Here is a 922746-nt window from a genome sequence, read left to right as displayed (position 1 = left end):
GGCCAGTTCGCCCAAATGGTTCCTCAACACGAATTGGGGATTGTTTTTTTGCATCAATTCGGTACTATGCGCATATGGGTGTTGCGCGTGCAGCTCTGAAAACTGTAGCAACCATGCGTCAATAGATGCACTGTCCAAAAACAAGTCCCGCACGCGGTGGTCTTTAGGGTCGTGTGCAGTGCTCCACTGGGTCAAGCGGCTCCAAAATATGGTGTAGTCCACACGCTGCGCCGCCATTGCCGTCAACAAGTCTTGGGTCAGGGTACCGGTAGCCGCCGTGGGACGTTCAAAGCCTAACTTGGCGGCCATGCGCTGCGCAAACGCCTTGGGGTAAGCTTCCTTGTAGGTTTCCAACGCGGACATAGCCCATGCCTGATCCTCGATCAAGGGCATGAGTGCCTGGCCTAGGCAAAATAGGTTCCAGTAAGCCACGTTAGGTTGCTTGCCAAATGCATAGCGACCTTGGTGATCAGAATGGTTGCAAATATGCGCCGGATCGTAGGCATCCAGAAACTGGAAAGGCCCGTAGTCCAACGTGAGGCCCAAGATGCTCATGTTGTCCGTGTTCATCACCCCGTGGCAAAAACCGACTGCCTGCCATTGCGCCAATAGTTCTGCCGTGCGCAAGGTCACACACTGCAGAAGAGCGGCATACGGGTTGCCGCCCAAGTTGGCGCTGAAAGCGTCTGCATGTCGGCATTGGGGATAAAAGCGGTCAATCACATAATCAGCCAAGGTGCGCAACTGGTCATGCAGGCCGTGGTGGCAAAAGTGTTCAAAGTGGCCGAATCGCACCATGCTGGGCGAAAGCCGAGTGACAACGGCCGCTGTTTCAATCGCTTCTCGGCGCACGGGCGCGTCGGAGCCCGTTACGCACAGCGCACGGGTGGTCGGTATGCCTAAGGCATGCATAGCCTCGCTGCATAAAAACTCGCGAATACTGCTGCGCAGCACAGCACGGCCATCGCCCATGCGCGAGTAAGGCGTAGGTCCAGCTCCCTTGAGCTGAAACTCGTAGCCAGCCGCCTCTCCCAGCGTGATAGCACGGCCATCGCCCAGCTGCCCGGCCCATTGGCCAAATTGGTGCCCACTGTAGACGGCGCTATAGGCGCTGGTGTTATCTAGGTTGCGGTTGCCCGTAAACGCATGGAGCCACTCGTTGTCGCTGGTCCATGTGTCTGGCAAACCCAGCGCTTGGCCTAAGGGCAGGTTCTTTCCGACCCAGTAGGGTGCTGGCAGAGGCGTGGGCGCAAGAGGGCTTACAAAGTCGGCGCCTAAGGCGCTGTAGCCAGGGACCCATGGGAGGGAAGTTTCAAAAACTTCAGGGGCATGTGGAGGGAGATGCATGGGCCGAATTGTCCCGCATATGACTAAGGCCAGTGTGGGGCAGGGTAATGCTGGATGTACCATGGACACGCTCGCGACACCCGTTGCCGCAGAGCGCATGTCCACTTTTTCGGAGTTTGTCCTATGTTGGGGTTAATGCAAGGCCAAGAGCTGCTAATTTCGTCTCTTATTGAGTTTGCGCAGCGTCACCATGGAGAAGGTGAAATTGTGTCGCGCCGGGTAGAAGGCGACGTTCACCGCACCACGTACAAAGATGTCGCCCTGCGGTCGCGCAAGGTGGCCAACGCGTTAGATGCGTTGCAATTGGCGTTCAGCGATAGGGTGGCCACGCTCGCGTGGAATGGCTATCGGCACCTAGAGTTGTACTTTGGTGTGAGCGGCTCGGGGCGGGTGCTGCACACGCTCAATCCGCGCTTGCACCCCGACCAAATTGTGTGGATTGCCAACCATGCGGAGGACCAGGTGCTGTGTTTTGACCTGTCGTTTTTACCCATCGTCAAGGCTGTGCACAGCCGCTGCACCACGATCAAGCACTTCATTGCCCTGTGCGACGCTGACAAGTTGCCAGCAGACAGCGGTGTTCCGGGCTTGCAAAGCTACGAGGCTTGGATAGGCGGTCAATCTGACGCATACACCTGGCCGACCTTTGATGAGAACTCGGCGTCCAGCATGTGCTACACCAGCGGCACCACAGGCAACCCCAAGGCCGCGCTGTACAGCCACCGGTCCACCATGTTGCACGCTTTGGCAGGCGCACTGCCAGACGCTTTAAGCATGAGCGCCCGGGACTGCGTGCTGCCCGTGGTCCCCATGTTCCATGTGAACGCATGGGGCTTGCCATATTCCGCCGCCATGACCGGGGCCAAGCTGGTGTTTCCTGGTCCGGCCATGGACGGAAAGTCCATCTATGAGTTGATTGAGTCTGAACAGGTGTCCTTTGCAGCCGGTGTGCCCACGGTGTGGCAAATGCTGCTGGCTCATATGCAAACCAACCAACTGCGGTTTAGCACCCTGAAACGCACTGTCATCGGTGGCTCTGCCTGCCCACCCGCCATGATTACGGCGTTTAACGATGTGTACGGCGTCGAGGTCTTGCATGCTTGGGGCATGACCGAAATGTCGCCCTTGGGCACTGTTTGCACGCTCAAAAACAAGCACTTGCCATTGAGCTCCGACGACAAAATGAAGGTGCGCCTCAAGCAGGGCCGAGGCGTCTTTGGCGTGGACATGAAAATCGTAGACGAGGCAGGCAAAGACCTGCCGTGGGACGGCAAAGCCTACGGGGACTTGCTGGTGAAAGGCCCTTGGGTCATTAGCGATTACTTCAAAGCCGAGGCCCCCGCACCTTTGGTTGATGGCTGGTTCCCGACCGGCGATGTGGCGACGATTGACGCTGATGGCTATATGCAGATCACCGACCGTAGCAAAGATGTGATTAAGTCGGGCGGTGAGTGGATCAGCTCCATTGATGTAGAAAACGTAGCGATGGCACACCCCGCGGTGGCCATGGCCGCCTGCATCGGCATGAAGCACCCCAAGTGGGACGAGCGTCCCATCATTGCCGTGGTGAAGAAGCCTGACCACACCGTCACACGGGAAGAGTTGCTTGCGTTTTACGAAGGCAAAACCGCCAAGTGGCAAGTTCCGGACGATGTGGTGTTCGTAGAGTCCATCCCCCTAGGCGGCACTGGAAAAATGCAAAAGTCCAAGTTGCGTGAGTTGCTCAGGGACTACCAGTTCCCACAATAACGGGGACCTGACCTAGCGCCCGGGGCCACGTTTGAAGGGGGCTGCCCTGGGTGGCAAGCCCTTGTCCCAGTCGTGACAAACCCTTAGCCAAGCGGTCATAAAAAGCTCCTACAATTAAAAAAGAACGACCGTTCTATTTTTACATTCGAGGAATGCAATCATGACCGCGCACTATGAAGTCCAAGGCGACATCGCCATCATTACGCTGAACAACCCACCGGTCAACGGCTTGGGTCTGTCCACCCGCCAAGGCATTGCAGACGGCATGGCACAAGCCAATGCCAACCCAGCAGTGGCGGCTATTGTGATCACCGGCGCAGGCAAAGCGTTCTCGGGTGGCGCAGATATCAAAGAATTCGGCTCCCCCAAAGCCATGCAAGAACCCAACCTCAATAGCGTGATTGGGGTGTTGGAAAACTCCAGCAAACCCGTCATCGCTGCCATCCACACCGTGGTCATGGGCGGTGGCTTGGAACTGGCCTTAGGTGCCCACTACCGTGTGGTGGCTCCCGGCACCAGCGTGGCCTTGCCTGAAGTGAAACTGGGGCTGCTGCCCGGCGCCGGTGGCACACAGCGTTTGCCCCGCGTGCTGGGTGTGGAACCCGCGCTGAACATGATTGTGAGTGGCGAGCCCATCAAAGCAGAAATGCTGGCCATGTTGCCCGGTCAAAAGCTGTTTGACAAAGTGGCTGCCTCTGCCGAAAGCTTGGCAGAAGAGGCCTTGGCGTTCGCGCGCAGCGTGGCCAGCGTGCGCCCGTTGCCCTTGGTGCGTGACCTCAAATGCAAGCACCCACAAGGCGACGCCTACTTCCAGTTCGCACGCAACATGGTCAAGGGCATGAGCAAGCATTTCCCTGCGCCTGCCAAATGCGTAGACGCCGTGGAAGCCGCCACCAAGAAGAAGTTTGACGAAGGCATGGCGGTGGAGCGCGAGATCTTCATCAACCTGATGTGGACAGCCGAGAGCAAATCGCTGCGCCACCTGTTCCTGGCCGAGCGCGCTGCCTCAAAAATAGCCGATGTGCCCTCGGATACAGCGCTGCGCGCTATCAACTCCGTAGCGGTCATTGGTGCTGGCACCATGGGTGGCGGCATTGCCATGAACTTCTTGAACGCAGGCATCCCCGTCAAGATGCTGGAAATGAAGCAAGAAGCGCTGGATCGCGGCATTGCAACCATCCGCAAGAATTACGAAGCCCAAGTCAAAAAAGGCAAGCTCAAACAAGACAAGTACGACCAGCGCATGGGCTTGCTCAGCACGACCCTGAGCTATGACGAGCTGACTGGCACCGACATGGTGATTGAAGCCGTGTTCGAAGAAATTGGCGTCAAAGAAGCGGTGTTCAAAGAGCTGGACCGCGTGATGAAGCCGGGTGCCATCTTGGCGTCCAACACGTCCACCTTGGATGTCAACAAAATCGCCAGCTTCACCAAGCGCCCCGAAGATGTGGTCGGTCTGCATTTCTTCAGCCCCGCCAACGTGATGAAGTTGCTGGAAGTGGTGCGCGGCGAAAAGACCGCCATCGATGTCATGGCCACTGTCATGTCTGTGGCCAAGAAGATCCGCAAAACCGCCGTGGTGTCTGGCGTGTGCGACGGTTTTATTGGCAACCGCATGATTGAGCAGTACGGTCGCCAAGGCGGCTTCTTGCTCGACGAAGGCTGCACACCGGCACAAGTGGACCGCGCCATTGAGAAATTTGGCTTTGCTATGGGGCCGTTCCGCATGGGTGACTTGGCGGGCAACGACATTGGCTGGGCCATCCGCAAGCGCCGCTACACCGAGCAGCCCGACATGAAGTACAGCAAAACCGCCGACTTGCTGTGCGAAAAAGGTCGCTTCGGCCAAAAAACCGGTGCGGGCTGGTACGACTATGTGCCCGGCAAACGTGACGCCATCCCCAACGCAGAGGTAGAGGCCATGATTGCCGCGCACCGTGAGTCCTTGGGCATCACAGCGCGCAAGATCTCGGACGAAGAAATTGTGCAACGCCTGGTGTTTAGCTTGGTCAACGAAGCCGCCCACATTTTGGAAGAGGGCATTGCGGCCAAAGCCAGCGATATCGACATCGTCTACATCTTTGGCTATGGCTTCCCCGCACACCGCGGTGGGCCCATGAACTATGCCGACCAGGTTGGCCTGTTCAACGTGGTGCAAGCCATGCACCGCTTCGCCCAAAACCCCTTGGACGACGCCAAGTTCTGGCAGCCCGCGCCCCTGTTGGCCCGTTTGGCAGCTGAAGGCAAGACCTTCAACTAAGCGCCCCGTTCATATCCAGATCAAGGACTTACCATGACTTCAGCTGTAATCGTTTCTACCGCCCGTACCCCCCTGGCCAAGAGCTGGAAGGGTTCTTTCAACATGACCCACGGGGCCACACTGGGCGGCCATGCGGTGGAACATGCCATCGCACGCGCCGGCATTGAGGCTGGTGAGGTGGACGACGTCATCATGGGTTGCGCCACCCCCGAGGGCGCAACCGGTGCCAACATCGCCCGCCAAATCGCCTTGCGCGCTGGCTGCCCCGTCACCGTGTCGGGCATGACCATCAACCGTTTTTGCTCCTCTGGTTTGCAAACCATTGCCACCGCGGCGCAGCGCATCATCGCCAATGAGGGCGACATCTATGTGGCAGGCGGCGTAGAAGCCATTTCTTGTGTGCAACAAGAAATGAACCAACACATGCTGTCCGACCCTTGGCTGGTGAAGAACAAGCCAGAGATCTACTGGAACATGCTGCAAACCGCTGAAAACGTGGCCAAGCGCTACAACATCAGCCGCGAGGTGATGGACGAGTACGGCGCAGCCAGCCAACAAAAGGCGACCGCCGCCTTGGAGGCTGGTTTGTTCAAAGCCGAAATCGCCCCCATCACCGTCACCATGGGTGTGGCCGACAAGGTCATGGGCCTGATGACCAAGCAAGTGACCGTGAGCGATGACGAAGGCATTCGCGCTGGCACCACGTATGACGGCATCAAAGGCTTGCGCTCTGCTGTGCCCGGCGGCTTGGTCACAGCGGGCAACGCCAGCCAGTTCTCAGACGGTGGCGGCGCAGTGGTGGTCATGCATGAAAAGCTGGCCGAGCAAAAGGGCTTGAAACCCCTGGGCCGTTTCTTGGGCTTTGCGGTGGCAGGCTGCGAACCCGATGAAATGGGCATTGGCCCTGTCTATGCGATTCCTAAGGTGCTCAAGCGTTTGGGTCTCTCGGTGAGCGACATCGACCTGTGGGAACTGAACGAAGCCTTTGCCGTGCAAGTGATTTACTGCCGCGACAAGCTGGGCATTCCGGCTGATCGCTTGAATGTTAACGGCGGTGCTATTGCGGTGGGCCACCCTTACGGTGTGTCTGGCCAACGCCTGACCGGCCACGCGCTGATCGAAGGCAAGCGCCGTGGAGCCAAGCGCGTCTGCGTCACCATGTGTATCGGTGGTGGCATGGGCGCTGCCGGCGTGTTTGAGGTGTTGTAAAGCTCTAGGGCTTCTGCCACCGCTACCTTGATTTGAAAGGGATACGCCCATGACCATTGATTTGCCTACTTTGCGTCGTTTTTTCCAGAGTGCGCCCTTCATGGCGGACCTGGGCGTAGAACCCGTAGCGGTGTCAGACGGCAAGGTCAGCACAGAGCTCGTGCTGCAGACCAAGCACCTGCAACACACCGGCGTCGTGCATGCCGGTGTGTTGGCATCCTTGGCCGACCACTCCATGGGTGCTGCGGCACAAACCATGGCACCGGATGGCCATTGGGTGCTCACGGCAGAGTTCAAAGTCAATCTCTTGCGTGCGGCCAAACGTGACAAGCTGGTGTGCGAAGCCTGGGTGCTCAAGCCCGGCCGTCACATCATGTTCACCGAGGCAGAGGTCTACGCCGTCAACGCCAGTTGGTCGTCAAAACCTCGGGCACGATGGCGGTCACCAAAGCCTAGACCTTGGGCCGCTTGCGCTCACGCTGTTGCGACCTTGTTGCCCTGTTAGACACTTAGGCCAAGGCCTGCGGGTCTTTGCACTAGCTAATTTCTCGGAGTTTTCGGATGACCCTTCGCACCACCCTCGATTTCTTGCTGCACGACTGGCTGGACACGCTGTCGCTCACCAGCCGCGAGCGTTTTACTGATCACAACCGCGAAACGTTTGACGCGGTGCTGGACACTTGCGAGCGCATTGCCCGTGAGAAGTACGCCCCGTTCAACCGCTTGATTGATGTGCAAGAGCCGCACTTTGACGGTGATAAAGTGGTCTTGCCGCAAGCCACGCAAGACGCGCATGACGCGTTTGTGGCCTCGGGCATGCTTAGCGCCGCGCAAGACTACGCGCTAGGCGGCATGCAACTGCCGTACACCGTGGAGTTGGCGGCCAATGCATTTTTCTCCTGCGCCTCGGTGGGCATTAGCGCGGCATTGCTCACAGGGGGCAATGCCAATTTGCTCATGGCCCATGGCACTGAGCTGCAAAAAGAAGTCTTTGCCAAAAACGAATTTGCTGGCCGCTGGGCGGGCACCATGTGCTTGTCTGAGCCCCAAGCGGGCTCCAGCCTGTCTGACATTACCACCCGCGCGGTGCCCGACACGGGTAGCAGCACGCCGTGGGAGCAAGACCCCTTGGGTGCGCGCTACCGCCTCAAGGGCAACAAGATGTGGATCTCGGCTGGCGACCATGAGCTGACGGAGAACATCGTGCATTTGGTCTTGGCCAAAATCCCGGACGCTGACGGTAAGCTCGTGCCCGGCACCAAAGGCATTTCACTCTTCATCGTGCCCAAGAAACTGGTGGACACGCAAGGCCAACTCACGGGTGTGCGCAACGATGTGGCCTTGGCTGGCCTCAACCACAAGCTGGGCTGGCGCGGCACTACCAACTGCTTGCTCAATTTTGGTGAAGGCAAGTTCTCGGTGGATGCGCAAGCTGGCGGCCCTTGGGGTGGCGGGGCAGGGGCCATTGGCTACCTGGTAGGCCAACCTGGCAAGGGCTTGCAGTGCATGTTCCACATGATGAACGAGGCCCGCATTGGCGTGGGCATGGCGGCCACCATGCTGGGCATGGCAGGCTACTACGCTGCCTTGGACTACGCCCAAAACCGCCCTCAAGGTCGGCCTATCACGGGCAACGGCAAAGACCCTGCGCAGCCTCAAACCCGCATCATTGAACACGCCGATGTCAAGCGCATGCTGCTGGCGCAAAAGGCCTACTGCGAGGGCGCCTTGGCGCTAGAGCTGTACTGCGCCCGCTTGGTGGACGAGCAACACACTGGCAACCCGGCGGAAGTGGCAGACGCGCGCCTCCTGCTCGAAGTGCTGCTGCCCATTGCCAAAAGCTGGCCTAGCGAATGGTGTTTGGAGGCCAACTCACTGGCCATTCAAGTGCATGGCGGCTATGGCTACACGCGCGATTTTCCGGTGGAGCAATACTGGCGCGACAACCGCCTGAACATGATCCATGAAGGCACCCACGGCATCCAAGCCATGGATCTGCTAGGCCGCAAAGTGTTGATGGACGAAGGCAAGGGTCTCAAACTGCTGTCTCACCGCATCATGGCCACCGTACACCGTGCCAGTGGCATACCCGCCTTGGCATTGCACGCCAAAGCCTTGGGCCGCACGCTGCAAGACGTGGGCGAGGCCACCCAACAAGCCTGGTCTACCGGCGTGCCCACGGACGCTCTGGCCAATGCGGTGCCTTATATGCAGGCCTTTGGCCACACGGTGCTGGCCTGGATTTGGCTGGACGTTGCCGCGTGTGCGCTGGACAACGACCCTGCGCAAAGCGAGGTGTCTACCCAAGGCCATGTGGGTTGCGCGCGCTACTTTTTCCATTACGAACTTCCCAAGACAAAAGCCTGGCTGGCTGTGGTGCAATCACGGGATATGACCTGTGCCACATTCCCTAGCGAGGCTTTTTAAATGGGCTTTTTCAAGAAATACAACGGCAGCACCAACAAGCGTTTGGTGCGTATGGAGCGCCTCACCTGGGTGCTGATTTATGGCGGCTTGATGCTGATGGTGCTGGGCAACTTTGCCGAGCGCACCCAAGCCTCTGACGCCACCGAGTTTTACCTGGGCGGCGGCGCTGCCGTGGTGGCGGGTGTGATGCTGATTTTGATTCGCTCCCGCCTGCGCGACGACACATAAACACCGGCCTGGTCTGAGTGGCAAGGCGCAAACACACAACACAACTATTTGAGGAACACCATGACTGCACGCACTATTCAACAACTGTTTGACCTCACCGGCAAAACCGCCTTGGTCACTGGCGGCTCACGCGGCCTAGGCCTGCAAATTGCCCACGCCTTGGGCGAGGCGGGGGCCAAAGTGATGATCAGTTCGCGCAAGGCCGAAGACCTGGAAGTAGCGGTGGCTGAGCTGCAAGGCGCTGGCATTGATGCACGCTGGGTTGCCGCTGACTGCGCCAAAGACACGGAAATCACCCGCCTGGCCGACGAGACCTTGCAGCGCATGGGCGATGTCGATATTTTGGTCAACAACGCAGGTGCCGCCTGGGGTGCGCCCGCTGAAGACCACAGCGCCGAGGCCTGGGACAAGGTGATGAACCTCAACGTGCGGGGCTACTTTTTGCTCAGCCAAGCCATCGCCAAGAAAAGCATGATTGGCCGCAAGAGTGGGCGCATCATCAACGTGGCGTCCATTGCCGGCCTGAACGGCAACCCCGAAGGCATGAACACCATTGCCTACAACACCTCCAAAGGCGCGGTGCTCAACTTCACCCGCGCCTTGGCCGCCGAATGGGGCAAGTACAACATCAATGTCAACGCCATTTGCCCCGGCTTCTTCCCCAGCAAGATGACCATGGGCACCCTCAAAGCCATGGGCGAAGAGCGCTTGGCCGCAGGCGCACCGCTCAAGCGCTTGGGCGATGACGAAGACCTCAAAGGCTTGGCTGTGTTGTACGCCTCTGCCGCTGGCAAGCACATCACCGGCCAATGGCTGGCGGTGGACGGTGGCGTGAGCGTCGTCACTGGCGGCTAGGCATGGCGGATCAGGGCATGAAAGCGCAAGCGGATGTAGCCAGCGTGGATGTCACGGGCGCAGTCCCGGGCTTGGGCGTAGGCACACCTTTTGTGCAGCACCTGGGCATTCGCTTTGTGAGCCACGAGGGCGGCCACTCCGAGCTGGCGTTTGCACCCGGTCCTGAACATTTGAATTCGTATGAAGTGGCCCATGGCGGCGCTGTCATGACCTTGCTAGACGTCACCATGGCCACCGCAGCCCGCACGCTGCAGCCCACGATGGGCGTGGTCACGGTCGAGATGAAAACCAGCTTCATGCGCGGCGCTGTGGGGCCGCTCACGGCCAAGGGCAGCGTGCTGCACCAAACCGCCACGCTGGCCTTCACCCAGGCCACCGTGTTTGATGCCAAAGGCAAAGCCTGCGCGCATGCCACTGGCACCTTCAAGTTTGTGCGCGCGCTGTTGCCACGTCCACGCAAAGCACAAAATATGGAAGAAAACACGGCTTAGCGCGCATCTGTATTGCGCGGACAGCTATTGTTTGTATAGCGTTTGAGTTTCAGCCAGACCAAGAGGGTGCCTAAGCACCCCAAGCCTTGCAACCGATTGAGGAGACACACCATGCACAGCCAGCCCTTGCCAACGCAGCCCGCCCCACGCCTGAGCGCACCCACCGGCCCGCACAGCACGCACGAGGTCACCAACCAGGCCGAGACCTTGGTGGACTACAACCTTTTTGCCCACAACCAAGCGCTGCAAGCCGCGCTGGCCTTCAACGCTCCGAGCTTGGATGTGCAAGCCTTGCATACCCTGGGCGCGCAGTGGGGCAGTGCGGCCATGCAAGAGCACGCCCGCTTGGCCAATGTGCACACCCCGCAGCTACGCGCCCACGACCGCACCGGCAGGCGCATTGACCAGGTGGAGTTTCACCCCAGCTACCACGCGCTCATGGCGGCCGCTACAGCGGCGGGCTTGCACGCCAGCCCATGGGCACCCGGCCAAGCCTTTAGCCACACACGCCGCGCTGCCGCCTTCATGCTGTTTACCGAGGCCGAGCCTTCCATCCTGTGCCCCATTTCCATGACCTATGCGGTCATGCCCGCACTCAAGGCCAATGCCGCCATTTACGCAGCGTGGTCGCCAGGCCTCTTGGCCCCCAACTACGACCCACAGCTCAGCTTGTATTCGCGCAAGTCTGGCCTCACCATGGGCATGGGCATGACCGAAAAGCAGGGCGGCTCAGACGTGCGCGCCAACACCACGCAAGCTACGCTGCAAGGCTCCGACGCTTGGGGCCAGCGCTACAGCTTGGTGGGGCACAAATGGTTTTTCTCGGCCCCCATGTGCGATGCTTTTTTGGTGCTGGCACAAACCCCGGCAGGCCTGAGCTGCTTTTTCATCCCCCGCGTACTGCCCGACTTTGCCGACCCCGGCAGCGCGGGCACGCTCAACGCCATCCGCATCCAGCGGCTCAAAGACAAGCTGGGTAACAAAGCCAACGCCAGCTCTGAGGTTGAGTTCTTGGGGGCCACCGCGTGGCTGGTGGGCGAAGAAGGGCGTGGCGTGGCCCAGATTTTGGAAATGGGCACCATGACCCGGCTGGACTGTGCCTTGGGCACCAGCGGCCTGATGCGCCAAGCGCTCAGCATCGCGCTGCACCACACGGCCCAGCGCAACGCCTTTGGCAAACGCCTGATCGAGCAGCCGCTGATGCGCAATGTGCTTGCCGACCTTGCTATTGAAAGTGAAGCTGCATGCGCACTATCTATGCGCCTTGCACGCTCTTTTGACCATGCTGACGATGCGCATGAGCGCCTGATGGGCCGCTTGCTCACGCCCATTGCCAAGTACTGGATCTGCAAGCGCGGCAGCGCCTTTGCCCAAGAAGCCATGGAATGCCTGGGCGGCAACGGCTATGTGGAAGAGGGCGGCGAGGGCACCATGGCCCGCATCTACCGCGAGATGCCGCTCAACTCCATTTGGGAGGGCGCAGGCAACATCATGGCGCTGGACCTGCTGCGCGCTTTGCGCAAGGGCGATGTGGCCCACGCGCTCGCGCGCGAGCTGGCACCGGCACGCGGTGCGCACCCCGCGCTTGACCGTTTGGCCGCCGCCTTGCCCGCGCGTGTTGAACTCATGGCCCATGAAACCGAGGCCCGCCGCTTGGCCCAAGACGTCGCGCTGGCCGTGCAGGCCGCGCTGCTGTACCAAAGCGCACCTGCCGCTGTGTTCCAAGCCTTTTGCGACTCGCGCTTGGGGGGCAACTGGGGTTACACCTTTGGCACGCTGGGCGACGGCGTGGACTTTGACACCATCTTGGCCCGTGCCATGCCCACTGCCACACGCACGCACGCCTAAGCAAACTACCTACCAGAGAAGACACGCATGGCCGAACTCATTCTTCACCACTACCCACAGTCCCCCTTTGCCGAAAAAGTGCGCCTCGTGCTGGGCTACAAGCAGCTGGCGTGGAAGTCCGTGTTCATCCCCGTGGTGATGCCCAAGCCCGACCTGGTGGCGCTCACCGGTGGCTACCGCAAGACCCCCGTGCTGCAAATCGGCTGCGATGTGTATTGCGACACGGCCTTGATTTGCGATGTGCTGGAGCATGTGCAGCCCACGCCCACCCTGTACCCCGAAGGGCACAAAGGCATGGCCCGTGTGTTTGCCCAGTGGGCTGACACCACCTTGTTTTGGACAGCCATGCCCTACAACCTGCAGCCCCAGGGAGTGGCCGCCATGTTTGCCGGTGCCCCGCCAGAAGCTGCACAAGCCTTCGCGGGCGACCGTGCGGCTATGAGCACCGGCATGAACCGCATTCGCCCCGCAGATGCCACCGCCGCCTACAAGTCGTATTTGCGCCGCATGGCCAGCATGCTGGAAGACAGCCCATTTTTGATGGGCAGTGCGCCGTGCATTGCCGACTTCTCGGCCTACCACGCGCTCTGGTTTACCCGCCATGCGGTAGGTGCTTTGCGCGCCATTCTGGACGCAACACCCTCCGTGTTGGCGTGGATGGACCGTATGGCGGCTATCGGCCATGGGCAGGCTGGGCGCATGAGTGCTACAGAAGCCATAGCAGTATGCGCTCAGTCCATGGGTGCTAGCACTGAAAAAGCTTCAGTTTTTCAGGATGAGCACGGCATCGCATTGGGTAGCCAGGTCACGGTGCAGGCAGAATCGTTTGGGTCTGAGCTCACCGAGGGCGAGTTGGTGGCCGCCACCCGCACCCGGTACACGCTGCGTCGCACCGACGCGCGCGCCGGTGTGGTGCATGTGCACTTCCCTCGGGTGGGCTATGTTTTAAAGAAAGCCAAACCTGTATGACCAAAGAACCCCAACTCCACTGGAAGCTCAGTGCCTTTGACAGCCTGAACGTGCACGAGCTGTACGACTTTTTGCAACTGCGCAGCGAAGTCTTTGGCCTGGAGCAAAACTGCCTATTCCAAGACGTAGACGGCTACGACCAAATTGCCCACCACCTCATGGGCTATGTGGGCCCGCAACTGGTGGCCTACGCCCGTTGCTTTGCCGCGCATGGCAAGTACGCTGAAGCCAGCATTGGCCGCGTGGTGACGCGCCCCTCGGCGCGCGGCACGGGCCTTGGCCACTTGCTTATTGAGCAAGCCAAGCTATCTGTCAGCACCCTGTGGGGCCCGCAGCCTGTGCGCATAGGCGCGCAAGCTCGCCTAGAAAAGTTTTACACCGACCACGGCTTTGTGAATGACAACAAGCCGTACATGGAAGACGGCATCCCCCACCTAGAGATGGTGTGGACGCCTTAATTCGCCTGCCTAGAAATCAAGCAATAACCACACTCCCGGAGACAAACCACCATGCCACATCCATTTACCAACACCACTGCGGTACTCACCGGCGCAGGCTCGGGCTTCGGCCTGGAGTGCGCACGCCTAGGCGCCAAGCTGGGCATGAACCTCGTGCTGGCCGATGTGCAGCAAGACGCGCTAGATAAGGCTGCCGCCGAGGTCAGCGCTTTGGGTGCTCCCACACTGGCGATGCGGGTAGACGTGTCCAAAGCAGCCGATGTAGAGGCGCTGGGTGCCGCCACCTTGGCCCGGTTTGGCGCACCGCATTTGGTGTTTAACAACGCAGGGGTGGGTACCGCTGGTCTGATCTGGGAGCACAGCGTCAAAGACTGGGAGTGGGTGCTGGGCGTGAACGTCATGGGTGTGGCCCATGGTGTGCGCGTGTTCACCCCCATGATGCTGGCCGCCGCAGCCAAAGACCCTGCTTACCGTGGCCACATTGTGAACACCGCCAGCATGGCCGGCATGGTCAACATGCCCAATATGGGCGTGTACAACGTGAGCAAGCACGCGGTGGTGTCTCTGAGCGAGACGCTGTACCAAGACCTCTCTTTGGTGACCGACCAAATCAGCGCCAGCGTGCTGTGCCCCTTCTTTGTGCCCACGGGCATCAACCAAAGCCATCGCAACCGCCCGGCAGACGCCGCTGACGCGCCCTTGACCCAGAGCCAGCGCATTGGCCAAGCCATGAGCGACAAGGCCGTAGGCAGCGGCAAAGTGAGCGCCGCCGAAGTGGCGCAGATGGTGTTTGACGCCGTAGCCGCCCGCCAGTTCTATATCTACAGCCACCCCAAGACCATTGGTTCGGTGCAAACGCGCTTGGAAGACATCATGCAAATCCGCAATCCGTCGGACCCCTTTGCGCACAAGCCTGAGCTGGGGGCAGAGCTGCGCAAGGCTTTGCGCTAGCCCTGCGCGCCTTCATAAATGATTCTCCAGGTGTCGGCGCGCTTTTGCCAGTATTGGCGCACGGTTTTGCCGGTACGCGCGCCTTGCTTTAGCTCACCAAAGGTGGCGACCATGATTTCAGCCTCGTCGCTCCAGCGGATCAGCGACACGTCGTTGAGCTCAATGGGTTTGCCCTTGTCTTTGCCCAAAGCCGCTTGCATGGCGCGCGCAAACGCCACACGGTCTTTGCCGGCGGCATTGAAGTCAGCGGCGTAATAGTTCAGCACTTCGTTCAAGCGCCCCGTGCTCTTGGCGCTGGCCCATTGGCGCAAGGTCTCTTCCCACTGCTGGCGCTCGCGCTGCACTTGTGCGGGCGTTGTCCAAGTGAAGTTTTTGCCAATCAGCACTGGCGTCGTGCGAATCTCTACGGTTTGGATGATGCGGTCTAAGTCAGGGTTGGCGATGGCAACGCAGCCATCGGTCGCCAGCGGCGCTCTTGAAAACTGAGCCGACGGCGTCCCGTGCAGCCAAATGCCACTGCCCGTTTTGCCGCGCCGCAGGTCTAACACATTGGGGTAGTTGATAGGCAGGGCACCTGTGCCGTACAGGTCTTGCAGGCTTTTGGGATCGAGGTTACTGGTAATAAAGTACACGCCCAGGGGCGTGCGCTGGTCACCTTCTACATTTTTTCCCACACCGGCTTTACCGACGGAGATGTAGTAGTCGGCAATGAGCTTGGTGCCACGGTTCGTGTTCTCAAACAGATACAGCCGGGCTTTTGCGGTGTCCACAGCAATCGCGTGTTTGTTGCGTTTGGACAAGCCAATGAACTGGGCTGGCAAGGCATCGGCAGGTGGGCGCTGCTGCAAAGCAGCGATGCGCAACTGCGACTCTTGCCTCAGAGCCTGAAGGTTGGCTGCTCCGGCCTGTTCAAGTTCAGCCGACACATCGCCCAAGCGTTGTACGGGCCGCACCTGAGTGGCCAACAAGTCGCCGTACACCAGTTGGGCCAGTTGAAAGTGGGGGTACGCCTCCACCAGTGCTTGCGCTTGGCGAAGGGCGTCACGGTGTCGGCCTGCGCCAATCAAGCGGTAGATCTGAATCAGCTGCGCTTCTGCTCGGCCGTCTTGGCTGCTGGCAGGGGCAGGGCTTTCTGGCACGGTGCGAGGGCGCGCTTGCGCCCACTCTGGCAAGCCCATGCTGACACCCACCATCACCGCCAAAACACAAAGTGTGAGAACACGTGGCATACGGCTTCGCCTTAACGCTTGACCTTGGCCAACTCTTGGGAGACCAAGGCTTGCAGCTCTTCGGCGCCAAAGCTTGGGAGCGCGCGACCGTTGACAAAGAAAGTCGGGGTCTTGGTGACCTTAAGGGCGACGATGTCCTCCATGTCTTGCGCCAACAGTGCTTGGATCGCTGGCGCCTTGGCATCTTCTAGCGCTTTGGGAACATCGAGGCCCGCTTGTGCAGCCGCTTGGTAGGCCAGTTCGATCTTAGGTTGATGGTGCTCGGCCCACAGAGGTTGCGCGGCCAAAACCATCTCTAGCACCGGTACATACTTGTCTTGCAGTTTGGCGGCTTCGAGCAGCTTCACCACGTGGTCTGAGCCTTGGTGAAATGGGGCATACCGCATCACCAGCCGAATGTCGGCAGGGTGTTTACGCATCAAATCTTTGACTAAGGGGTAGAAGGCCCGGCAGGTTTCACATGCGGGGTCAAAAAACTCAACGATGGTGACCGGCGCATTCATTGGGCCCAGCACGGTGGAGCTTGGACGCACCAGGCGACTGGCTTCTTGCGTAAGGGTGTCTGCCACGGCACTCTGGTTGCGTTGCTGGTAGGTGTAGACACCCAGCGCAAAAAAGGCAATGACAGCCCCCAAGAAGACCGCGACAGTTAGTTTTTGGGATTGCATAGAGACGTTTTTTTGAGATAACAGACAAGCAAAACAGTGATGAGGCCAAACGCCGCGAAGGACAGCCATGGGATCTGGACTCCGCCAAACAGTTCCAGCGATTGCTTGGCACACGACACGCCAGCACCGCACGGAACCCAAGCGCTAGGCACCCAGCCTGCCAGTAACAGCGTGTGATAGCCCGCAAACACAAGGCCTATGCAGGCAAAGGGCAGGGCATATACAGCACCTGAGCGGTGGTTGCTGTAGCAGGCCATGCCCAAAATCAGCACCATGGGAAACATCGCAATGCGCTGGTACCAGCACAGCGTGCAGGGCGTCATCAGCATGACTTCCCCAAGAAACAGCGCGCCTGCGGTAGCCATAGTGGCGATAGCCCAAGCGGCCAAGAGCAGCATCCAGCCTGACTTCATGGGCGCACCTTAGCGGCGTTGGGCTGCGCAGTGAACGACAGTGCCATCCACAGCAACAAGCAGCCGACGATGTAGACATCGGCCAAATTGAACGCGGGCCAGTGCCATGTATTCCAGTGGAAGTCCAAGAAGTCCACCACTGCGCCCGTCCGTACACGGTCTATCAAGTTGCCCGCGCCACCGGCCACCACACCGGCACCCAGCCAGTGCTCGGCGGGCTCGGTACGCAGCAACAAACACCAAACAGCGATGGGCAGTAGCACCACCACACTGAGGGCGATAAAGAACCAACGCTGCCAGCCACCGGCATCGGCCAAAAAGGAGAACGCTGCCCCAGGGTTCAGCACATGGACAAGGTTGAACCACGCGGTAACTTCAACCGCTGTGTTCAACGCAATGGTCGATGAAAAGTGCGCCTTGGTGACTTGGTCAGCAGCCAGTAGGCCTAGGACCAACGCAAGCCATAGCGCACGCGGGTACGTCTTGAAAAAAGAAGGAAGAACCAAAACAAGCTCCAACGGTTTGCATCAAAACCGGCGTAGCGCCGGATGAAAAATCCAGGGGATGCATGGCGACCGGTCTCCAACCCGTCAAGCAAACGAGTGGGCGTCGTGACTACATGCCCCGGCTAGGCCAGGGCGGCCCATTGCGGGCGATCAGGTAAGTCTAGGTAGTGCGATGTTGGAAACAACAGATCACTGTGTATCCGGATGCCGGATGCATCCAGGTGGGCCATTGCCAGTGGTGCAAGCAGCGCCAGAGTGCAATTGGCGTGGCACACGCCACAGTCGTCGTCAAGCGCTAAGGTCTGGCCGCCAGGAGGACATTCATGGTCGGCATGTGTGCTGGAATGTGCGTGAGAAATCGTGGCTGCCGCATTGTCCAAAGCCGTGTTGTCTCCACGATCTACATGCTGGCAATGCCCATTTGCTGCAGCCCAGGTGAGCTGCAACGGAACGAAAATCAACAAGAAAACGAGCAGCCATCGACGCATCCGGCCGAGTTTAGCGCAAGCATCTGTGCCCCCAAGGCTTGCGCGGTCAAGCCGTTACGCAGAGGCTACCTGGGGCGTTAGCGCAGCATGGGCTTCGTCAAAAACTGCTCTGCTTGGCCAAAACCCAATGGGTGGCCCGCTCGGTGGCCACATGCTGAACGCACGTATAGCCTAGCGCAGGCAGGTTTATCCCCTCAAACAGGCGCTCGCCAGCACCCAGTAGCACGGGCCACGCACTAGAGCGGTGTGAAGCGGAGAAATGGAGATGTGGTGTGCATGAATCAGGTCCCCATTCAGCAGCCACTGGATGCGATATCTTGTGCATTAAGAGGCAAGGTCTTGCCCAAACATGATGCGATGCCCGTCTGGCGTGGTAACCATCAACTCTCGCATACCCCAGGGCTTGCTCTCTGGTACAGAAAGGGACGCCAATCCTGATGCCAGAAACTCGCCATACAGTTGGTCGATGTCGTCGACCTCGATGTATGCGAAGTAGGAATGATCGCCAATCTCACCAGCGGGGGGCCTGGTCAGGGCAGTGCCCCAACATCAGCTGAACTCCGTCTCTGGAAAGAAAGCTCCAGCCGTCAAACTCGAAGTCGGTCGAAAAGCCCAGGTTGTCGCGGTAGAAGGCAACGGAAGCTTGAAGGTCCTGCACGGCCAATACGCTTCGCACATTCCTTAGCGTTGGCATGCTTCCTCCTTGCTACGTCCTCGTGTGGCCGAACTTGATCGATGTGTGAAACCTGTCTTGTGAACAAGGTCGATGCAGGCCATAGTTTCGCTCCCTGTGTGCGTTGGTCCCTGATTTATAACTGAGCAAACCAATGCTCCACAAAAGACTTTGTTCATTGACTTGCACCTGTATGAAGCGTGGGCTGATGCACATAAATGGGACCCCAAAGTCGTCTCGCTTCTAGAGCACGCGAGAGTCAATAGCATTGAATTCGCGTAACGCGCGGCGTCACCCGGGCGAAAGTGTGTGCGTGTGGTGCTTGGCCCTCACAAGCCCGCGTTCCCAATACTCCAGTGCTATCCGGTAGGTGTTGAGCTGCACTTGCACTGTGCGCTCTATCTGCATGCCGTATCCACCGCCCATCACAAACACTACAGGGATGTTGCGGCTGTGGCACCAGTCGAATACGCGGCGGTCGCGGGTTTGCATGCCGTCGTCGGTGAGTTTGAGGCGGCCTAGGCGGTCGCCTTCGTGCGGGTCGGCGCCAGCGAGGTAAATCACAAAACCAGGGTCGAATTGATCGCCCAGTGTTTGCAGAGCACTATCTAGGGCTTCTAGGTAAGGGGCATCGGTGCAGCCGTCGGGCAGGGGTACGTCGAGGTCGCTGGCTTCTTTGCGAAACGGGAAGTTTTTATCGCCATGCAGGGAGAGGGTGAACACGCTGCTGTCGTTGCGAAACAGGTGGGCCGTGCCGTTGCCTTGGTGTACGTCTAGGTCAATCACTGCCACCTGCAAAGGCGCGCGGCGCCCGGCTGGGGTGCGGCCCCATTCGGCTTGCATGACGCGTGCTGCCACGGCGATGTCGTTAAACACGCAAAAGCCACCGCCTTTGTCGGCGTAGGCGTGGTGCGTGCCACCGGCCAAATTCGCTGCATAACCTTCAAGCAGTGCAGCGCGTGCTGCGGCTACGGTGGCGCCTACTGAGCGGCGGGCCCGCTCTGCCATGGCTTCGCTCCATGGAAAGCCGATTTCGCGGGTGATTTTGGGATCTACCGTGCCGTGGGTGATGCCATCTATGTAGTCCGGGGTGTGGGCAAAGGCTAGCTCGCCATCGCTAGCACGGGGGGCTTCCATCAAGCGCACTGCGGGCAGTTGCTGCGCCAAAGCATCGCGCAGCATGCGGTACTTGGCCATGGGAAAGCGGTGCCCTTCAGGCAGGGGCAAAACAAAGTGGTCGCTGTAAAAAGCTTGCATACATGCGCAGGGCCCAAGGGCCGTGCTGAGTGGCGATTGAGGGCGGCTAACAGAATAATGGGTGCGCCATTGTCGCGTTGAATGGGCGGGATTTTGCCCAAGCCATGTGCCCACGGCGATATGGACCTGCTTTTAGGCAGTGAGGCGCTGAGTTTGTCCCGCCCGCCACTCCACACTAACGCTGCGGCATGTCTTTCGCGGTGTAGGCCAAGCTCACGGTGGCGTCCGCAGGCACAGGTGGCATGGTGGCATCCCACGCTTCCCACTGCGCACGCATTTGTAGGAGCCGCTCGGGCTGTTGCTGCGCCAGGTTGGCACGCTCACGCTCGTCACTGGGGATGTGAAAGAGGTAGTCGTGCCCGTCCACGCGCAGGTATTTCCAGGGGCCGTCGCGCAGTGCGCGTTGGCCACGGTGGTTCATGCGCCAGTGCATGGTGCGGTCAAACTGGGCATGGGGGTTACGCAACACCGCCACCAGGCTTTGGCCGTCTAGCGGGTATTGCGGTGCGGCAGTGGCTCCGCCAAGGTCTAGCATGGTGGCGGTCCAGTCCATGGTGAGGCAGTGTTGCGCGCTAGTGCCCCCAGGTGCAATGCCTGCTGGCCAATAGGCAATCCACGGCACGCGGATGCCGCCTTCGGTCAGGTCCATCTTGCCGCCCACCAGGGGCCAGTTGTCTGAGAAGCGCTCGCCGCCGTTGTCGCTGGTAAAAACGATGAGGGTGTTGTGCAACTGCCCCGTGGCATCCAATGTGGCTACCAGTTTGCCAATGCCTTCGTCCATGTGGTGGATCATGCGCTGGTAGGTGTGGATGTTGCCGCCATCCAGGTGCACGATTTTTCCTGCAAGGCTAGGCGCCAGCGCTGCATCATCACGCGTTTCCCATGGCCAGTGTGGGGCGGTGTAGTGCAAGCTCAAAAAAAACGGTGTGCCTGCCGCAGCACCGGGTGCCATGCGCTGCACATAGTCCACCGCGCGCTCAGACAGCAGGTCGGTTAAATAGCCTTCGGTGGCTTGCTCTGCTTCGCCAGCCCACAGGTCGTGCGCGCCTGTAGAGGCGCAGTGCGTGAAGTAGTCCACCCCGCCTGCCATGGGGCCAAAAAACTCGTCGTAGCCTGAGCGCAAGGGGCCAAACGCCGGTGGGTAGCCCAGGTGCCACTTGCCGACCAAGGCAGTGCGGTAGCCGCTGTCACGCAGCAGCGAGGGCAGCGTGGGGTGCTCAGGTGGCAAACCCAGCGCGGTGCTGTAGCGGCTTTTGCTGTTGATGGGCTCTTCGGCTGCGCCACGCAAGCGGTATTGGTAGCGCCCGGTCATCAAGGCGAAGCGCGTGGGTGAGCACACGGGCGAGTTGGAATATCCCTGCGTAAACCGCAAGCCGCCTGCAGCCAAGCGGTCTAGCACGGGGGAAACCGGGCCAAATTGCGCGTTGCGGCCACCGTAGCAGCCTAAGTCTGCATAGCCGAGGTCGTCCGCAACGATGAAGATGATGTTGGGGCGCTGGGCCCGGGTGGCCGTCAAGGTTGAAAGCCCGAGCTTTGAACGGTGGGGGCCCACTGCGCTTTGAAGGCGGTGAGCATGGCTTGGGTTTGGGCTTGCGTGCTTACCACGGGTGTGAGTTTGGCATCATTGAACTTGCGCTGGGTGTCGGGGTCTTTCATGACCTCGGTAATGGCTTTGCTGAGCATTTCTACCTTGGCCTTGGGCATGCTGCTGGGGGCGAAAAAGGTATTCCAGCCCACGCCGCTGAGGTTAAGGCCCGCTTCTTTGAAGGTGGGAATGCCGGGGGCAAGCGCCGAACGCTTGTCGCCAGATACGGCCAATATCCGCAGCTTGCCCGACTCATGCTGGGGCAGCACGCTGTCGAGTGTGTCAAAGGCTACCGGCACTTGCCCGCCTATGAGGTCGGTGAGCAAAGGGGCCGAGCCTTTGTAGCCCACGATTTGGGCTTGCACCTTGGCCTTGTCGCCCATCATCAAGCCAAAGAAATGCGGTAGGCTGCCGGTGGCGGGTACCCCAAAGTTGGCTTTCTCTGGGTTAGCGCGCAACCATGCTACCAAGTGACTCAGCTCGCGCACGGGCACGGCCGCACCCACCGCCAAGGCAAACTCGTAGCTGTTGACGTATGACACAGGCACAAAGTCGCGCTCTGCGTCGTAGCCGTTGTCTTTGAACACCAGGGGTGCCACCACCATGACGGCGGGGTTGGCAATCATCAGGGTGAGCTGGTTGCTGGGAGTCGCTTTGACCTGTTGGGCGGCCAAGCGCCCACCCGCGCCGGGCTTGTTATCTACTACGACTGGAGTGGCGAGCTTGGCTTGGAGCTTATCGGCCACGATGCGCGCCACACGGTCGGTAGAGCCGCCGGGTGGGTAGCCCACCACGATGTGCAAGGGGCCGTCAGCCTGGGCTTGCGCCATGCTGGAACCAAGGCTTGCAAGGGCAATGGCGCTGGCTAGCCATGCGCGTTTAGTAAAGTGGGCCATGGTTTTCTCCTAAGTGGGGTGTTAGCCGCATGGGCTGCCGAGTTCGGGCCACTGTATTGCGCCCACAATGGATTGATCAAATCAACTACTCCTCGTAAAAACCCTTGCTATGTCTCTTGCGCTTACCAACCCTCAGACTCTGGATGATTTGTTGTTGTTCCGTTTGAGCCGCCTCTTGGCCACGGCAGGCAGCCACATCATTCGCTTGTGTGAAGGCGAATTGGGCATCACGTGGCGTGAGTGGCGTTTGATCGCCTCGCTGGCACCGCAGCAGCCCATGCAACCCTCGGCTTTGGCTGCGCGCACCCAGCTGGACCGGGCACGTACCTCGCGCAGCATTACATCTTTGGTAGCCAAGGGCTTGGTGTTACGAAACTCGGTGCAAGGGGACCAACGCTTGGCTTTGGTGCATTTATCGGCACAGGGCATGCAGCTGTATGAACGCTTCTTCCCGGTGGTAACCCAGTTAAATGCCCAGCTTTTGCAAGCGCTAACAGCAGAACAATGCGCTAGCCTCGACCAAGCCCTCACTCTGGCGCAAACACAGGCCGAAAAATTGCTTGCGCAAGGCGGCCAGCCTAAGGCCAACCGGCGCGCGGGTGCGCGGACACGAAGGCCATCAGCTGGAGCGCAAAGTCCGCCCGTTTGGCCAGAGAAATAGGCGTGCGGTGTACCATGCTCGCCAATCATTGGGGCTTGTTTAAAGGGTGTGACAGATGGATACAGGTTTTCTTTTGGCTGCGGTTTCTAGCCTGTTAGGAGCGGGGGGGATGTACGTCATCTTGGAGTACAAAAACCACGACGACCGGCAAGTAGCCCATACCAAGCTCAGCAAGTTGCAGGCGGAAGGCTCTAACGCCAAGCGGGAGCTTCAAGCCTATGTGAAGTATGTGGACTATGTGGCCGGAGCTAAGCAAGTGGTGGTGGACCAAGCCAAGACCCTCACCGCAAAGGTCACGCGTGAGTATGTGCACGTAGAGCACATCCCCAAAGACCCGATCAAACTCAAACCACCCGGCCTCGTGATCGTGAAGTATGCGGTGGAGTTCACGTTAGGGGTCGACCTGAAAGCCGATGGTTTTGACATATCTGCCAGACCCTCCGGGCTAGACATCAAGATAGGGCGGCCGTCCTTGATTGGCACACCTTCAGTCAAAGAGATTTCTCACGAGTTCCCCATTGAAGGGGTGGTCGCGGATGAAAAGCACACCTTGGACGAAATAAAAAAGGCCATGCCCGCAGGTTTGGCCTTGAAGTTTGCTGGTGCCTTGGCTTCTGATGCCAGTGCTCAGGCACTCATTGAGCGCAACATCATTGAATGCGTGCTATCACACCTGGCCAAACAACCAGGCGTGGTGCACCTGCCTTCGATCACCATTTCGGCAAAGTAGGGTGAGCTGTAGCAGCCGCTACTTGATGTACTTAGCCATGTAGTCTTTGATAATTTGGTCAGCATTGATTTTGGCCAGGCCGCTGTTCAATATGGCAGCGGCTTTTTTGTTGCTAAAGCTGCCGTTCACTGCGAGCACCAAATCTTTGGTGTCAATCACCTTTTTGTTCGCCTGCACCTTAGACGCAAGGTCTTTGGCATCGTTTTTCAAAAAGTAGTCGAGGTTAGCCAGGTCAATAAAGGCGGCATCAATCCGTTCGCCAGCGACTTTTTTGACGTTGGTGAGGTCATCGCTCACGATTTCTGTTTTGATGACGCCGTCTTTGATGAGCTTCATGAACTCTGGCGTGTTGCCATAGTCTTGCACTGTGCCAATCTTTTTACCTTTGAGGTCTTCCAGCTTGGTCCAAGTGAGTGGCTTGGACTTGGGCTCCACCAAGCCAACGGGGGACTTGAACACCACGGCTGAGGCTGAAAATCCGGCGGGCACATCTTCTGGCCATGCGGGGTAGAAGCCCGCATACGTTGCGTCTTTTGCAGTTTCAATAGCACGGGTCCACGGGTAGAACTGGACTTCTAGTTCAATGCCTTCCGCCTTGAGGGCGGCCCGCAGTACGGCAATGCCAGCGCCACCCTCGGGCAATGCTTTGCCGGAGAAGGGCTGCCAGTCTAAGGAAGTTACTTTCCATTTTTCAGCCGCAAAACCGGTGGTGGCAGCCAACATGGCAGTGACAAGCAAGAGGCGTTTGAACATGCGTAGTCTCCAGTAAAACAAGTGAAACACGCCAGGCGCTGAACTTGCGCTCGGCATTCTTGGTAGCTATCGGCAACAAGTGCGTACAACTGAAGCAAGCATGCGCTTGGGCGGCGCGTCCTGTCAATGATTTTTAAGGGTTAACGCCAATACGTGCTAGCGCCATTACGCAGAATGGCTCTAGGGCAGGAAACCGGGCAACAATGGGGTATGGACCAACTCCGTTCTTTGCGTGTTTTTGTACAAGTGATTGCCGACGGCAGCTTTGCCAGCGCCGCACGCGCGCTAGATATGGCCCCCGCTGTAGTAACCCGTGCCGTGGCTGATTTAGAAGAGCACTTGGGCGCGCGACTGCTCAACCGCACCACCCGCAGCTTGGCCCTGACTGAGGTGGGTGAGGCGTACTTTGAGCGTGCGCGTCAGGTATTGGCTGACCTGAATGAGGCTGACCAACTTGCTGCGTCTGTATCAAGCCAGCTGACGGGCAAGCTGAAGGTCTTGTGCCCACCCGCGTTTGCGACACACCAGCTAGTTAGGCACTTGCCGCGCTTTTGCCAGCAGTACCCGGGCGTTAGCCTGGAGCTAGGCACAAAAGGGCCCGTGGAAAGTGCCGATGAGGGCTTTGACGTATCCATAGTCTCCCTTGGAGCGCAACCCTTACAGGGGGAGTTTGTAGCGCGTCCACTGGCCCACTCAAACTTCGTTGTGTGCGCTGCCCCGAGCTATTTGGCGCAATGTGGTGTGCCGCTGGAACCGCTCGACTTGATGCATCACAAGGGCGTTTTGTTGGCGGTTTCGGCCATGCGCAAAGATGTGGCACTGGTGCGGCAAGTGGCAGACACCTCGCCACAGGCAAGCCATCGGGTATTGGTGCAATTGCATGAGCCAGTGCTTGCGAGTAGCCATATAGACACCGTCTATGCGGCAACGCTTGCCGGATTAGGTATTGCAGGCTTGCCCACTTTTGTGGCTGAAGCTGCACTCAAAGATGGCAGACTGCAGCGGGTGTTGCCCGAATGGCAAGGCGCGCTGCCTCTGCGCTTGTATGCCGCAACTCCCACCCGCAAGCACATGCCGCAGCGCACCAAAGCGTTCGTAGAGTTCTTGGTGCAGACGTTTGGTGGCTCAGAGCGGGATCCATGGCTTTGAACTTGCCTTTGAACGCATGAGCCTATGCGAACTCTTGCTAAAATCGGAGCAGTTACCGTATCTAGCCGCCCAAGAGACTTCCGACTTGAGGGACCGAATAGGCCCGATGGCCTAGTACGGGGCTCACATTTTTAAACCTACAAGGAACTCACATGGGCAACCAAATCGTTACAGAAGCAGACCGTAAAGCCACTCCAGCACCTAAGCCACTGCCTGGCATGGCAGCGCGCACTGGTGGCCGCGGCCAACGCGTGAGCTTGGAGCGTGGTACGGCTACTCGTAGCAAAAAGAACGCTGGCAAGCGCTCCAAAAAAGGCGGCTAAGCTTCCTGAGCTTCCCCCACAAAAAAGCCCTCGAATCGAGGGCTTTTTTGCTTTCTGGGGCCGTCTTAATCAATAGGTGCCGATGTAGTCTTTCTTGCCCACTTCCACACCGTTGTGGCGAAGGATGGCATAGGCCGTGGTGGTGTGGAAGAAGAAGTGGGGCAGGCCGTAGTTCAACAAATACGATTGGCCGGTAAATCGCTTTTCTTTAGGGGTGCCCGCTTGGGTGATGATCTCGCGGGTTGCAGCTTCCGTAAACAGCGCCGCATCCAACCCGCCAATAAAAGCCAACACGGTGTCAATACGGGCTTGAAGGTCCGCAAAGCTCTGCTCTTTGTCGTCTAGCTTAGGCACTTCTACGCCGGCCAAACGGGCGGAAACACTCTTGGCAAAGTCTGAGGCCACTTGGACTTGACGCAGCATGGCGAACATATCCGGGTACAGACGCGCTTGCAACAATGCATTGGGGTCGATGTTTTTTGCAGCGGCATGTGCCTCGGCCTTGCGCAACACTTCTTTGAGCCCTCCCAACATTTGGGTGAAAACTGGCACAGATGAGGTGTAAATGGAATTAGACATGGGTACTTATAAGCAGGGTTGAAAACAGGGTTGCATTCTCGCCACTTCAGGGGGGACGTGCTGTTCGCGGGTTATTGCACGGGAAATACTGCCGTGGCACCTAGGCGCCATAGAGAACTAACTTCGGCAGCGCGGGTCTTCGGTCTAAAGCAGAGTTTGGCATCGGCTACAGGTTGTAGTCCATGGTCCGAGACCATAGCATCTGTGCCTTTTAGGTACCGGCCACCAGGCTCTAGGCCCGATTAGTCAATGACGTCTGGCACCCGGTACTGGGTTTTGTGCATTTCCAACACGTCGTGGCGGCGTTCGCGCTGGCGGCGGGGAGAGCACATGGGGTAGACCGCCACATGGCCACCGGCATGGGTGAAGAACCAGTGGTTAGTAAACACCGAGTCAGGCGTGTCACGCGAGCCATCGTCGTCAAAAAGGTGCACGGTGACGCGGTTGTACGCCGCAGTTTGTGGCGTGGGGCTGAAGGTGTGGGGGCACCCCAATGTGGTCACCTTGTACACGACGAATGGGCGTTGGGACCTGATGCTCAACGCCATACGGAGGGTTGAGGGCATCGCCACAACGCAGACGTGCATCCTCTTGTCGACCCACAAGGCCTAGCAAGCCGAAACCAAGCCGAACAAGCCCCAAGGCGGGCTGTGGCAAACTTCCGTCCTTGTTTCCTTCAAGACGTGGTGCTTGTACTGGCCGGCCACGCATTTACTGCTCGTATTTTTCGACATGCAAAAAATCATCGCGCAAATTGCGCAAGAAATTAAGGTTCGCCCCGACCAGGTAGAGGCTGCTGTAGGGTTGTTGGACGAAGGCGCGACCGTGCCCTTTATCGCGCGCTACCGCAAGGAGGTGACGGGCGGCTTGGACGATATCCAGCTGCGTGAGTTGGAGGCCCGTTTGTCCTACCTGCGTGAACTGCGCGACCGCCGAGAAACCGTTATGAAGGCGATTGACGAGCAAGGCAAGCTCACGCCCGCGCTGATTGCCGCGATAGCTCAGGTTGCCACCAAGCAAGAACTCGAAGACTTGTACTTGCCCTTCAAGCTCAAGCGCCGCACCAAAGGCCAATTGGCGCGCGAGGCGGGTTTGGAGCCGCTGGCGGATGCCTTGTTCAGCAACCCTACGCTCGTGCCTACCGAGGCGGCGCTGCCCTACGTGATTCCTATGCGCCCGGTGGTGGAGGGCGAGGACAAGCAACCCGACTTCTCCACCGTTCAAGCGGTGCTAGACGGCGTGCGCGACTTGCTCAGCGAGCGCTGGGCCGAAGACCCCGCCTTGGTGCAAGACCTGCGCGAGTGGCTATGGAACGAAGGCCTGCTGCAATCCAAGCGCATGGAAGGCAAGGACGAAGCCAATGCCGATGTGGCCAAGTTCCGCGACTATTTTGACTACGACGAGCCGATTGGCCGTGTGCCATCGCACCGTGCTTTGGCGGTGTTTCGCGGTCGCGCCTTAGATATTTTGGACGCCAAACTGGTGCTTCCAGAGCCAAATGTGCCACTAGCGCCCGTCAGTACTGCGCAAGCAGCTATTAAATCGAGAGCAGCGCCTGTGGTGTCGCTCGCAGAGGGCCGCATTGCCCTGCGCTTGGGCTGGAGCCACCAAGGCCGCGCTGCTGATGACTTGATTCGCAAGGCGGTGGCGTGGACATGGCGAGTGAAGCTCAGCCTGTCAACCGAGCGTGACTTGTTTGCCCGCTTGCGTGAGGACTCTGAAAAAGTGGCGATCAAGGTGTTTGCTGACAACTTGCGCGACTTGCTGTTGGCTGCACCCGCTGGCCCGCGTGTGGTGATGGGTTTAGACCCAGGCATTCGCACAGGCGTGAAAGTGGCGGTGGTAGATGCTACGGGCAAGCTGGTGGAAACTGCTACCGTCTATCCCCATGAGCCGCGCAAAGACTGGGATGGCTCCTTGCACACGCTGGGCGCCTTGTGCATGCGCCATGGGGTGAACCTGATTGCGATTGGCAATGGAACCGCCAGCCGTGAGACCGACAAGCTAGCGGCGGACTTGATCAAACTGATGGCAAAAGGCAATGCGCCCGCCATCGACAAAGTCGTGGTGAGCGAAGCGGGTGCTTCTGTCTACAGCGCCAGCGAGTTTGCCAGCCAAGAAATGCCGGATGTGGACGTGAGCCTGCGTGGCGCAGCCAGTATTGCGCGCCGCTTGCAAGATCCCTTGGCCGAGTTGGTGAAGATTGACCCCAAGTCCATTGGTGTAGGCCAGTACCAGCATGACGTGAACCAAAACGAGCTGGCCAAGACCTTGGAAGCGGTGGTGGAAGACTGCGTGAACTCGGTGGGCGTGGACCTGAATACGGCCAGCGTGCCCTTGCTCAGCCGGGTGTCAGGCTTGTCAGGCACGGTGGCTAAGGCGGTAGTGCGTTGGCGCGAGGCCAATGGCGCGTTTGCAAGCCGCCAAGACCTGCTCAAGGTGACCGGTTTGGGGGCCAAGACCTTTGAACAAAGCGCCGGTTTCTTGCGCATTCGCGGCGGTCAGAACCCCTTGGACATGACGGGTGTGCACCCTGAAACCTACTCGGTGGTGGAGCAAATCATTACTACCACCGGTAAGCCCGTGGCGGAACTGATGGGGCGCGCCGACATGCTGAAAACACTGCGCCCAGAGCTGTTTGCCAATGAGCGCTTTGGTGTGATTACCGTCAAAGACATTATTGGAGAGTTAGAAAAGCCTGGCCGCGACCCACGCCCAGACTTCAAAGTAGCCCGCTTTAACGATGGTGTGGACGACATCAAAGACCTGAAAGAAGGCATGGTGTTGGAAGGCACGGTGAGCAACGTGGCGGCCTTTGGTGCTTTTGTGGACTTGGGCGTGCACCAAGACGGTTTGGTGCATGTGAGCCAGCTGAGCCATAAGTTTGTGACCGACGCGCGCGAGGTCGTGAAGACCGGTGACATCGTGAAGGTGCAGGTCGTAGAGGTGGATGTGGCCCGTAAGCGCATTGCGCTCACCATGAAGCTAGGCGCGGCCCCCCAACGGCGCGATGGTGCGGACCGCGGTGCGAGCGACAACCGCTATCAAGGCCCAAGCCATGGACAAAGAGGTCGGCATGCAGATACAACGCAGCAAGCCCCTAGCGCCATGGCGTCAGCTTTTGCCAAGCTCAAGCGTTAGGCCAAACGCTGTCCACGCGTGGTGTAGGCTGTTGGCTTAGGCGAAGGTGACGAGCTGCCTTGTTCGTCACATAATGAACTTAAAGCTTCAGCCTTGCCTATGCATGCGACCAATGGACCTCAGGATACTTTGCCATGACACTTAGTGAGTTGTTGGAGAATGAGTTCAACTTGCCCAGTATCCCTCGGGTGGTGGCACTGCTGTTGAGTGAACTGGGCCGCGTGGACGTCGATCTGCACAAGATCACCCAGCTGATCAGTACCGACCCCGCGCTGACGTGTCGCATTCTCTGCATGGCGAATGCGAACTCCTTCCAGCTACAAGGCCGTATCCATAGCGTGTCCGAGGCGCTGGCTTTGCTCAATTTGTCCCATGTGTATGGCATGGCGCAAGAGGCGGCGAGTGGTGCGTCGCTCAAAGCGGTGCCCGGCCTGCAGTTGCAGCATTTTTGGAACTACAGCTTGGACGTGGCCAAAATCGCCCGGGCCTTGGCTGGCCTGGTTCGACAAAACCAGCAAGCCGCGTTTACGTGCGGCTTGGTGCACGCGATAGGTGAAATTGCGATGCACGTCGGCTTGCCCGAGGAGGTGGGCAGGTTGAATCAAACGGTGTCCCCCTTGGATATGCGCAGAGCCAAAGCCGAGCGCCGTGAGCTCGGCTTTTGTTTTGCGTCCGCAGGGGCCGGGTTGGCGCGCAAGTGGCAGTTTCCCGAGTCTATGGTGGATGCCTTGGAGCACCAGTACGCGCCGTTTGAGAATGCGGTCTATGAGCCCTTGGCGGGCGTTATTCACTTGGCCAGTTGGCGCGCTAGGGGTAAAGAAGCGCAGTTAGGTCAACGCGAATTGGCTGTCACCTTTCCGGGCCCCGTAGGTGAAGCGTTGCAACTTGACATCGACATGGTTCTACAGCAAGACCCGTTTGATTGGGGCGTTGACTGGTGACGTTTTCTTTGTGCTTTTCAGGTTCTTGACATGCGTGCTCTTCAAATCTTTGCAGGGCCGCGGGCCCGTGAATCTATTGCCCAATCTGGACTGGCCCCGCAGCACGTACGCACCATGGCTGCAGCTGCGGGTGGACCCAAAGGCCTAATTCTTGGCGCCTTGGATCGGTTCATTTTTGGCGAGTGGCTTAACCAGTCAGAACAGACTGTGGACTTGGTAGGCGCGTCCATCGGTGCTTGGCGCATGGCGACGGCCTGTCTGCCCGACAGTATTCAAGGGTTTAAGCGTTTAGAGCATGACTACGTCCACCAGCACTACGAGACACTGCCAGGCCAAAAAAGGCCGACGGCGCAGTCGGTGAGCGAGTCCTTTGGACGCAACTTAAGGGCGTTTTATGACGGGCAGGTGGCGGAGGTGCTTTCTCACCCGCGTTATCGGCTGAATATTGTGACCACACGGGGCAGACATGTGTTGGCGACTGAACACCGTTTACGCACACCCTTGGGGTACTTTGGCGCCTTTGTAACTAATGCTATGCATCGCAAAGCGATGGGGGCGTGGCTGGAGCGCGTGGTTTTTTCAAGTGGTCCCCCTCAATTGCCTTTGCCATTTGGCACAAGTGATTACCGCACGCGGAGGGTCGCGCTGAGCACGGCTAATTTTTCAATGGCTTTGCAGGCAAGCTGTTCGATCCCTTTTGTATTGCAGGCAGTGCACGGAATCCCGGGCGCACCTCCTGGCGCCTACTGGGATGGTGGCATTACCGACTACCACTTGCACTTGAACTATCCATTCGCGACCCAGAACGAGGAAGTCGTCCCACCTGCCAAAGGCGGGCGAGCTGCAGATTTGGTGTTGTACCCGCATTTTCAGAAGGCTGTGGTGCCAGGTTGGTTAGATAAGGGGCTTCGCTGGCGTCATCGATCCACCCATTTCTTAGACACCATGGTCTTGTTAGCTCCCAATCCAGAGTGGGTTAAGACCTTGCCTAATTCCAAGCTGCCAGACCGAGCGGACTTCACCCATTACAGCAATGACTTGGCTGGCCGCATGAAGGCATGGACTACTGCAATCAGTGCAAGCGCCCAACTGGCCGATGAGTTTGCAGCTTGGACGGCTCAACCTGATGTGCGCTGGATTCATCCGATTTAAGCGTTAGACAACGAAGTTTTTTTGGAATGGGCTGCTTTTGGGCGCATTTGGCAGTTTCTAATTCTTGTAGCTTGCGGTATAACTAATTGGTGGGTCGTTTAGCCCACTGACTCAGAGGGCTAAGCCGCTGCAGGGCACGTTGTTGGACTCATTGGTTGTTCGGTTTGCCGTAACTCAGGAGATGCACATGAAGATGTCCGACCGAATTAGCGTCAGGCTAATCGTCATATTTGTTTCTATCACCACCCTCTTGATTACATTGTTTGGCGCTTACACCTACGCCAGCAACAAGAGCAGTATGGAGCAGCAACTCCATGACGAGATCCAACGGGTCGTGGCTAGATTGCAAACAGGTTTACCCGCACCCATTTGGAACTTTGACGCCAAGCAGTTGGATACTCTTCTGGACGCAGAGATGGGGGCACCATCCGTCTCCGCCATTGTGGTGCGCAATGCCAAGCAGGAGTTCTCCATTGGCCGTATCCGTGACTCAGAAGGCAAGCCGGCGGTGGCCAAGGCCGATGCCTTGCCAACAGGCGACAAGATCGCAGAAGAGTTTAAGTTTGATGACGCAGGCCAACTCAAAACCGTGGGGGTGGTTGAGGTCTACATGTCGCGTGCAGAAATGGAACGCGCCTTGCGCAATGAAATCGTGCGTATCCTCCTGCAGGTGGTGGTGCTGAACATTGCCCTGATTGCGGCTTTGGTTCTAGGCTTGAATGCCGTGGTACTGCGTTCCTTAAACGAAGTGCGCGAGGCCTTGGCGGTTATTTCGAGCGGAGATGCAGATTTGACCCAACGCTTGCGAGTGGCCCGTGCGGATGAAATCGGTGAAGTAGCCCGACTTTTCAACATATTCGTAGCGCGCTTGCAAGACATCATCAAACAAATTGGTGACAGCACGCACTCCCTGTCGCATGCCACCGGAGAAATTGCTAGTGGCAATATGGATCTTTCTTCACGCACAGAAAGGCAGGCCAGCTCTCTGGAGGAAACGGCAGCCTCCATGGAAGAGCTAACAAGCACCGTAAAGCGCAACACGGACAATGCGCGTCAGGCGAATGCCATGGCGACTGCTGCGTCCACTGTTGCAGCCAAAGGTGGCTCTGTGGTGTCTGAGGTGATTACCACCATGGCGTCAATCAACGAGTCGTCCAAAAAAATTGTGGACATCATTGCAGTGATTGACGGCATTGCTTTCCAGACCAATATCTTGGCGCTCAATGCGGCCGTTGAAGCCGCACGCGCAGGCGAGCAGGGCAGGGGCTTTGCGGTAGTTGCCGCCGAGGTGCGTGCGCTGGCTGGGCGGTCAGCTGCTGCGGCAAAAGAGATTAAGACGCTGATTGGTGATTCCGTTGAAAAAGTGGAAATTGGCAGCGCGCTGGTAAACCAAGCTGGCGAGACGATGACCGAAATCGTGGGTAGCGTGAAACGGGTGAACGACATCATGGGCGAGATCATGGCGGCCAGCCAAGAGCAAATGGAAGGTATCGACCAGATTAACGACGCGATCAAGGAGATGGACACGGTGACCCAGCAAAATGCAGCATTGGTGGAAGAGGCCGCCGCTGCCGCAGGCTCTATGCAAGAGCAATCATCCAATCTGGCGCATGTGGTAAGCGTGTTTAAGGTGGACTGAACGCGAAGGGTGTTTGGCGGGCTTGCTGCGTCTCAAGCTGGGGGCGCAGAGTCGCTGATGGGCCGGTGTAGGATAGGCCTCGTTGTTTGAGCCTAGGCGCTATGAGTTCCCACCACTTACACCACCATAACCCAAGGGCGCTGCTGACGCCCGCTATGCACAAGATTCTTGACAGCATGGCGCGGGCCAAGCGCGTCCCCTTGCATGCCCAGACCCCTGAACAAGCCCGAGCCTCCTATGCGGCCGGGGCTGGTGTTTTAGAACTTCCCTGCCAAGCCGTCGAGCGACTCGAAAACTTTACGTTGCCTACGCGAGATGGCTATGCGCTCCCTGTGCGACTCTATGCGCCACACGGTCCGCACTTGCCAGTGCTAGTTTATTTCCATGGGGGTGGATTTACGGTGGGTAGTATTGCGACACATGACGTGTTGTGTCGTCGCTTGAGCCATTTGGCTGGCTGCGCCGTGCTTTCTGTGGACTATCGGCTCGCTCCGGAGCATCGGTTCCCAACGGCATATTTCGACGCTTGGGACGCCGTGCAGTGGGTCGCAAGCATTGGGCGGGAGCGCGGTTTGGATGTGGATCGTATTGCCGTGGGAGGCGACAGTGCTGGTGGAACATTGGCGGCCGCCTGCGCCATTACGGCGCGCGATGCAGGGCTTGCCATTGCGCTGCAATTGCTGTTTTATCCAGGATGCGAAGGGCACCAGAATAGCAACTCCCACAAGTTGTTCAAGCATGGCTTTGTGCTGGAGGAAGAGCACATTAGCTTCTTCTTCAACCAATACATCCGCACGCCAGAAGACCGAAACGACTGGCGCTTTGCGCCATTAGATGGTGTCGACGACTCTGGCTTTGAGCGTGATCTGAGTGGTGTTGCGCCTGCATGGTTTGGCCTCGCGGAGTGCGATCCTTTGGTCGATGAAGGGGTTGCCTATGCAGACCGATTGCGTATGGCGGGAGTTTCTGTGGATCTGGACATCTATCGTGGCGTTGTGCACGAATTCATCAAAATGGGCCGTGCGATTCCACAAGCCATCCAGGCCCACGCCGATGCGACAAGGGCTTTGCGGCGTGCGTTCGGCAATGCTTGAAAAACCAAAGGGAGCCATTGGCTCCCTTTTTGTATGCATCTAGCGAGCCCTGAAAGCTCGTGAAGCTGTCAGAATCCCAGTGACGCTAGTAAATCGTCTACGTCCGACTGTTGCAAAGCGTTGTCGGCTGTCTGAGGACCTTCCAAGACATGAGTATCGACCGTAGCTGCAACCGCAGCTGCTGCCACGCTGGAAGTGGCTGCGGCAGATACTTCGGCAGGAGCACTGTCCAAAAGCAGGTGCACCAGTTGCATTTCAGTCCGGTTAATGATGTCGATTACTTTTTTAATCACCTGGCCGGAAAGGTCTTGAAAATCTTGGGCCATCATGATGTCGCTAAGCACGGTGGCTTGGCCGTCCGCGAACTTGGCGGAGCGCTCTGCAAACTTACCACACACACCCAAAAGCGCTCGGGCACGCTCTACGCTTAAATCTTCAGCTGCAGCCATACGCGCCAAAGACTGCCCGAGCTCAATGCCACGCGTGGCGAGATCGTCACACTCTGGTTTTGCCGTTTCTACCAAAGTCAACACTTTGTTGGCAGCGTCTTCGGTCATTTTGCCTACATAGGCCAAGCGGTCCCGTGCGTCAGGAATCTCCGCCACAATGGTGTGCAGTTGATTGCCACCTAGCGCGGTCAGTGCTTCATGCATCTCCCGTGTGATGGCACCAAGTCGGGAAAATGCTTCTTCTTTACTTAACTGTGTAGTCATTGAGTAAACCAACCCCTTCTAGGCACTGTTTTGTGATTTGCCGTGGCAGTATGTGCACTGTCTCGGTAGAAGTTTACATTCTCTTTAGGGGTTTGGGTACTTAGTTTTCTAAACGTCTTCGAGGAGGGTGTACGGAAGCGGTTGCAGTGCCATTTCTGGCCCCTTGGGACTCGCATAGTGCAAAGTCCCGCTAGACAAAGCGCTGAGCTGAACGCTGATAATCGCATCCCACCCGCCATGCGGTGATGGCGCGCTTTGGACCACAGTGCCAACCGGCTGCGAGTCTTCTTCTGCAGGGTAGATCTCAATTCCTGCTTCTGTTGCGGATGCGGTATGCGCTACGAAGGCGCGGCGCTTTAAGGTTCCACGAAACTGACTTCGTGCAACCACCTCTTGACCCGGATAGCATCCTTTCTTGAAGTTGACCCCGCCGACAGATTCGTAGTTAAGCATTTGCGGCACAAACGCCTCAAACGTTGCTTGCGACACGGTGGCCACGGCACTGCATACTTCACCCCATGCCCACAGAGACGGATCCAGCGGTGGCCCTTTGGGTTCCGGTGAATTGGCGGGAACAAGCCACAACTGGCGTGGAACCCCCCCCGCAGGGTACAAGTCCACTTGATGGACGCCGTGAGACGCGTGTGTGGACCACGGCTTGTGATCACCATCCATTCGCTGAATTACAGCGTCGCCTGCCAGACCAAAAAGCATGTAGTCTGCAGAGGCATCCGTTAGTTTGACCTTAGATCGCATGACAAACATGGCCAGTCGCTTAAGTGTTGCAGCCAGCAAGTCTTTGCTGCAGACCAGCAAAAGCTGGGTTTGCCCCGTCTTAACGCCGATAAAGCTAGCCTGCATGCGCCCTTTAGGGGTGCAAAACGCTGCGAGCCTCGCCTGTGTTGTGTCCAGCAAGAGAAAATCATTGCTTAGCTGCCCGTGGATGAACTTCGCACCGTCCTCGCCATCCACCCGTATGACGCCTAGGTTTTCAATTGTGCTAACACCTTGGAGTGCTGAAAAATCGTACATCTCTGTCACTGTTGACCTCTGTTGCTTGAATGGGACTGAATTATCATTCTTGTGATGTATTCACATAGGGTGTAAGGCCGTGCGCTTCTTTCTATCTATCTTGGTGGCGGTCTGCCTTTTGTCAGGTCTTTCTGCTTATTGGTGGCTCAATCAGCCATTGGCTCTCGCCGCGTCTACCGTTGATCTATCAATTGAGCCTGGTGCCACGGTCAGAGAGATCACGCAAGACGTCGTTGATGCGGGGGCAAATGTTAACCCTAGCGCTATGTATTGGTGGTTTCGCCTGTCTGGGCAAGCCCGCAAGATTAAGGCGGGCAGTTATGAGCTTGACAGCAGCACCACACCCATTAGCCTTCTTCGCAAGTTGGTCGCGGGAGAAGAGTCTTTGCGCAGAGTGACCTTGGTTGAGGGTTGGACCTTTAAGCAAGTGCGCTTGGCTCTCAAAAACGCGGAGGGTCTAAAAGGACAAACCATGGATCTAGCAGATGATGCCTTGATGAGGCAACTTGGCAAACCGGGTGCAAGTCCAGAGGGGCAGTTTTTCCCGGACACCTATGCATTTGCCAAGGGAAGTACCGACTTAGCTGTGCTCCAACGGGCTTCTCGCGCAATGGACAAAAAGCTAGCAGCCGTTTGGGCGCAGCGCGACAAAAATGCCAGCTCGCGCACGCCGATGGACGCTTTGATTTTGGCGAGCATTGTTGAAAAAGAGACAGGGCGTGCCAGCGATCGCGCATTGGTCTCGGCAGTGTTTAACAACCGACTGCGCATAGGCATGCGCTTGCAAACCGACCCTACCGTGATTTTTGGCTTAGGTGATAGCTTTGACGGAAACCTACGCAGGATTGACCTGCAAACGGACACCCCTTGGAACACCTATACACGCAATGGACTGCCACCAACGCCTATCGCGATTCCAGGAAAGGCTGCGCTGCTGGCGGCGGTGCAGCCAGCGAAGTCGAATGCGCTGTACTTTGTCGCCAAGGGCGATGGAAGCAGTTACTTTAGTGCTAGCCTTGATGAGCACAACCGTGCGGTTAACAAATACCAACGTGGCCAGTGAGTCACGACAAGATAATCATGAGTGGTCTCTTTATTAGCTTCGAAGGAATAGATGGCGCGGGCAAATCTACCCACATCAATGCTTTGGTAGAAGCATTCGAGACGATGGGGCGTAATGTTGTACGGACGAGAGAGCCAGGGGGAACGCCATTGGCAGAAACTCTCAGGGAGCTGGTTTTGAACAAGGCCATGGACCCTATGACGGAGGCCTTGCTGGTGTTTGCCGCACGCAGAGACCATATCGTGCAGGTGATTCAACCAGCGCTGAGTCAAGGAGCGGTCGTCCTGTGCGATCGTTTCACCGATTCTAGTTTTGCGTACCAAGGAGGAGGGCGTTCGTTTGACTGGAACGTACTTGAATCCCTGGAGCGCTGGGTTCAGGTCCAAAGTATCGGATCGATACTTCAACCCGATGTCACTATTTGGTTCGACTTACCTTCCAATGTTGCAGCCATTAGGCTGCAAGGTGCACGCGTGCCTGACAAGTTCGAATCCCAATCAGAGCCATTCTTTGACCGCGTTGCTCAGGCTTATGCAAAGCGGATGTCAAGCGCGCCAGATCGTTTTGTGAGAGTGAATTCCAACCAAGCAGCTGCGGATGTGTGGAGCGATATTCACGCAGTCTTGGTGGCTAAGGGAGTGCTGGTGTGAGCGGACTTGCTGTACTTGCGCCTTGGATTGACAAGCAACGCGCACAGTTGCTCTCTCAGAACGGGCACGCTTGGCTATTGCAAGGTCCTTCTGGGCTGGGACAGTACCAATTGGCGCTAGAACTCGCAAGAGCTTGGCTGTGTGAGCGACGCACGGATCGCACAGTTGCTTGTGGCGTCTGTGCTAGTTGCCATGCCATAGAAGTCAGGTCCCACGCCGACCTATGTGTCCTGATGCCAGAGATTGAAATGTTAGAACTGGCTTGGCCGTTAGGTGAAAAGGCACAGGCTGAGATCGACGATAAGAAGCGTAAGCCCAGCAAAGAGATCCGAGTTGAAGCTATGCGCGATGCAGTTGAGTTTTCGCAACGAACAAGTGCCAGAGGGATCGGCAAGGTCGTTCTCGTCTTTCCGGCCGAGCGAATGAACAACATAGCAGCCAATGCACTGCTTAAGACACTCGAAGAGCCGCCCGGAAACGTCAAATTCGTTTTAGCGACTGAGTCAGCGCACCAATTGTTGCCCACCATCAGGAGCCGATGTATCGCGCACTCGATGCAATGGCCGGAAGTAGAACTTAGCCTTAATTGGCTCGTGTCCCTAGGGGTGCCTTCTCAAACAGCATCTTTGCTCCTAAGTGCATCTGGGGGACGCCCACAGAATGCTTTGTCACTGCATGCCTCTGGAGTTAATCCGTTGGCGTGGAATGATTTTCCAAAGGCAATGCAGGCAGGCGACGTAGGTTTCGTAAAAGACTGGTCCCTGGCTAACTTGATCGATGCGTTGCAAAAACTTAGCCACGATTGCATCGCTGTGAAGATGGGGGCAAAACCGCGATTTTTCTCCTCCATTGAAGTAGCAAAGCATGCTCCGGTAGCTTCCCTTACAGAGTGGAGCAAGACGCTGACTCTCGCGATGAGGACCATTGAGCACCCATTTAATGCGGGGCTTGCGTTGGAGGCGTTTGTCCAACAAGCAAAAAGCGCACTAAACTCAAGGCCTTAGCTTAGTTTTATGAGTACCACACCTCCACCAGCTCCGCGGCCTAGTGTCATCCAGTTGTCGATCAAGGAAAAGGCCGCCTTGTATGCAGCTTACATTCCAGTTTTTACAGAGGGTGGGATTTTTATTCCAACGACACGGGAGTACATGCTGGGTGATGATGTCTATGTTCTTCTATCGCTGCCAGAGGATACACAGCGATATCCTGTTGCCGGCAAAGTAGCCTGGGTTACGCCGGCAAAGGCAGCGGGCAATCGCGCACAAGGAGTAGGCATTCTGTTTCCAAAGGACGAAAAGTCCCGGCTCCTGAAGCTGAAAATTGAAGAGATTTTGGGCGCTCATTTAGCGTCCGACCGTACTACACAGACAATTTAACTCTGTACCTTTTTGCTTGGTCAATAAACCAACATTGGTTTTTGGTGGCTTCAATCACGGTGGTTTTTCCATACATGTTTACTGACTCACATTGCCACCTAAACTTTCCAGAATTTACCTCTAGTCTGGGCGAGATTCGTGCGGCTATGGCCTTGGCGCAGGTTGAAAGGGCGCTTTGTATTTGTACGACGTTAGAAGAGTTTCCTGCCGTGCATAAGCTGGCTTTAGACTACGATAACTTCTGGGCCACGGTCGGTGTACACCCAGACAATGAAGATGTTCGAGAGCCCACAGTAGCTGAGTTGGTCTCACTTGGTACGTTGTCTAAAGTTCTTGCGGTTGGTGAAACTGGGCTTGATTACTACCGGCTCAATGGGCGATCGATTCAAGAGATGGAATGGCAGCGCGAACGCTTCCGAAATCATATAAGGGCAGCTCGCAGCCTCCAAAAACCTTTGGTAATCCATACGCGTAGCGCATCCCAAGACACGTTGGATATTTTGCGAGATGAGGGCGAGGATGGGTCTGCTGATTGCGCGGGTGGGGTGTTCCACTGCTTCACTGAAAGCATGGAAGTAGCAAGAGCAGCACTTGATCTTGGCTTTTACATTTCATTCTCAGGAATTTTGACCTTTAAGTCAGCTCAAGACATTCGTGCGGTCGCTGCCTATGTGCCTTTAGATCGCGTGCTTATTGAGACGGATAGTCCATACCTTGCGCCCGTTCCATATAGAGGAAAAACCAACAATCCATCCTATGTTCCATATGTAGCACATCAGTTGGCTGAGTTGAAGCAGTGCGCTGTTGCGGAAGTAGCTTTGGCTACGACCATGAACTTCAATAGGCTTTTCTTAAGCCCTAAAAAATGAAGACCAGTGCGCGGCGGTTTGGTATAGGCATACTGTTCCTTCTCTTTGGAACACCCGCGGTGGCAGGCTCCTATGAAGACTTCTTTGTGGCGGTCCGACAAGACAATCCCGCTGAGGTCATTGCGTTACTCAATAAAGGGTTTGATCCCAACACGGTGAATCCAAACGGTGTTCCCGCTATTTTGGCCGCTCTTCAACTGAACTCTCCGAAAGTGGCAAAAGCTCTCGCATTGAACCCCAATACCCTGGTTGATGTCAGAACAACAAAAGACGAAAGCCCTCTGATGCTTTCGGCGATAAAAGGCTACAACGATGTGTCGTGGATACTCATACAGCGAGACGCTGACATAAACAAGCCTGGATGGACTCCTTTGCACTATGCAGCGACAGGTGGCAACCTTGAAATCGTCAATGAACTACTGGCGAAGCATGCGTATGTTGATGCGGAATCACCAAATGGCACCACTGCCTTGATGATGGCAGCTTTGTATGGCAGTGCAGACGTAGTGCGAGCACTCCTTGCTGCGGAAGCAGACTTGACGGTAAAGAATAGTCTCGGTCTCAGCGCACTGGACTTTGCTCAAAAGTCTGAACGAAAAGAAATTATTGAGTTGATCGCGTCAAAGATGCGCGTTCAACGCTCTAAGTCGGGGTGGTAAAGATGTATGCGGTGTGCAAGTAACTTCATACGATGTATATTATGTTAATAAACAAAGCCGCAACGTACAAAGCAAAAAACCGCTAAGTAAGGATACTTAGCGGTTTTTAACTATTCATTGGTCGGTGTGAAAGGATTCGAACCTTCGACCCCTTGCACCCCATGCAAGTGCGCTACCAGGCTGCGCCACACACCGATCAAGACTTATATTATAGCGGCAAACTACACGCGATTTAAGCGCTCAGACTAGCAAAGTACGAATATGGATCAACTCAGTTCTGATCTGTTGAAGACTCCAACCCAAGGTAGCATCCAAACCGTCGGCAAGCGGTAAGTCTTCAACATGAAGTCCCTCAACCACATCCTCTTTAGGTAACGACGAGTCGTGTCGCTCCTGCAGAAGCTCCTGCATCTTGTTGCGCGCGCCGCTAATGGTGAATCCTTGGTCATACAAAAGATCCCTGATACGACGAATCATCAGTACTTCACTATGCTGATAGTAGCGACGGTTGCCGCGACGCTTCATTGGGCGCAGTTGGGTGAACTCTTGCTCCCAATAGCGCAGTACGTGAGGTTTTACGCCGCACAACTCAGCCACCTCGCCGATAGTGAAGTAGCGTTTTGCGGGAATGGGAGGGAGAATTTTCTCCATTGAAATCAAGACCCTACGATGAAAACCGTAGAGATTACTCTAAGTTTTGACTAGATGCAAAACTGAATTGCCTCAGACGCTACAAATTCTCAAAAAGTCAGCATTAAGGCAGACTATTGCTTGGGCGATCCGTTTGGATTTGTTCCTTGAGCTTGTGGCTTGCGTGAAAGGTGACCACCCGTCTGGCTTCAATGGGAATAGCCTCGCCAGTGCGCGGATTTCGACCAGGTCTCGGCGCTTTGGTGCGGATCTGAAAATTCCCGAAACCTGAAATTTTGACATCCGTCCCGTCCACCAAGCTTATAGCAAGCAAATCAAAAAAAGCGTCGATCATGTCCTTGGACTCGCGCTTGTTAAGACCGATTTGATCAAACAAAAGATCGGCCAGCTGTGCCTTGGTCAGCGCGGGGGTTTCGAGGCTTTCAACAGAGAAGTCCATAGTCACTCATTTCCCAAGCTCGTGAGCGACTTGGTCAAACGCGCTGACGTGCATTGACATCAGACAACAATTGGGCGACCACGGCTTGCACTGCGGCTTCAATTTGATCCTCGGTAAGCGTCGCGTCGTCGCTATTTAGCGTTAAACGCACAGCCAAGCTTCGATCAAGGGCACCAGTTTCGACCTCAACGCCACCCTGAGGTGCTTTGGGGCGATACACATCAAACAGCCGAGCATCTCGCAACAATCCGTTAGTGGGTGCGGCCCAAATGGCGGCCAGAAGCCCAGAGTGTGTGACTTGGTCGCCCACCACCACAGCGATATCTCGCTGTACCGCTTGAAGCTTTGGCACCGTTTCATAACACGGTAGATTCCGAGTCATAACTGCCGCTAGATCTAGCTCAAACAAAATGGGGACTTGCACTAGCTCGTAAGACTGACGCCACTTAGGGTGAAGCTCACCTACATACCCAATACTCTTGTCGCCAACAAACACTTCTGCACAACGACCTGGGTGCATTGCTGGATGTGACGCGACTTTGAACTCTGGTTTCAAAGGAGCTAACAACGCTTCTACGTCGCCTTTGACATCAAAAAAATCAACGCCCTGCTCTTTGCGCCCCCATTGCAGTGCATCAGCACCACCGCAAGCCAACCCAGCGACACGCATGGGCTGATTGAAGCTTTCCACAGTGGCGTGCGAATTCTTAATCGATGCATCACGCAGAAACACACGCCCAACTTCAAATATGCGCACGCGCGAAGCTCTACGGGCTTGGTTGAACTTCAAAACTTGTAGCAAAGAACCCAATAGCGACGAGCGCATAACGTTCATTTGGCTCGCAATTGGGTTCAGCAACCGGATCAGGTCAGTATTGCCGGCAAGCTCTTTTTCCCAGCGCTCTTCAACAAAGCTGAAGTTAATGGTTTCCTGGTAGCCAAGTGCAGCAAGTGAGCGACGAACCGCAAAGGCATTGCGACTAGACTCCGTGCGAACCTTTGCGCTAATGGGCGCCAACGGCGGGGTGTTGGGCAGGTTATTGAAACCCACCATTCGCACCACTTCCTCTATCAAGTCTTCTTCTATTTGAATGTCGAATCGGTAGCTTGGTGGGCTCACGGTGATGACGCCCTCCTCCTCCGTCAACGGCAAGCCAAGACGTTGAAGCGCATCCACGCATTGCGCCTGGGTTAGTGGCATGCCAATAACTTTGGCTGCCCGTGCTACACGTAGTTGGACGGACTTAGGTTGTGGGATGTTGGGCTGTTGGTCGTCGATCGCACCAACCGTAGTTTCGGGTGTGCCGCAGATATCCAACACAAGTTGCGTAATCCGCTCGATATGTTCAACGGTCTGTTTGGGATCAACTCCGCGCTCAAACCGATGACCCGCATCGGTAGAAAAGTTAAACCGGCGTGATCGTCCAGCAATGGTAGCGGGCCACCAAAATGCCGCTTCGATATACACGTTCTGGGTGTCATCCGATACAGCTGTCGCGTCTCCGCCCATGATCCCTGCCAACGATTCCACTTGCACGTCATCCGCAATCACGCCAACTTTCTCGTCAAGCGTCACCGTATTTCCATTGAGAAGCTTTAGCTGCTCTCCGGCCTTTCCCCAGCGAACATCCAAGGCTCCATGGATCTTGTCCAGATCAAAAATGTGTGAGGGGCGACCTAGTTCAAACATCACATAGTTGGAAATATCAACCAAGGCTGTCACGCTACGTTGCCCACTTCTGGCCAAGCGATCGATCATCCATTGTGGGGTCTTTGCCTTGGTATTGATGTGGCGAACCACACGCCCTGAAAAGCGGCCGCATAGATCAGGGGCACTGATCTTGACTCGTACCGAATCCTGATTGGTCACGGCAAGCGCTGGAAATGTTGGCGCATTCAAGGGCGCACCGGTTAACGCCGCAACTTCACGCGCTACGCCAAAGACACTGAGGCAGTGAGCCAAATTGGGGGTCAGCTTTAATGTGAAAAGCGTATCGTCGAGGTTGAGGTAGTCACGTATGTTTTGCCCCAACGGTGCGCCAAGCGGTAACTCCATCAGACCTCCATGGTCTTCAGCCAACTTGAGCTCTCGGGCGGAACACAGCATTCCCTGACTCTCAACACCCCGCAATTTGCCAACTTTGATTAAAAACGGCTTGCCGTCTTCTCCTGGAGGCAGCTCGGCACCAACCAAAGCACAAGGTATGCGAATGCCTATGCGCGCATTGGGTGCACCGCACACAATGTTGAGCAATTCAGCTTGCCCTACATCCACTTTGCAAACTCGTAAACGGTCGGCATTCGGATGTTGTTCAGCTTCCTTAATTTCACCAACAACGATCTTGGTAAATGGCGGGGCAACAGGCTGGAGGTCTTCGACTTCCAGTCCGGCCATGGTCAGGGTGTCGGCCAACTGGGCAGTGGTCAACGAGGGGTTGCAAAAGCTACGCAGCCAGGATTCGGAAAATTGCATGTCAGTTCAGCAGAAGTGCGTGTTAGGGCTTATTGGAATTGCGACAGGAAGCGAACGTCGCCTTCAAAGAAGAGACGCAGGTCGCTCACGCCATAGCGCAGCATGGCCAATCGATCGATACCCGAGCCGAATGCAAAACCGATGTACCGCTCAGGGTCCAAGCCCATATTGCGAATCACTTGAGGATGTACCTGTCCAGAGCCAGAGACCTCAAGCCAACGGCCCTTGAGTGGCCCCGACTCAAACATGATGTCGATCTCTGCACTGGGTTCAGTGAACGGGAAGTAGCTAGGACGAAAGCGCAACTGGAGCGCATCGGTTTCAAAAAAACTTGTGATGAAACTCAAATACACCGACTTGAGATCTTTGAAGCTAATGTTTTCACCAACCCAAAGGCCTTCCACTTGATGGAACATTGGGGAGTGGGTTGCATCACTGTCCACACGAAAGGTGCGACCAGGCGCAATCACTCTAATCTCAGGCATGGCACCTGAGTACAACTTGCCCGCGGCCACATCAAACTCACCGCCATGTTTGCGCACATGCGCTTGCGCATACCGAATTTGCATAGGACTGGTGTGCGGACGGAGGTTGTAATAGACGCCATCGTCACCTTTTGTATCAATGTAAAAGGTGTCCTGCATGGAGCGTGCAGGGTGGTTTGGTGGGTTGTTCAGCGAGGTAAAGCTAAACCAATCGCTTTCAATTTCGGGGCCATCGGCAACATCAAAGCCCATGGATCCGAAGATCGCTTCAATGCGTTCTTGGGCCAACGATACAGGGTGCAGACCGCCCTGCCCGCGCTGGCGACCAGGTAGCGTGACGTCCAGCGCCTCAGCCTGTAGCTGCTTTAATAGCTCAGCGTCAGCCAAAGCTTGGCGACAATCTGTAAGAGCAACCTCGATGGCTTGCTTAGCGACATTGATCGCTGCGCCACGGGTTTTCTTTTCTTCCACGCTCAGGGCTGCCATGCCCTTCATCAATTCTGTAATCCGCCCAGACTTACCCAAGAATTGCGCTTTCGCATTCTCTAAATCAGCAGGAGTTGTGGCCTGTATAAACGCTGCTTTTGCAGCGTCAACGATGGAATTCAAGTCGTTCATGGGCGGTGAGCGTAAATTTAGAAATGAAAAAGGGCTAGTGCTCTTTCAAGCGCTAGCCCTTGTTTCTGGTGCGCTAGTTGCTACAAAATATGAAGCGACTAGCAGCGGACTCAAGCAGCCAGTTTGGCTTTCACTTGTTCCACGATGCCAGCAAAAGCAGCCATGTCATGGATAGCGATATCGGACAAAACCTTACGGTCGATCTCAATGTTCGCTTTCTTCAGACCATTGGCAAACTGGCTGTATGTCAGACCGCATTGACGGGCTGCCGCGTTGATACGGGCAATCCACAACTGACGGAACACACGTTTCTTGGTACGGCGGTCACGGTAGGCATATTGCCCAGCCTTCATTACCGCTTCTTTGGCGATACGGAAGACATTACCGCGGCGACCGCGGAAACCCTTAGCAAGGGCCAGAACTTTTTTATGGCGGGCGCGAGCCGTTACACCACGTTTGACGCGAGGCATGTGATTACTCCTTGTTCGTCGTTAATTAAATACCACGACCGGGGAGCATCTGCGCCATGTGACCCATATTGGTCTCATGAACAGCAGTTGAACCGCGCAAGTGGCGTTTATTTTTAGTGGTCTTCTTGGTCAAGATATGACGTTTGAAGGCTTGACCGCGTTTTACGGTACCACCTGGACGAACGCGGAAGCGTTTCTTCGCCGCGCTTTTGGTCTTCATTTTGGGCATATTCATGCTCCTTTTCAATTGTGCTCGTGAGGCGTCTAGGAAACTACTCCCAGCCTTGTTGGCCCCGAGCCACTTGTGTGGCGCCTTGCAGCTGACCACATATGCGACAACCTGTTTAGGTTGTCGCTGGCAAATCAGCCCTTACACTGACTCGCCGATCTTACCAGTGACCAAACTGGCAAAAAACTAAATGCTTGCTTCGACAGGCGCTTTGGCGGCACCGGGCTTCTTGCGACCCGGCGCAATCATCATCACCATTTGACGGCCTTCAAGCTTGGGGAATTGCTCAACAATGATCAAATCAGCGAGCTCTTCCCTCATGCGCTGAAGCAACGCCAACCCAATCTCTTGGTGGGTAATCTCACGTCCACGGAAACGCAGCGTGATTTTGCACTTATCGCCATCTTCCAAAAATCGCTTGATATTACGAACTTTGATGTTGTAGTCGCCGTCATCAGTACCGGGGCGGAACTTAATCTCCTTCACCTCGATTACCTTTTGCTTGGACTTAGCATCAGCAGCTTTTTTCTGCTCTTGGTATTTGAACTTTCCGTAGTCCATCAAACGACACACAGGAGGTATCGCAGTGGCGGCAATCTCGACCAAGTCAACATCAAGCTCTCCCGCCATGCGAAGAGCCTCCATCAGACTCACAACACCCAATGGCTCGTTTTCAGGTCCGGTTAACCGGACTTCTGGCGCCATAATTTCTCTGTTGAGACGGTGTTTACGTTCTTCGCGCTGACGGCGGTCACGAAATTCAGTAGCGATGGCTCAATCCTTCACAAAATCATCTACAAAATGTAGTAATTACCCGTCGGTACGTTCGCTCTCAACAAGGGACTTGCTTGCAATGTCACTGTGAACCATTGCAGAGAATGCTTCCAGTGTCATAACGCCGAGGTCTTTACCGCCTCGGGCTCGAACTGCGACGGAACCTGCTCCAGCCTCTTTGTCGCCGATAACCAGCAAATACGGAAGCTTTTGCATCGAATGCTCGCGTATTTTATATGTTATTTTCTCATTGCGCAGGTCTAAATTGACTCTAAGCCCTTGATTTCGCAGCGTTTTCGCGACGTTTTCGCAGTATTCAGCTTGTGCGTCGGTGATATTGAGCACAGCCAGTTGCACTGGAGCCAACCATGTAGGCAGCGCGCCAGCACTCTCTTCAATCAAGATACCAATAAAACGTTCCAAACTTCCGACGATGGCGCGGTGCAACATGATGGGCCGGTGACGGGAACCATCCTCACCCACAAATTCAGCATCCAGACGTTCGGGCAGGTTTGGGTCGACTTGGATCGTGCCGCATTGCCAAGGGCGGCCCAGGGCATCTTTGAGCGTGTATTCAATTTTGGGGCCGTAGAACGCACCCTCACCCGGCAGGTACTCAAAATCGCATCCTGAAGCACGCAGGCCCTCAGCAAGCGCATTTTCTGCGCGGTCCCAGCTTTCTTCTGTGCCAATGCGCTTCTCGGGGCGTGTTGAGAGCTTGTAGATGATGTTGGTAAAGCCAAAGTCCTTGTAGACCTTTTGCAGCAAGGTCGTGAAGGCCACCACCTCCGACTGGATCTGGTCTTCGGTACAAAAGATGTGGCCGTCGTCCTGCGTGAAGGCGCGCACACGCATGATGCCGTGTAGGCCGCCGGAAGGCTCATTGCGGTGGCAGGCGCCGAATTCTCCGAAACGTAATGGCAAGTCGCGGTAGCTCTTGATACCGTGCTTGTAGATCAGGATGTGCCCCGGGCAGTTCATCGGCTTGAGCGCGTAGTCGCGCTTTTCCGACTCCGTGATGAACATGTTTTCGCGGTACTTGTCCCAGTGACCTGTCTTCTCCCACAGGCTCTTATCAATGATCTGGGGACCTTTGACTTCCTGATAGCCGTTGTCTTGGTAGACCTTGCGCATGTACTGCTCAACACCCTGCCATAGGGTCCAGCCCTTGGGGTGCCAGAACACGGTCCCCGGCGAGTGCTCGTCGATATGGAACAGATCCAACTCGCGCCCCAGCTTGCGATGGTCACGTTTTTCTGCCTCTTCCAGCATTGTCAAATGCTGCTGCAATTCGTCTTTGGTGGCCCATGCCGTGCCATAAACACGTTGCAGCATTTCATTTTTGTGGTCGCCGCGCCAATAGGCGCCTGCTACCTTCATGAGCTTGAAGTGCTTAAGTTTGCCCGTGCTCGGTACGTGCGGGCCGCGGCACAGATCTTCAAATTTACCCTCGCGGTAAAGCGAAACCTCTTGGTCCGCCGGAATGCTCTCGATGATTTCCGCTTTGTAGTGCTCGCCTAGGACTTTAAAGTAGGCAACTGCCTCATCACGAGGCAGAACGCGCCTGACCACCGGCTCATCCAAAGAAGCCAGTGCCACCATCTTTTTCTCGATTGCAGCCAGGTCTTCCGGCGTGAACGGGCGCTTGTACGAAAAGTCGTAAAAGAAACCATGCTCGATCACGGGTCCGATAGTCACCTGCGCCTCGGGGAATAGCTCTTTTACCGCGTAAGCCAACAAATGCGCTGTGGAGTGACGAATGACTTCCAGGCCGTCCGCATCTTTCCCAGTAATGATGGACAAGGCGCTATCGGCATCGATCAGGTAACTGGTATCCACCACCGTGCCGTTTACTTTGCCTGCCAATGCGGCTTTTGCAAGACCGGAACCAATGGATGCTGCCACTTCGGCTACGGTAACTGGGCCTGGGTATTCGCGTTGAGAACCATCCGGAAGCGTAATTTGGACCATGATGAAGATGAGTTGGGAGTGAATTCAAACAAAAAAAGCGCGGAAGGTTCCGCGCTTTACTATGATTTTTGTAGCTGCCTGCGCTTATGGCGCGCGGACTACGGCCATTAATGCTTATCTGGGCGCTGATGTAGTTCGCGGTGTCATAACCAAAATGCCTTTCTCGCTCTTGTTTCGCTACGGCTTATCCAATTTTAACCACACTCCCACGCACAAATACTTAGAGCCGGCATACCCTGGGGCATACCGGCTCTATAGCAGCCAATTAGCTACTAATGCGAGATGCTTAGTGGAACTGTTCTTCTTCGGTAGAACCCGTCAGTGCGGTCACACTGGACTTACCACCTTGAATCACCGTCGTCACTTCGTCAAAGTATCCTGTCCCAACTTCTTGCTGGTGCGAAACGAAGGTGTAGCCACGGTCACGTGCCGCGAATTCGGGCTCTTGCACTTTTTCCACATAGGCTGACATACCGCGTTCGACGTAGTCTTGCGCCAAGTCGAACATGTTGTACCACATGGAGTGAATACCAGCCAAGGTAATGAACTGGTACTTGTAGCCCATGGCGCCCAACTCGCGTTGGAACTTAGCGATGGTGGCGTCGTCCAAGTTTTTCTTCCAGTTGAACGAAGGTGAGCAGTTGTATGCCAGCATCTTGCCGGGGTGCTTTGCGTGCACCGCATCGGCAAATTTCTTAGCAAACTCGAGATCTGGCGTACCGGTTTCGCACCACACCAAGTCAGCGTATTCGGCGTAAGCGATAGCGCGGGAGATCGCTTGGTCAATACCCTTCTTGGTTTTGTAGAATCCTTCTGCAGTGCGCTCACCGGTCAAGAAGGGTTTGTCGTTTTCGTCATAGTCGCTGGTCAACAAGTCAGCCGCTTCGGCATCAGTACGTGCAATCACCAAAGTAGGCACGCCACAGACATCAGCAGCCATACGTGCGGCGATCAGCTTTTGGCAGGCTTCAGCAGTAGGCACCAGCACTTTTCCACCCATGTGTCCGCATTTTTTGACGGAAGCCAATTGGTCTTCCCAGTGCACGCCAGCAGCACCAGCCTTGATCATGGCCTTCATCAATTCAAACGCGTTCAGTACGCCACCAAAACCAGCTTCAGCATCTGCAACGATAGGTGCGAAGTTATCGATGTAGCCCTTGTCACCTGCGTCAATGCCCTTGGAATGCTGAATTTCGTCGGCACGGCGGAAGGTGTTGTTGATGCGCTCAACGACGGTTGGCACGGAGTCCACTGGGTACAGAGACTGATCTGGGTACATGGACGCGTAGGAATTGTTGTCCGCAGCCACTTGCCAACCCGATAGGTAAATGGCTTTCACGCCTGCCTTCACTTGCTGCATAGCTTGCCCACCGGTCAGCGCGCCCAAGCAGTTAACGTAGGGCTGGGTGTTCACCAAGTTCCAGAGCTTTTCCGCACCGCGTCGTGCCAAGGTGTGCTCGATAGGGAATGAGCCGCGCAAACGGACGACGTCGGCTGCGCTGTAGCCGCGCTTGATGCCCTTCCAACGTGGGTTAGTGGCCCAATCGTGTTCAAGGGCTGCGATTTGCTGTTCACGGGTAGATGTCGTCATAGAAGCACTCCAAGGTTGATGAATCGAAACGGGAGGTGACTTTGTGTCGCCTTGCGGGTTGATTGTAGTCTTATATAAGACATCTTTTCAATCTTATGTCTTATATAAGACATAAATTTTCTCATTTAAAGACAACAACTTAGACACAGGGTTCCACTATTCGAAAAGTTAGCATGACACTGTGAAAAGCGTATGGCATTGACTATTCGATGGTGTTTCGCATTATGGGATTCGTATACAAGCAGCAAAATACGCGCACCAAGCTCGGTACAGGCGTGGTGCGCGTGACCAAAAAGGAAATGCTAAGCCTTAGTACTGGCTTGCATATTGCGCCAACTCCCATGGGCTGATGTGTTGGGCATAGCTGTCCCACTCAGCACGCTTTAACTGTAAGAACTGATCACAGAAAGCCTCACCTAGCTGCTCTCGCAGCCACACGTCCTTAGCCAATGCCTGCAAGGCCACAAATAAATCGCGAGGCAACTGCTCGGGCATGGGCAACCCTTGCGCCAGACGCTCGTACAGATCTTCATCACATGGCGCAGGTACAGGCATGTTGCTCTCAATACCGTGCAACCCAGCGACCAACGCGCCAGCAATCGCTACGTACACATTGCAAGAAGGATCAGGCAATCGCCACTCCAAACGCCCCGCCACTGTGCGCACCACACAGGTACGGTTATTGTCCCCATAAGCTTTCCACACGGGCGACCACGTTGTGCCTGACGCACTGGCACTGGACGCTAAGCGCTTGTAACTGTTCACGGTAGGCGCTGACAAGGCACTTAATGCATCTGCGTGGTGAAGGAGTCCAGCGGCAAAACGGTGCCCAGTGTCGCTCAATCCTAGCGAATCGTTCTCATCGGCAAACACAGGCCTACCGTCTGCATCCGTAATGCTCAAGTGAAAATGCAAACCACTGCCCGGGGCATTGGCAAAAGGCTTGGCCATCGCGCTAAACACAGCGCCATGCTTTTGGGCAATGGCATGCGCTGTCATTTTGAACAACATGTACCGGTCAGCAGCTGCCAGCGCGTCATCAAACTTATAGTTGATTTCGTACTGGCCACATGCGTCTTCATGGTCGATCTGCTGCAGCTCGAAGCCGAGCGAGGTTAACGCCGCACGCATGTCCTCTAAGAACCCAAGGTTGCGATGAATGGACTTAAAGTCGTACGAGGGTTTAGACAAAGCATCTTCAGCATCCGCCGCTTGCCATTGGCCTTTGGCGTCTTTGTTCAGCAAGAAGAACTCCGGCTCTATACCAACCCACAGGGTCCAACCTTTGGCTTTCAAACGCTCCACGTGCTTGCGGAGCAATTGGCGCGAACAGGTGTTGAGGGACTCACCTCCTGCATAACCATCACACACCGCATGCGCTATACCCGGCATGAAGGGTAAAGGCCGTAGGGTCTCTGGTTGTACACGCCCGTAGTACTCGCTGCGGCTCCCGTAGCGTGGCAAGCCCGTGCCCCAAATACTCGGCCCCGCAAAGCCAGCGCCAACATGGACCCATTCGTCTAAGTTTTGCAGCGGCACCAACTTGCCTTTGGCGACACCATGCATATCGGTGAATTGGGTAAACACAGAGTGGATACCTTGGGTTTGTAGTGTTTCAATCCAGCTTTGGGTGGTTTTCATGGTTAAAAGTTCTGCTAGCGCCTATGGATAAAGCGCGACCAGCTATATAAAGTGAAGCAAAAGAAAAGGCGGTACCGCAACGCAATACCGCCTTGGCCAAAACGAAAAATGCAGAGTTAAGCCAGCACGGTATCCAAAATAGCCATGGCTTCTTCGAACACTTCGTCCTCAATGGTCAATGGGAAGAGGAAGCGAATGACATTGCCGTACACGCCACAAGTCAGCAGCAGCAGCCCACGTTGCAGAGCGGCTTGTTGCACCTTCTTCGTGAGATCAGCATCTGGCGCACCGGTGGCAGGGTTCACCATCTCGCAGGCCACCATGGCACCAAGCGCGCGGATGTCGCCGATACAGGTGTTCTTGGCCTTGGCAGCTTCCAGCTTGACCTTCAAGCGGGCACCCAGCACATTGGCCCGGGCGCACAAGCCCTCTTCTTCAATCACATCCAACACGGCATGTGATGCGGCAATCGCCAAGGGGTTGCCTGCGTAAGTACCACCTAAGCCGCCAGGGTTGGGGGCATCCATGATCTCGGTGCGCCCCACTACGGCTGACAGCGTGGTACCACCGGCCAAGCTCTTGGCCATGGTCATGATGTCGGGAGACACCCCATAGTGCTCCATGGCGAACATCTTTCCGGTGCGGGCGAAGCCTGTTTGCACTTCATCCGCAATCAACAAAATGCCGTGCGTGTCGCACAACTCGCGCAACCACTTCACCGCTGCGGCCTGGATAGGATTAAAGCCACCCTCCCCTTGTACCGGTTCAAAAATAATGGCGGCTACGCGGCTTGGCTCGATGTCGCACTTGAAAATTTGTTCGATGGCGTGCTTTACTTCGTCTAAATCAGCACAGTGGCATGGGAAAGGTGCGTGGTAGATCTCTGGCGCAAACGGGCCAAAGCCCGCTTTGTAAGGTTGCACCTTGCCAGTGAGTGCCACAGCAAACAAGCTGCGACCATGGAACGCGCCGCCAAAAGCAATGACACCGCTGCGCTTGGTGTAAGAGCGCGCGATCTTGATGGCGTTTTCAACCGCTTCTGCACCGGTAGAGAAGAACGCAGTTTTCTTTGCGCCGGAAATAGGCGCTATGGTATTGATGCGTTCAGCCAGAGAGACGTACTCGGCGTACGGAACCACTTGGTAGCAACTGTGCGTAAAGCGTTGCAGTTGTGCCGCGATGGCGGCTTGCACCTTGGGGTGTACATGGCCCGTGTTGAGAACTGCGATACCACCTGCGAAGTCAATAAAGCGGCGACCCTCAATGTCCCACAACTCGGAGTTTTTTGCGTGGTCGATAAAGAAATCACCCATCACGGCAACACCACGCGGAGTGGCGGCCAAGCGGCGGGCATGCCATTGGGCATTGGTATTTTCGGCGACGCTTAGGCTCGCAGGTTTTGTATTTGCATTCATGGTTGGAGTCCTCTTAAGTGGTGGTGTGTTGATATCTGGAGTGCGCAGTGCTGCCATCTAAACGGGCGAGTCAATCCGTATCCAAGTCGTCTTAATCTCAGAGTACTTGTCAAAAGCGTGTAGCGATTTGTCGCGCCCTACCCCGCTTTGCTTAAAGCCGCCGAAGGGCACCGTAATGTCGTCTTCGTCATACTGATTGACATGCACAGTACCTGCTTTCAGCGCTCTGGCAATTCCGTGCGCCCTATTGATGTCGCGAGTCCACAAGCCCGCTTGCAGACCATAAACACTGTCATTGGCTTGCTTGACGACATCAGCAGCATCGGTGAACGAAAGTACCGATAGCACGGGCCCAAAAATCTCCTCCCGTGCGATCGTCATGCCTGCGGTGACGCCATCAAAAATAGTTGGCGCAACATAGCAGCCACCAGACTCGGCCATCACTTGCTCTCCCCCAGCAATCAGCGCGGCACCCTGTGACTTGCCACTCTCGATATAGCGCAATACGGTTTCCATTTGCACTTTGTCTACCAGTGCGCCCATAACCGTATCTTTATGCAATGGATTTGCGGGCTTGTATTGCGGAACAAGCTTCAGCGCTTTTTCTAAAAATTGGTCCTTGATACTCGCTTCAACATACAAACGCGAGGGCGCATTGCAGCTTTGGCCTTGGTTGAAAAAGATACTGCCCACGGCTGCCTCGACGGCTTTGTCCAAATTCGGACAATCCGCGAAAACGATATTCGGCGACTTACCGCCAAGCTCCGTCCACGCGCGCTTGAGGTTGCTTTGGCCCGCCATCACATGAATCTGTTTGCCTACTCGGGTTGAACCAGTGAAGGCAATGCAGTCCACATCCATATGCAAGGCCAAGGGCGACCCAGCCTCTGGTCCGAAACCGGGCACCACATTGAAAACCCCCGCAGGGATGCCAGCCTCCAGTGCTAAATCTGCTAATTTCAAAGCGGTCAGCGGTGACTTTTCACTTGGCTTGAGCACCACTGAGTTGCCTGCCGCCAATGCAGGCGCAATCTTCCATGCAGCCATGATCATCGGGTAGTTCCAAGGAACGATGACACCAACAACCCCGACCGGCTCGCGGGTAATAAGTGCAAGAGCTTGTTTGCCCGTTGGTGCGATCTCGTCGTAAACCTTGTCCACGGCTTCGCCATACCAACGCAGGCAGTTGGCTGCACTATTGACATCGACGGCTCGCGCATATTTGACAGGTTTGCCCATGTCTAGCGTCTCTGTCAATGCAAGTGCATCCGCATTTTCCAGAAGCAGATCGGCAAAGCGGATCATGACGCGCTTACGCTGCGCCGGAGCCAACCCACACCAACGCTGGTCCTCAAAAGCGGCACGAGCGGCACGTACTGCACGGTCTATGTCGGCGGAGCCGCAACGGGCAATCGTAGCGATGGTTTTTCCATCGACTGGAGAGATGCAGTCAAATGATTGCCCATCTTGCGCAGCTACGCGCTCTCCGTTGATCAATGCGCGGCCATCAAAACTCATGTCATTCATAGCATCCTTCCGAATCGTTTTCCGTTGTGTCCCATCCAAAAGCCCAATACGCTCAAAGGCGCTTTCAGGTCTGCACCAGCGCTGCGGTTTCAGCCCGCATTGCCGCTGCTATCTCTCGTTCCCGCCTACGTGTTTGGCGGGCAATCCACAGGCTGTAGCTCACAATGACCACGGTCACGGTGACGATTAACAGTGTGGCAGCTGCATAAATAGTGGGGTTGATACCCCGGCGTGCATATCCAAAGATCACTTGTGGGAGCGTGTTAACACCTGGGCCCGACAAGAACTCTGAGATCACGACATCATCAAACGAGAGGGTAAATGTCAACAAGTAGGCTGCCAATATGGAAGGAGCGATACAGGGTAAGGTGATCAAGAAAAACACTTGATGCGGCCGAGCGCCCAAGTCCATGGCTGCCTCTTCAATAGACCTATCCATTTCCATGAGGCGGGATTGCACCACCACCATGGCATAGGCCATGCCAAGGAGGCTATGGCCAAAAATGATCGTTAACATGCCCCGCTGGGGCCAGCCAAACACGTTTTGTGCGCCCACCATGAGTAGCAATAATGAAAGGCCAATCACCACCTCAGGCATAACCAAGGGTGCATTAACCATGCCCGAAAACACGGTCCGCCCAAAAAAGCGTCGATAACGCACCAGAACGAATGCGGCAAACGTTCCCAGAACCGCCGAAAAAAGCCCGGCTGTTGCGGCCACTTTCAATGACAACCAAAACCCTTCCACAATTTTGGTGTCATTCATTAAGGCTTCGTACCAGCGCAGCGAAAACCCTGTGAAGTTTGCGTCTTGTCGTGTGCTGTTGAATGAAAACACGATCATGAACGCCAACGGCACATACAAGAAAACAAACACGGCAGCCATCCACAGCGTGCTGAAGTGTTTCTCCAAAAAACGTTTCATAGTGCGTTCCTTAGTTCTGACGTTCAGCGGCGTTACCGGCGCTGTTGTAGTAGATGGCCAATGGCACAACGATCAAGGCAATCATCACCACGGCTAAAGCACTAGCGCGTGGCCAGTTATTGCTGGTGAACATTTCATCCCACACGACACGCCCAATCATGACGTTCTCTGGGCCACCTAGCAGGGAAGGAATCACAAACTCACCCACCGACGGGATGAAAACCAACATAAATCCGGCCACAATACCGGCCTTGGAAAGTGGCACCGTGACCAGCCAAAATGCTTTGAAGGGTGATGCACCTAGGTCATACGCGGCCTCCAGCAAGCGGAAGTCCATCTTGACCAAGTTGGCATACAGCGGAAGTACCATAAACGGTAAGTACACGTAGGTCATGCCAACCAACATCGACACATCGGTGTACAACATTTGGATGGGCTCTTCAATCACGTGCAGCGCCAAAAGCAGCTTGTTAATGACACCTTGATCGGCAAGTATTCCCTTCCACGCATAGACACGTAGCAAGAAAGAAGTCCAAAAAGGCAACATCACCATCATCAAGAGCGCTGGACGCACAGTCGGCTTAGACCTAGCGATGAAATAGGCAAACGGATAGCCAATAGCTAGGCACAGAATGGCCGTACACAGTGCATACCAAATAGAGCGCACGTAGGCTTCGATGTACAGCGTCTTAAACAAGGCGCCACCTTCCGCCGTGCGAAAAATAGACCAGTAGTTCTCATACTTCAGGCTTAGCAAACCGGTTTCTGAGTCCCAAATGGGCTTGAACGGATTGATGTCATTGCCCATGTCTACAAAACTGATGTAGAGCAATATCAAAAACGGTAAGAAAAAGAAAACGATCAGCCAGGTGTATGGCACACCGATCACAAATCGTTTTCCAGGAATGGAGAGGTTGATGGTTGACATACTATTGCCTCTATCGGTCAGTCGCGCAGCACGATGCCTGCGTCTTCTCCCCACCAGAAGAACACATTGTCGTCCCACGTAATAGCACTTAGCTCGTGACGCGAGATGTTCGACTCTGTGATCTTCACCCGTGTCCCATCGGTCGCAATCACGATGTACATGCTGAAGGAGCCAAAGTACGCAATCTCTTTGACTTTGCCGGTGAACACATTGGGACACCCCTCTGGCCGGGTTTTACCGATCTCAATCTTCTCGGGACGTACCGCTATCGCCATTGGCATATTCAAAGTGCCGCTTACACCGTGGCCCACTTGAATTTCACCGATACCTGTCGTCACCGCACAATGGCCTGGCTCGTCTTTGGTTAAACGGCCTTCAAAGAGAGTGACGTTTCCAATAAAGTCGGCGATGAAGCGGTTTGCCGGGTGTTCATACACTTCCTCTGGCGATCCGACCTGTTGTACTCGCCCTTTGCTCATGACGGCAATGCGACTGGCCATGGTCATGGCCTCTTCTTGGTCATGGGTCACCATGACACAGGTCACTCCCACTTTTTCAATAATGTTCACTAACTCAAACTGCGTTTGCTCGCGCAGTTTCTTATCGAGTGCTCCCAAGGGCTCGTCCAGCAACAAAAGCTGGGGTTTTTTGGCCAAACTGCGGGCTAGAGCGACCCGTTGTTGCTGGCCACCAGACAGTTGGTGGGGTTTGCGTTTTGCGTAGGGCATGAGCTGAACCAAGTCCAGCATTTCACCCACACGCTGCTTGATTTCTGCCTTGGGCAAACCTTCGCGCTTCAAACCGAAAGCAATGTTTTCTGCGATGTCTAGGTGCGGAAACAACGCATAAGACTGAAACATCATGTTGATCGGGCGCTCATATGGAGGCAACTTAGCCACGTCTTCACCCCCCAGCAAAATACGCCCAGATGTGGGCTTCTCAAACCCTGCCAGCATGCGAAGCAGCGTTGATTTACCACAGCCAGAACTGCCCAGCAGTGCGAATATTTCGCCTTGCTTGATCGACAGGGACACATCATCCACGGCTAGCGCTTCGTCAAAACGCTTCACCACCTTCTCTGTAACCAGGTAACCCTCGCCAGAATTTTGCATTTTCAAGTCTCGATGTCAGTTTTTTAGAAACAAAAAGGGCTGCTCATACAACGGGTACGAACAGCCCTGTACTTGCCAAAAGGCTAAGGCTTACTTGCCTTTTTTGAATGCGTTATAGGCGTTGGCCATGGCTTCGCGAGCTTCGTTGCTAAAGCCATTGGGTGGAACCATTTTTGCAAAATACGCGGTATCCAAGAAGATGGTCTTGTTGCCAGAGATCTCGGGCTTAATCTTGTCGATAGCTGCCTTGTTTGCTGTGGGGTAGTTCATGTTGTTAGTCATGAGCGCAGCATTCTCGGCACGCAAATAAAAGTCGATGAACGCATGGGCGTTATTGGGATGCTTTGCGTCCTTGGTCAAGGCCATGGTGTCAAAGAAGATCAGGGCACCAGTACTTGGCAACAAGGCCTCAATCACGTCTTTGGATCCGTTTTCTTTCGCACGACCGGCTGCGATGTTGATGTCACCGGACCAGCCTACTGCCACGCAAGCTTTACCACCAGCGATGTCATCGATCATGGTCGAGCTAAACAAACGCACGTCTTTACGCACTTTGGCAAGCATGGCCGCTGCAAGTTTGTAATCTGCAGGGTCATTGGAATACGCATCCTTACCGATGTAATGCAAAGCCACAGGCACGATTTCAGTTGGGGAGTCCAAGTACGCGATACCACAAGACTTCAGCTTTGCTGAGTACTTGGGGTCAAACACCAAATCCCAAGTGTTCTCGGGGAAGGGCATGCCGGCCAAGGCCTTTTCCACCTTGGTGCGGTTGATCCCCACTGTGGTGAATCCCCAAGCCCAAGGCACCAAATGCTTGTTCTCTGGGTCGGCCTTGGTCAGTGTGGCCATGATGGCGGGCTCAAGATTGGCCAAGTTAGGAATCTTGGACTTATCCAGAGCTTGGAGCAAGCCGCCTTCAATCTGGGGTTTTGCAAATACGCTACCGGGCACCACAATGTCATAGCCAGTATTGCCAGCGACCAGCTTGGCGTGCAAGGCCTCATTTGTCTCAAAAGTGTCGTAGTTGACTTTGATGCCAGTTTCTTTTTCGAAGGCAGGGATCAATCCCTCAGGAAGATAGTCAGGCCAGTTGTAAATATTGAGTACTTTTTCCTCGCTATTGACAGCTACAGCGGCCGGTGCAGAAGCCGCAGGTGCGGGTGCGGCTAAAGGTTCTTCCTTCTTGCCGCAACCGGCCAAGAACAGCGCAGTTAGCGCAGCTATCCAAAGGTAATTCTTCATCGACTAAATCTCCTAATCCGAGGGGTTGAGCTAAGGGTCATCCGTAAGTCTAAAGCAAATATAGGGCCAACTTACCAGAGGGATCAGAGGTCAAACCCTGCCCATTTGCTTCAAATCACGCAACGTAAAGTCCAAAGCCTGTCGAATCAAACGCATCAACTCGTCGATGTCGCTAAGTGTCATGGTCAGAGGCGGGGCAATGATCATCCGATCACCTACAGCGCGCATGATCAAACCATTGTTAAAGCAGTGGGCTCTGCACAGCATGCCAACAGCGTCTTCACTGCTGAAACGTTCTTTGGTGGCCTTGTTCTTGACCAACACCATGCCTGCCACCAAACCACTGGTTTCAGCTAGACCCACTAGAGGGTGCTCATTGAGCTCCGCATATCGCTTGGCAAAGTAGGCTCCCACCTCGCCTCGAACCTTATCGAGCAAAAGCTCTTGCTCCATGATGTCAATATTTGCCAAGGCAACTGCACAAGCCACAGGGTGCCCACTGTAGGTGTAGCCGTGATTGAACTCGCCACCTTTGTCTATCAATACTTGGGCAACCCGGTTCCCCACCATGACCCCGCCCAGTGGGATATAGCCGCTCGTAACGGCCTTGGCAAAAGTCACTAAATCAGGTTTGTAACCAAACTTCTCATAGGCAAACCAATGGCCTAGCCTGCCAAACGCACAAATGACCTCATCACTGATCAGCAAAATGCCGTACTTGTCGACTATTCGCTGAATTTCGGGCCAGTACGTGGCGGGCGGAATGATGACCCCGCCTGCACCTTGAATGGGCTCTGCAATAAATGCCGCCACTTTGTCCGGCCCAACAGCGAGTATTTTTTCCTCTAACCAACGCGCTGCGCGGATTCCAAACTCATCCGAGGTCTCGCCTGGTAAACCGTTCTCAAAGAAATACGGTTGCTCTATGTGGGTAATGTTGGGTATTGGCAGGTCACCTTGTGCGTGCATGCCACTCATTCCCCCCAGCGAAGCACCAGCCATTGTGCTTCCGTGATACGCATTTTGTCGGCTGATGATTACTTTACGTTGGGGTTGCCCAAGTAGATCCCAATACCTGCGCACCATGCGAACGTTCGAGTCATTGCTTTCGCTACCACTGGACGAGTAAAACACATGGTCGAAGCTTCTGTCGCCCACTTTTGGTGCAAGGGCCGACAACCGCGCAGCCAGTTTGACCGCAGGAACATTGGTGGTTTGAAAGAAGCTGTTGTAGAACGGGAGCGTCATCATTTGCTGGTAAGCGGCATCCGCCAGCTCTTTGCGACCGTACCCTACGTTAACGCACCACAAGCCACTCATCGCATCCAACATTTTGGAGCCCTCAGAGTCCCAAACGTAAATGCCGTCAGCCTTGGTAATGACTCGGGCACCACGGGTAGCCAAGTCTTTGTAGTCGGTGAATGGGTGGAGGAAATGTGCACTGTCCAAGTCTTGGATCTCACGCGTGCTCAAATTTTCGGGTTTGGTCAAAGCATTCATACAACGGATTCCGTGTTTAGGTCTAATTCAAATTGGCCCACTATCAAACGTGCAACAAAAGATGTTCGCGTTCCCATGGAGAGATCACTTTCATGAACTCATCAAACTCAAGCTCCTTGATCTCGGAGTAGACCGTGATGAACTCTTTCCCCAAGACTTCGTGCAGATCGGATTCCCGTCGCAACCAGTCCAAAGCCTCACCCAAGCTACGCGGCAAGGCATACGGAGAGAGGTAGGCATCGCCCTTCATTTCAGGCTTGGGTTTGATCTTGTTCTTAATGCCCAGATAACCGCAAGCCAAGGTCATCGCCATGGCCACATACGGGTTGGCGTCTGCGCCGATCACGCGGTTTTCGACGCGGCGCGCCGCTGGTGTGGATATGGGAGACCGGATACCTACCGTGCGGTTGTCGTAGCCCCATTCAATATTGATGGGCGCTGCCGTGTTGCGCGAGAGGCGCCGGTAACTGTTCACATAGGGAGCCACCAAAACCATGGCCGCTGGAATGTAGCGCTGCAAACCGCCGATATAGTGCAAGAAGGTGTCTGACGGGGTACCGTCCTCATTACTGAATACGTTTTTCCCTGTCGCCATGTCCAGCAGGCTTTGGTGCACATGCATTGCGCTACCGGGCTCACCGGCAATGGGCTTGGCCATGAAGGTCGCGTACATCTCATGCCGCAAAGCAGCCTCACGCACAGTACGCTTGAAGAAAAACACCTCGTCAGCCAAGCCAAGTGGTTCGTTATGGAAGAAGTTAATCTCCATTTGCCCGGCACCCACTTCATGGATCAGCGTATCGACGTTGAGCTCCATCTTGTCGCTGAAGTCATAAATTTCTTCAAATAAAGGATCGAACTCGTTCACAGCATCAATGCTGTAGGCCTGACGCGAGGTCTCTGCCCGACCACTTCGCCCAATGGGCGGACGCAGCAATGTGTTGGGATCAGTATTACGCGCGGTAAGGTAAAACTCTAGCTCAGGAGCCACAATCGGCTGGAGGCCTTCTGACTTAAACAAATCACACACCTTGCGCAAGACGGTGCGTGGTGCAAAAGGAACCAACTTGCCCTCATGGTCAAAACAGTCATGAATCACTTGCGCAGTGGGGTCAACCGCCCAAGGGACAATGCGCACCGATGAGGGATCTGGGCGCAATTGCATGTCTTTGTCGGTAGGATCAATGACATCGTAGTAAGGCCCACTTTCGGGAAACTCACCGGTCACGCCCATCGCCACAATGGCTTGAGGCAAACGCATGCCGCGGTCTTCAGTAAATTTGCCACGCGGTAGAATTTTTCCGCGCGCCACCCCAGTCAAATCGGGTACCAAACATTCCACTTCAGTCACACGACGTTCATTGAGCCATTGCTCCAAGTCGTTGAAGTTCATCGATTTTTTTTCAATCATGGTTGCTCCTTGCTGTGATTGCACAGCGTACTTTCATTTGTGTTGTGTAGACCATTGTGGGGCACAATTGGATTGATGTGGGGGCCATTTGCGGCAAGGGCATGGTGCCACTTTGCTTTTTGCGTGAAACGCCTCATTTGTCTAGTGATACCCGAAAAGAAGATTGTTCTATGTTGTCTGAGCTTTTGTTGACCGAGATGGCTGCACTTAGCCAGTCAGACGCAATGCCATTGCACCGTCAGTTGTACGAGGCCCTACGACGTGCGATTTTGGATGGAAAATTGCTGGCAGGAGACCGTTTACCGTCCAGCCGCGAGCTCACGGCAGACTTAGGACTATCCCGCAATACGGTGGTAGCCGCCCTCAACCAGTTGGGCGTGGAGGGCTACCTGGTGAGTCGGGTGGGTAGTGGCACTTATGTCAACGACAAGATTCCCAAGCCAGCGTTCAAACTACACCCCTCTCACTTGGCGGCTTCTCACAAACTATTGTCGAAGCGGGGTGAGACACTGTCCACGACATTTTGTGCAAATCAACTCGAAGTTCAACCGTTTACACCAGGGATTGCTGACTTTAGTGCGTTCCCCGTCGCGCTCTGGCAGCGACTGCAAAACAAGCATTGGCGAACCACTTATCCAGAGATGCTGGATTACAGCTACAGCGGGGGGCACGCGCCGCTGAGGCGTGCGGTAGCCAACTACCTCAAAGTGTTCCGAAGCGTACCGTTGGACGTAGATCAAGTGATCATTACCAGTGGAACCCAGCAATCATTGGAGTTGTGCGCCCAATTGTTAGCCGACCATGGAGATACCGTATGGTTGGAAGACCCTGCTTACTGGGGGGCAGTAAAGGCATTTACTGCGACAGGCTTATCCCTGCACCCTATCTCCGTTGATCAACATGGCATGGCGCCTCACGCAAGGGACGAAAAGCGAGAACCCCGCTTGATTTACACCACTCCTTCGCACCAATACCCTACGGGTGCTGTCATGTCACTCGCTCGCCGCCAGCAGCTATTGGGGCTTGCAGACGCACATGATGCGTGGGTTCTTGAAGACGACTACGACAGTGAATTTCGCTTTAGTGGGCCGCCTTTGTCGTCCTTAGCAGGTTTGGACAAGCACGCTCGGGTGTTGTACTTAGGGTCCTTCTCAAAGGTGCTCTACCCAGGACTCAAGCTAGGTTACTTGGTGGTCCCGAAACGCCTCGTGGCAGCCTTTAAGCAGGCCCACTACGATCTCAATCGTCCTGGGCAAATGCCACTGCAAGCTGCGCTGGCAGAATTCATTGAACTCGGCCATTTCGCCAGTTCACTACGCAGAGCAAGGCAAAGCTATGCCCAACGGCGGCAGTGCTTGCTTCAAGCTTTGCAACCCTGCCTAGGCAACCAGGCTCAGATTACAGGGGCTGAACAAGGATTGCATTTGTGCATGCGACTGCCCAGCAATTTGGATGACAAAGCTTTAGCCCACCAAGTGGCATCGCTCGGCCTTACCGTGCGTGCGCTGTCGGCGTATTGCCTTGAGCGCACGGATGTAAAGGGCTTGGTCATTGGCTATGGCTACGCTCCTTTGGCTGAAATACAGCAGCATGGCCCAAGCTTGGCCAAAGCAATTGCCCATGCACTGGCACGCCTTGCGCGGTAAGGCGCTTAGAGCTTATCCATCAATCGGTGATACAGCATGCCAATCACCAAGCTGGGCGTTCTGAGCAAGCGACCACCCGGGAAGGTACGGTGCTGCAAGTCAGCAAAGACGTCGAACCGTTCTGACTGCCCGGCAATGGTTTGGGCGAGCACTTGGCCCGCTAACCCTGTCAGCGCAACCCCATGCCCACTAAAGCCTTGTAGGTAGTAGAGGTTGCTGTCCAGCCGACCGAAATCTGGTGCACGGTTCATGCTGATGTCTACAAAACCACCCCAAACAAAGTCAACGCGTGTCTGCTTCAGTGCCGGAAACACCGCGGCCAATCGCCTTGCCATCAACGCTTTCAAGTCAGCAGGGGTGCGCGTCGAATAGCTCACGCGCCCGCCAAAAAGCATGCGGTGGTCCGCACTGAAACGGAAGTAATCCAAAATGAAGTTGTTGTCACAAACGGCCGCATTGCTCGGAATGAGTTGTTCGCAAAGGGACGGTGAGATCGGTTCAGTGCCGATGATGTAGGTGCCAACTGGCATGATGCGGGTCGAAATTTCAGGCGAAACCTTGGGGCCATATTCGCTAAGCATGCAATTGCCCGCTAGCACCCCCATAGCCGCCCTCACCCGCCCTTTAGCTGTATGCGCGCAAAGCGTCGCGCCTCGATCAAGTCGAGTCACGGGGGAGTGTTCGTAGATCTTGACGCCCAGGTCCAGCGCCGCGCGCGCCAGTCCCAATCCGTACTTAAGTGGATGCAAGTGCCCTGACTTGCGCTCATATGCTGCTGCTTGGTACAGCGGGCTGTCAATCAGCTTGCGTACATCAGCGCCTACAGACAGATCACAGCTAAACCCAAGCTGGGTCTGCATGTTTTCAACTTCTTCTTGCAATGCTTTGGCTTTGCGCGCCGAGTCGGCAACATATAAATACCCCTGCACTCTGTCGCAGTCGATCCCAAACTGCGCAATACGTTGGTCCACCAAGTCAATGGCATCTAAAGACATATCCCATGCCAAGCGTGCCCGGTCTCGGCCCAGTTGAGCTTCAAATGGTCCCTGCCCACTGGCGTAACCGACAATAGTTTGCCCCCCGTTGCGACCCGAGGCACCACTACAAATGCGATCCGCCTCTAACACCACCACGCGGTAACCGCGCTGTGCCAGCTCAATCGCACTCGATAGCCCGGCAAATCCAGCGCCAATCACGACGACATCGGCCTGGATGTCCTCTTGTAAGGAAGGCGTGGCAGCTGGGCGAACCACTGAGAACTCGTAGTAGCTCTTTTGGTTGAGTTGGGTATCGGATTGAAGCAACATGGAAACAGTATTTGAAGTTAAGGATGGGACTTGGCGACTTGACCACAGAGGTAGGTCCAAACAAATGACGCTGCGGCATTGCTAGTTAACTCCCCGTGGTCATAGGCAGGAGCCACCTCTACACAGTCCATCGCCACCATGTTCAAGGTCGCCAACTCTTCTAGGAAAGTCATCACTTGCGAACTCGTCATGCCGGCAGGCTCTGGTGTACCGGTGCCCGGTGCAAATGCGGGATCTAGGCAGTCAATATCCAAAGTCAAATAGCAGGGCCGGTCTCCGATTCGCGCTTTGATGGCGTCAATGATGGAGCAAAGGCCTGTGCCATCTTTGCCTCGCAGTGCGTGTGCCGTGTAGATCAATCCTCCTTGGTTCTGCACATACTCTCGGGCGGCTTTGTCTCCACCAGAGCGCAATCCAATTTGTACAGTGTGCGGGGCGCTGACCAAGCCCTCTTGTATTGCCTCATAGGTCCACGTGCCGTGGCCAGAGGGTTCTCCGAAATGGTCAACCCAGGTGTCGCAGTGCGCGTCAAAGTGAATCAAGGCCAACTCGCCGAAACGTGCCTTCGCCGCTCTTAGAAGCGGAAGTGTGATGGAGTGGTCGCCACCAATGAATACGCAGTGATGATTCGCGATCAATGCAGTGGCTTGAGCCTCTATGGCAGCGCGCACTTGCTCCAAGCCAGACGCATTAGGCAAACGCATGTCATAGCCATCGCCCAACACTTCCAACGGGGATACATCAAAGTACGGATGCAGGCCATCGCATAGCATTAAGGAAGCGCGTCGCACCTCTTGCGGTCCAAAACGCGCGCCTGGGCGGTTTGTTACTGCGCCATCAAACGGCACACCAATCACTGCATAGGGTTGCGTCTGCAGCTCGCGGGTCGCCAAAAAACGGTTGCTATTGTTTGCGTAAGCAAATTCCCCGATAGACATCGGTGCGCCTTTCAATTCGATTGTGTTGGCACATAGGTTAGCGTATAGCGGGGTTATCCTAGGTACCACTTCCCTCCGAAACGCTTGGACCATCCATGATTTCGGCGTATACAGTTGGCAGGCTGCCTACCTTATGGTGTTGGCAGAAACTCTTGTACTTAGCCTTTCACGAATGAGCCACCCTACCGCACGCCAACGACTCTCTGCCTACACGCTACTGGCGACCAGCATGGGATTGGTGGGTGTGTATATAGCACTGTCCAAACCCTTGGTACTCTCGCTGCCCGTTTTCTTGCTGGCCTGGCTTAGGTTTGGTATCGGCGGACTTGCTACTTGGCCTTGGCTGAAGCGGCCAAAAGACGAAGCTCCCATGAGCCGGAACACAAAGCAACTGCTGTTCATGGAGTCGTTTTTGGGGAATTTCCTGTTTTCAATTTGCATGTTGTTCGGCGTAAGCATGACGAGCGCGGTTGCCGCCGGCGTCATTTTGGCAGCCACACCCGCAGCTATTGCACTCCTGAGTTGGGGGCTTCTAAGAGAGAAAATTGGCACAAGGATATGGCTAGCCCTTGTGTGTGGAGGCGCTGGTATTGCGCTAATGTCGCTGGCCAAATCAGAGCAGACCTTGCTTGGCACCGCAGCACCGCAGGAGGCCGTGAACTATTCAAACGCTTGGCTTGGAAACCTACTCGTGTTTGCTGCGGTTCTGTGCGAAGCAGCCTATGCAGTCATAGGCAAGAAGCTAACCGGTGTATTGGCCCCTATGCGCATCACGGCGCTCATCAACCTATGGGGATTCGTTCTGATGACTCCAATGGGTCTCTACTTTGCGGTGCACTTCGACTTCTCGGCGGTTTCCCTACCGCTATGGGCATTGCTGGTGTTCTATGCTCTTTCCGCGAGCGTTGGAACCGTGTGGCTATGGATGACAGGTCTCAAAACGGTGCCTGCGGGGCAAGCTGGCATATTCGCGGTTATGTTGCCCATTTGCTCTGCGTTGGTGGGTGTGACCGTGCTTGGCGAGACCTTGGGCACAATGCAGTTGATGGCCTTGGCGCTTTCCTTGGGCGGCATCTTGCTTGCGACAGTACCCAGCTCCCCTGTGAAAGCGTTCAAACGCTCCAAGGTTGGGCCATGACCAAGGTCCCATCTTCGTCGGCATAGAGCCAGTCACCGGGGCGAACCCAAACTCCCTGGATTTGTACCGGAACGTTCTGCTCGCCCTGGTTTCGCTTTTCGGTCGGCATCGGCATCGCGGCCAGTGCACGAATCCCTAGATCCAACACACCGAGCTCTAGGCTGTCGCGCACGCATCCGTCAATGACGATTCCACCCCACCCATTGCGTTGAGCCGCTGCACCCAAATTACCGCCCAGCAAAGCTTTTCGTACCGAGCCTCCACCGTCCACCACCAAGACCTTGGGCACACGGCCGTGTGGCGTATCTGTGTAACCGGGGGATTCAACGGCCACTTTGACCAAGGTATTGTCTTCAAAGCATTTCACAGTAACGACCTGCCCAAAGAATTTGCGCGCCTGGCCAAAGTCGCGAAACACAGGCGGTAGCACGCGCACATCTTCACTAGATGGCTGCTTGTTCGCGTCACAAATATCGCAAGTCGTAAACGTCTGGGACATAGCTTGAAGCTCCTTTTGAATGAGATGACGCATTCTCTATTGAAATTTTTACATTTCTCCTCTGAAAAAAGTAGTTTCCCGCTTGGAAACGGTCATTTTTGCCAGTAGCATCCGATCTACCAGTGAAGAAGCTGTTTCTTACTGGTGAACCATACAAACCCCAGAAGGACAATCGACATGGCAACTGCAAAAAAAGCGCCTGCAAAAAAAGCGGCACCAGCAAAGAAAGTAGCACCAGCGGCTAAAGCGGCTCCAGCCAAAAAAGCAGCTGCTCCTGCAAAAAAAGTAGCGGCCAAGGCTGCTACGCCCGCTAAGAAAGCCGCTCCCGCCAAGAAAGTTGCTGCCAAGGCTGCTGCTCCCGCTAAAAAGCGGACCGTAAACGCTGCGTTCATGAAGGCTTTGACCCCAAGTGCAGCGTTGGCTGCAGTGGTAGGTGCTACACCTTTGCCTCGTACAGAAGTGGTCAGCAAGTTGTGGGTCTACATTAAGAAGAACAAGTTGCAAGACGCTGTGAACAAGCGCATGATTAACGCTGACGCTAAGCTCAAAGAGGTGTTTGGCAAAGTCCAAGTGTCCATGTTTGAAATGGCTGGATTGATTGGTAAGCACCTCAAGTAATCCATTGCTTCTGTGTGAAAAAAAGACCGGCAAATGGCCGGTCTTTTTTTTCGCAGAATGAGCACAGGCCCCAAATCGCGTAGGGTTTATCTGGATTAAACAACGCGATATGCACAAAAAACTAGTAGGGACAGCTTGTAGAATTTCGACCCTTGTATGCCCCAAAACTGCATTCACTACAGCGAGTTTCGCAGCATCAGCAACCCTCATAAACTCATCGAGTTTCGCTATAAATAACTATCTATGTTGCGATTTTTACTGACTCGGCTCAGCCTCATCATCCCGACATTTATCGGGATGACGCTGGTCGCCTTCTTGCTCATCCGACTAGTCCCTGGTGACCCCATTGAAACCTTAGCTGGTGAACGTGGCATAGACGCAACCCGTCATGCAGAGCTTCTCAAGGAGTATGGTTTCGATCGTCCTGTGCTCGTGCAATACGCCGTCTATATTGGCCGTGTGCTTAAGGGTGATTTGGGCAAGTCGTTCATCACGCATGAACCGGTTTTCGCCGAATTCCTGGCCTTATTCCCCGCGACTGTTGAGCTATCCCTATGTGCAATCCTTTTTGCTCTTCTTATAGGCTTACCTGCTGGCATTTTGGCAGGGGTCAAGCGCAACTCCATTTTTGACCATGGGGTTATGGGTGTCTCGCTCACAGGTTATTCCATGCCTATCTTTTGGTGGGGTCTGCTACTAATCTTGTTGTTCTCTGTACAACTTGACCTAACGCCTGTTTCGGGTCGGATTGATGTCAAGTACTTTATCGAACCCGTCACAGGCTTTTTACTGATCGACACTTTGATCGTGGGCGACAAAGGGGCCTTCTGGTCAGCGGTTTCCCACTTGATATTGCCGACGATTGTGCTTGGCACTGTGCCGTTGGCCGTGATTGCACGCATGACACGTTCTTCGATGTTAGAAGTGCTGGGCGAGGACTACATTCGCACGGCCCGAGCCAAAGGTCTGTCCAATATGCGCGTGGTTGCCTTGCATGCTTTACGCAATGCCTTGATTCCTGTAGTCACGGTGATCGGTTTGCAGATTGGCGTGCTCTTTACGGGTGCGATCTTGACCGAAACTATTTTTTCATGGCCTGGTGTGGGTAAGTGGTTAATTGACTCCATTGCTAAACGTGACTACTCCGTTTTGCAAGGGGGGATGTTGCTACTTGGCTCTGTGGTGATGATCGTCAACCTACTGGTTGATGTGACCTACGGCATCATCAATCCACGTATTCGCCACTGAACACTATGACATCACCAACACCATCTGCTGCGCTAGGCCCAGCACCTGCCAAGCCCTTTGCTGAATTCTGGAGCTACTTCAGTGCAAACAAAGGCGCATTGGCTGGCCTGATTTTCGTGGCGATCGTTCTATTGATCGCTGTGTTCGCACCCTTTATCGCGCCACACCATCCAGACCTCACAAATCCTGCTGCATTTCTAAAGCCGCCATTTTGGCAAGAAGGTGGCTCCACCAGCTATTTGCTGGGTACTGATGCTATTGGCCGGGACATCCTGTCTCGTCTTGTTTTTGGGGCGCGGCTTTCCTTGGTCATCGGTCTTGCCGTCGTTGGCTTGTCTGTCGTAGTGGGCACCGTTTTGGGGCTAACTGCAGGCTACTTCCGCGGCATGTACGAGACCGCATTGATGCGGTTGATGGACATCATTTTGACCTTGCCCAGCCTATTGTTGGCCATCGTGATTGTGGCCATCTTAGGACCAGGTTTGATGAATGCCATGCTGTCCGTCGCTATTGTGCTGCTCCCACACTATGTTCGCGTTACCCGCGCAGCAGTCATCACAGAAGCATCAAAAGACTATGTCACAGCCGCACGCATGAATGGTGCTGGGCATTTACGGCTGATGTTTAGCGAGATTCTGCCCAACTGCGCTGCACCGTTGATTGTGCAGGCCTCTTTAGGCATATCGACGGCCATCTTGGATGCTGCCGCCTTAGGCTTCTTGGGCCTGGGTGCGCAACCCCCGTCACCAGAGTGGGGCACTATGCTGGCCGATGCCCGCGAGTTTGTTTTGCGCGCTTGGTGGGTGGTGACATTCCCCGGCTTGGCAATCTTGTTCACAGTCCTGGCATTTAACTTGCTGGGAGATGGTTTGCGCGATGCGTTTGACCCCAAGCTAAAACGCTGAAAGCTCACAATATGGCTCTATTAGAAATTGAAAATTTATCCGTTGAGTTTCCGTCAAAAAACAGCGTCATGCGCGCTGTCGATGGCGTAAGCTTAAAAGTGGACACGGGCGACGTGCTGGGCATCGTAGGTGAGTCCGGCTCTGGCAAGAGCGTGACCATGATGGCCTTGATGGGCTTGGTGTCCTACCCTGGCCGAGTCAAGGCGGACAAACTGCGTTTTGATGGTCACGACTTATTGACTATCTCGCCCAAAGACCGCAGCAAACTCATTGGCAAAGACGTTGCCATGATTTTTCAAGACCCCACCACTAGCTTGAACCCTTGCTTCACCGTGGGATTTCAGCTCGCTGAGACATTGAAGCTGCATCTGGGTATGGACAACAAAGCCGCCAAACGCCGTTCTATTGAGCTGCTGGAGCAAGTTGGAATTCCGGCTCCCGAGAGTCGTCTCAAGGTGTACCCTCACCAAATGTCGGGAGGCATGAACCAACGCGTGATGATCGCCATGGCCATTGCTTGCAATCCCAAGCTATTGATTGCAGATGAGCCAACGACCGCATTGGATGTCACGATTCAAGCCCAGATCTTAGATCTGCTGCGCAACCTACAAAAGGAACGCGACATGGCTTTGGTACTCATCACCCACAACATGGGTGTTGTGTCAGAGATGGCCAGTCGCATTGCCGTGATGTATGCGGGTCAAGTCATGGAAGAGCGCAGTGCCAAAACATTGTTCTCTGAACCGCAGCATCCTTACACCGAGGCCCTGCTGTCTGCATTGCCTGAGCGCAGCGATGGCCTGAGTCGCTTGGCAACCATCCCAGGCATGGTTCCTGGTCTTTACGATCGTCCGAGCGGGTGTTTGTTTTCGCCGCGGTGTGCTTACGCCAATGCCCACTGCAAGACGGATCGCCCTATGTTGCGAGCTTGGGAAGATGGACTTGTTACCTGCCATTACGCATTAGGTGACAAAGAACAACAAGCTGCTGCGACAGGAGTGGCAGCATGAACGCAGCAAACCCCATGACCCAAGATAAGACCCCCCCTATCGTGGTGGCCAAAAACCTGCGGCAGGTTTACAAGATTAGCCGTGGCATGCTCACCAAGCCGGACCTTTTACAGGCGGTAGGCGGTGTTTCCTTTACGGTGCAACCCGGCAAAACACTGGCGGTCGTCGGCGAATCAGGCTGCGGTAAATCAACCTTGGCCCGCATGGTGTCATTGATTGAGACTCCAACCGCGGGGGAACTTCGCATCAATGACACCGACGTGGTGACCGCAAGCGCTGACCAGCGGGCAGCGTTACGCAAGGTGGTGCAACTGGTATTTCAAAACCCCTACGGATCGCTCAACCCGCGCAAAAAGATCGGACAGATCTTAGAAGCGCCTTTGGAAATCAATACCTCCCTGAGTGCTGCTGAGCGTGCTGAAAAAGCACGCAGCATGCTAGCGCTGGTGGGTTTGCGTCCGGAACACTACGACCGCTACCCCCACATGTTCTCTGGCGGGCAACGCCAGCGTATTGCGATCGCCCGAGCCTTGATGCTCAAACCAGCGTTAGTGGTCGCAGACGAGCCTGTATCCGCGCTCGACGTGTCCATTCAAGCCCAAGTCTTGAACTTGCTGGCGGACTTGCAACAAGAGCTGGGCTTGGCTTATCTGTTTATCTCCCATGACTTAGGCGTTGTGCGCCACATTGCCCATGACGTCTTGGTCATGTACTTGGGTCATGCGGTCGAGCAAGGCGAAAAGAAAACTATTTTTGAATCGCCGCTACATCCTTACACCAAGGCCTTGCTGGGCTCTACCCCTGGCATTGTCGGAAGTGGCTCCGCTAACACGCGCATCGTGCTGAAGGGCGAACTCCCCTCACCTTTGAATCCCCCTAGCGGTTGCGTGTTCTCTACACGTTGCCCGCATGTGACGGACCGTTGCCGCGCGGAACGCCCTCTATTACGGGACGTTGCAAACCGCCAAGTCGCTTGCCATGAGGCAGAACAGTTTATCCAACCCGCTGCATAGCAGCATTCCACCAGAGGAGTCCAAAAGATGATTCAATCAAAATCCGGCACTGCATCCAAGCGGTCTGCCAAGCGTGCACTTTTGTGCGCTCTTGCAGTCCCTGCGATGCTAGCGCTAACCCCAGTCGCTACATCAGCCAAAACGCTGGTGTACTGCTCTGAGGCGAGTCCGGAGAATTTCGCGCCCAGTATCAACACCACAGGTACTTCGTTTGATGTGATCGCACAGGTCTACAGCAACTTGGTGGATTTTGAACGTGGCGGCACCAAGGTTCAGCCATCGCTGGCAGAAAAGTGGACAATTTCTAAAGACGGCAAAGAATTCACATTCCACTTGCGCAAGGGCGTGAAGTGGCAGTCCAACAAGGCGTTCAAGCCAACCCGTGACTTCAATGCAGACGACGTGATCTTCAATTTTGACCGTCAGATGAAGCCAGATCACCCATACTTCAAAGTGACGAGTGCGAACCACTCCTACTTTAACGACATGAACTGGGACAAGTTGATCAAGTCCGTCGAGAAAGTCGATGACCTGACCGTTAAGTTCACGCTGAATGAACCTGAAGTTCCATTCCTGTCCACGATGGGTATGCAGTTTGCAGCGTTGCAGTCCAAGGAATACGCTGACGCCATGTTGAAGGCTGGCACACCAGAAAAGATCGACCAAGATCCGATCGGCACCGGTCCTTACCAACTCTTGCAGTACCAAAAAGACTCCATCATCCGTTTTAAGGCGTTTGACCAGTACTTCGCTGGCAAAGCCAAGATCGATGATTTGATCTTCTCCATCACACCTGATGCGTCCGTGCGTTGGGCCAAGTTGCAAAAGGGTGAGTGCCATGTGATGAACGGCCCTAACCCAGCTGATTTGCCAGCGATGCGTGCAGACGCCAAGATCAAGTTGCTGCAACAACCCGGTCTGAATGTGGGCTACTTGGCCTACAACACGACCAAGAAGCCGTTTGACGACGTTCGCGTGCGTAAAGCCATCAACATGGCGATCGACAAGAAAGCCATCATTGAAGGCGTGTACTTGTCTACAGGCGTAGCCGCTAAGAACCCTATTCCTCCAGGCATGTGGTCTTACAACAATGCGGTGAAAGACGATCCGTTTGATCCGGCTGCTGCGAAGAAGTTGCTGGCTGAAGCAGGTTTCCCCAACGGCTTCAAGACTGATTTGTGGGCTCTGCCCGTCAGCCGCCCCTACAACCCCAATGGCAAGCGTGTTGCCGAATTGATGCAAGCTGACCTCGCCAAGATTGGCGTGACTGCTGAAATCAAAACTGGCGAATGGGGTGATTACCGCAAGCGTCTGCAGGCGGGTGAACACCAAATGGGTATGTTGGGCTGGACGGGTGACAATGGAGACCCAGACAACTTCTTGCGCGTTCTGTTGAGCTGCGGCTCTGCAGAAGGTGCTGGTTCCAACATTGCCAAGTTCTGCTTTAAGCCTTTCGATACTTTGATCGAAAAAGCCAAAGTTGAACCTAACCAAGCGGAACGCACCAAACTGTACGAGCAAGCGCAGATCATCTTCAAAGAGCAAGCGCCTTGGTTCACCATCGCCCATGCGGTGCAGATCAAGCCTGTGAGCGACAAGGTCATCGACTTCAAGTTGAGCCCTTACGGCCGCCATGAGTTCTACGGCGTAGACATCAAGGAATAATCATTCTTTGAACACAAAAAAGGCCGGTTTATACCGGCCTTTTTTTATGCAAAAGTAGCTGAAGCGCCCGTCTAGACAGCGCAAGTAGCTACTATTTATATAGCGGTTTATTCTTCTCTTCTTTGGCCAGCGCGCCATTCGTGACGGAAGCCAGCGTAGCTCGCGTGCTAATGAGCTCAGGCTCAAGCGCGATCTCGATCAGCGAGCCCTCTGTGCGTGCCAGTGCGGCCAACAATTCGGATTCAAAGTCAGCGCTGCGCGTTATGCGCACAGCGGCATAACCATAGGCTTTAGCCAAGGCGACAAAGTCTGGATTGTGCAAAGCCGTACCGGCCACGCGTTGTGGGTACTCTCGCTCTTGGTGCATACGGATCGTTCCGTACATCCCGTTGTTAAGCAACACGATGATGGTTTTGGCACCGTATTGCACCGCTGTGGCAAGCTCTTGGCCATTCATCAAGAAGTCACCATCCCCTGCGATGGTGAAGGCCAAACGCCCTGTGATGATGGCCGCAGCAATACCAGCAGGAACCCCGTACCCCATCGCACCATTGGTTGGGGCTAGCTGGGTCTTGTGGCCTTTGATGAGCCCGTGGTATTGGAAGTAGCGGTGTACCCAGCTCGCAAAGTTGCCTGCGCCGTTGGTGATGACCGCATCGTGGGGCAAATGCGCTTGCAGGCTGCGGATCACGCTGGGCATATCGACCAAGCCTTGTGCCGTGTCCGCTGGCAGGTCCGCAATGCTGCTTGGCTTCAAGTTCGCCCAATAGTCCGCATTGCAAGCACGCGTCCACGCTTGCCATGCCACGCTGGAGGGGGGTGCGATTTGCTCCAAGGCCAAGGCAGCGGACTGCATAGGTACCTGGATCGCCAAGTCGGCTTGGTAGACACGGTTGAGCTCCTCTGAACCCGCGTGAATGTGAACCAGTGTTTGCCGTGTCTTAGGCACTTCCAGCAAGGTATAGCCGTTGCTCGTCATCTCTCCAAGCCGTGGCCCGATAGCGATGATGAGGTCGCTGTCACGCACGCGCTGCGCAAGTGCTGGATTGATGCCAATACCCACATCACCTGCGTATTGCGGGTGGAAATTATCAAACGTGTCTTGAAACCTGAACGCATTGGCCACCGGCAAGCTCCAGGCTTGCGCAAAGCGTTGCAAGGCTTGCGCAGACGCTGGCGTCCACCCTGCCCCACCTGCAATGACCAAAGGTTGCTTCGCATTCAGTAGCATGCTGCGCAATTGGGACAAGGGCTGGGGGGCGATCCAACCATCCACCGCTTGCACTTTAGGCAAGACTTGCGGGGCTAACTCGATGGGTAGCGCTTGCGTGAGCATGTCTTCTGGTAACACGAGCACGACCGGACCGGGGCGCCCGTTCATGGCTGTGGCAAATGCACGGGCCACGTATTCGGGAATGCGCCTAGCGTCATCAATGCGCTCTACCCGCTTGGCCATGCCTTGGGTGCTAGGCCCAAACAGCACCCGGTAGTCCAACTCTTGAAAGGCTTCGCGGTCGCGGGTGTCACTGGCGACGTCACCAATGAACAGCACCATGGGGGTAGAGTCTTGAAACGCCGTGTGCAATCCAATCGCCGCATTCGTGGCACCCGGCCCCCGCGTTACAAAACACACGCCAGGGCGGCCTGTGAGCTTGCCATGGGCTTCGGCCATGAAGGCCGCGCCGCCCTCTTGCCGATTGACGATGAACTGGATGTGTTCCCGGTACAGATGGAAGCCATCTAGCACCGCCAAATAGCTCTCGCCCGGCACGCCGAATGCGTGGGTGACACCTTGTTGAATCAGGCAATCTACAAGCAGATGCCCCGCGATTTTGGGAGATATTTCAGTAACCATGGCCCGCATTGTGCACGCAGGCCATGGCCCCATCAGCCGCCCTGACGCCTATCCAAATGGTATTTGCCGGTACCACGGTGCAACACACGATCGGCCGGCAACACGTCACCCGGCTGGTACTCAGGGCCACTGTCTAGCCGCGCATAGACAGGGCCAAAATCGATGCTGGCCAGTTCCAAAAGTTCTGCGATGTTTTTCACCACAAAGTAGCTCTCTTGGAAGTCGTCAATGCGGTAGTGCGTGCGCATAACACGTTCCAAATTAAAACCTAAGCGATTCGGAGACAGGTCTTGCACTGAAAACTTGCTTTCGGTGAACGAAGACGCAATGCCTGCGCCGTAAATGCGCAAGCCATTGGCCTGCTCCACCAAACCAAACTCCACGGTGTACCAATAGACCCGTGCCAACTGTGGCAGTTTGCCCAAGCACTGTGCGCGCAAGCCCGCTTGTCCATAGGCTTGGATGTAGTCCGCCATCACCGGGTTCATCAACATTGGCACATGGCCAAACACATCGTGAAACACATCGGGCTCTTCCAGGTAATCGAGCTCGTGGGGCTTGCGAATGAAGTTGCCCGATGGGAAGCGTCGGTTTGCCAAGTGGTCAAAGAACACTTCATCCGGCACCAGTCCTGGCACCGCAACCACCTCCCAGCCTGTGTGCTTGCGCAGCACGTCCGATAGACGCCGGAAATCGGGAATGCCTTCAGCCCCTATAGGCAGCTTGGCCATGCCGTCCAGAAACTCATCGCACGCCAGGGATGGCAGAAGCTTGGTTTGGCGCTCAAACAGCGTCTTCCATACAGCGTGTTCTTGCGCGGTGTAGTTGGCCCAGCCTTGGTCTATCGTCCAGTCTGGGTTCTGTGGCGTGCACTGCTCGCCAGCCGCCAAGCCATGTTTGGAGCTTGCTTCTTGCAACATCTTGCTACCTCGCTTATGCGGCAGCGCCGCGTATCGCTGCAAACGCGTTGTCACACAGCGTGGCCATCTCCACATCGTTGCTGCTCAAGCCTTGAACATCATGGGTGGTCCAGGTGATGCGGACTTTGTTGTACACATTGAACCACTCAGGGTGGTGGTTGCGTTTTTCAGAGGCAATCGCTACCTGCGCCATAAACCCAAAAGCTTGGGCGAAGTCGGCAAACTGGTAGTCGCGGGTGATTGCGCCTTTGTCGGCATCCAGGCGCCACTGCGCCAAAGATGCCAAAGCCTGCGTAATCTCCAAGGAGGTGAGCTTGTGCATGGTGAATGCGGCCTTGCTTACGCCGCTTGCAACACACCGCGGCGCAACTGGTCACGCTCTAGGGACTCAAACAGAGCCTTGAAGTTACCCTCACCAAAGCCATCATCCCCCTTGCGTTGGATGAACTCAAAGAAAACAGGGCCCAACAAGGTTTCGGAGAAAATTTGCAAGAGCAAGCGTCGGTCTTTGCCGTCGCTGGCACCGTCCAACAAAATGGCGCGTGATTGCAAAGCTTGCACGTCTTCTCCGTGCCCAGGCAGACGGTCTTCCAGCATCTCGTAGTAGGTTGCAGGCGGTGCCGTCATGAGTGGGATACCTGCCGCTTTGATTTTGTCCAAGGTCGTGATCAGGTCATCGGTCATCAGTGCAATGTGCTGGATGCCTTCGCCGTTGAACTTCATCAAAAATTCTTCAATTTGGCCTACGGTGTTAGATGCTTCCTCATTCAATGGGATACGGATTTTCCCATCGGGTGCCGTCATCGCCTTGGAAGTCAGGCCGGTGTACTCGCCCTTGATGTCGAAGTAACGAATTTCGCGGAAATTGAACAGGCGTTCGTAGAAGTTTGCCCAGTAGGTCATGCGACCACGGTGTACGTTGTGGGTCAAGTGGTCAATGATTTGCAGGCCATGGCCTACGGGGTGGCGGTCTACACCTTCCAAAAACTCAAAGTCGATGTCGTAAATCGACTGCCCATCTTCAAAACGGTCAATCAGGTACAAAGATGCACCGCCAATGCCTTTGATGGCGGGCAAGCGCAGTTCCATAGGGCCTGTGGCCATTTCAATGGGTTGTGCACCCAACTCCAAGGCGCGGGCATATGCGGTTTTGGAGTTCTTCACACGAAATGCCATGCCGCAGGCACTTGGGCCATGCTCTTTGGCAAAGTAATAGGCTTCGCTACGGGGTTCACGGTTCACGATGAAGTTGATCTGCCCTTGGCGGTACAAATCCACGTCTTTGGAGCGATGCTTAGCCACCAAGGAGAAACCCATTTTTTCAAAAATAGGTTCCAAAACTCCGGGCACAGGAGACGCGAACTCCACAAACTCAAAGCCCATCAGCCCCATCGGGTTGTCAAACAAATCAGCCATTTATCGTCTCCTCAAAGCGGTTTTGTAAAACCAGTATTGTGGTGAACAAGGCATGCACCGTGTGTGCAACATCGTGGTCAAACGGCCTACATCGTACATAATTTGCGCATGAATTCACAAAATATTGATGATTTACTGCTTGATCGCTTTGATATCAGCCTTTTAGTTGCACTTCAGAAGAACTCCAATGCGACCCATCAGCAGCTGGGTGAGCTTATTCATCTGTCAACTTCACAGGTTAGTCGGCGCATTCAGCGATTGCAAGCGTGCGGCATCATCCGCAAGTCAGTGGCCTTACTGGACCCCACTTTGATCGGGCTGGGTGTGCGTGCCGTGACCTACGTCACTTTGACCCGGCATAGTGGCGACGAAGGCATGGCATTTGAGCGCGAAATAGCCGCCTTTCCTGAGGTGTTGGAGTGCTTTTCTGTGACGGGTGAATCCGATTACATTTTGCAAATCATGGCCGCTAGTCTTAGCGATTTGTCAGATTCGGTGCTGCGCAGACTCACCCGCATCAAGGGGGTGAGCAGCATTCGCTCCAACATCGTCTTGCAGAGCATTAAATCGACCACGGAGTTGCCACTAGACCATATTGGCCGCACTGATGCAGGAAGTCGGCGGGTCCGGCTTAGCAAAAGTGCTTGAGCCCGCACATAAAAACCTTCAACAAAATCCCCACAGTCTTAGCCTTGTCATGGAGGTGTGTAAAAATCAGAGGCTCCTCACTAATTTTGCGTGCACGCCCCCTATCGTGTGCAGGCAAGCACTGGACACGCTTGCGCGCAGTGCCGAGCGTGTCGCAGTCAGCCCTGAGGACCTAAAGGAACTTGATGAAACGTGTAGATGATTTCCGCCTGAAGTTCGGCAACAAAGAATATGTACCGATCATGATTGGCGGCATGGGCGTGGACATTTCCACCGCCGAACTGGCTTTGGAAGCCGCGCGCTTGGGCGGCATTGGCCATATTTCCGACGCCATGGTGAATGACGTGTCAGACCGACGTTTTGACACCAGCTTTGTCAAAGACAAAACCAAGTTCTACAAACACAATATCGACAATTCCGACAAGTCCATCATCAAGTTTGACCTGGAGGTACTTGCCGACGCCACACGCCGCCACGTGGCTGCGACCATGCAAGCCAAGCAAGGCGATGGCTTGATCTTTGTGAACTGCATGGAAAAGCTGACCATGAATGGTCCGCGTGAGACCTTGCAGGTGCGCATGGCCTCCGCCCTCGATGCTGGCATTGACGGCATCACCCTAAGCGCCGGCTTGCATTTGGGCTCCTTTGGGTTGATTGCTGACCACCCGCGTTTCAGAGACGCCAAGCTGGGCATCATCGTGTCTTCTGTGCGTGCGCTGCAACTCTTCTTGCGCAAGAACGCACGCCTGAACCGCTTACCCGACTACGTGATTGTGGAAGGCCCCTTGGCTGGCGGGCATTTGGGCTTTGGCATGGACTGGGCCCAGTACGATTTGGCCACCATCTGCGCCGAGGTGGTGGAATACATCAAGACCGAGAAGCTAGACATCCCCGTGATTGCAGCGGGCGGCATCTTCACGGGTACCGATGCGGTCAAGTTCTTGGAAATGGGCTGCGGCGGCGTGCAAGTCGCTACTCGGTTCACAGTGGCCAAAGAATGCGGCTTGCCTGAAAAGGTGCAGCAAGAGTACTTCCGCGCCAGCGAAGAAGACATTGTGGTCAACACCTTGTCGCCCACCGGCTACCCCATGCGCATGCTCAAAAGCACGCCCGCCATTGGTGCAGGGATTCGCCCCAACTGCGAGGCCTACGGCTATTTGCTAGACGGCAACGGCGGCTGTGCCTACATCACGGCCTACAACGCCGAAGTGGCTATTCACCCTGACCTCAAGACTCTATCGGTCAAGGAGAAAACTTGCCTGTGCACGCATATGCGCAACTTCAACTGCTGGACGTGCGGCCATTACACCTACCGCCTGAAAGACACCACGCACAAACTTGCGGATGGCCGCTACCAGTTGCTGACGGCGGAGCACATCTTCAAAGACTACCAATTCAGCACCGACAACCAGGTCGCGCTGCCTGAGATGCAGGAATAAAAAAACGGCCCTAGTGGCCGTTTTTTTTTGGCTCATCGCGTTCGCTTTACACGCGCTTGCGCTGCGTACGTTGCCCAACTCCCAAGGCTGCCACCACGCTCAACAGCAAGACCAAGGCAGCGCCAAGCAGAGTTGCACCATACCAACCCTTGTCCATAAAGACGCCAAACACAATCGGAGAGATGGCGAACCCCGTGTCGAGCCCGGAGTACACCAGCCCATACACACGACCAGTTGCGCCCTTGGGCGTTGCTTTCTTGATCATCATGTCGCGCGAAGGTCCACCAATGCCTACTGCAAAGCCAGTGGCGGCCAAGACCACCATGGTCGCGCTAGCGCCTAGGTAGCCCGTGCCGCACAAAGCCAGTAGCACAGCACCCGCAGCCATGGCCCATGCCACCACGCGGTCGCTGTTCTCTACCCTGGCTGCGACAAAACCTCCAACAAACATACCGACGGCACCGCACAACATATAGGCCGTGAGCATGAGCGTGGCCGACTCAATGGGTACCTTGTACATGGCCTTCAAAATCGAGATGGAAAAGCTCTGGATCACCGCCAAGGTCATGGTGGAGAGCAAAAAGAAGCCAAAGCACCACCACACCACCGGCAGCTTCATAAAGGCCAATTCATGTTCCGCATGCTGATCCGTGTTGCGCGGCGCCACTTGAGTGGCCAAGCGGCTGCGCATCACCAAGAGCAAAACCAACACGCCCACGTACATCACCGCTGCCGCCAGATAGGCTTGACGCCAACCCACAAGGCTTCCCACGCCGGCAAAGAACACTGGGGCAGCCGCCCACCCCAAGTTGCCTGTCAACCCATGCGCGCTAAAGGCGTAGCCCAAACGTGCGGGGGACACCCGTTGGTTCAAAATGGTGAAGTCCACCGGGTGAAAGGTCGCATTGCCAAGTCCGGCTAGCGCCGCTACGCACAACAAACCCACATAGCCGCTGACTGCGGACGCCAACACACACGCGAGCGCAAAGATGCCCAAGGCCAAAAACAACAAAGGTCTTGCGCCCAAGCGGTCCACCACAAACCCTGCGCCCGCTTGGCCAAGGCCTGAGACGACAAAGAATGTCGTCATCAACAAGCCAAGCTGAGAGTAGCTCAGACCAAACTCCTGCATAAACACAGGAAACATCAAGGGCAGCAGCAAGTGGCCGAAGTGAGACGCTGCGTGGGCCAAGCCCACGAGGCCAATCACAATGGCATCGTCTTTCATAGGAACCGAAGGCGCGTGGGTAAGAGTTGCGGTAGTCATGCCCCAATGGTACGAAAGCAGTCGCGTGTTGAATCTCTACACTTAGACAATAATCAGCGAATATCAGACAAAGCCCGTTGTGCAGCAACTGGCACCCTCCTCCCCATGAAACCCGCCAAAAAGCTCAATCCGGTCAGTTTTGACAGCCGCCACGACCGTGCGCCTACCTTGCAAAGGCCCGTCCGCTGCCGAGCCCGGCCCTTGCAAATGGACACGCACGTCACCCCCCACCAGCACCCGTGGGCCCAACTGTCGTGCTGCGGGAACGGGCTGATGCAAGTAAGCGTTAAACAGGGCGCACTAGAGACCACCTACATCGTGCCGCCGACCCGCGCCGTGTGGATACCACCCAACGTGGAGCACACCGTCACGGTGCTGGAAACCGCGGAGATGCGCACGGTTGACTTTCATAGCACCGCCATGCCACCCGGCTGGGAGTCAAGTCGCGTCTTGGTCGTATCGAGTTTGCTGCGTGAGCTTATCCAGGCCCTAGCTGAACCAGAATCCGGCGTACGCGAGCAGGCGTTGATGACGCTGGCAAGCAATGAGCTAGGCCGCGCCCCCGCGCAGGCGCTGGGGGTACCACTCCCCCGAGACAAGCGCTTACGGGCATTGTGCGAGGCCATACTGGCAGCGCCCGCTGAACGCGCCACCCTGTCGGAGTGGGCGGTCGACATAGGCGCTAGCGAGCGCACAGTGGCACGCCTGTTTCGCACCGAATTATCGACCAGCTTTCAGCAGTGGCGACAGCAAGCCGTCTTGGCGCACGCCTTGCCCATGCTGGCCAAAGGCATGTCCATCGGACATGTAGCGGCGGCCACCGGTTACGCCAGTGACAGTGCCTTTAGCGCCATGTTCAAAGCCGCCATGGGTCAGCCGCCTAGCAGTTTCCAAACCAAAGCCAGTGACACGCTGCAAGCGTTCTAGCGTTAGGGCGCTGCGCTAGCTCCGCCATGTAGGGTGTATTTGAGCTGCGTGAGGTCATAGCCTTGGGCCTGGGCGGCTGCCAACGCGTTGGCCAAAAGCTCAGCGGGCAACTGGGGCGTGCGCGACAGAATCCATAGGTACTTGCGGTTGGGATTACCCACCACGGCCCAGCGGTACTGGGGGTCCAAACCCACAATCCAATAGTCCGCTTTGAAGGGCCAAAAGAACGATACCTTCAGGCGGCCATTGCCAAAACCAGGAACGACAGTTGCCCGTCCGGTGGCCTCATTGAATCCGCTCTCTGTGCGGCAGCGGTTGTGCACTTCGATAGCGCCATCTGCCAGGGCGGTGTACTCAGCCGTCGTGTCACCCACACAGTTTCGTTGGAAGAACATCGGAAAACTGGCCAGCTCGAACCACTGACCGCTGTAACGCGCCAAGTCGACCGCCGGTACGCTGCCCACAGGCGCTTGGGCCTGGGCCGTCCACGAAGCAGCAGCAAGGCACAGCATGAGCAGGCGATTGAATGTGTATCTGGAGATTGGGTTCATAACCGCCGGGAAAATAGGTTCGTTGATGATCAGGTCTTGATTGTCGTTAGGAAACCGCGCGTGCCGCTTCGGCGGAAACAATGTCCCCGCCCCACCTTGGCTATAGTGGCGTTGTGCCACCAATACGTCTCCATTGCCTGCCTACTAAAAGGTCTAAAACCACATGAATATCACATCTACCCGCCGCTTTGTCTGTGCGCTGGCCAGCGCACTGTGGCTCACGACGATGGCCGCATCGGTATCCGCGCAGACCGATGATTCTTCCCGGGAAGAGCAGGCCAAGCTGCTCGGCAAGCTTTGGATGGACACCTGCGCCACGCATTTTGGCTCGCCATCTGACATCCAAGGTTTGGCCAAGACCTATGGTTTTCAACACAACCCGCCCTACGCCAGTGCGTTGCTGGCGGGGCAGGTCGGCACGGTCTGGGACGTTAGCCTAGGCCCCATAAGCCAACAAGCCTTGGTGCTGTACGAAGACGGTCGCTGCCAAGTAATGGGGCGACGGGCTGACAGCAAAACCATCAGTGAAACGTTTGACAAGGTCTTGCAAGGGATGAACCAGCCCGGTGTCTCGGTGCAGCGCATTCTGGACAAAGAGGTGGACCAAGGGGGCATTCGGTTCAAGCAAGTCGTGTACTTTGTCTCGAAATCAGAAGCCACCCAAGGTTGGGCCTTTGCAAGCACCACCACCGACGCGGAGGCAGCGGGTATGCAAGCGGTCCTGACGATAGGCCGCACAGCCAAATCTAGCCCCTAGCGCCCATCCCTATTGCGTAGATTGCTCCCAAAAGAGGAGCAATCAAACCCACAGGGCACGCATGGCCGCAAGGTAGTGGTCGGCTGTATCCGTGCTCTGGTTGACAGCCAGCTTGCCCGCCACATAGACCGCGGCAGGACGTGTATCCGGGCTGGAGAATAGGGTTGCGTCAAGCACGTAGTCAACCGGTACCCCTAGCAAGCTTGGCGCATGGCTGTCCAAGACCTGAAAGTCAGCGCGCTGCCCCAGCGCGATGCCAGCCAAAGCTTGCCCGCTGGCCCCAGTTCCACCGCCTAACGCCGCGTCGAACAATGCGCCAGCCGTGCTGAGGCAGTCCGCAGGTGCCGCTTGGGCCGCCACATTGCGCTTGCGTTGGGTGAGGCGCTGAGAGTATTCCAACAGCCGCAACTCTTCGCTCCAACTGCGCGTGACATGGCTGTCAGACCCTATGGACCAGGTGCCTTGGGCCTGTGTGTAACCCAGGTAGTCAAACACACCGTCGCCCAAGTTGGCCTCGGTGCTGGGGCAAATCACAATGCTTGCACCACTGGCTGCCACGCCCTGCAACTCCGCTTGCGTGGTGTGGGTGGCATGCACCAAGTTCCAACGGCTGTTGAGTGCGTGGTGGTTTAGCAGCCATTCAATGGGGCGCTGGCCCGTATGGGCCAGGCAGTCTTGCACTTCTTGGGTTTGCTCGGCAATGTGAATGTGCACAGGCAAGGCCTCTTGGGCGGCATGGGCTGCCACTTCTTGAATGGCATCAGGGCTGGCTGCACGCAGGGAGTGCAGCGCTACCCCCACGTTCACCAGCGGCATCTCTTGCGTATGCACTTGCAGGTCTTGCACCAAACGCAACAAGCTGTCAGGCGTGGAGGCAAAGCGGCGTTGGTCCGCCCGCAAACCCTGCGCGCCAAAGCCAGAGCGCATGTACAAGGTGGGCAACAAGGTCAGCCCCAAGCCCACCTTTTGGGCCGCCCGCACCAAGGCCAAAGACATATCCAAAGGCTGTGCGATGGCACTGGCGTCCACTGGGTTGTGCAGGTAATGGAACTCGCAGACCTGGGTGTAGCCTGCGGCCAGCAACTCGGTGTACAGCTGGGTGGCAATGTGCTCTAGCTGCGTGGGGCTGATGCGCAAGGCGGCCGAGTACATGCGGTCGCGCCAGCTCCAAAAGTCGTCACTGGCGTGCGCGGCACCGGTGCTTTTGCGCTCGGTGAGCCCCGCAATCGCGCGTTGAAACGCATGGCTGTGGGCGTTGACCACACCGGGCAACACCGGCCCAGGCAACACGGTTGCGCCCTGCTCTGCCTGCGCGTTGGGCGTAATCTCGCACCAATGGCCTTGCGCATCGACACGCAGCAGCACCTGTTGGGCCCACGCGCCACCCACCCAGGCTTGTGGCGCATAAAAAGTGTGAACAGCTGCGGTCTGAGGCGTTGAATCAAGCGGCATACAAAGCTCCACAAGCGGCCATGGCGGCACCCAGCATGGCGTGCAGCTGCGGTTGAATGCACGCAGCCAGCGTTGCGTCATAGCCAAACGGCGCGTGCTCTTGCATATAGAGGTTTTGGCACATCTCCAGTTGCACCGCGTGGATGTTTTCGCTGGGGCGGCCGTAGTTGCGGGTGATAAAGCCGCCTTTGAAGCGGCCATTGACCACATGGCTCACGCCACTGGCTCCTAGGCAAATGCGCTCTACCGCAGCCGTGATGCTGGCATGGGCGCTGGCCCCACTGGCGGTGCCAATGTTGAGCGCAGGCAAAGTGCCCTCAAACAGCCAAGGAATGGCGGAGCGAATGCTGTGCGCGTCCCACAGCAACGCGTAGCCGTGCACGCTGCGCAGGCGCTCCAGCTCTTGTTGCAATGCGGCGTGGTAGGGCTGCCAGTACAGCGCTTTGCGGCGCTGCACTTCTTCAGCGCTAGGCTCACAGCCCGCTTGGTACAAGGCGTCACCGGTGAAGAAGCGTGTGGGGCATAGTTCGGTGTTCGATGCGCCGGGGTACATCGGGGTGTCATCGGGCGGGCGGTTCAGGTCGATCACGTAACGTGACACAACAGGCTGGATCACGCTCGCCCCCAAGGATGGGAGCGCGGCATACAGCTGGGCCAAATGCCAATCGGTGTCTTCAACTGCTAAGGCGCGGGGCACATAACTGGCCCGCAAGTCCGCAGGGATATGGGTGCCGATGTGCGGCATGCTGACCAAGAGCGGCGCGCTGCCGCAGTGCAGGGTAAAACTCATCGTGGCTCACCGTTGAAAATGGTTTGGATACAGGGGTTGGCACCCAGCGCATAGCTGAGTTGTGCGGGGCGTTGCACATCCCACAGCGCAAAGTCGGCGCGCATGCCGGGCGCTAGCACGCCACGGTCGCCCAAGCCCAAGGCGCGCGCGGCGTTACGGGTCACACCGGCCAATGCTTCTTCTGGCGTCAGTCTGAACAGCGTGCACGCCATGTTGAGCATCAGCAGCAAAGAGGTGCAGGGTGAACTGCCGGGGTTGCTGTCGGTAGAGATGGCAATCGGTACGCCCTTGTTGCGCAACAGGTCAATAGGCGGTAACTTGGTTTCACGCAGAAAGTAATAGGCTCCCGGCAGCAACACCGCCACCGTGCCCGCCTGTGCCATGGCCTGCGCACCGTCGGGTGAGAGCCATTCCAAATGGTCGCAACTCAGCGCGCCAAAACTCGCGGCCAAAGCTGCACCACCGCTGTCACTCAGCTGCTCGGCATGCAGCTTGACCGGCAAGCCCAGGGCGCGCGCTGCCTCAAACACACGCTGGGTTTGCGCGGGGGAGAAGGCAATGCGCTCGCAAAACGCGTCCACCGCGTCAACCAGCCCTTGGGCGTACAGCTGAACCAACATACGCAGCACCGCGTCGATATAGGCATCCGACTGCCCTGCAAACTCGGGCGGCAAGGCGTGGGCCCCCAAGAAAGTGGTGCGCACGGCCACCGCCTGGGTGTGGCCCAAGCGCCGCGCTACCTCCAGGCATTTGGCCTCTTGGCTCAGCTCTAGCCCATAGCCCGACTTAATTTCCACGGTGGTGACGCCCTCTTGCATCAGGCGCAACAGCCGCTTTTCGCTCTGTGCCAGCAGCTCAGCGCTGGTGGCCGCGCGGGTGGCACGCACCGTAGAGGCTATGCCGCCACCTTGGCGGGCAATGTCTTCATAGCTCGCGCCATTGAGCCGCAGTTCAAACTCGTGGGCCCGGTCACCGCCGTACACCAAGTGCGTGTGGCAATCGATCAGCCCGGGGGTGATCAGGGCACCGCCCGCGTCATGCTGTTGCACGCATTGGGCACGCAGCGTGTCGGGCAGCGCGGCGCGCGTGCCCACCCAATGCACCGTAGCGCCCTGCACCACCAGTGCGGCATCCTCTATCCAGCCATAGGGCTGGCTCGCAAGCGGCCCGTCGGCCTGCATGGTGGCTACGGAACAGTGTTCCCACAGTTGCAGAGTCATACCGCAATCTCCATCCACAAAGCGCTGGCCGCTTCAAGGTGTACTTCAGCTTGGGCGGGCACAGAGCGCCAAGCGAGCCACCCGGCGTCCAAATTCACGCTTTCATTGCTAAAAGTGGCCTTTGCGCCCGTATCTATTGCGTAGACAGCTACAGTTTTGGGAGCATCCAGTTCTACACACACGGTACCCATGAACTTGCGCATGGTGCCGCTGGCCTGGTCTTTGCGCAGCATGAGGTTGAAGTCTTGGGTTGGCCCGTCCATCAGGCTGCATTCCACCGGGGTAGCACCGTCAAAGCTAAACGCGCCACTGTCCATAGTGAGCACCTGGTGCTGCGTTTGCAGCGGCGCGCGTGGGTGCTTAGCCACTTGCAGCTGCAACTCTACGCCGGCCCCGCTGAGCACCGCAAACCAGCGCTGCACGCCGTCAAAGCGAGAAAAAGGCCCACCCTGCGTGACCTCCGCCACTGACATGCGCCACACCCAGTCTTGGGCGTTGGGCCAGGCGACCAACTCACGCGTGGTGCCACCGCCATTGCGCCAGGGGCTGGGGGCCACTTCGGCCAAATTGACACATTGCCACGTCATACCTGTAACTCTCCACTAAAGCTATACAACATTCCGGGGTACACCAAGCGCGCCAAGCTGGCCACATGGATGCCACTGACCGTGCGCCGCGTCATCACCAAGCACGGGGCGCTAGGGGCAATGCCCAAAAGAGCCGCCTCTTCGGGGCGCGGCAAGGCGGCCTCAATGGTGTAACTGGCTTCGGTGAGCGGCGCGTGCGCCAGCAGGTAGTGCGACGGTGTGGTGGCTTGGAAATCCAGGTCCATGTAGTCCGGCGCCGAGGCGGGGTTCACATAGCGGTCCTCCACCTGAATGGCCACGCCGTTCTCAAAGTGCACCAAAACTGAATGAAACACTTGGGCACCGGCCTTAAGACGCAGCGCCTCGGCCACCCGCGCATCGGCCACGGTGGTGATCAATTGCACCACGCGCGTGCTGTGCACATGGCCCCGCGCTTGCACCTCTTCATGGATGTCGCGAATGTCTAGCGTGGTCGAGATGCGGTGCAGCTCAGCCACCACCGTGCCCGAGCCTTGCACGCGAGTGACCAGCCCTTCGGCGGCCAACTCCCGCAAGGCCCGGTTCACGGTCATGCGGCTGATGCCAAACTGCTGCTGCAGCGCAGCCTCGCTGGGCACAGCATCGCCAGGTCGCCAAGCGCCTACGCTGATTTGCACTTTGATAAAGGTCTTCACCCGCTCAAACGCGGGCATCTTGGAGGAAGGCATATCAGGTCTTCAGGTCGCCGTGTTCAAGTTTCTGGAAATGCGGGCGGCACTGACCACCAGCATTTGGATTAATTGCGGCTGCTTGCCTTGGGCGCGCACCGTAGGCGCCATGAGGGTCAAAGCCCCCAAGGCGCGCTTGCCGCTGGTGAGCACCGGCGCGCTGACACCCCAGACGCCCGCGTCTACCTCGCCGTGGCTCACGACATAGCCTGCCTTGCGAATGTTGCCTAGCTCCGCTTGCAGTGCTGGCAAGCCCGGGTCATCCGTCGCAAAGTTGGCATCCAAGGCCGCTTGCAGCGCTGCAGCAGGCAGGTGCGCCAGGAGGCATTTGGAAGACGCCCCTTTTTGCAAGGGCACGCTGCGGCCTTTTTCAAACGAGCAACGCAGCGATTGGGTGCTGTCCACCATGTCAATGCACACGGCCTGCCCATTCACAGCCACCACCAAGCCCACGCTCTCTTGGGACTGCTGGGCCATCGCCACCATTTCGGCGCGGGCGTGCTGGACAAGGTGAGACGCCATGTCAAAGCCCAGAGCCAGCTGCAAGCTCAAGGGGCCAGGCGCATAACGTCCGTCCACCTCCAGCACAAAACCCCAGCGCTTGAGGCTTGCCAACTGGCGGTACAGCGTGCTTTGGCTCAAGGCGGTGGTAGCAATCAGTTCGGCCGCCGTCATGGCACGTCCTTGCGTTGCAAGCGTTGCCAATACCACCAGCGCGCGGTCCACCGCCGATACCGCTGTTGCGGTCGGGAGTTTGGGGGGCGTGTTGTTTTGCGGCATGGGGAAGGTGCTAAGGCAAGGTAGGCGCAAGTATCAAGCGTGCACACGCAAGCGTAAACCCGTCATTATCAACAGATGGGAATAGGCTTGGATTATTTGAATCACGGCAAGCTGGAGATTAGTCCACAACAAATCCTTCCAAACCTTGTTTTCCCCAATGAAAACGTGCCTTTCCGCTTAACACCGTTCACTTCAGAGTGGCGGATAAGTTTAGGGTTTTCCCTTATAAAACCAAGTTGTATAGACAACTAGACTGCCACCCATCCCATCACAAACCAAGGTGTGTAGACCATGACCAACCCAACGCACAGTCCTTTCGCCAATGCCCAGCCGCGCACCGTGCGCGCGCCGCGTGGCAGCCAATTGCATTGCGCCAACTGGCAAATCGAAGCGGCTTACCGCATGCTCCAAAACAACCTCGACCCCGAGGTAGCCGAGAACCCAGACGCCTTGGTGGTGTACGGTGGTATCGGCAAAGCAGCGCGCAACTGGCCTTGCTTCGACGGTATCTTGGACGCACTCACCAAGCTCAAAGCCGACGAAACCCTGCTCGTGCAATCCGGCAAACCTGTGGGCGTGTTTCGCACCCACACCGATGCCCCCCGCGTGCTCTTGGCCAACTCCAACCTCGTGCCCAAGTGGGCCACCTGGGACCACTTCAACCAACTGGACCGCGCAGGCCTCATGATGTACGGCCAGATGACCGCTGGCAGCTGGATCTACATTGGCTCGCAAGGCATCGTGCAAGGCACCTATGAGACTTTTGTGGAAGCAGGCCGCCAGCACTTTGGCGGCAGCTTGGCCGGGCGTTGGGTACTCACCGCTGGCCTTGGCGGCATGGGTGGTGCGCAGCCCTTGGCAGCGACCTTTGCCGGAGCCTGCTCGCTCAACATCGAATGCCAGCAAAGCAGCATCGACTTCCGCTTGCGCACCCGTTATGTAGACGAGCAAGCGACCGACTTGGATGACGCGCTAGCCCGCATTGCCAAATACACCGCAGAGAAAAAAGCCGTGTCCATCGCCCTGTGTGGCAACGCCGCTGACATCGTGCCCGAGTTGGTGCGCCGTGCCAAAGCGGGTGGCATACGCCCCGACATCGTGACCGACCAAACCTCGGCGCATGACATCATCAACGGCTATTTGCCATCGGGTTGGACTGTGGCGCAATGGAAAGCCGCACAACAAGACCCTAGCCAGCACGCCGCACTCACCCAAGCGGCGGGCGAATCCTGTGCCAAGCATGTGCAAGCCATGTTGGACTTTCACGCCATGGGCATTCCCACGGTGGACTATGGCAACAACCTGCGCCAAGTGGCCAAAGACTATGGCGTGGCCAACGCGTTTGACTACCCAGGCTTTGTGCCCGCGTATGTGCGCCCCCTGTTCTGCAAAGGCGTGGGCCCCTTCCGCTGGGTGGCGCTCAGCGGCGACCCCGAGGACATTCGCAAGACCGACGCCAAGATGAAAGAGCTGTTCCCCCACAACGCGCACCTGCACCGCTGGTTGGACATGGCCCAAGAGCGCATTGCTTTCCAAGGCCTGCCCGCGCGCATTTGCTGGATAGGCCTGGGCGAGCGCCATCTGGCGGGCCTGGCCTTCAATGAGATGGTGAAGAACGGCGAACTCAAAGGCCCTATCGTCATTGGCCGCGACCATTTGGACAGCGGCTCAGTCGCCTCCCCCAACCGCGAAACCGAAGCCATGCAAGACGGCAGCGATGCCGTGAGTGACTGGCCCTTGCTCAACGCCTTGCTCAATACGGCGAGCGGCGCGACCTGGGTCAGCTTGCACCACGGTGGTGGTGTGGGCATGGGCTACTCGCAGCACTCAGGCGTGGTCATTGTGGCGGACGGCACACCCGAAGCTGCCAAGCGCTTAGAACGCGTGCTGTGGAACGACCCCGGCACCGGTGTAATGCGCCATGCCGATGCGGGCTACGAGATTGCAGAAACCTGCGCCAAACAACACGGCATGAACATGCCCATGAAAGCCTAAGCCCTATGAAACCCACACTCACTCTTAACCCCGGCAAGCTCACGCTGGAGCAGCTGCAATCCATCCATAACGGTGAAGTGCTGCTGGCACTGCCAGAAGCCAGCCGCGCCGTGATTCGCGCCAGCCAACAAATCGTGCAAAACGCTGCCGATGGCGACGCGCCGGTCTATGGCGTGAACACCGGCTTTGGCAAGCTGGCCAACCAACGCATTAGCAAAGAGCAGTTGGCCACCCTGCAACTCAACCTCATTCGCTCCCACAGCGTGGGCGTAGGTGCGCCTTTGTCTCCCGAGATCATGCGCATCATGGTGGCCATCAAAGCGGCCAGCTTGGCGCGCGGCCACTCCGGTGTGCGCGAAGTGGTGATCGACACACTGCTGGCTGTGTTCAACGCGGGCTTGGTGCCCTATGTGCCTTCACAAGGCTCGGTGGGTGCATCCGGCGACTTGGCGCCCTTGGCCCACATGACGCTTGCCATCATGGGTGAAGGCGACATGCTGGAAGACGGCAAGCGCGTCCCCGCTTTGCAGGCCTTGCAAAAAGCGGGCATCTCCCCGCTGCAACTGGGCCCCAAAGAAGGTTTGGCACTGATCAACGGCACGCAAACCTCCACCGCATTGGCGCTGCATGCGCTCTTCAGCTTTGAGCCTGTGCTGGAAGCAGCGCTGGTCATTGGCGCTCTCACCATCGACGCCGCACGCGGCAGCGACGGGCCGTTTGACCCACGCATCCACATGCTGCGCGGCCAACCTGGCCAGATTGATGTGGCGCAGTACTACCGTGAGTTGCTCAAAGGCAGCGCCATACGCAAGTCCCACGAAGAAGGCGACGACCGCGTGCAAGACCCCTACTGCCTGCGCTGCCAACCCCAAGTGGTGGGCGCCTGCTTGGACCAGGTGCGCCACGGGGCACTGGTGCTGGTGCGCGAAGCCAACGCGGTCACCGACAACCCACTGGTCTTCCCTGAAGACGGCGCCATGCTCTCGGGTGGTAACTTCCATGCAGAGCCCGTTGCTTTGGCAGCCGATGGCATGGCCTTGGCCATTGCTGAAGTGGGTGCCATTGCCGAGCGGCGCGTCGCCATGTTGATTGACAGCAGCGTGTCCCGCCTGCCCCCCTTCTTGACCGCAGACGCTGGGCTGAACAGCGGCTTCATGATTGCGCACGTTACCGCTGCAGCATTGGCCTCTGAAAACAAATCGCTGGCCCACCCCGCCAGCGTAGACAGCCTGCCCACCAGCGCCAACCAAGAAGACCATGTGTCAATGGCCACCTTTGCGGCGCGCCGCCTGCAAGCCATGATCAGCAACACCGCCAACATCTTGGGCATTGAGCTGCTGGCAGCAGCCCAAGGCATCGAGTTTCTGCGCCCGCTCAAGAGCTCTGGAGCCTTGGAAGAAGTCTTGGCACTGTTGCGCAAAGACATTCCCGCCATGCACCAAGACCGCTACTTGGCGCCTGACATGGAGCACGCTACCAACCTAGTGCGAAGCGGTGCCTTAACGAAAATCCTGCGCACTTTGCCAGCCCTGCCGCAACTGTGGGTGCCCGTCTAACGGCCCGTTTGCTGCCGCCAGCCAATGGCGGCATCGCATCTCGCAAGACAAACAAAAAGGCCTCAGCATGCTGAGGCCTTTTTCATGGCGACTGGCGTGCACGCAATGGCTCAATCGTCGTCATCCGCGCCAATGCCGGGAAACAAGATTTCGGTATAGCCAAACTTGGTGAAGTCGCGCACACGCATGGGGTACAACTTGCCCCACAAGTGGTCGCACTCGTGTTGCACCACGCGGGCATGGAAGCCTTCTACTGTGCGGTCTATGGGGTCGCCATACTGGTCAAACCCGGTATAGCGAATCTTGGCCCAGCGCGGCACCTCGCCCCGCAATCCGGGCACCGACAGGCACCCTTCCCAATCCAGCTCTTCCGCATCGCCTAAGGGTGTGATTACGGGGTTGATCAACACAGTGGGTGGCACCACAGGCCGGTCGGGGTAACGCGGGTTGCGGTCGTTGGAGCCAAAAATCACCAGCTGCAAATCTACCCCAATCTGCGGCGCCGCCAAGCCCGCACCGTTGGCCGCACGCATGGTGTCTAGCATGTCCGTGATCAACAGATGCAGTGCATCCGTATCAAAGGCCGTGACCGGCAAGGCTTGCCGCAGCAAGCGCGGGTCACCCATTTTCAGTATTTCTTTAACTGCCATTGAGTAACTCCAACAGTCCAGCCTCGTCCAGCACCGCCACGCCCAACTCCTGCGCTTTATCCAGCTTGCTGCCTGCCTCAGTGCCAGCCACCACGTAGCTGGTTTTCTTGCTCACAGATCCGCTGACTTTGCCACCTGCGGCTTCGATCAGGTCTTTGGCGGCGTCACGGCCTAGCGTGGGCAAGGTGCCAGTGAGCACCAAGGTCTTGCCCGCCAAGGGTTTGGGGCCAGTTGATGCTGGGGTGCCTTCAGGCCAGGTCACGCCACAGGCGCGCAATTGCTCCACCACCTCGCGGTTGTGGGCTTGGGCGAAGAAGGTGTGAATACTGGCCGCGACGATGGGCCCCACGTCGCTTACCTCTAGCAAGGTCTCAAGCGAAGCGTCCATGATCGCGTCCAGCGTGCCGAAGTGACGCGCCAACTCTTTGGCCGTAGATTCACCCACATGGCGAATACCCAGACCAAACAAAAAGCGCGGCAAAGTGGTTTGCTTGGACTTTTCCAGGGCGTCCACGATGTTTTGGGCTGATTTGTCCGCCATGCGCTCTAGGCTTGCCAAGGCACTGAGGCCTAAGCGGTACAGGTCTGGCAGGGTGTGGATGACACCGGCGTCCACAAGCTGCTCCACCAGTTTGTCGCCCAAGCCTTCCACCTCTACCGCACGGCGCTGTGCGAAATGCAAGATCGCTTGCTTGCGCTGCGCGCTGCAAAACAAACCGCCGGTGCAGCGGTAGTCTGCCTCGCCCTCTTCGCGCACGGCTGCGGATTGGCACACGGGGCAAATGTGCGGCATGGTGAACTGCGCGGCCCCGTCTGGGCGCTTGTCTAGCAGCACAGACACCACCTCAGGAATTACATCGCCTGCGCGGCGCACAACCACGGTGTCACCCACTCGTACGTCTTTGCGGCGGGCCTCGTCTTCGTTATGCAGCGTGGCATTGGTCACCGTCACACCGCCCACAAACACAGGGGCTAGCTTGGCAACCGGTGTGAGCTTGCCAGTGCGCCCAACCTGCACGTCAATCGCCAAGACCGTGGTTAGCTGCTCTTGGGCTGGGTATTTGTGGGCCACCGCCCAGCGGGGCTCACGGCTCACAAAGCCTAAGCGCAGTTGCAAGGCAATGCTGTTGACCTTGTAGACCACGCCGTCAATGTCGAACGGTAGTTGGTCGCGCAGCGCACCTATGCGTCCGTGGTACGCTACCAATTCAGTAGCGCCTTGCGCAATATCCACCTGCGCCGCCACCGGAAAACCCCACTTTTTAAGGGTTTGCAGCAATTCCATATGGGTCGCGAACAAGGCGCCTGCAGCTTGGGGCGTAATCTCGCCCACGCCATAGGCAAAAAAGCTCAGGGGGCGCTGCGCGGCGATGTTGGGGTCTAACTGGCGCACCGCACCAGCGGCAGCGTTGCGCGGGTTCACAAAGGTCTTTTCGCCCTTCTCACCGGCGGCAATGCGTTGGCGCTGCCGCTCATTGAGGGCCTCAAAGTCGTCGCGGCGCATATACACCTCACCACGCACTTCCAGTACTTGGGGCACGCCCTCTGGCAGGCGCAACGGTATTTGACCGATGGTGCGGATGTTTTGGGTCACGTCTTCGCCAAACTCGCCGTCGCCTCGGGTGGCTGCTTGCACCAAAACACCCGCTTCGTAGCGCAGGCTCATGGCCAAGCCATCGAACTTGAGCTCGGTGACGTATTCGACCGCTGGCGCGGTGTCAGTCAACTCCAGCTCTCGGCGAATGCGGGCGTCAAAGGCCTCGGCGCCCGTAGACTCGGTATCGGTCTCGGTGCGAATGCTGAGCATGGGCACAGCATGGCGCACGCTGGCGAAGGCGTCCAAGGGTTTGCCGCCCACCCGTTGCGTGGGTGAGTCAGGCGTCAACCACTGGGGATGCTTGGCTTCTAAGGCCTGCAGCTCGCGAAAAAGGCGGTCGTATTCCGCGTCAGGTAGCTCTGGCGCGTCCAGCACGTAATACAGGTGCGCATGGTGGTGTAACTGCTCCCGCAAGTCTTGCATGCGCGCCTGATCGTCTGCCAGCGGCGCGGCAGAAAACAAATCCAAACTGTCCATAGCCTTTGGGGTGAATCAGGAGAACAAACGTCGCGCCAAAGGCGAACCAGCCGCCAAGTCACGCTGCTCCAAGGTGTCGTAGAGGCCTTCTAACTCGCTGCCAATCACATCCATGGTGGCGGGCACCAGGGCTTGGCCGTTGTCATCGGTGACCACGCCGTCCATGGCTTGGGCCAAGCCCATGGCTGCTTCACGCATACGCACAAACGCACGTTCCGCGCGGTCGACCTGAGCGACGTCCAAGTGCAAGGCCACCTCACGAATGGCGGTTTGGGTGGGATCGTCTGCCAGGGCCGCCTGGGAGTCAAACGTCAAAACCAATACAGGTGGCAAACCGTCTGTGCTGGCGGGCATCACCATGCGCCCGGGAATGGCTCCGGCGACAAAGCCCAGACGGGCGGCATTTTGCTGCAAGTAGCCAGGACTCCATGACGCATTGCGAGCCCGAATGGTAAAGCCCAGCTGGGCATCGTGGGCACCCGCAAACAGGTCTAGCTCGCGCGCACGGGCCACCTCTTCCATCATCTCTGGAAACTCTGGCGTTGCATTGATGGCATCGGCAAACGCCTGGGTTTTGACCACAAACTCAGAGTACTCAATTTCATTGAGTGCGCCTGAGCGGTTAGCCAACTGCACCCCCGCCTGAAAGCCACCATAGCGTTGGCCCGCTACCGGTGTCTCCCACACTTGCAAGGCCAAGTTATAGCCCTCAATCGCAAAGGGCTTGCTACCTGCGCGGCGGGTGCTAGGCATGGCAGCCAAAGCCGCATCTCCCGACACCGCCGTGTTGGGAGGGTCCAAGGCAATCGTGGCAATCACATCGATCAGTGAGTCCATCACTGGGCGGCGCGCTACGACCGGCAGCGGGAAGCGCTCAGCATCAAACGTGGAGCTCACCAAAATAGGCTCGGTACCTTCGCCAGCATAGGCCGAACCTGCGTTGGTGTCAGGTTGGGCTTGGCGAGGGGCATTCTTGCGCGATGTCCACGCACTGTGCGCCACTACGCCTGCGAGCAAAACGCCGCCGGCTATTGCCAATCCAATTTGCAAATTACTCATGTTGTTTTACGCTAGTTCCGCCAGCTTCACTGCTGACTCCATATCCACCGCCACAATGCGGGAGACACCTTGCTCTTGCATCGTCACTCCTATCAATTGTTCCGCCATTTCCATGGCAATTTTGTTGTGACTGATAAATAGAAACTGGGTTTCTTTGCTCATGCTGGCCACCAACTTGGCATAGCGCTCCGTGTTAGCGTCGTCCAAGGGCGCATCCACTTCGTCCAGCAAGCAAAAGGGTGCCGGGTTCAGTTGAAAAATTGCAAACACCAAGGCAATGGCCGTCAGTGCTTTTTCACCACCGGACAGCAAGTGGATGGTTTGATTCTTCTTGCCGGGCGGCTGTGCAATGACCTGTACACCAGAATCCAAAATCTCATCGCCTGTGATGACCAAGCGCGCGTTGCCACCACCAAACAACTCGGGGAACATTTTGCCGAAGTGCGTGTTGACCTGGTTAAACGTACCGGAGAGCATCTCGCGGGTTTCTGCGTCGATCTTGCGGATAGCGTCTTCTAGGGTGTTGATGGCCGAGGTCAAGTCCAGGTTTTGGGCATCCAAAAACTGCTTGCGCTCACGGGCTGCGGTGAGCTCATCGAGCGCCGCGAGATTCACCGCACCCAGGGCGGCAATGTCACGATGAATGCGGTCAATCTCACTTTGCAGGCCCAACAATCGCACATTGCCGTCTTGAATGCTCTTTTCCAGAGCCGCCATGTCAGCTTGGGCATCCACCAATTGAGACTCAAACTGCTCAAAACCCAGACGCGCCGCCTGCTCTTTGAGCTGGAACTCGGTGATGCGCTGGCGCAATGGGTCGAGCTCACGTTCCAACTGCATACGCCGCTCGTCACTGGAACGCAGCTTGGCCGTCAGGTCGTCGTATTCGCTGCGCCTTGCGCCCAAGGCCTTCTCTCGCTCTAGCTTGAGCGCCAGAGCATTCTGCAGTCCTGCTTGGGCAGCGGCATCCGTCAAACGCGTCATTTCGTCTTTGGCGCGCTGTTGCTCCGCCAAGATGGAGCTGGTCTGCTGGTCTGCCGTTTCAATCGCGCGCGACAACTCGGCGTTGCGGGCTTGCAAGCTGCGCTGGGCAAAAGTAGCTTCTTGCGCCTGGCGTTCCAAACTACGCTGTTGCTCTCTGCATTGGCCCAGCACGCGCTGGGCATCGATCACGCGCTCTTCCAACTGGGCGTGACGCTCTTGGCTGTCGGCCAACTGCATGTCAAGCTCTTCAAACCGCCCTTCTGCCGTTACGCGACGTTCTTGCAGTTCGTCCAGCTGCGCCTCAACCTCGGCCATGTCAGATTCCAGCTGGGCACTGCGGGCGCGGGTTTGCTCCGCCAGTTGCGTCAAGCGAAGGGTCTCCACTTGCAAGCTGTGGCTGCGGGTTTGCGCCTCAGCGGCCTCGCGGCGCACCAGAACCAAGCGCTGTGCGCTCTCCGCATAGGCAGACTCACACCGCGCTAAGGCGAGCCGCGCTTCGTCGGCAATGAGTGTTTGGGCGCGCAGCTCTTTCTCTAAGTTTTCGATCTCTTGCGCACGGGCCAACAAACCAGCTTGCTCAGAATCTTGGGCATAAAAGCTCACACTGTGGCGAGTCACCACGTGGCCAGACTTGACGAACAAACTGCTGCCCGCATGCAGCTGGTCTCGCTGTGCCAGCGCATCCTCGAAACTAGCGGCGGTGAAACACCCCTGCAACCAGTCCACCAATACGCCGCGCAAACCCGCGTCATTCACCCGTAACAGGTCAGACAAGCGAGGAAAGGCGGCCGCGGTGTCAGGCGCGCTAGCCAAAGGTGGGCTAAAGAATGACAGCTTGGCGGGCGGGGCGTTATGGGCGAAGCCTTTGACCATTTCTAGGCGCGACACCTCTAGGGCGCCCAAGCGCTCCCGCAACGCGCCTTCTAGCGCATTTTCCCAGCCTGGCTCAATGTGGATACGACTCCACAGGCCCTGCAAGCCATCTAAGCCGTGCTTAGCCAACCATGGCTGTAACTTGCCATCTGTCTTCACCTTGTCTTGCAAGGTCTTTAGCGCCTCCATACGGGCCGACAAATCCGCCTTGCGGGAGGACTCTGCGTTAACCAGCTGCTGCTGGGCGCTCCTGGCTTCGTCCAATTGTGGCACCGCGTCTTGCAAATCTTGCAAGCGCGCATGCGCCACCTCGCTGGCCTCTTGCGCTTCTTCCAGCTGCTCTTGCAGAGTGCGCAGGCGCGCCTCATCAGGGGCCGATAAGGCGTTGCGGTCCACGCCGAGGCGCTCGCGCCGCGTGCTGAACTGCCGAGACTGCTCCTCAATACTGCGTTGTTCCGCAGCCAGAACCTGTATTTGCTGCTGGACTTGGGTCACGCTACCGCGCTGTTCATTCGCGGTGCGCTGCGCTAGCGTCAATGCGTCTTCTAAGTCAGGTACCAATTGGGCCTGCTCTTCCACTTGCGCCGCCAACAACTCGGTTTGCTCTTCACCCACCATGGCCAATTCAGCCAGCCGCTCTAGCTCAGCGGCAGCATCTTCTTTGCGCGCGGCCCATTGGCCAATTTGTTCCGCTAGCGTGTGCATGCGCTGCTCCACGCGCTGACGCCCTTCCACCACGAACCGAATCTCTGCCTCTAAGCGGCCCACATCGGTGCTGGCCTCGTACAGCAGACCTTGCGCTTGATTGACTTGGTCACCCGCGCTGTAGTGCGCTTGACGCACAGCCTCTAGGTCCGCCTCGATGCTGCGAAGGTCTGCGGTGCGACTTTCCAGAGCAATGACAGCACTTTGGGCATCAGCCTGCACCTTGGACTGATCGGCCAAGGCCTCTGCGCGCTTCAAGAACCATAGCTGATGCTGCTTAAGCGTAACGCTGGCTTGCAAAGTGTTGTACTTTTGGGCTACTTCAGCCTGCTTCTCAAGTTTTTCCAGATTGGCATTGAGCTCGCGCAGGATGTCTTCCACGCGGGTCAAGTTCTCGCGGGTGTCGTGCAGCCGGTTCTCTGTTTCGCGCCGTCGTTCTTTGTATTTAGAGACACCTGCGGCCTCCTCCAAGAACAAGCGCAGCTCTTCCGGCTTGGATTCAATAATGCGGCTGATCGTGCCTTGGCCAATGATGGCGTAGGCCCTCGGCCCCAAACCCGTGCCCAAAAACACGTCCTGCACATCGCGCCGACGTACAGGTTGGTTGTTTAAAAAATAGCTGGAGGTCCCGTCTCGGGTCAACACCCGGCGTACCGCAATTTCACCAAACTGGTTCCACTGGCCACCCGCGCGATGGTCGGCATTGTCAAAGACGAGTTCTACGCTGGAGCGGCTTGCAGCCTTTCGCGTGGTGGACCCATTGAAGATCACGTCTTGCATGGACTCGCCACGGAGCTCGCTGGCGCGACTCTCCCCCAAGACCCAACGCACGGCATCCATGATGTTGGACTTTCCGCATCCGTTGGGCCCCACCACACCAATCAGTTGCCCAGGCAATAGAAAGTTGGTGGGCTCCGCGAATGACTTGAAGCCAGATAACTTAATGGAATTGAGGCGCACAGACGTTAAACGCTAGAACTAAGCAGATGATTCAATGGGTAATGGACCGCGCAAACACGCGGGCTTGGTCTACCAATGATACCGTGCTAGCCTCGCTTCTCTGGCTCTGGAGACCGCTGCACTTAGAGTGCGTGACTAAGTTCGCAGCGCCTGTTCTATCTTTGCGGCGAGCGAGTTCAGCATAGGTGGCTTCACCAAATAGCCAGATACGCCCAATGGCAGGGCTTCACCTACGGTGGCAACGCTGGAATCGGCGCTTAAAAATATCACCTTGGTATTGCTCAGCTGATTGTTAGGCAAGCCTCTGAGCTGACGGACAAATTCAATGCCTCCGACAGGTTGCATGTGCACATCGGTCAAAACTAGATCGGGTTTGAGCTTGATAACTTCGCGCAAGGCCTCAGCGCCATCCTCAAAGGCATACAGATCAAGAATGCCCAAGCGGCGAAGGCTATTCAAAATAAAGGTGCGCATGATGCTTTCATCATCCACTACCACTATGCGTGCAGACTTGATATCCATTGCTTTATTACCCCATGTAGTGGTCAATATCGGACTGCAGCTTCTCTAGATCGTTGCGCAAAACCGCGTACAAAGGCGTGACATCTTCGGCGCTGGCGGTCTTGCTGAAGGTTTCAACGCGCGTCACGTGGTCACACAAAGCGTCTATACAAAAAATGGGGATAAAGCCCTTCAGGGCGTGCAGCAAGCGATTGGCTGACTTCACATTGCCTTCAGCCAAAAGCGCAGCAATTTTGGGAACATCGCGCTCCAAGGAGTCTTGCAGCATGTCGAGCATCTCATGCAAGGCGGCAACATCACCGACTTGGTCCAACGCGCGCTCTACATCCAGAAAAGTAAAACCTTGCCCATTCTGGGAAGTTGTCGACATTGAATGCTCCTATAGATTGGGTGCGGGGCGATGTTCAATCGTTTGCGGAATTAGTTTACCCCCCACTCAAGGATAATGCCATCTATGAACCCGAATTTAGCTCTTTTGCAGGCTTATCCGTTTGAACGCCTGCGCCAGTTGTTTGCGTCCGTCACCCCCAATCCAGCGTATGCGCCCATTAGCTTGGGTATTGGTGAGCCGCGCCACGCAGCACCACTGTTGGTAAAACAGGCCTACTGCGATGCCATCATGGGTCCGCAAGGTGCCTTGTCAGTTTACCCAGCCACGGGTGGAGACCTCAGCCTCAGAACCGCCATTGCGCAATGGCTCAAGCGCCGCTACGGCCTAGAAGTGGATGTGGCAACACAGGTCTTGCCTATCAATGGATCGCGTGAGGCCTTGTTTGCCTTTGCCCAAACCATTGTCAATGCTGCGCCGGGCAGCCAAGGCTTGGAGGCCCCTTGGATCGTTTGCCCCAATCCTTTCTACCAAATTTACGAAGGTGCAGCACTGCTCTCCGGTGCCAAGCCTTACTTCGTGCCCTCTGACCCCGGTCGAAACTTTGCACAAGACTGGGACAGTGTGCCAGCCGCGGTTTGGCAAAACACCCAATTGCTCTTTGTTTGCTCGCCTGGCAATCCTGCGGGTGCAGTGATGCCACTTGAAGAATGGAAGAAGCTGTTCGACTTAAGTGACCAATACGGATTCGTGATCGCTTCCGATGAGTGCTATAGCGAGATTTACTTCCGTGACGAGCCTCCTTTGGGTGGTCTAGAGGCGGCGGCCAAGTTGGGGCGCGCAGACTTCAAAAACCTCATCTCTTTCACCAGCCTGTCCAAGCGCAGCAATGTTCCCGGCATGCGCAGCGGTTTTTGCGCCGGAGACGCGGCCTTGATCAAACAGTTTTTGCTGTATCGCACTTACCACGGTAGCGCGATGAGCCCAGTGATTCAGGCTGCCAGCGCCGCTGCGTGGGCGGATGAAGCCCATGTCGTTGACAACCGGGCCCAATACCGCGATAAATTTGCCAGAGTCACCCCGATGTTGGCCCAAGTCATGGATGTGGCTTTGCCAGATGCCGGCTTTTACTTGTGGGCCAAAGTAAAAGGCAGCGAGGTTGAATTCGCGCGTGACCTGTACGCTAATTACAATGTCACTGTGTTGCCCGGAAGCTACCTCGCCAGAGAAGCGCAAGGCCACAATCCCGGCGCACACCGAATTCGCATGGCCTTGGTGGCAGAAACCGCAGAATGTGTGGAAGCCGCCCAACGCATCGTCCAGTTTGTCCAATCCCGTAAAACCTGAAGAAGCCAGCATCTCATGAGCCAACAACTGCAATCCGTTATCGAAGCCGCGTGGGAAGACCGCGCCAACATCTCCGTCGCGTCCAGCTCAGCTGAAGTGCGCGATGCCGTAGAGCACGTACTCAATGAACTCGATGCAGGTCGCCTGCGTGTGGCCACCCGTGAAGGCGTGGGCCAATGGACCACCCACCAATGGATCAAAAAAGCGGTGCTGTTGAGCTTCCGATTGAAAGACAACGAAGTAATTCAGTCCGGCGACCTCGGCTTTTACGACAAAGTGCCCACCAAGTTTGCGGGTATGAGCGCTGAGGCGCTCAAAGCCACGGGTGTGCGCGTGGTGCCACCTGCGGTTGCTCGCCGTGGTAGCTTCCAAGGCAAGGGCGTGATCTTGATGCCTTCTTACTGCAACATCGGCTCCTATGTGGACGAAGGCACCATGGTCGACACCTGGGCCACCGTGGGCTCGTGCGCGCAGATTGGCAAGCACGTGCACTTGTCTGGCGGTGTGGGCATTGGCGGCGTGTTGGAGCCTATGCAAGCGGGCCCTACCATCATCGAAGACAACTGCTTTGTGGGCGCACGCTCTGAAGTGGTCGAGGGCGTGATCGTCGAAGAAAACTCGGTGATTTCTATGGGCGTCTACATTGGCCAAAGCACCCCAATTTATGACCGTTCAACCGACACGGTGAGCTACGGCCGCATTCCCGCTGGCTCCGTGGTGGTCAGTGGCAGCCTGCCCAAGGGCGACGGCAAGTACAGCATGTACGCCGCCATCATCGTCAAAAAGGTGGACGCCAAGACCCGTTCGACCACCAGCTTGAACGATTTGCTGCGCGACTAAGGCGCAACTTCGCTACATAAAAGCCCACACCGAACCATGGCCACACCCACTGTATCTGGAACGATGGAGCGGATCTTGCGCTTGATGAGTGAAAAGCGCGCCTCTGACGTCTATTTGTCAGCACACGCCGCCGCACTCATCAAAATCAATGGACAGTGTGTGCCTATCAACAACCAGTCGCTCCCGGCCGACGCGCCAAGGAACTTGCTGGCTGAGATACTCCCTCCCGAGCGTATTGAGCAACTAGAGCGCGAAGGCGAGCTCAACATGGGCATAGGCTTGGCGGGTGTGGGCCGGTTTCGTGTGAGTGCCATGCGCCAGCGTGGCAGCATCGCTGCGGTGATTCGCTACATCTCTGTGGATGTGCCGTCACTGCAAGGATTGTCGCTCCCCAGCATTTTGGGTGACCTCATCATGGAAAAGCGTGGGCTTATTCTGATGGTGGGCGCAACCGGAGCTGGCAAGAGCACCACCTTGGCCTCCATGATTGACCACCGCAATGAGACGGTGTCAGGCCACATTCTCACTATTGAAGATCCGGTGGAATTTTTGTTCAGAAACAAGAAATCCATCATCAACCAGCGTGAAGTTGGCACCGATACGGAAACCCTTCAGATTGCGCTAAAAAATGCACTGCGGCAAGCCCCTGACGTCATCATGATCGGGGAGATTCGTGACCGGGACACTATGTCTTCGGCGCTTGCCTATGCACAGTCGGGGCATTTGTGTTTGGCCACCCTCCACGCCAACAACAGCTACCAAGCGCTCAACCGGATTTTGAGCTTTTTCCCGGTCGAAGTGCGGCCAACCATGCTGGGTGATTTGGCAGCCGCGTTGAAAGCCGTTGTGTCGCAGCGTCTGTTGCGCACCACCAGTGGTTCACGCATCCCAGCTGCCGAAATCCTGTTAAATACCCAGCTCATTGCAGAATTGATTGAAAAAGGTGACTTTTTTGGCGTCAAGGAAGCCATCGAAAAATCGATGGCGGAAGGCTCCCAGTCATTTGAATACGACATCGCGCGCCTCATATCTGAGGGCACCGTAGACCGCAAAGAAGGCTTGGCACATGCTGACTCGCCCACGAACCTGATGTGGCGTTTGCAGAACGACTTCACCAAGTCCAGCCAAGTGGCCGCCGCCCCCGAGGAGGAAGAAGGCGCCTCCTTCACAGAAATTACGTTAGACGTTACCCATTGATGCAGCACACCTTACGCCTCACAGAACAACTGATTGCGCACCCATCCACGACCCCCGACGACGCGGGTTGTCAGGATCTCATTGCCCAGCGCCTGGCGCCTTTAGGGTTTGTCTGTGAAACGATCACTAGCGGCCCCGCACACGCTTCTGTCACTAATTTATGGGCAAAACGGGCTATACCGCACGTAGATATTGCGCATACAGCTACCAATTCAATAGCAATCGCGGCACAAGCCAAAACCTTTGTGTTTGCCGGCCACACCGACGTGGTGCCCACGGGCCCCTTAGAGGCTTGGGCTAGCGATCCCTTTGTCCCCACACACCGCGACGGAAAACTCTATGGCCGTGGCGCCAGCGACATGAAGGCATCGCTTGCTGCGTTTGTCGTCGCTATTGAAGAGTTTTTGGCCGTCTCGCCCGAGCCACAGTTCAACATCGCCCTGTTGTTGACCAGTGACGAAGAAGGCCCTGCGACCGATGGCACGGTGGTCGTGTGCCAAGCGCTACGCGCACGTGGTGAGACCATTGACTACTGTGTGGTGGGCGAACCCACATCCGTGACGCGCACGGGCGACATGATCAAGAACGGCCGGCGCGGCAGCCTCAGCGGCAAGCTCACGGTCAAAGGCTTGCAAGGCCACATTGCCTACCCCCAGTTGGCCAAAAACCCCATCCACCTGGCAGCACCGGCCTTGGCCGATTTGGTGGCGATTGAGTGGGACCAAGGCAACGCCTTCTTCCCCCCTACCAGCTGGCAAATCAGCAACATCCATAGCGGCACGGGTGCCACCAACGTGATTCCTGGCCACATGGTGGTGGACTTCAACTTCAGGTTCTCCACAGAATCCAACCCTGAGGGCTTGAAGCAAGGCGTCACCGCCATCTTGGACAAGCATGGCTTGGCCTATGACATTGCCTGGACATTGGGCGGCTTGCCCTTTCTGACCACACCGGGCCCCTTGGTTGGCGCGGTGCAAGCCGCCATCTTGGCAGAAACAGGGCTAAACACCCAGCTTTCCACCACTGGGGGTACCAGTGATGCACGCTTCATTGCGCAAATCTGCCCGCAGGTCATTGAACTTGGCCCCCCCAACGCCACCATCCACCAAATCGACGAGCACATTGCCGTCGCCGATATAGAACCCTTGAAAAACATCTACCGCCGCCTTCTTGAAAACATCAACGCGCTCGAACAGGCTGCACGCGCATGACGCTGATTGAACAAATCCAACAGGCTGAGCAGCAATTGCTCACGGCTGGCGTGTCCTTCGGGCACGGCACCTCCAATGCACTGGATGAAGCCTGTTGGCTGGTCTTGTGGCGCTTGGGCCTGCCGCTTGATACGCCTTTAGACGGCGACGATTCCAAGGAAAATATGCCACTTGCGCCCGCAGACATTGCGCAGGTTGCTACACTTTTGGAAGCGCGCATTAAAACGCGTAAACCTGCGGCCTATCTCACCAACGAAGCTTGGCTGCAAGGCGTTCCGTTCTATGTAGACGAACGCGTCATCGTTCCGCGCTCTTTGATTGCCGAGCTATTAGTCGACGGCTCATTGGACTACTGGCTCAGTGCATCAACCCACCACGTGCTGGATCTGTGCACTGGTAACGGTAGCTTGGCCGTAATTGCGGCACAGGTGTACCCCGATGTGCAGGTCACTGGCGCAGACTTATCGACTGACGCCTTGGCTGTCGCCCGCATCAACGTAGACAAACACGCGCTGCAAGGTCGTGTGCGTTTGTTGGAGTCAGATGGCTTGAGTGGCCCTGGCCTTGCAGACAACGGTCCGTTTGACCTGATTTTGTGCAACCCACCCTACGTCAACGCCCAAAGCATGGCGGCCTTGCCTGCTGAGTACAAAGCCGAGCCTGTGATGGCGCTAGATGGGAACATGGCGGGTGGCAGCGACGGCATGGACTTTATCCGGACCCTTTTGAAAGACGCCCCTAGGCACATGGCGCCTGGTGCGGTATTGGTCTTGGAAATTGGCAATGAATGCCTCAACTTTGAAGCCGCATTTCCTGAATTGGAAGTGATTTGGCTGGAAACCAGCGCTGGCGACGACCAGGTCTTGCTCCTAACGCGCGACGCGCTCACACAATGATTACTCTGAAAAATGTCACCTTGCGCCGCAGTGCCAAGGTGCTGCTCGACGGCGCGTCCGTCACACTCAATCCCGGTGAAAAAGTAGGTTTGGTAGGCCGTAACGGCGCTGGCAAGTCTTCGCTCTTTGCCTTGCTCAACGGCAACTTGCATGAGGACGCTGGCGAGTTTTTTATCCCAAGCCAATGGCGCATGGGACAGGTCGCCCAAGACATGCCAGAAACCGACCAAAGCGCCACCGATTTTGTGGTGGACGGTGACACGCCTCTTTTGGCTGCACGCCTCGAAGTAGAAGCCGCAGAGGCAACGGACGACTATGAACGCATGGCCAACGCCTACATGGCGCTCCAAGACGCTGGAGCCCATGATGCGCCAGCCCGCGCACAAGCGCTGATTTTGGGTCTAGGGTTTCGGACCACCGAGTTAGACAACCCGGTGAACAGCTTCTCTGGCGGCTGGCGCATGCGCTTGCAACTGGCGCGCGCGCTGATGTGCCCATCTGACTTACTCCTGCTCGATGAGCCCACCAACCATTTGGACTTGGACGCCTTGGTTTGGCTAGAGGCCTGGCTCAAAAAGTATGAAGGCACCATGGTCGTGATCAGCCATGACCGGGAGTTTTTGGACTCTGTGACCAACGTGACCCTACATATCGACTCCGCCAAGCTCGTGCGTTACGGTGGCAACTACAGCAAGTTTGAGGACATGCGTGCGGAGCAAATGGAGCTGCAGCAAAGCGCATTTGCCAAGCAACAAGACAAGATTGCCCACTTGCAAAAGTTCATTGCACGCTTTAAGGCCCAGGCCAGCAAAGCCAAGCAAGCGCAAAGCCGTGTCAAAGCCTTGGACCGCATGGAAAAGATTGCGCCCCTGCTGTCAGAAGCCGACTTTACGTTTGAGTTCAAAGAGCCCGCCAACTTGCCCAACCCCATGCTGTCTATGACAGACGTGAGCTTTGGTTACCCTGCGCCTGAAGGGTCTGCCGAAGGCACGCCACCCACCGTGATCGTGCACAACGTGAGCCGCTCCGTATTGGCTGGTCAGCGCATTGGCATCTTGGGTGCCAACGGGCAAGGTAAGTCCACCTTGGTCAAAACCGTGGCCCGCTCCTTGGCCGCCATTGGCGGAGAGATCACCGAAGGCCGTGGCTTGAACATCGGCTACTTTGCCCAGCAAGAGCTCGACGTTTTGCGCCCGGCGGATACACCGCTAGAGCACATGATTGCCTTAGTTAAAGAGTTGACCGCAGCGGGCAAGATTGCCGGCCAAGCCACACGTGAGCAAGACCTGCGCAGCTTCTTGGGCACCTTCAACTTCAGCGGCGACATGGTCAAGCAGTCCGTCGGCAGCATGAGTGGCGGGGAAAAAGCCCGCTTGGTGCTGTGCATGTTGGTATGGCAGCGCCCCAACCTCTTGCTGCTCGATGAGCCAACCAACCATTTGGACCTGGCCACCCGCGAGGCGCTGAGCATGGCCCTCAACGAGTTTGAGGGCACTGTTATGCTGGTCAGCCACGACCGTGCATTGCTGCGCGCAGTGTGTGACGAATTTTGGATGGTGTCGCGCGGCGGCGTTTCCCCCTTCGACGGTGATTTGGACGACTACCAACGCTACCTGCTGGATGAAGCCAAGCGACAGCGCGAACTCATTAAACAGTCACTGATTGACGCTGCTAAAGCCCGTGCCACTCCAGCAGCACCAGTACCCATCGTGGTCAAAGCAGGCAACCCAGCGAAGTCCAGCAAATTGACCAAAGAGCTGCAAACCGTGGAGGCGCGCATGGAAGCGCTGAACACAGAATGCAACGCGTTGGAAGTACGGCTAGGGAACAACCCGCCTACAGCAGAAATTGCCACCCTAGGCAAGCAGTTAGCGGCCGTCAATGAAGAGCTTAAAGCCCTTGAAGAGAAGTGGCTGGAGCTCACCAGCCAATTAGAAGGCTAAAGCCGTCCCTGTCTCACCATTGCAGCCATCGACACGCTGCAATGGTGACGCAGCCATCCATACGTCGCAAGAGGCGCAGCTCTTGCGATTAACACTTGGCTACTGCGGTGCGCCGAAGAAGTAGCCCTGGGCTGCATCTACCTTGGCCGAGGTCAGCACTGCCACTTGCTCGCTACGCTCGACTTGCTGCGCAATCACCATCACGTCTAAGGAGTGCGCCAACTGCACGAAGGACTGCAACATTTCGCTCACACTCTCAACAGCTTCAAGCTCAGCCATGAGCGCGCCCGTGAGCTTCACATAATCGGGTAACACTTCGCGCAGCAGCTTAAAGGCCTGAGGGTCCAAGCCGAAATGGTCAATACCAAACTGACCGCCATGATTGCGCACCAAGTCGCGCAGGCGCAAGGTAGCCACCATGTTGCGCAAAGCACCAAACTCCGAAACCTCTACTGCCAAGCGCTTGGCATTCACGCCCAAGCCAGACAACTGTTTGGCAAACCAATCAATGAAATCAGCATTGCCTAGGCTTTGCGGTGACAGATTAACGGCAACCAAGCCCACCGCTTCCCCGCGACTCGCAATATGGGCCAAGGCCAAAGTCACCATGGCCTTGTCAACCTCGGGCATCAGGCGATGGCGAGCCGCCATGGGCATAAAGTTAGCGGCTGGTACCAGCTCGCCTTGCGCATCCACCAATCGGGCCATGCATTCCGCTTGCAGCACGGTTTGTGGCGCCGCCAAACTAAGAACTGGTTGACTCAGCATGCGCCAACGGTTTTCCACCAAAGCGGACTGAATGAGTGTGCGCCACGCAAATGAACCCAAGGTAGGGCTGTCTTCTGCACTATCGGGCATGACCACAAAGCCGTTGCGGTCGGACTGGCGCGCAGACTCAACCGCAAAGTCGGCTTTTGCAAACACGTCAGACCGTTGGTCTTTTTGCGTAAAGAACGCAACACCCGTGTTAATGGCCACCATCTGCACAGGCTCAAAACTCTCTAGAGCTGCAAGCAAGCGTTTACGCAAGTCCGTGGCTAACTCCGTGACTTGCGCGTGCGTTAGGTCGGCCAACACGAAGCTAAAACTAAACTCATTGCTGCGCGCCAAGATAGACAGCGGCACTTTGGAGAACGTAGCTTGCGCTTGCTGAGCTAAGGTTCGAACAATGTGCTCACCGGCCGCAAAGCCATGCGCTCGATTCATGAGGCGCATGTCGTCAAGCTCAATAGCGACTACCGCGCCAAGCTCAAACTGGTGCTGACCATGCAACAAGTCTGCTAAGCGCACTTCAAAACCTCGGCGATTGGCTAAGCCTGTGGTTTCATCTAGGTAGGCTTGGGTATGCAGCGCTTCAGCGCGGGCGGTCTCCGCCTCTAGCATCTCGCCGACCCGTTTGGACATTTGGTTCATGGCCGTTACCACCCGTGCCAACTCTGGCGCACGGGGGATCAACGTAATAGCGGCAAACCGCTTGGCCTGCACATCTATTGCTGTCTTTTCAATGGCGCGCAGCGGCATCAGGATGTAATGCAGCACCAGCTGCACAAGGGCCAAAGCCCCCAGCGATATGGCAACTAACCACGCTACAAGCTCAACACAGGTAGACCACAAATGCTGGTAGGCAAACGTAGGCTGGCTTTGCACGACCACCTTGCCCAACTGCTTCCACCCTGAGCCGATGAATGCTTCACCTGGTGGGGTATTGATCGGAAACACGCGTACAAACCACTCGGGTACACCTTCAATTTTTTCGGGCAACACGCTTGTGATCAAAGGCTTCTTGTCCGCACCCAAAACGTCCACGCGCTTAAAGTAACCGCGGTCAAACAAACTTGCAACCTGCGTCTCCGCCAGAACGGTGTCACCTTTGCCAAGCGACAGTCCCAAGGTTACCGACAACGTGGTCGCAGCGTCTTGCGCATGGGAAGACAACTGCTGCTCCAGATAGGCCCGAGTTCCGTTCACGGACACTAACAAAATGGAGGTCAAAACAGCCAAAAAAAGCGCTGAGATAACAACTAACAGTTGGTTGCGCAAGGTCATGGCTACAACTTTCCAGAAGATCTACGGCGGCGTGTTTCTGATGGCAGCTCTTTGGCAATCCATCCCATCGCGAGTATGACCACAATCGTGAGTGCGTTAGACGGAATCTGAAGGTTAAAGTCCACCGTACTGTGGATCAGCAGTGCCACGATAGACATCGCCACCCCAAAGCTAATGCCCCATGGCAAGTTGGAACGCCGTCTTGCCATGTTACGCAGCACTGTGAACAGCGTGCTGGCCACTAATGCACCAAACAGCCCAAGACCTACTAAACCATACTCACTGGCAATCTCTACATAGTCGTTGTGGGTATGGTCAAAATAAACTGAGCCGTACGTGCTACTGCGATACCCCATGAAGATGTTGTAAAAGCTGCCTCCTCCGGTGCCAAACACAGGGAAGTCTTTCACGATAGGAACGGACATTCGGGCTGCCTCGGTGCGCGCTTCAACCGACTCTGACTTGCCCCCTTCAGCAATTGTCATTTCTGTTTCTTGGATGCGGTCAACCACCTTCTCCAGCCCGACCCAAGTACCAATCACCAGCACATCCACAATCACCAAACTAACGATCAAGGCAATGGTGTGCGGCGCAGTTTTGCGCGCCAAGACAACCGCAGCAAGACCCACAATGACCATTGAAGCAAAAAAAGCGGAGTTACCCATGCGAGATCGGGTCAACACCAAGCCAATAACGATGACCACCAAGTACAAGCGCAGGCGCATCTTGGGACTCAGTACAAAGGTCACCGCAGCTACCACGCGCGCTTTCCAGTGGGAATGCTTCTCGGACGTGCTGCCGAGTCGCGCAAGCATGAGTCCTATGCCAATCGACAAGCACATACACAGGTAACCTGCCAAGCTGTTGTGATACTTGAAGGTGCCAATCATCCGCTCATGGGAGACTTGGACGTAGAAAATTCGGTAGTCAGCCTTCAACGAAAACAATATCGCGCCAAAAACAACTTGCGCCACTGCACTAAACACTAGCACTTGGGCCAAGCGATCCAAGCGCTCATGGGTTCTTACCAGCAGCAGACTAGCCAAAAAGACCGACAAATAGGCAAATGACAGCGCCGCTAAAACCCTAGTCTGAAAAACGTCCAAGCTAATCGTCATCCACTCACTAGATCCCTGGGCAATCGCCGCCTTGGGTGAAACGGAAGCAACCCAAGAAGCGGGTAATGGCACGGTTTGCATCCAGATCAGCAGCACAATAGCTGTCAAGCAAGCAATAGGGATGGCAAAGGGGCTAAGCCGGCTCAAAACGGCTGAGATGTCTTGGCGGTGGGCCCATAGGCTTGAAGCCAAAATCGTTACTGCCACCACTATCAAAATACCCATGGCCCATAGCCTGTTACTTGCAATGGGTACGGGCGCCCATACAAGCAAGGCCAGTAGTCCGATAAACGAACGGTTGTCGGCTACTGAGAGACCGCTTTCGACCTCTCGGGGTAAAAGTTTCACCATGACGTCATGTGGGAATTGAAATGGCTTTACCAATCGGTAGAGCTCTAGCTAAAGCAAAATTACTCTAAAGGTCTAAGCATAGGCCAAAAAAAAGGCAGCCATAAGCTGCCTTTTTTCAGTGCCGCAAAAATTAGCTACCAGACACTGCCTTGCCAGTGCTAGTTGTTGTGTTCGTGGAGGAACGAACCACAAACCCTGTGAAAGTAGTGTTTGTTTGGCCCACTACGATTGGAGTTGTTGTACCGCCAGCAGCAGTAGCACCGCTCACCACGGTAGGATCAACACCACCGTTAATCGCACCCGTAATCACTGCATCGGAACGCGCACCCGCTTGGATGGCGGCGTTCATGATGCTCTGAATCGCCGATGCATTTGCTATACCAACAGCCTGCGTACTGCCTTGGATGGTCAGTCCCGCATTGAAGGCTCTGGTAATCATGACACCAACAACCGCTTCAGGGTTTTTTCCACCCTTGATCAAAGCAAACGCGATTTGGTCTGCAGGCAGACCCGCATTGGCCATTTGGGTAGCCATTTCGGCAATGCTCACGCTGTTACCCAGTTTCGCCACTTCAGCGACACGGTCTGCCTCTGACATTCCAGCTGTGAAAGCAGCAAAGGAAGACATGCTGGCCATAAGAATAGTTGCGGTAACCAAAAGTTTTTTCATGATCGCTAACCTCCAAGTTGGAATAAATATGGTTCAAATGTAACAGCTTGCGTACAAAACGACCAGTAGAAAAACACTAACTAGCCGCCAAGTATGGCCAAAAACAACAATCACGTCGCATCCCGCATGCAATGTGTGACAAATTTGGCATTTACACGGTGTAACCGTTGGGGTTTTGGTCTTGCCAGCGCCAAGTATCCGAGCACATTTGTGCCAAATCGTACTCCGCTTGCCAAGCCAAACACGACTGCGCATGCAGCGGAGCTGCATACGACGAGGCAATGTCACCCGCCCGGCGGTTTTGAATTTTGATGGGTATTGGCTTGCCGCTGGCCTGCTCAAAGGCGCGCACCATGTCCAAGACGCTATAGCCCATGCCAGTGCCTAGGTTCACCGCTAGGCACTGACCGCTCGCTTGTGCACTCAGCGCGGCCAAGGCCGCTAGGTGCCCGCGCGCCAAGTCCACCACGTGAATATAATCCCGCACACCGGTGCCGTCAGGCGTGTTGTAGTCATTGCCCCACACGTTGAGGTGCTCACGCTTACCGACTGCCACCTGAGCGACATAGGGCATTAGATTGTTTGGTACGCCCTTTGGGTCTTCGCCCATGAGCCCAGATGTATGTGCGCCAACCGGATTGAAGTAACGCAAGATGCCAAAGCGCCACGCGTTATCAGCCACAAAAGCATCGCGCAGCATGTCTTCCACCATGAGCTTGCTACGCCCATAGGGGTTGGTGGCGGATAAAGGATGCTGCTCGTCCAACGGCAAATACTGCGGGTCACCATATACGGTGGCGGATGAGCTAAACACCAGCGTCTTGACGGCAGTGGCTTGCATGGCCTCTAGCAAGCGCAAGGAGCCAACCACATTGTTGTCAAAGTAGCGCAGCGGATGCTCTACGGACTCCCCCACGGCCTTCAAGCCCGCAAAGTGAATCACGGCACTGGCTCCACTGGTGCGCAATACATCGGTCACCAAGCCCACATCGCGCACGTCCCCAGTGACACGCGCAACAGTTTTTCCAGTGATGTTTTCTACACGGTTTAGCGACTCGGGGTTGCTGTTGCAATAGTTGTCTAGCACCGTCACTTGGTAGCCCGCGTTCAACAGCTCTACGCAGGTGTGGCTGCCAATGTAGCCCGCGCCACCGGTGACCAATATATGTTGTGTCATGCGCGCGCATCGCTCCAGCGCAAGGGGCTGTTGTCATCTCCCCGGTAGACGGTATCACCCGCACGGTCTACGCAGTAGTGTGGCGACACAATCATTTCATGGAAATGCATGCCAAAGCCGATGCGGGTGTACTCAAACAAAACACTCCGCGTCACCTTGGCTCCAGCGCGAATATGGCTGCCATGCCCAATCCAGGCTGGTCCCACGATGGTGGCACCAGACTCAATGCGCGCGCTAGACCCAATGTACACAGGCCCCTCAATCTTTACCGTGTCCCAGTCAATGCTGGTGTTAATGCCCACCCACACGCCGGGCTTGACTTCTCGCCCTGGCATGGTCATCTCAGCCACTTCACCACGCAGCACGCGCTGCAGCACCGACCAGTAGTCGCTCACCCGGCCAATGTCAATCCAGTTAAAGAAGCGGTTCTGCACGAAGAACGGCAGCTTTTTCTCTACTAGCTGTGGGAACAGCTGCGACCCAATGTCAAACACCTTGCCTGAGGGCACCATGCTGAGCACCTCAGGTTCAAAGATATAGATTCCCGTGCTGGCCAAGGTCGACTTGGCCTCGGCTGGGGTGGGCTTTTCTTGGAAAGACTGAATGCGCCCCTCGCCATCCGCCACCACCACACCGTAGCTCTGCACTTGGTCCAATGGCACATCGAGCGCCACCACGCTGGCCAAAGCACCTTTGTGCTTGTGTTCATGCAAGGCAGCGCCAATGTCTAGGTCAATCAGTGCATCGCCGCACAGTACCAAGGTCGTTTCATCAAAAAACCCCGAGAAGTCTTGGATATGGCGCATGCCGCCGGCTGAGCCGCGGGGGCGCGGCAAAATTTCGCCGTGGTCTAGCACGCCTTCGTAAGAGTAGCCAATCTCCACACCCCAGCGGTGCCCGTCACCAAAATACTCTTCAATCTTGCGGTGGTGGTAGGCCACGTTGACCATGATTTGCGTGATGCCATGGCGCGCCATGTGCTCTATCAGGTACTCCATCACTGGTTTGCCCAAAATGGGCACCATCGGCTTCGGCAAGTCTTTGGTCAGTGGTCGCACGCGGGTACCCTGCCCAGCCGCCAAAATCATTCCCTTTGTCATTATTAATTCACTCCCAAGTCACATAAACATCAAAAGACTGATTTCGCCGAGTGTAACAAGGTGTTATTGCATCACATTGACCCAAGACGCTCGCCATCTGACAGGCATCAAGTACGCAAATTCACTAGCCACGTACAAACACCGTTACCAGTGCATCTGGGCCCAATTGGCGGCTCCAGTGGCCGTGCACCCGGGGGTCAAATGTGGCGCCTACTGGCAGCAAATCGGCAGAGTAAAAATGCTCGCCCGGCTTAAATACGCGTGAGACGCCGCCTTGCAGGCCAATCTCCATCTGGCCTTGCAGAATGAAAACCCATTGGGTGTAGGTGGAGCAGTGAAACTGGCTTGTAAAGCCGACCGGGCTGGTGCGCAACTGAAACCCACCCGACGCAAACAACTCTGACAGCCTAGACTGCGGGCTGCCTTGCTCCAAAGGCACTGCCTCTTCCCGAAACTTGGCACGGCCGTCCGTGTCGGTAAAAAGCACTACTTTGGTGAAACTGCTCATGGGCGCTCCGCGAAGTTAAGAATGGCCCGATTATTCCTGATCAAAAGCCACTCTAGATGTGCGCAAGGGCGCAGACGCAAACCGTGTTCAGTTACTTGCGTAGCGCTTTGGTATCCAACGCAAGCTGGGTAATGCGTGCCCAGTCCCCCTGCGCCATGGCATCAGCAGGCACCAACCACGAGCCCCCCACGCACACCACATTGGGCAGGCTCAAAAACTCGGGGGCGTTTTGCAAGCTCACGCCACCCGTGGGGCAAAACTTCACATCAAAAAATGGGCCACTCCAGGCCTTCAGCATGGCGGGCCCGCCAGCCTGCATGGCGGGGAAAAACTTAAGCTCTGTAAACCCGTCTTCCTGCGCCATCATGATCTCCCCGCCCGTTGCCACACCGGGCAAGAGTGCTAAGCCAACATCACGGCAGGCTTGGCCCACGGCGCTGGTGTAGCCTGGGCTCACTGCAAAGCGCGAACCAGCATTGGCGGCTGCCTGGGCATCAGCACGCGAGCGGACCGTGCCCGCACCCACCACCGCCTCAGGCACCTCGCGGGCAATGGCTTCAATACAGGCCAGCGCTTGTGGCGTGCGCAAGGTCACCTCTAGCATGCGGACACCGCCTGCTACTAGGGCACGGGCCATGGGCACGGCGTGTTTGACGTCATTCAAAACAATGACCGGAATCACCGGCGCGTCTTGCATGACCTGCAAGGCTGTGAAAGTGTTGGAAGTGCTCATATTCAATCCAATAAGTGGGTGGGCTTACACACCTAGCCCGTATTTAAACAAATGCGCAATGCAAACCAAACTGCACACGCAGCAAACTATCACAGCCAGCTGCAAGCGCCCTCTTCCGCTGTCAAAGCGCTGCGGCGCATGCCAGCAAACAACTCACGGCCCATGCCAATGCCATTGGCCAGCTTCAAAGCGGCAGGCATTTCGGCCGTAGCGCGGGCGTTCCACTCGGCCTCGGGCACGACTACTTGTAACTCACCCGTTTGCGCGTTCAGGCGGATCAAGTCGCCGTCTAGCACCTTGGCCAATGCTCCACCTGCTGCAGCCTCAGGTGATACATGAATCGCGGCCGGCACCTTACCAGACGCTCCGCTCATGCGCCCGTCGGTTACCAAGGCCACACGGTAGCCCTTGCATTGCAACACCGCCAGCGGTGGCGTCAGCTTGTGCAGCTCAGGCATGCCATTGGCCTGTGGCCCTTGCCAGCGCACCACACACACCACATCTTGGTTCAGCTCATTGGCGTTGAAAGCCGTGTGCAGCGCTTCTTGGGAGTCAAACACCCGGCAAGGCGCTTCAATCACATGGCGGTCTTCTGGAACGGCCGACACTTTGATCACACTACGCCCCAAGTTACCCTGCAAAAGCTTCAAGCCGCCGGTCGCACTGAAGGGTGACGCCGCCGGCCGCACCACCGTGTCGTCTTTGCTGGCACCGGCGTCGGTCCACTGCAACTTGCCTGAGGCATCGGCCGAAGGAATTGCGGTGAAATCACGCAAGCCGCCTTGCCGCACGGTCAGCACGTCGGCATGCATAAACCCGGCGTCCAACAGTTCGCGAATGATGTAGCCGGGCCCCCCTGCGGCTTGGAACTGGTTGACATCTGCGCTGCCATTGGGGTACACGCGGGACAGCAAGGGTACTACGTCGGACAAGGCAGAGAAGTCGTCCCAGTCAATCACAATGCCCGCCGCACGCGCCACCGCAACCCAGTGAATCAAGTGGTTGGTAGACCCGCCAGTAGCCAGCAAGGCCACCATGGCATTCACAATACAGCGCTCGTCCACCACCCTGCCAATCGGTGCAAAACGCTTGGTCTTGGTAATGCCCAATACGGTGCGCACCGACTCGCGAGTGAGCTCCTCACGCACGCTGGCACCGGGGTTGATGAAGGCCGTGCCCGGCACATGCAAGCCCATGGCCTCTAGCAGCATCTGGTTGCTGTTGGCCGTGCCGTAAAACGTGCAGGTGCCAGAACCGTGGTAAGCGGCAGACTCTGCCTCCAGCAGCTCAGCACGCCCCACCAGCCCTTGGGCCGCTTTTTCGCGCACTTTGGCTTTTTCATTGTTGGACAAGCCGGATGTCATGGGACCTGCCGGAACAAACACCGTGGGCAGGTGGCCGAAATGCAGCACACCAATCAGCAAACCCGGCACAATTTTGTCGCACACGCCCAGCATCAAGGCAGCGTCAAACACATCGTGGCTTAACGAAATTGCTGTGGCCATGGCAATGGCATCGCGCGAGAAAAGGCTTAACTCCATGCCCGGCGTGCCCTGGGTTACGCCATCGCACATAGCGGGCACACCACCAGCCACCTGCACCGTAGCGCCGTGCAAACGCGCCTCGGCCTTGATCAGGTCTGGGTAATGTTGCAGCGGCGCGTGGGCCGACAACATGTCGTTGTACGCATTCACAATGCCAATGTGCGCGCCCTTCTCTACCACCACCTTGAACTTATCAATGCCGGTGACCTTCGCCTTGTCAGCCTCTGGCATTGCGGCAAATGCATGCGCCACATTGGCGCACCCCAAACGGTCTGCGCCAGGGCCGCGCTGCGCCATGGCATCCACTTGGGCCAAATAGGCAGCCCGCGACACCGCGCTGCGGGCCTGAATACGGCTGGTAACAGCCTCAACAACGGGGTGAATGGAGACTGGGCCTTGGTTACTACTTGGCATATTGTTTGAACCTTGTGTTGTGTAACTAAATTACATAACAGATGGTAACTCTTTACAAGGACGGTGTGCCCTGCAAAAGTTACTAGCAGGGTACGAACACTAAACTTTTTGAGCGCCGCCGGTCAATGCGTGTACATTCAAATCCGTTTAAAACGTTGCACAGCAGCTATGAAACCGTCACATGCACTAGAGTCGAACCGCATCGCGATACGTAAGGTGGTAGAGCGCCACCGCGCGCGCAACGCTCGTGTTTTCGGCTCAGTCTTGCACGGCGTTGACCATGAAGGCAGCGACTTGGACATCCTGATTGATCCAACGCCTGAAACCACCATGTTTGACATTGGTGCCATTAGGCATGAGTTGTTGCAATTGCTTGGCGTGCCTGTTGACGTGCTCACGCCTAATGCATTGCCAGAAAGGTTTCGAGCGCAGGTAGTCGCAGAGGCGCGGCCGGTATGAGCACTAACCTACAGCGCTTGGCCGAGTATCTGGGCCACATACTGGAAGCCATTGAGCGCATAGAGCATTACGTTGCCGACCTAGACGAACTGGCCTTCCTCAACAGCAAGCTAGTTCAGGACGCTGTGATTCGTAACTTCGAAATCATTGGCGAAGCTAGCAACAACATCGAAAAGCGCTATCCAGATTTTGTCAAAGCACACCCAGAGCTACCGCTAGCTTCAGCATATCAAATGCGCAACGCAATGGCCCACGGCTACTTCAAAGTGGACTACGAGGTGTTTTGGAAAACTATTTGCAATTACTTGCCCAACTTCTACCAATTGGTCAAGGCAGCAGCATCATCGCATTGACTCTGCATGGAACAAGGTTCCTTGCGACCGTCTGAACCAAGCAAACATGACACAAAGCGCCTATGCACTCGCCCAAACGCAAGCCCAAGTGGTGCAGCATCTGCTAACTGCGCTACCGAACTGCATGGCAATCTATGCATTTGGTAGCCAAACACGCGGGGAAGCTACCGCCAGCAGTGACCTTGACCTGGCTGTGTTGGTGGCTGGCTATGTGCCAGCCTTGCAGCTGTGGGAGCTTTCTCACCAAGTGGCAGACTTGGTTCATTGCGATGTAGACCTGCTGGATTTGCGCGCTGCCTCCACCGTCATGCAATACCAGGTGATTACTACAGGGGTACCCCTGTGGAGCAATGGGCTGCAAGCCGCTTTGTTTGAAACCTATGTACTGAGCGAGAATACGCGCGCAACCTTGGCACCTTTGCCACCGACTTCACCCGCCAAGATGCTGCAACCTTGAATGTGCCCATACTGCAAACAGTAGTCATCACCCAGCACCTAGACGAATTTACTCAATTTACCAGCGCTGTTTTGTTGCGCGACAACGCCACACAATGAATCGAGGCAACTTAGACGATCCGCTGGCTATTCACCAGCCAATTAAGCCGCTTTGGCTGGAGTTCGCTAGATGCTCCCACAAGCATAGCAATCGCAAAATAATGCTTAAGCCCCTATTCATTGGAGGCATCTTCGTCCCACTGCAAAACAGACTCGTAGTCTTGCCCACCGAAATAAATTCCAATGACTGAAACCACTTCAGCATCCACTGCAAATGCAATGACTGCCCGTTTTTTGTAGTTGATGACACGCAAACCCGGACGAATGTCATCACGGCGCGTACCTCTTAGTGCAAAGGACTCCAAACCCTCGCAGTAAGCGACGATGGCATCCGTGTAGCGGGCGGCAATGTCTGGTGACGCCGCTTGAGCTACATAGCGATACAAGGCCTCCAATTGCGCCAGTGCTTCAGGCGCAAAGACAACGCGGTAGAGCATCACACCGCGTTTGTTATCAACTTGTGTTGGGCCGCCAACCGCTCACGCACTTGCTCAAGCGAAAGCGCACGGCCTGGGTCTGCCTTCAGTGCATCGTAGGCGGGAGCCACCTCCTGCACCAACCAATTGTCAACCGCTCGGTCGCGTGCAATGAGCGCCCGCAACCCATCGCGGATGACCTCACTCTCAGTAGCGTATTCGCCGCCAGCAACCTTGGTTTTCACTAAATTGGCCATCTCTATGGGCAATGTCACGCTGAATTGTTGGGTGGTCCGCATATGGGGCTCCTTGCCAGAAAGTGGGATTTAATCCTACTAAAAAACCGACCTCCTGTCACCCAACAAACCTTGCAAGCTGCGGCACCACCAAACAAAATATTCAATATCCACAGCCAAATCGGTAGCAGGCTACATACCGCACTGCTTACGCTCACGTCACCAAATATCGGCATGACACAAAGCGCAAGAGCAGTATTTGAACTATTGGCGTAGGCCCAGTGGATATCGCCAGACCTTCAAGCACATGGTTGCCTTCAGAAACATCGCCGTGCACGACTACCAAAGCTTGCTTGTGCCCATCTTGCAAACGGTGATCACCCAGCACCTAGGCGAATTTACGCAGTTTACAAGCGCTGTTTTGTTGCGCGAAAACACAGCAAATTGATGGAATGCACTGCGTCGGATAGACCGACAAAAAAACAGTAGAAGTCAAAGACTGCACCAGGCCATGGATGTGGTCCTGGCCCTAAGAAAAACAGTGGGATTGCCAAAGCTTGTAGTTCTAGCGTGTGTTGGGCACACGGGGTGCATCGATTCCAATGCCAAACAGGGCCTTGCCGCCCACAGATACTGGGCAGGCAGCTATTGAATTGATAGTGACCACCGTGCGGTGACCTACCCAAACACCTGCGCAAACGCCGCACCTTGCGCGTCCTTGGCAGACAGTTTGGGCGACCCCGTCATCTGCGGCCACACGATGCCTACGGTCGGGTCGTTCCAAGCAAGGCAGCGCTCATGCTCTGGGGCGTAGTAGTCGGTGGTTTTGTACAAAAACTCTGCGTGCTCAGACAGCACCACAAAGCCATGGGCCAAGCCTGGTGGCACCCACATCTGGCACTTGTTGCTGGCCGACAGAATTTGCCCCACCCACTTACCAAACGTGGGGGATTGCGGGCGAATGTCGACCGCCACGTCAAACACCTCGCCTGCCGTCACGCGCACCAACTTGCCTTGCGGGTTTTGCACCTGGTAGTGCAGGCCGCGCAGTACCCCGTGGGCAGATTTGGAATGGTTGTCTTGCACAAAGGGCAAGTTCACGCCCGTGGCTTTGGCAAAGTCGCGCTGGTTAAAGCTCTCGTAGAAAAAACCACGCTCATCGCCAAACACGCGCGGCTCAATCACGAGCACATCGGGAATGGCCAATGCTGTCACTTTCATCAATACACCTTGTGTTCTAGGAGGTTGAGCAGGTACTTGCCGTACTGCGATTTGGCCAATGGTTTGGCGAGTGTCTGCAACTGCGCGTCATCAATCCAGCCATTGCGCCACACGATTTCTTCGGGTGCCGCTACTTTGAGGCCTTGGCGGTTTTCAATGGTGTAGATGAACTGGCTGGCTTCCATCATGGATTCGTGGGTGCCGGTGTCTAGCCAGGCATAGCCGCGGCCCATGGTTTGCACATCCAACTGGTCGAGGTCCAGGTACATGCGGTTGAGGTCGGTAATCTCCAACTCGCCACGCGCTGAAGGCTTGACCTGCTTGGCCAACTCCACCACTTTGTCGTCGTAAAAGTACAGGCCGGTAACCGCATAGCGTGACTTGGGCTGCGTGGGTTTTTCTTCCAAGCTGATGGCATGGCCTTTGTCATTGAACTCCACCACGCCGTAGCGCTCGGGGTCGTTCACGGCGTAGGCAAACACGGTGGCACCTTGGGTTTGCGTGGTGGCGCTCTCTAGCAAGCCTGCAAAGTCATGGCCGTAGAAGATGTTGTCACCCAGCACCAAGGCGCTGGGGGCTCCGTCCAAGAATTGCTCGCCAATCAAAAAGGCCTGTGCCAACCCGTCAGGGGACGGCTGCACTGCGTATTCAATGCGCATGCCCCATTGGCTGCCATCGCCCAGCAGCAGCGCAAAGCGCGGCGTGTCTTGGGGGGTGGAGATGACCAAGACCTCTCGGATACCCGCCAAGAGCAGCACGCTCAAGGGGTAGTAAATCATGGGCTTGTCGTACACGGGCAAGAGCTGCTTGCTCACCGCCTGGGTGGCGGGGTACAGCCGGGTGCCCGAGCCCCCAGCCAAGATGATGCCTTTGCGTGGCTTGCCGCCTGAAGAGTTGGAGGTGTTGCTCATACTTACTTCCCTGATATTTCAATCAACATGCGCTTGACCCCGTCTTGCCAGTGCGGCAAGCGCAGTCCAAAGGCGGCTTGCAGCTTGCTGGTGTCCAGGCGTGAGTTCAAAGGCCGCTGGGCCGGCGTGGGGTAGCTGCTGGTGGGGGTTGGGGCCACTTTGTCTGCTGTAGCTTTCAGCGGCAGGCCCAGTGCTGCCGCTTGCTCCAGCACAAACTGGGCGTAGCCATGCCAGGTGGTCTCACCCGTTGCAATGCAGTGGTACAGCCCGGCCAGTTCGGCTTGGGTTTGCAGGCGGCGGATCGCATGGGCGGTGACGTCTGCCAACAGTTCTGCAGAGGTGGGCGCGCCAAACTGGTCGTTGATCACGGTCAGTGCATCCCGTTCGCCGGCTAAGCGCAGCATGGTTTTGGCAAAGTTGCCACCCCGCGTGGCGTACACCCAGCTGGTGCGCAAGATCAAATGCTTAGGGGTCAGGGCGACCGCCTGCTCACCTTCAAGCTTGGTCTGGCCATACACGCTCAAGGGGTCGGTAGGGTCGGCTTCTTTCCACGGGGCGGCGCCGCTGCCGTCGAACACATAGTCGGTGCTGTAGTGCACCAGCCATGCTCCTATTTCAGTAGCTGCTTGTGCAAGCGCAGCGGGCGCAAGGGCATTAATCGTGCGTGCCAGCTCGGGCTCGCTCTGAGCCTTGTCCACTGCCGTGTGTGCGGCGGCGTTGACGATCACATCGGGGCGCACGCTGGCGACTGTACGGGCTAAGCCTTCCAGATCGGTGAAGTCCCCGCACAGCCCCTGTGGGTTGTGGCTAGCATCAAAATCCAGGGCCACCACCTCGCCCAGCACGCTTAGCGAGCGCTGCAACTCCCAGCCCACTTGGCCGCCACGGCCGAATAACAGGATCTTCATACGGCGACCTTGTCGAGGGCCTTGTGTTCGCCGCTGTGCTCGCCATATTGCTTGCCAATCCAGTCACGGTAACCGCCACTTTGCACGTTGCGCACCCACTCGGGGTTGTCCAAATACCACTGCACGGTTTTACGGATGCCAGTCTCAAAAGTCTCTGCGGGCTTCCAGCCCAGCTCTTGTTCTAACTTGCGGGCATCAATCGCATAGCGGCGGTCATGGCCTGGGCGGTCGGTCACGTAGGTGATTTGCTCTTGGTAGGGCTTGCCGTCGGCACGGGGTTTGAGTTCGTCCAGCAGCGCGCACACGGTGTGCACGATCTCGAGGTTGGGTTTTTCATTCCAACCGCCTACGTTGTAGACCTCGCCTACGGTGCCCGCTTGCAAGACCCGGCGAATGGCGCTGCAGTGGTCTTTGACATAGAGCCAGTCGCGGATTTGCTGGCCGTCTCCGTACACTGGTAGGGGCTTGCCCGCTTGGGCGTTGACGATCATCAGCGGGATGAGTTTTTCTGGGAAATGGAAGGGGCCGTAGTTGTTGGAGCAGTTGGTGGTGAGTACCGGCAGGCCGTAGGTATGGTGGTAGGCGCGCACCAAGTGGTCGCTGGCAGCCTTGCTGGCGGAATAAGGACTATTGGGCTCGTAGCGGTGTTGTTCGGTAAAGGCGGGGTCGTCTTTGGCCAAGGAGCCGTAGACCTCGTCGGTGGAGACGTGCAAGAACCTGAAGGCTTCCTTGGCTGTGGCATCCATCGCGCCCCAGTAGCTGCGCACACACTCCAGCAGGTTGAACGTGCCAACGATATTGGTGTGAATGAAGTCCGCTGGGCCGTGGATGGAGCGATCTACATGGCTTTCGGCGGCGAAGTTGACCACGGCACGCGGCTGGTACTGGGCCAGCAGCTGTGCCACCAAGGCGGCATCGCCAAAGTCACCTTGCACAAAGTGGTGGTTCGGGTTGCCTTCTAGCGCGGCCAGGTTTTGCAAATTGCCTGCGTAGGTGAGTTTGTCGAGGTTGACCACGGGCTCCGTCGAGCCCACGAACCAGTCCAGCACGAAGTTGCTGCCAATGAAGCCGGCACCGCCGGTAACTAAGATCATAAAAAGACAACCAATCTACTCAAAAAACCAACCCAACAGACAAACACCAATCAACTCACAATGGAAACAAGGGGCTCACACCCAAACGCTTGGCGTGCCCATCACGTAAAGCAACGCAAATCAATCTCCACCGATCCAAGCGTCTGTAACGGACAGCAAACAAAAAAACGATAGACCAATACATGTAAAAGTTAACCGTCTTCAAGAAACTTTGCGGAAGTATATGTCTTTGAAAGAAAGCAAGATTTCTCATTCTATAGTAAACCCTAAAATCCCCCTCCCCTAGTATAAGAGATGCTATACCACCTGGGTTGGTTCCCGGAGCAGTCACATTCCAAGACTTATCTATATCCTCTACCTCCGCAGAAGTAATCAAAACAATCTTCCCTCCGCCAGACGTTACCCTCCAGGTATACTCAGTATCCTCAATGTACAAGACAAAATTCTCAAGAGGAAACCCAAATCGCCCAATTAATGAACGATGAAAGAAAAGCCCACCCCAAGGTGCGAAATTCAATTCGACTTTGTTGATTTCCACTAGCCCTTTCCTATTCTTAGTAACAGGAAAAATTCTTCGAATAAGCTTTCTCGGTAAATCGACTATATGAAAGCCAATATAACTCGAAGGCCGCGGATTAACGCGGTCTGGAGGGAAACCCATCGCAATCTCAGGATGATGATCTGATCTAAACGCCGTCACGATCAAACCACTTGAGCTCCCCAAGGGCAATGCAGACAACTCAACATCGAACGCTTTACGTAGCTTAATGAGCGCTCCAATTTCAAGACAATTATCATCATCAAGTAACAATACAAAATCAAAGTCGCTTTTCAATGCCTCTTCAAAACCAGCTTTAAAACCACCGGCAGAGCCGATGTTTCGATCAATTTGTATAACAGAACAAAACCCGCCATACAAATCAGAAACAAGCGACAATATATTATCTTCCGAGCCATTATCAATAACGATAACGCCATCACTACCTTCCTGACGAGCCCTTTCGATCGTACGACTCAAAAGATGCCAACGTCGTCCATAAGTAACGGTAACAACAACTACCCTACCGTCCAAAGCGCAACTTACCATACCCCCCCTAACTTCGGCAAAACTAAAATATTGTTACGAAAATGAAATCTAACCAGCAATCCAAGTAAGAACATCTCGCTAGCCAAAAAACATACGGCAGCACCATTTTCAGCATACCAATAAACAGACGGAAATATTACCAACAAATGAAAAGCACCAGTCAACACGACCATATAAGAAAAACTTTTAGAAAAATTTAGTGCATGCAAAGTTTGCACACCCAGCACCGAATTTAAGCCACCTACGAGTGGCACAAACGCCAGGAACATCAATACCGATCGAGCTTCTTCAATATATTTCCCATAGAAGAAATAAACTATGTCACCGGCAAAGAACAACAGAACGGACGAGGAAAGCGCGCAAAAAAAGAAAATAAAGTAAAATATCTTCCTAAGCAGAACAAAGCACTGATTCCGATCAGAACTAGCAAGTGCACTGACACTCGCATAGGTGGCCTGAACAATAGGCCGAGTCATCTCCTGCGTCGCCTTTACGACCTTTTCCGCGGTAGCAAAATAAGCAACGGCCTGTGGGCCAGTCACAAGTCCCAAAACAACAGCGCTACTAGACCTATATACAGAGGAGGCAGCAGACGTCAGAAATACATGCCAAGAATTCAACAACTCGCTTACCAACTCGGATCGACTAGGTTGACGCCAATCTATGTTTCTTCCAAATGACAAAAACAACAACGCTATAATACCTGAAAGTGGAGTCGACACCATCAACAGAACAGCCGCAAGAACTAAATCCTGCTCTCCTTTAATAAAAACAAAAACGCACATCAGCATCAGTAAACGAACACTGATCTGAATTAACGCCGACTCCCGCAATTTCTCTAACCCTTGTAGAAGCCATAGTGGATAAATTGCAGCGCCAATGAGAATTAGGCAGCCCACCTTCAACACACTTGCATATGGTGATAGGCCCGGCATCCATATAATGGCAGTCCAAATAACTCCGATGGAAATAGAACACAAAATAAATCTAATAATTTGTATACGCCAAAACAGTCGCGCAATATACTCCTTATTTGATGCATTGACAGCAATATCACGAACACCAGTCCAATTGAACCCAAAATCAATTAACAGGACAAAGTAGCTACAAAACGCTTGTACAAAAGCAATTTTTCCATATCCAACTGCGCCCAACGTATGCAACAAATATGGAATTGCAACTAGCGGTATCGCATAATCAAAAGCTTGTATTGCCGAGAGAAGCACCACATTGAATCTGACTTTTTTGTAATCAAAAGGCATAGAACTTAATATAAACAAAGATTATAAAAACATTTTCTACTTGACGCCGATATTCGCCTTAAGACTTTCCAAATAACGAAAACTGTCTGCGGATACATTTGAACGCCGAATCTTCTCCACGAGATGCCATTTTGGCGTATCAGTTACAGAAACCAAACCAAATGCATGATTCTCACCAATCACCAGTCCCAACTGATCTAGTGACCCTCGTCCAGTAATTGGCTGATCTCTATATTCGAACCAGTTTATACCAATACAAAATGGATTGATCACAGCTTCGCTTAGCCAGGCAGAATAAAAATCACCAGAATCAGCATCACCCTCTACATCCAAGTTGGAATACATACCAAAACCACGACTCCCACTATAGTGCGCGGGAAAAGAGAATTCACCAACAAGTATTGGCTTATTGGCTTGAAAAATTAATTGTGCAAGCTCTTTATTCACGAAATCAATTGAGTAGCGATCAAAGCCAATGACATCAACGTGCTTGGCAAGGGTTAACCAATCAGATGAGTTTTCCCACCAACCGGGAGTAATCCAAAATCCAAAATACAAATGATTGGCATCAATTTCCTTAATTATTCTATACAAGAATTGATAATAAGCATCAGCATAGAAAAGTCTTAAACTTTCAACATCTGAAGGCGCCACATCAATGGCCGCGCTGTACAGAGCATCGCGAGTCTTTGTAGAAGACTTCCAACTCTTACTCAATTTCTCATAATTACCGTCATACAGATTCACAATCGCGTAGTCAATAAAATTCCTTTTTAATGGAAAATCACGGGGTATCTTCAATGTCTTTACAACTTCATGCTTTTTAATAATCTCTGAATATTCATTTCCAATGGACCAACCAACCACGTTAGAGTCATTTATCCTCGAACCAATTTGTTCCTTGATTCGGTCATAAAAAATACTCCGAACGTGTGGATCGAAAATATCTGGATGCTCTACAACAACAGGAACCCCATCGCGATTTAAAACCGGAAAATAAGGAAAATTCTCTAATTGACCCCACTTCCCGGCACCAGAAAAACCCCAAGCCTTAAGTCTACGCTCTGTATTTTTTTTATTCCGATCCATCCACTTCTCGCCATATTTTCTTTCCAAGTTACTTGCCGTAAATGAAAAATATTTAGTACCGCGCTCTCCCCATGGCGAATCTACGAGCCAGCGATTAGGAAAGCCATCATCCCTAGACAGAGATTCAAACAGATGCTCTCTTCCCGTTACAGGTGTAGATGGCCACTCAGTACCAGGGACACTACTTAGTCCACGATAAAAACTAATGTCACCTGTGGGTGAGACTAACCACCAAAAACTATTATACTTTTCCACTCGATAGTAACCAGTTCCCGTCAATTTTGGTAAATCAGCATCAGCTATTGAGTTAGACGACAACCACGCATCAAGAATAGAATCCTCCTGCTGAATTGTATTTCCAAAATCACTATCGGAAACCACCTTACCTTCATATTCAGAATTAATCAATTGTCCATATGAGTCAACTATGGGCTTCATTTTGCTGAGCTCGACCATTCGTTCAAACTCAAAATTTGTGCGGACACTTTTGAGTGAGACTGGAAATTGACCTCCCCCATTTGTCATTTTTTGCAAAGGTTCACGACCAAATATAGGCCGTCTTAGCCAGCCATTACGTCTTTTACCAAACACTGTAATTGACTGTCCATCACCTGAGCCAAAATCAACTCTTCCTTGGCGAACGTAGTACTGAGCCCTCCAGCTACTCCAGTGAGGCATGCCAAAGCCTGAATACTTTAAGGTGGGTATGGTATCAACACCACTGGAAATAGTGCCGACGTGCATATCATTAATCTTAAGATCAAATCGCTGCGGAGAACGGACATCGACCGTTAACTCGTACGCCTCCCCATAGTTAAGTGGCTTGTTATAAACTAAGTAGCGTAACCGACCTTTATTGCCTGCACTAAAAACAATTTTAGCGTCATTAAGGCTGCACTCTTCTTTTGATCTGCAAGTATTCTCGATTTCAACTTTCAACTGAAATCCTGAGTCTACAGCCGCCCCCTCAAAAAGGGTAAAGCGATAGATGCTTTGCGAAAAACATGATCCAGATAGAAATAGTAACGACAACTGCACCATAAATCTGTAAAAGCCGATCATACTAATCACATTACTCGCAGATTCATAAAAATAATGGGGTGTAGTTACGCTTAGCTCGCTTTAATATGGCATTAATAGCATAAACTGAGAATAGGAAAACTCGGCGTGTTAGGGAAACGCCTTCCAATTGCTTTAGTGTGCGCCATTGCCAAAGCGCAGCATCTAGCTTGTTTGATGACACCGAGTTGTCACGCCGATGAATTGAGACCAACGGTCTATTCAAACAGTGCACCTCCCCTACTCTATTTACGATATCTAACCACAATGCATAGTCCTCTTGCCGCACCTCTGGAAATTTAAAATCGCCGGTTCTGCATCTATCGATGAGAACAGCCGGAACAAGAATTGGGCAAGTCTGAAGTAACATATTCATCGTCAATACTTTCGGAAGCAAGAGTATATTCTTAAGCTCTCCGCGAGAATAGAACTCCGCACCGGAAATCAAAAACGGGCTCTGCTTCACTTTAGCTTCGCCAAACATTGAACTTAGGAAATCAGGTTTCCATGCATCATCCGAATCTAAAAATGCTACATATTGGGAGGATGATATTGATAATGCCAGATTACGAGCCCCAGCAGGCCCAAGATTCTTAATTGATGAGAGCAATATCACTCGATCACCTAGATTGGATCGGACAATTGCTGAAATTAAATCATCGACGCCGTCTCCCATCCCATCATCGACAATAATAATTTCATCGGGCAGAAGCGATTGAAAAGCGATTGACTCCATCAATTGAGTCGAATACTCTCCGGCTTTATAAAACGGGACTATCAGGGAAACTTTATTTTTTACGTAACTCATCTTCTAAAAACTCATTTAGTTTTACAGCCATTTCAGAAGGTGCAGGATACTGAATACAGCCTCTCAACGTTTCATACTCCGAACTTGATGCAAGATACCTTCGCAACTCATCAACCCACAAACCAGCATTTAAATCCAATTTAATCAAACCATTTGTGTATTTCAGAGGAATTCCCTCGTAAGAGATACTAGAAACAATCACTGGGACTTGATTATGAAGGCTTTCAGTAACTTTTATATTTATCCCAGCGCCGTATTGCATCGGAGACAACGAAAAGAAAGCATTATCAAAAACCTCATTGATGTCATCGACATATCCGTTCAGAAAAACGTTACTAGGAGGGTTCAGCGTTGCCGCTTTATTGTCATCAAGACCACCGCCATAAACATGAATTTCAAACTCCCTCGGCAAAACTGGGGCCAACTCGGAAATCAGCCACTTCAACCCCTCCATATTCGGCATCCAAGCTAAATTAGCCAAATAGACGAGCTTTTTGGGTAACGCATTCGCACGCCGCAGTTCGGTTTTAGTCTTTGGCGTATAAGAAAATGTTGGCAGCAACGTCAGCAGCGATACACTCGGATTAAGAGTCGAGAAGTACTCCGAATCTGTTTCTGATATGGAAACTACTGCGTCGACAGAATTAAAAACCCTGCCCTCAAATGCAGAGTACGGAAACATATATTCAGAATACCTATAGAACCGCCCACCACCTGACTTATCCAAGAATATTTTCTGCTCTTGATTGTGGCTTAAATGGACAACACTGTAGTTTCCATCACTATTAAGCTTCCGCAATAAATAGCACAATTCCAGATGATCTAATATTAAACAAAATTTACCGTCCTTCTCAAGCTCAGATATTCTCGACAGCACTTTTCTTTCAAAACTACTACTATAGAAGTATAGAACCGGAAGCGGCATTTTTCTTAGTAGTGAAATCAATAACGCCGCAACCAAACGAACATACTTTGAACGCACAAAAATAAAATCATACAGAGAGAGCACTTCCAAATCATTTTGCCGCAGGATTTCAAGCACTTCACTTGTGTATCGCGCACCACCGGTTTTGGGTGAAAGATAGTCACCAAGGGTTACAAAGAGAATTTTCATGAAATTAGAAAATATTGAACTTTGGCCTTGTGCCAGGGACGCTCACAAACTGAAATAGAAACATTGAAACAATGGTAATTGGTTGCAGCAATGATCCACTAGCCAAAAAAACAAATACAAAAAGTGGGAGTCTGAAATTACTCTCAATTCGTTTAAAAATAAAGACTAAGACATAAACGTGTATTGCTAAAAGAAAAAATACTCCGTACTCTATGGCTGATTTTGTGCTAAACAAATGATTGGCCTCAGTGCTAAAATATACTCTAGAGGAACTTCCAGGTCCAAATCCGAAAGCGATATCTCCCAAAGATGCATTGTCAAATAAATAGGAAACATGGACGAACGGAGCTACGAATCTAATAAACGCAGAGGAGTCTTCAACCCCAAGTTCGGTCGCTCTGCTCGCGTAGAAATCCAAGCTTATGAAGGGCAGAATAAAAATTGACAACATGACAATAGAGACAAAGAATTTAATTTTATTGTCTGTCTTTGCACGAAAGAACTCTTGGACAATTAGTCCAGACACAATCAATATTCCTGTTCCACTTTGTGAAAGCAATAATGCAACAACAAAAATTAATATGAAGTGATAACGTCTTTTGCTATAAAACTCCACCACTAGGCCTAACGCCATAAACTGAGACAGAAAACTTGGCTCCAAAAGAAAAAACCCATTTGGCTTAAAGATACCTGAGCCAAAGGGATATTCGTACAGTGGTGCGTATCCGATAAGCAGAAAGTCATCTGGCAGAAAATCGCCGATATAGTAATAGCCGAAACCAACTTGCTGCAGCAGAAACTGCAGTAATGTGAACGTAGCAACGACGAGCATTAACTGAGAAAAAATCAAAGCAAATCTCTCGCTCTTCAACAATTGCACGTCAAATATAAATGGGAGGTACAAAAGTAAAAAATAGAAAAACGACAGAGAGGATGTATTTTCAGAGCCTATATTTAAAACAAATGAGGATGATGCAAACATTGCACATACAAAATATGAAAGCAGTACTTTACCATTTAGTACAATCTCTTTTCTTGCAGCAAGCCATGTAACCACCCCCAAATATAACGGAAATACAATTGGAATTGTAGGCGCAAAAATGCAAACAGACGCAAGCAAAATATTCACTAAAAATAATATATGAACCCCAATACTAATTTTTGCCATATTACTTTCACCCAAACCTTTTACTTAAAATCCAATCAGAGGGCATCAACAACTATCTTATTAAATAGATCATGATACTTTCCTAACCAAGCCTTTTTATCCTGATATGGGATAGCAGCTTTACTGGCGTGCAAAGACATTGTTTTCAACAGTTCTCTAGAATGCACGAACTTCAACATCTGACGCTTTAAATCTGCTACAGATAATTGATTAAATACGAATCCAGATTCGCCCTGCATAATCATCTCGTGTATTCCACCAGCATCTGAGGCAATAACCGGAATACCATATTGAAAGGCTTCATGAACGATGTTTCCAAGTGGTTCGTGCCATTGAGAAGGTACGATCAATACGTCAATCTGACGGTAGAACTCAGACGAGTCCACTTGACCGATAAAAGTAATATTATGTGCAGCAGAAGTTTTCAGCTTTTCAACAAAATCAACCTCACCAGAACCAGCGACAACCAATTTACAAGACTGAAAATCAATGTCTGCGAAGCAATCTAGAAGCATCGCGACTCCCTTTGCCGGGATTATTTTGCCTATGAAGCCAAAGGTCAATGTTCCATTTGAGAATTCTTTGGTTTTTACGGTTAAATCGTCAGAGTTTGCATGGTTAACATTGTGAATCGCAATTCTAGCGGTTGCATTCTTATAGTAATTTCTATCTATATGCGACTTCAGGACAAAGCGACTAACCCCAACTAAGCCATGAATTTTTTTCGAAAAGAACAGATTAGGCAACCTTGCGACAGCACAAGTCTTGCATATCGATTTACATGCGCTTCCATTCGAAAACATCATGCTATTTGGACACAAATTATAGTAATCATGTAGAACTTGGACAGATGGAATCTTATGTCTAAGCAATACAGCATAAACAGAAGCGGACCACCCTACCAAGTTGTGCATAACTATTAAATCGGGTTGCTCCTTCGATAAAATTCGATGAAAACGCCAGGCCATTACAGGATTAAAAATATCCAATATCGCCCAAGCAAGCCTAAGCACCTTACTCCGTTTTATGAACTTTAGATGCCAATATATGTTAAAAAGTGAAACTCTATATACTTTTACATCATTGATCATGGTCAACGAAGAATTCCCAATTGGTCTAGTAGCGGCCACGACTGTTTGATGTCCAAGTTGTTGCATGCCTTCCACTAGGGTTTTTAGTGTATATTCAGCCCCACCACCCACATCAGGATAATAAAATGCGTTAATAAATAGTATTTTCATGCGGCGAGTTGAGAAATTGATGAGTTATTATCAATCCAATGCAAACAAGTGCTAGATATAACAAAGTCGGAGAAATGCGTTTCATCGAAATTTTTTAAAACTCAGAGGTTATTTATCGATGGAAGGATACTTAGATAAATATCATGTAAAAAGACATAAGTATTCCTTGAATCAACGAAGAGGTGAAGTCAGTCTTTGAGTTGAAAAACACTGAACTCAATCCATACTGAAGCAATACTGCAAATTGAAATTTGACTAACAAGGCAAACTCCGTATGCATGTAGACACGCAAGGCACTTCAGCCTGCCGTGACGAGAAAGTAGGTGCCCCGGCCCGCTTGAAGTCATCTGATCGGGCGCAATATAAATGTACTTGTGTTCTAACGCCCAAGGGTATTGATACGCCGCACGGATGGCACTTTGATGCTGGGTGTCGAGGAGCATATGATACTGAGGGTTCTATTGATTTAGTCCTGTCCAAACAGGTCGCGGCTATAGACTTTGACCGCCACGTCGTCCAGATCAGCGGTCATGCGGTTGGCCACGATGACATCGGCGTCCGCCTTAAACTGCGCCAAATCGTTCACCACGCGGCTGTTGAAGAACTTGTCTTCTGTGAAAGCAGGTTCAAACACGATGACTTCCACGCCTTTACCCTTAAGGCGCTTCATGATGCCTTGGATGCTGCTGCTTCTAAAGTTGTCGCTACCTGCTTTCATGACCAAACGGTGTATTCCCACCACTTTGGGGTTGCGCTTCAATATCTCAGCGGCACAAAAGTCTTTGCGCGTGGTGTTGCTGTCCACTATGGCGCGCATGATGTTTTGCGGCACCGCGTTGTAGTTGGCAAGCAGCTGCTTTGTATCTTTAGGCAGGCAGTAACCGCCGTAGCCAAAGCTGGGGTTGTTGTAGTGCTTGCCAATGCGGGGGTCCAAGCACACGCCTTCAATAACTTGGCGAGTGTCTAAGCCGTGGATGGCTGCGTAGGTGTCCAGCTCATTAAAGTAGGCCACGCGCATGGCCAAGTAGGTGTTGGCAAAGAGTTTGATGGCCTCTGCCTCAGTGCTGCCGCATAGCAGCACGTCGATATTGTCTTTTTTCGCGGCTTGGCGTAGCAACTCTGCAAAGGTGGCGGCCCGCTCAGACTGCTCGCCCACCACAATGCGGCTGGGGTGCAAGTTGTCGTACAGCGCTTTGCCTTCGCGCAAAAACTCGGGGCTGAAGATGATATTGGGGCTGCCAGTGGTTTCTAGCAACTTGGCGGTGTAGCCCACTGGCACCGTGCTTTTGATGACCATCACCGCTTGGGGGTTGATGGCCATTACGTCTTTCACCACCGACTCTATGCTGGCGGTGTTGAAGCAGTTGGTCTCAGGGTCGTAGTCAGTGGGGGTTGCTATGACTACATAGCTGGCGCCTGTGTAAGCCTCAACCTTGTCTAGCGTGGCTTTAAGGTTTAGGGGCGTGTGCGCCAGGTAGTGCTCTAGCTCAGGGTCTTGAATGGGGCTTTGCTTGGCGTTCAGCATAGCCACCTTGCCGGGTACGATGTCAATCGCCACCACTTCATTGTGTTGGGCCAACAGAACGGCGTTAGACAGCCCGACATAGCCGGTGCCTGCAATGGCGATTTTCATCAGAAGCTTCCCTTGTGCGAACAATTGTGGGTTGCCGTTCTATCTTGCTGTGAACTTTATGCACTCCCCTAATGCAGTTTAACTGAAGATGTTGCAAAACCCGCCATTTGCAACATCTTGTAAGTGCGACAAGCCGCACTTTTGCACATTAGCCGGTAGTTCAAGGGCTAACGTCGATGTAACCATTCCGTCTTCGGCAGCATGCGTTTAGATATGCCGTCTAGAAGCCGTCAGCAATAATCTACCGGCGCTTAGTTAACTAGTGGGACTTAACTAAGCACCCGTCCATAGGTGTCTTCTAGGCGGACGATGTCGTCTTCACCCAGATAGGTGCCTGACTGCACTTCAATAATTTCTAGTGGCACTTTCCCCGGGTTGGCCAAGCGGTGCACCTGGCCCAAGGGGATGTAAGTGCTTTGGTTTTCGGAGAGCAGCAAGACCTTGTCACCGTTGGTGACCTCGGCGGTACCACTCACCACAATCCAGTGCTCGGCGCGGTGGTGGTGCATTTGTAGGCTCAAGCTAGCGCCAGGCTTGACCACTATGCGCTTGACCTGAAAACGCTCGCCAGAGTCCACACTGTCATAAGCGCCCCAGGGGCGTGCCACGCGGCGATGGTGCTGGGCTTGAGACACGCCTTGCGCCTCTAGCTGTGCCACTACGGTTTTCACTTGCTCAGCGTGGTCGGCGTCGGCCACCAAGAGTGCGTCTGCCGTGTCTACGATGAGCAGGTTTTTGGTGCCCAGGGCCACCACGGGACGGTGCGGGGCGTGGATGTAGGTGTTGCTGGCGTTGACGGTGTGGCCTTGGCCGTGGATGCGGTTGCCTTGCGCGTCTGGGGCAGACAGTTCGGCCACTGCGTTCCAGCTCCCCACATCGCTCCAAGCGGACACAAACGGGAGCACGGCCACATGACCGGGCGTTTGGGCGGCTTTTTCCATCACCGCGTAATCAATGCTCTCAGAGCGGCATTGCTCAAACGAGGCTTTGTCTAGGCGGCGGAAGTCACCGTCAGGGGTTTGCTCTGCCACTGCCTTGCGGCAGCTGGCCAAGATGTCTGGGGCGTAAGCTTCTAGTGCCGTGATCAGAGTAGCTGCTTCGCACATGAAGATGCCCGCGTTCCAAAAGTGCCCTCCAGCCAAGAGCAGCTCCTGCGCCTTTTGGGCGTTGGGCTTTTCGATAAAGCGCTGCACAGCGCAAGCGCCGCCCTGCCCCACTAAAGATGCACCCTGCTGAATATAGCCATAGGCCGTGCTGGGGTAGGTGGGCTGAATGCCATAGGTAACGATAGAGCCCGCTTGGGCAGAAGCAACACCCGTTTTTATGGTGTTGGCAAAGGCTACCGCATCAGGAATGTGATGGTCTGCGGGCAAAAACACCAAGAGGGCTTTGGACGGGGCGTTGAGCGCAGCAACCGCCATAGCGGCAGCGGTATTGCGCGCTACTGGCTCCAACAAAATAGTGGCAGCCACTTTGGCGGCTTGCACACATTCTTGCGCCAAGAACCTATGGTCTTCACTGGCCACCACCACCGCCTTGGGCCCGAGCAAATTGGCGCGCTCTAATGTGAGTTGCAGCAGGCTTTTGCCATCCACCAAGGGAACAAACTGCTTGGGCAAGGCCTTGCGAGACAAAGGCCACAAGCGGGTGCCACTGCCACCACACATGACCACGGGAACAATCTCGACTGCCGCTACTTGGGCGGTTTGGCTCATATTTCTACTCCTTGATTAGGCTTAAATTATCGCATTGGGCGCTAAGATGCTTGGTGTCCATTTCAGGGAGATTGGTTGATGGCTTTAGGCTTGTCTTGGTTGAAGAAACCGCATGTGCCAGTGGCCTGTCTGCTCCTGTCAGTTGCGCTTGTGGCCCCCGGCTGGGCCGGCTTGTTGGACTTTTCAGACAACTTAGTAAGCTATGTAGAGAAAAGGTGGGGCCGCGAAGCACCACCCCGACTCAAAGTGTGGCAGCGCGTGGTGCGCGACAGCAAAGCCGCCACCGACAAAGGGCAAACCGAGCCCGCCACCATGAAGGTGGTGAATTCCTTTTTCAACCAAGTACCGTACATCTCTGACCTAGAGCACTGGAAAGTATTGGACTACTGGGCCACTCCGGTTGAACTGCTGGGTTCGTTTGGGGGCGATTGTGAAGACTACTCCATCAGCAAATACTTGTCGCTCAAAGACATTGGTGTGCCGGTTGAAAAGCTGCGCATTACCTATGTGCGTGCCTTGCGCCTTGGCGAAGCCCATATGGTGCTCGCGTACTACCCCACCCCAGATGCGGACCCCCTCATTTTGGACAACTTGATTGGTGACATTCGCCCTGCCTCACAGCGTACAGACCTAGAACCTGTGTACGGTTTCAATGACGATGACTTGTGGGTAACAGGGGGAGCCGCCCGCAAAGGGGGCGCCAGTAACGTGCGGCTGTGGCGCGACTTGCTGGAAAAACTCGCCAAAGAGCAGCGGATGTAAGGGCTCTTGCTAATTCAGGTCGACGCGGTTGGCCGTTGCGGTTTCCAGCAGTTTTTTCTTGGCATCAACTTGCGCCGAAGCAACCATGGCTTTGAACGCAACTTTACGATCATCCGTCATGAGCTGCCACTGTGGCATGGCCACTTGCGCCAGTATAAATTGGACACCGGCTTCATTCTTGCCATAAGTGTAGGCCCGATCGTAAGCAGCCCACATGGCATCGTCCACTTGGCCGCTTAGCGTTTTAAGGTAGGCAAAGTAGGCAAATGGGTATGGGAACGTGGGGCGCAATGCCCCGGCAGAGCGGTAGTTGTCAATGGCTTCGTCCAACAATATCTTTTGAAACGTAAACTGCCCATCGTCTGGGCGCAACACACCCATACCTTGTGCTCGCACCGCATGGAGGTAGCCCAAGTCCTCATAAAATTGAGGATTGTTAGGTTCTAGCTTGAGGGCAGCACGCAAATCGTCACGGCTTGCGGCCCAGAGCTCTAGCGTTGCGAGCGGGCCCCTACCATCGCGCCACTCAGCAAGTCGCCAGCGTGTAGGCAATGAAGTTGCATCTGGCCATGCGGCTCTCACACCGTAATACAGCGAAAAACCCGCACCTATGACCAAAGCAAGACCCGCCAGTGAAACCCCTAGCTTTGCACCTAAGCTTGGCTTGTTATCTAGAGCGGCTTCTGACACAGCGCTTAAGCCTCTAAACCAATGATTTTGGCGGCTTTGCCGTACACCATATTGTGAGCAACTTGCTCCCCATAGCGCTGTTGCAGCACGTCTTTAGCTTCTTGCAAACGCGGTGGGCGGTTGTGCAAGTTGTGCGCGTCAGTAGCAGCTAAACAGTTCCAACCCGCGTCGATCAACGCAAAGGCCACTTGCTCGGCTTGCTCGCCAAACCGCCCTGCCAGTGACCCGGCGGTAAGCTGTAACCAGCACCCGGCCTCTGTGAACTCGTTGATCTTTTCTACGTTGGCCATGACCGCTTTATTGCGCTCTGGGTGGGCGATTAAGGGCCTGATGCGCATGCGGGTCAAATGGTTGATAAACCGAATGCTGCCCACAGGAATCATTTGGTGGGGAAACTCAAGCAGCAATATCTTGTAGCCGCCCACTTCCCCGAGAAACGGCACTTGCCCTTCTGCCACCAAATCAATCAGTTCAGGGCAGAGCCGCGCCTCGCCCCCCATACGCACATTCAAAGGGATCGAAGCTTTGGCCAGCTCTTCGGTAAACGATGCCACCGCGCCTTCTAAATTACGCCGCTGGTTAGGGTAACGATCTGGGTGCACATGCGACGTCAACACCGAGTGGGTAATGCCATCAGCCACCGCAGCGCGGGCAAGGTCTAGAGCCTCGTCCAGTGTTTCTGGGCCGTCATCCACCCCGGGCAAAAAGTGACAGTGCAGATCAATCATTGCAGTTTAGATCACACGGTTTTCTTAGCGGCGGGCGCAATATTGCCTGAACCGTAAGTGCCACCGTAGGTAGAACCATAAGTGCCGTAGCCATGTTTGCCGTAACCAGAGTATTCGCCGTAATACTTCTCCGCTTTGTTGAAGTCCAAAGAGTTGAGCACTACGCCCACGATATGGGCGTTGGCCCGACGCAAACGCTGCAAAGATTTGCGCGCCAACGGGTACGGTGTGCTTACGGCTTTGGTAACAAAAATGACGTCGGACGTTATGGCGGCAATGACCATGGCATCACTGACCAACTCCACAGGGGGTGAGTCAATAATGATGATTTCAAAGTTCTGCGCCAACACTTCAAGAGTTTGGGCAAAGCGCGCGGAATGCAGCAACTCCAACGGGTTGGGCGGAATAGCGCCAGACGTCATCACCATGAGGTTAGACCCATCAACCTTGTGAAGGCAGTCGCTCAATTTTGCGGTACCTGCCACCAACTCAGATAAGCCCAAAGACAAAGGATCAATACCGTAAGACTTGGCCACGCTGGGGCGCCGCATGTCGGCGTCAACCAAAAGCGTTTTCTTGGTATGTGCGTGGGCATTCGCCAAGTTGCTGGAGAAGGTGGTTTTGCCCTCCCCAGGTACGCTGGAAGTGACCACCAAGGTGCGTGAAGGCAAATCGACCGAAGACAACAAAACACCGGTTCGGGCGGTTCGAATGGCTTCAGCGTACAAGGAGTTAGGTGCATCCAGCACCATGCGACCACTGATGTTGCGCTCTGTTTCCTTGCTATCTAGCATTGGCAGCACGGTCAACAAAGGTTGCTTGAGGCGATTTTCTACGTCTTCCGTGGTCTTGAGCGTGTTGTCCAGCAGCTCCATGAGCAATGACAACATGATGCCGACTAACAAGCCCATGAAGAGTGCAACCGCCACAATCAACGGCTTGTTGGGCTTGATAGGCTTCAGTGGAACGGGCGCCATGTCTACGATGCGGGCCACGGTAGTCTGCAGGTCACCCGCAACGTTGGTTTCTTTGGCGCGCTTCATGAACATGTCGTACATCTGGCGGTTAGAGTCCGCCTCGCGCTCATACACGCCCAACTCAAACTCTTTGCGGTTGACCGACTGCACCGAACCACGGGCACTGGACAACGCTGCCTCTAGCGTCTTTTCAGTACTGCGAGCACGTTGGTACTCGTTGTTGATACCACCTACCACCAATTCAATCTGGCGGTTTAAGTTGTCACTGGCCGACTTGAACTCTGACTCCGCTTTTACGTACTTGGGGTGCTCTTTACCATAGCGCTGAGAGACTTCTGACAACGCGCGCTGGGTCTCAGACGCTTGGCGTTTGGCATCAGCCACTTGCAGACTCACAAGTACCGCTGGCTGAGAGGCTAAGTCTCCCGCGCTGGCGGCCTCTTGTACGGTCTTGTAGGTGGACTCGACTTCGGCACGGCGAGTGCGTGCCTCGATCAAGCGCATTTGCAGCTGCTCAACCTGCTGCGATGCACCGTTTTGCGCGTTCTCTTGCATCTTGACGATGCCTTGCTTCTCACGGAAACCTTGCAAGATTTGCTCGGACTGGTTCATCTTTTCTTTCAAACCCGTCAGCTGCTCTTGCAGCCAAACGGACGCCGTGCGCGTCATTTGGTAGCGTGCGTCTAAGTCGTTCTCAATATAAGTTTGTGCCAAAGAGTTAGTAATCTTCGCTGCTAGCGCCGCATCGGGCGAAGCAAAACGAATGACGACCAACTGACTCAGACGAATAGGCTCAATCGACAAGTCGCTTGTGAACTTGGCCAAAACCGCTTCTGCGAGCTTTTCTTCCGTCCACTCCTTGGGTGCTTCTTCAGTGGCAAAGCCGATTTGCTTGACGAATGCTGCAAAGCCCTTAGGTGGAACCCGAGGGTCATACACAGGATTATCAAACAGCTTGAGTTTGATAATGGTTTTGAGAGAAACCTCTCGGGACTTGATGATTTCTACTTGGGTTTGAAAGTATTCGCGCGATGCCCCTACGCCGCCGTATACGTCTTCAATTGATAGCACTTTCTGCTTATTGGTTTCAATAAGCAGTGTGGTCTTGGCTTCGTAGATAGGGGTGCTTACAAACGCAATGACACCGGCAACCAAAGTTACCACAAGCGCAAAGGCAAATATGGCCCACTTGTGTTTGCGTAGAGTGCGCCAATACTCAACGAAGTCAAGCTTTGCTTCTTGTTCTTCGGGGTTGTTCAGGAAAAGCGGTTTTACTGCAGTGGCTGCCGTAGTAGCTTGTGTTTCAGACATGAATTTGGTACTCAGATTCAGAAGAAGGACTCTTCAATGAAGATGGTGTCACCCGGATTGATGGGGGTGTTGATCTCAGCCTTCTGAGGTTTGGCCTTGCTGTCCCCCTCACGGATGATGGAGATTTTCGAGAAAGAAGCGCGTTCCTTAAAGCCCCCCGCTAAAGAGCTGGCTTTCAACACTGTGAGGCCAGGCTGAAAGGGATAAGCGCCAGGCTTTTCAACCATGCCATTGATATAAAACGGCCGGTATTCCTCGATGGTGACGGACACACGAGGATTGACCAAGTATTTGCCGCTGAGCCCGTTGGTAACGGTTTTCTCAATTTCACCTATTGTGAGTCCTAAGGCCTTGATCTCACCTAACACTGGGTAGGGGATGGTGCCTGCGTCTGTCAACTTAACTTTTTCACGGCTCAGATCATCTTCACCAAAAACACGGATTGTGATGACATCGCCAGCCGCCAACTGGTAGGTTGAAAGTGAAGCTAGCGCGGGCTTGGCGCTGCCGATAGAGGCAGCTGTTTGGGCCAGCGCAAAGCCCGAGTGCGTAGCGAACCCCAGCATCAAGACAAATGCGACCCATAAAGAAAAAAAGCCACGAAGGCCTAGATTGAAAACATTACGCACGGTGTACCCCATCATCAAACCTCCGATAGCTCAAGCACGCTATGCGCGCCTGAGCAACTCTAGCGCTTAGTGATTACAGCGATGCATTCAATGTGAACATGGTCACATTGCGCTTAAAGCTCGCATTGGCACTGTTGGAAGAGCTGTCGGTACCCGACAAATCAACCCCCAGTTGCAACCAACGCAGCACAGCGTAGTTTAAGGACAACCCATAGCTATTGGCATTGTCTTTGCGTGCAGCAGCGTCGCCCACAAACTCAGTGGACAATGTGCCAACAGATACGCGAGAAGTCAAGGACTGTGTCCACTTGTGGTTCCACACCACGTCATTGCCGGTTGTCAGCAAGAAGTTGCCTACGCCTGATGCATCTGCCGTAGCGCGCGATGTCTGGAAGTCCACCACGCTGTAGGTCAAAGGAGCCCAACGCAAGGTACCTTCCCAGCTTCCGCCGGTGAAGTTGTCACGACCGGCGAGCTTTGTGTCAAAGTCTTTACGCATCTGCCCCACCTTGACGATACCGGTAGTGGCGGCTGTAGCATCCCACGTTAGACCCGCGTAATAGCGATTTTCAGTGTTGCTTGCGGTACTACCAGATTGCACATAGGCGTTTTTGGCATTACGCAATTCAACCAAAGCCAACGAACGGGTTCCCAGCCGGTAGAAAACGCGTCCGGCAAGTGAGGTAATGTTTACGTCAGCCGCTGCAGTGGTTGCGCGATTGCTGTCGTAGACTTTTGCTTGGGAACCGACATCAAACTCCAAACGGCCAGACGCTTCAGGAGCACCATAAATGAATGTGCCATTGGCATTGGTGCTATGCCAATTGTCTGGCTTGGTATTGTTAGCTCTGGCGGTAGAGCCACGAGGATCGCTGCTATTGACATGGCCCAAAGACCAACCCATGCGGGCGCGGCTGCTGAAATAGTTGTCACCCGCCAAGGTCAGTTCACCGTTGGTGGAGTTGTCGTCTGAGCTGCTGTTATAGCTGGTTGAATTGACTGCGGCGAGCACCGTATAACGATCGCCTTTGTTCTTCATTTCGGCAACCAACTGAGGTGCGACGGTCAGGAAGCTTGAGCCCACCGCGTTAGTCTCAGTACGTGCCAAATTATTGTTGTAACCCACACCGGTAAACAAGGAAGGGTACAAATACAAGCCGCTCTCTGTTTTGAAAGGCGCTGCTGAGTAGACCGGAGCGGTCAGTATGGTAGGGGTGAGGCTGCTTGCGCCCGAGATGCTGGTGCCGCTCAACTCATAAGAGGTGGCATTTGCGGGCTGAGCGCTTGGTGCTGGTGCCTTTAAGGTGCTGCTCTTAAGTGTGTAGCCAGCATCGCCGGGTTGATCGGCGGATGGCGCGGGCACTGACTGCGCCAAGGCAGCAGAGACAAAGCCAAAGGGCAGCACTGCCGCCAAACAAACTACCAAAGCATTTCTGCGCATAAAAACTCCCAGGATAAAACGGTACCGCCAACCTGGAAGACCCAGAACAAGGCGACTTGATTGTTGCAAATTATTTTACTTGCTAACACATTCTAGTGTAGCAACCACTGGAAACATCTCTTGCCAAAAAACAAAGAAAGAGTATTAGGCATTTTTCACGAAAATGCCACACACAACATTGGTAACAGCCTTGTGACTCAATAAAATGCGACACTCGTTCGACAAAGCCAACAAGAGCTAAGCGCGATTTTTCAACTTGGATTCAGGTGAGCAAACCCATGAAATACGCTGATGCAGCAAATCCCCCTAGCTACGAAAGAGTGAGCAGGGTCTCAAACGGTGCGCTGATGAATGGAGGCTTCGTGTGAGCTCATTCTCAGTTCGAAAGTCTTCATCGGCCACTGGCTTCATGGTCCAGTTGCTAGATTTTTTGGCGGTTTGCTTGGGTGGGTGGATTTCGTTTCAAATCCGTTTTTCAGGGATTCAAGAGATCCGGCCGAACGAAAAGTTGTTAATTCTTGTAACTGCGCTTTTTGCCGCGCTGCTCTTTGGGAAGCTCTACCGTATGTGGCCAGGCGGCTCCTTGGTGTCTATGGTGGGCCGGGTTACTGTGGGGTGGTTGGCAACGTGGGTTTTGCTCATTGTGTTACTGGCCCTGACGAAGAGTGCTGAAACCTATTCCCGGATCTGGCTTGTTACGTGGCTTGCTGCGGGAACCATGACGCTATGGATCGCGCGTGTCATCTCTTTTTTAGCTATGGCGAGGATGCGCCGTGCTGGATACCAACACAAAACGGTGATTTTGTACGGAGATGCCCATGTTTTAGAGACCGTTAAGCAGAGGATAGAAAACTCCACGTGGAGCGGTTTTGACATTGTGAGGACGGTGCTGCGCGGCGACGGGACCAACCTGAAGAAGCTGGATGAAGAGCTGAAGCCTGACGAAATCTGGATTGGTCTGAGTATCTCCAACCAATCCAACCTAGAAGAAGTCTTGCACTCGCTGCGTCACTCGGTGGCAAACATTCGCTTGCTGCCTGACATCATGATGTACCAGATCCTTAACCACGGTATGAGCATTACCGTAGGCATACCCATGGTGGACATTTCGGTATCTCCCATGTTTGGCGGCAGAACAGTGGCCAAAGCCCTAGTGGACTACACGGTGGCTGCGATTGCGCTGGTGCTACTGAGCCCAGTACTGCTCGTCATTGCGATAGCGGTCAAGGTCAGCTCACCCGGCCCCGTTTTGTTTTCGCAAAAGCGACTGGGGTGGAATGACGAGGAAATTTGGGTTTACAAATTTAGGTCCATGTACTTGCACCAAGATGCGCCAGATACCGTGACCCAAGCCAAGCGTGCGGATGCGCGTATTACCAAAGTGGGTGGATTTTTGCGGCGTACCAGTTTGGACGAATTGCCGCAGTTCATTAACGTTTTGCAAGGCAAAATGTCTGTCGTAGGACCACGCCCGCATGCGCTGCAACACAACCGTGACTACGTGAAGCTCATACCCAAGTACGCTCTGCGACACAAGGTTAAGCCCGGCATCACTGGCTGGGCGCAAATCTGTGGCTATCGGGGCGAGACAGATACGCTTGACAAGATGGAAGGTCGTGTCAAGCACGACATCTATTACCTTGAGCACTGGTCCGTTTGGCTAGACTTGAAGATCATCGCTTTGACCCCATTTGCGACCATCCAAAACAAGAACGTGTACTAAAGTGGGGCAACAACTGCCCCAAATACTTGATATTGAATGACGGACCATTACTCAGCACTTGGATTAGATGCTGGCGCAAGCCTCTCAGACATCAAAAAGGCATTTCGCCAAAAAGCCTCACAATACCACCCTGACAGAAACCCGAGTGCTGACGCCCCTGCGCGCTTTAGAACTGCGCAGGAGGCCTATGACGTGCTGTCTGATGCGGACTCCCGCCAAGCGTATGACGAAAATCGCAAACGCAACTTGTTGGACAGCCCCATTGATACTGCCCGCGAGATTTGGCAGTCTTATTTCTCAACCATTACACAGTCTTCTTGATTTGCAGCGCTGATCTATGAGTATTTCCCCGTTTTTTCGCGCCCTGCGCCCAGCTTATCAAGCGGAAATTGATGATTTGACCTTTGACTCTGAGGGTCGAGATGTATTGAAGCAGCGCTTAGCGCAACGCCGCAAAGAGCTTGGCTTCTTGATTCAAATGATCGAGTTAAGTCCAGAAATGGTTTCGGTTGTGTTTCATCAAGCGTTCAGGTTTCACAATGCCGCGGCTATGGAAGACTTGATTAGCCATGAGTCAGAGGAACTACCGGATTGGGACTCTTTCTCTAACTTGGTGACACTTGCGCCTTGGGCCAAAGAACTGGCGGCCCTAGTGCTGCAGCAGCCCAAAGGTGCGTGGCTTTTGTCGGTGGCAGCTGGCTTGGAGTACATGTATGGCAAGGCAGATGGTGACCATACCGCCAGCGACGACAACGATGACGAATCATCGGACAACGACGGTGAGGACTTTGACGGCGATGATGAGCGCGAAGCGCAAGCCCGAGATGAAGCGGGTGCCGACTGGATGGCGGAGCAAGGCTTCGACCGCAAAGACTAATTCGCTGCAGCAACACGATGAACCATTTAGCCCTGATTACAAAAACCCAAAGTCTGATTGCCGCTGGCGACATTGTTGGAGCAGAGTCCGCCCTCAGTGAGTTGGCAGACACCGAAGGCGACCATGCCTTGATGGTGGTGCTGGAACAACTACCAGCCAAAGATGTGTTGGCAGTCATTCGTGAATACGATGACTCCAAAGAGTCTGTCGTCAACATGCTGGTGTCGCCAGAAATGTTTGCTCGCGCGGTGGTCATTGAAAAACAGTACAAAGACCTGACCCGCACCCACTTGCGCGGCATGATGAACTCTGTGATTTTTCGCGGGGACAAGGAACCTGCGGAGTTTCTCAACGCTATCGGTGATCTAGACGGGGGCAGTGAAGCCCTGGCGGACTACTTCACAGAGAAGTGGAGTCGTATTGAGGCATTTGCGAGAACTGGCAACTTTGACACCATTGAAGACGATGGTGAGATGCTCAGCGAGTCCGCGCTGTATGGAAATGCCTACGCCAGTCCTCGCTTAGAGCAAGAGGAGGTGGCTGACCAAGACTGGATGGAGTTGGCGTGGATACTGCGTTATCAGAACCCTGATTTGTTCATTGAGATGCTCTTGGTGCTGCGGGCAAAAGCGCGTGCCCATGACCTGGGCCTTGGAGAGGAACACGAACTCGAAGAAGAGGACGCTAGGGTGGAAACCGGTGACACTGACCGTGGTCGCGCCACACCTGCATCGCGTGAATCAGACGAAGAGTCGGCCATTTAGCGCACTGCCCTCTTCTATCCTGTCTATGCACAAGCCGTCTCACCAAGACCTTGACTTAGGGGTCGCCATTTATGACCAGCGCACTTTCTTTGAAAAGGCGCTGCAGTTTGGCATGGCCCACGGCATCATCAGCCAAGAAAAACTAGACGCCATTTGCGTGGACGCACCAAAAGGCATGGTGCAGATTGCCCGGTACTTTGGAAACGAAAACCTAAGGCCTGACATTGAGTTGGCGCGGCACCGTATCGTCAATCTGGTGAGTTTGTGCTTAGAGCACAGCTCTGGAGGCAACTTGGCACGCGCCGCCCAGTCTTTGCAAGACCACTCCTTTATGTCGCGCTCCAAGACAGCGTCTGACATGTTGAAGGCGCTTATTGCGATGCCGCAAAACACGCACTTCGGCATGCATGACAGTGCGGGTTTTCAAGATGAACACATTCCGATTTTGGCTAAGTGGTCCTTACGCCCTTTGGCGGATTACCAAGCCGAGCTTCTAGCACGCAGTCAAATTGCCAACACGGTAGGTGCCGCCACATGGTTCGCCCAGGAGTTGGGGCTTGAACAAACCGACTTAGAAGAGGCCGGCACCGATGCAGAGGCCGTGATTCGCACGGGCTTGCTAGCGCTTGCGCTAAGACGTAGCGAGATGCCAGATTGGCCGATGTTTGAGAAGATGGTTGGTGCGCTTCGCAAGTCTTTTGCGAATGAGCCCGACATGGTCTCAGTGCCTTTGCCTAAGGGGCTACCTTCGGAATACAAAGAGGTGGTTGAACGGGTCAAGGATTCGGTACTTGAAGACATGCCGCGGATTCTGGATGCCCAGGTGCTGCCGCGTAAGTTGTTCGACCAAACTGCCGGATTTGTAGGCCGGTACTTTTGGATCGAAGACCTGCAGGCAGAGGTGGAGCATATCGAGCGGCAGATTTCGAAGACCTGGGACAAAGCCGCAGGTGGCCACAGTGACGAGAGCTCCTTGTTGACACTTTTTCTCAGTATTGCAGCGGGAAGCCCCCAGCGCACTCTGCTTACCGAGAAAACGGCGACCACATTGGTTCGCAAATTGCGGAAAAGTGGCCTCAATCATCAGGCTGCGCGCGACTTTATCCAAGAGCACGCCCCTATACACGCATGCGCTGATTACGTGAGTCTTTGGGACAACTTCATTGAAGAGGCGGAAGCGGTATTGCTTAGCGACTTTGACTACCAACTGCATGATGCCTTGGCCTTGCTGCGCAGAGAGTGCAACGTAGCCAGCAAGTAAGCGCGGTGGGCTACTGAGATGCCAAGTCAAAAACGCAAGACATAGGCGTCCACTTGGTGCCAACCGGGGTCCATGGCGTTGGCACTTGGTAGGTCCACATCAAGCGCTCCCACTCCATGATGGTGGGATTTTTCGACGATGCGTGGGCCATGCTCTCGGCGCTGTACACCACCGGGTCAACGTCCATCACCATAAACAGCCGCGTGCCCAAGCGGTAGATTTGCATCTGTAGCACACCGTGTTCTCGCAAGTGATCGCGAACGCCTGGCCATATACGTTCATGGGCTTTCTCATACTCGGCAATGCGCTGCGCGTCATCCACCAAATCCAGCGCTAAGGCATAACGCATCGCGTTCCCCTCCTAAGACAAAGCACGGTCAAGATGGGTGTAGCCGCCATCTACAAAAACCCATTGCCCTGTGGTGTGGGCAGACGCATCTGACAGCAAAAACACGCTCATGCGCGCGATCTCTTCGGAGGTGGTCATGCGGTGCCCCAAGGGGATCTTGGCGGTGATTTCCGCCAGCTTTTCTTGGGGGTTTTCAAAGCTATCAATCCAACGCGCATACAAGGGTGTCATCACCTCTGCGGGAATGACAGCATTCACACGCACCCCATCATTCAGCAAGGCGGCAGCCCATTCGCGGGTAAGTGAAAGCTGGGCACCTTTGGAGGCGCAGTAACCGCTGGTATTGCCCTGCCCTGTTACCGCTGTTTTTGAAGACACATTGACGATGGCGCCCTTGCTCATCTTCAGATGCGGCACGCAGTAGTGCGCCATGGTGTAGTAGTGAATGAGGTTGCGCTCCAAGGAGCCAACAAACGCGTCGCGCCCAGCGTCTAGGCCGATGTTGTCGTTGATGCCAGCATTGTTGACCAAGCCATCTAAGCGGCCAAACTGCGCGAGTACTTGGGCCACAGCGGCCTTACATGCAGACTCATCTGAAAGCTCCACTTGCACAAACCAATGCCTAGGCGCAACTGCCTGCAACTGTGCTGAAAATTCACTTGTCATGGCACTTTTGCCAAACACCACCGGGATAGCGCCTTCTTGCGCCAGCGTGAGCGAGATGGCAGCACCAATGCCGCTGGCACCTCCGGTCACGATGACCACTTTGTCTTGTAAATGCAGATCCATCTTGTTGTCTCGATAAAACGTTGTTCACCCAATCGTGGTGCAACTATGCCGTTAGCCCGTAGCACCGAAGCGCATTGCCGCTCCAAAACGCAGTTTGCTCAGATTCACTCAAGCGTTTGGCAGCCCATTGCGAAGCCAAGTCGTACACTGATTCATAAGGCGCTGCAAGCTGGCACACCGGCCAGTCCGAGCCGAACATGATGCGGTTGGGACCAAATGCGTCCAGCGCGCGATCGAAACACGACCATATGACTTTGGCATCGGCGGGGCGCGCAGCACCGTGGACGGCCCAGTCTGTTTCTGTCACCGCACCAGATAGCTTGCACATCACGTGAGGCAGCGTGCCCAAGATATCCAAGTTGCGACCCCACTCGCGCAATGCATCTGGCGCTCGCGCCCAGTCGCGCACAGCCGGTTTCGCCATATGGTCTAACGCCAGCCAATGCGTGTCATGCGCGGCGCAAAACGCATGCACCAATGGCAGCTGATGGTGATACACCAACACGTCGTACACCAAGTGACGTTGTTGCAAAGTGCGTAAACCGAAATTCACCAGTACGTCATTCACCCAATCGCTTACGTCAGACTCATCTTGCAAAATATGGCGCAAGCCCTTGAATGCGGGATGCGCGCACCAACGGTCCAGCTGCTGCTGCAGGTCACCAGCCCGCAAATCTGCCCACCCAACAACCCCCATCACGCTTGGAACTTGATCTGCTAACTGGAGCAAAAAGTCTGTCTCGGCGGCCACGGAGCGCGCCTGAACCGCTACGGCGCCCGTTACCCCGGCGTTCGCCATGGCGGATTCGACGTCTGTAGGCAAACGGTCGCGTTTGAGCAGGGGCATGGAGTCCGCAATCCACGGAAACTCTTGGGCACGGTAGCGCCAATAGTGCTGATGGGTGTCTATCTTCATGCCGCAATGGCTTTGGGTTTGAAGGTGTACTGCTTGAGTGACTCGGGCTTCATCTCAATCGAAAATCCTGCTGCTTGCGGAGGCATGTAGGCCGCGTTCTCAATGAGACAAGGATCCACAAAATGCTCGTGCAAGTGATCCACAAACTCAATCACACGCCCCTCCCGAGTGCCTGCAATGCACAGGTAGTCGATCATGGACAAGTGCTGCACGTACTCGCACAGGCCCACGCCGCCAGCATGTGGGCAGACTGGCAAGTTGTACTTCGCCGCCATCAGCATCACGGCCAAAATTTCGTTGACGCCCCCTAGGCGGCAGGAGTCAATCTGCACTACATCAATCGCGCCCCGCATGATGAGCTGCTTAAAGATAATGCGGTTTTGGCACATCTCGCCGGTGGCAACCTTGACCGGATGCACGCCCTCGCGGATCACGCGATGGCCCTCAATGTCATCGGGGCTTGTGGGTTCTTCAATGAACCAAGGCTTGGCAAATGCCAACTCGCGCACCCATTCCACGGCCTGATTCACCTCCCACACCTGATTGGCGTCAATCATCAGGTGGCGGTCAGGGCCCAGCACCTCACGCGCTATGCGCAGTCGGCGTATGTCGTCGGCCTTGTCGCGCCCTACCTTCAGCTTGATGTGGTTGAACCCGGCGTCCGTGGCCTCTTTGCATAGGCGGCGCAGTTTGTCATCGTCATAGCCTAGCCAACCAGCCGATGTGGTGTAGCACGGATAGCCCTCGCGCTCCAAGGTAGCCCAGCGTTCCTCTTTGCCCACTGCCTGCTTGCGCAGTAGTGCCAAGGCCTCGTCTGGCGTAATGCAGTCGGTGATGTAGCGGAAGTCAATGAGCTTCACCAGCTCTTCTGGGCTCATGCGGGACACCAGCTTCCACACGGGCACCCCTTCCAACTTGGCCCACAGGTCCCACACTGCATTGACCACCGCGCCGGTGGCCAAGTGCATTGCGCCCTTGTCTGGACCAATCCAGCGCAGTTGGCTGTCGGAGGTGATGTAGCGCCAGAAGCGCCCCATGTCCTGCGCCACCCAGTCCATGTCCAAGCCCACCACCAGATGGCGCATGGCCTCAATGGCGGTGCAGCAAATCTCATTGCCCCGCCCAATCGTGAAGGTCAGCCCATGCCCCTCCACTCCCGCTGTGTCTGTCTCCAGAATGACATAGGCCGCAGAATAGTCCGGGTCCGGGTTCATGGCATCCGAGCCATCGAGATGTTGGGACGTGGGGAAGCGCACGTCCACGACGCGCATATTGGTAACTTTGGTCATGTCAGGCTTGGACGGTCTTTTGGGTTTGGGTCCCCAGGCCATCAATGCCCAGGTGGATGGTTTGGCCAGCGCGCAGGTACACGGGCGGCTTTTGCCCCATGCCCACACCCGGCGGCGTGCCGGTGGAGATCACGTCACCCGGCTGCAGGCTCATGAAGCGACTTAAATAAGAGATCAGAAATTTCACCCCATAGACCATGGTGGATGTGCTGCCGTTTTGATAGCGCTTGCCATCTACGTCGAGCCACATTTTCAGAGCCTGTGGGTCAGGCACTTCATCCGCTGTGACGAGCCAAGGGCCGGTGGGGCCAAAAGTGTCGCAACCTTTGCCCTTGTCCCAGGTGCCGCTGCGATCCAGTTGGTATTCACGCTCGGAGACATCGTTGACCACGCAGTAGCCCGCCACATGGGACAGGGCATCGGCTTCGTCGATATAGCGGCCACCTTTGCCAATCACGACGCCAAGCTCCACCTCCCAATCGGTCTTCACTGAGCCGCGCGGAATCTCCACTGCATCATCTGGCCCCACGATCGCGCTGGTCCATTTGTTAAAGACGACAGGTTCCGGCGGCACCTGCATCCCGCTCTCAGCCGCATGGTCTGAATAGTTCAAGCCTATGCAAATGAACTTACCCACCTTGCCTACGCAGGGTCCCAAGCGCAAGTCCTTTTGCGCAGTCCCCTGCACCACCGGCAGGGTTTCAATCACCACTTTGCGCAAGGCATCTAGGTTGTGCGGCAGCAGGGCTTCGCCCCCCACATCCGCGATCACACCCGAGAGGTCCCGCACACGGCCCTGGGGGTCCAAAACACCCGGTTTTTCTTGGCCCGGCAGTCCATAGCGCACAAGTTTCACAGTCGTATCCTCAAACGGTTACTGGGGAAAAAGGCAAGCCACGCACAGCGCAGCTTGCCGAAGGTTGATATCAATCGTAGAGAACCGCAGCAATCTTGGGATCGCTGATATTGCTCTTGTCGTAGTAATAGAAGCCGGTGTCGATGATCTTGGGCAGCTTTTCGCCCTTGAGCGCTTTCACAGCGGCTTCCACCGTCTTGTATCCAATACCCACAGGGTTTTGGGTGATCGCACCAGCGATAGTGCCGTCGTTGATCATGTCTTTTTGGGCCTTGCCGGAGTCAAAGCCAATAATGACCACGCCGCTCTTCTTGGCTTCCTTCAGGCCTTTGCCTGCACCAATTGCAGAGCCTTCATTGGTACCAAAAATACCCTTGAGCTTGGGGTGGGCCTGCACCAGCGTCTTGGCGATTTCCGCCGACTTCAGATGGTCACCGCCACCGTACTGGATATCTACCACCTTGATCTTGGGGTACTTGGCCTTGATTTGTTCTACAAACCCGTCACGACGACCAGTGCCTGTGGTGCTGGTTTGGTCATGGCCGATCACCGCCACTTCACCTTCGCCACCAATTTTTTCTGCCATCTTGTCAGCGGCCAATGCTGCTGCGGCCTTGCTGTCGGTTTGCGCAGTGGTCAATACGATGTCACTGTCTACACCGGAGTCAAAGGCGATGACCGGTATCTTGGCTGCCTGTGCCTTCTTGAGCAAAGGGATGGCGGCTTTGCTATCGAGTGCCGCAAAGCCAATGGCTGCTGGCTTCTTGGCCAATGCGGCGGACAGCATGTCGATTTGCTTGTCCACTTGTTGCTCGGTCTCAGGACCTTCAAAAGTGACCTTGACCTTGTAGTCTTTGGCGGCTTGGTCAGCGCCTTGTTTCACCGCTTGCCAGAACTGGTGCTGAAAGCCTTTGGAAATCAGCGGAATGTAGATCTCTTGGGCATTGGCGAAAGTGCCAAAACCTGCCAGGGCCAAGCCAGCGGTAAGGGCCAGCAGTTTTCTTCTTGCGTTCATGGGTTGTCTCCTGTTGATAAAGTTATGTTTCACGGAATCACGAAAAATCAGAGCCAATAAGCGTCGATGGGCGGTAGAAAAGGGGCGTTGGTCTATCTCCTTATGACTTGTTGCGGCGAAGGTTGTCGGTGTAAACCGCCAAAATAATGATCAAGCCTGTCAGCACCATTTGCCACTCTTGGGCCACCGACATGATGCGCAGGCCGTTAATCAGCACACTCATGATGAAAGCACCGATGATGGTTCCCAAAATCGTGCCAACACCACCGCTCAGGGATGTACCACCGATGACCACAGCTGCAATGGCGTCGAGCTCGTAGCCCTGCCCCAGAGCAGGCTGCGCAGAGTTGAGGCGAGAAGCAATCAACAAGCCGGAGATGCCGCAAATGCCACCTGCAAACGCATAGATGATGACCTTCCAGCGGTCTACATTGACGCCGCTAAGGCGCACAGCCTCTTCATTGCTGCCCAAGGCAAAGGTGTACCGGCCCAGCACGGTTTTATTCAATACGATCGAACACACCACAGCCACGACAAACAAAATCAGCACGCCATTGGGGATGGGCAAAGCAGGAATCAGGTCACCTATCACAGAGCCTAGGGCGATTTGGTCAAAACCTTCTACATCGCTGAAGTAGATGGGGCGTGTCGATGTGATGATGAGCGAGGTGCCTTTGAGCAGCATCATCATGCCCAAGGTAGCTATGAAGGGCGGCACTTTGAGCTTGGTAATGGCCAAGCCTGAGGCACTGCCACATAGTGCGCCCATGGCAACTGCGCCAAGCAAACCCAAGGGCATAGGCAGGCCCCAACTCACCATGAATACACCAGCCATCACCGCGCAGAAAGTCATGAGCACACCCACCGACAAGTCAATGCCTGAGGTGATGATGATGAAGGTACTCGCAATGGCCAGGACGCCAATCACGGTGGTGGACTGCAAGATGCCGATGATGTTGTCCTGCGTCATAAACGCATCAGGCTTGAGCACGGTAAACACCAAAATCAGCGCGATCAAACTGGCAAACGCCAGCAACTTTTGCTTAGCTTGTCCGCCGGACAAGCGGGACAACCAAGAAGTGGAGGTAGTAGGTAGAGTCATGGCAAAGTTGTTGTGTTTTTCGTTGCTGTTAGTCGCGCTGCGTGGCCAACGCCATCAGGCTTTCTTGGGTTGCGGCCTCGCCGCTCACCTCACCGGTAATGCGGCCCTCGCACATCACCAACACACGGTGGCTGAGCTGCAGCACTTCTGGTAATTCACTGGAAATCACGATAATGGCGCGCCCTTGAGCTGCCAAGTCATTGAGAAGCTTGTAGATTTCGCTCTTAGCGCCCACATCAATACCGCGGGTAGGTTCGTCAAAAATCAGGACTTCACAGTCTTGCACCAGCCATTTGGCGATGACCACTTTTTGTTGATTGCCGCCAGACAGCAACTTGGCCGTCTGTAGCAGAGATGGGGTCTTGATACGCAGCTTATCCACCATCGTCTGCGAGACGACACGGATGGCAGAGCGGTTCAAAAACACACCCCATGTGAGCCAACGCTTGAGGCTTGGCAGCGTGATGTTGGACTCCACATCCATGCCGGTAGCCAGCCCAAAGTGCTTGCGGTCTTCCGACAGGTAGCCAATACCGGCCTGCACGGCATCTTGTGGCGACTCTAGGCGAATCACTTGACCACGCACACGAACTTCGCCGTTGTCAATCCGGTCGGCACCAAACACGGCGCGCGCGACCTCGGTACGCCCAGCGCCCATAAGGCCTGCGAAGCCCAATATCTCGCCGCGTCGTACCGTAAAGCTCACGTCGCGGATCGCGCGGCCACGGTTCAATCCACGCACGTCAAGCAAGACTTCGTTGCTGGATGTGTCAGGAATGGATTTGTGTGCATGCTCCAGCTTGCGCCCCACCATCATGGCAATGACATCCGCCATGGGCGTGCTGGCGGGCCTAGTTGCCACATAGGTGCCGTCACGCATCACGGTGATGCGGTCGGCAATGCGCTGTATTTCGTCCATCTTGTGGGAGATGTACACAATGCCCACGCCTTCGCTCTTGAGCTGGCGAATGATGCGAAACAGCTCATCGATCTCAGCGTTGTTGAGTGCCGCAGTGGGCTCGTCCATGATGAGCACGCGCGACTTGTGTGACAAAGCCTTTGCGATCTCCACCATTTGCTGACGTGCAACCGTGAGCTCACCAATAGGCGTGCTCGGGGGCATGGACAAGTTCAGCCGATCAAACAAGGCCTGGGTGTCGCGATGGATCGCGTCTTCATCCAGCAGGAGTCCACCGCACTTGCGCGGCTCACGGCCCAAGAAGATGTTTTGCGCCGCCGTCAGATGCGCCATGAGATGCAGTTCTTGGTGAATGATGCCAATGGCCAACGCCTGTGCGTGAGCTGGGCCGTCAATCTCCGTAGGCTGACCGTCCAAGCACAGTTCACCACTGTCTTTACGGTACACCCCCGCCAAGATCTTCATGAGCGTGGACTTGCCTGCGCCGTTCTCCCCCATGAGGGCATGCACCTCTCCCGGCATGAGGTCGAACTGCACCTTATCCAAAGCCTTCACACCTGGGAAAGACTTGCTCAGGTTTTTGATAGCAACCAGTGGTGTCACAACAATACTCTCTCGTGGCGAATGCTTAAATACGACTTAAATCGTCACACCGCCGTCGACCAACAGGGTTTGGCCCGTGACAAAGCGTGACTCGTCGCTCGCAAGGTACACCACCATCGGCGTGATGTCATCTACGCTGGCTAGACGTCCCATAGGTTGGCGTGCCACAAAGTCCTTCTGCGCCTGCACTGGGTCAGCAGCGCTTGCGATGCGCCCGCGCAAAGAAGGCGTGTCCACCGTACCTGGGCACAGAGCATTGGCCCGTAAGCCTGCTTTGACGTAGTCTGCCGCCAACGATTTGGTCAGGCCAATCACGGCCGCCTTGGTCGCGCCATAAGCGCAGCGGTTTGCAAAGCCTTTGATGCTAGACGCCATGGACGCCATGTTGATGATGGAGGCGCTACCGTCCGCCCCCGCTTTGGCGAGCATGCCTGGCAAGAATGCACGTGTCATGCGAAACATGCTTTTGACGTTCAAGTCAAAGCTCAAGTCCCAGTCCGCCTCACTGCAATCCAACAGACTGCCATTGGCCACCATGCCCGCGCAGTTAAAAAGCACATCCAGTGCGGGGAGTTCGCCGGCAAGCGCCATCACAGCGTCTCCATTGCGCACATCGAGTTGCGCCACACGAATGCCACTGTGCTCACGCGCCAAGGTGGCGAGGTACTGAGCATCGATGTCCGTGGCGATCACATGCGCGCCTTCTATGGCGCAAGCCAACGCACTGGCACGACCTATGCCCTGCGCTGCTGCGGTGATGAGTACTGTTTTACCTTGCAATCTACCTTGCGCCATACTTCGCCTCTTTAAATTCAAATATGAATATTTAATTCATTTGTGAATCGAATGATAATCGCAGATAGGAAGAGACAAGCTAGTACTTTCCCTAGGCAACCTTCGCTCTGTTATAAAAACCTGCAGAACACGCCTCATCACCTACTAAAGCATTCATGTCAGACACCACGCCTAAGCCACGGGGACGCCGCCCCAAATCCACCGAAAGCGCAGAACCTGCAGCCGCAGACGAACGCTACCGGGCACCTGCTTTAGACAAAGGCCTAGATATCTTGGAGCTTTTGGCCACCCAAGCGCACGGGCTGACACGGGCAGAAATCGTCAAGGAAATGGAGCGCAGCCCCAATGAGATCTACCGCATGTTGGAGCGCTTGGTAGCCCGGCAATACGTCATGCGCAATCCATCGGGCGACCGCTATGCCTTGAGCCTCAAGTTGTTTGCCTTGGCCCATATGCACCCTCCTTTGAGTCGGCTGATTAATCAAGCCTTGCCCATCATGGATGACTTCGCCCGCAAGGCCGAGCAGTCTTGCCACATGGGTGTGTATGACCGGGGCAATGTACTCATCAGCGCCCAAATCAATAGCCCACGTGGTTGGAGCTTTTCGGTGCAGCGCGGTGCCCGCGTGGGCTTGCTCGATACTGCGTCAGGCCATCTGCTACTAGCCTACGCCGATGCTGGCAGCTACCAGCGCATGCTGGCAGAACACACGCCTTTAGATGGAGAGGTGCCCATCACGGAAGAAAAGCTCGCGCTCACCATTGCGGAGATTCGGCAACAAGGTTACCTAGAGCGAGACAGTGCCCAGTCGTTCGGCGTGGTGGACATTTCCTTCCCCATTCTGGGGCCAGACCATACCGCCATAGCCACCCTCACCTGCCCCTACATCCGCCGTATTGACCGGCACATTGGACCAGAATTACCAGAAGTACGGGAGCTGCTGCGCGAAGCAGCCCAAGCCTTATCTTTTACCCAGAGTGCTGGCAAATAGAGCCCACATTGCAAAAAACAAGGCCCTGTGGCGAGCGGAAAACTCCGACGCGCACAGGGCCTTGTGGCACTCGTGCTGTCGAGTGCCCTCACAAGAAATGACTAGGCCGCCACGGCTTTTTTGGCAACAGCTTTCTTTGCAACAGTCTTCTTAGCCACGGGTTTAGCCGCTGCTACCGCCTTCACGGGCGCTGCAAGGACCTTGGCACTGTCTTTGACGTTCACCGACTTGGCAGCGGCCTTCGCAGGCGCAGCTTTCACTGACTTAGCAGGCGCAGCCGTCTTGGTAGCCACCGTTTTCACCGCGGCACTTTGCCCCCCATTCCAGGTCAAGCGCGCCTTCTTGGCCAAACTCACTACCTTGGCAATGTCAGCATCAGAGTACACACCTTTGACACCCGAAATGGCGGACAGTTTCATGCCATGTTTAAGGCCTAGCTTGTAGATCTCTTTAACTTTTTCCCACTCGGTGTCGCGGCCGACTGTAAACACTTCGAAACGGCCTTCCAAGGCCAAGACGATGGTCTCCGCCAAGCAGGCATAAATCACATTCGGTGGCAGACCAATGCTCTTCATGCCCTTGACCTTCGTGGGCAACTCAATCTCGCCGGACTCGATCACCAACACGTCTGGCCGCTTGGCAACTTCTGAGGGTGGTAAATCCAAAGGCCTAGCCACGTCAGTAATCACACATCCGGGCTTGACTTTGGTGATGTCCAGAATCTTTTTGCCAGCACCTGAAGTGCTGGTCACGATCATGTCCATATCCGACAGAAGATTGTCGTAGTCGATAGAGCAAGTTACTTTGGCGTCTGGCGTGTCCAGCAAGATGGACGCTTTAAGTTCTTCGAGCTTGGCTAAATCACGGGCCGCTATAACCACTTCGTCAAAGGCCATGGCCAACAAACGCGCACTGACCGAGCCGATAGAACCGGTAGCTCCAATCACCATGGTCTTGGCAGGTACTTTTTTGGCACCCTTGGTGAGCTTGACCAGACCCATACGGCGCATGGCATCAGCGGCGGCCCACAAGGCACCGCTGGCTGAGTAGCTGTTGCCCGTGGTGATGGGCAAGCTAGAACGGCGAGCCACCGTGATCCCAGCATCGCCCACAACCTTGGTGAAAGCCCCCAGGCCCATAATTTGCGCGCCCATTTTTTCGGCGATGCGTGCCGCATGCAGCAAGCGGCGGTAGGTGAACTCGGGGCTGCGCGACAGCATTTCTTTTGGTGTGCCACCCACGGAAATCAACCACCCCTCGGCCTCTGCGCCAGTCGGCGAGATGATGTTGTCCATCTTGCAGTAGACCATGGGCGGCATGTGCGCAGCCAAAGTCTCTACTTTGTCCATCACAAACTTGGGCGTGGACTTAGGGATGGGAAAGCCCTTGCGAATGAACTCTTGGCTCAAGGGATGAATCACGAATGCAAAGCGACGGATATTGCGGAACTTGCCCGTGGGGTGTAGCAAACGCGGAGCAATGTCCAACTCAGTCAGGATTTCGTCCAAGTCGTCATCCGACACCGTTTCTTGAGGCTTGTGAATGGTGGCCAGAATCATGGCCTCTAGCGTATTGATGCCCACCACATGTTCAAACAACTTCGGCGATACGTCCACCACCAAGTTGACCTTGTGTTTCTTGAAAAACTCCATGCGCTCGTCGTCCACCGCGGAGGTGATGAGCGTCTTGCCGTCCAGATTACCCTCGCGCGCCACACTCTTGATCTCGGCAAACGTGCCCACCACGACATGTGATTTCGCCACGGCGCTAGCGACCCGCTTGATCTTGAAATCACTCAACGCTTGCTCCAGCATCTCGCCACCACGCCCGCTGAGCATGAACTCACTGCCTTTGGCAAAGAGCTCCAGCTGCTCCAGCGAAGTCAGCATGGTGGGCGCGCCGGTTAGAAAGGTTGCATCCGCAAAGCTCAGGTTCTTGGTGTAGTCCGACAAGGCCACAGCCATGTCAAAGTTGCGCATGCCAGACAAGAAGAGCACCAAATTGTTGTTGAAATAGTGCCCCAACTCTTTTTGCACGTAGCGCACCGCACGAACCTGCAACAGCCGGCGCAGGTGGGCGCCTGTGGTCACGGGCACGCGTGTCACCACATTCATAAGACGCTGCGTTTCTTTGTTCACGATGGTGCGCAAGCCCACGTGGTAGTGGTCACTGATCTCGCCCAAGCCAATGGCATCTGCATTGTTTTGCTGCCGGCGCATGAGCTCCCATGCTTTGCCCGTGTCCATATCGGCACCCAAACGCTTTACATGGAACTGCTGCCCAAAGAATTCCGTCTTGAATTCAAAATCCTGCTTGGAAGAACCCAGCGTTACCGTCACCACTTTTTTCATCTCAGAGCTCCTCTTGTTGATTCACAACTGCCAATTTAGTGCAAGTCATCGTCCCTCACCAGTGGGGCTTGCCCACCCCTCGCTGGTGTTGTGCGCAAGGCACCCTGTCAAGCTGCGGCAGCCGCCTTCTTCTTGCGTGTCCCTGCAGCAGGCTTGCTTGCCTTAGCCGCACTGGGAGGAAGGGCTTGGCGAATAATGCCTTCACATACGGTTTGTGACATGTAGCGCGGTACGGGATAACCGGTATGCGCTTCATGGCAGGCCGCTTTGGCTAGTGCCGGGATGTCGCTCTCTTTCAGCGCCTCCAAATAGGTAGGAATCTTCAAATCGCGATTGAGCTGGTCTACGGCATCCAAGAACTTTTGCGCCAGCATTTCAGAGTCTTCGTCCTCCGTACCTACCTTGGCGCGCAAGGCGAGTTGCGCCAGACGTTCGGTAATTGCGGGGCTCGAATACTTGAGCACAATGGGCAACATGATGGCGTTGGCCAAGCCGTGTGGCGTGTGGTATTTGCCGCCAAACTGGTGGGCAATCGCGTGCACGTAACCTACGTTAGCGCGCGTGAATGCGAAGCCAGCGTAAGTAGATGCCAGCGCCATCTTTTCGCGCGCCTCTAGGTTGTCGCCCTGGGTATAGGCCAAGCGCAAATTCTCAAAAATCAAACCCACGGCCGACAGTGCCATACCGTCAGAGTAAGCCGTGGACCAGTTACCTACAAATGCCTCGATGGCGTGGGTCAGTGCGTCAATGCCCGTGGCCGCGGTGATGTGGGGCGGTAGACCCGTCATCAAAGCAGGGTCTAAGGCGGCCATTTTCGGCACCATGCGAGGGTCAACAATCACGAGTTTTGACTGTCGCTCGGGGTCTGAAATCACGGCGGCCACCGTCACCTCGGAACCCGTGCCAGCCGTCGTAGGTACTGCATAGATCTTGACGGGGTTGTGCAGTCCCTTCAGATAGCCCGCGAGTTGACGCAATGGCTTCGGGTTTTTGACCGCTAAAGCTATGGCCTTAGACGCATCCATGGACGAGCCGCCGCCAAAGGCCACAATGGCATCACAACCGTGGGTCTTAAAGAACTCAATCCCTTTTTCGATCAAAGGAATGGGGGCGTCTGGGGTAATGGCATCAAAGACAACGTATTGGGCACCGCCGGCAGTGAGCGCGTCTGTCAGCGGCTTGAGCAAGCCTAGCTTGGCAATGATGCTGTCCGTCACGATCAAAATTTTGCTGTGGCCGAAGCCTGCGACCGCCTGCCCCAGTCGGGCGCTAGAACCAGGGCCCACTAACAAAGTAGGCTGTGGGATGGGTATAAACCGCGTCACCATGCCTACGCCTTTCATCAAAGCGCCCAGGCCAGTGGCCTTTACAGAGTCGTTTAGCAGCGTAGATATCAAGACGTTTCTCCTCTTTTTTATTCAGCAAACCGTCAGCATAGTATGCCTTTGCGTATTCCAGTTGAGGCTTCACCTTAATCGCGAAGATTACCGAAACGATCAGCGCATGTGTTTGAACATTTTGGCCTCGAAACGCTGCGGAATCGACAAGCGTCTGGGTCCAGGCTCTAAGACAAAAGTTTCCCCCGATGCAATGGCCCCGGGCCTGTCGACGGCAAGGTAAAAGCCACAGAAGCCGGTTTGCGCCATACGTTTGACGGCGTGGCTAAAGCCCATGGCCGCGTTGAACTTGTAACAAGGCTCGCGGGGAGCCGTCACCCGCAAGCTGCAGGCGGAGAAGTGCAGCACATCCCCCACCCAAACATCGGTCTCCAAGAGGCCTTGTAGTGTCAGGTTTTCACCCATGGCGCCGAAGGGCAAGTCGTTATCAATGCCATCTAGCCCTGCTTGGTGGCGCTCTTGTTGCCAATAGCTGTAATGCTCGCTCGGGTAGGCATACACCGCCTTGTCCAAACCGCCGTGGACGCTCAAATCGGCCTGCTCGTCGCCCACCAGTCCCAGTGGACGCAGCTCCACAGCTTCGTGCACAGCGGTCTTGTGGATCGCAGTCAGAATGCTGCGCCCGGCGATCTGCACCTTACGCGCTATCGCCCGCTGTACACCCAGCACTCTCAAGTTTGAAGAGTTCAACGTACCGCTCCTGCTTACTTTTACAACTGCCGATGAATCAACTCCCCTTGGCGTGACGCGTACTTCACATGCGCATCGAGCTTTTCTAGCTGCACCACCACCGAGCGTTGGTGGTAGACGTGTTCTTTGAGCCATTCGCATTCGGTCTGCAAAGTACCACCGTCCTTCAAAAAGGTGTGCCAAACTTTCTGCTCGGCATTCCAGCGATACCCTCGCGCCTTGAGCAAGTCTTTGGCATCAAAAGGTGCGTGGTTCGCCTGCAAGCGGTAGCTGGCGTGTGCCGAGGCTTCCACCAGATGGGCAAGGCCACTATGGCCTGGCACGGGTAGTGGCTGCGCCAAGACAGCCAACAAAGCATGGCAATCCATTTCTGCTCGGTGAGCGTCGTAAAACAAGCCAAGGGCTTGGGCTAGGTTTTCCAGCTTGGCCGATGAGCGCCACTGCGCCTTCCAGTCGATATCGGCAAAAGAACATGCCCATGCCAACTCGCGAAATCGGGGAATACGCGCCTCGACAAACGGCCGGTCAAACCCTGCGTTGTGGGCAATCACAAGGTCCACGTCAGCCAGCAATTCGGCAATACGTGCTTCGTCTAATGTCTGACCTGCCACGTCGGCCTGGGTCAACCCGGTAATAGCGACCACATCGGCGGGAATGGGCATGCCAGGGTCTTGCAGCCCGTCGTAGACCTGCACATCCCCCACGGGCAGCCCGGTTGCGCTGTCCAGATCTAGACGCAGCAGCGCCAGTTCCATGATTTTGTCTTTGCCATGGTCGAGACCCGTGGTCTCGGTGTCCAGAATCACCACACGGACAAGACCCTGGGACGCAGCGCCATCCCAATGCAAACGGGGTTTGAGACGACGCAGCAGTCGGTAGTCGGGGTGCGCTTCCAATACCGTTGCCAGAGCCTCAGGGTCTTGCTGGGCCAAGGTAGTCGTTGGGGAGCTAGCCCCCACCAACGATGCCTCACCACGGTGGGCTGGGTTGGAGGGTGCCGTAGTCTCGGTCTTCTTTGATTTGCGGGGGGCTCGTGTCTTGGGCGGCGCTGGGGGCAGCCGAATCTCAGGAAACAGGTCAGAGCTGAGCGGGTCTTGGTTCAAATGGCACCTGGTAGTAGCGTTCGTGCGAAAGTGCAGCAGCCATTATTGCCTCTATCATCTGAGCAAATTTCGAAAATGCTGCGCTGCGCGCCATAAACACGGCGTGCTGGCGCCCTAGACCTTCTGGCCTTCATGCAAATCACTATTCTCATTGGCACCATGCACGGTAACGCGACCCACGTGGCGCAGGCTTTGGAGTTATCGCAAGGTGATCTGGGCATTTCGTTCACCTTGCTGCCTATGGATGGGCTGAACATTGGTGTGTTCGATGCGCCCGGGCCCTTTTTGCTATGTACTTCCACCACGGGCTCCGGTGATGTGCCCGACAACGCGCAGGCGCTCTACCAGTCCTTGGACCACGATGCACGTTATTTGGGTCATGTGCGCTTCGGGTTAATCGCCTTGGGAGACAGCAGCTACCAAGACAGTTTTTGCGGGGGCGGCAAGCGCTTTGATGAGCGTCTGCGAGACTTGGGCGCACAGCGCATAGGACCCGCCTTGGAGCTAGATGCAGGCGGTAGCAACGCACCGGAAGACCAAGCGATAGCCTGGTGCGCCGAATGGGTCAAGCTACTGAGCGCCAGCCCACAACACACCTAAATCCCAGCTCTCGCCCCTATCTATTGCGCAAGCAGATATCTTTTTCATAGCAAACCAAACTCCCTTAAGGCGACACTCAACCTATGGCCCGCGCTACAGCCCCCTCCTCCAAACTGCCTCAGTCTTTGAAAGGCATGCGTGTTTTGAGCTTGGCGCTCAATATCCCGGGCCCCATGGCGTTGATGCGCTGTCGCCAAATGGGCGCACGCTGCACGAAGCTGGAGCCGCCAGCGCACCCCAGCGCACCCAAGGGCACGCCGGGAGACCCCATGGGCCTGTACGACCGGGCCGCTTACGACCAGATGCACCAAGGCGTTACGGTCTTGAACGCTGACCTCAAAACCGAGCAAGGGCAAAAAGTACTGCACAAGTTACTGGCCAAACACGACGCGCTGCTGCTGTCGTTTCGCCCTTCAGCGCTCAAGAAGCTGGGTCTAGACAAAAAATCTTTGCGTGGACAGCACCCCCACCTCAGCATCGTGTCCATTGTCGGCGCGCTGGGTGAGCGGGCTGAAGAGGCCGGACATGACCTCACCTACGTGGCAGAAAACGGACTGGTGCAGGGTTTGGAGCTGCCCGCGAGCCTCTATGCGGACATGGGGGGCTCTCTCATGGCCAGCGAGGCGCTATTGCAAACACGCTTGCAGCAACTGCAAGGAAAAACTGGCACATGGACAGACGTCGCGCTTTCTCAGGCCGCCGCCTACATGGCAACCCCGCGCACTTGGGGCCTGACCCGCCCAGGCGCTGCGCTAGGCGGAGCCCATGCGGGCTACAAGGTATACCCATGCAAAGATGGTCGGGTCGCCTTGGCCGCCTTGGAGCCCCACTTTGCTAAGGCCATCGCCGCAGAAGTGGGCTTGGTCAATGCCAACATCATTGCCATGTTCGCACCTGAAACTGCAAGCGCTATTGCCGCCTATTTCAAAGACAAATCACGCACAGACTTGGATGCACTGGCTGCAAACAAAGACATTCCTCTGTACACGATGGCTTGAGGCGGTGGCTCCTCTAGGCTCTGCGCACATCACTGGCAGGCACAAGGTCACGCTCCCCCTCGAGTTGCACCCACGCTTGCCCTCTACTAAACAAGGCATGCCGGACGCTATCAGGTCTCCCTTTGTAAGAAACCGACTCACCGGGCCTTAATGGAGCCAAGGTGGACGCCAATTTCAAGGTAGACAAATGCCGGGCAGCAATGTCAGCGTCGTCATAGGCTGGGTCGTCAATGCGCGGGTTTTTGAGCACCAGTTGCTGCAATCCTTTGCCCAAGGCTGCTCGAATTTGCTCTGATGTGCAGGGTTTGGGCAGCAAAAATACAGCACCGGCAGCTGTAGATTCATCAATTTGTGCAGGACCCATCTCCGTGCTAAACAACCCCAGCTGGCACAGCGGATTGAGCTTCAGCACTTCTTGGTATAGCGCAAGCCCATTCATAGGGGCTTGGGCAAACCAGTCGGTCAGCAAAAAATCGGGTTTAAGCTTCTTGGCCACGACCAAGGCAGTCTCTGGCTCCTCAGCACTTTTGATGAGTCGTGCATCGAAACTAAAGTCTTCGAACAGTTGGAGCAAATAAGCTTTCAAACTCTTGCTGCTATCCACAATCAAAAAGCGAACCTCTAACATAATCACCCGACCACAAACAAAGATACGAACCTGCGAAACAGTATAGCCAGCGCATGCGAAAGTCAGCGCACAAGCACTCCGCTCCCAACCACAAGCTCTACTGACAATGCCAAGGTTCCTCGCCGCCATCTACACCGTTTTGCTTTTCTGCGGAGCAATGCTTCTGCTAGGGCTAAGCGCTTGCAGCACACCCCAGCGCATAGAAGCGGTGCCGGAGCGGTATGCAGCCCAAGCCAAGTTGCCTGGACTGGATGACCTGCGCTATGTGGTGGGGGATGCCGAAGATATGCAGCGGCTTGCGCAGGACATGATGGACACTTGGCCACGCGAGCGGCGTTGGCTAGAGCAACAGGGCCTTGGAAGCGAGGCGCTGCCTCCCAGCCACATACTGGCTCTGTCGGGCGGTGGAGATAACGGAGCCTTTGGCGCGGGTTTGCTGCGTGGTTGGAGCGTGAAGGGAGATAGGCCTGAGTTTTCGCTGGTCACGGGGATTAGCACCGGGGCTTTAATTGCGCCATTTGCATTCTTGGGCACTGCCTATGATGAAAAGCTGCGCGATCTGTACACCAGAACTTCACCCAAAGACATCATTGAACCTCGCAGTTTCTGGGCAGTCATTACGGATGACGCAATGGCCGACACGATGCCGCTGCGACAACAACTGCGTAAACATATTGACCGCGCTTTTCTGGACCAAATCGCTTTGGAATACGTGAAAGGCCGCGAACTGTGGATATCGACCACCAACCTGGACGCTAGGCAAAGGGTGATCTGGAACATGACCAAGCTGGCGTCCAGCCAGCATCCCAACGCGGTGGCGTTGTTTCACGACATCATGCTGGCGTCCAGCGCGATTCCCGGGGCCTTCCCACCGGTGATGATCAATGTGGAACTCGACGGGAAGCCCCATCAAGAAATGCATGTAGACGGCGGCACGATGGCCCAAGTTTTTGTGTATCCGCCCAACATCAAGCTGGGCGAGCTCGCCCGCGCCAACGGCGGAAGCCGCAAACGCAATCTGTATGTGGTGATGAACTCGCGTTTAGACCCGGAGTGGGCGCAAACCGAGCGGCGGGTCATCAGCATTGCCAGCCGAGCCATCAGCTCCATGATTCACACCCAAGGCGTGGGTGACCTGTATCGGATCTTTTTGACCGCCAAACGCGACGGTATGGACTTTCACTTGGCATTCATCCCAGCAGACTTTAAGTACCTGCATCGGCAAGAGTTTGACACCGCTTTCATGCAGGCTTTGTATGAACGCGGCGAAACCATGGCCCGTGAGGGTTACCCTTGGCAAACCTTACCACCTGGCTTTAACTAAAAAGTGGCCCTTGCGCCCATGGGATAAGCGCACATTGCTACGAATTAAACAGCAGACCTTAGGGGCGCTTAGCGGGAGCTGCGTACCAGTGCTCAGGCGGAACCACTTTGGGGACCGGTGGGTCTTCAAAGTACTGGGGCGACATGATTTGCACGCCATACCCATTGAACACATCTTGGATATTGGCGTGGAGTGCGCTCATAACCTCTGCGCGCGGCCTGGGCTCTGCGGGAATCGCCTGACACACCAGCCGATACTCGGGGTACCAATCTGACAATGCGATCTGGAACACTTGCGGCGCTGGCACTGCGAGCACGCCCGGGGTGCGCAAAGCGGCCTCTTCCAGCATGGCGTGTACTTGCCGCCACGGCGTGTCATACCCAATGGTGAGCGTGGTATCCAAAACAAAACCGGGCCCGTTGACGGTGCGGGAGTAGTTCTTGGTGGTGGTAGCCAAGATGGTGGAATTGGAAAGCGTCAGCTCTTCGCCCAAGCCGGTGCGAATGCGGGTGGCGAACATACCCACTTCGGTCACCGTGCCCTCATGCTCTCCTATGCGAACGAACTCCCCTTTGCGAAACACCCGTCCGTAGGTCAATATCAGGCCACTGGCCGCTTGCCCCACCAAGTTAGAGGCCCCCAAAGAAATCATCAGGCCCACCAACACAGAAAGACCCTTAAAGGCATCAGTATCGGCACCAGGCAAATAGGGGTAGGCCATGGCCAAGCCAAACAGCCAAATCACTACCCGCACAATGCGCCGGGTAGGCACCTCTACATCCGCATCAAGCCAAGAGGTGCGTATTTGGCCGCTCGCCACACGCTCAAACACGCCGTCAGCGGCCTTGGTGAGCGCACGGGCAATAAAAAAGATGAGCAGCGCGGTGACTAGCCCAGGGACGGCATGGGCAATGCCCGTGCCCGTTTGCACCAGCAAATCCCACAAAAAGCCGCTGAGTGTCTCGCCCCAAGCGCGGGTAAAGGGAAACAAGGCCAGCACAAAACTGGCCCATGTGTAGAGCAGCACAAAACTGACTAAGCGCGCGCCCCAAGTGAGTAGCAGCTGCACTGCGCCCCACATGCGATCTGGACGCAGCAGCGCTACACCTGCGAGCTGGAGGCGCTGCACGTGTTTTTCAGTCAACGCCTGCAGCCGCGCTTGCGCCCAGCCCTTGGCCTTGCTAAGCATGACCACAAGCGCCAGCAGTACCGCAGTGGCCGCCACACCTGCCAGCACGGCACGCAGCATGGCGCCCATGTCGCGGCTTTCGCGGGTCTCCTCAATGGCCTGCTGCAAGGCGATCACGGCGAGCTTGGCCGCAACGTCCAAACTCTCTTGCTCCAGTACATCGAGGTCTTGCGGCGTGACGATGAAGGCAGTAGCCCCGTCAATTTGCACCATCACGCCGATGGGGTGGGCCGTTTGCGTCACCAACAAAGGACCCGGCAGGTCCATCAGCTCTTGCAAGCGCAGGTGCGCGCGGCGTGCGCGGTCAGCGGCAGACACACCAAACAAGCTGCCTTTGAATACGAAAACGGGCCGGTTGAAGTAGCTAAGCGTGGCTTGCGCTTGCTGCGCTGCCGGCACGCTTGCAACACCCATGTCCGGCAGTAATGGGTTAGCGGTGCGGCCGCCGGTATCTGGGCTCGCGTGCCCCTTGGCAGTTTGAGACCCATGTTGTGAAGACGTGGCGGGCTGTGCAGTCTTAGTGGGCTCCATGGCAGGCAGGTCTGCGGATGACACTTGTACTGTGCCCACTGGGAGTACTTTGACCCGTGGGCCACCCTCATTGGCCAAGGCAGGCATGCCAAGTGCCAAGAGAAGAAGCAAGGGCAGTGACCACGCACCGGTGGCCTTGCGGGCCATGCTCAACATCCCTGAGCTGTTAGGTGGCGCATACGCTGTCATCGTCCATCTCCGCAAAGGTTCAGGCCGCGTCCTTGGCAGGCCAGAAGAAACTCAAAGGGGCTTCGCGCAAACGGGCCCAAATAGCGCTGTAAATGTGGCCACGCTCGGTACTGCCCACGTTGTGCGCCTGCAGTGCAACCCGAAACGCAAGGTAAAAGCTCACCCCCAGGTTCAAAACACCAATGACGGGAATGGCGGCAACAGCCCACCACAGGTCAGGGCTGCGCAGCACATCCCAGCCCAAGCTTGCGCAGGCTGCTGCCAGCTGCCCCGTGGACAGCGTGACATGGCGCGCATCCAAGGCTGGCCCCAGAAACGCCAAAATGGCAGGCACCAAGCCCAACATAAACCCGAGTGAGATGTTGGACGCAAAACCCGAAATGTGAGTACGCATAAACTGCGCCCAGCGGTCAGTCCGCGCAGGTCCTAAAAAGCGCGTGATCTTGGGGTTGTAGCGCATGGCCGAATCCAGCCTGTGCAACACAAACCAGTTCTCTACCCAACCGGCAATGATGCTGCTGGCAAACAGCAAAACGCCCGTAAACGCCGCAAACAAGGCCGATGGCCCTAGCAACGTCAATGAATGCAGCACATAGTGCGCTTGCGCATCGGTAATGAGGGGTACACCCTGCCACCATTGCATGCCCCAGGAAATCAACAAGACTACGGGGAACACCACCGCCACGTTTCCAATCACAGCAGCCACCTGCGAGCGCACGAGGTGGCTCACCTCTTGCACAAAGTCGTCCATCGCATGCGGCGCATGCATGTCTTTGAGCTTGGCCGCCATAGCGGGTGCCGTCATGGCAGGCTGCTTGGTGGCCAAGGTGTAGTGCAAAAGCTGAATCACCACAAAGCTCATGGCATACAGCAGGCCCGACCAAAACCCATACCAAAATGCTGACAAGCCCAGCGCCATCACGCCAAATTTCAAGGCAGTGGTGACGGCCGTCAAGGCCCCGCCTCCGGCTGCATTGCCGAGCATGCCCATGTATTCCGCGCGGTTGCGGGTAATGTAGTGCTCGCCCGTCTCAGAGCTGCGCTCCGCCACCTTGGCCGCCAACAAGGATGAATTGGCAGACACCAGCGCGCCAATGCTGCGCTGCTCTTGGCCTACGCTGGCCAAATGCGAGAAAAGCAAGGCGGTCTTGCTGGGCGCAGTGTCACTGAGCAAACAGTCCACCAAGGTGTGGATGCGCAGCACTCGCTCGCGCAACTGGCGCAAGCGAAACACCAAGTCCATGGAGATGCCATGTTCATCCAAATGCGGATACACCGACGCGGCTGCATGGCTGCAAGCAGCTAACTGCAGCCTGAAGACACTGGCAGCAGCCAAGACCTCGTCATCCACCCAGCGCTTTTTCATCCATGTGGCACACAAGGCCTCAAAGCTGCTGGCCAGTTGGTGAAAAGGGCTTTCGCTGCGCGCAGCAGGACTCAGGCGCAAGCGTATTTCCGGTGACAAACCGGCTGCGCGAATTTGGCTGGTACTGATGGTGATGGCTTCCAGCAACACCGTTTGCCAATGGGTTAGCGGCTGTTGTCGCTGCGCTGCGTCCAGCGCATTCGCGGGCGCAATCGCTTGCAATGATGCGCTCGCTGTGGCAGATGCCCCCACCGACACCGTGAGAAGTTTGGCCAAGCGATCCACGGTTTCGGGGTCTAGGTCTTGCAACCAGCGGGCATCGAGCGGGCTGGGCATGAGCAAGGCGAAAAGCTCGCAAGCATCTGCCGTGTCAGGCGAGGCAGGCAACAGCTTGCGGTGCAAGCGCTCTACGAGCTCACTGACAAAGGCATTGCGCGAGGCAAAACCATAGTCAGCCAATAACGTAGCGCCGTCCACCGAAGCAATAAACGCTGCCCACCATTGCTGCAGCCGCTCGCGCGTGGCGGGGCGTGCATCCAACAGGTCCAACAACATGTCTACGCGCGCGGCAGCTGACGCAGAGGACGCGTGGTCGCCCCGAATCCAGTCCATGAGGGAAATCAACCACAAATGGCGGTGGACCAAGTCGGCCTGCGGGTCTAAGCCCTCCAGTAACTCGGCTAAATCAGGGGCAGTGCGTTGTGAAAACATGGTGCCTTTGTAAATGGGACAGAGTAACGCTCTCCCGTTTATCGCGTGTGAACCACTTGCTGTGGGTACGGGATTTCAATGTTTTTCAGCCGCATGGACTTCAATATGGCAAGGTTAACGTCCGACCTCAGATTGCCCTGCCCGTTCTCGATGTCGCTGAGCCAGTAGGACAGAGAAAACTCCAAGCCGTGCGCACCAAAGGCGTTGAGCGTCGCATTGGGTGCCGGGTCACGCAGCACACGGCTTTGGTCGAGCGCGGCTTGCACCAACAAGGCAATGACCTCGTCCACATCACTGTCATAGCCCACCGTGATCGTGGTGGACTGGTGCAAGCGGGTATCTGCCAAGGTCATGTTTTCCACGCGGCTGGTAATCAGCATTTCATTGGGGACGATGGACTCACGGCCTGTGGGCGAGCGCACCACGGTGTAGCGCGCATTGATTTCGGTGATGGCACCTTCAAAGTTGTCGACCCGCACGTTGTCGCCAATGCGCATGCTGCGCTCAGCCAAAATGACGAAGCCACTCACATAGTTGGCAGCCAGTTTTTGCAAACCAAAGCCAATACCAACCCCTAGGGCACCGCCAAGGACCGACAAGGCGGTTAGGTCAATACCCACTGCCGACAAAGCCAAAAGCAGACCCAAAAACATGAGCAAGGCCCGAGTGGCGTTGCTCACGGCCTTGCGCAGGGACAACTCCCCCCCTGTGGCGGAACGCAACAATCGCGACTCAATGGCAGAAGAGATCCACAAGGTGATCAATAGCACCAAGCCAGCAGTAAGCAGTCCCTCTAACATGGTGCGGGCTGTGAGGTTGGAGGTGCCGACCTTCCAACTGATCTGGTCCAACTCGTTGAGCATCACGGGCAACAAGCCACTGACCCACAACACCATCCCCAACCATGCGGCCCAGGAAATGGTTTGCTCAAAGACCCTCACCCACGGTGCATTGGCGAACGCTACCTGCAAGACTTTGACACCGACCCGAATCGCCAGCAAGGCAACGAGTACCGGCATGGCCACCTTGAAAACTGCGAGTCCCACGTAATTGCCAAGCACCGTGCGCGCCACAAACCCAAGACAGAGTAGTACCAAAGGAAACAGCACGCCATCGACCAAGCGCTTGCCAAACCATATAGAAGGTGTGTCGCGCATGCCAAACGCTTTGCGCAACACATGCACCAAAGCCCAGGCCAAGCTGGCACACACGGCAATCACCGCGAGCTCGATGAGCACGGTGGGTTCAGTAAAGGCACTGAGCCAGCCTTGGAAATCGTCTATCGGCATCGGAGAGGAAAGGGTTTTAGCTAAAGCCATCGGTCACGGGCCTGAAGGCCAAGTACAAGTTAAGCGCAGGGTTAAGAGGATAGACGGCTCAGATGTCAGCCAAAGCCCTGACATGGGCTTCGACGCTGCGGGCCAATGCATGGAGGTTGTACCCGCCCTCAAGGCAAGAGACGATGCGCCCTTGCGCATGGCGCTGAGCCACCTCTTTGATGCGTTGGGTAATCCAGGTGTAGTCTTTTTCCACCAGTCCCATTTGGCCCAAATCGTCTTCGCGGTGGGCATCAAAACCCGCACTGATAAAAATCATCTCAGGCCGGTAAGCCTCTAAGCGCGGCAACCATTGCGACTCAATCAGGCTGCGCACAGCATCGCCCTTGGTGTAAGCAGGCACCGGTACATTCACCAAGTTGCTGGCCTTAGACAAGGAGCCCCCTTCTGGGTAAAACGGATGCTGGAAAAAACTCAGCATCAAGATACGCTGGTCACCCGCCACGATGTCCTCCGTGCCGTTGCCATGGTGCACATCAAAGTCCACAATCGCAACGCGTCGCAAACTGTGGCGCTCCAAGGCGTATCGCGCGGCCACTGCCACGTTGTTGAAAAAGCAAAAGCCCATGGCCTTGTCATGACAAGCGTGGTGACCCGGGGGACGCACGGCGCAAAAAGCGTTCTCCATTTCGCCCGCCATGACCGCATCGGTTGCCGCAATCGCCGCCCCCGCAGCCCGCAATGCGGCATCCCATGTGTGCACATTGATACAGGTATCGGGGTCCACCTGGGCATGCGTGGGGCCACCCGCGTTGATGTCGTCACGCAAGTTGTCAGACAGTCCCCGCAAGGAGGCAATGTGCATGCGTCCGTGGGCCAACTCTAAGTCGGCCAATGGTGCCTGAGGGGCCTCGCGTCGGTCCAGGGCGTCAGCAACACCGCAAGCCAGCAAATGGTCTTCAATAGCGTCCAAGCGCTCGGGGCACTCGGGGTGACCTACACCCATTTCATGTTTGTGGCAATCTCGGTGGAAAAAGTATCCGGTTGTATTCACCATTGCCCTCACGCTTCAAAATTTTCGGTTAACGTCATGCTATGGATGCACAACACAAGCTTAAATCGTTACTCAATCAGCTTAACACGGTGATTGTCGGAAAACCCTCGCAAGTTCAAGACTGCGTCGCCTGTTTACTGGCTGGTGGGCACCTGCTGATTGATGATGTACCCGGCGTAGGAAAAACCACTTTGGCCCATGCCTTGGCGCGCACTTTTGGCTTGCAGTTTTCGCGGGTGCAGTTCACCTCCGACCTCATGCCCAGCGATCTTTCTGGCGTGTCTATTTACGAGCGAGGCAAAGAAGCGTTTGTGTTTCACGCGGGACCCTTGTTTGCCCAGGTGTTGCTGGCTGACGAAATCAACCGCGCTAGCCCAAAAACACAGAGCGCGCTCTTGGAGGCCATGGAAGAAAAGCAGGTCACCATTGAAGGGGAAACCCGCGCCCTGCCCGAGCCTTTCTTTGTCATTGCCACCCAAAACCCCTTAGACCAACTGGGCACCTACGCACTGCCGGAGTCCCAGCTAGACAGATTCTTGATGCGAATTTCTTTGGGCTACCCTGACAGAGCGGCTGAACGCCAACTCTTGAATGGCAGCGATCGCCGTGCCGCGGTGGACCAGCTGCCCGCGTTGCTAACAGTGGCGGAGTTACACGCGCTTCAGGCCTTGGTTCTCAGTGTGCATGCAGCGGACCCCCTGCTGGACTATGTGCAAGACCTCATTGCGGCCACCCGCAATGGGCAATGGTTTTTACAGGGCTTGAGTCCACGCGCTGGCATCGCCGTGGTTCGGGCAGCCAAGGCCCAGGCCCTGCTCAGTGGTCGCGACTATGTCGCACCCGACGATGTGCAAGCCGTACTCCCGCAAACCGTAGCCCATCGCTTGGTACCCGTGGGAGATGCTGGCAGAGGCGCTAATGAGCAGGTGCGCGCTATGTTGTTGGCTGTGCCCTTGCCATGACCCTGCGTATGCAGGCACGTGAATGGCTGCACCCGGTAGCCGCTATTCGCAAGCGTTTTCAAGCCTGGTGGCAGTCACGCCTGCCCTTGCGAGACACAACCACACTGACCCAGCGCAACGTCTACATCCTGCCCACCCGACCTGGGCTGATGCTAGGCTTAACGGTGATGACCTTGCTGCTTGCCAGCATCAACTACCAACTCAATTTAGGTTACGTGCTGACCTTTTTGCTCATGGGCTGCGCGGTGGTGGGCATCCACGTGTGCCACGGCACATTGCGTGGCTTGACTATGAATTTAATAGCGCCTGACGCATGTTTCGCGGGCGACAACGCAACAATTGGCATCAACTTGGTAAGCCCAAGCCGCAGTATTCGCTATGGTATTGGCTTGGCAGTACTAGGAACTCAGCATTGGAGTTGGGCGGATGTTCCTGCCCAAGGCAGTACCAAAGTGCAAGTGGCGTTTCAACCAGTACAACGGGGACAGTACCGCGTTCCCCCGCTGACCGCAGAGACGCGTTACCCCTTGGGCACTTTCCGCGTCTGGACCGTGTGGCGGCCTGCCGCACAGGTGCTGGTCTACCCCAAGCCCGAAGCGCACCCACCTCCCCTGCCACCGGGCGAACCGCGCGCTGGCGGCGCCGCAAGTCTTCAACGCCAACACACGGGAGAGTTTGATGGCGTGCGCCCCTACCGCCGTGGTGATCCGCTCAAACTGGTCGTCTGGAAAAAGGCCGCCAAGGCGGACGAGCTGGTGAGCAGGGATGCGCAGCAGGTGCCGCGTTTTGAACTCTGGCTCGACCTAGCTCAGGCAGGATCTGGCCATGCTGGTCAACCGGAGCAAAGTCTTTCAAGGTTATGCGCGTGGGTGCTGATGGCAGAACGGCAGGGGCTGCACTACGGCTTGCGCTTACATGGTCTCGAAATTGCACCGGGCTCTGGCGAAGCGCACAAGCGCCATTGCCTGCAAGCACTGGCTCTGTTTTAGGTGCGTACCATGTGGCTCACACTGAAAACACTTCCACGTGATGCACGTGACACTTTGTTCTTGCTCTTGGTTATTGCGTGGACGATTGCCCCGCAAATAGACAACCTGCCGCTGTGGTGCAGCGGCATGACGGCCTCACTCTTGGTCTGGAGAGGCGTCATTGCTTTGCGAGGCAGCCCGATGCCTTCTCGGTGGTGGTTGTTTGCCGCCTTGGCACTTGCCACTGCTGGCACCTATTTCAGCTTTAAGACGCTGCTTGGGCGTGACGCAGGAGTCACGTTTGTCATAGTGCTTTTGGCACTCAAGACCCTTGAGATGCGCGCCCGACGAGACGCTTTTGTGATTTTCTTCTTGGGCTTCTTTGCCCTACTCAGCAACTTTTTCTATTCCCAAAGTCTGCTCACGGCCTTGTCCATGCTGGTGGCTCTTTTGGGCCTACTCACCGCCTTAGTGAATAGCCACATGCCTGTGGGCAAGCCGCCTTTAACCCATGCCGCGCGAACGGCAGCTTGGATGGCCTTGCTGGGTGCTCCGATCATGATCGTGCTGTTCATGCTGTTTCCGCGCATCGCGCCCCTGTGGGGGGTGCCATCTGATGCTATGGCAGGTCGCAGTGGTTTAAGCGGGACTATGCAAGTTGGGACGATTGCGAGCCTTGCGCTGGACAGTAGCGTGGCCATGCGCATCAAGTTTGAAGGTAGGCCCCCGCGCCAAAGCAGCTTGTATTTTCGTGGCCCTGTGTTCAGCGCTTTTGATGGCCGAAACTGGTCTCCAGCGCGCAGAGCAGTGAGCCAAGCCGCGGGGACTAGTGCACCCATTGAAACAAGCGGCGACCCCATACGTTACGAAGTTACGCTCGAAGGCAACAACCGCCCTTGGGTGCTGGTTCTAGATGCTACGCCCGAATCGCCCAGCCTCAAAGGCTATAGCCTTTTTCAAACCCAGACCATGCAATGGTTGGCCGATGCCCCTATCTCAGACATCGTGCGCTACAAGGCAACGAGTTTTACCAACTACACCTTGGCTGGGAACCCAGCGAATCAGTCACTCGGGGAAAACCTGACGCTGCCATCTGGATTTAACCCACGTACCCAGCAACTGGCCGACGAAATGCGCCGTGACCCGCAATACTCGCGGGCGGATGCAGCCACCTGGGTAGAAGCTGGCATGCAGCGGCTGCGCACCCAAGGCTATACCTACACTTTAGAACCTGGTGTGTTTGGGCAGCACTCCGCCGATGAGTTCTGGTTTGATAAACGTGAAGGCTTTTGCGAACACATTGCGTCCTCGTTTGTGGTGTTGATGCGAGCGCTAGACGTCCCAGCCCGAGTGGTAACCGGCTATCAGGGCGGCGAGTTGAATGCGGTCGACGGGTTTTGGACCGTGCGCCAGAGTGATGCCCACGCATGGGCCGAGGTCTGGATGGGCGCTAAAGGCTGGGTGCGCGTAGACCCTACTTCGGCCGTCGCGCCTGGGCGCACCGGTAGTTTGCAAAGGCTTGAAATACCCCAAAGTGCATTGGGGCAAGCGCTCAGCCGGGTGAGCCCCAGCTTTGTGGTGAACTTGCGCGCTTTCTGGGAGGCCACCAACAACCGATGGAACCAGTGGGTGCTGAATTACTCCCAAGCCAAACAACTCAATCTGCTGAAGAACTTAGGCTTCGAGTCTCCGAGCTGGGAAGACTTGAGTTACGTGCTGATTGCATTGCTTGTTTTAGCCAGCAGCGGGGGCGCTCTTTGGACACTGTGGGACCGCCACCGTCAAGACCCTTGGCTTCGCTTGCTGAGCAGGGCCCATCAGCGCTTGACTAAAGCCGGGCTCATACTTCCGCCACAAGCGGCCCCGCGTCAGATCGCCGAGATACTGCAGCGCATGGCCGATCAGCCCCCCCATACACAGCGTGCTCTAAGCACCGAACTTCACGCTGTGTCAGCCTGGCTGCTGAAGCTTGAGCGCTGGCGCTACAGTCCAAGCAAAGATAGGGCCACCACCGCGACACTCGCAACTCTACACAGAGAGTTTCAGCAGCTTCGTTGGCCCAAGCATTTAGCATCCTCTCCATTGCCTCTAGAAAACACTTTTTCGTGAATCCTTTAGCCCGTCTCATCACTGCATTCTTGATAGCAAGCTATGGCTGTTCAGCAATGGCTGCCGAACCAGTCAAGCCGAAACCAGCTACGAAATCCACCACAAAAACCAACAAAAAGAAGCACAAACCGGCCAAAGCCATTGCCCCCTTGGGGCCGCTGTACTCCGAGCGCACTGACGCCATGCAAGCCGCAGATGCACTGGCGCAACGGGCCCAGCTAGACCCAGCTTGGGTGCGTCAAATGGTAGGCCAGGCTCGCTACACCAGCGCCGTGGCCCAAGCGATTACCCCACCATCGGTCGGTGTCCCCAAGAACTGGGCAGCCTACCGCAGCAGATTCATAGAACCCGTTCGCATCAAAGCGGGCGCTAAGTTTTGGCTCGCTAACCGGGAGGCACTAGAACGTGCGGAGCGTGAAACTGGGGTGCCCGCCAGCATTGTGGTGGGCGTCATCGGTGTGGAGACTATCTACGGGCAAAACACAGGTAGTTTCCGCATCATGGACGCGCTTTGCACCTTGGCCTTTGATTTTCCTAGCGCGCACCCTCGCGCCAAAGAGCGTACGGCGTATTTCTTATCTGAACTTGAAGCCTACCTTGCGCTCACACAGCGCACGGGTACCGACCCGCTGGCACTACGGGGTAGCTATGCGGGCGCCCTCGGCATGCCGCAATTCATGCCGTCTAGCTGGACAAAATATGCCATCGACTTTGATGGCGACGGCCGGGCTGATCTGTTCAACAGCAGCGCCGATGTGATTGGCTCCGTAGCCAATTACTTCAAGAACTTCCGCTGGAAGGCGGGCATGCCAACGCATTACCCTGTGCAATTGGACCCGAGCATACTGGACCTTCCTGCACTCATGGCACCCGACATATTGCCAACCTTCAGCGCGTCCGACATGCAGGCCAAAGGTGCACTACTGGACAACCTCGCGCGTCAGCACCAAGGCCCTCTTGCTTTGGTGGAACTACAAAATGGAAGCGAAGCACCTAGCTACGTCGTTGGCACCGAGAATTTCTACGCAATCACCCGGTACAACTGGAGCAGCTACTACGCAATGGCGGTCATTGAGCTGGGCCAGGAAGTAGCAAAAGCTATGCAAAAATAAGCGACGCATTGAGAGCCCTATGCCAGCCGCCACAGATACCATTAGCGCCGACCTTTCCGACCTGGATGCAACCACGTCGCTTTACCGCGCGGCCATTGGTTCTGTAGGCACCGACTATTACTTGCCCGTCTTTGCCCGTTTTGAAGCCTCTGACCGCAGTGGACCAAGTTGGAACTGGGCGGCAGCGTTCCTGACGCTGAATTGGATGGCCTTTAGGCAACTGTGGCCGGCAGCCATGGTCTACGCCGGTGTCGTGACTGGCGTTCCACTTCTTGTCTTTGGCCTAGGCCGATTGCTGCTCAAGTGGCCTCCCGAAGTGGAATTAGGGGTGTTGCTGACTCTGTTAGTCGCGCTGATCACAGTGCCCGGCGTGTATGGCAATGCGCTGTTTCACGCCCATTGCCGCAAACGTATGGCTAGTGCTCTGGAGGCAAACAGCACTTTGCCCGAGGCCTGCGCCATGTTGGAACGTCGTGCAAGCTCTCGCAAGCGGCTTGTTGGGTTGGCATTGGGCAACGCTGCCATCGCAGCCGCCGCACTTTTTGCCTATGCGCAGGCAACGGGCTACAACCCGTTGGCCACGTCCAGTCCAGGCGCTCGCCAAGTCGCCGTAGGACGCACTATAGAGTTACCTACGGATGTGCCCGCTGGGCTAGCCCCGCCGGCAATAAAACCACCTGATGCCGCGGAAACCACGCCTGCAACACCTGCGCCGAGCGCGGTTCCTCAAGCTCCCCCCTCAAGCGGCAACTCAAGCGCACCTCCACGGGCCTCGTCTGGCTTGGAAGCCACCAATACCCTTGCTAGCAACCGAGCCAACCCAATCACCGATGCATCTGCTACGCCTAGCAGTGCACCAGCCACCCCTGCTAAGGCGGAGTCCCAAGCAGCAAAGCCGACATCGGCGACCGACTCACCGCCCCCCTCTGCAACGAAGTCTGCTGAGACCGAATCCAAAAAGCCAGCACCCCCCAAACCCCTAAGCAGTCCTCCCAACAAACCTAGCAAAGAAGTGCTGAGTAGCCCTGCGATTTTGGCATCCGAAGCTGCACAACAAGCCGCCGCAGCGGCCAAGGAACTAAAGAGAACTAACGCGCCAAATCAGAAAAAAGCGGCCAGCGGCGAAGCTGTGCCCAGCGCCTCTAAACCCACGAATGCTAAATCGCAGCCGAACAAAGGGGCTGCCACAAACAGTCCCTCAGCTGAACCGCATTTCTATATCAACGTAGGTCTTTTTGCAGACGAAAACAATGCGCTCAATGCCCATGTCAAGCTCAGCGATGCGGGGCTCCCAGCGTTTAAGCAAACGCTCAACACCAGCAAAGGTAAGCGCACACGGGTGAGAGTAGGTCCCTATGACACAGAAGCGCAGGCCGAAATCAGCGCCAACCGAATTAAGAGTCTTGGCCTAGAAGCTTTGGTATTCGAGTCACCCAACTTGATCGATGCCACCTCTAACTAGGATTCGCTGCGCTGGCATCACCTGCGCCTAGCCCGAGCTTTCAAAGTAGGGCTGCAACTGATCTTGCCACATCTCGACCTCACCACGGGTCACATTGAGATAAGCAAGCGCGTGGGCTCCGTCGGCCTCCCATTCGGGTTGTTCTGGCACACCTTCGTGGGTGGCCACCAAATGCTCGGCGACCAGGGCCATGGCCACCAGAGTACGCACCTCTTTGGGAAGGCGCTGGTCTTGAAGACAGGTTAAATCGTGGTGCAGCCGAATGGCCAAAGTGATATTGGGTGGCAACAGCCAGGTCTTTGCGACCAACGCACCGACTACTGCATGGTCGGTTCTATGGGCCGCATTTTCGATCCCCGTGAAACTGCGGTCATGCTCCGCCATCGCAGTTGCCAAGGTGTCTGCATACCCTTTAAGCCCTTGCATCATCACAGGCATGCCGATGTGACAAAACAAACCGCAAGTTTGCGCGGTCCCCGCATCCACCACGTACAACTGGCGGGCGATGTACTCCATAGCACTGGCACGGCGGGTCGAGGTTTCCCAGAAATGTTCAAGCAATGGGGATTTCACCGGCATGGCCTTGCGTGTGATGAACCCGGCCAAAATGCCAATGCTGTGCGCCAGGCCCAAAATAGCAACCGCCTCCGACACCGTAGACGCTGGCCGTGAGCGGGCAAAGACAGGGCTATTGGCAATCCGCAACAAGGACGCCGCCATAGCGACATCGCTGCCTGCAATGCGTGCAATCACGGCTGGATCAGGATCACCACTTTGAACTTCTCGCATGAGTTCGATCAGGGCCTCTGGGCAGGGTGCAATGATGATGTCGCGCAAGGGCCCTTGGGTCTTGGCGTGGTCTAGTTCTTTCTCTACTTCGGCAACTTTCATGCGTGCTCCTGATTGCATTCCATTATCCAGAAAACCCAGCGTGCCTCCTACCAAAATACACTAATCCGCCGACAAAAAAGGGGCGCTACTGGCATCACCAGGTGGGTTAAGCTGGTGATGCCAGTACTTCTTAGCCACTTCGCGCTGGCACAGTACGTTTTGCGCTTGCCACGACCGCCATGTCATCGCGCCGCAGCGGCTTGATTCAAGCACGGTGACGCCTCTACTCAGGTAACGCAGTTTGACCTCTGCTGCCGGATGCCCAAACCGGTTGCGGTAGCCAGACTGCACCAACGCGTAGGTAGGTTGCACCGCGTCAAGAAACACGTCAGAGCTAGACGTTTTGCTCCCATGGTGGGGCACTAACAACACATCGGCGCGTAGTCCAAGGCCCTCACTCTCCACTAGCCGTGCTTCTTGCAAGTTTTCGATGTCCCCCACCAATAAGGCGGTGCGGCTCCGTTGTTTGTCTGGTGCTGAGCCCGCCGCACGAATGCGCAATACACAGGACATTGCATTGGGTTTAAGGGGCTTGCTGTAGTCACCACTCTGTGGATGCAACACTGTAAATTCCACAGCATCCCACACCCATTGCTGGCCTGCGATACAGGGTGTGGCAGGCCGTTGCAGTTGCAAGGGATGTTCGCGTTCAATCGAACTCATCAAGTCGGCCTGCTTTTGCATAGCAAGCACCGCGGCAGCACCCCCCACATGGTCGGAATCCCGATGGCTTAGCACCACACGGTTCAGCCGCGTACCAAGGGACTGCAACATAGGCACCAAGACTCGGTGCCCTGCATCGCTCTCTAAACTGTAACGAGGCCCGGCGTCAAACAATAAGGCGTGCGTGGCTGTGCGCACCAGCACGGCATTGCCCTGCCCTATATCGGCAGCCAATAGTTCGAATTCACCCAATGGAGGCAGCGCGGGCTGCCAGAGCAACACGGGCGCAAGCAGCGGGAGCCCTAGCAGCCGATGCGTCCAGTGCCACGGAAAGACGAGCATACCGGCCCCGATGGCGCCACCCACGGCAAGCCAAAGCGGAGGACTTGGAAAAGCCAGTGCGGCATTGGGCAAGGCAGCAAAGAACTGGAGAACAAGCTGCAACCCTAGCCCTGCTGCACTCGCCAAAGGAAGAACAGCAGGCACTATGACGCCCACCATGGCCAACGGTGTGATGACCAAGGTGACCCAAGGAATAGCAAAAGCATTGGCAGCAAGACTCACCAGTGACAGCTGTCCAAATAGCAATACGCTCAACGGTGCCAATGCTGTAGTGATCACCCATTGCTCCCGGAGCATGGACCACACTTTAGCTTTAGCGCCCGTGCGCCCTGCACTGTTTGCACCTAAATCAGTAGCAAATAGCACACCCACGGCCACAAAACTTAGCCAAAACCCGGGTTGCAACATGGCCCACGGATCGCAACCTACGACAAGCGCAAACGCACTCAACCACACGACTGGCCAAGGCCACCTCAAACCAAAGGCCTTTAGCGCCGCCACCGCACCCAGCATGACGCAGGTGCGCTGCGCGGGTATACCCCAGCCCGCGAACACAGCGTAGCCAAAGGCAAGCACCACACCCCCCAATAACGCCGCCGTAGACGCAGGCAGCCACGAACACGCACGCATGCTACGTCGCCATAGGTACCCTACAAGAAACGTAGCGCCCCAGGCGAACATGGTGATGTGCAAGCCAGAGATACTGACCAAATGCGCCACACCCGTTGCCCGGTAGACGTCCCACTGGGCTCGGTCAATGGCGGCCTGCTCGCCTACGACCAGCGCCGCTAGCAAGCCTGCACGGTCACGATCAGGAACAGCGTCCATGATGCGCGTACGTACCCATTGCCTCGCCCAAGCGACTGGATAGGTCCAAGTTTGGCCCAAATTGATCGATTCTGGGTCCTGACTACTGGCCCGCACATAGGCATTGGCATGGACACCTTGTTCCCAAGCCCAAAGCTCGTAGTCAAACCCATGGGGATTGCTGCTTCCATGGGGCGCTTTGAGGCGCAGCACCAATTGCCAACGTTCACCAGCCTCTAGGCTGGCGGGTTGGCGCAGCAAGCCTTGTGGCTCTTTCGCATGAGGGTACACACCGGCATACCACCCCACGTCCATGGTACGGGGGACCTTTATCGCTTGGCCTTGCAGCTGTGCGGACTCCACCGACAATCGAAACCGAAGACCTGCGTCGCTGAACTGAGGGAGTTCGCTAACGATGCCAACCACCACCAGGTCGCGCCCTTCTAAATCAGGATCCAAGCGGTGATCTTGGTACCAGCTCGCCCGCAAACCCGTGCTCGCAAAACCCACAGATAGCCACGCAAGCGCCAAGCACCACCCCACGTGGGCAACTGCAACTTTTTTGATAGCACACAGAACAATAAGCACGAGCGCAACAAGCAAAGTGGCCTCATAGATATGACGATCCCACAGTGCGGTTTGCTGCAATTGAAGGGCAACACCTACCACCAACGCCAGCAAAATGGGGGTAAAGGCGTCCGAGGGCCAGCGAGAGGAGTTGGCCAGTTTCGACTCTGAAGGCATATCTGGCCCCCTAGCCCCGCTTAGGCGTCACCCCAAACACCGTCGGGCTTGTTAGCTGCTCCGGCTTCATTCAATTCGCGGATTAACCAGTTCTGCAGTGCACACAATGGGGCCCAGTCGGCTAATTCTGGGGGATACACCAACCAAAAGGTATCGCTGTTTGCGTCTAGGAGGACTTCTGGAAACAATTGAACCAAGCGGCCCTCATGCAAGGCATCACGCACCAACATTTCACGCCCTAAACCGATGCCCAAGCCACGTTCAGCCGCCTGCAACATGATGCCCATATCATTGAAAACCGTGGTCGGAGTCACCCTACAGTCGTGACCAGCCTTTGCAAACCATGCCTCCCAACGCGCACGGGTACCTAGCAAAGGCTCGTGCAGCAAATCCAGTGCATTGCAACCCTTAAGTCGCGTCGCAAAAGATGGTGCACAGACGACGAGTAAGGGGGAGTCGAGCAGCTTGGTGGCAGTTAAGCCGCGCCAAGGACCACGCCCTTGTCGCAACGCAGCGTGGTAGCCGTCCCGTTTGAGGTCCATGGCTTTGAGAGATGTATGGATCTCCATCGTGAGCGTGGGGTGCTCTTGGCGCCACATGTGCATACGTGGCAGTAACCAATGTTGCGCAAAGGATGGCAGCACGGTTAAACGCAGAAGCTGCGCCTCGCCGTGTGCAATAGCGCCCGCCATGCGCACACCCTCGTCGAGCTGCGACAACGCTTGTTCCACGACGCGCAACAGGGCAATACCTGCTTCGTTCAATACCACGCGGCGTCCACGGCGATCAAACACCGGGAATCCGATTTGCTCCTCCAATAAGCGGATCTGTTGGCTAATGGCACTGTGCGTAAGGTGCAACTGCTCACCCGCCGCGCGTAAGCTGGATAGTTGGGCAACGGCCCGAAAGGTTGGCAGTGTTTGCAGTGGCAGGCGCATAGCTCTTAGTGTTCGCAAGGGTGCAAGCCCACAGGCTTAACAGCCTACCAAGCCTAACCCATTTGGCGCCATTTGCTGGTTAGGAATATCGACCACTTACGACAGAAATGATTGATTTTCAAACAGGCCTGGCCTCGTTAGTCTCAAAGCATTGACTTCCAGAACACCGAATGAGCAACACGACCTTCCCACCCCAAACTGCCTCGACCATCCTGCGCTTTTTCAGTTCACTAGTAAGCGCGATATCAGCTCCACGGCAGCTGCTAAGCACATCCTTGCGCGCACTGAGGGGGGCATTCACAAAAGTTCACCTGCGAATACACGCAGTGCACGCACAGAAATTAGCGCACACAACAGAGCTGCTCAACACGCGGTTGTTAAGCGATATCCACGCGCCAATTTCCTTGGTCCACGAGAGAACGCGGGAACAACGCTCACTGGATTACGAGCACTTAAGAGCGCACGCTCAGGCGCGGCGCTTTATGTAGCTCGCAAAATGCATTAGCGTGCTTTGCGCACCAACTTTGGAGCAGGTTTAGCGGCGCCTGTGACCCGTGGCGGCAAGCCTGTATGCTGGGTCAGCATGCGTCCTTTCACCGGCGCCGCAGCTTTGGTTGGCGCAACCGTCGAGTTTTTCTTGCGCGCAGTTTGGTAACCGCCGTCACCCAAGGGCTGAAAGGTTGGGATCAAATGGTGCTTGCCATTGCCAATCAGATCGGCCCGGCCCATGGTTTTAAGTGCCTCACGCAGCAAGGGCCAGTTGTTGGCGTCGTGGTAACGCAAAAAGGCTTTGTGCAAGCGACGGCGTTTCTCGCCGCGCACGATGTCCACGGTTTCCTCATCGCTTTCCACCTGACGCCGGACCTTGCGCAAGGTATTGCGCCCTGAGTGGTACATGGCGGTAGCGGTGGCCATAGGACTGGGATAGAACGTCTGCACTTGGTCCGCACGGAACCCGTTTTTCTTGAGCCAGATGGCCAAGTTCATCATATCTTCGTCGGTGGTCCCGGGATGGGCGGCGATGAAGTACGGTATCAAAAACTGCTTCTTGCCGGCTTCCGCACTGAACTTCTCAAACAAGGTTTTGAACTTGTCGTAGGAGCCAATGCCCGGCTTCATCATTTTCGTGAGAGGCCCCTGTTCGGTGTGTTCAGGCGCAATCTTGAGATAGCCACCCACATGGTGCTGCACCAATTCTTTGACGTACTCAGGGCTTTTGACTGCCAAGTCGTAACGCAGGCCGGAGCCGATCAATATCTTCTTGATACCCTTGAGCGCACGCCCTCGGCGGTACATCTTGATCAACGGGCCGTGGTCCGTGGTCAAATTCTGACAAATGCCGGGGTAGACGCAGCTAGGTTTGCGGCAAGCAGCCTCGATCTCAGGGCTACGGCAGCCTAAGCGGTACATATTGGCTGTCGGGCCGCCCAAATCGGAAATAGTGCCCGTGAACCCTTTGACCTTGTCGCGAATGTCCTCGATTTCTTTGATCACAGAGTCTTCCGAACGGCTTTGAATGATCCGGCCTTCATGTTCGGTAATGGAGCAGAACGTACACCCACCAAAGCACCCTCGCATGATGTTGACACTAAAGCGAATCATCTCCCAAGCGGGAATCTTGGTGCTGTGCTCGTGGCTGCCGTTTTCGTCCGCATAGCTGGGGTGTGGGCTGCGCGCGTAGGGTAGATCAAAGACCAGGTCCATCTCTGACGTGGTCAGCGGAATAGGGGGCGGGTTGATCCAAACATCACGCGCGGTGGCCCCTTCCCCATGTGCTTGCACCAAAGCGCGTGCATTGCCGGGATTGGTTTCCAAGTGCAGAACCCGGTTGGCATGGGCGTACAACACAGGATCACTCTTCACCTGTTCATAACTAGGCAAACGAATCACCGATCGGTCGCGTGGCGGCACACGTAACTTGCCTTTACCGCTGGGCAGCGATGGATTGGCCATGAAGGTGAGTGGCTTGATGGAGGCATTCACTTCGCCAGTGGTACCGGTCTCAAGCTTAAGCGCCGCCAAACCTGCGCGAGCCGCTCCTTCTTTAGTAGCATTTTCAGCCACTTGCTTAGCTTCGTCTTCTTTTGCGCAGGTAGTGCCCTGCTCTGCAGCCTGCTCAGAGGTGGTCATGTAGGGATTGACGTGGGCCTCTACCCTACCCGGTTCATCCACGCTGGTAGAGTCAATCTCAAACCAACCTTTACCCGTCTCGTCATCCGAGCGACGCACAAAAGCGGTGCCTCGCACATCGGTAATGCGTTCAACTGGTTCTTTAGACGCCAAGCGATGCGCGATTTCCACAATAGCCCGCTCTGCATTCCCGTACAACAGCAGGTCACATTTGGCGTCGACCACGACGCTACGGCGGACTTTATCGCTCCAGTAATCGTAATGCGCAATGCGGCGCAGGCTTCCTTCAATGCCCCCTAAGACCACTGGCACATCTTTAAATGCCTCGCGGCAACGTTGGCTGTACACAATTGCTGCACGATCGGGCCGCTTGCCCCCTATGTCCCCCGGCGTGTAAGCGTCATCACTGCGAATCTTGCGGTCCGCCGTGTAACGGTTAATCATGGAGTCCATATTGCCAGCGGTAACACCCCAAAACAGATTCGGCTTACCCAACGCCTTGAAAGCGTCTGCGCTGGTCCAATCGGGTTGTGCAATGATGCCCACGCGAAAGCCTTGCGCCTCTAACATACGCCCAATGACCGACATTCCAAAGCTCGGGTGATCTACGTAGGCGTCGCCAGTCACAATAATGATGTCGCAACTGTCCCATCCCAGTTTGTCCATCTCACTGCGACTCATAGGGAAAAAGGGCGCGTTGCCAAAGCGAGCAGCCCAATACTTTCGGTAACTGGACAGCGGCTTAGCGGCGCGTGGAAAGAAAGAGACGTCAACAAGTGCGTTCATGGGTCTTCTCGGGTTAACCCTCAAGTGTACGTTTTTGCACTAAGCACCGCACCTTAAAGGGTCTTACTGCCTGCCTTTGTACGGACTCATAGCTACTCAACGAGGGTTCTAAGCACAATTTTCACATCGTATGCCCCGTATTGCATCTAGGTTCCACAGTACAAACCCCGATGCACTAGCTTGGGGCGGCATCAAATTTGCTGTGCGTAGAACGTAGAATGATTCTTTTCTATTTTCAACTTGCTGGGGGCTAGCCTCTGGCCCAAATAAGGACTTATCCATGAAAAAGCTTCTGCTGGCACTGGCAGTGACCTCCGTATTGGCCGCATGCGGCAAAAAAGAAGAAGCAGCACCAGCTCCGGCCCCTGCAGCCCCTGCCGCAGCGCCTGCTGCAGCTGCACCCGAACCAGCGGTCATCAAGATCGCCATTGACCCTACCTACGAGCCCTTCACATTTAAGTCTGCAGACGGCAAGCCAACAGGTTTTGACGTAGACATCGCCAACGCTTTGTGCGACCAAATGAAACGCAAGTGTGAGTTCGTGGAGCAAGTCTGGGACAGCATGATCCCTGGCCTCAATGCCAAGAAGTACGACGTCATCATTTCCTCCATGTCCATCACCGATGACCGCATGAAAGAAGTGGACTTCACCGACAAGTACTACAACACGCCTAGCCGCATTGTGTTGAAAAAAGGCACTAAATTCACAGACGCTGCCTCGATCAAGGGCAAGAAGATTGGCGTTTTGAAAGGTTCTACCCAAGAGAAGTACGCCATGGGTGACTTGAAGCCTGCTGGTGTGGTGGTTAACTCCTACGAAGCACAAGACCAAGTGTATTTGGACATCAAGTCTGGCCGCTTGGACGGTACAGTTGCTGACTTCATGGAAGTCACCGGTGGCTTCTTGTCCAAGCCTGAAGGTGCCAAGTTTGAGTTGGTTGGCCCTGACTTGAAAGAGCCAAAGTACTTTGGTTACGGCGCTGGTATTGCATTGCGCAAGGGTGAAGACAAGCTCAAGGCTGACTTCAACGAAGCGATCAAAGCCATTCGCGCCGCTGGTACTTACAAGACCATCAACGACAAGTACTTCAGCAAGTTTGGTATTGACGTTTACGGCGAATAATCGTCCAGGTTAGCCATTAGCGGGGCGCACTGGTTGCGCCCCGTTGTGTTCTTAGATTAAATGACTCCTCCATGAACGCCTACTACCTCGCAATCTTGCAAGGATCCGCATTGACAGTGGGAGTGTCTCTCTGTGCGTTGCTTGTTTCTATCGTATTGGGCTTGTTAGGTGCTGCCGCCAAACTGTCAGGCCGCCCAGTTTTGGTTGCCGCTGCAACCGTGTACACCACCATCATTCGTGGTGTGCCTGATTTGGTGGTCATGCTGCTAGTCTTTTATGGCGGTACCATCGGACTAAACCATCTTTTCGAGTTAGCCGGTAGCAAAACCGTTGTTGACATTAACCCCTTCGTGGCGGGTGTACTTACCATTGGATTCATCTACGGCGCATACATGACCGAAACTTTCCGCGGTGCCATCATCGCGATCCCTAAAGGCCAACTTGAGGCCGCCTGGGCGTTTGGCATGGGCAAGGTGCAAGCATTTTTCCGCATCACTACGCCGCAAATGATTCGCTATGCCCTGCCTGGGTTTACCAATAACTGGCTGGTCCTTATCAAAGCAACGGCCTTGGTAAGTTTGATCGGTCTCAAAGAAATGACCTATATAGCCAAGCAGGCGAGTGCCGCGACCCGTTCACCCTTTGTGTTTTTTCTGTTTACGGCAGCTTTGTTTCTGGTCTACACCACCGTTTCCTTATATGCACTGCGCAAGCTGAATGCGCGCTATAGCTTGGGTACAAAAAGAGGGCAAATGTAATGAAGTGGCATGTCATATTTGAGCCGCAAAACATTGACCTGTACGCCACTGGAATCGTCACCACCTTAGGGTTGTTGTTTTCGTCCCTGGCGATTGGGGCTGTTTTGGCGTTGGTTTTTGCGCTCCTACTCACAGGTCCTTGGGCTCCCATGCGTTGGCTTGTAGGCGGATACACCTACGTTATCAGAGGCACCCCACTGCTCATACAGGTGTACTTGATCTACTACGGTTTGGGGCAATTGGAATGGATTCAGGCCCGTTGGGATGACGTGTGGCCTTGGACGCACTTCAAAGAACCATTTTTCTGTGCCCTGCTTGCGTTCAGTCTCAACACTGCGGGTTACACAGCAGAAATGTTAGCTGGTGCTATTCGCGAAACGAATGCCGGCGAAATTGAGGCAGCTCAGTCCTTTGGCATGAGCCGCTTTCAAGTGATGCTACGTGTGGTGCTTCCCAGCGCAATGCGCAGAACTTTGCCTGCGTACAGCAACGAAGTGGTCATGATGCTGCAAAGCACCAGTTTGGCCAGCGCAGTGCCTTCCATGCTAGACATAACTGCTGCTGCTAGCCGGGTGTATTCCGACTATTACCTTCCATTTGAAGCCTATTTGGCGGCAGCGGCTATTTATTTGGTCGCTACGTTCTGTTTGATCGCGGTATTCAAACTCGCTGAAAACCGTTTCCTTGCTTACCTTGCGCCCCGCAAAAACTAATAGCCATGCAGCGCGTTGACCACCCCCTACTCTCCCAAAGCTTGGGAAGCCAAAAAACCCTGACCAGTTTTCATTATGGAAACGCTGGCGAGGGCAAGAAGATCTATATACAAGCCAGTCTCCATGCCGAAGAGCTGCCGGGCATGTTGGTTGCGCACAAACTGCGCAGCTTACTAGAGGCGGAGGAAACTGCGGGCCGCATACAAGGTGAAATCGTCTTGGTCCCGGTTGCCAATCCCATTGGCTTGTCTCAGCGTTTAGACCATAAACCGATGGGGCGTTTCGAACTAGAGTCTTCCGAGAACTTTAACCGCCATTACCCTGACTTTGCGAAGGCAATTGCACCACAAGTGAAAGAAGCGCTTGGCAATGACCCCGCCCATAACGTTCAGGTCATTCGACAAGCAATGGCGGCTTATCTCCATAACTGGAAGCCCTCCACGGAACTACAAAGCCTACGCCATCGCCTGTTGAATCTAGCCTTTGATGCAGACCAAGTACTCGATCTGCACTGCGACTGTGAAGGCGTTATGCATTTCTATACGGAAGAAAGCTGTTGGCCCACCTTGGAGCCCTTGGCTTATTTTCTCCATAGCGAGGCCATTTTGCTCGCGAAAGGTTCCGGAGGCGGTCCCTTTGACGAGTGTTTATCGGGTGTTTGGTGGCAATTGAGTGAGCAACTTAAGGCACAAGGCTGTAACTCACCGATACCCCAAGGTTGTTGCACCACCACGATTGAACTGCGCGGCGAAGCGGATGTCGGCCACGCTTGGGCCCAAGCCGACGCAGCGGCAATCCTCCATTACTTGCAACACATGGAGGTCTTAGCCAGCTCCACAAAGCCCCTAGTACCACCGGCCAAGTGCAAGGCTACGCCGCTGGCAGGCTCTGAAACCTTGTACGCACCTGCAGCAGGGCTTGTCGTTTTTGCGGCAAAACCTGGGCAATACCTCAAAGTTGGAGATCTATTGGCCGAAGTCATTGATCCGCTCACTCCCACTGTGCACTCCGTGTTAGCTGGCGTTGAGGGTGTGTTGTATGCCCACATACGAGAACGCTACGTACTCGCCGGGGGGGAACTGGCAAAAATTGCTGGAGCTATCCCCTTTAGAACTGGTGAGCTTTTGGGCTTTTAGTTCCTTCATTTGTTGCATTCATCCTCTAACATTGTTCCCATGACGTCCAAGCCCATCAAACTACAAGTTAAAAACATCCACAAGCGATTTGGCGCAAACGAAGTGCTCAAAGGTGTCTCGCTCACCGCGCACGCGGGTGACGTTATTAGCATAATTGGTAGTTCCGGCTCTGGCAAAAGTACATTTCTGCGCTGCATCAACCTGCTGGAAAAGCCGCACAAGGGTCGCATCTTGGTAGCCGGTGAAGAACTCAAGATGGCGCCGAGCTCCAACGGAGAGTTAATGCCGGTGGAAGCCAAACAACTCCAACGCATGCGCACCAAGTTGGCCATGGTGTTCCAACACTTCAACCTGTGGGCACACATGACTGTGTTGCAGAACATTATTGAAGCGCCGGTGCATGTGCTGGGCGTCTCACGCGATGAGGCCATTGCCACAGCCCGCAAGTACTTGGCCCGGGTAGACCTCGCAGGTATGGAAGACCGGTATCCGGCCCACATGAGCGGAGGGCAACAACAACGTGTTGCTATTGCGCGCGCCTTGGCCATTGAGCCGGAAGTTATGCTGTTTGACGAACCCACCAGTGCTCTAGATCCTGAGCTGGTGTCGGAAGTACTCAAGGTGATGAAGAACTTGGCTTTGGAGGGGCGCACGATGGTGGTAGTCACCCATGAAATGGGGTTTGCTCGTGAGGTTTCCAACCATTTGATATTCCTGCACAAAGGCTGCATCGAAGAACAGGGGGCTCCTTCCGAGGTCTTGTCTGCACCCAAGAGTGAACGCTTGGCACAGTTTCTGTCTGGCAGTTTGAAATAGTGTCTAGGCAATAGCTGTGTCGTCCGTTGACCTTTCGACACTGTTTGAGCACCTACCTATAGGTGCCTATCGCATTGCCCCTAATGGAAGTATCTGGCATGTGAATGCCGCCCTGCTTAGGCTCAACGGCTATGCATCCGAAAACGAGATGCGTAGAGACGTGGGCGAGGTTGTTCCTAACCCCTATGCCATACCTGCACGGCGCCAGGAATTCTTGGAACTGTTGTACAGCCGCGGCAGCATTACCAATTTCGAATCTGAAATGGTGCGCTATAAGAGCGGCGAGCACTGGTGGGCACGGGAGCATGCCCACACGGTGCGGGATGAAGATGGGAACCTCCTTTACTACGAAGGCACCATAGAAGATATCACCAGCGAGCGTGCTGCTCAGTTTCGCCTAGACCAAAGGGAGTCGCTGCTGTACAACGTGCTTCAGACCATCCCTGACCATGTATGGCTAAAAGACACCTCAGGTGTCTATGTGACTTGCAACGAGGCGTTTGCCGAACGTCTGAAGATCCAACCAGCGGCCCTCATTGGCACACGCGATGCCGATTGGGTCGGAGAAGAAATTGCGCAGCAATTCCTCACGACAGACCAACTCGTCATGCGCACTGGCACATCGGTGACATTTGAGGAAGGCTACGAGTCCACCATCAACCCCAAAGGCGAACTGCATGAAGTGGTCAAAACCCCCATGCGCGATGGGCTTGGCAACATCATTGGGGTGCTCGGCATGGCGCGCAGCATTCAACAACGCAAGGATGCTGAAGCCCTTTTACGCGACACAACTGAGCAACTCGAACTCGCCATTATGGGAGCCGACCTAGGCCGCTGGAACCATGACCTAACCCATGAGAAAGGCTACTTTCTGGACGAGCGGGCCTGCAAGATGCTGGGGCGTGACCCTCGTGAGAGCGAGAAAGGCCGGGCATGGGGACATCTCATCCACCCCGATGACTTAACTGCAACTTTGCAGGCCATGAGGGCACACTTGTCTGGCCACGCGGATGCCTATGAGGTGGACTATCGCGCTCGCCATACCGATGGCCATTGGATTTGGCTTAGTAGTCGCGGCAAAGTGGTGCAGTTTGACCGTGAAGGCAATCCACAGCGAATGGTTGGCACTCTCATGGATATTTCGGGGCGAAAGCAGGCTGAGGCCGAGCTGCGTGCTACACAGTCCGAGCTTCAGGCCACCCTCAATGCCCTGCCCGATCAACTGTTTGAACTCAGCGCCGATGGACGCTACCGCGCGGTGCATAGTCGGGAAGAAGAAGACACCCTCTATGCATCGAAGTTCATACTGAACAAAGTCGTCACCGAAGTATTGCCTAAAGACGCAGCAGAGGCATTTTTGTCGGCGCTGAATGAAGCGCAGGCCAAAGGTCGATCTACCGGGCATCAATACCGACTAGACCTAGCACCGGGCAAACAATGGTTTGAGTTGACGGTTGTGCGAAAACCCACCGAACCAGGTGAGGAAGAACGCTTCATTGCGATAGCCAGAGATATTACCGAGCGCAAGATTACCGAAGAAGCGATTCAGCATCTGGCGTTTCATGACAGTTTGACAGGGCTGCCCAACAGACGCCTTTTCAACGACCGCTTGCACAGCGCTTTGATTGCCAGCCATCGACAGCAGCAACATGGCGCTCTTATGTTTTTGGATTTGGACAAGTTCAAACAGCTCAACGACACCCACGGCCATGACATCGGCGACCTCATGCTGCAAGAAGTCTCGCGCCGCCTGCTGCAAAACATCAGGGCGGTAGACACCGTGGCACGGCTCGGTGGGGATGAGTTTGTCGTGCTGGTCCAAGCTTTGAGTGCCGATGAAATTGACGCGCGCATGCACGCGTCAACCGTAGGCCACAAGATCCTAGCGAGTATGAATGAACCCTACTGGCTCAACGGTAGACAGCACACCACTACACCGAGCATTGGTATCGCGCTCTTCAGTGGCGAGGTGGCGCCCCCCAACGAAATACTTAAGCAAGCTGACATTGCGATGTACCACGCAAAAGCCCTAGGACGAAACACCCTGTGTTTTTATGATCCCGATATGCCGATCACCCATAGCAAACCTGCGTAAGAAGCTACATCAACGCACAATCCCAACAACGCTAGCCTGGACCATGCTGAATTTCTTGCCCGCCCTTGTGATTTGGATCATCGCCAGCACCCTCATGGTGTGCAATGCGCTCTTTTGGGTGCCGATTTTGTTGGCGTTCGCGCTCATTAAGTTTGTATTGCCGTTCAAGCGCATACGGCTAGTCATTGACCCCATCCTTCTCTTTATTGCCGAATCATGGATAAGCGGCAATAGCGCGTGGATGGCTCTCACACAACGCACACATTGGGATGTTCAAGGCATCGACAACTTGGATGCGCACAGCTGGTACATGGTCAACAGCAACCACCAATCGTGGGTAGACATCTTGGTACTGCAACATCTATTGAATCGGCGAATTCCCTTGCTTAAATTCTTCATCAAGCAAGAACTGATCTGGGTTCCTGTCATGGGCTTGGCGTGGTGGGCGTTGGACTTCCCGTTTATGCGCAGGCACAGCGAAGAGTTCTTGAGAAAGCACCCTGAGCTGCGGGGCAAAGACCAAGAAACCACCCGCAAAGCCTGTGAAAAGTTCGCCCTAATTCCAACTAGTGTCATGAGCTTCATGGAAGGTACGCGCTTTACCCCTGCTAAGCACGCCAAGCAGCAATCACCGTATCGCCACCTTTTGAAGCCCAAGGCGGGCGGCGTTGCCTTGGCACTGAACGCCATGGGTGAGCGGTTCCAAGCCGTTTTGGATGTCACTATTGTGTACCCCGATGGCGCGCCAACCTTTAGCAGTTTTTTGGCAGGCCGTATGCATCGGGTTGTGGTGCGCGTGCGCAGACTACCTGTCCCTCAAGACTTGATGGTCGGTGACTACGGCAAAGATGCTGCATACCGCGAGGCTTTTTCTCAGTGGGTGCAACAGCTTTGGCGAGAGAAAGATACCCAGATTAGCCAAATACTCAGTGCCTTACCCCCAAGCACCAAGCAGTAACCACGCTTTGGAAGCAGCACAGTTCTTCACGCGTCAGCGCAACGTCTTCGCCCTAGCGACCCTTTGCTGCTTGCTCTGGGGTAGCGCCTTTCCAGCGGTTAAGCTGGGCTACACACTATTTGCCATTGCAAAAAATGACCTAGCCTCTCAACTGCTATTCGCAGGCTACCGGTTTCTGTTTGCGGGGCTGATCCTTTTAGGCATCGCTTTTGTCAGCGGGAAGCCCTTGGTGCGCATACCGCCTGGATCTTGGCGCAGATTATGGTTACTGGGATTCACGCAAACCACGTTGCAATACGTTTTCTTTTACACCGGACTGGCCCATGCCTCAGGGGTCAAGAGTGCCATTCTCAATGCAGTGGGTACTTTCTTTAGCGTACTCCTGGCCCATTGGATTTTTCACAATGATCGGCTAACGCTGCGCAAAACACTGGGCTGCAGTCTTGGATTTGTGGGGGTGATGGTCGTCAACCTCGGAGGGGGTGGCCTTGCGGGATGGGGCTTTGACTTCACGCTTCTAGGCGAAGGGTGCATCGTGATGGCAGCCTTCGTGCTGTCATGCGCGTCCATCTACGGGAAGCGCGTGTCCCAAACCATGGACTCGGTAGTCATGACTGGATATCAACTATGTATGGGTGGCCTAATCCTCATGGGCTTAGGACTAGGCGGTGGCGGTGCGTTGGATCAGATCACCTTCGAATCAGGGGCGCTCTTGGCTTATTTGGCAGCACTGTCTGCTGCGGCCTTTTCGGTTTGGAGCATGCTGCTGAAGTACAACCGTGTCAGCACTGTCACCGTGTTCAATTTCCTGATTCCTATTTTTGGCGCAAGTCTGTCTGCGCTGTTTCTGCAAGAAAGCCTGCTGGCTTGGAAGAACTTGCTTGCTTTGGTTTTGGTTTGCCTAGGCATTTGGGCTGTCACCCAAGACAAAGCCCAGCGCACACGCCCTAGGGGTTAGCCTATTCGTAGGCAATCGCCGCATTCCCAGCCTCTGACTGAGCGCGCCATTCCGCCAAGGCTGCATCGCTAGGGTAAAACAAGGCCGACTCACCCAGTTGCAACTCAGCCAAGGCACCAGCACACACTGTATCGCCATGGGGACTTGATCCTCCAGAATGGGAGCCTAACCGGTGCTGAACACACATGCGGACACCGAGCCCCCGCACTAACTCACCTTGCTCCGACATCTCGCGCACGGCGGGAAATTCTCGCAGCAAACGTGCTACGTCCGGAAGCTTGGAACCAGCCGCTGAGTCCACCGTCACCTTCAGGTATTTGCCAAAACGGCAACGCGCCTGCTCCAAGTCCCAAATCTGGGTCACCGTGAGTTGCATCCCTCCGGAGAATCGATCCAACTGCTGCTTACCCATCACCACGATTAACTCGTCGTCCTTGAGCAGATGCTTGTGCGCGTTAATCAGCGCCTCATCCGCCCGAGCCTCAATCACTGCTGACTTGTCGTCCAGCTTAAACAATGCTAACTTGCCCCGCTGGCCATTGATCACACGAAAATCTGTCACGATCCCAGCCAACAATTGAGGTTCACGGGTGTCAATCAAACTGTCAATTTGCCGTTTCGCAAACTTGCGAACCTCAAGCGTCACCTCATCAAACAAGTGCCCGGAAAGGTAGAAACCCACTGCGGTCTTCTCAAACACTAGGCGTTCTTTGATACCCCATGGCAAGACATCAGCCAACGCAGGTTCTTGCGTGCTAGATCCATGCGCGTCATCACCCATGTCAAACAGGCCTACTTGATTGGCGTTAGCCACCGTAGCAGCACCGAATTCAAAGGCTTTGTCTAAACTGGCAATCAGCGCAGCGCGGTTGAGCTGCACCGTATCAAAGGCGCCGCCCTTGATCAACGCTTCGACCGTGCGTTTGTTGATGCGGCTGCGGTCCACACGCACGCAGAAATCAAACAAGCTGGTGAACGGCCCCACTACACCGGCCGATGGCCCGACGCCTCGGCCTTCGCGCGCCGCAACTATTGCCTCAATGGCTTGCTGACCCGTACCTTTGATAGCACCCAGACCGTAGCGAATCATCTTGTCTGAAATGGGCTCGAACCGGTGCACACCTCGGTTGATATTGGGCGGCTCAAACGTCAGGCCCATCTTCACAGCATCTTCAAACAAGACTTTGAGCTTGTCCGTGTCATCCATTTCGACCGTCATATTGGCGCAGAAGAACTCAGCGGTGTAATGCACCTTGAGCCAGCCAGTGTGGTACGCCAACAGGGAGTAAGCGGCTGCATGGGACTTGTTGAAGCCATAGCCTGCAAACTTTTCCATCAAGTCGAATATCTCGTCGGCTTTGGCCTCATTGATATCGTTCTTGGCGGCGCCATCGCGGAAAATTTGGCGGTGCTTGGCCATCTCGTCCGCGTCCTTTTTACCCATGGCGCGACGCAACATGTCCGCACCGCCCAGTGAGTAGCCGCCCAAGATCTGGGCCGTCTGCATCACCTGCTCTTGGTACACCATGATTCCGTAGGTCTCTGAGAGCATCTCGGCCACCATGGGGTGCGGATACTCCACCACTTCGCGCCCGTGCTTACGCGCAACAAAGCTGGGAATCAGATCCATAGGGCCTGGGCGGTACAAGGCGTTCAAGGCGATCAAGTCTTCCAAGCGCGTGGGCTTGGCATCTTTCAACATGCCTTGCATGCCGCGACTTTCAAACTGGAACACTGCCTCCGTTTTACCTTCGGAGAACAAACGGTATACCTTGGCGTCATCCAAAGGCAGATTCTCAAAAGCAAAGTTCTCTTGCCCTTTGTGCCGCTTCATGATGAATTCGCGGGCAATCTCAAGAATGGTGAGCGTGGCCAAGCCCAAGAAGTCGAACTTGACCAAGCCAACCGCTTCCACGTCATTCTTGTCGTACTGACTGACGGCTGAGTCACTGCCGGGCTGCTGGTACAAGGGGCAAAAATCAGTAAGCTTGCCGGGTGCGATCAAAACGCCCCCCGCATGCATACCGATATTGCGGGTCATACCTTCCAGCTTGCGCGCCATCTCCAGAAGCAGCTTGACGTCTTCTTCCTTGGCTTCGCGCTCCGCCAACACGGGCTCCGCCTCACTGGCGTACACCATTTTGTCGTCTTTTTTCTTGTCCGGTGGCGGCAACTGCAAGGTCACGGCTTGGCCGGGCTTGTTGGGAATCAGCTTGCTGATGCCGTCACAAAACGTGTAGCTCATGTCCAGCACACGTCCCACGTCACGGACCACACCGCGCGCAGCCATGGTACCGAAGGTGGCAATCTGGCTCACCGCGTCTTTGCCGTACTTGTCCTTGACGTAGTCAATGACCAAGTTGCGATTGGTTTGGCAAAAGTCGATGTCAAAGTCGGGCATGGAAACCCGCTCAGGATTCAAAAAGCGCTCAAACAGCAAGTTGTAGCGCAGCGGGTCCAAATCCGTGATCTTCATCACATAGGCAACCAAGGAGCCCGCTCCAGAGCCACGTCCTGGCCCCACCGGACAGCCATTGTTTTTCGCCCAGTTGATAAAGTCACCCACGATCAAGAAGTAGCCGGGAAATCCCATCTTCAAAATCGTGACCAGTTCAAACTCAAGCCGCTCCAAGTAGCGTGGCATCTTGGCCTCACGCTCAACGGGATCGGGATACAAGTGCGCCATGCGCTCTTTCAAGCCTTCGTGCGAGGCGTACCGGAAGTACTCCTCAGGCGTCATGCGCTGACCATTCACCAAGGGTGTCGGGAACTCTGGCAACTGCGGCTTGCCCAGCACCAGGGTCAAACTGCAGCGTTTGGCAATCTCTAGGGTATTGGCCACGGCGCTTGGGATGTCGGCAAACAAAGCCTCCATTTGCGCGCTGGACTTGAAATACTGCTCGCGGGTGAACTTGCGCACCCGGCGGGGGTTGCTAAGAATCTCCCCCTCCGCAATGCAAATCCGCGCCTCATGCGCTTCAAAATCTTCGGGCGCAGTGAATTGCACTGGATGGGTTGCTACCACCGGTAAGTTCAGGCGGGAAGCCAATTGCACCGCCGCCACTACATGGGCTTCATCGTCGGCACGCCCAGCCCTTTGCAACTCGATGTAAAAACGGTGCGGAAAAATGCCCGCCAGTTGCAATGCGACGTCTACGGCACGTGCGTCGTCGCCTTGAACCAAGGCTTGCCCCACGGGCCCCGCTTGCGCCCCAGCCAACAAGATGAGTCCATCGTTGAGCTCTTGCAGCCATGCAAGTTTGACACTGGCTTGCACCTTACCGCCATGCTGTGTCCAAGCACGCGCTAGCAACTCCGACAGGTTGAGATAACCCTGCTTGTTCTGCACCAGTAGCACCACGCGCGAGAGGTTTGCGATGTCTTTGCCCAAACCTTCAAGCCATACTTCAACACCTACGATAGGTTTAACGCCTCGCTTACGTCCTTCTTTGTAAAACTTGATGGCCCCAAACAGATTGCTGAGATCTGTGATCGCCAAAGCAGGTTGCCCATCGCTGGCGGAAGCTTTCACCACCTCGTCAATACGGGTGGTACCGTCGACGACGGAAAATTCGGTGTGGAGGCGCAGGTGTACAAACATGCTTAGATTGTAGTTTTCCAAGGCCTCACCCCAACGGTTAGATCCACGACCTGATGCATTCCTAGCGAATTACGCCACAATGCACGCTTTGGCCCATACGTTGACGTATTGGCCCCACCAAAGTCTGCAATCTGAATGTCAAGCTTTCCTTCCAGCGCTCCGTTGCGACGCCACGGTCACGCCGTAGTTGAAATGGTGGACCAGATCATTACCGTGCATATGCGTGGAAATTGGAACTTGGAGATGCGCGAGCACACCGCACTGGAAATGCGAGCAACTGCCAAACAACTAAACGCCGTGGGGCCTTGGGGAATCATCAACCATTTGCACGACACGCTGGCGTACAGCGACGCCTTCTTTACCCACAGCCGCGCGGACTATGCAGCGCGTCCGGCGAGCTCGCAATTGGCTGCCGTAGCGTTCGTGATAGATCCTAATCTTGTGGGCGCAGTTTTACTGACTGAGAAATTCGAAGAACTTTTAGATGGGGTCATTGCCTCCGCAGTGTTCTCTACCCAAGCCGCGGCAACCAGCTGGGTGCAGTTGCAATTGGAGGTCGCCAAAGCCAAGACTTAGGCACAGCCAACGCACCGTAGGCAATTAAAATGCGGCGGTGAACACCATACTCAACATTTCCGCCTACAAGTTTGTCCCACTGCACGACGCACCCGCGCTCAAAGTCGCATTATTGGAGCGTGCTGTAGCCCTGCGGCTCAAAGGCACCATTTTGCTGGCCGAAGAAGGTATTAACCTGTTTTTGGCTGGCCTTGCCCACGACGTGCGGTCTTTTGTCGCGCAGCTGCACACCGATGCTCGGTTTTCGGACATCGCCCCCAAAGAAAGCTGGTCCGACAACCAGCCTTTCAAAAAAATGCTGGTCAAGGTGAAGCGTGAAATCATCCGCATGGACCATCCCACGATCAAGCCCGCCGATGGACGCGCCCCTGCGGTTACCGCCGCGACGGTCAAACGCTGGCTCGATGCGGGGGTGGATGACGCTGGCCGCCGCGTGGTAACCCTGGATACTCGCAATGACTTTGAAGTGGATGCCGGCACCTTTGACGGGGCTATCGACTGGCGGATCACCAAATTTACAGAGTTCCCTAAGGCTTTACGCGACCACAAGGCGGATTTGCAGGATAAAACTGTTGTGAGTTTTTGCACCGGCGGCATTCGCTGCGAAAAAGCCGCCATCCTGATGCGCGAAGAAGGCCTTGAGCATGTGTACCAGCTCGAAGGCGGCATCCTTAAATACTTTGAAGAAGTGGGTGGCGCCCACTACAGCGGTGGCTGCTTCGTATTTGATGAGCGCCGCGCCGTAGACAGTGCGCTGGCCACTATGCCGCTTCCAAAGTAAGCCTGTCGCCGCACCTGCGGTGACACGGCAACAGCGCAACACTTAACGGGCAGGCAATGGAATGCGCTCTGTCTCGCCTGGCACTTGGGCCATTCCAGCGGTCGCGGTTCCTGCCTCCCAGTCAGCGCCGGCCTGTTCAATGCGCTCTTTGCTGGTAGACACAAAGTTCCACCAAATGAATCTGCGCCCCAAGGGGGCACCGCCCAGCACCACAAAGCGCGTGCCTTTGGGGCCCGAAGTCACAGAGAGCGCTTCAGTGTGCAGCACCATGCTGTGCGCCTCCCACGGCTCGCCTGCATGCAGCAAATCTCCCTGCACCGCATAGATAGCCTGCTCTTGCGCCAACATCGGTACGGTCCACTGGCTATTCGGGGGTAAGTCCACGTCTAAATAGAGGGTCGGAGACAGCGTAGCTACTGGCGACTTCGCGCCAAAGGCTTCTCCTACCAAAACCCGCACTTTCGCAGCTCCTTGGCTTAGCTCGGGAATGGCATTGGCAGGCGTGTGCGCAAAAATTGCGGGTACTTCTTGCTGATCCTCAGGCAAGGCCAGCCAGAGCTGCAGTCCGTGATTGGTGTATGTGACATCCTTTTCCTCGGGCGGCCTGCGCTCTGAGTGCACGATGCCACGGCCCGCAGTCATCCAATTGATCGCCCCGGGCTCAATCCGCTGAACGTAGCCTAAGTTGTCTCGGTGCAGGATGACGCCTTCAAACAAATACGTCAAAGTCGCCAAACCAATATGCGGGTGGGGACGCACATCGTGGTTGTCGCTTGGCCGAACAATTACTGGGCCAAAATGGTCAAAAAAGATAAACGGCCCTACTGCTTGGCGCTGTCCTGAGGGTAATAACCTACGCACGACAAAGCCTCCCCCCAAGTCTTTGGCATGCGGCTTCAGTACTTGGATGCTGCTCATGCTGCGCGCTCCACGTGCGTGGTGATTTCCGTTTGCACCACCGTCATGAGCTTGTGCACGGGGCATTTTTCAGCAACGGCTGCCAACTGGTCGAACTCAGCGTCGGAGATGTCGCCGCTGATCATCAGGTTGGCATGTATGCGGTACACCCCAGTGCGCTCTTGGCTCTTGTCACTGTCCACCACGGACTGAACATCAGTCACAGCCATACCTTTTTTCTTGGTGTACCACATCACGGTCAAGGCCTTGCACGCGCCCAGCGCCGCGTCATACAAATCGTGGGGGCTAGGGCCTAAGTCTTCACCGCCTTCAGACACCGACACATCAGAAACTAATGTGTGGCTGCGCAGCCGTAAAGACTGGGCCATGACTGTGCCGGGCTGACGTTGTATTGAAATAGACATTTTTTATTCGTACTACCAAGACAGAGAAGCGCGCATCGTACCGAGGTCTGCAGCGTCTTCTCAATCTTGTATCACTCTGCCCAACGCCCTATGCATCAGCCTAGATGCACAAGCCTTAGGGACTGACCTAGCCGCGGAACTTGCTAGCGACTTCTTGAATACGTGCGCCGAACAAGCGACCGGTTTCCAAATCGCCAGGATTCATTTCAGCCGCACCCGCGTCTCCTGCCACTTGGGCCATGGGGCCAGCACTGGAGGCCAGGTAGTTCACATCGCTGCGTTGCGATGCCTTGGTGTTGTTGTAACTAATGCCCGTACCAGCCCACAGGCCACCGTGTTGCATGGCCAAGGTCATGAAATAGTGCAAGGTGGAATGCTTGTCGCCATTGATATTGGCGCTGTTGGTGAAGCCACCAAAAATTTTGTCTTTCCAAGCTTGGGTGTACCAAGGCTTGCTGGAGGCGTCAGCAAACTTTTTGAACTGCCAACTCACTGTACCCATGTAGGTGGGCGAGCCAAAAATAATGGCATCGGCTGCGGCCAAGGTGTCCCAAGCGCCCTCTGGCACGTTGCCGTCGGCGTCGATGGCAATGAGCTCAGCGTTGGCGCCGTCCGCAACTGACTGCGCAAGGCGCTGGGTGTGTCCATAACCTGAATGAAAAACAACTGCTACTTTTGCCATTTCAATAACTCCTGTGCTATTACAAAAATAAGATGTGCCCCATGCACACCCTCCCAAACCATCCCAACAATTACTCGCCGCGTTTAGCGTCCACACTCCACGCGCCGGGGCCAAACGCTGTCAGCATCAAGAATCCGCCTGCAATGGCTACATTCTTGAAAAACATAATCTGTTGCACCATTACTTGGTCCGCCGGCACGGCCCAGAACTTGTGGAAAAACAAGCCCGTAATCACCGTAAACACGGCCAGGCCCAACGCCACCCAACGGGTCTTAAAGCCCGCGATGATGGCCAGCGCCCCACCCACTTCCACAACGATAGCAATCACCGCGCCCAGCTCTGGAAACGGCAACCCCACTGAACCAATGTACCCCACCGTGCCTGCAAAACCCGTGAGCTTGCTAATGCCCGCGGGCAAGAACAACAAGGCCAACAACACGCGAGCGGCTAGAGCAAACTGGGATTCAAATTTAGACAACATACAAACTCCTTTAACAAACAATGACAAACAAACAACCACCGACCACTAAACAAGACTGAGGGCACTAAGCCGCTAAGTCAAACACCAGTACTTCAGCGTTTTGCGCCTTGGCCAACGTCACCTGACTCTCACCATCTAACAGCGCGGCGTCACCGCCTGACAATGCCACGCCATTGACTTCAAGCGCACCGCGCACCAAATGCACATAGGCCTTGCGGCGCGCATCTAACGCCAAGCTAGCCGACTCTTCACCGTCCAACAAACCGCTGAACATCTTGGCGTCGGCGTGAATCACTACGGAACCTTCTGCGCCGTCGTTGGAGGCCACCAACCGCAACTTGCCTTGTTTTTCTGGGGCACTGAAAGTCTTTTGCTCATAGCTTGGGGGAATTCCCTTCACGTTCGGCTCAATCCAAATTTGGAAAAAGTGCGTGGTGCTTTGCGGCGCGTGATTGAACTCGCTGTGTTGCACACCGCGGCCTGCGCTCATACGCTGTACATCGCCGGGGGGAATGCCTTTGACATTGCCCATGGTGTCCTTGTGCGCTAACTCCCCCTCCAAGACGTAGCTGATGATTTCCATGTCGCGATGACCATGGGTACCAAAGCCTGTGCCAGGTGCAATGCGGTCTTCGTTGATCACACGCAAGTTGCCCCAACCCATGTGCGATGGATCGTAATAGCCTGCAAATGAAAAGCTATGAAAGGACTTGAGCCAGCCATGGTCCGCATAGCCACGATCTTGAGATTTCCTAACTGTTAGCATGATTTGCTCCTTTTGTAAGCCTGTACTTTATGGCTGCTCACGCTGCCTGTGCTGCACAAAATTTGATGGCATCATTCAAACAAACTGAAATTAATGCAAGTACAAATGCAAAACTCCAGAGATGTTTTAACCCCCGATGCATTGGCTATGCTGCAGTCTATTGCGCAAGCAGGTAGCTTTGCCGCCGCAGCGCGTACCCTAGGGGTAGTACCCAGCGCATTGACTTACCGGGTACGCCAAATTGAAGACGCACTTGACGTGCTTTTGTATGACCGCAGCTCGCGCAAAGCCTTGCTCACCGATGCAGGCGCCGAGTTGCTGCGCGAGGGTACGCGGCTACTGGCCGATATTGATGCGGTAGCCAACCGGGTCAAACGCGTGGCCACAGGCTGGGAGTCTCAACTCACCATCGCAGTAGACAGCATCATTGCCAAGGCCATCGTGATGGAACTGTGTGAAGGTTTCTTCGCATTGGCGCCACTTACCCGGATTAAGCTGCGCGACGAAACACTGTCTGGCACCCTGGAGGCACTGACATCGGGTCAAGCTGACCTCGCCCTAGGTGTAGTGGCCACCAGCAACCAAAACGGCATCCTCTCCAAGCCTTTGGGTGACGTGAACTTTGTGTACGCAGTGGCTCCCCACCATCCCCTTGCAAGCCTTACGGGCGTGCTAACTGACGAGCTCATTCAGCAACACCGCGCGGTTGCGGTGGCCGACACCACGCAACGCGGCAATGGCATGACCTTTGGCATTCTGGGGGGCCAAGATGTGTTTACCGTAGCCACCATGAAGGACAAGCTCGATGCCCAGTTGCGTGGCCTAGGGTGCGGATTCGTACCCGAGTGCATGGCCCGCGCCTACATCGAGACCGGTCGCTTGGTGGTGAAAGAAGTGGAGCGCGCTCAGCGTGTCGTGCGCATCAACTATGCGTGGAGAGGCAGCAACAAGGCCGGCCACGGCCGCGCTCTGCAATGGTGGCTAGAGCAACTCTCAAGTCCTGCCACGCGGGCGGCCTTGCTACAACAGCACCGGGGCGTGTAAAGTGCAGATGTACCCCAACAATAGGAGACCGCGTTCATGACCAAATCCAAAGCCAAGTCAAAAGTCAAGTCGGAATCCAAGCCCAAACACATCGCCATCATTGGCGCGGGAATGGCAGGCATTGCCTGCGCACGCACGCTCATGCAAGCGGGCCACCAAGTCACCATCTTCGAGAAAAGCGCTGGAGTCGGTGGCCGCATGTCCACACGAGACAGTGCGTTTGGTACGTTTGACCATGGCGCCCAATACTTCACACAGCGAGATCCACGGTTTATCAAAGCGATCGGAATCGCCCCTGGCGTGTGTAAGCCATGGAGTGCAAACTCTGTCCAGGTTTTGGATGAACGAGGGCGTGTCGCTGCCCAAGCTTTAGGCACTCGCGAATACCACTGGGTCCCGTCCCCGGGCATGAACGCTTTGGTCAAAAACTGGATACAGCCTTTAGTAGCCCAGCAGCGGCTAGAGCTCCACACTCGGGTCACCCACTTGGACCGCGACGTCTTGAAACCTCACCACTGGCAGTTGCGCACAGAAACAGGTGGTGGCGGCCAACATGTGTACTCTGGCTTCAATTGCGTGCTCACGGCCATTCCTGCTGAGCAAGCCCGCCTGTTGCTGCACACTTCACAGGAAGCAGACAAACTGGCGCAGCAAATTGACGTGGTAGAGATGGCGCCGTGCTGGACGCTCATGGTGGCTTTTCCCCAAGCCATGCAACCCGGCATGAGTGCTTTGGGGCCCCAGTGGAACGCTGCGCGCAGCACACATCACCGCATCGCATGGTTGTCGCGGGAGTCCTCTAAACCCGGCCGTGGCAAGATTGAACGTTGGACGGTGCAAGCCAGCGCCCAGTGGTCGCAAGAGCACTTGAATGACGACCCCCGCCGGGTGAAAGACAAGCTTCTCAAAGCATTCTCAGAAGTGACAGGCATTCGCGCTGAACCCTCACATGCTGATGTTCACCTCTGGCGCTATGCCAAAACCACCCAAACATTGGGGCACTCCCACTTATGGGACCGCGACAGTGGCCTCGGCGCTTGTGGCGACTGGTGCCTAGGGCACCGCGTAGAAAACGCTTTTGTGTCTGGACTAGAGTTGGCACTATCGGTCGCATGACGCTGGGGGGAGAGGCTTCTGTCGGATTGAACATGCACCGCGGCTATGTGGGCCGCTTTGCGCCCTCTCCCACCGGTTTGCTTCACGCGGGCTCATTGGTCGCGGCCTTGGCCAGCTACCTAGACGCCAAGGCGCACCAAGGCCGCTGGTTAGTTCGCATCGAAGACGTCGACACGCCACGCTGCGTACCGGGAGCGGCCCAAACCATTCTTGAACAACTGGCCGCCTGCGGCATGCGGGCTGATGCCCCCGCTGTACACCAAAGCCAACGTACCGCGCTGTATCAGGCTGCGCTACAACAGCTTGTGTCGCAAGGAGACGCGTATCCCTGCGCGTGCTCACGCAAAGACATTGAGATGGCGCAACAAGCTCGCGGGCTAGCCAAGTCCCGCCATGGTGAGCTGCTGTACCCTGGAACCTGTCGTGCGGGTCTGCACGGACGCGCCGCAAGAGCCTGGCGCATTGATGTTGAGCCTTCCCTTGAGAAATCAGCCGTAGCGCCCTTAGATACAGCGCACAATGCTCCTATAAATGTAGCAAATTCATCCACCACCATTCATTGGAATGACCGCAGACTGGGCCCACAAACCCAAGACTTACCAGCTCAAGTCGGGGATTTTGTCCTCTTAAGGGCGGACGGATTGTTTGCTTACCAACTAGCCGTCGTTGTGGACGATGCAGCCCAGGGCGTTAGCCATATCGTGCGGGGTGAAGACCTAGCAGATAACACTGCCAGGCAAATTTACTTGCAGCAACGACTGCGGCTGCCTACCCCTAGCTACCTGCATGCCCCTTTAGTGCTAGGCAGAAATGGAGAGAAGCTGTCCAAGCAAAATGGTGCTTTAGCCATAGACACCAGCACGCCTTCGCAAGCGAGAACATGTCTTGATGCAGCCGCAGCGGTGCTGCTGCTCCCTGAGTGCACCGCCAAGGAGACCGGGCAGGCACTGCACGTCTGGGCTGAAGCCTGGAAACAACAGTATTGCGCTCAGGCTAACGCAGTACCACGACGCGCCTAGGGTTTTCCCTAAACAAAACTACAATACGCACTGCGAGCTACCGCAACACGCTCGCAAGCGGGCCCGTACTGTCTTTGCACTTCCGCCACGCCTCGGTAAACGCGAGGCTTTCGGCAACTTCTATTAGCCCCGATGGGCTTACACCTATGAACTGGTTTTACTTGGCTGCGGCCATCGTTTTTGAAGTAATTGCCACCTCTGCGCTGAAGGCGACTGAGGGGTTCACACGCCTATGGCCATCGTCCATGGTGGTTGTCGGCTATGGCCTCGCGTTTTACTTTTTGTCACTCACACTGCGGCAAACCCCGATCGGCGTGGCCTATGCCATTTGGTCGGGTGTAGGTGTGGTGTTGGTTTCAATAGCAGGTTGGGTGCTCTATCAACAGCGACTAGACGCTGCAGCAGTCATAGGTATCGCCTTCATCATCACCGGCGTGCTGGTGCTGAACCTTTTTTCGAAGGTGGTTCACTAGCCAAAGCGTTCCTTGCTTACTACCTACAATGCAGGCCCTACTTCCAAGCAATCGACCATGAATTCCGAAAAAGCCGCCAGCGAGCATACGCCCGTCGAAACAAGCGTCCCCAACGCCGCTCTGGGAACTGAACCCACCGCAGAAGCATTGCTGGAAGGTGCGACACCGGCCAAGCCGTTCATGCGTACGATTAAAAGCTTTGTTAAGCGCGCAGGCAGAACGACCGCGGGACAAGCCAAAGCTTTTGAGGACTTGGGTCCACAGTTTTTGCTCTCCTATCAAAAGAGTTCCAGCGACTTCCAAACCATCTACCCGGGCGCAGCAGACGAGGACTACCGTCCTATAGTGCTTGAAATTGGATTTGGCATGGGAGAGGCAACGGCAAAAATAGCGGCGACCTTGCCTGAAACCAACTTTTTGTGCTGCGAAGTGCATGAGCCCGGTGTTGGCGCCTTGCTCAAGCGCATCGGCGAAAACCAGCTTACGAACATACGCATTTGCGCCCACGATGCCGTGGAAGTCATTGACCACATGCTCCCATTGCAGAGCTTGGACGGGGTCCACATCTTCTTTCCTGACCCTTGGCACAAAACCAAGCATAACAAGCGCCGCCTCATCCAGTCGCCATTGGTGGCAAAGCTTGCCGCACGCTTGAAGCCGGGTGCCTACATCCATTGCGCCACAGACTGGCAACCCTATGCCGAGCAAATCCTAGAGGTGCTCACGGCCGAGCCTTTACTCAAAAATCGCGCCTTGCTGAGCCACCCACAACTGCAGGGCTACGCGCCCAAACCCCATTACCGCCCACTCACCAAGTTTGAGAACCGCGGCATCAAGCTGGGCCACGGGGTGTGGGACTTGGTGTTTGAGCGCATTTAACGGCGCATGGCACGTAGCAGGCCCAATGCGCCGCCCCCTCGGCATGGGGTGAGCGCCGGGTGCGTAGTACTTCCGGCTGGCCCATGGGCCACTGTGTTTGAGTATTTACTGGAACGCTTTTCCAGCGTGCCGCCCGAGACGTGGCGAGTCAGATTGGGCCAGGGCGATGTGATCGACGACCAAGGCATCACCCTGCGTGAAAACACACCCTACCAAGCCCATCAGCGCGTCTACTACTACCGTGCAGTGGAAACAGAACCGGCAATCCCGTTTGAGGAAGCCGTGCTGTGGGAAGACGAGCACTTGGTCGTCGTCGACAAACCCCACTTTTTGCCTGTCATGCCTTCTGGCAAGTACTTGCAAGAAACAGTTCTGGTGCGCCTTAAGAACAGGCTGGGCTTGAGCATGCTCTCCCCCATTCACCGCATTGACCGCGATACCGCAGGCTTGGTTCTGTTTGCCAAGCAAGCCGCTACGCGATCCGCCTACCAAAACCTATTTCGCGACAGGGCTGTGCACAAAACCTACCACGCCATTGCACCGTGGGCCCCCGAGCTGCCGTGGCCCTTGGAACGCCGCAGTCGCATTGTGTGCTCGTCGCACTTCATGCAACAAACCGAGGTAGAGGGCGTTGCTAATTCGCTCACCCATGTTTCCCCCCTTGAAATCGGAGTTCGGTACGCGCGGTATCAACTCTCACCGGTGACTGGCCAGCGGCACCAACTGCGGGTCCATATGGCCGCTTTAGGGCTCCCCTTGGTAGGCGATGGGATATACCCTACTCTGACTGCAGAAGACCAGACGGACTATGCCAACCCACTGCAGTTGCTTGCCTTCTCCATGTCCTTTACCGACCCCATCACCCAGAAAGCCCACTCTTTCGAAAGCAAACGTAGGCTGCGCAGCTTGTCGGAGCTGGAAAACCCCTAGTGAATCAGCCCCAAAGCCGCCTGAATTGCAGTTTTCAGAACATTTAAGAAAAGCACACTCGTACTTTTTAAAGCCCTCCAAGAACAACATAAAGTCTTCAAGTAGCAGTGAGCAGCTAGCACGCATGAAGACTAAGGCCTCAGCTACAAAACTGAGAGCACTAGTCGCCCACTGCGTCGTTCCCTAGCGATGAAAGGCAGCCACTATCCATCAAAAAACCGTCTTTATCCACGCCATTTTGGGTGCTTGCGGGGCTCGAAAGACCCTTTTTCGACTCCGACCGTTTGCATTAAATGCAAGCTTGTAGCCCAATCCACACATTGAGGCGCTCGGACGCATCGACATTCCAAGTAATCCAAATCAGAAACAGATCCCATGGGGTACTTGCAGCGACGTTATGTAAAGCACCTGCTACTGGTTTTATGCTGGTGGTTCGGGCATGCGCTCGCTTGGGCGCAGCCGATCAACGTCGTGGACCTCAAAGAACAACCCCTCGTTCTCAGCAGCCATGTGCAAACCTTGGAAGATGCTGGAAAAGAACTCAGTCTGGCTGATGTTCACTCTGGAAAGGCTGCAGCCCAATTCAAAGGCGACTTGCCGAATCTTCCCGCCATTGGTTTTGGTTACAGCAAATCTGCGCACTGGCTCAAACTCGTCCTAGATAACCCCAGCGAAAAGCGACTGGACCGCTTGCTGGAGCTGGGCAGTCCGTCCATCGAGTACATCCGTTTCTATACCCCAGACGCCAGTGGCACCTATGTGTTCCACGAAACAGGTAGTGTCTTGCCGTTCTCTACCCGCCTGCGTGACACTCGCAGTTTTGTGTTTCCGGTCACGCTAGAGCCTCGTAGCAGCCAAGTCGTTTACTTCCGGCTTCAATCCCTCAACCCCATCACCACCTCACTCAAACTTTGGACGCCGAGTGGTTTCGGCAGTTACGAGCGCACGGACTATTTTGGACACTCGTGGTACTTCGGCATTGCAAGCGCCATGGTGTTCTTCAATTTGCTGCTCTTTGTCTCCCTGCGTGACCTGATTTACTTGCGATACGTCGCTTTTACCGGCTCGATGGCCTTAGCCTTAGCGTGCCAAAGCGGCCTGTTTAAAGAATTCGTTCTCAATGACACGCCGTGGTGGTCAACCTACGGAGTCATGCTCAGCTTTTGCCTCACTTTGGTCTTTGCTTTGGAGTTCATGCGCCACATGCTCAATACCAAGGCAACGGTGCCACGGCTGCACCTTATCTCACACGCCTTGGGCGCAGTCTTGCTAGTGGGAGGTGTTGCACTGCTTTTTAATTTTGGTGCAGTGATTCGTCCACTCACCAGCATGTACGGGGCATCTGCCTTGTTCATTCTGCTAGTAGGCCTGTGTTGTATGTGGAAGGGTCAGCGCAGTGCCTACTTCTTCTCTGCCGCCTTCTTTATGCTGTGCGCTGCGGGAGTATTGAGTACCTTGCGCGCGCTGGGCGTTATGCAGCCTAATTTTTTTACGGAAAACGCGTTACGGATTGGCTCCGCGTTTGAAATGCTACTGCTGGCGTTTGCATTGGCGGACCGGTTCAATGTCATGCGACGTGAGAAAGCACAGGCCCAACGCGATGCCTTTGTCGCACAGAACAAATTGGTTGAAACACTGCAAGCCTCAGAGCGCTTGCTTGAAGAGCGTGTCGTGGAGCGCACTGCAGAGCTCGATCGAAAAAATAATGACCTCAAACTCGCGATGGCGTCTCGCGAAGATGTGGAGCGCATTGCTCGCCATGACATTAAGACCCCATTGGGTGGCTTGGCAGCCGCGCCCGCCATGCTGCGGGCCGGTAGGACCATGAGCGAGCAAGAGGAAACCGTTCTAAAGATGATGGAAAAGGCGGCCAACCGCGCGCTAGACATGGTGAACTTGTCGCTGGATTTGTACCAAATGGAAAACGGCACGTACCGATTCCATGCCCATACAGTGAACTTGGGAGAACTGGTGCAATCCGTTTTGCAAGATTTAACAGTACATGCAAAGTCCAAGTCGGTTCGTACTGCTGTACTAGGCATTGAAGAGCCTGTGTATGTTCGGGGTGACGATGCGCTGTGTTACTCCATCGTAGCAAACCTCACCAAAAATGCGATTGAAGCTGCCCCAGAGCACACGGCGGTGGTCATTACCCTAACGCCAGGCGCCAAAGTGCAGCTCTCCATACAAAACCAGGGCGCAGTTCCAGAGGCATTGCGGGCGACATTCTTTGACAAGTACAGCACCGCAGGCAAAGTGGGTGGAACCGGACTAGGCACCTACTCTTCACAGTTGCTGGCCAAGGTGCAAGGTGGCAGCCTAGCCATGCACACGGGAGATGAGGAGGGCACCACACTGACCCTAGAGCTAAGCCGTGCACCTACCCCCCCAACGCTGGCAAGCATTAGCTCCGGCAATACCTTGGCCATGCAAGCCGCCCTGCCTACGCCGGAATTGCCGGCCATGTCAGTTTTGGTAGTGGACGATGATGAGTTCAATCTGATGGTGATGAGCTCGCATCTCCCTCAGCCCCCATTGCACGTGACTACTGCCGTGAATGGGCGCTTGGCACTAGAAAGTGCCATGCAGCAGCGCCCCGACATCATCATTCTCGACATCGAGATGCCTATCATGGGTGGCCTTGAAGCCATGTCGCGGATTCGCCAATACCAAGAAGACGCACACCAATCCCCGAGTTACTTCGTTGCCTACTCGGGCAGTGACGATGCGCAAAGCACCGCAAAGTTCTTGCAACTTGGCTTTGACAAATGCCTCAAGAAACCCAGTTCCCGATACGCCATATTGGCTATGCTGGCTCAAGTCAAGCTTCGTGCGGAAAATCACCCCACCAATGTCGCCGCTTAACCAAAATTCAGGTCCAATAGCGGGATGACAACTTCCCACACCACTGACGAACGCATCACAGAGTTAGAAATCAAGGCCAGCTTCACCGAAGACCTGCTAGACGAACTCGACAAAGTCATTGTCCGCCAGCAAGACCAAATCGATGCGCTCATACGGGAGTTAGGCTACCTGCGTCAGCAGTATGCGGAGCCTGCACCTCAAGGCGCGCGCAATCTACGCGATGAGCTCCCTCCGCATTTCTGAACTAGCATTACGGGCCTTTGGGGCCTGATAAAAGCGGGAGCTTCCCCCCATTTGATGCCAATAGCCCCGGACTTCTCATGCGCGTCCTACGCCACTTTCGATTCCTTGGAAACTCTTGATTTGACCTCTGCCACGCCCACCACTGCATTCACCGACACGCTGAGCCCACTGGTTTCAGCTCCCGACACCCTGGCTCAGCACGCGTTGGCGGCCTTTGAAGATGTCGTTGGGGCCACTGCAGGCTTTCGGTCTCGTCCGGGGCAGCACGACATGGCGCACCGTATCGCGCAGACGCTCTCTCGCGCAGACTTGGGAGAACATCCAAGTCCACAAAAGGCCATTGCCGTCATACAAGCGGGTACCGGCGTGGGAAAGTCAGCGGCCTACGCCAGCACCGCGATTGCCATGGCTTTGCAGCGAAAAACACGGGTTCTCATTTCCACAGCCACAGTGGCGCTGCAAGAGCAGTTAATGACCAAAGACTTGCCTGCTTTGGCCCAGTCTATGCCCACCCCTTTTGTCTTTGCGCTGGCAAAAGGTCGAGGACGCTATGTTTGCAAACTCAAACTTGAGCGCTGGGTAGGCACGGGCGGTGCGGGTGACGAGTTATTTGAAGAAGAACTTCCTGCGCCTGCCACTAATGCCGTCAGCGCCGCCTCGCAAGAAGCGGATGAAGAACGGCGCACCAAGCTCTATGAAGGCATGGCCAACATGCTTGCACACGCCAGCTGGGACGGTGACCGTGACTCGCTGGCAGAGGCCCCCGACGCCAGAGACTGGTCGGCCATCGCCGCAGAACGCCATACCTGCACCGTGCGGCACTGCCCCCGGTTTCGGGAATGCAGTTACTACAACGCACGCACTAAGCTGGCCGAAGCGAATGTCATAGTTGCCAACCATGATCTGGTATTGGCCTCCTTAGGCATGAAGACCTTACCGGACTTGGACAACTGCCTCGTGGTTTTTGATGAGGGCCACCACCTGCCTGCAGTAGCCCTTGACCAGTTTTCCAGCAGTATGGATCTGTCGAGCCTACGTTGGCTAGACCGTATGCCCAAAATTCTGCAAGAGGTCAGTGCGCGCCTGCATGTCGACTTGAGCCAAGATGTCAGCACACTGAGCAGCCAGCTCAAAGTTGCGCTGGGCCAATTGGCCCGCATGGGCATGGACTTGGTCCACAACAGCACCGATGGCCAAGATGGCATTCTTCGCTTTACCAACGGCCTCTTGCCCGAAACACTCACGGACCCCGTTACCTTGATTCACGGCCATGCGCAAGGCCTGTCGAAGGCCTTGGAAGCGCTTGGACAAGAAGTCAAGCAAGTTGCAAAGGACGACCCTAGCCAAGCCATGCTCTGTGCCCAGCTGTATGCCAAGCTGGGGGCACTGGCTCCGAAAATTGGGAGTGTGGTGTCCACTGCAAGCCTGTTGCTAGAACATGGCGAGCAGCCTTTGGCCAAGTGGTTAGAGCTCAAGAGCCAGAGCCAAATGTTCCTCACCATCACGGCCCATGCCTGTCCGATCGTTCCAGGTGACCTGTTGCGCCAGTTCTTGTGGAGCAAGGTGCGTGGCGCGGTGATTACTTCCGCGTCCCTCACCAGTTGCGGCAGTTTTGACTACTTCTTGCGAGAGGCCGGGCTATCCAACAACCCCGCAGTGACCGCGCTCGAAGTAGCCAGCCCATTTGACTACGCCAAGCAAGGGACCCTCACCGTGGTGCACACCACCGCAGACCCCAAACACGCTGATGCGTACACCAAGGAAATGGTAACGGAGCTCATGAAGGACCTAACCCAGGTGCCCAAGGGTGCTTTGGTGCTCTTTACCTCACGTGTGCAAATGCGTGCAGCAACAGATGCCTTGCTACCCGTGTTGCAAGAAAAAGTACTGGTACAGGGAACCATGTCACGTACCCGCCTCTTGGCCACTCACCAAGCGCGTGTGGAGGCCAGCGTGCCGTCCATCATTTTTGGGCTGCAGTCTTTTGGAGAAGGCTTAGACCTCCCTGGGGAATTGTGCGAGACCGTATTCATTGCGAAGCTACCGTTTGCGCCGCCGTCTGACCCCATCGATGAGGCGCGGGCCGAATGGTTGCGCAGCGTGGGCCGCGACCCGTTTAACGAGCTGGTGATTCCAGCCACCGGGGTCAAGCTCTTGCAATGGACGGGCCGCGCGATCCGCACGGAAGATGACCGTGCCCAAGTCATCTGCTATGACAAGCGCTTGCAGCAAACGGCGTATGGCAAGCGCATGTTGGCGGGCTTACCCGCCTACAAGCTGACCACGCGCATGGCGCGGGCCTGAGGGGCGCGCTTTACTGCTCGACGAAGGCGCGTTCCACCACGTAGTCGCCAGGGGTGGTGGTACTGCCTTCTTTGAAGCCCTTGGCATCCAAAATCTCGCGCATGTCTTTGTTCAAACCGGGGCTACCGCAAATCATGATGCGATCATTGGCAGGGTCTAACGGCAGCAAGCCCAAATCTGCGGGCAGCTTGTTGGTTTCCATCAGCGTGGTGATGCGACCTTGGTGTTCAAACGCCTCACGGGTCACGGTGGGGTAATACAGCATTTGCTTGCTCACCATTTCACCCAAAAACTCGTGCTTGGGCAATTCGTTCTTGAGGTACTCGTGGTAGGCCAGTTCTTTGACCTCACGCACGCCGTGCACCAAGATCACCTTTTCGAATTTTTCAAAGGTATCCGGGTCGCGAATCACGCTCAAGAACGGAGCGAGGCCGGTGCCGCTCCCCAGCAAATACAAGTTCTTGGCAGGCAAGAGATAGTCGATCAGCAAGGTGCCCGTGGGCTTACGGCCCACCACAATCTTGTCGCCCACCTTAATGTGCTGCAGCTTAGAAGTGAGCGGGCCGTCCTGCACTTTGATGCTCAAGAACTCCAAATGCTCTTCGTAATTTGCGCTGACGATGCTGTAGGCACGCAGCAAGGGCTTGCCAGACTCTTGGCGCAGGCCGATCATGGTGAAGTGTCCGTTGGAAAAGCGCAGCGCAGGGTCCCGCGTCGTGGTGAAGCTGAACAGTTTGTCAGTCCAGTGGTGTACGCTTAAGACGGTTTCTTCCAGAAATGCACTCATGGGGGGCCTTGCAAAAATTAGCGAGAGGGGGAAAACCCTCTAGTGTAAACGGGCCTACTTACGACTTAGGCCATAAGCTTATTCCCACCTTTTTCTGAGATCATTGCCGCATGCTTGAAATGCGCCCTACTTCCGACGCCCCTGCCACGCCCCCGAAACTTTTGGTTGCCTGCCTATGCGCTGCATGGTGTGGCGCTTGCCGGGAATACCAACCCCTGTTCGCGCAACTGGCTGCCGAGTTTCCCCAGGTGCAGTTCCGCTGGGTGGATATTGAAGACGAGTCAGATGCGGTGGATCCAGTGGAGGTTGAAAACTTCCCGACCCTGCTGTTGGCCTATCCCGGTGAGGCCCGCTTTTTCGGTACAGTGACACCGCACTTGGACACCTTGCGCCGCTTGGTACAACTGCACAGCGCAGCTTACGCGGAAAGACCGGTGACGCAACTGGCCATGGATGCTCGGGCTTTAGCAGAGCGGCTTCACCCCGCAACGCCGTGCGGCAAAAAATAGGCCAGTTTCGGCTGCAGCACCCATAGATATTGCGCAAGCAGCTATCAAATCCATAGCAATTGGCACTTAACTGACGGCGGACACCAAAGGTAAACGCCGTCAAAGGGATAGGCGTTTTACAGCTTAGGTGTCACCCAGGCTTGCACGCTGGCCAGCGCGGCAGCCAACTTGGCTGGCTCTGTGCCACCGGCCATGGCCATGTCGGCCTTGCCACCGCCCTTGCCGCCCACTTGCGCTGCCAGGTAGTTCACCAGCTCGCCCGCTTTGACCTTGCCCGTGGTGTCGGTGGTGACGCCCACGGCCAGTTGCACCTTGTCGCCCTCAACGGCAGCCAACACGATCACCGCCGTTTTCAGCTTGTCTTTGAGCTTGTCCATGGTGTCGCGCAGGGTCTTGGTGTCTGCACCTTCCAACTTGGCGGCCAAGAGCTTTACGCCGCTGATATCCAAGGCTTGGTTAACGAGCTCATCGCCTTGGGCGGAAGCCAACTTGCCTTTCAGAGCGGCCACTTCTTTTTCCAGCGCCTTCACATGCTCCAGCACAGTGCCCACACGCTCGGTCACTTCGACCACAGGCGTCTTCAAAGCACCCGCCACATGGGCTACCGTGTCTTCGAGGTTTTGTAGGTAGGCCAAAGCGCCCTGCCCCGTGACCGCCTCAATACGGCGCACACCAGAGGCCACACCGCTCTCGGCCACCACTTTGAATAAACCAATGTCGCCCGTGCGCTGCACGTGCGTGCCACCGCACAGCTCGGTGGTTGTGCCGATGTCCAGCACGCGCACGACTTCGCCGTACTTCTCACCAAACAGCATCATGGCGCCGGTTTGCTTGGCAGACTCAATGTCCATCAAACGGGCATGGGTCGCGGCATTGTTCAAAACCTCGGCATTCACCAAGGCTTCGATCTCGCGCACCTGGGCGTCGGTCACTGGGGCGTTATGGGTAAAGTCGAAACGCGTGCGCTCAGCGTTTACCAAGCTGCCCTTTTGCTGCACGTGGGTGCCCAGCACTTCGCGCAAAGCCTTATGCATCAAGTGGGTGGCAGAGTGGTTGCGCATGCTGGCAGCGCGCAAGCCTGCATCGACGTGCGCAGTCACGGTATCACCAAGCTTCAAGGACCCCGTGGACAGCGCACCGTGGTGGGCATACACATCAGACTTGATCTTTTGTGTGTCGCCCACGGCAAACATGGCGGTGTCGTTAAAAATCGAACCTTGGTCCCCGACTTGACCGCCGCTTTCCGCATAAAACGGCGTGGTGCTCAACACCACCACACCGGTTTGGCCAGCATTGAGCGCATTTACGCTTACGCCGTCTGCGTAGAGCGCTACGATTTTTGATTCTTGGGTCAGGTGGTCATAGCCTACGAAGTCGTTGCCTTCGCCGCTGTACTCCAGCGCCTTGTCCATCTTGAACTTGCCAGCAGCGCGGCCCTTGGCTTTTTGCTGCTCCATGGCGGCTTGGAAGCCCGCCTCGTCTACCTCGACACCGTTTTCACGGCACACATCGTTGGTCAAGTCCAAGGGGAAGCCAAAGGTGTCATGCAGCTTAAAGGCGACGTCGCCCGGCAGCACCTTCACACCGCCTTGCAAGGCGTGGTCCAAGATTTCCATGCCGTTTTCCAGCGTTTCGAAGAAGCGTTCTTCTTCTTGGCGCAGCACATCGGTAATGCGGTCTTTTTGGGCCGCTACGTTGGGGTAGGCATCGCCCATTAGCGCTGCCACATCCGCCACCAGCTTATGGAAAAACGGCGTCTTTTTGCCAAGCTTGTAGCCATGGCGAATCGCGCGGCGGATGATGCGGCGTTGTACGTAGCCACGACCTTCGTTGGAGGGTGTCACACCATCGCTGACCAAGAATGCGGTTGCGCGGATGTGGTCCGCAATCACACGCAAGCTCTTGTTGTCCAAATCGGTGCAGCCGGTTTCGCGAGCGGCAGCGCCAATCAGGCCTTGGAAAATGTCGATTTCGTAGTTGCTGTGGACGTGCTGCAAAATGGCCGCCAAGCGCTCTAAGCCCATGCCGGTGTCTACACACGGTGCAGGCAATTTGACCAAGCTGCCATCAGGCTGCATGTCAAATTGCATGAACACGTGGTTCCAGATTTCGATGAACCGGTCACCGTCTTCACCAGGGCTACCGGGAGGGCCGCCAGGAATGTGTTCACCGTGGTCGTAAAAGATTTCAGAGCATGGGCCACAAGGTCCGGTGTCGGCCATCATCCAGAAGTTGTCCGACGCGTACTTCTTACCCTTGTTGTCGCCAATGCGCACGATGCGGTCCGCAGGCAAGCCAATTTCTTTGTGCCAAATGTCGTAGGCTTCTTGGTCGTCGATGTAGACCGTGGCCAAGAGCTTTTCAGGTGGCAGGCCATAGACTTTAGTGAGCAGCTCCCAGCCCCACTTCAGCGAGTCGCGCTTGAAGTAGTCGCCAAAACTCCAGTTGCCCAACATTTCAAAAAACGTGTGGTGGCGCGCGGTGTAGCCCACGTTTTCCAAATCGTTGTGTTTGCCCCCAGCGCGCAGGCAGGCCTGCACAGACGCTGCGCGCACGTAAGAGCGCTTATCAGTTCCCAAGAACACGTCTTTGAACTGCACCATGCCGGAGTTGGTGAACATCAACGTGGGGTCGTTGCCCGGCACCAAGGGGCTGGACGCCACCACGGTATGGCCCTTGGAGGCAAAGAAGTCGAGGAAAGTTTTGCGAATGTCGGCAACACTCATGGCGGACTGGGTCATGTCGGTAGTTCTTTGATCAAGTCAATGGGGAAACGGTGCAACCGGACATTATCGCCGGGCAAGACGCACTGGCGCGGCATAGGCGCCGGTACAGGGAGAATTTACTTCAACAAACGTATTCCAAATGGGGTGCGAAAGCTCTTGCCCTTTGCGGCGGACAAAGCCCCCAACACGCAAAACACAAAACTGCACAGCCCCAGGAGCCAAAAACCCAGCAAGCCAATCAAGATGATGACTAGTACGAGGCAGACAAAACCCAATATCACCGTGGTGATGCCCCAGTTCAAGGCTTCTTTCGCATGCGCCGCTACAAATGCGTCGTCAGACTTCAATAAGTAAAACAAAAGGCCTGACAGCAAAGGGAAAAAGATAGAGCCCACCCACACCAGAACTGCCAAGTTTTTTGAGTCTTGCGAGACCGTGCTGTTGAGTTCCAAATCCATAGTGTTCCTTTAAAAAGAAAGTTAGAGGGCGAAAGCCATTCTAAGCAGGCTATGCGCCAGCCCTAGAACGCAGTAGTCTCTAGCCCGTCGGAGAAAGCAAAAAAACATTTGACATTTTTGATAAATTTGATAAATTTGTCACAAATGAAGGTTTCAGAGGGCAATGCACCATGACCGTCAACTACCATCAACCGTCCGTCAACGCGCTGTTTGACACCATGCCGTCGGCCTTGCTGACATTCGACGTGAATGGGTCGGTCACTTTTGCCAACCGAGTAGCAAAACTTCACCCGGGCAAGCCTGCGGAGGTCATGGCGGGTAAAGATGTCATCAAGTCGCTGGTCAAAGACATCACCTTGAAGAAGGTAAAGCTTCCTTACTCGGCCAATGTAGAGCTTGCTGGCGGCCTGAAAGTAAGTGGCACCTTTGTGCCTGGCCCGTCTGGCCTAGACATCGCCTTCTTGATTAAACAAGATGCCGCGCCACAAGAAGAATCCAAGCGCATGGAGCTTTCCGACATCATTGCCCTGTTGCGCGATGAGCTCAGCCCGCCCTTGAAACAGTTGCAAAGTCAACTTAGCAACCTGCCGGCCGGGCCTGAAACTGAACAGCTTGAAGCTGCTGCTGATGCGTTAAGCCAACGCATGCGCAGGCTTGCAGACTTGATTGCCGTGTTTGGCGAAGACGTGCTCATCACCACAGACCGCATTGACCTGTCTGCAGAAGTGCAGTCTGTGTGCAGCCAACTCGGACCCAAAGCCTTGTCCAAGAAAGTGCACTTTGAGGTGGAGACACCTGCCCAGGTGCTGCCCCCCCTGTATGGCAACCAAACGCTGGTACGGCGCGCGCTGTTTGAATGCATAGACAACGCCGTCAACAATTCACGTAAAGAAGTGAACAGCCAGCAAGACTTAGTCGTCAACGTCAGCTACCGACTGACGGGGGAGCATGTGTTGATTGCAGTGCGCAATCTGGGCGCTATGCCAGAAGAACTCAAAGGAGTGGAAACCCGAGAACTCTTTGAGAAAGCGCCCGCAAACGCTGAAGCCGACAACAAAGGGCGTCTAGGCCTTCCACTCGTGCAACGCATCATTGGGCTGCATGGCGGAAATATGCGTATGACCGCCGTCGGTGACGACGAAGTCAAAGTGCTCCTCGAATTCCCCACTGGCGCGCCACAGCGCGGCAAAGGCCAGCTCGATATTGCCCAAGCCCAGCGATATGCGGCGGATTTGGCTCAGCTTATGTCACGGCGCAAGAAGGAGACAACATGAAACGCAATGCATTGATCGTGGACGACCAGCCCGATATCCGCAAACTCATTTTTATGACCATGGAATGCGAGGACTTTGACTTGCACGAAGCAGACAACGGTGAAGACGCGTGGTCCATCGCCCAAAAGCTTCGCCCCGCTGTGGTGCTTCTGGATGTGATGATGCCGGGCAGCATGGATGGCTACCAAGTCTGCGAAAAGATCAAAGGCGACCCCATCTTGCAAAAGATCACCAAAGTGATCTTGCTGACCGCCAGAGGCCAAAGGACGGACGTAGAGCGCGGCCAAGAAGTCGGCTGCGATGCCTACTTGGTAAAACCATTCAGCCCCTTGGAATTGCTAGACACGGTAGACCGCTTGGTCGCGACATCATGAGCCAAGACTCAAACAATCTCAATGCGCAGCGCAGGCAATGGCTCGCTAGCGCCTTGGTAGGCGCCGGTCAGCTGATCTACAGCGCGAACGCCTTGGCGGCAACGCAAACCAACGCGACCAGCCAAACTGCCAGCAAAACATGGCGGCTGGCCGTGGTTCCCCAACTCACTGCCGTGGAGATGACACGCAACTGGACGCCAATCGTCTCGGCATTGGCCCAAGCCGGACTCAACATGGAACTGGTCATATACCCCAGCATTTCCAAGTTTGAGCCTGAATTCCTAAAAGGTCACGCTGACTTTGTGTTCCTCAACCCTTACCACATGGTGATGGCAAAACGCACGCAACGCTACGAGCCGTTGTTGCGCGACGCGCGGCCACTAGAAGGGTTGTTGGTGGTCAAGGCCGATGGGCCCGTTCAGGCTATAGAGCAGCTCAAAGACCATCGCCTATCGTTTCCCGCGCCCAATGCATTTGCGGCCAGCCTCTACATTCGCTCAATGCTAGAGCGGAAACACCATTTAGCATTCGACGCGCACTACGCAGGCACCCATCGCAATGCCATCCGCCAGGTGCTGGCAGGCGACTCGGCCGCCGCTGGAGTGGTGCGCACGACCCTGGAACAAGAACCACCTGAAGTGCGCCAAGCGGTGCGGGTGATTTACACCACCCCTCCCTTGTCGCCCCACCCACTGGCTGCTCACCCGCGCGTACCGGCCTCAGTGCGCCAACAGGTATCTCAAGTGCTGCTGGCGCTAGCAGACAAGCCAGAGACCACAGCACTCATGGGAGCCATCCAAATGCCAAGCCCCCAAGCAGCCATTTACGCCAAGGACTATGCCCCCTTGGAGCAACTCAAGATTGAGAAATTCGTCGTCGTGGAGTAAAGCCACCATGAACCCCCTACACCATGTGCGCCGTCTTGTGACGCCGCCCTACAGCCTCAACCGCACCATCCTGTTTGCGGCCAGCGCCGTGGTGGTTGTGCTCTTTGCGATTTACAGTGCGGTGGCCTATCAGCGCATGGCACGCGACACAGTGAAGTCCGCCCAAAAATGGTCAGACTCAGTGGCGCTTTTAGCGTCCACCGCAAACACCAGTGCTTTCATCCTGAACGACATCGCAGCCATTGAATCCAATTTACAGCAGCTAGCCGTACTGCCTGGCATTGAAAGCATCGCCATATTCAGACCTGACGGTAGGGTACTCACAGAGGCCCATGCCACCCCCCATGGCGTCGCCTCCAGCGTGGGTGGCATCGAGCGCATTACGGTGCCAGCGCCGAGTGCCAATGCCATGCCCTCGCAAATTCAAGGCCAAGTCTACGAGTCCTGGGCTGCCATGGACACCGGCGCCGGGTCGCCAAGCGCGTGGATCCGTGTCCATTACAGTTTGAAGCAACGCGCTGAAGAACTCACCAGTTTGTGGCACCAAGCCCTGTGGGCAGTTGCAGCCATGGTGGGCCTGTTGTTGCTAGGGCTTCAGTTTGTGGTGGGCTGGGCGGTCAAGCCCGTGCGCAACTTATCTGACTTTGCGAAAACCATGCCCACAGCACTGGGCCAAGAATTCGACCTGAGGAAAGGCTGCATTGAGGTCAATCAACTGGGAGAAGCGCTCAACAGTGCCAGCCGCGGGATCGCGGAGCAGCTAGGGCGCATTCAAGCCATCGTGAATACCGCGACCGAAGCCATTATTGGTTTGGACGCCCAAGGCAATATCAGCACCCTGAACCCGGCCGCCAGCAGCTTTTTTGGCCGCCCTGAAGACGTGCTTCTGGCGCACCCCATTTCCCAATGCGTACCGGGCCTCACAGAGCAAGAGCTCTTTGAAATGTTCGAAAACCAAAGTAGCTACTTCTCTGGCATGAGCCGCATTCTGCGCAAAGACTTTTTTGGCACCCGCGCGGATGGAACTTTGTTTCCAGTCGAGATTTCTTTGGGTCAGGTACAAAACAACAAAGAACTGCGCTATGTGTGCATCGTGCGTGACGTCACGGACGAACGCGCGGCACTGGAATTCACTGAGCTGTATGAACGCGCGCTAGCCTGCAGCCACAACGCTGTCTTCATTACCAAGGCGCAGCTGGCCAACCACCCGATTGTGTATGTCAACGATGCCTTCCAAAAGATCACTGGATTGCGTTTGCATGAAATACTGGGCGGCAGCATGGACACCTTGCTGGGCTTGTCTCCCATCGACCCGGCTTATCACGAACTCAACCGTGCGGTTAACGAGCAGCGCAACACCAATGTCTCTATCAGCACAATGATGCCCGATGGTACGCAGCGCATTGTGGAACTGTCCCTCTCCCCAGTGCGCTCAGACGAAGGTTTGCTCACGCACTTTGTGGGCATCGTGTCGGATGTAAGTGCTCGGGTGCGCGCAGAAGAAGCCATGGCCGAACGGCGGGCTCAGTTGGATGCCATCTTCAGCCTCAGTCCTGACGGCTTTGTATTGTTTGACCGCAATGACCACCTGGTGTTTGCCAACCCCGCGTTTGAGCGCATGACTGGACTTGGCCTGTCTGACCGCGCACAGGCAATCACCTTGGATTCGTTTGAGTCCATCATGACGGAGGTGTGCGACGCCAGCCACCCCTTCCCCAGCTTGCGCGACCAAACCCAAACCGAAGAGCCGTGGCATGCCCGTTTGCAGTTCGCGCGGCCTCAAGTGCGCGTGGTGCAAGCGCAGTCTAGGCGCAACATCGCCGGGCGTAGCGAAACCATTTTGTATTTCCGCGACGTCACCCACGAAGATGCGGTAGACCGCATGAAAAGCGAGTTTTTGGCCGCCGCAGCGCACGAGTTGCGCACTCCCATGGTCAGCATCTTTGGCTTTACAGAACTGCTACTCAAACGCAAGTTCACCGAGGAACGCAAAACCGACATGCTGGAAACCATCCACCGCCAATCGGGCCTTCTGGTCAAGATGATCAATGAACTGCTGGACCTGGCGCGCATTGAGTCTCGCGGCGGACTGGACCTCAAGATTGACGCCTACGCACTGACAGAGCTCGTGCAAACCAGCATCAAAGGGCTGATGCGCGCCGACACTGACCGCCAAGTGGATGTAGCCGCCGTGCCTGATGTGCAGGTGCTTATTGACCCCGAAAAGATGCAACTGGCCATGAACAACTTGCTCAGCAACGCATTCAAGTACTCGCCGCAAGGTGGCTCTGTCACGCTGCAAGCCCGCATTGAAAAGAAAGGGGCTGAACCCTATGCAGTCATTGAAATCCGAGACCAAGGCATTGGCATGACCCCTGAGCAGCTGGGCCGCGCATTCGAGCGCTTCTATCGGGCAGACGCCTCAGGCAATATTCCTGGCACAGGCTTAGGCCTGAGTTTGGTGAAAGAGGTAGCGGAACTGCACAAAGGCCGCATTGAACTGCGCAGCGAACACGGCCAAGGCACGACTGCCTGCTTGTGGATACCGGTTGCCAAGCCAAACGCCAGTAGGCCCGCTCAAAAAGCGCAAGTTGCAGACTCAGTTTCAGCAAGTTAAAGACCCAGACCCCAAGTAGCGTTCACCCACACCGAAAGGAACACATCATGTACGGCCTTGTCAATCGCGCAATTGAACAGTTGGTGGTGTCCCTCAAGGGTGAAAACGGCTGGCGCGGCGTCTGCGCCCATGCCAATATCCCTTCAGACGGCTTTGTGTCTATGCAAGCCTATGACGACGACATTACGTACCGCTTGGTAGGCGCTGTCAGCGCACGCTTGGGGTTGGCTCCAGAAATGGTGCTGGAGGCCTTTGGCGAATACTGGATCACCTACACCGCCGCCGAGGGCTACGGCAGTCTCATGGACGCTGGTGGCAAGCACTTGCGTGAGTTTTTGGACAACCTCAATGACATGCACGGCCGCGTGGAAACAGTGTTCCCCCAGCTGCGCATGCCGCAATTTCGGGTGCAGGAACTCAGTGCCTCCGAATTCCATCTGCACTACACCTCCACCCGCGAAGGCTTGGCACCCATGGTCTTGGGCCTGGTCAAGGGCTTGGCCAAACGCTTTGACCAGCCGATAGAAATTACGCAAACCGTCTTCAAAGCCCATGTGCAGGACGAAGATGTGTTCCTGGTGCGACTACTGGATGAATCAAAGGAGTGACTCCTTGAACAACGCCATCCTCCAGTCGCAAGCCATCCCAAACCAGGAGGTGTTCGCCCGCGCGTTCCCGTTTTTCTTGCAAGTAGACCCTTTGTTGCAAGTGCTGGCCTGCGGCCCGTCCTTACGCAAGGTTTATCCCCAAGTGTTGCCTGGCGTCGCCCTCAATGCCTTGTTCACAGTGAAACGGCCTAAAGGCGTGTTGACGTTTGAACAATGGCAGGGCCACCTCACCGAGCTGTGCACACTGCAGAGCCTAGGCAGCAAAGCGCTTACGCTGCGGGGCAGCGCTGAGCTCAACACTGACGGCACCTTGTTGTTTCTAGCGACACCAGTTGTCACCTCGATGGAAGACCAAGCGCGTCTAGGCCTTACGTTTAACGACTTTGCCAAGCACGACTCGCTGGGTGACTCTTTGGTACTTGCGCAAACCACACACTTATCACGCTTGGACGCCGAGCGGCTTTCGAACCGCCTGCGCGCTCGCACTGCAGAAATGACGTCGATGTTGGAGCTCAGCAAAAACGGCATGGTGTACTTCGACGCAGGCAAAGCGCTATTGCATTTGAACACCGCTTTTCTGGACATGCTGGGCCTAGAGCATGCAACGGCCTTAGACATGGATCTACTTGCCCTAGACCAATGGCTCAACCAGCTCATGGGGCCCGGCCAAATGGCCAATGCCCTGCAGTGGCTCATGGGCCCCGACAACGCAGCAAGCGCAGGCATCACAGTCCGCCTTGAGCGGCCCAAAGCGGCCATGGTCTTCATTGACTATGCCAGCAATGCCGAGGGAGGCACGGTGTTCTACCTGCGTGATGTCACCCGTGAAACCGAGGTGGACCGCATGAAGAGTGAGTTCTTGGCAGCCGCCGCACATGAGCTGCGGACTCCGATGGTCAGCATATTCGGGTTTACCGAACTTCTGCTCAAGCGCAAGTTCAGCGAAGAGCGCCAGGCCGACATGCTGCAGACCATTCACCGGCAATCCGGCTTGCTGGTCAAAATGATCAACGAGTTGCTAGACCTTGCACGCATTGAAGCCCGGGGTGTCAGCGACTTGCAGCTACAAGCCTACAGCCTAGAAGAGTTGGTACACAACAGCGTGAAGGGCCTGATGCGCTTAGACACTGACCGGCAAGTGAACTTGGGCGCTTTGCTGGCCGTAGATGTCTGGATCGATCCGGAAAAAATGCAACTGGCCATGAATAACTTGCTGAGTAATGCATTCAAGTACTCGCCCCAAGGCGGCGAAGTGCGTTTGAGCACCCGGCTCAGTCGCGTAGAAGGCAAGCGATTTGCGGTGATCGACATCCAAGACCACGGCATTGGCCTGTCACCGGCCCAATTGGAGCGCGTGTTTGAACGCTTCTACCGGGCCGATACCTCAGGCAACATCCCGGGCACGGGCTTGGGCTTGAGCTTGGTAAAACAAGTGGCAGAGATGCACCAAGGGCGCATTCAGCTCAGCAGCAAGCTGGGCCTTGGCACCACGGCCAGCCTGTGGATTCCCATAGCCCCTAAAGCCCAGACGCCCAAAACAACTAACTCTCCAGAGCCTTAATCCGATGCTTTAGAGGTCTGCAGGTTCTTCACCATGTTTTCCAAGGTGTCGTACGGAATCGGCTTTTGAAAAAAGGTCACGCCGGGGGGCAGTCCGCCACGGTCATTGATCTCTTCCACACTGAGCACAGACACCACAATGATGTGCAGGGCACCAAACCCAGAGTCGGGCTTGCACAGTGCGCGCAACATCTCAAAACCATCCATTCCCGGCATGTTCAAATCGGTCACCACCATATCGGGCTTAAGCTCCCCAATGCGCAGCAAGCCCTCAAAGCCATTGCTCGCCGTGCTCAAGGCCACGGGTACGCTCCACCCCTCCACCATCAGGCCAAAGAGTTGGCGCAGGTCCGGGTCATCTTCCACCACCAGGAGTTTGAAAGGCTGGGTGCTAGGCACCGTCGCCGCGGATGGGGCCAACCCCGCCGCCACTTGATCCGTAGTCATGGCGCGCTCACTCATGAGCTTATCCACCGCAGCGCGGGCAATGCGCCTGTGGCCACCCGCCGTGCGCCACGCTGGCAGCACGCCTGACTCCACCCATAGTTGTACCGTGCGCACGGCCACACCTAAGGCCTCGCCGACTTCGCGCGTGGTCATCAGCTCATCATTGCTCGCAATTTTCCGCATGCCTGCACTTTAACAAGCTTGACCACGCTTATCGTTGCAATGCCATGTGCTTATTTCAGCTGTGGCATCCTGTTCGCCATCCTGCAGCGCTGAATGTCGCAGGCCGTGGGCAAGCTGGCTCGGTATTCGGGCACGCCACTGGGGGCTTTCCCCCCTCGCACAGAACAGGTTTCGCCTTTGGCATTGCTGTAATAGGAGGTGACATCCACACACCGCCGCGAATGGGCAACCAGACCATACAAATGCCCCATTTCGTGCGACACCACCATTTGCAGAATGGGCAGAGGGTCCAACTGCGGGTTGCGTGCTTTGAGCATCTCAAACGCCTTGGGGCCAAGGGTCAGGCTAGCATCGCCCATGTTGGCCAGGCCAAAATACCCCGGGCCGTAGCGCTCAGACCATCCCACGGCACTGGCACCCAAAGGTGCTTTTGTGCCAGTCTCAACGGCAAGCACCGTTCCACCAATGCCACACTGCGCCCATGCGCGCTGGGCGGCAGTAAGGGCGCCAAGTACTGCGTCCTGGCTCAACCAAGACGGCGCGTCTTGGTGGTTGTACAAAAACACCAGGGGGTTGGCCAGGGCCACACGGTCTTGGCCATCACCCCATGTCTGCACCTCCCCGGGCAGGCACTGGGCGATCTCTTGCTGGCGCAAGAGCGCATCGGCACCCGCCCCTGCACTGAACCAAAGTGCCCCTATCAGCAGCACAGCTCGGCGACCCAGTACCCCCAGCGATTGCATAGTCCAGTCCTTTCAAAACCCTTGGGGCGCTTGCGTGCCCCTCGCCCACCATGCTGCCAGAAAACACCGCACGCAAGGCCCAGAAAAGCCGGGTTGGCGCAAAGGCTGAGGCCGCCATCCCTACGCCCCGATGCATTGGCTGGCCAAGCGCGGCAGTGAAGTGGTATGTTCTGGCCATGAAAACACATATAGACCATCTCGTCGTCGTCGCAGCCAATCTAGAGCAAGGCATACAGTGGTGCGAAGACACCCTGGGCATTACCCCCGGCCCCGGTGGAGAGCATGCCCAGTTTGGCACCCACAACTGCCTTTTCAAAATTGCCACACCGGCCAACCCTATGGCCTACTTTGAGATCATCGCGCTGAACCCGGGTGCCAAAGGCCCCGCCAACCCCAACGCCAAGCGCTGGTTTGACATGGACGACCTGCAAGTGCGTGCCGCTGTGGGCATGACGCCCCGCCTGCTGCATTTCGTGGCCAATACCGACAACATGCAAGCGGCCCGCATTGCGCTCAAAGGGCTGGACATTGACCGCGGCCCCGCCATGCCCGCCAGCCGCCATTCACGCAAAGGCGTGCTGCACTGGCAAATTACCGTGCGCGAAGATGGCCAACGCCTGTTCGACGGAACCTTGCCTACGCTGATTCAGTGGGGCAAGCCTGACGACGCCGACCCCATGCGCCTGCACCCCCGCAACAGCCTGCCGCGCTCTGGAGTCACATTGCAAAGCGTTGCCGTGACGCACCCCACTGCGCCAAAACTGCAAGCCGCGTATGACGCCATTGGCCTGGGCGGCATTGACATCCAGACTGGGCCAGCCAACCTGATTGCCACCCTGAAAACGCCCAAAGGCATAGTGCAGCTGCAGAGTTTGGGGCTCTAACCCGCACTTTTAGCCATCACCCTAAGCGGCGGCGGCTGCCACTTAAAAAGACCAATTGAGGCGCGCGGTCAAACGGTACGGCTCTTGGTTGGTGGTCACCACTTTTTGGGGCGTCGCATAGGTCAGGTTGACCTGGGCCTTGTTGTTCCACGACCAGTCCACACCTGCACCCACCGAACTCAACTCCGTCTTGGCCAAGCCCTTGGTACCTGTGCTACCCGTGTCGTACAGCAAGAAAGCATTGAGTCCCTTCATCACTGGGTAATGCCACTCCACATTGGCGTAATGCCCTTCGTCACCCGTCACTGCACCCAAAGCGTATCCACGCACCGTGCCAGCACCCCCTAAGGACATGCCCATTGCCGAAGGCATCACTGCCTGCGAAGCCTGCTGCACAAAGGCCTTGAAGTAGACATAGTGCCCCGGGCTAAAGCTTTCGAGCCACCCACCAGACACCTGCGAGGAAGATGCCGAACTCGCGGGAAGCGGTTTTCCTGTCACTGTGCCTGAGTTATGGGTCACGCTAGCATTGAGCACGCGGTTGGTGTAGCGCAAGGTGCCATTCAAACCAATAGCCTGCAAGTCCGTCAGGGTGTCACTCAAACCGAATCCAGACACCGTGTTCTGGCTCTTGATTTGGCTCCAATCCGCATTACCAGACAAGTCCCAGTCTTCGGCAGTCACCAGCAGCTGGGTTAGGCCCAATTGATTTGTGGACGAATTACCTTTGACATCAAAATATCTGTATGGCCCGGCCACCACACTAGACGAACTAGAACTAAACGAAGTCCGCAATAAGGTGCCACGCATTCCCAGTGGAATGGCGTAGCCCACGCTGTTGTAAAAGGACCCCTGAGAGCCCGAGGCATAGGCACTCAATTTATCGTTAATCCCTAGCGGTGCGTTGTACACCAAGCTCACTCCCCCTTGGTTTTGCCCCACAGAATCGCTAGCCTCATTGTTTACAAACACGGTGGCCTGAAAGCGCTTGGATTCCTGCACCGCCAACACTATGTCCGTCTCCCCCACATTGGCGCCAGGTACCAAGTTAGCCTCTACCGATGCGACACCCGAGATACGGAAGTTATTGGCACGGTCTTTCAGTACGCCTGAATTGATGAGGTCATTGGTGGCAAATGGCACCACGTCAGCGACGTATTGTTCGCGGGTATAGGTATTGCCAGTGACTTTGACCTTGCTTAAACGGCCCTCGACAATATCAACGAACACAACACCGGCAACGATCTTCTGAGGGCGAACATCCGCGCGGGAAGACAGTATCTGCTTCTTTTGGTACAGGGCATTGACCTCATTGCGAATCTTCAGCAAATCGGCGTACCCCACCTGCGTTCCAATGTACGGCGCAACCACAGCTTGCAACTCTGCCGCACTCAACTGTGCGGAAACGCCAAACCGCACCTCTTTCAGTTCAAAGGTGGCCGCTGGCTTGGCCACGGCTTTGGGTGCGCCTGCATCGCTGTTCAGGTCATATCTACCGGTTTCCTTCTCTTTCTCCTTGAGTTCCTCCAAGAACTTCTGGCGCGCCACATCTGGCCCTTGGCTGGTAGGCCCATCGGGCACGCTCAAAGGCCCTGCCGCCATGGCAGCGTTAGACAACAAGACCGCGATTGCTACACATTGTTTATTCAACACACATCACCCTGACATTCATTAAATTGTTATTTCAGCAAAGGCCCCACGCAGCAGTGCGAGGTGCACTGCTGCGTGGGGCCAATCCGCCCTTGCTACTGCGCTTGAGAGATGTATTGCTCCCACTCCTTAGCCTCTTCTTCCGTCACGCCCGCAGCCGTAGGCGGCAAGGCATTGAAGTCGACCGTGCGCAAGTCAGTAATGCCAGACAAGGTTGCCGCCGTGTAGCGACTACGGATGTCACTCAGTGCATTGCCCGACTGCAACTTGTTCGTGTCGCGCTCCAAACTCACCCCAGTATTCGCGCCAGGCGCTGCATTGAAGTTTGTGTTGGTGCTGACCGCGTAGACGTTCAGTGGGTCAAAGTACGAAACAAATGCGTCCGTCACATAGCTATTGCCCTCTTGCAACAAGGTAAATCGCTTGGTATCTGCAAACAATTGAACGCGTTTGCCCACGACAGATGTGCGGTCCACATTGTTCATCCACAACGCGCCGATGGGTGATTCGTAAGCCAACTGACCTGTGATGTAACCATCACGAATACCATTTTGATTCGTGCTGCTGGCCACTGTTGCCACCTTAGCCCACAGTTTGCGGAAATCCACACCCCTGGCCGAAGTGATCTGCAAGTCCACGTTGTCAGCCACATCCTCATTCTTACCAGACACGCTCACCACCATGGGGGCTTTGCCATCATTGCGCAACTTCGCCTTGGCGGAACGCAGCACAAAGTTGGCACTGTCACCCACCATCGCATCGGTCAGCAACAAAGTGCCAGGCGTGGTCACCGCCAAGCGGTTGGCCTTCAGCACCGTTGCCGCAATACTGGGCGCAGTTGCAGTCACATCGCCTTTGCTGGCCTCAAGCGTCGCATCGCGCACTGCTGTCAGACTGCCAATGAGCACTTGATTTCCCTTCAGCACCGCATCCTGCGAGACTGTGGCCGTGCTCAGCTTAACCACACCAGCGCTGGCCGTCACACCAAAATCAGCCACGCGCTTGGCGTCACCGACCGATACGGAACCAAACGTAGCATCGCCACTTGTCGAGAAGGCAGCATTGCCATGGCTGTTCAAGCTCGTCACTTCGGCAGTTGCTGCAGAGGCCGTGACACTGTCTCCACTCAAAGACTTCACACGCAACGCACCACCCACACTAGCCGCTACTGCACCATTTGCTACCAAATCTGCAGCAATTAAATCGCCTGTAGTCGCTGTCAGCGACAGATTGCGGCCGTTCTTCAGCGTTCCAACGTTAACGTTGGTGCCGGACAAAACAACGTCCCGAGTTACGTCAACACTCGCTACGTCCACCGCGCCTTTGCTCGCGGTTACCGTCAGGTCCGACGCATGCTTAGCATCACCCACAACCACGGTACCCAAGCTTGCAGACCCTTGGGTCTTCAACGTGGCGTGCCCCACACTCGTCAGCGTCGTGATGTCGGCACTCTCTGCTGTGGCGGCCAAACTGCCGGTAGCTAACCTAGCTGCGGTTAGCGCTTTGGTAGCACTCAACTCAGTGCTGCCATCTACATCGGCTTGACCCACGCCGATAGCGTCAGCAGTCATCTGCAGTTGTTTAGCCTTGAGAACATCCACCTGGGCACGCGCCTTGGCGCCCAACACTGCTACCGCTGCAGCCAATTCCTTCGCCAACACATCTTCGTCAGTCGCAGTCAAATCAGCTTTACCGGTTACGGCGGCCTTGCCCAGAGCAACACGTCCCGCTGTTACTTTTAGGTCCGCTGCGTGGTCTTTGTCGCCCACGGTCGCCGCGCCCAGCGTTGCGTTGCGTTGGGCCGTTATGGTGGCATTGCCAGTGCTGGTCAGCGTGGTCATGTTCACGTCGCTGAATGTGGACTTGGCTACCAAGCTACCCGTAGTCAACGTCGTTGCACTTAGCAAGCGTGTGGCCGCCAAGTCGATGGCATCGGTCACCGTGGCTTGGCCCAGCGCAATGGTATCGGCATTTGCCGTCAGTGCCTTGGCCTTCAGCTCTGTAGCGTCAAACCTGCCGAGAGCGCCCGTCCCTATTGCACCTGTAGCTACCAATCTTGTAGCAACTAAATCGCCTCCAGTAGCCGTCAGGGTCATGTTTACTGCGTTGGCTTGCTGCGCCATGTGGACCATTGCGCCCTTCACCACCAGGTCTTTAGACACGGTCGCGGTGGTCACCTTGGCAAGGCCCTCAGTGGCAGTCACCATCAGGTCCGCTGCGTGGTCTTTGTCGCCCACGGTCGCTGTGCCCAGAGTTGCGTTGCCTTGGGCCGTTATGGTGGCATTGCCGGTGCTGGTCAGCGTGGTCATGTTCACGTCGCTGAATGTGGACTTGGCTACCAAGCTACCCGTAGTCAACGTCGTTGCACTTAGCAAGCGTGTGGCCGCCAAGTCGGTGGCATCGGTCACCGTGGCTTGGCCCAGCGCAATGGTATCGGCATTTGCCGTCAGTGCCTTGGCCTTCAGCTCTGTAGCGTCAAACCTGCCGAGAGCGCCCGTCCCTATTGCACCTGTAGCTACCAATCTTGTAGCAACTAAATCGCCTCCAGTAGCCGTCAGGGTCATGTTTACTGCGTTGGCTTGCTGCGCCATGTTGACGCTTTTACCCTTCACCACCAGGTCTTTAGACACGGTCGCGGTGGTCACCTCGGCAAGGCCCTCAATGGCAGTCACCGTCAGGTCTGCGGCGTGGTCTTTGTCGCCCACGGTCGCCGTGCCCAGCGTTGCGCCGCCTTCGGCCGTTATGGTGGCATTGCCGGTGCTGGTCAGCGTGCTCAGGTTGACACTGCCCCCTGTGGACTTGGCTGTCACGGTGCCTGTGGTCAACGTCGTCGCACTCAGCAAGCCTGTGGCCGTCAGGTCGGTGGCATCGGTCACCGTGGCTTGGCCCAGCACAATGGCATTGGCGTTTGCCGTCAGCGCCTTGGCGTTGATCGTTTTGGCATCGAATGTGCCCTTGGCGTCCGTTTTTATTGCCCCAGTAGCTAGCAATGTAGTAGCAACCACACTACCAGCGCTTGCAGTCAGCGTAGCGTCACCGCCGCTAGAGACCTTGGTCAGCGACACACCACCTGTTTTTGCGGCGATTGTTACGTTTTTGTCCACTCCCGTGCTCGTTACCGCGGTGCCCGTCACTCCACCATTCGCGAGCAGAGTCACACCGTCACGGGCAGTCACGCCCTCACCCACCAACTCGACACCTGTGTTCTGTGCCACGGTCATGGTGACTGCACCCTGGCTGGCGCTCGCCTGCAGCTTTTTGGCTTGCACCTCGAAGGCATTGCCTGCAGTGCCCACACCCGCTTTGGCGTTGATAGTGACCGTGCCGTTTTGGGCCTGCGCCACCACAGCATCCGCCACCGCACCGCCATCCAGCACGGCCCCTGCGGTGCTGAGGGTGATGTCGCCAGTCGTTGCCGTCAACTTGCCAGCAATAGCCAAGTCGTCTTGCGAAGTCAGGCCAATCGAGTTTGCAGCAGTCACGCTGTCTACCAAGAAGCGGTTACCGCTCACCCCGGCCAAGTACACACTGCCCTCGTCCGACGTAGCGTTGATTAGGCTTTCCTTGCTACCAACCGCCACATTCAGCGCTTTATCCGTGGCACCGATAGACCTTCCCGCATTAAGCGTCACACCAGTGCCCAACACATTGAGCAAATCGTTGTCCGCCGCACGGGTCATGCTGCCGTCAGCCGCCAGGTAAATGGCGTCACGGGAATAGACCGCATCAACCTGCATGTTGCCGCTGTCGTGCACGGCTACCGCCATGGCGGCACGTGCGGTCAGGGTGGAACCTGCGCCCAGTTGGAGCTCCAGCGGCGCGCGCACACCCGCACCAATGGCCCCATCTGCTGCTTCCAGCACCAGGTTGCCCGTGCGCACCGACGACGCACCCGCATTCACCAATGAACCCCGCACCTTGATACGGGTTTCCCCGCTCACATTAATGGTGCCCAAGTTGCCGTCTTTGAGGGATGCCAGGAATGCCGTGCCGTTGATGGCACTGTCTGCACCCACGCCGCTGGCGTTGAGTTGCGTACTCGCATCAAAGTTCAGCGGCTTGCGCTGCAGCACGGTGAGCATGTTGTCTTTGAAGCCGAAGTCGCTGCGCTCAGCGGCAGCCAAGGCCACCTTTTGGGCTGGCGTGAGCTTACTGGGGTCGAAGTTCTTCAGATCAATGGGTGTGGCCACATAAGTCTCGCCAATGCCCTTGCCCGCTTGCAGGCTGACGGTATTGCCCTGCACGTTGGCCACCTTGACCACCGGGTTGGTATTGGTAATGGTTTTCAACGCGCCGGGACTAATGGCTACGGCCAGTTGCTTGTCCGTCCAGGCCACACCGCGTAGCAGATCGTCCGTTTCCTTCTGGGACATCACATAGTCGAAATGTGCGTTGTACTCGGGTGAATTGCCAACTCCATACACCTTGCCCAGATCGTCTAGCGCTTTTTGCTTGCCCACTACTATTTGGGCGATATCTGCATCGGACGTGCCCTGCGCTTTGAACGACGCTATTTGCTGCTCACTCAATTTAAAGACCAACTTGCCACTTGTGGCATCTTCCTGAGCGTTTTTACGCAATTGCCAGTAGTCTTTGTACTCGGCGTTTTTCGCTTCAACATACGTTTTGAGCATCTTGGTTTGCTTGGCCAAGTTCGCATCGGTGCCTGAGCGCAAGCCCAAGGAGTCCCAATAGTCGATCAGCTCGCCCCAAGTCCGCCTGTCAATGGTCTCATTGGGGTTGTTGTCCACCATGCGGCCAGGTGCCACCAGCTTGACGTCGCCGCCTGAGGATGCCACCGTATTGAGTAGCAAGTTGCCATCGGCGTTGTGCGCCCATGTGTTGGTTTTAATGCCTATGTCTTTAGCCGCCGATGCCGTCAGCCCGTTAAAGCCACGCGTCGTCAAGTCGTCCGAGTAGGCCACGTTCACGGTCAAGGGGGCTGCTGTAGAACCTATGGCTCCGGTTGCAGAGCGCAAGTCCACCTTGTCACCTTGAATAAGGCTTTCGCTGCCTGCGCCAGCCACAATGTCGCCCTGCGCTTTTAGCTCTACAACCCCTACATCGTTGAACACCGCTGCTTGCGTAACTGTTCCGTTCGCATCCGCTTTAGCCGCTACATGGCGCGTGCCACCTGCGGTAATGGTGCCCACCTTGATGGCACCTTGGGTTTGGTCAATGTGAACGTTGCCCTGGGTGGCTGCGGCGTTGAACAGGCCTGGTACAGCCTTATCCACGGTCTCCGTCTTAATTGCCATGCCAGCGGCACCCACGCTTGCCGTGGCCTTGAAATCGAAACTTGCGGCTGACACAAGCGCATCGTCATTGGTGCGCACAATGCTCTTGGCTACGCCACCAGCTTCGATGGTCGTCTTGCCAACCTTGTTGTGAATAGCCCCAGACAACAACACGTTGCTGTTGGACTGCACATTGATCTTGCCTGTATCCGCCCCGATGAACTCAATGCCAATGGGGTTGTCCGCCTTGATGATGGTGGACTGGATGGTTTTGATCGGAGTGACTATGGAGTAGTCAATGTAGTACTGCTGGGTAACGCAGAACCACCAGTCGCACACCGACCATTGGTTGGTCTTGAACTTTCTTGCATCGCCTGCACTGCCTTTGACCTCTTCTGCAGCCTGCGCTCCGTAGCGTGTAAATCCATTGCGCACGGACAAGAACTGAGCCTGCTCCAATTTTGTGTTTTGCAAGTCATAAGGGCCACTGAGTACCGTTGATCCATCCACTGGCGCCCCATCGGTTCTCCAGTCGGTGTTGCCAAGCCACTGGGTTCCTTGCCACCTATAGTCCGTGCGTTTGGATGCATCCGAGCCGGTTTGGAAGGTGTACGCCAAATTTGTCTGGGGGTTGTAGTTGGCGGTGCGCTCAGCGCCCCATGACGTGGACGTAGACTTATCTACGTTCACTACAGCCACTTTGACCTTCCCGTTTTCACGGGTGTAGGTGGTCTTTTTGATAGTTGCTACGCCAGTCGTGTCATTGAACGACTGAATATCACTGATCTCAATCACCCCGGCCACGCCCTTGCCGGTGTCCAGTTTGGTCAGCTCAATGTCCAAGCCCGACGTGTTGGTGATGTTGATCTGTCCATAGCCGTCCAGGGCCTTGAGCTTGCCAGCACCGTTTTGGGCGGTGTTGTACACCTGCCCGTAGATCTGAATGTAGCCGCCCTGCACCGCCGTGCCGTCCACCACCAAACGGTTGCTCTTGACGTCATAGCTGGCGCCGATGTACTGTTTGTCGGATGTGTTTTCGGTGTTTTGGATCAGCGCATAAGCGCTAACGGTTTTGTCTGCTTTGGCGGCGTAGTCGGCCTTCGCGTAGGCGGTTGTGAACTCTAGTCGATCCTTGGCTCTGTTGTAATAAACACCATCCACTTTACCGCGCCCCGCGAACGCGACTAAATCACCATTTAGGGCTGCATCACCGGTACCAAGACTTTTGGCCCAATCCGCGTCGCCTTGCGTAAATCCCATAGCCGCCAAGCTCGCAGTCAGCATGGGCTGGCCACCGATATTGAGCTCATAGTTGGCATAGCCGCTTTGTACCGTGCCGTTGATATTGAGGTAGCGCGCACTTAAGAGCACGCTGCCATTGGCCATGATCAAGGAGCCGTTGGATGCAGTGCCTGGCAACTGGGTTTGGTTGCCACTCGGGTCGGCGGGTACGGCCAACTGGAAGAACTCGTCTTTGTAGCTTTGCACAAAGTCGCCATTGTTGGCCTGAATGTCCACCGTGCCGGCGCGCACCGTGCCCTCGGAGCGAATGGTGCCCGCCTTGCTGTGGACTTTGACCTTGCCGCCCACGTTGTCAATGCGACCCACGAGGTTGATGTCAGGCGCAGACCCTGGCTTGTGGGCTTGTGACGAAGCCAAGCTATCCGGGTTGTAGTTGCTAACAATGTCAACCAAGGGCTTGTCGCCGTTTGCGAGGGTAGTGATCTTGGCAAAAGTGGCCACGTTCCCTACAGCGCTCTTGGCGTTAATGGCGTTGACGTCTACATTGCTGCCCACATCCTTGCCGTTAAACACCACCCGTGCACCATCGCTTGCGCTGTTGATGGAAATGCCGCCAACCGTCAGGTATTTGGATGTGTTGTTGGTAATCGTGACCTTGGCGTCCCCAGGCGCATTCAGTGTGCCGATGCCGCTCAAACTCTCTGCTTTTACCCGGATGCTGCCCAGGTTTATTTTGATGTCGGGCGTTGTCACGAAGTCAGCAACAGGCCCACTCACCGCGACATCAGAGGCTGTTAGCTCCAACTTGGTCAGCGTCTCAATGGAGGTTTTGTAGCCAGCAATTGACGTCTGAGTTTCGGTGATCTTATTGCCGGTTTCGTTGTAGTTCTTGTTCTGCTGATCGAAATTCGTCTGCGCTGCGGCTACCAGTGTTTTACCGGCGGCCGGGGCATCTTTAGCATTGGCCTTCGCGCCGTCAATGAGTGCTTGCGTCGGGGAGGGGGTATCTGCTTTGGGCGCAACTGCTGTGTAGTTGGCCACCTTAACGCCAGAATCGGCGATGGTTTTTTCAGCATCCCCAATCGCGTTTTTGTAGCCTGTAATCTTGCTAGCGTCCGGCGTGTTGTTTTTTGATTCAGTTAGCCAATTATCCAATGCATTGGCTCGGGCGATGAAAGCAGCTTCCGCATTTGCAGCCTTCGTTGGCGCATCCTTCAGAGCAGTTTCAGCAGTGCTTTTAGCGGTCGAATAGTTTCCCTGCAGCGTTGTCAGCTCCTTCACTTTCTTTTCGCCATCCGTCACAAGTACTTGTGACGCCGTAATTTGCTGCTGCACGGCTGCTTTGGGACTGATACCTACGCCACCGCCGGTGCCCATCACGATGTCGTAGCCCCCTTTGCCATTGGCCACTTTGGATGCAAACCCCAGGTCTAATAGCTGCTTCTCCAAGAAGGTGACCTCATTGGCGTAGGCCCCGGCTGAGGCCGTGCCCGCATAGTCCAAGGCCTGCTTACGCTTGGTCTGTAATCGCGCATACAGCGCTTGCGCAACGCCTTGGTTATAGGCAATGCTCACATCACCGAAGCCCTCAGACTTGGTGATTTTGTCTACATAAACGGGTTTTCCGTTTTGGTCTATCACTGGCTTACCATCGGTACCCAGTAGCACAGCATCGTCAATGGTCAGCCATTGCACACGGTGAATACCCGTTTCCACGGTGCCATCGACCACCACTTGAGCAGTGCCTGTTGGTTTGGCGGCATTGCCGGTGACGGTTTGGGTTGGAATGCCGTCTTTGTCCAGAAGGTCGCTCACCGAACCACTTTGCACCTTAGAGTTGCCGTACAAATCACGGGAAATGCCTAGCGCCGTCGCTTTCAAGGTGCCGCGCGTGGCAATCAAATTAACGTCACCGTCCGCTTGGATTTTGCTGAGCCCGTGGGTAGCGAGTTTGGCTTGCGAGTCAATATTTGTGATCGCTTCTGGCGGGTTTTTAATCGGCACCAGCGTTTTATTCCAAATGTTTACCTTGCTGCTGGTTTCTACCGATGACTCAGTGCCCGATGTGCTTCGGCCAGCCGAAAGATTGACGCTGTTGTAGTCCGCCAGCAGCTCAGCGGAGGCGCCCACCGTCACGTTATCGCTGCCGGAGTAGCTTGCCAGCGCGCTACCAAACGGTGAACCCGCCAAACCATAGGTATTGGCCACAGCCTCTGCGCTTAGCTTGGCGTCAGTGCGCGCCCCCACCGCAATCGCCCCTTTATTAGCTTTTACTTTGGCAAGCCCACCAATCGTGGCGTTTGTAGAGGTATTTTTCACAGTCAACAGTGACTTTGCGCTGGCAACGGGAACAAGGCCGCCCGTGTCCACACCCACTTTGTCGTAGATGTCGATACTGTTGATCGCGTCCATCACCAAGGCATTGCTACTAGCTGCCTGTTTACCGTTTAACTGTACGTGTGCCCCGTTACCGATGCGGGCGGTGGTGTCTTGCTTCGTTACTTCCGTGATGGCGGTGCCAACCGGAATATCCACTAGGAGCGCGCCGGACCGTGAGTCGATGTTCCAGTTGATGACCTTGTTGGCATCCCAGTCGACCATCAGCGTGTTGTAGTTGTAGACCGTGTCGCCTTTGTTTTCTTTCTTGGTCGTGCTATTGGCGTTAATCGTCAAACTCTCAGCTTCCACCTGGGCGCTGTCGCCGAGTTCCGCCTTGACTGTGCTGCTCACCAAATGCTTGGCATAGGGCCCGCTGCCCCCGCCAGCCACGTTGAAGTTAAAGCTCTCCACCACGCCGTTGAACAACGCGGTGTGTGTGGCTTCTACCTTCAAAGCGCTTACTTTGAGCATCTTGGCTTTGTTACCGTTAGCAGCTGCGATGCCCTGGCCAATCAGCGCCTCCGTAGTGCTGTTGCTGATGGTCAACGCGTTGGCATCCGCCCCGCCTACAAGCCCACCGCTGCCCGACTTGGCCCGCGAGAAGTTTTGGTCTGCACTGGTCGCCGTTACGGTCAGGTCGCCCGCTTTGTCAAAGCCGCCTTTACCGTCAGCGACGCCATGTAGGTCAACATTCTTGCCAAGCATTGCTTTGGTCTTGGTGGCACTCTGCGCAAGGGCCGTATGGGTTCCCGCACCAATTGCCCCCACTGCAACACCCCAGGCGTCGGCTGTTTGCAAGGAATTGGCTGCAGCATTGACTGTGACCGCGCGGTTGGTCTCTATGCTGCTCTCCTCCCCAATCGCACTGGTGATTTCGCTGGTGTTGTTAGCGATACTTGTCGTCCCGGCGATGCCAACCAAGCCACCACTCGCGCCGCTGGTGAACGCACTAACACGCGCCATAGTCTGTTGCGCGTCTACCTTTACGTCACCCGAACTAGTGACATTGCTCGCATTGCCCAGCAACGCGGATACGCGTTGGTTGACAATGCCCTGCGCTTCAGAAACGCCCACACCCAGTCCGCCTACAGAGAGTCCCCAGTTTTGGGCAACCACATCGGCGGCACTCTTTGCCAAGACACTCATGCCGCCCTTGGCGTTTTGAATTGTTCCGCCCAAGGTTTGCGCGGTCACCCGGGTGCTGTCGTTAATCTGGGTTCCGCCTACACCCGCCGACACCTGCACGGCCACCGCCCCAATGGAGCCAGACATGGTGTAACCCCGCAGCGCGCCACTGTTGTCGGCGCTAACAGACAAACTGCCTCCGGTTGAAATTCCTTCAGCAGCAGCGCCAACCAAGGGCAGGCGATTCACATCCACCGCATCTGCCCCCAACTCAGCAGTCACCTGAGAGGTTTTGCCAAGTATGTTGAACGTTAACCCTTGCGCATAAGCCCCACCACCAGCGCCAAACACACGAGACTTCAGCGAGGTTTTGTCGCTCGCAGCCACCTTGGCCTGACTTTTGGCGGCCACACGGCCACCCAAGTGCGCTAGCACAGTGTTTTTGAGTTTGACTTTGGAGACCGTATTAGCGACACCACCGAGACCAGCAGCGCCAGCATAGGAAGCAGCCGATATGGTCGCCAGGTCTGGTGCTTTGAGCTTGCCAGTGCTTTTGTCTGTCTTGTCGTCGATATCCGTGGCCGTCGCACTCACTTCGACAGAGTTGACGCCCAAATCTCGCACTTCGGTGTACGTGCTGTCGTCCACAAGGGCGGTAACCGTGGCGCGGCTAATCGCCACGGAAGTGCTAGCACCAACACCCAAGCCCCCCCCAACTGCAGCGCCACCAGCCAGGTTGTCAATGGAGGTCTTGTCTATAGCTTTTACAGTAAGCGTACCCACATCCAGCACGGTTTTGCCGCCAATTTGCGCGGTGCTTTCGTTGAGACCCGTTTTCTTGAGAAAAACTTTGTCAAATGTGGTGGTGTCTTTTTGCCCGGTCTTGGCAAGCTCACGGATATTGCCCTGCGCGTCTTGCAGCACTTTGGTCGTGCCTTCCTCAGGCTTGGTGTTGATCGCGTCGGCCTGCTCAACGCCTGACTCTGCACCGACCAATGTGACCACGGTAGCCGCCCCCACACCGGCCCACAAACCGCCGCCGCCGGTGACTACATAGTCTTCCACCGTATTTTGGTTGGTGCTTTGCACTGTCAGTGCATTTTTAACTTTTACGTTACTGTCAAACACAACGCTGCGCGCCGTGTTGCCAATATCATTCACCAGCAGGCTAGCCCCGAGACCGCCGCCTTTCACACCCACCCCAAGTGCACCGGCCACACCAAACACGGCGTTGGAGCTGTTGGCAGTCACATTGAGTGAGCCCGTCTTGTAAACGTCCCCCGCCTTGGTGCCGATGTCGGCGCGCTCTACCCGGGCCTCTGTGGTGTTCAGCAGCGTATTGACCGTCACGGTGCCCGCAATACCCACTGCGCCACTGCCTGCTACCCCCACAGCAAAGTCCCTGATTGTGGTTTTGGAGGTGGCGGCAACCGTGACGCCTTCGGTCGCATCGGCCTTGGCCCGGCGAACTTCTGTCGTCTCACCCTTGTCATTCTTGAGATCTACCCCCGCGATATACGCTTCGGTGATGTTGTTGTCGTTGACATTCACAATGCCCACAGCAGCGGCAGGGCCCCCTGAGCCAGCCAAGGCACCACCAATGGCAAATGCCTGGGTCGTGCTGTCGGCGGTAACCCGCAAAGCGCCGCCTGCGTTCGTTGTCCCGTTTTCAATGTAGGCCCGGGTTTGCCCGTCAAAGTGGGTGATGGACCCAGTGACTCCCATAGCAAAACCTTTGGACGCGCCACCGGCTACGGCTATGGACGATGTCGCCTGGGCGGACCGCGCCCCCACCTCAATGTCTCGTGCGGTGACGGTTGCACCTTTCAAAAATGCCTCGGTTACATGCTTTTGGGCGGCGCCATCAAAGCCCACGCCCATGCCAGCCTTGCCCCCCACGCCCACGGCCCCGGCAAAACCACTGGATACCGACAGATTGCCCGCCAGTACTTTTACATCACCCGACGAGGCGGTGATGTTCTTGGCCTTGTCTTCTTCACGGCCCGCCATGACCTTGGCTTCATTAACATAAGCCTGTGTCTTACCCACAATGGAATTCACCTGGATATTGCCGGCAGCGCCAACGTCTTTGCCGCCAGCAACATTGGCCACGATGCTGCCCACGAACTGTGTGGAAGACGCATTGACTTCCACGCCCTTGATTCCAGGGTTTTTGTACCGCTTAGAGGCTAGATTCGAGTTCTTGTAGTAGTAGTCGATGGTGTCTTTGGAGTCGACGCTACCGTAGTTGTAGAAAGTATTTCCCGCACTGTCGTCCGCACTTGGTGGGGCACTGACCCCGTAAGCATTCACCTCGGTCGTACTGCCATCTATGTGGGCCAAGGTGTCGCTGGTGACGTTGTTGCTAATAACCGATGCGCCAACACCACTGCCCCCCAGGGAAAACGACGCAGAGCCGGCTGCGACTTCAATGTGATCGTCCCCTTTTGCTGTCACGCGCACATTGTTTTGCGCCGTAACTTTGGCCCCGCCGTCGATCTTGGCGTCGGTGGTGTTGTCCACCACATTCACCACCACTGAACCGCTAACAGCAAGTCCACCCTTGCTACCACCCACCCCAATCGCCATGGTCTCAACCGTGCTTGCCGAACTGGAATCTACCTTGACCGTACCCGCGTTGACCACGCCGCCAGTTAAATATGCGTGCGTTTTGTTTTCGACAATGCTGTCGGTGATTGCCGCACCGACAGCTGCGCTACCAGACACCCCTGCGGCGAAAGCGAAAGTTTGCGCGCTAGATTTGTCTTGCGCAGCCACAGCCACCTGTTTGACTTTGCCTGTGCTAACACGGGCTTTGTCGTCTTTGTCTTGCCACTTGACATCCGCCGTGTTCTGCGTCGTCACGTTCACAAAGTTGGCACTGGTCGTGTTGTGTATGCGTGAGTTTGCGGCCACCCCTGCCCCAGAAGTCCCAGAACCCACGGCCGCAGCGAGCGTCACGGTGCGGGCGGTGCTGGTGTTGACGGCATCGACAGCTACGTTCGACTCGCTGTCCACATAGCTATCGGGATCACCTTGCTTCAATTTTTCATCAATGGGTGCAATCGCCTCAATCACCACATCCTTCACCTCGGCCGTGACGGTATTGGCAATGGTCGACGACGCGATAGACACACCCACCGCATTGGATGAGAGGCTGATGGCTAGCCCGCCAATGAAGTTGTCGGTGTTTGACTGGTCCACCGCACTTACGTTGACGGACCCCGCAACCAGTTTGTCGCCATCCTTCGCCTCTTTGCTAGAGTAAACAGACGCGCTGACCGTGTTGCCAATTTCACTGACAGCGATCACCCCGGCACCAGCCATCCCAGAGGAGGACCCCGCTGCACCTGCGCCAACATTCATGATGTAGGCGTCAGACTGCGACTTGACCGAAACTGCTTTAGCGCTTACTGCGGACCTTGCAACTTCGCTCGTGAACGTGTTGTGAATGGTGTTGTAGCCAACAACAAGCCCCGCCGCCTTGCCTGGTGCTGTAGCGGCCCCCACCGAAAGCGCAACGTTGATGATGCGACTGGGTGCTTTATTGAGCTTCGCCATGCCAGCCGCGTCCAGGTTCATGTCGTCCACACTGACGGTATACCCTTGAATTTCTGTGTTGTTCTTGACCTGATTGGCAACATCTGCGCTTACGTCAGCCGAAACACCGTCTGCTGCCAAAACGCGCACGGAGTCCGCTTTGGTGATATCACTGTCTGCAACGCTAGCCGTTATGGTGTTATTGACTTGGTTGAGTGCAATCGAGCCAGCGTACCCGCCGCCTCCGGCTTCAGTGCTTACGGCTGCGCCCACCGTCACTGAGGTAATCTTGCTAGGGGCAATGGCATTGACCGCCACGGCATCAACGGCGGTCACCTTCGAGTTCTTGATGCTGGCCTTTACCGTATCGCGCACCTTGGAATAAGTGACTGCGCCACCAGCAGCATTTTTACCGCCAGCGGCAAGCCCACCAGCGCCGGTGTTGATGATGGTGTTGTCCAATGCAAGCACTTTGAGCGACGATGCCGTCACAATTGGCAATGCAGGGGTTTTGGCGCGCAGCTGTGCTGTTGTTTCATCCTCTTGCAGGTCAACGCCGTCTAGCTCTGCAGTAACCGTGTTTTGTACGCTAGACGCTGCGGCTGAGCCTGCACCAGACTTGGCGTTTGCATCACCCGCTGATGCGTTGACAGCAGCCCCTACTGAAATGGCATATTGCTTACCGTTGGCCAAAGCGTCCACATTGATGTGGCGCATATTGCTGATACTGCTTCTAGTCGCGTTCGCCGCGGTAATGGTTGCTGCTGTCAGGTTTTCAATCGTATTGACGGAAAATGCGCCCGCATATGCAGAACTGCCTGAATCACCGTTGGTCGTTTTAGTGCCCGACAGGCCACCGGAAAAGGCAACCACCAGGGAGTCGTTCACTGCGGAGATATCAAGCCCACGTGAATCGACATAAGGCGTCTGGGGCGCTTTGATGACGCCACCCACCACAGACGCTTTGGTCGTCTGCGCAACACTGTTGAGGCTGACTGCTGCCGACGCTGTAAATCCGGCCGCTGGCCGCTTGCCCGGCTGTATGTTATCCAGAAATTCTGTAACTTTTTTGGAATCGTTAATCTTGCCGTCCTTAAGCAAATCTGGCGGCGTGCCTTTCGATCCATTGCCCTTTGGCGGTTCTTGCGCATCGGATGAGGCCGATGCCGTAACGGTACCGGCCCAAATGGTGCCGGACGTGGCGGCTTTGATGACCACGTTGTTAGCGGTAATACTGCCCACTTTTTCAGTGAATTGTGGGAGCTTGTCTGTACCCACTTTTTGGCTGCCATCTTCATTGAAGTCCGCTGGGTTGGTGTTCACCACACCCGCTTGCGTATCGCTGTCAATAAAGTTCAACGCACCGGATAAACCCACTCCTGTACCCGACGTCAGGCTGATAGCCCCTGCTGCGGTAATGCTCGTAAGGTTTTCCTTGGCGTCCATCGTCACGCCGGTCGCGTCGACGGTGGCGCTGCGGTCAATGTAGGCATGGCTGCTGTTGTTGATGTCGGCAATGGCAAGCATGCCGTTAAGCCCGGTACCGCTACCCTTGCCAGATGCCCAGGTCACCTGCCCCAAACTGACATCGTTCAGTGAACTCACGTTCACGCTTACACCGGTCGGCCGCATTGCCAACTGTTTGACGTTTACCGCGGCTCCAATAACGGCACTGGACTTGTTGCTTTCCGAAAAATAGTTGAGGTTCGGGCCAATGGCTTTGGAGCTCTTTTGCCCTGTGCTACTACCAAGTACAACGGGTGCGATACCGCTGGACAAAATGTTCTGGACCTTGATCTTGGCATCGACATTTAGCGCCGCAGGGTTAACCGAAGCTTTGATGCCTGAAGTGGAAACCCACTCCGCCTTGATGGTGCGAATATTCGCAGCATCTTTCTCATCCCTAAGGCGCTTCAATACATCTTCTAGGCCTTTAGCAGCCTTAGTCTGGTCAGCGTCAGTGCCTGACACAAGATCGCCCGAGTTCGCTTTCACAAAGTCGGCAGCAATTGACGTCAACTTGCTTGCGTCCGTACTCAGATTGGCATCAACAAATTGCTCCCACTTTTTCGCCGGTCCACTACCGAGTGTGATGTTGGCACCTTTCTTGATCTCCGCCTTGCTCGTGTTGTCAAAGGTAAGCCAACTCACCGAGGCCGCAAGTGACTTGCTGTCACCCTCAGCATTTGATGAAGCTGCGGTTGAGCCATTGGCGTTTAGAACGATGCTCACCCCGTCAAGAATCACATCCATAAATCCTTCCGGCTTGCCCCAATTGATGTTGAAGACAGGATTCGTCAGGTCAAGGTTTGTCTTTACATCCACTTGTTCCGCAGTCACGCTGGCCCGTTCTCCCACACTGGCCTCAACAGTATGCTTGTAGTCATTCAACGCCAACGCGACCGACAACCCGTACCCACTCGCCCCATTGGGGGACAAAGTCATAACCTCTGAAGAGGCGGAGGTGCCAGGTTTGGCATCAAGCAGGTTCGCTTTAACGGCGACTGTCTTGGCCGCATCAATTTGGCTGCTTGTGTATTTTTTACCCCCAACTTCAAACTCTTGCGCATCTTGTACTTTTGCTGTAGCGGAGTGGGTGTTGCTCCCCAATGCAAATGCCCCTGCCGCACTAAGGCGCATCTCACCCATCGGGCTGTAGGGGAGTGCAAACTTGGTGATGGCTTTTGGAAAAACTTTGGCAAGGCCTTGCTTTAGAAAATTGGCAGCTATGAAATCAGTATCACCATTGAGTAAATCCTTCATGGTCTCAATCCCATTGAAGGTGGTGCCCTCCTTGGCGGCGGCGCTGAGACTATTGGCCTTGATTTGGTTATCGGCCGTCAGCGCAACCGCGTTATCTGTGGACGTAATGTTGGCGCCGCTGCTCACTGCAGCCTCTGTCGTCAGGTGTGCGAAAGCGACCGCAGCGCCACCTAAACTGGCATCGGTGCCTGGCACCGCCGATCCCCCGTTCACGCCAGGGCGGCCAGCCGTGGCACCCGTAGCCAATGACCTAGCTCCGATTGCCAGCGAGTCTGTAAGGTTGGTCGCGTCAATGGTCACGGCATCGTGGCCCACGATCACACTGCCGGCAGCCAAATCCACTTTGGCATGCACATCTGCCACGCCAACCGCACCAGTCAGCACCGCCATGGTCTGGCTTGACATCGCGCCCGCACTCACGTTGAGGCGGGTATTTGTCTTTGCATCAATATCGACACTACCGGCGGATTCGATACGGGCACCCTTGGCCATCGTCACGGCGCTGTTCGCATTCATTTCACCATAGGCAAACGCTGTGGTGAACTTGTTTTGCAAAACGCTAACAGGGGCCAAAGCGCGTACAGAGAGATCAAGCTTAGAAGTAGCCTCTGCCAACAGTTTCACGTTGCCGTTGGCAGTTTGACCAGACTTCGTGGACAGCATTGCTTGCTTGCCCAAAGTCACCGCAGCTTTGGCATCTACCTTCGCGATACTAAAGTTAACGCCAAGCAGCGTAGTAAACACGTCGCCCAACAAAGACTTGTCGGGACGCACGGCATCAGGCCACCCGCCACCATCCGCGATGTCTTTCGCAATTTTCCAGTGGTCAAGCTCTTCCCGCCAATCAAAGGTATCGGTAGCAGTAGCTTTAGCGCTGATGGCACCCGACGTAATGGTGCCGTCGATGTTGACCAGCGCATCACGCTTTTTGTAGTTCACAAAGTTGGTGAATTTCCAGTCATTGCTGCGCGCGCTATCGGCCGCTAAGGTCACCTTGCCTGCTCCTGTGGCAGCAAGCGTGTTGGGGTCGATCATGTTCGTGTTAACCGCAGCGCCGTTCGTGAGCTCAATACTCGACTTGCCGGCCGCACCTCCGTTCCAAGCGGTGATCTCCACATTGCCCCCGTTGGAGCTTATGGCAGTCTTACTGCCGTCGAGTTTGATTGCCGAATCTCCGTCACTGCCGCCTTGGGCCCAAGCAAACAGCTTGACTGCCCCACTTTTTGTAGCAATGTTGCCTCCGTCGCTGAGTGTGATGGAGGGCCCAGCCGTACCAGAATTGCTAATGGCGGTGATGTCAACCGCGCCACCTTGGCTGTTTTCAATCTTCGCGCCAGCGCCGCTGACGACAATGCTCTGCCCTTTCAGCGCAATATCGCCAGTGGCCATAGCTAGACTGGAGTCCACTAGGTCGAAGAACCCGTCCTTATCGGCAACCAAGCCAGTGATCTCGCCCGTACCCCAAGGGTTCGTAGACTTGGCGTTGACGCCACCATTGAGCGACGTTACGAGTGCAGCCCTGTCAGATGCAACCAAGCTACCAGTGACCGTAATGCTCGCTGCGTCTATTGAAATGCCAGCAGGCGCGTAAACCTTGCCATTGATTTCGACGGTTGCGCCAGAGTTGCGTTTGTAGCTTTTTCCAGGTGTTAGCGCTATTGCGTCATCAATCTGAGTGCTATCCACGTCGACGACTTCCTTTTTTATCTGCTTCCCCTCATCCTGGGTCACCCATTCCGTGTGCACTTGCCGCCCTTTTTCCGCGTAACTTTTCATTAAATCAAACGTTGTCTGGTCTGGCGTGCGCACCGCCAGTGATCCCACGTTCAGAACACCTTCTTTACCCACAACCATGCCGTTAGGGCTTGCAAAAATGACATTTCCGCCAATTTTTCCGCTGCTCAAAATGCTATTGACGGTGCCGTCCACCACAATTCGACTGTCCACCAAGTTCAATAGGCCTTTTGTGGCGGCAGCTGGAATATGCAGGTTGACCGTGGAACCCTGATTCACCTGAAAAGCAGAGAACGCATTGATACCGATGTCATTGCGCACATTGGTGGTAGTGACGTTAAGGCGCTTGCCGTCTTCCAGGACTTTCATGCCGATGCCCGTGGGCGTTACCGTTCCTGAAAACTGGGCCAGCGCCATGCCGCCGCCACCAAACACCCCCACCAAGGCTGTCATGACAGGCTTGAGCTTGAAGGTAAACGCGGCAGCTTTTTTGTTGTGTTGTTGGTCTTGCATGGTGTTTTTTTGCGTTGCGGTGTTCATGGTGCGTCCCCAAATTTCAATTTTTTTGTAACAAACTGTCCGGCCCCAGACGTCAGAAAGGCCACCTTGGTGAAGAGGCAGCCTTTTGAAAGTGGTCTAGGAGTACATGGCTTACTTGCTTTTGCCAGATGGTTTGGCAGGCGGCTTAGGTGGCGCGGCTTTTGGCGGCTCTGCGTTGGCGTGCACGGCATCTACTGGCTGGTCAGCAGCCTGTGCCAGCGCGCGCCGTGCGTCAACCCTCACCGCCAAGCGGTCCACATTGCGCAGCGACACCAGGTGCGCCCGAATAGCGGCCAAATAGCCATTGCGGTGCAGCTCGCCGACTTGCGCGTCGCTGAGTGCGAGCAGTTTGTCTTCATCCACCACCCACAGGCCATTGAGCTGTTGTTGCTCGCCTTGCTGTTCCAGCGTGATGGTTTTAGCGCTCAACAAGCCCAGCTCTGCCAAGCGGGCTGCAAAGGCGTGCGTGCGCTGCATGTCTTCGTGAAAGGCCTCCAAAAAGCCCAACACTTCTTTCAAAAAATCTGACTCTTCGCCTTGCGCGTTGAACAAGGGCAAGCCTGCGGTCTCGCCCAGGCCGTCATAGGTTTCGTCCACACAAACCGTCAATGACTTGCCATTTTCAGCCAGCACAAACGGGTAGCGACGCACGAATGCGGGTACATAAGCATCGGTTTCCCAGGCGCCGTCTGCTTCCACAAACAAGTTTTCTTGGTCGCGCAGGCCGACTAGTGCCGCGGCTGAGTAGGGGCCGCCTTCCGCCCCCACAAAGACCAAGGGGTAGTGGCGGCTGGCTTCGACAAACTCAGACGACGCCACCAACACGGAGTTAGTTTTGGCGGCAAATGAAAATGGTTGGCTCCTTTGCAAAAGCCTTAACTTGCGGTGTTGCTCACGATTGAGCGCTTTAACAGATTGATAAAACAGCATGGTTGTCATTTTTTTCTACTCCCTACAAAACCAATTTATCCATTGGTAGCCAAGTAAACGACTACTCAAACTAAGTACGGTGCGGATCGTATGATCAGGGGCACAGTCCGCCTATAGTCCATTTGGACTGGTGTGGTTTTTTGCGCATTTTTAGCGCGTCTTTACTGATGTAAGCCATCTACATGCAAGCTCATCATTTCCTGCTGATAGACGACCATGCGATGTTTCGCGCAGGGCTTGCATTGGTGCTGGCCGCCGAGTTCCCTGGTGTGCACATCGTGGAGGCGGGTGACCTCGCGCAGGCCATGCAGCTGGAGTTATCTACCCCAGATGTTGTGTTGCTGGATGTGCAACTACAAGGCCTGAGCGGTCTTGAGTGCATTTCAATACTCAAGCGCAAGTGGCCAAACTCTCCCATTGTTATGCTGTCGGGCAACGCATCTAGCGAGGTGGCCCAAACAGCCTTGGCCCGTGGTGCGTCTGCGTTCCTATCCAAAATGGAAAAACCTGCAGCCATGATTTCCGTGATTAGGCAGCAGCTTAGCGGCGAGGCGGTTCTTGAGAAAACACTAACCCAGCCCTCTTCAAACTTTGCACCTTTGGGTGGCTCAAAACTTACGGGGCGTCAGCTAGAGGTGTTAAACCTGCTCGCCCAAGGTCTACCCAACAAGGCGATTGGCAAACAGTTGGAGCTCTCAGAAAACACCGTACGCGGCCATGTGCAAGCCCTCTTGAGCACGCTGCAGGTTGCCAGTCGTACCGAGGCTGTCTTTGCTGCAAAGCGAGGAGGGCTAATTGACTAAGCTGCATGCGTTAGGGCCTGACGCCGCTGCGCCCGAGGTACACGCTGAACTCACGCGACTGCTCTTAACTAATATTGCGCGCTCTCTCTACTCTGGGTTGGCGCTCGTGGTGTTCCTTGGCGTGGTGTTTTCCAACACGCCGCACGGTGCTACCGTTGTCTTTGTCGCAGCGTGCGCGGCAGTTATGCGCTTGGCCTGCCATTGGCATGCACGATTTAGCCTCAGCCACCTAACTGCCAAGGAAGCATTGCAGTCGATCGAGTTGCAGGTAGCGATATTGCACTTTGTCATGGGGGTCGCTTGGGCTTCACTTGTCTGGGTGTGCTTGCAAGAAGGCAGCAACCTACAGACACAGGCGCTGTATTGCGTGATCGCGGGTTTGCCAGCCACCGGGTCAACGATGTTGTCCCCCTCGCCCAAGGCATTTTGGGCATTTGCAACTGGCTACTTGGGTACCTTCCAAATCAAACTGTTTGCTTACAGCCAAGAGCCCGACTATCTTCTGGCCATTGTGTTGGCCATAGGCTTGCTCGCCGTGGCGAGTCACGCACGCAGCAACCGCAATTCACAAGAGCGCAACATCAGGCTCAGGCTAGAAAACAAGGCACTGCTCCTCGCCCTCGAAAACGAGAAAAACAACGCAGTCTTGGCGCAAGAGCAAGCGGAAGAGGCCAATGCCGCAAAGTCTAAGTTCTTGGCCACTGCCAGCCATGATCTGCGCCAACCGGTGCACGCTCTGGGCTTGTTTCTGGATGTGCTGCAGCGCACGAACTTGGATGCCACACAGCGTGGTTTGATCACCAACGCAGTGGCCTCAGCAAACGCCTCCTCCGAGATGCTGAACACCTTGCTAGATTTTTCACGCATAGATGCGGGTGTTGTAGAGCTGCAGGAAAGCAGTTTTGCCCTACAACCGCTGCTCAACAAGATGGAAATCGAGTTTGGTGCCCAAGCCAATGCCAAAGGATTGGTGTACCGCACCCACGAGACGCGCGCCATCGTGCGGTCCGACCCTGTTCTGGTGGAACAGGTGCTTCGCAACTTAGTGAGCAACGCAATACGTTACACCGACCAGGGTGGCATTTTGGTGGGCTGCCGTTATCGCTCGAATCTGGTTGGTATTGAGGTGTGGGATACAGGCATAGGCATCGCACCGGGGATGCAAGCCAAGGTGTTCAAGGAGTTCTTCCAAGTGGGCAACGTGGAGCGTGACAACCGTAAAGGTTTGGGACTGGGCCTTGCTATTGCACAAGGATTGGCGCAGACCCTGAATCACCCCTTGCATTTGAGGTCTCGACTTGGCAAGGGCAGTGTGTTTGGGTTTGATCTACCCACCACAACCGAGGCGCTGGCCACGCGACAGCCCCAGAGGCAGCCATTGATGTGGGAAAAGCTAAACCTTAAGGTCCTGGTAATCGATGACAACGAGGCAGTGCGCAGCGCCATGAAGTCATTGCTCGAAAACTGGGGGTGCGCGTGTGAGGCAGTGGAGTCGGTGGACGAGGCCCTATCCTTGCTGCCAACTTGGAGGCCAGACGGCGTGATCAGTGACTATCGTCTGCGCAATAGTGAAACAGGACTGGATGCCATAGCAGCACTGCGCACTGCAGCTGGGCAGAGCCTACACGCCTTGCTTGTGACGGGTGATACCGGTCCAGATCGTTTACGCCTAGCCAAGGCGAGCGCGATCCCCATGTTGCACAAGCCGGTATCGTCCGTTGAACTGCATAGCCACCTGATGGCTTGGCGCAATTCCACGCAGTCAATCTAATGGCGACTGCACACCTCGCACCCTCCCTCGCACATCAATACCTATGAGCCCCTTCAGCTTCGAAACCACGCCCCGCATTGTGTGTGAGCAAGGTGCGGCACTGCGTTTGCCGGAGTTGCTGCAAAGCTACCAAGCCCGGCGCGTCTTCGTGGTCACCGACGACGGACTCTTGAAGACTGGCGTGTTGGAGCCCGCTTTGGCAGCGCTGCGGCGTGCGGGCTTAGAGCCCGTGGTGCACGGCAAGGTCTTGGCAGACCCGCCGGAAGCTGTGGTGCTAGAGGCCGTGCGCCATGCCGTCGATTGTGGTGCGCAATTGGTCATGGGCATGGGTGGCGGCAGTTCGCTCGATACGGCCAAGCTGGTGGCACTGCTGGCGCGCAGCCCACAGGCACTAGCCGACATCTATGGCATAGGCTTGGCGCGTGGCCCGCGCTTGGGGCTGGTGCAAATCCCCACCACGGCGGGCACGGGCTCTGAGGTCACCCCCATTGCCATCCTCACCACGCCGAGCCAAGAGAAAAAGGGCGTGGTGTCTCCCCTGCTCTACCCCGACATGGCCGTGCTGGACAGCCAACTCACCCTGGGGCTGCCACCCGCCATCACCGCAATGACGGGGGTGGACGCCATGGTGCACGCCATCGAGGCATTCACCAGCCGGCACAAGAAAAACCCCATGTCAGACCTGTACGCCGTCAAGGCGCTGCAGCTGCTGCACGCCAACATTCGCACCGTGGTTTCCGATGACCGCAACGCCGACGCGCGCGAGCACATGCTGCTGGGCTCATTGATGGCGGGCATGGCCTTTGCCAATGCGCCCGTGGGCGCGGTGCACGCACTGGCCTACCCATTGGGCGGGCGCTTTCACCTGCCCCATGGCCTGTCTAACTCACTGATGCTGCTGCCGGTGTTGGAATTCAACCTGAGCCATGCACAAGCGCAGTACGCCGAGCTAGGGCGTGCGGTGCTGGGTGAAACTGGTGATGCACACGATGCCGCACAGGCATTGATTGCCAGCCTGCGCAACATCGTGCAGGCCATGCCTTACGCGCACAACCTGCGGGCGGCTGGCATTGGGGCAGACGACCTCCCAACGCTTGCCAGTGACGCCATGAACGTGCAGCGTTTGCTCACCAACAACCCGCGCGAGGTGCAGTATGCAGACGCCCTCGCCCTGTACCAAGCTGCTTTGTAAGGAGCCTCTATGCGCGACGCCCGCCGTGCCGATTTTCCCCATGTGCTCACGCTGCCCACCCGCTGGTCGGACAACGACATCTACGGCCATGTCAACAACGTCACCTATTACAGCTACTTTGACACCGCGGTTAACAGCTTTTTGATTACGCAAGGCGTGCTAGACATCCATGCAGGCGAGACCGTGGCCTTTGTGGTGGACAGCGGCTGCGCCTACTACCAGCCCTTGGCGTTTCCGGATGTGGTGCATATAGGCCTGCGGGTAGCGCGTTTGGGTGGTTCCAGCGTGCGCTATGAGTTGGGCGTGTTTCGCAATGACGACGCCACCTGCGCCGCCTACGGCCATTTTGTGCATGTGTATGTGCAGCGCAGTTCGGGCTCGTCCACCCCCATCCCGGACGCCACACGCGCTGTGCTGCAAGGCCTGGTGCGGCCGAGCCCTACAACACCCAACTAGCGGCAGCCTAGATCTCTTCGCCCAAAAATCCGCCGCTTTGGTGCTCCCACAGCCGGGCGTACAAGCCGCCTTGGCTTAGCAACTCGGCGTGCGAGCCTTGCTCCACGATGCGCCCTTGGTCCATCACCACCAGCCTATCCATAGCCGCGATGGTCGACAAACGGTGCGCAATGGCCACCACGGTTTTTCCTTCCATCAAACGGTACAAGCTGGCTTGGATGGCCACTTCCACCTCAGAGTCCAGAGCGCTGGTCGCTTCGTCCAAAAGCAAAATGGGCGCGTTTTTGAGCATGACACGCGCAATGGCAATGCGCTGGCGCTGCCCGCCCGAGAGCTTGACGCCACGCTCGCCCACATGCGCGTCCAAGCCCACGCGGCCTTTGAGGTCGGCCAAGGTGCCAATGAACTCATCAGCCTGTGCGCCACGGGCGGCGTCCATGATCTCGGCGTCGCTTGCATCGGGCCGACCATAGGCAATGTTGTCGCGCACGGATCGGTGCAACAAGGAGGTGTCTTGCGTGACCATGCCAATGTGCTGGCGCAAGCTCTCTTGGCTGGCGTGTGCGATGTTCTGCCCGTCAATCAAGATTTGGCCGGACTGGATGTCGTAAAAGCGCAGCAGCAAGTTCACGATGGTGGACTTGCCAGCCCCCGAGCGCCCCACCAAGCCTATCTTTTCGCCGGGGCGAATCGTCAGGTTGAAGTCTTGCACCACGGCCTTGGCACCGCCGTAGCCAAACTGCACCTGCTCAAAACGCACTTCCCCCTTGGGTACCACCAAAGGCTGGGCATTTGGCGCATCCAAGACGGCATTGGCGCGCGACAGGGTGTTGATACCGTCTTGCACCGTGCCCACGTGCTCAAACAAGGTGGTCATTTCCCACATGATCCAGTGCGAAATGCCATTGAGCCGCATGGCCATGGCGGTCGCCGCAGCCACTGCCCCCACGCCCACATCACCGCGCTGCCACAGCCACAAGGTCATGCCGGTGGTGGCACCAATGAGCAAGGCGCTCAAGAGCTGGTTCACGACTTCAAACGCGCTCACCAATCGCATTTGCTGCGAGGCCGGCACCATAAAGTCTTGCATGGCACTGCGGGCGTAGTTGGCCTCGCGGTTGGCATGCGAGAACAGCTTGACCGTTGCAATATTGGTGTACGCATCGGTTATGCGCCCGGTCATCAAAGAGCGCGCATCGGCTTGGCGCTGGGCGGTGTCCCCCAGGCGCGGCACAAAGTACCAAAGCGCCAACAGATAGAGCGTCAGCCACCCCAGAAACGGCAGCAACAAGTAGGCTGCAAAGCCACCCGCCACGGCAATGATGGTGCCGAAGTAGATGACCACGAACACCAAGATGTCCGCCACGATGAACCAGACCTCCCGCGCAGCCAGCGCAGTTTGCATCACCTTGGTGGCCACCCGCCCGGCAAACTCATCTTGGTAAAAGCCCATGCTTTGCCCCAGCATCAGGCGGTGAAAGTCCCAGCGCAGGCGCATCGCAAAGTTCACTGCCAAGGTTTGGTGCTTCACGAGGGTTTGCAGTGCGGTAGCAAACGGACTCGCCACCAAGATGGCCACCAGCCACATGACATCGGTGGACTTGCCTTCCCACAGTTGCGCTGGGCTGATCTGGCTTAAACGGTCCACCACGTCTGACAGCAGCGCAAACAACCAGGCTTCTGCAGCGCCAATAAAGGCCGTACACAGTGTCATAAGCAGTACATACGGCCGCATGTCCCGGCTCGCAGACCACAAGAACGCAAAAAACCCTGTCGGCGGTGTCTTCGACAGATACGACGGAAAAACGTCAATCCGCTTTTCAAACCAGTTAAACACTCGAAACTCCCTTTTTTATGGTCCCCGTGTGCACTAGGCACCGCAGGACTTTAGTCGTGAAAGGTCAGCGCCCATGGACAAGACCTTATTGCCAACTTAACCAGCAATGGCTAGGCACGTCAAGCCAAATTGCTGACCTTGCCACTGGTTAGCCCACTGCGGGCAGCTCTGGCTTACCCCGCCGTTTGGCCACCGCAATGGGCGGGGCCCAGCGGCTTTCGCGTGGCTTTTTGCTGGTCACCAAGGTGATCTCTGAGGGCTCAAACACCTCGAGGTTGTGCGTAATCGGCGTGGTCAGCACGTATTGCGCTTGGGTAGAGCGCAAGAAGTGGCCGACCAGCTGAATGTTGCGCACATCCAAGTGGGCAAACGGCTCGTCAATGAAGACAAATCCGCCGGAGGCACTGTCCTCATCTTTGAGCAGGCCCACCAGCAAGATCAGCGACTTGATGACTTGCTGGCCCCCTGAGGCCTCGCCATCGTTCAGGCCAATCGTGCCTTTGCCATCGAAGTTGAAGTTCACCTTGAGGCCTGCTTGCGCCAAGACGGTGTCGTCGTTCTCCAAGGCGGGCAAGTCGGCAGATACTTCTACCCCTGCCAAGGCACCCAGCTCTTGGATGTTGTTGCGGTAGCGGCGCACGGTGCTGCGTAGCACTTCGATATAGCTCTCGCGGGCATTGAGCACGGCGGTGCCCGCTTGGGCATTTTTGACTTTGTGGTCGTCAAGGTTAAAGCCTTGCTCGCGCACAGTAGCTTCCATGCGGCGGTAGCGTTCTTCCACGGTGGCGTCTTTTTCCCAGGTGTCAAAACCTAGTTCACCCTCAACGGTTTCCAAGCGCAGGCGTGCCTGGGTTTCGTTGGTGTAGCGGGCCACCAAAGCTTGCAAGGCCTGAGCGGTGCGCCAAGCAGGGTTGATCTGCTGGCGGCGTGTTTGCGAGGCATCGACCTCCACGGTGAGCTGCAGGCGGCGCTGGCGCAACTCCTGCGCCAGGCGGTCAGCCTCTTGGTTTTTGTGGCGCAGTTGGTTTTCTAGGCTGCGGTAGTCGGCCTCTAGCTGTTGGTGCTGGCGCTGGGCCTTGCTGTAGTCGTTGTCTAGCTTTTGCCACAGCACGGCAGCGGCGATGCGGGCTTGTTTGGCGGCTGGCAAGGCTTGCTTGGCTTGCGCAAACTCGTCGCTGCGCTGGGCCAGCTCTTGGGCCGCTGTGTGGCCCGCCAGCGCACGCTTGCAATCCTCAATCTGGCGCTTCAAAGCCAAGGCCTCTTGGGTCACCGGGGCTAACTCAGCCTCTAAGCGGCGCAAGTCACGCTCCAACGCGTCACGCTGGGTTTGCAACGCAGCCGCGCCAAACTGATGGTCGCGCGGCTCCACCCACAAACTGCGGGCGCCACGCCCGTCAAAACTATAGGCTTGCGGCGTGATCCAGTTACCCTGGCCTGCACGGCCTTCGGCAGGGCTTTCCACACAACGCAGGTTTTGCAGCTGCGTGATCAACCAACGCGGCACTTTGGCATCAAAGCGCATGTGTGCGAGCAAGCTGCGCGGCTCGCCCGCAGGCACTAGGTCGCCGGGTGCCACGATGTAGTGGCGGTACCGCTCGGTGGATGCTGTGGCATCGGCAGCCGCAAGGTCGTCTTGGTGTTCCAACAGCACCATCCACCGCAGCGGGCGCAGCACGCCTTCAATGGCGGCGCGCCAGTGTTCGTCTTGCACCTCGACCACCTCGGCCACAAAACGGTGCGCGATGCCTTGGCTTTGCAGGCGCTGGCGCATACGCCGCGCCTCTTCGGGCAGTGGCGGGGCCTTTTGACCCTCTAGCGCCGATAGGGACTGCGCAAGCAGCTTCTTTTTTGATAGCAAATCGCTTTGCAACTCACCCACACGGTGGGCTTGGGCCTGCAGCGTCTGCATGTGCGTGTTGAGTTGCTGGGCGTCGCTTTCTTTGTCGACCAAGGCCAAAAGCTCGGCCTCGCGCTTGGCCAAGTCCTCCAGTGGGCGCTCTAGGTCGCGGGCGGCCTCACGCTGCGCGTTGGCGGCGTCGCGCTCGGTCAGCAACCGCGCCTCTAGGTCTTGCACGCCTTGGCGGCTCTCCAGCATGGCCAGTAGCTCGGCGTTTTGGCGCTGACGCTCTGCTTTGGCGCTGCTGCCGATGCGGCGCTGGCGACGGGTTTCACGGCTGCGCTCCAGCAGTTTTTGGCGCTGGCCATGCCATTCCAACACTGGCAGCACCTCGGTCGCCAAGCGCTCACGCTCCTGCACCTTGCTTTGCCAGTTTTTGTAGTTGGTGACCTTGTTTTGCAGCTCTGCGAGTTGGGCCTTGCTGTGGTCTAGCTCTTTCTCGGCCTGCTGCATCTCGCGGCTGAGCTGCTGCTGGTGGTTGCGCGCCGTGTCGTAGTCGTTCAAGACCTCTTGGTCGCCAAACACATCAAACACCAAGCGCAAGAGTTCGCGCGGGCTGTACTCACACAAACGGTCGGTCTGCCCCTGCTCTAACGACAGCACCTTGGCAATGGCAGGCGACAAACCAGCATCAGACAGCACCCGGTTCCAAGCCTCCACGCCCATGGCACGAAGCTCTTTATCGGGGCGCTCGCTCAATTGCTCAATGCTGACATCGCCCTCCACCACCATGTAGCGGCGCACCCAATCGCCGCCGTTGCGGTCGATACGGCAGGCCAGGGTCACTTGGTCGCTATAGATCAGCTGGCGGGCAAAGGGGCGGCTTGAGGTTTGTCGGTTGTGGGGCCGGTTGTCCACCACGGCACGCAGCCAAGCCACTTGGGCCCCTGCGTGGCGGGCATAGGTTTTGTAATCACGTGGCGCAGAGCATTTCAAGCCCAGCAAGGTGCGCATGGCATCCAAGAGCGTGGTCTTGCCCGAACCATTGGGCCCTGCGATGGTGATGATGGACGCATCCAGTGGCAGGCTCACGCGCTGGCAATAGTCCCAGTGCACAAGCTCTAAATTTTGTAGGTGAAACATAGGCCTCAGGCATTCAAGTTTGTAGGGGCAGCCGCATCGTCGGGCTGCGCGGGGGCGGCAGCTTGTGCCGCCTGCTCCAGGGCCAGCACATCGGACAGTGCGCCATCGAGAATGCGCGGCGCCAACACGTCGTAGTCCAGCAGCACGTCCAACAAGGGGCCTTCTTTGATGTCGTCTTGCGAGCGAACAATAAAGCCGTGGCGCTCTAAGAGCTTAAGGTTTGCATCCAGGCGAATACGTTTGCCCAGCTGGTTGCCATAGTCTTCCAGCAAAGCTTTGTATGAGATGGTTGGGCTCACGCTGCGTGCTGAAGGCAAGGGTTTGCTGCCGGCAAACATGTCGTTTTGCGGCGCGTCTGGCTCCACGCGGCTGGCTTGGCGCTCGCGCTTGGGCAAGATAATCAGTGCCCACACCACCACCAAGAGGGCTACGGCATCGCGCGGCAAATCGAGGTTGTTGTTGGCATTTAGCCCTGCCTCCCCAAGGACCGTGGCTAAGGGTGCGGGCAAGAGCGTGAGGCTCACATGGTCGGCATATACGTTGTCAACCCAGCGCAAGCCCACTTGGGCGAGCCGCTGCTCGATAGCGGCAAACAGCTCAGCATCGGACAGTGCCTTTTTCACCCGTGGGTGGCTGCGGGCTAGGTATTTGCGGGATAGGAGTTCAGCGATCAGTGTCGCTGCATCTTCGGCAATGCTACTCATGGTTTTTTTTCTTTACGTAGGGGACTCAGTGGCGCAGGTACCAAGGTACCGCCGCTGATGTGTGAAACCGCTGGGTGCTTGACGGCCTTCAGTGTGTTGTTCCACTGCACGCGCCACGGCTGGCGGGCCAGGTCACCGGTAGCCCCTGGCAACTCTTGGGCCTGTGCATCACCTAACAAGGGAAGCAACTGGGCTTTGTAGGCCACCTGGGCATAGCGCGCATCCGCACCGGCAAGGCCTACCAAAGCCGCATGCACCGCGCGCACTGGCGGCGCTGTTTCGGAGGCACGCTGTTCACGGTCTTCCAGGCTGCTTGCGGGTGCATCGGCTTGCGCCTGCATGTGTTCTTCGTACTGCGCATCTTCTCGCACCCACTGTGCCAACAGCGCTGATAAATCACCTAACTCTGTAGGCAAGGCCACCGCGGTGAGATCGCCCTCTGGTGCGGTTTGGGACTGCGGCAATGCTTCCACTGGCTGGGCTTGGGGGCGGTCACGCTCAAACTCGGCTTCGGCCACGTCCAGCATTTCATGCAGTGCGAATGCTGCCAAACCCACGGGGCTGTGCAAAGCATCGTGCAGCAGACTATCCAGTCGAGGCTGGGTCTGCAGCCAGCGCTTGACGTCGGTGCTGGTAATGCCCGTGGTCCCCAAAGTCACGCGCTGGCGGTCGACCTGCTGTAGCGCCCGGTTGAATTGGCTGGCCATGGCCAAAAGCTTGGACTGGGCTTGCCCCAGCCCGCGTGCCGCTTGCTCCATGGCGCGTTGGCCTTTGGCACTACCGATGATGGTGGTGATGGTGTCAGACGCTTTGTCAATCAGGCGTGAGGCACGGTCATAGCGTTTACGGGCTTCGCGCAAACGGAACTCGGAGCCACTGGCAATGGCGTCTGCAAACTCGTGGTGCAAACGCACCAACTGCGCTTGCAACATATGCACTTGGTTGCCCTCCAAAGTGCCGAGCTGGTCCGCACCCACCACTTGGCTTAGCAAGCCCGCCAGCTCATCTTCATGGTTCTGACCCAAGGCACCCAGCATGCTGGCCACCTGCTGTGCCAATGGGGTCAGTCCGTACTGCCGGGCCGAGTCATCCCAAGTAAGCAAGTTGGCCTCGCGAAAGCGTTTGAGCACACTGTCCACGGCCTCGCTGCGCACGGCATAGAACAAGCGATCGAGCTCTTCTCGGGTCAAAAAGGCTTTGCCTTGGCCCACCAAAGCCAGCAACATCCAAAGTCGCAGGCGCACCAGCCCGCTGGCCCCTTGAAACAACAAACGCATGGCGTCCACCAGCGCGGCATTCGCGTCAAGTTGCCATGCAACGGGCGAATCGAGCACGCTGTCGGGGTCGCGGAAATAATCAGCCAAGGCTGAATCTGGCTCCTGCACAAAAGCAGGGCGAAGCTCTTGCGCGCTCAAAGCTCTAGCACCTTACGCCAAGGGATGCAGCGACACACATTCAAAAAACACATAGGTGGGGAGATCAAATACCGATGAGGCTAGCGCGAGCCGCGCTGGCTGGGTTGAAAGGAGCCAATGTGGCCCATGGCGTGATTTTAACGGTGCCAGCGCTATGCCAATCGCCGAAACTAACTGCCCTCTTAGCGCAACCGTGAGCTCACTCAGGATAAGCCTGTGGCCACACCCTGGGGTAGCGCTGCATCATGCGCCGCAGCTCCCCATTGGCTTTGAGCTTTTGGACCTCCGCATCAAACCATGCGCGCAGCTCCTTGCCACGGGGACTTGGGCTGAACCCAAAGCGCAGCGGGCGTCTGAACACGGCATGCTTGATCTCAATGCCCTGCAACCCAGGATCAGCACTGATCAGGGTTTGCATGTCCACACGGTAGTCCAACACCACATCCAAGCGATCGGCATGCAGCATGTGCAACATGCCACCAAGGCTAGATTTTTCGTCGTAGACCATATGGACTTGGGTGTACTCGTCAAACCTATAGCCTATAAGCGCACCAACGCGTTGCTTGGCTAGCGACTGCTCCCCATTCCACGCGGGGAACTTGGTCGGCAGTACAGCGGCATCTACCACGTCCATATCGATAACCTGCTCGGACAAAAGCATCCGCAGACCGGGTTGCTTGTTCGTGCTGGGAACAATCTCAGCTTGCCCAACAGACACCATAGACTGGGCGCGTTGGAATGGCACGATCTCGATCACTACCTTGAACCGTGGGGGCGGATAAACCTTGAACAACAGGTCTGCGTAGTAGCCTCGGCCTGCTTTGTCAATATAGCCAAGGTATTCGGGCGACACAACACGCACTGTTTCCGCAGCCTGCAAAGCCATGGCACCAGCCCACAAGACTAAACCGACCCAACAGCGTTTCATCCGCCCCCCCTTCGCAAAAGCAATCCTCAGCGATAACGCCCTCTTGCGTAGGGAGCGTGGCTGCAAGCATTTTGGAGCGAATAGGCAGACTTACGCAAGACCGGCACGCTAGCCCAGGGCGTCGTCTCGCAAGTGCGAATGAAGATTCCAAACAATGTAGCCGCCCAGCACCGTGCCCATGGGGACAAGCAGTAACACGACCAAGACAAGCAAGATGCTCACCGGCAAGGCAGCGCTTTCATTGAGCCACGGCAACAGCAGGCCGATGCTTGCAAAAAACCCCCGATGGCCGCCAGCACGGCGGAGGTGCGAATCAAACGCCCCACCGAACGAATGGCGGCAGGGGTGTGTGCAGCGGGTAGCTCAGCAGCGCCTGCGGCGCTACGTGCTCAAGTCGTTGTTACTGCGACGTATAGGTGCAGGACGCTGATCGCGGCGGTCTTGGACAGTGCCCTCTTTGAGTTTGCGCCGCTCTTTGAGAGTATCGCGGCGCTTAATCTCCGCCACCAAATCTGGCAGTTTGACTCTTGAGCCTATGGGCTCTTTCAATTGCACCAGTTTGACCAGGCAAGCTTTGAGTTCTTGTTCACTGGGCTGCAACCTATGCAAGGCTTTGGCCAAGACGGCTATCACTTCGCGCTGCATGAAACCGGCGGTGGAGCTGAAGTGCACTTGGGCAAAGCGCTCCGTCACACGGCCGGCCAACAGCGTGAATGGCTGCATGATTAAGGCTTGGCGGTCTTGGGCGGACAAGGCATGGGGATCCGCACGAATAGCGACCTCTAGGGCCAAGCGGTCTCTGTTGGCCTCTTCAAAGTCGGGAAACGTTTGCTTGACCAGGACTGCAGTCGTGTCAGGGCGCTTGGCAAGCGTCGCGTATCGGTTGGGATCTGCAAGCAAAGTCACTTTACATGCCATGCAGGTGCGGTGGTACTCCACCAAATCACCATCTCCCACGGTGATGTAGTAGATATGCCCAGCCATGCCTATGCGTTGAACCGTGAACTGCCGAACCCTCGCGCACACTGGGCAAAAGTCGGCCACAAAGCCGAGTTCACGGACGACGGTCTTACGCCCCCAAATGATCATTCCCGAATCCCAATGTCTGCCAACGGCCAAGCACTTTGTAGTGCCATGCCAGCCTGTATGTTGCTTCCAACGAAAACGCCGCTTAGCGCGGCGTACCTCAACTAGTTTCGTGATTCAAGGACTTCCATAAGAACACCCTGCACCTACCCACGCTTCGACGCGAATGATGACATAGAGCAGAACGCCCAGAGTGTTTGCATTTGTAACAGGTAAGCCCAAGACCTCACACCGAACTAGCACCTGAGAGACGAGCCCAACCCGCGCGCGCAGGTATGCTTGCCACTCTTCACCTTGACGAGGTTTTTGATGCAGCGCCCACGCTTTCTCCCTGACAATTTCACGCTTGCCCTGTTAGCGGTGGTGGGCCTAGCCTCCCTCTGGCCCTTGCAAGGAGCCGCTGCGCACGCCTTTGATGTACTGACCACTGCGGCCATCGCACTCTTGTTTTTCATGCATGGTGCCAAGCTGTCACGGGCCAATGTGGTGGCGGGCCTCAGTCACTGGCGCTTGCACCTGCTCGTGCTGGCGTTTACTTTTGGGCTGTTTCCCGTGCTGGGCTTGCTTCTCAAGCCCGTGTTTACCTGGTCGTTGAGCCCTGAGCTGGCGGTGGGCATGCTGTTTTTGTGCACCTTGCCAGCCACCGTGCAGTCTGCCATCGCCTTCACCGCCATGGCCCGCGGCAATGTGGCGGCTGCTGTTTGCAGCGCTTCAGCATCCAGCCTGATCGGCGTGTTCATCACGCCCTTGGTGGTGAGTTGGCTGGTGGTGCCCGGTGGAGTGTCTGGCGGCGGAGCGCTAGATGCCGTGATTCACATCATGGAGCAACTGCTACTCCCTTTCGCGGCGGGCCAGCTATTGCAACCTTGGGTGGGGGGCTTTGTGCAGCGCCATGCCAGCACCCTGAAAATGGTGGACCAAAGCTCCATCCTGCTGGTGGTGTACACCGCGTTCAGTGCGGCGGTTGTCGAAGGCCTGTGGAGCAAAGTGCCTGCACCTATGCTGCTGGCCCTGATGGTGGCCTGCTGTGTGTTGCTCGCCATCGTCCTTTTCATCACCACCTGGGGTAGCCGCAAGCTGGGGTTTAGCAAGGAGGACGAAATCACCATCGTGTTTTGCGGCTCCAAGAAAAGCATGGCCAGTGGCGTGCCCATGGCCAAGGTGCTTTTTGCAGCGCCAGCCGTAGGCATGATGATCTTGCCGCTGATGATTTTTCATCAGATCCAGCTCATGGTGTGCGCGGTCATCGCCCAGCGCTATGGGCAGCGCGCGGACTAAGGTCTTAGCGCGCTGCAGGCTCAAAGCAGCTTAATTGCCCCAGCCTTCCAACACCACCTTGCCCCGTGCCGTGCCAGACTCCACGAGGGCGTGGGCGCGCTGCGCATTCGCCGCGTTGATCGTGCCGTAGTGCTCGGCCAAGGTGGTGCGCACCAAGCCCGCGTCCACCATTTGCGCGACTTCGTTGAGCATGTGGTGCTGCGCGATCATGTCGGGCGTGTTGTACAAGGGCCGAGTAAACATCATCTCCCAATGCACCGACAAAGCTTTGCGTTTGAAGGGCATCACGTCTAAGGTGGGCATGTCGTCAATCAAAGCAAACTGCCCTTGGGGCGCCAGCACTTCCAAAATGTCTGCCAAGTGGTCTTCGGTGTGGGTCAGGCTGATCACCATCTCTACTTGCGGCATTCCAATCGCTGCCAAGCCCTTGGTGAGTGGCTGGCTGTGGTCAATTACGTGGTGAGCACCCAACTCTTTCACCCACGCTTGGGTTTCAGGGCGCGATGCGGTACCAATGATGGTCAGCCCAGTTAAGCGTCGCGCCAGTTGCACCAGGATGGAGCCCACTCCACCAGCCGCGCCAATCACCAATAGCGATTTGCCACCAGGCTTTTTACCTGGCACGACGCCCAGGCGGTCAAACAGCAGCTCCCACGCCGTAATGCTGGTCAAAGGCAATGCAGCAGCTTGGGCAAAGCCCAAGCTTTTTGGCATGTGACCCACGATGCGCTCGTCCACAAGGTGCAGTTCGCTGTTGGTGCCGGGGCGCTGAATCGCACCTGCGTAGTACACGCGGTCACCGGGGCGAAACAGAGTTACTTCGGGGCCTACGGCCCGCACCACGCCGCTTGCGTCATAGCCCAGCACTTTGAAGTCCTCGCCCGCAGCGGCTGACGAGCTCGCACGCACTTTGGCATCCACTGGGTTCATAGACACGGCATGCACTTCCACCAGCAGGTCATGCCCGGTGGGCACCGGGTCGGGCAGCGTGATGTCTTGCAGGCCTTGGCTTGCATTTAACAGATGGGCTTGGGTGTAACCAATGGCTTTCATAAGAGCTTCCTGAGCAATAAAGAGGGTTTAAACGGTCGGCACATGCACTGCGAAAGAGGTTCTGTGTCGCTAGGCCGCAATCTTGCGCTTGATTGCTCAAGAGAAAAATAGGCATTGAATTAAATCCACCTTCAAATAGAATTTGAAAATGAAGGCATTGCAAGACCTCGACATCTTTGTGCGCACGGTAGACACCGGCAGCCTGTCTGCCACCGCCCGTGCCTTGGACATGACCCCGGCGGCCGCCAGCGCTGCCTTAAAGCGCCTAGAGCTTGAGCTGGCCACGCCCCTCTTGGTGCGCTCTACCCGTAGCTTGCGTTTAACGCCTGAAGGCGCTGTTTTCTTGGAGCATGCGCGCCTTGCCCTGTCTACACTCGGCGAAGGCATGCAAGCACTGAGCACTGGCAGACACCAAGTGCAAGGCGTCTTGCGTCTTGCTGCCTCGTCGGATTTGGGGCGCAATGTGCTTCTTCCTTGGCTGGACGACTTTCAGGCATTGCATCCCCAGTTGCGCTACCGACTCACCTTGTCTGATCGCATGGCCAATATGTTTAGCGAGCCGGTGGACGCCGCCTTTCGCTACGGCAAGCCGCGGGACTCCAGCCTGGTGGCCCTACCTGTGGCTCCCGATTGCCAACGAGTGCTTGTAGCCTCCGCCAGCTACCTAGAAGCCCACGGGGCACCTAGCGCGCCAGAAGAACTGGCAAAGCACGACTGCTTGTGCTTTATGCTGGGGGAAGAACTTAACGACCGCTGGACGTTTAGCCGTAACGGACAAGCCCTGACCGTGCCCGTGCAAGGCGGCCATGTCGGCAACGACGGCGATGTGGTGCGCCGCTGGGCAGTGGCTGGGCGGGGCATTGCTTACAAGGCGTGGGTAGACGTGGCGCAAGACGTCACCCAAGGACGCTTGCATGTTCTGTGCCCCGGATGGAACACCGAGCCTACCCCGCTCTACATGGTGCTGCCCGACCGCCGCCAGCTCACGCCCGGCCTGCGACTGCTGCGCGAGTTTGTGGCAGCGGCTTGCGCAGCGTTACCGACTCCCCCAACCCACAACAAGCCCTCACAGCGTCCGTTCATCGCTGAGAAAACACCCCGCTCCCGGCATGGGCAATGACTCTCCAAAGTCACCACATCTGATACGGTTTAACCTTTGGAAGAGGCCTTACTGGTGCAGCTGTTACCTAGAATGTCGCCGAGGCATTGCATGCCAGCAAGCGAGTTTAGATTCCTAGACTTTTTCATCATTGCCGCATAGGAGCTGTTCTTGCCTTTGCCCCAACCCGCATCTGATGGTTTGGCCATGCCGACACCTACCCTGCCTGCGCAAGCACTGCCACCACCGCGTGGCATGGCTCTAAAGAATGGGGGCTACAACGGCACTTTGGCCGCTGCACGCGACTTGGGGCGCCACGGAATCCCTTCGGTGTTAATGGAGATGGTGGCGGACACGCCAACAGCCCATTCACGCTACGTCACTGAAAAACTGTTCCCCCCTGGACTCTCCGATTTAAACGCCTATGCGCAGTGGCTCATTCAGTACGGCAAGGAGCACCCTGGCTACGTTTTGTACCCTAGCTCCGACGACTTGTGTTGGGTCATGGACACCCACCGCGATGAGCTGGCCAAGTACTTCTACCTGTACCAGCCCGAAGCGGGTGGCATTTATGAGTTGCTCAACAAGAAGCGCCTGTTCTTGCACTGCCAGAAGCAAAACGTAGACCACCCACCTACTTGGTTCCCCATGCCCGGCGAGGACATGGCGGCATTTGCGCAGAAACTGGAATACCCCGTATTGATAAAGCCGCAAACCCAAGCCGGTTTGCGCGTCCATACCAAGGGTGCCACCTGCTATTCCCCCGAGGAGTTTCTTGCGACTTGGACCAACTCCGAGACTTTTTTCTCCTACAAGCCGGAGGTCATGGCTAAAGACCCCTCGGTTGCACAGCTCATGGTTCAGCGCTTCTACCCAGAGGCGGCCACACAAATCTATTCTTTGGCTGGGTTTATTGATCCTGACCACGACATCTTCTTGGTGAGGGCCTCAGAGAAGCTGCTCCAACAGCCCGTCACGGTGGGCGTTGGGCTTTGCTTTGAAAGCCGCCCGGTATTCGACAAACCAGCGCAACAACTCCGCCGCATGATCGCAGAGCTAGGCTACCGAGGGGCCTTTGAAGTGGAGTTCATACACCTCAAAAGCACTGACAGTTTTCTGCTGATTGACTTCAATTCGCGCTTCTACGGTCAGATGAGTTTTGAAATTGCACGCAACTTGCCGATCCCGCGTCTTTGCTACTACGCGGCTGTCGGTGACCTAAAAAAGCTAAAGGAATTGGCAGCCAAGAGCCAAGAATGGGACCACACCATCTTGTGGAAATGCAGGGTGAAATGGATGCTCAAGCTGTTCATCACCACCCAAACCTTGGGCGGCAACTTCACTTGGGGCGAACGCAGACAATGGTTAGCATGGGCACGCAGTGGCAATACAGTAGACCCCATTTACTCACCGGATGACCTAGGCCCGTTCTACAGCTTTAGGCGAACTGCCCTGTGGAATATGCTGCGTTACCCGCGCTCCAGCTTGCGCAAGTACTTCTTGAAATAGTTCAACATGAAGCGGATCAAAGCATGGCTCAAGGACCAAGGCCGCAAGTACGGTGTACGTAAAGGTGCGGCAAGCGTCGGACTGCCGCCTGAACACTGGGGCTTGACCTACCACCATCAAGCTTTGAGCTACCACACAGTGGCATTGGCCGACGTGCTCAAGCGCTGGGGGTCACCACTGCATGTGGTCTTTCCTGAAAAACTTCTGAGCAACCTAAAGGGGTTTCAGTCGGCAGGCCTTGAGGTTTTCTACTCCTACAAAACGAACCCACTGCCATGGGTGTTTCAGCAACTGCATCACAACGGGGCGGGCGCAGAGGTGATCTCAGCGTATGAGCTTTGGCTAGCACTGAAACTTGGTGTGCCACCGCATCTCATCATCTACAACGGCCCGGCAAAGTCCGCCGACTCTCTACGCGTGGCTATTGAGCGCGGTATCGCCAGCATCAATGTCAATAACCTCGAAGAACTGGAAGTGATATCAGCGCTTGCAACATCTATGCAAACGGTGGCCAATGTTGGCATCCGAGTCACATCAGCCCAAGGCTGGACTGGGCAATTTGGATTTCCTGTAGAAGACGGCTCTGCCTTGCAGGCCTACCAACGTGCGCTGGCCTTGCCCAGTTTGAACGTAGTGGCCTTGCACTGTCACCGCGGCGCACTCATTCGTGATCGCGCAACCTTGCAATCCCATATGCGATTCATGTTGGATTTCGCACAAGAACTCAAAACTAAGTTGCATTGGTGGCCCAGTTTGCTTGACGTGGGAGGCAGCTTAGCTATTCCCAGCGCAAAATACTTGAGCAAACAAGAGGCCCAACTTTCAAGCCGTTTTTTGGTCCCTCCACATGCGCCCAACCCTGCTGACTGCCTTACGCCAGAAGACTATGCCAGGGAGGTCGTCAGGATGGTTACGCAACGGTGTGGCGAGCTAGGCTTGCGCGTTCCACGCTTGGTGAGTGAGGTAGGACGCGCGTTGACCGGTAACTCCCAGATGCTGCTGACCACGGTGCAAAACACACGCAAAGACCAGGCTTTTGACTTTGCGGTCTTAGACGCTGGAGTGAGCGTGGCTAGCATCGTGACGTCGGAATACCATGAGTGCCTCCCCTTGGCGAAAAAACCGGGGCCCAAGCACTGCCATCGCCTCGTCGGCCCTATTTGCCATATGGGGGACACGCTCTACACCGCAAACTACCAGCCCGCGATTGAAGTGGGTGATGCGTTGGCCATCATGGATTCAGGTGCTTACTTTATTGCAGACGCTTCGTCTTTTTCCTTTGGCCAGCCTGGGGTCGTGGCTTTGTATGCCAATGGGGAACAAGTGCTTGTTCGACAGCATGAGACCTTTGAGCACCTCATCAGCCTAGACACCATAGCGCCAACAAAGCAGTAAACCCACGAGTGCCCGCGCAAGTCGGACACGGGTCGAAGGGGGGTGACCCCAACCACCCCACGGCTCACGTCAAATGCGTCCCTCTTCCACTGCGTGGCAAGCGACTCGAATCCCCCCAATAGGCTTCATGACAGGCTTCTCGCTGCTACAGCGTGCGTTGGCATGCGGGCAACGGGGGTGGAAAGCACAGCCTGAGGGGGGATTGAGCGGATTCGGCACCTCGCCCGCGACCGCAGTACGCGCTTTACCCGTGTCATGCATCTTTGGAATAGCATCCAACAGCATGCGGGTATAGGGATGGCGCGGCGTATCAAACAATGTGTGCTTGTCGGCCAACTCCACCAAGCCGCCCAAGTACATCACACCAACTTGATCACTGACGTGCCGCACCACCGCGAGGTTGTGCGAAATGAACAAATACGTCAGCCCGTGCTTGCGCTGCAAATCCTTCATGATGTTGAGTACTTGCGCCTGAACACTCACGTCCAACGCCGAGGTTGGCTCGTCGCAGACCAAGAACTCCGGCTGCGTTGCCAAGGCGCGGGCAATCGAGATGCGCTGTCGCTGGCCACCCGAGAACTGATGGGGAAATTTGATGCGATCTAGCGCAGACAAACCGACAGACTGCAGTAGCTCAGAGACACGCTGCTCTATGGCGGAGTCATCTGACAAGATCTCGTGCTCTCGCAAGGGTTCTGCAATGATGTCGCCCACGGTCCATCGCGGATTCAAGCTCGCATACGGGTCTTGGAACACCATTTGTACGCGCCGGCGTAGCTTGCGGCCTTCCGCCGTCTTGAACGCAGCATGTGCATCCACTCCATCAAAGGAAAAGCCACCACGTGTTGGCTCATACAGCCCCACCAGCAAGCGCGCCACGGTACTTTTCCCGCAGCCCGATTCCCCAACCAGCGCCAAAGTTTTCCCGCGCTCAATATCGAAGCTCACCCCATTGACCGCCTGCAGCAACATGCGTGGCTTGCGCTCTATCACGCGGTTCAACCATGGTGCAGAAACATCGAACGTCTTGGCAAGGTCCGTGGCACGGACCAGTGGCAATGAAACCTCACTCATATGGAGCCTCCCGCATCGTGGAGCCAGCAGGCGGCTTGGGTGTTGCCCGCCACCATCAACTCGGGACGTTTTTGGCCGCACACCGCAATGGCTTTGGGGCATCGCGGATTGAACGCGCAGCCCTGAGGAATGGCATTGAGTCTGGGCATTGCGCCGTCAATCTGATTCAGGTTCTCGCGGTCTTCGCTCATATCTGGAATGCAGGCCATCAAGCCCGCTGTGTAAGGGTGTGAAGGACGGTTGATCACGTCATAAACCGGCCCAATTTCAGCCACGCGCCCTGCATACATCACCGCCACGCGGTCACACGTCTCTGCAATCACGCCCATGTCGTGGGTAATGAGCATCACGGCCGCCCCACGCTCTTTGCAGATCGTCTTCAACAGCGTAATGATCTGCGCTTGAATGGACACGTCCAATGCGGTTGTTGGCTCATCAGCGACGATGAGTTTGGGTTCCGCAGCCAAAGCCAATGCAATCACGACCCGCTGGCGCATACCGCCTGAAAACTGGTGCGGGTAGTGGTCAATGCGTTCCTCAGCAGCGGGGATACCTGTGTCCTTCAGCAGCTGGATGGCACGTTCCCGCGCCTGCGTTGCGTTCAACGGCAAATGCGTGATGATGGTTTCAATCAGCTGACGACCGACGGAATACAGCGGGTTGAGCGATGTCAACGGGTCTTGGAAAATAGCGCCAATCTCTCGCCCCCGAATGACGCGCATTTGCGCCGGAGACAGGTTATCGATACGCGCCCCTTCCAGCAGGATTTCACCACTGCCCACACGGCCAGGCGGCTCTAGCAGGCCAATGATGGCAGCACCCGTCAAAGACTTGCCAGCGCCAGACTCACCGACAACGCCCAAAATTTCACCAGGTGCGATCTCGAATGACACATTGTCAAGTGCGCGCAAGGTGCCTTTGCGTGATGGAAATTCCACCACCAGATTTTTTACTTGTAACAAGCTCATGGGGGTTTAACGCAAACGGGGGTTAAGGGCATCACGCAGCCAGTCACCCAGCAAATTGACACTCAAGGCGATCAGCACCAACACGGCACCGGGGAAGATGGTGATCCACCACTCACCGGAGAACAGGTAGTCGTTGCCAATGCGAATCAGCGTGCCCAAAGAGGGTGAAGTCGGAGGGGCACCTACCCCTAGGAAGGACAGGGTTGCTTCTGTAATGATGGCAGTGGCGACCTGAATAGTGGCAAGCACGAGAACGGGCCCCAACACATTGGGCAACACATGCTTGCGCATGATGCGCAAAGGCGCCACGCCGGTAACACGCGCAGCTTGCACGTATTCTTTATTGCGCTCTACCAAGGTACTGCCACGCACCGTGCGCGCGTACTGCACCCATCCGGTCAAAGAAATGGAAATGATGAGCACGCCAAACGCCAAAGACTCATGGGCATTGGGAAACAATGCACGGCCTACTCCCGCGATCAACAAAGCCACCAGGATGGCGGGGAACGACAACATCACGTCGCACAAGCGCATGAGCAAGCCGTCCACCCAGCCACCCAAGAAACCTGCGAGTAAGCCCAAGCTCACGCCGACCAGCAGCGAAAGCGCCACTGCAGCCAAGCCCACAGCCAGGGAGATTCTTGCACCGTACATCAACGCGGAGAGAATGTCTCGGCCCTGGTCGTCAGTACCTAGCAGAAATTCCATTTTCCCGCCGACGCTCCATGCCGGAGGAAGACGGGCGTTGTCCAGCTGCAAGGTGGTAAGGTCGAAAGGGTTGTGCGGAGCAATCCACGGCGCAAACACAGCGCACGCCAAACACACTAACGCGATAATCGCCGCAAAAATAGCAGTGGGGGATGTGCGGAAGCTGTAGCCCACATCGCCATCCCACCATCGGTGAAACATGGTTTTCAATTCAAAGTTCCTAGTAAGAGAACACGGGTTGCTGTAAAGGCTTAGTGGCCGCCAGATTTACCAACGCGCAGACGAGGGTCCACTGCGAAGTACAGCAGGTCGACGATCAAGTTAATCACCACAAAGATGAGCGCAATCAAGCAGAGGTAGGCAGCCATTACAGGGATATCTGCGAAGGTCACAGCCTGTATAAACAGCAAACCCATGCCAGGCCACTGAAACACGGTCTCTGTAATGATTGCGAAGGCAATCAGCCCACCCAGTTGAAGCCCTGTGATGGTCATCACGGGCACCAACGTGTTTTTCAGCGCATGGCCAAAATGCACTGCTCGGGTCGTTAGTCCACGCGCACGTGCAAACTTGATGTAGTCCGTGCGCAAGACTTCGAGCATCTCGGCGCGAACCAAGCGCATGATCAGCGTGAGCTGGAAGATGGCTAGCGTCACAGCCGGCAAAGCAATGTGGTGCCACCCCTTCGCCGTGAGCAGACCACTCGTCCACCAGCCCATCTGCACGACCTCACCCCGGCCAAAACTTGGAAACCAGCCCAAAGTCACGGCAAAGATCAAAATCAGCAAAATGCCAATCAAAAAAGTAGGCAAGGAAACGCCCAACAGCGACAGCGTCATGAACACTTGGCTCGTAAACGAGCCGCGCTTCAGGGCGGCATAAACACCCATAGGGATTCCCAAAGACAGTGCTAGAACGCCGGCCACCAACGCCAACTCCAAGGTGGCGGGAAATCTCTCCGCAATCAAGGTAGACACCTGAGTACCCTGGCGCAAGCTGAAACCAAACTCACCCTGCGCTGCATTTGACAGAAAGTGCCAAAACTGGACGATGAACGCTTGATCCAAGCCGAGGGCTTGGCGAAGTTCTTTGATCTGTTCTTGGGTCGCATCTTGGCCTAACAAAAACACGACGGGGTCACCTACATACTGAAACAGCATGAAGGAAATGAAGGCGACGGTGATCATCACCACGGCCGCTTGTGCCAAGCGCTGCAGTATGAAAGCAAACATAGATTGAAATAAATGAGGGCCGCGGTTGACTACCGCGACCCTGTTTAGTGGAGAACTGCCGTCTTACTTAACTTTGACGAGGCGCCAGTCCAGACGGTTGTCTGCACGGTGCACCACTTCAACGTTCTTCTTCATTGCCCAAGGGATCACTTGGTTATGCAAAGGGATGTTGGCAACATCATCGTTATGCAACTGCAAGGCCTTGGTCAGCAGCTCGGTACGCAATTTCAAGTCGGTTTCCTTCTTGGTGCGTTCGATCAGAGCGTCCATTTGGGGGTTGCTGTAGCGTCCCACGTTGTAGTTGCCGTCACCCCCTGCGCCCACCGTGCGGACCAAAGATTGCAAGCTGTACAAAGCGTCAAACGTTGGCACACCCCAGCCCAGCATGTAAATGCTGGCTTCATTGCGCTGAATCATGGGGAAGTAGGTCACCAAAGGCAGCGTGCGCAACTTGGCTTTCACGCCAATGCGGGACCACATCGCGGTAACGGCCTGGCAAATTTGCTCATCGTTGATGTAACGGTTGTTGGGGCAAGCAAAGTCCACTTCAAAGCCATCTTTGTAACCTGCATCCGCAAGCAACTTTTGGGCGGCAGCGACGTCAAACGGATAGCGCTTGTGCACGGCTTCAGTCCATCCATTGACTTGAGGCGCCACAATGGCTCCAGTGGGCTGGCCTAGACCGCGCATAGTCACACGGGTAATGGCATCGGCATCAATCGCTTGGTACAGCGCCTTGCGAACGCGCACATCTTTCAAGGGGTTTTTGCCCTTGACGTTGCTTCCGACCAACTCATCACGGAACTGGTCCATACCGAAAAATATGGTGCGGTTTTCGACACCATCCATCACCTTCAAGTCGGCATTGGCACGCACGCGCGGCAAGTCTTGTGGACTTGGGTCTAACACCAAGTCAACTTCGCCAGACAACAGGGCTGCCATACGTGTTGCAACTGCCTTTACCGGGGTGTAGACGATTTCCGTCACATTGGTATCTGCCTTGCCCCACCATGCTTTGTTTTGAGTCAGCACCAACTTTTGGTCTGGCAGCCACTCTTTGAGCATGTAAGGACCCGTGCCATTCGCGTTGCGGTGGGCAAAGTTTTCTTCTTGGGTCTTGATGTCCTTGGGTGCAACGGACTTGTTCTTTTCGGCCCAAGCCTTGCTCATCACGCGCAGCTCAGTCATTTGGTTGAGCAGCACGGGGTTAGGTGTCTTGGAAATCACGTCAAACGTGGTGGCGTTGACCTTCACAACTTTGTCCACCCCTTGAATGTAGGGCGTGAAATTGGAGGTGGGCATCATGGCCCGCTCAATGGAGAATACAGCGTCGTCTGTGGTCAGTGGACTGCCGTCATGAAACTTCACACCCGCGCGCAGAGTGAAGCGCATTTGGGTTGGGCTGATCTCTTTCCACGAAGTTGCCAAAACGGGTTCAATTTTGAAGGTCTTGCTGTTGTAGTACACAAAGCTTTCGTACACCGCCGCATGGATGCCGTTTTGCAATGCATTGTTTTGGGAGTGGATGTCCCAAGTCGCAATGTCGCTAGCGCTGGACCATTTGAATGTTTTGGCTTGCAACGCGCTTGCTCCAAAAGCCATGGCTGCAGCGAGAGCTAGTACCTTGAGTCTCATAGGTGGAGGTCCTTTGAATAAAAGCGGCCGATTATGCATAAACAGTGCACAAAACCACTTTGTCTAAACCCTAGTTCAGCTACGGTTTAATAGCGAACTTCAAAGGCGTTTTGACCTGCCTAAGAGTGCCCCCGATCCCAACGAATCACTGACTCAAATCAGACGGCCAGTCTGCAAACGGAAAGGGGGCGACAGCCCCAATGAGAATGCTCGTCACTTGGTACCCAAACGCGACTACGATCATCTTGATCATTCGCACCCAAGACGCATCGGAACTGTGGTTGTTAGGTGTTGGATCTGACACAAAAAAACTCCTTGATGAAAACGACTCAATCGCTCGGCACCTACCACCGCGCTAGGGCACCGTGGCAGGAGTCAACGCATAGGCCGTAAGGTTTACTTAAGGCCGTGGCACGACGCGCAGCAGACGCCCCTCTGGGTCATCCGTGACAAGATACAAGTACCCATCTGGCCCTTGCCTCACATCACGCACGCGCTGGCCCACCTTGAGCTTCAGCGCGCCCGGATCGCGACCCGGGCTCGCACCTTGGGGCAAAAGCGGTACGCGATACAGATCTGCAAATTTGAGCGAGCCGATGATGAGCGACCCCTTCCAGATTGGGCCATAACGGTCACTGGTGACCAGTGCCACTCCGGAGGGGGCAATCGAGGGTACCCATACATGCGCAGGCTGCGCCATGCCATGCCAAGAGGTAATGCCTGCGCCTATCTTGCCCCCGCCGTAGTTTTCCCCGTAGGTGATGACCGGCCAGCCATAGTTTGTGCTTGGCTCAATCAAGTTGACCTCATCCCCGCCCTGCGGGCCATGCTCATGCTCCCAGAGTTGCCCGTCGGCAGTGGTGATCAAACCTTGCGGATTGCGATGGCCCCAACTCCAGATTTCAGGCAGCGCGCCTTGGGCTTTCGCTTGCGCATTGTTTAGCGGATTGTCTGGGGGAACCGACCCATCCTTCTTGATGCGTATGACCTTGCCCATGTGATTGTTGAGTCGCTGCGCATCGTCCATGCTCTTGTAACGTTCCCCCATTGCCACAAACAGTGTGCCATCCAGTTGGCCTTGAGGACGTCCCCAAGCCATGCGACATCCGTAGTGCAGGTTGCCGCTGGTTTTAGGATGTTGGCGAAAGATGACCGCTACATCGTTTAAGCCTTGCCGGTCGGCAGACAAGGTGGCACGTGCAACTGCGGTACCACTGCGGCCATCAGCAGCGGGCTCAGAAAAACAAAAGAAGAGCGCGCGATTGCGTTCGAAGTCACTATCCAGCAAGACATCCAGCAAACCGCCCTGCCCGCCTGCTGCCACCTTAGGCACACCCGCAATCGCGGGCCGCAGAGTGCCATTGGCCTCTATGACGACAAGTTCCCCCCCTCGCAGCGTGACCAAAAACCGCCCTTCCGGCAAGAAAGCCAAGGACCAAGGATTTCGCAATCCAGACGCGACTGTCTCCAAACTTTGTGCTTTAACACTGCTACCCAAACATAGAGCGAGAGTCCAGAGAAGTGCTCTAGCGTATCTGCTAAGGTTTGCTTGCATAGTGAATCCTTCTCTGAATTCGGCGGCTTGCGCCCCGAGTTTGATCTGCAAAATCTGACTGCTCGTCACCAAAGCATGCCTTTGCATGCGGTGACTGTGCATTTTTCAGAGCAAAGTCCCTGAGAGAGCCAAGGCGATTTCTGCACGCTCAAGGTCCTTAAGCGTATCAATATCAAAGGAGACTCCAGCGTCATTCACTACCAATTCAATAGCAGGGTGCGCCCGTACAACGCCGGCAGCACCCTGATCGCCCTGTAACCCCAACAATTGCTCGCGGCAGCTTGGGGCAAAGCCAACCGGGTGCCCCCGTTGCCCGCGGTACACGGGCACCACCACAGCATGATGGACCAAAGCCGCTGCCACGAAGCGCAGGGTCTCCGCTTGGACCAAGGGCAGATCACCGGGTAGTACAAGCCATCCATGGGCATCACGCGTCGCACGGATCCCTGCGGCGATGGTGTCCCCCATGCCAGGCAACCCGCTTTGTTCAAGAAGCCAAGGAAGACCACTGCCTCTCACCGCTGCCAAGGTTCTATCCAACACCGACACACCGCCCAGACGCGCCTTCAACTTATGAACAGTCCCACCTGAGGCTGCAAATCGGGCACCACGCCCTGACGCCAATACGATGACGGTTGGCATGTTTTCGGTGTGCAGGCCAAGGGGAGGAACTGTGTTCGGCATGTCGTCAAAGTGTAAGGGGGTAATTGACCTTGCCACAATGCATAGGCTAGTATCTGACCATTGGTCATTAAACTAATGCGAGGAGCCCATGGAACTGAACATCAACGGACAAAGTGTGACAACTGAGGTCGATCCCAACATGCCATTACTGTGGGTGCTGCGCGACGAACTCAACATGACCGGTACCAAGTTTGGATGCGGCGTGGCCGCCTGCGGCGCTTGCACGGTACACATCAATGGGCAAGCGGTGCGCTCCTGTGTAATGCCTGTCTCCGCAGTGGCCGGTGCCAAGATTCGCACCATAGAGTCTTTAGGGTCTCCCAACCAGCAGCATGCCTTACAAGCCGCTTGGATTGCTGAGCAAGTGCCGCAATGCGGCTATTGCCAAAGCGGCATGCTCATGGCCGCCGCTGCCTTGCTCGAGCGCAAGCCCAAGCCTACCGATGCGGATATTGATGAGGCCATGACCAATATATGCCGCTGTGGAACCTACCAACGCGTGCGCGCCGCGATTCACCGCGCCGCTGCAACAACAGCAGCCACTTCGGGAGTCACAGCATGAAGCGCCGTACTTGGATCCTGAGCGCCCTGGGCGCGACAGGGGCACTGGTGGTGGGTTGGGGCGTCACCCCTGTCCGTTCGCGCTTGGGTGATGGCGCATTGATGCTTCCGACCGAAGGCGATGTGGCCCTGAACGGCTGGATCAAGGTGGCTAGTGATGGCAGCATCATCCTCGCCATGCACCGAAGTGACATGGGCCAAGGCATTCACACCGCTCTGTCTATGTTGGTCGCCGAAGAGCTGGATGTGCCGTTGGCGCGTGTGCGCTTAGAACAAGCGGGAGCTGACTCTATCTACGGAAACGTGGCCATGTTTGTAGGCAGCCTTCCCTTTCACCCACTGGACGCAGAAGAAGGCAAAAAGACCAGCACCGTGCGCGTGGGTGAGTGGATGGTGGGCAAGATTGCGCGCGAGCTTGGCATCAACGCTACTGGCGGCTCATCCAGCGTGGCGGACGCCTGGCAGCCGCTGCGCCAGGCTGCAGCCACCGCCCGTGCCAGCCTACTAGAGGCTGCAGCGGCACAATGGAAGGTGCCTGCCTCAGAGCTCAAGGTACAAGCAGGTGTACTTAGCCACCGCTCAGGAAAAACGGGCCATTACGGTGAATTTGCTAAAGGCGCCGCGGGTCTGACACCCGCCAGCGTGGTTCTGAAAGACCGCGCGACTTGGACTTTGATTGGAAAGCCTGCACTGCGCCCTGACGTACCGTCCAAAACCAATGGATCGGCCCAGTTTGGAATTGACGTGCGTCAGCCTGGCATGCTGTTCGCATCCGTACGTCAAGCGCCCATGCTAGGCGGCACTGTGCAGTCGCTCGATAGCAAAGCAGCACTGGCCATGCCAGGTGTCGTCAAGTTGGTTGAGTTACCTTCTATTGCGGGGTCAACCGCTGGGTTTGCTGTGGTTGGCAAAACCACTTGGCATGCCAAGCAGGCGGCACTGGCAGTAGAAGTGAAGTGGGCGCAACGTGCACAAGGAGCCTTGGACACAGAAAAAATCAAGGCCGACCTCGCCACGCAGCTCAAAGCAGAATCGGGGTTCACGTTCTACGAAAAAGGCTCTGTAGAAAAAGCGGAGGCCACCGCAAACCGCATCATTGAGGCGAAATACTCCGCACCTTACCTCGCCCATGCCACCATGGAACCCATGAATTGCACTGCGCAAATCAAGGACGGCAAAGTAGAGATTTGGGTACCGACCCAAGTACCTGGCATGGCACGCGCTGTGGCAGCCAAAGTGGCTGGGGTGGACGTGGAGAGTGTCACCTTGCACGTCACACTGCTTGGAGGCGGCTTTGGTCGCCGCTTGGAGGTGGATTTCGTGGGTCAAGCGGTGCAAGTGGCCATGCAATGCGAAGGCAAACCCGTGCAACTCATTTGGTCTAGGGAAGAAGACACCACCCACGACTTCTACCGTCCTATGCACGTCGCCGATATGCGGGCCGCAATGGGAGCGGACGGCAAAGTTGCAAGCTTGCGCATCAAGTCGGCTGGGGACACGATCACCCCGCGATGGATGGAACGCGGCCTGCCCGCGCTGGCTGGCCCCATCGACATGCCGGACAAAACTGCGTCAGAAGGTCTGTTTGACTTACCTTATGGCTTTGCCAATCAACACATGTCCCATGTAGCTACCCGCATGGGTGTTCCCATTGGGTTTTGGCGCTCAGTGGGCCACTCGCATAACGCATTTTTTTCGGAAAGTTTTGTGGACGAGCTCGCTGCGCAAACCAAGCAAGACCCAGTTGCTTTTCGCGCGGCTTTGTTGACTGAAGCACCCCGCTACTTGGCTGTCTTGCAACTCGCTGCTGAAAAAGCGAAATGGGGCAGTCCGCTGCCATCTGGTCACGCGCGCGGAATCGCCCTGCATGAATCATTTGGGTCCATCGTGGCGGAAGTGGCGGAGGTGTCCCTGCAAGATGGCAAGCCACGGGTCCACCGCGTGGTGTGTGCCATCGACTGCGGCACCGTGGTCAACCCCAACACCGTGGCACAACAAATGGAGAGTGGCGTCATCTTCGCACTCAGCGCTGCACTGTACGGCAAGATCGACATCAAGGAAGGGGAGGTACAGCAAAGCAACTTCCCCACCTATCCGGTCGTTATGCTGGCGCATGCTCCGGTCGTGGAAACCTATATCGTGCCCAGTGAACGCTCGCCTGCTGGCGTCGGTGAGCCCGCCGTACCTCCACTGGCACCCGCAGTAGCCAACGCTTTGTTTGCACTCACGGGGCAACGTCAACGCGCCTTACCTTTGGCCGCTTAGCCTTGAGATCGCAACGTCCCACCACGCTCACCCGCACGCGCAGCTTGGTGGGCTTGCGCGCGCGCAGCGAACAAGACAAAGACTTGCGCCGGGGCGACCTCGTGCGGGCTGCGTCTGAGCTCTTTGCAGGGTCTGATTTTGATGGCGTAACCATCGCTCAAGTGGCACAACGAGCGGGCGTAGCCAAGGGCACCGCATATTTGTACTTCAGTTGCAAAGAAGCTTTGTTCTTGGAGTTGGTACAGACAGAACTACTGCTCTGGGAACAAGACTTACACACCTGTCTTGCCCCACTTTCGACAGAATGCGCGACCAACGCATTGGCCGCAACCATAGCCCGTACGCTGGCGAAGCGCCCAACCTTGGGGCGCTTGCTAGTGCTGCTTCACCCAGTAATTGAACCAAGCTTAGCATTGGACACTGCGCGTAGTTTCAAAGAGTTTTTGCTTGCGTTTATTGGACGAATCAGCGCTCTGCTAGCCACCAAAGTGCCTGAACTAGGGGCCACAGCGTCCGTCACTTTTATCTTGCAGGTGCATGCTCTTGTGATCAGCGTTACGCAACTCGCACACCCACCAGCTGTCATCGCAGCGGTCCTGGACCATGACCCACGCTTGCATCCTATGCGTATTTCGTTTGAGCCTTTTATGGCAGAAACCCTGTCCACTTTGCTGCGGGGCACACTGCAAACTCAAAAGCAGACATAAACCATGGAAAGTTTAGATCTACGGGTGTTGGCCGATGCCCTTGCTTGGCATCAAGCGGGACACGCAGTGACCTTGGTCACCGTCGTGGAAACATGGGGCAGTGCCCCACGCCCATCGGGAGCCCTGCTTGCCCTTAGGGACGATGGGCATCTTAGCGGATCGGTATCAGGCGGATGCGTGGAAGACGACCTCATAGCGCGCACGCGCGCCTCGGTTCGCAGTGGAGATACCTCTACGAAGTCCACGCCTAGCATGGTGACCTATGGCGTCTCCAAAGACGAAGCTGCTCGCTTTGGCTTACCCTGTGGCGGCACCCTGCGATTACTGCAAGAACCTTTGATGGATACCGCTTGGCTCAAGGAACTATTAACCCGCACCGCCGCGCACGAATTAGTCACTCGCACCGTGCATCTTCCAACCGGTAGGGTCACCCTCACACCTGGGTTACGCACTAGCAAGGCAAGGTTCACGGAACATGAATGGAGTAGTACTTTTGGCCCCCAATGGCGCTTGCTGCTAGTAGGCGCGGGTCAGTTGTCTCAAGCTGTCGCGCACATCGCCACCTTGCTGGACTTTGCAGTACTAATCTGCGACCCACGCGAGGAATACGCTAGTGCATGGCCCCATCAGAGTGCCAGGGTAAACCACCTGCCCGGTATGCCCGATGACGTGGTGCGCGACATGCAACCCGATGCACATACCGCCATTGTGGCGCTCACCCATGATCCAAAACTGGACGATATGGCGTTGATGGAAGCACTGAAATCCAATGCCTTCTATGTAGGTGCTTTGGGCTCAAGACGGAACCAAACTGCGCGCAAAGCGCGTCTAGGCATGCACTTCGGACTGAGCGAAATTGAACTATCGCGCCTGCATGGCCCTGTGGGGCTTGACATAGGAGCCCAAACACCTGCCGAAATTGCAGTGTCTATCGTTGCCCACATCGTGGAGCACAAGTACTGTGCAGGTGCGACGCTTAGCGCAAATAAGACTATCGCTGAATCGTCAACCCGTTGCTGCCTTTGATGCTGTATTGAAAAAATGAGGCTTGTTTGGCTCTGCTGACCGCCTTGTCGCAACTAGGAATGTACAAGCGAATTCGCACCGCCCCATGCAGATCGGGGTGGCTACAACCGGGGGCTACCCATTCTTGAATGGGTGCTCCACGCGACCATCAAGCGACTACTTTTTCACGCAAAGATATCCGCCACCCGGCAAAGTACTTCCGTCTAAGTCCTGCGCTTTCGAGTGATAACCTACAGCTTGGTACTGCTTGTCAGTGGAGTTCATACTGGAACAAATACGATCGCCGTCGCTTTCCAACGCTATTGGCACAGGGCCAAAAGATGCGCCGTTATTCCACGTTTTTGCGTTGTCACGAATTGCTAGACGTGGCGGCACGTCACCTTCACTGCCCCCAGATACGAGTGCCACGGAACAACCCGATATCACGGCACCCGAAACCACACAGACAGCAATCATTGCAAACAGTTTCATTGTCGTTCTCCATTGGTTAAAAACAGACCGCCATCGAACCGTACCTGGCCCAAAGCTGAGAACAGTGTAGCGGTCCAAAGCCAATTTGGCAGGCAAAAAATAGCACGCTATTTGAATACAACAAGTCCTACTCAAAAGGCCCGGAACCCTGTATATTTATTCGGGATGGGCCGGCACTTGGGCGCTGGTTCAGCATTCACACCAAGGAACCTTATGAAGATCAAACATTTTGCATTGGGCGCTTGCGCATTGTTCGTCCTGATTTCGGGTGCTTCACACGCTGATACCTTTGAGCCCAAGAGCATCAGCATTGGTGTGGACTACCGCATTCACTTTGGTGGCAGTGCCCGGGTAAAGCCTGAAGCACCCACGTTCGGTTTCAACGTGAACCTGGCCCCGGCACAAGATGCTTTTAGCATGATGAGTGTTCGTCCGACTGTTAGCTACAAACCCGTGGAGGCCAACAGCCTTATGGACATCCGTTTTGATTCACGAACCCAAGAGGTTCGCAATATGTATGTGGGCGGAGTCGGTGTGTTGCAAAAAATCACACGTGTAAACGTAGATGGCGCGCCTGGTGTGGTGGACACTGTTATCAGCTGGCCCTTGGTGGCCACGGGATTTGTGACCTTCTACGCGTACGCTGAAAGCCAGAATAAACCTAAACCAGCTCCGCCAGCGCCAGCGCCCTCATGTGCATCTTTTGCTGGACATTCCGACGCCTCGATGGGAATAGCCCCTTGTGTCCTCTTTAGCGATTAACGTTGTGGGCAGCAACCGAAAGCACTGCTGGCTAGGGGCTTTGCTTTCGTTGCGCAGTTATAAAGCCATTTGTGAATTGAGAAGATAGCAGTAACGGCAAAGCCACTTTTCGATAACCACTTACTGGCTAGTCGATGCGAGAACTTGGCGAATCTCTTGACCCCAAAGGGATTGGTGTTTCGCGACATTACCATCATGCTTTTGCCAGACTGGCAGCATATCGAGAAAAGCCTGATCCTAATCAGATTCGGGATTTTTTAAGCAATCGATCAATCCGCTACTTGTCGCGCGGTACTAGAGCAAGGCGCCTGACAGTGTAGGGTCACAGAGCGTGCATCTTGCGCAGGACCCACGGTGTAGAAGCGCCAAGGATTCTGTGGGGTACACCTATCTCTCGCAGCTCGTCTCAACTTGGGTATTGGGTCGATGGAGTAGAAACGCTCCCAGCCCTTGATACTTAGCACCTAAAGTGCTAACAACTTCAATAGCAAACCAAGCAACAATCACACGCTTGGCACAGGTGTTCCAGAATTCACACAAAGCGCCATGTTCAATGCTTTCACGGCTGTCTTGTAGTCCTCGCGTTCGATCACGAACTGCATATTCACTTGCCGTAAAGTCTGTGATACGCAGTTCACGTTGACCCCAACATCCGCCAGCGCCTGCGCTGCTTTGGCCAGCACACCAGGAATCCCGATGTTGGAGCCGATGGTACAAACGATGGCGCTGCGCTTTACCGTCACTACTTGGTAAAGCTCTTCCAATTCAGCCACCAATTCGGCAGTGACTTGGTTGTCCCACACCAAATGTGCGATGGAATTGGCGTTAGTAGCCTTCAGGATGTAGCTGATGTCATGCTTGCAAAAAACCTGCATCAAGTTGGCATCAAAGCCTACAGTGCCCACCATGCTGGGGTCGTGGATCTCAATCAGGGTGACCTTATCGGTGCCAGTCACAATTTCCACGCGGGCGCGCTCGCCCACAAAATCTTTGGTAATCAAGGTGCCGGGGTGGTCGGGCTCAAATGTGTTTTTTAAGCGGATCGGAATACCCGCCAACTCCATAGGCTTAGCAGCCTTAGGGTGAATGGCTTCCATGCCCACATCGGCCAACTGGTCGGCCACGTCATAGTTGGTCGCACCCACAACGATGGCATTTTCCAAGCCAACTAAATTGGGATCTGCCGACGACAGGTGAAACTCTTTGTGGATCACAGCCTCAGCTGGCCGCACTTCGACAGCGATCTTGCTGAAGGTGACCTCGGAGTAGCCACGGTCGAACTCCCGCATGATGCCTTCCGTGCCCTTGGTGTAACCCGTAGCCACAATCACGCTGTTGGCCAGGTCCAGGTCCTTGAAACTGTTAGCAATGCGCTCGTCAATGGTCCAAGCCTCGTTGTCATCAAAACCAGCTAGGTCCATCAGCACGGCCTTTACTCCATTGGCCTTGAGAATTTCGACCGAGTTGAACGCGCTGTGCGACTCACCGATGGAGGCCAGCACTTCGCGGGCGGCCAAGAGCACATCTTTGCGGTTCAGATAGCCGCTGGCCAGCACATGCTGCATGGCACCCAGGTATTCCCGGGATTGGGCAATGCGATGGTCGATAAACGCATCGGCCACCGCCAGCGGCAGGCCGATATCGGCATATCCGGCGTTGAGTTTCTTCAAACTGACGGCCAAATCGGTTAAGGCGTCTTGGTAGCCCTTGCCTTCGGCGAACAAAGCATAGATGCCCCGTTCACCCGTCTTTTTGTGCTCCAGCAACTGGTTGGTCACACCTGAGTAGGCAGACACCACGTAAATGCGGCCGTAAATGCGTTTGGGGTCGTGCAAAACGATGTGACGCAGCACATCGCCAAAAGCGGTCATGGAAGTGCCGCCGATTTTCTCGACAGAGATCTTGGAAGAGTTTACGTCTGACATGGGCTAGCTGATGGAAGCAAAAAAAGTTGGGGAACCGAACGAAAAGCCCTCTATTTTCCACGACTTTGGAATAGACGTTTGCACCCACTCGCTAACCCGCTTCTTTGTACCCAATTTTGCGTGCGTCTGCAGCGAGTTCTGCAGAGGGTTCAACCTGTACAGAAAGACCAAAACTTCTCTGTTGCCTCAAACCCGATTTACTCAGCGCAGACTCAGCAATACCCACCAATATCCTCCACTAACAGATGAATGCGCATCGTTGAATCGCTGAGCCAGAACCTGGCCGACCAAGTCGGCGGAGGTGTTAGGACAGGGCATGCGCTGACCAAACTTCAAGATGACCGGAATTAGTCCTGTCAGGGCACCTGCTAGCGACTTATTGCTTTTGTGATAAAGGCCGAGGCAGAGTAACTCGGCTAACGAGGCGTCGTCCCCGCCGAGCAGGGCACGTATACACAGCCGCTTGATTTCAATGTCTTTGACAGCCATGCGTTGGCACTGGACTTGGCTCGTTCGCGCAGGGTGTAGGCGATAAAACATCAGAGACTCCTCTAGGTTAGCGAAGCGCTTGCCAGGCGGAGCAGCGCGACACCAGAGGGCGTAGTCCTCAGCGCGCGAAAACTCGGCGAGATAGCCACCCGCATCAGTAAAGAGGTTGCGACGCGACATTGCGCTGGGGTGGCCAATGGGGCAGATGCGCAGCAGCTTAGTTTTGATCACGGCGTCCTCGCAGGGATGGCAAAGCACACGGCTGGCGGTGGCTAAATCCTTCACTTCAGAGAAATAGGTGATCGCAGAGTCCACGATGTCGACATAAGGAAGTGATTCCATGAACCAAAGCTGGCTTGCCAGACGTTCATGGTGGCAGATGTCGTCATGATCGAAGATTGCCATGAACGGCGAATCGATCTAAGCTAGGAGACGGTTACGGGCGTCCGAGATCCAAGGTTCCGCTCAGTTTGGATCAGTCGCAAATTCAAACGGTCTTGGTAGCTACGAGCAATCGCAACGGAGTCGTCGGACGACGCGTCGTCTAACAGTACGACCTGAAAAGCGGTAAACGTCTGTGCGACCAGCCCATCTAGTGTCAGTGCAAGTGTGCGCTGTGCGCCGGTAAGGCAACACTGATTGGCACCATGATTAGTTCAACTCCAAATGTCTGTTCTGCAAAGGCCCGAACGCCGCCCTGTGCATCACTAAGCAAGGCTCTCAACTAGGCCGAATTCACTTCTCGATCTATGTCTACTCTAATTAGGGCTGCATCCCGAGTGTTTTGCTGAGGATGCCGACAATCTCTCTCTGCTGCTCAGAAGTGATGCCGAACCATAACGGCAGCCGAATTAGTCGTTCAGACTGTGTGGTGGTCACTTCCATCGAGCCATGTACTCTGCCATAACGTATTCCGGCTGGCGACGAATGCAGTGGGATATAGTGAAATACCGTGGCAATGCTTTGGCGCCTGAACTCGTTTAACACTGCCTGCCGGTCAGTGTCAGGTGACACTAATACATAATACATATGGGCGTTGTGAGTGCACTCAGCGGGAACAATCGGTCGACGAATGGCTCCAGCGACTTCCAAAGGTTCTATCAATTTGTCGTACACCTGCCAACTCACCAACCTTTTGTTGGTAATGGCCTCAGCCTCTTCGAGCTGTGCCCAAAGGAAAGCAGCAATCAACTCGCCAGGCAAAAAGGACGAACCAATTGATTGCCAAGTGTACTTATCAACCTCGCCCCTGAAGAATCGAGTGCGATCAGTGCCCTTCTCTCGAATGATCTCTGACTGAACTGCAAAGTCCTCGCGGTTGACAATCAGTGCGCCACCTTCGCCAGAAATCACGTTCTTTGTCTCGTGAAAGCTATAAGCACCTAAATCGCCAATGCTCCCCAAGGGCCTTCCCTTGTAGCTCGACATGACGCCTTGAGCGGCGTCTTCAACCACGAACAAGCCACGTCTCGCGGCAATATCCATGATTATGTCCATCTCGCAAGAGACGCCAGCGTAGTGAACCACCGCAATGGCTTTGGTGCGGCTTGTAATCGCATCCTCTATCAGGCGCTCATCGATATTGAGCGTGTCTAGACGAATATCAACAAATACAGGTACTGCCCCACGAAGAACGAAGGCGTTTGCCGTGGAGACGAACGTGAACGAAGGCATGATAACTTCGTCGCCAGGCGCAATATCCAGTAACAACGCCGCCATCTCCAACGCAGCAGTACAAGAGTTTGTCAACAGCGCTTTTTTGGCGTTGGTGCGCATCTGCAGCCAGTCGTGACAGGACTTTGTAAAAGGACCATCGCCTGCGAGCATGCCGTTAAAGTGGGCCTGTGCAATGTAATTGAGCTCCTTTCCAGTCATATGCGGGACATTGAAAGGAATCCGAGAATTGTCCTTCTTCATTGGGGTGCCTTAGAACTATTCATGGGGATCGGCAACGCTTGCAAGACGCTAGTTTCTGTATAGCGTGGCCAGCCCAAAACCTGATGCCCCAAAACCGTTCCCGTTGTAGAGCATATAGCGAGTGCCGTTGTGATCAAATACATAGGGATATTCAATCATTTCTGAATCCCAACCAGTTGGCGACACATCCAATCCAACGTTGTCAAGGTCCAACTGCCATTGGTCACCATTGCCGCTGTGCGCGTAGCCGATTTTGTATTTAGTGCCAGATCCGCTGCGATAGGAAAACCACATTTCATAACTCCCATCCAGATTGCGCAAGACCGAAGGCCTAGAAAAGGCTTGGGCTGTCCCGACGGCAAATGGCAAGGCCAGTCCTCGTCGCTCCCAAAAATGCCCGTCGCAAGAAACTGCCGAATTGATGACGTGAATCATTTCGTCATTTCCTGCATTCCAGGTCAGGGTTGAGCCATACCACATGCGGTAGGGATACATTCCACCGCAACCTGTCAATACCCAAGGGTAAGAAAGGCTCATCGGATCGGTTGAATCTACACCCATGAAAACACTTGGACTGTCCAATTGGAGACTGTGATCGGCACCGACGATAAGTCGACCTATATCACCACGCCAGTGGGCATTGTCGGGACGTTGCCACCCCATAAACAACATGTAATGAGTTCCTCCGGCAAAGTAGCAGTTTCCGATGCTCACGCCATGCGAATAGAAAGAACCGGTTGGGCCATGCTCAAACTTTGGAAAAAAGTCTTCGGCGATGACTTTCTTGGCAACTATGTCGATATCTACAGACCCCACGGTGGAGCGGTTCTCTCTGTCCCTGCCGCTGTAGAAGATGCGAAAGATATCGGCCTCAAGATGCACCGCAATGGGATTGGCAGCATGGCTCACTAGTTTGAAATGCCTCTCGCCTGAACCTGGCGCATAAATCAAGCCGTTTTTACACCACCTTTTGATCTGATTCATATTCTTTTCAAACGGGTGCTGGGCAAGCTTGACCGCTCGACCGACTTGCCGATGTAAAGGCCATCAGCTTCGGCATCATTTAAGAGTAGAACCCCAGCACCGATGACGCAGCGATCTCCTACTGCAATGTGGTCCCGAAGAGTGGCATTAACTCCGATAAAACATTGCTCACCGACGGTTACACGGCCCGAAATCACGACATGTGAGGCAATGAAGGTGTGGTCATTGATTGTGGAATGATGACCAATGTGGTTACCACTCCAAAGAGTAACATTGCTGCCTATCTTCGCGAACGGTTGCACTGTATTGTCTTCAAATATGAAACAATTGTCCCCGACTGCTGTTTTGTCATAAACGATGGCCATGGAGCTTATATAGCTGGCAAGCCCGTACCCAGCCGACTTTGCGGCAAAGTATTTTTCTTTTCGTACGGCATTTACTTTTGAATAGCCGAGCGCAACAAACATTTCGTGTGATTCGGGCGGACATCTCGATCCGATCTGAGAAAATGGAATAACGGGAACTCCGCAAAATCTATCTTGCTTAATAAACTCCGCATCAAGAGTGAATGCAACCACTTCATAGTCAGAGTCACTGCTGAAATAAAAGTGAGCCAACTCACCAATGTCATCGGATCCAAAGATAACCAACTTTTTCTTCATGGCGTGCCCTCTGCAAGGAAGTTATCGCAATTAGCCCAGTCAACATAATATATGAGAATTTATCTTTAAAGCTAAGCAACAATTGCCAGCACACAATTTTATTGATGGGCCTTGCTTCAACTAGCCGGCATTCTACTGAGAAGGTAATCTTCGACAGTTCCAGGCTCCTGAAATCGGCATCCAATGATTTCCAGTTCTTCCAAGCTAAAGGCGGCTGCGTCTATGTTTCTAGGCAAATGGATTTGTTGCTTAAAGAATGGGATGGTGTAGACATGATTCACGGCCCGGCGAGCCGCACCAGTGCTGTTAAATCCTCCACGGTGAAAGGTCATGCAATCAAGCAAAATATATTGCCCTGCCTTTGCCAAAATTTGGACGGCATGCCTCTTTATATAGGAATCCGTCGGAAAATTCGAAGTTTTGTGGGAACCTGGCAGAACATAAGTTGCTCCATTGTCAGGTGTAAAGTCGTCTACACAAAAAAGAGCGTTGATGGCCAACGGGGTATTGCTGACGAAGTGCTGATATGGAAGATCTCGATGCCACGCACTTTGATTATAGATTTCCTGCGCAGGATTGATGATGGCATTTTGTTGGTTTAGGATGAACTTGCCAGGGATGATCTCACTTAGAACGCTCAAAAGTCGAGGCTTAAATGGCAATCGTTGAAAAAAAACCGATTTATTCAGAAGCGGGGCACGAATCGTATTGTGTTCGTTAAGCGCAATAAGCCTGTCATGCCCCCAGTGCTTAACATATTGTTCATGTACAGAGTTGAAATCATTTGAGATGCCAGCAAGTTCACTTGAATCCATCCCAGAATCCAAAACGGCATAGCCTAAACGCCGAATCTCCTCGCATACCTCTTGATTTTCATTGCTGAATTGGTCTCTTTGAAGCACGCCATAACTGATTTCAGGCACTTGATGATAGTTCATAGATATGTACGCTGTGTCGCTGTTAAATTTATGTGTCACAAAGCTTGCTGTGATGCTTCATAAACCTTGACGCACAAGGTCCAGTATTGAATAAAAGGTCAATGACTGAGACATGATGAGAGAAGCCAGAAAACTGCTGCTTATACTCCGGATAGCCATCATAATTGAACCATTTCAAAGCGATCCCGTAGTGTTCAAATAAGGACTTATCAATATAACTCTTTGCCGATGGGCCGGAAATATACTCGTTTGCACCCGATTGTCGACATAGGTCGACGAGGCGCTCAGTCTTCCCATTAATCAAAACATAGTCGCATGAGTTAGAAATTCTCGTCTTGATCGCCAATTGCCTGCAAATCAGCTCGATCAGATGTCGATTCAGATCCGTTAGACGCTCGAATCTACCCTCTGAATACACCGGCTCCAACCAAGAGGCGATTTCCTCGAAAAATGGAGCACGTTTATAGTTCTGTAAAATAGTCTTCCAGTGGGCCTTGTACCATTCCCTACCATCAACAACGACCTCTTTGATTTTTTGTTCATACCTTCCTTTGACCTGCACGGGTATGCTGAGCCATTGAACCCCCTGCGCTGTCATGATCTGATTACGATTGCGCCAGTCGCGCCGGGTATACTGCACATCATCATAGATAATCAACTCATCGACTGATGCAATCAAATCAAAATAGCCTTTCCAAGGGATGTAATTTGATTGCAAGATTGCAACTTTCATTAAAATATCCTCAATATTCACTCAGGAACAATATAGCTCGACGATAAATTCGCGTGCATTTCAAGGCTCCGCAGGGAATGCTTTAGCTCAAAACTTGCACGAGCTATTTTTGATTGCTCCTCAAGAATATTTGGCGTGAGATTTTCAAAAAAATAATCTAGTTCATCGATGTTTCTCCATGTCAGACACCCTGGATAGCCGTAGGCTACAGAACTCCGGGTGGGATTCTTAGTATCCTCAAATATTAGTATAGGAATAGCACACCCCTTTGTTTCAACAAGCCCTCTAGGGCTGCAAATAGGATATGAGGAAATACATAATTGAATGTTGCTTTTTTTCAAATATTTCCAAAGTATGGGTACAGAACCAACATATACAAAACGAGAAGGATTGACACCCGCCATGGCGAGTTTATCCTCAATCTTTTGGCGTCTTTCGCTGCATAATTCGCCAATATGAAAGTGCGTACCGGAAAGCATCTGCAGGCGTTTAGCCACGATATCACCATAGTCGAAATCACCATCACTTTCGAACTTGCGGGGAGTGCCGTGTGAACAAGTGTTCAGCCCTTGATATTGGTCCCACTCAAGCCAAGGTCGCGCACCGTGGTCGTAAGATGCCACTGGCCAACAGAACATGGGTCGGCCAGTCATATTCACAACGGCCTTTACCCCAAACTCATTTGTGCCGACAACTGTGTACCAGGGTATATACAACCCCAAGGTCAAAGTATCTGCGTGATGAATGTAAAGGATTTGCGCTGCTGAACGTCTGGTAACTGCGCAATAGGCTACTACATCGTGCTGATGAGTGACAAGTATCAATCGTCTTGGATTTTTCGAATGGATATACTCCCGAAGAATCAGAATCTTCTGGAGCAAAGTTTCTGCTTGCAGTTCGCTTGCCTTTACATTCGAGGGTAATGCCTCATAAAGTTGCGCAGAGAAACTTGAGCTATTTGGCAAACATCCGGTCTTGGTGAGGATCAACTCTCTCTGGGTCGAACAGTCGACCTTGATCAAATCTAGCAACAGCGGTGTGTGGCCTCCGCGGCCAAAAAACAAATCGGTCGCAATGTAGATTGTCAGGTCTTGTTGGCCGCCCGCTTCAGAATATCCGTGTGGAAAATCAGCGGCAATTGCCTCTGCCGCTTGACAGCAAAAATTGTCGAGTTCACTAGACCCATTCAGAATACCCTGACCGCTCGGGTCATAGGCTCGCTCCAGCGAATTCACGCACAGGGCATTTAGAAACGCCTCGTATCGCTTTTCAGAAAGCGAACTTGCCAGCGAACGTAATATGTCACTCATGCCCGTGTTGCCATGTTGATGAAGCATGTTTGGCGTTGGAGTCTCGACTAACACAAGACTTGAAAGCATCAGGAGTTAACTTATGAACGAAGGAGTTTTGCTTCACTGCTTGATCTCTGGCAACAACGGGAAGTGTCAACGTGGAGATCATTGATCTTTGATCTCGCCGGTACTCGACCAACATGCGCGCGTTTTCTCGATCATGCAGGCCGATGTGCATGTGCAGATAGCAGATAGCAGATAGCAGATGGGAAACCTAACCGCATAATTTCAAGTATCCCACGGGGAGGTGAATAGTTAAGGACCGATTTGACATCTTGTTCATGGCTACTTCCTCTCGCCCCTTGGAGCCTTTTCTATTATCTGGGCAGTTCAAGCTAGCGGCCAAGAGACAGTTTGGGCAAGTTCTTTTCTTGGTCATTCGCGTTGTCGCGAACGAGTGAACCGCTGGCCCACGAGCAGCACCGGGAATTGAGGAGACTCCACAGATCGAGAGAATGGAGCCATGAACAAGAAGTCAAACCGATTTATACCTGCGGTGCAAGAGCGTGCGGTACGTTTGGTGCAGGAGCACCTTCAGGACTATGCGTCACTAGGACTTGCGTGCAGTCCATAGCCGCCAAAGTCTGGGCGCATAGCAGAGACGCTCCAAGAGTGGGTTAAACGCACAAAAGTTGATGCCGGCGTGATGCGGCAATACGGCGCAATCCTGAACGGCGAAGCCTGCGTGCCAAACGTGACGCTGTTCTGGTCTTGGATCTACAGCGCGTTTGGCATGCCAACTGGCAAGCATATGGCGCAGACGCGGTCTGGTTGCAAACGAACCGAGAAGGCATACGCGTTGCCCGCTGCGCGGTGGAGCGGCAAATGGGTGGTCTTGGTTTCCAGAGCGCGCGCAGAGTTAAATCGGTACGAACTACGACACCGGACACTTCTGCGCCACGCCCACTAGACCGTGTCAATCGACATCTTCAAAGCCGACAGGCCAAACCAGCTGTGGGTATCAGACTTCACCTACGTAAGCACATGGCAGGGCTGGCTAGGTAATCCTCCCGTAGAACCATCGGAGCCAGAAGTAGGAATTTCTCGGAGAGAATTTCTACATGAAGAAGTCCAAGTTTTCAGACAGCCAGATCATGCAGGCGCACAAGCGCGTGGAAGCGGGTCTGGGCGTACCTGATCTGTGCCGTGAGATCGGCATCAGCACGGCGACTTTTTACAAGTGGCGCGCCAAGTTCGGCGGCATGGATACGTCCCTGATCGCTAGGATGAAAGAGCTCGAAGAGGAGAACCGGCGCCTCAAGAAGATGTACGTCGAAGAAAATCTTAAGGCCGAAATTGCTGCCGAGTACCTGGCAAAAAAGTAGCCCGGCCATCTCGCAGGCGTGAGATGGCCAAAGAAGTCGTAGCCCAACGAGGCGTCACCATCCGGCTGGCCTGTCAGATATTCACAGTGAGCCCATCGTGCTTTCGCTACGTTGCCAAGACCGATGAAGAAAACAGGCGCATTGCCGATTGGCTACTACGTTTGACCGACAACAACCGCAATTGGGGTTTTGGCCTGTGCTTTCTGTACCTGCGCAACATCAAGGGGTTTCCATGGAACCACAAGCGGGTGTACAGGGTCTACCGGGAGCTGGAGCTCAACCTACGCATCAAACCACGCAAACGCATGGTACGCCAGAAGCCTGAAGCGCTGCATGTACCCCAGGCCATCAACATGGTTTGGTCCATGGATTTCATGCACGACCAGCTCGACGACGGCAGGAGCATTCGCCTGCTCAATGTCATTGACGATTTCAACCGCGAAGCGCTGGCCTTTGAGATTGATTTCTCCTTGCCATCCGAGCGCATCATACGGGTCTTGGATCAGGTCATTGCTTGGCGCGGTAAGCCACAGGTGATCCGCAGTGACAACGGGCCGGAATACATCAGTCTGAAGATTCAAGAATGGGCCAAACGTCGAGGAATCCAGTTGCAGTACACGCAACCCGGTAACCCGCAACAAAACGCCTACGTCGAGCGGTTCAATCGGACCCTGCGATACGAGTGGCTCTCACCCTACAGCTGGTCCACATTGGACGACGTTCAGATATATGCCACCCAGTGGATGTGGAAATACAATCACGACCGCCCCCACATGGCCTTGGGTGGCATTACCCCAAAGCAGCGATTGGCCATGGCTGCGTAACCGTTCTACTTCTCGTAGCGGTGGAAATTGGGGGGATTACCGCTATGCGTGGCCTTTGTGATTGATATATTTACCCGCCGCATTGTTGGCTGGCGAGTCAGCCGCGGCATGCAGCCAGACTTTGTGTTGAATGCGTTAGAGCAAGCGCTGTTGGATCGCCCGCCCGCTGCCGATGACTTGATCCATCATGCAAATCGGGGCTCGCAGTACATGAGCATCCGCAACATAGAGCGACTTGATCAAGCTGGCATCAAACCATCTGTGGGCAGCAAGGCTTGGAGTGGCGCCGCAGAGAAAGGTTGCATCGATACCGAAGCTGTTGGCTGCCGCTGGAAAGCCCTACGCCTCCTTGCAATTGACATTGGCAACCAGTGGCGACGACTTGCTTCTCTGTATTCAGAAACCATTGGCAATTCAATCAACCGCAACGAAAAGAGAAAGTGCCATGCGATAACGCGTGGAATACAGATGATTTTGCCAACGACTCGCGCTTTAACCGAGGTGGGTTCAAGCGTACCATGCACGATAAACATGCTAAAGGGGATAAACAGCAATGCAACTAGGTCTGGTCAGCATCCAACGCAACCGCGGACCTTGGCTAGTGGAGTGGTTTGCCTTTCATTATTTGGTGGGCTTTCGCAAGTTCTACTTCTATGCGCACCTCTGCGACGACGATACACATGAGCTGCTGCTCAAGCTAGCGAGCAAATTCGACATTCAGTCATTTGTTATGGCATCTGTTCAGGACAAAGTCCAGCTGGCGGCCTACCAGCATGCTTGCGACCACTTTATGCATGACGTTGACTGGATGTGTTTTTTAGACGGTGATGAATTCATTTTCCCGACTCAACACCTTGACCTAGCAAGCGCTTTAGAAGAATACGAAGCAGTTCCGATTTCGGGCTTAGGCGTCTATAACCGCAATTTCGGTAGCTCCGGGCATATCCAAGAGCCCACAGGACTGATTACCGAGAATTACCGATTTCGAGCGGACCCCAACTTCCTGCCACAGCGCAGAATCAAGAGCTTAGTGAAGGGAAAGCAAACAATATCCATTGGTAGTAACAGCCACTTATTTACTACACCACTGGGTACCGTAGATGAGTTACAAAGACCCATTACATGGGGCTACATGCCAGATTATGAACCTAGCTATGAAAAGTTTCAAATTAATCATTATGTTTGCCAGAGCCGCTCGTATTTCCTTGAGTTCAAAAAAAACAGCGGTCACGCCGATGCCAGTGCAAATGCAGTGCGGGAGGAAATATGGTGGGATAACTTCAACTCAAATGCAGTTGCAGATCATTCATTGACTCGATATTGCCAACCCTTAAGAGACTTTGTTGAAAAAATCAATGCGGAACTCGAATTACCTAATTTACCTCCAGTTCCGTTCACTAGACCTCAAGCTCATCAAAATTAAAATTATACATAACCATGATTGCACCGACCCTGCTTTCCCGAAATATCCTTATGCTATCCCCACCAATGCATAGCATGCTAGGTACAGGGCGAGTCACCACCAATATAAACGACTAGCAGAAAATGTTAAGGGTCTCCGTAGCATTGCCAGTACATAATGCAGCATCCACGATTCGGTCAACACTAGACTCACTGGTGAATCAAACTTTCCGAGACTTCAATGTCGTGATCATAGATGACTGCTCGCAAGACGAAACATCACAAATCGTATCAAGCTACGCCGACAAAATAGACCTAAACATAATTCATAGCTCGACCAACTTAGGAATATCTGGCGCAAGAAATCGACTTTTGAAAGAAATTAATGCGCCTTACATAGCAGTCTTGGACCATGACGATATCTGTCATCCTACGCGCTTGGAAAAACAGTACGATTTCCTTCAGCAACACCCAGAAACTGACATATGCGGGAGTGCAATCGCATATTTCTCTGTCGATACGGAACGACACAACGCGAAAAATATCCTACGACACCCTAGCGAGGACCAAGTTATAAGAACCCGCTTGCTCTACAACACCGCTATGGTTCACCCAAGTACCATGGCTAAGCGTTCATTTTTCAATGACGTAGGAGGATACGAGGCTCAGTTCTCTCCGGCAGAGGATTATGCCTTCTGGTGTCGCGCAGCACTACTTGGCAAACGCTTCGCGAACATCGAAGAACCACTTCTGTACTACCATACTCATCCGAGGCAAACCAGCAAGATTCAGTCACAGATGATGATTCAAAAGGATATTGAGATAAAGCGCTTTTATATCCAAGGATTATTAAATGGAGTACAAGATACATTTCTCGCTGAATTAATGTGCCCTTACTTAGAGCACGAAAGAAAAGACGTGGCTGCCGCGCTATCTAAAATAATGCCGATCATTCTAAATTTATACGACAAGGTGTCGTGTCGCCAAACGTATGAAAGCCTAATCAGCTCCGTACTTGCCAAACACCTCGCGCAAGACTAAGCGGAACACATTCACCCAGCTCCGATCAAGCACAAAGACCCAATGTCAGCAATACTTCAAACTATGCGAGAGGCATTGAGAGATCAAAACTATGAAAGTTTTCTGACCACGCTTTGCCTGCATGCGCTTCAACGCTGCTACGCAGACGCAGGCCAGGGGTGCTTAACCGGATCTAGCGAATTAGATGAACTATGCACGCAAGTTGCCAACTCCATCAACTTAAACTATCCAATAGACACCGATTCTTCCCGGACAGTCAATGATTTAACGATTTATATAGCAACGGAGCTATATTTTGGAAACGCGGCACATACCCCCTGCCCTTAGATTTTATTAAAGTCGACAGATCGAAGAGCAGAGAACTACTACTCACAAACATTAGTGCAACAGAGCATAGCATCGCTTTTTACTGAGTGTTTATCTAAGTCTGTCGACCCAGATGTAAACGTATCCACTTTGAATGCTGCAACCTTCTTGGAAAAATTCTTATCATTCGCACTTACATAAATAAAAAAATCAAAGCGAATCATATTACCCACCCATCAACACGATGTCATCGTCTATTCGACGTCCCCCCAGTTCCAGTAGCACTGGACTTTGTAGTCCGGGATTAATTTACCTAGTTTTTGAATCAATGTTTTTGCATAGGCTGCCGGTGTCAGGCCACCCAGTGATCTCATGGGTGTCTCGTCGTTTTATTCCTTTCTCCACGCTTCCACGATTACGCGGGCATGTTGCAGACTGGTAAACCAGTGTTCGTTCAAGCATTCATCACGAAACCGCCCGTTGAATGATTCGATGTATGCGTTCTGGTTAGGGTTGCCAGGCTCAATCAGGAACAGCTGCACACCGCTTGCATGGGCCCATGTCAGCATGGCGCAGCTACAGAATTCCTTGCCGTTGTCGGTTCTGATCGCTCTGGGCAGGCCTCTGGTGCTGGGAAGTTGCTCCAGGATTCGCACCAGTTGGTTGCCGCCCGACGGGAGTTCCGGCACGATGGCGACTGCTTCATGGGTCGCGTCATCCACCACCGTCAGGCTCTTTATGCTGCGCCCCTCAGCCGTGCGGTCAAACACAAAACCCATGGACCACACCTGGTTGGCTTCCGTTGGGCTCTCCACGGGATGCCTGTCGCTCAGGGGTCTCTTCTTGCGCCTGCGGTTCTTCACTTGCAAGCAGGCTTCGGCATACAGGCGGTCTACCCGCTTGTGGTTGACGATCTCGCCCGCTTGGCGCAGCTTCAGATAGATCATGCCGGAGCCATATCGGCGATGGCGTTGGGCCAAGGTGATGATCTTCCCCTTGAGTGCGCAATTTCGGTCTGACGCGGGTTCGTAACGCAATGCACTGGCACTCATTCCGATAATGCGAAAGGAGCGACGCTCGCTCAGTCCCTTGTCGATCATGTCGCGCACCAGTTCACGTCTTGCCGGTGCGCTCACCACTTTTTTCTCAAGGCTTCTTTCTTCACCTCGTTCTCCAACATGGATTCGGCCAGCAGCCTCTTGAGGCGAGTTTTTTCCGCCTCCAGCTCCTTCAGACGCTTGGCATCCGACACCTTCATGCCGCCAAACTTGCTGCGCCACCGGCAATAGCTGGCCTCCGAGAAGCCGTGCCTGCGGCACAGCTCGGCAACCGCCAGGCCCGCTTCAGCTTCGCGCAGGAAGCCAATGATCTGTTCCTCTATAAATCTCTTCTTCACGTCCAATCTCCTGTGTATGGGATTGGACTCCAAGCTTAGGCGCTACTCAAATCCGGGGGGACGTCGGCCCTTGATGGCCTCGTTCTGCACCTGCAGTGCGCTTGCCACTTCACCTTGATCAGATCCCTCCCCCGCTTCTTGGGCCTGGTGCTGAGCGGCCAAGTTCCCCAAGCTGCGGTGTTGCTCTTGCGCTTGGGACAGGCGCGCAGCGGTTTCGCTCAATGCTTTGACATGGCCTTGGGCGTTGGGCCTGCCTTCGGTAGTGATGAGCAGGCCGTCTTGGGCGCGGAGGACGCCGTGTCCATCCGTGCGCAGCTCAAAGCCTTCGCCCCGATGTTCTTGGCGGCCTGCCCTGCTCTCTATGCGGGTGATGTGGCCTAGTGAGAGTTGGCTGTGCTGGTGGTCGCTTTTAGCTTGCACTTGGATTTGCTCTGCGGTGTCGTCCAAGAGCACATGGTTGCTGCGCCCAGCAGCTGCGTTGCCTTGCCCTGCGGTGAGTTCGCGGCTGCGCATACCACTTAAGGCTTGTTGGCCGGGCAGTTCCCAGGGCGGCTGGTTGTTCTGGTTGTAGACAGCCGCGATCACGATGGGTTTGTCCGGGTCTCCGCCTTCAAAGCTCACCAGCACTTCTTGCCCGATGCGGGGAATGTGGATGGCCCCTAACTGGTTGCCCGCCCAAGGGCTTGCCACCCGCACCCAGCAGCTGCTGCGTTGGTCGCGCGCGTCGTGCCGGTCCCAGGGGAAGTGCACCTTGATGCGGCTGAGGTAGTCGGTGTGGTGGTTGGCCCCTGCGGGGCCGACTACCACGGCGCTCAAGGGGCCAGGGATCAGGGGTTTGCTCTGTGTGCGGTCAGGGCGCAGGGCGATGGTGCTGGGCTGGACCTCGAATTCGGTGTAGACGCGCCACTGGCCTTGGGGGGTGGCGCTGTTGTCTTGGTTGTTGCCTGCGTGCTTACCCGCGTTGCTGCCTGTTTTGTGCTCACTCGGGTTTTCTATATCGAGTGTGGTGTGCAAGACGATGTACTCGGTGTTGGCGCTGGTCTGGGGGTGCTCGGCCAGGGTGAAGCTGCTGCCGGGCACGATGCCGCGAATGTGGCCGGCACCCCGTGCACGCAAGGCCCCTTGGCGCAGGGCTTGCAGGCGCAAGCGAGCCAGGTGTTGGCCTTGGGGTTCGGTGTGGTTGGCTGCACTGTTTGCGCCTGCATTGGGTTGGCTGTAGTCGGTGCTGGCCAGGCTGGTGGATGCGCTGGTGCCCATTCCTTGGTTCTGCCCTCTCCAGAGGTAGATCTGGTGGGCCGGGTGATTGCCTGCATGGTCGCTGCTGGCTTGCACCGCCAGGCTGGCCTGGGGGCGGGTGTAGTCGTAGTCGGCACTGGCGTAGGCGCTGGCAGTCAAGCGCTGCACCGGGCTGAAGCGGTGGATGTACTCGCGGTCGGTCTTGTGCCCCAGCGGGTAGTAGGGGATGGTGTGGTAGGGGTTGAGGCCGGGATCAGCGCTGTTTTGTTGCAGGTCTTCTTGCCGGATTTGGAAGGCGCCGTTGTGGTCGCTCCAGATGAGGCGGTGGGCCTCGCCGCTGTGCTCGAAGTGGTAGTTGATGCCCCACTCTTGCATGAGCCGGGTGATGAATTGCAGGTCGGTTTCGTTGTACTGCACGCAGTAGTCGCGCACGGGGTAGCTCTCTAGGAGCCTTTTGGTACTGGGTTGGGGGTAGTTGGCCAGCACGTGTTCGATCACGTCGACCGGGCTCATGTCTTGGAAGACTTTGCAGTCGGTCTTGAGCCGGGCCTGGGCCAGCCAGGGCTCCAAGGTGAGTTGGTAGACGCGCTGGCGTGCAGATTCTTGCACGAGGGTGGCTGCGGTGATGAGGGCGCTGATTTGGCGCGCTCCGCTGCCTTGGTGGGGGGTGGCGAGTTGGCCCTTGACGACCCCACCGATGCTGCCCGCCTCAAACGTGCCCATGCCTTCGAGCTGGATGTGGCAGCTAATGGCCTGGCCCATGAGGGCTTGGAGGTCCAGCTCTACCAGGCCACCCGGGACCGGGGTGTCCGGGGTTTGCAGGGTGAGTTGGTAGCGAAAGAGTTGGTTGATGCCTTCGTGGCCTTCCAAGCGCACGGCTTGGAGTTGGGCGTGACCCGCTTGGGCCTCTAGGCTGGCGCTGCTAATGGTGAGGATGCGCTCTGCGGGGATGAGGGTGGTGAGGCTGGGGGTGGGCATGGGCGTTGACATGGTGGATGCTCCGTGCGTAGGGTGGGCTTGCGTTCAAGGTCGCGTTCAGGGTCGTATTGGGGGGGTGCTCAGGGCACGTCGCGGTCCCAGGCCTGCAGCAGGTCGGGGGGGATTTGGCTGGCGACTTCGCTAAAGCGTTTGCCCCACATGCGCTGGGCTTGCTTCACTCATCTCCATGCTCCCTGAATAAACGCATCAATGGCTCCAGTCTGACTAGCGACTAGCCGCATCGCTTCAGCCTCCAGGGCTCGCAAATTTCCAGCCTCAACGTTGTCCAGCGAATCGCTAGCCTGTGCCAATTCAGTTTGCAGGCGGAGGTAGTTGCCAGAGTCCGCATATAGCTTGCCCAGTTGATACTCCACCGCATCACTTTGGCCGTCAAACATGGCATTGAAGGTGGGTTTGATGAGGTTGAACATGTTGCAAAACTGCTTGTCGTTGGCACTGTATTTTTCTTGCCGCTCGCCCGAACCGATGCTCAAGATCAGTATGTCGTCTTCAGGCCACAGTTTTTTGGCTTCGGCCCACGCAGACATAGCGGGGTTGTTGGCGAACAGGCCACCGTCTATCAATGTGGCTGGCGGTGATGGGTCAGATGGATCGTCGGTGTTGATGGTCATCGTCATCGGCGGAAAGTAGGTGGGTGCAGCTGAACTGGCACGGGCCACTTGCCATGCCGGCAGATTTTGATGAGCCGGTTTCCAGCTCTTGAAAAAACGTGGCGTGGCCTGCTGGGTGTCGTAGGCGGTACACATCAACAAAGGAGCATTACGGTCTGGGCGTTGGCTTTCGATAGCGGTGGAGCCCAAATGTCCCAAGGTGTAATCGGCCAGTATGTCGCGCAAGACGCGCTCCAGCCCGTCAGGTTTATAGGTGGCACCGTTGTTGCCGACTAGCGGATTGATCCATTTGCCTAGCCAAGATGCTGAAAAAATGCTTTTCGCATGGCGCTGGTACACGCCGACCATCGCTTGTGCACTGTTACCTACGGCCAAGCCCAGCCCTATCAAAGCACCTGATGAGGTACCAACGATCAGGTCAAAGTTGTGAGCAATGCCACCCTCGGCAAGCGAGTTTCGGCTTCGCAGTAGCTGTTCGATGTGCGCCAATACACCGGCAGACAATAGGCCGCGCACACCGCCGCCGTCAATGGACAAGATAGTTCTCGTTGTCACATACCACTCCTGCGCACAGATAACAATTTGTATTTCGTGCCATGCTGCACTCCATCCACCGGGTACCACGCATATCGCACAGCATTCGATTGGTTGCCACCGAGCACCAACACATTTTTCTTGTCTGCATCCAATGTGATGAATATGGCTACATGGCCACCACCACCATTGGCGTTGCTCCGGTCAAACACGGCGATATCTCCCGTTTGGGCGCTAGCGACAGGTATGCTGCTGCGCCAATTGCCCCACGATTTGGCCCATGCGGAATCAGTGCCCACGAGGTCGCATTGCTCTACGCACCAGTTCATGAAGCAACTGCACCACGCTGTTTCGTCTTGCAGTTTGTCTAGATCGCTCAGGTTGTTGACGGTCGACAGGTAAAGCTGAATACGGGGGTGATTGCTGTCAGTGCCTGCGTATTCTTTGATGCCAATCTCCTTGATGGACACAGCCAGCCACGGGGCTATGGGCGCGTCTGGCAGCAGATAGCGGGCGCTGCACCAGCCGGCTTTGCCTTTTGCCCCGCCTTCTTTGACCTGAAGCCAAGTGCCTGTGCTGTCTATGGCTGTGGAAGTGAGCACGGTGCCCCGAATGACGAAACCTATTGAATCAAACCCCGTGCCAGCGCCTTGGCGCATGTGCAGCTGGTCTGGGGTCACTGTGACGGTGAACATGGAGTCTCCTTTGGAATAAAACGCTCAGTGGGTTTGCTTGGCTTGCGTTGTAAGAGAGTCGATTCGGTGGGCAAGTGCACTGATTTAATAAGCTTGACTCACGGGGTTTCTGTCCCGCAGCCGAAACTTGTTGGTGCCCCTAGTTTGTTAATGGCATCAGTAACATCGCCGAGCTTCAAGTCTTTGACGCCCTTATCTGATGCGGCTTTGGCCTTGAGTGCGTCAAGCGTTGCCTTCGTTCTTGCACCAATTTCTGTTTGCGCCTTTTCAATAACGCGCTCTACTTTTGCAACGGCAGCAGCAACTTCGGCGTGCGCCTTGTCTAGCGCAAGTTGCCCGGTAATCCGCGCGTCAGGGTCGGCTTGGGTTAGAGCCATCTTCGCAACTGCAGCCCCCAGTACTGCTGTGGGTTCAACCAAGGTCTGTAGGCAAGCAGTCAAAACGGCAGGTTTGGTGCCATGAAGCTTGGTCAATGGCTCAAGTACGCTGGTGTTCACTGCGGCCTCCAAGGTTTTTCGGACCTCGGACGATTTCAGTTCGCTTCGGCTGCCTTCTTTGGCTTTTTCCTGCAAGGCTTCAAATTCACCCACTACCTGACTACCTTGTTGTGCAATGTAAGCGCCAATACGTTCTGCGGCGCTGTTCGCATTTGCAAGAGCGCGGCTGGGATTCCCATTTAAGTCGGTGCGGGTGGAGGTGACCAACATGGACGGCACGTCGCTCCCCGCCAGCGCCAGCAACTTGTCCAGCGTGCCGTCTGCCACTAGTTTTGACGAGGGGGTGTTTTGGATTTCCTTCAGCGCGTTGGCTCCGGCCATAGCGCGCGCCGCCATGCGCATGCCTGGGCTTTCTACCTCGCGGATCGAATCTTGCGCTTCGATCAAGCCTGACACTGCGGAGCAATTGCCGTCGATCACGATGGCGTCATTGATTGCGGCTTCCATGGAGTATTCGGCAATGCTTTTGCCTTGACGGGCCTCCACCAGTTCTTTCTTCAAACGGTTTTGCCGCAGCTCAATGCCTTGCACGATAACGTGTGCTGCCAAGTTGCTGTAGTAACTTTGGTTGTATTCACTGCGTATGCCGCTGAACAAGCCGGCGGCCCCAGCGAGGCTGCGCGATGCGTCGGCACCGGGTAAAACAGCGCCAAGAACACCGGCGGCTGTGGTGAGTGACCCCAGCGTGAAGTTAACGTCTACCTGTTGGCGACGTAGGTAGGTCTTGAACACATTGCAGCGGGACGTAGAGACCGCAATGATTTTGTCTTGCACGCTGTTGCGACGCAGGCGCTTCCAATCATCCCCATCGGGCTGGCGTCCAAACCAGCTTAGGACTAGGTCGTAGCGCTGGCCGAAGCCAATGTTTCCCTTCACTTCGTCTGTCACCGTTAGTCGCCAGTCCTTGCTATATCCATCCCGCACGGATTGACCTTCAGGGTCGATCAACTCCAACAAGTTGACTTGTTCAAAACTGTCCCGACGCATTGCCGGGTAACTGCTGTGCTGATCAACCCGGCTGATCTGCTCAATGGTCTCCTTGCGATGGCCTTCGTCTCTTGCAGCCTGAAACTGAGCGCAACCGCCAAGTACGGTCAACACACACGATACGCAGACCCAGCGGCCAGACATTGCAAAAGAGGTGCTCACAAGAGTGTTCTCCACAGATAGTTATTTGCTTGGGCGATGTAAGCCTTCTAGAGGCTAGCGAGGGTTTTGCCCACATGCATCACCCGCCGGGGTCATGAGACTCAGTTTTTCGATGTTTCACCATCATCGTGTCTAAAGATTTACAAATGAAAGCAGGGGCGGATGAAGGCAAACGTACATAAACGTGCAGTTTGGTGCAACTCAGGCGCGCGCAGAGCAATGCGCATCTCCAGCGGCTCGACATGGCACTTTGGGGTGTAGGCCACTAACTGATCGGCGCGGTCTTCCCCACCCCGCGCTTTAGCCCCTTTGTAAAGCGCCAGTTGAACGATGCTGGACACCACGCAGTGATCGCGTGCAGGCATTTCCGCCTCTAAAACTGCTCCAGCCCCGGATAGAAAATTCAAGCGCGTGAGGCAAAGTTTGACTCAAACTTTGAGACTCGAAGCGCGTTTTCCCCAAACAGTTTGAGTGTTTGCAGCCATTCAATGGCGAGGGTTTGGGATGCAAGATGGCTTGAGGCCTGGCGCGGGTTGTGCGGCCATGTCCCAGCCAGGCTCGCCTGATGACTGGAGTCAGACCTGAGCGGGTTTACTTTGTCGCACTGACACGCAATACAAAAAAGCCCGAACCGTTGCCAGTTCGGGCTTTTTGCTTTGTGGCTCAAGCCAGCCTATTTCTTCTGCGGCGGCACATCCGTGCAGCTACCATGTGCAATCTCCGCCGCCATGCCGATGCTTTCGCCTAGCGTGGGGTGGGGGTGGATGGTCTTGCCGATGTCCACCGCGTCTGCGCCCATCTCGATGGCCAGCGCGATCTCGCCGATCATGTCGCCGGCGTGCGTGCCGACCATGCCGCCGCCAAGAATCTTGCCGTGGCCATGTGCCTCCGGGGAGTCATCAAACAAAAGTTTGGTAACACCTTCGTCGCGACCATTGGCAATCGCGCGGCCGGATGCAGTCCAGGGGAACAGGCCCTTCTTGACTTTGATGCCTTGCGCCTTGGCCTGGTCTTCGGTGAGACCCACCCATGCCACTTCGGGGTCGGTGTAAGCCACGCTTGGGATCACGCGGGCGTTGAACGCCGCAGCAGCCAATTCTTTGTTGCCTTGCAGTTCACCGGCAATCACTTCGGCTGCTACGTGCGCTTCATGCACCGCCTTGTGCGCCAGCATGGGCTGGCCCACGATGTCACCGATGGCGAAGATGTGTGGCACGTTGGTGCGCATCTGGATGTCGACGTTGATGAAGCCACGGTCGGTCACCGCCACACCCGCCTTCTCGGCGCTGATCTTCTTGCCATTGGGCGTGCGGCCCACGGCTTGCAGTACCAAGTCGTACACCTGCGGTGCGGGGGCCGCAACGCTTGCGTTGCCTCCAGCCTCGCCCTCTTCCATCGCCGCAAACGTCACTTCAATGCCTTCAGGCAAGGCGCGTGCAGACACGGTCTTGGTCTTGAGCATGATGTTGTCGAAGCGCTTGGCGTTCATCTTCTGCCAGATCTTGACCAGGTCGCGGTCGGCGCCCTGCATCAGTCCGTCCATCATTTCCACCACGTCCAGGCGCGCGCCCAGCGTGCTGTAGACGGTGCCCATTTCCAGGCCGATGATGCCGCCGCCCAAAATCAACATGCGCTTGGGCACTTCCTTGAGCGCCAAGGCGCCGGTAGAGTCCACGACGCGTGGGTCGTTGGGCATAAAAGGCAAACGCACGGCTTGCGAGCCGGCTGCGATGATGGCGCGCTTGAAGGCGATGACCTTTTTGCTGCCAGTCTTCTCTTGGGCTGTGCCGCTGGTTTCTTCCACTTCCAGGTGGTTGGCACCCACAAAGTTGCCGTAACCGCGCACGGTAGTGACTTTGCGCATCTTGGCCATGGCAGCCAAGCCACCAGTCAACTTGCCGATGACCTTTTCTTTGTGGCCACGCAGCTTGTCGATGTTGACCACGGGGGCACCGAAGTCCACACCCAGGTCGGCCATGTGGCTGACCTCGTCCATGACGGCTGCCACGTGCAACAAGGCCTTGGAGGGGATGCAACCCACGTTTAAGCACACACCGCCCAGGGTGGCATAACGCTCGACCATGATGACCTTGAGGCCCAAGTCAGCCGCACGGAACGCTGCCGAGTAACCGCCGGGGCCGCCACCGATGACAACCAGGTCGCACTCCAGGTCCGCATTGCCGCCGAAGCTGCTGGCCACAGGGGCCGAAGCAGCGGAAGCCGCTACAGAAACAGGAGCTGCGGGCGCAGATACAGCGGGCGCTGCAGCCAGTTTTTCAGCTGAAGCTGCCGCAGCACCTTCCAACATCAACACTACAGAGCCTTGCTTGACCTTGTCACCTAGCTTGACCTTAAGTTCTTTGACCACCCCCGCTTGGGACGATGGAATTTCCATGGACGCTTTGTCGCTTTCCACGGTGATCAAAGATTGGTCGGCCTTGATGGTGTCGCCGGGCTTGACCATCAACTCAATGACGGTGACTTCGTCGAAGTCACCAATATCAGGAACTTTGATTTCTACGATTGCCATATAGGTTCCTTAGAGCAGCACGCGGCGGAAGTCACCCAGGATCTGGCCCAGGTAGACGTTGAAGCGCGCCGCAGCTGCGCCGTCGATCACGCGGTGGTCCCAGGTCAGCGACAAGGGCAACATCAGGCGTGGCTGGAAGGCCTTGCCGTCCCATACGGGTTCCATCTGGCTCTTGCAGACGCCGAGGATGGCGACTTCAGGCGCGTTGATGATGGGCGTGAAGTAGCGGCCACCGATACCACCCAGTGAAGAGATGGTGAAGGTCGCGCCACTCATGTCGGCGGGGCCGAGCTTGCCATCTCTAGCCTTCTTGGCCAGCTCACCCATCTCGGTGCTGATCTGGAAGATGCCTTTCTTGTCGGCGTCTTTGATCACAGGCACCACCAAGCCGTTAGGCGTGTCGGCCGCAAAACCGATGTGGTAGTACTGCTTGTAGATCAGCGCATCGCCGTCCAGCGAGCTGTTGAACTCGGGGAACTTCTTGAGCGCCGCCACGCAGGCCTTGATCAGGAAGGCCAGCATGGTGACTTTGATACCCGACTTCTCGTTCTCTTTGTTGGTAGAGACGCGGAAGGCTTCGAGGTCGGTGATGTCGGCGTCGTCGTGGTTGGTGACGGCCGGGATCATGACCGCGTTGCGCAGCAAGTTGGCACCGCTGATCTTCTTGATGCGAGACAGTTCCTTGCGCTCGATGGGGCCGAACTTGGCAAAGTCGACCTTCGGCCAAGGGATTAATCCCAAGCCGGCGCCGTCGTTGCTGCCGGACGCCTTGGCTTGCGCCGCAATGGCCAGCGTTTGCACCGCACCGCTCATCACAGAGCGGGTGAAGCCTTGCACGTCCGCCTCGGTGATACGGCCCTTGAGGCCAGAACCCTTGACTTCGTTCAAAGGCACGCCCAGCTCGCGGGCGAACTTGCGCACGGATGGGGATGCATGGGGCAAACCGAGGGTGGTACCACCGGGCGCATGCGCGGGCACAGCCACAGCGGCAGGTGCTGCTGCGGCAGCGGCCACAGAAGCCTGAGCTGCTGCAGGAGTAGCTGGTGCAGCAGCTACCGCTGCGGGAGCGGCCGCAGGCGCTGGTGCGGCACCAGCAACGCCTTCGAGCACCAAGACGAGGTCGCCAACGTTGACCTTATCGCCCACTTTGGCTTTGATTTCTTTCACCACACCAGCCGCGCTGGACGGAATTTCCATAGAGGCTTTGTCGCTCTCCACGGTGAGCAAGCTTTGCTCCAACTTGACGGTGTCTCCCACCTTGACCATGAGTTCGATCACCGCCACGTCTTTAAAGTCGCCGATATCGGGGACGCGCACATCCACTGGGCCGGCCACCGCGATTGGGGCAGCTGCCGCCAGGGGCACAGGCGCTACAGAAGCAGGAGCAACCTGCGCTGCTGCGGCGGGCGCAACAGCCGTTTTTACCTCCGCAGCACCAGCCACTTCCAGCATCAAGACCAGCGAGCCTTGCTTCACCTTATCACCCATCTTGACCTTGATCTCTTTCACCACACCAGCTGCGCTGGAGGGGATCTCCATAGAGGCCTTATCGGACTCCACGGTGATCAAAGACTGGTCCGCCTTGACGGTGTCGCCAACTTTCACCATGAACTCGATCACAGTGACCTCATCAAAGTCGCCGATGTCGGGCACAAAAATTTCAATCATTGCCATGTTGCTTGTCTCCGACTTAAGCGTTAAGGGGGTTGACCTTGTCGGTCTTGATGCCGTACTTGGCAATGGCTTCTACCACTTTGCTCACTGGCACAGTGCCTTCTTCGCTGAGTGCCTTCAATGCGGCTACCACGATGAAATGGCGGTTCACTTCGAAGTGCTCGCGCAACTTGGAGCGGAAGTCGCTGCGGCCAAAGCCGTCGGTGCCCAACACTTTGTAGGTGCGGCCCTTGGGGATGAAGGGGCGAATTTGCTCCGCGTAATTCTTCATGTAGTCGGTAGATGCAATGACGGGACCGGTGTGCTTTTCCAGCTGCTGCGCCACGAAGGAAGTACGCGGTGCGTCAGCGGGGTGCAAGAGGTTGTAACGCTCAGCGTCTTGGCCGTCGCGGGTCAACTCGTTAAAGCTTGGGCAGCTCCAAACGTTGGCGGCAACGCCCCAGTCTTTTTCCAGCAACTCTTGCGCCGCAATGCTCTCGCGCAAAATTGTGCCCGAGCCCAAGAGCTGCACACGTGGGGTGAGCTTGGCACCCTCTTTGCACAAATACATACCCTTGATGATTTGCTCTTCGGTGCCGGGTGTGAGGCCGGGCATGGCGTAGTTTTCGTTCAAGAGCGTGAGGTAGTAATACACATTGTCTTGCTTCTCGACCATGCGCTTCAAACCATGGTGCAAGATGACGCCAACTTCGTGGGCAAACGTAGGGTCGTAGCTCACGCAGTTTGGAATAGTGCCTGCCAAGATGTGGCTGTGGCCGTCTTCGTGTTGCAGGCCTTCGCCGTTAAGCGTGGTACGGCCAGACGTGCCACCCAACAAGAAGCCGCGCGCTTGCATGTCGCCAGCAGCCCATGCCAAGTCGCCAATACGTTGGAAGCCGAACATGGAGTAGTACACGTAGAACGGGATCATGATCCGGTTGTTCGTGCTGTAGCTGGTGGCAGCTGCGATCCAGCTGCTCATGCCGCCGGCTTCATTGATACCTTCTTGCAGGATCTGTCCGGCCTTGTCTTCCTTGTAGTACATGACCTGGTCTTTGTCGACCGGGGTGTACTGCTGACCCGCTGGGTTGTAGATGCCCACTTGGCGGAACAAGCCTTCCATGCCAAAAGTACGCGCCTCGTCTACCAAAATGGGCACCACGCGTGGGCCCAAGGCTTGGTCGCGCAGCAACTGGGTCAAGAAGCGCACATACGCTTGTGTGGTCGAGATTTCACGCCCTTCGGGAGTGGCTTCCATCACAGACTTGAAGCTGTCCAGCGCCGGAACGGTGAAGCTCTCGTCGCTCTTGGTGCGGCGATGTGGCAAGTAGCCGCCCAAGGCCTTGCGGCGCTCGTGCAAATACTTCATTTCAGGCGTGTCTTCAGCAGGCTTGTAGAAAGGCAAGCTGGCGATTTGGCTATCGGGCACCGGAATGTTGAAGCGGTCGCGGAAGGCTTTGATGTCTTCGTCCGTGAGCTTTTTGGTCTGGTGCACATTGTTTTTGCCCTCACCGCTCTTGCCCATGCCAAAACCTTTGACGGTCTTGATAAGCAACACGGTGGGTTGGCCTTTGTGCTTGACGGCAGCAGCGTAAGCGGCATACACCTTTTGGGCGTCGTGACCACCGCGGCGCAGCGCCCAGATGTCGTCGTCGCTCATCTTGGCGACCATCTCGGCGGTGCGTGGATCTTTGCCAAAGAAATGCTTGCGCACGTAAGCGCCGTCGTTGGCCTTCATGGCTTGGTAGTCGCCATCCAGCGTTTCCATCATGACCTTCTTGAGCGCACCGTCTTTGTCGCGGGCCAAGAGAGGGTCCCACTGGCTGCCCCACAAAAGCTTAATCACGTTCCAACCCGCACCGCGAAACTCGCCTTCTAGCTCTTGCACGATCTTGCCATTGCCACGCACAGGTCCGTCCAAGCGCTGCAAGTTGCAGTTCACCACGAAAATGAGGTTGTCCAAGTTTTCACGGGCTGCCAAACCAATGGCGCCCAAGGATTCCACTTCATCCATCTCGCCGTCGCCGCAGAACACCCACACCTTGCGGTTTTCGGTATTGGCAATGCCACGGGCGTGCAGGTATTTCAAGAAGCGCGCCTGATAGATCGCCATCAATGGACCTAAGCCCATGGACACCGTGGGGAACTGCCAGAACTCGGGCATCAACTTGGGATGTGGGTAGCTGGACAGACCCTTGCCGTCGACTTCTTGACGGAAGTGGAGCAACTGCTCTTCGGTCAAGCGGCCTTCTAGGTAGGCACGGGCGTAAACGCCGGGGGACACGTGCCCTTGGATGTAGAGGCAATCGCCACCGTGGTTTTCGCTCTCCGCATGCCAGAAATGGTTAAAGCCAGCACCAAACATATGGGCCAGCGAGGCAAACGAACCGATGTGTCCACCCAAATCACCACCATCTACGGGGTGATGGCGATTGGCCTTGACGACCATGGCCATGGCGTTCCAACGCATGTAGGCGCGCAGACGCCCTTCTAGTTCCAGATTGCCGGGGCAGCGCTCTTCTTGATCAACCTCAATGGTATTGACATAGCCAGTGTTCGCGGAGAACGGCATGTCAATGCTTTGTTGGCGAGCGTGTTCCAACAATTGCTCCAGCAAGTAATGCGCGCGCTCAGGGCCCTCACTTTCGATGACTGCGGACAGCGCGTCCATCCATTCACGGGTTTCCTGGCTATCCGCATCAACGGCGCTAGCTGGGTTCTGGGGAACTGCTGACATTCATGTCTCCTGGTTGTTTTCGAAGGGCCTAAACGAATCTAGTACTGTACCTCTAAGTTTCTCATAGATTTCTCGAAATTTCAACAAGTGCTTTGTCATTTCATAATGTGGATTATTACATTGGTGAGAGTTTGTTTCTATAGCTGGCAAACCAGCGGCAAGCCCTAAACTCAGAACATGCCCTTGCCACAATTGAGCACTTTGCCCAACCAACTCTCTCTCACCACCATCGGACGCGCGCGTGCTTGGTGGAAACGACTCACCCCGGTGCGCCAAGACCGTTTTGCAATGCTTGCACCCTTGGTCGCGGTCATGTTGTTTTTCATCGCCATCGTGGCTGCCCTTGGCTACTTGCGTATCGAGGAAATGGACCGTGAACAAGAAGCGGTACAACGGGACGTGGAGTACAGCCAACAAAGGCTGCGTTTGCGTTTGCTTGAACGCCAAGAACAATTCATGCGTGTGGCTCGCGAATTGGCTAACAGAGAGCTCAGCGTGGCGGAGTTCAAAACCCGCGTGGAGTACATGCTCAACCAATACCCCGAGGTCCAAGGCGTTGCGTGGATCGATGAACGTCGACGCGTCAAAGTCAGCAGTGGGACCGCGATCAACGCCGCCAGCCAGTTAATTACGGCGCAAGAAAACAGCAAGCGCTCAGATACCGAAAGTGGTTTTCTGCAAGCAAGAGACACTGCCTTACCGATCTATATCCAACAAGTTCGCAACGGAGAATTCACTCCATTGCTGCAACTCCATGTTCCCTTGGTAGATAAAGGCCGGTTTGTGGGGGTGCTATTGGTGGAATATTCCGTAGATGGCCTTTACCGCTATGGAGTGCCTTCTGAAATGTCTGCCCGGTACGCTGTTTCACTGCTGGACGGCAAAGGTGCCCTGATTGCAGGCTCCTCCATCCCCACCAAGAAAGTAGTGAGTAAGTTCTTGCCCTGGGCGGCCCCTAGCAACGAGTACACCATGCCCGTATCCCCCGTCGGAGACGGTTTGGTAATGCGGGCCCAAGCGTACCGAGCTTCGATGAGCGTCGTCAGCAGTGGCCTTTTTTGGCTCGTCACCGCACTAAGCGTGATGACAGCTTGGATGTTGATTGCCAACTGGCGCCATAGCCGCCGTCGCTTGCAAGCACAACAAGCCTTGATACAAGAAACCACCTTCCGCCGGGCCATGGAAAACTCCATGCTGACCGGGATGCGAGCGATGGACTTGCAAGGCCGCATCACGTATGTGAATGCGGCGTTTTGCCAGATGACCGGGTGGTCAGAGTCTGACTTGGTGGGCCGAACCGCCCCCTTCCCCTATTGGCCGGAAGGTGACCGCGAACACCTGGCCGCTCGGTTAGAAGAGGAAATGACAGGCAACAATACCGCTGGCGGATTTCAGGTGAGCGTGCAGAGGCGTGACCGCTCCAAGTTTGAAGCACGTTTGTATCTCTCACCCTTGATTGATGCCAACGGCGTACAGACCGGTTGGATGACCTCAATGACCGACATCACTGAGCCCAACCGCGTAAGAGAGCAGCTCACTGCCGCCCACCAGCGCTTCACGACGGTACTGGAGGCATTGGATGCCTCTATCTCAGTTGCTCCGTTGGGGAGTGACGAGCTCCTATTCGCCAACAAGCTCTACCGCCAATGGTTTGGCATCCGCGCTGACGGACATTTGCAGTTGGTGGCCGAAGCCGGCGTGCCAGCCGCACAACCCAATGACGAATCACGCGATGAGGTCGATGCATTTGCAGGCCTCCCTACCACTGCGCTGTCAGAAACAGAAGCGGAGCGCGCCGAGATTTTCATCGCCGCCTTGGGGAAGTGGATGGAAGTGCGTACTCGTTACCTCAGCTGGGTAGACGGACGATTAGCGCAAATGGTGATCGCCACAGACATTACCTCCAGGCGCTTAGCAGAAGAACAAGCAGCCACCCAAGCCGAGCGCGCACAAACTGCCAGTCGCATGATCACCATGGGTGAAATGGCTTCTAGCGTGGCGCATGAACTCAACCAACCACTGACCGCGATCAACAACTACTGCAACGGCATGGTGTCGCGCATCAAAGCCAAGCAAATCACTGAAGAAGAGCTCTTGGGCGCCTTGGAAAAAACCGCCAAGCAGGCGCACCGCGCAGGCCAAATCATTCAACGCATACGCTCCTTTGTGAAACGCAGTGAGCCCAACCGCACCAATGCCGAAGTAGCCACCATGGTGGCAGAAGCAGTGGAACTGGCAGAAATTGAGCTACGCCGCTTCAATGTGCGCCTGAACCACTACGTGGCGGCCCGCCTGCCCCAGCTCTTGGTAGACCCTATATTGATTGAGCAAGTGCTGGTCAACCTACTGCGCAATGCAGCAGAATCGATTGATATGGCCTTGCGGCAAACGGCGCAGCGGGTGGTGGAGTTGCGCGTAGTTCCACGTCGTGTGGATGACAAGCCCGTGATTGAATTCTCCGTACAAGACACCGGAAAAGGCATTGCCCCCGAGGTCATGGCGCGCTTGTATGAAGCCTTTTTCTCCACCAAGGCGGACGGCATGGGCATCGGCCTCTCGCTATGCCGCTCCATCGTTGAATCGCACATGGGAAGAATGACTGCTGAGAACATCTACAATGGCAATGTGGTCACGGGATGCCGGTTTTCTTTCTGGATTCCGCTGTCCGAAGCCAGTCCGGACTCGATAAGAATTCCGCGTATCAGCAAATAATTTCTTGGACTCCATCAATGAGCTTGATTCCTAAAAAAGGCACTGTCTACGTGGTTGATGACGACGAAGCCGTGCGTGATTCGCTGCAATGGCTGCTTGAAGGCAAAGACTACCGTGTGCGCTGTTTTGATTCTGCAGAATCGTTTCTGAGCCGCTACGACGCACGTGAAGTGGCCTGCCTGATTGTGGACATTCGCATGGGCGGCATGACTGGCCTTGAACTGCAGAACCGCCTGATTGAGAGCCGCTCACCGCTGCCTATCGTGTTTATTACCGGCCACGGCGACGTGCCTATGGCAGTGGACACCATGAAAAAAGGCGCGATGGACTTTATCCAAAAGCCTTTCAACGAAGACCAATTGGCCTCGCTGGTCGAGCGCATGTTGGAACAAGCCAAGGGCTCATTCGCTGAGCACCAGCTGTCAGCCAGCCGTGACGCCTTGCTGTCCAAGCTCACCATGCGGGAAGCCCAAGTGCTGGAACGTATTGTGGCGGGCCGCCTCAACAAGCAAATCGCGGATGACTTGGGCATCAGCATCAAAACGGTGGAAGCGCATCGCGCCAACATTATGGAAAAGCTCAGCGCCAATACCGTTGCTGACCTACTGAAGATCGCCTTGGGTCAAAACGCACCGAAAGCCGCCTAAGAAAACGCTACTTTTTAGATAGCAAGCTACGCCCGCCATTCTTCGAATTGTGGGCGTTTTTACTTTAATCGACTATGACAACACCCACTCTCGCCCAAACCATCGACGGCAACGCACTCGCAGCCCAACTCCGTGCCGATGTATTTGCCCGCACCCAGGCCCTTAAAGCAAAGGGCGTCACTCCAGGTTTGGCTGTGGTGTTGGTGGGCGACAACCCAGCGTCTCAGGTGTATGTGCGCAACAAGGTCAAGGCCTGCAGCGACAGCGGCTTGCACTCGGTGCTAGAGCGCTACCCCGCCACCATGACTGAGAGTGAACTGCTAACGCGCATTGATGCACTTAACGCAGACGCCAGCATTCAAGGCATTTTGGTGCAGCTGCCCTTGCCTGCGCACATTGATGCACACAAAGTGATCGAAGCTATTTCTCCCTCCAAAGACGTGGACGGTTTTCACGTGGCCAGCGCAGGCGCGCTTATGGTAGGCCAGCCAGGCTTTTGGCCCTGCACCCCCTATGGCTGCATGAAGATGTTGGAAAGCATTGGCTACGACCTGCGCGGCAAACACGCGGTGGTCATCGGACGCAGCAATATTGTGGGCAAACCCATGGCTTTGATGCTGCTCCAGAAAAACGCCACCGTAACCGTTTGCCACAGCGCCACCACCGACCTGAAAGCCATGACCTTGCAAGCCGATGTGATTGTTGCTGCCGTGGGCAAACGCAATGTGCTGACGGCCGATATGGTCAAGCCAGGTGCCGTGGTGATTGATGTGGGCATGAACCGCAATGATGAAGGCAAGCTTTGCGGCGACGTGGACTTTGAAGGAGTGCGCACCGTCGCCAGTTACATCACCCCCGTGCCCGGCGGCGTGGGTCCTATGACCATTACCATGCTTTTGGTGAACACCTTGCAAGCGGCTGAACTGGCTGCTGCAAGCCGCTGATACGCGCTGTTTTCCCTCTGGCCTGTGCCCATCGCTTGATTCTTTGCTGCCCACCCGCATCTGACCACCTATGACCAATCCCCTGCTCTCCTCTGCCGACCTTCCTCTGTTTGACCAAATCGCGCCGGAACATGTATCTCCGGCACTAGACGAGTTGCTGGCCAAGGCGCAGGTAGCACTGACTGCTGTCACAGAGCCAAGCTTTCCTGCCGAATGGAATGAGATTGCCAAGGTATTGGATGTAGCCACAGAGAAACTGGGCCGCGCTTGGGGCAGCGTGAGCCACCTCAACAGCGTGGCCGATACGCCCGAGCTACGTGCTGCGTACAACGAAGCGCTTCCCAAAGTTACCGAGTTTTGGACCAAGCTTGGGGCCGATGAACGCCTGTACGCCAAGTACAAGGCTATCGACGTCGCCACGCTGAATGCAGAGCAAAAACAGGCCCACAAGAACGCCATGCGCAACTTTGTATTGGGCGGCGCTGAACTCACAGGCGCTGCGCGCGACCGTTTTGCAGCAATTCAAGAACGCCAAGCGGAACTCGGGCAAAAGTTCAGCGAAAACGCACTCGACGCCACAGATGCCTTTAGCTACTACGCCACCGACGAAGAATTAGCCGGTGTGCCCGACGATGTACTACAAACGGCCAAAGCGGCAGCACAAGCTGAAGGGAAAGAAGGCTACAAGCTCACCCTCAAAATGCCGTGCTACCTGCCGGTGATGCAGTTTGCCCACAGCAGCGACTTGCGCGCCAAGCTGTATCGGGCCTACGCCACCCGTGCGTCTGACCAAGCGGATGCCGAAGCCGCCCAACGTGACAACGCACCCATCATTCGCGAAATTCTGGCGCTGCGCCAAGAAGAAGCCCAGTTGCTGGGCTTTGCCAACTTCGGTGCCTTGTCGGTCGAGCCCAAAATGGCCAACTCCACCGATGACGTCATCACCTTTCTGCGCGACCTAGGGCACAAAGCCCGCCCGTTTGCTGAGAAAGACCTGGCTGACCTGCGCACCTTTGCCAAGGACGAGCTGGGCTTGGCTGACCCGCAGGCGTGGGACTGGCCATTTGTCAGCGAAAAACTCAAAGAAGCCCGCTACGCCTTCAGCGAGCAAGAGGTTAAACAGTACTTCACCGCACCCAAAGTGCTGGACGGCTTATTCAAGATTGCCCAAACCCTCTTCGACTTAGAAATCAGTCGCGACACAGCGCCCGTATGGAACGCCGGCGTAGAGTTCTATCGCATCGAGCGGCGCACCGCCACCGGCTTGCAACTGGTAGGCCAGTTCTACCTTGACCCGGCTGCGCGCAGCGGCAAGCGTGGCGGCGCGTGGATGGACGATGTGCGCGCACGCTGGTTGCGGCCCGACAACGGGCAGTTGCAAACCCCGGTTGCCCACCTTGTGTGTAACTTTGCGCAAGGGGTCGACGGCAAGCCCGCCCTGCTCACCCATGACGATGTGACCACCTTATTCCACGAATTTGGCCACGGCTTGCACCACATGCTGACCCAAGTCAACGAACACGATGTGTCCGGCATCAGCGGTGTGGAGTGGGATGCGGTCGAGCTGCCTAGCCAATTCATGGAAAACTTTTGCTGGGAATGGAGTGTGCTCAAGCACATGACAGCCCACGTAGACAGCGGCGAGCCATTGCCCCGCGCGCTGTTTGACAAGATGCTGGCGGCCAAAAACTACCAAAGCGGCATGCAAACTTTGCGGCAAATCGAGTTCGCGCTCTTTGACATGCTGCTGCACACCACGCCGCAAACCGACGGTGACTTTATGCAACTGCTAGACCAGGTACGACAAGAAGTAGCGGTCTTGCAACCCCCTAGCTGGAGCCGCACTCCACATACATTCAGTCACATTTTTGCGGGCGGCTACGCGGCGGGCTATTACAGTTACAAGTGGGCAGAGGTACTCAGTGCCGACGCCTACGCTGCGTTTGAAGAAACCGCAGCGGCAGACGGCACCCCCAACCCCGAGACTGGCAGACAATACCGCCAAGCGATCCTAGAGGCGGGTGGAAGCCGCCCAGCCATGGAATCGTTCAAGGCCTTCCGGGGCCGCGAACCCCGTATAGACGCCTTGCTTCGCCACCAAGGCATGACCCAAGGAGCCCATTAATGACTGTGCAGCTGTTTAAAGCCAAACCCGCCCTCTGGCTCGCCAGCGCCTTGGTTTTGGGTTTTGCCGTGACTGCATCCGCCCAAACGGTGTACCGCATCGTGGGGCCAGACGGCAAAGTATCGTTCTCTGACAAACCTCCAGCCAACCCAGAGCAGGGAAAGATTGCAGCGACCGGCATTGGCGCAGCGGGTGCGGCGTCAGCGTCTAACCTGCCCTTTGAGCTGCGCCAAGTGGTGAGCAAGTTCCCTGTCACGCTGTACAGCTCCGCGAAATGTGGCCCTTGCGACAGTGGCCGCTCTATGCTGACCAACCGAGGCATTCCGTTTACCGAGAAAACCGTCAACACCAATGAAGACTCGGAAGCGCTGCAGCGTTTGACCGGAGACACTTCACTGCCCGTGCTGACCATAGGCAGCCAGCGCCTCAAGGGTATGTCGGACGCCGAGTGGAACCAATACCTAGACGCTGCAGGCTACCCTAAGTCGTCCCAACTGCCCCTTGGCTACCGCTATGCAGCTGCCACGCCCTTGGTGCAAATCGCCAAGCCTGCACCGGTAGCCCCCAAAGAAAAAGCGCCTGAACCCAAAGTGGATCTCACGGCGCCTCCAGCCTTCAACCCCGCCAACCCGGCAGGGATAACGTTCTAAGCCGTCGGCTTTAGAACGTCAGCGTTTTCACGCCTGCAGGCGTGCCCAGCAAGCACACGTGGGCACGCTGCACGGCAAACACCCCCACCGTCACCACGCCCGGCCACTGGCTTACGGTAGCCTCAAACGCCAGTGGATCGGCAATTTGCAAGCCGGTCACATCCACAATACACTGGCCGTTGTCGGTCACCAGCGGTTTGCCATCTTTTTGGCGAATGCTGGCGCTGCCGCCTAGGGCTTGGAACTGGCGCATCACCCGCTGGCTGGCCATGGGAATCACCTCCACAGGCAAGGGGAACTTGCCCAAGGTTTGCACCAGCTTGGACTCATCGGCAATACACACAAACTGTGTGGATTGGGCAGCCACAATTTTCTCCCGGGTGAGCGCCGCGCCACCGCCCTTGACCATATAGCCCTTGCCATCAATTTCGTCCGCACCGTCGATGTACACGGCCAGTTGGGTCACCTCATTGCAGTCAAACACCGGGATGCCCAAGGCCTGCAGGCGCTCGGTGCTGGCCACGGAACTGGATACCGCGCCTTTGATTTGGTCTTTGATGGTGGCCAGGGCGTCAATGAACTTATTGACCGTAGAGCCCGTGCCCACCCCCACAATTTCACCGCGTACCACGTACTGCAAGGCAGCTTGCCCCACCAGTGTTTTGAGTTCGTCTTGGGTGAGCGCCGGGGCGTTGGCGGAGGATGGTGTGGTCATCTGAGAAAATCCCTCAAGCAAATTACAAATCGGTTTGAAATACTGGAGGAATTATCCGATGTCCCTTGTGCCTTACGGTCTCGCCCGTCGCTTTTTATTCAGCCTAGACCCCGAGGCAGCCCATGAGGTCACCATGGCGGGACTTGCTAAGGCCCAAGGCACGCCCTTGCAGTGGGCGTACTGCAATACCCAAGTGGATGACCCCATTGTGTTGGCAGGCCTGCGCTTTCCCAACCGCGTCGGTATGGCCGCAGGCTTGGACAAGAATGCACGCTGCATCGATGGCCTAAGCGCCATGGGCTTTGGCTTTGTTGAAGTAGGCACGGTGACGCCCAAGGCCCAACCCGGCAACCCCAAACCCCGCATGTTCCGCTTGCCCAAGGCTAACGCGCTGATCAACCGCCTAGGCTTTAACAACGAAGGTTTGGATGCGTTTATTGACAATGTGCAGCGCTCCAGCCTGCGCCAAGCCAAGAGCCCGCGCTTGGTCTTGGGCCTGAACATCGGTAAAAACGCCGCAACGCCCATCGAGCAAGCCACCAGCGACTATTTGGCGTGTTTGGATGGCGTGTACGCCCATGCGGACTACATCACCGTCAACATTTCCAGCCCCAACACCAAAAACCTGCGCGCGCTGCAAAGTGACGAAGCGCTGGATGGCTTACTCAGCGCGATTGCCCAGCGCCGTGAAGTACTGGCCACCCACAACGGCACACCGGACGGCAAAGGTGGAGTCACCCCACTGCGCAAACCTATCTTTGTAAAGATTGCCCCTGACTTGGATGAGGCCCAAGTTCAACTCATTGCCGCCACGCTGCTGCGCCAAGGGATGGATGGCGTGATTGCCACCAACACCACTCTAAGCCGCGACGCGGTGCAGGGCATGGACCATGCGCAAGAAGCAGGCGGCTTATCGGGCGCACCGGTGCTTGAAATGAGTAACCGCGTGATTGCGCAACTGCGTGCGGCGCTGGGGCCAAAGTTCCCCATCATTGGCGTGGGCGGCATCATGAGTGCAGCCGACGCAGTGAGCAAAATCAAAGCGGGGGCCGATGTGGTGCAGATTTACACCGGCCTGATCTACCAAGGCCCCCAACTGGTGGCCGATGCGGCCTTGGCGATCAAAAACATGGGCAAATAAGGGCTCTAGCGCCCATGCATATTGCGCGAGTAGCTATATAAACAGTAGCAACCCAAGCAGCCAAAGAAAGCTGGTTTGGACGGCCCCTCGCTAGGGCTCCAGCAGCCCTTGCACGAATGCACCAATGGCCAACGCGCTGGTCAGGCCGGGGGATTCGAGTCCCATCAGGTTCACCAAGCCGGGCACGCCGTGGTCGCGCGGGCCTTGGATGCAGAAATCAGCCGCCGCCTCTTGGGGCCCACTGATTTTGGGCCGCATGCCCGCGTAGGCAGGGCTCAGCGCCCCGTCGGGCAAGGCAGGCCAATACTTGCGCACCTCGGCATAGAACGCATCGCCCCGGGCTGCCTCCACCTGCAGATCGTCGGCCCGCTCTACCCATTGCACATCCGGCCCAAACTTGGCTTGCCCGCCCAAGTCCAGCGTGAGGTGCACGCCCAAACCGGCTTTTTCAGGCACGGGGTAAATCAGACGAGAAAACGGGGCTCGGCCTGCCAAGGCAAAGTAACTGCCTTTGGCAAAGTAGGCGGTGGGCAGCTTAGCTTGGGGAAGGCCTTGCGTATGGCCTGCCAGTGCGACCGCGCCATGGCCCGCTGCGTTGACCACTGTGCGCGCGCGCAGCTGCGTTCCATCCTCCGCTACCACTTCAATAGCATCTTGCGCATAGTGCATGCGCGCCACAGCCGAATTCAGCGCCAAAGTACCGCCTGCATTCTCCAAGTCGGCCAACAAAGACAGCATCAGCGCGTGGCTGTCCACAATGCCAGTGGACGGTGACAGCAAAGCGCCCACGCATTGCAGCGCTGGCTCTAGAGCCTGGGCCTGTGTTGCAGACAAAAGCTGCAAGTCATGCACGCCGTTGGCTTGCGCTTTGTAGATGATGTTCTGCAGCTCGGCCAGTTGCGTGGCGTTGGTAGCCACAATGAGCTTGCCGCAGCGTTGGTGCGCCACGCCACGGCTGGCGCAGTAGTCATACAGCATGGTCTTGCCCTGCACGCATAACCGAGCCTTTAAAGAGCCAGCGGGGTAATAAATGCCCGCATGAATCACCTCGCTATTGCGGGCGCTGGTTTGGGTGCCTATGGCGTTTTCCGCCTCCAGTACCCACACTTCTCTCCCCCCCAAGGCCAAGGCCCGCGCTACGGCCAAGCCGATCACACCCGCACCAACCACCACGCAATCTACAGTTTCCACACCCGAATCCCTTAACGAAGCTCAAAGAAATAACTATCCCCCGTATCCACCAACTGCTTGCCGGGCGGCAGGGTAAGGTACGCACGCGCCTCACGCGTGTTCAAACCAAAGGTGGCGCTCACCGGGCCTTGGGGGGTCTGCCCGTAGGCGTAGCCCCGGGTTGCACTGAGCATGTTAAAGCGCAATTCTGTTTCTACGCCGGCATTGCAACGCAAATCAATCACACCATGCATGGTCGCGCTGTAGCGCAACTGCCCCACACAACTTACGAGGGGCGCAGCTTCAGAAGGCTGTAGTGTTTTGGCTGTGCGCTGGCTGCGCACTGTCATGGTGCCCGTGCGGTCTGGCAAAAGCTGCATATCCCCTTGCAGCAATTGCCCGTCAACCACCAAGGTCGCCGGCAGCAAGGTAGAAAACAGCAGCAAACTGGTCTCAGACACGCGTGCGCAACCTATAAGCAGACCCACAAGCCCCAAGGCCGTGGCAGTACGCCAAGCAAAAAACCGCATAGAGACCTCCATTGTTTGAGCTTCGTGCACCACGGGCATTGGCACTTGTCGTAAAGCCGCCAAAAAAACCATGGTGTAGTCGGTGTACTATCTTAGACAACAGCGGCTTGCGCATGGCTTCTATTTGCCGATCTTTCCTTCGGCATCTTTGAGGCCACAGGCCAAGCATCCAAAGCACTACAGCCATTCATCGCAGGAGAACCGAATGCCCAACTACACCGATGCCGTTGGCACCGCTTTCACGGCACCTCAACTGTGGTTGCGCATCGTGCTTGGGCTACTCGCTACTTTGGGCGTATTGGCAGCGCTGTTTTTTGTGGGGCCCCGCAACGAGTTTGGCCCCAACACACCAACGACCCGGGCGGCACCACCTCAGGCGATTGCGGAACTGGACAACTGGGTCAAAGCCAGTGAGGCTGCGTACACCGACATCAAGCCCAACAACCAAAAAGGCATTGTGTGGGCGACTGAGGCAAAGACACGTACCCCATGGGCTGTGGTGTACCTGCATGGCTTTTCTGCGAGCCGTATAGAAACTGCGCCAGTGGCCGACTTAGTGGCCAAGGAACTGGGCGCAAACTTGTTCTACACCCGGCTCACCGGCCATGGCCGTGCGGGTGCCGCCATGGGTGATGCGAGCGTACAAGACTGGATGGCGGATGCCCAAGAAGCCGTGCGCATTGGTAACACATTGGGCGATAGAGTCTTGGTCATTGCTGTTTCCACAGGGGCAACGCTGGCAACTTGGTTTGCAACGTCTCCTGACAGCAACAAAGTGGCAGCGTATGCCTTCGTATCGCCCAACTTTGGCCCCAAAGATAAGCGTGCTGAATTGATCAACGGCCCTTGGGGCAAGACCATCGCGCTGACTTTAGAAGGCGAAACCCGTGGTTGGACGCCTGCCAATGACCGCGAAGCCAACGGGTGGACCACAAGCTACCCCACCCGCGCCATATTTCCCATGATGGCTTTGGTCAAGAACGTGCGGGAGAGCGACCTCTCTGTATTTCAAACCCCGGTCATCATGCTGTACAGCGAACAGGATGAAACCGTGGACCCCACAGAAACGCAAGCCGCCTTCACCCGCGTAGGTGCCCCACTCAAAGCCCTGGAAGCGGTAACCTATAGCAAAAGCGTAGGGCAACATGTATTGGCGGGGGACATCAAAGACCCTGCTGCAGTGGCCCCTATGGTCACCACCATCACCAAATGGACCAAATCCTTGCCTCAAGCCCAAAACTGAGCCGTGTCAGAGCAAACCACCACCCCTGGGCCTGAACTGGTAGAGCGCTTACCCCTCAAGCTGTTGGGCTTGCGCACTGGCATGGCCTTGCAGACCCGACGCTTGGTTGAGGGGACGACCAAAGCGGAGGCGCAGTTTTACGGAGCTATAGAGTCCAAAGGTGTCATGGTAGGCCCCTTGGGCCCAGAGGGGCAAAGCACGGGCCTTACGGAGGGTGACGTCTGTGTCGTGCGCGGCTTCACAGGCCAGCTAGAGTTTTCTTTCCTGAGCAAAGTGCTTCAAACCTTTGAAAAGCCATTTGCCTACGCCTTGTTGGCCTACCCGGCACAAGTGGACTGCCGCACGGTGCGCAAGTCGCTGCGCACCCAGACCTCATGGCCCTGCCAGCTATGGACGGGCGAGCCCAGCGGCATTGCCGAACTTGCAGCGGTGGAGGGGCAGTTGGTGGATATCAGCATGGCAGGTGCCATGGTGAAAGCATCCAGCCCCGTGGGTCCTATCGGGGGGGCGATTACGCTCACTATTTCCGCAGAAATAGAAGGCGAACCACTACCCATCACGGTGGCTGCACGCATTTGCCACAACAACCCCGCCGGCGAAGATCAGCAGTTTTGCATTGGCATGGCGTTCGGTGCCACCACACAGCAAGCCAAGCTAGCCCTGCACTACCTGACGCAAACACCGCGCAAATGAAGGGCCATCGCCTAGAGCACGGCTGCACTTCGCCCCTATTTCCCTCCCCACCCAACAGCGATTGGGGCTAGACTTATCGACGCAACTTCCGCTGTAGGAGGGTTGCCTTCGTTCGTTGTATCCAGTGCGCTGCCACCCAGGAGCGCAAACCGACCCGAGTTGCACTATGAACCTGAGCACAGTTTTTTTGGTGGTCGACGATATGGAGGGCATGCGCCGCATTCTCACCAATAGCTTGCAACAAATGGGCATGAAGCATGTCATCACGGCCAACAACGGCGCTGATGCGTGGCGCATCTTGCAAAACCAAAAGATTGATGTGGTGATCTCGGACTGGAACATGCCCGTGATGACAGGCTTAGAGCTGCTCAAGACCATTCGCGCCAGCGCCAAATACAGCAATTTGCCAGTTCTCATGATGACGGCAGAGACCGAGCGCCACCAAGTGCAAGTGGCCATTGAGGCAGGCGTGTCCGAGTACATGGTCAAGCCTTTCAACGTGGGCGCGCTGGAGGCCAAAGTTCGCAAAGTGATTGAGCACCCACGGCCCATCAGCCTGCGGTCCAGTCGCCACGTGCCGGTGGTTACGCGCAACGCCCTCCCCGCTGCCAGCCGCATCACCACCCTTGCCGACCCCAATGTGGTGGCCACCAAGCCGGTGCTCTTGGTAGTAGACGACGTGCCGGACAACTTGGATGTATTGGTCGCGCTGCTGGGAGACGACTACCAAGTCAAAGCGGCCAATAGTGGCGAGCGTGCACTCAAAATCTTGGACTCAGGAAAAATACCTGACCTCATTTTGTTGGACGTGATGATGCCCGACATGGATGGTTTTGAGGTGTGCAAGCGCATCAAGGCCAACCCGCTCACAGCCGACATTCCCGTCATTTTCTTAACAGCCATGAGCGACACCACCGACGTCACCAAAGGCTTTGCGCTCGGCGCTGTGGACTTTGTGAGCAAGCCTGCGGAGCCGCCCATCCTCAAAGCGCGCATTGAGACCCACCTCAAATTGCGGCGATCGTTCGCCGAACTCAAACGCAACCGCATTGCGCTCATCGAAAAAAATGCCGTGCTGGAAGACAACATCCGCCTGCGCGACGAGGTGGAGCGCATTGCCCAACACGACCTCAAAAACCCGATTGCAGGGATCATCAGTTTTTCGTCTAGCCTGTTGAGCGACAACCTGATGTCCAACAACCACAAGGAAATCGTCAAGTACATAGAACAAGCGGCCTACAGCGTGCTGGGTATGGTCAATCTGTCGCTGGACCTCTACAAGATGGAACAAGGCACGTATGAGTACCACCCCAGTACCGTAGAGCTTGGCCCCTTGCTGCAGCGTATTGCCAAGGAAATGCGCTCAGAGCTTGGCGCGCGACAGATCACGTTGCAGTTCGCCAACAAGGGCTCCGCTGCGGAGACGCCAGACGCCTACCCCGTGATGGGGGATGAGTTGCTGTGCTACTCCATGTTCAACAACCTACTGAAAAACGCCATGGAGGCGGCACCCACTGGAAGCGCCATCCAAGTAGACCTAGACATTGTCAACGGCAAGGTGCTGGTCAAAATCCACAACCTGGGCGCGGTGCCCAAAGACATACGCGACACGTTTTTTGACAAGTTTTCAACGTCCGGCAAGCAAGATGGCACAGGGCTTGGCACCTTCTCTGCCAAGTTGTTTGCAGTTACGCAACAAGGTGAGATTGCCATGTCCACCAGCGACGACACACCTAGCACCACGCTCACAGTGCAGCTGCCGTATGCCCTCCATAGCGAAGTGAAAGACACGCGCCCCTGACCGCAACCGCAAAGGCCACCCACCATGACCGATCCCGGAACACTTGCCAATGTGTTGCTGCTGATATCCACCTTGGCGTGCTTAGGGTGGTCCACGTTTGGCTTCAGTACCGACAGCACGCGCACGGCCAGTCGGCATTTCTGTGCGGCCAATTTCTTGCTGGTGCTGGGCGACATCGTCCCGTTTTTCAGAGACTCCAACGTGAGTTTTGTCGCGTTCTACCAAACCTTCAATGGGGCAGACCTGCTGTACCTAGGCGGTACCGTCTTATTTCGCTCTGGCATGCGTGAACTGCATGGCCTGCATTGCACCTACCGGCGTGACTTAGCGGTTGCCGCTGGCGCAGGGATTCTGGTGGTGGGCCTTGCCCACGCCGGTGATTTAAGTGCTTTGGGCAGCGTGGGGGTGTACGGGGCCGCCTCGGCCATTGCGTTGATGGCAGTGCAGGAGTGCTATCGCGCCATTCGTCCGCACTACAGCAGGGCCGGTGCTATCGGGTTGTTGTGGCCGGTGGTCGTAGCAGGCGTGGTATTTGGTATGCGGGCCTTGGACGGACTCTATGGTGTGTTTGGCACGCCTACGGTGGAGACTGAAGCCCAACGGCTGCACCACTTCAACCTGTACCTTTGGTCGCAACTGGTCGTGCTGCTCTTGGTCAATGCCTCCTTGATTGCACAAACCGTCGATACCCTGATCCATAGGCTGCACACGCAGGCCAGCCGCTTACAGAACATTTTGGACGTGGCCCCTGTGGGCGTAGCCGTCAGCAGCGAGGGCATTATTCGTTTTGCCAACCCGCGCATCACCGAGCTGATCGATATGAAAGTGGGAGATGCCGCCTCCAATGCCTTGGTGGTGCCCGAGGACCGCAGCCGCATCGTGCAAGAGATTAAGTCGCATGGGGTGGTGAATGACTTGGAGCTGCAGATGTACTGCCCCAACCACACAGTGCGCGACCTGCAAGTCACTTACATGCCGACCGACCATGAGGGCAAGCCTGGCATCTTGGCTTGGATGATTGACATCACCGAGCGCAAGAGAACGGAAAAGCGCATTTTGTTCAACCGCACGGTGGTGGAGAACTCTGAGCCCATGTTTTGGGCGGACCCCCACACGATGACCGTTGCCTACGCCAACCAAGCCGCACTGGCTTTGATTGAAGCGACGCTAGAGCAGGTCATAGGCAGCAAAGTGCCAGCGCCTTTCTTGCACAAGTTCGCTGGCGATGATGGTGCAAGCCTTGTGGACACGCTGAGAGATGCCGCACGCCCCCTGCGGTTTGAAACACGCTATGTGCGAAGCAACAGCGTAGCCATTGATGTCGATGTGTCTTGCTACATCGCAGAGGATGATGAGCGCTCGCTCATCATTGCGTCCATGCGCGACATCACCGACCAAAAGCGCGCAGAGCGGGCACTGCGCCAGGCCAGTGATGAGCAAAGTGCTATTTTTGAGGCGGCCACCATTGGCATCGCGTTCATCAAAGACTCCATCGTCGTGCGGGCCAACCACAAATTAGACGAACTATTTGGCTGGGACCACGGCGAACTCGTCGGCAAGCCCCCCCAAATCTGGCTAGATGAAAGCGTTCGCAACGGTGAAGGTCCCTACACCGACATCAAGGCCCATGGCGTCCACTTCAGCACCCAAGAGCTCTACCGCAAGGATGGAAGCCGCATCTGGTGTCGCCTGAGTGGCAGCGCCATCGACATGAATGATCTCTCGCGCGGAACCGTGTGGATGATGGACGACGTCACTGCGGAGCGCATCGCCGCGCAAACCATGCGCCAAGCCAAGGAACTGGCGGAAGACGCGACCCGCATGAAGTCTGACTTCTTGGCCAATATGAGCCACGAAATTCGTACCCCCATGAATGCCATCATTGGGATGTCGCACTTGGCACTGAAAACCGACCTAGATGCCAAGCAGCGCAACTACATTGAAAAAGTAGACTCCGCCGCCCGCAACCTGCTGGGTATCATCAATGACATTTTGGACTTTTCCAAAATCGAAGCGGGAAAGATGCAGTTTGAAAGCGCGGAGTTTCACCTTGAAGACGTGATGGAAAACTTGGCGGATCTAAGCGTCATCAAAGCGCAGGACAAAGGCTTAGAGCTGCTGTTTGACATTGCTCCTGACGTACCCACAGCTTTAGTGGGTGACTCTCTGCGCTTGGGGCAAGTGCTGTTGAACCTGGTCGGCAACGCCATCAAATTTACCGAGCGTGGCGAAATCACCGTGGCCATTCGCACGCTGCCCGGCGCACCTGCTGACCATATCAAGTTGCAGTTTGACATCAGCGACACAGGCGTTGGCTTAAGCGAGGACCAACGCAACAAGCTCTTCAGCGCGTTCTCCCAAGCCGATGCGTCCACCACGCGCAAATACGGCGGCACTGGCTTAGGCCTCACGATCAGCAAGCGTTTGGTGGAACTGATGCAGGGTGACATCAGCGTTCAAAGCCACCCGGGCCTAGGCAGTACCTTCAGCTTTACCGGCATGTTTGGCCTCCAAATCGAACAACGGCCCAGGTTAGAGATGGACAGCGACGTTGCCGATCTGCGGATTTTGGTCGTAGATGACAACGCCCGTGCCCGCGAGATCATGTTGGCGATTTTGGAATCTCAAAAATTCAAAGCCCATGCGGTTCACAGTGGCACGCAGGCCCTGGCTGCCCTAGAAGAAGCGCAGGCCCATGGGCAACCCTACGGCCTGGTTCTGATGGATTGGATGATGCCGGAGATGGACGGGCTTTCTTCCATCCAGCGCATTCGCGCCGACCCAAGCCTTCACCACACACCGGCGTTTGTCATGGTCACGGCGCACAGCCGCGACGAGCTCTTGGAGCAGGCGCAAGGCACCAAAATTGATGGGCTCCTGCTCAAGCCTGTGGGCCCCTCCGCCCTGTTAGACAGCATCTTGACCGCGCTGGGCAAAGACGTGGTGACCCGTGGGCGCAAGCACCAGCGGCAAGAAGCCAACCAAGAGGCCCTGCAAAAAGTACGTGGTGCCTATTTGCTGCTGGTAGAAGACAACCTAGTCAACCAAGAATTGGCGCTGGAGATCATGCAAGGCGCAGGCATTCGGGTCGATGTGGCTAATAACGGGGCAGAAGCCGTAGCGATGGTGGAGAAAACTGCCTACGACGGCGTGCTGATGGACTGCCAAATGCCGGTGATGGATGGCTTTGAAGCCACGCGCTTGCTGCGCGCAAATGAACGCTTTGCCACCCTCCCCATCCTGGCCATGACCGCCAACGCCATGAGCGGCGACAAAGAGCAATGCCTTGCTGCTGGCATGAACGACCACATTGGCAAGCCGATTGACGTCAACCAGCTGTTCAACAGCCTCGCCAAGTGGGTGGTGCCCAGCGACCCTGCCAACAACACACCTGCCAATGCCGCAAGCGCGCCATCACAAGCGTCTGACAGCTTGCCTGCCATCGCAGGGTTGGACATTGGCAGCGCCATGCGCCGCATGGATGGCAATGTGCAGCTCATGCGCAAACTCATCACCCGTTTTGTGGAAACGCAAAGCGATGCCATGCAGCGCATCCAAGAGGCCCTCCGCCAAGGTGACACTGACACCGCCACCCGAGAAGCCCACACCGTCAAAGGGCTGGCGGGCAACATTGGGGCCAGCCAAGTCATGGCCTTGGCAGGCAACGCTGAATCTGCTTTGCGCAAGCAAGACGCAGCAGCCACCACGGCCGCCCTGCAAGAGCTTGCGCAAGCGCTGGCCGAAACCGTGCTGAACATTCGCAGCGCGCTCACGCTAGGTGCCCATGACGCCTTGGGTGCCGAAGCACCCGATGTGGCAACCGCTCAGGCAGCAGCCCCGCTTGATTTGGAAACCTTGGGCAACAGCATGCGGCAACTGGCCGAACTGCTGGCGGAGGATGATGCGCGGTCCGCCAAACTGGCCGACAGCTTAGCCGCCGACCTGCGCAACGCGGGCCAAGGCGCGGCAAGTAGCCAGCTGCAAAAGCTCATCAGCAAGTACGAGTTTGAAAGCGCCTTGGACAAGCTCCGCGAGATTGCCCAAGCGCTGTCTATCACGCTATAGCCAAGGACTCGCCCATGAGTGCCACGCCCATACCCAAGCACGCGCAGCAAACCGTCCTCATCGTGGACGACACGCCAGAAAACATCGACTTGCTGGCGGAAGTTTTGGCACCACACTACATCACCAAGATCGCCCTCAATGGAGAAAAGGCGCTCAAGATTGCGGCCGGTGACAACAAACCAGACCTGATCTTGTTGGACATCATGATGCCGGGCATCAGTGGCTACGACGTGTGCCAGCGCCTCAAACGCAACCACGACACCAAAGGCATACCCATCATCTTCGTCACGGCCATGAGCGAGCAGGAAGACGAGCGCAAAGGCTTGGAGCTAGGTGCCGTGGACTACATCACCAAGCCCATCAGTCCTGCCATCGTGCTGGCGCGGGTGCGCACCCATCTTGCGCTGTATGACCAGACCCGGGAGCTCGAGCGCATGGTGGCGCTGCGCACGGCAGAGCTAGAAACCACGCGCCGCCAAATCATCTTGCGTTTGGGGCGCGCCGCCGAGTTCAAGGACAACGAAACCGGCAACCACGTGATCCGCATGAGCCACTTCTCGCGCCTGATTGCCCAGGCCCACGGCCTGAACCCTTTGCACGTGGAAACCTTGTTCCAAGCAGCACCTATGCATGATGTGGGCAAAATCGGCATCCCTGACCACATCTTGCTCAAACCCGGCAAGCTCGATGCGGCCGAATGGGACACCATGCGCCAGCACCCTGCCATGGGTGCCAAAATCATTGGCGAGCACAAAGATGATCTCCTGTGCGCTGCGCACAGCGTGGCCTTAACCCACCACGAGAAGTGGGACGGCACGGGCTACCCCAACGGCCTGGTCGGCGAGCAGATTCCACTGTTTGGCCGCATCGTCGCCATTGCCGATGTGTTCGACGCCCTTACCTCTGAGCGCTCCTACAAAAAGGCGTGGACGACCGAGGCAGCGGTGGCATTTATTGAACAAGGTGCAGGCACCCAGTTTGACCCCGCACTGATGGCACCGTTTAGATTAGCGCTACCCGACATCCTTCGCATCAAAGACCAATACAGCGAAGAAAACGGAGCGCTGTCGGACGATGCCTAGTCCACCATCAACTCTCTAACCCAACTGTGCCCAGGCCTTTTCAAGGCGCTTGACGCTCACAGGCTGCGGGGTACGCAGCTCTTGGGCAAAGAAGCTCACGCGCAACTCCTCCAAGAGCCAACGGAACTCGAGCATGCGTTCATCCACCACGCCTTTGCGCTCGGCCACCAAGCGCCAATAGCGCTGCTCCAGCGGGCGCAGCTCGGCCATGCGGGCGGCGTCACGCGCGGGGTCTGCGCGGTATTTGTCCAAACGTGCAGTAATGGCTTTTTGGTAGCGCGCAAAGTGCTGCAAGGGCCCCCAAGGCGTTTGCAGCAAAAAGCGTTTGGAGATCAAGCGCCCTAGCTGCTGGCTGGCGTCGGCAGTAGCGTCTGCCGCATTCTTGGTGTCTTTGATTTTGCGGGCTGCGACCGCGTATTCCGCCAAGATGGTGGCTGCCAAACGCGCCACTTCGGTAGAAATGAGCGTGAGCCGCCCCCGCCCTTCGTCCACCCGCCGCTTGAATGCGAACTCATCCGTGGGCAAAGGGTCTAGCAAAAACGCCCGGTCCAAGGCCACTGCGATGATTTGTTCCCGCAACTCTTCCAGCGTGCCGCCGCCCGAGCCGTTGTCCGCCTTGCCCACTTGCATGAAGGTGACGGCCATTTTTTGCAGGTCGGGGATGTTTTTCTCTAGGTACTTGAGCGCGTCTTTGATTTGCAGAGCAAACAAACGGCGCAAGCCTGCGCGGTGTTTGGCAGCAGCCACATCGGGTTCGTCAAACACTTCAATGCTGACGGACTCACCACCGTCAATCACTGCCGGGTAGCCAATCAGTGTTTGGCCGCCTTTTTGTATCTCTAGCAACTCCGGCAGCTCACCAAAGGTCCAACTGGTGTGCGTTGCACCGGCCTTGGCTGCTGGCGGCGGCGGCGCAGCGCCCGTTTTCTGTGCGCCATTAGCTACATTTTTAGTAGCTAATGACGTAGTATGCATGGGCGCTACTGCCTGTTTTTGCCCCAAATTCGGCTGAATCTCTGCAGTTTTGCTGCCAGCCAACTTCAAGCCCGCCAGTGCTTGGAATGCACCGCGTGCTTGTGCACCCAGCTCGGCCTTGAGCGCGCCTAAGTTGCGGCCATGGCCTAGCTGGCGCCCATGCTCGTCCACCACCCTGAAGTTCATAAAGAAATGGGGCGTGAGCATGTCTACCTTGATGTCGGCGCGCACGATGTCTAGCGAGGTGGCCTCGCGCACCAGTTTGAGCACGGCATCCACCAAGCTGCCCGCCCCAAAGCGCTCGGGCGCGTTCAAGACGGTGGCAAATTTGGTGGCGGTGTCTGGCAGCGGCACCAAGCGGCTGCGTGGGCGCTGGTGCAGGGTCTTGATCAGCGCCTGCACCTTGTCTTTGAGCATGCCGGGCACCAGCCATTCGCAGCGCTCTTCGCTCACTTGGTTGAGCACAAAGATGGGCACGGTCACCGTCAAACCGTCTTTGGCATCGCCTGGCTCATGCAAATAGGTGGCGACACAGTCCACACCGCCCAAGCGCAGCGTCTTGGGAAATGACTGGGTGGTGATGCCGGCCGCCTCATGGCGCATGAGTTCTTCGCGGGTCAGCATCAAGAGCTTGGGCTGGCGCTTGAGCTCTTCGCGGTACCAGCGCTCAAAGCTATAGCCGCTGCACACATCGGCAGGCAGTTGCTGGTCGTAGAACGCGTAGATCAACTCATCATCCACCAGCACGTCTTGGCGGCGGGCTTTGTGCTCCAGGTCTTCCACCTGCTTGATGAGCTTGTGGTTGGCCGCCAGAAACGGCAGCGTGGTTTCCCACTGTTGGCCTACCAGGGCTTCGCGAATAAAAATTTCACGTGCACCGGGCAGATCGACCCGGCTGTAGTTCACCTTGCGCCCGCTGTAGACCACCACGCCATATAGCGTGGCCCGCTCTAGGGCCATGACCTCGGCGGCCTTTTTCTCCCAGTGCGGGTCGACCAGCTGCTTTTTGAGCAAATGGCCACCCACCTGCTCCAGCCACTGCGGGTCTATGCCTGCAATGCCCCGGCCAAATAAGCGCGTGGTTTCCACGAGTTCAGCAGCCACAATCCAGCGGCCCGGCTTCTTGGTCAAATGGGCGCCTGGGTGGGGGTAAAACTTGACCGAGCGCGCACCCAGGTAGTCGCCCGATGCGCCCTCGGTTTCAATCTTGCAGCCAATATTGCCCAAAAGGCCCGACAGCATGGACAGATGCAGCTGCTCGTAGCTAGCGGGCGTGGTGTTGAGGCGCCACTTGTGTTCTGCCACCACGGTGTGTAGCTGGCTGTGGATATCTTTCCACTCGCGCACGCGGCGGATACTGACGAAGTTCTGGCGCAGGAGTTGTTCGTATTGGCGGTTGGTAAGTTTGTGGGTGGGGCTGTGCGCAGATCCTTGTGCGTTCGCTGGGAGCTGGAGTCGGCGTGCGCTCTGCTCCGTGTCCCCCGCCCGCTTTGCGGGCTCCTCCTTGACCTGCGCAGAACGCCCACCGCCCCCAACTCCCGGGGCGGCAGGTGATGCGCCGCCACGTGCGTCGTGTATCCATTTCCACAGCTTCAGGTAGCCGGTGAACTCACTCTTTTCATCGTCAAATTTTTGGTGCGCGGCATCAGCCTGTTGCTGGGCATCCATGGGGCGGTCGCGCACATCTTGCACGCTCAAGGCGCTGGCAATGACCAGCACCTCGTCCAGCGCCTCGCGCGAACGAGCTTCCAAAATCATGCGGCCCACGCGGGGGTCTAGCGGCAACTTGGCCAACTCTTGACCCATGGGCGTGAGTTCGTTGGCGTCATCCACGGCACCTAGCTCATTGAGCAGTTGGTAGCCGTCGGCAATGGCGCGGCCGCTAGGGCGCTCAATGAAAGGAAAGTCTTCCACCACCCCCAGGTGCAATGACTTCATGCGCAGAATGACGCCAGCCAAGGAGCTGCGCAGGATTTCAGGGTCGGTGAACTTGGGGCGGCCGTCGAAGTCTTGCTGGTCGTACAGGCGGATGCAAATGCCGTTGGCCACACGCCCGCAGCGCCCTGCCCGCTGGTTGGCCGAGCTTTGGCTGATGGGCTCCACCAACAGCTGCTCCACCTTGCTTCTAAAACTATAGCGCTTCACGCGCGCTGTACCTGCGTCAATGACGTATCGGGTGCCTGGCACGGTCAACGACGTCTCGGCAACGTTGGTTGCCAACACAATGCGCCTGCCCGTGTGGCCGTCAAAAATACGGTCTTGCTCCGCCGGGCTCAGGCGCGCAAACAGCGGCAGCACTTCGGCACCGCGCATCACCGGTTGGTGGCTCAGGTGCTTGCGCAGGTGGTCCGCCGCCTCGCGAATCTCACGCTCGCCGGGCAGAAACACCAAGATGTCACCTTGGTTGTGGGGATCGCGCCACAGCTCATCCACACCATCGGCAATGGCGTTGTTGAGGTCGTACTCGCGGCTTTCTTCAAACGGCCGGTAGCGCTGCTCCACTGGGAACATGCGGCCGGACACCATGATGACGGGCGCGGGTGTTAAAGGCCCCCACGCTCCACCGCGCTGCGGGTCGCTGCCCCCCACGGGGGCGTCGCCCGGCTTGGGGCGGCCCAGCGCCGGTCGGCTCGCAAAGTGTTCCGCAAAGCGCTGCGCATCAATGGTGGCCGAGGTGACGATGATTTTGAGGTCTGGCCGGCGCGGCAGTATTTGGCGCAGGTAGCCCAGCAAGAAGTCGATGTTGAGCGAACGCTCATGCGCCTCGTCGATGATGATGGTGTCGTAGGCGTTGAGCAGTGGGTCGGTCTGCGTCTCGGCCAGCAAGATGCCGTCAGTCATCAGTTTGACGGAGGCGTCTTTGCTCAAGCGGTCTTGGAAGCGGACCTTAAAGCCCACCACATCACCCAGCGGGGTTTTCAGCTCTTCGGCAATGCGCTTGGCCACGCTGCTGGCGGCTATGCGGCGCGGTTGGGTGTGACCAATCAAGCGCCCACGCTGCCCCACTGGGTAGTTGAGCTTGCCGCGCCCCATGGCAAGGGCAATCTTGGGGAGCTGGGTGGTCTTGCCTGAACCAGTTTCGCCACAGACGATCACCACTTGGTGCGCCGCAATGGCGTCCATGATCTCTTGGCGTTTGCCCGACACGGGCAGGGTTTCAGGAAACTCGATTTGTAAGGGCTGGGCTGTCAAGGCGGTAACTTCGTAGAGAATCACGGATTATCCCAGCCACCACCCTGTTTAACCGCACCTTGCCCGCATGACCTCTGTTTTTAACTTCACCTTTGTGCCTTGGTTTCGCTCTGTGGCGCCCTATATCCACAAGTTTCGCAACCAAACCTTTGTGGTGGGCATTGCAGGCGAGGCCATTGCGGCGGGCAAACTGCCCCATTTGGCCCAGGACTTGGCGATGATCCAGAGCATGGGCGTGCGCATTGTGCTGGTCCACGGCTTTCGCCCACAGGTCAATGAGCAGCTGCGCGCCAAAGGGCACACGCCCAAGTACAGCCACGGCATTCGCATTACCGACGAAGTGGCGCTGGACTGCGCCCAAGAGGCCGCCGGCCAATTGCGCTACGAGATTGAAGCGGCATTTAGCCAAGGCTTGCCCAACACGCCCATGGCGGACTCCACGGTGCGGGTGATTTCGGGCAACTTCATCACCGCGCGGCCGGTGGGCATTGTCGATGGCATTGACTTTCAGCACAGCGGTTTGGTGCGCAAGGTAGACATTGCGGGCATTAGCAAAACCTTGGACATGGGCGCGCTGCTGTTGCTTTCGCCCTTTGGCTTCTCCCCCACCGGCGAGGCGTTCAACCTCACCATGGAAGAAGTGGCAACCTCGGTCGCTACCGAGCTGCAGGCGGACAAGTTGATATTTGTGACCGAAGTGCCCGGCATTCGTATCGACCCGCTGGCTCCTGCCGGAGAAGACAACCCCATAGACACCGAACTCCCCTTGGCTACGGCTGAGAAGCTGCTCGCCACGCTACCTGCCGCCAGCGTGCCCACCGATATTGGCTTTTACTTGCAGCACTGCGTCAAGGCCTGCAAAAACGGGGTGGAGCGCAGCCACATCATCCCGTTTGCGGTGGACGGCTCCATCTTGCTGGAGGTATATGTACACGATGGGATTGGCACCATGGTGGTGGACGAAAAGCTAGAGAGCTTGCGCGAAGCCACCGAAGACGATGTAGGCGGCATCTTGCAACTGATCGAACCGTTTGAAAAAGACGGCACCTTGGTCAAGCGCAGCCGCACCGAGATCGAGCGCGACGCGGGCCTGTACACCGTCATCGAGCATGACGGCGTGATCTTTGCCTGTGCCGCCTTGTACGCCTACCCCGAGGCACGCACCGCCGAAATGGCTGCCCTCACCGTGTCGCCCCAGGTGCAAGGCCAAGGCGACGGCGAGCGTGTGCTCAAGCGTGTGGAGCAACGCGCCAAGGCGGCAGGCCTAGACAGCATTTTTGTGCTGACCACCCGCACCACCCACTGGTTCTTGAAGCGCGGCTTTGTCTTGGTCGACCCAGACTGGCTGCCCGAAGCCCGCAAGCGCAAATACAACTGGGACCGCAAGAGCCAAGTCTTAGTCAAAAAACTGGGCTAAGGCCGGGAAATTGGCCCTAAAAATGGCGCACCTTGACCAGGTGCGCCAATCCGCCCAGCCACGCATTTCCGCAGGATTTGTAAAGAGCATGGGTGATACCTTAGGGGCCTCGCAACTCCTAAGCAAACCCTATGTACAGCCTTGTGCAAGCGCCTGCCCTGACCATTGTTGGCCTCTCGATTCGCACTCAGAACGCGACCGCTTTTAACGACATTCCCCCCGTATGGAGCGCTTTTTTTGAGAAGGCGGTGTTGGACCAGATTCCCAACCGACTGAGCGATGATCTCTATGCGGTGTACACCGACTTTGACCGCATCCCAGAGCGTCCCGAAGAGGTCTACACCTTGGGGTACAGCTTTGTGCTTGGCTGCACGGTCAGCGATGCTTCTAGAGTGCCAGCAGGCTTTGCCAGCACCCAAATACCTGCCGCCAATCGCGCCGTATTCAAGGTGGAGCCAGCACGCCCCGACCAAGTGGGCCCGGCATGGCAACAGATTTGGCAAATGCATGACCTGCCCCGCAAGTTCTTGCCTGACTACGAACACTACAGCGCAGATGGCGCTATTCGCATCATGGTGAGCGTGAAGTAGCTGACTCCCGGTGCAGTGCGCCACAATCACCGCACCATAGACTGGTCATTGCCCTATGTCACGCGCCATCAAACCCCTTAGCGATTACCACGCCCGTTTCCAAAGGGTTAGCGACTACATCCACGACCATTTGGACCAACCGCTGAATATGCTGCAGTTGGCCGAACTGGCGCATTTATCGGCAGAGCACTGGCACCGGATCTACGCCGCTTTTTTTGGCGAGACCATGGCCGCCACAGTCAAACGCCTGCGACTCCAACGCGCTGCGGCGGAACTGGCCCAAACCGGAGCTGCAGTGAGTGCCATTGCCAAGAAGTGGGGCTACCCCAATGTGCAATCGTTCACCCGCACTTTCACTGCGGTGTATGGGCAAGCACCCGCAAGCTTCAGAGAGACGGGGCAGCACATCGCGTTTCACTACACCCGCCCCGACTACCAGGCGGATGCCTTTGCCGTGAAACTGGTAGAGGTCTCAGCGCTCGAGCTAGTGGGCGTGCCCCACCAAGGCTCGTTCATGGAAATCGGTAAAGCCTTTGGCACCTTGTACGGCTGGCTAGGCGCCCAGCGCCTAGAAGTGCGAGCGCTACGCAGCATTGGCGTGTATTGGGATGACCCATTCGCAGTTCAGGAGAAAGACCTGCGCTCCCAAGCGTGTGTGGAGTGGAACCCCGCGCAAATCCCTGAAGCATTGATCACAGCACCACTAGAACACCGGCAACTCGTCGGCGGCCCCTACGCGGTGCTGCAATACCAAGGCCCCTACGCTTCCATGCATGCAGCGTACCGCTGGCTGTTTGGCTATTGGCTGCCGCAATCCGGCAGAGAGGTAGCCGATGCCCCGGTGTTTGAGGAATACCTCAACTCCCCCCTGGACACTGCCCCCACAGCGCTACGCACCGACATTTACATGCCGCTGCGCGCGCTGCGTTGATTATTCCCACTCAATTGTGGCTGGTGGCTTGCTGCTGACGTCGTAGGTTACGCGGTTTATACCGCGCACTTCGTTGATGATGCGGCCAGACACTTTCTTCAAGAGTGCATAGGGCAGCTCGGCCCAGTCGGCGGTCATGAAGTCGCTGGTTTGCACGGCGCGCAGGGCTACCACATAGTCATACGTGCGGCCATCGCCCATGACGCCCACGCTCTTGACGGGCAAGAACACGGTGAAGGCCTGGCTGGTGAGGTCGTACCAGCTCTTGCCAGTTTCTGGGTCAATGAAATTGCGCAATTCTTCAATAAAGATGGCATCGGCACGGCGCAGCAAATCTGCATACACTTTTTTTACCTCGCCCAAGATCCGCACACCCAAGCCTGGCCCTGGGAAGGGGTGGCGATACACCATGTGGTAAGGCAAGCCCAGCGCCACGCCCAGCTCGCGCACTTCGTCCTTGAACAATTCGCGCAATGGCTCCAAGAGCTTCAAGCCAAGCTGCTCAGGCAAGCCGCCCACGTTGTGGTGGCTCTTGATGGTCACGGCCTTTTTGCTCTTCGCTCCGCCAGACTCAATCACGTCAGGGTAAATCGTGCCTTGGGCCAGCCATTTGGCGCCTTTGGCCCCTTCGCCTTTGAGCTTGGCGGCTTCGGCCTTGAACACTTCCACGAACTCACGGCCAATGATTTTGCGCTTGGCTTCCGGGTCAGACACTCCAGCCAAGTGACCCAAGAACTGGTCAGCAGCATCCACGCGAATCACTTTGGCGTGCAACTTGCCCACAAACATGTCCATCACCATGTCGCCTTCATTCAAACGCAACAAGCCGTGGTCGACAAAAACGCAGGTGAGTTGGTCGCCAATGGCACGGTGAATCAATGCGGCCGCCACAGAGGAGTCCACCCCGCCCGACAAGCCCAAGATGACTTCTTCAGAGCCCACTTGCGCGCGGATTTTCTCCACCGCTTCGCTGATGTAGTCGCCCATGATCCAGTCAGCGCGCGTCTCGCAAATCTCCAACACAAAGCGCTCTAAGATCGCTGCGCCGCGCTTGGTGTGGGTCACTTCCGGGTGAAACTGCACCGCATAAAAACGGCGCTCTTCGTCTGCCATGGCGGCAATGGGGCAACTGTCGGTCGAAGCCATAAGCTTGAAGCCGGGTGGCAGCTCGGTGACCTTGTCGCCATGGCTCATCCACACTTGCAACATGCCGTAGCCTTCTGGCGTAGCGTAGTCTTGAATGCCTTCCAGCAAGCGCGTATGGCCATGTGCCCGAACATCTGCGTGACCAAACTCGCGTTTGTGGCCGCCCTGCACCAAACCGCCCAACTGGTGCGCCATGGCTTGCATGCCGTAGCAAATGCCTAAAACAGGCAGACCAAGCTCAAAAATGACTTGTGGAGCCTTGTCTGTGGTCTCTTCGTACACACTGGCATGGCTACCAGACAAGATGATGCCTTTGAGGTTTCCGTCGCGCGCGTAGTCCCGAATCCACTCTTCCGATACATCGCAAGGGTGCACTTCGCAAAACACATGGGCCTCGCGCACGCGGCGTGCGATCAGTTGGGTCACTTGAGAGCCGAAATCAAGAATCAGAATTTTTTGGTGCATGGCAAACGAGGTAAGAGCAAGGGTTAAAAGTAAAAAAGGCGTCTGCTGCCAGACGCCTTAAAAGTCTTTAGTGACTCAATCCGCGCGGTAATTGGGCGCTTCTTTGGTGATTTGCACGTCGTGGACATGGCTTTCACGGATGCCGGCAGTGGTGATTTCCACAAACTCAGCATGGTTTTGCATGTCTTCGATGGTGGCCGCTCCGCAGTAGCCCATGCTCGCACGCACGCCACCGGCCATTTGGTACACGATGGCGACCATGGAGCCTTTGTAAGGCACACGGCCTTCAATGCCTTCTGGCACCAGCTTGTCTGCATTGGGGTTGCCGGTGCTGGACTCTTGGAAGTAACGGTCTGCGCTGCCTTGCTGCATGGCACCAATGCTGCCCATACCACGGTAGCTCTTGTAGCTGCGGCCTTGGAACAAAATGACTTCGCCTGGCGCTTCTTCCGTGCCGGCAAACATGCCACCCATCATCACGGTGCTGGCTCCAGCAGCGATGGCTTTAGAAATGTCACCGCTGTAGCGAATACCGCCGTCGGCAATCAAAGGAACGCCTGTCCCTTTGAGCGCAGTAGCCACGCTATCAATGGCCATGATTTGGGGAACGCCCACACCCGCCACGATACGGGTTGTACAGATGGAGCCTGGGCCAATACCGACCTTCACCGCGTCTGCACCAGCCTCAACCAAGGCTAAAGCGGCAGCGCCCGTGGCGATGTTGCCACCAATGACATCAATGTGGGGGTAGTTTTGTTTGACCCAACGCACACGATCGATCACGCCTTTGCTGTGCCCATGCGCTGTGTCGACCACGATGGCATCCACGCCAGCGCGGGCCAAGGCCTCTACACGCTCTTCAGTGCCGTCACCCACGCCAACGGCCGCACCCACACGCAACTTGCCTTGGGCGTCGCGTGCAGCGTTGGGAAAGCTGGTTTGTTTGGTGATGTCTTTCACCGTGATCAAGCCCTTGAGCTCAAACGCGTCGTTCACCACCAAAAGGCGTTCAATTTTGTGTTGGTTGAGTAAGACCTTGGCTTGGGCCAATGTGGTGCCGTCCGGCACGGTGACCAGCTTATCGCGCTTGGTCATGATGTTGCTCACCGGCAGGTCGTAGCGGGTTTCAAACCGCAAGTCACGACCGGTCACGATTCCGACCACTTTGCCGCCATCCACCACCGGGAAGCCCGAGACGCCCAGCTGATCAGACAAGGCCATGACCTGGCGCACCGTGTGGTTCGGTGTAATGACCACGGGGTCACGCAATACGCCCGATTCATAGCGCTTGACTTTGGAAACTTGCGCCGCCTGCTCCTGCGCCGACATGTTCTTGTGAACAATGCCAATGCCCCCTTCTTGGGCAATGGCAATGGCCAAGCGCGCTTCGGTCACCGTATCCATGGCGGCTGAGACCAAGGGCAGGTTAAGAGCGATGTTGCGGGTAAAACGGGTGGCGAGAGAGGTGTCCTTAGGAAGGACTTGGGAGTACGCTGGCACCAACAAGACGTCGTCGAAGGTGAGCGCTTTGCCGATCAGGCGCATGTTCTTAGCTCCAAATGGCAGATTGTACCCTTGGACGACACGCGGCCTTCACGTGAAGTTCCATCAGGCGGCTACACTTCACGCATGAAACCGACGCACTTACTTTTCATGGTCGCCTTATCCATGGGTAGCTTGACCGTCTACGCCCAGTGGCAATGGGTAGACAAAGATGGCCGCAAAGTGTTCAGTGACCGAGCCCCACCGCCTGACGTGGCGGAGAAGAGCATTCTCAAGCGCCCCTCTGGCGCTGCGGCTACAGCACCCCCACTCAGCGCAGACGCTGCGCCTGCCCCTAGTGAAGCCGCAGCTCAAGGTGCATCTGGAACAGCCGCACCGGTTGCTCCCAAAGATGCAGGCGTAGACAAAGCACTAGAAGCCAAGAAAAAGCAAGCAGCCGACGCAGAAGCCGCCAAACGCAAGGCTGACGAAGAGCGCCTTGCCAAAGCGAAGATTGAAAGCTGCGCCCGAGCCAAACAGGCCAAAGCCACATTGGACTCTGGCATTCGCATTTCCCGCACGGCGGCCAATGGTGAAAGAGAAGTTCTGGATGACGCCGCGCGTGCCACCGAGCTAAAAACCGTGCAGGCAGCCATGGAAGCCAACTGCAAGTAACTGGCGTCAGTAGCCCGCTTTGGCGCCAGCGCGGCGGGTCGCAAACAAACCCGCTGCTTTAGCGCCTTGGCGATTGAATCGCTCGCGACGCGCGACCTTGGGGTCGACCCGCAAGGCGCGGTAAAGCTCCACGCGATCCCCATCTCGCACGATATGTGCAAGGGAACATTTTCTTCCCCATACGCCGACCCGCAATTGCAGTAAATCGTCAGCTGTCATGCCAGTGAGCGAACCACTGGCCGACAAGCACTGCGCCACGGTGCTGCCAGACTTCACCTCAATCAAATGCTCGCGTGCTTGGCGCGCATGCGGCGCGTACACCACGGTGACATGTAGTAAACGATCAAGTTCCATACATCTGTTGCGCACGCTTCACAAACGCATCCACCATGTTTGCGGCGATCTTGTCGAACACGGGGCCAACCAATGCACCCAGCGTAGCGTTATCAAAACCGTAGTTCAGTGAAAGCTCGACTTTGCAAGCGCGCTGGGAACCGTCTCCCAAGGCCATGAAGCGCCATTGCCCATCCAAGCGTGAAAACGGCCCATCGACCAGTTGTAAATTCACAGCACTGGGGGGCACGTGGGTGTTACGAGTGGTAAAAGTTTGTCGAATTCCACCAAATGAAATGCCGACTTCCGCAGTCATACCCGAGGCGTCCTCTTCCACAATTTTGGAATGGTCACACCAAGGCAAAAATTGTGGATATTGCGCAACGTCAGTGACGAGTACGTACATTTCTTGGGGGCTGTACCAGATGAGGACTGACTTGGTTACGGTTTTCATAGAATAGCGGTCTGCGCGGGATTGTAGTCAAGCCTTGTTCGCATCCATTACATCCCTATCTAACGCACATGGCTAAAAAACCTGAAACCGCAACTCGCATCGCTGACAACAAAAAAGCGGCGTTCAATTATTTTTTTGAAGAACGATTTGAAGCCGGGATTGTGCTCGAAGGCTGGGAGGTCAAGTCACTGCGCGAAGGTAAGGTCCAACTCACCGACGGCTACGTGGTGATACGCAATGGTGAGCTGTTCATCCTTGGCCTGCAGATCCATCCCTTGCATACCGCGTCTACCCATGTGAGCCCTGACAAAGTGCGGACCAAGAAACTGCTCATGCACAGGGAAGAAATCAAACGCTTGATCGGCAAGGTAGAGCAGAAAGGCTATACGCTAGTACCGATTAACCTGCACTGGAAGTCTGGCAAAGTGAAATGCGACATCGCACTCGCCAAAGGCAAGGCCGAGCATGACAAGCGCGACACCATCAAAGATCGAGAAGGCAAGCGTGAGGTGGAGCGGGCTATGAAAGACCGAAGCCGCTAAGCTGCCCCCACTCTGCTACATCAACTCGACTTGTTTACACCAAGTCCCGTAAAGGGTGAGCATGCGCAGGCCAAGGGCTTTGAAAGAAGCCCTCGACCATTTCGGTAGTGACATCTTCAATACGCGCCGGACTCCAGCGCGGGCTATGGTCTTTGTCCACCGCGAGAGCACGAATACCCTCCACCGTCTCGCTACTCGGCCCTTGACGCCCCAGATGCTGCGTGGCAAAGCAATGGCGCACCATGCCCCGTTCCATGCGCAAGTCATCAGCAAGCGTCATCGATCGTGCACGGCGCACTTGCTCCAACACTATATGCAGCATGAGCGGCGAGCGCTTGCGCAAGGTGGCGGCAGTGGCTTGTGCCCAGCCACTGGCGTCAAGCTCCAAAGCGCTAAGGATCTCAGACACCGTATCGCGGGAGAAAAATTGATCAATCTGGCCTTCAGCGCCCGTGGAATGTGCGCTTTCAGCTACTGAATATGTAGCAACCCAATTGACAAGTGGATCCTCTTGATTCCAATCCTGTGACGCCAAAGCGTCCCACGCGGTCGCAAGGTTTGCCGGGTCCAGCACGTGGTCAGCCAATCCAAAGGCAAGGGCTTGATCTGCGCCTATCACTTCACCGGTCAACGCCAACCACTCCCCCACTCTGCCTGGGCAACGGCTTAAGAAGTAGCCACCGCCAACGTCTGGGAACAAACCAATATTGGTTTCTGGCATTGCCATCTTGGTCCGTGCGGTCACCAACCGGTGCGAGGCACCTTGGCTGATTCCCATGCCTCCGCCCATGACAATGCCATCCATAAAGGCAATGTAGGGTTTGGGGTAGGTATGGATGAGGTGGTTGAGCGCGTACTCTTCGGTGAAAAAGTCTTCCAACGCGGGATTGCCAGCAAGCGCTGCGGCATGAAAGAAGCGGATGTCGCCACCGGCGCAAAATCCACCAAAAACGCCCTCTTTGTTGCTACCCCGTATGGCGACGGCATGAATAGCTGCAGTGTCTTTCCAGTCGAGCAACACCGCAGACAAACTTCGCACCATGCCCAGACTGAGCGCATTCAAGGCTTTGGGGCGATTCAAGGTGATAAAGCCTACGCCGCCGCGCACTTCGGTTAAGAGCTCTGAATTCTCATGTACGTATGTCATTGACGCTGTCTCCATCCAATCAGTTCGTTGACGACCAATGCACCGATGACCAATGCGCCACCGGACAGCACGGCACTACCAGGCACCTCGTTAGCGCCCCACCACGCCAGAAGAATGCCAAAAATAACTTCCAGCAATTGCAACAAGGATATCTCGGGCGCTTTCAGTACTTGGGCAACCCGCACGCTCAGCACACAAGGCACAGCCAACTGAAACACGCCCAGTAGACCAAGCAAGGCCACGTCGTGCGCGGTGGCCTGGAACGGCAGCGCCAAGGGCAGCGCCACCAGGCACGATATCACTCCGCCCACCCATACGGCAGGCATCAAATCTACATCTTGGCCTTGGCCATGGGCGTGCTGCGTAACCGTCCAGTTGGTAGCTCCCGCTATGGGAACACACAGTGCAACCAAAGTCCCCCACAGCGTGATGCTTCCCACCTGAGAGGCATACATATAGAAGATTCCAGCGCCTGCAACGACCACGGCCACCCAGGTACGCATAGGCACCCTGTGGCCGATGAATACCCGGGCGATCAAAGCCGTCAGCAATGGCCCCATCGACATGGTTACTAGCACATTGCCCACGGAGGTGAGTGTGAGTGCAACCATGAAGGCGGTGAACATGACGCTCCAGCAGACAGCTGACAGCCAAAACGCCGGAGTAGCAAGGCGCAATTTGGCGAACACCTGCCTGCCACTGACAAGCGGCAAGATGGCCGATAGGCTGAGCACGGTGAAAAACGAGCGCCAGAACGTAACCTCAAAACTGCGTGCCGACTCCAAATGGCGAGTCACGACTCCGGCCGTGGACCACATCAAGGCGACCAGCACCATCAGCAAGACAGCGCGGTTATGGGTGAGCTTCATGCCGTAATCAAGAAGTGCGTGCCAAAGGAAATGGCACAGTTAAAACGAAAACGCCGCGGTACCAGCACAGCCGGACCGCGGACGTTGATTCCCCTCTCGGGGCTTCAATGCTCCGGCTAACGCCGGGACAATGAATTAATCGCGGGAAGCACGCTTGCGTTCGTGCTCTTTCAAGAAGCGCTTACGCAGACGCACCGACTTGGGCGTGATTTCTACCAGCTCATCATCGTCAATGAACTCCACGCCGTACTCCAAGGTCAGCTCAATAGGCGGTGTGATCTTGATGGCATCTTCCTTGCCGGAAACACGGAAGTTGGTTAGCTGCTTGGTACGTGTCGCGTTTACGATCAAATCGTTGTCACGGTTGTGGATACCCACAATCATGCCTTCGTACACCGGGTCGTTAGGCTTCACGAACATACGGCCACGTTCATCCAGTTTGCCCAAGGCGTAGGTGAAGATTTCGCCGTCGTCCATGGAGATCAAAACGCCGTTCTTCCGGCTACCGATGTCGCCCTTGTGCGGCTCATAGCAGTCAAAGATGTTGGAGATCAAACCTGAACCACGGGTCAAGTTCAGGAACTCGTTGGAGAAACCGATCAAGCCACGGGCAGGGATACGGTATTCCAAGCGCACACGGCCGCGACCATCCGGTTCCATATTCACCAGCTCACCCTTGCGCTCGCCCATGGCTTGCATCACGCCGCCCTGGTGTTGCTCTTCAATGTCGGCTGTCACCAACTCAATGGGCTCATGCTTCTCGCCATCGATGTCCTTGAACATCACGCGGGGTTTGGAAACGGCCATTTCATAGCCTTCACGGCGCATGTTTTCCAAAAGAATAGTCAAGTGCAATTCACCGCGACCCAGCACTTCAAACACGCCTTCTTCGTCTGTTTCATTGACGCGCAAGGCGACGTTGTGTTGCAGTTCTTTTTGCAGACGGTCCCAGATTTGGCGGCTGGTCACAAACTTGCCTTCGCGGCCAGCCAAGGGGCTGGTGTTCACGCAGAAGTTCATAGTTAGCGTGGGCTCGTCCACCTTCAGCATGGGCAAAGGCTGTGGGTTGGCTGGGTCAGTCACCGTCACGCCGATACCGATTTCTTCAATACCATTGATCAGAACGATGTCGCCAGGTCCAGCCAAAGGACTTTGCACGCGGTCTAGACCCTGGAATGTCAACACCTGGTTGACACGGCCTTTGACAGCTTTGCCGTTCGGACCTTCCATAACCACCACATCCTGCATGGGCTTAACGGTACCTTGGCTGATACGCCCCACGCCGATACGGCCAACGAAGCTCGAGAAGTCCAGTGCAGAAATTTGCAACTGCAAGGGCGCAGCGGGGTCACCAGAGTTCGGTGGCACGTGCTTCAGGATGGTGTTGAACAAGGCCGACATGTCGGGGCCCCATTGCTCACCAGCAGCGCCTTCTTCCAGTGAAGACCAACCATTGATACCAGAGGCATACACCACAGGGAAGTCCAACTGCTCGTCGGTCGCGCCCAGCTTGTCGAACAAATCGAATGCAGCATTGACCACTTTGTCAGGATTCGCACCAGGCTTATCCACCTTGTTCACCACCACGATGGGCTTCAGACCCAAGGCCAAGGCCTTCTTGGTCACAAAGCGGGTTTGGGGCATGGGGCCTTCCTGGGCATCGATCAGCAACAACACGCTGTCCACCATGCTCAATGCGCGCTCCACCTCGCCACCGAAGTCCGCGTGTCCGGGCGTGTCGACGATGTTGATGTGGGTACCTTCCCAAACCACGGCGCAGTTCTTGGCCAAAATCGTGATGCCACGCTCTTTTTCAATCGCGTTGTTATCCATCACGGTGTCGACCACTTTTTCGTGATCGGCAAAAGTGCCGGACTGACGCAGCAACTGGTCAACCATGGTGGTCTTGCCATGGTCAACGTGGGCAATGATGGCGATGTTGCGGATTTGCTTAATGCTCATGATTCACTTTCTCTTAAATCTGGTCAAACTTCTGAATTTGCTCAATCTCGATGGGGCTCAATAAGCGCCCGGGTATCAATTCACCACCCGATGTATGCGCTGTACCCAGCAACGCACGCGGTGTTTCTGAAAACACGGCAACCATTTCGTGATCACTCCAAGCTCCGCGCCGTGAAACACCATTGGAAAACCTGGCTGCATTTTCCTTATTTAACGTGACAGGCACATGATCCGCAAGCAAGGCTTCAACAGGCAGCAAACACGCCAGTCTTTGCGCCTCATCCATCGCTTCCAATGCTTCCAAAGTCACGCACTGTGCAATACCAAAATCACCGGTCTGCACACGGCGCAAGCTGGTCAAATGCGCGCCGCATCCGAGCGCTTCGCCAATGTCCTCACCCAAGGTTCGTATATACGTTCCCTTGCTGCATTTGACATGCAAATTGAGTGAAACAGGCTGCGCGTCTGATGCCTCAAACGCCACATCTAGTTTGTGAATTTGCACCGCACGTGACTCACGCACCACTTCAATACCGGCCCTTGCGTATTCGTACAGGGCTTTTCCTTCTTTTTTCAAGGCGCTGTGCATAGGCGGCACTTGGCTTATCGCGCCGAGAAACTGCGCCTGGACCCGCACCAAGTCCTGCTCATTGACATGCACCGCACGCTCTTCAACAACATCACCCTCTGCGTCCGCGGTACTGGTTTTGACACCCAAGCGCGCCACAGCGTCGTAGCTTTTGTCGGCATTCAAATGCAACTGGCTAAACTTGGTCGCGGCGCCAAAACACAGCGGCAAAACACCTGTAGCGAGAGGGTCCAAAGTGCCAGTGTGGCCCGCCTTTTCGGCCCTCAGCAGCCATTTTACTTTTTGAAGTACATCGTTGCTAGACCACCCCAAGGGCTTGTCTAGCAGCAAGACACCGTGCACGGGCCTACGCACCACACGAACGCGCCCACCCTTAGGGTGCAACGTTTGCGGCAATCCAGCAAGTACGTCCGGCTCCCCCAAGGGAGCCTTCGCACCCTCAGGCGACCCGGCGAATGGCATGGTCAGTCCTCTTTTGCGCGTGATGAAACCGCACGTGCTATCAATGCATTCATGTCAGCAGCTTTCTCGGTCGTACGATCAAACAAGAAATGCAAGGTTGGCACAGTGTGAATGTGCAATCGCTTGAATAGCCCCGATCGCAAGAAGCCGGCAGCTTGGTTCAAGCCTTCAGCTGTAGCGACAGGGTCACCCACCAAGAGACTGAAGAACACTTTGGCATGCGCATAGTCAGGCGTGACCTCCACAGCCTGAATCGTAACCATCCCAACCCGCGGATCTTTAAGTTCCCTAGCAATGAGCTCGGTCAAATCACGCTGAATTTGATCAGCGACCTTAAAGCTGCGGTTTGGGGTACTGGACTTTTTACGCACGATAGATCAGCACCGATTACAAAGTACGCGCAACTTCGCGAATTTCGAAGAACTCGAGCACATCGCCTTCTTCAATCTCGTTGTAGTTCTTGATGTTCAAACCGCATTCGAAGTTCTCGCGAACTTCGCGCACGTCGTCTTTGAAACGCTTCAAGGAATCCAGCTCGCCGGTGTAAATCACCATGTTGTTGCGCAACAAGCGCAAGCGAGCGGAGCGGCGGACCACACCAGCAGTAACCATACAGCCAGCGATAGAACCAATCTTGCTGACCTTGAACACTTGGCGGATCTCCGCAGTACCGATGACTTCTTCCTTCTTGTCGGGCGTCAACATGCCAGACATTGCGAGCTTCAGATCGTCCACCGCATCGTAAATGATGTCGTAGTAGCGAATGTCGACACCATTGCCTTCAGCAAGCTTGCGCGCACCGGCATCTGCACGGGTGTTGAAGCCAAGAATGACTGCCTTAGAAGCAATCGCCAGATTCACGTCCGACTCGCTGATAGCACCCACTGCGGCGTAAACCAACTGCACTTTGATCTCATCATTCGAGAGCTTAAGCAAGGATTGCGACAACGCTTCTTGCGAACCTTGCACATCGGCTTTGACGATGATGGGCAGCATTTTGACTTCGCCAGCAGAGATGTCCGAGAACATATTCTCCAGCTTGGCCGCTTGTTGCTTAGCCAGCTTGGTGTTGCGGAACTTGCCTGCACGGTAGGTGGCAATTTCACGGGCACGGCGTTCATCCGCAAGCACCATGAATTCATCACCTGCTTGAGGCACTTCGGTCAGACCCTGAATTTCAACAGGAATGGAAGGTCCAGCCGTTTTGATTGGCTTGCCGTTTTCATCCAACATGGCACGAACACGGCCATACGTAGAACCCGCCAGCACAATGTCACCCGTCTTCAATGTGCCTGACTGCACCAAGATGGTAGCAACCGGGCCACGGCCCTTGTCCAAGCGCGCTTCAATCACCAAGCCCTTGGCCATGGCGTCCACTGGTGCACGCAGTTCCAAGATCTCGGCTTGCAACAACACTTGTTCCAGCAATTCATCAATGCCTTGACCCGTCTTGGCAGACACTGGCACAAAAGGCGAATCTCCACCGAACTCTTCTGGCACCACCTCTTCAACCACCAGTTCGTTCTTCACGCGCTCAGGGTTGGCATCGGGCTTGTCGATCTTATTGATCGCCACAACCAAAGGAACGCCTGCAGCCTTGGCATGCTTGATGGCCTCTTTGGTTTGCGGCATCACACCGTCGTCAGCAGCAACCACCAAAATCACGATGTCCGTGGCCTTGGCACCACGGGCACGCATAGCGGTAAACGCCTCATGTCCAGGGGTGTCCAAGAAGGACACCATGCCGCGAGGTGTTTCCACATGGTAAGCACCAATGTGCTGGGTAATGCCACCGGCTTCCCCAGATGCTACTTTGGCACGGCGAATGTAATCCAACAATGAAGTCTTACCATGGTCCACGTGGCCCATCACGGTCACAACGGGTGCGCGTGGCAGGGTTTCGGCGTGATGTTCGGACACTTCGTCATCCGTGAATGCCTCAGGATCGTCCAGTGCTGCCACAACTGCTTTATGGCCCATTTCCTCCACCACAATCATGGCGGTATCTTGGTCCAAGGACTGGTTGATCGTCACCATCTGCCCAAGCTTCATCAAATGCTTGATGACTTCAGAACCCTTGACCGCCATTTTGTGCGCCAAGTCAGAAACAGTAATGGTTTCTGGCACATGTACTTCAATAACACGCGCTTCAGCGATAGCGACTTGAGGACGTTGTTCCTCGCGGTCGTTGCTGCCACGTCTGCCTTTGGGGCCAGCGCGCCAGTTGCTCGAACGCCCGGCTCCTGCGCCAGTGTCGCCACGGGTAGGAATTGCCTTTTTCTTTGCGGGGTCACCCGCCCAGCTGCTGGACAGCTTGGCGGACTTGACTTCTTTACCGCTACCACCACCCGCGTTACCTGGACTGCCAGACGCTGGCGTAGCTGGTGCACCTGGCTTAGCAGGTTTTGCGGCTCCTGCTGCACCTGCAGCAGGTTTATGCAATGTGCCTTTGAGACCCGCTTTGGCAGGATCTGGCTTCGCCTCATCCGGTTTTTTGGCCAACATCGGCTTCTTAGCCGGGGCAGACATCATCAAACGAATGGCCGCTGCTTCGGCTTCGGCTTTGCGGCGACGCTCGCCCAAATCAGTGGCACGCGCAGCTTCTTCGGCAGCGCGTGCTTTGGAATCGGCTGCAGCCTTTTCGCTTGCGACAACTCGGGCTTTTACTAAGGCTTCTGCTTTCGCAGCAGCTTCGGCCTCTTTGGCCGCCGTATCGATGGGGGCTGCTACTGCAACCGTTATCTTCGCCTTTTCAGCCAATGCACGTGCCTGCGCCGCTTCTTGCGCTTCTAGCGCTTCTTGCGCTGCTTTGGCGGCTGCTTGCTCAGCCAACTCACGTGCTTTCTGTTCTTGAAGCTCGCGCTCCAAGCGCCGTTGAGCTAGCTCTTCCTCTTGAAGGCGAATCAATTCAGCTTGGCGACTTGCCTCTTCCTCTCGGCGCGCAAGTTCGGCCGTTTGGGCTTCAGTCTCAGCTTGCTGAGCAGCGACTTCCTGCTCTTGAGCATCAGTGACTTGGTCCACTCCGTCATCACGACGAACAAAGGTTCGCTTCTTGCGGACTTCCACTTGGATCGTGCGGGCCTTGCCTGTGGCATCAGCTTGCTTGATTTCGGTAGTCTGACGCTTAACCAGGGTGATCTTCTTCCGCTCGGCGGAAGCCGTTCCATGGCTGTTTTGCAAATAGCTCAACAAGCTGTGCTTATCCGAGTCTGTCAAGACTTCTGAAGCCGAAGACTTAGCGACTCCGGCAGACTTCAATTGCTCAAGCAAAACTTCGGTTGATTTTTTGAGTTCACTGGCAAACTCGGCGACTGTCGTACTGGACATTTATTGTGTAACCTTTCATGACCATTACTCTTCAGAAGCGGCATCATTGGTAAACCAATGTTCGCGCGCTTTCATGATGAGGGCCTTGGCTTCGTCCGCAGACTGGCCGGTGATTTCTGTAAGTTCGTCAACGGCCAAATCGGCCAAGTCATCCCTAGAGTGGACGCCTGCGTCGGCCAGTTTGCCCAGCAACTCAGAAGTGATACCTTCCAAATCCCGCAAATCCAGTGAAACATCTTCCACGCTCTCTTCATGAGCGATTTCCATCGTCAACAAAGCATTCTTTGCACGGGTCCGCAATTCGCTGACCGTTTCCTCGTCAAAGCTCTCAATTTCAAGCATTTCTTCAAGCGGCACATAGGCCACCTGTTCCAAGCTTGTAAACCCTTCCGCGATCAAGAGATCCGCAATCTCTTCATCAACATCCAGTTTCTCCATGAACAGAACTCGCACTGAGTCTGTTTCCGAATGCTGCTTTTGCTCCGACTCAGCCGCATCCATGATGTTGATTTTCCAGCCTGTCAACTCAGAAGCCAAACGCACGTTTTGACCTCCACGCCCGATAGCAATGGCGAGATTTTCTTCGTCGACAACCACATCCATGGCGTGCCGTTCTTCGTCTACGACAATGCTCGAAACGTTGGCTGGAGCTAATGCACCAATCACAAACTGGGCCGGATCTTCACTCCACAAGACAATATCAACGCGCTCACCAGCCAACTCATTGGTAACACCATTCACACGGGTACCACGCACACCTACGCAAGTACCAATAGGGTCGACGCGCTTGTCATGGGACAAGACAGCAATTTTCGCGCGGGACCCCGCATCACGTGCACAAGACTTGATTTCTAACAAGCCCTGCTCAATCTCAGGCACTTCTTGGCGAAACAACTCAACCATGAACTCGGGCGAAGAGCGCGACAACACGATAGGCGCACCACGCAGCGTGAGGTCCACCTCCATGATCATGGCGCGGACGCGATCCCCTGTACGCAGGTTCTCTTTGGGGATCATCTCACCACGGCGTAAACGACCCTCTACGCGCCCGCTTTCAACAATGATGTCCCCCTTGTCCATACGCTTAACCGTACCAACAAAGATCTTTTCACCGCGAGACATGAAGTCATTGAGCAGCATCTCGCGCTCAGCATCGCGAATTTTCTGCAAAATAACTTGCTTGGCTGCCATGGCACCAATGCGCCCAATAGGCACAGACTCTACCGACTCTTCGATGTACTCATCCACCTCTATGTCAGGGATTTGCTCCTTGGCTTCGAACAAAAGAATCTCTTGATCAGGCAACTGCAAGCCAGCCTCGTCAGGCACCACGTGCCAACGACGAAACGTTTCGTAATGACCGCTATCGCGATTCAACGCCACTCGAATATCCACCTCACCGGGGTAGAGTTTTTTAGTTGCTTGCGCCAGTGCAGCTTCGACAGCACCCATTACCACATCCAACTCCACGTTCTTTTCACGTGAGATGGCTTCCACCAGCATCAACAGTTCGCGATTCATGCTATGACTCTCCTGAAGACTCTTTTAATCAATCCACCAATACAAACTCAACACCATTGAAGGCACACGCCTTCAATCAGCACCTTCTATAAAACCTGCAGCACCTCGCCCTTTGAAACTCACAATAGGCGCCAAACGCGCTTCGCGCAACTCATCCAAGGTAAACCCCAGTGCCTGCAATGGCGCAGGAACGCGCTTCTTACTGACACGCTGCCCCGGCTTCACCTCAGGCTCATCACTCCAAACAATCTGCCAAGAAACCTCACCGGTCTGAGCAACCAACCGCTCCAAGGTGCCGCGAAACTTCTTTCGGCTCGCACTCACTTGCCCCGCGGCCGCCACTCCCATAGGCGCCTTGAGAGTCAAATCCACAACCTGACCCACAAATCGCTCAAAATCCTGCGCATGACGAAGTGGTCGATCTATACCAGGGGAAGACACCTCCAACCGACGGTAATCAACCGTCTCCACCTCAAGCGCAAACTGCAATTGACGGGTCACCTTCTCGCAATCTTCAACGTTGACAAACTGCTCCGTTGGCAACTCACCCTCTTTCGGCTGAGTCCAAGGCAAATCGATTGTGATACGCAGCAAACCGCCAGCGGAGCGATTAATCTCCACCAAGTCATAGCCAAGGCCAACAACTGTTTGCTCAACAATATCTTGTAATGCCACGTTGGGTTTATCCGTTCAAAACAGCGCCAAAAACACGTTCAAAAAACAAACGACCAAAAAAAACGGGCGGTAGTTACCCGCCCGTTTGGTCGTGAGCTTTGGATTGTATCCGAAAAACGGTATAAGGCCCTTGATTTTTAAGGATTTATTGCGTAGCCGCAAGCAAAATTTGGGTGTATTCCTGCGTTGGTCGATGAAAAACTTGGTCCGCCGGCCCCTGCTCCAACACGCGTCCATCACGCATAACGATGACATCGTGGGCCATGGCGCGCACCACCGCTACATCATGGGTAATCAACAAGTAGGCGAGCCCCCTTCCATGCTGGAGCCGTTGCAGAAGCCCTAGCACCTGCTGAGCCATAGTCATATCAAGTGCACTGGTCGGCTCGTCGAGCACTAGCAGTTTAGGCGCAACCACCAACGCACGCGCAATGGCAATGCGTTGCCGCTGCCCCCCTGAAAACTGGTGCGGATAACGCTGTAACAACCCAGGAAACTGAGCGTCCGTCATACCCACTTCCGCCAAAGTCTGTAAGACTTCGCTTTGCCTCTGTGCCGCCGAGAGAGATGGAGCGTGAATCAACAACCCTTCCCCGACTATTTCGCCAATAGTGAGGCGTGGAGACAACGAAGAGAAGGGATCTTGAAAAACGACTTGAATATCTTTTCGCAATGCCAAGTCAACGGATTTCGCTTGCCCCCAGCCTCTACCCCACAAGCGCAAGTTACCTTCTGACGGGTGCAAGCCCAAAACGGCCAAAGCCAGACTCGTTTTACCTGAACCAGACTCCCCAACTATCCCAAGTGTTTGACCAGCAGCCAAAGAAAAACTGGCCCCCTCGACCGCGGTAAAGACCGCCTTTGCAAACCAGCCACGTAGACCAGGTGTGGCCACCGGGTAAGAAACCCGCAATCCAGCAGCACTCACCAGCACCGGGGCCGACAATTGAATTGGTTGTATGTCCCGAGAAGGGGCACTCGCCAATAGGCGACGGGTATAGGCATGCTGGGGTTTCGTAAAAACATCCGCAACAACGCCTTGCTCGACGATACGCCCCTGCTCCATCACCGCAACCCGATCCGCGAAGCTGCGCACCAAGTGGAGGTCGTGGGTAATCAGCAGGACTGCCATGTTGTACTTGACTTGCAAACTACCCAAAAGATCCAAAATCTGTCGGCGCACTGTCACGTCTAAGGCTGTTGTTGGTTCATCCGCCAGCAGTAGCTTGGGCCGCGCAGCCAACGCCATAGCAATCATCGCGCGTTGCCGCTGCCCGCCCGAGAGTTGATGGGGATACGCATTAACCCGATGAGAAGGGTTTGCAATGCCCGTGTCTGCAATCAAATCAATAGCAGCCTGCGCAGCTTCCATGGGCGATAAGCCCATTTTTAGCTCTAAAACCTCCGCAATCTGCTCACCAATCGTGAACAGCGGATTCAAGGCAGACATGGGCTCTTGAAACACCATCGCGATGTCCTTGCCGCGAATGGCTTGCATCTTTTGCGGTGGCATCGCCAGCAAGTCTGCTCGACCGCTGTCAGTTTCAAACCACGCATGGCCGCTTACAGATGCACCCTGCGCAAGCCCCAGCAGGCTCATGGCGCACATTGTTTTCCCTGAGCCAGACTCGCCTACCAGTGCCAGTTTTTCACCTGGCTTGATATTAAAGCTGACACCGTTTACGACAGCGTGGCCCGCAAAACTTACACGCAGGTTATCGACAGATAGCAGCATCATTGGTCGGCCTTGCGTGGGTCCAAAGCGTCGCGCAACGCATCACCCATAAGCGTAAGTAGCAGAAGAGTGATGACCAGAACGGCGAATGTCGAGAGAGATATCCACCAAGCGTCAATATTGTTTTTACCTTGCGCCAAGAGCTCCCCCAATGACGGAGTTCCGGGGGGAACACCCAAGCCCAAAAAGTCTAGAGAGGTGAGCGCCAGGATCGCACCGCTCATGCGAAAAGGCAAAAAAGTCACCACCGGTGTCATGCTGTTGGGAAGGATATGGCGCACGATGATTTTCCAATTTGACACGCCCAGCGCTCTAGCTGCCCGAACAAAGTCAAGCTGCCGATTGCGCAGAAACTCGGCACGCACGTAATCGCTGAGCCCCATCCAGCCAAAGAGACTGAGCAACACTAGCAACAAAGTAATGCTAGGGGCAAACACCGCACTAAAAATGATGAGCAAATAGAGCTCTGGCATGGCACTCCACACCTCGATAAAACGCTGAAACAGCAAGTCTGTTTTGCCACCAAAAAAACCTTGGATGGCCCCCGTCAGCAAGCCAAGAAGGACCCCAACGAGCGTCAGTGCCAGTGCAAAAAGCGTACTGACGCGAAACCCATAAATCAATTGCGCCAAGAGGTCGCGACCCTTGTCGTCAGTCCCCAGCCAATTGGCTCGGCTAGGTGCCGACGGATTGGGCTCTTTGGCAAAATAGTTCAGCGTCTTGGGCCCATAGGGATTGATGGCGAACACGGCCCAATTGCCGGGCGCGGCGAGGCGCTGCTGAATGAAAGGGTCCAAGTAGTCCGTCGGCGTTGCGAAATCACCCCCAAACGTGGTTTCGGGATAGTCGCGCACGAGAGGAACGTAGACTTGCCCTTCGTAGCGTACCAAGAGCGGGCGGTCATTGGAAACCAACTCAGCAAACAGACTGACAACTAAGAGCGCCACAAACACCCACAAGCTGAAGTAGCCCATACGGTTGCGTTTGAAGCGCTGCCAGGCGCGCCGAGATGGGCTTTGTGGGACCAGCGAGACAGCGGGCCCAGCCACTGTAACCATGTGTGGATCAGTCGAATTTGACACGCGGGTCCACCCAAACATAACAAAGGTCAGAGATCAGCTTGGTCACCAAACCAATCAGCGTAAACAAATACAAAGTCCCCATGACAACGGGGTAGTCCCGCCGAATCACGCTCTCATAGCTCAGCAGTCCCAAGCCATCCAATGAAAACAGCGTCTCAATCAGCAATGAGCCCGTAAAGAACGCTCCGATAAAGGCCGCCGGAAAACCTGTGATGATGGGAATCAGCGCATTACGCATCACATGTTTCCAAAGGACCCGGTTCTCTGACAGCCCCTTAGCGCGGGCGGTCACCACATACTGCTTTCGTATCTCTTCAAGAAAAGCGTTTTTGGTGAGCATGGCCGTTACTGCAAAACTGCCTAAGACCATGGCAGTGACAGGCAGCACAATGTGCCAAAGGTAATCCACGATGCGAGCGCCCCACGCCATTTGTTCCCAGTTGCTAGAGGTCAAGCCCCGCAAGGGAAACCATTGCAATTGCCCACCAAAGACAACCAACAACGCCACCCCCAGAACAAAACCCGGAATGGCGTACCCAACCAGAACTACCATGGTGGTGATCAAGTCAAACCGAGACCCCGCACGCACCGCCTTTGCAACGCCCAGAGGCACTGCCACCAAATAGCTGATGAAAAAAGTCCAAAGTCCCAAACTCATGGACACCGGCAGCTTCTCCCAGATGAGTTGGGACACATCCCGGTTCTGAAAGAAGCTCTTCCCCAGATCAAAGCGGGCAAACTGCACCAGCATTTGCACAAACCGCTCGTGCGCTGGTTTATCAAAGCCATACAAGGCTTTGGCCATCTCAAGCCGTTTGGGGTCTACACCTTGCGCCCCGCGGTAGCTCAGGCCGCCTTCAGCCCCAACCCCAGCGCCTGCTTTTGCTTCGGCCAAGTACTGCTCAACGGGGCCACCAGGCACAAACTGAATCACCAAGAAAGTGAAGAACAAAACCCCCAACAGGGTGGGCACCATCAGCAGCAGTCGTTTGAATACATAGGTCAGCATTTATTTGGCCCACCAAGTGTCAATAGCCCATGTCTCACCTTGCGCGTAAGGCGGCATTTGCTCTGGGCGGCTAAGACGCCAATCGTTGTAGACCAAGCGGTGCGTGCTTGCTGACCACTGAGGAATTAAATAGTGGCTATGGCTGATCACACGGTCTAAGGCGCGGCAAGCAGGCAGCAACTCAGCCTTGGAGTTGGCTTGGGTCATGCGCGTGACCAATGCGTCAATCGCTGGGCTTTGGACACCACTGAAGTTGCCCGAATCTTCTTGCTTTGCTGCTTTGCTTCCGAACAGATCGGCAAACTCTTGCCCAGGGTTGTGCGTCCCTTGGTAGGCAATGGACGTGATGTCGAACTCGAATTTCTGGAGGCGCTGCTGGTACAAGGCAAAGTCCACAGGGCGAAACGTGAGTTTGACTCCCAACTTCTCAAGATTTCTGGCCCACGGTCCCACGGTGCGCGCGCCGGTTTCCGCGCTGTCCAAATACTCCAACTCAAACACATCGTTCTGGGTATTGCGCAAAGCACCGTCTCGATAGGTCCACCCAGCCTCTTTGAGCAGCTTCTGAGCCAAGCGCAAGTTGCCACGCAAAGAGCCATCACCATCTGTGCGCGGAGCCTGAGCCATAGGGCCAAACACCGCCTGTGGTATGCGGGAGCGCCAAGGCTCAAGCAATGCCAGCTGCGCTGGATCTGGGATACCCGAGGCTTGGCAGTCCGTGTTACCAAACAAGCCCTGCACCCGTTGGTAGGCCCCATAAAACATTTGCCGGCTCATCCATTCGAAGTCAATGGCAAGCCCCAGTGCTTGGCGCACGCGCACGTCTTGTAGCTGGCTGCGACGGGTGTTGAGAACATAGCTTTGAAAACCCGTGGGCAAGCGGTGCTTGAACTCAGCTTTCACCAACTCACCGGAGTCAAATTTGCGCCCATTCACCCGCCGCGCCCAGTCCCCTGCAGAGAAAAATCGCATGAGGTCAAACTCGCCCGCCTTGAGCGCTTCTAAGCGCGCGGTGCTGTCCTTGTAGATCTTGACGGTAATACGGTCAAAGTTAGCGGTGCCTTTGCGGACGTTCAAATTTTTGGCCCAATAGTTGGGGTCACGCACGTAAGTGATGTCTTTGCCAAACACCACAGGGCCAATCTTGTAGGGGCCGCTGCCAATAGGAATATCCATCACCACTTGATCAAAGGGCTTGAGCACCCCGCCCACTTCCCCCCAGCGGTGGCTAAAGATAGGAAATCCCCCTACCGTCAAAGGCAGCTCTCGGTTGGGGCGTTTGAAACGAAAACGCACCGTCAGTGGGTCCACCACATCGACACTGGCCAAGTCTTCCAACGCAGTGCGATAGCCGGGCGACGCAAACTCCCCCATGAGCATGGCGAAACTGTGCTTCACGTCCAAAGCACGCACCGGCTCGCCATTGTGAAAGCGAGCCTCAGGGCGCAGGCGGAAGGTGGCGTTTAATCGGTCGTCAGACACGGTCACGTCCTGGGCCAATAGCCCGTATCCTGCAGAGGTCTCATCGAGTGAGCTGGCCAAGAGTGAGTCAAACATCAGCCCACTGAGATAGGCAGGCGCAGAGCCCTTCACCGTGAACGGGTTATATTTGTCGAAGGTGGAAACGCGCAGGTTGCTTACCAAGCGCAATTCACCGCCCTTAGGCGCAGCAGCATTGACGTAGGCAAACTGCGAAAAACCTGCAGGATATTGCAGGTCACCCCATAAGGCATAGCCGTGGGCTGCGAAGCTGTAACCAGCGTGAACCAAGAGCAGCATCGGCAACAAAATTCGCATGCGACAATTCTGCACTATTCGGAGCATTTTTTAAGAGGACGTTATGGGCTTTTTAGCTGGCAAGAAATTATTGATCACCGGTGTTTTATCCAACCGCTCCATCGCTTACGGCATTGCTAAAGCCTGCCACGCCCAAGGCGCTGAGTTGGCCTTTAGCTACGTGGGTGAGCGGTTCAAAGACCGGATCACAGAGTTTGCAGCCGACTTTGACTCGAAGTTGATTTTCGATTGCGACGTGGGTGACGACGCCCAAATCGACAAGCTGTTTGCCGACCTAGCGACCCACTGGCCCACCTTTGACGGCTTTGTACACAGCATTGGCTTTGCCCCACGCGAAGCGATTGCTGGCAACTTTTTGGACGGACTTTCACGCGAGAACTTCCGCATTGCCCACGACATCAGTGCCTACAGCTTTCCCGCGATGGCCAAGGCAGCATTGCCTTACCTGACCGACAAGGCATCGCTCTTGACTTTGACCTACTTGGGCGGTGTGCGCGTGGTACCTAGCTACAACACCATGGGCTTGGCCAAAGCGTCGTTGGAGTCTTCAGTTCGGTACTTGGCAGAAGCCATTGGCCCGCGCGGCATGCGTGTCAACGGATTGAGCGCTGGTGCCATCAAAACACTGGCTGCAAGTGGCATTAAAGACTTTGGACGTTTGTTGGCCATCTCCGCAAGCGCATCCCCATTGCGCCGCAACGTCACGATTGACGAAGTGGGCAACGTGGCCGCGTTCTTGCTGAGCGACTTGGCCTCTGGAGTAACCGGCCAAATCTCGTATGTGGACTGCGGCGTGAGCCAATCTGCTGTGGCTGTTGTAGAAGGCGCTTAAGCAAAAAAATAGCTGCTTACGCCCATAGAATAAGCGTAATCAGCTATATAAGTAATAGCAAAGGGTCGGTAGCAGTTTCACACTGCTACCGACCCTTTTTTGTGCTTTTAGGCTTTCACGCAATCGGCAAAGTAGCGCTTCTTGCCATCGTCGCCCACTTCTTCCACCAAGCCGTGGATGTCTGTTTCAAAGCCGGGGCACAGCGAGTTGAATTCGCGCGAGAACTTGAGGTAGTCCACAATTTTCTTGTTGAACACTTCACCAGGAATCAACAAAGGAATGCCTGGAGGGTATGGTGTGACCAAGCCCACGGTGATGCGGCCTTCCAACTTATCAATCTCCACACGCTCGGTCTTGCGGTGCGCGATGTGGGCGTAGGCGTCACTGGGCTTCATAGCGGGCTGTAGGTCGCTCAAGTACATTTCTGTCGTCAGGCGTGCAATGTCGTACTTGGCATACAGCTCATGCACGAACTGGCACAAATCCGCCAAGCCCATTTGCTCATACCGTGGGTACTTTTGGCAAAACTCCGGCAGGATGCGCCACATGGGCTGGTTCTTGTCGTAGTCATCTTTGAACTGCTGCAAAGCCGTCAACATGCTGTTCCAGCGGCCTTTGGTAATGCCGATGGTGAACATGATGAAGAAGCTGTACAAACCCGTTTTCTCCACCACCACGCCGTGCTCCGCCAAGAACTTGGTCACGATGCTGGCCGGGATACCCGTCTTGGCAAACTTGCCGCTCAAGTCCATGCCCGGAGTCACGATGGTGGACTTGATGGGGTCCAACATATTGAAGCCGGTCGCCATCTTGCCGAAACCGTGCCAATTGACACCTGCCTTGGCGTTCTTGGCTTCGCCTTTGATGATCCAGTCGTCTGAGCGGCCAATGCCTTCTTCGGCTAACTTGTCCGGGCCCCATACTTTGAACCACCAGTCTTTGCCGTACTCTTCGTCCACCTTGCGCATGGCGCGACGGAAGTCCAGGGCTTCGGCAATGCTCTCTTCCACCAAGGCCGTGCCACCGGGTGGCTCCATCATGGCGGCGGCCACGTCGCAGCTGGCAATGATGCTGTACTGCGGCGAGGTGGAGGTGTGCATCAAATAAGCTTCATTGAACAAGTGTTTGTCCAACTTCACCGTTTGGGAGTCCTGCACCAGCACTTGGCTAGCTTGGCTAATTCCGGCCAGCAGTTTGTGAATGGAGTGCGTCGCATACACCACCGCATGCTTAGGCCGCACGCGCTTCTTGCCCATGGCGTGGTAGCTACCATAGAAGGGGTGGAAAGCAGCATGTGGCAACCAAGCCTCGTCAAAGTGCAGGTTGTCTACATAGCCATCAAGCATGCCCTTAATGGTTTCGGTGTTGTACAACACCCCGTCGTAGGTGGATTGCGTCAATGTCAGCACACGAGGCTTCACCTTTTTCGCATCTACGCCTTTGAGCAACGGGTTGGCTTTGATCTTGGCTTGAATGGCCGCTGGCTCAAACTCTTCTTTGGGAATGGGCCCGATGATGCCAAAGTGGTTGCGCGTGGGCTTCAAAAAGACCGGAATCGCCCCCGTCATGATGATGCTGTGCAAGATGGACTTGTGGCAGTTGCGGTCCACCACCACCACATCGCCCGGCGCCACAGTGTGGTGCCAGACCATTTTGTTAGAGGTGCTGGTGCCATTGGTCACGAAGAAGCAGTGGTCTGCATTGAAAATGCGCGCCGCATTGCGTTCAGAAGCGCCCACCGGGCCGTCATGGTCTAGCAGCTGGCCCAACTCTTCAACGGCGTTGCACACGTCAGCACGCAGCATGTTTTCGCCAAAAAATTGGTGGAACATCTGGCCTACAGGGCTCTTCAAAAAGGCCACGCCGCCTGAGTGCCCGGGGCAATGCCATGAGTAAGAACCGTCTTCAGCGTAATCCAGCAAGGCTTTGAAGAACGGGGGCTGCACGCCCTCCAAATAGCTCTTAGCTTCACGCAGGATGTGGCGCGCCACAAACTCGGGCGTGTCTTCAAACATGTGGATGAAACCGTGGAGCTCACGCAAGATGTCGTTCGGAATGTGGCGTGAAGTTTTGGTCTCGCCGTACACATAGATGGGCACATCCAAGTTTTTGCGACGCACTTCTTCAATAAAGTGGCGCAAGTTCAATACTGCCGGGTCCAAATCGGGCCCAGGCGTGAATTCCTCGTCGTCAATCGACAAAATGAATGCACTGGCGCGGCTTTGTTGCTGGGCAAACTGACTCAAATCGCCGTAGCTGGTCACGCCCAGCACTTCGAAGCCCTCAGTCTCTATGGCCTGAGCCAAAGCGCGAATACCCAACCCGGAGGTGTTTTCAGAGCGAAAATCTTCGTCAATGATGACGATGGGAAAGCGAAACTTCATCAAATTACTCCAGCGAAATACCAAAAACAATTAAGCAGGCGCGAAGTGTAAGTACTAATTGCGCAAGCCATGTGGCACCCCTCGCCTTTTGACCCACAATGTGGCGTTGTCAACACACAGAGAGTTCGATCCAAACTTATATGAGCGAATCAACTATTTGGTGGCTGCTTGCAGGGGGACTTGTGGCGCTAGAGCTAATCACCGGCACTTTTTACCTCCTCATGCTAGCCATCGGGGTCGTTGCTGCAGCCATTGGGGCCCACGCGGGTCTCAGCACCACGTACCAAATTGTCGTCGCCGCAGTGGTGGGGTGCGGAGCAGTAGCATGGTGGCACTTTCGGCCTGCACGCGGCAGAGGCAAACCATCCGCACAAGCGAATCCCGATGTCAATTTGGACATTGGCGAAACCGTCAACGTGAATGCTTGGCAAGCCGACGGCACCGCCCAGGTGCAATACCGCGGCGCGCAGTGGACCGCCATCCACCGCAATGGCATTACCCCCAGTGTCGGTAGCCACCGCATTGCGGAGGTAATTGGCAGCCGCTTATTGGTCGACAAGTCTTAACAAGGAGTCTTTATGGAAATAGCAATCGTCATACTGGTCATTGCCGTCTTATTCGTAACCCGTGCGGTCAAGGTGGTGCCCCAGCAGCATGCATGGGTGGTAGAACGCTTGGGCAAATACCACGAAACACTGACTCCGGGGCTCAACATCCTGCTGCCTTTTATTGATCGTGTGGCCTACAAACACGTGCTCAAAGAAATCCCGCTCGACATCGCAAGTCAAGTCTGTATTACCCGGGACAACACCCAGTTGCAGGTAGACGGCATTTTGTATTTTCAAGTCACTGACGCCATGCGCGCCAGCTACGGCTCGTCGAATTACATCGTGGCCATCTCGCAACTCGCTCAAACGTCTCTGCGCTCGGTCATCGGCAAGCTGGAGTTAGATAAAACGTTTGAAGAGCGCGACATCATCAACGCCCAAGTGGTATCGGCCATCGACGAAGCGGCGCTGAACTGGGGCGTCAAAGTCTTGCGCTACGAAATCAAAGACCTCACACCACCGAAAGAAATCTTGCATGCCATGCAAGCGCAAATCACCGCTGAGCGTGAAAAGCGCGCATTGATTGCGGCATCCGAAGGTCGCCGCCAAGAGCAAATCAACATCGCCACCGGCGAACGCGAAGCTTTCATCGCTAGATCTGAAGGTGAAAAGCAAGCCGCCATCAACAAAGCCCAGGGCGAGGCAGCCAGCATCACCGCTGTGGCCGATGCGACCGCACAAGCCATAGAGCGTGTTGCAGCCGCCATTCGCCTACCTGGTGGTGAACAAGCTGTGCAACTCAAAGTAGCAGAGCGTGCAGTGGACGCCTACGCCCAAGTAGCGGCCGACGCATCCACCACGCTCATCGTGCCCAGCAATATGTCGGAAGTGTCTGCATTGATCGCATCGGCCATGAAGATGGTGAGCTCGATCAAGTAAAGGCTCAGAACAAAGGACAGCTTGCTGCCCCCTAAAAAAAGCCCTGCAATAGCCTTATTGCAGGGCTTTACTTTTTTCTGGCGGGGAAGGCTTGCGCAATCGAGACATCCAACAAATTCCAAACAAGTACAAATACACCAAAAAAATCAATGGCTTACGAGCAACAAGCATCCAATCGCGTTCAACCCAATTGAACCCAATCCAACGACCATTTGTATAGTTGTTTGGATAGTTGATTTGAAACGGATTAGAACTTATGGCACGTTCAATAGGCCGACTCTCCGCACCTCAAGTTACACGTTTGGCAAAGCCTGGGCTCTACGGCGATGGTGGTAGTCTGACCCTACAGATTACCAAAGCTGAAAGGCCAGTCATCTCTGGTGTATGGGCTGCCCTGGTCAGAATGCACCATGACTTCGGCGTCGGGCTTGCATCGCCACACCGCCATGGGCATCGCATTGAAGGCCAGCTCACTGGTCATGCGTTCACTCATTGCCCCTCCCACGACCCAGCGCGAGAACAGTTCCACCACACGGCCAAGTACAACCAGCCTTCATGCATTCGGATGTAGGTGATGCCGGTCACCCTCAGTCAGAAACCTCATGTGTGAGGCATAACCTGTCGCCATGGAACATGAATGCCGAGCAAGATACGCAAGCCCTAGGCAGCGCTGGCGCTGATTGCGCGAGCCCCGTGGCACTGAGCTCAAAGGCCAGACGGCAATTGAAAGAGCGAAACGGTGGACACTAGGTCGCGCGCCTGCGTTTTCAGACCAGTTGCAGCAGCAGCCATTTCTTCAACAAGAGCTGCGTTTTGCTGGGTCGTTTGGTCCATGGAACTGATCGCTTCTCCCACCTGACTCACCCCCTGAGACTGTTCGTTGGACGCAGCGCTTATCTCACCCATGATGTGCGCGACTCGCTGGATGGAGGAGACGATTTCCTGCATCGTAGTACCTGCCTGATCAACGAGGCTGCTGCCATGTTCGACCTTTTCCACGCTGGTATTGATCAGTGACTTAATTTCCTTCGCAGCCTCTGCACTGCGCCCCGCAAGAGCACGTACTTCACTGGCGACCACTGCAAAGCCCCTTCCTTGGTCGCCAGCGCGCGCAGCCTCAACCGCCGCATTGAGCGCCAAAATGTTGGTCTGAAAGGCAATGCCGTCAATCACGCTGATGATGTCGGCAATTTTGCGCGACGATGCATTGATGCCTTTCATGGTCTCAACCACGCGGCCAACAACCTCGCCACCCTGCATGGCTACGCTGGATGCGCTGGTGGCCAGTTCGTTAGCCTGACGAGCGGCATATGCATTTTGGTTGACGGTCCCTCCCAATTCAGACATCGATGCGCTGGTCTCTTCTAGCACCGCTGCTTGCTGCTCGGTGCGGACAGAGAGGTCATTATTGCCTTGGGCAATTTCGGCGCTCGTACTTGCAATTCCCTCCGAACCGCTGCGAACTTCCGTCACCAATATACGAAGCGAATCCACCATGTCACTAAGTCCAGCCATGACACTGCCCTTGGGCGCTTGGTGCAGATCAACTGTCAAATTGCCCATCGAGACCTGTTGGACAATTGTCACCGCCAAAGCGGGCTCACAACCGATTTGGCGCATGACCGATCTCGCAACTACTAGGCCTACGCCGCCCATAAACATCAGGCCCAGAAGGCCATAGGCAAGCTCCTGCCACACTTCGCTGCGTATTTGTTCGTCCAGATCATCGGTATACAAGCCAGAGCCCACCATCCAGTTCCAGCCTTCGACTTTCATAATGAACTGCAGTTTTGGAACTGGTTCTGAACTACCGGGGCGCGGGAACATGGTCGGCACAAATGCAGCTCCGTCAGCACTTGCCTGAAGCCCGGCTATGAGTGCTTGGATAACATCCACTCCGGACCCATCCTTGATTTTTCCGATCATGTTTTGCCCTATCCACTCGGGTTTGATCGGGTGAACAACGCCCACACCATCGGTACGCCAAACATAGAAGTACTCAGTCTTTCCGTTAGCTCCGCCGTACCGCGCCATTCCAATGGAATCGGCAGCAGCATTCTGCGCGTCTTCCTTGCTCATCAGACCTTGATCGGCCTTGGCCTTATAGCCGATTGCCAAGGCATGAACAGACTGCACTGCTGTCACCAACTCAAGCTTCCTCGCATCAGTCAGCGAGCGCCTTGTGTCAAATACTGAAATCACAGAGAAGAGCAGCACCGAACCTACTCCGCAGAGCACGATGGAGGCAATTTTTTGTTTGAAACTCAGTTTGTCTAACATCGTCGCGCCTCCTGCTGTGGCGGAACCACATTCAAGTGTCCCGTCATTTGGGGTCAATGAAAGCTGAACATATTCGTCGCAAAAACTAGCCAAGACAATTGGAAAGTCGGATGCTTTCAATACATCCATGGCTAGATCCAGCAAGCGGATGGTGAGCGTTTGCCAGTTAGAGCAGGCTAGCAGTTGAATCGCTTTGTCGCAACGCATTGCCACCCATTTTGGGCAGATGCAGCAATAGGTTTCGGAAAGCCGGGGGCGATTCACTGGCTGTGCAGAATAACTACAGCAAAGCGTCGCATTCTTTATCTGCGGGGCCAGCTACAGTATTTCCGTTTACATTGTCACGATTGACCCTCGCGGATTTTTTGGGAGAAAACATGTCTGCCTTCAAGGAAGCTCGAAAAATCATTGAAAAAGACCCTGAATCTAGGGACGCTAAGATATTTTCTTATTTGATCGTCGCCCTAGAAATGGGGCATGAGTTCCTTCTCAGTGAACTCTACAAATTGGACTACGACACCTTCAAACTAGCGTTGCGCGTCATCGATGAGTGGCGTAACGACCGGTTTTTCCGCAGCAAAGTTAGGCTCTACGATTTTGCTTGGCAGGTCAAAGAAATGTCAGAACTCAAGTAAGTCGCATTCGCGTAATGGACATGCAGATCTACATTTGTCCGCAAAAGTCACGCCAAGACCTCAGTCAAGGAAAGCGTGCAAATGCTGTCGCTGAACTTCGCGTCTGACACCACAAAATTGCTGAACCTCGGTATAGTCATTCCCCATGTGCAGAGTTGGGCCTAGTTCGGCCGCGAGTTGGTGTGCGGGGCAAAGTTCAACATGCCGAACTGCCAAGGATCTAACCGGAGAACGCTCATGAAGACACGCTATATCCTAGGTTTGGCGGTGCTATCGCTCGCGCCATTGACTCACGCCGACGTCTGGACCATCCGCGCCGACAACTGGTGCCCCTACAACTGCGAACCCAAATCGGCCCAGCCGGGTTACATGATCGAAATTATTCAGGCGGCTGCCAAAACCGCGGGCCATACAGTTGACTACGCCACTACGCCGTGGTCCCGCGCGCTGTCCGAGGCGCGCAATGGACAGATCAACGGAGTGGTAGGCATGGCGACCGGTGACCGGGAAGGCATGCTGGTCACTGACAAGCTGGGGGTGGACACCACCTGCTTTTTTGTCAATGCAGGCGACTCCCTGAAATACAGCAGCCCGGCGGACCTGGCCAAACTGCAATCGGTGGGGACCATCCAGAGCTATGTATATCCGGACGAATTCATGAACTGGCAAAAGTCCAATCCCTCCAAGGTGCAGAGTGCAGCCGGCGATAACGCTCTGGAACTCAACATCAAGAAGCTGACGGGCAAGCGTTTTCAGGCGTTTATCGAAAACGAAACCGTCGTGAACTATTTGCGCAAGTCGCAGCCCGCCCTCAAGGATGTCGTGTCAGCGGGTTGCATGGAATCCACTGATCTTTTCGCCGGTTTTGGTGCGAAGAACCCCAAGAGCGCGGACATCGTCAAGGCAATTAACGCTAAAACAGCGGAGATGAAAAAATCGGGCGAACTCAAGAAGTTACTTGACAAGTACGGCGCGAAGGCCTGGTAACACATGCTTTTTGGAGCGGATTGCGATTTGACAGAGCGTGCAATGAATGAAGTACAGGGATGTACTGCTCTACCTCCCACTATTCCTCTTGTGTCCGCAAAGGTTAAGGACTACCAGCTGTTTCAAGCACACCCTGTCAACTCAACATTGGCGACAACCAACATGAGCGGTACATACCGATTGACAAAGACCACCCCAGTCCAAGTGGCGGACTGTGAGCCATCCGCTGCTTGGAAGAAGTAGTTTGCTACAGCGAGATCCAGCACAGGCCAGACGGTAGGCACCAGCGCGACCAGCACCGAGGCCAAAACGAGTACCGCGAAGTAGTCTTTGCGTTGTTTAAGCATGCGTGTCCTCCGCAGACGGAAGCGTGACGATCACTCGCAGGCCTTGACGCCGTTCCTTGTCCGCATAGGTGAGTTCGAGGCTGGCACTGATGCGTCGTGCAATGGTCTGAACGATCGACAGGCCCAGACCGGAGCCGATGACATCGGTTCCTAGCCCTCTGTAAAAAGGGTCCAACACACGCTCTCGCTCATGCGGTGGGCGACTGCGCGAACGGCGGTCGAGTGAACCACATCCTGACTCACATCCCGGACCCGTGCATAGGTCAGGAGTTGCTCGACTAGCTGGCGCGCTCGCGACAAGCCAGTCATCAAGGTTCGCACACGGGCCTTGGCCGACGGCGGCATCTCTGTGCTCGCCAACTGTTCGGCCTGTAGGGTGAGCGCCGTCAAGGGCGTGCGGAGTTCATGTGCTGCATCAGCGAGGAAGCGACGTTGCTGGTCCATCGCTCCCTGTACCCGGTTGAGAAGGTCGTTGATGGCGGTCACGAAGGGGCGGATTTCATCACGCACACCCGTTCGCTGAGCGGCAAGGAGGAGCGTGCCCGCCATCGTACTGGTGTCGCGCTCTGGTGCCGCCGGGTGCAGGATCTGGATCACGACCACAGAGTCGGCATCGAGGATGTCAGTCTCCACTCCAGCCGGAGCGGGATCAGCGGCCAGACCCTGCCGATGGACCAAATGGACGACCTGACGCAGCACGTCATCCTGCAACTTCCTGGCCTCCTGAAGGGCCGTGAAATAGGACAACACACATGCCACAACAGCCATCAGTGCATGCAAGAGGGCGAACTCCTTGGCTGACAGCAGAGTCCTCGCGCCCTCAACGATTGCTTCCCGTGTCACCGGGTCTAAGGACATATTTCCGTTCGAAAGAAGCGTGCCGGACGCGCCCCCCCCCTTGCGCCGGATCACTGCCCGCATACGAGCAAGCAGTTCGGACATTTCAAAGGGCTTGAGCACGTAGTCTTCCGCGCCGTGGTCTAAACCTTTGATCCGGTCTTCTACCGTATCGCGGGCGGTAGTGACCAGCACTGGCACGGCGTCATCCCGAGCGCGCACGCTGCGCAGAATCTCCATGCCGTCTACCTTGGGGAGGCCCAGGTCCAGCAGCATGAGGCCATGCTTTGGGGTGGACAGGGCGAGCTGTGCCGACTGCCCGTCCTAGACCCAGGCCGGATAGGCGGACGCATGAAGAGAGTTTTGCATGGTGTGTAGCAGACAAGCTTGGTTGTTGAAGACCCGCGAACTTTGCTTGCGCGGACTTAGCACACACTTAGGGGCCTGATGCCTTAGGCCCGCACCCAACCCATGCGGATAAAGCGTCCTAACACCCGTCGGTATAGCGCGTGCGTGGCAGCGAAAAGCGGCGGGTTCAGGTGCGGCGCTGCCCACAGGCTTGCATAGGTCTCACTTAAACACCTGTCCCAAACTCCGGGGCCATTTCATTGCCGCACACCCTCTCAAAAAAACCATTTTTCCACGCGGCTTTTGCGCGAAAGCCAACACATTCCTCCAAATAAATGTGAATTTTGAGAGCCAAGGCTGCTATCTACTTTTTTGTGCGACCTACATGAAATTCAATAAATAATTTATTGCGCATTGCCAGCCAAGTCCCTTTTGCAATGCGTTGGAGCCCTTAGACAGCGCAAAGGTTGCAAAGACAATCCAAGCCAAGGGCGCCATCCCCGGTACGTAAAAGAAAAAAAGTGGAGGTACGTTATGAGCGGAACAGCGATTCCAATACTGCTAAAAAGGGCCCACAAACTGCCCAGCCCAACAGGCGTGGCGTTATCGATCATGCAGCTCTGCGATGACGAGCGCGTCACCATTGGCCAGATTGCAACGCTAGTGCAGTCAGACCCGGCTCTGACAGGCAGGCTCTTGAAGCAAGCCAACAACCTCGCAGAGGGCATGATGTGGCCAGTGGTGTCGGCCGTAGAGGCAGTCAATCGGCTTGGTGTGCAGTCGGTGCGGCTTCTCGCACTTAGCTTCTCCTTGGTGGACCAATACGGGCGTGGCGAATGTGAACACTTCAACTACGCCTTGTTTTGGAGTCACGCACTACTGATGGCGGTTGCCGTCAAAGACTTAGGCGAAATGCTAGAGCTTGGCATGGCCGATGAGCTCTTCTCATGTGGTTTGCTCTCGCGAGTCGGTTGCCTTGCCCTCGCAACCGCCTACCCCATGGAGTACTCCGCCATCTTGGTGCGTGGCTTGGAGCCTAGAAACCTATTGGCTGAAGAACGCAAAGCACTGGACACTGACCACATTGCCATGACTGACCGGCTGCTCAAGCAATGGGGCCTGCCAGAAGTCTTGATTGAGCCGCTCAAGTTTCATGAAGACCCAGAGGCCATCATCTACGCACATGGCACACGGCAGTGGCGCTTGGCCACCTTGGTTCACCTGAGCCTCAGGATTGCCAACTTTGTCTTGCATCCGAGCAAAGATCCGGCATTTCAGCTTTCGGAGTTGCACCTGTTAGCTGGGAAACTGGGCCTAGACGAAAGTGATTTCACCGAGTGCGTCGATGACCTGCTGCAGCAGTGGCGCATGTGGGGAAATAGCTTGAACGTGCAAGTCAACGATGTGTCCTCCTTCGCCGCTATGGTGGAGTCGCACACCCAATGGTTCAAAGTGTTGGTGGCCGGCGAGGATGCGCGATTTGCCGAAGTGATCAGCGATTACCTGCGCGATGAGTGCAAGTACGAGACGCTCACCACCGACAACAGCCAAGACGCCCTCAGCCTGGCTCTCAAGTTCAAGCCCCACGCGGTGCTCACTTTCGGATCCGGGCAGCGCATGAACAGCAAGGGTCTGTGTCAAGCGCTCAAGTCCAATACATGGAGCCAGCATATTTTTGTGATGATGCTGCTCGAAAACGATGACGAACATCGTGTACTTGCCGCCTTTGACGCGGGGGGGGATGACTGCCTGCCGCAGCCCGTCCATTTGCGTTGCTTGCAAGCACGACTGCACACCCAAGCCCGCTACGTGCGCATTAGTGAAGCGTGGGAGCGAGACCACAAGCGCCTGAGAATGGCGGCCGAAGACCTGGCGCAAAGCAACCAGCGCTTACTTCAATCCGCGCTCACTGACCCCTTGACCGCTTTGTCGAATCGGCGTGCGGGCCTGCACACCTTGGCACAGACTTGGTCCAATGCCAGCCGCTACTCGGCCCCCTTCAGCGTCATCAGCATCGACATTGACCACTTTAAATGCATCAACGATTTGCATGGGCATATGGTGGGGGACGATGTACTCAAACTCGTGAGCGAGTGCCTCCAAAAGCAAGCGCGCAAAGAAGACACGGTGTGTCGCTGGGGCGGCGAGGAGTTTTTAATAATTTGCCCCAACCTTGAACTGCGCGAAGGGGCCTACATGGCAGAGCGCATTCGCCAAGCCATTGCATTGAATCCCTACGCTACGGACACCCAAAGCATCTACATCACCGCCAGTTTGGGCATCGCTACCTGGGACAACCAAATCGGCAGTATCGAACAACTCTTGGGCAATGTAGACCAAGCGCTTTACGCAGCCAAGCGCGGAGGGCGCAACTGCGTAGGCGTTCAAGCGAAGCAACAGGTGCGGGTTTTGAAAGTCGCGTAGTCCATGTTCAAAAGTTAACCCATGAGGGTGAACATGCGATCAATTCCTTACTTGCTTTGTTGCGCGAAGCAAAACAGGGGGGGGAACTCACCGATGTCTTGGTATTGAAGTTGAACACGCACTTGGCTGTCAGAAAAAGACTTAGGCTTGGGGACATGGACAAGACCGCCGATCCAGACCGAACTGACGAACTGCTTGCGCCAATGGACGGATACCTGGAAATAGTCCGCAGCCCCGCCTCAGCTGCAGGGCTTTTTTCCGTGCTAGGTTGACTCCATCAGAGGAGCATTGCAATTAGTTGGAATAAACACGATCTTTACACGTCTGCGGGAGCAAAACGTGCCATGTCAGACGCCTTGACAACCGCAAAGCCCCTTCAGCTTCAACAGCCTGAAGTACCCACCGCAATAGCGGATCATCCCCGAACGCTAGGATGGATAGGGACTACCGCTTTGGCAATGGGGGAGCAACCAAAGCCTATTTCTTATTGCTGCACTCTTTGCAGGCTAGGGGAACATTCTTGGTCAGGGTCGTGCAGCCGTTACGTTGCTGGCCTTAGGCCTGTTGCTGAGTTGGGCCGCGGCGCCTGGCTGGACCGAATTGGTTTTGATGTGGCCCAACCGTGTTGGAGGCATTGCGGCAACGTGTAGCGAAGCGTTCCGGCCTTACGCTCCAGTGCTCGCCAATCTTGCCGGTACATGTTAGTGGTGGGGTTGGGTACCTACTTGCGGGCTAACCGCACTATGGTCTGCTTCGGCGATTAAATGCTGGTACCTGCCTCAAGTATCAGTAGAAGCGCTAGCCGTCGGTTTGAAGCTGTTTTTCATGGGCGTGAACTTGCTAGGTGTGAAGTGGGTGTCGCGCATGACAGTGCCGATTGCAGCTGTGTCGGCAATCCTCGCATTCCTGTCTGGCTTTGTACCTATTTGGTTGATCGCTGCAGCTAACTTCACGTACCTCATCGGCATCGCATTGCCAATGCGTAGCTGTATGGCTTCTACGGCGCGACCAACCGGGTCTATTGCGCCCCTACAGAGCGCCGCGCGGGAGCCTTTGGCTTACCAACAGTCCTCTTCGGTCTGGCCTTCGCCTACTCTGTCGCTGTCCTGTATGCCATTCGGAAGTATTCCGACAGACACAAGCTTGGCTTGCCTGGTGTGCCGCACTCTCTTCACATCAAGCTCACTGGTGCAATGCTGTTGGTACTGGTGCTGGACGGCGCCGGATATTTGCTAGCGGGCGAAAGCGTGCCCAAAGGCAATAGTGCATGGATCAGCGCTTTGGAAGACGTTTTCGTAGCGGTCGCCATGCTCACGATCAGTGTGGGGCTTGTTTTGCCGGGGATGATCGCGCACTCTGCGGTTGAAGTGGCCTCCGCAGCACAAAGACTAGCGAGTGGGACGGTGGCGGACTTCACGCGAGCCATGCGCGCTTTAGGTGAAGGTCGTCTTGATGAGGCACATGCACACGTCGATAGCAGGCCAGTGCAAGTGAACAGTCGCGACGAACTTGGCCAAATGGCCCAGAGCTTTAACAACTTACAGGCAGAGATCGGCGGCGCCGCACACAGCATCGACGACGCTCGCGAGGGCATTATTGGCTCACGAAATCAAGTTGAATTGACGCAACGCAGCTTGGAGCAGCCGCTCGCTGATTTGCACGTAGCGCTAGAACAGCGCAAACAGGCAGAAGAGCGTGCTGCAAGTGCCAATCAGGCCAAATCCCAGTTTTGGCGAACATGAGCCATGAAATTCGAACCCCCATGAATGGCATCATGGGTATGACGGATTTGACCCTCGACACGACATTGACCGCAACCCAGCGTAGTTACCTAGAAGCGGTCAAGAGTTCAGCCGCATCGCTTTTGGTGATTCTCAATAGTATTCTGGACTTTTCTAAAATTGAGGCCGGCAAGATCGAACTCGAATCTATTGCATTTGACATAGGGCAGTTGGTACGTGACACCCTTCAAGGCATACAAGTACGGGCCAATCAAAAGCAGCTCGTCTTGCGCTTCGACAGTCCACAGAATTTGCCCCCAATCTGATGGGCGCTCCTGGTCGTCTGCGACAGGTGCTATCGAATTTGAGCGACAACGCCATCAAATTTACTAGCGCGGGGGAAGTAGTTGTGGCGCTGCAGCTGTCTTCTGAGAGCAAAAAAATTATCGAGGCAAGTTTTGCAGTTTCAGACTCTGGCCTTGGTATCCCACCTGAAAAAATGCAGTCAATATGTGAGGCGTTCTCGCAAGCTGATGCATCGACAACGCGAAGCTACGGCGGCACTGGCCTAGGATTGGCAATCTGTGCCAGCCTAGTGGAACTAATGAATGGGCGCATTCGTGTAGAAAGCGTTGTGGCAGAAGGGAGCACTTTCCATTTCACCGTTCGGCTCACCTGCGTGCCTGACTTGCCAGCCAAGACAGCCGTGCAAGCGTCGACAACCCCGATGGCAGAGGTACAGCAGGGCCAATTGGCCAGTCGTCACTTAAAGGTGCTTCTAGTGGAGGATCACCCAATAAATCAGCTGATGCTGTCCACCATTCTGAAGCGCGCTGGTCACTCCGTCACCATCGCGGCCAATGGTGAATTGGCCGTGGAACAGTTTTCAAACTCCACCTGGGATCTGATTCTGATGGACTTACAGATGCCTGTGATGGGCGGTCTGGAAGCAACGCAGCTCATAAGAGCCAAAGAGGCAGCAGGTCAGCGAACTCCGATCATTGGAGTGACGGCCAATGCGCGTGATGAAGACAGAGAGCAGTGCCTGGAAGCTGGCATGGATGCGCATTTGCCAAAGCCCGTTGTCATTGGCGATTTGAAGGCACTGATTGAACGATTTTGTCCAGATTTAGATTAGCCTTAAGGAGGCTAATGGCCAGCTAATTTTGCCAAAGTTGGCGAAGAGACTGCAGCTGGGCCAAAAACAGCCAAACAACCGGCAACCCATTTGATAGTTGATTGGATAATCAAAGCCACAAGGCAAAAAAAAGCCCATGATTGACATGGGCTTTTTTCATTTTCTGGCGGAGAAGGCGGGATTCGAACCCGCGGTGAGTTTTACCCCACGCACGCTTTCCAGGCGTGTGACTTAAACCGCTCATCCACCTCTCCAGAGCTTTCAATTATATGCTGAGGAATCCCGTATTTTTTCAAAAATACGGATACATCCATAAAAAAAGGGTGCCTTATGGGCACCCTTTGAAGTTTGCCCGACGACGTCGGGCTTAAAAACTGAAGCGTTAGCGAATAACAGCCAGTGTTTCCAATTTGCCACCACGCACGGTCTTCAATGTCAAGGCGCCGTTCTTGATGTCGCCTTTTTCATCAAAGGACACAGGACCGGTCACGCCCTTGTAGTCAGCCGTTGCTGCCAATACGGGCAGATACTTTGCGGGGTCAGATGAGTTCGCTTTGACCATGGCAGCTACCATGATTTTCACTGAGTCATAGACGTAAGGCGCATAGACCTGCACATCAGTGCCAAACTTAGCTTTGAACTTGGCTTTGAACTCATCCATTCCAGCCTTGCCTTCGCCTTCAACGCCACCTGCTTCAGCACAGAATACTTGGTCGTCAGCAATCGCGTCACCACCGAGTTTTACTAATTCTGTAGAGCAAATGCCGTCACCACCCATGAACTTGGCCTTGATACCCAAAGACTTCATTTGTTTGAGCATAGGACCGGCAACCGCGTCCATACCGCCAAAGAACACGACGTCAGGCTTTTTGCCTTTGATAGTAGTCAGGATGGAGTTGAAGTCGGTGGCTTTGTCCGTTGTGAACTCTTTGGCGACCACTTTGCCGCCTGCGGCTTCAACTGCTTTGCTAAATTCTTCTGCAACACCTTGGCCGTAAGCCGTGCGATCATCCACCACGGCAATGGATTTACCCTTCAAGGTGCCCACTGCGTACTTGCCCAAAGTGCCACCCAACTGCGCGTCGTCAGCCACCATGCGGAAAGCTGTCTTGAAGCCTTGGCGTGTGTATTTAGGGTTGGTCGCAGAAGGAGAAATTTGCGGAATGTTTGCATCGCTGTACAACTTGGACGCAGGAATGGTTGTGCCAGAGTTCAAGTGACCAATCACACCTGCAACCTTAGCATCCACCAACTTTTGTGCGACGGCGGTGCCTTGTTTTGGATCCGCAGCATCATCTTCAGCCATCAATTCCAAAGTTACTTTTTTACCGTCGATGGTGACGCCTGCAGCATTCAACTCTTCGATGGCCAAACGCGCACCGTTTTCATTGTCTTTACCTAAGTGGGCAATGGCACCACTGGTTGGGCCTACGTGGCCGATCTTGATGACATCACCGGCAGGTGCAGCCGCAGCCGGTGCTGCTGCTGGAGCTGCGGCTTCTTCTTTCTTGCCACAAGCGACCAACAGGGTCGCGGCTGCCAAGACGGTTAATGTACTTTTTACTTTGAATTGCATAAATGGCCTTAAATATTTATTGACGAGAACACCTGCGTGAATTAGCTTTTTCCACCCGCTAGACGATATCGCATTTGTTTACGCACCTATATAGGGATGTTCCCCAGCAAACACAAGCAAAGCCGCCCCAAAACAGGGCCTAGCGCGGCACAGAGGGCTTTGATGCGTTAGCCAGTTCGGCTTCCAAAGCAGTCCTCACGGCACTCTCTAAGTCTTGTTGCAAGCCGGCACGCATGTGCTGTAACTGAGTTCGCATTGCGATTTCAAAATGCGCTTCAAGCCGCGTGTTCAACATGGGCATGAGCCGGTCCATCACACGCGCAATCAAATCGTCTTCGGTTGGCTGTGCCGTGCTAGGCACGGCTGGCTTCACCACCTCGGTCAAAGTAGGCAAGAAACGTGCCGCGGGCCTCTCGCTTGGCATCAGGTCGCACCTTTCAACTGAAGGTCATGGCGAACAATAGTGAAGCCACCTTTGGCATATTGTTTCCAGCGATCCCGGGCCAGCTGACGATCCGACTCTTGGGTGCTGACTATTTCGATCACCCGTTTGAAGCTTTCAAAGCCAGTGGGAATTAGCTGGCCGAGGTTGACAAGTACATCCCGAGCGAGTGCTACGCCGTCCACCGATGGCGCAAGAACGACGGGCGACTTGCGCTGTATGTCTAGGTCTGCGCCTAAGAGACAATGTGGCACAAAGTCGGTGCTTGACACCCCCCAGAGTGCACTGTCCAGGAACTGCAACGTTTCGCTATCAGCAACCAACACAATAGATGCACCCGAGCCAGCGGCCTTGCGCAGCAAGCGACACGCGTAGGCAAGCTTGTCAGGTGCCCCGAAATGAAACGCAACCTCTGTCACTTAGCTGCGGCCTGTGACATCAAGTATTCGACCAACAAGCCCACTGGGCGCCCCGTTGCCCCTTTAGCTGCGCCGCCTTTCCATGCGGTGCCTGCGATGTCCAAATGGGCCCACGGGTACTTTTCGGTAAAGCGCTGCAAGAACTTCGCGGCGGTAACGGCACCGCCAGCACGTCCTGCGACGTTGGCCACGTCTGCAAAGCTGGTCTTCAATCCATCTGCGTAGTCGTCGTCAAGCGGCATTCTCCAGCACAGGTCTTGCGACGCATCACCGGCTGCCAACAGGGCTTGGGCCAATGCTTCGTCGGTCGCAAACAAACCGCTGCGAACGCCCCCGAGGGCCACCACACAGGCGCCGGTCAGTGTTGCAATGTCTACCACAGCAGCTGGCTTAAACCGCTCGGCATAGGTGAGTGCATCACACAGTACAAGGCGGCCTTCTGCATCGGTATTCAAGATCTCGATGGTTTGGCCACTCATACTGGTTACCACGTCGCTGGGCTTGAGCGCACGCCCACTGGGCATGTTTTCGCAAGCGGCGATGAGCCCGACTAGGTTGATTGCGGGCTTGAGGTGCGCAATGGCTCGAAACGCCCCAATGACACTGGCTGCGCCGCCCATGTCATATTTCATTTCATCCATTTCCGCACCGGGCTTTAGTGAAATGCCGCCGCTGTCAAAGGTGATGCCCTTACCAACCAGAACGGTAGGCGCTTTGGTTTTTACCGCACCGTCATAGCGCAGCACGATGAATTGCAAGGGCTGCTCCGAGCCTTGTGCCACGCCTATAAAGGCACCCATGCCCAGCTTGGCAACTTCTTTAGGCCCTAAAACTTCGCAGCTAAATTTAGGAAATGCAGCCAACTCTTGGGCCGCTTTGGCAAGTAACGTAGGTGTTGCGTAATTGGCAGGTCTATTGGCCCACTCTTTAGCCAACTCAACCCCGATTACGGTGGCAACACCGCGGTCAAAGGAAGACTTCACTTCAGAAGCGTTTTCACAGGCAATCAACACTTTTTGCAGCACCCTAGGCTCTGGTTTGGACCTGGTGGTAACGTAGACGTAGCTAGCATCAGCGCTGGCACTGACGGCTGCGCGCACAGATCCCTCTTGCGCCGGAGTGGCAAAGCTCAACACAAGTTTTTTAAGGGAAGGCGTTTTGACCAAGGCTAAGGCGGCATGAACCGCCGTACGGACTTGGCGGGCGCTGCCATCACCAATGCCCGCCAACACAACGCGGTCAGCATTTGCTTGCAAGGGTCGGTACAAACTCAAGGTCTTGCCGGGTTTAGTTTCAAAGTCCGACGCCTTAATCGCTTGGGCAATCAGTTGCGATAAGTCGTCCTTACTGGCTTTGAATGCCTGAGGAACCAATACGATGAGCGCATCACATTTCTCGTTGGCGCAGGCTAACAATCCGAGTGGTTTGAGTTCAAAGTTCATAATTGCGTTTTTCCTTTAGACCAATGTTATTCCATTCCTCCATTCGCAAAGAATTAGCCCGCAGCTTTGGCGCTACATTGGTCGTGCTTGTTACGGTTGTCATGACCATGACACTGATTCGGACACTGGGCGAAGCATCTCGGGGTACGTTTGACCCTGCTGACGTGCTCATCATCATGGGCTATACCGTCCTGTCAGACATGCCCACTATTCTTTCCATGAGCTTGTTTATTGCGGTCCTAAGCGTGCTGACGCGTATGTTTCGCGACAGTGAGATGGTCATTTGGTTTGGAAGTGGGCAAGGATTGGCATCTTTGTTGGTGCCCTTGTATCGGTTTGCGTGGCCAATTTTGGTGGTGATTATGGCTCTGGCCTTCTTTATCCTGCCCTGGGCATTTGGTCGTATTGAGGACTTTAGAGATAAGTACGAAAAGCGCGGAGATATTGCACGCATTGAGCCCGGCAAGTTCCAAGAGTCTGCTAACGGTGACCGTGTTTTCTTTATCGAGAAAGACAGCGTAGCCCAGCAAGTTGGTCATAACGTCTTCATTGCAACGAACGAACAGGGCAAGGAGACTATCACCTCAGCACAGCGGGGCAAGATCGAAGTGGTGGGTGACGACAAATACTTGGTCTTAGAAAACGGCCAACGCTTAGAGAAAAACTTCGCCAAGCGCGACATGGCGGTAAGCACCTTTGAGACATACGGCGCACGCGTCGGACCCAGTGATCAATCCCAGCGAACCAATGAGCCGTCAGCATCATTGAGCACGCTGCGATTGCTACAAATGCCCACACCGAGATACTTGGGCGAGCTGGCGTGGCGTGCAGGCCTAACCTTGGCAGCGTTTAACTTTATTGTGATTGGTCTTGCCACCGCTGGGGTGAACCCGCGGGTGGGGCGCACTGGCAATTTAGGTGTGGCATTTCTTACCTTCATTGTGTACTTCAACCTGCTCATTCTAGGAAAGAACTGGGTAGAAACTTCTCAAGTTTCCATCGGCGTCTTGCTGTTGACTTTGCATGGGGGGACGCTACTGGTCGCGGTGTTGTGGCTAAGTAAGCGCCACAACAACTGGACCTTGCGACTCACGCGTAGACCGCGTCGCGCCAACCCCGAGCAGACCACCGCATGAAGACCCTACGGAGACTTTTTTATGGCGAAGTGATTGTGGCTGTGGCATTGGTGACACTTGGCTTCATCGCATTGTTCTTTTTTTTCGACTTCGTGGATGAGTTGCAAGCCGTTGGACGCCACAGTGCAACGGGTTACAACATTCCCAAAGCGCTTTTGTACGTTGCGCTGATGGCCCCGAGCCACATCTACGAGCTTTTCCCAATTACGGTACTCATAGGCACCATTTTTGTAATGGCAAGGTTTGCACAAAGCTCAGAATTCACAATTCTGAGAACTAGCGGATTAGGCCCTTGGCGGGCGTTGCAAACCTTGCTGACGCTTGGCGTTAGCTTTGTCATCATTACCTTCGCCATAGGCGACTACGTTGCCCCATTGGCGGACAAAACTGCCCAGCTCCTCAAAGCTCAGTTTAGTGGCAACGTAACCGTCGGTAAAACAGGCGCTTGGCTCAAAGAGAAGCAGGCCTATGCCCACTATGCAATCAACGTGGGTTCACTGAGCGCGCAAGCTGATATGAAGGATGTGCGTATCTACGAGTTTGACAACCATGGCTCCATGGTTTCCACCACTCAGGGCAAAGCGGCCAAGTTTGGCGAAGATGACTCGTGGCTGCTAGAGCAAGTCGAACGCACAGAGTTCGCTGCAGGAGATGCCAAGTCTGCGGGCATTGAGCGCACCTTTATGGAGACCTTTCGTTGGCCTACACAGGTTAGCGCGGAGATGGTTGCCGCAGCGGTTCTGCGACCAGAGCGCATGGGTACGATTGACCTGTTCCAATACATGCGGCACTTAAACGCGAATGGCCAGGCGGCCCAGAAGTATGAAATTCAGTTTTGGAAAAAAGTCTTCTATCCACTGAGCTGCTTGGTCATGGTTGTACTTGCCCTGCCGTTTGCATATCTGCACTTTCGCTCAGGCGGCATTGCGAGCTACGTGTTCGGTGGGGTCATGGCCGGGATTAGTTTTGTACTTCTCAATAATGTGCTGGGCGATTTGGGCGCTTTGCAAGGATGGCAACCCTGGCTCACCGCCGCTTTGCCCGGCCTGATTTACTCAGTAGCTTCCCTGTCAGCATTTACTTGGTTGGTGATTCGAAGATGACCCTTACACACAACGAGAACAACAAAAACAACTTAACTAAGGGCATTGTGTTGTTTGCCCATGGCTCACGTGACCCGCTATGGAGTCGACCGTTGCAAGCCGTTGCCCAAAAAATCAGGGATGACGCGGCCAACGCTTTGGTGGATTGCGCCTACTTGGAGTTGTGCTCCCCAAGTCTTTTGGAGTCCGTCACTACGATGGTCTCGGCTGGTATCAAGAGCATCACGGTTGTTCCCATGTTTTTGGGGATGGGCAAGCATGCGCGCGAAGACTTGCCTTTGCTTGTTGCCGAACTCACGACCACCTACCCAAACACAGAGTTTTTGCTTCAACCCGCTGTCGGGGAAGACGAGCGCCTGATACAGACACTGTGCGATATCGCTCTACAGAAATAGTGCGCAGGCAGCGCTATCCAAATAGCGATTGGAGCATAATAAACAACATCTTTAGTTGATATTCGATATGAATCTGCACCAATTTCGCTTTGTTCAGGAAGCGGCCCGCCGAAATTTAAATTTGACAGAAGCGGCCAAAGCGCTGCACACCTCCCAACCTGGGGTCTCCAAGGCCATTATTGAGCTGGAGGAGGAGCTAGGGGTGGACATCTTTGCACGCCACGGCAAGCGGCTCAAGCGCATCACAGAGCCAGGGCAGCACGTGCTCAGAAGCATTGAACTCATCATGCGAGAGGTGGGCAATCTCAAGCGCATTGGCGAGCAGTACAGTGCCCAAGACAACGGCACGCTTTCTATTGCGACTACCCACACGCAAGCCAGGTACGTTCTTCCGACAAGGGTAGCCGCTTTGCGGGCTGCTTACCCCAAGGTCAACATCAGCTTGCACCAAGGTGCACCAGACCAAGTTGCTCGCATGTTGATTGATGAGGTGGCTGAAATAGGCATTGCCACAGAGTCTCTTGCGGCCTATGCGGAACTGGTAACCCTGCCCTGCTACGAATGGCAGCACATGTTGGTGCTTCCTGTGAACCATCCATTGGCAAACAAAGAGCGCATCACCATAGAGGACGTGGCGCTAGAGCCTTTGATTACTTACCACCCCTCTTTCACTGGCCGCACCAAAATCGACCAAGCATTTGCAGCACGTAAGCTTACCCCACGCATTGCGCTAGAGGCTATCGACTCAGACGTGATCAAGACCTATGTTCGACTGGGCCTAGGTATCGGCATTGCGGCTGAGATGGCCGTCACGGACGTACTAGAAGACCAGAGTAAAACAGGAGGCCAAGGGGGACTGATTGCCCGCCCGGCAGGTCATTTATTTGGCCAAAATGTGGCACGGGTTGCATTTAAGCGCAGCGCTTACTTGCGTAACTTTGTATACACTTTTGCCGAGCTACTGAGTGACCGTCTCAGCCGCGCATTGATTGAGAAAGCCATGGAAGGCCATGTCAACGACTATGAACTTTGAATCCCCCGCATTGGTCAGCCGCTTGCCTACAGTTGGCACAACCATCTTTACTGTGATGTCAGCGTTAGCCACGAAACACAAGGCCGTAAACTTGGGCCAAGGCTTCCCCGACTTCGAATGTGATCCTGCCCTTCTCTCACATGTCAGTGACGCTATGCGGTCAGGGCATAACCAGTACCCGCCAATGCCGGGTATTGCGCCCCTGCGAGAGGCCATTGCTTCCAAAATTGCGGCACTCCATGGCCATCAATACAGCGCCAGCGACGAGATCACTATCACGGCGGGCGCTACCCAAGCCATCATCACGTGTATTTTGGCAGTGGTACATCCTGGGGATGAGGTCATCGTGCTTGACCCCTGCTATGACAGCTATGTGCCCAACATCGCCTTAGCAGGGGCCACAGCTGTGCGGGTACCGTTGGTTGCAGGCACATTCAGACCAGACTTTGACAAAATTTCCGCGGCGATAACCCCTAGAACCCGCGCCATCATCATCAACACGCCCCATAACCCTAGCGCGTCGGTGTGGAGCAAAGAAGACATGTTGACGCTGCAAGCAATCTTGGAGCCGACCCAGGTCCTGTTGATCAGTGATGAGGTCTACGAACACATGGTGTTCGATGGCCAAGAACACCAAAGTGCGGCAAGATTCCCAAAGCTAGCCGCCAGAGCGTTTGTCGTGTCGAGTTTTGGCAAAACTTACCATGTCACCGGTTGGAAAATTGGCACGGTAGCAGCACCAGCGAGCTTAATGGCAGAGTTTCGCAAGGTGCATCAGTTCAATGTATTCAGCGTCAACACGCCAATGCAGCATGCTTTGGCACGTTACATGGTCGACCCGGCACCCTACTTGGAACTGCCTGCGTTTTACCAACGCAAGCGGGATCTTTTTAGACGTGGGATGTCTGGCAGTCGATTCAAGCTGCTCCCGTGCGAAGGCACCTACTTTCAGTGCGTAGACATCTCTAGCGTCAGCGACCTGAACGAAACGCAGTTTTGTCAATGGCTGACCACAGAAGTAGGGGTTGCGGCTATTCCACTATCCGCCTTTTATGGAGATAGCTTTGACCAAGGTGTGGTGCGTTTTTGTTTTGCAAAACAAGACAGCACATTGCAGGCTGCCTTAGAGAAGCTCAGTAAGCTATAACTTTTATAGTGAGTCACGCAGTACTGACGTGCGATAGCACCTGTTTTTGTTGAATTTTCAGCTTACGTTTAGGTCTGCTAGGCAAGCCACGACTAAGTTGGAATATCACAGTATCGAGGGGCCAGCATGAACTCATGCATACATTCATGACAGCCGATTGGCATCACCAAAGTTTGATTGTTGGCAACACTTGTATCCTATGGGCGGGTCTGGGGGGTGTCTGCGGCTTGCAAGCTGCCCCCCCCGCAACTAGGACACCTGTCGTTGAGCTTTACACCTCGGAAGCCTGCAGCTCTTGTCCGCATGCGGACTGTTGGCTTAGCTCCCTAAAGGGAAAGGCCACAGTAGCCAAGGATAGGTATATCGCCTACTGGACTGTGACTGAGAATGGCCACCGCTCACGTGTGAAGGCTGGTGAAAGTGCAGGCGAACTTCTAAAACACGACGTCGTGGCCCGCCCATACGTGACAGTTGGGCTCTACCAAGTTCCGGAAACGCTGCGATTGGCGGCAATCCCTGTGAACCTTAGCTATCCGCGCCAAGTCAGAGTAGGTGCCTCCAACTCAAGGACCGGTGAAACCCTGCAACCCTTGAGTTTGCAATGCTGCTAAAGAACTGAAAACGAGACAACTGGTGCGCTAAGGTCGCTAAAAGGGGCTCCCAAAGCGATTTCCCCTTTCCCGTGCAAAACACATTCTTGGCGACGCAAAAACACCGCTGACACGGTATCTCCAGCAAACCGGACCCAACTCCCGTAACTGCTGACATCCGAAAGAACGATGCTTCCATTGCGCCAATCAAGGCGTGTATGGTTGCGAGACACCCTGGGGTCATCTACCCTAAACTCGACGGCGCGCACCCGCCCAATGTAGATCGGCAACTCAAACGACCTATATCGCTTGCACTGCTCCATGCAACGTAGTTCTATCTCGCGACCCAGTACATCGCTGCCACTGCTTGGGAAAGCATCTTCGACTTTACCGTTCACGGTAAGAAAGTCAGAGAACTCTTCTTGCCGCCATTCAATTTGACTAACAGAACAGGGCTCGGCGCGGCCACGAATCCCAATGGCCCCCAAAGGCCTGAACGACACGCCGCTGCTTTCATACAAACTTGTAAGTGAAGCGGAGTTTGCCCAGATCTGGTGCGGTCCGCACAAATCGCATAGACGAGACGCCACGTTGACCGCATCTCCGTAGCAATCATTGTCCACAAGTTCGACCTCGCCACTCGCTAGCCCAACGCGCATGGGTAAGCGCGCATCTGCCGGGGCAGCCATTACCCGCTTGTAGTGCGTCCGTTGCAGCTCAACCACAGCCCGCACCGCACTCTGTGGGTCCATGAACATGGCGAGCACACCATCGCCTAAGGTTTTGACAACGCGACCGCCATGTGACACGCATTGTTGCGATATCCAATGCGTAATGTCTGTGACCGTTTGGGTCGCCCGCACGTTGCCCAGCGACTCATATACGGCCGTGCTGCCATGAAGATCTGTGAAGACCACAGTGACCTGAGTGCCCATTCTGACCGTTACCTTAAGGAGTACCCATTAGTGACCACCTAGAACACGGTCAGGGACTCGCTGCGAAACAGCGGTCACCCAACATGCCCCCAAACCAACATTGCGTCTCGACCATTCACCGCAAGTTCCGCTTTGGCACCTACTGGCAACAGCACTTTGGTCGGTACATGCCCAAAGGGCAAATTTGTCAGAACTGGCACTTTCAAAGTAGCTTGTAGCCAAGCGATGACAGACTGCAACTTAAACCCTCTGTCATGCGAGGTAAGTGTGTAGTCTGTGAATTGCCCAAGCACAACGGCCTTCTGCTGTGCCAATACACCCGCATGCAAGAGCTGCGTCAGCATACGCTCAATGCGATAGGGATGCTCCGCAACATCTTCCAAAAACAAAATGCCCCCTTTAACCATTGGAAAGTAAGGAGTCCCGAGCAACGACACCACGATGGACAAGTTGCCACCCCAAATCTGACCATTCTTGCTCAAGAGGACGTCTGGTTTTTCCAATAAGGCATTAGGCACTGCATTCATTCGCCACCCAGAACCCTCTCCTTGCCCCAGTAGCATGTCATTGAAGCAGTCTTCCATGATGTCGTCTGGTGCCTCCACATTTCCCGGGCCACCGACACCAAAGCCTTCACATAGGGCAGGACCCGCCCACGTAATACGATCGGTCTTGCGTAAGACAGCCAGTTGAAATGCAGTGAAATCACTGAGGCCTACAAACTGCGTCCCACGGTCCACCGCCTTGGCGACGTCCTTGTATTTGATGTCAGCCAGAAGACGTGTGAGTCCGTACCCACCCCGTGATATCAGCGCAACATCGGCACCACTTGCGCATGCCCTATGGATAGACTGCAAACGGGTTGCGTCATCACCAGCAAAACGCATGTGACTGGTCAAGGCATCAGCATCAACCTCAACGTCATGACCCAGCTGCTGCAGGCGCTTAATGCCACGCTTGAACGCAGCTTTGTCACGGACTGCGCCCGATGGGGAATAGATATATATATGCTTTTTCACTCGACGATTATCCTGCAGCAAAGTAAGTGAACAGGCTCATTGCCAACCTGTCATCAATGAGCACAGCAGGAATGGCTGATGTACTACCGCGTTTACGCTGCTGAAGGCCAGCAGTTAGTGTTGGATGTTTTCGCTTAACGATCACGGTCGGGTGCGGCCACTCATCGTGAAAGAATTGCGTTACCTTTTCTATAAACACGCTACCTTGGGAGGTTGCACCTGCAGCCACTTGCGACGCAAATGCCCTAGGGCCAGCGCGATGCCCAGCGTCCGGAAATGGCGCATCTTCAATCGCAAGAGGTAACCCAGCTGCGTCGGTGGGTAAGTCTAAGTGATGGTCTGCCTTTGACACAAAAGCGCCAGCCCAAGAAGGAGGATCCACCATGATCAACCCGCAAAAGCGATCACGGTCTTGCAACAGTAACTGGATACCTAAGTGCAATGCGTCACCCTGCAGCACCAGAACGATGTTGGACAAATTCAAATGATTCACCATTTCCTGCAGTATCTGCACGTGCAGCGTGAGGTCGTGTGCATCTTCCCGTTTTGGCTTGTCACTCTTGCCAAAACCGACTAAATCAGGGGCGATGGCCGTGCCATTACCATGTGCGGATACACCTCTCAGAACCTCTCGAAACGTATAAGCCCATGTGTTTGAGGCATGAAGACAAAGATAGACTGGTGCGCTTCGTACAGGCGCCACAGCATGGAAATAATGCAATCGCCACCCACGGAGGCTTGCAAGTCCGTCCAAATACACTGAAGAAAAAACATCTATTCCCAGAAAGTCAAACCTGCTGTCAGAAGTTCGTAGCGAATCATCGCGCAGGCGACAACTAGACTCTCTTTTTTCGCGTCGCTTGCGAAGGAAGAACTCTCGCAACTGCTGCGCACATTCGTCTTCAAGCACGCCTTGCGCTACCGATGTATGGTGGTTCAACTGAGGCTGGCTAAACAAATCAATCACGGAGCCTGCTGCTCCGGTTTTCGGATCGCTCGCTCCAAACACCACGCGTTTGATACGGGCGTGAAGCATTGCTCCAGCACACATGGCACAGGGCTCCAAGGTGACGTAGAGCTCGCATCCGTCCAGTCTGTAGTTCTTGAAGTGGGCGGCGGCGGCCCTCAGTGCTTTGATCTCTGCATGGGCTGTTGGATCATGCTCACGAACCGGTGAATTGGATCCTGCTGAGATGACTTGCCCATCTTTAACGACAATAGCGCCAACTGGCACCTCGCCAGACTCCCCTGATTGAGAGCACTGCTGCAGTGCCAAGCGCATGAAATATGTATCATCCTGCCCCGCAACTGGGGGGTATTCAGCTACCTGCATGGGTGCGCCCTTTAACCGGGGTTCGCTACCCTCGCTTGATACCACTCTGTGAACTGAGCCGGAAGCAACGGTTTTGCATACAAGTAACCTTGCCCCTCATGGCAGCCTAGTCCGAGCAGACTCTGCGCCTGCCCCTCATCTTCAATGCCTTCGGCGATGACAGTCAGCTTGAGATTGCGCCCCAATTCAATCACCATCGCCGCGATATGCCCCCCCGACACTTGTTGGCTGAGCTCACCCACGAAAGCGCGATCAATCTTCAAACGATCTATCGGCAACTGACGCAATTGACTTAGCGACGAGTAGCCGGTACCAAAATCATCAATGGCAATGGAGATGCCCAACTCTCGCACCATGTGCAAAGTTTCGAGCATGAAATCTGCGTCTTCCATGGCCACCGACTCGGTGATTTCAAGCTCCAAGTACCTAGGGTTGATACCTGTATCTAACAACGCGGCGTTGAGTTTTTCGAGGAAATCAGGATGTCTGAATTGAATCTGTGAAACATTAACCGACATCCGCAGAGTGGGCAATCCCAATGCTTGAAAGCGGACCAGCTCACGGCAGGCCATACGCAGGACCCAGTCGCCGATGGCGACAATCATGCCTGAGGCTTCGGCCAGGGGGATAAACCGATCCGGCGCAACGAAAGACCCATCTTCCTTGCGCCATCGAATAAGGGCCTCCACCCCGACTACGGCTCCAGATGCCAAGTTGACTTGCGGTTGATACACCACAAAGAGCCGCTCGCTTTCGACGGCGCTACGCAAGTTTTGCAGCAGTCGCACCCGTTCGCGAATGTCAGACCCCATTTCAGTCGAATACATCACAAAGCTACCGCGCCGGCTTTTCTTTGCGCGCTTGAGTGCAATGTTCGCATCTTTAATGGCATCACGCCCAGTAACACCACCACCAAGCGCCTTTGTCAGCCCCATTGTGGCTGTGACCACCATAGAGTCTTCGTTGACTAGAAACGGATCTCTAAACAGAGACAAAACCCGGGCGGGCTCTAGTTCGGCAGCAGTTCCCATCAAGCCAAAGGTATCGCCGCCAATTCGGGCCAAAATAACCTCTGACCCTAATTTTTGCTTCAGTCGGTCTGCTACTGCTTGCAACAGCCGATCACCCTGCTGGTGCCCTAGCGCATCGTTAATTTCAGAAAAGTCGTCAATATCCAGAATCGCGATAACCTCAGCGGAATGGCGACCAGATGCCAACCGCTCATCACTCAAATCAAGAAATTTATTTCGATTGGGCAATTGAGACAAACGGTCGTAAAACGCCAACTCGTCAAGCTTGCGAATTTGATCGTAAGCCCGCAGCGCAGCAGTTACCGTGGCGTACAACTTTGTCCGCGTAAGTTCAGACTTGGTTTTGTAGTCATTGATGTCGAAGTCGTGAATAGTCTCAATCTCAGGCGCATAGCCAGGCTGACCGGTACGCAGAATGATTCGCAACTCTGTCAATTTGAAGTCATGGCGTATGGTCTTGACGAGCGCCAAGCCTGCGTCTTCACGCTCCATAACGACATCCAAAAGCACCACTGCAACATCAGGTTCAGTGCGCAACAGCTGCGTAGCTTCAGCCGCAGAATAGGCATGCAAGAATTGCAGCGACCGACCCAGTATTTTGATACCAGCTAACGCAAAAGTTGTTGCCCGATGAACGTCTGGTTCATCGTCGACAACCATCAGCCGCCAAAACAATTCTTTAGCAAACTGGCCTTCACTCTCGTCATCCAGAAAATGAAGGGTATCTGCGTCAGTTGGCATGCTCAACACCTTCTCGTTAATCATCGAAACATTGTGCACCAACAGCAACAAAAAATGTCCGAAATCAAGCCCTTAGTTCAAAAAAATACTTCTGTTAGTTCCAGTACACCTCCTCAATGCCATGCCCATACGCAACCAGGTACCCTAGGGCCATAGGACTACGTTCAATGACCAATGCACACCTAGCCCCACTAAGCGCGTCTGCCTACCAAGACACAACAGGAGCCACTAAACCGAATAAGATTCAGCCCATCAATAATCTTCACTGTTTTAATAAGGCAAGGTATTTATGGCTCGTACTGTTAACTGCATCAAGTTAGGAAAAGAATTGGAAGGGCTAGATTTTCCTCCCTATCCAGGGGAGTTGGGCAAACGCATTTGGGAAGGTGTAAGCAAAGAGGCTTGGGCTGCTTGGCTCAAACACCAGACCATGTTGGTCAATGAAAACCGACTCAACTTAGCAGATGCCCGCGCGCGGCAGTACTTGGCACGGCAAATGGAGAACCACTTCTTTGGTGACGGTGCCGATGCAGCGCAAGGTTACGTACCTCCAAGTGCCTAAGTTTGTCGATCTGTGCCACTCCCTTCGGCAGATGCCCTGGCTGCGTGCGGACTCCCTGCAGCTTGGCACTCAGCACCGGCATGGACCGTACTGGATCTAGTCTTCGGCTCGGGTACTAGCTTCCTGGAAACATGGCGGACGTGGCGCCATGACCCTCATCGGTCAACAGTGCTCCACTATGTAGGGATCTGCGGATGCGTTAGTGATCTCACACTTGCTGCAGATGCTTCGGAGGATGCACAAGATCTTGCGACCGCTCTGAATGCTATTGACTTCAGTGGCCGCTCAACCTTCCATAGGGTTGCACTTTCAGCAGGGCAGCTGTCATTAACCCTTTGTGTTGGCCCTATCAATACCGTCCTCCGCAACTCAACCTTTTCCGCTAACACTATCTATGCGGCCCAAGCCCCGCTGGACCCCTGGAGTTACAAACTGCTGTCTCGACGGAGTCGTAGAGGCACGCGCATATCTATCCACAAGCAGGCTAATCTAGACCTCAAGGCATGGAAGGCAGCGGGCTTCAAACCTGCTCCAAGCGGTGTGGAGTACCAACCCGAGTGGCCTATCGTTAGCTCTCGCAAGGGAGACTCCATGAACGCCCCCACAGTCTCAAGCTGTGCTGTGATTGGAGGCGGCTTAGCAGGTTCCACTATCGCTCACGCCTTAGCCCTGCGGGGTTGGCAAGTTCGTGTTTACGATGAACACAGCCATCCGGCAATGGGCGCATCCGGACTACCGGTTGGCTTGGTGGCACCTCACCACAGCAAGGACGATGATCCTCAGTCACAGCTATCTCGCTCCGGCACGCGTTTGTTGCTTGCGCTAGCTAAGCACTACTTGCAGGAAGGACTCGATTGGCATACCTCTGGAATACTAGAACTCGCGCGTGATCCAGAGCTCAGGCTCATTGCAAAGAACAACCATTGGCACGCAACAGGCGCTTGGATCAAACCCGCCCAACTTGTCAACGCCTTACTCTCACATGAGAACATAACCTTTGTGGGGAACTCACTGATAGTTCGTTTAGAAAAAACAACTGACAGCTGGAACCTAATGGATTCAATTGGAAGCATTATGGGGAACGCCGATCATGTAGTACTAGCCAATGCAGCCGGCTTCGGCCCGTTAGTACAAGCAAGCCTCGCACACGACACGGGTGAAGTATTCCGCCCTGCGTTGCAAACCATTTACGGGACTGTTTCGCATGGCGTCTACCTAGGTTCCGGAACGATGGCTCCGCAGCCCAATCACCCGGTGAACGGGAATGGAAGCTATATACCAAACATACCAACAGGTGATGGACCGCAGTGGTTTACTGGCGCTACATACATCACGGATTCGCTGCAGGCAAACGACATTCAAATGCAGCATTGGGCGAACTATGAGCGGCTTTTTGCTTTGCTACCCACTATTGCTACCTACTTGAAACAGAATTTTGACCAAAAGCAGACGAAACATTGGTCAAATGCGCGCTGTGTCACTCCCGATCGACTCCCCTTGGTGGGTCCCGTAGACCCTGTTCGCTTGCCTGGCATTTGGTGTTCGATTGGCATGGGATCTAGAGGACTTAGCCTTTCCGCTTTGTGTGCAGAACTATTGGTGGCCCGCATTGGGGGGGAACCGTGGCCAGTCGAAACCAGACTGGCCAAAAGCCTTGATGTTGCGCGTGTGACATAGGCCACAAAACCACCCGAATGCCAAGTAAGGTCCATACCGCAACTCACTTGACATTCATCCGCGATTCAGCGCTCTTTTGAGTAAGGCCTGCCCAATGCTTGAGGCGCTACGGCCTTGCCAATAAATCCTGCAAGCAGAACCACCGTCATTACGTAAGGTAAGGCCTGAATCACCTGCACCGGAACCTCACCAAACATGGGCAAATGAACTCCTTGCATTCGGATTGCTGCCGCATCCAAAAAACCAAAAAGCAGACAGGCCCAAAGTGCCCCCTTTGGATTCCAGCGCCCAAAAATCAGTGCGGCCAAGGCCATGAATCCCCGGCCAGCCGTCATGTTGGCTGAAAAATTAGCGCTTTGTGCCAGCACCAAGTAGCTACCTGCTAACCCACACAGCATCCCATTCAATGTCAACGCCGTGTAGCGAAGCCTAGTCACAGAAACGCCAGCTGCATCGACCATTTGCGGATTTTCTCCAACCGCTCGCAACCTCAAGCCAAACCGTGTGCGGTACATGAGCCACCACACAGCAGGAACAAGTGCCAACGCAAGGTAGACGAGCAAGTTGTGGCTCAAAAGTCCGTTACCCAAGATGGCCCCTACATAGGGAATGTCTTTCATACCCTCTACAGCAGACGGGAAGAGCGGCTGAATGCGCACCGAAGTGGCCACTGGCGGCGTCTGCCCGCCTTGCGAAAACCAAGCGATACCTAACACCATGGTCAGCCCGGCTGCGATGATGTTAATAGCCACACCTGAGATCACCTGATCACCTTTATGACTCACGCAGGCCAATCCGTGCATCCAAGACAAAGAAATAGCAATACCCATTGCGCAAAGGACAGCGACATAGGTAGATTGGTAAACGGCACCTGCTGCACCGGCCGCAAAAGCAGCAAACAACATTTTGCCCTCCAACCCGAGGTCAACAACCCCTGAACGCTCGGACAAAAGTCCAGCCAAGGCGCACAAGATAAGGGGTGTGGAAACTCGAAGGGTGGATGCCAACAAGGCACCAATCAATGCATCATCCATGGCTGGCTCCCGTGTTTGCTGCCTTCGCAGAGCCTTTTGGCAAAAGTCGCATGATCATTGATAACACCCACGCCAAGATAGGCGCAATGACATACACCATGGCACCTGAAAACAAAACGATAAACCCTTGCACCATCACTACCATGTCTCGGCTAAAACCGGGCACATCAAAAGCAACCTCTGCCCCGCCTTGAAACAAAGCACCAAACAAAACGCTGGCGAGCACGATGCCCACGGGATGATTTCGCCCCATAAGTGCCACTGCAATGCCAGTAAAGCCTGCCCCACTAACAAATTCCAACAACAGACGCCCGTTAACGCCGGCAATTTCATTCATCCCAACCATGCCGGCCAGTGCACCAGAAATAGCCATTGAAACCATCACCTGCTGCTTGGAACGTATACCGGCATACTCCGCAGCACTTGGACTTGAACCCACGGCGCGCAAGTGATAACCGGCCCGGGTGTGCCACAAGAACAAGTACACCCCCACACATGCAATCAGGGCAAGAACCAAACTAATGTTCAGAGGTGAGTCTGCCCAAGTAACGCCAAACCAGCCCATGGCGTCATGCATGCTTGGAAGTTTTGCCGACTCCGCAAATGCTGCACTTTCCACAGACATCGACCCTGCTGGTCGTAAATGATTAACCAGCAAATACACCAAGAGGCTACTCGCAATGAAGTTGAACATGATGGTGGTAATCACGATGTGACTGCCTCTGTATGCCTGAAGGTATGCTGGTACGGCCGCCCACACCATGCCAAACAAAGCGCCACACAACAGCATCAGTGGCAGCATGAGCCAGGCCGGCAGAACTGGCGAAAGCCATAGAGCAACCAAACCCGTGCCTAAGCCACCCAGTATTGCCTGCCCCTCACCACCGATATTGAACAGGCCGCCATGGTACGCAACCGATACAGCTAAACCGGTAAAGACAAACGTAGTGGCGTAGTACAAGGTATAGCTCAGTCCACGTTGTGAACCAAAAGCACCATGAATCAAGACAGAAATAACTTCCATCGGATTCTGGCCAATCAATGCAACGACCCCCGCAGCTGCTAGCAGCGCCACCCCCAAACAAACTATGGGAAGAAGCACTAGGTCTGCCCACCTAGGCAGTGTGTTCGCGGCATTCATCAGTGCCCCCCTGTCATCAACATACCAATGCCAGTTTCCGTACAGTCGGCAATGGCCAACTCGCCCGCTACCCGCCCTTGATTCATCACAATCACCCTATCTGACAACGCCAAAATTTCATCCAACTCACTAGAAACGACCAGCACGGCACAGCCCCCGTCACGCATTTGCCGGAGCTGCGAATAGATAAACTCAATAGCCCCAATATCGACTCCCCGCGTGGGCTGACCCACTAGCAAGACCTTGGGTTGCTGCCCCAACTCCCGTGCCAACACGAGTTTTTGTTGGTTGCCGCCGGAAAACTTACTGCTGCCCAGTTTTGTATCTCGCGGACGGACGTCAAATTTCTCCATCATGGATGCCGTTGCATTGCGCATGCCGTTGTGATTCATCCAACCAAACATAGCGTAATCACGGCGACCGTCATATCCCAAGACGGCGGACTCCCAAGCCGCGAACTCCATCACAAGCGCACGCGCGTGGCGGTCTTCCGGCACATGGGCTAGACCCAACTCTCGCGCTTGCAATGGATTTAGCCAAGACTGGGCATTGAAACTTTGACCACAAACTTTCAGCGCCCCATCTTTGGGCGTTAGCAAGCCTGACAAGACATCCAACAACTCACTCTGCCCGTTGCCAGAAACACCGGCGATACCTACGATTTCCCCTGCACGTAAAGTCAAATCGATGTTGTCGAGCCGAACTACGCCCAAGTTGTCTCGCACTGTGATGCCCTTGGCGATTAGTAGCTCGGCACCCGGCTGCTTTACATCGCCATCGACTCGGCCCATCTGAACCTTTCGCCCCACCATGGACTCAGCCAGCACTTCAATAGACGCATCTGCGATGGCCAGCTCTTTAACAACACGACCCCCGCGCATCACTGTGACAGAGTCACACAGACGCATCACTTCTTTGAGTTTGTGGGTAATCAACAAAATGGTCGTGCCTTGCTCTCGCAGTACCCGCAACACTCCAAACAAATGTTCGGTTTCCTGGGGTGTTAGCACCGCGGTAGGCTCATCAAGGATCAGAACCTTTGCCCCACGGTAAAGCGCCTTCAAAATCTCAAGACGCTGTCGATCACCAACGGGTAGATCAGCCACCAGAGAATCTAGTTTGACGTGCAAGCCTGTTGCTTGCATGAGAGTTTCGAGCTTGCTTCGAACGGTGCCATCCGCCTTCTGCAAGAGCCAATGTGGCTCAGCTCCAAGCATCACATTCTCTAGCGCAGTTAAGGTATCCACCAGCATGAAGTGCTGATGGACCATGCCTATGCCCAATGCAATCGCATCGTCTGCATTACGAATAAGTACCTGTTTCCCAAACACATCAATCGTGCCGCTGTCACAGGTGTAAAACCCATACAACACCGACATGAGAGTGCTTTTTCCAGCACCGTTTTCGCCAACAATTCCATGAACAGTCCCACTTTGGATGTTCAAATTCACGTCAACGTTGGCAGCAACCGCGCCGAACCGTTTGTTGATACCGACCATGCGCACGGCTAGCGTGGCGTCTTGTTTTGACGTGGTGTTTTCTAAACTCAAAGTCCACCCCTCAATGGTTCACTTTCAAAGAAGCTAAAAACCCGCTGCACATGACGCACAGCGGGCTCAATTGCATGTGAGCTGCCTATTGCTTACACAAGCCTAGACAGCTTTTGGGCAACACTTACCTTAGATTTTGCAAGCGTTGTCAGCCATGAAGTCGGCAACTTTGATTTTGCCGCTAATAATGCCTGCCTTAGCCGCATCAAGCTTCTTCTTCATGTCGGCAGTCACCAGTTTTGCGTTGTTGTCGTCGATAGCATAATCAACACCGCCTTCTTTCAAGCCCAAGACGGACATACCAGGTTTGTGTGCCTTAGCGACGTTGTAAACAGCCACATCCACACGCTTCAGCATAGAGGTCAACATAGTGCCTGGCTGGATGTGGTTTTGATTGCTGTCAACACCAATCGCCAATTTACCATTGTCTTTTGCCGCTTGGTAAACGCCAATACCAGTCCCACCTGCTGCGGCAAACACAACATCCACGCCTTGTGAGAACTGTGCTTTGGCCAACTCACCACCACGTGCTGGGTCGTTCCAAGCTGCACCTGTTGTGCCAGTCATGTTGCCAATCATTTCGGCCTTGGGGTTGATGTACAAAGCACCTTGCTTGTAGCCGCACTCAAACTTGCGAATCAAAGGAATGTCCATTCCGCCCACAAAACCCACTTTGCCGGTTTTGCTGGCCATGGCAGCCATAGCACCTACCAAGAAGCTGCCTTCTTGCTCTTTAAACACCACAGATTGCACATTAGGCAAATCCACCACCATATCGACAATCGCAAAGTTCAGCTTAGGGAACTCTTTTGCGATTTTTTCAATGCTGGAAGCTTGGCCAAAACCAATACCGATGATAGGGCTCGCACCTTTTTCAGCCATACGACGAATCGCTTGCTCACGCTGAGATTCATTGGTGATCTCAAACGACAAATAAGTCTTCCCGGTTTCCTTCTTCCACTTTTCCATACCGGTGAAAGCAGCTTCGTTGAAAGACTTGTCAAATTTACCACCCATGTCAAACACAACCGCTGGCTCAGCCATGGCGTGGAAGCTGGCCATCAAAGCAGCAGCCAAAAGTCCCAAACGCGCTGTGGTCATCATTTTCATAATTTCTCTCTATTCAATAGAAGGTTAAAGACTAACAAATACAAACTATTCACATCGATCTACACTGCATGTGGACACGCCGATATCGATAACGTAGCAGAAGCATACGCTGCCCCGCAAGTGGGTTATATCAGGGCTTATCCGTAGATATAAGCCTTCCCATATAAACCCTATCACCAATCACTGACTTAGCTGTCGCAATTCTGAGGCTATGGCACAAGCGAGTCGCGCATTGTTCAGCACCAACTGAATGTTAGCGGCCAAACTATCTCCCCCCGTCAAATCGCATACCCGTGCAAGCAAAAATGGTGTCGACTCTTTGCCGCCAACGCCTTGTTGCTGTGCTTCAAGCAACGCTTGCTCTATCGCTGAATCAATGACCGCCCGGGGCATTGCAAACTCCTCTGGTATCGGATTAGCAATCACCATGCCACCTTTGAGGTTCATCGCCCATTTGGCGTGCAGGACTTTGGCAATTTCGAGAGAGCTATCTAATCGGTAATCAACAGAGAACGCACTGTCTTGCGTGAAGAAAGCTGGCAACTTGTGGGTGCGGTAGCCCACCACCGGCACGCCGTGGGTTTCTAGGTATTCCAAGGTCAAGCCCAAATCCAAGATCGACTTGGCACCTGCACACACCACTGCGACAGGCGTTTGCGCCAACTCTTGCAAATCTGCCGACACGTCAAAGCTTTGCTGCGCATTGCGGTGCACGCCACCGATACCGCCGGTTGCAAACACTGAAATTCCAGCCATAGCAGCAATCACCATCGTAGACGCTACGGTTGTTGCGCCGGTTGTGCCCGCTGCCACGATGAACGGAATATCACGGCGGCTTACCTTGACCACATCACGGCCGCCGCGCCCCAGCGCTTCAATGTGTTCTGTACTCAGCCCCGCTTTAAGGCGCCCATCCACGATAGCAATGGTTGCGGGAACCGCCCCATGGGCACGCACTTCAGCCTCCACCTGCATTGCGGTGGCTACGTTTTGGGGGTACGGCATGCCATGAGAGATGATGGTTGATTCCAGCGCCACGATGGGCAAGCCATGGTTCAAGGCATGTTGAACTTCCGGCGAAATGTCGAGGTAAGAGGTGTGACTCATGGTGTTTTCCAAAAATACTGTTAATGGTTATTGGGGCGTCAAGCGGCTTTGCACCGCTTGACTAGAAAGTTGCGGGGAGTTGGCCAAGGCGCATTCCAAGGTGAGTTCTGCGCATGCCATACCGTAGTCCACACTGCGTCCTAGGGTGTATTCAAGCAAATAGGACTTCACCAGGCCCGCCATCAAAGCGTCGCCCGCGCCAGACGTGTTCACCACCTCAACGGCATGGGCAGGCCGTTGACCAAGCTGCCCCTGCGCATCGCACCAGCATACGCCCTGCTCGCCCAAGCTAATCACCACGTGGGTGACCCCGCGGACATGCAAGTCAAGGGCAGCCAGCTTCGCGTCATCCAAGGTCTGAATGTCTCGTCCGGTCAAGGCGGCGGCCTCAAGCCCGTTTGCTTTCAAGGTATGCACTTTGTGGAGCCAAGCTTGTGCACGCACGCATTTGGTGACCGATACCGCTTCCAAAAACAAAGGCGCTGCGATGTCACTATTCAACAAACTTGCTAAACAATCCACTGGCAAATTGCAGTCCACCACTACAGCAGCGGCGTGGGCTAACAACTCATGATGCTGACCAAGCCACTCTGGGGTCAAGGCTTCGATGATGCCCATGTCATTCACCGCCACATCCATGTCTCCGCTGGGGCCATGCAGAGACAGATAGGTCGCAGTGCGGTGGCCGGGCAAAACCGACACACTGTCCATGTTGACCCCTGCTTGGCGACTTGCGTCCAGCAAAGTCTTGCCAAACACGTCATCGCCCACCGCACTGAGCAGATGCACAGGTGCAGCCAAACGCGCCAGATTTTCCGCAATATTGCGCCCTACCCCGCCAGGAGCGCAAGAAATTTTGCCAGGGGTAGAGTCGTGCACCGCTACGCTAACAGGGGTGCTGGCAATGATGTCCATATTGGCGCCGCCGACCACCACCACATACGGGGCGGCCTGCGACCCTGACCTGCTTTTCCCAGTTAGATCTAGCTGCTTGGCTTGCGAATGAATAGAAGTTGGCATTTATACAAACAGCGTTATTTTGAAATGCAGAAAAAGCTGCAAAATGGTGGGTTAAACGCAAGAAAGAGGATTCAATGATACTTGTGGCCGGATCTGCCAATTTAGACTTTGTCGTTCGCGCAAACCACATTCCAAGCCCGGGAGAAACCGTGCTGGGCCGCGACTTTAAAACATTTCCGGGTGGCAAAGGTGCCAACCAAGCCGTAGCGAGCGCACGCGCTGGTGACGTTAGCACCCATATGCTGTTGGCCCTGGGTGACGACGCATTTGCGCCGCCCATCGAAGCCTCCCTCGCAGACGCTAATGTCAACCTGCACACCGTGCGCAGCACCAATGAACCCACCGGAACGGCGTTTATCTGCGTGTCCGACGACGCAGAAAATGCAATCACTGTGGCCCCTGGCGCCAACCACAGTTTGCGCGCCGAACATTTGCCCGCCTTGGTAGGCTTCAGCCATATTTTGATGCAACTCGAAACCCCATTGGAGACTGTCGCTGCCTACGCGAAAGCTGCAAAGGCCCAATCTGTAACGGTCGCCCTCAATGCAGCGCCTGCCCAAGCCCTGCCTGCAGAACTCTTGCGCAATGTAGACATCTTGATCTTGAATGAAGGCGAGCTTGCGGCTACTACCCAACACCAAGGCAGCATTGCACAGTGCTTGGAACGCATTGATGCCCCCACCGTAGTGGTCACCCTCGGGCACCGTGGATGCTGCGCGCGCCATCTAGGACAAATCTACTTGCAGCCGGCATTTCCAGTCGACCCCGTAGACACCACCGCAGCGGGTGATACTTTCTGCGGCACGCTGGTCGCAGCGCTGAGCCACGGAGCTGCCATGCCAGACGCGTTGCGCCAAGCCAGTGCAGCTGGTGCATTGGCCTGCACCAAATTAGGGGCTCAATCGAGCATCCCTACAGCCCAAGAAGTGGCAACACTGCTGGCAAGCAGTGCGCCTGCCAGCGCAGAAGCGCTAACCGAACTCAAGACCTACTGCGGACTGTCCTAACCCATTCAAAACAAGGCACCACTATGACAATACAAGCCAAATTCAAAGTAATTTACGACACGGACCCGGGTGTTGACGACGCCATGGCTCTGTATTTCGCCTTGGCGCATCCAGACATCGATGTGGTGGGCATCACCACAACGTTTGGCAACGTCACCGTGGAGCAAGCAGCAACCAATGCGCTGTACCTCACGGCCATCGCCAATCGCGAAGTCCCAGTCACTAAGGGCGTACAAACCCCTTGGTACAAAGCACCCGGCACGCCGCCCGACTTCATCCACGGGGGTGATGGTTTGGGCAACTTGCCAAGCCGCGTTGCCACCAGCAACCAGCTGGACCCACGCAGCTCGGCGCAGTTCATCGTGGACATGGCGCGTGCGAATCCCGGTGAAATCACACTGGTGGCCGTAGGCCCCTTGGGCAACCTGGCAACCGCCTTGAAGCTAGAGCCCAATTTGCCCGAACTGGTGCGCGAAGTCATCATCATGGGCGGCACCGTGATTGAACCAGGCAACGTGTCTCCGGTCGCTGAGGCCAACATTTGGAATGACCCCCACGCCGCAGACTTGGTCTTCACAGCGGGCTGGAAACTGACTATGGTGGGCTTGGATGTCACGCACAAAGTGGTCACCGAGCTGGCCTTCTTCAAGAAACTGGCTGAGCACCACAAGCACATTGCTACCGACACGCTGCACCACGCGGTGGAGTTCTATGCGACGTTCTACAGCGGCTTGCACGCCCACTTAGCGCTCAACCCCGGTTGTTTTGCGCATGACTTGCTGGCCTTCATTTACCTGGTCAACCCTGAGTTGTTCACTATTGAGAATGGCCGCGTGCGCGTGGGCACTGAGGGTTTGTCCCAAGGCCAAACCATGATGAATCGGCGCGACTACATCGCCTACCCGCACCCAGGCTGGGGCGCTGAGATTCCGTCTACCCAAGTGTGTATGCAGGTTGACTCTGCAGGCTGCTTGGCAGTCTTTGAAAAAGCCCTCATGTCCAACTGGTTGAAAGCCTAAGCCATGCACTTGCCGATTGTTGATTTCACTAGCCCTACGGCACCACAAGACTTTTGCAAAAGCTTGCACGAAACAGGCTTTGGCGTTCTGAAAAATCACCCTTTGCCACAAGCATTGGTGGAAAGCATTTACGCCGAATGGCTAGGCTTTTTCAAAACTGATGCCAAAAACAAGTACCCCAGCAACTCCGAAACTCACGACGGCTACTTCTCGCCCAGCGTCTCGGAAACTGCCAAAAACCACAGCAAGAAGGACCTCAAAGAGTTCTATCACATCTACCCGAATGGCCGTTACCCAGCCGAGGTGACTGATGCTGCCCAGCGCTACTACGCGCAAGGTGCGGCATTGGCAGCCACACTCTTGGGTTGGGTGGAAGACAACTCCCCCGCTGAGGTGAAGGCGCGTTACTCCATGCCTTTGCCCAAAATGATCGAAGGCAGCGACCACACCCTTTTGCGGGTGCTGCACTATCCACCCTTGCGCGGCGACGAAGAGCCTGGTGCCGTGCGCGCTGCAGCACATGGTGACATCAACTTGCTCACCATCTTGCCTGCCGCCACCGAGCCCGGTTTGCAAGTGCTGGGCAAAGATGAAGCGTGGCACGACGTGCCTTGCGACTTTGGTCTGCTCATCGTCAACATCGGCGACATGCTGGAAGAGGCTTCGGGCCATTACTACCCCAGCACCATTCACCGCGTGCTGAACCCTACAGGTGATGGCGCCAAGAAGTCGCGCATTTCCTTGCCCCTGTTCCTGCACCCACGCCGTGAAGTGGTGCTGTCGGATCGCTACACCGTGGGCAGCTACTTTGACGAGCGCATGGAAGAGTTGCGCGGCAAGAAGTACTAACAGAGCCCCCACGGACCTACGCAGGCCGTTGCTATGCAAAACATAGCTGCCTGCGCAGTGCGGATGTGGGAATGTGGTACTTTTGGCCACCATTACCGCCTACCTTGGCGCAACGGCTAGCCAGGCTTATTCATAGGCACTATCTGCTGTGCACCGCCCCACGCTGCTCCTCTATATTCCCAAATCGCATACCAACATAGCAAAAATATCGTTTTAGTTCTGAAGACAAGGCTCTACAGTGCACCCCATGCACGATTTAGCGTTCGTTTTCGCGGGTTTGTTTGTTGGTTTAGTAGTTGGTCTGACCGGAGTGGGGGGCGGCTCTTTGATGACCCCTATCCTGATTTTTTTCTTTGGCGTGAAACCCTATCTAGCGGTTGGTACCGACTTGCTTTTTGCCGCTTTCACCAAGATGGGCGGCACCGTTAAACTGGCTCGCTCCGGCCATATTGACTGGCCTGTGGTCCTGAACCTTTCCGCAGGCAGCATTCCGGCCGCACTCATCACGCTGTACGTCTTGCACACACTGGGCACCACCAGCCAGACCGTGCAGCACATCATGACCACCACGCTGGGCTTTGCGTTGCTGCTCACCGCAGCTGCCACGCTGTACAAGGCCCTGCGTGGCAAAGCGGGTCCCAAAACCATTGCAGCCGGCGAAGAAGCAGCGGCGGTTCGCCCACGCCACTGGACCCTGCCATTGTTGTTTGGTGCCTTGATCGGCACCTTGGTCACGCTGACATCGGTGGGCGCAGGCGCAATCGGCGTGACCGTGCTGATGCTGCTCTACCCATTGCTACCGCTACCCCGCATCGTTGCGGCGGACATCGCCTATGCCGTGCCTTTAACGCTAGTGGCAGGCATGGGCCACGCATCGTTAGGTACCGTCGATTGGTCTATGCTGGCCAAGTTGTTGGCGGGTTCTATCCCCGGAATTTGGATAGGCTCCCATTTGATGTTCAAAACCCCAGAGCGCGTCATTCGCTCGCTGCTTTCGCTCCTACTGGCCTACGCCGGTCTGAAATTACTTGCTATCTGAACCACTGAACCATGTACCAGTACACCGAATTTGACCGCCAGTTCATCCGCGCCCGCGCGGCCCAGCATCGCGACCAACTGGAGCGCAACCAAGCCGGCACCCTGAGCGACGATGAGTTCCGCCCTCTGCGCTTGCAAAACGGCTGGTACATCCAGCGCTACGCACCCATGCTGCGCGTGGCCGTGCCCTACGGCGAGCTCTCCAGCGCACAGCTCCGCGTGCTGGCCCGCATTGCCCGCGAATACGACCACCCCAGCAAAGAGGTGTTTGACAAGGCCATCGGCACCCAAGCCACCTGGGGCACCACCCACCTACCCGTGGGCTACGGCCACTTCACCACCCGCCAAAACGTGCAGTTCAACTGGATTCCGCTGGCAAAGAGCGCCGACGTGATGGACCTGCTCGCCACCGTGAACATGCACGGCATCCAGACCAGCGGTAACTGCATCCGCAACATCACCAGTGACGAGCTGGCCGGTGTGGCGGTGGATGAGATTGCCGACCCCCGCCCATTTGCCGAAATCATGCGCCAGTGGAGCACGCTGCACCCTGAGTTCGCCTTTCTGCCCCGCAAGTTCAAGATCGCCATCACCGGCGCTACCGAAGACCGCGCTGCGGTGCGTTGGCACGACGTGGGCCTGCACCTGATTAAGAACGATGCCGGCGAGCTAGGCTTTCGCGTGTTTGTGGGCGGCGGCATGGGCCGCACCCCGGTGATCAGCACCGAGATCCGCGCCTTCCTGCCCTGGAACCAGATCATGAATTACCTAGAGGCGGTAGTGCGCGTGTACAACCGCTGGGGCCGCCGCGACAACCTGTACAAGGCACGTATCAAGATTCTGGTGAAGGCCGAAGGCCAGCGCTACATCGACGAGGTGGAGGCCGAGTACGAGCAAATCATCACCCGCGACGGTGCCCCGCACACCATCAGCCAGGCGGAGTTGGACCGCGTTACAGCATGTTTTGTGCCCCCAGCGCTCACCGAACGTGCGCCGGCAGCTACTAAAACTGTAGCAATCCCTGCTGAGCGTCAAAAGGACTACGACCGTTGGCTGCAGCAGAACGTGGCCCCACACAAGAACCCGGCTCTGCGTGCCGTCACCCTGTCGTACAAGCGTCTGGGTCAAGCCCCGGGAGACGCGGATGCCGACCAGCTCGATACCGCAGCCGCCCTGGCCGACGAGTTCTCTGCCGGTGAAACCCGCGTCACCCACGACCAGAACCTGCTGCTACCTTGGGTGCGGTTTGAGGACCTGCCCGCCCTCTGGGTGGCCGCCAGCCACGCTGGCTTGGCCCGCTCTAATGTGCGCCTGCTGACCGACATGATCGCCTGCCCCGGCGGCGATTTCTGTGCACTGGCCAATGCCCGCTCCATCCCGATTGCCGCCCAGATCACCGAGCGCTACCAGGACATGGACGAGCTGCATGACTTGGGCGAGATCGACCTGCATATCAGCGGTTGCATCAACTCCTGCGGCCACCACCACAGCGGCCACATTGGCATCTTGGGCGTGGATAAAGACGGCAAGGAGTGGTACCAGGTGTCCCTGGGCGGCTCGGACGGCTCGGCACTGAGTGGTGACGCAGTCCCCGGCAAGGTCGTGGGCCCCTCCTTCGGTGCGTTAGAGGTGCCCGGCGTGATTGAGGCCGTGCTCGAGACCTTCCGCCAGCAGCGCGTGGGCAGCGAGACCTTTATCGACTGTTTCAAGCGCGTGGGCATGGACCCCTTCAAGGCGGCTGCCAACAGCGCCCGCCTGGCCGACAAGCACGAAGAATTGCACGCCCTGCCCAAGAAAGATGGCTACGCCAAAGACGCCCAAGAAGCCTGAAGCCCCGCACGCTGAAAGAAAGAAAAAACTATGAAATTGATAGCTGCTTCCGCACATTCCACGGGCGCTGAGGACCAGAAAGTCATTGAACTGGCGAACACCGAAGACCCCCGCGCGCTGGACCTCGCAGGCGTGACCCGCATCGACCTGAGCTTTCCCAAGTTCACCGACGGCCGCGCATACAGCCAGGCCTTTTTGCTGCGCCGCCGCTTGGGCTTCACCGGCGAACTGCGCGCCACCGGCGACGTGCTGATCGACCAACTGGTGCAAATGGAACGCACCGGTTTTGACGTGGCCGTGCTGCGCGCTGACCAGAATATCGACTTTGCACAGCGCCAGTTCGACCGCTACCGCGGCTTCTACCAAGGCGATGCAGTCACCGTCAAGCCGCACTTTGCCCGTGAAGGGGAAGCGGTATGAGTGCGGAAACCTCCTCTTTAGGCAACCGCTTTGCGGTGCAAGTGCAGCCTGCGGGCAGCGCCATGGCCCGTAACGCCGAAGCCAGCGGCGAATACATCATCAAGCTCGCCGAAGCCCAAGGCGTGCTGGCCCAGGCAGCAGCCCAATATGCGGGTGTGGATGGCGAGAACGGCAAAGGAGTGGCCACCGTCACCCAAGCGTCCAGCCTGGGCGCAGAGGACGTGGTGATCAGCCACTTGATCAACAGCCTGAAGCTGGACATCGGCATCTTCGTGCTGGAAACCGGTGCCCTGCACAAGGAAACCTTGGACCTGCTGGAGCGCTTCAAGGCGTCCAGCCGCGCTGCGGTAACCGTGTACCAGCCGGTGAGTGAATCGGTGATCCAATTTGTGGACCGCGAAGGCAAGGACGCGATGTACAAGAGCATCGCCCTGCGCAAAGCCTGCTGCGGCATCCGCAAGATGGAACCGCTGGAGCGCGCCCTCAAGGGCAAAGACGCCTGGATCACCGGCCTGCGCCGCGAGCAGTCGGGCGCGCGCGCCGATGTGCCCTTGGTGGACAGCTCTGAGCCCCGCATCAAGATCAACCCTCTGGCCAACTGGACCTGGGGTGATGTCTGGCACTACATCCAAACCAACAAGCTGGACTACAACCCCCTGCACGACCAGTTCTTCCCCAGCATCGGCTGCGAGCCTTGCACCCGCGCCATCAGCCTGGGTGAGGACTTCCGCTCCGGCCGCTGGTGGTGGGAGGACGAAGCTGCCAAAGAGTGCGGCCTGCACGTAAAACATGAAGAAGCCAAAGCATGAACGCCATGACTGAACCCACCCATTTCGACCGCCTCTCCAACCTGCACCTCGACGCGCTGGAAGAGGAAACCATCTTCATTTTGCGTGAGGTGGCAGCTGCGTTTGAGCGCCCCGCCCTGCTGTTCTCGGGCGGCAAAGACTCGCTGGTGATGCTCAAGTGCGCGGAGAAGGCATTTGGCGTCGGCCGCATCCCCTATCCGCTCTTGATGATCGATACCGGTCACAACTTCCATGAAGTGACCGACTTCCGCGACTTCCGCGCCAAGGAACTGGGCGCCGAGCTCATCGTGCGCAGCGTGGAAGACTCCATGGCCCGCGGCACAGTGCGCCTGGCCCACCCCGGCGAGAGCCGCAATGTGCACCAGTCGGTCACGCTGCTGGAAGCCATCGACGAGTTCCGCTTTGACGCGCTGATTGGCGGCGCCCGCCGCGACGAGGAAAAGGCACGCGCCAAAGAGCGCATTTTTTCTCACCGCGACAGCTTCGGCCAATGGCAGCCCAAAGCCCAGCGCCCTGAGCTATGGACGTTGTTCAACACCCGTCTGCAGCCCGGCGAACACTTCCGCGTGTTCCCCATCAGCAACTGGACTGAGCTGGACGTGTGGCAGTACATCGAGCGCGAAAAGATCGCCCTGCCATCGCTGTACTACACCCACAAGCGCGATGTGGTCGAGCGCAAAGGCTTGCTGGTGCCGGTCACCGACCTGACCCCGGCCAAAGAAGGCGAAACGATTGAGAGCCGCGACGTGCGTTTCCGCACCGTGGGCGACATCACCTGCACCTGCCCGGTGGAAAGCTTGGCAGCCAATGCTGCCGACATCGTGATCGAAACGCTGGCGGCTGACGTGAGCGAGCGTGGCGCCACCCGCATGGACGACAAGACTTCGGAGGCTTCCATGGAGAAGCGAAAAAAGGACGGGTACTTCTAGGCGTAACCCGGATCAGGCAGGCAGGGCACTCTGCTGCGTTCGTGTCCCCCGGCCTGCGGCCTCCTCCTTTACCTCACTGCGCAAAGCGCCCTACCTACCCAATCCTAGCCATTACTGCTAGAAAGTCTTATGACAACTGCTACCAAATCAATAGCTGCTCCCGCATATTCCACGGGCGCCAGCAGCACAAATGACACCTCATCCGCCCTGCGCTTCATCACCTGCGGCAGTGTGGACGATGGCAAGAGCACCCTGATCGGCCGCCTGCTGGTGGACAGCAAGGCGGTGCTGCAAGACCAGTTGGCCAACGTCTCCAAGAGCGGCGAGGCTGACCTAGCACTGTTTACCGACGGTCTGAGCGCCGAACGCGAGCAAGGCATCACCATCGACGTGGCCTACCGCTACTTCGCCACCCCCACCCGCAAGTTCATCATTGGCGATGCGCCCGGCCACGAGCAGTACACCCGCAACATGGTCACTGCCGCCAGCAGCGCCCATGCCGCTGTGGTGCTTGTCGACGCGACCAAACTCAAGTGGAATGTGGACGGCTTGGTGGACCTGCTGCCCCAGACCCGCCGCCACAGCTTGCTGGTCAACCTGCTGCGCGTGCCCGGCATCATCTTTGCCGTGAACAAGCTCGACGCCTTGGGTGATGACGCCACCGCGGCGTTTGCCAAGATCAGCGAAGCGCTGCAAGCCTTTGCCCAGCAAGCGGGCATTACGGTGACGGCCACCATCCCCATGTCTGCCCTCAAGGGCCACAACGTGGTGGAGGCCACACCCGACTGGTGCGGCTACCAAGGCCCGAGCCTGCTGGCACTGCTGGAGACACTGCCTGTCACCGCGGCTGAGACCGATGTGCCCTTCGCCTTCCCGGTGCAATGGGTCGAAAAATTCCACAACTCTGCCGACACCTCGCAGGGCCGCCGCGTGTTCTGGGGCCGCGTTGCTACCGGTACCGTGCAGGTGGGCGACACCATCAGCATCCACCCCAGCGGCCAGACCGCCGTGGTGGCCCAAGTGGTGAACCACGCCCGTGTGCCCGGCAGCATTGCCGCAGGCCATGGCGCTGGCATCACGCTGGACCGCGAAGTGGATGTGTCCCGTGGCGACTGGCTGCTGGCACAAGTGACGCCCGCAGCAGACCCGGACGACGAATTCGCGGATACCCCCAAGCCCCGTGCTTTTGCAGAAGCCACCCGCGAGATCAAGGCTACTGTGGCCTGGATGGACGATGAGCCCCTGATTGCTGGTCGCGTGTACCTGGCTTTGCATGGCCACCGCTGGATCAAGGCCAAGGTCAAGCGCATCGTGCACAGCCTGGACATCAACACCCTGCAAGAGCACGACGCGACCGAGATTGCGCCCAACGCCATTGGCCACATCGAGCTCGCTTTGCAAGAGGCGATTACGGCCGTTCCGTACGCGCAAAGCCGTGTGCTGGGCTCGCTGATTCTGGTGGACACCGCCAGCCACAAGACGTCCGGCGCTCTGCTGCTGGGTTAGTCGAAAAGCCACTGTGCCCAAGCGCAGTGGGCCGATCTTTAGGGTTTGTTGAATGCCAAAAGCTTGCTGCGCCCAAATGCCAATAAAATCAAGGGTTAGCGTCGCAGCGCCCTCCCCCTCAACTTTGTTCGTTTAAGACTAAAAATGACCCATACCGTCACCGAAGCCTGCATCAAGTGCAAGTACACCGATTGCGTCGATGTTTGCCCCGTGGATTGCTTTCGCGAAGGCCCTAACTTTCTGACCATCGACCCCGATGAGTGCATCGACTGTGCGGTATGCATCCCTGAGTGCCCTGTCAACGCAATTTACGCAGAAGAAGACGTTCCCAAAGACCAACAGCACATGACAGCGCTCAATGCAGAGTTGGCAAAGCTCTCAAGCTGGAAGAGCATTACCAAGCGCAAGGCTCCCTTACCCGATGCAGAGGAATGGAAAGACCAAGTCAATAAGCTGCAGCATTTGATTCGCTAAGCAGGCCTTTCTCTCATGGAGTCTTTAACGCACTCCGCAGTCATTTTCGATTCATTGGAGGCAGCAGCTTCTATCCAAGAAATCGATGCGCTGATCATTGGTGCAGGCCCTGTGGGCTTGTTCCAAGTTTTTCAGTTGGGGCTACACGAAATCAAGACCCATGTAGTTGACGCACTCCCCTATGCGGGTGGGCAATGCATGGAGCTCTACCCTGACAAGCCAATTTACGATATACCGGCGCTGACCGTCTGCACTGGCAGAGAGCTGACCGAACGACTGCTGCAACAAATTGCGCCGTTTGCTGCGACCTTTCACCTCAATCAATTAGTCAAAACGGTCAACCGCGCGCCTGACGGCAGGCTCCTAGTGGTCACCGACAAAGGCCAGCAGTTTCTGACCAAGACTTTACTCATCGCCGCTGGCGTGGGGGCATTTGTTCCCAGAAAACTCGTCGTGGAAGGCTTGGATCGCTTCGAGGGCTCACAGGTGTTCTACGAACCCCGAGACCACCTTCAACAACTCGGCCCCCACCCGGTCATCCTGGGCGACAGCGAATCCGCACTTCGAGCCGCCATTGCCATTTGCGACGCACAGGCTGCTAGTCCAAATACACCGGCCGTCACGGTGGTACACCGACGCGATAGCCTGTCTGCCGAGCCTGAGACGGTGGACACGTTTCGACGGCTCTGCCATTCAGGTGCAGCGAGGTTTTTGGCGGGCCAAATCACCGGAATGCAAGACGACGGTCGCCTGCTTTCGAGTCTCACGATCGCCCTACCGGATGGCACTGCATCTGAGCTTATCTGCAGCACGCTTGCAGTTTACCTAGGCCTATCTCCCAAGCTGGGACCCATCGCAGAGTGGGGCCTCGATATGGATCGCCGCCAGGTTACGGTCAACCCGGCCACCTTTGCGACGCGTGAACCCGGCATATTTGCGATCGGAGACGTCAATACCTACCCCGGCAAGCGCAAGCTGATTCTGTGCGGATTCCATGAAGCGACGCTGGCCGCCTTCGAGGTAGCGCAACAGGTGTTCCCTCACAAAACCGTTGCCTTGCAATACACGACGACCAGTAGCAAGCTCCATAAAGTGCTTGGCGTGCTTCCGAGTTGATTGTCCTTAGCGCTTTCTTTGGCGTGCCGAGCTATGCGTTAAGGAACAAATAGTTGAATTTTTTTAGCATCTAGCAAAAAACTCCAAAAACAGACGTTATAATTTAGGTCTTGATTCATTCCTCAATAGCTCAGTTGGTAGAGCGCCGGACTGTTAATCCGTAGGTCCCTGGTTCGAGCCCAGGTTGAGGAGCCAAACAAACCCGCAAGGGTACTTGAAAGCCCGCTACTTAAACATAGCGGGCTTTTTCATTGGTTGGTTGAATAGGGCATAGTGCTTAAGTTGCTGACTCAACAAATGGGCAAAAAGGTGATTAAGGGCCGTACTCTTTCGCGACCTCGACCCCAGACTTCACGAGGACCCACCTCACGTGGATCTCCAAGCCATTCAATGCTTACGCAGACATCAAGTCGCGAACGCGGTGCTCAGGAAATGCAATTGCAAAACGGGAGCCTTTGCCCAATTCGCTACTAATGGTCAGCTCAGCTCCGTGGCGTTGCACCACATGCTTGACAATCGCCAAACCTAGTCCGGTACCACCCGTATCGCGGGAGCGGCTGCGATCAACCCTATAGAACCGTTCTGTTAGACGCGCGATGTGCTCAGGTGCGATACCAAGGCCAGTATCTTCTACGCAAAAAAGAGCACCCCCTTCGGCCCTTCTCTTCCAGGTCACGGTAATGGAGCGATCACCTTGTGTGTACCGAACCGCATTACTGATCAAGTTGGACAAGGCACTGTGCAATTCGGTCGCAGTACCAGAGACCTGGCATCCTTCTTCTACATCGAAACTGATGGTCTGGGGGTCTTTCCACAGCAGGCCCGATAAAGCGCGTGCATCATGCTCGCACTGTTCCAGCAGAGTGGACAACGTGACCCACTCTTGCGTCGGCGGCAACGGGCTGCCTTCAAGCCGAGAAAGTGTCAGCAGGTCAGTGACCAAGGTCTGCATGCGATCCGCCTGCTGGGCCATCAAAGCAAGATACTTCTCTCGCTCTTGTTCATTGAGGGGCAGCGACTGCAAAGTCTCAACAAACCCACCCAAAACAGTCAACGGCGTCCGGATTTCGTGCGACACGTTAGCCACGAAATCGCGGCGCATCGCCTCAGCTTGTTCGAGCGCTGTGATGTCTCGTGAAAGCAAAAGACTGCGTCCTTCGCCATAGGAGTGAATATGCACCGACAGCTTGATAGGGTTAGAAGCCGTGCTGCGGCGCCCAGGCACCACAACATCATGCAAAAAATCATGGGCAGCCAAATAGCTTGCCAATACAGGCTCTCTGACCAAATTGCCCAAGTGTTGCAGCATGTCTCTACGGGCATCAAATCCGAAGTGATCGGCGGCCGTTTGATTGAACCACTCAATTCTCCATTCGGAGTCCAGCAGCACCACGCCATTGGGCGATGCTTGCAAGGCAGCCAAAATATCTTGCAGTCGCCCCTCGCTCTCTATGGCCAGCCGATCACGCGCACGCATCAATCTGCGGATGCGGTCTGAAACATCACCCCAAAACCCTGCTTCAAAGGCGGGGTTGCTGAAGTCATCCTTTCGCAACCAGCGCACCAGCCGTGCCCCGCGCAGAGTGTCAATGAGAAACCAAACATAACTGGCAACCAAGCTTGCACAAACAGCGGTGATCACCTCACTGTGAAAGACAGGAAACAACCAGCCCAGGATGGCGGCCAATACTTGGAATAGAAAGAATACAAACAGACGCCAATACATGCAGTTCAGTCAGTGCAAAGGGTCATGCATGCAGCTTGTCACCGGAAGGGATGCTTGTGATGGGTTTTGCGGTCAGTCGGCAACCCGCACCACGGACGGTTTCAACCATCGGCCCGGCCAATAGCAAGGCCTCACGAAGGCGTTTCACGTGGACATCAACCGTGCGCTCTTCAATGTACACGTGGTCACCCCACACCTTGTCTAGCAGTTGCGCCCGGCTATGTACCCGCTCGGCATGCCCCATCAGGTAATGCAAAAGCTTAAATTCTGTGGGACCTAGCTTCAAAGCTTGCTCGTCGAAAGTCACTCGGTGCGTCGATGGGTCCAAGGTCAAAGACCCAATGGTTATGGCCTCCCCCACCTGCTCAGGCACGCGCCTACGAAGCACGGCCCGCACCCTCGCCAACAACTCTTTGGTAGAGAAAGGCTTAGAAATATAGTCATCTGCCCCTGCATCTAAACCAGCCACCCGATCAGACTCATCACCCCGAGCCGTCAGCATGATCAATGGAATCGCCTTCGTGCGGGGGTGTGCACGCCAACGCTTAGCCAAAACCAAGCCACTCTCGCCGGGCAGCATCCAATCGAGCAAGATCAGGTCTGGCAGTGATGCATCGAGCTCGCGCTGGGCGCTGGCACTGTCCATGGCCCACGTCGGGCGAAAACCGTTGTGCCGCAGATTAACAGCGATGAGCTCGGCAATAGCGGGCTCATCCTCTACGATCAACACTGCGGGCATCGTTCTCATTTGACTAATGACTCAATTTTTTCGATGGAAGTGTGGCGAATGTCTTCGCCTTTCACCACATAGATGATGAACTCAGCGATGTTTTTGGCATGGTCACCAATGCGCTCAATGGCTTTGGCCAAGAACAGCAAGTCCAAACTCGGCGAAATCATGCGCGGGTCTTCCATCATGTAAGTGATGAGTTTGCGCACAAAGCCGTCGAATTCTTTGTCAATCAAGTCATCCTCTTTCAGAATGGCTACCGCTGCGCTCACATCCAGGCGGGCAAACGCGTCTAGCGCTTTGTTTAGCAATCCAGAAGCCAAGTCTGCTGCTACGCGCAACTCAAGAGACGGCAAAGAGCGAGGTGCGCCACTGTCAATGATGGAACGCACCATACGGGCGATCTTTTCAGCTTCGTCGCCCACGCGCTCCAAATTGGCGGTGGTCTTAGAAATGGCAATCAGCAATCGCAGATCGCGGGCTGTTGGTTGGCGGCGCGAAATGATGGAAGACAGATCGCGGTCAATCTCGATCTCCATTGCGTTCACACGCGCTTCACGGGCCGTTACTTCATTGGCGACCTCTACGCTGAATTGCGACAGCGCATAGATCGCTTGGCGAATCTGAGATTCCACCAAACCACCCAACTCCATCACTTGGGAAGAGACTGAGGTAAGTTCGCTATCGAACTGGCTCGATAAGTGTTTATCTGGCATAAAAATCCTTAACCAAAACGGCCGGTGATGTAATCTTCAGTTTCTTTGCGCGTAGGTTTGAAGAACATTTGTTCCGTAGACCCAAACTCAACCAAGTCGCCCAAATACATGTAAGCGGTGTAGTCGCTGCAGCGTGCAGCTTGTTGCATATTGTGTGTAACGATCACAACGGTGTAGTCGTCTTTCAATTCGACGATCAGCTCTTCTACTTTAGCGGTCGAAATCGGATCCAAGGCAGAGCATGGCTCATCTAACAGCAACACCTCAGGCTTGATGGCAATACCGCGCGCAATGCACAGACGTTGCTGTTGACCACCGGACAGACTAGACCCGCTCTGGTGCAGCTTATCCTTCACTTCGGTCCACAACGCAGATTTACGCAAAGCCCACTCCACGCGCTCTTCCATATCGCTGGCATTGAGCGACTCAAATAGCTTCACGCCGAAAGCGATGTTGTCGTAAATGGACATAGGGAACGGCGTGGGCTTTTGGAACACCATGCCAACTTTGGCACGCAACAAAGCGACGTCTTCTTTCGATGTCAACAGGTCTTCACCATCGAGCAATACTTGGCCCACTGCGCGCTGCTCTGGATACAGCTCAAACATGCGGTTGAAGATGCGCAGCAAGGTGGACTTGCCACAACCGGAGGGTCCGATGAACGCGGTGACTTTGTTCTCAGGGATGCTGAGGTTGATGTTCTTCAGCGCGTGGAACTTGCCATAGTAGAAGTTCAAGTCTTTGACTGCCAACTTGGTCTTTTCAGGCGCGGTAGGTGTAGAGATCATGGAGTAACTCTTTGATAAATGTGATGTGCTAATACTTAGAATTTGCCCCGGGTCAACACCCGCGCAAGAATATTCAGACCCAGCACTGCAATAGTGATGATCAAAACGCCGGCCCAAGCCAATTGCTGCCAGTTTTCATACGGGCTCATCGCAAACTTGAAGATCACAACTGGCAGGCTTGCCATAGGCTCGCCCAAGTTGCTGGACCAGAACTGGTTGCTCAGTGCGGTGAACAACAGTGGAGCAGTTTCACCAGAGATACGCGCCACGGCCAGCAAGATGCCTGTAATCACGCCAGTGCGGGCAGCTTTCAAGGTAATGCTAAGAATGACTTTCCACTTTGGCGTGCCCAAGGCATAGGCCGCTTCACGCAAGGCACCTGGGATCAACTGCAGCATGTTCTCTGTCGAACGAATCACCACCGGAATCACGAGTAATGACAGCGCGAGTACCCCGGCAATACCTGAGAAGGTTTTGAATCGGGACACCACTACGGCATACACGAACAAACCAATCACGATACTTGGTGCAGACAAAAGAATGTCATTCACAAACCGGGTCACGGAAGCCAGCCACCCTTTGGAGTCGTATTCTGCCAAGTAGATGCCTGCCATAACGCCGATGGGGGTGCCCACAAAAGCGGCCAGTATCACCATCAAGAACGAACCAAACATGGCATTGGCAAGCCCACCAACTTCGTTAGGTGGTGGCGTCATTTGGGTGAGAGTAGCAACGCTCAACCCTGAAATGCCAAGGCGAAGGGTCTCAAAAAGAATCCAGAACAACCACACCAGACCAAACGCCATGGCTGCCAGCGACAAGCCAGTTGCCACAGTATTGATGATTTTTCTGCGTGCGTACTTGTTGGCACGCGCTTGCAAAGTAGCGCTCATGTTTTAGCTCCTTCGCCTTTTTTCAGTTGCGCAAGCAACAGTTTCGACAGTGTCAAGATGACAAAAGTAATGAAGAACAAGACCAAGCCCAGGTACATCAAGGCGGCTTGATGCAGGCCTTCACCCGCCTCAGCAAACTCATTGGCCAAAGCAGATGTGATGCTGTTTGCAGCTTGAAAGAGGCTCAAAGAGTCCAGCTGGTTAAAGTTACCGATCACAAAGGTAACTGCCATGGTTTCGCCAATGGCACGTCCCAAACCCAGCATGATGCCGCCGATAACACCAGCCTTGGTGTAAGGCAAAACGACTTTCGAGACCACTTCCCAAGTCGTAGAGCCCAAAGCGTAAGCAGACTCTTTCAGTAGGGGTGGCGTAACTTCAAACACATCACGCATCACCGAGGCAATGAACGGAATGATCATGATCGCCAAAATAATGCCTGCGGACAAGATACCGATACCGACGGGTGGACCTGACACAAAAGCACCTAGGTAAGGCACCCCAGCCAACATAGTCTGTAGTGGCACTTGCACATAGGTGGCCAGCAAGGGGCCGAACACCAGGAGGCCCCACATGCCGTAAACAATCGAAGGAATAGCAGCCAGCAGTTCAATGGCTGTCCCCAAAGGACGCTTCAGCCAAGAAGGTGACAACTCTGTCAAAAACAAGGCGATCCCAAAACTCACTGGAACTGCAATCAGCAACGCAATCAGCGAGGTTGCAATCGTTCCGTAAATCATGACCAAGCCACCAAACTCTTCTTTCACAGGATCCCAAGCGGTGCTACCTAGGAAAGAGAAGCCATACTTGCTGATGGCAGGCATCGCACTAAGCGTCAAGGATGCCAAGATAGCCAGCAGTAGGCCTAAAGTTGCGAAAGCCGCTCCCTTGGCTAACCATCCAAAGATCAGGTCAGCCATGGGGCCCGAACGGGCTTTTTGTCGTGTAGGTGGTTGGGTCATTGCGCGCAAAGACGAAGTAGAGGTTGAACTTGACGGGGATGCCCCCTGAGCCAGTATAGATGTCATAGGGGGTTTCTCCGCCAAGGCATTCCTGTGCGTAAAAGCTTACTTAGTCCAAATGGACTTGCCGGACGCGTCTTTCACTTCGCCCCACAGCTTTTCGATCGCTGCGACTACTGGCTTAGGCATAGGCACATATTCCAAGTCGATGGCGGTCTTGTCACCATTTTTGTAAGCCCAGTCGAAGAACTTCAGGGTTTCCAAACCGTTGGCGGGCTTATCTTGCTTGGCGTGCATCAAGATAAATGTCGCACCGGAGATAGGCCAAGAATCCTTACCAGGCATGTTGGTAATGATTTGGTTGAATGACTTAGTCCAATCTGCACCCGCTGCAGCGGCTTTAAACGCAGTGTCGTCGGGCGCAACAAAGCTGCCGGAGGCGTTTTGCATCGTTACGAAGCTCAACTTGCTTTGCTTGACGTAGGTGTATTCCACATAACCAATTGAGTTAGGCAGGCGGCTCACAAAGGCTGCAACGCCTTCGTTACCCTTGCCACCCGCACCCACTGGCCAGTTCACGGCAGCACCCTCGCCCACTTTGGCTTTCCACTCCGCATTCACCTTGCTCAAATAGTTGGTAAACAAGAAGGAAGTTCCCGAACCATCAGCACGGCGCACTTGAGCAATGGCAGCATCCGGCAATGCCAATGTGGGGTTCAGCGCCTTGATGGCTGGGTCATTCCAACGCGCTACCTTGCCCAAATAGATGTCACCCAGCACTTGACCGTTCAAACGCAGTTGACCAGGCTCAATACCTTTAACGTTGATCACCGGCACCACACCCAAGATCACGGTAGGAAATTGGATTTGACCTTTGGCCTTCAGGGCTTCGTCCGTCTGTGGAGCATCAGATGCGCCAAAGTCCACTGTCTTGGAGTCGATCTGCTTGATACCACCACCAGAACCGATGGACTGGTAGTTCACCTTGACACCAGTCGCCTTGTTGTAATCAGAGGCCCACTTTGAGTAGACAGGGGCCGGCGCGCTGGCACCAGCACCCGTCAGTTCCTGGGCACTAACGGCACCCACAAAACCCAATGAAGAAGTGATGGCAATTGCAAGAACTGCGCGTTTGAAAGTAAATGTCATCGGATACCCTTGCTTGGTTGGTTGGTTGATCGAGAAACAGATGGGCTGACTTTAAGAAGAATTTATGACATCTTTGTGACTTGGGCAAACAAGCCCCAAATCACCTAGTCTTTTTTTTGACACTCCATTTTCAACTTAGTGTCATTTTTTTGTCATCAAAAATACTTAAGCTCTCGACTTCTCACTGTTCATCTGGAGCCACTCATGACCAAAGACACTCTATTTGCAGCTTCCGCACGACTCATACTGGCAGCCGCCACGGCACTGGCTTTCGCGGGTTGTGCCACGACTTCAGCGCCGGTGAACGTGGGTGCGACCATAGCAAGTGCCCCTAGCCTGAGCACACTCAGCAAATTGGTAGCGAAAGCGGGACTTGGCGAGACCTTGAAGTCCGGCGGCCCCTTCACCGTCTTTGCCCCTTCGGACGAAGCATTCAAGGCAGTCCCAGCCAAAACCTTGGATGAGCTGAGCCAAAACCCTGACAAGCTCAAAGACTTGCTGACCTACCATGTAGTTGCGGCCAAGCTGCTGGCGGCAGACATCAAAAATAGTGACGTCAAAACCCTGCACGGCGCCAACGTCGCCATCGCCAAAGCGGGCGAATTCGTCACTGTGGAAAATGCAGCCGTCACCAAGGCCGACTTGGTGGCAACCAACGGGGTGGTACACATCATTGACACCGTGATGACAGCTCCGGTCAAGAAGTAAATCGACGCGCGTCACAGCGCAGTCAAATTCCCCCGCAAAAATAGCTGTTTGCGCACACCCAGTGTGCGTATACAGCTATTTTTTTTGTAGCACACATCACCCTGGCAAGTCCACCTACGAAGCGATCACGTTCATGCACCACCAGTACATCCTTAACCGCCGCAAACTTCTTGGAATCACCAGTGGCTTAGCTGCAAGTGCCGCCTTGCCGGCCTGGGCGCAGGCAAGCAGGAGCACGAGTGCAGGACGCATATCGGTGGCGCAAATCGTAGACATGTCAGCGACTCAAATTGACGTGTCCAAAGACTTTCTGGTAGGGGCTCGGGCTGCTTGGAGTGACATCAATGCCAAAGGCGGCTTGCGCGGCAAGACAATCCAACACCAAGTCATAGAAGTGGATGGGACCGCCGCCAACCTCCGTGCGGCGGTGGAGTCGCTGAAAAATCAAACCCAATGTGTCGCATTGTTTGGCACTTCAGGCGACCGTGCGGCAAGCCAAATTGCAGATATTCTGCGCAGAGAGCTACCTGACATCGCGCACATCGCCCCCTGGCTTCAAAACCTTGACCTGATCGGCGGTGATAACACCTTCCCGATTTTTGCGTCTCGCCAAGACCAGATCACACATGCTGTCAAGTCATTGGCCGTGATGGGGGTGACGGAGATGGGTGCTGTGTACGGCTCTCCCGCCGAGTTCGCGAGCTACAAAACAGATGTTGAACTTGCAGCCCAAACCCTTGGCTTGCGACTCAAAAACTACAGCCCCAGCGCAGATCTACAGCAGCTTGGGAAAACACTCACGCCGGACACACCACGGGTATTGGTTTTCATTGGTGGAACCCCCGAGTTATACGAGTTTAGCCGGGGCATTGATAAACAAGCCGCCTTGCGCTACATCGTCGGCATGTCGGATGTCAATCTGCAAACACTGAGTCAAATGGGAAGCTCTCGCCACGCACAAGTGGTGGCAACCCAAGTTGTGCCGCTGGTGAACTCCAATCTACCTATCGTTCGCGCCTACCGAGACACCTTAGGGCGGCTCTATGACGAACCCCCTACCCCCCACAGCTTGGCTGGCTTTATGTCGGCACGCTACACCTACGAGATGCTCCAGTCCATAGACGGCGCAGTGACACGCCAAAGCACACTGCAAGCACTCCAGAAGCGTAGCTCTGTCGAACTGGGTGGTTTTAGACTCAATCTCGACGGAAAAAATCGCAGTGGCACGTATGTAACCCAAAGCATGATTGCACCGGATGGCCGCCTGATCGGCTAGTCTTTTTACCCCCAACCGGTGTTCCGGCTACGGTGCTATGCTCTTAACGAAGATAGCTCCCCCCATCAAAAGTAGAAGTAAAAGCAGATGCAAAACGGAAGTCGGCTCGCCGCCGTGGATTTAGGATCAAACAGTTTTCGCCTCGAGATCGGGCGCGTAGACCATGGTGAATTTCGTCGCACCGAATACCTGAAAGAAACCGTGCGCCAAGGTGGGGGGCTCGACGAGAACCGCAACCTGACCGCAGACGCCATGCAAAGCGGCTGGGACTGCCTGGCACGCTTTGGCGAGCGCCTTGCCGGCTTCAAACCCGGCGAAGTGCGTGCTGTAGCCACCCAAACGCTACGCGAAGCGCGCAATCGCGACGAGTTTCTCAAAACTGCGAACGAAGTACTAGGCTTCCCGATTGATGTGATCTCCGGGCGTGAAGAAGCGCGGCTAATTTACCAAGGTGTGGCGCACATGCTGGAGCGCTCCGAGGAGCGCCGCCTTGTGATCGACATTGGCGGTCGCTCAACCGAGTTGATCTTGGGACAAGGGATGACCCCCAGCGTCATGGAGTCATTTCGCGTGGGCAGCATTGCATGGTCCAAACGTTACTTTGCAGATGGCCAATTCACACGCAAAGCCTTTGAAATAGCGGAAATTGCCGCAAAAGCAGTGCTGGACGAAGCCTTTGACGCCTACCACCCGGACAACTGGGACGTGGCCTATGGTTCAGCGGGTACGGTTGGCGCTATTGGTGACGTATTGGTTGCGGCAGGATGGCCACAAGGCGTGGTCACACAAGACGGCTTGGACTGGCTGCTAGAAAAGCTGGTGGCCGGGCAAAGTGTGGACCGCCTGCGGATGTTGGGCATGCGCGAAGACCGCAAGGCCATCATTGGCGGCGGTGTTAGCGTGATGCGCGCGGTGTTCAGTCTCTTGGGCATTGAATCCATGCAGCATGCCGCCGGTGGACTGCGCCATGGTTTGATTTGCGATTTGCTAGGTACTAGCAACACGGTGGACGATTTGCGCATCAACAGTGTGCAACGTTTGGCGACCAAGTTTGCAATCGACACCGTGCACGGGGCACGGGTTGGCAATGTGGCAACCCAATTGCTTGCACCCATTATTTCGGACCCGTCATGTAGTGAGTTTGCAAAACGTGATCGTTTCTTGCGCAAACTCAATTGGGCTGCCCAATTGCATGAAGTTGGCAGCCACATTTCGCACAGCGACTACCACAAGCATGGCGCCTACATTTTGGACAACGCCGATGCCATGGGTTTTTCGCTGTCAGAGATGCACCGGCTTAGCCTTTTGGTATTAGGGCACCGGGGGAAGTTGCGCAAGCTTGAACCCATGCTTGGCGAAGAAGGCTTAGCCGCCCAACTCATGTCGCTGCGCCTTGCAGTGATTCTTTGCCACGCCAGGCGGGACCCCGACCTTGAGGGTATGACCCTTGAGCGCAGCACGCAAGCGCCCTATTTTGCCTGTCTCACCACACGCATTGGTTGGGCCGCTGCCTATCCACAGTCGGCATACTTGCTGAAAGAAGAAGCTTTGGCATGGCAAAAAACTGCATGGCCTCTAGAGATTCGCGGTCTCTAAGGTTGCAACAAGGGCTGACTACTTGTGGGGTAGTCCTTAAGCTCCGTCGTGGTCCGCGATGTTTGCTCAAAAACGCCAAGACCTGACTGCTTTGCGCCGTGTTTAGCCGCTGCCGCCAAATTCGCCACATGCTCTGGCCGGGTGAAAGCACCCCCGTCAATGACTACAGCGCCCACTGACAAGGTCGTGAATGGAAAAAACCGGTGAATGCCATGCCGATCTTCGGCATGTATGCCACCTACCTGGCGAGCATCGGCATCAAAAAGCGCTCTTGCACCTTGATTGAATTCGGCAACCAAGCGGTCACACCGCAGCCGCCAGTCTGGGCTTTGAAACAGCATGATGAAGTCATCTCCCCCCACATGCCCCAAGAAATCTCGCTGTGCATCGCAGTGTTCCATGCACAACCTAGCCAATAGCAAAATCATCTCATCGCCACGCCAATAGCCATAGTGGTCATTGAAGGGTTTGAAATGGTTGAGATCGGCGTAACAAGCAACAAAGCGCACCTGCTTCTTCAGCAAGCGGTCTATGTGCTGGCTGATCGGAATATTGCCAGGCAAAAAAGTAAGGGGGTTGGCGTGCCGCGCAGCTTCAATACGGGTCTCTGTGACCGAGCGCACCAGTTGGTCACCTGTGCCCAAACCAGCATAGCGACCATTGTCGGTTGCGATAAATCCGTCATACAAATAGCGCTGGTCTTGGGAGGTCAGGATACCTAACAACTCGTCCACGCTGTGCTTTAACTCTATGAGCCTAGGCTCTCGGTTGGCATGGACGATGCAGGACTTGCGCCCCCACACCTCGCGGTAATACAGCTTGGAGTACTCGCTCATGAAACGCGCCCGATTAATGAGCCCAATCGGACGTTCACCTTCCATGACGGCAATGGCATGCAACTCTTTCAACTCCATAAAAATGGCGGCCAAAGCGTCATTGGTGGTGTGCGGTGTGACGGTAGGGGCCTGCACCAATGCGAAGTTGCGCAGTACCCCGCCCGGGGTCACACGCGTGAGCTCCGGGAATACGCTCACTTGGCGCTCTTTGAGCACCCGCGAGCAGTCAACGCCCAAGTATTTTTGAGGTTGACGATCAGGGTGTCCCAGAAAGTACCCCTGACCGTAGGCGATGCCCAAGTCACGCAAAACGCGCAGATCATCAGCGGTCTCAATACCTTCGGCCACAAGGTCCGTGCCAAACACAACCGCAATCTGCTGCAGTGCTTGAATGGTCTTTAGCTTATCTCCATGCGCACTGATGTGCCGTGTGAAGTACTTATCAATCTTGACGATTTCCGGCTTGATTTGCGACCACAAGCGCAAACTAGAGCGTCCATCGCCAAAGTCATCCAAAGCCAGCGTAAGACCCGCAGCGCGCACGCCTTCAGCCACATCGTGCAATTGATCCATATCGTCAATGCGCTCATGCTCCGTAATCTCTAGCACCAGCATGCGAGGGACAACGCCAGAGTCAAGTACCAGACGCATCAACGATTCAGCACTGTGGAGTTGCACCATGCGTGTGAGAGCGCTGGCACTGACGTTGACAAACAAACGCCCAGGAACACCCAATCTGCCCCACGTTTGAATGGCCACGACCACGCAAGCGTACTCAAACTCGTAGCTCAAGCCTTCGGCTGCAGCGGCTCGCAATAGGGCGTCTGGGGTGTGTAGTGGTGTGCCTTGGGGCCCACGCACCAAAGCTTCGTGGGCATACACCTGCGCATCTGCCAGGTGAGCGATAGGCTGAAAAACGGAATAGAGCTGTCCAGCAGCCAATAGCGCTCCAAGCGGGCCCAAAGCACTTGATGTGTCGGCAGCAGGTACTGCACTGCGCAGAGCTTGAAAAGACACAAGGGGCTCCTGTCATTGTCAGGTAGGTAGGTTATTGCACTGCCGTGACACACCTATGACAAGTTCAAAAGACACACCAAGTACAGCAAAGTCAGCTCCCGCTTCACTTGATTTGGCCCCAACCCAATAGGGATTTTGACTTCAACAATAAACGATATAAACTATATACACCGTTAATTTAAGGATCTTGCATGTCTGAAGTCGAAAAAGCCCCCGCCACCCCAGCTCCTGCCACTACGAAACCTGTAGCAAGCCCAGCGCCTAAAGCGGCTCCCAAAGCCGTAGCAAAACCAGCCGCTAAGGCAGAAGCCAAGCCCGTTGCGAAGGTCGAAAGCAAGCCAGCAGTCAAGGCAGCGGCTCCAGCCCCCAAGGCCTCCGCTACAGCCCCGGCAAAGGCCAAGCCAGCGGTAAAGCCTGTTGAAGCCAAAAAAGTTGCAACAAAAGCAAAGCCTGCAGCAAAGGCCCCCGCAGCAAAACCTGCAGCCGCAAAGCCCACCAAGGTCAAGAAGCCCAAAATGGTTCGCGACAGTTTGACGATTCCCAAGCTGGAATACGCAGTCTTGGAAACCCTCAAAGACCGCGCCACTAAGTTAGCGAGCCCAGTCAAGAAAACCGAACTGATTCGTGCAGGCATCAAGGCTATTGCAGCCATGACAGACGCCGCCTTCTTGGCAGCCATCAAGGCGGTTCCTAGCCTGAAAACTGGCCGCCCTGCCAAGGCCACCAAGTAAGCCGACAAGGTGCAAGAGCCCTCAACAGGGCACTTGCTGGGTAGGTGGTTTATTTGCCAGCCGCAGTCACAACAAGTCTGGCGACTGCACGGTAACCACCACCGTTTTGGCAACGCCATCGCGCTCGCGGTGGCGCAGCCACCAGATAGCGCCTTTCTTCACAGCGCACTCGCTCTCCGTTAAGCCCAAAAGCCGCGCCAACACTTGGCCCAGCGTAGGCTGATGTCCCGCGACCAAGATGCACCCTTTGCCGTGCGGCCATTGCACCAACTCTAGCAATTGGTCGACAGTGGCCAGGGGTGCCAAGGCAGGACTCACCTTGAACTTCCGCCCTAAAGCCTTGGCCGTTTGCTCGGCCCTCAGCGCAGGGCTTGACCACACTTTAGCCCCATCGGGCAGTTGGCGGTCCAACCACGCGCCCATACGGGCCGCTTGCCGCTCACCGCGCGGCGTGAGCGTGCGCAGCATATCGTCACCAACCAATTCCAAGTCAATCGCTTCTGCGTGTCTCCACAGTATCAAGTCCATGCAAGATCCCCCTCTCCTTTTTTACATTAGCCCAAGCGTGCGTAGCGCGCCATGAGGGCCGCCTGTGCTGCATGGGCATGGCTATCTGCGCTGGTTTGGCACGGCGTATACACGCCGTCTGCTCCCATGTCCCAGGCGTCCAGCCCGTCATGCATGTAAGCAACCAAACATTCGTCCACCAATCGCTGGCGCTGCGCTTCATCTGTCACAGGCCACGCAAGTTCGACCCGACGCACCATATTGCGATTCATCCAATCGGCGCTGGAGAGGTACAACTCATCCTCCGTGCCTTGCCTAAAGTAGAAAACGCGTGAGTGCTCAAGAAACCGGCCAATGATGGAGCGCACACGGATGTTGTCCGTAACACCCGGCACCTGGGCAGGCAGCATGCAGGCTCCGCGCACAATCAGATCGATCTCCACACCGCGCTGCCCGGCACGCATCAAGCTACGAATCAAAGCCTCATCGGTGAGCGCATTCATTTTGGCCACGATGCGGGTGGATTTCCCACTGGCAGCGGCAAGCCCTAATGCATCAATCTTGCTGATGAGCTTGCGTTGCAAATCAAAAGGCGCCATGAGCAACTTGCTGAGCTTGGGCAGACGGCTTTGACTGGCCAAATGCACAAACACATGTTCCATGTCCGTAGTCAAGGCGACATCGGCGGTAAGGTGACTGACATCGGTGTACAAGCGTGCGGTACGCGGGTTGTAGTTACCGGTTGACAAATGGCCGTAGCGTTTGAGTGTCTTTCCTTCGCGCCGGGTTACCAGCATCATCTTGGCGTGGGTTTTCAAGCCCACCACGCCATACACCACTTGTGCACCAATGGACTCCAACATCTCTGCCCAGTTGATGTTGGCTTCTTCGTCAAAGCGTGCCTTTAGCTCTACAACCGCGGTGACCTCTTTGCCACGCCGCACGGCTTCACGCAGCAGATCCATCAACTCCGATTGCGCACCGGTGCGGTAAATGGTTTGCTTGATGGCCAACACATGAGGGTCTTGCACTGCCTGTCGCAAAAAGGCCAACACCCCATCAAAGCTCTCAAACGGCTGGTGAATCAAAATGTCACCGCGTTGCAACTGCTCAAAGATGGACTGGTTTTGGTTCACTTGCACCGGGTAGGACGCTTGGTAGGGCGTGAAGCCCAACTCGGGCCGATTCACCAAGTCAATGAGCTGTGTCAACCTCACCAAATTAACCGGCCCGTGCACGCGGTACAAAGACTCTGCAGGTAAATCAAATTGCTTAAGCAGGAAACTCGCCAAATGTTCAGAGCACCCCGCCGAAACCTCTAAGCGCACGGCCTGCCCGTAATTCCGATGCACCAGGCCTTGGCGTAGTGCGGTCCGCAGGTTCTGCACGTCGTCTTCGTCTACCGCTAAGTCCGAGTGGCGTGTGACGCGGAACTGAGAAAACTGCCCCACCGTACGGCCCAAGAACAGCTCATCCAAATGGGCGCGAATCACGCTCGACAACGAGACAAAGGCGGCCGCCGTGCCAGCCACTTTCTCAGGCATCCGAATGAAGCGCGGCAGCACGCGAGGAATTTTGACAATGGCAATGTCGTTCTCACGCCCAAAAGCATCTTTACCGCCCAACCGCACAATGAAGTTCAAGGACTTGTTAGCCACCTGCGGGAAGGGGTGCGAAGGGTCTAAGCCCACGGGGATCAACAAGGGGCGCACTTCGCGCAAGAAGTACTGGCGTACCCATTTGCGCTGCACGGCATTGCGCTCCGCATGCGACACGATACGAATACCCTCTCGCTCGAACGCGGGCAAGAGCTTCTCGTTGTACAGCGCATACTGCTGCGCCACCAGCTTGTGTAAGGCGGCACTGAGCTTCTCAAACGAGCTCACAGTAAACGCGCCCTTATGGTCATGCGCTTGACTGGCCGCCAAGTGAGGCTCGGCGCGCACCTCAAAAAATTCGTCCAAATTCGACGAAACAATGCACAAAAACCGCAAGCGCTCTAACAAAGGCACATCTTCTCGAATGGCCCAGCTCAGTACACGCTCGTTAAATGCAATGAGACTGTGATCGCGGTCTAGCAGCTCAAATGCGTCTGTGGACACATTGGAACGGGTGCGTTGTGCGATGGATGACATGAATACCTACCTGACTATGACAACATGGTGACAAATTGTTGACCAGTCACATTACGAAACCATGACACCTAAGCTGCAACTAGCTTGTCAAATGTCTGCCCCCGTTTGCATGGCACCAAAAACCCCGCAAACAACTGCGAAGCATGCGCCCAGCTAAAGGTCAACGCCCGCGCCCGCGCCTCATGGCGTGAAACGGTTAGCGCACGATACCACCCTACCGCCAAATCGTCTTCCAAAACCCCACCCAAAGCTGGGCTACCCATCACCTCCAATGGCCCCTCCACAGGGTAGGCAACCACCGGAGTACCACAGGACATGGCCTCCAGCATGACCAAGCCAAAGGTTTCCGACTGACTCGGCATCACAAACACATCTGCGGCTGCATACACTCGCGCAAGCTCAGGCCTAGGTAAAACGCCCAGCCAGCGCACATGCGGGTAGCGTTCTTTCAGCGACTCCTCCAAAGGCCCCACCCCGCACACCACCTTGGTTCCGGGCACATCAAGTTTCAAGAAAGCCTCAATATTTTTTTCATACGACACCCGGCCCACAAACAGTGAGACAGGGCGCGCTAAAGCGCCCAAGGGGCTGTAGACCTCAGGTAGGCCTTGGTACCCAAACAGCTGGGTGTCCACGCCATGTGTCCAGTTACGCAGGTTCTTAAAGCCCCGCGACTGCAGCATATGCATCACGCTGGGTGTAGGAACCAAGACACCGGAGGACGGGCGGTGAAAGTGCCTGAACAAGGCATAGCCTAGCCACAAAGGCACTTTGAGGGCTGCCTTCAGAATCTCAGGGAAACGCGTGTGAAATGCCGTGGTAAACGCCAGCTTGCGCTTGAGACAGTAGCTACGCGCGGCCCAGCCCAAGGGGCCTTCTGTGGCCAAGTGGATGGCATCTGGATTGGCAGTGCTCAGCAACTCCGAGAGGCGCTTGGCTGGACGCACAGCCAAGTCAATGCCATCGTAGCCTGGACATGGGCGGGTGCGAAACAAGCCTGGGTGGATGACCAGCACCTCATGCCCCTGCAACTCCATTTCACGTACCAACTCCACCAGAGTGGTCACGACGCCGTTGACTTGGGGTTGCCAAGCATCAGTCACAAGAGCTAATTTCATAGGGAAGAATGGGCTAGTTGGCGGGGAGCTGTGGCGGCGGCGTCTGGCTTACCGGGCTCACTGCCCCAATACACCAGCTCTAAGCGGCCATCCATATGTTCAACCAAGGCGCTGCGGCTTTCTACCCAGTCGCCATCGTTGCAATACAAAATTCCGTCAATGGTGCGCATCTCGGCGCGGTGAATGTGGCCGCACACCACGCCCTGGTGGCCTCGCTGACGCGCCTCATTGGCGACAGCCACCTCAAAGTCCGTCACATAGTTCACTGCCGTTTTGACCTTGTTTTTCAAATAGGCAGAGAGTGACCAATACGGTAGCCCCATGCGGGCGCGCAAGGTGTTGAGGTAGCGGTTGATCTTGAGGGTGAACTCATACAAGTTGTCACCCACGTAAGCCAGCCACTTGGCACACTGAATCACGCCATCAAAGTAGTCACCATGGGTGACCCACAAGGCACGCCCATCGGCTGTGGTGTGCACGGTGTCTTCCAACACCTCAACCCCGCCAAAATGGTGGCCCACAAAGGCGCGGGCAAATTCGTCGTGGTTACCCGGAATAAACACGACCTTGCAGCCTTTGCGGGCTTGACGCAGCATTTTTTGCACCACGTCGTTATGGGCTTGGGGCCAAAACCAGCGACGGCGCAGTTGCCAGCCATCCACAATGTCACCCACCAAGTACAGGTAGTCGCTGGAGTGGTGCTTCATGAAATCCAGCAGGGCGGTGGCTTGACAGCCGGCGGTACCTAGGTGGATGTCAGATATAAAAATGGCCCGGTAGCGCAGGGGGCCAGAGTCGTCGTCAACTTCGGTGCTGGCGCTGGCGGTGACGCCCTGCCAGTTTGCACCCAGGGCGTCGAAGCCAGCCAACATTACGCCCCCAGAAAGTGTTTGCGGTAACGGGCAGGCAAATCGGCAATGCGCATGAGCATTGGCAAATCCGCCGAATTGAAGTCTGGGTCCCATGCCGGGGCACCCAGTACTTTGGCACCTAAGCGCAAGTAGCCTTTGATCAATGCCGGTGGCTCCACGTTGAGGGTGGAGTCCAGCTTGTCGATAGGCAAGGGCAAACGCGGGCGCACGTGGTATTCAATAGGTGCCAAGTGGGTTTGCTGCACTTGGCGCCAGATGCTGGCAGCCACGTCACCACTCACAATGCCGTTATGCAACATGGGCACGCTGGCACAACCAATCATGGTATCGAGTTGGTTGCGCACCATGAACTCGGCCAAAGCGCTCCACAGCGCCATGATCACGCCGCCATGGCGGTGGTCGGGGTGCACGCAGCTGCGGCCCAACTCCACCATGCGGTCACGCAAGGTGCGCAAGCGGGTCAAATCAAACTCGGTATCGCTGTAAGTACTGCCCACCCGCTTAGCTTGCACAGGGGTCAACACGCGGTAGGTGCCAATCACGTGTTGGGTGGCTTGGTCGCGCACCAGCAGGTGCTCGCAAAAATTATCAAACAAGTCGATGTCATGGCCCGGCAAAGTCGTGCTGAGGCGGGCTCCCATTTCGGTGGCGAACACGTCATAGCGCAAGCGCTGTGCGGCGCGCACATCGTCCAAATGGCGTGCCCATGAGACTTCGATGTTGCGGGCTGCTGAATTCTGGGTAGTGGCGGGGTTGGCAATGCCAGCGACTGCGCTGGGGCTTGAATCACGCACTTCGATGCGATTGAGGTTCGTCACGGTGCACTCCTATTTTTGCTTTTAGTAAAAACTGCGCTACTTAGAAGCCATCTAGACCTGCCCCCGGTCCTCTACGGTGCTTCTAGACGGAAATTGTGCGCAGCCAAGATGACGCAACCAAGGCATTCCTATGAAACTTCCATGACATAGCCCCACATCGACCAAGCCCACTCCAGTGCCGAAATCATTGGCAAACAATGGTTAATTCAATATTTCAAGTATCATTGAAATATGAATGCATTAATCCCACTCGACCCCGTAGACTGCACGGCAGCCGCCACCGTTTTGGACGAGACCCAAACCCTCAAAGCCCTCACCGCCTTGGCCCAGGCCCAAAGGCTGCGCACCTTCAAAGCTTTGGTGGTCGCGGGGATAGATGGTCTGACGCCCGGTGTGCTGGCCCAGCAGCTGCAGACATCACCCAGCGCCTTGTCATTCCACCTGAAAGAGCTGACGCACTCGGGCTTGGTGGCGGCGCAGCAGCGTGGACGTAACCTCATCTACCGCGCCAACTTCGCCCACATGAACGGCGTGCTGGCCTACCTCACAGAACACTGCTGCCAAGGCCAAGCCTGTGACTTGGAGGTGTCAAACAAAAGCGCCAATATGGCTGGCTGCGGCTGCTGAGCGCGGCTGCTAACGCTCTTGCCAAACCCCGTTTCCCTGACCAAGAAAGACCACCCATGTCCGAAACCTCCCCCATCCGCGTTTTGTTTTTGTGCACCCACAACTCGGCCCGCAGCATCTTGGCCGAAGCCACACTCAACCACATCGGCAAAGGCCGCTTCGTCGGCTACTCGGCTGGCAGCAGCCCACGTGAGAACCAACAACCCAACCCCATAGGCCTGCAAACCCTAGAAACCGCAGGCATCTCAACAGCGGGCTTGCGCAGCAAAAGCTGGGACGAATTCGCCCTACCCGACGCACCGCACATGGACCTCATCATCACCGTGTGCGACAACGCTGCCGGTGAAGTCTGTCCCTTCTGGCCCGGCAAACCCGCCACCGCCCACTGGGGCTACGCCGACCCGTCTGCGGGCGACGGTAGCGATGCTGACAAGGCCCAAGCGTTTCGCCATACCCTGCATGCCATCCACCGCCGACTGGAGTTACTTGTCAACCTACCCACCGACAAGCTAAGCGCCATGGTGATCCAGCAAACCGCGAAGGACTTGGCAAAAGCATGAGCGATCAAACAGAAATTGAATCTGGCTTGAACGCCACGACCGAAGCCGGGGCGGCGGTGCGTTCTGCGCAGGTTAAGGAGGAGCCCGCAGGCGCAAGCCGTAGGGCGGAGGACACGAAGCAGAACGCACTGCCGCCCGGGCGCAGCGCCCCACAAGCCGTCGCACCAAGCCGACTGCCACAACAACTGCTTGCAGAGTTCGCAGGCACCGCCGCCCTGCTCTGCGCCGTCATAGGCTCAGGCATCATGGCCCAGCGCATCAGTGGTGGCAACGATGGCGTGGCGCTCTTGGCCAACACCCTGGCCACTGTATTCGCGCTCTACGTGCTGATCGAAAGCCTGGGACCGGTGAGCGGCGCCCACTTCAACCCGCTGGTCACGCTCGTTATGTGGTCAAAAGGGCAACTTTCGCCCATGAATAGTGCGCGAGTGGCTACGTTTTTTATAGCATCTCAACTCTCCGGTGCCATAGCAGGTGCAGCTCTGGCCAACGCCATGTTCGAGCTGCCTCTGCTGCATTTCAGCCAACACCTGCGCGGCGGCTGGGACGCTGCCGGCCAGTTCACCGGCTGGGGCCAGTGGGTGGCCGAAGCCGTGGCCACCGGCGGGCTGCTGTTCACTATTTTGCGCGCGCCTGAAGGCAAAGCCCCGGCCCTGGTGGCCTGCTACATCGGCGCGGCCTACTGGTTCACCGCCAGCACCTCGTTTGCCAACCCGGCAGCCGTCATGGGCCGCATGTTCAGCGACACCTTTGCGGGCATTGCACCGGCCAGCGCCATCGGCTTTGTGCTGGCGCAAACCGTGGGTGCAGGCCTCGGGGTCGCCTTGGCCCAAGCACTTTCCTCCAAGAAGACCTCTGTATGACCATCACCATTTTTCACAACCCCGCCTGCGGCACCTCGCGCAACACTCTGGCCATGATCCGCAACAGCGGCGTGGAGCCCACGGTCATCGAATACCTAAAAACACCGCCCACCAAGGCCCGCCTGCAAGAGTTGCTGGCTGCCATGGGCACAGGCCCCCGCACCCTGCTGCGCGAAAAAGGCACGCCTTATGCCGAGCTGGATCTGTCGAACGACAAATGGACGGACGACGAGTTGCTGGACTTCATGCTGGCCCACCCCATTCTCATCAACCGCCCGGTGGTGGAAACGCCCCTGGGCACCCGCCTGTGCCGCCCCTCCGAGCTGGTGCTGGACCTCTTGCCCCACGCCCAGCAAGCTGCCTTCACCAAAGAAGATGGCGAAGCAGTGGTGAATGACAAGGGCCAACGTGTCTGATAGCGTGTCTGATGTGCTAAGCACCCTGCCCCAACTGGAGGTCGCGCACTTCCGCCTGGCGGATGCCGCCGCACTGCGCCCAACGCCCTCCACCCATGCGCCGCGCATTGCGCTGCTCTACGGCTCGCTGCGGCCCCGATCCTTTAGCCGCCTGCTCACCGAAGAGGCTGCGCGTTTGCTGCAGGCCATGGGGGCTGAGACCCGCATCTTCAACCCCAGCGGCCTGCCCCTGCCCGACGACGCGCCCGACACCCACCCCAAGGTGCAAGAGTTGCGCGCGCTGACGCAGTGGAGCGAAGGCATGGTCTGGACCTCACCCGAGCGGCACGGCGCCATGACCGGCATCATGAAAGCGCAGATCGACTGGATACCACTCAACAGCGGTGCCGTGCGCCCCACCCAGGGCAAGACACTGGCGGTCATGCAGGTGAGCGGCGGCTCGCAAAGCTTCAACGCCGTGAACCAAATGCGTGTGCTGGGCCGCTGGATGCGCATGGTGACCATCCCTAACCAAAGCTCGGTGGCCAAGGCATTCATGGAGTTCGGCGACGACGACCGCATGAAGCCATCCAGCTACTTTGACCGCGTGGTCGATGTAATGGAAGAGCTGATGAAGTTCACCCTGCTCACCCGCGATGCGTCCGACTATCTGGTGGACCGCTACAGCGAGCGCAAAGAGAGTGCTGAACAACTGATGAAGCGGGTGAATCAGCGTAGCCTGTGAGCCAAACGCCCCACACCATGACACACACATCCCCCGCGCTGGCCGATGCGCTGAACCATCACTGCTATTGCAAGACCTTGGACGTCAACTTGCTGAGCCAAGCCATAGGGCGGGATCCAAGGCTACGCGACATAGCATGCACCTTGGCGCAAACGCACCCGCACTTGTTTTCCAATACGGCGGTGTTTGTGTCGCACGCCACGGTGCAAGCTGTGCAAAACGCGGTGGCAGCCATTGAGCGCACCTTGTCCCTGCCGGGGTGGGCAGCGCAGGTACTCCCGGCAGCCAGTGCCATTGCGCAGGCTGACCACGGCCCGATGGGCGTTTTCATGGGCTACGACTTTCACCTCACGCCCACAGGACCGCAACTCATTGAAATCAACACCAACGCGGGCGGTGCCATGCTCAATGCGGTGCTGCTTCGTGCGCAGGCTGCGTGCTGCGACCTGATGGACACTACGCTGCACGCCTACGGCAACGTCAGCACGCTGGAAGATGATTTTGTGGCCATGTTTCAGGCAGAGTGGGCGCTGTTTTTGCAAGCCCAAGGACAAGCGCCGCGCCCTCTGCGCAGCATTGCTATCGTGGACCAAGCGCCCGACAGCCAGTACTTGGCGCCCGAGTTCTCCTTGTTTGCCCAACTCTTTAAGCGCCACGACATAGAGGCTGTGGTGGTAGATGCAGCCAGTTTGCAATTGCGCGATGGGCAACTCTTCAGTGACACCTTAGCCCTGGACTTGGTTTACAACCGTTTGACCGACTTTGACCTGTCTGCAGCTGACCACACGGCCCTGGCACAGGCCTATGCACGAGGTTTGGCAGCAGTCACACCCCACCCACGCGCCCATGCTTTGCGGGCCAACAAACAGCATTTAGTCACTTTGGGCCAAGCCGCAGCATTGAAAGCCTTGGGGCTTGATGCAGCAGACCAACGCACCCTGCTTGCCGCGGTACCCGCCAGTGAACGGGTAAGCCCGGACCATGCACCTGAGCTCTGGGAACGGCGCAAGCAGCTGTTCTTTAAACCATTAGACGGGTTTGGTGCCCGGGCGGTGTACCGGGGCGACAAGCTCACCAAGAAGGTGTGGGAGCAGATCCAGGCGGGCGACTACATCGCCCAAACGCTGGTGCCGCCGCCGCTGCGCGCCATGCAAATAGACGGAGCCACCACGGAACTTAAGTTCGATGTGCGGGCCTACACCTACGCGGGCCAGGTGCAGCTATTGGCCGCCCGCACCTACAGCGGCCAGACCACCAACTTCCGCACTCCAGGCGGCGGCTTTGCGCCTGTTCTGTTGGCCCCCGAACTGAGCGACTTGGCACAACAAGGCATGCTCCTACCTGACAGCAAGCGATGCGCATAAGCGCCGCAATCGCTATATAAAACATAGCTACCTGCGCTTATTCCATGGTTGCAAGAGGCCATTTATGTTCACATTTCTAGACCACCCTACCCGCCACCTGTTCTTTACCGGCAAAGGCGGCGTGGGCAAAACTTCCCTCTCCACGGCCTGCGCCATCGCGCTGGCCGACAGCGGCAAGCAAGTACTGCTGGTCAGCACCGATGCAGCGAGCAACTTGGACGAGATACTAGGTATCACCCTGGCCAACGCACCGGTACACGTGCCGGGCGTACCAGGCCTATCAGTGCTCAACATCGACCCCGACAGCGCGGCCCAGAGCTACCGAGCCCGTGTGCTAGCGCAAATGGACCCAGCCAGTTCCCAGACCGAGCGCAGCCAGGTGCAAGAGCAGCTGTCCGGCGCTTGCACCACCGAGATTGCCGCGTTTGACGAGTTTGCCAACCTGCTCAGTGGCGACGCTGCGGGCTATGACCATGTGGTTTTTGACACCGCACCCACAGGTCACACGCTACGCCTCTTGAGCCTGCCCAAAGCATGGACCGGTTTTCTAGAAGGCAACGACCGTGGTGCCTCGTGCCTCGGGCCCCACTCAGGACTCAAGATGCAGGAAGCTCGATTCGCTCAAGCCTTGAAAACGCTGAGCGATGCTGCGCAAACCACCGTCGTACTGGTCACCCGCCCCGATGTGGGCGCCATTGCTGAGGCTGCGCGCACTTCGTTGGAGCTGCAGGACTTGGGGCTGCATAACCAGCGCCTGGCCATCAACGGCGTGTTCCATGCCAGTGCGGCGGACGATGCTGTGGCTACTGCCTTTGAAGCATTGGGCACGCAGGCCCTTACGGACATGCCAGCGCATTTGCAGGTGCTGCCGCAAGACCGGATTCCGCTGCGCGCGTTTGACACCGTGGGCTTGGCTGCCCTGCGCGCGTTGCTTTCGAGCGACGACGCGGTGCCAAGCGCGCCAGCACATCCTGCACGCCCGGCCAAGCGCGCGGTGCCCCACGCCAACATGGAGCACACGCTCGCTGCGCTCACCGACGCACTGGCCACAGCAGGCCGTGGACTCATCATGGTCATGGGCAAGGGCGGCGTAGGCAAAACCACCATCGCCTCTGCCATTGCCGCTGGCTTGGTGCAGCGTGGCCATTCGGTGCACCTGAGCACCACCGACCCCGCAGACCACCTGCAAGTGACCGTGGACGGAAATCTGCCCGGCCTGAAGGTGGACCGTATAGACCCCAAGGCAGAGACTGAGAAGTACATCGCCAAGGTGATGGCCGCCAAATCGCCGGGGCTGGACGCAGCGGGTGTTGCATTGCTAAGGGAAGACCTGCAGTCGCCCTGCACCGAAGAGGTAGCGGTATTCCATGCGTTTTCACGCATCGTGTCCGAGGCGCGCAGCGCTTTTGTGGTGCTGGACACCGCGCCCACCGGCCACAGCCTGCTGCTGATGGACGCCACCGGCGCCTACCACCGCCAAATGCTGCGTGAGTACGGCGACGCCAGCCTAGGGCGACTTGTCACGCCGCTGATGCGCCTGCAAGACCCGCAGCACACCAAGATCGTGCTGGTCACACTGCCCGAAATCACCCCCGTATCGCAAGCCGCAGCGCTGCAGGACGACCTGCGCCGCGCGAAAATCGAACCTTTCGCCTGGGTCATCAACAAAAGCATGGTCGCCGCCGGCACGCAGGATACGTTGCTAGCAACCCGACTAACTGGTGAACAACAGCAGATGGACCGGATTGCCCATGGGCTGTCAAAACACAGCTACGTGGTGCCATGGATGGCCGAACGGCCGGTGGGAATTCGTGCTTTGGGCGAGATGACTTCGCTACAAAAATAGTAGCTACTTGCGCTTATCGGATGGGCGGTGGTGGCGATTTTGAAAACCTTTGATTTGCGCCGTAGTTAGCGGATGCAGTAGCCGCAAAATTTCCGCTGGCACCCTGGCATGGATCGCCTGAATCCATCGCAAAACAAGCGGGAATCTGGCAATGTCCATCCGTTGCAATTGAAGGCCGTTCGACTACGCGACTGGGCAAAGCCTCATCGCGCAGCCTCTCACACCCTAAGCCTTCAAGGTATCCGCAATGCGCTGGGCACAAGCGCGGGCTTGGCTTTCATCGCGAGCTTCTACCATCACGCGCACCAAGGGCTCGGTGCCGCTTGCGCGGATGAGCACACGGCCGGTGTCGCCCAACTCTGCCTCTACCGCTTTGGTGGTGGCGTCCAGATTGGGGCTGGCTTTCCAGTCTTGGCCGGGCTGCAAGCGCACATTGATCAAGATTTGAGGGAAGAGCGTGACATCGGCAAGCAATGCCGCCAAGGTGTGACCATGGCGAATACAAGCCTGCAACACCTGCAGGGCTGACACAATGCCATCGCCCGTGGTGTGCTTGTCCAAAGCCAGCAAGTGGCCAGAACCTTCGCCGCCCAGTACCCAACCGCGCGCTTCAAGTTCTTCGAGCACATAGCGGTCACCAACCTTGGCGCGTACCAGGGCCACGCCCTTGTCTTTCAATGCCAACTCCACCGCCATATTGGTCATGAGCGTGCCCACGACGCCAGGGACGGACTCATCTCTACGGCGTCCGGACACTTGCCCACCGCGGGACAGGCGCTCTTTGACCATGAGGTACAAGATTTCATCGCCGTTGAAGAGGCGTCCGTCAGCGTCCACCAATTGCAGTCGGTCGGCATCGCCATCGAGCGCAATGCCATAGTCTGCGCCATGGGCCTTGACAGCAGCAACCAGTGCCTCAGGGTGCGTAGCTCCAACCCCGTGGTTGATGTTGAGGCCATCTGGGGCACAGCCAATCGAGATGACCTCGGCGCCCAGTTCGTGGAACACTTTGGGAGCGACTTGGTAAGCCGCGCCATGCGCGCCGTCGACGACGATCTTGACGCCTTTGAGCGTGAGGTTGTTGGCAAATGTACCTTTGCAAAACTCAATGTAGCGGCCAGCCGCATCGTCCAAACGGCGGGATTTACCCAAATTGGCCGAATCCACCCACTGAGGGGGCAGTTCCAAAGCAGCCTCGACGGACAACTCCCAAGCGTCGGGCAGCTTGGTACCTTGGGCACTGAAAAACTTGATGCCGTTGTCGGCAAACGGGTTATGGCTGGCGCTGATCACCACCCCCAAGGAAGCCCGCAAGGTGCGGGTCAAATAGGCAACGCCTGGCGTGGGCAAGGGTCCGAGCAGCACCACGTCTACCCCCGCAGAGTTAAAGCCACTCTCCAAGGCGCTTTCCAGCATGTAGCCAGAAATACGCGTGTCTTTGCCAATCAATACCGTTGGGCGATTGTCGGTCTGTTTGAGTACACGACCAACCGCATGGGCCAAGCGCAGCACAAAGTCGGGCGTGATAGGTGCAACCCCTACAGCGCCACGGATTCCATCTGTACCAAAATATTTTCGACTCATGCGATCAACCTCTCGTTTGGGGCATGGATGCCCTTTGTTTTAAAAATCTGCAGCGTTGCTATTGGCAGCGGCCAACACCTTGAGGGCTTGCACCGTTTCTCTCACATCGTGCACGCGTACTATGCTTGCGCCGTTTTGCACGGCGAGCACGGCAGCAACTACGCTGGGTACCACCCTGTCACGGGTGTTAAGTGTAGCGGCGCTGCCAAGTGAGTCTTGCGTGACTGCCACAAGAGACGACTTGCGGGACCATCCCGCAAGCACTGGATAACCAAGCGGCAACAAAGCACGCTGCTGCCCCAACAGCGAGAAATTTTGTACGACAGTTTTTCCGAATCCAATGCCGGGGTCTAGGCAAATTCGGCTTGCATTCACCCCCTTAGCCCGCAGCGCGTCAGCGGACTTGCCCAAAAACGATACGACTTGGGCCATCACGTTACCCTCCATAGGTGCTACTTGCATGGTGCTGGGTTCACGGTGCATATGCATTAAACAGACGCCGCAGCTGGGGTGCTGGGCCACAACATCCACCCCAGTCAGACTATCGCCATCAGACTTCCATCGCAAAGCCCAGACGTCGTTAATGATGTCTACCCCCATGTCAAGGGCTGCGCGCATCAGTTGCGGCTTATAGGTGTCTAGCGATACGGGCACACCCAATGTAAGCGCATGCCTCAGAACGGGAAGCACACGCGCCATTTCGTCTTCAAGAGGCAAGGCCAACGCCCCTGGGCGGGTCGACTCGCCGCCTATGTCCAGAATGTGGGCCCCATCCCGCAACAGCTGCTCACACTGCGACATCGCCTCTTGCCCAGTGGCAAAGCGGCCACCGTCAGAGAACGAATCTGGTGTGACATTGACGATCCCCATGACTTTGGGGGTGGATACATCTAAGCTAAAGCGTGAGGTTTGCCAGTACATGCGGCACATTATCCGTCGCCAAACTGGCGAGTTCGGAAGCGAGCGCAAAGGAAGCTAATCAGTGCAGGCATAAAAAAAGGGGCTTTGAAAGCCCCTTTTTGTTATCGCATGTTCGCTTAGGCAGCGTTGGTAGCTGCCCCAGTTGCGACCGCGCCACTCCCTCCGCCACTACCGTCACCACTACCGGTGTTGATCGCACGGGGGCTCCAGTCTTTGGGTGGGCGTGGCTCTTTGCCAGCCATGATGTCATCGAGCTGATCGCTGTCTATGGTTTCCCACTCCAGCAGCGCTTTGGCCATCGCATGCATCTTGTCTTGGTTGTCTTCAATGAGCTTGCGCGCCAAAGAATACTGTTGGTCAATGATGCGACGCACCTCGGAGTCGACCTTTTGCATCGTCTGTTCGCTCATGGTGGTGGTTTTGGTCACGCTGCGGCCCAAAAACACTTCCCCTTCGTTTTCGGCATACACCATAGGGCCCAAGGCGTCTGTCATGCCATAACGGGTCACCATGTCACGTGCAATGGAAGTCGCACGTTCAAAGTCGTTGGAAGCCCCCGTGGTCATTTGCTTCATGAACACTTCTTCAGCAATGCGGCCACCAAACAACATGCTGATTTGGTTGAGCATGAACTCGCTGTCGTAGCTGTACCGGTCTTGCGCGGGCAAACTCATGGTCACCCCCAAAGCACGTCCACGAGGGATGATCGTGACCTTATGCACTGGGTCGCATTTAGGCAGCAACTTGCCGATCAGCGCATGCCCAGACTCATGGTAGGCCGTATTTTTACGTTCTTCCTCAGGCATGACCATGCTTTTGCGCTCAGGGCCCATCAAGATTTTGTCTTTGGCTTTTTCAAAGTCTTGCATATCCACCAAACGGGCATTGCGACGTGCAGCCATCAACGCGGCCTCATTGCACAGGTTAGCCAAGTCGGCACCGCTCATGCCGGGTGTACCACGGGCAATGGTCATCGCACTCACGTCTTGACCCAAAGGAACCTTGCGCATGTGCACGTTCAAAATTTGCTCGCGACCACGAATATCAGGCAGCGTCACATACACCTGACGGTCAAAACGGCCTGGACGCAACAGAGCCGCATCCAAAATGTCGGGGCGGTTGGTAGCAGCCACCACGATGACGCCTACATTGGTTTCAAAACCGTCCATCTCAACCAACATCTGATTGAGGGTTTGCTCTCGCTCATCATTGCCGCCACCCAAGCCAGCACCGCGCTGGCGACCGACGGCGTCAATTTCGTCAATGAAGATGATGCAAGGTGCATTCTTCTTGGCGTTTTCAAACATGTCGCGCACGCGGGAAGCGCCCACGCCAACAAACATTTCTACAAAGTCAGAACCCGAGATGCTGAAAAACGGTACTTTGGCTTCGCCAGCAATGGACTTTGCCAAAAGCGTTTTACCAGTCCCAGGGGGGCCAACTAACAGCAATCCGCGCGGGATACGCCCGCCCAGCTTTTGGAACTTGCTAGGGTCTTTCAGGAAGTCGACAACTTCCTTAACTTCTTCTTTGGCTTCGTCGCAACCTGCAACATCTGCAAAAGTCACGGTGTTGGCGTTTTCATCCAGCAAGCGGGCCTTGCTTTTTCCAAAGCTAAACGCACCACCTTTGCCACCGCCTTGCATCTGGCGCATGAAGTACACCCAAACGCCAATCAAGAGCAGCATAGGGCCCCAGCTCACGAGCAATGTCATGAGCAAGGAGCCTTCTTCGCGAGGCTTGACGTCAAACTTGACACCGTTGTTGCGCAAGTCACCGACCAAGCCTCGGTCGAGGTAGGTTGCGGTCGCGCGGATCTTACGGTCATCCGTTGTGACGGCCAGAATCTCAGAGCCACCAGGGCCTTCTTGAATGACTGCACTCTTGATGCGCTTAGCCGCAACTTCGTCAAGAAATTCAGAATACCCAATCACACTCGCCCCGGCTGAGCCGTGCGAGTCAAACTGCTTAAACACGGTGAATAGCACAAGCGCTATCACCAACCACACTGCAATTTTCGAAAACCACTGATTATTCAAGCGAAGCTCCAATACGGGCGCAATTAGAAAGACATTGCGTACCTGAGTCCTATTTTAGGCCTTTCAAGGTTTAAGGCCCAAATTATTCCGATTCAGCCATAGTTTCCGGATGGAAATGATGGCACCAGTATTCCTTACGAGAAATTACTTCAGACGCAAACCCTGGCCTGACAAAAAGATTTCAGACGAGCGATCACGTGACGCTTTGGGTTTGTGGTTCTTCACCACCAAAAAAGCAGACTTAAAGTGCTGCACAACCGAGTCATAGCTACCACCGTGAAAAGCCTTCACAACCAAGGTTCCCTGTGGCTTCATGTGGTTCTGTGCAAACTCGATCGCAAGCTCGATCAAATACTCCACACGTGAAGCGTCTGCAGATGAAATACCCGACAAGTTAGGAGCCATGTCTGACACCACGACATCGGCTTGACGACCTTCCAAGGCTTGTGTCAACAAGCCAAGCACGTCTGCTTCTCTAAAGTCACCCTGTATAAAGGTCACTCCCTCGATAGGATCCATGGGCAAGATGTCCAGACCAATGATGGTACCGTTCAAATCCCCCACCGCAGCGCCCTTGGGCGACATTTTGCGACGCACATATTGACTCCAGGCACCGGGCGTGCATCCAAGATCCACTACGAGTTGCCCAGGTTTGATGAGACCCAGCGACTCGTCAATTTCCTTGAGTTTGTAGGCGGCACGGGCGCGATAGCCCTCTTTATGCGCCAATTTGACGTAGGGATCGTTAATATGGTCATGCAGCCAGGCCTTGTTGACCTTTTTGCCTTTACTAGGGGTTTTCATTGCACCGATAATACCCCTATGCCCCAAATTCAATTGACACCTGCCCAGCGCAAAGAACATCGCTCCGAAGCCCACCATCTTGACCCCGTGGTCATGATTGGAAATGACGGCCTTACCGCCAATGTAAAAAAAGAAATCGACGCAGCGCTCAGCGCCCACGGTCTGATCAAAGTCAGAGTCTTCTCAGACGACCGGGTTGCCCGAGAGAGTCTGTACCAATCCATTACGGAAGAACTCAACGCGGCTCCCATTCAGCACATCGGCAAGTTGCTGGTCATGTGGCGCCCGAAAGTTGAAAAAGAACGCACAGTTGACGAAGACCGCATGGCTGGCCCGCGCGATTTTAAAGTGCTGAAGTACAGCAAGCGCGCCGGACAACGCCCTGAAGTTAAGACCTTGCGTGTATTGGGAAATCAGCGACTCACAGCAGGTGGCAATGTGAAGCGGGCCAAACCTAAGCCACAAACCAGCATCAAGAAACGCAGCCAAACCTAAGCTGCGCTCTGCTCCTCTTTCGCTAGGCTTGCGCTGGAGTTCCCACCTCACGACGGCTTAGCAAAGCAAACACCACGGCCGAACATAGCCACTGCAGAAAATACATGGCACCTCCCACCCGGTGCCACAGTGTGAGGTTGTCACGCGCCACAATGCGCGGAGCAACGCCATACTCCACAAGCAGAGCGAACAGCAAACCAGCCACTGCAAAACCTATAGCAGCTAGCGCTTTATCCATGGGCGCAGTAGCCATTTTTTGTTTCAAAAGAAGCATCAAACCCACGGCACAAACGCTGGACACATAGGTTTGCGCAGTGAACAGCTTGGCAGCCATATTGCCAGCCATGGCGGGCGTGGCCAAATTGGAAAACAGCATCGGAACGACAAAAAAGCCAAGGGTCGTCAAACTACCCCACCACAACGCCGCCAGCCACACTGGCAGCTGGCTTAGCACCCTAGATATACGAGACAGTGACAATTTCGTAGGCCCGCACGCCACCGGGCGCCTGTACTTCCGCGGTGTCACCTTCAGATTTCCCGATCAAGGCACGTGCAATGGGGCTGCTGATATTGACTAAGCCAAGCTTGATATCGGCCTCGTCTTCACCGACGATTTGGTAAGTCACTGTATTGCCGGTTTCCTCGTCCTCTAGCTTCACAGTGGCTCCGAAGACCACCCTTCCTTCAGCGTCCAACTCGGCGGGATCAATGACTTGGCATGCAGAAAGCTTGCCTTCGACCTCTTGAATACGACCTTCAATAAAGCCTTGACGGTCTTTAGCGACCTCATACTCTGCGTTTTCGCTCAGGTCGCCTTGGGCACGGGCTTCAGAGATGGCGTTAATCACCCAGGGTCGATCTATCGTCTTAAGTTTGTGCAATTCTGCGCGCAACAACTCTGCGCCGCGTTTGGTGATGGGGATGGTAGCCACGTACTGCTCCGGGTTAAAACGGGATGAACAAAAAAGGAAACCGCCGACCGTTGCCGATCGGCGGTATGAATTGCAGCAATTATGCCGCGATTGTGACCAGCCGTTTAGGCGGCAGCTAACTGTGCGTGCATTTCCTGAATGGAAATGACATCGAGATGGTCCAGGTGGGGCATGCCTTGTACGGCAGCCTCAGCGCCTGCAATCGTCGTGAAAGTGGTAACACGTGCCAACAAAGCAGAGGTACGAATCAGACGGGAATCCGCAATGGCATTGCGGCGCTCCTCTACAGTATTGATCACCAATGCAATTTCGTTGTTTTTGATCATGTCCACAATGTTGGGGCGACCTTCCGTGACTTTGTTGACCACTTCACACGCGACCCCAGCTGCGTTAACAGCAGCCGCTGTGCCTTTGGTCGCCGATACCGTAAAACCCATGTGAGCCAAGGCCCGTGCAACTTCAATGGCACGGGGTTTATCGGCACTTTTGACGGATAAGAAGGCGCGCCCTGCACGCGGCAGCTTGGTGCCCGCGCCCAGTTGTGACTTAACGAATGCTTCACCAAAGGTTTTCCCGACGCCCATCACCTCGCCTGTGGACTTCATCTCAGGCCCCAGTATCGTATCTACCCCTGGGAACTTCACGAACGGGAACACCGCTTCCTTCACACTGAAGTAAGGAGGATTCACTTCCGCCGTAATGCCTTGAGAGGCCAAACTTTGTCCCACCATGCAGCGTGCGGCCACTTTAGCCAATTGAATGCCCGTCGCCTTGCTTACAAACGGCACAGTCCGTGACGCGCGGGGATTGACCTCCAGCACATAAATCACGTCTTTGCCATCTACGTTTTGAATCGCGAACTGCACATTCATCAGACCCACCACGTTCAAGGCCTTCGCCATGGCTGCGGTTTGGCGCTTGATCTCCGCCACCGTGTCTGTGCCCAAGCTGTAGGGAGGCAGCGAGCAGGCGGAGTCGCCGCTGTGTACACCGGCTTGCTCAATGTGCTCCATCACGCCACCGATGAACGTAGCGCCCTCAATACCATCAGCACCTGCGTCACGGATACAGTCGACATCACACTCAATCGCGTCGTTCAAGAAACGGTCCAACAACACCGGGGAGTCATGGCTAACCTTAACGGCCTCGCGCATGTAGCGTTCCAAGTCACGCTGCTCATGCACGATTTCCATGGCGCGACCACCTAACACATAGCTAGGACGCACGACCAAGGGGTAACCCAAAGCGGCAGCCTTTTCCAGGGCTTCAGGCTCGGTGCGGGCCGTCGCGTTGGGGGGTTGGCGCAATTTCAGTTCATGCAGCAGTTTTTGGAAACGCTCACGGTCTTCCGCTGCATCAATCATGTCAGGGCTAGTGCCAATAATGGGCACGCCGTTGGCTTCGAGATCCAAGGCCAACTTCAACGGTGTTTGCCCACCGTATTGAACAATGACGCCCACTGGCTTTTCTTTGTCCACAATTTCTAGGACGTCTTCCAGGGTCAACGGTTCGAAGTACAGGCGGTCGGACGTGTCGTAGTCGGTAGACACGGTTTCCGGGTTGCAGTTGACCATGATGGTCTCATAACCATCTTCGCGCATGGCCAAAGCCGCGTGCACGCAGCAGTAGTCAAACTCGATCCCTTGGCCAATGCGGTTGGGGCCACCGCCCAACACCATGATTTTTTTGTTGTTGGTAGGCGCGGCTTCGCACTCTGAGCCGTCGGCTTCATAGGTGGAATACATGTAGGCCGTGTTGGTGCTGAACTCAGCCGCGCAGGTATCTACCCGCTTGTAAACGGGGCGCACACCCAAGGCACGGCGCTTTTCGCGAACCGCCTTGTCCGTGGTTTTGAACTGGCGTGCCAAGCGGCGGTCAGAAAAACCTTTTTGCTTCAGGCTGCGCAAGGTTGCTGCGTCGATGCGGTCAAGAGCAGAGCCGCTGTCTGGCTGGGGCAAGCGTTCAATTTCCAGTTCGATTTTGACGATCTGCTCAATTTGCACCAAGAACCAAGGATCGATTTTGGTAATGGCGTAGACCTCATCCACGCTCATGCCTTGGGCGAAAGCGTCACCTACATACCAAATGCGTTCTGGGCCTGGTGCACCCAATTCTTTTTCCAATACCTCGCGGTCTTGGGTTTTTTCGTTCATCCCATCCACGCCGACTTCTAGACCGCGCAAGGCTTTCTGGAAGGACTCTTGGAAGGTGCGGCCCATTGCCATCACTTCACCCACTGACTTCATTTGCGTAGTGAGGCGGCTATCGGCTGCTGGGAATTTCTCAAAGGCGAAACGTGGGATTTTGGTAACCACATAGTCGATGCTGGGCTCAAAACTCGCTGGCGTTGCGCCTCCCGTGATGTCGTTGCGCAACTCGTCTAAGGTGTAGCCCACTGCTAACTTGGCAGCCACTTTTGCAATCGGAAAGCCAGTTGCCTTGGACGCCAAAGCCGAAGAGCGTGACACGCGCGGGTTCATCTCGATGACAACCATGCGTCCATCTTTGGGATTGATGGAGAACTGCACGTTAGAGCCGCCAGTGTCCACTCCAATTTCACGCAACACCGCCAACGAGGCATTGCGCAGGATTTGGTATTCCTTGTCCGTCAAGGTTTGCGCTGGTGCCACCGTGATGGAGTCACCTGTGTGCACGCCCATAGGGTCCAAGTTTTCGATGGAGCAAACGATGATGCAGTTGTCCGCCTTGTCGCGCACCACTTCCATTTCGTACTCTTTCCAACCCAAGAGAGACTCTTCAATCAAGAGCTCATTGGTAGGCGAGGCTTCAAGACCGCGTTTGCATATAGTTTCAAACTCTTCGGAGTTGTAGGCAATGCCGCCGCCCGTGCCGCCCAGTGTGAAGCTAGGGCGAATGACCGTGGGAAAGCCCAAGGTCTTTTGAACAGCCCAAGCCTCGTCCATGCTGTGGGCAATGCCGGAGCGCGCTGAACCTAGACCGATCTTGGTCATCGCGTCTTTGAATTTCAAGCGGTCTTCCGCCTTGTCTATGGCTTCAGGAGTTGCGCCGATGAGCTCCACCTTGTATTTTTCCAGCACCCCGTGGTGCCACAAATCCAACGCACAGTTCAAGGCCGTTTGACCACCCATGGTAGGCAGAATGGCATCAGGGCGTTCTTTGGCAATGATCTTCTCGACGGTTTGCCAGGTGATCGGCTCAATGTAGGTCACATCAGCCGTGGCGGGGTCGGTCATGATGGTTGCGGGGTTGCTGTTGATCAGCACCACACGGTAGCCCTCTTCACGCAACGCCTTGCATGCCTGCACGCCGGAGTAATCGAACTCACACGCTTGGCCAATAATGATGGGGCCAGCGCCAATGATGAGAATAGTTTTGATATCAGTACGTTTTGGCATATTTCACTACTTCTTATGTGCGTACAGCGCCTAAGGACGCTGCACAAATTTCCGAAACCCGTCCAAGGCGACAGGTACTAACTCAAACTTGCAGACGCTAGCTTCACCCCAAACCACACAAACAAGCCCCCCACCGCGCTGGACAAACCAGCACTGGTGCGGTGGCGCGCACGAAACAACTGGGCCAAGCGCGCGCCCAAGAAGATGATGGTGGACAAGTACACAGCACTGAAGGCCATGACGATGAAGCTCAAAATCAGAAAAGGAACTGCGGGCGTCGCATAGCTGGGGTCAATAAACTGAACAAAGAACGACAGCAAGAACAAAATCGCCTTCGGGTTCAGCAAGCTAATGAGAAGCGCCCGCTTAAACGGGTGGTTCATATTGACTGTGGGGGCAGCGTCAGAAGCGGCATCGATCACTGACGTTCCTGCGCGCAACTTTTTCACTGCTGCCACCAATAAATTGATGCCCACCCACGCCAAATAGGCGGCGCCCACATACTTAACGACGATGAATAGTGCAGGGTAGGTACGCAATAAGCTCGCCGCACCCAAGGCGGTCAGGGCAAGCAAGATGGTGTCTCCGACAAAAACGCCGCCAGCGCCTTTAAACCCTGCACGCACGCCACGTGCCGAAGCAACAGACAACACGTAAAGGGAGTTCGGGCCAGGCAACAAAATGATGCCTAACGCACCGAGGACATACGTCCACAAATCGGTGACACCATAAAAGCTCATGCCTTGGCGCCTCGCACTGTTTCCATTTCACGAATGAAACGATCGAACAGGTAGCCAATGTCTTGCGGTCCTGGTGATGCTTCAGGGTGACCTTGGAAACAGAACGCGGGCTTGTCAGTGCGCTCTAAGCCTTGCAAGGTGTTGTCAAACAGGCTGACATGGGTAGCGCGCAAGTTTGAGGGCAAGGACTTCTCGTCCACAGCAAACCCGTGGTTCTGGCTCGTGATGCTGACACGGCCACTGTCCAGGTCTTTCACCGGATGGTTGGCGCCGTGGTGGCCAAACTTCATCTTGAAGGTCTTGGCGCCCGAGGCCAATGCCATGATTTGGTGACCTAAGCAGATACCAAACGTGGGCGTACCTGAATCAATCAATTCACGGGCAGCGGCAATCGCGTAGTCACAGGGCTCTGGGTCGCCTGGGCCGTTGCTCAAGAAAATGCCGTCGGGTTGGTGTTTCAATACTTCCGCAGCGGGTGTCTGCGCGGGTACCACGGTAACTTTGCAGCCCCGCTGTGCCAGCATGCGCAAGATATTTTTCTTGACACCGAAGTCATACGCGACCACGTGGAATGTGGGGGCAAGTTGCGCACCATAGCCCTCCCCCAAAGTCCACTCGGTTTCGGTCCAGCTATAGCTTGCACTAGAGCTAACCACCTTGGCCAAATCTAAACCCGCCATAGCCGGAGCAGCTTTAGCGGCACTTACGGCTTTTTCAACGACAGCAGCAGTAATCACCTCCCCTGGGGCAAGCGCCAAGATGCAGCCATTTTGGGCACCGTGGGTTCTGAGTTGACGTGTCAACTGGCGTGTGTCAATGTTGGCGATAGCAACGCTGCCTTGCTCTTGCAAGTACTCGCTGAGCGACTGGGTCTGTCGGAAGTTGGATGCAACCAAGGGCAGATTTTTGATGATCAATCCCGCGGCGTAAACCTTGTTGGACTCGACATCTTCAGCATTGACGCCATAGTTGCCGATGTGGGGATAGGTGAGTGTGACGATCTGTTGGCAGTAACTGGGGTCAGTCAAGATTTCCTGATAGCCCGTCATGGAAGTGTTGAATACCACCTCCCCGACAGTAGAGCCTGCGGCTCCTATGGAATTGCCAATATAGACCGTGCCGTCTGCGAGCGCCAAGATGGCGGGTGGGGTAGTTCCCTTTAAAGACAAAAGCACTGGTTTCTCCGGATGGGGTTTTCGGGTACGCCCAAACGCGCTCAAGAATCAACTCTTGGCTTGCTTTTGTGAAGGGAGGTGCTTTTTGAGGCGCTAGACGTACAGGATGCGGTGAAGCGCCCCATTATAGCCGAGGCAAATGAAGCGGCATAAGGAAACCCAGCCGCACCTGAACTACTAAGCCCTCACACTGGGTGCTTGAGATGCACTTGCATGAAGGCAAATAGCAGCGGCGGCTCCCACATTGAGAGACTCTTCCCCCCCTGGTTGAGCGATACGAATATGCACGCGTGCCATCGCTTCCAACTCCGTGCAAACCCCCTGCCCTTCATGCCCAAAGACCCACGCGCATGGATTTGGCAGCTGGTTCGTATACTGAGCCACATGGAGAAACTCCCCTCTGTGTGAGCTCGTAACCACGATGGGCAGGTCCAAGCCATCCAGGTTGGCAAAGGTAAATCCCTCGAACAGCCGCAAACCCCAGTGCGCACCCATACCGGCACGTAAAACCTTGGAACCCCATAGCGCCGCTGTACCCTTTAGCGCTAGCACTTGCTCAACCCCAAACGCTGAAGCGCTGCGCAATATAGACCCAACGTTGCCGGCATCTTGAACCCGGTCAAGAATCACGGTGGCAACACCAGGTTTCAGACCTTGGTCACGAGGTAACGCAAACACATATCCCATGCTCGCTGGCGACTCTAGGCCGCTGATCTCATGAAAAAGTGCATCCGGAACTACTATGTTTTTTGTAGCGGCCTGCACATATTCTGTGCGCGCAGCCGATAGAAACGACTCGGCGAATACAGCTATATCGGGACGCATACCCCTGACCAAGGCCGCGCGACACAAATGGTCTCCCTCTGCCCAATAGCGCTGCTGCTTTCGATACGCCCCATTTTCTTGGGACAAACGCCGCAAGTCCTTGATCAAGGCGTTATCTCTAGAGCTAATACGCAGCATCGAAGGGGCGTTCATACCAACACCTCCGCTACGGGACGGAAAGTCTTTCTATGCTGGGGACAGGCACCGTGAAAACGCAATGCTGCCAAATGCTGCGCAGTGCCATACCCCTTGTGCTTTGCAAAACCATACTCAGGGTAGAGGTGATCGACCTCTTCACACCATCGGTCACGGTGTACCTTAGCCAAGATAGATGCAGCAGAGATCGCTGAAATGAATGCATCCCCTTTGACCACCGCTTCAGCCAACACGCCCAATACTGGGATGCGATTTCCGTCTACCAAGACCTTTGCTGGTTTGAGGCGCAGGCCTTCTACGGCTCTACGCATAGCGAGCATAGTGGCCTGCAAAATGTTGAGTCGCTCTATCTCTTCAACGCTCGCCTCTGCTATGGCGCAGCACAGCGCCTTGGCACGAATTTCGTCAAACAACGCCTCACGCCGTGCGGCGCTTAAGACCTTGGAATCTGCCAAGCCCGCTATAGGATTCATTTCATCCAGGATGACGGCAGCGGCCACCACAGGCCCCGCCAATGGCCCGCGCCCAGCTTCGTCTACCCCGGCAATAAGTCCAGGCGCAGTCCAAACTAGACTGGTTTGGCGCGGAGAATTAAGGCTTGCCATACGTGGTTTAGCTCTGGAGGACTTGCTGAATGGCATGGGCAGCTAACTGAGCGGTATCACGCCGCAGTTCAGTGTGCATTGCAGTAAATTTTTGGTTAAGCGCCCTTAGGCGCTTGGTAGTGGCGGGCTCGGCCTGCAACCACCCAAGAACAGCGCTAGCCAGCGCTTGAGGAGTTGCTGCGTCTTGCAAGTACTCGGGCACTACGAACTCTCCGCACAGGATATTGGGCAAACCCACCCACGGTTGCAGTCGCTTGCGCCGCATGATTTGCCACGACAACCAACTCATGTGGTATGCGATGACCATGGGGCGCTTGAACAACGCGGCCTCTAAGGTTGCCGTGCCGCTTGCAATCAGCGTGACATCGCACGCTGCAAGCACGGTGTGGGACTGACCATCCACCAAAAGCACGTGTTCCAACATCCCGCAGGCTTGGGCGGCCTTTTCAATCTCAATACGCAACAAAGGGGCGACTGGAATTACGAATTTGATAGCAGGCTTCGCACGCAGAACAAGCGCAGCAGCCATAAAGAAGCGCAAAGCTAGGTGCTGCACTTCCGACCTGCGGCTACCAGGCAATAGGGCCACAACACAGTCATCGGCCGAGAATCCTAAGGCGGCGCGCGCCATCGCACGATCTGGCTGCATCGGTATATGGCTAGCAAGCGGGTGGCCAACGTAGGTCGCATGAATGCCGTGCCGCGCCAGTAAGGCTGGCTCAAAAGGGAATATGCACAAAACGTGATCTACGCTGCGCTTAATCTTCTCTAATCGCTTAGGGCGCCACGCCCACACAGACGGGCACACAAAATGGACCGTCTTAATGCCTGCGTTCTTTAGCTCCGCTTCCAAGTCAAGATTGAAGTCAGGCGCATCCACACCGATAAACACTTGGGGCTTGCTCTGAAGCAGACGGGTTTTTAGGCTACTGCGTATCCCGATAATTTCGCGATACCTACGCATTAGCTCCCAGCTAAAGCCGTGAACCGCGAGTTTTTCGTGCGACCACCACGCATCAAACCCTCGGAGTGCCATCTGTGGGCCACCAATGCCGAAAGTATGCAACCGAGGCCATTGCGCCAGCATCCCATCCAAAAGTAACCCAGCAAGAAGGTCACCTGAGGCCTCCCCTGCGACCAAAGCAACACCGAACCGATCAAGTTGGTCTGTCGCTCCAGAGGGCGAGGTATTGCTGAGTCCCATGGCGACAGCTAAACCAAACTAGCGAACAATGCCGCGCTGCGGAGATGTCTGAGCAAGAAACGCCAACATCATCTCGATGTCCGCCTCTGACTCGACGTGAGCGTCTTTCAACTCAGCGATGCGTGCACGTGCCGCCTCCAATGTCAGGTCATCCCGATACAAGGCTTTATGCATAGCTTTTACTGCGCCTACCCGAGGCGCCGAAAACCCGCGACGGCGCAGACCCTCATAGTTCATTGACCGAGCATGGGCCGGCTGGCCTTGGCACATCACATAGGGAGGCACATCGGCAAACAAAAGTGTGCACATCGCGGTCATGCTATGGGCGCCGATTCTCACGAACTGGTGCACAACCGTGAAACCACCAAGAATCGCCCAATCACCTACGTGGACGTGCCCCGCCAGCTGCGAATTGTTGGCAAAAATTGTGTTGTTGCCGACGACACAATCGTGCGCCAAATGCACATATGCCATAAGCCAGTTGTCATTGCCGACTCGGGTGATGCCAGTGTCACCTGGAGAGCCAATATTGAAGGTGCAAAACTCGCGAATCGTGTTTCGATCACCAATAACCAACTCACACGGTTCGCCAGCGTATTTTTTGTCCTGCGGTATTGCACCCAAGGAACTGAACTGGAATATTCTGTTGTCAACCCCGATGGTGGTGTGCCCTTCGATCACACAATGCGGCCCCACTGTAGTACCGGCCCCTATCTTGACGTGGGGACCAATCACAGAGTAAGGCCCGACCGTCACCGTTGAATCGATTTCAGCACTTGCCGATACAACGGCGGTGGCGTGAATGTTGCTCACAACTCGCTCACTAGGCTATAGCGCGCATTGCGCAAGTCAGCTCGGCTTCGACAGCTAACTCACCAGACACGGTTGCCTTAGCCTTGAACTTAAATATACCGGCCTTCATACGAAGCAACTCCACGTCCAAAATCAATTGATCTCCTGGTTCAACAGGACGCTTGAAGCGCGCACCATCAATGCCCGCAAAGTAATAGACCATGTCATCGCTTGGGGAAGTACCCAAGGCGTCAAATGCCAGCAAAGCAGCGGCCTGCGCAAGTGCTTCCAGCATGAGAACACCAGGCATCACTGGGCGGTGAGGAAAATGTCCTTCGAAAAAAGGCTCGTTCATGGTCACGTTTTTCAGTGCCTTGATGGTTTTACCTTTGTCCAACTCCAACACACGATCAACCAACAAAAAGGGATAGCGATGCGGCAGCTGCTTCAAAATTGCGTGAATGTCCATCATTTGTTTTCCATTGTCTTCAGAGTTTCTTCCAACACGCGAATGCGATCTCGCAGACTGTGCAATTGTTTCAGTGACGCAGCATTCTTCTCCCATGCGCTGTTGTCATCGATGGGGAACATGCCAGTGTAAGTGCCGGGCTTACGGATCGAGCGCGTGACCACTGTGGCCGCAGATACGTTGACATGGTCGGCCAAGCTCAGATGCCCCAGAACGATCCCTCCTCCTCCCACCGTGCAATGCGCACCAATGGTGGCGCTGCCAGCAACACCCACACAACCGGCCATGGCCGTGTGTTTGCCAATATGTACGTTGTGACCGATTTGAATCAAGTTATCGAGCTTAACGCCATCCTCAATGACGGTATCACTCAGCGCCCCGCGATCAATGCACGTATTCGCGCCAATTTCTACGTCGTTGCCAATACGAACGCCGCCTAACTGTTCTATTTTTTCCCAAGTCCCATTGGTCAATGCAAAACCAAACCCATCCGCACCGATCACAACACCTGGATGGACCACACAGCGCTGCCCTAAAGAGCATCCTTCACTCACGGTAACACGTGATTTCAGTACAGTGTTTGCGCCAATTGAGGCACCACGCTCAACAACACACAAAGGTCCCACAGAGGCGGACGGGTCCACAAACGCGGTCTCATGAATGACCGCGGTAGGATGAACCTTGGGTCCCGATTCGCAGGGCAAAAGACGCTTCCACCACTGCGTTAACTTGGCGAAATAGAGGTATGGGTCGTCAACCACGATGCAGGCACCGCGTTGGCGGGCTACGGACTCCATCCCGGGAGAAACGATCACGCATGCAGCCATACTTCCCAAGAGCTGCTGCTGGTACTTCGGGTGGCTAAGAAAGCTGATCTCGCTCCCTGACGCGCTTTCGAGGGGTGCCAGCCCTGAGATTCGGGAAGCACTATCACCAAAAAGAGTCCCACCCAATGCAGCCACTACAGAAGCCAAGTCAGGCTCCTGAACCAAGGCGCTCTTCATTCTTGACTACTTTACGTTTGTATTCAGTATCTTAAGTACCCTATCGGTGATGTCGTGCTTGGTGTTGCTGTACACCACCTCTTGAATCACCAAGTCGTACTTTTCAGTGTCTGCTACTTGTTTAACAGCCTTATTGGCTTTGTCCAACACTTGCTGCAATTCCTCGTTGCGGCGGCCATTCAAGTCTTCTTGGAACTCGCGTTGCTTGCGCTGAAGATCCCGGTTTTGATCGGCAAACTCCTTTTGGCGCCCCACTCTTTGCGTTTCGTTCAACGTGGGGGCGTCGCGCTCAAACTTGTCACTCAACGCTTTGAGCGAAGCTTGGAGGTCCACCAAATCCTTCTGACGCTTAGAAAACTCTTGTTCAAGCTTGGCTTGCGCCGTCTTTGCGGGTGCAGACTCTGTGGTGATTCGCTGGGTATTTACGTAGGCTATACGCGAGTCTTGCGCAATTGCAGTCAAACCCGCGGCCGACAAGGCCATCGCAACCAAGCATTTTTTTGCAAAATATGTCATTAAAAGGCCGTCCCAATCTGAAACTGAATACCCTGAAGTTTATCCCCATCAAACTTGCTCAATGGCCGGGCAAACGCTAAACGCAATGGTCCCACGGGAGAGATCCAACTAATGCCTATACCAAAGGAACTACGCAGGTCCCCAAGTTGAACCGTCTCATCAGCACCATAGATTCCGCCAGCGTCCACAAACCCATACATTCTCAGAGTTCGGTCGTTACCCCCACCTGGCAGCGGTGACAACAACTCAGCGTTGAACGTGACTTTTTTAGCGCCACCAGTTGCAGTCAAACCAGCAGCTCGCTGTGCCGCAGTCGTTAAACTGCCTTGCTCGAAACCTCTCACAGACCCCAAACCACCGGAGTAAAAGTTCTTAAAAACAGGGTACGACAAGCCATTTGTACCGGCGCCCAAGGAGAAATCAGAGTTAAAAGCCGCTGTCACCTTCTTCGAAACCGGGTAGTACTGCTGGTACTGCACAGTGCCTCTAGCGTACCGCAACTCACCAGCGACACTCCATTCGCCAGAAGTACGAATGACTTTACCTGTACTCGGAACCAAGGCACTGTCGCGAGAGTCACGCGCCCACCCAACAGTTAAGGGCACCGCATTGGATGTATAGCCAAACTCCGTCGCAAAATCCTTGTACACCGCTGGTAACAAGGTCCCTGGAACGATCGTGGTTCTATCTACACCAACACCCAGATAGACCGTATCTAGATCGGTAATAGGTATGCCGTACCTTACGCTGGTGCCGACAGTTTCGATGGAGTAACTGTCTAGGTCGGTGTAAGGCTTTGTGTTGCGCTGGTAGAGGTCAATGGTTCTGGATACGCCATCGTCAGTGACATAAGGATTTGTAGTGTTGAACACAATAGTTCGATTGACCTTACTTGTGTTGAGCTCCACCCCCAAAGAACTGCCTGAGCCAAACGCATTGTCCTGCTTGAATCCGAACATCAAACCCAAACCATCACTACTAGAAACCCCTGCTCCCAAACTTAAACTGCCCGTGGGTTTCTCAGCCACTGTCACGGTAAGGTCCACCTGATCAGGCGACCCCGGCACTTCCTGCGTATCCAAGGACACCTCTTTAAAGTACCCAAGCCTATCTACACGGTTACGCGATTGCCGTATCTTTTCACCGTCATACCACGCTGCCTCCAATTGACGGAACTCGCGCCGAATCACTTCATCACGCGTTCTATCGTTGCCTGCAACGTTTATTCTTCGTACGTACGCGCGCCTTGACGGCTCAGACTGCAAGGTAATCTCGACACGATTTGTGCCGCGGTCAATTTCTGGAACTGCCTCGGTTCTGGCAAACGCATATCCAAAATTTCCAAAATAATCGGTAAAAGCCTTTGTGGTTTGCGCGACCTGATCAGCGTTGTAAGCGTCTCCCGCCTTGATAGCTATTAGTGCCTGAAACTCCTCCTCCTTTCCCAAGTAGTTTCCCGCCAGCCTAATCTTGGAAACAACAAAACGCTCACCCTCCGTCACGCTGATCGATATGTCAATGTCTTGCTTATTCGGCGAGATGGCGACTTGGGTCGAATCAACCTTAAATTCCAAAAATCCACGCGACAAATAGTAGGAGCGAAGGGTTTCGATGTCTGCGTTTAGCTTTGCTCTTGAGTAGCGATTTGACTTGGTGTACCAACTCAACCAACCGCCAGTGTCTTGATCAAACAGGCCCGTCAAGGTTGACTCGGAGAATGTGCTGTTTCCCACAATCTTGATCGAATTAATTTTTGCCGTTTCTCCCTCAATCACAGCAAAACTCAGGTTGACTCTGTTTCGCTCGATAGGAGTGATGGTCGTAACCACCTCTACAGCGTAAAGACTGCGACTGATGTACTGACGCTTGAGCTCTTGCTCGGCTTTATCCACCAGAGCTTTATCAAACGGTCGGCCCTCACCCAAGCCGATGTCCTTCAACGCCTTCTTCAAAACGTCTTTTTCAAACTCTTTGGTGCCTGAAAAATCCACCTCAGCCACACTAGGGCGCTCTTCAACTAGCACTACGAGAACGCCATCCTTGGCCTCAATTCGAACGTCTTTAAACAAGCCCAACGCGAACAATGACTTTATAGCCGCCGCAGCCTTCTCATCGCTGTAAGTGTCCCCCACGCGTACTGGCATAGAGGCGAAAATTGTTCCTGCCTCCACCCGCTGTAACCCTTCAACACGAATATCCTTGACTGAGAAAGGCTCAAGTGCCTCAGCCACAGGAAGCATCGCCAATGCCGAAATGACAACGGACAAACCCCGAACGAAAGACCTATTCAATTCCATACATTCAACCAAAGTAGGTGAGACTTACCGAACAAGAGCGTTAAAGCCCGACAAGTCGATCAAAAAAAGAGAGGTGCGTTTTCAGCACTCAAAGGGGGCATTTTAGAAACAGCTTGGATCAAGCCACCAAGCGATACAAAACCCACCATCTCTAAACAAAGCTATTCATTGAAGATGATACCTCAGCCAATGCATCAAGCCAGTTTGTTGCGCCTGCGACAGCTGGACAGATTGTTGATACGGAGAGAGAGAGAGAGAGAGTGGTGACGCGGACTTAACGAGGTGCTTCAGTGATCACCAACCACGGAAAAAAACGACCTATTGTGCTAATGCCAGCACGGCCTGTTCTGCATATCGTCTCGCACATGCATCGATTTCCAACAAATCACCCAAGTCAAGAGGTGAAGCAATAACCACATGCTCAAGCGATGCCAAGTTGACATGATGGATCTGGTCAAAGCGAATCCTCGCAGCCAAAAATGCAGCTACCGCTATTTCATTCGATGCGTTCAGCACCGCCGTTGTGCCGGAGGGGCCATCAAGGGTTTGCCAAGCAAGCTTTAGTCCAGGAAACCTCAAGTCATGCTGATTCGAATCCATCGACTCAAAGGTCAATGATGCCATTTTGGAAAAATCAAGTGCAGACGCACCAGAAACAATGCGTTTGGGCCACGATAATCCAAGCGCAATGGGCCCCCGCATATCCGGCGTACCCAACTGCGCCACCACAGAGTTGTCGACATATTGAACCATAGAATGGATCACACTTTGCGGGTGAATGACGACCTCAATTTGGCCAGGCCTAATGCCAAACAGGTACTTGGCCTCAATGACCTCAAGAGCCTTATTCATCATCGTGGCGGAGTCCACTGATATCTTCCGGCCCATTTGCCAATTGGGATGCGCGCAGGCTTCTTCTGGGGTAACTGACGCCAGACTAGCCGGAGTCCTTGAACGAAAAGGGCCGCCGGATGCAGTCAGCACGATCTTGTCGACTTGTGCCAGCCAAACGTTAGGATCATCTGGCAATGACTGAAAAATTGCGGAGTGTTCACTATCAATGGGCAGTAACTGGGCGCCCCCCTCTCGGACTGCGTCTAGAAAAAGTTGCCCCCCAACGACCAACGCCTCTTTATTGGCAAGAAGAATACGTTTACCGGCTCGCGCAGCAGCCATACATGAGGCCAATCCTGCCGCCCCTACGATAGCAGCCATTACATAGTCAGCTTGCTCATGGCTGGCTACCAACTCCAATGCTTCCGCACCCACCAAAACTCTGGTAGGCAAACCTAGGCGACGGCATTCATCAGCAAGTTGACTTGCATGAATCCCACTCACCATTACTGCGAAGGTGGGGCGGAACTTGACACACTGAGCCAACAAGACATCGACACTGGTCGATGCAGCTAAGGCAAACACACTGAACAAATCGGGATTCCGCTCAATGACATCGAGCGTGTTCTTACCGATTGACCCGGTTGAACCCAAGACAACAACGCGCTTCATGTCATTTGTCATATTGAGTACAGCATCATGGCGAGAGGAAGAACGGGTAGTAATGCATCGATACGGTCCAAAACTCCCCCATGCCCCGGTAGCAAACTACTACTGTCCTTGACGCCTGCGCAACGTTTGATCAAAGATTCCACCAAGTCACCAGCGACGCTCATTGCAACTAAAAACATTACTCCAACAGCTAGTACCCATGCGCCCTGTGAGTAAAGACAGCCAAACAAACTCTTTGTGGACAGGCCGACATGCGACTCGAAATAAGTCCACGTTAGCGCAATCACCAGCACACCTAAGACTCCTCCCAAAACGCCTTCCCATGTCTTCCCTGGACTAATACTAGGCGCAAGTTTGCGTCTGAACCAATGGCCACCAAAGCGTCTCCCTGCGAAATAGGCGAACACATCGGCCCCCCAGACGAGAACTAGTACAGAAAGAAGAAAACTCAAGCCAAGCTGTCGCGCTTGGCTAATCGCTAACCAAGCGACGCCCAATGCAATCAAACCTCCGAAAAGGCGAACCCATTTTGATATTGAATTCCAAGTAGTGGCTCCATGCATGAGCAACAAGGCACTGAAGAGAACCCAGCCGCCTCCTGCAAACAACCATACTGATCTGAGCGAATGGAGGTCTGGGGACAGGATCAAAGTAAGAATGCAGCCAGCAAGACACAGTAAACCCACTCCCCAAGCGAGCGCACCACCCACTTGATTTAATCGCGCCCATTCCCATGCGCCCACCGAAACCATCAGTGCGGCCGTTATTGAAAAAATCAAGGGGTTTGGATGAAACACTGCAGGCAGCAAAACCGCAAGCATCAGCAAAGCAGTGATGAGACGTTGTTTTAGCATAGGGATTAAGAATCAAACTTGCGCGTCAGCCAATGGCAACTGGCCGGACGTCATTCCATAACGTCTTTCTCGCCCTGCAAAGTCTTCAATGGCTTGATCCAAGTGAGCCTCATCGAAATCCGGCCAAAGTGCGTCACTAAACACCAGCTCCGAGTAAGCACATTGCCACAACAGGAAGTTGCTAAGCCGCTTTTCCCCGCCGGTCCGAATGAGCAGATCCGGATCTTCGCAATGCGCCAACGCTAGCTTAGAAGATAAGCTTGCGTCGGTAATCAATTCACCCGCTCTAGCCAACGCTGAGGCCGCCTGAACAATGTCCCAACGCCCGCCAAAATTAAAGCATACGTTGAGCATGAGTTTGGTGTTGGCGGACGTCAGTCGCTCTGCGTTTGACAACCCGGCCAAGACACGCTCGGACAACCCAGCACGAGAACCCGGAAAGAATAGTCGGACACCCTCCCGTTCTAGCTGGGTGACATCCTTTGCAAGTGCCCCAACTAGGATATCCATGAGCCCGGAAACTTCGTCTACCGGGCGATTCCAGTTCTCCGAAGAGAAAGCAAAAACCGTTAGCGTTGAGACGCCACGCGCAACGCACGCTTTCACCATCCGCTTCAGGGACTCAACCCCTTGACGGTGCCCGGCGACTCTGGGTAAGAAACGCTTGGATGCCCAACGCCCATTACCGTCCATGACAATGGCTATATGTAAAGGTACTGTCAAAAGGTTGCTCGGTAAGACGGATGATCAATACAAGCGGACACTAAACAGCCATGATGTCTTGCTCTTTAGCTACTACCAGTCGATCAATTTCACTGATATATTTATCCGTAATCTTTTGAATCTCAGCCTCAGAGCGCTTCTGATCGTCTTCCGAGGCCAACTTATCCTTTACCAGCTTTTTCACAGACTCATTGGAATCCCGGCGAATGTTTCGAACCGCAATTTTCGCCCCCTCGCCTTCACTGCGGGCCAATTTTGTGAGCTCTTTTCGCCGCTCTTCCGACATCACCGGCATAGGCACACGAATAAGATCGCCCATGCTCGAAGGATTTAATCCTAAATCGCTGTCGCGGATGGCCTTTTCAATTTTCGCCCCCATACCACGCTCCCAAGGCTGTACGCTAACAGTACGGGAATCCAGCAAAGAAAGGTTAGCCACCTGACTTAACGGGACCATTGAACCGTAATAATCAACTTGTACAGAATCCAAGAGTGCGGGGTTGGCCCGCCCTGTCCGAATTTTTGACAGATTATTCTTAAACGCAGAAATGGATTGATCCATCTTGCTTTCCAGATTTGCTCTAACTTCTACGACCGCCATCGCTCACCTTCAATTCTTAAATGCCCTTGCCGCTATGCAGTTCAGTACTAAACGTGAACTAGCGTGCCCTCGTCCTGACCCAAGACAACTCGCTTCAACGCACCGTGCTTAAAGATCGAGAAAACCTTGATCGGAAGACGCTGATCTCTACACAATGCGAAGGCAGCAGCGTCCATAATGCCTAGGTTTTGTTGCATGGCTTGGTCAAACGTAAGGGAAGCATACCGTGTTGCTGCGGGGTCTTTTTTCGGGTCAGCAGTATAAACACCATCAACCTTGGTTGCCTTCAGGACGATTTCAGCGCCGATTTCTGCACCACGAAGGGCTGCAGCAGTATCGGTAGTAAAGAATGGATTGCCTGTTCCAGCAGCAAAAATTACTACTTTGCCTTCTTCCAAGTACTGAAGCGCCTTTGGCCTCACATATGGCTCTACCACCTGCTCAACACCGATAGCTGACATAACACGAGCCACCAAGCCAGCTTTATTCATCGTGTCACCAAGAGCCAAGGCATTCATAACTGTCGCCAACATACCCATGTAATCGGCTGTCGCACGGTCCATACCCACGGAGCCCCCCGCGACCCCCCTGAATATGTTACCGCCACCAATTACAACAGCAACCTCGACTCCTAACCGGGTTACTTCTGCGACTTCGTCCACCATACGGACAATGGTATCCCGATTAATACCGAATTGATCGTCTCCCATTAAGGCCTCGCCTGACAGCTTAAGCAGAATGCGCTTATACGCAGGTTTCTCTAGACTCATGGACTACTCCGTTTACTTAGCGGTTCGGTATTAATTGGACACGATTGAAAACGATCTACGCGCTTTGCTTAGCGGCCGCCACTTGAGCGGCAACCTCAGCAGCGAAGTCGTCCACTTTCTTCTCAATGCCTTCACCCACCACATAGAGTGTAAATCCATTGACAGTAGTTGCAGCTGCTTTCAACATTTGCTCAACGGTTTGCTTGTCATTTTTCACAAACGCTTGGTTGAACAATGAAACCTCTTTCAGGTATTTTTGGACCCCGCCATCAATTCGCTTTGCAACAATCTCAGCCGACTGAACTGGTTTCCCTGCTGCCAAGGCGACTGCCGCATCTTCAGCCGCTTTGGCTGCAGCGACCGAACGCTCGCGCTCCACCAATTCAGCTGGGACCTGATCGCTAGACAAAGAAACAGGCTTCATCGCGGCAACATGCATTGCCACGTCCTTAGCTGCAACGGCATCCCCAACGAATTCAACCACAACCCCAATGCGAGTTCCGTGCAAATAGGACGCCAAGCTTGCACCCGAGTCGAACCGCTTAAAACGGCGAAACGTCATGTTCTCGCCAATTTTTCCAATCAACCCTTTGCGCACATCTTCCAAGGTTGGACCGAAACCGTCTTGAGAGTATTCCAGAGCAGCTAAGGCAGCGACGTCAGCTGGGTTGTACTTTGCGACCAACATCGCAGCGGCATTGGCCAGCGAGAGAAAGCTATCATTCTTGGTAACAAAGTCAGTTTCGCAATTGACCTCAATCAAACTACCGACATGCCCCTCGGAGTACGCAGCAACAACTCCCTCAGCCGTTACGCGGGCTGCTGCCTTGCCGGCTTTGCTTCCAAGCTTGACACGCAACAGCTCTTCCGCCTTGACCATATCACCCTCTGCCTCTGTCAATGCACGCTTGCATTCCATCATTGGGGCATCGGTTTTCCCACGCAGTTCAGCAACCATTCCAGCAGTAATTGCGGCCATAAAAATCTCCGTATTCAATTAAACAGTCAAATAAAAGCAAAAAAAAGGGGACTTCACGCCCCCTTTTTTGGGAAAAGCCTACTTAAGCAGCGGCTTCGCTCACCTCAACAAATTCTTCTTCGCTACCTGCAACCACAGCACGAACCACATCATCGACCGCACTAGCGCGACCTTCGATGATGGCATCAGCAATACCGCGTGCATACAAGGTCACCGCCTTAGATGAATCATCATTGCCAGGAATTACATAGTCGATTCCTTCAGGGGAGTGATTCGAGTCAACCACACCAACCAAAGGAATACCCAGCTTACGCGCCTCAGCAATCGCGATCTTGTGGTATCCGACATCGATGATGAAAATAGCATCAGGCAAAGCGACCATATCCTGAATGCCGCCAATATCTTTTTCCAACTTCGCCAACTCTCGGGCGAACATCAACTGCTCTTTTTTGCTCAATGCATCCAAGCCAGTTTCTTGTTGCGCCTTCATATCTTTCAAGCGCTTGATAGAAGTTTTGACCGTCTTAAAATTGGTCAACATGCCACCCAACCAGCGCTGATCAACGTAAGAAACACCTGCGCGCTGCGCCTCTGCCGAGACAATCTCGCGGGCCTGGCGCTTTGTGCCTACCATCAATATCGTTCCACGCTTTGCAGACAACTGACGCACAAACTTTGCCGCCTCTTGGAACATCGGCAACGACTTTTCCAAGTTGATAATGTGAATTTTATTGCGGTGACCAAAGATGTACGGAGCCATCTTAGGATTCCAGAAGCGAGTTTGATGTCCAAAATGAACACCAGCCTCGAGCATTTCGCGCATTGTTACAGCCATAATTACTCCAAAGGTTAGGTCTAAAACCCAGTCCGCTAATTGATCGGAAGTCGAAAAAACTTCAACCTACCAAAACAACACCTTGACAGAACTGGGCTTGCGTATTGAATCACCGCATCTACAAAGAAGCTTCAACGGCAAATCTGATCGATTATAGCATTCGTGTGATTCAGAAAATTGCGCCGGTAGATGGAGAATCGTTTCCTCCCTCATTCGGTAGCCAATGCCACCGCCCCATCGGTAGTTTTTTGCCTATGATGCATCACAGTAACGATTGAAACGACCAGCACCATGCAACCCGAATTAGCGCAAAAACTGGCACATGCAGTCGACAGCATGCCCGCTTTTCCAAAGAGCGTACAAAAGGTAATTGAGCTTACCAGGAACGTTGATTGCACTCCCAAGGCATTGGTAGATGTTATCGAGCTGGACCCAGTCATCACCGTAAAAATACTGCGGGTGGCCAACTCAGCCCACTACAACCTCCCGAAACAAGTTACCTCGCTAGGACACGCAATTGTCTATTTGGGGTTCAACACTGTAAAAAATCTATCCTTGAGCATTGCTGCCATTGGCGTGCTCCCGAAGACGAATACCGCTGATTTTGACATTCAAAAGTACCTAATCCACTCCCTCTCTACCGCCACTATCGCAAAGCGCTTAGCTGCACTTAGCAGACAAGCCGACCCTATGGACTGCTTCATTGCAGGCCTCCTGCATGACTTTGGGAAAATTGTGCTGCTTCAGTTCATGCCCATTGAATTCAAAATGGCACTAACCGTATGCAAGACGGACAACATCCCATTTAACGCTGCACTTATCGGAACCGCGGGGGTAGACCATGCACTGGTCGGTGCCATGCTCGCCGAGAAATGGCGATTTTCCGCCGAGCTAGTAACAACCATTCGCCATCAAAGAGTAGACGACCTCCAAGATACTGGCATGACTGCCTGCGTCTTCGCCGCCAATCAAATCTCGAAAAAGCTAGAAATCGGCTTTGGCGGCAACCACTTATTCGATGAATTCCCTCCGAGCGTTAAAGCGAGACTGGGAGGCACTTTAGATGAGAGTGTCGCACTGCTTGGCGATATGGACAGCATCATTGCAGAGTCAACACTTTTGGCACAACTATGAGAGGTGCAGATGAGAGTTACGTTTTGGGGTGTTCGAGGTTCAATTGCGTCACCCGGGCCAGCCACCGTGCGGTACGGCGGAAATACCACCTGCATAGAAATCAGAACTGATAACAATGAGTTGCTAATACTAGATGCCGGAACTGGGCTGTTTCCCTTGTCACAGAGCCTGTTAAGTGAAATGCCCGTCACTGCAAATATCTTGATTACCCATTCGCACTGGGACCACATACAAGGACTTCCGTTCTTCATTCCAAACTTCATCCCGGGAAACACTTTAAGACTCCACGGCGGCTTCGATCCAGTGACAGGCAAGGGCATTGAGCAGGTTATGGCGGTTCAAATGCAATACAGCTTCTTTCCTGTCAGGGAGGAGGAAATGAAAGCGCGCCTTGAATACATCACACTAACGCCAAACATTCCCCATAGGATAGGCAGCGCGACCATCACACCATGCCTACTCAATCACCCTGTTATTGATTTTGGCTATCGAATTGACTGCAACGGAAAGTCGGTCTTCTTTACCGGCGATCATGAGCCTCCCTACAACATATACCCGTGTGATGATCGGGGCTACGGGGAGTATCAAACATTTGTTGATGATCGAAACGCGGCCATTCACGATGCCATGCGCAACGTGGACGTGCTAATCGCTGACTGCTCATACACTACAGCCGAGTATCCGAGCAAGCGAGGATGGGGGCACGGCACCTTTGCCAGCAGCATTGCTTGCGCAAAGGCCGCAAACGCTAAGATATTGTTTTGCACTCATCACGAGCCACTCAGATCGGACGCAGCACTAGAACAAGTATTTCAAGAAGCATTGATAGAGAGTTCTAGTCTTTGCAATGGACTGGATGTTCAGCTCGCACGCGAGGGTCTAACCTATGAGTTTTAGAGGTCGCCTCGCGACATGCGGGTTTTCGACTTATGGTGACGCAGTGCTACTACGGAACCTGACATCAAGGCCCTGCGCCTCACCACCCTGTACATAACTCGAAAGGGATAGCACCAAGCATTCGGCCGTTGGGTGTTTTTAGCCTTATGTTCCCACGACTCTTTCGCGAAATGGGGTTCAGGACTGGCGACGAGGACTCTTTGGGGATGAACGCATGACGCACACACGATAGAGCGACCAGATTAGAACCCACCTCAAAAAGAAACAAAAAAGCCTGCTACAAATAAAGTAGCAGGCCGTCTTTGCGCTATAAGGCTTTTTGGTGGGTCCTGCGTGGCTCGAACACGCGACCTACTGATTAAGAGTCAGCTGCTCTACCAACTGAGCTAAGAACCCACTGAGAAAATGGTGGGACGTGCGGGGGTCGAACCCACGACAAACGGATTAAAAGTCCGCTGCTCTACCAACTGAGCTAACGTCCCAGCTAAGTTAATTTTAACTTTCGCTAAGCTTTGAATTATAGCGTGTTTTTAGACCGATTTTGCTTTCGAGAGCTTTTCAATCATCCAGCCAGCAGAAACTAGGCCAAAAGTTGCGGTTACTGTTACCAAAGATCCATAGCCTTGGCAATTTAAAGAACCATCCCCGCCACCTACTGAGCAAGAGATGTCTGGCTTCTTAACTGGCTCATTACTAAACACACATGTAAGACCGATAGTGGTTCCACCTTTTGGGGCATCGCCAGCTTTGCGCAATTGGTAACGGAGACTCGCCAACAGCGGATCATTTGTGGTTTTGCTCAAATCCGCAACATCCACGCGGTGGGCGTGGGTTTTTCCACCAGCAGCACCTACACAAATAAGCAATTTTCGATTGCGCATAGCCCAAGTAGCCATTGCCATCTTGGCTTGGACCTGATCGCAGGCATCAATGACACCATCGACGTGGTCTGGCACTATGCTTTGCCAGTTTTCCTTGCTGGCAAAATCATCGATGCGATTAACGATGCAATGAGGATTGATGCTAGCGATACGACTTGCCATTGCGTCAACCTTAGCCATACCGATGGTTGACTCTAATGCTTGGATCTGGCGATTGATGTTTGACTCGGAGACGTGATCTAAATCTACTAACGTAATCTGCCCTACGCCGCTTCTGGCTAGGGCTTCAGCAGCCCAAGAACCTACGCCACCAATACCAACCACTGTAACGTGCGCTTTACGTACACGATTCGCTGACGCAACACCGAGCAACCTATCAAGCCCAGAAAAGCGCCGCACCGTGAGATCTGATATGACAGAGTCTTCCATTAAAAACTCAAAGCTCGAAGCTAGCGGATGCGCGCTAATCGCTCTTTGGCGACGCTGGCAGCTTCAGTTCCTGGGAACGAATTTACCAACTCTTCAAGAGTTTTTTTTGCAGCCTTAGAATCCTTCAGCTCTAACTGACTATTTGCAATTGCAAGCAGACCCTCGGGTACTTTTGGGTGATCAGCCCCCAACCCAATAAAAGCCTTAAAGTTGACGATAGACTCTTTATAGTCTTTTGTCGCGAACTGCGCGTTACCCAACCAAAACAACGCTGAAGCCCTATAGCCCGACTGGCTATAACGGCTGAGAAAGTCAGCAAAGCTGAGCTGCGCGGATGAAAAATCTCCTTTGCGGAGAATCGCCAAAGCCACATCGTAATCTCGCTTTTCCTGAGGTTCAACCAAAAACTCTCGTCCGTCCACTGTGATTCGAGAAGGTTCGAATTTCTTAATCCGCTCATCCAGCGACTGCGCCTGATCTTTTTGACGCTTCTGAACATCAGACAGATCTTTGGCAAGCTGTTCATTAACCCCACGCACTTTGGCTAAGTCGGAGCGTAAAGATTCCAATTGGTTCTGCAGTTCGATCAAACTACGTTTTAGCGTCGCTGATTCCTCAAGAGTTTTCTTGCCATCTTCATCCAACTTGCTCTCGGTCGCGCGTTGAAACCTCTCAAGTGACAGTTTCAGATCTGAATGGCTTTGCCTAAGCTCAAGAATTGCACGTCGAGCCTCGTCATCATCAAATAGACCAGCAACACTTGGCTGCACAAACAACCACAGCGCAGCAAAAACAAAGAAGAGTCTTAAGTTCAACTTACCAAAGCCCATGAGAAGACTCATCGATAGCTAACTTCCGCACGCCGATTCTTTTCCATGGCAGCTTCGGAGTCACCTAACACTGCTGGTTTTTCTTTCCCGAAACTCACCGCCTCAACTTGGGAGTCGGCAACACCCAAAAGCGCCAACGCTTTGCGCACAGCTTCTGCACGCTTCTGCCCTAAGGCCAAGTTGTATTCACGCCCACCACGCTCGTCTGTATGCCCCTCGATTGCTACTTTTTTGCTCTTATCAAGCTTTAGCGCACGCGCGTGCGCTTCAATCAGGGCTTGAAACTCTGGGCGAATCTGAAAACTGTCGTAATCAAAATAAACAACCTTCGCAGCGACCTTCAGGGGGTCAACGTCCGACTTTCCAACTTCGACCCGTTTAACCCCGGTATTTGCCGAGTCGTCAGGAGTTGTTGACGCAGTTGAAGCACCAACCGAAGTACCTGATTTATCAACGACTGGCACGTCATCGAGCTTCACCGACGAGCCGCAAGCAACCAAAAATGCGCTTGTTGCCACTATCAACACTATACGTTTCATCCCTAACTCCTAAAAAAATAATACTGTCACTTTTGCAATGGACCCCAGTCGGGCTCACGAATGTCACCGCCTTGACCAGCTAACCTCGCCTTCACTTTTCCATCAATCGTGGAAGTCATTAAGGCCTCGCGCCCTTGCGTTTGCGTTGCATAGATCAGCATCTTGCTGTTAGGCGCGAAACTCGGGCTCTCATCAGCAGCGGTTTCCGTGACGGCGGATACGGACGAATTACTCAACTCCATCACATGGAGCTTAAATGCGCCGGATACGCGGGATATATACGCCAACCAACGGCCGTCAGCACTAAGGGCAGGCGAGATATTGTAGCTACCACTGAAAGTAACCCTTTCGGCTGAACCTCCCGTGGATGGCATTTTGTAAATCTGGGGAGCACCACCTCGGTCACTCACGAAATAAATGGATCTACCGTCAGCCGTGTAAGTGGGCTCTGTATCGATTGAAGGCGACTGCGCTAGTCGCTTAGCTTCCCCGGTTGCAACGTCAAGCGCATAGAGCTGTGACCCACCATCGCGTGTCAAAGTTACCGCAAGTGTCTTGCCGTCAGGAGCCCAAGCTGGCGCGCTATTCGAACCTTTAAAGTTCGCCAAAAGCCGACGTTTGCCTGTCGCAACATCGTGCACAAATATCACTGGTTTCCTAGACTCAAACGATACGTAAGCAAGTTGCAAACCATTTGGTGACCACGCGGGCGAAATAATTGGCTCAGAACTACTCAACGCACTTTGCGCGTTTTCACCGTCAACATCAGAAACCCACAAGTTATAGGTTTGACCAACTTTTGTGACGTACGCCAGCCTAGTGGTAAAGAATCCCCGGTCGCCTGTAAGCTTTTCATAAGCATAATCAGCAATTCGATGCGCCACGAGCCTAAGTTCCGAGCTTGAGGCGATGAAGGTCTGTCCACCAAGATCCTGCCCGTCAGTGCCTCGGACCATGTCCCAAAGCCGAAATCGCACATCGTAGCGACCATCGGCAAGTCGTTGAACGCTGCCATTCAGCAAAGCGTCAGCGCCCTTTTGGCGCCAGCCCGAGGTTGACGGCCGCACCGACTCGTCGAGCACAACACCGTCAGTCTCAACTTTACGAAACTGTCCACTGCGCTCAAGATCGGCAAGCACAATCGCACTGATCTTTTGGGAAACACTCTCTTCACCTCGAAAACCAGACACAGCAATAGGTACTTGGGTTAGCCCAACCCCGCTGACCTCCACACGGAACTGGGCACTTGCCACAGAACTAAGCGTAAAGAAAAACAAACACGCTAAAAAATTTCTCATGAGCGACATTATCCCCATCTTCGAACAACCACACTCGCATCGTTTGCGAGTTGGGCGTAGCCAATGTCCGCGCAGACTTGGCCTGTACCAATGCGCGACCGTACCTTCTCCGCATTGAAAGACTCACTTTGTCTATTTGCCTCGCGATGCCATAAGTGATAAACCTCTGTCGCACAGAACCCATTTTTTCGAATGACATGCGCGTTATGCAGACGCAGGACGAAATCAGCATCCTCATGCCCCCACCCATTGAATGTGGAGTCAAACCCATTCACCAACTCGAAATGGTGGCGCCACACTCCCATATTGCAACTTTTGATGCCCCTCCACCTAAACTGTGCTTGACGTCGCCCGCGACTCAAGGGAAAGCGCAATTGGCCGGTGAGCTTACTGCAGTCACCACAAATTCGTCGCTGTAACCAATAGCCTAAACTACGCCCAGCTAAATTTAAATTCTCTGATATCACTTGGTCAGTAAAAGACGGCGACAGCAAGACTCTGCTGCCATTGACAAAACAGTCCGCTTCTCTGATTGCTCGATGTTGCGCTATAAAATCGACATCAGGAACGCAGTCGCCATCTATAAAGATGATGTAGTTCCCACTGGAGTGAAAGACGCCGCGATTTCGCGCAACCGAAGCGGTGAAACCCACATCAGGATGCCAAACATGCGTAACCTTTAGGTGGCACGCAGCAGCGCTCAAAGCAATGGCCTGCTGATGCTGTGCGTTGGACCCGTCATCAGCGATAACAACTTCGAACTGCCTGTCAGTTTGCACGGCAAGTGCCCGCAGAACCTGCGCCACAGTCTCGCTGCGGTTGTAGGTCGTCACAACGACTGACAACAAACTTTGATCTGACATTTTTTGGAATAGACTAAAAAGCTATGGAGAATACAGACCGTCTCCTCCGTTCCAAGTAATCCTACATCACCAATGCCCACAGTCTCCGTGTACATCATCGCTTACAACGAAATAGACAAAGTACGTGCTGCTATTGAGAGTGTGTCTTGGGCTGATGAAATCATTGTTGCCGACTCCTTCAGCACGGATGGCACGACCGCACTCGCTGCGCAACTAGGAGCCAAAGTCATCCAAGTGGAATTCAATGGGTTTGGTGATCTGCGCAACAAGGCTATTGAAGCTTGTTCCAAGGACTGGATTTTCAGTCTTGATGCGGATGAGCGTTGCACACCTGAGGCTTCGGCGGAGATTAAACAGCTAATCTCCAGCAACGGTGTACACGAGGTCTATCACACGCCTCGACGTAACTTCTTTATGGGGCGGTGGATCCAACATTCAGGTTGGTACCCGAACTACCGACAGCCTCAATTGTTTCGCCGCGGAGCCATGACTTACGACCTTAAGCCAGTGCACGAAGGATATGTATTGCACTCAAAGCTGCCCATCGGCCAAATGAAATCAGCCATTTGGCAATTCCCTTTTAAAAACATGGCAGAGGTCATGCATAAGGCGAATCGGTATTCAAGCTTAGGTGCGGAAAAGATCAAGCACAAGAAGATATCCATTTGGACAGCTTTGCTGCACGCTAAGTGGGCGTTTTGGAAACACTATTTGTTCAAACTGGGCTTTCTGGATGGTGGGGCTGGACTAGTTATCGCTATTGGCAATTTTGAAGGTACGTTTTATCGTTATGTGAAAGCAATGGAAATTCAGCAAGAAGACGCCTGGAAGAATGTGCCTAAAGTCGTCAAATGACTGAACAAGACCGAGCTCACTACATTCGCCTCTTAGGCTTTGTCAAGCCGTATTGGCGAGCTTTCTTGTTAGCTGTGCTTTGCATGGTTTGCACAGCAGCGACTGAACCTGTTTTTCCGGCCATCATGCGGTACTTGCTGGATAGCGGCTTCAAGACAACGGACGCTCGCATGGTGTGGCTGATACCCCTAAGCATTGTGTTGCTTTTCATGGTACGTGGAGTACTTTCATTCTTGACGAACTACTTAATGACCTGGGTCTCAACCCGCTTGGTAGTAGATCTTCGACGAGCCATGTTCGAAAAGTTGGTCGAATCGCCTACGCACATTTTCCAAACGCAGCCGGCATCTCAATGGATTGCCCGCATCCTTTACGACGTAGACAATATCAACCAAGCGGCAACTAATGTATTGGTCACCGCAATAAGGGAATCACTGACTGCACTCGCTTTGCTAAGTTATCTGGTTTACCTAGATTGGAAGCTGACGCTGGTCACACTTACCGTCGGTCCAGTTATTGCCTTACTTATTCAAAGTTTTGGCAAAAGGATTCGCAAGGCCAGCAAAGCTAGCCTTGATGCATTACGAGCTGTAGCTCATACCGTCGAAGAAACCACCGCTGCAAATAAAGTCATCAAGATCTACGGTGGACAGGAACAGCAACGGGATCGGTTCTTTGCTGTAACTGAAGGTTTTAGACGTAGCATGATGAAGGAGGCGGTCCCCGCATCTGCGCTAACGCCAATCACTCACATGGCTGCGTCAATTGCAATCGCCTTCATCATCTTTATGGCATTGAGTCGATCAATGGGCCAGGCTGGCGACTCCGCCGGAAGTTTCGTGTCCTTCATTACCGCAATGTTGTTGTTGATTTCTCCCATCAAGCAACTCACAACCATCAGCCCGATTCTTCAGCGTGGATTAGCCGCCTGCGAAAGTGTCTTTGGCGTATTGGATGCACCCGCTGAAGCCAACCAGGGTCAAGCGACCCTAGAAGACTGCAAAGGAAACATCAATTTCGAGGATGTGTCGTTTCGATACCCCGGCAGCGACAAATTGGCATTAAGCAACATCAATCTCGACATTCGATCTGGGCAGACCGTTGCTTTGGTGGGAGCATCAGGCGGTGGCAAAAGCTCCCTAGCCGCACTCATCCCACGCTTCTTCTCACCCGACACAGGCTCTGTGTCGATTGATGGCGTTGATATTTCCACCTTAACTTTGGCCAATCTGCGCGAACACATTGCATTGGTCAGTCAAGACATTATTCTGCTCAATGACAGTGTCCGAGCAAATATCGCATTTGGACAGGCGCGCAATGTCGACGATTCCTTGATAAAGGATGCAGCCATTGCCGCGCACGCTTGGGAGTTCATTGAAGACTTACCCCAAGGTCTGGATACATTGACAGGAGAAAACGGAGCATCTTTATCTGGGGGGCAGCGTCAACGCATTGCCATAGCGCGAGCGCTGCTTAAAAATGCGCCCATTTTGATTCTTGATGAGGCTACATCGGCCTTGGATACCGAGTCGGAGCGTGCAGTACAGGATGCCTTGGCAACCCTCATGCGTGACCGTACTACCTTGGTGATTGCGCACCGACTCAGTACGATTGAACGTGCGGATCTCATCATCGTGCTGGATCAAGGCCGCATTGTGGAATCAGGAGATCATGCCACCCTCATCCAGCGTAACGGCTATTACGCCAATCTCCAACGATTACAGACATGAAGATACCGATTCTGATGTACCACCAAATCGATGCACCCCCGCCTCGAGGGACAGCGTTACGGGGTTTGGTGGTTGCGCCTTCATCGTTTGCCTGGCAAATGCGCATGCTTCGCCGCCTTGGTTACAAGGGACTTTCCATGCGGGACCTTGAGCCCTATTTGCTTGGCGAAAAGCAAGACAAAGTGGTGGGCATCACGTTTGACGATGGGTATCAGAATAATGTAATTCATGCCTTGCCAATCTTGAAAACCCATGGGTTTACAGCCACGTGCTATGGCGTGAGTAGCATGATCGGCGGAACAAATGCTTGGGATATAGGAAAAGTAGCCCAAAAACCGCTCATGAGTTTGGAGGACTGGCGCGTTTGGAATGAGAGCGGAATGGATGTCGGTTCGCACACTCAAGTGCATGCGAACCTCACGGAGTTGACAAAGGAAGCAGCGCTTCAACAGGTTGTGCAATCAAAGTATGAACTGGAGCAAACGCTAGGGATTGAAGTTCGACACTTCTGCTATCCGTACGGCTGGTTCAAAACTGAGCATGAAGACATGGTACGGTCTGCAGGCTATATCACTGCTACCAGTACCCGTCGGGGACGTGTGCAGATTGGCGAAAACCCCTATGCGCTTAAACGGATTATGGTCGCGCGGGCTACAAACCCTTTGCAGTTTTTCTTGAAAATCCTCACCCCGTACGAAGATCGCCGTGCATGAATTCTTTTGTTCTTTATTGCAAAAGCTATCGTACGGACCTCAACCGCGTCGTACGTTTGACGCATTCGATACGGGAATACAACAGGGACAATATTCCCTTCTACGTTTCGGTCCCTCAGCTCGACCTAGCATTATTTCAGGAGCATCTCCAAGGTCTAAATGTCAATTTGCTGACGGACGAGTCCATCATTACGTGCAACCCAGACATCGACCCCGTCAAGTTAGCCCGTATTCCAGGCAACCTATCTCAGCAGATAGTGAAATCGGAATTCTGGCGAAAAGGTGTGTGCGTCTCATACATGTGCTTGGACTCTGACTGCATATTCATTAGGCCGTTTCATCTACACGAATTCATCACCGCTGATGGAACACCTTACACCATAATGGACGAGGGGCGCGACCTCCTTTATCCTGTTTTGGCAAAGCGGAAAGCAAAAGTCCTCGAAGATTTCCAGCGTGAGTCACTTGGAGTTCAACTGGAGTTTGGGCGTAGAGGTAAACACTACAATTTCGGGCCCAATTGCCCGATCTGGGACAAGCGGGTATGGGAAAGCCTAGCCGCCAATTACGCACACCCTCGGGGATTGTCCTTTCTAGATCTGGTGTTGAAGTCTGCAAACGAACAGCGTTGGTACGGCGAGGCGCTGCTTAAGTACAAATCAATTGAGCTGCTACCATCCCAGCCTTTTTTCAAGATGTACCACTATGCTTGGCAACAGCGCTTCGACAGGCGCTTGGGTATTCAAGAAAAACAACTGGAGCGCCTTTATTGCGGTGTGGTCTACCAGTCTGCATGGGAGCGCGAAATGGACTGGCCCTCAGAGGGCGGTAATTGGCTTTCTCGCGCTGGGCGTCGTTTGCGACGGGTACTCAACAGGATATGACGTACGACAGGCCTCCGGTCTTATTGACTTCTAGCGTGGTTGTTCATGATCTAGGAGTACGTTTGCAAGATCCGCAAGAGCGGGTGCGACTAGCGATGGAGTCGGTGTTGCAATGGAGCGCCATCAGCCCACACACACCACTGGTACTGTGCGACGGCTCTGGCTTCGATTTCCGCCCAATGGTGGCACAACTTCCCAACGCGCATCAGATCGAGTGCCTGACCTTTCAGAATGACAGTGCCGCAGTGCAGCTCCACGGGCGCGGTTATGGGGAAGGAGAAATCGTTAAATATGCTATCGAGAACTCTGAGCAAATCAGGACTGCAGGTGCCTTCGCCAAATGCACGTCCAAACTTTGGGTGGAGAACTTTGCTGGATGCATGCAACAGTGGAATGGGGATTTGCTGCTCAAGGGTGTTTTTTCAAACACATTCTCTCCGTTGACACCCACGACCCTAGCCTATATTGACACACGCTTCTATGCAGCCAATATAGATATCTACCGCAAACTCTTCCTCAACGCACACCTTGCTGTGCGATCTCAGCACGGGCACAGTCTAGAAGAGTGCTTTAAAGATATCTTTTTGACGGCTCAATTGAAGGGCTGCCTTATGGCACCTCCCCCCATTATTTGCGGGGTTGGCGGTGGAACTGGGGTTTACTACACAAATACCCCACTTCGCAAACAGAAAGAACGATTGAAGTACGCGATAGCAAAACGCGACCAAGCATTTACCCCCTGGTTCACCACCGCCAAAAGGAATGTTCTCAATTGAGAATACGAGGTTCACGGAAAGAGTTTCGGGTATTCCGCATGCAAAGCCCATGCAACATAGCGTGAACCGTTTAAGTTAAGGTGATTCCTGTCACGATAAAGCAAGCGGGCTTCACGAGCCATATGACATTCATGCTCGTTGCAGATGTATTTTTCAAGATTGAGATAAAGCACGAGCGGGTTGCTAATGTTGTCTGCTAAGTTCAGGGGTGTATGGGTAACCGACCCCTTAGAGGCTGTGCACATATTTGAAACAAAGAATCTGTCAGCGTAAGCGCATCGCTCCGCGTTGAATGGGAATATGGGAACGTCATCCAGCAGATACACCGCCTTACCTTGACCAGTAAGGTAGTCAAGAGTCGCCCTTAGATCGGCATGAAATCTAATGTGATCAGCATCTTGTAGTTTCGAAGCCCAGTGGGCAGATAGCAGAACGCCTTTTACAGAGTGGTCTGCCGCGATGGCTGAAAAAATCTCACGAAAACCGGGATTAGAAGTGAGAGGAAGACCTTCCCGGGTAGTGTATGCAAGCGCAGTCTTGGGAAATTGTTCCGCCAAGCCTGGAAATAAATGCTCCGCATGACTGTCCCCAAGCAGCACGTAGGCAGGGCTTTCAGAACTACTATGGTTTTGCGCACACCTCGAACTCACACCCTTTTCATTCACAGCAGCCACCCATCCACGCTCGGCACAGGGGTGTGCAGTCGTTCTTAGATAGGTCAGAAATCCCTGCTGTCCGATATCACCACTATTGAGTTGCGAAACTTGAGCAGCAGCCCGCTGCGGCACACCATTGTCAAAATAGACCCACCCTCCAATTATCAAAACAAAAAATAATGGGAGCGACAGTATCGAAGTTGGGTAGTGGCTCCATCGACCGAAACGGACCGGCTGCTCGATGAACCAATACGTGGCAAAAGCCAACAAAAAAGACAAAATCAGCGCAGGATTTCGCACCTCGATGAATGGCTTACTATCCTCAAAAATATGACAAAACGACAGCAAAACCCAATGCCACAGATAAAGCGGAAAACTGATCTTTCCCACTAAAACCATCGGACGGCAAGACAATATGGTGCCATTGATCCATGAAGATTGACCGTATAAAAAAAGCATCGCAGCAATGACGGGAAAGATCGAACGGTAGGATGCAAATTCGACGGGTCCGCGCATTGTATAAAGCGAAAGTATTAAAACCACTACTCCGAAAAACGAAGCAGCATTTTCCAATCTCTTAGATGGCTTGTAGTATTCACGCTGCATAAGGATCAAGACTGATCCACTAAGGATTTGCCAAAACCGAGTATGTGGCAAATAGAAGGCACTCGATGGGTTAACGCTTCCAATCCACATATACAGCGCTAACGAAGTTAGCAGTAGCACCGCAAAAAATATTATTTTAAAATTTTTCCGGATATAAACAAAAATGATTGGGAACGCAATGTAAAACTGTTCCTCCACCCCCAATGACCACAAATGCAGGAGTGGCTTCTTCTCCGCAGCGATGTCAAAGTATCCAACATCATTCCAAAACAGAAAATTTGCAGAAAACAAGGCACCAGCGATTACCTGGCGGCCCAATTGTTCGAAGTCAACACTTAATAGGGTAAACCACCCCAGGGCCATGCAGGAAAACAGCACGGTGATTAAAGCCGGGAAAATTCTCCGGATGCGTCTTGCATAAAACGTGGTGAGGTGAAACCGGTTCTTTGACACATCATCGATGATCAATCCCGTTATCAAATAACCGGATATAACAAAAAATACATCGACACCTATCTGCCCACCATTGAATTCCGATGGGTATCCGTGGTACAAAACCACGAATAAAATTGCGATTGCTCGCAAACCATCAACATCAGCGCGATAATTTTGTTGGCTCATCAAGTTCTTCGTCGCAAGATGTGAGGCACTTGCCGCTAGCGGTCTGTATTGCCATTCCCAGCAAGAATACTGACCAAAAGTCCGGAAACAACCACTACTGAGAATGTGATCATTCCTTTGGAGCTATATATTTCAGTGCTGAAGCTTGCGGCCAGTTGGCACATTAGAAATGCCAAGCCCATAAGCGCTGCGTGGGTGTGTGAGCGTAGACGCGTAAAGAAGAAGTAAACAGGCACCGCAAAGACCCAAAAAACTGCAAAGAGACCCAGTACGCCAAATCTCACAGCTTGTGTAGTCCACTCGCTATGGAACAACGCATGGTAGGCAAAATCCCTGGTGTACGCGGTTGAAAACCTCAATACTTCTGCGGCATCTTTGATCACAAGATACCCCCTGTCGCCCCAACCAAACCAAGGGCTCTCAGAGAAATAATAGACCCCCAGTCGGTAAAAGGTGATACGCATTCCCACTGATGTATCGGAAGCGACTCCACCATGCCAGGGATAACTGGAAACTTCATTCACGAAATCGGCCATGCGCATACGGAACGTGGTGGAGAGCAACGCTATGACGCACAGCGGGAGCACCAGCAAAAGAACTGAATAGATTCGTCCCTTAGTAGATTTCTCAAATTGGACCACGGCGATCAACAGCAGAACAAAAGGAAACGCCGGCCATCCAGTTCGGCTGCCGCTTCGCAACGAAATATAAAGTCCAACCAAGAATCCTACAAGATTCAAAACCGCCAGCTTACTTATACCCCCCCTTCTCAGATCCAAAATCGCCGTAACCAAGCACATCAGCCCCACTGACAAACTCATAAATCCAAATGCCAAAGGATCCATGAATTCAATGGTTGCACGGTCGCCCCACGCATCACTGGGAATGAAAAATGTGCTGCTTATCCACGCAAATATGACTACAAGCGGAGCACACCAGCGCAGCATCAGCGAAAAATCAATCCGAAAATAATATAGAAATGCAAAAAAAGGTATGCCAAGCAGCCACCGCGTTTGGTCCAAATACTCTTTCGACACAAAGACGCCGCGACCCAACTGCGACACAAAAATTGACAAAAAATAAACTAAAAACATGCACAAAAAAGGCAATAGCGCGGCATTTTTATATACAGAAAAATAATTTCTGTAGAATATAGAAGATGCCAATATTAGCAGAATAGATAATATAGATATATTAGTGATCCAGTGAGGGATCGAAAGATAAAAAACAGGGGCTAGTGCAATCAGGGCCATGATGATGCGCTCAAGTGCGGTACTTTCAACAGGCATCCAGCCGTTCCATCGATTTACAATAAACTTCATCTAAACACCCTTTTAATCTTTCGCTGCCACAACCAGCGTTTTACGATACTTCTAGGCGCATCTTCTTCCAGTGCTCGCATGCGCAAATCCTTGCGCAATTGCAAGGACGAGGTCCAGACGCCGAGTTGGCGCAATGTTTCATAACGCTCTAGTGCCGCTAAGTTTCCCAATCGGGTGTGCTCAAAACGAACCAACCGATGTTTAGTTTGTAGCAGTTTCTTATTGCGTTTGATCAAGGCCCGTGCGTCTTTACTACCTTTGAAGGTTGCGCTACCAACATGCAGTATGAATACATCCTCCGTAATCATCTGCTGATAACCTGCAGTCCTAAGCCGCAAACTAAAGTCCACATCTTCATAGTACCCAAGTCCAAATTCAACATCTAAGCCGCCCAGCTGTTCCCAAACTTTGCGGCGAATGGCAATGCAGAAGAAATCACATCGATACGTTGGCATCAATTGCTGTGTGGGATGTGTATGCAGTGTTTCACCAATCTGAAGCCACTCGGCATGTGAGGCTTCTGGTCGCCATAAGCGTTGACCATTGCCCGCTGCGTTAGTTACTGGTCCCAACATTGCCACATCGCTTGGCACTGACAGCACAACGTTCAGCAACGCGTCCAAGGCGCGCCCGGGGAAAACGGTATCGTTATTTACAAGCAATAGCCATTCGCCTTTCGCATGTTTAACACCCCAGTTCATCCCCCCCGCAAAGCCCCGATTCTCTTCACTAATGAAGCAACGCACATTGGGGTGGTTCGAACACCACTGTTGGGTAAGCGACGCTGAATCATCTGGAGAACCATTGTCTATTACCAATACCTCGATATCGGGGTGGTTAAACCAAGGAATCAGGGAATCTAGACAATTCTTGGTGACCGTTTCGAATTGCCGAAAGCCGAGAACTATGACGGAGAGTATCGGCATCATTTTGTCCACATTATCAATTGTGAAACCGCAGAAGCCGTCGTCAAGGCGCTTCCAAGGCCTGTGTCTGCAAGCTTCTGCCGTTGCCAGGAATAGAAAAACCTGTTTAACGAATCAAGAATACCGGTGCTATCCCTCACAACGACGTGGCCTTGCTTTTGCAATAACACTTCCATTTGGGGATTGCCATGGACCGTCGCCAAGATCGGCCGCTGCATCCACAGGTACTCGTAAAGTTTGGACGGAATGTATTCAGCGCAGATCGCCTCCGTACCGTGCAGTAAAAGCAAAACATCCGCACTACGCATACGCCGCAAAATCTGCTCGCGCCCAGATAGCCCTGAGGCTGGATCTGCCTCTATCCTGCCCAGGTGCCTTACCAGATTCCGCACAGGCGACTTTGAGATGGCAGCCTCAGACACTGCATCCAAGGGGCCTCCCGTCAGTTGGAGTTCAACTTTGTCGCGAAGCTCGGGGCGTTGTGCCACTAGCGCTTCCAGTGCTTCAATAATGGGAGTCAGGTTACGTGTTGGAGATAAAGAGCCGAAATGCCCAATCACCATCTTCGGCCCGGGCACATAAGGAGGCATTTCTTTGAACGGCGCATCAATCCCGGGCAACATCATTTTGCCGCGTTCACCCAGTTGGGGATGCCTACGCTTGGCGCTGGCCAGTGCCTGATCAGTAAACCAGACAGCCACATCTGCATGGGTGCAAATAATGCGCTCTACCTCTGCCTGCATCAGCTCTTGCTTGCTTACCGGCTCAGCGCCAGGCATCACCAGCGGGTCGTGCACCTCGGCCAGCCACCGCACTCCCAGCTTTTGCTTCAGGGCATTACCGGCCAAGTGCGCCGCAAAAGCACCACCGGTTGAGTAGATCAAGTCGAACTTTCGGTGGCGCGCCAAGCGTAATCCCTTGAAATAGGCTGATAGCCACCAGGACCAAGAGCTTTCCACGGGGCGCATCAGCTTCTCGACCAACATCAACGGTAGCAAGGGTAGCGACAACAACACCATCACCAGTCTGTAGGCCAGAGGAGAAGTGAAGTACTTGCGCAAAACATGGCGCAGTTCAAATCGGATGCCCGCAGGACCGGCAGGCCACAGTTGGTAGTGTTCGTAGTGGCGATCATGGCTGCCTGAAACACCGCTTAGCACTACCAGTTCTATGCCTGCAGCTTCGAGGTGCGGCAATTTGTCGGTAATGGTTTGGCTGGCAGCACGCCCATCCATGTTGAATGCATGGGAAAGCACCAACCAACGTTGTTGGTACTTGCGAGCCACATCTGAATAGAGCGAGCCATACCTCTGCCCGGCCTGAACCCACGAATTCTCCTGAGCGAATTTCACAGCGCCGGCCCCCAGCGCACTGGCAGCAGCACGGTCACCAAGCAAAATCTCTAGCTTCGAAGCAAGGTCACTCGCGTTAGTCGGCATTGAAAGCAGCAGCGCATTCAAGCCCAAGGTCAAATCCTTGGCAATTCCACTGAAAGGCGCATCGCTCACCACCACCGGCAGACCATGTGCCATAGCTTCCAGAACCACCATACCGTAGGAGTCTTCCACAGTCGGATGCGCCAGCAGGTCCGCAGCGATGTAGGCTGGAGACATATCCTCTAGGCTGCCCAGAAAATGGACCCGTGAGCGGAGCCCCAGCTTCGTCGCTTGTTGCTCATAGTCAGCGGCACGCTCTGAATTGCCGATTACCAGCAGTTGCACCTTGCTATGGAGCGTCGCCTGCGCGTCCAGCAAGGTCGTGAGCCCCTTCTTGCCAAAATCGTTACCCACAAAAAGCATCAACGGGGCATCATCCGGCACCCCGAGTGCACGCCGCGCTTCAGACTTGGCCTGCGGTGTCGCAGGACCAGGCACCGCATCCACTCCCGGCGTAATGACTTCCAGCATCCCACACGAATCAGGGAAAGCGCCTTCCAACACCTCTTTGAGCGTGGTCGATGCGCACACCACCTTCTTTTTGTAGGCAAAAGCAAAACGTCGCTCTTCAAGCCAAAGATAGGCCAGCAAGCGAGGGCTGGTTACCACCTTCAACCAACGCAAGGCCAATGAGAAGCCCTGTTTGCCGGCAAACAGCGTGTGCTTCACTGGCAGCACATGCACCGTGTGCACATTGCCATGCCACGTGTTCTCGTGGGAATGCACGATGTCAAAACCCGAGCGTGTGGCACGCCAAGTCTTCCATGCAAAGTAAAGTTGGTTGATCCAGCGCGGGCGCTCCATCGGCATGGGCACCTGGTGGTACGTCACGCCTGGAAAATCATGCGAAATAGTCTGTGCAAACACATGCACTTCATGCTGTTTGGCGAGTTGCTCCACCACTGAGATGGAGTAGCGCTCTGCCCCGCCGCCGGTCACTGAAAAATTACGGCTCAGAACCGCAATACGCAAACGCTCAGTCACAAGCCACCATCACAACAAAACAATGTCGTATTGTTCCTGCGCCATAGCGGCCTCGCTTTGTAGCGACACCGGCTTGCCGATGAATTCAGAGAGTCCTGCCAAGTGTTGACTTTCTTCATCGAGGAATAACTCAATGACTTTAGGCGACGCTACTACGCGAAATTCTCTGGGGTTGAACTGGCGTGCCTCCCTCAGGATTTCCCGGAAGATGTCGTATGTAACACTACGCGCCGTTTTCACAATACCCTTGCCCTCACATGTGGGGCATGGCTCGCAAAGCATGTGTGCCAAAGACTCGCGGGTGCGCTTACGGGTCATTTCAACCAAACCCAGTTGAGAAAATCCGCCCGCCATGGTCTTCACCCTGTCGCGGGCCAACTGCTTGCGAAACTCGCCAAGAACCGCATCACGGTGGTCTTCTCTCACCATGTCAATGAAGTCCACAATAATGATCCCGCCCAAGTTACGTAAGCGCAACTGTCGGGCAATGGCTTGAGCGGCTTCTAAGTTGGTCTTGAAAATCGTGTCGTCAAAATTACGTGCCCCGACAAAGCCCCCCGTGTTCACGTCCACTGTGGTTAGCGCCTCTGTCTGGTCAACGATTAAATACCCGCCCGACTTTAAATCCACCCTGCGGGCCAGCGCCTTGGCAATTTCCTCATCAATCGAATACAGGTCAAAAATGGGACGCTCACCTTTGTAGTGCTGCAACTTCTCGCTTGCCGCGGGCATAAACTCCGCGCCAAATGTCCGAAGCAATTCATACTGTTCGCGAGAGTCCACACGGATCGTCTGTGTCGACTCACCCACCAAATCACGCAGCACACGCTGCAGCAAGTTCAGGTCTTGGTGCAGTAAGCTCTTTGGGGGCAATCGCAGTGCTGCGTCCTTCACCCGCGCCCAAGCCTTACGCAGATAAGCAATGTCCTCAGCCAACTCAGCGTCATTAGCATCTTCGCCATTGGTACGCAGAATGAAACCACCACCCTGTGCGCCTGCCAAGGTCTGCAGCCGACTGCGCAAGTCATCCCTCTGGGTTGGTGGTATTTTTTGTGAAACACCGATGTGATCATCCTGCGGCAAAAACACAAGAAGACGGCCGGCGATGCTGATCTGCGTGGAGAGGCGGGCGCCTTTGGTGCCAATCGGATCTTTGATCACTTGCACCATCAGCGCTTGCCCTTCAAAGACCTGTTTTTCAATGGGTATTTGGGGTTGGGAAGCGCGCGCGGCGCTCAACGACTCGCCTTCGGCCGGTGGGTGCCAAACGTCTGCCACATGCAAAAAAGCGGCGCGTTCTAAACCAATATCAATAAAGGCTGATTGCATCCCTGGCAATACCCGCGCAACTTTTCCGAGGTACACGTTACCAACAAGACCACGCTCTAAGGTACGCTCAACATGCAGCTCCTGCACAGCCCCATGCTCCACAATCGCGACCCGTGTTTCCTGCGGGGACCAGTTGATGAGAATATCTTGATGCATAGCCCTAGCTTACTGTTTTGAGCAAGCGCGCGGTTTCAAACAAAGGCAAGCCCACGATACCGGTATAGCTACCACTAATGCGCGCTATATATGCCGCGGCTGCTCCTTGCACCGCATAGGCTCCGGCTTTTCCCATAGGTTCGCCCGAAGCCACGTAGGCAAGAATTTCAGCGTGAGACATCTCTGCAAACGTCACAAGTGATTCACTCAAAGTAAGTATTTTTTTTGCGCCCAAGCCTAGCGCGACAGCGGTCATGACGCGATGGGTTTTACCTGAAAGTGCAGTCAACATCCGTACTGCATCGTCTGCATCCACAGGTTTACCCAGTATCTCGCGCCCCAGGGCCACGGTTGTGTCAGCGCAAAGTACTGGGGCCGCAGGCAGATCGCGCTTGATTCTGCGTTCCAGAGCAGCGCCTAACTTCAGCATCGTTACGCGTTGAACGTAAGCCTTAGGTGATTCATTGCCCAGCACGGACTCTAAAGCCTCAGCATCTTCTTGCGCGTCTGCCAGCAAGAGCTGATGGCGAACGCCCAGCTGCGTGAGCAACTGGCTACGGCGCGGGCTTTGTGATGCAAGGTAAATGAAATCAGGCATGCAATCACTCCCGGTGGTAAGGATGGTTGGCGTTGATTGACCAAGCACGGTACAACTGCTCTATCAGCAGAACACGGGCAAATGCATGCGGCAACGTCATGTCAGACAAACGAATCCGCTCATGTGCGAGCTGCCTAAATGCGGGGTCAATACCGTCAGGCCCCCCAATGACCAGCGCCACATCGCCACCAGACATCTGCCAGTCAGTCAGTCGACCCGCCAACGCATTGGTTGTCAGTTGGGTTCCGCGCTCGTCCAAGGCAACGATACGCGCACCCTTGGGAATAGCCGCTTCAATGCGTGCTCGCTCGGCGGCGTACAAAGTCTCAAGGGTCTTCGAACCCCGGGGCTCAGTCTTTACGGCTTTGAGCTCGATCTTGAGCTCATGAGGAAAGCGCTTTGCGTAGTCGTCCCACGCGGTTTGCGCCCAATCCGGTACTTTTTGCCCTACGGCAACAATCACCAAGCGCACTATCGACTTACGCCTTACGAGCCGGCGGCTTCTTCACGGCAGCCTTTTTCGCAGCGACTTTAGCGACTGTTTTCGCTGGTGCATTGACTACGAGCACCTTTTTCGCAACCTTGACAGCTACTTTAGGAGCCACTTTCTTTGCTGCGGGCGACTTGGCTGCCGCAACCTTGGCAGGTGCCGATTTAGCCGCAGCGGTTTTGCGCGCTGCAGGTTTCGCCACTGACACAGGTGCCTCCGGGGCGGGCTTAGCGGCTGATTTCTTTGCAGCCGCTCTTGCTGGCGTAGCTTTTTCGGTCTGTGCTTTTTTCAGCTGCGCTTTCGAAGGAAACGCTTCAGCCACACCTTTCTTCGCTGCACTAGAGCGCTTCAAAGTGCCCTCAGGTTTTATCGACTCAGCAGCCTTGGCTGAAGCAGCAGGCTTGCTTGCCCCCAGCTTCAAGCGCACCGGATGGTCACCCCATAACTCTTCCAAGTTGTAATAGGTGCGAAAACTAGGTTGCATGATGTGCACCACAGCTTGGCCGCAGTCCACAATGATCCACTCGCCGTTGGCCTCCCCTTCCACGCGGGGTTTAGGAAAACCGGCTTCACGCACCGCGTCACGCACACTGGCAGCCAAGGCCTTGGTTTGGCGGTTCGATGTACCAGACGCCACGATCACACGCTCAAACAATGCGGACTGCATCTCTGTGTCAAACACTTGGATGTCTTGCGCCTTCACGTCCTCCAGCCCATCGACGATGGCGCGTTGGAGTTTTTGTATGTCTTTTTTTGCAACGGTTGAAGTGGTCATCGGGCAGTTTGGTAGAGGTGATGTTGATCAATATAACGCGCAACGGGTTCAAAAACCAGAGGGGCAACGTTTTGGCGAGCCGCCACGGCGTGGCGAATTTCGGTGGCGCTCACAGGCACCAAGGGCATTTCGAGGGGCTGGAAGGGTCCATTTGGCTCTTGAATAGAGTCAATCAAGGGGGTTTCGCCCATAAATCCAGCGCGAGCAGCTACACAAATTATAGCAAGTTGCGAAATTTGATCCGCACGCCACCAACTCGCAAAGGCTTGCGCTTGGTCCTGACCCAATATCAAAAAAAGCTGAGCCTCTGGATACCGACGCTTTAGTTCATCCAAAGTGACCAGCGTGTAGCTCGGACCGTGCCTCTCTATTTCTCGCGGGTCCACGACTACGCCAGCCACACCTTCAAAGGCGAGGCGCGCCATCGCCAACCGATGTTTGGCATCCGATAAATCGCGTGTTTTGTGCCATGCCTGCCCTGTGGGCACCACATGCAAGACGTCCAAATGCAGGCCAGACACTGCTGCTTGCGCAAGCGCCACATGCCCCCGATGTGGCGGATCAAAGGCGCCCCCGTAAAGGCCTACGCGCATCACGGGCGCAATACTGGCGCTCAAATCCAGTCCTTACGCACCAAATACTGCTGATAGAGCGCGTCTTCGGCAGTTCCAGGCGCGGGCACGTTTTGGTAAGACCAAGCAGCATGCGGCGGCATAGACAAAAGAATGGACTCCGTGCGCCCGCCAGACTGCAGGCCAAAATGGGTGCCCCGGTCCCACACCAAGTTGAACTCAACATACCGGCCACGCCGGTAGAGCTGAAAGGCACGCTCACGCTCACCGTACTCCGTGTCTTTACGACGCGCAACGATAGGCAAATAGGCTCCCAGAAAAGCATCGCCCACTGACTGCAGCATCTCAAAACTTCGTTTGGGCCCGAGCTCAGAGAAATCATCAAAGAAAACGCCGCCCACCCCTCGGGGTTCATTGCGGTGCTTCAAGAAAAAGTAGTCATCGCACCAAGCTTTAAAGCGCGGATATTTATCATCACCGTAGGCTTGCAAGGCACTCTTGCAGGCTAGGTGAAAGTGCTTCACATCAGCATCAAAGCCGTAAAAAGGGGTCAAATCCATCCCGCCGCCAAACCAACACACATCGTCACCTTGTGGGTTCTTGGCAGCCAGCATGCGCACGTTCATATGCACCGTAGGTACGTAGGGATTGCGCGGGTGGAAAACAAGAGAGACGCCCATGGCCTCAAAAGGCGCACCTGAGAGCTCAGGCCGATGCTGGGTTGCACTGGGTGGTAACCGTGGGCCACGCACATGTGAAAAACCACATCCAGCCCGCTCAAATACGGCACCCTCTTCCAGAATCTTGGTAATACCGTTGCCCTGCAAGGGCTCATGCGAGGCTTTCTCCCAAGGGTCCGACACAAACTCAGCCCCATCCAACGCACTGATCGCTGCACAAATACGGGCCTGCAAGCCCATGAGGTAGTCGCGTACCGCTTGAGGGTCCACCGCGGGGGTATTCAAAATGGTCATGCTTGATTCGCTTAAGTGCCGGCACTTCGTCCAGGCAAAGGTTCTATAGGTGCCGCAAGCTGCGGATGCAAGCCTTTCACATGCGCAAATACGTGGCGAATCCGCGCAAAGTCTGCCGTCTCGTCGCCGCTCAAATCTACGAACTGGCTGGCATCTACGACGCGCTGGCCATAGTCCAGACTTACAAAACCTAGGGGAACTTGGGCCACCACGGCGGTCCGATAAAACCCGCTGCGCCACCCCGCCGTCAACTTGCGGGTCCCCTCAGGCGACAAACCCAGCCAAAACAAACGCTGCTCCGCCCGCGCCTGACTCAGGCTGCCAACGGCCTGCCCCACCACCCCTTGGGGGGCGTTACGAACAACAGGCACGCCACCAATCCAGCGGAGCCAGTAGCCAAACAAAGGAATCTTGAACAAACTGTCTTTGCCCCAAAAACTCACATCCAAACCGACAGCCCATTTGGCCAAGATCAAAACAACAAAGTCCCAATTGCTCGTGTGCGGATAAATGATGATCACGCCCTGCAGAGCAGGTAATCCGTTAAAGCGAACCTGCCACCCAAACAAGCCCAATAGCCAACGGGCAAGCGCACTGCCTTTGCCAGCGGGCTGGTGGGCATTTCCCATCCGCAGTTGCATGCTCAAGCCTTGACGGCGCGGTGTCCGATGTCGGTGCGGTACTGCATACCATCGAAGTGAATATCACTGATAACTTGGTACGCACGCTGCTGCGCTTGGCGCACGCTGTCCGCGAGTACTGTGGCGCACAGTACGCGCCCGCCTGAAGAAAGTACTTGCCCCTCTACCAGCTGAGTGCCTGCATGGAAAACCGCTGCATCATCGCTGTCTTTGGGCAGGCCACGGATCACGCCACCAGTCTTTGGCTGCAAGGGATAGCCGGGGGCTGCCAACACAACGCCCAGGGCCGTGCGCCTATCCCACTGCAACTCCATCTCATCCAGTTTGCCAGCGCCATGCGGCTCCGTGGCCGCCATCAGCACGTCCACCAAATCGGATTTCAGGCGCATCATGATCGGTTGGGTTTCAGGGTCACCCATGCGGCAGTTGAACTCCAGTGTCTTGGGCTGACCGTTGGCATCAATCATCAGCCCGGCGTACAAAAAGCCACTAAAAGGTATGCCGTCTTTTTCCATTCCTTTGATGGTTGGCAGTATCACTTCCCGCATGGCCTTTGCATGCACGCTAGGCGTCACTACGGGCGCTGGTGAGTAAGCCCCCATACCACCCGTGTTAGGGCCTTGATCACCATCTTGCAACCGTTTGTGGTCTTGGCTGGTTGCCAAGGGCAACACATTTTTTCCATCGCACATGACGATAAAGCTCGCTTCCTCGCCTTCCAAGAACTCTTCAATGACCACGCGTGGCACCGCCTTGCCGTCGTCGCCATCGTTGTGCACCACCCCCAAAGCATTGCCCACCAGCATGAATTCAATGGCCTCGTGGGCCTCGGCCAAACTCATGGCCACCACTACGCCCTTGCCGGCAGCCAAGCCATCGGCCTTGACCACGCAGGGTGCGCCCATTTTGTCCACATACGCGTGGGCCGCCACGGGGTCTGAAAACGTGGCGTACTCGGCGGTAGGAATGGAGTGGCGACGCATAAACGCCTTGGAAAACGCTTTGGAGCTTTCCAACTGCGCTGCCGCCTTGGTTGGCCCAAAAATACGCAGGCCATGCGCCCTAAACTCGTCTACAACGCCTGCGGCCAATGGGCCCTCAGGGCCGACCACGGTGAGATCAATTTTGTGGGAGATGGCCCATTCACGAAGCTCTTTGACCCCAGTGATGTTCAGGTTTTTCAAGCGCTGGTCTGTAGCGGTTCCACCATTGCCCGGAGCCACGTACACCATTTGCACTTTGGACGACTGGGCCAGTTTCCAAGCCAATGCGTGTTCACGGCCACCGCCACCGATTACAAGGATGTTCATAAGTAACTTTACAGAGCAGCGTTGTGAAAAATGTCTTGGGTATCGTCCAGATCTTCTAGAACGTCTAGAAGCTTTTGCATGCGTTGCGCGTCTTCGCCACTGAGTTCAATGGTGTTCTCGGCGCGCATGGTCACTCCCGCAATTTCGGCCACTAAGCCCGCGGCCTCCAAAGCGGCCTTCACAGCTTCAAACTCTGCAGGACTGGTCAGCACTTCGATAGCGCCATCGTCATCAACTACAACGTCATCCGCACCCGCCTCCAAGGCCACCTCCATGACTGTGTCTTCGCTGGTGCCTGGTGCGAAAATCAATTGCCCACAGTGCTTGAACTGAAACGCCACAGAGCCCTCTGTGCCCATATTGCCGCCGTTCTTGCTGAAGGCGTGGCGCACTTCGGCCACTGTGCGTACCTTGTTATCGGTCATGGTGTCAATGATGATGGCCGCGCCACCAATGCCATAGCCTTCGTAGCGAATTTCTTCGTAGCTGATGCCGTCTAGCGAACCCGTAGCCTTGTCTACGTTGTATTTCACGCGGTCGGCGGGCATATTGGCGGCCCTAGCCTTGTCAATCGCCAAGCGCAGCCGGGGGTTCGTGGCGGGGTCTCCACCACCAGAGCGGGCCGCCACCGTGATTTCGCGAACGATGCGGGTCCAGATCTTGCCTCGCTTCTCGTCCTGTCGACCTTTACGGTGCTGAATATTGGCCCATTTACTGTGTCCTGCCACTTGATGCCCTTCAAAAATTCGTTACGCTACGTCACAGATTGTACTTTTTGAGAGATTCATGGCTTCCATAACCGATGCGGGTATCTTGATGGCCCAGCGCCACCACCAAGGCACACAGGTGCAGTGTTTTTTGCGCCCAGATAAAGCCAATCGACACGGCTTGATCACCGGTGCCACAGGTACCGGCAAAACCATCACGCTGCAAACGCTGGCCGAAGGCTTCTCCAAGCTGGGCGTGCCTGTGTTCATGGCCGACATCAAAGGCGACCTCACCGGCATCTCGCAAACAGGCAAGTTAGGTGAAAAACTGGCCGCGGTGCTTACAGAACGTGCGCTGGCCGCTCCTGAATTTGAAGCATACCCCGCCACTTTGTGGGATGTGTTTGGCCAGCAAGGTCACCCGGCCCGCGCCACGGTGAGCGACTTGGGCCCCCTGCTCTTGGCCCGCATGTTGAACCTGAATGAGACCCAGGCCGGCGTGCTGCAACTAGTCTTCAAAATCGCAGATGACGATGGGCTCATGCTCTTGGACATGAAAGACCTGCGCGCCATGTGCCAGCACGTGGGCGAACACGCCAGTGAGTACACCACCGAGTACGGCAACATCAGCGCAGCCAGCGTGGGCGCCATTCTGCGCGGACTCATGCAAATCGAATCCCAAGGCGGCGAGCAGTTCTTTGGTGAGCCCATGCTCAACATTGCCGACTTCATGCAAACCGACACCAGCGGCAAAGGCGTGGTCAACATTTTGGCCGCCGACAAGCTGATGAATGCACCCCGGCTGTACGCCACCTTCTTGCTGTGGATGTTGTCGGAGCTGTTTGAAACCCTGCCCGAGGTGGGCGACTTGGACAAGCCCAAGATCGTGTTTTTCTTTGACGAAGCGCATCTGCTGTTTGCTGATGCGCCCAAGGTTTTGATCGAACGCATTGAGCTGGTCGTGCGCTTGGTCCGGTCCAAAGGTGTAGGCGTGTTTTTTGTCACCCAAAACCCGCTGGACATTCCAGACACTGTGCTGGCCCAACTGGGCAACCGGGTGCAACACGCTTTGCGCGCCTTTACGCCGCGTGACCAAAAAGCCGTCAAAAGCGCAGCAGACACCATGCGCAGCAACCCCGGCTTGGACATTGCCACGGCGATTACGGAGCTGGCAGTGGGTGAAGCTTTGGTTAGCTTTTTGGATGAAAAAGGCCGCCCTGCCCCCACCGAGCGCGTGTATGTGCTGCCGCCAGCCAGCCAAATTGGCCCCATCAGCCCCGCGCAGCGGCAAACGCTGCTGGCCGAATCCATCGTGGCGGGTGTGTATGAAAAAGCAGTGGACCGCGCCTCCGCCTATGAGGCCTTGCGCGGCCAAGCAGCAAGCGCGACCGCAGTCACAGGCAACAGCGCCCCCAATGCCAACCCGGCCCCAAGCGGGACAAGCCGCACGCCTATTGGCTCCGCGTCCGAGGCCCCAGCCCCACGTGGACTGCTCGACGGACTGGGCGACCTCCTGAGTGGCGGCCCTAGGCGCACCCGGGCCAGCGTGGGTGAGCAGCTCATCAAAAGTGCAGCCAGCCAAATTGGCCGTGAGGTGGGCCGCCAGCTGATTCGCGGGGTGCTGGGTGGTTTGATGGGCAACTCTAGACGCTAGCAAAACCAAGTCGCCATCGCCGATACTCCAAGCCACTCCCAACGTCACCTGATAAGGAATAAAAACATGGTTACCTTAAACCCAGAAGCCCGCGCCAACGTCACCCTCATCGACCACCCCTTGGTGCAGCACAAGCTCACCCTGATGCGTAAAAAAGAAGCCAGCACCAGCAGCTTCCGCCGCCTGCTCAACGAGCTAGCCGGCCTGATGATTTACGAAGTCTGCCGCGACATGCCGCTGCAAGACCTAGAGATTGAAACCCCACTGGAGAAGACGACCGGCAAAGTCATTGACGGGAAAAAGCTGGTATTCGCCAGCGTACTGCGTGCCGGCAACGGCATTCTGGATGGGGTGCTCAGCGTAGTGCCCGGTGCCCGCGTGGGCCATGTGGGTCTGTACCGCGACCCCAAAACACTGCAAGCCGTGGAGTACTACTTCAAGATGCCCAGCAACATGGAAGAGCGTGATGTGGTGGTCGTGGACCCCATGCTGGCCACCGGCAACTCAGCCGCCGCCGCAGTGACACGCCTGAAAGCCTGCACACCATCAAATTCCTGTGCCTTTGACCTGCCCACTGCATCAACACCCTGTCCAGGAACACCCCTGCGGGTCGCCGCATCGACCGGTGAACGACCACGCATACGCTAGCGATGCGGCGCGCTCGGAAATAAGCCTGCAGCAAATTGGCCTTGGGCGTCGTTGCGCGGCGCTAGGTTTGGTTTCCTCAAATTGCGGGAACCATGCTCGACTGCTCATCCACAACGCGCCTGCCGACGGCGCACCCGGTCGCTTAGGTGCATTGAGACGTTTGGGGGATTCTCCGGGATCATCACCTCCGTGTGGACGCGGAATGCATCCCAAGCATTGTCCGGCGCGGGCGATCAACGTTGCGGAACCGCCAGTCACGACAATCCTCAAAACTTGACCGATCCGTCGCTTTTTGCGCGCCCGGCGGCCTCTTGTTGTTCTATTTCCTGCATCATTTCAACGGCATTACTTTTGGCGCGGACTTCGTCAAGAATGCGAAGTGAGTAGCCGTTGACCAAATTGCCCTGATGGAAAATTGAAACAGATACAAATTTTCCCCCAATTCTTTCTAGGGCTTCAAAGGGAAATGAACTATTACGATAAGAACCAGATGGAGTTTTACTGCCTCCCCACACCAGCGAAGTAAGTTCAGATGCAGGGCTCACGAATGCTGTGTTGGAAGGCGGGCTTGCAGAAATAATCTCGCGAAAAGTGAGTCTGGGACTTCCATAGGACTTTGAGAGCTTGCCCATAAGAGACTCAAGTGATATTGCAGGCATGAAGCTCTGCTCAACATAAACATTATTCAACTGGAGCTGCCTTGAGAAACCGAAGTTCGCTAATATGCAGTTTTTCTGTCGATTGGATGTTGCTGCATAAGCACAAGAATCACGCTGCATACCCTCGTCGTCCCCGGCTTTGACTAGGTAATTGCGATCAATCACATTTATGCGAGGAAACTCACTGGCTATTAGCATTTGAACTTTATCAAGCTCATCCCCAAGAGTAACACCGCGGTAAATCAAAGAGGGATCAGTCGCAAAAGCTGATACTGTAAAAAACAAGCAAGCGATTAGAAGTGTTCGAATAAATTGAGAAAAGAAAATCATAAAGAGAAGTAATTAATTCTCACGTTGAATATGGCAACGCAGCATACTGCACAAGATTCATTGAATCCTCTCGACTAAGAGGCTAATGCAGCCAAATCGGCATTGGGATCGACAGTACTCCAACCTCGATATAGGACTACATTGTCACCTTTTGAGTTTTAAGCCTATTGCTAAATCCTATCGCGTTCCATCGGAATCAGGCGCTCGGGAACGCGTAGCGCTTGACTCGTGTCAACCATACCCGCCTTGCCCCATGACCAACTACTGGCTAATGAAAGCCGAGCCCGCAGAGGCCTCCATTGACGATGTGTTGGCCATGCCCAATGCCACCGTGGGGTGGACCGGTGTTCGCAACTACCAGGCCCGCAACTTCATGCGAGACGGCATGCAGCTGGGCGACGGTGTGCTGTTCTACCACTCCAGCTGCGCGGAGCCGGGCATCGTCGGCATTGCGCGGGTGGCCAGCGGCGTCACAGTGGACCCCACGCAATTTGACCCCGCATCAACCTACTTTGACGCGGCCAGCAAACCCGACGCCCCGCGCTGGCTGCTGGTCGATGTGCAAGTGCTGCACAAAACCCGCAACTTCACCCTGCCCCAAATGCGTGCCGACGCGGCGCTGAGTGACATGCTGGTTTTGAAGAAAGGCAGCCGGCTGTCCATCACGCCCGTGGAGCCACAGCATTGGGCGCACATCCTGCGAACACTTGGCATCAGCGTGTCCTAGGAGCCAGCTATGGGCACAACAGTTAGGCTGCGCGTCTTCGCTTGGGTGCTTGCCTGCTCTTACGTTATAGGTGCATCCGCTGCTGAATTTCCTGAGATCAAGCCTGAGCGCGTTAAAGCGCTGACTCCTTGGCTCGCAGACACCCCTTCAGGCACCGGCCCCACCTGTGCAGACCGCTCGGCGTGGGAGCGTGCCGACGTGCAGGCGCGTTTGCAAGAGATCACAAAAGCAGCGCCCAAGCTTGCCGACCAGCCCGTGCCCGCATGGGACGACGCCGCGTACTTGGAATACTCCCGCAATGGCGTGCGCGGAAACGGCGAGCGCATGATGAATGCACGCAAGGCAGGCCTGCATGTGCTGGTGCTGGCCGAATGCGCCCAATGGCAGGGACGGTTTTTGCCCGCGATCACACGCTTGCTACAAGCGCTCACAAGCCAGCCTACGTGGACCTGGGCGGCGCATGACAAAACCCTGCGCAGCTTTCGCGACCACCACTACGAGGTGGACCTGATGGCTGCTGATACGGCCCACGAACTGGGCCAAGCCTTGTACATGCTGGGCAGCAAGTTAGACGCTACAACGCAGGCTGCGGTGCGCCAAGCCATCGTACAACGTGTGCTGGACCCTGTGCGGCGCAGCTATGTGAAGGGTGGCAAAGACCATTGGTGGTTGCAGGCCGACCACAACTGGAATGCGGTCTGCCTCAAAGGCGTGACCGGTGCAGCCTTGGCTGTGCTGGCAGGCAAGGAAGACCGCGCGGTGTTTGTGGCTGGGGCCGAGCACTACATCCAGCGCTACCTGTCTGGGTTTCCGTCCGATGGCTATGCGCTAGAGGGGCCGGGGTATTGGAACTATGGCTTCTCGCACTTTGTGGAATTGCGCGAGTTGTTAATGCAAGCGACGCAAGGCCAGCTGGATTTGTTTGCCCCCGACAAGGTGCGCGAGATTGCCTTGTATGGCTACCGCTACGAGATGGCGCCCGGCCAGGTGGCCTTGTTTGGCGACGCGGGGCGCAGCACCCGCATGGACGACTTCACCCGCGCTTACGCCAACCAAGCATTGCAACTGGGCCAGCCCCAAACGCTGGCCACTCAGCCCATTGGCGCAAGTGCACCGGCCAACTCCAGCCCCTTGGTGCTGGCCTCTTTGAAGCTTTTTGCCCAGCCCGCGCTGGTGCCATCCACCTCGGCTTTAAGCAGGGAGTCCATGGGGCTGCACACCTTATTCACTTCGGTGGGCGTTTTGGTCTCGCGCCCCGGGCCGGGGGAGTCACTAGGTTTTGCGATCAAAGCAGGGGGCAATGGCAACCACAGCCATAACGACGTGGGGTCCTACTCCATCGCCCTAGGCGCCGAGCAACCGGTGGGCGATGCAGGTGCCACGGTGTATTCGTCCAAAACCTTTAGCAAAGAGCGCTTCACCATTCGCGGCATCAACTCCTGGGGGCACCCCGTGCCCGTTGTCGGTGGGCAGTTACAGCAAGAATCCACCAAGGTACAAGCGCCCATGTTGGCGCAGCACCTGGATGCGCAGGGCAGCATGGTGCGCATTGACATGAAACCCGCCTACACGCTTCCCATGCTACAAAAACTAGAGCGCACTGCGCAACATACACGGGCGCCAGAGGCCAAAATTGCCATTGAGGATGCATTTCGCTTCCAATCCCCGCAAACATTTGAGACAGCCATCATCAGCACGGGCCAAGTCAAGCTGCTTCCCGACAACACCATCGACTTTGGGCAAAAGCGCGAACACCTGATGGCTACCGTCACAGCGTCGCAACCATTTGTTTTGACGAGTGAAACCGTGACCGAAGAGGGCCTGACCTTCACCCGCGTGGCAGTGCGCTTGGTACAGGCGGCGAGCGAGGGCTTTGTGCGCGTGGAGTTCAAACCTGCGACGCCTTGATCCATGCGTCAGGCTTAGGCGCAGTTTGCATGCAGCTTGGCACGCTTTGCGAGTGACTCCAGGGCGGTGACCTCCTACGATTCATCCCATCGCAACATCAACTGCCCTTCAGAAAGATCGCCGCCATGTCCAACACCCGCAAACCCCAAGCCAAGCACCTACTTACGCAAGGCCACGTGGTTTACACCGCAGCCCGGCGGCTAGAGCTCATGCAAGACCTCAAGTCCTTGGGCGCTCACCCGCTCAAAATGGACGTGACTGACGAAGCGCAAATGCAAGCGGCCATTGCCACCATCGCGGCGGCCCACGGCGGTGTAGACGTTTTGGTCAACAACGCTGGCTTTGGCATGTACGGCGCCATGGAAGACACCAGCTTGCAAGATGCCCGCTACCAGTTTGAGGTCAACCTCTTTGGCCTGGCCCGCATGACACAGCTGGTATTGCCCTATATGCGCAGTCAGAAAGCCGGCAAGGTCATCAACATCTCCTCCATGGGCGGCAAGATGTACACGCCTTTGGGCAGCTGGTACCACGCGACCAAACACGCGCTGGAGGGCTGGAGCGATTGCCTGCGCCTAGAGTTGGCCCCGCATGGTATTCAGGTAGTCATCATCGAGCCCGGCGTGATTGCTACCGAGTTTGGTGACGTAGCGGTGGACCCCATGCTCAAGCGCTCTGGCAGCGGCCCCTATGCCAAGCTGGCCCGAAGCATGGCCCAAGCCACGCGTGACGCCTACAGCAAGCCCCATGCATCGTCCCCCGCATCCGTGATTTCGCAAGTGATTTCTCAGGCGATAGCCTCGCCACGGCCCAAGACGCGATATGTGGCAGGCAAAATGGCCAAACCCTTGATGTTCATGCGCAAATGGTTCGGCGATCGCCTGTTTGACATGGCGCTGATGAGCCAAGTCAAATAAGGCCCTGCACCTACCCAAACGGAGTACACCTTGAAACACGCCAGCAAATTCGTCGTCCTGCGCGGCTGGAAGCTGCTGATGGCCGACATGGGTCTGAATTTGGCCGAAGTGTTGGCATGGGCGCAGCTGCCTGCTGACTTGTTTACAAGGCCCGGTGCGACACTAAGCCCCGAAGATTTCTTCAGGCTGTGGACGGGCATGGAGCAAGTGGCTGGGGGGGAAGAGCTGCCTTTGAAGTTTGGGCAGGCCATTTCGGTGGAAGCCTTTGACCCGCCCATTTTCGCCAGCTTGTGCGCCCCCAACCTGGCCACTGCCTTGGTGCGCCTGTCCGACTTCAAGCGGCTCATAGGCCCCATGATTTTGGACGTGCAAAGCACCCCGGCATGCACCAGTGTGGCGCTGGACTGCTATGGCCACACAGGCGCCCTTCCGCGCAGCTTGGCGATCACCGAGATGGTGTTCTTTACCCAGCTAGCACGCTTGGCCACGCGCAAACACATTACACCCTTGCGCGTCGAAATCACGCAGCTACCAAGCAACCTTGTTCCTTTAGAAGCTTTCTTTGGCTGCTCGCCGCAGCCAAGCACGCACAACCGCATCACCTTCAGCGCAGAAGATGCCAAGCACCCATTTTTGACAGAAGACAGTGGCATGTGGGAAAGTTTTGAGCCCACGCTGCGCAAGCGACTCGCCGCTCTGGACGCGCAAGCCACTACCGTGGAGCGGGTGCACAGCGCACTCTTGGAGCTCTTGCCTAGCGGGCGCAGCAGCGTTGAAGAGGTGGCCGACAAACTGTTGACCAGCCGCCGCACGCTGCAGCGCCAACTCAGCGACGAAGGCAGCAGTTTCCAAGAGGTGCTGAGTAACACCCGCCAGCGCTTGGCCGAGCACTACCTGCGCCAAAGCACCATTACCCCGGGCGAGGTGTCATGGCTACTGGGCTTTCAAGACGGCAACTCTTTCATCCGCGCTTTTAGAAACTGGACGGGCACCACGCCCGGGCAGTTCCGCGCTGCGGCATGGGTCTAGGGCTAATGACTCCCGCGCTTGTGGGTCTTGGCGGCAGGTTTGGGCTCCAAACTGGCAATGTGCCGATTCAACTCTGGGATCAGATTTACATTGCGCCCCAACGTCGCCCTAAATCCGAAACTGGCCGCGACCGGCGCGGCGTTGCTGCTGACCAGAACCACCGGAATTTCACTGTTGCGGCAGCGGGCCTCCCGCAAGGCAGCCACGACCGCTAAGGCGTTGAGATCTGGCAGCTCCCGCGAGATGACCAACAAGTCAAAGGGTTCCTGAAGCAAGCGTTGCAGCGCATCCAAGCCACCCTTCAAGACTTTGACTTGGGTTGCAGCGCTTGCCAACTCTTTTTCGTACAAATTGCGCAGCGTCTGAGAGGGCTCCACCAGCAGCACACTGGTGCGCCCCCGCAGACTTTTGACGCGCAGTTGGTCCAAGGCTTGCTCAATCTCAGCCACGGCAGTGGGCTCGCGCCCCTCAGGCGCATGGGTTTTGCGCAAAAGGTCCACGAAAGCCAACGCAGTGCTGGCCGCCGCGTGGTCAAAGTGCTGCTTGCATTCAGCAATAAAGCTCTCTAACTGGTGGCAAACCGTCGTGATGATGGGGATGCCCACACCGCCCCCCGTACCTTTCAAGCTGTGCACTTGCCGAAACAACTCGTCAAATGCTCCCGCTTGCTGCGTTTCCAGAGCAAACACTGCTTGCTCAAGGTCATTGCATCGGCTGGGAAGCTCGTCCAAAAACTCGGCCATTAACTCGGCCAAAAGCAATTCAAAATCAGAATTCATGGAGGTGTTGGGTCTGGTTAGAGCACGCACGCGTACACACAATCACATTTCAGTATCGCATGTTGGCGTCTTTGTGAAAAGCCAAAACAGCGTGAAAAGCGGTGTTCAGGAGTGGGGCTACGCATGCGTTTGAAAAAGCCCAACAAAGCTATGATTCGCCCCCTGTTCGACAGGGCACTCCCATTTATCAACCCGTCACTACTGGCCTCCCCACGGGCGCAGCACCAACAACACCATGACCAAATTACTCGTTTTTGCAGGCAGCACACGCCAACATTCCTTGAACCGCCGCTTGGCCCATGCCAGCGCCGCGATAGCGCAGACCTTGGGTGCAGAGGTCACCGAATTGGAGCTGTCGTCGCTGGACATCCCACTCTACAACGCAGACCTAGAAGCCAGCGGGACACCTGCTGATGTAATTCGCCTCAAGGAAATCATGCACGCGCACCCCGCTTGGATTGTGTGCTCCCCCGAGTACAACGGCAGCTACACCGGCCTCATGAAAAACACATTGGACTGGGCGTCCAGCCCCGTCAAAGGCCACCCCGTCTGGGGCAACAGCCAACTGCCGTTTGCGGGCAAAGTGCTGGGGCTGCTGAGCGCATCACCCGGCGCCTTGGGTGGACTGCGTTCACTCAGCCATTTGAATCCATTGCTTCAAGGCTTGGAATGCTGGGTCTGCCCCAAACAGTATGCGCTGGGTCGGGCTGGCGAGGCTTTCGACGCCAGTGGCAACTTGCAAGTAGAAGCTCAACGCAAGGGTGTGCAAGCCGTGGTGGAACAAGTGCTGTGGGCCTCGCAAAGACTCAGCGCCTAAGGCGCATGCGCCAGCTGGCTATCCACACAACATGGCCTCATGCAAGGTGAGCCCTTTGGCGCCTTAAAAAACACCCCGCAGTGGGCCACACAGATAATCGGCCCATGAAAATCGTAATTCTCATCGGTACGGGTTTGTTAGCGCTTGTGTGGACGGCATTCATCGCACTGTCAGCCGCAGTCGCCGATTGGTTGGCCAGCCAAGGCGGGCAATTGCCAGGTGGGCTATACGCTTTGGGCCAGTGGCCTATGCCACCGTGGGTGGCCTTGTGGATAGACCCGGCCTTGGCAGAAACCTTGCGCGCAAGCGTGGTCTGGGCCCTGGACCTAGCGGCCGCACTGATGCCCTGGATTTTGCCGCTGCTCGCGTGGGTAGCACCTGTGCTGTGGGTCATTTGGGGCTTGGGCCTGGTGGCACTGCTGGTGCTGGCTGGCCTTGGTGTTTTCCTTCTGGGAAGACTGCGCCGACGCTCCCCCAGACCACGCTACGGTTGATGCCCATGTCAAGCACCCAATCCACGTTGAGTGTGTCGTTCCTGCGCGCGTTGGCACGTCGCCGCCGCGCGCGGCTGCAGGGCTACACCCCGGACCCGGTGACCCTCCAGGCGCTTTTGCGTTTGCACGGCGACGCTTCTTTGGTCGTGGTGCTTCTGGTGCTATCGGTGCTCACCGTGGTCCCCGTGGCTGGGGTAGGCACTATCTTGAGCTTTGCCATCTTTGCCATTGCATGGCGCTGGGCCATCGGTGGCCTGCACCGTCCCGGCCTGCCCTTCGAAAAATCACTCAACCATATTGCGCTGAGCCCCCAGTGGAGCGAACGTGTCTTGCGGTTTATGGCTACCCTGTATACGCGGGCGGACCGCTGGCTGCACCCACGCTGGCCTAGCGTGTTTCATTCTCGGTGGGCCATGGGGTGGGCCTTCTGGATAGCCGCCATGGCGGCCATTATTTTTCTACCACTGCCCTTGGGCAATGTTCTACCGAGTCTGAGCTTGGTGTTTCTTTGCTTGGCTTGGATGTTCAAAGACGGTTTGGCATGCTTGGGTTCGCTGATCGTGGGGCTTGCGGCCATCGCCTACACCGCTGCATTTGGCCAACTGGTATGGGCAATGGGCGTGCAAGGCTTCACCTTGGCACGCAGCTGGTTAGGGCTCTAGGGTAGCGACGGTTTGCTTCTGCTGGCAGGGGCCTAAAATACGGCGAATAGGCCCCTTGCGCTCACCAGCAAAGCGATACCAGCTATGCAATTGGTAGCATTGAAGGGATTTTCTACCTACCCATCTGTGTCTTGCATGCCTAACGCCATCTCTCCGACTCCAACGAGACCCTTGTTTGCCTATGTCGGCACCTACACAGACGGAGGCAAGCCGTGGCGCGGAGGCGTCGGCTCTGGCGTGCACCAATTTGCCGTAGACCCAGACACAGGCGCCCTGCAACGATTGCCCAATGCCCCAGTCGCCGCATTGCATGACAACAGCAATGCGCCTGCCTACGCCGACCGCAACCCAGCCACTCTGGCGCGGCACCCCAATACGGCACTTGCAGTGCTGTATGTGGCCAATGAGTTTGACGGGTTGACGGGGCCCAACACCAGTGGTTCTGTCAGCGCTTATGCCATGGGTCCGAATGGCGCTTTGCAGTTTTTGGCCGAGGTGGATTGCGGTGGCAAGAACCCCGCCTATATCAGCGTGCACCCCGAAGGTCGCTACTTGTTCACCGCCAATTACGTGAGCGGCGATGTCAGTGTGATCGCCCTGCGGGCCGATGGTCACTTTGACAGCCATCGCCCCGCTAGGGTGTACCCCAACGCACTCTGTTGTGGCGCGACTCCCTGCGCGCCCGGCGCCAATGTGGTGCCGCAAGCCGCTTTGGACCATGAGGGCTTTGCATTGAGCGACCATGACGGCCCCCACGCCCATATGGTGCAGGCCGACCCTAGCGGCAACTTTGTACTGGTAACCGACCTGGGCTTAGACCGCGTGATCGCCTACCGCTTTGACCGTGACACAGGGGCTTTAAGTGCCCCCACATCCGCCTGCGTGACGGAGAGTTCAGGTGCGCGGCACTTTATTTTTCACGCGAACGGGCGTTGGCTGTACGTCGTGAACGAGGAAGCGTCCACCGTTGCATTTTTCACTTTTGACCCCGGCACTGGGCAGTTGACTTGGGTCAGCGAAACCAGCACCTTGCCAGCTGGCTTTAAGGGGACTAGCTTTGCGTCTAACATTCAAATGCTGCCGAGTGGTTCGCACTTTGTGGTGTTAAACCGCTTGCATGACTCCATCGCCATCTTTGAGCTGGACGCTTCCACAGGAGCACCCAGCTGCTTGGGCGAGGAATGGACGCGGGGCAGCTTTCCCCGCAGCTGCACGCTAGACCCCAGTGGACGCTATTTATACGTGTGCCACAACAAGCAAGGAGACAACGTGACCGTCTTTGCAGTGGATGGCCACCGCCTTCACTTCACTGGTCAGTACATAGCGGTGGGCAGTGCGTCCATGCTTGTGTTTTCACACTAGCCGAAGCTACGAAAGGCCAGCCCTACCGAGCCGCTTGGGCCTGTGCAATGACGCGTTCCAAGTCTTGCTTGATCAACGGCTTGGACAAAGCGCCTAAAAAATGGAAGCAGCGCCACTGCGCAACCATTGATGCGGCACGCACCACTTCCGCCTTTTGGCCCGACACAATCAGCAGGGCGCCCATGTAGCCCAGCTTAGCAACTGTGTCCATGAACTGAAACCCGTCCATGCCCGGCATACACAGGTCTAACACCAAGAGGTTAAACGGTGGACTAGCCGTATTCAGCAGAGTCACTGCGCTCGCACCACTGGACGCGACGGTGACATCGTCAATCTGCAAGCTATGCAGCACATCAGACACCAGTGCTTGCTGAAAGCCATCGTCATCAACCACCAATGCTTTGATATGCGCCGGCAAGCGCACGGGTTCAAGCATGGGAATCGCGTCGTCTTGGATCATGGGTTCATGCAGTGTGTGGTTAGCCGCCGCAGTAGCCGCACAAGCAGCTATCAATAGCGTAGCATTAGAACACCGCTATGATTTCCTGCAAGTAGGCATTGTCCCTAGCCACCACGCCCCCTGTTGCCCTGCACGCAGAAATGCGTCACCCCCATCCTTATGCCCTCCACCTCAGCTTTTTCTATCACGCTCGCGGCCGCCCAAACTGCGTCTGCTCCTGGTGACATCCTTGCCAACTTGGCGACCCATTTGCGCTTTGTCGATGTGGCCCACTCCGCAGGCGTGCAGGTGCTGCTGTTTCCAGAGCTATCTTTGTCGGGCTATGAACCGACCCATGTGGCCACTTGCACAGTCACACCACAAGATGCCCGCTTAGCGCCCTTGCGTGACAAGGTGCGCGCCACGGGCATGGTAGTCATCGTGGGCGCGCCAGTGCCTAACGACACGTTGAAGCCGGCCATTGGAGCCATTACTTTCTTTCCAGACGGAACCCACAGTGTCTACCGCAAGCAGCATCTGCACCCTGGTGAGGACGCTTTTGCGTCCCCTTGCCCCCACGCGCCTACCATCGCCAAGCCGACGCCCAGCCAAACCTTTGCTTACCTGGGTGAGCGCATTGGCCAAGGCGTGTGTGCCGACATTACCCATGCCCAACACCCTGCGCTGGCCGCACAAGCTGGTGCCACGCTGTATTTAGCGGGTGTACTGGAGTCCACCAATGGCTATGCGGCTAATGCGCCTGCCATGCAAAGCTATGCCATACGCCACCGTATGGGCACCCTTATGGCCAACCACGGAGGCAACTCTGGGGGCTATGTCACGGCGGGGCAAAGCGCCTTTTGGGCTCCCACCGGCGAATGCGTTGCCAAAGCCCCTGGCCCAGGTGCTTACCTAGTGATCGCGCGCAAAGCTGCGCCTACCAATGGAGGAAGTTGGTCGGGAGAGGTGCTTGCGGTCTAAGCCGCATTAGCGCCTGCGAGCGCTGCGCACGCCATGCAGCTCACCCACGATGCTCAGTACCTTGGTCAAGCGCCCAGACTCTGAGACTTCCACCGTGAACGTCATCCACGCCGTGCCTTTGACGGATTGGGTTTGGACACCAATGACGTTCATTTTTTCTTTGGCAAACACTTCAGAAATGTCGCGCAGCAGGCCTTGACGGTCTACGGCCTCGACCGCCACATCCACCGGGTAAACCGCAGTGCTGCGGTTGGGCTCGGTCCCCCAGGCCACGTCAATCACCCTATCCCCACTGCGCGTAACCATATTGCGCAGGTTGGAACAGTCCGCGCGGTGCACACTCACGCCCTTGCCCCGGGTGACAAAGCCGCTGATCAGGTCGGGAGGTGCAGGCTTGCAGCAGTTGGCCAGCTGAGTCATGAGCGAGTCCACCCCCACCACCAGCACACCGCCCTTGCCAGAGTTGTGGCTCGCACGCGGCTTTTTCAGCTGCATGACCTCGTCTTGCGTTTGCACGGGCTCGGGCGGGCGCAACACGATTTCGATGTTGCGCAAAGAGAACTCGTCTTTGCCCACCACTTCAAACAAGTCATCGGCTGAGTTAAAGCCCAGCTGGGAGGCCAAGTCTTCTAACTTGACGGAGGTTTTGCCTTCGCGCTGCAACAGCCGTTCTACCGCCTCGCGCCCTTTGGCCACCGTCTCCCCCATGGCCAAGGCGTTGAACCAGGCGCGCACCTTGGCGCGCGCGCGGTGGCTGGCCAAAAATCCCAGCTCGGGGTTCAGCCAGTCTCGCGAGGGGCCGCCTTCTTTGGCTGCTGTCACCTCAACGGTTTGCCCGTTCTTCAAAGGAGTATTCAGGGGCACCATGGCGCCGTCTACCCGCGCACCACGGCAGCGGTGGCCCAAGTTGGTGTGCACACTGTAGGCAAAGTCTACGGCGGTGGCGCCTTGGGGCAACTCCACCACGGCGGCGTCGGGCGTGAGCACGTAAATGCGGTCATCAAACACACCTGCGCCTTGCTCACCACTGAGGTCGCGCTCCCACGCCAGCAACTGGCGCAGCACTGCAATCTTGGCGTCGTAGGCGCCCGTGGCCGAAACCCCACCGCCATACCCCTTAGCGCCCGCCTCCTTGTAGGCCCAGTGGGCGGCAACACCGTGCTCCGCGTGGTCGTGCATGGCCTGCGTGCGCAGCTGGATCTCAATCGGCTTGCCACTGGTGTCGCGCACCACGGTATGCAAAGACTGGTAGCCATTGGCCTTGGGCCGGGCAATGTAGTCGTCAAACTCGTCGGTGACCGGCACAAACTGGCTGTGTACCCAACTCAGCGCGGCGTAGCAATCTGGCACGCTAGGTACCACCACGCGCAGGGCCCGAATGTCGTACACCTGCTCAAAACCGAGTGACTTGCCCCGCATCTTTTTGACAATGCTGTAGATGTGCTTGGGCCGCCCCTGCACTGTGGCATGGATGCCTTGCTTCGCAAGCTCAGCAGCGACCTGTTGGCGCAGGTTTTCCACCGAGGTTTCACGCTCGGTGCGCTTTTCATCCAAGAGCTTGGCCACTTGCTTGTACGTATCGGGCTCCAGAAAGCGGAAGGACAGGTCTTCCATCTCCCACTTGATTTCCCAGATACCCAGGCGATTGGCCAAGGGGGCGAAGACTTGCAAGGCTTCGCTGGCTACGCCTTGGGGCACAGGCAGCTTGGTGTGCGCGTAGTAGCGCAAGGTTTGCAAGCGCGAGGCCAAACGCAGCATGACCACCCGCAGGTCGCGGGAAAAGGCCAAGAGCATCTTGCGCACGCTCTCGGTTTGCGTGGCGGCGGTTTGCGCCATGGGCACGTTCGTGCGGCTGGCGGAGTTCTGCGCAATGCGCGCCATGCGTTGCACGCGCACCAGCTTGGTGGTCTCCAGCGCCAGGTCTGCAAAATTGGCACCAAAGCCCTTCGATATCACCTCGTGTGGCTTGTTCAGATGGTCACAGGCATAGACCAAGTAGCTGGCCGCTTGCATGGCCTCGGAGCCACCGATGGACTTCAAAATGGTGGCAACTGCATCGGCATGGGCCAAGATGTTTTCACCGGTGTCCAAGGACTCACACGCAAGCAGAGGCTCAGCAAAGGCCCGCGCACGGGCCAGCGCACCCGCCTGCTCAGGCAGACTATCAGCGGTGGCAGCGATCACTGGCGGCGTGGCCTGCACAGACTGATCGGCGTATAAACTTTTCATGCACTTCTCACGGGGTGGCGAATGGGGTGGGCGCAGGCTTCTAGGCAGCGCGCCTAGCCTCCTCACTGTCAAGCAAGAAGCCAGCCACTGCAGCCACTTGGTCTGGGGCTACTAGCGTAGGCGCGTGGCCCACACCAGCAAACTCCACCACCTTTGCCTTGGGGCCACGCTGTGCCATGGCGTGCGCGGTCTCCACACTCAGCAGATCCGAATCCGCACCACGCAACAGCAAGGTGGGCATGGTCAAACTATCGTAGATCTGCCACATCAGCGCCTCACCTTGGGCTGCAGCCTCAGGCGTTACGGCGGCAACCGGGATAGCAATGGCGGGGTCGTAATGCAGTTGCAGCATGCCTGCCTGACCGGCCACGGGCTTCACCATGGCGCGCGACAGTTCCAGCCACTGCTCGGGCGTGTGCGGGCCAAAACTCGCAGAACGCAGCAACAAAGCCTGCGCAGCTTCTTCCAATGAACTGTACTGCGCGCCTTTGCCTAGGTAAGCCGCTATGCGGGTAATCGCCGCCCACTGCACGACCGGCCCCACATCGTTGAGTACCAGCTTGTTCACACGTGCGCCTACCGACGCCGCATGCGCCGCCAGCACCAAGCCAATCAAGCCGCCCATGCTAGTGCCCACCCAATCGACCTGCGTGAGCTTGAGCTCTGCCAACAGGGCCAGCATGTCGCCAACATAGGTAGGGATTTGATAGGCCATGGGGTCAGCCAGCCAGTCGCTTTGGCCGCGCCCCACCACGTCTGGGCAAATTACGCGCAATGGCTCGGTGGCTTGACGCAGCAGGCTTTGGGCCAAAACATCAAAGTCACGCGCTTGGCGCGCAAGCCCATGCACACACACCACTACATGCTGGGCTTGCGGGTCGCCCCAGTCCCAATAGGCCATGCGATGCCCTGCGCTGGCGTCGGCGCATTGCAGGTAGTTCAGCTTGGGGTCAGCCATGGTTTTCAGCGTGGTTTGATAATGCACACATCGTAATTGAAACACCCCACCACTTTGAAAGGCTCAGCATGTTAAAAGGCAAGACAGCGTTGGTCACCGGCTCCACCAGCGGCATTGGTTTAGGCATTGCAAAATCGCTCGCAGCACAAGGCGCCAACATCGTGCTCAATGGCTTTGGAGATGTGGAGGGGCCACTGGCTGAGATCAAGGCTTTGGGCGTGCAAGTGAGCTACCACGGCGCCGACATGAGCAAGCCCACCGAGATTGCCGACATGGTGCAACACGCGCACACCACCTTTGGCAGCCTGGACATCTTGGTGAACAACGCGGGCATTCAGCATGTGGCGCGGATTGAGAATTTCCCAGTAGACCGTTGGGACGCGATTTTGGCGATCAACCTCTCCAGTGCGTTCCATGCCACGCGTGCCGCTTTGCCCACCATGCTGGCCAAGAACTGGGGCCGCATCATCAATGTGGCGTCGGTGCATGGCCTGGTTGCCTCGGCCGAAAAATCAGCCTATGTGGCAGCAAAACATGGTGTGGTTGGTCTCACCAAAGTGACCGCGCTGGAAAATGCCACCACCGGTGTGACCTGCAATGCGATCTGCCCCGGCTGGGTGCTGACACCCTTGGTGCAAAAGCAAGTGGACGCGAAAGCGGCCGCCTTGGGCGTGAGCAACGAGCAAGCTACGAAGCTGCTCCTGGGTGAAAAGGAGCCATCACTCCAATTCACCACGCCTGAGGAGTTGGGCGCCCTCGCCGTGTTTTTGTGTTCATCCGCTGCGAACAACGTGCGTGGTGTGGCGTGGAATATGGACGGTGGCTGGACCGCCCAGTAAGCCAAACTGCCACTAACGCTCGTCCCGCCAACATACTACGCTATACAAAATATAGCGTTTTACGAGTAGGAACTAGGCCACAGTGCGCTCGGCGACATAGGCGTCGAACTGGGTGATTTGCAAGGGCTTGCTAAACAAGTAGCCTTGAAAAATGTGGCAACCGTTTTGCATCAAAAACTCACGTTGCCCTTGCGTCTCAACGCCCTCGGCAATCACGGTAAAGCCCATGCTCTTGCCCAATGAAATCACCATGCGTGCAATCGAGGCATCGCTGGGCACGGTGAGCACATCACGCACAAAAGACTGGTCAATTTTGAGTTGGTCTAGCGGGAGCCGTTTGAGGTAGTTGAGTGAGGAATAGCCAGTGCCAAAGTCGTCCAGGGAAAAACCGATGCCAACAGACTTCAGCGCATCCATCTTGTGCACGATGTCGTCCATGTCCTTGACCAAAGCGCTTTCGGTGAGCTCAAGCTTGAGACGTGACGGGTCCACTCCTGTTTCCGATACCAAAATTTTCGTATCTGTCAAAAAACCGGCCTGACGAAACTGCAATGCACTCACATTGACGGAGAGAGTCAGCTTGGCCGTGTGAGGATTTTGGGCCCAAATGGCCAACTGCTCACACGCACGTTCGAGCACCCACATGCCCAAAGGAACAATGACGCCTGTGCGCTCCGCCAACGGAATGAACTCGCCCGGAGGCACTACCCCCAGCTTAGGGTGCAGCCAACGAATCAGGGCTTCAGCACCTATCACCTGCCCACTGGAGGTAACCTGCGGTTGGTAGACCAAGTAAAAATCGTCACGATCCAAACTCTTGCGCAAGTCCGCTTCAAGCGAGGAGATTTCTTCCACATCAGCCATCATGACGTGGATCAGCGCGTAGACGCCCACAGCTGCGCCGATGTTGTTGAACCAAGTGCCACCGACGCGCACACTATCTGGCAACACATAACTGGGCGCTACACCAAACTGCGTGCTCGCCAACATCACAAAAACAGCGAGACATGCACCCGTGGTTGAGAAGCGCAAAACTGCAGGTTCGTCCCGCAAGACCATCAGTGACGCCACCGCCAACACCAAGAGAAAGTTATGCACCGATCTCGGGGCGTCAGGGCTAGGAACATCAAAGACCAAAGCCAAACCTATCAACAAGACCAGCAAGCTAGCAAACATCAAAAAGAAAGCCGCGCGGGTATGTTTGTAGTGCGTCAGAGCAGCACTAGCTAAACCCAGACCCACCATAAAAATGTCTAGGCCTACGATGATCCAGTCATGCTTGAGCGAAAAGTAGACACCCCAAAGTCCCCCCAAGAGCACCAACAGTGCCGAAGAAATCCACAACATGAGGCGGATACGGCGACCGTGCATTTCGGCCAAGGGGGTCTTGGGTTGCATGTCGGGCGCTGGTGAGGGCATGTCAAGAGTCTCCTTGCATTAGCCCAATGTAGCGCACATTGTGGGCAAGGTCTAACAGAACTTGCCCACACTCAAGACCAGCTACTTAAGTTGTATGGTCCCGGAGACGTTCACGACCACAGCCGACTTGCCAGCCTCCATGGGAACCGGCGCATCAGCCGCCGTGGCTTTGAACTCCATGGCTTGCATGCGAGGTGCGGGGGGGTAGCCTTGGTCATTGGCGTTCACCGCAACTTCGCGCAAGGAATAGGCGGCAAATCCAAAGCGTCGCGCGACCTCCGTCGCCTTGGCCTTAAAGCTATCAATGGCTATGTCTTGCGCTTCAGACTCGGCTTTGGCGCGCGATTCGCGACTCAGGCTAAAGCCCAGGTTGCGCACCGTCATTGTCTGAACCTTGCCTGCTGTGCTTGCAATGCGCCCAAAGTCACGGCCTTCCAAGACCAGTTCGGCACTGCCTTGCCAGCCGTTGATCTTGCCGTCGCGGCCATAGCGCGCTTGTAGCCCAAATGCACCCGTACGCACCTCCATGCCGGTGGGCAGCGCTGCCTTTTTGGCCTCCGCCAGGGCAGCGTCTACCGCCTGGCGCAAACTAGCTTGGACCGCATTGGCGTCCACCCCCTCTTTGGTGCTGGACAAGGTCAAGGTGAGCAAGTCTTGCTGAAGCTCCACCGTGGCCATTGCACTGAGCTGCACCACGTTACGCGGCTCTGGGGTTGTTGAATTTTGCGCAAACACAGCGTTAGCGCTCACCAATGCTGCGCAAGCAGCTACCACTTTAATAGCACTTTTCAAACCCAATCTCCCAATAAAAACAACTCACTATGGAATGCACCAGCCACTACAGCCAGCGATCAGCGCAACTTACTCAGCTGCTCGCGCAGGGCACCCTTGGCATGCGCAGACAAGGCTGGCTTGGAAGCAGTCTCTGCCTGCGGCGTTGCACGCAAAGTGCTTTGCGCGGCTTCGCGAACGTCGGCACGCCGTAGTCGCACTGTTGCGCTTTCAACACTGACGTCCAAGGTGTCGGAGTAGCCCTCGGAGTGAAAAGTTCCATCATGATGGGCATGCGCCAGCCCAACGCCACCGCCCAAAAGGAGAAAAATCAAGTGCTTTTTGAACATGTGAATGCAACGTAATGGAGTGAGACGAAGTGCACACAAACACGCGAATTAGAGGCAATTAAGCCTCAGAAACGTGTAACACTTTGTCAAACTCACCATTTCACACAGCTGTTTCTTCCACAGCCTACGAAAATCGCGTTTGTTACAAATTAAAAAGCACTATGCAGAACACCACGCCCCGCACCAACAAGATTCTTGTGGTTGACGATGACACCCGCATCCGTGAACTCTTGAAGCGCTACCTCACCCAAGAAGGATTTGAAGTCCTCTTGGCCGAAGACGGGCGTGCACTCACTCGCACCATGACCCGCGACACCGCCGACCTGATCGTGCTGGACTTGATGATGCCGGGCGAAGATGGCCTGTCTATTTGCCGGCGCTTGCGGGCTGCTAACGACCTCACGCCCATCATCATGCTGACAGCCAAAGGGGAAGATGTAGACCGAATTGTGGGGCTGGAAGTAGGTGCCGACGATTACTTGGCAAAACCGTTTAACCCCCGTGAGCTGCTTGCCCGCATCCATGCTGTGCTGCGCCGCCGCCCGGTATTGGAAGCGCCAGGTGCACCTTCGCCTGACAACGAGGTCGCGCGTTTTGGCCCATTCGTATTCGATTTGGGCGCGCGTACTTTGCATAGGAACGGTGAACAGCTCATGCTCACCAGCGGTGAGTTTGCGATGCTGAAAGTTCTGGTACGCCACCCCCGCGCCGCCTTGTCGCGTGAAAAGCTGGCCCAACTGTCCCGCGGCCGTGAGTTCGAACCCTTTGACCGCAGCTTGGACGTGCAGGTGTCTCGCCTGCGCAAGCTGATAGAAACCGATCCAGCCGCGCCCCGGTTTATTCAAACCGTCTGGGGCGTAGGCTATGTATTCATTCCCGATGAGCCGACTTGATGGCCAGAAAATCTCAGCTGCTGGAGTCGCGATTCACTGAGTTCGAGGGCAGTGCGGTCTCTCCTCTGGAGGTGCCACCAGTCGCATCTGCGAGCCATCGGCTCACGAGCCTCAGTCTGTTTTGGCGCACTTTCTTTTTGCTCGCATTGCTGCTTTTGGGCAGCATAGCGGCTTGGCTGCAAACCTTGCGGGCCTTGGAGTTTGAACCTCGGGCCGTGCAAACCGCGCAGCAGCTGGCTTCCCAGGTGAACCTCAGCCGCGCTGCTTTGGTCTACGCCGACAGCATTGGACGGGTCGCCTTGCTCAAGACCATGAATACAGAAGAAGGTCTGCGCATCATCCCACGCGAGGCCAACGACCAGTATGTCCCGTTCTCTGGAGACACTTTAAGCAAAGAGGTTACCCAAGAGCTCATCAAGCGCTTGGGCAAAAGCACCGTCATCGCCAGCCGCGTCAACCAACAGCCGGGCCTGTGGATTGGTTTTGACATTGCGGGAGATCCGTATTGGCTGTTAACGGACTTGGCGCGCTTTGGCCCAACCACTGGCAAGACTTGGATTATTTGGCTGGCTGTCGCAGGGGCACTGTCGCTGTGTGGCGCGGCACTGATCGCGAGGCTGATTAACCGGCCGCTCAAAAAACTGTCATTTGCAGCCAGCCGCATGCGTGAAGGCGACTTTGGCGCAAGCCGCTTGGACGAAACTGTTCAAACGGCCGAGATCAGGGATGTCAACATTGGCTTTAACCGCATGGCCCAAAGCTTAGCCAAGGTAGAGCACGACCGGGCCCTTATGTTGGCGGGTATATCTCATGATTTACGTACCCCTCTGGCACGGTTGCGACTGGAAACAGAACTCAGTGTGAGTGATCTGACTGCGCGCGCGCACATGGCGGCGGACATTGCGCAACTGGACGCCATCATCGACAAGTTTTTGGACTATGCCCGCCCCGACAGGGTAGAACTGGCGCGCGTATCGCTCATCAGTGTGGTGGACTCCTGCGTCTACTCCTTGCGCAATCAACCCGACGTCAATATCAGCGTCAAGGTAGACCGTAACCTGATGGTCATGGCCGATGAAGTGGAATTGGGCCGCATCATCAGCAACCTTTTGGAAAATGCGCGGCGCTATGGCAAGTCATCCGACTCAGGCATCGCTAACATCGACATCGCTGCAGTCGCCAGCAACAACTGGGTGCTTGTCAAAATCCGTGACCACGGCATTGGCGTGGCGCCAGACCAACTCGCCAACCTCAGCAAACCGTTTTTCCGCGGGGAAACTGCCCGCACGGCAGCCAACGGCGCAGGCCTTGGACTCGCCATTGTGGAGAAGACCCTTCAGCGCATGGGCGGTGGGTTTTCTTTGGCAATTTCCAGCATGGGGGGGCTGTCGGCCAACTTCAAGCTGCAACAAGCCCCCAAGGTCTAGACTACAAGCGCGCTGCGAGCTCAGCGCCTTCGCGAATGGCACGCTTGGCGTCTAGCTCAGCCGCAAGGGCTGCGCCCCCAATGCAATGAAACTGGGGCATACCTGACTTCTTTTTCGGTTTTTTGGCAGGCATTAGTTCAGCCAACGACTCTTGGCCGGCACACAGCACAATGTGGTCCACATGCAGCAGGCGTTCCTCCCCCGCCACCGTGATGTGCAAGCCTGCATCGTCAATCCGGCGGTACTGAACGTCAGACCACATCTTGACGTGGTTACGTTGCAACACTGCACGGTGCACCCAGCCAGATGTTTTGCCAAGCCCAGCGCCCGGACGCCCCGCCTTGCGTTGCAACAAGTGCAATTGGCGATACGGCTCGGCAGGCGGGGTAGCAAGCTCTGGGGGGTACAAGCCACCAGGGTGCTCAGAACGAATATCCACGCCCCAGTCATCACACCAGTGCGAGGTTTCCAAGGGCAGCGGGAACACCGGGTTGTGCAACAAAAACTCAGCCACATCAAAACCAATACCTCCAGCACCAATGATGGCCACGCGCTTGCCCACCTGTACTTTGCGCTGCAGCACATCTAGGTAGGAGACAACCTTGCTATGTTGAACACCTTCGATGTGCGGTGTGCGTGGCGTAATGCCAGTGGCCACGATCACGTGATCAAAGCCTTGGTTGAGCAAGTCCTCGCGTTGCACGCGTTGGTTGAGCTGCACGTTCACTCCAGTGACTTCTAGCCGCTTGGAAAAATAGCGCAGAGTCTGAGCGAACTCTTCTTTGCCAGGCACCTTCATAGCGACCTTGAATTGCCCGCCAATGCTGTCACTCCCGTCGAACAAGGTCACATCATGGCCGCACTCCGCCGCTACCGTGGCAGCGGACAGCCCCGCAGGGCCGGCGCCGACGACGGCAACACGCTTGGTCGCACGCGCCTTGCGGTAAACCAGCTCGGTCTCATGCGCGGCACGCGGATTCACCAAACAGCTAGCCCGCTTGTTCGCAAACGTGTGATCTAAACAGGCTTGGTTGCAAGCGATGCACGTGTTGATTTCATTTGCGCGCCCTTCCTTGACTTTATGGACCCAGTCAGCGTCAGCCAAAAATGGCCGGGCCATAGACACCATGTCAACGTCGCCGTTGGCAATCATGGCCTCCGCTTCATCCGGCATGTTGATGCGATTCGACGCGGCCACAGGCACGGACACGGATTGGCGTAAGCGTGCCGCAACGCTGGCAAACGCAGCCCGAGGCACCGATGTCACGATAGTGGGGACCCGGGCTTCATGCCAGCCGTAGCCTGTGTTAAACAAGGTGACGCCCGCTTTTTCCAGCGCCTGCGCCACCTGCACTACTTCGTCCCAGGTATTGCCACCTTCCACCAAGTCTAGGACGGAATGCCGGTACATGATGATGAAGTTGATGCCTACGGCCTTACGTACTTGGCGAACCACTTCTACGGCCAAGCGCATGCGGTTTTCAATGCTGCCGCCCCACTGGTCTTTGCGCGCATTGGTGCGGGCACATAAAAACTGGTTGAGCAAATAGCCTTCGCTGCCCATGATCTCAACGCCGTCATAGCCCGCTTTTTGCGCAAGTACGGCGCATCGAACGTAGTCTTTAATCGTCGATTGGATACCCCGCTCGCTTAAGGCTCTGGGCTTGAACGGCGAAATGGGTGACTTTTTGGCGGATGCTGAGACTACGAATGGCTGGTAGCCATAACGCCCCGCATGCAAGATCTGCATCACGATCTTGCCACCCTCTTCATGCACCGCACGCGTCACCTTGCGGTGATTGCCTACATCCAGCACAGAGTTCATGGTGCCGCCAAAAGGAAGTAACCAGCCTTGCCGATTGGGCGAAATTCCGCCTGTAACGATCAAGCCGACCCCGCCCTTGGCCCGCTCTCTGAAGTACTGGGCCAACTTGCCATAGTTGTAGAAACGGTCTTCCAAGCCCGTGTGCATAGAACCCATGATCACGCGGTTGCGTAAGGTGGTGAACCCCAGATCCAGGGGCTGCAGTAAGTGGGGGTGCGCCGTAGTCACAGCAGCACCAGAGTGCATGCCGGGTTCAGCAGTGGTGTGGTCGGAGTTTGGGGTCATGGTGGGTTACAGGCTAAAACTAAAAACTCTCAAAGTGACGTACGACGCTCAACGGGAGCACGTCGCGGCATCAATGCAGTAGCACAACGGCACGGGCCTCCATGGCCTGCCCTAGGCCCACAGGACCCATTTTTTCTGCAGTTTTGGCTTTCACGTTAACTTGGTCAAGCTCTACGCCTAGAACTTGGGCAATACGTGCCCGCATCGCGCCAATATGCGGTGCCAGCTTAGGGGCTTGCGCAATGACCGTGCTGTCCACATTGCCAATGTTGTAGCCCTTGGCACGCACTAGTCGGGCCGCCTCGGCCAACAACACGCTCGAATCTGCGCCTTTGAACTGGGCGGCTGTGTCGGGAAAATGGGTACCGATGTCGCCCAGCGCGGCAGCGCCCAAGAGTGCATCGGTAATGGCGTGCAGCAAAGCGTCCGCATCGGAATGGCCTAACAAGCCCTTGCTGTGTGGAATCTCTATGCCACCCAAGATGAGCTTGCGCCCCTCGACCAAAGCGTGCACATCCCAGCCCTCACCAATACGCAGTTTCATGCTTTTCTTCTGTCCTATTTCAATACCAATGGGTTACCAAGCAGCATGGTAGAGGCTTTGGCTAGGGCAAGACGACGCCAGCGCCCACAAATCGCCTAGGGTTTTCCCACGCCAATACGGGAAAATATGCCGCTTTCGCTCATGGATACTGCGCAAGCAGCTATCAATAATGCAGCAAACTCTAGTTGCGCCTGTCTATTAATCTAGACCGAATCGGCTCTAGCTGGTGGCCGACAGTGTGCGGGCTCGCAAAATGGCTTCAGCCAGCGCGAAGTCTTGGCGGTAGGTCACCTTGAAATTTTGGGCACTGCCCTCCACCAGCAAGGGCCGCTGACCCACCCACTCCATGGCGCTGGACTCGTCGGTTACTGCGTCTCCCGCGGCTAGCAATGCGCTTTGCAAGGCACCTAAGCGAAACATTTGTGGCGTTTGGGCCAACCATTTGTCTGCACGGTCTACCGTGCCCGCCACGCGCCCGCCTTCTTCGCGCTTCAAGGTGTCGGGCAGCTTGAGTGCCAAGAGTCCACCCACGGCATCAGGTAAGCACTGGTCGATCAAATGATCAACCTGTTGCTGAGTGAGCAAGCAGCGTGCGGCATCGTGTACCAGTACCCAGTCTTGGGCGTCGGCGCCTTGGTCTAGCAAGGCCTGCAAACCATTAAAAACGCTTGCAGCCCTTGTAGAACCGCCACAAGCCGCTACCAATACAGGAGCATTTACTGATTCAAAAAACGTATCGCCCGCAGACACCACCACCAGCACACCCGCCAAGCGGGGCACATCCGCGAACGCTTGCAAGGTGTGCAACACCATGGGCTTGCCCGCAACGCTTTGGTACTGCTTGGGGCCACTAGCGCCGGAGCGGGAGCCGGTGCCTGCACAAGGAATTAGCGCCCAAAGGCGCGCGGGAGGCGGGGTGTTTTTCAAGGATATGGGAGTTGTGTCAGTCATGGTGCGCGTGCCATTCTAAAATCGAACGCACCAAGCCAACTAAAACCTGCACCCAAGCAACGCCAATGGTTGCTTGCACTGCGCCAAAGCCATCCATGGATTTACCCAAACTACAGCAAAGCAAGCGCTTCACCCTTCCCAAACCCAGTGGCTCTGCAGACGCATTGCTGCTTGCGCGCTTGGGCCAACGTGAAAAGGCAGCGGGCAAACCCATGGCGGTTGTCACGGCCAATGCTCTGGATGCGCAGCGTTTGCTGGATGAAATCGCGTTTTTTGCCCCCGACCTGCGTTGTGCCCTGTTCCCCGACTGGGAGACCCTGCCCTACGACACGTTTTCCCCACACCAAGACCTGATCAGTGAGCGCTTGGCCACCCTGTGGCGCATCAGCCAGCGCGACAAGGAAAATGGAGCAGACGTGGTCATCGTGCCTGCGACCACCGCGCTGTACCGGGTGGCGCCCCCAAGCTTTTTGGCGGGCTACACCTTCCAGTTCAAGGTCAAGCAAAAGCTGGACGAAGCCAAACTCAAAGGCCAACTCACTTTGGCAGGCTACAGCCATGTCACCCAGGTGGTGAGCCCTGGCGAGTATGCGGTGCGCGGGGGGTTGATAGACCTCTTCCCCATGGGGAGCTTGGTACCTTACCGGGTTGATTTGTTTGACGACGAGATCGACAGCATCCGCACCTTTGACCCCGACAGCCAGCGCAGCTTGTACCCAGTGCCCGAAGTGCGGCTGTTACCGGGCCGAGAATTCCCCATGGACGACGATGCCAGGGCCAAGTTCCGCAGCCGCTGGCGCGAACTATTGGATGGAGACCCTACGCGCAGTCGCATCTACAAAGACATGGGCAATGGCGTGGCCACGGCAGGCATTGAGTACTACCTGCCATTGTTCTTTGACGATACAGCCACCGTCTTTGACTATGTGGGTGCAGACGCCACCGTGGTCTTGCATGGGGAGCTGGAGCCTGCCTTCCAGCACTTTTGGCAAGACACCAAAGACCGCTACCGCTTGGTGCAAACGGACCCAGAGCGCCCGGTGCTGCCGCCCGAATCTCTGTTTTTGACCATCGAGCAGTTTTACGGGCGCGCCAACGCGCATGCCCAGCTGGCCATCAAAGCCCAGAGCGAAGATGTGTTCGCCGAGTTCGCTCCCCTGCCAGAACTCACGGTACTGCGCGGCACAGAAGACCCGCTGGCGCGCTTGAAAGCCCACGCGGCCAATACCCAGCACCGTGTGCTGATCCTGGCGGAAAGCGCGGGGCGGCGTGAAAGCCTGTTGGACTTTTTGCGCGCCTCTAACGTGAGCCCGCCAGCGTTTGATTCGCTCGACGAATTCTTGGCCAGCGACGAGAAAACCGGCATTGCCACAGCGGCGCTCACCACTGGCTTTAGCTGGCTGGAAGTTGGCATTGACCTGATTACGGAGACTGAGCTGTTTGCGGCAGGCCCAAGCACCCGCCGTCGCAAAAAACAAGAGCAGGTGAGCGATGTAGAAGCGCTCATCAAAGACCTGAGTGAACTCAACCTGGGTGACCCGGTGGTGCATTCGGCCCACGGCATCGGGCGCTACCGTGGCTTGATCAATCTGGACCTAGGCCAGCGCAACGCACAAGGCGAGCCGGAGCTGCAAGAGTTCTTGCATTTGGAATACGCCGACCAAGCCACACTGTATGTGCCCGTGAGCCAGCTGCAGCTCATCAGCCGCTACACCGGCGTGAGTGCGGACGAAGCCCCCTTGCACAAGCTCGGGTCTGGCCAATGGGAAAAAGCAAAACGCAAAGCCGCTGAGCAGGTGCGCGACAGCGCGGCGGAATTGCTCAACATTTATGCGCGGCGCGCCGCCCGCGAAGGGCACGCTTTCCGCTATTCGCCGTCGGACTACGAAACCTTTGCCAATGACTTTGGTTTTGACGAAACACCAGACCAAGCGGCCGCCATCCACGCCGTCATCCAAGACATGATCAGCCCCCGCCCCATGGACCGGCTGGTCTGCGGTGATGTGGGCTTTGGCAAAACGGAGGTCGCGCTGCGTGCCGCCTTTGTGGCGGTCACCGGTGGCAAGCAAGTGGCGCTGTTGGCGCCCACCACGCTGCTGGCTGAGCAGCACTTCCAAACCCTGTCAGATCGCTTTAGCAAGTGGCCGGTGAAAGTGGCTGAGATGAGCCGCTTTCGCTCAGGCAAAGAAATCACGGCGGCACTCAAGGGTGTGGCCGACGGTACGGTCGATATCGTGGTGGGCACCCACAAACTGTTGAGCGAGTCCACCAAATTCAAGAATTTGGGGCTATTGATCATCGACGAGGAGCACCGCTTTGGCGTGCGCCACAAGGAGCAAATGAAGGCTTTGCGTGCCGAGGTGGATGTGCTCACGCTGACAGCCACCCCTATTCCCCGAACCTTAGGAATGGCCTTGGAAGGCCTGCGCGACTTGAGTGTGATTGCCACCGCACCACAACGCCGTTTGGCCATCAAAACCTTTGTGCGCACCGAAGGTAACGGCGTGATCCGCGAAGCCGTGCTGCGTGAGCTCAAGCGCGGCGGGCAAGTGTATTTCTTGCACAACGAAGTGGAAACCATCGAAAACCGCCGCGCGAAGTTAGAAGAACTGTTGCCTGAAGCGCGCATTGCGGTTGCGCATGGCCAAATGCCGGAGCGCCAACTTGAAGCTGTGATGCGCGACTTCGTGGCACAGCGCAGCAACTTGCTGCTGTGCTCCACCATCATCGAAACCGGGATTGACGTCCCTACCGCCAACACCATTGTGATGAGTCGGGCCGATAAATTTGGCTTGGCACAGTTGCACCAGTTGCGGGGCCGTGTGGGCCGCAGCCACCACCAAGCCTATGCGTACTTGATGGTGCCTGACCTCGAAGGCTTGACCAAACAAGCGACCCAGCGCTTAGACGCTATTCAAGCCATGGAAGAACTGGGCAGCGGCTTTTACCTGGCCATGCACGATCTGGAAATTCGTGGTGCGGGCGAGGTGTTGGGCGAAAGCCAAAGCGGCAACATGCTGGAAGTAGGCTTTCAGCTTTACAACGAAATGCTGAGTGAAGCCGTGCGCTGTCTCAAAGCGGGCATTGAGCCGGATTTGCTAAGTCCCTTGAATGTCACCACCGACATTAATTTGCACGCGCCGGCCCTGCTGCCGGATGACTACTGTGGTGATGTGCACCTGCGCCTGAGCTTCTACAAAAAGCTGGCAACTGCCAAAAACTCCAACCAAATTGACGCGCTGCTGGAAGAAATCGTAGACCGCTTTGGCAAGCTCCCCGCCCAAGCGCAGACACTGATTGATGTGCACCGCTTGCGGGTGATTGCCAAACCCTATGGCGTTGTGAAGGTGGATGCCGCGCCCGGGGTCATCACCATTACGTTTAAGAAGAATCCGCCCGTGGACCCGATGCGCATCATTGAGCTGATTCAGAAAAACAAACACATCAAGCTGGCGGGCAATGAAAAGCTACGCATCGAACGCGAACTCCCCAAAACCACAGACCGTACCCAAATGGTCAGGGATGTTCTCAAGTCCCTTGGGCAACCGAAAGAGGATGCAACGGCGTAATGCTTCAAGTACTGACGCCACCAAAGTGTGCAGACATCCATACCAGGCACGATAGGCTGCGCTTACGGGTCTTTTTTTGCCCCCTTGCGCACTGAAGTTCGGTTACATTGGCCGCTGATTTCCGTGACAAATATCACTGTATGTCTTGATCAGGGGGCGGTGGATGGATTCTGCGGGTAACAAGCCGAGGATATTGGTCGTCGAGGATGAGCCTATCAGCGCGCTTTTTATCAAGCGCCAACTGCTTGACCTAGGTTATGACCACATTGGCCAATCAGCATTGGGCGAAGAGTCTGTAGACCTTGTAGGCACCTTGAAGCCAAACTTGGTTTTGATGGACATCCAACTTGCCGGGGCGATGGACGGCATTGCTGCCGCGGTGGCTATACGGAACCAATTTGCGGTGCCCGTCATTTTCATAACCGCTACGGCGGATGAAGATGTGCTTGCCAGAGCCAAGCTCGCTGAGCCTTTTGGATTCATCGTCAAGCCTTGTGCCAAACAAGAGCTACGCACCGTACTGGAGATGGCGCTGTACAAGCACCAGGCAGAAACCAAGTTGCGTGAGTCCGCATTACATACGCAAGCCATTTTGGACAACATGGTGGACGGACTGATCACCATCAATGCCACCGGTGTCATAGAGTCATTCAACAAAGCGGCCAATCGAATCTTTGGCTACGGCCAAGAGGAAATTGTGGGGCAAAACGTCTCCATTTTGATGTCCCCCCAAGACCTAGCCGAACACGATGCGGCTTTGCTGTCTTACAGTAGCTCAGGCAAAGCCTATGTCTTAGGTCGATCCCGCGAAGTGATTGGAGTGCGTAAAAACAAAGAGCACTTCCCCATGAGTTTGTCCGTGTCAGAAAGCATTCGGGGCGGTCAAACCACTTTCATTGGTGTGGTGCGTGATTTGACAGAGCAGCATGCAGCGCAGAACCAGTTGCGAAAACTCTCTCAGGCTGTTGCCCAAAGCCCCGAAATGATCGTTATCACGGACACGCTTGGGCGCATCGAGTATGTAAACGAGTCCTTTATTCATAACAATGGCTATGCCCTGAACGAGGTCATCGGACAGAATCCAAAGCTACTACAGTCCGGAAACACACCTGCGGAGACCTACATCAGTCTTTGGGAAAGCTTGCGCGACGGAAAAACTTGGCAAGGTCAGTTTCACAACCGTCGCAAAGATGGTTCTGAGTACATCTCATTCGCGATCATTGCTCCCTTACGACAGCCAGACGGTTCGATCAGCCACTATGTAGCTGTCAACGAAGACATCACAGAACGCAAACGACTCGGCGAAGAGCTAGACCGACACCGCCATCACTTGGAAGAAATGGTGGTGCAAAGAACCACAGAACTGATTGCAGCACGTCAGCAAGCTGATGCCGCCAACCTCGCAAAAAGCGAGTTTTTGGCCAACATGAGCCATGAAATCAGAACGCCGATGAATGCAATTTTGGGCTTCTCCAACCTGCTGCGCAGGGAGAGCCCCACCGCACAACAAATTGAACGACTCAACAAAATCAACAGTGCGGGGCAGCATCTACTCTCCATCATCAGCGACGTTTTGGATATATCCAAAATCGAAGCGGGTCGTCTAGAGCTTGAAGACACAGAGTTCTCGATTCAGGCATTGGTAGACAGCGTTGCGACCATCATCACGCCATCCGCCCGCGAAAAGGGCCTCTCCGTCCACACCACAAGCATAGACCTCCCGCCCACCGTGCGTGGGGACCCCACCCGCCTTAGACAAGCGTTGCTGAACTACGCTGGCAACGCAGTCAAGTTCACGGAGCGCGGCCAGGTCAACTTGGCAGCCCGCTTGGTTGACGCACAGGATGGCAATCTCGTGGTTCGGTTTGATGTTTCTGACACGGGCATTGGCATTCAATCCCACGATGTCACCAGACTGTTCCAGGCTTTTGAACAAGCCGACGCGTCCACAACCCGCAAGTACGGTGGCACAGGGCTAGGGTTAGCAATTACCCATAGGCTTGCTCACTTAATGGGAGGTGATGCCGGCGTGCAAAGCGAATTCGGGGTGGGCAGTACGTTTTGGTTCACCGCCCATTTGAGGCAAATCCAAGGCCATAGTACGCCTGCGACAACAGACGCCCAGGAGGACGCTGAATTACTGCTGCAGTGCAAATTTCCGAGCGCCCGCATTCTCGTCGTAGACGATGATCCGTTCAACCGGGAGATCGCGGCAGACTACCTCAAGGAGATCAGCTTTGCAGTGGACACTGCGGCCAATGGGAAAGATGCAGTGGCGCAGGTGATCCAAAGCCACTATGACCTGATTTTGATGGATGTGCAGATGCCTATCATGAACGGGCTGGAAGCGACCAAGCACATACGCCAACTACCGGGCAAAGAACACACGCCAATTTTGGCCTTATCTGCCAATGTTTTTGTAGAAGATCGCAGAGCATGTATCGATGCAGGGATGAATGATTTTGTTTCTAAGCCCGTAGACCCCGGCGAGTTGTACAGCGCTTTGTTGAAATGGCTGAGCTCACCGGTATTCCCAATCTTGTAGAAACTAGGTACTATTGTTTTAAGAGCCCTCCTCGTTGGCCACAGGGGAATGAAAAGGGCCGAAAGTTTTACTCAGAGCGTGCCACGTACACGCGGTGTTGAAATTTTTTAAGGGACCGCCACTTATGTCGCAAATCAACGAGGCCCAAGGCGATCAAAGCAATCGCATGGCCCCGCCCACAGCGCTAACTTGGGTGCTAGTGCTAGTTGCCACTGGATTGGTAACAATCCCTGCACTTGTGGATGACGCCATGTGGCTACGCTGGCTGAGCTTGGTCGGAGTCTTTGTCGTTGTGGTCATCGTCATGTTGCAATGGCAACGCGGATCTACTATCGAGGAAAGATATGCACTAGGCAGCGCATCGTCACAAGACTCTGCCCCACCCTACTCTGCAGATGATCTCAGTGACCTGCTCAAGCAGGTGCTGCCGGCGTGGCAACACCACGTTAGCGCCGTCAAGTCCCAGACGGAGGGAGCAGTGGTGCAACTGACCACCAGCTTTGCCACGGTACTCCAGCAATTTGACCTTGCTGGCATTGGCTCAGGCCCCGGCTTAAGCCCCGACTCTAGCAACAGCACCATTGGCCTGCTAACTCTGTGCGAGCGTCAGCTGCAACCAGTGGTAGGTTCCTTAACCTCGGTCATTGAGGGTAAGGACACTATGATTTCAAACATTCGCCACCTCGCCAATGAAACGAATGAACTTCGGGCCATGGCGGCCGACGTTAGCAGCATCGCCGCCCAAACCAACTTGCTGGCAATTAATGCCGCTATTGAAGCAGCTAGAGCAGGTGAATCAGGGCGAGGTTTTGCCGTGGTAGCCGCAGAAGTAAGAAAGCTATCGCAACGTTCAGCTGAAACCGGCAAGAAAATTGGCACTAGGGTGGATCAGGTAGTGTCCGTCATGGCACAAACCATGGCATCCGCCGAAGAGTCCAACGCGCAAGACCAACATGCCGTCTCTATGTCCGGCTCCATTGTGGAAGATGTCCTTAACCATGTACGAAAGTTGGGCGCCTCCGCAGACTCCATGCGAAGCCATGGGCTTACGGTGCGGCACGAAGTGGAAAACCTGCTGATGGCCATGCAGTTTCAGGATCGTGTGTCGCAAATTCTTAGCGGTGTAGAAGCCGATATGAAGCGGATGCAGGACAACCTAGACGAACCCCTACCAACCGTGGAAGAATGGATGGGAAGTTTGAGCAAGACGTACACCATGGAAGATCAGAACCACGTGCGCACCCGCCGGTGAGCCTAATCACAAATGAACACACTCAACGCAAAGCCAGTTGGCGACCTCCCCAAAACGCGCGAGGCTCTCAGAGTCTTGGTAGTAGACGATGACCCATTTCAGTTGGAAGTTATTGCTGAAGCCCTCAAAGGACTGGGGATACTAGATATCGTTGCAGCAGCTAGTGGGGAGCAAGCGCTGAGCGCTCTGTCCAAGGCAAAGGCAAACGCACCTTTTCACTTGATGTTGAGTGATTTGCACATGCCGGGAATGGATGGGTTTGAGTTCATGGCCGCCGTCGCTAAAGGCGGTTTTGCTGGTGCGTTGATCATTGTTTCTGGCCAAGCAAGTGACGTCATGCACTCGGCGTCACTAGTAGCCCAACTACGTCGCTTTACGTTATTGGGCACTTTATCCAAACCGGTAGATAAAACAGCTCTACTGCAACTTATCAATAAGCTAGCCTAGTGCCCAGCACTCCTAGGACTAACTAGCAAGTCGGAGATCGATTTCCGCTTTGATACCGTCGAACAACGGTCGCAACCCATGTGCAATCCTAAGAGCACTATCGACTTGGTTGGCTTTTGCGCTTTGCTCAAGCAAAAGACATTGTTCAGAGAACTCAGCAGCACCGATGTTCATGGCAGTAGATTTTGCGCGGTGCCCCATAGCGGCCAGAGTCGCCAAGTCGCTTGCAGCGACCGCAGCATCTACCTGCGAAAGCACATCGCCCAAGGAGCTGATAAACAGCATAGCGAACTTGCGAAACTTGGCCGGATCCCCACCCACCAAATCATCTAATACGGATAAGTCCAGCGATTTTGGTTTTGCCTGCGCATAAGGGCGTACAACCTCGAGCAAGCGATCTAAACCACCTTCATTAATCGCGATGTTTGCCCGCTCTCGTACAGCAGGTTTTGCGTGATAAGCGACGGACAGGCAGCCTGTAGACATCATGGGCAAATCGTTTGCGCCATCACCTACGGCAATCACTTGACTGGGAGAAATTCCAAGCTCTCCGCAGGTCCACAGGAGCATTTTCCGTTTCTCTTCACCGTCGCATATGTCTCCCCATGGCTGGTCAATCAAGGCCCCTGTCAACACTCCATCAACCACTCCTAGAACGTTTGAACGCGTGAAGTCAATACCTAGGCGATCGCGAATCCTATCTGTAAAGAAAGAAAAACCACCACTGACCAAAAGAATTTTTAATCCTGCTTCCTTACAAGCAAGAACCAGCTCTACCGCGCCAGGATTAAGCTTTAACCGGGTTTCATACACTTCTTGCATTGAAGCAACAGTAACGCCTTTTAGCAAAGCGACACGTCGGCGAAGGCTGTCCTTGTAATCGGTGATTTCCCCACGCATCGCTGCATCCGTGATGGCAGCAACCTCTGCTTTGCGCCCGACCACGTCCGCAATTTCATCAACACACTCTATGTTGATCAGCGTTGAGTCCATATCAAAAGCTATCAACTTGTAGTCCTTGAGGGAGGACTGTGACAACGTGTTTTGCAACACCAAACCGGGAGATAGTTCTGTAATCTGTGTCATGCCTACCAGTGTAATGCTGGAGCGACAAAAAACGAGCAGCACCAGCTTTCAAAAATACTCTGTGCTTACGTCCTTTGTTGATTTGCATCTAAAACTGACCCACTGGGTCAGGTTTCAGTGCAATTCAACAGCGTGCTATTCAGACGGTAATCCCCCCAATTTCCGCTGAACTAAGAAGCAGAACTGTTATGCAGACCTTTACAGGTGTCTGTTAAAGCGGGTGAAGTCCAGTCAACGAAAACGATGCATTAAGCAACCAACTGGCAGAGCGAGTGGAAGTGCTGACCGTTTCCGACGCTGATCGCGATGCCAACGGCGTGAAAACTAAGCTCAAGCTCAGTGCAGACCGCCACCTCCAGCGCGTTGTCACAGCAGGTGGTTGGGGTGATCACTCCATGTACCTGTTTCACTTCAAGGATGGCGAATCCACCTCTGGGCTTCTCGATGCAGTCGACGAGATGCTTCGTTCCAATACGCCGCAGCTAGCGTTTTCATGACTAGCACGACCTACCATGCCCTAGGCGGTGCTGCGACTCCGGCCTCAGCCAATCTGGAGTCCCAGCTAAAAACCGTCCACGGTGCCATTAGCTCTCGCTACCCAGGTATCGACAGGGTGGCTCTGGCCGCTTACGACCCGCGCACCGATGCACTCAAGACCTTCGTCAGCAGCAACCGCGATGGCATGCACCTGGACCATTACGAGGCCAAGTTGCAAAATGTGCCTTCTTTAAAGGTGCTGGCGGACGGGCGAATGAGTCGGGTAGTGGATGACATTGATACGAGCCTAGCGGCCTCAACTCAACACACCGACTGGCTCAAGCGGCATGCCTACCGCTCCAGCTTGACAGTGCCGATTTTTAAGGGGAATCAGCTGGCAGGTTTTTTGTTTTTTGATTCCAAGCAGCCGCATTTTTTTAGTGCGGACATGACCGAGTTTTTGGAGATGTTTTCGCACCTGATCGCGCAGCTGTATTTGCTGCAGCTGCAGGTAGTCAGCGGCATGGTGGGCACGGTACAAATGGCAAGTGGCCTGTCGCGCATTCGCGATCTTGAAACCGGCCAACATCTGGAGCGCATGGCCGCGTACTCGCATTTGATGGCGCTCAAGCTGGCAGAAAGTCACTCGCTGACTGACGAATTCATTGAGTACGTATTTCTGTTCGCTCCGCTTCATGATGTGGGCAAGGTGGGCATCCCCGACAGGGTTTTGCTCAAACCTGGCAAGCTGGACGGAGATGAGTGGGTGATCATGCGCCGCCATGTAGCGATCGGTGAATCCATTGTTGTGCAGATGGGGTGCGATTTGCAGATGGAGAATGGTTTGGCCTTTGATGTTATGCGCAATATCGTCACCTGCCACCATGAACGTGGTGATGGCTCTGGCTACCCGCATGGGCTGCTGATGGACCAGATTCCGCTGGAGGCCCGTATAGTCGCTGTGGCGGATGTGTATGACGCGCTTTCCAATGTTCGGCCCTATAAGCCAGCCTGGACTGAAGCGCACATTATCCAAGAGTTGGACCAAGAAGTGGCCAGCGGACGGCTCGATGGCGAGTGCGTACGCGTGCTGATGGAGGCAACTGCTGAGCGTGCCCGCATTCAGCTGCAGTTTGCTGATCGCCCATAGATAAATGGCCTATGCCCCTTTGTCTCTGATAGGCACATTTTCGGTCGGTGGCAACAACCAAATTTGGCTTCCAGTTACTGGTTATTCATGAATACCCGCAAGTTGCCCACAGCCGAAGTCTAGCCTCCAGGCACGTCTGCTAACCTCAGCCAATTTGACGTGGGCTTGCTTGCGGCTTAACAAACCCACAGTACCTCAAATTGCTGTCGCATTGGAGCGACCTGTATCCACACCTCATCACCCTCACATTTACCCAGTATGGCCTTGCCCAAAGGGGCTTCGCTGCTGATGACCTGAACGAGCTGAGCGCCGCTGACCAACTTCATACTGCCCCCATCCGGCCCGAGAAAAAGCTGTTGCTGCTTGTCGTCGGAATCGACTAGGCAGACCAGCGCGCCAAGCTGTATCCCTTTGCTGGCGTCGTAGGGGCACGGGCGAAATTGGCGCCAATAAACTATCGACTGGCGGATGCCTTCGGCGCGCCGAGCCTGGCCGGTGGCCAGGTAGGCGGCTTCGAGTCCCAATGTGTCGTATTTGTTTTCGGCAATGTTTTCTTCGTGAGTCGCCGTTTCATGGGCAGCACGCGCTGCCTGTTCGGTTTGCAGCAGATCTTCGGAGAGCCGCTCCAGCACCTGCTGCTGCAGCAAGGATTTATCCATGATCAAAAGTAGGCATCTGGAAAAGCGGGAGGGCAGGTACTGAATAGGAAGTGTTTTACCAGCCTTAGACGCTTCTGTTGGCACAACTAAGCGACTGCGTATCCTTCGGTGCGACAAGTGGAAGCGATTATCTTTCAGAAAGCAATCACTGACCATCTTCCGCAAGTCGCCCAAAGCAGCCAAACAACCGGCACTTCATTTGATAGTTGATTTGATAGTCAAAACAACAAGACAAAAAAAAGCCCATGAAAATCACGGGCTTTTTTTGTTTTCTGGCGGAAACGGAGGGATTCGAACCCTCGATGAGGCTCTACACCCCATACTCCCTTAGCAGGGGAGCACCTTCGGCCACTCGGTCACGTTTCCAGACAGCACGTATTATCGCATGAAAAACAAGCCTTTTAGACTCAAGGTCCGTTCTAGGTTGAACGTCCGGTGCACCGAACCTCCCGCAGACCATAAAGCGCTCAGTGAGTGAGCCATGTCGACATTGACGACATGAAGAGTCAACACAAATCATTCGGATGGTGCCAAGCCAAAACCATACCGTTTCGCATGACGTGGCCATGCCCAACTTTTAGATGGATGTTGTGTCCACGCGTCGTGCAGGCTTGCACAAGTCTTCTCAGCTCATTTAACTGTGCAGTAGTAGGTACAACGCCGTAACGTCTTTTAAGCCAATGCCTTAAGAAATTTGATTGCCGCGCTGGAGACAACTGCTGAATTAGACGTATGGCCGGATCTTGAAAAGCACCACCACAAACAGTCTGGGCATCGATTTCGGCCAGCTCATCTAATAAATCATTGGCTTGCGCCGCGTGCATGGCACTGCGGGCAAAGGTATCTCGAAATTGTGGGAAGACAGTTTCAAGAACGGGTGTCAACGTGCCACGAATGTAATTGCGTGTGAATCTTACGTCGGCATTGCTAGGATCTTCAATATGCTCTACGCCACAGCTGCGTAACCAAGCTCGCACATCAATCGAGGAAACCTGCAACAACGGTCTGAAGAATACGTGCCCGTTTCTCGTCCACTTGGCCGGCATGCCACTTACACCCGCGACCCCAGAGCCACGACTCAGGGCTAAAAGAATTGTTTCAATTTGGTCATCGGCATGCTGTGCAAGCGCGATGGACTTAATCGAATGCGTTATCCTGCCTGACCGAATCACTTCATCAAAAGCAGCATAGCGGGCTCTTCGCGCAGCGTCTTCGGGGCTCTGGCCCGGCCGATGCTTTGCATCTACTTTGCACACAAACAACTCTACAGACAATTCTGCGCACACCAATTGACAGTGCTGCTCAAAAACAGAGGCCATTGCCTGCAATCCATGGTTCACATGAACAGCGACAACCTCCCTAGGCCACTTCCTAGCGCACGCAACCAGCAAAGCAGTCGAGTCGGCTCCGCCACTGAATCCGACAGCTAGCGGCAATTCAGGCTCAAATTGCGCGATGGCCGTCTCAAATGAGACCGTCATACGGCAATCACCTATTCCCTACTTCGTAGCAGTTTTGGTATCTACAAAGCGGCCATAGCTTTGCAGTCGTTCGTAACGCCGGTCTACCAAAGCAGACACGCTCAAATCACTGACTTGACGATAGGCATCGCTTAAGGCGCGTTTCAGGAATGCAGCCATCTGCTTGTGATCGCGATGGGCTCCGCCAACAGGCTCACTCACAATCTTGTCGACCAGCCCAAGTGCTTTCAGCCTATGTGCTGTGATGCCCAAAGCATCTGCGGCGTCTTGCGCCCGCTCTGATGTTTTCCAGAGAATGGATGCACATCCCTCAGGGCTGATGACCGAGTACACCGAGTATTGCAACATCAACACTTGGTCTGCAACGGAGATCGCTAGCGCTCCACCAGAGCCGCCCTCACCAATAATGGTGGTGATGATAGGTACCTCAAGCTGAGCCATTTCAAAAATATTTCGCCCAATGGCTTCTGATTGGCCACGCTCTTCAGCATCAATGCCTGGGTAGGCCCCAGGGGTATCTACAAACGTAAAAACAGGCAGCTTAAACTTCTCCGCGAGCTTCATCAAGCGCAAAGCCTTGCGATATCCCTCAGGCTTGCTCATCCCGAAATTTCGCAGGCCTCGCTCTTTCGTATCTCGGCCTTTTTGCTGGCCTATGACCATACACGGCGTGCCGTTGAATCGTGCCAACCCTCCGACTATGCTGAGGTCATCTGCAAAATGCCGGTCGCCATGTAATTCAACGAAATGGGTGAATAGCTCTCCCACGTAGTCTAAGGTGTAAGGACGCTCTGCGTGCCGAGCGATTTTGGTGATCTGCCACGGCGACAAATCACTGTAGATGTCTTTCGTAAGCTGCAAGCTTTTTTTAGCAAGCTGATCAATCTCGGCAGAAATATCCACAGCGGATTCGTTTTGCACATACCGCAGTTCTTCGATCTTGTTCTCGAGCTCGGCAACTGGCTGCTCAAAATCCAAAAATACTTTCTTTGCCATTGTGTATCTCCATCAAACGATTGCAGAGCCGCTGTTGGGCACGCATGAAAATTAGTACCCGACCGGCTGCGGATCGAGGGAACGCCAAATATACCAAGTTGCAACGCTGCAATAAGGGGCCCACGCAGCCGCAACTTCCCGCGCATCGCTGCGACTCACCTGCTCGCCTGAAAAGTAGTTTTTGCTGATGCCATCAATCAATCCCACATCGTCTAACGGCAAAACATTGGGTCGCATAAAGTGGAAGATCAAGAACATCTCGGCTGTCCAGCGACCTATTCCCCGAATCGATACCAGCTCAGCAATGATTTCCTCATCTGGCATCGCCTCCCAAGCGTTCACATGCAAAGACCCGTTGTCAAAGTGCAAAGCCAAGTCAACCAAGTATTCGACTTTTCTAACACTGAGCCCCGCCGAGCGCATGTCGTCTATTTTAAGCTTTAGAACATTTGCTGGCGTTAGCACCGGCGGCAAGGCAGCGAAACGCTCCCAGACAGTCTGTGCGGCCTTGACCGAAACTTGCTGCCCTACGATGCTGCGGGCCAGGGTTACAAAGGCATCACCACGCGTTTGCAAACAAGCATCACCAAACATGGGAATGAGTCGTTTCATTACGCGGTCTTTTTTTACCAAATGCTTGCAGGCATCGGCCCAATACGATGGCGTAATTGGCTGCGTAACGGCTTTCTTGGGGATGCCCATCACGCAGCAACTTCCCAACTTGTCCCAGCCGCGGTGTCTTTCAGCACAATACCTTTTAGTAAAAGCTCACGCCGGATCGCATCAGCAGCTGCAAAATCCTTTGCCAGTTTGGCGGAATTTCGCATCTCGATCTGAGCTTGAATCACAGATGCATCTACCGCTGCGCCCGTTTGCAAGAATTCGCCAGGATTTCCTTGCAAAAGCCCTAGACAGTTGCCAAGTGATTTGAGTATCCACGACAGGTCAGGCGACTTAGTCTTATTGACTTCAGTAGCCAAATCAAACAACACAGCAATAGCTTCTGGAGTACCGAAATCTTCATCCATCGCAGCGCGAAACTTGGCCGCATAAGGGTTGCTCCACTCAATTGCCTGAGCTTGCTGGCATGGGGGCACCGCATCAAGCGCCGTGTATAGCCGCTTGAGCGCTTGGCGTGCATCATTCAGATGAACATCGCTGTAGTTGAGTGCAGTCCGGTAATGCGTTCTCACAAGAAAGAAACGAACTGTCTCCGCATCGAACTTTGCGAGGACTTCTCGAATAGTGAAGAAATTGCCCAAGCTCTTGGACATTTTTTCATTGTCAACGCGCACAAAACCGTTGTGCAGCCAAAACTGGGCCAAAGGCCTGTCGTTGGCTCCCTCACTCTGCGCTATCTCATTTTCATGATGGGGGAACTGTAAATCTGCGCCTCCGCCATGGATATCAAACGTCTCTCCCAAGGTTTTGCAGCTCATAGCGGAGCATTCAATGTGCCACCCAGGACGCCCAACACCGTAGTCTTGCTCTCCCACTACCCCATTCCACTTGGCATCTGCGGGTTCAGACGTCTTGGCCGACTTCCAAAGCACAAAGTCCAACGGATCCTCTTTCCCATCAGCGACCGCAACGCGCTCTCCTGCGCGCAACTCATCTAGCGATTTGCCAGACAACTTGCCATAACCTGCGAACTTACGCACTGCATAAAGGACATCGCCGCTGTTGGACTTGTAAGCTAGACCCTTTGCTTCGAGCTTCGCGATCAACTCCAGCATAGGCGTTACGTACTCGGTAGCCCTTGGCTCCACGGTTGGAGCAAGAATTCCCAAGCGTCCAATATCCTCGTGCATTGCGGCAATCATTTCGTCTGTCAACGCGCGAATAGTCATTCCACGTTCAACAGCACGTTTGATAATCTTGTCATCAATGTCGGTGATGTTGCGAACATATGTGACACGAAAGCCAGAACTCACCAACCAGCGATGGACGACGTCAAAGGCCATCATCATCCGAGCATGTCCTATATGGCATAGGTCATAGATGGTCATGCCGCAAACATACATTCGGACATGGCCTGGTTCGATCGGAGTAAATGGCTCGGAGGCACGCGAAAGCGTGTTGTATATGTTCAAACTCATGGGTAAATCAAGCGAGTGTTTCAGAAGCCATTGTCCTGAAAAAAACCAACGCCGAAGCAAATTTTGTTAGGGTAAATCTTGGTAGGCAGCTAACCGGGGAGCAAGACCCCCTCAGCTACAATGCGGCACAGTATAAAGCCCAGCTGTCAGGGCACTTCCAATACGCAGAAATCAAAAGGCTTTATGACGTACGCCAGAACCGCTGTTTACTCTTCGCTTCGACTACTCTCTCTCTCGGCCTTGATGCTCATTGCCAACGCCCATGCCGACGAATACACAGACGTTTCGCAACTCATGCGCAATGGCAAGCTGCCCGATGCGATGGCTAAAGCTGACCAGTACTTGGCAACCAAGCCCAAAGATCCGCAGATGAGGTTTTTAAAAGGCGTAATTCAGCGGGACTCTGGAAAGACCGTGGAAGCTATTGCCACATTTACGCGGCTGACTGAGGACTACCCCGAACTACCAGAACCCTACAATAATTTGGCCGTACTGTATGCGAGCCAAAGCCAATTCGACAAGGCTCGCGCGGCTCTAGAAATGGCGATCAGGACCAACCCTAGCTACGCAACAGCACACGAAAACCTTGGTGACGTGTATGCAAAGTTAGCAAGCCAAGCCTACAACAAAGCCCTGCAGCTTGACGCATCAAACCCAGCTGTGGCTCCTAAGCTCGCGCTAATTCGTGAGCTCTTTAGCCCGACAGGTGCAAAATCCCAGCGCCCTAGTTTGCCTGCGCAAGGTCTGAGCTCGGCACCTGCAGCGCCGACATTGCCATCAACAACACAAGCACCTGTTGCGACCATGGCAAGTAAGCCAGCACCGACCCTGCCAGGCCCTGCTCCCAGCAAGCCAGCGCAACCTACCGGCGCACCAGCAGTTACAGCAACGGCAACCTCGCCATTACCACCTACAGTCAACACTCCAACAACCGCCGCAGCACAGTCACCGTCGGCAGCACCACCCACCGCAGCGAAACCTGGGCCTGTGACTGCCAACACCGATGGAAGTAACGCCAAGGAAGCAGAAGCAGCAGTTCGCGCCTGGGCTAGCGCTTGGTCATCAAAAGACGTAAAAGGATATCTTGCTGCCTATAGCCGTGATTTTGATCCGCCCGGATCAATGAAGCGCAGTGACTGGGAAGAAGAGCGACGTGAGCGTATAAGCAGCAAATCGAAGATCAGCGTGAAGCTAGAAAACCTCACAGTGACCGTATCCGGCAGCAAGGCCGTTGCCAAGTTTAGGCAAGATTACAAAGCAAGCGGTTTGGCCGTTTCAAGTCGAAAAACGCTTGAATTAGTCAAAAATGGAGAACACTGGCAAATCGCTAAAGAATCAACAGGCGGCTAAGCAAGCTTCTATTACCCTAGACTAATGATTATTCATTTATGTAACGACTCGGGCACACAACGCTAGTATGAGAGTGCTACGTATGCTGCAAGTCGCATTGGCATTTGTTATTGCCATTCCAATGGCCTCTTTCGCCGCAAATACATCTGGAAACAAGCGTCAAGAGACGGCACGTCAAGAGGTAGCTCATGTGCAGGAAGCGGACGGTATAGCCGAAGCACGCCTAATTGAGGTCTACACGCTCATTGGCCGAGGGCACAGTCGAGAAGCACTGAGCAAAGCGGAGCAACTGGTTACAGACTTACCTAGTTTTCAACTCGCGCAGTTAGTGTATGGCGACTTATTGGCATCAAGGACCCGACCTGTAAAAGCGATCGGAGACATACCCGACGCTCTTTCGCCAGCCGCTGGCCAAAGTTTGAGTGAACTCAGAGAGGAGTCTTTGCGACGCATCAAAGCGCTGAAAGAGCGCCCACCGAGTGGCAGTATTCCATCTCAGTTTCTTGCACTTTCCCAGCGATCGAAGCACGCCATCGCTGTGGATGCATCAAAATCGCGCCTTTACTTGTTTGAAAACACCGCTACTGGCCTAAATTTGGTTGCCGACTACTACATATCAGTTGGCAAGGCAGGTACAGCCAAAAGCATCGAAGGCGACCAAAGAACCCCGCTGGGGGTTTACTACATCACCAGCAATTTAGATAGAAAGTCTCTAAAGGACTTCTACGGATCGGGCGCTTTGCCCATCAACTATCCCAATGTTTTGGATACCAAACGCGGAAAGACAGGCAGTGGTATTTGGTTGCATGGCACGCCACCTAACCAATTTTCCCGCCCTCCTTTGGCATCCGATGGCTGCGTGGTGCTGGCCAACCCGGATCTCGAACGCATTATTCGGACTGTGGAAGTTCGAACAACGCCGGTCGTCATCACAACTCAACTCAACTGGGTGCCCCCCCACAACGCACGGGCAGATGGCAAACCGTTTGAAGACGTGCTGTACGCTTGGCGCAATGCCAAAACAGCTGGTGATTTAGAACAGCTGCTGGCCTTTTACACCACTGATTTCAGTAGCAACGGCAAGAACTTGGCGCAATGGACTCCGGTTCTAAAATCCGAGCTAGCCACTGCACGTGGGCGAACAATACAACTCAAAGACATCTCATATCTGCGATGGACGGATACCTCCGACACCATGGTCGTCACTTTTGGAGAAGTAGCCGAAGGCGTTCGCTATGGCCTTACAAAGCGCCAGTATTGGATGCGCGAAGGTAACAAATGGAAAATTTTCTTTGAAGGAACACTGTAGTGCAGCAATCGAAACGTTCACTTATGGGCCAGTTATTGGCCGTTAGCTTGTTATGCGCACTTGTCTCAACCTCTAGCCAAGCACAGACATACCCCAAAGTTCGGCTACAAACTTCCGCTGGTGATATTGTTGTTGAGCTATACGCGGATAAAGCGCCCAAAACCGTTGAAAATTTTTTGCAGTACGTCAGGGACAAACACTATGACGGTACGGTTTTCCACCGTGTGATCAGCAACTTCATGATCCAAGGAGGCGGCTTTGACTCCAACTATGTCGAGAAAAAAACACGGCCCCCAGTGGTACATGAAGGACGTGAGGCACTGGCAAAAGGCGGACCAAAGAACCTAAGTGGGACTTTAGCAATGGCCAGAACAAACGACCCGCAATCGGCCACTGCCCAGTTTTTCATCAATGTGCAAGACAATGGATTCTTGGATCCCGTGCTGATTCCTGATGGTGACCCAGTTCCTAGGTTTGAATACCAAGGTCAGGTTTACACCAACACACCACGCGAACGCTTGACGACCGCGCCGCAACTTTTTGGCTACACCGTTTTTGGCAAAGTTGTCAGCGGTATGGATGTGGTCGTTAAAATCAAATCCACCCCAACAGGTGCCGGGGGGCCCTTTCCTAGCGATGTGCCCAAAACTCCTGTTGTTATTACCTCTGCCACTTTAGTGAAATAAATTTATGAGCAACCCCCAAGTAGAACTACACGTTAGCAACTATGGCGTCATCACCCTTGAACTTGACCAAGAAAAAGCGCCAAAGTCGGTTGCCAACTTCTTGGAGTACGTTGGCAAAGGCCACTACAACAATACTATTTTTCACCGCGTGATTCCTGGGTTCATGATTCAAGGCGGCGGCCTGGAACCTGGCATGACCCAAAAGGACTGCGCAGCTCCTATTGAAAATGAAGCTTCCAACGGCTTGAAAAACAGTATCTACACGGTCGCTATGGCGCGCACTGGTGAACCGCACTCCGCAACCGCACAGTTTTTCATCAATGTTGCTGACAATGGTTTTCTTAACCACACCAGCAAATCACCCCAAGGCTGGGGCTATGCAGTGTTTGGTAAGGTCGTCTCAGGGGCGGAAGTGGTCGACCAAATCAAAGCCGTGAAGACCGGTCGAAAGGGGTTTCACGATGATGTTCCAAAAGAAGATGTCATCATTGAAAAAGCCATTGCGCTTTAATTGTTGACGACCCCTGCCATGGAGATACATGCGCCAGACCACTGGCGCTGTGTTGAGTTCATATCAGACTTGCACCTCCATGCAAGTGAGCCCAAGACGTTTAGAGCTTGGGAACACTACCTAAACACCACCCAAGCTGACGCCATCTTCATTCTTGGGGATCTCTTCGAGGTGTGGGTGGGCGACGATGTCTTGGACAATGCGTCATCCTTTGAGGCAATGTGCACGCGGCGACTCCGGTCTTGCACACAGAACTCTGTTGTTCACGTCATGCACGGCAATCGGGATTTCCTATTAGGGCAAGGATTCGCTAACGCATCAGGCACGCGGCTAATCAGCGACCCCTGCACTCTCGTCTTTGGCATGCAGCGCTGGGCTTTGAGCCACGGGGACGCTTTGTGCCTTGACGACCACGCGTACATGCAGTTCAGAGCCATGGTTCGTAGTCCTGATTGGCAAACTTCGTTTTTGTCGCAGCCGCTCGATCAACGTATTGAGTTGGCAAGCAATATGCGGGCAAAAAGCGAAGCTCTGAAGCAAAAAGGAACAGTCTACGCGGATGTTGATACCGAAGCCGCCTTAGGCCTCATGGTACAAATGAACACCCCAACGCTGATCCATGGCCATACACACAAACCTGCAACACACCAACTAGATCACGAGCACCAGCGTATTGTCCTGAGTGATTGGGACTTGTCTGTAACTCCTGCACGCGCGCAATTGCTGCGCTTGCAACTAGCCACCTCAACGCCCCACGCCTTAGCTGCGGAGCGTGTCACAGTCACACCATAAAAAGAAGTCGCACTCCAGATAGCGAAATGCGACTTCCAAGTGCTATTTCCCCAAGAGCAGGGAAAAATTATCTTGCATCTATTTCTTTAACAGCACCTTTAAGACCGCCTGAACTCGACGAGCATCTGATGCGTTGTAGTCTGAAGCCAGCACTACTGCAACGTCTTGCCCCCAAGTTTCAGCAGGCGCGGGATCATTGCGGCGCGTAAGCAATTGCAATTGCAATGCTCTACGGGCGCTCAGCAGCTCCGCTGGTGAAGGTGCCTCTGCGGCCATTTCCAAACGCAGCAAGGCTGTTTGAGGATCTACCGCACGCCCATTAGACTTTGCCGGAGTCTTGACCTCAGCCCCTAGTGCCTGTAACCACGCTGCGCGTGTTGGCGCCGATGCCCGCGAGCCCAAATCTTGGGCGCTTGGCACAGCACTTGCGTCGCGCTTCTCCCACGCAGCCATCAACTGCGTCAATGCTTCACCATGGGCTTGCGCCGCCAGCGTGCGCAAAGCTTGCTGTGCTTTGTCCAACGCATCGCGCTGAGCTCTGAATGCGGCATCCCCCAGACGCGGAGCATCCTGCCAATCTCTAGACTGCTCACGTGCGCCACCCTCGTTCCGATCCCCCCTTGCGCCGCGCTCGCTGCCTCGAGCCCCCATGCCAGGTTTGCCGTCGCGCGGGCCACGACCATGGTCTTTGCGGTCACCCCGACCGGGGGCAGCGGGCACTTCCTTTTTCATGCCAGGGCGGTCATCGCCACGCATCGCGATCACCGGCTTTGGGGCCGGCTTTGAGGGAGCTGCAGGCGCATCAATTGCTATATTTTCAATAGCACTCTGCGCAGTATCTATGGGCGCAGAAGCCCCAACCCCATCAGAAATCACATCTGCTGCCGCACCTTGCGCAGCGTTAGCCTGTGCGTCCGCTGCACTCATATCAGCTTGCGCCTGCGCTTGCCCTCGCAGCGCCGCATCCAAAGCGGCCATTGCGGCACGAATCGCTTGTGCGTCACCGCTAGCATTTGCGTTTTCTAGAGTTTTGGCAGCATCAAGAACGATTCGATCGCGCGCACTCAGCGCAACTTGCGCTTTCTCGCGCTCTGCTGTTTTCCGGTTAAATGCTTCGTCGATGGGTTTTCGGAATGCATCCCAGAGCTTTTGCTCTTGCCTACGATCAATTGGTACAGCGTGTGCTTCTGCCTGCCAGCGCTGTTGCAATGCCTTGACCGCATCTATGCGCAGCACAGGAGCGGCCCCCAACGCTTTGGCCTCATCAATCATGGCGTGGCGCAACTTCAAACTTTCCGCTTGCAAGGCTTCTAAGGGAGCGGCGGCGTTGGCAATTGCCGACTTCCACAAGGCCTGCAATTCGGCAAAGGCCTTTTCACCTAAGTGCCCGGCATCGCGCCAACGATCTCCGAACTGATGCAGTATCCGGTTAAAGCCTTTCCAGTCATCATCCAAGGCTGTTCGATTGGCTAAAGCCCAAGCATTGACTTCCTCTATAAGTGCCAATCGTTGCGCCTTATGCTCGGCGGATTCTGCCTTCACTTTATCCAGCCATACCTCTACGACCTTGTAGGCCTCGTTGCACGCCTCATCGAAACGCTTCCACATTGCATGGTTCGGCACGCCACCCTGATCGGTTTGCTTCCACTGGTCACGCAGGGTGCGCAGCGTCTCCTGCATCTTCCGCCCACCAATTGCCTGACCTTCAGGCCGCGCAAGAAGCCCTTCAGCTTTGGCGACAAGCTCCTCACGCAACTGATCTGCACGCCAGCGCTGCCACCCCTCAAGCTCGCCCGCTGCGGCCAATGCGCCATGCACTTGTTTATCCAGCTTGTCGTCAATGAACTTGCCGTGCTCCTTCAGCGCTTGGCGCAGTGCCCCAGCAGCTCCTGCACTCGCTTTGCCATGGCCCTCACCGACTTCTTGCTCGAGCGCAGCCAAAGCATCGCGCACAGCCGCATTTGCCTTTTGCCGCACCTCTGGATCGATCTTGGGCTTGGCTTGCCGCGTCGCAACTTCAGTAGGGACTCCGCGCAGTACGCGTAACTCATCAGCCCACACGGGTACAGGTGGCAAAGGCGCCGCGACATCAGCTGCCGCAGCAACGGCCAACGCGAGGGCGCCTTGAAATGCGTCCCACACTACCAATAGCTGGCCCCTTGATGCATCCAGCAGCGGAGGAAACTTCACGTCAACACTGGCCCAACTGGGGTCAGCTAAGAGTTGTTCAGCCTGAGACTGCCAATGTGTCACGTCCACCTGAAGCGTTTCAACAGAGGCATTGGCGTCTCGCCAAGGCTTTGTAGACAAAACTTCAATGCGCTGAGCCAATAGGACCGCGGCTTCTCGCTGTACTTGTACACGGTGCTGCAAATCTTCAATGACACGGACGCGTTCTGACAGCTGGGTACGTAAGGCAAACAGCGGTTCTTTACTCAGCGGAGCCCCCGCTTTGGCAGCATCTCGCTGCCACGCCATCGCATCAGCGACATTCATCTTGGCCGTCTCCAAAAGTGCCTGTGCTTTTGTCGACCACTCCGCAACCAATAGCTCCTGACCTTTGGTTCGCTTTACCTCATCCAAACGTTCACGAACCAGCTTGGATGCCCCTTTGTCCTTAACTGACAGTTCTTTGAAGACTGCCGTCAGTTGTTCATAGCTAGGGTTGCCTAGTAACCAGTCGCGCACGCGCGCAGAGCGTTCCCCAGATGTGGGTGCAGAAAAAGCTCCGCCAGTCATGCTGTCTAGTTGGGCCATATCGTTGTTTTTAGAGGAAGAAGTCGACGTCACAATAGGTTGGGAGTTAGTTGAGTGAAAAACCACAACCTAGTATTTTCGCCGCTAAACGACCGTTTTTCGCGTGAAGTCGAGCACTCACACGAAAGAAGCCGGTTTTTCGCTCGAAATGCATAGCGTTGCGACCTTTAGTACCAAGGCAATGGGGCACGCACCGCGAGCAAAAGGACTGCTTCGAACTACAGATTGCAACCCTAATCGCTTGATTGAGGCAGAAAATTGGTGAATGGAGGTGATGCATAGTCGACCACACCAAGGATTCCAAGAAACAAGAAAGCCCGGGGCTGGTAGAACAACCAGTACCCGGGCTTGACGGCAGGCCTGAGGCCCAAGCCGTCGGGCTTGGCACTGTGGAGCGTTTCGTCCACCAGTGCACTAGAAGCAATGGATTGCCTCATTAACACCTATCGGGGCCGCTTTATTGCAAATACCATCACGGCAAACAACTGGCTACTGCCGACAGAATACCTATAACAGGTGCTTTCAGTCTAGGTACCCATAAGGCGGTTTTCAACTACTTCTTTCAATCTAAACCGATGAGGAGATTGGAATAATTGTTGACTTGAGGATCTCGATCTAACTGCCTGTCACGGCTCGGATAGAGCAAATTTATTCTTGATTAGACTTAAGAATCAATTCTTTATGGTTGACTCGATATAACAAATGACCATAGAATCCGCCCAACCAAAAATCTAGCGGGTTCACCCGCATCCGCTGCCGAACCCGGCATATTCAAATCGCTGCACATGTCGTATCGACGCCGCAGGATATTGATAGCGTACCAACCCAAACGAGGCGCCATAGCATAAGCACAGCCACCTGTGCTGCGTACATGGCCCACGCAAAAGAAGGAATAGCTATGACAGCGACCGAAAAGTTCACCAAAGGCACTCGCGTATTTCTAAGCGATATCGCCCAAGGTTTTTTTGAAATTACCCACAGTGGTTTTGCTCTGTTGGGTTTAGCCGTAATGTTTGCGGCAATTGCCCTCACTGCCAAGCCAGAGATCCGCCAAGCCGGAGAGACCCAGTTGTTTAGCTGGTTGCAAGATCGCCAACAAGCCGTGACCGGGATAATTAGTGACAACGTGGCCTACGAACGCGCAACAGCCGCCAACCCTCAAAGCCTGCCCAAGCAACAAGCTGCGGTGGCTTACTGGTTGAGCCGAAAATACAGCGTTGCACCGGAGCCCATCAGTGCGTTGGTGTCAGAAGCCTATGAAACCGGTAGCCGGACCAAGCTAGACCCGACGCTGATTCTTGCGGTTATGGCAGTGGAATCAGGGTTCAATCCCTTTGCCCAAAGCGCGGTTGGTGCGCAAGGCTTGATGCAAGTCATGACAAAAGTGCACAGCGACAAGTACGAGGGGTTCGGGGGCAAGTTTGCCGCTTTTGACCCGGTTAGCAACCTGAGGGTGGGCGTCAAAGTACTGCAAGAATGCATTGCCCGCGCCGGCTCTGTCGAAGGTGGCCTCAAATACTACGTAGGCGCGGCCAACATGGAGGACGACGGCGGATATGTGGCGAAGGTCCTAGCTGAGCACGGTCGCTTGCAGCAAGTAGCTTCAGGACGCTCGGTACCTACATTTACACCTCAAATCATCCCCGCTGGCAACAAGTCCCCAGCACCGGCGCCCGCAGAACCAGAAACAATGGCTAGCATCGCCAACTCCTAGGCAAGCTCGGGTAAACTTGCGCTCGCACGCAACTGGCGATAGGCAGCGACCGCACTCAGCGGCACACGCTGCTGAAGTGGGACACCACAAGGAAGCGTGCCACACCGGTTACGTGATTGGTGTGATTTGCCGTTCGCCTGGGTAGTCTTTGACCAGCCGATGCTGGTCAAAGTTCATTGTCAATAGGCACTGCCATGTACCAACGCAATATCCTCGTAGAACACACTGACCCCGAACTCTGGGCCGCAATCCTCCAAGAGAACACGCGCCAAGAACACCATATTGAATTGATTGCTAGCGAAAACTATGCGTCTCCAGCGGTAATGGCGGCGCAAGGCAGTCAGCTCACGAATAAGTATGCCGAAGGCTATCCTGGTCGCCGTTATTACGGTGGTTGCGAACATGTAGACATCGCCGAACAGCTTGCCATTGACCGAGTCAAGCAAATTTTTGGTGCACAAGCCGCCAACGTTCAGCCGCATTGCGGAGCGTCAGCCAACGAAGCTGTTTTCTTGGCGTTTCTCAAGCCCGGCGACACCATTATGGGAATGAGTTTGGCCGAGGGTGGACACCTCACCCACGGTATGGCCCTCAATATGAGTGGCAAGTGGTTCAATGTCGTGAGCTACGGCTTGAACTCCAAAGAAGAAATCGACTACGACGCGATGGAACAAACTGCGCGCGCATCCAAACCCAAACTCATTATCGCGGGCGCCAGCGCCTACTCTCTAGCCATTGATTTTGAACGATTCGCTAAGATAGCCAAAGAAGTCGGTGCGATCTTCATGGTCGACATGGCGCACTACGCGGGATTAATTGCAGCGGGCTTATACCCTAACCCAGTCCCTCATGCGGACGTTGTTACATCAACAACCCACAAGAGCCTGCGTGGTCCACGTGGCGGCATCATCTTGATGAAGGCCGAGCACGAGAAAGCCATCAACAGCGCCATCTTCCCTGGCTTGCAAGGTGGTCCACTGATGCACGTGATTGCAGCTAAAGCAGTTGCATTCAAAGAAGCACTCAGCCCAGAATTCAAGCTGTACCAGCAGCAAGTCATCACCAATGCGCGCATCATGGCCGAAACTCTCACAGAGCGCGGACTGCGGATTGTCAGCGGGCGCACTGAAAGCCATTTGATGTTGGTGGACCTGCGATCCAAGGGCATTACGGGCAAAGAAGCGGAAGCGGTGCTCGGCTCTGCACATATGACCATTAACAAAAATGCCATCCCCAACGACCCTGAGAAACCCATGGTCACCAGCGGAATTCGCGTTGGCACACCTGCCATGACGACTCGTGGCTTCAAAGATGCCGAAGCTCGCGCAACGGCGAACTTGATAGCGGATGTTTTGGACAACCCGCGGGATGCCAACAACATTGAAGCAGTCAGAGCCAAAGTACACGCGTTGACGACCCGCTTCCCTGTCTACGGCTAAGCCTCCCAACAATGAAGTGCCCGTTTTGCAGCCATACAGATACCCAAGTCGTAGAGACGCGTATCTCTGAAGACGGGGACTTCATTCGCCGCAGACGCCAATGCGCGTCCTGCGAAAAGCGATTTACCACCTACGAGCGACCTGACGTCAACTTCCCCGTTATCGTAAAGAAAGATGGGCGACGGATTAACTTCGAGCGCCCCAAACTCTTGGCATCCATGAACCTTGCCTTGCGCAAGCGCCCAGTCAGCATTGAACAAATTGACAGTGCGATCGAACGGATTGAAGAAAAGCTACTTAGCCTTGGCCAAAGGGAACTACAGTCCACAAAGATCGGTGAACTCGTCATGCGCGAGCTCAAGAAACTGGACAAAGTGGCATATGTTCGCTTTGCAAGCGTCTACCGCAGTTTCGAAGACATTGACGAGTTCAAGACGTTGGTAGACGAGGTGAGTCGGTAAGCCAATGGAGCCTATCGGAAATTTTGTGGGTGAGGCATACCATGTCACCAGGGAGCATGTAGACCGAGCAAAACAAGGAAGGGCTTAGCCGCACAGGCGCTGCCAACCATACCCAAAGAACTCATTGACCAGTTTATCAATCGCCCCGTGAGCGCTGAGTTGGTCGTTACCGCTTCGATAGCCGTCAACATGGCACTGATTGTGCGTCCCCTGGGCGCTGAAATCACCCACCAACTGTGGGTTATGCCCCTTCAGAAAAGCGTATACCTCCCCCGCAGCCCCAAAATGGAGCTACTGCCAAGACCTGCCTGACCTAAGACGACATCCTCCGCATCGAAGTCACTCGGGTCCGCGCTGACTGCTTTGAGCCAAACCTTTTCCCGAAACACGAAGTCCGCTACACAGGCTTTGACAACAAGATCGTGCCCATGTACGCACGCGGCATAAGGATACGCGAGATACAAAATTTCCTAGCAGAGTAGTAAGGTAGACAAGGCTCGCCGGAGTTCGTCAGCTCTGTCACGGACGCCATGATGTCCGAGGTGACAATTTAGCAGTCATGCTCCCCTAGAGCCCATCTATCCGCTGCTCTTTTTTGACGCCTTGCAGATGAAGAGTCGCGAGAATGCTGTGGTCCGCAGAAAGGCCGTCTACCTGGCCCTAGGTGTGCTGAGCGACGGCACGCGTGAAATTATGGGCTTATGGATCGTGCGCACCGAGGCAGCCAAGTTCTGAATGAAAGTGCTTAACGATCCCAAAAGGTACCCCCCCCCGACTTCCACTGATCCTAAAAGTAGAACAGTTATACAGCCATGGCCAGATGCTGCTTTGGGATGAAACCGCCCAGGTACATATTCGGGCAGTCGTGATTCTAGGACTACGTCCACTGGATGGCGAAGTCCTGAACCACTTCAATGCTGGACCAGTAACACTGGGATAGCCATTCGTAGCGAACGGTCCTGTTGAACCGTTCGACATAGGCATTTTGTTGGGGCTTGCCAGGCCGAATGTATCCAAACCGTATGCCCCATTCCTTGGCCCAGTTTTGAATCGTTTGGCTGATATTTTTCGGCCCGTTATCGCAGCGAGTTACCGGTGCTTTACCTCGCCGGGAAATGATCTGTTTCAAGGCCCGTATCACGCGTTCCGAGGGCAGTGAGAAGTCCACCTCGATGCGCAATGCCTCGCGGTTGAAGTCATCAATCACGTTGAACAAGCGCAGGTTCAATTCCAGCTCTCGGTGATGCGGTACACGCGCTTATGGTTCCAGCCGAAGCCTTTGACGTTGCGCCGGTACAAGTAGCACGGGCCAAAGCCCCAGCTGCGATGGTTGTCCGTGAGTTGTCCCAGCCAGTCGGCAGTCAGCGCGTTCTCAGCGTTTCGCTTGGATTCATAGCGGTAGCAGGACTCGCTGATCGAGAATACCCCAAAGGCCACCCGTATGGTTAGCCCGCGCTATTGCACAACTTCTTTGGCGATCTCAGCCTTGAGCTTCTCTACGAGGTACATCTTCTTCAGACGTCGGTTATCGTCCTCGAGTTCCTTAATACGCGACATCATGGAGGTGTCCATACCGCCAAACTTCGCACGCCACTTGTAAAACGTGGCACTGCTGATACCCAGTTCCAGACAGATTTCGGGCACTGGCAGGCCTGCTTCTACACGCCTCAATGTAGCCATGATCTGGCTGTCCGTAAACCTCGACTTCTTCACGCAGAACTTCCTTCTCAGAAAATTCTACTTCTCGGCACTTCGGCTTATCGGGGGGATTACCGGCCCTTTTGTTCTTGGTCTAGGCCTGCTGTTTCAGAGTCCTCGGTCTGGGAGATGTGGGCGGCGTTTTTGCTGGATCCTTGATGAGTTCACCTGCTTTGGTCGGGTCCGTCTTTACGAAGCTGGTCTCAAGGGACTGGGTGTCGGTACCTTGGAGTTCGGTTTTGTTGCCGACTCCGATGACGACTTTTCATCGGAGATGAGCTTTGTGCATATGCAGCAACTTGCACTGGCTTGGCTGTCGGTACTGGTTTTGTCTTGCAGCTAAATACCCGCAATCGAGATTTTTTTTGGGTCGTTGTCGTGCTTTGACGGGTGTTTTGTGCCGACGAAAAATCCAAACCGAATATGCGCATTGTAAATTTTCATTTTCAATGGTTGATAAGCGTCCTATGGATTTGCAAACTCACACGGTGCTTATTGCAGATGATGGAATTTTCTCACAAAACCACGTGGCGTGTGTATGTGTGAGTATATTTCAAAATACTACATAGATTTACTGCAAATTAATGTCATCTAGATGTCGAGCATACTTGGAGCATAACGAAATACTTGAATATACGATCTCAGTTTTCCCGGCAATGACACACCTGATTTCATTCAATACCATCGCAATGTACCGTGGACCTGTATACCCGCATCAACACCGCTACAGTTTCAGTGTGGTCACATCTCTACTTGGCGCACACCTGGCAGGCCATCCATACCACCAATGCCCTTGAGAGCGTCAACGCCAGCCTTTGCAAGACCATTAACTCACGGGAGCACTTCTCTTCGGAAGACGCGGCCAGCCAGCTCATATTGCTAGCGCTGCGCAATATCACTGGCGACTGGAGCCGAACCAATAGAGATTGAAAAGAAGCAATGAACCAGTTCGCGATCCTATACCTGGACCGCTTCAACAACAAAGTGAATCAAGATGAAATCTACTTTACCAATATTTTGGGTAAGCAATCCCGCCTCACACATAAGAATTCTGACATGTCCAGCAAGTGCGGCAAGGTAAATGCCAATGTGTCGGCATAACGAAAGGTAGAAAAATTTGTGCCCACTCAACAAGGCCGTACTTCATCATATTGACAAAAAGCACAGTCGACCGCTAGCGAAAAGCGTCCGAAAAATGGCATGCATCGCCACTGATAGTTGAAAAACAACCGCCTGCCAACTTGGCAGTGTTTCCACCTAGCTGAGCCGAAATAAAAGGTTGAACACAACCTTGATAAATATATGTCCAAAGAACGCCCCCGAACAAGTCAGGCCGGAATAACCCTGCTGGAGCTCATGGTTGCGCTGACGGTTTTAAGCATACTTTTGACTATCGCTGTGCCCAGTTTTCGAAGTGCAGCGGCGTCTTCCGCTGTTCGAAGTGCAACGAGCGATTTAGTGACAAGCCTCGCGCAAACACGCTCAACCGCCGCAAAAACTGGTCGACGTGCCACGATGTGTGTGAGTTCAAATGGCATTCAATGCACCACCGCGGGCACATGGGAGCAAGGTTGGATTGTCTTTTCGGACCCCAACCACAGTGGAGTTACTGCCAACATTGATGCAGGTGACACCATAAACTTTCTATTTCCACCCATCCAAAATCAAATCGTAATCATTGGTGCAAATGGACTCACTCGATATATCTCTTACGGCCCCGATGGTCAGGCAAAGACGAATACGGGTGCCGCACTGATGGGCAAAATTCGCGTCTGTAGTAAGTCTACGGCAATAGAAAATAACTCAAGGGCACGTGATCTAACCATCAACTTTGCCGGACGAGTAACAGTTAATACACCGGTAGTAGACGCCACCTGCCCAGCTCCAACATAACAGTGAAAATGAATACTACCCCCGCCATCACTTCGAAATCAAACCGTAGCTGGCTTAAAAATGGCGCGCAAAAAGGTGCGACTCTCATAGAAATACTTGTCGCCGTACTAATACTGAGTGTAGGTACTTTAGGCATGGCTGGATTGCAAGCACGTGCACTCAAAGGTAATGTGAGTAGTTTGCAGAGGTCTCAGGCAGTAATGCTTGCAACGTACATGATGGAAATGTTACGTGTAGACCCAAACAGTGCCAAGGCACTGAATTACAACACTGGAACACTGAATTCAAACGATGAAATAAATGGCTCCATATATAACCCAGACTCAATCACAGGAAATAGTTTATTTGATGCCAATAGAAAACTGTGGCTGACTGCAGTTAAACAGAACATCGGAACAATTAACGACACCACAACCAAAGGTGCAATTTTTTGTGACGCTGTTGGAAATTGTCGCGTTCAAGTGATATGGGACGATAGCCTTGCAGGCGGTCTAGGTGCTCAAAAAGTTGAAATTCGGTCGAGCATATAAGCTCATGTCAACTAAAGAACCAATCCGTATGTGCCGCAGCAACCGAGGTTTTACACTCGTTGAGCTATTGGTTGCCCTTGTACTTGGCTTGATTCTTGTATCAGGAATACTCAGTGTACTAAGCACAAACAAACAAAGTTTCCAAGTAACCGAAAACATAGCTCGTATTCAAGAGAATGCGAGGGTTGCCTTCGATGTCCTATCGCGCGATCTAAAGGAAGCCGGCGAAACGCCGTGTGGTTCAAAGCTCGTAGCCAACCTAGTTAGGCTAAGGCCAAGCCCGAGCACCATACCTTGGTGGAGTGACTGGAATGCAGGAACAGTTCGCGGGTATTCAGGAACCACCAATATAGCCGACATAGTACCTTTTGGAACTAGCAAAAACAATCGCGTACCAAACACTGACGCGATTTTAATCATGCAGTCTGACTCAAATTCAGCCAGCATTCTCTCACATGATGCAACGGCAATGGAGATGGTCTTAAATTCCAGCACTAGCGTTACACAGGACGATGTGGTAATCGCATGCGATCTTCAAAGCGCAGCAATATTCCAAGTCGCGACATTTAGTGATACATCTAAAATACTTAGCTACGACAAGAGTTTTACTGCACTCAACTGCTCGAACAACCTTGGATACCCAACTCCAGTCAACTGTGCAGCGGCACCTACGAAAAATTTTGATATTACTTATGCGCAAATTGCAAACCTAAAAACCTCATTTTGGTATATAGGAATTGGCAGCAATGGAAAAAATTCGCTATACAAAAAACGAATTACCAAAAGAAAGGACTCCAGCGGCATTAAAATTACCACTGATACAGATGAAGTACTAACAAATATAAAGGATATGAAAATTCAGTATCTTACCAAAAACGTTGCCACTAACACCCTAGCTTCCAGTTGGATCAATGCAGACAATAGTGTATTTGATGCTGGAAGCGGCGCTTGGACCGAGTCAAATGACCAGCAAGTAGTTGCTGTTAGGTTTGCAATTACCTTACAAAGCGAAAACTCAATTAGTACAAGTAACACCCTCATTGAAAAGCCTCTTGTGTATGCAGTTGGGCTAAGAAGCAGAGATACACTCTTTCAGGCAACGCCATGAGCTTGAATTTCATTAACAAAAAAATATAATGCGCTACGAAAAAGGTGTAACACTTGTAATTAGTCTGATTATCTTGGCAATTATGACGCTGCTGGGTATTGCGACTATACGTCAGATTACCGCAGAAGAGCGACTGACATCTAACATGTACGATAGAAACCTTGCTTTGCAAGCCACAGAAGCCGCATTAAAGGAAATTGAAACCTTGGTTGAGTCGGAAAAACCAACACCTGCAGCGGGTGCCAATTGCGCGAAGATTGGAAAAATCAATGTTTGTGGAATTACTACAGCAAGCACGAATGCACGCTGGTTAGATACCGCTTTCACTGGCTGGGAAAATGCCAGCACCGTTGGCAGTGGTTCTCTCGCAATTACCCCTAAATACTTTGTGGAGTATTTAGGCAATACTTTTTCTTGTAGACCAGGTGACTCAAGCGATCCATATAACTGCAGACGCTACCGCATCACAGCGCAAACAGATGGTGGCACAGGGCGCGCAACCGTTATGCTGCAGTCTATTTATGCCACCGAGTGACGAAGAACTACTCACGCTTGAATACCTATATGAAAAATATATCAGCAAGGAAACTATTGATACAGGGTCTTGCCATTGCGACCCTATTTTTCTTTAATATTGAGATTCACGCTATTACTATACCTGCAACGCCGCTACTTACTCAGACAACAGCAAAACCAATGGTCATGCTGGTTGCCGGTCGCGACCACAAGTTGTTTTACGAGTCGTACAACGACACAGCAGACATCGATGGCGATGGTTCAATAGATCTCAGATTCAAGCCGAGTATTACATACTACGGGTTATTTGATTCATCTCTCTGCTACAGCCACAACGCCAAATCCGATAAAGATGGCCTATTTACACCTACATCACTCGCAACCGGTGGAAAATGTAAAGATGCCTGGTCAGGAAACTGGCTGAACTATCAGACCACCGCGCGAATAGATGCTCTTCGCAAGGTGCTATATGGCGGGCATAGAGAAATTGATACGGCCGACCAAACCATTCTGCGACGAGCATATATTCCTCAAGACGCCCACTCTTGGGGAAAAGAATACACAAGTAAGTCGATAGATGGCTATTTGATCTCAGACTACACTCCGCTTAAGCAGCCCTCGGAAAACAAACGCCACTTGTTTGGAAACCTAACCCAAAATGCCGGAAAGTCTTGCACAAGACTCGATGACTGCAGTGACCTGCCCCCGCACCTGTCCGTAGTGACAGATACAGCAACCAGAATTTGGAACTGGGCATCGACCGAAAACCCGGTATTAGCTAACAATACACATGGTGGAACACGCAAAGACTATACAGTTCGAGTCGAGGTATGTACTTCTGCTTTCAATTCCGGCTGTAAACAGTACGGAACAAAATACAAGCCCACGGGATTATTGCACGATTATGGTGAAAATGATTCCATGCTATTTGGCCTAATTACGGGAAGTTACGATTCAAACCTATCTGGAGGCATACTCAGGAAAGTGGTCTCAAAGTTTTCGAGTGAAGTAAGCCCTGATACAGGAGTCTTTACACTAACTGCACCAATTGTTGAAACCTTTAACAAATTCAGAATCAGAGACTTTAATAATACTAAGACAGATAATTCCTACAAAGGAGGCTGGGAGAGCGAAAAGGCTATGACGGAGGGAAAATTCCCGGACTGGGGCAACCCAATTGCTGAAATGATGTACGAAGGCGTGAGATATTTTGCAGGCAAGAAAGTTGCCACCAGTAGCTACCAGGTTACCACCTCGGTAATAGATGCCGAAGTAGGACTCAACCGTGCTACATGGGATGACCCTTATTCTACGAGCAGTGCTGCTAAGTCACCTTGGTGCGCCAAGGCGAATTTCTTGACGATTTCAGACATCAACCCATCCTATGACTCAGACCAACTGCCAGGAAGTCAATACAAAGACTCCAAAGGTAAGCCATTTAGTGGGGATGTTTCTGGCTTAGATGTTTCTAAAGAAGCGGATACCATTTCCAGCAACGAATCATCCATCGTAGGCAAGAGATTTATTGGGGAATCAAAGGGTGTGTTCGATTCCGCACCATCCGCAAAAGATGTTGAGTCCCTGAAAAACATTCGCGGCTTGGCACCCGAGGAGCCAACTAAACAAGGGAGTTACTACTCAGCGTCTGTTGCGAGCTTTGCCAAAAGAAATGACATTCGGTCTGACGTAAAGGGCAGTCAATCGATTGATACCTTTAGCGTTGCCTTAGCCTCTCCGCTCCCAAAAATCGAGGTTGCAGTAGATTCCGGGAGGACCATTACTTTAGTGCCTTTTGCCAAATCAGTACTTGAATCATCAAAAAAAGGTGGCTTTCAACCAACAAATCAAATTGTTGATTTTTATGTCACAAACATAGCTAACTCCGGTACTAATGACAAGAATAGCTCCATCAATGAGGGGCGCTATTACGCAAAGTTCCAAATCAATTTCGAGGACGTTGAACAAGGCGCGGACCACGATATGGATGCAATTACCGAGTATGAAATAAAACTCACTAAAGATAAAACGCTTGAAGTCAATGTTAAACCCACCTATCAAGCAGGTGGGGCTATCCAAAACATGGGCTACATTATCTCGGGAACGACTAAGGACGGAGTGTATTTAGTTGTCCAAGATTCACAGAAAAACAAAAAGGATGTCTTTGTTGACATTCCCTACTTCCTCAATGTTCCGTCAGGCAAAGAGCCAGGATTTTGCGACAATGACAAACCAGATGTATCCTGCAATAGGTTGCCGACAATAGGTAGCGCCGGAGACACGCGCACATTTGTCGCTAGCTCTACTCCTGCGGCAACCTTGCTCAAAGATCCTTTATGGTATGCCGCAAAATGGGGTGGTTTTACTGATAAAAATAACAACGGAATGCCTGATCTTCAACCCGAATGGGACTCGGATGCAAACGGCGTTCCAGACACCTATTTTTTGGTACAAAACCCAATAAAACTCAAAGAAACCATTAAGAAAGCATTTGACTCGATCTCCGTAGCAAATTCAAGTGCCAGCAATGTTATTACCAATAGCTCCAAATTGAGCACAAGCGCACGCACCTTTCAAGCGCGCTTTGATGCAAAATATTGGTCGGGAGATTTGGTATCTTATCCAATACCCAACGCTGGGGTTAGTATGAACACCGCGTGGAAAGCTTCAACAAAAATGCCAGCAGCAAGTAGTAGAAAAATTTTTTTAAAAGCGGACACTCCCAATGAATATGGCACCGGAGTTGCCAGAAACTTTACGTGGGAGGCCGTTAGCACCAATAAAATGGTAGCGGAAATTCTAGGTAGCGAACGCGAAATTGTGGACTACTTCCGTGGCGTGAGAACCAACGAAATCAAGAATGGCGGGAGACTGCGAGACCGTAGTGACACTGTTCTAGGCGACATCATTCACTCATCTCCTATTTACCTCAAAGATACTGATACTATTTTTGTAGGATCAAATGCTGGAATGTTGCATGCGTTTAACGCCCAAGACGGAGTAGAGCAATTCGCACATATTCCACAGTCATCACTTGTTAAGCTCAAGAAACTAAGCTCACCTTTTTATACACATGACTACTACGTCGATGGTGAGATCGAAATTACATCACGAGGAGCCAACACTGGCGGAAATAACTATCTGTTCGCCACGCTTGGGCGTGGGGGAAAAGGGCTGTTTGCCTTAGATGTGACTAGCACGGCTGCTTTCGATGCCACTAAACACTTGTGGGAATACACACCGGCGGCCAGCTCCGCCGCATCAACGGACCTTGATTTGGGATTTATGCTTGGTCGACCCGCCTTGGTCAAAATGAATAATGGGAAATCAGCTGTGATCGTTGGAAATGGGTACAACAGCACGTCTGGTCTTGCTGTTCTCTACTTTTTCATGCTGGACGTGAATGGCGCAATTACTGAAGTAAAGAAGATATCAACGAAAGCAGCAAACGATAATGGATTAAGTACTCCCGGGATGGTAGATACCAATGGAGATGGTTTGGTTGACCTAATCTATGCAGGTGATCTAAAAGGCAATCTATGGAAATTTGATGTATCTTCGGAAGACTCTTCTAAATGGACGATCTCCAATGATGGTAAACCCTTATTTATCGCAATACACCCTGACGGACAACCTCAGCCTATTACAGCGAAGGTTAGCTCTGCGGTGAACAATGTAACAACAGACATTAATTTTGGCAAACGATTTGTTTTTTTGGTACAGGTTCATATTTCGCATCAACCGACCCCGCTGACACGCATATCCAATCTTGGTACGGACTCATCGACTCTGGCACGCCTATTGATTCAGATAGGTCTACTCTGAAAGCACGTACTTTGAGCAAAGCGACCTCATTTGAAGGTTATTCGGTCCGTACTTTTTCCGTGCCAGAGAAAGACGATATGAAAAACAAGATGGGCTGGTATATCGATATGGAGGTTTCAAAAGGCGAACGATTCACAACCGAATCTATCGTCTATAAACTAGCATTACCTACCCTAGTGGCAAGCTCAATGATTCCAGCAACGAATGATCCCTGTGTCGCGAGCGGAAATGGTTATATGAATTTTATCTCGCCTTACACAGGTGGCGCTCTTCCCATTGGCATTATTGATGTGGATGGAAAAGATGGTTTCAAAAACGATAAAGTTGGAACCACCTTTATTGGCTCCATCGATTTAGGCGTTGGAATCCCCAGCCAAGCAACAAAAGTGGGCAACCGATTGGCGGTCGGAGGCTCTGGGGGTGAAAAAGGAACCCCAGTTGGCGATGTGTCTCTAAACACAGGCGTCACCCCCATTCGCGGTCGTATTTCTTGGCGAGAAATCATTAGGGATTAGTCATGAAAAAAAGAAACAGGGGATTTAGCTTGATCGAATTGATGATCACTGTCGCGATAATCTCTATCGTGGCGATGATTGCATTGCCCAACTATCAAGAACACATCATCAAAACACGCCGAGTACTGGCAAAAGCTTGCCTGGTAGAATTGGGGCAATTGATGGAGCGACAGTACACTACGACAATGAGCTATGCCGCCGCAGTTCTACCCGGCACCACCTGCACCCAAGACTTGTCGGCTACCTATACATTTGCGTTCGCTAATGCCCCAACAGCGACCACCTTTATCATCAATGCAACACCTAAAGGCGCCCAATCTGGTGATACCCAATGCGGGACGATGGGTTTGAATCAAGTAGGCGCACGATCGGCTTCAGGGTCCAAGACAGTAAAAGAGTGTTGGAAATAGCCCATTGATCCGCTTATTGCAAGGGCAGCCAGCCACCCAAAGAAATTTGTCGACGCTCGGGGTATGCTGGCATACTTTAGGTCGAATCCCTGCGAAAATAGCCCCATGTTTACTGGAATCATCACCGGCATAGGGCGCATCGCCGCCATTAACGACCTCGGCAGTTCTTCAACTTATGGCAAGCGTTTGACGATTGCATGTCCTGCGCAGTATTTGGACGACGTAGGCTTGGGGGACAGCATTGCATTAAACGGTGCTTGCATGACAGTCACTAGTTTCGACACTGTCACTCAGCAATTCACCGTCGATGTTTCTGCAGAGTCACTGAACAAGACCTCAGGGCTTGCCCAGGTGGGGCCCATCAACCTCGAAAAAGCACTGCGCGCACACGACCGCTTAGGTGGGCACATTGTTTCTGGCCATGTTGATGGCATAGGGACCGTGACCTACTTCGCAAAGGTTGGTGAGAGCTGGGAACTTCGCATACTGGCCCCCCGGGAATTGGGTAAGTTCTTGGCCTACAAAGGCTCCATTACCGTCAACGGGGCGAGCTTAACGGTGAACCGCATTGATGACCAAGCTGAGGGATGCGAGGTGAGCATTAACCTCATACCCCACACCATAGACCATACTGCACTGGGCAGCCTAAGCGCCGGCAGTACCGTCAACCTCGAGATAGATTTGATCGCGCGTTATGTGGAGCGCATGCTGTCCTCCGCAAAAGTGGAACACGCGATTCCGTCCTAAGTTGCCGGTGCCCATGCCTGCTTTGGGCAAGAAGACTCTTATGCCTTGCATCACTCACTTACTTACTTGAAAGCTCTGTCCATGAGTGCCATCTCCCCCGTCGCTATTTCACCGGTCGAAGACATCGTTGCGGATATGCGCGCCGGACGCATTGTGATTCTGGTCGACGAAGAAGACCGTGAGAATGAAGGTGATCTGGTCATGGCGGCCGACCACGTCACAGCGGAGGGCATTAACTTCATGGCCCGCTATGGCCGAGGCTTGATTTGCCTGACGCTCACCCGTGAACGCTGCGAGCGACTGCAACTCCCGCCCATGACGGCGCGCAATGGCGACAAAAAAGGCACCGCATTCACTGTTTCTATTGAAGCGGCAGAAGGTGTTACCACCGGCATTTCTGCAGCTGATCGCGCACGCACTATTGAGGCAGCAGTTGCGCACAACGCGATTCCTGACGACTTGGTACAACCTGGACACATCTTCCCGCTACAGGCAGTGGACGGCGGCGTGCTCATGCGCGCTGGCCACACGGAAGCGGGCTGTGATCTAGCCGCTATGGCGGGCTGCTCACCAGCATCTGTCATCTGCGAAATCATGAAGGACGACGGCACGATGGCCCGCCTCCCCGATTTGCAATTGTTCGCCGCAGAGCACGGTTTGAAAATCGGCACGATTGCCGATTTGATTGAGTACCGTAGCCGTGTGGAATCCTTGATCAAGACCCACGGCTCCCGCAACATCCATACCGCGTTCGGCGAGTTCACAGCCCACGCATTTAGCGACACTGCGGGCCACGGCGTGCACCTTGCGTTGGTCAAGGGTACGTGGGAAGCTGGGGACACTGTCGCCGCGCGGGTACATGAGCCTCTTTCTGTCTTGGATGCGTTAGAAATTGGTAGGTCTATGCACTCCTGGAGTTTGGATGCTGCCATGTCGCATATCAACACCGAAGGGAAAGGCGTTGTCGTTTTGCTCAATTGCGGTGAGACTGCACAACAGTTGCTCTCGCAATTTGAAGGTACTGCACAGTCCACCCACGGGCCCAGCAGAGGCCGTATGGATTTGCGCACCTACGGTATCGGTGCACAAATCTTGCGACACTGCGGCGTACACAAGATGCGTTTGCTTGGCAGCCCCCGTCGCATGCCAAGCATGACGGGCTATGGGCTTGAGATCACAGGCTACGTCAGTAAGTAACGACGATTAACACAGGGAAATACTATGTTTGGAGCAGACAAAGGCAATATGGCCGCTAGCGACAACCGACTTAACGGCAAGAAACTCAGCGTAGGTATTGTGCAGGCTAGGTTCAATGCCAGCATTACGGACGCGCTGGCGGTAGCTTGCAAAAGTGAACTCATCAAGCTTGGCGTATCTGAAAAAGACATTGACCATGTCACCGTACCTGGTGCGCTGGAGGTTGCGGTTGCCCTGCAATGCATGGCAGAGAAGTCCAAGTACGATGCATTGATAGCCTTGGGCTGCATCATTCGAGGCGAGACCTACCACTTTGAGTTGGTGGCCAACGAGTCTGGTGCAGGCGTGACCCGCATTTCACTGGACTACCAACTGCCCATTGCCAATGCCATCTTGACGACTGAAGATATGCCGCAGGCCGTTGCCCGCCAAGAAGAAAAGGGGCGTGATGCCGCCCGAGTTGCCGTTGAAATGGCCAATTTGCTGGAGTCAATTTAATGAGCGAAACAAAATCCCCATCCACCTCAAAACGCCCTCCGCGCCAGACACGGACCGGCTTGACAAGCACCGGTGCCCGCAAAGCAGGCAGCAAGTCCGACCGCAGTCGCGCCAGAGAGTTTGCGCTACAAGGTCTCTACCAAAGCTTGGTAGGCGGCAACCCCGCTCCAGATATTGACCTTTTTACCCGGGATTTGGCGGGCTTTAGCAAGGCGGATGCCGTCCACTTTGACTCCCTGCTCCATGGCTGCATAGAAGAAGCTGATAAGTTGGACGCCCTCATCGTGCCCTTGCTGGACAGACCGCTGACTGAGATCTCGCCGGTCGAGCGTGCCGTCATGTGGATTGGTGCCTATGAAATGTCGCATTGCCTTGATGTGCCGTGGCGTGTAGTACTCAACGAGTGCATTGAATTGGCCAAAGAGTTTGGTGGTACCGACGGGCATAAGTACGTCAATGGCGTGCTTAATGGCATAGCGCCAAGCTTGCGTGCCGCCGAAATGGAATCAGACCGCGCCAAAAAGCCCCGCGCTTAAGCGTATCGGGGACTTAGCCCATGCAGTTATCCGACCGTGCACGCAACATTGCCCCCTTTTACGTCATGGAGGTTGCCAAAGCGGCGGCCGCCCTAGGGCAAAAAGTCGCGCACACCGACTCGCCTATGGTGTTTCTGAACATCGGGGAACCAGACTTTACGGCAGCCCCTTTGGTCCAAGAGGCTGCAATGCGGGCGATACACGACGGGAACACCCAGTACACCGCCGCAACGGGACTGCCCATGCTGCGGGAGCGCATTAGCCATTGGTACGCTAGTCGTTTTGGTATACAGGTCGCCCCAAGCCGCATTGTGGTGACGGCAGGTGCATCCGCTGCGCTCCATCTGGCGTGTTTAGCTTTATTTGGGGCCGGTGATGAAGTGCTCATGCCCGACCCTAGCTACCCTTGCAACCGCCAATTTGTTACCGCCGCTGAGGCGACCCCGGTCTTGCTTGCGACCACTGCTGCGGGGCGATTTCAACTCACCGCGGACCAAGTCCAAGCTGCATGGGGTCCACACACGCGGGGAGTGGTCTTGGCATCACCATCCAACCCCACGGGCACCTCGGTATCGCCCCACGAACTCAGGCGCATCCATCAAGTGGTGCAGTCCCGGGGCGGCGTGACCTTGGTCGACGAGATCTACCTCCCCCTTAGCTTTGACGCAGAGTACGGACAGTCCGCGCTGTCGCTGGACGACAGCATCATCAGCATCAATAGCTTTAGCAAATACTTCAACATGACGGGGTGGCGCTTGGGTTGGATGGTGGTCCCAGACACCTTGGTCGAAGTGATTGAACGCCTCGCCCAGAACTTGTTTATTTGCCCCAGCACCATTGCGCAACATGCAGCCTTGGCCTGCTTTGAAGAGGCGAGTTTGTCCCTGTACGAGCAGCGCAGAGCAGAGTTCAAAGCACGGCGTGACTACTTTATCCCCCAGCTAAACGAGCTGGGCTTGCATGTGCCCGTGATGCCAGATGGAGCCTTCTATGCTTGGGCAGACTGCACGCAAGCCTGTGCCAAGCTCGGCCTCAAAGACAGCTGGGAATTTGCTTTTGACATCATGCAACGTGCGCACGTTGCAGTGACGCCCGGTCGTGACTTCGGCTCTGCCCAAACACAGCAGTTTGTGCGTTTTTCTACCGCCAGCTCTATGGAGCAATTGCGCACCGCGGTGACCCGGCTGCGCGCGGTGCTACTGTAATTCGTTCTTCACTTAGATTGCTATGAACCAAGACCTATCGATACTTCACCTGATACTCAACGCAAGTGCTGTGGTGCAAGCGGTCATGCTGCTGCTCATGGGCATTTCGATTGCCAGTTGGGCCGCCATTTTTCGCAAGTTGTTTTCACTAGGCAAGGTCAAAACCCAGAATGATGCCTTTGAGCGGGACTTCTGGTCTGGAACCAGTCTCAACGAGCTTTTTGCCGCAGCCACAAAGAATGTGGCGAACTCTGGGCCTATGGAGCGCATTTTTGCGAGTGGTATGCGTGAATACCAAAAACTGCGTGAACGCCACATTACAGACGCCGGCACGCTCATGGACGGTGCACGCCGCGCCATGCGGGCCAGCTTTCAACGTGAAATGGACGTTGTTGAGAGCAATCTGTCGTTTCTCGCGTCGGTCGGTTCAGTGTCTCCCTACGTAGGGCTATTTGGCACGGTGTGGGGAATCATGCACGCGTTTACAGGCTTGGCTTCTTTGCAGCAAGTCACCCTCGCTACGGTAGCCCCTGGAATTGCTGAAGCGTTGGTCGCTACCGCAATTGGCTTGTTCGCTGCCATTCCGGCGGTTGTGGCTTACAACCGTTTTGCCCGGGACATCGACCGCATCGCCACCCACCAAGAGACCTTTATTGAAGAGTTCTCCAATATCTTGCAGCGCAATGTAAGCGCGCAAACTGCTGCGCAACGCTAATGGGCTTGATTGCTTAGACCTACAAGGAAGCTGTGCTATGCCCTCTCTAGTCAGTCGCGGCCGCGGTAGGCGCACCATTAACGAAATCAACATGGTGCCCTTTATTGACGTCATGTTGGTGCTACTCATCATTTTTATGGTGACCGCGCCGCTGATTACACCCAGCATGATCGACCTGCCAAGTATTGGCAAAGCGGCCAAGCAGCCTGATCAAATCATTCAAGTGATTCTGGGAAAAACAGAAGATATTCTTGAGTTAAAGATCAATGACAAGACGAGCAAATTGCCACTTAAAGAACTGGCAAGTGCAGTGAAGGCAGCGCAAAACAAGCCTGCCGCAGGTGGTGCAGCTGCAAATGCGAGCAATTCGGCCGTGATCATCAGCGCAGACAAATCCGTCAAGTACGAGAGCGTGGTGAAGGTGATGGACACCTTGCAAAGGGCAGGCATTCAACGCGTAGGCCTGTCGGTCCAAATGGTGAACTAACTGCGGCATGGCTACGCTCTACAGTCACAACGAGTTTGCTCCACCACGACCTCCAGGATTTTTGAGGGCAGTGGCGCTCGCCATCATCGCGCACGGTGTCTTGGTGGCGGTGCTAACCATTGGGGTGCAATGGAAGCGAACTTTGCCGCCTGTGACTGCGCAAGCTGAGCTATGGGCCAGTATTCCGCAAACTGCGGCACCTGCGGAGCCTGTCGAGGAACTAACGCAACCAGAACCTGTAAAGCCCGTGGAGACGCCTGCTCCGCCGGTCAAGCAAGTCGCCGATGCAGATATTGCTTTGGCTAAGGAAAAGGCCCGCAAAGAGAAAGAACAAGAGCGCCAGCAAAAGCTCGCTCTGGAAAAGCAAGAACAAGACAAACGTGCCAAAGAGCTAGAAGCCAAAGAAAAGCTGCAAAAAGAGAAAGCTGACAAAGCGGCTAAGGACAAAAAACTTGAAGAGCAGCGCGCCAAAGACGTAAAAGATGCGGCATTGGCCAAAGACAAAGAAGCCAAAGCTAAAGCGGAAGCCAAAGCTCGGGACCTAGAGCACCAAAAGACAGTCCAACGCATGCTGCAGTTGGCCAACGCTGCCTCCACCAGCAGCGACCCGAATGGTTCTGGCAGCGCAGCAAAGAGTGCGGGACCATCGGCAAGCTATGCCGGCCGCATCAAGGCGATTCTCAGGCGCAACACGACGTTTACCGAGTCTTTGGTGGGTAACCCCAGTACCGAGGCCGAGGTGCGCACCCTCTCTGATGGAACCATCATGAGCGTCAAGATCATCAAGAGCAGCGGCGTGAAGTCATGGGACGATGCCGTGATCAACGCGATCAACAAGACAGAGACGCTGCCTCGTGATGTCGACGGCCGGGTTCCCCCGGTGCTCATCATCATTCACACACCTAAAGACTAAGCGCCAAAGCGTAAGCTGCACAGCATTGCGTTTATGAAGTGCGCAGCAAAAAACCCGTTAAATCGTGGCTGCGCGCCTACCACATAAGTCTCTCAGCTAGCGAAAACCCCGCTCCACATGTTTTGTGGATAAGTTTGGGGAGCACCATGGGGGCAACTGAGGAAAGCCAGTAACCATGCGGGTTTCACTGGCTTGCTTAAAGTTTAAGCACCCAACGAGGGCTGGCCTTGGAAACATTTTTTTGCTCTCTAAACCATAGCACCAAACCATTACACGGCCACAATGTAAAGTACTTTTAACAAATATTTAACACTTCACACCAGGCCAAAACCGAAACCACACTGGTTTCGTGCTAGTGCTTATAAAACCTAAATGCGGCGACTTTACGACCTGAATTTGCCCACACTCGGACTCCATATCTGTGGATAACTTTGTGGACTGCTATCGTTTCAGGAAGCAGAAGCCAGTATCCATGCGGGATTGGGGCGATTGCCGCGGCGCATGTGCTTTTTTGCCCAGAGCGCAGATCAGGCCAGCCCAAGTAAGCCGCTGAGTAGCACCCGCTCCATAGCCCCACGCCAGCCCAGCCCGCGTAGACAGAAGCGAGCGTTTCACCGGTTTGGCCATGACGCTCCGCGAGCAGTTCACGTCCGACCCCGAATGTGGATAACCGCAGCCCTAGGCAGAGAGCAATTGCCACATGCCCCCGCTTACATGCCAAGCACTTGCCAATGGGTCAAAATTAAGACGCTGCACTGATGAGGAATCTGAGGCAGCACTATCGCTACTTTTTGTATAGCAACAAGCGCCTACTGATATTCGGCTGCAAGAGTTTCAGAGACTTTTCCCTACCCCAATGCGCCCGACAAAGCCCGCTGGTGCCAAGTCCAAATATGAAGCCATTGGGGTTCTCGCGCCTCAGAGAAAAAGCACGCTGATACTCCTGGAAGCCCACAATTTCTGTGGGTAACTTTGTGGATTTTCAGCGGTACAAGTCGCCAAAGCCCCTATTCATGCGGCTTCCAAGGGGACGCCTTTTTTTTGAGCGCTAGGCCAGTGGCATCAACAAGGCTTGGAGATCCTCTTCACTGAACTTGGTAGCGATGGCGGGGTCCACACCCAGCACACCTTCTGTAAGCGCCTGTTTGCGGCGCTGCAGCTCCAGCATGCGCTCTTCAATGCTGCCGTCAATCACCACGTGGTACACCTGCACCGGCAGGCTTTGGCCGATGCGGTGCGCCCGCGCGGTGGCCTGCTCTTGCACCGCAGGGTTCCACCAAGGGTCTAGATGAACCACCGTGTCCGCCGCGGTAAGGTTCAGGCCCACCCCACCGGCTTTAAGACTTACCAACATGATGGGCACTTGCAGCGCTTGAAACTGATGCACCACCGCAGAGCGCCCCAGGCGCCCTGCCCCTAGGCGCGTTTGCCCGGTCAGGCTCACAAAAGGCAGGTTGAGGGCCACCAGCGCGTCGGCCACAAGGCCCAGCATCTCGGTGAACTGTGAGAACACCAGCACCCGCCGCCCTTCTTCCACCAAAACGGGCAAGGTCTCCCCCAGCCATGCGAGCTTGGCTCGCTCCATAGTCACAGGCGTATTGCGCCCTTTGAGCAGGAATGGGTCGCAGCAAACTTGGCGCAGCTTGAGCAGGGCATCCAGAATGCTGATCTGGGCGCCCGCAAAGCTTTGGCGCTGCAACACCCGGCGCACTTGCACATCGGCGGCGGCGCGCACGGCCTCGTAGAGCTCACGCTGTTGGCCTTGAAGCGCTAGCCGCACGGTGATGTCCGTCTTAGGTGGCAATTCGCTGGCGACCTCCGCTTTGCGCCTCCGCAAGATGAACGGACGCACCCGCTGCGCCAATAGCTGCGCGCGCAAGGTCTCTCCGTTTTCTTCAATGGGCTTGCGCCATATGCGGCCAAAGCTGCGCGCATCACCCAAGAAGCCGGGCATCAAAAAGTCAAACTGCGCCCACAGCTCGCCCAAATGGTTCTCCAGCGGTGTGCCTGTTATGCACAGCATGTGGCGGGCTTGCAGCTGGCGCAATGCCCTAGCGGACCGGCCGGCTGCGTTCTTCACCATTTGCGCTTCATCCAGCACCAACAGGTGAAAGCACTGGCGTGCCAAGGCGTCGATGTCACGCCAGACCAAGGGGTAGGTGGTCAGCACCAGATCGTGCTGCGCCATGCGATCAAACTCTGCATCGCGCTGCGCACCTTGCAGTGCCAGCACCCGCAAGTCTGGGGCCATGCGCTGCGCTTCTTGCCGCCAGTTAAACACCAGCGAACTGGGCACCACTACCAAAGCGGGCAAGGTCAGACGCCCCTCTTGCTTTTCTAGCAGTACATGGGCCAAGACCTGCGCGGTTTTGCCAAGGCCCATGTCGTCGGCCAAGATGCCGCCCAAGTGCTGCGCCCGCAGGTACTGCAGCCAGGCCAAGCCTTGCAGCTGGTAGGGGCGCAGTTGCACGGCCAAGCCCTGCGGCTGCGCCACGGGCTGGGGCACGCCGATGGCCCGCAAGCGCTGGGCTAGGCTGCGCAGCCCCGCCTCGCCCTGCAGCTGCCATGCGCTGGGGCTACCGGGCATCGCGCTTAAGCTGGCCCGCAGTGCGTCCAAGCGCTCTGCATCCCAAGCGCTAAAGCGCATAGGGCCACCGTCCACCGGCGTGCGGCGTGGGTCAGTGAGCAAGTCCACCATGGCGCCCACAATGGCCTTGAGAGGCGCGGCGGGGGCATCAATGCGTCTACCACCCGGAGCGCGCAGCACGATGATGGCCAGGTCGTCGATTTCTGCAATGTGCTGGGCACTCAGCCAGCGCGCATCGCGGCGCAACAGGTCGGCCAGCATGGGGGCTAGGTCTAGCACCTGCCCATCAATCTCAACGCCCAAGCTCAATAGCCACGCACCTTCACGTGCGGGCAAGCCCAATTTCTCCACCGGTGCGATGCGAGGAGCCAAGGGACCGTACAACTCTCGGCCTATGACTTCACCCGTGTCTGGCTCCACCACCAAGCGCCAGGCCTGCACGGGCACGCTTTCATGGGCAAAGCCTGGCTTCACCACCACCGACCAGCCCTTGGCCTGCAGCACAGGCACCTGGTCTGCCCAAAAGTCACCAAAAAAGGCCTCTTGCGCCAAGGTCCACACTTGCGGCAAGTCGGGTGCAGCGTCTGGGTGACGCCACTGAAAGGCCTCCGTCGGAATGGGGTGCAGCCCTAGGTCGCGCAGCACATCAGCAGCGTCGCGCTCTGCGTCAAGGTCACGCTCCAAGGTAAGCAAGGCTCCATCGCCCGCAATCACGTCCAACGCGGCAGCTGGCCGGGTGTTGAGCACTGAGCTAGGCGCGGGGCCTTGCCACACCGTGCGACCGTCTAGCTGGTAGGTCCACTCCACCGCAGCCACCGTCACACGGTCTCCGCGTGGGCCCAGCTTGGCAAATGGTTTCAAGCCCAGCAAACCGTCACCCCGGCTCAAGGTTTGCAAGGTCAGGCGCGGGCGAAACACAAAGCTGCTGGGTGTGGGGCTCAAGCGGGAGGGCATGGCTGCATTATCCAGTCTTGCGCCACCTCACCATTGCTATACAAACGATAGCTACTTGCGCAATACCCATGGGCGCAAAGACCCTATTTCTTCAAAATTTCACCTACAGCGCCGGAACAAGGCACGGTTATGATGCTGCGCTGCCCAACGGCCCACTTTCTGCAACTAGCCAGCCATTAGCCTCCATGTCATTCAATCCCTTTGCCCAACGCTATGTCCAACTGGTTTTGTCGGTCGGTCAGCACGACCGCTCGTATGTGGATGCCTACTATGGCCCGCCCGAGTGGCAAGCGCAGGTGGCGACATTGGCCCTGCCCGATTTACTAGAGCAAGGCGAACGCTTGGCCGCAGAGTTTGCCCAAGCGACAGCCCCCGCCGACCAAGCGCTGCGCGCCACATTCTTGGGCAAGCACATAGACGCTGTGTGTAGCCACATACGCCACCTGATGGGGCAACGCCAAAGCTTTGATGCCGAGTCACAAGCGCTGTATGACGCGGTATCGCCACGCTTGCAAGAGGCAGAGCTAGCCGCCATCGTCTCAGAGTTAGACAGTCTGCTTCCGGGCACTGGCAGCGTGCAAGCACGCATGGTGGCGTTGAACCGGCGGTTTGAGATTCCTGTCGATCGCTTGGATGCGGTGTTCTCTGCCGCCATTGCCGAGTCTCGCCAGCGCAGCAAGCGCTATATCAACTTGCCCGAGCATGAGCGCTTTACCGTGGAGTACGTGCAGAACCAGGTGTGGAGCGCGTACAACTGGTACAAGGGCAATAGCTACAGCCTGATTCAGGTGAACACCGACTTGCCCATGCCCATCAGCCGCGCCATTGACTTAGCCAGCCACGAGGGCTACCCCGGCCACCATGTGTTCCACCTGCTTACCGAGCAGCATTTGGTGCGCGAAAAAGGCTGGCTGGAGTACAGCGTGTTTCCCCTGTATTCGCCCATGGCGTTCTTGTCAGAGGGCAGCGCTAACTACGGCATCAGCGTGGTGTTTCCACATGAAGAGCGCTTGGCGTTTGAACAAAGCACCTTGTTTCCCTTGGCAGGCCTAGACCCACGTACTGCGCAGCACTACTACCAAGTGCAAGGCATAGTGCAAAAGCTCTCCTACGCCGGCAATATGGTGGCACAGCGCTATCTGGACGGCGAAATAGACCGTGCCGGCGCTATCGCTTTGCTCATGCAGTACTCCCTGTACGACGAAAAGCGCGCCACGCAGCGCCTAGCTTTTATTGAGCACAACCGCTCTTACGTCATCAACTACAACCTGGGCCAAGACGTGGTGCAGCGCTACGTGGAAGCCCAAGCAGGTGCTGGCACCGGCCTGAGCAACTCGAACAACAAAGCTGACGCCTTATGGCAGGCGTTTAAAGACCTGCTGCTAGCACCACGCACGGCATCGATGATGGCCGAGGCGGGCTAGCGATTCGCTTTAGTGCACCACGCGCGAGAAGCTGAACTGGCCTGGCGCGTTGATGGGGTCTACATCCACCGGAATGACGTCCTTGGGCGCAAACTTGCCTTCCAACAAGAGCTTGGACAGCGGGTTTTCAATGCGCTGTTGTATGGCACGCTTCAAAGGCCGCGCACCGAACACCGGATCAAAGCCCACCTTTGCCAGCTCAGCCACTGCGGCATCGCTCACTTGCAAGGTCAAGTCCATCTTGGCCAGGCGTGCCATCAGCGTAGCGAGCTGGATCTTGGCGATAGACGCGATGTGCTCAGCGTCCAGTGAATGGAAGACCACCGTTTCGTCAATGCGGTTCAAAAATTCGGGACGGAAGTGGTTCTTCAGCTCGCCCGTCACCGCTTCTTTCACGTCCTCGTAATCCTGCCCCACCATGCTCTGGATGAGCTGGCTGCCGATGTTGCTGGTCATCACAATCACCGTGTTCTTGAAGTCCACCGTGCGGCCTTGGCCGTCGGTCAGGCGGCCATCGTCCAGCACTTGCAGCAGCACGTTGAACACGTCTGGGTGCGCCTTCTCGACTTCGTCCAACAGCAGCACGCTATAGGGCTTACGGCGCACAGCTTCGGTCAGGTAGCCACCCTCTTCGTAGCCCACATAGCCGGGGGGCGCACCGATCAGTCGCGCCACAGAATGCTTCTCCATGAACTCGCTCATATCGATGCGCACCAAGTGCTCTTCACTGTCGAACATAAAGCCCGCCAGCGCCTTGCATAGCTCGGTCTTGCCCACGCCGGTGGGACCCAGGAACAGGAAAGAGCCGGTAGGCCGGTTCGGGTCCGACAGGCCCGAGCGTGAACGGCGAATCGCATTGGCCACGGCCGCAATGGCTTCATCTTGGCCGACCACGCGGTCGTGCAACTTGGCCTCCATTTGCAGCAGCTTGTCGCGCTCACCCTGCAGCATTTTGGACACTGGAATCCCAGTGGCACGACTCACCACCTCGGCAATTTCGTCGGCGCCCACCATGGTCCGCAGCAGCTGGGTGCGCCCACCATCCTTGGCGTCTTTGGCCTTGCCGGCCTCTTGGGCTTGGGCATCTTTCAAGCGTTTTTCCAGCTCAGGCAGCTTGCCGTATTGCAGTTCGCCGGCCTTGTTGAAGTCGCCCTTGTCCGTGAGCTCTTTGATTTGGAAGCGCAGCTTCTCCACCTCTTGCATGATGGTCTTGGAGCCTTGGGCTTGCGCCTTTTCGGCCTTCCACAACTCGTCCAAGTCGGCGATCTCTTTTTGCAGCGTGGTGATCTCTTCGTTGATCAGCTCCAGGCGCTTTTGTGAAGCCTCGTCTTTCTCACGCTTCACCGCTTCGCGCTCGATTTGCAGTTGAATCAGGCGGCGGTCTTTCTTGTCCATGACCTCGGGCTTGGAATCCAGCTCGATCTTGATCTTGCTGGCCGCCTCGTCGATCAGGTCAATGGCCTTGTCCGGCAAAAAGCGGTCGGTGATGTAGCGGTTAGACAGCTCTGCAGCGGCCACGATGGCAGGGTCGGTTATCTGCACGCCGTGGTGGGTTTCATAGCGCTCTTTCAGCCCACGCAAAATGGCGATGGTGGCCTCTACGGTGGGTTCGCCCACCAAGATTTTTTGGAAGCGGCGCTCCAACGCAGCGTCTTTTTCAATGTACTTGCGGTATTCATCCAAGGTAGTGGCACCCACGCAATGCAGCTCGCCACGTGCCAGAGCGGGCTTGAGCATGTTGCCGGCGTCCATGGCACCCTCGCCTTTGCCTGCGCCCACCATGGTGTGCAGCTCGTCGATGAAAACAATGGTTTGCCCCTCGTCTTTGGCCAAGTCTTTGAGCACGTTTTTCAGGCGCTCTTCAAACTCACCACGGAACTTGGCCCCCGCCAAAAGTGCGGCCATGTCCAGGCTGAGCACACGCTTGCCCTTGAGCGAATCAGGCACCGCACCGTCCACAATGCGCTGCGCCAGGCCTTCCACAATCGCGGTCTTGCCCACGCCGGGTTCGCCTATGAGCACAGGGTTGTTTTTGGTACGGCGCTGCAGCACTTGAATGGCGCGCCGAATTTCATCGTCACGGCCAATCACCGGGTCTAGCTTGCCCAAGCGCGCGCGCTCGGTCAGGTCGATGCAGTATTTTTTGAGCGACTCGCGTTGGTCTTCGGCATCAGCACTGTCCACGTTTTGCCCGCCGCGCACTGCGTCAATAGCGCTTTCCAAACTCTTGCGCGTCAAGCCGTTGGCACGCACCAGGTTGCCAATGTCGGCTTTGCTATCGGCCACCGCCAACAAAAAGAGCTCACCTGCCACGAACTGGTCGCCCCGCTTGATGGACTCTTTCTCGGCCGCTTGCAGCAAGCTCACCATGTCACGGCTCACAGTCACTTGCTCGTGGCCTTGCACTTGCGGCAGTTTCTTCATAGCGCCTTCGGCCGCACTCAGCAGGCCGGCAATATTGACCCCGGCGCGCTGCAGCAAGGCCTTAGGGCCATCGTCTTGGCGCAGCATGGCGACCAGCACATGGGCCGCCTCAATATAGGCATGGTCATTGCCCAGCGCCAGTGATTGGGCTTCGCCCAATGCTTCTTGAAATTTGGTGGTGAGTTTTTCGATTCGCATAGCCAATCCTTACAAAGCAATATTGGCTCTCAGCTTGTGACTAAGCGCCGCATTTCAAGACTGTATGCGCCACGCACTAGCGATTAGGTTGATGCAGGTCAAACGCGCGTGTGATACGCACGCATGGCCCCATTTGCAAAAGTAATCGCCCCCGCACTGTGAAAATCAAGTGCGCCAATCACCCCAACGCGCTGCGGCGGCTTCGTCGGCCACGCGCGCATCAACCCACTGCGCGCCTTGGGGGCCATGCTCCTTTTTCCAAAAGGGGGCCTGCGTCTTGAGGTAATCCATCAAGAACTCACACGCTTGAAAACTCTGGCCACGGTGCGCGGAGGTCACCGCCACCAGCACAATTTGGTCCATTGCGTTGAGCACCCCTACGCGGTGCACCACGCGGGCCGCATAGATGTCAAAACGCTGTTGGGCCGCATCTATCATGGCTTCTATGGATGTCTCGGTCATGCCGGGGTAGTGCTCTAGCTCCATGCAATGCACCTGCCCGGCAACTCCGGAGGTCCGCTCGCGGACTGTGCCCACAAAACTGCACACCGCACCGACCCGACCATCATGCAAACGCAAGGCTGCAAGTTCGGCACTGACATCAAAGTCTTGGGTTTGGATCGCGACGCGAGAAGGATTAGACATGGCACACAACACGGCAGGAACAGGCTTTGGATTGTGGCATTGCTTACGCTCAGAAGTCATTCAGCCTCACAACTGCTGCTACCATGCTCCCTATGTTTGCAATCCACACCCACCCACTCCAAGGCCCTACGGCCTTGGATCTGGCCTGCGCGCTTGCAAGCAAGTCTAAAAAACCAAAGCTCATCTGATCGGGGCTGCGGTTCCGTCCTCAGATGAGCGATGGAACTGCCAAGAAACCCCCAACTCTTTCTAGCACCCACCGCGCACCTGACGATGGTTTACCTATCGGTCTTTTGTTTGAAAAGGATATGCGCGTGCAAGTTACTTCCCAATTCAACGGCCTGTGGATCCCACTGGTCACCCCTTTTATCGATGGTGCGGTAGACCACACGGCACTTCGCAAGCTGGTGCAGCATTTGGTGCCCCAAGGCATTGCGGGCATTGTGGTGTGCGGCTCTACGGGTGAGGCCGCATCCCTCAGCAAGGACGAGCAGCTTGCCGTGCTGAATACCGTGCATAGCGCAGCCAATGGCATCCCGCTGGTAATGGGGCTCTCTGGCTACCACTTGGGTGACACCCTGGAGTGGGTGAACACATTGGCGAGTTACCCCTTGGCGGGGCTTTTGGTGCCTGCGCCCCACTACATTCGCCCCTCCCAAGACGGATTGCTGCAGTGGTTCACCGCCATTGCCGACGCAAGCCCCCTGCCCCTCATCGTGTACGACATTCCCAGCCGCACGGGCGTGCAGCTGCAGTTAGCCACCCTGCGCGCACTGGCACAGCATGCCCGCGTCGTGGCGATCAAAGACTGTGGTGGCGACACTGCAAAAACCCAAGCCTTGATTGCCGAGGGCAGTTTGCAAGTGCTGGCGGGGGACGACATCAACGTCTTCAGCACCCTGGCCCTGGGTGGCGCAGGTGCCATTGCCGCTACCGGCCATGTGCACACGCGCCAATGGGTGGAAATGATGCGCTGCATCGACCAAGGCGACCTACGCAAAGCCCAAGCGCTGTGGCGACCCCTGCTGCCTTTGATTGAGGCAACATTCGCAGAACCCAACCCCGCCCCCATCAAAGCGCTGCTAGCGCACCAAGGTTTGCTGACCAACGGCTTGCGCGCGCCTATGGCCCCAGCCAGCCTTGCGCATGCCCAGCGTATGGCGGGGATCAGTGCAGCGATCAGTGCGACGGAGAAATAGCGCACGTCGGCGATGCCGCTGCGGACAAAGCGCCGCAGTGGCCACCGGGGTCACCCCCCTGTGACTGGTGGGAAAAATGCAATCTCGGCGCCGTCTTGGACGGCTGCGGTTTCGGCACACATCACTTGATTTTGGGCAATGCGCACCGGCCGGCCACGTGCAAACGCGGGGGCGCCCGCATGGTCTCTGGCGGCGAGTTCATCGCGCAGAGCAGCCAAAGTGGTGGATTCGGTGAGCCAAACTTCACCTGAAGTGGCCATGGCCTCGCGGATAGATGCGAAATACTTGAGTTGCACCTTCACGCCAACAGCTCCGCAAAAGAGATGTACTGCACCATGTCACCCGCGGCGATGGTCTTGCCTGCGGGGTGGTTCACCAAGCCATCGCCCCATACGGCAGAGGTCAAAACACCAGAACCTTGGTTGGCAAACAGGTCTAGACCGCCTTGCGCATTGCGGCGTACACGCAGGAACTCTTGCCGCTTATCGGCTCTAGGCCAAGCAAAGTCTGCGCGAGCAGCTACCGTTTTCATAGCAACATCTTGCATACCTTGCAGCCGCAATAGAAATGGCCGCACCAACACCAAAAACGTGACATAGCTCGACACCGGGTTACCAGGCAGCCCCACAAAGTGAGCAGCACCGACTTGCCCGTAGGCAAACGGTTTGCCGGGCTTGATTGCGATTTGCCACAGGTCCAAGCGGCCCAAGGCCTGCACGGCGGGCTTGATATGGTCTTCCTCACCCACCGACACCCCGCCGCTGGTCAAAATCAAGTCGCTGGAAGCAGCCGCTTCGCGCAACGCTGCCTCCGTGGCCGCACGGTCGTCAGGCACGATGCCCATATCGCGCACCTCGCATCCTATGCGGGTGAGCAAGGTATTCAAGAAAAACCGGTTGGAGTTGTAGATGGCGCCTGGCGGCATGTCTTCAGGTGCGACTGTGCCGGGCATGACCAACTCATCTCCGGTAGAAAACAAGGCCACCCGCGGCTTGCGAGCCACTAACAAATCGGCGCGCCCAATGCCTGCGGCGAGGCCCAACTCGGCAGGCCCTAAGCGCATGCCGCGCGCAAGCACAGTTTGCCCTCGGGCCACATCCTCCCCCGCCCTGCGAATGGCTTGCCCAAGCTTAGGCAGCACATTCAATTGCACTCGGGCCGCGTCATCACCAATCGCGCCGGGCAGTGCGGTGCATTCTTCCTGCATCACTACGGCGTCAGCGCCAGGCGGAATAGGCGCACCCGTAAAGATACGGGCAGCAGTGCCAACGGCCAACTGCATGCCCACCGCACCAGCGGCAATACGTTGTGACACAGGCAGCACCGTGCCCGCTGCAAGCACATCGGCGCAACGCATCGCATAACCATCCATGGCGCTGTTGTCCATGGGCGGTACATGCAAGGCGGAGACGACATCTTCAGCCAGTACACGGCCATCGGCCTGCAGTGTGGGCACACGCTCTGGGCCATCCAGTGGCATAGCCTGCGCCAACAAGCTCTCTAATGCGGCGTCTAGGGATTGCAAAGCAGGACGTGCTGTAGGTGTCATGGTCTCAGATCAAAAACTCTGCGCTACGAATTCAATAGCTGCTTGCGCAACACACATGCGCGCAGCAGCCCAATTTACCCAAAAAGTACACCTAGGCGTGACACTGACAACCAGCCAACGGTAAGGCTCAGTAGCCGCACTCTGTGGCAATCAGCGCTTTCACCGCAGCCACGTCGGCATCCATCACCAGCACGCGCTTGGGCAAGGCTTCGATGCCATCAAACTTGGCAGGGCGCTCGGGCTCACGCCCCAAGGCCTCTACGATGGTTGCAGCAAACTTGATGGGCAGCGCGGTTTCCAGCACCACCATGGGGATGCTCGGCGTCAAATGCTCTTTGGCAACCTTCAGTCCATCGGCCGTGTGGGTGTCGATCAGTACTTCATGGCGAGCCCAGGTGTCGCGAATCGTGTCCAAGCGGTTGGCGTGGGTGCTCTTGCCGCTGACAAAACCATATTGGGCGGCTGCCTTGGCAAAGGCGGGGTCGGCGCTGAGGTCGAATTTGCCCGTCTTGGACAGCGCTTCACCAAACAAGGCTTTGACCCGCGCGCCATCACGGCCCAGCAAATCGAACACAAAGCGTTCAAAGTTGCTTGCTTTGGAGATGTCCATCGAGGGGCTGGAGGTCTCATGCGTATCCGCGCTACCGCGTACACGGTACACACCGGTACGGAAGAACTCGTCGAGCACATCGTTTTCATTGGTGGCCACCACCAATTTGTCGATGGGCAGTCCCATCATGCGCGCCACATGGCCTGCGCAGACGTTGCCAAAGTTACCGCTCGGTACAGTGAAGCTCACCTTTTGCGCATTGGATAGACCGCCGCCGGGCCGCCCCAAGGCGGTTTGCGCTCCCTCGGGGGGCAGCGAGGACACGCCAGTGCCGAGCGTGGGGGCTTGCTCAGTAGCTTGGATGTAACCCGCAAAGTAGTACACCACCTGGGCCAGCAAGCGCGCCCAGTTGATGGAGTTGACCGTGCCAATTTTGTACTTGCGTTTGAAGTCCAGGTCATTGCTCACGGCCTTGACCAAGTCTTGGCAATCGTCAAACACGCCTTTGATCGCAATGTTGTAGATGTTGGCATCCATCAGGCTGAACATCTGCGCTTGCTGGAACGCACTCATACGTTCATGCGGGCTGGTCATAAAGACGCGCACGCCTTTCTTGCCACGCATGGCGTATTCGGCCGCGCTACCGGTGTCGCCGCTGGTGGCGCCGAAGATGTTGAGCTCTTCGCCCCGGCGTGCCAACTCGTACTCAAACAAGTTGCCCAAGAGCTGCATGGCCATGTCTTTGAACGCCAACGTCGGGCCGTTGGACAAGGCTTCCAAGAACACGGGGGCGTGGCCCGCATGCGCGTCTTCCAAGTGGCGCAAAGGCACGATTTCACCGGTGCCAAACACCTCCGCCGTGTAGGTCTTGGCGCACAGTGCGCGCAGGTCATCGGCCGGGATGTCGTCGATATACAGGCTCAAGACTTCAAACGCCAAAGCGGCGTAGCCCTGCTCGTGGTAGATCTTGCGCCAAGCCGTGAGTGTGCTGTCGCTCACCTGCGGGTAAGTCTCAGGCAAATACAGGCCGCCGTCAGGCGCCAAGCCCTCTAGCAATATTTCACAAAAGCGCTTGCGGTCTGGGTTGCCGCGGGTGGAGAGGTATTTCATCAGGCCAACTCTTCCTTGCGAATACGGGTGATGGATTGCAGCACCGTGGGCAGTGCTTGCATCTGGGCAATGGCAGCGTCCATTTTGGCTTCTGCGCAGTCGTGGGTCAGGATGATGAGATCGGTTTGGGTAGACCCTTCGCCGCCCACCTCATCGGCCTCCCGCTGCAGCACAGCGTCAATGCTGATGCCCGCTTCTGCCAAGATGCCAGTGACCCGTGCGAGCACGCCGGCCTCGTCGGCCACGCGCAAACGCAGGTAGTAGCTGGTCACCACATCGCCCATGGGCAATACAGGGGTGTCGCTCATGGCATCAGGTTGAAACGCCAAATGCGGCACGCGCTGGGCAGCATCTGCCGTGTGCAGGCGGGTGATGTCCACCAAATCAGCAATCACCGCGCTGCCGGTGGGCTCAGAGCCCGCGCCCTTGCCGTAGTACAGGGTGGTGCCCACTGCATCGCCATTGACGACTACGGCGTTCATTGCGCCCTCGACATTGGCAATCAAGCGCTTGGCCGGAATCAAACAGGGGTGCACACGCAGTTCAATGCCTTTCGGTGTGCGCTTGGTTATGCCCAAGAGCTTGATGCGGTAGCCCAGTTGCTCCGCGTACTTGATGTCGACGGAGCTGAGTTTGGTAATCCCTTCGATGTGCGCTTTGTCAAACTGCACGGGCACGCCAAATGCAATGGCCGACATCAAGGTGAGCTTGTGCGCGGCGTCTACACCTTCAATGTCAAAGGTGGGATCGGCTTCTGCGTAACCCAGGCGCTGCGCTTCTTTGAGCACCACCTCAAAGTCCAAGCCCTTGTCGCGCATTTCGGACAAGATGAAGTTGGTGGTGCCATTGATGATGCCGGCAATCCATTGGATGCGATTGGCGGTCAGCCCTTCGCGCAAAGACTTGATGATGGGTATGCCACCCGCCACGGCAGCTTCAAAAGCTACCATCACACCCTTAGCAGACGCAGCGGCAAAAATTTCGGTGCCATGCACGGCCAACAGCGCTTTATTGGCAGTGACCACATGTTTACCCGCGGCAATAGCCTCTAACACCAGCTCTTTGGCGAGGTCGTAGCCACCAATCAGTTCGACCACGATGTCAATGTCGGGGTTGGCGATGATGGCGCGGGCATCTGCCACTACGGTCGCGCGGTCGCCCACCACCTCTTGCGCCAGCGCCGTATTGCGGCGCGAGACCATGCTCACTTCAATGCCACGGCCAGCGCGACGCTTGATTTCTGCTTGGTTGCGTTGCAGCACATTGAACACGCCGGTGCCAACTGTGCCAAAGCCCATCAGGCCAACTTGTATGGGTTTCATAATTTTTCGAGGTCAAATGTCGCTGTCATGCTTATGGATATTGCGCAGACAGCTATAAAAAGAAATAGCAAATCAACAAATACAACGATTACATAAGGGCTTACGCAGAGCGCTTGCGATAGCTTTCCAAAAAGCTCGCAATGCGGCCAATCGCTTCGCGCAAATCATCTTCGTGCGGCAAGAACACAATGCGGAAATGGTCTGGATTGGGCCAGTTAAAGCCCGTGCCTTGCACCAACATCACCCGCGTTTCACGCAGTAGTTCCAAGAAGAACTGGCGGTCGTCCTCAATGGGATACACCTTGGGGTCCAGCTTCGGAAACATGTACAAGGCGGCCTGTGGCTTGACGCAACTCACACCGGGGATAGCGGTAATCAGTTCGTAAGCCAGATCGCGCTGACGGCGCAAGCGCCCGCCTTCGCGGGTCAGGTCGAGAATGCTTTGGTAGCCCCCCAGTGCCGTCTGCACTGCGTATTGGCCAGGTACGTTGGAGCCCAGCTTCAGGTTGGCCAGCATGTTCAGGCCTTCAATAAAGTCCGTGGCAATGTGCTTGGGGCCAGAGAGCACCATCCACCCTGCACGGTAGCCGCAGGAGCGATAAGCTTTGGACAATGAATTGAAGGTAAGCGTGAGCACATCGCTCGACAGGCTGGCCATCGCCGTGTGCTTCACGTCTTCGTACAACACCTTGTCGTACACCTCGTCAGCAAGGATCACCAGTTCGAACTCACGAGCGAGGTCAATGATGCCCTTGAGTACTTCAGTCGTATACAACACACCCGTCGGGTTGTTGGGGTTGATGACCACAATGCCCTTGGTCTTGGGCGTGATCTTGGCACGAATATCGGCCAAGTCGGGCTGCCAACCGTTGCCCTCGTCGCAGTGGTAATGCACAGGCGTTCCACCCGACAGACTGGTGGCCGCCGTCCACAAGGGATAGTCCGGCGAAGGCACTAGCAACTCGTCGCCGTTGTCCAGCAGGGCATTGGCGGCCATCACAATGAGCTCACTGGCACCGTTGCCTAGATAAATGTCATCTAGCGTAACGCCCTTGATGCCCTGCTGCTGTGTGTAGTGCATGACCGCCTTGCGGGCAGAGAAAATACCTTTGCTGTCGCTATAACCTGCCGAATTGGGCAGGTTGCGAATCATGTCCTGCTGAATTTCCTCGGGAGCATCAAAGCCGAACGGCGCTAGGTTGCCAATGTTGAGCTTGATGATTTTCTGGCCCTCATCTTCCATCTTGCGGGCGGCGTCCACAATCGGCCCACGCACGTCGTACAGCACATTGGCCAGCTTGGCAGATTTCTGAATGGTTCTCAAAGTCCCTCCGAGAGTCAGCATGACAGGGTGAAACCTATAATTTGACCACAGTTCCGCGCGCTTCTAGTGCGGTGCAACACCCAACAGCAAAGCCCCGCACCATGAAACTCCAGCCCGATGCCATTCAAGGCCCATCAATTACTGCCTATGGGTCAGGGTGGGTGGCTGTGAACGGTGAGCAGTACCACTCCAGCATCATCATCAGTGCTGCCACTGGTTGCCAAGCATGGGACTGCAACAGCTTTGACGCACTGACCCCACACCATTTTGAACAGCTGGCGATGATGGATGCCGAGATGATTCTGTTTGGGAGCGGCGCAACCATCAGGTTTGCCCGCCCTGTTTGGCTGCAGGCTTTGTACGCCAAGCGCATTGGTGTAGAAACGATGGACACACAGGCAGCGTGCAGGACCTATAACTTTTTAGCGAGTGAAGGGCGAAAGGTGGTTGCTGCCCTGCTTTTGTGAATCGGGCTAACCCCAAGAATGGGCTTGGTCGTTTTCAGAGTAAAATCACGGGTTGTTGTCGAGGGTGGTTGATATCTGTCACTTATCAATACCCTCCTCTTAGATTGACACATCCAGCACACGAGACTGAAACACCCTATGGCGATCGTTGTCAACAAGCCTCTTCCCGAATTCGAAGCAAACGCCACCAATGGCGTCAAAGTAAGCAATACCAATCATGCCGGAAAAGTCATGGTTTTGTATTTTTATCCAAAAGATAACACGCCCGGCTGCACCACGGAGGCTATGCAGTTCCGGGATCGTTACAAAGATTTTGTCAAAGCTGGGGCCACTGTGTACGGTGTCTCTCGTGACAACATGAAGTCTCACGACGAGTTCAAAGCCAAGCTCGAACTCCCGTTTGAGTTGATTGCGGACACTGAAGAAAAAATGTGTCACATGTTTGGTGTTGTAAAGAACAAGATCATGTACGGCAAAAAGGTCAAAGGTATTGAACGCAGTACGTTCTTGATTGGCGCCGATGGCGTCTTGAAAGAAGAGTGGCGCGGACTCAAAGTCCCTGGTCACGTAGACGACGTACTCACGGCCGTTAAGGGGCTCAAAAAAGCGGCCTAAAGCGCCACTGCAATGGCAGTCGGCACAGCGCCAGCTGTCACAAAAGCTCATGCATAATGGGCTACATGCAGGTTAAATACGCAACCGCGTTCCCACACAAAGCCGCCTTGGTTCAAGGCGGCTTTTTTGCTTTTGAAATTAGATTCCTCCCATAATCTTTCTACGAGCCTCTATCAATGCCCTTGCCTACTGCTCCGACCAAACGCGCCGATCAACTCCCCGCAAAAGCCTTTGAAGAGAAAGTCGCAAAGAAGAGTACCCGCCCCGCGAAGAGGCCTGCACTTGCCGACAGTTCTTCAATCGCCCAACACCCACAGACAGTTGGCACAGGGACTCCGGCACGCAAGACGCCGACGGTGCAACGCCAAGCAGTGGAGGCCCCAACGCAAAAAGTGCCTGCGGATGCAAAAATCCTAACAACGCCTTACAAGGCACCCTCTCCTGTCGCTGGGGTGAGTAGCAAAAAGACCAAGCGCAATGGGCCCACAAAGCTCTTTGTACTGGACACCAATGTACTCATGCATGACCCGATGTGTCTATTCCGCTTTGAAGAGCATGACATCTACCTGCCAATGATTGTTTTGGAGGAACTAGACGGCCACAAGAAAGGCATGACAGAGGTGGCACGAAACGCGCGCCAAACCAGTCGAACGCTGGATGCGTTGGCGGGAACCCCTGGCGCTGACATCACGGCCGGATTTGTCCTCAACAGCACTGGCCACAAAGATGCCCGTGGCAAGCTTTTATTCCAGACGCAGCCTCTGGACTATAAGCTGCCAACCAGCCTGCCACAGGGCAAGGCTGACAACCAGATATTGGGGGTAGTAGAAGCACTCAGAGCCAAATTTGCCCCCCGTGAGGTCGTCTTGGTGTCCAAAGACATCAATATGCGCGTCAAAGCGCGTGCTTTAGGTTTAGCGGCAGAAGACTACCAAAACGACAAAACACTGGAAGACGGAGATTTGCTCTACGCTGGGGCCTTGGCCTTGCCTGCTGATTTTTGGAACACCCATGGCCAGTCGATTGAGAGTTGGCAACAGGGCCAAAACACCTTCTACAAAATCACTGGCCCCTTGGTCCCCAGCCTGATGATCAACCAGTTTGTCTATTTTGAAACTCCGGGTGAGCCTAGCCTATACGCCCGTGTTACAGAAATACGCGGCTCCACCGCAGTTCTCAAAACCTTGCGCGACTTCACCCACCTAAAGAATGCGGTTTGGGGCGTCACGACTCGCAACCGTGAGCAGAACTTTGCGATGAACTTGCTGATGGACCCAGAAGTCGACTTTGTCACACTCTCGGGAACCGCAGGCACTGGTAAAACATTGCTGGCATTGGCGTCGGGTCTCACACAGGTGCTGGACGATAGACGCTATACCGAAATCATTGTGACCCGCGCGACGGTCAGTGTGGGTGAAGACATAGGCTTCCTTCCTGGAACTGAGGAAGAGAAAATGGGCCCTTGGATGGGCGCTTTAGACGACAACCTTGAAGTACTTGGGAAAACGGATACCAGTGCAGGCGAATGGGGCCGCGCTGCCACCAATGAACTGATCCGCAGCCGGATCAAGATCAAGAGCATGAACTTCATGCGCGGTCGCACCTTCTTGAACAAATACGTGATCATTGACGAGGCGCAAAACTTGACGCCTAAGCAAATGAAGACACTTATCACGCGCGCAGGCCCTGGAACCAAGATTATTTGCATGGGCAACTTGGCACAGATCGACACCCCCTACCTCACCGAGGGATCTTCGGGACTCACCTACGCAGTGGATCGCTTTAAAGGGTGGCCACATGGCGGCCACATTACTTTGGCACGCGGCGAACGTTCTCGCCTGGCGGATTTTGCCAGCGAAGTGCTATAAAAAAAGTAGCTGCTAACGCAACATACACTTGCGTTAGCGGCACTTTTTAGTAGTCACCACCACCGCCACTGGCCAAGTTTTCGAACTTGGTAAATTGGCGCATGAAAGCCAGTTTGACGGTGCCCGTTGGGCCGTTACGCTGCTTGGCAATAATGACCTCTGCGACACCTGGTTCCTTGCACTGGTCCTTGGTGTAGTACTCGTCCCGGTAAATGAACATGATGATGTCCGCATCCTGCTCGATAGCGCCCGACTCACGCAAGTCGCTCATCATGGGGCGTTTATCGGGGCGTTGCTCCACGCTTCGGTTTAACTGCGACAGGGCGATAACGGGACACTGCAACTCACGGGCCAGCATCTTCAATCCCCGGGAAATTTCGCCCAGTTCGGTCGCGCGATTCTCTCCATCGCCTCCGGTGCCGCTCATCAGTTGCAGGTAGTCGACCACGATCAACCCCAACTTCCCGCACTGCCGCGCAAGGCGACGTGCGTTGGCACGCAGCTCACTCGAAGTTAAGCCCGCACTTTCGTCGATATGCAAAGAAATCACACGCAAACGCTCAATGGCTTCTGACAGACGTGGCCATTCTTCGTCCGACAACTTGCCCGTACGCAAATGGCCTTGGTCAATACGGCCAATGGAACCCACAATACGCACTGCCAACTGCGCGGCCCCCATCTCCATCGAGAAAATCGCCACAGGCAAGCCTTCATTCAATGCCACGTGCTCCGCAATATTGATCGCCAAAGCGGTTTTTCCCATAGAAGGGCGAGCGGCCAATACGATCAGGTCACCGGCCTGCAGGCCAGCCGTCATGCGGTCAAAGTCATAGAAACCGGTCGGCACGCCGGTCACATCGTTGGGGTTGTCCGCCATCTCTTGGACTCGGTCCAACAAATCAACCACCAGCGTATCCAAGCCCTGAAAGCCTTGGCTGTTGCGCTTACCTTGTTCACCAATTTCGAAGATCTTACGTTCTGACTCGTCGACAATGTCTGACACGGGCCGACCCTTGGGGTTGAATGCATTAGTGGCGATCTCATCACTGGCACTGACCAACTTGCGCAACAAAGAACGGTCACGCACGATTTCAGCGTAGCGGCGAATATTGCTCGCACTAGGCACATACTGCGCCAACGCATTGAGATAAGCCAAGCCCCCCACATCCTCAGCCTTGCCTTGGCTTTGCATGTGCTCAAACACGGTAATCACATCGGCGGGTTTTCCCGCGTTCACCAAGATTTTGATACCTGAATAAATCAGCTTGTGCTCGTAGCGGTAGAAATCATCGTCATTCAGGAGATCTCCAACCCTGTCCCAGGCTGAATTGTCCAGCAACAGTCCGCCTAATACGCTGGACTCGCCCTCGATGGAGTGCGGGGGTATGCGCAGCTGTGCGATCTGCCTGTCTTGGCCGAAGTCAGCGGGTAGCGAGAGATCGTCGGTCATACGTTTTCCTTGGAACAAATGAATACCGCTAGGCACTTTGCTTGGGTCAGTGAAACGACGAGCCTGGGGACAACTTTCCATCAAACTGTGGGTAAGCTGTGCAGTTCGCGGTATAAGCCCACGCCAAAAATACAAAAGCCGCTTGGGCCTAGACCTAAGCGGCTTTTGTATTTCAAATCAAGACTGGCGTTCTCACACCAGCCTCACTGAAACACGATGAATTAAGCAGTTTCGCCGTAAACAGATACAGTGATTTCGACCACCACATCAGTATGCAAAGAAACGCTCACAGTGCTGTCGCCAGTCACTTTAATAGCGCCATTAGGCATACGAACTTGGGACTTAGCCACTTTGTAGCCTGTCTTTGTCAGTTCTTCAGCGACGTCAGCATTGGTCACGGAACCGAACAAACGACCATCCACGCCAGCCTTTTGCGTCAACTTGATGGTTGTACCGCCCAGCTTAGCGCCTTGAGCTTGTGCTTCGGCCAGCTTAACCGCTGCAGCTTTTTCCAACTCAGCACGCTTGGCTTCAAAAGCTGCCTTAGCAGCTTCAGTTGCACGACGTGCACGGCCGTAAGGGATCAAAAAGTTGCGGGCGTAACCGTCTTTAACACGAACGATTTCACCGAGGTCGCCAAGGTTCACAACCTTTTCGAGCAGAATAATTTGCATGGTTGTTACTCCTTAGATCTTGTGCTGGTCGCTGTAAGGCAACATCGCCAAGAAGCGAGCGCGCTTGATAGCGGTGTTCAATTGGCGCTGGAAAATTGCGCGTGTGCCGGTCAAACGCGCAGGAATGATCTTGCCGTTTTCAGCGATGAAGTCACGCAATGTGTCGATGTCTTTGTAGTCGATCTCTTCCACACCGGTCACGGTGAAGCGGCAGAAACGCTTGCGCTTGAACAACAGATTTTGCGCTGGGCGCTTTGGGCGCTTGTCTTTGTTGAATTTTTTAAATGTGGCCATGAGGGCCTCCTTAAACTAAATGGGACTGAATTCTTGAATGTGAAACACAACGTGCTTGCCATTTCGAGGGTTAGCAACAAAGCCACTGAACTTCCATTCACTGCCTAAAGCTTGTTGCCCAAGTCTTTCTGCCAGCGATCCAAAAGCAATAGCCTTGATAGATGCCTTTACTTGCCTTGGCTCCCCAAGCTCTTGGGCTTGTGACTCATGATCGAGTCGCAAACTAAGGGCGGGAATGCCAGCTGGCGTGTATCTCAGTGCGTCTCGCTCTTCAACACGCGCTGTCAGCAGCAGCAAATTCGTACCAACTCCCGTAGACAAAACCCGACTTAGGCTTGGTATTCAGCCTGTTGGGTCTTACGTGCATCTTCACGCTCAACCGTCTTCATCATGGAAGATGGGCCTGTTTCAGCCTTCTTCTTCAACACTGTCAAATGGCGCAGCACTGCGTCATTGAATTTGAATGCGTGTTCCAACTCAGACATCACAGCTTGGTCAGCTTCGATGTTGACGCACAAGTAATGGGCTTTAGCCAGCTTGTTGATCATGTACACCAATTGACGGCGTCCCCAGTCTTCAACACGGTGAACCTTACCACCGCCAGCGGTGATCATGCCCTTGTAGCGCTCCAGCATTGCAGGAACTTGTTCGCTCTGATCCGGATGGATCATGAGAATGATTTCGTAGTGACGCATTGATACTCCTTATGGGTAACCCAAACTCGGGTAGGAAAAGCCGCCCTCAGCGTCTAATTGAGGTGCAGCAAGGCGAAGCCCAAGATTATAACCCCAAGCAGGGACTTTACGCAAGAATCCCGTTCGCCCGTTTTCTGCCACTTGCGCAGCTCACCACAATGGTCACAACTGTCCCAAACGCGAACCCAAAAACCCCAGCAGACATCGGCTGAATACCCCACCACAATCCCCGCCCCTCCAAGCCCATGTATGAGCGTAGCGTTGGGTTGTTGATCGCCATGTACAGCACCGTGATGCCGAGGCCACTCAGCATTCCGCTTATCGCACCTGCGTGCGTCGTGCCCTTCCAAAAAATTCCCAAAACCATCACCGGCACCAGTCCCGCGGCTGCCAGCGAGAATGATGCTGTCACCAAATGCAATATCCCAGCAGGTTTTTGCGCAGCGGCGTAAGCCGCCATCAATGCCACTACCAGCAAGGCAAATTTAGACCACATCACGCGACGCATGTCTTGCGCTTTACTGCTGCCTTGAGCCGAAAACGCATCCCTTGCCAAGGCATTGCCAATCGTGAGCAAGAGTCCATCAGCCGTTGACAAAGCGGCCGCAAGTCCCCCTGCAGCCACTAACATGGACACTACATAAGGCAAACCACCAATCTCTGGCGAGGCCAACATCACAAAATCTGCGCCCACTTTGATTTCTGCAAACTGCAAGACGTGGTCCCCGTTGACATCGGCTACGGATAAGAGAGCAGCGTCTTTCGACCACTGTGATATCCAAGCAGGCAAATTGTCAAAGGGCTGCCCCACGAGATGGGCCATTACTTCGTACTTGACCAAAACCGCCAAAGCTGGCGCTGACAAGTACAACAAGGCGATGAACACCAAGGACCAAGCGACAGAGTTCCGCGTCTCAGCCACGGAGGGCGTGGTGTAGTAACGGGTCAACACATGTGGCAAACCTGCAGTGCCGGCCATCAGGCAGAACATAAGCGCTAAGAAGTTCAGACGTGAAGTATCGAACGCCTGCTTGGCTTGCGCATCACCTGTAGGGTCTCCCGCATATGGAAGTGAGTGCAAAGGCAAGCCACCGAGGGGTTGCGCACGCTCTAGGTTGTCCGCGCGCGCGCGCGTCCACAATTCACGCGCAGTAGCAGAGTCTTTGGGCACTGCTGCCAGTTCACGGCGCAAGGCCACCGCATGGGCGTCATCTGCCTTTTGGTCACCCAAAGCCAGCAACTTGGCACGCAGCTCTTGGCGGTGGTTGAGCAAGGCAGCATCCACATCGAGCAATTTCGTCTCGAATTCTTTGGCCCGTCTGGCGTACTCCGCCATCACCGCTTGCTCAGCAGGCGATTTCAAAAGCTGCTGCTCCAACACAGCAATTTTCTCCAACTGCTGGCCGTAGACCAATGGGGCAAAAGGATTCCCAATTTGCTTGTAGGCAAGCCAAGACACCGGAATAAGAAACGCCAAAATGATGATGACGTATTGGGTTACTTGGGTCCATGTCACTGCCCGCATGCCGCCCAAAAATGAGCAAACCAGCACGCCGCCCAAGCCCAACAAAATTCCGATCTCAAAATGCACACCTGTCAAACGCGAGGTGATCAGGCCCACACCGTAAATTTGGGCGACGACGTAAGTAAATGAGCAAAGGATGGCTGCGCCTGCGGCAATCAAGCGGGGCCAGCGACCACCAAACCGCATATCAAAATACTCGGGCACGGTATACAAGCCCATGCCGCGCAGATAGGGGGCAACGAGCAGCGCCACCAAGCAAAAGCCCCCAGTCCACCCTAAAACATAGGCAAGTCCGCCAGGTTGCGCTTCGCTACCAGAAAATCCTTGTAGATAGAGACCGCCCGCAAGACTAATGAACGAGGCTGCGCTCATCCAGTCTGCGGCAGTTGCCATGCCGTTATAGAACGCTGGTATGCGCCGCCCCGCCACGTAGTACTCGGACGCATCAGACGTGCGTCCGTATATCCCAATCAATGCATACAACAGCAGTGTGGAGGTCAGAAAGATGGCCGCGATCCAGTGGCGCGCCAGCCCCAAGCGCTCGGCAAAGGCCAGCGCCAACAAGAAAATCAGCAGTCCAGCCACATAAGCTACAAAGCGACGGTGCAGCTTTTGCTTGCTATGGGTGTAGGTCACGAGGTCAAAGCCAAGAGGGGTTGTATCGCGTCGATTAGCAACCCACGCAAAGGCCACCACAATGCCCACAAATACCAGTACTGCGCCCTGGGCAGTCATCCAAAACGCAAACGGCCAGCCTGCCACTAAAAACTGCAAATCACGTGCGAAGAAAGCCGTGCCAAAGGACACGGCAAACCACACACCCAGCAGGCAAGCGTGTAGCCGCCACGAGGGCGTGACGGCTACGGCACTCATTTAACTGAGAGTTGTTGCCAGGTAGAGATGACCGAGTCCGGGTTCAAGGAAATCGACGAAATCCCTTCATCCTCAAGCCACTTGGCGAAGTCTGGATGGTCGCTAGGGCCCTGTCCGCAAATACCCACGTATTTACCCTGCCGCCTGCAAGCCGCAATGGCTAAGCTGATCAAAGCCTTCACCGCGGGGTCGCGCTCGTCGAAATCCGCTGCCAGCACCTCTAGGCCGGAATCACGGTCCAAGCCCAAGGTCAACTGGGTCAAGTCGTTAGACCCAATGGAGAAACCATCAAAGAACTCCAAGAACTGGTCCGCCAAAATGGCATTGCTCGGAATCTCACACATCATGATCAGTTTGAGTTCGGCATCACCACGGCGCAAGCCGTGGCGAGCCAACAACTCGGTAACCTTTTGGGCTTGGCCTAAGGTGCGCACAAACGGCACCATGACCTGCACATTGGTCAGCCCCATGTCATTGCGCACACGTTTCAGGGCCTCGCACTCCATCGCAAAGGCCTCACCGAAGTCAGCACTGATGTACCGCGCCGCACCGCGAAATCCCAGCATGGGGTTTTCTTCTTCCGGCTCGTAGCGGCTTCCCCCAATCAACTTGCGGTACTCATTGCTCTTGAAGTCAGACAAGCGCACGATCACGGGCTTGGGCCAAAACGCAGCAGCGATGGTGGCTATGCCCTCCGCTACGCGGTCCACATAAAACGCTCTCGGCGATGCATGGCCACGCGCGACAGATTCCACGGCTTTTTTCAGATCAGCGTCCACATTGGGGTAATCCAAAATTGCTTTGGGATGCACGCCAATGTTGTTGTTGATGATGAACTCCAAGCGGGCCAAACCCACACCTTCATTGGGCAACTGGCAGAAGTCAAACGCCAACTGGGGATTGCCCACATTCATCATGATCTTGACGGGGATTTCAGGCATGACACCGCGCTGCACCTCGGACACCTCGGTTTCCAAGAGGCCGTCATAGATAAAGCCCGTGTCACCTTCGGCACAGCTCACGGTAACCAGCATGCCGTCTTTCAGTGCCTCCGTGGCATGGCCGCAGCCAACCACAGCGGGTATGCCCAGTTCGCGCGCAATGATGGCCGCATGGCAGGTGCGTCCACCCCGGTTGGTGACGATGGCAGAAGCGCGCTTCATCACAGGTTCCCAGTTGGGATCTGTCATGTCGGTGACCAAGATGTCGCCTGCCTGCACCGTGTCCATCTCGCTGATGTTGTGCACGATGCGTACCGGCCCTGTGCCGATTTTTTGTCCAATGGCGCGCCCCTCCACCAGTACCGCGCCTTTGCCTTTGAGCTTGTAACGGAACTCGGCGGAGTTGCCTGCTTGGCTTTTCACCGTTTCAGGGCGCGCTTGCAAAATATAAAGTTGCCCGTCTATCCCGTCTTTGCCCCACTCAATATCCATAGGCCGGCCGTAGTGCTGCTCGATCACCAGCGCGTAGTGGGCGAGCTGTTCCACCTCTGCCTCAGTCAAAGAATAACGGTTGCGTAGTTCGGTTGGCACATCTACGGTCTTGACCAACTTACCGCTCGCAGCCTTTTCTTCCGCCGTGGTGAACTGCATTTGGATCAGCTTGGAGCCTAGGTTGCGGCGAATCACCGCCCGCTTGCCGGCCCGCAACATGGGCTTGTGCACATAGAACTCATCGGGATTGACTGCCCCCTGTACCACGGTTTCCCCCAAACCGTAGCTAGAGGTAATGAACACCACATCAGAAAAGCCCGACTCCGTGTCAATGGTAAACAAGACACCAGCGGCGCCCAAGTCCGAGCGCACCATGCGTTGAATGCCGGCGCTCAAGGCCACATGCTCGTGGGCAAAGCCTTGGTGGACCCGGTAGCTAATGGCGCGGTCGTTGTACAAGGAAGCAAAAACCTCGCGAATTTTGTGCAAGATGTCTTCAATTCCGTGCACGTTCAAGAATGTTTCTTGTTGGCCGGCAAAGGACGCGTCAGGCAAGTCTTCCGCCGTTGCAGAGGACCGCACGGCAAACGTAGCATCCGCGTTGTCAGCACTCAGGGTTGCAAACGCTTCGCGAATGCCTTTTTCCAGCGCTGGCGGGAAAGGTTGCACCTCAACCAATGCACGGATCTCTGCGCCTACTTGGGCCAAGGCGCGCACATCTTCGGTATTCAGGCTAGCCAACTTGGCGTTGATCTTGTTGGCCAAGTCCCCATACTTCAGAAACTCGCGAAACGCATGTGCGGTGGTGGCAAAGCCCGTAGGCACTTTGACGCCGTTGGGCAGGTGAGAAATCATCTCCCCCAAACTCGCGTTTTTGCCTCCCACAGATTCGACATCTGTCATTCGCAAAAGCTCGAATGGAACGACAAGGTCCGTAGGGTTGAAAAGATGTGACATAGCAAGACTCCAGAAGTTAAAACTGTTTCACTGCTTGCCGCCCACGGGGCGGACTCTTCTCGCGCCACCACATGGCAGCGCCGGCAAAAAGCACCTCCCCACCACCTAGCTTTTGTTGTTGCTGTTATGAAAACCAAGCGGCGAAGGGAAATGCGCTAAATTTGCGACATTGTAGGGCGCGTGCCGTGGTGGCTTGGCGTCTCATTTGCTTCAGCGCTTGCACAACACTCACAAGGCATACCCACTCCATGCAACAACGCACCATCTTCTTTGTATCTGACGGCACCGGTATCACCGCGGAGACCTTTGGCAACGCCATCTTGGCGCAGTTTGAAGCCCAGTCACGCCACGTGCGCCTCCCCTTCGTCGACACGGTAGACAAGGCCCATCACGCGGTTAGGCAGATCAACCATGCAGGCGTGGTGGACGGCAACCGCCCCATCGTGTTCAGCACCTTGGTCAACATGGATGTGCTCAAAGTCATCCAAGAGGGCTGCCAAGGCATGCTACTGGACATGTTTGGCACCTTTGTGCACCCCCTAGAGCAAGAACTCAAAACCAAGTCCAACCACCGCATTGGCCGGTTTAGCGATGCCAGCAAAAGCAAGGAGTACCAAAACCGCATTGAAGCCATCAACTTCTCACTGGCCCATGATGACGGCCAAAGCAACCGGGACTTGGAGCAAAGCGACGTTATCTTGGTAGGCGTGAGCCGCAGCGGCAAAACCCCCACCTCGCTGTACCTGGCCATGCAGCACGGTCTGAAGGCCTCCAACTACCCCTTGATTCCAGAAGACTTTGAGCGCCGTCACTTACCACCGGCTTTACTCCCGCACAAAGACAAGATTTTTGGATTGACGATTCAGCCCGAGCGCTTGAGTGAAATTCGCAACGAACGCCGCCCCAACTCGAAATACGCATCCCTTGAAAACTGCCGCATGGAAGTGGCCGAGGCGGAGTCCATGATGCGGCGCACAGGCATTCGCTGGCTCTCGACCACCACGAAGTCGATTGAAGAAATCGCCACCACCATCTTGCAAGAGATTCACCCCAAGCACCTGTCCTACTAGGGCCCTGCAAGCGGCGGACTGTTGCTAGCTACTTACCAAAGGTAAAGTTAATCGCCGACGCATTGCCTGCTGGGGTTGCGTTCAAGGCCATGAGTTGGTTGAGCAAGACAAACGTGGACTTGGTGTCCAAATCATCGTCTGCGATGTAAAAAAAGCTGCCCCGGTACGGGACCACCACGCTGGCTTGCCCCGGCACCGGTGGCGTAGCAGAAGACCGCACCCGAAAGACACCTTCCAGCAAGGTTTGCCAATCAAAGTCCCCGACCCCGTCGCGGCGCTGGGTCTTACGCACCCTGCCTGCGTCCAAATCCGCCTGGGGTGCCTGTATACCCTGCGCGATATAGCTCATCGCAGAAATCAAGGGCCGGGTGGAAATGAAAACCACCCCCGGAGTGTGCGTCTCAGACCCTGACAAAATGGGAAAACGGTTGCGAGCCAAGTCCAAGCCCAGCAGGGTTTTGATGCGCTTGACCTCGTCCACGAACTGCGGTTGCGGCACAAACACCAGTTCAATGCCCTCCCCCCCGGGGGTCTTGCCTAGCTCCATGTCAGCATTCGTTTGCAAAAGCCGCATGAGACGCACCACCTCTTTAAACTCTTTAAAGATGGGCTCGACCGCAGGGGTGGGCCCCGCCGCAGATGGGGCGTTGCGCAAGCCATTCATCTCCTGAACCCCGATAGAAAACACACGGTCCATGGACCATCCCGACTTCACCAGCAACAGCAGTAAGTCAGGGTTCATCGGGGTCAGCATTTGGCGCACAAACTTTTCCCCATCAATGGGGGCATAGAACACCGTGGGCTGCTCGTTAAACTCCAAGATGCCGTCGCCCAAGTTCAGGGTACGGCTCAAGGCGTCGGCCGTGGATTGCAAACTCAAGCCGCCCCGCACGCTCCGGTTGAACTCATAGGATGCAGCAATGCGCTCCACATTCGTAAAGTAAGTGGTGTCGCGGTACAAGATACGCACCAAATTGAGCAACATCTCTTGGTCATTGGACATCTGCACTGCTTGGTTATAGGCCGGACGACTCGACGAGATGGTCGACGGCCCCATGACCGAACACGCACTGAGTTGCAGCAGCACCAGCAGCGGAAAAAATACTCTTGTCATTGGAAAACTCAATCTAAACACGCGATCAACAATCAAGACAAGCCGCTAGGCCGCTTAAGGAGCCACATCCAAAGCCTGCACCGACACGTAGGCAAAGTCCATACTTTGGTAGCCATCCATGCGCAAGGTCGTCTGCCAGCCACCCCAATCTACCAGCGTATCGTAGCGACCTGTGCGCTTGCCCGCCTCGTCGACATACTCACTGAGCAATTGCCACTGCTGGCGTGGCTGCCCCAGAGCATCAAACGGGGCCAGGTCTACATAGAGGCGGTTGATGACTTGGCGCGCATTGCTCGGGTTGCGAAAGCTTTGCAGCTTGATGCCCGTCCACGTGTTTTCTTCCAACGCAAAAGCAAATGCCGGCTTGAGGGGCACATAGTCGTAGTCCGGGTGCGCCAACTCTTTGCCAAACCGCGTGACGTGGGGGTTGCTGCTGGGTGCCACCGTCATCATGGTGCACGAGGCGGCGTCCCCATCTTGAGGGTGGTGCCCGCCCCCGCGAATCTTCAACGTAACTTGGGCTATTTTCGGCGTCAGTACCCCGTGCACGCGCACAAACACCGTGAAGTCTTGGTCCCGCACATCGGCAGCACTGCTCAAAAAACCACGTTGGGTCTTCCAATTGAACATTTGGCGTCCGCCGCTGGCATACAAATGCAAGCGGGCGGTGTAGCCCGCGCCACCGCTGCTGTAGGTCAACGGTGTTGCAGGCAGATTCCAAAACCGCACGCCCTGTTCGGTGTGCGACGTAGCCCGCGCCTTGTAGTCAAACCCGAACTGCGGTGAGGTGTTGGGGTCCGAAGCGCCTAAGTGCAAGCTACTTCCACCCGGCTTGGGTGACAACAAGGTTGGGGACTGCGCGAACCCCAATGGGCTTACAAGCACCGAAACCATCGCCACGGCCCAAGCCCAATGGCTGCGCTTTAGATGCCATGGCGTCTTTGAAAAGTGTTGCATGGCGCAATTCTAGGCACACACGCATGCTGTACCCAGGCTTGCGGCGGGCTCGGGTGCCTGCGCCCCCCTCATTGAGTCGGACATGCCGACACTCACGGCTTAGCGAGCGATCCAAGCCTCTTGCCAGTTGCGCCCTGTGCCTGGCTCGAACTGCGGCGCGGCGGGGCTCCACTGTCCGCAGAAGCCAGACTGCGGCCACGGCTTGCATTCGTACACCGCGCCGTTTTTGGGTTGAAGAACGCGGGTGCCCGCCTTGTAGCTCTTGATTCCTTCGGGAAACTTGTATTCAAAGTTCCCAACGGGGCCGCCGCCAAACAAGTTCACTTCATAGGTCTTTTGAATCAGAGCGCCACTGCCCTTGACTGCACCTTTGATCACCAATTGGTAGACCCCGGCTTGGGCTTTTTCGACCACCAAGCGCAAGTTCACGCCACTGTTGTTGAGCACCGTACTGGTCATGCCTTTGGTCTGGCCGTTTTTGTCAAACAAACTCGCGCTGACATCCATATCGCCTACAGCAGTGAGGCTGAAAGTGAGTGCCGCCTGACCGTTGGCAATGGGGTATTGCCCTGCCAGACCGCTTATTAGAAGGTCCACGCCGGGTGGCGTGGGCGCTTTGTCAATCTGAACTTCAATGCGATTGATAGGGCTGTCTTTGCGGACAAAAACCTCGTTTTGACCTCGGGCCGGGGCAATGCTCCCGTCGGTGGCCATTTGACCTGCGCGCACGTTGGGCTGTTCAGCGTTGATGCGCGTCGCCAACAGGAAGGGCCAGGTGTTGCGCTCGCCGTCCGTTGCGTTGCCAATCGTGAGGCGAGTTTGCAACTCGGGGCGCTCGCCGCTGGCGTCAAACACGCGTGTGGCCACCTTGTCACCGGCTTGCAAATCCACCGATGGAAAGAGCATGCCTTTTGCGGACCAGGTTGGAATCGCGGGGGGTGTGCTGCCATCTTGGAATTGCACGTCGGCCACGTTGTAGAAACTGTTGGGGGTGTCCCCAATCTCCCACACCCCTAGGATGATTTGGTAGCCCGTGCGTGGCGGTACAACGCAGGTGTGAGAAACCAGTTTGGGCGGTTGGCGCATTCCCGCATCTGCAACACAGAAAGGCTGATTCTCAAACGCTGCGCGCGTGAGCTTGGCGTTGGCATTCCATCCTTGCTTGGTGATGTAGTAGCGAAAGTTGCGGGCGACGTGGTTGGCGGTCAGCGTCCAGCTGAATGTTTGTGGACCCGCACTGATGGCACGCTTGGTCCAACGGCTGCTGGTTTGCTCATCGAGAGGCGAAAACTGCGCCAAGTTCGCACCGGCAATACTGCCGTCCGCAGGGCCTCGGTCTGGAAACCCTGACGGGGCTTCCAGGCTTTGTGGTTCCCACTGGACTGCACCGCAGTTGCTGTTGCCACCACTGCGGCAAAGCAGCCCACGAGACTCTGGCATGCTCATGTAGCCATGGGCCAAAGCCTGCCCGGCAAGCACCAAGCCGGCGGCGAATGTGAGTGAAGTTCGAGAAAATTGTTTGGAGTCCATCAATATGCAACGAGAGTGATGCAGGAATTGTCAATGCGGATTTTTGCCCATTGCTGTTTTTCTAACAGATCGTAACCAAAGCATGGTCTTTGATGCAATTTGGCATTTTTCATACGCAGCAACGCCGCCGTGCGCTACAGCCCCCGGTGCGCCAGCACTTGCGGCGCACATTTCACGCCCGACTGAAAAGGCCGGTGACACATCGGGCACGCATATACGCCAAGTAGCGCTTCAGTATTGATAGCTAGTTACGCAGTATCTACGGGCGCAAACAGCAGTTTTAACCCTCAAGAAAAGCTATGCGGCGGACACCAGCAGTTGCCCCACCCCATCGGCATGTGCCACGGCTTGGGCTTGCACGCCCCAAACCTCGGCCACCACTGCCGGGGTCAACACTTCGCGCGGCGGTCCCTGGTGTGTGAGGCGGCCCTTTTGAAGCAACAGCACGTGGTCGGCATAGCGAAGCGCAAGGTTCAAGTCGTGCAAGACCAGCACGGCCCCCACCCCTTGGCGCACGGCCCAGTCTTTGGCCAAGGCCAGTACCTGGTGCTGGTGCGCCATATCCAGCGCAGCGGTGGGCTCGTCCATGAGCAAGCACCGAGGCTCGCCGCTGGCAGTGGGCTCCCACAGCTGGGCAAGCACCCGCGCCAGCTGCGCGCGGGCACGCTCGCCACCGCTCAATGCCGTGACCACACGGTGTTGCAAATGCAGCACACCGGTGGCGGCCATCGCGGCTTGCACGATGCCAGCCTCGTGGGCACTGGGCTGCAGCCGATGCGGGTAACGTCCCAGCTCCACCAACTCACGCACCGTGTAGTCAAACGCCACGCTGCTGTCTTGGTGCAACAGCGCTCTCACACGGGCTGTTGCCGCAGGCGACATGTCATCCAACAGCGTGCCGTTGAGCCACACCCGACCCGAACTCGCCCGACGCTGCCCACTGAGCAAGGCCAAGAGCGTGGACTTGCCAGCCCCATTCGGCCCCAAAATGGCAGTCACTTGCCCGGCAGCAATTGCTGCAGTGGTGGCTTCCAAGAGTTTGGCACCACCCACATTGCAGCTGACTTGGTTGAGGCACAGCATGGCATTCATACCCGCCCCCGCATTTGGTAGAGCAAGGCCAGAAATGGGGGAACACCCACAAACGAGGTCAACACGCCCAATGGCAGCTCCGCCGGTTGCACCCAGGTGCGCGCCACGCTGTCGGCCAGCAGCACCAGCACCGCCCCCAGCAAGGCAGAGCCCAGCAAGGTCACCCGGTGCCCGGGGCCTGCCAACATGCGCACACAGTGGGGGGCGACCAGCCCCACAAACCCAATCATTCCGGTACATGCCGTAATGGCACCTACCAGCAACGCACACAGCAGCACCGCGCGGCGCTTGAGCTGCTCCACGTCCACGCCCAACATCACGGCTTGCGCCTCGCCCAACGCCATAGCATCCAAGGGGCGTGCCAAACGCATACCAACGAGCACGCCTAGCACCACCAAGGTAGCCACCAGCCCCACAGCCCCCCAGCGTGCGCCGCCCAAGCTGCCCATCATCCAAAACTGCAGACTGCGCAGCTGCTCATCCGTCGCCACAAAACTCAGGTAACCCAGCGCTGCGCCCGCCAATGCGTTCACAGCAATGCCTGCCAATAGCATCATGCCCACGCGGGTGCCACGCTCAGACTGGGCCAGCAGGTAGATGCACACTGTTACCAGCAAAGCTCCGGCAAACGCGGAAGTGATGAGGTACCAGCTACCTAGCCATTTGGCCGCAAGCGGAAACCACGCAGCGCCCACCACTATGGCCCCTGCTGCGGCCAAGGCCGCGCCCGCGCTCACGCCAATCAAGCCCGGGTCTGCCAAAGGGTTGCGAAACAGCCCTTGCATCAGCGCCCCCGCAAAGCCCAGACCCGCGCCCGCTACCAAGCCCAACACCAAGCGCGGCAGGCGAATATGCAGCAGCACCAGCTCCGCTGGAGACTGCACTTCGCCGCCCTGCAGCCAAGCCTGCAATACGCTGCCCAGGTCAGCCATGCCAATCGCAAAAGCACCCCGGGTGCTCGACCACACCAAGCTCAACAAGACCATCACCGCACCCGCCACGATCACCGTGTTGGCAGGCACACGCGGCGCAGCTCCGAGCGACGCTGTGCTCATGCCACCCCCATGCGCTTGCTCAGGGCCAGCACCGTAGCGGGCATGCGCGGACCAAAGCCCAGCAGCTCCAGCGCATCCATATGCACCAAGGCGCGGCGGCGGTAGGCAGGGGTCAAAGCCAGTTCCGGCCGCTCCCAAAACCGGGCCTCGCCACCCATAGCGTCTAGCCCCTGGGTGCTTGTGAGGATGATCTCAGGAGCCGCAGCCGCCATGGCCTCCGCCGTCATAGGACGGTAGCCACTAAAGCCACGCATCACATTCTCAGCACCTGCAAAGCCCAGCATGGCGTTAGCGGCGGTTTGCATACCTGCCACCTGTGCAGCTCCGCCATGCGCCAAGATGAACAGCGCTCGCGGTCTCTTGCCAGCGAAGGCTGCCACGTGCGCCTGGGCCTTGGCCCACTGGCTATCCAGCTGCGCCAGCAGGGCTTGGGCACGCGGCAATTGCTGGGTGGCTTCGCCCACGGCCAGCAGCTTGCGCTGCACCTCGGCCCAGCTGTGGTCGGCCTCTAGCAGGTCCACCCGCACCCCAGCGGCGCGTATTTGCGCAATCACCGCCGGTGGCCCTGCCTCGCCACTGGCAATCAATGCATCGGGCTTGAGCGATAACAAGCCCTCGGCGGAGAGCTGGCGCATATAGCCCACCTTGGGCGTGTTTTGCGCGGCGCTGGGGTACACGCTGGTCGTGTCGGTGCCCACCAACTGGGCCTGTGCGCCCAGGGCATACACACACTCAGTGATCGCCCCGCCCACTGCCACGATTTTGGGCAAGCCGCTCTTGGCGGAGCGCGATGCGCTGGCTGGGCTTGATTGGGCCCAGCTCAGGCTCGGGAGCACAGCATGGGCAGACAGGCCGCAAAGCAGCCCGATGGAGGCGCGCAGCGCTGCGCGGCGATGCAGGGGTTGGCTCGTGTGGGGCATGGTGCTTGGGCGCGCTGCGCATATCAGGCCAAACGGGGCACACCGGCCACCAGGTCGCGCCATGCTTGCAGCTCAGGCACGCCGGGTTTGCGCACACCAAAGAACATGGCCATGAGCTCGCCCTCGCGGTCAAATACTTCGATCGACGTGACGATGCCGTCTTCCGTGGGCTTCTCCACCGCCCAGGCGCTGGCCACCATGTCTTCACGCAAATGCAAGTTGAAGTCAGCATCCAACACATTGATCCATTGGCTGCTAGGGCTCACCATAGGTTCCACCCGCTTCACGGAGCCGCTGTGAATTTGAATGCATCCGGGGTTGCCTACAAACACCATGATGGGCGTGCCCTCCAAGCTGGCTTCGTACAGCACATGGCGCACGCTGGAGAGTGCCAAACGGCTGGTGAACTGCCCTTCTACCAAGGCCAATGCCTGCTCGCGCTGCACATCAAACTTGCGCAGCAAACCAAAGAACTGGTGCGTGTCGGTCATCGCCCCCCACGCCGCAACCAAGCCTTGGGCGTCAATGTCGGCATCGGGGCGTGCGGGCTTAGGCGCTGGACGGGTGCTGAACACATAGGCCACCTTGTTGGCTGTGTGCTGGTCCATGAGTGCTTGGAAGGCAGCCAGATCAGTCGCATCGCGGGTGAACACCTTGTGCACCGCATCGCCATGCGCGTCATAAAACTGCAGGCTGAGGACCGGTGGGTTCGCCGGGTCGTTCGCCAATTCCGTGACTGCAAAGCCTGCATGCCACTGGGTAAAAAATAGGCGCAGGTCAATGGCTTCGCCCAGAGCCAGGCCCATGCCACCATTGGCGCTCACGTTTTGATAGACACCGGTCTTCTCATGCACGGTGGATTCATTGCGCGTAAGTGCCATCACCGGGCCACAGGCTTCCAGCCCCTTGAGCAGCTCAACCCAAGGACCTTGCAGAGCTTGCACCTTGAGGCGGTAGCCATGCTCGCCCACATGCGCGGCCAGCGCGGCACCTTCACTCACACCCAAACTGTGGGCCGCGTCGCGGGCGCGCTTGCCCGCTGTGCGGGCCGCGTGAAAGCGCTCGCGCACTTGGGTGGGGTCTAGGGTTTCTAACACTGCATTCATTGAAGTTTCTCCGGTGGGGTGTGCCACAGGGCACGGGTTTGAAGGTCGGGAGCCAAGGCCGTGGGTGCGGCGCTTGCGTCGGACTGCGGTTGCAGCCAATGCAGGCGCAGCTTGAACGCCATGGCCTGTAGTCCGGGCGACACCAAAGGGTGTTGCGACAACATGCTCAAGTTGCTAAACACCTTTTGCGCCATAGCCGTGCGTTGCGGTGCATCGGTGCTCGCACCAAACCCTGTCATCAAGGCCATGGTGGCGGCAAACAAAGCCTCCACACAGGGCATCTGGTACTCCTCGCTGTCAGCCGACGAGGCTGCAGCATCGTCCATTGCCAAAGCGCCGGGGGAAGCAACTATTGCCATAGAGTCATCCTTACAAGCAATCCAAACAGGTGAGGCAAGACATGCCGACGCAAGCGGGGCCAAACGGGCTTAGAACTCAGCCACCACGGTCACCTGCGCGTTGCGGCCGCTTTGGGTGTACAGATCGACGAAGCTTGCACTCTTGTCTAGGCCACGCACATCGCTCCACCGCCATACCTTTTGGTCGGTCAGGTTGTTGATGGCGGCGTTCAAACGCAAACCTTTGCGTACGCGCCACTGACCGCTCAGATCCAAAGTCACCGCCTCAGGGGTGACAAATTGATTGGCAGCTACCCCGGGGTCGGTGTTGTCCACATCACTGGCGGACTTGGCCGCGTAGTGGGTGGCGCTTAGACGGGCATCCCATGCAGCGCTGCTGTACTTGAGGCCCAAATTGAGCTTGGCTGGGTCAATGGAGTTGATGGGTGCACCCGTGTCGCTGTTAGTGCCTCGGCTTTGGCCATACGCCCATTGGGTAGACACGATGCCGCTGCCTACTGTGCCCAGCATCCAGTTCCCTTTGATCTCAAAGCCTGAAATCTGGGCGCGGTTGATGTTGACTGACTGAAACACGCGTGGTGTGACGCCCGTGGCACTTACCTGCTTTCTATCTTCAATCAGGTCGGTGTAGCGGCTTTCAAACACGGCAACATCTAAGTCGACATGCCCCAAGCGGCCGCGCAGGCCAAGCTCAAAGTTTTGGCTGCGCTCAGGCTTCAAATCTGGGTTAGGGATGGTCTTATAGCCCTGCAGTGCATTCTCAAAGAAGTTATTGACCTGAAACGCGTTGGGCGCCTTGAAGCCTGCCGCGTAGCTGCCATACATGCTCCAGTCAGCATTGGCCCGGTACAAGGCTCCGAGCTTGGGTGAGACGGCGTTGCCCGACAGCGAAGTGGCTGTCGACTGAAAACCTGCTTGCTCGGCTTTTAAGCTATAGCTGTCAAAGCGTATACCGGGGGTAATCGTCCAATCCCCCACGAGCCACTCATCATGGACATAGACAGCGCTGCTGCTCTCGCGCGTATCAGGAAAACGCTTGACGGGAAGGGAGTCGCCCGGTGCAGGCGTTACCCCAGTCAACATGCTCTCGATTTGCGTGCTTACCCCATCCACACCATAGCTCAGTTTGTGGCTACCGACTCCCACTTGTGGCAATAGCTTTTCAGCACGCAAGCCAAACTGCCATGCTTTTTCTTCGTAGCTAAGGTCTCGAATGCGGTCTGCCGTGGTGTTGCGGTCTTCATAGGAGTAGTCCTGCGACTTGGACGCTTGGTAGCTCAGCGCCCCCTGCACGCTATCCGCAAACGCTGTGTCTACGCGTTCGCGCGACTCAAACGTCAAGCGGTCACGCTGTTGTGTGATGGCAGTCTTCAGCCCAATGACAGTAGACGCCAAGATGGGCGGCTTTGCGCGCGCGGTCATCACGTCAACATCACTGCGCTTAGCTACATGCTCTGCAGTGATGCTGTGTTTGCTGCCGGCTCGAGGCTGAAAAACCAGCTTGCCCATGACAGACTCGGTTTTGTCGGTTTGCGGGTTTGGCACGGTGCGATCGCCATTGGCAACGTCGTTCCTCCCCATATTGGACATGGCAGATGCATTGTTGACATTGGCAGCGACCAGCCATTGCACGGTGTCAGTCGCCTTGCCAGCCAGCGCAACGCCAGCCGTAGTGCCCGCGTCGTCAGAGCTGTAACCTAGGCTAGCCGTGCCACCAAAAGATGCGCCGTCTTTGAGCATGCTTGCTGGTTCACGGGTAATCATGTTGACCACCCCAGCCAAGCCGTCAGAGCCATACAAAGATGCAGCAGGCCCCTTCACCAGTTCTACGCGCTCAACAAGCCCAAGGTCAAAATAGTCCCGACCAAAGGAATTGCCGCCAAAGGTGTAACTCAATGGGGTGCGCATGCCATCCACCAACAGCAAGACGCGGTTGCCATCCAGCCCCCGAACGTTGAAGCCAGCATTGCCGTCACGCCCCTCAGCAACTTGCGCCAAGGTATTGCGCGTAGGACTGCGCTTCACCGACACATTGGGCATGTCACGCGCTACATCGCGGATGTCGCGAATTTGCTCGGCCTCGATGGCTTTGCGGTCTTTCACCTCCATCGTGATGGGCAGCTCGTCTTTGTCTTGCTCGCTGCGTGAGCCGCTAACCACCACTTCTTTTAAGGCTGGCACATGGGCATGCACTGATGCTTTCGCCGCCTGTGCCACCCCTGTTTCTTGCGCAATAGCCGCATGGCCCGCGCACGCCAAACCCAAGACCAGCGCCGCACGACCCGACGCAGAACCACCCGACACCATGACATCCAACATGACCAATTCCCAAAAAGTTAAACACACTGTTTTGGCTGGCTGGGGTTGGCTGGGCACGCTGGTTTGAGTCAAACCGTGCTGGCTGGCCTTAGCTTGCTAATTTATGCCCGTAATTCTATATGATAACGATTCGCATTTAGATAGAAAGTTAAAATTTCGCATGCAATTCATCTCCTCTCGCTTTTGCACCCTTGCGTCAATAGGTCTGCTGTGCAGCCAACTCACGCTGGCGCAAGTGGCGCCCGGCCAGATTTGGGACATCCACGCGCAACAAACCATCAGCCTAGAAGCCGCCATGGCCCGGCTCCAAGCCAGCCGCTATGTGCTCTTAGGTGAAAAGCATGACAACGAAATCCACCACGCCCTGCAACTGCAAGTGCTACAAAGCCTGCACCAAGGCGGGCGCAAGCCCACGCTGCTGATGGAACAGTTCGACACCGAGCACCAGGCCGCACTCCATGCCGCGCAGACCGCCGCAGCGGGTAGCACCAAAGACGCCACCGCCCAAGCTGAGCGCTTGGCCGATGCGGGCCAGCTCAACCGCAAAGGCTGGCGCTGGCCCATGTACCGCGACCTGATTGCGTTCGCCACAGCACAGAGATGGCCAGTTGCCGCAGCCAATCTATCCAGAGCGGAGGCTCGGGACATTTTTAAAGGAAGCAAGACAGTCACACTCCCCACAGCCAGCCCTGCCCTCTTCGCCAAATGGGAGGCCGACATGGTGGCAGGCCACTGCGGCCAAGCCCTGCCGGCCAACATGGTGACGGGCTTGGTCACCGCGCAACGCGCACGCGACGCCACCATGGCCGCCGCGCTAGAAGCCACAGGCCCACAAGGGGCCGTGCTCATCGCAGGCGCAGGCCATGTGCGCCGTGAACGCGCCGCGCCGCTGTACTTTCAACAGGCCTCGTCCAACCCAGCAACCATCACCATAGCGTTCACCGAGGTGGACCCCGGCATCACGCAGACCAAAGACTACGACCAAGAAGGCTTTGATCTGCTGTGGTTCACCCCCGCCCAAACCCGCGAAGACCCTTGCGCGGTCATGCCTTTGCAAGTCCCTGCGAAGCAATAGCCAATAAGAAAGGCAAGCGGTAGTTGCGCGACGCCATTTGCCTAAGCGTCCACCCCAAGGCCGTTACACAGCCTTGCGTCCTATCAAGCCGCCAATGCGGCGCACCAACCATTTGGGTGTGCCGCGCGAGGCAATCATGGCGGCTTGGTTGATGGCACCGGGTACGCAAATGGCGTCGCCGCGCATGGTCGCGGCAAAGGCCAGGTCGGCCACCCGCTGCACATCGCCCACCAAAAAACCTGGCAAGCGGCCGAGCTTGTCGTTGGCCCCGGCCGCTTGCGTCAGCATGTTGGTAGCGGTGATGCCGGGGCACAAGGCGGTGACGGTGACGCCAGTGCCACGCAACTCCTCTGCCAGCGATTCCGACAATGACAACACGTAGGCCTTGCTAGCGGCATAGCTAGCCAACGTGGGCACGGGCTGGAAGGCCGCGACCGAGGCCACATTGAGCACCCGCCCTCGGCCGCGCTGTGCCATGCCGGGGACAAAGGCGCTGAGCATGGCCGTCAGGCCAGAGATGTTCAGGTCAATGATGTTCTGGTGTTTGGCAGCATCCATGGCGGTAAAGGCCCCTTGCTCCAGCACGCCCGCGCAGTTCACCAGCACATCCACAGATTTGTGGGTGCGCGACACCGTGGCAAACAGCTGCGCGGCGGCACCGGGCTCCGCCAAATCCGCAGCCTGCACATGGACGGCCACGCCGTATTTCTCAGCCAGCGTCGCAGCCAAGGCCTTGAGCTTGTCTTCGCTCCGGGCCACCAGCACAAGGTCGTGACCGGCAGCAGCAAAGCAGCCCGCCAGTGCCTCCCCAATGCCTGAGGAAGCGCCCGTGATCAGTGCGCAAGGGTTGCCAGAGGCAGACGTGTTTTTCTTAGCCATGGAGTGGGGTCTTTGTGTGGGGAAGTTTAGAGATCAAACGTGCGCCGGTTCCACCATCAGCGTCATGCCGGCGGCGCGCAGGCGCTGCACCAACACATCGCCCAGCCCGCTAGCAGGCGTGAGCACACCGCCGTGTTGGGGGCCACCGGGTAGCGCGTTGAGTTGCAGCGCCAGTGCCAAGGCCGATTCACACAGCATCTTGGTTGTGGCCCGGTTGCCGGGGTCGCCCTTGTCGGCCACCATGCCGCGCACCATGTTCCCGCTGGCGCTGTGGCCCACCCACAGGGCGCGAAACGATCCGCCGTCCATACTGGCCTCGGAGGGCCCTGCACCGGGCGGTGGTGCCAACTTCTGCGCCAATTTGCGAATGGGGCTCCACTTCAGGGCTGCCTGCGATGTGAACGAACCCAGGCTCAGGCTGCTAGCGGCCAATGCAGCCACAGGGCCTTTGCCCAAGCGCAAATACTCTTGGTAGGCATACCCCTCGGCATAGCCCAAAAGCGCGGCACTGCGCCGCACCACGCGGGTGTTGATGGTGGACATCAGAAAAGGCCCCAGCCAGGCACCAAAGTCCGTGTCGTGGCGCGGGCCCAGGGGGTCGGCATGGGCAGGGCCTAGGGGTGGACGGCTTCCACTGGGGTTCAGCAAAAAGAGATCTTCCATCGCGGCCGACTGCCCCGACGCCAGCATATGGAACAACGAGGCCAGCGTGCCACCGTTGAAGCCACCCCGTATGCTGAAGGCCACCTTGGTCGCCACACAGGCTTCCCCATAGCGCTCTCGCATGGCTTGGTTAGCCAAGTGCGCGCTCAGGTCGGAGGGGATGGAGTCAAACCCACAAAACGGAATGATGCGCGTGCCCTTGCGCTGGGCCGCCACATGGTGCTGATCGATCAGCCCTTTGACCCAAGGCGTCTCCCCCGTAATGTCCACATAGTGGGTGCCGTTGCGCACACACGCTGCCACCAACTCACTGCCATACAGGGCGAAGGGGCCGGCCGTGCTGAGCACCACCTTGGCACTGCGGGCCAAGGCGTCCATGGCAGCGGCGTCATGGGCCTCTGCCACCACAAGGCCCGCCTGCTGCGCACCGGTGGCCTTGCGCACCGCCTCTAGCTTGTCTTTGGAGCGCCCAGCCAAAGCCCATGTCAGGCCCGGTGCATAGCCCGCTGCATGTTTGGCAAAGTAGTCCACCGTCTGGCGGCCTACAAAACCGCTGGCGCCATACAGCACCACGTCGTAGGGTCTAGGGGAAGCGTTGTGGGTGGCCATAGGTAAGTACTCCTGTATCCGGTGGGCTAAGCATAGGCTCAATCAAGCCCCGGGGGTATGGAGACTGTCGCCTAAGCAACGCAAGTCACTCGGGTTCCATGACTACGAACGCCCACATACCCGCTACACAGTTAATAGCATATAGCGCAATACCCATGGGCTCCGCAGCCACATTTACCCCTTAACTCTTGCGCGCAGGCTTCTCTTTCCACGCTGCAGCACCCAAGAGCACCACTTGCAGTTGCTGCACAAAGTTTTCGGTCATCTCGGCTTCTAGCAACGGCTGTTCTGGGGGCAGGTCCAAGATTTCTGGGGCGGCGGCCAGCATGGTGGTGACGATGAGGCCACACACCATTTGCAGGCTGCTGGTGGGCATGTCGGGGTAGACGCCTAGGCGGCGAAAGTCTTGGGCCATCTCGTTGGTGAAATGGCTCACATCGGTGCGAATGGCCATGCGCAGAATGCGGCTGCCGCCCGAGCGCTCGCTGGAGATAAACAAAAACTGCAGCCGGTTTTGTCGCACGTATTCGTAATACACCTGCACCGAGCGGCGCACCATGGACTTGGGCTCTACGCTGGTTTGCCGGGCCTCGCGCAGCAAGCGGCGCAGGGTGATACCCACCTCTTCCACCAAGGCCAGCCCCAGCTCATCGGTATTGCGAAAGTGGCGGTAAAACGCGTTGGGCACCATGTTGGCCTCACGCGCGATCTCGCGAATGCCCAAGCTGGTAAAGCTGCGCCCCTCCCCCATCAACGCCAACGCCGCCTGGATCAGGCTGGCGCGGGTTAAGTCTTTGCGCGCGCTGCGAGTCAGCGGGTCTGCGCGTTTGCTAGCGGACGCGGTGGTGGGCATGAAGTGACCTGGTTTTGTGTACATCCGTATCTTAACAAAGCATATCCACAATGACGAATTCCCTCAGTAAATTGCCATTAATTGGCTTACATCCCTAGATTTTTTGCAAGCCCTATACTTTGAGTGTACAAACGTACACAATACAAGCCATTCACTACCGGGTCGCCCCATGACACTCACTGCAACATCCGACACCCCAGTCGCCCCCAACACCAGGCTGGGCGCCGCCACCCAAGCTGTGGCTGCTTTCTTTCAGCATCCGTGGGTAGCGGGCATTGTTCGCCTGAGTGCGGTGGAGGACAGCTTGCGCTTGCTACACCCCATGCTGTCGCTCACACAGCCACGGGCGCGGGTGGTGCGCATCGTGCATGAAACGGCTGACACCAAAACCTTTGTGCTGCAGCCCAACGCCTTGTGGCATGGCAGGCGCACGGCGCTTGCCGGGCAGTATGTGCAGCTGCAGTTGGAAATCAACGGGCGACAAGTCCAGCGGCTCTACAGCATCTCCAGCACTCCGGGCGCACGGTGTTTTGCTATTACGGTCAAACGGCAACCGGGCGGCTTGGTCTCGCACTACCTGCACGCGCAAGTGAAGGTGGGTGATGTGTGGGCCGTGGGCCAGCCTGAGGGCAGCTTTGTGCTGCCCGCCACCTTGCCGCCCAAGCTGCTCTTGCTCAGCGCTGGCAGCGGCATTACCCCGGTGATGGCCATGCTCAAGGACTTGCAGGCGCGCCGCTACCCAGGCGACGTGGTGTTTTTGCATGTGTGCCGCAACCCGGGTGAGCTGATTTTTGCCAAGCGGCTGCAAGCCATCGCTGCCCAGTACCCCGAGCTTTCGGTGGTCACCCATTTTGATGACATCTCCGGCCGCTTCGGGCCAGAGGCGCTGCAACTGGCCGTGCCTGATGTGGCCGAGCGCAGCACCTATTTGTGTGGCCCCAGTGGCTTGATGGACGCGATTCACCAGCATTGGCAAGCACAGGCGTACACCGCGCCCCTGCACAGCGAACGCTTTGTGGCGTTTCCCTTGCTGCCCAGCAGTGCGCCCGGCACACCAGTCAATGTGTCGCTCGCATCCAGCGGCACGCAGTTTGTGACGCAAGGCAACGCCCCCTTGCTGGTGCAAGCCGAGAACGCGGGTCTCAACCCCAAGCACGGCTGCCGCATTGGCATCTGCCGGTCCTGCCAATGCACCAAGCGCAGCGGCACGGTGGAGAACCTGCAAACCGGCGAGCTGTCCAGCGCGCCCAATGAAGCGATTCGCCTGTGCATCTCGGTGGCGCGCTCTGACGTCACGCTCCTGCTGTAAGCACCCTCGCCTCTCGCCTGCCCCTATCCAACACACCAAGGAAGCACCCATGAGCTTTGCCAAACCCACCCACCTGAGCCGCGACCAAATTGACACGCTAGGCCACGAGCTGGACGCCATCCGCGCCAGCGTGATGAACACCCTGGGCCAAGCCGATGTGGACCACATGCGCCGCATGATTGCTATTTGCCGCGCCAGCGAAGTTGGCGGGCGTGCACTGCTGCACTTTGGGGTGGGCCCCTTGAGCTGGGTGGCGGGCGTACTGGCGCTGGCCAATGCCAAAACTTTGGACAACATGGAAATTGGCCACAACGTGATGCATGGCCAGTACGACTGGACGGGCGACCCCGCGCTGAACTCGCAAACCTTTGAGTGGGACATTGCCTGCGACGGCGAGCAATGGCGTCACTCGCACAACGTCACCCACCACACCTACACCAACATCTTGGGCAAAGACCGTGACCTGGGCTACTCGCTGCTGCGCGTGACCGGCGCGCAGCGCTGGAAGCCACGCCACTGGCTGCAGCCCATCGCCAACCTGCTCTTGGCCATGGGGTTTCAGTACGGCGTGGGCTCGCACGATTTAGAGCTGGGCAAGTACAAGCACGGCGCCATCCCTAAGCCCGTGTTCAAGGAGCGGCTCAACCGCTTTTTAAGCAAAACCGCCAAGCAGTGGTTCAAAGACTACGCGCTGTTTCCGGCATTGGCGCTGTGGAGCGCACCGCGCGTGCTGGCGGGCAACTTCTGCGCCAATTTGATTCGCAACTTGTGGACCTATGTGGTGATTTTTTGCGGCCACTTCACCGAAGGCGTGTCCATTTACCGCGAGGAAGACACCCGCAACGAAACCCGTGGGGACTGGTATTTGCGCCAGTTGCAAGGCTCTAGCAACCTCACAGGTGGCCGCGTGTTTCACATCATGACCGGGCACCTGAGCCACCAAATTGAACACCACCTGTTCCCCGACATGCCCGCCCACCGCTACGTAGAGATAGCGCCGCAAGTACAAGCCCTGTGCGCCAAGTACGGCCTGTTTTACAACACCGGCAGCTTGTGGAAGCAATATGGCACCGTGCTCAAACGCCTGTTCACCCACACCCTGCCGCCCAAACCGCAAACCTTGGGCGCGTAAACGCTAGCGCCCTTCTGCCGCAGGCACGGCGTGCGGCACAGCGCGAATGGGCATTGCTATTTGCGCCAAGCCGCGCTCTAGGGACGAGGCGCTAGGGTTTTCTACAAACACGCACTGTTTGCCCGTGCGCTTGCAAAAGTCTTTGACGCGCCAATAGGCGTTGTGGCTGATGCAGCCGGTTTGGCAGATCACCAAGTCAGCGGCAGCCAAGTTGGCGTCTAAGGCGCTGCTGTTGTCTTCTAGCCCTCCATCGTGGTGGGTAAAGCGGCCGCCCACGCGCTCCACCACGTCGCGGTAGTTGGCAATATTGCCGCTGCGCCCGCCCACGCACAGCACCACTTTTTCTTGCAGATGCAAAGGCGCGTCGCTTGGCTCTGCTTGCGGCTTGGGCAAGGCGCGCTCGGCCTGCGCCGCAGCTTGGTCGGCCTGCTGGTTCACACGCTCAGCGGCGGCCAACTTACGGCGCAGGTCCGCCACCTGCGCTTCAAGCTCAGCTTGGCGGTGCGCCTGTTGCAGCACGCGCTTTTGCAAGCGGCGGTTTTCTTCTAGGCTGGGGGCTGCGGCTTGCAGCGTGGCCAAGTCCTGGGTCAGGTAGGCAATCTGGCTGTCCTTGCCAATCACATCGGCACGGGCGCGCACCACTTCGGCTTGCAGCCTCTCGCACTCAGCAGCCTTGTTTGCAATCAGCCGCGTGCTGCGCTCTTGCACCTTGGCCAGCTCGCGGGCCAGCACAGCGTTTTCATCGGCCAGCGCGTTGAACTTGGCTATCTCTAGGCGCACACCCGCGCCCGCTTGGTGTTGAAACATATGCAAATCGCGGCACATGCCTTCTTGCAAAGCCATGTCGCAACGCGGGTGCGTGAGCGCAGCCCAAAATGCGCCGGACACCTCGCCACACTTCAGGTGCTTCACCCACAGCTCAGCAAGCTCCATGGTGGTCTTGGCAGCCTTAAAAGCCAGCACTTCACGCGCATAGCGTGTCTCCAGATCGGCTTGCATCAGCTCCGACAAACGGGTGCGCCGCCCGCACTCAGACACGGCCCCGGCATGCACCTCGTAGTCACTCACCAAGGCATTGCCACCCACCGCTTTGTTGACTAATTTGCGCAGCACGTCCAGCGGAATGCTCACACCCACCAGCGGGCAATGGGCATGGCTTTCAAGGTCCCACAAGCGCCTGCGCCGTGAGCCGGTGAACAGCGGTGGCGGTGCGTGGTGGTCGCAGCATTTCAGTTCTGGCACGGGTGGCTTGGCTAGCATCAAAAGCTCCTATCACTATATTTTTAATAGCTGCTTGCGCAATATCCATGGGCACAAACGGCATATTTCCCTTGAAACATCGGAAACACAGCATGCCCAAGCTCGGCCCACAGGCGTCTTACGACAAGCGAACCACGCACACTGCAATTTCAACTTGAGTCGCAGTATATGCGAATCATTCGCATTTGCAACACCCTATTTTTCTTGCGGTTTTTTAGGTAAAACGTCAGCCCCTGGTCGGCCAAACTGCAGTGGCACTGGCCATAATCACTCCATCGTTCACCACCTAGGAGCTGCCATGAAAGGCGACGCGCAAGTTATTTCCCACCTCCAAGCCCAGCTGAAAAACGAGCTCACGGCCATCAACCAGTATTTCTTGCACTACCGCATGCTCAAGCACTGGGGTTTTGACAAGCTGGCCAAGAAGGAATACGACGAATCCATTGGCGAAATGAAGCACGCCGACTGGCTCATGGACCGCATCTTCACCCTAGACGGTCTGCCCAATTTGCAAGACCTGGCCAAGCTCAATGTGGGTGAAACCGTGCCCGAAATCTTGGCCTGTGACCTCAAGGCCGAAGTGAGCGCGCAAGCCACCATCAAAGACGGCATCGCCCACTGCGAATCCGTGCGCGACTACGTGTCACGCGACCTGCTGCAAAAGATTTTGGACGACACCGAAGAGCACATCGACTTTTTGGAAACCCAAATCGAACTCATCGACAAAGTGGGCCTGCAAAACTACCAACAAAGCCAAATGGGCGAGCTGAGCTAAGCCCCGCCGGGGTTTAGTTCACATGAGGGCTTCTAGCAGCCCTCAAGCGGAATAGGCTCGCGGGGCATCAACATCACGCTCTGCGGGCTAGCCACTGGACAGCAGGTGGCGTCACTCGCGGCCTACTTTTCAATCCCCTTGTGAATTGCCGTCTGCCCGTGGTTAATAAAGACCTTTTGAACAATGGAATTGATGGTCCACGCTCCATCTGTGCGCGCCACGCCAAAGATGTAAAGGCAGTGGGTGTTGAGCACTTCACCCAGGGCGTTGCGGCGGTAGATGGCCATGGAGGCTTTCACGGTGCCAACGCTGCCCGACCCTTCTATCTCCACATGGCCCGCGAGATGGTGTGTTTGCAGCTCTTGCAGCGCTGAACGTCTTAGCTCCACAAAGCGGCTACTAGACATACGCTCGGGTGGCGTACCGCGCAGGTCCGAGTAATCGGTGTGCAACTCAGGCGCAAGACAGCGCTCCAAGCGGACCCAGTCTTTGAGATCAAAGCTGTTGGCAAACCGCGCCACCAACTGCTGCAGCGCATAGACATCTTCAAGACTCAGCACCTGGTTTCCTTTCTGGTTTGGCATGTCGGGAATGGTGGAGCATTCGCCGTAAATCAATCAACGTAGCGGTTTAGTTCAACGTTGGAATTCAGCCGACCAGCCCGCACAGCTGGCGCAGGTCGGCTGCAATGACCGGTTATTGCGTAGCGCGCAACAGCCGCGACTAGTCTTCATACCAGGTGATCCATTCTGGTTTATCTCCGGCGTTCTCGAAGAAGTACGCCATGGCCTTGTAGCACTGCTCGACGTCAATGCACCACGAAAGCGGAAACTCGTCGCGCTGCCGATTGCTAAGCAAGAAGCTCGCCGTGCCCAGTCGTTCATAGGTGGATCTGGAAGTGAATCCGCTGTCACCTTCTTGCCGAAGATAAAAAAGAAAAGCGGCATCTCTATTGCGGAGCATGCAAAGACATGCGCCGCTGGGCGCCTTAGCCCACAGTTCGAACATCGGGGACCTATCAAACCTATCTATCAAGCAGCCCAGTTCCTCGGTGGAACTCGGTTGCAGCCTTTCGCCGTTGAACTCGAACGCAATCATCTATGCGCCATAACTTGATCCAGAAGTGAAACCTGTCTTATAAACAAGATCAATTCTGGCCATGGTTTCCCCTCCCTAGTTTTGTAAATCCTCGATTTATAACCGAGCCATTCGGGGTGCCTGCTATCACCCTCGGTATACATCGGGGCCAACCCCTGCAACAGCGCAGGATAAAGCGGGCGCTGCTGTTCAACACGGACACCGAAATCTCTGCAGAGCCGCGTACTCATTGGCTTGCAACCTTGTAGTGCATGTGTACACCAAGATAAATGAGAAGCCAAAACTCGCCGCCCTAGGCGTCTTTAGCCCACCTAACCGCCCCCCCAAGCCACCCGCTCTTTGCCCCACATCAAAAAGCAATGAGAAGGATTCGCATTATGATGCGCATCTTCTTTGTTTCAGAAAAAGGGCGTTCCGTGCAAAAAAGTCGACTGTTTCAAACCGTTTTGGTAGCCGCCATGGCCTGGGGGGGCTTGGGTGTGCAGGCGCAGGCTGTGGATGCCACGGCGGTGGCCAAGCACTATGCAGTGCTGGTGCATGCCAATTACACCGACACACTAGCTGGCGCCACTGCCCTGCAGCAGGCTGTGACGGCGTTTACCGCCAGCCCCTCGGCAGACACCTTGGCCGCAGCGCGCAAGGCTTGGTTGGCGGCGCGGGAAACCTATGGGCAGACCGAAGCATTTCGGTTTTATGCCGGGCCTATTGACGACAAAAACGGGCCAGAAGGCCGCTTGAACTCTTGGCCGTTGGACGAGGCGTATATCGACAGCGTTAAGGGCAAGCCTAACGCGGGCATCATCAACAACCCCAAAATTGCCATCACCAAGCAGAGCTTGGCGGCCCTGAACGAACGCGGCGGTGAAGAAAATATTGCTGCTGGCTGGCATGCCATTGAGTTTTTGCTGTGGGGCCAAGACTTCAGCGCCACCGGCCCTGGCGACCGTTCGTTTGAAGACTTTGTGGACGGCAAAGCACCCAACGCCAAGCGCCGCCGCGAGTACCTCACCGTGGTGACCAGCATGTTGGTGAACGACTTAACTAGCTTGGTCAAAGCTTGGACCCCGGACGCCAAAAACTACCGCGCCAACTTTGAAAAAGCCGGGCCCGATGCGCTGCGCCGCATGCTGGTGGGCGTGGGCTCGCTCTCACGGGGTGAACTGGCGGGTGAGCGTATTGAAGTGGCCTTGGCCTCGCAAAACCAAGAAGACGAGCACTCTTGCTTTTCAGACAACACCCACCGCGACATTGTGGCCAACGCACGCGGCATAGAAAACGTGTGGCTGGGCCGCTATGTGCGCCCTGATGGCACAGTTTTGCAAGGTGCGTCCCTGCGCGATTTGGTAGCTGCCAAAGACGCTGCGGTGGCCGAGCGCACCAGCACGCATGTGGCGGCCAGCGTGCAAGCCGCTGAAGCCATTCCTGCGCCGTTTGACCAAGCCATCATCGGCCCAGACACGGCGCCCGGGCGCATCAAGGTGCAAGCGGTGGCGACAGCGCTCAAGCTACAAAGCAAAGACTTTGTAGACGCAGCCCAAGCCATTGGCATTCAGAAACTCACCTTGACAGCGAAGAAGGACTAAAGCCGTGGCATTGCGTTCCCTTTTGAAATGGTCGCTAGCCATGGGCGTAGGCTCGGTGGCCATGGCGGCTTGGTTGGGTGCTTCGGCGGCGGATGCGCCTAGCCCGCCCGAAGAGCGCCCCGGTGGCGATACCACCGTGTTTGAAGTGGGGCGCAATGCGTTTTCTTTTCCGGCGGCCAACTTGGATGAAGCGGGCCGCACCACCTTTGCGGTGGGCAACTCGTTCTTTAGGCGTAACTGGGTGGAAGCGCCCTCGTCGACTACCGCACGCGACGGGCTGGGGCCGCACTTTATTGCGCGCTCTTGCGGAGGCTGCCATGTGCAAGATGGGCGCGGTGCCCCGCACGATGCCAGCCAAGCCAAGTTTGCCCGCATTACCGAGCAGCCGGTGGCGCTGCTGTTTCGCCTGTCGGTGTTGAACGCCCAAGGCCAACCTGAACCCGAGCCCACCTATGGCGAGCAGTTCACCAATGCCAGCGTACAAGGTGTGAAAGCCGAGGGCAAAGTGCGCATTCGCTACACCGAGGTGCCGGGCCAATTTGCCGATGGCACGCGCTACAGCCTGCGCAAGCCGCATTACAGCTTTGCCAACTTGGGCTATGGGCCCATGCACCCCCAAACGCTGGTGAGCCCGCGCATTGCGCCGCAGGTGGCCGGAGTGGGTTTGATTGATGCGATTGCGGCGGAAGACATTTTGCAAAACGCCCGTGACCAAGCCAGCCGCAGCGATGCCATTCGCGGTGTACCCAACCAGGTGGTGGACGCGTTTACCGGCAAGACCGCAGTAGGCCGCTTTGGCTGGAAGGCCAACGCACCGTCACTGGCGCACCAGTCTGCTGCAGCGTTCAACGGTGACATTGGCATCACCTCTACCCATTTCCCCAAAGAAGACTGCCGCCCCAAGCAGCAAGACTGCACTAGCGCACCGCGCGGGTCTGCCGGTGCGAGCCATGAAATTGACGACGACACGCTAGAGAAAGTCATCGCCTACCAAGCCACGCTGGCAGTGCCTGCGCGGCGCGACTTTGGCCGCGCCGATCTGGCCCAAGGCCAAGCCTTGTTTGAGCGCGCCCAATGCGCCGCCTGCCACCGCGCCAGCTACACCACGGGCGAGTCACGCTTTCCGGCGCTGAGCAAGCAAAAAATTTACCCCTACACCGACTTGCTGCTGCACGATATGGGCACGGGCCTGGCCGACAAGCGCCCCGACGGTGTGGCCAACGGCCAGCAATGGCGCACGCCACCGCTGTGGGGCATTGGCTTGATACCCGATGTGAACGGCCACAGCTTTCTGCTGCACGACGGCCGCGCGCGCAACACGCTAGAAGCCATTTTGTGGCACGGCGGTGAGGCGCAGGCTGCCAAACAATCGGTGCTGACCATGAGCAAAGCCGAGCGTGATGCCTTGGTGCGCTTTGTGAATTCCTTATGAACATGTCAATCTTGCAAGCCAACGGCGCACACGCGCCCTGCCCGCAAACCCTCGCCCAGCGCCGCGCCCTGCTGCGCTGGCTAGGTGCAGCGCCCCTGTACGCCGTGGCGATGCCCATGGCGTTTGCAGCAGCCAACGCGCCTGCATCCGCGCTCCCGGCCAAGCCCAAGGCGATCTATTTGACGCATGCCGACTTTGTGCGCAACGCGCTGCAGCGTCACTTTGTGCCTGCTGCGCAAGCGTTTGCACAGTCAAGCCAAGCCCTAACCGCGCTGTGGGCTGAACCCGCTGCCACGGCAACAGCTGCGTGGCTTAAGCAAGCACAACAGGCTTGGCTGCAAACCCTGTGGGACTGGGAGACTTTGTCTGCCGTGTCGGTGGGGCCACTGGTGGAGCGGCGCAGCGCCCGAAAGATTGACTTCTGGCCTACCCGCCCCGCCATGGTTGAGGCGGCCATAGCGGCCATGCCGCAATCAGCCGCCGCATTGGCCCAAACCGGCGCGCCAGCCAAGGGCTTGCCTGCCTTGGAGTGGCTGCTGTGGCAAGCCAACCCCAGCGCGGCGCAGCTGCAGTATGCCCAGCTCTTGGCTGCGGAATGCGCAGCAGAAGCGCAAGCCATAGCCCAAGAGTTTGGGCAGTGGTTCGGCCGCATTCAACACCGTTTTGAAGACGACGAAGCCCTGCCCGTTTTGCAAGAGTGGGTAGGCCAACTGGCGGGCGGCCTCGACCAGCTGCGCTGGAAAAAGATGGATAAGCCTGCCAAGTCGGGCCGCGCAAGCGACTGGCCGCGCGCCACCTCACGCGCCACGCACAGCAGCTGGCTGGCGACCTGGCGCGGGCTAGAGCGATTGCTCATAGGCACCGACCCCTTGGCGCCCCAGCGCACTGCCCCGGAGCAGACCGATGCGATGCGCGCCAGCTTTTTTGGTTTGCTTTTAGGTGGGGAACACCTGGCCGGTGCACATGCCTTGGGCCAGGCGGTACAAGCCACCGCCAAAGCCATGGCTGCAGCCACGCCTAAACAGGCAAGCAGCATGCAGGCCGCACTCACCGCCCTTGGCCGCTGCAAGCAAGCAGTGGACAGCCACGTGGCACAGGCCCTGCACATCGTGGTGGGCTTCTCGGACGCCGATGGTGACTAAGCGGCCTATGCACCACACCACTGCACCACTCACACGCCGCGCATGGCTGCAGCGCAGCATGGTGCTGGCCAGCGCAGGTGCCCTGCTGCCTGAAGCGTGGGCCGCAGTGGACGCACAGCCCACCATACTCACCGCGTGGGACTTTGCGCAGCAGTCGTGGGCTGGCGTATGGCGCCCCGGCTCTGCGCCGCGTGGTGTGGCACTGCCAGCGCGCGCCCACGAGGTGCTGCCCGTGCCGCGCCATTTGCTGCCAGCCAAAGCCGCGCCGCAAGCCATTGCGGTAGCGCGCCGCCCTGGCGAATACCTGCTGCGTTTTGACACGGCCAGCGCCCGCGCACTGCAGTGGCACGCCATGGAAGACGACCGGCTGCTGGTAGGCCACGCCGTGTTTTCTGCCGACGGCCGCACGCTCTACACCACCGAGACCGACACCGAAACCGGCCAAGGCGTGATTGCGCTGCGCGACCCGCTGACCCTGATCAAACGGGCCGAGTTTTCCAGTGCAGGCATTGGGCCGCACGCTGTGCTGCTGGAGGATGCGGGTACGCTACTCGTAGCCAACGGCGGCATCTTGACGCTGCCCGAGACCGGCAGGCGCAAGCTCAATACACCCCGCATGGAACCCAATATTGCCCGGCTCAACGCCAGCACCGGAACGCTGATCGCGCGCTGGCAGCTGGAAGACACTGCCTTGAGCCTGCGGCACATAGCGGTGTCGCCCCAGGGCACAGTGGCGGTTGCCCTGCAGTCTGAACACACGGACGCAGCCGCCCGAGCGCAAGCTCCACTACTGGCCCTGCTCAGTAGCAACACCTTGCGCAGCATTCCCCTGCCCGCTGGCACTGCGCTCGCCGGATACGCGGGCGATGTGGCCTACATGGCCGAAGGCATGAACTGGCAAGGCGCGCCAACCCCCGCTGGCTTTGTGCTCAGCGCTACGCGGGCCAACCAATTGGTGCGCTGGTCAGAGGCTGGTGCATGGCAAGGTGCCATGGACCTGCCCGAAGCGGGTGCACTGCTCACCCACGGCACGCAGTGGATAGCCACCGGCGCACAAGGGCAATACACAGGCTCAAAGGCGGGCGCGACGGGCTCTAGCCCCCGCGTGCGTTGGGATAACCACGCCCGCAGCCTCGGTTAGCAGGAGCTGCCTGTTGCATTCCCGCAATAAAGCTGCGGGAATGGCATTGATTTCACAAATGAGAGAGATTCGCATTTATAATTTGCATATCTTTACATTACCGGAGAGCCTTCATGATTGTTTGCGTATGCCGCCGCGTCTCAGACCACGAGATTGCCCGCCACGCACGCATGGGCATGGGCTTTGATGACATTCAGATGGAACTGGGTGTCGCCACCCAATGCGGCAAGTGCGAAGAATGCGCGCGTGAGGTAATAGCCAACTGTGGCGCAAGCTGCCACAGCACTGGCGCTATGCACCGCACCATTCCCATTTACGCCCAGGCTTAAGGCCCCTGCCCCGAGCCAAGTTTTCACTGAAGTTTTAGTTTCACCAAGACCCATATCCACCCACTACGCTTTTTGATTGCCAGCCACCGATGTGGCTTTTTATTGCACTTGCAATAGAAATGATTCGCATTTGAGTGCGCGTCACCCATTTTTGCCAACCCTAGCCAGCCACACACGCGCCGCAGATTTGCCCGACGTGACATAGCCAGCCACCTCACTTTTCATAAGGTTCACCTGCTGTGTCTTCTCGTCGCAAAAACAAGTCAAATATGCCTCTAGCGCCAATTAATACTGCGCAAGCCACTACAAACTCTGTAGCAAACATGGCCTTGCTACCGCTGGGCGCCATCCTACTGGCGGGGTCCATGGGGGCGCTGGCGCAAGATGCCGGTACCACTGCCGCAAGCGACAGCACCAAAACGCTAAAGCCCGTTGAGGTCCGTGCAACCCGTGACCGCGCAGAGCAAAGCTACCAAAGCGGCATCACCAGTGTGGGCAAGATGCCGGTGGCAGCCAAAGACATTCCCCAATCACTCACCGTGGTGACTGAAAAGCTCATGCACGACCAAGGCAAAGACACGCTGAAAAGCGCCTTGCAAAACGTGCCCGGCATTACCTTTGAAGCCGGTGAAGGTGGCCGCATTGGCGACAACATCCGCTTGCGCGGCTTTACTGTGGCTGGAGACATTTACTTAGACGGCATGCGTGACATTGCCCAGTACAACCGTGACACCTTTAACGTAGAGCGCGTCGAAGTACTGCGCGGTTCTGCGTCCATGTTGTTTGGCCGTGGCTCCACAGGGGGCGTGGTCAACCAAGTTAGCAAAGCCCCTGTGGCACGCAACGAAAACGAAGTCAACACCACCATCGGCACCGACAACTATGTGCGGGTCACGGGTGACTTCAACATCAAAACAGGCGAAGACCAAGCGCTGCACATAGGCGCCATGAAGACAGACAGCGACGGTTTGGCCGGCAAAGCTGGTACCCACCGCAATGGCCTCGCGCTCGACTACAAGCTAGGCATTGGTACGGCCGATGAGCTGACGTTTAGCCTGTACCACTTGGACTACAACGACAAGCCCACTTTGGGTGGCCGTTGGTTAGAAGGCCGCCCCGCCCCCTTGCCCACAGACAAATGGTATGGACTGGACTCGGACTATCAGCGCGACATGGCAGACATTGCCACCGTGAGCCATCTGCACCGCTGGGAAGATGGCAGCAGCCTCAAGACCACGGTGCGCAGCGGTGAGTACAAGCGCGACTTGTGGGCAACCCAACTCGGAGTAGCCGGTGGCACCACCCAAGCAAACTTCGGAAATAGCACTGTACTGACCCGTGGCAATGCGAACCCCCGCGGTGGGCTGGAAAACCATACCTTCGTGCAGACCGATTACCTCACTAAGACAAACTTGTTAGGCCTTAAGAACGACCTTTTAGTGGGTGCGGAATATGCGTTGGAGCGCTCTACCAGCTACCGTTACGTCACTGCCAGCATTCCGGTCAAGCCATCGACCACAGTGGGCAACCCGAGCAACACCGCTGTCCGCGACACCCGAATCCCCTACTGGTTTGGCACATTCCAATCCACCACGATAGGCACCTATGTTCAAGACACCCTATCGCTCAACAACTACTGGAAGCTGGTAGGCGGACTGCGCTGGGACCAATTCAGCGGTGACTATGACCGCGCCACCGGAGGCAGCCTCTCGCGTACTGACAGCGTGTGGAGCAAGCGCTTGGGCGTGATGTACCAACCCACCGACGAGGTGAGCTACTACGCGTCCTATGGCACCTCGTTCAACACCTCAGGCGACCTGTACCAATACGACGCGAGCAGTGCAAAAACCGCACCTGAAAGTAGTCGCAACCTTGAACTGGGCATCAAGTGGGAGCTGATGGAAGGCGATCTCTCGGTGCGCACCGCCTTAGCCCGCAGCGACAAATACAACGAGCGCAACACAGACACCGCACAGGGTTCGGGGGAATACTTGCTCACGGGCCAGCGCCACACCGATGCACTGGAGTTTGAAGTAGCAGGTCGCATTACCCCCAACTGGGAAGTATTTGCCGGCTTGGTGTTTATGAACGCGGTAATTGACCAAGCGGGCTCCAGTGCAGGCGCGCAAGCCACGGTGGGCATGAACCCCGGCCTCACGCCCGCCAAGCAAGGCAACATTTGGACCACCTACCGCATGGATAAGTGGCGCATTGGTGGTGGCCTGACCGCTGTGAGCGAAAACAGTCCTTGGTCTACCACCGCGGCAAATCTCGCCAACAAGGCCCCAGGCTACGTCAAGGCTGACGCCGTGGTGGAGTACCAATGGAACAACGACAACACCGTCAAGGTGAATATCGACAACTTGGGTGACACCACTTACTACAGCTCGCTCTACCAAGGTTGGCCATCGCTGGGCGCAGGCCGCAGCGTGCGCATGACCTGGACCACCAAGTTCTAAACCGCCCCACTGGCAAGTCACAAGGAAACCCATGCTTTTACGGATTGCACACGCCCTGTCGGCGGACGAACTGGCCCAGGTGCGCGAATGCGTGCTGTCTGCCGACTGGGTGGATGGCCGCGTCACCGCGGGCACCCAAAGTGCATCCGTTAAAAACAACCGCCAGTTGCCAGAAGACTTGCCCCAGGCCCAGCGCGCCCGCCACATGGTGTCTAGCGCCTTGGCGCGCAACCCCATGTTTGTGACGGGCGCGCTGCCCAAAACGGTGTACCCACCGCTGTTTAACCGCTACGGTGGCGAGGCTAACGCCTTTGGCAACCACATTGACAACGCGGTGCGCACCCACGCGGCCTCCGCGACCCATGTGCGCACCGACATTTCATGCACCCTGTTTTTGAGTGAACCCGACAGCTACGACGGTGGCGAGCTGGTGGTGCAAGACACCTACGGCGAACAACGCATCAAGTTTGCGGCGGGCGATCTGGTGATGTACCCCGGCACCTCGGTGCACCGGGTCGAACCCGTGACCCGTGGTGAGCGCTTGACCTGCTTTTTCTGGATAGAGAGCATGGTGCGCCACGATGCGCAGCGTCGCCTGCTGTACGACATGGACATGGCCATTTTGGCTCTGCGCCAGAAAGGTGGCGACACCGCTGAAGTGCTGCAACTCACCGGCGTGTACCACAACCTGCTGCGCATGTGGGCCAGCACCTGAATGCACCCCATGCCGCCCAAAACACATCAACCAAGGAACGTACCCTATGCACATGCTGGCAACCCTGTTGGGCAGCTTGGCCGTAGTCCTATCCAGCGCGTGGTGGATTTTTAGACCATGAGCAGCATCACCGCCTCTCCCCCATTCGCGTCCGGCACGCGGGCTGCAGGCGCAGCCCCACGCCTGCAGTTCACGCGCAATACCTCGATTGCATTCACCGTGCTGGTCTCTCACGCGGCGCTGTTGTGGGCCGTGCAATCTGGCTTGCTGCAACAGGTCGTGCACGTCATTGAGCCTGCCATCATCATGGTGGAGCTAAACGCGGGTGCACAAGCCCCCGCCAAGCCAGCCCCACCCCAGCCGCCCAAGCAAGTGCAAAAAACGGCTGTAGCGCCCGTTAAATACGCGCAAGCAGCTACACAATCCATAGCACCCAGCGCACCCTCTGCGCCGCCTGCAGCCACACCTACCAGCGCGCCCGCGCCATTGGCAGTGGCCGATGCTGGCCAAGCCGCGAGCGCCACAGTGAGCAGTGCCTCGGCCGCCCCAGGTGCCAGCACCTCTTCGGCCGCGTCTAGCGCCAAGTCCAGCGGCACGGCGGGCCCTGCCGCACCTGCGGCCCCCAAGGTCGAGCTACCGTCAAGTGACGCGGACTACCTGAACAACCCCAAGCCCGCCTACCCGCCCTTGAGCAAGCGCCTGGGCGAACAAGGCAAGGTGGTAGTGCGCGTACTCATTGGGGCTGACGGTGTGCCGCAAACCCCAGAAATCAAGCAGAGCAGCGGGTTTGACCGCTTGGACCAAGCGGCACTCAACACCGCCCTGCGTTGGCGCTACGTGCCGGGCAAGCGCAATGGCGTGGCCGAGGCCATGTGGTTCAACGTGCCCATCAACTTCGTTTTGGAATAGGCCGCAAGGGCACGGCGCTTAAGGCATTTGGCCCTTTGACCGAGTTTTCAGTTTTAGTTTTTAACAGCAATTTTTTAGTGGAGTCGTTATGGAATCGCAACTCGGATTAATCGCCCTGTGGGCCCAAGGTGACTGGGTTACCAAATCAGTGGCGGTGCTGCTATTGGTCATGTCCTTGGCCACCTGGACGGTGATCCTCATCAAGGCCTTGGACATATTGAAGTTCAAAGGCCTGGGCCAACGCACCGAGTCGTTTTGGCACAGCGAAGACTTTGCCACCGGCGTGGAGCAACTGGGCCAAGCCCAGGGCAACCCCTTTGTGCAACTCGCCCACGCCGGGCGCGAAGCCACCGCCCACCACCGCAACACCAAAACCCAGTTGCACGACACGCTAGACGTGAGCGACTGGATCAGCCGCAGCTTGCGCAACTCGATTGACGACAGCACCGCCCGTTTGCAAGCCGGTTTGGCCGTGCTGGCGTCGGTGGGCTCTACCGCGCCGTTTGTGGGTTTGTTTGGCACCGTGTGGGGCATCTACCATGCGCTCATGGGCATTGGCGCCTCCGGCTCGGCCAGCATTGACAAGGTGGCTGGCCCCATTGGCGAGGCACTCATCATGACGGCGCTGGGCTTGGCGGTGGCCATTCCAGCCGTGCTGGGCTACAACGCTTTGGTGCGGGGCAACAAGTCCATTCTGACCAAGCTCAACCGCTTTGCCCATGACCTGCATGCCTACTTTGTGACCGGTGCCCGTGTGGGCTCAGGCCATGTTGAAGGCAAGGTCATTGCCATGAAAAAAGCCTAAATAGCGCCCCGCGCAAGGACCACCGCCATGGCATTTGGAACCCTAGACCCGTCGGCCGACGCCGACACCGAAGTAATGAGCGAGATCAATATGACGCCCTTGGTGGACGTGATGCTGGTGCTGCTGATCGTGTTTATCGTCACCATTCCTATCCTGAAGCAAGCGGTGAATGTGGAGTTGCCCACCGCCACCAGCCAAGCCCAGGCCACCAAGCCAGAGACCATCACACTCAGTGTGGATGCACAAGGCAGCTACTTTTGGAACCAAACGCAGGTGTCGCCAGAAGCTTTGGGCCCCATGCTCAGCGCTGAAGCGGGCAAGACACCCCAGCCCGAGTTGCACATCTATGGTGACAAAGCGGCACGCTACGAGTTTGTGGCCCAGGCCATGGCCAGCGCGCAGCAAGCGGGCTTGAAAAAAATTGGCTTCGTCACCGAGCCCCAACGCTAAGGCCCGCTATGCAGCACCCCCTCCACACCACCAAAGCCCCGGTCCGCGCCAGCACCCTGACCAGCCCGCCATCACGTGCCCAAGCAAGCACGCCGCCTGTGCTGCAGTCCACCCAGTTGCTAGGCAGCCAACAAGCCGTAGACATTGAGCACCTGGGCCAACGCTACCGTTTGCAAGCGACTAAGGCGGGGAAGCTGATTCTGACGAAGTGAGTCGCAGATTCCTCGTTTTGACCTTGCGCGGCCGCAAAAAAAGCTGCCAGCCCCTGAACCAGGGCCTTAGCAGCTTCATATTTCATAGCACGCTGCGCAAGCAGCATGCGGGCCAATAGGCAATTCTCTTCTAAAGCCTCTTACAAACCAATGGCCGCAATGCCGGCCTTGGCAACTTGCGCATCTTCGCTGGACTTCACGCCGCTAACCCCTACAGCGCCGAGGCACTGGCCGTCTTTAATGATGGGAACGCCGCCTTCCAGCATGGCATCCAGTGCAGGTGCGCTCAAAAATGACACGCGCCCTCCATTGATCATGTCCTCATAGACTTTGCTTTCGCGGCGGCCCATGGCGGCCGTGTGGGCCTTGCCAGGAGCAATATGCGCGGAAATGGGTGCGGCACCGTCCAAACGTTGGAAGTGCAAGAGGTGGCCGCCGTCGTCCACAATCGCAATGCTCACGGCCCAATGGTTGCGCAGGGCTTCTGCTTCTGCTGCAGCCGCAATGGCCTTGACATCGGCAAATTCGAGGGAAAATTTGTTCTTCATAGATGCAACTTTTTGAGATTTCAAGAACCCAAGAGCATACCCCTAGGTGCAGCAGGTCCAAAGCTCTGTTTTGCATAACACCCCTGCAAAAAATCGGGCCAATCCGGGCCTACATTTTGGACCTGCACTTGAATGTACCTAGAATGTCCACAACTACATTACGTAGCATTCAAAGGAGAGTTGACTATGAACGATCGTGTGACCATTCTTGACCAAAGTTATGGCTATGGTCTGTCTGAACAAGAGCGCAACAAGGTGTTGCGCAATACCTACTGGCTATTGGCCTTGAGCTTGGTGCCTACCGTGCTGGGTGCTTGGATTGGCGTTGCCACCGGCATGGGCAAAGTGTTTAGCGGCGGCTTAGGGATGGTGTTGTCTTTGGCGGGCCTGTTTGGCTTTATTTACGCCATCGAAAAGACCAAAAATTCTGCCGCTGGTGTGCCTGTGTTGCTGGGCTTTACCTTCTTCATGGGCTTGATGCTGTCGCGCATGATCAGCATGGTACTTGGCTTTAAGAACGGCTCTGACCTGATCATGACCGCCTTTGCAGGAACCGCCGGCGTGTTTTTTGTCATGGCAAGCCTGGCGAGCGTGATCAAGACCGACCTGTCTGGCATGGGTAAATGGCTGTTTGTTGGAGTGATTGTGTTGTTGGTGGGTGGGGTTATCAACATGTTTGTGGGCTCTACCGCAGGCATGATGGCGCTGTCCATGGCATCCATCGGTATCTTCAGTGCCTATATGTTGTATGACATCAAGCGCATCATTGATGGCGGCGAAACCAACTACATCAGCGCAACGTTGGCTTTGTACTTAGACATCGTCAACGTGTTCCAAAGCTTGCTCGCTTTGCTGGGCATTTTTGGCGGCGAACGCGACTAATTCCGATACAGGTGCGTGTGATGCGCGCTCAAGCGGAAGTAAAGGCCCTTAGGGGCCTTTTTCTTTGCTTTGCCTTGTGACGTATTTATCAATACCGGGCAGAATTTGCCGATAGCTCTATCAAGCCTACCTCACCCCTATGTTTTTACGCCCCTGCCTTCTCGCCGTCTCCCTGCTTTTGAGCGGGTGTGACATTGAGGCGCTCTTGGCAGACCCCAAACAGGTCAAGAAAGAAGCGGATGCAAAAGCCATTGGCGGCGCGTGTCGCTACGGCATGCGCAGCCTGGAAGACTGCTACACACTGAACGACAAAGCGTCCAAATCCGCCATCTTTATCGGCTGGAAGGACATGGACCAGTACATGCGAGAAAACAAGGTAGAAGGTATTGAGGCCAAAATTCCTCGGCCTCCGCCCCCACCGCCGCCGCCCAAACCGGGTGAAGAAACCGTGGTGGAAGAAGAGAAGGCCAGTGCCACTGAAGCCCCGGCCCCGGCCCCAGCCAAGACGCCAGAAAAGGCTGGCGAAAAAGTGGCCGCCACGGGCAAAGAAAAAGCCTCGGACACCAAAGCCAAGCCTTCCGCCAAACCCAAGGCCACCGCTGCGGGTGGCGAGCATTAGCTCGCCAAAGCTAGGTCGGTAAGGGGCAGCTGTTTTGCCCAGGCTTCGGGCAAAACACTTTGCGGGGCTTAGGCGATCAAATCAAACACCGCAATGCTTTCCACATGGGCAGTGTGCGGAAACATGTTCACCACGCCGGCAGCGCTCAAGCGATAGCCGGCTTCATTCACTAACACGCCCGCATCACGCGCTAGCGTTGCTGGGGCACAGCTCACATACACAATGCGCTTAGGTGCTGTCCAGCTTGCTCGCAACTCAGGCGACTGGTGCAGAGCTGCCAAGGCCTGCACCAAGGCAAAAGCGCCTTCGCGAGGTGGATCAATCAACCACTTGTCGGCGCTGCCGTCACCCTTGAGTAACTCTGGTGTCATTTCAAACAGGTCACGCGCTGCAAATTGTGTAGGAGCCAGTGGCTTTCTGGCTTGCCCGTTAGCATCTTTGTCTTGGTTAACGGCCAAGTTGTCGCGCGAACGAGTCACAAGTGCTTCACTGCCCTCTACCCCCAAGACCTCGCGGGCCTGGGTGGCCAACGGCAAGGTAAAGTTGCCCAAGCCGCAGAACCAGTCAATCACCCGCTCGTCCCACTGCACCGCCAACAATCCCAAAGCACGGGACACCAGCACGCGGTTGATGTGCGGATTCACTTGGGTGAAGTCGGTCGGGCGAAACGGCATGGTGATACCAAATTGGGGCAAGGAGTAGGCCAGCTGCCCGGTGGCGTGGCCTTCCAGCTCATCCATGCGCTTCACAGTCTCAGGCCCCTTGGACTGCAGCCACCACTGCACACCGGGGTGGCGTGCCGCAAACTGGCGCAGGCGGTCCATGTCGGCATCAGTGAGCGGTACCAAGTGACGCAGCACCATGGCGGTCACATCGCCTTGGCCAAACACGCTGGTGCTGCCCTGATCGGCCGCGCTAAGTCCAGACGCACCGCCCATGTCGCCCACTGCCAGCTCGATTTGGGCAATGTGGTCGGCAGCATCCATTGAAGCAATCAAGGCGCGCAGAGGCAACAGCATGGCGCTCACATGGGGCGCCAGCACATGGCATTCCTTCATATCGGCCACATAGCGGCTCTTGCGCTCATGAAAGCCAATCAGCACCGCGCCTTTCTTGCGCACATTGCGTACCGACAAACGGGCGCGGTAGCGGTAGCCCCAGGCCGGGCCTTCAATGGGGCGTAGTACGTTCACCGCCTTGACTTTGCCGATGTGCCAGAGGTTGTCTTCCAGCACGCGCTGCTTCACGGCCACTTGGGCGCCGATGTGCAGGTGCTGCATCTTGCAGCCGCCACACGCACCTTCATGCAGTCCAAAATGCGGGCAGCCAGGGCGCACGCGCTGGGAGGACTCCAAATGGATTTCGGTGAGCGTGCCTTTTTCAAAGCTGTTCTTAGAGCGGTGGATCTGCGCACTGACGATTTCAAACGGCAGCGCACCATCAATAAACACCACTTTGCCATCGGGCTTGTGGGCGACGCCTTGGGCTTCAAGGTCCAGCGATTTAACTTTGAGCCAGCCTTCGGGCAGCGGCTTGTCTTGGGGGGTATCGGTCGAAGTGTGGTCAGTCATGCCCCAATTGTCTCAGGCTTGGGGCCGCTGGTCTCTACATCAAGGCATCGCGGCTGATACCACGGCGTGCAATATGGCGTTTGAGCTTAAAAATGGCCTCGTTTTGTACCTGGCGTACCCGCTCACGGGTCAAGCCCAGCCGGACACTGAGGACATCCAAGGTTTCAGGCTCCCGATCATGCAAGCCAAAACGTCCTTCTAAGACTTCGCGCTCGCGGGAGGACAAGGTAGCCACCCATTGCTCAAGAAGTTGGTCCACCTCATGCGCTTGGGTAATGTCCAGTGGGTCCAATGCCAAAGCGTCTACCAGCCCATCACCCAAGGTTTGATCCCCATCCACACTGCTCAAAGCAGCGTCCAGAGAGCGCGGTGCTTCTGCCATGGAGAGCAGATCTTCGACCTCACTGGCGTCACGGCCCAGCAGTGCCGCTATATCGTCTACACGGATGCCATCGGGCCGCTGTGCGACCAGATCACCGTCACCTTCCAGCGTTTTTCGGGCCCGCAAGACCTGCTGCAACTCGCGCACCACGTTGACGGGTAATCGCACCGCCCTGCCTTGGTACATCAGCGCGCGGTCTACTGACTGACGTATCCACCAAGTGGCATATGTGGAAAAGCGAAAACCTCGCTCCGGTTCAAACTTGTCGATGGCGTGCATGAGGCCCAGATTGCCCTCCTCGATCAAGTCAGAAACCGGAACTCCGCGCCCGCCATATCCCTTTGCAATGCTGACCACCAATCGAAGATTGTGCTCAATCATGCTTTGTCGGGCGGCGAAATCACCGGCCCTTGCACGCACGGCCGTATCAAACTCTTCTTGGGGGGTAAACAGCTCGGTCTTGCGCACGCCGCGCAAGTAGACACCTAAGGTATCAGAGGACTCATCACCCGCTTTAGCTACAACTTCAATAGCATCCTGCGCAATATCGACGGGCGGCAAGGCCTCATTCTCATCAGAAACTTCCCCCGTTGGGCCTTGGTTCTCGTTCATGCCGGTTAAACCATTGCCAAAGGGAGTGTTCATGCGTTTAGTCCACTATCTGTTGGGCAGGTATTTACTGGGATCCACAGGTTTGCCTTGCCTGCGTACCTCAAAATGCAGCTTGACCCGGTCTGCATCACTGTTGCCCATTTCGGCAATTTTTTGGCCGCGCTTGACGTTTTGGTCTTCCTTGACCAGCAATGTCTGGTTATGGGCATAGGCGGTAAGGTAGGTGTTGTTGTGCTTGAGAATAATCAGATTCCCATATCCACGCAATCCCGCGCCCGAGTACACCACGCGTCCATCAGCCGCGGCCAGCACGGGGTCACCGGCAGCTCCACCAATATCTAGGCCTTTGTTCTTGACTTCATCAAAGCCAGCAAGCACCGGGCCTTTGCCAGGCCACATCCAATTGGGTTCGTCGTCACCTGCGGCAGCCGCACCAGCAGCAGGCTTGGTATCCGCGGGCTTGGTGTCAGCAGTTTTTGCTTCCGCAGTTTTGGGGTCTGCCGCTTTAGGGTCCGTTGGCTTCGCTTCGCCAGTTTTAGGTTCTGCAGGCTTGCTGTCTGTCGCACTACTCGGTTTGGAAGGCAGGGGCGCAGCGGTCACAGCAGCAGTGCCTACGGGTTTGGCGACTGCACCAGTTTCTGCCGCTATGGGTGGTATGACCCGCAGCACTTGTCCTACCTCAATCTTGTTGGGGTTTTCCAATGCATTCCAACGGGCGATGTCTTTGTAGTTCTGACCGCTGTCTAAGCCAATGCGAATCAGACCATCACCAGGCTTCACGGTGTAATAGCCGGGCTTGCCAGCATTTTCAAAGCCAGGAGGCTGCTTGACGGGGGGCGTGTTGGGGTCCAGTGCTGCCGTTCTAGGGCTTGCGGCGGTTCCACGGTCCTCCACTGGCGCGCGGTTCAGGGGCTTTGATCCACACCCCACCAATCCCATGGAGAGGGACACAACGGTCCATCCCAAAACGCCACGCAATTTACCAAACATAAGCAATATCCTTCAAGCAACGCCTGATTTTAGAGGGACAAAGTGCACCGCCTCTAAAACCGTTTGATGTATTCCATGCGCGGTTTTGTCAATGACCACCAAGGCCTGGGCGCCTTGGGCGCCGCCCGTCGTAGAGACAGGGGCGACCAGTCGCGCGCCCACTGCCAGTTGATCAATCCACGCTTGCGGAATGGCCTCGCCACCTGCCGCAGCGATGATGCCTGCGTAGGGAGCGCCCTTGGCGTAGCCCACCATCCCGTCGCCAAACAGCAGGTGCAAATTGGCCAAACGCATGGTGCGCACGTTCTCGCGGGCCTTGTCGTGTAGGCCGCGCAGCCGTTCGATGGTGTAGACCTCGTCGGCCAGCAGGCTCAACACGGCGGCTTGGTACGCACAGCCAGTACCGATCTCCAAAACACGGCCTAGCTTGCCTTGCGCTCCATTACGCAATAGCTCCAACATGCGGGACACGACGCCGGGCTTGGAGATGGTTTGCCCCAAGCCGATAGGCAAGCTAGTGTCTTCATAGGCTTGGTTCGCCAGTGCGGTATCAACAAAGCGATGGCGCTCAACAGTCCCCATAGCATGCAGTACCAAGGGGTCACGTACCCCCTCCTCTGCCAACTTTTGCACCATACGCATGCGCAAGGCGCTGGACTCGCCAGCCGCACCCCGAGTAGGCGGAACACTGACAATCCCGCCACGCGCCGCTGCCAGCGCTTGTGGTGCAACCCGCAACGTGTGCGAACTGGGCAACACGGCAGATACAGGCTTTGGGAGTGCCGCTTTTACAGGCATTGGCAAAGTTGCCGGGGTTTGCGTTTTGCTTGCTGCAGTCAGGCCAACGGGCTTACCTGAAGGATTGGGCCGTGTTTGGGCCAGTGTTTCATCTAACTGGGCGGGAAAACTGGGGCGCCGCTGGTTCATGCCTACGCCACCGACGCTGGGCCTGCAGACAGGCGAGAGGCAGTTTGCGCCCAATAGCTCAGGCTGTCGTGGTCCGTCAGATCTACCTTCAGTGGCGTGACTGCAATATGGCCTTGGGCGGTCGCGTGAAAGTCGGTTCCATCGGCATCGTCTTTGACCGGGCCCGCAGCACCGATCCAGTACATGGTTTGACCACGAGGGCTTTGCTGAAGAATCACTTTTTCCGCTGCATGGCGCTTACCAAGTCGGCAGAGCTTGACGCTACCGATGGCCTCGTAAGGCAAATTCGGAATGTTCACATTGAGCAACCACGGGGTTGTCGTCACCATGCGCTGCTGTTGCATAGACTGAACGAACTCTCTGGCCTTGCGAGCGGCTGATGCGAGCTCTACCCAGTCTTTTTCCACCTGGGAGAATGCAATGGCGGGCACACCAAACAAAAAGCCTTCCATCGCAGCACCCACAGTGCCTGAATAAATGGTGTCATCACCCATATTGGCGCCATTGTTGATACCAGACACCACTAAGTCAGGACGGTAGTCCAGCAGGCCAGACATGGCAATGTGCACGCAATCTGCCGGTGTGCCATTGACATAGCGAAAGCCGTTGCTCGCGCGTGCCACATACAGGGGCGAATGCAGGGTCAAGGCATTGGACTTGGCGCTGTTGTTTTGCTCAGGGGCGATCACCTCAACATCGGCAATATCCTTGAGTGCGTCATACAAAGCTACTATGCCGGGCGCTTGGTAACCGTCGTCGTTGGAAATTAGGATTTTCATAGTCTGTGGGAGTTCGCAACCATTGTAGGTGCGCTGCGGGTATCAGGTCGCTTGAGAGACATTTTCAACGCAGCCTAGAACCTATCATGCACCACCGATTTATGGAGACAACCTGATGCACGCTTGGCTTTGCGAAAACCCTGTGGGTGTAGATGCCCTGAACTGGCAAGAGCTGCCCATGCCACAGCCCCAAGCGGGCGAAGTGCTGTTGGAAATCAAAGCTGCCAGTCTGAACTTCCCAGATCTTCTGATTGTCCAAAACAAGTACCAGTTCAAGCCACCCTTGCCTTTTGTGCCAGGCTCAGAGTACGCTGGTGTCGTGCAGGCCGTGGGCGAAGGGGTGCGCCACCTTGCGGTGGGCCAGCGGGTCGCGTGTTTAAGTGGCACGGGTGGCTTTGGTACCCACACGATTGCACCAGCCGCACTGTGCATGCCTTTGCCTGAAGGACTAGGTTTTGTAGATGCTGCCGCCTTCATCATGACCTACGGCACCTCGCACCATGCCCTGGTTGACCGCGCCCAACTCAAGGCGGGGGAAACCGTATTGATCTTGGGCGCTGCGGGCGGCGTTGGCACGGCCGCCATTCAGATTGCAAAGGCAATGGGTGCCAGAGTCATCGCCGCAGCCTCTACACAAGACAAATGTGACCTGTGTTTGTCCTTGGGTGCAGATGCCAGCATCAACTACTCGCATGAAAACTTGCGTGAAGCCCTCAAAACCTTAACGCAGGGCAAGGGCCCCGATGTCATCTATGACCCGGTGGGTGGCGACATGGCGGAGCAAGCCTTCAGGTCTATCGCGTGGCGGGGCCGTTACTTGGTTGTAGGATTTGCAGCGGGCCCTATCCCGGCGCTCCCCTTTAACTTGGCCTTGCTCAAGGGTGCGTCCATTGTGGGTGTGTTCTGGGGCGACTTTGCCAAACGCGAGCCTAAGAGCAACGCGGCCATGTTGCAAGCGTTGGCGCACTGGTATGCCAGCGGCAAGATCAAACCCGTCATTGACCGCACGATGCCTATGGCTGAACTCAAGGCCGCTTACGCACACATGTGGTCTCGTGCTGTCAAAGGCAAACTAGTGATGGTGAACGCAGACGCCTAAGCGGCCTCGCGACAGGAAGCCGGGGCCATTAGTGCTAGCCCTATGGCCTAGGCTGCCGTACACTTTTGTAACCCTCTGCAAAAGGTAATTGGTAATGCAAACCCAGTCTTCTGATCTGAGTGTTAAAGCCTTTCACCAGATCCTCCTGTGGCCACTGAGGTTAATGCCCGTGCGTGGGTCTGTTGGACAGCACGCAAAACCTTGGCAACTGTTGGCCGACATGGGCGAAGCCAGCCCGTGGCGTGAAGTTGTCGACGAGTACACCGGTGACAGTGATCGCTTTCATGAGCGTCACTACAACGAGTTTGTGACCTTCCTGCCCTACGTTCAGCGATTTTTGTATGGCGAAGGCCGCAGCCCCAAGGGCGCAGGTGCTGCAGGTTCTCCGATGCGCGTGTTTAGGCGCTCTGATGTGAAATCTGTGCGCGTTACGACCCGCGAAGGCACGGCCGCGTTGACGCTGGACATCGTGCATGTAGATCTGTACTTTTTTCTGGATCTTGATTTGGTGTTGCTCAACGTCGAGGTGTGCGCCAGTGCCCTCACTTTGGCACAGGCGCAAGAGGTGATGTACCGGTTTGGTCGTGGCTACCCAGCAGGCTGGGATGCCCAAGGTCACGCCCAGCACTGCTTGGCCAGCGCGCAATGGTTGGGACATGATGACCGCGTACTGGCTGAATCAGATGCCCACGACAGAGATAGCTTTATGGCGCATGTCAGCAGCCACCGTGCCCCGCGCACGGCTACCCATTGGGCTTGGTTGCTGCAACCTTTGGTGAGCGACCACTCGGACCAAGCCGGCGCTCTGCGTTACCGGCAAATTGAGTACTACCGCATGCCCTTGCTGGCATATCTGGCGCTTGATCGGCCACAAGCCCTTGAGCGCAACGATTTCATTCGACTAGGACTTGTCACTGGAGAAGCACGCCCCGGGGACGATGCTCAGGCACATCAAAAAGAGGTGCACTTTCAGCACTTTGAAAAAGACTATTGCTACGACCGGTTTTGGATTCCGACCGGCGCCGCACCGCATACCCGCTATTTGTGCAGCGGGCGTTCACTCGTGGTGGTGGGAGATGCAAACAGCCCGTTCTTCATGTGCAGAGACAGAGGCGTGCTTGCCCAGTTTAGGCATCAACACTTCTTGCTGTTTTTGATTGCGCACTTCCAAAAAGCAGCTCTGCTGATGTTTTCTGACCGTCTGGCTGAAGCGCTGAAGAATCTCGACATCACCGACGCGGCCAGCGTGCGCAGCTTCAAGCGCACCATTCGCGATAGCTTTGCCAGTTTCTTACGCTTTACCCATCGCTACTGGTTTCACTCAGTGTCAGAGCAAGCGCAAGTGCGTACTTTGTTCAGAATGTGTGCCGGGCATCTTGGCTTAGACCCACTCTATGCAGAGGTCAAAGAACGTATTGCCGAAATGAACCAATATCTGGAGGCAGACAGCATCCGTCGCCAAGCCAACACGGTGGTAAGGCTGACGGTGGTCACTATTTTTGGTTTGATCGGCACGGTCACCACGGGTTTCTTGGGCATGAACCTATTGGCTGAAGCGGATGCACCGATTGAACGCAAACTAGCGGTGTTTGCGGCTGTTTTCCTATTGACCACAGCGCTGACCGTTTACACCATGGCCAAGTCTAAGCGGCTGTCTGACTTTCTGGACGTGTTATCCGACGAGCGCGCCACTTGGTGGCAAAAAACCAAAGCGTTCGTACTCATCTGGAACAAGAACACCGACTGAACGTGCAACGTTCGCCCCGGAAAACAAAAAAGGACTTGCAAATGCTTGCAAGTCCTTTTTGAACCAATTACTTGGTGGGCAGTACAAGTTTCGAACTTGTGACCCCTGCAGTGTGAATGCAGTGCTCTACCCCTGAGCTAACCGCCCTGAATGTGTATCAGGAAAGACGCATATTATATACCAGCTTTAGGCAAGCTTACGCCACATCGTTTTGCCACCACTGGATTTATCCATTTGCGTAAGCACATCGTCATGGGCTGTGAGCTCTTGTGCATTGGCTTCCAAAATGGGCAAAGTAAACCGTGTCAAATCCACATTCACCACTTGGATGCCGGGTTCATCCTGGGTCCCGCTGTCCATCAACAAGGCATCTTGGCCACGGGTCATGTTGATGTAGACGTCCGCCAGTAGCTCTGCATCTAACAAAGCGCCATGCAGTGTTCGACCCGAGTTGTCTACCTCCAAGCGGTCACACAAGGCATTCAAGCTGTTGCGCTTGCCCGGAAACATTTCCTTGGCCATGACCAGCGTATCGACCACGCCAGACACATGCTCGCGCAGAGGCGGCTTGCCCAAGAGCGCCAACTCCATATCCAAAAAGCCGAGGTCGAACGGCGCGTTATGGATGATGATTTCCGCGCCTTGCAGATAGGCTAACAACTCAGCCACCACGTCTTTGAATGGCGGTTTATCCGCCAAAAACTCGGTGGTGATGCCGTGCACCCGCAACGCATCTTCGTGGCTGTCTCGCCCCGCGTTCAAGTAGTAATGGAGATTGTTACCAGTGAGCTTGCGGTTGACCAACTCCACGCAGCCAATTTCAATGACGCGGTCGCCGTCATGGGCGTTCAAACCTGTGGTTTCGGTATCCAGAAAAACTTGACGCATGGCTCAAACCCACTCAGTGATTTTCTTTGGCGTGGTTGATGGTGTATTTGGGGATCTCCACCAGCAGGTCTTTTTGCGCCAAAAATGCTTGGCAACTCAAGCGCGAATTGGGCTCTAAGCCCCACGCGCGATCCAACAAGTCTTCTTCGTTTTCGTCCAAGGCATTAAGCGAGGCCATGCCCTCGCGCACGATGACGTGGCAGGTAGTGCACGCGCAACTCATATCGCAGGCGTGCTCAATGTGGATGTTGTTTTCCAGCAAGGCTTCGCAAATCGAGGTGCCAGCAGGTGCTGATATCTCTGCGCCTTGCGGGCAGTATTCAGCATGGGGAAGTATTTTGATAATGGGCATAGACAAAAGGGCCTAAGCAGCTCACATGGCCGCAATATTTTTACCAGACAAAGCGTGGCTGATGCCACGGTTCATGCGCATAGCCGCAAAGGCTTCCGTTGCCTGCGCAAGGGCTTTGCATTGTGCTTCGATCAATGCGGCATCGTCTTGCACCATCGAACCTAGCACCACCTCTACTGCACTATCGATCAAAACGCGTTCAGCGTCGTTCAGCAGATCACCATCAGCCGCCAAGGCACTGCGCGTGGCCATCACCAAGCGGTCTGCGTCAACACGCGCTTCCACTAGCGCCCGTGCGCGCATGTCTTCTTGCGCGGTGGAAAAGCTGTCTTGCAACATCTTGGCAATTTGATCATCCGCCAAGCCGTAGGAGGGTTTGACATCAATGCGCGCTTCCACACCACTGACTTGTTCATGCGCAGAGACACTCAAAAGGCCATCCGCATCCACTGTAAACGTCACGCGGATGCGCGCAGCACCTGCGGCCATAGGTGGAATGCCACGCAACTCAAACCGAGCCAGGCTGCGGCAGTCCGCCACCAAGTCACGTTCACCCTGTACGACGTGCAATGCCAGCGCGGTCTGACCGTCTTTGTAGGTGGTGAAGTCTTGCGCCATGGCAGTAGGTATGGTTTGGTTGCGCGGAACGATGCGTTCCACCAAACCACCCATGGTTTCCACGCCAAGGGACAAAGGAATTACGTCCAGCAGCAGCAAATCTCCCGCGGCGTTGTTGCCGGCCAGTTGATTGGCTTGAATCGCGGCACCCAGCGCAACGACTTCATCAGGGTTTAAGTTCGTCAGCGGCGCACGGCCAAAAAAGTTTGCAACTGCTTGCTGGATGTGGGGCATGCGGGTGGAGCCACCCACCATTACCACGCCTTGTACGTCTTGCGCAGACAACCGCGCATCGCGCAGCGCCTTGCGCACCGCCAGCATGGTGCGCTGTGTCAATGCAGCTGTAATCTCAACAAACTGCGCACGAGACAGGTCAAATACGATGCTGGCGCCCGTCAAATCGGCACGGAACGCTACAGAATCAGAAGCAGTCAACGCTTCTTTGCAGACACGTGCTGCACGCTTCAACGCCGCCTTGTCTGCGGCACCATCGACCTTGGCACCCGTTTGCAGCAAGACCCAATCAGCAAGCGCTTGGTCATAGTCATCACCTCCCAAAGCGGAATCGCCGCCCGTGGCAATCACTTCAAAAACACCCTGGGTCAAGCGCAGGATGGAAATATCAAACGTGCCACCACCGAGGTCGTAAATGGCATACACGCCCTCGCTTGCGTTATCCAAACCATACGCAATAGCGGCTGCCGTCGGCTCACTGATCAGGCGCAACACGTTGAGCCCTGCCAACTTGGCCGCGTCCTTGGTAGCCTGGCGTTGGGCTTCGTCGAAGTAGGCGGGTACGGTAATCACCGCACCAAACAGATCGTCATTGAACGTATCTTCCGCCACATAACGCAGTGTTGCCAAGATTTCAGCACTGACTTCCACCGGAGACTTCTCGCCCACAATCGTGTCAATGCCCAGCATGCCTGCGTGGTCCACCAAGCGGTAAGGCAGTTTCTCGGCACCCACAATGTCTTTCACACTGCGCCCCATAAAGCGTTTGACCGAGGCAATGGTGTTTTCAGCGTCGCTGGCCAAAGCTTCTTGCGCTGTGAATCCAATCTGCCGCCCACCGCCGGGCAAATAACGCACCACCGAAGGCAAGATGACCCGCCCTTGGGCGTCTGGCAAGCATTCCGCAACGCCATTGCGCACTGCGGCAACCAAAGAATGTGTGGTCCCCAAGTCAATGCCAACGGCAATACGCCGCTCATGCGGATTGGGCGATTGCCCGGGTTCGGAAATTTGTAAGAGCGCCATGGGCTTATTTATTCAAACTGGTCAAAGCTGCGATCCAAATCTTGGCCGAACTTTTCCAAAAACATCAGGGCGCGCACTGGCAAAACTGCCGCCGCGTAGTCAGGCGCTTGATCGAGCTTCTGGGCCAACTCCGCAAACAGAGCACGTTTGGCGGCGTCTACATCGTTGCGCAAGCTATCAAGGGCATCGATGGTAGCAGCCTCGTCCAAAGCTTCACGCCACTCCATTTGCTGCATCAAAAACTGCGCAGGCATGGCAGTATTGCTATGCGCATGGATGGGTGCACCACCCAGCTCGCACAAGTAGGCCGCGCGTTTTAGCGGGTCTTTGAGACGTTGGTACGCCTCATTGATGCGCACAGACCATTGCATGGCAACCCTTTGAGCAGCCGCACCATGCATGGCAAACTTATCAGGGTGAGCCTCACGTTGAAGCTCTTTCCAGCGCGCGTCTACAGCGGCACGGTCTTGGGTGAACTGCGGTGTAAGACCAAACAGTTCAAAATCATTGGACTGAAGGTTCACACCCGGAAAGACTCACCGCAGCCGCACTTGTCGCGCTCGTTCGGGTTGTTGAAACGAAATCCTTCGTTCAATCCTTCGCGCACAAAATCTAACTCGGTGCCGTCGATGTAAGCCAAGCTTTTGGGGTCTACCAGCACTTTGACACCATGGCCTTCAAACACCAAGTCTTCCGGCGCCAATTCGTCCACGTATTCCAGTTGGTACGCCAAGCCGGAGCAGCCGGTGGTCTTAACGCCCAAGCGAACGCCAACGCCCTTGCCCCGTTTCACAAGGTAGCGGTTAACGTGCCGCGCTGCGGCTTCGGTCACGGTGACTGCCATATCAGTTCAGGTGCTTTTTTTTGTAGTCATCCACGGCCGCCTTGATAGCGTCTTCTGCCAAGATGGAACAGTGAATTTTCACAGGTGGCAGAGCCAACTCTTCGGCAATTTCGCTGTTCTTTAGGGCTGCCGCTTGGTCCAAAGTTTTGCCTTTGACCCATTCGGTCACCAATGATGACGACGCAATCGCAGAACCACAGCCGTAGGTCTTAAAACGCGCATCTTCAATCACGCCGGTGACGGGATTGACTTTAATCTGCAACTTCATCACGTCGCCGCAAGCGGGAGCGCCCACCATGCCTGTGCCCACCGTGTCATCGCCCTTGTCAAAGGAACCCACGTTGCGGGGATTTTCGTAGTGATCAACCACTTTGTCTGAGTAAGCCATATCTATGTACCTTGATGAAATGTGTGCGAGTTAGTGGGCGGCCCACTGGATCGTGCTGATGTCAATGCCTTCTTTGTACATGTCCCACAGCGGGCTGAGGTCACGCAGTTTGGCTACGTTGAGCTTGATAGTCTCGACAGCGAAATCAATGTCCGCCTCTGTTGTCCAACGACCAATGGTCATGCGCAAGCTGCTGTGTGCCAACTCATCGCTGCGCCCCAGAGCGCGCAGCACATAGCTAGGCTCCAAGCTGGCAGAGGTGCAAGCGGAGCCACTGGAGACAGCCAAGCCTTTGATCCCCATCATCAAAGACTCACCTTCCACATAGTTGAAACTCATGTTCAAGTTATGGGGTACGCGCTTTTCCAAGTTTCCGTTAATGAACACCTGCTCGACATCTTTGAGCCCTGCCAACATACGGTCATGCAGAGCGCGGATGCGTGCGTTGTCGGTAGCCATTTCGGCTTTGGCAATGCGGTAAGCCTCACCCATACCCACGATTTGGTGCGTAGGCAGCGTGCCGGAGCGCATACCACGCTCATGGCCGCCACCGTGCATTTGGGCCTCTAAGCGCACACGCGGCTTACGGCGAACAAACAGGCCTCCAACCCCTTTGGGGCCATAGGTTTTGTGGGAGGTCAGGCTCATCAAATCGATAGGCAACTGAGACATGTCGATATCCACGCGACCTGTCGCTTGGGCAGCGTCCACATGGAAGATGATGCCTTTCTCACGGCAGATAGTCCCCAAAGCTACTACGTCTTGGATCACGCCGATTTCGTTGTTCACGAACATCACGCTTACCAAAATCGTATCAGGGCGGATTGCCGCTTTGAAAACATCCAAATCAATGAGACCGTCTGCCTGAACGTCCAGGTAGGTCACCTCAAAACCTTGACGCTCCAACTCACGGCAAGTGTCCAGCACCGCCTTGTGCTCGGTCTTCACTGTAATGATGTGCTTGCCCTTGGACTTGTAAAACCCTGCGGCGCCCTTGAGCGCAAGATTGATGGACTCGGTAGCGCCCGAGGTCCACACGATCTCACGAGGATCCGCACCAATCAAGGCTGCGACATGCTCACGCGCCTTCTCAACGGCGGCTTCAGCTTCCCAGCCCCACGCATGGCTGCGCGATGCGGGGTTACCAAAATGCTCACGCAGCCAAGGAACCATCGCATCAACCACCCGCTCATCGCAAGGGGTGGTGGCGCTGTAGTCCATGTAAATGGGAAAGTGGGGAGTGGAATCCATGGCGGGCTCGTTGCTGGCTAAAAAGGAAAAATGAAAATCAGGACTTGGAGAAAGCATTGCCCAGGGCAAAAACAGAATTGGGCGTGTTCACGCGAATCGTCTGCGACACCGGCATGGCAGATATGGCGCGCTTGAGGCTGGGGCCTTCTTCAACTTGCAAGCCCTTCGCCAATTGATCGTCGACTAACTTTTGCAGCGTGACCGACTCCAAAAACTCGACCATGCGCACATTCAAAGAAGCCCACAAGTCATGGGTCATGCAGCGGGCTCCTTCGCCCATGCAATTCTCTTTACCGCTGCATTGCGTGGCATCAATGGGTTCGTCCACCGACAAGATAATGTCCGCAACGCTGATATCACCTGCCTTACGGGCCAACATATACCCGCCGCCCGGGCCGCGCGTGGACTCCACGAGGTCGTGGCGACGAAGCTTACCGAACAGCTGCTCCAAGTAAGACAGTGAAATTTGCTGGCGCTGACTGATGGCGGCCAAGGTCACAGGGCCACTGTTTTGGCGCAAACCTAGGTCGATCATGGCTGTGACCGCAAAACGGCCTTTGGTGGTGAGACGCATCGCATGCTCCTTCAGTCGCATTTGGTTGACTAACTGAGTCAAGTATACCAAAAACCCAGTAAATTTGTCGGGTACCCTGAAGTTTTAAGGGGTAACCCTAGGCCTAGGCCTAGGCCCAAAACAACTGTTTAGAGCAGGCCCACGACGTTGTCATTGCCAGGTGCACCGAACGCCTGCTGTTTGAGAATGCTCAATTGATCTCGCACACGGGCGGCTTTTTCAAACTCCAGATTGCGGGCGTGCTCCATCATGAGTTTTTCAAGTCGTTTGATTTCGCGTGAAATGTCTTTCTCACTCATATCTTCGACTTGTGCGCGTTGCTGTGCATCACGCTCCAGCCGCTCGGCTTCTTTGCCCGCTTTCTCGCTGTAAACCCCATCGATCAGATCGCGCACCTGCTTCACGATACTGCGGGCGGTAATGCCGTGGGCTACGTTGTGCGCCAACTGCTTGGTTCTGCGCCGCTCGGTTTCTCCAATGGCGCGGGCCATGGAGTCCGTGAATTTGTCGGCATACAGAATGGCGCGCCCATTCAAGTTGCGGGCCGCTCGCCCAATTGTCTGAATCAGGGAGCGTTCTGACCTTAAGAACCCTTCTTTGTCCGCATCCAAAATGGCGACCAAAGACACCTCTGGGATGTCGATGCCTTCACGCAAGAGATTGATACCCACCAACACATCAAACGCGCCCAGCCGCAAGTCACGCAAAATCTCTACCCGCTCCACGGTATCCACGTCACTGTGCAAATAGCGGACCTTGACGCCGTTGTCGGTCAAGTAGTCGGTGAGCTGCTCCGCCATCCGCTTGGTCAAGGTGGTAATGAGCACACGCTCGTTCTTTTCAACGCGGATCCTGATTTCTTGGAGCACATCGTCCACTTGGCTTGTTGCGGGACGCACCTCCACCTCAGGGTCTACGAGGCCAGTCGGGCGCACCAGCTGCTCCACCACTTGCCCTGCATGGGCCTTCTCCCAGTCTCCTGGGGTAGCCGACACAAATACCACTTGCCGCATCTTGGTTTGGAACTCTTCAAACTTCAGCGGCCGGTTATCCAGCGCGCTAGGCAAGCGAAAACCATACTCCACCAAGGTCGTTTTGCGCGAGCGGTCGCCGTTGTACATGCCGCCAAACTGGCCGATCAACACATGGCTTTCGTCCAAAAACATCACGGAGTCTTTGGGCAAATAGTCCGTCAAGGTCGCGGGTGGTTCGCCGGGTGCGGCACCACTCAGGTGACGCGTGTAGTTCTCAATGCCCTTGCAATGCCCGACTTCGCTGAGCATTTCCAAATCAAAACGGGTGCGCTGCTCCAAGCGTTGCGCCTCGACCAGTTTGCCCTGCCCCACGAACTCTTTCACCCGGTCAGACAACTCGACCTTGATGGTTTCCACCGCAGCAAGCACACGGTCGCGCGGCGTGACGTAGTGGCTGCTGGGGTACACCGTAAAGCGTGGAATCTTTTGCCGAATACGCCCGGTCAATGGGTCAAAGAGTTGCAGCGACTCAATTTCGTCATCGAACAACTCAATACGCAAAGCCATTTCACTGTGTTCAGCGGGGAACACGTCAATCGTGTCCCCACGCACACGGAAAGCACCCCGTGAAAAATCCATATCGTTGCGCTGGTACTGCATGCGCACCAACTGAGCAATCATGTCGCGCTGCCCCATGGTGTCGCCCGTGCGCAAGGTCATCACCATCTGGTGGTAGGCCTCGGGCTGCCCAATACCGTAGATGGCCGAAACCGTGGCCACAATCACCACATCGCGCCGCTCCAAAATGCTCTTGGTACACGACAAGCGCATTTGCTCAATGTGCTCGTTGATGGCCGAGTCTTTCTCAATGAACAAGTCCCGCTGCGGCACATAGGCCTCGGGCTGGTAGTAGTCGTAGTAGCTGACAAAATATTCCACCGCGTTCTTAGGGAAAAACTCGCGGAACTCGCTGTACAACTGCGCCGCCAAGGTCTTGTTCGGGGCATACACAATGGCAGGACGCCCCAGGCGCGCAATCACATTGGCCATCGTAAAGGTCTTGCCAGAACCGGTGACACCCAACAAGGTCTGGAACACTTCCCCATCGTTGACACCCTCCACTAGCATCTCGATAGCAGTAGGTTGATCACCTGCGGGCGGATACGGCTGGTACAGCTCAAACGGAGAACCCGGATACCGGACAAACGTGCCCGTTTGAATCTCGGGCGTGTCGTCAGAAGATGCGATCGTGAGGGGCGTGGGGGCGGGCATGGGGAATAGGCAAATGGCGTGAGCCAAGCATTATCTGCCTTACACCGTTTCAATGCCCAGAAACACAAAGAGCCACTTGCGTGGCCCTTCCCTTCGTGACGAATGCAGTGTCTCAGTGCGCTTCGGCCATCTTGGCGGCTTCAATCACGCCACGCTGGTCTTCTTTGGCACCGTTGAAAAAGTAGTTCAAGACCACGGCGGCTAAGGTCGTCAGCAAAATGCCCGACTCGATCAAAGGATGGATGTTGTGCGGCATCCATTGCTTGAAGTTGGGTGCCACCAACGGAACCATGCCAATACCAAGGGAGATGCCGACGACCATGCCGTTGTTGCGGTTGTTCTTAAAGTCCACATTGCCCAAAATGCGCACTCCCGTGGCAGCCACCATGCCGAACATCACCAAGCCAGCACCACCTAGCACCACGGTGGGCAGCGACTCCACCAGAGCCGCCATTTTGGGCAAGACCCCAAGGGCAATCAAAATCACACCGCCGGCCACGCAGACAAAGCGACTTTTCACGCCAGTCACCGCCACCAAGCCCACGTTTTGCGAGAAGCTGGTGTAGGGGAAGGTGTTGAAAATACCGCCGATCAAGGTTCCCAAGCCATCTGTGCGCAGGCCACGGGTCAAAGCCTTGCGGTCTACCGGTTTGCCCGTCATCTCCCCCAGCGCCAAGAACATGCCGGTGGACTCCACCATCACGGTCAACATGATGAGCGTCATGGTGAAAATCAAAATCGGATCAAACACCGGCGTGGCAATCTCGAATGGCAGCACCAAGTCAAACCACGCGGCTTTGCTTACCTTGTCAAAGGTCATCGTACCGGTGGCGGCGGTCACTATGCCTCCAATCACAATACCCAAAAGCACGGCGATGTTGGCAATAAAGCCCTTGGCAAACTTCGTAATCAGCAGAATCGAGACGAGGACCAAAGCGGCAACACCCACCCCGCCCAATTCGGCGTATTTGGGGTTGGGAACCGAGGGTGCAAGCGCCAAGCCCGCGGGCACGGGAGGCAACGAGGCACCTGCGGCACTGGCCGCCGCTGTGGCGTCTGCCAACCACTTCGCATGCTCAGGATTCACGATGCTAGGCGCGGTGGGGCCAAACGGGTTGCCAAAAATCCAGTTAATGCCAACCCGCATCAGGCTTATGCCAATCACGGCAATCACGGTTCCGGTCACCACCGGTGGAAAAAAGCGCAGCAGGCTACTGATGAACGGCGCGATGAAGATGGAGATCAGCCCCGCCCCAATGATGGAGCCAAAAATCAGCCCGGCTCCCTCAACGCCAGGGTGTCCGCTTGCAATCGCCAGCATGGGGGCGACCGAGGCAAACGTCACCCCCATCATCACCGGCAACTTGATGCCAAACCACTGCGTGGCACCGAAAGACTGAATCAAAGTCACCAAGCCACAGCAAAACAAATCGGCGGAGATCAGCATAGAGACTTGCTCAGGACTGAGCTTGAGCGCCCGCCCTACGATCAAGGGAACCGCCACAGCACCCGCATACATCACCAGCACATGTTGCAGCCCCAAAGCTGTTAACCGCCCCATTGGCAGGTGTTCATCAACCGCCGCTACTTTCTCCGACATTGCGTTGTCTCCTCGTATTAGTTGGAATGGATACGAGGTCAAACTGTATACACTTTTGGAATACAGGCCACTAGATGCTTACCCTAATGGTGGCTATAAGAAAACGTAGATACCGAAATGAGGTTGGGCGGTCCCCAAAAAAGAAAGGGCCACTGTTGTGGCCCTTCTTGGTTTACTCCAGCACCGAGAAAATGCTGCTGTAGTCGTCCTTCCACAGCTTGAACCCCGGGGGTGCCTCGTAGGCACTCGCATGGGCCAGCGCAGAGCTTTGAAAGAACCCCATGTCGCTGCTGATCAAGGCCCAGCGAGAGCGCAGCACCAGCTTCTCGGGAATGCCCTGGGCATCAACCAAGCGCACGGCTTTGCCAAACTGCTGGGCCGCAGTCTGCACCACGGGGCGCAAGTCCAAGAAGCGGTTGGTGATGTGTACGGCCAACACCCCGTTTGGTTTGAGATGCCTCATGTACTGGGCGAACGCCTCTTGGGTCAACAAATGGATAGGCACGGAGTCGCCAGAAAATGCGTCCACGACCAGCACATCAAATTGCTGGCTTGGTTCTAACTCCAGTTGCAAGCGGGCGTCGCCCAATACGATGTCCGTCTTCGCTTGTGTGCGCGCCAGATAGCTGAAGTTCTTCTGGGCAATCTCTATGACCAGGGGGTCAATTTCGTACAAGCGCATGTAGTCTCCGGTGCGCCCATAGCTAGCCAGCGTGCCGACCCCCAGACCAATGACACCCACACGCAGCGGCCCCTGCGCCGCTTTGATTTGCAGCGCTTTGCCCACCCCACCGTCAGGGCTGTAGTAGGTGGTGGGCACATCCAGCTTATCGGGACTTGTGAACTGTCTCCCGTGGGTGATTTGCCCATGGAACATGCTGCGTGACTGGCGCTCTGCGTTGTGAAATACCTGCAAGGTGCCGTAAAAATTGCGGCGTGTCACCTCCGCGCCATCGGTTTCTTCTTGGTGGTCTTGCACGCGCAAATAGGCAATGCCAAGCAACATGGCGATGCTGCAAGCCCACGCAAGCTGACGCCAACGCGCGTGGAGGCTGGGTATCGAAGGAATCACCGCAAGGGCCGCCACCACGCCTGTAAGCACAATACCAACCGATAGCTCGTAGTTGCTATTAAAACAATATGGCGCAATCACGCCAACAAAAAAACCGCCTAACACGCCACCGACTGACAGCATCAGGTAATAGCCAGTGAGATAGCTGGGGTGCGGCTGCAGACGCGCCAATTCGCCATGGCACACCATGCAGGCCACAAAAAAGGCCGCGAGGTTGACGCCCATAGACACGGCAATAGGCAACTCACTGATGCCCAATGTCGGCAAGTACGCCAGCACCCACAAGCCCAGCACCAGCAGGGGCAAGAACACCTTGCGCTGGTACCAGCCTTGTGTGTCAAAACTCACAATGAATGACAGCAAATACAAAGCCAAAGGTGCCACCCAAATCATAGGAATAGGCGCTATGTTGGTGGTGAGGTAGCTGGTATCGGCCACCATCAAGATCGAAGGGCATGCCGCCAAAGCGGCCCACAATACTTTGTTGCTCCAACGCGGTGCAACACCGTGTAGCTCAGGGCTTGGCGCGGCTATCACCTGCCCACTGCGACCGCGCCACGCTAAGAGCCCGCAGGCCAATACAAAACATGCGAACAAGCCGGACCAAAGATACGACTGCCATTGCGTAGGGAACACAGGCTCAACGGCCAAGGGATACGCCAGCAAGGCCAGCATGGAGCCGAAATTCGACAGCGCAAACAGCCGGTAAGGCACCAAGCCTGCGCGCTCCCTGGCAAACCACGCTTGCAACAAAGGCCCAGTGGTGGAGAGTACAAAATAAGGCAAGCCAATCGACACCGTGAGCAAGCCCAAAATGCGCAAAGTGGGGTTCTCTGCGCCGGTGGGTTTCCAGTCCACGCTAGGCGCAATCGGAATCAGCAACACGCTCAAGAGCAACAAGCCGCCATGCACCAGGCTTTGCCGGTAAGGCGTCAGCTTGCGCACTACCCAGTGCGAGTAAAAGTAACCCAGCAGCAAGACCAACTGGAAGAACAGCATGCAGGTAGTCCACACCGCCGCTGAGCCACCAAACCAGGGAAGAATCATCTTCCCGATCAGCGGTTGCACCTGAAACAGCAGGAATGCACTTAAGAATATGGTCAAGCCATAGTGAATCGTCAGTCGCAGGTTCAAAGGCATGGGTCGGGGCTTAATGGGTAAAACACGTGCGCCACAGCGGCGAGCGCAGTGTAGCGACATGGCGTGTCTTGAGATGCACAGACCATGCCATGGTAGGCAAGGCGCACCGCCTTTACGGACGCCACTTGCTGAGCCAGGCCCCAAAAAACTAAGACGTACAGCGGGCGATGAAGTCACTCACCCAGCCTAGCTGGGTACTCACGTTAAGTGCAGGCGCGTGGCCGCACCCCGGCACCTCGATCACGCTCGTTAGCCCCCGACTCCCAGGGCCGCGCCGCAGCATGGCTTGCACGGTCTCCGGCAAGACCAGGTCAGACTCGGCCCCCCGCAAACACAGCACCGGTATTTGCAGCGCGTCGTAATGCTCCCAAATCAGGTAATCGTTAGGGTGCAAGGTGAACTGTTGCACCATGGCGGGGTCATAGTGCGGCGTCACACGGCCATCTGCCAGGCGTCGGGTGGAGGTCTCCGTCAAACGCCGCCACTGGGCATCGCTCAACCAGCCATACGGCTTGTAGACCTGACGGAAGAACGCCTCCAACTCCAGCACCGTGTCAAACGCTGGCGGCTCCCCCGCGTAGGCACGAATGCGGGCAATGGCAGCGTCCGCCAGTTGGGGCGCATTGTCATTGAGCACCAAGCTTTGAATACGGCCCTGCAAACGCGGCTCGAACAGACCCGACGCGCACACCGTGCCAATGGCCCCGCCCATGGAAGTACCCACCCAGTGTGCCTTGTCTATGTTCAAGTGCTCAAACAAGTCTGCCGCTATACGCGCATAGAAGCGCAAGCAATACTCTTGCGCCGGTGCCGGGCTCCACTGGCTCAAGCCCCGGCCAATCGTGTCCGGGCACACCACGCGGTAACCCAGAGCGCTCAGGTGCGCGGCCAGCTCATCCATGTCGCGCCCCGTGCGGGCCAACCCATGCCAAGCGATGACGGTGCGCTCGTGCTGCGCACCCCACAGCGTGTAGTGAATTTCGCGGCCCGCGCATTGCAGGTAGTGGGAGCTAAATGAACTCATGCCCGTGCCTCCAAGGCCTTGGCGCGCAAACGTCCCACCACGCCAGTCGGAAAGTAGTAGACCGACAACACAAACAACAAACCCAGCCACAAGAGCCAGCGGTCAGGCGACAACAAAGCCGCCAGCAGCGGAACGCTAGCCGTAGCCTCGCTGGCTATCCGCAGTAAGTCCTGCAAATAGCTCTGTGCCACCAAGAACAGCGCTGCGCCAATAGCCGCGCCATACATGGTGCCCATGCCGCCTATCACCACGATGAGCAGCACATCCATCATGATTTCAAACGACAGCGAAGTGTCTGGCCCGTTGTAACGCAGCCAAAGCGCCAGCATGGCCCCAGCCATGCACGCGAACAGCGCCGACAAAATACTGGATGTGGTGCGGTACACCACCACCCGGTAACCAATGGCCTCAGCCCGAAACTCGTTTTCGCGAATGGCTTGCAGCACGCGGCCAAACGGCGAGTTCACGATGCGCAGCAGCACCAGCAGCTGCCCCAGTGCCAGAGCAAAAAGCAGGTAAAAGCACAGCAAACGGCCATCCAGCGTCACGCCCCACAGCGGCTCGTCTGTGAACTCAAAACTCGGAGAGAGCAGCTCGGGCACCTTGAACGACAAACCGTCCTCCCCGCCCGTGATCTCCGACAGCTGCGAGGCCAGCGTCAAAAACGCCGACGCCACGGCCAAGGTAATCATGGCAAAAAAGATGGCCCGCACGCGCAAAGAAAACAGACCAATCACCAATGCCAATACCAGTGATAGCGCCAGCGCCCCCGCCAGCCCCACACCCAAAGCGGCCCATGTTGGCCCCATGCGCGTAGTCGCTACTGCAATGCCATATGCACCAATGCCAAAAAACATGGTGTGGGCAAAACTCACAATGCCGGTGTAGCCCAAGAGCAAATCAAAGCTGGCAACCAGCACCACAAACACCAGCACCTTGGCCGCCACGTTCAGCGCTTTCACGCCCGGAAACAAGAAAGGCGCACCCGCAAGTGCCACCAGCAAAAGCAGCAACACTACAGCCAATATGCGGCTGCGTGGCAGGTCATTGGAAAGAATGCGTTGCAACATACATGCACCTCATCGATTAGTAACTGGGTAGACGCCTTGCGGGCGCCACAGCAAGATGCCCACCATGAGCGCAATGTTGGAAAACAGCGCCAGCTTAGGGACCAAAAACCCGGTGTAATTGGCCATCAGCCCTACCAGCAGGGCACCAATCAAAGCCCCGCCGGTAGACCCCAAGCCGCCAATGATGATGACAATGAAGATGAGCACATTGACCTGTGCGCCCATCTGGGGTGTGACGTTTTGTTGGTACAAGCCCCACATCACGCCGCCCAAGCCTGCCAAGGCGCTGCCCACCACAAACACGCCCACAAACAAGCGATGAATGCGGTAGCCCATGGCCTCAACCATCTCACGGTCTTGCACACCCGCACGAATCAGCAGGCCAATCTTGGTGCGCGACAAGGTCCACGCCAGCGCAGCAAACACGCCCAGCCCCACCACCACGGCCAGTAGACGGTACTTCTCTATCGCGGCATCACCCCAGAGCACAGCACCGCGCAAGGCTTCTGGCAGGGGCATGGCCAACTGTGCGGGGCCCCACACCACCTTGATCAACTCCTCACCAATGATCATGCCGCCCATGGTGATCAGTATTTGCTTCAGGTGCTGTCCATACACCGGGCGCACGATAAAGCGCTCAAACGCCAAGCCCAGTGCGCCCGAGACACCCATGGCCACCAGCATGGCCACAAACACCGCCGCTAGGTTGCGCCACAGGTCTTGCGACCCCGTCCAGTCGCCCATGAGCGCCAGCACACTGGTGGCCACAAACGCGCCCATGGCAATGAACACGCCGTGGCCAAAGTTCAGCACATCCATCAAGCCAAATACCAGCGTCAAGCCCGAGGCGATGATGAACACAATCATGCCCATGGCCAGCCCCGCCACCGTGAGCGTGAGCCAGGTGCTAGGCGCGCCAATCAGCGGCAGCACGGCCAGCGCCAACACGGGCACCAGCAACAGCGGTTTGTAGTCAACGTTCAGCGCTTTCATAGGCTGCGCCCTCCTCTTGCGTCTGGCTTCGCCACGCTACGCTTTACTATATTTTTCATAGCTACCTGCGCAATATCCATGGGCGCCAATGGCACTTTTTGCTTGTTTTTCTTCATATCGCCAGCCCCAAAAGTTGCTGTTGCAGCGCCTCGTCTTGTGCCAGGGCTTGCATGCTGCCCGCGTGCACAACTTGGCCGTTGTCCATCACCGCCACATGGTCGCCCAAGCGTTTGGCAAAGTTGATGTTTTGCTCCACCAGCAAAATAGTGGTGCCCGTTGCCTTGAGCTGCGCAAAGGCTTCGATCATGTTGTTGATCATGGAGGGCGCCAAGCCCTTGCTAGGCTCATCCACGATCAGCAGTTGGCGCGGCTCCACCATGGCGCGGGATACGGCCAGCATTTGCTTTTGCCCGCCTGAGAGCTTGCCTGCGGGGTGGTTCCAAAACTTCTCTACCGCCGGGAACAGCGAAAAAATCCACTGCAGCCGCGTGCTGTCGATCTGGTTCAAACGCTTGGCTTGGCGGGCCGCCAAAAGCATGTTTTCCTTCACACTGAGGTCGGAAAAGATTCCCATGTTCTCTGGCACATACGCCACTTGGCGCGCCGCAATGTCTGGGGTGTTGGCAGCGGTAATGTCGTGTCCGTCAAAACGGACCGTCCCTTGCGAGGCTTTCCACAAGCCCATGATGGTGCGCAGCGTGGTGGTTTTTCCCGCGCCGTTGCGCCCCAGTAGCATGGTGAGCTGGCCGCGCGGCACAGACAGGTCAACCCCATGCAAGATGTGGTACGCGCCGATGTGGGTGTGCACACCCGAGAGTTCAAGGAGCTTGTTACTCATGCCGCCACCCCCAAGTAGGCCTGCTGCACTACGGGCGAGGCAATCACCTCGGCAGGGTCGCCATCGGCCACCAGTTCTCCGTTGTGCAGCACGATGATGCGGTCTGCCAGCTCGCGCACCACATCCATCTTGTGCTCCACCAGCAAAATCGTTTTGCGAGAGTCGGCTTTGAGCTTGCGGATCAAATTCAGAATCACCGGTGCCTCGTCATGGCTCATACCCGCAGTGGGCTCGTCAAACATAAACACGTCGGGCTCCAAGGCCATGAGCATGGCCACCTCTAGCTTGCGCTGGTCCCCATGGGGCAGGCTAGCCACCACGGCGTCTTGCTTGTCTAGCAAGGCCACTTGCTCCAGCACCTCTTGCGCCAAATCGACCAAGGCTCGGTGCTCGCTCCAAATGCTCCACAAGTTCAGACCACGCAAGTGCTTGCCTGCGCGGGCGGATTGCACCGCCAGCCGCACGTTCTCCAACACGCTGAGCTGTGGGAACAAGTTGGTGAGCTGAAATGCCCGGCCCAAGCCTGCCCGGGTGCGTGCAGACACACCCAAGCCCGCCAAACTTTGCCCGTGCAGGCGCACATCGCCCGCAGTGGCTTTGATTTGCCCCGAGATCAGGTTAAAAAATGTGGTCTTGCCAGCGCCATTGGGGCCCACGATAGCCGTGAGCGTGCCTGGGCTAAAGGTGCAGCTCACGGCGTTGACCGCCACGTGCCCACCAAAACGCACGGTCAAGTTTTGGGTTTCCAGCATGCAATGTTTCCAAGAGGCCAAAGACGCCCCGGGCGTAGGCACCGCAGTGCCAGCGCTTGGGGCAACTAGCGCACCGGGCCCTAAGCCAAACGGCGCGCCACACGCATAGGCTTAGCGCTTGTTGCGAATCGGAACATTCATCTCGTCCGCCTTGATTTCACGCACCAGCTCAGGCACGCCCCAAGCGAAAGCGGGGTCTACCTTGATCTTGAAGTGGTACATGCTTTGCAGCGCTTGGTGGTCTTCTTTGCGGAAGGTCATCTTGCCCTTGGGGGTTTCAAAACTCATGCCTTCCATGGTTTTGATCAAGGTGTTGGCAGATGCATCGCCCTTGCTGTTGTTCAGCGCAGTCACCACCGCCATGGCGGCACTAAAACCACCGGCGGTGAAGAAGTCTGGCGGAGCCTTGAACTGGCTGTAGTGGCGTGCCACCATGGCTTCATTCACCGGGTTCTTGGGGATCGAAAAGTAGTAGTAGGTAGCGCCTTCCATGCCGGGCAACTGCTTGTAGGCGGTCATGGCGGGCAAGATGTTGCCACCTGTGGCGATCTCAATGCCATAGCGCTTGAGGTCCATGTCCACAATCTTGAAGGGGTTGCCGCCTGCCCAAATGATGAAGATCACCTTGCGTCCGGGTTGGTCTTTGAGCTTATCAATCAGGCGTTGCGCACCGGCGGTGAAGTCGGTGGTTGCGGGCGGCAGGTATTCTTCATGCACCAGCTTGGCTTTGGTGATGGCTTCTTTGAATGCCTTCACCCCATCGCGCCCAAAGGCCGAGTCTTGTGCCATGGTGGCAATCGTCACGCCAGCTTTGTCCAAAGCGACTGCGTTAGAAATTGCGTCTTGCGAGCTATTGCGCCCCGTGCGGAAAATGTATTTGTTCCACTTGTCACCCGTGATGGAGTCCGCCACCGCTGGCTCCACCAAGAGGATTTTTTTGTACTCTTCGGCCACTGGCAGCATTGCCAAAGCCACGGGAGAGGCGGTGGGGCCCACGGCCAAGTCCACCTTGTCATCCCCGTAGGCGGCAGCCAGCAAGCTCTTGCCCAAATCGGGCTTGCCTTGGTCGTCTTTTTCAATCACCACCAGCTTCTTGCCGGCCACTGTCATGGTGCCATTGGTGGCGTAGTCCAGCCCCATCATGAAGCCGGTCGCCGTTTGGCGGCCATAGGCCTCAAGCGGCCCTGTTTTGCTGTAGATGTGCGCGATCTTGATTTCTTTGCTCTGGGCCCACGCCCCAGCACCCATAACGGCCAAACCGAGGCCCAAAGCAGAAGCAATCACACCTCGGCGTGATGCCCACGCAGCCCATTGAGAAACTTGCATACCGGTCTCCTGTATTTTTTGATGGAACGCACTGTATTTGCACAAAGCGTGCCACGCGCACCATGGGGGTGCGCTACAGGGAAGGCCGCTTTGTTTGGAGCAAATAGCCACCAATTCGTCTAACTTTTAGACATCCATTGACTAATAATTAAACATACGCACAAATTTCAGACAAATTAAACCTGTGTCGCATCAGTCCAAAGTCTGCCGATAGCGCTTAAGAGCCACGGTGCCTGCCACCAGCAAAAACAAGAGCATGGGCCACAGCTCGGGCCAGAGCTGCGTGAAGGTATTGCCCTTGAGCAAGATGCCCCGCACGATGCGCAAAAAATGCGTCAGAGGCAGTATTTGGCCGATGTACTGTGCCCACTGCGGCATGGCCCTGAACGGGAACATAAAGCCCGACAGCAAGATGGAGGGCAGGAAGAAAAAGAAGGTCATTTGCATGGCCTGCAACTGGTTTTTGGCAATGGTGGAAAAGGTAAACCCCACCCCTAAGTTGGCCACGATGAATACGCCAATCAAAGCCAGCAAGAGCGGCATGCTGCCCACCATGGGCACCTCAAACAACACAAAGGCCGCGCCCAAAATCACCCCAAGCTGCACATAGCCCATCACCACATAGGGCAGTATCTTGCCCACCATCACTTCGCTAGGGCGAACGGGGGTAGCCAGCAGGTTTTCCATGGTTCCGCGTTCGCGCTCGCGGGTCATGGCCAATGAGGTGAGCATCACCATGGTCATGGTCAAAATCGTACCCACCAAGCCCGGCACGATGTTGTAGCGCGAGAGCCCCTCAGGGTTGTAGCGTTTGTGCACCCGCACCTCAAACGAAGGTGCAACACCTCCCAAACCGCGCAGCGCGCCCGGCAAATCATGCGCAATGGCTTGGGGCACCAAGGCATTGAGCGCTGCAATCGCGTTGCCCGAGGCACTGGGGTCGGTCGCATCGGCAGACACCAAGAGCGCAGGCTTTTCGCCCCGCATCAAGCGGTGAGAAAAATCGCCAGGGATGACTACCATGAACTGCACCTCTCCGGTCTCTACCAGCGCTTCCGCCTCACGCTCGTTGGTCAGCACATGGTCCACCCGGAAGTAACCGGTGTTTTGCAAAGCGGCCAGCAAGCCACGCGCCATAGGGCCGCTGTCGGTACTCACAATGGCGGTGGGCAAACCTTTAGGGTCGGTGTTGATGGCGTAGCCAAAAAGCACCAACTGCAAAATGGGCACTCCCACCGCCATGCCAAAGGTCAGCCGGTCGCGCATCATTTGTTGAAACTCTTTGATGAACACCGCCAGCATCCGGGCCCAGCTAAAGTGGCTTGACCATGCGGCGCTCATACGAAGTTGTCCTTGGCTTGGTCCACCAAGCGCACAAAGGCATCTTCCAAGTCCGTGGCGCCCGCGGCTTGCACAATAGTGGCAGCCGTGCCCTGCGCCAGTATGGTTCCGTACGCGATGTAGACCAATCCGTGGCAGCGCTCTGCCTCGTCCATGTAGTGGGTCGACACCAACACCGTAATGCCCTGCTCCGCCAGTTGGTGCAGCTGCTCCCAAAACTCGCGCCGCGCCTTGGGGTCCACCCCAGCGGTGGGCTCATCTAACAGCAGCAGGCGTGGCGAGTGGATCAAGCACGCCGCCAGCGCCAGCCGCTGCTTCCAGCCGCCTGACAAAGAGCCCGCCAGCTGCGCGTGGCGCGCACCCAAACCCAAGCGCTGCAGCGCGCCGTCTACCGCCTGCTTGCGATGAGGCAGCTCAAACAAGCGCGCAACAAAGTCCAGGTTTTCTCGAATCGACAAGTCGTCGTACAAACCAAACTTCTGGGTCATGTAGCCCACTTGCCGCTTGATAGCGGCGGCGTCCTTCATGATGTCCAGCCCCAGGCAGGTGCCACTGCCCGCATCCGGGGTAAGCAGCCCGCAAATCATGCGGATGGTGGTGGTTTTGCCACTGCCGTTGGGGCCTAAAAATCCCACAATGCGCCCAGCCTCAACCTGCAGCGCGATGTTGTTGACCACAGCCCGCCCGCCATAGCGTTTGGTCAGGCCGCGCACGTCAATGGCCAAAGAGCGCGCTGTATCGGCAGGCCCATCCGCTCCTAAAAATGTAGCTGCTTGCGCAGTAGCTGTGGGCGCCAACACGCTATTTCGCCTGTACAGGGGGCGCAACATCGGGGCGCACATCCAAGGGCTGGCCGGGTTTTAGCCGCACGGCATCGGCAGCGCTGGGTTGCGCTTCGGCCATGAACACCAGTTTGCTGCGCTGGGCGTTGGAGTAAATCACCGGTGGGGTGAATTCTGGCTGTGTGGCAATGCGGCTGATCTTGGCCGCCATGGGTTTGCCGCAGCCGTCGCACGCCAACCAAACCGCTTGCCCCATCTGAATGCCCCCCAGGTCTGCCTCTGGCACAAAGAAGCGCGCCTTGATGTTGGCTGGCGGCAGCAGCGACACCACCGGTTGCCCCGCCCCTACAAACTCCCCGCGCTGAAAGAACACATCGGCCACCAAGGCATCCGCTGGGGCTGTTTGTTGCTTTTGGCCAGAGCGCCATTGGCTTTGGCTCAAGGCTTCACGCGCCGCTTGGGCATTGGCGCGTTGGGCAAAAATCTCTTCTGTGCGCCCAGGTAGTTGTGCCACCTGCAAGGCGGCTGTCAGCTCGGCCACGCGGGCACGCGCTTGGGCCACGGCCGTGGCGGCATCGTCGGCCCGCGCCTTGCTCACAAAGCCTTGGGCCAACAGCTGTTGTTGGCGTTGCAGGTCGCTGTTGGCTAGCACCTCTGCCGCACGCGCTTGGGCCAGTTGTGCCTGGGTCACCGCCAGCTCTTCGCGCCGCTTGCCGCTGCCCAGGTTGTTGGCCTGCGCCAGCGCCGCTTGCGCCCGGGCCTCGGCCTCTTTTTCTGCCAATTTTTCGCTGGACGCGTCTAGGTTAAACAAGGCAGCGCCTTGGCGCACGCTCTCGCCGGCGCGCACCGCCACACCCTCCACGCGACCGGCAATGGGGGATGACACATACACATAGTCACCCTCCGCATAGCCCGACCAGGCTGCTGGCGGCTTCTGCGTGCATGCGCCAAGCAGGCCCAAGGCTGCAGCGCTGGCGCAGACCAGCTGGGTCAACTTCATCTTCAGGTTCTGCATGGCATCTCACCGTGGGTTAGACAGACCGACACCGCACGAGCATAGGGCACGCACTGCCCCAGAACCTTGCCTTAGGTCAAACGCTGGTACAAAGTTGCCCGTGAAATTCCCAATGCTTTGGCCGCAGCAGCTTTGTTGCCTTGGTGGGCCTGCAGCGCAGCGGCAATGGCGGCTTTTTCCAAGTCGGCATATTGCTGCGCCAAGGGCCGCAGCAGTTGGTCGGGATCGAGCGCTTGCGCAAGGGGGGGCGTGGGCATTGGCACGGGCAGCAAAGCTTCAACACCCGAGTCCCGCAGCACGGCCTGCACGTCAGAGGCATCAATGCGTGGGCCGTCACAGCGCATGGCCACTTGCTCCAGCACATTGCGCAGCTCACGGATATTGCCGCGCCAAGGCTGCGCTTCTAGCAATGCCAGCGCTTGTGGCGTGAGTTCCGGCGGGGCTAAGCCGCTGCGCAGGGCCACGTCTTCGCCCAACACTTCTAGAAGCGCCGCAATGTCGCCACGGCGTTCGCGCAGCGGGGGCACGCGCAGGGGCAACACGTTCAAGCGGTAAAACAAGTCTTCTCGAAACAAACCGTCGCGCACCAGCTTATTCAAGTCGCGCGAGGTAGCGGCAATCACCCGCACATCAATGGGAATCAGTTTGTTCGAGCCCAGCGGCTCAATCTCACTCTCTTGCAGCGCGCGCAGTAGCTTGGACTGCAAGGCCAGTGGCATGTCGCCAATCTCGTCCAAGAACAAAGTGCCTCCGTGGGCCAGCTTGAACTTTCCGTCACGCCCCTTGCGGTCTGCGCCAGTGAACGCACCAGGCGCAAAGCCAAAGAATTCGGCCTCCAGCAAGGTATCGGGCACTGCCGCAATGTTCACGCTAATCAATGGGCCTTTGGCCCGGCCCGAGGCGGCGTGGATGGCGTGGGCCAGTAGCTCTTTGCCGGTTCCCGTTTCACCCAGCAACAGCACCGGGCTGGACGACTGCGCTGCACGGCGCGCTTGGCGCTTCACCTCTACCGCAGCGGGGCTCAGGCCAATAAAGCTGGCAAAGGTGTACTTGGCTTGCCGCAGCCCAGGCGCTTGCAAACGCTGGGAGGCCAGCTCGCGGCGGGCATCATCCAAGTCGCGCTGCAAGACCGTGAATTTTTCTACCAAGGGTTGCAAAGTGGTTTCCGCATGGTCAAACAGCACAATGCCCAAAGCACCTATGACTTGGCCTGCAGCGTCCCGCACCGGGATGCGGCTCACCACAAAGGTACCAGCCCGGTTAGTGAGCAAGTCAATCAAAATAGGCTTGCCTGTTTCCAGCACCTGGTCCATCTGGGTGTTTTGCACCACCTTGGACACGGCGTGGCCCACAAAATCTTCTTCGCGGGCAAAGCCCAGCGCGGGCAAGAAGCGCTTGTACTGGTCGTTAATCCACACCACCCGGGCCTGGCGGTCTACCAGAATCATGCCCTCGCTGGCATTGGCAAACAGCTCAAACATGGAGCGCGCCGCCAGTTCCAAAATGCTTTGGGCGTCGCGTGGGAGTACATCGGGTTTTGGCATGCGCAGAATGTTACATGCGCGTTGCCAAGTCCCAGCCCGTGCGCGCCAGCGCTTAGGGAATAATCGCGCACCATGCGCCGCCTATCCGCTAGCCCACTAGCTTCCTTTGTTCAGTCCACCCCACTGCGCGCCTGTGCCATGGCTTTGGCCGCTGCGCTCACCAGCACGCCACCACATGCTGCTGACCTCGCTACCACGAAGGCCTGCCGGGTCGATGGCATTGCCAATGAAGTGCAGTGCGGCACTATTGCGCGCCCGCTGGACCCCGCCAAGCCCGATGGCACGCGCATTGACATTCACTTCATCGTGGTGCCCGCCTTAGCGCGCAACAAACAGCCAGACGCCGTGCTCATGCTTGCAGGTGGCCCCGGCCAAAGTGCTGTTGGCGTGGCACCGGCCATGCTGCCCGCGCTGGCACGACTCAACTACCGCCGCGACCTGGTGTTTATTGACCAGCGCGGCACTGGCCAGTCCGCCCCGCTGCAATGCCCCGATGACGCCACGCTGCCCTTGGCCGAGCAGCTGGACACTGCCGCACAAGTGCGCAGGCTGGCGCAATGCCGCGAGGCGCTTGGCAAGCTCCCCTATGGCGACCTGCGCATGTTCACCACCACCGTGGCCATGCAAGACTTTGAAGCCGTGCGCCAACACCTGGGCGTGCGCCAGTGGAACTTGGTGGGCGCTTCGTATGGCACCCGCGCCGCGCTCGAATACCAGCGCCAGTTCCCCGCCCAAGTGCGGCGCTCGGTGTTGGACGGCGTCGCCCCGCCCGACATGGTGCTGCCTGCCAGTGCCTCGGCCGACAGCCAAGCCGCGCTCGACGCCATGTTCACCGCCTGCGAGCAAGAACCACGGTGTGCGCGCCAATACCCAGCCCTGCGCAGCCAGTGGGCCGCGCTCCTGCAAAGCCTGCCCAAGCCCGTGGGCGTGCAGCACCCCAGCACCGGCGTGCCAGAGCGCATCCCACTCACCCGCGCTTTGCTGCTGCGCAGCGTGCGCGCACCTTTGTACGTGCCTGCTTTGGCGTCGGCATTGCCAGCGGCTATCGCAGCCGCGAGCCAAGGTCGTTTTGAAGGTTTGCTGGGCTTGGGCAGTGCGCTGGGTGGCAACAAAGCGGGCCGCGTTGCCATGGGCATGCACCTGTCGGTGGTGTGCGCCGAAGACATGCCACGCCTAAGCGCTTCTGCAGACCCACCCGGCGTCAGCTTTGGCCGCGATGAAGCTACCTACTACCAAGCCATGTGCCAAGACTGGCCGCGCGGCAGCGTGCCCGAGGCGTTTTATACCGTGCCCCCCGCCCAGTCCCCCGTGCTCTTGCTCAGTGGCGGAGCCGACCCCGCCACACCCCCACGGCATGGTGCCCGCACGGCACAAGCCTTGGGCGCTGGCAACGCGGCCTTGGTACAGCACCTAGTGGTGCCCAACGCAGGCCACGGCATTGCCACGCTAGGGTGCATGGGCGATGTGGTGTTTAAGTTCATTGACGCCAACACCCATGCCTCCGCCTTGCCGCAAGACGCCAGCTGCGCACTGCGCATTCCGCGCCCCGGCGTATTTCGCCCCAGTGGCGCCGACAGCGCTGCGACCACAGTGGCCACACCATGATTAGCATTGATCAAGTTAGCAAAACATTCTCCGCCCGCAGCGCTGGCGGCTGGTTTGCGCGCGGCCGCAAGCAGCCCGTGCATGCTGTGCAAAACGTGAGCGTGCAAGCCGCCAATGGCTGCATCACGGGGCTGCTGGGTGCCAATGGTGCAGGCAAAACCACCACCTTGCGCATGCTAGGCGGCTTGCTCCTGCCAGACAGTGGCCACATCACCGTAGACGGCATCTCGGTGGCCCAAGCGCCGCGCCAAGCGCTGGCGCGCATGGGCTTGCTGGGTGACGCGCACGGCCTGTACCCCCGGCTCACCGCCCGCGAAAACATTGTCTACTTTGGCCGTCTGCAAGGCATGACGCCTGAGGCCGCCCATGCCCGGGCTGACGAACTCTCGCGCCTGCTCGACATGGCGGGCATTTTGGAGCGCCGCACCGAGGGCTTTAGCCAAGGCGAGCGCATGAAAACCGCGCTGGCACGCGCCTTGGTGCACGACCCCGCCAACATTGTGCTGGACGAACCTACCAACGGGCTCGACGTGCTAGCCACCCGCGCCCTGCGTGAGGCCTTGCGCCATCTGTGCTCGCCCGAGGGGGGCAGCAAGTGCGTTGTGCTGTCCACCCACATCATGCAAGAGGTAGAGCTGCTGTGCGAGCAGGTGGTGGTGGTGTCGCATGGCCGCAGCGTGGCCACAGGCACGGTGCCCGAGTTGCTGGCCCAAGCACAAGCCGCGCGCTTTGAAGACGCGTTTGTCACCCTCGCCTTTCCCCAAGCGCAATCACACGCTGGAGCCGCCGTATGAGCACCGGTACCCCGTCGTTTTTGCGCCACTGCTGGGTGGTCTTTGCCAAAGAAGTGGTGGACGCACTGCGTGACCGGCGCACCCTCTTGCGCCTTTTGGTGCCAGCCGTACTCATGGGGCCGCTGTTGATGCTGGCCTTGTCGGGCTTGGTGGCATCGCTGCAAGAGCGCGCCGAAAAGCGCGAGGTCTTGGTGGTGGGCATGGAGCACGCGCCCACGCTGCGCAACTTTATAGAGCGCCAAACCTTCACCCTCAAAGCCGCCCCAGCGGACTACGAGGCCAAGCTGCGGGCCACCACCTTGCTAGAGCCCGTGCTGGTGATAGGCCCGGACTTTGAAGACGCGCTGCAACGCGGCGAGCGCCCCACGGTGGAGGTGGTGAGCGACAGCGCCAACCAGCGTGCCAGTGCGGGCGTGCCCAGCATTGCGCGCTTGCTGCAAGGCTTTAACCGCGAGCGTGCCACCTTGCACTTGGCCTTGCGTGGCGTGCCTGCCGACATGCTGCAGTCAGTGCAGGTGCAAGAGCGCGACCTGGCCAGCACCCAAGCCCGCGCCGCGCGCATGACCGGCATGATCCCCATGTTCATCATCATGGCCGTGCTGTATGGCGCGCTCACTGCGGCACTGGACAGCACCGCCGGTGAGCGCGAGCGCGGCTCGTTAGAGCCCTTGCTCATGAACCCCGTGCCGCATTTGGCGCTGGTGCTGGGCAAATGGGGCGCAGTGGGCCTCTTGGGCATGGCCGTGGCCTTGCTCTCTAGCCTGAGCTTTATCCCGGCGCAGTGGCTGCTGCAAAACGACAGCCTGCAAGCCATGTTTCAGTTTGGCGGGTGGGAGGTGGTGGCGTTTTTGGCCCTGCAGCTGCCCCTGGCCGCCAGCATGGGCGCTGTGCTCATGGCGCTGGCCATTCGCTCCAAAACCTTCAAAGAGGCCCAGGCCGGTAGTGCCTTGGTCGTCACCTTGGTGGGCCTAGCGCCCATGGTCAGCTTGCTCAACCCCAGTGGCGATGCCGCTTGGTACCTGTGGGTGCCAGGCTTGGCGCAAAACACCCTGATGATGCTGGTGCTCAAGGGCGAGGCCCTCACGGTGGCGCGCGTGCTGCCCGGTGTGCTCACCGGGGTTTTGATCACGCTGGCCTGCCTGCTTTTTGTGGCCCGATCCATGCGCTTGGCCGCTGCGCGCTAATTGACCGACAATCACCCCCTTGACCTTCTGATTTTTCTCATGACAAGTACCACTCCCGACGCCGCTCCCTCAGACCTTGCCGTGCCGGCCACCGCCGCAGACGTGCCCACCGCTCCCGAGGCCACGGACGAGGCTTCCACGGCCCACAACGCCAACGCCAAGCTCAGCCGCACCAAGGTGGCCATGCCTGTCTTGGAAAAGCTGTTTGAGCTCTACCCACACCTCTTTGGCGCTGAGTTTTCGCCGCTCAAGCTGGGCGTGTTCCAAGAGCTGATGGAAAAGCACCCCGCTGAATTTGAGCGCGACGCGCTTAAAACCGCGCTGTCCGTGCACACCCGCTCCACCAAGTATTTGCAAGCTGTTGCCGCGGGCAAGCCCCGCGTTGACCTGCAAGGCGTGGCCGTTGAGCCCGTGGCACCTGAGCATGTGTGCCTCACCATTTTGGAGTTGTACCGCCGCCGCCAAGGCCGCAGCCAAGAAGACCTGCGCCCCAAAGTGCGCCGCCAAATCATGGCCGCCTTTGAAACCTCAGGCCTGAGCGCCCAAGAGTACCAAGCCCGCGTCATGGGCAAAGACGACGACAACAATGCATTGGTTGCCGAAGCCTTTGCCGACTACCATGCCCAAATGGCCAAGCACGAAGCCACCGCCCGGGCCTTCACCGCCAGCGGAAAAACCGTGGCCGAGTTTGCCGATATGTATGGCCTGAACCCGCGCGACGTGGGCCGCTCCCTAGAAACCGTGCGCAAAGCCCACGCCGCGGCCGAGGCACAAACCGCATCTGCAGCGCAAGCAGAAGCCAACGCCAACGCGTAATTGGCCCACGTGGGCTGCGCACCAGCCGCAGCCCACGCCAAGCGGCATGCCAGTAAGCAGGCATGCGAGCAATCCGTACTGGCCGCTTGCGGGAACTACCCAAAGACTCAGGCAAGCATCTCAAACGCACACTAGTGAGCAGTCTCCAAGCGCAGCACCTCTAGCTCGGAGACGGGTGCGGCTTGGTTGCCCCATGCGGTGCGGATGTAGCTGACTACGGCGGCTATGTCCGCATTGGTGAGCACATGGCTGAAGGGTGGCATGCCATAGGGCTGGGGGTTGCCGGGGGTGACGGGGGCAAAGCCACCCGCACGCACGATGGCGATGAGGTTGTCGCTGCGTGCCAGGGTCACGGCCCGGTTGCCTGCCAGCGCGGGGTATGCGCCTGTGGCACCCTGCCCTTGTGGGCCATGGCATTGGGCGCAATGTTTGTCGTACACGGCGGCTCCCTGGACTTGCACCTTGCCGGGCAAAGGCTCAAGCTTGGCAGATGGCTTGGTCTGCACCTGAGGTATAGCCTGCAAATAGGTGCTGAGCGCGAACAAGTCGCTCTCCGTCCAATGCTGGGTGCTGCCGTACACCACTTCCGCCATCGGCCCCTGTACGCTGGCGAGCGCCGTACGCCCCGTTTTGAGGAGTTGCACCACGTCTTCGGTGCGCCAATAGCTAACACCTGCTTCTTGGGCGGAGGCCAGTGAAGGCGCATACCACCCCTGCCCGGACAACCCACCGCCTGTGAGTTCCAAGCTGGTGCTCGTGGCCCCTAGGGCATTGCGCGGGCTGTGGCACTCCACACAATGGCCCAAACCGCGTGCGAGGTAAGCGCCACGGTTCCACTCTGGCGAGCGTGTGTTGTCCAAGGTTGCCGCAGGGTCTGCTGCACGAAAGTACAGGGCCCGCCACACAGCCAAAGCCGCTTGCGTGTTGTAGGGAAAGCGCAGCGCATGGGCTTGCGGCGCTTGCTCCACGGGGGGCAAGCTTTGCAGGTAGGCGTAGATGGCGTTGGCATCTTCCCGGGTGACATGGGTGTAGCTGGCGTAGGGGAAAGCTGGGGTGAGCAAGCGCCCATCTTTGGAGCGGCCGTGGTGCATGGCGCGCCAAAACTCAGCCTCGCTCCAGCGGCCTAAACCGGTGCTGGGGTCAGGTGTGAGGTTGCTGGTGTAGACGGTGCCAAACGGGGTGGCCAAACCACGCCCACCGGCCAAGGGTGCGCCGCCCTGGCGGGTGTGGCAGCCCGCGCAGTTGCCCACCTGCGTGAGATAGCGGCCGCGGGCCACTTGCTCGGTGCTCATGGGAGTGGGGCGTGGCACTGCGGCGTGGGTATCCGCGTCCCGTATTGGGTCTTCGCCGCGCACATTGAGATAGGCCACCGCGGCCACGAGCCCCAACAACAGGCCTGCCAAAACGCCGATGGCTTTGAGCCGCAAGACAATGCGCTTAGTCACATTCACGGTGCAGCCCTCCCACACTCCAGTGGTGGCTTGACACTACCCGCAGGTGCTGCTGTGGTCGACGCAGGCAACGGCTGCGCCGCGAGCCACTCGGACAAGGCGCTTATGTCTTCCACCGCCAAGCGCTGGGCGATGGTGTGCATGCAGTCAGGGGCCAGCGCCTGCCGCTGGCCTGTGCGCCAAGCACCAAGCTGGGCATTGACATAGTCGCGCGGCAGGCCCAAAAGCCCTGGCGTGCCCGGTTGCACGCCGGTAAGCGCACTGCCGTGGCAAGACACGCAGGCAGGAATGTTGCGGCTGGCATCACCCCGGCGCACCAAGGCTTCCGCACGCCCAGCGACGCTTGCGGAAGGAACGCGCACCTGGGGTGGCGGATAGGGCAGGTCTTGCGCCGCAAAGTAGGCCGCAATGGTTTGCAAGTAGTCGTCCGACAGGTTGGCGAGCAGCGGGCTCATGAGCGAGTGGTAACGCCGCCCGTCGCGGAAGTTCAGCAGCTGTTGGTACAAATAGCCTTGGGGCTTGCCCGCGATGCGGGGAAAAAAGCCGGAGTTGGTGGCGCGCCCTTCTTTGCCGTGGCACGCCGTGCAGGCCATGGCGCGCTGCGCCATGGTGTCGGGCACCGTAAAAGGCTGTGACGCCCAGAGGGATGATGCCCCACACACCCCAAGTGCAAACGCTACGCACACTTTCGCCAAGAACCCTGTCCACCTTGCCATTCCAACGCGCTCCCTACAAACAACCAAGCAGCTAGTGTCGCGCCAAATGGGGCTCAAAAACAGGGGCAGATGGCCAGAGTTTTTGCGTATCAGTTGCAAAGGTCAAAAAAACAAAGGGCTAGAGACACATATGCCTCTAGCCCTTATACATACTGCGCCAGCAGCTACAAACTCAATAGCAAACCCTAGGTCAGCTGCGTCACCTGCCGCCGCTTGAGTACGCGCGGTACCACCAACACCGCCAAGACCACCAACAAAATGGTGAGCGACATAGGCCGCTGCAAGAAGACCATGGCGCTGCCCTCACCAATCGACATGGCGTTGCGCAGCTGCGCTTCCGCCAAGGGGCCCAAGATCATGCCCACCACCACAGGCGCGGTGGGGAAGCTAAAGCGGCGCATGACCAAGCCCAGCACGCCAATGGCGTAGAGCAAGAACAAGTCAAACGCGCTTTGACGCATGCCGTAAGCACCAACTGTCGCAAATATCAAAATTCCGGCGTAGAGCTGTGGCTTAGGCACTTTGAGCAGCTTGACCCACAAGCCCACCAAAGGCAGGTTCAATACCAAGAGCATCACGTTGCCGATGTAGAGCGAAGCAATCAAGGCCCACACCAAGGCCGCCGAGCTGCTAAACAGCTGAGGACCAGGCTGGATGCCGTAGTTTTGAAACGCACCCAAAAGCACCGCCGTGGTGTTGGAGACCGGAATGCCCAAGGTCAACAAGGGAATCAATGCAGTGGTCACAGTGGCATTGTTCGCCGCCTCAGGGCCAGCCACGCCTTCAATCGCACCTTTGCCACCAAACTCTGCCCTGTGCTCTGGGCTGGCCAGTTTCTTCTCAGCGGCATAGCTCAGAAACGTAGGGATTTCAGTGCCACCTGCAGGAATGCAGCCAAACGGCGCGCCAATGGCCGTGCCGCGCAACCACGCCGGGATAGAGCGACGCCAGTCGCTCTTGGTCATGGTGATGCGGCTCATCTTGTTCTCAGTCTCGACAACCTTGCCTTCAAAGAGCACCGCATGCAAGGCTTCAGCCACTGCAAACAAGCCCACCGCCACCAGCACGATTTCAATTCCATCCATCAGCTCTGGTGTGCCACCGGTGTAGCGCGCCTGGCCAGTGATTTGGTCCATGCCGATCAAGCCAGCCGCCAGCCCCACGAACAATGCCGTAAGGCCCCGCAAGGTGCTTTGCCCCAGCACGGCACTCACCGTAGTGAGCGCCAATAGCATCAGGCAAAAGTACTCGGGTGGCCCCAGTTTGACGGCGTACTCAGCCACCAAGGGTGCAAACAAGGTCACAAACACCGTGGCAATGGTGCCCGCAAAGAAGGAGCCAATAGCCGCGGTGGCAAGCGCTGCGCCCGCACGCCCGCTCTTGGCCATTTTGTTGCCCTCCATGGCCGTGACCATGCTGGAGGTCTCCCCGGGGGTGTTGAGCAAAATGGAGGTGGTGGAGCCCCCGTACATGGCACCGTAGTAGATGCCCGCAAAGAAGATCATGGAAGCGGTTGCGTCCACCTTGGCGGTGATAGGCAGCAGCATGGCTACAGCCGTTGCGGGGCCAATGCCAGGCAAGACGCCCACAGCCGTACCCAAAGCGCAGCCCACCAAGGCCCACAGCAAGTTGATGGGGGTGCCCGCCGTGGCAAAGCCCTGAAGCAGAGAATTCCAAATATCCATTAGAGCCATCCCGTGCGAGTGAGTCCTGGCAAGTTAATCGCCAGAAACTGCGTAAACATCCAGTACACCGGCGCCGAAATAGCGACGCCTGCCACCGCATCGGACACCCACGGGCGCATGCCCGGCTGGGTGTCGCCTTGGGCGTTACGCAAGCCCCGAGCCGCTAGCACAAAGCACACAGCACAACTCAGAATGAAGCCGATGGTGGTAATCAAGGCGGCATTGACTAAGAGCCCAGCGGACATCCAGACAAAGCCAAACCAGTAGGGTTTGCCGCCGTCGGGCACATCTTCCATGTCACGAAACCCGCCAAAGCGGGCCTCGTACAGCAAAACTAGCCCGCACGCGATCAAGGAGAGTGCCACCAGCCAAGGCAGGAAATTGGGACCCACCCCCGCATAACCTGCCTCTGAAGGAATGCTGATAGCGCCACCGGCTAGGCCTAAGCCCAGCACAATCACGCCACCACTCACCAAGGTTTGGTACAGCTGACTGTGCGTTTGCGACATCAGAGCATCCCAGACAAGTGCATCACGCCGCGCAGGCTAGAGAACTCGTTGTCCACAAAGTCATCGAACGCCTTGCCTGTCATGAGCGCGGGGGTCCAAGCGTTTTTCTCTAGTGCGTCGAGCCATACTTTGGACTTGGTGGCTTTGATGACCATCTCCGTCAACGCAGCGCGCTGGGCTGCCGTGATGTCAGGCGCGCCATACACACCACGCCAGTTACCGAGCACGACCTCGTAGCCCATTTCTTTCATGGTCGGCACGTTGATGCCCGGCAGACGCTTTTCAGACGTGACGCCAATGGCGCGCATCTTGCCGGCCTTGATGTACTCGGCAAACTCGCTGTAGCCACTACCGCCCACGGTGACGTTGCCGCCCAAAATAGCCGCAGTTGCTTCACCGCCGCCACGGAAGGCCACGTAGTTCACTTTCTTGGGATCAACGCCGACTTTGGTAGCCAACATGGACGCACAGATGTGCTCCGTAGACCCACGTGAGCCGCCGCCCCACTTCACGCTGCCGGGGTCTTTTTGCATTTGGGCGACCACGTCTTTCATGGTCTTCAAAGGAGAATCTGCGGGCACCACAAACACGTTGTATTCACTGGTCAAACGGGCAATAGGTGTGGCCTTGTCCATGGACACCGCTGGCTTGCCAGTAATGATGCCACCGACCATGACCGCACCCGTCATCATCATGGCATTAGGGTCACCCTTGGCGCTGTTCACAAACTGCGCCAAACCGATAGCACCAGCCGCGCCGCCTTTGTTGTCGTATTGCACAGCGTCTGCGACCTTGGCATCGATCAATGCGGCCCCAAAGGCACGGCCCGTGCCGTCCCATCCGCCACCGGGATTGGCGGGAATCATCATCTTGATGGTGGCGCCAGCACGGGCGCTCAAAGGCAAAGTGCCAACCATGGCCATAGCAGCCATCGACTTCAAAAAGGTATTGCGACGCATGGGTTACTCCTCGTGTTGAAAACAGACCTATGATGCGGCGCTTGCCTGTCAATTGGCTGTCCCAACTCCTAGGGGAAACCCCGAGCTATTTCATGCACCTGCTATTGGTCGAAGACGATATTGCCCTCCACACAGCCCTGCAACGCAGCTTGGTGCGCGCAGGCTTGCGGGTCGATGTTTGCAGCGATGGTGCACAGGCATTGGCCACCTGGAGCCGCAGCCATCCTGACGTGGTCGTGCTCGATCTCAGTTTGCCAGGAGTCGATGGTCTGACCGTGCTGCAACAAGCGCGCAAGGCCGGCCTGCAAACCCCTGTGCTCATTCTTACAGCGCGGGGCACGGTGGGCGACAAAGTGATGGGCCTGAATGCGGGTGCGGACGACTATTTGCCCAAACCGTTTGACTTGGACGAATTGGAAGCCCGCGTGCGCGCCCTGCACCGCAGACGAAACGGCAGCACCCCCGACACCGATGACTGGGACGCCACCGTGGGCCCGCTGCACTACGACCGCACCAACGGTGCCATCTACCTGCAACAGGAGGTGATGGACCTCACGCCACGCGAGGTTTCTTTGTTAAGCGCCCTGATGGCACGCCCTGGCCATGCGGTGGCCAAAGAGCGGCTGTTTGAGCTGGTATTTCCGGGTGAAGACCAAGTGCAGTACGAAGCCATTGAAGTGGTGGTGTACCGCCTGCGCAAAAAGCTGGTCGGCACTGGGGTGAACCTGATGACTTTGCGCGGCTTGGGCTATTTGCTCAAGTCGGACCGCTGAACCTACTCTCCCGTGCAGTCTGCCAATCGACTCCCCTCTTTGCGCCGCCAGTTATTGATGGGAATACTGGTGCCCATAGCCCTGTTTGTTCTGGTCGATACCTTCAGCTTGTACCGGCAAGCCTTGGAAGCGGTCAACATTGCCTATGACCGCACACTTTTGGCATCGGCCAAGGCCATTGGTGAGCTGCTGAAAGTCGAAGGCGACGACGAGTTTGCTGTCATCAAAGCCAGCATTCCGTATTCCGCCTTGGAGCCCTTTGAAGCAGACAACCGCAGCCGCATGACCTACCGTGTGTCAGACAAGCGCGGCCTATGGATTGACGGCGCACAAGACCTGCCTGCCTGGAGCGGAAAAATACCCAACCAAGGGCCCTACGCCGCCTTAGTGGACTTCTACGACGACACCTTTCGCGGTGACCCCGTGCGGGTGGCCGTGCTGCTGCAACCCGTGGCAACCGGCCGAGGGCGGGCCATGGCCACCGTTCAAGTGGCAGAAACGCTGGAGCTGCGCCGTACGCTGGCGCGCCAAATTTTGATGGACACCCTGCGCCGCCAAGCCCTATTGATTGGCGTAATTGCGATAGCTGTTCTCTTGGTGGTGCACCGAGTGACCCGGCCGGTGCGGCAGCTGAGCAATGTGTTGGACGCACGCAATGAAGACGACCTCACCCCCATCGACGCCAGCGCCCTCCCGCGTGAGATCCAGCCCCTCACGGACGCCACCAATCAGGTGATGCAGCGTTTGCAACATCTGCTGGAAAACCAAAAGCGATTTGTGCGCGATGCAGCCCACCAATTGCGCACGCCCTTGGCGGTGCTCAAGGTACAAGTGCAGTCGGCCCTGCGCGGAGATTGGGTCGCCAAAGAGGCCTTAGAGGATATTCAGCGCACCGTAGACCGGGCCACCCAATTGGCCAACCAAATGCTGGCGCTCGCCAAAGTTGAACAAGTGCGCCAGCAACAAGACTTCCAAGACCAAGACTGGGCGGAGGTAGTGCGTGCCTTGGCCTTGGATGTGTCCCCTTTGATTGCCGAAAAAGACTTGGATTTTGAAATCAGCACAGCACCGTGCTGGGTCCACGCCCATGAATGGATGCTGCGTGAGATGGTGCGCAACCTGCTCCACAACGCGATTCGGCACACCCCGCAGGGCGGCCATCTGGCGGTAAGGCTTGCGCCCCAAGGTGCGATGGCAGTATTGGTGATTGACGATTCAGGCAGTGGCATAACGGATGAGTTGCGCTTACGCCTGTTTCAGCCCTTTGCAACCGGCGACGCCCGCTCAGGCTCTGGTTTGGGTCTCATGATTACCCGAGAAATGGTCACTGCCTTGGGTGGCAGCGTGCAACTGAGCAACCGCATCGCGCATCAGCAGGTGCAGGGCTTGGCTGCAAGCATCAGCCTACCGCTCAGCGCCAGCGCTGCGCACTAACGCCCCCGATCACGCCAAGCTCTATGGAAAAAACCCGCATCGACAAATGGCTCTGGGCCACCCGCTTCTACAAAACCCGCTCACTGGCCAGCCATGAGGTCACCAGTGGGCATGTGCAAGTAGGTGGTCAAGACGTTAAACCATCACGGGAGGTAAAACTTGGCGAAACCATCACCGTACGGCAAGGCAGTGTCACGCGAACCGTGGTCGTCAAAGGCATCAGTGAGCAACGCGGCAGCGCATCCATGGCGCAACTGTTGTACGAAGAAACGCCCGAGAGCGTAGCCAAACGGGAAGCTGCACAGCTGCAACGCCGCTTAGCCCCTGAGCCAGCCTTAACGATCAGCCAAGGCCGACCCACCAAGCGGGACCGCCGAGATATGCAAAAGGTATGGTCGTCAGATTGACCGACAGCGCACGGGATTCGGCGCTTGGCAAGGCTTGCAACTCATCCATCTGCCCCAAGCTACTCGCCTATGATTCCATTTTCAGTCCTTGACCTCAGCCCCATCACCCAGGGCAGCACGGCGGCGCAGTCTTTTCGCAACTCACTGGACTTGGCGCAGCAGGCCGAACAGTGGGGCTTTCAACGCTACTGGCTGGCCGAACACCATGGCATGCCGGGTATTGCCAGCGCAGCGACCGCGGTGCTGATGGGGCATGTGGCCGGAGGCACCTCTCGGATTAGGGTAGGTGCGGGTGGCATCATGCTGCCCAACCATTCACCCTTGGTGATCGCGGAGCAGTTTGGCACGCTGGAGTCCCTCTACCCGGGCCGCATTGATTTGGGGCTTGGGCGTGCGCCGGGCTCTGACCAACTGACCGCACGTGCGCTGCGCCGTAACCTGAGCAGCGATGCTGACGAGTTTCCGCGCGATGTTGTGGAACTGATGGATTACTTTGCAGGTACCCCGAAAAACGCCGTTCGCGCAGTGCCCGGCGCCGGTTTAAACGTGCCCATTTGGATCTTGGGCTCCAGCCTCTTTGGTGCACAACTGGCAGCGGCTTTGGGCCTGCCCTATGCGTTTGCCTCCCACTTTGCGCCGCAGTACATGATGCAAGCGATTGAGCTGTACCGGGCCCACTTCAAGCCTTCAGCCACTTTGAGCAAGCCGTATGTCATGCTGGGCTTTAACGTGTTTGCCGCAGACACCGACGATGAGGCTGCGTTCAGGGCCACATCGATGCAGCAGGCCTTTGTGAACCTGCGCAGCGGACGCCCTGCCCCATTGCCGCCCCCCTTGCTGGACTACCCCAAGCGGGTGGGACCCGCTGAGAAAGCCTTGCTTGACAGCGTGTTGTCCTGTGCCGCCATTGGCGCGCCTGACACCGTGCGCGCGGCACTTGCTGCCTTTGTAGAACGCACGGGGGCCGACGAGCTGATGATCACCTCACAGATCTACGACCATGCAGCGCGCCTGCGCTCCTATGAAATCACTGCGCAGTTGTTTGCGCAGCCGGCTAACTAGAGCGCTTGCCCCAAGCGGGCTACACCTTCTTGGATTTTGGCCAAGTCAGCGGTCGCGAAGCTCAATCGAAAGGTCGATCGGTCCGCGTGGTTGGCAAAGAAGGGGTTGCCGGGTACAAAGGCTACCAGCTTGTCGATGGCCCGTTTTGCGAACTCAGCCGCATCTTTTTCTTTACCACCGGCACCCGTTAGGCTGGCCCAGAAAAACATGCCGCCTTGCGGGGCACTGAAGCTCACCGCATCACCCAGTTCTTTGCGCAAGCAGTCCGCCATCATCTGGGCACGTTCCGCGTAGGTCACGCGCACCTGGGCCAAAGCACCGTCCAGACGGCCCAAAGCCAAGTACTGGGCAGCGATTGCTTGGGTCAGGTTGCTGGTATGCGCGTCACTAAACTGCTTGCACATGACGGCATTGGCCAAGAGTGCCGGTTGCGCAATCATCCAGCCCACACGCAGGCCTGGGCTTAGCACCTTGCTAAACGAGCCACAGTACGCCAACCACTCACGCGAGCCGGGCACTTCAGCAGACAATGCCAACAAAGTGGGTGGAGGCGTAGCACCAAAAAACAATTCACCATACGGGTCGTCTTCCACCACCAGCACTTGGTACTTGGCAGCCAACTCCAGCACCCGCTTGCGGCGCTCCAAACTCAACATAGCGCCACTCGGGTTGCCAAAGGTGGGGATCAGGTACACCAGCTTGGGCTTGTGCTCCACGATGAGCTTCTCAAGGGCATCCACTTGCACGCCATCGGCGTCCACAGGCGCGGTGACCAAGTCTGCGCCATACAACCTAAAGCACTGGATCGTGGCTAAAAAGGTGGGGGCCTCCACAATCACTTTATCGCCAGGATTGATCATGGTTTTGCCAATCAAGTCCAAGGCCTGTTGGCTGCCCGTGGTCGTGATGATTTCGTCGGGCCGGGCCGCAATACCTTTCTTGGCCATGTGCGCGCTCAAGCCTTCTCGCAAGGGGTTCCAACCTTCGGTCGCACCATATTGCAACACCGCACCGGGGTTGTTGGAGAGTACGGCATCGGTCGCTTGGCGAATACCGTCGACATCAAACAATGCGGGATCGGGAAAGCCGCCTGCAAAACTGATGATGCCCGGCTTGCCCAAGAGTTTGAACAACTCACGAATGGCAGAGGTCTCAACGTTTTTCAATCGGTCAGCAAATTGCATGAAAGTGGCTCCTTCGAAAAGTATTTAGAAATAATCGGTTTAGGCATCACGCTGGCACTATTTAAGCGCGGCCAATTGGGGTAAATTGTCACCGATCGTGTGCAACACATAAAAAGGAGAATTCATGCCGACCCTTGATACTTTTTTTGAACGCGTCCAACTCCCCTCGATGTCTGAGGTCGCACACGCCCTGATACGCACACTCAATGATGACAATGCCACCGTAGAAACCGTGCGTGACATCATTGCCAAAGATCCCGCGCTCAGCGCCAAGCTTTTGCGACTGGCCAACAGCGCACAATTTGGTTTGCCCCGTGGTGTGAGCAACTTGGACGACGCTATCAGCATGGTTGGCATGTCAAAAGTGCGCACTCTCTCGCTAGGCACCTGTTTAAACGATTCGTTTCCCGCCATCCCCGGCTTGGACCGCAAAGAGTTCTGGAAAAACAGCATGGCATGCGCGGGCTATGCCCAGTGGCTGGCCGGCAGTTTAGGAGTGGATGCCCAGCAAGCATGGCTCACCGGCATGATGCTGCGCTTAGGTGAGTTGTTGATCGCACAAGCCGACCCTGCGCATTTGCAAGACATAGAAAAGTTGCCCCATTTTCCTGGTGGCCGCTGGGAACGCGAGAAAGAACTGGTGGGTTATACCGAAGGTCAAATCACCGCTGAACTGGCGCGCCGCTGGAACTTCCCCATGCAAATGGTGCAAGCCTTGCAGCGCTCGTCCGACCCCATTACGGACCAAGCTTTTTCGCGCCTAGGAGCCATCTTGAACTTGGCAGGCATCTTGGCCGACTCCGAAGCCCAAGGCCACGAGGTTTTAGACACGCTTCCAGAAGATGTAGTGAAGGTGCTAATGCTAGACAAAGAATGGATGCACAGCCACTTTCCTGCTGCCGACTCCTTTGTTGACATTACTGCTCTGTGACCCCTGCTGCCATCGAAACGTTTTTCGCAACGCTACAGGCTGCGAATCCCCACCCACAAACGGAGCTGGAGTTCAGCTCCGTTTTTGAATTGTTGGCGGCTGTTTTGCTATCGGCACAAGCGACAGATGTTGGCGTGAACAAAGCCACACGGCGCCTGTTTCATACCGCCAACACGCCTCAGAAAATGATGGCACTCGGGCTGCCTGCGTTAGAGGATTCGATCAAGACCATTGGCTTGTACCGCAGCAAAGCGGCACACCTGATGAAGACGTGTGAGATCTTGGTAGAACAGCACGGTGGCGTGGTCCCCCGCACCCGCGAGGCGCTTGAAGCATTGCCCGGAGTAGGACGCAAAACTGCCAATGTGGTGCTCAACGTGGCCTTTGGCGAACCCACCATGGCGGTGGATACACACCTGTTTCGCTTGGGGAACCGCACAGGCTTAGCCCCAGGCAAAACACCGCTGGAAGTCGAGCTGAAGCTGCTTAAACGCATCCCCCAGCGCTACATGGTCGATGCGCACCATTGGTTAATTCTGCATGGACGCTACATTTGCCAAGCCCGCAAGCCCTTGTGCTGGCAATGCGCAGTGCACCATGTATGTGACTATTCGCCTAAGACTTCCGCAGCAAATTAGCCAGCACATGCTTGTTTTCACCGCCACAATATCGCATGGCCTCAATTACAACGTTTCTTCAGTCCATTAAGTTTCCGGTGATGCCGGAAGTGGCTCACGCCTTGATTAGCACACTCAAGGACGACAATGCGGGCGTCCCAGAGGTGCGAAACCTGATAGCCAAAGACCCCGCCCTCACCGCCACATTGCTGCGCATGGCCAACAGTGCTTTGTTTGGTCTGTCTCGCCAAGTCCATACCTTGGACGCGGCCATTGCTGTGGTGGGCATGGGGCAAATCAGGGCACGCGCCCTGTCCATTTGTATGGCGCACTCGTTTGACATGCCCACCAGCCTGAACCGACTGGACTTTTGGCGCAGCAGCATGGTGTGCGCTGGCTATGCACGCTGGCTGGCCATGGCCATCCACATTGATGAAAACGAGGCGTGGCTAACCGGCATGATGTTGCGTTTGGGCGAATTGGTCATTGCCCAACACAATCCGGGCATGATTGCCAGCATTGAACGCCGCCCCTGCCCTCCTGGTGAACGTTGGGAGCGTGAGCGTCAGGTGGCCAAGTTTGACGAGGCAGCCATCATGGCCGAGATCGCACACCGGTGGGATTTCACCGAAACGGTGGTGGAGGGCTTTGCAGCAGCCTCCCAGCCTATGGAGGCACGCCTTTTTTCCAAACTGGGTGCTGTGGTGCATTTGGCTGCTCTACTGGCAGATCAGTCACCCTTCACGCCAGACGTACTGCAACTTTTGCCCGCCGACGTGGTGCAGCGCCTCCAACTTGACATTGTGGCCCTACAGCCCAGCCTGCCTGTCCCAGAAACGTTTGCGGACATCTCCATGATGCCTACCTAAACTCCCACGTTGAAGCATCGCCATTGCCCGAAACCCGGGGCCGCCTTAGGCCAGTCTTGGGCCGTGTGTACCTCGCGCACACCTTGGGCCAAAAGCGTAGCAGCCCGAATCACGCCTGCATGGGTCAACCAGACCACATGGTCCGACCTTGGCGCAGCCAGCATGGCGTCCCACACTTGGGCCACGCGGTGCATGAATTCAGCCACGCACTCTTGTCCGCCAAATCGGTGCTGGGCAAAGTCAGCGGTCCACTGGGCGTAGGCCGCCTCGGGAATGTCGGACCACGCCTGCCCCTCCCAGTCTCCAAAATTCATCTCCGCCAGCCTAGGCTCTGAAACTGAGACCAAATCAGGCCTTAGCCCTTGTAAATGCTGCGCAAGCTGCTCACATCTTTGCAGCGGCGAGTGGAGCATTTGCAGGCGCATCCCTGTATCCAAGCGCGGCAATCGCTCCGCCAATTCGGCGGCGAGGTGGGCGTTCGCCGCGGGGTCTACCGCGAGGTCTGTGGCACCGTAGCACGTGCCCTGTGCGACCAAAGGTAAGGCGTGCCGTACAAGCCAAAGCTTCATAGACTTACAAGCACAAGGCCAAGCCGAGGTAGAACGCCAGCTCACACACTTGCTGTGTGGCACCCAGGCAGTCACCGGTATAGCCCTGCAATCGGATTGCAAACCAACGCCACATCACGCCCCAAGCCAGCAAAGACAAGCCCAGGGCCACCCCGATGGCCACAGCAAAGCCTGACGAGAACGCTACATAATCAATAGCTACCTGCGCACAACTGGCAAGGGCCAACACCCCAAAACACCACAGCAAGGCGACACACAAGCTAGCCACGCTGATCTGTTCGGCCACAGGCTTGGACTTAGAGGCCACGTTGTCGCCAATATGGGGCAGCAAGCGCACAAGAAACAAAGGCCAGGTGCGCGACACCACATGCCCAAGGACCAGAGCGCTCACTAACACGCTGCTGCCGCCTCCGCCATTGGGCGAAGCGAGCACCGCCAGCACCGACACCTTGGCCAGCAAAGCCATGCCTACCCAAATCGCGCCAAATGCACCCACCCGCGAGTCCTTCATGATGCGCAATGCGCGGTCTCGGTCTTGCGCACCCCCTAGGCCATCGGCCACATCGGCCAAGCCATCTTCATGAAATGCCCCGGTAACCAATACCCCCAAGGCCGTGCCCCACGCCGCTGCCACCAAGGGAGAAAACCCACCCGCTGGCAAGCCAGCGAGCAGCCCCGCTGAAAAAGTAGCGACCATGACGCCCACCAAGCAACCCACCCCGGGAAAGTGCCCCAAACTCGCCCGTAGCATTGCGGGGCTAAAGCCCACCCAAGCTGCCAAACGCCCTGTGACTGGCAGCCGGGTAAAAAACTGCAATGCCAGCAGGTAGTGGCGCAAAGCCTTAGCCGGGTACATGGGCCTCGTCGGTTTGGGTAGAGACACCTGCTGACGCAAAACTGGCCATATCGCGCATCACCACACACGCAGCCTCCAACAAAGGCCACGCCAAGGCTGCGCCCGAACCTTCCCCCAAGCGCAAGCCTAAGTCCAGCAGCGCCTGCACGCCCAAGTGCTGCAACATGAATTCATGGCCCCGCTCGCCGGAGCGGTGCGCAAACACGCAGCGCTGCAACACATGCGGCTGCAAGGCATGCGCCACCACGATGGCGCTGGTGGCGATAAAGCCGTCCACCACAATCACCCGCCGCTCACGGGCCGCTTGGAACACGGCACCCACCATGGTCGCGATCTCAAACCCACCAAAGGCCGCCAAAGCATCCAGCGGCGCGGTCGCCTCGGCATGCAGGGCCAGTACCTCGCGCAGCACCTCGGTTTTGCGCTGCACTGCAGGGGCATCCAAGCCGGTTCCCGCCCCGGTGCACACCGCAATGTCCAGCCCGCCCAGGCGCGCCAGCAGCATGGACGCGGCAGATGTGTTGCCGATACCCATTTCACCCAACAAGAGCGCATTGCCGGGCAGTCCCTTCACCAACTCCATCCCATGTTGCAAAGCCTGATCGCGTTGACTTGTGGTCATGGCCGGCTGGGCTGAAGAATCTGCGGTGCCCCGCTCCGCGCCTGACGCCTTGCGCACCTGCAAGCCGGGCCGTGTGGCACCTGCGGGCAAGCCGGCCAGAAAGTCATGGTTCACGCCGCAATCCACCACTGTCAAGGCGATGCCATTCTGTTTGGAGAGCACGCTCACCGCAGCGCCACCCGCCAGAAAGTTCTCCACCATCTGCCAGGTCACGTCACTCGGAAACGCCGAGATGCCCCGGGCCGTGAGCCCGTGGTCACCGGCAAATACCACCATTTGCGGCTGCTCCAGCACCGGTGCGGTGCTGCCCAAAATCTGACCGATCTTGAGCGCCACATCCTCCAGACGCCCGAGCGAGCCCAGCGGTTTGGTTTTGTGGTTGAGCGTGTCTTGCAGTGCTTGCGTCAAGGCCGGATCGGCAATGTCGGCCAAGGTCATGCGACCAGTGGCGAGATTCCAAGCGTCTTGTGTGTCGGTAACTTGGGCGTGCAAGCCCGAGGCGGCGTGCGCCGGCGATGTATTCATGGCATTCCCCTGTGCTGAATCAAAGAAGCACAGCCCGGCCTTGCTGTGCATAAACACCATCAGGCCGGTCTTCTGGCTCGGAATCACCTGGCCCGACGCGCCTTCCCGGCCTTGGCGGCCAGTGGCATAGAGCGCGGGTCATCATCCTTACAGCGTTGGGCACGCGACGGATTCACACCGTCTTCCCGATTCTCCCCAAGCCGTAGCAAGAGGCACCTGAAGCCGTGGATGATAGCAGCGCCGCGTAGCGGAATTACGGGGAGCGAGCCTCCTCAGCGCCCGGCCAGCTTGTCCAACACGCCCGCTTCAAAGTGACTGCCAATGTAGTCAGCAAGCCCGTCAAACACCGTGTCCAGCGTAGGCACATCTCCCTGCAAACGCGCACCAAACAAGGCCTGCAACACCGCTGCATCTTCCAGCATGCCGTGCAGGTACACACCCATGACGTTGCCAGCCGCATTGCACCAGCCCAAGTCGTCCGGCAACACCGCGTGGGCCACATTGCCCGCCGCCGCCATGGCCACATGCTGCGCGGTTTGCCCATGGTGAATCTCATACCCAGAAACTGTTACGCCAGCCAGTGCAGCCCAAGGCGAAACCGCTCCATCATCACCGCTACCCACCAAGCGCGGGGAGGCAAAGTCGGGGGGCGATTTCTGCGCGTTTGGCAGTATGAGCCCCCCGGCTTTGCCTTCCTGCGCGGGCGAACACCAATCCAATGCAAAGTGCGTCGAGGTATGCCGCACCGTCTTGTCCTGCGCAAACACCGTCACCAGCGGCAACAGCCCCAGCCCCGGCGCATTGCCATCAATCCCGTGGGGATCAATCAAGGCCTCGCCCAACATCTGCAAACCACCACACACCCCCAGCACCGCCCCACCCTGCCCCGCATGCCGCGCCACCGCCGCATCGAGACCCTGCGCACGCAACCACGCCAAATCGCCAGTGGTGTGCTTGGAGCCCGGCAAGATGATCCAGTCCGTAGGCTTCAGCCCCGCCAACTCGCTGGGGCTACGCACCCACTGCAGCTTGAGCCCGGGAATATTCTTGAGCGGCTGGAACTCGTCCAAGTTACTCATGCGCGGATAGGCAATCACCGCCACCGTCAGGTCCACCGAACCGCGCACCACGCTGCGGTCGTCAAACACGCCATCTTCTTCAGGCAGCCCGTGCTGCCACCACATGGGCAACACCGCCACGGTGGGCACGCCAGTCAGTTCCTGCAGCCGCTCCGGCGCAGGCGACAAGAGGCTGGCATCGCCCCTGAACTTGTTGAGCACAAAGCCTTTGATCAAATGCCGCTCGTCCTCAGGCAGCAAGGCCCAGGTGCCATACAGGTGGGCAAACGCGCCGCCCTTGTCGATGTCGCTCACCAGCAGGCAGGCCGCATCCGCATGCTTGGCCACCCGCATGTTGACCACATCGCTGCTGGAGAGGTTGATCTCGGCGGGCGAACCGGCGCCTTCAATCACCACCACATCGTTTTCCGCCCGCAACTCGTCCAGCGCGGCGGCAATCTGCGGCCACACCTTCAGGCTGCGGCCGCGCCAGGGCAAGGCGCTCAACTCGGGGCTCACCTGCCCCATGAGCACCACCTGGCTGTGGGTGTCGCGCTCGGGCTTCAAGAGCAAAGGATTCATGCGCACCTCCGGCACGGCTCGCGCCGCCAGTGCCTGAAAGTACTGCGCCGAACCGATCTCACCCTGCCCGCTGGCCGAGGACACGACCCGCGCGTTGTTGCTCATGTTCTGCGCCTTGAAGGGCACCACCTTGAGCCCCTGCCGCGCGTAGTAGCGGCACAGGGCCGTAGTGACCCAGCTTTTTCCAGCACCGCTGGTGGTGCCCAGCACCATGATGCAGGTGGCGGTCATGGCAAGCTTTTCACCCACTCCAACACTTGCGCCGCTGCGACATCAGGAGTTGCCATGTGGTCGGCTTCTACCACCAGGTATTTGCTGGCCGGGTGAGAGGGCACCTTTTCAAACGCATAGGCAGGGCCCGCCGGGTACAAGGGATCTGCCGTGCCAATCACCCACATAAACGGCACGGCCCTTTTGAAGCGAGAGGCACTCAGGGACATATTGCCAAGCCCCACGGGGTCAAAATAGCTCAGCAGCACCTCCGCGCGCATACGCACCGTTCGGGCTTTGCCTTGGTTGTAGTCATCCATTTCCATAAGGTCTGCGCCTTTGCCTTCGGCCACCGATTGGCGCGCTTGGTCCACGGCGGCTTTGCCTATGCCTCGGCTGTAGGTCAATGCGGGGGAATGGCCAGGCGCTAAAGCAATGACACCATCGACATCAGCCTGCGTCACCATATAGGCCATGGCGGCATTGGCTCCAAAACTATGCCCTGCGAGCAGCACGCGGCTAAAACCTTTGGCGCGCAATGCTTGAACCTTTGCAGAGATTTCTGCAATGGCCACCCCATAAGGTTGGTCGTAATTGCGATTGCGTGACCAAGGCATCTCGATCGAATAGGTCTCACACACCGCCTCAAGCGTTCGGCCAAACACTGCCAAGTTGTTGGGGTGGCCCCACTTGCCGTGCATCAACACCATGGCGCAGGTCTTGGGTTGGGCCCACACCGTGGAAGCCATCAACAGGAATACACATAGACCGATAAACCGCACGCACGTGGCGCGAGTGACGGACAAGTTTGGCATGGTCAGCTTTCTCGTTGAAGTTGTAGAACCAACGCTTCGACTGCACCCGGCGACAGCACGCCTAGCCGAAACCACCCGCTCAAACCAAAGGAAGTCGCATCGCGTACCTTGATTCCGTGGGTACGCAAGCTTACACACAAGGCCTGCGCATCGGCAGGCTGCGGGGGCCGCGCGCACACATAGTTGGCCTCGCTAGGCGCTAGCTCCCACCCTTGGCTCAGCAGCGCACTGATTTGCCCCGCTTTCCAGGTGCGCAAGGTCGTCAAACTGCTGGCAAGCCACTGCGCAGTCGCTGGTTGAGCCCACGCGTTAAGCATCGCCACACCATGCACGCCCACTGGCCAAGACGGCGCTAAGGCCTCCAGGCCAGACACTTCGACCTGGGCATGCAGCGGCGCAATGGCGTAGGCCGCACGCACACCCGTCAAGCCCAATGCCTTGTTAGGTGAAAAAAGTTGCCACACCTGCTGCCGCTGCGCAGGGCCCAAACTCGGGAGCCCTTCCAAACGCAAAGGTGCATAGGCACAGTCCAGCACCACTGCGCAGCGTGCCAAATCTTGGGGCCAGTTGCGGTGCGACTGCCCCAGCGGGCTTGACGGCTCACACGCCCACACAAGGTCCGCACTATCTACTCCTTCAGTAGGCTGCAAACCCCAAGCGGCAGCAGCGGCGGCATAGTCACCGTAGGCATGGGGAGGCAAGTGCACCGTGCTTGCACCCTGCAAACGTCGCCATGCCGTCACTCGGAAAATAAACTCACTGGCACTCGCGGCCAACACAATGCGCCAGGCGTCCACCCCGTGAAAAGCAGCCAGCGTGGTTCGCAAAGCCGTGTAGGTGGAGTCCGGGTACCGGGTGGCGTCTGCGGCCTGCACCGCCGCCACAGCGGCAGGACAAGGCCCACAGGCATTGCTGTTGGTGGAGAAATCGTGTTGAACGGTGCCCAAGGCATCGGTGCCACCATGCACACGCGCCAACCCCGGATTCAGATGGGAAGTCATCTCAAACCACCCATCCAAACGCTACCAAAACTATAGCTGTCTGCGCAATCAGAACAAGCGCCAGCACGCTATTTCTCGCATAAACGATGGCCTTTAGGGTATCTTGGCGCAGCGGCGCTCGCCCTTGCGCATTCAGGACATACACGCCCGGCTTTTGCAAACAGACACCCAAACCTAGGGCCATGGCCGCCATGGGCCAACCGCTGTTGGGCGAGGGTGTGCGCCGGGCTTGGGCCTGCAACACCGTCAGGGTTTGCCCGCCAGACACCAGCGCCAAGAGCCAAGCCGTGATGCGGGCGGGCACATAGCTCAACACATCGTCCACACGCGCAGCCCACTTGCCCGCGCAAGCCCAGTTGCGCCCTTTGTAAACCCCAGGGTAGCCCCACATGGCGTCCGCCGTATTGGCAAAGCGGTACATGGCCGCGCCAGGCAAACCAGCCAAGATGAACCAAAACAAGGGCGCAACCACCGAGTCATTGAGGTTTTCGGCCAAAGACTCAATGGCACTCTCACGCACGCCCGACTCACTAAGGGCCGCCACGTCACGGCTCACCAACCAACTCAAGCGTTGGCGGCCAGACTCCAAACAGCCTTGGGGGCCCGAGAGCGCATCTTCCACAGCCAAGACCTCACTGCGCAGCATGGCCCACGCGAGCAAGGGCTTGAGCAGCAGGCCAAGCAAGGCACCACACACAAGCACAGCGCCATACCAAGACAAACTCTGCGCATGCGTATCCGCTGGAACCCACGGCCCTTGCTTGCTGCTGGCAAGGCTTGCAAACAGCAGCGCCGCGCCCGCCTGGGCTAACAGGGCCACCAGCAGCACCAATGCCAAACCCACGCACCAGGCCAAGGCACCCCAAGCAAACGCCCGGAGGTCACGCTGCAAGGGGTCTGCCACGGTACGCGCCTGAACTTTCGCTCCCGCCCATGCCAGATAGTTGCCCATCCACACCACGGGGTGAAGATTCACCGGCGGCTCGCCCCAAAAATGGTCTATGGCCAAAGCCACCAGCACAGCGATGCCGCACACCAACACCGGAAGAAACAGAAACTCCATCATGGCTTGCTGCGTTCGCTCAGCGCTTCTACAGCGCGTATCAACGAGGTGCCAGGCCTCGTAAATCCTTCAACAAGGCTAAAGGCCATGGATGCCTCCACATCGGTGACCACCAGCTCGGGAACCATCGCTTTCCACATGCTCAGTCTCAGGTTCACGCGCGGTGGGCTGCGGCCGGACCCCAGCACACGCCAATGCTGTCAGCTGGCATCGTACGAAGGGCTGAGTTGCACCGTTTCGCCAATGATCAGCAAGCCCGGCTGGGGGCCATAGACGGGAGCGCGCTCCACCAGCTTTTGCAAAGCACAGGCCCACACCGCTTGGCTGGGGCGCGTGCCATCCCGCACGATGGCGGCAGGGGTATTCGGGTCCAACCCATGGTCTATCAGCTGTTGGGCAATCAAGCCCACCCGTTGCACGCCCATGTAAAACACACGCGTTTGGCCGGGTCGGGCCAAGGCAGCCCAGTCGTGCGCCGCCGTATCGTCGGCCAAATGGCCGGGCAAGAACACACAGCTGGCGGCAAAGTCGCGGTGCGTCAAGGGAATGCCCGCCGCTGCCGAGCAACCACTGGCCGCCGTCACACCGGGCACCACTTCAAACGCAATGCCTGCGGCCTGCAGGGCCTGCACTTCTTCACCCCCACGGCCAAACACATAGGGGTCACCACCCTTGAGACGCACTACCCGCTTGCCCTGACGCGCATGTGCCACCAGTAAGTCGTGGATACCTTCTTGCGGGACCGCGTGATCGCCCAGCGCCTTGCCCACATACACACGCTGCGCAGCCGCTGGAATTTGCGCCAAAACCTCGGCACTAATCAGGCGGTCATGCACCACCACATCGGCGTTGCGCAAGCGGTCAAGAGCACGCAGCGTCATCAAGTCCAGCGGGCCAGGGCCTGCGCCCACAATAAAAACAAATCCGGCGGCTGGGGATGACATAGGTTCAGACATGGCTATCACGGTTGACTAGATTCAAAACGCCCACACCCACATCGGGTAGCACTTGGGGCGTGCCATCATACGTGCATTGAATCGCCCAGTTTCTGCCAAGTTGCAGAGCGGTAGGCCTAATCCCCGGAAGTGCGATACTTGAAGGTTACAGATTGGTTCCCAAAAGGACTCCAATTCTCCGAAAACTGCACGCCCTGCACATGCCAACTGCCCACTGCTGCACACCTCCATGCGCCAAGCCATAAACGCCCCCGTCATTCAGGGCTGGTGCCCCGGCGCGCTGCGGCCTATGCCGTCCGGCGACGGGCTGGTGGTGCGGGTCCGGCCGACCTTGGGGCGTCTCACGCCTCTACAAGCGCAAGGGCTGGCCGGCTTGGCCCAGCAATACGCTTCGCCTGTGCTGGAACTCACGAGCCGCGCCAACCTGCAGCTGCGCGGCGTTTGCCCCGACAGTTACCCCGCTTTGATCAACGGCCTGCGCTCTTTAGGTTTGCTCGACGAGCGAGCCGATGTGGAAGCCCGCCGGAATCTGCTGCTCAGCCCTTTTTGGATTGATGCAGACGGCACGCCTGCCATTTGTGAGGCGCTGAACCTCGCCTTAGCCGCGCCCGACGCCCCCACCCTGCCCAGCAAATTCGGCTTCGCCATCGACCTGGGCGCACAGCCGGTGCTGCGTGACGCCTCTGCCGACATCCGGCTGGAGTGCTTGGGCGACCAGGTGCTGGTCTATGCCGATGGCGCTACCACCGGTGCCTGCGTGCCTTTGGCGCAAGCGGCGCACAGCGCCATGGAGTTGGCCCGCTGGTTTGTGGCTTCCGGCGGCGTGGTCAACGGCCGTGGCCGCATGGCCAGCCTACTCCAGCGCCAGGCCTTGCCAGCACCGTTCACCACCTCGCGCATACCCGAGGCCCCTGCACACACCTCCACCGTGGGCCCCTCCGCCACCGGCATGGTGGTCGGCTTGGAATTCGGCCAGTTGCCCGCCGAAACCCTGCACCAGCTCGCAGCCCTGGCCCCGTTGCGCATCACGCCCTGGCGCGGTTTGGTACTCGAAGGCCTGCACACCGCGCCTGCCCTGCCGGAGCTGATCACCCAGCCTGACGATGCGCGCTTGCGCGTGGCGGCTTGCACCGGCGCGCCCGGTTGCACCCAGGCGCTGGGTCCCACCCGCGCGCTGGCCCGTTTTCTTGCCCCCTTGTTGCCCGCCGGCCGCACAGCCCATGTGTCGGGCTGCACCAAGGGCTGCGCCCACCACGGCGCCACCCTCACGCTGGTGGCGAGCGAGGCGGGCTACCACCTGATTGACCACGGCACTGCCCAAAGCACGCCCGACGCCACCGGCCTCGACGCAGCTGGCATTGCCGCCTACCTAGAACAACAACGATTGCATGCGCCATACGTATGAAACCGATGGCGACGCCATCTACCGACAGTCCTTTGCCATCATCCGCGCGGAGGCGGGCCTGGCCCGCTTCAACGCAATCGAAGAGCTGGCCGTGGTCCGCATGATCCACGCCTGCGGCATGGTCGGCCTGGAAGCCCATGTGCGTTTTTCCGAGGGCATGGCCGAGGCCGCCCGCACGGCGCTGGAAGCCGGTGCCCCCATTTTGTGCGACGTGCGCATGGTGAGCGAAGGCATTACCCGCACCCGCCTGCCGGCCGACAACCCAGTGATCTCCACCTTGCAAGACCCGTCGGTGCGCGAGCTCGCCAAGTCCATGGGCACCACCCGCAGTGCTGCGGCGCTGGAGCTGTGGCGCCCGCACTTGGCCGGGGCCGTGGTGGCTATTGGCAATGCGCCGACCGCCCTTTTTCATTTGCTCAATATGTTGCAAGACCCCGACTGCCCGCGCCCTGCGGCCATCATCGGCTGCCCGGTGGGTTTTGTGGGTGCAGCCGAATCCAAGGTCGCGCTCATGGCCGACCTGCCCGCCCCCAGCATGGTGGTGCACGGCCGCCTGGGCGGCAGTGCCATCACCGTGGCGGCAGTGAACGCACTCGCCAGCCGGAGGGAAATCTGATGGGACGCATCCTCTGCGCGGGCCTGGGGCCCGGTGACCCGGATTTGATGAGCGTGCGCTCCGACCGCGCCATCCGCGCGGCCACCCACGTCGCCTATTTCCGAAAAAAAGGCCGCCCCGGCCAGGCGCGCCGCATTGTCGAAGGCATGTTGCTGCCCGGCGCCATCGAGTACCCGATGGAATACCCGGTGACCACTGAGTTGCCGTTTGACAGCCCCGAGTACATCCACTGCCTGGCCACGTTTTACGACGACTGGGCGGACCGCTTGGCCACACTTGCCCAAACGGAAGACGTGCTGGTGCTCTGCGAAGGTGACCCGTTTTTCTACGGCTCCTTCATGCACCTCTACACCCGGCTGCAAGGCCGCACCACGGTGGAGGTGATTCCCGGCATCCCCGGCATGGTGGGCTGCTGGTCGGCCACCGGCGTGCCCATCACCTGGGGCGACGATGTGATGACCGTGCTCATGGGCACCCTGCCTGAGGACGAGCTGGTGCGCCACATGCAAACCGCCGACGCACTGGTCGTCATGAAAACCGGCCGCAACCTGCCCCGCGTGCGCAGCGCGCTGGCAAAAGCCGGCCGCTTAGAGCAGGCCTGGCTGGTAGAGCGCGGCACCATGCCCGGAGAGCGCGTCATGAAGCTGGCGGACGTAGACGGCACCGACTGCCCCTACTTCGCCATCGTGCTGGTGCACGGCAGCGGCCGCCGCCCCGAGGTGCAGGAATGACCACACCGCTGGCGACCGGCACGCTGTGCATCGCCGGCCTGGGGCCGGGCGACGCGCAACTGGTCACGCCCGAAGTAACCGCCGCCATCGAGGCCGCCACCGACATCGTGGGCTACATCCCCTACGTGGCGCGCATTGCGCCGCGCCCCGGCCTGACGCTGCACGCATCCGACAACCGGGTCGAGATGGACCGCGCCCGCGCCGCCCTGCACATGGCCGCCGAGGGCAAGCAGGTGGTGATCGTGTCGTCTGGCGACCCCGGAGTGTTTGCCATGGCGGCGGCGGTGTTTGAAGCGCTGGAAGGCCGGCCCGACTGGCAGGCGCTCGATATTCGCGTGCTGCCCGGCATCACCGCCATGCTGGCTGCGGCAGCCAAAGCGGGTGCGCCCCTGGGCCACGACTTTTGCGCTATCAACCTCAGCGACAACCTCAAACCCGCCGAGCTGATCGAGGCCCGGGTGCGCGCCGCCGCCGGGGCCGACTTTGCGATGGCGTTTTACAACCCCCGCTCCGCCAGCCGCCCACACACCTTTGGCCGCGTGCTGCAAGTGCTGCTGGAAGCCTGCGGCCCGAACCGCCTGATCACCTTTGCCCGCGCCGTGAGCACCCCCGAAGAAACGCTACTCACCGTGCGCCTGGGTGAGGCCACCCCCGAGATGGCGGACATGCGCACCGTGGTCATCGTGGGCAACAGCGCCACCCGCCACGTGGGCCGCTTTGTCTACACCCCGCGCTCGGCGCTATGAATTCAATAGCTACCCGCGCAGTAAAGACGGCGCAAAACCTCATTTACGCTGTGCAACACGGTGCGAGCGGGAATGTAAGGCCGGTCTATCAGGATGACGGGAAGCCCCAACTCGCGGGCCGCAATGAGCTTGGCCTCGGCCCCCGCACCGCCCGAGTTTTTAGAAACAATATGCGTGATGCCATGGGCCTGCAGCAAGGCGCGGTCGCCCTGCAAGGTGAAGGGCCCCCGGTCCAGCACCACATGGCCGCGCGCGGCGGGCAAGTCCAGCACCGGGTCCACCAAGCGCAACAGGTACCAGTGCTGGGCACACGCCAAAAACGGCGCAAGGTTCTGCTTGCCGATGGCCAAAAACACGCGGGCGGGCTGGTCGGGCAAGGCTTGCACCGCGGCGGCCATGTCCGCCACATGCGTCCACATATCGCCACCCTGCGCCTGCCAGGCGGGCCGCTCCAGTGCCAGCAAGGGCACGCTAGCGGCTGCACAGGCCTGCACCGCGTTGCTGCTCATTTGCGCGGCAAAGGGGTGGGTGGCGTCCACCACATGGGTGATGCGCTGGTCCTGCAAAAAGGCTTGCAGCCCCGCCACCCCACCAAAGCCACCCACGCGGGTGGGCAAGGGCTGGGCGATGGGCGCATCGGTACGGCCTGCGTAAGAAAACACCGCGTCCACCCCGGCCTGCGCCAAGGCCTGTGCCAGGCGGCTGGCCTCGGTGGTGCCGCCCAGCAACAACACCCGCAAGGAGCCGCGCGCCATGTCTGAACCGTGGTTGTCAATCATTGGAATCGGTGAAGATGGTTTGCATGGTCTGGGCGATGGTAGCCGCTCGGCACTGGTCCACGCGCAGCATGTATTCGGCGGGCCGCGCCACTTGGCGCTGGCGGACGTAGGCAGCCGGGGCATTGCATGGCCGGTACCTTTTGACGTAGCGCCTGTGCTCGCCCTGCGTGGCCAGCCGGTCGTGGTGCTGGCCTCCGGCGATCCGTTCTGGTTTGGGGCCGGTGGCAGCCTGGCGGCGCATTTACAACCCGGCGAATGGGTGGCCCACCCCGCGCCCTCTACCTTTGCACTGGCCGCCTCGCGCCTGGCGTGGCGGCTGGAGGCGGTGCACTGCTTCGGCCTTCACGCCGCGCCGTTTGAGCGCACCCGAAGCAGCCTGCACCCCGGCGCGCAACTGCTCTGCCTGTTGCGCGATGCGGCAGGGGTGGGCGAGTTTGCCCAGTGGCTCACCGCCCAAGGCTGCGGCGCATCTGCCGTGTGGGTACTGGAAGCATTGGGTGGCCCGCGTGAACGCATCCGCCAGACCACGGCAGCTGGCTGGCAAACCCAAACAAGCCAACACACCGTTCGGGCTGAGCCTGTCGAAGCCCTTCGACAAGCTCAGGGCGAACGGGCCATGGAGTGGACCGACATCCAAACCCCAGTCGCTGTGGCGGTGCAGGTAGTGGGGGCGCCGGGCTTGCCCCGCACCCCCGGCCTGCCGGACGCAGGCTTTGCCAGCGACGGCCAAATCACCAAATCGCCCATACGCGCCTTGACCTTGGCCGCACTCGCACCCCGCCCCGGCGAACACCTGTGGGACCTGGGCGCAGGCTCGGGCTCGGTGTCGGTGGAGTGGTGTTTGGCGGGTGGTACATCCAGCGCGGTGGAGCAACATGCCGAACGCGTGAACAACATCCGCAGCAATGCGGCGAACTTCGGCATAGACCACCGTCTCACCGTGCACCACGGCCACACGCCGGATTTGCTGGCCAGCCTGCCCACACCCAACGCCATTTTTGTAGGCGGCGGCTTTGACCTAGCGCTGTTTGCCCAATTGCAAGCCAATGCACCGCAAGGCACCCGCCTGGTGGTGAACGCGGTAACGCTGGAGACCGAATCTGCCCTGCTGCAGCTGCACGCCCAGCAGGGCGGCGAACTGCTGCGCATTGAGTTGGCGCAAGCCGCGCCCCTAGGCCGTATGCGTGGCTGGCAGCCCAGCCGCCCGGTGGTGCAGTGGAGCGTGACGCTGTGAACCGCGCTCGCTTGGCGGCCCCCTATTTCAATGACTTGCCCGCATGAAGCTGGTGGCAGGCTTGGGCTTTAGAGCCGGGTGCGAGGTGAACTCCCTGTGCAGTGCCTTGCAGGCCGCGCTAGATGCTGCGTCCACCGCGCACGGCCAGCCCATCACCCTCGCCCACTTGGCTGCGCTAGCCACCGCAGCCGACAAAGCCCAGCACCCCGCCCTGCTGCAACTCGCAGCCGAATTGCAACTCCCCATCCACCCCGTCCCCCTGCCCGCGCTGGCCGACCAGCCCGCTGCCCCCAGCGCCCATGTGCCCGAGCGCTACGGCGCCCACAGCGTGGCCGAGGCCGCCGCGCTGGCAGCGGCAGGCCCTGGCGCAAGCCTGATCGGCCAGCGCAGCATCAGCCCCGACCGCATGGCCACTGCGGCACTGGCTTTCACTGAAAATACATCCCCATGACTGTTCACTTTATTGGCGCCGGCCCCGGCGCACCCGACCTTTTGACCCTGCGCGGGCGTGACCTGATTGCCGCCAGCCCTGTCTGCCTGTACGCCGGCTCGCTGGTGCCCAAGGGCGTGTTGGCCCACTGCCCGAGCGGTGCGCGCATCGTCAACACCGCGCCCCTGTCGCTGGAGCAAATTTTTGAGGAAATCAGCACCGCCCACGCCGCCGGGCAGGACGTGGCCCGCCTGCATTCGGGCGACTTGTCGGTGTGGTCGGCCATGGGCGAGCAGCTGCGCGGCTTGCGCGCGCTGGGCATTCCCTACACCGTGACGCCGGGTGTGCCCTCTTTTGCCGCCGCCGCCGCCACGCTGGAGGCCGAGCTGACGCTGCCGGGCCTGAGCCAATCGGTGGTGCTCACCCGTACCTCGGGCCGCGCATCGGCCATGCCCGACACTGAGTCGCTGGCCAACTTTGCGGCCACACAGGCGGTGCTGGCGATTCATCTGTCCATCCATGTGTTGCCGCGCGTGGTGGCCGAGCTGTCGCCCCACTACGGCGCAGATTGCCCAGTGGCCGTGGTCTGGCGCGCCAGTTGGCCGGACGAGCGCGTGGTGCGCGCCACGTTGGCCACCATCGAAGCGGCGATTGGCGAAGGCATGGAGCGCACCGCTTTGATATTGGTGGGCCACACACTCGGCCACAACTTGGGTGAAACAGACTTTGCCCACAGCCGCCTCTACGCCGGCGACTACGACCGCCGCTACCGCCCGCTGGGCACCGCGCCCCGCTTCCCGGCAGGCACTGAATGACTGCGGCCGTGAAAGTTGATTTGTGCCTGGTCGGCATTGGCACCGGCAACCCTGACCACGTCACCCGCCAGGGCGTGAAAGCGCTGAACGCGGCAGACCTCATCCTCGTGCCGCACAAAGGCGAGGGCAAGGCGGACCTGGCCGAGCTGCGGCTACAGCTGTGCCAAGAGCTGGTCACCAACCCCGCCACGCAGGTGGTGCAGTTCGACATGCCGGTGCGCGACGCGCACGACCCGGACTACCCCAGCGCCGTCAACCGCTGGCACGACGCCATTGCCGAGGTGTGGCTGGCAAAAATCCGCGCCCATCTGCCCCAAGGTGGCCGCGTCGCCCTGCTGGTGTGGGGCGACCCGTCTTTGTATGACAGCACCCTGCGCATTGCGAACCGACTGGCGCTGCAACTGCCGCTGACGGTATCGGTGGTGCCCGGCATCACCGCGCTGCAAGCGCTGACCGCTGCCCACGCCATTGCGCTCAACGACATCAACTCACCGGTCACCATCACCACAGGCCGCCAACTGCGCGACCACGGCTGGCCCGAGAGCGCAGACACAGTGGCCGTGATGCTGGACGGCCACTGCGCCTTCCAACACCTGCCGCCCGAAGGCATCACCATCTGGTGGGGCGCCTACCTGGGCATGCCCCAACAACTCTGCATCGCCGGGCCGCTGGCAGAAGTGTGCGAGCGGATTCAGGCAGAGCGTCAAGCTGCGCGCGCGGCGCATGGGTGGGTGATGGATATTTACTTGATGAGGCGGGTGGTCGCCTAACGGGCCCATTTAAGGGTGTATTACGAGATACCGCGGGATACGCAGCCGCCTAGCTGACGTTAACCTGAAGCCAACAGAAGTGTCTATGGTTGGCAAAGCACCTCATATTCAAGACCTGCCCCCCTTTTTCAAGATGCCTACTTTTCATCATGGATAAATTCTTGCTCCAGCAGCAGGTGCTCGAGCGGCTTGCTGAAAGCCTGCTACAAGCCGAACAGGCAGTGCGTGCGGCCCATGAAACGGCGACTCACGAAGAAAACATTGCCGAAAACAAATACGACACATTGGGACTCGAAGCTGCCTACCTGGCTACCGGCCAGGCTCGGCGCGCCGAAGGCATCCGCCAGGCGATGGCCAATTGGCGCCAATTCCGCCCGAACCCCTACGACGCCAGCAAAGGTATACAGCTCGGCGCGCTGGTCTGCCTAGTCGATTCCGACGACAAGCAGCAACAACTCTTTCTCGGGCCGGGTGGGGGCAGCATGAAGTTGGTTTGCGGTGCTCAGGTCGTTCAGGTCATCAGCAGCGAAGCCCCTTTAAGCAGGGCCATGCTGGGTAAATGTGAGGGTGATGAGGTTTGGATACAGGTCGCTCTAATCCGACAGCAATTTGAGGTGCTGCGGGTTTACTAATCCGCAGGCAAGCCCACGTCAATTCAGAGCAACTTCTTCACAAAGAAATTTGCGATGAGCGCATAAAGCTGCGGGAGTACTGCGGCTCGATCAAAGGAGGCAGGGTCACTTAGCAAATGACTTGCGATGCTATCTTGTTCAAACGGTGGCAAGGGTGACAGCATTGCCCCGTGGCTGGCCTCGGGCAAGTTCATGATTACCTCGCAAAGAGGCTGGCATTCATTTAAGACTGCTTCGACATGAAAGGACGGGACTTGGTTTACATCTTTCCCTGCGATGACCAAACCGAGTGCTACTTTCGGCTCGGCCAGAGATTGAGGCACAAAGTCCGCAGCAAACGGCACCATAGCAACAGAGGCCTTGATTCGCGGGTCAATGTAGCTTTGTAGGTTGTTGTCTGAAAATCGCCAAGAAATGATGCGCTTGGCCAGCCAAACTTTGACGGTATCAAACCAGGTACCACGAAGTAGCGTTATGAAACCAACGCACGAAGAAAAATCACGCTCAATGTTTTGCTCGCAGTGATCACGAAATCGACTTGGCGACCATTCGCCACCTGCAAGTGAGAGAGCGGTGTGCCCGCCAGCTGAGCCACCAAATATGCCAACGGCATCAAGTGAGAGAAATCTGGACACGGGTGCGTAAGCAGATACGACGTCTATAGCTTGGCTGACTTCCAGCGGTCGCAATGCCCAACTTGAAGGACCAGGGTTGGAGTTATCCAAGTAGTTGTCGCCTCGATGTTGGGGTATTGCCACCACAAAACCGCGAGTGACCAATACGCGAGCCAAATCGGCGTGCACCCAAGGCGAACCCCCAGATCCGTGAGAGATAACAATCAAGCGGCCATTGCCTTTTGACGCCGTCGCATTGCTAGCCCAAGAAAGCGCAAACGGCCCTTTCTTTACCGGCGATTCTGTGTCAATGGTTGGATAGAAAACTGCAGTGTTGCCTCCATCTGATTGCGGCAGCTCAACAAATCCCAATCTTGCAGTCTGGGCATGAGAGATCGTCATGCTAAGTAGGCCAAATAGCCAAACTAGAGCGTAGGCCACAACGGTCCGGAGCTGAAGCATATTGCGAGGATGACGATGGATCATTTGGTTAAATTCACAACGATTCGGTCTGACTAATGTCCCTGGGGCCATTGAACAGTAATTTGATGACACCTTTAGCGGCATACAGTCCGGCAATCTTGATTGGCTGGCGTGTCGCCCCTGAATGACCGGTATCTGTTAGTGAATGTGAATAGTGCAAGTTCCGCTTTAGATCGTAAAGGGTCTCAGCCCCAAGCCCGCGTGAGCAGCTCATCCAAGGCGTCCGCAATCGCCTGCCCATGCTCCGCCAGGGAGGTGACGTGTTCACCCAACTGGTCCACCGCCACAGACACCATATCCAGCGGGTGCAAGACCAACGACACGCCTTCCACCTCCAACACGGGGTTCATGCGCGAGCCTGCGGTGCTTGCGTTGCCAGGCAAGGCGCTGCGGCGCACCAACGGCACCACCATGCGCCTGCGGTAGCGATCAAAGAGGGACGATTGCACGATCACCACGAAGGGGATGGTGTCCTTCAATGCGCCCCGGTTGCGGTGGACATCGAACTGCGCCATCACAAGGTGCTGTGTTCGTCAGCGAACGAGCCTACCGTCGCGTGAACCGCATTCCAGTCCATGGCGGCCGCATCGGCTTGCTGCTGACGCGTCAGCCGGGCTTGCTGTTGCTTCGCCACGTAGGCGGTCAACAGCTCTTCCATGGTGGCGGACAGGTTGCTGGTGTAGGTCTTGGCCTGCGCGACCAAGCCTTCGTTGAGGGTGAGATTTACAGCGCGTTTGCGAACGCTGGTGCCTGTGGTGCTGAAAGCTGCGGACATGGTGAACTTCAGAAAGTGCAATCGTGCGCATATTATGCGCATAAACCGGCCGCACGTTGTTCCCGATCAAGCGGTAGTCAAAACACAGGCTCTTTAACGATTGGGGAGCACAAGCACCTTGAATTGTTACTGTCAAGACCAGGTGCAAAGTGGCAGCGTTGACGCCCAAGCAGGCGTGAGGCGGCTCACGGGCACGGCGCGGAGCTGTGGAATCCGCCACGCGACTGCCGTTAGAGAAACTTTATTGACAATTTATGAAGACCCCTGTCACAAACACAGCGCCCATTTCGTCTTATAGGTATCACAAGCAACTATGACCTATCGTGAAACAGAACCTTCGTTATTTGGTATGCACTGCACTCTTGCTTAATGGCCTAACCATGCTGGTGGCCCCCGCCTATTGGTTTCAACACGTGCCCGGCGTGCAGGAAACCGGCCCGCTGAATTTTCACTTGGTGCGCGATGTAGGCTGCGCTTACTTGGTAACAGCCATGGGGCTTGGCTGGCGGGCCATCAAGGGCAAACCGGGCGCGTCGGCTGCGACCCTCGGGGCAATTTTTCTACTCATGCATGCAGGGGTGCACCTGTGGGAAGTGGCTGTGGGCATTTGCGGCTGGAGCCGCTTTTTGCAGGATGTGCCGGGGGTGGTTGTGCCAGGGTTTCTGGTGCTGTGGCTTAGCCGTGCCGGTGCCAAGGAGGCCATCCATGCTTAAGCTATTGGCTCCACTGGTGCGCTGGCAAACCTTGAAGTTCGAGCGGCACTACCACTACGACACGCAGTACTTGCGCAAATTGTTTGCACTGAGCCCCTGCGCGTTCATGCGATTTCGCCACGTTTTGGACAACTCCAATTTTGCCCAAGGCGTGCCCGCAGCAGCCCTGTACACGGTGAAGTTTTTGTCAATCGCCCGGGAAGACTGCGGCCCCTGTGCGCAACTGACCCTGGACCAGGCCCGCGAGGCAGGCGTCAGCACCCAAGACCTGCAAGCCTTGGTTGCGCGAGACCCCGACCGGCTCAGCCCCGACGCCTTGCTGGGTTGGACCTATGCCGAGGCGGTGTTGGACCATTCGCCTGAAACCAGCCAGTGGTGCGAGGCCGTGGTGGCCCGTTGGGGCACACCCGCATTGGCCTCGCTTGCCCTAACATTGGTCACTGCGCGCAGCTTTCCGGCCATGAAACAGGCGCTGGGCGTGGCGTCTGCCAGCTGCCAACGTTTGGAGGTCAAGCCGTGAACACCAACCCAACCGATCCCGCACCAAGGGACAGTGCAGCAAGGGCCGATGCCCGCGCCCGCGACTTCGAGCAACAGCATAGTCGCCACCTGCGTGCACTGGCCTACCGCATGTTGGGCTCGCGTGCCGATGCGCAAGACATCGTGCAAGACGCATGGCTTCGCTGGAGCGAAGTCGACCCGAGCACGGTGGACAACGACCGTGCATTTTTGTCCCGCACGGTAACAAACCTGTGCCTGGACCGCATTGGTTCCGCCCAATCGCGCAAAGAACACTATGTGGGCATGTGGTTGCCCGAACCCCTGGTCGACGATGCACAAGACTGGAGCCCCGACCCGCAAGACACCACTGAATTTGCGCAAGACGTTTCGGTGGCTTTCATGCTGACATTGGAGCGACTGGGCCCGGTAGAGCGAGCCGCGTTCTTGCTGCATGACGTCTTTGGCCTGGGATACGAGGAAGTGGCTCGCCACCTACAGCGCAGCGAGCAAGCCTGCCGCCAACTGGTGAGCCGTGCGCGCAGCCGCGTCAAGGGCGAATACGCCCGCTGCCAGGTGGAAGACGAGGAGCGCCAGCGCCTGCTCTACGCTTTTGCACAGGCCTTGGTGGCGGGTGACGTCGAAAAGCTGGCGGGTGTTCTGGCGCACGACGCCATTTTGATCACCGATGGCGGAGGACTTGCCACCGCCATTCCACAAGCAATGCATGGCGGGGACCGCATTGCAAAAGCTTTGGTCGGGTTCAACAAGAGTGTGGATACCGCAACCCTGCGTTACCGCACCGCTGTGGTCAATGGTTTGCCTGGTTATGTGCTCTACACCGCCGAGGGGGCCCCGCTGCAGGCCGTCGCACTGAGCCCTGCTGGCGACGATGCGCCAGGCCGCTTGCAAGCGGTTTACATCATCCGCAACCCCCACAAACTCCAACACCTTGTGGCATCGGCCGGCCAAAGTGTTCCCGTGTCAGCACGATCCGGCTCTTTGTAAGCTCACACCTAGGTCATCACACACATGAAACACAGCAGCTTCGGTGCCGCGGACGGTCGTCTGGTCGTCTATTTCCACGGTGCGCCAGGTGGCATCGGTGAGGCGCAAATTTTGCACACCGACGCCGCCCAAAACGGCCTACGGGTGATCTGTCAGGATCGCTTTTCTATAGACAGCTCTATCGTTGGCGACAGGTATTTTCAAGCGCTGGCCGACGACATTGACCGGGTTGCCCAAGGCGCGCCGGTCGACATCATTGGCTTTTCTATTGGTGCGTTTGTTGCCTTACAGGTGAGTCGCCTGATGCGCCAGCAGGTTCGCAGTCTCCACTTGATCTCACCTGCCGCCCCACTGGAAGGCGGTGACTTCCAGGGTTCAATGGCAGGTGGAAAAGTGTTTTGGCTGGCCCAAAAAATGCCACTGGCCTTCAAACTGCTGTCCTATTGGCAGGGTCTGCTTGCGACTTTCGCTCCCCAACTTTTGTTTGGCATGCTGTTTTCCAGCGCAATGGCTGCTGACAAAGACCTGGCCGCCAATGCTGAGTTCAAACAGTTCATGCACAGTGTCTTGCGGGAGTGCTTTTGCGGCAATGTCCCAGGCTACTTGCGTGATGTACAAGCCTACGTCACACCCTGGCAAGCGTCTTTGCGAAGCACTTTAGCCCAGACCCAGCTATGGCATGGCGACCAAGACAATTGGTCTCCCAAGGAGATGTCTGACTATCTTCAGCAACAACTCCCTCACTGCGCTGAGGTCCATCGCATGCAGGGCTTGTCTCACTACTCCACGCTGTACGCAGCGGCACCACGCATTTGCGAGCTGCTCGGCTAGCTCCCAACTCGCGCACTAAACACCCCATGACACTACAAAAGAACCCTGGCGCCGTAAGCCGCTTTGCCAAACTGATGAAGTTCAGTGCGTGGCTGCAAGCCTTGCCCCATAAACTCACGCCCCCACCCTTTCGCCTGATGCAAATTGGCTCAGCGTTCTGGCAATCACGGGCGCTTGATGTTGCCGTACGGCTGGATATTGCCACCGTGCTGGCAGATCAGGCGCTGGATGCGACGACCATCGCCACGCGCGTATCGGCCAACGCCGATGCCACGGCCAGGCTGCTGCGCATGCTGGCGGCCATGGGCGTTTTTGAGGAAACAGCAGCGGACGTGTACAGCAACAACAAGCTCTCAAGTTATCTGAGAGCCGACAACCCGAAGAACGTACGGGCCATGGTCCTCATGCACAACTCACAGGCTATGGGCCAGCCTTGGTTTGAGCAGCTTGAGCGCGGCGTGCGCGAGGGCGTTGCCCCCTTTCGCCTGTCGCATGGTGAGGACTTGTTTGATTACTTGAATCATCACCCCGACTTTGACCAACTGTTTTCGCAGGCGATGGACAGCGTAGAAGCTCTGACGGGCGATAGTTTTGCCACCGACTTTGACTGGGGGCGGTTCGAGCGAATCATTGACGTGGGCGGCTCACGAGGCGCCAAAGCACTTGCCATCCTGCAACGCCATCCCCAACTGAGCGCCTTGGTGGTAGACCGAGCCCAAGTCGTTGCTGAAGCCCAGACCTATTGGGACAAGCACCCTACACCCGGAGTAGAGCGAATGCGTTTTGAAGCGGGTGACGTGCTTCAGTCCGTGCCCCGCGCGACGAGCGATAAAGATGTATACCTACTCAGTGCCGTGCTGCACGGTCTCGACGATGCGCTGTGCATCCAAGCCCTGACCCAGCTTGCACGGGCCAGCGGCAGCAGCGGCGCGCGCATTGCCATCATGGAAGTGGTGATGCCAGAACAAAAAACGGATCTTGCGAGAGCTTCATTTGACATGCAAATGTTCATGGGAACGCGCGGAAGGGAGCGCACCTTGGTGCAATGGAATGCGCTGTTTGTGCGCAGCGGTGTGGTGCTTCAAGAAGTCGTGGGCCTGCAGTCGTTCGGCAGTATTTTGGTCGTACTGCCCAAAGGTTATGCCAGTGGCATGTAAGCGTCGAGCGGTGGCATTGACTGCAGACTCCATGTCGAGCCGTATGGCGTCAAACCATTGCCTCGCTCAAGACAAAAACAGGCTGTAGCGCACATCCCAATTGCGCAAGCAGCTCCCAATACCATAGCAACTATCCAACCTTACGGTAGTCCGCGCCCCAGCGCGCAGCCCAGTCGGCACAGCGGCCGACCCGGACCTTGGCGTCGTCAAAGTCCACCATCACGACTTGTTCCGCGCCTCGGGGCGCTTGGGGTTGCTCCAGGGTGCGACCGTCGGTCAGCAACCAGAGGACGGTAGACGCCGTGCTGGCGCTGGTACCGCGCACACGGCGGTGTTGGACCATGAGGTTATCAGCCGCCACCATGGCCTGGGCCAAGGGTGTGCCGCCACCGCCGCCGCGCTGTTGCACGCGCACGGCAGCGGCGCGGCGCGCGGGGCCGGGGGGCACCAGCACTTCCACGCCCTGCCCGCCAAAGCACAGCAGCGCCACATGGTCGCCCGCGCGGGCGGCTTGCTCCAGCAACTGGGCGGCGTAGCCTTTGGCCCGCGCTAGGCGGCCGCCTTGGCGCATGGAGCCGGAGGTGTCTAGCAGCAGCAAATGCAAGGTAGACGGCTTGCCCTTGGGCTCGCGCCAGCGCAGGTGCTGCGCGGCCAGGGCATTGCGGCCTTTGGCTTGCAAGGTGGGCAGCCAGGCGATGGCTCCGCGTTGTGTTGCGGGGCCAGATGGCGCGCGCACCGCCACCGCCGGTGCTTGGGCACCAGCTGGTAAGGCCGCTGTGCGCCACCGCCCGCCGCGCGCCGCACTTTGGGGCGCGGGGCCGGGGTGGCTCAGGCTTTTTTTGGCGGGAGCACTCCTGCAACCGCAGGCCGCACGGTGCCCACGGGCACGGGGGGCATGGCGCCCCAATCGCCTTCGGCACTGCCAGCACCGGCCGATTCCGGCTGCGGGCTACTTGTGTCTTGGCCTTGGGTGGGAGGTTGTGGCTTCTGTGAGGCTTTTGGCGCGGGTTGCTGCGCTCCAACCTGCCGGCGGTGGTGCAAGGCCAGCTCGGCCACGGCGTCCACATCGGCCACCGTCACCGCGTCGCGCCCGTCCAGCGCGGCGGATGCGCGGGCGGCGCGCAGCATCACCAAATCGGCACGCACGCCATCCACCCCGGCGGCCAAGGCGAGTGCACCGGCGTGGGCCAGCGCGTCGTCGGGCCACTGCACGCGGGGCAACAGGGCTTGGGCGTCCAGTACGCTGGCGGCCAGGTTTTGCACGGCGTCGGCATGGCTGGCGGCCACCGCAGCCGGATCCGTATCAAACAGCAAGCGGCTGCGCACGATGTGCTGGCGCTGCGCTGCGTCGGTGGGGTTGTGCAGCCACACCGAGAGGCCAAAGCGGTCCAGCAGCTGGGGGCGCAGTTCGCCCTCCTCCGGGTTCATGGTGCCCACCAGCACAAAGCGCGCGGCGTGGCGCTGCGAGATGCCGTCGCGCTCCACGGTGTTGACGCCGCTGGCAGCGACGTCGAGCAAGGCATCGACCAGCGCGTCGGGCAACAAGTTCACCTCGTCCACATACAGCACGCCCTGGTGCGCCCGCGCCACCAAGCCGGGCGAGAGGCGCACCGCGCCGCTTTGCAAGGCGTCTTCAATGCTGAGCGTGCCCACCAGTTGCTCCAGGCTGGCAGCCAGCGGCAGGGTGACAAACGGGGCCTGCGGCAGCAAGGCGGCCAAGGCGCGTGCAGCGGTGGACTTGGCCGTGCCACGCGGCCCGCCAATGAGCACACCACCAATGCCGGGGTCTACCGCCACCAGCAGCAAAGCGCGCTGCAAGGCCTGCTGGCCCACCAGCGCGGTGAAGGGAAAAGGCACGGGCTCGGGCGCGCTGGCGGATGCCGGGGTGCCGGTATGTTTGTATGGGCGAACTTCAGGACGAATTTCAGGATTTAAGGGCATGGTCAGGAAGCTTCTAGTTGGTTTTCGAGCGCCAGCACATGGTCCTGGATGCGTTCGCGGTGGTCGCCGGGCTCGGCCCACAGGCCGCGCTGCATGGCTTCCAGCAGGCGCTCGCCGATGCTGCGCAAAGCGCCGGGGTTGTGTTGTTGCAGAAATGCGCGGGTGTCGTCGTCGTGCACATAGGCGTCGGCCACCAGCGCGTACTGGTGGTCGGCCACCACGCCGGTGGTGGCGTCAAAGGCAAACAAAAAGTCGACGGTGGCCGCCATTTCAAACGCGCCCTTGTAGCCGTGGCGCTTGATGCCGTCTATCCACTTGGGGTTGACGGCGCGCGAGCGCACCACGCGTGCCACTTCTTCGCCCAAGCTGCGGATTTGCGGTGCGCCGGGCACGCTGAAGTCGCCGTGGTACAGGGCGGCCGTCTTGCCGCTCAGGTGCTCCACCGCCGCAGCCATGCCGCCCATGAACTGGTAGTAGTCGCCCGAGTCGAGGATGTCGTGCTCGCGGTTGTCTTGGTTGTGCAGCACCGCATCCAACCCAGCCATGCGCTGGGCAAAGGCTTCGGGGGCGGCAGCGCCGTCGCTGTCCAGGCCGTAGGCAAAGGCACCGGCTCGCAAATAGGCTTCGGCCAAGTCGGAGCGCTCGGTCCAGTTGCCGCTGGCAATGGATGCTTGCAAGCCCGCGCCATAGCCACCCGGCCGGGGGCCGAACACGCGCCAGGTGGAGGCGCGCTCGGCGTCCGCATCGCTGTGGCCGGCGGCCTGGGCCTGCGCGGCCTCGGCCTGCACCCGCACGCGGATGGGGTTGACGTCGTCCGCCTCGTCCTCGATTGAGATGGCAGCCACGGCGCGCACGGCGGTGTCGAACAAGTCAATCACATTGGGGAAGGCATCGCGGAAGAAGCCGGAGACACGCAGTGTCACATCCACGCGCGGACGGCCCAGCACGGTCATGGGCATGACTTCAATGTCCGTCACGCGGTTGCTGCCCGCTGCCCACTTGGGCCGCACGCCCAAGAGCGAGAAGGCCTGGGCCACGTCTTCACCGCCGGTGCGCATGGTGCTGGTGCCCCACACGGAGAGGCCCATGGCCGTGGGGTAAGCGCCATGGTCTTGCAGGTGGCGCTCGACCACGCGGTCTGCGCCCTTGGCGCCCATGGCATAGGCGGTTTGGGTGGGGATGGCGCGCGTGTCCACCGAGTAAAAGTTGCGCCCGGTGGGCAGTACATCGGGCCGACCACGCGAGGGCGCGCCGCTGGGGCCGGGCGGGATAAAGCGGCCATCGAGCCCGCGCAGCAGCTGGGTGATTTCGTTGGGGCCACAGGCATCGAGGCGCGGAGCCAGCACCGTTTGCAGGCGCTGCAGCACTTGGGAGGTGTGGGGCCAACGTTCTGGTTCCTGTGACGGCCCTTCTGTGAGAAACCCTTCCCGTTCGGGCTGAGCCTGTCGAAGCCCTTCGACAAGCTCAGGGCGATCGGAGTTAACTTGCTCGAACAGCATGTCTTGCACCACGCGGGTGGCCAGCAGTTCCACCCGCTCGCGGGTGTGGCCGGCGTGACGCCAAGCGTCATCGCTCAGGGCTTGCAACACGGCGGGGCGCGCGCCGGTCCAGGGGGCAGCCCAGTCGGGGCTCAGGGCGTCAAAGTCTGTCAGGCCCAGGTCTTGCGCCAGCGCCACCGTGAGGCTGGCCTGTGCCGCACCCGAGCCACCGGGGTAGCGGGCCAGCGCCACCAGCGTGTCTACCCGCTGGCGGCCGGCGGGCGACTGGCCGAAGGTGTGCAGGCCGTCGCGGATTTGGGATTCTTTGATCTCGCACAGGTAAGCGTCCAAGCGGCGCAGCAGCGCTTCGCGCTCAGCATCGTCGGCAGGTTTGGTAAAGCCCAGCTCGATGTGCAAGCCATCGGCCAGCACCTGCTCCAGAATGCTGCCGCGCAGCAGCTTGGCGCGGCGCGGGTCGAGCGACAGGGCTTCGTAATACTCGTCCATACGGCCTTCGAGCTGCTGCAGGGGGCCATAGGTTTCGGCCCGCGTCATCGCGGGCATGAGGTGGTCGATGATGACGGCCTGCGTGCGGCGCTTGGCCTGCGCGCCCTCGCCCGGGTCGTTCACGATAAAGGGGTACAGGTGCGGCAGCGGGCCCAGGATGGCGTCGGGCCAGCAGGCCGCGCCCAGCGCCACGCTTTTGCCGGGCAGCCACTCTAGATTGCCGTGCTTGCCCACATGCACCACGGCATCCACCGCGTAGGCGCGGCGCATCCAGAAGTAGAAGGCGAGGTAGTTGTGCGTGGGCACCAAATCGGCATCGTGGTAGGTGGCGACCAGGTCCAAGTCGCGGCCACGGGCGGGCTGGTTGCCCACAAACACGTTGCCGTAGCGCTGACCGGAAATCATGAAGCGGCCATGGCGCACCAGCGGGTCCTGCTCTGGCAGGCCCCACCGCGCGTTGATGGCGGCTTGGCTCTCGGCGGGCAGCGCGTGGAAGTCTTGCAAATAGTCAGCCATGGCGAGGCTCTGCCCCACAGGGCGGGAGTCGTTCGCGTCCAGGTTGTTGGTGATGCCGCGCGTCAGGTCAGCCATCAGGGCGTCGCTGTCCGCCGGCACATCGCCGGTGGCATAACCTGCGGCTTGCAGGGCTTGCAGGATGACCACGGTGGAGGCAGGCGTGTCCAGCCCCACGCCGTTGGCGAGCCGCGAGTCGTCATTCGGGTAGTTGGCCAGCACCAACGCCACGCGCTTTTCACTATTGTTTTTATAGCGCAATGCGCACCATCGGCGGGCGAGAGCGGCCACATAGGCCATGCGCTCGGTCTCAGGCTGGTAGCGCACCACGTCAATCTCGGCGCGCTCGCAGCGCCAGGCCAGGCCTTTGAAGCTGATGGGCCGGGTGCCAATGCGGCCATCCACCTCCGGCAGCACGATTTGCATGGCGAGGTCGCGCGGGGTGAGGCCGTGCGGGTCGTCTTGCCACTGCTCTTGCGAGCAACCGGCGGTGATGAGCTGCAGCACCGGCGCATCCCCCGCCAGCAGCACCGGCTGTACCTCGGCACCGCTGTCGTTGCCATCGATGGAGCCCACGGCAAAGCTGGTGGCGTTGAGCACCACATCGACTTTGTGCTCGCGCGCCATGGTCTGCAGCAGCGCCATGCTCTCTGGGTTTTTGAGCGAGTCCAGCGCCAGCGCCATGGTGTTGAGGCCCTGCTCTGACAGGGCGGCCAGCATGGCATCAAACGCGGCGGTGTTGCCGGCCTGCAAGTGGGCTTTGTAAAACACCAGCAGCGCCACGGGGGCACCTTCTCGCCACGGGGCTACTTGAGTCAAGGGCTCGTAGCGCACCGCACCGGGCAGCACCTGCGCAGGCGCAGGCCGCTCGCCACGGCCAAAGGCGGCATGGGCAATCAGCTGGTAGAAGTTGTTGGCGTTGTCGCGCCCGCCTTCGCGCAGGCAGCGCCACAGGTGGGTGCAGTCGTCTTTGGCGGCGGTGCTGCGCAACAGCAGCTGCGCGTCTTCCACACACTCGCCCGACACCATGACCAGCCACTGGCCGCGCGCTTTCGCCGACTCACACACTTGGTCGACGATGTAGGCCCAGTCGCTGGGGGCACCCAAGTGTTCGATGACGATGGCCTTGGCGTGGCGCAGTACATCGTCCATGTACAAGTCGGTGGACGCGGGCTGGCGCAGCCACATCAGGTTGGCCAGGCGCACGGTCGGAAAATCGGCGGGCAGGTTGCTGGCCACCTCGGCCAAGAGCGACAAGGTAGTGTCCGCCACGGTGAGCACCACGATGTCACCCGGCGTTTGCTCCACGCGCACGATGCCATTGCCATCGTCTTCGACATGGCCGCCGGGGCGGGTGGAGAGTAGGTGCATAGTTGTTTAATTCACGTATTGAGGTTGGTTGTGGCGGGCTGGTGAGGGCGGGGTGAATAGCTCCGCGGATGTCCTCCGCAGCGGCCTAGGGCCGACTGCTCCCCCTTTATTCCGCTGCGCCATCCACCCCACCCTCGCCAGCATCCAACGTAGAGGGTTCTCCACCAATTAGCATGCAAGCCCGCCGCCAGCGCAGGTCGATGGGGTGCTCTGCGCAGCGGCATAAAGGGGGAGCCCGCAGGGCGGAGGACAGCCGCGGAGCAGAGTACCCCGTCGGCCTGCGCCACCCAAAGCGGGAGTCGACCTGTGCCCACCCAAAGCGGGAGTCGGCCTGCGCCCACCAACCCTGTGCGAAAGCAGTGCCCATACAAGCTATGCCAAAGCAGCCTGCACTTCAGCCTGCAACACAGCGGCATCGAGGTGATCCCCAATGAACACCAAACGGGTAGCGCGAGTTTCATCGGCACGCCAAGCGCGATCAAAGTAGCTGTCAAAGCGCTGCCCCACACCCTGCACCACCAAACGCATGGCTGCACCGGGCAAAGACACGAAGCCTTTGACGCGATAAATTTCATGGCGCTGCACCAGCGCGGTGAGGGCCGGAATCAACTTGGCGCGGTCGGTGACTTGAAGGGTTAAGGAAACTGAATCGAAGGCGTCGTGGTCGTGGTCTTCTTCTTCGTCGTGGTGGGTTTTGCGGTCGTCAATCACGTCTTCCACCGCACGCTCCAGCCCCAGCAACACGTCCAGGGGTACATCACCATGCGAAGCACGCACCAGCTTCACGCCAGCTGGGGCCTCATGGCGAATAGTGGCTTCCACGGCCTCTAGCGCTGCGGCGTCCATACCTTCTACCTTGTGCACGATGACCAGGTCGGCCGTGGCCAGCTGGTCTTCAAACAGCTCGTGCAAGGGCGAGTCATGGTCGAGGTTATCGTCCGCGCGGCGCTGGGCATCTACCGCCACCGGGTCGTCCGCAAAGTCACCAGCGGCGACTGCGGGTGCGTCCACCACGGTGATGACCGAGTCCACGGTAAATGTGTTGCGCAGCGAAGGCCACTGGAAGGCTTGCACCAAGGGTTTCGGCAGCGCCAAGCCCGAGGTCTCGATGACCAGGTAGTCGATCTGGTCGCGGCGGGCGGCCAGCTGCTCCATGACCGGGGCAAACTCCTCTTGCACGGTGCAGCACAAGCAGCCGTTGGCCAACTCGTACAGCTGGCCATTTTCTTCACCGTTTTCGTCACAGCCGATGCCGCAGCCGCGCAGCAACTCGCCGTCAATGCCCAGCTCGCCAAACTCGTTGACGATGACGGCAATGCGGCGGCCTTGGGCGTTGGTGAGCAGCTTGCGCAAGAGCGTGGTTTTGCCGCTGCCTAAAAAGCCGGTAACGATGGTGGCGGGGATTTTGCGGGTTTGCATGGGTTCAAGCTTTCAAACAAAAAGAGGTAAAGCAATTCAAAAAAGGGCTGGCCTAGGCTGGGTCAGGCTGGTTGAGCAAGGTGTACATCACAAACAAAGCACCTACGCTGGCGGTGATGATGCCGACCGGCAGCTCCTGGGGCGCAAGCACGGTGCGGCACACCACGTCGCTCAAGAGCAAAAGCAATGCGCCCATCAGCACGGCCAAGACCAACATGCCACGGTGCAAGGCACCTGCGGCTGCACGCGCTAGGTGCGGCACCATGAGCCCCACAAAGCCAATGACGCCCGAGACCGCCACAAAGCAAGCGGTGGCAAAGGCACACACCACAAAGGCCTGGATGCGCAAGCGCTGTGGGTCAATGCCCAGGCTGTGGGCGGTGTTCTCGCCACCCAGCATGGCATCTAGCGCGCCCAGATTGCGCCAGCAAAACACTGCCAATGCAAGCAGCCCAGCCAAGGGCACAAATAGGTTGTCCCAGCGCGCGGAGCCCAGGCCGCCCATGGTCCAAAACAGCACCGATTGCGCAGCCCGTTGGTCACCCAAAAACGTGAAGTAATAGGTCAGCGCCGTGAACAAAAACGAGACCGACAGGCCCGCCAAAATCATGCGCTCTGGCGTGTGGCTGCGGTAGCGACGCAGCAAGAGCAACACCACGCCCACAGATGCCATGCCCCCCACAAAAGCAGCCAATGGCAGGGTCCACAGCCCCAGCACTTCGCCGGTGAGGGTGATGACGGCCACGGCACCCGCTGCCGAGCCCGAGGACAAGCCAAAAAGATAAGGGTCTGATAAGTCGTTGCGCGTGGCTGTTTGCAACAAGGCGCCGACTACGGCCAAGCCCCCGCCGACCACAATGGCCAGCACCATGCGCGGCAGGCGCAGGTCGACCACGATGCGGTCGACCATGGTGTAGCGGCTGTCATCCGCGCCAGACAACAACAGGCCCAAGCTGCGGGCTACTTCTGCCAAGCGCACCGGCGTAGACCCTGACACCACCGAGACCATGCCTACCACGGCCAGCAGCGCCAGCAGCAAGGCCACGTGCAGCGACACGGGGCCCAGCGCTCGCCAACGGTGCACAGCGGTAGACATGGCGGAAGTTGCGATCAACGGGCGGCTGCCTTGGCCATCTTCTCGATCGCGCCAATGTTGGCGGGGCCGGGGGTGAGCTCTTCATAGCGCAGGGCCACAAAGCGCTTGTTCTTCACGGCATCGGTGTGCTGCATGAGCGGGTGCTTTTGCAAGAACTGCAGGAGCTTGTCGGCACCGCCATCGTTTTGGTAGTCCAGCAGCACCAAGAACTCGGGGTTGCGCGCGGCCACGGCTTCCCAGGCCACGGTGCCCCAGCTGGTTTCCACATCGTCCATGATGTTGCGGCCGCCCACGGCCTCCATCATGGCGGTGGGGATGGCGTACTTGCCCGCCGTAAAGGGCTTGTCTTCGCCTGAGTCAAACAAGAACATGCGCGTGGCTTCTTTGCCGCTGGCTTTGGGCAGGCGAGCTAGACGCTGCTTCCACTCCGCGACCTGGGCCTTGGCAGTGGCTTCTTTGCCAAAAATAGTGCCTAGCTTGATGAAGTCGGTGTACAGCAAGTCCATGCTGGCGCGGGGGCGGTTTTTGTCCACATGGATGCAGCTTTCGCTCAAGACCAGGGTGGGGATTTTGTACTTCTGCAAGGTGCTGGGGGTAACGTCACCGCCCACCTTCATACCGTAGTTCCAACCAGCAAAGAAAAAGTCGGGGTTGGCGGCCAGAATGTTTTCCATCGTGGGTTGCTTGGGCGCAATTTCTTTGATGTTGCCCAAGGCCAGCCTGAACTCAGGGCTCATCTTGTACCAGCCGGTGATGCCACTCACACCCACCATGTTTTTTTGCAAGCCCAGCGCCAGCGCCATTTCGGTCATGTTGATGTCATGGACCAATGCGGCCTTGGGTGGAGCAGTAAACGTGAGCTTCTCACCGCAGCTGTCCACGGTGACTGGAAAGGTTTGTGCAAACACGCTGCTGGCGCACAGCGCCAAGGCGGCCACTAACACACGGGGCAAGGCGGGCATTTTTTGATTGGCACAAAAGGGCATACGGTAACTTTTCATTTCAAGGTTCAAAAAAACAAAGATGGGTGAATGGGCTTGCGCCTTACGCCAGCGTTTCGGCCACTGGCTCGCGCACGGTGGCGCGAGGCACACTGTCAGCGCCCTTGGCCGTTTGGGGTGACTCAAACACCGCAATGTCTTGCTCACGGTGGGGCAAGGGTAAGTAAAAAACATCCATGCCAAAGTGGCCGTGCACCAACTCTTGCGTGAGCACTTGGGATGGCTCGCCCTGGGCCACCACACGGCCCTCGCCCAGCACGACCACCCGGTGGGCAAAGCGCTGCACCAAGCTCAACTCATGCAAGGCGGCGATCACCGTCACACCGAGTTCGGTGAGCAAGTCCAGCATGTCGGCGCGGGTGCGCAGGTCCAGGTGGTTGGTGGGCTCGTCGAGCAAAAGAATGCGCGGCTCTTGTGCCAAAGCCCGTGCAATGGCGGCGCGCTGTTGCTCGCCGCCGGAGAGCGTGCGCATGGGCCGGTCAAGCAGCGGCTGCAGGCGGCAGCGCTGCACCGCGCGGCTCACCACTGCGGCGCTCTCGTCGTGGCTGACTTGCGCATGGGGCGTGCGCCCCAAAGCCACATAGTCGCGCACCCGCAGTTGGCCGTGCACCTGCTCATGCTGGTGCACAACCGCTATCTGTTGCGCGCGCTGGTTACCTGACAGACGGGCAAGGTCCACGCCGCCGATCAAGACACGCCCTTGGCTAGGTGCCAGGCGGCCCGCCATGACCTGCAGCAAGGTCGTTTTGCCCGAACCGTTGGGCCCCACCAGCGCTACATGGGCACCAAAGGGCACGGTCAGGCTCACGCTGTTCACCACCCGCTTGCCTTGGCGCAGCAGCGATGCGTTGTCAAGCTGCAGCTCTGGCTGGGCCGGAAGTGGGATGGGGGGCAAGGCGGTAAACATGGCTCGGCAGCGCAATCAGTCTTCAATGCCGCGCTGTGCGGGCACACCGGCTTTGAAGTGGTGCTTGATCATGGTCATCTCGGTCACGGTGTCGGCCAGCTCGATCAGCTCGGCGGGCGCATTGCGGCCGGTCAGCACCACATGCACATGCGGCGGACGCTCGCGCAGGCAGGACAGAATGCTCTCTAGCGGAATCCAGCCGTAGCGCAGGGGGTACATGATTTCATCCAGCACCACCATGAAGTGCTCTCCCGCCATCACCGTGGCCTTGGCTTGCTCCCAGCCTGCTTGGGCCAGCTCGGCGGAGTGGTCCAGGTCTTTGCTCTTCCAAGTGAAGCCATCACCCAAGCCCGTAATGGGAATGCCCAGCTGCTCGAACAGGCGGTGCTCGCCAAAACGCGCCGAGGGCACTTTCATGAACTGGTAGACCTTGACCGCCTTGCCCCGGCCATGGGCGCGCAGGGCCAGCCCAAAGGCGGCCGTGCTTTTGCCTTTGCCAGTGCCGGTGTGCACCAATATCAAACCACGCCGCTCGCCTTGTGGGCGTGGCGTGTCTCGGTCTACAGGGGGGGCGATCAAATCCACAAAACAGTCCTTTAACGAGCTAGATGCTTAAGCAGCGGAGTACACGCGCTGGTTGATCAGCGGGCTGCCTTGCAAGCGACGCAGGGCCTTGGCAGCGGCCAACACACCCAAGTCCACCAGAGGCTCCACCAACACCACGGTCATGTAGGCAGCGCCGAAGGTCGCGATCTGGCCCATGTTTTCCATGCCCACGCCGCGGCCGTAGATGGCCCAAAAAGCCACCCATGCCACGATGCCACCCTGGTAGGCTGCCGACAGCTTGAAGGCTTGTTGGTACGTCAGGTCCACATAGGCCACGTTCTCAGGCACGATGCGGCGCGCCAAAGCGGCGGTAGCGAACAAGGGCACCAGCAAGGTGGTGACATTCATGCCGTACTGGGGCAAGTCTTGCTGCGCGAAAAACAGGCTCTGGATCAGCAAGCCGCCCATGAGGCCAATAGCGGCGGGCGCTACGCCGAAGATCAGCATCAAGGTGGTGCCCAAGATCAAGTGCACTTCAGAGACGCCCACGGGATGGTGCGGCATGAGTTCAAAGAAGCAAAACACCAAGCCCACGCATAGCAAAGCGCGGGCGATCAAGGCCGAGGGGCCGTCTTTCTTAACCGCATCCACCGCCAGCTTGGTGGCGTACAGGGCGGCCGTGGTAGCGGTGGCGTAGCTCAGGAAGATTTTGGTGGTGTCGACCAGTCCGGGTTCGATGTGCATGAGGTTGCTCCTTGGTAAAAAATAACTATCCGATGACTAACAAAATTCGGCAAAGGGGTAATAGCGTTTCTATGTGGCGTTTCAGCGTGTTGTCTCCCTTCGCATTATCGGCAGTGCCACCCACTGTCCCGCCAGGGCATGGATGGCAATGCGGTGCTCAAACACTTCGGCCACTGCGGCATGGGTAGACGCATCATTGCTTGCGCCGTGGTGGGTCACACGCCCCTGCGCCATGACCACCATGCGGTCTGCGTGCAGGGCCATGCTGATTTCATGCAGCACGCTGACCACCGTGCTGCCCTGCGCCACCAGCGCTTGCACTACGGCCAGCCAGTCGGCTTGGTGGGGCGGGTCTAGGTTGGCCAAGGGTTCGTCCATCAGCAACACTTGGGCTTGCACCGCCAAGGCGCGTGCTAGCAGCACACGTTGGCGTTCGCCACCGCTCAAATGGCCTAGGGGGCGGCTGCGCCACTCCCAGGCTTGGGTTGCGCGCAGGGCCTGCTCTACCGCAGCATGGTCAGCACTGCTAGGCGGAGCCAGCCACGCTTGGTGCGGCAGGCGGCCAAGCATGGCCACGTCCCACACGGTCAAGTCATCGGCAGAGGCTTCGTTTTGGCCCAGCCAGGCCAGTTGGCGGGCGCGCTCGCGGTTTGGCAAATTCTGCAGCGGCTGGCCGAACAGCGACACCGTGCCACTGTGCGGCAACACGCCTGCCAAACAGCGCAACAAGGTGGACTTGCCTGCGCCATTGGGGCCTACGATGCTGGTCCACTGCCCGGCGGCAATGTCTAGCGACACACCATGCAGCACCTGCTGCTTAGCAAGGCCATTTCCGAGGTTTGCGCTGATGGAATGGGCGCAGATCGCTATGTTTTTAATAGTGTCTAGCCCAGTCATAGCGCGCCTCCGCCAGACCGGGTGCCACGGTGCATGAGCCACAGCAGATAGCCGCCACCCAACACCGCCGTGAGCACGCCCACGGGCAACTCTTGCGGGGCCAGCAGTCCACGCGCCAAGGTGTCGGCCGCCATCAGGAGCACGCCCCCAACTAGGCTGGAGAGCAGCATCAAATGCGCGTGGGTAGTCTTGATGACAGAGCGCACCAAGTGGGGCGCAGCCAAGCCAACAAAGGCGATCAGCCCCGTCTGGGCAACCGCCGTGCCCGTGGCCAGCGCCAGCACCGCCACCAGCGCCGCGCGCATGGGGGCGACCGGCAGACCCAGGCTCACTGCCGTAGCGTCACCCAGGCTCAGCCCGTCAAGCACGCGCGCCAGCAGCCACGCGGCCAACACGCACACCGCCCACACGCCTGCCATCAGCCAGCATGAGGTCCAGCCCACAAAGGCGGTAGACCCCAACATAAAGGCCTGCATGGCCTGCAACGAGTCAGGCGTGAAGAGCAGCACCAAATGCGTCATGGCGCCCAGCACCACGCCCACCACCACGCCGGCCAAAAGCAGGCGCAAGGTATGGCCCACGCCTTTGGAGAGCAGCAGCGTCAGCAGCACCGCCACCACCGCGCCCAAAAAGGCGGCCCCGGTCAAACCTATGCGCACCCACACGCTGCTGGAAAACACACTCAGTGCCATGCCCCCATTCATCATGCTGCCGGCACTGCTGCCACTCAACATGCCGGCACCGCCGCCCAATGCCGCGAGCGCCAATGCAACCCCTAGGGATGCACCAGACGCACTGCCCAGCAAGTAGGGGTCGGCCAGCGGGTTGCGAAACAAGCCTTGCGCCACCGCCCCAGCGAGCCCTAGCAAAGCACCTGCAGCCCAAGCCCCTGCCGTGCGCGGCAGGCGGATTTGCCAGACGATTTGCTGGGCCATGGCAGTTTGCACGGGGTCTTGCGCCGGGTGCAGCAAGGGGCCGAGCAGGTTCTCAAACCCGGTGCTGCCCACGCACACGCCCACGGCCAGCAGCACCAACGCTGCCAGCACACCGGCCAGTGTCCACACAAGCACCAATGGCTTGTTCACGGCTTGCCCCCAGCGCTTTTGGGCGACTTGCTGGCCAAGCACTGCGCCATGATGCGGGCGGCCTCAGCCATGCGCGGGCCCGGGCGCACCAGTACGTTGGCCTCCTCTAGCGGGAAGATACACACACGGTTTTCACGCACCGCGCGCATGGTTTGCCAACCCGGGCGTGCCATCAAGGCAGCTGCACTGCGTTGGCCGATCAGAATCACATCGGGGTTGGCACGCACGATGAATTCAGGGTTGAGTTTGGGGAACGGGCCCAGTTGGGCGGCAACTATGTTTTTAGCGCCCAAGCGGGTGAGTGTTTCGCCAATGAAGGAGGACTCGCCCGCCGCATAGGGCCCCTCGTTTACCTCAAAGTAGACCCGAGCGCCGCGTGAGGTAGCGGGCAGCGACTGTGCCGCAGCCGACACACCGGCATCAATCGCACGCCAGATACGCTGGGCGTCTGGCGCTTCTAGCAGCTGGCCGATTTTGAGCATCACCCGCTGCACATCGGCATGCGTCTTGGGTTCTAGGGCAACTACCTTGATGCCCAATGCCTCCAGCCGCTCGCCCGCGCGTGAGGACTTGGCCATGAGCACCACATCGGGTTGCAGGGCCACGATCATTTCAATGTTCGGGTCTAAGCCCCCGCCCACTTGCGGCAGCTTTTGCAGGCTCGCGGGGTAGGTGGAGTAGCGGTCCACGCCCACCAGGCGGTTGCAGTAGCCCAGTTCGCACACCGTCTCGGTGAGCGAGGGCAGCAAACTCACAATGCGCTGCGGCGCAGCAGGCAGCGTGATGCTCCCGCCCCGGTCGTCGGTGAGCTGCAGCGCGTGGGCTGAAAGAGGAAGCAGGCACATCATCGTCAGCCCTACCAGCAGGCGATGCATCCATGTGGTTGCTGACGGCATCTGTGGCGCACGCACGTAGAGTGTCCGAGCGCTTTGCTCCGTGTCCCCCGCCCGCTGCGCGGGCTCCTCCTTTACCTGCGCAAATCGCCCAGACACTCTACGTGCATAGGTGCTCATGTGCAGGTGAAGGAAGTTGAAGAACAGCATCAGCCAGCGCTCTTCAAAGCCAGTGGCAGGCCCGCCGCCATCAGCGTCACGCGCTCGCACACCGCCGCCACGTCTTGGTTCAATCGACCCAAAGCGTCTACAAAAGCGCGTACCTCGCGCCCCATGGGGATCACACCCAGCCCAATCTCATTGCCCACCAACACCACGGGGCCAGCAGCCTCTTGAATTGCTATCAAAAGAGAAGCTGTCTGCGCAGCATCCATGTGCGCAGGAGCACTTTTTTGCTCAGATTCCGCGGGCATTAGCCAATTGGTGAGCCACAGCGTCAGGCAGTCCACCACCACCAGGGTGTGGGTATTGCTGTGCTGGCGAATCGCCTCAGCCAGCGCAAGGGGTTCTTCCACCGTGCGCATGCCGGGCACGCGCTCGGCCCGGTCGGCCTGGTGGCGTGCAATGCGCTGGCGCATTTCATCATCCCAGGGCTGGGCGGTGGCAAGCATCACAGCTTGGTGGCCGGGGGCCGCATCCAGCCACTGGCGGGCGAGCAACTCGGCCCGGCGGGACTTGCCGCTTTTTTGGCCACCCAAAATCAGTTCGCTGCAGGCGATGGTGAAGCCGGTCATGCTCGACCTCCTTGTGACGCTACGTCCTTGTCCATCCAGTGCATAAAGATGCGGTGCATCTGCTGCACGCCGTCTGTCAGCGCAGCGGGGCCGGGTTGCAAAATGTCGGCAGACTTGATTTCAAACAGCTGCCCGTCTCTCACCGCGGGTACTTCAGTCCAGCCTTCGCGGGCAGCCACTTTCTCGGGTCTGAATTTCTTGCCGCACCAAGAGCCCAGAATGATGTCGGGTGCGCGCTGCACGATAGTGGCACCATCGGCAATGATGCGCTGCTTGCCCATGGGCTCTTGCGCCAACTCAGGAAAGCAATCGTCACCGCCCGCAATGCCCATCAATTCAGACACCCAGCGGATCGCGCTGATGTGGGGCTCGTCCCACTCTTCAAAAAACACGTTAGGACGGCGTGCGCCGGCGGCCACCTTGGCGGCCACTGTGGCCTGCATGGCACGCAAACTGGCCTGCATTTCGGCAATGCGCTGGGCGCCCTGCTCTGCCTCGCCGACCATAGCGGCCACTTGGTAGAGCATGGAAAAAATGTCGGCCACACTGCGCTGGTTGAAGATGGTGACTTGCACGCCGCGTTTGACCAGATCCGCCGCAATGTCGGCCTGCAAGTCGGAAAAACCGAACACACAGTCGGGCTTGAGCGCCATGATTTTGTCGGTCTTGGCGCTCAAAAAGGCGCTGACCTTGGGCTTTTCGTCCCGCGCGCGCCGGGGGCGCACGGTGTAGCCCGAGATGCCAACGATACGATGCTCTTGACCCAAGAGGTAGAGCCACTCGGTGGTCTCTTCTGTGAGGCAGACGATGCGCTGCGGGCCGGACTCGAAGTGCAAGAGATCAAGCGTCATGCGCGCACCTCTGGGGCAGGTGAAAACAACTCCACCACGGCCTGGGGGCAGGAGGGGAACCAAGCATGGAAGTAGCTGGCCCGCACGGAGCCACGCTGCCACAGGGCCTCACCCGCGTCGGGCATGGGGTCGTGGTCGGGGCGCGCGGTGCGGGCCACTGGCACCAAGGGGCTGCTGCTGGTGGAGTAGTGGAAGGTGTGGCCCCGCAGGGTGCCGGATGTGAGCTTCAGTTGTTGTGGGCCTAGCGCGGACAGGCGTTTGTGCATGGTGACTTCACCGGGCAGCAAACCCCAGAGGCGGTGCTGCGCGCCGTCCGTGGTGGAGATCGAGTCAAACAAAACCATCATGCCGCCGCACTCGGCCCATACAGGCTTGCCAGCCTGTGCATGGGCGGCAAGGCTATCTCGCATGCTTGTATTGGCAGCCAGCGTGGCAGCGTGCAGTTCGGGATAGCCGCCAGGAATCCACACCGCATCGCAAGCAGGCAATGTGTGGTCTGTAAGCGGCGAGAAAAAGACCAGCTCCGCCCCCAGTTCGCGCAAGCAGTCGAGGTTGGCGGTGTAGATGAAGCAGAAGGCGGCGTCTCTGGCTACTGCGATAGTTTTGCCTATCAAGTTCGAGCCGATTTGCAACGATGGTTCTTTCGCAGCAAGACGGTGAGACGACCAAGGGCTTTGCTCCGTGTCCCCCGCCCGCTTTGCGGGCTCCTCCTTTACCTGCGCAAAGCCCTTGGTCGCCTCGCCTTTGGGCGCTTCCGCTGGTGGGTGGAAGTCCACGGACCATTGCTTTAGGTCTATCAAGCCCATTTGGCCTAATGGGGTCTGCGCTATCGCGTCAGCTGCGGCGTCTAGGCGCGCTTGCGCATCGGCTACCTCGCTGGCGACTGTCAGCCCCAGATGGCGCTCAGGCAGCTTCATGGCGGCATTGCGCATCACGGCGCCCAGCCACGGGCTGTCGCTGCGCAGGCTGCGTTGCAGCATGGCCGCGTGGCGTTCGGTGGCGACACGATTGGCTAAAGCGCCGGCCCAGCGCAAGCCGGGACGGAAGGTTTGCAGGCCGTAAGCCAGTGCGCCAAAGGTGCCTGCCATGGAGCCAGAGTCCATCACCGCCATGACCGGAAGACCAAAGCGCTCAGCCAGATCGGCAGCGCAGGGGTCGCCATCAAAAAGCCCCATCACGCCTTCCACCAAAATCAGGTCTGCCTCTTGCGCGGCGCGCCATAGGCGTTGGCGGCAATCGGCCTCGCCGGTCATCCACAGGTCCAGCTGATACACCGGTGCACCGCTGGCCAGCTGGTGCCAGTAGGGGTCCAGAAAATCCGGCCCGCACTTGAACACCCGCACGCGGCGGCCCTGACGGGTGTGCAGGCGTGCCAAAGCAGACGTAACCGTCGTCTTACCCTGTCCAGAAGACGGGGCCGTGATCAGTAACGCAGGGCAAGGCAGCGTTTGGGGGCTCATAAGCGATCATCGACAGCTTGCGCACAGCCCCTCCAGGGATTCATGCACGCAACACCGCAAAGTTCTCTCTGGCCTTCCCGCCAGAACACGAACGACACGAACGGGTGCAGCGCACCTGTCCACCTTGTTGGCCGGTATCCGGGCTGGTGGAACAACCTTCATCGCCTTCCCAAGCATGTGTTCAAAATGCTCAGTGGCTGTGATGAAAGCAGAGTAAAAACAACTCGTCCACTTACCGTTGCGGGGGCAGCGCAGGTTAGGATGGCGTGTAAACGCGTTCCCTCCTGCTTCCCGTTGAACTGCGGTATGCGAACCACACCGCGAGCACCAACGCCTTGGATTTTATGCGAAACCTGATTGCCTAACCCTACAATGCCAAGCTTATGTCGAACCACACCCAAATCGACCAAATTGCAGAACGTGTAGAGCGGCTGTTGCTGCGCCACGCGGAGCTTCAGCGCACCAATGCCTTGCTCGCCAGCCAGGTGGAGGCGCTGACCCAAGAACGCGACATGCTCAAGTCCAGGCTTACTGCCGCACGAGCGCGTGTAGACGCCCTATTGGAAAAACTGCCAGAGGCCATAGCCGCGCACGCGAAGACACCATGAAACAGTTAGAAGTTCAAATTTTGGGGCAAAGTTATTTGCTGGGCTGCCCCGAAGGCGGCGAGGCCCGCCTATTGGAAGCCGTAGAGCGCGTAGATACTGCCATGTGCAAGATTCGCGATGCTGGCAAAGTGCGTGCGCGTGACCGAATCGCGGTGCTGGCAGCGCTGAATCTGGCATTTGACCTGTCAGCCCAAAACGAGGCTGCCGCGCAAGTGCCTAGCTCCATTGCCAGCGGCAAAGCCCCACAGGCTCCAGAACCCAGCACGCCCCACTCTGCCCCTGTAGGCGACTCAGATGTTTTGCTTCACTCCTTGTTGGAGCGCTTGGACGCTGCCTTGGGTGAAGACGGTCGCCTTCTTTAAGCCCTGCGCGGCGGGCGAAAGCCCTACAATAGCCACCGTCTGCGGTGCCGCTGGGCTTTATATTTCTTGAACCAATGCTCATTGAGCCCGGGCTTGAAACATTTCTGACCAGGCGTGACCATCTCGCGTTAGATGGACCCAATGGTCAGCTGATCTCGCCCACCTGAACCCCGGTTCAGGATGCCGGTCCGGTCGCATTCGCAGACACCCATTCAAGCTTCAAGAGCTCACTAAGGCTGTTGGCAAGCGCAAAACCAGCTGCTCAAACTCTGCCGCCGGCAGACCCTTGGAACACAAAAACCCTTGGTACGAGCCGCATTGCAATTCGTGCAGATAGTCACGTTGCTCCTGGGTTTCAACTCCTTCCGCTACCACAGCGAACTTCAAGGCCCGGGCCATGCCAATGGTGGCACTGACGATGGCACGGTCACTCTCATCGCTGGGCAAGCCCATGACAAACGCGCGATCAATCTTGAGCTTGGAAATTGGTAGTTTTTTGAGGTACGCAAGGCTGGAGTAGCCCGTCCCAAAGTCATCAATGGCTAAGCTCAAGCCCAAGGCCGCCAATGCATGCAAACGCGCTAGGCTTTCGTTGGCGTCGCGTATCAGTATGGATTCTGTGAGCTCCAACTCCAACAAAGACGGTGCGAGTTGTGCCCCCTTTAAGCAATTGGCCACACGCTCCACAAAGTCTGACTGCTGAAACTGCAAGGCGGAGACGTTGATGGAGACCACGATGGGCATCCCTTTGTTCTGCCACAGTGTCGCTTGGCGAACCGCTTCTTGCAGCACCCAATTGCCGATCTTGATGATGAAACCCGACTCTTCAGCCAACGGAATAAAGGTAGCGGGAGAGACGTTGCCCAGCTCAGGGTCCACCCAGCGCAGGAGCGCTTCTGCTCCCAATAAATGGCCACTGGCCAATGACACTTGTGGTTGGTAATGCAACGCAAACCGCTGCTGTTCCATGCCTTGGCGCATGGCATGGTCGAGCTTGATGCGCGACAACCAGTCCACATTCATTTGGGGCTGATAGAAGCGGAAGTTGCCCCGGCCTCGCTCCTTGACCCGGTGCATTGCAGTGTTGGCGCATTGGATGAGCTCATCCACCGTGCGCCCGTCTTCTGGGCACATGGCAATCCCGATGCTGCAACCCAGAGAGAAACTGGTGCCATCCACTTCAAAAGGTTGGGCCACCGTTTGCAAGATGCGCCGGGTCACGATCTCAGCCCCCATGGCGGTCGCATCTTGCAAAAAGGCCACAAACTCGTCGGCCGCCAAACGGCACAAGGTATCCACCTCACGCAGGCACAGCTGCATGCGCTGGGACACCTCTACCAATACTCGGTCACCCAGGGCATGCCCCAAGGAGTCGTTGATGTTCTTAAAACGATCGAGATTGATAAACAGCACCGCACAACTACCACCACTGCGCTGCACCATACGAATGGCCAGGTCCACGCGTTGGGTGAGCAGCAGTCGATTGGGCAAGCCTGTCAACACATCGGTATAGGCCAGTGTCTCAATGCGCTTTTGGGCCTCGAGTTTCTCCGTGAGGTCTTGGAATAGACATACGGTGTGGGTCAACTCGCCGGCGTCATCACGCAAAGCAACCCAGTTGACCTCTACCGCACAGGGCTGCTCTCCCGCCATCCGCCACACTTCGCCGGTCCACTTGCCAGTGAAAGCAAGACCCAATTCCACCTGGTCAAAGTAGTCAGGCTGCGCCGGGTCATGAAACAGTTGCCTCGAAGAGCTCCCCAACAACTGCGAGCGCGAAGACCCAGTAAGCCGTTCGCAACGCGGATTGACCTGGAGAATAGAAAACGCTGCGTCTGTAATAAAAATAGCGTCCATGCTGGACTCAAAAACCTTGGCCGCCAGTTGCAGTCGCGACTCCACCATGGCCCGCTGCGTCACATCACGAAACGCAAAAACCCGCCCCATGGTTCTGCCACGACTGCATTGGGCCAGGCTGGTGCGCTCCAAAATTCGCCCACTGTGCAAGTGCACCAAGTCGCAGCCTTCACGCAGCTGTTCATCGGCAAACTGCTGAAGTCGCGCCGTGTAGTCGTCTGCATCTTGCACCTGGCCCAGCATATGGGCCTGTAGAGTTTGGCCTGTTGGAGCATCCAATAACTCGTCCGGCACTTGCCAAAGCAGGGCAAACCGTCGGTTGAAGTGGCGTACGTTGCCCGCCAAGTCCGTGACCAAGATACCGTCAGCACTGGACTCCAGGGTCGCGGCCAACTCGGCAGCGCGGTCTTCCAAGTCTCGCCGGGCTTGCTGCTGTTCGCGCAGGTCACGCGCATTCATCAAGTACATGGGCTCATCGGCGGACAGGCTCACGCGGCTCACCCGCCGCTCCACCGCAACGGCTGCGCCGTCCACGTGCCGCAACAAGCTTTCGCTGTAGATGTTGTCTGCGAGGCCCGCAGCCACGTCTTCCCAGAAATACATGTCTTCTGGCGTAACCGTTAACTCAACAATGGGCTTGCCAATCAGCTCCGCAATGGGCAAGCCTACCAAGTCGACGGCGATCTGATTGGCCGCAACGATGCGCAGGGTTTTGGGATCAATGACCCACGCCGCATCCAAAAGCGCATCAAGAAACGTTCTCCAGATTACAGTGGTCATGGCTTTGCCCCTTGCAAGTACGGGTCGACCAGTGGCTCAAAAAAGTAGCAAATTCTCTGCCGAGGCGCGAGGTACTCTTGCGCCGCAATGGGCAGTGTGGCGGGCCGCACGCTGCGGCGAATGGTGAGGTGACTGGCATGCTCTAGGTCAATCGCCAAGGCCTCATGCTTGGGTACATTGATGTCATGCAGCAAAACTTTGGGTTTCAGGGGCCGTGCTGAGTTGACGGACACCACGCTGGCATAGCGTCCATCAGCGAGTTGAATCACTGAGCCTGGTGGATACACCCCCATCATGCGAATAAAGGCCGCCAGCGCTGTGGCGTCAAACTTGGTTTTTTGCTGGGCAAATATCCACGACAAAGATTCGTGGGGCGTCAACGCATTCGCTACTTTGCTGGGGTTGCACAAGTTATCGTAGCGGTTGACCAATGACAAAATCTTTCCTGCGACCGTCATGCCTTCGCCGGTAGCGCGCATAGGAAAACCCGTGGCATCCACCCATTCGTGGTGTTGTGCCATCGCCAGCAAGGTGTTTTTGGACAACTCCATGGTCTTGCCAATCTGAACACCTAAACCCACATGGGTTTGGTACAGATTGGTCTCCGCGCCAGTGAAACTGTCGTCCGGCCAGCGCACGCGATCCAATAATTTGGTCTTGCCCATGTCATGGAAAAACGCAGCCATGCCCAAGTCGCGCAGTTCATCCTCATCCAGCCCCATGGCTTTGCCAAGCAGCAATGAGATGATGGTGACGTTGACGGCATGCATGGCTGTTTTTTCGCCGGCAGTTTCGCTCAGCAGCGTGATGGCGGACTCACCGTCTAGCATGCTGTGTACCAAATTACGGATGTCGGCTTCACACTGGGCCGCGACCTCTTTTGGGTCGGTGAGGAGCTTGTCCATGGCACTGCGATAGGCACGAAGGGTCTCTGCAAAACGCCGCTCGCACTGCTGCGCGTTGCGTTTTTGGAGGGTCAGCGCGTCTTGGCGGGCTTGGCGCTTCGCGTCAAGTGCAAGCGACTGCGCAGCGGCCTCTTGGGCAGCGGCGGTTAAACGCTCGGTGCTGGCATTGGTACTGGGAAGGAGGTCACTTTTCTCGGGGACATAACGGACATGCGTCAGTCCCAAACCACGTAAGGTGTCGATCTGCTTTTCCGAACTGAGCTTGAAACTCCCAGTCGGAAACGGATGTGCCATCCAGCCCACATCCAGCTCTATGAACAAACCCAAGCGAAGTTGGTCAATGGAAAGAAGGTTGGAATCGTTTTTTTTCATCTACAAGGGTTTAGCAAACACCGTACCCAGACCTCCCATGGCCTCGCTTCTGCTCCATCGTAGTGGCAGCAGCGCAATCCTACAAACTCAAATCGGAAAAACAGTGCAAGGCAACAGGGGCGGTGCCGATTCAAATAGAGTATTGGGGCAAGGTTTGCATACAGAGTACCTCGGCAAATAAACGCTGAACTTGAGGCGGATCGCATAATGAAGTGCCCGCTTGGGCCAAGGCCGCACTGGCACAAGCGACACCCATTTTAAAGGCATGCACCAAATCGTCACTGTGAACAAGTGCAGAGACCATGCCCGCTACAAAACTGTCACCCGCCCCTACCGCGCTGACCACCTTGACTTTCAAGGGCGGAGCAAACCAAGCGCCTTGTGCAGTCACTAAAAGTGCACCCATTTCGCCCATAGACACGGCCAGCACTTGCACACGTCCGAGTGCAATCCATCGCTGGGCACAGTCAACCACAGCGGCCATCGTGGGTAAAGGCTCAGAGGCCAGCATGCGCATTTCACCCAGACTAGGCTTGAGCATAAAGACCCCTTTACGCAACGCCGCAGACAAGGCGAGGCCCGAGCTATCCACCACCAGCTTAGCGCCCATCTGCGCAGCAATGGGGGCAAGTTCAGCGTAGAAACTATCCGGCACACCCGGGGGCAAACTGCCGCTGGCGACCACATACAGGGGCGAAGGGGTCAGGGATCGCAATTGCGATAGGCAGGCTTGTTGCTCCAACTCACCTAATGCAGGACCGGGCAGTACAAAGCGAAACTCTTGCCCACTGTGCTCATCGCGCACGGTAAAACTCTCGCGAATATGCCCTGCGACCTGCACAGGCCAGCACGGTACCCCCTCGGCGTCAAGGAGTTGCGTGAGTAGCTGGCCCGTTGATCCCCCTACAGGGAACAAGGCACCACAATCCACCCCTAGGCGGTGCAGCACGCGCGCAACGTTGATACCGCCACCGCCTGGGTGACGCTGCACCTGTTGGCAACGCAGTTTGCGCGTGTGCTCTACCTTGGCGGTGCTAGCCGATACGTCTAACGCCGGATTCATCGTGATGGTTAAAACATGTGGCATGACAAGTTTTGATCTAAGTGAATGACTGTTGCAATGCAAACCTTGGGCGCAATATGGTAGCCCCCGAAAAGTACCTGCCCTACAAAGAAAAAACCCCGCACATGCGGGGTTTTTGAGAAGCCATCTGCATGGGGTTGCAGATTAGCCCATGTGCAAACCGCCATTGACCGAGAAGTCGGCTCCCGTGGCGTAGCCACCTTCGTTGGATGCCAGCCAAGCAATGATGGACGCAATTTCGCTGGGTTCGCCCAAGCGTTTCACAGGGACCGTGGCCACAATTTTTGCCAACACGTCTTCACGGATCGCCTTCACCATGTCTGTGCCGATGTAACCAGGGCTCACGGTATTGACGGTGACACCTTTGGTGGCCAATTCTTGTGCCAGAGCCATGGAGAAGCCATGCATACCCGCTTTGGCAGCGGAATAGTTGGTTTGACCTGCCTGGCCTTTTTCGCCGTTGACGCTAGAGATATTGATGATGCGGCCCCAGCCTTTTTCCACCATATCAGCGACGACTTGTTTCGTCACGTTGAACATGGAGTTAAGGTTGGTTTCGATCACCATGTCCCAATCTTCGCGGCTCATCTTCAAGAACATACGGTCGCGTGTGATACCGGCATTGTTCACCAGCACGTCGACAGAGCCGTGCTCCGCCTTGGTCTTGGTAAAGGCTTCCACGGTGGACTCCCAGTTACCCACATTGCCGACCGACGCGTAAAAGGTATAGCCCAAGGCCGCTTGCTCAGCAATCCATTTCACGTGGTCACGTGTGGGGCCGCAACCCGCAATGACTTTGAAGCCTTCTTTGTGAAGACGCTGGCAAATTGCGGTCCCGATGCCACCCATACCGCCTGTGACGTATGCAACTTTTTGGCTCATTCTTATCTCCTTTTGATTTATCTATCGCTATAAAAAAACTAGCTGCTTACGCACCAAATACAAGGGCCTAAGCCCTATTTCCTCAAAAACTATCGCTCAATGGTCAAAGCAACACCCATGCCGCCACCAATGCACAACGAAGCAATGCCCTTCTTGGCGTCACGGCGTTGCATTTCATGCAGCAAGGTCACCAAAATACGGCAGCCGGATGCCCCGATGGGGTGGCCAATCGCAATTGCGCCACCATTGACGTTGACTTTGCTGGTGTCCCAGCCCATTTGCTGGTTCACCGCGCAAGCCTGCGCGGCAAACGCTTCGTTGATTTCCAGCAGATCCAAGTCCTGGGCGTTCCAGCCCGCGCGAGCCAAGGCTTTTTGCGACGCCGACACTGGACCCATGCCCATCAAGGCGGGGTCTAGGCCACTGGTCGCGAAACTGGCAATACGGCCCAAAGGGGTCAAGCCCAAAGCAGCGGCTTTTTTGGCAGTCATGACCATCACCGCGGCTGCGCCGTCGTTGATGCCCGAGGCGTTGCCCGCCGTGACACCACCCGCTTTGTCAAATGCAGGGCGTAAACCGGCCAAGGCCTCTGCGTTGGACTTGCGGTTGATGAACTCATCTGCCGCAAACACAATGGGGTCACCCTTCTTTTGCGCGATGCTGAAAGGCACGATTTCATCTACAAACTTACCCGCGTCTTGAGCTGCTGCCGCCTTTTGCTGGCTAGCCAATGCCAAAGCGTCTTGCATTTCTCGGGTAATGCCGTAGGCTTTGGCCACGTTTTCGGCAGTGATGCCCATGTGGTATTGGTTGTAGACGTCCCACAGGCCGTCCACGATCATGGAGTCGATCATCTTCCAGTCACCCATGCGCTGGCCATCGCGGCTGCCCAGCAACACGTGGGGGGACAAGCTCATGTTTTCTTGGCCACCGGCAATCACAATGTCGCTGTCACCATAGGCCACGGACTGCGCAGCCAACATCACGGCTTTCAGGCCTGAGCCACACACTGCGTTGATGGTGAGAGCCGGTGTTTCTTTGGCAATGCCACTCTTGATCAAGGACTGGCGCGCGGGGTTTTGGCCCACGCCTGCGGCCAAAACTTGACCCAAAATGACTTCGCCCACTTGGTCAGCGCCCAGCTTGGTGCGCTCCAGCAGGTTTTTGATGACGGCAGCGCCTAGGTCGGTGGCCGGGGTTTTGGCCAACGTTCCACCAAACTTGCCTACCGCGGTGCGGGCGGCTGCAACGATAACGATGTCTTCCATTTTTCTCTCCTGATTAAATCAAACAGCCAAAGCGCCTAAGCACGCACTTTGACATAGCTTCCGGGGGCTGGCTGCAAGGGTTTGTACTTGCCACGACCATACGTTTTAGGTGCGAGCTTTTCTTTGCCCGCATGGGTTTGGAGCCATTGCGACCAGTCTGTCCACCAACTGCCGGGGTGCTCTTTGGCGCCCTGCAACCATGTGTCCAAAGTCTTGGGCAGCTTGCCATCAGCACGAATCCAATGGCTGCGTTTATTCTTTGCTGGTGGATTAATCACACCCGCAATGTGGCCGGACGCGCCCATTACAAAGCGTTTTTTGCCGGGTAGCACTTGCGTGGATGCGTAGGCACCACCAATGGGCACGATGTGGTCTTCGCGTGATCCATAGATGTAGACCGGAATATCCACCAGCCCCAAGTCCAACGGCTCACCGCACACGGTCGCTTGGCCGGGCTTGATCAAGTTGTTTTCCAAGTAGGTGTTGCGCAGGTACCAAGCGTAGTAGGGGCCAGGCAAATTGGTGGAGTCCGAATTCCAGTACAGCAGGTCAAACGGCGGAGGGGTTTCACCCTTGAGATAGTTGCCGACCACGTAGTTCCACAACAAATCATTGGGGCGCAAAAAGCTAAAGGTGCTGGATAAGTCTTTGCCCTTCATCAAGCCGCCTTGGCCCATCTCTTTTTCGCGGGCGCGCACAGAAGCCTCATCAATGAAGATGTCCATGATGCCGGTGTCGCTAAAGTCCAAAAAGGTGGTCAAAAAGGTCGCACTAGCCACCGGTTTCTCGCCACGCGCGGCCAGCACTGCCAGCGCCGTACCTAGCATGGTTCCGCCTACGCAGAAGCCCAAGGCATTGATGCTAGGGCTGTTGCTAACCTCACAGGTCACGCCAATGGCTTTGATGACGGCATCCTCAATGTAGTTGTCCCAGGTTTTCCCCGACAAGCTGGCATCTGGATTGCGCCAACTCACCATGAAGGTGCGATGGCCTTGTGACACGGCGTAGCGCACCAAGGAGTTCTCGGGCTGCAGGTCTAGGATGTAGTACTTATTGATGCACGGTGGCACCATCAAAAATGGCCGTTCGAACACTTTGGCCGTGGTGGGCTTGTACTCAATGAGCTGGAACAATTCGTTCTCAAACACCACGGCGCCCTCGGTGGTCGCCACGTTTTTCCCCACCTCGAACAGGCTTTCGTCCGTCATGGACACATGGCCTTGCTGCATATCGTGCAACAAGTTTTGCAAGCCCTTGGCAATGCTTTCACCCTGCGTCTCTATGGCTTTCTTCTGGGCTTCTGCATTGAACGCCAAAAAATTACTGGGCGCAGTCGCTGCGGCCCATTGCTCCACGGCAAAGCGAATGCGGTTGCGGGTTTTGGGGTCGGTCTCTACCGCATCCGCCAATCCGGCAAGCGCGCGGCTGTTGACTTGGTAGGCCGCCGCAGCAAAAGCGGCCAGAGGGTTGTCATCCCACGCGGGGTTAGCAAAGCGTTTGTCGCCACTTTGTGTGGGGTGACCAGCACCTTTGCTCCATAGTGCCATCGCCTGTTCAAGGTATTCTTTTTGCAAGGCCTGCAGTTTCTCAGGCTCGATATGCACTTCAGGTGGCTTCTCTGCACCTGCGGCAAAACTGGAAGCCCCCGCTGATTGCACTCCGGCCTGAAAAGGCTGCATGGCCTTGGCCCAATTTTCTGCCATGGTGGTTTGCAGCTTTTGGGCCGCTTCGGTCCAGAACTCAGGGGAAGGTTGCGTCACTGCGATGCCTTTTACTCTTAATTTAGGTGGTTTAGTCTAACGCCCTAGTATCTCAGGCTAATGCTACGATCTCTTGACACAAAGCAAAACGAACCCAGTATGTACCTCGTCCCTATTGCATGGATTTACGTTGCGCTCATGATGAGCGTGGCCGAAGCGACCAATACCAATGGCACCGTGCTAGGGGCAATCTTTACGTTTGTGCTGTATGGGCTCATGCCCGTGGGCTTGGTGGTGTACATCATGGGCACCCCCGGTCGCAAGCGCGCAATCAAGGCGCGCGAGTTGGCGGAGCGCCAAGCAGCCGAGCAAGCTTCGCCGCAGACCGATTCAGTCCAACCAAATGCAAGCGGCCTGGCGCCCACTGACCCGGTCGCGCCGGTGCGAGAAGAACCGCGCTGACTGCTGCACGGTGCACCACGCGTCGGTGCCATCGTTGCCATAGATCGCTGTAATACCCAGGCGGTGCAAGCGTTGGCGTGCCAATGCTTGCAAATCCGCCAGCCACTTGTCAGCACCAGGGGCTGGAGCGTACGGCCTAAAGCATTGGGCGGCTCGGGCATCCGCAGCCACAAAAGCTGCACGCACCTCGGCGCCTACTTCAAACGCTTGCGGGCCAATACACGGGCCCAGCCACGCTATGATTTCAGGAGCATTCTGCGCAGTATCCATGCGCGAATTCGGCAAAAAATGCCTAGAAACAGCTTCTAACACGCCATGCCACGCGCCTGAGCGCTCTTCGCCCAACAGACCACGCCAGCCCGCGTGCACTGCAGCCACGCGCTCACCGCGCGAGTCGCACAACAAAATGGGCAAACAATCCGCCACCATCACACAGCAAGCCAACTGCGGCTGTGTGGTGAAGCAACCATCGGCTTGCAAGCCTTGGGGCGTATCGGCGCTCAATTCCAGTATGGTGTTTCCGTGCACTTGGTCCATAAACACTATCGGTACACCCGTGCTGCTCACCAACTGAGCACGATTGGCGGCCACGCAGGCGGCGTCATCGCCCACATGGGTGCCCAGGTTCAGGGTGTTGTAGGGCGGCGCCGACACGCCACCTTGACGGGTAGTGCACACAGCCCGCACATGGGCGGGTGCAGGCCATTGCGGCACCAACCAGTCCACCGGGCCTGCAGCTGTTTCGAAGGATGAGCGATTCATGGCGCAGAGGATAAACGCAAGGCCTTGCGTCTACCCGCTTGCGATGGGAATTAGCATCCGTTGCCGTTACCATCGCCACACCAGCCACTTCAAAGCGCTCAGGCGCAGCACCCCCATGATTTTGGAACTCGCAGACATTCGTATTCACGCCGGTAAGAACGCCGAATTTGACGAAGCCATTGCTAGGGGCCTACGTGAGGTCATTGCACACGCAAAAGGGTTTCAAGGCTTCAAGGTGAACAAAGGCATCGAGAACCCTGAACGCTACATTTTGCAAGTATTTTGGGATACGCTGGAAGATCACACCGTGGGCTTTAGGCAGTCAGAGGCATTCACCCAGTGGCGCACCATCGTCGGGCCCTTTTTTGCCAGCCCTCCTGTGGTTGAGCACTTTGCGTTGGTGGTGAAGTCTGACTAGGTCCAGCGACAGACGGCCGCCCTTTGCAGCAAGTGATTGCGTAGATTGACTGACCATTGAAAGCCCGCTATGACGACCTTTGTTTTCGCCCCAGCCCCAACACCCGCCGTTCCTGTGGTGGGGCGCAATGAACAGTTTGCCGTGCACCGCATTTATTGCGTGGGCCGCAACTACGAAGACCACGCCAAGGAAATGGGGCACACCGGACGAGAAGCCCCCTTCTTCTTTATGAAGCCTGCCGATGCGGTGTTGAACTGCCCAGCAGACACAACCGCTCGCTTGCCCTACCCCACACTCACTGCCAACCTGCACCACGAGATTGAACTGGTGGTAGCGATTGGCGTAGGCGGAAGCAACATCGCCGCGGCCGATGCCCACCGCCATATCTTCGGCTACGCCGTGGGGCTGGATATGACCCGGCGCGACTTGCAAAACGACATGAAAAAGCAGGGGCGCCCCTGGTGCATTGGCAAGGGTTTTGACCATAGTGCGCCCATTGGCGCCATCACCCCTGCGGCACACGTGCCTGATGTGGCGCAAGCCGACATTGCTTTGACGGTGAATGGGCAAGACCGACAGCGCAGCAACGTAGCCAAGCTTATTTGGAACATTGCAGAAACCATTGAGCAACTCTCTGCCGCGTGGACGCTGCAGCCAGGCGACCTGGTCTTTACCGGCACCCCCGAAGGTGTGGGGGCAGTGATGCGGGGCGACCTCTTGGTGGGTTCTGTCTCGGGTCTACAAAGCATCAGCGTGCGGGTGGAGTAAACCGCCATGCGCAAGCTGCCTGCCGTGTTGGAGCTACTTGCCAAAGTCTGCGCGGTTTTGGGCGGCGCATTACTCACCGTGGTCACGTTGCTAACCTGCGCCAGCGTGCTAGGGCGCAACCTGCTGGACGTCACTGTGGTGGGTGATTTTGAACTCACGGGTGTCGCCAGCGGGCTGGCCGTAGCGCTGTTCATGCCCTGGTGTCAGAGCAAGCGTGGCCATATCTTGGTGGACTTCTTTACCAGCCGAGCAAGTGCCCAAACCAACGCCAAGCTGGACCGGCTGGGTGCTTTGGCTGTGTGCGCTTTGATGGCCATGCTGGCGTGGCGCACCAGCCTAGGTGGGCTCAACGCCTGGGACAACCACTCGGGCAGCATGCTATTGGGTTTTCCAGATTGGGTGGTGTACTTCGGGATGGTGCCGCCGTTACTACTCACGGCCTTGATTGCGCTGCGGCAAAGCATCGCCCCCAACACCTATGCCCAGGCAAGTCCATGAGCCCATTTGCGCATGCACTCGTCATCTTTGGCGCCATGTTGCTGCTGATGGCGCTGCGCACGCCCATCGCCGTGGCTATGTTTGCTGCCGGCGCACTGGGCTACCTTGTGCAAGCGGGTGCGCAGCCTTTGCTGAGCTTTTTGAACAACATGGCATTTGCGCGCTTTGCCAGTTATGACCTCTCCGTGATTCCGCTCTTCTTGTTGATGGGCAACTTTGCGACCCAAGGGGGCATATCCAGAGCCCTGTTTGCGTTTGCCAGCCGTGTCATGTCGCGCTTTCAGGGTGGCTTGGCCATGGCGGCCGTACTGGCCAGTGCCGCGTTTGGGGCCATTTGTGGCTCATCAGTAGCCACAGCGGCCACCATCACTTCAGTGGCTTTGCCAGAGATGCGCAGACATGGCTATTCAGGCCGTTTGGCCACGGGCACCTTAGCGGCTGGCGGCACGCTGGGCATCTTGATTCCACCGTCGGTGCCTTTGGTGATCTATGCCATTTTGGCGGAGCAAAACATTGCCAAACTGTTCGCTGCTGCGATGGTGCCAGGCATCATTGCCACGCTGGGATATATGGTGGCTATTGCGGTCTACGTGCGGCTAGTGCCTGGTCACGCGCCGTCAGTGGACGCTAGCCAAGGTCACCCCCCTCTGCAGATGGGCGACTGGATAGGCATTGCGCCCATCGCAGCCGTGTTTTGCATTGTGTTTGGTGGCATTTATGGTGGTTTTTTTACCCCTACAGAAGGGGCTGCCGTAGGGGCCGCATCTACCTTTGTGGCGGCTTTGCTCAAGCGCGAGCTCACCATGGCCAAACTGGCGCAGTGTTTCTACGCCACGGCCGAAGGGTCTGCCATGGTATTTTTAATTTTCTTGGGTGCCGACCTCATGAACGCGTCTCTAGCGCTCACCCAAGTGCCGAATCAGCTAGCGGGCCTGGTGCATGGCTGGGGTGTTAGCCCCTTGATGGTGGTGACGGGCATTTTGGTTTTCTACGTGGTCTTGGGTTCGGTGATGGACGAGCTTTCTATGCTGCTGCTCACCATTCCCATCTTTTTTCCCATCATCAATGGCTTGGACTTTGGGCTGCCCAAAGAATCTGCTGCCATCTGGTTCGGGATCATGGTCTTGATGACGGTGGGCTTTGGCATGTTGGCGCCACCTGTGGGGCTCAATGTCTATGTAGTCAATGGCATGGCCAAAGATGTGCCGATTGGTGAGAGCTACCGTGGGGTCATGCCTTTTCTGATCAGCGACACCCTGCGCATGGTGTTGCTGCTTTTGTTTCCCGGCATTTCCCTTTATTTGGTGGGCTTTATCCGTTAGCAGGCACTTACACAGGCCTTTTCGGGTTTGACAGCACACACTTCCATCGCTACAAACCCCGCAGGACCGCCCCTATCACTTCTTGATCAAGTGCCACGTCCTTCTTGCCTTTGGAGAATGCGATGAAACTTGTGAAACTAGGTTTAGCAGTGTTAGTGGCGATGGGCATGGCCCACAACGCATCTGCCCAAGAGTTGAGGCTGGGCCTAGGGTTGTCACTGCCGCCGTACATCATCCAAGAAGGTGACACCGGCATTGAAGTTGAAGTGATTCGCGGCGCGCTGCCGGCGGACGCCAAGATCAAGCTGGTGTATCTGCCCTTTGCCCGTGTAAAGGTAAGCCTGAGCAATGGCAGCACGGACGCCATTACCCCCGTCAATGAGGCTGCGGGCATTCAAGATGCCGTGTATTCAGATTCACACATCACCTACCAAAACGTAGCGGTGTCTCTCAAGTCCAAAGGGATCAAAGTAGGCTCTATTGCTGACCTAGGCAAGCTGCGCATCGTGGCATTCCAAGACGCAACCTTGTACCTTGGCAAAGACTATGCCGCCATGGCCAAGGGCAACCCCAACTATGCCGAGTTTCCATCTCAAGAAAACCAAGTCAAGATGCTGTTTTCTGAGCGTGCTGATGTGATCGTGATGGACATCCACATCTACAAATACTTCAAGAGCAAGATCAAAGATGTGGACGTGAGCAAAGAAGTCACCATCGCCGAGATCTTTCCTGCAACCGAATACAAAGTCGCGTTCAAGAGCAAAGAAGCCGCCGCCCAGTTCAACGCCGGCCTCGCCAAACTCAAGAGCTCAGGCAAGTACGCAGCCATCATCAAGAAATACACCAAATAGCGCGCACTGTCCAAGCCAGCTTAGCAGTGTCCTAGGCTGGCGGACTCGCAAGATGACCCCAAGCTAGGGCCCAAGCTAGCCCACCTGCAAAACCAACGGTGTTTCGGTACAGTACAGTAAGGTACTCTGCCCCATTTACACCATGATCCAACGACGCACTCTTCTCAAGTCTGGCGCTGCTGCGGCGCTGGCTGCACCAGCTTTGATCGGCTTTGCCCAGCAAAGCATCACGCTCAAGTTCCACACTTTTATGGCACCGATGTCTGGCGTGTGGCTGACCATGCACAAGCCGTGGATGGACAAGGTGGAGAAAGAATCTGGCGGACGCATCAAGTTTGAAGCCTACCCAGCCATGCAACTAGGGGGTACCCCCGCCCAGTTGTACGACCAAGTGAAAGATGGTGTCGTCGACGTAATTTGGACCTTACCCGGCTACAGCGCCGGGCGTTTCCCCAAAACAGAAGCGTTTGAATTGCCGTTCATGATGAACAATGCAGAAGCAACTTCAAAGGCCTTGTGGGACTATCTGCACACCGTAGCGGCCGACGACTACAAAGACACCCATTTACTGGCAGCCAACGTGCACGGCCCTGGCGTTCTCCACTCGCGCGACAAGCTCGTCAAGTCAGTGACAGACCTGCGGGGCATGAAGGTGCGTGGGCCCTCTCGCCCGATCACGAAGATGCTGGGCTACCTAGGCGCCATCCCAGTGGGTATGCCCTTGCCAGCCATCCCGGATGCGCTGTCCAAAGGCACCATCGACGCGTGTGCCCTGCCCTGGGAAGTGTTGCCCTCCATCAAGGGGCAAGAGCTCACCAAATTTCACAGTGAATTTGACGCTCAAGCGGGGGCTCTCTACACCGCAGGCTTTGTGCTCACCATGAACAAAGCGCGCTATGAGAGTTTGCCCAATGACCTAAAAAAGGTGATTGACAACAACTCTGGCCTTTCCACCTCGGGCTGGTTGGGCAAGCAGCAGCAATCCAATGACCCCGCAGGAAAGAAGTCCGCCACCGACCGCGGCAATACGGTGTACACCATCACTGCTGCCGATGCCCAAGAGTTCAAACGCAAAGCGGCTTTGGTAGAGGTGGAGTGGATAGAAGAAATGAATAAACGTGGCTTTGATGGCAAGTTGCTACGCGACACCGCCCGGGCGCTGATCGAAAAGCACGGCAAAACCCTCAAGGTGTAGCACCCCCATGTTGCGAACTCCCATCAAACATTGCAAAGAGTGCGGCACTGCCGTGGTGTACCGTGTGCCAGATGACGGCGACACCAAACACCGAGCGGTTTGCCCAGCCTGTGTCACGATCCATTACGAAAACCCACTGAATGTGGTGGGCACCGTACCCCATTGGGGCGACCAAGTCTTGCTGTGTAAACGCAATATAGAACCCCGTTTTGGCATGTGGACCCTGCCAGCTGGTTTTATGGAACTCAACGAAACCACCGCCGAAGGCGCAGCACGCGAGACCGACGAAGAGGCGGGCGCCCAGTTTGAAATGCAGGGCCTTTTTTCATTGGTGAATGTGGCGCGTGTGGGGCAAGTGCACATGTTTTACCGGGCGAAGTTGTTGAGCCCTGAGTTCAACCCGGGCACAGAAACACAGGAGGCCCGCTTGTTCCGCGAGGATGAAATTCCTTGGGATGACATTGCTTTCAAAACCGTCAAGGAAACCTTGCAGCGCTACTTTGCGGACTACCACCTCGGGCATTACAGCATTCATGCGATCGACATCATTTAGCCTGCCCGCCCAGTGGGTCTATTGGCGCGCCCTGCCCCGCTCCCAAAAAATGGCAGCCCTCAAGGTATGGGGCCATATGGCAGGCGTTTATGCCGCGATGAACTTGCTGGACGACCCCGTCTGGTTGGCCCTGATTTTCTGTTAATGCGCCATGCTGCCCTGTTATGTCATGTTGGATTTGGAGACCACCGGGGGCAACACTGCCCAGGATCGGATCACTGAAATTGCAGCCGTGCGGGTAGAGCACGGCAAAGAGGTGGCACGTTGGAGCACCTTGGTTAACCCGGGCGTAGAGATTCCAGAGTTCATCCAATCACTCACCGGCATCACGAACGCCATGGTGCGCGAAGCGCCATCGTTTGCCGAGGTAGCGCCACAACTCATGCAAGTCTTGGATGGTGCGGTCTTGGTGGCCCACAACGTGCGCTTTGACCATGGTTTTGTGCAGAGTGAATTGGGCCGCTTGGGCACAACGTTGCAGGCCAAAACCCTGTGCACGGTGCGCTTGTCCCGCAAGCTCTATGCGCAGCACAAGGGGCATGGTCTGGACGCCATAGCCCAACGCCACGGGCTGGTAAACCTTGCGCGCCACCGGGCCATGGGCGACGTAGACGTTGTGCTGGCTTGGCTTGCCATCGCAACACACGAGCTTGGCCTGGAAACGGTGCAGCGCGAGGCCAACGCACTGGTCGCAGGAGGCTCCGTCGTTCCGGAACAACTGGAAACCTCTATGACCGACATTCCCGAGGCACCGGGGGTCTATGTTCTGTGGGCTGATAGCGCTGTTCCCCTGTTTGTTGGAAAAGCTGCAAACATGCGCATGCGGGTGCTTTGGCACTTTCAATCAGCCACCAAGCTTGCGCGTGAGAAGCGCATTACCCAAGCCGTGCGACGGGTGGAATGGCAAGAAACAGCCGGGGACATTGGCTCCGCATTGCTTGAAGCCAAGCAGATTGCCCAACTCAAGCCCACCATGAATCGCAAGGTCAGCAAAAAGGCACAGCAGCAAGCCTTAGATGCGCTGGTACTACCCCCATGGCCGCACCCAGGAAAAATCGGTATCCGCGAACATCACCCGATCAATGGACGCAGCACCATACATCTATTTGACCAATGGTGCTACCTAGGGTCAGCCCAAGACGAGGGGGAGTTAGAAGAGCTGCTGCGCAGCCGACAAACTGCTGCGTTTGATCTGCACTGCTACCAAGCGGTAGGTCATCGCTTGACCCAAGCTGCAGGATCTGGCAGCAAGCTCATCGCGTTTCCGTCGCACCATGACTAAGCCAGAGTCTGCACTATCAGCGTTGCCAGAAGCCATCTTTAGCTTGGTCCTGGCGGTACCCACGAGCCACGAAACCACTGCGGATAACCCGCAAGCACGCGCCCACACCATTGCGCGCGCCGCCGCCCGCAAAGCCAGCATGCTGGCGGGTACTCTATCGTTGCCGCCAGGTCTACTTGGATGGGCGACTGTGCTGCCAGAGCTGATTGGTGTCTGGAAAATTCAAGCGCAAATGGTGGCAGATATTGCCGCCGTTTACGGACAGCCTTCGCAGAACATGGGCCGTGAACAGATGCTGTACTGTCTTTTCAAACACGTGTCTGCGCAGTTGTTCAGGGATGTCGCAGTCCGCATTGGAGAGCGCGTCGTCATTCAGCAGATGTCTGGCAAGGTCTTGCAGGCCATCGCCCAACAGTTGGGAGCCAAACTCACCCAGACTCTAGTGAGCAAAGGGGCAGCACGCTTTGTGCCTATGGTAGGTGCACTTGGAGTGGGCGCCTACGCCTACTTTGACACCATCCAAGTAGCCAAAAATGCCGAGTCTTTGTTTGCTGAACGCATCACAGTCAATGATTGAGCCGATCTGCCCGCTAGCGCGCAACCATTAAGCGCGCAAAGCTATCAATTTAAGAGCAAATTTCTTGTGAACATCCTGCACGATTTAGCATGGGTCTTGCCCTTGCGAAGCCCGGAAGCAACGCAGCTAGCCTTGGCATTCTCGTGGCTTGGGTATACCAGTTTCATCATGTTCTTCGTGGCAATAGGCTACTGGACCAGCAGCAAGACCATCTTCTTGCGGCTACTGGTTCTTGTAGCCGCAAATGCACTGGTCAACGCATTGATCAAGGACATTTTCCAAGATCCACGGCCACCACTAGAGTTGCGTTTAGACGGCATGGTGGGCAACAGCTACGGCCTGCCTAGTGGGCATGCGCAACTGGCAGTCGTGCTATGGATAGGCCTCGCTTTGGAAGTTCGCAAGGTATGGGCATGGATGGTGTTTACGTTGATAGCGCTTGGCGTCATGTTTAGTCGCCTGTATTTGGGCGTGCATGACCTCGAGGACGTTTTGGCCGGAGCAGCCTTAGGCTCCGTCAGCTTACTGGTTTCACAAGCACCATCCGTGCAAAACTGGGTTCAGTCACACAGCATCACTCGCCAAAGCCTCGGTGTAGCCGGTATATCAGGCATTGCCTTGGCGGCGTGGCCCGGGGTGGCGCCTGACTACATTCCCATGTTGGCCGCTTGGCTCATCGCCGCCCTGTGGAGTCTTGAAGCCGACGAACGTTACGTCGGTTTCGCACCACCCACTTTGTGGTGGAAAAAGGTTTTGGCAGCCCTCATAGGTGCAGCTTGCCTCTACCTTGAGCAAAAAGCACTCAAACTAGCAGGAGCGGCCTGGGCCATAACTCCAATGCTCTGGGCGTTAGTGGCGGGAATCACTAGCGGTGTCCTCGTTTCACTCGTGGTACCGTGGCTACTAAGCAAAGCAAGACTAGCGTCAATGTGCCCGCCTCCTGACCGCGGTCAGGAGCACTAAGCACCCCACCAATCCTCTCCATACACACCTATGGCCAAGCTGTATTTCCGTTTCTCAGCAATGAATGCTGGCAAGTCCACTTCATTACTTCAAATCGCCTACAACTATGAAGAACAAGGCCAAAAGGTCATGCTCTTCACCGCGAGCATCGATGACCGCAGTGGAACAGGTTGCATTGCGTCACGCCTAGGTCTAAATCGACAGGCAGGTGTTTTTGATGCGCAAACAGACTTCTACACGCTGCTGGCAAAACACCGAGAACTTGCATGCGTATTGATTGACGAATCTCAATTCTTGAGCATCGCCCAAGTCCGCCAGCTCCACCAGGTAGCGCACCTGCTCAACATTCCAGTCATCTGCTTTGGTCTGCGCTCGGACTTTCAAGGCAATCCGTTTCCGGGAGCTGCGCATCTGCTCACATTGGCCGATGACCTAGAAGAAATAAAGACCATCTGCGCCTGCGGCCGCAAAGCCACTATGAACATCAGGCTCGACGCACAAGGCATTCGCGTCAGGGAGGGCCAACAAGTGGAAATCGGAGGCAACGAACGCTATCAACAAGTCTGCGCGCGATGCTTCTACAAAGATTCGGAAGTTGCGCTGCCAGCAAGCAACTGAAAAGAAAAAAGCCCGCCTTCAGATGAAAGGCGGGCTTTTTATTATCTGGGGTGGCTGATGGGGCTCGAACCCACGACAACAGGAATCACAATCCTGGACTCTACCAACTGAGCTACAGCCACCGTAAGAGCAATATTATAACCTCGGTATTTGTCTATTGGCCGCTTGCTTGCAAATCATTTACGACTGGCGAAGGCCGTGGAACCTTCACTTGGACATTGAACTTTGCCTTTAAGTAGTTGTAGTACGCCTGGTTCTCAGCTGAAGCCAACCATTGTGCGTGCTGGGCATACTCTTGCTTAGCGGTAGCTTCAGGAACGGGATTACGCGGCAACACTTTGTTGATGCGTGCGACTGCGTATCCTTGTGAGCCAAGGTCCACACCAACCCAAGCAGGCAATGTGGCAGTGTCCGCGCGCAACACAGCTTCCAGAAGTGCGCCTTTAATGGGTTGTGCGGGATCGCGAGACAGCATCACAGATGCGGGCAAGTTAGCAGACGCAGGGCTTGTTTTCCATGCAGCCAGCTTGTCTGCGCCTTCTTTTTTGGCCATCTCTGTTGATTTAGCTGCCACAAAGCGCTCTTTGACACTCGCCCGCACATCTGCGAACGGCAGTGTTCTGGCCGGTGAGTATTGGGTTACACGGGCAGAGACCAATTGGTTGACCGCAATTTCCAATGCTTCCGTGTTGTGCTTTTTCTCCAATGCATCTGGATTAAAGAGTGCAGCTAGCAACTTGGGATTAGCCAAGACACCGGTGGCATCAGGGGCAGCGGTTCGCTTAACTCCCGTGGCAGTTTTGATTTCAAGCTTTAAGCGCTCTGCGATCGGTTTCAAGCTATCTGCTTGCTCGTATACGCCGTTGGTAAACAGGTCGGCAAGTTCAGCAAACTTAGCTTGCGCTTGTTTTGCCTTCAATTCAGCCTCCAATCCGGGGCGCAACTCTTCATAGCTTCGTTGCTTAGGTGTTTTGATATCTGTCAGCTTGATGATGTGGAAGCCGAAATCGGATTCCACAACGTCACTGATATCCCCTTTTTTCATCGCAAAGGCAGCGTCTTCAAAAGGCTTCACCATGGCCCCGCGGGCAAAGTAGTCCAAGTCACCGCCAGCAGCTGCGGAGCCTTGGTCTTGTGAATTTTTCTTGGCTTGCTCTGCAAACGTATCAGGCGCTTTGCGCACTGCTGCCAAGATTTCAAGGGCACGCTCTTTGGCTTTTTGCCGGTCTGCTGATGCCATTTCTTTGGGCGCGTTAATGAGGATGTGGCTTGCGCGGCGTTCTTCCTTGGCACTCAGACGTGCTACGTTTTGTTCGTAGTAGGTCTTGAGGTCTGCTTCATTCACGGAGATCGTTTTTTTGATCGCATCCACATCTAAAACCAAATACTCTACGTTGGCTGTTTCTGCGGCTTGGAACAAGCCAGCATTTGCGGTGTAGTAGGCCTCCAGATCGGCATCAGAAGCTACGACTTTGCTCGCAAAGTCGGATGGGGTAAAACGTGCGATCTGCACATCACGGTTTTCAAAGAAAGCATTCAAGGCAATGTCCGCGAGCACGGGTGATGGCAAGGCGGTTCCTACAATGGCGGACTCCACTTGCCGCAACGAGAGGTTTTGGCGCATTTGCGCTTCAAACCCTGCGGGAGTCAACCCTTGGCTGGCTGCCAACTGGCGGTAGCGCTCAATGTCCAAGCTACCGTCCGCCTTGCGCAAGGATGCAATGGCGGGGTTTTGCTGGAGCTCACGTGCCAAGCGTGCGTCAGAGGTATTGAGATGCTCACTCTTAACAGCTTCAGCCAACACACGCTCGCGAATCAACCGTTCCAAGGTGGCATAGCGTGCCTCGGGTGATTCCAAAAGCTTCACATCGATGTTCGGCATGGAAGCAGTGATCCGGCTGATCTCGTTCTTGTGCGCGGCATCCCAGTCCCCTTGGGTAATGCTGGTACTGCCTACCTTTGCGACCGCAGCGCCCCCCCCGTTTAAGCTCTTGAATCCGTCAACACCTACCAGTACAAAGGCGGGGATGATCAGCAAGAACATGAGGAACATCATGACCTTCGTGTGCTTGCGAACAAAATCGAACATGCGCTAAATCTCCAGATAAAACAAAAAAAGGCGAACAAATCTGTTCGCCTTTTATTGAGGGGGTGGTGGGTGATGACGGGCTCGAACCGCCGACCTACGCCGTGTAAAGGCGCCGCTCTACCAACTGAGCTAATCACCCCGCCTGAAATCCTAATACTAGTTCAATGCATCTTTCAATGCTTTTCCTGGGCGGAATTTTGGAACCTTTGCTGCCTTGATCTTAATCGCATCGCCTGTGCGTGGATTACGACCAGTACGCGCAGCCCGCTTACCAACAGCAAATGTACCAAAACCTACCAATGATACCGTACCGCCCTTTTTCAAGGTTGTCTTGACTGCACCAATCGTGGACTCAAGTGCACGTGTGGCGGCTGCTTTGGAAATATCAGCGTGCTTCGCGATGTGCTCAATAAGTTCTGTTTTATTCACAAAGGCCCCTTGTTTGCAATCAAATACTCTAAATGTCTCAAACCGTTGTTTTGCTCAAATCATTTAGCGCTCTGGGCACCTCTGTGACTGGCGAAGCAAACTTCAATTCTTGGCTCATGCAATCAATGAACGATTTAGAAGTAGAAACAATCTTATCTAAAACAGAACCACTGTTACTGCAGCGCGGACCGGAATTCTAGTCGCTTTTTTGCATTGATTTTTGGGAAGGTCTGAAGATTTTTTTGAAACAAGTTTGTTACAGCACCAACGGCTTGCAACAACCGCCATTGCAGAGTTGCCCTACCGTGCTCGCGCTCGAATCTCTGGCAATGCCTTTTGCAAGTAGTACACCATGGACCACACCGTGAGCACGGCGGCACCCCAAATCAACCAGAAGCCCCAAAGATGCGTGTCAATCAAACCGAACAGCATTCCGTCGTACAGCAAAAAGGGAATCGCCACCATTTGCGACACCGTTTTTAACTTGCCAATCATGTGCACGGCAACGCTTTTGGATGCACCGATTTGCGCCATCCACTCTCGCAATGCAGAAATTGCAATTTCGCGCCCAATGATGATCAAGGCGACAAAGGCGTCGGCCCGCTGCAAATGCACTAAAACTAGCACGCATGCGCATACCAAAAATTTATCCGCCACTGGGTCAAGGAACGCACCAAATGACGATGTCTGATTGAGCTTGCGAGCCAAGTATCCGTCCAGCCAATCAGTGGCTGCGAACACCACAAACATGAGTGTTGCAATCAGATTTTTTTCAGCGCCAGATGCCATCGAATCTGGCAAATAGAAAACGCCAACTATCAACGGGATCGCGAAGATGCGCGTCCACGTCATGATGGTAGGTATCGTCATAAACATGGCTGGATTGTGGCACGCCTAATGCAGCGCCCGGTAAATTTCTTCCGCCAAATCGTGTGAGATGCCATCCACTGTTGCAATGTCCGCAGCGCTGGCCAGCGCCACGCCACGCACCCCGCCAAAACGCTGCAGAAGTTTGGCACGACGCTTGGGGCCTATGCCTGGAATTTCTTCTAACTTGCTGCCACCTACTCGCACTTTTGCGCGCTGAGCACGCATGCCAGTGATGGCAAAACGATGGGCCTCATCGCGAATCTGCGCCACCAACATCAGTGCGGCTGAATCAGCCCCCAAGTAGACCTTGTCCCGTCCATCAGCAAACACCAATTCTTCGAGGCCCACTTTGCGGCCCTCGCCTTTTTCCACACCCACGATGAGCGACAAGTCGAGGCCTAGTGTTTCAAAGACTTCACGTGCCATAGACACCTGCCCCTTGCCGCCGTCCACCAGCACCAAGTCGGGCAAACGCCCGGTGCCAATTTGTGGCTGCCCCGTGTGCTTGGCAGTTGCTAGGGCCTCGGCCAGTTTGCCGTAGCGGCGCGTCAACACTTGGCGCATGGCAGCGTAGTCATCACCACCCGTGATGCCATCGATATTGAAGCGGCGGTACTCTGCGTTCTGCATTTTGTGATGATGAAACACCACACATGATGCTTGGGTTGCCTCCCCCGACGTGTGCGAAATGTCAAAGCATTCGATGCGCAACTCTTCCAAGTTATCCATAGCCAAATCCAGTGCATCCGCCAAGGCACGGGTGCGCGCCTGCTGTGAGCCTTCTTCGGCGAGCAAACGGGCCAATTGCAAAGCAGCATTGGTTTGCGCCATATCCAGCCATGCGCGGCGTTGCTCACGTGGCTGATGGACTGCACTCACTTTGACGCCAATGCGATCAGATAGTGCCTGCAACAAGTCTTTGCTCACTGGCTCACTGACCACCAAGACGGAAGGCATGGCAACGTCAATATAGTGTTGCGCCAAGAACGCCTCCAGCACTTGGACTTCGACACTGGTCTTGGGCTGCATATCGTCGCTATCCGCCAAGGCAGACGCGTCTTCCACATGGGCAGGAAAATACGGCCTATCTCCTAAATGGCGACCACCCCGCACCATGGCCAAGTTCACGCAAGCTTTGCCACCCTGCACTTTCACCGCCAAGATGTCTACGTCGCGGTCAGACACGTTGTCTACCGACTGCTGGTGCAACACGTTGGAGAGCGCCGCCACTTGGTTGCGCAACTCCGCCGCTTGCTCAAACTCCAAACGGTCTGAATGCGCCATCATGCGCGCCTCTAGGCCTCGCATCACGTCTTGCGCTTCACCACGCAAGAATCGCTCTGCATTGGCCACATCTTGGGCGTAATCGGCGGGGCTGATATGACCCACACAGGGTGCGGAGCAACGTTTGATTTGGTACAGCAAACAAGGCCGTGTGCGGTTGCTAAACACCGGGTCTTCACAGGTGCGCAGGCGAAACACTTTTTGCATCAGCAAAATAGCTTCTTTCACCGCCCACGCGCTGGGATACGGGCCAAAGTAGCGGTGCTTTTTCTCCACGGCGCCACGGTAATAGGAGACCCGGGCAAACTCTACGGGCAACGGTGTCTTCGCAGTAACAAGTGCCTCGCTAGGCGCCATGTTTTTGGGCGCTGGTGGCGTGCCCGTCATTTTCAAATAGGGGTAACTCTTGTCATCCCTAAACAAAATGTTGTACTTAGGATTCAGCGTCTTGATGAGGTTGTTTTCCAACAGCAGCGCCTCTGCCTCTGAGCGCACCACGGTGGTCTCTAGGCGCACAATTTTGCTCACCATATGGCCGATGCGCGTGCCACCGTGGTTCTTCTGAAAGTAGCTCGATACCCGCTTCTTCAGGTTGATGGCTTTGCCCACATACAACACCTGGCCTTGCGCATCGAAGTAGCGGTACACGCCCGGCAAGGGCGGCAGGGACGCTACGTCATTAAGCAATTGCTCTGGGTGCAAACATGCCTTTTCGCCCTCGGGGGACATTGGCTCTGTATGGGTTGGAATGGGGGGCTCGGGCAATGGGGCTGTCATGGCGCATATTGTGCAGTTTCGCCGGCGGCCCATAAGGGCATCAGGCCATTAGGACGCATCAAACCCTAGCGCCAACTCCTGTGTCAACACCGCCGCAGAAACTGGCTTACAGCCGGAGACGTTTTGGCCAGCCCACAGCGGCGAGAAATCACCTGAACCCAGGCTCTGGGCTTTGGCGCGCAGGGGGGCCACCGCCCCTGTGGCCATTGGGAACGCAGGCGCGGCAGAATTAAGTGGCCCCAACTCTCGCATTAGGCGATTCATGATGCCGCGGGCGGGACGCCCCGTGAATAAGGTGGTGAGCGCCGTGTGGCTCGCAGCTTTGCTTTGCAGCGCAGCGCGGTGCATGGGCGAGGTTGTAGCCTCATCACACAACATATAGGCCGTTCCAACTTGTACGCCCGCAGCGCCCAAGGCCATGGCAGCGCGTATACCCGTGGCGTCTGCAATGCCACCGGCGGCAATCACGGGCACGTTGACTGCACGCACCACTTGCGGCAGCAAGGCAAAGGTACCCATTTGGGTGCTCAACGCGTCCGTCAAAAACATGCCGCGGTGGCCGCCTGCCTCCAAACCCTGCGCAATCACTGCATCCACACCGTGAGCCTGCAGCCAAATGGCCTCTTCTACAGTGGTCGCGCTGGCCAACACCTTGGCACCCCAGCAGCGCACGCGCTCCAGCAAACAGGGGTCTGGCAGGCCGAAGTGAAAGCTGATCACCGGGGGTTTGAACTGCGCAATCAGCTCCGCAGTTTCAGCATTGAAAGGCTTACGCCCAGGGCCAGTGTCTACATTGGCCGGGTCTACCTCCAACTCTTGGTAATACGGTGCCAAGGCTTGCATCCATCGTGCTTGTTGCCCAGCGTCTGGCGCTGGCTCTTGGTGGCAAAAAAAGTTGAGGTTGTAGCTGCGCGTGGTCTGCGCCTGCAAAGCCAGCAACTCCTCATGCAGTGCCTGCGTACTCAGCATCGCGCAAGGCAAAGACCCCAAGGCCCCAGCGTTAGACACCGCAATGGTCATGGCACTGCCCTGCACGCCAGCAAGTGGCGCCTGTACCAGCGGAACATCAATAGTGAGAAGCGACCGCAAATCCATAAAGTACCTGCCTAACAGCAATCAACGACAAAGAGCGATGGCACATTCTGACGCACGACGCTGAGGTCTTGGCCAGTCCTCGCTCCATTGACCTTGTGGCTGACAATACCCATATGTCTATGCCAAGCGCTGCTCACACACCAAGCCCCTACAAGCAACCGATGCAATGGGACATCTTTTGCCGCGTGGTCGACAACTTTGGGGACATTGGCATTTGCTGGCGCTTGAGCCAGCAAATGGCTGCAGCGGGTCATAGCGTTCGACTCTGGGTGGACGATGCAAGCGCGCTGCGCTGGATGGCACCGGGCGCGCTGGAGGGCCATGTTGTCGGCGTCTCTGTGCTGGACTGGGCCTTGTCTGCTGATGCCCCAACCCTGGCCACCTTGACACCTGCCGATGTGTGGATTGAAGCGTTCGGCTGTGAAATTGCTCCCGAATTTGTAGCGACCTACGCAGCCTCCATGGGCGCGAATGGCCAGAATTCACCTCATAAACCTCCAGTCTGGATCAATTTGGAGTACCTGAGTGCCGAGCCCTACGCCGAGCGCTGCCACGGCCTACCCTCCCCTGTCATGCACGGCCCAGCCAAAGCTTGGACCAAGCATTTCTTCTACCCCGGATTCACTGACCGCACTGGCGGACTGTTGCGGGAGCCCGATCTAGACCGACGTCAATCTGGCTTCGACCGCAGCACGTGGTTGGGCCGTCACGGCATCCAGTGGACAGGCGAACGCTTGGTCTCTTTGTTTTGCTACGAGCCGCCTTTGCTCGAAGCATTTTTGGACACGCTGGCCCACGCCGACACGCCCACCCAACTGCTGGTCACCCATGGACGCGCGACGCAAGCCGTTCGACATTTGGAAGAAAAATGGCTGCAGCGCTCACTGGTTAAGCGCGGGCAGCTATCAATTTCATACTTGCCGCCACTCACCCAAAACGATTACGACCATTTGCTCTGGGCCTGCGACTTCAACTGCGTGCGCGGCGAAGACTCCATTGTTCGCGCGCTGTGGGCGGGCAAGCCCTTTGTGTGGAACATCTACCCGCAGGACGACAACGCCCACCACGACAAGCTCAACGCCTTTTTGGATATGCTGGACGCCAGCCCCTCATGGCGTCAATTTCACTCAGCGTGGAATGCCATGCCGCACGCGGCAAACCCGCTGATCACCCTGCTCAAAGACTGGCCGCAGTGGGCACTGCAAGCCGAGGCCGCGCGCCAGCGCCTTTGCGCTCAAGACGACTTGGCAAGCCAGCTTATAGGTTTTGTGCAGAAAAACCGTTAAAATCCAAGGCTTTGCTGAATTTGCCGTGGCATCACACGGGTAAATCATGCCCCGCCGCAGACTGCGGCCTACATACGCCAACAGCGACAACCGCTACTAACCCATGAAAATCGCTCAAGAAATCCGTGCCGGCAACGTCATCATGCACGGTAAAGACCCCATGGTCGTCCTGAAAACCGAATACAGCCGCGGCGGCCGTAACTCTGCAACCGTTCGCATGAAGCTCAAGAGCCTGATTGCTAATTTCGGTACCGAAGTGGTTTTCAAAGCGGACGACAAGTTGGACCAAGTCATCTTGGACAAAAAGGATTGCACTTACTCCTACTTCGCTGACCCTATGTACGTGTGCATGGACGAAGAGTACAACCAGTACGAAGTGGAAGCCGAAAACATGGGCGACGCGCTCAACTACCTCGAAGACGGCATGGCTGTTGAAGTGGTGTTCTACGACGGCAAAGCCATCTCCGTGGAACTGCCCACCAGCGTGGTGCGTGAAATCACTTGGACAGAACCTGCTGTCAAGGGCGACACGTCTGGCAAGGTTCTCAAGCCTGCCAAGATCGCTACCGGTTTCGAAATCGGTGTGCCAATTTTCGTGGCGCAAGGCGACAAGGTCGAAATCGACACACGCACTGGCGAATACCGCAAGCGCGTCTAAGGTTTCCCCGTTTCAAAAAGGCTTCTTCGGAAGCCTTTTTTGTGCCCATCGCATCCCGAGCGCAAGCCCCTCAGATTCGCAAGCGCGTGAGTAAAAACCCACCCTCGGTAAAATAGCGAAGCGCCGCGCAAGCAGCGCCCCGGCTTTTTGGATTCCCCTTTTCACCACCACAGGACCTCCTCCATGTCTTTCTTCTCTGCCGTCGAAATGGCCCCCCGCGACCCAATTTTGGGTTTGAACGAACAATTCAACGCTGACACCAACCCAGCCAAAGTGAATCTGGGCGTGGGCGTGTACTTCGACGCCAACGGCAAACTGCCCCTTCTGCAATGCGTGCAAGCCGCAGAAAAGACCATGAGCCAAGACCCCAAAGCGCGTGGCTACTTGCCGATCGACGGCATCGCCGCCTATGACGCGGGTGTCAAAGCTTTGGTGTTTGGCGAAGGCAGCGAACCCATTACCTCCGGCCGTGTGGCCACCGTGCAAGCCATTGGCGGCACCGGCGGTTTGAAGTTGGGTGCTGACTTTTTGAAAAAGCTCAACCCCAGCGCCAAAGTGCTGATTTCTGACCCCAGCTGGGAAAACCACCGCGCGCTCTTCACCAACGCAGGTTTCACCGTCGAAAGCTACCGCTACTTCAACCAAGCAGCCAATGGCGGCAAAGGTGGTGTGGACTTTGACGGCATGTTGGCCGACCTGAAAGCGGCAGCCCCTGGCACCGTGGCCGTGTTGCACGCCTGCTGCCACAACCCCACCGGCTACGACATCAGCCCTGCGCAATGGGACCAAGTGGTGGCAGTGGTCAAAGCCAAGGGCTTGGTGCCTTTCTTGGACATGGCCTACCAAGGCTTTGGCTACGGCTTGAAGGAAGACGGCGCCGTGATCGCTCAGTTCGTGGCCGCTGGCCTGACCTTCTTTGTGTCCACCTCGTTCAGCAAGAGCTTCAGCCTGTACGGCGAGCGCGTGGGTGCCTTGAGCGTGCTGTGCGAAAGCAAAGAAGAGGCAGACCGCGTGTTGTCGCAATTGAAAATTGTGATCCGCACCAACTACAGCAACCCACCCACCCATGGTGGCGCAGTGGTCGCTGCGGTGCTGAGCAACCCCACGCTGCGTGCGCAGTGGGAGCAAGAGCTAGGCGAGATGCGTGTGCGCATCAAAGCCATGCGCCAAAAGCTGGTGGACGGACTCAAGGCGGCAGGCGTGCAGCAAGACATGAGCTTCATCACCACGCAAATCGGCATGTTCAGCTACTCCGGCCTGTCCAAGGACCAAATGGTGCGTCTGCGCAATGAGTTTGGTGTGTACGGCACCGACACCGGCCGCATGTGCGTGGCTGCTTTGAACGAGAAGAACATCGACTACGTCTGCGCCTCGATCGCCAAGGTCATCTAAGCACGCTTTAAGCCATGGTTAGCGTATGGGGCAGGCCCTTAAGGCCCAGCACCATACGCTATTTTTTTAGTAGCTGCCAGCGCTTATTCCATGGGCGCAATCGGCACTTTTTTCCCAAAATCTCACGCAGATTCCGCCCTACCGGCCACGCACACCGGTGCGGTACTGCCCCGGCCCTTGGCCCTGCCAAGTCTTGAACGCGTGGTGAAACGCCGGCGCGTCTTGAAAGCCCAGCAAGTACCCCACCTGGGCCACGGGCATGGCGGTGTTGGCCAAGTAGTGGCGGGCTAGTTCTAAGCGTGTGGTATCCAACAGCTGCTGAAATGCCACACCTGCCTCCGTCAAGCGGCGCTGCAGGGTGCGGGTGGACAACAACAAATCAGCTGCCACATCGGCCAGCTTGACAGGCCCTTGGCCCAAGCGCCCAGAAATGCTTTGGCGCACCTGGGCCACGACAGGCACTTCACGCGGATGGCGAGCTTGCAACAGGCTGTCGGCGTGCTGCTGCAGCAAGGGCAGCAAAGCCGTGTTGGCCTGGGGTATGGGCAAAGCCAAAAATGGCGCAGGAAACACCACGCTGTTGCATGCGGCACCCCAACGCACCTGGGCTTGGCCCATGGCCTCAACGGCGCGCGCACTGCCAGGGTCCGCAGCATGGGCAAAGTTCACTGCGTGGGCGCCCAAGGGCCGCCCTACCAACCAGGTGGCACAGGTCAATATTCCAGAGAACACCGACTCGGCCAGCGGGCCTGCTGCCGCATGGTCCGCGCAATCATTGCGCCAGGTGTAGGTCGCGTGGTCGCCATCCAGCACCAAGCTAGAGCGGCCTAAGTCATGCACCAGCGATTCAAAACGCAGCACTTGCTGCAAGGCCTCGCCCAAGGTCGAGCAGGCCAGTAACAAAATGCCGTTCACCCCGTAGGTAGTGGGTTTGACGTAGCGGCCCATGCGCCAGCCAAAGTCAGGGCCGACCGCCTGGCAGGCCGTGTGCAGCATGCGCAAGTAAGCGGGCAGCGGCACGTCAGCCTCGCCAATGGCACTTTGACCCAGCGCCATCTGCAGGGCGCCCAGCGCCATCTGCAGGGCGCCCAGCGCCACGCCTTCGCCCAAAGCGGCATCCCATAGCGTGTGGGCATAGGGCGCGACTACCCGGGCTTGCGGGGCGCAGGCGGCGTTTGGCGCGATTGCACAATCGATTGGCGGCATCGCGGAATGATAAATGCAGCGCCACCCCCTACAGTGCAGCGATAGATGTTTAGCCTGCGCTAGAGGAGACAACGATGCGACGATGGAACGGCTGGGGCGACGACGCCACCTCAATGGCCCTTAACGACAATGCACGCGCCATGATGCATGCGCGCTTAGGCCCGGGCCGCCCGGGGCAAGACGCCACGCGCGAGTCGCTCTTGGCGCGCATCCCGGCCTCGCGCATCAGCGCCCACCCTTTGATCGCCACAGACGCATCCAGCCGATTGAGCATGGCGCTGGGCGAAAGCTTTGCCGACTGGATTCGCAAGCGCTTTGGCGCTCTCCCCCCGGTACCGGACGGCGTGGCCTACCCCGAATCCAGCGAGCAAGTGCGCGAGTTGCTAGACCTGGCGCAGCAGCACGGTTGGATCGTGATCCCGATTGCCGGTGGCACCAGCGTGGCCGGGCATTTGGATTGCCCGGTGAGCGGGCGACCCATTTTGTCTTTGAGCGTGAGCCGCATGAACCGCTTGCTGCATTTGGACACTACCAGCCAGCTCGCCACCTTTGGCGCGGGCACACCGGGCCCCTTGGTGGAAGCCCAGCTACGGGCGCACGGCTACACCTTGGGGCATTTTCCCCAGTCGTTTGAGTACTCCACGGTGGGTGGCTGGGTGGTCACACGCTCCAGCGGCCAGCAGTCGCTGCGCTATGGGCGCATAGAAGCCTTGTTTGCAGGGGGGCACCTGGAAACACCGGTGGGCCCACTGCACATTCCCACGCTGCCCGCCTCTAGCGCGGGGCCGGACTTGCGCGAACTGGTCATGGGCTCGGAGGGGCGCTTTGGCGTGCTCACCGAGGCCACGGTGCGCGTCACACCGTTACCGGAGCACGAGAGTTTTCACGCCATCTTTTTGCCAAACTGGGACGCCGCCGAAGCCGCCGTGCGCACCCTAGTGCAACGGAAATTGCCCTTGAGCATGATGCGCCTGAGCAATGGCATTGAGACCGAGACCAACCTCACGCTGGCCGGCCACGCCACCCTGATTGGCTGGATGGAGCGCTACCTGGCCCTGCGGGGCTGTGGCACCGACAAATGCATGCTGATGCTGGGCATCACGGCAGACGCGCGCACCGCACGCCATGCGCTGAATGAAGCCCGGCGCACCCTGCGCAGCTTTGGCGCGGTCTATATCGGCCCCGCCATGGGCAGCAAGTGGGCGGCCAACCGCTTCAAAGGCCCTTACTTGCGCAACACCTTGTGGGACGAAGGCTACTGCGCGGACACCATTGAAACCGCAGTCGACTGGCCACAGGTCAAGCCGCTGATGCTGGCCATGGAGCAAGCCGCCCGCGATGTGTTTGCAGCCTATGGCGAACGGGTGCACGCGTTCACCCACTTGTCGCATATGTACCCCCAAGGCAGCAGCATTTACTCGCAGTACGTGTGGCCCACCGCCGCCGGCGGCTTTGCACCCAACTTTGAACGCTGGCAAAAGCTCAAAGCTGCCGTGGCGCAGGCCATTGCCGACCATGGCGGCACTGTGAGCCACCAGCATGGCGTGGGCCGCGACCATGCCACCCAGCTGCATGTGGAAAAAGGCCCCTTGGGCATGGCCACCCTGGCGCAGCTGTGCAAGCACTTTGACCCGCAGGGCACCATGAATCCGGGCAAGCTCTTGCAAGACGGCGGCCCTTGGGCAAGCACATGAGCACGCTCAAGCCCGCCCAATGGGCACGTAGCCAAGCGCTGGACGCATTGGGCCGCCACACATGGGATGTGGTGGTCATTGGGGGTGGCATTAGCGGTGCAGGCGTGGCGCAACAAGCCGCGCGCCAAGGCTGGCGGGTCTTGCTGCTAGAGCAGCGTGACTTTGCCTGGGGTACCTCCAGCCGCTCGTCCAAGCTCGTGCATGGCGGCTTGCGCTATCTGAAAGAAGGCGACTTCAAAACCACCCTGCACTCCGTGCGCGAACGCCAGCGCCTCATGGCCCAAGCGCCCGAGTTGGTGGAGGCGCAAAGCTTTTTGTTTGCCCTGTGCACGGGGCGCGCGCCGGGCCGGCGCATGTTTCAACTGGGCCTGCGCATTTATGACGCCATGGCCGGTTTCAAAAACCACTTTGGGGCCACTTTGGCGCAAGCCCAAGCGCTGGCACCGGGTTTGGCCCCCAAGCACATGCACAGCGCACTGGTGTACGGTGACGCCAAAACGGACGACGCACGCTTGGTCATGCGCGTGCTGGCCGAAGCACAGCACGACGGCGCCACCGTGTTGAACTACGCCAAGGTGGAAGCCTTGCACCAAACCCAAGGGCGCGTGAGCGGTCTTACGGTGCATGACCTGGCGAGCGACCTGCGCCACACCGTGCAAGCCAAGGTAGTGGTCAACGCCACGGGCGTATGGGCAGACCAGCTGCGCACCGGCTTAGGTGCCCAACCCATGTTGCGCCCGCTGCGGGGCAGCCATGTGGTGCTGCCGTTTTGGCGGCTGCCAGTGGCCCAAAGCATCAGCCTCATGCACCCCCGCGACGGCCGCCCCGTGTTCTTCTACCCGTGGGAAGGTGCCACGCTGGTCGGAACCACCGACTTGGACTACACGGGCGACCTGCAGACCGAAGCCAGCATCACCACGGACGAAGTGAATTACCTGCTGGAAGCCGTGAACGAACAGTTCCCCGGTGCGCAAATTTCGCCCCAAGACATCAGCGCCTGCTACGCCGGTGTGCGCCCAGTGGTGGACGATGGCAAGGCCAGCGCATCCCAAGCCGCACGCGACCATGTGGTCTGCAATGACCATGGGCTGATCACCGTGACCGGCGGCAAGCTCACCACCTTTCGCCTGATGGCACAAGACGCCTTGGCGCAAGCCGCCAGCTGGGCGGGCCAAGCCTTTGTGCGCAACAACGACGCGGTGTTCACGCGGGCCCACACTCCGCCCAGCCATTGGCCCGCAGCAGTGCGCTACCGGCTGGTGGGGCGCTATGGCGACCGCGCAGCAGCCTGGTGCAAAAGCGCGACAGCCCGCGACCTAGAGCGCATCCCCGGCACCGATACCCTGTGGGTGGAACTGGCCGTTGCCGCGCAGCATGAAGCAGTACTGCATTTGGACGACCTGCTGTTGCGCCGCACACGGCTGGGCATATTGCTCCCGCGGGGTGGCTTGGACCATCTGGCCCGCATTCAAGCGCTGTGCGAACCCCATTTGCAGTGGGGCGCAGCGACCTGGGCCGCCGAGCTCGACCGCTACCAAACCCTAATAGCCAGGCACTACCAGTTGCCGCACACTGCAGCGCTTACTTCACCCACACCAAGCGCACCATGAGCAAGAACTATGTGCTGGCCATCGACAACGGCACCCAAAGCGTACGTGCGCTGATTTTTGATTTGCACGGCAACCTGGTCGACAAGTCCCAAGTGCCGATTGAAAGCTACCAGTCCCCCCAAGCGGGCTGGATGGAGAACGACCCCCACGCGTTTTGGGAGGCCCTGTGCTTGGCCTGCCAGCGCCTGTGGGCCAACACCACCATCCCCAAGTCGGCCATTGCGGGCATGGTCATCACTACGCAGCGTGGCACCACCATGGCCTTGGACGCCAAGGGTGAGCCCTTGCGCCCCGCCATGATTTGGTTGGACCAGCGCCGCACCGAGACTGCGCCCAGGCTCAAGTGGTGGTGGGAGCTGGCGTTCAAAGCTATTGGCATGCGCGAAACGGTGACGCACTTTCAAAAAGAAGCCGAGGCCAATTGGATCGCCCAGCACCAACCCGAGTTGTGGGCCAAGACCTCCAAGTTTTTATTGCTCTCTGGCTATCTGAACTATCGCTTTACAGGGCGCTATGTGGACTCGGTGGCCTGCCAAGTGGGCTACGTGCCGTTTGACTACAAGAAAGGCCACTGGGCTGCTGGGTTCGACTGGAAGTGGCAGGCCATGCCTATCACCCGCAGCATGCTGCCGGACTTGGTTCCAGCGGGCGAGGTGCTGGGCCAGGTGAGTGCCAGCGCCGCACGCGACACCGGCATTCCCGAAGGGCTGCCGATCATTGCCGGCGCGGCGGACAAAGCCTGCGAGGTCATAGGCGCGGGCTGCCTGACGCCGGAGATTGCGTGCTTGTCCTACGGCACGGCCGCCACCATCAACACCACCACGCCACGCTATCTGGAAGCCACGCCGTTTATTCCGCCCTACCAAGCGGCGGTGCCCAAACACTTCAATACCGAGATTCAAATCACGCGCGGTTTTTGGATGGTGAGCTGGTTCAAAGAGCAGTTTGGCTTGCACGAGCAGCAAATTGCCAAAGAACGTGGCGTGCCGCCGGAAAGCCTGTTTGATGCCCTGGTCAACGCAGTGCCCCCGGGTGCCCAAGGCTTGATGCTGCAACCCTATTGGAACCCGGGCATCAAAGTGCCGGGGCCTGAGGCCAAAGGCGCTGTGATCGGATTTGGCGACGTGCACAACCGCGCCCACTTGTACCGCGCTATTTTGGAGGGCTTGGCCTACGCGCTGCGTGAGGGCAAAGAGCGTATTGAGCGCCGCGGTGGCACGCGTATTACCCGCGTTCGGGTCTCGGGTGGCGGCTCACAAAGTGACGCGGCCATGCAAATCACAGCCAACATCTTCAACCTGCCGTGTGAGCGCCCCCACTTGTACGAAACCAGTGGTTTGGGCGCGGCGGTGCTGGCAGCGGTGGGGCTCAAACTGCACCCGGACTTTGCCACGGCCATTGCCGCCATGACGCGCATGGGCCAGGTGTTCATGCCCCAGCCTGAGCACGCCCACACCTACGAGCAGCTGTACCGCAAGGTCTATTGCAAGCTCTACAAAAGGCTGCAACCGCTGTACCGGGACATTCAAAGAATCACCGGCTACCCCAACAAGGTGGAATGAGGCTTTACAAGATGCCTTGCGCGCGCAAGGCATCTAGCCCTGCTTCCGCTTGTGGCGTAGGGCTGCGCATGAGGTAAAACACCATGGCGTAGCGCGAGGAGAACACCTGTGCCGAGCGTGACTTGAGAATGTCCACAAAGGTTTCGGTGAACTCCCAGCGCTCCCATTTGCTCAAATCAGAGGCGACAAACCCTGCACGCGCCGGGTTGCTTTGGATGTACAGAGCGTAGGCTTGCACCACCCGCGCCTTGCTCACACGCAGGCCGTCTTCGGCATGGATGCGCAGCGCCTGCAAAGCTGCTTGCACCCACTCATCCCGCACTTGCATGTCTTGCAACACATGCTGTTCCACCCACGCCAGCCCCGCATCCCCACGCAGCTCCAAATAGGCGGCGACATAGGCCGAAAAAGCCGCAAGGTCGGTGGGCGTCACCGCTTTGGCACGCAGGCTACGCAGCATGCGCGGCTCTAAAATTTGCGCGTCAGCGGCAGTCCCCGCGACACCAAAAAGCAGCCCATACAAGGGTCGCCTCGCCTCCAGCCCGGGCTGGTCCAGCCAATGGCTCAACTGTTTAACTTTGAGCACGGGTTTGAGGCTGCGCATGGCGGGAAATGGGGCCTGTGAGATTTCTTCGTAGCTGGTTTGCGCGACCAGGCTCTGGGAATTTTCCAAATCTGGGGCCAAGGCGGCCAAGCGCGCCGGCCACTGGATTTTCGGATCCAGCACGCCCGCCTGCATCGCACGCGGCAGGGCAGCCATGCTGCGCAGCCAAGCCTCGCGCTCTAGGCCCAGAGGGCCGGCACTACGCCACGAGGCATTGGAAGCGGTGTACAACAGCACATGCACCGCAGCTTTAGCAGCATCGCTCCCGGGGCTGAGCGACTGCGCCAAAGCTGCGGCGTCCGGCGGCGATAGCGGCATTGGGTTACGCAGTGCAACACCCGCTGGCAGCGGCCCTTTGATGAGCGCCAACGGCATCCAAGTGCTACTGTTTTGCCCCACTTGGCCTTCTGCCATAACGACTGCATCGGCTGCATACAAGCGCTGCAACAGCGTGGTTTGGCCATCGCTGGGCGCGCAAATGGCGCAGGCTTGCACATTGGACGCCAGCATCACGGCCAAGCAGAACAGCATTGCGCGCAACCATTTCGTCAGGTGGTTCTTCATTGGAGTGTTTAGAAGTCTGTTAGTTTTGAAGATAGGCCATGCGGTTGGCAAAAACAAGTGCTTGCAAGTCGCATAATCTGAGCCACAAAAGCAAGCAGAAAAAGCCACCCGCCTCGCCGACTTTGCCACCACTGATTCAAACCGCTATTGGAGACCTTTAGATGCGACGTTTTTACCATGCAGTAGCCATTAGCTGCCTGATTGCCAGCCCACAAGTCTTTGCGTGGGGCAACCACAGTTTCCCGGCCTACCGCGCATTTGAAAAAATGCCCGAAGTTGCTGAAGCGGCACCTGTGCAGGTCGAAACTCTAGAAGCTTTCTTGAAGGCAGAAGAAAAGCCATTGGAAGCGCTGCTTGCCAGCCAAGAAGCCTGGGCAGCCTCCAACATCGACAAGTACCCAGCCCGCCCGTCGGTGCTGGCCTTCAAGGCGGAGCCCAATCGCTCAGACGATGCGCGCCGCCTGGCGTTTTTGAGCGCGCTGCGGGTGGCACCCAATTCCAAGTTTGCGCTGTACTACCAGCCAGACCCCCTACGCCCACCGGCCAACCCAACCATGCTGCCCCACGCAGCGGTGAATACGCTGCCAGAGACACCCAACTCCACTTACCGCTACGTGGCCTTGAAGCCCGGCGAGATGGTGGCACCCTTGGCTGTGATTGCTTCTGCCAGCGACGAACCTGACTACGGCCTAGACATCAATCTTTTTGACGACAGCCCGAGCGACTGGGGCAAGGTCTATGGCTTTGGTGCCCAACCGTTTGGCAACCCCGCTCTGCCTTACGCCACGCAAGCGCCCTTTCACATGGGTTTCATGCATGAGAGCTCCATTCTTTACACCGCAGCACCGTTTATCAAACGCACCTTTCCACTGCTGCGCAACTACCAGTACGCCACCTTGTCAGCCTTGGCCTTTCGCACCGGGCACCCTTACTGGGGCTGGCGTTTTGCGGGCCTCTCCTTGCACTACCTGCAAGACCTCACCCAGCCTTACCACGCGCGCCTAGCACCAGGCAACTCCACGGCCAAGTTGCTGGGAGCCAATATTCTGGCGATGGCGGGTATGTCTGGCATGAAAGACGGCATGGTCATCTTGCTGTCTAACCGCCATTTGGCGCTGGAAAAGTACCAGACCGAATTGCTCCAAAACGCGGCCAAGGCCAAGCAAGACACCCCGATTGAAAAATCCTTGCGCAACAGCGACCAGGATAGCAAGTACCCCGCATGGAACGACACCTATGTGCGCGACACAGTGGCAGCCCAGTCAGCGGCCTTTGGTGCGCAGTTGGCTGACTTGCTGGTCGCTGCCATGCCGCCCGGCTATGTGAGCGACCCAGACTTTGACTTTGGGGTGAAAGAAAGCGGCATCAACTTGGTCAATGAACTAGCCAAGCGTGAACCCGCCGACCGCGCCAAGCTGGACGCCGCGATTGCAGACCTTTTGGGTCATTTTGGAGCCCACAGCCGCAATGCCGTACGCGGCATTTTGAAAGCCAGTGGCAATCAATAGCTCAAAACACGGGGAGATAGTCCGGTAGTCGGCAACGGTGTTGCGCAAAGCACAGCAAACAACAACAAGAACGCGCTGACCTGTTATATTGCACTGCAACATTTTCCGAAAGTGAGTCCCCATGCTTTACCAAATCTACGAAACCCAACGCTCGCTCATGGAGCCGTTTTCTGACTTGGCACAAACGGCGGCCAAGCTCTTTGGCAACCCCAACTCTTTGGCAGGCCAAAGCCCGTTGTCCCAACGCATTTCCGCAGGCTATGACCTCTTGCACCGCTTGGGCAAAGACTATGTCAAACCCGAGTTTGGTCTGCGCTCGATTGACATCGAGGGGGTAGAAGTTGCCATTTTGGAACGCATTGAAATGGACAAGCCTTTTTGCGAGCTGCGGCGCTTCAAAAGGCTGACGGACGACAACGCCACCTTTGCCGCCATCAAAGATGAGCCGGTCGTGCTCATCGTGGCCCCCTTGTCTGGCCACTACGCCACCTTGCTGCGCGACACCGTCAAAGCCATGCTCAAGGACCACAAGGTCTACATCACGGACTGGAAAAATGCCCGCCTCGTGCCTTTGTCCGAGGGTGAGTTCCACCTCGACGACTATGTGAACTATGTGCAAGAGTTCATCCGGCACATCCAAGGCAAATATGGGCACTGCCACGTCATGAGCGTGTGCCAGCCCACAGTTCCGGTGCTGGCGGCCGTGTCGCTCATGGCCAGCCGTGGCGAGACCACCCCATTGACCATGACCATGATGGGCGGCCCTATCGACGCCCGCAAATCCCCCACGGCGGTGAACAACTTGGCCATGAACAAGAGCCACAGCTGGTTTGAGAACAATGTGATTTACCGCGTGCCCAGTAACTTCCCGGGTGCGGGCCGTCGCGTCTACCCCGGCTTTTTGCAGCACACTGGCTTTGTGGCCATGAACCCCGACCACCACGCCAAGAGCCATTACGACTACTTTAAAGACCTGATCAAGGGCGACGACACCAGCGCCGAAGCCCACCGCAAGTTCTACGACGAGTACAACGCCGTGCTGGACATGGACGCTGACTACTACTTGGAGACCATTCGCGTGGTGTTCCAAGAGTTTGCCTTGGTCAATGGCACCTGGGACGTCAAGGGCGTCAATGGCAAAACCGAACGTGTGCGGCCCGCCGACATCACCACCACCGCGCTGATGTCGGTAGAGGGTGAGCTGGACGACATCTCCGGCTCAGGCCAAACCCAAGCCGTGCACGAGATCTGCACAGGCGTACCCAAGTCAAAACAAAAGCACTTTGAAGCCAAAGGTGCAGGGCACTATGGCATTTTTTCAGGCCGTCGCTGGCGCGAGCTGGTGTACCCGCAAGTCAAAGCCTTTATCCTCGCCAACCACAACAAGCAGGCAGCTGCAGCTGCGCCAAAGCCCTCCAAGCCCAAAGCAGCAGCGCCCACGACCGAGGCCAAGTCAGCGTCCAAACCAGCGCTTGCCAGCACAGCAGTAGCCGCAAAACCTCTTGCCAAACCTGCAGCCAAAGTCGCAAAAACAGCGCTTGCAAAACCAGCGACCAAAGCTAGCGCGAAACCTGCTGCAAAAGCAGCCGTCAAAACTGCAGTGAAAAGCGCCCCCCGCCCTGCCGCGCAAAACGTAGGTCGCGTGGTGGGCCAGGTAGCCGCCAAAAAGCAGCAAAAAGTGGCTACAGCGCCCACCAATAGTGCGCAAGCAGCTACTACTTCTGTAGCAGAAGAAACCAACACCGCGGCCCCTAGCAGCGCAGCGTAAGCATGGGGGAGCTTCGTGATGCGGGTTTAGCCGCCCGCCTACTCGGCGCCCTGCCCCAAACCCAGTGCACCCGCTGTGGCTATCCCGACTGTGCGGGCTACGCTGATGCGCTCGCGTCCGGTGAGGCAGACATCAACCAGTGCCCACCCGGCGGCTACGAGGGCGTGGTGCGCTTGGCCAGCATCACGGGCCGCGTACCCAAGCCGCTGAACCCAGACTTTGGACAAGAAGGCCCACGCAAAGTGGCCTTCATCGACGAAGACTGGTGCATAGGCTGCACACTGTGCATCAAAGCCTGCCCGACCGATGCGATTTTTGGTTCCAACAAAATGATGCACACCGTCATCGAGCCGCACTGCACGGGCTGCGAGCTGTGCATTCCTGTGTGCCCCGTCGATTGCATTTTGTTGGAAAACGTCACGGGTGAGGCCACAGGCTGGGCCGCTTGGCCGCAAGCCCTGGCCGACACGGCGCGTCAGCGCTTTGAGGCCGGCACAACCCGCCGTGCACGCGAGGCCCGCGAACACGACGCTCGGCTAGAGCAAAAAGCCGTCACCAAACTGGCGGACTTGCCCCAACACTCACAACACACCGACCCTGTGGTTTTGGACAAAAAGCGCGCCGTGATTGAAGCGGCCTTGGCCCGCGCCCGCGCCAAGCGCGAAGGCAACTAAGCCACCGCTGGGGTGCTGTCAGCAGGCCCTAGCCCGCCAACGCAGCAAACGCCTGCACCACCTCTTGCGGGGCTTGCACCAACTCAATCAACACGCCCTCCCCGGCAATCGGGAATTCGTCGTTGCTTTTGGGGTGCAAAAAGGTAATGTCATAGCCCGCTGCGCCCTTGCGTATGCCACCCGGGGCAAAGCGCACGCCCTTGGCGGTAAGCCACTCCACAGCGACCGGCAGGTTGTCGATCCACAGCCCCACATGGTTCAGCGGCGTGATGTGCACTGCCGGCTTCTTGTCAGGGTCCAGCGGTTGCATCAGGTCGACCTCCACCTTGAAGGGGCCTGAGCCTATGGCGCAGATGTCTTCATCCACATTTTCCTTCTCGCTTTGGAAGGTGGCGGTGACCTCCAGCCCCAGCATGTCCACCCACAGGGTTTGCAAGCGCTTTTTGTCAGGGCCACCGATGGCGATTTGCTGGATGCCTAAGACCTTAAATGGACGCTGTGTCATAGCCATTCCTTAAACGAATTCCACGATGGCCTGGTCCACGCTCAGGCTCTCACCTTTGGCAGCCATGACCTTGCCCACCACACCATCGGCGGCGGCAAACAACACGTTTTCCATCTTCATGGCTTCAATCACCGCCACACGCTCCCCGGCCTGCACCTTCTGGCCGGGCACCACGGCCACTTCCACCAGCAAGCCGGGCATGGGCGAGAGCACAAAGCGGCTCATATCCGGCGGTGCTTTGTGCGGCATGAGCTTGTGCAGCTCGGCCATACGGGGCGACATCACCAAGGCGTCAATGCGCGTGCCGTTGTGCTGTACGCGCAGCGCCAGTGGGTTTTTGGGCGTGCCGCGCTCCACCTGGGCGGTAAAGGCCTTACCGTTGGCAGTGCCGGTGATGGCAATGTCGTTTAGGCGCGACTTGCTACGAATTACATAGCTGCTTGCGCCCACCAGTACGCGGGCGGAGCCTGTTTCACCCTCAAACTCATCCACATGGACTGCGGTGTAGCTGTTGTTGCCCTTGGCGTCCAAGCTCACCACCACATAGTCTTTGCCAGCCTCCACGGCGTAACCGGGCAACTGCCCCGAGATGCCCGCCGCACGCTCGCGTGACTTGCGGCGCACAAAGGCAGCCAAGGCAACGAGCATGGACGGGTCGTCATGCGGCACATCTTCCGCCGCGAAACCCTTGCCATAGTGCTCGGCGATAAAGCCTGTGTTGAAGTCCCCACTCACAAACTTGGGGTGGGCCAGCAGCGCGGCTTGGAACGGGATGTTGCTCGACACACCGCGAATCACAAAACCGTTGAGCGCTTCGCGCATCTTGGCAATCGCGTCATTGCGGTCTTTGCCGTGCACGATGAGCTTGGCAATCATCGAGTCGTAGAACATGGGGATCTCGCCGCCGTCCTGCACGCCGGTGTCCACGCGCACTCCTTGCAGGTGCTCGGTGTCGCTCTGCCACATGTTCTGCTCTGGCGGCGCAAAACGCACCAGACGGCCCGTGGATGGCAGGAAGTTGCGGAACGGGTCTTCGGCGTTGATGCGGCACTCAATGGCCCAGCCGTCGCGCTTCACATCCGCTTGCGTGAGCGGCAGCTTTTCGCCAGCGGCCACGCGGATCATCAGCTCCACCAAATCCAGGCCGGTGATGCATTCGGTCACCGGGTGCTCCACCTGCAGGCGGGTGTTCATTTCCAGGAAGTAGAAGTCCTGGTCTTTGCCGACCACAAACTCCACGGTGCCTGCGCTCTGGTACTTCACGGCCTTGGCCAGTTGCACCGCCTGCTCGCCCATGGCTTTGCGGGTGGCATCGCTGATAAAGGGGCTGGGCGCCTCTTCAATCACCTTCTGGTGGCGGCGCTGGATGGAGCACTCGCGCTCGTTCAAATAAATCACGTTGCCATGGCTGTCGCCCAGCACTTGGATCTCGATGTGGCGCGGCTCCTGCACAAACTTCTCGATGAAGATACGGTCGTCGCCAAAGCTGTTGCGGGCTTCGTTCTGGCAGCTGGAGAAACCTTCGAAGGCCTCTTTGTCATTGAACGCCACGCGCAAGCCCTTGCCGCCGCCGCCGGCAGACGCCTTGATCATCACGGGGTAGCCAATGCCCTTGGCGATCTCCACCGCTTGCTCTGGGCCTGCAATGGCGTCGTTGTAGCCGGGGATGGTGTTTACCTTCGCCTCGTTGGCCAGCTTCTTGGAGGCAATCTTGTCACCCATGGCCGCAATGGAGTGCGCCTTGGGGCCGATGAAGGCAATGCCCTCGTCCTCGCAGCGCTTGGCAAAGGCTTCGTTCTCGCTCAAGAAGCCGTAGCCGGGGTGCACGGCTTGTGCGCCGGTTTGTTTGCAGGCGGCAATGATTTTTTCAGCCTGCAAATAGCTCTCGCGGCTGGGCGCGGGGCCAATATTGACGGCCTCGTCCGCCAGCGCCACGTGGCGAGCTTCTTTGTCAGCATCCGAGTAAACCGCTACGGTTTTAATGCCCATTTTCTTGGCGGTAGCAATGACGCGGCAGGCGATTTCGCCACGGTTGGCGATCAGGATTTTGGTGAACATTTCTAGTCTCCTAACGGTGTGGGGTGTGCCGACTTGGGCATGTGTTTTTCTGGAGTTGCGTCGTGTCTGAGCTCGCAACGGCCACGGCGTATCCGCCTCCGCTCATGTCCCCCGCCCTGCGGGCTCCTCCTTGACTTGGCAAAACCCCAAGTCCACGCTGCGGCAGACACACCATGCCCGCTGCTGCGAAGGAAAGAAGTTTGCAAGCCATGGCAAACCAAACACTCGGGGTCGGGCTGCCTGGGCGTTTTGCGCAGGTCAAGGAGGAGCGCGCAGCGCGGGGGACACGGAGCAAAACGCCCTGGCAGCCCGATCCCGCGCGAACAACAAGACTTGCAGCACGCATAACAATCACAGTGGAATGTTCCCGTGCTTGCGCCACGGGTTTTCCAGCTTCTTGTCCTTGAGCATGACCAAGGAGCGGCAGATGCGTTTGCGGGTTTCGTGCGGCAGGATCACGTCGTCGATAAAGCCGCGCGCACCAGCCACAAAGGGGTTGGCAAAGCGGGCTTTGTATTCGGCCTCTTTGGCCGCCAATTTCACTGGATCTCCCTTGTCTTCGCGGAAGATGATTTCCACCGCGCCCTTGGCACCCATCACCGCAATCTCGGCGTTGGGCCAGGCCAGGTTCACGTCGCCGCGCAGGTGCTTGGAAGCCATCACGTCGTACGCGCCGCCGTAGGCCTTGCGGGTGATCACCGTGATCTTGGGCACGGTGCACTCGGCGTAGGCGTAGAGCAGCTTGGCGCCGTGCTTGATGATGCCGCCGTACTCTTGGCTGGTACCGGGCATGAAGCCGGGCACGTCCACAAACGTGACCACGGGAATGTTGAACGCATCGCAGAAGCGCACAAAACGCGCAGCCTTGATCGAGCTCTTGATGTCCAGGCAGCCTGCCAAGACGAGTGGCTGGTTGGCCACGATGCCGATGGTCTGGCCGTCCATGCGCGCGAAGCCGATGATGATGTTCTTGGCGTACTCGGGCTGGATCTCGAAGAAGTCGCCATCGTCCACGGTTTTGACGATCAGCTCCTTCATGTCGTAGGGCTTGTTGGGGTTGTCGGGCACCAGGGTGTCCAGGCTCAGGTCTTTGCGGTCGATGGGGTCGCCGCTCTTGCGCACCGGGGCCTTCTCGCGGTTGCTCAGGGGCAGGTAGTTGTAAAGGCGGCGCAGCATCAGCAGCGCTTCCACATCGTTCTCAAATGCGAGGTCGGCCACGCCGCTCTTGGTGGTGTGGGTGAGTGCACCGCCCAGTTCTTCGGCGGTCACTTCTTCGTGCGTCACGGTCTTCACCACTTCGGGACCGGTGACGAACATGTAGGAGCTGTCTTTCACCATGAAGATGAAGTCCGTCATTGCCGGGCTATACACCGCACCACCGGCGCTAGGCCCCATGATCATGCTGATCTGCGGAATCACACCGCTGGCCATCACGTTGCGCTGGAACACATCGGCATAGCCGCCCAACGACGCCACGCCTTCCTGAATGCGGGCACCGCCCGAGTCGTTCAGACCAATGACCGGTGCGCCCACCTTCATGGCCTGGTCCATGACCTTGCAGATCTTCTCGGCATGGGCTTCCGACAGCGCACCGCCGAACACGGTGAAGTCTTGGCTGAACACAAATACCAGGCGGCCGTTGATCATGCCGTAGCCGGTAACCACACCGTCGCCGGGGATCTTCTGCTCGTCCATGCCGAAGTCCACACAACGGTGCTCTACAAACATGTCCCACTCTTCAAAGGTGCCTTCGTCCAGCAGCACTTCGAGACGCTCGCGCGCAGTGAGCTTGCCTTTTTTGTGCTGTGCGTCGATACGCTTTTGCCCACCGCCCATGCGGGCCAGTTCGCGCTTGGCTTCCAGTTGTTCGAGGATGTCTTGCATGTTGTCGTCCTTCAGTTATCGAAATTGGTGAAGATTTTTTCGGCCTGCTTGGTCGTGCCTTTGGGGCTGTGGCCCACGCCGGGAACTGTCTGCAGCGTCCAAGCCAGATCTACGTGCAGGCGCTGGGCCTGCTCCAGGGCAGTCTTGTAAAAGTTTTGTCCTCGCGCAAAGCGGTGCTCGCCCTGCGCCATGGCCTCAGGCTCTTTGGGTAACAACGCGTCAGACTTGGTGTCTTCCTCGCCCAGCATTACCACCATCTTGTGGGAGAACGCCTGCGCGAGCTGGGCGGGTGGCAAACGTTTCTCGCTGGCAAACCACGGAAAGCCCCGGCTGAAAAAAGAGTCCTGGTAGGTGGGCATGGTGTACGAGCCTGCGTTGGCAGCAACCGCCACCGCTACATGGGACTCGTTCATCATCAAAGTGAAGCGGTGGACGAACTGCCCACCGGCAGAATGACCGAACAGGAAATAGCGCTCAGCGTTCAAATGCTCATCGCGACGCACTTTCTGGAAGAGCTGCTCCACGATCTGAAAGGTCCAGTGTTGCGGGTCGGTATCTTCCATGCCCCCCCATTGAAACAAGCGGTCCGGATACGGCCCCTTGTCGAATTGCGGGGCCAGCACCACCGCATTGTTTTTCTGGGCCCAGCTTTGCCAGTTGCTGCGCTGGATGGTCGCATCCCGCTCTGCCCCATGAATCGCAATCAGCACCTTGGCATCCTTACCGGCTTGCGGCGCCTTGTAGTAATACACGGGCACCGGCTTGTTGGAAAAGTATCCGCTGGGTGTGAAGGTAAACACCGCCTCCTGCCCGGCCACCAAGGCCTCTTGGGCCTGTACGCCGCCACTGAACAGACCTGCGACCAATACCGCGACTGAATAAAAGAATGCCTTGATGCTCATCTTTGATTCCATGTGCGCAATAGCTCTCGCGCTGCCGTGCTGGCGGCCAGCTGGCCTGCCTGCACCGACGCTGTGAGCTGGGGCAGCTGCTCGCGCACCGCCGAGTTTTGCTTGAATGCCTGCTTCAGTCCTGCGTCAATGCGCTCCCACATCCATGACAGCGACTGGTTCTGGCGGCGTTGATTGAAAAGGCCGTTGGCAGTTTGCAGCGTCTGGAATTCGCTCACAGCTTTCCAAAACGTATCTACACCTTGGCCTAATAGCGCGCTCAGGCTGATGACTTGTGGCTGCCAGTGCTTGTCGCTGTGCGGATCATTCGGATTGCCATGCATACCCAGCAGCCGCAGGCTAGACGTAATCATGGCCTGCGCGCGAGTGGCGGCATCGGCGTCGATATCCGCTTTGTTGATGACCACCAGGTCGGCCAGCTCCATCACGCCTTTTTTGATGGCTTGCAAGTCATCGCCCGCGTTGGGCAGTTGCATCAGCACAAACATGTCGGTCATGCCCTGCACCGCTGTCTCGCTCTGGCCCACGCCCACGGTCTCCACAATCACGATGTCGTAGCCCGCCGCTTCGCAGACCAGCATGGCCTCGCGCGTTTTCTCGGCCACGCCACCCAGCGTGCCACTACTCGGGCTGGGGCGGATGTAGGCCTTCTCGTGCATGGAAAGCTTTTCCATACGCGTCTTGTCGCCCAAGATCGAGCCCCCGGAAACCGAGCTGGAGGGGTCAATGGTCAACACCGCCACACGGTGGCCCTGTTCGATCAGGTGCAGGCCAAGGGCCTCGATGAAGGTGCTTTTGCCCACGCCCGGCACCCCGCTGATGCCTAGGCGCAAAGACTTTCCAGTGTGTGGCAGCAAGGCAGTGAGCAGCTCATCAGCCTGCGCGCGGTGGTCGGCGCGCGTGGACTCCAGCAGCGTAATGGCTTTGGCGATAGCACGGCGCTGGACCGTTCCCTGACTAACAACAATGGCGTCTACAGCGCTCATGCTTGTGCGTTTCTGGGTGGCGACCAGCGGTACTCGTTATCAAACTCACCCTCGCCAGTTTGCACAAAGCCATGGCGCAGGTAAAAGCGATTCGCCGGGCTCAGTTTGAGGGTGGTCAAGGTTAAGTCTTGGCCATGCGACTTGGCCCAACCCACGACCATTGCCCCTAGGCCTGCCCCCTGTGCCTCGCGTCGCAGGAATAGCTGCACCAGATGCAGGTGGTCGCCCGAGGGAACCAGCTGAACAAAGCCTACGCGCTCCCCCTCGTGCAAGATGTGCTGTATGGCGCCATCTTTGCACTGTTGGTCGTAACGCGCACGGCTCACTTGCGTGTCCGTCAGCCCTAGGCGAACCAAGTGTTCACGCATCACCTCCATGCGCAGCGCAAACAAGGTATCGAGGTCCTCTGCCAGCGCGGGTTCAAAGTGCAAGGCCATCAGCCCAGCGCCTTCACAATCTGGCTCAGCACATCGCGCGCGCTCACCGGGATGGGCGTGCCCGGGCCGTAGATACCCTTGACGCCTGCTGCGTACAAAAAGTCGTAGTCCTGCCGCGGGATCACACCGCCCACAAAAACGATGATGTCATCCGCACCCTGCTTTTTAAGCTCGGCAATGATCGCGGGCACCAAGGTCTTGTGGCCTGCCGCCAAGGTGGATACGCCCACGGCATGCACGTCGTTTTCAATCGCCTGGCGAGCGCATTCTTCGGGGGTTTGGAACAGCGGGCCCATGTCCACGTCGAAGCCCAGATCGGCAAACGCGGTGGCTACTACTTTGGCGCCGCGGTCGTGGCCGTCCTGGCCCAGCTTGCTGATCATCACGCGGGGGCGGCGGCCCTGCTTGTCGGCAAATCCGGCGATATCGGCCTTCAGGGCGTTCCAGTAGTCCATGGTGTCTCCTTGCGCGCTGTCGTAGGCGGCGGCGTACACGCCACTGACCTTGTTGGTGTCGGCGCGATGGCGACCGAATGCTTTCTCCAGCGCATCGCTCACCTCGCCCACCGTGGCGCGCAGACGGATCGCTTTGATGGACAAGTCCAGCAGGTTGCCGGTGCCGCTCTCTGCTGCAGAAGTGATAGCAGCTAGCGCAGATTCCACGAGCGCGGAGTCGCGTTTTGCCTTGATATCTTTGAGGCGGGCGATCTGGCTTTCGCGCACAGCCACGTTGTCGATATCGCGTGCCTCGACCACGTCTTCGGTCTTGAGCTTGTACTTGTTCACGCCCACGATCACGTCCTGCCCGCTGTCGATGCGCGCTTGCTTCTCGGCAGCGGCGGCTTCAATCTTCAGCTTGGCCCAGCCGCTGTCCACGGCCTTGGTCATGCCGCCCATGGCTTCGACTTCTTCAATGATCTTCCAGGCCGCGTCCGCCATGTCCTGCGTCAGCTTCTCCATCATGTAGCTGCCGGCCCACGGGTCGATCACATTGGTGATGTGCGTCTCTTCCTGGATGATGAGCTGCGTGTTGCGGGCGATGCGCGCGCTGAACTCGGTGGGCAGCGCAATGGCTTCGTCAAAGCTGTTGGTGTGCAGGCTCTGCGTGCCGCCAAACACCGCGGCCATCGCCTCGATGGTGGTGCGCACCACGTTGTTGTACGGGTCCTGCTCGGTGAGTGACCAGCCGCTGGTCTGGCAGTGGGTGCGCAGCATCAGGCTCTTGGGGTTCTTGGCGTCAAAGCCCTTCATGATGCGGCACCACAGCAGCCGAGCCGCGCGCATCTTGGCCACTTCCAGATAGAAGTTCATGCCAATCGCCCAGAAGAAGCTCAGGCGCCCGGCAAAGTCGTCCACGTCCAGACCGGAGGCAATCGCCGTTTTCACATACTCCTTGCCGTCGGCCAGCGTGAAGGCCAACTCCAGCGCCTGGTTGGCACCGGCTTCCTGCATGTGGTAACCCGAGATGCTGATCGAGTTGAACTTGGGCATGTTCTTGGCGGTGTAGCCAATGATGTCGCCGATGATGCGCATGCTGGGCGCGGGCGGGTAGATGTAGGTGTTGCGCACCATGAACTCTTTCAGAATGTCATTCTGAATGGTCCCCGAGAGCTTGTCCTGGCTCACGCCCTGCTCTTCGGCCGCCACCACATAGCCCGCCAGAACGGGCAACACTGCGCCGTTCATCGTCATCGAGACAGACACCTTGTCCAGCGGAATCTGGTCAAACAGGATCTTCATATCCTCGACCGAATCAATCGCCACACCGGCCTTGCCCACGTCGCCGGTCACGCGGGGGTGGTCCGAGTCGTAGCCACGGTGGGTGGCCAGGTCGAAAGCCACGCTCACGCCCTGACCACCTGCCGCTAGTGCCTTTCTATAGAAGGCATTGCTCTCCTCGGCCGTCGAAAAACCTGCGTACTGGCGAATCGTCCAGGGGCGCACCGCGTACATGGTGGCCTGCGGGCCGCGCAAATAGGGCTCAAAACCCGGCAGCGTGTCCGCGTGCTTCAGATTCGCCGTGTCTGCCGCCGTGTAGAGGGGTTTGACCGCAATGCCATCGGGCGTGATCCAGTTCAGCCCGTCCACATTGCCGCCGGGGGCGGACTTGGCCGCGGCCTTGGCCCATTGCTCCAAGGTGGCGGATTGGAATTCAGAAGTTTTATCGGTCATGCTAGAGCCGCAAAGCGGTGTTGAACTACCTTGTTGAGATAATTGCGCGCAGCGTACTCTGGGTGGCGCAATCTTGGAAGCAAGTTTACATTATTTATAATTATTGATTAGGAAGTTTCCTTCCAGCTTACAATTCCCCGCCATGAACGCACTCTCCAACCTCGCCCGCGATGGCCAATCGCTTTCGCCGCGTGCTTTGTATGAAGACGTGGCCGAGCTTTTGCGCCAGCGCATCTTCAAGCGCGAATTGGAGCCCGGCAGCTGGATTGACGAGCTACGCATTGCCGAGGCCTATGGCATCAGCCGCACGCCCTTGCGCGAAGCCCTCAAGGTATTGGCCACTGAAGGCCTAGTTACTATGAAGGTGCGCCGTGGCGCCTATGTGACGGAGGTATCGCACAAAGATTTGGCAGACGTGTACCACCTACTCAGCCTGCTAGAGAGTGATGCCGCCGCCGTGGTGGCCACCCAAGCCAGCGATGCCGAACTGGCAGAACTCAGCGCCCTACACGCAGAGTTAGAAGCCGCAGCCCTGCAAGGCACGGACAACACAGACCAATTTTTCGCGGTCAACGAGCGCTTCCATATGCGCTTGCTGGCCATTGCCAACAACCGCTGGCGCGACCAAATGGTGGCCGACCTGCGCAAGGTCATGAAACTCAACCGCCACAACTCCCTACTCAAAACCGGCCGCATCGCCGAGTCACTGACAGAACACCAGGCCATCATGGCCGCGCTGCTAGCGCGGGATGCGCAGCGCACGCAGGAGCGCATGCGGGAGCATTTTGCGAATGGGTTGGAGGCTGCGGAGTAGGTTAGACAGGGGCAACCGCTGAGTCAGCAGATAAATCAATCGATTACATAGTAAAACGAATACAGCCCACCAAGATCAGGTTGCTCCGACACAAGGCCAAATGCGTCCTCTTGCCATAGCAGCGGAGATATGCCCTTTAATCCCATTCCCATATGGAGTGGGGAAATAGTGTGTTGACCGCGAAATTTTGTCCGGTAAAGTGCACCCAAATTTTGCATAAATAGAATGAATCGCAATTAGGGAACACACATGTCACGATGGCACACGGAATTTGAACAGCACCCATTCCAATCATTTTGGAAGGACTTGCAAACTGAAGCTCCTTTACTGCAAGCAGATGACCTGACAATCCAGACTAGCGTCGATGAAATCGATAGGCTCAAGCGGGTGATTGCCTATTTGACACCCCTAATCGCGAACGTTGATGCAGAACTGACTCCTAAGTCAATTTGGGATAATTTTCAGGCCCAAGCGGAACCATGCTTAGCTCAAGTAAGGTCGTTTGTCAGCAATCGGAATATCGGGCACATCCAAGGTGCAAATGCTCACGCAGACAATTTGCTGAGCTATGTGCGCCCGTTCATGGTGCTTCCAGTGAAGGTACTTGAGGCGGTTTCTGCAGCCGCCACAGAATATCGCCTTCAGGTCGAACATGCAGCAGCCAAGATTGTTGAAACGTCGAAAAGCACCGTTAAAACAGTTCAATCTGACTTAGATGCAATAAGTGAATTGCAAAGAAGTGCCCTTAGTAGTCACAGTCAGATCGAGGACCTTAGGGTTTCGCTTTTCGTTGGTAGCAGCGATAAACCGGCAACTAAATTGCAAATTGACGAACTCACCTTGACCGTCAAAACTCAAGCAGACGGTGTACAGGTTTACCATGACAAGTTGCTAATTGATGGCTCAGTCCCTGCGATCAAGTCGGAAATCGACGCTGCTGCAAAAGCTATCCTAGCTGGGCGCGAAAAGGTCGAAAGGGATTTGAAACTTGAAGAGCACACACTAGGTGAGCTCGATGCGTTCTACGACAAGATCTTTGGTCCTACGAACACGGACGGCACGCGGGGTGGTGGACTCAAATTAGAGTTAGATGAGCGCACGCGCCAATTAGTGCAGCTAGAGAATGACCAGATTGTCAAGCACAAAGCAATGTTCGATCAGATAGAAACATTGCTGCCGGGAGCAACTAGTGCTGGTCTATCAACTGCTTACAACAAGCTTAGGCTCTCTTTCGACAACCCGATTGCAGTCAACACAAAAGTCTTCTTTATCGCTGTTGGGCTAATGCCGGTGCTCGCCGTTCTTGCATGTATCCAATCATTTACGCTTTCGCCGCTAGAACTGCAGTTTATTGAAGTCCCCACTTATGAAGCAATCCTGCGGCATATGCTTGCAAAAGCCCCGTTCATACTGCCGTTGATTTGGCTCGCCATATTCGCGATGAGGCGACGCAGCCAATATGAGCGCCTTCAACAGGAATACGCTCATAAAGAAGCGCTCGCGGCTTCGTACGAGAGCTACAAAACCCAAATTGCTCAGTTGCAAGTCCCGGATATTGATTCATTGAAGAAGGAACTGATTTCGAAGGCTATCGAGGCGATTGCGTTCAATGTGTCGACAACTCTCAGTGAAGCCCCGACGGAAAAGATGCCCCTAGAGCATGCATTGGCAACACTGAATGGGGATAAGGGGCTTATGTCACTCTTGGGCAAGTTAAAAGACGTCATTCCAAAGAAAGATTGAAGCAAAGCCTGTCGTTTAGTGAGGCATTCAATCGGTCAGAAAATGCGCTTTGAGCAGGATGTAGCGTCGCTACGGTTACTAAATGCTAATGGCGTCTAGTATCCACAGAGCGTGCGCAAGCAGCTGCTTTTTTATAGCGACTACTACGCAATTCATCAGTGATTCTGGTGCAGTAGCGGCCGCGAATCGTGCAGCGACTCCAGCGCAGTTCAACCAACAGCTTGACCCATCATTCGTCACACGAGCATTCCTCACCGTCGTCACAGAAACCCCTCTCATCAATCGCCAGATGAGCCGCAATAAGCGTCGCCAGTTTCATCCGCTACGAAATCGACCTGCTCAGGAAAAACCCGTTCACAGCCTTTGCTGAAAACTCAGCCCGCCTGGGTGGGCATTTGCTGGGCTACTTTGTGCCGCACGAGGGCAGCAACTGCGAGGCGTTGGGGTTTGAGCGCTTTCGCCCCCCTAGCTGCGCATGAGGCCTACCGCCAGCAGCTGCAAGCCGGCGCGGCTATATAGAACAAACGTGGCTTTCAGCCCCAAGGAAGCCACGCTAGCCAGCGTAGACCCGCTGACCAGCGCCCATACAAAACCCCAAAAGCAAAAAACCCCAAGGGCGTGAGCCACTTGGAGTTTTTTGTTGGCTGGCATTCAACGCAGCTAGTGCTGCGCCAAAGGTCAATTACATGTTGTCGATCATGACCTGGCCAAAACCGGAGCAGCTCACTTGGGTTGCGCCGTCCATCAAGCGTGCGAAGTCGTACGTGACTTTCTTGCTGTTGATAGATTTCTTCATGGAGCTGATGATGAGGTCAGCGGCTTCGGTCCAGCCCATGTGGCGCAGCATCATTTCAGCGGACAAGATTTCGGAACCGGGGTTCACGTAGTCTTTGCCTGCGTACTTAGGTGCAGTACCGTGGGTCGCTTCAAACATGGCGATGGTGTCGCTTAAGTTAGCACCGGGGGCGATACCAATACCACCCACTTGGGCAGCCAAGGCGTCGGACACATAGTCGCCGTTCAGGTTCAATGTGGCGATGACGCTGTATTCAGCGGGGCGCAACAAGATTTGTTGCAAGAACGCGTCCGCAATGCTGTCTTTGACGATGATGTCTTTGCCAGTCTTGGGGTTCTTGAATTTGCACCATGGGCCGCCGTCGATCAACTCTGCGCCAAACTCGGTTTGTGCCAATGCGTAAGCCCAGTCACGGAAGCCACCTTCGGTGTACTTCATGATGTTGCCCTTGTGCACGATGGTCACGCTTGGCTTGTCATTGTCGATAGCGTATTGAATGGCTTTGCGCACCAGACGCTCGGTACCTTCTTTGGACACGGGCTTGATGCCGATGCCGGAGGTGTTGGGGAAGCGAATTTTCTTGACGCCCATTTCGTCTTGCAAGAACTTGATCAGCTTCTTGGCTTTGTCAGACTCGGCTTCAAATTCGATACCGGCGTAGATGTCTTCCGAGTTTTCGCGGAAGATGACCATGTTGGTCTTGTGCGGCTCTTTCACAGGGCTGGGCACGCCGTCAAAGTATTGGATGGGGCGCAGGCAGACATACAGGTCCAACTCTTGGCGCAAAGCCACGTTCAAAGAACGAATGCCACCGCCCACGGGGGTGGTCAATGGGCCTTTGATGGACACCACGTAGTCGCGAATAGCGTGCAAGGTTTCTTCAGGCAACCACACATCGGGGCCGTACACATTGGTGGACTTTTCACCCGCGTAGACTTCCATCCACTGGATTTGCTTCTTGCCACCGTAGGCCTTGGCCACAGCTGCATCCACCACCTTGATCATCACAGGGGTGATGTCCAAGCCGGTGCCGTCGCCTTCAATAAACGGGATGATGGGTTGGTCGGGCACGTTCAAGGACATATCCGCATTGACGGTGATTTTTTGGCCTTGGGCTGGGACTTTGATGTGCTGGTACATGGAAAAAAGATCTCCGTAGATAGAGGGAATCGGTTTGGTCTGGCTAACGCTGCGTTCAGCACCCTAGCCAGAAGCGAAGACAATTTTAGTCCCAAAAATTACGCCACACTGTCGGCAAGGATCAGTAAGCGCGCGTTGTGCGAGTGCGGAGTTTTATTTGGTTATCCTTGCGCCATTTGCGCCCTACCCTCATCATGAAAAATATTGCAATTGCTGTGTTGGCCTTGACTTCTTTGTGGGCCACCACTGCGCAGGCCCAGAACCAAGCCCAAATGGACTTGCCGCGCACCAAGATCGCGGCAGGCATGCATTTGATTGACGCGCAGGTGGCAAGCACCCCCAAACAGCAAGAAATCGGCCTGATGTTCCGCAAGGAAATGCCGGTGCACGAAGGGATGCTTTTTGTATTCAGCGAGTCCGCGGTGAAGTGCTTTTGGATGAAGAACACGGACTTGCCATTGACAGCAGCATTTGTGGCGGATGACGGCACCATCGTCACATTGGCGGACATGAAGCCCCAAACCACCGATTCGCACTGCTCTAAAAAGCCTGTGCGCTACGTCCTAGAAATGAACCTCGGCTGGTTTGCAAAGAAAGGCATTAAAGAAGGCTTCAAGCTCGGCGGCCAGCCGTTTGCGGCCAATTAGGCGTTCAGCCGCTGCACAGGCTTCGCTATTATTTTTATAGCCACTTACCCAATATCTATGGGCGCAAACACCCATTTTTAGTCTCAAAGCAAAAAGGCCACTGAATAGTGGCCTTTTTGCTTATCGCCTTGCGGCGACGGTGGGTTTACGCAAAGTTAGCTTGCGCGAATTCCCAGTTCACCAGCTTGTCCAGGAAGGTTTCCACAAACTTAGGACGCATGTTGCGGTAGTCGATGTAGTAGGCGTGTTCCCAGACGTCCACTGTCAACAAGGCTGTGTCAGCGGTGGTCAAAGGGGTGCCCGCTGCGCCGGTGTTGACGATGTCCACAGAACCATCGGCCTTTTTGACCAACCAGGTCCAGCCAGAGCCAAAGTTGCCGACGGCAGACTTCACGAACGCTTCTTTGAATGCCGCGTAGCTGCCCCATTTTGCGGTGATGGCTGTGGCCAATGCGCCTGTAGGTTCGCCGCCGCCGTTAGGCTTCATGCAGTTCCAGAAGAAGGTGTGGTTCCAGATTTGTGCCGCATTGTTGTAGATGCCGCCGCTGGACTTTTTGATGATCTCTTCCAAAGACAAAGCTTCAAACTCAGTGCCCTTTTGCAGGTTGTTGAGGTTGACCACGTACGCGTTGTGGTGCTTTCCATGGTGAAACTCCAGGGTTTCTTTGGAATAGGCAGGGGCCAATGCGTCAATGGCGTAGGGCAATGCGGGAAGGGTGTGTTCCATGGAGTCCTCGTTGGTGGTTTACAGAAAGCTGGATTGTAGAAACTAATTGTGAAGGACGGCACGCACACCCAGGTCAACCACACCGTCGGCGAGGGTAGCCTTTACGTGTTGTCCTGGCTGAAACTGCGTCACGCTGCCCAGTGGCCCACCGACATCGTCACTCAGCCATGCGTAGCCACGCTGCAAGACCAAGGAAGGATCTAACAGCTTGAGGCGCAATGCGGCTTTGGCCACGCGCTCTTGCTCGCAAAGCAGCGCACGCTGCTGCGCTTGGGGGTAAACCTGCTGCAGGCGGTCCAACTGGCTGCGCTTAGAGTGCAGCCCAGCGGTTAAGGCGCTGCTCAAGCCGTGCTCAAGTGCGGCTAAACGCAGACGTTGCCGACTGGCTAGCTCAGACGGTCGGCCTAGGCTGCTACTCAGGCGGTCTAGCCGTTGTTCGCATTGGTCCAACTTGCGCTCCACGGCAGCTTGCAGCTTTGTTTGCAGCGCATCTACAGCAAGCAACAAACTTTGGGCTGGCAGCGCGACCAGTTCAGCGGCAGCAGTGGGCGTGGGGGCGCGCAGGTCCGCCACAAAGTCTGCAATGGTGAAGTCTGTCTCATGGCCGACGCCGGATATGACAGGGACAGGACTGGCTGCGATGGTGCGCGCCAGTGTTTCATCGTTAAACGCCCACAGGTCTTCCATCGCGCCACCGCCGCGTACCAGAAGAATGACGTCAATACAGACATGCGACGCCTCTTGCGCTGGCGCGGCCCGCGCCCCTGCCAGACCATACAAACGCTCAAGCGCAGCCACCATTTCAGACGCCGCCGAAGCACCTTGCACCGAAGCGGGCGCTATGACTACTGGGATATGCGGTACGCGCCGCTGGAGCGTGGTTACTACGTCATGCAATGCTGCCGCCCCTAAAGACGTGACCAGCCCTATGCCACGTGGTGTTGCGGGCAGTTTGCGCTTGCGCTCAGCATCAAAGAGCCCCTGCGCCTGTAGAGCAGCCTTTAGCTTAAGAAACTGCTCAAACAAAGTGCCCTGCCCCGCCTTGCGCATGGACTCCACCACCAGCTGCAGCTCACCCCGAGGTTCGTAGACGCCCAGGCGACCGCGCAGCTCAACCCGATCTCCATCACGCGGGACAAAGTCCAAGGCACTTGCAGCACGGCGGAACATGGCGCAGCGGATTTGCCCACTGTCGTCTTTGAGAGTGAAGTAACAGTGCCCGCTGGTGGCTTTGGAGAACCCACTAATTTCACCAGCGACTGCCACAGGGTTAAACCGCGCGTCAAGTGCGTCCGCTATAGCGCGGCATAAAGCTCCCACTTGCCACACACGAGGCGCAGCGGAAAACGAATCAAGATCACCCATCAAACCCCCTTCGATCAACCGATAAGACTCTTCCGCCAGTGCCCGCCCATGATGCATCGACGTTGTGTTGCCAGCCCAAGGTTGAGGTCTGCACGTGCGCCATAATCGTGGAGACTATTTTTTGCGCGGAGAGATCATTTGTTTTCCATCATACAAGCCGCTGGCTGGCCGATATGGCCCCTGATTGCAATGTCTGTCGTGGCATTGGCCATCGTTATGGAGCGCTTTATCAGCTTAAAAACCAGCAAGGTGGCGCCAGCCCACCTGCTACAAGAGGTACTGACCGTATCTCGCAACAACGTGCCCGCCCCGGACGTGGTAACCCAACTTGAAACCAACTCCGCGCTAGGCGAAGTGCTGGCAAGTGGCTTACGTGCCATCAACGCCAACCCGAAATGTTCAGAAGACGATTTACGCGCCACCATGGAGGGAGCCGGCCGTGTCGTCGCCCAGCGTCTGGAGCACTACCTGAGCGCGCTGGGCACCATCGCTTCTGCAGCGCCATTGATGGGCTTGTTCGGCACGGTGGTGGGCATGATTGAGATTTTTGGCTCACAAGCCCCCGGGGGATCTACGGGTGGCAACCCCGCCCAATTGGCACACGGTATTTCTATTGCCTTGTACAACACCGCGTTTGGGTTGGTAGTGGCCATTCCCTCCTTGATTTTTTGGCGCTACTTTCGCGGCCGAGTGGACGCTTATTTGTTGACGCTTGAATTGGCAGCGAGCCAGTTGGCACGCCACTTGAAAACACTGCGCAAATAAGCGCGCTTTGCGAGCACCGTTGACATGAATTTTCGCCCCCGCCGCCAGGAAGAGCCGGAGATCAATCTCATTCCGTTTATTGACGTGTTGTTGGTGATATTGATCTTTTTGATGCTTTCCACCACGTACAGCAAATTCACCGAAATGCAGCTGACCCTCCCCGTGGCGGACACAGAGGCACAGCGTGACTACCCCAAAGAAATGATCGTGGCAGTGGGCGCTGACGGTGCCTACAGCGTCAACAAGGTCGCGGTGGTTGGCCGGTCGGTAGAAAGCATTGCATCGGCCATGGCGGAAGGAGCCAAAGCAGGTAAAGACACGGTAGTCATCATCAGTGCCGACGCCAGCGCCAAGCACCAATCGGTCGTTACCGTGATGGAGGCGGCACGGCGCGCGGGCCTGAATCAAATTACGTTTGCAACACAGTCCACCGCACTGGCGGGCGACAAGTAGTGCAATGGCAGCCGCGTGGGTCGGCGCAGTCGAGCAAACGCTGCTGCGCGCTTGGACACGGCGCGGCGCTCTGGCATGGGGCTTGCTGCCCCTCACCGCCCTCTATGCCTTGCTATATGTGTTGCGTCGTGCTTGCTACCGCTATGGTCTAGCGAAGCCGCAGCGCGTTGATGCCGTCGTACTCGTCGTAGGCAATGTCGTCGTGGGTGGCGCAGGCAAAACTCCCACCACCATCTCCATCGTTGAACACTTGCGCGCCCGCGGCCTTGCGATTGGCGTTGTGTCGCGCGGCTATGGACGTAACAGTGACGCAGCATCCGTGGAGGTACTTGGAGATACTTCGGTTGACTTGGCGGGCGATGAGCCCTTGCTGATCAAGCGGTCAACGGGGGTACCAGTTTTTGTGGCGCGCTCGCGCCATGCCGCAGCTTGCGCCCTCTTGGCGCAGCATCCCCACACCCAGGTGATCGTCTGCGACGATGGCTTGCAACACTATGCTTTGTACCGCGACATCGAGGTCTGCGTTTTTGATGACCGAGGGTGTGGCAATGGCCTCTTGCTGCCGTCAGGGCCACTGCGCGAGCGTTGGCCGCGCAGGCCCATCAAGGCGCTGGGACAACATACTGAGAATCTGCTCGTTTTAAACACCGGTGGCGTCGCCCAAACGGGGCAGTTTGTTGCGCGGCGCAGTTTGGCGCCGTACGCCATAGACCGCAACGGAAAGCACATTCCTTTAGCGGCCTTGTATGCGCCAGGGCACGAACCCGTCATGGCGGTCGCGGGCATTGCGCGCCCGGAACGGTTTTTTGACATGTTGCGCGCACAGGGTGTGCCCCTTGACAAGACTCTGGCGCTGCCAGATCACTATGACTTTAGTAGCTGGCCACCCAATATTTACGAGGGCTACCAGCTTATTTGCACCGAAAAAGACGCACTCAAACTCTGGCAGCATGCACCCCATAGTCTGGCGGTACCCTTGCAACAGGCAGCGGAACCCGCATTTTTTGACACCTTAGATTCCCACATCGATAGCGCGCTGCGCTCGCGTAAAGACTGATGGCGGCGCTATCATCCCCACATGGACACCAGACTACTACAACTCCTCGTTTGCCCTGTCACCAAGGGGCCCCTTGAATACAACCGCGAAAAGCAAGAGTTGGTTTCACGTAGCGCCATGCTGGCCTACCCCGTGCGCGACGGAATTCCGATCTTGCTCGAAAACGAGGCCCGCACACTGAGTGACGCAGAGCTCGGCCTATAAGCACACTTTCTATGGCCTGCACTGTACTCATCCCTGCCCGCCTGGCGTCCACACGTCTGCCCAACAAACCCTTAGCGGATATCGCGGGCCAGCCTATGGTGGTGCGCGTAGCCCAACGGGTGCAATCAGGTGTGCCTGAAGGGACACGCGTGGTGGTGGCATGTGACCACATCAGCATTGCGCAAGCCTGCGCACTCCATGGGGTTGAAGCCATACTGACCCGCGAAGACCATCCTTCTGGAAGCGACCGTTTAGCCGAAGCCTGTGAACTTTTGGCTTTGCCTGACAGCGACATCGTGGTCAATGTGCAGGGTGATGAGCCATTGATTGACCCCACGTTAGTTCAGTCGGTCGCCCAGTTGCTCAGTACCCACCCACAGGCGAGTATGGGTACTGCGGCACATGCGATTGACAATGTCTCGGACTTGGCCAACCCCAATGTCGTTAAGGTGGTCTTGGATGCCCATAACGTTGCGCTTTATTTCAGCCGTGCGCCGATTGCCTGGTGGCGAGATGGTTTTGCAAACGGAATGACGGCCTTACCAAGCCCTGCGCCCCTGAGACACATTGGCATTTATGCATACCGCGTTGGCTTTTTGCGGCAGTTCCCAACGCTGACCGTAGCCCCCATTGAGACCACCGAGGCGTTGGAACAACTCCGTGCGCTATGGCATGGTCACCGCATTGCCGTACACGTGTCCCAGCATGTACCGGGCCCGGGGGTAGACACTGAGCAAGATTTGGAACGTGTGAGAGCAATTTTCTCGCAAAGCCCCCCTAGTCTGTAAGTTAGCGCGTAGGCAGCCCGTGCTATTCTCACGGGTCAATTTACAAGCACCTAGGCACCCTCGGTACCTAGGTCAATAAGGCAAGTTTTAGCTACATCCAAGGATACCCATGAGACTGATTCTGTTGGGCGCACCAGGCGCTGGAAAAGGCACGCAAGCCACCTTCATCTGCCAAAAGTACGGAATCCCCCAGATTTCGACTGGCGACATGCTACGGGCAGCAGTGAAGGCAGGTACTCCCTTAGGTTTGGAGGCCAAGGCGGTCATGGCTTCAGGCGCGTTGGTCAGTGATGGACTGATCATCAACTTGGTCAAGGAACGCTTGACGCAAGCGGACTGCGCCAATGGCTTCTTGTTTGACGGTTTCCCCCGCACGATTCCCCAAGCGGATGCCATGAAAGCGGCCGGGGTGATGCTGGACTATGTCATTGAAATTGACGTCCCGTTTGACGCCATCGTCGAACGTATGAGTGGGCGGCGCTCACATCCGGCATCAGGCCGCACGTACCACATCAAATTCAACCCTCCTGCGACCGAAGGTAAAGATGACGTCACTGGAGAGCCCTTGATTCAACGCGATGACGATCAGGAAGAAACGGTCAAGAAGCGTTTAGATGTTTACAGCGCACAGACCCGCCCACTGGTGGATTACTACTCGCAATGGGCACGCCAAGAGCCCGCCATCGCCCCCAAGTACCGCGCTATTAGCGGCGTAGGTAACGTTGATGCCATTACCGCACGTGTCATGGAAGCCCTTAGCAGCTAACACACAGTCGGCAACCGTGCACCAGAAAGGCCGCTTTATGCGGCCTTTTGCATTTGCATCAACCCATCAGTTCCAAAATGAGGGCAATGCGCGCCTTCACTGGCGACAACGCACCCGCATGTGGCAAGGCATCCGATGCGCTTGCCGCAATCACAGCACCGTTGGCACAACGCGAGCAACGGACCACGCGTATGCCTAGTTCCTGTGCCTCACGCAAGGCGCTTTCCAAATCTGCCTGAATCGTGCCATTGCCAGTGCCGGCCACCACGATCCCGCGCAATGGGTGAGCTTCTGTACTTGCGTCAGCACACAATGCTCTTACCATGGCACCGGATGCACCCGCATAGTTCATCACGACGTCTACGCGCGGCCACACATGCCCCGCCTTCGGCTCAAACTGCAGAGTAAGTCCTTGGTGGACGCCCGGCCATGGGTGCAATTGACGCACCAGACCCTCTTCCACGAAGCCCAAAGGCCCAGCCTCCCCAGAGTCAAATGCATCCAACTTGTACGTGTGCACCTTGCGCACATGGGCCGCATCATGCACGGTGCCCGCGCACACCGCCATTACGCCGTGAGCCCCCGGCGTTAGCACAAGGGCCACGGCATCCAAGAGGTTTTGAGGTCCGTCTGGCGTCATCGACGATGCGGGACGCATGGCACACGTCAGTACAACTGGCTTTTCCGAAAGGCCCACAGTAGACAAGGTGCGAGACAAGAAAAAAGCCGTTTCTTCAAGGGTGTCCGTACCGTGCGTCACCACAATGCCTACGACATCGCGGTCCGCCAAATGATCTTGTATTCGGGCATGCAAGGCCGCCCACTCAACAAACCCCATGTCCTTGCTGTCCACTTGGGCCACCTGCTCAGACACCAACACGCGTCCGTCGAGTTGGCTTTTCAAGCGAGGAACAGATGCCAGCAGCTGATCGACCGCCACTTGTGCGGCGCTATACCCCACATTGTCTGAAGCATCACTGGCCGTACCTGCAATGGTTCCCCCGGTTCCCAGAAAAACGACTTTCCCTTGTTTTTTTGCGCTCATAGCTTGTCAATCTCATAAAACTGATTAAAAATACAGTTACTGTATATTGCAACAGCTGTTAAAGATAACAGTAGTCACCTATGCAGACCTAAGGAGTCAGTATGCTTGATAGTCCCAAACTCACGGCCCGGCAGCAACAGATATTTGAACTCATCCAAACCGCCATCGCGCAAACAGGAGCCCCCCCTACCCGGGCCGAAATTGCCAGCGAGTTAGGTTTTAAGTCAGCGAATGCAGCCGAGGAGCATTTACAAGCCTTGGCCCGCAAAGGTGTCATTGAATTGGTTAGTGGCACGTCGCGCGGCATTCGCATCAAGAGCAATGCGGCTCAATCGCCGTTTGGCTCCCGCGAAAAGTACTCGATGTCGCTTCCAGGCTTCGGGCAACTCTCACTTCCATTGGTGGGCCGTGTAGCGGCTGGTTCACCCATATTGGCGCAAGAGCATGTAGACCAAAGCTACTTCGTGGAGAGCAGCTTGTTTCAACATCGCCCTGACTATTTGCTAAGAGTACGTGGCATGTCGATGCGCGACGCAGGCATTATGGACGGCGACTTGTTGGCAGTACAGGCGACCAAAGATGCGAAGAACGGGCAAATCATCGTTGCCCGCCTAGGTGATGAAGTCACTGTAAAGCGCTTTCGCCGCAACAAACACCTGATTGAGTTACACCCGGAGAACCCAGACTACCAAACCATCGTGGTAGAGCCAGGTGAGTCGTTTGAAATTGAAGGGCTCGCTGTAGGGCTGATTCGCAACACCATGCTCATGTAACTGCTGATCAAGTGCTTGTAGCTATGAACCTCGCCTTCATTACCCATACCGCGCTGGCGGCATTGACCAAGCAGTTTGGTCGCCGCTCAGCTCCCAAGCCAACCGAGCCGGTGCAAAGTATCTTCACTACAGACTTCGCAACGTCCAGAACTCTGCAACTTGGAAGCTACTCAAGCAAGTCACTTCAGAAAACGTACGGTTTGCGAGTCGCGAAACCCGTTCGCGTGTTGCGCGTTATCGAGCGCGACAGCGCGCATTTTGGTCACGGCCGTTTGGTGATGTCCGGAAGAATGGCTGACGTGTGTGCTGAGCTAGACAGATTGGTTGCGTTAGAAGCTACGGCACAGTAGATAGCCCACCATAACCTAGCACAAAGGCGCGCCGGAAGACTATTAAATACTAGCGTTTTCACGGAGTCCCAACTGGCGATAACAGCAGCCTAAGACAAGGCACAATGTGTGCTATGAATATTGTGATTCTGGATGATTATCAGGACGCTGTGCGCAAGCTCGCGTGCGCTGACAAGCTGGATGCGTACCAAGCCAAGGTGTACACCAATACCGTCAAAGGGCAAGGTCAACTCGCAGTTCGACTCAAAGATGCTGACATCATCGTTCTTATCCGTGACCGATCGCAGATCAGCAAGTTACTGATCGAAAAACTTCCCAAGCTCAAGCTTATCTCGCTGACCGGGCGAATGGGGGGCTACATTGACGTTGCTGCATGTACTGAACGAGGCATCGCAGTGGCAGAAGGGGTTGAAACATCAGGCGCAACCGCCGAACTCACATGGGCATTGGTGATGGCCGCGATGCGCAGGCTACCTCAGTACATTGGCAACCTCAAACACGGTGCTTGGCAGCAATCAGGACTTAAGTCAGGGGCAATGCCTGCCAATTTCGGTCTGGGCAGCGTACTACGAGATAAAACATTGGGGATTTGGGGCTACGGCAACGTAGGTCAGCTTGTTGCTGGCTACGGTAAGGCATTTGGCATGAAGGTATTGGTATGGGGAAGCGAGACCAGCCAAAAAAACGCCGAGCACGATGGCCATGTGGCGGCTACAAGCCGCGAAGAATTCTTTAGCCAATCTGACGTTTTGTCTTTGCACCTCAAATGCAACCCGTCAACCCGGCACATCATTACCCACGCTGATTTGGCCTTAATGAAGCCTACATCACTGCTGGTCAACACAAGCCACACCGAATTGATTGAGACAGACGCTTTGATTGGTGGCCTCAACCGCGGTCGGCCCGGTATGGCCGCTGTGGACATCTTTGAAACCGAGCCAATCTTGCAAGGGCATGCCTTGCTCAGACTAGAGAATTGCCTTTGCACTCCCCACATTGGGTATGTAGAACAAACGAGCTATGAACATATGTTCAGCGTGGCGTTTGACAATGTTGCCAACTTCATAAAGGGGACACCTTCGAACATCGTCAACCCTGGTGCTTTACAGGTGCGCAGATAAGCGAAGCGTCATTCAGGCTTGGGCGGCTCGAAGTTGATTAAGTTATCGGACTGCTCCGAAAGATCTAAATCGAGAGCCAGATCCACAGACGTCGTGGCCACAGCATGCGAAGGTGCCTCTAGAACACTAGACAGCGCGAGTGCAGGTGCTTGGGGAACAGGCCTCACACTGAAGGGCACCAAGACCGACTCAGACGGAGCCATGACCCTCTTGAGCACTGCATGAAGCATCAGCAAGTCTTTGAATGCGTCCAAAGTGACGTTGGCGCTCAAAGGCAACTGTGGATCTCGCACCAAACAGCGTTCCATATAGCCCAAAGCGTCTGGAGATGGCCAAAGCTCTGTCAGCTGCGCGCATAGCTGAGGATAGCTGTCCAAGGCAGCGCTTTCAGCGGTGAAAATTTCAAACTCAGGGACGTAACCTGTAAAGCATGCGTTGAACTTTTCACGGTATGTATCAAACGCCGGTTTACGGCTCAAGGTATGCAAAACGTTCAGCAAGTCTAGGTACACCAGCGGATCGGCTTCTTCTGCGTCCCGAATATGGCCTTCCAGGACTGCTAGCGCCTCATCGTACTGGCCCAAGGCCACGTAAAAGTCTGCTTGATGGCGAACGTCAATCAGCTCTTTCGCTTTGACCGCCCGCATACCGCTGTCTGTGCTGTGCGCGAAATCTCGTTGCCTGAAACCTTGGCTGCTTTGCGCTGGCAACGCAAACGCCGATAGCAAAGAGTCAGGGGAAGCACGGCCATCGCTTGCATCCTTCGACACATGCGCAGGCATTTCAACTCTCGCTTCTGCCAAAGACTCCAGTTTCGCCTTCGCTGAACTGGAAGCCTCTGCAGGCTTGCTCTTGGGTGCACCAGCAGCTTCATCCAAGCCCAAGATGCTGTTGTGAATGGAGCTCTCGTCAGCGAACTCCCCCCGCCACCAAGGCGATTCTGTGGTTGCGCTGGCGGCTTTGCGCCTCAATACCCAAAAGCCACCTACGGTCGCAAAGCTCAACAGAGCGATAAGTCCGTAAATGACCGGATTGGCATAGCGCTCAGACTCCGCCTTGTCCAAACGCGCTACCAAGTCAGTAATCGACTTTTGGTTATCTGTAGTCTGCTGTTGGAGCTGCTTGAGCTTAGTTTCGGTGGCTTGAGCATTCTGCGCGTCTTTAAGCACATCCTCAGGAGACGCAGTAAGCGCTTTCCAAACAATGGTGGCATCGGCACGCAGTTTTGCGTCTTCTTTTGGCTCTGAGCGCAACTCGTCACTCGACTTCAATACGGGATCGAGCTCGACCGACAGGTCCAAAGACTCTAGCTTCAGCCTGGCCTTCTGCGAAGGGATCTGCTTGCTTTGTTTATGCCCTTCTACCCTTGGGCTGGGAGTCTTCTCAGTGGCGACCAATGCCTGGCCCGACTTCCCCACTCCGCTCGGTCTTTGGCTGGCACGCAGGGCAGCTAAGCCGCCTCCTTTATTTTGCTCTTGGCCGGACTCCTTCTCGCCCCCCGCTACAGACTGTTTTTTAGAGCCCACGTCACCTGCTTGCCCTGTAGCAACGGTCACGCTTGGGGTTAGTGGCCCCCGTCCCACTGGGCTTTGTGCAGCAGGTTCGCTCGGCATATCCGCCAGCAAAACGTATTTGCGTGTCGCCTGAAGGCCACAGCCCGAACGCAGATACACCGTGACTACGGGCTCATCAATGCGCTGGCGCACAAGCACACGGACTACTGAATCGGAACCTTGTTGGGTTGCGGAGCTACTGACGGAAACGCGAGCGGGATCTACACGGTTATCTCCGTAATAGACGTCGGCGTTAAAACAAAGCGCGCTGGCATCTTCATCTGCAGCAATTTGCACGGGCACCGCTACTTCCAACTCTTGTCCCAATAACGCAGGGCCGCGAACCCGGCCCAAAGTAATCGCAGAACTTCCCGCCACCGTCAAGAGTAGCACCACACCCACACCAAAATGCTTTAAACTTAAACTAAGTTTTCGCTTCATTTATGCTGCACTTTTTTACAAACTAGCTTGATCCTACCGTGTTCAGGTCACCCCAGTCGGCGGCAATACGCGCAAACCACCCACTATTCCACTATTCAACACCAATTTGCTATGTCACTTCAATACAAAAACGTCGCGGTTGTAGGTGCAGGTGCCATGGGGCGTGGCATTGCCCAGATTGCGGCGCAAGCCGGTAGCCAGGTGTATCTATTTGATTTAGACCCGGCTGCCGTGCAAGCGGCCATCCAGCAGCTGCAAGGGCAATGGCAAAAGCTGTGCGACAAGCAACGCATCAGCCAAGAGTTGGCGCACACCTATGCAGGCCGCCTGCAAAGCGCTGCAGCGCTGCAAGACCTCGCCGACTGTGATTTGGTTGTAGAAGCGGTGGTGGAGCGTTTGGACATCAAAGCCCGGTTGTTCAAAGACCTAGAAGCCATCGTGGCGCCCACCGCCGTGTTGGCTAGCAATACGTCCTCCCTGTCTATCACTGCTATCGCCGCCGCATTGAAAACGCCGCAACGATTTGCGGGCTACCACTTCTTCAACCCTGTGCCCTTGATGAAGGTGGTCGAGGTTATTGGCGGCCTCAAGACAGATGGTGCTGTGATTGAAGGATTGCGCACCTACGCCAAGCAAATGGGGCACGCCCCAGTGATCGCCCAAGACACCCCCGGCTTCATCGTGAACCACGCGGGGCGGGGCTATGGGACCGAGGCTCTGCGCATCGTGTCCGAAGGCGTGGCAGATTTCAGCACGATTGACCGTATCTTGCGCGACCAAGCTGGCTTCAAACTTGGCCCCTTCGAACTCATGGATCTGACTGGGCTGGACGTGTCCCAGCCCGTCATGGAGTCCATCTACCACCAATACTTTGAAGAAGCGCGCTACCGCCCCAGTGTGATCTCTGCCCAGCGCCTGACAGCCGGGCTCACAGGCCGCAAGGTGGGAGAAGGCTTTTACAAATACATCGACAACCAGTCCCAAACCAGCCCGGAGCCGGCGGTACCCGTTGTGGATGAGCTACCTCCTGTATGGGTGTCACCACGCGCCACACGTAGGCTGGAGTTGCTACAGTTGCTTAAAAACTTGGGCGCCAAAATCGAAACCGGGCAGTCCCCTTCTGCCAATGCACTCACGCTAGTTGCGCCTCTGGGCTTTGATATCACCACCGTGGCAGTGGTGGAAAGGCTGGACCCAGCGCGCACGGTGGGCATTGACATGCTGCTAGACGATGCCATTACCAAGCGCCGCGTGTTGGCGACCAACCCGGCCACCCGGCTAGATATGCGCAACGCAGCGCACGCCTTGTTTGCGCGAGATGGCAAGGCGGTGAGCGTCATCCGCGACAGTGGTGGCTTCGTCACGCAACGCGTGTTGGCGCACATCGTCAACATTGCCGCCGATATTTGCCAACAGTCCATCTGCAGACCTGCCGACCTAGAAACTGCGGTCACGCTTGGGCTTGGCTACCCCATGGGGCCTTTGGCTATGGGCAATGCGTATGGCCCCACCAACATGCTGGAAATCCTGTTCAACATGCAAACGGTGTACGGCGACACCCGCTATCGCCCCAGCCCCTGGCTGCGCCGCCGCGGCGCCATTGGCCTGAGCCTCTTGCAAGAAGAAGAGTAAGCCCGCACCAAAGACGCACAAGCGACAGACTTGTGCGCAAGTAGGCGTCCCCGGGGTGACAATGGACGGATCAACCTTGATCTCCTCAGTCACCCAAAAGACAGGCCATGGACGAACCTATTCTTACTATTGACGAACGCGCAGCGATCAATGCAGGTCGCTGGTTTTCCTCACTCTCACCGTCGCTCAAGCACGACATTCTGCGATGTGCCTACGTCAAACGCTACAAAGACGGCGACCTTATTGCCGCACGCGGCGAACCGCCCGAAGAATGGATTGCCTGCGCCAAGGGCGCAGTGCGCGTGAGCTCTACCTCCATCTCCGGCAAGCAAATCACCCTGACCTATGTGGAGCCGGGAATTTGGTTTGGCGACGTATCCATTTTCGACGGCTCGCGGCGCACCCACGACGCCTATGCGCATGGCGCGAGCACAGTGCTGTGTGTGGCCATCGCGGACTTCAAAAAGATCTTGGCCACGCACGTCGAGCTGTACGAAGCCCTGCTGCGGCTGCACGCGCGGCGGATTCGCCAGCTGTACGGCTTGGTGGAAGACCTCAACACCCTGCCCTTGCGCGCACGCTTAGCCAAGCAGTTGCTGCACTTGGGTCGCAGCTATGGCGTCCCATCACTCAGCGACGACAAGGAACTGCGTATCGGACTGCAACTGGCACAAGAAGAGTTGGCTCAGTTGCTGGGTGCCTCACGCCAGCGGGTCAACCAAGAGCTCAAATCGATGGAGCGCGAAGAAGCTATTCGCATAGAGCCCGGTGGTCTGGTCATCCGCAACCGCACCGCGCTCATGCGCATCATTGAATCCGACGCCTAAGCCCTACTGCCCACACTAACCCCTAGCACCGCATGAGTAACTTCGACCATTTCATTGGCACCCAAGGCGTGAGCGACAAGCATGCGTTTGACGTCGCCGCGCTCACCCACTGGCTTCAAGTCCATTTGCCTGGGTTTGTAGGCCCGCTACAGGTGGAGATGTTCAAGGGCGGGCAATCCAACCCCACCTACAAGCTCATCACCCCCAGCAAAAGCTACGTCATGCGGGCCAAGCCCGGCCCCGTGGCCAAGCTGCTGCCCTCCGCCCATGCCATAGAGCGTGAATATGCCGTCATGCGCGGATTGCAGGGCACCGATGTGCCGGTGCCGACCATGCACTGCTTATGCGAGGACGAGTCCATCATCGGCCGCGCTTTTTATGTCATGGAGTGTTTGGACGGCCGGGTGCTGTGGGACCAATCCTTGCCGGGCATGAACCCAGCCCAGCGTGGTGACATGTACAAGGAAATGAACCGCGTGATTGCAGCCTTGCACACGGTGGACTTTACCCAGCAAGGTTTGGCCGGTTACGGCAAGCCGGGCAACTACTTCGAGCGACAGATTGCACGCTGGAGCAAACAGTACGTCGCGTCCATCACCACGCCCATCGACGAGATGGACAAGCTCATAGCCTGGCTGCCGCTGAACATCCCCACCACCGCCCGAGATGAGCGCTTGGTGAGCATCGTGCATGGTGACTACCGCTTGGACAACCTGATGTTTGACGCCGCGCAGCCCCGCGTGATTGGCGTGCTTGACTGGGAGCTGTCCACCCTGGGCCACCCCTTGGCAGACTTTAGCTACCACTGCATGGCATGGCACATTCCGCCGGGTGCCTTTCGCGGGATTGCGGGGCTGGACTTCGCGGCACTGGGTATTCCTAGCGAGGAAGACTACATCGCTCTGTATTGCGAACGCACGCAGTTGGCAACTCCCGCGCAGCTCAAGCAAGACTGGAACTTTTACATGGCCTACAACATGTTCCGCATTGCAGCCATTTTGCAAGGCATTGCCAAGCGGGTGGAAGCAGGCACTGCGTCAAGCGCACAGGCTGTGAGCTCCGCCGCCGGCGCGCTGCCGCTGGCCCGTATGGCCTGGCAGTTTGCCCAGCGGGTGTAGGCATAGCCCCGGCTCATCCGAAGCATAACGCCCACCCCCACACACTCCCGGAGACCCTATGGATTTCGACTATTCCCCCAAAACCAAAGAGCTGCAGAGCCGCTTGCAAGCCTTTATGGACGCGCACATTTACCCAGCCGAAGCGGCCTACCATGCGGAGATTGCGGCCAACACCGCAGCCGGACGGCGCTGGACGCCCCTAAAAACCATCGAGGACCTCAAGCCCAAAGCGCAAGCAGCCGGTTTGTGGAATTTGTTTTTGCCGATCGATAGCGCACAAGCCTCCGGCTATGCAGGCGCGGGGCTTACCAACCAAGAGTACGCACCGCTGGCCGAAATGATGGGCCGAGTGCTGTGGTCCAGCGAGGTGTTCAACTGCTCAGCGCCAGACACCGGCAATATGGAAACCATTGCCCGCTATGGATCCGAGGCCAACAAAGCGCGCTGGCTCAAGCCCTTGCTGGAAGGCAAGATTCGATCTGCCTTCGCCATGACAGAGCCCGACGTGGCCTCCAGCGACGCCACCAATATTGCAACCCGCATTGAGCGAGTGGGTGACGAGTACGTGATCAACGGGCGCAAATGGTGGATCTCTGGCGCCGGTGACCCACGCTGCGCGGTCTACATCACCATGGGTAAAACCGACCCCGAAGCACCACGCCACTCGCAACAAAGCATGGTGCTGGTGCCTGCAGACACCCCCGGCATTACCGTCGTGCGACCTTTGAACGTATTTGGCTACGACGACGCCCCCCATGGCCATATGGAAGTGCTGTTTGAAAACGTGCGCGTACCGGTCGACAACATGCTTCTAGGCGAAGGCCGTGGCTTTGAAATCGCCCAAGGCCGCTTAGGGCCCGGGCGCATTCACCACTGCATGCGCTTGATCGGCTTGGCTGAGCGCGCTTTGGAACTCATGTGCAAACGGGCCTCATCGCGCATAGCCTTTGGCAAACCTGTTGCTGCACAAACGGTGACCCAAGAGCGCATTGCCGAGGCACGCTGCAAGATTGACATGGCGCGGCTGCTCACCCTCAAAGCGGCTTGGATGATGGACCTGGGCGGCAACAAGCTCGCCAAAAATGAGATTGCCATGATTAAAGTAGTCGCGCCCAGCATGGCTTGCGACGTGATTGACTGGGCCATGCAAGTGCACGGCGGCGGCGGCATGTGCGACGATTTCCCCCTAGCCTACAGCTACACCGCAGCGCGCACACTGCGCTTTGCCGACGGCCCCGACGAAGTACACCGCAATGCCATTGCCAAGTTAGAACTTGGCAAGTACGCACTCAACGCCAAACCCGTGGAAATGCCCATCACGCGGGGTTGCTAACTACGTATTAAGCGGATAGAGGGTTGAGCGTGCGAACCAAGCGCCGCTCAACATTGCTATGTTTTTAGTAGCTACCCCCGCTTATTCCATGGGCGACAAACGTGTTTTCACCAAGGCGACTTGGGCAAGCCAGACCACAATTCATTGAGGTCTGCAAACTTCCATTGCGCGGGGTCTTCGCGCCCAGCGATCTTGTCCGAAGTGGTGGGCAAGGACAAGTCAATGACTTCGGGCACGACCCGCATGTTGGATTTGGTAGAGAAAAACACCTTGACCATTGGCATGGTCAGGGACTTACCCGTTTGCTCAATCACCACACCCAGACGCCCTGAATTGAGGCGCACCAAAGAGCCCACAGGATAAATACCCAAGCTCTTGACGAAGGCTTGGAATATCTTCGGATCAAAGTGCCCATGGGTCCACTCCGCCATCTTGCGAATGGACTCTGCAGGGTCCCAGCCTGCTTTGTACGGCCGGTTCGAGGTAATGGCGTCGTACACATCACACACAGCACCCATCTTGGCAAACAAACTGATCTCTTGGTCTTTCAAGCCCTTGGGGTAACCAGAGCCATCCGTTTTCTCGTGGTGGTACAGGCATACGTCCAACACCGCTGGGTCTATGTTGGGGCTCTTGCGCAACATTTTGTAGCCTTCAACCGGGTGGGACTTGATGATTTTGAACTCAGCCTCGGTCAACTTACCTGGTTTGTTCAAAACATCCATGGGCATCATGGCCTTGCCCAAGTCGTGCATGAGACCTGCAAGCCCCGCAGAACGGGTCTGCGCATCATCCAACCCTAGTTGCTTGGCAAGCGCAATCATCATGGCGCAGACCGCCACAGAGTGCATATAGGTGTAGTCGTCAGCCGTCTTGAGGCGTGCCAAACTGATGAGTGCGCCTGAGTTGCGGGCTACAGAGTCGGTAATTTCGTTGACAAGGTTTTTGGCACCCTCAGTGTCTACGGCCTTGCCTAGCCGCGCTTCCTCAAACATGGAGGTCACTGCGCGTTTGGACTGGAAGCAAATTTGGGCCGCGCGGTCCATCTCCTCGGCGGCCGACACAGGGGTCACCACGCGCTGACTCACAGCCATCACCTGTAACTCGGCCTCTACTTGGGCGTCAGACTCAGCAGCAGAAACGGCGACTTCACCATCCGGAATGTCCAAACCTTTGGAGCAATCGATCCAAACTTCCTTGATACTGCTGGAGCGAACCGCTTGGATGTCCTTAGGGTCCGTCAACACAAAGCCGCTTCGCCAAAACGGATGCTCCATCCAAGAGCCGCAAAACTCTTTGAGATGCATGCCCAAGGTGAGCTGATCCACTCGAATTTTCTTAAGCATTGTGGTCTTAGTCTACAGGTCACTCACCTGCATGCGTTATACAAACACCTATAAAAGAGGCGGCTTCCTGCAGTGTATGTTGCCTAGCTAACGCAAAAAAAACAAGCCCCAAATATCAATGCAAATGCCTGGGCTTTCTGCCGCCACTGTGCCCAGACCCGTGCCCACCACCAGGCCCACGCGGTGGTTTGCCAATCTCTAGGGAACTCACAAGCTCATCAAAGCGCTTGGCGAACAACTTGTCCACCTCTGCCACTACACCGCCCAACTCCGAACCGTCAAAGTGACGCTCCATCATGTTGATCACGTCTTGCACCAATAGGTCACGCTGTACTTGCATGATGGCCGCAGGGTTTGGGCCCACAAACAGCATCACAAAGTCATCCCGAGATTCTTCGCCTTGTGGACCTTCTTCCTCATCAAAGTCCGCGTCGTAAAAAGTAACCTCAATGGCAGCACCGGCATCGGCTATGTCATTGATGTTCATGCACACTTCGTCCAATATTTGGCGAAAATCTTCATCCCCTGCCACGGTCCAGCACATTTGCAACACATGGTCTTGCGCATCAAACTTAATGCCTGGCTCATCCTCATAATGGCTGCCCGCACCATCGGAGAGTGACTTCGCACCTGCGTATTTCCACATGGGTTTGAGCGCGTCTTGAATGTGCTCAAACTTCACGTCGGCGCGCAAAGGCACCTGTCCATGCACATGAATTTCGAAAGCGGTGTTGTAGCGGGGCATAGCAAAGGTGGAGTGGAGATGGCCAATGAACGGACGGTTTTAGAGAAGAACAGCCTCTATGGATGCCCTATATCAAAGTGCGTCTTAGAAAAAGTACTGTTGAGCTGAACGGTCATTTTTCAAAGCAAGCCCGGCAGTGGGACATTAGAAATGTTTGATTAGATTGTGCCACGTAGTCCCACCGTGTGGCACTTCCAAAGGCGAGGCTGCAAACTTCGCGCACTACACTCACGTGCACGCAACTTGCTTATTCCCCACATTTAAGGAAATATTTATGCCTTCCATCAACTTCATAGGCGGTGAAAAAGGGGGAGTCGGTAAATCGGTTGTCGCACGGGTACTCGCGCAGTACTTTATTGACAAAGGCCGCGGCTTCACAGGCTTTGATACCGATCGCTCTCACACCTCCTTTGCCCGCTTTTACGCGGACTTTGCGGCTCCAGTCGTTGTAGACAGCTACGAAGGCCTAGACTTGATCGCAGCAGTTTTTGAAGAAGAGCCAGCCACCGGCAAGTTGCCTAATGTGATTGTGGACCTTGCAGCCCAAACGGCAGCTCCATTGGCCCGCTGGGTCAAAGACTCAGATTTGGTATCCCTCATGGCCAGCATGGGTGTCACAGTTAACCTGTGGCATGTTGCCGATGCAGGCAAAGACTCCGTGGATTTACTCGACCGTTTAGTGGGCACTTACGGCGCCGGACCCAACTACATTGTGGTGAAAAACATGGGCCGTGGCAGTGATTTCTCGCAGTTGGACGCGTCGGCCGCACTCAAAAAAGCCCTTGCCCTAGGAGGGCACGTCATTGAACTGGCGCAACTGCACGAGGCCAGTATGCGCAAAATAGACCGCCAAAATGCGAGCTTTTGGGCCGCCATCACCCATAAGGGCGGCGAGGACACCTTAGGCATGCTGGAGCGTCAACGTGTCAAAACCTGGCTCAAAAACTGCTACTCCACACTTGATGCTTTGCCCCTTGGCTAAGTAGTCAGCTGTCACGGCCTTAACCTGCCGCTTGGGAGGATTGTGCGCCCCCAGGCCTAGATCTGGCACTACATGGCCTAGGTGTGGATAATTCTTACCTTTTCCAAACGACTGGCACGCGCTTTGCGTGGGTTCCCGTACCCGTACCAAGCGCATTGCACTGTCATACTGTGTGCTCGTGACTCCTTTCTCAGACCAACGCCCTAACACCACCGCGCTTTCAGACGCCGATGTAGTCTCCAGCGCGCGTGCCTGCACAGCAGCAGCGGGCCATTTTGATGAGTTGCGCGGCAGTGTGGTCGCACACGGACCGCTAGGCACTGACCAAGGCTCCCATCTAGCGACCAGTTCCGAAGTAGAGCGTACAAGCCTGACCCAGACTTGGACCCAGTTTATTGAAAACTTGGAGACTCGCAGCAGCACCGAGCTGGATCGCCGTGCCGCCAGTTTGCAACGTCAGATACGCGACAACGGTGTGACCTACAACGTTTACGCCGACGCCGAAGGGCCCCAACGGCCATGGTCACTGGGTCTGTTTCCGCTGATTCTGGAAGCCCCCGCTTGGCAGCGCATTGAAGAAGGCGTGCAGCAGCGTATGCGGCTACTAGAGGCCGTAATGGCTGATGTGTATGGCCCACAAACCTTTTTGCAACAAGGGCTACTGCCTCCCGCTTTGGTGCATGGGCACCCAGGGTACTTACGCTCCATGGCTGGCATCAAGCCTGTAGGCGGGGTGCATTTGCATGTGGCGGCATTTGACCTAGCGCGTGGCCCTGATGGCAATTGGTGGGTCCTGGGGCAGCGCTGTCAAGCGCCCAGCGGTTTGGGCTACCTCCTGGAAAACCGACTGGCGGTATCGCGCCAGTTTCCACAAGCGTTTGAGTCGCTACGGGTGCAGCGCTTGGCCAGCACGTACCGCGCATTGATGGATAGTTTGAAAGCTAGCAGCCCCGCTGGTGCGGACGCGCACATCGCATTGCTAACTCCCGGCCCCTACAACGAAACCTATTTTGAACATGCTTACTTGGCGCGTTACCTTGGCTTGAGTTTGGTAGAGGGCAGCGACCTCATCGTGCGCGACGAGCGACTGTTTCTCAAAACCTTGCGCGGCTTGGTGCCTGTGCATGGCTTACTCAAACGGGTGGACGACCAGTATCTTGATCCCCTAGAGCTCAGACCCGACTCGACCCTTGGGGTTCCGGGCTTGCTGCAGGCGGTTCGGGCGGGTAACGTCTTGGTGGCCAATGCGCCTGGCTCGGCGTTTCTGGAGTCCCCCGCCCTCTTGGGCTTTTTACCTGCATTGGCGCAGCACGCCTTGGGGGAAGACCTCGTGCTCCCTGCGCTCCCGACGTGGTGGTGCGGCGAGCGCAGCGCCATGGAAGAGGCTTTGGAGCGTTTGCCAGAGCACACCATCAAACCCACTTACCCAGGCTCTAGTATCCACACCAGCTTTGAGTCGGTTTTGGGGCCCACTTTAAAGCAAGCAGCTTTAGATGAATGGGCAGGCCGCATCGTGCGACAAAACGAGGACCATACGGTTCAAGCCTACATGCCTTTGTCCCAGATGCCAACGTGGCAATCCGGCGGCAAAGACGGGGCAGGCACCATGGTGGCGCGCTCCGCACTGTTGCGGGTGTTCGCCGTCTCCGACGGAAAAGACCCTGCGGGCCATCCGCGTTGGCGCGTTTTGCCTGGGGGCTTGGCCCGCGTTGCAGGCAGCAGCGCAGATGTAGCTTCCATGCAGCGCGGCGGCAGCAGTGCGGATGTATGGGCACTGACTGACGGAGCGGTAGACACCACGACACTCTTGCCCAGTGCCCTCACCCCCGCTGTACTAGCGCAGCGCAAGCGCTTGGTCACCAGTCGCGCGGCAGAAAACCTCTACTGGTTAGGGCGATACACCGAGCGCTCCGAGAACACAGCCCGACTCGCAAGGCTTAGCTTGGAATGCCTTGGCGGCGAAGACCAAAGCTCCAGCCCCCTGCTCCAATGGTTGTCGCAGCTTGCAGTTGCCAATGCCTTGGTACTGCCAGGCACCCCCTCTGCAACACAAGCTAGGCGGGTATTTGAGCGTACTTTGATTGCGAGCTTGGCCTCACAAGAAGGTGCCACCAGTGTGGGCTACAACGTACGGGCGCTCAAAATGGCAGCGGCAACGGTGAGAGAGCGTTTGTCTCAAGAGCACTGGAGCACCATCGTGCGTGCCGAGGAAGAGTTGTTTGCGCATTGCAAGCTTTTGAGTGCACGTAGTGATTACTCCACTGCGCAGGCCTTGCGAGTGCTTAAAGACTTGAGTGATCAACTGGCCGCCATTACCGGGGCTCAAACCGACCGAATGAACCGAGACGACGGTTGGCGACTCTTGAGCATTGGCAGGCATTTGGAGCGACTGAACTTCCTGGCGCATGCCCTAGAGTGCAGCTTTGACACGGGTGCAGTGCATACGGACGGTGGATTCGAAGCTCTCTTGAGCCTATTCGACAGCACCATTACCTTTCACGCGCAGTACCAACAAAGCCGTGACATTGCCGCTTTGGCCGACCTGCTAGTGCTTGACCGTGACAATCCACGCTCGCTGGCATGGGTTGCGCACACCTTGCGCGGCAGGCTCTCCAAGCTGGCGTTAAGCCCGGCTGGCGAACTCTCCAGCATGTCTTTGCGGGTTCCTAACCCGGATACCTGGGATTTAGCCCAACTGTGCGAGAGCCCTGAGGGTGCGGCCTCTGCTCCTGCGCTGCGGTCCGTGTTAGAGACCTTAAGGGCCAGCGCCTATAAGGTGTCGGAAGACATTAGCACCACGTACTTCACGCACTCAGGTAAAAACAAACAAAGCGTGGGCACCTGATGCAACTGCAAGTCACACATACCACGCGCTACAACTACCAACCGGCCGTAGAAACCGCCCAGCACATGGCCTATGTGCGGCCTATAGACCATGCTGGCCAAGCCTTGCTGAGCCACAGCATGGAGGTGATGCCCTTCCCGGCGCAAATGCGTTGCACTTCTGACGTGTACCGCAACACACGCTGCTTTTTCTCACTGCAAGAACCCCACAGTGTGCTGGAAGTGCAGGCTAAGAGCCTTGTGACCACCTACCCCAGCGACATTCCAAATAGCCAAGTACCTTGGGAACAACAGCGCGACAGCATGCGCTTCCAGGCCCATGCGCCGTATGAACCGGCATCTGAATTTGTTTTTGCATCCCCTTTTGTGCCCCGTCTCCAAGAGTTTGCCGCCTACGCACGCCCCAGCTTCACGCCGGGTGCCAGCGTCCTAGAGGTGGCGGTGAGTGTGATGGAACGCATTTACAAGGACTTCACTTACGAGAGCCTCAGCACCCAAATCAACACCCCGGCCCTGCAAGCACTGGAACAACGCAAGGGAGTGTGCCAAGACTTCGCCCACATCATGCTGGCCTGCTTGCGCACCATGGGGCTGCCAGCGCGCTACGTCAGTGGTTACCTGCTGACCCGGCCCGCGCCCGGCACAGTAAAGCTCGTCGGCAGTGACGCATCGCATGCATGGGTGAGTGTGTACGTAGCCGACCTGCCCGAGGGTGCGCGCTGGGTAGACCTAGACCCTACCAACAACCGCTGGGGCTGGTACGCACCTGGCGTGGACTATGTCACCCTCGCGGTCGGACGCGACTTCGGTGACGTATCACCGCTGCGCGGCGTCATCCACGGCGGTGCAAGCCACACCCTTGAAGTTGGCGTTACGGTCGAAGAATTCACGCCAACGCCTGCCCAACTCCCAGCCTTGACGCCATTCGCTCCTATGCAGCCACTACAGAAGACAAGTCAGAGCCAAAGCCAAAGCCGGGAATAGGCACTATATTTTTCATAGCATCCCACGCAATCTCCGAGGGCGCAGGAGACACATTGGACTGATGAGTCGCAACCGGACTCTAACGCTGTGTAAGCCTTAACGCTACCGCGCACTAGGTTCCATCGTGTCGCGGTGTGCAAGTGCGGGAAACAGCTTGACCCAACTGGCAGCAACCAGCACGGTCCCTACACCACCTAAGACGGTAGAGCCCACAGCCCCCATCAGTGCAGCCGTGGCACCAGACTCAAACTCTCCCAGTTGATTAGAGGCCCCAATAAAAATGGAGTTAACCGCTGAGACCCGACCCCGCATGTCGTCAGGCGTTTCCAGCTGCATGAGGGTAGAGCGAGTGACCACACTCACACTGTCGGCAGCCCCGGTGACGACCAAGGCCAACAAAGAGAGCGCAAAACTCTGCGAAAGGCCAAAAACCACCGTGGCTAAGCCAAACACGCCCACAGCGGTGAGTAACTTGTGCCCCACTCTGCGCCGCAAGGGCCAGCGAATCAGCGCCAAAGACATGACTAGCGCGCCAACCGCCGGTGCCCCGCGCAGCAAGCCCAAACCCACAGGGCCCACGTGCAAGATGTCGCGACAGTAAATCGGCAGCAATGCAGTCGCGCCACCTAGCAACACCGCAAACAAATCCAGCGAGGTGGCACCCAAGAGCACTTTGTGCTGCCATACAAAGCGAAACCCGGCCGACACACTGCTCCAAGTTGCAGCCAAATAAACAGGACGATGGGGGTAGCGCACCGAAAGAGCCAGCCCCACCGCACACACCAGCAGGACAGCACAGGTGGCGTACACCGTAGAGGGGCCCCAGATGTACAGAACGCCGCCCAATGCGGGGCCGCAAATGATCGCGACCTGCATGCCACTTGAGCTCCATGCCACGGCGGTTTGAAGCTGAGCCACGGGCACCAACAACGGGGTGAGCGCCTGCTGCGCCGGCATTTGGAAGGCGCGGGCCATTCCCAGCATGACAGAGACCACGAGAATCAAGCCACGCGTGGCAAAACTTTGTTCGGTGGCCAGCACCAAGACAAGGCCCACGCAGGCCTGCAGCAGCATGCAGGCTGCAAAAATGCGCCCCCGGTGGTAGCGGTCAGCCGTATGCCCGGCGGGCAGCGTAAACAACAGGGCTGGCACAAACTGAAACAAGCCCACCAAGCCCAAGTCCCATGCGCTGGACGTCAGGTCGTACATGTGCCACGCAATGGCAACCATCAGCATTTGGGTCGCTGTAACGCCTAAGAGCCGGGCGCACCAAAAACGGATAAAGGGTCTGTTGTGCAACAAGGATGTTGCGGTTGACTCATGGGCATGCGACATGGCCAAAGCTTAGCAGCAGGCTGGGCTACCGCTCTGTGCAGACACGCGCCAACCGGTCAATATCTTGGCGCAAGCAGACAAGCTGCGCCCACCCTCCCCAACACGTGCAAGCCCACCGCCACGGTGGGGCAGCTCGTGGCAAACAATAATCAGTTCAACGGCACCAAAAACTCACGGCCGATGTGGGCACCGATGTCATTGACGCGATCCAAAAACTGAGACAGGTAGGCATGCAGACCTGTCGCCAAAATTTCGTCAATGCGGCCATACTCCAACTCAGCGCGCAGCTTGCCAGCACGGCGCAGGGTTTCGCTGCGCGGGTCGGTCCCCAGCAGCTCCAAATTGGCCAGCACTTCATTCATGCAAGCATGCAAGGAGCGAGGCATGTCCGGACGCAGAATCAACAATTCAGCCACGCGCTCCGGTTTGATGACGTCGCGATAGACCTTGCGGTACACCTCAAAACCCGACACGCTGCGCAAAATGGCGCTCCAGTGGTAGAAGTCGTACTCTTGGTCTTTCTCGCTCGCCGCGCCAAAGAAGTCGCTTTGTACCGCATGAAACTTCACATCCACCAAACGCGCTGTGTTGTCCGCACGCTCTAAAAAGGTTCCCATGCGCATGAAGTGCAAAGCTTCGTCGATCAGCATGGTGCCCACCGTCACTCCACGCGACAGGTGGGAGCGGAACTTCACCCATTCAAAGAATTGGGCGGGGTCTTGCTCAAACTGACCCGACTTGATCATGCGCTTGACTTCGAGCCACGTGGTGTTTTGCGTCTCCCACACTTCGGTGGTCAGTGCGCCGCGCACGGCACGCGCATTCTCACGGGCCGCACTCAGGCAAGACATGATGCTCGATGGATTGCTCTCATCTTTGACCATGAAGTCCATGACTTCACGGGCTTGGATCTCGCCGTGCCGCTCTTTGTAGCTATAGAGCAACTCACTGATAGACAGCAGGCCTTGCCAGCCCAGTTGCGCAACCGCTTCTGATTGCGGCAACAGCGAAGTTTGGTAGTTGACATCCAACATACGCGCGGTGTTTTCCGCGCGCTCTGTGTAGCGGGACATCCAGAACAGATGGTCAGCGGTTCTTGACAACATATTTGGGAGCCTCTCTCAAGCTGACTGCGTTTGGGATTGGGTGGAGGTTGCGGCACTGCCGGGCGCGACCTCATCTTCTTCTAGGATCCAAGTGTCCTTGGTGCCACCGCCTTGGCTGCTGTTGACCACCAAGGAGCCGTCCTTCAGCGCAACGCGTGTGAGGCCGCCAGGCACCATTTGCACTGTCTTGCCAGACAGCACATAAGGCCGCAGGTCAATGTGGCGCGGCGCTATGCCGCTCTCCACAAAGGTGGGACAACTGGACAGACTGAGCGTGGGTTGCGCTATATAGCCACTGGGGTTAGCCAACAAGGCCTTGCGGAAGTCTTCAATCTCTGCCTGGGTCGACGCTGGACCCACCAACATGCCGTAGCCGCCTGCTCCATGCACCTCTTTGACGACCAAGTCTTTCAAGTTGGCCAAGGTGTACGCCAAGTCGTCCTTGTTGCGGCACATGTAAGTCGGCACATTGTTCAAAATGGGCTTTTCACCCAAGTAAAACTCGATCATTTTCGGCACGTAGGGATAGATAGACTTGTCATCTGCAATACCGGTACCGACTGCATTGCAAATGGTGACGTTTCCGGCGCGGTACGCACTTATCAGCCCCGCGCAGCCCAGCGTGGATGTTGGCCTAAAGACAGTGGGGTCCAAAAAGTCGTCATCTACGCGGCGGTAGATCACGTCTACACGGCGCGGACCACGGGTCGTGCGCATGTAGACAAAGTTGTCTTTCACAATCAGGTCTTGCCCCTCCACCAGCTCAACGCCCATTTGCTGCGCCAAGAACGCGTGCTCAAAATAGGCGCTGTTGTACATGCCTGGCGTCAATACAACGACGGTGGGCTCAGCGGTCGTGGCCGGACTGCTAGCGCGCAGGGTTTCTAACAACAAATCTGGGTAGTGGGCGATGGGGGCCACACGGTGCGCGCTGAACAAATCAGGGAACAAACGCATCATCATCTTGCGGTCTTCCAGCATGTAGCTCACGCCACTGGGCACCCGCAAATTGTCTTCTAGCACGTAGTACTCGCCTTTGCCATTGGCATCTGGCGCACGCACGATGTCGATCCCCGAAATTTGCGAGTAGATCCGGTTGGGCACCTCTACGCCCATCATCTCGGGGCGAAACTGCGCGTTGTTTTCAATCTGCTCGCGCGGCACGATGCCCGCTTTGAGAATCTCTTGGTCGTGGTAAATGTCGTAAATGAACCGATTCAGTGCAGTGACGCGCTGCACCAAACCTTGCTCCATGCTGCCCCACTCATGGGCAGGAATGATGCGAGGGATCAGGTCAAACGGAATTAGGCGCTCAGTGCCTGCTCCGTCTTCGTCCTTCTCGCCGTATACGGCAAAAGTTATGCCCACACGTCGGAAGATCATTTCCGCTTCTTCTCGACGTTTGGCCATCATGTCGCCGGGTTGGCGCGCTAGCCATTCGTCATAGATCTTGTAGTGCTCGCGTATTTGCTTGCCATGAGTAAAAAACTCGTAGGGAAGCTGGGTGTACATCTCATCGAATTTCCGCATAAAAGACCTCTTTCAACACGTTCTATGCAAGCTTTGGGCCACCGATATCATGCACCACGATGGCGCTTGGTAATGTGAAGCCACCTAAGCGTTTTACCTAGGGATACGCCACATTTTGGGGCTACATCCGCGTATACCCTTGGCACCATGACCGCGCATTGTCACCAATACGATGCATACTGACTTGCAGCAGACCCAGCCCTGTTTGGCGCAGGACTTGCTTTGAGCCATGCACAAGCCCTGTTGCTACTATGTAGCCGTTACTGCAATTGTGGTAACGCCTTTCCAGTGTGAGATTTAACGAGACCGGCCCCATGTCCATCCACGCAGCACTGAACCACGTCACCCATTACTCCTACGACCGTTTAGTCAATCTCGGTCCCCAAGTGATCCGTCTGCGCCCAGCGCCCCATTGCCGCAGCAAAATCATCTCGTACTCCCTCAAAGTCGAGCCAGCTACCCACTTTGTGAATTGGCAACAAGATCCATTTGCCAACTACCAAGCACGGCTAGTCTTTCCGGAAAAAACAAAGGAGTTCAAGGTCACCGTCGACTTAGTCGTCGAAATGGCCGTGTACAACCCGTTCGACTTCTTCCTTGAACCCGAGGCCGAAGAGTTCCCATTTACCTACGCGGCTGAGCTCAAACAAGAGCTTCTGCCGTACTTGGCAGCGGACCCTATGACGCCCCTGCTGCAGGCGTATTTGGACAAGATTGACCGAACGAAACGCCGTAGCGTGATCTTTTTGGTGGACCTCAACACCATGGTTCACCAGTCTGTGGACTACACCATTCGCATGGAGCCGGGCGTCCAAACTCCGGAAGAGACGCTGACGCTAGGGTCGGGTTCATGCCGTGACTCTGCATGGCTGCTGGTCCAATTGCTGAGGCACTGCGGACTTGCTGCGCGCTTTGTATCGGGCTATTTGATTCAGCTCGCCCCCGATGTGAAGTCTCTCGACGGTCCTAGCGGCACGGAAGTGGACTTCACAGACCTGCATGCTTGGTGCGAGGTTTACTTGCCCGGCGCAGGCTGGATTGGCCTTGATGCTACGAGCGGTCTCTTGGCAGGTGAGGGGCATATCCCATTGGCCTGCACGCCGCAGCCCTCGGGAGCAGCGCCAATTGAAGGTGGCGTGGATGAGAGCGAAGTGAAGTTCCAACACCACATGCAGGTCACGCGTTTATACGAGTCTCCTCGTGTCACCAAGCCTTACACCCCTGAGCAGTGGGCTGCGGTCATGCACTTGGGCGACCACGTGGACTCCGAGCTCCTAGCGGGTGATGTGCGCCTAACAATGGGAGGAGAACCCACGTTTGTGGCGGTTAACGACCGCGATGCGCCTGAGTGGAACACTGACGCCTTGGGCCCCACGAAACGCGGCTTTGCAACCGAACTGGTGCACAAACTGCGTGACGAATACGGCCAAGGTGGATTTCTGCATTTCGGCCAAGGCAAGTGGTATCCCGGCGAACAATTGCCGCGTTGGGCACTTAATATTTACTGGCGCGCCGACAAGCAAAAAGTCTGGAACAACCCAGAGTTATTCACCGATGAGCGCAAACCGACGCACTACACAGCCACAGATGCCCAGCGCTTTGTATCTCGCTTAGCCTGCAATCTGGGACTCACCGACAAGTATCTGCAGGCTGGTTATGAAGACACTTGGTACTACCTGTGGCGCGAGCGCCGCTTGCCGGTCAATGTAGATCCGTTCAACAGCAAGCTTGATGATGAGATGGAACGTGCGCGTCTGCGGCGAGTCTTTGAACAAAAGCTGGATTCGGTTGTGGGCTATGTGCTGCCTCTTAAAGTGGCCGATGACCGCGGCGCAAAAACCCAAACCAATAACCCAAAGCTTGCGGGACCCAGGTGGACGACTGGCCCATGGTTTTTCCGTGATGAGCGCATGTACCTCATGCCTGGTGACTCTCCGATGGGTCTGCGCTTACCCCTAGACTCTCTGCCGTGGGTGAGCCAAGGTGACTTCCCTTACCTAGTAGAGAGAGATCCCACGGTGGACCGTGGCCAACTCCCCCTCCACTCCACATTTGCTGCACGCTATGCATCGGGCAGCACTGGCAGCGCCTCCATAGCCAGTGGATCGGTGGGCTCTAGTGGCTTGCCCTATCTGGCTGGCAATCTGGCCGTGCCAGAAGCCGGTCGTAAGATGCAAGCCACGCCTGGCAGCGGAGACACCAGCATATCCACCCATGCACAGCACGCCACGCAGCCTGAGCCGGCCCTGTTCGCCAAATCGCCCACTCGATTTGAATCCGCCCACTGGATCACCCGCACCGCACTGTGCGTAGAGGTACGCGATCCACGCCGCGCCAGTGGCCCTAAAGCTGAAGCCCAAGGCTCCAAGTCAGGGGTCTTGTACGTGTTTATGCCGCCTCTTGAGCGACTAGAGGACTACCTCGACCTGTTGGCCGCCATCGAAGCAACCGCCACTGAGCTCAAGATGCAGCTCGTGCTAGAAGGCTACCCACCTCCCCGCGACCCACGCTTAAAGCTGCTGCAAGTCACCCCGGACCCCGGCGTGATCGAGGTCAACGTGCACCCCGTCACCAACTGGAAAGAACTGGTCTACAACACCGAGTTTTTGTACAACGCGGCCTTCGAGTCGCGCCTGAGCGCCGAGAAGTTCATGACCGATGGCCGCCACACCGGCACCGGTGGCGGTAACCACTTTGTGATGGGAGGTGCCACGCCGGCAGACAGCCCCTTCCTGCGAAAACCTGAGCTACTGGCCAGCCTGCTGCTGTACTGGCACAACCACCCGTCTTTGAGTTACTTGTTCAGCGGTATGTTTGTAGGCCCGACCAGTCAGGCACCGCGCGTGGACGAAGCCCGCAACGACCAGCTCTACGAACTGGAAATCGCGATTGAGCAGATCTACAAAAATCGCGAACTCTACGGCCAGAGCATGCCGCCGTGGTTGGTGGACCGCACGCTGCGCAACATACTGATCGACGTGACGGGCAACACCCATCGCAGCGAGTTTTCCATCGACAAGATGTACTCGCCAGACTCGTCCACGGGCCGTTTGGGCTTGCTAGAGTTGCGCGCCTTCGAGATGCCGCCGCACCCCCACATGAGCAGCGTGCAGCAGCTTCTGCTGCGCGCTTTGGTCGCCCGATTCTGGAAAGCGCCTTACAAGGCTCCGGTCACTCGCTGGGGCACCGAGCTGCACGACCGCTACATGCTGCCCACCTTCATCAAAATGGACTTTGATGATGTGATCGCCGACATGCAAGCTGCGGGCTACGCGTTCGACACCAGCTGGTTCGCCCCGCACTACGAGTTCCGCTTCCCGATGGTGGGTTCGGTCAAGAGCATGGGCGTAGAAATGACGCTGCGCTGCGCACTGGAGCCTTGGCATGTGATGGGCGAAGAAAGCAGCGCAGGCGGCACCGCCCGCTATGTGGACTCAAGCCTAGAGCGCATGGAGGTTCGAGTAACCGGCCTTAACGAGAGCCGCTATGTGGTAACTTGTAATGGCAAGGCCTTGCCCATGCAAAGTACAGGAACTGTAGGTGAATTTGTTGCAGCAGTTCGCTACAAGGCATGGAACCCTCCTAGTAGTCTGCATCCAACCATCGGAGTGCACACGCCGCTCACCTTTGACATTGTGGACACTTGGATGAAGCGATCGCTAGGTGGATGCCAGTACTTTGTGGCTCACCCCGGTGGATTGAACTACGAAACATTCCCCGTAAACGGCTACGAAGCAGAAAGTCGTCGGCTATCCCGCTTTGCAGCCATGGGCCACACACCGGGAAAACTCGTGATTCCCGAGGCAACCATTCACGTGCCGGGTAGCAAAGAATTTCCGTTTACGAAAGACCTTCGCCGAAGTTAAATGGCCCCGCACTTTTGATCAAGGTACACAAAGGACAAGTGCTGAATGCCAACGTTTTTTTGCATCTGACGACCCAATGGGTTGATATTTTTCAGCGAAAGGGGGCGTTGCTTCTGGGCGCTCCCCCTTTGCGATGCTTTTGACCTGTACCAATCTAAATGCTGTCAGGTTGACGGTAAGACATGTCCCCCTGGCAAGATGACGTTAGACAACAAAAAACCCGCTGCAGCTATAGCCAGAGCGGGTTATGAGGGGGTGTGAGATGGTCCGAAAGTGCTAATTGGTGCCCGAGACCGGAATCGAACCGGTACGCCCGTTATTCACGAAGCGGCGGATTTTAAGTCCGATGTGTCTACCTATTTCACCACTCGGGCACGCTGCACTATTTTCAAACAAAAATGCCTCGTCAACGTGCATTGATGAGGCATTTAGTCCAGAAAGTCTGGAGGCGCGGTCCGGAGTCGAACCGGACTAACCGGATTTGCAATCCCATTACGCCTTCAGAACACGCATGAACAGGGGCTTTGCAGGTTAGTGACCACTACGCCACCCGAATTGCCACCTTTGCTTGATCCAAGTCTAAATTCGCAGGTGTAAGTATAACCGGGGAGCCAACCAGCGATTACAGCAAGTAGGCTGGTGAAGTCAATCCCCCCCTTCGCTACAGATGTTTTTGTTGTCACGCCGCACATGTTCTCGGCAAGCACCCCAGGAGCCTCACAGGGTTGGTTGCTTTGGCCAACGGGTTCTCCCCAGACAAAAACTCCGTTGCTCGAAACAACCCAGGGGTGGCGGGTGCTTTGGCTTGAGTAGCAAGTGCACTTGCTGACAGGTTTACCCCACCGTTGACGCTGCAACTATCGCGCGCCGGGTGCGCAAAGCCAAGCACGAAGCGTCTAAACTGCAAGCACAACAAACAGAGGAGGAAACCGCGTGAAAACACTACTAGCCGCGCTAGCCCTAGCCACCCTAGCAGGGTGTGGTACACCACAGAGCGCGAGCACAAGGGCGGCAAACCTTGAGGCCCGGCAAGACTTCGAGATGTCAGCCTTAACCGCAGAGCGTGACTCCATCCTCACCTGCACCAGCAGAGACCAGTGCGACAAGGCGTTCAAGCTAACCAAAATCTACGTCCAGAACAATTCTGGAATGAAGATGCAGAGTTCAGACGACGTAAGTATTAGGCCCTTCCGCGTCAACGAGTACGCTACTCACAGCGTCGGTGCCACCATGACGCCCGACAAGGGCAACACCTCCAAGATCGCACTTGATGTCACCTGCTACGAGTACTGGGATTTCTGGTCGTGCGCCAGCAAAAAGATTGACATCTACAAGGGCTTCAAACCCTTCGTAGAGTCCAAGCTGGACTGAACCTGACCGCCTAAACTTTGAGCACCGCCAAAAAACGGGAGCTCAACCTTGACCAGCCGCCAAAACCCTCATACCGTGGGCGTACCGTTTGAAAGCGGTAACGTAATAGACCTTGGCCGAAGCCCTACACGTATTACGCGTGCCTTTCAACTTGCTGGAGCAATCCAGCATGAGGGCTTCGACCAAGGACTTCCCATAGGAGAGCCAAAAAATGGCCGACATTCAGGAAATCAATCTCGACGGAAACACCGTCCAAACCACCAACGCACGGAACCTGTACACCAAACTGGGCATACAGAAGGACTTCAGCAACTGGATCAAGGCCCAGATAGGTCGCGCAGGCCTTGAGGAAAACGTGGACTACATCACGATTTGCTCATCAAAAAGTGAGCAAGAAATGGCGTCAAATGAAGATACGCCCAAAAATGCGAGCACATTTGGCGGTGACCAGCGAACCATCGAGTACCACATCACGCTCGACGCCTGCGAGCATATTGCGCTGATGTCCAACACCGACAAGGGCAAGGAGATCCGCAAAGAGTACATCGCGATCCGCAAGCAGTTCCTCACAGAGCAGCGATTGGCCTACGAGCACAAGGCCACAAAGCAAATCGAGGAAGACTACAAAGAAAACCTCAAGCACCACAAGAACTATGAGTTGGGCGAATCCCTGCTCAGGGCGGTGAGGATGCAGGACTACGACAGCGTCAGAGCTATCGACAAGGTACTGGACTCCATGGATCTGAACGCTGCCGCAAGGGCGCAAGGTATTCCTGTCGAGGCCGTACGCAACCAAATGGCCAGCCACCTAGAGGCCAGTGCGATCCTGCGCCGGATGACGCAAGGGGAGCATGCCCATGACGACCCAGTCAAGGACGTGGTGCAGTGGGCACGCTCCATCGTCAAGCTGGAGGATGCAAAGAAGGAAGAAGCCCGGGCGCTGAAACTCGCGCGCAGACCCAAGTTCCTTGAAGGGACCTATGCGTACGACATGGTGCACAAGTACGACAACGGCTACGTCCCTCCAAAAGAACCCACGAAGCCCAAGAGACGCCGAAAGTCGGCATAACCTTGCCAGTGACAAAAAACCGATACGGATAGGTGACTCACTTGGCGGCGAATAGCCTGTAGACCTAGGCCGAACACCTGCGCTCCATAGGCAGCGTCTGTCAAATTGCCTGAGCAATCTAGCATGAGGTTTTCGACCTAGGCTTTTTCTATTGGAGAAGATCGTGAACCACACGCCCCCTATTGCGCTTCAAGGCGCTGAGCAGATTGGCGCCTGGACTTTCACGATGTTTAAAGGGTAGTGCCACGGGGTTGGATGCTGGCCAACGCGTACTACCTAAAGGAAGTGCTTGATACATCAACACAACTAACCGCCCAATTCGGTCCGGTGTCGGGTGGTATTGCCACCCAAACGGGTGGTATAGGTACGGATTTGTGTAGATTTTTGGCGCAGCAAATCCCCTCGTGCTACAGTTTTTGTAGCTAGAAACCTACTGTTTACGGGGGATTTGATGGAGGCGCGGTCCGGAGTCGAACCGGACTAACCGGATTTGCAATCCGGGGCATAACCGCTTTGCTACCGCGCCAGTCTTATCTATTGCTCAGTAATACTGAAGTCAGAACTTCATCTAATGAAAAAGGGAAGCAATAAACGCTTCCCTTTTTCTAGAAACTGGAGCGGGAAAAGAGTCTCGAACTCTCGACCTCAACCTTGGCAAGGTTGCGCTCTACCAACTGAGCTATTCCCGCATTTCAATCACAATATTGTAACGCATATCGGCCAAGAAAAAAACGCCAAATCACTTTTTTGAAGATTCGCTGACCGTCAGTGCTTCACAGATTCAAGTAATTGCGCTGGCTGCGCTGAGACTGCTACCGCAGTAGTAGGTGCAGGATCGTCCTCAGGGAGGGGAACCGGCGTAGTTTCCAACGCGAGCTCCAAAACCTTGTCAATCCAACGCACAGGAATAATCTCTAACCCATTCTTGACGTTAGCTGGAATGTCTTGCAAATCCTTTGCGTTTGCCTCGGGGATCAGCACCGTCTTGATTCCACCTCGCAGCGCAGCCAAAAGCTTTTCCTTGAGTCCGCCAATTTCGGTAATCTCGCCGCGCAATGTGATCTCTCCGGTCATGGCAACGTCACCACGCACAGGGATACCGGTCAGTGCAGAAACAAAGGCAGTCGCCATAGCGGCACCTGCACTGGGTCCATCTTTTGGAGTTGCGCCATCGGGCACATGTATGTGAATATCTTTCTTTTCAAAGACTTCGTCTTTTATGCCTAGTCGTCGGGAGCGGCTACGAACCACGGTTCTAGCGGCTTCAACGGACTCTTTCATCACATCACCAAGAGATCCTGTTCGCGTAATGACACCTTTGCCAGGGGTAAGCGCCGCTTCAATGGTGAGTAAATCTCCGCCTACCTCGGTCCAAGCCAATCCAACTACTTGACCCACTTGATTTTGGTCTTCAGCACGCCCATAGGTGTATTTGCGGACGCCAAGGTAGTCATTCAAGTTGTCGGTTGTAACAACCACTTGCGGCTGAAGTTTTTTGAGCAAAAGACCTTTAACAACTTTACGACATATTTTGGAGAGCTCCCGCTCAAGGGAACGCACACCCGCTTCACGCGTGTAGTAACGGACTATGTCACGCACAGCCTCGTCACTGATTGACATCTCACTACCACTAACCCCATTGTTTTTCATCTGCTTGGGCAGCAAGTATGTAATGGCAATACTGGTTTTTTCGTCTTCGGTATATCCAGACAGTCTGATCACTTCCATTCGGTCCAACAAGGCCGGCGGAATGTTCATCGAGTTCGAAGTAGCAACAAACATCACGTCGCTTAAGTCGTAATCTACTTCGACGTAGTGATCGCCGAACTTATGGTTTTGCTCAGGGTCTAGCACCTCTAGCAAGGCACTACTAGGGTCACCCCGGAAATCCGTTCCCAGTTTGTCGATCTCGTCCAAGAGAAACAAGGGGTTACGCGTGCCGATTTTTGATAAATTTTGTAAAACCTTGCCTGGCATGGCACCGATGTAAGTCCGCCGATGTCCCCGAATCTCGGCTTCGTCGCGCATACCGCCCAAAGCCATGCGCACGTACTTGCGCCCCGTCGCCTTTGCAATGGACTGCCCCAAGGAGGTCTTACCCACACCTGGAGGTCCAACCAAACAAAGAATGGGGGCCTTTACCTTATCCACTCGCTGTTGAACCGCAAGATACTCAAGGATACGGTCCTTGACTTTATCCAATCCATAGTGGTCTTCGTTCAAGACACTTTCAGCATTGGCCAAATCATGCTTAATCTTTGTTTTTGCAGTCCATGGCAATCCCACCAGTACATCGATGTAGTTACGCACAACCGTCGCTTCTGCCGACATGGGTGACATGAGCTTGAGCTTTTTCAACTCAGCCTCCGCCTTTTTCAGGGCGTCTTTTGGCATTTTTGCTGACTTGATCTTCTTCTCGATCTCTTCGATGTCAGCGCCTTCTTCACCTTCACCCAGCTCCTTTTGGATCGCTTTGACCTGCTCGTTCAAATAGAAATCGCGCTGGTTCTTCTCCATTTGACGCTTTACACGACCGCGAATTTTCTTGTCAACATTCAAGATATCGACTTCACGTTCAATCTGCTCAAACAGATTTTCGAGCCTATCTTTCACTGTCGACAAACTCAAAACCGCTTGCTTGCTGTCAAGCTTTAGGGGCAAATGCGCCGCAATGGTGTCCGCCAAGCGACCGGCATCATCGATACTTGCGATGGAGGTGAGTATCTCAGGTGGAATCTTTTTATTCAGTTTGACGTACTGATCAAACTGTTGCATCACGGCTCGGCGCAATGCCTCAATTTCACTGGCTTTGCCGCGGCCCTTCTCTTCAATTTCTGCGATGATTTCAACAGGCGTTACATTGGCAGTGAAGTGTGATTCGCCTTCCACAATGCTATTGACTGTAGCGCGCTGGTGACCTTCAACTAGGACCTTCACCGTCCCATCTGGCAACTTCAGCATTTGCAAAATAGTGGATACGCAACCCACGTCGAACATATCCGAAACTAACGGATCGTCTTTTGCAGCCGCCTTTTGGGCAACCAACATGATGCGACGATCCGACTCCATCGCAGATTCAAGTGCTTTGATACTCTTTGGACGCCCCACAAACAGTGGAATCACCATATGGGGGAACACAACCACGTCACGCAGTGGCAAGAGCGGAAGGTCGAGTGGGGTTGCGAGTAGGGGAATATGGCCAGACATTGGGAAACCTTTTTATTACCTTTTGAATATGGTCTGATTTACCTGAATTTCAAGCACATCGTCAGACCTTTGTGCTGTCAATATCAGTAGAACTGACGCCGCATCCAACGATAGCTACGGCGTCTATACGTGTCAGGCCTTCTTGGCGGCTTCGCGGTAAACCAGCAGCGGAGGCTGGTTCTCTTCAATCGTTGACTCATCAACGACAACTTTTTCAACATTTTCTGCGTTTGGCAATTCGAACATGGTGTCAATCAAAGATTGCTCCAAAATAGAGCGCAATCCTCGGGCCCCTGTTTTGCGTGCCAAAGCTTTTTTGGCTATTGCCTTGAGTGCATTCGGGCGAATTTCTAGCTCAGCCCCTTCCATAGCCAATAACTTTGCGTACTGCTTGACCAGCGCATTTTTGGGTTCTGTCAAGATCTGAATCAGAGCATCCTCTGTAAGTTCTGCCAGGGTTGCAACCACAGGCATACGCCCTACCAACTCAGGTATCAAGCCAAACTTAATCAAATCTTCTGGCTCGACATCCTTAAACACTTCGGTGAGAGTGCGCTGCTCTTTACTTTTGACCGTCGCACCAAAACCGATTCCAGACGACTGCGTACGGTTGTCGATCACTTTCTCTAAGCCGGAGAAGGCACCGCCACAGATGAACAGAATATTTGTGGTGTCAACTTGAACAAAATCTTGGTTGGGATGCTTGCGTCCGCCCTGGGGTGGAACACTTGCCATAGTGCCTTCGATCAGCTTAAGCAACGCTTGCTGAACGCCTTCCCCCGAAACATCACGGGTGATGGAGGGGTTATCAGACTTACGTGAAATTTTGTCAATTTCGTCAATATAAACAATCCCGCGCTGGGCCCGCTCCACTTCGTAGTTGCAGCTCTGCAACAGCTTAAGCACGATGTTTTCAACGTCCTCGCCGACGTAGCCAGCTTCGGTCAAGGTGGTAGCGTCAGCCATCACAAAGGGCACGTCCAACATACGAGCCAAGGTCTGCGCCAAGAGCGTCTTTCCTGATCCAGTGGGGCCAATCAGCAAAATATTGCTTTTTGCTAACTCGACATCGTCTTTACGGGCCTTTTCTTTGTGACGCAGACGTTTGTAATGGTTATAGACAGCCACTGCGAGTGTTCGCTTGGCCGGCTCCTGCCCAATTACGTAGTTATCAAGGTTGGCCTTGATCTCGGACGGGGTTGGCAAACTCCCCCGAGCGTCTTTGCTTTCCGTAGTTGCAGGCAATTCGTCGCGGATGATTTCATTGCACAAGTCAATGCACTCATCGCAAACAAACACAGAAGGTCCAGCGATTAGCTTTTTGACCTCGTGCTGACTTTTGCCGCAAAACGAGCAGTACAGAGTTTTTTCGCTCGAAGAGCCTTTTTTCTCGGCCATGTGAAGACTGCCTTTTCGCTTAGTTGCGCAATGATAACCAAATAGAAACGGCATCTATCGGCAAGATAGACACCGTTACGGCGACGAATTCGCCCTTTAGGAGATTAAGGCCGCTTAGCGATCACTTGATCGATAAGTCCGTACTCCTTCGACTCTTCCGCCGACATGTAATAGTCACGCTCAGTGTCACGCGCAATGCGCTCCAGTGGTTGACCCGTGCGCTCAGCCAAGATGATGTTCAGCTGTTCCCGGGTCTTCAAGATTTCGCGTGCTTGAATCTCAATCTCGGTGGCCTGCCCTTGGCTTCCGCCAGAAGGTTGATGAATCATGACCTTCGAGTTTGGCAGAGAAAAACGCTTACCCTTAGCGCCTGCGGCCAACAAAAATGCCCCCATGCTAGCTGCCATACCGGTACACAAAGTGGAAACTTCCGGCTTAATGAAATTCATCGTGTCATAAATGGCCATGCCTGCGCTCACAGATCCGCCAGGTGAATTGATATAGAACGAAATATCTTTGTCCGGATTTTCACTCTCCAAAAACAACAGCTGGGCAACCACCAAGTTCGCCGCATAGTCGTTGACCGGGCCGACCAAGAAAATTACCCGTTCTTTGAGCAAGCGGGAGTAAATGTCGTACGAACGCTCGCCGCGACCCGATTGCTCGATCACCATTGGAACCATGCCGAGTGCCTGTGTATCCATCGCGTTCTGCGCTCCGTATCTGATATTCATAGCGTCTCCAAAGTTATGTGCTAACTGTATCCAAAAAACTCAACCCACCAAGACAAATGGGGTTTGAAAGCAGGACCACAAGTCCTGATCAAACCCCATTTCGATATGCTAAGCGCGACTATTCAAGCCAACGCAAGTTAGTTTTGGCCCATCAACTCATCAAATGTGATGGCTTTGTCGGTAACTTTAACTTTAGACAACACGAACTCAGTCACATTGTTCTCGATAACGATCGCCTCTACTTCAGCCAATCGGCGGTTGTCACCATAGTACCAACGCACCACATCTGCAGGTTTTTCATAGCTAGCGGCCAGCTCATCAATATGCGCTTTGATTTGCTCTTGCTTGGCTTGTAGCTCATTGGTACGTACCAGCTCAGCTACTACCAAGCCCAGACGGACACGGCGCTCGGCTTGCGGCAAGAAAATGTCTTCTGGAATTGGCGCCTTGTCAGCGTCTTTCATTCCACGTTGAGCCATGTCAGCACGCGCACTTTCAATCATGCGGGCGACTTCGGCCTGCACACTGGATTTAGGCAAATCCAGCTCAGAATTCGCGATCAAGGCATCCATTGCGGCCTGCTTGTTGCGTCCCAAGAGACGGAACTTCACTTCACGATCGAGGTTTTTACGTATATCAGCGCGCAAACCTTCGACTGTTTCTTCAGCAATGCCCAAAGACTTTGCCAGTGCGCCGTCTACATCGGGCAAGTTTGCCGCCTCGACCTTTTTCAAAGTCACCATGAAGTCTGCTGTCTTACCAGCGACGTCCTTGCCGTGGTATTCAGCAGGAAAGGCCAGTTGGAAAGTTTTACTTTCGCCAGCTTTCATGCCACGGGTGGCATCTTCAAACTCTTTCAGCATTTGGCCGTCGCCAACAATGAACTGGTAGGCATCTGCCTTGCCACCAGCAAATGGCTCGCCATCAATCTTGCCTTCAAAATCAACCGTTACGCGATCCGTATCTTGGGCTGCTGCATCTTGTGGACGTTGAGCAAACGTACGGCGTTGCTTGCGCAGAATTTCAACAGTCTTGTCGATTGCGACATCGGTCACTTCCGCCGTGATTTTTTCAACTTCTGCAGTAGACAGGTCACCCAGCTTTACTTCTGGAAAAACCTCAAAAATGGCATCGAATGCGACCTGACCTTCAGCAGCGCCTTCGCTTTCAGTAATACGAGGTTGACCTGCTACACGCAACTTAGCTTCGTTGGCAGCGCTTGAAAACGCTTCGCCCACTTTGTCATTCATGACTTCGTAGTGCACTGAATAGCCGTAACGTTGCGAAATGACGTTCATGGGCACTTTGCCAGGACGAAAACCGTCCATCTTCACGGTACGAGCGAGCTTACGCAAACGCGAGTCCACCTCAGTCTGAATGGATGCCATAGGCAAAGTCAGGGTGATCTTGCGCTCTAACTTTTCCAGAGTTTCGACGGTAACGGCCATATCAGTTCTCCTAAATGGTTCAAGACAGTGAGGGTCACCCGTGTGACTGCTGCACCGTCTTGCAAATTCCAAGAATAAACGAGGACGAACGCAAGCCTTTACTGGCTGCGAACCGTCCTGCAATTCACAAAAATAGTGGTGCGCGGGGGGGGACTCGAACCCCCACACCATTGCTGGCGTCAGGACCTAAACCTGGTGCGTCTACCAATTTCGCCACCCGCGCTGAAAAATTATGAACACTTAACTTCGGAAAGAGACATGCAATTTCCGACGATTAACCGTTCATTTGAAATCGGTCAGCCAGTTATTTTAACCTGCTATTTGGGTTTCCTTTTTTACACGGAACCAAGCAGCGTACATTGCGGGCAATGCGAGCAGGGTTAAAACGGTTGCAACGATCAATCCGCCCATGATGGCCACAGCCATTGGCCCCCAAAAAACTGAGCGCGACAGGGGGATCATGGCCAACACTGCAGCGGCGGCTGTTAGCACGATGGGGCGCAAACGCCGCACAGCGGACTCTACGATCGCATCCCACGCGGGCACGCCATTGGCACGGTCTTGTTCGATCTGATCGATCAAGATCACTGAGTTACGTTGAATCATGCCCATCAATGCAATCACGCCGAGCAAAGCCACGAACCCAAAGGGTCGCCCAAGCAAAATCAAAGCTCCCGCCACTCCAGCAATGCCCAGTGGCCCTGTGATAAACACCAGCACCGCACGACTAAAGCTGTGCAACTGCAACATCAGCAAGGTAAAGGTCAAGAACAGCATGATGGGCACGCCAGCGACAATGGATGCCGAGCCTTTAGAACTCTCTGCCACTGCACCGGCCACGTCAATGCGGTAGCCATTGATTCCCTTCGCGGCCCACTGTGCCTCAAGCTCCTTCATCCTGGGCAACAACTCAGCGGTGACCGTTGCGCCTTGCAACCCTTCCACCATGTCGCTTTGCACAGTAATGGCGTAGTCCCGGTTTTCGCGCCACATCACGCCCGGCTCCCACGTGAATACTGGCTTGGCGATTTGGGTAATAGGGATTGACTTTCCACTACTAGTGGGCAAGTACGCATTGGCAATGTCAGTAATCGCTTTGCGTTCATCCGCCGGTTGACGCAACACAATGTCAATCAGCTTGTCCCCTTCGCGGTATTGGCCAACGGTTGTTCCAGACAGCAAGGTTTTAGATGCCTGCGCAATGCTCTGACTGCTGACCCCCAATGCACGGGCTTTGTCTTGGTCAACCTCAAGCCGCAACACCTTGACCGACTCATTCCAGTTGTCGTTCACCCCTCGGGTATTGCTACTTTGTCGCATCACGGCCTTCACTTCGTCAGCGCGCTCGCGTAACACAAGAGGATCAGACCCCACGACTCTGAACTGCACCGGGTAAGGCACAGGCGGGCCGTTGGGGAGCAGCTTTACGCGGCCACGCACTTCGGGGAACTCACTCGCCAGCAATGCTGGAAGCTTCACGCGCAAAGACTCGCGCACTTTCAGATCCACCGGAATAATGATGAACTGCGACACATTTGTTTGCGGAAACACTTGGTCCAGTGGCAAATAAAAGCGCGGGACGCCAGAACCGATCCATGTGCTGACGGTCGACACACCGGGCTCCTGCATCAACCGTGCTTCTACGCGCTTAGTCACCTCTTGATTGTTGGCGAACGAGGTGCCCTCAGGGAACCAAATGTCCACCAGCAATTCTGGCCGGCTAGAGTCTGGGAAGAACTGTTGCTGGACCTTGCCCATGCCAAAAATTCCCAGCGCAAAAACCAAAACGGTGGCTCCAATGGTCATCCAGCGGTGCTCAACACACCAGTTCACCGTGCGGCGAAACGTGTTGTAAAAAGGCGTGTCAAAGTGCTCGCCATGAATCTGGGCACCCTCTACATGCTTATGCTCTTTGAGCAAAAGCGTACCAAGATAAGGCACAAAATAGACCGACACAAACCAGCTCAAAATCAGAGCCAACACGGTGACTGCGAAGATCGCGTAGGTGTACTCACCCGTGACTGATTTGGCCAACCCAATGGGGAGAAAGCCCACAGCCGTGATCAACGTACCGGTCAGCATAGGCATAGCAGTGACTTCGTAGGCAAAGGTGGCTGCGCGGACTTTGTCGTAGCCCTCTTCCATTTTGCGCACCATCATTTCCACGGCAATGATGGCATCGTCCACCAGCAAACCCAGGGCGATGATCAGCGAGCCTAGCGAGATTTTGTGCAAGCCAATCCCCCAGTAGTACATACCCAGAAACGTCACCGCAAGCACCAAGGGAATGGTGATACCGACGACCAATCCCGGGCGAATATCCAGGGTCCAACGTTTCCAGAACGGTTGCCCCGCTTTGGTGTGCAGCCCCAAGGCGATAAAGCTCACGGCCAAGACAATGACCACCGCCTCGATCAGGACCTTCACAAACTCATTCACTGAGGTGGATACTGACTTTGGTTGGTCCTGCAACTGCACCAACTTGATGCCAGCGGGCAGTGACCTTTCAATGCCCACAAAGGTTTTTTCGAGCGCATGTCCCAAGGCAATGATGTCTCCACCCTTGGCCATAGAAACGCCCAAGGCAATCACTTCCTTGCCTTGGTGGTGCACTTTTACTGTCGGAGGATCTACATAGCCTTTGCCGATCGTCGCAATGTCCTTCAGCCGAAACTGGTTACCCGTGGCACCACGTATGGGCATGTCCGCCAGCTGCTCAACAGCATTGAATTGGCCGCCCACGCGCACCTGCACCACATCCAATGGCGTCTGTATAGAGCCCGCTGACTCCACCGCGTTTTGCTGCCCCAATTGCGCAATCACTTGGTTGAAGTCCAGCCCCAACTGGGCGAGGCGCTTCTGTGAGATTTCGATGTACAGCTTCTCGTCTTGGGCACCAAACAACTCAACTTTGGCGACATCGTGCACGCGCAGCAGCTTCTGACGCACGTCGTCTGCAAAAGTCTTGAGCTCGGCATAGTTAAAGCCATCTGCCTCTAGCGCGTAGATCACGCCATACACATCACCAAAATCGTCATTGAAAAACGGTCCCACCACGCCGCCGGGCAAGGTACCGCGAATGTCACCAATCTTTTTACGCACCGTGTACCAAACGTTAGGTACGTCACTGCCCTTGCTGGAGTCTTTGATCTGGAAAATGACCTGAGACTCGCCCGGCTTGGAATAGCTGCGAATCTGGTCTGCGTACTGCACTTCCTGCAAGGTACGCTCAATCTTGTCGGTTACCTGTTCCGCAACCTGCTGCGCAGTGGCGCCGGGCCAATAGGTGCGCACCACCATGGCGCGGAAGGTAAACGGCGGGTCTTCGTCCTGACCCAGCTGAAAATATGCGGCCGCTCCCAAGAGCATCAGCACAATCATCAGATAGCGAGTCAGCGCAGAATGCTCCAGCGCCCATTTCGAGAGGTTAAACCCCTTGCTTGGTTCTTGCATCATCACAGCCTCACTTACCTGTTGCGGAAGCAGCGGCACCAGGTGCTACAGAATCCATAGCTGCTGGCGCTTGCTGTGTGGGCGCAGTAGCACCTTTAGCGGTGTAAATAGTAACTTTTTGCCCAGGTGACAAAACGTGGACGCCTGCCACCACCACCTGCATGCCCGGGGTCAGGCCTTGCGTGATCACCGCATCATTGCCATCGGCGGTTGCCACCACCACGGCTTGAGGTTTCACCGTCATGGTCGCACTATCCAGTACCCACACATTGGAGCCACTGGTGCTTTTGAGCAGCGCGGAGGTTGGCAGCTTGATCACTTCCACAGCGCCACGGTCTAGGGCCTTGGGTCGCACCGACACGGTGGTACCCAGTGGCAAGGAGTCCTTGGCATCCAAAGCCACCTTTACTGTGAAGGTGCGTGTCACCGGATCTGCACTGGCAGCCACCTCACGCACAGTGGCCTCCAGCTGCGTCTTGCTGGCCCACACATTTACATCGACCCTGGAGCCTTGCTTGATCAGCGCCACTTTGTCCTCGGGCACAGAGAACACCACATCACGGGGTCCGTCTTGTGCGATCTGCACCACCGGGGTACCAGCACCCACCACTTGGCCGACCTCTGCTGTTACAGCAGTCACCACTCCAGAGACGTCTGCCACCAAGGTGGTGTAACCCGCTTGATTGCCTTGGCTGTTTAATTGGGCCTGCGCCTGTTCCAACTGGGCCTGCGCTGCTTTCAGCGCAGTTTCACGGCGCTCCAGCTCAGCACCGCTGATGAAATTTTGATCCCGCAGTTCTTTGAAACGTTTGAAGTCTGCGCCTGCTAGGTCGCGGTTGGTTTGGGCTGCCGCCACCTGGGCGCGGGCCGCCTCGGCTGCCAGCTTGTAATCTTGCGGATCCAACTGGGCAATGACCTGCCCCGCCTTGACCGTTTGCCCCAATTCAACCGCACGCCGTACCAATTTTCCACCTACTCGAAAGCCAAGCCGCGACTCCACGCGCGCGCGCACATCGGCAGAAAACTCCAAGCTTGACTGGATGTTGCCCACGCCGACCGTCATGAGCTTCACCGCGCGGATGGGCTCCTGGGCCGCAGGAGGTTTGGAGCAAGCGCTCAAAAAAAGTGCAACTGCAATCAGAGGCACACCGGCAACCATCGTTTTGCGTTTCAAGTTAGACATGGTGAATTTGGGGGTATGGGGGTGATAGGGTGGCAATAGGCAGGTCGGCCTGCACAAAGCATTAATGACCAGTCGGTTAGTAATTTAGGGTAATTGAGAGTCTTTGTCAATACGCAGGCAAAATCTCGGGCATGCAGCGCCCCTCCTCCCCCGATTCACTCGCAGACGTGTCCCCCGGAAAAATCACGCATTACGAGAACTTTCCTGTGGCTTCGCTTTTGTGCCCTCGCCACTTGCGCCGCCCCATTGCCGCCATCTACCACTTTGCCCGCGAGGCCGATGACATTGCCGACGAAGGCACCGCCTCGGCGGAGGAACGCTTGGCCACCCTCGCCGCCTACCGCCAAGCGCTCACGCAAGCATCGCACGCCGATGTTGCGTATGCAGGCCCGTGGAGCCATGTATTTGCGCCACTTCAATGGGCTATTCATGCGCACCAACTCCCCACCCAGCTGCTGCACGACCTGCTGAACGCATTTGAACAAGACACCCAGAAAACCCGGGACGGCAGTGGATATGCCGACCACGCGGGCTTGCTCGCCTACTGCAAACTCTCCGCCAACCCCGTGGGGCGCTTGTTGCTGCATTTGTATGGCATTCACACGCAGCAAGCACTGGCGCAAAGCGATGCTATTTGCAGCGCCTTGCAGCTGATCAACTTTTGGCAAGACCCCAGTGTGGACATTCCCCGAGGCCGCTACTACTTGCCTGCTGACCTGTGCGCCCAGTACCAAGTTAGCCAAGCACAGCTGCTTACCTTAGAGCAAACCCGTGGTGCTACACAATTAATAGCTGCTTGCGCAGATTTGGCGGGCGCAGAGATGCAAAAAGGGCTCGCCTTAGTGCACACCATACCGGGCCGGGCCGGCTGGGAGCTGCGTTTGGTGGCGCAAGGTGGGCTGCGTATTCTGGACAAGATCCGAGGCGTGGGCTACGCCACTTTGAAAACACGGCCCGTCTTGCGGTGGTGGGACTTCCCCATCATGCTGTGGCGTGCTGTCTTGATGTAACAATCCTTCCCATGAATCCAGAGCAATACGTCCAGCAAAAAGCCGCCGCTTCTGGCAGCAGCTTTTATTACGCTTTTTTGTTTTTACCCAAGCCCCGGCGTGCCGCGATTACGGCTTTCTATGCGTTTTGTCGCGAAGTCGATGACGTGGTGGACGACATGGTGGACGCCTCGGTAGCGGCCACCAAGCTGGCCTGGTGGCAAGGCGAAGTGGCCAAGGCGTATGCAGGCACACCCACCCACCCCGTGATGCAAGCGCTCATGCCCTTGGCAGCCATCTACGGTATTGAGCAACGCCATCTCCAGGCCGTGATTGAAGGCTGCCAGATGGACTTGGAACAAACCCGCTACCTCGACTATCCCAACCTACAGCGCTACTGCCACCTGGTGGCGGGTGAGGTAGGAGAAGTCGCCGCCCGTATTTTTGGTCAATCCGACCCACAAACCACGGCCTACGCCCACAAACTGGGGCAAGCACTGCAGCTCACCAACATCATCCGCGACGTGGGAGAAGACGCCATGCGCGGCCGCATCTACCTGCCAGTGAATGAGCTACAGCAATTCGACGTCAAGGCCCATGAAATCCTCAAGCGCAGCTACTCAGACCGATTTACAGCGCTCATGCAATTTCAAGCCAAACGGGCCCAAAGCCTGTACGACGAGGCCCTTGCTCTGCTACCTGCGGCAGACCGCCGCGCCCAAAAGCCAGGCCTAATGATGGCCAGCATCTACCGTGCCTTGCTGTCGGAAATTGAGCGCGACAACTTCCAAGTGCTTCACCAGCGTGTAAGCCTGACGCCGCTACGCAAACTTTGGCTGGCCTGGAAGGTGCAAGCCTTGGGACACCTATGAGCTTAGCAAGCGGCACCCAGACTGGCTGGGTTCTGCACGTCTTATGAAGGTCGCCATCGTAGGTGCCGGCTGGGCCGGTATGGCTGCCGCCGTTGCAGCCTGTAGCGCAGGGCACCACGCTACAGTTTTTGAAGCATCTCACGCAGTAGGGGGAAGGGCCAGAGCCCTCAAAGGCACATTGCCCAACGGCGAATCCGTGGTGCTGGACAACGGCCAGCACATCATGATCGGGGCCTACAGCAGCACCTTGCAGCTCATGCAGCATGTGGGCCTAGACCCACAGGCCGTGCTGCTGCGCACGCCTTTGAACCTCAAGTTTGCAGACGAAGCGGGCTTGGCACTGCCCGCATGGCCCGCCCCGTTGGACGCGGTCGCAGGTATTTGGCGCGCCCAAGGGTGGTCGCTTGCCGACAAGTGGTCTTTGGTACGCGCCTCACTGCGCTGGCAAATCGCAGGCTTTCGCTGTGCACCCGCCACCAGCGTCACGCAGCTGTGTGCAGGCCTGACGCCAACCGTGATGGACACCCTCATAGACCCGCTGTGTGTTTCCGCCCTCAACACGCCAGCCAGCCGCGCCAGTGGCCAGGTGTTTCTGCGGGTGCTCAAAGACTCTTTGCTAGGGGGGAGTGGCGCCTCCAACCTGCTGCTGCCTACGACGGACCTGAGTACCCTGTTTCCTAGTACCGCGCAAACTTGGCTTCACGCACACGGTGCGCACCTGCGACTTGGGTCGCGTGTGACCGCATTGCATCCACGCGCCGACCAAGGACCAGGCTGGAACCTCAATGGCGAAGCCTTTGACGCGGTCATATGGGCCGGCAGTAGCAGCAACGCTGCACGGGTCATGGAAGACAGCGCACTGCACGCGCCACGCGACGCTGCGGACGCCATGCACGCTTGGGCACGCTGTGCGCAGGCCTTGGCGTTTGAGGCCATTGCAACCGTCTACGCCTATGCGCCCCACGCCCACCTCACACGCCCCATGGTGTCATTGCGCAGCACGGCTTCGGCACCTGCGCAGTTTGCGTTCGACCGGGCGCAACTCGGTGGCCCACCGGGTTTGCTGGCGTTTGTGGTGAGTGCAAGTGACACAGACCGCGACACGCTGCAAGCCCTGGTCCTGCAACAAGCCCAAGACCAGCTGGGGCTGTCTCTCCAAGCGGTGCAAACCATTGTCGAGAAACGCGCCACCTTTGCCTGCACGCCGGGCTTGCAGCGCCCCGCGCAAGCCATTGCCCCGCAGCTCTTTGCGTGCGGGGATTACGTGGAGGGCCCTTACCCCGCCACGCTGGAGGGTGCGGTGCGCAGTGGCGTGCAAGCCGTTGCACTACTGGACGCGGCCTCCGACCAGCTTTCCTCATCGCATTAGCGCTGAAGAGGGGTAGGCGCAAACCATAGTCGCCCGTATCATCTGGCCAACACCACTACCAGGCCCCGCCCCAATGAAAAGTGTCCTCAAGGTCATCGCAAGTCTTGTGCTGTTGCTGGTTTTGCTCGGCGCAGGCGTTGGCGCTTGGTATGTGTACACCAAGCAACCTGTGCGTAGCGGATTGCTCCCGCTGGCAGGCCTCAAAGAACGTGTCAGCGTGGCCTACGATGAGCGGGGTGTGCCGCACATTACCGCCAAGAATGAGGCGGATTTGTACCGGGCGCTGGGTTACGTCCATGCGCAAGACCGTCTGTTTCAGATGGAAATTGTGCGCCGCCTCGCCCAAGGAGAATTGGCAGAAGTTTTGGGGCCCAAGCTCTTGGACACGGACAAGCTATTTCGCACGCTGGGCATACGGGCCCACGCGGTGGAATACGTGAAAAAACTAGATCGCCAACGCCCAGAATTTTTGGCACTGGCGGCGTACTTGGATGGCATCAACCAGTTCCAAGCGACCCACAAACCGCCCATCGAGTTTGATGTGTTGGGCATTCCCAAGCGCCCCTTCACCGCGGAAGACACGGTCGCCGTGTCGGGCTACTTGGCCTTTAGTTTTGCGGCTGCATTTAAAACCGAGCCGGTGATGACCTACATCCGGGACGAATTGGGGCCTGAGTATCTGAAGGCCTTTGACATCGACTGGCACCCAGAGGGCGTGTTGGCGCATGCCAAGCCAGACCCAAGCCACTGGCAGAGCCTGACACGCATCGCCCAAGCGGGTCAAGACGCGATGGCGCTTGCCGGAGTGCCCTTGTTCGAAGGCAGCAATGCGTGGGCTATTGCGGGCAGACGCACTGTCAGTGGCAAGCCGCTGTTGGCGGGAGACCCGCACGTTGGGTTTTCGGTGCCCGCAGTGTGGTACGAGGCACAGCTCAACGCACCTGGTTTTGAGCTCTACGGCCACTTTCAAGCGCTCAACCCGATGGCACTCATAGGGCACAACACGCAGTTTGGTTGGAGCTTGACCATGTTCCAGAATGACGACGTAGACCTCATTGCCGAAAAAATCAATCCCGCCAATCCCCAGCAGGTATGGTTCCAAGACCAGTGGGTGGACATGGAAACCCGCACCGAAAGCATCGCGGTGAAAGGCCGTAAGGCCGTCAAGCTCACCCTGCGGCGCAGCCCACATGGCCCCATCATTACCGACGCATTCAAAGACGCGCTCGACAGCAAACCCGTGGCCATGTGGTGGGCTTACTTGGAAACACCAAACCCCATGCTCGAAGCGTTTTATGGACTCAACCGCGCTGACACCCGAGAAAAAGCACGCAATGCGGCTAGCAAAATCGATGCACCAGGCCTCAACATCGTGTGGGCCAACGCCAAAGGCGACATTGCGTGGTGGGCGGCGGCCAAACTGCCGATTCGCCCGCCAGGTGTGAACCCGACCTTCATCTTGGACGCCAGCAAAGGCGAGGCCGAGAAAAAAGGCTTTTATGCCTTCAACTACAACCCGCAAGAAGAAAACCCATTGCGGGGCTATGTGGTGTCCGCCAACAGCCAACCCAAACCGCCTAGCGGCGTACCCGTGCCGGGCTACTACAACTTGGCAGACCGCGCCAAGCGCTTGGACCAAGCGCTCAAAGACCCTGAACGCAAATGGGACGTCGCGGCCGCGCAGGCCTTGCAGCTGGACGTGACGAACGACTACGGCCCCCGCATCCTGAAAAGCTTGCTGCCGGTATTGCAAACCGTGGTCACGGATGCCAATGAAAAAGCCTTCTTGGAGCCGCTGGAAAAGTGGGACGGCAGTTACACCCGAGACAGCATTGCAGCCACGCTGTTTAGCCAGTTTAGCTATGAGCTTGCCAAAGCCGCCATGGAAGACGAGCTTGGGCCCGTGTTGTTCAGTGACTTACTCGAAACCAGGGCACTGGACAGTGCACTGCCACTGCTTGCCGCAGACCCCAATTCGCCGTGGTGGGACAACATTGACACCAAGAAGACAGAAAGTCATTTTGAAACCGTACGCGTAGCGTGGCACAACACGTTGACGCACTTGACCGACTTGTATGGCAGCAGCCTGCTGGCTTGGTCCTGGGGGCAAACCCACACACTGACCCATGTGCATCCGCTAGGGCGCCAAAAGCCCTTGGACCTGTTGTTCAATGTCGGTGAGTTTGCAGTGCCTGGGGGACGCGAAACGCCGAACAACCTGTCATTGAATGTGGGTCCTGCCCCTTGGGCAGTCAGCTATGGCCCGTCGACCCGCCGCGTTGTTGATTTTGCTGCACCCCATATGGCCATGGGCATCAACCCAGTGGGTCAAAGTGGTGTTTTGTTTGATGCGCATTACGCAGACCAAGCCCAACGCTACGCCGAAGGCATTTATGTGCAGCAGTACCTGAGTGAAGCAGACGTCAAAGCCCACACCAAGAGCACACTAACGCTGCGCCCCGACAACTAAAAGGGCTCAGCAACTGCCCCCTGCAGATGGGTCGCAAGCCTGCCTAGGGGTCAGGCCTCTAGCCCCAACAAATTGCAAAGCTCCATCAGGTCGGTCACCGTCGCGTGGGGTTGCGCCGCGTGGTGCCATGCATGGTCCGTACGGTTGAGCCATACGGTCTGCATGCCCGCCTCTAGCGCCCCGAGGACGTCTAACGACATATCGTCTCCGACGTGCAGCACCTCGCTGGCCTCTACGCCCACCGCACTGGCACCCGCGTGGAATATGCGTGCATCGGGCTTGGCATGGCCAAACTCGCGGGCGCTCAAGGCGTGGCGGAAAAATTGCCCCAGTCCTACTTTATGCACATCGGCATTGCCGTTGGACACGGCCACCAAGGGGTAATGGGCGGCCAACAGGGCCAAGGCAGGGCCCGCATCGTCGTACAGCTGCACCCGCATGCGCTCAACAAAGAACACGTCGAAAGCGGGTTCCGCCAAATCGGTGTCTTCTTGCGCTTGCTGCAATGCCAAGCGGATGGACTCACGGCGAATAGCAGATAAATCATGGCCAAGGTCTGGCCTGCTTTGCACTACTGCCTCGCGCACTGCAGCACGTTGTTCGGGGTGTCGAAATATCGCCGCAGCGCCTGGGGCTTGTGCATCTAGCCACTGGGCCAACACATCTTCTGCACGGGTGATCACCGGGGCTATAGGCCACAGGGTATCGTCGAGGTCTAGGGTTATTGCCCTGATTTTTGAAATATCCAGCATAGGTGGACGAGAATAACGCATGGCTTTATTTACCCTTGGCGCATTCGCCCCCGAACCTCCCTTTGTCCACGGCCAAGTACCCCGCACGGCTGTGTTGTATTGCAACTTAGGGACTCCCGACTCGGCGTCTACCGCCGATGTACGCAAGTTCCTCAGAGAGTTTTTGAGCGACCCGCGGGTGGTGGAGATTCCCCGCGTGCTGTGGATGCTGATCTTGCACGGCATCATCTTGCGCTTTAGACCCGCCAAGTCGGCCGCCAAATACGCCAGCATCTGGACTGCTGAGGGCTCGCCCTTAAAGGTGTGGACTGAGAAGCAAGCCAAGCTCCTGCAAGGCTGGCTGAGCCAACGCGGCCACGCTGTGCAAGTGCGCTACGCCATGCGCTACGGTAGCCAATCCATCGCCTCGCAACTGGACGCACTCAAGGCCGAGGGCGTGACCCGGGTGCTGGTGGTTACGGCTTACCCGCAGTATTCCGCCACCACCACCGCCAGCGTGTTTGATGCGGTCTACCAGTGGGCGGCCAAGGTGCGCAACCTGCCCGAGCTGCGCTTTGTGAACCGCTACCATGACCATGGGCACTACATCCAGGCGCTGGCTGTACAGATTCAACGCTACTGGAAAGCCAACGGTCGGCCCGACCAGTTGGTCATGAGCTTCCATGGCGTCCCAGAGCGCACGCTCACGCTGGGCGACCCTTACCACTGCGAATGCTTGAAGACTGCCCGCCTATTGGCGCAGGCTTTAGGCCTTGGCAAAGACCAATTCAAAGTCACGTTTCAGTCACGCCTGGGCCGCGCCAAATGGCTGGAACCCTACACGGAGCCCAGTCTGATTGCCTTGGGCAAGGCCGGCGTGAAGCGTGTGGATGTGGTGTGCCCTGGCTTTACCAGTGATTGCCTTGAGACATTGGAAGAGATCAATATGGAAGGCCGCGAAGCCTTTTTGCATGCCGGCGGTCAAGAGTTTCACTACATCCCGTGCCTCAACGACGACACCGCTTGGATTACCGCACTGTGTGAAATAAGCCAAGAACACATGGCCGGATGGCCCACCCTCACGCGCCCCGACGCCGCAGCACTGGCCGCACAACGCCAAGCAGCGATCGCCTTAGGTGCCACGCAGTAGCGCAGCCGAAGCGGGTAAGCTATTATTTAGATAGCATCACCCGCTTATTTGACGGGCGCAATTGGCAAATTTAAGGCCTTTAGACCCTGACGACCAACAACCGTCGCACGGTTACATCTTCCTCTCCCGCACAAGTCCACACGCAGGTCAAGAAAATTTCCGTGACAGAGTGCAACAATCGCATGCAAAAGAAAGACATGTAAACCGGGTCGGACAGCGCGCGATGTCGACTTTAATTCCCAAAATTTCTAACTTTTGCGGAAGACACGTCGATGGCCCCACGGTTTTGCTTCAGCCTGTGCCTGATTCCAATCGCACAGGGCCCCAAACACGCAACTGCACAGGCATGGGCACGCGGCCGCACTGCACTGTGGGCTGTCACTGCTGCGTTGGCCTTGGCGGCCTGCGGCGGCGGCGCAGGAGGTTCCGGCTCTAGCGGGGTTTCAAGTACTTCGAGCAGTACGCCCGTGGCCATCTACCCACAACCCGTGGTACCCAGCGCATTGAGTGCAGCCTTGGTCAGCGGGGATGCCAGCGCGTTGAATGACCCCACGGCCATCGCACTGCAAACGCGCTACGTGCTGCAACAAACGTCTTTAAGCCAAGAAAGCCGCGTTGGCGCCCTGTGGAACGGCGTGAGCTTGGAATACAACCCCAAGGACTACAGCCACTTTGTGTCACCAACCAACCCAGAGCTTGCTCAGCCTTACATTGTGGGCGACCACGCCCACAACAACGCTTTGGCAAGCATTAGCGTGGCTTGGGGTGGGCGCAGTGCGGGCTACGGCGCCAACGTGCTCGGGCAGTTTGACAACAACGAGAACCTTAACCACCGACCGGCCTTCAAGCGCTTGGTCGCATGGCTCGTGCAGGGCAACCCCGACATGGCGCTGCCCTCCCCACTCCCCGTCGCGTGGGCCGGTATTGACGTGCCAGACAGCGTCAATGGCATGGCCAAAGCCGGCATTGCGACAAGCACCGTTGCCTGCAACTTCACCAGCAACACGGCCTGTGCCAGTGCAGCCAAGCTTTTGGTAGTGGGCGGTGGCGTTACTGCAGGCAGCCTGCTGGAGAGCAATATCCGTACGCTCATCCAATCTGGCAAACCGGTTTTGTACTTGCATACCGATGGCTGGGGTGCCAGCGCCGCTGGTTCACAAATACTGGCGGCCATGAAACTGCAGCTAGGAGATTACGGAGGCAACTTCTGGGACAAGGACTTGGTCAGCGCGGCACGGTCACCCGCTGGCAATGCCTCTAAAACAGCGCAGTTCAGTGGCCTCGCATCCCTGGTCAACGCGCTCGCAACCGACAGCCTGACCCTGAACTACGATTGGTCCAAGTGCAATGGCAATGACTGCTCCAAAGCCACGGGCTTGGAAACCGGCTTACTCGACCCCGTAGACACTTTGCGCAGTCAAATTGATGCATTCAATCGCACGGGCAGCAACCTATTTACCACCCCCAACACCCAGCTGCTGCGACTCTTGGTTTTGTGGGGGGACACCGTGCGCAAGCAAGTGCGCTACCCGCTCGACAAAGTCGGCAACCCCGCTGCATTTGGCAAGGCGCTGGTCGCCGACGCGTTAGTGAGTTATGTGCGCCCCCAATCAACCGCGCAAGCCGAGCTTGGCACCTTTGCACGCAACAGCAGCAGTAGCTTGCCCGTCAGTGTTAGCGACGAAGTTCTGGATGTGCTGATCCCAGCCACCAGCGGTTTCACTGCGATAGGACGCTTTGCAGTGCCAGGCAAAACCTTAAGCCTTGAAGTGCTGGACGCAGGCTCTGCCAGCGTCGCCTTGCGGCTTAACACGCAACGCACGGGCTCTACGCGGCTGTGGGAAAACAACAAGTTCAATCGACCACGTTTTCTGGCGAGCCCCAACATCACCCTTGAACCCAACACCCCCATCAGCATCAGCACCCCCTATGGGGGCACCATGCAGTTGGTGTTCAATGAGGCCACCGCGGGCCAGACGGTGCGCCTGCGCGTGCGCGGCGTAGCGAAGCACCCGTTTCTGGATCTTTCGACCGGGGCCGGTGACAAACCGGGCTTTGTGGCTGCGTTGAATGCCGCCCAGTTTGACTGGGCAGAAATCAAACTCGCGGGCATAGAGGTGCACTCGCGTGCGGACAAGCTGCGCAAGGTAGTCAATGACGACTACGGCAACGACATGGACCGCTACATCCAAGAGATGAAAACCATCTTCTTTGAAGACCTGTACATGCTGGCGGGATACGCCATGCCCGGCAAAAGTCTGAGCGCGCATGTGCAAGCCATGTGCACTGCCTTGGCGTGGGATTGCACCAACCTCAATTTGCATCGCGTTCCGGGCACCCAGCACATCAACGTAGACGCCTACTCGCAATGCGGCAACGGCTGCTCAGGCAACCCCTATGACCAAGACTGGGGCCTAAACCCACGCGGCTGGGGGGAAAGCCACGAAGTAGGCCACAACCAGCAGCGCGGCATCTTGCAAGTGCATAGCGGGCGCAGCGCCGAGGTCTCCAACAACCTGTTCCCTTTGCACAAAAACTGGCGTCTTTACAAAGAGCTGGGCGACAACCGCAGCAGCAATGCCGTCGCTTACCGCTCCGCGTTTGACATGATCAAGGCCGCGAAGCAAGAAGCGAATCCCAGTGACGGTGCGTATCAACGCATCTGGGGAAATGACGCCTATGCGGTGCAAAACGGCGAACGCATGGCGTTTTACATGCAGTGGGTGCACTACTGGGCACAACGCCAAGCCGATGAGGCCAAAGGCTGGGACATCGTGACGCTGTTGTACCTGCACCAACGGCAGTTCAGCGGCACCAGCGGCGCGGACTGGGCCGCGAACAAAACCAAACTGGGCTACAGCCAGTATGCAAGCCGCCCAGACGTCAGCGGCAACGACAACCTGCTCATCGCGCTGTCGTGGATCACCCAGCGCGACCAACGCGCCACGTTTGACTTGTGGGGCGTGAGCTACTCGGCAGCAGCGGCGGACCAAGTAGCCTCCTACAGTTTTGCTGCAGAGCCTGCACTGTTTTACGCCAACACCAGCACCAACAACCACGCCACGGTGCGTAAAGTTAACATGGACGTCCCCAGCCCTGTGTGGCCGTTTTGATCGCTTTGGGCTAGCTACTGCCCCACAACCACCTCGTTGGCAGTGCGAAAGGCTTCTACAGCAGCCGGTACGCCGCAGTAGACCGTGGCGTGCAGCAGCACTTCTTGCAACTCGGCCACGGTGGCGCCGTTGTTCAAGGCACCTCGGACATGGCCTTTGAGTTCATTTTGCTTTCCCAACGCGGTGAGCATGGCCACCGTGATGAGGCTGCGGGTTTTTAGGTCTAGTCCAGGGCGCTGCCACACGTCGCCCCACGCGGCGCGGGTAATGTGCTCTTGGATGGGTGCGGTAAACGGCGTTGCACTGGCCAAGGCCGTATCCACAAACGCGTCGCCCATGACCTGGCGTCGCATGGCCACGCCTTGCGCAAAGGCAAGGTCCGATGGACTGGCCTGGGGGGATTCGGGGACAGGTGGCATCACTAACTCCTTGGCAAATCAGCAATGGTAGTCATCGCGCGCACGCCCTCCGACGGTAAATGGGCAGCCGACCCATAGCCCTACCCACGCCACAACCCTCAAGAAACTTTATTTTTTAGTCAATAAATGGCCTTGGCGCCCATGGAATATGCGCAGGCAGCTATGCAATCCATAGCAAACCGTCAAACGGCGACTTTGACGCTGTGTGAGGCTTTCTACAATCACGGCATGGCCATTCCACAAAGCTTCATTCAAGAACTCGTCGCACGGGCCGACGTGGTGGAGATCGTGGGCCGCTATGTGCAGCTCAAAAAAGGAGGGGCCAACTTCATGGGCCTGTGCCCATTTCACGGAGAGAAGTCCCCCTCCTTCACTGTGAGCCCCACCAAGCAGTTCTACCATTGTTTTGGCTGCGGGAAAAACGGCAATGCCATCAGTTTTCTGATGGACCACTCGGGGATGACCTTCATTGAAGCGGTCAAAGACCTAGCCCAGCAGTACGGCATGCAAGTGCCTGAAGACGATGCTTCGCCCCAAGACCGCGCGCGTGCCCTGGAGCAGCGCGAAAAGCAAAACACCTTGACCACGGTGCTAGAGCAGGCCTGCGATGCCTATCGCAAGCATCTCAAAGAGTCTCAACGGGCCATTGCGTACTTCAAGGGCCGCGGCCTGTCCGGCGACATTGCCAAACAGTTTGGCTTGGGTTACGCCCCAGAGGGCTGGCGCAGCTTGGCCAGTGTGTTTCCGCATTACGACGACCCGCTGTTGGTGGAGAGTGGATTGGTCATCACCAGTAGCCCCGAAGACGGGGGCGAAGAGAAGCGCTACGACCGCTTTCGTGACCGCGTGATGTTCCCCATTCGCAACATCAAGGGCGAGTGCATCGGCTTTGGCGGACGGGTACTTGGCGACGACAAGCCCAAGTATCTGAACTCCCCCGAGACCCCCGTGTTTAGCAAGGGCCGCGAACTGTATGGCCTGTTTGAAGCACGCAACGCTTTGCGTGACCAAGGCTATGCCCTGGTGACCGAGGGCTATATGGATGTGGTGGCCTTGGCACAGTTGGGGTTTCCCAATGCTGTTGCCACCCTAGGGACTGCGTGCACAGCAGACCATGTGCACAAGCTCTTTCGGTTTACCGATGCAGTCGTGTTTAGCTTTGATGGCGACGCCGCCGGGCGACGTGCGGCGCGCAAAGCGTTGGACGCAGCACTGCCCTACGCCACGGATGTGCGTAGCATCAAGTTTCTGTTTCTACCCGCCGAGCACGACCCAGACAGTTTTATCCGAGCCAACGGGCAAGACGCATTTGCCCAGTACGTAGCAGACGCAACGCCACTCAGCCGTTTTTTGATGGAAGCATCGCAAGAAGGTTGCGATCTGCACACCGCTGAAGGGCGGGCTCACATGGCGAGCAACGCAAAACCCCTGTGGAATCTATTGCCAGAAGGAGCCCTCAAGCTGCAATTGCGCGCAGAGATTGCAGCCCAGGTTCAACTTTCTAGCCAAGACCTCAGCACCTTGTGGGCAGGTGGCAACGCAAAGCCCCAGGCCGCCAATGCAGGGCGGCGCTATGCCGAGTGGCAGGCCCAAGACTACACCGACAACCAAGCTGCGCATTCCGAGCAAACCCATCCTTTAGACGGCGAAGGCGCTTCGGGCTGGGCTGGCAAGCGCAAATGGGAAGGTAAAGGGAAGTGGGATGGCAAAAAAGATGGCAAATGGGAAGGCAAAGGGAAATGGGACAGCAACCGGCAAGTGCGTCCACCACTGCGCGGGCCCTTGGCAAGCAGAGCCGATCACGCGACCCGTATTCTCTTTGGGCACAGTGCACTTTGGGAATCACTGACCCATGAAGACCACCATCTGCTGTGCGAATTACCAGCACCGCATGGGCCATTGATGGCTTGGCTTGAAGCCCAAATGCATGAGCATGGCCCACTGCCCTGGGGCGCATTAAAAGAAGAGCTTTCCGGCCACGAGGGCGAACCGCACGTGTTACGGCTAATGGCAGAGTCCCCGCCCACGGCTGCGCCGGAAAGCGAGTCAGACAAAGAACTGCGTGATTTGCTGAATAGGCTTTTGCTGGAACACATTGAAAAGCAGAAAAATTTGGCCAGCGTGGCGGCCGCGTCGGACCCTGCCGCATTTGCACAGTTTCGCGAGCTCAACGAGCGGTGGCAGCAGCTCAAGCTCAGCATTTCCTTGGCAGCACCAGAGAAAGCGTAGACAAACTGGTATAAAAAAGAATACAAGCTATACTACGAGGTTGTTTCGGCAAGAGCGACAGCAGCACCTCCGGGCTAGGCTAAATGTTGACAGAGTTCACAACCAGCCACCTCACCGCAAGGACTGCATCCCAAATGTTCGCCCTCCCATCTTGCCACTGGGGAATCTAATTCCCTGCATCGCCAACTACGAGCGTCGATTCAGCGACGTAGAAGGCTCCTGTTCTGCAGTCTCGTTGTTTGTTATCAGGTTCTCAGCCCGCACCAAAACGCGCCACATCTGTTCAGTTAGCCCTTCAAAGTCCGACAAGAAAGCCCAACCGTGCCAGCATCCAAGACCACTCTGCCAAAATCCAAAGCCCAACTATTGCAAGAAGCCGCTGACGCACTGCTGAGCGCAGGCGCGGCCGCCAAGAAAAAACCGGGCCGCCCTCCTAAGGCAGCGGCTTCCGCAGAGTCAGAGTCTGATGCCCCTCCCAAAACAGGCGCTAAGCGCGGTCGCAAGCCCAAAGCTGCGCCCCCTGCTGCCACCGGCGGCGGTGACGACTTGGATATGTCGGACATTGAAGCAGATTTGGTTGGCGAACCCGAGACCACTACAGCCACTGGCGAGAAGGTCAAGCCACTGCGCATGAAGATCAGCAAGGCCAAAGAACGCGCCTTGATGAAAGAGTTTGGACTGGATGAAACCGTTCTGTCTGAAGAAGACATGGCCAAGCGCCGCTTGCGCCTCAAAGCCCTGATCAAACTCGGTAAAACCCGTGGCTACCTGACCCATGGCGAAATCTCTGACCACTTGCCCGACAAGTTGGTCGATGCGGAAACGCTGGAAGTTGTGATCTCCATGTTGAACGACATGGGTGTAGCGGTGTACGAACAAACACCTGACGCAGAAACTCTGCTACTCAACAACAACAGCGCCACTGCCGCCACGGAAGAAGAAGCCGAAGAAGAGGCCGAAGCTGCCTTGTCCACGGTGGACAGCGAGTTTGGCCGCACGACAGACCCCGTGCGTATGTACATGCGCGAAATGGGTACGGTTGAGTTGCTGACCCGCGAAGGCGAAATCGAAATTGCCAAACGCATTGAAGGCGGCCTGATGGCCATGATGGAGGCAATTTCTGCCTCCCCCGCCACCATCGCAGAGGTGCTGCGTTTGGGCGAAGAAATTCGCGAAGGAAAAGTCGTCATCACCACCGTGGTGGACGGCTTTACCAACCCTAACGAAGCCGACGACTATGTGGCCGAAGAAGACTTTGACGAGTTCGACGCTGCCGACGACGACGACGGCAAAGGCGGCTCAAAGGCACTGACCAAAAAACTTGAAGAACTCAAGGGTGAAGCGTTAACCCGCTTCGACAGAATGCGTGAGTTGTTCGAGAAGATCCACAAAATTTACGACAAAGAAGGCCACGGCACGCCCAATTACGTCAAGACCCAAAAGCTCTTGAGCGAAGAGTTGATGTCCATCCGATTCACCGCAAAAGCAATCGAACGCTTGTGCGATATGGTGCGCGGACAAGTAGATGACATCCGCAAGAAAGAGCGGGAATTGCGTCGCATCATTGTGGACAAGTGCGGGTACTCCCAAGAACACTTCATCGCAGAATTCAGTGGCCGCGACAAAATGGGCAATATGGTTGCCAGCAACTTGCTCAATCTCAAATGGATTGAAAAGCAAGCCGCTGCGGGCAAGCCTTGGAGCGCGGTCATGGCCCGCAATATTCCGCCGGTACAAGACTTGCAACAAAAGTTGACCGATTTGCAAGCCCGCGTCGTGGTTCCACTGGACCAGCTCAAAGACATTAACAAGCGTATGAACGCTGGCGAATACGCCTCACGCGCTGCCAAGAAAGAAATGATCGAAGCGAACTTGCGCTTGGTTATTTCGATCGCTAAAAAGTACACCAACCGTGGCTTGCAGTTCCTCGACTTGATCCAAGAAGGCAACATTGGTTTGATGAAGGCCGTGGACAAGTTCGAATACCGCCGCGGCTACAAGTTCTCCACCTACGCCACTTGGTGGATTCGCCAAGCGATTACCCGCTCTATTGCGGACCAGGCCCGCACCATCCGTATTCCGGTGCACATGATCGAAACGATCAACAAGATGAACCGAATCAGCCGCCAGCACTTGCAAGAGTTTGGCTTTGAGCCCGATGCATCGGTGTTGGCTGAGCGCATGGAGATTCCAGAAGACAAGATCCGCAAGATCATGAAGATTGCCAAAGAGCCAATCTCCATGGAAACACCGATCGGGGACGATGACGACAGCCACTTGGGCGACTTCATCGAAGACGGCGCCAACACCGCGCCGATGGAAGCCGCGATGCAAGCGGGCCTGCGTGATGTGGTCAAGGACATCTTGGACAGCCTGACCCCACGCGAAGCCAAAGTTCTGCGTATGCGCTTCGGTATCGAGATGACATCCGACCACACCTTGGAAGAAGTGGGCAAGCAGTTCGACGTGACCCGCGAACGCATTCGCCAAATCGAAGCCAAGGCCCTGCGCAAGCTCAAGCACCCCAGCCGTTCCGACAAGCTGCGCAGCTTCACAGACACACTGTAAATACGCGCAAATCTAGCGCTCTACGCCCATCCTTGGGCGCAGAGCGCTATTTTTTTGTTAGCACATCCATATGTAAGGATCACAATCATGGGCTCGGATAGGTCTCAGTACAAACTCGCTGGTGTCATGGGGTGGCCGGTGGCCCATTCGCGCTCACCTGTTATCCATAACCACTGGATCGCTGAGCATCAGTTAGTAGGGGCTTACGTCTTGCTGCCCGTGCAAGCGCAACGCTTGCAGCAGGCCTTGCGGGCCCTGCCCGCGTTGGGGTTTGCCGGATGCAACCTCACCATTCCCCACAAAGTCGAAGCCATGCAATGGGTGGATCACCTACACCCCATGGCCAAACGCATCGGGGCGATCAATACGATTGTGGTCGAGCCAGATGGCTCATTGACCGGTAAAAATACCGATGGGTTTGGTTACATGCAGAGCCTGCTAGATGTACGGCCCGATTGGCAAGCCAAGGCTGGCCCCATTGTGGTTCTCGGTGCAGGCGGAGCAGCCCGTGCGGTAATTGCCAGCCTGATCGAATATGGCGCCACTGAAATCCGCTTGCTCAACCGCACATTCTCTAAGGCCCAAGAACTAAGCCAGGAATTCGGCATACCGGTACAAGCGTATCCTTGGGAATCGCGCGATGATGCGCTTGCCAATGCCAACTTGCTGGTTAACACGACCAACCAAGGGATGCATGGAGAACCTGCTTTAGACATTGCACTGAATGCCTTGCCGTCCACCGCTCTGGTATCAGACATCATCTACGTACCAATTGAGACACCGCTGCTAGCGGCAGCCAAAGTGCGAGGGAACACCACCATCAATGGCTTGGGCATGCTGCTGAACCAAGCACGCCCAGCGTTTGAATCGTGGTTTGGGGTGCGGCCGGAGATTACGCCAACCCTGCTGGCAAAAGTGCAGGCAACGTTTTAGAGAGCGGGTTTATTGCTTCGCTCTTGCACAAAGTCAAAAGCGAACTTCAGTGCGTCTCCGATGGAGCTTTCAATCACGTGGCGCTCGCCTTCCGTCAGGTAGAACATCATGTCCACATCGTGGCGTACATAGCGTGCGGGCAAGCGATTAAGCGCCACACAGGCAACATCAGCGAGCATGTCCATCGTGAACTCTGGGTGCGAGGTCGCTTGGACTGCGACTTCCTCGAAAATGAGTCGTTCGTAGTAGTTATGCACTTGCTCGAAATTGAACACCATGAATATCTCCCATAGATCCAGCTAAATCGCTATTGCCGCGCAACCTTAGCACCTCACACCTACAAAGACAAGTCAAGGGCATCTCCAAGACCAACAGCGCGGGAAAACCATGATGCCCTGCGCCGTCGTTATCGCACAAACTTGCCTTGTCTTCTACGAAACCAGCTATGAAACTTGTAGCATGCCAAAAACTGCGATATAGTTTCCGTTGATTCAACAAACCGCGCTGAAATAGCAAATCGCCATGTGGCTCGTGTGCTTGCCGGTTACAAATCGCATTGAGGAGTGTTAGTTAATGAGTTTGAAAGAATCGGCCGCTACGGGCCAGCTGCTAAGTTTGTTGGAGTCTCGCTATGCCATGCGCGTTTTGTGGGCACTGCGCGATGGGCACGGACAGACATTTCGCTTGCTCCAAGACAGCGTCGGCGGCATCACCCCTAACACGCTGAATACTCGGGTCAAAGAGTTACGCGAAGCTGGGCTCCTGACGCATGGCAGCGAAGGCTATGCGGTCACTGCGCTGGGAGCGGATCTACTTAAACGCTTAGGGGACCTGCAAACCTTCGCTGCAAAATGGTCCAATGCGCAAGCGAAAAAGGCACAGTAGCCCGAAGTAGGCATTAGCGGCGGCCCGCGGGTCACGCCCCATAAAAAAGACAGGCTTGGCCTGTCTTTTTTTATCTCCGGCATAATTTAGGGTTTTCTGGCTACAGCGCGCTTTCAACATGCGCATCTAGCTACATTTTCAATAGCAATAGGACTATCAAATGCAAACCACTGCATCCGGACTTCAATACGAAGACACTGAAGAAGGCACAGGCGCAATCGCCACCAAAGGACAAAGCGTCACCGTGCACTACACCGGTTGGTTATTCCAAGACGGCGCGCAGGGTGCAAAGTTTGACTCCAGCAAGGACCGCAACGATCCTTTCGTATTCCGTTTGGGCGCAGGCATGGTGATCAAGGGTTGGGACGAAGGCGTTGCCGGCATGAAAATAGGTGGTAAACGCACCTTGATCATTCCCGCTGATCTGGGCTACGGAGCACGCGGCGCGGGTGGCGTCATCCCCCCTAACGCGACCTTGAAGTTCGACGTTGAGCTCTTAGGCACTTCGGGCTAATTTGCCCACCCAAATGCAGGAAGTAGCAAAAAATGCTATTTCCTGCCTTGAATTGCACACAACCGCCCCAAATTGCCGCGGGTTGTTATTCCAAAATCGAAGTATTCGCATGTCTGACCACCAATCCCCTACTCCCCCTTCTTCCGCTGGCGTCGACTTTCAGAGCACCGAGGACATGGTCGCGGCCCAGAATTCACACGAGCAGGCGCTCTTGGAACAGGTGCAAGCCGAGCTAGCCGCCTTGCAAGCCAAAAGTAGTGAACTGGCCGACCAGTACCTGCGCGCTAAGGCCGAAGCAGACAATGCGCGCCGCCGTGCAGAAGAAGAAATCTCGAAAGCCCGCAAATTCGCGGTCGAGGGTTTTGCTGAAAGCTTGCTGCCCGTAGTGGACAGCCTAGAGGCGGGCTTGGCGATTAAAGACGCCACGATTGACCAGATCCGCGAAGGGGCGCAAGCCACCCTGCGCCAACTCAGCGCTGCGCTAGAGCGCAACAAAGTGCTGAGCATCAATCCCTTGTCCAGTGACAAGTTCGACCCCCATCGTCACCAAGCCATCAGCGTGGTCCCTTCTGAACAAGAAGCCAACACAGTCGTCAGCGTGTTGCAAAAAGGCTATTCCATCAACGACCGCGTGCTGCGCCCCGCCTTGGTGACGGTGTCTGCGCCAAAGTAAAAGTAGCTGTCGTTGCCGCTGCTTACCCTTGCCCCAAGGGTGGCCAAGGGTTTAAACACCTAAGCACAGCAAGGGCACTTGAAATATCACCAGCAGGCCACAAGTTAAGTTCATCTAGTTTTTGAAAATATCAGGAGTTAATCATGGGAAGAATCATCGGTATTGACCTCGGCACCACCAACAGCTGCGTCTCCATCATGGAAGGCAATACGCCTAAAGTGATCGAAAACGCCGAAGGCGCGCGCACCACACCGTCCATCATTGCTTACCAAGAAGACGGCGAAGTATTGGTTGGTGCATCCGCCAAGCGCCAAGCCGTTACCAACCCCCGCAACACGCTGTACGCAGTGAAGCGCCTGATTGGCCGCAAATTCACTGAAAAAGAAGTGCAAAAAGACATCGATTTGATGCCTTACAAAATTGCCGCTGCCGACAACGGCGACGCATGGGTCGAAGTCCGCGGTAACCGCATGGCTCCCCAGCAAGTCAGCGCCGATGTGTTGCGAAAGATGAAGAAGACTGCGGAAGACTACCTGGGCGAAGAAGTCACAGAAGCCGTGATCACGGTGCCTGCGTACTTCAATGACGCACAACGCCAAGCCACCAAAGACGCTGGCCGCATTGCTGGTTTGGATGTCAAGCGCATCATCAACGAACCTACCGCAGCCGCCTTGGCCTTCGGTTTGGACAAAAACGAAAAGGGCGACCGCAAGATCGCTGTGTACGACTTGGGTGGCGGCACGTTTGACGTGTCCATCATTGAAATCGCTGATGTCGATGGCGAAAAGCAATTTGAAGTGCTGTCCACCAATGGCGACACCTTCTTGGGTGGCGAAGACTTTGACCAACGCGTGATCGACTTCATCATTGCTGAGTTCAAGAAAGAACAAGGCGTGGACTTGGGCAAAGACGTTTTGGCCCTGCAACGCCTGAAAGAAGCCGCTGAGAAGGCAAAGATCGAACTCTCCAGCAGCTCACAAACCGACATCAACCTGCCTTACATCACCGCAGACGCATCAGGTCCTAAGCACTTGAACATCAAGTTGACCCGCGCCAAGCTGGAGTCCTTGGTGGAAGAGCTGATCGAGCGCACGATTGCACCTTGCCGCACTGCTTTGAAAGACGCAGGCGTGAGCGCTTCTGAAATTCACGACGTGATCTTGGTTGGCGGTATGACCCGTATGCCCAAGGTGCAAGAAAAGGTCAAAGAATTGTTTGGGAAAGAGCCACGCAAAGACGTGAACCCTGACGAAGCCGTGGCCGTGGGCGCTGCGATCCAAGGTCAAGTGCTGTCTGGCGACCGTAAAGACGTGCTCTTGTTGGACGTGACTCCGCTGTCTTTGGGTATCGAAACCCTGGGTGGCGTGATGACCAAGATGATCACCAAGAACACCACGATCCCAACCAAGTTTGCGCAAACCTTCTCGACTGCAGAAGACAACCAACCTGCGGTGACGATCAAGGTGTACCAAGGCGAACGCGAAATCGCCACCGCCAACAAAATGCTGGGCGAATTCAACCTCGAAGGCATCCCACCAGCCTCACGTGGCACACCTCAGATCGAAGTGTCGTTTGACATTGACGCCAACGGCATCTTGCACGTGGGCGCCAAAGACAAAGGCACTGGTAAAGAAAGCAAGATCACCATCAAGGCCAACTCTGGCTTGAGCGAAGCTGAAATCCAGCAAATGGTGAAGGATGCTGAACTGAACGCTGCAGACGACAAGAAGAAGCTGGAATTGGTGCGCGTGAAGAACGAAGCCGACTCCAACGTGCACAGCGTGAAGAAGAGCCTGACCGAATACGGCGACAAGCTCGAAGCTGGCGAAAAAGAGAAGATCGAAGCGGCGATCAAAGACTTGGAAGACGCTTTGAAGAGTGACGAAAAGACCAGCATTGAAGAAAAGAATGCGGCACTGATGGCCGCTAGCCAAAAGCTGGGTGAAAAAATGTACGCTGACCAACAAGCCAAGGAAGGCGCACAAGCAGCAGCAGCTGCCGGTGAAGCCCCTGAGCAAGGCGGCGCACAGTCTTCACGCCCTGCAGACGACAACGTCGTCGACGCAGAAGTCAAAGAAGTCAAGAAGGGCTAAGCAGCCTCTACCACGGTAGCTAAACGCGCCGCGTTAAACACTGCAAGGTGCTTAACGCGGCTTTTGTGTTATCAATGGGCGCAGTAAAACATGGCCAAAAGAGACTATTACGAAGTTCTGGGAGTACCTAAAAATGCCCCGGAAGAAGAGATCAAGAAGGCATATCGCAAACTGGCGATGAAGCACCACCCTGACCGCAATCAGGGCGACTCTTCCAAGGTGGCTGAAGAAAAGTTCAAGGAAGCCAAAGAGGCTTACGAGATGCTGTCCGACGCGCAAAAGCGCGCGGCCTATGACCAACACGGCCATGCCGGTGTGGACCCCAATATGCGCGGCGGTGCAGAAGGCTATGGCGGATTTGCCGAAGCCTTTGGTGACATTTTTGGCGACATGTTTGGCCAACAGCGCGGGCGCGCAGGCGGTGGCCGACAGGTCTACCGCGGTGGCGACCTGAGCTATGCCATGGAAGTCACGCTAGAAGAAGCCGCCCGTGGCAAAGATGCGCAAATACGCATTCCTAGCTGGGACAACTGCGATGTGTGCCACGGCACCGGTGCCAAAGTGGGCACGCAGGTCAAGACTTGCGGCACCTGTAATGGCGCAGGCCAAGTGCAGATGCGGCAAGGCTTTTTCAGCGTGCAGCAAACCTGCCCGACTTGTCGAGGTTCGGGCAAGGTCATTCCCGAGCCGTGCATTGCGTGCGCAGGCCAAGGCAAGATCAAGCGCCAAAAAACGCTGGAAGTCAAAATCCCAGCAGGTATCGATGGTGGCATGCGCATCCGTAGCGCGGGCAACGGCGAACCAGGCACCAATGGCGGACCTCCGGGCGACCTGTACATTGAGATCCGCCTCAAGAAACATGACATCTTTGAGCGCGATGGCGATGATCTGCATTGCTCCGTGCCCATCAGCATGGTCACTGCGGCCTTGGGCGGCGAGATTGATGTGCCCACGCTGGCCGGTAAAGCAGCGATCGACATCCCCGAAGGCACCCAAACCGGTAAGCAATTCCGTTTGCGCGGCAAAGGTATCAAGGGTGTGCGCTCCAGCTACCCTGGCGACTTGTATTGCCACATCGCGATTGAGACGCCCGTCAAACTCACGGAGCACCAACGCCGCTTGCTCAAAGAGTTGGATGAGTCCTTCAAAAAAGGTGGTAGCAAGCATTCCCCCTCGGGCGACAGCTGGACCGACCGCTTGAAGAGCTTCTTTAGTTGATACACATCAAGTAAGCGGCACACGCCGCTTGCCCAATGAGCCGCCCGGTCTATAAACGACTTGGCGGCTTTTTTGTGCCCGCTTGGGCCGGCCTGCCAAGCTGCGAGGCAACTCCATGGGCGTTTCTCTTACTTTCTTAGGGGCTGCAGACACAGTCACCGGCTCCAAGTACTTGCTGCGCTGCGAGGGCAAGGCCTTGATGATCGACTGTGGCCTGTTTCAGGGCTACAAGCAGCTGCGCTTGCGCAACTGGGCGCCACCGCCCGAGGCTTTACGGGCGATTGACGCAGTGGTGCTCACCCATGCCCATTTAGACCACAGCGGCTACTTACCGCTGCTGGTCAAAAATGGTTTTCAGGGCCCCATATACGCATCGCCCGGTACGCGCGACTTGTGCAAAATTCTGCTGCCAGACAGTGGCCACCTACAGGAAGAAGACGCCCTATTTGCCAACCGCCATGGCTTCTCTAAACACCGCCCCGCAGAGCCTTTGTACACCCGCCAAGACGCGCTGGACTGCCTGCCACATATCAAGGCCGTGCAAGCCCATGTCTGCTTTCAGCCCATTCCCGGCTGGCGCGTCACGCTACGCCCTGCTGGGCATATTCTGGGCGCATCCAGCGTGCTGGTGGAAGTTGCGGGGCGAAGGATTCTGTTCTCAGGCGACCTGGGTCGCCCCGACGACAGTTTGATGAACCCGCCGGAGCCAGCCCCGGCAGCGGATACGGTGCTCATTGAATCCACCTACGGCAATCGCACCCACCCGCCGGAAGACCTCTTGGCAGAGCTTGGCCCTGCCCTTGCCCGCTTGGCCGCACGCGGCGGCGTGGCGGTGGTGCCCGTGTTTGCCGTGGGGCGCGCACAGGCCTTGCTCCATGCCATTGCTCAGCTCAAAGCCCAAGGCGCAGTGCCCCATGGCCTGCCTATTTTTCTGGACAGCCCCATGGCTGTGCACACCACGCATTTGTTTGAGCAGCACCCAGGCGAGCACCGCTTGAGCCGCGATGAAGTCCATGCCATGACCCACTGTGCCACCATGGTCAACAGTACCGACGAATCCAAAGCCCTAGCAAGCCGCCACGGCCCTATGGTTATTTTGTCGGCTAGCGGCATGGCCACAGGTGGACGGGTGCTGCACCACCTGGCACACCATGCTGGCAACCACCGCAATATGGTGATACTGACGGGCTACCAGTCCCCGGGCACACGCGGGGCTACGTTTGCCAGCGGGGCACGCAGCGTGCGCATCCATGGCCGTGATGTCGAGGTCAACGCCGAGATCGTGCAACTGCAGTCTGCCTCGGCCCACGCAGATGCGGGCCAGCTCTTGGCTTGGCTACGCACCATGCCCACGCCGCCCGACCAGGTGTATGTGGTGCATGGCGAAGCGGCAGCGTCGGACGCCTTGCGCGCACGCATTAGCCACGAGCTAAGCTTGCGCGCCATCGTGCCCGAGCATGGCGCAACCTGGCCCTGCTAAGAGGACTCAGCCTCTGGAGGTCGCTGCAGGAGAAAAAGGCACAATTGAGGCATGTCTGACACCACCTATCTCACCGCTGCCTTTTACAAATTTGTGGACTTGCCCGACTATGAGGCGCGCAAAGCCCCGCTGCTCGCGTTTTGCGAAGAGCACCACGTCAAAGGCCTGATTCTCTTGGCCCGTGAGGGCATCAACAGCACCATTGCCGGTGCGCCTGCCGATGTGCATGCAGTCTTGGCCTACCTGCGCAGCGACCCGTTGTTAGCTGATTTGCATCACAAAGAGTCGTTTGCCGACAAAGCCCCCTTCTACCGCATGAAAGTGCGCCTTAAAAAAGAGATCGTGACCATGGGCGTGCCGGACATCAGCCCCACCTTGATGGCGGGCACCTATGTCAAGCCTGCCGACTGGAACGCACTGATTTCTGACCCCCATGTGGTCGTGGTGGATACGCGCAACGACTACGAAGTCGAAATCGGCACCTTCAAAGGCGCGCTAGACCCACACATCCAATCGTTTTCACAATTGCCCGCATGGGTAGAGCAAGCCCAAGCACTGCAAGCACGCAGCGGCGTAAAGCCCAAGGTCGCCATGTTTTGCACCGGAGGCATACGCTGCGAAAAATCCACCGCCTATATGCGTGCCCAAGGCTATGACGAGGTCTACCACTTAGAGGGCGGCATTCTCAAGTACTTGGAAACCGTCGCCCCAGAGCAAAGTCTGTGGGAAGGCGAATGCTTTGTGTTTGACGAACGCGTCTCGGTGGGCCACGGCCTTGTGCCGGGGCAGCACCAGCTCTGCCGCGCCTGCCGCCAGCCCCTAGAAGATGGCGCCACCGAGTCCCCCTTGTTCGAACTGGGTGTGAGCTGCCCACGCTGCCACGCACACACCACCGACACACAAAAAGACAGCGCCCGCGAACGCCAACGCCAGTGGGAACTCGCCAAGGCACGCCATCAAACGCATATCGGTGCGCAACTGCCTAAGCCGCAAACCTCCCACTAGATAGAGCCCGCGCTAGCTAGTAGCTGCGCATTGAAGTCGACTATGCCCACGTCTCCCCTCCCCATTTTGTACAGCTTTAGGCGCTGCCCTTATGCCATGCGCGCTAGGCTTGCGATAGCCATCAGCGGCCAGCCGTGCGAGTTGCGGGAAGTGGTATTGCGTGACAAGCCGGAGGCATTGCGACTGGCCTCGCCTCAGGCGACCGTGCCTGTGCTGGTGTTGGCAGATAGCACGGTGATTGACCAGAGCTTGGACATCATGCTTTGGGCACTACGCCGCAATGACCCGGAGCAGTGGCTGGGCAGCACAACCGCGGCGTTGCAAGACATGCTGGCGCTGGTGGCCCAGTGCGATGGACCGTTCAAGCACCACTTGGACCGGTACAAATACCCTAACCGCCATGGCCTGAGTGATGGCTTGGCTGACCGAGCCTTGGGCGCCGAGTTCTTGCAGTTGCTTCAAGACAAGCTGGCGACGAATGGCTTTTTGGCGGGGCCGCAGCGGCAGTTGGCTGACATGGCCATTGCCCCTTTTGCGCGGCAATTTGCGCACACCGACCCGGGCTGGTTTGCGGCGCAAAACTGGCCTGCGCTTCAGGCTTGGTTGCTGCAATTTGAGGATTCGGCGCTGTACGCCTCCGTGATGGACAAGTACCCGCCGTGGGAGCCGAGCCAGGAGGTAGTGCAGTTTCCGGCCTAAGTCAAAGCACCCTGCTGCGCGTCAGAGCACTAGGCCACCAAGCCCATGTGGAGTGCGCAGGTTGCTATGTATTAAATAGCATCCTGCACACTATCCATGGGCGCAAGCGGCCATTTTTCCTTAAAAACCCAAGCGCCCGCGGGCAGCGACGTATTCGCGTTTGAGTTGGGTCACGTAATCGGCTGTACTTTGGATTTTGTTGATCGCACCAATGCCTTGGCCGCAACCCCAGATTTCTTTCCACGCCTTGGCGGATGAGCCGCCAAAGTTCATTTTGCTGGGGTCGCTCTCAGGCAGGTTGGCGGGGTCTAGGCCCGCTGCGCGGATGCTAGGCGCTAGGTAATTGCCGTGCACGCCGGTGAACAGGTTGCTGTAGACGATTTCGTCGGAGTCACTGTCCACAATGGCTTGCTTGTAGCCCTCTACGGCGCGGGCTTCGTGGGTGGCGATAAAGGCGGAGCCGATGTAGGCAAAGTCTGCGCCCATGGCTTGTGCTGCCAAGACCGCGTCGCCGGTAGAAATGGCACCACTCAAGGCCAGCGGGCCGTCAAACCATTGGCGGATTTCTTGGATCAGCGCAAACGGGCTCTTCAGCCCCGCATGGCCACCAGCGCCTGCCGCCACTGCGATCAGTCCATCCGCGCCTTTTTCAATGGCTTTGTGCGCATGTTTGTTGTTGATGACGTCGTGCAAGACCACGCCGCCGTAGGAATGCGCAGCGGCATTGATTTCTTCACGCGCGCCCAAGGACGTGATGATGATTGGCACCTTGTACTTCACGCACAAGGCCATGTCGTGCTCTAAGCGGTCATTGCTTTTGTGCACGATTTGGTTGATGGCAAATGGGGCCGCTGGTGCGTCGGGGTGGGCCGCGTTATAGGCAGCCAAGGTTTCAGTGATTTCCTTGAGCCAGTCTTCCAGCAACTCTGCAGGGCGGGCGTTGAGTGCGGGCATGGAGCCCACCACGCCAGCAATGCACTGGGCGATGACCAACTGCGGGTTGCTGATGATGAAGAGTGGCGAGCCGATCACCGGAAAAGGCAAACGGTTCAAAGGTGCTGGCAATGTGGACATGCTTGTCTCCTCAGAATAGGTTTTATTGGGAAAATATGCCGTTTGCGCCCATGAAATATGCGTAGGCGGCTACTATTTACATAGCAACCACCTGCAACACACTGGTCTTAAAAAGCGTCAAGCGCCAATTCAGTAACGCAATCAGCGCCTTCCACAATGCTGTCGCGCAGGCCGGGGGCCTTCACCAAAATATGGTCTGCGTAGAAGCGGGCTGTGGTGATCTTGGCTTGCATAAACGCGTTGTCCACACCTGCGGCCAGTTGCTCTTGGGCCACCAACAAGGCGCGCGCCAATTGCCAGCCTGCCATCACGTTGCCTGCCAGCATGAGGTACGGCACGCTGCCAGAAAACACGGCATTAGGGCTGGCTTTGGTGTTGCCCGCCACAAACTCAATCACGTCCACCAAAGCCTCACGTGCCGCCTTGAGGCGCTTGGCCACGGCGACCGCGTGGCTGCTGGCGCTTTGCAGCAATGCAGCTTCGGTGGCCTCGATTTGGCTCACGATGGCTTTGGCCGTTTGGCCACCATCGCGTGCGGTTTTGCGGCCCACCAAGTCATTGGCTTGGATGGCGGTGGTGCCTTCGTAGATGGTCAAAATCTTGGCATCACGGTAGTACTGGGCTACGCCGGTTTCTTCAATAAAGCCCATGCCACCATGCACTTGCACGGCCAGCGAGGTCACTTCTAAGCTCATCTCGGTGCTGTAGCCTTTGATGAGAGGCACCATGAATTCATAAAACGCTTGGTGGGTTTTGCGCACCTCAGCATCAGGGTGGTGGTGTGCGTTGTCATAAGCGCTGGCGCCTACGCTGGACAAGGCACGGCAACCCTCGGTGTAGGCGCGCATGGTCATCAGCATGCGGCGCACATCGGGGTGGTGAATGATGGGGGCGCTGGCCGCAATCGAACCGTCCACCGGGCGACTTTGCACACGGTCTTTGGAAAACTGCACGGCCTTTTGGTAAGCGCGCTCGGCAATCGCAATGCCCTGCACGCCCACGCCGTAGCGCGCGGCGTTCATCATGATAAACATGTATTCCAAGCCACGGTTTTCTTGGCCTACCAGGTAGCCCACCGCACCGCCGTGGTCGCCATATTGCAGCACTGCGGTTGGGCTGGCCTTAATGCCCATTTTGTGTTCGATGGAAACGCAGTGCACATCGTTGCGGGCCCCCAAAGAACCGTCTTTGTTCACCATGAACTTGGGCACCACAAACAGGCTAATGCCCTTCACGCCTTCGGGCGCGCCACTCACGCGGGCCAAGACCAAATGGACGATGTTCTCGGCCATGTCGTGCTCACCCCAGGTGATGAAGATCTTGGTGCCAAACACCTTGTAGGTGCCGTCAGGTTGGGGTTCCGCGCGGCTGCGCACCATGGCCAGGTCAGAGCCTGCTTGGGGCTCAGTCAAGTTCATGGTGCCGGTCCACTTGCCGCTGACCAGGTTTTCCAGATAGGTGGCTTTGAGCTCGTCTGAGCCAGCAGTGAGCAGGGCCTCAATGGCACCGTCGCTGAGCAAGGGGCACAGGGCAAAGCTCATATTGGCCGAGTTCTGCATTTCACCGCATGCGGAGCCAATGGTTTTAGGCAGGCCTTGGCCACCAAAGTCCGTGGGGTGTTGCAGCCCTTGCCAGCCGCCTTGCACAAACTGCGCAAAGGCTTCTTTAAAGCCCGCTGTCGCGGTGACCTTGCCGTCGGCCCAGCTGCTGGGGGCTTTGTCGCCTTCCCAGTTCAGCGGTGCCAGCACCTCTTGGGTGAACTTAGCCGCCTCTTCCAACACGGCTTGCGCCGTATCAAAACCAGCATCTTCAAAGCCCGGCAGTTGGGCAATTTGGTCGATATTGGCCAGATGCTGCATGTTGAACAACATGTCTTTGACAGGGGCGACATAGCTCATGGGAGTCTCCGAAAAGTTCTTGAATCAAGCAAAACACAATGTGCACGCGAAAAAAAAGGGCACCGCGCGCGATGCCCTTGTTGCCTTCTCGCTTAGAGCGCCGCAATCAGTTCGGGCACTGCCACAAACAAATCGGCCTCTAAACCGTAATCCGCCACGCTGAAAATAGGCGCTTCGGGGTCTTTGTTGATGGCCACAATGACCTTGGAATCTTTCATACCGGCCAAGTGCTGGATTGCGCCGCTGATACCGCAGGCCACATACAGCTGAGGTGCCACGATCTTGCCGGTTTGGCCCACTTGCCAGTCGTTAGGTGCGTAGCCCGCGTCCACTGCAGCGCGGGACGCGCCCATGGCAGCACCGAGCTTGTCAGCCAAGGGGGTCATGACTTCGGTGAACTTTTCGCTAGAACCCAAAGCACGGCCGCCGGACACGATGATCTTGGCAGCAGTCAACTCAGGGCGATCGTTCTTGGCGATTTCAGAGCCAACGTACTGCACACCTGCGTGGGCAGCCGCTGCAGCAATGGTTTCCACTGCTGCGCTGCCACCAGTGGCAGCTGCGGGGTCAAAGCCTGTAGTACGCACGGTCAGCACTTTGGTAGCGTCTTGGCTTTGCACGGTGGCAATAGCGTTACCCGCATAGATAGGGCGCTCAAAGGTATCAGCGCTTACCACTTTGGTGATGTCAGAGACTTGGCCCACATCCAACAAAGCCGCCACGCGTGGGGCAATGTTTTTGCCTGATGCGGTAGCGGGGAACACCAAGTGGCTGTAGCCAGCGGCCACGGCCAGCACTTGGGCTGCCACGTTTTCGGCCAAGCCGTGCGCAAAAGCGTCAGAGTCCGCGTGCAGCACTTTGCTAACGCCTGCGATTTGTGCGGCGGCAGCGGCAGCGGCAGCGGCGTTGCTACCAGCGACCAAAACATGCACATCACCACCGCATTGGGCAGCAGCGCTTACGGTATTGAGAGTGGCACCCTTGATGGATGCGTTGTCGTGTTCAGCGATTACGAGAGCAGTCATGGTGTGTTCCTTAGATGACCTTGGCTTCATTCTTCAACTTGGCGACCAAAGTAGCCACGTCAGGCACTTTGATACCGGCGCTGCGCTTAGCGGGTTCCGCCACGCTCAGGGTCTTAATGCGGGGTGCCACATTCACGCCCAAATCTTCGGGCTTGAAGATGTCGAGCTGCTTCTTCTTGGCCTTCATGATGTTGGGCAAGGTCACGTAGCGGGGCTCGTTCAAACGCAGGTCGGTGGTCACGATGGCAGGCAATGTGACAGACAGGGTTTCCAAGCCGCCGTCCACTTCACGGGTGACGCTGGCTTTGCCATCGGCCACTTCGACCTTACTGGCGAATGTGGCTTGGGGCAGGTTAGCCAAAGCAGCCAGCATTTGGCCCGTTTGGTTGCAGTCATCGTCAATGGCTTGCTTGCCCAAGATCACCAAACCAGGTTGCTCTTTGTCCACCAAGGCTTTGAGCAATTTGGCCACTGCCAAGGGTTGCAGTTCTTCAGAAGTTTCGACCAAGATGCCACGGTCTGCGCCGATGGCCATGGCGGTGCGCAAAGTCTCTTGGCATTGGGTAACGCCACAAGAAACAGCGATCACTTCGGTGACCACACCCTTTTCTTTGAGACGCACGGCCTCTTCAATAGCGATTTCGTCAAAAGGGTTCATGCTCATTTTGACGTTGGCGATATCTACACCGGTGTTGTCCGACTTCACGCGGACCTTCACGTTGTAGTCCACCACACGCTTGACTGCGACCAGGACTTTCATTGCTTCAACTCCAGAGGTTTACGAATAGGGCTTTTACTTGACGTACACGTCAACTGATTGATTCTATGCCGCACCGCATCATTACAAAATAGAACGATCGTGCTTTTTTGCAAATTATAGCCAGACTTTTCACAACGCATGCTTGATTTCCTAGACAGAACGCACCAGACTGCAAAGACAGCAGTGGTATGGCCGCTTTCTTCGCGGTTTGAACCGTATGTCATTTTGGTGCAATGGTGTTGTCGCAATGTAGTGCGTTGCCAAGAAGTTTCAGGGAACATCACGATGAACAAGCCTTTTGACTACCTCCACCCTGCCCTACCCGTGGGCCTGAAACGCGTGCGCATGCCTGTGGTCGCGGCCACCGCGGAGTCACTTAAAAAATATGGCGTGCTGGTGCAAGACCCTGAGGCCCAAAAAATTGAAATCAAGCGCTGGCCTGCCGAGGGCTGGCGGCCGGTGGACGAAGACTCTGGCAACGAGGCCGGAACCACCCAAGGCGAGTTTGTGAGCCAGTGGCGTGGCGACATTTTGTACGGCCGCAACGAAGCCGTAGGCGGCCACTATGTCTTGGGCTACACCCAAATGCCCGAGAAGGCAGACCCCAACCACCAACGCAAGCCCACCCACATCATGCTGTGGCATGCCAACTACCACCCCGATGGGGGGCAGCTGTTTTTCCCCATCGACAAAAAGCCCTTCTTGGTGCCGCTGGCACTGCCCGGGGATGACGTCAAACCGGCGCACTTTGTGTGCTTTTACTTCGACGGCACCCAAGGCTTGTACATCCACCCCAACGTCTGGCACGAGGGTGTGTTTGGGCTAGAAGGCACACAACGCTTTTATGACAAGCAAGGCGCCGTGCATGCCCGCGTGAGTGTGGACTTTGCACGCGAGTTTGGCTGCTTGCTGGACGCCACCATCCCCACCGTGCAATAGACGCACAGACCTGCCTACACCGCCAGATCGGCGAGAATGCAGCCCATGCACGGCTGCACCAGCCGCACAGCATGGCGTGGCGTGGCAGAGCAACTCTGACTTCAACTGCTCTGCAACTCACGCCATTTGCTATGCATTTGGTAGCTGGTTGCGCAATACCCATGGGCGCAAATGGCATATTTACCTCTAAAAACCATCACACAAGGACACACACCATGAGCATTTACGACAAACTGGCTGAACTCAACATCACCCTGCCCCCCGTGGCCGCACCGGTTGCTGCCTACGTGCCCTTTGTGCAAAGCGGCAACTTGGTGTTTTTGAGCGGCCACATTGCCAAGAAAGATGGCAAAGCTTGGGTAGGCCAATTGGGCAACACCACAGAAACCGCTGAAGGCCAACAAGCCGCGCGTGCTGTGGCTATTGATTTGATGGGCACTTTGCACGCCGCTGTGGGCGACTTGAACCGCATCAAACGCATCATCAAGCTCACCTCTTTGGTGAACTCCACAGGCAGCTACACCGAGCACCACCTGGTCACCAACGGCTGCAGCGATTTGTTTGCTGCCGTGTTTGGCGAAAAAGGTGCACACGCCCGCGCGGCCTACGGCGTCGCGCAGCTGCCTTTGGGCGCGTGCGTGGAAATCGACTTGGTGGCGGAAGTCGTTTAAGACGCACCCTCTGAAACGGCGCGCCCACATGTGCGCGCCGTTTGCCCCTTAGGCGCGCTTGCGCAAGCCGCCCATCAGCACGTACTTCAGCTCCATATAGTCATCGATCCCATACTGCGAGCCTTCGCGCCCTTGGCCTGACTCTTTGACACCGCCAAAGGGGGCTATTTCGGTACTGATGATGCCCTCATTCACACCCACGATGCCGCACTCCAGTTGTTCCGCCACCGCCCACACACGGGCCAGGTCGCGGCTGTAGAAATAGGCGGACAAACCAAACGGCGTGTCATTGGCCAGTGCAATGGCCTGCGCCTCCGTGGTGAAGCGGTAGCAGGCCGCTACGGGCCCAAAGGTTTCTTCTTGCGCCATTTGCATGTCCGTAGTAGCGCCGGTGATGACGGTAGGCGCATAAAACGTGCCGCCTAAGGCATGGCGCTGGCCGCCGCACAACACTTGGGCGCCTTGCGCCACAGCATCTGCCACATGGCGCTCAACCTTAGCCAAAGCAGCGGTGTTGATGAGCGGGCCCTGCTCAGCACCTACCTCGGTGGCAGGTGCTACTTTCAGTGCTCGCACGCGCTGCGCCAGTTTTTGTGTAAAGGCTTCAAACACGGCGTCTTGCACCAAAAAGCGGTTCACGCACACACAGGTTTGGCCGGTATTGCGAAACTTGGAAGCCATAGCACCGTCCACCGCAGCGTCAATGTCGGCGTCGTCAAACACGATAAACGGGGCATTGCCACCCAACTCCAACGAGACCTTTTTCAAGGTATGCGCAGCCTGCCCCATGAGCAACTTGCCAATGCGGGTAGAGCCCGTGAACGAGAGTTTGCGCACAACCGGGCTTTGCATCCACGCCTCGCCAATGGCTTGGGCGTCGCCACTCACCACATTGAGCACACCTGCTGGCACGCCCGCCAACTCACCTAACACGGCCAGCGCGTGGGCGCTCAGCGGTGTTTCTTCAGAAGGCTTGAGCACCACCGTACAGCCTGCTGCGAGCGCCGGTCCAACCTTGCGGGTCACCATGGCCAGAGGAAAATTCCAAGGCGTAATGGCCGCTACCACGCCCACCGGCTGCTTGAGCACCAAGACACGTGCGTCCGCCTTGTGCGACGGAATGACATCGCCATTGGCACGTTTGGCCTCTTCGCCAAACCACTCCAAAAAGCTAGCGGCATAAGCCACCTCACCACGCGCCTCCGCCAAGGGTTTGCCTTGCTCGGTGCACAAGATCAAGGCCAAGTCATCTTGGTGGTGCAGCATCAAATCCGCCCAACGGCGCAGAACACCTGCGCGCTCTTTGCCTGTAGTGCTGCGCCATTGCACCAAGGCCGTGGCGGCGGCGTCAACGGCATCGAGCGCTTGCGGCGCGCCTGACTTGGCCACTTGGGCGAGCACCTCGCCACTGGCAGGGTTGGTGACCGCATAGCGCGCATCGCTAGAGGTCCAGTGCCCTTGGATATAACTCTCGGTTTGTAAAAGCTGGGGGAATTGCAAGCGTGATTGCAGGGCGATAAAGGCTGGTGTGGTCGTGGTTGGCATAGGAAATGAAGGTGCAAGCAGGTGCTAAGCGCATGAGGTAAAGCGCGCAATGTAGGACGCCACGCCAGGCACCACAAACGACTTTTTTGATGCAGGTGCATGAGCCATTCGCATAGCCCAAGGGTTAACACCCAAGGTATGAGTTTTTGTCATGCGTGCGCGCCACATTAATCGTTTGCGACATAGGTGCATGGCTTCGCACAATGCAGCCAGTAATCGCAAAACCAACATTTCAAACCCGCAAGGAGACAGGCAAACCATGTACATCGGTGAATCATTTATTGGCAGCGGCCCCAATGCAGCCCACATCAACGTGATGGTGGGGCCTCGTACCGGCCCCGTGGGTTCGGCCTGGGCGGGAGCACTCTCGTCCCCGACCAAGGGGCACCTGCCTTACATGGTGGTGCTGCAGCCGGGTGTGCCCGTCAAGCCCATGACAGCGTTCATCAACAAAGCCGACCTGCGCGGCGAGCAGCACGAAAACATGACCTGGGGCCCTGCCCAAGCGGGTGTGGCCAAAGGCGTGCAAGAGTGTTTGCTAGAAGGCATCTTGCCAGTCGAGGCGGAAAATGACTGGTGCGTGATTGCTGCGGTATGGGTGAATTGGTCCGCCCACGACGCCGACGAAGTGTTCGCCAACAACTACGCCGCAGCAAAAGGTGCCGTGACTGCCGCCATGCGCCAAGAGCCCACGCTCGACGTAGTGCGCAAGGCAGCACTCGATGTGAAGAACCCGTTTTACACCCCTAAGGCCTGAGGAAGTCGATATGGAATACGTCAACCTCGGCAACACGGGCATGAAGGTGTCGCGCCTGTGTTTGGGCACCATGGGCTTTGGTACGCCCCAGTGGCGCAAATGGGTACTCGATGAAACGGCATCTACCCCGGTAATTCAGGCGGCCATTGCGCGCGGCATTAACTTCATTGACTTGGCCGACTTCTACTCAATCGGCGTGTCTGAAGAGGTGGTGGGGCGCGCCATACGCCAAGTGCCACGGCACAAGTTGGTCCTAGCCTCCAAGTGCCTGTACGCCATGAGTGATGACGTGAACGACCAAGGTTTGTCACGCAAGCACATCATGCATGCGGTGGATGCCTCCTTGCGCCGCATCGGCACGGACTACTTGGATCTGTTTGTGGTGCATGGTTTTGACCCATCCACCCCGATGGAAGAAACCATGCAGGCGCTGAACGACGTGGTGCGCGCTGGCAAAGTGCGTTACATCGGTGCATCCACCATGTACGCTTGGCAATTCGTGAAGATGAATTACCTCGCCAAGCTCAATGGCTGGACGCCCTTTGTTTCCATGCAATGCCAGCTCAATGCAGCCTACCGTGAAGAAGAGCGCGAAATGATTCCCTATTGCCAACATGAGGGCATTGCTGTAACTCCGTTCTCCCCCTTGGCACGCGGCTTACTGAGCGGCAATGCTGACTCGCTGCGCAACACCACGGACCAGTTCACCACACTGCAGTACAACGACCCAACTAGCCTAGACATAGCCAAGGCAGTGGCCAAGGTGGCACAGGCGCGCGGCGTGCTGTCGTCCCAAGTGGCTCTGGCGTGGGTGAACAGCAGGCCGGGCGTAACGTCCACCTTGATTGGAGTGGAAACCACTAGCCAGCTAGACCAAAACATCGCTGCGCTAGACATTAAGCTCACACCTGAAGAGCTGGCCGAAATAGACCGCTGGTACACACCCTGTGACGTGATCAATGACTACAACGTGGCGCGCATCCCCCGCAGCGCGCGCTAACTTCTGAAAAGCTCGCCGCTATGGGCATGCGGCGAGCCGAACATAAGAGCCCTTGATTCCATATAACCCTAGGAGACAACAACATGCGTACCCCATTGATTTCTACCCTCGCGCTGGCAGCTGCGGCTTTCACACTGCCTGCACTTGCCCAAACCAAACCCGCTTGGTGTGCGGCAGACAAGCCCGTCAAATTTGCGGGCATCACCTGGGAAAGTGGCCAGTTCTATACCGAACTGGCGCGCTTCTTTGTAGAAAACGGCTTTGGTTGCAAAACCGAAATTGTGCCCGGCAGCACGGCGGTTACCGAAACTGCCTTGGTATCCAACGACTTGCAAGTATGGATGGAGCAATGGGGCGGCCGCACCGACATCATTCGCAAAGGCAAAGAAGCAGGCAAGGTGGACTTGGTGGGCAGCCTGCTGAAAGACGGAACGGTTGAGGGCTGGTATGTGCCCGAGTATGTGGTCAAAGGTGACGCCAAGCGCAACATCAAGGCAGTAGCACCCGACCTGAAGTCTGTGGCCGACTTGCCCAAGTACAAAGACTTGTTTAAAGACGATGAAGACCCGTCCAAAGGCCGCTTCTTGAACTGCCCCACAGGCTGGGACTGCGAAAAGAACAACAACCAGAAGATGAAGGCCTACAAGCTCAACGCCACTTACACTAACTTCAAACCTGGCACCGGCGGCGCGCTGGACGCAACTATCGCCTCGGCCGTCGAACGTGGTCGCCCTATCCTGTTTTACTACTGGTCGCCCGCTGGGCTGATGGGTAAGTACAAGTTTGTGCAACTGCAAGAGCCCGCGTTTAACGAAGCGTGCTGGAAAACCATCTTCGGCTCCACCACCGATGAGGCCTGCGGTTCAGCCACGCCCTCTACCAACCTGAGCGTGGGCGTATCCACTCCGTTCAAGAAGGATGCACCAGAGGTCATCAAATTCTTGTCGGCCCTGCAAATGTCTGGCGACCAGCTCAACCCCATCATTGCCGAAATGGGCGAAAAGAAGACCCCAGCCGCCGATATGGCCAAGAAGTTTGTAGCCAATAACAAGGCCATTTGGAGCACATGGGTGCCAGCATCTATGGTGGCTCAAATTGAGGCCAAGGCCAAGTAAAGCGCCCTAAGCCCTAGGCGCGCAGCAACGGTGGTGTGTGGCTTTGGCCCACGCCCGTGGTGCGCGCCTAGCGCGGAGCTTGGCTGCTACATTGCGCCAGCAACCACCCAATGAGACAGGCCCCATGGATACCTCTGTATTTCTGAAAATCTCGTTTGCCGATGCACTCAACGCGTGGATTGAATCCATCGTGGTGAATTACGGCGACTTTTTGCACGAAGTTTCTGCTTTTCTGCTGCAGACACTCTTAGTGCCCATTGAAAAATTCTTGATTGCTGCGCCGCCTGTAGCGGTGTTGGCATTTATTGGTGTCGTGGCCTGGTTTGGCCTACGCCGCGTGGGGCTTACGGTCGCCTTTGTTGCATCGCTCTACTTCATCGGCTGCTTGGGCCTTTGGGAAAAGACCATGCAGACCCTGGCCATCATGCTGGTGTCGATTATTTTGTGCTTGATTGCTGGGCTACCTATTGGCATCTTGATGGCACGGCATCGCTGGTTGTCACGCGTGCTCACGCCTGTGCTTGACGTGATGCAAACCTTCCCCATGTTTGTCTACATGTTGCCAGCAGTGATGTTGTTTTCGATCGGCAAAGTGCCTGCCGTGATCGCCACTTTGATCTACTCTTTGCCACCACTCATTCGTTTAACGGAGCTTGGCATACGCCAAGTGGATGCAGAGGTGCGCGAAGCCGCGACTTCGTTTGGTGCTAGCACCTGGCAAATCTTGCTGTGGGTACAGCTACCACTGGCCCGGCCCTCCATCATGGCGGGCATTAACCAAACCACCATGATGGCTTTGGCCATGGTCGTGGTCGCCTCCATGATTGGTGCGCGTGGGCTAGGTGAAGACATCTTGCACGGTCTGACCAACTTGGACTTTGGCAAGGGCGCCCATGCCGGTGTAGCCGTGGTGATTTTGGCCATTGTGATTGACCGTATTTCCCAGTCATATGGTTTGACAGCGCGCCAGCGCGCTGCGTTGTCCAAGAAAGGCGGCTAAGCATGGCTGCGATGATTTCTATCCAAAACGTTTACAAAGTATTTGGCGTAAACGCCAAGCAAGGCTTGGAGATGGTTTTGCAGTCTTGCGACAAACGCAAAGTGCTGGAGGCCACCGGCTGCTCGGTGGGCCTGACGAACGTGTCACTCGACATTGAAGAGGGTGAGATTTTTGTTGTGATGGGGCTGTCTGGGTCAGGAAAGTCAACACTAATTCGGCACATCAACCGGCTGATAGAGCCCTCCGCAGGGGCCATAAAAATCCGCGGCAAAGACGTGCTGAAGATGGGCGATGCGGAACTGCGCAAGTTGCGTCAAACCACGGTCAGCATGGTGTTTCAAAGCTTTGGCCTGCTACCCCACTGGAATGTGATTGATAACGCGGCCTACGGGCTTTTTGTCAGCGGCCTCTCTAAAAAAGCGGCCCGAGCGCAAGCCATGCCGTGGTTAGAAAAGGTCGGCCTGGCCGACTACGCCAACAAATACCCCGATGAACTATCTGGCGGTATGCGCCAGCGCGTGGGCTTGGCGCGCGCACTTACCGTAAACGCAGAAGTGTTGCTGATGGACGAGGCGTTTTCCGCGCTGGACCCCTTGATCCGCCATGACATGCAAGACCTGCTCTTGGAGCTACAACGCAGTCTCAAAAAAACCATTGTGTTTGTGACCCATGACTTGGATGAAGCGATTCGCATTGGCGCACGTATTGCCATCTTGCGTGACGGCGAACTGGTACAAGTTGGCACACCGCAAGACATATTGCAGCGCCCCGCTAACGACTACGTGCGCCGTTTTGTGGATAAGCGCGGCAACACCGAAGTAAGCCAGCCGAGCGCAGAGGTGGCACACGCATGAGCCACTACCTCAATTTCATAGGCCAAACGTTTGTCGATACGCCCCATGGCCATCGGTTTTCCGTCACCAACCCTGCAACGGGCCAGCCTGGTGCGAGCGTGGTAGAGGCCAGTGAGCAACAAGTATTGGAGGCAGTGGACAAAGCGCATGCTGCACAGCGCAGCTGGAAAAAGACACCGTCTGCGCAGCGCGCCGTCCACATGGAGGCACTTGCACAACTGCTGGTGCAACGTGCAGGCTTGATAGGCCAAGCGCTAGCGCTTGAGTCGGGAAAAAGCCTAGAAGACGCGACCAATGAAACCATGTATGCCGCCGAGATACTGCGCTTTCACGCGCAATGGGCGCGCCGGGTAGAAGGCGAGATCATTCCCAGCGACAGCCCTGACGAAAACTTGCTGCTGTACCGCGAGCCCATGGGGGTGGTTGCGTGCTTGATTCCGTTTAACTACCCGGTGTACACCTTGCTGCGCAAGATTGCGCCTGCACTCATTACGGGCAATGCCGTATTGGTGCGCCCCAGTAACAATACCCCGACCTCTGCGCTAGAGATCGCGCGCTGTGTGCAAGACAGCGGCTTCCCCGGCAACTTGATTCAGATCATGGTGATGAGCCATGCAAGCGCGCAGCGCATGTGCATGCACCCCAAGGTGGCCATGATGACGCTCACCGGCAGCGTGCAAGCCGGGCAAAAGGTAATAGGCTACTCACGAGCGAACATTGCCAAAGTGTCATTGGAACTGGGGGGCAAGACCCCGGTGATCGTGGAGCCAGATGCCGACTTGGATGCGGTAGCCCTTGCCATTGTCAACGCCAAACTCACCCACTGCGGCCAGTTGTGCACCGCGCCTGAACGGGTCTATGCCCATACGTCTATTCACGATGCCATAGTCCAAAAGCTACATGCAGCCATGCTGGCAAAGACGCATGGAGACCGAGCGACCAACGCAAGCTTTGTGGGCCCCTTGGTCAGTGCTTCTGCACGCGCCAACATTCACGCCATGGTGCAACGCGCTGTCGCAGCCGGTGCACACGTGCTGTGCGGAGGGACGATACCTGAAGGCCCGGGCTACTTTTACCCACCTACGCTGCTGACCCATTGCGAGCAGCACTCAGAAATTGTGCAAGAAGAGTTGTTCGGCCCTGTGTTACCTGTGCTGCGCTATACACATTTGGACCAAGCACTGGAATGGGCCAATGACCACCAGTTTGGCCTGAGTTCCGTGCTGTTTACGTCTGATTTGCGCAAGGCCATGCACGTTGCCAATGGCATTGAGAGCGGAGAGCTGTACATCAACCGCATGCCTGCAGACCCCTATCAGGGCTATCACGCAGGCTGGAAGCGGTCTGGCCTAGGGGGCGACGATGGCAAGCACGGCATGCTGGAATTCACCCAAACGCGCTTGGTCGTTATGAAGTACTAAGGTACCAACGGCCACATATCCATTTGCTTGTGCAGAAACCCAAAACACCTACCGACTCGATGCTATGAAAGTTGTCTCCTTAGAAACCCACGTGGTCGCAGTACCGCCACCGCACTTGGGCGGTATGTATTGGATCTTCGTCAAGATCAAAACAGCCTGTGGTATTGAAGGGGTTGGAGAGGTCTATGCGTCCACCTTTCACCCACGCGTGATGGAACTGGCGATTGAGGACGTGTTCACCCGCTGCCTGCTGGACCATGACCCCCACCATATTGAGCGCTTTTTCCGTGCGGCGTATTCCAGTGGGTTCACCCAGCGCCCTGACCTCACCATGATGGGCATTGTGAGTGGGCTAGAAATGGCCTGCTGGGACATCATGGGTAAAGCGGCAGGCCAGCCGGTGTACCAGTTGCTAGGAGGCAGAGTCCATGAGCGCCTGCGCTCGTACACCTATTTGTACCCGCGCAATGCGGCGGGTCAATTTGACTACGACGACCCTGACTTGGCTGCCAACTGTGCGGCAGAGTTTGTCAAGCAAGGCTTTACGGCCTTGAAGTTTGACCCAGCGGGGCCTTACACCGTCTACGGCGGCCACCATTTGTCCTTGGAGCTGATGGACCAGTGCGAAACCTTTTGCCGCAAGATCCGCGAGGCCGTAGGCAACCAATGCGATTTGCTGTTTGGAACGCACGGCCAGATGACGCCCGCATCGGCCATACGCTTGGCCAAACGCCTTGAAAAATACGACCCTCTGTGGTTTGAAGAGCCGGTACCCCCGGGCCAAAACCAAGCGATGGCAGAGGTCGCAGCCAAGACGAGTATTCCCATAGCGACCGGCGAGCGGCTCACCACCAAGTACGAGTTCTTGGATGTGTTGCAAACCAAAGCCGCCAGCATTTTGCAAATGAACGTGGGCCGGGTGGGCGGGCTTTTAGAGGCCAAGAAAATCAGCGCCATGGCGGAGGCCTATTACGTCCAAATTGCACCGCACTTGTACAACGGCCCCGTTGGTGCTGCCGCTAGCGTGCAGCTAGCTACGGCTACACCTAATTTTCTGATCCAAGAAAGCATCATGACGTGGGGAGGATTCCATAGCGAAGTGGTCAAAACCCCCTTGCGTTGGGAAGAAGGCTTCATCATCCCATCCACGGAGCCTGGGCTTGGCATTGAGCTGGATATGGATGTAGTCCACGCGAACAGCCCCTACACGGGCGAGCGTTTGCACTTGCTGATGGACCCCAATCCCTTTGACGTGCGGGCGCAGTCCAGTGAAGCGTGGAAGAACCGTTGGAACAACGCAAAGCCGCTATGACCTACGACTATGTGATTGTGGGGGCGGGTTCTGCCGGCTGCATCTTGGCCAACCGACTGAGTGAATCAGGCGAACACAGTGTGTTGCTCTTGGAGGCGGGCGGCAAAGACAGCTCATTTTGGTTCAAGCTGCCCGTTGGGTATGTGAAGTCCTACTTCAACCCTAAAACCAACTGGATGTACTACACCGAGCCGCAGGCGGAACTTGCGGGCCGCAAAATCTATGCCCCCAGAGGCAAGGTACTGGGCGGCTCAGGTTCCATCAATGCCATGATCTATGTGCGTGGCCAAGCCAAAGACTTTGACGATTGGGCGCTAGCAGGTAACCCAGGCTGGGGCTACCACGACGTTTTGCCCTACTTCAAAAAACTAGAAAACCACCCGGCTGGTGAAACGGCGTACCGAGGGGCAAATGGGCCGATAGGCATTACCCCTATGAAGCCCGACGCGCACCCCATCTGCGACAACTATTTGGCTGCATGCGCGGAATTGGGCCTACCTCTGAGCGATGACTTCAATGCCGCTCAATTCGAGGGCGCGGGCATCTACGAAACCAATACACGCGAGGGCATGCGCTCCAGCAGCAGCTTTGCTTATTTGCACCCTGCAATGGGTCGAAGCAATCTCACCGTGGAAACCTATGCGCACGCACAAAAAATTCTCTTTGATGACGCCAAAAGAGCCACCGGCGTAGTGGTGCGGCAGCAGGGCGTGGAGCGAACCTTTCACGCCAGAAAAGAAGTCATTCTCGCTGCCGGTGCCATAGGCAGCCCCGCGCTGCTACAGCTGTCTGGTGTCGCAAACGGCACCTTGTTGCACAAACTAGGCATACCTGTGGTCCACGACTTGCCAGCGGTGGGCCAACACTTGTCAGACCATTTGTGCGCGTCGTTTTACTTCAAAGCCAACCGCCCTACCCTGAATGATGAGCTAGGGTCCTTGTGGGGACAGGCACGCGCTGCATTGCGCTACGCATTCACACGCCGCGGGCCTTTGGCGATGAGCGTCAACCAAGCCGGCGGATTTTTCAAAGGAAGCGCGCAAGTACAGCACCCTAACCTGCAGTTGTATTTCAACCCTTTGTCCTACTCCATTCCCCAAAACGTAAATGCAGCGCTGAAGCCGGACCCGTACTCTGGATTTTTGATCGCATTCAATCCATGTAGGCCCACGAGCAGAGGCAGGGTTGAGATCACATCCCGGGATGTCCAAGAAGCCCCTGCAATCCACGCCAATTACTTGAGCACCCAATTGGACTGCGATGAGGCCGTCCAAGGAAGCCACTTCGTACGCAAACTCATGCAAGCGCCAGCGTTGCAAGCCATCACGGTCCAAGAAATGTCCCCCGCCCAAAACGTAACGGACGAAGACAGTATGTTGGAGTTTTTCCGTCAGCAGTCAGGCTCGATATACCACTTGTGCGGTACCTGCGCGATGGGACCTGAGGCGAGCACGGCTGTGGTGAACCATGAACTCCGCGTGCACGGACTTCAAGGCTTGCGGGTTGTGGATGCGTCCATCTTTCCCAACATCACAGCAGGCAATATCAATGCACCGACCATGATGGTGGCCTTAAAAGCAGCAGACTTGATCCTCGCCGCCCCACTAGGCCGCGAGTAGCGCCATGGATTGATCCCGATGAAACTGGGTCAACAGCCAGTCGTGAAACAAGCGTGCCAAGGCTTGGCGCTCTGGCTTGTGGGACACGTCGATGAACCAGTAACCACACGGGCCACTCATTTGCTGCTGGCTATGCCGGCGTAAAACACCCGACTGCAGTTCGCGAACAACCATGGCTTGGTCCACCACCGCCACTCCAGCCCCCGCGACGGCTGCGTTGATCACTTGATCCAAAGTACTGAAGGCCAACCCAGGCTGAGGGTCCACATGGCTTAGCCCATGCACAGCAATCCAGTGCTCCCACACAGGTAAACGCTCTTCTCCATTGAGGATATGCAATAGGGTGGCATTGGACAACGAAGGCGGCAAGTCATTGCGCCACAGCACCGGACTGCTCACCATGATGTGCTGCTCAACCATCAAGCGTTCTGTTTGAACTTTAGGCCACGCTTCGCTGCCGAAAACAACCAAGCAGTCTTGATTCTGCGCGTCCCGCGTTTTCTGGACCCAGTCGGTGGTGATCGATAAGTCAATCATCGGGTAGCGCGCCCTGAAGTCAGACAAGCGCGGTGCCAACCAACGCGTGGCAAAGGTCGGCGGTACATTCACCGCCAAAAGCTGGCGCTGTACCGCCTGTGCAGCCCTGTCAACCGCGCTTTCCAACTGAGCGAACACATCCTCTAGCGAAGCCGCCAAATCCTTACCCACTGGCGTGAGCACCAAACCTTGATGGGCCCGCATAAACAAGGGTTGACCCACTGCCTCTTCCAACTGTTTGACTTGCCGACTGATAGCCCCTTGGGTCACATGGAGCAACTCGCCTGCCTTGGTAAAGCTGGCTGTCTGAGCTGCAACCGAGAACGCGCGCAAGGCATTAAGGGGAGGTAGGCGGCGCATTGCGTGGTTTAAGCGCTGGCAAACGCCTGCGCGCCCAGCATTTCCAAAAATTGTTCTTCTGACATGGGCAAATAAAACAGATAGCCTTGCAGTACATCGCAGCCACTACTTGTGAGGTACTCGGCCTGCTCCGTGGTTTCCACCCCCTCGGCCACGACGCGCAAACTGAGATCACGCCCCAAACCAATAATGGCCTTGACTAGCGCAGCGTCCTTGCCCGTTCTACCGATTTTGCTAACAAAGGAACGGTCAATTTTGAGCTCATCGACGGGGAAACGATGCAAATACGACAGTGAAGAAAAGCCCGTGCCAAAGTCATCAATGCTGACCTGCACGCCCATACGCCGCAAAGCCAGCATGTTGTCTGCTGCAACGCCCCCTTCTGCCAACAGCACCCCCTCTGTGACCTCCAAGGTTAGCAAGCTGCCATCCAAGCCGAACTCAAGCAATAGTTCGTCGAGCTCGGCAATCATGCCCGCCCGGGCAAATTGGCTCGCAGATAGATTAAGGGCGATAGAAGTAACGGGAACACCCGCCTTGCGCCAGCGCGCGAGATGCATGCATGCCTTGCGCAATACATACGTGTCAATAGCGCGCATGAGATTGGCGCGCTCTTCAGCAAAAGGAATGAACGCGCCCGGACTCAACAAGCCAAACCCGGGCCGACTCCAACGCAGCAAAGCCTCGGCGCTGACAATGGTGTGGGTTCGCGCATCTACTTTAGGCTGAAAGTAAAGTTCTAACTCATGGTTAGACAAGGCCGCCCGTATAGCGACTTCCATGGGCAGCACTTCGCTGGCTCGCTGCCCCATGTCGGGCGTATAGCACTGAAAACCATTGCGCCCATATTCTTTGGCGCGGTACATCGCAATGTCGGCATTCTTGAGGAGTGTTTGTGCGTCGTCCCCGTCATAGGGGAAGGAGCTTATGCCGATACTGGGCGTAATGGCGAAGTTCACCCCCCCCACCTCAATCACCTCTGACAGAGAGGCGATGATTTTCTCCGCAATGACCATTGCGTCTTCCTTTCGCCCAATGGCAGGGAGTAACAGCACAAACTCGTCACCGCCCATACGACTTAAGGTGTCGGACTTGCGCAGCAATAAAGACACCTTTCCTGCCACATGGCGCAGCACTTCATCTCCTGCGTCGTGTCCCAGGGTGTCGTTAATTTGCTTGAAGTTATCGAGGTCAATGAATAGCACGGCGATGACTTGCTGATTACGTACGCCAGCCGCTAGGGCCTGTTGCAGGCGGTCCATCAGTAAGGTGCGGTTGGCAAGCCCAGTCAGCGCATCATGCGTGGCCATATGCTGCATGCGGTGCTCGGACGAAATACGCTCAGACACCTCATGCTCCAACTCGCGCGCGCGGTTGGTCAGCGCTTCATCACGCTCACGCAGGCGAGACGCCATGTGTATGAAGTTGCGGGCCAAACGACCAAGTTCATGGCCTTCCCGGTCATCTAGCTCCACTTGCAAGTCCCCCTTGGCAATGGACGCCGCCGCTTGACTCAAACGACCAAGCGGAACCGCCACCTGTCTGCGGATAATCCATGCAAGCAAAACCAGCTGGACTACCAAGCCCACCAAGCCGCCCAGCAAAATGACTTGTGCCGAGGCATACGCTCGGGTTTGCAACAAGGCCTTGGGATACACGGTTACCAAATGCCAGTTGGGTCCACGGATGCGCGACAACCCCAGATAGTACTGCCCATCTGCAGACTCACGCACTTCGGGGTACATACCCGCTTGCATAGCGAGCTCAGTGACATTGCTGAGCAAGGGATCGTTCAAAGTACTGACCTTGAGGTTGCCACCCGCCTTGGCGATTTCCTCCATGCGGTCGGGGTGCGCAATCAGTCTGCCATCGTCACCAAGCAAGAGGTTGTAGGTCCCCGGTATTTGTTGACCAATGGTCCGCTTGACCAGTTCATCGACTGATAAGTCTTGCGAGACAGTGCCTATCCACTCACCCGCAAAGTCGGTTGGCGTAATGGTAGACACCATGTAGATCAAGGCCTTGTCATCCCAATACACCTCCGTCCAAAGGTTCTGGCGCAATGGGTTATTAAATGGCGAAGAGTTTTTGACGGGCGGGTAGTCGAAGTTATTGGTCGTTTTGTCTGCCTCTTTGCCCCAGTTGACCGAGGGCGAATACATGATGAGCGCCACGCCTGGCAAGTCAATGTAGGCAGAGTAGTAGCGTGTCGTCATCGCCGGGCCCCACTCTCGCAGCAGACGAAAGGCGATAACCACTTGACGCCGAATCGCCGGAGTTAGGGCTACATTTTCTCGAATGTAGATGGAGGGTAGATGCTTGTGGTCATCGCGCTCTTTGCGTACCCGCACTAGGCCATCGGGATAGCGTGAAAACCACTCATCAAACTCGGCTTTGGGATCTTGTGCTCCCATCATAGCCAGCCTACGGAGGTACTCATTGCGCAGCTGGTAGGTGTTTTGCTGCGCCTCAACAAAAGCCGCAGAGTCATGGTTGGAGCGCTGGGTAATGGCGGAGAAGAGGCTATCCAGTACCTCTTCGCGCATGCTATGAATACTGTTCTGGTAGGCCAGAAGCGTCACGCAGGCAATAACGACCGCAATCACCAGCCCTATTTGAAACTGAATCCGCCGCGCAATACTCAGAGATGGAGTTTTCTTAAACAAGGGCTTACTCTTCGCCTGTCAATAGTTAGGGGAACCCGGAGGTGCGGCAAGGGCCAACCGACTTGACCGCGGGTCATCATATGCATCACTGACGACGAAGACCGCAACAGCCTCCTTCATGCGGCTCGCTTGTTCACGCAAGCTTTCGGCTGCGGCGGCACTTTCCTCTACCAGGGCGGCGTTTTGCTGTGTCATTTGGTCAAGACTGCCTATCGACTGATTCACTCCGGCAATGCCTTCGCTTTGCTCAGCCGCCGCTTTGGTGATCTCAGAGATTACGTCTGCCACGCGTTGCACCGACTCCACAATATCGTTCATCGTGGCTCCTGCATCGGTCACCAGTTGGGTGCCCGACTGCACTTTTTCCACGGAGTTGGCAATGAGTAGCTTAATCTCTCTAGCAGCATCAGCACTTCGTTGGGCAAGACTGCGGACTTCACTGGCCACCACCGCAAACCCGCGCCCTTGCTCTCCCGCACGTGCAGCTTCTACAGCAGCGTTCAGCGCCAAGATGTTGGTCTGAAAGGCAATACCGTCAATCACGCCAATGATGTCTGCAATCTTTTTGCTACTTGCATCAATGGCTTGCATGGTTTGCACCACCTGTCCGACTACTGAGCCCCCGCGCTGGGCAACCGAGGTGGCGCTGGCCGCCAAGCTGCTGGCTTGACGGGCGTTGTTGGCACTGCTTTGGACCATGGATGTCAGGGCATCCATGCTGGAGGCGGTGGACTGCAAATTACTAGAGGTCTGCTCTGTGCGCTGTGCCAAATCGTTGTTGCCACTGGCAATTTCTGCGCTGGCAGTGGCAATGCTGTCTGTGCTGCCTCGCACCTCCGACACCATGCGCCCCAACGACCGATTCATCACCGCCAACGAGCGCATCAAGTCGCCAAACTCATCCGCACGTGATTCGTCCACATTGGCACTCAAGTCACCCTGGGCAATCTGAGCCGCAAGCGCATTGGCCTGCAACAAAGGGCGATTGATAGACCGAATCAAAAAACCAGCACCAATCAAGATACCGGCCATTACCAAGCCAATGGCGCCACCCGCCTTATAGACCAAGCCTTGACCTCGTTTTTCGTAGTCGGCTTGCATCGCTTGGTTGGCAGCGTCCTGCATCGCAACAAACTCTTGGAATGCAGCATGCACCGCCGCATTAGCGGGGCGATACTGCTGCTCGACAAAGTCTTTCAGTTCGGTGGGCTTGGTTACTTTGAGAAGCGCCGCTTGGGCGGTGAGGTCCAGCATTTTTTTGCGTAATTCGACGATCTTGGCTATTTGCGCCACATCTCGTTCAGACAATCCCATCCCTTCGATAGACTTTTGCAAGTCCTCGGTCTTAGCGTTAGTCGTTGCAATTTCTTCTTTAAACGCAGTGCTCACACCGGGATCGGTAGATACCACGACAGCATAGGCGCGTGTAGCATTTACTTCAGAGAGCGCAGCCCACTGGTTAGCAGCCTTGATGCGTAGCAGCATATCGCTGGTAGCTTGGCCAAACTGCGCCCGTGAGCGCGTCGATGCAGTGGACGTAAACGCCACAATCAGCGCCAGCACCACAATCATTGCGGCCATAGCAGACCAAAGTTTGGTTGCCATTCTCAGACGATCTAAGCCCATATCGGCACCCCAGTTAACGAATTATTAAAGACCGCCAAGAATGTCTGAATATGGGAGGGTCCGCGCTAGAGAAAACCCTTGCTTTGACGATAAGCTGCCATATCTTCAGCCATATGTAAGCTCCGCCTATGGGGGTAAGCGCCTGATAGGCTGCGAGGCTACGCGTGCCAGCATGTGTGCGTCGACGCATGGTGCGCCCACTTCAGCAAGTGGAACGAGAACAAAGGCGCGTTCCCACATCCTAGGGTGCGGCACTACCAAGCTTGGACTATGCACTTGCCCGTCGCCGTACAAGAGCAAATCTAAGTCCAAGGTGCGAGGCGCATTGCGATAGGGCCTCAGACGTCCCGCTTGCAACTCTATGGTTTGCAGGCAGACCAGCAAGTCTGGCGCACTCAAGCGAGTTTGGAGTTTGAGCACAGCATTGGTGTAGTCAGGCCCACTGGAATCGATGGGTGCACTGCTGTACAGCGAAGAGGCTCGGCATTGGGCGATGCCGGGATTCGCCGCCAAGGCTTGCACTGCACTGTGCAGTGCGTGTGCGGGATTACCTAAATTGGCGCCTAAACCAATATAAGCCGTGACCCAGTCGCGCATCTGGCTCCCTACTGCGCTGAGCCACCCGCGGACGCATCACTGCCGCCACCTTTAGCGGCACCAGAGCGACGACGACGACGGCGCTTGCGAGGTGCATCGCCCGTGGCAGCAACATCCTCTGCGTCATTGCCCCCACTGGAAACTCGTGCTGCACGGTCCTCATGTGTATCCGATACTGCACGCGTAGGTTGAGGAGCAGCCACGTTCACTGATACAGATCCTGCATGCGTAGTAGGTTTTGGCGCCCGGGCGACACGCGGTGTACGCTGGCGCTGTTGCTGCTCTTCGCGGGCTTGGTCTACCAAGTCTTGGCGCAGATTGTCGTCACCCACGCTGAACTCTTGCCACCAGTCAGCCAACTGCTCTTCCACCTCTGCGGCTTCTGCGCGCAAGCGCATGAAATCAAAGGCGGCACGGAAGCGCGCTTGCTCTACCAAGCCAAAAGGCGCACTGCCCACCCGCTTTTCAAAACGTGGCTGCATCATCCATATTTCACGCATGTCACCGGCCAACTTACCGCGCCCAGAAACATCACCAATGCGCGCGTTGAACACTTCGTCTATGGCATCTTGCAGTGCGGGGTGGGAATGCTGACGCTCTTGAATACGCCGTGCCCAACCGTCGCGCACATCCGCCCACAACACGCAGGCTAGCAAGAAACTAGCCGCAACTGGCTTGCCCTCCGCCACGCGGCGGTCAGTGTCTTTCAACGCGGAGCTCACGAAATCTTGCTCTGCGCGCTCAACCACCACGTCCAACAATGGGTAGATGCCACGGGCCATCCCTAAAGACTTCAAGGTTGCGATCGAAGCCAAGGCATGTCCGGTCTGCAGAAGCTTCAGCATTTCGTCAAACAAGCGACTTTGGGGAACATCTGCCAAAAGCGCTTGCGACTTGACGAGCGGCGCGGCCGTTTTGGTATCTAACTTGAAGCCCAACCCACTCAGCTTCGCAGCGAAGCGCACGGCGCGGATGATGCGCACAGGGTCTTCACGGTAGCGGGTGGCAGGGTCACCAATCATGCGCAGGGTGAGGTTTTTGGCATCCTTCAACCCACCGTGGTAGTCCACCACGATTTGGGTTTGGGGGTCGTAATACATGGCATTGACGGTGAAGTCGCGTCGCACTGCGTCCTCTTCTTGAGGGCCCCACACGTTGTCGCGCAAGACCCGGCCCGTGCTGTCCACCGCGTGTTTCAGGCCTGCCAGCTCGCTCTTGCTGGTTTTCTCGTTGCCTGCCACTTGTTCAGCCGCAGCATTGTCTAGGTAAGCCCGAAAGGTAGAGACTTCGATCACCTCGTGCTCACGGCCCCGGCCATACACCACGTGAACGATGCGGAAACGCCGTCCAATGATGAACGCCCGACGAAACAATCCTTTGACTTGCTCGGGCGTGGCATTCGTTGCCACGTCAAAGTCTTTGGGTTGCAAGCCCAAGAGCAAGTCGCGCACAGCGCCCCCCACGATGTAGGCCTCAAATCCAGCCTGCTGAAGCGTACGCAACACGGAAATGGCGCGTTCGTCCACCAAAGCAGGGTTGATCCCGTGGCTCTCCACACCCACGTCAACGCGTTTGCCGAATTGCGGCTTCTTGCTGCGTGCAGCACCCGATGGTGCCTTGCCCAGTAGCTTGTCGATAAAGTTTTTAATCATGTTTTTTGTAATTGAGCGCGGTCGACACCAGGCCGACTGCAGCGAGCCCACCGTTGAGGCTGCGCCGTTTGCAGGGAAACTGGAAAAGACATAAGCAAAGCCCAAGCCAGTTTAGGCAAAGAGCTCGAGTATGCGCCATCCGCGTGCTTCTGCCACCTTGCGTAGTTTGGCGTCAGGATTGGTCGCTATCGCCACATTCGAGCGCTCCATGATGGGCAGATCGTTGTGAGAATCACTATAAAACGTGGTGTGCACTTGGTCCCACGCTAAACCACGTTGCTGCAACCATTGAGTCACGCGGGTCACTTTTCCTTCGCGAAACGAGGGTGTCCCTTGGATTTCACCGGTGTACCACTGGGTCTCTGGGTCACGGGCAAGCTCCACAGCCAATAGCTCCTGCACCCCAAATGCATCCGCAATAGGACGTGTCACAAACTCGTTGGTCGCCGTGACCAAAACCACGGCATCACCCTGGGCCTGGTGTTTACGGACCAAGTCCAAGGCTTGGGGCCGAATCGCCTTATGCATGACAGCGCTCATAAAATCGGCGCGAGCTGCTATAGATTTAGAAGCACCCTGCCGCCTGATCGCCTCTGTAGCAAACCGCACGTAAACGTGTGGGTCTAAGCTGCCATCTGCGTATTGGGCATAGAAGGCGTCGTTTTGTCGTTTGAACTCGACAGCGTCTACCCACCCCAAGTCCATCGTAAATTCGCCCCAAGCGAAATCTGAGTCTATGGGTATGAGAGTGTGGTCCAAGTCAAACAAGGCAATGCGGGGCAAGCTCATGCGTTCTCCATCATGGATTTGATCAGTGGCACCGTGATGGCTCGCTTGGTTTGCAATGCGTATCCATCCAGCAGATCCAACAGTTCCATCAAACTGCCCAAATCACGGCTGAAGCGAGACAGCATAAAGTCCATGACCTCATCACTCAAAAAAACTCCACGGGCATCCGCCGCTTTACGCAGCACCGCGCGTCGTTCTGGTTCACTCAGTAGATGCAGCGCAAAAATATGCCCCCAGCCCAAACGGGTCCGCAAATCGTCGCGCAGCAGCAACTGCGTGGGTGCAAACTCGCCTACAGCCACCACCGGCCGCAAATGCGTTTGCGCATTCACAAACCAGTTGAAGGCAGCCTGCTGCTGCGCCGCGGTGTACAAATGCACATCGTCCATAAAGACAGCAGCCCAAGTCTCGTCGTAGTCAGGTACATCAAGTACCGAAGCATCCAGCCAGCCCGCGCGCGCGCCTTGCTCACGCAACGCTTCCCGCAAAGCTTTAAGTAAATGGGTTTTCCCGCTGCCGCTCGGCCCCCAAAGGTAGGTAGGCACGGGTGAGCGGCTGTGGGGGGTGCCCTTCACGCCGACCCACAGCTCTAGGTGCTTGAGCGGGGCATCATTGGGGCCCGCAAAAAAATTTGACAAAGTGGGGCCGGTTGCAAGCCCAATATCCAACGCAATTTGCTTCATGCTAGTTAGTGTTTTTCATCTGTCTCGCGAACTGCATTAGCCTTGGTACAAGCGACTTGCCAGATACCCTACCTGGACCCGCCGTATGGCCACTAAAAGCACTGCACTGGCGGGCAGGGCCACCAAGACACCCACAAATCCAAACACCTGCCCAAACGCCATCAATGCAAAAATGACCGCCAGCGGGTGCAAACCAATGCGCTCCCCCACGAGGCGAGGGGTCAGAAAAAAGCTCTCAAAAATCTGTCCAAATCCGTAGACCACTGCCACCATCACCATCGCATACCCCACGCCACTGGAGGCGGAGAACTCCAGCAAGCCCGCAAACACAGCAAGAATCAAACCCAAGCCAAAGCCTAGGTAGGGCACAAATACCGCCAAGCCGGTAAACACGCCAATAGGCAGCGCGAGATCAAGGCCAAACATGGCCAGCCCCGCGCTGTAGTAAAGCGCCAAAAGCCCCATGACCAAGAGTTGGCCGCGCAAATACTGGCCCAAGATATCGTCAGCCTCTGCCAAGAAAAGGTCGGTGGCAGCTCGCATGCGGGGAGGCACCAATGCACGCAGTTTCGCCACAAACCGCGTCCAGTCCATCAACAGGTAAAACAGGACCACAGGAATCAGGATGGCGTTACCCAAAATAGCAAAGGCCACACTGCCCCCAAGTTTCACAGAGGTCACCACAGACGCGAAGGCATCTTCAAAGTTGGCCGTCAAGTACTTCAGGGCAAAAGCCTTGATGTTCACGACATCTAAAGAAAACTTAATGCCCCATTGGGCAAACACTGGCTTGATGGTCTCATTGAGGCTATCTAAAAGCACCGGCAGTTGCTCGCGCATGAGAGGCAACTCCTTCACCAAAATCGGCCCAATCAAAAGCAGCACGCCCAACAAAAGCAGAATAAACACGCACTCGACCACGACAACTGCCAGCAGCCGGGGTATGCGACCTTTGCCAAGGTCATCCAACCAGTCCACCACAGGTGTCAACGCGTACGCCAGCACAGCAGCCACCACGAAGGGAGACAGCACAGGCGCCAAGAACCAAAGCACCGATGCGACGAGCGCCGCAATCAGGGCCCAGGCACCGATACTTTTTTGGGTTGGGGAAAATTGCATACAGAAACGGGCGGGTAAGCCTTTAAAATCTTGGCAAATTCTATAGGGCTCTGCAGGTGCAGGCGCCACAAGCCAATTCACATGACCCAAACCTCAGCCCCCACCCCCCTTTCCTACAAAGATGCTGGCGTAGACATTGACGCTGGTGATGCGCTGGTTGAGCGAATCAAGCCGCTTGCCAAAAAGACCATGCGCGAAGGTGTGTTGGCTGGCATAGGCGGCTTTGGTGCCCTGTTTGAAGTACCTAAGCGCTACAAAGAGCCAGTGCTCGTCAGTGGCACCGACGGCGTGGGTACCAAGCTCAAGTTGGCATTCGAGTGGAATATGCACGACACCGTGGGCATAGACCTCGTGGCCATGAGTGTCAACGACGTGCTGGTGCAGGGTGCCGAGCCTTTGTTTTTCTTGGACTATTTTGCTTGCGGCAAGCTGGATGTAGATACCGCAGCCGCGGTAATAGGGGGCATCGCCAAGGGCTGCGAGCTGTCAGGCTGCGCCTTGATCGGTGGCGAAACTGCAGAAATGCCAGGCATGTATCCCGCTGGCGAATACGACTTGGCAGGCTTCGCGGTGGGTGCCGTAGAAAAGTCCAAAATTCTGACAGGCGCAGATGTACAGGCAGGTGACGTGGTGTTGGGCTTGGCCAGCCATGGGGTGCATTCGAACGGGTTTAGCTTAGTCCGCAAGTGCATTGACCGTGCGCAGGCGGCGGGTTCAACGCCCGATACTTTGGACGGAAAGCCTTTCAAAGAAGCCATCATGGAACCGACGCGGCTCTACGTCAAAAACGTGCTGGCGGCCTTGGTGGCGCACCCCATCAAGGCTCTGGCCCACATTACAGGGGGAGGCTTGCTTGAGAACATCCCCCGCGTGCTGCCTGAAGGCATGGCAGCCCAACTCACAAAGGGCAGCTGGCCTCAGACTGAGCTTTTTGCGTGGCTGCAAACCACTGCTGGCATTGACGATATTGAGATGAACCGTACGTTCAATAACGGCATTGGCATGGTCGTGGTCATAGGTGCCGCTGAAGCCGATGCCTGCGCCCACACTTTGCGTGCGCTGGGCGAGTCTGTTTATGTCATAGGCTCCATTGCGCCGCGTGATGCGGGCGCGGCCGTCATCGTTACCTAAGGCAACACGGCACCCCGCTCTGCGGCTTGCTGCGTAGCTAAAGACCTATAAAAAAGGTCTTTCCCCCTCAGTTGCTAGTAATTCAATAGCTGACTGCGCCCGTATTCTCTGGACAAACAGGCATTTCTGCCCCAAACTTCCGTCACAAATTGTTACGGAAGTCGTTGTATGCCGGTGATTGCAGTCATTAATCGCAAAGGTGGCAGTGGCAAAAGCACGCTAGCCACCCACTTAGCGGCGTGGATGGCCCACCATGGGCTCTCTGTGATGTTGGGGGACGTCGATCGTCAACAGTCAACGCGCGCGTGGCTCAAGCGCCGCGCTCCTGAACTTCCCCCCATCATGCCTTGGACTATTGACCAAAAAAACGTGTTGAAGGTACCGACGGGGGTCACCCATGTGGTGCTCGATACACCGGGTGGCATCCACGGGTTTGAATTGGCTAAAGTGGTCATGTCTGCCGATGCCATCATCATGCCGGTTTGCCAGTCCATGTTTGATCGCGAGTCGGCGCAGGCCTGCCATGCAGAGCTGTCTGTGTTACCGCGTGTAGCCTCGGGGCGCTGCAGACTCGGGGTAGTGGGCATGCGCATTGATGCCCGCACCAAGGCTGGCGACAGCCTGCAGGAATGGGCCAAAGGTCTCAACGTTCCCTTTGTGGGGGTTTTGCGAGAAACCCAGCTCTATGTGAAATGCTTGGACACCGGGCAGACGCTTTTCGATGTCAAAGGATTTGCAGGCAGCGTGGACCAATTGCAATGGGAGCCCATTTTGGAATGGATTCGGCCAGCGGCGAAACTCTTGCCAGCGCCACAGCCAAGCGAACTTTTTGCGGTCAACGCTCCTGTGCATGAACCTGCAAAGCGGCCCCATACTCCACGACCCGCAAGTCTGATGCCTGCCCAAGAGTCATTTGTGCATGGTGATCGACTTGGAATTATTGCTTCGGCCAAACCGCCAAGCCAAGCTGACCTTGCTCCCCATGACGATCTCAGCTTTGGTCGACACAGCCACGATGCGGCGCGCTTTACGGCCCCACAGTTTCCTCTGCGCCACTAAACCAAGGGCATAGCCCTCACTTACAGGCTGCGCAAAGTTTCTACTTGGTGGCTGATAGAACCAAAGTCGACGCCAATTTCAGATGCTTGTAGGTACGCTTCCAAATCCTTGAGGGCTTGCGCTGTGTTGCCCAACTTGGCATGGACCAAGCCACGGTCACGCAATTCGGTACTTGCCTTGGGCAAAAGCACGACCAAACGCTCTTGCACAGCCAACAGCTGCGGCCATTGCGATTCAGACTTGTAGATTTCTTTCAGGTTGTGCAGCATGCGCGCCAAGATGTCCCTCGGCTTGGCCCCTCGTAAGTAGGCACCCAGCGGAACATCTGCATCCGCATCCCAACCGCTGACGGGTCTGAACGGCTCTAACATCTCGCTCAAGCGCTCACGACTTAGGGACTGGCCATCGACTGGGTCAATGACCGCCTGCCCCATGGGAAGCATTACCTTGACCAAAAAATGTCCCGGAAAGGCGATTCCCTTGACAGACAAGCCCACCCCCTGCGCTAGCTCCATCCATAGCACGGCAAGAGAGATTGGAATCCCCCTGCGCGACTCCATCAGGGTGTGGACAAAACTATTGGAAGGGTTGTAAAAATCATTGAGGTTGTTGGCAAACCCCATTTCCTTGTAAAAGAACTGGTTGAGGACTTTGAGTCGTTGCAGGGGACCTGCATCGGCGGCAAGGCGCTGGGCAACACGCGCGCCCCATGCGTCAACCTCCAGCAAAACGCCCTGCACATCTAAATCAGGCTGCGTATCCTGTGCCAAACTCACAGCCGCTTCCAGCAGGGGAAAGTCATCGTCACCGCCCGTGAGCGTAGAAAAATACGCGATCGGGCTAGGCGGGGTTAGCGACAGCTGCATAGCAAATCCACCCTTTCTCTGATCAGTTAGCGGCGCAAAAACTGCCGTGGGTTAAGCCCCGTCGCCCAGATAGCACCAAAGTAAACGCCCGCGGCCCCCAATACACATAGTACGAGTAGACCTACTCGCTTCAAACTCTCGCTGCGCATGGCAACCCAGTCGAAGCTGTTGCCAACCCACATGAGATAGAACGCAAGCAAGGCACTAGCCGCAAGAACCTGAAGCACAAAGATAAACCACCCTGGCTGAGGTTGGTAGCTTTTTCTGCGAACCAAGCCAATTAACAGCCACAGTGCGTTGATCATTGCGCCAACGCCTATAGACAAGGACAAGCCTGCATGCTGAAACCAGGGCACAAAAAGCAAATTCAACAATTGGGTGATTGCCAACACCACGATAGCAATGCGGACCGGTGTGCGAATGTCTTGGCTAGCATAGTAGCCAGGCGCCAACACTTTGATCGCAACAATTCCGATCAAGCCCACACCCCACCCCATCAAGGCCAAGCTGGTTTGCTGCACATCCACTGCAGAAAAAGCCCCGTAGTGGTACAAAACGGCAACCAGAGGCTTTGCAAAAATCAACAGGCCCAACGCACACGGGACTGCCAGAAAAACCACAATACGCAAGCCCCAATCCAAGAGCGCCGAGTACGTTTGCGCATCACCCGCAGCCTTAGCTCCCGCCAGTTGCGGCATTAAAACGACACCCAAAGCCACCCCCAGCATCGCGGTCGGAAACTCCATAAGCCGGTCGGCAAAAGTCAACCAGCTGACACTCCCCGTCGGAAGATGGGAGGCAATTTGGGTGTTTATGAGAAGCGATATCTGGGCCACGCTCACCCCCAAAAGGGCTGGGGCCATGAGCTTGAGAATCCGCTGGCTGCCAGGGTCAGCCCAGGCAGCTTTCAGATCACGCCAGTGAAAGCCCAACCGTGGCAAAAGACCCAAACTGCGCAATGCGGGTATCTGTACGGCAAGCTGGAGCACTCCACCCGCCATCACGCCAACACCCATGGCAAAAATAGGCTCAATGCCGTGGGTTCTGAACCAAGGTGCCAATAACCAGGCGGCACCGATCATGGACACATTTAAAAGCACAGGAGTAGCAGCTGGCACTGCAAAACGCTTCCAGGTGTTGAGCACGCCTGACGCTAAAGCCACCATAGACATGAACCCGATATAAGGGAACATATAGCGGGTTAACTGCACTGCAGCGTGGTAGCCTTGTGGGTTTTTTTGCAACCCGCTGGCCATGGCGTACACCAGCAAGGGCGCCATCACCACGCCGATGACGCAGGTGAACACCAGTGCCCAAGCGAGCAGGGTCGCCACTCGGTCAATCAAGAGTTTGGTCGCGTCGTCGCCATGCTGTGCTTTGGACGCTGCGAGCACTGGCACGAACGCTTGGCTGAAAGCACCTTCCGCAAACAGTCGCCTGAACAGGTTGGGAATGCGAAACGCCACGTTGAACGCGTCGGTCATCGCGCTGGCGCCAAAGGTCGAGGCCACGAGCAGCTCCCGAACCAAGCCGGTAATGCGTGACACAAGCGTCCAAAGGGATACGGTAGAAGCAGATTTAATGAGGCTCACGGTCGAAGTGTAGCCCGGCTAGCGCCAAGGCATGGACCCTGGAGACTAGGCCACCTAAAAACCGCTTGGAGCTAGAAAGGCAACCCGGTTACAATAGTGGGCTTTGCTGGCAACATCCTCAGACACAAGGAAACTTAATCATGGCATCTGGAAAACCAAAGAAAAAGAACCCGCGCCTCGCGTCGGGCCGTAAACGCGTCCGTCAGGACATCAAAATCAATGCAGCAAACACTTCTTTGCGTTCCAAGTACCGTACTGCGGTCAAGAACGTTGAAAAAGCAGTGATCGCTGGCGACAAGACCAAAGCAGCTGAATTGTTTGCGAAGATGCAAGCCGTGGTTGACACCGTGGCTGACAAAGGCATTTTCCACAAGAACAAGGCAGCCCGCGACAAGAGCCGTTTGGCTACCAAGGTGAAAGCCTTGGCACTCGCAGCCTAATCATTTAGGCAAATCGCACGCATTGGAGATGACTTCAATGCGCCGTTTGTAACGGGTGCGCTACCAGCAAAGCAAAAGAGCCGTCGAAAGACGGCTCTTTTGTTTTTGGCCCAGTCTAGAAAACGTGCAGCGCAATCCACAGATGTAATCAGGCAAGTCTCGGATTTGCTGAACTAACGGCAACGGCTTCAGGCCATCGCGCGGCACATCGCGTCACACACCCGCCCGCGGACGGTGGCAAACAGCCATACCAGCAGCCACGGCCTGCCCAAACCAGTACCAAGAGAAGAATGGCAGCTGCGCGCTGCGAAGCTACAACGCGAATTCCAAGGTCAAGCTAAGCTTGGCCACGCGTGAAGCTTATGCATTGGCTTTGGGAATAGCTCCAGAAGCGTCAGGGCGGGTGTCACTCACTTGCAGCTCGTTGTCTTTGGCGAAATTAAGGCAGAAGTCCCAAGCGAGTACGTCGTAGTCACGTAAATCAGGGTGAATGATCACGCACTTCACCTGCCCGAACGAGGTAGGCACACACCATGGGGAATACCCTAAATGGCTACCAGGCTGAGGCCCACCGGGGCGAAACTGGCTCATGACACCGGCCAAACGCTCTGCCCAATCACTTGGACGGAAGGTTTTGCCTTGGCGGGTCAATCCCAGTATGTAGAGTTCTTTTGAAGCGGTGGAAACCATCAGGTGGATGTATTGCGTGGCGACCAATTGCTGCAGCGGGCGCGGGGTGGCTTGCTGCGGGGGGATTCTAACCTTTCTCCTTGCATTGAATTGACAGCCAATCGACAGCTAAACCCCTCCACTATCGCTAACCACGCTGGTTCAAATTTGTCACCAAACTGCCATTCGTGATACGCCTAAAATCGGGCTTCAACGGCCCCTATGTTGGGCCGCTTTGTTTTGTATGTCAAACCCGGAGCTTTACATGACCGCCGTTTCGTCCCCCGTCGCACCCTCTTCACCGCATGTGATGAACACCTATGGCCGCCTGCCCATCGCGCTCAGCCATGGCCAAGGTTGCCGAGTATGGGATACCAACGGCCGCGAGTACTTAGACGCGCTGGGCGGCATTGCCGTTAACACCTTGGGGCACAACCACCCCAAGCTCGTACCTGCACTGCAAGACCAACTCACCAAGCTCATCCACACGTCCAATTACTACCACATCCCTCTTCAAGAGGAACTTGCCAGCTTGTTGGTAGCACGCTCAGGCATGAGCAACGTGTTCTTCTGCTCCACGGGCCTAGAAGCCAACGAAGCGGCGCTCAAGCTCGCTCGCAAGTTTGGCCACGACAAAGGCATTGAGCGCCCCGAAGTGGTGGTGTACGAGAAAGCATTCCATGGCCGTTCCATCGCCACGCTGAGCGCCACGGGCAACCCCAAAGTACAAGCGGGGTTTGGTCCTTTGGTGGAAGGCTTCATCCGCGTGCCTGTCAACAACATTGATGCGCTCAAGGCGGCTACTGAAGGTAACCCCAACGTGGTGGCCGTGTTCTTCGAGGCTATTCAAGGCGAAGGCGGCGTGAACCCCATGCACATGGACTACCTGCGCGACGTGCGCGCCCTGTGCGACCAGCGCGACTGGCTCTTGATGATCGACGAGGTGCAATGCGGCATGGGCCGCACTGGCAAGTGGTTTGCCCACCAATGGGCGGGCATCAAGCCTGATGTCATGCCGCTGGCCAAAGGCTTGGGCTCTGGCGTGCCGGTGGGCGCAGTGGTGGTTGGGCCCAAGGCGGCCACTATCTTCCAACCGGGCAACCATGGCTCTACGTTCGGCGGCAATCCATTGGCTATGCGTGCGGGCGTGGAGACCATCCGCATCATGGAAGAAGAAGGCTTGTTGGCCAATGCCGAGCGCGTGGGCGCCTACTTGAAGGCTGCGCTAGAAAAAGCGCTGGCCACCGAACTTGCTAACGGCGGGGTCAAAGACATTCGCGGGCAAGGCCTGATGCTGGGCATTGACCTGAATAAGCCGTGTGGTGCCTTGGTGCAACGTGCAGTAGATGCGGGCTTGCTCATCAGCGTCACCGCCGACAGCGTGATTCGCTTGGTACCGCCGCTGATTTTGACGACTGCAGAAGCAGACCAAATCGTCAGCATTTTGAGCCCCTTGGTCAGCGCATTTTTGAAGGAAGCAGCATGAGCCCCCTGCACAACGGCATTCCCAGCACCCTGCCCCAAGGCGCGCCACCGGTGCGCCACTACCTGCAGTTCTCAGACTTCAAGACCGAGGAGTACCACTACCTGCTGGAGCGCGCGGCCTTTATCAAAGCCAAGTTCAAGAAGTTCGAGCGCCACCACCCTCTGGTAGACCGCACCTTGGCCATGATTTTTGAAAAGGCTTCTACCCGCACCCGCGTGAGTTTTGAGGCGGGCATGTACCAACTGGGCGGCAGTGTGGTGCATCTCACCACGGGCGACAGCCAGTTGGGCCGCGCAGAGCCCATCGAAGACAGCGCGCGCGTTATCAGCCGCATGACCGATATCGTGATGATCCGCACGTATGAGCAGTCCAAGCTAGAGCGCTTTGCGGCCCACAGCCGGGTGCCGGTCATCAACGGTCTGACCAATGAGTTCCACCCCTGCCAAATCTTGGCGGATATCTTCACCTATATCGAGCACCGTGGTCCCATCGAAGGCAAGACCGTGGCTTGGGTCGGCGATGGCAACAACATGGCCAACACCTGGCTGCAAGCGGCCGCCAGCTTGGGCTTTCACTTGCGCGTCAGCACACCCAGTGGCTATGAAGTGAATGAAAAAACAGCCGTTCGCCCAGATAGCATGGGCGCAGGCAGCTACCAAACCTATAGCAACCCCATGGATGCCTGCCGCGGTGCCGACCTGGTCACCACCGACGTGTGGACCAGCATGGGTTTTGAAGCTGAGAACGAAGTGCGCCGCGCCGCGTTCGCCAAATGGTGTGTGAGCCAAGAGATGATGGCCGTCGCAGCACCCAATGCCTTGTTCATGCACTGCCTGCCTGCCCACCGTGGCGAAGAGGTGGAAGCTGAAGTCATAGACGGCCCGCAAAGCGTGGTGTGGGACGAAGCAGAAAACCGCATGCACGTGCAAAAGGCTTTGATGGAATACCTGTTGCTGGGCCGCCAGTAACAGCCAGATACCCCTACCCTCGCGGGGCAGGGGTACACGCAATTTCGTTCAATACAAACAGGGCACGAAACCCGACACTGCACTCCAGATTTTTCATTTGGGGAGCGTATGCAGTCGGTATGGGTTTCAATGGCTTTTTTTGCACTGGTGGGCGGAATCACGCCCGGCCCCGTCAACGTGATTGCATCGAGCCTAGGTGCAAGGTGGGGTTGGAGTGCCGCTTGGCCACACGTTCTAGGTGCGTCGCTTGGCTACTGCGCCATGGTCGGGGCCATGGGCTCTGGCTTACAGCTCGCGCTGGCCCAGCGTCCAGAACTGGCGCATTACACCCAATGGTTGGGCGCAACCTATTTGCTGTACTTGGCTTTCCGCATCGGAACCTCTGAACCCTCAGGCGCAATGGACTCCAGCCCCAGCAAATCCGTGCGCCCCACTCGACCGCAAGCCCTATGGGGTGGCTTCTTGACCCAAACCCTCAACCCCAAAGGTTGGCTGGTGGCCATGTCAGGCGTGGGTATGTTTGTCGCGGGCTCAGCAGACGAAACACTCTACTTGCAGGTGTTTTGCGTGATTTCGTTCATGGCTTGCTTTGTAGCAGTCTCCGCCTGGGCGGGTTTGGGGCTTGCGATCAAAGAGTGGATGGCCGATCCGCAGCACCAACGTTGGTTCAATCGCGCGTGCGGTCTAGCACTTGCAGCATGCGTTTGGCCCATGGTCAGCGCGGCCTAAGCGAGCGTACTATGGCGATGAAGCGCTTGCTCCCATGAACAAAACACCTCCTCACGTGTTTGCACGCCACCCCCAGTTGCCTGCGGTAGAAGTGCGCACCGCACAAAACTCCAGCGCGTGCTACTGGACGCACACGCACGAGGAATACTCCATGGGCATCATTGACGCGGGGCAGGCCATGTACAGCTATGGGCCTCATACGAGTCTGATTGGCGCGGGCGCCACCGTACTCATCGCGCCCGGCCTCGCCCACGCATGCAATCCGGAGCCTAGGCAAGCTTGGTCCTACCGCATGATGTATCTGCAAAGCGCATGGGTACTGAGCAGCCTAGGGCTTGAAACAGCCGTTGACGCCAACACCGACGCGCCGCCGTTCAAACAGGCCTTGCTAACGACGCCCGCCATCCACAGGCGGCTAGACCGCGTTTGCAAAGGCATCGCCTTGGTAGGCAACCCTTTGGCGCTGGAAGAAGAACTCTTGAGCGTCATCGGCAGTCAGATCCAACGTACACGCCCAACGGCCGACCGCGCACAGCCCATCACCCCGGCTTTGCAGCGCGCCAAAGACTTGCTACTGGCGCGCCTAGAAGAAGTGGTCACGTTGGACGAACTGGCGCAGACAAGCGGAATGAGCGCTTTTGCACTCCTACGCAAATTCAAAGCCGCCTACGGACAAACGCCCCACGCCTTTCAGTTGGACCAACGCATCAACCTATCCAAGCGCCTCTTGAAGCAAGGCATGGGCTTGGCGGAAGTGGCGTTTCGACTAGGCTTTGCAGACCAGGCCCACTTTCAGCGGCATTTCAAGCAACGCCACGCCATCAGTCCAAAGCAGTACCTCAAATCAGGTTAGCTATTTGGCAAACAATCGGCCCTGCCCGAACGCCCACCTTCCATAAGATGCTTTAGATATAAAGTATTTTTACTGCTTGTTGGAAAAACCCGACACCATACGAATTCTTGCGGTGTTACCTTTGCGGCGCATAACGAAAAGGAGCGCCATGATTACTCTGCAAGACTGCCAAACCCGCGACGCCGCCGACCCTTTGAAGGGCATGCGCGAGCTGTTCACTATTCCTGAAGGCGTGATTTATCTGGACGGCAACTCACTGGGCGTGATGCCCAGCACCGCCGCTGCCCGCGCCGCCGAAGTGATTACCCAAGAGTGGGGCGTGGGCCTCATTCGCTCATGGAACACCGCTGGCTGGTTCAACCTGCCGCAGCGCTTGGGCAACCAAATTGCCCCGCTGATTGGTGCCGGCAAGGACGAAGTGGTGGTCACAGACACCACCTCCATCAACCTGTACAAGGTACTCAGCGCTGCCCTCAACATAGCGGCCCAAGACGCACCCCATCGCCGCGTGATCGTGAGCGAGCGCAACAACTTCCCCACCGACCTCTACATTGCCGAAGGCCTGTGCAAAGAGCGCGGCTACACCTTAAAGCTGGTGGAGCCTGAAGAAGTGGCGGCCTCGCTCGACCAAGACCTGGCCGTGCTCATGCTCACCCATGTGAACTACCGCACGGGCGCCATGCACGACATGGCCGCAGTCACCGCCGCCGCGCACGCAGCGGGTGCGTTGGTGGTGTGGGACCTGGCCCACAGCGCAGGCGCAGTGCCCGTGGACCTGACCGGTGCCAAGGCAGACTTCTCCATCGGGTGCGGCTACAAATACCTCAACGGCGGCCCTGGCGCACCGGCTTTTGTGTGGGTCAACCCCCAACATGCCGATCGCTTTTGGCAGCCCTTGTCCGGCTGGTGGGGGCACGCCGCACCCTTTGCATTCACCCCGGACTACCAACCCGCGCCGGGCATCACGCGCTATTTGTGCGGCACCCAACCCATCGTGAGCTTGTCGCTGCTCGAATGCGGTTTGGACATTTTTGCCGCCGCCGAGCGCCTAGGCGGCATGGCAGCGCTGCGCACCAAGTCGCTGGCACTGACTGACCTGTTTATCGCCTTGGTGGAACAGCGTTGCGCGGGCTATGGCTTGGGCTTGGCTACCCCGCGTGACCACGCGCAGCGCGGCTCGCAAGTGTGTTTGACCCGCGAGTACACGCCCGAAGGTTCAGGCGCCTTTGCCATCGTGCAGGCCCTGATTGCGCGCGGCGTGATTGGTGACTTCCGCGCGGGCGACGGCAAAGCGCACAAAGACATTTTGCGCTTTGGCTTTACCCCGCTGTACATCGGCTTTGAAGATGTGTGGAACAGCGTAGAGCACCTGCGCCAAGTGCTGGAAAGTGGCGAGTGGAAGCTGCCCCAGTTCAACCAAAAACATGCGGTGACCTGAGATGAGCAACCCCACCTCTGGCTGCCCCATGCACAGCGCAGGCGCGGCGTCTGCGGGCGAGTCCATCGTCGCCGAAGAAAAGGCCCAGCTCGACTTCAGCAAGAGCATGAGCTACGGCGACTACCTGCAAATCGACACCATCCTGAGTGCGCAAAAGCCGCTCTCGCCCGCGCATGACGAGTTGCTGTTCATCATCCAGCACCAAACCAGCGAGCTGTGGATGAAGCTCATGCTGCATGAGCTGACCGCCGCCATTCGCCACATAGCGCAGGATGATTTGCCGCCCGCCTTCAAGATGCTGGCACGGGTTAGCAAAATCATGGAACAGCTGGTCCACGCCTGGGACGTGCTGGCCACCATGACACCGCCCGAATACAGCGCCATGCGCCCTTACCTGGGCCAAAGCAGCGGTTTTCAGAGCTTTCAGTACCGCTGCATTGAGTTCTCGCTAGGCAACAAAAATGCCGCCATGCTCAAGCCCCACGCCCATGCGCCCGAGCGCTTGGCACTGGTGCAAGCCGCGTATGAGGCGCCGTCGCTCTACGACGAAGCCCTGCGCCTCATGGCGCGCCGTGGCATTGCCGTACCCGCCAGCCATTTGCAGCGCGACTGGACCCACGCCTACACCGCCAGCCCTGAGGTCGAAGCCGCTTGGCTGCAGGTTTACCGCAACCCCAAAGACAACTGGGACCTGTACCAACTGGCCGAAGAACTCACCGACCTGGAAGACGCCTTCCGCCTGTGGCGCTTTCGCCATGTGACCACGGTGGAGCGGGTGATTGGCTTCAAGCGCGGCACCGGCGGCACCGGCGGCGTGAGCTACCTGCGCAAGATGCTGGACGTGGTTTTGTTTCCAGAAATCTGGACACTGCGCACAGTTTTGTAGGCAAAAAACGGCTGTAGCGCGCATACATATTGCGCAGGCCGCTATCAAAATAATAACGACGAACAACATCTCCATGACACAACCACTCCAGGGCGGGGCCGCTAGGTCTCGCCCTTTTTCTACGTCTGCCCGCTTGTGGGCCCACATGCTGACTTGCTTGGCCTTGGTTTCCCCCACCTTGGCACTGGCAGACAGCAAGCCCATTGTGCTGGGGCAAACCTATGTACAAAGTGGCCCGCTGGCCAGCCTGTCGACCGACCCGCTGCTGGGCATTCGTGCCATGCTGGAGTCCGTCAACCGCAGTGGCGGCATTGGCGGGCGCCCTATCGAGCTGCGCCAGCTAGACGACGCCTATGACACCGCGCGCGCCAGTGCCAACGTCAAGCAATTGGTGGGTGACGGCGCCGTCGCCATCCTCATGCCCATTGGCACCAGCTCCTCCGTGGGCGCCGTGAAAACCGCCAACGAACTCAAAGTGCCCATCGTGGGGCCCTACACCGGCGCGGCCCCCGTGATGAAGCACACGGACTATGGCTTTCCGGTGCGCATCAGCTTTGAAGAGGAGTGCGCCCGCATCGTGAACCACCTGTTCACCTTGGGCGTGACCCGCATTGCCTTTGCCCATAACGACAACCCCGGCGCGCGTGCCGCCATGGAAAGCGCCAAAAGCTTTATTGAGCAACGCGGCACCAAAATGATTGGCAGCGTGGCCATCAAAAACGACGCCTCCGATGCAGCCGCCCAAGCGCAAGAGCTAGCCAAGCTCAAGCCAGAGGTGGTGGTGTTCTCGGCCAGCAATGACGTTACCGCCAAGTTCATCCAAGCCTACCGTGCCACTGGGGCCGGGGCCACGTTCTACTCGCTGTCGTTCTTGAACGGTGCACAGCTCTTCAAAACCATCGACAAAGACGCCGTGGGCGTAGTCATCTCGCAAGTGGTGCCCTACCCTTGGAACGTGGCCATGCCAATCGTCATCGAGTACCAGGCCGCCATGAAAAAAATTGGCGTGAGCGACGTTAGCTACGCCAGTTTGGAGGGCTATGTCAGCGCCAAGGTGGTGGTGGAGGCGCTCAAACAAGCCGGCCCCAACCCCAGCGCTGAAAAAGTCAAGACGGCGCTAGAAACCTTCAAGGCCCTGAACCTGGGCGGCGTGACCCTGCGCTACACCCCGACCGAGCACTTGGGCATTAACTTTTCTGAGCTGTCCATGCTGCGGAAAGACGGAAGCTTCATACGATAAAACGGCTGCAGAGCTCATAGGTATTGCGTAAGCAGCTATCAAATTAAAAGCATGCTGCGCAGTGCCTATGGGGCAGCGGGCTAGTGCAATGGGGTGGAGGTTGGAAGCGATGGTCGCACTGGGGGCGAATCAACCAGTTGCGGCGATGGAGTGCATTTAGGCCAATAAAGCTACGCTAAGCTCGCCCCTTACCGCAACCTGCTCCAACACATGCAAGACAAAACACCCAGCGTCGGAGTCGGCGCCATCATTGTTCGCAACGGCCTCGTCCTCTTAGGCCAACGCATTGGCTCCCACGGCGCAGGCACCTGGGCTCTGCCTGGCGGCCACTTGGAATTTGGCGAAACGGTGGAACAGTGCGCCGCCCGTGAAGTCTTAGAAGAAACCGGACTCCAACTGCACAGCTTTCAGCCCGCGCCCTATACCAACGACTACTTTGAAGCAGAGGGCAAGCACTACGTCACGCTGTTTGTTTTGGCTCAACGCTTCGAGGGCGAGCCCCAAATCATGGAGCCCAACAAATGCTTAGGCTGGCAGTGGTTTGGCTGGTCCGCACTGCCCAGCCCTCTGTTCCAGCCGCTCAAAACTTTGGTGGACACGGGGTATGTTCCCGACGGGCTTTTGTTACCGCGACATAGTCCATGATCCCAATTTGTCATCGATGTTTTATTGGCTCGACAGTGGGGCGATCAGTGAAAGCCACGCATCCTGCCAAGGAGCGTCGCGCAAGCTAGTTGCAAGTTCTCCGTATTGCCTGTCAAAGCGGGCCGCCAAAACATAGACCAAGCGTGCTTTCTTTCGATCAAACATTCCGTCAAATCCTTTTAATCCGGCATCGCGACGCACATGATCCCATTTGACGGTGGTCTTAGCGAACTCGATGTGCGTTTTCTCGCCGCTGGCGTAGGGGCGCAGCCAATTCAATGCTAGTGAGAGCCGGCTGTCCTCGTCATTCCACCAATTCTGCCCGTGTTGTTGGGCTGCCAGAGCTGCCATGAGCAGAGGCTCGAGGCTGTACACCACGTAATGCAGCGCGTCTCGCTGCGTAAAGTCATAGGTTTTACCTCTACTGTCAATATTGTTGCGAAGCTGCTCTTTGAAACGCTCATGTGCCTGCGTTATCAGGTGCTCATCTCCGGTGGCAAAAGCCGCCAGTGTCGCAAGCTTCACCCGATGGCTGTTCCAGTTGTTAACGGCTGTCGTGCGTTGGGGAGGCGTTTGCAAATAGCCTATTGCGAAGGCTCGTATGAGCTTTTCCATTTTGGCCTTCGATGGCTGTCTAGCATTTTCGGGTAATAAATCCCAGGCGATAAAGAGCGAATCGAACTCTGTTTCATCGATTGGATTCAAGCTGGGCGAATACACAGCCGCCCACGACCCCAGCAGTTTTGCAGCGGCATCTGCAAATCGTGACTCCCCGCTTAAGCGTCCTGCGAGCGCCAGATCACGGGCAGCGGTGAAGTCTCGAAGGGCTTCCACACTTTCATCGCGGATACCTTGACCTGGCAGCGAGCCCTCAACGTGAATTTTTGCCATGGCATGGGGCGTGCGATCAAGCGCCTTCGCAGCTGCTCGCAGCACGACGCCGGCCTGCTCGTTGCGGCCTTGTTGTCCCAGTGCGTCAGCTTGGGTCGGCGTGACAAATGCATAGCTAGTCACCCCAGAGGCCCAGCTAATACCCACGACCGAAAGGAGCAGCAAGCAGCTAAGCAAATCTCTTCTGAAGATTTTCATGGGCACAAACGGGTAGTCGCGTTGAAATTGGGTTCACTGACGAGCTTATCTGCACATGATATTCCAGCGATCTTTGCGCAATTGCTCTCGGATCGAAACGGTCATCTAAATGGCTATCGGTCAAAAACGAGGGCAAGCGCGACATGCCCGATTTAGAGAAGGACCGCTTGAGAAACTGCCAAACAGGCCCCCATCGACCTGATTGCCACCATGCCCACCATGGACTACTCACAGTAATCCAGCGGGCAACATCCAAGAGGCGGCCACACCCTAGCCCTTATCCCCCTGCCTCTTCGCAACGCAGGCCTTGACGCTGTTTAGCCATGCCTAACCATCTTGGTTAGGAGGCGTGGTTCATCGGCCAGTCCACAACTTGACCCAGCTTCGCGACGCCAGAAGTACCATTGCGGCATGGCCTCCCTAAAGCCCCACACCGATTGGATTCACCGCAGCGCGTCTGACAACAAGTTTGAACGCATTGAGGCGTTCATTGCCAAGCATGGTTATGACATGCACCGGCATGACACCTACGCGATAGGCACTACTCTCTCAGGCGTGCAGAGTTTTCGCTACCGAGGCGAGGAGCGCCACAGCGTGCCAGGTGGCACGATGGTCCTACACCCCGACGAGGCCCATGATGGTCAGGCCGGGACTGGCGAGGGTTTTCAATACCGCATGCTCTACATCGAGCCCGCACTGATTCAGCAAATCTTGGGTGGCAAGCCCTTGCCGTTTGTCAAACACGGGATCAGCCACGATCCGCGCCTCTATGCTGCCACGCAGGCCTTGCTGCCGCGTATGGACCACCCGATGGAGCGCTTGGAAGAAGAAGACGCCTTGTTTGAGCTAGCGCATGCGCTGCATGCCGCTGCGGGTGCAAGCGTGCACTCTGGCCTTTTTGACTACCGGGCGGCAGAGCGGGCGCGCGAGTACATCCATAGCGCGATGGAACGCCCCCTTACTTTGGCAGAGCTGGCTGACCACAGTGGGCGAGATCGGTGGAGTTTGTCGCGCGATTTCCGGCTTTTGTTTGGGACGTCGCCCTACCGCTACCTGACGATGCGCCGCCTGGACCTAGTGCGCGCGCTCCTGGTGCAAGGGCAACCCTTGGTCAGTGCGGCACTGGCAGCCGGATTCACCGACCAAAGCCACATGACACGGCACTTCACCAAAACCTATGGCATGTCGCCCGCGCGTTGGCTTAGGCTTCAGACGCCGCGGGCACTTGGCGCGCGGTAGGCGCCGCACAAACGTACAAGATTTTCTGCGCCTGTCTAGCTAATCTGATGGCTTATGAACCAGCCACCGGAGCACCCTTTGTCGACCACCCCATCTCACGCAGCGCACAACGCAGCCCCTTACCGCAGCATCAACTTCGCAGAAAAGTTCGGCCTGTTCCAAGACCAATGGCGCCAAAAGGTGCTTGCGCAAATGAACGACTACCAGTTCAAGTTAGCAAGGCTGCAAGGCGACTTCATCTGGCATGAACACGCAGAGACGGATGAAACCTTTGTCGTGCTGGAGGGGCAACTGCGCATCGACTTTCAGGACGGCCACGTGCTGGTGTCTGCGGGCGAAATGTATGTCGTGCCCAAAGGGGTGATGCACAAGCCATTTGCAGAGCAAGAGGTCAAGCTACTGCTTATCGAACCCTGCGGAACCGTCAATACGGGCAATGCCGGGGGCTCGCGCACAGTGAGCAGCGATGAGTGGATTTAAGCAGCGCAGCAGCCCTACACGTACTTCTTGTAAATGATGCCCAGCGCGCCAGACTTGCGTGCCTGGCCAAGCGCCCCATCTACGCGCTCGACGATGTGCTGCGCCTTGTCAAAGGACTTACGCAGCCCAAAGTACGAACGCACTGGATCAAGAAATGGCAGCGGGGTGAACGCAAGTTTGCCTTGCAGCCCATGTTTCTCAATGGCAGCTTTGCCTATGAGCTCCCCCTCTACAAAGATGTCCAAGCTCTCCGCGGCCACCAGCCGTAGTACGGAGGTCATGTCGGCTTGCCACTTGATCAGATCGGGCTCTAGGTATTGCTTGGCGTAACCATTGCCCAGATAACTGCCCTGGGCCAAAGCGCGCATATCCTGCACAGATCTGATGGCCTGAACACGTGCATCCTTGGGCCGGTGGTAGATGCCCATGGTCTGCTCGATCACCGGGGTGGAGGCAAACCACAAGTACTCTTTGCGTTCCACTGAGTTCCATGCGCACAGAGCGTCCAGCTCACCGGCCTTGATGTAGTTTTGGGCACGCTGCCACGGAAACCCTGAATGCTGAAACGCCACGCCACTCGCCTTGGCAATGTGGTTGAGGGTTTCTATAAAGATGCCCGCCATATCGCCTTTGGGGGTTTTGAAGCTCATGGGCGCAAAGTCTTCAAAGTACGCCATGCGCACCTTCACCACGGTTTGTGCTTGCGTTGGTAGCAAGACCGCTGCGCCAAGCAAACTACCAGCTCCGATCAGAACGCGTCGCTTCATACCTGCTTCCTGAGTGCAAATAGTCGCCAAGCCAGAGGAATATCTGCGCGGCTTTTGCCAAGCCGCATGCTACTCGCCTGTGGGGTGGCAATGCAAGCTCGGTGCAGTTGCACGTATCGACGGATTTGCCAGAGCCACATCCACGCGATACAGTGTTGGAAAAAAACATGGCTAAGGCACCCTCGTGCCACCATTGGCTGAGCCTCATCGGGAGAGCGTTATGAAAGCAATCGCTGCGTTTGGTTTCGCTTTGTTGCTGGTGTTCCCGGCTTGGTCAGCCGAGGTCACTATGGCGTTTGGGGACCGGATTCCCCCATTTTGCTTTCCGGAAACCAACTCTGGCATTGAGCTTGAGGTCATTGGAGAGGCTTTGGCCTTGCGGGGCCATGTGCTCAAGCCCGCTTACTTCCCGTTTGCCAGGGTGCCGCTGTCTTTCAAAACCAAACGGGTGGACGCCGCCATGACCGATGGTGGCGAAGACCTCAGGCCGTATGGTGCGTTGTATGGCGACACTGCGGTGGTATACGACAACGTGCTCATTGCATTGGCAAGCCGCAAGTTGCACATCAAGACCCCAGCAGACCTACAAGGGCTCAGCGTCATTGCCTTTCAAGGTGCCGTGAAACGTTACCCAGAATGGCTAGGCCCGGTAGCCGCTGCTGGCAAATACTTTGAACAAAATGACCAAGCCATTCAGGTGCGCACCTTGGACTTGGGGCGCTATGACTTGGTCTTGAGTGACCGGACCATCTTCAAGTACTTCACACGCCAACACAAGCTTGAAACAGGCAAAGATCTGCAAGTAGTAGAAGAGCATACTTTCACCACGGTTGACCCTGCGGACTATCGGCCGGTGTTCCGAGACAGCAAAATCCGAGACGATTTCAATGCAGGGCTCAAACAGCTCAAAAGCTCAGGTCGCTACCAGCAGATCTATGACAAGTATTTACTAAAGTAGCTCTTAGCGCTTATTTGGATTGCATACTTAGCTATATTTTTTATAGTAACTTAAGAGACAGTGACAGGCAAGGCAAGCGTAGGCGGACAAGGGCTCAGCCGCACGCCCGCATGTATAGCCCCCAAAAACCCCGCTGTTCTAGCAAGCGCGGCGTAGAGCAAGACAAGCGCTGCATTCACTGCTAAAGTGCGGCAAATCCGGCTAACGTGCCGAAAGCGGCGCACTAAACCTAAGGGGTTTGCATGCAACAGAAGCATTCTGTGTGGGAGCGATTCACCCATGCTTGGCACGTACTGCTAGGCCACCCCAGTGACACCAGCGCCACGCAGGCCATTTTGGACCAATCGGTCGATGCGGTGGTCAGCATTGACCCTGCCAATTGCATCACCTACTACAACGCGGCCGCCCAGCGCCTGTGGGGCTACACCCGCGAAGAAGTGCTAGGCCAAAACGTGCGCATGCTGGTACCCAGCGAGCACCAAGCCCCCCACGATGGCTACGTCAACGCCAACCGCAGCACCGGTGTCGACAAAATTGTGGGCACGTTTCGCGAAGTGCATATGCAGCGCAAAGACGGCTCCCGGATATGGGCTTCGCTGTCATTGTCTAAGGTGAACACCCCCCAAGGGATTGGCTACACGGCCTTCGTGCGCGACATCACGGCCCAGCGTGAAAGCCAAGCCATCATCCAGCAAACGCTGGAGCAAGCGCTGGATGCTGTGGTCACCATTGACGAGAACAACTGCATTACGTTTTACAACCCTGCGGCCGAGCGTTTGTGGGGCTATGCGCGCAGTGCAGTGTTGGGACACAACGTGCGCATGCTCGTACCCCAAGCCATTCAGGCGCCACACGACAGCTTTGTCAATGCCAACCGCACCACAGGGGTCGACAAGATTGTGGGCACCAGCCGTGAGGTCGTCATTGAGCGTGCCGACGGCAGCAAGCGGCATGCCGCCTTATCCTTGTCTAAAGTGCAACTGGACGGTCGCACCTTGTACACCGCCTTTGTCAAAGACATTACCGCGCAGTTTGAGGCGCAGGCCATCATCCACCAAACCCTAGAGCAGGCGCTGGACGCCGTGGTGACGATTGACGAGGCCAACTGCATCACCTTCTACAACCCGGCAGCAGAGAAGCTGTGGGGCCATCCGCGCGACACCGTGCTGGGGAAAAACGTGCGGATGCTGGTGCCCCAAGCCATACAAGCGCCGCATGACAGCTTTGTCAATGCCAACCGCAACACGGGGGTCGACAAAATCGTGGGTACGAGCCGCGAGGTGGTGATTGAGCGCCTAGACGGTAGCAAGCGGCACGCGGCCTTGTCGCTCTCCAAGGTGAGATTGGAAGGTCGCACCCTGTACACCGCTTTTGTCAAAGACATCACGGCTGAGGTGCAGCAACGCGAAGAAATACGGCAACTCACTGCGCAGACCCAAGCCATCTTGGACCAGTCTGTCGACGGTGTGGTGAGCATCGACGCCAACAACTGCATCACCTATTACAACGATGCCGCCCAACGGCTGTGGGGCTTTAAGCGTGATGAAGTGATGGGGCATAACGTGCGCATGCTGGTGCCCTTGGAGCACCAAGCCCCGCATGACAGCTATGTCAACGCCAACCGCAGCACCGGTGTGGACAAAATTGTGGGGACGTTCCGTGAAGTCAATATGCAACGCAAAGACGGCAGCCGCATTTGGGCGTCGCTGTCGCTGTCTAGGGTCAAGCTGTCCAGTGGCGTCGGCTACACCGCATTTGTGCGTGACGTCACGGCCCAGCGCGAGTCACAGGCCATCATTGAGCAGACGCTAGAGCAAGCCCTAGACGCCGTGGTCACCATTGACGAGGACAACTGCGTGACCTTTTACAACCCCGCTGCTGAGCGCCTGTGGGGCTATAGGCGCGAAGAGGTGCTGGGCAACAACGTCAAGATGCTGGTGCCGTACAACATTCAAGGTAACCACGACCGGCTCGTCAATGCCAACCGCGACACAGGCCAAGACAAAATTGTGGGCACCAGCCGCGAAGTACCCATTGAACGCAAAGATGGCCGGGCTTGCTTTGCGGCCCTTTCACTTTCGAAAATTCAGCTCGAAGGCCGCATTTTGTACACGGCGTTCCTTAAAGACATTACCGAAGAGGTGTCTCGCCGGGAGCAAATTCGCATTCTCTCGCTGGTGGCCAACGAAACCGACAACTCGGTGGTGATTTGCGACCCCAAGGGACGCATCGAGTATGTGAACAATGGCTTTGAACGCCTGACCGGCTATACCCTGGCCGAGGCGCGGGGCAAAAAGCCTGGCGCGCTATTGCAAGGCAAACACACCGACCAAGCCACCGTCAAGCGCATACGCCACAAGATCGATGCCCACGAGCCCTTCTACGAAGAAATTCTCAACTACAACAAAGAGGGGCACCCCTATTGGATCTCTTTGGCCATTAACCCGGTGTTCAACGAAAGCGGCAAGCTGGACAAGTTCATCTCTATCCAAGCAAACGTCACCTCCACCAAGATGGGCGCACTTGAGAACAATGTGCGGCTCCAAGCCATCCGCCAGTCCACGGTGGTGGCGGACTGGAACATGACGGGGCAATTGCAAGATGCAAGCCCCATGCTTTTGCAATTATTGGGCGCTGACACAGTGGCCCAGGCAGACGACTTGGTCATAGCGGCTTTTCGCACAGCCACATCCAACCAAGGCATGGACACCTTGGCACAAGGCAAATCCATCAGCACCGATGTGGAAGTGCGGCGCAAAGACGGCAGTCCGCTGCACTTGGCGGCCACGTTCAACCCCATCGTGTCGGTAGAAAAAACGCTGGCCAAGGTGGTGATGTATGCCACCGATGTGTCGCAGCAGCGGGCTACCATCGCCCGTATACGCACGGTGGTTGCAACCATCAACAACTTGGCGGACCAAACCAATATGCTGTCGCTCAATGCCGCCATTGAGGCGGCGCGCGCAGGTGACATGGGCAGAGGGTTTGCTGTGGTGGCCACGGAGGTTCGCAAGTTGGCCGAGCGCTCGTCTGCCTCAGCCAGTGAGATTGCGTCTATGCTGTCCACAGAATCAGACTCACGCGACGCCTAGACAAAACAGCTGGCAGCACCAAGGCGCACCGCCAAGGGCTTGTAAACTGGTTAGACGTCACCATCACTGTTTTTTGCGCACGTACCCATGAACTCCGCCACCTTGCTTTTGTTTGTTCCAGCTTGCTTCGCGCTCAATATGGCGCCGGGGCCCAATAACTTGCTGTCCATCAGCAATGCCACACGCTATGGCTTTCGCACGGCCTGCCTAGCTGGTGCAGGGCGTTTGTTGGCGTTTATGGGCATGCTGTTTCTGGCGTCCACAGGCTTGGCGGTGGTGCTGCACACATCGGAATTTTTGTTTTATGGCATCAAGCTAGCTGGCGCTGCCTATTTGCTCTACTTGGCGGTACAACTCTGGCGCGCTGACCCCAGCCCCAGCCAAGAGGCGACATCCCCACATGCCAGCTTGGGCAAGCTGGCGCGCCAGGAATTTTTTGTAGCTGCTGGCAACCCCAAAGCCATTTTGATATTCACCGCCTTCTTGCCCCAGTTTGTAGACCCTAGCCAAGCAGTGACGGCGCAGTTTGCCACGCTAGGTGGGATTTTCTTGGTGCTGGAGTGGATAGCCATTGCCGCCTACGCCTACATGGGCTTGCACATGCGTCACTGGTTTGCTACCGCCCGTGGCAAGCGCATCTTTAACCGCAGCTGCTCCGCTCTGCTAGCCAGTGCCAGCGTGGGCCTATTGACCATGCGCAGGGCGTAAACCTGGCGAAAAGTGCCGCTAGCGCTCATACCAATTGCGCAAGCAGCTACTATTTCAATAGCAATAATTAGCCTACTGATTGCAGACCACAGTGCGCCAAAGCGAACTTCAACAATTCGTGCTGGTTATCCAGCCCGAGCTTGACGCGCAGTTTTTGGCGGTGGGTCTCCACCGTGTTGGGGCTAATGCCTAGCCGCTGAGACATTTCCGATTTACCAAGGCCTTGGGCCACCAGCAGCAAGACTTCAAGCTCACGCGGGCTCAAGCTATCCACCCCCTGCACACCCATGGGGCCTTTGCGCCATGCCAGTTTTTGAGCCAAGCTTGCAGGTACGTAATGGCGGCCTTCGGCGATTTCAGTGAGCGCGCTAGCCAGCTCCGCGCCGGCAGCGTCTTTGACCAAGTAGCCATGGGCACCAGCAGCCAAGGCCGCTTCTACGGTGCTGAGCTCGTCGCGAATCGACAGCACCAACACCTTGCTCCCCACTTGTCGTAAGAGCGGCAGCAGCGTCAAGCCATTGCCTTGCCCTAGGTTGATGTCTAAGAGGGTGAGCTGCGGTGCACCCGCGGCGACGGCTTGGCGCGCCTCGTCCAGCGTGCCGGCCTCGCGCACTGGGGCCTGTGGGCAGTGTGCTGCCAATAAGGCCACCAAGCCCATACGCACGATGGGGTGGTCGTCGACCAGCAAGATGGAGTGAAAAGCTGCGTTCATTGCAAGCACACCACACTGCCGGCACCGGGCTGCGACCGCAAGACCAGCTTGCGCCCCATCAGGCCCGCACGCATTTGCTGCGAGCGCAAACCCACGCCGGTCTTCACGCCCTCGGGCTCAAAACCTTGGCCATCGTCTTCCACTTGGAGCAACTGGGCTCCCCCCAGCGTGAGCGTGACCTTGCGCGCTCCGCCGTGGCGTACGGCGTTGTTGATCGCTTCTTGCGCGATGCGGTAGATGTGCAACTTGGATTCAGGGTCCAAGGCAGTCAAGGGGGCGTGCGACTGCAACTCCACGCGCACCGAACTGTTGTCGTACTGTCGGGCCAGCGCCGCCAAGGCGGGCTCTAAGCCGTCTTCCAGCAAGGGGGCGGGTGTGAGGCCACGCGCACCTTCACGCACTGCGTTGATGGCGGTTTGCAAGCTCTTTTGCAGCGCCGTGAGCAGTGGTGGCACGGGATGCAGCGTGAGCGCCAAGCTGTCGGCCAAGAGCCGCGCCCCGGTTAAGGACTGGCCTGCCCCGTCGTGCAACTCCGCCCCGAGGCGCAGTTTTTCGCGCTCAGTGGTGTCTAAGAGCGCAGCCTCCAACAAGCCCTGCTCGTGGCGCGCGTGCTGCAGTGCTTGGCTGCGGCGCTTGAGACGCAAGGTGCGCAGTTCCACCGTTCGGCGCATGCGCATGCGGGCAAACAGCAGCGCGTAGCTCATCCCAGTGATCAGCAACACCAGCACGCAGCCCAGCACAATGGACAAGGTGCCCGCCGCAGGCCACTCCAGCCAAGTGAGCACGGGACTGCGTTGAAACAGGGTGAGACGGTACACCTTGCCGTCCCCCATGGGGTAGTCCACGTTGTCATAGAAAGTAAACCATTGCGGCACCAACTGCCCCGCACCTAGGGTGCGCGCGGAAAACTGCCCCGGTGGCCATTGGGCGGACTGCAGCATGGGCTTGGGCGGGTAGGCGTCCCGGCGCTCATCGCCCTCGTTGAGTGCATTGCCCACGTCCAGCGCATATTCCGCATGCGTAGGTTGGTCTTGCATGGCGCGGTCTAGCGCCTGCTGCAAGCGGTAGCGCAGGCGAATGTAGCCCGTCAATTGGACCTTGCCTGCCGCATCTGCCATACCGATGGGCGACACCCACTCCAAGTGCGGAGCCTCCCCTGCCACCGCGGCGGTGCTGCTCGCTGGGTCAATCAGCGAGCCCTTGGCGAAGTTGCGCAAAAGCAGCGCACGGGTCTGACTGTCTTGGGGCAACAGCGGGCTATGCCCTTGAACGCCGCAGCGGTAGCGCCCTGCGCTGGCCCCTTCTAGCACCACCAGTTCTACGCCTGCGGCAAAGCCGTCGTAGCCAAGCTGCGCACAAAAGTTGGCAAAGCTGCTGCGGTTGACGCTTTGCCCATCGTCGTTGAGCGCCAGCCACAGCATCTGCCCACGCGACAAGGAGCGGTGAATCTCGGCGTAGTAGTTGGTGAAGAAACCAATGGTTTGCCCGCGAAAGCGGTTCTTGCCATCTTCAATAGCCGCCGTCCATTGGGAAAACGCCCACGCCACCACAAACACACTGGAGACCAAGAAAACAGTAGCAAGGGTGAGCACGTCGCGCAGAGGCAGCCGACGCACATTGCGAATCAAGCGCATGAAGTTTTTTTCAAATGTAGGTAGGGGTCAACCGGTGAGTGATTCTCACATAGCGCATACGTCCCTAAGCTGTGCATGGTGCGCGGTTTGGCGAGTCCGCTGGGCCGCACATGGCAATTTCAACACAACAGAAAACACATGTTTTGGTCCCCGCAATGCACGTCGGCATCGCCCGTGGCTTTGCGGCATGTGTTCACCAGTCAATCACTAGGGAATGAAATGAAACCAAACCATCACACACCTCGCTTAGCTTTGAGCGCCTCTATGCTGGGGCTCGCCCTCGGCTTGTCCGCCTGTGGTGGCGGTGGAGGCGGCGGCAGTGCCACCGCAACCCCCTCGCCCGCCAGCTATGACGTGGCCAGTAGCTCAGCGAGCATGGCTAGCGCGCTGGGGGCCACGGATATTGCGGTGTCTGCTGGCGACACTGCGGCGGTTGCCGGTGCCACCTCAGCGATGGACATGACTGCCGACGTGGGCGACACATGGCGCTTTGTTTTCAATGCTTTCACGTCTAAGTTCAAACTGCTCCCCCTACAAACTGCGTATGGCCTGACCCAAACCTCAGACGAAGGCACGTTTACCAAGACCACCAGCGGAACGATTGATACCTACAGCGGCAACTTTGGCACTCCCGGTCAAGCCAACGGTGGCAGCATCACCATCAAGTACGACACCCGCACCAAGAGCTTGATTGGCTCTGTCTCCTGGCACAACGGTACCACCACCCTTAGCTCCGCGGTCACGGGCAGCAAGCTGGCCATGGGCGCTTCCATCACCAGCTTGGCAGGCGACTATGTGTTTGCCAATCAAGCGCGCAACCAATCCAATGGGCAAAGTCCCTCGTCGACGCCGGGCACCTTGAACATTGCAAGCAATGGTTTGGTCAAGCTGTGTCCTGGCGCCAAGTACAACGCAGCCAGTGGCAATTGCCTACGCTTGGATGGCACCACTCCCAACGACGGCTCCCAAATCCCGGTCACCTTGCAACTGGCTGCAAACGCAGGGGGCAATCTCACACTCACACCCACCGGCAGCAACACCTTAACCCTGCCCAACGGCGTCACCCATATCAAGGCCCACATACAGGCAGGAGACCTGGGCCCGGTGTTAGTCATTGACCAAGACTGGCTAAACGCATCCAACGTGCGACGCACCGGCGTTTTTGTCGCCGCACGCATACAGGCCATCGACAGCGCCAAGTTCTCCGGTAACTTCTACTGCCCCACGATCCAAGTCAATGGCAACACAGGCGGCACCATCCGTGTCACGCCCACGTCATTCAACTTGGTAGGCGGCTCCCAGGCTGCCGTGATTGCGATCAACAAGGTCTATGACACGGGCACCAGCGTGGAGCGCGACTTGGCAGGTGCCTTTCATATGACAGGTACCGACAGCAACAACCAGCCCCTACATCAGTTTGGCTTTCAGCTGTCATCGTCCTTGTTTGTGTTTCAAAACGGAGGCTTGGACCGTCTGAACTTCTGCCAGCGCACTTAGTTCAAACAGGGGCGTGTTGCACGCCCCTGTTTGAACTCCGAAAACAAGCCGCTATCGCTTGTAAATACTGCCCAAGTAGCTACCAATTGAATAGCATTTATCGCGCGCACGGCCATACCGCAAACCGCTGCACCCGATACCAAGTTTGCATAGTGCCTAGGGGGTAGCGCCCCTAGAATTTGCGCCATGACTGAGACGCCCCGCCCCACAGATAGCCATCTGCACGATGTGCTCCAGCAAATTGCCAACGAGGCTCAAGACCTGTTTGGGCGCGGTGAGGTAGCCAACTACATCCCCGCCTTGGCTGAGGTGCCTGCACGGCGCTTTGGCATGGCTTTGGCGATGGTGGATGGCAGCAGCTACACAGTGGGCGATGCGCACACCCCGTTTTCTCTACAAAGCATTACCAAGCTCTTCACCTTTGTGTTGGCGCTCAAGGCGGTGGGTGAAGACTTGTGGACGCGTGTGGGGCGCGAACCTTCAGGGGCGGCGTTCAACTCCATGGTGCAGCTCGAATCGGAGCGGGGCATTCCACGCAACCCGTTTATCAATGCGGGAGCGCTGGTGGTGACCGATATTTTGACCAGCCGCTACGCCCATATGGACTTGGCCATGCTGGGTGCGTTGCGCAGGCTCACTGATGACCCCGCGCTGACTTGGAATGTGCGTATTGCAAAATCAGAGCGCGACACAGCCCACCGCAACATGGCGCTAGCGTACTTCATGAAGAGCTACGGCAATTTTCATAACCCGCCGGAGCTGGTGCTGGACAACTACTGCCGCCAGTGCGCCACCGAAATGACCTGCACCCAGCTGGCACAAGCCACCATGTTCTTGGCCAATGGGGGTGTGGACTTGGCCAAAGGCAGCCAGCCGGGCGAACACGTGTTGAGTGCCGACGCCGCGCGCCGTGTGAACGCGCTCATGCTGACCTGCGGTGCCTACGATGCGTCTGGCGACTTTGCCTACCGCATTGGCCTGCCCATCAAAACCGGGGTGGGTGGTGGCATTGTGGCCATTGCACCGGGGCGCGGCACCATCAGCGTGTGGTCCCCCGAGCTAGACGCCAAGGGCAACTCGGTGCTGGGAGCCTTTGCACTAGAACGCTTGGTGCAACTCACCGGTTGGAACCACGACTAAAGCAGGGACTGCAAACTGGGCGCGGCTTTCGAGGGCAAAAACTCCGTAACGCTGTATTGAGCAAGCTTCTCGCGGGCAAAAGGGTCTTGGGCAAGGATGGCGTTGACCTCTGCGAGTGAGTCAGCTTTGCAAAGAATGAGGCCTCCCGTGCGGGGCTCCTTGCGGCCTGACAGCAAAAAGTGCCCTGAGGCATAAAAGCGGTTCAAAAAGTCGATGTGCTCAGGCACCAAAGCGTCCACCATCGACAAGGGCTGGATATAGGTGAGTTCAACTAGAAACATAGTTTGCAAATTTTAGTTGGCGCAAGCCAAGCCCCTCGCATAAACACGCTGGCGCAAAACGGGCGGCCCCTGTATGGTGGCCTTTTAACTTGGGTGTGCGCACTATGACTGCTTTACAAGCCTTGCTGGGATTCACCGCGTGGACGGTGCTGCTGATCACCATTGTGTTTCTCTACCGTGGCGTGCGATTTTTGGGTGGTACCGCCATTAACCACTGGCCACGCCGTAACAAGCCTAGTGACGATGCAGGCTTGGTCACCCGCATGGAAGACGCGCACGCCAACTGCCTAGAAAACCTGCCGGTGTTTGCCGCCATCGTGCTGGGCGCAGCGGCTATGAACAAGCTGGACGTGATTGCACCGGTAGCCGCATGGGTACTGTATGCACGGGTGGGCCAAAGCTTGGTGCACCTCGTAGGCGTAGGCCCACTGCATGTGCTGGTGCGCGCCACGCTGTGGAGTGTTCAGCTGGGGCTGTTTATCTGGATGCTGGTCAAGCTGCTAGGCTAATTGCTCGGGTTTCGCCGTGGCGCAGCAGCCACACCCGCTCCAGCGGCAGGCCGTGCGCCTTCAAAGCGGCAGCCAAGTCGCGCGGCGGGTGGTCAAACGCTTCTTGCGTCAGCATAAAAGTGCCCCAGTGCACGCCCATGCATTGCTTGGCCTCTAGGTCCAACATCATCTGCACCGCGTCCTCGGGGTTCACGTGCATGGACTTCATGAAGTCGCGCGGCAAATAGGCACCAATGGGCAGCGCCAAAAAGTCCACGGCACCTAGGCGCTGGCGAATGGTCTTGAAGTCTTGGCTATAACCCGTGTCACCGGGAAACAAAAACCGCCATGCGGCCTGCGAGGGCTGCGTCCACTCCAGCATATAGCCGCCCCACAGCGAGGCATTGGTGTCCCATGGCGTGCGGCGGCTCCAGTGCTGCGCCGGCGTAAAGTGCACACGCACAGTGTCCGACAGCGGCACGCTGCCCCACCAGTCCAGCTCGGTCACGTTCTCGATGTTGCGGCGGTCAAACCAGGCCTTCAAACCCAGAGGCACCACAAAGCGCGGACGTTGGCCGGATGCCATCAAGCGGCCTATGCTGGCATCGCACAGGTGGTCGTAGTGGTTGTGCGAGATGAGCACTACGTCAATGAGTGGCAGTTGCTCAGGGCTCAGCGGTGCCGGTACACGGCGCGGAGCGCCCACCCGGCCCATGGGGCCTGCGTAGTCGGCCAAGGTGGGGTCCATCAACACATTGAGCCCGGCCACTTGCAGCAAGATACTCACATGGCCCAGCCACGTGACCACGGGGGCTTCTTGCCGCTGGGCCAAACGTGCATGGTCTACCGGCACGCTCCACGCGCGGGCAAATGCCGCGTAGCCACCCGCAGGCTCCGACTGGGGCTTGAAGTCGCCGCGCAGTGAGCGCCACACCATTTCATACCAAGGGAAGTTGCCAATGACCACACGGGGGTCGGTGTTGCCAAAGCGCTGGTTGCCAAGGTGGTGAGAAGGTTTCATAGCTAAAGGGCCAAGCGTGAAGTCGTTGTAGGCGCCGAGTGTCGCCCATCTCAACACGCAGCGAAAGCCCCGCCATGGGCATTGAAACAAACTGCAACAAACCGGAACTCTGGCGCAACATAGCCAAGCACGTGCGCACGCACCATAGCGGCCTATGACAAACCCAAACAACAACCACACTCTCAGCGCACGCGGCAACGCCAGCCATTTCAAGCACCCGCCCGGCTTTTTGGTTCCTCACGTCAACCCCAACCGCTGTGAGGGCAAGGGCCCGTGTGTGGACGTGTGCCCGGTCGATGTGTTTGCCATGGGCACACTGCCCAAAGACCAGCGCTCCACCCTCACACTGAAAGGCAAAGTCAAAGGCTTTGTGCACGGTTGGAAGCAAGTCCACGTGGTTCACCCCGAGGCTTGCCGGGCCTGCGGACTGTGCGTCACCGCGTGCCCCGAGAAGGCCATCACCCTGCAGCGCGGCGCGCCCTAACAGGCAACTCTAAAATGGGGGCACCCTGAGCATTCGCACGCAAGCGGGATGCCAGCGCCCCTTTTTAGCCAAGCCCACCATGTCCCAAACCCCTGCCCCAGAATTTCACACTGCCCTCTCCTCCCTGGCACGCCCTGAGCGCACACTTGCCAGCGACAACTCAGCGGGCGCACACCCCGCAGTGGTGCAAGCCTTTGTGGACTGCAACACCGGCCATGCGCTAGCCTATGGCGCTGACCCATGGACCCAAGAGGCATTGGGCCGTTTCAAAACCATTTTTGGCGATCAAACCGAGAGCTTGCTAGTGTGGGGGGGAACCGGTGCCAATGTGATGGCGCTGACCTCTTTGCTGCAAGCGGGTGAGTGCGTGGTGTGCAGCGACCAAGCCCACATTGCGGTGTCAGAGACGGGTGCGCCCGAGCGCGCCATGGGTGCCAAGCTGCTGCTGCTGCCCTCGCCCGACGGCAAAATTCGCCCCGAGCAAGTCACCGCTTTGCGCAGCATGGTGGGTAACCAGCACTCGGCGCAACCCGGCGTGCTGTCCATCACCCAGTGCACTGAGATGGGCGCGGTCTACAGTGCGCAAGAAGTCAAGGCCTTGTGCATCGAGGCCAAGAAGCTGGGCATGCGCGTACATATGGACGGTGCCCGCTTTGCCAATGCCGTGGCTGCTGCGGGTGGCACCTTGGCCGACGCCCGCGCCATGACGGTGGATGCGGGCGTGGACGTGCTGAGCTTTGGCGGCACCAAGGCGGGCCTGGCCTTTGGTGAAGCTGTGGTGTACTTCAACCCCGTGTATGCCAAGCGCGCCATCTATGTGCGCAAACAGGTGAACCAGCTGCCCTCCAAAATGCGCTTTGTGGCGGCCCAGTTCAATGCCTTGCTGCAAGACGACCTATGGATTGGGCTCGGCCTGCACAGCAACGCCATGGCGCAGCGCCTGTATGAGGCCACACGCCATTTGCCCGGCGTGAGCTACCCCTTGGCGCCTACGTCCAATGGGCTCTTTCCCATCTTGCCGCAGGCTGCTATTGCGCCGCTGGCCCAGTGGTGCATGTTTTGGAATTGGGAGCCTGCCATTCACCAAGTGCGCTGGCTCACTGGGTGGGACACCACAGCGCAAGATGTAGACCGTTTCGCCGCTGGTGTAGCCGCGCTTTTGCAGGAATAGGCTGCTTTAAAGCCGGGCTAATGCGATACTGGCACCCAAATTCGTTGGATACCTAAACACTGGGGTTGTTACATCACCCGGAGAGCTTTATGCGCAAACTACTGCTACTTGCGGCGCTGTGCCTACCCCTGCTGGCGGGGGCTCAAGAGAAAACACTGGTCGCCGCGGCGGACCCATACCCCCCTTACGTGGACCCGCAAATGCCCGGCGATGGCTTGGCCATGGAAATTGCCCGCGCCGCGTTTAAAACCCAGGGCTACCGCGTCAAGCTGGAGATGATGCCTTGGGCCCGTGCCGAAAAAGGTGTGATGGATGGCCGTTTCGACATTTTGGTAGATGTGTGGCGCACGGAAGCCCGGGTCAAAGAGATGCTGTTTAGCGTGCCCTATGCGGTGAGCAAAATAAAATTTTTAAAGCGCAAAGACGATCCGTTTGAGTTCAATGGTTTGGACAGCCTGAGTGGCAAACGCATAGGGGTCATTCGGGGCTACGGTTACAACGATGCGTTCAATGCAGCCACCCACTTCACCCGTGAAGAAGTCACCGGGCTTGATCTCAATATCAAAAAACTGTTGCTCAAACGCATTGACCTCACACCCGAGGACGAAATTGCCGCCAAAGTGTTTATGCGCCGTTTGGAGCCCAATATCGCCGAGCAACTGGACTTCACCAGCAATGCCTTGGCGACCAACCCGTTGTACGTATCCGCAGGGCTCAAGAACCCTAGGCACAAAGAAATCATCGAAGCCTTTAACAAAGGCATGCAGACCATCAAGGCGGATGGCACGCTCATAGCGATTGAAAAGCGATACGGCTTAGTCAAGTAGGCTTGCGCCCATCACACCTGGTCAGGTCCTTGGTAGAGCCAAGGCACATCCAACACGCGCTTACCCAAGAGTCTGAGCGTGGCATCACGCCCAAACGCAAAAGGCCCGCGCAGGTGAAAAATATGCCCATTGCGAATCGACCGCGCCTGCACCTTGGCATTGCGGCGCCAACGCCGGGCGGCATAGGCTCTAAGCGCCTTATCCACAGGCACACCAGACTTCACCAACACCCGGGCTAGCTCTGCGGCGTCTTCCAGGGCCATGCCTGCGCCTTGTGCTAGGTAAGGTCGCATGGGGTGCGCCGCGTCACCCAACAAAGCCACACGCCCCACTGCATGCTCTGCGGCGCTGCGCATGGGTGGACGGTCGCACAAGGCCCACAACCGCCAGTCGGGAATGGCATGCAAAAGGTCCCACAAGGGCGATGCGGCGCCCGCTAAGGCAATGCGCAACTCTTTGGCATTGCCACTGTGGTCCCAACTGGCTAAGTCGCCCTGCAGTTCGCCATGTACGATGGCCACCACATTGAGCCACTCCCCAGCCCCCACCGGGTACTGAACCACATGGTAGCCAGGTCCCATCCAAGCGGTAACCACTTGGCTACGCAAAGTGACAGGCAAGTCAGACTGCTTCAGCATGGCACGGTAAGCCAAATGCCCGGTCACCCTGGGTCCCCCGGTGTGCAAGATTTGGGAGCGCACGCGGCTCCACAGCCCATCGGCCCCCACCAGCACATCGGCTTTAAGAATTTGGGGGCTGTGTCCCTCGGGCGCGGCCAGTTGCACACTCACGCTGTCTTTGTCTTGCGTAACGGATGTCACTTCGCTGTCCAGCATGAGTCGGGCGGAGCCGCTGCGGCACAAGGCCGTGAGCAACAGGGAGTGCAGGTCAGCCCGCGCAATGGTGGCGTAGGGCGAGCCGTACTGCTCCACCATGCTCTTGCCCAATGGCATGCGCGCCAGCACCGCACCGCTTTTGGCATTGCGTACGCAAAGCTCTTGGGGAAAGGCGGCCACCGCCTTCAGCTGCTTGCCCAGGCCCCAGCCTTCCAACACTTGAACGCTGTTGGGGCCCAGTTGTACGCCCGCCCCCACTTCACCAAATGCGGCGGCGCGCTCGGTGAGGCGGACTGTCAATCCACTACGCGTGCAGGCAAGTGCAGCGGCCATGCCGCCTATGCCACCGCCCACAATGAGTATTTTTTTATCCATAGCCCGCTATTGTCGCTGGGTCCAAAGGCGCATTAAGTCGCAGTTTGGTTACGGTAGGACTCAGGTGCTTTGGCGTTGAACCAGCTCCCAACCCAGGTCCACGCTATGGGTGTCTATGGGCTCATCGCGCATCAAATGCAAAAGCATTTGTGCGGCACTGTGGCCAATTTGCCTGCGCGGTGTGCGGATGGTGGTGAGCGTGGGCAGCATTTGGTCGCTGCCCGCCAAGTCATTGAATCCAGCCACCGCCAACTGCTGTGGCACGGCAATGTGCAAGCGCAGTGCCGCCAACAAGCCCCCTTGGGCCAAGTCGTCGTTGCAATAAAAAATAGCGTCCACATCAGGGTGGCGGGCCAAGTTCTGCTCCAGCAGCTGTGCGCCCAAAGCCATGGAAGACGGCGCGGGGCTGAGCCACTCAAGCTCCGCATCCCAGAGTCCTGCCGCCTGCATAGCCATACGGTAACCGTCTAAGCGCTGCATAACGCGTGGGTCCAGCTGTGCCGCTGCAAACGCAATCCGCTGACGGCCTTGCGCCAACAGATGCTCGGTCATCGCGCCCCCCGCTTGGGTTTGCGAAAAGCCCACGCAATGCACGGCGGGGTCGGTCGATGTTTCCATCAGGTGTACACACGGCACGCCACTTTGGGCAATCATGTCTTTGCAGCGCTGGGTGCGGTCAAACCCAGTGACCAAAAGCCCCGCAGGGCGGTGCGCCAAGTAACTGGCCAAGAGCGCTTCTTCTTCGTCCGCTTGGTAATGGGTCACGCCTATCAAGATTTGGTAACCCGCCGGATGCAAGCTGCGATGCACAGCCTCTAGCAAGTCCACAAACAGGTTGTTCGACAAGAGCGGAACCAGTACAACCACTGTGCGGCTGCGCGCACTGGCCAAGGCACGTGCGGCCGGGTCGGGCACGTAGCCCAAGGTCTGCGCGGCCTGCGCCACCCGAGCCACCAGCTCGGCACCCACGCTGCGCTCGCCCCGCAAAGCCCGAGAGGCTGTGATGCGGCTCACTCCGGCCGCCGCGGCCACGTCATCCAAGGTCAGGCGCCCGGAAGCGCGGCTTTTTCGAGGAGGTGCAGAGGGTGAAGAAGCCATGGAGCCTTAAAGTGTCGCGGGGGGCAGTACATTCGTGAAGTCCATAAGGATAGCGCTGTCTACGCTATTTTTTGCTATCCGCCCGCGGCGAAACTTGGACGGCAATTCAAAGGCATTGCTTGAGATGCAACGCCCCAAGGGATGACCAAACCATCACCGCTCCGAAACATGATCGCTATTCAATTGGTAGCTACCCACGCTTTATTGGTGAGCGCTTGGGGCAATTATTGCGGCGAATTCAAGTACAAAGTGCAACGGAATGCAGCGTAAGAGGTCTTACGGGTAGGTTATAGAAGACCTCATGCGGGGTACGGTAGCCTAGGCACTTGCGCGGCCGGTGATTGAGTAGGTACACCGCCTCTTCGACCTGAGCTTGTGTCACATTGAGCAAGCTACGTCTTTTTGGAAAGAACTGTCTTAGTAGGCCGTTTGTGTTCGCATTGCGTCCACGCTGCCAAGAGCAGTAGGGCTTGGCAAAGTACACCTTTGCTTTCAAGCAGCTTGCATTGCGCCGCAGCTCACGGCTGATCGTCGAAGTGCTGCGCTCCAGTTCTGAGGCAATTTGCGACAGATGTATGCCTTGGCGATTGAGCTTGTGGATTTGGCATCGTTTTTCTTGGGCCAAGTGTGTATAGGTCATGGTGCAACGATTGAGACTGGCCGGTCACAAAAGTGCATCCTATTCACTCTTGGCCCAACCCGTTTCTAAAACGTTGCACTTCGTACTTGAATCCGCCGCATGTAATTCCGCCGTACCGAGCACGCGCACGCCACCCCGCACCACGCGGGTGCGGTAGCCCCCGGTGTGGGGTGTGAATGGCTTGAGTGCGGTTGGCTGCATAGCGACTTACTTCTCAGCCTTCCAGAACCACACCACCGCATTGCCGCCTTTGTCTTGGGCGGTAAAGGGCAGCTTCTCGCCTGCAGCCAGAGTGAGACTGCGCTTCTCCAGTATGGCCGGGGTTTGCCACACGCCTGCGCGGGGCACGGCTTGGCCGGGTTGGGCGCTGAGGGTTTCGCGCGGCGGCGCTTGCCGCACGACGTCACCGGGTTGCCAGGGCCGAACCGGGCCGTCCTCTGGCAAATCGAAGCGTGTAATCCACGCCTGTGTGTTGTCCGAGTCAGCGCGCTCCACGGCCTCCATATAGGTGTGCATGCCGCCATGCTCTGGAATGCGCAGACTGCGCACTGCACGGTTGACAAAGGCATAGGGCTCTATCAAGCCCTCTTCGGGCGCTCCCAGTCTTGGCAAGTCACCGGCACGAATCAGCAAGCACTGGCCCTGACGTTCCACACCAATATCAGGCCGTGCCAATTGTTGGCACAGCGCAGCCTCACCACCTAGCCTGTCTACAAACACGTCGCCCAACAGCGTGTACCAGTTCACGCCTTTGATGTGCCCCACTGCCGTTACCTTTGCGCCCGGCTTGAGCTCGTTGTAGCAAATGATCTTTGGCTCTTCCCCTTCAATAGACTGAATCCGATAGGTATGAGCTTCAAAGACTGCATTGCAGTCCATTTCCAAACCAGTAAAGCGGCGAGCCAAGGCGTATTCTTGGGGTTGATAGCGGTCAAAGTCGAATGGCAGCACGGGCGTTAGTCCCCCATACCCCCCCCGCACAGGCAAGCTTTGGCAGACAAATCGCAAAAAGTCGTGGTACTGCACCAAGTCTTTGTCATCGGTGGCCATGCTCCAGGGCAGCACAAACTTGAGGTAGGACACGAACCCACCATCACCGAGGTCATCGCCTACAAAAGCCGCAGGCGTGTAGGCCTCGACCATAAAGTCCGGCGCGGTGTACTGGTCTGTCACATCCGAGCGGACGAACTCCACCCCCTCATAGGGCTTGGAGTCACTGAGCAGCTTGCGCATGGCCTGCATGCCCTTGGCGGTTTTGGCGGTGTATTTGCCCCCGCCTACACGCCCGCCGTGCAGGTGCTCGCCAAAGCGTTCTTCAAACGCATCCAGACAGGCCAACACGCCTTGGCGCACGTCAGGGTAGGCACCACGCTCAAAAAATATGGTGGCAAACAACACCGGGTTCACAACCACACGGCCTTGGTCTGTGAATTGCAGTTCATCGAGGTACTGCGCAATGCCCTGCAAAGGACTTAGAACCACGCCGGAGCGTTTGGGGTAAGGGGTGCTCATGGGTATGTATTCCTTTCGTGTTTTAGGTAAGCGGTCTATCAAGCAGTAGCCGCCCCACCAAAGATGCCTACGATGGCAATCAAGGCAGCGGCCAGCGCGGGGGCCAAGGTCACGGCGATCATGACCCCGGCTACCAGCATGCCGATGACGCAGATGCCTTTGACGGTGTCTATGAGCACTTGCGTCCAGTCAATGCGCTGTATTTGCGATGACACCAAGTCGGTGGCTGCGGCAATTTGTGCCCACGCCGCCTTTAACTGCACCACAGTCCATTGCGCAATGACGGCACCTTCTTGGGTGACCCAGCGGTAAACCTGCCCCGTGGTGTCGCGCACCCAGCGCCCCGCCACAAACAGCCAAGGGGCCTCGCGGCGCAGCCAGGTTTGCGCCTCGCTGGAGAGTTGCCGAACCCCTGCCTGCATATCGGCCCACACCGTTTCAGCGGCATGCTCTGCATCAATGAGCCAACGCTCGTAAAACGCCTTCTCGGGCACGGGCACTTTGGTGCGTATGGGGGCACGCACTCTGTCGCGTACCCGCTCCAGCTCGCCCTCGCAGTCGTTCACATCGACAAGACACAGGCGCTCCACCGGTTTGCCATCACTTTCACCAGCGATTTGCATATACGCATCTCGCTGGCCTCTATCGAACGAATCCCCCGGGAACTTCAACTCCACTACCCGCAGCAGGTTGTCGGGGTGCGCCACGCCCTGGTGGTCGGTGGTGGCTCGCCCCGGCCAGCGCAGTGCTTCGCTTTTGGTGATGATGACGTCCGGGCGGCGCAGCATGCCCGAGGTCAAACCCGGCGGAAATGGGTTCAGGCTATGGCGGCGCAGGGGGTCATGCTTGTTGCAATTGCTCAGAAAAGGTTTGGGGACACCGCCTGCTACCCGCGTGGGCGTCATATCAAAACTCACCTCGGCCTTGTACTGCCAAAGGTAGTTGTGCAGCGCTTCTTCCACACGAATAGCACCTGACATGGTGAGCTGGCACAACACGCGCTCGACGATGTTGCCGTTCTTGGTTTTGACATGCAGCACTTTGGCGGTGCTCAAGGCTGTCTCGGCCTTTTCGGTCAAGTAGCCTTTGCCGGGCACTGTCAGTTTTGCATATTCCTTGCGCTCTTCAAGGGTGGTGCAGGAGTTACCCGCCGGGCTGTATGAAGTCTGGATCATGGTCTTACTCCTCAAGGTAGTCGGCACGTATGGAGGGGCTGCCACCGCCAGCCAAATGCCACCTCTGCTCTTGTACGGCGGGTATCTCTGGCGCAGTAAGTGATACATCCGCAGCGCTGGGGTGAAACACTTGCATGGTTTCGCCCTTGGCATTCGTGATGCCCGCCACCGTTTTGCCTGTGGGGAGCGTTAACTTGTATGGGTGATTGGTTAACGGGGCACCAGACTTTTTGTCCAGAAGAACATATTGGGCTTGGTAACCACGCGGCATCTGCGGCACCACCACCGGCAAGCTCTTGCCCAGCTCCATGTATTGCGTGGCCGACTTCACATCCCACTGCCCCGGCGTGCCGTGGGTGATGCCTGCGGCGTTGAGGGTGGTGAAGCTGCTGGCTGCTCCCAGGCGCAGTTCTTCTTGCGCGGTGATGGTGATGCTGCGGGCGTTGTGCGTGATGCGCAGTTTGGCCAGCACGTGCAGGCTTTTGCTTAAGGCGTGGGCGTCGATGTTCGCGCTGGCGCTGATCAGCTTGATGCCTGCGTTGTAGGCAAACATGCGTGCAGCGCTCTTGGCGCTCAAGAGCCAACTCTTGGCCGTAGACGTGCTCACATGCCCACCCGCGCTGATGGCATGGTGCGCCTGGCTGTGCTGGTGCGTGCTGCCTGCGGTGGTGCTCTCAATACCGGCTGGGCTAGCGAGTACCAAGTGAGGCTCTGCCAGTTCTGGGTGCACTCCTTCTTTACCTTTGATGGCCTCGTTTTGCATTTGCAGTGCGCTGGCGACTTCGCCCTGGTCTGCGTTGTCTCCCGCGTCTTGGGCCTGGTGCTGAGCGGCCAAGTTCCCCAAGCTGCGGTGTTGCTCTTGCGCTTGGGACAGGCGCGCAGCGGTTTCGCTCAATGCTTTGACATGGCCTTGGGCGTTGGGCCTGCCTTCGGTAGTGATGAGCAGGCCGTCTTGGGCGCGGAGGACGCCGTGTCCATCCGTGCGCAGCTCAAAGCCTTCGCCCCGATGTTCTTGGCGGCCTGCCCTGCTCTCTATGCGGGTGATGTGGCCTAGTGAGAGTTGGCTGTGCTGGTGGTCGCTTTTAGCTTGCACTTGGATTTGCTCTGCGGTGTCGTCCAAGAGCACATGGTTGCTGCGCCCAGCAGCTGCGTTGCCTTGCCCTGCGGTGAGTTCGCGGCTGCGCATACCACTTAAGGCTTGTTGGCCGGGCAGTTCCCAGGGCGGCTGGTTGTTCTGGTTGTAGACAGCCGCGATCACGATGGGTTTGTCCGGGTCTCCGCCTTCAAAGCTCACCAGCACTTCTTGCCCGATGCGGGGAATGTGGATGGCCCCTAACTGGTTGCCCGCCCAAGGGCTTGCCACCCGCACCCAGCAGCTGCTGCGTTGGTCGCGCGCGTCATGCCTATCCCAGGGGAAGTGCACCTTGATGCGGCTGAGGTAGTCGGTATGGTGGTTGGCCCCTGCGGGGCCGACTACCACGGCGCTCAAGGGGCCAGGGATCAGGGGTTTGCTCTGTGTGCGGTCAGGGCGCAGGGCGATGGTGCTGGGCTGGACCTCGAATTCGGTGTAGACGCGCCACTGGCCTTGGGGGGTGGCGCTGTTGTCTTGGTTGTTGCCTGCGTGCTTACCCGCGTTGCTGCCTGTTTTGTGCTCACTCGGGTTTTCTATATCGAGTGTGGTGTGCAAGACGATGTACTCGGTGTTGGCGCTGGTCTGGGGGTGCTCGGCCAGGGTGAAGCTGCTGCCGGGCACGATGCCGCGGATGTGGCCTGCTCCCCGGGCGCGTAAGGCCCCTTGGCGCAGGGCTTGCAGGCGCAGCCGGGCCAGGTGTTGGCCTTGGGGTTCGGTCTGGTTGGCTGCGGTGTTTGCGCCTGCATTGGGCTGGCTGTAGTCGGAGGAAGAGAGGGAGGTGTTTGCTCCACCACCTGCTCCACTGTTCACTCCGCTGTTCCCTCCCCGCCAGAGGTAGATCTGGTGGGCCGGGTGATTGCCTGCATGGTCGCTGCTGGCTTGCACCGCCAGGCTGGCCTGGGGGCGGGTGTAGTCGTAGTCGGCACTGGCGTAGGCGCTGGCAGTCAAGCGCTGCACCGGGCTGAAGCGGTGGATGTACTCGCGGTCGGTCTTGTGCCCCAGCGGGTAGTAGGGGATGGTGTGGTAGGGGTTGAAGCCGGGATCAACGCTGTTTTGTTGCAGGTCTTCTTGCCGGATTTGGAAGGCGCCGTTGTGGTCGCTCCAGATGAGGCGGTGGGCCTCGCCGCTGTGCTCGAAGTGGTAGTTGATGCCCCACTCTTGCATGAGCCGGGTGATGAATTGCAGGTCGGTTTCGTTGTACTGCACGCAGTAGTCGCGCACGGGGTAGCTCTCTAGGAGCCTCTTGGTACTGGGCTGGGGGTAGTTGGCCAGCACGTGTTCGATCACGTCGACCGGGCTCATGTCTTGGAAGACTTTGCAGTCGCTCTTGAGCCGGGCCTGGGCCAGCCAGGGCTCTAGGGTGAGTTGGTAGACGCGCTGGCGTGGGGTTTCTTGAATGAGGGTGGCTGCGGTGATGAGGGCGCTGATTTGGCGCGCTCCGCTGCCTTGGTGGGGGGTGGCGAGTTGGCCCTTGACGACCCCACCGATGCTGCCCGCCTCAAACGTGCCCATGCCTTCGAGCTGGATGTGGCAGCTAATGGCCTGGCCCATGAGGGCTTGGAGGTCCAGCTCAACCAGGCCACCCGGGACCGGGGTGTCCGGGGTTTGCAGGGTGAGTTGGTAGCGAAAGAGCTGGTTGATGCCTTCGTGGCCTTCCAAGCGCACGGCTTGGAGTTGGGCGTGACCCGCTTGCGCCTCCAGGGTGGCGCTGCTAATGGTGAGGATGCGCTCTGCGGGGATGAGGGTGGTGAGGCTGGTGAGACTGGGGGTGGGCATAGCTTAGCTCCGGGGCTTATCAGTGGTGGACCGGGCCAAGGTTGCGCAAAGACTTGCACGCTGAGTATTTCGTTGCATCGTTAGTCCCTTCATTCAAACACCGCACGCGGTAAAAAGTAGCCACCGCCCTCGCGCCGCCCGCTGATGCCGATGGCTTTGGCCTTGACCCAGATTTGCAGCAAACCTAGGTCTTCATCGCGCATCACCGGATGCAGGTCGCAGCGGTTCTGTCGCCATAAGCCATTGTGAGGAAGCTAACGGCGTGTCTTTGTAAAAACGGCTTTGCAATCGCTGTTGAGTGCTTTGCTATGTGTGCGCCCGCTGGTACGCGGCTTGCCCCTTGCGCTTTCGCCATTTGGAAGAAATGATGCAAGCGCGTGGCGACTGGGGACGACGGATCAGGGGCGACCTGTCAGCGCAGGTTGCTATAGTTTTGATAGCTGCCTGCGCTTGCTGTATGGGCGCCAAAGGCTCATTTGCCTGCCAATTCGTACAGCTTGAGCATGCGGTCGCCGTCAGGGTGTGGCATGAGGCGCAAGTACTGCAACCCTAGCTTCTCCAATAGCTTTTGTGACGCCACATTGTCCAATCGCGTGGTGGCATAGATGCGCTGGAGGTCCAGTTCCGCACGCGCGTGGGCTAACACCGCGCTAGCGGCCTCAAACGCATACCCTTGGCCGACATGCTGTGGCAAAAAGGCGAAGCCAATATCCGGGCTGTCCAGGTAGTCGCGCTGGGTCAGGCCACACATGCCAATGGGCTGTTGCAGCGCTTGCGACACCACGGCGCAAAACCCAAAACCGTAGCGCGCCATCATGGCGTGGGGGCCTTGGGTGATGTAGTTGTGTGCATCGGCCAGATTGCGCACACCGCGGTCGCCAATGAACTGCAGCCACGTGGGTTCATTGACCAACTGGAGAATGAAAGGCGCGTCATCCAAAGTGAGCGGTCTGACGATAAGCCGGGGAGTCGTGAGCGTTTGCATGGTGTCTAGAGGGAAGCTAGGTGCCAATCAGTGGGTAGTCGGCGCGGCCAACACGCACTGCGCCTCAAGACTGCTCAGAATCAAGTCCAAGCCAAATTCAAACTGGTGCACGCCACTGTAGCGCCCAGCAATGACCTCTTCGGTCAGTGCACGCATGTGAGGGTACACCTCTTGCGGCAGCATGGGTAAAAACTGCTTGGCTGCTTGCGCGTAGGTGCCTTCGGCCAAAGGGAACAGCAGCTTTTGCAAGGTGAAGCCGTGCACATGCCCGTCAATCACGTTGCGGGCGCTATCCGCCAAAGCATGGCTAAACCCCGCCTCACGCAGGCAGCCGTGGGTGGCATCAAAATGGCGCAACTTGGCCGGCCCCACATTGACACGTGATACCAGCAGTAAAGACGCCCATGGATGCGCCATCAGCACCGCGTGCGCCGAACACGCGGCCCTGCGCATTTCTGCGCGCCAAGGGGCGCCTAGCACCGGCACCACCATCTCGGCCACCACCGCGTCCACCATGCCGTCTAGCAGGGCTTCTTTATTGGCCACATGGTTGTAGAGCGACATGGCTTCCACTCCTAGCACTTGGGCCAACTTCCGCATAGACAGCGTAGCTAAGCCCCCCTCATCGGCAAGTGTGATGGCGGCCTGAAGAATGCGCTCTTTGCTTAAGGGTTGGCGCGCGGGTAGCGCGCTGGGTTCGGTGTCTAAGGGCATAACAACCACGTGATGGTGACGTACTTACAGCGTAAGTGCAATAATACTTACGTTGTAAGTTTAACGGAGAGCGCCCCCATGCCACACACACCAGCCTTGCCAAGCACCATGAAAGCATGGGTGTATTCCCGCTACGGAGGGCCCGAGGTCTTGCGATCGGAAGAACGCCCCCTGCCTGAGGTGCGTGACGATGAAGTCTTGGTCAAGATTCGCGCCACCACGGTCTCCACGGGCGACATGCGCGTGCGTTCGCTCAAGCTACCGCGTGGGTTTGCATGGATGGGGCGGCTCATCTTTGGGTTTAGCGGGCCCCGCCAGCCCATTTTGGGCACCGACTTTGCAGGGACGGTGGTAGCGATAGGCCGCAAGGTCAGCGCATTTCGCGTGGGAGACGACGTGATTGGCTACCCCGGTGGCGCCATGCGCAGCCATGCGGAATACCGCAGCATGCGTGTGGGCAAGGCATTGGTTTTGAAGCCGCCCCAACTCAGCTTTGCCCAAGCAGCAAGCCTACCCTTTGGCGGCATGACGGCCCTCAGTTTTTTGTGCAAGGCCAAGTTGCAGGCGGGCGAGACCTTGTTGGTCATTGGCGCCTCTGGCGCAGTGGGTAGCGCATTTGTGCAACTAGGGCGACAGGCGGGGGCCATGGTCACCGGTGTGGCCACCTCGCGCAACCACGACTTGGTGAGGTCATTGGGCGCAACAGACCTTGTGGACTACACCTTGCAAGACTACACCCAAGGGCCACAACGCTATGACGTTATTGCAGACACGGTGGGAGCAAGCACGTTTGCGAAGTGTTGGAACATCCTTGCGCCCCACGGCCGCTACATTGCAGTCGCCGGGGACTTGTCAGATCTAGTGGCAAGACGCCATGGGGAGCAAAGCTCTATCGCGGGACCGTCCTCGGAGTCACTGGAAGATCTGCAGCAAGTCGTTGAGCTTGCGCAGTCAGGAGCGATCCAACCCGTGATTGACCGCACCTTTTCTTTTGAACAAATGCCTCAGGCACACGCCTATGTAGACACAGGTCGCAAGCGTGGTTCTGTCGTTGTAGAGGTGGTCTAGCAAGGGCGTTGTTTGGGGCCGCATCCGCTACCTTTTGTGTAGCGCCTTGCGCCCCATCCTAGGGCGCCGCAGCATAAATTCCCTGGCCTGATCTCCTGCCTTTTCCTAACACCCACGGGCTATGCCCACTGCGATTCGTGCGCCGACGCGGCCTCAGTCACACCCAATTCATTCACATTTGATGCACAATGCAGCGCACGCAAAGTGCCCATCCAAAGCGCACGCAATTCCACATGAGGAGACACGACTGTGAGTGAATCGGTACGTTACGGCCTGATCGGCTGCGGGATGATGGGGCAAGAGCATCTGCGCAATATTGCACTGCTGCCCGGAGCGTCGGTGACCCGCATCTTTGAACCGGACCACGCCATGGCCGACGCGAGTTTGGCCTTAGCGCCTAGCGCTCAACGCGCAGCCAGTTTGGCGGAAGTGGTGCAGGCTGCCGATGTCGATTGCTTGGTCATTACCAGCCCCAACTTTCGGCACGCAGAGCAAATGCACGAGATTGCGGCCTTGCGCACTTTGCCCATCCTCTTGGAAAAACCCGCTTGCACCGCATTGGAAGATGTCGCCCGCTTGGCCGAACTAGGGCGTCACTACGGCGCGCCCATTTGGGTGGCCATGGAATACCGGTATATGCCGCCGGTCGCCAGATTGGCGCAAGAGGTACACAGCCAAACCCATACCGGGCCCATGCACATGCTGGCCATTCGGGAACACCGCTTTCCGTTTTTGGTCAAAGTGGGGGACTGGAACCGTTTCAACCAATACACCGGTGGCACCTTGGTCGAGAAGTGCTGTCACTTCTTTGACCTGATGCGCCACCTCACGCGCAGTGAGCCTGTGCGCGTGTTTGCGTCGGCGTCGGTGGCGCACAACCACCGCGATGAGCAGTACCCAGAAGGTACGCCAGATATTCTGGACAATGCCTTTGTCATTCTTGACTTTGCCAATGGCCAAAGGGCCTCACTAGACCTCTGCATGTTTGCGGAAGGCTCACGCTACCAAGAAGAGATCTCGGTGGTGGGGCCCCGTGGCAAGGTAGAGTGTTTTGTGCCGGGGCCAGGCCGGTTTTGGCCAACACACTTGGGGCCAGCCCCGGTCCCTAGGCTGGTACTCAGCCCCCGAAACCCCAAGGGGCCGCAGGAATTGGAAGTCCCGGTCGACCCCACGGCCTTGGCTGCGGGCGACCACAATGGCTCAACGCTGTACCAACATCAACGGTTTAACGCAGCGGTGCGCGGCAAAGGGGCTGTAGAGGTCAGCCTGCGCGACGGCTTGGCCGCGGTGGTGATGGGCATGGCAGCACAAGAATCAGCGCGCACCGGCCAAGCCATCGACTTAACCCAAGGCCCCTTCAAACTAGAAGCCTTGCTAGGTCACCCTTAAAAGCACTGCAGCCCTTGGGCTCGCCTTGGGTCCAAAGTGCGCTGTGGAATAGCTTTACCCCACACCCTTGGCGCCCCATCTGCAGTGCCACGCCGGCAAGGCGAAACGCCGCTCGCAAGCCGCCGCAAAGACGGAAGAAACCACTCTGCACAAAGTAATTCATTCACTATTCGTATAAACCATAGGTTCTTTTTGTGTGGCTTGCTCTATATTTTGGGACACCCATAAACAGGAGACATCCATGATTTCTTTGCGCTTCCGTCCCACCGCTCTGCTTGCGAGCCTCGTTCTGGCTACCGGCGTGGCCCATGCGGGGGAAATCCGTGTGATGTGCTACCAGGACGGCGTGGAATGCGATGTGACGGCCGAGCAAGCGAAGCGTTTCGAAGCGGCAAACCCCGGCACCAAAGTGATCATCGACACAGTGCCCTACAAATCCATCGTGGAACAGTTGCCAGTGCAACTCGCGGCGGGCCAAGGGCCTGACATCGCACGTGTCACGGACTTGGGTGGCTTGTCCAAATACTACTTAGACATTTCCGCGCACGTCAAAGACCGCAAGTACTGGGACACTAACTTTGGTGCCACCGCAGGCTGGTTGCGGCCCTCTGCAACAGACAAAGGCATTTATGGCTTCATGTCCCAGCTGACCATGACGGGGCCCTACGTCAACAAGACCCTGTTTGAGCAAGCCAAAGTACCCATGCCAGGTGCCAAGGCCACTTGGGACGAATGGGTGGACGCCACCCGCAAGGTGGCTAAAGCCACAGAAACCAAAGGCGCAATGGCGTGGGACCGCTCAGGACACCGGTTCGCAGGCCCCGCTATCAGCTACGGCGCCAAAGTGTTTGACGCGCAAGGCAACGCCGTCATTGACGATGGTTACAAAGCCACTGTCGCCAAGTTCGTGGGCTGGCACAAAGATGGCAGCATGCTGAAAGAAGTCTGGGCAGGCTCCGGTGGCTCAACCTACGCAGACTCCATTGGCGAATTCATCAACGGCAACGTCGTCATGGTCTTGTCGGGAAGCTGGCAAATCAACCGTTTACAGCGCGATGTGGCTAACAAATTTGACTGGGTGGCGGTGCCCAACCCCTGTGGCCCGGCTGCGTGCTCAGGCATACCAGGCGGGGCTGCGTGGGTGGCTCTCAAAACCAGCAAATCGCCCAAAGAAGCTGGCGCATTCTTAGACTTTATGGCTTCCGAAGCCGTTTACTCAGAGTTCACGGGTAAGACCAACAACATACCCGCCCACTCAGGCTTGGCAAGCAAAGGCGTGCCTTACCCCGGTGCCCAACCTGCGGCCCGGGCGGCACTTGGCGTATTCAGCAGCGGGGTTGCCAACCTCGCTCCTGCTGCCTACCAGTTCCAAGGCTATAAGTTCAACCGCGCGATCATGCTACCTACGGTCACGCGCGTGACCCAGGCCATTGTTGGGGAAATGGGTACCGATGAGGCGGTGAGCAAAATCAACGCCGATATGCAAGACGCGATCAAACAAGCACAGAAGTAAGCCCGTTTTTGTTTAGTTTTTGTTGACCAGGCCGCAAGTGCGCGGCCTGGTCCTTTTTTGACGGGTCTTGGCGAGAGCCATGGCCGATCGGGCTTTATGGGGACGGTTCTGTGCGATTTTTGGCATTCTTCTTCGACTTACTGGAACCTATCTTCCGCTTAGGCCAGAAATGGCTAGGGCTGTCTAGGCTGGGGTGGCTGTTTGTTGCGCCCAACCTGCTCGTCATCAGCGTATTCACGTTTTTGCCCATCCTCATCAACATCGTGTACGCCACGACCGGTGGCGTGAATTTGTTCCCGTTTCAGCGCCCTTTTACAGGTGCAGAAAATTTCCAAATTCTCTTTGAGTGCACCAACTACCTGGACCTGTCTACGTGCCGTAAAGACGTTTTTTGGCGGGCCATAGCTAACACCCTCAAGTTCAGCGGGTTACAAGTGGGCTTGATGGTGCTGCTGTCTCTGGTCACCGCACTGGTGCTCAATCGCAAGATCATGGGCCGCGGCTTTTGGCGCGGTGTTTTCTTTTACCCCGTGCTGCTGTCACCCGTGGTGGTGGCGCTGATTTGGAAATGGTTGCTACAAAACCAAGGCGTTTTCAACGCAAGTTTGGTGGCCATGAACATGCCACCTATTGAATGGCTCACCGATGCGGGTTGGGCTTTTTTCTGGGCGGTCTTTGTGTCCATCTGGGCCCACATGGGGTTCTACACTTTGATTTTGCTGGCTGGCCTGCAAGCCATTCCGAACGATCTGTATGAAGCTGCAGAAATGGACCGCGCCAGCCCCTGGCGCACCCTCACTCGCATCACCTTGCCGCTGCTGATGCCTAACTTGATTGTGGTGCTGGTGCTCGCAGCGATCCGTGCCGTACAGGTGTTTGACGAAGTATTTGTACTCACCGGCGGCGGGCCAGGCTCGGCCACCACGTTTATTGTGCAATTCATCTACCAAACTGGCTTTGCCGAACAAATTCACCTCTATGGACTGGCTGCCGCAGCATCACTGGCGCTGGCGGCATTCTTAGTCGTTTTAACCTTGGCGCAGCTTCGTTTGACGCGCGCCAGCGAAGCGGGCCAAAAGGGGCGTTGAACATGAAGGCACTTGACTTTTTACTGCGCACCCGAGGCCGTCAACGACTGCACTGGACAGACGTCATGAGCTATGCCTACTTAATGGTCGGCCTCTTTGTGATGTTTGCGCCGGTGCTTTGGTTGGTGGTTTCGTCGTTCAAGACTGAATCGGCCATTGGCCAGTTCCCCCCCACTTTCTTGCCCTACAGCCAAAAAACGGTGGCTGTCGAAGGGCATGCCAAGCCCTTGCCTTTGTACAAAGCCACCTTAGACGACGGCAGCCAACGCCTGATGGCGCAAGCCAGTCGCATGGGCATCATGGCCACCATGGTGGACCCCGCCAACCCACAAGACACGGTGCGCATCAATATTCGCCAGCGCGAGCCGGTCAATGAGCTGAAGTTTGCGTGGAGCAACTACACCGATCTGTTTGGGAAGTTCACCTTTGGTGTGTACCTCTGGAACAGTGTGTTCATTACCGTAGTCGCCACCTTGCTGACATTGCTGATCAACTCGATGGCCGCGTTTGCCCTTTCCAAATACCGGTTCAAGGGGCAAAAGCCGGTGTTCTTGCTCATCATTGCGACCTTGATGATTCCGCCCACCATCATCTTGGTGCCTGTTTTCCTGGTGATCAATGAAGTAGGTTTGCTGAACAACCTATGGGGCGTCATCCTCCCGGCCATCGCCACGCCTACGGGGGTTTTCTTGTTGCGCCAGTACATGCTGACCATTCCGGACGAGCTCATCGAGGCGGCACGTATGGACCATGCCAGTGAGTGGCGGATCTACTGGCGCATTGTGCTGCCGCTCTCCGCACCCGCATTGGCGGTGTTGGCCATCTTCTCAGTCATGTGGCGCTGGAACGACTTTTTGCTGCCACTGATCGTGCTGTCCCAAAGCCAGCACTTCACCTTGCAACTGGCACTCAACTCCTTCCAAGGCGAGCTCAACACCCAATGGCACTATTTGCTGGCCATGACGGTGATCACCCTGCTGCCGGTCACTCTGGTCTTCGCCTTTTTGCAGCGCTACATCACCACTGGCATTGCCAGCGCAGGCGTGAAGTAAATCGCATCTTGAATATTGAATAGGTCTTTGAACGTGTCCACACTTGAACTGCGCTCCGTCGAAAAATCTTTTGACCACACCAAGGTCATCCATGGGGTAAACCTTGAGGTCAAACAAGGTGAGTTTGTGGTGTTTGTCGGGCCATCAGGCTGCGGCAAGTCCACGCTGTTGCGCATGATCGCGGGTCTGGATGAGCCCAGCGCCGGGGATCTGCTGATCGAAGGTCAGCGCGTCAACGACATTGGCGCGGCCGACCGGGGCTGCGCCATGGTCTTCCAGTCGTATGCGCTCTACCCCCATATGACCGTATACGACAACATGGCCTTCGGTTTGGAAAACGCCCGTGTGCCACGCCCTGAGATTGAGCGCAAAGTGCAAGAAGCGGCCACCCTGTTGCAGCTCGCCCCATTGCTGCAGCGCAAACCCACGCAGCTCTCAGGCGGTCAGCGCCAGCGTGTGGCTATTGGCCGTGCGATCGTGCGCAACCCCAAAATTTTTCTGTTCGATGAACCCCTGTCCAACCTCGACGCAGAACTGCGCGTCTCCATGCGGGGGGAGCTGCGTGAGCTGCACCAGCGCCTGTCTGCCACCATGATTTACGTGACCCACGACCAAGTCGAGGCCATGACCATGGCAGACAAAATTGTGGTGCTGCGCGCCGGTCGCATTGAACAAGTGGGCACACCCCAAGCGCTGTATGACACCCCAGACAATGTGTTTGTGGCCGGTTTCATTGGTAGCCCACGCATGAACTTTATCCCCGCGGCCACCGCACAGCAAGACTTGGCAATCAAAGCTGCGCTCCCCCCCTCTTCCACGCTCATTGGGGTTCGCCCCGAACACTGGTTGCCCAGCACGCCCGAGCAAGGCCTCGCCATCTCTGTGGTCGGCAGCGAATACCTGGGCGCTCAGCGCTTGGTGCTTGGCACGCTGAGCGACGGCACGCGCGTAGAAATTTTGATGGATGGTGCCAGCGAACCCAAGGCCGGCACGGTGACCTACATGACCCCGCAGCCACAACGCTGGCACGCTTTTGATGGTGCGGAACAACGCATCGCCAAGACCTCAATGCAATGACACCTCTCAAAGCTTCTAACTGGGCCCTAAACCCCGGTGCCACACAGGCCGACGCCACGGCCACGCTAGACGATGGCGGGCAGATGCGGGTGGTCTTTTTGTCCCAAACGATGGCGCGGGTGACTTGGGCGGCGGGACAGGGTTTTCGTGAACCACGCACCTGGTCCGTGGCGCCCTTGCCTGCGGCACACATGCCTTGGGAAGGGCGCGCACGCGAAAGTTTGGATGGTTTCCAACGTCCGACGTTGACGGTCGACCTTGCGCAGGGCAAGCTCGCCACAAGCGCCTTGGCTGTGCAGTTGCTTGGCGACCACGCGGGTGCGCTGCGTTTGATCTGGAGTGACCCGACAAGCCAACTGACCTACCAAAGTGACCGCAGTACCAGCGCCTACCTGTCTGAACGCCGCACCGGTTTGGTAAGGCACTGCGTAGAGCGTGACCCCAAGGAACACTATTTTGGGCTGGGAGACAAGACCGGCCCACTCAACCTCCATGGGCGGCGCTTGCGTTGCTTAGGGCAAGACTCCATTGGCTACGACCCCGCCACAGGCGACCCTCTTTACAAGCACTGGCCTTTCGTCATTACCCGCACCACAGACGGCCTATGGACAGGTAGCTACTACGACACTTTGTGCGCAAGTACCTTTGATCTGGGCTGCGAACATGACAATTACCATGGCCTGTTCCGCACCGTGGAAATTGACGATGGTGACCTTGACTACTACCTGATGGTGGGCCGCAATCCCGCTGAAGTAGTCGCCCAATTCGTATCGCTCATTGGCGGCACGCACTTGCCCCCTCGCTGGAGCGTGGGCTACGGGCAAACTGCGATGGGCCTTGCCGATGCGTCGAATGCGCAGGAACTTCTGGAGAATTTCGTCCAAGACTGCCAGTCGCACCGCGTTCCTATTTCTTCGTTTCACTACGGTTCGGGCTACTCCAGCCGGGGCAAACAGCGCTACGTTTTCACCTGGAACCGCAGCAAGTTCCCCGATCCGCAAGGCATCAACGCCCGCTTTAAGGCGGCTGGCATGCACTTGGTGGCCAACCTCAAGCCGTGTCTACTCGACGACCACCCCGCGTACGCCACCCTGGCCGCCCAAGGTGCCTTCATCGAAGACGCGTCAACCGGTCAGCCGGTGGTGGAGCCCTACTGGGACGGCCAAGGTTCGCACCTGGACTTCACCAAACCAGAGGCCGTCGCTTGGTGGCAGCAACAGCTGCGCGAACACATTCTGGACCTAGGCATTGACGTCGGCTGGAATGACAACAACGAGTACGCCATTCAGTCGGAAGACGCCGTTACCCATGGTGGAGGGCAAGCCCTTCCCATGCACCGTAGCCGACCGCTGCATGCCCTGCTCATGACACGCGCCAGTTTTGAAACCCAACGCGCTTGGGGCCAACAGCAGGGCACGCACGATGCGGTTTACTCGGTCACCCGCGCCGGCCCACCGGGCATTCAACGGTATGCGCAAACCTGGTCGGGAGACAACACGACCAGCTGGGCATCGCTCAAATGGAACATCCGCACGGGCTTGCAAATGGGCTTGTCGGGCATGTTCAACGTGGGTCACGATGTAGGGGGCTTTTACGGGGCAGTGCCGGAGCCCGAGCTGTTCCTGCGCTGGGTGCAAGCCTGCGCACTCAACCCGCGCATGGTCATGAATTCGTGGAAAGCGGGCAATGTCAGCAACCTGCCTTGGATGCATCCCGAAGTCACCGAGCAGGTGCTCGAAGCCATCCGCTTGCGCTACCGGCTCATGCCCTATCTGTGGCAATGCTTCGAGCGCTCCTGCGAGCACCATACGCCCATTATTCGCCCCACGTTTTTCAACTTCCCCGAGGACATCGAGTGCTTGCACGACAACGATGAGTTCATGTTGGGCGAGCACTTGCTGGTAGCACCCGTCATCAATGCAGGCGAACGTACGCGGCGCCTGTACCTACCGGCTCTCGCGGCGGGCAAAGTCTGGTTGGACTTCTATAGCCGAACCCCATGCGGCGCAGGGACCTGGCACACCGTGGACGCTCCGCTAGAACGGCTACCGCTTTTTGTGATGGAAGGCGCTGAGATCGCCGTCTCCACGCCAGCGACAGGGCAAGTGCCCCGCCATGACGACCCGATCACTGAAGTGTTGCGCTACTAACTCAACCCACGTGCGTGGTGTGCCATTCTGGCTAGCTGCCGAATCGGTCGAAACGGCTGCGCCAAAAGCTCAGGGCTGGGGTTTCATGCGAGGCGTAATCGAGCACGCGCCCAATCACAATCGTGTGGTCACCTGCATCCACCAGCTGGTGTAGCTCGCAATCAAACCACGCTGCGGCACCGGGCAAACACACGCGATCGCTGGCCAAGCGCTCTACAGGTACCCCTGCAAAGCGCTGCTCCAGGCTACCCGTGGCGAACTGGCGTGCCAATGCCTGTTGCGCGTGGGACAACACACTGACCGTAAAGCCGCCCGAACGCGTAAACGCCTCATAACTGCTGGCCTCGCGCCGAATGCTCCACAGCACCAAACGCGGCTGCAAGGACACCGAGGAAAACGAGTTGCACGTCATCCCCCAGTCCTGGTCTTTCCAGCGGCTGGTAACCACCGTCACCCCGGTCCCAAAGCTGGCCAAGGCATGGCGGTAGTCGGCGTGGTCCGTGGTGCTTGGCTGTGGGGCGGGCGTACTGGCTGACATTGCGTCGGGGTGCAAGCGCATAGGGTGCTCCATCAAGGGACTTCGTGTCCGTTAGCCAGCTCGTACAGCTCGAACCAGGTCTGGCGGTCCATGGGGACACGCGTTGCGTCTGAGAACTGTGCGATGCGGTCAAGCCGGTTGCTGCCCATCACAGGCATGACACCTGCGGGGTGCTGCATCAGCCAGGCAATCGCAACCGCGGATTCGTCAACCCCGCTCGCCATAGCCAATGCCTTTAAGCGGGGCGCCAAGCGTGCCGCTGCGGTGCCATGTTGGCTGGCTTCTCGGTGCAAACGGCCGCCGCCCAAAGGTGACCACGCCATCACAGACAGCCTCTGGGTTTGGGCATAGGCAAGCTGCCCGTCGACAAACGCGCTAGCGCTAAGCAAACCCAGCTCAATTTGGTTGGTCTGCAGGCGGTGTTTCATGCGCGACTGCAATAAATCCACATCCCAGGGCATAAAGTTGGACACCCCCACCCCACGCACTTTGCCACTGTCTACCAAACGGTCCAGGCATGCGCCCGTGGCGTCTGCGTCCATCAAGGGGTCAGGGCGGTGCACCAGCAGCAGGTCAATGACGTCAACGCCAATGCGCTGCAGCGAGCGCTCCACACTGGCGTTGATGTGCGCAGGGCTGGTGTCGTAATGTTTGACACGCGTGTCGGGCCAAGCTTTAGACAGCAACATGATGTCGGTCTTGGTCACTACCTCAATCTGGTCACGCAATGCAGGGCGTGCCTTGACGGCCTCACCAAATAACGCTTCACATCGGTAGTCGCCATAGATGTCCGCATGGTCAACCGTGGTGATGCCTTGGGCCAAACAGCTGTCAATGCGCGCTAGGTTGGCGTTGACCGAGCAATCGTCGGCCTCTGAGAGGCGCCATACGCCATACGCCATGCGGCTGAGGGTGTGCCCATTGGGCAGGGTGGAACGGTTCATGAAGGGCCTAAAAAGTAGTTCAGCGACGCACGCCCGTACCTAGCGGGGTCGCAGGTGTAGCCGCAGGTACACGGCCATAGGCCTGCGCCAAAGACACGGTTTGGAGCTGGGGCAGCACTTTACTGCCAAAAATTTCACATTCTTGCAGGTGCGGGTAGCCCGAAAAAATGAACGCGCGAATGCCCATTTTCATGTAGTCATGGATTTCAGAGAGCACCTGGTCCACACTGCCCACCAGTGCCGCACCACAACCGCTGCGCGCGCGGCCTATACCGGTCCACAGGTGGGGCTCGATGTAGCCTTCATCATCGGCCCTGTCGCGATTGGCACTCTGCAAAGCAACACCCAAGCTACCGGCATCCAACGCCCGTTTCCGTATTTCGCGGCCCTTCTCGTCATCCAGTTGAGACACCAACTCCTGCGCGTATTCGCGGGCTTGCGCCTCGGTATCTCGCACGATGACATGCACGCGCAATCCGTAGTCCAGCAGTCGCCCATGTTGTGCGGCCTGTGCATGCACATCGCGCATGCGCTGAGCGAGTATTTCTTTGGGCTCGGGCCACATCAGGTAGGTGTCGCAATGTGCCCCGCAAAGCGCCAATGCATCAGGGCTGTAGCCGCCAAAGTACAGCAGTGGGCCGCCATTGGTCTGATACGGACGCACGGGGTCGGTAGACAAGCCTTTGAGCTTGTAGATTTGGCCTTCATAGTTGATTTCGTCTTGCGTCCAGGCTTGCTTCAAAATTTCGACCACCTCCCATGAGCGACGGTAGCGGTAAGCGCTGTCTTCTTGCTGGCCAGGGAAGTCAGAGGAAATTACGTTGAGCGTGAGTCGGCCTTCCAGCATATGGTCAAGCGTAGCCACGGTACGGGCCAGCATGGCTGGGTGCATTTCTCCACACCGGATGGCTGCCAACAAATTCATGCGCGAGGTTTTGGGTGCCATGCCCGCGACAAAGCTCAATGTGTCTTGCCCCACTTGGTACGACGACGGGCACAAAATGTTGCGAAACCCAAGCTCCTCGGCGCGCGAGGCGATGTGGCTCGCGTTGGCCCAACTGCTGCGCAAGTCTCCCTCGGGGACCCCTAGGTGGCGAAAGTCGTCAGAACACAAGGGGGCAAACCAGGCCACTTCAGCACCTTGGATGTCGGCACCACGAACAGGAACAATGGGCATGCTGCGCCTTTCAAATAGCAATGCATGAATAGTAAATGAATTTACCGAACAATGGCTACGGGTAAATCCTAGGAAGGGAGATTTGTCATACTTCAGCCATGAAAAGTGCATCCGCCAACCAACCCCTCCCCGTCTACCTGCAAGTGGCAGAACTATTGACGCGCCAGATCAAGGCGGGTTATTGGCACGAGGGAGAACGGTTACCCACCGAGGCAGAACTGGCCACCACGCTCAATGTGGCTGTGGGCACCTTGCGCAAAGCGTTGGCACTGCTTGCCGAGCAAGACGTGTTGCAACGGGTGCAGGGGTCGGGGACCTACGTGAAGCGTGCGGCCGGCACCAAACGCCTGTACGAGTTGTTTCGCTTGGAGTTGGTACATGGGCCTGGTCTGCCAACCGCACGTATCCTCGATGTCGCACGCACCGCGCGCCCAGCGCATGTCCCTGTGCTTGGAACAGGCACTTGCCCCGAGGTCTGGCGTGTGCGACGCTTGCGTTTTCTTGATGAAACACCCGTTGCCTTAGAAGAAATATGGTTCAGTGGTGCCCACTGCGCTACTTTGCAAGCGCAAGAGTTAGGCGACTCCATGTATCTGTTTTACCAGCAGCGGTTTCAAACATGGATTGCGCGGGTCGAGGACAGGCTTTCCGCTGGGCCAACCCCCGCATGGACCCAAGCCCCTTTGGGCCTGCAGCCAAACGCTTGCGCCGGATTCATCGAACGAACTTCGTGGACAGCAGCCAACACTCCGGTGGAGTTTTCGCACACATGGTTTGACCCAGCTGTGTGCCGCTACGCCTCGCGTTTAAGCCAGTAAACACAGCGGTACCAGCGCCCACACTTGCGTGCAATACTACGCACGCCCCGCACCAACTGCCCACAGGGTTACGCTGGCCATCGCGCGCTTCGTGCTGCGTTGTGCGCTTGAAAGGATTGTTTATGAATGCGGAAGTCTTCCTATTCGCCGTCGCGGGCATCGCCGCGCTGGGTTTTGCCGTTTGGGCCTCTATGCAGCAAAAGGCCAAGTTGCTGCAGACCCTCACTGTGGAGTTTGCGGGAGGTCTGCGCTTTGAGGCCTATCTGTTCTCTGTAGAAATGCACCAAGCCAGCAAGCGCGTGAAGATCAGCGCGCAACACGGTCTCATGCTACGCACGCCTTTACGCGGAGGGCCAGAACAAAGGCACGAAGGCGCTTTAGACCTCTTCGTGCCTGCCGCGGGACTCAAAGTGGAGCTGGCGCGCACGCCGGTTGCGCAAGACGGTAGCCATGCGTCCGCAGCGGCCAATACCTTTGACGTCACGTTCCATGCCACAGATGCGTTCAGCGCAGAAGCACAAGCACTTGCCCATGGACATGCCACTGTGGTGCGGCTAGAGCGACTGCCCGAGCCCGTGGCCAAAAGCTTCCAAGCCTTTGCCAGCCGACTCTCCATTTGGGCAGACAAGATCACCAAATTTGCGGAGCAAGACAAAGCGCAAGCAGAGCGCGCTGCCCAAGACGCAGCCACCGCCGCGCAAGAGGAGCAAGCCCAGCAAGAAGCCGCGCAAGTCGCAGCCTTAGAAGAAGCCACAGGCACACTAGACCTCGCCGGTCAGATTGCGAAATGGCGCAAGACCGCTGGGTTCACAGGCCAGTACAGCGAGGTGGGTACAGACGACAAAGGGGGTATCACTTGGTTTGTAGACCTAGACCCCAAGGGGCGCATTACCTTGCATAGCAACAAGCGCACCATCTTTACCACCCTGCAAGGTGCCACCATCACCGCCCTGCCCAAAGCCATTGAGATCGGCGTGCGTGACGAGTATTGGTCTGACGGGGACGCGCTGCACGTGTTCCAAGTGCTGCAAGGCAACCCACCCGACGAACGGCGTAACTGGAAAGAGCACCTGGAGGCCGCAAGAGACCGCCTGGATATCACCCTGCGCAAGGGCTATTGAACCGGTCAGGGGTCAAAGCTGCACCGGCCACGAGCTAGTCGCGCCTTGACCGCAGCAAGGCCCAGATGGCCGGTGCAAACAGCCAAAAGCCGGAGCTTGGCATCAGCACCACTGACACCAGGCTCAGCACCAGCAAGCCATAGCCTTGCTGGCGCAAAGCGGGCAAATCACCGGTGCGCTCCAAGGCGGTGATGGCCAGACCCTGCAGAACGAACCAAAAACCTACCAAGAGGAAAAACACCACGCCTGCGCGACGCGGGTCTTCGCCTACCGAGTCCCAAACACCGTCGCGCACTAAGGCCAACAGGTCGGCATGAAACATCAGCGCTCCCACCACCGTGTGCACGGCGGCAACACCTAGCAACCAATAGCCAATCCAAACGCGCGCTGGCTTATGTAATTCAGACATAAAAACTCCTTCGATGTAGAAAAAAGTTAACGCACAGCCATGCTTGCCGCGATCAACACGAGCCCTAGGGCGCAGGCGTTGCGTGGCACGTTGAACCAGTAGCGATGGGCCAATCCCGTCAAGGTCACAGGCACTGCTAGCAAGCAGACGTTCAACACCATGGACGCATGCAAAAGCGCAAAACTCTCCAGCGCCAGTGCGATATATAGCCCGCCAAAGAACGCAAAGCACAGGCTGTGGCTCAGGTGAAAGCCCTGTAGCCCACGCCACATCGTGCCTCTGGGCGCGATCTGGGCGCCCTTGGTCTTCAAGTCTTGCAGCAAGTCGGGGTCCACCGGCTCAAAGCGCGTGGTGCAAAGCAGCAGACACGCGTGCCCGACGCCAAGAGCCAGAAAGATGCCGCAGCCCGCAATAAGAAGAAAAGCTTCCATGGATGTTCTCCGTTGTAAAAAATGAGGGGGACTGACTGCAGATGCTTAGCCGGTGAAGCGCAAGCAAGCTGCGCAATACACTACACATTTCATAGCTAGTTGCGCTTATCCCATGTGCGCTACCGCATGTTTTTACTCATGAAGTTGGTCACCACCGATCCACAGGTTGCTGGTGCGCACGCGTGCACCTATGGCTTTGAGCATCTGCACCAGACCTAGGTAGGCGCGGTCGAAATACGGCATGTCGGGGGCTACGGTTTGCAAAAACTGCAAGGCTATTCGCTGGTCTTCTGCGCTTTGCTCAGGATAGGCGGGATGCTGGGCAAAGTCGTACACCGCTTGGGTGAAAGGCAAGCACTGCCAGTCTTGCAGGCTGGCCAGCGCGGGCATAAGCTGGTTGGCAAAAGTGTGGGCAGACACATCCGCACGAATCAATCCCATGGCGACATAAGCGCGCTGAACGCTCGCCATATCAACGGGGCTGCGCAGCAGTGCAGACCACACGGTTTGCACCGCAGTGCAGAACGAGGCATCAAGCACGCGGGTGCAGCCAAAGTCCAGCAAGCCCAAGCGGCCGTCTTCCATGAACAGGTAGTTGCCGGGGTGTGGGTCGGCGTGCAAGTGGTGCAGCGCAAATGTGCTGCGCATAAAGCAGTCAAACAGCAACTGCCCGTAGTGGTCGCGCAGCGCCTGGCTGGGCTGGGTTTGCAACCACTCTTGCAAGTGAAAACCTTGCAGCCGTTGCATGGTCAGCACACGGCGGGTGCAAAGTGCAGGCACGGGCAGTGGAATCACCACACCGTCTAGGCACAAATGCTCGGCAAACCATTGCAACGCTTGTGCCTCGTGGGTGTAGTCCAACTCATCGGCCAATTTACGTTCAATGTCATCCAACACCTGCGTCACGATGCCGGAATTGGGTAACTTGCTGGAGCTGGCTGCCAGCGGCAGCAGCAGGCCGCGTAGCAGCTGCATGTCGCTGGCCACGGTGTGCGCCATGCCCGGGTACTGCAGCTTGACGGCTACCGGCTGTCCACCGGCGAGCCTGGCTGCATGCACCTGCCCCAGGCTGGCCGCAGCAAAAGCTTGCGGCTCAAAGTGCCCAAACAAGGCCTCGGGTGATGCGCCTAATTCTTGGCGCAGCACCTTGATGACCAGCGCACGGTTGAGCGGCGTGACCTGGTAGTGCGCCCGCGCCAGCTCTTGGCGCAAAGCGGGGGGCAACAGACCCAGCTCCATGCTCAAGAGTTGCGAGGCTTTGAGCGCTGTGCCCTTGAGCTGGTTGAGCGCTGCAAACACGATGCGCCCCAGTTGCGCGTCATGTTCGGCCTGGGCTTGCTTTTCGGCAGCTGCATCGCGCAGCAGCCCTTTGGCTTTGTGCCCGAGTTGCGCCACGCCCATGCGCGCTGCAGCCGCACCCGCAATGGCCGTGCGGGCGAGGCGCCCTGTACGCGGGGCGTTCTGGCCAGGCTTCACCCCAGTGGCTTGTGCCTTGGCGTCGCCTTTGCCGCCCGTGTTAGGCATGGGCCACCTGCCTCAACATCAGCGGCACGATCAGGCTGTGCACAGGCCCCACCACCGCCATGTAGGCGCGACCCAAGCCATTGTGTAGGTGCACCACCGTGCTCAGCGAGACCTTGGGCGCTCTATCCACCACGTGCTTCACCAGCGAGAGCTCCACCCGCAGGTGCTTGTCGTCGTCGCACATCACGGCCTCATTCGGCTCCAGATGCTGCAGGCTAAAAATGCCCACACGTTGTCCCAACTGGTAGCTGCTGGCAGGCCGCGTCGCATCCGTGGCGGCCATGGCACCCAAGTGCTTGAGCCCCACCAAACGCACCGCCTGGTTGCGCATGGCCATAAGCGCGTTCATCCACCCTGGGGTGCGGCCCGTTAAGTGCAAGTAGGTCTGGAACGCATCTTTGTCTGGCCACAGATCATCCATTTGGTAGCAGTCGGCAAAGTGAGCTCCAGGCAAGGTAGCATGAATGTAGGTGCCCGCTGGCAAAGAGGTTTTGATGGGTTTCATGACCGCGCCCCGTTCAGACCAGAGCGCACGGTCTTCAGCACATCTAACAGACCACCACCGTCATGCATGAGCCGCACCATTTGGCTGCGCAGCATAAAGCCCCCTAGCTCCAGCAACTTGTCGACCAAGCCGCTGCGCAAAGCCAGCACCAGCACACCCAAGCTCAGGTCCACCATTTGCGTGGTGTTGGCAAATTGCTCCGACGTGTCGCGCAGCCAATAGGCAATCACCGCGTACACGTAGTCGGCCAGCAACCCGGCCAAGCTGGGCTTGAAGCCACAGGGCACGATTTCGCCAGAAGCCTCGGCCGCATCCAAAATTTGCAAAAACGCTTCTTTGAGCGCGGCCTTACCCGGCAGTTGCTCACCTAAGAGCAGCAAGGGCGCGCGCTCCACCATGCCGCGCGACAAGGCCACAAACTCGCGGTCGGCCAGCAAGGTTTCCAACACACTGTCCACCAACAACTGCATGCGCTCTTGCAACGTGAACGCGGCTTGATCCGGCGTCTTGCGCATCTGCACCAGCGCGTCCGTAATGGCCTGCTCAAAGTAGGCCGTCAAGAGGCTTTCTTTGGTGGGGAAGTACTTGTAAATGGTCGCATCGCCCACCCCCGCCGCGCGGGCGATTTGCTTCATGGTGACGCCTTCAAACCCGTGCTGGGTCATGAGGTCGACCGCGGTTTTCAATAGCAATCGGTGGTTGCTCGCTTGCTGGGCTTTGGTGGTGCGCATGGAAGCCTATTTCTATTTAAGTGAATTTGCACTCTTATTTTACCTATTATGCATTTATTTAACTATAGCAAGTATCCAAATATATGGTTTTGGCAGTACGCTGACTGACTTAGATCGGCAATGACTGCGTGGCCTCCAGCAGCCATCCCCGGGTAATCCCGTATTGGCGTAACCAACCAAGGGATATAAGATAGCGCTATCCAATCTTTGTTGTGGGCACTGCCATCGCAACCCACCCATAGGTTTCACGGGAAGGCCACATCGGTTTTCCTTTTTTTGAATATCGAAAGATAGCGCTATCCAAACTATGAACTCAGTCGTGATGATGGGCGTGGCCGGTTGCGGTAAATCCAGTGCAGGCGCTGCCGTGGCGCAGCTCTTGGGCTTGCCTTTGGTCGAGGGCGATGAGTTTCACCCTCCCAGCAACACCGAAAAAATGCGCCAAGGCATTGCGCTGACCGATGTCGACCGCAGCGAGTGGCTGCACGCCTTGGGTCAGGAACTACAACGCCACCCCACCGGTGCGGTGTTGACATGCTCTGCGCTCAAAAAATCCTACCGCGATGGCCTGCGCAGCGCGGCTCCCGGTTTGCGCTTTGTGTTTTTGGACATTCCTCCTGCCACCGCGCATGCACGTGTAACCGCACGCGCCGGCGCTCACCTGTTCCCACCCAGCTTGGTAAACAGCCAATTCGCTACCTTAGAGTCCCCCGTGCAAGAGCCTCTGGTACTGCACTTGGACGCCACTCTGCCTTTGGCTACGCTCAGCGCTCAGGCAGCCCAATGGTTGCAAGCCGGTGTACTACCGCGCACTATTCCATCCCCACGCTCAACGCCCTTATGAAAAACTCCTCCCTTCAACGATGGACCAACCACCTCATGGCCGCCTGCCTGGCGGTCATGGCCATCGCCGTGTTTACCAATGTGGTGCTGCGCTACGGCTTTGGCAGCGGCGTGGCCGCCAGCGAAGAACTCTCACGGCTGCTATTTGTCTGGATGGTGTTCATAGGTGCCACAGGCGCCTACCCCATGGGCGAACACATGGCCTTTACCAGCTTGCTGCAGCCCCTGCTCAAGCCCGGGCGCGAAGTTGCCCTCAAAGGGGCCACACGCCTGATCCATGCGCTGGTCGTGCTCAGCTGCGCCTTGGTGGGTTGGGGCGCTTGGCAGCAGGTGGTGGTGGGCCTAGACAGTGTCAGCGTGGTGCTGGGCTACCCGCAAGCCCTGCTTCCGCTGCCTGCGCTCTTGAGCAGCGCTGCCATTGGCGCCATGGCCCTTGTGCAATTCATCCAAGGCAAGGCCATCGACTTCGGCCACGGTGCCGAGGTCGAGTAAGCACCACAGGCCTCAACAGAATCAAAGGAAATTTGCAATGAACCAAGGTTTAACTGCGGTGGTGTTTGTGGTGGGCATGTTGCTCTTCATGGGGGTGGGCATGCCCATGGCTTTTGCCTTGGTGCTCACGGGTGCCTCGATGGCTTGGGTCCTGGATTTTTGGGACACCCAGTTGCTGGCCCAAAATTTGGTAGCGGGCGTAGACAGCTTTCCGCTGCTGGCGGTGCCCTTCTTTATTTTGGCGGGCGAGCTGATGAACTCAGGGGGCATCAGCCGGCGCATCATCGTCATGGCCCAAGCATGGGTGGGCCATATACGCGGCGGCTTGGGCTTTGTGACCATTGGTGCCGCCATTTTGATGGCCAGCATGAGCGGCTCGGCACTGGCAGACACAGCGGCTCTTGCCACCATTTTGCTGCCCATGATGCGGGCCCATGGTTACCCCATGGGTACCTCGGCAGGCCTGATTGCCTCGGGCGGCATCATCGCCCCCATCATTCCGCCCAGCATGCCGTTTGTGATTTATGGCGTGACCACCAATACATCCATCTCGGCCCTGTTTTTGTCAGGCATCGTGCCCGGCTTGATGATGGGTGCAGGCCTCATCGTGGCGTGGAAGCTGCAGCTGCGCAAGATGGATCTGCCTGCTGGCATTCCCCTGCCCCTGAGCACCAAGCTGCGGGAAACCGGCAAAGCGTTTTGGGCGCTGCTGATGCCGATCATCATCATTGGCGGTATGAAAACCGGCGTGTTCACGCCCACTGAGGCCGCTGTGGTGGCCGCCTTTTACGCCTTGGTCATTGCCTTCTTTGTGCACCGCGAAATGCAACTCACTGACTTGCATGGCGTGTTGGTGCGTGCGGCCAAAACCACGGCCGTGGTGATGTTCTTGTGTGCCGGTGCCCAAGTGGCCAGCTACATGATTACCTTGGCTGACCTGCCCGGTACCATCTCAGGCTGGCTAGGCAGTTTGATAGAGCATCCCAAGCTACTCATGGCGGTCATGATGGTGGCCTTGGTGCTGATTGGCACCGCACTGGACCTCACACCCACGATCTTGATTTTTGCGCCTGTGATGCTGCCCATCGCTGTGAAGGCGGGCATTGACCCGGTGTACTTTGGCCTGATGTTTGTGCTCAACGGCGCGATTGGCTTGATTACACCGCCCGTGGGCACGGTGCTCAACGTGGTAGCTGGCGTGGGCCGCATGCGCCTCGATGAGGTCATCAAAGGTGTGAACCCCTACCTCATTACCTACTGCCTGATCCTCACGCTGTTGGTCATCTTTCCGCAGATCGTCACCCTTCCTGTGGCGTGGATGCGCTAAGGAAGACCCCCTCCCATTTTTCCCTCAACCCAAGCAACAACCAGGAGACATTTATGACCATGATTCGCCGCACCTTAATCGCTGCCGCAGTAGGCGTCAGCCTACTTAGCGCGGGCTTTGCCAGCGCCCAAGATATCAAGCCCCGCCTTATCCGCTTTGGCTATGGACTCAACGAACAATCTAACCAAGGCCGGGCTGCCAAAGTGTTGGCAGAAGAGATTGAAAAGCTCTCGGGCGGCAAGATGAAGCTGCGCGCTATTGGTGCCGCTGCACTCGGCTCGGACGTGCAGATGCAACAGGCCCTCATTGGTGGTGCCCAAGAAATGATGGTCGGCTCCACCGCCACGTTGGTCGGCATTACCAAGGAAATGGCGCTGTGGGATACGCCCTTCTTGTTCAACACCGCCGCTGAGGCGGACGCCGTGCTGGACGGCCCCATTGGCGACAAAGTGCGCGCCAAGCTCGAAGAAAAAGGCTTGGTCGGCTTGGTGTATTGGGAAAACGGCTTTCGCAACCTGACCAACAGCAAGCGCGCTGTGAACAAACTCGAAGACATGGACGGCATCAAGCTACGCGTGATGCAAAACACGGTCTACCTCGACAGCTTCAAAAGCTTAGGCGCCAATGCAGTCCCCCTGCCCTTCTCCGAACTGTTCAGCGCGCTAGAAACCAAGGCTGTGGACGGGCAAGAAAACCCGTACAACACCATTTTGTCTAGCAAGTTTTACGAGATTCAAAAGTTCTTGACGGTCACCAACCACGTCTACAGCCCCTGGATCGTGCTGGTCAGCAAGAAATGGTGGGATGGTTTGAGCAAAGACGAAAAAGCGGTGCTCACCACCGCAGCCAAAACCAGCCGCGACTTTGAGCGCAAGGACACCCGCGCTGAAGCAGCACAGGCGCTCGAAGACCTCAAAGCCAAAGGCATGCAGGTCAATGTGCTGCCCGCCGCCGAGACCGACCGCATGCGTGACAAGCTCACCAGCATCAACGCCGGCATTGCGGCCAACGTAGGCATGGACCTGTGGCATGAAACACAAGCCGCCTTGCAGAAGCTGCGCGCCAAGAAATAAGCGCGGTATTCGCAAGCCGTAGCACGGCTGCACTTGCCTTGGTGCCCCGAACATGGGCACAACAGATTGGGGCGAGGCAGCCGTGGTCAGCGTGGAGGACCCCGTCATCCCGCACGGCCACCACAACAGCCCCAGCTACAAAGCCGACTCCATGCCACATCCGGCTTGCTGTAGCGCCACCAATGCGGCCATAGCCGCAACCCTGGCATCCCAAGGCACAAAAATGTGGTCGTGAAACGCGCCGGCCACCACATTGCAACTGATGTTGGCGCGCCCCAATGCCGCCGCAAAAGCCGCCGTCAGCCCCACGGCCTGCAAGTCCGAGTGCACATGCAGCGTGATCCACGCTGCGCAAAACAAAACCTCCAGCCCCAAGCGCTGCGCCACCTCTTGGGGCACCACCACCGTCAAGCCCTCGTGCTCACGCACGGTTGCCGCCACCTCCCAGCCCGACACATCCGTGCCGTGCGGCACACAGGCGTATACATACGCGCCCTCGTTAAGCACCGGTTGCATGGAGGCGATGAGTTGCTGAAGGTTGGATATGGGCGTGGTCATGGCAGGGTCAAGCTAGTGGCTTCTCATTGTTATGCAAACACGTGCGCTGTAGTTCAGCCAACGCATGAGTCACCTGTGTTCTAGACAACGCGCCTTTGCCGTGCGTAAATCTTGCGCAAAACACCACCCAGACGCCGAGGACGACATGACAAGCACGACCCACCACCGCATTTGCCCCCTGTGTGAAGCCTGCTGCGGGCTAGAGATCAAGGTCACCGATGGCACGGTCACCAGCATCAAAGGGCACGCCCAAGACGTGCTCAGCGCCGGCTACATCTGCCCCAAGGGGGTGGCATTGAAAGACCTGCATGAAGACCCCGACCGCCTGCGCACCCCGCTCATCAAGCGCAACGGCGTGCACCAAGCCGCCACCTGGGAAGAAGCCTACGCAGAGATTGCCAAGCGCTTGCCCCCCCTCTTGGCCGCGCACGGGCGCAACGCCAGCGCCGTGGTCATTGGCAACCCGGCGGCCCACAAAATTGGCTTGCTCACTTACTTCCCCAAACTCGCGCGCGCATTGGGCACCAAAAATGTGTTTTCTGCGTCCACCTTAGACCAAATGCCCAAGCAGCTGGCCAGCGGGCTCATGTTTGGCCACTGGCTCTCGGTGGCGCTGCCCGACATCACCCACACACAACACTTGCTGGTGATTGGTGCCAACCCGCTGGCCAGCAACGGCAGCATGTGGACGGTGCCCGACTTCAAAGGCAAGGCCAAAGCGCTGCAAGCCCGTGGCGGCAAGCTCGTGGTGGTAGACCCCAGGCGCACCGAAACCGCCGCCATAGCCGACGCCCACCACTTCATTCGCCCCGGGGCCGATGTGTTTTTGCTGGCCGCCATGGTCCATACCCTCTTTGCCAAACAGTGGGTGCGCCTAGGCGCTGCTGCGCCCTGGGTCCAAGGCCTAGACGCCGTGGCGGACGCGGTGCGCACCTTTACGCCTGAGGCCGTGGCAGCGCGTTGCGGCATGGACGCCGAAGTGATCACCCAGCTCGCCTACGACCTGGCCCACACAGAGCGGGCCGCCGTGTATGCACGCATAGGCACTTGCACCCAAGAATACGGCACGCTCGCTAGCTGGCTGGTCGATGTGCTCAACACCTTGAGCGGCCACTTAGACCAAGTAGGCGGCGTGCTGTTTGCCAAGTCCGCCGCGTTTGCCAGCAACACGGCGGGCAAGCCGGGCCTGGGCAAAGGTGTGGCGACCGGGCGGCACACGGCCCGCGTGAGCGGCGCGCCAGAGGTATATGGCGAGTTGCCCATGACCTGCTTGGCGGAAGAAATCCAGACCCCGGGCGAAGGCCAGGTGCGCGCCCTGATCACGGTGGCCACCAACCCGGTGCTCTCCAGCCCCAATGGCGAGCGCTTGTCGCAAGCCTTGGAGCAGCTGGACTTCATGGTGAGCATGGACATTTACCTCAACGAGACCACGCGCCATGCCGATGTGATCTTGCCCGGCGTGTCGCCGCTGGAAGACTTGCATTACGACGTGGCGTTTCCGCAGCTCTCCTGGCGCAACCACGCGCGCTACAGCGCCCCAGTGCTGCCCGCGCCCACCGACCAGCCTGCAGAGTGGCAAACCCTGCTCACGCTGGCCGCCATTGCGCAAGGCCAAGCCCTGCCGCTAGACGCCAACGCCTTGGACGACGCCCAGTTTGCCGACGATGCGCAGCGCCTGTTTGGCCCCCATGCAGACGCCGTGGTGGCAGCCACCAAAACCTACCGCGGCCCCCAACGCCTGCTGGATGTGGCCTTGCGCAGCGGCCCCTATGGCGACGGCTTTGGCCAAAAACCTGAAGGCTTAAACCTTGCCAAGGTGATGGCTGCCAGTGACAGCGGCGGCATAGACCTGGGCGAACTGCAACCCCGCCTGCCCGAGATGCTGCGCACGCCCAGCGGCAAGGTGGAATTGGCCCCGCCCGCTTTGCTACAAGATTTAGAGCGTGCTACGCTTGATCTACGGCGGCCAGCGCCTGATTTGGTCATTATTGGACGGCGCGATGTGCGCACCAACAACAGCTGGATGCACAACCTGCCCGTGCTGGCCAAAGGCCCGTTCCGCTGCACCGCCTTGGTCCACCCCGACGACGCTGCCCGCTACGGTGTGCAAGACGGCGGCCAGGCTACGCTGCGCAACGGCACCCGCAGCGTGCAAGCGCAGGTGCACGTGAGCGCCGAGATGATGCGCGGCGTGGTCAGCCTGCCCCACGGCTGGGGCCACAACCTGCCCGGCGCGCAACTGCGGGTGGCCGCCGAACGGCCCGGTGCCAACCTCAACACCTTGTTGGACGAGACCCTGCGCGACCCGCTGTCAGGCAACGCCGTGCTAGGGGGGGTGGCCATCACCATGGAAGCGGCCTAGGCCACAAAAAGCAACAGCGCACGCGACGCTTTCGTAGAGAATGGCCACGTTCAAAACTGGCCACCCGCCGCCTCCACCATGAAAAAAATGCTGCTCTCCCTCGTCGTCATCCTGGTTCTCGTCGTGGCTGGGGCGGCCTACTGGCTGCATGGCAATGTGGAAGGCTTGTTGCAATCCGCCATTGGCAAGTACGGCAGCGCCATGACCGGCGCTAGCGTCAAGGTCGCTGGCGTGCAACTGCAAACCACCGATGGCCGCGGCGCACTCAAAGGGCTGGTGGTGGGCAACCCAG

808 protein-coding genes, 13 tRNA genes, 15 pseudogenes and 3 riboswitches (2 of these 839 only partly in view) are annotated in these 922746 nt (G+C 56.5%); of the genes and pseudogenes, 381 read left to right on the top strand and 455 right to left on the bottom strand.

The features are described 5' to 3' along the window. A protein-coding gene (locus EXZ61_RS11065) for a protein adenylyltransferase SelO (RefSeq protein WP_142811793.1) crosses the window boundary here: on the bottom strand, positions 1 to 1347 show its 5' portion. Its footprint begins 150 nt before the window's first position; only the first 1347 of its 1497 coding nucleotides appear in the window; its start codon is at positions 1345 to 1347; its stop codon lies off the left edge, out of view. Positions 1348 to 1470: 123 nt separating this feature from the next. Here EXZ61_RS11065 and EXZ61_RS11060 point away from each other — a divergent pair, with 123 nt between their 5' ends. The 12 genes from EXZ61_RS11060 (at position 1471) to EXZ61_RS11005 (ending at position 14792) form a co-directional block, all read left to right on the top strand. Further along, complete coding sequence (locus EXZ61_RS11060) at positions 1471 to 3096, top strand: 3-(methylthio)propionyl-CoA ligase (protein WP_142811791.1); 1626 nt, start codon at positions 1471 to 1473, stop codon at positions 3094 to 3096. 160 nt (positions 3097 to 3256) lie between these two features. After that, complete coding sequence (locus EXZ61_RS11055; protein ID WP_142811789.1) at positions 3257 to 5356, top strand: 3-hydroxyacyl-CoA dehydrogenase NAD-binding domain-containing protein; 2100 nt, start codon at positions 3257 to 3259, stop codon at positions 5354 to 5356. Positions 5357 to 5389: 33 nt separating this feature from the next. Continuing rightward, positions 5390 to 6565 (top strand): acetyl-CoA C-acyltransferase, encoded by a 1176-nt coding sequence (locus EXZ61_RS11050; protein WP_142811787.1) that lies wholly within the window; start codon positions 5390 to 5392, stop codon positions 6563 to 6565. Positions 6566 to 6614: 49 nt separating this feature from the next. Further along, positions 6615 to 7070, top strand: coding sequence for a PaaI family thioesterase (locus EXZ61_RS11045; protein ID WP_142811785.1), 456 nt, complete (start codon positions 6615 to 6617; stop codon positions 7068 to 7070). 56 nt (positions 7071 to 7126) lie between these two features. Then, complete coding sequence (locus tag EXZ61_RS11040; RefSeq protein WP_142811783.1) at positions 7127 to 8992, top strand: acyl-CoA dehydrogenase family protein; 1866 nt, start codon at positions 7127 to 7129, stop codon at positions 8990 to 8992. Next, positions 8993 to 9220, top strand: a complete 228-nt coding sequence (locus EXZ61_RS11035) for a hypothetical protein (protein WP_142811781.1) — start codon at positions 8993 to 8995, stop codon at positions 9218 to 9220. A gap of 60 nt (positions 9221 to 9280) precedes the next feature. Beyond that, the gene (locus EXZ61_RS11030) at positions 9281 to 10075 is read left to right on the top strand and encodes an SDR family oxidoreductase (protein ID WP_142811779.1); all 795 of its coding nucleotides are present in this window, start codon (positions 9281 to 9283) and stop codon (positions 10073 to 10075) included. A gap of 17 nt (positions 10076 to 10092) precedes the next feature. Then, the gene (locus tag EXZ61_RS11025; protein WP_142811777.1) at positions 10093 to 10566 is read left to right on the top strand and encodes a PaaI family thioesterase; all 474 of its coding nucleotides are present in this window, start codon (positions 10093 to 10095) and stop codon (positions 10564 to 10566) included. Positions 10567 to 10677: 111 nt separating this feature from the next. Continuing rightward, entirely contained in the window at positions 10678 to 12414 is a 1737-nt protein-coding gene (locus EXZ61_RS11020; protein WP_142811775.1) for an isovaleryl-CoA dehydrogenase, read from the top strand. 27 nt (positions 12415 to 12441) lie between these two features. Next, a complete protein-coding gene (locus EXZ61_RS11015) occupies positions 12442 to 13383 on the top strand; it encodes a glutathione S-transferase family protein (protein WP_142811773.1) in 942 nt (313 codons plus the stop codon). After that, positions 13380 to 13841 (top strand): GNAT family N-acetyltransferase, encoded by a 462-nt coding sequence (locus tag EXZ61_RS11010; RefSeq protein ID WP_142811771.1) that lies wholly within the window; start codon positions 13380 to 13382, stop codon positions 13839 to 13841. The genes EXZ61_RS11015 and EXZ61_RS11010 overlap by 4 nt, the downstream gene beginning before the upstream one ends. A 51-nt stretch (positions 13842 to 13892) precedes the next feature. Continuing rightward, the gene (locus EXZ61_RS11005; protein WP_142811769.1) at positions 13893 to 14792 is read left to right on the top strand and encodes an SDR family oxidoreductase; all 900 of its coding nucleotides are present in this window, start codon (positions 13893 to 13895) and stop codon (positions 14790 to 14792) included. Here the strand turns inward: EXZ61_RS11005 and EXZ61_RS11000 are convergent. The 11 genes and pseudogenes from EXZ61_RS11000 to EXZ61_RS10960 all read right to left on the bottom strand — a co-directional run bounded on the left by EXZ61_RS11000 (position 14789) and on the right by EXZ61_RS10960 (position 22507). Next, entirely contained in the window at positions 14789 to 16021 is a 1233-nt protein-coding gene (locus tag EXZ61_RS11000) for a L,D-transpeptidase family protein (RefSeq protein WP_142811767.1), read from the bottom strand. The genes EXZ61_RS11005 and EXZ61_RS11000 overlap by 4 nt on opposite strands. 11 nt (positions 16022 to 16032) lie before the next feature. Next, on the bottom strand, positions 16033 to 16689 hold the full coding sequence (locus EXZ61_RS10995) for a DsbA family protein (protein ID WP_142811765.1): 657 nt from the start codon (positions 16687 to 16689) through the stop codon (positions 16033 to 16035). Further along, the gene (locus EXZ61_RS10990; protein WP_142811762.1) at positions 16671 to 17102 is read right to left on the bottom strand and encodes a disulfide bond formation protein B; all 432 of its coding nucleotides are present in this window, start codon (positions 17100 to 17102) and stop codon (positions 16671 to 16673) included. The genes EXZ61_RS10995 and EXZ61_RS10990 overlap by 19 nt, the downstream gene beginning before the upstream one ends. Next, positions 17099 to 17608: a signal peptidase II gene (gene lspA, locus EXZ61_RS10985; RefSeq protein ID WP_237218932.1), complete on the bottom strand. Its 510-nt coding sequence runs from the start codon at positions 17606 to 17608 to the stop codon at positions 17099 to 17101. Before lspA ends, EXZ61_RS10990 begins: the two co-directional genes overlap by 4 nt. Positions 17609 to 17730: 122 nt before the next feature. Continuing rightward, entirely contained in the window at positions 17731 to 18072 is a 342-nt protein-coding gene (locus EXZ61_RS10980; protein WP_142811758.1) for a hypothetical protein, read from the bottom strand. A gap of 121 nt (positions 18073 to 18193) precedes the next feature. Then, a pseudogene (locus EXZ61_RS22165) lies at positions 18194 to 18325 on the bottom strand (dihydrofolate reductase family protein); the annotation flags it as partial. A 95-nt stretch (positions 18326 to 18420) separates the two neighbouring features. Continuing rightward, positions 18421 to 18555: a VOC family protein gene (locus EXZ61_RS22385; protein ID WP_281063828.1), complete on the bottom strand. Its 135-nt coding sequence runs from the start codon at positions 18553 to 18555 to the stop codon at positions 18421 to 18423. Between the two features lie 52 nt (positions 18556 to 18607). Beyond that, the gene (locus tag EXZ61_RS22380) at positions 18608 to 18790 is read right to left on the bottom strand and encodes a VOC family protein (protein ID WP_281063803.1); all 183 of its coding nucleotides are present in this window, start codon (positions 18788 to 18790) and stop codon (positions 18608 to 18610) included. Positions 18791 to 19060: 270 nt separating this feature from the next. Then, positions 19061 to 20026 (bottom strand): histone deacetylase family protein, encoded by a 966-nt coding sequence (locus EXZ61_RS10970; RefSeq protein ID WP_142811756.1) that lies wholly within the window; start codon positions 20024 to 20026, stop codon positions 19061 to 19063. A gap of 175 nt (positions 20027 to 20201) precedes the next feature. Next, positions 20202 to 21542, bottom strand: a complete 1341-nt coding sequence (locus EXZ61_RS10965) for a sulfatase family protein (RefSeq protein WP_142811753.1) — start codon at positions 21540 to 21542, stop codon at positions 20202 to 20204. Next, positions 21539 to 22507: a Bug family tripartite tricarboxylate transporter substrate binding protein gene (locus EXZ61_RS10960; RefSeq protein WP_142811750.1), complete on the bottom strand. Its 969-nt coding sequence runs from the start codon at positions 22505 to 22507 to the stop codon at positions 21539 to 21541. The genes EXZ61_RS10965 and EXZ61_RS10960 overlap by 4 nt, the downstream gene beginning before the upstream one ends. 109 nt (positions 22508 to 22616) lie before the next feature. Here EXZ61_RS10960 and EXZ61_RS10955 point away from each other — a divergent pair, with 109 nt between their 5' ends. Next, the gene (locus EXZ61_RS10955; protein WP_142811748.1) at positions 22617 to 23168 is read left to right on the top strand and encodes a MarR family winged helix-turn-helix transcriptional regulator; all 552 of its coding nucleotides are present in this window, start codon (positions 22617 to 22619) and stop codon (positions 23166 to 23168) included. A 55-nt stretch (positions 23169 to 23223) separates the two neighbouring features. After that, entirely contained in the window at positions 23224 to 23898 is a 675-nt protein-coding gene (locus EXZ61_RS10950; protein WP_142811746.1) for a hypothetical protein, read from the top strand. A gap of 18 nt (positions 23899 to 23916) precedes the next feature. Here the strand turns inward: EXZ61_RS10950 and EXZ61_RS10945 are convergent, their stop codons facing one another. Beyond that, complete coding sequence (locus EXZ61_RS10945) at positions 23917 to 24651, bottom strand: substrate-binding periplasmic protein (protein ID WP_168224746.1); 735 nt, start codon at positions 24649 to 24651, stop codon at positions 23917 to 23919. 210 nt (positions 24652 to 24861) lie between these two features. Between EXZ61_RS10945 and EXZ61_RS10940 the strand changes: the two genes are divergently transcribed. After that, positions 24862 to 25800, top strand: a complete 939-nt coding sequence (locus EXZ61_RS10940; RefSeq protein WP_142811741.1) for a LysR family transcriptional regulator — start codon at positions 24862 to 24864, stop codon at positions 25798 to 25800. Positions 25801 to 25952: 152 nt separating this feature from the next. Further along, positions 25953 to 26123 (top strand): hypothetical protein, encoded by a 171-nt coding sequence (locus EXZ61_RS21915; RefSeq protein WP_168224745.1) that lies wholly within the window; start codon positions 25953 to 25955, stop codon positions 26121 to 26123. Between the two features lie 69 nt (positions 26124 to 26192). Here the strand turns inward: EXZ61_RS21915 and EXZ61_RS10935 are convergent, their stop codons facing one another. After that, entirely contained in the window at positions 26193 to 26702 is a 510-nt protein-coding gene (locus EXZ61_RS10935) for a DUF1993 domain-containing protein (RefSeq protein WP_142811739.1), read from the bottom strand. 182 nt (positions 26703 to 26884) lie between these two features. Further along, a pseudogene (locus tag EXZ61_RS22160) lies at positions 26885 to 27289 on the bottom strand (arginine deiminase-related protein); the annotation flags it as partial. Positions 27290 to 27434: 145 nt separating this feature from the next. Between EXZ61_RS22160 and EXZ61_RS10925 the strand changes: the two are divergent. The 5 genes from EXZ61_RS10925 to EXZ61_RS10905 all read left to right on the top strand — a co-directional run bounded on the left by EXZ61_RS10925 (position 27435) and on the right by EXZ61_RS10905 (position 34669). Next, positions 27435 to 29843, top strand: a complete 2409-nt coding sequence (locus EXZ61_RS10925) for a Tex family protein (protein WP_142811737.1) — start codon at positions 27435 to 27437, stop codon at positions 29841 to 29843. 134 nt (positions 29844 to 29977) lie between these two features. Continuing rightward, entirely contained in the window at positions 29978 to 30784 is an 807-nt protein-coding gene (locus EXZ61_RS10920) for an HDOD domain-containing protein (protein ID WP_142811735.1), read from the top strand. Positions 30785 to 30814: 30 nt separating this feature from the next. Further along, positions 30815 to 31936 carry a patatin-like phospholipase domain-containing protein gene (locus tag EXZ61_RS10915; protein WP_142811733.1) on the top strand — a complete coding sequence of 374 codons (1122 nt, stop codon included), beginning with the start codon at positions 30815 to 30817 and terminating at the stop codon, positions 31934 to 31936. A 187-nt stretch (positions 31937 to 32123) separates the two neighbouring features. Then, the gene (locus EXZ61_RS10910) at positions 32124 to 33575 is read left to right on the top strand and encodes a methyl-accepting chemotaxis protein (protein ID WP_237219153.1); all 1452 of its coding nucleotides are present in this window, start codon (positions 32124 to 32126) and stop codon (positions 33573 to 33575) included. 155 nt (positions 33576 to 33730) lie between these two features. Beyond that, positions 33731 to 34669 carry an alpha/beta hydrolase gene (locus EXZ61_RS10905; protein ID WP_237219152.1) on the top strand — a complete coding sequence of 313 codons (939 nt, stop codon included), beginning with the start codon at positions 33731 to 33733 and terminating at the stop codon, positions 34667 to 34669. Positions 34670 to 34737: 68 nt separating this feature from the next. Here the strand turns inward: EXZ61_RS10905 and EXZ61_RS10900 are convergent, their stop codons facing one another. Together EXZ61_RS10900 and ygfZ are read right to left on the bottom strand one after the other, a co-directional pair. Next, entirely contained in the window at positions 34738 to 35382 is a 645-nt protein-coding gene (locus EXZ61_RS10900) for a protein phosphatase CheZ (RefSeq protein WP_142811729.1), read from the bottom strand. Between the two features lie 108 nt (positions 35383 to 35490). Further along, positions 35491 to 36414: a CAF17-like 4Fe-4S cluster assembly/insertion protein YgfZ gene (gene ygfZ, locus EXZ61_RS10895; RefSeq protein ID WP_142811727.1), complete on the bottom strand. Its 924-nt coding sequence runs from the start codon at positions 36412 to 36414 to the stop codon at positions 35491 to 35493. A 79-nt stretch (positions 36415 to 36493) separates the two neighbouring features. Here ygfZ and mltG point away from each other — a divergent pair, with 79 nt between their 5' ends. The 6 genes from mltG (at position 36494) to EXZ61_RS10865 (ending at position 41031) form a co-directional block, all read left to right on the top strand. Then, positions 36494 to 37477, top strand: coding sequence for an endolytic transglycosylase MltG (mltG, locus tag EXZ61_RS10890; protein WP_237219151.1), 984 nt, complete (start codon positions 36494 to 36496; stop codon positions 37475 to 37477). Positions 37478 to 37494: 17 nt separating this feature from the next. Then, positions 37495 to 38127, top strand: coding sequence for a dTMP kinase (tmk, locus tag EXZ61_RS10885; RefSeq protein ID WP_142811725.1), 633 nt, complete (start codon positions 37495 to 37497; stop codon positions 38125 to 38127). Continuing rightward, positions 38124 to 39131, top strand: coding sequence for a DNA polymerase III subunit delta' (locus EXZ61_RS10880; RefSeq protein WP_142811723.1), 1008 nt, complete (start codon positions 38124 to 38126; stop codon positions 39129 to 39131). The genes tmk and EXZ61_RS10880 overlap by 4 nt, the downstream gene beginning before the upstream one ends. Before the next feature lie 9 nt (positions 39132 to 39140). Next, on the top strand, positions 39141 to 39503 hold the full coding sequence (locus EXZ61_RS10875) for a PilZ domain-containing protein (protein ID WP_142811721.1): 363 nt from the start codon (positions 39141 to 39143) through the stop codon (positions 39501 to 39503). Between the two features lie 74 nt (positions 39504 to 39577). Further along, positions 39578 to 40372 carry a TatD family hydrolase gene (locus tag EXZ61_RS10870; RefSeq protein WP_142811720.1) on the top strand — a complete coding sequence of 265 codons (795 nt, stop codon included), beginning with the start codon at positions 39578 to 39580 and terminating at the stop codon, positions 40370 to 40372. Continuing rightward, positions 40369 to 41031, top strand: a complete 663-nt coding sequence (locus tag EXZ61_RS10865) for an ankyrin repeat domain-containing protein (protein WP_142811717.1) — start codon at positions 40369 to 40371, stop codon at positions 41029 to 41031. The genes EXZ61_RS10870 and EXZ61_RS10865 overlap by 4 nt, the downstream gene beginning before the upstream one ends. A gap of 118 nt (positions 41032 to 41149) precedes the next feature. Here the strand turns inward: EXZ61_RS10865 and EXZ61_RS10860 are convergent. The 19 genes from EXZ61_RS10860 to EXZ61_RS10770 all read right to left on the bottom strand — a co-directional run bounded on the left by EXZ61_RS10860 (position 41150) and on the right by EXZ61_RS10770 (position 62436). After that, positions 41150 to 41226, bottom strand: a tRNA-Pro gene (locus EXZ61_RS10860). Positions 41227 to 41271: 45 nt separating this feature from the next. After that, positions 41272 to 41682, bottom strand: a complete 411-nt coding sequence (locus EXZ61_RS10855; protein ID WP_142811715.1) for a MerR family transcriptional regulator — start codon at positions 41680 to 41682, stop codon at positions 41272 to 41274. Positions 41683 to 41785: 103 nt separating this feature from the next. Continuing rightward, positions 41786 to 42121 (bottom strand): integration host factor subunit alpha, encoded by a 336-nt coding sequence (locus EXZ61_RS10850; protein WP_142811713.1) that lies wholly within the window; start codon positions 42119 to 42121, stop codon positions 41786 to 41788. 34 nt (positions 42122 to 42155) lie between these two features. Next, on the bottom strand, positions 42156 to 44594 hold the full coding sequence (gene pheT, locus EXZ61_RS10845) for a phenylalanine--tRNA ligase subunit beta (protein WP_142811711.1): 2439 nt from the start codon (positions 44592 to 44594) through the stop codon (positions 42156 to 42158). A gap of 29 nt (positions 44595 to 44623) precedes the next feature. Next, positions 44624 to 45697 (bottom strand): phenylalanine--tRNA ligase subunit alpha, encoded by a 1074-nt coding sequence (pheS, locus tag EXZ61_RS10840; RefSeq protein WP_142811710.1) that lies wholly within the window; start codon positions 45695 to 45697, stop codon positions 44624 to 44626. 110 nt (positions 45698 to 45807) lie between these two features. Continuing rightward, positions 45808 to 46167, bottom strand: a complete 360-nt coding sequence (gene rplT, locus EXZ61_RS10835; RefSeq protein WP_087494119.1) for a 50S ribosomal protein L20 — start codon at positions 46165 to 46167, stop codon at positions 45808 to 45810. A gap of 25 nt (positions 46168 to 46192) precedes the next feature. Further along, a complete protein-coding gene (gene rpmI, locus EXZ61_RS10830) occupies positions 46193 to 46396 on the bottom strand; it encodes a 50S ribosomal protein L35 (RefSeq protein WP_142814204.1) in 204 nt (67 codons plus the stop codon). Positions 46397 to 46582: 186 nt separating this feature from the next. Continuing rightward, entirely contained in the window at positions 46583 to 47167 is a 585-nt protein-coding gene (infC, locus tag EXZ61_RS10825) for a translation initiation factor IF-3 (RefSeq protein WP_142811708.1), read from the bottom strand. 39 nt (positions 47168 to 47206) lie between these two features. After that, positions 47207 to 49141, bottom strand: a complete 1935-nt coding sequence (gene thrS / locus EXZ61_RS10820; RefSeq protein ID WP_142811706.1) for a threonine--tRNA ligase — start codon at positions 49139 to 49141, stop codon at positions 47207 to 47209. A gap of 286 nt (positions 49142 to 49427) precedes the next feature. After that, positions 49428 to 50732, bottom strand: a complete 1305-nt coding sequence (aceA, locus tag EXZ61_RS10815) for an isocitrate lyase (protein ID WP_142811704.1) — start codon at positions 50730 to 50732, stop codon at positions 49428 to 49430. Between the two features lie 309 nt (positions 50733 to 51041). Beyond that, positions 51042 to 52373: a type III glutamate--ammonia ligase gene (locus tag EXZ61_RS10810; RefSeq protein ID WP_142811702.1), complete on the bottom strand. Its 1332-nt coding sequence runs from the start codon at positions 52371 to 52373 to the stop codon at positions 51042 to 51044. A gap of 116 nt (positions 52374 to 52489) precedes the next feature. Continuing rightward, a complete protein-coding gene (gene gabT / locus EXZ61_RS10805) occupies positions 52490 to 53788 on the bottom strand; it encodes a 4-aminobutyrate--2-oxoglutarate transaminase (protein ID WP_142811700.1) in 1299 nt (432 codons plus the stop codon). A gap of 57 nt (positions 53789 to 53845) precedes the next feature. Continuing rightward, positions 53846 to 55315: an aldehyde dehydrogenase gene (locus EXZ61_RS10800; RefSeq protein WP_142811698.1), complete on the bottom strand. Its 1470-nt coding sequence runs from the start codon at positions 55313 to 55315 to the stop codon at positions 53846 to 53848. Positions 55316 to 55379: 64 nt separating this feature from the next. Next, complete coding sequence (locus tag EXZ61_RS10795) at positions 55380 to 56240, bottom strand: ABC transporter permease (protein WP_142811695.1); 861 nt, start codon at positions 56238 to 56240, stop codon at positions 55380 to 55382. Positions 56241 to 56250: 10 nt separating this feature from the next. Continuing rightward, the gene (locus tag EXZ61_RS10790) at positions 56251 to 57168 is read right to left on the bottom strand and encodes an ABC transporter permease (RefSeq protein ID WP_142811693.1); all 918 of its coding nucleotides are present in this window, start codon (positions 57166 to 57168) and stop codon (positions 56251 to 56253) included. Positions 57169 to 57185: 17 nt separating this feature from the next. Then, positions 57186 to 58280 (bottom strand): ABC transporter ATP-binding protein, encoded by a 1095-nt coding sequence (locus EXZ61_RS10785; protein WP_142811691.1) that lies wholly within the window; start codon positions 58278 to 58280, stop codon positions 57186 to 57188. 90 nt (positions 58281 to 58370) lie between these two features. Continuing rightward, entirely contained in the window at positions 58371 to 59525 is a 1155-nt protein-coding gene (locus tag EXZ61_RS10780) for an extracellular solute-binding protein (RefSeq protein WP_142811689.1), read from the bottom strand. Positions 59526 to 59615: 90 nt separating this feature from the next. After that, entirely contained in the window at positions 59616 to 61025 is a 1410-nt protein-coding gene (locus EXZ61_RS10775) for an aspartate aminotransferase family protein (RefSeq protein ID WP_142811686.1), read from the bottom strand. Positions 61026 to 61068: 43 nt separating this feature from the next. Beyond that, complete coding sequence (locus EXZ61_RS10770; RefSeq protein WP_142811684.1) at positions 61069 to 62436, bottom strand: glutamine synthetase family protein; 1368 nt, start codon at positions 62434 to 62436, stop codon at positions 61069 to 61071. 170 nt (positions 62437 to 62606) lie between these two features. On the opposite strand from EXZ61_RS10770, the gene pdxR reads away from it, so the two are divergent. Then, positions 62607 to 64082, top strand: coding sequence for a MocR-like pyridoxine biosynthesis transcription factor PdxR (gene pdxR / locus EXZ61_RS10765; protein WP_142811681.1), 1476 nt, complete (start codon positions 62607 to 62609; stop codon positions 64080 to 64082). A gap of 5 nt (positions 64083 to 64087) precedes the next feature. Here the strand turns inward: pdxR and EXZ61_RS10760 are convergent, their stop codons facing one another. After that, positions 64088 to 65389 (bottom strand): NAD(P)/FAD-dependent oxidoreductase, encoded by a 1302-nt coding sequence (locus EXZ61_RS10760; RefSeq protein ID WP_142811679.1) that lies wholly within the window; start codon positions 65387 to 65389, stop codon positions 64088 to 64090. 17 nt (positions 65390 to 65406) lie between these two features. Next, positions 65407 to 66327: an agmatinase gene (gene speB, locus EXZ61_RS10755; RefSeq protein WP_142811677.1), complete on the bottom strand. Its 921-nt coding sequence runs from the start codon at positions 66325 to 66327 to the stop codon at positions 65407 to 65409. A gap of 172 nt (positions 66328 to 66499) precedes the next feature. On the opposite strand from speB, the gene EXZ61_RS10750 reads away from it, so the two are divergent. After that, on the top strand, positions 66500 to 67465 hold the full coding sequence (locus EXZ61_RS10750) for a DMT family transporter (protein ID WP_142811675.1): 966 nt from the start codon (positions 66500 to 66502) through the stop codon (positions 67463 to 67465). Here EXZ61_RS10750 and rraA read toward each other — a convergent pair. Next, complete coding sequence (rraA, locus tag EXZ61_RS10745) at positions 67440 to 67964, bottom strand: ribonuclease E activity regulator RraA (protein ID WP_142811673.1); 525 nt, start codon at positions 67962 to 67964, stop codon at positions 67440 to 67442. The two genes, EXZ61_RS10750 and rraA, sit on opposite strands and share 26 nt — an antisense overlap. A gap of 177 nt (positions 67965 to 68141) precedes the next feature. Here rraA and EXZ61_RS10740 point away from each other — a divergent pair, with 177 nt between their 5' ends. The 6 genes from EXZ61_RS10740 (at position 68142) to EXZ61_RS10715 (ending at position 74423) form a co-directional block, all read left to right on the top strand. Continuing rightward, positions 68142 to 68582, top strand: coding sequence for an SWIB/MDM2 domain-containing protein (locus EXZ61_RS10740; protein ID WP_142811671.1), 441 nt, complete (start codon positions 68142 to 68144; stop codon positions 68580 to 68582). A 243-nt stretch (positions 68583 to 68825) separates the two neighbouring features. Continuing rightward, on the top strand, positions 68826 to 69830 hold the full coding sequence (locus EXZ61_RS10735; RefSeq protein WP_142811669.1) for an ABC transporter permease subunit: 1005 nt from the start codon (positions 68826 to 68828) through the stop codon (positions 69828 to 69830). A gap of 5 nt (positions 69831 to 69835) precedes the next feature. Then, positions 69836 to 70735 carry an ABC transporter permease subunit gene (locus EXZ61_RS10730; protein WP_142811667.1) on the top strand — a complete coding sequence of 300 codons (900 nt, stop codon included), beginning with the start codon at positions 69836 to 69838 and terminating at the stop codon, positions 70733 to 70735. Between the two features lie 11 nt (positions 70736 to 70746). Beyond that, positions 70747 to 71745: an ABC transporter ATP-binding protein gene (locus EXZ61_RS10725; RefSeq protein WP_142811665.1), complete on the top strand. Its 999-nt coding sequence runs from the start codon at positions 70747 to 70749 to the stop codon at positions 71743 to 71745. Next, positions 71742 to 72758, top strand: coding sequence for a peptide ABC transporter ATP-binding protein (locus EXZ61_RS10720; RefSeq protein WP_281063825.1), 1017 nt, complete (start codon positions 71742 to 71744; stop codon positions 72756 to 72758). The genes EXZ61_RS10725 and EXZ61_RS10720 overlap by 4 nt, the downstream gene beginning before the upstream one ends. Positions 72759 to 72785: 27 nt before the next feature. Beyond that, the gene (locus EXZ61_RS10715) at positions 72786 to 74423 is read left to right on the top strand and encodes an ABC transporter substrate-binding protein (RefSeq protein WP_142811663.1); all 1638 of its coding nucleotides are present in this window, start codon (positions 72786 to 72788) and stop codon (positions 74421 to 74423) included. Positions 74424 to 74514: 91 nt separating this feature from the next. Here EXZ61_RS10715 and EXZ61_RS10710 read toward each other — a convergent pair whose 3' ends face one another. The 4 genes from EXZ61_RS10710 to hppD are packed head-to-tail and all read right to left on the bottom strand — an operon-like array spanning position 74515 to position 78614. Further along, complete coding sequence (locus EXZ61_RS10710; protein WP_142811661.1) at positions 74515 to 76278, bottom strand: thiamine pyrophosphate-binding protein; 1764 nt, start codon at positions 76276 to 76278, stop codon at positions 74515 to 74517. 32 nt (positions 76279 to 76310) lie between these two features. Continuing rightward, a complete protein-coding gene (gene phhA / locus EXZ61_RS10705) occupies positions 76311 to 77198 on the bottom strand; it encodes a phenylalanine 4-monooxygenase (protein WP_142811659.1) in 888 nt (295 codons plus the stop codon). Positions 77199 to 77211: 13 nt separating this feature from the next. Next, complete coding sequence (locus EXZ61_RS10700) at positions 77212 to 77520, bottom strand: 4a-hydroxytetrahydrobiopterin dehydratase (RefSeq protein WP_142811657.1); 309 nt, start codon at positions 77518 to 77520, stop codon at positions 77212 to 77214. 17 nt (positions 77521 to 77537) lie between these two features. Next, a complete protein-coding gene (hppD, locus tag EXZ61_RS10695) occupies positions 77538 to 78614 on the bottom strand; it encodes a 4-hydroxyphenylpyruvate dioxygenase (protein WP_142811655.1) in 1077 nt (358 codons plus the stop codon). Positions 78615 to 78722: 108 nt separating this feature from the next. Between hppD and EXZ61_RS10690 the strand changes: the two genes are divergently transcribed. After that, on the top strand, positions 78723 to 79262 hold the full coding sequence (locus EXZ61_RS10690; protein WP_178084852.1) for an Lrp/AsnC family transcriptional regulator: 540 nt from the start codon (positions 78723 to 78725) through the stop codon (positions 79260 to 79262). A 185-nt stretch (positions 79263 to 79447) separates the two neighbouring features. Then, a complete protein-coding gene (locus EXZ61_RS10685) occupies positions 79448 to 80701 on the top strand; it encodes a nitronate monooxygenase (RefSeq protein ID WP_142811653.1) in 1254 nt (417 codons plus the stop codon). A gap of 46 nt (positions 80702 to 80747) precedes the next feature. On the opposite strand, the gene EXZ61_RS10680 is transcribed toward EXZ61_RS10685, so the two are convergent. Continuing rightward, on the bottom strand, positions 80748 to 81968 hold the full coding sequence (locus tag EXZ61_RS10680; RefSeq protein WP_142811651.1) for an MFS transporter: 1221 nt from the start codon (positions 81966 to 81968) through the stop codon (positions 80748 to 80750). A gap of 105 nt (positions 81969 to 82073) precedes the next feature. On the opposite strand from EXZ61_RS10680, the gene EXZ61_RS10675 reads away from it, so the two are divergent. Further along, complete coding sequence (locus EXZ61_RS10675; RefSeq protein ID WP_142811649.1) at positions 82074 to 82895, top strand: AraC family transcriptional regulator; 822 nt, start codon at positions 82074 to 82076, stop codon at positions 82893 to 82895. Between the two features lie 2 nt (positions 82896 to 82897). On the opposite strand, the gene EXZ61_RS10670 is transcribed toward EXZ61_RS10675, so the two are convergent. Then, positions 82898 to 83446, bottom strand: a complete 549-nt coding sequence (locus tag EXZ61_RS10670) for a lipocalin family protein (RefSeq protein ID WP_425353618.1) — start codon at positions 83444 to 83446, stop codon at positions 82898 to 82900. Positions 83447 to 83609: 163 nt separating this feature from the next. Here EXZ61_RS10670 and EXZ61_RS10665 point away from each other — a divergent pair, with 163 nt between their 5' ends. Further along, entirely contained in the window at positions 83610 to 84203 is a 594-nt protein-coding gene (locus EXZ61_RS10665; RefSeq protein WP_142811646.1) for an NMCC_0638 family (lipo)protein, read from the top strand. A gap of 42 nt (positions 84204 to 84245) precedes the next feature. Here EXZ61_RS10665 and EXZ61_RS10660 read toward each other — a convergent pair whose 3' ends face one another. The 6 genes from EXZ61_RS10660 to EXZ61_RS10635 are packed head-to-tail and all read right to left on the bottom strand — an operon-like array spanning position 84246 to position 89739. Further along, a complete protein-coding gene (locus EXZ61_RS10660; RefSeq protein ID WP_142811644.1) occupies positions 84246 to 85655 on the bottom strand; it encodes a formimidoylglutamate deiminase in 1410 nt (469 codons plus the stop codon). After that, positions 85645 to 86445 (bottom strand): N-formylglutamate deformylase, encoded by an 801-nt coding sequence (gene hutG / locus EXZ61_RS10655; RefSeq protein ID WP_142811642.1) that lies wholly within the window; start codon positions 86443 to 86445, stop codon positions 85645 to 85647. The genes EXZ61_RS10660 and hutG overlap by 11 nt, the downstream gene beginning before the upstream one ends. Beyond that, a complete protein-coding gene (hutI, locus tag EXZ61_RS10650) occupies positions 86442 to 87665 on the bottom strand; it encodes an imidazolonepropionase (RefSeq protein ID WP_142811640.1) in 1224 nt (407 codons plus the stop codon). Before hutI ends, hutG begins: the two co-directional genes overlap by 4 nt. Then, positions 87662 to 88252 carry a HutD/Ves family protein gene (locus EXZ61_RS10645; protein WP_142811638.1) on the bottom strand — a complete coding sequence of 197 codons (591 nt, stop codon included), beginning with the start codon at positions 88250 to 88252 and terminating at the stop codon, positions 87662 to 87664. Before EXZ61_RS10645 ends, hutI begins: the two co-directional genes overlap by 4 nt. Next, a complete protein-coding gene (gene hutC / locus EXZ61_RS10640) occupies positions 88249 to 88959 on the bottom strand; it encodes a histidine utilization transcriptional repressor HutC (protein ID WP_142811636.1) in 711 nt (236 codons plus the stop codon). The genes EXZ61_RS10645 and hutC overlap by 4 nt, the downstream gene beginning before the upstream one ends. A 9-nt stretch (positions 88960 to 88968) precedes the next feature. Beyond that, the gene (locus EXZ61_RS10635; RefSeq protein WP_142811634.1) at positions 88969 to 89739 is read right to left on the bottom strand and encodes an IclR family transcriptional regulator; all 771 of its coding nucleotides are present in this window, start codon (positions 89737 to 89739) and stop codon (positions 88969 to 88971) included. Between the two features lie 291 nt (positions 89740 to 90030). Here EXZ61_RS10635 and hutU point away from each other — a divergent pair, with 291 nt between their 5' ends. Then, entirely contained in the window at positions 90031 to 91734 is a 1704-nt protein-coding gene (gene hutU, locus EXZ61_RS10630) for a urocanate hydratase (RefSeq protein WP_142811632.1), read from the top strand. A 5-nt stretch (positions 91735 to 91739) separates the two neighbouring features. Then, entirely contained in the window at positions 91740 to 93290 is a 1551-nt protein-coding gene (gene hutH / locus EXZ61_RS10625; protein ID WP_142811630.1) for a histidine ammonia-lyase, read from the top strand. Between the two features lie 110 nt (positions 93291 to 93400). Here hutH and def read toward each other — a convergent pair whose 3' ends face one another. The 6 genes from def to EXZ61_RS10595 form a co-directional block, all read right to left on the bottom strand. After that, on the bottom strand, positions 93401 to 93940 hold the full coding sequence (def, locus tag EXZ61_RS10620; RefSeq protein ID WP_142811628.1) for a peptide deformylase: 540 nt from the start codon (positions 93938 to 93940) through the stop codon (positions 93401 to 93403). Then, a complete protein-coding gene (gene ligA, locus EXZ61_RS10615) occupies positions 93930 to 96014 on the bottom strand; it encodes an NAD-dependent DNA ligase LigA (protein WP_142811626.1) in 2085 nt (694 codons plus the stop codon). Before ligA ends, def begins: the two co-directional genes overlap by 11 nt. Before the next feature lie 15 nt (positions 96015 to 96029). After that, entirely contained in the window at positions 96030 to 97073 is a 1044-nt protein-coding gene (locus EXZ61_RS10610) for a cell division protein ZipA C-terminal FtsZ-binding domain-containing protein (protein ID WP_142811624.1), read from the bottom strand. A gap of 6 nt (positions 97074 to 97079) precedes the next feature. Further along, positions 97080 to 100595 carry a chromosome segregation protein SMC gene (gene smc, locus EXZ61_RS10605; RefSeq protein ID WP_142811621.1) on the bottom strand — a complete coding sequence of 1172 codons (3516 nt, stop codon included), beginning with the start codon at positions 100593 to 100595 and terminating at the stop codon, positions 97080 to 97082. Positions 100596 to 100730: 135 nt separating this feature from the next. Continuing rightward, a complete protein-coding gene (locus tag EXZ61_RS10600; RefSeq protein ID WP_142811619.1) occupies positions 100731 to 101117 on the bottom strand; it encodes a response regulator in 387 nt (128 codons plus the stop codon). Positions 101118 to 101124: 7 nt separating this feature from the next. Then, on the bottom strand, positions 101125 to 101487 hold the full coding sequence (locus tag EXZ61_RS10595; RefSeq protein WP_142811617.1) for an Hpt domain-containing protein: 363 nt from the start codon (positions 101485 to 101487) through the stop codon (positions 101125 to 101127). A gap of 84 nt (positions 101488 to 101571) precedes the next feature. On the opposite strand from EXZ61_RS10595, the gene dapC reads away from it, so the two are divergent. From dapC to EXZ61_RS10565, 6 genes are read left to right on the top strand one after another with little or no spacing between them, the layout of a single operon-like run. Next, a complete protein-coding gene (dapC, locus tag EXZ61_RS10590) occupies positions 101572 to 102792 on the top strand; it encodes a succinyldiaminopimelate transaminase (protein ID WP_142811615.1) in 1221 nt (406 codons plus the stop codon). A 15-nt stretch (positions 102793 to 102807) separates the two neighbouring features. Continuing rightward, positions 102808 to 103632, top strand: coding sequence for a 2,3,4,5-tetrahydropyridine-2,6-dicarboxylate N-succinyltransferase (gene dapD, locus EXZ61_RS10585; protein WP_142811613.1), 825 nt, complete (start codon positions 102808 to 102810; stop codon positions 103630 to 103632). Positions 103633 to 103668: 36 nt separating this feature from the next. Beyond that, entirely contained in the window at positions 103669 to 104829 is a 1161-nt protein-coding gene (locus EXZ61_RS10580; protein WP_237219149.1) for a PilT/PilU family type 4a pilus ATPase, read from the top strand. Continuing rightward, complete coding sequence (dapE, locus tag EXZ61_RS10575) at positions 104829 to 106040, top strand: succinyl-diaminopimelate desuccinylase (RefSeq protein WP_142811612.1); 1212 nt, start codon at positions 104829 to 104831, stop codon at positions 106038 to 106040. The genes EXZ61_RS10580 and dapE overlap by 1 nt, the downstream gene beginning before the upstream one ends. Beyond that, positions 106037 to 106936 carry a 50S ribosomal protein L3 N(5)-glutamine methyltransferase gene (gene prmB, locus EXZ61_RS10570; protein WP_142811610.1) on the top strand — a complete coding sequence of 300 codons (900 nt, stop codon included), beginning with the start codon at positions 106037 to 106039 and terminating at the stop codon, positions 106934 to 106936. The genes dapE and prmB overlap by 4 nt, the downstream gene beginning before the upstream one ends. Then, on the top strand, positions 106933 to 108879 hold the full coding sequence (locus tag EXZ61_RS10565; RefSeq protein ID WP_142811608.1) for an ABC-F family ATP-binding cassette domain-containing protein: 1947 nt from the start codon (positions 106933 to 106935) through the stop codon (positions 108877 to 108879). Before prmB ends, EXZ61_RS10565 begins: the two co-directional genes overlap by 4 nt. A 99-nt stretch (positions 108880 to 108978) precedes the next feature. Here EXZ61_RS10565 and EXZ61_RS10560 read toward each other — a convergent pair whose 3' ends face one another. The 8 genes from EXZ61_RS10560 to edd all read right to left on the bottom strand — a co-directional run bounded on the left by EXZ61_RS10560 (position 108979) and on the right by edd (position 118540). Continuing rightward, positions 108979 to 110925, bottom strand: a complete 1947-nt coding sequence (locus tag EXZ61_RS10560) for a bifunctional diguanylate cyclase/phosphodiesterase (protein ID WP_142811605.1) — start codon at positions 110923 to 110925, stop codon at positions 108979 to 108981. Between the two features lie 2 nt (positions 110926 to 110927). Then, the gene (locus tag EXZ61_RS10555; RefSeq protein WP_168224743.1) at positions 110928 to 112268 is read right to left on the bottom strand and encodes an O-antigen ligase family protein; all 1341 of its coding nucleotides are present in this window, start codon (positions 112266 to 112268) and stop codon (positions 110928 to 110930) included. A 256-nt stretch (positions 112269 to 112524) separates the two neighbouring features. Next, the gene (locus EXZ61_RS10550) at positions 112525 to 113064 is read right to left on the bottom strand and encodes a hypothetical protein (protein WP_142811601.1); all 540 of its coding nucleotides are present in this window, start codon (positions 113062 to 113064) and stop codon (positions 112525 to 112527) included. 151 nt (positions 113065 to 113215) lie between these two features. Further along, entirely contained in the window at positions 113216 to 114241 is a 1026-nt protein-coding gene (gene galE, locus EXZ61_RS10545) for a UDP-glucose 4-epimerase GalE (RefSeq protein WP_142811599.1), read from the bottom strand. After that, complete coding sequence (locus tag EXZ61_RS10540; RefSeq protein WP_142811597.1) at positions 114238 to 115341, bottom strand: nucleotidyltransferase family protein; 1104 nt, start codon at positions 115339 to 115341, stop codon at positions 114238 to 114240. The genes galE and EXZ61_RS10540 overlap by 4 nt, the downstream gene beginning before the upstream one ends. Positions 115342 to 115465: 124 nt before the next feature. Beyond that, positions 115466 to 115849: a cupin domain-containing protein gene (locus EXZ61_RS10535; RefSeq protein WP_142811595.1), complete on the bottom strand. Its 384-nt coding sequence runs from the start codon at positions 115847 to 115849 to the stop codon at positions 115466 to 115468. A 91-nt stretch (positions 115850 to 115940) separates the two neighbouring features. After that, entirely contained in the window at positions 115941 to 116582 is a 642-nt protein-coding gene (gene eda, locus EXZ61_RS10530; protein WP_142811593.1) for a bifunctional 4-hydroxy-2-oxoglutarate aldolase/2-dehydro-3-deoxy-phosphogluconate aldolase, read from the bottom strand. A gap of 89 nt (positions 116583 to 116671) precedes the next feature. After that, on the bottom strand, positions 116672 to 118540 hold the full coding sequence (gene edd, locus EXZ61_RS10525; protein ID WP_142811591.1) for a phosphogluconate dehydratase: 1869 nt from the start codon (positions 118538 to 118540) through the stop codon (positions 116672 to 116674). 168 nt (positions 118541 to 118708) lie between these two features. Between edd and EXZ61_RS10520 the strand changes: the two genes are divergently transcribed. The 3 genes from EXZ61_RS10520 to mntA are packed head-to-tail and all read left to right on the top strand — an operon-like array spanning position 118709 to position 119809. Then, a complete protein-coding gene (locus tag EXZ61_RS10520; protein ID WP_142811589.1) occupies positions 118709 to 118999 on the top strand; it encodes a nucleotidyltransferase family protein in 291 nt (96 codons plus the stop codon). Next, positions 118996 to 119352 carry a HepT-like ribonuclease domain-containing protein gene (locus EXZ61_RS10515; protein ID WP_142811587.1) on the top strand — a complete coding sequence of 119 codons (357 nt, stop codon included), beginning with the start codon at positions 118996 to 118998 and terminating at the stop codon, positions 119350 to 119352. The genes EXZ61_RS10520 and EXZ61_RS10515 overlap by 4 nt, the downstream gene beginning before the upstream one ends. Before the next feature lie 46 nt (positions 119353 to 119398). Next, entirely contained in the window at positions 119399 to 119809 is a 411-nt protein-coding gene (gene mntA, locus EXZ61_RS10510; protein WP_142811585.1) for a type VII toxin-antitoxin system MntA family adenylyltransferase antitoxin, read from the top strand. A 211-nt stretch (positions 119810 to 120020) separates the two neighbouring features. Here the strand turns inward: mntA and EXZ61_RS10505 are convergent, their stop codons facing one another. Continuing rightward, the gene (locus EXZ61_RS10505; protein ID WP_142814199.1) at positions 120021 to 120344 is read right to left on the bottom strand and encodes a type II toxin-antitoxin system RelE/ParE family toxin; all 324 of its coding nucleotides are present in this window, start codon (positions 120342 to 120344) and stop codon (positions 120021 to 120023) included. Next, the gene (locus EXZ61_RS10500) at positions 120344 to 120622 is read right to left on the bottom strand and encodes a ribbon-helix-helix domain-containing protein (protein ID WP_142811584.1); all 279 of its coding nucleotides are present in this window, start codon (positions 120620 to 120622) and stop codon (positions 120344 to 120346) included. Before EXZ61_RS10500 ends, EXZ61_RS10505 begins: the two co-directional genes overlap by 1 nt. Positions 120623 to 120866: 244 nt before the next feature. Here EXZ61_RS10500 and EXZ61_RS22600 point away from each other — a divergent pair, with 244 nt between their 5' ends. Further along, positions 120867 to 121007: a HepT-like ribonuclease domain-containing protein gene (locus EXZ61_RS22600; protein WP_142811582.1), complete on the top strand. Its 141-nt coding sequence runs from the start codon at positions 120867 to 120869 to the stop codon at positions 121005 to 121007. A 230-nt stretch (positions 121008 to 121237) separates the two neighbouring features. On the opposite strand, the gene rfbC is transcribed toward EXZ61_RS22600, so the two are convergent. From rfbC to EXZ61_RS10430, 13 genes are all read right to left on the bottom strand, one after another. Next, complete coding sequence (rfbC, locus tag EXZ61_RS10490) at positions 121238 to 121780, bottom strand: dTDP-4-dehydrorhamnose 3,5-epimerase (protein ID WP_142808849.1); 543 nt, start codon at positions 121778 to 121780, stop codon at positions 121238 to 121240. Further along, positions 121780 to 122691, bottom strand: coding sequence for a glucose-1-phosphate thymidylyltransferase RfbA (rfbA, locus tag EXZ61_RS10485; protein WP_142811580.1), 912 nt, complete (start codon positions 122689 to 122691; stop codon positions 121780 to 121782). The genes rfbC and rfbA overlap by 1 nt, the downstream gene beginning before the upstream one ends. 2 nt (positions 122692 to 122693) lie before the next feature. After that, a complete protein-coding gene (rfbD, locus tag EXZ61_RS10480) occupies positions 122694 to 123599 on the bottom strand; it encodes a dTDP-4-dehydrorhamnose reductase (RefSeq protein WP_142811578.1) in 906 nt (301 codons plus the stop codon). After that, positions 123596 to 124693: a dTDP-glucose 4,6-dehydratase gene (gene rfbB, locus EXZ61_RS10475; protein ID WP_142811576.1), complete on the bottom strand. Its 1098-nt coding sequence runs from the start codon at positions 124691 to 124693 to the stop codon at positions 123596 to 123598. The genes rfbD and rfbB overlap by 4 nt, the downstream gene beginning before the upstream one ends. Positions 124694 to 124748: 55 nt before the next feature. Next, complete coding sequence (locus tag EXZ61_RS10470; protein WP_168224742.1) at positions 124749 to 125711, bottom strand: glycosyltransferase; 963 nt, start codon at positions 125709 to 125711, stop codon at positions 124749 to 124751. Positions 125712 to 125773: 62 nt separating this feature from the next. Next, a complete protein-coding gene (locus EXZ61_RS10465; protein ID WP_142811572.1) occupies positions 125774 to 127042 on the bottom strand; it encodes an oligosaccharide flippase family protein in 1269 nt (422 codons plus the stop codon). A gap of 36 nt (positions 127043 to 127078) precedes the next feature. Beyond that, entirely contained in the window at positions 127079 to 129193 is a 2115-nt protein-coding gene (locus tag EXZ61_RS10460) for a glycoside hydrolase 5 family protein (protein ID WP_142811570.1), read from the bottom strand. Between the two features lie 22 nt (positions 129194 to 129215). Further along, positions 129216 to 129998: a glycosyltransferase family 2 protein gene (locus EXZ61_RS10455; protein WP_142811568.1), complete on the bottom strand. Its 783-nt coding sequence runs from the start codon at positions 129996 to 129998 to the stop codon at positions 129216 to 129218. Beyond that, positions 129979 to 131112: a glycosyltransferase gene (locus EXZ61_RS10450; RefSeq protein WP_142811566.1), complete on the bottom strand. Its 1134-nt coding sequence runs from the start codon at positions 131110 to 131112 to the stop codon at positions 129979 to 129981. The genes EXZ61_RS10455 and EXZ61_RS10450 overlap by 20 nt, the downstream gene beginning before the upstream one ends. Before the next feature lie 4 nt (positions 131113 to 131116). Beyond that, entirely contained in the window at positions 131117 to 132280 is a 1164-nt protein-coding gene (locus EXZ61_RS10445) for a hypothetical protein (protein ID WP_142811564.1), read from the bottom strand. A gap of 35 nt (positions 132281 to 132315) precedes the next feature. Further along, on the bottom strand, positions 132316 to 133521 hold the full coding sequence (locus EXZ61_RS10440; protein ID WP_142811562.1) for a glycosyltransferase family 4 protein: 1206 nt from the start codon (positions 133519 to 133521) through the stop codon (positions 132316 to 132318). A 466-nt stretch (positions 133522 to 133987) separates the two neighbouring features. Further along, positions 133988 to 135154, bottom strand: coding sequence for a nucleotide sugar dehydrogenase (locus EXZ61_RS10435; RefSeq protein ID WP_142811561.1), 1167 nt, complete (start codon positions 135152 to 135154; stop codon positions 133988 to 133990). A 269-nt stretch (positions 135155 to 135423) separates the two neighbouring features. Continuing rightward, positions 135424 to 136869 (bottom strand): mannose-1-phosphate guanylyltransferase/mannose-6-phosphate isomerase, encoded by a 1446-nt coding sequence (locus EXZ61_RS10430; RefSeq protein ID WP_142811559.1) that lies wholly within the window; start codon positions 136867 to 136869, stop codon positions 135424 to 135426. Between the two features lie 78 nt (positions 136870 to 136947). Between EXZ61_RS10430 and EXZ61_RS10425 the strand changes: the two genes are divergently transcribed. Further along, on the top strand, positions 136948 to 137631 hold the full coding sequence (locus EXZ61_RS10425; protein WP_142811557.1) for a transglutaminase-like cysteine peptidase: 684 nt from the start codon (positions 136948 to 136950) through the stop codon (positions 137629 to 137631). A 9-nt stretch (positions 137632 to 137640) separates the two neighbouring features. Here the strand turns inward: EXZ61_RS10425 and EXZ61_RS10420 are convergent, their stop codons facing one another. The 5 genes from EXZ61_RS10420 to EXZ61_RS10400 are packed head-to-tail and all read right to left on the bottom strand — an operon-like array spanning position 137641 to position 143407. Continuing rightward, complete coding sequence (locus EXZ61_RS10420; RefSeq protein ID WP_142811555.1) at positions 137641 to 138321, bottom strand: tetratricopeptide repeat protein; 681 nt, start codon at positions 138319 to 138321, stop codon at positions 137641 to 137643. A gap of 5 nt (positions 138322 to 138326) precedes the next feature. Beyond that, a complete protein-coding gene (locus EXZ61_RS10415; protein ID WP_142811554.1) occupies positions 138327 to 139049 on the bottom strand; it encodes a tyrosine-protein phosphatase in 723 nt (240 codons plus the stop codon). Between the two features lie 11 nt (positions 139050 to 139060). Further along, the gene (locus EXZ61_RS10410; protein ID WP_142811552.1) at positions 139061 to 141337 is read right to left on the bottom strand and encodes a GumC family protein; all 2277 of its coding nucleotides are present in this window, start codon (positions 141335 to 141337) and stop codon (positions 139061 to 139063) included. Between the two features lie 17 nt (positions 141338 to 141354). Next, on the bottom strand, positions 141355 to 141981 hold the full coding sequence (locus tag EXZ61_RS10405) for a polysaccharide biosynthesis/export family protein (RefSeq protein ID WP_201799125.1): 627 nt from the start codon (positions 141979 to 141981) through the stop codon (positions 141355 to 141357). A 58-nt stretch (positions 141982 to 142039) separates the two neighbouring features. Next, positions 142040 to 143407, bottom strand: a complete 1368-nt coding sequence (locus EXZ61_RS10400) for an outer membrane beta-barrel protein (protein WP_142811549.1) — start codon at positions 143405 to 143407, stop codon at positions 142040 to 142042. Between the two features lie 364 nt (positions 143408 to 143771). Between EXZ61_RS10400 and EXZ61_RS10395 the strand changes: the two genes are divergently transcribed. The 5 genes from EXZ61_RS10395 to EXZ61_RS10375 are packed head-to-tail and all read left to right on the top strand — an operon-like array spanning position 143772 to position 148032. Beyond that, positions 143772 to 145130 (top strand): undecaprenyl-phosphate glucose phosphotransferase, encoded by a 1359-nt coding sequence (locus EXZ61_RS10395; protein ID WP_142811547.1) that lies wholly within the window; start codon positions 143772 to 143774, stop codon positions 145128 to 145130. 36 nt (positions 145131 to 145166) lie between these two features. Beyond that, entirely contained in the window at positions 145167 to 145451 is a 285-nt protein-coding gene (locus tag EXZ61_RS10390; RefSeq protein ID WP_142811546.1) for a DnaJ domain-containing protein, read from the top strand. A 16-nt stretch (positions 145452 to 145467) separates the two neighbouring features. After that, complete coding sequence (locus EXZ61_RS10385) at positions 145468 to 146007, top strand: hypothetical protein (protein WP_142811544.1); 540 nt, start codon at positions 145468 to 145470, stop codon at positions 146005 to 146007. Between the two features lie 17 nt (positions 146008 to 146024). Then, positions 146025 to 146771, top strand: a complete 747-nt coding sequence (locus EXZ61_RS10380) for a hypothetical protein (RefSeq protein ID WP_142811542.1) — start codon at positions 146025 to 146027, stop codon at positions 146769 to 146771. 25 nt (positions 146772 to 146796) lie between these two features. Then, positions 146797 to 148032 carry a hypothetical protein gene (locus tag EXZ61_RS10375; RefSeq protein WP_142811539.1) on the top strand — a complete coding sequence of 412 codons (1236 nt, stop codon included), beginning with the start codon at positions 146797 to 146799 and terminating at the stop codon, positions 148030 to 148032. A 10-nt stretch (positions 148033 to 148042) separates the two neighbouring features. On the opposite strand, the gene EXZ61_RS10370 is transcribed toward EXZ61_RS10375, so the two are convergent. From EXZ61_RS10370 to EXZ61_RS10330, 9 genes are all read right to left on the bottom strand, one after another. Next, a complete protein-coding gene (locus EXZ61_RS10370; RefSeq protein ID WP_142811537.1) occupies positions 148043 to 148381 on the bottom strand; it encodes an L-rhamnose mutarotase in 339 nt (112 codons plus the stop codon). A 12-nt stretch (positions 148382 to 148393) separates the two neighbouring features. Then, positions 148394 to 149170, bottom strand: coding sequence for an L-fucose dehydrogenase (locus EXZ61_RS10365; RefSeq protein ID WP_142811535.1), 777 nt, complete (start codon positions 149168 to 149170; stop codon positions 148394 to 148396). A 43-nt stretch (positions 149171 to 149213) separates the two neighbouring features. After that, positions 149214 to 150086 carry an L-fucono-1,5-lactonase gene (locus EXZ61_RS10360; protein ID WP_142811533.1) on the bottom strand — a complete coding sequence of 291 codons (873 nt, stop codon included), beginning with the start codon at positions 150084 to 150086 and terminating at the stop codon, positions 149214 to 149216. Next, on the bottom strand, positions 150083 to 151375 hold the full coding sequence (locus EXZ61_RS10355) for an L-fuconate dehydratase (RefSeq protein ID WP_142811531.1): 1293 nt from the start codon (positions 151373 to 151375) through the stop codon (positions 150083 to 150085). The genes EXZ61_RS10360 and EXZ61_RS10355 overlap by 4 nt, the downstream gene beginning before the upstream one ends. Before the next feature lies 1 nt (position 151376). Next, complete coding sequence (locus tag EXZ61_RS10350) at positions 151377 to 152231, bottom strand: fumarylacetoacetate hydrolase family protein (RefSeq protein ID WP_142811529.1); 855 nt, start codon at positions 152229 to 152231, stop codon at positions 151377 to 151379. 70 nt (positions 152232 to 152301) lie between these two features. Further along, positions 152302 to 153246: an ABC transporter substrate-binding protein gene (locus EXZ61_RS10345; RefSeq protein WP_142811527.1), complete on the bottom strand. Its 945-nt coding sequence runs from the start codon at positions 153244 to 153246 to the stop codon at positions 152302 to 152304. 100 nt (positions 153247 to 153346) lie between these two features. Further along, on the bottom strand, positions 153347 to 154348 hold the full coding sequence (locus EXZ61_RS10340) for an ABC transporter permease (RefSeq protein WP_142811525.1): 1002 nt from the start codon (positions 154346 to 154348) through the stop codon (positions 153347 to 153349). Positions 154349 to 154376: 28 nt separating this feature from the next. Then, positions 154377 to 155870 (bottom strand): sugar ABC transporter ATP-binding protein, encoded by a 1494-nt coding sequence (locus EXZ61_RS10335; RefSeq protein WP_142811523.1) that lies wholly within the window; start codon positions 155868 to 155870, stop codon positions 154377 to 154379. Positions 155871 to 155906: 36 nt separating this feature from the next. Beyond that, the gene (locus tag EXZ61_RS10330; RefSeq protein ID WP_142811521.1) at positions 155907 to 156665 is read right to left on the bottom strand and encodes an SDR family oxidoreductase; all 759 of its coding nucleotides are present in this window, start codon (positions 156663 to 156665) and stop codon (positions 155907 to 155909) included. 155 nt (positions 156666 to 156820) lie between these two features. Between EXZ61_RS10330 and EXZ61_RS10325 the strand changes: the two genes are divergently transcribed. Then, positions 156821 to 157657: an IclR family transcriptional regulator gene (locus EXZ61_RS10325; protein WP_142811519.1), complete on the top strand. Its 837-nt coding sequence runs from the start codon at positions 156821 to 156823 to the stop codon at positions 157655 to 157657. 101 nt (positions 157658 to 157758) lie between these two features. Here EXZ61_RS10325 and EXZ61_RS10320 read toward each other — a convergent pair whose 3' ends face one another. From EXZ61_RS10320 to EXZ61_RS10305, 4 genes are all read right to left on the bottom strand, one after another. Beyond that, the gene (locus EXZ61_RS10320) at positions 157759 to 160008 is read right to left on the bottom strand and encodes a dehydrogenase (RefSeq protein ID WP_178084851.1); all 2250 of its coding nucleotides are present in this window, start codon (positions 160006 to 160008) and stop codon (positions 157759 to 157761) included. Between the two features lie 107 nt (positions 160009 to 160115). Then, positions 160116 to 161405 (bottom strand): iron-containing alcohol dehydrogenase, encoded by a 1290-nt coding sequence (locus EXZ61_RS10315; RefSeq protein ID WP_237219148.1) that lies wholly within the window; start codon positions 161403 to 161405, stop codon positions 160116 to 160118. Between the two features lie 99 nt (positions 161406 to 161504). Further along, complete coding sequence (locus EXZ61_RS10310; protein ID WP_237219147.1) at positions 161505 to 162095, bottom strand: MOSC domain-containing protein; 591 nt, start codon at positions 162093 to 162095, stop codon at positions 161505 to 161507. Between the two features lie 20 nt (positions 162096 to 162115). Further along, entirely contained in the window at positions 162116 to 163198 is a 1083-nt protein-coding gene (locus tag EXZ61_RS10305; RefSeq protein ID WP_237219146.1) for a 3'-5' exonuclease, read from the bottom strand. Between the two features lie 132 nt (positions 163199 to 163330). On the opposite strand from EXZ61_RS10305, the gene EXZ61_RS10300 reads away from it, so the two are divergent. Then, the gene (locus tag EXZ61_RS10300) at positions 163331 to 163798 is read left to right on the top strand and encodes a flavodoxin domain-containing protein (RefSeq protein WP_142811515.1); all 468 of its coding nucleotides are present in this window, start codon (positions 163331 to 163333) and stop codon (positions 163796 to 163798) included. An 83-nt stretch (positions 163799 to 163881) separates the two neighbouring features. Further along, entirely contained in the window at positions 163882 to 164796 is a 915-nt protein-coding gene (locus EXZ61_RS10295; protein WP_142811512.1) for a CoA transferase, read from the top strand. 13 nt (positions 164797 to 164809) lie between these two features. Here the strand turns inward: EXZ61_RS10295 and EXZ61_RS10290 are convergent, their stop codons facing one another. Further along, on the bottom strand, positions 164810 to 165424 hold the full coding sequence (locus EXZ61_RS10290) for a response regulator (protein ID WP_281063824.1): 615 nt from the start codon (positions 165422 to 165424) through the stop codon (positions 164810 to 164812). A 106-nt stretch (positions 165425 to 165530) separates the two neighbouring features. Between EXZ61_RS10290 and EXZ61_RS10285 the strand changes: the two genes are divergently transcribed. Then, a complete protein-coding gene (locus EXZ61_RS10285; RefSeq protein WP_142811508.1) occupies positions 165531 to 166748 on the top strand; it encodes a patatin-like phospholipase family protein in 1218 nt (405 codons plus the stop codon). Positions 166749 to 166806: 58 nt separating this feature from the next. Here EXZ61_RS10285 and EXZ61_RS10280 read toward each other — a convergent pair whose 3' ends face one another. From EXZ61_RS10280 to EXZ61_RS10265, 4 genes are all read right to left on the bottom strand, one after another. Beyond that, the gene (locus tag EXZ61_RS10280; protein WP_168224740.1) at positions 166807 to 168615 is read right to left on the bottom strand and encodes a mechanosensitive ion channel family protein; all 1809 of its coding nucleotides are present in this window, start codon (positions 168613 to 168615) and stop codon (positions 166807 to 166809) included. Between the two features lie 61 nt (positions 168616 to 168676). Further along, positions 168677 to 170734, bottom strand: coding sequence for a site-specific recombinase (locus EXZ61_RS10275; RefSeq protein ID WP_142811503.1), 2058 nt, complete (start codon positions 170732 to 170734; stop codon positions 168677 to 168679). Between the two features lie 38 nt (positions 170735 to 170772). Further along, positions 170773 to 172053 (bottom strand): mechanosensitive ion channel family protein, encoded by a 1281-nt coding sequence (locus EXZ61_RS10270; RefSeq protein ID WP_142811502.1) that lies wholly within the window; start codon positions 172051 to 172053, stop codon positions 170773 to 170775. A gap of 58 nt (positions 172054 to 172111) precedes the next feature. Continuing rightward, positions 172112 to 173068 carry a histone deacetylase family protein gene (locus EXZ61_RS10265; RefSeq protein WP_178084850.1) on the bottom strand — a complete coding sequence of 319 codons (957 nt, stop codon included), beginning with the start codon at positions 173066 to 173068 and terminating at the stop codon, positions 172112 to 172114. A 38-nt stretch (positions 173069 to 173106) separates the two neighbouring features. On the opposite strand from EXZ61_RS10265, the gene EXZ61_RS10260 reads away from it, so the two are divergent. Genes EXZ61_RS10260 through EXZ61_RS10240 form a run of 5 tightly spaced genes read left to right on the top strand, consistent with a single transcriptional unit; the run spans position 173107 to position 179678 of the window. Next, positions 173107 to 174027: an AAA family ATPase gene (locus tag EXZ61_RS10260; RefSeq protein ID WP_142811500.1), complete on the top strand. Its 921-nt coding sequence runs from the start codon at positions 173107 to 173109 to the stop codon at positions 174025 to 174027. Positions 174028 to 174035: 8 nt separating this feature from the next. Then, positions 174036 to 175016 carry a DUF58 domain-containing protein gene (locus tag EXZ61_RS10255; protein WP_237219145.1) on the top strand — a complete coding sequence of 327 codons (981 nt, stop codon included), beginning with the start codon at positions 174036 to 174038 and terminating at the stop codon, positions 175014 to 175016. Positions 175017 to 175025: 9 nt separating this feature from the next. Further along, positions 175026 to 177104 (top strand): transglutaminase TgpA family protein, encoded by a 2079-nt coding sequence (locus EXZ61_RS10250; RefSeq protein WP_142811496.1) that lies wholly within the window; start codon positions 175026 to 175028, stop codon positions 177102 to 177104. 56 nt (positions 177105 to 177160) lie between these two features. Continuing rightward, positions 177161 to 178216 carry a lytic murein transglycosylase B gene (mltB, locus tag EXZ61_RS10245; protein WP_142811494.1) on the top strand — a complete coding sequence of 352 codons (1056 nt, stop codon included), beginning with the start codon at positions 177161 to 177163 and terminating at the stop codon, positions 178214 to 178216. A 19-nt stretch (positions 178217 to 178235) separates the two neighbouring features. Further along, positions 178236 to 179678 (top strand): SPOR domain-containing protein, encoded by a 1443-nt coding sequence (locus EXZ61_RS10240; protein ID WP_142811492.1) that lies wholly within the window; start codon positions 178236 to 178238, stop codon positions 179676 to 179678. A gap of 27 nt (positions 179679 to 179705) precedes the next feature. Here EXZ61_RS10240 and EXZ61_RS10235 read toward each other — a convergent pair whose 3' ends face one another. The 4 genes from EXZ61_RS10235 to EXZ61_RS10220 all read right to left on the bottom strand — a co-directional run bounded on the left by EXZ61_RS10235 (position 179706) and on the right by EXZ61_RS10220 (position 186979). After that, on the bottom strand, positions 179706 to 180569 hold the full coding sequence (locus EXZ61_RS10235; protein WP_142811490.1) for an HDOD domain-containing protein: 864 nt from the start codon (positions 180567 to 180569) through the stop codon (positions 179706 to 179708). Between the two features lie 60 nt (positions 180570 to 180629). Continuing rightward, a complete protein-coding gene (locus EXZ61_RS10230) occupies positions 180630 to 183125 on the bottom strand; it encodes a DNA internalization-related competence protein ComEC/Rec2 (protein ID WP_142811488.1) in 2496 nt (831 codons plus the stop codon). A gap of 20 nt (positions 183126 to 183145) precedes the next feature. Next, the gene (locus EXZ61_RS10225; protein ID WP_168224739.1) at positions 183146 to 184063 is read right to left on the bottom strand and encodes a LysR substrate-binding domain-containing protein; all 918 of its coding nucleotides are present in this window, start codon (positions 184061 to 184063) and stop codon (positions 183146 to 183148) included. A 501-nt stretch (positions 184064 to 184564) separates the two neighbouring features. After that, positions 184565 to 186979, bottom strand: coding sequence for a YgiQ family radical SAM protein (locus tag EXZ61_RS10220; protein ID WP_142811486.1), 2415 nt, complete (start codon positions 186977 to 186979; stop codon positions 184565 to 184567). 280 nt (positions 186980 to 187259) lie between these two features. On the opposite strand from EXZ61_RS10220, the gene EXZ61_RS10215 reads away from it, so the two are divergent. The 8 genes from EXZ61_RS10215 to EXZ61_RS10180 all read left to right on the top strand — a co-directional run bounded on the left by EXZ61_RS10215 (position 187260) and on the right by EXZ61_RS10180 (position 195536). Beyond that, positions 187260 to 188102 (top strand): ABC transporter substrate-binding protein, encoded by an 843-nt coding sequence (locus EXZ61_RS10215; protein WP_142811484.1) that lies wholly within the window; start codon positions 187260 to 187262, stop codon positions 188100 to 188102. A 71-nt stretch (positions 188103 to 188173) separates the two neighbouring features. Further along, positions 188174 to 188860 (top strand): ABC transporter permease, encoded by a 687-nt coding sequence (locus EXZ61_RS10210; RefSeq protein ID WP_142811482.1) that lies wholly within the window; start codon positions 188174 to 188176, stop codon positions 188858 to 188860. Then, positions 188860 to 189573, top strand: coding sequence for an ABC transporter permease (locus EXZ61_RS10205; protein WP_142811480.1), 714 nt, complete (start codon positions 188860 to 188862; stop codon positions 189571 to 189573). Before EXZ61_RS10210 ends, EXZ61_RS10205 begins: the two co-directional genes overlap by 1 nt. 5 nt (positions 189574 to 189578) lie before the next feature. After that, complete coding sequence (locus EXZ61_RS10200) at positions 189579 to 190709, top strand: succinylglutamate desuccinylase/aspartoacylase family protein (RefSeq protein WP_142811478.1); 1131 nt, start codon at positions 189579 to 189581, stop codon at positions 190707 to 190709. Positions 190710 to 190748: 39 nt separating this feature from the next. Beyond that, on the top strand, positions 190749 to 191525 hold the full coding sequence (locus EXZ61_RS10195; protein ID WP_142811476.1) for an ABC transporter ATP-binding protein: 777 nt from the start codon (positions 190749 to 190751) through the stop codon (positions 191523 to 191525). A gap of 16 nt (positions 191526 to 191541) precedes the next feature. Beyond that, entirely contained in the window at positions 191542 to 193620 is a 2079-nt protein-coding gene (locus EXZ61_RS10190; RefSeq protein WP_142811474.1) for a sensor domain-containing diguanylate cyclase, read from the top strand. A 43-nt stretch (positions 193621 to 193663) separates the two neighbouring features. Next, positions 193664 to 194578, top strand: a complete 915-nt coding sequence (locus EXZ61_RS10185) for an acyltransferase (RefSeq protein ID WP_142811472.1) — start codon at positions 193664 to 193666, stop codon at positions 194576 to 194578. After that, entirely contained in the window at positions 194469 to 195536 is a 1068-nt protein-coding gene (locus EXZ61_RS10180) for a DMT family transporter (RefSeq protein WP_142811470.1), read from the top strand. Before EXZ61_RS10185 ends, EXZ61_RS10180 begins: the two co-directional genes overlap by 110 nt. A 1-nt stretch (position 195537) precedes the next feature. Here EXZ61_RS10180 and dnaE read toward each other — a convergent pair whose 3' ends face one another. Then, a complete protein-coding gene (gene dnaE, locus EXZ61_RS10175; protein ID WP_142811467.1) occupies positions 195538 to 199137 on the bottom strand; it encodes a DNA polymerase III subunit alpha in 3600 nt (1199 codons plus the stop codon). A gap of 135 nt (positions 199138 to 199272) precedes the next feature. Between dnaE and EXZ61_RS10170 the strand changes: the two genes are divergently transcribed. Both EXZ61_RS10170 and EXZ61_RS10165 read left to right on the top strand, forming a co-directional pair. Beyond that, positions 199273 to 199713: a hypothetical protein gene (locus EXZ61_RS10170; RefSeq protein WP_142811465.1), complete on the top strand. Its 441-nt coding sequence runs from the start codon at positions 199273 to 199275 to the stop codon at positions 199711 to 199713. A gap of 37 nt (positions 199714 to 199750) precedes the next feature. Further along, positions 199751 to 200494 (top strand): sulfurtransferase, encoded by a 744-nt coding sequence (locus tag EXZ61_RS10165; protein WP_142811463.1) that lies wholly within the window; start codon positions 199751 to 199753, stop codon positions 200492 to 200494. Between the two features lie 42 nt (positions 200495 to 200536). Here the strand turns inward: EXZ61_RS10165 and EXZ61_RS10160 are convergent, their stop codons facing one another. From EXZ61_RS10160 to EXZ61_RS10140, 5 genes are all read right to left on the bottom strand, one after another. Continuing rightward, positions 200537 to 201412, bottom strand: coding sequence for a pirin family protein (locus EXZ61_RS10160; RefSeq protein ID WP_142811461.1), 876 nt, complete (start codon positions 201410 to 201412; stop codon positions 200537 to 200539). Next, positions 201409 to 201816: an OsmC family protein gene (locus tag EXZ61_RS10155; RefSeq protein WP_142811459.1), complete on the bottom strand. Its 408-nt coding sequence runs from the start codon at positions 201814 to 201816 to the stop codon at positions 201409 to 201411. Before EXZ61_RS10155 ends, EXZ61_RS10160 begins: the two co-directional genes overlap by 4 nt. Before the next feature lie 127 nt (positions 201817 to 201943). Then, positions 201944 to 202498 (bottom strand): flavodoxin family protein, encoded by a 555-nt coding sequence (locus tag EXZ61_RS10150; protein ID WP_142811458.1) that lies wholly within the window; start codon positions 202496 to 202498, stop codon positions 201944 to 201946. A gap of 70 nt (positions 202499 to 202568) precedes the next feature. Then, the gene (locus tag EXZ61_RS10145; protein ID WP_142811457.1) at positions 202569 to 202979 is read right to left on the bottom strand and encodes a DoxX family protein; all 411 of its coding nucleotides are present in this window, start codon (positions 202977 to 202979) and stop codon (positions 202569 to 202571) included. 64 nt (positions 202980 to 203043) lie between these two features. Further along, positions 203044 to 203745 (bottom strand): pirin family protein, encoded by a 702-nt coding sequence (locus tag EXZ61_RS10140; protein ID WP_142811456.1) that lies wholly within the window; start codon positions 203743 to 203745, stop codon positions 203044 to 203046. 105 nt (positions 203746 to 203850) lie between these two features. Here EXZ61_RS10140 and EXZ61_RS10135 point away from each other — a divergent pair, with 105 nt between their 5' ends. From EXZ61_RS10135 to dinG, 9 genes are all read left to right on the top strand, one after another. Next, positions 203851 to 204789: a LysR family transcriptional regulator gene (locus tag EXZ61_RS10135; protein ID WP_142811455.1), complete on the top strand. Its 939-nt coding sequence runs from the start codon at positions 203851 to 203853 to the stop codon at positions 204787 to 204789. A 36-nt stretch (positions 204790 to 204825) separates the two neighbouring features. After that, positions 204826 to 205905 (top strand): NAD(P)/FAD-dependent oxidoreductase, encoded by a 1080-nt coding sequence (locus tag EXZ61_RS10130; protein ID WP_142811454.1) that lies wholly within the window; start codon positions 204826 to 204828, stop codon positions 205903 to 205905. 32 nt (positions 205906 to 205937) lie between these two features. Beyond that, complete coding sequence (gluQRS, locus tag EXZ61_RS10125; RefSeq protein ID WP_142811453.1) at positions 205938 to 206924, top strand: tRNA glutamyl-Q(34) synthetase GluQRS; 987 nt, start codon at positions 205938 to 205940, stop codon at positions 206922 to 206924. A gap of 146 nt (positions 206925 to 207070) precedes the next feature. Then, positions 207071 to 207397: a DMT family transporter gene (locus EXZ61_RS10120; RefSeq protein ID WP_142811452.1), complete on the top strand. Its 327-nt coding sequence runs from the start codon at positions 207071 to 207073 to the stop codon at positions 207395 to 207397. Positions 207398 to 207454: 57 nt separating this feature from the next. Beyond that, entirely contained in the window at positions 207455 to 208276 is an 822-nt protein-coding gene (trmB, locus tag EXZ61_RS10115) for a tRNA (guanosine(46)-N7)-methyltransferase TrmB (protein WP_142811451.1), read from the top strand. Positions 208277 to 208282: 6 nt separating this feature from the next. Then, positions 208283 to 209206, top strand: a complete 924-nt coding sequence (locus EXZ61_RS10110) for a pseudouridine synthase (protein ID WP_142811450.1) — start codon at positions 208283 to 208285, stop codon at positions 209204 to 209206. Between the two features lie 375 nt (positions 209207 to 209581). Further along, entirely contained in the window at positions 209582 to 212071 is a 2490-nt protein-coding gene (locus EXZ61_RS10105; protein WP_142811449.1) for a hybrid sensor histidine kinase/response regulator, read from the top strand. A gap of 24 nt (positions 212072 to 212095) precedes the next feature. Then, a complete protein-coding gene (locus tag EXZ61_RS10100) occupies positions 212096 to 212314 on the top strand; it encodes a SlyX family protein (RefSeq protein WP_142811448.1) in 219 nt (72 codons plus the stop codon). A 168-nt stretch (positions 212315 to 212482) separates the two neighbouring features. Beyond that, positions 212483 to 214618 carry an ATP-dependent DNA helicase DinG gene (gene dinG, locus EXZ61_RS10095; protein ID WP_483434332.1) on the top strand — a complete coding sequence of 712 codons (2136 nt, stop codon included), beginning with the start codon at positions 212483 to 212485 and terminating at the stop codon, positions 214616 to 214618. A gap of 10 nt (positions 214619 to 214628) precedes the next feature. Here dinG and EXZ61_RS10090 read toward each other — a convergent pair whose 3' ends face one another. Then, entirely contained in the window at positions 214629 to 215405 is a 777-nt protein-coding gene (locus tag EXZ61_RS10090; protein ID WP_142811446.1) for a ferredoxin--NADP reductase, read from the bottom strand. A 119-nt stretch (positions 215406 to 215524) separates the two neighbouring features. Here EXZ61_RS10090 and EXZ61_RS10085 point away from each other — a divergent pair, with 119 nt between their 5' ends. Further along, complete coding sequence (locus EXZ61_RS10085) at positions 215525 to 215914, top strand: thioredoxin family protein (RefSeq protein WP_168224738.1); 390 nt, start codon at positions 215525 to 215527, stop codon at positions 215912 to 215914. Positions 215915 to 216030: 116 nt separating this feature from the next. Here EXZ61_RS10085 and alaS read toward each other — a convergent pair whose 3' ends face one another. Then, positions 216031 to 218655 carry an alanine--tRNA ligase gene (gene alaS, locus EXZ61_RS10080; protein WP_142811444.1) on the bottom strand — a complete coding sequence of 875 codons (2625 nt, stop codon included), beginning with the start codon at positions 218653 to 218655 and terminating at the stop codon, positions 216031 to 216033. A gap of 101 nt (positions 218656 to 218756) precedes the next feature. After that, positions 218757 to 219098: a DUF4870 domain-containing protein gene (locus EXZ61_RS10075; protein WP_142811443.1), complete on the bottom strand. Its 342-nt coding sequence runs from the start codon at positions 219096 to 219098 to the stop codon at positions 218757 to 218759. Between the two features lie 170 nt (positions 219099 to 219268). Here EXZ61_RS10075 and EXZ61_RS10070 point away from each other — a divergent pair, with 170 nt between their 5' ends. The 6 genes from EXZ61_RS10070 to EXZ61_RS10045 are packed head-to-tail and all read left to right on the top strand — an operon-like array spanning position 219269 to position 226419. Next, positions 219269 to 220372: a sensor histidine kinase gene (locus EXZ61_RS10070; RefSeq protein ID WP_142811442.1), complete on the top strand. Its 1104-nt coding sequence runs from the start codon at positions 219269 to 219271 to the stop codon at positions 220370 to 220372. Continuing rightward, complete coding sequence (locus tag EXZ61_RS10065; protein ID WP_142811441.1) at positions 220369 to 220746, top strand: response regulator transcription factor; 378 nt, start codon at positions 220369 to 220371, stop codon at positions 220744 to 220746. Before EXZ61_RS10070 ends, EXZ61_RS10065 begins: the two co-directional genes overlap by 4 nt. Then, complete coding sequence (locus tag EXZ61_RS10060; RefSeq protein ID WP_142811440.1) at positions 220743 to 221633, top strand: phosphate/phosphite/phosphonate ABC transporter substrate-binding protein; 891 nt, start codon at positions 220743 to 220745, stop codon at positions 221631 to 221633. Before EXZ61_RS10065 ends, EXZ61_RS10060 begins: the two co-directional genes overlap by 4 nt. A 7-nt stretch (positions 221634 to 221640) precedes the next feature. Then, the gene (locus tag EXZ61_RS10055) at positions 221641 to 224250 is read left to right on the top strand and encodes a sensor histidine kinase (protein WP_168224737.1); all 2610 of its coding nucleotides are present in this window, start codon (positions 221641 to 221643) and stop codon (positions 224248 to 224250) included. A 47-nt stretch (positions 224251 to 224297) separates the two neighbouring features. Next, on the top strand, positions 224298 to 224858 hold the full coding sequence (locus EXZ61_RS10050; protein WP_142811438.1) for a heme NO-binding domain-containing protein: 561 nt from the start codon (positions 224298 to 224300) through the stop codon (positions 224856 to 224858). Between the two features lie 4 nt (positions 224859 to 224862). Continuing rightward, positions 224863 to 226419: an ATP-binding protein gene (locus EXZ61_RS10045; RefSeq protein ID WP_168224736.1), complete on the top strand. Its 1557-nt coding sequence runs from the start codon at positions 224863 to 224865 to the stop codon at positions 226417 to 226419. Here EXZ61_RS10045 and EXZ61_RS10040 read toward each other — a convergent pair. Beyond that, complete coding sequence (locus tag EXZ61_RS10040; RefSeq protein WP_142811436.1) at positions 226416 to 227048, bottom strand: response regulator; 633 nt, start codon at positions 227046 to 227048, stop codon at positions 226416 to 226418. The genes EXZ61_RS10045 and EXZ61_RS10040 overlap by 4 nt on opposite strands. Before the next feature lie 50 nt (positions 227049 to 227098). Continuing rightward, positions 227099 to 227791 (bottom strand): zinc metalloprotease, encoded by a 693-nt coding sequence (locus EXZ61_RS10035; protein WP_142811435.1) that lies wholly within the window; start codon positions 227789 to 227791, stop codon positions 227099 to 227101. 176 nt (positions 227792 to 227967) lie between these two features. On the opposite strand from EXZ61_RS10035, the gene EXZ61_RS10030 reads away from it, so the two are divergent. Then, complete coding sequence (locus EXZ61_RS10030; RefSeq protein ID WP_142811434.1) at positions 227968 to 228675, top strand: VOC family protein; 708 nt, start codon at positions 227968 to 227970, stop codon at positions 228673 to 228675. A gap of 42 nt (positions 228676 to 228717) precedes the next feature. On the opposite strand, the gene EXZ61_RS10025 is transcribed toward EXZ61_RS10030, so the two are convergent. From EXZ61_RS10025 to EXZ61_RS10015, 3 genes are all read right to left on the bottom strand, one after another. Then, positions 228718 to 230295 (bottom strand): ShlB/FhaC/HecB family hemolysin secretion/activation protein, encoded by a 1578-nt coding sequence (locus tag EXZ61_RS10025; RefSeq protein ID WP_142811433.1) that lies wholly within the window; start codon positions 230293 to 230295, stop codon positions 228718 to 228720. 125 nt (positions 230296 to 230420) lie between these two features. Next, complete coding sequence (locus tag EXZ61_RS10020; RefSeq protein WP_142811431.1) at positions 230421 to 248885, bottom strand: leukotoxin LktA family filamentous adhesin; 18465 nt, start codon at positions 248883 to 248885, stop codon at positions 230421 to 230423. Positions 248886 to 248996: 111 nt separating this feature from the next. Further along, positions 248997 to 249824, bottom strand: coding sequence for a SapC family protein (locus tag EXZ61_RS10015; RefSeq protein WP_142811429.1), 828 nt, complete (start codon positions 249822 to 249824; stop codon positions 248997 to 248999). Between the two features lie 173 nt (positions 249825 to 249997). On the opposite strand from EXZ61_RS10015, the gene EXZ61_RS10010 reads away from it, so the two are divergent. From EXZ61_RS10010 to EXZ61_RS09995, 4 genes are read left to right on the top strand one after another with little or no spacing between them, the layout of a single operon-like run. Then, positions 249998 to 250618, top strand: coding sequence for a response regulator (locus EXZ61_RS10010; RefSeq protein ID WP_142811427.1), 621 nt, complete (start codon positions 249998 to 250000; stop codon positions 250616 to 250618). Next, on the top strand, positions 250611 to 252389 hold the full coding sequence (locus EXZ61_RS10005; RefSeq protein WP_142811425.1) for an ATP-binding response regulator: 1779 nt from the start codon (positions 250611 to 250613) through the stop codon (positions 252387 to 252389). The genes EXZ61_RS10010 and EXZ61_RS10005 overlap by 8 nt, the downstream gene beginning before the upstream one ends. 43 nt (positions 252390 to 252432) lie before the next feature. After that, positions 252433 to 253581, top strand: coding sequence for an iron-containing alcohol dehydrogenase (locus tag EXZ61_RS10000; RefSeq protein WP_142811423.1), 1149 nt, complete (start codon positions 252433 to 252435; stop codon positions 253579 to 253581). Positions 253582 to 253590: 9 nt separating this feature from the next. Further along, the gene (locus EXZ61_RS09995) at positions 253591 to 254037 is read left to right on the top strand and encodes an acyl-CoA thioesterase (RefSeq protein ID WP_142811421.1); all 447 of its coding nucleotides are present in this window, start codon (positions 253591 to 253593) and stop codon (positions 254035 to 254037) included. Between the two features lie 7 nt (positions 254038 to 254044). Here the strand turns inward: EXZ61_RS09995 and EXZ61_RS09990 are convergent, their stop codons facing one another. The 6 genes from EXZ61_RS09990 to EXZ61_RS09965 all read right to left on the bottom strand — a co-directional run bounded on the left by EXZ61_RS09990 (position 254045) and on the right by EXZ61_RS09965 (position 262990). After that, the gene (locus EXZ61_RS09990; RefSeq protein ID WP_142811419.1) at positions 254045 to 255874 is read right to left on the bottom strand and encodes an ABC transporter ATP-binding protein; all 1830 of its coding nucleotides are present in this window, start codon (positions 255872 to 255874) and stop codon (positions 254045 to 254047) included. Between the two features lie 148 nt (positions 255875 to 256022). Beyond that, positions 256023 to 258854 carry an ATP-binding protein gene (locus EXZ61_RS09985; RefSeq protein ID WP_142811417.1) on the bottom strand — a complete coding sequence of 944 codons (2832 nt, stop codon included), beginning with the start codon at positions 258852 to 258854 and terminating at the stop codon, positions 256023 to 256025. A 5-nt stretch (positions 258855 to 258859) separates the two neighbouring features. Beyond that, positions 258860 to 259558 (bottom strand): hypothetical protein, encoded by a 699-nt coding sequence (locus EXZ61_RS09980; protein WP_142811415.1) that lies wholly within the window; start codon positions 259556 to 259558, stop codon positions 258860 to 258862. Continuing rightward, complete coding sequence (locus EXZ61_RS09975; RefSeq protein WP_237219142.1) at positions 259555 to 260973, bottom strand: hypothetical protein; 1419 nt, start codon at positions 260971 to 260973, stop codon at positions 259555 to 259557. Before EXZ61_RS09975 ends, EXZ61_RS09980 begins: the two co-directional genes overlap by 4 nt. Before the next feature lie 199 nt (positions 260974 to 261172). Further along, the gene (locus EXZ61_RS09970; RefSeq protein WP_142811413.1) at positions 261173 to 261901 is read right to left on the bottom strand and encodes a substrate-binding periplasmic protein; all 729 of its coding nucleotides are present in this window, start codon (positions 261899 to 261901) and stop codon (positions 261173 to 261175) included. A gap of 381 nt (positions 261902 to 262282) precedes the next feature. Continuing rightward, positions 262283 to 262990, bottom strand: a complete 708-nt coding sequence (locus tag EXZ61_RS09965) for a hypothetical protein (protein WP_142811411.1) — start codon at positions 262988 to 262990, stop codon at positions 262283 to 262285. A gap of 306 nt (positions 262991 to 263296) precedes the next feature. On the opposite strand from EXZ61_RS09965, the gene EXZ61_RS09960 reads away from it, so the two are divergent. Next, positions 263297 to 264265 carry a bile acid:sodium symporter family protein gene (locus EXZ61_RS09960; RefSeq protein WP_142811408.1) on the top strand — a complete coding sequence of 323 codons (969 nt, stop codon included), beginning with the start codon at positions 263297 to 263299 and terminating at the stop codon, positions 264263 to 264265. A gap of 30 nt (positions 264266 to 264295) precedes the next feature. On the opposite strand, the gene EXZ61_RS09955 is transcribed toward EXZ61_RS09960, so the two are convergent. Beyond that, complete coding sequence (locus EXZ61_RS09955) at positions 264296 to 265318, bottom strand: zinc-binding alcohol dehydrogenase family protein (protein WP_142811406.1); 1023 nt, start codon at positions 265316 to 265318, stop codon at positions 264296 to 264298. A gap of 148 nt (positions 265319 to 265466) precedes the next feature. Between EXZ61_RS09955 and EXZ61_RS09950 the strand changes: the two genes are divergently transcribed. From EXZ61_RS09950 to EXZ61_RS09940, 3 genes are all read left to right on the top strand, one after another. Beyond that, complete coding sequence (locus EXZ61_RS09950) at positions 265467 to 266438, top strand: LysR family transcriptional regulator (protein WP_178084849.1); 972 nt, start codon at positions 265467 to 265469, stop codon at positions 266436 to 266438. Positions 266439 to 266588: 150 nt separating this feature from the next. After that, entirely contained in the window at positions 266589 to 267926 is a 1338-nt protein-coding gene (locus tag EXZ61_RS09945) for a carboxylate--amine ligase (protein ID WP_142811402.1), read from the top strand. A 6-nt stretch (positions 267927 to 267932) separates the two neighbouring features. Then, positions 267933 to 269321 carry a diaminopimelate decarboxylase family protein gene (locus EXZ61_RS09940; protein WP_142811400.1) on the top strand — a complete coding sequence of 463 codons (1389 nt, stop codon included), beginning with the start codon at positions 267933 to 267935 and terminating at the stop codon, positions 269319 to 269321. Positions 269322 to 269390: 69 nt separating this feature from the next. On the opposite strand, the gene EXZ61_RS09935 is transcribed toward EXZ61_RS09940, so the two are convergent. The 8 genes from EXZ61_RS09935 to EXZ61_RS09905 all read right to left on the bottom strand — a co-directional run bounded on the left by EXZ61_RS09935 (position 269391) and on the right by EXZ61_RS09905 (position 277135). After that, positions 269391 to 270395 (bottom strand): ABC transporter ATP-binding protein, encoded by a 1005-nt coding sequence (locus EXZ61_RS09935; RefSeq protein WP_142811398.1) that lies wholly within the window; start codon positions 270393 to 270395, stop codon positions 269391 to 269393. After that, positions 270392 to 271363: an ABC transporter ATP-binding protein gene (locus EXZ61_RS09930; protein WP_142811396.1), complete on the bottom strand. Its 972-nt coding sequence runs from the start codon at positions 271361 to 271363 to the stop codon at positions 270392 to 270394. The genes EXZ61_RS09935 and EXZ61_RS09930 overlap by 4 nt, the downstream gene beginning before the upstream one ends. Positions 271364 to 271369: 6 nt before the next feature. Then, entirely contained in the window at positions 271370 to 272272 is a 903-nt protein-coding gene (locus EXZ61_RS09925) for an ABC transporter permease (protein WP_142814192.1), read from the bottom strand. A 50-nt stretch (positions 272273 to 272322) separates the two neighbouring features. Next, positions 272323 to 273303 carry an ABC transporter permease gene (locus tag EXZ61_RS09920; protein ID WP_142811394.1) on the bottom strand — a complete coding sequence of 327 codons (981 nt, stop codon included), beginning with the start codon at positions 273301 to 273303 and terminating at the stop codon, positions 272323 to 272325. Positions 273304 to 273366: 63 nt separating this feature from the next. Then, entirely contained in the window at positions 273367 to 274938 is a 1572-nt protein-coding gene (locus tag EXZ61_RS09915; RefSeq protein WP_142811392.1) for an ABC transporter substrate-binding protein, read from the bottom strand. Between the two features lie 145 nt (positions 274939 to 275083). Next, on the bottom strand, positions 275084 to 275242 hold the full coding sequence (locus EXZ61_RS21910) for a hypothetical protein (RefSeq protein WP_168224735.1): 159 nt from the start codon (positions 275240 to 275242) through the stop codon (positions 275084 to 275086). 96 nt (positions 275243 to 275338) lie between these two features. Continuing rightward, positions 275339 to 276493, bottom strand: coding sequence for a PQQ-dependent sugar dehydrogenase (locus EXZ61_RS09910; RefSeq protein ID WP_142811389.1), 1155 nt, complete (start codon positions 276491 to 276493; stop codon positions 275339 to 275341). A gap of 105 nt (positions 276494 to 276598) precedes the next feature. Then, the gene (locus EXZ61_RS09905) at positions 276599 to 277135 is read right to left on the bottom strand and encodes a nucleotidyltransferase family protein (protein ID WP_342590571.1); all 537 of its coding nucleotides are present in this window, start codon (positions 277133 to 277135) and stop codon (positions 276599 to 276601) included. Positions 277136 to 277265: 130 nt separating this feature from the next. On the opposite strand from EXZ61_RS09905, the gene EXZ61_RS09900 reads away from it, so the two are divergent. The 4 genes from EXZ61_RS09900 to EXZ61_RS09885 are packed head-to-tail and all read left to right on the top strand — an operon-like array spanning position 277266 to position 281736. Then, on the top strand, positions 277266 to 277739 hold the full coding sequence (locus EXZ61_RS09900) for a (2Fe-2S)-binding protein (RefSeq protein WP_142811386.1): 474 nt from the start codon (positions 277266 to 277268) through the stop codon (positions 277737 to 277739). Next, on the top strand, positions 277736 to 280003 hold the full coding sequence (locus EXZ61_RS09895; protein ID WP_142811384.1) for a xanthine dehydrogenase family protein molybdopterin-binding subunit: 2268 nt from the start codon (positions 277736 to 277738) through the stop codon (positions 280001 to 280003). The genes EXZ61_RS09900 and EXZ61_RS09895 overlap by 4 nt, the downstream gene beginning before the upstream one ends. 2 nt (positions 280004 to 280005) lie before the next feature. Further along, positions 280006 to 280710: a TetR/AcrR family transcriptional regulator gene (locus EXZ61_RS09890; protein WP_142811382.1), complete on the top strand. Its 705-nt coding sequence runs from the start codon at positions 280006 to 280008 to the stop codon at positions 280708 to 280710. A 3-nt stretch (positions 280711 to 280713) separates the two neighbouring features. Continuing rightward, complete coding sequence (locus EXZ61_RS09885) at positions 280714 to 281736, top strand: XdhC family protein (protein ID WP_142811380.1); 1023 nt, start codon at positions 280714 to 280716, stop codon at positions 281734 to 281736. Positions 281737 to 281892: 156 nt separating this feature from the next. On the opposite strand, the gene EXZ61_RS09880 is transcribed toward EXZ61_RS09885, so the two are convergent. Further along, entirely contained in the window at positions 281893 to 282207 is a 315-nt protein-coding gene (locus EXZ61_RS09880; RefSeq protein ID WP_142811378.1) for a hypothetical protein, read from the bottom strand. A 213-nt stretch (positions 282208 to 282420) separates the two neighbouring features. On the opposite strand from EXZ61_RS09880, the gene EXZ61_RS09875 reads away from it, so the two are divergent. Further along, complete coding sequence (locus EXZ61_RS09875; protein ID WP_142811376.1) at positions 282421 to 282969, top strand: hypothetical protein; 549 nt, start codon at positions 282421 to 282423, stop codon at positions 282967 to 282969. A 503-nt stretch (positions 282970 to 283472) separates the two neighbouring features. Here the strand turns inward: EXZ61_RS09875 and EXZ61_RS09870 are convergent. The 9 genes from EXZ61_RS09870 to EXZ61_RS09830 form a co-directional block, all read right to left on the bottom strand. After that, entirely contained in the window at positions 283473 to 284894 is a 1422-nt protein-coding gene (locus tag EXZ61_RS09870; protein ID WP_142811374.1) for an aspartate kinase, read from the bottom strand. Between the two features lie 201 nt (positions 284895 to 285095). Then, positions 285096 to 285788, bottom strand: coding sequence for a glycosyltransferase family protein (locus tag EXZ61_RS09865; RefSeq protein WP_142811372.1), 693 nt, complete (start codon positions 285786 to 285788; stop codon positions 285096 to 285098). A 20-nt stretch (positions 285789 to 285808) separates the two neighbouring features. Continuing rightward, complete coding sequence (locus tag EXZ61_RS22595) at positions 285809 to 285985, bottom strand: glycosyltransferase (protein WP_142814191.1); 177 nt, start codon at positions 285983 to 285985, stop codon at positions 285809 to 285811. 160 nt (positions 285986 to 286145) lie between these two features. Continuing rightward, positions 286146 to 287300, bottom strand: a complete 1155-nt coding sequence (gene rffA, locus EXZ61_RS09855; protein WP_142811370.1) for a dTDP-4-amino-4,6-dideoxygalactose transaminase — start codon at positions 287298 to 287300, stop codon at positions 286146 to 286148. Between the two features lie 48 nt (positions 287301 to 287348). Beyond that, complete coding sequence (locus EXZ61_RS09850; protein ID WP_142811368.1) at positions 287349 to 288284, bottom strand: glycoside hydrolase family protein; 936 nt, start codon at positions 288282 to 288284, stop codon at positions 287349 to 287351. Then, positions 288281 to 288946: an acetyltransferase gene (locus EXZ61_RS09845; RefSeq protein ID WP_142811366.1), complete on the bottom strand. Its 666-nt coding sequence runs from the start codon at positions 288944 to 288946 to the stop codon at positions 288281 to 288283. Before EXZ61_RS09845 ends, EXZ61_RS09850 begins: the two co-directional genes overlap by 4 nt. A 116-nt stretch (positions 288947 to 289062) precedes the next feature. Further along, the gene (locus EXZ61_RS09840; RefSeq protein WP_142811364.1) at positions 289063 to 289884 is read right to left on the bottom strand and encodes a phytanoyl-CoA dioxygenase family protein; all 822 of its coding nucleotides are present in this window, start codon (positions 289882 to 289884) and stop codon (positions 289063 to 289065) included. Positions 289885 to 289912: 28 nt separating this feature from the next. After that, positions 289913 to 290617 carry a WbqC family protein gene (locus EXZ61_RS09835; protein ID WP_142811362.1) on the bottom strand — a complete coding sequence of 235 codons (705 nt, stop codon included), beginning with the start codon at positions 290615 to 290617 and terminating at the stop codon, positions 289913 to 289915. 17 nt (positions 290618 to 290634) lie between these two features. After that, positions 290635 to 291927 (bottom strand): hypothetical protein, encoded by a 1293-nt coding sequence (locus tag EXZ61_RS09830; protein WP_142811360.1) that lies wholly within the window; start codon positions 291925 to 291927, stop codon positions 290635 to 290637. Between the two features lie 505 nt (positions 291928 to 292432). On the opposite strand from EXZ61_RS09830, the pseudogene EXZ61_RS22155 reads away from it, so the two are divergent. The 5 genes and pseudogenes from EXZ61_RS22155 to EXZ61_RS09805 form a co-directional block, all read left to right on the top strand. After that, a pseudogene (locus EXZ61_RS22155) lies at positions 292433 to 292969 on the top strand (IS3 family transposase); the annotation flags it as partial. Positions 292970 to 293030: 61 nt separating this feature from the next. Beyond that, a protein-coding gene (locus tag EXZ61_RS09820) for an IS3 family transposase (RefSeq protein ID WP_142811358.1) occupies positions 293031 to 294118 on the top strand; the annotation gives its coding sequence in 2 pieces (ribosomal slippage) (positions 293031 to 293283 and positions 293283 to 294118; 1089 coding nt in all). Between the two features lie 42 nt (positions 294119 to 294160). After that, positions 294161 to 294391, top strand: a pseudogene (locus EXZ61_RS09815) (DDE-type integrase/transposase/recombinase); the annotation flags it as partial. Positions 294392 to 294671: 280 nt separating this feature from the next. After that, on the top strand, positions 294672 to 295541 hold the full coding sequence (locus EXZ61_RS09810) for a glycosyltransferase family 2 protein (protein ID WP_142811356.1): 870 nt from the start codon (positions 294672 to 294674) through the stop codon (positions 295539 to 295541). Between the two features lie 122 nt (positions 295542 to 295663). Further along, positions 295664 to 296560, top strand: a complete 897-nt coding sequence (locus EXZ61_RS09805; RefSeq protein WP_142811354.1) for a glycosyltransferase family 2 protein — start codon at positions 295664 to 295666, stop codon at positions 296558 to 296560. A 560-nt stretch (positions 296561 to 297120) separates the two neighbouring features. On the opposite strand, the pseudogene EXZ61_RS09800 reads toward EXZ61_RS09805, so the two are convergent. The 9 genes and pseudogenes from EXZ61_RS09800 to aceE all read right to left on the bottom strand — a co-directional run bounded on the left by EXZ61_RS09800 (position 297121) and on the right by aceE (position 310903). Then, positions 297121 to 298262, bottom strand: a pseudogene (locus EXZ61_RS09800) (IS3 family transposase). A 42-nt stretch (positions 298263 to 298304) separates the two neighbouring features. Further along, the gene (locus EXZ61_RS09795) at positions 298305 to 300488 is read right to left on the bottom strand and encodes a type VI secretion system Vgr family protein (protein WP_201799124.1); all 2184 of its coding nucleotides are present in this window, start codon (positions 300486 to 300488) and stop codon (positions 298305 to 298307) included. Between the two features lie 167 nt (positions 300489 to 300655). After that, positions 300656 to 301663 (bottom strand): patatin-like phospholipase family protein, encoded by a 1008-nt coding sequence (locus EXZ61_RS09790; protein WP_168224732.1) that lies wholly within the window; start codon positions 301661 to 301663, stop codon positions 300656 to 300658. Then, positions 301660 to 302337, bottom strand: a complete 678-nt coding sequence (locus EXZ61_RS09785; RefSeq protein WP_142811350.1) for an SH3 domain-containing C40 family peptidase — start codon at positions 302335 to 302337, stop codon at positions 301660 to 301662. Before EXZ61_RS09785 ends, EXZ61_RS09790 begins: the two co-directional genes overlap by 4 nt. Positions 302338 to 302435: 98 nt before the next feature. Next, complete coding sequence (locus EXZ61_RS09780; RefSeq protein ID WP_142811348.1) at positions 302436 to 303983, bottom strand: hypothetical protein; 1548 nt, start codon at positions 303981 to 303983, stop codon at positions 302436 to 302438. A gap of 140 nt (positions 303984 to 304123) precedes the next feature. Then, positions 304124 to 304348 carry a type II toxin-antitoxin system VapC family toxin gene (locus EXZ61_RS09775; protein WP_142811346.1) on the bottom strand — a complete coding sequence of 75 codons (225 nt, stop codon included), beginning with the start codon at positions 304346 to 304348 and terminating at the stop codon, positions 304124 to 304126. 308 nt (positions 304349 to 304656) lie between these two features. Beyond that, the gene (gene lpdA, locus EXZ61_RS09770; protein WP_142811344.1) at positions 304657 to 306513 is read right to left on the bottom strand and encodes a dihydrolipoyl dehydrogenase; all 1857 of its coding nucleotides are present in this window, start codon (positions 306511 to 306513) and stop codon (positions 304657 to 304659) included. 9 nt (positions 306514 to 306522) lie between these two features. Further along, positions 306523 to 308187, bottom strand: coding sequence for a dihydrolipoyllysine-residue acetyltransferase (aceF, locus tag EXZ61_RS09765; RefSeq protein WP_142811342.1), 1665 nt, complete (start codon positions 308185 to 308187; stop codon positions 306523 to 306525). A 16-nt stretch (positions 308188 to 308203) separates the two neighbouring features. Then, positions 308204 to 310903, bottom strand: coding sequence for a pyruvate dehydrogenase (acetyl-transferring), homodimeric type (gene aceE / locus EXZ61_RS09760; protein ID WP_142811340.1), 2700 nt, complete (start codon positions 310901 to 310903; stop codon positions 308204 to 308206). 177 nt (positions 310904 to 311080) lie between these two features. Here aceE and EXZ61_RS09755 point away from each other — a divergent pair, with 177 nt between their 5' ends. The 5 genes from EXZ61_RS09755 (at position 311081) to EXZ61_RS09735 (ending at position 317981) form a co-directional block, all read left to right on the top strand. Continuing rightward, positions 311081 to 313615 (top strand): PAS domain-containing sensor histidine kinase, encoded by a 2535-nt coding sequence (locus tag EXZ61_RS09755; protein WP_142811338.1) that lies wholly within the window; start codon positions 311081 to 311083, stop codon positions 313613 to 313615. A gap of 17 nt (positions 313616 to 313632) precedes the next feature. After that, entirely contained in the window at positions 313633 to 314262 is a 630-nt protein-coding gene (locus EXZ61_RS09750) for a response regulator transcription factor (protein WP_142811336.1), read from the top strand. Positions 314263 to 314336: 74 nt separating this feature from the next. Further along, a complete protein-coding gene (folD, locus tag EXZ61_RS09745; protein ID WP_142811335.1) occupies positions 314337 to 315206 on the top strand; it encodes a bifunctional methylenetetrahydrofolate dehydrogenase/methenyltetrahydrofolate cyclohydrolase FolD in 870 nt (289 codons plus the stop codon). A 70-nt stretch (positions 315207 to 315276) separates the two neighbouring features. Then, positions 315277 to 317331 (top strand): M3 family metallopeptidase, encoded by a 2055-nt coding sequence (locus tag EXZ61_RS09740; RefSeq protein ID WP_142811333.1) that lies wholly within the window; start codon positions 315277 to 315279, stop codon positions 317329 to 317331. Then, entirely contained in the window at positions 317331 to 317981 is a 651-nt protein-coding gene (locus tag EXZ61_RS09735) for a glutaredoxin family protein (RefSeq protein WP_142811331.1), read from the top strand. Before EXZ61_RS09740 ends, EXZ61_RS09735 begins: the two co-directional genes overlap by 1 nt. A gap of 10 nt (positions 317982 to 317991) precedes the next feature. Here EXZ61_RS09735 and rpiA read toward each other — a convergent pair whose 3' ends face one another. Beyond that, positions 317992 to 318696, bottom strand: a complete 705-nt coding sequence (rpiA, locus tag EXZ61_RS09730; protein WP_142811329.1) for a ribose-5-phosphate isomerase RpiA — start codon at positions 318694 to 318696, stop codon at positions 317992 to 317994. A 58-nt stretch (positions 318697 to 318754) separates the two neighbouring features. On the opposite strand from rpiA, the gene EXZ61_RS09725 reads away from it, so the two are divergent. Next, positions 318755 to 319837 carry a quinone-dependent dihydroorotate dehydrogenase gene (locus EXZ61_RS09725; protein ID WP_142811327.1) on the top strand — a complete coding sequence of 361 codons (1083 nt, stop codon included), beginning with the start codon at positions 318755 to 318757 and terminating at the stop codon, positions 319835 to 319837. Positions 319838 to 319927: 90 nt separating this feature from the next. Here EXZ61_RS09725 and EXZ61_RS09720 read toward each other — a convergent pair whose 3' ends face one another. Both EXZ61_RS09720 and EXZ61_RS09715 read right to left on the bottom strand, forming a co-directional pair. Further along, positions 319928 to 321028: an NAD(P)/FAD-dependent oxidoreductase gene (locus EXZ61_RS09720; protein ID WP_142811325.1), complete on the bottom strand. Its 1101-nt coding sequence runs from the start codon at positions 321026 to 321028 to the stop codon at positions 319928 to 319930. Positions 321029 to 321039: 11 nt separating this feature from the next. Next, positions 321040 to 321537: a hypothetical protein gene (locus EXZ61_RS09715; protein WP_142811322.1), complete on the bottom strand. Its 498-nt coding sequence runs from the start codon at positions 321535 to 321537 to the stop codon at positions 321040 to 321042. Positions 321538 to 321742: 205 nt separating this feature from the next. On the opposite strand from EXZ61_RS09715, the gene EXZ61_RS09710 reads away from it, so the two are divergent. The 5 genes from EXZ61_RS09710 to EXZ61_RS09690 all read left to right on the top strand — a co-directional run bounded on the left by EXZ61_RS09710 (position 321743) and on the right by EXZ61_RS09690 (position 330421). Beyond that, positions 321743 to 322780, top strand: a complete 1038-nt coding sequence (locus tag EXZ61_RS09710; protein WP_142811320.1) for an alpha/beta hydrolase — start codon at positions 321743 to 321745, stop codon at positions 322778 to 322780. Between the two features lie 3 nt (positions 322781 to 322783). Beyond that, on the top strand, positions 322784 to 323473 hold the full coding sequence (locus EXZ61_RS09705) for a PilZ domain-containing protein (protein ID WP_142811318.1): 690 nt from the start codon (positions 322784 to 322786) through the stop codon (positions 323471 to 323473). Between the two features lie 166 nt (positions 323474 to 323639). Beyond that, the gene (locus EXZ61_RS09700) at positions 323640 to 325274 is read left to right on the top strand and encodes a response regulator (RefSeq protein ID WP_142811316.1); all 1635 of its coding nucleotides are present in this window, start codon (positions 323640 to 323642) and stop codon (positions 325272 to 325274) included. Positions 325275 to 325298: 24 nt separating this feature from the next. Continuing rightward, positions 325299 to 329339 carry a PAS domain-containing hybrid sensor histidine kinase/response regulator gene (locus EXZ61_RS09695; protein WP_142811313.1) on the top strand — a complete coding sequence of 1347 codons (4041 nt, stop codon included), beginning with the start codon at positions 325299 to 325301 and terminating at the stop codon, positions 329337 to 329339. Positions 329340 to 329353: 14 nt separating this feature from the next. Then, positions 329354 to 330421 (top strand): HD domain-containing phosphohydrolase, encoded by a 1068-nt coding sequence (locus EXZ61_RS09690; protein ID WP_142811312.1) that lies wholly within the window; start codon positions 329354 to 329356, stop codon positions 330419 to 330421. 15 nt (positions 330422 to 330436) lie between these two features. On the opposite strand, the gene hrpA is transcribed toward EXZ61_RS09690, so the two are convergent. After that, positions 330437 to 334612: an ATP-dependent RNA helicase HrpA gene (gene hrpA, locus EXZ61_RS09685; RefSeq protein WP_237219141.1), complete on the bottom strand. Its 4176-nt coding sequence runs from the start codon at positions 334610 to 334612 to the stop codon at positions 330437 to 330439. Positions 334613 to 334655: 43 nt separating this feature from the next. On the opposite strand from hrpA, the gene argA reads away from it, so the two are divergent. The 3 genes from argA (at position 334656) to EXZ61_RS09670 (ending at position 337526) form a co-directional block, all read left to right on the top strand. Then, the gene (argA, locus tag EXZ61_RS09680; protein WP_142811310.1) at positions 334656 to 336005 is read left to right on the top strand and encodes an amino-acid N-acetyltransferase; all 1350 of its coding nucleotides are present in this window, start codon (positions 334656 to 334658) and stop codon (positions 336003 to 336005) included. A gap of 131 nt (positions 336006 to 336136) precedes the next feature. Beyond that, on the top strand, positions 336137 to 336595 hold the full coding sequence (locus tag EXZ61_RS09675; protein WP_142811308.1) for a GyrI-like domain-containing protein: 459 nt from the start codon (positions 336137 to 336139) through the stop codon (positions 336593 to 336595). A 55-nt stretch (positions 336596 to 336650) separates the two neighbouring features. Beyond that, a complete protein-coding gene (locus tag EXZ61_RS09670; RefSeq protein ID WP_142811307.1) occupies positions 336651 to 337526 on the top strand; it encodes an AraC family transcriptional regulator in 876 nt (291 codons plus the stop codon). Here EXZ61_RS09670 and guaA read toward each other — a convergent pair whose 3' ends face one another. Further along, complete coding sequence (gene guaA, locus EXZ61_RS09665; protein WP_142811305.1) at positions 337527 to 339137, bottom strand: glutamine-hydrolyzing GMP synthase; 1611 nt, start codon at positions 339135 to 339137, stop codon at positions 337527 to 337529. 75 nt (positions 339138 to 339212) lie between these two features. Then, on the bottom strand, positions 339213 to 340682 hold the full coding sequence (guaB, locus tag EXZ61_RS09660; protein ID WP_142811303.1) for an IMP dehydrogenase: 1470 nt from the start codon (positions 340680 to 340682) through the stop codon (positions 339213 to 339215). 108 nt (positions 340683 to 340790) lie between these two features. Here guaB and EXZ61_RS09655 point away from each other — a divergent pair, with 108 nt between their 5' ends. Continuing rightward, on the top strand, positions 340791 to 341294 hold the full coding sequence (locus tag EXZ61_RS09655; RefSeq protein ID WP_237219140.1) for a DUF4124 domain-containing protein: 504 nt from the start codon (positions 340791 to 340793) through the stop codon (positions 341292 to 341294). Between the two features lie 6 nt (positions 341295 to 341300). Here EXZ61_RS09655 and EXZ61_RS09650 read toward each other — a convergent pair whose 3' ends face one another. Both EXZ61_RS09650 and EXZ61_RS09645 read right to left on the bottom strand, forming a co-directional pair. Then, complete coding sequence (locus tag EXZ61_RS09650; RefSeq protein ID WP_142811299.1) at positions 341301 to 341648, bottom strand: RnfH family protein; 348 nt, start codon at positions 341646 to 341648, stop codon at positions 341301 to 341303. After that, positions 341638 to 342081 (bottom strand): type II toxin-antitoxin system RatA family toxin, encoded by a 444-nt coding sequence (locus tag EXZ61_RS09645; protein ID WP_142811297.1) that lies wholly within the window; start codon positions 342079 to 342081, stop codon positions 341638 to 341640. Before EXZ61_RS09645 ends, EXZ61_RS09650 begins: the two co-directional genes overlap by 11 nt. 68 nt (positions 342082 to 342149) lie before the next feature. Between EXZ61_RS09645 and smpB the strand changes: the two genes are divergently transcribed. Further along, on the top strand, positions 342150 to 342623 hold the full coding sequence (gene smpB, locus EXZ61_RS09640; protein WP_142811295.1) for an SsrA-binding protein SmpB: 474 nt from the start codon (positions 342150 to 342152) through the stop codon (positions 342621 to 342623). 34 nt (positions 342624 to 342657) lie between these two features. On the opposite strand, the gene EXZ61_RS09635 is transcribed toward smpB, so the two are convergent. The 12 genes from EXZ61_RS09635 to EXZ61_RS09580 form a co-directional block, all read right to left on the bottom strand. After that, positions 342658 to 343770 carry an enoyl-CoA hydratase/isomerase family protein gene (locus EXZ61_RS09635; RefSeq protein WP_142811293.1) on the bottom strand — a complete coding sequence of 371 codons (1113 nt, stop codon included), beginning with the start codon at positions 343768 to 343770 and terminating at the stop codon, positions 342658 to 342660. Beyond that, positions 343767 to 344639 (bottom strand): DMT family transporter, encoded by an 873-nt coding sequence (locus EXZ61_RS09630; RefSeq protein ID WP_142811291.1) that lies wholly within the window; start codon positions 344637 to 344639, stop codon positions 343767 to 343769. Before EXZ61_RS09630 ends, EXZ61_RS09635 begins: the two co-directional genes overlap by 4 nt. Before the next feature lie 135 nt (positions 344640 to 344774). Next, entirely contained in the window at positions 344775 to 346601 is a 1827-nt protein-coding gene (gene typA, locus EXZ61_RS09625) for a translational GTPase TypA (RefSeq protein ID WP_142811289.1), read from the bottom strand. Positions 346602 to 346614: 13 nt separating this feature from the next. Next, positions 346615 to 347574, bottom strand: a complete 960-nt coding sequence (truB, locus tag EXZ61_RS09620; protein WP_425353626.1) for a tRNA pseudouridine(55) synthase TruB — start codon at positions 347572 to 347574, stop codon at positions 346615 to 346617. 80 nt (positions 347575 to 347654) lie between these two features. Beyond that, positions 347655 to 348026 carry a 30S ribosome-binding factor RbfA gene (gene rbfA, locus EXZ61_RS09615; protein ID WP_142811285.1) on the bottom strand — a complete coding sequence of 124 codons (372 nt, stop codon included), beginning with the start codon at positions 348024 to 348026 and terminating at the stop codon, positions 347655 to 347657. Positions 348027 to 348039: 13 nt separating this feature from the next. Continuing rightward, complete coding sequence (gene infB, locus EXZ61_RS09610; RefSeq protein WP_142811283.1) at positions 348040 to 350979, bottom strand: translation initiation factor IF-2; 2940 nt, start codon at positions 350977 to 350979, stop codon at positions 348040 to 348042. Positions 350980 to 351003: 24 nt separating this feature from the next. Next, entirely contained in the window at positions 351004 to 352500 is a 1497-nt protein-coding gene (gene nusA / locus EXZ61_RS09605; RefSeq protein WP_142811281.1) for a transcription termination factor NusA, read from the bottom strand. A 72-nt stretch (positions 352501 to 352572) separates the two neighbouring features. Beyond that, on the bottom strand, positions 352573 to 353175 hold the full coding sequence (gene rimP / locus EXZ61_RS09600) for a ribosome maturation factor RimP (protein WP_142811279.1): 603 nt from the start codon (positions 353173 to 353175) through the stop codon (positions 352573 to 352575). A gap of 145 nt (positions 353176 to 353320) precedes the next feature. Further along, a complete protein-coding gene (locus tag EXZ61_RS09595) occupies positions 353321 to 354913 on the bottom strand; it encodes an ABC transporter ATP-binding protein (RefSeq protein ID WP_142811277.1) in 1593 nt (530 codons plus the stop codon). Next, positions 354910 to 355968 (bottom strand): ABC transporter permease, encoded by a 1059-nt coding sequence (locus EXZ61_RS09590; protein WP_237219139.1) that lies wholly within the window; start codon positions 355966 to 355968, stop codon positions 354910 to 354912. The genes EXZ61_RS09595 and EXZ61_RS09590 overlap by 4 nt, the downstream gene beginning before the upstream one ends. Positions 355969 to 355975: 7 nt before the next feature. Then, the gene (locus EXZ61_RS09585) at positions 355976 to 357001 is read right to left on the bottom strand and encodes a microcin C ABC transporter permease YejB (protein WP_142811273.1); all 1026 of its coding nucleotides are present in this window, start codon (positions 356999 to 357001) and stop codon (positions 355976 to 355978) included. Next, complete coding sequence (locus EXZ61_RS09580) at positions 357002 to 358798, bottom strand: extracellular solute-binding protein (protein WP_142811271.1); 1797 nt, start codon at positions 358796 to 358798, stop codon at positions 357002 to 357004. Between the two features lie 43 nt (positions 358799 to 358841). Here EXZ61_RS09580 and fabI point away from each other — a divergent pair, with 43 nt between their 5' ends. Beyond that, entirely contained in the window at positions 358842 to 359630 is a 789-nt protein-coding gene (gene fabI / locus EXZ61_RS09575; protein ID WP_142811269.1) for an enoyl-ACP reductase FabI, read from the top strand. Between the two features lie 107 nt (positions 359631 to 359737). On the opposite strand, the gene EXZ61_RS09570 is transcribed toward fabI, so the two are convergent. Next, the gene (locus tag EXZ61_RS09570; protein ID WP_142811267.1) at positions 359738 to 362014 is read right to left on the bottom strand and encodes an arginine/lysine/ornithine decarboxylase; all 2277 of its coding nucleotides are present in this window, start codon (positions 362012 to 362014) and stop codon (positions 359738 to 359740) included. Positions 362015 to 362154: 140 nt separating this feature from the next. Here EXZ61_RS09570 and EXZ61_RS09565 point away from each other — a divergent pair, with 140 nt between their 5' ends. Both EXZ61_RS09565 and EXZ61_RS09560 read left to right on the top strand, forming a co-directional pair. Further along, the gene (locus EXZ61_RS09565; protein WP_142811265.1) at positions 362155 to 362580 is read left to right on the top strand and encodes an NfeD family protein; all 426 of its coding nucleotides are present in this window, start codon (positions 362155 to 362157) and stop codon (positions 362578 to 362580) included. Positions 362581 to 362592: 12 nt separating this feature from the next. Continuing rightward, the gene (locus tag EXZ61_RS09560; protein ID WP_142811263.1) at positions 362593 to 363501 is read left to right on the top strand and encodes an SPFH domain-containing protein; all 909 of its coding nucleotides are present in this window, start codon (positions 362593 to 362595) and stop codon (positions 363499 to 363501) included. A 367-nt stretch (positions 363502 to 363868) separates the two neighbouring features. On the opposite strand, the pseudogene EXZ61_RS22150 reads toward EXZ61_RS09560, so the two are convergent. Beyond that, positions 363869 to 364086, bottom strand: a pseudogene (locus EXZ61_RS22150) (DDE-type integrase/transposase/recombinase); the annotation flags it as partial. Between the two features lie 120 nt (positions 364087 to 364206). Further along, positions 364207 to 365910, bottom strand: a complete 1704-nt coding sequence (locus EXZ61_RS22375) for a methyl-accepting chemotaxis protein (protein ID WP_281063823.1) — start codon at positions 365908 to 365910, stop codon at positions 364207 to 364209. A gap of 248 nt (positions 365911 to 366158) precedes the next feature. Between EXZ61_RS22375 and EXZ61_RS09545 the strand changes: the two genes are divergently transcribed. After that, the gene (locus tag EXZ61_RS09545) at positions 366159 to 366416 is read left to right on the top strand and encodes a hypothetical protein (protein ID WP_142811259.1); all 258 of its coding nucleotides are present in this window, start codon (positions 366159 to 366161) and stop codon (positions 366414 to 366416) included. 237 nt (positions 366417 to 366653) lie between these two features. Then, complete coding sequence (locus EXZ61_RS09540; protein WP_168224731.1) at positions 366654 to 367403, top strand: substrate-binding periplasmic protein; 750 nt, start codon at positions 366654 to 366656, stop codon at positions 367401 to 367403. A gap of 122 nt (positions 367404 to 367525) precedes the next feature. Here EXZ61_RS09540 and EXZ61_RS09535 read toward each other — a convergent pair whose 3' ends face one another. The 4 genes and pseudogenes from EXZ61_RS09535 to EXZ61_RS22500 all read right to left on the bottom strand — a co-directional run. After that, positions 367526 to 367750, bottom strand: a complete 225-nt coding sequence (locus EXZ61_RS09535; RefSeq protein WP_142811255.1) for a hypothetical protein — start codon at positions 367748 to 367750, stop codon at positions 367526 to 367528. Further along, on the bottom strand, positions 367743 to 367928 hold the full coding sequence (locus EXZ61_RS22510) for a histidine kinase (protein WP_342590570.1): 186 nt from the start codon (positions 367926 to 367928) through the stop codon (positions 367743 to 367745). The genes EXZ61_RS09535 and EXZ61_RS22510 overlap by 8 nt, the downstream gene beginning before the upstream one ends. After that, on the bottom strand, positions 367901 to 368194 hold the full coding sequence (locus EXZ61_RS22505) for a histidine kinase dimerization/phospho-acceptor domain-containing protein (RefSeq protein WP_342590580.1): 294 nt from the start codon (positions 368192 to 368194) through the stop codon (positions 367901 to 367903). Before EXZ61_RS22505 ends, EXZ61_RS22510 begins: the two co-directional genes overlap by 28 nt. Before the next feature lie 486 nt (positions 368195 to 368680). Beyond that, positions 368681 to 368896 (bottom strand): annotated as a pseudogene (locus tag EXZ61_RS22500) (response regulator); the annotation flags it as partial. Between the two features lie 651 nt (positions 368897 to 369547). Between EXZ61_RS22500 and EXZ61_RS09520 the strand changes: the two are divergent. The 4 genes from EXZ61_RS09520 to EXZ61_RS09505 all read left to right on the top strand — a co-directional run bounded on the left by EXZ61_RS09520 (position 369548) and on the right by EXZ61_RS09505 (position 374218). Beyond that, on the top strand, positions 369548 to 371359 hold the full coding sequence (locus tag EXZ61_RS09520; RefSeq protein ID WP_168224730.1) for a diguanylate cyclase: 1812 nt from the start codon (positions 369548 to 369550) through the stop codon (positions 371357 to 371359). Positions 371360 to 372516: 1157 nt separating this feature from the next. Next, positions 372517 to 373101 (top strand): HAMP domain-containing protein, encoded by a 585-nt coding sequence (locus tag EXZ61_RS09515; protein ID WP_142811251.1) that lies wholly within the window; start codon positions 372517 to 372519, stop codon positions 373099 to 373101. Beyond that, positions 373098 to 373406, top strand: coding sequence for a histidine kinase dimerization/phospho-acceptor domain-containing protein (locus EXZ61_RS09510; RefSeq protein ID WP_142811249.1), 309 nt, complete (start codon positions 373098 to 373100; stop codon positions 373404 to 373406). Before EXZ61_RS09515 ends, EXZ61_RS09510 begins: the two co-directional genes overlap by 4 nt. Positions 373407 to 373444: 38 nt before the next feature. Next, positions 373445 to 374218: a response regulator gene (locus EXZ61_RS09505; protein WP_168224729.1), complete on the top strand. Its 774-nt coding sequence runs from the start codon at positions 373445 to 373447 to the stop codon at positions 374216 to 374218. Between the two features lie 164 nt (positions 374219 to 374382). Here the strand turns inward: EXZ61_RS09505 and EXZ61_RS09500 are convergent. The 5 genes from EXZ61_RS09500 to EXZ61_RS09480 form a co-directional block, all read right to left on the bottom strand. Continuing rightward, positions 374383 to 374472, bottom strand: a tRNA-Ser gene (locus EXZ61_RS09500). Positions 374473 to 374600: 128 nt separating this feature from the next. Then, positions 374601 to 375794, bottom strand: coding sequence for a branched-chain amino acid ABC transporter substrate-binding protein (locus EXZ61_RS09495; protein WP_142811245.1), 1194 nt, complete (start codon positions 375792 to 375794; stop codon positions 374601 to 374603). Between the two features lie 139 nt (positions 375795 to 375933). After that, positions 375934 to 376218: a hypothetical protein gene (locus EXZ61_RS09490; RefSeq protein ID WP_142811243.1), complete on the bottom strand. Its 285-nt coding sequence runs from the start codon at positions 376216 to 376218 to the stop codon at positions 375934 to 375936. Further along, positions 376218 to 376655, bottom strand: a complete 438-nt coding sequence (locus EXZ61_RS09485) for a DNA polymerase III subunit chi (protein WP_142811241.1) — start codon at positions 376653 to 376655, stop codon at positions 376218 to 376220. The genes EXZ61_RS09490 and EXZ61_RS09485 overlap by 1 nt, the downstream gene beginning before the upstream one ends. Continuing rightward, complete coding sequence (locus EXZ61_RS09480) at positions 376652 to 378097, bottom strand: leucyl aminopeptidase (protein WP_142811239.1); 1446 nt, start codon at positions 378095 to 378097, stop codon at positions 376652 to 376654. Before EXZ61_RS09480 ends, EXZ61_RS09485 begins: the two co-directional genes overlap by 4 nt. Positions 378098 to 378120: 23 nt before the next feature. On the opposite strand from EXZ61_RS09480, the gene lptF reads away from it, so the two are divergent. The 6 genes from lptF to EXZ61_RS22590 all read left to right on the top strand — a co-directional run bounded on the left by lptF (position 378121) and on the right by EXZ61_RS22590 (position 383522). Then, a complete protein-coding gene (lptF, locus tag EXZ61_RS09475) occupies positions 378121 to 379233 on the top strand; it encodes an LPS export ABC transporter permease LptF (protein ID WP_142811237.1) in 1113 nt (370 codons plus the stop codon). Next, positions 379230 to 380336: an LPS export ABC transporter permease LptG gene (gene lptG / locus EXZ61_RS09470; RefSeq protein ID WP_142811235.1), complete on the top strand. Its 1107-nt coding sequence runs from the start codon at positions 379230 to 379232 to the stop codon at positions 380334 to 380336. Before lptF ends, lptG begins: the two co-directional genes overlap by 4 nt. Then, positions 380333 to 380731, top strand: coding sequence for a sirohydrochlorin chelatase (locus EXZ61_RS09465; protein WP_142811233.1), 399 nt, complete (start codon positions 380333 to 380335; stop codon positions 380729 to 380731). Before lptG ends, EXZ61_RS09465 begins: the two co-directional genes overlap by 4 nt. Positions 380732 to 380798: 67 nt before the next feature. Beyond that, the gene (locus tag EXZ61_RS09460; protein ID WP_142811231.1) at positions 380799 to 381764 is read left to right on the top strand and encodes a CysB family HTH-type transcriptional regulator; all 966 of its coding nucleotides are present in this window, start codon (positions 380799 to 380801) and stop codon (positions 381762 to 381764) included. Beyond that, on the top strand, positions 381742 to 382911 hold the full coding sequence (locus tag EXZ61_RS09455) for a pyridoxal phosphate-dependent aminotransferase (protein WP_142811229.1): 1170 nt from the start codon (positions 381742 to 381744) through the stop codon (positions 382909 to 382911). The genes EXZ61_RS09460 and EXZ61_RS09455 overlap by 23 nt, the downstream gene beginning before the upstream one ends. A gap of 134 nt (positions 382912 to 383045) precedes the next feature. After that, positions 383046 to 383522, top strand: coding sequence for a DUF1223 domain-containing protein (locus EXZ61_RS22590; protein ID WP_142811227.1), 477 nt, complete (start codon positions 383046 to 383048; stop codon positions 383520 to 383522). Here the strand turns inward: EXZ61_RS22590 and EXZ61_RS09445 are convergent. The 4 genes from EXZ61_RS09445 to EXZ61_RS09430 form a co-directional block, all read right to left on the bottom strand. Continuing rightward, positions 383519 to 384436 carry an adenylate/guanylate cyclase domain-containing protein gene (locus tag EXZ61_RS09445; protein WP_142811224.1) on the bottom strand — a complete coding sequence of 306 codons (918 nt, stop codon included), beginning with the start codon at positions 384434 to 384436 and terminating at the stop codon, positions 383519 to 383521. The two genes, EXZ61_RS22590 and EXZ61_RS09445, sit on opposite strands and share 4 nt — an antisense overlap. Before the next feature lie 74 nt (positions 384437 to 384510). After that, positions 384511 to 385455 carry an LD-carboxypeptidase gene (locus tag EXZ61_RS09440; protein ID WP_142811222.1) on the bottom strand — a complete coding sequence of 315 codons (945 nt, stop codon included), beginning with the start codon at positions 385453 to 385455 and terminating at the stop codon, positions 384511 to 384513. Between the two features lie 7 nt (positions 385456 to 385462). After that, a complete protein-coding gene (gene tadA, locus EXZ61_RS09435) occupies positions 385463 to 386788 on the bottom strand; it encodes a tRNA adenosine(34) deaminase TadA (protein ID WP_142811220.1) in 1326 nt (441 codons plus the stop codon). Between the two features lie 11 nt (positions 386789 to 386799). Beyond that, positions 386800 to 388560, bottom strand: a complete 1761-nt coding sequence (locus EXZ61_RS09430) for a putative bifunctional diguanylate cyclase/phosphodiesterase (RefSeq protein ID WP_237219138.1) — start codon at positions 388558 to 388560, stop codon at positions 386800 to 386802. A gap of 289 nt (positions 388561 to 388849) precedes the next feature. Here EXZ61_RS09430 and EXZ61_RS09425 point away from each other — a divergent pair, with 289 nt between their 5' ends. Together EXZ61_RS09425 and EXZ61_RS09420 are read left to right on the top strand one after the other, a co-directional pair. Then, complete coding sequence (locus EXZ61_RS09425) at positions 388850 to 389122, top strand: oxidative damage protection protein (protein ID WP_142811218.1); 273 nt, start codon at positions 388850 to 388852, stop codon at positions 389120 to 389122. 591 nt (positions 389123 to 389713) lie between these two features. Beyond that, a complete protein-coding gene (locus EXZ61_RS09420) occupies positions 389714 to 390799 on the top strand; it encodes an FAD-dependent oxidoreductase (protein WP_142811216.1) in 1086 nt (361 codons plus the stop codon). 65 nt (positions 390800 to 390864) lie between these two features. Here EXZ61_RS09420 and EXZ61_RS09415 read toward each other — a convergent pair whose 3' ends face one another. The 6 genes from EXZ61_RS09415 to EXZ61_RS09390 form a co-directional block, all read right to left on the bottom strand. Next, a complete protein-coding gene (locus tag EXZ61_RS09415) occupies positions 390865 to 391833 on the bottom strand; it encodes an ABC transporter permease (RefSeq protein ID WP_142811213.1) in 969 nt (322 codons plus the stop codon). Further along, positions 391826 to 392974: an ABC transporter permease gene (locus EXZ61_RS09410; RefSeq protein WP_142811212.1), complete on the bottom strand. Its 1149-nt coding sequence runs from the start codon at positions 392972 to 392974 to the stop codon at positions 391826 to 391828. Before EXZ61_RS09410 ends, EXZ61_RS09415 begins: the two co-directional genes overlap by 8 nt. Next, a complete protein-coding gene (locus tag EXZ61_RS09405; RefSeq protein ID WP_237219137.1) occupies positions 392974 to 394524 on the bottom strand; it encodes an ABC transporter ATP-binding protein in 1551 nt (516 codons plus the stop codon). The genes EXZ61_RS09410 and EXZ61_RS09405 overlap by 1 nt, the downstream gene beginning before the upstream one ends. 129 nt (positions 394525 to 394653) lie before the next feature. Continuing rightward, the gene (locus EXZ61_RS09400; protein ID WP_425353625.1) at positions 394654 to 395625 is read right to left on the bottom strand and encodes a BMP family lipoprotein; all 972 of its coding nucleotides are present in this window, start codon (positions 395623 to 395625) and stop codon (positions 394654 to 394656) included. 189 nt (positions 395626 to 395814) lie between these two features. Next, positions 395815 to 396741 carry a pseudouridine-5'-phosphate glycosidase gene (locus EXZ61_RS09395; RefSeq protein WP_142811208.1) on the bottom strand — a complete coding sequence of 309 codons (927 nt, stop codon included), beginning with the start codon at positions 396739 to 396741 and terminating at the stop codon, positions 395815 to 395817. A 27-nt stretch (positions 396742 to 396768) separates the two neighbouring features. Next, positions 396769 to 397761 carry a PfkB family carbohydrate kinase gene (locus tag EXZ61_RS09390; protein ID WP_142811206.1) on the bottom strand — a complete coding sequence of 331 codons (993 nt, stop codon included), beginning with the start codon at positions 397759 to 397761 and terminating at the stop codon, positions 396769 to 396771. A 74-nt stretch (positions 397762 to 397835) separates the two neighbouring features. Here EXZ61_RS09390 and EXZ61_RS09385 point away from each other — a divergent pair, with 74 nt between their 5' ends. The 12 genes from EXZ61_RS09385 (at position 397836) to EXZ61_RS09330 (ending at position 408953) form a co-directional block, all read left to right on the top strand. Then, complete coding sequence (locus tag EXZ61_RS09385) at positions 397836 to 398768, top strand: ribokinase (RefSeq protein WP_142811205.1); 933 nt, start codon at positions 397836 to 397838, stop codon at positions 398766 to 398768. Positions 398769 to 398791: 23 nt separating this feature from the next. Further along, entirely contained in the window at positions 398792 to 399787 is a 996-nt protein-coding gene (locus EXZ61_RS09380) for a nucleoside hydrolase (protein ID WP_142811203.1), read from the top strand. 3 nt (positions 399788 to 399790) lie between these two features. Next, positions 399791 to 400636, top strand: coding sequence for a 2OG-Fe(II) oxygenase family protein (locus tag EXZ61_RS09375; RefSeq protein WP_142811201.1), 846 nt, complete (start codon positions 399791 to 399793; stop codon positions 400634 to 400636). A gap of 247 nt (positions 400637 to 400883) precedes the next feature. Beyond that, on the top strand, positions 400884 to 401675 hold the full coding sequence (locus EXZ61_RS09370) for a sulfite exporter TauE/SafE family protein (RefSeq protein ID WP_142811199.1): 792 nt from the start codon (positions 400884 to 400886) through the stop codon (positions 401673 to 401675). A gap of 11 nt (positions 401676 to 401686) precedes the next feature. Then, complete coding sequence (locus EXZ61_RS09365; RefSeq protein ID WP_142811197.1) at positions 401687 to 403504, top strand: nitrite/sulfite reductase; 1818 nt, start codon at positions 401687 to 401689, stop codon at positions 403502 to 403504. A 30-nt stretch (positions 403505 to 403534) separates the two neighbouring features. Then, the gene (locus EXZ61_RS09360) at positions 403535 to 403924 is read left to right on the top strand and encodes a DUF934 domain-containing protein (RefSeq protein ID WP_142811195.1); all 390 of its coding nucleotides are present in this window, start codon (positions 403535 to 403537) and stop codon (positions 403922 to 403924) included. Beyond that, positions 403921 to 404733 carry a phosphoadenylyl-sulfate reductase gene (locus EXZ61_RS09355; protein WP_425353617.1) on the top strand — a complete coding sequence of 271 codons (813 nt, stop codon included), beginning with the start codon at positions 403921 to 403923 and terminating at the stop codon, positions 404731 to 404733. Before EXZ61_RS09360 ends, EXZ61_RS09355 begins: the two co-directional genes overlap by 4 nt. Next, positions 404730 to 405662: a sulfate adenylyltransferase subunit CysD gene (gene cysD, locus EXZ61_RS09350; RefSeq protein ID WP_142811193.1), complete on the top strand. Its 933-nt coding sequence runs from the start codon at positions 404730 to 404732 to the stop codon at positions 405660 to 405662. The genes EXZ61_RS09355 and cysD overlap by 4 nt, the downstream gene beginning before the upstream one ends. A 129-nt stretch (positions 405663 to 405791) precedes the next feature. Continuing rightward, entirely contained in the window at positions 405792 to 407168 is a 1377-nt protein-coding gene (locus EXZ61_RS09345; protein WP_142811191.1) for a sulfate adenylyltransferase subunit 1, read from the top strand. Positions 407169 to 407312: 144 nt separating this feature from the next. Further along, positions 407313 to 407642, top strand: a complete 330-nt coding sequence (gene fdxA / locus EXZ61_RS09340) for a ferredoxin FdxA (protein WP_142811189.1) — start codon at positions 407313 to 407315, stop codon at positions 407640 to 407642. Between the two features lie 15 nt (positions 407643 to 407657). Next, positions 407658 to 408758, top strand: coding sequence for an NAD(P)/FAD-dependent oxidoreductase (locus tag EXZ61_RS09335; protein WP_142811187.1), 1101 nt, complete (start codon positions 407658 to 407660; stop codon positions 408756 to 408758). Between the two features lie 119 nt (positions 408759 to 408877). Next, positions 408878 to 408953: transfer RNA gene (locus tag EXZ61_RS09330), tRNA-Asn, on the top strand. Positions 408954 to 409152: 199 nt separating this feature from the next. Here the strand turns inward: EXZ61_RS09330 and phoR are convergent. The 7 genes from phoR to pstS form a co-directional block, all read right to left on the bottom strand. Next, on the bottom strand, positions 409153 to 410484 hold the full coding sequence (gene phoR, locus EXZ61_RS09325; protein WP_142811185.1) for a phosphate regulon sensor histidine kinase PhoR: 1332 nt from the start codon (positions 410482 to 410484) through the stop codon (positions 409153 to 409155). A 22-nt stretch (positions 410485 to 410506) separates the two neighbouring features. Next, positions 410507 to 411232: a phosphate regulon transcriptional regulator PhoB gene (gene phoB / locus EXZ61_RS09320; protein ID WP_142811183.1), complete on the bottom strand. Its 726-nt coding sequence runs from the start codon at positions 411230 to 411232 to the stop codon at positions 410507 to 410509. Next, positions 411229 to 411930 carry a phosphate signaling complex protein PhoU gene (phoU, locus tag EXZ61_RS09315; RefSeq protein WP_142811181.1) on the bottom strand — a complete coding sequence of 234 codons (702 nt, stop codon included), beginning with the start codon at positions 411928 to 411930 and terminating at the stop codon, positions 411229 to 411231. The genes phoB and phoU overlap by 4 nt, the downstream gene beginning before the upstream one ends. An 8-nt stretch (positions 411931 to 411938) precedes the next feature. Then, on the bottom strand, positions 411939 to 412718 hold the full coding sequence (gene pstB / locus EXZ61_RS09310; protein ID WP_142811179.1) for a phosphate ABC transporter ATP-binding protein PstB: 780 nt from the start codon (positions 412716 to 412718) through the stop codon (positions 411939 to 411941). A gap of 35 nt (positions 412719 to 412753) precedes the next feature. Further along, positions 412754 to 413611 carry a phosphate ABC transporter permease PstA gene (pstA, locus tag EXZ61_RS09305; RefSeq protein ID WP_142811177.1) on the bottom strand — a complete coding sequence of 286 codons (858 nt, stop codon included), beginning with the start codon at positions 413609 to 413611 and terminating at the stop codon, positions 412754 to 412756. Then, complete coding sequence (pstC, locus tag EXZ61_RS09300) at positions 413608 to 414573, bottom strand: phosphate ABC transporter permease subunit PstC (protein WP_237219136.1); 966 nt, start codon at positions 414571 to 414573, stop codon at positions 413608 to 413610. The genes pstA and pstC overlap by 4 nt, the downstream gene beginning before the upstream one ends. A 105-nt stretch (positions 414574 to 414678) precedes the next feature. Continuing rightward, entirely contained in the window at positions 414679 to 415722 is a 1044-nt protein-coding gene (gene pstS / locus EXZ61_RS09295) for a phosphate ABC transporter substrate-binding protein PstS (protein ID WP_142811173.1), read from the bottom strand. A 204-nt stretch (positions 415723 to 415926) separates the two neighbouring features. Between pstS and EXZ61_RS09290 the strand changes: the two genes are divergently transcribed. From EXZ61_RS09290 to EXZ61_RS09280, 3 genes are all read left to right on the top strand, one after another. Further along, entirely contained in the window at positions 415927 to 416430 is a 504-nt protein-coding gene (locus tag EXZ61_RS09290) for a fasciclin domain-containing protein (RefSeq protein ID WP_142811171.1), read from the top strand. A gap of 133 nt (positions 416431 to 416563) precedes the next feature. Further along, the gene (locus EXZ61_RS09285; protein WP_142811170.1) at positions 416564 to 417706 is read left to right on the top strand and encodes an ABC transporter substrate-binding protein; all 1143 of its coding nucleotides are present in this window, start codon (positions 416564 to 416566) and stop codon (positions 417704 to 417706) included. Between the two features lie 87 nt (positions 417707 to 417793). Then, entirely contained in the window at positions 417794 to 419302 is a 1509-nt protein-coding gene (locus tag EXZ61_RS09280; RefSeq protein WP_142811168.1) for a Ppx/GppA phosphatase family protein, read from the top strand. Here EXZ61_RS09280 and EXZ61_RS09275 read toward each other — a convergent pair. Beyond that, complete coding sequence (locus tag EXZ61_RS09275; protein ID WP_237219135.1) at positions 419299 to 421155, bottom strand: EAL domain-containing protein; 1857 nt, start codon at positions 421153 to 421155, stop codon at positions 419299 to 419301. The two genes, EXZ61_RS09280 and EXZ61_RS09275, sit on opposite strands and share 4 nt — an antisense overlap. Positions 421156 to 421346: 191 nt before the next feature. Between EXZ61_RS09275 and EXZ61_RS09270 the strand changes: the two genes are divergently transcribed. Next, positions 421347 to 421886 (top strand): hypothetical protein, encoded by a 540-nt coding sequence (locus tag EXZ61_RS09270; protein WP_142811166.1) that lies wholly within the window; start codon positions 421347 to 421349, stop codon positions 421884 to 421886. Between the two features lie 66 nt (positions 421887 to 421952). Here EXZ61_RS09270 and EXZ61_RS09265 read toward each other — a convergent pair whose 3' ends face one another. From EXZ61_RS09265 to EXZ61_RS09245, 5 genes are all read right to left on the bottom strand, one after another. Then, positions 421953 to 422414 carry a SixA phosphatase family protein gene (locus EXZ61_RS09265; protein WP_142811164.1) on the bottom strand — a complete coding sequence of 154 codons (462 nt, stop codon included), beginning with the start codon at positions 422412 to 422414 and terminating at the stop codon, positions 421953 to 421955. 26 nt (positions 422415 to 422440) lie between these two features. After that, complete coding sequence (gene ppk1, locus EXZ61_RS09260; RefSeq protein ID WP_142811162.1) at positions 422441 to 424528, bottom strand: polyphosphate kinase 1; 2088 nt, start codon at positions 424526 to 424528, stop codon at positions 422441 to 422443. 68 nt (positions 424529 to 424596) lie between these two features. Further along, complete coding sequence (locus EXZ61_RS09255) at positions 424597 to 425646, bottom strand: glycosyltransferase family 4 protein (RefSeq protein ID WP_142811161.1); 1050 nt, start codon at positions 425644 to 425646, stop codon at positions 424597 to 424599. Then, on the bottom strand, positions 425643 to 426518 hold the full coding sequence (locus tag EXZ61_RS09250) for a UDP-2,3-diacylglucosamine diphosphatase (protein WP_142811159.1): 876 nt from the start codon (positions 426516 to 426518) through the stop codon (positions 425643 to 425645). Before EXZ61_RS09250 ends, EXZ61_RS09255 begins: the two co-directional genes overlap by 4 nt. Continuing rightward, positions 426518 to 427279, bottom strand: coding sequence for a GNAT family N-acetyltransferase (locus EXZ61_RS09245; protein WP_237219178.1), 762 nt, complete (start codon positions 427277 to 427279; stop codon positions 426518 to 426520). The genes EXZ61_RS09250 and EXZ61_RS09245 overlap by 1 nt, the downstream gene beginning before the upstream one ends. A 288-nt stretch (positions 427280 to 427567) precedes the next feature. Between EXZ61_RS09245 and EXZ61_RS09240 the strand changes: the two genes are divergently transcribed. From EXZ61_RS09240 to arsA, 7 genes are all read left to right on the top strand, one after another. Beyond that, positions 427568 to 427963, top strand: a complete 396-nt coding sequence (locus tag EXZ61_RS09240) for an ArsR/SmtB family transcription factor (protein WP_425353616.1) — start codon at positions 427568 to 427570, stop codon at positions 427961 to 427963. Positions 427964 to 428019: 56 nt separating this feature from the next. Further along, the gene (locus EXZ61_RS09235; protein ID WP_142811155.1) at positions 428020 to 428523 is read left to right on the top strand and encodes an arsenate reductase ArsC; all 504 of its coding nucleotides are present in this window, start codon (positions 428020 to 428022) and stop codon (positions 428521 to 428523) included. Then, complete coding sequence (locus EXZ61_RS09230) at positions 428520 to 429386, top strand: aquaporin (RefSeq protein WP_142811153.1); 867 nt, start codon at positions 428520 to 428522, stop codon at positions 429384 to 429386. The genes EXZ61_RS09235 and EXZ61_RS09230 overlap by 4 nt, the downstream gene beginning before the upstream one ends. Beyond that, the gene (gene arsC, locus EXZ61_RS09225) at positions 429383 to 429802 is read left to right on the top strand and encodes an arsenate reductase (glutaredoxin) (protein WP_142811151.1); all 420 of its coding nucleotides are present in this window, start codon (positions 429383 to 429385) and stop codon (positions 429800 to 429802) included. The genes EXZ61_RS09230 and arsC overlap by 4 nt, the downstream gene beginning before the upstream one ends. Next, positions 429780 to 430526 (top strand): arsenical resistance protein ArsH, encoded by a 747-nt coding sequence (gene arsH / locus EXZ61_RS09220; protein ID WP_142811149.1) that lies wholly within the window; start codon positions 429780 to 429782, stop codon positions 430524 to 430526. The genes arsC and arsH overlap by 23 nt, the downstream gene beginning before the upstream one ends. Before the next feature lie 17 nt (positions 430527 to 430543). After that, positions 430544 to 431890, top strand: coding sequence for an ATP-grasp domain-containing protein (locus EXZ61_RS09215; RefSeq protein WP_142811147.1), 1347 nt, complete (start codon positions 430544 to 430546; stop codon positions 431888 to 431890). Between the two features lie 64 nt (positions 431891 to 431954). Continuing rightward, the gene (gene arsA / locus EXZ61_RS09210; RefSeq protein WP_142811145.1) at positions 431955 to 433736 is read left to right on the top strand and encodes an arsenical pump-driving ATPase; all 1782 of its coding nucleotides are present in this window, start codon (positions 431955 to 431957) and stop codon (positions 433734 to 433736) included. A gap of 225 nt (positions 433737 to 433961) precedes the next feature. Here arsA and glmM read toward each other — a convergent pair whose 3' ends face one another. From glmM to EXZ61_RS09190, 4 genes are all read right to left on the bottom strand, one after another. Continuing rightward, complete coding sequence (gene glmM, locus EXZ61_RS09205) at positions 433962 to 435320, bottom strand: phosphoglucosamine mutase (RefSeq protein ID WP_142811143.1); 1359 nt, start codon at positions 435318 to 435320, stop codon at positions 433962 to 433964. Positions 435321 to 435359: 39 nt separating this feature from the next. Next, on the bottom strand, positions 435360 to 436241 hold the full coding sequence (gene folP, locus EXZ61_RS09200; RefSeq protein WP_142811141.1) for a dihydropteroate synthase: 882 nt from the start codon (positions 436239 to 436241) through the stop codon (positions 435360 to 435362). A gap of 116 nt (positions 436242 to 436357) precedes the next feature. Continuing rightward, on the bottom strand, positions 436358 to 438280 hold the full coding sequence (ftsH, locus tag EXZ61_RS09195) for an ATP-dependent zinc metalloprotease FtsH (protein ID WP_142811139.1): 1923 nt from the start codon (positions 438278 to 438280) through the stop codon (positions 436358 to 436360). Positions 438281 to 438424: 144 nt separating this feature from the next. Beyond that, positions 438425 to 439084 (bottom strand): RlmE family RNA methyltransferase, encoded by a 660-nt coding sequence (locus tag EXZ61_RS09190; protein ID WP_142811137.1) that lies wholly within the window; start codon positions 439082 to 439084, stop codon positions 438425 to 438427. An 18-nt stretch (positions 439085 to 439102) separates the two neighbouring features. Here EXZ61_RS09190 and EXZ61_RS09185 point away from each other — a divergent pair, with 18 nt between their 5' ends. After that, entirely contained in the window at positions 439103 to 439579 is a 477-nt protein-coding gene (locus EXZ61_RS09185; protein WP_142811135.1) for a YhbY family RNA-binding protein, read from the top strand. A 22-nt stretch (positions 439580 to 439601) separates the two neighbouring features. Here EXZ61_RS09185 and EXZ61_RS09180 read toward each other — a convergent pair whose 3' ends face one another. The 20 genes from EXZ61_RS09180 to rpsB form a co-directional block, all read right to left on the bottom strand. Then, a complete protein-coding gene (locus EXZ61_RS09180; protein ID WP_142814181.1) occupies positions 439602 to 440033 on the bottom strand; it encodes a DUF4149 domain-containing protein in 432 nt (143 codons plus the stop codon). Position 440034: 1 nt separating this feature from the next. Then, positions 440035 to 440511, bottom strand: a complete 477-nt coding sequence (gene greA, locus EXZ61_RS09175) for a transcription elongation factor GreA (protein WP_142811133.1) — start codon at positions 440509 to 440511, stop codon at positions 440035 to 440037. Positions 440512 to 440615: 104 nt separating this feature from the next. Beyond that, complete coding sequence (carB, locus tag EXZ61_RS09170; protein ID WP_142811131.1) at positions 440616 to 443888, bottom strand: carbamoyl-phosphate synthase large subunit; 3273 nt, start codon at positions 443886 to 443888, stop codon at positions 440616 to 440618. A 77-nt stretch (positions 443889 to 443965) separates the two neighbouring features. Then, positions 443966 to 444628, bottom strand: coding sequence for a leucine efflux protein LeuE (leuE, locus tag EXZ61_RS09165; RefSeq protein WP_142811129.1), 663 nt, complete (start codon positions 444626 to 444628; stop codon positions 443966 to 443968). Further along, positions 444625 to 445803, bottom strand: a complete 1179-nt coding sequence (gene carA / locus EXZ61_RS09160; protein WP_142811127.1) for a glutamine-hydrolyzing carbamoyl-phosphate synthase small subunit — start codon at positions 445801 to 445803, stop codon at positions 444625 to 444627. The genes leuE and carA overlap by 4 nt, the downstream gene beginning before the upstream one ends. 177 nt (positions 445804 to 445980) lie before the next feature. Then, positions 445981 to 446781, bottom strand: a complete 801-nt coding sequence (locus tag EXZ61_RS09155; protein WP_142811126.1) for a TrmH family RNA methyltransferase — start codon at positions 446779 to 446781, stop codon at positions 445981 to 445983. Next, positions 446778 to 447389, bottom strand: coding sequence for a ribonuclease HII (gene rnhB / locus EXZ61_RS09150; protein ID WP_142811124.1), 612 nt, complete (start codon positions 447387 to 447389; stop codon positions 446778 to 446780). Before rnhB ends, EXZ61_RS09155 begins: the two co-directional genes overlap by 4 nt. Before the next feature lie 7 nt (positions 447390 to 447396). After that, positions 447397 to 448593 carry a lipid-A-disaccharide synthase gene (gene lpxB, locus EXZ61_RS09145; RefSeq protein WP_178084848.1) on the bottom strand — a complete coding sequence of 399 codons (1197 nt, stop codon included), beginning with the start codon at positions 448591 to 448593 and terminating at the stop codon, positions 447397 to 447399. 18 nt (positions 448594 to 448611) lie between these two features. Beyond that, the gene (gene lpxA, locus EXZ61_RS09140) at positions 448612 to 449406 is read right to left on the bottom strand and encodes an acyl-ACP--UDP-N-acetylglucosamine O-acyltransferase (protein WP_142811122.1); all 795 of its coding nucleotides are present in this window, start codon (positions 449404 to 449406) and stop codon (positions 448612 to 448614) included. Between the two features lie 10 nt (positions 449407 to 449416). Beyond that, positions 449417 to 449857 carry a 3-hydroxyacyl-ACP dehydratase FabZ gene (fabZ, locus tag EXZ61_RS09135; protein WP_142811120.1) on the bottom strand — a complete coding sequence of 147 codons (441 nt, stop codon included), beginning with the start codon at positions 449855 to 449857 and terminating at the stop codon, positions 449417 to 449419. After that, positions 449854 to 450858 (bottom strand): UDP-3-O-(3-hydroxymyristoyl)glucosamine N-acyltransferase, encoded by a 1005-nt coding sequence (gene lpxD, locus EXZ61_RS09130; RefSeq protein WP_142811118.1) that lies wholly within the window; start codon positions 450856 to 450858, stop codon positions 449854 to 449856. Before lpxD ends, fabZ begins: the two co-directional genes overlap by 4 nt. 6 nt (positions 450859 to 450864) lie before the next feature. Next, the gene (locus EXZ61_RS09125) at positions 450865 to 451374 is read right to left on the bottom strand and encodes an OmpH/Skp family outer membrane protein (protein ID WP_142811116.1); all 510 of its coding nucleotides are present in this window, start codon (positions 451372 to 451374) and stop codon (positions 450865 to 450867) included. Beyond that, the gene (gene bamA, locus EXZ61_RS09120; protein WP_142811114.1) at positions 451374 to 453671 is read right to left on the bottom strand and encodes an outer membrane protein assembly factor BamA; all 2298 of its coding nucleotides are present in this window, start codon (positions 453669 to 453671) and stop codon (positions 451374 to 451376) included. The genes EXZ61_RS09125 and bamA overlap by 1 nt, the downstream gene beginning before the upstream one ends. Positions 453672 to 453989: 318 nt before the next feature. Beyond that, a complete protein-coding gene (gene dxr / locus EXZ61_RS09115) occupies positions 453990 to 455189 on the bottom strand; it encodes a 1-deoxy-D-xylulose-5-phosphate reductoisomerase (protein ID WP_142811112.1) in 1200 nt (399 codons plus the stop codon). Further along, positions 455186 to 456031, bottom strand: coding sequence for a phosphatidate cytidylyltransferase (locus EXZ61_RS09110; protein ID WP_142811111.1), 846 nt, complete (start codon positions 456029 to 456031; stop codon positions 455186 to 455188). The genes dxr and EXZ61_RS09110 overlap by 4 nt, the downstream gene beginning before the upstream one ends. Before the next feature lie 12 nt (positions 456032 to 456043). After that, positions 456044 to 456754, bottom strand: coding sequence for a polyprenyl diphosphate synthase (gene uppS / locus EXZ61_RS09105; protein ID WP_281063822.1), 711 nt, complete (start codon positions 456752 to 456754; stop codon positions 456044 to 456046). Between the two features lie 40 nt (positions 456755 to 456794). Further along, positions 456795 to 457355, bottom strand: coding sequence for a ribosome recycling factor (gene frr / locus EXZ61_RS09100; protein WP_142811109.1), 561 nt, complete (start codon positions 457353 to 457355; stop codon positions 456795 to 456797). Between the two features lie 47 nt (positions 457356 to 457402). Then, positions 457403 to 458125, bottom strand: coding sequence for a UMP kinase (gene pyrH / locus EXZ61_RS09095; RefSeq protein WP_142811107.1), 723 nt, complete (start codon positions 458123 to 458125; stop codon positions 457403 to 457405). Between the two features lie 55 nt (positions 458126 to 458180). Further along, entirely contained in the window at positions 458181 to 459104 is a 924-nt protein-coding gene (tsf, locus tag EXZ61_RS09090) for a translation elongation factor Ts (RefSeq protein WP_142811105.1), read from the bottom strand. Between the two features lie 82 nt (positions 459105 to 459186). Continuing rightward, a complete protein-coding gene (gene rpsB / locus EXZ61_RS09085; protein WP_142811103.1) occupies positions 459187 to 459939 on the bottom strand; it encodes a 30S ribosomal protein S2 in 753 nt (250 codons plus the stop codon). Between the two features lie 291 nt (positions 459940 to 460230). On the opposite strand from rpsB, the gene EXZ61_RS09080 reads away from it, so the two are divergent. After that, complete coding sequence (locus tag EXZ61_RS09080) at positions 460231 to 461073, top strand: HDOD domain-containing protein (RefSeq protein ID WP_142811101.1); 843 nt, start codon at positions 460231 to 460233, stop codon at positions 461071 to 461073. 66 nt (positions 461074 to 461139) lie between these two features. After that, positions 461140 to 461970: an MBL fold metallo-hydrolase gene (locus EXZ61_RS09075; RefSeq protein WP_237219134.1), complete on the top strand. Its 831-nt coding sequence runs from the start codon at positions 461140 to 461142 to the stop codon at positions 461968 to 461970. A 320-nt stretch (positions 461971 to 462290) separates the two neighbouring features. Here EXZ61_RS09075 and EXZ61_RS09070 read toward each other — a convergent pair. The 7 genes from EXZ61_RS09070 to EXZ61_RS09040 all read right to left on the bottom strand — a co-directional run bounded on the left by EXZ61_RS09070 (position 462291) and on the right by EXZ61_RS09040 (position 466810). Continuing rightward, positions 462291 to 462366 (bottom strand) — tRNA-Lys (locus EXZ61_RS09070). A gap of 10 nt (positions 462367 to 462376) precedes the next feature. Next, positions 462377 to 462452: transfer RNA gene (locus EXZ61_RS09065), tRNA-Lys, on the bottom strand. Between the two features lie 48 nt (positions 462453 to 462500). Continuing rightward, positions 462501 to 463280, bottom strand: a complete 780-nt coding sequence (locus EXZ61_RS09060; RefSeq protein ID WP_142811097.1) for a tRNA threonylcarbamoyladenosine dehydratase — start codon at positions 463278 to 463280, stop codon at positions 462501 to 462503. A 20-nt stretch (positions 463281 to 463300) separates the two neighbouring features. Continuing rightward, complete coding sequence (ybgF, locus tag EXZ61_RS09055; RefSeq protein WP_178084847.1) at positions 463301 to 464110, bottom strand: tol-pal system protein YbgF; 810 nt, start codon at positions 464108 to 464110, stop codon at positions 463301 to 463303. Positions 464111 to 464118: 8 nt separating this feature from the next. Then, positions 464119 to 464649 carry a peptidoglycan-associated lipoprotein Pal gene (pal, locus tag EXZ61_RS09050; RefSeq protein ID WP_142811093.1) on the bottom strand — a complete coding sequence of 177 codons (531 nt, stop codon included), beginning with the start codon at positions 464647 to 464649 and terminating at the stop codon, positions 464119 to 464121. A 26-nt stretch (positions 464650 to 464675) separates the two neighbouring features. Next, the gene (tolB, locus tag EXZ61_RS09045) at positions 464676 to 465956 is read right to left on the bottom strand and encodes a Tol-Pal system beta propeller repeat protein TolB (protein WP_178084846.1); all 1281 of its coding nucleotides are present in this window, start codon (positions 465954 to 465956) and stop codon (positions 464676 to 464678) included. Next, entirely contained in the window at positions 465956 to 466810 is an 855-nt protein-coding gene (locus EXZ61_RS09040) for a glycosyltransferase (RefSeq protein WP_142811089.1), read from the bottom strand. The genes tolB and EXZ61_RS09040 overlap by 1 nt, the downstream gene beginning before the upstream one ends. An 87-nt stretch (positions 466811 to 466897) precedes the next feature. On the opposite strand from EXZ61_RS09040, the gene EXZ61_RS09035 reads away from it, so the two are divergent. The 5 genes from EXZ61_RS09035 (at position 466898) to EXZ61_RS09015 (ending at position 471768) form a co-directional block, all read left to right on the top strand. Further along, positions 466898 to 467665, top strand: coding sequence for a glycosyltransferase family 2 protein (locus tag EXZ61_RS09035; protein ID WP_237219133.1), 768 nt, complete (start codon positions 466898 to 466900; stop codon positions 467663 to 467665). After that, on the top strand, positions 467662 to 469395 hold the full coding sequence (gene msbA, locus EXZ61_RS09030) for a lipid A export permease/ATP-binding protein MsbA (protein WP_178084845.1): 1734 nt from the start codon (positions 467662 to 467664) through the stop codon (positions 469393 to 469395). Before EXZ61_RS09035 ends, msbA begins: the two co-directional genes overlap by 4 nt. Further along, a complete protein-coding gene (locus EXZ61_RS09025; protein WP_142811085.1) occupies positions 469392 to 470108 on the top strand; it encodes a polysaccharide deacetylase family protein in 717 nt (238 codons plus the stop codon). The genes msbA and EXZ61_RS09025 overlap by 4 nt, the downstream gene beginning before the upstream one ends. Beyond that, positions 470105 to 470992 (top strand): DUF6492 family protein, encoded by an 888-nt coding sequence (locus EXZ61_RS09020; RefSeq protein WP_142811083.1) that lies wholly within the window; start codon positions 470105 to 470107, stop codon positions 470990 to 470992. Before EXZ61_RS09025 ends, EXZ61_RS09020 begins: the two co-directional genes overlap by 4 nt. Positions 470993 to 471054: 62 nt before the next feature. Further along, complete coding sequence (locus EXZ61_RS09015; RefSeq protein WP_142811081.1) at positions 471055 to 471768, top strand: hypothetical protein; 714 nt, start codon at positions 471055 to 471057, stop codon at positions 471766 to 471768. 11 nt (positions 471769 to 471779) lie between these two features. Here EXZ61_RS09015 and EXZ61_RS09010 read toward each other — a convergent pair whose 3' ends face one another. The 13 genes from EXZ61_RS09010 to EXZ61_RS08950 are packed head-to-tail and all read right to left on the bottom strand — an operon-like array spanning position 471780 to position 485892. After that, the gene (locus EXZ61_RS09010) at positions 471780 to 473651 is read right to left on the bottom strand and encodes an acyltransferase family protein (protein WP_142811079.1); all 1872 of its coding nucleotides are present in this window, start codon (positions 473649 to 473651) and stop codon (positions 471780 to 471782) included. Positions 473652 to 473686: 35 nt separating this feature from the next. Then, positions 473687 to 474973, bottom strand: a complete 1287-nt coding sequence (locus tag EXZ61_RS09005; RefSeq protein ID WP_142811077.1) for an O-antigen ligase family protein — start codon at positions 474971 to 474973, stop codon at positions 473687 to 473689. Then, entirely contained in the window at positions 474970 to 475902 is a 933-nt protein-coding gene (locus tag EXZ61_RS09000; RefSeq protein WP_142811075.1) for a glycosyltransferase family 2 protein, read from the bottom strand. The genes EXZ61_RS09005 and EXZ61_RS09000 overlap by 4 nt, the downstream gene beginning before the upstream one ends. Further along, a complete protein-coding gene (locus tag EXZ61_RS08995) occupies positions 475899 to 478319 on the bottom strand; it encodes a glycosyltransferase family 4 protein (RefSeq protein WP_142811073.1) in 2421 nt (806 codons plus the stop codon). Before EXZ61_RS08995 ends, EXZ61_RS09000 begins: the two co-directional genes overlap by 4 nt. A 9-nt stretch (positions 478320 to 478328) precedes the next feature. Continuing rightward, positions 478329 to 479804: a ribonuclease G gene (rng, locus tag EXZ61_RS08990; protein ID WP_142811071.1), complete on the bottom strand. Its 1476-nt coding sequence runs from the start codon at positions 479802 to 479804 to the stop codon at positions 478329 to 478331. Between the two features lie 4 nt (positions 479805 to 479808). After that, a complete protein-coding gene (locus tag EXZ61_RS08985; RefSeq protein ID WP_142811069.1) occupies positions 479809 to 480402 on the bottom strand; it encodes a Maf family protein in 594 nt (197 codons plus the stop codon). Between the two features lie 4 nt (positions 480403 to 480406). Then, entirely contained in the window at positions 480407 to 480874 is a 468-nt protein-coding gene (gene rlmH / locus EXZ61_RS08980) for a 23S rRNA (pseudouridine(1915)-N(3))-methyltransferase RlmH (protein ID WP_142811067.1), read from the bottom strand. A gap of 7 nt (positions 480875 to 480881) precedes the next feature. Then, positions 480882 to 481667, bottom strand: a complete 786-nt coding sequence (gene rsfS / locus EXZ61_RS08975; RefSeq protein ID WP_142811065.1) for a ribosome silencing factor — start codon at positions 481665 to 481667, stop codon at positions 480882 to 480884. Next, positions 481664 to 482284: a nicotinate (nicotinamide) nucleotide adenylyltransferase gene (nadD, locus tag EXZ61_RS08970; protein ID WP_142811063.1), complete on the bottom strand. Its 621-nt coding sequence runs from the start codon at positions 482282 to 482284 to the stop codon at positions 481664 to 481666. The genes rsfS and nadD overlap by 4 nt, the downstream gene beginning before the upstream one ends. Then, positions 482281 to 483213 (bottom strand): oxygen-dependent coproporphyrinogen oxidase, encoded by a 933-nt coding sequence (gene hemF, locus EXZ61_RS08965; RefSeq protein ID WP_142811061.1) that lies wholly within the window; start codon positions 483211 to 483213, stop codon positions 482281 to 482283. Before hemF ends, nadD begins: the two co-directional genes overlap by 4 nt. An 11-nt stretch (positions 483214 to 483224) precedes the next feature. Then, complete coding sequence (locus EXZ61_RS08960) at positions 483225 to 483854, bottom strand: 1-acyl-sn-glycerol-3-phosphate acyltransferase (protein ID WP_237219132.1); 630 nt, start codon at positions 483852 to 483854, stop codon at positions 483225 to 483227. A 2-nt stretch (positions 483855 to 483856) separates the two neighbouring features. After that, positions 483857 to 485164 carry a phosphoribosylamine--glycine ligase gene (gene purD / locus EXZ61_RS08955; protein WP_142811059.1) on the bottom strand — a complete coding sequence of 436 codons (1308 nt, stop codon included), beginning with the start codon at positions 485162 to 485164 and terminating at the stop codon, positions 483857 to 483859. 8 nt (positions 485165 to 485172) lie between these two features. Next, entirely contained in the window at positions 485173 to 485892 is a 720-nt protein-coding gene (locus EXZ61_RS08950; protein WP_142811057.1) for a YebC/PmpR family DNA-binding transcriptional regulator, read from the bottom strand. Positions 485893 to 485950: 58 nt separating this feature from the next. Here EXZ61_RS08950 and EXZ61_RS08945 point away from each other — a divergent pair, with 58 nt between their 5' ends. Together EXZ61_RS08945 and upp are read left to right on the top strand one after the other, a co-directional pair. Continuing rightward, positions 485951 to 487525 carry a helicase HerA-like domain-containing protein gene (locus EXZ61_RS08945; RefSeq protein WP_142811055.1) on the top strand — a complete coding sequence of 525 codons (1575 nt, stop codon included), beginning with the start codon at positions 485951 to 485953 and terminating at the stop codon, positions 487523 to 487525. 66 nt (positions 487526 to 487591) lie between these two features. Beyond that, positions 487592 to 488077, top strand: a pseudogene (gene upp / locus EXZ61_RS08940) (uracil phosphoribosyltransferase); the annotation flags it as partial. A 362-nt stretch (positions 488078 to 488439) separates the two neighbouring features. Here upp and EXZ61_RS08935 read toward each other — a convergent pair. Next, positions 488440 to 489162, bottom strand: coding sequence for a hypothetical protein (locus tag EXZ61_RS08935; protein ID WP_142811051.1), 723 nt, complete (start codon positions 489160 to 489162; stop codon positions 488440 to 488442). Between the two features lie 253 nt (positions 489163 to 489415). Here EXZ61_RS08935 and EXZ61_RS08930 point away from each other — a divergent pair, with 253 nt between their 5' ends. The 4 genes from EXZ61_RS08930 (at position 489416) to EXZ61_RS08915 (ending at position 493743) form a co-directional block, all read left to right on the top strand. Beyond that, complete coding sequence (locus tag EXZ61_RS08930; protein WP_142811049.1) at positions 489416 to 489889, top strand: EVE domain-containing protein; 474 nt, start codon at positions 489416 to 489418, stop codon at positions 489887 to 489889. A gap of 9 nt (positions 489890 to 489898) precedes the next feature. Beyond that, entirely contained in the window at positions 489899 to 491797 is a 1899-nt protein-coding gene (locus EXZ61_RS08925; RefSeq protein ID WP_142811047.1) for a hypothetical protein, read from the top strand. Between the two features lie 125 nt (positions 491798 to 491922). After that, the gene (locus EXZ61_RS08920) at positions 491923 to 492714 is read left to right on the top strand and encodes an oxidoreductase (protein WP_142811045.1); all 792 of its coding nucleotides are present in this window, start codon (positions 491923 to 491925) and stop codon (positions 492712 to 492714) included. 30 nt (positions 492715 to 492744) lie between these two features. Further along, on the top strand, positions 492745 to 493743 hold the full coding sequence (locus tag EXZ61_RS08915) for an AraC family transcriptional regulator (protein ID WP_142811043.1): 999 nt from the start codon (positions 492745 to 492747) through the stop codon (positions 493741 to 493743). 2 nt (positions 493744 to 493745) lie between these two features. Here the strand turns inward: EXZ61_RS08915 and EXZ61_RS08910 are convergent, their stop codons facing one another. Continuing rightward, complete coding sequence (locus EXZ61_RS08910) at positions 493746 to 494522, bottom strand: hybrid sensor histidine kinase/response regulator (protein WP_142811041.1); 777 nt, start codon at positions 494520 to 494522, stop codon at positions 493746 to 493748. 235 nt (positions 494523 to 494757) lie between these two features. Here EXZ61_RS08910 and EXZ61_RS08905 point away from each other — a divergent pair, with 235 nt between their 5' ends. The 4 genes from EXZ61_RS08905 to EXZ61_RS08890 all read left to right on the top strand — a co-directional run bounded on the left by EXZ61_RS08905 (position 494758) and on the right by EXZ61_RS08890 (position 497857). Next, positions 494758 to 495339 (top strand): NADPH-dependent FMN reductase, encoded by a 582-nt coding sequence (locus EXZ61_RS08905; protein ID WP_142811039.1) that lies wholly within the window; start codon positions 494758 to 494760, stop codon positions 495337 to 495339. A 104-nt stretch (positions 495340 to 495443) separates the two neighbouring features. Continuing rightward, positions 495444 to 495833: a hypothetical protein gene (locus EXZ61_RS08900; RefSeq protein WP_142811037.1), complete on the top strand. Its 390-nt coding sequence runs from the start codon at positions 495444 to 495446 to the stop codon at positions 495831 to 495833. A 5-nt stretch (positions 495834 to 495838) separates the two neighbouring features. Beyond that, positions 495839 to 496495 (top strand): exopolysaccharide biosynthesis protein, encoded by a 657-nt coding sequence (locus EXZ61_RS08895; protein WP_168224728.1) that lies wholly within the window; start codon positions 495839 to 495841, stop codon positions 496493 to 496495. A gap of 135 nt (positions 496496 to 496630) precedes the next feature. Then, positions 496631 to 497857: a lactonase family protein gene (locus tag EXZ61_RS08890; RefSeq protein WP_237219131.1), complete on the top strand. Its 1227-nt coding sequence runs from the start codon at positions 496631 to 496633 to the stop codon at positions 497855 to 497857. A 22-nt stretch (positions 497858 to 497879) separates the two neighbouring features. On the opposite strand, the gene EXZ61_RS08885 is transcribed toward EXZ61_RS08890, so the two are convergent. After that, on the bottom strand, positions 497880 to 498317 hold the full coding sequence (locus tag EXZ61_RS08885) for a response regulator (RefSeq protein ID WP_142811031.1): 438 nt from the start codon (positions 498315 to 498317) through the stop codon (positions 497880 to 497882). A 159-nt stretch (positions 498318 to 498476) separates the two neighbouring features. Here EXZ61_RS08885 and EXZ61_RS08880 point away from each other — a divergent pair, with 159 nt between their 5' ends. Beyond that, the gene (locus EXZ61_RS08880) at positions 498477 to 499277 is read left to right on the top strand and encodes a carbon-nitrogen hydrolase family protein (protein WP_142811030.1); all 801 of its coding nucleotides are present in this window, start codon (positions 498477 to 498479) and stop codon (positions 499275 to 499277) included. A gap of 6 nt (positions 499278 to 499283) precedes the next feature. On the opposite strand, the gene EXZ61_RS08875 is transcribed toward EXZ61_RS08880, so the two are convergent. Continuing rightward, positions 499284 to 501506, bottom strand: a complete 2223-nt coding sequence (locus tag EXZ61_RS08875; protein ID WP_142811028.1) for a RelA/SpoT family protein — start codon at positions 501504 to 501506, stop codon at positions 499284 to 499286. Positions 501507 to 501546: 40 nt separating this feature from the next. Beyond that, entirely contained in the window at positions 501547 to 502464 is a 918-nt protein-coding gene (locus EXZ61_RS08870; RefSeq protein ID WP_142811026.1) for an alpha/beta fold hydrolase, read from the bottom strand. A gap of 68 nt (positions 502465 to 502532) precedes the next feature. Between EXZ61_RS08870 and EXZ61_RS08865 the strand changes: the two genes are divergently transcribed. After that, positions 502533 to 503303, top strand: coding sequence for a 3-hydroxybutyrate dehydrogenase (locus tag EXZ61_RS08865; protein WP_142811024.1), 771 nt, complete (start codon positions 502533 to 502535; stop codon positions 503301 to 503303). A 72-nt stretch (positions 503304 to 503375) separates the two neighbouring features. Here EXZ61_RS08865 and EXZ61_RS08860 read toward each other — a convergent pair whose 3' ends face one another. The 3 genes from EXZ61_RS08860 to EXZ61_RS08850 form a co-directional block, all read right to left on the bottom strand. Next, on the bottom strand, positions 503376 to 504722 hold the full coding sequence (locus EXZ61_RS08860; RefSeq protein WP_142811021.1) for a putative bifunctional diguanylate cyclase/phosphodiesterase: 1347 nt from the start codon (positions 504720 to 504722) through the stop codon (positions 503376 to 503378). Positions 504723 to 504803: 81 nt separating this feature from the next. Beyond that, positions 504804 to 505514, bottom strand: coding sequence for an SIMPL domain-containing protein (locus EXZ61_RS08855; RefSeq protein ID WP_142811019.1), 711 nt, complete (start codon positions 505512 to 505514; stop codon positions 504804 to 504806). A gap of 59 nt (positions 505515 to 505573) precedes the next feature. Then, positions 505574 to 505843, bottom strand: coding sequence for a hypothetical protein (locus EXZ61_RS08850; protein ID WP_142811017.1), 270 nt, complete (start codon positions 505841 to 505843; stop codon positions 505574 to 505576). A gap of 161 nt (positions 505844 to 506004) precedes the next feature. Here EXZ61_RS08850 and ompR point away from each other — a divergent pair, with 161 nt between their 5' ends. Continuing rightward, positions 506005 to 506736 (top strand): osmolarity response regulator transcription factor OmpR, encoded by a 732-nt coding sequence (gene ompR, locus EXZ61_RS08845; RefSeq protein WP_142811015.1) that lies wholly within the window; start codon positions 506005 to 506007, stop codon positions 506734 to 506736. Continuing rightward, on the top strand, positions 506736 to 508163 hold the full coding sequence (locus EXZ61_RS08840) for an ATP-binding protein (RefSeq protein WP_142811013.1): 1428 nt from the start codon (positions 506736 to 506738) through the stop codon (positions 508161 to 508163). Before ompR ends, EXZ61_RS08840 begins: the two co-directional genes overlap by 1 nt. A gap of 1 nt (position 508164) precedes the next feature. Here the strand turns inward: EXZ61_RS08840 and EXZ61_RS08835 are convergent, their stop codons facing one another. The 3 genes from EXZ61_RS08835 to ispD all read right to left on the bottom strand — a co-directional run bounded on the left by EXZ61_RS08835 (position 508165) and on the right by ispD (position 511768). Then, complete coding sequence (locus EXZ61_RS08835) at positions 508165 to 510234, bottom strand: NADPH-dependent 2,4-dienoyl-CoA reductase (protein WP_142814176.1); 2070 nt, start codon at positions 510232 to 510234, stop codon at positions 508165 to 508167. A 109-nt stretch (positions 510235 to 510343) separates the two neighbouring features. Beyond that, complete coding sequence (ispF, locus tag EXZ61_RS08830; protein WP_142811011.1) at positions 510344 to 510817, bottom strand: 2-C-methyl-D-erythritol 2,4-cyclodiphosphate synthase; 474 nt, start codon at positions 510815 to 510817, stop codon at positions 510344 to 510346. 219 nt (positions 510818 to 511036) lie between these two features. After that, a complete protein-coding gene (gene ispD, locus EXZ61_RS08825; protein ID WP_142811009.1) occupies positions 511037 to 511768 on the bottom strand; it encodes a 2-C-methyl-D-erythritol 4-phosphate cytidylyltransferase in 732 nt (243 codons plus the stop codon). Between the two features lie 95 nt (positions 511769 to 511863). Between ispD and mfd the strand changes: the two genes are divergently transcribed. The 4 genes from mfd to EXZ61_RS08805 all read left to right on the top strand — a co-directional run bounded on the left by mfd (position 511864) and on the right by EXZ61_RS08805 (position 519581). Continuing rightward, positions 511864 to 515337: a transcription-repair coupling factor gene (mfd, locus tag EXZ61_RS08820; protein WP_142811007.1), complete on the top strand. Its 3474-nt coding sequence runs from the start codon at positions 511864 to 511866 to the stop codon at positions 515335 to 515337. A 163-nt stretch (positions 515338 to 515500) separates the two neighbouring features. Next, positions 515501 to 517882, top strand: a complete 2382-nt coding sequence (locus EXZ61_RS08815) for a response regulator (RefSeq protein WP_142811005.1) — start codon at positions 515501 to 515503, stop codon at positions 517880 to 517882. 124 nt (positions 517883 to 518006) lie between these two features. Further along, on the top strand, positions 518007 to 519134 hold the full coding sequence (locus tag EXZ61_RS21905) for a methyl-accepting chemotaxis protein (protein WP_168224726.1): 1128 nt from the start codon (positions 518007 to 518009) through the stop codon (positions 519132 to 519134). Between the two features lie 12 nt (positions 519135 to 519146). Continuing rightward, the gene (locus EXZ61_RS08805) at positions 519147 to 519581 is read left to right on the top strand and encodes a response regulator (RefSeq protein ID WP_142811003.1); all 435 of its coding nucleotides are present in this window, start codon (positions 519147 to 519149) and stop codon (positions 519579 to 519581) included. A gap of 18 nt (positions 519582 to 519599) precedes the next feature. On the opposite strand, the gene EXZ61_RS22495 is transcribed toward EXZ61_RS08805, so the two are convergent. Both EXZ61_RS22495 and serB read right to left on the bottom strand, forming a co-directional pair. After that, complete coding sequence (locus EXZ61_RS22495; RefSeq protein ID WP_342590579.1) at positions 519600 to 519866, bottom strand: Hpt domain-containing protein; 267 nt, start codon at positions 519864 to 519866, stop codon at positions 519600 to 519602. 90 nt (positions 519867 to 519956) lie between these two features. Then, positions 519957 to 520667 (bottom strand): annotated as a pseudogene (serB, locus tag EXZ61_RS08800) (phosphoserine phosphatase SerB); the annotation flags it as partial. Positions 520668 to 520945: 278 nt separating this feature from the next. Between serB and EXZ61_RS08795 the strand changes: the two are divergent. Both EXZ61_RS08795 and EXZ61_RS08790 read left to right on the top strand, forming a co-directional pair. After that, complete coding sequence (locus EXZ61_RS08795; RefSeq protein ID WP_142810999.1) at positions 520946 to 521164, top strand: hypothetical protein; 219 nt, start codon at positions 520946 to 520948, stop codon at positions 521162 to 521164. Further along, positions 521161 to 522294 (top strand): GAF and HD-GYP domain-containing protein, encoded by a 1134-nt coding sequence (locus EXZ61_RS08790; protein ID WP_142810997.1) that lies wholly within the window; start codon positions 521161 to 521163, stop codon positions 522292 to 522294. Before EXZ61_RS08795 ends, EXZ61_RS08790 begins: the two co-directional genes overlap by 4 nt. A 176-nt stretch (positions 522295 to 522470) precedes the next feature. Here the strand turns inward: EXZ61_RS08790 and EXZ61_RS08785 are convergent, their stop codons facing one another. The 6 genes from EXZ61_RS08785 to cysS form a co-directional block, all read right to left on the bottom strand. Next, a complete protein-coding gene (locus EXZ61_RS08785; protein WP_142810995.1) occupies positions 522471 to 522953 on the bottom strand; it encodes a GreA/GreB family elongation factor in 483 nt (160 codons plus the stop codon). Positions 522954 to 523226: 273 nt separating this feature from the next. After that, positions 523227 to 523319, bottom strand: a tRNA-Ser gene (locus tag EXZ61_RS08780). Positions 523320 to 523459: 140 nt separating this feature from the next. Continuing rightward, positions 523460 to 524434, bottom strand: a complete 975-nt coding sequence (gene tilS, locus EXZ61_RS08775) for a tRNA lysidine(34) synthetase TilS (protein WP_142810993.1) — start codon at positions 524432 to 524434, stop codon at positions 523460 to 523462. Between the two features lie 18 nt (positions 524435 to 524452). Next, the gene (locus EXZ61_RS08770) at positions 524453 to 525430 is read right to left on the bottom strand and encodes an acetyl-CoA carboxylase carboxyltransferase subunit alpha (protein WP_142810992.1); all 978 of its coding nucleotides are present in this window, start codon (positions 525428 to 525430) and stop codon (positions 524453 to 524455) included. A gap of 51 nt (positions 525431 to 525481) precedes the next feature. After that, positions 525482 to 526132, bottom strand: coding sequence for a DNA-3-methyladenine glycosylase family protein (locus tag EXZ61_RS08765; RefSeq protein WP_142814175.1), 651 nt, complete (start codon positions 526130 to 526132; stop codon positions 525482 to 525484). Next, positions 526132 to 527529, bottom strand: a complete 1398-nt coding sequence (cysS, locus tag EXZ61_RS08760; protein WP_142810990.1) for a cysteine--tRNA ligase — start codon at positions 527527 to 527529, stop codon at positions 526132 to 526134. Before cysS ends, EXZ61_RS08765 begins: the two co-directional genes overlap by 1 nt. A gap of 183 nt (positions 527530 to 527712) precedes the next feature. Here cysS and EXZ61_RS08755 point away from each other — a divergent pair, with 183 nt between their 5' ends. The 5 genes from EXZ61_RS08755 to EXZ61_RS08735 all read left to right on the top strand — a co-directional run bounded on the left by EXZ61_RS08755 (position 527713) and on the right by EXZ61_RS08735 (position 532177). After that, a complete protein-coding gene (locus EXZ61_RS08755) occupies positions 527713 to 528879 on the top strand; it encodes a L,D-transpeptidase Cds6 family protein (RefSeq protein WP_142814174.1) in 1167 nt (388 codons plus the stop codon). Positions 528880 to 528961: 82 nt separating this feature from the next. Beyond that, positions 528962 to 530188 carry a L,D-transpeptidase family protein gene (locus EXZ61_RS08750; RefSeq protein WP_178084844.1) on the top strand — a complete coding sequence of 409 codons (1227 nt, stop codon included), beginning with the start codon at positions 528962 to 528964 and terminating at the stop codon, positions 530186 to 530188. Positions 530189 to 530211: 23 nt separating this feature from the next. Continuing rightward, positions 530212 to 530874 carry a peptidylprolyl isomerase gene (locus tag EXZ61_RS08745; protein ID WP_142814173.1) on the top strand — a complete coding sequence of 221 codons (663 nt, stop codon included), beginning with the start codon at positions 530212 to 530214 and terminating at the stop codon, positions 530872 to 530874. Between the two features lie 4 nt (positions 530875 to 530878). Continuing rightward, positions 530879 to 531385, top strand: coding sequence for a peptidylprolyl isomerase (locus EXZ61_RS08740; protein ID WP_142810986.1), 507 nt, complete (start codon positions 530879 to 530881; stop codon positions 531383 to 531385). Between the two features lie 18 nt (positions 531386 to 531403). Continuing rightward, positions 531404 to 532177, top strand: a complete 774-nt coding sequence (locus EXZ61_RS08735; protein ID WP_142814172.1) for a UDP-2,3-diacylglucosamine diphosphatase — start codon at positions 531404 to 531406, stop codon at positions 532175 to 532177. Positions 532178 to 532255: 78 nt separating this feature from the next. Here the strand turns inward: EXZ61_RS08735 and EXZ61_RS08730 are convergent, their stop codons facing one another. Beyond that, positions 532256 to 534934 (bottom strand): DUF349 domain-containing protein, encoded by a 2679-nt coding sequence (locus EXZ61_RS08730; RefSeq protein ID WP_142810984.1) that lies wholly within the window; start codon positions 534932 to 534934, stop codon positions 532256 to 532258. An 898-nt stretch (positions 534935 to 535832) separates the two neighbouring features. Between EXZ61_RS08730 and EXZ61_RS08725 the strand changes: the two genes are divergently transcribed. The 4 genes and pseudogenes from EXZ61_RS08725 to EXZ61_RS22125 all read left to right on the top strand — a co-directional run. Continuing rightward, the gene (locus tag EXZ61_RS08725) at positions 535833 to 536648 is read left to right on the top strand and encodes a lytic transglycosylase domain-containing protein (protein ID WP_142810982.1); all 816 of its coding nucleotides are present in this window, start codon (positions 535833 to 535835) and stop codon (positions 536646 to 536648) included. Between the two features lie 18 nt (positions 536649 to 536666). Continuing rightward, positions 536667 to 536798: riboswitch (ZMP/ZTP riboswitch) on the top strand. Between the two features lie 44 nt (positions 536799 to 536842). Further along, on the top strand, positions 536843 to 538087 hold the full coding sequence (glyA, locus tag EXZ61_RS08720; protein WP_142810980.1) for a serine hydroxymethyltransferase: 1245 nt from the start codon (positions 536843 to 536845) through the stop codon (positions 538085 to 538087). Positions 538088 to 538098: 11 nt separating this feature from the next. Next, the gene (gene nrdR / locus EXZ61_RS08715) at positions 538099 to 538548 is read left to right on the top strand and encodes a transcriptional regulator NrdR (protein ID WP_142810978.1); all 450 of its coding nucleotides are present in this window, start codon (positions 538099 to 538101) and stop codon (positions 538546 to 538548) included. Between the two features lie 36 nt (positions 538549 to 538584). After that, positions 538585 to 539280 (top strand): annotated as a pseudogene (locus EXZ61_RS22125) (transposase); the annotation flags it as partial. 70 nt (positions 539281 to 539350) lie between these two features. Here the strand turns inward: EXZ61_RS22125 and EXZ61_RS08700 are convergent. Further along, positions 539351 to 540261 (bottom strand): annotated as a pseudogene (locus EXZ61_RS08700) (transposase). Here EXZ61_RS08700 and EXZ61_RS21900 point away from each other — a divergent pair. The 17 genes and pseudogenes from EXZ61_RS21900 (at position 540227) to tolA (ending at position 555338) form a co-directional block, all read left to right on the top strand. After that, the gene (locus tag EXZ61_RS21900; RefSeq protein WP_168224643.1) at positions 540227 to 540589 is read left to right on the top strand and encodes a hypothetical protein; all 363 of its coding nucleotides are present in this window, start codon (positions 540227 to 540229) and stop codon (positions 540587 to 540589) included. The pseudogene EXZ61_RS08700 and the gene EXZ61_RS21900 overlap by 35 nt on opposite strands. 425 nt (positions 540590 to 541014) lie before the next feature. Then, positions 541015 to 541173, top strand: a pseudogene (locus EXZ61_RS08695) (transposase); the annotation flags it as partial. A 375-nt stretch (positions 541174 to 541548) separates the two neighbouring features. Then, entirely contained in the window at positions 541549 to 542139 is a 591-nt protein-coding gene (locus EXZ61_RS08690) for a GspH/FimT family pseudopilin (RefSeq protein ID WP_142810972.1), read from the top strand. Between the two features lie 8 nt (positions 542140 to 542147). After that, on the top strand, positions 542148 to 542669 hold the full coding sequence (gene pilV, locus EXZ61_RS08685) for a type IV pilus modification protein PilV (RefSeq protein ID WP_142810969.1): 522 nt from the start codon (positions 542148 to 542150) through the stop codon (positions 542667 to 542669). Between the two features lie 4 nt (positions 542670 to 542673). Further along, complete coding sequence (locus tag EXZ61_RS08680) at positions 542674 to 543777, top strand: prepilin-type N-terminal cleavage/methylation domain-containing protein (RefSeq protein ID WP_142810967.1); 1104 nt, start codon at positions 542674 to 542676, stop codon at positions 543775 to 543777. A 28-nt stretch (positions 543778 to 543805) separates the two neighbouring features. Beyond that, positions 543806 to 544312 (top strand): pilus assembly PilX family protein, encoded by a 507-nt coding sequence (locus tag EXZ61_RS08675; RefSeq protein WP_142810965.1) that lies wholly within the window; start codon positions 543806 to 543808, stop codon positions 544310 to 544312. A gap of 29 nt (positions 544313 to 544341) precedes the next feature. Beyond that, positions 544342 to 548115 (top strand): pilus assembly protein, encoded by a 3774-nt coding sequence (locus tag EXZ61_RS08670; RefSeq protein WP_142810963.1) that lies wholly within the window; start codon positions 544342 to 544344, stop codon positions 548113 to 548115. A gap of 11 nt (positions 548116 to 548126) precedes the next feature. Next, entirely contained in the window at positions 548127 to 548630 is a 504-nt protein-coding gene (locus EXZ61_RS08665) for a hypothetical protein (RefSeq protein WP_142810961.1), read from the top strand. A 2-nt stretch (positions 548631 to 548632) separates the two neighbouring features. Continuing rightward, positions 548633 to 549040 (top strand): type IV pilin protein, encoded by a 408-nt coding sequence (locus EXZ61_RS08660; protein WP_142810959.1) that lies wholly within the window; start codon positions 548633 to 548635, stop codon positions 549038 to 549040. Positions 549041 to 549145: 105 nt separating this feature from the next. Further along, on the top strand, positions 549146 to 549787 hold the full coding sequence (locus EXZ61_RS08655; RefSeq protein WP_142810957.1) for a riboflavin synthase: 642 nt from the start codon (positions 549146 to 549148) through the stop codon (positions 549785 to 549787). 81 nt (positions 549788 to 549868) lie between these two features. Continuing rightward, a complete protein-coding gene (gene ribBA / locus EXZ61_RS08650) occupies positions 549869 to 550984 on the top strand; it encodes a bifunctional 3,4-dihydroxy-2-butanone-4-phosphate synthase/GTP cyclohydrolase II (protein ID WP_142810955.1) in 1116 nt (371 codons plus the stop codon). A gap of 24 nt (positions 550985 to 551008) precedes the next feature. After that, entirely contained in the window at positions 551009 to 551482 is a 474-nt protein-coding gene (gene ribH, locus EXZ61_RS08645) for a 6,7-dimethyl-8-ribityllumazine synthase (RefSeq protein WP_142810953.1), read from the top strand. Continuing rightward, the gene (gene nusB / locus EXZ61_RS08640) at positions 551482 to 552018 is read left to right on the top strand and encodes a transcription antitermination factor NusB (RefSeq protein WP_142810951.1); all 537 of its coding nucleotides are present in this window, start codon (positions 551482 to 551484) and stop codon (positions 552016 to 552018) included. Before ribH ends, nusB begins: the two co-directional genes overlap by 1 nt. Before the next feature lie 20 nt (positions 552019 to 552038). Beyond that, the gene (locus EXZ61_RS08635) at positions 552039 to 553223 is read left to right on the top strand and encodes a pyridoxal phosphate-dependent aminotransferase (RefSeq protein WP_142810949.1); all 1185 of its coding nucleotides are present in this window, start codon (positions 552039 to 552041) and stop codon (positions 553221 to 553223) included. A 22-nt stretch (positions 553224 to 553245) separates the two neighbouring features. Continuing rightward, positions 553246 to 553938 carry a protein TolQ gene (tolQ, locus tag EXZ61_RS08630; RefSeq protein ID WP_142810947.1) on the top strand — a complete coding sequence of 231 codons (693 nt, stop codon included), beginning with the start codon at positions 553246 to 553248 and terminating at the stop codon, positions 553936 to 553938. A 37-nt stretch (positions 553939 to 553975) separates the two neighbouring features. Beyond that, positions 553976 to 554425: a biopolymer transporter ExbD gene (locus EXZ61_RS08625; protein WP_142810945.1), complete on the top strand. Its 450-nt coding sequence runs from the start codon at positions 553976 to 553978 to the stop codon at positions 554423 to 554425. A 70-nt stretch (positions 554426 to 554495) separates the two neighbouring features. Continuing rightward, the gene (gene tolA / locus EXZ61_RS08620; protein WP_237219130.1) at positions 554496 to 555338 is read left to right on the top strand and encodes a cell envelope integrity protein TolA; all 843 of its coding nucleotides are present in this window, start codon (positions 554496 to 554498) and stop codon (positions 555336 to 555338) included. Positions 555339 to 556386: 1048 nt separating this feature from the next. Here the strand turns inward: tolA and EXZ61_RS08615 are convergent. Next, positions 556387 to 558879 carry a DEAD/DEAH box helicase gene (locus EXZ61_RS08615; protein WP_142810941.1) on the bottom strand — a complete coding sequence of 831 codons (2493 nt, stop codon included), beginning with the start codon at positions 558877 to 558879 and terminating at the stop codon, positions 556387 to 556389. A gap of 185 nt (positions 558880 to 559064) precedes the next feature. On the opposite strand from EXZ61_RS08615, the gene EXZ61_RS08610 reads away from it, so the two are divergent. Beyond that, the gene (locus tag EXZ61_RS08610) at positions 559065 to 560303 is read left to right on the top strand and encodes a DUF885 domain-containing protein (RefSeq protein WP_142810939.1); all 1239 of its coding nucleotides are present in this window, start codon (positions 559065 to 559067) and stop codon (positions 560301 to 560303) included. Between the two features lie 9 nt (positions 560304 to 560312). Here the strand turns inward: EXZ61_RS08610 and clpB are convergent, their stop codons facing one another. Both clpB and EXZ61_RS08600 read right to left on the bottom strand, forming a co-directional pair. Continuing rightward, positions 560313 to 562925, bottom strand: coding sequence for an ATP-dependent chaperone ClpB (gene clpB, locus EXZ61_RS08605; protein ID WP_142810937.1), 2613 nt, complete (start codon positions 562923 to 562925; stop codon positions 560313 to 560315). Between the two features lie 165 nt (positions 562926 to 563090). Then, entirely contained in the window at positions 563091 to 563570 is a 480-nt protein-coding gene (locus tag EXZ61_RS08600) for a molybdenum cofactor biosynthesis protein MoaE (protein ID WP_142810935.1), read from the bottom strand. Between the two features lie 308 nt (positions 563571 to 563878). On the opposite strand from EXZ61_RS08600, the gene dapA reads away from it, so the two are divergent. Continuing rightward, entirely contained in the window at positions 563879 to 564769 is an 891-nt protein-coding gene (gene dapA / locus EXZ61_RS08595) for a 4-hydroxy-tetrahydrodipicolinate synthase (protein WP_142810933.1), read from the top strand. A gap of 50 nt (positions 564770 to 564819) precedes the next feature. Here the strand turns inward: dapA and EXZ61_RS08590 are convergent, their stop codons facing one another. The 5 genes from EXZ61_RS08590 to EXZ61_RS08570 form a co-directional block, all read right to left on the bottom strand. Then, positions 564820 to 565071 carry a MoaD/ThiS family protein gene (locus EXZ61_RS08590; protein ID WP_142810931.1) on the bottom strand — a complete coding sequence of 84 codons (252 nt, stop codon included), beginning with the start codon at positions 565069 to 565071 and terminating at the stop codon, positions 564820 to 564822. Further along, the gene (locus EXZ61_RS08585; protein ID WP_142810930.1) at positions 565068 to 566318 is read right to left on the bottom strand and encodes a molybdopterin molybdotransferase MoeA; all 1251 of its coding nucleotides are present in this window, start codon (positions 566316 to 566318) and stop codon (positions 565068 to 565070) included. Before EXZ61_RS08585 ends, EXZ61_RS08590 begins: the two co-directional genes overlap by 4 nt. A 127-nt stretch (positions 566319 to 566445) precedes the next feature. After that, positions 566446 to 567978, bottom strand: coding sequence for a threonine synthase (locus EXZ61_RS08580; RefSeq protein ID WP_142810928.1), 1533 nt, complete (start codon positions 567976 to 567978; stop codon positions 566446 to 566448). Continuing rightward, the gene (locus EXZ61_RS08575) at positions 567978 to 569300 is read right to left on the bottom strand and encodes a homoserine dehydrogenase (RefSeq protein WP_142810926.1); all 1323 of its coding nucleotides are present in this window, start codon (positions 569298 to 569300) and stop codon (positions 567978 to 567980) included. The genes EXZ61_RS08580 and EXZ61_RS08575 overlap by 1 nt, the downstream gene beginning before the upstream one ends. 100 nt (positions 569301 to 569400) lie before the next feature. Continuing rightward, positions 569401 to 570624 (bottom strand): pyridoxal phosphate-dependent aminotransferase, encoded by a 1224-nt coding sequence (locus EXZ61_RS08570; RefSeq protein ID WP_142810924.1) that lies wholly within the window; start codon positions 570622 to 570624, stop codon positions 569401 to 569403. A 101-nt stretch (positions 570625 to 570725) separates the two neighbouring features. Here EXZ61_RS08570 and EXZ61_RS08565 point away from each other — a divergent pair, with 101 nt between their 5' ends. From EXZ61_RS08565 to EXZ61_RS08555, 3 genes are all read left to right on the top strand, one after another. Continuing rightward, positions 570726 to 571091, top strand: a complete 366-nt coding sequence (locus tag EXZ61_RS08565; RefSeq protein WP_142810922.1) for an Mth938-like domain-containing protein — start codon at positions 570726 to 570728, stop codon at positions 571089 to 571091. Positions 571092 to 571229: 138 nt separating this feature from the next. Continuing rightward, positions 571230 to 571706 carry a peroxiredoxin gene (locus EXZ61_RS08560; RefSeq protein ID WP_142810920.1) on the top strand — a complete coding sequence of 159 codons (477 nt, stop codon included), beginning with the start codon at positions 571230 to 571232 and terminating at the stop codon, positions 571704 to 571706. Positions 571707 to 571882: 176 nt separating this feature from the next. Continuing rightward, positions 571883 to 573574 carry a PhoH family protein gene (locus tag EXZ61_RS08555; protein WP_142810918.1) on the top strand — a complete coding sequence of 564 codons (1692 nt, stop codon included), beginning with the start codon at positions 571883 to 571885 and terminating at the stop codon, positions 573572 to 573574. Between the two features lie 46 nt (positions 573575 to 573620). On the opposite strand, the gene dnaB is transcribed toward EXZ61_RS08555, so the two are convergent. The 7 genes from dnaB to ppsA form a co-directional block, all read right to left on the bottom strand. Continuing rightward, positions 573621 to 575024, bottom strand: coding sequence for a replicative DNA helicase (gene dnaB / locus EXZ61_RS08550; RefSeq protein ID WP_142810916.1), 1404 nt, complete (start codon positions 575022 to 575024; stop codon positions 573621 to 573623). Between the two features lie 221 nt (positions 575025 to 575245). Continuing rightward, the gene (gene rplI / locus EXZ61_RS08545; RefSeq protein WP_142810914.1) at positions 575246 to 575698 is read right to left on the bottom strand and encodes a 50S ribosomal protein L9; all 453 of its coding nucleotides are present in this window, start codon (positions 575696 to 575698) and stop codon (positions 575246 to 575248) included. Positions 575699 to 575710: 12 nt separating this feature from the next. Then, positions 575711 to 575992, bottom strand: a complete 282-nt coding sequence (gene rpsR / locus EXZ61_RS08540; RefSeq protein ID WP_142810912.1) for a 30S ribosomal protein S18 — start codon at positions 575990 to 575992, stop codon at positions 575711 to 575713. Between the two features lie 15 nt (positions 575993 to 576007). Then, positions 576008 to 576283 carry a primosomal replication protein N gene (priB, locus tag EXZ61_RS08535; RefSeq protein ID WP_142814170.1) on the bottom strand — a complete coding sequence of 92 codons (276 nt, stop codon included), beginning with the start codon at positions 576281 to 576283 and terminating at the stop codon, positions 576008 to 576010. A gap of 38 nt (positions 576284 to 576321) precedes the next feature. Next, positions 576322 to 576687 (bottom strand): 30S ribosomal protein S6, encoded by a 366-nt coding sequence (rpsF, locus tag EXZ61_RS08530; RefSeq protein WP_142810909.1) that lies wholly within the window; start codon positions 576685 to 576687, stop codon positions 576322 to 576324. A gap of 106 nt (positions 576688 to 576793) precedes the next feature. Further along, positions 576794 to 579085 carry a VC_2705 family sodium/solute symporter gene (locus EXZ61_RS08525; RefSeq protein WP_142810908.1) on the bottom strand — a complete coding sequence of 764 codons (2292 nt, stop codon included), beginning with the start codon at positions 579083 to 579085 and terminating at the stop codon, positions 576794 to 576796. Then, positions 579082 to 581475 (bottom strand): phosphoenolpyruvate synthase, encoded by a 2394-nt coding sequence (gene ppsA / locus EXZ61_RS08520; RefSeq protein ID WP_142810905.1) that lies wholly within the window; start codon positions 581473 to 581475, stop codon positions 579082 to 579084. Before ppsA ends, EXZ61_RS08525 begins: the two co-directional genes overlap by 4 nt. 248 nt (positions 581476 to 581723) lie before the next feature. Here ppsA and ppsR point away from each other — a divergent pair, with 248 nt between their 5' ends. Continuing rightward, positions 581724 to 582545, top strand: a complete 822-nt coding sequence (gene ppsR / locus EXZ61_RS08515) for a posphoenolpyruvate synthetase regulatory kinase/phosphorylase PpsR (protein ID WP_142810903.1) — start codon at positions 581724 to 581726, stop codon at positions 582543 to 582545. Positions 582546 to 582573: 28 nt separating this feature from the next. Here ppsR and EXZ61_RS08510 read toward each other — a convergent pair whose 3' ends face one another. The 9 genes from EXZ61_RS08510 to EXZ61_RS08470 all read right to left on the bottom strand — a co-directional run bounded on the left by EXZ61_RS08510 (position 582574) and on the right by EXZ61_RS08470 (position 592997). Beyond that, positions 582574 to 583659 (bottom strand): hypothetical protein, encoded by a 1086-nt coding sequence (locus EXZ61_RS08510; RefSeq protein WP_142810901.1) that lies wholly within the window; start codon positions 583657 to 583659, stop codon positions 582574 to 582576. A 54-nt stretch (positions 583660 to 583713) separates the two neighbouring features. Beyond that, entirely contained in the window at positions 583714 to 584616 is a 903-nt protein-coding gene (locus tag EXZ61_RS08505; protein WP_142810899.1) for a hypothetical protein, read from the bottom strand. A 99-nt stretch (positions 584617 to 584715) separates the two neighbouring features. Beyond that, on the bottom strand, positions 584716 to 586146 hold the full coding sequence (gene gbpA, locus EXZ61_RS08500; protein WP_142810897.1) for an N-acetylglucosamine-binding protein GbpA: 1431 nt from the start codon (positions 586144 to 586146) through the stop codon (positions 584716 to 584718). Positions 586147 to 586443: 297 nt separating this feature from the next. Then, on the bottom strand, positions 586444 to 587238 hold the full coding sequence (locus EXZ61_RS08495; protein ID WP_142810895.1) for a heme ABC transporter ATP-binding protein: 795 nt from the start codon (positions 587236 to 587238) through the stop codon (positions 586444 to 586446). Next, positions 587235 to 588293, bottom strand: coding sequence for a FecCD family ABC transporter permease (locus EXZ61_RS08490; RefSeq protein ID WP_142810893.1), 1059 nt, complete (start codon positions 588291 to 588293; stop codon positions 587235 to 587237). Before EXZ61_RS08490 ends, EXZ61_RS08495 begins: the two co-directional genes overlap by 4 nt. Then, entirely contained in the window at positions 588290 to 589213 is a 924-nt protein-coding gene (locus EXZ61_RS08485) for a heme/hemin ABC transporter substrate-binding protein (RefSeq protein WP_142810891.1), read from the bottom strand. Before EXZ61_RS08485 ends, EXZ61_RS08490 begins: the two co-directional genes overlap by 4 nt. A 23-nt stretch (positions 589214 to 589236) precedes the next feature. Further along, positions 589237 to 590319: a hemin-degrading factor gene (locus tag EXZ61_RS08480; protein ID WP_142810889.1), complete on the bottom strand. Its 1083-nt coding sequence runs from the start codon at positions 590317 to 590319 to the stop codon at positions 589237 to 589239. Next, positions 590316 to 590678 (bottom strand): hypothetical protein, encoded by a 363-nt coding sequence (locus tag EXZ61_RS08475; RefSeq protein WP_142810887.1) that lies wholly within the window; start codon positions 590676 to 590678, stop codon positions 590316 to 590318. The genes EXZ61_RS08480 and EXZ61_RS08475 overlap by 4 nt, the downstream gene beginning before the upstream one ends. A gap of 69 nt (positions 590679 to 590747) precedes the next feature. Next, positions 590748 to 592997, bottom strand: a complete 2250-nt coding sequence (locus EXZ61_RS08470; protein WP_142810885.1) for a TonB-dependent hemoglobin/transferrin/lactoferrin family receptor — start codon at positions 592995 to 592997, stop codon at positions 590748 to 590750. 160 nt (positions 592998 to 593157) lie between these two features. Between EXZ61_RS08470 and EXZ61_RS08465 the strand changes: the two genes are divergently transcribed. Further along, complete coding sequence (locus tag EXZ61_RS08465; RefSeq protein ID WP_168224723.1) at positions 593158 to 594072, top strand: ChaN family lipoprotein; 915 nt, start codon at positions 593158 to 593160, stop codon at positions 594070 to 594072. 63 nt (positions 594073 to 594135) lie between these two features. Here the strand turns inward: EXZ61_RS08465 and EXZ61_RS08460 are convergent, their stop codons facing one another. The 3 genes from EXZ61_RS08460 to fabR form a co-directional block, all read right to left on the bottom strand. Further along, on the bottom strand, positions 594136 to 594951 hold the full coding sequence (locus tag EXZ61_RS08460) for an SDR family NAD(P)-dependent oxidoreductase (RefSeq protein ID WP_142810881.1): 816 nt from the start codon (positions 594949 to 594951) through the stop codon (positions 594136 to 594138). A 33-nt stretch (positions 594952 to 594984) separates the two neighbouring features. Continuing rightward, a complete protein-coding gene (locus tag EXZ61_RS08455) occupies positions 594985 to 596223 on the bottom strand; it encodes a saccharopine dehydrogenase family protein (protein ID WP_142810879.1) in 1239 nt (412 codons plus the stop codon). Between the two features lie 181 nt (positions 596224 to 596404). Beyond that, the gene (gene fabR, locus EXZ61_RS08450; protein ID WP_142810877.1) at positions 596405 to 597076 is read right to left on the bottom strand and encodes an HTH-type transcriptional repressor FabR; all 672 of its coding nucleotides are present in this window, start codon (positions 597074 to 597076) and stop codon (positions 596405 to 596407) included. 169 nt (positions 597077 to 597245) lie between these two features. On the opposite strand from fabR, the gene EXZ61_RS08445 reads away from it, so the two are divergent. Both EXZ61_RS08445 and EXZ61_RS08440 read left to right on the top strand, forming a co-directional pair. Further along, positions 597246 to 598385, top strand: coding sequence for a ferredoxin reductase (locus EXZ61_RS08445; RefSeq protein WP_142810875.1), 1140 nt, complete (start codon positions 597246 to 597248; stop codon positions 598383 to 598385). A gap of 49 nt (positions 598386 to 598434) precedes the next feature. Beyond that, entirely contained in the window at positions 598435 to 599517 is a 1083-nt protein-coding gene (locus EXZ61_RS08440) for a fatty acid desaturase family protein (protein ID WP_178084843.1), read from the top strand. Positions 599518 to 599520: 3 nt separating this feature from the next. Here EXZ61_RS08440 and EXZ61_RS08435 read toward each other — a convergent pair whose 3' ends face one another. Continuing rightward, a complete protein-coding gene (locus EXZ61_RS08435) occupies positions 599521 to 600777 on the bottom strand; it encodes a DUF2325 domain-containing protein (protein ID WP_142810871.1) in 1257 nt (418 codons plus the stop codon). Positions 600778 to 601075: 298 nt separating this feature from the next. Here EXZ61_RS08435 and bfr point away from each other — a divergent pair, with 298 nt between their 5' ends. Continuing rightward, a complete protein-coding gene (gene bfr, locus EXZ61_RS08430) occupies positions 601076 to 601552 on the top strand; it encodes a bacterioferritin (protein ID WP_142810869.1) in 477 nt (158 codons plus the stop codon). A gap of 122 nt (positions 601553 to 601674) precedes the next feature. On the opposite strand, the gene EXZ61_RS08425 is transcribed toward bfr, so the two are convergent. Both EXZ61_RS08425 and EXZ61_RS08420 read right to left on the bottom strand, forming a co-directional pair. Then, positions 601675 to 602112, bottom strand: a complete 438-nt coding sequence (locus EXZ61_RS08425; RefSeq protein ID WP_168224722.1) for a nuclear transport factor 2 family protein — start codon at positions 602110 to 602112, stop codon at positions 601675 to 601677. 163 nt (positions 602113 to 602275) lie between these two features. Next, on the bottom strand, positions 602276 to 602650 hold the full coding sequence (locus EXZ61_RS08420; RefSeq protein WP_142810865.1) for an Imm1 family immunity protein: 375 nt from the start codon (positions 602648 to 602650) through the stop codon (positions 602276 to 602278). A gap of 458 nt (positions 602651 to 603108) precedes the next feature. On the opposite strand from EXZ61_RS08420, the gene EXZ61_RS08415 reads away from it, so the two are divergent. From EXZ61_RS08415 to hemP, 11 genes are all read left to right on the top strand, one after another. Then, complete coding sequence (locus EXZ61_RS08415) at positions 603109 to 604233, top strand: imelysin family protein (protein ID WP_237219173.1); 1125 nt, start codon at positions 603109 to 603111, stop codon at positions 604231 to 604233. Between the two features lie 40 nt (positions 604234 to 604273). Continuing rightward, positions 604274 to 605665, top strand: a complete 1392-nt coding sequence (locus tag EXZ61_RS08410) for a di-heme oxidoreductase family protein (protein ID WP_142814169.1) — start codon at positions 604274 to 604276, stop codon at positions 605663 to 605665. Beyond that, entirely contained in the window at positions 605662 to 606807 is a 1146-nt protein-coding gene (locus EXZ61_RS08405; protein WP_142810861.1) for an imelysin family protein, read from the top strand. The genes EXZ61_RS08410 and EXZ61_RS08405 overlap by 4 nt, the downstream gene beginning before the upstream one ends. Before the next feature lie 7 nt (positions 606808 to 606814). Next, the gene (locus EXZ61_RS08400; RefSeq protein ID WP_168224721.1) at positions 606815 to 607948 is read left to right on the top strand and encodes a DUF1513 domain-containing protein; all 1134 of its coding nucleotides are present in this window, start codon (positions 606815 to 606817) and stop codon (positions 607946 to 607948) included. Between the two features lie 113 nt (positions 607949 to 608061). Beyond that, the gene (locus EXZ61_RS08395; protein ID WP_142810857.1) at positions 608062 to 608277 is read left to right on the top strand and encodes a (2Fe-2S)-binding protein; all 216 of its coding nucleotides are present in this window, start codon (positions 608062 to 608064) and stop codon (positions 608275 to 608277) included. A gap of 323 nt (positions 608278 to 608600) precedes the next feature. After that, positions 608601 to 610736, top strand: coding sequence for a TonB-dependent receptor (locus EXZ61_RS08390; protein WP_142810855.1), 2136 nt, complete (start codon positions 608601 to 608603; stop codon positions 610734 to 610736). 31 nt (positions 610737 to 610767) lie between these two features. Beyond that, on the top strand, positions 610768 to 611451 hold the full coding sequence (locus EXZ61_RS08385; protein ID WP_142810853.1) for a Fe2+-dependent dioxygenase: 684 nt from the start codon (positions 610768 to 610770) through the stop codon (positions 611449 to 611451). Between the two features lie 117 nt (positions 611452 to 611568). Further along, positions 611569 to 612360 carry an energy transducer TonB gene (locus EXZ61_RS08380; RefSeq protein ID WP_142810851.1) on the top strand — a complete coding sequence of 264 codons (792 nt, stop codon included), beginning with the start codon at positions 611569 to 611571 and terminating at the stop codon, positions 612358 to 612360. Positions 612361 to 612448: 88 nt separating this feature from the next. Beyond that, positions 612449 to 613165, top strand: coding sequence for a MotA/TolQ/ExbB proton channel family protein (locus tag EXZ61_RS08375; RefSeq protein ID WP_142810849.1), 717 nt, complete (start codon positions 612449 to 612451; stop codon positions 613163 to 613165). A gap of 27 nt (positions 613166 to 613192) precedes the next feature. Beyond that, a complete protein-coding gene (locus tag EXZ61_RS08370; protein WP_142810847.1) occupies positions 613193 to 613615 on the top strand; it encodes an ExbD/TolR family protein in 423 nt (140 codons plus the stop codon). An 8-nt stretch (positions 613616 to 613623) separates the two neighbouring features. Beyond that, complete coding sequence (gene hemP, locus EXZ61_RS08365) at positions 613624 to 613827, top strand: hemin uptake protein HemP (protein WP_142810845.1); 204 nt, start codon at positions 613624 to 613626, stop codon at positions 613825 to 613827. Positions 613828 to 613967: 140 nt separating this feature from the next. Here the strand turns inward: hemP and EXZ61_RS08360 are convergent, their stop codons facing one another. Next, entirely contained in the window at positions 613968 to 614375 is a 408-nt protein-coding gene (locus EXZ61_RS08360; protein ID WP_142810843.1) for a GlcG/HbpS family heme-binding protein, read from the bottom strand. A 186-nt stretch (positions 614376 to 614561) separates the two neighbouring features. Here EXZ61_RS08360 and EXZ61_RS08355 point away from each other — a divergent pair, with 186 nt between their 5' ends. After that, complete coding sequence (locus EXZ61_RS08355) at positions 614562 to 615257, top strand: Bax inhibitor-1/YccA family protein (RefSeq protein ID WP_142810841.1); 696 nt, start codon at positions 614562 to 614564, stop codon at positions 615255 to 615257. 205 nt (positions 615258 to 615462) lie between these two features. Further along, positions 615463 to 615876 (top strand): hypothetical protein, encoded by a 414-nt coding sequence (locus EXZ61_RS22585; RefSeq protein ID WP_425353615.1) that lies wholly within the window; start codon positions 615463 to 615465, stop codon positions 615874 to 615876. Positions 615877 to 615944: 68 nt separating this feature from the next. Here the strand turns inward: EXZ61_RS22585 and rlmD are convergent, their stop codons facing one another. The 5 genes from rlmD to surE form a co-directional block, all read right to left on the bottom strand. Continuing rightward, positions 615945 to 617447 carry a 23S rRNA (uracil(1939)-C(5))-methyltransferase RlmD gene (gene rlmD / locus EXZ61_RS08345; protein ID WP_142810839.1) on the bottom strand — a complete coding sequence of 501 codons (1503 nt, stop codon included), beginning with the start codon at positions 617445 to 617447 and terminating at the stop codon, positions 615945 to 615947. 34 nt (positions 617448 to 617481) lie between these two features. Then, on the bottom strand, positions 617482 to 618474 hold the full coding sequence (locus EXZ61_RS08340) for a sigma-70 family RNA polymerase sigma factor (protein ID WP_142810837.1): 993 nt from the start codon (positions 618472 to 618474) through the stop codon (positions 617482 to 617484). Positions 618475 to 618486: 12 nt separating this feature from the next. Then, positions 618487 to 619431 carry a peptidoglycan DD-metalloendopeptidase family protein gene (locus EXZ61_RS08335; RefSeq protein ID WP_142810835.1) on the bottom strand — a complete coding sequence of 315 codons (945 nt, stop codon included), beginning with the start codon at positions 619429 to 619431 and terminating at the stop codon, positions 618487 to 618489. Positions 619432 to 619443: 12 nt separating this feature from the next. Then, complete coding sequence (locus tag EXZ61_RS08330; RefSeq protein WP_142814168.1) at positions 619444 to 620229, bottom strand: protein-L-isoaspartate(D-aspartate) O-methyltransferase; 786 nt, start codon at positions 620227 to 620229, stop codon at positions 619444 to 619446. Between the two features lie 131 nt (positions 620230 to 620360). Beyond that, positions 620361 to 621137 (bottom strand): 5'/3'-nucleotidase SurE, encoded by a 777-nt coding sequence (gene surE / locus EXZ61_RS08325; RefSeq protein WP_142810833.1) that lies wholly within the window; start codon positions 621135 to 621137, stop codon positions 620361 to 620363. A gap of 115 nt (positions 621138 to 621252) precedes the next feature. Here surE and EXZ61_RS08320 point away from each other — a divergent pair, with 115 nt between their 5' ends. Beyond that, positions 621253 to 622236 carry an NADPH:quinone oxidoreductase family protein gene (locus EXZ61_RS08320; protein ID WP_142810831.1) on the top strand — a complete coding sequence of 328 codons (984 nt, stop codon included), beginning with the start codon at positions 621253 to 621255 and terminating at the stop codon, positions 622234 to 622236. A 94-nt stretch (positions 622237 to 622330) separates the two neighbouring features. Continuing rightward, on the top strand, positions 622331 to 623983 hold the full coding sequence (locus tag EXZ61_RS08315; RefSeq protein WP_142810829.1) for a magnesium transporter CorA family protein: 1653 nt from the start codon (positions 622331 to 622333) through the stop codon (positions 623981 to 623983). Positions 623984 to 624055: 72 nt separating this feature from the next. Here the strand turns inward: EXZ61_RS08315 and EXZ61_RS08310 are convergent. From EXZ61_RS08310 to EXZ61_RS08205, 22 genes and pseudogenes are all read right to left on the bottom strand, one after another. Continuing rightward, positions 624056 to 624130, bottom strand: a tRNA-Val gene (locus tag EXZ61_RS08310). 39 nt (positions 624131 to 624169) lie between these two features. Next, positions 624170 to 624871 carry a DNA polymerase III subunit epsilon gene (dnaQ, locus tag EXZ61_RS08305; protein WP_142810827.1) on the bottom strand — a complete coding sequence of 234 codons (702 nt, stop codon included), beginning with the start codon at positions 624869 to 624871 and terminating at the stop codon, positions 624170 to 624172. 13 nt (positions 624872 to 624884) lie between these two features. Further along, complete coding sequence (fdx, locus tag EXZ61_RS08300) at positions 624885 to 625223, bottom strand: ISC system 2Fe-2S type ferredoxin (RefSeq protein ID WP_142810825.1); 339 nt, start codon at positions 625221 to 625223, stop codon at positions 624885 to 624887. 21 nt (positions 625224 to 625244) lie between these two features. Beyond that, entirely contained in the window at positions 625245 to 627101 is a 1857-nt protein-coding gene (hscA, locus tag EXZ61_RS08295) for a Fe-S protein assembly chaperone HscA (RefSeq protein WP_142810823.1), read from the bottom strand. Between the two features lie 8 nt (positions 627102 to 627109). Further along, entirely contained in the window at positions 627110 to 627625 is a 516-nt protein-coding gene (gene hscB / locus EXZ61_RS08290) for a Fe-S protein assembly co-chaperone HscB (protein WP_142810821.1), read from the bottom strand. Then, positions 627622 to 627945 carry an iron-sulfur cluster assembly protein IscA gene (gene iscA / locus EXZ61_RS08285; protein ID WP_142810819.1) on the bottom strand — a complete coding sequence of 108 codons (324 nt, stop codon included), beginning with the start codon at positions 627943 to 627945 and terminating at the stop codon, positions 627622 to 627624. The genes hscB and iscA overlap by 4 nt, the downstream gene beginning before the upstream one ends. 1 nt (position 627946) lies before the next feature. After that, complete coding sequence (iscU, locus tag EXZ61_RS08280) at positions 627947 to 628333, bottom strand: Fe-S cluster assembly scaffold IscU (RefSeq protein ID WP_142810817.1); 387 nt, start codon at positions 628331 to 628333, stop codon at positions 627947 to 627949. Positions 628334 to 628363: 30 nt separating this feature from the next. Further along, positions 628364 to 629584: an IscS subfamily cysteine desulfurase gene (locus tag EXZ61_RS08275; protein WP_142810815.1), complete on the bottom strand. Its 1221-nt coding sequence runs from the start codon at positions 629582 to 629584 to the stop codon at positions 628364 to 628366. A gap of 37 nt (positions 629585 to 629621) precedes the next feature. Beyond that, complete coding sequence (gene iscR / locus EXZ61_RS08270; RefSeq protein WP_142810813.1) at positions 629622 to 630158, bottom strand: Fe-S cluster assembly transcriptional regulator IscR; 537 nt, start codon at positions 630156 to 630158, stop codon at positions 629622 to 629624. 128 nt (positions 630159 to 630286) lie between these two features. Beyond that, positions 630287 to 632404: an excinuclease ABC subunit UvrB gene (uvrB, locus tag EXZ61_RS08265; protein WP_237219129.1), complete on the bottom strand. Its 2118-nt coding sequence runs from the start codon at positions 632402 to 632404 to the stop codon at positions 630287 to 630289. Between the two features lie 112 nt (positions 632405 to 632516). Beyond that, the gene (locus tag EXZ61_RS08260; protein ID WP_142810811.1) at positions 632517 to 634004 is read right to left on the bottom strand and encodes a nucleobase:cation symporter-2 family protein; all 1488 of its coding nucleotides are present in this window, start codon (positions 634002 to 634004) and stop codon (positions 632517 to 632519) included. A gap of 172 nt (positions 634005 to 634176) precedes the next feature. Continuing rightward, positions 634177 to 636216 carry a fused MFS/spermidine synthase gene (locus EXZ61_RS08255; RefSeq protein ID WP_142810809.1) on the bottom strand — a complete coding sequence of 680 codons (2040 nt, stop codon included), beginning with the start codon at positions 636214 to 636216 and terminating at the stop codon, positions 634177 to 634179. 148 nt (positions 636217 to 636364) lie between these two features. Beyond that, on the bottom strand, positions 636365 to 637240 hold the full coding sequence (locus EXZ61_RS08250; protein ID WP_142810807.1) for an alpha/beta fold hydrolase: 876 nt from the start codon (positions 637238 to 637240) through the stop codon (positions 636365 to 636367). Then, positions 637237 to 638310 (bottom strand): branched-chain amino acid ABC transporter permease, encoded by a 1074-nt coding sequence (locus EXZ61_RS08245; protein WP_142810805.1) that lies wholly within the window; start codon positions 638308 to 638310, stop codon positions 637237 to 637239. Before EXZ61_RS08245 ends, EXZ61_RS08250 begins: the two co-directional genes overlap by 4 nt. 9 nt (positions 638311 to 638319) lie before the next feature. Continuing rightward, positions 638320 to 639303, bottom strand: coding sequence for a branched-chain amino acid ABC transporter permease (locus EXZ61_RS08240; RefSeq protein WP_142810803.1), 984 nt, complete (start codon positions 639301 to 639303; stop codon positions 638320 to 638322). 112 nt (positions 639304 to 639415) lie between these two features. Next, positions 639416 to 640141 (bottom strand): ABC transporter ATP-binding protein, encoded by a 726-nt coding sequence (locus tag EXZ61_RS08235; RefSeq protein ID WP_142810801.1) that lies wholly within the window; start codon positions 640139 to 640141, stop codon positions 639416 to 639418. Further along, positions 640138 to 640893 (bottom strand): ABC transporter ATP-binding protein, encoded by a 756-nt coding sequence (locus EXZ61_RS08230; protein ID WP_142810799.1) that lies wholly within the window; start codon positions 640891 to 640893, stop codon positions 640138 to 640140. Before EXZ61_RS08230 ends, EXZ61_RS08235 begins: the two co-directional genes overlap by 4 nt. Before the next feature lie 111 nt (positions 640894 to 641004). Next, positions 641005 to 642141, bottom strand: coding sequence for a substrate-binding domain-containing protein (locus tag EXZ61_RS08225; RefSeq protein WP_237219171.1), 1137 nt, complete (start codon positions 642139 to 642141; stop codon positions 641005 to 641007). A gap of 270 nt (positions 642142 to 642411) precedes the next feature. Continuing rightward, positions 642412 to 643560 carry an ABC transporter permease gene (locus EXZ61_RS08220; RefSeq protein WP_142810795.1) on the bottom strand — a complete coding sequence of 383 codons (1149 nt, stop codon included), beginning with the start codon at positions 643558 to 643560 and terminating at the stop codon, positions 642412 to 642414. Between the two features lie 59 nt (positions 643561 to 643619). Continuing rightward, positions 643620 to 644360 (bottom strand): annotated as a pseudogene (locus tag EXZ61_RS08215) (ABC transporter ATP-binding protein); the annotation flags it as partial. 1 nt (position 644361) lies between these two features. Further along, positions 644362 to 645357: an HlyD family secretion protein gene (locus EXZ61_RS08210; protein WP_142810791.1), complete on the bottom strand. Its 996-nt coding sequence runs from the start codon at positions 645355 to 645357 to the stop codon at positions 644362 to 644364. Positions 645358 to 645428: 71 nt separating this feature from the next. Next, complete coding sequence (locus EXZ61_RS08205) at positions 645429 to 646901, bottom strand: sigma-54 interaction domain-containing protein (protein ID WP_142810789.1); 1473 nt, start codon at positions 646899 to 646901, stop codon at positions 645429 to 645431. A 72-nt stretch (positions 646902 to 646973) separates the two neighbouring features. Here EXZ61_RS08205 and EXZ61_RS08200 point away from each other — a divergent pair, with 72 nt between their 5' ends. Genes EXZ61_RS08200 through EXZ61_RS08185 form a run of 4 tightly spaced genes read left to right on the top strand, consistent with a single transcriptional unit; the run spans position 646974 to position 651300 of the window. After that, the gene (locus EXZ61_RS08200) at positions 646974 to 648506 is read left to right on the top strand and encodes an alpha/beta fold hydrolase (RefSeq protein ID WP_142810787.1); all 1533 of its coding nucleotides are present in this window, start codon (positions 646974 to 646976) and stop codon (positions 648504 to 648506) included. Beyond that, positions 648503 to 649300 carry an ABC transporter ATP-binding protein gene (locus EXZ61_RS08195; protein ID WP_142810785.1) on the top strand — a complete coding sequence of 266 codons (798 nt, stop codon included), beginning with the start codon at positions 648503 to 648505 and terminating at the stop codon, positions 649298 to 649300. The genes EXZ61_RS08200 and EXZ61_RS08195 overlap by 4 nt, the downstream gene beginning before the upstream one ends. Next, positions 649297 to 650484: an ABC transporter permease gene (locus EXZ61_RS08190; protein ID WP_142810783.1), complete on the top strand. Its 1188-nt coding sequence runs from the start codon at positions 649297 to 649299 to the stop codon at positions 650482 to 650484. The genes EXZ61_RS08195 and EXZ61_RS08190 overlap by 4 nt, the downstream gene beginning before the upstream one ends. Positions 650485 to 650523: 39 nt before the next feature. Further along, positions 650524 to 651300 carry a ProQ/FINO family protein gene (locus EXZ61_RS08185; protein ID WP_142810781.1) on the top strand — a complete coding sequence of 259 codons (777 nt, stop codon included), beginning with the start codon at positions 650524 to 650526 and terminating at the stop codon, positions 651298 to 651300. 131 nt (positions 651301 to 651431) lie between these two features. Here EXZ61_RS08185 and EXZ61_RS08180 read toward each other — a convergent pair whose 3' ends face one another. The 5 genes from EXZ61_RS08180 to EXZ61_RS08160 all read right to left on the bottom strand — a co-directional run bounded on the left by EXZ61_RS08180 (position 651432) and on the right by EXZ61_RS08160 (position 656620). Next, on the bottom strand, positions 651432 to 652745 hold the full coding sequence (locus EXZ61_RS08180) for a cytochrome c (protein ID WP_425353624.1): 1314 nt from the start codon (positions 652743 to 652745) through the stop codon (positions 651432 to 651434). A 2-nt stretch (positions 652746 to 652747) separates the two neighbouring features. After that, positions 652748 to 653467, bottom strand: coding sequence for a c-type cytochrome (locus tag EXZ61_RS08175; protein WP_425353614.1), 720 nt, complete (start codon positions 653465 to 653467; stop codon positions 652748 to 652750). A gap of 185 nt (positions 653468 to 653652) precedes the next feature. Beyond that, entirely contained in the window at positions 653653 to 655152 is a 1500-nt protein-coding gene (locus EXZ61_RS08170; protein ID WP_142810779.1) for a tripartite tricarboxylate transporter permease, read from the bottom strand. Then, entirely contained in the window at positions 655152 to 655661 is a 510-nt protein-coding gene (locus tag EXZ61_RS08165) for a tripartite tricarboxylate transporter TctB family protein (protein ID WP_142810777.1), read from the bottom strand. The genes EXZ61_RS08170 and EXZ61_RS08165 overlap by 1 nt, the downstream gene beginning before the upstream one ends. Continuing rightward, positions 655661 to 656620: a Bug family tripartite tricarboxylate transporter substrate binding protein gene (locus EXZ61_RS08160; protein ID WP_142810775.1), complete on the bottom strand. Its 960-nt coding sequence runs from the start codon at positions 656618 to 656620 to the stop codon at positions 655661 to 655663. Before EXZ61_RS08160 ends, EXZ61_RS08165 begins: the two co-directional genes overlap by 1 nt. Before the next feature lie 32 nt (positions 656621 to 656652). Between EXZ61_RS08160 and EXZ61_RS08155 the strand changes: the two genes are divergently transcribed. From EXZ61_RS08155 to EXZ61_RS08140, 4 genes are all read left to right on the top strand, one after another. Next, positions 656653 to 657393 (top strand): response regulator transcription factor, encoded by a 741-nt coding sequence (locus EXZ61_RS08155; protein WP_142814164.1) that lies wholly within the window; start codon positions 656653 to 656655, stop codon positions 657391 to 657393. A 57-nt stretch (positions 657394 to 657450) separates the two neighbouring features. After that, the gene (locus EXZ61_RS08150) at positions 657451 to 658827 is read left to right on the top strand and encodes a sensor histidine kinase (RefSeq protein ID WP_142814163.1); all 1377 of its coding nucleotides are present in this window, start codon (positions 657451 to 657453) and stop codon (positions 658825 to 658827) included. A gap of 23 nt (positions 658828 to 658850) precedes the next feature. Then, on the top strand, positions 658851 to 659234 hold the full coding sequence (locus tag EXZ61_RS08145; protein WP_142810773.1) for an RNA-binding S4 domain-containing protein: 384 nt from the start codon (positions 658851 to 658853) through the stop codon (positions 659232 to 659234). Between the two features lie 69 nt (positions 659235 to 659303). Next, a complete protein-coding gene (locus EXZ61_RS08140; RefSeq protein WP_142810771.1) occupies positions 659304 to 660296 on the top strand; it encodes an LLM class flavin-dependent oxidoreductase in 993 nt (330 codons plus the stop codon). Here EXZ61_RS08140 and EXZ61_RS08135 read toward each other — a convergent pair. Further along, positions 660293 to 661480 (bottom strand): aminotransferase-like domain-containing protein, encoded by a 1188-nt coding sequence (locus EXZ61_RS08135; RefSeq protein WP_142810769.1) that lies wholly within the window; start codon positions 661478 to 661480, stop codon positions 660293 to 660295. The genes EXZ61_RS08140 and EXZ61_RS08135 overlap by 4 nt on opposite strands. 124 nt (positions 661481 to 661604) lie before the next feature. Here EXZ61_RS08135 and EXZ61_RS08130 point away from each other — a divergent pair, with 124 nt between their 5' ends. The 3 genes from EXZ61_RS08130 to EXZ61_RS08120 are packed head-to-tail and all read left to right on the top strand — an operon-like array spanning position 661605 to position 663897. After that, positions 661605 to 662411, top strand: a complete 807-nt coding sequence (locus EXZ61_RS08130) for an HDOD domain-containing protein (RefSeq protein ID WP_142810767.1) — start codon at positions 661605 to 661607, stop codon at positions 662409 to 662411. Beyond that, positions 662408 to 663049, top strand: coding sequence for an endonuclease III (nth, locus tag EXZ61_RS08125; protein ID WP_142810765.1), 642 nt, complete (start codon positions 662408 to 662410; stop codon positions 663047 to 663049). The genes EXZ61_RS08130 and nth overlap by 4 nt, the downstream gene beginning before the upstream one ends. 35 nt (positions 663050 to 663084) lie before the next feature. Further along, a complete protein-coding gene (locus EXZ61_RS08120) occupies positions 663085 to 663897 on the top strand; it encodes an HDOD domain-containing protein (protein ID WP_142810763.1) in 813 nt (270 codons plus the stop codon). Here the strand turns inward: EXZ61_RS08120 and EXZ61_RS08115 are convergent. The 9 genes from EXZ61_RS08115 to cobA all read right to left on the bottom strand — a co-directional run bounded on the left by EXZ61_RS08115 (position 663894) and on the right by cobA (position 672154). After that, complete coding sequence (locus EXZ61_RS08115) at positions 663894 to 664466, bottom strand: histidine phosphatase family protein (RefSeq protein WP_142810761.1); 573 nt, start codon at positions 664464 to 664466, stop codon at positions 663894 to 663896. The genes EXZ61_RS08120 and EXZ61_RS08115 overlap by 4 nt on opposite strands. A gap of 4 nt (positions 664467 to 664470) precedes the next feature. After that, on the bottom strand, positions 664471 to 665322 hold the full coding sequence (locus EXZ61_RS08110; protein ID WP_142810759.1) for an adenosylcobinamide-GDP ribazoletransferase: 852 nt from the start codon (positions 665320 to 665322) through the stop codon (positions 664471 to 664473). After that, on the bottom strand, positions 665309 to 666382 hold the full coding sequence (gene cobT, locus EXZ61_RS08105; protein ID WP_237219169.1) for a nicotinate-nucleotide--dimethylbenzimidazole phosphoribosyltransferase: 1074 nt from the start codon (positions 666380 to 666382) through the stop codon (positions 665309 to 665311). The genes EXZ61_RS08110 and cobT overlap by 14 nt, the downstream gene beginning before the upstream one ends. Before the next feature lie 132 nt (positions 666383 to 666514). Further along, positions 666515 to 666704, bottom strand: a riboswitch (cobalamin riboswitch). Between the two features lie 37 nt (positions 666705 to 666741). Continuing rightward, positions 666742 to 668340, bottom strand: coding sequence for a cobyric acid synthase (locus EXZ61_RS08100; protein ID WP_142810755.1), 1599 nt, complete (start codon positions 668338 to 668340; stop codon positions 666742 to 666744). Further along, positions 668337 to 669134: an alpha/beta fold hydrolase gene (locus EXZ61_RS08095; protein WP_237219127.1), complete on the bottom strand. Its 798-nt coding sequence runs from the start codon at positions 669132 to 669134 to the stop codon at positions 668337 to 668339. Before EXZ61_RS08095 ends, EXZ61_RS08100 begins: the two co-directional genes overlap by 4 nt. 2 nt (positions 669135 to 669136) lie before the next feature. After that, complete coding sequence (locus tag EXZ61_RS08090) at positions 669137 to 670135, bottom strand: aminotransferase class I/II-fold pyridoxal phosphate-dependent enzyme (RefSeq protein ID WP_142810753.1); 999 nt, start codon at positions 670133 to 670135, stop codon at positions 669137 to 669139. Between the two features lies 1 nt (position 670136). After that, positions 670137 to 671201: an adenosylcobinamide-phosphate synthase CbiB gene (gene cbiB / locus EXZ61_RS08085; RefSeq protein ID WP_237219126.1), complete on the bottom strand. Its 1065-nt coding sequence runs from the start codon at positions 671199 to 671201 to the stop codon at positions 670137 to 670139. Continuing rightward, positions 671198 to 671338 carry a hypothetical protein gene (locus tag EXZ61_RS21895; RefSeq protein WP_168224720.1) on the bottom strand — a complete coding sequence of 47 codons (141 nt, stop codon included), beginning with the start codon at positions 671336 to 671338 and terminating at the stop codon, positions 671198 to 671200. Before EXZ61_RS21895 ends, cbiB begins: the two co-directional genes overlap by 4 nt. 60 nt (positions 671339 to 671398) lie before the next feature. After that, positions 671399 to 672154 (bottom strand): uroporphyrinogen-III C-methyltransferase, encoded by a 756-nt coding sequence (gene cobA, locus EXZ61_RS08080; protein ID WP_142810751.1) that lies wholly within the window; start codon positions 672152 to 672154, stop codon positions 671399 to 671401. A 229-nt stretch (positions 672155 to 672383) separates the two neighbouring features. Between cobA and cobG the strand changes: the two genes are divergently transcribed. The 4 genes from cobG to cobJ are packed head-to-tail and all read left to right on the top strand — an operon-like array spanning position 672384 to position 675652. Continuing rightward, positions 672384 to 673559 (top strand): precorrin-3B synthase, encoded by a 1176-nt coding sequence (gene cobG, locus EXZ61_RS08075; protein WP_201799121.1) that lies wholly within the window; start codon positions 672384 to 672386, stop codon positions 673557 to 673559. Next, entirely contained in the window at positions 673543 to 674175 is a 633-nt protein-coding gene (locus tag EXZ61_RS08070; protein WP_142810749.1) for a precorrin-8X methylmutase, read from the top strand. Before cobG ends, EXZ61_RS08070 begins: the two co-directional genes overlap by 17 nt. After that, positions 674175 to 674906, top strand: a complete 732-nt coding sequence (locus tag EXZ61_RS08065; RefSeq protein ID WP_142810747.1) for a precorrin-2 C(20)-methyltransferase — start codon at positions 674175 to 674177, stop codon at positions 674904 to 674906. The genes EXZ61_RS08070 and EXZ61_RS08065 overlap by 1 nt, the downstream gene beginning before the upstream one ends. Beyond that, a complete protein-coding gene (cobJ, locus tag EXZ61_RS08060) occupies positions 674903 to 675652 on the top strand; it encodes a precorrin-3B C(17)-methyltransferase (protein WP_142810745.1) in 750 nt (249 codons plus the stop codon). The genes EXZ61_RS08065 and cobJ overlap by 4 nt, the downstream gene beginning before the upstream one ends. A 2-nt stretch (positions 675653 to 675654) precedes the next feature. Here the strand turns inward: cobJ and EXZ61_RS08055 are convergent, their stop codons facing one another. Next, on the bottom strand, positions 675655 to 676431 hold the full coding sequence (locus EXZ61_RS08055) for a cobalt-precorrin-6A reductase (RefSeq protein WP_237219125.1): 777 nt from the start codon (positions 676429 to 676431) through the stop codon (positions 675655 to 675657). Between EXZ61_RS08055 and cbiE the strand changes: the two genes are divergently transcribed. The 5 genes from cbiE to EXZ61_RS08030 all read left to right on the top strand — a co-directional run bounded on the left by cbiE (position 676406) and on the right by EXZ61_RS08030 (position 680312). Next, on the top strand, positions 676406 to 677665 hold the full coding sequence (gene cbiE, locus EXZ61_RS08050; protein ID WP_142810743.1) for a precorrin-6y C5,15-methyltransferase (decarboxylating) subunit CbiE: 1260 nt from the start codon (positions 676406 to 676408) through the stop codon (positions 677663 to 677665). The genes EXZ61_RS08055 and cbiE overlap by 26 nt on opposite strands. A gap of 43 nt (positions 677666 to 677708) precedes the next feature. Next, the gene (locus tag EXZ61_RS08045) at positions 677709 to 678116 is read left to right on the top strand and encodes a cobalamin biosynthesis protein (RefSeq protein WP_142810741.1); all 408 of its coding nucleotides are present in this window, start codon (positions 677709 to 677711) and stop codon (positions 678114 to 678116) included. After that, the gene (cobM, locus tag EXZ61_RS08040; protein WP_142810739.1) at positions 678113 to 678910 is read left to right on the top strand and encodes a precorrin-4 C(11)-methyltransferase; all 798 of its coding nucleotides are present in this window, start codon (positions 678113 to 678115) and stop codon (positions 678908 to 678910) included. The genes EXZ61_RS08045 and cobM overlap by 4 nt, the downstream gene beginning before the upstream one ends. Continuing rightward, a complete protein-coding gene (gene cobF / locus EXZ61_RS08035) occupies positions 678907 to 679680 on the top strand; it encodes a precorrin-6A synthase (deacetylating) (RefSeq protein ID WP_142810737.1) in 774 nt (257 codons plus the stop codon). Before cobM ends, cobF begins: the two co-directional genes overlap by 4 nt. A 149-nt stretch (positions 679681 to 679829) precedes the next feature. After that, the gene (locus EXZ61_RS08030; RefSeq protein WP_142810735.1) at positions 679830 to 680312 is read left to right on the top strand and encodes a GreA/GreB family elongation factor; all 483 of its coding nucleotides are present in this window, start codon (positions 679830 to 679832) and stop codon (positions 680310 to 680312) included. Between the two features lie 23 nt (positions 680313 to 680335). Here EXZ61_RS08030 and EXZ61_RS08025 read toward each other — a convergent pair whose 3' ends face one another. The 3 genes from EXZ61_RS08025 to EXZ61_RS08015 form a co-directional block, all read right to left on the bottom strand. Further along, on the bottom strand, positions 680336 to 681328 hold the full coding sequence (locus tag EXZ61_RS08025) for an alpha/beta hydrolase family protein (RefSeq protein WP_142810733.1): 993 nt from the start codon (positions 681326 to 681328) through the stop codon (positions 680336 to 680338). 266 nt (positions 681329 to 681594) lie between these two features. Then, the gene (locus EXZ61_RS08020; protein ID WP_142810731.1) at positions 681595 to 681924 is read right to left on the bottom strand and encodes a CcdB family protein; all 330 of its coding nucleotides are present in this window, start codon (positions 681922 to 681924) and stop codon (positions 681595 to 681597) included. Next, the gene (locus tag EXZ61_RS08015) at positions 681924 to 682184 is read right to left on the bottom strand and encodes a type II toxin-antitoxin system CcdA family antitoxin (protein WP_142810729.1); all 261 of its coding nucleotides are present in this window, start codon (positions 682182 to 682184) and stop codon (positions 681924 to 681926) included. Before EXZ61_RS08015 ends, EXZ61_RS08020 begins: the two co-directional genes overlap by 1 nt. Positions 682185 to 682507: 323 nt before the next feature. Between EXZ61_RS08015 and EXZ61_RS08010 the strand changes: the two genes are divergently transcribed. Genes EXZ61_RS08010 through EXZ61_RS07990 form a run of 5 tightly spaced genes read left to right on the top strand, consistent with a single transcriptional unit; the run spans position 682508 to position 686391 of the window. After that, entirely contained in the window at positions 682508 to 682897 is a 390-nt protein-coding gene (locus EXZ61_RS08010; protein WP_142810726.1) for a hypothetical protein, read from the top strand. Continuing rightward, a complete protein-coding gene (locus tag EXZ61_RS08005; protein ID WP_142810724.1) occupies positions 682890 to 683417 on the top strand; it encodes a hypothetical protein in 528 nt (175 codons plus the stop codon). Before EXZ61_RS08010 ends, EXZ61_RS08005 begins: the two co-directional genes overlap by 8 nt. Continuing rightward, entirely contained in the window at positions 683414 to 684403 is a 990-nt protein-coding gene (sigJ, locus tag EXZ61_RS08000; RefSeq protein WP_142810722.1) for an RNA polymerase sigma factor SigJ, read from the top strand. The genes EXZ61_RS08005 and sigJ overlap by 4 nt, the downstream gene beginning before the upstream one ends. Before the next feature lie 24 nt (positions 684404 to 684427). Beyond that, positions 684428 to 685234 carry an alpha/beta fold hydrolase gene (locus EXZ61_RS07995; protein ID WP_142810720.1) on the top strand — a complete coding sequence of 269 codons (807 nt, stop codon included), beginning with the start codon at positions 684428 to 684430 and terminating at the stop codon, positions 685232 to 685234. A gap of 26 nt (positions 685235 to 685260) precedes the next feature. Next, positions 685261 to 686391 carry a methyltransferase gene (locus EXZ61_RS07990; protein ID WP_142810718.1) on the top strand — a complete coding sequence of 377 codons (1131 nt, stop codon included), beginning with the start codon at positions 685261 to 685263 and terminating at the stop codon, positions 686389 to 686391. Positions 686392 to 686521: 130 nt separating this feature from the next. Here EXZ61_RS07990 and EXZ61_RS07985 read toward each other — a convergent pair whose 3' ends face one another. The 15 genes from EXZ61_RS07985 to EXZ61_RS07915 all read right to left on the bottom strand — a co-directional run bounded on the left by EXZ61_RS07985 (position 686522) and on the right by EXZ61_RS07915 (position 703834). Continuing rightward, positions 686522 to 687127 carry a vWA domain-containing protein gene (locus EXZ61_RS07985; RefSeq protein ID WP_237219124.1) on the bottom strand — a complete coding sequence of 202 codons (606 nt, stop codon included), beginning with the start codon at positions 687125 to 687127 and terminating at the stop codon, positions 686522 to 686524. A 92-nt stretch (positions 687128 to 687219) separates the two neighbouring features. Further along, a complete protein-coding gene (locus tag EXZ61_RS07980; RefSeq protein ID WP_142810716.1) occupies positions 687220 to 688332 on the bottom strand; it encodes a magnesium chelatase ATPase subunit I in 1113 nt (370 codons plus the stop codon). A 2-nt stretch (positions 688333 to 688334) separates the two neighbouring features. Continuing rightward, positions 688335 to 692201, bottom strand: coding sequence for a cobaltochelatase subunit CobN (gene cobN, locus EXZ61_RS07975; protein ID WP_142810714.1), 3867 nt, complete (start codon positions 692199 to 692201; stop codon positions 688335 to 688337). A 372-nt stretch (positions 692202 to 692573) separates the two neighbouring features. Further along, the gene (gene cobW / locus EXZ61_RS07970) at positions 692574 to 693620 is read right to left on the bottom strand and encodes a cobalamin biosynthesis protein CobW (RefSeq protein WP_142810712.1); all 1047 of its coding nucleotides are present in this window, start codon (positions 693618 to 693620) and stop codon (positions 692574 to 692576) included. Positions 693621 to 693672: 52 nt separating this feature from the next. Further along, the gene (locus tag EXZ61_RS07965; protein ID WP_142810709.1) at positions 693673 to 694716 is read right to left on the bottom strand and encodes a FecCD family ABC transporter permease; all 1044 of its coding nucleotides are present in this window, start codon (positions 694714 to 694716) and stop codon (positions 693673 to 693675) included. Positions 694717 to 694730: 14 nt separating this feature from the next. Continuing rightward, positions 694731 to 695717, bottom strand: a complete 987-nt coding sequence (locus tag EXZ61_RS07960) for an ABC transporter substrate-binding protein (RefSeq protein ID WP_201799120.1) — start codon at positions 695715 to 695717, stop codon at positions 694731 to 694733. A gap of 43 nt (positions 695718 to 695760) precedes the next feature. Beyond that, complete coding sequence (locus EXZ61_RS07955; protein ID WP_142810707.1) at positions 695761 to 696624, bottom strand: ABC transporter ATP-binding protein; 864 nt, start codon at positions 696622 to 696624, stop codon at positions 695761 to 695763. Between the two features lie 15 nt (positions 696625 to 696639). After that, positions 696640 to 697209: a cob(I)yrinic acid a,c-diamide adenosyltransferase gene (gene cobO / locus EXZ61_RS07950; RefSeq protein ID WP_142810705.1), complete on the bottom strand. Its 570-nt coding sequence runs from the start codon at positions 697207 to 697209 to the stop codon at positions 696640 to 696642. Positions 697210 to 697236: 27 nt separating this feature from the next. Continuing rightward, the gene (locus EXZ61_RS07945) at positions 697237 to 697914 is read right to left on the bottom strand and encodes an energy-coupling factor ABC transporter permease (RefSeq protein WP_142810703.1); all 678 of its coding nucleotides are present in this window, start codon (positions 697912 to 697914) and stop codon (positions 697237 to 697239) included. Positions 697915 to 697995: 81 nt separating this feature from the next. Continuing rightward, positions 697996 to 698793, bottom strand: coding sequence for an ABC transporter ATP-binding protein (locus EXZ61_RS07940; RefSeq protein ID WP_425353623.1), 798 nt, complete (start codon positions 698791 to 698793; stop codon positions 697996 to 697998). 14 nt (positions 698794 to 698807) lie between these two features. Next, positions 698808 to 699896 carry a FecCD family ABC transporter permease gene (locus EXZ61_RS07935; protein ID WP_237219123.1) on the bottom strand — a complete coding sequence of 363 codons (1089 nt, stop codon included), beginning with the start codon at positions 699894 to 699896 and terminating at the stop codon, positions 698808 to 698810. Then, complete coding sequence (locus EXZ61_RS07930) at positions 699893 to 700744, bottom strand: ABC transporter substrate-binding protein (RefSeq protein WP_425353622.1); 852 nt, start codon at positions 700742 to 700744, stop codon at positions 699893 to 699895. The genes EXZ61_RS07935 and EXZ61_RS07930 overlap by 4 nt, the downstream gene beginning before the upstream one ends. A gap of 194 nt (positions 700745 to 700938) precedes the next feature. Next, entirely contained in the window at positions 700939 to 701523 is a 585-nt protein-coding gene (cobU, locus tag EXZ61_RS07925; RefSeq protein ID WP_142810700.1) for a bifunctional adenosylcobinamide kinase/adenosylcobinamide-phosphate guanylyltransferase, read from the bottom strand. Then, entirely contained in the window at positions 701520 to 702374 is an 855-nt protein-coding gene (locus EXZ61_RS07920; protein ID WP_142810698.1) for an ABC transporter substrate-binding protein, read from the bottom strand. The genes cobU and EXZ61_RS07920 overlap by 4 nt, the downstream gene beginning before the upstream one ends. Then, entirely contained in the window at positions 702371 to 703834 is a 1464-nt protein-coding gene (locus EXZ61_RS07915) for a cobyrinic acid a,c-diamide synthase CobB (protein WP_142810696.1), read from the bottom strand. Before EXZ61_RS07915 ends, EXZ61_RS07920 begins: the two co-directional genes overlap by 4 nt. Before the next feature lie 112 nt (positions 703835 to 703946). After that, positions 703947 to 704181, bottom strand: a riboswitch (cobalamin riboswitch). 36 nt (positions 704182 to 704217) lie between these two features. On the opposite strand from EXZ61_RS07915, the gene EXZ61_RS07910 reads away from it, so the two are divergent. Both EXZ61_RS07910 and EXZ61_RS07905 read left to right on the top strand, forming a co-directional pair. Continuing rightward, positions 704218 to 704442 carry a DUF904 domain-containing protein gene (locus EXZ61_RS07910; RefSeq protein ID WP_142810694.1) on the top strand — a complete coding sequence of 75 codons (225 nt, stop codon included), beginning with the start codon at positions 704218 to 704220 and terminating at the stop codon, positions 704440 to 704442. Continuing rightward, entirely contained in the window at positions 704439 to 704804 is a 366-nt protein-coding gene (locus EXZ61_RS07905; RefSeq protein ID WP_142810692.1) for a cell division protein ZapA, read from the top strand. Before EXZ61_RS07910 ends, EXZ61_RS07905 begins: the two co-directional genes overlap by 4 nt. 219 nt (positions 704805 to 705023) lie before the next feature. On the opposite strand, the gene EXZ61_RS07900 is transcribed toward EXZ61_RS07905, so the two are convergent. The 6 genes from EXZ61_RS07900 to phaC all read right to left on the bottom strand — a co-directional run bounded on the left by EXZ61_RS07900 (position 705024) and on the right by phaC (position 713712). Continuing rightward, complete coding sequence (locus tag EXZ61_RS07900; protein WP_142810690.1) at positions 705024 to 707441, bottom strand: sensor domain-containing protein; 2418 nt, start codon at positions 707439 to 707441, stop codon at positions 705024 to 705026. Next, complete coding sequence (locus EXZ61_RS07895; RefSeq protein WP_142810688.1) at positions 707438 to 708718, bottom strand: HD-GYP domain-containing protein; 1281 nt, start codon at positions 708716 to 708718, stop codon at positions 707438 to 707440. The genes EXZ61_RS07900 and EXZ61_RS07895 overlap by 4 nt, the downstream gene beginning before the upstream one ends. A gap of 130 nt (positions 708719 to 708848) precedes the next feature. Next, positions 708849 to 709805, bottom strand: a complete 957-nt coding sequence (locus EXZ61_RS07890) for a 1-phosphofructokinase family hexose kinase (RefSeq protein ID WP_142810686.1) — start codon at positions 709803 to 709805, stop codon at positions 708849 to 708851. A gap of 141 nt (positions 709806 to 709946) precedes the next feature. Beyond that, the gene (gene phbB / locus EXZ61_RS07885) at positions 709947 to 710684 is read right to left on the bottom strand and encodes an acetoacetyl-CoA reductase (RefSeq protein WP_142810685.1); all 738 of its coding nucleotides are present in this window, start codon (positions 710682 to 710684) and stop codon (positions 709947 to 709949) included. Positions 710685 to 710773: 89 nt separating this feature from the next. Beyond that, positions 710774 to 711952: an acetyl-CoA C-acetyltransferase gene (locus tag EXZ61_RS07880; protein WP_142810683.1), complete on the bottom strand. Its 1179-nt coding sequence runs from the start codon at positions 711950 to 711952 to the stop codon at positions 710774 to 710776. Between the two features lie 35 nt (positions 711953 to 711987). Further along, positions 711988 to 713712, bottom strand: coding sequence for a class I poly(R)-hydroxyalkanoic acid synthase (gene phaC, locus EXZ61_RS07875; protein WP_237219122.1), 1725 nt, complete (start codon positions 713710 to 713712; stop codon positions 711988 to 711990). Positions 713713 to 713811: 99 nt separating this feature from the next. On the opposite strand from phaC, the gene EXZ61_RS07870 reads away from it, so the two are divergent. Beyond that, positions 713812 to 714114, top strand: a complete 303-nt coding sequence (locus EXZ61_RS07870; protein ID WP_142810681.1) for a hypothetical protein — start codon at positions 713812 to 713814, stop codon at positions 714112 to 714114. Here the strand turns inward: EXZ61_RS07870 and pgeF are convergent. Beyond that, positions 714043 to 714876: a peptidoglycan editing factor PgeF gene (gene pgeF, locus EXZ61_RS07865; RefSeq protein ID WP_142810679.1), complete on the bottom strand. Its 834-nt coding sequence runs from the start codon at positions 714874 to 714876 to the stop codon at positions 714043 to 714045. The two genes, EXZ61_RS07870 and pgeF, sit on opposite strands and share 72 nt — an antisense overlap. A gap of 115 nt (positions 714877 to 714991) precedes the next feature. Here pgeF and EXZ61_RS07860 point away from each other — a divergent pair, with 115 nt between their 5' ends. The 12 genes from EXZ61_RS07860 (at position 714992) to EXZ61_RS07810 (ending at position 723921) form a co-directional block, all read left to right on the top strand. Continuing rightward, positions 714992 to 715294 (top strand): antibiotic biosynthesis monooxygenase family protein, encoded by a 303-nt coding sequence (locus EXZ61_RS07860; RefSeq protein ID WP_142810677.1) that lies wholly within the window; start codon positions 714992 to 714994, stop codon positions 715292 to 715294. Between the two features lie 69 nt (positions 715295 to 715363). Then, the gene (locus tag EXZ61_RS07855) at positions 715364 to 716062 is read left to right on the top strand and encodes a fumarylacetoacetate hydrolase family protein (RefSeq protein WP_142810675.1); all 699 of its coding nucleotides are present in this window, start codon (positions 715364 to 715366) and stop codon (positions 716060 to 716062) included. Between the two features lie 6 nt (positions 716063 to 716068). Further along, entirely contained in the window at positions 716069 to 716560 is a 492-nt protein-coding gene (locus tag EXZ61_RS07850; RefSeq protein ID WP_142810673.1) for a TRAP transporter small permease, read from the top strand. Then, positions 716557 to 717882 carry a TRAP transporter large permease gene (locus tag EXZ61_RS07845; protein ID WP_142810672.1) on the top strand — a complete coding sequence of 442 codons (1326 nt, stop codon included), beginning with the start codon at positions 716557 to 716559 and terminating at the stop codon, positions 717880 to 717882. Before EXZ61_RS07850 ends, EXZ61_RS07845 begins: the two co-directional genes overlap by 4 nt. A gap of 122 nt (positions 717883 to 718004) precedes the next feature. Further along, positions 718005 to 718733, top strand: a complete 729-nt coding sequence (locus tag EXZ61_RS07840) for a substrate-binding periplasmic protein (protein ID WP_142810669.1) — start codon at positions 718005 to 718007, stop codon at positions 718731 to 718733. A gap of 142 nt (positions 718734 to 718875) precedes the next feature. Continuing rightward, the gene (locus tag EXZ61_RS07835; protein WP_142810667.1) at positions 718876 to 719928 is read left to right on the top strand and encodes a TRAP transporter substrate-binding protein; all 1053 of its coding nucleotides are present in this window, start codon (positions 718876 to 718878) and stop codon (positions 719926 to 719928) included. A gap of 7 nt (positions 719929 to 719935) precedes the next feature. Then, positions 719936 to 720481, top strand: coding sequence for an NUDIX hydrolase (locus EXZ61_RS07830; protein WP_142810665.1), 546 nt, complete (start codon positions 719936 to 719938; stop codon positions 720479 to 720481). After that, positions 720462 to 720626 (top strand): hypothetical protein, encoded by a 165-nt coding sequence (locus tag EXZ61_RS21890; RefSeq protein ID WP_168224719.1) that lies wholly within the window; start codon positions 720462 to 720464, stop codon positions 720624 to 720626. The genes EXZ61_RS07830 and EXZ61_RS21890 overlap by 20 nt, the downstream gene beginning before the upstream one ends. Before the next feature lie 6 nt (positions 720627 to 720632). Next, a complete protein-coding gene (locus tag EXZ61_RS07825) occupies positions 720633 to 721763 on the top strand; it encodes a 3'-5' exonuclease family protein (protein WP_142810663.1) in 1131 nt (376 codons plus the stop codon). Beyond that, positions 721756 to 722340, top strand: a complete 585-nt coding sequence (locus tag EXZ61_RS07820; protein ID WP_142810661.1) for an EcsC family protein — start codon at positions 721756 to 721758, stop codon at positions 722338 to 722340. Before EXZ61_RS07825 ends, EXZ61_RS07820 begins: the two co-directional genes overlap by 8 nt. 168 nt (positions 722341 to 722508) lie before the next feature. Further along, positions 722509 to 723303 carry a phosphatase PAP2 family protein gene (locus EXZ61_RS07815; protein ID WP_237219121.1) on the top strand — a complete coding sequence of 265 codons (795 nt, stop codon included), beginning with the start codon at positions 722509 to 722511 and terminating at the stop codon, positions 723301 to 723303. 30 nt (positions 723304 to 723333) lie between these two features. Continuing rightward, a complete protein-coding gene (locus EXZ61_RS07810; RefSeq protein WP_142810657.1) occupies positions 723334 to 723921 on the top strand; it encodes a thymidine kinase in 588 nt (195 codons plus the stop codon). Positions 723922 to 723967: 46 nt separating this feature from the next. On the opposite strand, the gene EXZ61_RS07805 is transcribed toward EXZ61_RS07810, so the two are convergent. From EXZ61_RS07805 to EXZ61_RS07775, 7 genes are all read right to left on the bottom strand, one after another. Next, positions 723968 to 724043: transfer RNA gene (locus EXZ61_RS07805), tRNA-His, on the bottom strand. Between the two features lie 32 nt (positions 724044 to 724075). Next, a complete protein-coding gene (locus EXZ61_RS07800) occupies positions 724076 to 726010 on the bottom strand; it encodes a SurA N-terminal domain-containing protein (RefSeq protein WP_142810655.1) in 1935 nt (644 codons plus the stop codon). Between the two features lie 63 nt (positions 726011 to 726073). Next, positions 726074 to 726149, bottom strand: a tRNA-Val gene (locus EXZ61_RS07795). Positions 726150 to 726166: 17 nt separating this feature from the next. After that, complete coding sequence (locus tag EXZ61_RS07790) at positions 726167 to 726439, bottom strand: HU family DNA-binding protein (RefSeq protein WP_142810653.1); 273 nt, start codon at positions 726437 to 726439, stop codon at positions 726167 to 726169. Positions 726440 to 726739: 300 nt separating this feature from the next. Next, positions 726740 to 727315, bottom strand: a complete 576-nt coding sequence (gene pgsA, locus EXZ61_RS07785) for a CDP-diacylglycerol--glycerol-3-phosphate 3-phosphatidyltransferase (protein WP_142810650.1) — start codon at positions 727313 to 727315, stop codon at positions 726740 to 726742. Between the two features lie 18 nt (positions 727316 to 727333). Next, on the bottom strand, positions 727334 to 729322 hold the full coding sequence (gene uvrC, locus EXZ61_RS07780) for an excinuclease ABC subunit UvrC (RefSeq protein ID WP_142814153.1): 1989 nt from the start codon (positions 729320 to 729322) through the stop codon (positions 727334 to 727336). A gap of 96 nt (positions 729323 to 729418) precedes the next feature. Continuing rightward, positions 729419 to 730465 carry an NAD(P)H-dependent flavin oxidoreductase gene (locus EXZ61_RS07775; protein WP_142810648.1) on the bottom strand — a complete coding sequence of 349 codons (1047 nt, stop codon included), beginning with the start codon at positions 730463 to 730465 and terminating at the stop codon, positions 729419 to 729421. A 161-nt stretch (positions 730466 to 730626) separates the two neighbouring features. Here EXZ61_RS07775 and earP point away from each other — a divergent pair, with 161 nt between their 5' ends. The 3 genes from earP to EXZ61_RS07760 all read left to right on the top strand — a co-directional run bounded on the left by earP (position 730627) and on the right by EXZ61_RS07760 (position 733801). Then, positions 730627 to 731751: an elongation factor P maturation arginine rhamnosyltransferase EarP gene (gene earP / locus EXZ61_RS07770; protein ID WP_342590569.1), complete on the top strand. Its 1125-nt coding sequence runs from the start codon at positions 730627 to 730629 to the stop codon at positions 731749 to 731751. Between the two features lie 103 nt (positions 731752 to 731854). Next, entirely contained in the window at positions 731855 to 732409 is a 555-nt protein-coding gene (gene efp, locus EXZ61_RS07765; RefSeq protein WP_142810643.1) for an elongation factor P, read from the top strand. Between the two features lie 183 nt (positions 732410 to 732592). Then, complete coding sequence (locus EXZ61_RS07760) at positions 732593 to 733801, top strand: amino acid aminotransferase (RefSeq protein ID WP_142810641.1); 1209 nt, start codon at positions 732593 to 732595, stop codon at positions 733799 to 733801. A gap of 138 nt (positions 733802 to 733939) precedes the next feature. Here the strand turns inward: EXZ61_RS07760 and EXZ61_RS07755 are convergent, their stop codons facing one another. Continuing rightward, a complete protein-coding gene (locus tag EXZ61_RS07755; protein ID WP_142810639.1) occupies positions 733940 to 735007 on the bottom strand; it encodes an AraC family transcriptional regulator in 1068 nt (355 codons plus the stop codon). Positions 735008 to 735081: 74 nt separating this feature from the next. Here EXZ61_RS07755 and EXZ61_RS07750 point away from each other — a divergent pair, with 74 nt between their 5' ends. The 3 genes from EXZ61_RS07750 to EXZ61_RS07740 are packed head-to-tail and all read left to right on the top strand — an operon-like array spanning position 735082 to position 739873. Further along, positions 735082 to 736701, top strand: coding sequence for an FAD-binding oxidoreductase (locus tag EXZ61_RS07750; RefSeq protein ID WP_142810637.1), 1620 nt, complete (start codon positions 735082 to 735084; stop codon positions 736699 to 736701). Next, positions 736698 to 738311, top strand: a complete 1614-nt coding sequence (locus tag EXZ61_RS07745) for a glycerol-3-phosphate dehydrogenase/oxidase (RefSeq protein WP_142810635.1) — start codon at positions 736698 to 736700, stop codon at positions 738309 to 738311. Before EXZ61_RS07750 ends, EXZ61_RS07745 begins: the two co-directional genes overlap by 4 nt. Beyond that, positions 738308 to 739873: an FGGY-family carbohydrate kinase gene (locus tag EXZ61_RS07740; RefSeq protein WP_142810633.1), complete on the top strand. Its 1566-nt coding sequence runs from the start codon at positions 738308 to 738310 to the stop codon at positions 739871 to 739873. The genes EXZ61_RS07745 and EXZ61_RS07740 overlap by 4 nt, the downstream gene beginning before the upstream one ends. A 4-nt stretch (positions 739874 to 739877) precedes the next feature. Here EXZ61_RS07740 and EXZ61_RS07735 read toward each other — a convergent pair whose 3' ends face one another. Beyond that, on the bottom strand, positions 739878 to 741041 hold the full coding sequence (locus tag EXZ61_RS07735) for a hypothetical protein (RefSeq protein ID WP_142810631.1): 1164 nt from the start codon (positions 741039 to 741041) through the stop codon (positions 739878 to 739880). Positions 741042 to 741202: 161 nt separating this feature from the next. On the opposite strand from EXZ61_RS07735, the gene EXZ61_RS07730 reads away from it, so the two are divergent. From EXZ61_RS07730 to rsxB, 3 genes are all read left to right on the top strand, one after another. After that, complete coding sequence (locus EXZ61_RS07730; protein ID WP_142810629.1) at positions 741203 to 742549, top strand: phospholipase; 1347 nt, start codon at positions 741203 to 741205, stop codon at positions 742547 to 742549. A gap of 121 nt (positions 742550 to 742670) precedes the next feature. Further along, a complete protein-coding gene (locus EXZ61_RS07725; RefSeq protein ID WP_142810627.1) occupies positions 742671 to 744317 on the top strand; it encodes a polyhydroxyalkanoate depolymerase in 1647 nt (548 codons plus the stop codon). 2 nt (positions 744318 to 744319) lie between these two features. Further along, on the top strand, positions 744320 to 744991 hold the full coding sequence (rsxB, locus tag EXZ61_RS07720) for an electron transport complex subunit RsxB (protein WP_142810625.1): 672 nt from the start codon (positions 744320 to 744322) through the stop codon (positions 744989 to 744991). A gap of 28 nt (positions 744992 to 745019) precedes the next feature. On the opposite strand, the gene EXZ61_RS07715 is transcribed toward rsxB, so the two are convergent. The 7 genes from EXZ61_RS07715 to scpA all read right to left on the bottom strand — a co-directional run bounded on the left by EXZ61_RS07715 (position 745020) and on the right by scpA (position 753943). Then, the gene (locus tag EXZ61_RS07715; RefSeq protein ID WP_201799119.1) at positions 745020 to 745502 is read right to left on the bottom strand and encodes a VOC family protein; all 483 of its coding nucleotides are present in this window, start codon (positions 745500 to 745502) and stop codon (positions 745020 to 745022) included. A gap of 3 nt (positions 745503 to 745505) precedes the next feature. Then, positions 745506 to 747554 carry an acetyl-CoA carboxylase biotin carboxylase subunit gene (locus EXZ61_RS07710; RefSeq protein ID WP_142810621.1) on the bottom strand — a complete coding sequence of 683 codons (2049 nt, stop codon included), beginning with the start codon at positions 747552 to 747554 and terminating at the stop codon, positions 745506 to 745508. Between the two features lie 351 nt (positions 747555 to 747905). Further along, the gene (locus EXZ61_RS07705) at positions 747906 to 749438 is read right to left on the bottom strand and encodes an acyl-CoA carboxylase subunit beta (RefSeq protein WP_142810619.1); all 1533 of its coding nucleotides are present in this window, start codon (positions 749436 to 749438) and stop codon (positions 747906 to 747908) included. 11 nt (positions 749439 to 749449) lie between these two features. Beyond that, complete coding sequence (locus EXZ61_RS07700; RefSeq protein ID WP_142810617.1) at positions 749450 to 750340, bottom strand: alpha/beta hydrolase family protein; 891 nt, start codon at positions 750338 to 750340, stop codon at positions 749450 to 749452. After that, positions 750337 to 751335 carry a methylmalonyl Co-A mutase-associated GTPase MeaB gene (gene meaB, locus EXZ61_RS07695; RefSeq protein WP_142810615.1) on the bottom strand — a complete coding sequence of 333 codons (999 nt, stop codon included), beginning with the start codon at positions 751333 to 751335 and terminating at the stop codon, positions 750337 to 750339. Before meaB ends, EXZ61_RS07700 begins: the two co-directional genes overlap by 4 nt. Continuing rightward, positions 751332 to 751772, bottom strand: a complete 441-nt coding sequence (locus tag EXZ61_RS07690) for a GNAT family N-acetyltransferase (RefSeq protein ID WP_142810613.1) — start codon at positions 751770 to 751772, stop codon at positions 751332 to 751334. The genes meaB and EXZ61_RS07690 overlap by 4 nt, the downstream gene beginning before the upstream one ends. Next, the gene (scpA, locus tag EXZ61_RS07685; RefSeq protein WP_142810611.1) at positions 751772 to 753943 is read right to left on the bottom strand and encodes a methylmalonyl-CoA mutase; all 2172 of its coding nucleotides are present in this window, start codon (positions 753941 to 753943) and stop codon (positions 751772 to 751774) included. Before scpA ends, EXZ61_RS07690 begins: the two co-directional genes overlap by 1 nt. A 142-nt stretch (positions 753944 to 754085) precedes the next feature. Here scpA and EXZ61_RS07680 point away from each other — a divergent pair, with 142 nt between their 5' ends. Next, positions 754086 to 754757: a GntR family transcriptional regulator gene (locus tag EXZ61_RS07680; RefSeq protein WP_142810609.1), complete on the top strand. Its 672-nt coding sequence runs from the start codon at positions 754086 to 754088 to the stop codon at positions 754755 to 754757. A 249-nt stretch (positions 754758 to 755006) separates the two neighbouring features. Beyond that, positions 755007 to 756500 carry a hypothetical protein gene (locus tag EXZ61_RS07675; RefSeq protein ID WP_142810607.1) on the top strand — a complete coding sequence of 498 codons (1494 nt, stop codon included), beginning with the start codon at positions 755007 to 755009 and terminating at the stop codon, positions 756498 to 756500. A gap of 465 nt (positions 756501 to 756965) precedes the next feature. Here EXZ61_RS07675 and EXZ61_RS07665 read toward each other — a convergent pair whose 3' ends face one another. Together EXZ61_RS07665 and icd are read right to left on the bottom strand one after the other, a co-directional pair. Next, positions 756966 to 757151, bottom strand: coding sequence for a hypothetical protein (locus EXZ61_RS07665; RefSeq protein ID WP_142810605.1), 186 nt, complete (start codon positions 757149 to 757151; stop codon positions 756966 to 756968). A 31-nt stretch (positions 757152 to 757182) separates the two neighbouring features. Then, positions 757183 to 758436, bottom strand: a complete 1254-nt coding sequence (icd, locus tag EXZ61_RS07660) for an NADP-dependent isocitrate dehydrogenase (RefSeq protein ID WP_142810603.1) — start codon at positions 758434 to 758436, stop codon at positions 757183 to 757185. Positions 758437 to 758630: 194 nt separating this feature from the next. Here icd and EXZ61_RS07655 point away from each other — a divergent pair, with 194 nt between their 5' ends. Next, positions 758631 to 759083: a DUF192 domain-containing protein gene (locus EXZ61_RS07655; protein ID WP_142810601.1), complete on the top strand. Its 453-nt coding sequence runs from the start codon at positions 758631 to 758633 to the stop codon at positions 759081 to 759083. Between the two features lie 145 nt (positions 759084 to 759228). Here EXZ61_RS07655 and EXZ61_RS07650 read toward each other — a convergent pair whose 3' ends face one another. After that, positions 759229 to 759810 carry a superoxide dismutase gene (locus EXZ61_RS07650; RefSeq protein ID WP_142810599.1) on the bottom strand — a complete coding sequence of 194 codons (582 nt, stop codon included), beginning with the start codon at positions 759808 to 759810 and terminating at the stop codon, positions 759229 to 759231. A gap of 42 nt (positions 759811 to 759852) precedes the next feature. Continuing rightward, entirely contained in the window at positions 759853 to 761175 is a 1323-nt protein-coding gene (xseA, locus tag EXZ61_RS07645) for an exodeoxyribonuclease VII large subunit (RefSeq protein ID WP_142810597.1), read from the bottom strand. A gap of 138 nt (positions 761176 to 761313) precedes the next feature. Here xseA and EXZ61_RS07640 point away from each other — a divergent pair, with 138 nt between their 5' ends. The 6 genes from EXZ61_RS07640 to adk all read left to right on the top strand — a co-directional run bounded on the left by EXZ61_RS07640 (position 761314) and on the right by adk (position 765208). Further along, positions 761314 to 761940, top strand: a complete 627-nt coding sequence (locus EXZ61_RS07640; RefSeq protein WP_142810595.1) for a MotA/TolQ/ExbB proton channel family protein — start codon at positions 761314 to 761316, stop codon at positions 761938 to 761940. Between the two features lie 24 nt (positions 761941 to 761964). Further along, a complete protein-coding gene (locus tag EXZ61_RS07635; protein WP_142810593.1) occupies positions 761965 to 762393 on the top strand; it encodes an ExbD/TolR family protein in 429 nt (142 codons plus the stop codon). Between the two features lie 4 nt (positions 762394 to 762397). After that, a complete protein-coding gene (lpxK, locus tag EXZ61_RS07630; RefSeq protein ID WP_142810591.1) occupies positions 762398 to 763450 on the top strand; it encodes a tetraacyldisaccharide 4'-kinase in 1053 nt (350 codons plus the stop codon). Positions 763451 to 763471: 21 nt separating this feature from the next. Then, on the top strand, positions 763472 to 763654 hold the full coding sequence (locus EXZ61_RS07625; RefSeq protein ID WP_142810589.1) for a Trm112 family protein: 183 nt from the start codon (positions 763472 to 763474) through the stop codon (positions 763652 to 763654). An 11-nt stretch (positions 763655 to 763665) separates the two neighbouring features. Then, entirely contained in the window at positions 763666 to 764442 is a 777-nt protein-coding gene (gene kdsB, locus EXZ61_RS07620; RefSeq protein ID WP_142810587.1) for a 3-deoxy-manno-octulosonate cytidylyltransferase, read from the top strand. Between the two features lie 109 nt (positions 764443 to 764551). Next, positions 764552 to 765208, top strand: coding sequence for an adenylate kinase (gene adk, locus EXZ61_RS07615; protein WP_142810585.1), 657 nt, complete (start codon positions 764552 to 764554; stop codon positions 765206 to 765208). A gap of 58 nt (positions 765209 to 765266) precedes the next feature. On the opposite strand, the gene EXZ61_RS07610 is transcribed toward adk, so the two are convergent. Further along, positions 765267 to 766253, bottom strand: a complete 987-nt coding sequence (locus EXZ61_RS07610; RefSeq protein ID WP_142810583.1) for an asparaginase — start codon at positions 766251 to 766253, stop codon at positions 765267 to 765269. 101 nt (positions 766254 to 766354) lie between these two features. Between EXZ61_RS07610 and lexA the strand changes: the two genes are divergently transcribed. The 3 genes from lexA to EXZ61_RS07595 all read left to right on the top strand — a co-directional run bounded on the left by lexA (position 766355) and on the right by EXZ61_RS07595 (position 768497). Beyond that, positions 766355 to 767026 (top strand): transcriptional repressor LexA, encoded by a 672-nt coding sequence (lexA, locus tag EXZ61_RS07605; RefSeq protein WP_142810581.1) that lies wholly within the window; start codon positions 766355 to 766357, stop codon positions 767024 to 767026. Positions 767027 to 767049: 23 nt separating this feature from the next. Then, entirely contained in the window at positions 767050 to 767376 is a 327-nt protein-coding gene (locus EXZ61_RS07600; RefSeq protein WP_142810579.1) for a hypothetical protein, read from the top strand. A 113-nt stretch (positions 767377 to 767489) separates the two neighbouring features. Beyond that, a complete protein-coding gene (locus EXZ61_RS07595; RefSeq protein WP_142810577.1) occupies positions 767490 to 768497 on the top strand; it encodes a D-2-hydroxyacid dehydrogenase family protein in 1008 nt (335 codons plus the stop codon). Between the two features lie 8 nt (positions 768498 to 768505). Here the strand turns inward: EXZ61_RS07595 and EXZ61_RS07590 are convergent, their stop codons facing one another. After that, on the bottom strand, positions 768506 to 770491 hold the full coding sequence (locus EXZ61_RS07590) for a hypothetical protein (RefSeq protein WP_142810575.1): 1986 nt from the start codon (positions 770489 to 770491) through the stop codon (positions 768506 to 768508). Positions 770492 to 770602: 111 nt separating this feature from the next. Between EXZ61_RS07590 and EXZ61_RS07585 the strand changes: the two genes are divergently transcribed. The 4 genes from EXZ61_RS07585 (at position 770603) to EXZ61_RS07570 (ending at position 775401) form a co-directional block, all read left to right on the top strand. Then, positions 770603 to 772123 (top strand): 3-hydroxyacyl-CoA dehydrogenase, encoded by a 1521-nt coding sequence (locus tag EXZ61_RS07585; protein ID WP_142810573.1) that lies wholly within the window; start codon positions 770603 to 770605, stop codon positions 772121 to 772123. Positions 772124 to 772230: 107 nt separating this feature from the next. Further along, positions 772231 to 772950: a Crp/Fnr family transcriptional regulator gene (locus tag EXZ61_RS07580; protein WP_142810571.1), complete on the top strand. Its 720-nt coding sequence runs from the start codon at positions 772231 to 772233 to the stop codon at positions 772948 to 772950. Between the two features lie 32 nt (positions 772951 to 772982). Beyond that, a complete protein-coding gene (locus EXZ61_RS07575; protein WP_142810569.1) occupies positions 772983 to 774068 on the top strand; it encodes a phosphotransferase family protein in 1086 nt (361 codons plus the stop codon). Positions 774069 to 774126: 58 nt separating this feature from the next. Next, positions 774127 to 775401, top strand: coding sequence for an acyl-CoA dehydrogenase family protein (locus EXZ61_RS07570; RefSeq protein ID WP_142810567.1), 1275 nt, complete (start codon positions 774127 to 774129; stop codon positions 775399 to 775401). 107 nt (positions 775402 to 775508) lie between these two features. On the opposite strand, the gene EXZ61_RS07565 is transcribed toward EXZ61_RS07570, so the two are convergent. Continuing rightward, positions 775509 to 776747: an HD-GYP domain-containing protein gene (locus EXZ61_RS07565; protein WP_142810566.1), complete on the bottom strand. Its 1239-nt coding sequence runs from the start codon at positions 776745 to 776747 to the stop codon at positions 775509 to 775511. 115 nt (positions 776748 to 776862) lie between these two features. Beyond that, entirely contained in the window at positions 776863 to 777492 is a 630-nt protein-coding gene (locus EXZ61_RS07560) for a DUF6806 family protein (protein WP_142810564.1), read from the bottom strand. 274 nt (positions 777493 to 777766) lie between these two features. Between EXZ61_RS07560 and EXZ61_RS07555 the strand changes: the two genes are divergently transcribed. From EXZ61_RS07555 to EXZ61_RS07545, 3 genes are all read left to right on the top strand, one after another. Next, complete coding sequence (locus EXZ61_RS07555; RefSeq protein WP_142810562.1) at positions 777767 to 778474, top strand: P-loop NTPase family protein; 708 nt, start codon at positions 777767 to 777769, stop codon at positions 778472 to 778474. Positions 778475 to 778652: 178 nt separating this feature from the next. Next, positions 778653 to 781319, top strand: a complete 2667-nt coding sequence (locus tag EXZ61_RS07550; protein ID WP_142810560.1) for a circularly permuted type 2 ATP-grasp protein — start codon at positions 778653 to 778655, stop codon at positions 781317 to 781319. After that, positions 781319 to 782302 carry a transglutaminase family protein gene (locus tag EXZ61_RS07545; protein WP_142810558.1) on the top strand — a complete coding sequence of 328 codons (984 nt, stop codon included), beginning with the start codon at positions 781319 to 781321 and terminating at the stop codon, positions 782300 to 782302. The genes EXZ61_RS07550 and EXZ61_RS07545 overlap by 1 nt, the downstream gene beginning before the upstream one ends. A gap of 102 nt (positions 782303 to 782404) precedes the next feature. Here the strand turns inward: EXZ61_RS07545 and EXZ61_RS07540 are convergent, their stop codons facing one another. From EXZ61_RS07540 to EXZ61_RS07530, 3 genes are all read right to left on the bottom strand, one after another. Further along, complete coding sequence (locus tag EXZ61_RS07540) at positions 782405 to 783637, bottom strand: MFS transporter (protein ID WP_142810556.1); 1233 nt, start codon at positions 783635 to 783637, stop codon at positions 782405 to 782407. A gap of 149 nt (positions 783638 to 783786) precedes the next feature. Further along, positions 783787 to 784743, bottom strand: coding sequence for an alpha-E domain-containing protein (locus EXZ61_RS07535; RefSeq protein ID WP_142810554.1), 957 nt, complete (start codon positions 784741 to 784743; stop codon positions 783787 to 783789). 15 nt (positions 784744 to 784758) lie between these two features. Further along, positions 784759 to 786273 (bottom strand): circularly permuted type 2 ATP-grasp protein, encoded by a 1515-nt coding sequence (locus EXZ61_RS07530; protein WP_142810552.1) that lies wholly within the window; start codon positions 786271 to 786273, stop codon positions 784759 to 784761. Positions 786274 to 786587: 314 nt separating this feature from the next. On the opposite strand from EXZ61_RS07530, the gene EXZ61_RS07525 reads away from it, so the two are divergent. Then, positions 786588 to 790139, top strand: coding sequence for a transglutaminase family protein (locus EXZ61_RS07525; RefSeq protein ID WP_142810550.1), 3552 nt, complete (start codon positions 786588 to 786590; stop codon positions 790137 to 790139). Between the two features lie 281 nt (positions 790140 to 790420). Here the strand turns inward: EXZ61_RS07525 and EXZ61_RS07520 are convergent. Further along, positions 790421 to 790513, bottom strand: a tRNA-Leu gene (locus EXZ61_RS07520). Positions 790514 to 791072: 559 nt separating this feature from the next. Between EXZ61_RS07520 and EXZ61_RS07515 the strand changes: the two genes are divergently transcribed. Together EXZ61_RS07515 and EXZ61_RS07510 are read left to right on the top strand one after the other, a co-directional pair. Next, positions 791073 to 791510, top strand: coding sequence for a hypothetical protein (locus EXZ61_RS07515; RefSeq protein WP_237219120.1), 438 nt, complete (start codon positions 791073 to 791075; stop codon positions 791508 to 791510). A 211-nt stretch (positions 791511 to 791721) separates the two neighbouring features. Beyond that, positions 791722 to 792579 carry an antA/AntB antirepressor family protein gene (locus EXZ61_RS07510; protein ID WP_142810546.1) on the top strand — a complete coding sequence of 286 codons (858 nt, stop codon included), beginning with the start codon at positions 791722 to 791724 and terminating at the stop codon, positions 792577 to 792579. 452 nt (positions 792580 to 793031) lie between these two features. On the opposite strand, the gene EXZ61_RS07505 is transcribed toward EXZ61_RS07510, so the two are convergent. The 9 genes from EXZ61_RS07505 to EXZ61_RS07465 form a co-directional block, all read right to left on the bottom strand. Next, a tRNA-Cys gene (locus EXZ61_RS07505) sits at positions 793032 to 793105 on the bottom strand. An 87-nt stretch (positions 793106 to 793192) separates the two neighbouring features. Next, positions 793193 to 793268 (bottom strand) — tRNA-Gly (locus EXZ61_RS07500). Between the two features lie 76 nt (positions 793269 to 793344). Further along, positions 793345 to 795786 carry an endopeptidase La gene (gene lon, locus EXZ61_RS07495; protein ID WP_142810544.1) on the bottom strand — a complete coding sequence of 814 codons (2442 nt, stop codon included), beginning with the start codon at positions 795784 to 795786 and terminating at the stop codon, positions 793345 to 793347. Positions 795787 to 795918: 132 nt separating this feature from the next. Further along, positions 795919 to 797184: an ATP-dependent Clp protease ATP-binding subunit ClpX gene (gene clpX / locus EXZ61_RS07490; protein WP_142810542.1), complete on the bottom strand. Its 1266-nt coding sequence runs from the start codon at positions 797182 to 797184 to the stop codon at positions 795919 to 795921. A gap of 104 nt (positions 797185 to 797288) precedes the next feature. Then, positions 797289 to 797918, bottom strand: a complete 630-nt coding sequence (gene clpP / locus EXZ61_RS07485) for an ATP-dependent Clp endopeptidase proteolytic subunit ClpP (RefSeq protein WP_142810540.1) — start codon at positions 797916 to 797918, stop codon at positions 797289 to 797291. A gap of 137 nt (positions 797919 to 798055) precedes the next feature. Further along, positions 798056 to 799366 carry a trigger factor gene (gene tig, locus EXZ61_RS07480; protein WP_142814152.1) on the bottom strand — a complete coding sequence of 437 codons (1311 nt, stop codon included), beginning with the start codon at positions 799364 to 799366 and terminating at the stop codon, positions 798056 to 798058. Between the two features lie 136 nt (positions 799367 to 799502). Beyond that, positions 799503 to 799589: transfer RNA gene (locus EXZ61_RS07475), tRNA-Leu, on the bottom strand. Between the two features lie 86 nt (positions 799590 to 799675). Then, positions 799676 to 802822, bottom strand: a complete 3147-nt coding sequence (locus EXZ61_RS07470) for an efflux RND transporter permease subunit (protein WP_178084841.1) — start codon at positions 802820 to 802822, stop codon at positions 799676 to 799678. Between the two features lie 7 nt (positions 802823 to 802829). Continuing rightward, entirely contained in the window at positions 802830 to 804002 is a 1173-nt protein-coding gene (locus tag EXZ61_RS07465; protein ID WP_142810536.1) for an efflux RND transporter periplasmic adaptor subunit, read from the bottom strand. 131 nt (positions 804003 to 804133) lie between these two features. Here EXZ61_RS07465 and hpnC point away from each other — a divergent pair, with 131 nt between their 5' ends. The 4 genes from hpnC (at position 804134) to EXZ61_RS07445 (ending at position 809702) form a co-directional block, all read left to right on the top strand. Continuing rightward, on the top strand, positions 804134 to 805012 hold the full coding sequence (gene hpnC / locus EXZ61_RS07460) for a squalene synthase HpnC (RefSeq protein ID WP_142810534.1): 879 nt from the start codon (positions 804134 to 804136) through the stop codon (positions 805010 to 805012). Between the two features lie 11 nt (positions 805013 to 805023). Further along, positions 805024 to 805863, top strand: coding sequence for a presqualene diphosphate synthase HpnD (gene hpnD, locus EXZ61_RS07455; protein ID WP_142810532.1), 840 nt, complete (start codon positions 805024 to 805026; stop codon positions 805861 to 805863). A gap of 43 nt (positions 805864 to 805906) precedes the next feature. Further along, positions 805907 to 807232 carry a hydroxysqualene dehydroxylase HpnE gene (gene hpnE, locus EXZ61_RS07450; protein ID WP_142810530.1) on the top strand — a complete coding sequence of 442 codons (1326 nt, stop codon included), beginning with the start codon at positions 805907 to 805909 and terminating at the stop codon, positions 807230 to 807232. Between the two features lie 73 nt (positions 807233 to 807305). Next, complete coding sequence (locus tag EXZ61_RS07445) at positions 807306 to 809702, top strand: penicillin acylase family protein (RefSeq protein ID WP_142810528.1); 2397 nt, start codon at positions 807306 to 807308, stop codon at positions 809700 to 809702. A 50-nt stretch (positions 809703 to 809752) separates the two neighbouring features. Here the strand turns inward: EXZ61_RS07445 and EXZ61_RS07440 are convergent, their stop codons facing one another. Continuing rightward, entirely contained in the window at positions 809753 to 810475 is a 723-nt protein-coding gene (locus EXZ61_RS07440; RefSeq protein WP_237219119.1) for an HAD-IA family hydrolase, read from the bottom strand. On the opposite strand from EXZ61_RS07440, the gene hemH reads away from it, so the two are divergent. Together hemH and EXZ61_RS07430 are read left to right on the top strand one after the other, a co-directional pair. Beyond that, positions 810474 to 811583 carry a ferrochelatase gene (gene hemH, locus EXZ61_RS07435; RefSeq protein ID WP_142810526.1) on the top strand — a complete coding sequence of 370 codons (1110 nt, stop codon included), beginning with the start codon at positions 810474 to 810476 and terminating at the stop codon, positions 811581 to 811583. The two genes, EXZ61_RS07440 and hemH, sit on opposite strands and share 2 nt — an antisense overlap. A 272-nt stretch (positions 811584 to 811855) precedes the next feature. Beyond that, the gene (locus EXZ61_RS07430) at positions 811856 to 814696 is read left to right on the top strand and encodes an ImpA family metalloprotease (RefSeq protein ID WP_142810524.1); all 2841 of its coding nucleotides are present in this window, start codon (positions 811856 to 811858) and stop codon (positions 814694 to 814696) included. A 14-nt stretch (positions 814697 to 814710) separates the two neighbouring features. Here EXZ61_RS07430 and EXZ61_RS07425 read toward each other — a convergent pair whose 3' ends face one another. Beyond that, a complete protein-coding gene (locus tag EXZ61_RS07425) occupies positions 814711 to 815115 on the bottom strand; it encodes a carboxymuconolactone decarboxylase family protein (protein WP_142810522.1) in 405 nt (134 codons plus the stop codon). Positions 815116 to 815343: 228 nt separating this feature from the next. On the opposite strand from EXZ61_RS07425, the gene dnaG reads away from it, so the two are divergent. From dnaG to EXZ61_RS07410, 3 genes are all read left to right on the top strand, one after another. Then, complete coding sequence (gene dnaG / locus EXZ61_RS07420; protein WP_142810520.1) at positions 815344 to 817344, top strand: DNA primase; 2001 nt, start codon at positions 815344 to 815346, stop codon at positions 817342 to 817344. 366 nt (positions 817345 to 817710) lie between these two features. Further along, on the top strand, positions 817711 to 819912 hold the full coding sequence (gene rpoD, locus EXZ61_RS07415) for an RNA polymerase sigma factor RpoD (protein WP_237219167.1): 2202 nt from the start codon (positions 817711 to 817713) through the stop codon (positions 819910 to 819912). 87 nt (positions 819913 to 819999) lie between these two features. Continuing rightward, positions 820000 to 820845, top strand: a complete 846-nt coding sequence (locus EXZ61_RS07410; protein WP_142810517.1) for a shikimate dehydrogenase — start codon at positions 820000 to 820002, stop codon at positions 820843 to 820845. On the opposite strand, the gene EXZ61_RS07405 is transcribed toward EXZ61_RS07410, so the two are convergent. Beyond that, entirely contained in the window at positions 820842 to 821123 is a 282-nt protein-coding gene (locus EXZ61_RS07405; RefSeq protein ID WP_142810515.1) for a late competence development ComFB family protein, read from the bottom strand. The two genes, EXZ61_RS07410 and EXZ61_RS07405, sit on opposite strands and share 4 nt — an antisense overlap. Before the next feature lie 295 nt (positions 821124 to 821418). On the opposite strand from EXZ61_RS07405, the gene EXZ61_RS07400 reads away from it, so the two are divergent. The 8 genes from EXZ61_RS07400 to EXZ61_RS07365 all read left to right on the top strand — a co-directional run bounded on the left by EXZ61_RS07400 (position 821419) and on the right by EXZ61_RS07365 (position 829412). Next, positions 821419 to 821730 carry a winged helix-turn-helix transcriptional regulator gene (locus tag EXZ61_RS07400; RefSeq protein WP_142810513.1) on the top strand — a complete coding sequence of 104 codons (312 nt, stop codon included), beginning with the start codon at positions 821419 to 821421 and terminating at the stop codon, positions 821728 to 821730. A gap of 160 nt (positions 821731 to 821890) precedes the next feature. Beyond that, the gene (locus tag EXZ61_RS07395; RefSeq protein ID WP_142810511.1) at positions 821891 to 822244 is read left to right on the top strand and encodes an FKBP-type peptidyl-prolyl cis-trans isomerase; all 354 of its coding nucleotides are present in this window, start codon (positions 821891 to 821893) and stop codon (positions 822242 to 822244) included. Between the two features lie 109 nt (positions 822245 to 822353). Then, positions 822354 to 822917, top strand: coding sequence for a nucleotide exchange factor GrpE (gene grpE / locus EXZ61_RS07390; RefSeq protein WP_142810509.1), 564 nt, complete (start codon positions 822354 to 822356; stop codon positions 822915 to 822917). 143 nt (positions 822918 to 823060) lie between these two features. Then, positions 823061 to 825010 (top strand): molecular chaperone DnaK, encoded by a 1950-nt coding sequence (dnaK, locus tag EXZ61_RS07385; protein WP_142810507.1) that lies wholly within the window; start codon positions 823061 to 823063, stop codon positions 825008 to 825010. A 90-nt stretch (positions 825011 to 825100) separates the two neighbouring features. Continuing rightward, positions 825101 to 826228 carry a molecular chaperone DnaJ gene (dnaJ, locus tag EXZ61_RS07380; protein ID WP_142810505.1) on the top strand — a complete coding sequence of 376 codons (1128 nt, stop codon included), beginning with the start codon at positions 825101 to 825103 and terminating at the stop codon, positions 826226 to 826228. Positions 826229 to 826343: 115 nt separating this feature from the next. Beyond that, positions 826344 to 827708 carry an MBL fold metallo-hydrolase RNA specificity domain-containing protein gene (locus EXZ61_RS07375; RefSeq protein ID WP_142810503.1) on the top strand — a complete coding sequence of 455 codons (1365 nt, stop codon included), beginning with the start codon at positions 826344 to 826346 and terminating at the stop codon, positions 827706 to 827708. Between the two features lie 51 nt (positions 827709 to 827759). Then, the gene (gene trhO / locus EXZ61_RS07370) at positions 827760 to 828713 is read left to right on the top strand and encodes an oxygen-dependent tRNA uridine(34) hydroxylase TrhO (RefSeq protein WP_142810501.1); all 954 of its coding nucleotides are present in this window, start codon (positions 827760 to 827762) and stop codon (positions 828711 to 828713) included. Positions 828714 to 828755: 42 nt separating this feature from the next. Continuing rightward, positions 828756 to 829412, top strand: coding sequence for a glutathione S-transferase (locus EXZ61_RS07365; protein WP_142810499.1), 657 nt, complete (start codon positions 828756 to 828758; stop codon positions 829410 to 829412). A gap of 120 nt (positions 829413 to 829532) precedes the next feature. On the opposite strand, the gene EXZ61_RS07360 is transcribed toward EXZ61_RS07365, so the two are convergent. The 4 genes from EXZ61_RS07360 to EXZ61_RS07345 all read right to left on the bottom strand — a co-directional run bounded on the left by EXZ61_RS07360 (position 829533) and on the right by EXZ61_RS07345 (position 834169). Continuing rightward, complete coding sequence (locus EXZ61_RS07360) at positions 829533 to 830486, bottom strand: NAD(P)H-dependent flavin oxidoreductase (protein ID WP_142810497.1); 954 nt, start codon at positions 830484 to 830486, stop codon at positions 829533 to 829535. A gap of 107 nt (positions 830487 to 830593) precedes the next feature. Continuing rightward, positions 830594 to 832384, bottom strand: a complete 1791-nt coding sequence (locus tag EXZ61_RS07355) for an acyl-CoA dehydrogenase (RefSeq protein WP_142810495.1) — start codon at positions 832382 to 832384, stop codon at positions 830594 to 830596. Positions 832385 to 832476: 92 nt separating this feature from the next. Then, entirely contained in the window at positions 832477 to 833409 is a 933-nt protein-coding gene (locus EXZ61_RS07350; protein WP_142810493.1) for an electron transfer flavoprotein subunit alpha/FixB family protein, read from the bottom strand. Between the two features lie 10 nt (positions 833410 to 833419). Continuing rightward, positions 833420 to 834169, bottom strand: a complete 750-nt coding sequence (locus EXZ61_RS07345) for an electron transfer flavoprotein subunit beta/FixA family protein (RefSeq protein WP_142810491.1) — start codon at positions 834167 to 834169, stop codon at positions 833420 to 833422. A gap of 285 nt (positions 834170 to 834454) precedes the next feature. Between EXZ61_RS07345 and EXZ61_RS07340 the strand changes: the two genes are divergently transcribed. Together EXZ61_RS07340 and EXZ61_RS07335 are read left to right on the top strand one after the other, a co-directional pair. Then, on the top strand, positions 834455 to 835108 hold the full coding sequence (locus EXZ61_RS07340) for an ureidoglycolate lyase (protein WP_142810489.1): 654 nt from the start codon (positions 834455 to 834457) through the stop codon (positions 835106 to 835108). A 215-nt stretch (positions 835109 to 835323) separates the two neighbouring features. Next, the gene (locus tag EXZ61_RS07335) at positions 835324 to 835779 is read left to right on the top strand and encodes a RidA family protein (protein ID WP_142810487.1); all 456 of its coding nucleotides are present in this window, start codon (positions 835324 to 835326) and stop codon (positions 835777 to 835779) included. A gap of 48 nt (positions 835780 to 835827) precedes the next feature. Here EXZ61_RS07335 and EXZ61_RS07330 read toward each other — a convergent pair whose 3' ends face one another. After that, complete coding sequence (locus EXZ61_RS07330) at positions 835828 to 837324, bottom strand: NAD-dependent succinate-semialdehyde dehydrogenase (protein WP_142810485.1); 1497 nt, start codon at positions 837322 to 837324, stop codon at positions 835828 to 835830. Between the two features lie 259 nt (positions 837325 to 837583). On the opposite strand from EXZ61_RS07330, the gene fae reads away from it, so the two are divergent. The 8 genes from fae to EXZ61_RS07290 all read left to right on the top strand — a co-directional run bounded on the left by fae (position 837584) and on the right by EXZ61_RS07290 (position 846402). After that, positions 837584 to 838081 carry a formaldehyde-activating enzyme gene (gene fae / locus EXZ61_RS07325; RefSeq protein ID WP_237219118.1) on the top strand — a complete coding sequence of 166 codons (498 nt, stop codon included), beginning with the start codon at positions 837584 to 837586 and terminating at the stop codon, positions 838079 to 838081. A gap of 10 nt (positions 838082 to 838091) precedes the next feature. After that, entirely contained in the window at positions 838092 to 839081 is a 990-nt protein-coding gene (locus tag EXZ61_RS07320; RefSeq protein ID WP_142810481.1) for an aldo/keto reductase, read from the top strand. 83 nt (positions 839082 to 839164) lie between these two features. Further along, positions 839165 to 840196, top strand: coding sequence for an ABC transporter substrate-binding protein (locus tag EXZ61_RS07315; protein ID WP_142810480.1), 1032 nt, complete (start codon positions 839165 to 839167; stop codon positions 840194 to 840196). 124 nt (positions 840197 to 840320) lie between these two features. Then, on the top strand, positions 840321 to 841196 hold the full coding sequence (locus tag EXZ61_RS07310) for an ABC transporter permease (protein WP_142810478.1): 876 nt from the start codon (positions 840321 to 840323) through the stop codon (positions 841194 to 841196). 2 nt (positions 841197 to 841198) lie between these two features. Next, positions 841199 to 842050, top strand: a complete 852-nt coding sequence (locus tag EXZ61_RS07305; RefSeq protein WP_142810476.1) for a quaternary amine ABC transporter ATP-binding protein — start codon at positions 841199 to 841201, stop codon at positions 842048 to 842050. Continuing rightward, positions 842047 to 843471: an aldehyde dehydrogenase family protein gene (locus tag EXZ61_RS07300; protein WP_142810475.1), complete on the top strand. Its 1425-nt coding sequence runs from the start codon at positions 842047 to 842049 to the stop codon at positions 843469 to 843471. Before EXZ61_RS07305 ends, EXZ61_RS07300 begins: the two co-directional genes overlap by 4 nt. Before the next feature lie 64 nt (positions 843472 to 843535). Further along, positions 843536 to 844783 carry a mandelate racemase/muconate lactonizing enzyme family protein gene (locus tag EXZ61_RS07295; protein WP_142810473.1) on the top strand — a complete coding sequence of 416 codons (1248 nt, stop codon included), beginning with the start codon at positions 843536 to 843538 and terminating at the stop codon, positions 844781 to 844783. Beyond that, a complete protein-coding gene (locus EXZ61_RS07290) occupies positions 844780 to 846402 on the top strand; it encodes a GMC family oxidoreductase (RefSeq protein WP_142810471.1) in 1623 nt (540 codons plus the stop codon). The genes EXZ61_RS07295 and EXZ61_RS07290 overlap by 4 nt, the downstream gene beginning before the upstream one ends. Here the strand turns inward: EXZ61_RS07290 and EXZ61_RS07285 are convergent. The 8 genes from EXZ61_RS07285 to EXZ61_RS07250 all read right to left on the bottom strand — a co-directional run bounded on the left by EXZ61_RS07285 (position 846388) and on the right by EXZ61_RS07250 (position 856431). Continuing rightward, entirely contained in the window at positions 846388 to 847299 is a 912-nt protein-coding gene (locus EXZ61_RS07285; RefSeq protein WP_142810469.1) for a LysR substrate-binding domain-containing protein, read from the bottom strand. The genes EXZ61_RS07290 and EXZ61_RS07285 overlap by 15 nt on opposite strands. An 8-nt stretch (positions 847300 to 847307) precedes the next feature. After that, positions 847308 to 849965: a bifunctional diguanylate cyclase/phosphodiesterase gene (locus EXZ61_RS22365; protein WP_142810467.1), complete on the bottom strand. Its 2658-nt coding sequence runs from the start codon at positions 849963 to 849965 to the stop codon at positions 847308 to 847310. 18 nt (positions 849966 to 849983) lie between these two features. Beyond that, positions 849984 to 851570, bottom strand: coding sequence for a methyl-accepting chemotaxis protein (locus EXZ61_RS22360; protein ID WP_168224718.1), 1587 nt, complete (start codon positions 851568 to 851570; stop codon positions 849984 to 849986). A gap of 147 nt (positions 851571 to 851717) precedes the next feature. Further along, positions 851718 to 852188 carry a 2-amino-4-hydroxy-6-hydroxymethyldihydropteridine diphosphokinase gene (folK, locus tag EXZ61_RS07270; RefSeq protein ID WP_142810463.1) on the bottom strand — a complete coding sequence of 157 codons (471 nt, stop codon included), beginning with the start codon at positions 852186 to 852188 and terminating at the stop codon, positions 851718 to 851720. Between the two features lie 8 nt (positions 852189 to 852196). Beyond that, a complete protein-coding gene (gene pcnB / locus EXZ61_RS07265) occupies positions 852197 to 853840 on the bottom strand; it encodes a polynucleotide adenylyltransferase PcnB (protein ID WP_142810461.1) in 1644 nt (547 codons plus the stop codon). 111 nt (positions 853841 to 853951) lie between these two features. Then, a complete protein-coding gene (locus EXZ61_RS07260) occupies positions 853952 to 854629 on the bottom strand; it encodes an HAD family hydrolase (protein ID WP_142810459.1) in 678 nt (225 codons plus the stop codon). Next, on the bottom strand, positions 854626 to 855312 hold the full coding sequence (gene hda, locus EXZ61_RS07255) for a DnaA regulatory inactivator Hda (protein ID WP_142810457.1): 687 nt from the start codon (positions 855310 to 855312) through the stop codon (positions 854626 to 854628). Before hda ends, EXZ61_RS07260 begins: the two co-directional genes overlap by 4 nt. Positions 855313 to 855348: 36 nt before the next feature. Beyond that, positions 855349 to 856431, bottom strand: a complete 1083-nt coding sequence (locus EXZ61_RS07250; RefSeq protein ID WP_142810455.1) for an AI-2E family transporter — start codon at positions 856429 to 856431, stop codon at positions 855349 to 855351. A gap of 81 nt (positions 856432 to 856512) precedes the next feature. Here EXZ61_RS07250 and purM point away from each other — a divergent pair, with 81 nt between their 5' ends. Beyond that, positions 856513 to 857562: a phosphoribosylformylglycinamidine cyclo-ligase gene (purM, locus tag EXZ61_RS07245; protein WP_142810453.1), complete on the top strand. Its 1050-nt coding sequence runs from the start codon at positions 856513 to 856515 to the stop codon at positions 857560 to 857562. 168 nt (positions 857563 to 857730) lie between these two features. Next, complete coding sequence (locus tag EXZ61_RS07240) at positions 857731 to 858621, top strand: ParA family protein (RefSeq protein ID WP_142810451.1); 891 nt, start codon at positions 857731 to 857733, stop codon at positions 858619 to 858621. 20 nt (positions 858622 to 858641) lie between these two features. Here EXZ61_RS07240 and EXZ61_RS07235 read toward each other — a convergent pair whose 3' ends face one another. Together EXZ61_RS07235 and murJ are read right to left on the bottom strand one after the other, a co-directional pair. Next, positions 858642 to 859487 carry a SirB1 family protein gene (locus EXZ61_RS07235; protein ID WP_142810449.1) on the bottom strand — a complete coding sequence of 282 codons (846 nt, stop codon included), beginning with the start codon at positions 859485 to 859487 and terminating at the stop codon, positions 858642 to 858644. A gap of 26 nt (positions 859488 to 859513) precedes the next feature. After that, a complete protein-coding gene (gene murJ, locus EXZ61_RS07230; RefSeq protein ID WP_142810447.1) occupies positions 859514 to 861079 on the bottom strand; it encodes a murein biosynthesis integral membrane protein MurJ in 1566 nt (521 codons plus the stop codon). A gap of 140 nt (positions 861080 to 861219) precedes the next feature. Between murJ and rpsT the strand changes: the two genes are divergently transcribed. Further along, positions 861220 to 861519, top strand: coding sequence for a 30S ribosomal protein S20 (gene rpsT / locus EXZ61_RS07225; protein WP_142810445.1), 300 nt, complete (start codon positions 861220 to 861222; stop codon positions 861517 to 861519). Positions 861520 to 861879: 360 nt separating this feature from the next. Here the strand turns inward: rpsT and EXZ61_RS07220 are convergent, their stop codons facing one another. After that, positions 861880 to 862209 (bottom strand): DUF3579 domain-containing protein, encoded by a 330-nt coding sequence (locus EXZ61_RS07220; RefSeq protein ID WP_142810443.1) that lies wholly within the window; start codon positions 862207 to 862209, stop codon positions 861880 to 861882. Positions 862210 to 862453: 244 nt separating this feature from the next. Here EXZ61_RS07220 and EXZ61_RS07215 point away from each other — a divergent pair, with 244 nt between their 5' ends. The 8 genes from EXZ61_RS07215 to EXZ61_RS07180 all read left to right on the top strand — a co-directional run bounded on the left by EXZ61_RS07215 (position 862454) and on the right by EXZ61_RS07180 (position 870433). Then, positions 862454 to 863674 carry an aspartate aminotransferase family protein gene (locus EXZ61_RS07215; protein WP_142810441.1) on the top strand — a complete coding sequence of 407 codons (1221 nt, stop codon included), beginning with the start codon at positions 862454 to 862456 and terminating at the stop codon, positions 863672 to 863674. Beyond that, a complete protein-coding gene (gene argF, locus EXZ61_RS07210) occupies positions 863671 to 864642 on the top strand; it encodes an ornithine carbamoyltransferase (protein WP_142810439.1) in 972 nt (323 codons plus the stop codon). The genes EXZ61_RS07215 and argF overlap by 4 nt, the downstream gene beginning before the upstream one ends. Before the next feature lie 129 nt (positions 864643 to 864771). Continuing rightward, positions 864772 to 865371: a LysE family translocator gene (locus tag EXZ61_RS07205; protein WP_201799118.1), complete on the top strand. Its 600-nt coding sequence runs from the start codon at positions 864772 to 864774 to the stop codon at positions 865369 to 865371. Positions 865372 to 865405: 34 nt separating this feature from the next. Then, complete coding sequence (locus EXZ61_RS07200; RefSeq protein ID WP_142810435.1) at positions 865406 to 866224, top strand: AraC family transcriptional regulator; 819 nt, start codon at positions 865406 to 865408, stop codon at positions 866222 to 866224. 148 nt (positions 866225 to 866372) lie between these two features. Next, positions 866373 to 867662: a kynureninase gene (gene kynU / locus EXZ61_RS07195; protein ID WP_142810433.1), complete on the top strand. Its 1290-nt coding sequence runs from the start codon at positions 866373 to 866375 to the stop codon at positions 867660 to 867662. Between the two features lies 1 nt (position 867663). After that, positions 867664 to 868548 (top strand): tryptophan 2,3-dioxygenase, encoded by an 885-nt coding sequence (gene kynA, locus EXZ61_RS07190; RefSeq protein ID WP_142810431.1) that lies wholly within the window; start codon positions 867664 to 867666, stop codon positions 868546 to 868548. Positions 868549 to 868621: 73 nt separating this feature from the next. Continuing rightward, complete coding sequence (locus EXZ61_RS07185; RefSeq protein ID WP_237219117.1) at positions 868622 to 869788, top strand: ABC transporter substrate-binding protein; 1167 nt, start codon at positions 868622 to 868624, stop codon at positions 869786 to 869788. Positions 869789 to 869998: 210 nt separating this feature from the next. After that, positions 869999 to 870433 carry a nucleotide triphosphate diphosphatase NUDT15 gene (locus EXZ61_RS07180; RefSeq protein ID WP_142810429.1) on the top strand — a complete coding sequence of 145 codons (435 nt, stop codon included), beginning with the start codon at positions 869999 to 870001 and terminating at the stop codon, positions 870431 to 870433. A 21-nt stretch (positions 870434 to 870454) separates the two neighbouring features. Here the strand turns inward: EXZ61_RS07180 and EXZ61_RS07175 are convergent, their stop codons facing one another. Then, positions 870455 to 871522: an alginate lyase family protein gene (locus EXZ61_RS07175; protein WP_142810427.1), complete on the bottom strand. Its 1068-nt coding sequence runs from the start codon at positions 871520 to 871522 to the stop codon at positions 870455 to 870457. A gap of 411 nt (positions 871523 to 871933) precedes the next feature. On the opposite strand from EXZ61_RS07175, the gene EXZ61_RS07170 reads away from it, so the two are divergent. Continuing rightward, entirely contained in the window at positions 871934 to 872761 is an 828-nt protein-coding gene (locus tag EXZ61_RS07170; protein ID WP_142810426.1) for an AraC family transcriptional regulator, read from the top strand. Between the two features lie 54 nt (positions 872762 to 872815). Next, positions 872816 to 873241, top strand: coding sequence for a cupin domain-containing protein (locus EXZ61_RS07165; protein ID WP_142810424.1), 426 nt, complete (start codon positions 872816 to 872818; stop codon positions 873239 to 873241). Between the two features lie 14 nt (positions 873242 to 873255). On the opposite strand, the gene EXZ61_RS07160 is transcribed toward EXZ61_RS07165, so the two are convergent. Next, positions 873256 to 874008: a substrate-binding periplasmic protein gene (locus EXZ61_RS07160; protein ID WP_142810422.1), complete on the bottom strand. Its 753-nt coding sequence runs from the start codon at positions 874006 to 874008 to the stop codon at positions 873256 to 873258. A gap of 220 nt (positions 874009 to 874228) precedes the next feature. On the opposite strand from EXZ61_RS07160, the gene EXZ61_RS07155 reads away from it, so the two are divergent. The 3 genes from EXZ61_RS07155 to EXZ61_RS07145 all read left to right on the top strand — a co-directional run bounded on the left by EXZ61_RS07155 (position 874229) and on the right by EXZ61_RS07145 (position 878766). After that, on the top strand, positions 874229 to 874966 hold the full coding sequence (locus EXZ61_RS07155; RefSeq protein ID WP_201799117.1) for a substrate-binding periplasmic protein: 738 nt from the start codon (positions 874229 to 874231) through the stop codon (positions 874964 to 874966). A 242-nt stretch (positions 874967 to 875208) separates the two neighbouring features. Then, a complete protein-coding gene (locus EXZ61_RS07150; protein WP_142810420.1) occupies positions 875209 to 878058 on the top strand; it encodes a PAS domain S-box protein in 2850 nt (949 codons plus the stop codon). Positions 878059 to 878145: 87 nt separating this feature from the next. Then, positions 878146 to 878766 (top strand): LysE family translocator, encoded by a 621-nt coding sequence (locus EXZ61_RS07145; protein WP_142810418.1) that lies wholly within the window; start codon positions 878146 to 878148, stop codon positions 878764 to 878766. 67 nt (positions 878767 to 878833) lie between these two features. On the opposite strand, the gene EXZ61_RS07140 is transcribed toward EXZ61_RS07145, so the two are convergent. Further along, positions 878834 to 879478 carry a response regulator transcription factor gene (locus tag EXZ61_RS07140; protein WP_142810416.1) on the bottom strand — a complete coding sequence of 215 codons (645 nt, stop codon included), beginning with the start codon at positions 879476 to 879478 and terminating at the stop codon, positions 878834 to 878836. Next, positions 879475 to 881112 (bottom strand): sensor histidine kinase, encoded by a 1638-nt coding sequence (locus EXZ61_RS07135; RefSeq protein ID WP_142810414.1) that lies wholly within the window; start codon positions 881110 to 881112, stop codon positions 879475 to 879477. The genes EXZ61_RS07140 and EXZ61_RS07135 overlap by 4 nt, the downstream gene beginning before the upstream one ends. 264 nt (positions 881113 to 881376) lie before the next feature. Between EXZ61_RS07135 and EXZ61_RS07130 the strand changes: the two genes are divergently transcribed. Together EXZ61_RS07130 and EXZ61_RS07125 are read left to right on the top strand one after the other, a co-directional pair. Continuing rightward, on the top strand, positions 881377 to 882609 hold the full coding sequence (locus EXZ61_RS07130) for a hypothetical protein (protein WP_142810412.1): 1233 nt from the start codon (positions 881377 to 881379) through the stop codon (positions 882607 to 882609). Positions 882610 to 882795: 186 nt separating this feature from the next. Then, positions 882796 to 883749 carry a glutaminase gene (locus EXZ61_RS07125; protein ID WP_142810410.1) on the top strand — a complete coding sequence of 318 codons (954 nt, stop codon included), beginning with the start codon at positions 882796 to 882798 and terminating at the stop codon, positions 883747 to 883749. Here the strand turns inward: EXZ61_RS07125 and EXZ61_RS07120 are convergent. Beyond that, entirely contained in the window at positions 883746 to 884030 is a 285-nt protein-coding gene (locus EXZ61_RS07120; RefSeq protein WP_142810408.1) for a YciI family protein, read from the bottom strand. The two genes, EXZ61_RS07125 and EXZ61_RS07120, sit on opposite strands and share 4 nt — an antisense overlap. Before the next feature lie 104 nt (positions 884031 to 884134). Here EXZ61_RS07120 and EXZ61_RS07115 point away from each other — a divergent pair, with 104 nt between their 5' ends. Next, positions 884135 to 884539 carry an MAPEG family protein gene (locus EXZ61_RS07115; RefSeq protein WP_142810406.1) on the top strand — a complete coding sequence of 135 codons (405 nt, stop codon included), beginning with the start codon at positions 884135 to 884137 and terminating at the stop codon, positions 884537 to 884539. Here EXZ61_RS07115 and EXZ61_RS07110 read toward each other — a convergent pair. Next, positions 884523 to 885539, bottom strand: a complete 1017-nt coding sequence (locus tag EXZ61_RS07110; protein ID WP_142810404.1) for an MBL fold metallo-hydrolase — start codon at positions 885537 to 885539, stop codon at positions 884523 to 884525. The two genes, EXZ61_RS07115 and EXZ61_RS07110, sit on opposite strands and share 17 nt — an antisense overlap. Before the next feature lie 154 nt (positions 885540 to 885693). On the opposite strand from EXZ61_RS07110, the gene EXZ61_RS07105 reads away from it, so the two are divergent. The 3 genes from EXZ61_RS07105 (at position 885694) to EXZ61_RS07095 (ending at position 888021) form a co-directional block, all read left to right on the top strand. Then, complete coding sequence (locus tag EXZ61_RS07105; RefSeq protein WP_142810402.1) at positions 885694 to 886023, top strand: 4Fe-4S dicluster domain-containing protein; 330 nt, start codon at positions 885694 to 885696, stop codon at positions 886021 to 886023. Positions 886024 to 886102: 79 nt separating this feature from the next. After that, the gene (locus EXZ61_RS07100) at positions 886103 to 887194 is read left to right on the top strand and encodes a threonine aldolase family protein (protein ID WP_142810400.1); all 1092 of its coding nucleotides are present in this window, start codon (positions 886103 to 886105) and stop codon (positions 887192 to 887194) included. 89 nt (positions 887195 to 887283) lie between these two features. Next, positions 887284 to 888021, top strand: coding sequence for a substrate-binding periplasmic protein (locus EXZ61_RS07095; RefSeq protein ID WP_142810399.1), 738 nt, complete (start codon positions 887284 to 887286; stop codon positions 888019 to 888021). An 11-nt stretch (positions 888022 to 888032) separates the two neighbouring features. On the opposite strand, the gene EXZ61_RS07090 is transcribed toward EXZ61_RS07095, so the two are convergent. From EXZ61_RS07090 to EXZ61_RS07055, 10 genes and pseudogenes are all read right to left on the bottom strand, one after another. Next, a complete protein-coding gene (locus tag EXZ61_RS07090) occupies positions 888033 to 889232 on the bottom strand; it encodes an FAD-dependent monooxygenase (RefSeq protein ID WP_142810397.1) in 1200 nt (399 codons plus the stop codon). Between the two features lie 60 nt (positions 889233 to 889292). Beyond that, positions 889293 to 890330: an HTH-type transcriptional regulator GntR gene (gene gntR, locus EXZ61_RS07085; protein ID WP_142810395.1), complete on the bottom strand. Its 1038-nt coding sequence runs from the start codon at positions 890328 to 890330 to the stop codon at positions 889293 to 889295. Between the two features lie 238 nt (positions 890331 to 890568). Next, a pseudogene (locus EXZ61_RS22085) lies at positions 890569 to 890820 on the bottom strand (transposase); the annotation flags it as partial. A 75-nt stretch (positions 890821 to 890895) separates the two neighbouring features. Then, positions 890896 to 890970: pseudogene (locus tag EXZ61_RS22580) on the bottom strand (hypothetical protein); the annotation flags it as partial. A gap of 39 nt (positions 890971 to 891009) precedes the next feature. Further along, the gene (locus EXZ61_RS21885; protein WP_168224717.1) at positions 891010 to 891171 is read right to left on the bottom strand and encodes a hypothetical protein; all 162 of its coding nucleotides are present in this window, start codon (positions 891169 to 891171) and stop codon (positions 891010 to 891012) included. Positions 891172 to 891177: 6 nt separating this feature from the next. Continuing rightward, entirely contained in the window at positions 891178 to 892482 is a 1305-nt protein-coding gene (locus EXZ61_RS07075; protein WP_142810391.1) for a type VI immunity family protein, read from the bottom strand. Positions 892483 to 892520: 38 nt separating this feature from the next. After that, complete coding sequence (locus EXZ61_RS07070; RefSeq protein WP_142810389.1) at positions 892521 to 893657, bottom strand: VRR-NUC domain-containing protein; 1137 nt, start codon at positions 893655 to 893657, stop codon at positions 892521 to 892523. A gap of 4 nt (positions 893658 to 893661) precedes the next feature. Then, positions 893662 to 896565 carry a type VI secretion system Vgr family protein gene (locus tag EXZ61_RS07065; RefSeq protein ID WP_142810387.1) on the bottom strand — a complete coding sequence of 968 codons (2904 nt, stop codon included), beginning with the start codon at positions 896563 to 896565 and terminating at the stop codon, positions 893662 to 893664. A 472-nt stretch (positions 896566 to 897037) separates the two neighbouring features. Further along, a complete protein-coding gene (locus EXZ61_RS07060) occupies positions 897038 to 897550 on the bottom strand; it encodes a GNAT family N-acetyltransferase (RefSeq protein WP_142810385.1) in 513 nt (170 codons plus the stop codon). Between the two features lie 27 nt (positions 897551 to 897577). Continuing rightward, positions 897578 to 898264 (bottom strand): TetR/AcrR family transcriptional regulator C-terminal domain-containing protein, encoded by a 687-nt coding sequence (locus EXZ61_RS07055; protein WP_142810383.1) that lies wholly within the window; start codon positions 898262 to 898264, stop codon positions 897578 to 897580. A 78-nt stretch (positions 898265 to 898342) separates the two neighbouring features. Here EXZ61_RS07055 and EXZ61_RS07050 point away from each other — a divergent pair, with 78 nt between their 5' ends. The 7 genes from EXZ61_RS07050 to EXZ61_RS07020 all read left to right on the top strand — a co-directional run bounded on the left by EXZ61_RS07050 (position 898343) and on the right by EXZ61_RS07020 (position 907601). Further along, complete coding sequence (locus EXZ61_RS07050; protein ID WP_201799116.1) at positions 898343 to 899332, top strand: NAD(P)-dependent alcohol dehydrogenase; 990 nt, start codon at positions 898343 to 898345, stop codon at positions 899330 to 899332. A gap of 249 nt (positions 899333 to 899581) precedes the next feature. Beyond that, positions 899582 to 900721: a Gfo/Idh/MocA family protein gene (locus EXZ61_RS07045; protein WP_142810381.1), complete on the top strand. Its 1140-nt coding sequence runs from the start codon at positions 899582 to 899584 to the stop codon at positions 900719 to 900721. A 241-nt stretch (positions 900722 to 900962) separates the two neighbouring features. Beyond that, complete coding sequence (locus tag EXZ61_RS07040) at positions 900963 to 902234, top strand: ABC transporter substrate-binding protein (RefSeq protein ID WP_142810379.1); 1272 nt, start codon at positions 900963 to 900965, stop codon at positions 902232 to 902234. 110 nt (positions 902235 to 902344) lie between these two features. Beyond that, the gene (locus EXZ61_RS07035) at positions 902345 to 903322 is read left to right on the top strand and encodes a carbohydrate ABC transporter permease (RefSeq protein WP_142810377.1); all 978 of its coding nucleotides are present in this window, start codon (positions 902345 to 902347) and stop codon (positions 903320 to 903322) included. Positions 903323 to 903324: 2 nt separating this feature from the next. Beyond that, the gene (locus EXZ61_RS07030) at positions 903325 to 904374 is read left to right on the top strand and encodes a carbohydrate ABC transporter permease (RefSeq protein ID WP_142810375.1); all 1050 of its coding nucleotides are present in this window, start codon (positions 903325 to 903327) and stop codon (positions 904372 to 904374) included. Between the two features lie 33 nt (positions 904375 to 904407). Next, positions 904408 to 905451, top strand: a complete 1044-nt coding sequence (locus tag EXZ61_RS07025) for an ABC transporter ATP-binding protein (protein WP_142810373.1) — start codon at positions 904408 to 904410, stop codon at positions 905449 to 905451. Then, positions 905448 to 907601, top strand: a complete 2154-nt coding sequence (locus tag EXZ61_RS07020; protein ID WP_142810371.1) for a glycoside hydrolase family 31 protein — start codon at positions 905448 to 905450, stop codon at positions 907599 to 907601. The genes EXZ61_RS07025 and EXZ61_RS07020 overlap by 4 nt, the downstream gene beginning before the upstream one ends. A gap of 31 nt (positions 907602 to 907632) precedes the next feature. Here the strand turns inward: EXZ61_RS07020 and EXZ61_RS07015 are convergent, their stop codons facing one another. The 3 genes from EXZ61_RS07015 to EXZ61_RS07005 are packed head-to-tail and all read right to left on the bottom strand — an operon-like array spanning position 907633 to position 910260. Next, entirely contained in the window at positions 907633 to 908160 is a 528-nt protein-coding gene (locus EXZ61_RS07015) for a flavin reductase family protein (protein WP_237219116.1), read from the bottom strand. A gap of 11 nt (positions 908161 to 908171) precedes the next feature. Then, positions 908172 to 909083 carry an aldo/keto reductase gene (locus EXZ61_RS07010; RefSeq protein ID WP_142810369.1) on the bottom strand — a complete coding sequence of 304 codons (912 nt, stop codon included), beginning with the start codon at positions 909081 to 909083 and terminating at the stop codon, positions 908172 to 908174. A 19-nt stretch (positions 909084 to 909102) separates the two neighbouring features. Continuing rightward, positions 909103 to 910260, bottom strand: a complete 1158-nt coding sequence (locus EXZ61_RS07005; protein WP_142810367.1) for an LLM class flavin-dependent oxidoreductase — start codon at positions 910258 to 910260, stop codon at positions 909103 to 909105. Positions 910261 to 910358: 98 nt separating this feature from the next. Between EXZ61_RS07005 and EXZ61_RS07000 the strand changes: the two genes are divergently transcribed. Both EXZ61_RS07000 and EXZ61_RS06995 read left to right on the top strand, forming a co-directional pair. Then, on the top strand, positions 910359 to 911078 hold the full coding sequence (locus EXZ61_RS07000; RefSeq protein WP_142810366.1) for a GntR family transcriptional regulator: 720 nt from the start codon (positions 910359 to 910361) through the stop codon (positions 911076 to 911078). Positions 911079 to 911200: 122 nt separating this feature from the next. Beyond that, positions 911201 to 912199, top strand: a complete 999-nt coding sequence (locus EXZ61_RS06995) for a hypothetical protein (RefSeq protein WP_142810364.1) — start codon at positions 911201 to 911203, stop codon at positions 912197 to 912199. 34 nt (positions 912200 to 912233) lie between these two features. On the opposite strand, the gene EXZ61_RS06990 is transcribed toward EXZ61_RS06995, so the two are convergent. The 5 genes from EXZ61_RS06990 to EXZ61_RS06970 form a co-directional block, all read right to left on the bottom strand. Next, positions 912234 to 912608, bottom strand: coding sequence for a DUF6463 family protein (locus tag EXZ61_RS06990; protein ID WP_142810362.1), 375 nt, complete (start codon positions 912606 to 912608; stop codon positions 912234 to 912236). 26 nt (positions 912609 to 912634) lie between these two features. Further along, positions 912635 to 913039: an LIC_13387 family protein gene (locus tag EXZ61_RS06985; protein WP_142810360.1), complete on the bottom strand. Its 405-nt coding sequence runs from the start codon at positions 913037 to 913039 to the stop codon at positions 912635 to 912637. 132 nt (positions 913040 to 913171) lie between these two features. Further along, entirely contained in the window at positions 913172 to 914563 is a 1392-nt protein-coding gene (locus EXZ61_RS06980) for an ABC1 kinase family protein (RefSeq protein ID WP_142810358.1), read from the bottom strand. Next, positions 914556 to 915068 (bottom strand): DUF2867 domain-containing protein, encoded by a 513-nt coding sequence (locus EXZ61_RS06975; RefSeq protein WP_142810356.1) that lies wholly within the window; start codon positions 915066 to 915068, stop codon positions 914556 to 914558. Before EXZ61_RS06975 ends, EXZ61_RS06980 begins: the two co-directional genes overlap by 8 nt. Next, a complete protein-coding gene (locus EXZ61_RS06970) occupies positions 915065 to 915799 on the bottom strand; it encodes a TetR/AcrR family transcriptional regulator (RefSeq protein WP_142810354.1) in 735 nt (244 codons plus the stop codon). Before EXZ61_RS06970 ends, EXZ61_RS06975 begins: the two co-directional genes overlap by 4 nt. Before the next feature lie 307 nt (positions 915800 to 916106). On the opposite strand from EXZ61_RS06970, the gene EXZ61_RS06965 reads away from it, so the two are divergent. From EXZ61_RS06965 to EXZ61_RS06950, 4 genes are read left to right on the top strand one after another with little or no spacing between them, the layout of a single operon-like run. Next, positions 916107 to 916643, top strand: coding sequence for a gluconokinase (locus EXZ61_RS06965; RefSeq protein WP_237219115.1), 537 nt, complete (start codon positions 916107 to 916109; stop codon positions 916641 to 916643). Continuing rightward, positions 916640 to 917134 (top strand): TRAP transporter small permease subunit, encoded by a 495-nt coding sequence (locus tag EXZ61_RS06960; RefSeq protein WP_142810352.1) that lies wholly within the window; start codon positions 916640 to 916642, stop codon positions 917132 to 917134. The genes EXZ61_RS06965 and EXZ61_RS06960 overlap by 4 nt, the downstream gene beginning before the upstream one ends. 37 nt (positions 917135 to 917171) lie before the next feature. Beyond that, complete coding sequence (locus EXZ61_RS06955) at positions 917172 to 918461, top strand: TRAP transporter large permease (RefSeq protein WP_142810350.1); 1290 nt, start codon at positions 917172 to 917174, stop codon at positions 918459 to 918461. A gap of 53 nt (positions 918462 to 918514) precedes the next feature. Further along, a complete protein-coding gene (locus tag EXZ61_RS06950) occupies positions 918515 to 919534 on the top strand; it encodes a TRAP transporter substrate-binding protein (RefSeq protein WP_142810348.1) in 1020 nt (339 codons plus the stop codon). 135 nt (positions 919535 to 919669) lie between these two features. Here EXZ61_RS06950 and EXZ61_RS06945 read toward each other — a convergent pair whose 3' ends face one another. Further along, on the bottom strand, positions 919670 to 920092 hold the full coding sequence (locus EXZ61_RS06945) for an ACT domain-containing protein (protein ID WP_142810346.1): 423 nt from the start codon (positions 920090 to 920092) through the stop codon (positions 919670 to 919672). Positions 920093 to 920237: 145 nt separating this feature from the next. On the opposite strand from EXZ61_RS06945, the gene EXZ61_RS06940 reads away from it, so the two are divergent. Further along, positions 920238 to 922454, top strand: a complete 2217-nt coding sequence (locus EXZ61_RS06940; protein ID WP_142810344.1) for a molybdopterin-dependent oxidoreductase — start codon at positions 920238 to 920240, stop codon at positions 922452 to 922454. A gap of 78 nt (positions 922455 to 922532) precedes the next feature. Then, positions 922533 to 922746, top strand: the start of a protein-coding gene (locus tag EXZ61_RS06935; protein WP_142810342.1) for a hypothetical protein. Its footprint extends 491 nt past the window's final position; the window shows 214 of its 705 coding nt (coding positions 1-214); its start codon is at positions 922533 to 922535; its stop codon lies beyond the right edge, outside the window.

It is taken from the genome of Rhodoferax aquaticus (genome assembly GCF_006974105.1).
GTDB classification, from domain to species: domain Bacteria; phylum Pseudomonadota; class Gammaproteobacteria; order Burkholderiales; family Burkholderiaceae_C; genus Allorhodoferax; species Allorhodoferax aquaticus_A.
The sequence above is the reverse complement of the archived record's forward strand: the minus strand, read 5'-3'. Positions and strand labels throughout refer to the sequence as shown.

What these genes read in the sequence shown, in the direction of transcription:
- EXZ61_RS11060 (WP_142811791.1), top strand. Translation starts at nt 1,471, where the DNA reads ATGTTGGGGTTAATGCAAGGCCAAGAGCTGCTAATTTCGTCTCTTATT.
- EXZ61_RS11055 (WP_142811789.1), top strand. Translation starts at nt 3,257, where the DNA reads ATGACCGCGCACTATGAAGTCCAAGGCGACATCGCCATCATTACGCTG.
- EXZ61_RS11050 (WP_142811787.1), top strand. Translation starts at nt 5,390, where the DNA reads ATGACTTCAGCTGTAATCGTTTCTACCGCCCGTACCCCCCTGGCCAAG.
- EXZ61_RS11045 (WP_142811785.1), top strand. Translation starts at nt 6,615, where the DNA reads ATGACCATTGATTTGCCTACTTTGCGTCGTTTTTTCCAGAGTGCGCCC.
- EXZ61_RS11040 (WP_142811783.1), top strand. Translation starts at nt 7,127, where the DNA reads ATGACCCTTCGCACCACCCTCGATTTCTTGCTGCACGACTGGCTGGAC.
- EXZ61_RS11035 (WP_142811781.1), top strand. Translation starts at nt 8,993, where the DNA reads ATGGGCTTTTTCAAGAAATACAACGGCAGCACCAACAAGCGTTTGGTG.
- EXZ61_RS11030 (WP_142811779.1), top strand. Translation starts at nt 9,281, where the DNA reads ATGACTGCACGCACTATTCAACAACTGTTTGACCTCACCGGCAAAACC.
- EXZ61_RS11025 (WP_142811777.1), top strand. Translation starts at nt 10,093, where the DNA reads ATGAAAGCGCAAGCGGATGTAGCCAGCGTGGATGTCACGGGCGCAGTC.
- EXZ61_RS11020 (WP_142811775.1), top strand. Translation starts at nt 10,678, where the DNA reads ATGCACAGCCAGCCCTTGCCAACGCAGCCCGCCCCACGCCTGAGCGCA.
- EXZ61_RS11015 (WP_142811773.1), top strand. Translation starts at nt 12,442, where the DNA reads ATGGCCGAACTCATTCTTCACCACTACCCACAGTCCCCCTTTGCCGAA.
- EXZ61_RS11010 (WP_142811771.1), top strand. Translation starts at nt 13,380, where the DNA reads ATGACCAAAGAACCCCAACTCCACTGGAAGCTCAGTGCCTTTGACAGC.
- EXZ61_RS11005 (WP_142811769.1), top strand. Translation starts at nt 13,893, where the DNA reads ATGCCACATCCATTTACCAACACCACTGCGGTACTCACCGGCGCAGGC.
- EXZ61_RS11000 (WP_142811767.1), bottom strand. Translation starts at nt 16,021, where the DNA reads ATGCCACGTGTTCTCACACTTTGTGTTTTGGCGGTGATGGTGGGTGTC.
- EXZ61_RS10995 (WP_142811765.1), bottom strand. Translation starts at nt 16,689, where the DNA reads ATGCAATCCCAAAAACTAACTGTCGCGGTCTTCTTGGGGGCTGTCATT.
- EXZ61_RS10990 (WP_142811762.1), bottom strand. Translation starts at nt 17,102, where the DNA reads ATGAAGTCAGGCTGGATGCTGCTCTTGGCCGCTTGGGCTATCGCCACT.
- EXZ61_RS22380 (WP_281063803.1), bottom strand. Translation starts at nt 18,790, where the DNA reads ATGCCAACGCTAAGGAATGTGCGAAGCGTATTGGCCGTGCAGGACCTT.
- EXZ61_RS10970 (WP_142811756.1), bottom strand. Translation starts at nt 20,026, where the DNA reads ATGCAAGCTTTTTACAGCGACCACTTTGTTTTGCCCCTGCCTGAAGGG.
- EXZ61_RS10960 (WP_142811750.1), bottom strand. Translation starts at nt 22,507, where the DNA reads ATGGCCCACTTTACTAAACGCGCATGGCTAGCCAGCGCCATTGCCCTT.
- EXZ61_RS10955 (WP_142811748.1), top strand. Translation starts at nt 22,617, where the DNA reads ATGTCTCTTGCGCTTACCAACCCTCAGACTCTGGATGATTTGTTGTTG.
- EXZ61_RS10950 (WP_142811746.1), top strand. Translation starts at nt 23,224, where the DNA reads ATGGATACAGGTTTTCTTTTGGCTGCGGTTTCTAGCCTGTTAGGAGCG.
- EXZ61_RS10945 (WP_168224746.1), bottom strand. Translation starts at nt 24,651, where the DNA reads ATGTTCAAACGCCTCTTGCTTGTCACTGCCATGTTGGCTGCCACCACC.
- EXZ61_RS10940 (WP_142811741.1), top strand. Translation starts at nt 24,862, where the DNA reads ATGGACCAACTCCGTTCTTTGCGTGTTTTTGTACAAGTGATTGCCGAC.
- EXZ61_RS21915 (WP_168224745.1), top strand. Translation starts at nt 25,953, where the DNA reads ATGGGCAACCAAATCGTTACAGAAGCAGACCGTAAAGCCACTCCAGCA.
- EXZ61_RS10935 (WP_142811739.1), bottom strand. Translation starts at nt 26,702, where the DNA reads ATGTCTAATTCCATTTACACCTCATCTGTGCCAGTTTTCACCCAAATG.
- EXZ61_RS10925 (WP_142811737.1), top strand. Translation starts at nt 27,435, where the DNA reads ATGCAAAAAATCATCGCGCAAATTGCGCAAGAAATTAAGGTTCGCCCC.
- EXZ61_RS10920 (WP_142811735.1), top strand. Translation starts at nt 29,978, where the DNA reads ATGACACTTAGTGAGTTGTTGGAGAATGAGTTCAACTTGCCCAGTATC.
- EXZ61_RS10915 (WP_142811733.1), top strand. Translation starts at nt 30,815, where the DNA reads ATGCGTGCTCTTCAAATCTTTGCAGGGCCGCGGGCCCGTGAATCTATT.
- EXZ61_RS10910 (WP_237219153.1), top strand. Translation starts at nt 32,124, where the DNA reads ATGAAGATGTCCGACCGAATTAGCGTCAGGCTAATCGTCATATTTGTT.
- EXZ61_RS10905 (WP_237219152.1), top strand. Translation starts at nt 33,731, where the DNA reads ATGCACAAGATTCTTGACAGCATGGCGCGGGCCAAGCGCGTCCCCTTG.
- EXZ61_RS10900 (WP_142811729.1), bottom strand. Translation starts at nt 35,382, where the DNA reads ATGACTACACAGTTAAGTAAAGAAGAAGCATTTTCCCGACTTGGTGCC.
- ygfZ (WP_142811727.1), bottom strand. Translation starts at nt 36,414, where the DNA reads ATGTACGATTTTTCAGCACTCCAAGGTGTTAGCACAATTGAAAACCTA.
- tmk (WP_142811725.1), top strand. Translation starts at nt 37,495, where the DNA reads ATGAGTGGTCTCTTTATTAGCTTCGAAGGAATAGATGGCGCGGGCAAA.
- EXZ61_RS10875 (WP_142811721.1), top strand. Translation starts at nt 39,141, where the DNA reads ATGAGTACCACACCTCCACCAGCTCCGCGGCCTAGTGTCATCCAGTTG.
- EXZ61_RS10870 (WP_142811720.1), top strand. Translation starts at nt 39,578, where the DNA reads ATGTTTACTGACTCACATTGCCACCTAAACTTTCCAGAATTTACCTCT.
- EXZ61_RS10865 (WP_142811717.1), top strand. Translation starts at nt 40,369, where the DNA reads ATGAAGACCAGTGCGCGGCGGTTTGGTATAGGCATACTGTTCCTTCTC.
- EXZ61_RS10855 (WP_142811715.1), bottom strand. Translation starts at nt 41,682, where the DNA reads ATGGAGAAAATTCTCCCTCCCATTCCCGCAAAACGCTACTTCACTATC.
- EXZ61_RS10850 (WP_142811713.1), bottom strand. Translation starts at nt 42,121, where the DNA reads ATGGACTTCTCTGTTGAAAGCCTCGAAACCCCCGCGCTGACCAAGGCA.
- pheT (WP_142811711.1), bottom strand. Translation starts at nt 44,594, where the DNA reads ATGCAATTTTCCGAATCCTGGCTGCGTAGCTTTTGCAACCCCTCGTTG.
- pheS (WP_142811710.1), bottom strand. Translation starts at nt 45,697, where the DNA reads ATGAACGACTTGAATTCCATCGTTGACGCTGCAAAAGCAGCGTTTATA.
- rplT (WP_087494119.1), bottom strand. Translation starts at nt 46,167, where the DNA reads ATGCCTCGCGTCAAACGTGGTGTAACGGCTCGCGCCCGCCATAAAAAA.
- rpmI (WP_142814204.1), bottom strand. Translation starts at nt 46,396, where the DNA reads ATGCCCAAAATGAAGACCAAAAGCGCGGCGAAGAAACGCTTCCGCGTT.
- thrS (WP_142811706.1), bottom strand. Translation starts at nt 49,141, where the DNA reads ATGGTCCAAATTACGCTTCCGGATGGTTCTCAACGCGAATACCCAGGC.
- aceA (WP_142811704.1), bottom strand. Translation starts at nt 50,732, where the DNA reads ATGACGACATCTACCCGTGAACAGCAAATCGCAGCCCTTGAACACGAT.
- EXZ61_RS10810 (WP_142811702.1), bottom strand. Translation starts at nt 52,373, where the DNA reads ATGAAAACCACCCAAAGCTGGATTGAAACACTACAAACCCAAGGTATC.
- gabT (WP_142811700.1), bottom strand. Translation starts at nt 53,788, where the DNA reads ATGAATGCAAATACAAAACCTGCGAGCCTAAGCGTCGCCGAAAATACC.
- EXZ61_RS10800 (WP_142811698.1), bottom strand. Translation starts at nt 55,315, where the DNA reads ATGAATGACATGAGTTTTGATGGCCGCGCATTGATCAACGGAGAGCGC.
- EXZ61_RS10795 (WP_142811695.1), bottom strand. Translation starts at nt 56,240, where the DNA reads ATGAAACGTTTTTTGGAGAAACACTTCAGCACGCTGTGGATGGCTGCC.
- EXZ61_RS10790 (WP_142811693.1), bottom strand. Translation starts at nt 57,168, where the DNA reads ATGTCAACCATCAACCTCTCCATTCCTGGAAAACGATTTGTGATCGGT.
- EXZ61_RS10785 (WP_142811691.1), bottom strand. Translation starts at nt 58,280, where the DNA reads ATGCAAAATTCTGGCGAGGGTTACCTGGTTACAGAGAAGGTGGTGAAG.
- EXZ61_RS10780 (WP_142811689.1), bottom strand. Translation starts at nt 59,525, where the DNA reads ATGAAGAATTACCTTTGGATAGCTGCGCTAACTGCGCTGTTCTTGGCC.
- EXZ61_RS10775 (WP_142811686.1), bottom strand. Translation starts at nt 61,025, where the DNA reads ATGAATGCTTTGACCAAACCCGAAAATTTGAGCACGCGTGAGATCCAA.
- EXZ61_RS10770 (WP_142811684.1), bottom strand. Translation starts at nt 62,436, where the DNA reads ATGATTGAAAAAAAATCGATGAACTTCAACGACTTGGAGCAATGGCTC.
- pdxR (WP_142811681.1), top strand. Translation starts at nt 62,607, where the DNA reads ATGTTGTCTGAGCTTTTGTTGACCGAGATGGCTGCACTTAGCCAGTCA.
- EXZ61_RS10760 (WP_142811679.1), bottom strand. Translation starts at nt 65,389, where the DNA reads ATGTTGCTTCAATCCGATACCCAACTCAACCAAAAGAGCTACTACGAG.
- speB (WP_142811677.1), bottom strand. Translation starts at nt 66,327, where the DNA reads ATGTCTATCGGGGAATTTGCTTACGCAAACAATAGCAACCGTTTTTTG.
- EXZ61_RS10750 (WP_142811675.1), top strand. Translation starts at nt 66,500, where the DNA reads ATGAGCCACCCTACCGCACGCCAACGACTCTCTGCCTACACGCTACTG.
- rraA (WP_142811673.1), bottom strand. Translation starts at nt 67,964, where the DNA reads ATGTCCCAGACGTTTACGACTTGCGATATTTGTGACGCGAACAAGCAG.
- EXZ61_RS10740 (WP_142811671.1), top strand. Translation starts at nt 68,142, where the DNA reads ATGGCAACTGCAAAAAAAGCGCCTGCAAAAAAAGCGGCACCAGCAAAG.
- EXZ61_RS10735 (WP_142811669.1), top strand. Translation starts at nt 68,826, where the DNA reads ATGTTGCGATTTTTACTGACTCGGCTCAGCCTCATCATCCCGACATTT.
- EXZ61_RS10730 (WP_142811667.1), top strand. Translation starts at nt 69,836, where the DNA reads ATGACATCACCAACACCATCTGCTGCGCTAGGCCCAGCACCTGCCAAG.
- EXZ61_RS10725 (WP_142811665.1), top strand. Translation starts at nt 70,747, where the DNA reads ATGGCTCTATTAGAAATTGAAAATTTATCCGTTGAGTTTCCGTCAAAA.
- EXZ61_RS10720 (WP_281063825.1), top strand. Translation starts at nt 71,742, where the DNA reads ATGAACGCAGCAAACCCCATGACCCAAGATAAGACCCCCCCTATCGTG.
- EXZ61_RS10715 (WP_142811663.1), top strand. Translation starts at nt 72,786, where the DNA reads ATGATTCAATCAAAATCCGGCACTGCATCCAAGCGGTCTGCCAAGCGT.
- EXZ61_RS10710 (WP_142811661.1), bottom strand. Translation starts at nt 76,278, where the DNA reads ATGGTTACTGAAATATCTCCCAAAATCGCGGGGCATCTGCTTGTAGAT.
- phhA (WP_142811659.1), bottom strand. Translation starts at nt 77,198, where the DNA reads ATGTTGCAAGAAGCAAGCTCCAAACATGGCTTGGCGGCTGGCGAGCAG.
- EXZ61_RS10700 (WP_142811657.1), bottom strand. Translation starts at nt 77,520, where the DNA reads ATGCACAAGCTCACCTCCTTGGAGATTACGCAGGCTTTGGCATCTTTG.
- hppD (WP_142811655.1), bottom strand. Translation starts at nt 78,614, where the DNA reads ATGGCTGATTTGTTTGACAACCCGATGGGGCTGATGGGCTTTGAGTTT.
- EXZ61_RS10690 (WP_178084852.1), top strand. Translation starts at nt 78,723, where the DNA reads ATGAATTCACAAAATATTGATGATTTACTGCTTGATCGCTTTGATATC.
- EXZ61_RS10685 (WP_142811653.1), top strand. Translation starts at nt 79,448, where the DNA reads ATGAAACGTGTAGATGATTTCCGCCTGAAGTTCGGCAACAAAGAATAT.
- EXZ61_RS10680 (WP_142811651.1), bottom strand. Translation starts at nt 81,968, where the DNA reads ATGACTACCGCAACTCTTACCCACGCGCCTTCGGTTCCTATGAAAGAC.
- EXZ61_RS10675 (WP_142811649.1), top strand. Translation starts at nt 82,074, where the DNA reads ATGAAACCCGCCAAAAAGCTCAATCCGGTCAGTTTTGACAGCCGCCAC.
- EXZ61_RS10670 (WP_425353618.1), bottom strand. Translation starts at nt 83,446, where the DNA reads ATGAACCCAATCTCCAGATACACATTCAATCGCCTGCTCATGCTGTGC.
- EXZ61_RS10665 (WP_142811646.1), top strand. Translation starts at nt 83,610, where the DNA reads ATGAATATCACATCTACCCGCCGCTTTGTCTGTGCGCTGGCCAGCGCA.
- EXZ61_RS10660 (WP_142811644.1), bottom strand. Translation starts at nt 85,655, where the DNA reads ATGCCGCTTGATTCAACGCCTCAGACCGCAGCTGTTCACACTTTTTAT.
- hutG (WP_142811642.1), bottom strand. Translation starts at nt 86,445, where the DNA reads ATGAGTTTTACCCTGCACTGCGGCAGCGCGCCGCTCTTGGTCAGCATG.
- hutI (WP_142811640.1), bottom strand. Translation starts at nt 87,665, where the DNA reads ATGACTCTGCAACTGTGGGAACACTGTTCCGTAGCCACCATGCAGGCC.
- EXZ61_RS10645 (WP_142811638.1), bottom strand. Translation starts at nt 88,252, where the DNA reads ATGACGTGGCAATGTGTCAATTTGGCCGAAGTGGCCCCCAGCCCCTGG.
- hutC (WP_142811636.1), bottom strand. Translation starts at nt 88,959, where the DNA reads ATGCCTTCCTCCAAGATGCCCGCGTTTGAGCGGGTGAAGACCTTTATC.
- EXZ61_RS10635 (WP_142811634.1), bottom strand. Translation starts at nt 89,739, where the DNA reads ATGCCGCAAAACAACACGCCCCCCAAACTCCCGACCGCAACAGCGGTA.
- hutU (WP_142811632.1), top strand. Translation starts at nt 90,031, where the DNA reads ATGACCAACCCAACGCACAGTCCTTTCGCCAATGCCCAGCCGCGCACC.
- hutH (WP_142811630.1), top strand. Translation starts at nt 91,740, where the DNA reads ATGAAACCCACACTCACTCTTAACCCCGGCAAGCTCACGCTGGAGCAG.
- def (WP_142811628.1), bottom strand. Translation starts at nt 93,940, where the DNA reads ATGGCAGTTAAAGAAATACTGAAAATGGGTGACCCGCGCTTGCTGCGG.
- ligA (WP_142811626.1), bottom strand. Translation starts at nt 96,014, where the DNA reads ATGGACAGTTTGGATTTGTTTTCTGCCGCGCCGCTGGCAGACGATCAG.
- EXZ61_RS10610 (WP_142811624.1), bottom strand. Translation starts at nt 97,073, where the DNA reads ATGAGTAATTTGCAAATTGGATTGGCAATAGCCGGCGGCGTTTTGCTC.
- EXZ61_RS10600 (WP_142811619.1), bottom strand. Translation starts at nt 101,117, where the DNA reads ATGGATATCAAGTCTGCACGCATAGTGGTAGTGGATGATGAAAGCATC.
- EXZ61_RS10595 (WP_142811617.1), bottom strand. Translation starts at nt 101,487, where the DNA reads ATGTCGACAACTTCCCAGAATGGGCAAGGTTTTACTTTTCTGGATGTA.
- dapC (WP_142811615.1), top strand. Translation starts at nt 101,572, where the DNA reads ATGAACCCGAATTTAGCTCTTTTGCAGGCTTATCCGTTTGAACGCCTG.
- dapD (WP_142811613.1), top strand. Translation starts at nt 102,808, where the DNA reads ATGAGCCAACAACTGCAATCCGTTATCGAAGCCGCGTGGGAAGACCGC.
- EXZ61_RS10580 (WP_237219149.1), top strand. Translation starts at nt 103,669, where the DNA reads ATGGCCACACCCACTGTATCTGGAACGATGGAGCGGATCTTGCGCTTG.
- dapE (WP_142811612.1), top strand. Translation starts at nt 104,829, where the DNA reads ATGCAGCACACCTTACGCCTCACAGAACAACTGATTGCGCACCCATCC.
- prmB (WP_142811610.1), top strand. Translation starts at nt 106,037, where the DNA reads ATGACGCTGATTGAACAAATCCAACAGGCTGAGCAGCAATTGCTCACG.
- EXZ61_RS10565 (WP_142811608.1), top strand. Translation starts at nt 106,933, where the DNA reads ATGATTACTCTGAAAAATGTCACCTTGCGCCGCAGTGCCAAGGTGCTG.
- EXZ61_RS10560 (WP_142811605.1), bottom strand. Translation starts at nt 110,925, where the DNA reads ATGACCTTGCGCAACCAACTGTTAGTTGTTATCTCAGCGCTTTTTTTG.
- EXZ61_RS10555 (WP_168224743.1), bottom strand. Translation starts at nt 112,268, where the DNA reads ATGGGTATTTTGATAGTGGTGGCAGTAACGATTTTGGCTTCAAGCCTA.
- EXZ61_RS10550 (WP_142811601.1), bottom strand. Translation starts at nt 113,064, where the DNA reads ATGAAAAAACTTTTGGTTACCGCAACTATTCTTATGGCCAGCATGTCT.
- galE (WP_142811599.1), bottom strand. Translation starts at nt 114,241, where the DNA reads ATGACACAACATATATTGGTCACCGGTGGCGCGGGCTACATTGGCAGC.
- EXZ61_RS10540 (WP_142811597.1), bottom strand. Translation starts at nt 115,341, where the DNA reads ATGACAAAGGGAATGATTTTGGCGGCTGGGCAGGGTACCCGCGTGCGA.
- EXZ61_RS10535 (WP_142811595.1), bottom strand. Translation starts at nt 115,849, where the DNA reads ATGAGCAGTTTCACCAAAGTAGTGCTTTTTACCGACACGGACGGCCGT.
- eda (WP_142811593.1), bottom strand. Translation starts at nt 116,582, where the DNA reads ATGAGCACTTCCAACACTTTCACAGCCTTGCAGGTCATGCAAGACGCG.
- edd (WP_142811591.1), bottom strand. Translation starts at nt 118,540, where the DNA reads ATGCCAAGTAGTAACCAAGGCCCAGTCTCCATTCACCCCGTTGTTGAG.
- EXZ61_RS10520 (WP_142811589.1), top strand. Translation starts at nt 118,709, where the DNA reads ATGAAACCGTCACATGCACTAGAGTCGAACCGCATCGCGATACGTAAG.
- EXZ61_RS10515 (WP_142811587.1), top strand. Translation starts at nt 118,996, where the DNA reads ATGAGCACTAACCTACAGCGCTTGGCCGAGTATCTGGGCCACATACTG.
- mntA (WP_142811585.1), top strand. Translation starts at nt 119,399, where the DNA reads ATGACACAAAGCGCCTATGCACTCGCCCAAACGCAAGCCCAAGTGGTG.
- EXZ61_RS10505 (WP_142814199.1), bottom strand. Translation starts at nt 120,344, where the DNA reads ATGCTCTACCGCGTTGTCTTTGCGCCTGAAGCACTGGCGCAATTGGAG.
- EXZ61_RS10500 (WP_142811584.1), bottom strand. Translation starts at nt 120,622, where the DNA reads ATGCGGACCACCCAACAATTCAGCGTGACATTGCCCATAGAGATGGCC.
- EXZ61_RS22600 (WP_142811582.1), top strand. Translation starts at nt 120,867, where the DNA reads ATGGTTGCCTTCAGAAACATCGCCGTGCACGACTACCAAAGCTTGCTT.
- rfbC (WP_142808849.1), bottom strand. Translation starts at nt 121,780, where the DNA reads ATGAAAGTGACAGCATTGGCCATTCCCGATGTGCTCGTGATTGAGCCG.
- rfbA (WP_142811580.1), bottom strand. Translation starts at nt 122,691, where the DNA reads ATGAGCAACACCTCCAACTCTTCAGGCGGCAAGCCACGCAAAGGCATC.
- rfbD (WP_142811578.1), bottom strand. Translation starts at nt 123,599, where the DNA reads ATGAAGATCCTGTTATTCGGCCGTGGCGGCCAAGTGGGCTGGGAGTTG.
- rfbB (WP_142811576.1), bottom strand. Translation starts at nt 124,693, where the DNA reads ATGATCTTAGTTACCGGCGGTGCCGGCTTCATTGGCAGCAACTTCGTG.
- EXZ61_RS10465 (WP_142811572.1), bottom strand. Translation starts at nt 127,042, where the DNA reads ATGCCTTTTGATTACAAAAAAGTCAGATTCAATGTGGTGCTTCTCTCG.
- EXZ61_RS10460 (WP_142811570.1), bottom strand. Translation starts at nt 129,193, where the DNA reads ATGATCGGCTTTTACAGATTTATGGTGCAGTTGTCGTTACTATTTCTA.
- EXZ61_RS10455 (WP_142811568.1), bottom strand. Translation starts at nt 129,998, where the DNA reads ATGAGTTACGTAAAAAATAAAGTTTCCCTGATAGTCCCGTTTTATAAA.
- EXZ61_RS10450 (WP_142811566.1), bottom strand. Translation starts at nt 131,112, where the DNA reads ATGAAAATTCTCTTTGTAACCCTTGGTGACTATCTTTCACCCAAAACC.
- EXZ61_RS10445 (WP_142811564.1), bottom strand. Translation starts at nt 132,280, where the DNA reads ATGGCAAAAATTAGTATTGGGGTTCATATATTATTTTTAGTGAATATT.
- EXZ61_RS10440 (WP_142811562.1), bottom strand. Translation starts at nt 133,521, where the DNA reads ATGAAAATACTATTTATTAACGCATTTTATTATCCTGATGTGGGTGGT.
- EXZ61_RS10435 (WP_142811561.1), bottom strand. Translation starts at nt 135,154, where the DNA reads ATGAAAATCGCCATTGCAGGCACCGGCTATGTCGGGCTGTCTAACGCC.
- EXZ61_RS10430 (WP_142811559.1), bottom strand. Translation starts at nt 136,869, where the DNA reads ATGAGCCAAACCGCCCAAGTAGCGGCAGTCGAGATTGTTCCCGTGGTC.
- EXZ61_RS10425 (WP_142811557.1), top strand. Translation starts at nt 136,948, where the DNA reads ATGGCTTTAGGCTTGTCTTGGTTGAAGAAACCGCATGTGCCAGTGGCC.
- EXZ61_RS10415 (WP_142811554.1), bottom strand. Translation starts at nt 139,049, where the DNA reads ATGATTGATCTGCACTGTCACTTTTTGCCCGGGGTGGATGACGGCCCA.
- EXZ61_RS10410 (WP_142811552.1), bottom strand. Translation starts at nt 141,337, where the DNA reads ATGTCTGAAACACAAGCTACTACGGCAGCCACTGCAGTAAAACCGCTT.
- EXZ61_RS10405 (WP_201799125.1), bottom strand. Translation starts at nt 141,981, where the DNA reads ATGATGGGGTACACCGTGCGTAATGTTTTCAATCTAGGCCTTCGTGGC.
- EXZ61_RS10400 (WP_142811549.1), bottom strand. Translation starts at nt 143,407, where the DNA reads ATGCGCAGAAATGCTTTGGTAGTTTGTTTGGCGGCAGTGCTGCCCTTT.
- EXZ61_RS10390 (WP_142811546.1), top strand. Translation starts at nt 145,167, where the DNA reads ATGACGGACCATTACTCAGCACTTGGATTAGATGCTGGCGCAAGCCTC.
- EXZ61_RS10385 (WP_142811544.1), top strand. Translation starts at nt 145,468, where the DNA reads ATGAGTATTTCCCCGTTTTTTCGCGCCCTGCGCCCAGCTTATCAAGCG.
- EXZ61_RS10380 (WP_142811542.1), top strand. Translation starts at nt 146,025, where the DNA reads ATGAACCATTTAGCCCTGATTACAAAAACCCAAAGTCTGATTGCCGCT.
- EXZ61_RS10375 (WP_142811539.1), top strand. Translation starts at nt 146,797, where the DNA reads ATGCACAAGCCGTCTCACCAAGACCTTGACTTAGGGGTCGCCATTTAT.
- EXZ61_RS10370 (WP_142811537.1), bottom strand. Translation starts at nt 148,381, where the DNA reads ATGCGTTATGCCTTAGCGCTGGATTTGGTGGATGACGCGCAGCGCATT.
- EXZ61_RS10365 (WP_142811535.1), bottom strand. Translation starts at nt 149,170, where the DNA reads ATGGATCTGCATTTACAAGACAAAGTGGTCATCGTGACCGGAGGTGCC.
- EXZ61_RS10360 (WP_142811533.1), bottom strand. Translation starts at nt 150,086, where the DNA reads ATGAAGATAGACACCCATCAGCACTATTGGCGCTACCGTGCCCAAGAG.
- EXZ61_RS10355 (WP_142811531.1), bottom strand. Translation starts at nt 151,375, where the DNA reads ATGACCAAAGTTACCAATATGCGCGTCGTGGACGTGCGCTTCCCCACG.
- EXZ61_RS10345 (WP_142811527.1), bottom strand. Translation starts at nt 153,246, where the DNA reads ATGAACGCAAGAAGAAAACTGCTGGCCCTTACCGCTGGCTTGGCCCTG.
- EXZ61_RS10340 (WP_142811525.1), bottom strand. Translation starts at nt 154,348, where the DNA reads ATGACTCTACCTACTACCTCCACTTCTTGGTTGTCCCGCTTGTCCGGC.
- EXZ61_RS10330 (WP_142811521.1), bottom strand. Translation starts at nt 156,665, where the DNA reads ATGGCGCAAGGTAGATTGCAAGGTAAAACAGTACTCATCACCGCAGCA.
- EXZ61_RS10325 (WP_142811519.1), top strand. Translation starts at nt 156,821, where the DNA reads ATGTCAGACACCACGCCTAAGCCACGGGGACGCCGCCCCAAATCCACC.
- EXZ61_RS10320 (WP_178084851.1), bottom strand. Translation starts at nt 160,008, where the DNA reads ATGAAAAAAGTGGTGACGGTAACGCTGGGTTCTTCCAAGCAGGATTTT.
- EXZ61_RS10300 (WP_142811515.1), top strand. Translation starts at nt 163,331, where the DNA reads ATGCAAATCACTATTCTCATTGGCACCATGCACGGTAACGCGACCCAC.
- EXZ61_RS10295 (WP_142811512.1), top strand. Translation starts at nt 163,882, where the DNA reads ATGGCCCGCGCTACAGCCCCCTCCTCCAAACTGCCTCAGTCTTTGAAA.
- EXZ61_RS10290 (WP_281063824.1), bottom strand. Translation starts at nt 165,424, where the DNA reads ATGTTAGAGGTTCGCTTTTTGATTGTGGATAGCAGCAAGAGTTTGAAA.
- EXZ61_RS10285 (WP_142811508.1), top strand. Translation starts at nt 165,531, where the DNA reads ATGCCAAGGTTCCTCGCCGCCATCTACACCGTTTTGCTTTTCTGCGGA.
- EXZ61_RS10280 (WP_168224740.1), bottom strand. Translation starts at nt 168,615, where the DNA reads ATGGCCCGCAAGGCCACCGGTGCGTGGTCACTGCCCTTGCTTCTTCTC.
- EXZ61_RS10275 (WP_142811503.1), bottom strand. Translation starts at nt 170,734, where the DNA reads ATGTTTTCACAACGCACTGCCCCTGATTTAGCCGAGTTACTGGAGGGC.
- EXZ61_RS10270 (WP_142811502.1), bottom strand. Translation starts at nt 172,053, where the DNA reads ATGGCTTTAGCTAAAACCCTTTCCTCTCCGATGCCGATAGACGATTTC.
- EXZ61_RS10265 (WP_178084850.1), bottom strand. Translation starts at nt 173,068, where the DNA reads ATGGTGAATACAACCGGATACTTTTTCCACCGAGATTGCCACAAACAT.
- EXZ61_RS10260 (WP_142811500.1), top strand. Translation starts at nt 173,107, where the DNA reads ATGGATGCACAACACAAGCTTAAATCGTTACTCAATCAGCTTAACACG.
- EXZ61_RS10255 (WP_237219145.1), top strand. Translation starts at nt 174,036, where the DNA reads ATGCAGGCACGTGAATGGCTGCACCCGGTAGCCGCTATTCGCAAGCGT.
- EXZ61_RS10250 (WP_142811496.1), top strand. Translation starts at nt 175,026, where the DNA reads ATGTGGCTCACACTGAAAACACTTCCACGTGATGCACGTGACACTTTG.
- mltB (WP_142811494.1), top strand. Translation starts at nt 177,161, where the DNA reads ATGGCTGCCGAACCAGTCAAGCCGAAACCAGCTACGAAATCCACCACA.
- EXZ61_RS10240 (WP_142811492.1), top strand. Translation starts at nt 178,236, where the DNA reads ATGCCAGCCGCCACAGATACCATTAGCGCCGACCTTTCCGACCTGGAT.
- EXZ61_RS10235 (WP_142811490.1), bottom strand. Translation starts at nt 180,569, where the DNA reads ATGAAAGTTGCCGAAGTAGAGAAAGAACTAGACCACGCCAAGACCCAA.
- EXZ61_RS10230 (WP_142811488.1), bottom strand. Translation starts at nt 183,125, where the DNA reads ATGCCTTCAGAGTCGAAACTGGCCAACTCCTCTCGCTGGCCCTCGGAC.
- EXZ61_RS10225 (WP_168224739.1), bottom strand. Translation starts at nt 184,063, where the DNA reads ATGCGCCTGCCACTGCAAACACTGCCAACCTTTCGGGCCGTTGCCCAA.
- EXZ61_RS10220 (WP_142811486.1), bottom strand. Translation starts at nt 186,979, where the DNA reads ATGAACGCACTTGTTGACGTCTCTTTCTTTCCACGCGCCGCTAAGCCG.
- EXZ61_RS10215 (WP_142811484.1), top strand. Translation starts at nt 187,260, where the DNA reads ATGAAAAAGCTTCTGCTGGCACTGGCAGTGACCTCCGTATTGGCCGCA.
- EXZ61_RS10210 (WP_142811482.1), top strand. Translation starts at nt 188,174, where the DNA reads ATGAACGCCTACTACCTCGCAATCTTGCAAGGATCCGCATTGACAGTG.
- EXZ61_RS10205 (WP_142811480.1), top strand. Translation starts at nt 188,860, where the DNA reads ATGAAGTGGCATGTCATATTTGAGCCGCAAAACATTGACCTGTACGCC.
- EXZ61_RS10200 (WP_142811478.1), top strand. Translation starts at nt 189,579, where the DNA reads ATGCAGCGCGTTGACCACCCCCTACTCTCCCAAAGCTTGGGAAGCCAA.
- EXZ61_RS10195 (WP_142811476.1), top strand. Translation starts at nt 190,749, where the DNA reads ATGACGTCCAAGCCCATCAAACTACAAGTTAAAAACATCCACAAGCGA.
- EXZ61_RS10185 (WP_142811472.1), top strand. Translation starts at nt 193,664, where the DNA reads ATGCTGAATTTCTTGCCCGCCCTTGTGATTTGGATCATCGCCAGCACC.
- EXZ61_RS10180 (WP_142811470.1), top strand. Translation starts at nt 194,469, where the DNA reads ATGCTGCATACCGCGAGGCTTTTTCTCAGTGGGTGCAACAGCTTTGGC.
- dnaE (WP_142811467.1), bottom strand. Translation starts at nt 199,137, where the DNA reads ATGTTTGTACACCTGCGCCTCCACACCGAATTTTCCGTCGTCGACGGT.
- EXZ61_RS10170 (WP_142811465.1), top strand. Translation starts at nt 199,273, where the DNA reads ATGTCAAGCTTTCCTTCCAGCGCTCCGTTGCGACGCCACGGTCACGCC.
- EXZ61_RS10160 (WP_142811461.1), bottom strand. Translation starts at nt 201,412, where the DNA reads ATGAGCAGCATCCAAGTACTGAAGCCGCATGCCAAAGACTTGGGGGGA.
- EXZ61_RS10155 (WP_142811459.1), bottom strand. Translation starts at nt 201,816, where the DNA reads ATGTCTATTTCAATACAACGTCAGCCCGGCACAGTCATGGCCCAGTCT.
- EXZ61_RS10150 (WP_142811458.1), bottom strand. Translation starts at nt 202,498, where the DNA reads ATGGCAAAAGTAGCAGTTGTTTTTCATTCAGGTTATGGACACACCCAG.
- EXZ61_RS10145 (WP_142811457.1), bottom strand. Translation starts at nt 202,979, where the DNA reads ATGTTGTCTAAATTTGAATCCCAGTTTGCTCTAGCCGCTCGCGTGTTG.
- EXZ61_RS10140 (WP_142811456.1), bottom strand. Translation starts at nt 203,745, where the DNA reads ATGCTAACAGTTAGGAAATCTCAAGATCGTGGCTATGCGGACCATGGC.
- EXZ61_RS10135 (WP_142811455.1), top strand. Translation starts at nt 203,851, where the DNA reads ATGCAAAACTCCAGAGATGTTTTAACCCCCGATGCATTGGCTATGCTG.
- EXZ61_RS10130 (WP_142811454.1), top strand. Translation starts at nt 204,826, where the DNA reads ATGACCAAATCCAAAGCCAAGTCAAAAGTCAAGTCGGAATCCAAGCCC.
- gluQRS (WP_142811453.1), top strand. Translation starts at nt 205,938, where the DNA reads ATGCACCGCGGCTATGTGGGCCGCTTTGCGCCCTCTCCCACCGGTTTG.
- EXZ61_RS10120 (WP_142811452.1), top strand. Translation starts at nt 207,071, where the DNA reads ATGAACTGGTTTTACTTGGCTGCGGCCATCGTTTTTGAAGTAATTGCC.
- trmB (WP_142811451.1), top strand. Translation starts at nt 207,455, where the DNA reads ATGAATTCCGAAAAAGCCGCCAGCGAGCATACGCCCGTCGAAACAAGC.
- EXZ61_RS10110 (WP_142811450.1), top strand. Translation starts at nt 208,283, where the DNA reads ATGGCACGTAGCAGGCCCAATGCGCCGCCCCCTCGGCATGGGGTGAGC.
- EXZ61_RS10105 (WP_142811449.1), top strand. Translation starts at nt 209,582, where the DNA reads ATGGGGTACTTGCAGCGACGTTATGTAAAGCACCTGCTACTGGTTTTA.
- EXZ61_RS10100 (WP_142811448.1), top strand. Translation starts at nt 212,096, where the DNA reads ATGACAACTTCCCACACCACTGACGAACGCATCACAGAGTTAGAAATC.
- EXZ61_RS10090 (WP_142811446.1), bottom strand. Translation starts at nt 215,405, where the DNA reads ATGAGTGCATTTCTGGAAGAAACCGTCTTAAGCGTACACCACTGGACT.
- EXZ61_RS10085 (WP_168224738.1), top strand. Translation starts at nt 215,525, where the DNA reads ATGCGCCCTACTTCCGACGCCCCTGCCACGCCCCCGAAACTTTTGGTT.
- alaS (WP_142811444.1), bottom strand. Translation starts at nt 218,655, where the DNA reads ATGACCCAGTCCGCCATGAGTGTTGCCGACATTCGCAAAACTTTCCTC.
- EXZ61_RS10075 (WP_142811443.1), bottom strand. Translation starts at nt 219,098, where the DNA reads ATGGATTTGGAACTCAACAGCACGGTCTCGCAAGACTCAAAAAACTTG.
- EXZ61_RS10070 (WP_142811442.1), top strand. Translation starts at nt 219,269, where the DNA reads ATGACCGTCAACTACCATCAACCGTCCGTCAACGCGCTGTTTGACACC.
- EXZ61_RS10065 (WP_142811441.1), top strand. Translation starts at nt 220,369, where the DNA reads ATGAAACGCAATGCATTGATCGTGGACGACCAGCCCGATATCCGCAAA.
- EXZ61_RS10060 (WP_142811440.1), top strand. Translation starts at nt 220,743, where the DNA reads ATGAGCCAAGACTCAAACAATCTCAATGCGCAGCGCAGGCAATGGCTC.
- EXZ61_RS10055 (WP_168224737.1), top strand. Translation starts at nt 221,641, where the DNA reads ATGAACCCCCTACACCATGTGCGCCGTCTTGTGACGCCGCCCTACAGC.
- EXZ61_RS10050 (WP_142811438.1), top strand. Translation starts at nt 224,298, where the DNA reads ATGTACGGCCTTGTCAATCGCGCAATTGAACAGTTGGTGGTGTCCCTC.
- EXZ61_RS10040 (WP_142811436.1), bottom strand. Translation starts at nt 227,048, where the DNA reads ATGCGGAAAATTGCGAGCAATGATGAGCTGATGACCACGCGCGAAGTC.
- EXZ61_RS10035 (WP_142811435.1), bottom strand. Translation starts at nt 227,791, where the DNA reads ATGCAATCGCTGGGGGTACTGGGTCGCCGAGCTGTGCTGCTGATAGGG.
- EXZ61_RS10030 (WP_142811434.1), top strand. Translation starts at nt 227,968, where the DNA reads ATGAAAACACATATAGACCATCTCGTCGTCGTCGCAGCCAATCTAGAG.
- EXZ61_RS10020 (WP_142811431.1), bottom strand. Translation starts at nt 248,885, where the DNA reads ATGAACACCGCAACGCAAAAAAACACCATGCAAGACCAACAACACAAC.
- EXZ61_RS10015 (WP_142811429.1), bottom strand. Translation starts at nt 249,824, where the DNA reads ATGACAACCATGCTGTTTTATCAATCTGTTAAAGCGCTCAATCGTGAG.
- EXZ61_RS10010 (WP_142811427.1), top strand. Translation starts at nt 249,998, where the DNA reads ATGCAAGCTCATCATTTCCTGCTGATAGACGACCATGCGATGTTTCGC.
- EXZ61_RS10000 (WP_142811423.1), top strand. Translation starts at nt 252,433, where the DNA reads ATGAGCCCCTTCAGCTTCGAAACCACGCCCCGCATTGTGTGTGAGCAA.
- EXZ61_RS09995 (WP_142811421.1), top strand. Translation starts at nt 253,591, where the DNA reads ATGCGCGACGCCCGCCGTGCCGATTTTCCCCATGTGCTCACGCTGCCC.
- EXZ61_RS09985 (WP_142811417.1), bottom strand. Translation starts at nt 258,854, where the DNA reads ATGTTTCACCTACAAAATTTAGAGCTTGTGCACTGGGACTATTGCCAG.
- EXZ61_RS09980 (WP_142811415.1), bottom strand. Translation starts at nt 259,558, where the DNA reads ATGAGTAGCATTGCCGAAGATGCAGCGACACTGATCGCTGAACTCCTA.
- EXZ61_RS09970 (WP_142811413.1), bottom strand. Translation starts at nt 261,901, where the DNA reads ATGAAACGCTGTTGGGTCGGTTTAGTCTTGTGGGCTGGTGCCATGGCT.
- EXZ61_RS09965 (WP_142811411.1), bottom strand. Translation starts at nt 262,990, where the DNA reads ATGATCATTTGGGGGCGTAAGACCGTCGTCCGTGAACTCGGCTTTGTG.
- EXZ61_RS09960 (WP_142811408.1), top strand. Translation starts at nt 263,297, where the DNA reads ATGCAGCGCCCACGCTTTCTCCCTGACAATTTCACGCTTGCCCTGTTA.
- EXZ61_RS09955 (WP_142811406.1), bottom strand. Translation starts at nt 265,318, where the DNA reads ATGAAAGCCATTGGTTACACCCAAGCCCATCTGTTAAATGCAAGCCAA.
- EXZ61_RS09950 (WP_178084849.1), top strand. Translation starts at nt 265,467, where the DNA reads ATGAAGGCATTGCAAGACCTCGACATCTTTGTGCGCACGGTAGACACC.
- EXZ61_RS09940 (WP_142811400.1), top strand. Translation starts at nt 267,933, where the DNA reads ATGAAGCGGATCAAAGCATGGCTCAAGGACCAAGGCCGCAAGTACGGT.
- EXZ61_RS09935 (WP_142811398.1), bottom strand. Translation starts at nt 270,395, where the DNA reads ATGAGTGAGGTTTCATTGCCACTGGTCCGTGCCACGGACCTTGCCAAG.
- EXZ61_RS09930 (WP_142811396.1), bottom strand. Translation starts at nt 271,363, where the DNA reads ATGAGCTTGTTACAAGTAAAAAATCTGGTGGTGGAATTTCCATCACGC.
- EXZ61_RS09925 (WP_142814192.1), bottom strand. Translation starts at nt 272,272, where the DNA reads ATGTTTCACCGATGGTGGGATGGCGATGTGGGCTACAGCTTCCGCACA.
- EXZ61_RS09920 (WP_142811394.1), bottom strand. Translation starts at nt 273,303, where the DNA reads ATGTTTGCTTTCATACTGCAGCGCTTGGCACAAGCGGCCGTGGTGATG.
- EXZ61_RS09915 (WP_142811392.1), bottom strand. Translation starts at nt 274,938, where the DNA reads ATGAGACTCAAGGTACTAGCTCTCGCTGCAGCCATGGCTTTTGGAGCA.
- EXZ61_RS09910 (WP_142811389.1), bottom strand. Translation starts at nt 276,493, where the DNA reads ATGCAAGCAAACCTTAGCAGATACGCTAGAGCACTTCTCTGGACTCTC.
- EXZ61_RS09905 (WP_342590571.1), bottom strand. Translation starts at nt 277,135, where the DNA reads ATGCCAACCGTCATCGTATTGGCGTCAGGGCGTGGTGCCCGATTTGCA.
- EXZ61_RS09900 (WP_142811386.1), top strand. Translation starts at nt 277,266, where the DNA reads ATGGAACTGAACATCAACGGACAAAGTGTGACAACTGAGGTCGATCCC.
- EXZ61_RS09895 (WP_142811384.1), top strand. Translation starts at nt 277,736, where the DNA reads ATGAAGCGCCGTACTTGGATCCTGAGCGCCCTGGGCGCGACAGGGGCA.
- EXZ61_RS09885 (WP_142811380.1), top strand. Translation starts at nt 280,714, where the DNA reads ATGGAAAGTTTAGATCTACGGGTGTTGGCCGATGCCCTTGCTTGGCAT.
- EXZ61_RS09880 (WP_142811378.1), bottom strand. Translation starts at nt 282,207, where the DNA reads ATGAAACTGTTTGCAATGATTGCTGTCTGTGTGGTTTCGGGTGCCGTG.
- EXZ61_RS09875 (WP_142811376.1), top strand. Translation starts at nt 282,421, where the DNA reads ATGAAGATCAAACATTTTGCATTGGGCGCTTGCGCATTGTTCGTCCTG.
- EXZ61_RS09870 (WP_142811374.1), bottom strand. Translation starts at nt 284,894, where the DNA reads ATGTCAGACGTAAACTCTTCCAAGATCTCTGTCGAGAAAATCGGCGGC.
- EXZ61_RS09865 (WP_142811372.1), bottom strand. Translation starts at nt 285,788, where the DNA reads ATGGCAATCTTCGATCATGACGACATCTGCCACCATGAACGTCTGGCA.
- rffA (WP_142811370.1), bottom strand. Translation starts at nt 287,300, where the DNA reads ATGAAGAAGGACAATTCTCGGATTCCTTTCAATGTCCCGCATATGACT.
- EXZ61_RS09850 (WP_142811368.1), bottom strand. Translation starts at nt 288,284, where the DNA reads ATGAATCAGATCAAAAGGTGGTGTAAAAACGGCTTGATTTATGCGCCA.
- EXZ61_RS09845 (WP_142811366.1), bottom strand. Translation starts at nt 288,946, where the DNA reads ATGAAGAAAAAGTTGGTTATCTTTGGATCCGATGACATTGGTGAGTTG.
- EXZ61_RS09840 (WP_142811364.1), bottom strand. Translation starts at nt 289,884, where the DNA reads ATGAACTATCATCAAGTGCCTGAAATCAGTTATGGCGTGCTTCAAAGA.
- EXZ61_RS09835 (WP_142811362.1), bottom strand. Translation starts at nt 290,617, where the DNA reads ATGAAAGTTGCAATCTTGCAATCAAATTACATCCCTTGGAAAGGCTAT.
- EXZ61_RS09830 (WP_142811360.1), bottom strand. Translation starts at nt 291,927, where the DNA reads ATGAGTGACATATTACGTTCGCTGGCAAGTTCGCTTTCTGAAAAGCGA.
- EXZ61_RS09810 (WP_142811356.1), top strand. Translation starts at nt 294,672, where the DNA reads ATGCAACTAGGTCTGGTCAGCATCCAACGCAACCGCGGACCTTGGCTA.
- EXZ61_RS09805 (WP_142811354.1), top strand. Translation starts at nt 295,664, where the DNA reads ATGTTAAGGGTCTCCGTAGCATTGCCAGTACATAATGCAGCATCCACG.
- EXZ61_RS09795 (WP_201799124.1), bottom strand. Translation starts at nt 300,488, where the DNA reads ATGTCAACGCCCATGCCCACCCCCAGCCTCACCACCCTCATCCCCGCA.
- EXZ61_RS09785 (WP_142811350.1), bottom strand. Translation starts at nt 302,337, where the DNA reads ATGTTCACCGTCACAGTGACCCCAGACCAGCTGCACATGCGCCAAGGC.
- EXZ61_RS09775 (WP_142811346.1), bottom strand. Translation starts at nt 304,348, where the DNA reads ATGCCTGCACGCGATCACTGCGTGGTGTCCAGCATCGTTCAACTGGCG.
- lpdA (WP_142811344.1), bottom strand. Translation starts at nt 306,513, where the DNA reads ATGGCAATCGTAGAAATCAAAGTTCCTGATATTGGTGACTTCGACGAA.
- aceF (WP_142811342.1), bottom strand. Translation starts at nt 308,187, where the DNA reads ATGGCAATGATTGAAATTTTTGTGCCCGACATCGGCGACTTTGATGAG.
- aceE (WP_142811340.1), bottom strand. Translation starts at nt 310,903, where the DNA reads ATGTCAGCAGTTCCCCAGAACCCAGCTAGCGCCGTTGATGCGGATAGC.
- EXZ61_RS09755 (WP_142811338.1), top strand. Translation starts at nt 311,081, where the DNA reads ATGCCCTTGCCACAATTGAGCACTTTGCCCAACCAACTCTCTCTCACC.
- EXZ61_RS09750 (WP_142811336.1), top strand. Translation starts at nt 313,633, where the DNA reads ATGAGCTTGATTCCTAAAAAAGGCACTGTCTACGTGGTTGATGACGAC.
- folD (WP_142811335.1), top strand. Translation starts at nt 314,337, where the DNA reads ATGACAACACCCACTCTCGCCCAAACCATCGACGGCAACGCACTCGCA.
- EXZ61_RS09740 (WP_142811333.1), top strand. Translation starts at nt 315,277, where the DNA reads ATGACCAATCCCCTGCTCTCCTCTGCCGACCTTCCTCTGTTTGACCAA.
- EXZ61_RS09735 (WP_142811331.1), top strand. Translation starts at nt 317,331, where the DNA reads ATGACTGTGCAGCTGTTTAAAGCCAAACCCGCCCTCTGGCTCGCCAGC.
- rpiA (WP_142811329.1), bottom strand. Translation starts at nt 318,696, where the DNA reads ATGACCACACCATCCTCCGCCAACGCCCCGGCGCTCACCCAAGACGAA.
- EXZ61_RS09725 (WP_142811327.1), top strand. Translation starts at nt 318,755, where the DNA reads ATGTCCCTTGTGCCTTACGGTCTCGCCCGTCGCTTTTTATTCAGCCTA.
- EXZ61_RS09715 (WP_142811322.1), bottom strand. Translation starts at nt 321,537, where the DNA reads ATGCGGTTTTTTGCTTGGCGTACTGCCACGGCCTTGGGGCTTGTGGGT.
- EXZ61_RS09710 (WP_142811320.1), top strand. Translation starts at nt 321,743, where the DNA reads ATGCCCAACTACACCGATGCCGTTGGCACCGCTTTCACGGCACCTCAA.
- EXZ61_RS09700 (WP_142811316.1), top strand. Translation starts at nt 323,640, where the DNA reads ATGAACCTGAGCACAGTTTTTTTGGTGGTCGACGATATGGAGGGCATG.
- EXZ61_RS09695 (WP_142811313.1), top strand. Translation starts at nt 325,299, where the DNA reads ATGACCGATCCCGGAACACTTGCCAATGTGTTGCTGCTGATATCCACC.
- EXZ61_RS09690 (WP_142811312.1), top strand. Translation starts at nt 329,354, where the DNA reads ATGAGTGCCACGCCCATACCCAAGCACGCGCAGCAAACCGTCCTCATC.
- argA (WP_142811310.1), top strand. Translation starts at nt 334,656, where the DNA reads ATGACCTCTGTTTTTAACTTCACCTTTGTGCCTTGGTTTCGCTCTGTG.
- EXZ61_RS09675 (WP_142811308.1), top strand. Translation starts at nt 336,137, where the DNA reads ATGTACAGCCTTGTGCAAGCGCCTGCCCTGACCATTGTTGGCCTCTCG.
- EXZ61_RS09670 (WP_142811307.1), top strand. Translation starts at nt 336,651, where the DNA reads ATGTCACGCGCCATCAAACCCCTTAGCGATTACCACGCCCGTTTCCAA.
- guaA (WP_142811305.1), bottom strand. Translation starts at nt 339,137, where the DNA reads ATGCACCAAAAAATTCTGATTCTTGATTTCGGCTCTCAAGTGACCCAA.
- guaB (WP_142811303.1), bottom strand. Translation starts at nt 340,682, where the DNA reads ATGCGCCTGATCGGCAAAGCGCTCACCTTCGACGACGTCTTGTTGGTG.
- EXZ61_RS09655 (WP_237219140.1), top strand. Translation starts at nt 340,791, where the DNA reads ATGGTCGCCTTATCCATGGGTAGCTTGACCGTCTACGCCCAGTGGCAA.
- EXZ61_RS09650 (WP_142811299.1), bottom strand. Translation starts at nt 341,648, where the DNA reads ATGGAACTTGATCGTTTACTACATGTCACCGTGGTGTACGCGCCGCAT.
- EXZ61_RS09645 (WP_142811297.1), bottom strand. Translation starts at nt 342,081, where the DNA reads ATGAAAACCGTAACCAAGTCAGTCCTCATCTGGTACAGCCCCCAAGAA.
- smpB (WP_142811295.1), top strand. Translation starts at nt 342,150, where the DNA reads ATGGCTAAAAAACCTGAAACCGCAACTCGCATCGCTGACAACAAAAAA.
- EXZ61_RS09635 (WP_142811293.1), bottom strand. Translation starts at nt 343,770, where the DNA reads ATGACATACGTACATGAGAATTCAGAGCTCTTAACCGAAGTGCGCGGC.
- EXZ61_RS09630 (WP_142811291.1), bottom strand. Translation starts at nt 344,639, where the DNA reads ATGAAGCTCACCCATAACCGCGCTGTCTTGCTGATGGTGCTGGTCGCC.
- typA (WP_142811289.1), bottom strand. Translation starts at nt 346,601, where the DNA reads ATGAGCATTAAGCAAATCCGCAACATCGCCATCATTGCCCACGTTGAC.
- infB (WP_142811283.1), bottom strand. Translation starts at nt 350,979, where the DNA reads ATGTCCAGTACGACAGTCGCCGAGTTTGCCAGTGAACTCAAAAAATCA.
- nusA (WP_142811281.1), bottom strand. Translation starts at nt 352,500, where the DNA reads ATGAATCGCGAACTGTTGATGCTGGTGGAAGCCATCTCACGTGAAAAG.
- EXZ61_RS09595 (WP_142811277.1), bottom strand. Translation starts at nt 354,913, where the DNA reads ATGATGCTGCTATCTGTCGATAACCTGCGTGTAAGTTTTGCGGGCCAC.
- EXZ61_RS09590 (WP_237219139.1), bottom strand. Translation starts at nt 355,968, where the DNA reads ATGGTTACAGTGGCTGGGCCCGCTGTCTCGCTGGTCCCACAAAGCCCA.
- EXZ61_RS09585 (WP_142811273.1), bottom strand. Translation starts at nt 357,001, where the DNA reads ATGCTGACCTATGTATTCAAACGACTGCTGCTGATGGTGCCCACCCTG.
- EXZ61_RS09580 (WP_142811271.1), bottom strand. Translation starts at nt 358,798, where the DNA reads ATGCGAATTTTGTTGCCGATGCTGCTCTTGGTTCACGCTGGTTACAGC.
- fabI (WP_142811269.1), top strand. Translation starts at nt 358,842, where the DNA reads ATGGGCTTTTTAGCTGGCAAGAAATTATTGATCACCGGTGTTTTATCC.
- EXZ61_RS09570 (WP_142811267.1), bottom strand. Translation starts at nt 362,014, where the DNA reads ATGAAGTTTCGCTTTCCCATCGTCATCATTGACGAAGATTTTCGCTCT.
- EXZ61_RS09565 (WP_142811265.1), top strand. Translation starts at nt 362,155, where the DNA reads ATGAGCGAATCAACTATTTGGTGGCTGCTTGCAGGGGGACTTGTGGCG.
- EXZ61_RS09560 (WP_142811263.1), top strand. Translation starts at nt 362,593, where the DNA reads ATGGAAATAGCAATCGTCATACTGGTCATTGCCGTCTTATTCGTAACC.
- EXZ61_RS22375 (WP_281063823.1), bottom strand. Translation starts at nt 365,910, where the DNA reads ATGGATGTATTGAAAGCATCCGACTTTCCAATTGTCTTGGCTAGTTTT.
- EXZ61_RS09545 (WP_142811259.1), top strand. Translation starts at nt 366,159, where the DNA reads ATGTCTGCCTTCAAGGAAGCTCGAAAAATCATTGAAAAAGACCCTGAA.
- EXZ61_RS09540 (WP_168224731.1), top strand. Translation starts at nt 366,654, where the DNA reads ATGAAGACACGCTATATCCTAGGTTTGGCGGTGCTATCGCTCGCGCCA.
- EXZ61_RS09535 (WP_142811255.1), bottom strand. Translation starts at nt 367,750, where the DNA reads ATGCTTAAACAACGCAAAGACTACTTCGCGGTACTCGTTTTGGCCTCG.
- EXZ61_RS22505 (WP_342590580.1), bottom strand. Translation starts at nt 368,194, where the DNA reads ATGGACCAGCAACGTCGCTTCCTCGCTGATGCAGCACATGAACTCCGC.
- EXZ61_RS09520 (WP_168224730.1), top strand. Translation starts at nt 369,548, where the DNA reads ATGCAGCTCTGCGATGACGAGCGCGTCACCATTGGCCAGATTGCAACG.
- EXZ61_RS09510 (WP_142811249.1), top strand. Translation starts at nt 373,098, where the DNA reads ATGAGCCATGAAATTCGAACCCCCATGAATGGCATCATGGGTATGACG.
- EXZ61_RS09495 (WP_142811245.1), bottom strand. Translation starts at nt 375,794, where the DNA reads ATGCAATTCAAAGTAAAAAGTACATTAACCGTCTTGGCAGCCGCGACC.
- EXZ61_RS09490 (WP_142811243.1), bottom strand. Translation starts at nt 376,218, where the DNA reads ATGCCAAGCGAGAGGCCCGCGGCACGTTTCTTGCCTACTTTGACCGAG.
- EXZ61_RS09480 (WP_142811239.1), bottom strand. Translation starts at nt 378,097, where the DNA reads ATGAACTTTGAACTCAAACCACTCGGATTGTTAGCCTGCGCCAACGAG.
- lptF (WP_142811237.1), top strand. Translation starts at nt 378,121, where the DNA reads ATGTTATTCCATTCCTCCATTCGCAAAGAATTAGCCCGCAGCTTTGGC.
- lptG (WP_142811235.1), top strand. Translation starts at nt 379,230, where the DNA reads ATGAAGACCCTACGGAGACTTTTTTATGGCGAAGTGATTGTGGCTGTG.
- EXZ61_RS09465 (WP_142811233.1), top strand. Translation starts at nt 380,333, where the DNA reads ATGACCCTTACACACAACGAGAACAACAAAAACAACTTAACTAAGGGC.
- EXZ61_RS09460 (WP_142811231.1), top strand. Translation starts at nt 380,799, where the DNA reads ATGAATCTGCACCAATTTCGCTTTGTTCAGGAAGCGGCCCGCCGAAAT.
- EXZ61_RS09455 (WP_142811229.1), top strand. Translation starts at nt 381,742, where the DNA reads ATGTCAACGACTATGAACTTTGAATCCCCCGCATTGGTCAGCCGCTTG.
- EXZ61_RS22590 (WP_142811227.1), top strand. Translation starts at nt 383,046, where the DNA reads ATGCATACATTCATGACAGCCGATTGGCATCACCAAAGTTTGATTGTT.
- EXZ61_RS09445 (WP_142811224.1), bottom strand. Translation starts at nt 384,436, where the DNA reads ATGGGCACTCAGGTCACTGTGGTCTTCACAGATCTTCATGGCAGCACG.
- tadA (WP_142811220.1), bottom strand. Translation starts at nt 386,788, where the DNA reads ATGCAGGTAGCTGAATACCCCCCAGTTGCGGGGCAGGATGATACATAT.
- EXZ61_RS09430 (WP_237219138.1), bottom strand. Translation starts at nt 388,560, where the DNA reads ATGCCAACTGACGCAGATACCCTTCATTTTCTGGATGACGAGAGTGAA.
- EXZ61_RS09425 (WP_142811218.1), top strand. Translation starts at nt 388,850, where the DNA reads ATGGCTCGTACTGTTAACTGCATCAAGTTAGGAAAAGAATTGGAAGGG.
- EXZ61_RS09420 (WP_142811216.1), top strand. Translation starts at nt 389,714, where the DNA reads ATGAACGCCCCCACAGTCTCAAGCTGTGCTGTGATTGGAGGCGGCTTA.
- EXZ61_RS09415 (WP_142811213.1), bottom strand. Translation starts at nt 391,833, where the DNA reads ATGGATGATGCATTGATTGGTGCCTTGTTGGCATCCACCCTTCGAGTT.
- EXZ61_RS09410 (WP_142811212.1), bottom strand. Translation starts at nt 392,974, where the DNA reads ATGAATGCCGCGAACACACTGCCTAGGTGGGCAGACCTAGTGCTTCTT.
- EXZ61_RS09400 (WP_425353625.1), bottom strand. Translation starts at nt 395,625, where the DNA reads ATGACCACAGCGCGTTTGGGACTTTTGGCTGCTGCTTTGATGGCCAGC.
- EXZ61_RS09395 (WP_142811208.1), bottom strand. Translation starts at nt 396,741, where the DNA reads ATGAGTCACACCTCTTACCTCGACATTTCGCCGGAAGTTCAACATGCC.
- EXZ61_RS09390 (WP_142811206.1), bottom strand. Translation starts at nt 397,761, where the DNA reads ATGCCAACTTCTATTCATTCGCAAGCCAAGCAGCTAGATCTAACTGGG.
- EXZ61_RS09385 (WP_142811205.1), top strand. Translation starts at nt 397,836, where the DNA reads ATGATACTTGTGGCCGGATCTGCCAATTTAGACTTTGTCGTTCGCGCA.
- EXZ61_RS09380 (WP_142811203.1), top strand. Translation starts at nt 398,792, where the DNA reads ATGACAATACAAGCCAAATTCAAAGTAATTTACGACACGGACCCGGGT.
- EXZ61_RS09375 (WP_142811201.1), top strand. Translation starts at nt 399,791, where the DNA reads ATGCACTTGCCGATTGTTGATTTCACTAGCCCTACGGCACCACAAGAC.
- EXZ61_RS09370 (WP_142811199.1), top strand. Translation starts at nt 400,884, where the DNA reads ATGCACGATTTAGCGTTCGTTTTCGCGGGTTTGTTTGTTGGTTTAGTA.
- EXZ61_RS09365 (WP_142811197.1), top strand. Translation starts at nt 401,687, where the DNA reads ATGTACCAGTACACCGAATTTGACCGCCAGTTCATCCGCGCCCGCGCG.
- EXZ61_RS09360 (WP_142811195.1), top strand. Translation starts at nt 403,535, where the DNA reads ATGAAATTGATAGCTGCTTCCGCACATTCCACGGGCGCTGAGGACCAG.
- EXZ61_RS09355 (WP_425353617.1), top strand. Translation starts at nt 403,921, where the DNA reads ATGAGTGCGGAAACCTCCTCTTTAGGCAACCGCTTTGCGGTGCAAGTG.
- cysD (WP_142811193.1), top strand. Translation starts at nt 404,730, where the DNA reads ATGAACGCCATGACTGAACCCACCCATTTCGACCGCCTCTCCAACCTG.
- EXZ61_RS09345 (WP_142811191.1), top strand. Translation starts at nt 405,792, where the DNA reads ATGACAACTGCTACCAAATCAATAGCTGCTCCCGCATATTCCACGGGC.
- fdxA (WP_142811189.1), top strand. Translation starts at nt 407,313, where the DNA reads ATGACCCATACCGTCACCGAAGCCTGCATCAAGTGCAAGTACACCGAT.
- EXZ61_RS09335 (WP_142811187.1), top strand. Translation starts at nt 407,658, where the DNA reads ATGGAGTCTTTAACGCACTCCGCAGTCATTTTCGATTCATTGGAGGCA.
- phoR (WP_142811185.1), bottom strand. Translation starts at nt 410,484, where the DNA reads ATGTATTGGCGTCTGTTTGTATTCTTTCTATTCCAAGTATTGGCCGCC.
- phoB (WP_142811183.1), bottom strand. Translation starts at nt 411,232, where the DNA reads ATGAGAACGATGCCCGCAGTGTTGATCGTAGAGGATGAGCCCGCTATT.
- phoU (WP_142811181.1), bottom strand. Translation starts at nt 411,930, where the DNA reads ATGCCAGATAAACACTTATCGAGCCAGTTCGATAGCGAACTTACCTCA.
- pstB (WP_142811179.1), bottom strand. Translation starts at nt 412,718, where the DNA reads ATGATCTCTACACCTACCGCGCCTGAAAAGACCAAGTTGGCAGTCAAA.
- pstA (WP_142811177.1), bottom strand. Translation starts at nt 413,611, where the DNA reads ATGAGCGCTACTTTGCAAGCGCGTGCCAACAAGTACGCACGCAGAAAA.
- pstC (WP_237219136.1), bottom strand. Translation starts at nt 414,573, where the DNA reads ATGACCCAACCACCTACACGACAAAAAGCCCGTTCGGGCCCCATGGCT.
- pstS (WP_142811173.1), bottom strand. Translation starts at nt 415,722, where the DNA reads ATGACATTTACTTTCAAACGCGCAGTTCTTGCAATTGCCATCACTTCT.
- EXZ61_RS09290 (WP_142811171.1), top strand. Translation starts at nt 415,927, where the DNA reads ATGACCAAAGACACTCTATTTGCAGCTTCCGCACGACTCATACTGGCA.
- EXZ61_RS09285 (WP_142811170.1), top strand. Translation starts at nt 416,564, where the DNA reads ATGCACCACCAGTACATCCTTAACCGCCGCAAACTTCTTGGAATCACC.
- EXZ61_RS09280 (WP_142811168.1), top strand. Translation starts at nt 417,794, where the DNA reads ATGCAAAACGGAAGTCGGCTCGCCGCCGTGGATTTAGGATCAAACAGT.
- EXZ61_RS09270 (WP_142811166.1), top strand. Translation starts at nt 421,347, where the DNA reads ATGTCTGAAGTCGAAAAAGCCCCCGCCACCCCAGCTCCTGCCACTACG.
- EXZ61_RS09265 (WP_142811164.1), bottom strand. Translation starts at nt 422,414, where the DNA reads ATGGACTTGATACTGTGGAGACACGCAGAAGCGATTGACTTGGAATTG.
- ppk1 (WP_142811162.1), bottom strand. Translation starts at nt 424,528, where the DNA reads ATGTCATCCATCGCACAACGCACCCGTTCCAATGTGTCCACAGACGCA.
- EXZ61_RS09255 (WP_142811161.1), bottom strand. Translation starts at nt 425,646, where the DNA reads ATGAAATTAGCTCTTGTGACTGATGCTTGGCAACCCCAAGTCAACGGC.
- EXZ61_RS09250 (WP_142811159.1), bottom strand. Translation starts at nt 426,518, where the DNA reads ATGTTGGCTGGCTTCGACGCCCTGGGTGCAAACTGGCAGGGCGTCACC.
- EXZ61_RS09240 (WP_425353616.1), top strand. Translation starts at nt 427,568, where the DNA reads ATGAATGCATTAATCCCACTCGACCCCGTAGACTGCACGGCAGCCGCC.
- EXZ61_RS09235 (WP_142811155.1), top strand. Translation starts at nt 428,020, where the DNA reads ATGTCCGAAACCTCCCCCATCCGCGTTTTGTTTTTGTGCACCCACAAC.
- EXZ61_RS09230 (WP_142811153.1), top strand. Translation starts at nt 428,520, where the DNA reads ATGAGCGATCAAACAGAAATTGAATCTGGCTTGAACGCCACGACCGAA.
- arsC (WP_142811151.1), top strand. Translation starts at nt 429,383, where the DNA reads ATGACCATCACCATTTTTCACAACCCCGCCTGCGGCACCTCGCGCAAC.
- arsH (WP_142811149.1), top strand. Translation starts at nt 429,780, where the DNA reads ATGACAAGGGCCAACGTGTCTGATAGCGTGTCTGATGTGCTAAGCACC.
- EXZ61_RS09215 (WP_142811147.1), top strand. Translation starts at nt 430,544, where the DNA reads ATGACACACACATCCCCCGCGCTGGCCGATGCGCTGAACCATCACTGC.
- arsA (WP_142811145.1), top strand. Translation starts at nt 431,955, where the DNA reads ATGTTCACATTTCTAGACCACCCTACCCGCCACCTGTTCTTTACCGGC.
- glmM (WP_142811143.1), bottom strand. Translation starts at nt 435,320, where the DNA reads ATGAGTCGAAAATATTTTGGTACAGATGGAATCCGTGGCGCTGTAGGG.
- folP (WP_142811141.1), bottom strand. Translation starts at nt 436,241, where the DNA reads ATGTACTGGCAAACCTCACGCTTTAGCTTAGATGTATCCACCCCCAAA.
- EXZ61_RS09190 (WP_142811137.1), bottom strand. Translation starts at nt 439,084, where the DNA reads ATGAAAACCCCTAGTAAAGGCAAAAAGGTCAACAAGGCCTGGCTGCAT.
- EXZ61_RS09185 (WP_142811135.1), top strand. Translation starts at nt 439,103, where the DNA reads ATGCCCCAAATTCAATTGACACCTGCCCAGCGCAAAGAACATCGCTCC.
- carB (WP_142811131.1), bottom strand. Translation starts at nt 443,888, where the DNA reads ATGCCAAAACGTACTGATATCAAAACTATTCTCATCATTGGCGCTGGC.
- leuE (WP_142811129.1), bottom strand. Translation starts at nt 444,628, where the DNA reads ATGAGCTTTTATGGTGTCACCGATTTGTGGACGTATGTCCTCGGTGCG.
- EXZ61_RS09155 (WP_142811126.1), bottom strand. Translation starts at nt 446,781, where the DNA reads ATGAACGCCCCTTCGATGCTGCGTATTAGCTCTAGAGATAACGCCTTG.
- rnhB (WP_142811124.1), bottom strand. Translation starts at nt 447,389, where the DNA reads ATGGCAAGCCTTAATTCTCCGCGCCAAACCAGTCTAGTTTGGACTGCG.
- lpxB (WP_178084848.1), bottom strand. Translation starts at nt 448,593, where the DNA reads ATGGGACTCAGCAATACCTCGCCCTCTGGAGCGACAGACCAACTTGAT.
- fabZ (WP_142811120.1), bottom strand. Translation starts at nt 449,857, where the DNA reads ATGATGGACATTCACGCAATTTTGAAGCAGCTGCCGCATCGCTATCCC.
- lpxD (WP_142811118.1), bottom strand. Translation starts at nt 450,858, where the DNA reads ATGAAGAGCGCCTTGGTTCAGGAGCCTGACTTGGCTTCTGTAGTGGCT.
- EXZ61_RS09125 (WP_142811116.1), bottom strand. Translation starts at nt 451,374, where the DNA reads ATGACATATTTTGCAAAAAAATGCTTGGTTGCGATGGCCTTGTCGGCC.
- bamA (WP_142811114.1), bottom strand. Translation starts at nt 453,671, where the DNA reads ATGGAATTGAATAGGTCTTTCGTTCGGGGTTTGTCCGTTGTCATTTCG.
- dxr (WP_142811112.1), bottom strand. Translation starts at nt 455,189, where the DNA reads ATGACAAATGACATGAAGCGCGTTGTTGTCTTGGGTTCAACCGGGTCA.
- EXZ61_RS09110 (WP_142811111.1), bottom strand. Translation starts at nt 456,031, where the DNA reads ATGCTAAAACAACGTCTCATCACTGCTTTGCTGATGCTTGCGGTTTTG.
- frr (WP_142811109.1), bottom strand. Translation starts at nt 457,355, where the DNA reads ATGGCGGTCGTAGAAGTTAGAGCAAATCTGGAAAGCAAGATGGATCAA.
- pyrH (WP_142811107.1), bottom strand. Translation starts at nt 458,125, where the DNA reads ATGAGTCTAGAGAAACCTGCGTATAAGCGCATTCTGCTTAAGCTGTCA.
- tsf (WP_142811105.1), bottom strand. Translation starts at nt 459,104, where the DNA reads ATGGCCGCAATTACTGCTGGAATGGTTGCTGAACTGCGTGGGAAAACC.
- rpsB (WP_142811103.1), bottom strand. Translation starts at nt 459,939, where the DNA reads ATGGCTGTAACAATGCGCGAAATGCTCGAGGCTGGTGTTCATTTTGGA.
- EXZ61_RS09080 (WP_142811101.1), top strand. Translation starts at nt 460,231, where the DNA reads ATGCAACCCGAATTAGCGCAAAAACTGGCACATGCAGTCGACAGCATG.
- EXZ61_RS09060 (WP_142811097.1), bottom strand. Translation starts at nt 463,280, where the DNA reads ATGGAAGACTCTGTCATATCAGATCTCACGGTGCGGCGCTTTTCTGGG.
- ybgF (WP_178084847.1), bottom strand. Translation starts at nt 464,110, where the DNA reads ATGGGCTTTGGTAAGTTGAACTTAAGACTCTTCTTTGTTTTTGCTGCG.
- pal (WP_142811093.1), bottom strand. Translation starts at nt 464,649, where the DNA reads ATGAAACGTATAGTGTTGATAGTGGCAACAAGCGCATTTTTGGTTGCT.
- tolB (WP_178084846.1), bottom strand. Translation starts at nt 465,956, where the DNA reads ATGTCGCTCATGAGAAATTTTTTAGCGTGTTTGTTTTTCTTTACGCTT.
- EXZ61_RS09040 (WP_142811089.1), bottom strand. Translation starts at nt 466,810, where the DNA reads ATGTCAGATCAAAGTTTGTTGTCAGTCGTTGTGACGACCTACAACCGC.
- msbA (WP_178084845.1), top strand. Translation starts at nt 467,662, where the DNA reads ATGACTGAACAAGACCGAGCTCACTACATTCGCCTCTTAGGCTTTGTC.
- EXZ61_RS09025 (WP_142811085.1), top strand. Translation starts at nt 469,392, where the DNA reads ATGAAGATACCGATTCTGATGTACCACCAAATCGATGCACCCCCGCCT.
- EXZ61_RS09020 (WP_142811083.1), top strand. Translation starts at nt 470,105, where the DNA reads ATGAATTCTTTTGTTCTTTATTGCAAAAGCTATCGTACGGACCTCAAC.
- EXZ61_RS09010 (WP_142811079.1), bottom strand. Translation starts at nt 473,651, where the DNA reads ATGAGCCAACAAAATTATCGCGCTGATGTTGATGGTTTGCGAGCAATC.
- EXZ61_RS09005 (WP_142811077.1), bottom strand. Translation starts at nt 474,973, where the DNA reads ATGAAGTTTATTGTAAATCGATGGAACGGCTGGATGCCTGTTGAAAGT.
- EXZ61_RS09000 (WP_142811075.1), bottom strand. Translation starts at nt 475,902, where the DNA reads ATGATGCCGATACTCTCCGTCATAGTTCTCGGCTTTCGGCAATTCGAA.
- rng (WP_142811071.1), bottom strand. Translation starts at nt 479,804, where the DNA reads ATGCATCAAGATATTCTCATCAACTGGTCCCCGCAGGAAACACGGGTC.
- EXZ61_RS08985 (WP_142811069.1), bottom strand. Translation starts at nt 480,402, where the DNA reads ATGCCTGATTTCATTTACCTTGCATCACAAAGCCCGCGCCGTAGCCAG.
- rsfS (WP_142811065.1), bottom strand. Translation starts at nt 481,667, where the DNA reads ATGACCACTTCAACCGTTGCAAAAAAAGACATACAAAAACTCCAACGC.
- hemF (WP_142811061.1), bottom strand. Translation starts at nt 483,213, where the DNA reads ATGACCATTTTGAATACCCCCGCGGTGGACCCTCAAGCGGTACGCGAC.
- EXZ61_RS08960 (WP_237219132.1), bottom strand. Translation starts at nt 483,854, where the DNA reads ATGCAACTGCGGATGGGAAATGCCCACCAGCCCGCTGGCAAAGGCAGT.
- purD (WP_142811059.1), bottom strand. Translation starts at nt 485,164, where the DNA reads ATGAACATCCTTGTAATCGGTGGCGGTGGCCGTGAACACGCATTGGCT.
- EXZ61_RS08945 (WP_142811055.1), top strand. Translation starts at nt 485,951, where the DNA reads ATGGCTTCCATAACCGATGCGGGTATCTTGATGGCCCAGCGCCACCAC.
- EXZ61_RS08935 (WP_142811051.1), bottom strand. Translation starts at nt 489,162, where the DNA reads ATGATTTTCTTTTCTCAATTTATTCGAACACTTCTAATCGCTTGCTTG.
- EXZ61_RS08930 (WP_142811049.1), top strand. Translation starts at nt 489,416, where the DNA reads ATGACCAACTACTGGCTAATGAAAGCCGAGCCCGCAGAGGCCTCCATT.
- EXZ61_RS08925 (WP_142811047.1), top strand. Translation starts at nt 489,899, where the DNA reads ATGGGCACAACAGTTAGGCTGCGCGTCTTCGCTTGGGTGCTTGCCTGC.
- EXZ61_RS08920 (WP_142811045.1), top strand. Translation starts at nt 491,923, where the DNA reads ATGTCCAACACCCGCAAACCCCAAGCCAAGCACCTACTTACGCAAGGC.
- EXZ61_RS08910 (WP_142811041.1), bottom strand. Translation starts at nt 494,522, where the DNA reads ATGAATTCTGATTTTGAATTGCTTTTGGCCGAGTTAATGGCCGAGTTT.
- EXZ61_RS08905 (WP_142811039.1), top strand. Translation starts at nt 494,758, where the DNA reads ATGACCAAATTACTCGTTTTTGCAGGCAGCACACGCCAACATTCCTTG.
- EXZ61_RS08900 (WP_142811037.1), top strand. Translation starts at nt 495,444, where the DNA reads ATGAAAATCGTAATTCTCATCGGTACGGGTTTGTTAGCGCTTGTGTGG.
- EXZ61_RS08895 (WP_168224728.1), top strand. Translation starts at nt 495,839, where the DNA reads ATGTCAAGCACCCAATCCACGTTGAGTGTGTCGTTCCTGCGCGCGTTG.
- EXZ61_RS08890 (WP_237219131.1), top strand. Translation starts at nt 496,631, where the DNA reads ATGCCTAACGCCATCTCTCCGACTCCAACGAGACCCTTGTTTGCCTAT.
- EXZ61_RS08885 (WP_142811031.1), bottom strand. Translation starts at nt 498,317, where the DNA reads ATGATCCAAGACGACGCGATTCCCATGCTTGAACCCGTGCGCTTGCCG.
- EXZ61_RS08880 (WP_142811030.1), top strand. Translation starts at nt 498,477, where the DNA reads ATGCCCTCCACCTCAGCTTTTTCTATCACGCTCGCGGCCGCCCAAACT.
- EXZ61_RS08875 (WP_142811028.1), bottom strand. Translation starts at nt 501,506, where the DNA reads ATGAAAAGTTTATACGCCGATCAGTCTGTGCAGGCCACGCCGCCAGTG.
- EXZ61_RS08870 (WP_142811026.1), bottom strand. Translation starts at nt 502,464, where the DNA reads ATGGCTGACCCCAAGCTGAACTACCTGCAATGCGCCGACGCCAGCGCA.
- EXZ61_RS08865 (WP_142811024.1), top strand. Translation starts at nt 502,533, where the DNA reads ATGTTAAAAGGCAAGACAGCGTTGGTCACCGGCTCCACCAGCGGCATT.
- EXZ61_RS08860 (WP_142811021.1), bottom strand. Translation starts at nt 504,722, where the DNA reads ATGCCCTCACCAGCGCCCGACATGCAACCCAAGACCCCCTTGGCCGAA.
- EXZ61_RS08850 (WP_142811017.1), bottom strand. Translation starts at nt 505,843, where the DNA reads ATGTTCAAAAAGCACTTGATTTTTCTCCTTTTGGGCGGTGGCGTTGGG.
- ompR (WP_142811015.1), top strand. Translation starts at nt 506,005, where the DNA reads ATGCAGAACACCACGCCCCGCACCAACAAGATTCTTGTGGTTGACGAT.
- EXZ61_RS08840 (WP_142811013.1), top strand. Translation starts at nt 506,736, where the DNA reads ATGGCCAGAAAATCTCAGCTGCTGGAGTCGCGATTCACTGAGTTCGAG.
- EXZ61_RS08835 (WP_142814176.1), bottom strand. Translation starts at nt 510,234, where the DNA reads ATGCACTCTGGTGCTGCTGTGACTACGGCGCACCCCCACTTACTGCAG.
- ispF (WP_142811011.1), bottom strand. Translation starts at nt 510,817, where the DNA reads ATGAAACTGCGTATTGGTGAGGGCTGGGATGTGCACGCTTTGGTCGAG.
- ispD (WP_142811009.1), bottom strand. Translation starts at nt 511,768, where the DNA reads ATGACTGACACAACTCCCATATCCTTGAAAAACACCCCGCCTCCCGCG.
- mfd (WP_142811007.1), top strand. Translation starts at nt 511,864, where the DNA reads ATGGATTTACCCAAACTACAGCAAAGCAAGCGCTTCACCCTTCCCAAA.
- EXZ61_RS08815 (WP_142811005.1), top strand. Translation starts at nt 515,501, where the DNA reads ATGGATTCTGCGGGTAACAAGCCGAGGATATTGGTCGTCGAGGATGAG.
- EXZ61_RS21905 (WP_168224726.1), top strand. Translation starts at nt 518,007, where the DNA reads ATGTCGCAAATCAACGAGGCCCAAGGCGATCAAAGCAATCGCATGGCC.
- EXZ61_RS08805 (WP_142811003.1), top strand. Translation starts at nt 519,147, where the DNA reads ATGAACACACTCAACGCAAAGCCAGTTGGCGACCTCCCCAAAACGCGC.
- EXZ61_RS22495 (WP_342590579.1), bottom strand. Translation starts at nt 519,866, where the DNA reads ATGCTGTTTATCAGCTCCTTGGGCGATGTGCTTTCGCAGGTAGATGCT.
- EXZ61_RS08790 (WP_142810997.1), top strand. Translation starts at nt 521,161, where the DNA reads ATGACTAGCACGACCTACCATGCCCTAGGCGGTGCTGCGACTCCGGCC.
- EXZ61_RS08785 (WP_142810995.1), bottom strand. Translation starts at nt 522,953, where the DNA reads ATGGATAAATCCTTGCTGCAGCAGCAGGTGCTGGAGCGGCTCTCCGAA.
- tilS (WP_142810993.1), bottom strand. Translation starts at nt 524,434, where the DNA reads ATGACGGTCTCATTTGAGACGGCCATCGCGCAATTTGAGCCTGAATTG.
- EXZ61_RS08770 (WP_142810992.1), bottom strand. Translation starts at nt 525,430, where the DNA reads ATGGCAAAGAAAGTATTTTTGGATTTTGAGCAGCCAGTTGCCGAGCTC.
- EXZ61_RS08765 (WP_142814175.1), bottom strand. Translation starts at nt 526,132, where the DNA reads ATGGGCATCCCCAAGAAAGCCGTTACGCAGCCAATTACGCCATCGTAT.
- cysS (WP_142810990.1), bottom strand. Translation starts at nt 527,529, where the DNA reads ATGAGTTTGAACATATACAACACGCTTTCGCGTGCCTCCGAGCCATTT.
- EXZ61_RS08755 (WP_142814174.1), top strand. Translation starts at nt 527,713, where the DNA reads ATGACGTACGCCAGAACCGCTGTTTACTCTTCGCTTCGACTACTCTCT.
- EXZ61_RS08750 (WP_178084844.1), top strand. Translation starts at nt 528,962, where the DNA reads ATGCTGCAAGTCGCATTGGCATTTGTTATTGCCATTCCAATGGCCTCT.
- EXZ61_RS08745 (WP_142814173.1), top strand. Translation starts at nt 530,212, where the DNA reads ATGGGCCAGTTATTGGCCGTTAGCTTGTTATGCGCACTTGTCTCAACC.
- EXZ61_RS08740 (WP_142810986.1), top strand. Translation starts at nt 530,879, where the DNA reads ATGAGCAACCCCCAAGTAGAACTACACGTTAGCAACTATGGCGTCATC.
- EXZ61_RS08735 (WP_142814172.1), top strand. Translation starts at nt 531,404, where the DNA reads ATGGAGATACATGCGCCAGACCACTGGCGCTGTGTTGAGTTCATATCA.
- EXZ61_RS08730 (WP_142810984.1), bottom strand. Translation starts at nt 534,934, where the DNA reads ATGGCCCAACTAGACAGCATGACTGGCGGAGCTTTTTCTGCACCCACA.
- EXZ61_RS08725 (WP_142810982.1), top strand. Translation starts at nt 535,833, where the DNA reads ATGACAGCGACCGAAAAGTTCACCAAAGGCACTCGCGTATTTCTAAGC.
- glyA (WP_142810980.1), top strand. Translation starts at nt 536,843, where the DNA reads ATGTACCAACGCAATATCCTCGTAGAACACACTGACCCCGAACTCTGG.
- nrdR (WP_142810978.1), top strand. Translation starts at nt 538,099, where the DNA reads ATGAAGTGCCCGTTTTGCAGCCATACAGATACCCAAGTCGTAGAGACG.
- EXZ61_RS21900 (WP_168224643.1), top strand. Translation starts at nt 540,227, where the DNA reads ATGATCTGGCTGTCCGTAAACCTCGACTTCTTCACGCAGAACTTCCTT.
- EXZ61_RS08690 (WP_142810972.1), top strand. Translation starts at nt 541,549, where the DNA reads ATGTCCAAAGAACGCCCCCGAACAAGTCAGGCCGGAATAACCCTGCTG.
- pilV (WP_142810969.1), top strand. Translation starts at nt 542,148, where the DNA reads ATGAATACTACCCCCGCCATCACTTCGAAATCAAACCGTAGCTGGCTT.
- EXZ61_RS08680 (WP_142810967.1), top strand. Translation starts at nt 542,674, where the DNA reads ATGTCAACTAAAGAACCAATCCGTATGTGCCGCAGCAACCGAGGTTTT.
- EXZ61_RS08675 (WP_142810965.1), top strand. Translation starts at nt 543,806, where the DNA reads ATGCGCTACGAAAAAGGTGTAACACTTGTAATTAGTCTGATTATCTTG.
- EXZ61_RS08670 (WP_142810963.1), top strand. Translation starts at nt 544,342, where the DNA reads ATGAAAAATATATCAGCAAGGAAACTATTGATACAGGGTCTTGCCATT.
- EXZ61_RS08660 (WP_142810959.1), top strand. Translation starts at nt 548,633, where the DNA reads ATGAAAAAAAGAAACAGGGGATTTAGCTTGATCGAATTGATGATCACT.
- EXZ61_RS08655 (WP_142810957.1), top strand. Translation starts at nt 549,146, where the DNA reads ATGTTTACTGGAATCATCACCGGCATAGGGCGCATCGCCGCCATTAAC.
- ribBA (WP_142810955.1), top strand. Translation starts at nt 549,869, where the DNA reads ATGAGTGCCATCTCCCCCGTCGCTATTTCACCGGTCGAAGACATCGTT.
- ribH (WP_142810953.1), top strand. Translation starts at nt 551,009, where the DNA reads ATGTTTGGAGCAGACAAAGGCAATATGGCCGCTAGCGACAACCGACTT.
- nusB (WP_142810951.1), top strand. Translation starts at nt 551,482, where the DNA reads ATGAGCGAAACAAAATCCCCATCCACCTCAAAACGCCCTCCGCGCCAG.
- EXZ61_RS08635 (WP_142810949.1), top strand. Translation starts at nt 552,039, where the DNA reads ATGCAGTTATCCGACCGTGCACGCAACATTGCCCCCTTTTACGTCATG.
- tolQ (WP_142810947.1), top strand. Translation starts at nt 553,246, where the DNA reads ATGAACCAAGACCTATCGATACTTCACCTGATACTCAACGCAAGTGCT.
- EXZ61_RS08625 (WP_142810945.1), top strand. Translation starts at nt 553,976, where the DNA reads ATGCCCTCTCTAGTCAGTCGCGGCCGCGGTAGGCGCACCATTAACGAA.
- EXZ61_RS08615 (WP_142810941.1), bottom strand. Translation starts at nt 558,879, where the DNA reads ATGCCCTCCCGCTTGAGCCCCACACCCAGCAGCTTTGTGTTTCGCCCG.
- EXZ61_RS08610 (WP_142810939.1), top strand. Translation starts at nt 559,065, where the DNA reads ATGTCATTCAATCCCTTTGCCCAACGCTATGTCCAACTGGTTTTGTCG.
- clpB (WP_142810937.1), bottom strand. Translation starts at nt 562,925, where the DNA reads ATGCGAATCGAAAAACTCACCACCAAATTTCAAGAAGCATTGGGCGAA.
- EXZ61_RS08600 (WP_142810935.1), bottom strand. Translation starts at nt 563,570, where the DNA reads ATGTCTAATCCTTCTCGCGTCGCGATCCAAACCCAAGACTTTGATGTC.
- dapA (WP_142810933.1), top strand. Translation starts at nt 563,879, where the DNA reads ATGCGCGTGCAAGTTACTTCCCAATTCAACGGCCTGTGGATCCCACTG.
- EXZ61_RS08585 (WP_142810930.1), bottom strand. Translation starts at nt 566,318, where the DNA reads ATGACACCTACAGCACGTCCTGCTTTGCAATCCCTAGACGCCGCATTA.
- EXZ61_RS08580 (WP_142810928.1), bottom strand. Translation starts at nt 567,978, where the DNA reads ATGAAATACCTCTCCACCCGCGGCAACCCAGACCGCAAGCGCTTTTGT.
- EXZ61_RS08575 (WP_142810926.1), bottom strand. Translation starts at nt 569,300, where the DNA reads ATGAAACCCATACAAGTTGGCCTGATGGGCTTTGGCACAGTTGGCACC.
- EXZ61_RS08565 (WP_142810922.1), top strand. Translation starts at nt 570,726, where the DNA reads ATGAAACTCCAGCCCGATGCCATTCAAGGCCCATCAATTACTGCCTAT.
- EXZ61_RS08560 (WP_142810920.1), top strand. Translation starts at nt 571,230, where the DNA reads ATGGCGATCGTTGTCAACAAGCCTCTTCCCGAATTCGAAGCAAACGCC.
- EXZ61_RS08555 (WP_142810918.1), top strand. Translation starts at nt 571,883, where the DNA reads ATGCCCTTGCCTACTGCTCCGACCAAACGCGCCGATCAACTCCCCGCA.
- dnaB (WP_142810916.1), bottom strand. Translation starts at nt 575,024, where the DNA reads ATGACCGACGATCTCTCGCTACCCGCTGACTTCGGCCAAGACAGGCAG.
- rplI (WP_142810914.1), bottom strand. Translation starts at nt 575,698, where the DNA reads ATGCAAATTATTCTGCTCGAAAAGGTTGTGAACCTTGGCGACCTCGGT.
- rpsR (WP_142810912.1), bottom strand. Translation starts at nt 575,992, where the DNA reads ATGGCCACATTTAAAAAATTCAACAAAGACAAGCGCCCAAAGCGCCCA.
- rpsF (WP_142810909.1), bottom strand. Translation starts at nt 576,687, where the DNA reads ATGCGTCACTACGAAATCATTCTCATGATCCATCCGGATCAGAGCGAA.
- EXZ61_RS08525 (WP_142810908.1), bottom strand. Translation starts at nt 579,085, where the DNA reads ATGAGTGCCGTAGCCGTCACGCCCTCGTGGCGGCTACACGCTTGCCTG.
- ppsA (WP_142810905.1), bottom strand. Translation starts at nt 581,475, where the DNA reads ATGTCACATCTTTTCAACCCTACGGACCTTGTCGTTCCATTCGAGCTT.
- ppsR (WP_142810903.1), top strand. Translation starts at nt 581,724, where the DNA reads ATGCAACAACGCACCATCTTCTTTGTATCTGACGGCACCGGTATCACC.
- EXZ61_RS08510 (WP_142810901.1), bottom strand. Translation starts at nt 583,659, where the DNA reads ATGACAAGAGTATTTTTTCCGCTGCTGGTGCTGCTGCAACTCAGTGCG.
- EXZ61_RS08505 (WP_142810899.1), bottom strand. Translation starts at nt 584,616, where the DNA reads ATGCAACACTTTTCAAAGACGCCATGGCATCTAAAGCGCAGCCATTGG.
- gbpA (WP_142810897.1), bottom strand. Translation starts at nt 586,146, where the DNA reads ATGGACTCCAAACAATTTTCTCGAACTTCACTCACATTCGCCGCCGGC.
- EXZ61_RS08495 (WP_142810895.1), bottom strand. Translation starts at nt 587,238, where the DNA reads ATGAATGCCATGCTGTGCCTCAACCAAGTCAGCTGCAATGTGGGTGGT.
- EXZ61_RS08490 (WP_142810893.1), bottom strand. Translation starts at nt 588,293, where the DNA reads ATGAGCACAGCGTCGCTCGGAGCTGCGCCGCGTGTGCCTGCCAACACG.
- EXZ61_RS08485 (WP_142810891.1), bottom strand. Translation starts at nt 589,213, where the DNA reads ATGCCCCACACGAGCCAACCCCTGCATCGCCGCGCAGCGCTGCGCGCC.
- EXZ61_RS08480 (WP_142810889.1), bottom strand. Translation starts at nt 590,319, where the DNA reads ATGAATGCAGTGTTAGAAACCCTAGACCCCACCCAAGTGCGCGAGCGC.
- EXZ61_RS08475 (WP_142810887.1), bottom strand. Translation starts at nt 590,678, where the DNA reads ATGGCAATAGTTGCTTCCCCCGGCGCTTTGGCAATGGACGATGCTGCA.
- EXZ61_RS08470 (WP_142810885.1), bottom strand. Translation starts at nt 592,997, where the DNA reads ATGTTGGATGTCATGGTGTCGGGTGGTTCTGCGTCGGGTCGTGCGGCG.
- EXZ61_RS08465 (WP_168224723.1), top strand. Translation starts at nt 593,158, where the DNA reads ATGCAATTCATCTCCTCTCGCTTTTGCACCCTTGCGTCAATAGGTCTG.
- EXZ61_RS08460 (WP_142810881.1), bottom strand. Translation starts at nt 594,951, where the DNA reads ATGGCTAAGAAAAACACGTCTGCCTCTGGCAACCCTTGCGCACTGATC.
- EXZ61_RS08455 (WP_142810879.1), bottom strand. Translation starts at nt 596,223, where the DNA reads ATGGCCACCCACAACGCTTCCCCTAGACCCTACGACGTGGTGCTGTAT.
- fabR (WP_142810877.1), bottom strand. Translation starts at nt 597,076, where the DNA reads ATGCCCACCACCGCGTCCGCTAGCAAACGCGCAGACCCGCTGACTCGC.
- EXZ61_RS08445 (WP_142810875.1), top strand. Translation starts at nt 597,246, where the DNA reads ATGACACTCACTGCAACATCCGACACCCCAGTCGCCCCCAACACCAGG.
- EXZ61_RS08440 (WP_178084843.1), top strand. Translation starts at nt 598,435, where the DNA reads ATGAGCTTTGCCAAACCCACCCACCTGAGCCGCGACCAAATTGACACG.
- EXZ61_RS08435 (WP_142810871.1), bottom strand. Translation starts at nt 600,777, where the DNA reads ATGCTAGCCAAGCCACCCGTGCCAGAACTGAAATGCTGCGACCACCAC.
- bfr (WP_142810869.1), top strand. Translation starts at nt 601,076, where the DNA reads ATGAAAGGCGACGCGCAAGTTATTTCCCACCTCCAAGCCCAGCTGAAA.
- EXZ61_RS08420 (WP_142810865.1), bottom strand. Translation starts at nt 602,650, where the DNA reads ATGATTGCGTTCGAGTTCAACGGCGAAAGGCTGCAACCGAGTTCCACC.
- EXZ61_RS08415 (WP_237219173.1), top strand. Translation starts at nt 603,109, where the DNA reads ATGGCCTGGGGGGGCTTGGGTGTGCAGGCGCAGGCTGTGGATGCCACG.
- EXZ61_RS08410 (WP_142814169.1), top strand. Translation starts at nt 604,274, where the DNA reads ATGGGCGTAGGCTCGGTGGCCATGGCGGCTTGGTTGGGTGCTTCGGCG.
- EXZ61_RS08405 (WP_142810861.1), top strand. Translation starts at nt 605,662, where the DNA reads ATGAACATGTCAATCTTGCAAGCCAACGGCGCACACGCGCCCTGCCCG.
- EXZ61_RS08400 (WP_168224721.1), top strand. Translation starts at nt 606,815, where the DNA reads ATGCACCACACCACTGCACCACTCACACGCCGCGCATGGCTGCAGCGC.
- EXZ61_RS08395 (WP_142810857.1), top strand. Translation starts at nt 608,062, where the DNA reads ATGATTGTTTGCGTATGCCGCCGCGTCTCAGACCACGAGATTGCCCGC.
- EXZ61_RS08390 (WP_142810855.1), top strand. Translation starts at nt 608,601, where the DNA reads ATGGCCTTGCTACCGCTGGGCGCCATCCTACTGGCGGGGTCCATGGGG.
- EXZ61_RS08385 (WP_142810853.1), top strand. Translation starts at nt 610,768, where the DNA reads ATGCTTTTACGGATTGCACACGCCCTGTCGGCGGACGAACTGGCCCAG.
- EXZ61_RS08380 (WP_142810851.1), top strand. Translation starts at nt 611,569, where the DNA reads ATGAGCAGCATCACCGCCTCTCCCCCATTCGCGTCCGGCACGCGGGCT.
- EXZ61_RS08375 (WP_142810849.1), top strand. Translation starts at nt 612,449, where the DNA reads ATGGAATCGCAACTCGGATTAATCGCCCTGTGGGCCCAAGGTGACTGG.
- EXZ61_RS08370 (WP_142810847.1), top strand. Translation starts at nt 613,193, where the DNA reads ATGGCATTTGGAACCCTAGACCCGTCGGCCGACGCCGACACCGAAGTA.
- hemP (WP_142810845.1), top strand. Translation starts at nt 613,624, where the DNA reads ATGCAGCACCCCCTCCACACCACCAAAGCCCCGGTCCGCGCCAGCACC.
- EXZ61_RS08360 (WP_142810843.1), bottom strand. Translation starts at nt 614,375, where the DNA reads ATGAAGAACAAATTTTCCCTCGAATTTGCCGATGTCAAGGCCATTGCG.
- EXZ61_RS08355 (WP_142810841.1), top strand. Translation starts at nt 614,562, where the DNA reads ATGAACGATCGTGTGACCATTCTTGACCAAAGTTATGGCTATGGTCTG.
- rlmD (WP_142810839.1), bottom strand. Translation starts at nt 617,447, where the DNA reads ATGACTGACCACACTTCGACCGATACCCCCCAAGACAAGCCGCTGCCC.
- EXZ61_RS08340 (WP_142810837.1), bottom strand. Translation starts at nt 618,474, where the DNA reads ATGAACACTCCCTTTGGCAATGGTTTAACCGGCATGAACGAGAACCAA.
- EXZ61_RS08335 (WP_142810835.1), bottom strand. Translation starts at nt 619,431, where the DNA reads ATGTTTGGTAAATTGCGTGGCGTTTTGGGATGGACCGTTGTGTCCCTC.
- EXZ61_RS08330 (WP_142814168.1), bottom strand. Translation starts at nt 620,229, where the DNA reads ATGCCTGTAAAAGCGGCACTCCCAAAGCCTGTATCTGCCGTGTTGCCC.
- surE (WP_142810833.1), bottom strand. Translation starts at nt 621,137, where the DNA reads ATGAAAATCCTAATTTCCAACGACGACGGTTACCAAGCGCCCGGCATA.
- EXZ61_RS08320 (WP_142810831.1), top strand. Translation starts at nt 621,253, where the DNA reads ATGCACGCTTGGCTTTGCGAAAACCCTGTGGGTGTAGATGCCCTGAAC.
- EXZ61_RS08315 (WP_142810829.1), top strand. Translation starts at nt 622,331, where the DNA reads ATGCAAACCCAGTCTTCTGATCTGAGTGTTAAAGCCTTTCACCAGATC.
- dnaQ (WP_142810827.1), bottom strand. Translation starts at nt 624,871, where the DNA reads ATGCGTCAAGTTTTTCTGGATACCGAAACCACAGGTTTGAACGCCCAT.
- fdx (WP_142810825.1), bottom strand. Translation starts at nt 625,223, where the DNA reads ATGCCCATTATCAAAATACTTCCCCATGCTGAATACTGCCCGCAAGGC.
- hscA (WP_142810823.1), bottom strand. Translation starts at nt 627,101, where the DNA reads ATGGCGCTCTTACAAATTTCCGAACCCGGGCAATCGCCCAATCCGCAT.
- iscA (WP_142810819.1), bottom strand. Translation starts at nt 627,945, where the DNA reads ATGGCAGTCACCGTGACCGAAGCCGCAGCGCGGCACGTTAACCGCTAC.
- iscU (WP_142810817.1), bottom strand. Translation starts at nt 628,333, where the DNA reads ATGGCTTACTCAGACAAAGTGGTTGATCACTACGAAAATCCCCGCAAC.
- EXZ61_RS08275 (WP_142810815.1), bottom strand. Translation starts at nt 629,584, where the DNA reads ATGGATTCCACTCCCCACTTTCCCATTTACATGGACTACAGCGCCACC.
- iscR (WP_142810813.1), bottom strand. Translation starts at nt 630,158, where the DNA reads ATGCGTCTCACCACCAAAGGCCGTTTTGCGGTCACAGCCATGATCGAC.
- uvrB (WP_237219129.1), bottom strand. Translation starts at nt 632,404, where the DNA reads ATGCCCGCCCCCACGCCCCTCACGATCGCATCTTCTGACGACACGCCC.
- EXZ61_RS08260 (WP_142810811.1), bottom strand. Translation starts at nt 634,004, where the DNA reads ATGTCGGAGAAAGTAGCGGCGGTTGATGAACACCTGCCAATGGGGCGG.
- EXZ61_RS08255 (WP_142810809.1), bottom strand. Translation starts at nt 636,216, where the DNA reads ATGCCTTTGAACCTGCGACTGACGATTCACTATGGCTTGACCATATTC.
- EXZ61_RS08250 (WP_142810807.1), bottom strand. Translation starts at nt 637,240, where the DNA reads ATGAGTTCATTTAGCTCCCACTACCTGCAATGCGCGGGCCGCGAAATT.
- EXZ61_RS08245 (WP_142810805.1), bottom strand. Translation starts at nt 638,310, where the DNA reads ATGTTGCAACGCATTCTTTCCAATGACCTGCCACGCAGCCGCATATTG.
- EXZ61_RS08240 (WP_142810803.1), bottom strand. Translation starts at nt 639,303, where the DNA reads ATGAAAGCGCTGAACGTTGACTACAAACCGCTGTTGCTGGTGCCCGTG.
- EXZ61_RS08235 (WP_142810801.1), bottom strand. Translation starts at nt 640,141, where the DNA reads ATGAGTAACAAGCTCCTTGAACTCTCGGGTGTGCACACCCACATCGGC.
- EXZ61_RS08230 (WP_142810799.1), bottom strand. Translation starts at nt 640,893, where the DNA reads ATGCTGGAAACCCAAAACTTGACCGTGCGTTTTGGTGGGCACGTGGCG.
- EXZ61_RS08225 (WP_237219171.1), bottom strand. Translation starts at nt 642,141, where the DNA reads ATGGGTGCTGGGGCGTGGGCCCAGAGCAAAGAAATCAAGATCGCGCAC.
- EXZ61_RS08220 (WP_142810795.1), bottom strand. Translation starts at nt 643,560, where the DNA reads ATGAGCGCCGCATGGTCAAGCCACTTTAGCTGGGCCCGGATGCTGGCG.
- EXZ61_RS08210 (WP_142810791.1), bottom strand. Translation starts at nt 645,357, where the DNA reads ATGCAGAACCTGAAGATGAAGTTGACCCAGCTGGTCTGCGCCAGCGCT.
- EXZ61_RS08205 (WP_142810789.1), bottom strand. Translation starts at nt 646,901, where the DNA reads ATGCCAAAACCCGATGTACTCCCACGCGACGCCCAAAGCATTTTGGAA.
- EXZ61_RS08200 (WP_142810787.1), top strand. Translation starts at nt 646,974, where the DNA reads ATGCGCCGCCTATCCGCTAGCCCACTAGCTTCCTTTGTTCAGTCCACC.
- EXZ61_RS08195 (WP_142810785.1), top strand. Translation starts at nt 648,503, where the DNA reads ATGATTAGCATTGATCAAGTTAGCAAAACATTCTCCGCCCGCAGCGCT.
- EXZ61_RS08190 (WP_142810783.1), top strand. Translation starts at nt 649,297, where the DNA reads ATGAGCACCGGTACCCCGTCGTTTTTGCGCCACTGCTGGGTGGTCTTT.
- EXZ61_RS08185 (WP_142810781.1), top strand. Translation starts at nt 650,524, where the DNA reads ATGACAAGTACCACTCCCGACGCCGCTCCCTCAGACCTTGCCGTGCCG.
- EXZ61_RS08175 (WP_425353614.1), bottom strand. Translation starts at nt 653,467, where the DNA reads ATGGCAAGGTGGACAGGGTTCTTGGCGAAAGTGTGCGTAGCGTTTGCA.
- EXZ61_RS08170 (WP_142810779.1), bottom strand. Translation starts at nt 655,152, where the DNA reads ATGGATATTTGGAATTCTCTGCTTCAGGGCTTTGCCACGGCGGGCACC.
- EXZ61_RS08165 (WP_142810777.1), bottom strand. Translation starts at nt 655,661, where the DNA reads ATGTCGCAAACGCACAGTCAGCTGTACCAAACCTTGGTGAGTGGTGGC.
- EXZ61_RS08160 (WP_142810775.1), bottom strand. Translation starts at nt 656,620, where the DNA reads ATGCGTCGCAATACCTTTTTGAAGTCGATGGCTGCTATGGCCATGGTT.
- EXZ61_RS08155 (WP_142814164.1), top strand. Translation starts at nt 656,653, where the DNA reads ATGCGGCGCTTGCCTGTCAATTGGCTGTCCCAACTCCTAGGGGAAACC.
- EXZ61_RS08150 (WP_142814163.1), top strand. Translation starts at nt 657,451, where the DNA reads ATGGGAATACTGGTGCCCATAGCCCTGTTTGTTCTGGTCGATACCTTC.
- EXZ61_RS08145 (WP_142810773.1), top strand. Translation starts at nt 658,851, where the DNA reads ATGGAAAAAACCCGCATCGACAAATGGCTCTGGGCCACCCGCTTCTAC.
- EXZ61_RS08140 (WP_142810771.1), top strand. Translation starts at nt 659,304, where the DNA reads ATGATTCCATTTTCAGTCCTTGACCTCAGCCCCATCACCCAGGGCAGC.
- EXZ61_RS08135 (WP_142810769.1), bottom strand. Translation starts at nt 661,480, where the DNA reads ATGCAATTTGCTGACCGATTGAAAAACGTTGAGACCTCTGCCATTCGT.
- EXZ61_RS08130 (WP_142810767.1), top strand. Translation starts at nt 661,605, where the DNA reads ATGCCGACCCTTGATACTTTTTTTGAACGCGTCCAACTCCCCTCGATG.
- EXZ61_RS08120 (WP_142810763.1), top strand. Translation starts at nt 663,085, where the DNA reads ATGGCCTCAATTACAACGTTTCTTCAGTCCATTAAGTTTCCGGTGATG.
- EXZ61_RS08115 (WP_142810761.1), bottom strand. Translation starts at nt 664,466, where the DNA reads ATGAAGCTTTGGCTTGTACGGCACGCCTTACCTTTGGTCGCACAGGGC.
- EXZ61_RS08110 (WP_142810759.1), bottom strand. Translation starts at nt 665,322, where the DNA reads ATGTACCCGGCTAAGGCTTTGCGCCACTACCTGCTGGCATTGCAGTTT.
- cobT (WP_237219169.1), bottom strand. Translation starts at nt 666,382, where the DNA reads ATGACCTTGGCCGACATTGCCGATCCGGCCTTGACGCAAGCACTGCAA.
- EXZ61_RS08100 (WP_142810755.1), bottom strand. Translation starts at nt 668,340, where the DNA reads ATGACCGCCACCTGCATCATGGTGCTGGGCACCACCAGCGGTGCTGGA.
- EXZ61_RS08095 (WP_237219127.1), bottom strand. Translation starts at nt 669,134, where the DNA reads ATGCCAAACTTGTCCGTCACTCGCGCCACGTGCGTGCGGTTTATCGGT.
- EXZ61_RS08090 (WP_142810753.1), bottom strand. Translation starts at nt 670,135, where the DNA reads ATGACTTCCCATCTGAATCCGGGGTTGGCGCGTGTGCATGGTGGCACC.
- cbiB (WP_237219126.1), bottom strand. Translation starts at nt 671,201, where the DNA reads ATGATGGAGTTTCTGTTTCTTCCGGTGTTGGTGTGCGGCATCGCTGTG.
- EXZ61_RS21895 (WP_168224720.1), bottom strand. Translation starts at nt 671,338, where the DNA reads ATGTGGAAAGCGATGGTTCCCGAGCTGGTGGTCACCGATGTGGAGGCA.
- cobA (WP_142810751.1), bottom strand. Translation starts at nt 672,154, where the DNA reads ATGTCTGAACCTATGTCATCCCCAGCCGCCGGATTTGTTTTTATTGTG.
- cobG (WP_201799121.1), top strand. Translation starts at nt 672,384, where the DNA reads ATGCGCCAAGCCATAAACGCCCCCGTCATTCAGGGCTGGTGCCCCGGC.
- EXZ61_RS08070 (WP_142810749.1), top strand. Translation starts at nt 673,543, where the DNA reads ATGCGCCATACGTATGAAACCGATGGCGACGCCATCTACCGACAGTCC.
- EXZ61_RS08065 (WP_142810747.1), top strand. Translation starts at nt 674,175, where the DNA reads ATGGGACGCATCCTCTGCGCGGGCCTGGGGCCCGGTGACCCGGATTTG.
- cobJ (WP_142810745.1), top strand. Translation starts at nt 674,903, where the DNA reads ATGACCACACCGCTGGCGACCGGCACGCTGTGCATCGCCGGCCTGGGG.
- cbiE (WP_142810743.1), top strand. Translation starts at nt 676,406, where the DNA reads ATGTCTGAACCGTGGTTGTCAATCATTGGAATCGGTGAAGATGGTTTG.
- EXZ61_RS08055 (WP_237219125.1), bottom strand. Translation starts at nt 676,431, where the DNA reads ATGATTGACAACCACGGTTCAGACATGGCGCGCGGCTCCTTGCGGGTG.
- EXZ61_RS08045 (WP_142810741.1), top strand. Translation starts at nt 677,709, where the DNA reads ATGAAGCTGGTGGCAGGCTTGGGCTTTAGAGCCGGGTGCGAGGTGAAC.
- cobM (WP_142810739.1), top strand. Translation starts at nt 678,113, where the DNA reads ATGACTGTTCACTTTATTGGCGCCGGCCCCGGCGCACCCGACCTTTTG.
- cobF (WP_142810737.1), top strand. Translation starts at nt 678,907, where the DNA reads ATGACTGCGGCCGTGAAAGTTGATTTGTGCCTGGTCGGCATTGGCACC.
- EXZ61_RS08030 (WP_142810735.1), top strand. Translation starts at nt 679,830, where the DNA reads ATGGATAAATTCTTGCTCCAGCAGCAGGTGCTCGAGCGGCTTGCTGAA.
- EXZ61_RS08025 (WP_142810733.1), bottom strand. Translation starts at nt 681,328, where the DNA reads ATGACGATCTCTCATGCCCAGACTGCAAGATTGGGATTTGTTGAGCTG.
- EXZ61_RS08020 (WP_142810731.1), bottom strand. Translation starts at nt 681,924, where the DNA reads ATGGCGCAGTTCGATGTCCACCGCAACCGGGGCGCATTGAAGGACACC.
- EXZ61_RS08015 (WP_142810729.1), bottom strand. Translation starts at nt 682,184, where the DNA reads ATGTCCGCAGCTTTCAGCACCACAGGCACCAGCGTTCGCAAACGCGCT.
- EXZ61_RS08005 (WP_142810724.1), top strand. Translation starts at nt 682,890, where the DNA reads ATGCTTAAGCTATTGGCTCCACTGGTGCGCTGGCAAACCTTGAAGTTC.
- EXZ61_RS07995 (WP_142810720.1), top strand. Translation starts at nt 684,428, where the DNA reads ATGAAACACAGCAGCTTCGGTGCCGCGGACGGTCGTCTGGTCGTCTAT.
- EXZ61_RS07990 (WP_142810718.1), top strand. Translation starts at nt 685,261, where the DNA reads ATGACACTACAAAAGAACCCTGGCGCCGTAAGCCGCTTTGCCAAACTG.
- EXZ61_RS07980 (WP_142810716.1), bottom strand. Translation starts at nt 688,332, where the DNA reads ATGCCCTTAAATCCTGAAATTCGTCCTGAAGTTCGCCCATACAAACAT.
- cobN (WP_142810714.1), bottom strand. Translation starts at nt 692,201, where the DNA reads ATGCACCTACTCTCCACCCGCCCCGGCGGCCATGTCGAAGACGATGGC.
- cobW (WP_142810712.1), bottom strand. Translation starts at nt 693,620, where the DNA reads ATGCAAACCCGCAAAATCCCCGCCACCATCGTTACCGGCTTTTTAGGC.
- EXZ61_RS07965 (WP_142810709.1), bottom strand. Translation starts at nt 694,716, where the DNA reads ATGTCTACCGCTGTGCACCGTTGGCGAGCGCTGGGCCCCGTGTCGCTG.
- EXZ61_RS07960 (WP_201799120.1), bottom strand. Translation starts at nt 695,717, where the DNA reads ATGAAAAGTTACCGTATGCCCTTTTGTGCCAATCAAAAAATGCCCGCC.
- EXZ61_RS07955 (WP_142810707.1), bottom strand. Translation starts at nt 696,624, where the DNA reads ATGTTTACCGCCTTGCCCCCCATCCCACTTCCGGCCCAGCCAGAGCTG.
- EXZ61_RS07945 (WP_142810703.1), bottom strand. Translation starts at nt 697,914, where the DNA reads ATGCACATCGAACCCGGACTGGTCGACACCACCAAAATCTTCCTGAGC.
- EXZ61_RS07930 (WP_425353622.1), bottom strand. Translation starts at nt 700,744, where the DNA reads ATGATGTGCCTGCTTCCTCTTTCAGCCCACGCGCTGCAGCTCACCGAC.
- cobU (WP_142810700.1), bottom strand. Translation starts at nt 701,523, where the DNA reads ATGACCGGCTTCACCATCGCCTGCAGCGAACTGATTTTGGGTGGCCAA.
- EXZ61_RS07920 (WP_142810698.1), bottom strand. Translation starts at nt 702,374, where the DNA reads ATGACGCTTGATCTCTTGCACTTCGAGTCCGGCCCGCAGCGCATCGTC.
- EXZ61_RS07915 (WP_142810696.1), bottom strand. Translation starts at nt 703,834, where the DNA reads ATGAGCCCCCAAACGCTGCCTTGCCCTGCGTTACTGATCACGGCCCCG.
- EXZ61_RS07910 (WP_142810694.1), top strand. Translation starts at nt 704,218, where the DNA reads ATGTCGAACCACACCCAAATCGACCAAATTGCAGAACGTGTAGAGCGG.
- EXZ61_RS07905 (WP_142810692.1), top strand. Translation starts at nt 704,439, where the DNA reads ATGAAACAGTTAGAAGTTCAAATTTTGGGGCAAAGTTATTTGCTGGGC.
- EXZ61_RS07900 (WP_142810690.1), bottom strand. Translation starts at nt 707,441, where the DNA reads ATGACCACTGTAATCTGGAGAACGTTTCTTGATGCGCTTTTGGATGCG.
- EXZ61_RS07895 (WP_142810688.1), bottom strand. Translation starts at nt 708,718, where the DNA reads ATGAAAAAAAACGATTCCAACCTTCTTTCCATTGACCAACTTCGCTTG.
- EXZ61_RS07890 (WP_142810686.1), bottom strand. Translation starts at nt 709,805, where the DNA reads ATGCCACATGTTTTAACCATCACGATGAATCCGGCGTTAGACGTATCG.
- phbB (WP_142810685.1), bottom strand. Translation starts at nt 710,684, where the DNA reads ATGAGCCAAAAAGTTGCATACGTCACAGGCGGTATGGGTGGCATCGGG.
- EXZ61_RS07880 (WP_142810683.1), bottom strand. Translation starts at nt 711,952, where the DNA reads ATGGAAGACATCGTTATCGTTGCAGCCGCCCGCACCGCGGTAGGCAAG.
- EXZ61_RS07870 (WP_142810681.1), top strand. Translation starts at nt 713,812, where the DNA reads ATGTACCTCGTCCCTATTGCATGGATTTACGTTGCGCTCATGATGAGC.
- pgeF (WP_142810679.1), bottom strand. Translation starts at nt 714,876, where the DNA reads ATGAATCGCTCATCCTTCGAAACAGCTGCAGGCCCGGTGGACTGGTTG.
- EXZ61_RS07860 (WP_142810677.1), top strand. Translation starts at nt 714,992, where the DNA reads ATGATTTTGGAACTCGCAGACATTCGTATTCACGCCGGTAAGAACGCC.
- EXZ61_RS07855 (WP_142810675.1), top strand. Translation starts at nt 715,364, where the DNA reads ATGACGACCTTTGTTTTCGCCCCAGCCCCAACACCCGCCGTTCCTGTG.
- EXZ61_RS07850 (WP_142810673.1), top strand. Translation starts at nt 716,069, where the DNA reads ATGCGCAAGCTGCCTGCCGTGTTGGAGCTACTTGCCAAAGTCTGCGCG.
- EXZ61_RS07845 (WP_142810672.1), top strand. Translation starts at nt 716,557, where the DNA reads ATGAGCCCATTTGCGCATGCACTCGTCATCTTTGGCGCCATGTTGCTG.
- EXZ61_RS07840 (WP_142810669.1), top strand. Translation starts at nt 718,005, where the DNA reads ATGAAACTTGTGAAACTAGGTTTAGCAGTGTTAGTGGCGATGGGCATG.
- EXZ61_RS07835 (WP_142810667.1), top strand. Translation starts at nt 718,876, where the DNA reads ATGATCCAACGACGCACTCTTCTCAAGTCTGGCGCTGCTGCGGCGCTG.
- EXZ61_RS07830 (WP_142810665.1), top strand. Translation starts at nt 719,936, where the DNA reads ATGTTGCGAACTCCCATCAAACATTGCAAAGAGTGCGGCACTGCCGTG.
- EXZ61_RS21890 (WP_168224719.1), top strand. Translation starts at nt 720,462, where the DNA reads ATGCGATCGACATCATTTAGCCTGCCCGCCCAGTGGGTCTATTGGCGC.
- EXZ61_RS07825 (WP_142810663.1), top strand. Translation starts at nt 720,633, where the DNA reads ATGCTGCCCTGTTATGTCATGTTGGATTTGGAGACCACCGGGGGCAAC.
- EXZ61_RS07820 (WP_142810661.1), top strand. Translation starts at nt 721,756, where the DNA reads ATGACTAAGCCAGAGTCTGCACTATCAGCGTTGCCAGAAGCCATCTTT.
- EXZ61_RS07815 (WP_237219121.1), top strand. Translation starts at nt 722,509, where the DNA reads ATGTTCTTCGTGGCAATAGGCTACTGGACCAGCAGCAAGACCATCTTC.
- EXZ61_RS07810 (WP_142810657.1), top strand. Translation starts at nt 723,334, where the DNA reads ATGGCCAAGCTGTATTTCCGTTTCTCAGCAATGAATGCTGGCAAGTCC.
- EXZ61_RS07800 (WP_142810655.1), bottom strand. Translation starts at nt 726,010, where the DNA reads ATGTTCGATTTTGTTCGCAAGCACACGAAGGTCATGATGTTCCTCATG.
- pgsA (WP_142810650.1), bottom strand. Translation starts at nt 727,315, where the DNA reads ATGTTTATGACGATACCTACCATCATGACGTGGACGCGCATCTTCGCG.
- uvrC (WP_142814153.1), bottom strand. Translation starts at nt 729,322, where the DNA reads ATGTCCCCCGAGGGCGAAAAGGCATGTTTGCACCCAGAGCAATTGCTT.
- EXZ61_RS07775 (WP_142810648.1), bottom strand. Translation starts at nt 730,465, where the DNA reads ATGGATTTGCGGTCGCTTCTCACTATTGATGTTCCGCTGGTACAGGCG.
- earP (WP_342590569.1), top strand. Translation starts at nt 730,627, where the DNA reads ATGCAATGGGACATCTTTTGCCGCGTGGTCGACAACTTTGGGGACATT.
- efp (WP_142810643.1), top strand. Translation starts at nt 731,855, where the DNA reads ATGAAAATCGCTCAAGAAATCCGTGCCGGCAACGTCATCATGCACGGT.
- EXZ61_RS07760 (WP_142810641.1), top strand. Translation starts at nt 732,593, where the DNA reads ATGTCTTTCTTCTCTGCCGTCGAAATGGCCCCCCGCGACCCAATTTTG.
- EXZ61_RS07755 (WP_142810639.1), bottom strand. Translation starts at nt 735,007, where the DNA reads ATGCCGCCAATCGATTGTGCAATCGCGCCAAACGCCGCCTGCGCCCCG.
- EXZ61_RS07750 (WP_142810637.1), top strand. Translation starts at nt 735,082, where the DNA reads ATGCGACGATGGAACGGCTGGGGCGACGACGCCACCTCAATGGCCCTT.
- EXZ61_RS07745 (WP_142810635.1), top strand. Translation starts at nt 736,698, where the DNA reads ATGAGCACGCTCAAGCCCGCCCAATGGGCACGTAGCCAAGCGCTGGAC.
- EXZ61_RS07740 (WP_142810633.1), top strand. Translation starts at nt 738,308, where the DNA reads ATGAGCAAGAACTATGTGCTGGCCATCGACAACGGCACCCAAAGCGTA.
- EXZ61_RS07735 (WP_142810631.1), bottom strand. Translation starts at nt 741,041, where the DNA reads ATGAAGAACCACCTGACGAAATGGTTGCGCGCAATGCTGTTCTGCTTG.
- EXZ61_RS07730 (WP_142810629.1), top strand. Translation starts at nt 741,203, where the DNA reads ATGCGACGTTTTTACCATGCAGTAGCCATTAGCTGCCTGATTGCCAGC.
- EXZ61_RS07725 (WP_142810627.1), top strand. Translation starts at nt 742,671, where the DNA reads ATGCTTTACCAAATCTACGAAACCCAACGCTCGCTCATGGAGCCGTTT.
- rsxB (WP_142810625.1), top strand. Translation starts at nt 744,320, where the DNA reads ATGGGGGAGCTTCGTGATGCGGGTTTAGCCGCCCGCCTACTCGGCGCC.
- EXZ61_RS07715 (WP_201799119.1), bottom strand. Translation starts at nt 745,502, where the DNA reads ATGGCTATGACACAGCGTCCATTTAAGGTCTTAGGCATCCAGCAAATC.
- EXZ61_RS07710 (WP_142810621.1), bottom strand. Translation starts at nt 747,554, where the DNA reads ATGTTCACCAAAATCCTGATCGCCAACCGTGGCGAAATCGCCTGCCGC.
- EXZ61_RS07705 (WP_142810619.1), bottom strand. Translation starts at nt 749,438, where the DNA reads ATGCAAGACATCCTCGAACAACTGGAAGCCAAGCGCGAACTGGCCCGC.
- EXZ61_RS07700 (WP_142810617.1), bottom strand. Translation starts at nt 750,340, where the DNA reads ATGAGCATCAAGGCATTCTTTTATTCAGTCGCGGTATTGGTCGCAGGT.
- meaB (WP_142810615.1), bottom strand. Translation starts at nt 751,335, where the DNA reads ATGAGCGCTGTAGACGCCATTGTTGTTAGTCAGGGAACGGTCCAGCGC.
- EXZ61_RS07690 (WP_142810613.1), bottom strand. Translation starts at nt 751,772, where the DNA reads ATGGCCTTGCACTTTGAACCCGCGCTGGCAGAGGACCTCGATACCTTG.
- scpA (WP_142810611.1), bottom strand. Translation starts at nt 753,943, where the DNA reads ATGACCGATAAAACTTCTGAATTCCAATCCGCCACCTTGGAGCAATGG.
- EXZ61_RS07680 (WP_142810609.1), top strand. Translation starts at nt 754,086, where the DNA reads ATGAACGCACTCTCCAACCTCGCCCGCGATGGCCAATCGCTTTCGCCG.
- EXZ61_RS07675 (WP_142810607.1), top strand. Translation starts at nt 755,007, where the DNA reads ATGTCACGATGGCACACGGAATTTGAACAGCACCCATTCCAATCATTT.
- EXZ61_RS07665 (WP_142810605.1), bottom strand. Translation starts at nt 757,151, where the DNA reads ATGCCAGCCAACAAAAAACTCCAAGTGGCTCACGCCCTTGGGGTTTTT.
- icd (WP_142810603.1), bottom strand. Translation starts at nt 758,436, where the DNA reads ATGTACCAGCACATCAAAGTCCCAGCCCAAGGCCAAAAAATCACCGTC.
- EXZ61_RS07655 (WP_142810601.1), top strand. Translation starts at nt 758,631, where the DNA reads ATGAAAAATATTGCAATTGCTGTGTTGGCCTTGACTTCTTTGTGGGCC.
- EXZ61_RS07650 (WP_142810599.1), bottom strand. Translation starts at nt 759,810, where the DNA reads ATGGAACACACCCTTCCCGCATTGCCCTACGCCATTGACGCATTGGCC.
- xseA (WP_142810597.1), bottom strand. Translation starts at nt 761,175, where the DNA reads ATGGGTGATCTTGATTCGTTTTCCGCTGCGCCTCGTGTGTGGCAAGTG.
- EXZ61_RS07635 (WP_142810593.1), top strand. Translation starts at nt 761,965, where the DNA reads ATGAATTTTCGCCCCCGCCGCCAGGAAGAGCCGGAGATCAATCTCATT.
- lpxK (WP_142810591.1), top strand. Translation starts at nt 762,398, where the DNA reads ATGGCAGCCGCGTGGGTCGGCGCAGTCGAGCAAACGCTGCTGCGCGCT.
- EXZ61_RS07625 (WP_142810589.1), top strand. Translation starts at nt 763,472, where the DNA reads ATGGACACCAGACTACTACAACTCCTCGTTTGCCCTGTCACCAAGGGG.
- kdsB (WP_142810587.1), top strand. Translation starts at nt 763,666, where the DNA reads ATGGCCTGCACTGTACTCATCCCTGCCCGCCTGGCGTCCACACGTCTG.
- adk (WP_142810585.1), top strand. Translation starts at nt 764,552, where the DNA reads ATGAGACTGATTCTGTTGGGCGCACCAGGCGCTGGAAAAGGCACGCAA.
- EXZ61_RS07610 (WP_142810583.1), bottom strand. Translation starts at nt 766,253, where the DNA reads ATGAGCGCAAAAAAACAAGGGAAAGTCGTTTTTCTGGGAACCGGGGGA.
- lexA (WP_142810581.1), top strand. Translation starts at nt 766,355, where the DNA reads ATGCTTGATAGTCCCAAACTCACGGCCCGGCAGCAACAGATATTTGAA.
- EXZ61_RS07600 (WP_142810579.1), top strand. Translation starts at nt 767,050, where the DNA reads ATGAACCTCGCCTTCATTACCCATACCGCGCTGGCGGCATTGACCAAG.
- EXZ61_RS07595 (WP_142810577.1), top strand. Translation starts at nt 767,490, where the DNA reads ATGAATATTGTGATTCTGGATGATTATCAGGACGCTGTGCGCAAGCTC.
- EXZ61_RS07590 (WP_142810575.1), bottom strand. Translation starts at nt 770,491, where the DNA reads ATGAAGCGAAAACTTAGTTTAAGTTTAAAGCATTTTGGTGTGGGTGTG.
- EXZ61_RS07585 (WP_142810573.1), top strand. Translation starts at nt 770,603, where the DNA reads ATGTCACTTCAATACAAAAACGTCGCGGTTGTAGGTGCAGGTGCCATG.
- EXZ61_RS07580 (WP_142810571.1), top strand. Translation starts at nt 772,231, where the DNA reads ATGGACGAACCTATTCTTACTATTGACGAACGCGCAGCGATCAATGCA.
- EXZ61_RS07575 (WP_142810569.1), top strand. Translation starts at nt 772,983, where the DNA reads ATGAGTAACTTCGACCATTTCATTGGCACCCAAGGCGTGAGCGACAAG.
- EXZ61_RS07570 (WP_142810567.1), top strand. Translation starts at nt 774,127, where the DNA reads ATGGATTTCGACTATTCCCCCAAAACCAAAGAGCTGCAGAGCCGCTTG.
- EXZ61_RS07565 (WP_142810566.1), bottom strand. Translation starts at nt 776,747, where the DNA reads ATGCTTAAGAAAATTCGAGTGGATCAGCTCACCTTGGGCATGCATCTC.
- EXZ61_RS07560 (WP_142810564.1), bottom strand. Translation starts at nt 777,492, where the DNA reads ATGCCCCGCTACAACACCGCTTTCGAAATTCATGTGCATGGACAGGTG.
- EXZ61_RS07555 (WP_142810562.1), top strand. Translation starts at nt 777,767, where the DNA reads ATGCCTTCCATCAACTTCATAGGCGGTGAAAAAGGGGGAGTCGGTAAA.
- EXZ61_RS07545 (WP_142810558.1), top strand. Translation starts at nt 781,319, where the DNA reads ATGCAACTGCAAGTCACACATACCACGCGCTACAACTACCAACCGGCC.
- EXZ61_RS07540 (WP_142810556.1), bottom strand. Translation starts at nt 783,637, where the DNA reads ATGTCGCATGCCCATGAGTCAACCGCAACATCCTTGTTGCACAACAGA.
- EXZ61_RS07535 (WP_142810554.1), bottom strand. Translation starts at nt 784,743, where the DNA reads ATGTTGTCAAGAACCGCTGACCATCTGTTCTGGATGTCCCGCTACACA.
- EXZ61_RS07530 (WP_142810552.1), bottom strand. Translation starts at nt 786,273, where the DNA reads ATGCGGAAATTCGATGAGATGTACACCCAGCTTCCCTACGAGTTTTTT.
- EXZ61_RS07525 (WP_142810550.1), top strand. Translation starts at nt 786,588, where the DNA reads ATGTCCATCCACGCAGCACTGAACCACGTCACCCATTACTCCTACGAC.
- EXZ61_RS07510 (WP_142810546.1), top strand. Translation starts at nt 791,722, where the DNA reads ATGGCCGACATTCAGGAAATCAATCTCGACGGAAACACCGTCCAAACC.
- lon (WP_142810544.1), bottom strand. Translation starts at nt 795,786, where the DNA reads ATGTCTGGCCATATTCCCCTACTCGCAACCCCACTCGACCTTCCGCTC.
- clpX (WP_142810542.1), bottom strand. Translation starts at nt 797,184, where the DNA reads ATGGCCGAGAAAAAAGGCTCTTCGAGCGAAAAAACTCTGTACTGCTCG.
- clpP (WP_142810540.1), bottom strand. Translation starts at nt 797,918, where the DNA reads ATGAATATCAGATACGGAGCGCAGAACGCGATGGATACACAGGCACTC.
- tig (WP_142814152.1), bottom strand. Translation starts at nt 799,366, where the DNA reads ATGGCCGTTACCGTCGAAACTCTGGAAAAGTTAGAGCGCAAGATCACC.
- EXZ61_RS07470 (WP_178084841.1), bottom strand. Translation starts at nt 802,822, where the DNA reads ATGATGCAAGAACCAAGCAAGGGGTTTAACCTCTCGAAATGGGCGCTG.
- EXZ61_RS07465 (WP_142810536.1), bottom strand. Translation starts at nt 804,002, where the DNA reads ATGTCTAACTTGAAACGCAAAACGATGGTTGCCGGTGTGCCTCTGATT.
- hpnC (WP_142810534.1), top strand. Translation starts at nt 804,134, where the DNA reads ATGCAGCGCCCCTCCTCCCCCGATTCACTCGCAGACGTGTCCCCCGGA.
- hpnD (WP_142810532.1), top strand. Translation starts at nt 805,024, where the DNA reads ATGAATCCAGAGCAATACGTCCAGCAAAAAGCCGCCGCTTCTGGCAGC.
- hpnE (WP_142810530.1), top strand. Translation starts at nt 805,907, where the DNA reads ATGAAGGTCGCCATCGTAGGTGCCGGCTGGGCCGGTATGGCTGCCGCC.
- EXZ61_RS07445 (WP_142810528.1), top strand. Translation starts at nt 807,306, where the DNA reads ATGAAAAGTGTCCTCAAGGTCATCGCAAGTCTTGTGCTGTTGCTGGTT.
- hemH (WP_142810526.1), top strand. Translation starts at nt 810,474, where the DNA reads ATGGCTTTATTTACCCTTGGCGCATTCGCCCCCGAACCTCCCTTTGTC.
- EXZ61_RS07440 (WP_237219119.1), bottom strand. Translation starts at nt 810,475, where the DNA reads ATGCGTTATTCTCGTCCACCTATGCTGGATATTTCAAAAATCAGGGCA.
- EXZ61_RS07430 (WP_142810524.1), top strand. Translation starts at nt 811,856, where the DNA reads ATGGCCCCACGGTTTTGCTTCAGCCTGTGCCTGATTCCAATCGCACAG.
- EXZ61_RS07425 (WP_142810522.1), bottom strand. Translation starts at nt 815,115, where the DNA reads ATGCCACCTGTCCCCGAATCCCCCCAGGCCAGTCCATCGGACCTTGCC.
- dnaG (WP_142810520.1), top strand. Translation starts at nt 815,344, where the DNA reads ATGGCCATTCCACAAAGCTTCATTCAAGAACTCGTCGCACGGGCCGAC.
- EXZ61_RS07410 (WP_142810517.1), top strand. Translation starts at nt 820,000, where the DNA reads ATGGGCTCGGATAGGTCTCAGTACAAACTCGCTGGTGTCATGGGGTGG.
- EXZ61_RS07405 (WP_142810515.1), bottom strand. Translation starts at nt 821,123, where the DNA reads ATGGTGTTCAATTTCGAGCAAGTGCATAACTACTACGAACGACTCATT.
- EXZ61_RS07400 (WP_142810513.1), top strand. Translation starts at nt 821,419, where the DNA reads ATGAGTTTGAAAGAATCGGCCGCTACGGGCCAGCTGCTAAGTTTGTTG.
- EXZ61_RS07395 (WP_142810511.1), top strand. Translation starts at nt 821,891, where the DNA reads ATGCAAACCACTGCATCCGGACTTCAATACGAAGACACTGAAGAAGGC.
- grpE (WP_142810509.1), top strand. Translation starts at nt 822,354, where the DNA reads ATGTCTGACCACCAATCCCCTACTCCCCCTTCTTCCGCTGGCGTCGAC.
- dnaK (WP_142810507.1), top strand. Translation starts at nt 823,061, where the DNA reads ATGGGAAGAATCATCGGTATTGACCTCGGCACCACCAACAGCTGCGTC.
- dnaJ (WP_142810505.1), top strand. Translation starts at nt 825,101, where the DNA reads ATGGCCAAAAGAGACTATTACGAAGTTCTGGGAGTACCTAAAAATGCC.
- EXZ61_RS07375 (WP_142810503.1), top strand. Translation starts at nt 826,344, where the DNA reads ATGGGCGTTTCTCTTACTTTCTTAGGGGCTGCAGACACAGTCACCGGC.
- trhO (WP_142810501.1), top strand. Translation starts at nt 827,760, where the DNA reads ATGTCTGACACCACCTATCTCACCGCTGCCTTTTACAAATTTGTGGAC.
- EXZ61_RS07365 (WP_142810499.1), top strand. Translation starts at nt 828,756, where the DNA reads ATGCCCACGTCTCCCCTCCCCATTTTGTACAGCTTTAGGCGCTGCCCT.
- EXZ61_RS07360 (WP_142810497.1), bottom strand. Translation starts at nt 830,486, where the DNA reads ATGTCCACATTGCCAGCACCTTTGAACCGTTTGCCTTTTCCGGTGATC.
- EXZ61_RS07355 (WP_142810495.1), bottom strand. Translation starts at nt 832,384, where the DNA reads ATGAGCTATGTCGCCCCTGTCAAAGACATGTTGTTCAACATGCAGCAT.
- EXZ61_RS07350 (WP_142810493.1), bottom strand. Translation starts at nt 833,409, where the DNA reads ATGACTGCTCTCGTAATCGCTGAACACGACAACGCATCCATCAAGGGT.
- EXZ61_RS07345 (WP_142810491.1), bottom strand. Translation starts at nt 834,169, where the DNA reads ATGAAAGTCCTGGTCGCAGTCAAGCGTGTGGTGGACTACAACGTGAAG.
- EXZ61_RS07340 (WP_142810489.1), top strand. Translation starts at nt 834,455, where the DNA reads ATGAACAAGCCTTTTGACTACCTCCACCCTGCCCTACCCGTGGGCCTG.
- EXZ61_RS07335 (WP_142810487.1), top strand. Translation starts at nt 835,324, where the DNA reads ATGAGCATTTACGACAAACTGGCTGAACTCAACATCACCCTGCCCCCC.
- EXZ61_RS07330 (WP_142810485.1), bottom strand. Translation starts at nt 837,324, where the DNA reads ATGCCAACCACGACCACACCAGCCTTTATCGCCCTGCAATCACGCTTG.
- fae (WP_237219118.1), top strand. Translation starts at nt 837,584, where the DNA reads ATGTACATCGGTGAATCATTTATTGGCAGCGGCCCCAATGCAGCCCAC.
- EXZ61_RS07320 (WP_142810481.1), top strand. Translation starts at nt 838,092, where the DNA reads ATGGAATACGTCAACCTCGGCAACACGGGCATGAAGGTGTCGCGCCTG.
- EXZ61_RS07315 (WP_142810480.1), top strand. Translation starts at nt 839,165, where the DNA reads ATGCGTACCCCATTGATTTCTACCCTCGCGCTGGCAGCTGCGGCTTTC.
- EXZ61_RS07310 (WP_142810478.1), top strand. Translation starts at nt 840,321, where the DNA reads ATGGATACCTCTGTATTTCTGAAAATCTCGTTTGCCGATGCACTCAAC.
- EXZ61_RS07305 (WP_142810476.1), top strand. Translation starts at nt 841,199, where the DNA reads ATGGCTGCGATGATTTCTATCCAAAACGTTTACAAAGTATTTGGCGTA.
- EXZ61_RS07300 (WP_142810475.1), top strand. Translation starts at nt 842,047, where the DNA reads ATGAGCCACTACCTCAATTTCATAGGCCAAACGTTTGTCGATACGCCC.
- EXZ61_RS07295 (WP_142810473.1), top strand. Translation starts at nt 843,536, where the DNA reads ATGAAAGTTGTCTCCTTAGAAACCCACGTGGTCGCAGTACCGCCACCG.
- EXZ61_RS07290 (WP_142810471.1), top strand. Translation starts at nt 844,780, where the DNA reads ATGACCTACGACTATGTGATTGTGGGGGCGGGTTCTGCCGGCTGCATC.
- EXZ61_RS07285 (WP_142810469.1), bottom strand. Translation starts at nt 847,299, where the DNA reads ATGCGCCGCCTACCTCCCCTTAATGCCTTGCGCGCGTTCTCGGTTGCA.
- EXZ61_RS22360 (WP_168224718.1), bottom strand. Translation starts at nt 851,570, where the DNA reads ATGGCAACCAAACTTTGGTCTGCTATGGCCGCAATGATTGTGGTGCTG.
- folK (WP_142810463.1), bottom strand. Translation starts at nt 852,188, where the DNA reads ATGCGCGACTGGGTCACGGCTTATATTGGTTTAGGCGCCAATTTAGGT.
- pcnB (WP_142810461.1), bottom strand. Translation starts at nt 853,840, where the DNA reads ATGATTAAAAACTTTATCGACAAGCTACTGGGCAAGGCACCATCGGGT.
- EXZ61_RS07260 (WP_142810459.1), bottom strand. Translation starts at nt 854,629, where the DNA reads ATGAGCTTGCCCCGCATTGCCTTGTTTGACTTGGACCACACTCTCATA.
- hda (WP_142810457.1), bottom strand. Translation starts at nt 855,312, where the DNA reads ATGAAGCAAATTGCGTTGGATATTGGGCTTGCAACCGGCCCCACTTTG.
- EXZ61_RS07250 (WP_142810455.1), bottom strand. Translation starts at nt 856,431, where the DNA reads ATGCAATTTTCCCCAACCCAAAAAAGTATCGGTGCCTGGGCCCTGATT.
- purM (WP_142810453.1), top strand. Translation starts at nt 856,513, where the DNA reads ATGACCCAAACCTCAGCCCCCACCCCCCTTTCCTACAAAGATGCTGGC.
- EXZ61_RS07240 (WP_142810451.1), top strand. Translation starts at nt 857,731, where the DNA reads ATGCCGGTGATTGCAGTCATTAATCGCAAAGGTGGCAGTGGCAAAAGC.
- EXZ61_RS07235 (WP_142810449.1), bottom strand. Translation starts at nt 859,487, where the DNA reads ATGCAGCTGTCGCTAACCCCGCCTAGCCCGATCGCGTATTTTTCTACG.
- rpsT (WP_142810445.1), top strand. Translation starts at nt 861,220, where the DNA reads ATGGCATCTGGAAAACCAAAGAAAAAGAACCCGCGCCTCGCGTCGGGC.
- EXZ61_RS07220 (WP_142810443.1), bottom strand. Translation starts at nt 862,209, where the DNA reads ATGGTTTCCACCGCTTCAAAAGAACTCTACATACTGGGATTGACCCGC.
- EXZ61_RS07215 (WP_142810441.1), top strand. Translation starts at nt 862,454, where the DNA reads ATGACCGCCGTTTCGTCCCCCGTCGCACCCTCTTCACCGCATGTGATG.
- argF (WP_142810439.1), top strand. Translation starts at nt 863,671, where the DNA reads ATGAGCCCCCTGCACAACGGCATTCCCAGCACCCTGCCCCAAGGCGCG.
- EXZ61_RS07205 (WP_201799118.1), top strand. Translation starts at nt 864,772, where the DNA reads ATGGCTTTTTTTGCACTGGTGGGCGGAATCACGCCCGGCCCCGTCAAC.
- EXZ61_RS07200 (WP_142810435.1), top strand. Translation starts at nt 865,406, where the DNA reads ATGAACAAAACACCTCCTCACGTGTTTGCACGCCACCCCCAGTTGCCT.
- kynU (WP_142810433.1), top strand. Translation starts at nt 866,373, where the DNA reads ATGATTACTCTGCAAGACTGCCAAACCCGCGACGCCGCCGACCCTTTG.
- kynA (WP_142810431.1), top strand. Translation starts at nt 867,664, where the DNA reads ATGAGCAACCCCACCTCTGGCTGCCCCATGCACAGCGCAGGCGCGGCG.
- EXZ61_RS07185 (WP_237219117.1), top strand. Translation starts at nt 868,622, where the DNA reads ATGACACAACCACTCCAGGGCGGGGCCGCTAGGTCTCGCCCTTTTTCT.
- EXZ61_RS07180 (WP_142810429.1), top strand. Translation starts at nt 869,999, where the DNA reads ATGCAAGACAAAACACCCAGCGTCGGAGTCGGCGCCATCATTGTTCGC.
- EXZ61_RS07175 (WP_142810427.1), bottom strand. Translation starts at nt 871,522, where the DNA reads ATGAAAATCTTCAGAAGAGATTTGCTTAGCTGCTTGCTGCTCCTTTCG.
- EXZ61_RS07170 (WP_142810426.1), top strand. Translation starts at nt 871,934, where the DNA reads ATGGCCTCCCTAAAGCCCCACACCGATTGGATTCACCGCAGCGCGTCT.
- EXZ61_RS07165 (WP_142810424.1), top strand. Translation starts at nt 872,816, where the DNA reads ATGAACCAGCCACCGGAGCACCCTTTGTCGACCACCCCATCTCACGCA.
- EXZ61_RS07160 (WP_142810422.1), bottom strand. Translation starts at nt 874,008, where the DNA reads ATGAAGCGACGCGTTCTGATCGGAGCTGGTAGTTTGCTTGGCGCAGCG.
- EXZ61_RS07155 (WP_201799117.1), top strand. Translation starts at nt 874,229, where the DNA reads ATGAAAGCAATCGCTGCGTTTGGTTTCGCTTTGTTGCTGGTGTTCCCG.
- EXZ61_RS07150 (WP_142810420.1), top strand. Translation starts at nt 875,209, where the DNA reads ATGCAACAGAAGCATTCTGTGTGGGAGCGATTCACCCATGCTTGGCAC.
- EXZ61_RS07145 (WP_142810418.1), top strand. Translation starts at nt 878,146, where the DNA reads ATGAACTCCGCCACCTTGCTTTTGTTTGTTCCAGCTTGCTTCGCGCTC.
- EXZ61_RS07140 (WP_142810416.1), bottom strand. Translation starts at nt 879,478, where the DNA reads ATGAACGCAGCTTTTCACTCCATCTTGCTGGTCGACGACCACCCCATC.
- EXZ61_RS07135 (WP_142810414.1), bottom strand. Translation starts at nt 881,112, where the DNA reads ATGCGCTTGATTCGCAATGTGCGTCGGCTGCCTCTGCGCGACGTGCTC.
- EXZ61_RS07130 (WP_142810412.1), top strand. Translation starts at nt 881,377, where the DNA reads ATGCTGGGGCTCGCCCTCGGCTTGTCCGCCTGTGGTGGCGGTGGAGGC.
- EXZ61_RS07125 (WP_142810410.1), top strand. Translation starts at nt 882,796, where the DNA reads ATGACTGAGACGCCCCGCCCCACAGATAGCCATCTGCACGATGTGCTC.
- EXZ61_RS07120 (WP_142810408.1), bottom strand. Translation starts at nt 884,030, where the DNA reads ATGTTTCTAGTTGAACTCACCTATATCCAGCCCTTGTCGATGGTGGAC.
- EXZ61_RS07115 (WP_142810406.1), top strand. Translation starts at nt 884,135, where the DNA reads ATGACTGCTTTACAAGCCTTGCTGGGATTCACCGCGTGGACGGTGCTG.
- EXZ61_RS07110 (WP_142810404.1), bottom strand. Translation starts at nt 885,539, where the DNA reads ATGAAACCTTCTCACCACCTTGGCAACCAGCGCTTTGGCAACACCGAC.
- EXZ61_RS07105 (WP_142810402.1), top strand. Translation starts at nt 885,694, where the DNA reads ATGACAAACCCAAACAACAACCACACTCTCAGCGCACGCGGCAACGCC.
- EXZ61_RS07100 (WP_142810400.1), top strand. Translation starts at nt 886,103, where the DNA reads ATGTCCCAAACCCCTGCCCCAGAATTTCACACTGCCCTCTCCTCCCTG.
- EXZ61_RS07095 (WP_142810399.1), top strand. Translation starts at nt 887,284, where the DNA reads ATGCGCAAACTACTGCTACTTGCGGCGCTGTGCCTACCCCTGCTGGCG.
- EXZ61_RS07090 (WP_142810397.1), bottom strand. Translation starts at nt 889,232, where the DNA reads ATGGATAAAAAAATACTCATTGTGGGCGGTGGCATAGGCGGCATGGCC.
- gntR (WP_142810395.1), bottom strand. Translation starts at nt 890,330, where the DNA reads ATGGCTTCTTCACCCTCTGCACCTCCTCGAAAAAGCCGCGCTTCCGGG.
- EXZ61_RS21885 (WP_168224717.1), bottom strand. Translation starts at nt 891,171, where the DNA reads ATGCAGCCAACCGCACTCAAGCCATTCACACCCCACACCGGGGGCTAC.
- EXZ61_RS07075 (WP_142810391.1), bottom strand. Translation starts at nt 892,482, where the DNA reads ATGAGCACCCCTTACCCCAAACGCTCCGGCGTGGTTCTAAGTCCTTTG.
- EXZ61_RS07070 (WP_142810389.1), bottom strand. Translation starts at nt 893,657, where the DNA reads ATGATCCAGACTTCATACAGCCCGGCGGGTAACTCCTGCACCACCCTT.
- EXZ61_RS07065 (WP_142810387.1), bottom strand. Translation starts at nt 896,565, where the DNA reads ATGCCCACCCCCAGTCTCACCAGCCTCACCACCCTCATCCCCGCAGAG.
- EXZ61_RS07060 (WP_142810385.1), bottom strand. Translation starts at nt 897,550, where the DNA reads ATGCAAACGCTCACGACTCCCCGGCTTATCGTCAGACCGCTCACTTTG.
- EXZ61_RS07055 (WP_142810383.1), bottom strand. Translation starts at nt 898,264, where the DNA reads ATGCCCTTAGACACCGAACCCAGCGCGCTACCCGCGCGCCAACCCTTA.
- EXZ61_RS07050 (WP_201799116.1), top strand. Translation starts at nt 898,343, where the DNA reads ATGCCACACACACCAGCCTTGCCAAGCACCATGAAAGCATGGGTGTAT.
- EXZ61_RS07040 (WP_142810379.1), top strand. Translation starts at nt 900,963, where the DNA reads ATGATTTCTTTGCGCTTCCGTCCCACCGCTCTGCTTGCGAGCCTCGTT.
- EXZ61_RS07030 (WP_142810375.1), top strand. Translation starts at nt 903,325, where the DNA reads ATGAAGGCACTTGACTTTTTACTGCGCACCCGAGGCCGTCAACGACTG.
- EXZ61_RS07020 (WP_142810371.1), top strand. Translation starts at nt 905,448, where the DNA reads ATGACACCTCTCAAAGCTTCTAACTGGGCCCTAAACCCCGGTGCCACA.
- EXZ61_RS07015 (WP_237219116.1), bottom strand. Translation starts at nt 908,160, where the DNA reads ATGCGCTTGCACCCCGACGCAATGTCAGCCAGTACGCCCGCCCCACAG.
- EXZ61_RS07010 (WP_142810369.1), bottom strand. Translation starts at nt 909,083, where the DNA reads ATGAACCGTTCCACCCTGCCCAATGGGCACACCCTCAGCCGCATGGCG.
- EXZ61_RS07005 (WP_142810367.1), bottom strand. Translation starts at nt 910,260, where the DNA reads ATGCCCATTGTTCCTGTTCGTGGTGCCGACATCCAAGGTGCTGAAGTG.
- EXZ61_RS07000 (WP_142810366.1), top strand. Translation starts at nt 910,359, where the DNA reads ATGAAAAGTGCATCCGCCAACCAACCCCTCCCCGTCTACCTGCAAGTG.
- EXZ61_RS06995 (WP_142810364.1), top strand. Translation starts at nt 911,201, where the DNA reads ATGAATGCGGAAGTCTTCCTATTCGCCGTCGCGGGCATCGCCGCGCTG.
- EXZ61_RS06990 (WP_142810362.1), bottom strand. Translation starts at nt 912,608, where the DNA reads ATGTCTGAATTACATAAGCCAGCGCGCGTTTGGATTGGCTATTGGTTG.
- EXZ61_RS06985 (WP_142810360.1), bottom strand. Translation starts at nt 913,039, where the DNA reads ATGGAAGCTTTTCTTCTTATTGCGGGCTGCGGCATCTTTCTGGCTCTT.
- EXZ61_RS06980 (WP_142810358.1), bottom strand. Translation starts at nt 914,563, where the DNA reads ATGCCTAACACGGGCGGCAAAGGCGACGCCAAGGCACAAGCCACTGGG.
- EXZ61_RS06975 (WP_142810356.1), bottom strand. Translation starts at nt 915,068, where the DNA reads ATGAAACCCATCAAAACCTCTTTGCCAGCGGGCACCTACATTCATGCT.
- EXZ61_RS06970 (WP_142810354.1), bottom strand. Translation starts at nt 915,799, where the DNA reads ATGCGCACCACCAAAGCCCAGCAAGCGAGCAACCACCGATTGCTATTG.
- EXZ61_RS06965 (WP_237219115.1), top strand. Translation starts at nt 916,107, where the DNA reads ATGAACTCAGTCGTGATGATGGGCGTGGCCGGTTGCGGTAAATCCAGT.
- EXZ61_RS06960 (WP_142810352.1), top strand. Translation starts at nt 916,640, where the DNA reads ATGAAAAACTCCTCCCTTCAACGATGGACCAACCACCTCATGGCCGCC.
- EXZ61_RS06955 (WP_142810350.1), top strand. Translation starts at nt 917,172, where the DNA reads ATGAACCAAGGTTTAACTGCGGTGGTGTTTGTGGTGGGCATGTTGCTC.
- EXZ61_RS06950 (WP_142810348.1), top strand. Translation starts at nt 918,515, where the DNA reads ATGACCATGATTCGCCGCACCTTAATCGCTGCCGCAGTAGGCGTCAGC.
- EXZ61_RS06945 (WP_142810346.1), bottom strand. Translation starts at nt 920,092, where the DNA reads ATGACCACGCCCATATCCAACCTTCAGCAACTCATCGCCTCCATGCAA.
- EXZ61_RS06940 (WP_142810344.1), top strand. Translation starts at nt 920,238, where the DNA reads ATGACAAGCACGACCCACCACCGCATTTGCCCCCTGTGTGAAGCCTGC.